This window comes from Pseudomonas sp. ADAK7 (genome assembly GCF_012935675.1).
Classification (GTDB): Bacteria; Pseudomonadota; Gammaproteobacteria; order Pseudomonadales; family Pseudomonadaceae; genus Aquipseudomonas.
In genome coordinates this window covers 282,357-1,205,102 of sequence record NZ_CP052861.1, presented here as the reverse complement: position 1 = coordinate 1,205,102, position 922,746 = coordinate 282,357, and the positions used below count along the sequence as shown (strand labels likewise).

The 922,746-nt window shown below is 59.3% G+C and carries 760 protein-coding genes, 5 tRNA genes, 22 pseudogenes and 2 riboswitches (2 of these 789 running past the window's edge); of the genes and pseudogenes, 362 read left to right on the top strand and 425 right to left on the bottom strand.

Annotated features, from left to right (window positions below):
- The 4 genes in view from HKK53_RS05340 to HKK53_RS05325 are tightly spaced (at most 18 nt apart) and all read right to left on the bottom strand, a layout consistent with a single transcriptional unit that may run on beyond the window.
- A protein-coding gene (locus HKK53_RS05340) for an N-carbamoylsarcosine amidohydrolase (RefSeq protein WP_169369879.1) crosses the window boundary here: on the bottom strand, positions 1 to 45 show its 5' end (the start). 588 nt of this gene lie to the left of the window's left edge; 45 of the gene's 633 nt are visible here — the first part of the coding sequence; it begins with the start codon at positions 43 to 45; its stop codon lies beyond the left edge, outside the window.
- Between the two features lie 12 nt (positions 46 to 57).
- Positions 58 to 810 carry a maleate cis-trans isomerase family protein gene (locus HKK53_RS05335; RefSeq protein WP_169369878.1) on the bottom strand — a complete coding sequence of 251 codons (753 nt, stop codon included), beginning with the start codon at positions 808 to 810 and terminating at the stop codon, positions 58 to 60.
- 18 nt (positions 811 to 828) lie between these two features.
- Positions 829 to 1,635: an alpha/beta fold hydrolase gene (locus tag HKK53_RS05330; RefSeq protein WP_169369877.1), complete on the bottom strand. Its 807-nt coding sequence runs from the start codon at positions 1,633 to 1,635 to the stop codon at positions 829 to 831.
- Positions 1,632 to 2,780, bottom strand: coding sequence for an FAD-dependent monooxygenase (locus tag HKK53_RS05325; RefSeq protein WP_169369876.1), 1,149 nt, complete (start codon positions 2,778 to 2,780; stop codon positions 1,632 to 1,634). The genes HKK53_RS05330 and HKK53_RS05325 overlap by 4 nt, the downstream gene beginning before the upstream one ends.
- Before the next feature lie 312 nt (positions 2,781 to 3,092).
- Here HKK53_RS05325 and HKK53_RS05320 point away from each other — a divergent pair, with 312 nt between their 5' ends.
- The 4 genes from HKK53_RS05320 to HKK53_RS05305 all read left to right on the top strand — a co-directional run bounded on the left by HKK53_RS05320 (position 3,093) and on the right by HKK53_RS05305 (position 9,272).
- On the top strand, positions 3,093 to 4,145 hold the full coding sequence (locus tag HKK53_RS05320) for a 2,5-dihydroxypyridine 5,6-dioxygenase (RefSeq protein ID WP_169369875.1): 1,053 nt from the start codon (positions 3,093 to 3,095) through the stop codon (positions 4,143 to 4,145).
- 164 nt (positions 4,146 to 4,309) lie between these two features.
- Entirely contained in the window at positions 4,310 to 4,792 is a 483-nt protein-coding gene (locus HKK53_RS05315) for a MarR family winged helix-turn-helix transcriptional regulator (RefSeq protein ID WP_123410416.1), read from the top strand.
- Positions 4,793 to 5,218: 426 nt separating this feature from the next.
- Complete coding sequence (locus tag HKK53_RS05310) at positions 5,219 to 5,695, top strand: (2Fe-2S)-binding protein (protein ID WP_169369874.1); 477 nt, start codon at positions 5,219 to 5,221, stop codon at positions 5,693 to 5,695.
- 16 nt (positions 5,696 to 5,711) lie between these two features.
- Positions 5,712 to 9,272 carry a molybdopterin cofactor-binding domain-containing protein gene (locus HKK53_RS05305; protein ID WP_178117442.1) on the top strand — a complete coding sequence of 1,187 codons (3,561 nt, stop codon included), beginning with the start codon at positions 5,712 to 5,714 and terminating at the stop codon, positions 9,270 to 9,272.
- A gap of 63 nt (positions 9,273 to 9,335) precedes the next feature.
- Here HKK53_RS05305 and HKK53_RS05300 read toward each other — a convergent pair whose 3' ends face one another.
- The 3 genes from HKK53_RS05300 to HKK53_RS05290 all read right to left on the bottom strand — a co-directional run bounded on the left by HKK53_RS05300 (position 9,336) and on the right by HKK53_RS05290 (position 12,582).
- Complete coding sequence (locus tag HKK53_RS05300) at positions 9,336 to 9,992, bottom strand: TetR/AcrR family transcriptional regulator (RefSeq protein WP_169369872.1); 657 nt, start codon at positions 9,990 to 9,992, stop codon at positions 9,336 to 9,338.
- A 53-nt stretch (positions 9,993 to 10,045) separates the two neighbouring features.
- Positions 10,046 to 11,494 (bottom strand): nucleobase:cation symporter-2 family protein, encoded by a 1,449-nt coding sequence (locus HKK53_RS05295; protein ID WP_169369871.1) that lies wholly within the window; start codon positions 11,492 to 11,494, stop codon positions 10,046 to 10,048.
- Positions 11,495 to 11,688: 194 nt separating this feature from the next.
- Positions 11,689 to 12,582, bottom strand: a complete 894-nt coding sequence (locus tag HKK53_RS05290; RefSeq protein WP_169369870.1) for a LysR family transcriptional regulator — start codon at positions 12,580 to 12,582, stop codon at positions 11,689 to 11,691.
- Positions 12,583 to 12,683: 101 nt separating this feature from the next.
- On the opposite strand from HKK53_RS05290, the gene HKK53_RS05285 reads away from it, so the two are divergent.
- Both HKK53_RS05285 and speB read left to right on the top strand, forming a co-directional pair.
- A complete protein-coding gene (locus tag HKK53_RS05285) occupies positions 12,684 to 13,775 on the top strand; it encodes a polyamine ABC transporter substrate-binding protein (protein WP_169369869.1) in 1,092 nt (363 codons plus the stop codon).
- 13 nt (positions 13,776 to 13,788) lie between these two features.
- Entirely contained in the window at positions 13,789 to 14,748 is a 960-nt protein-coding gene (gene speB / locus HKK53_RS05280) for an agmatinase (RefSeq protein ID WP_169369868.1), read from the top strand.
- A gap of 133 nt (positions 14,749 to 14,881) precedes the next feature.
- Here the strand turns inward: speB and HKK53_RS05275 are convergent, their stop codons facing one another.
- Positions 14,882 to 15,934, bottom strand: a complete 1,053-nt coding sequence (locus HKK53_RS05275) for an aldo/keto reductase (protein WP_169369867.1) — start codon at positions 15,932 to 15,934, stop codon at positions 14,882 to 14,884.
- Positions 15,935 to 16,124: 190 nt separating this feature from the next.
- Here HKK53_RS05275 and HKK53_RS05270 point away from each other — a divergent pair, with 190 nt between their 5' ends.
- The 5 genes from HKK53_RS05270 (at position 16,125) to HKK53_RS05250 (ending at position 19,589) form a co-directional block, all read left to right on the top strand.
- The gene (locus HKK53_RS05270; RefSeq protein ID WP_169369866.1) at positions 16,125 to 16,841 is read left to right on the top strand and encodes a helix-turn-helix transcriptional regulator; all 717 of its coding nucleotides are present in this window, start codon (positions 16,125 to 16,127) and stop codon (positions 16,839 to 16,841) included.
- Between the two features lie 52 nt (positions 16,842 to 16,893).
- Complete coding sequence (locus tag HKK53_RS05265) at positions 16,894 to 17,235, top strand: nuclear transport factor 2 family protein (RefSeq protein WP_149661587.1); 342 nt, start codon at positions 16,894 to 16,896, stop codon at positions 17,233 to 17,235.
- Positions 17,236 to 17,307: 72 nt separating this feature from the next.
- The gene (gene zapE / locus HKK53_RS05260; protein WP_169369865.1) at positions 17,308 to 18,426 is read left to right on the top strand and encodes a cell division protein ZapE; all 1,119 of its coding nucleotides are present in this window, start codon (positions 17,308 to 17,310) and stop codon (positions 18,424 to 18,426) included.
- 17 nt (positions 18,427 to 18,443) lie between these two features.
- Positions 18,444 to 19,025, top strand: coding sequence for a DinB family protein (locus HKK53_RS05255; protein ID WP_169369864.1), 582 nt, complete (start codon positions 18,444 to 18,446; stop codon positions 19,023 to 19,025).
- A gap of 72 nt (positions 19,026 to 19,097) precedes the next feature.
- The gene (locus HKK53_RS05250; protein WP_169369863.1) at positions 19,098 to 19,589 is read left to right on the top strand and encodes a GNAT family N-acetyltransferase; all 492 of its coding nucleotides are present in this window, start codon (positions 19,098 to 19,100) and stop codon (positions 19,587 to 19,589) included.
- An 85-nt stretch (positions 19,590 to 19,674) separates the two neighbouring features.
- Here the strand turns inward: HKK53_RS05250 and HKK53_RS05245 are convergent, their stop codons facing one another.
- The 4 genes from HKK53_RS05245 to HKK53_RS05230 all read right to left on the bottom strand — a co-directional run bounded on the left by HKK53_RS05245 (position 19,675) and on the right by HKK53_RS05230 (position 24,671).
- Entirely contained in the window at positions 19,675 to 19,881 is a 207-nt protein-coding gene (locus HKK53_RS05245; RefSeq protein ID WP_169369862.1) for a hypothetical protein, read from the bottom strand.
- A gap of 147 nt (positions 19,882 to 20,028) precedes the next feature.
- Positions 20,029 to 22,269 carry a TonB-dependent siderophore receptor gene (locus HKK53_RS05240; protein ID WP_169369861.1) on the bottom strand — a complete coding sequence of 747 codons (2,241 nt, stop codon included), beginning with the start codon at positions 22,267 to 22,269 and terminating at the stop codon, positions 20,029 to 20,031.
- Positions 22,270 to 22,481: 212 nt separating this feature from the next.
- Positions 22,482 to 24,230 (bottom strand): phosphoethanolamine transferase CptA, encoded by a 1,749-nt coding sequence (locus HKK53_RS05235; protein ID WP_169369860.1) that lies wholly within the window; start codon positions 24,228 to 24,230, stop codon positions 22,482 to 22,484.
- A 261-nt stretch (positions 24,231 to 24,491) separates the two neighbouring features.
- The gene (locus HKK53_RS05230) at positions 24,492 to 24,671 is read right to left on the bottom strand and encodes a DUF6026 family protein (RefSeq protein WP_169369859.1); all 180 of its coding nucleotides are present in this window, start codon (positions 24,669 to 24,671) and stop codon (positions 24,492 to 24,494) included.
- Positions 24,672 to 24,944: 273 nt separating this feature from the next.
- On the opposite strand from HKK53_RS05230, the gene gnd reads away from it, so the two are divergent.
- From gnd to HKK53_RS05215, 3 genes are read left to right on the top strand one after another with little or no spacing between them, the layout of a single operon-like run.
- On the top strand, positions 24,945 to 25,925 hold the full coding sequence (gnd, locus tag HKK53_RS05225; protein WP_169369858.1) for a phosphogluconate dehydrogenase (NAD(+)-dependent, decarboxylating): 981 nt from the start codon (positions 24,945 to 24,947) through the stop codon (positions 25,923 to 25,925).
- The gene (zwf, locus tag HKK53_RS05220; RefSeq protein WP_169369857.1) at positions 25,922 to 27,445 is read left to right on the top strand and encodes a glucose-6-phosphate dehydrogenase; all 1,524 of its coding nucleotides are present in this window, start codon (positions 25,922 to 25,924) and stop codon (positions 27,443 to 27,445) included. Before gnd ends, zwf begins: the two co-directional genes overlap by 4 nt.
- Entirely contained in the window at positions 27,442 to 28,266 is an 825-nt protein-coding gene (locus HKK53_RS05215) for an HAD family hydrolase (RefSeq protein ID WP_169369856.1), read from the top strand. Before zwf ends, HKK53_RS05215 begins: the two co-directional genes overlap by 4 nt.
- Positions 28,267 to 28,381: 115 nt before the next feature.
- On the opposite strand, the gene nhaB is transcribed toward HKK53_RS05215, so the two are convergent.
- From nhaB to HKK53_RS05200, 3 genes are all read right to left on the bottom strand, one after another.
- Positions 28,382 to 29,884 (bottom strand): sodium/proton antiporter NhaB, encoded by a 1,503-nt coding sequence (nhaB, locus tag HKK53_RS05210; protein ID WP_169369855.1) that lies wholly within the window; start codon positions 29,882 to 29,884, stop codon positions 28,382 to 28,384.
- 66 nt (positions 29,885 to 29,950) lie between these two features.
- Positions 29,951 to 31,240 carry a hypothetical protein gene (locus HKK53_RS05205; RefSeq protein ID WP_169369854.1) on the bottom strand — a complete coding sequence of 430 codons (1,290 nt, stop codon included), beginning with the start codon at positions 31,238 to 31,240 and terminating at the stop codon, positions 29,951 to 29,953.
- Between the two features lie 263 nt (positions 31,241 to 31,503).
- The gene (locus HKK53_RS05200) at positions 31,504 to 31,770 is read right to left on the bottom strand and encodes a hypothetical protein (RefSeq protein WP_169369853.1); all 267 of its coding nucleotides are present in this window, start codon (positions 31,768 to 31,770) and stop codon (positions 31,504 to 31,506) included.
- A gap of 343 nt (positions 31,771 to 32,113) precedes the next feature.
- Between HKK53_RS05200 and HKK53_RS05195 the strand changes: the two genes are divergently transcribed.
- Positions 32,114 to 33,439: a sigma-54 dependent transcriptional regulator gene (locus tag HKK53_RS05195; RefSeq protein WP_169369852.1), complete on the top strand. Its 1,326-nt coding sequence runs from the start codon at positions 32,114 to 32,116 to the stop codon at positions 33,437 to 33,439.
- A gap of 156 nt (positions 33,440 to 33,595) precedes the next feature.
- Here the strand turns inward: HKK53_RS05195 and HKK53_RS05190 are convergent, their stop codons facing one another.
- The 9 genes from HKK53_RS05190 to HKK53_RS05150 all read right to left on the bottom strand — a co-directional run bounded on the left by HKK53_RS05190 (position 33,596) and on the right by HKK53_RS05150 (position 42,086).
- Complete coding sequence (locus HKK53_RS05190) at positions 33,596 to 34,876, bottom strand: hypothetical protein (protein ID WP_169369851.1); 1,281 nt, start codon at positions 34,874 to 34,876, stop codon at positions 33,596 to 33,598.
- Positions 34,877 to 34,923: 47 nt separating this feature from the next.
- The gene (locus HKK53_RS05185) at positions 34,924 to 35,700 is read right to left on the bottom strand and encodes a hypothetical protein (RefSeq protein ID WP_169369850.1); all 777 of its coding nucleotides are present in this window, start codon (positions 35,698 to 35,700) and stop codon (positions 34,924 to 34,926) included.
- Positions 35,701 to 35,733: 33 nt separating this feature from the next.
- Positions 35,734 to 36,414: a C39 family peptidase gene (locus tag HKK53_RS05180; protein WP_169369849.1), complete on the bottom strand. Its 681-nt coding sequence runs from the start codon at positions 36,412 to 36,414 to the stop codon at positions 35,734 to 35,736.
- A gap of 62 nt (positions 36,415 to 36,476) precedes the next feature.
- Positions 36,477 to 37,907 carry a heme utilization protein gene (locus tag HKK53_RS05175; protein ID WP_169369848.1) on the bottom strand — a complete coding sequence of 477 codons (1,431 nt, stop codon included), beginning with the start codon at positions 37,905 to 37,907 and terminating at the stop codon, positions 36,477 to 36,479.
- 52 nt (positions 37,908 to 37,959) lie between these two features.
- On the bottom strand, positions 37,960 to 38,532 hold the full coding sequence (locus tag HKK53_RS05170) for an adhesin (RefSeq protein ID WP_169369847.1): 573 nt from the start codon (positions 38,530 to 38,532) through the stop codon (positions 37,960 to 37,962).
- A gap of 1 nt (position 38,533) precedes the next feature.
- Positions 38,534 to 38,971, bottom strand: coding sequence for a hypothetical protein (locus tag HKK53_RS05165; RefSeq protein WP_169374184.1), 438 nt, complete (start codon positions 38,969 to 38,971; stop codon positions 38,534 to 38,536).
- Between the two features lie 318 nt (positions 38,972 to 39,289).
- Positions 39,290 to 39,814 (bottom strand): AAA family ATPase, encoded by a 525-nt coding sequence (locus HKK53_RS05160; RefSeq protein ID WP_169374183.1) that lies wholly within the window; start codon positions 39,812 to 39,814, stop codon positions 39,290 to 39,292.
- Positions 39,811 to 40,374: a nicotinamide riboside transporter PnuC gene (gene pnuC, locus HKK53_RS05155; protein WP_169369846.1), complete on the bottom strand. Its 564-nt coding sequence runs from the start codon at positions 40,372 to 40,374 to the stop codon at positions 39,811 to 39,813. Before pnuC ends, HKK53_RS05160 begins: the two co-directional genes overlap by 4 nt.
- 77 nt (positions 40,375 to 40,451) lie before the next feature.
- Positions 40,452 to 42,086, bottom strand: coding sequence for a methyl-accepting chemotaxis protein (locus HKK53_RS05150; protein ID WP_169369845.1), 1,635 nt, complete (start codon positions 42,084 to 42,086; stop codon positions 40,452 to 40,454).
- 291 nt (positions 42,087 to 42,377) lie between these two features.
- Here HKK53_RS05150 and HKK53_RS05145 point away from each other — a divergent pair, with 291 nt between their 5' ends.
- The gene (locus tag HKK53_RS05145; RefSeq protein WP_169369844.1) at positions 42,378 to 43,208 is read left to right on the top strand and encodes an undecaprenyl-diphosphate phosphatase; all 831 of its coding nucleotides are present in this window, start codon (positions 42,378 to 42,380) and stop codon (positions 43,206 to 43,208) included.
- Positions 43,205 to 43,633 carry a DUF1294 domain-containing protein gene (locus HKK53_RS05140; RefSeq protein WP_169369843.1) on the top strand — a complete coding sequence of 143 codons (429 nt, stop codon included), beginning with the start codon at positions 43,205 to 43,207 and terminating at the stop codon, positions 43,631 to 43,633. Before HKK53_RS05145 ends, HKK53_RS05140 begins: the two co-directional genes overlap by 4 nt.
- Positions 43,634 to 43,826: 193 nt before the next feature.
- Here the strand turns inward: HKK53_RS05140 and HKK53_RS05135 are convergent, their stop codons facing one another.
- Positions 43,827 to 44,186 (bottom strand): MmcQ/YjbR family DNA-binding protein, encoded by a 360-nt coding sequence (locus tag HKK53_RS05135; protein WP_169369842.1) that lies wholly within the window; start codon positions 44,184 to 44,186, stop codon positions 43,827 to 43,829.
- Positions 44,183 to 45,091, bottom strand: a complete 909-nt coding sequence (locus HKK53_RS05130) for a LysR substrate-binding domain-containing protein (RefSeq protein WP_169369841.1) — start codon at positions 45,089 to 45,091, stop codon at positions 44,183 to 44,185. The genes HKK53_RS05135 and HKK53_RS05130 overlap by 4 nt, the downstream gene beginning before the upstream one ends.
- Before the next feature lie 130 nt (positions 45,092 to 45,221).
- On the opposite strand from HKK53_RS05130, the gene HKK53_RS05125 reads away from it, so the two are divergent.
- Together HKK53_RS05125 and HKK53_RS05120 are read left to right on the top strand one after the other, a co-directional pair.
- Entirely contained in the window at positions 45,222 to 45,833 is a 612-nt protein-coding gene (locus tag HKK53_RS05125) for an FMN-dependent NADH-azoreductase (RefSeq protein ID WP_169369840.1), read from the top strand.
- A gap of 262 nt (positions 45,834 to 46,095) precedes the next feature.
- The gene (locus tag HKK53_RS05120; protein WP_169369839.1) at positions 46,096 to 47,133 is read left to right on the top strand and encodes an alpha/beta hydrolase family protein; all 1,038 of its coding nucleotides are present in this window, start codon (positions 46,096 to 46,098) and stop codon (positions 47,131 to 47,133) included.
- A gap of 79 nt (positions 47,134 to 47,212) precedes the next feature.
- Here HKK53_RS05120 and HKK53_RS05115 read toward each other — a convergent pair whose 3' ends face one another.
- Together HKK53_RS05115 and HKK53_RS05110 are read right to left on the bottom strand one after the other, a co-directional pair.
- Positions 47,213 to 48,400: an MFS transporter gene (locus tag HKK53_RS05115; protein ID WP_169369838.1), complete on the bottom strand. Its 1,188-nt coding sequence runs from the start codon at positions 48,398 to 48,400 to the stop codon at positions 47,213 to 47,215.
- Positions 48,401 to 48,654: 254 nt separating this feature from the next.
- A complete protein-coding gene (locus HKK53_RS05110; RefSeq protein WP_123410456.1) occupies positions 48,655 to 50,244 on the bottom strand; it encodes an ABC-F family ATPase in 1,590 nt (529 codons plus the stop codon).
- A gap of 483 nt (positions 50,245 to 50,727) precedes the next feature.
- Between HKK53_RS05110 and lpxO the strand changes: the two genes are divergently transcribed.
- Entirely contained in the window at positions 50,728 to 51,627 is a 900-nt protein-coding gene (lpxO, locus tag HKK53_RS05105; protein ID WP_169369837.1) for a lipid A hydroxylase LpxO, read from the top strand.
- Between the two features lie 142 nt (positions 51,628 to 51,769).
- Here lpxO and ligD read toward each other — a convergent pair whose 3' ends face one another.
- The gene (ligD, locus tag HKK53_RS05100; protein WP_169369836.1) at positions 51,770 to 54,277 is read right to left on the bottom strand and encodes a DNA ligase D; all 2,508 of its coding nucleotides are present in this window, start codon (positions 54,275 to 54,277) and stop codon (positions 51,770 to 51,772) included.
- Positions 54,278 to 54,310: 33 nt separating this feature from the next.
- Positions 54,311 to 55,186 carry a non-homologous end joining protein Ku gene (ku, locus tag HKK53_RS05095; protein WP_133839703.1) on the bottom strand — a complete coding sequence of 292 codons (876 nt, stop codon included), beginning with the start codon at positions 55,184 to 55,186 and terminating at the stop codon, positions 54,311 to 54,313.
- A 202-nt stretch (positions 55,187 to 55,388) separates the two neighbouring features.
- Here ku and HKK53_RS05090 point away from each other — a divergent pair, with 202 nt between their 5' ends.
- Positions 55,389 to 55,703 (top strand): hypothetical protein, encoded by a 315-nt coding sequence (locus HKK53_RS05090; protein ID WP_169369835.1) that lies wholly within the window; start codon positions 55,389 to 55,391, stop codon positions 55,701 to 55,703.
- Positions 55,704 to 55,754: 51 nt separating this feature from the next.
- Positions 55,755 to 56,906 (top strand): PQQ-dependent sugar dehydrogenase, encoded by a 1,152-nt coding sequence (locus tag HKK53_RS05085; RefSeq protein ID WP_169369834.1) that lies wholly within the window; start codon positions 55,755 to 55,757, stop codon positions 56,904 to 56,906.
- A gap of 152 nt (positions 56,907 to 57,058) precedes the next feature.
- On the opposite strand, the gene HKK53_RS05080 is transcribed toward HKK53_RS05085, so the two are convergent.
- Positions 57,059 to 58,159 carry a GNAT family N-acetyltransferase/peptidase C39 family protein gene (locus HKK53_RS05080; protein WP_169369833.1) on the bottom strand — a complete coding sequence of 367 codons (1,101 nt, stop codon included), beginning with the start codon at positions 58,157 to 58,159 and terminating at the stop codon, positions 57,059 to 57,061.
- A gap of 92 nt (positions 58,160 to 58,251) precedes the next feature.
- Here HKK53_RS05080 and HKK53_RS05075 point away from each other — a divergent pair, with 92 nt between their 5' ends.
- A complete protein-coding gene (locus HKK53_RS05075; RefSeq protein ID WP_169369832.1) occupies positions 58,252 to 59,826 on the top strand; it encodes a RimK family protein in 1,575 nt (524 codons plus the stop codon).
- A 7-nt stretch (positions 59,827 to 59,833) separates the two neighbouring features.
- Complete coding sequence (locus HKK53_RS05070) at positions 59,834 to 60,757, top strand: magnesium transporter CorA family protein (protein WP_169369831.1); 924 nt, start codon at positions 59,834 to 59,836, stop codon at positions 60,755 to 60,757.
- Here the strand turns inward: HKK53_RS05070 and HKK53_RS05065 are convergent.
- Positions 60,738 to 61,070 carry a DUF2834 domain-containing protein gene (locus HKK53_RS05065; protein WP_169369830.1) on the bottom strand — a complete coding sequence of 111 codons (333 nt, stop codon included), beginning with the start codon at positions 61,068 to 61,070 and terminating at the stop codon, positions 60,738 to 60,740. The two genes, HKK53_RS05070 and HKK53_RS05065, sit on opposite strands and share 20 nt — an antisense overlap.
- A gap of 257 nt (positions 61,071 to 61,327) precedes the next feature.
- Between HKK53_RS05065 and ilvA the strand changes: the two are divergent.
- Positions 61,328 to 62,323: pseudogene (gene ilvA / locus HKK53_RS05060) on the top strand (threonine ammonia-lyase, biosynthetic); the annotation flags it as partial.
- 31 nt (positions 62,324 to 62,354) lie between these two features.
- Here the strand turns inward: ilvA and HKK53_RS05055 are convergent.
- Positions 62,355 to 62,660 carry an NIPSNAP family protein gene (locus HKK53_RS05055; protein WP_169369828.1) on the bottom strand — a complete coding sequence of 102 codons (306 nt, stop codon included), beginning with the start codon at positions 62,658 to 62,660 and terminating at the stop codon, positions 62,355 to 62,357.
- A gap of 211 nt (positions 62,661 to 62,871) precedes the next feature.
- Complete coding sequence (gene eco / locus HKK53_RS05050) at positions 62,872 to 63,354, bottom strand: serine protease inhibitor ecotin (protein ID WP_169369827.1); 483 nt, start codon at positions 63,352 to 63,354, stop codon at positions 62,872 to 62,874.
- A gap of 385 nt (positions 63,355 to 63,739) precedes the next feature.
- Here eco and HKK53_RS05045 point away from each other — a divergent pair, with 385 nt between their 5' ends.
- Positions 63,740 to 64,009 carry a DUF1652 domain-containing protein gene (locus HKK53_RS05045; RefSeq protein WP_169369826.1) on the top strand — a complete coding sequence of 90 codons (270 nt, stop codon included), beginning with the start codon at positions 63,740 to 63,742 and terminating at the stop codon, positions 64,007 to 64,009.
- Here HKK53_RS05045 and HKK53_RS05040 read toward each other — a convergent pair.
- The 3 genes from HKK53_RS05040 to HKK53_RS05030 form a co-directional block, all read right to left on the bottom strand.
- Positions 64,006 to 64,401, bottom strand: a complete 396-nt coding sequence (locus tag HKK53_RS05040) for a hypothetical protein (RefSeq protein ID WP_169369825.1) — start codon at positions 64,399 to 64,401, stop codon at positions 64,006 to 64,008. The genes HKK53_RS05045 and HKK53_RS05040 overlap by 4 nt on opposite strands.
- 91 nt (positions 64,402 to 64,492) lie before the next feature.
- On the bottom strand, positions 64,493 to 64,762 hold the full coding sequence (locus tag HKK53_RS05035) for a DUF2790 domain-containing protein (protein ID WP_169369824.1): 270 nt from the start codon (positions 64,760 to 64,762) through the stop codon (positions 64,493 to 64,495).
- A gap of 194 nt (positions 64,763 to 64,956) precedes the next feature.
- The gene (locus HKK53_RS05030; RefSeq protein ID WP_169369823.1) at positions 64,957 to 65,505 is read right to left on the bottom strand and encodes a hypothetical protein; all 549 of its coding nucleotides are present in this window, start codon (positions 65,503 to 65,505) and stop codon (positions 64,957 to 64,959) included.
- Positions 65,506 to 65,879: 374 nt separating this feature from the next.
- Between HKK53_RS05030 and HKK53_RS05025 the strand changes: the two genes are divergently transcribed.
- The gene (locus tag HKK53_RS05025; protein WP_169369822.1) at positions 65,880 to 66,176 is read left to right on the top strand and encodes a hypothetical protein; all 297 of its coding nucleotides are present in this window, start codon (positions 65,880 to 65,882) and stop codon (positions 66,174 to 66,176) included.
- 24 nt (positions 66,177 to 66,200) lie between these two features.
- On the opposite strand, the gene HKK53_RS05020 is transcribed toward HKK53_RS05025, so the two are convergent.
- From HKK53_RS05020 to HKK53_RS04975, 11 genes and pseudogenes are all read right to left on the bottom strand, one after another.
- A complete protein-coding gene (locus HKK53_RS05020; protein WP_169369821.1) occupies positions 66,201 to 66,869 on the bottom strand; it encodes a YcxB family protein in 669 nt (222 codons plus the stop codon).
- 41 nt (positions 66,870 to 66,910) lie between these two features.
- Positions 66,911 to 67,690 (bottom strand): PoNe immunity protein domain-containing protein, encoded by a 780-nt coding sequence (locus HKK53_RS05015; protein WP_169369820.1) that lies wholly within the window; start codon positions 67,688 to 67,690, stop codon positions 66,911 to 66,913.
- Between the two features lie 7 nt (positions 67,691 to 67,697).
- Positions 67,698 to 68,474 carry a PoNe immunity protein domain-containing protein gene (locus HKK53_RS05010; protein ID WP_169369819.1) on the bottom strand — a complete coding sequence of 259 codons (777 nt, stop codon included), beginning with the start codon at positions 68,472 to 68,474 and terminating at the stop codon, positions 67,698 to 67,700.
- Positions 68,471 to 69,262 (bottom strand): PoNe immunity protein domain-containing protein, encoded by a 792-nt coding sequence (locus tag HKK53_RS05005; RefSeq protein ID WP_169369818.1) that lies wholly within the window; start codon positions 69,260 to 69,262, stop codon positions 68,471 to 68,473. The genes HKK53_RS05010 and HKK53_RS05005 overlap by 4 nt, the downstream gene beginning before the upstream one ends.
- Positions 69,255 to 70,052 (bottom strand): PoNe immunity protein domain-containing protein, encoded by a 798-nt coding sequence (locus HKK53_RS05000; protein WP_169369817.1) that lies wholly within the window; start codon positions 70,050 to 70,052, stop codon positions 69,255 to 69,257. The genes HKK53_RS05005 and HKK53_RS05000 overlap by 8 nt, the downstream gene beginning before the upstream one ends.
- Positions 70,053 to 70,106: 54 nt before the next feature.
- A complete protein-coding gene (locus HKK53_RS04995) occupies positions 70,107 to 70,973 on the bottom strand; it encodes a hypothetical protein (RefSeq protein ID WP_169369816.1) in 867 nt (288 codons plus the stop codon).
- A gap of 71 nt (positions 70,974 to 71,044) precedes the next feature.
- Positions 71,045 to 73,174, bottom strand: a complete 2,130-nt coding sequence (locus tag HKK53_RS04990) for a lipase family protein (protein WP_169369815.1) — start codon at positions 73,172 to 73,174, stop codon at positions 71,045 to 71,047.
- Between the two features lie 11 nt (positions 73,175 to 73,185).
- Positions 73,186 to 73,980, bottom strand: a complete 795-nt coding sequence (locus HKK53_RS04985) for a hypothetical protein (RefSeq protein ID WP_169369814.1) — start codon at positions 73,978 to 73,980, stop codon at positions 73,186 to 73,188.
- 1 nt (position 73,981) lies between these two features.
- Positions 73,982 to 74,173 (bottom strand): annotated as a pseudogene (locus tag HKK53_RS32530) (hypothetical protein); the annotation flags it as partial.
- A gap of 36 nt (positions 74,174 to 74,209) precedes the next feature.
- On the bottom strand, positions 74,210 to 75,061 hold the full coding sequence (locus HKK53_RS04980) for a DUF4123 domain-containing protein (RefSeq protein ID WP_169369813.1): 852 nt from the start codon (positions 75,059 to 75,061) through the stop codon (positions 74,210 to 74,212).
- Entirely contained in the window at positions 75,058 to 77,130 is a 2,073-nt protein-coding gene (locus HKK53_RS04975) for a type VI secretion system Vgr family protein (protein ID WP_169369812.1), read from the bottom strand. Before HKK53_RS04975 ends, HKK53_RS04980 begins: the two co-directional genes overlap by 4 nt.
- 350 nt (positions 77,131 to 77,480) lie before the next feature.
- Between HKK53_RS04975 and HKK53_RS04970 the strand changes: the two genes are divergently transcribed.
- The gene (locus HKK53_RS04970; RefSeq protein ID WP_169369811.1) at positions 77,481 to 78,782 is read left to right on the top strand and encodes an OprD family porin; all 1,302 of its coding nucleotides are present in this window, start codon (positions 77,481 to 77,483) and stop codon (positions 78,780 to 78,782) included.
- Between the two features lie 87 nt (positions 78,783 to 78,869).
- Here the strand turns inward: HKK53_RS04970 and HKK53_RS04965 are convergent, their stop codons facing one another.
- From HKK53_RS04965 to HKK53_RS04900, 14 genes are all read right to left on the bottom strand, one after another.
- The gene (locus HKK53_RS04965; protein ID WP_169369810.1) at positions 78,870 to 79,490 is read right to left on the bottom strand and encodes a transglycosylase SLT domain-containing protein; all 621 of its coding nucleotides are present in this window, start codon (positions 79,488 to 79,490) and stop codon (positions 78,870 to 78,872) included.
- A 198-nt stretch (positions 79,491 to 79,688) separates the two neighbouring features.
- Entirely contained in the window at positions 79,689 to 80,627 is a 939-nt protein-coding gene (locus HKK53_RS04960) for a carbohydrate kinase family protein (RefSeq protein WP_169369809.1), read from the bottom strand.
- A gap of 15 nt (positions 80,628 to 80,642) precedes the next feature.
- A complete protein-coding gene (gene xylB / locus HKK53_RS04955) occupies positions 80,643 to 82,139 on the bottom strand; it encodes a xylulokinase (RefSeq protein ID WP_169369808.1) in 1,497 nt (498 codons plus the stop codon).
- Between the two features lie 126 nt (positions 82,140 to 82,265).
- Positions 82,266 to 83,741 carry a mannitol dehydrogenase family protein gene (locus HKK53_RS04950; RefSeq protein ID WP_169369807.1) on the bottom strand — a complete coding sequence of 492 codons (1,476 nt, stop codon included), beginning with the start codon at positions 83,739 to 83,741 and terminating at the stop codon, positions 82,266 to 82,268.
- 12 nt (positions 83,742 to 83,753) lie between these two features.
- Positions 83,754 to 84,857, bottom strand: coding sequence for an ABC transporter ATP-binding protein (locus HKK53_RS04945; protein ID WP_169369806.1), 1,104 nt, complete (start codon positions 84,855 to 84,857; stop codon positions 83,754 to 83,756).
- Between the two features lie 31 nt (positions 84,858 to 84,888).
- The gene (locus tag HKK53_RS04940) at positions 84,889 to 85,719 is read right to left on the bottom strand and encodes a carbohydrate ABC transporter permease (protein ID WP_169369805.1); all 831 of its coding nucleotides are present in this window, start codon (positions 85,717 to 85,719) and stop codon (positions 84,889 to 84,891) included.
- 10 nt (positions 85,720 to 85,729) lie between these two features.
- On the bottom strand, positions 85,730 to 86,629 hold the full coding sequence (locus HKK53_RS04935; protein ID WP_237150793.1) for a carbohydrate ABC transporter permease: 900 nt from the start codon (positions 86,627 to 86,629) through the stop codon (positions 85,730 to 85,732).
- 205 nt (positions 86,630 to 86,834) lie between these two features.
- Entirely contained in the window at positions 86,835 to 88,145 is a 1,311-nt protein-coding gene (locus tag HKK53_RS04930; protein WP_169369803.1) for an ABC transporter substrate-binding protein, read from the bottom strand.
- Between the two features lie 313 nt (positions 88,146 to 88,458).
- The gene (locus HKK53_RS04925; RefSeq protein WP_169369802.1) at positions 88,459 to 89,364 is read right to left on the bottom strand and encodes an AraC family transcriptional regulator; all 906 of its coding nucleotides are present in this window, start codon (positions 89,362 to 89,364) and stop codon (positions 88,459 to 88,461) included.
- A 52-nt stretch (positions 89,365 to 89,416) separates the two neighbouring features.
- Complete coding sequence (locus tag HKK53_RS04920; RefSeq protein ID WP_169369801.1) at positions 89,417 to 90,292, bottom strand: phosphatidylinositol-specific phospholipase C domain-containing protein; 876 nt, start codon at positions 90,290 to 90,292, stop codon at positions 89,417 to 89,419.
- 150 nt (positions 90,293 to 90,442) lie between these two features.
- The gene (locus HKK53_RS04915; protein WP_169369800.1) at positions 90,443 to 91,759 is read right to left on the bottom strand and encodes a glycosyltransferase; all 1,317 of its coding nucleotides are present in this window, start codon (positions 91,757 to 91,759) and stop codon (positions 90,443 to 90,445) included.
- Between the two features lie 107 nt (positions 91,760 to 91,866).
- Positions 91,867 to 92,079 (bottom strand): hypothetical protein, encoded by a 213-nt coding sequence (locus HKK53_RS04910; RefSeq protein WP_169369799.1) that lies wholly within the window; start codon positions 92,077 to 92,079, stop codon positions 91,867 to 91,869.
- Between the two features lie 71 nt (positions 92,080 to 92,150).
- The gene (locus HKK53_RS04905) at positions 92,151 to 93,647 is read right to left on the bottom strand and encodes a PhoPQ-activated protein PqaA family protein (protein ID WP_169369798.1); all 1,497 of its coding nucleotides are present in this window, start codon (positions 93,645 to 93,647) and stop codon (positions 92,151 to 92,153) included.
- Positions 93,648 to 93,766: 119 nt separating this feature from the next.
- Entirely contained in the window at positions 93,767 to 94,126 is a 360-nt protein-coding gene (locus HKK53_RS04900) for a response regulator (RefSeq protein ID WP_169369797.1), read from the bottom strand.
- 266 nt (positions 94,127 to 94,392) lie between these two features.
- On the opposite strand from HKK53_RS04900, the gene HKK53_RS04895 reads away from it, so the two are divergent.
- From HKK53_RS04895 to HKK53_RS04875, 5 genes are all read left to right on the top strand, one after another.
- Complete coding sequence (locus tag HKK53_RS04895; RefSeq protein WP_169369796.1) at positions 94,393 to 97,884, top strand: response regulator; 3,492 nt, start codon at positions 94,393 to 94,395, stop codon at positions 97,882 to 97,884.
- Positions 97,885 to 97,897: 13 nt separating this feature from the next.
- Positions 97,898 to 98,713: a CheR family methyltransferase gene (locus HKK53_RS04890; protein ID WP_169369795.1), complete on the top strand. Its 816-nt coding sequence runs from the start codon at positions 97,898 to 97,900 to the stop codon at positions 98,711 to 98,713.
- Positions 98,710 to 99,303: a chemotaxis protein CheB gene (locus tag HKK53_RS04885; RefSeq protein ID WP_169369794.1), complete on the top strand. Its 594-nt coding sequence runs from the start codon at positions 98,710 to 98,712 to the stop codon at positions 99,301 to 99,303. Before HKK53_RS04890 ends, HKK53_RS04885 begins: the two co-directional genes overlap by 4 nt.
- On the top strand, positions 99,297 to 100,478 hold the full coding sequence (locus HKK53_RS04880) for a hybrid sensor histidine kinase/response regulator (RefSeq protein ID WP_169369793.1): 1,182 nt from the start codon (positions 99,297 to 99,299) through the stop codon (positions 100,476 to 100,478). The genes HKK53_RS04885 and HKK53_RS04880 overlap by 7 nt, the downstream gene beginning before the upstream one ends.
- Positions 100,479 to 100,555: 77 nt before the next feature.
- Entirely contained in the window at positions 100,556 to 100,933 is a 378-nt protein-coding gene (locus tag HKK53_RS04875) for a response regulator (RefSeq protein ID WP_054046198.1), read from the top strand.
- Positions 100,934 to 101,096: 163 nt separating this feature from the next.
- Here the strand turns inward: HKK53_RS04875 and HKK53_RS04870 are convergent, their stop codons facing one another.
- The 4 genes from HKK53_RS04870 to HKK53_RS04855 all read right to left on the bottom strand — a co-directional run bounded on the left by HKK53_RS04870 (position 101,097) and on the right by HKK53_RS04855 (position 106,414).
- A complete protein-coding gene (locus HKK53_RS04870; protein ID WP_169369792.1) occupies positions 101,097 to 102,767 on the bottom strand; it encodes an ATP-binding protein in 1,671 nt (556 codons plus the stop codon).
- A complete protein-coding gene (locus HKK53_RS04865) occupies positions 102,764 to 104,266 on the bottom strand; it encodes an ATPase domain-containing protein (RefSeq protein ID WP_169369791.1) in 1,503 nt (500 codons plus the stop codon). The genes HKK53_RS04870 and HKK53_RS04865 overlap by 4 nt, the downstream gene beginning before the upstream one ends.
- Before the next feature lie 115 nt (positions 104,267 to 104,381).
- Positions 104,382 to 105,437 (bottom strand): tetratricopeptide repeat protein, encoded by a 1,056-nt coding sequence (locus HKK53_RS04860; protein ID WP_169369790.1) that lies wholly within the window; start codon positions 105,435 to 105,437, stop codon positions 104,382 to 104,384.
- 77 nt (positions 105,438 to 105,514) lie between these two features.
- Positions 105,515 to 106,414, bottom strand: a complete 900-nt coding sequence (locus tag HKK53_RS04855; protein ID WP_169369789.1) for a bestrophin family protein — start codon at positions 106,412 to 106,414, stop codon at positions 105,515 to 105,517.
- Between the two features lie 208 nt (positions 106,415 to 106,622).
- Here HKK53_RS04855 and HKK53_RS04850 point away from each other — a divergent pair, with 208 nt between their 5' ends.
- The 3 genes from HKK53_RS04850 to HKK53_RS04840 are packed head-to-tail and all read left to right on the top strand — an operon-like array spanning position 106,623 to position 109,930.
- The gene (locus tag HKK53_RS04850; RefSeq protein ID WP_169369788.1) at positions 106,623 to 108,770 is read left to right on the top strand and encodes an FUSC family protein; all 2,148 of its coding nucleotides are present in this window, start codon (positions 106,623 to 106,625) and stop codon (positions 108,768 to 108,770) included.
- On the top strand, positions 108,760 to 108,960 hold the full coding sequence (locus HKK53_RS04845) for a DUF1656 domain-containing protein (RefSeq protein ID WP_133839750.1): 201 nt from the start codon (positions 108,760 to 108,762) through the stop codon (positions 108,958 to 108,960). Before HKK53_RS04850 ends, HKK53_RS04845 begins: the two co-directional genes overlap by 11 nt.
- A 4-nt stretch (positions 108,961 to 108,964) precedes the next feature.
- Positions 108,965 to 109,930 (top strand): HlyD family efflux transporter periplasmic adaptor subunit, encoded by a 966-nt coding sequence (locus HKK53_RS04840; RefSeq protein ID WP_169369787.1) that lies wholly within the window; start codon positions 108,965 to 108,967, stop codon positions 109,928 to 109,930.
- A 205-nt stretch (positions 109,931 to 110,135) separates the two neighbouring features.
- Here the strand turns inward: HKK53_RS04840 and HKK53_RS04835 are convergent, their stop codons facing one another.
- The 6 genes from HKK53_RS04835 to HKK53_RS04810 form a co-directional block, all read right to left on the bottom strand.
- Positions 110,136 to 111,557, bottom strand: coding sequence for an efflux transporter outer membrane subunit (locus tag HKK53_RS04835; RefSeq protein ID WP_169369786.1), 1,422 nt, complete (start codon positions 111,555 to 111,557; stop codon positions 110,136 to 110,138).
- A complete protein-coding gene (locus HKK53_RS04830; protein WP_169369785.1) occupies positions 111,554 to 114,748 on the bottom strand; it encodes an efflux RND transporter permease subunit in 3,195 nt (1,064 codons plus the stop codon). The genes HKK53_RS04835 and HKK53_RS04830 overlap by 4 nt, the downstream gene beginning before the upstream one ends.
- A gap of 12 nt (positions 114,749 to 114,760) precedes the next feature.
- The gene (gene mexE, locus HKK53_RS04825) at positions 114,761 to 116,014 is read right to left on the bottom strand and encodes a multidrug efflux RND transporter periplasmic adaptor subunit MexE (protein WP_169369784.1); all 1,254 of its coding nucleotides are present in this window, start codon (positions 116,012 to 116,014) and stop codon (positions 114,761 to 114,763) included.
- Between the two features lie 274 nt (positions 116,015 to 116,288).
- The gene (locus tag HKK53_RS04820) at positions 116,289 to 116,744 is read right to left on the bottom strand and encodes a DUF805 domain-containing protein (protein WP_169369783.1); all 456 of its coding nucleotides are present in this window, start codon (positions 116,742 to 116,744) and stop codon (positions 116,289 to 116,291) included.
- 15 nt (positions 116,745 to 116,759) lie between these two features.
- Complete coding sequence (locus HKK53_RS04815) at positions 116,760 to 117,110, bottom strand: DUF4190 domain-containing protein (RefSeq protein ID WP_169369782.1); 351 nt, start codon at positions 117,108 to 117,110, stop codon at positions 116,760 to 116,762.
- Between the two features lie 103 nt (positions 117,111 to 117,213).
- Positions 117,214 to 118,131 (bottom strand): LysR family transcriptional regulator, encoded by a 918-nt coding sequence (locus HKK53_RS04810; RefSeq protein ID WP_169369781.1) that lies wholly within the window; start codon positions 118,129 to 118,131, stop codon positions 117,214 to 117,216.
- Between the two features lie 269 nt (positions 118,132 to 118,400).
- Between HKK53_RS04810 and HKK53_RS04805 the strand changes: the two genes are divergently transcribed.
- The 4 genes from HKK53_RS04805 (at position 118,401) to pgm (ending at position 124,642) form a co-directional block, all read left to right on the top strand.
- Entirely contained in the window at positions 118,401 to 119,423 is a 1,023-nt protein-coding gene (locus HKK53_RS04805) for a zinc-dependent alcohol dehydrogenase family protein (protein WP_169369780.1), read from the top strand.
- Between the two features lie 540 nt (positions 119,424 to 119,963).
- Positions 119,964 to 121,418, top strand: a complete 1,455-nt coding sequence (locus HKK53_RS04800) for a hypothetical protein (RefSeq protein WP_169369779.1) — start codon at positions 119,964 to 119,966, stop codon at positions 121,416 to 121,418.
- A 67-nt stretch (positions 121,419 to 121,485) separates the two neighbouring features.
- Positions 121,486 to 122,886 carry an aminotransferase-like domain-containing protein gene (locus tag HKK53_RS04795; RefSeq protein ID WP_169369778.1) on the top strand — a complete coding sequence of 467 codons (1,401 nt, stop codon included), beginning with the start codon at positions 121,486 to 121,488 and terminating at the stop codon, positions 122,884 to 122,886.
- A gap of 109 nt (positions 122,887 to 122,995) precedes the next feature.
- Entirely contained in the window at positions 122,996 to 124,642 is a 1,647-nt protein-coding gene (gene pgm, locus HKK53_RS04790; protein WP_169369777.1) for a phosphoglucomutase (alpha-D-glucose-1,6-bisphosphate-dependent), read from the top strand.
- Between the two features lie 179 nt (positions 124,643 to 124,821).
- On the opposite strand, the gene HKK53_RS04785 is transcribed toward pgm, so the two are convergent.
- Positions 124,822 to 125,517 carry a pirin family protein gene (locus HKK53_RS04785; RefSeq protein ID WP_169369776.1) on the bottom strand — a complete coding sequence of 232 codons (696 nt, stop codon included), beginning with the start codon at positions 125,515 to 125,517 and terminating at the stop codon, positions 124,822 to 124,824.
- Between the two features lie 280 nt (positions 125,518 to 125,797).
- Here HKK53_RS04785 and HKK53_RS04780 point away from each other — a divergent pair, with 280 nt between their 5' ends.
- On the top strand, positions 125,798 to 128,272 hold the full coding sequence (locus tag HKK53_RS04780) for a UvrD-helicase domain-containing protein (protein WP_169369775.1): 2,475 nt from the start codon (positions 125,798 to 125,800) through the stop codon (positions 128,270 to 128,272).
- 63 nt (positions 128,273 to 128,335) lie between these two features.
- On the opposite strand, the gene HKK53_RS04775 is transcribed toward HKK53_RS04780, so the two are convergent.
- Positions 128,336 to 128,611 (bottom strand): DUF1652 domain-containing protein, encoded by a 276-nt coding sequence (locus HKK53_RS04775; RefSeq protein ID WP_133839770.1) that lies wholly within the window; start codon positions 128,609 to 128,611, stop codon positions 128,336 to 128,338.
- A gap of 264 nt (positions 128,612 to 128,875) precedes the next feature.
- Between HKK53_RS04775 and HKK53_RS04770 the strand changes: the two genes are divergently transcribed.
- From HKK53_RS04770 to HKK53_RS04705, 14 genes are all read left to right on the top strand, one after another.
- A complete protein-coding gene (locus HKK53_RS04770; protein ID WP_169369774.1) occupies positions 128,876 to 129,691 on the top strand; it encodes a helix-turn-helix domain-containing protein in 816 nt (271 codons plus the stop codon).
- Between the two features lie 51 nt (positions 129,692 to 129,742).
- A complete protein-coding gene (locus tag HKK53_RS04765; protein ID WP_169369773.1) occupies positions 129,743 to 131,149 on the top strand; it encodes an NAD(P)/FAD-dependent oxidoreductase in 1,407 nt (468 codons plus the stop codon).
- 18 nt (positions 131,150 to 131,167) lie between these two features.
- The gene (locus HKK53_RS04760; RefSeq protein WP_169369772.1) at positions 131,168 to 131,509 is read left to right on the top strand and encodes a cupin domain-containing protein; all 342 of its coding nucleotides are present in this window, start codon (positions 131,168 to 131,170) and stop codon (positions 131,507 to 131,509) included.
- A gap of 52 nt (positions 131,510 to 131,561) precedes the next feature.
- Complete coding sequence (locus HKK53_RS04755; RefSeq protein ID WP_169369771.1) at positions 131,562 to 132,647, top strand: polyamine ABC transporter substrate-binding protein; 1,086 nt, start codon at positions 131,562 to 131,564, stop codon at positions 132,645 to 132,647.
- A 93-nt stretch (positions 132,648 to 132,740) separates the two neighbouring features.
- Positions 132,741 to 133,199, top strand: coding sequence for an REP-associated tyrosine transposase (locus tag HKK53_RS04750; RefSeq protein WP_169369770.1), 459 nt, complete (start codon positions 132,741 to 132,743; stop codon positions 133,197 to 133,199).
- 1,330 nt (positions 133,200 to 134,529) lie between these two features.
- A complete protein-coding gene (locus HKK53_RS04745; protein WP_169369769.1) occupies positions 134,530 to 135,966 on the top strand; it encodes a serralysin family metalloprotease in 1,437 nt (478 codons plus the stop codon).
- A 97-nt stretch (positions 135,967 to 136,063) separates the two neighbouring features.
- On the top strand, positions 136,064 to 136,486 hold the full coding sequence (locus HKK53_RS04740; protein ID WP_169369768.1) for an AprI/Inh family metalloprotease inhibitor: 423 nt from the start codon (positions 136,064 to 136,066) through the stop codon (positions 136,484 to 136,486).
- A gap of 209 nt (positions 136,487 to 136,695) precedes the next feature.
- The gene (locus HKK53_RS04735; RefSeq protein ID WP_169369767.1) at positions 136,696 to 138,486 is read left to right on the top strand and encodes a type I secretion system permease/ATPase; all 1,791 of its coding nucleotides are present in this window, start codon (positions 136,696 to 136,698) and stop codon (positions 138,484 to 138,486) included.
- The gene (locus HKK53_RS04730) at positions 138,483 to 139,832 is read left to right on the top strand and encodes an HlyD family type I secretion periplasmic adaptor subunit (protein ID WP_169369766.1); all 1,350 of its coding nucleotides are present in this window, start codon (positions 138,483 to 138,485) and stop codon (positions 139,830 to 139,832) included. The genes HKK53_RS04735 and HKK53_RS04730 overlap by 4 nt, the downstream gene beginning before the upstream one ends.
- Positions 139,833 to 139,834: 2 nt before the next feature.
- The gene (locus tag HKK53_RS04725) at positions 139,835 to 141,199 is read left to right on the top strand and encodes a TolC family outer membrane protein (RefSeq protein ID WP_169369765.1); all 1,365 of its coding nucleotides are present in this window, start codon (positions 139,835 to 139,837) and stop codon (positions 141,197 to 141,199) included.
- A gap of 135 nt (positions 141,200 to 141,334) precedes the next feature.
- On the top strand, positions 141,335 to 144,295 hold the full coding sequence (gene eprS, locus HKK53_RS04720) for an autotransporter serine peptidase EprS (RefSeq protein ID WP_169369764.1): 2,961 nt from the start codon (positions 141,335 to 141,337) through the stop codon (positions 144,293 to 144,295).
- A gap of 286 nt (positions 144,296 to 144,581) precedes the next feature.
- A complete protein-coding gene (locus HKK53_RS04715; protein ID WP_169369763.1) occupies positions 144,582 to 147,653 on the top strand; it encodes an autotransporter serine protease in 3,072 nt (1,023 codons plus the stop codon).
- Positions 147,654 to 147,677: 24 nt separating this feature from the next.
- Positions 147,678 to 149,381: a polyurethane esterase gene (locus tag HKK53_RS04710; RefSeq protein WP_169369762.1), complete on the top strand. Its 1,704-nt coding sequence runs from the start codon at positions 147,678 to 147,680 to the stop codon at positions 149,379 to 149,381.
- 99 nt (positions 149,382 to 149,480) lie between these two features.
- The gene (locus HKK53_RS04705) at positions 149,481 to 151,334 is read left to right on the top strand and encodes a polyurethane esterase (protein ID WP_169369761.1); all 1,854 of its coding nucleotides are present in this window, start codon (positions 149,481 to 149,483) and stop codon (positions 151,332 to 151,334) included.
- A 174-nt stretch (positions 151,335 to 151,508) separates the two neighbouring features.
- Here HKK53_RS04705 and HKK53_RS04700 read toward each other — a convergent pair whose 3' ends face one another.
- Positions 151,509 to 153,905 carry an Ig-like domain-containing protein gene (locus HKK53_RS04700; protein ID WP_169369760.1) on the bottom strand — a complete coding sequence of 799 codons (2,397 nt, stop codon included), beginning with the start codon at positions 153,903 to 153,905 and terminating at the stop codon, positions 151,509 to 151,511.
- A 438-nt stretch (positions 153,906 to 154,343) separates the two neighbouring features.
- On the opposite strand from HKK53_RS04700, the gene HKK53_RS04695 reads away from it, so the two are divergent.
- On the top strand, positions 154,344 to 154,709 hold the full coding sequence (locus HKK53_RS04695) for a hypothetical protein (protein ID WP_169369759.1): 366 nt from the start codon (positions 154,344 to 154,346) through the stop codon (positions 154,707 to 154,709).
- A 104-nt stretch (positions 154,710 to 154,813) separates the two neighbouring features.
- On the opposite strand, the gene HKK53_RS04690 is transcribed toward HKK53_RS04695, so the two are convergent.
- The gene (locus HKK53_RS04690; RefSeq protein ID WP_169369758.1) at positions 154,814 to 156,052 is read right to left on the bottom strand and encodes an acyl-CoA dehydrogenase family protein; all 1,239 of its coding nucleotides are present in this window, start codon (positions 156,050 to 156,052) and stop codon (positions 154,814 to 154,816) included.
- 356 nt (positions 156,053 to 156,408) lie between these two features.
- On the opposite strand from HKK53_RS04690, the gene sfnG reads away from it, so the two are divergent.
- Positions 156,409 to 157,503, top strand: coding sequence for a dimethylsulfone monooxygenase SfnG (sfnG, locus tag HKK53_RS04685; RefSeq protein ID WP_169369757.1), 1,095 nt, complete (start codon positions 156,409 to 156,411; stop codon positions 157,501 to 157,503).
- A gap of 134 nt (positions 157,504 to 157,637) precedes the next feature.
- Here sfnG and HKK53_RS04680 read toward each other — a convergent pair whose 3' ends face one another.
- Both HKK53_RS04680 and HKK53_RS04675 read right to left on the bottom strand, forming a co-directional pair.
- Positions 157,638 to 158,117, bottom strand: a complete 480-nt coding sequence (locus HKK53_RS04680) for a nuclear transport factor 2 family protein (protein WP_169369756.1) — start codon at positions 158,115 to 158,117, stop codon at positions 157,638 to 157,640.
- Positions 158,118 to 158,167: 50 nt separating this feature from the next.
- A complete protein-coding gene (locus HKK53_RS04675) occupies positions 158,168 to 158,731 on the bottom strand; it encodes a TetR/AcrR family transcriptional regulator (RefSeq protein WP_169369755.1) in 564 nt (187 codons plus the stop codon).
- Positions 158,732 to 158,971: 240 nt separating this feature from the next.
- Between HKK53_RS04675 and pssA the strand changes: the two genes are divergently transcribed.
- Positions 158,972 to 160,315: a CDP-diacylglycerol--serine O-phosphatidyltransferase gene (pssA, locus tag HKK53_RS04670; protein WP_169369754.1), complete on the top strand. Its 1,344-nt coding sequence runs from the start codon at positions 158,972 to 158,974 to the stop codon at positions 160,313 to 160,315.
- A gap of 107 nt (positions 160,316 to 160,422) precedes the next feature.
- Here pssA and efeO (HKK53_RS04665) read toward each other — a convergent pair whose 3' ends face one another.
- From efeO (HKK53_RS04665) to efeU, 4 genes are read right to left on the bottom strand one after another with little or no spacing between them, the layout of a single operon-like run.
- Positions 160,423 to 161,247, bottom strand: coding sequence for an iron uptake system protein EfeO (gene efeO, locus HKK53_RS04665; RefSeq protein ID WP_169369753.1), 825 nt, complete (start codon positions 161,245 to 161,247; stop codon positions 160,423 to 160,425).
- A 21-nt stretch (positions 161,248 to 161,268) separates the two neighbouring features.
- The gene (gene efeB, locus HKK53_RS04660; protein ID WP_169369752.1) at positions 161,269 to 162,564 is read right to left on the bottom strand and encodes an iron uptake transporter deferrochelatase/peroxidase subunit; all 1,296 of its coding nucleotides are present in this window, start codon (positions 162,562 to 162,564) and stop codon (positions 161,269 to 161,271) included.
- 18 nt (positions 162,565 to 162,582) lie between these two features.
- A complete protein-coding gene (gene efeO, locus HKK53_RS04655) occupies positions 162,583 to 163,782 on the bottom strand; it encodes an iron uptake system protein EfeO (protein ID WP_169369751.1) in 1,200 nt (399 codons plus the stop codon).
- Positions 163,783 to 163,790: 8 nt separating this feature from the next.
- Complete coding sequence (efeU, locus tag HKK53_RS04650; protein WP_169369750.1) at positions 163,791 to 164,630, bottom strand: iron uptake transporter permease EfeU; 840 nt, start codon at positions 164,628 to 164,630, stop codon at positions 163,791 to 163,793.
- A 204-nt stretch (positions 164,631 to 164,834) separates the two neighbouring features.
- On the opposite strand from efeU, the gene HKK53_RS04645 reads away from it, so the two are divergent.
- From HKK53_RS04645 to HKK53_RS04620, 6 genes are all read left to right on the top strand, one after another.
- A complete protein-coding gene (locus tag HKK53_RS04645; RefSeq protein WP_169369749.1) occupies positions 164,835 to 165,851 on the top strand; it encodes an AraC family transcriptional regulator in 1,017 nt (338 codons plus the stop codon).
- Between the two features lie 238 nt (positions 165,852 to 166,089).
- Complete coding sequence (locus tag HKK53_RS04640) at positions 166,090 to 167,754, top strand: AMP-binding protein (RefSeq protein WP_169369748.1); 1,665 nt, start codon at positions 166,090 to 166,092, stop codon at positions 167,752 to 167,754.
- A 16-nt stretch (positions 167,755 to 167,770) separates the two neighbouring features.
- Positions 167,771 to 168,532, top strand: a complete 762-nt coding sequence (locus HKK53_RS04635; RefSeq protein WP_169369747.1) for an SDR family NAD(P)-dependent oxidoreductase — start codon at positions 167,771 to 167,773, stop codon at positions 168,530 to 168,532.
- A 12-nt stretch (positions 168,533 to 168,544) separates the two neighbouring features.
- Positions 168,545 to 169,738 (top strand): acetyl-CoA C-acyltransferase, encoded by a 1,194-nt coding sequence (locus HKK53_RS04630; RefSeq protein WP_169369746.1) that lies wholly within the window; start codon positions 168,545 to 168,547, stop codon positions 169,736 to 169,738.
- Positions 169,739 to 169,793: 55 nt separating this feature from the next.
- Positions 169,794 to 170,921 carry an acyl-CoA dehydrogenase gene (locus HKK53_RS04625; protein WP_123508269.1) on the top strand — a complete coding sequence of 376 codons (1,128 nt, stop codon included), beginning with the start codon at positions 169,794 to 169,796 and terminating at the stop codon, positions 170,919 to 170,921.
- 14 nt (positions 170,922 to 170,935) lie between these two features.
- A complete protein-coding gene (locus HKK53_RS04620) occupies positions 170,936 to 171,709 on the top strand; it encodes an enoyl-CoA hydratase (RefSeq protein ID WP_169369745.1) in 774 nt (257 codons plus the stop codon).
- Between the two features lie 121 nt (positions 171,710 to 171,830).
- Here the strand turns inward: HKK53_RS04620 and HKK53_RS04615 are convergent, their stop codons facing one another.
- The 11 genes from HKK53_RS04615 to argH all read right to left on the bottom strand — a co-directional run bounded on the left by HKK53_RS04615 (position 171,831) and on the right by argH (position 183,872).
- The gene (locus HKK53_RS04615; RefSeq protein ID WP_169369744.1) at positions 171,831 to 172,982 is read right to left on the bottom strand and encodes an acyl-CoA dehydrogenase family protein; all 1,152 of its coding nucleotides are present in this window, start codon (positions 172,980 to 172,982) and stop codon (positions 171,831 to 171,833) included.
- Between the two features lie 3 nt (positions 172,983 to 172,985).
- Entirely contained in the window at positions 172,986 to 174,092 is a 1,107-nt protein-coding gene (locus HKK53_RS04610; RefSeq protein ID WP_169369743.1) for an enoyl-CoA hydratase/isomerase family protein, read from the bottom strand.
- A 301-nt stretch (positions 174,093 to 174,393) separates the two neighbouring features.
- The gene (locus HKK53_RS04605) at positions 174,394 to 175,089 is read right to left on the bottom strand and encodes an HPP family protein (RefSeq protein WP_169369742.1); all 696 of its coding nucleotides are present in this window, start codon (positions 175,087 to 175,089) and stop codon (positions 174,394 to 174,396) included.
- Positions 175,090 to 175,248: 159 nt separating this feature from the next.
- Positions 175,249 to 176,427 carry an MFS transporter gene (locus HKK53_RS04600; protein ID WP_169369741.1) on the bottom strand — a complete coding sequence of 393 codons (1,179 nt, stop codon included), beginning with the start codon at positions 176,425 to 176,427 and terminating at the stop codon, positions 175,249 to 175,251.
- Positions 176,428 to 176,508: 81 nt separating this feature from the next.
- Complete coding sequence (locus HKK53_RS04595; RefSeq protein ID WP_169374182.1) at positions 176,509 to 177,888, bottom strand: MmgE/PrpD family protein; 1,380 nt, start codon at positions 177,886 to 177,888, stop codon at positions 176,509 to 176,511.
- A 38-nt stretch (positions 177,889 to 177,926) separates the two neighbouring features.
- Positions 177,927 to 178,814 (bottom strand): polysaccharide deacetylase family protein, encoded by an 888-nt coding sequence (locus tag HKK53_RS04590; protein ID WP_169369740.1) that lies wholly within the window; start codon positions 178,812 to 178,814, stop codon positions 177,927 to 177,929.
- Complete coding sequence (locus HKK53_RS04585) at positions 178,807 to 179,655, bottom strand: polysaccharide deacetylase family protein (protein WP_169369739.1); 849 nt, start codon at positions 179,653 to 179,655, stop codon at positions 178,807 to 178,809. Before HKK53_RS04585 ends, HKK53_RS04590 begins: the two co-directional genes overlap by 8 nt.
- A 140-nt stretch (positions 179,656 to 179,795) precedes the next feature.
- Positions 179,796 to 180,620: an ABC transporter substrate-binding protein gene (locus HKK53_RS04580; RefSeq protein ID WP_169369738.1), complete on the bottom strand. Its 825-nt coding sequence runs from the start codon at positions 180,618 to 180,620 to the stop codon at positions 179,796 to 179,798.
- Between the two features lie 53 nt (positions 180,621 to 180,673).
- On the bottom strand, positions 180,674 to 181,438 hold the full coding sequence (locus HKK53_RS04575) for an amino acid ABC transporter ATP-binding protein (protein ID WP_149662007.1): 765 nt from the start codon (positions 181,436 to 181,438) through the stop codon (positions 180,674 to 180,676).
- Positions 181,439 to 181,448: 10 nt separating this feature from the next.
- On the bottom strand, positions 181,449 to 182,327 hold the full coding sequence (locus HKK53_RS04570; protein WP_133839463.1) for an amino acid ABC transporter permease: 879 nt from the start codon (positions 182,325 to 182,327) through the stop codon (positions 181,449 to 181,451).
- 117 nt (positions 182,328 to 182,444) lie between these two features.
- Positions 182,445 to 183,872, bottom strand: a complete 1,428-nt coding sequence (gene argH / locus HKK53_RS04565) for an argininosuccinate lyase (protein ID WP_169369737.1) — start codon at positions 183,870 to 183,872, stop codon at positions 182,445 to 182,447.
- A gap of 295 nt (positions 183,873 to 184,167) precedes the next feature.
- Between argH and HKK53_RS04560 the strand changes: the two genes are divergently transcribed.
- Positions 184,168 to 185,133, top strand: coding sequence for a LysR family transcriptional regulator (locus tag HKK53_RS04560; RefSeq protein WP_169369736.1), 966 nt, complete (start codon positions 184,168 to 184,170; stop codon positions 185,131 to 185,133).
- Here HKK53_RS04560 and HKK53_RS04555 read toward each other — a convergent pair.
- Genes HKK53_RS04555 through arnB form a run of 10 tightly spaced genes read right to left on the bottom strand, consistent with a single transcriptional unit; the run spans position 185,084 to position 196,052 of the window.
- Positions 185,084 to 185,644: a GNAT family N-acetyltransferase gene (locus tag HKK53_RS04555; RefSeq protein ID WP_169369735.1), complete on the bottom strand. Its 561-nt coding sequence runs from the start codon at positions 185,642 to 185,644 to the stop codon at positions 185,084 to 185,086. The two genes, HKK53_RS04560 and HKK53_RS04555, sit on opposite strands and share 50 nt — an antisense overlap.
- Positions 185,645 to 185,653: 9 nt before the next feature.
- The gene (locus tag HKK53_RS04550) at positions 185,654 to 187,270 is read right to left on the bottom strand and encodes an ArnT family glycosyltransferase (protein ID WP_169369734.1); all 1,617 of its coding nucleotides are present in this window, start codon (positions 187,268 to 187,270) and stop codon (positions 185,654 to 185,656) included.
- Positions 187,243 to 188,622 (bottom strand): UDP-glucose dehydrogenase family protein, encoded by a 1,380-nt coding sequence (locus HKK53_RS04545; RefSeq protein WP_169369733.1) that lies wholly within the window; start codon positions 188,620 to 188,622, stop codon positions 187,243 to 187,245. The genes HKK53_RS04550 and HKK53_RS04545 overlap by 28 nt, the downstream gene beginning before the upstream one ends.
- The gene (gene arnF, locus HKK53_RS04540) at positions 188,619 to 189,032 is read right to left on the bottom strand and encodes a 4-amino-4-deoxy-L-arabinose-phosphoundecaprenol flippase subunit ArnF (protein ID WP_169369732.1); all 414 of its coding nucleotides are present in this window, start codon (positions 189,030 to 189,032) and stop codon (positions 188,619 to 188,621) included. Before arnF ends, HKK53_RS04545 begins: the two co-directional genes overlap by 4 nt.
- On the bottom strand, positions 189,029 to 189,373 hold the full coding sequence (arnE, locus tag HKK53_RS04535) for a 4-amino-4-deoxy-L-arabinose-phosphoundecaprenol flippase subunit ArnE (protein ID WP_169369731.1): 345 nt from the start codon (positions 189,371 to 189,373) through the stop codon (positions 189,029 to 189,031). Before arnE ends, arnF begins: the two co-directional genes overlap by 4 nt.
- The gene (gene arnT / locus HKK53_RS04530) at positions 189,370 to 191,019 is read right to left on the bottom strand and encodes a lipid IV(A) 4-amino-4-deoxy-L-arabinosyltransferase (RefSeq protein ID WP_169369730.1); all 1,650 of its coding nucleotides are present in this window, start codon (positions 191,017 to 191,019) and stop codon (positions 189,370 to 189,372) included. The genes arnE and arnT overlap by 4 nt, the downstream gene beginning before the upstream one ends.
- Entirely contained in the window at positions 191,016 to 191,900 is an 885-nt protein-coding gene (gene arnD, locus HKK53_RS04525) for a 4-deoxy-4-formamido-L-arabinose-phosphoundecaprenol deformylase (protein WP_169369729.1), read from the bottom strand. Before arnD ends, arnT begins: the two co-directional genes overlap by 4 nt.
- Positions 191,900 to 193,891, bottom strand: a complete 1,992-nt coding sequence (arnA, locus tag HKK53_RS04520; RefSeq protein ID WP_169369728.1) for a bifunctional UDP-4-amino-4-deoxy-L-arabinose formyltransferase/UDP-glucuronic acid oxidase ArnA — start codon at positions 193,889 to 193,891, stop codon at positions 191,900 to 191,902. Before arnA ends, arnD begins: the two co-directional genes overlap by 1 nt.
- Entirely contained in the window at positions 193,888 to 194,907 is a 1,020-nt protein-coding gene (gene arnC, locus HKK53_RS04515; protein WP_169369727.1) for an undecaprenyl-phosphate 4-deoxy-4-formamido-L-arabinose transferase, read from the bottom strand. The genes arnA and arnC overlap by 4 nt, the downstream gene beginning before the upstream one ends.
- The gene (gene arnB, locus HKK53_RS04510) at positions 194,904 to 196,052 is read right to left on the bottom strand and encodes a UDP-4-amino-4-deoxy-L-arabinose aminotransferase (RefSeq protein ID WP_169369726.1); all 1,149 of its coding nucleotides are present in this window, start codon (positions 196,050 to 196,052) and stop codon (positions 194,904 to 194,906) included. Before arnB ends, arnC begins: the two co-directional genes overlap by 4 nt.
- 373 nt (positions 196,053 to 196,425) lie before the next feature.
- Between arnB and HKK53_RS04505 the strand changes: the two genes are divergently transcribed.
- A complete protein-coding gene (locus HKK53_RS04505; protein ID WP_237150702.1) occupies positions 196,426 to 197,364 on the top strand; it encodes a site-specific integrase in 939 nt (312 codons plus the stop codon).
- Positions 197,365 to 197,470: 106 nt separating this feature from the next.
- Here HKK53_RS04505 and HKK53_RS04500 read toward each other — a convergent pair whose 3' ends face one another.
- The 7 genes from HKK53_RS04500 to HKK53_RS04470 form a co-directional block, all read right to left on the bottom strand.
- Positions 197,471 to 198,022 carry a PqiC family protein gene (locus tag HKK53_RS04500; RefSeq protein ID WP_169369725.1) on the bottom strand — a complete coding sequence of 184 codons (552 nt, stop codon included), beginning with the start codon at positions 198,020 to 198,022 and terminating at the stop codon, positions 197,471 to 197,473.
- Between the two features lie 17 nt (positions 198,023 to 198,039).
- Positions 198,040 to 199,695, bottom strand: coding sequence for a PqiB family protein (locus HKK53_RS04495; protein ID WP_169369724.1), 1,656 nt, complete (start codon positions 199,693 to 199,695; stop codon positions 198,040 to 198,042).
- On the bottom strand, positions 199,676 to 200,323 hold the full coding sequence (locus HKK53_RS04490; protein ID WP_169369723.1) for a paraquat-inducible protein A: 648 nt from the start codon (positions 200,321 to 200,323) through the stop codon (positions 199,676 to 199,678). Before HKK53_RS04490 ends, HKK53_RS04495 begins: the two co-directional genes overlap by 20 nt.
- Positions 200,320 to 200,916, bottom strand: a complete 597-nt coding sequence (locus tag HKK53_RS04485; protein ID WP_169369722.1) for a paraquat-inducible protein A — start codon at positions 200,914 to 200,916, stop codon at positions 200,320 to 200,322. Before HKK53_RS04485 ends, HKK53_RS04490 begins: the two co-directional genes overlap by 4 nt.
- 248 nt (positions 200,917 to 201,164) lie before the next feature.
- The gene (locus tag HKK53_RS04480; protein WP_169369721.1) at positions 201,165 to 202,466 is read right to left on the bottom strand and encodes an NAD(P)/FAD-dependent oxidoreductase; all 1,302 of its coding nucleotides are present in this window, start codon (positions 202,464 to 202,466) and stop codon (positions 201,165 to 201,167) included.
- Positions 202,463 to 203,551: a polyamine ABC transporter substrate-binding protein gene (locus HKK53_RS04475; RefSeq protein ID WP_169369720.1), complete on the bottom strand. Its 1,089-nt coding sequence runs from the start codon at positions 203,549 to 203,551 to the stop codon at positions 202,463 to 202,465. The genes HKK53_RS04480 and HKK53_RS04475 overlap by 4 nt, the downstream gene beginning before the upstream one ends.
- Before the next feature lie 147 nt (positions 203,552 to 203,698).
- Entirely contained in the window at positions 203,699 to 205,057 is a 1,359-nt protein-coding gene (locus HKK53_RS04470; RefSeq protein ID WP_169369719.1) for a glutamine synthetase family protein, read from the bottom strand.
- A 161-nt stretch (positions 205,058 to 205,218) separates the two neighbouring features.
- Here HKK53_RS04470 and HKK53_RS04465 point away from each other — a divergent pair, with 161 nt between their 5' ends.
- The 3 genes from HKK53_RS04465 to HKK53_RS04455 all read left to right on the top strand — a co-directional run bounded on the left by HKK53_RS04465 (position 205,219) and on the right by HKK53_RS04455 (position 208,611).
- The gene (locus tag HKK53_RS04465; RefSeq protein WP_169369718.1) at positions 205,219 to 206,127 is read left to right on the top strand and encodes a helix-turn-helix domain-containing protein; all 909 of its coding nucleotides are present in this window, start codon (positions 205,219 to 205,221) and stop codon (positions 206,125 to 206,127) included.
- A 213-nt stretch (positions 206,128 to 206,340) separates the two neighbouring features.
- A complete protein-coding gene (locus HKK53_RS04460; protein ID WP_169369717.1) occupies positions 206,341 to 207,540 on the top strand; it encodes an alpha-xenorhabdolysin family binary toxin subunit A in 1,200 nt (399 codons plus the stop codon).
- Between the two features lie 18 nt (positions 207,541 to 207,558).
- Positions 207,559 to 208,611, top strand: a complete 1,053-nt coding sequence (locus tag HKK53_RS04455) for an alpha-xenorhabdolysin family binary toxin subunit B (protein WP_169405734.1) — start codon at positions 207,559 to 207,561, stop codon at positions 208,609 to 208,611.
- Between the two features lie 87 nt (positions 208,612 to 208,698).
- On the opposite strand, the gene HKK53_RS04450 is transcribed toward HKK53_RS04455, so the two are convergent.
- The 15 genes from HKK53_RS04450 to rfaH all read right to left on the bottom strand — a co-directional run bounded on the left by HKK53_RS04450 (position 208,699) and on the right by rfaH (position 226,591).
- Complete coding sequence (locus HKK53_RS04450) at positions 208,699 to 209,745, bottom strand: acyltransferase family protein (protein ID WP_169369715.1); 1,047 nt, start codon at positions 209,743 to 209,745, stop codon at positions 208,699 to 208,701.
- A gap of 115 nt (positions 209,746 to 209,860) precedes the next feature.
- Positions 209,861 to 211,207, bottom strand: coding sequence for a family 16 glycosylhydrolase (locus HKK53_RS04445; RefSeq protein ID WP_237150700.1), 1,347 nt, complete (start codon positions 211,205 to 211,207; stop codon positions 209,861 to 209,863).
- 131 nt (positions 211,208 to 211,338) lie between these two features.
- Positions 211,339 to 212,394 (bottom strand): UDP-glucose 4-epimerase GalE, encoded by a 1,056-nt coding sequence (gene galE, locus HKK53_RS04440; protein WP_169369713.1) that lies wholly within the window; start codon positions 212,392 to 212,394, stop codon positions 211,339 to 211,341.
- 30 nt (positions 212,395 to 212,424) lie between these two features.
- On the bottom strand, positions 212,425 to 213,843 hold the full coding sequence (locus HKK53_RS04435; RefSeq protein WP_169369712.1) for an oligosaccharide flippase family protein: 1,419 nt from the start codon (positions 213,841 to 213,843) through the stop codon (positions 212,425 to 212,427).
- Between the two features lie 13 nt (positions 213,844 to 213,856).
- Positions 213,857 to 214,810 carry a glycosyltransferase family 2 protein gene (locus tag HKK53_RS04430; RefSeq protein WP_169369711.1) on the bottom strand — a complete coding sequence of 318 codons (954 nt, stop codon included), beginning with the start codon at positions 214,808 to 214,810 and terminating at the stop codon, positions 213,857 to 213,859.
- A gap of 17 nt (positions 214,811 to 214,827) precedes the next feature.
- Positions 214,828 to 216,141 (bottom strand): O-antigen ligase family protein, encoded by a 1,314-nt coding sequence (locus tag HKK53_RS04425; RefSeq protein WP_169369710.1) that lies wholly within the window; start codon positions 216,139 to 216,141, stop codon positions 214,828 to 214,830.
- Complete coding sequence (locus HKK53_RS04420) at positions 216,138 to 217,250, bottom strand: glycosyltransferase (protein ID WP_169369709.1); 1,113 nt, start codon at positions 217,248 to 217,250, stop codon at positions 216,138 to 216,140. The genes HKK53_RS04425 and HKK53_RS04420 overlap by 4 nt, the downstream gene beginning before the upstream one ends.
- Positions 217,247 to 218,326, bottom strand: coding sequence for a glycosyltransferase (locus HKK53_RS04415; RefSeq protein WP_169369708.1), 1,080 nt, complete (start codon positions 218,324 to 218,326; stop codon positions 217,247 to 217,249). The genes HKK53_RS04420 and HKK53_RS04415 overlap by 4 nt, the downstream gene beginning before the upstream one ends.
- Before the next feature lie 2 nt (positions 218,327 to 218,328).
- Positions 218,329 to 219,033: a WecB/TagA/CpsF family glycosyltransferase gene (locus HKK53_RS04410; RefSeq protein WP_169369707.1), complete on the bottom strand. Its 705-nt coding sequence runs from the start codon at positions 219,031 to 219,033 to the stop codon at positions 218,329 to 218,331.
- A gap of 13 nt (positions 219,034 to 219,046) precedes the next feature.
- Entirely contained in the window at positions 219,047 to 220,387 is a 1,341-nt protein-coding gene (locus HKK53_RS04405) for a UDP-glucose dehydrogenase family protein (protein WP_169369706.1), read from the bottom strand.
- Between the two features lie 70 nt (positions 220,388 to 220,457).
- Positions 220,458 to 221,849: an undecaprenyl-phosphate glucose phosphotransferase gene (locus tag HKK53_RS04400; protein WP_169369705.1), complete on the bottom strand. Its 1,392-nt coding sequence runs from the start codon at positions 221,847 to 221,849 to the stop codon at positions 220,458 to 220,460.
- Positions 221,850 to 221,995: 146 nt separating this feature from the next.
- The gene (locus HKK53_RS04395; protein ID WP_169369704.1) at positions 221,996 to 224,308 is read right to left on the bottom strand and encodes a GumC family protein; all 2,313 of its coding nucleotides are present in this window, start codon (positions 224,306 to 224,308) and stop codon (positions 221,996 to 221,998) included.
- 2 nt (positions 224,309 to 224,310) lie between these two features.
- Complete coding sequence (locus tag HKK53_RS04390; RefSeq protein ID WP_169369703.1) at positions 224,311 to 224,844, bottom strand: polysaccharide biosynthesis/export family protein; 534 nt, start codon at positions 224,842 to 224,844, stop codon at positions 224,311 to 224,313.
- A 12-nt stretch (positions 224,845 to 224,856) separates the two neighbouring features.
- On the bottom strand, positions 224,857 to 225,960 hold the full coding sequence (locus HKK53_RS04385; RefSeq protein ID WP_237150792.1) for an outer membrane beta-barrel protein: 1,104 nt from the start codon (positions 225,958 to 225,960) through the stop codon (positions 224,857 to 224,859).
- 94 nt (positions 225,961 to 226,054) lie between these two features.
- Positions 226,055 to 226,591, bottom strand: a complete 537-nt coding sequence (gene rfaH, locus HKK53_RS04380) for a transcription/translation regulatory transformer protein RfaH (protein WP_169369701.1) — start codon at positions 226,589 to 226,591, stop codon at positions 226,055 to 226,057.
- A 972-nt stretch (positions 226,592 to 227,563) separates the two neighbouring features.
- Between rfaH and HKK53_RS04375 the strand changes: the two genes are divergently transcribed.
- Together HKK53_RS04375 and HKK53_RS04370 are read left to right on the top strand one after the other, a co-directional pair.
- A complete protein-coding gene (locus HKK53_RS04375) occupies positions 227,564 to 228,070 on the top strand; it encodes a cupin domain-containing protein (protein ID WP_169369700.1) in 507 nt (168 codons plus the stop codon).
- 13 nt (positions 228,071 to 228,083) lie between these two features.
- Positions 228,084 to 228,971: pseudogene (locus HKK53_RS04370) on the top strand (DNA-binding protein).
- Between the two features lie 444 nt (positions 228,972 to 229,415).
- Here HKK53_RS04370 and HKK53_RS04365 read toward each other — a convergent pair.
- Entirely contained in the window at positions 229,416 to 230,207 is a 792-nt protein-coding gene (locus HKK53_RS04365; RefSeq protein ID WP_169369699.1) for a helix-turn-helix transcriptional regulator, read from the bottom strand.
- A gap of 189 nt (positions 230,208 to 230,396) precedes the next feature.
- Here HKK53_RS04365 and HKK53_RS32525 point away from each other — a divergent pair.
- The 8 genes and pseudogenes from HKK53_RS32525 to HKK53_RS04325 all read left to right on the top strand — a co-directional run.
- Positions 230,397 to 230,649, top strand: a pseudogene (locus HKK53_RS32525) (P1 family peptidase); the annotation flags it as partial.
- Between the two features lie 467 nt (positions 230,650 to 231,116).
- On the top strand, positions 231,117 to 232,409 hold the full coding sequence (locus HKK53_RS04355) for an EAL domain-containing response regulator (RefSeq protein ID WP_169369698.1): 1,293 nt from the start codon (positions 231,117 to 231,119) through the stop codon (positions 232,407 to 232,409).
- A 40-nt stretch (positions 232,410 to 232,449) separates the two neighbouring features.
- Positions 232,450 to 233,076 (top strand): response regulator transcription factor, encoded by a 627-nt coding sequence (locus HKK53_RS04350; protein ID WP_169369697.1) that lies wholly within the window; start codon positions 232,450 to 232,452, stop codon positions 233,074 to 233,076.
- Positions 233,077 to 233,239: 163 nt separating this feature from the next.
- Positions 233,240 to 235,306 (top strand): ATP-binding protein, encoded by a 2,067-nt coding sequence (locus HKK53_RS04345; RefSeq protein WP_169369696.1) that lies wholly within the window; start codon positions 233,240 to 233,242, stop codon positions 235,304 to 235,306.
- A 254-nt stretch (positions 235,307 to 235,560) separates the two neighbouring features.
- On the top strand, positions 235,561 to 236,082 hold the full coding sequence (locus HKK53_RS04340; protein ID WP_169369695.1) for a fimbrial protein: 522 nt from the start codon (positions 235,561 to 235,563) through the stop codon (positions 236,080 to 236,082).
- A 114-nt stretch (positions 236,083 to 236,196) separates the two neighbouring features.
- Positions 236,197 to 236,877: a fimbrial biogenesis chaperone gene (locus tag HKK53_RS04335; protein WP_169369694.1), complete on the top strand. Its 681-nt coding sequence runs from the start codon at positions 236,197 to 236,199 to the stop codon at positions 236,875 to 236,877.
- Positions 236,878 to 237,102: 225 nt separating this feature from the next.
- Complete coding sequence (locus HKK53_RS04330; protein ID WP_169369693.1) at positions 237,103 to 239,562, top strand: fimbria/pilus outer membrane usher protein; 2,460 nt, start codon at positions 237,103 to 237,105, stop codon at positions 239,560 to 239,562.
- 23 nt (positions 239,563 to 239,585) lie between these two features.
- Complete coding sequence (locus tag HKK53_RS04325; RefSeq protein WP_169369692.1) at positions 239,586 to 240,530, top strand: fimbrial protein; 945 nt, start codon at positions 239,586 to 239,588, stop codon at positions 240,528 to 240,530.
- A 217-nt stretch (positions 240,531 to 240,747) separates the two neighbouring features.
- Here the strand turns inward: HKK53_RS04325 and HKK53_RS32520 are convergent, their stop codons facing one another.
- A complete protein-coding gene (locus HKK53_RS32520) occupies positions 240,748 to 240,966 on the bottom strand; it encodes a LuxR C-terminal-related transcriptional regulator (RefSeq protein WP_237150698.1) in 219 nt (72 codons plus the stop codon).
- Here HKK53_RS32520 and HKK53_RS04315 point away from each other — a divergent pair.
- From HKK53_RS04315 to HKK53_RS04295, 5 genes are all read left to right on the top strand, one after another.
- Positions 240,938 to 241,777: an EAL domain-containing protein gene (locus tag HKK53_RS04315; protein WP_237150696.1), complete on the top strand. Its 840-nt coding sequence runs from the start codon at positions 240,938 to 240,940 to the stop codon at positions 241,775 to 241,777. The genes HKK53_RS32520 and HKK53_RS04315 overlap by 29 nt on opposite strands.
- A 781-nt stretch (positions 241,778 to 242,558) precedes the next feature.
- Positions 242,559 to 248,633: a YadA-like family protein gene (locus tag HKK53_RS04310; RefSeq protein ID WP_169369689.1), complete on the top strand. Its 6,075-nt coding sequence runs from the start codon at positions 242,559 to 242,561 to the stop codon at positions 248,631 to 248,633.
- Between the two features lie 141 nt (positions 248,634 to 248,774).
- Positions 248,775 to 249,644 carry a hypothetical protein gene (locus tag HKK53_RS04305; protein WP_169369688.1) on the top strand — a complete coding sequence of 290 codons (870 nt, stop codon included), beginning with the start codon at positions 248,775 to 248,777 and terminating at the stop codon, positions 249,642 to 249,644.
- 300 nt (positions 249,645 to 249,944) lie between these two features.
- Positions 249,945 to 251,159 (top strand): EAL domain-containing response regulator, encoded by a 1,215-nt coding sequence (locus HKK53_RS04300; protein ID WP_169369687.1) that lies wholly within the window; start codon positions 249,945 to 249,947, stop codon positions 251,157 to 251,159.
- Positions 251,160 to 251,168: 9 nt separating this feature from the next.
- Positions 251,169 to 251,588, top strand: coding sequence for a response regulator (locus tag HKK53_RS04295; RefSeq protein ID WP_169369686.1), 420 nt, complete (start codon positions 251,169 to 251,171; stop codon positions 251,586 to 251,588).
- Between the two features lie 323 nt (positions 251,589 to 251,911).
- Here HKK53_RS04295 and HKK53_RS04290 read toward each other — a convergent pair whose 3' ends face one another.
- Both HKK53_RS04290 and HKK53_RS04280 read right to left on the bottom strand, forming a co-directional pair.
- Entirely contained in the window at positions 251,912 to 252,277 is a 366-nt protein-coding gene (locus HKK53_RS04290; RefSeq protein WP_169369685.1) for a hypothetical protein, read from the bottom strand.
- Between the two features lie 758 nt (positions 252,278 to 253,035).
- A pseudogene (locus tag HKK53_RS04280) lies at positions 253,036 to 253,779 on the bottom strand (type 1 glutamine amidotransferase domain-containing protein); the annotation flags it as partial.
- Positions 253,780 to 254,389: 610 nt separating this feature from the next.
- Here HKK53_RS04280 and HKK53_RS04275 point away from each other — a divergent pair.
- The gene (locus HKK53_RS04275) at positions 254,390 to 255,715 is read left to right on the top strand and encodes an aspartate aminotransferase family protein (RefSeq protein WP_169369684.1); all 1,326 of its coding nucleotides are present in this window, start codon (positions 254,390 to 254,392) and stop codon (positions 255,713 to 255,715) included.
- A 221-nt stretch (positions 255,716 to 255,936) separates the two neighbouring features.
- On the opposite strand, the gene HKK53_RS04270 is transcribed toward HKK53_RS04275, so the two are convergent.
- The 3 genes from HKK53_RS04270 to HKK53_RS04260 all read right to left on the bottom strand — a co-directional run bounded on the left by HKK53_RS04270 (position 255,937) and on the right by HKK53_RS04260 (position 259,690).
- Positions 255,937 to 256,929, bottom strand: a complete 993-nt coding sequence (locus HKK53_RS04270) for an alpha/beta hydrolase (protein ID WP_169369683.1) — start codon at positions 256,927 to 256,929, stop codon at positions 255,937 to 255,939.
- Entirely contained in the window at positions 256,926 to 258,413 is a 1,488-nt protein-coding gene (locus tag HKK53_RS04265; protein ID WP_169369682.1) for a flavin-containing monooxygenase, read from the bottom strand. Before HKK53_RS04265 ends, HKK53_RS04270 begins: the two co-directional genes overlap by 4 nt.
- Before the next feature lie 113 nt (positions 258,414 to 258,526).
- Complete coding sequence (locus tag HKK53_RS04260) at positions 258,527 to 259,690, bottom strand: iron-containing alcohol dehydrogenase (RefSeq protein WP_169369681.1); 1,164 nt, start codon at positions 259,688 to 259,690, stop codon at positions 258,527 to 258,529.
- Between the two features lie 288 nt (positions 259,691 to 259,978).
- On the opposite strand from HKK53_RS04260, the gene HKK53_RS04255 reads away from it, so the two are divergent.
- From HKK53_RS04255 to HKK53_RS04230, 6 genes are all read left to right on the top strand, one after another.
- Positions 259,979 to 261,643 (top strand): fatty acid--CoA ligase, encoded by a 1,665-nt coding sequence (locus HKK53_RS04255; RefSeq protein WP_169369680.1) that lies wholly within the window; start codon positions 259,979 to 259,981, stop codon positions 261,641 to 261,643.
- A 39-nt stretch (positions 261,644 to 261,682) separates the two neighbouring features.
- A complete protein-coding gene (locus HKK53_RS04250) occupies positions 261,683 to 264,331 on the top strand; it encodes a LuxR C-terminal-related transcriptional regulator (RefSeq protein WP_169369679.1) in 2,649 nt (882 codons plus the stop codon).
- A gap of 155 nt (positions 264,332 to 264,486) precedes the next feature.
- Positions 264,487 to 266,280 carry an acyl-CoA dehydrogenase gene (locus HKK53_RS04245; RefSeq protein WP_169369678.1) on the top strand — a complete coding sequence of 598 codons (1,794 nt, stop codon included), beginning with the start codon at positions 264,487 to 264,489 and terminating at the stop codon, positions 266,278 to 266,280.
- Between the two features lie 39 nt (positions 266,281 to 266,319).
- Positions 266,320 to 268,431, top strand: coding sequence for a 3-hydroxyacyl-CoA dehydrogenase NAD-binding domain-containing protein (locus tag HKK53_RS04240; protein ID WP_169369677.1), 2,112 nt, complete (start codon positions 266,320 to 266,322; stop codon positions 268,429 to 268,431).
- A 54-nt stretch (positions 268,432 to 268,485) separates the two neighbouring features.
- Positions 268,486 to 269,670: an acetyl-CoA C-acyltransferase gene (locus HKK53_RS04235; protein ID WP_169369676.1), complete on the top strand. Its 1,185-nt coding sequence runs from the start codon at positions 268,486 to 268,488 to the stop codon at positions 269,668 to 269,670.
- Positions 269,670 to 270,440 (top strand): SDR family NAD(P)-dependent oxidoreductase, encoded by a 771-nt coding sequence (locus tag HKK53_RS04230; protein WP_169369675.1) that lies wholly within the window; start codon positions 269,670 to 269,672, stop codon positions 270,438 to 270,440. Before HKK53_RS04235 ends, HKK53_RS04230 begins: the two co-directional genes overlap by 1 nt.
- Before the next feature lie 432 nt (positions 270,441 to 270,872).
- Here the strand turns inward: HKK53_RS04230 and HKK53_RS04225 are convergent, their stop codons facing one another.
- The 9 genes and pseudogenes from HKK53_RS04225 to HKK53_RS04190 form a co-directional block, all read right to left on the bottom strand.
- Positions 270,873 to 272,369, bottom strand: coding sequence for a cytosine permease (locus HKK53_RS04225; RefSeq protein WP_169369674.1), 1,497 nt, complete (start codon positions 272,367 to 272,369; stop codon positions 270,873 to 270,875).
- A 460-nt stretch (positions 272,370 to 272,829) separates the two neighbouring features.
- Complete coding sequence (locus tag HKK53_RS04220) at positions 272,830 to 273,627, bottom strand: SDR family NAD(P)-dependent oxidoreductase (RefSeq protein ID WP_169369673.1); 798 nt, start codon at positions 273,625 to 273,627, stop codon at positions 272,830 to 272,832.
- Between the two features lie 326 nt (positions 273,628 to 273,953).
- The gene (locus HKK53_RS04215) at positions 273,954 to 275,006 is read right to left on the bottom strand and encodes an AraC family transcriptional regulator (protein ID WP_169369672.1); all 1,053 of its coding nucleotides are present in this window, start codon (positions 275,004 to 275,006) and stop codon (positions 273,954 to 273,956) included.
- Between the two features lie 638 nt (positions 275,007 to 275,644).
- Positions 275,645 to 276,160 (bottom strand): annotated as a pseudogene (locus tag HKK53_RS32945) (methyl-accepting chemotaxis protein); the annotation flags it as partial.
- A 342-nt stretch (positions 276,161 to 276,502) separates the two neighbouring features.
- Positions 276,503 to 277,264 (bottom strand): annotated as a pseudogene (locus tag HKK53_RS32940) (PDC sensor domain-containing protein); the annotation flags it as partial.
- Between the two features lie 571 nt (positions 277,265 to 277,835).
- Positions 277,836 to 278,363 (bottom strand): NAD(P)-binding domain-containing protein, encoded by a 528-nt coding sequence (locus HKK53_RS04205; RefSeq protein ID WP_169369670.1) that lies wholly within the window; start codon positions 278,361 to 278,363, stop codon positions 277,836 to 277,838.
- Between the two features lie 31 nt (positions 278,364 to 278,394).
- Positions 278,395 to 279,282: an NAD(P)-dependent oxidoreductase gene (locus HKK53_RS04200; RefSeq protein WP_169369669.1), complete on the bottom strand. Its 888-nt coding sequence runs from the start codon at positions 279,280 to 279,282 to the stop codon at positions 278,395 to 278,397.
- 147 nt (positions 279,283 to 279,429) lie between these two features.
- Positions 279,430 to 280,311, bottom strand: a complete 882-nt coding sequence (locus HKK53_RS04195; RefSeq protein WP_169369668.1) for a phytanoyl-CoA dioxygenase family protein — start codon at positions 280,309 to 280,311, stop codon at positions 279,430 to 279,432.
- Between the two features lie 94 nt (positions 280,312 to 280,405).
- On the bottom strand, positions 280,406 to 281,386 hold the full coding sequence (locus HKK53_RS04190) for an aminotransferase class IV (RefSeq protein ID WP_169369667.1): 981 nt from the start codon (positions 281,384 to 281,386) through the stop codon (positions 280,406 to 280,408).
- A 339-nt stretch (positions 281,387 to 281,725) separates the two neighbouring features.
- On the opposite strand from HKK53_RS04190, the gene HKK53_RS04185 reads away from it, so the two are divergent.
- Positions 281,726 to 282,598, top strand: coding sequence for an NAD(P)-dependent oxidoreductase (locus tag HKK53_RS04185; RefSeq protein WP_169369666.1), 873 nt, complete (start codon positions 281,726 to 281,728; stop codon positions 282,596 to 282,598).
- 81 nt (positions 282,599 to 282,679) lie between these two features.
- On the opposite strand, the gene HKK53_RS04180 is transcribed toward HKK53_RS04185, so the two are convergent.
- Complete coding sequence (locus tag HKK53_RS04180; RefSeq protein ID WP_169369665.1) at positions 282,680 to 283,855, bottom strand: AraC family transcriptional regulator; 1,176 nt, start codon at positions 283,853 to 283,855, stop codon at positions 282,680 to 282,682.
- Positions 283,856 to 284,177: 322 nt separating this feature from the next.
- Between HKK53_RS04180 and HKK53_RS04175 the strand changes: the two genes are divergently transcribed.
- The 7 genes from HKK53_RS04175 to HKK53_RS04145 all read left to right on the top strand — a co-directional run bounded on the left by HKK53_RS04175 (position 284,178) and on the right by HKK53_RS04145 (position 292,765).
- A complete protein-coding gene (locus HKK53_RS04175; protein ID WP_169369664.1) occupies positions 284,178 to 284,819 on the top strand; it encodes a TetR/AcrR family transcriptional regulator in 642 nt (213 codons plus the stop codon).
- 119 nt (positions 284,820 to 284,938) lie between these two features.
- Positions 284,939 to 285,970, top strand: a complete 1,032-nt coding sequence (locus HKK53_RS04170; protein WP_169369663.1) for an AraC family transcriptional regulator — start codon at positions 284,939 to 284,941, stop codon at positions 285,968 to 285,970.
- Positions 285,971 to 286,130: 160 nt separating this feature from the next.
- Positions 286,131 to 287,435: an alginate export family protein gene (locus HKK53_RS04165; protein WP_169369662.1), complete on the top strand. Its 1,305-nt coding sequence runs from the start codon at positions 286,131 to 286,133 to the stop codon at positions 287,433 to 287,435.
- Positions 287,436 to 287,568: 133 nt separating this feature from the next.
- Entirely contained in the window at positions 287,569 to 288,447 is an 879-nt protein-coding gene (locus HKK53_RS04160; protein ID WP_169369661.1) for a 5'-nucleotidase, lipoprotein e(P4) family, read from the top strand.
- Positions 288,448 to 288,566: 119 nt separating this feature from the next.
- Positions 288,567 to 289,907 carry an OprD family porin gene (locus HKK53_RS04155; protein ID WP_169369660.1) on the top strand — a complete coding sequence of 447 codons (1,341 nt, stop codon included), beginning with the start codon at positions 288,567 to 288,569 and terminating at the stop codon, positions 289,905 to 289,907.
- Between the two features lie 519 nt (positions 289,908 to 290,426).
- Complete coding sequence (locus tag HKK53_RS04150) at positions 290,427 to 291,323, top strand: alpha/beta hydrolase (protein WP_169369659.1); 897 nt, start codon at positions 290,427 to 290,429, stop codon at positions 291,321 to 291,323.
- 146 nt (positions 291,324 to 291,469) lie between these two features.
- Entirely contained in the window at positions 291,470 to 292,765 is a 1,296-nt protein-coding gene (locus tag HKK53_RS04145) for an NAD(P)/FAD-dependent oxidoreductase (RefSeq protein WP_169369658.1), read from the top strand.
- 32 nt (positions 292,766 to 292,797) lie between these two features.
- Here HKK53_RS04145 and HKK53_RS04140 read toward each other — a convergent pair whose 3' ends face one another.
- The gene (locus HKK53_RS04140; protein WP_169369657.1) at positions 292,798 to 293,598 is read right to left on the bottom strand and encodes an SDR family NAD(P)-dependent oxidoreductase; all 801 of its coding nucleotides are present in this window, start codon (positions 293,596 to 293,598) and stop codon (positions 292,798 to 292,800) included.
- A gap of 376 nt (positions 293,599 to 293,974) precedes the next feature.
- Here HKK53_RS04140 and HKK53_RS04135 point away from each other — a divergent pair, with 376 nt between their 5' ends.
- Positions 293,975 to 294,874 carry a phytanoyl-CoA dioxygenase family protein gene (locus HKK53_RS04135; protein WP_178117440.1) on the top strand — a complete coding sequence of 300 codons (900 nt, stop codon included), beginning with the start codon at positions 293,975 to 293,977 and terminating at the stop codon, positions 294,872 to 294,874.
- A gap of 273 nt (positions 294,875 to 295,147) precedes the next feature.
- On the opposite strand, the gene surE is transcribed toward HKK53_RS04135, so the two are convergent.
- Positions 295,148 to 296,119, bottom strand: a complete 972-nt coding sequence (surE, locus tag HKK53_RS04130) for a 5'/3'-nucleotidase SurE (RefSeq protein ID WP_169369656.1) — start codon at positions 296,117 to 296,119, stop codon at positions 295,148 to 295,150.
- A gap of 1,091 nt (positions 296,120 to 297,210) precedes the next feature.
- The gene (locus HKK53_RS04120; protein WP_237150694.1) at positions 297,211 to 297,600 is read right to left on the bottom strand and encodes a tyrosine-type recombinase/integrase; all 390 of its coding nucleotides are present in this window, start codon (positions 297,598 to 297,600) and stop codon (positions 297,211 to 297,213) included.
- Positions 297,601 to 300,356: 2,756 nt separating this feature from the next.
- Between HKK53_RS04120 and HKK53_RS04110 the strand changes: the two genes are divergently transcribed.
- Positions 300,357 to 300,830 (top strand): antitoxin Xre/MbcA/ParS toxin-binding domain-containing protein, encoded by a 474-nt coding sequence (locus HKK53_RS04110; RefSeq protein ID WP_169374179.1) that lies wholly within the window; start codon positions 300,357 to 300,359, stop codon positions 300,828 to 300,830.
- Positions 300,831 to 300,850: 20 nt separating this feature from the next.
- Positions 300,851 to 301,038: pseudogene (locus HKK53_RS04105) on the top strand (restriction endonuclease); the annotation flags it as partial.
- Between the two features lie 87 nt (positions 301,039 to 301,125).
- On the opposite strand, the gene HKK53_RS04100 reads toward HKK53_RS04105, so the two are convergent.
- Entirely contained in the window at positions 301,126 to 301,455 is a 330-nt protein-coding gene (locus tag HKK53_RS04100; RefSeq protein WP_169369654.1) for a helix-turn-helix domain-containing protein, read from the bottom strand.
- Between the two features lie 82 nt (positions 301,456 to 301,537).
- Here HKK53_RS04100 and HKK53_RS32510 point away from each other — a divergent pair, with 82 nt between their 5' ends.
- The gene (locus HKK53_RS32510; RefSeq protein ID WP_237150691.1) at positions 301,538 to 301,996 is read left to right on the top strand and encodes a hypothetical protein; all 459 of its coding nucleotides are present in this window, start codon (positions 301,538 to 301,540) and stop codon (positions 301,994 to 301,996) included.
- A 28-nt stretch (positions 301,997 to 302,024) separates the two neighbouring features.
- On the opposite strand, the gene HKK53_RS04090 is transcribed toward HKK53_RS32510, so the two are convergent.
- The 3 genes and pseudogenes from HKK53_RS04090 to HKK53_RS04085 all read right to left on the bottom strand — a co-directional run.
- Positions 302,025 to 302,252 carry a BPSL0761 family protein gene (locus HKK53_RS04090; protein WP_169369653.1) on the bottom strand — a complete coding sequence of 76 codons (228 nt, stop codon included), beginning with the start codon at positions 302,250 to 302,252 and terminating at the stop codon, positions 302,025 to 302,027.
- A gap of 284 nt (positions 302,253 to 302,536) precedes the next feature.
- Positions 302,537 to 303,133, bottom strand: coding sequence for a DUF6088 family protein (locus tag HKK53_RS32505; protein WP_237150689.1), 597 nt, complete (start codon positions 303,131 to 303,133; stop codon positions 302,537 to 302,539).
- Positions 303,134 to 303,546: 413 nt separating this feature from the next.
- Positions 303,547 to 304,344 (bottom strand): annotated as a pseudogene (locus HKK53_RS04085) (TolC family protein); the annotation flags it as partial.
- A gap of 258 nt (positions 304,345 to 304,602) precedes the next feature.
- Here HKK53_RS04085 and HKK53_RS04080 point away from each other — a divergent pair.
- Entirely contained in the window at positions 304,603 to 305,040 is a 438-nt protein-coding gene (locus HKK53_RS04080) for a GNAT family N-acetyltransferase (protein ID WP_202027635.1), read from the top strand.
- Between the two features lie 488 nt (positions 305,041 to 305,528).
- Here the strand turns inward: HKK53_RS04080 and HKK53_RS04075 are convergent, their stop codons facing one another.
- The 4 genes from HKK53_RS04075 to HKK53_RS04060 form a co-directional block, all read right to left on the bottom strand.
- Entirely contained in the window at positions 305,529 to 306,551 is a 1,023-nt protein-coding gene (locus tag HKK53_RS04075; protein WP_169369652.1) for a sensor histidine kinase, read from the bottom strand.
- Positions 306,552 to 306,560: 9 nt separating this feature from the next.
- A complete protein-coding gene (locus HKK53_RS04070; protein ID WP_169369651.1) occupies positions 306,561 to 308,036 on the bottom strand; it encodes an ATPase domain-containing protein in 1,476 nt (491 codons plus the stop codon).
- Complete coding sequence (locus tag HKK53_RS04065; RefSeq protein WP_237150687.1) at positions 308,033 to 308,467, bottom strand: hypothetical protein; 435 nt, start codon at positions 308,465 to 308,467, stop codon at positions 308,033 to 308,035. Before HKK53_RS04065 ends, HKK53_RS04070 begins: the two co-directional genes overlap by 4 nt.
- A 708-nt stretch (positions 308,468 to 309,175) precedes the next feature.
- Complete coding sequence (locus HKK53_RS04060; RefSeq protein ID WP_169369650.1) at positions 309,176 to 309,451, bottom strand: hypothetical protein; 276 nt, start codon at positions 309,449 to 309,451, stop codon at positions 309,176 to 309,178.
- A 122-nt stretch (positions 309,452 to 309,573) separates the two neighbouring features.
- On the opposite strand from HKK53_RS04060, the gene HKK53_RS04055 reads away from it, so the two are divergent.
- A complete protein-coding gene (locus HKK53_RS04055; RefSeq protein WP_169369649.1) occupies positions 309,574 to 309,984 on the top strand; it encodes a response regulator in 411 nt (136 codons plus the stop codon).
- Positions 309,985 to 310,108: 124 nt separating this feature from the next.
- Positions 310,109 to 310,543 (top strand): barstar family protein, encoded by a 435-nt coding sequence (locus HKK53_RS04050; RefSeq protein WP_237150685.1) that lies wholly within the window; start codon positions 310,109 to 310,111, stop codon positions 310,541 to 310,543.
- A gap of 219 nt (positions 310,544 to 310,762) precedes the next feature.
- On the opposite strand, the gene HKK53_RS04045 is transcribed toward HKK53_RS04050, so the two are convergent.
- From HKK53_RS04045 to HKK53_RS04035, 3 genes are all read right to left on the bottom strand, one after another.
- Positions 310,763 to 311,323, bottom strand: a complete 561-nt coding sequence (locus HKK53_RS04045; RefSeq protein ID WP_169369648.1) for a hypothetical protein — start codon at positions 311,321 to 311,323, stop codon at positions 310,763 to 310,765.
- 264 nt (positions 311,324 to 311,587) lie between these two features.
- Complete coding sequence (locus HKK53_RS04040) at positions 311,588 to 311,773, bottom strand: hypothetical protein (RefSeq protein WP_169369647.1); 186 nt, start codon at positions 311,771 to 311,773, stop codon at positions 311,588 to 311,590.
- A 192-nt stretch (positions 311,774 to 311,965) separates the two neighbouring features.
- Entirely contained in the window at positions 311,966 to 313,393 is a 1,428-nt protein-coding gene (locus tag HKK53_RS04035; RefSeq protein ID WP_169369646.1) for a GGDEF domain-containing protein, read from the bottom strand.
- 727 nt (positions 313,394 to 314,120) lie between these two features.
- On the opposite strand from HKK53_RS04035, the gene HKK53_RS04030 reads away from it, so the two are divergent.
- Together HKK53_RS04030 and HKK53_RS04025 are read left to right on the top strand one after the other, a co-directional pair.
- On the top strand, positions 314,121 to 315,170 hold the full coding sequence (locus HKK53_RS04030) for a hypothetical protein (RefSeq protein WP_169369645.1): 1,050 nt from the start codon (positions 314,121 to 314,123) through the stop codon (positions 315,168 to 315,170).
- 367 nt (positions 315,171 to 315,537) lie between these two features.
- Entirely contained in the window at positions 315,538 to 316,128 is a 591-nt protein-coding gene (locus tag HKK53_RS04025) for an acyl-homoserine-lactone synthase (protein WP_169369644.1), read from the top strand.
- Positions 316,129 to 316,176: 48 nt separating this feature from the next.
- On the opposite strand, the gene HKK53_RS04020 is transcribed toward HKK53_RS04025, so the two are convergent.
- Positions 316,177 to 316,902, bottom strand: coding sequence for an autoinducer binding domain-containing protein (locus HKK53_RS04020; RefSeq protein WP_169369643.1), 726 nt, complete (start codon positions 316,900 to 316,902; stop codon positions 316,177 to 316,179).
- Between the two features lie 435 nt (positions 316,903 to 317,337).
- On the opposite strand from HKK53_RS04020, the gene HKK53_RS04015 reads away from it, so the two are divergent.
- The 12 genes and pseudogenes from HKK53_RS04015 to HKK53_RS03965 all read left to right on the top strand — a co-directional run bounded on the left by HKK53_RS04015 (position 317,338) and on the right by HKK53_RS03965 (position 328,083).
- On the top strand, positions 317,338 to 317,829 hold the full coding sequence (locus HKK53_RS04015; protein WP_169369642.1) for a PhzA/PhzB family protein: 492 nt from the start codon (positions 317,338 to 317,340) through the stop codon (positions 317,827 to 317,829).
- A 23-nt stretch (positions 317,830 to 317,852) separates the two neighbouring features.
- Positions 317,853 to 318,344, top strand: coding sequence for a PhzA/PhzB family protein (locus tag HKK53_RS04010; RefSeq protein ID WP_169369641.1), 492 nt, complete (start codon positions 317,853 to 317,855; stop codon positions 318,342 to 318,344).
- Positions 318,345 to 318,368: 24 nt separating this feature from the next.
- On the top strand, positions 318,369 to 319,571 hold the full coding sequence (locus HKK53_RS04005) for a 3-deoxy-7-phosphoheptulonate synthase (protein WP_169369640.1): 1,203 nt from the start codon (positions 318,369 to 318,371) through the stop codon (positions 319,569 to 319,571).
- 15 nt (positions 319,572 to 319,586) lie between these two features.
- Positions 319,587 to 320,210: an isochorismatase family protein gene (locus HKK53_RS04000; RefSeq protein WP_169369639.1), complete on the top strand. Its 624-nt coding sequence runs from the start codon at positions 319,587 to 319,589 to the stop codon at positions 320,208 to 320,210.
- Positions 320,211 to 320,230: 20 nt separating this feature from the next.
- Entirely contained in the window at positions 320,231 to 322,120 is a 1,890-nt protein-coding gene (locus tag HKK53_RS03995; protein WP_442962287.1) for an anthranilate synthase family protein, read from the top strand.
- 2 nt (positions 322,121 to 322,122) lie between these two features.
- Positions 322,123 to 322,959: a PhzF family phenazine biosynthesis protein gene (locus tag HKK53_RS03990; protein WP_169369637.1), complete on the top strand. Its 837-nt coding sequence runs from the start codon at positions 322,123 to 322,125 to the stop codon at positions 322,957 to 322,959.
- Positions 322,956 to 323,624, top strand: a complete 669-nt coding sequence (gene phzG, locus HKK53_RS03985) for a phenazine biosynthesis FMN-dependent oxidase PhzG (RefSeq protein ID WP_169369636.1) — start codon at positions 322,956 to 322,958, stop codon at positions 323,622 to 323,624. The genes HKK53_RS03990 and phzG overlap by 4 nt, the downstream gene beginning before the upstream one ends.
- A 126-nt stretch (positions 323,625 to 323,750) precedes the next feature.
- Positions 323,751 to 324,131 (top strand): annotated as a pseudogene (locus HKK53_RS32500) (IS3 family transposase); the annotation flags it as partial.
- Between the two features lie 20 nt (positions 324,132 to 324,151).
- Positions 324,152 to 325,984 (top strand): asparagine synthase (glutamine-hydrolyzing), encoded by a 1,833-nt coding sequence (gene asnB, locus HKK53_RS03975; RefSeq protein ID WP_169369635.1) that lies wholly within the window; start codon positions 324,152 to 324,154, stop codon positions 325,982 to 325,984.
- 425 nt (positions 325,985 to 326,409) lie between these two features.
- Positions 326,410 to 326,565 (top strand): hypothetical protein, encoded by a 156-nt coding sequence (locus HKK53_RS03970; protein ID WP_336604957.1) that lies wholly within the window; start codon positions 326,410 to 326,412, stop codon positions 326,563 to 326,565.
- Positions 326,566 to 326,596: 31 nt separating this feature from the next.
- Positions 326,597 to 326,823: pseudogene (locus HKK53_RS32840) on the top strand (hypothetical protein).
- Between the two features lie 597 nt (positions 326,824 to 327,420).
- Complete coding sequence (locus HKK53_RS03965) at positions 327,421 to 328,083, top strand: carbonic anhydrase (protein ID WP_123407373.1); 663 nt, start codon at positions 327,421 to 327,423, stop codon at positions 328,081 to 328,083.
- Positions 328,084 to 328,516: 433 nt separating this feature from the next.
- Here the strand turns inward: HKK53_RS03965 and HKK53_RS03960 are convergent, their stop codons facing one another.
- Both HKK53_RS03960 and HKK53_RS03955 read right to left on the bottom strand, forming a co-directional pair.
- Positions 328,517 to 329,953, bottom strand: a complete 1,437-nt coding sequence (locus HKK53_RS03960) for an IS1182 family transposase (protein ID WP_169369634.1) — start codon at positions 329,951 to 329,953, stop codon at positions 328,517 to 328,519.
- Between the two features lie 198 nt (positions 329,954 to 330,151).
- Positions 330,152 to 331,069, bottom strand: a complete 918-nt coding sequence (locus tag HKK53_RS03955) for a LysR substrate-binding domain-containing protein (RefSeq protein WP_169369633.1) — start codon at positions 331,067 to 331,069, stop codon at positions 330,152 to 330,154.
- Positions 331,070 to 331,215: 146 nt separating this feature from the next.
- On the opposite strand from HKK53_RS03955, the gene HKK53_RS03950 reads away from it, so the two are divergent.
- The 4 genes from HKK53_RS03950 (at position 331,216) to HKK53_RS03935 (ending at position 334,432) form a co-directional block, all read left to right on the top strand.
- Positions 331,216 to 331,467, top strand: a complete 252-nt coding sequence (locus HKK53_RS03950; protein ID WP_169369632.1) for a hypothetical protein — start codon at positions 331,216 to 331,218, stop codon at positions 331,465 to 331,467.
- A 75-nt stretch (positions 331,468 to 331,542) separates the two neighbouring features.
- Positions 331,543 to 332,160 carry an NAD(P)H-dependent oxidoreductase gene (locus tag HKK53_RS03945; RefSeq protein WP_169369631.1) on the top strand — a complete coding sequence of 206 codons (618 nt, stop codon included), beginning with the start codon at positions 331,543 to 331,545 and terminating at the stop codon, positions 332,158 to 332,160.
- A gap of 46 nt (positions 332,161 to 332,206) precedes the next feature.
- A complete protein-coding gene (locus tag HKK53_RS03940; protein WP_169369630.1) occupies positions 332,207 to 333,103 on the top strand; it encodes an NmrA family NAD(P)-binding protein in 897 nt (298 codons plus the stop codon).
- A gap of 996 nt (positions 333,104 to 334,099) precedes the next feature.
- Positions 334,100 to 334,432: a hypothetical protein gene (locus tag HKK53_RS03935; protein WP_169369629.1), complete on the top strand. Its 333-nt coding sequence runs from the start codon at positions 334,100 to 334,102 to the stop codon at positions 334,430 to 334,432.
- Positions 334,433 to 334,683: 251 nt separating this feature from the next.
- Here the strand turns inward: HKK53_RS03935 and HKK53_RS03930 are convergent, their stop codons facing one another.
- Together HKK53_RS03930 and HKK53_RS03925 are read right to left on the bottom strand one after the other, a co-directional pair.
- Entirely contained in the window at positions 334,684 to 334,896 is a 213-nt protein-coding gene (locus HKK53_RS03930; RefSeq protein ID WP_169369628.1) for a hypothetical protein, read from the bottom strand.
- 18 nt (positions 334,897 to 334,914) lie between these two features.
- Positions 334,915 to 335,922 carry a DNA-binding protein gene (locus HKK53_RS03925; protein WP_169369627.1) on the bottom strand — a complete coding sequence of 336 codons (1,008 nt, stop codon included), beginning with the start codon at positions 335,920 to 335,922 and terminating at the stop codon, positions 334,915 to 334,917.
- A 181-nt stretch (positions 335,923 to 336,103) separates the two neighbouring features.
- On the opposite strand from HKK53_RS03925, the pseudogene HKK53_RS03920 reads away from it, so the two are divergent.
- Positions 336,104 to 336,982: pseudogene (locus tag HKK53_RS03920) on the top strand (site-specific integrase); the annotation flags it as partial.
- A gap of 23 nt (positions 336,983 to 337,005) precedes the next feature.
- Positions 337,006 to 337,371, top strand: a pseudogene (locus tag HKK53_RS03915) (site-specific integrase); the annotation flags it as partial.
- Positions 337,372 to 337,643: 272 nt separating this feature from the next.
- Here HKK53_RS03915 and HKK53_RS03910 read toward each other — a convergent pair.
- From HKK53_RS03910 to HKK53_RS03890, 5 genes are all read right to left on the bottom strand, one after another.
- Complete coding sequence (locus HKK53_RS03910; RefSeq protein ID WP_169369625.1) at positions 337,644 to 338,054, bottom strand: SRPBCC family protein; 411 nt, start codon at positions 338,052 to 338,054, stop codon at positions 337,644 to 337,646.
- A gap of 204 nt (positions 338,055 to 338,258) precedes the next feature.
- Complete coding sequence (locus tag HKK53_RS03905; RefSeq protein WP_169369624.1) at positions 338,259 to 339,644, bottom strand: efflux transporter outer membrane subunit; 1,386 nt, start codon at positions 339,642 to 339,644, stop codon at positions 338,259 to 338,261.
- Positions 339,641 to 342,799 carry an efflux RND transporter permease subunit gene (locus HKK53_RS03900; RefSeq protein WP_169369623.1) on the bottom strand — a complete coding sequence of 1,053 codons (3,159 nt, stop codon included), beginning with the start codon at positions 342,797 to 342,799 and terminating at the stop codon, positions 339,641 to 339,643. The genes HKK53_RS03905 and HKK53_RS03900 overlap by 4 nt, the downstream gene beginning before the upstream one ends.
- Before the next feature lie 2 nt (positions 342,800 to 342,801).
- Positions 342,802 to 343,935 (bottom strand): efflux RND transporter periplasmic adaptor subunit, encoded by a 1,134-nt coding sequence (locus HKK53_RS03895; protein ID WP_169369622.1) that lies wholly within the window; start codon positions 343,933 to 343,935, stop codon positions 342,802 to 342,804.
- A 319-nt stretch (positions 343,936 to 344,254) separates the two neighbouring features.
- Positions 344,255 to 345,154, bottom strand: a complete 900-nt coding sequence (locus tag HKK53_RS03890) for a LysR family transcriptional regulator (protein ID WP_169369621.1) — start codon at positions 345,152 to 345,154, stop codon at positions 344,255 to 344,257.
- Between the two features lie 275 nt (positions 345,155 to 345,429).
- Here HKK53_RS03890 and HKK53_RS03885 point away from each other — a divergent pair, with 275 nt between their 5' ends.
- Entirely contained in the window at positions 345,430 to 346,551 is a 1,122-nt protein-coding gene (locus HKK53_RS03885; protein WP_169369620.1) for an amidohydrolase family protein, read from the top strand.
- A 303-nt stretch (positions 346,552 to 346,854) separates the two neighbouring features.
- Complete coding sequence (locus HKK53_RS03880) at positions 346,855 to 347,130, top strand: DUF2790 domain-containing protein (RefSeq protein ID WP_169369619.1); 276 nt, start codon at positions 346,855 to 346,857, stop codon at positions 347,128 to 347,130.
- A gap of 154 nt (positions 347,131 to 347,284) precedes the next feature.
- Here the strand turns inward: HKK53_RS03880 and HKK53_RS03875 are convergent, their stop codons facing one another.
- The 4 genes from HKK53_RS03875 to HKK53_RS03860 all read right to left on the bottom strand — a co-directional run bounded on the left by HKK53_RS03875 (position 347,285) and on the right by HKK53_RS03860 (position 351,296).
- On the bottom strand, positions 347,285 to 348,421 hold the full coding sequence (locus HKK53_RS03875) for an FAD binding domain-containing protein (protein ID WP_169369618.1): 1,137 nt from the start codon (positions 348,419 to 348,421) through the stop codon (positions 347,285 to 347,287).
- Positions 348,422 to 348,472: 51 nt separating this feature from the next.
- Positions 348,473 to 349,585: an alkene reductase gene (locus HKK53_RS03870; protein WP_169369617.1), complete on the bottom strand. Its 1,113-nt coding sequence runs from the start codon at positions 349,583 to 349,585 to the stop codon at positions 348,473 to 348,475.
- A gap of 37 nt (positions 349,586 to 349,622) precedes the next feature.
- Positions 349,623 to 350,267 (bottom strand): DsbA family oxidoreductase, encoded by a 645-nt coding sequence (locus HKK53_RS03865; RefSeq protein ID WP_169369616.1) that lies wholly within the window; start codon positions 350,265 to 350,267, stop codon positions 349,623 to 349,625.
- Positions 350,268 to 350,378: 111 nt separating this feature from the next.
- Entirely contained in the window at positions 350,379 to 351,296 is a 918-nt protein-coding gene (locus HKK53_RS03860; protein WP_169369615.1) for a LysR family transcriptional regulator, read from the bottom strand.
- 239 nt (positions 351,297 to 351,535) lie between these two features.
- Here HKK53_RS03860 and HKK53_RS03855 point away from each other — a divergent pair, with 239 nt between their 5' ends.
- The 3 genes from HKK53_RS03855 to HKK53_RS03845 are packed head-to-tail and all read left to right on the top strand — an operon-like array spanning position 351,536 to position 355,523.
- Positions 351,536 to 352,810, top strand: coding sequence for a c-type cytochrome (locus HKK53_RS03855; protein WP_169369614.1), 1,275 nt, complete (start codon positions 351,536 to 351,538; stop codon positions 352,808 to 352,810).
- A complete protein-coding gene (locus HKK53_RS03850; protein ID WP_169369613.1) occupies positions 352,807 to 353,271 on the top strand; it encodes a (2Fe-2S)-binding protein in 465 nt (154 codons plus the stop codon). The genes HKK53_RS03855 and HKK53_RS03850 overlap by 4 nt, the downstream gene beginning before the upstream one ends.
- Positions 353,268 to 355,523: a xanthine dehydrogenase family protein molybdopterin-binding subunit gene (locus tag HKK53_RS03845; RefSeq protein ID WP_169369612.1), complete on the top strand. Its 2,256-nt coding sequence runs from the start codon at positions 353,268 to 353,270 to the stop codon at positions 355,521 to 355,523. Before HKK53_RS03850 ends, HKK53_RS03845 begins: the two co-directional genes overlap by 4 nt.
- Before the next feature lie 21 nt (positions 355,524 to 355,544).
- Here HKK53_RS03845 and HKK53_RS03840 read toward each other — a convergent pair whose 3' ends face one another.
- Complete coding sequence (locus HKK53_RS03840; protein ID WP_169369611.1) at positions 355,545 to 356,417, bottom strand: SDR family NAD(P)-dependent oxidoreductase; 873 nt, start codon at positions 356,415 to 356,417, stop codon at positions 355,545 to 355,547.
- A 72-nt stretch (positions 356,418 to 356,489) separates the two neighbouring features.
- Between HKK53_RS03840 and HKK53_RS03835 the strand changes: the two genes are divergently transcribed.
- Complete coding sequence (locus tag HKK53_RS03835) at positions 356,490 to 357,014, top strand: MarR family winged helix-turn-helix transcriptional regulator (RefSeq protein WP_202027633.1); 525 nt, start codon at positions 356,490 to 356,492, stop codon at positions 357,012 to 357,014.
- 220 nt (positions 357,015 to 357,234) lie between these two features.
- Here the strand turns inward: HKK53_RS03835 and HKK53_RS03830 are convergent, their stop codons facing one another.
- The 9 genes from HKK53_RS03830 to HKK53_RS03790 all read right to left on the bottom strand — a co-directional run bounded on the left by HKK53_RS03830 (position 357,235) and on the right by HKK53_RS03790 (position 366,394).
- On the bottom strand, positions 357,235 to 358,572 hold the full coding sequence (locus HKK53_RS03830; protein ID WP_169369610.1) for an OprD family porin: 1,338 nt from the start codon (positions 358,570 to 358,572) through the stop codon (positions 357,235 to 357,237).
- A gap of 125 nt (positions 358,573 to 358,697) precedes the next feature.
- Complete coding sequence (locus HKK53_RS03825) at positions 358,698 to 360,353, bottom strand: cation acetate symporter (RefSeq protein ID WP_169369609.1); 1,656 nt, start codon at positions 360,351 to 360,353, stop codon at positions 358,698 to 358,700.
- Entirely contained in the window at positions 360,350 to 360,712 is a 363-nt protein-coding gene (locus tag HKK53_RS03820; RefSeq protein ID WP_169369608.1) for a DUF485 domain-containing protein, read from the bottom strand. Before HKK53_RS03820 ends, HKK53_RS03825 begins: the two co-directional genes overlap by 4 nt.
- A 31-nt stretch (positions 360,713 to 360,743) precedes the next feature.
- Entirely contained in the window at positions 360,744 to 361,964 is a 1,221-nt protein-coding gene (locus HKK53_RS03815; RefSeq protein WP_169369607.1) for an FAD binding domain-containing protein, read from the bottom strand.
- Entirely contained in the window at positions 361,961 to 362,443 is a 483-nt protein-coding gene (locus HKK53_RS03810) for a VOC family protein (RefSeq protein ID WP_169369606.1), read from the bottom strand. Before HKK53_RS03810 ends, HKK53_RS03815 begins: the two co-directional genes overlap by 4 nt.
- Positions 362,444 to 362,736: 293 nt before the next feature.
- Entirely contained in the window at positions 362,737 to 363,438 is a 702-nt protein-coding gene (locus HKK53_RS03805; RefSeq protein ID WP_169369605.1) for a TetR/AcrR family transcriptional regulator, read from the bottom strand.
- A 67-nt stretch (positions 363,439 to 363,505) separates the two neighbouring features.
- A complete protein-coding gene (locus tag HKK53_RS03800; protein WP_169369604.1) occupies positions 363,506 to 364,150 on the bottom strand; it encodes a DsbA family protein in 645 nt (214 codons plus the stop codon).
- 80 nt (positions 364,151 to 364,230) lie between these two features.
- Positions 364,231 to 365,148, bottom strand: a complete 918-nt coding sequence (locus tag HKK53_RS03795; RefSeq protein WP_169369603.1) for a LysR family transcriptional regulator — start codon at positions 365,146 to 365,148, stop codon at positions 364,231 to 364,233.
- A 28-nt stretch (positions 365,149 to 365,176) separates the two neighbouring features.
- Entirely contained in the window at positions 365,177 to 366,394 is a 1,218-nt protein-coding gene (locus HKK53_RS03790; RefSeq protein ID WP_169369602.1) for an MFS transporter, read from the bottom strand.
- 530 nt (positions 366,395 to 366,924) lie between these two features.
- On the opposite strand from HKK53_RS03790, the pseudogene HKK53_RS32935 reads away from it, so the two are divergent.
- From HKK53_RS32935 to HKK53_RS03780, 3 genes and pseudogenes are all read left to right on the top strand, one after another.
- Positions 366,925 to 367,632: pseudogene (locus HKK53_RS32935) on the top strand (cache domain-containing protein); the annotation flags it as partial.
- Positions 367,633 to 367,716: 84 nt separating this feature from the next.
- Positions 367,717 to 368,538 carry a methyl-accepting chemotaxis protein gene (locus HKK53_RS32930; RefSeq protein WP_442962286.1) on the top strand — a complete coding sequence of 274 codons (822 nt, stop codon included), beginning with the start codon at positions 367,717 to 367,719 and terminating at the stop codon, positions 368,536 to 368,538.
- An 84-nt stretch (positions 368,539 to 368,622) separates the two neighbouring features.
- Positions 368,623 to 369,072: pseudogene (locus HKK53_RS03780) on the top strand (site-specific integrase); the annotation flags it as partial.
- Positions 369,073 to 369,526: 454 nt separating this feature from the next.
- Here HKK53_RS03780 and HKK53_RS03775 read toward each other — a convergent pair.
- Positions 369,527 to 370,417 carry a LysR family transcriptional regulator gene (locus tag HKK53_RS03775; RefSeq protein WP_169369596.1) on the bottom strand — a complete coding sequence of 297 codons (891 nt, stop codon included), beginning with the start codon at positions 370,415 to 370,417 and terminating at the stop codon, positions 369,527 to 369,529.
- A 126-nt stretch (positions 370,418 to 370,543) separates the two neighbouring features.
- On the opposite strand from HKK53_RS03775, the gene HKK53_RS03770 reads away from it, so the two are divergent.
- Genes HKK53_RS03770 through HKK53_RS03760 form a run of 3 tightly spaced genes read left to right on the top strand, consistent with a single transcriptional unit; the run spans position 370,544 to position 372,755 of the window.
- The gene (locus HKK53_RS03770; RefSeq protein WP_169369594.1) at positions 370,544 to 371,284 is read left to right on the top strand and encodes an SDR family oxidoreductase; all 741 of its coding nucleotides are present in this window, start codon (positions 370,544 to 370,546) and stop codon (positions 371,282 to 371,284) included.
- Positions 371,285 to 371,317: 33 nt separating this feature from the next.
- Positions 371,318 to 371,827 (top strand): DUF1097 domain-containing protein, encoded by a 510-nt coding sequence (locus HKK53_RS03765; RefSeq protein WP_169369592.1) that lies wholly within the window; start codon positions 371,318 to 371,320, stop codon positions 371,825 to 371,827.
- Between the two features lie 31 nt (positions 371,828 to 371,858).
- Positions 371,859 to 372,755, top strand: a complete 897-nt coding sequence (locus HKK53_RS03760) for an SDR family oxidoreductase (protein WP_169369590.1) — start codon at positions 371,859 to 371,861, stop codon at positions 372,753 to 372,755.
- Between the two features lie 95 nt (positions 372,756 to 372,850).
- On the opposite strand, the pseudogene HKK53_RS03755 reads toward HKK53_RS03760, so the two are convergent.
- The 6 genes and pseudogenes from HKK53_RS03755 to lhpH all read right to left on the bottom strand — a co-directional run.
- Positions 372,851 to 374,939, bottom strand: a pseudogene (locus tag HKK53_RS03755) (proline dehydrogenase family protein); the annotation flags it as partial.
- Between the two features lie 209 nt (positions 374,940 to 375,148).
- Entirely contained in the window at positions 375,149 to 375,871 is a 723-nt protein-coding gene (locus HKK53_RS03750; RefSeq protein ID WP_169369588.1) for an amino acid ABC transporter ATP-binding protein, read from the bottom strand.
- On the bottom strand, positions 375,868 to 376,521 hold the full coding sequence (locus HKK53_RS03745; protein WP_169369586.1) for an amino acid ABC transporter permease: 654 nt from the start codon (positions 376,519 to 376,521) through the stop codon (positions 375,868 to 375,870). The genes HKK53_RS03750 and HKK53_RS03745 overlap by 4 nt, the downstream gene beginning before the upstream one ends.
- A 10-nt stretch (positions 376,522 to 376,531) precedes the next feature.
- Positions 376,532 to 377,194 (bottom strand): amino acid ABC transporter permease, encoded by a 663-nt coding sequence (locus HKK53_RS03740; protein WP_169369584.1) that lies wholly within the window; start codon positions 377,192 to 377,194, stop codon positions 376,532 to 376,534.
- Positions 377,195 to 377,250: 56 nt separating this feature from the next.
- Positions 377,251 to 378,072 (bottom strand): transporter substrate-binding domain-containing protein, encoded by an 822-nt coding sequence (locus HKK53_RS03735; RefSeq protein WP_169369582.1) that lies wholly within the window; start codon positions 378,070 to 378,072, stop codon positions 377,251 to 377,253.
- A gap of 124 nt (positions 378,073 to 378,196) precedes the next feature.
- On the bottom strand, positions 378,197 to 379,204 hold the full coding sequence (gene lhpH / locus HKK53_RS03730) for a trans-3-hydroxy-L-proline dehydratase (protein WP_169369580.1): 1,008 nt from the start codon (positions 379,202 to 379,204) through the stop codon (positions 378,197 to 378,199).
- 254 nt (positions 379,205 to 379,458) lie between these two features.
- Between lhpH and HKK53_RS03725 the strand changes: the two genes are divergently transcribed.
- Genes HKK53_RS03725 through HKK53_RS03715 form a run of 3 tightly spaced genes read left to right on the top strand, consistent with a single transcriptional unit; the run spans position 379,459 to position 383,230 of the window.
- Positions 379,459 to 381,687, top strand: a complete 2,229-nt coding sequence (locus HKK53_RS03725) for a N,N-dimethylformamidase beta subunit family domain-containing protein (protein WP_169369578.1) — start codon at positions 379,459 to 379,461, stop codon at positions 381,685 to 381,687.
- 35 nt (positions 381,688 to 381,722) lie between these two features.
- Positions 381,723 to 382,736 (top strand): Ldh family oxidoreductase, encoded by a 1,014-nt coding sequence (locus HKK53_RS03720; protein WP_237150681.1) that lies wholly within the window; start codon positions 381,723 to 381,725, stop codon positions 382,734 to 382,736.
- 53 nt (positions 382,737 to 382,789) lie between these two features.
- Complete coding sequence (locus tag HKK53_RS03715) at positions 382,790 to 383,230, top strand: GNAT family N-acetyltransferase (RefSeq protein ID WP_169369574.1); 441 nt, start codon at positions 382,790 to 382,792, stop codon at positions 383,228 to 383,230.
- A gap of 200 nt (positions 383,231 to 383,430) precedes the next feature.
- Here HKK53_RS03715 and HKK53_RS03710 read toward each other — a convergent pair whose 3' ends face one another.
- Positions 383,431 to 384,108, bottom strand: a complete 678-nt coding sequence (locus tag HKK53_RS03710; protein WP_237150679.1) for a GntR family transcriptional regulator — start codon at positions 384,106 to 384,108, stop codon at positions 383,431 to 383,433.
- Between the two features lie 249 nt (positions 384,109 to 384,357).
- Here HKK53_RS03710 and HKK53_RS03705 point away from each other — a divergent pair, with 249 nt between their 5' ends.
- The 4 genes and pseudogenes from HKK53_RS03705 to HKK53_RS03690 all read left to right on the top strand — a co-directional run bounded on the left by HKK53_RS03705 (position 384,358) and on the right by HKK53_RS03690 (position 387,090).
- The gene (locus tag HKK53_RS03705) at positions 384,358 to 384,531 is read left to right on the top strand and encodes a hypothetical protein (RefSeq protein WP_169369572.1); all 174 of its coding nucleotides are present in this window, start codon (positions 384,358 to 384,360) and stop codon (positions 384,529 to 384,531) included.
- A gap of 35 nt (positions 384,532 to 384,566) precedes the next feature.
- A pseudogene (locus HKK53_RS03700) lies at positions 384,567 to 384,809 on the top strand (tautomerase family protein); the annotation flags it as partial.
- 87 nt (positions 384,810 to 384,896) lie between these two features.
- Positions 384,897 to 385,859 carry an ornithine cyclodeaminase family protein gene (locus HKK53_RS03695; protein WP_169369568.1) on the top strand — a complete coding sequence of 321 codons (963 nt, stop codon included), beginning with the start codon at positions 384,897 to 384,899 and terminating at the stop codon, positions 385,857 to 385,859.
- A 214-nt stretch (positions 385,860 to 386,073) separates the two neighbouring features.
- Positions 386,074 to 387,090: a zinc-binding dehydrogenase gene (locus tag HKK53_RS03690; protein WP_169369566.1), complete on the top strand. Its 1,017-nt coding sequence runs from the start codon at positions 386,074 to 386,076 to the stop codon at positions 387,088 to 387,090.
- 73 nt (positions 387,091 to 387,163) lie between these two features.
- On the opposite strand, the gene HKK53_RS03685 is transcribed toward HKK53_RS03690, so the two are convergent.
- From HKK53_RS03685 to HKK53_RS03650, 8 genes are all read right to left on the bottom strand, one after another.
- Positions 387,164 to 387,838 carry a GntR family transcriptional regulator gene (locus HKK53_RS03685; protein ID WP_237150677.1) on the bottom strand — a complete coding sequence of 225 codons (675 nt, stop codon included), beginning with the start codon at positions 387,836 to 387,838 and terminating at the stop codon, positions 387,164 to 387,166.
- Between the two features lie 132 nt (positions 387,839 to 387,970).
- Entirely contained in the window at positions 387,971 to 389,026 is a 1,056-nt protein-coding gene (locus tag HKK53_RS03680) for an ABC transporter permease (protein WP_169369562.1), read from the bottom strand.
- Positions 389,019 to 390,530, bottom strand: coding sequence for a sugar ABC transporter ATP-binding protein (locus HKK53_RS03675; protein WP_169369560.1), 1,512 nt, complete (start codon positions 390,528 to 390,530; stop codon positions 389,019 to 389,021). Before HKK53_RS03675 ends, HKK53_RS03680 begins: the two co-directional genes overlap by 8 nt.
- Before the next feature lie 88 nt (positions 390,531 to 390,618).
- Complete coding sequence (locus HKK53_RS03670; RefSeq protein ID WP_169369558.1) at positions 390,619 to 391,860, bottom strand: sugar ABC transporter substrate-binding protein; 1,242 nt, start codon at positions 391,858 to 391,860, stop codon at positions 390,619 to 390,621.
- A gap of 79 nt (positions 391,861 to 391,939) precedes the next feature.
- On the bottom strand, positions 391,940 to 393,445 hold the full coding sequence (locus HKK53_RS03665; protein WP_169369556.1) for an aldehyde dehydrogenase: 1,506 nt from the start codon (positions 393,443 to 393,445) through the stop codon (positions 391,940 to 391,942).
- A 140-nt stretch (positions 393,446 to 393,585) separates the two neighbouring features.
- Positions 393,586 to 394,863, bottom strand: a complete 1,278-nt coding sequence (locus tag HKK53_RS03660) for a carbohydrate porin (protein ID WP_169369554.1) — start codon at positions 394,861 to 394,863, stop codon at positions 393,586 to 393,588.
- A gap of 125 nt (positions 394,864 to 394,988) precedes the next feature.
- Complete coding sequence (locus HKK53_RS03655) at positions 394,989 to 396,161, bottom strand: iron-containing alcohol dehydrogenase (protein WP_169369552.1); 1,173 nt, start codon at positions 396,159 to 396,161, stop codon at positions 394,989 to 394,991.
- Between the two features lie 39 nt (positions 396,162 to 396,200).
- Positions 396,201 to 397,352 (bottom strand): glycerol dehydrogenase, encoded by a 1,152-nt coding sequence (locus HKK53_RS03650; protein WP_169369550.1) that lies wholly within the window; start codon positions 397,350 to 397,352, stop codon positions 396,201 to 396,203.
- A gap of 222 nt (positions 397,353 to 397,574) precedes the next feature.
- Between HKK53_RS03650 and HKK53_RS03645 the strand changes: the two genes are divergently transcribed.
- The 7 genes from HKK53_RS03645 to HKK53_RS03615 all read left to right on the top strand — a co-directional run bounded on the left by HKK53_RS03645 (position 397,575) and on the right by HKK53_RS03615 (position 405,371).
- Positions 397,575 to 399,233 (top strand): GMC family oxidoreductase, encoded by a 1,659-nt coding sequence (locus tag HKK53_RS03645; protein WP_169369548.1) that lies wholly within the window; start codon positions 397,575 to 397,577, stop codon positions 399,231 to 399,233.
- Positions 399,194 to 399,994, top strand: coding sequence for a shikimate dehydrogenase family protein (locus HKK53_RS03640; protein ID WP_169369546.1), 801 nt, complete (start codon positions 399,194 to 399,196; stop codon positions 399,992 to 399,994). Before HKK53_RS03645 ends, HKK53_RS03640 begins: the two co-directional genes overlap by 40 nt.
- A gap of 28 nt (positions 399,995 to 400,022) precedes the next feature.
- Complete coding sequence (locus HKK53_RS03635; RefSeq protein WP_084377483.1) at positions 400,023 to 400,715, top strand: SDR family NAD(P)-dependent oxidoreductase; 693 nt, start codon at positions 400,023 to 400,025, stop codon at positions 400,713 to 400,715.
- Between the two features lie 129 nt (positions 400,716 to 400,844).
- A complete protein-coding gene (locus HKK53_RS03630; RefSeq protein ID WP_169369544.1) occupies positions 400,845 to 401,936 on the top strand; it encodes a glycerol dehydrogenase in 1,092 nt (363 codons plus the stop codon).
- A 106-nt stretch (positions 401,937 to 402,042) separates the two neighbouring features.
- On the top strand, positions 402,043 to 402,930 hold the full coding sequence (locus HKK53_RS03625; RefSeq protein WP_169369542.1) for a transketolase: 888 nt from the start codon (positions 402,043 to 402,045) through the stop codon (positions 402,928 to 402,930).
- A 2-nt stretch (positions 402,931 to 402,932) separates the two neighbouring features.
- The gene (locus tag HKK53_RS03620) at positions 402,933 to 403,913 is read left to right on the top strand and encodes a transketolase family protein (protein ID WP_169369541.1); all 981 of its coding nucleotides are present in this window, start codon (positions 402,933 to 402,935) and stop codon (positions 403,911 to 403,913) included.
- A 150-nt stretch (positions 403,914 to 404,063) separates the two neighbouring features.
- Positions 404,064 to 405,371, top strand: coding sequence for an MFS transporter (locus tag HKK53_RS03615; protein ID WP_178117439.1), 1,308 nt, complete (start codon positions 404,064 to 404,066; stop codon positions 405,369 to 405,371).
- 130 nt (positions 405,372 to 405,501) lie between these two features.
- Here the strand turns inward: HKK53_RS03615 and HKK53_RS03610 are convergent, their stop codons facing one another.
- From HKK53_RS03610 to HKK53_RS03585, 6 genes are all read right to left on the bottom strand, one after another.
- Positions 405,502 to 406,884, bottom strand: coding sequence for an efflux transporter outer membrane subunit (locus HKK53_RS03610; protein ID WP_169369539.1), 1,383 nt, complete (start codon positions 406,882 to 406,884; stop codon positions 405,502 to 405,504).
- The gene (locus tag HKK53_RS03605; RefSeq protein ID WP_169369537.1) at positions 406,877 to 410,059 is read right to left on the bottom strand and encodes an efflux RND transporter permease subunit; all 3,183 of its coding nucleotides are present in this window, start codon (positions 410,057 to 410,059) and stop codon (positions 406,877 to 406,879) included. The genes HKK53_RS03610 and HKK53_RS03605 overlap by 8 nt, the downstream gene beginning before the upstream one ends.
- Positions 410,056 to 411,171 (bottom strand): efflux RND transporter periplasmic adaptor subunit, encoded by a 1,116-nt coding sequence (locus HKK53_RS03600; protein WP_336604956.1) that lies wholly within the window; start codon positions 411,169 to 411,171, stop codon positions 410,056 to 410,058. The genes HKK53_RS03605 and HKK53_RS03600 overlap by 4 nt, the downstream gene beginning before the upstream one ends.
- A gap of 156 nt (positions 411,172 to 411,327) precedes the next feature.
- Complete coding sequence (locus HKK53_RS03595) at positions 411,328 to 411,465, bottom strand: hypothetical protein (protein WP_168187333.1); 138 nt, start codon at positions 411,463 to 411,465, stop codon at positions 411,328 to 411,330.
- A gap of 289 nt (positions 411,466 to 411,754) precedes the next feature.
- The gene (gene gabD / locus HKK53_RS03590) at positions 411,755 to 413,233 is read right to left on the bottom strand and encodes an NADP-dependent succinate-semialdehyde dehydrogenase (protein ID WP_169369533.1); all 1,479 of its coding nucleotides are present in this window, start codon (positions 413,231 to 413,233) and stop codon (positions 411,755 to 411,757) included.
- An 11-nt stretch (positions 413,234 to 413,244) separates the two neighbouring features.
- A complete protein-coding gene (locus HKK53_RS03585) occupies positions 413,245 to 414,339 on the bottom strand; it encodes a zinc-dependent alcohol dehydrogenase family protein (protein ID WP_237150673.1) in 1,095 nt (364 codons plus the stop codon).
- 292 nt (positions 414,340 to 414,631) lie between these two features.
- Here HKK53_RS03585 and HKK53_RS03580 point away from each other — a divergent pair, with 292 nt between their 5' ends.
- From HKK53_RS03580 to HKK53_RS03560, 5 genes are read left to right on the top strand one after another with little or no spacing between them, the layout of a single operon-like run.
- Positions 414,632 to 415,072, top strand: coding sequence for a cupin domain-containing protein (locus tag HKK53_RS03580; protein WP_169369529.1), 441 nt, complete (start codon positions 414,632 to 414,634; stop codon positions 415,070 to 415,072).
- Positions 415,069 to 416,127 carry an L-dopachrome tautomerase-related protein gene (locus tag HKK53_RS03575; RefSeq protein WP_169369528.1) on the top strand — a complete coding sequence of 353 codons (1,059 nt, stop codon included), beginning with the start codon at positions 415,069 to 415,071 and terminating at the stop codon, positions 416,125 to 416,127. The genes HKK53_RS03580 and HKK53_RS03575 overlap by 4 nt, the downstream gene beginning before the upstream one ends.
- The gene (locus tag HKK53_RS03570) at positions 416,124 to 416,498 is read left to right on the top strand and encodes a hypothetical protein (protein WP_084377459.1); all 375 of its coding nucleotides are present in this window, start codon (positions 416,124 to 416,126) and stop codon (positions 416,496 to 416,498) included. The genes HKK53_RS03575 and HKK53_RS03570 overlap by 4 nt, the downstream gene beginning before the upstream one ends.
- A gap of 3 nt (positions 416,499 to 416,501) precedes the next feature.
- On the top strand, positions 416,502 to 417,794 hold the full coding sequence (locus HKK53_RS03565; protein ID WP_169369526.1) for an Nramp family divalent metal transporter: 1,293 nt from the start codon (positions 416,502 to 416,504) through the stop codon (positions 417,792 to 417,794).
- 28 nt (positions 417,795 to 417,822) lie between these two features.
- Positions 417,823 to 418,242, top strand: a complete 420-nt coding sequence (locus HKK53_RS03560; protein WP_169369525.1) for an SRPBCC family protein — start codon at positions 417,823 to 417,825, stop codon at positions 418,240 to 418,242.
- A gap of 14 nt (positions 418,243 to 418,256) precedes the next feature.
- On the opposite strand, the gene HKK53_RS03555 is transcribed toward HKK53_RS03560, so the two are convergent.
- Entirely contained in the window at positions 418,257 to 419,159 is a 903-nt protein-coding gene (locus HKK53_RS03555; RefSeq protein ID WP_169369523.1) for a LysR family transcriptional regulator, read from the bottom strand.
- A gap of 258 nt (positions 419,160 to 419,417) precedes the next feature.
- On the opposite strand from HKK53_RS03555, the gene HKK53_RS03550 reads away from it, so the two are divergent.
- On the top strand, positions 419,418 to 420,518 hold the full coding sequence (locus HKK53_RS03550; RefSeq protein ID WP_169369522.1) for an alkene reductase: 1,101 nt from the start codon (positions 419,418 to 419,420) through the stop codon (positions 420,516 to 420,518).
- Here the strand turns inward: HKK53_RS03550 and HKK53_RS03545 are convergent.
- A complete protein-coding gene (locus tag HKK53_RS03545; protein WP_169369520.1) occupies positions 420,503 to 421,447 on the bottom strand; it encodes a LysR family transcriptional regulator in 945 nt (314 codons plus the stop codon). The genes HKK53_RS03550 and HKK53_RS03545 overlap by 16 nt on opposite strands.
- A 124-nt stretch (positions 421,448 to 421,571) precedes the next feature.
- On the opposite strand from HKK53_RS03545, the gene HKK53_RS03540 reads away from it, so the two are divergent.
- A complete protein-coding gene (locus HKK53_RS03540) occupies positions 421,572 to 422,432 on the top strand; it encodes a type 1 glutamine amidotransferase domain-containing protein (RefSeq protein WP_169369518.1) in 861 nt (286 codons plus the stop codon).
- A gap of 593 nt (positions 422,433 to 423,025) precedes the next feature.
- Here HKK53_RS03540 and HKK53_RS03530 read toward each other — a convergent pair.
- The 6 genes from HKK53_RS03530 to HKK53_RS03505 all read right to left on the bottom strand — a co-directional run bounded on the left by HKK53_RS03530 (position 423,026) and on the right by HKK53_RS03505 (position 431,053).
- On the bottom strand, positions 423,026 to 423,295 hold the full coding sequence (locus tag HKK53_RS03530; protein WP_202027631.1) for a LysR family transcriptional regulator: 270 nt from the start codon (positions 423,293 to 423,295) through the stop codon (positions 423,026 to 423,028).
- Between the two features lie 62 nt (positions 423,296 to 423,357).
- The gene (locus HKK53_RS03525) at positions 423,358 to 423,981 is read right to left on the bottom strand and encodes an NIPSNAP family protein (RefSeq protein ID WP_169369516.1); all 624 of its coding nucleotides are present in this window, start codon (positions 423,979 to 423,981) and stop codon (positions 423,358 to 423,360) included.
- Between the two features lie 4 nt (positions 423,982 to 423,985).
- The gene (locus tag HKK53_RS03520; RefSeq protein ID WP_169369514.1) at positions 423,986 to 425,182 is read right to left on the bottom strand and encodes an alpha-hydroxy acid oxidase; all 1,197 of its coding nucleotides are present in this window, start codon (positions 425,180 to 425,182) and stop codon (positions 423,986 to 423,988) included.
- Between the two features lie 2,167 nt (positions 425,183 to 427,349).
- Complete coding sequence (locus HKK53_RS03515) at positions 427,350 to 428,306, bottom strand: AAA family ATPase (protein ID WP_169369512.1); 957 nt, start codon at positions 428,304 to 428,306, stop codon at positions 427,350 to 427,352.
- 9 nt (positions 428,307 to 428,315) lie between these two features.
- Positions 428,316 to 430,379, bottom strand: a complete 2,064-nt coding sequence (locus tag HKK53_RS03510) for a hypothetical protein (RefSeq protein WP_169369510.1) — start codon at positions 430,377 to 430,379, stop codon at positions 428,316 to 428,318.
- A complete protein-coding gene (locus HKK53_RS03505) occupies positions 430,376 to 431,053 on the bottom strand; it encodes a hypothetical protein (RefSeq protein ID WP_169369508.1) in 678 nt (225 codons plus the stop codon). Before HKK53_RS03505 ends, HKK53_RS03510 begins: the two co-directional genes overlap by 4 nt.
- A gap of 864 nt (positions 431,054 to 431,917) precedes the next feature.
- Between HKK53_RS03505 and HKK53_RS03500 the strand changes: the two genes are divergently transcribed.
- Positions 431,918 to 432,877, top strand: coding sequence for a hypothetical protein (locus HKK53_RS03500; protein ID WP_169369506.1), 960 nt, complete (start codon positions 431,918 to 431,920; stop codon positions 432,875 to 432,877).
- 324 nt (positions 432,878 to 433,201) lie between these two features.
- Here HKK53_RS03500 and HKK53_RS03495 read toward each other — a convergent pair whose 3' ends face one another.
- From HKK53_RS03495 to HKK53_RS03485, 3 genes are all read right to left on the bottom strand, one after another.
- Positions 433,202 to 433,846: a dTMP kinase gene (locus HKK53_RS03495; protein WP_169374169.1), complete on the bottom strand. Its 645-nt coding sequence runs from the start codon at positions 433,844 to 433,846 to the stop codon at positions 433,202 to 433,204.
- Positions 433,847 to 434,039: 193 nt separating this feature from the next.
- Positions 434,040 to 436,340 carry a hypothetical protein gene (locus HKK53_RS03490; protein ID WP_169369504.1) on the bottom strand — a complete coding sequence of 767 codons (2,301 nt, stop codon included), beginning with the start codon at positions 436,338 to 436,340 and terminating at the stop codon, positions 434,040 to 434,042.
- A 55-nt stretch (positions 436,341 to 436,395) separates the two neighbouring features.
- Positions 436,396 to 436,470, bottom strand: a tRNA-Lys gene (locus HKK53_RS03485).
- A gap of 285 nt (positions 436,471 to 436,755) precedes the next feature.
- On the opposite strand from HKK53_RS03485, the gene HKK53_RS03480 reads away from it, so the two are divergent.
- The gene (locus tag HKK53_RS03480; RefSeq protein ID WP_169369502.1) at positions 436,756 to 437,415 is read left to right on the top strand and encodes an MliC family protein; all 660 of its coding nucleotides are present in this window, start codon (positions 436,756 to 436,758) and stop codon (positions 437,413 to 437,415) included.
- Between the two features lies 1 nt (position 437,416).
- On the opposite strand, the gene HKK53_RS03475 is transcribed toward HKK53_RS03480, so the two are convergent.
- Positions 437,417 to 438,322, bottom strand: a complete 906-nt coding sequence (locus HKK53_RS03475) for a LysR family transcriptional regulator (protein WP_169369500.1) — start codon at positions 438,320 to 438,322, stop codon at positions 437,417 to 437,419.
- A 117-nt stretch (positions 438,323 to 438,439) separates the two neighbouring features.
- Between HKK53_RS03475 and HKK53_RS03470 the strand changes: the two genes are divergently transcribed.
- On the top strand, positions 438,440 to 439,453 hold the full coding sequence (locus HKK53_RS03470) for a zinc-dependent alcohol dehydrogenase family protein (protein ID WP_169369498.1): 1,014 nt from the start codon (positions 438,440 to 438,442) through the stop codon (positions 439,451 to 439,453).
- A complete protein-coding gene (locus tag HKK53_RS03465) occupies positions 439,450 to 440,016 on the top strand; it encodes a chorismate mutase (protein WP_169369496.1) in 567 nt (188 codons plus the stop codon). The genes HKK53_RS03470 and HKK53_RS03465 overlap by 4 nt, the downstream gene beginning before the upstream one ends.
- Before the next feature lie 3 nt (positions 440,017 to 440,019).
- On the opposite strand, the gene HKK53_RS03460 is transcribed toward HKK53_RS03465, so the two are convergent.
- A complete protein-coding gene (locus tag HKK53_RS03460) occupies positions 440,020 to 440,892 on the bottom strand; it encodes a LysR substrate-binding domain-containing protein (protein WP_169369494.1) in 873 nt (290 codons plus the stop codon).
- 103 nt (positions 440,893 to 440,995) lie between these two features.
- Here HKK53_RS03460 and HKK53_RS03455 point away from each other — a divergent pair, with 103 nt between their 5' ends.
- Positions 440,996 to 441,412 (top strand): ester cyclase, encoded by a 417-nt coding sequence (locus HKK53_RS03455; protein ID WP_169369492.1) that lies wholly within the window; start codon positions 440,996 to 440,998, stop codon positions 441,410 to 441,412.
- Here HKK53_RS03455 and HKK53_RS03450 read toward each other — a convergent pair.
- Positions 441,385 to 442,308, bottom strand: a complete 924-nt coding sequence (locus HKK53_RS03450; protein ID WP_169369490.1) for a DMT family transporter — start codon at positions 442,306 to 442,308, stop codon at positions 441,385 to 441,387. The genes HKK53_RS03455 and HKK53_RS03450 overlap by 28 nt on opposite strands.
- A gap of 110 nt (positions 442,309 to 442,418) precedes the next feature.
- On the opposite strand from HKK53_RS03450, the gene HKK53_RS03445 reads away from it, so the two are divergent.
- Positions 442,419 to 443,264 carry a LysR family transcriptional regulator gene (locus tag HKK53_RS03445; protein ID WP_169369488.1) on the top strand — a complete coding sequence of 282 codons (846 nt, stop codon included), beginning with the start codon at positions 442,419 to 442,421 and terminating at the stop codon, positions 443,262 to 443,264.
- Positions 443,265 to 443,278: 14 nt separating this feature from the next.
- On the opposite strand, the gene HKK53_RS03440 is transcribed toward HKK53_RS03445, so the two are convergent.
- From HKK53_RS03440 to HKK53_RS03425, 4 genes are all read right to left on the bottom strand, one after another.
- Positions 443,279 to 444,463 carry a patatin-like phospholipase family protein gene (locus tag HKK53_RS03440; protein ID WP_237150671.1) on the bottom strand — a complete coding sequence of 395 codons (1,185 nt, stop codon included), beginning with the start codon at positions 444,461 to 444,463 and terminating at the stop codon, positions 443,279 to 443,281.
- Between the two features lie 101 nt (positions 444,464 to 444,564).
- Positions 444,565 to 445,029, bottom strand: a complete 465-nt coding sequence (locus HKK53_RS03435; protein ID WP_169369486.1) for a MaoC family dehydratase — start codon at positions 445,027 to 445,029, stop codon at positions 444,565 to 444,567.
- A gap of 102 nt (positions 445,030 to 445,131) precedes the next feature.
- Positions 445,132 to 445,767, bottom strand: a complete 636-nt coding sequence (locus HKK53_RS03430) for a response regulator transcription factor (protein ID WP_169369484.1) — start codon at positions 445,765 to 445,767, stop codon at positions 445,132 to 445,134.
- A 4-nt stretch (positions 445,768 to 445,771) separates the two neighbouring features.
- Positions 445,772 to 447,220, bottom strand: coding sequence for a sensor histidine kinase (locus tag HKK53_RS03425; RefSeq protein WP_169369482.1), 1,449 nt, complete (start codon positions 447,218 to 447,220; stop codon positions 445,772 to 445,774).
- Between the two features lie 230 nt (positions 447,221 to 447,450).
- Between HKK53_RS03425 and HKK53_RS03420 the strand changes: the two genes are divergently transcribed.
- The 6 genes from HKK53_RS03420 (at position 447,451) to phaR (ending at position 455,145) form a co-directional block, all read left to right on the top strand.
- The gene (locus tag HKK53_RS03420; RefSeq protein WP_169369480.1) at positions 447,451 to 449,073 is read left to right on the top strand and encodes an acyl-CoA synthetase; all 1,623 of its coding nucleotides are present in this window, start codon (positions 447,451 to 447,453) and stop codon (positions 449,071 to 449,073) included.
- A gap of 130 nt (positions 449,074 to 449,203) precedes the next feature.
- Entirely contained in the window at positions 449,204 to 449,530 is a 327-nt protein-coding gene (locus HKK53_RS03415; RefSeq protein ID WP_169369478.1) for a DUF485 domain-containing protein, read from the top strand.
- The gene (locus HKK53_RS03410) at positions 449,530 to 451,200 is read left to right on the top strand and encodes a cation acetate symporter (protein WP_169369476.1); all 1,671 of its coding nucleotides are present in this window, start codon (positions 449,530 to 449,532) and stop codon (positions 451,198 to 451,200) included. The genes HKK53_RS03415 and HKK53_RS03410 overlap by 1 nt, the downstream gene beginning before the upstream one ends.
- Positions 451,201 to 451,260: 60 nt before the next feature.
- Positions 451,261 to 453,033, top strand: coding sequence for an acyl-CoA dehydrogenase C-terminal domain-containing protein (locus HKK53_RS03405; protein ID WP_169369474.1), 1,773 nt, complete (start codon positions 451,261 to 451,263; stop codon positions 453,031 to 453,033).
- Between the two features lie 136 nt (positions 453,034 to 453,169).
- Positions 453,170 to 454,438 carry an OprD family porin gene (locus tag HKK53_RS03400; RefSeq protein ID WP_169369472.1) on the top strand — a complete coding sequence of 423 codons (1,269 nt, stop codon included), beginning with the start codon at positions 453,170 to 453,172 and terminating at the stop codon, positions 454,436 to 454,438.
- 185 nt (positions 454,439 to 454,623) lie between these two features.
- A complete protein-coding gene (phaR, locus tag HKK53_RS03395; protein WP_169369470.1) occupies positions 454,624 to 455,145 on the top strand; it encodes a polyhydroxyalkanoate synthesis repressor PhaR in 522 nt (173 codons plus the stop codon).
- 35 nt (positions 455,146 to 455,180) lie between these two features.
- Here the strand turns inward: phaR and phaP are convergent, their stop codons facing one another.
- A complete protein-coding gene (gene phaP, locus HKK53_RS03390) occupies positions 455,181 to 455,750 on the bottom strand; it encodes a TIGR01841 family phasin (protein WP_169369468.1) in 570 nt (189 codons plus the stop codon).
- A 244-nt stretch (positions 455,751 to 455,994) separates the two neighbouring features.
- On the opposite strand from phaP, the gene HKK53_RS03385 reads away from it, so the two are divergent.
- Positions 455,995 to 458,364 (top strand): DUF3141 domain-containing protein, encoded by a 2,370-nt coding sequence (locus HKK53_RS03385; protein WP_169369466.1) that lies wholly within the window; start codon positions 455,995 to 455,997, stop codon positions 458,362 to 458,364.
- A 21-nt stretch (positions 458,365 to 458,385) separates the two neighbouring features.
- Here HKK53_RS03385 and HKK53_RS03380 read toward each other — a convergent pair whose 3' ends face one another.
- Positions 458,386 to 459,423, bottom strand: a complete 1,038-nt coding sequence (locus HKK53_RS03380; RefSeq protein ID WP_169369464.1) for an AraC family transcriptional regulator — start codon at positions 459,421 to 459,423, stop codon at positions 458,386 to 458,388.
- A gap of 240 nt (positions 459,424 to 459,663) precedes the next feature.
- Here HKK53_RS03380 and phbB point away from each other — a divergent pair, with 240 nt between their 5' ends.
- The 4 genes from phbB (at position 459,664) to HKK53_RS03360 (ending at position 464,910) form a co-directional block, all read left to right on the top strand.
- Positions 459,664 to 460,410 carry an acetoacetyl-CoA reductase gene (phbB, locus tag HKK53_RS03375; RefSeq protein ID WP_169369462.1) on the top strand — a complete coding sequence of 249 codons (747 nt, stop codon included), beginning with the start codon at positions 459,664 to 459,666 and terminating at the stop codon, positions 460,408 to 460,410.
- Between the two features lie 57 nt (positions 460,411 to 460,467).
- Positions 460,468 to 461,646 (top strand): acetyl-CoA C-acetyltransferase, encoded by a 1,179-nt coding sequence (locus HKK53_RS03370; protein WP_169369460.1) that lies wholly within the window; start codon positions 460,468 to 460,470, stop codon positions 461,644 to 461,646.
- A gap of 94 nt (positions 461,647 to 461,740) precedes the next feature.
- A complete protein-coding gene (gene phaC / locus HKK53_RS03365; protein WP_169369458.1) occupies positions 461,741 to 463,444 on the top strand; it encodes a class I poly(R)-hydroxyalkanoic acid synthase in 1,704 nt (567 codons plus the stop codon).
- A gap of 152 nt (positions 463,445 to 463,596) precedes the next feature.
- Positions 463,597 to 464,910 carry an OprD family porin gene (locus HKK53_RS03360; protein WP_169369456.1) on the top strand — a complete coding sequence of 438 codons (1,314 nt, stop codon included), beginning with the start codon at positions 463,597 to 463,599 and terminating at the stop codon, positions 464,908 to 464,910.
- 679 nt (positions 464,911 to 465,589) lie between these two features.
- Here HKK53_RS03360 and HKK53_RS03355 read toward each other — a convergent pair.
- Positions 465,590 to 466,234: a hydrolase gene (locus HKK53_RS03355; RefSeq protein WP_169369454.1), complete on the bottom strand. Its 645-nt coding sequence runs from the start codon at positions 466,232 to 466,234 to the stop codon at positions 465,590 to 465,592.
- A 141-nt stretch (positions 466,235 to 466,375) separates the two neighbouring features.
- Here HKK53_RS03355 and HKK53_RS03350 point away from each other — a divergent pair, with 141 nt between their 5' ends.
- The gene (locus tag HKK53_RS03350; protein WP_169369452.1) at positions 466,376 to 467,263 is read left to right on the top strand and encodes a LysR family transcriptional regulator; all 888 of its coding nucleotides are present in this window, start codon (positions 466,376 to 466,378) and stop codon (positions 467,261 to 467,263) included.
- A gap of 3 nt (positions 467,264 to 467,266) precedes the next feature.
- Here the strand turns inward: HKK53_RS03350 and HKK53_RS03345 are convergent.
- The 7 genes from HKK53_RS03345 to fdnG all read right to left on the bottom strand — a co-directional run bounded on the left by HKK53_RS03345 (position 467,267) and on the right by fdnG (position 476,301).
- Positions 467,267 to 467,362: transfer RNA gene (locus HKK53_RS03345), tRNA-Sec, on the bottom strand.
- Positions 467,363 to 469,267 carry a selenocysteine-specific translation elongation factor gene (gene selB / locus HKK53_RS03340; protein ID WP_169369450.1) on the bottom strand — a complete coding sequence of 635 codons (1,905 nt, stop codon included), beginning with the start codon at positions 469,265 to 469,267 and terminating at the stop codon, positions 467,363 to 467,365.
- Positions 469,264 to 470,670: an L-seryl-tRNA(Sec) selenium transferase gene (gene selA, locus HKK53_RS03335; RefSeq protein ID WP_169369448.1), complete on the bottom strand. Its 1,407-nt coding sequence runs from the start codon at positions 470,668 to 470,670 to the stop codon at positions 469,264 to 469,266. The genes selB and selA overlap by 4 nt, the downstream gene beginning before the upstream one ends.
- Positions 470,671 to 470,721: 51 nt before the next feature.
- Positions 470,722 to 471,648, bottom strand: a complete 927-nt coding sequence (gene fdhE, locus HKK53_RS03330; protein ID WP_169369446.1) for a formate dehydrogenase accessory protein FdhE — start codon at positions 471,646 to 471,648, stop codon at positions 470,722 to 470,724.
- A gap of 4 nt (positions 471,649 to 471,652) precedes the next feature.
- A complete protein-coding gene (locus HKK53_RS03325; RefSeq protein ID WP_169369444.1) occupies positions 471,653 to 472,303 on the bottom strand; it encodes a formate dehydrogenase subunit gamma in 651 nt (216 codons plus the stop codon).
- The gene (fdxH, locus tag HKK53_RS03320; protein WP_169369442.1) at positions 472,300 to 473,235 is read right to left on the bottom strand and encodes a formate dehydrogenase subunit beta; all 936 of its coding nucleotides are present in this window, start codon (positions 473,233 to 473,235) and stop codon (positions 472,300 to 472,302) included. The genes HKK53_RS03325 and fdxH overlap by 4 nt, the downstream gene beginning before the upstream one ends.
- Entirely contained in the window at positions 473,236 to 476,301 is a 3,066-nt protein-coding gene (fdnG, locus tag HKK53_RS03315; protein ID WP_169369440.1) for a formate dehydrogenase-N subunit alpha, read from the bottom strand. It abuts the gene before it with no gap.
- 281 nt (positions 476,302 to 476,582) lie between these two features.
- Between fdnG and HKK53_RS03310 the strand changes: the two genes are divergently transcribed.
- The 6 genes from HKK53_RS03310 to HKK53_RS03285 all read left to right on the top strand — a co-directional run bounded on the left by HKK53_RS03310 (position 476,583) and on the right by HKK53_RS03285 (position 482,091).
- Entirely contained in the window at positions 476,583 to 477,728 is a 1,146-nt protein-coding gene (locus HKK53_RS03310; RefSeq protein ID WP_169369438.1) for a MalY/PatB family protein, read from the top strand.
- Between the two features lie 225 nt (positions 477,729 to 477,953).
- Positions 477,954 to 478,811, top strand: coding sequence for an SDR family oxidoreductase (locus HKK53_RS03305; protein WP_169369436.1), 858 nt, complete (start codon positions 477,954 to 477,956; stop codon positions 478,809 to 478,811).
- Positions 478,812 to 478,890: 79 nt separating this feature from the next.
- Positions 478,891 to 479,502, top strand: a complete 612-nt coding sequence (locus HKK53_RS03300) for a Yip1 family protein (protein WP_169369434.1) — start codon at positions 478,891 to 478,893, stop codon at positions 479,500 to 479,502.
- Positions 479,503 to 479,536: 34 nt separating this feature from the next.
- A complete protein-coding gene (locus HKK53_RS03295) occupies positions 479,537 to 480,883 on the top strand; it encodes a cation:proton antiporter (protein WP_169369432.1) in 1,347 nt (448 codons plus the stop codon).
- A 128-nt stretch (positions 480,884 to 481,011) separates the two neighbouring features.
- Entirely contained in the window at positions 481,012 to 481,314 is a 303-nt protein-coding gene (locus HKK53_RS03290; protein ID WP_237150669.1) for a hypothetical protein, read from the top strand.
- A 300-nt stretch (positions 481,315 to 481,614) separates the two neighbouring features.
- Positions 481,615 to 482,091, top strand: coding sequence for a hemerythrin domain-containing protein (locus tag HKK53_RS03285; protein WP_169369430.1), 477 nt, complete (start codon positions 481,615 to 481,617; stop codon positions 482,089 to 482,091).
- Positions 482,092 to 482,137: 46 nt separating this feature from the next.
- On the opposite strand, the gene HKK53_RS03280 is transcribed toward HKK53_RS03285, so the two are convergent.
- Together HKK53_RS03280 and HKK53_RS03275 are read right to left on the bottom strand one after the other, a co-directional pair.
- Positions 482,138 to 482,674, bottom strand: coding sequence for a hypothetical protein (locus HKK53_RS03280; protein ID WP_169369428.1), 537 nt, complete (start codon positions 482,672 to 482,674; stop codon positions 482,138 to 482,140).
- 85 nt (positions 482,675 to 482,759) lie between these two features.
- A complete protein-coding gene (locus HKK53_RS03275) occupies positions 482,760 to 484,682 on the bottom strand; it encodes a hybrid sensor histidine kinase/response regulator (RefSeq protein WP_169369426.1) in 1,923 nt (640 codons plus the stop codon).
- 156 nt (positions 484,683 to 484,838) lie between these two features.
- Between HKK53_RS03275 and HKK53_RS03270 the strand changes: the two genes are divergently transcribed.
- Complete coding sequence (locus HKK53_RS03270; protein ID WP_169369424.1) at positions 484,839 to 485,612, top strand: DJ-1/PfpI family protein; 774 nt, start codon at positions 484,839 to 484,841, stop codon at positions 485,610 to 485,612.
- Here the strand turns inward: HKK53_RS03270 and HKK53_RS03265 are convergent.
- Positions 485,518 to 487,830: an ATP-dependent DNA helicase gene (locus tag HKK53_RS03265; RefSeq protein WP_169369422.1), complete on the bottom strand. Its 2,313-nt coding sequence runs from the start codon at positions 487,828 to 487,830 to the stop codon at positions 485,518 to 485,520. The two genes, HKK53_RS03270 and HKK53_RS03265, sit on opposite strands and share 95 nt — an antisense overlap.
- The gene (locus tag HKK53_RS03260; protein WP_442962278.1) at positions 487,827 to 489,479 is read right to left on the bottom strand and encodes a VRR-NUC domain-containing protein; all 1,653 of its coding nucleotides are present in this window, start codon (positions 489,477 to 489,479) and stop codon (positions 487,827 to 487,829) included. Before HKK53_RS03260 ends, HKK53_RS03265 begins: the two co-directional genes overlap by 4 nt.
- Before the next feature lie 216 nt (positions 489,480 to 489,695).
- Between HKK53_RS03260 and HKK53_RS03255 the strand changes: the two genes are divergently transcribed.
- Together HKK53_RS03255 and HKK53_RS03250 are read left to right on the top strand one after the other, a co-directional pair.
- Positions 489,696 to 489,920 (top strand): YgdI/YgdR family lipoprotein, encoded by a 225-nt coding sequence (locus HKK53_RS03255; protein WP_163910119.1) that lies wholly within the window; start codon positions 489,696 to 489,698, stop codon positions 489,918 to 489,920.
- Between the two features lie 214 nt (positions 489,921 to 490,134).
- A complete protein-coding gene (locus HKK53_RS03250) occupies positions 490,135 to 490,914 on the top strand; it encodes a TSUP family transporter (protein WP_169369418.1) in 780 nt (259 codons plus the stop codon).
- Here the strand turns inward: HKK53_RS03250 and nudC are convergent.
- The 3 genes from nudC to HKK53_RS03235 form a co-directional block, all read right to left on the bottom strand.
- Complete coding sequence (gene nudC / locus HKK53_RS03245; protein ID WP_169369416.1) at positions 490,882 to 491,712, bottom strand: NAD(+) diphosphatase; 831 nt, start codon at positions 491,710 to 491,712, stop codon at positions 490,882 to 490,884. The two genes, HKK53_RS03250 and nudC, sit on opposite strands and share 33 nt — an antisense overlap.
- A gap of 6 nt (positions 491,713 to 491,718) precedes the next feature.
- Entirely contained in the window at positions 491,719 to 492,531 is an 813-nt protein-coding gene (locus tag HKK53_RS03240; protein ID WP_169369413.1) for a crotonase/enoyl-CoA hydratase family protein, read from the bottom strand.
- A gap of 134 nt (positions 492,532 to 492,665) precedes the next feature.
- On the bottom strand, positions 492,666 to 493,439 hold the full coding sequence (locus HKK53_RS03235; protein WP_169369411.1) for a class I SAM-dependent methyltransferase: 774 nt from the start codon (positions 493,437 to 493,439) through the stop codon (positions 492,666 to 492,668).
- Positions 493,440 to 493,575: 136 nt separating this feature from the next.
- Between HKK53_RS03235 and HKK53_RS03230 the strand changes: the two genes are divergently transcribed.
- From HKK53_RS03230 to pncA, 5 genes are read left to right on the top strand one after another with little or no spacing between them, the layout of a single operon-like run.
- Positions 493,576 to 494,136, top strand: coding sequence for a cytochrome b (locus tag HKK53_RS03230; RefSeq protein ID WP_169369409.1), 561 nt, complete (start codon positions 493,576 to 493,578; stop codon positions 494,134 to 494,136).
- A 29-nt stretch (positions 494,137 to 494,165) separates the two neighbouring features.
- Entirely contained in the window at positions 494,166 to 494,696 is a 531-nt protein-coding gene (locus HKK53_RS03225; RefSeq protein WP_169369407.1) for a tetratricopeptide repeat protein, read from the top strand.
- Between the two features lie 52 nt (positions 494,697 to 494,748).
- Positions 494,749 to 495,246 (top strand): RNA polymerase sigma factor, encoded by a 498-nt coding sequence (locus tag HKK53_RS03220; RefSeq protein WP_202027625.1) that lies wholly within the window; start codon positions 494,749 to 494,751, stop codon positions 495,244 to 495,246.
- Complete coding sequence (locus HKK53_RS03215; RefSeq protein WP_169369405.1) at positions 495,243 to 496,019, top strand: anti-sigma factor family protein; 777 nt, start codon at positions 495,243 to 495,245, stop codon at positions 496,017 to 496,019. The genes HKK53_RS03220 and HKK53_RS03215 overlap by 4 nt, the downstream gene beginning before the upstream one ends.
- Before the next feature lie 50 nt (positions 496,020 to 496,069).
- Entirely contained in the window at positions 496,070 to 496,711 is a 642-nt protein-coding gene (gene pncA, locus HKK53_RS03210; RefSeq protein WP_169369403.1) for a bifunctional nicotinamidase/pyrazinamidase, read from the top strand.
- A gap of 243 nt (positions 496,712 to 496,954) precedes the next feature.
- Here pncA and HKK53_RS03205 read toward each other — a convergent pair whose 3' ends face one another.
- Together HKK53_RS03205 and HKK53_RS03200 are read right to left on the bottom strand one after the other, a co-directional pair.
- Positions 496,955 to 498,256 (bottom strand): ATP-binding protein, encoded by a 1,302-nt coding sequence (locus HKK53_RS03205; RefSeq protein WP_169369401.1) that lies wholly within the window; start codon positions 498,254 to 498,256, stop codon positions 496,955 to 496,957.
- A 4-nt stretch (positions 498,257 to 498,260) separates the two neighbouring features.
- Positions 498,261 to 498,962: a response regulator transcription factor gene (locus HKK53_RS03200; protein ID WP_027923024.1), complete on the bottom strand. Its 702-nt coding sequence runs from the start codon at positions 498,960 to 498,962 to the stop codon at positions 498,261 to 498,263.
- A 271-nt stretch (positions 498,963 to 499,233) separates the two neighbouring features.
- Between HKK53_RS03200 and HKK53_RS03195 the strand changes: the two genes are divergently transcribed.
- The 6 genes from HKK53_RS03195 (at position 499,234) to HKK53_RS03170 (ending at position 506,637) form a co-directional block, all read left to right on the top strand.
- Complete coding sequence (locus HKK53_RS03195) at positions 499,234 to 500,391, top strand: efflux RND transporter periplasmic adaptor subunit (RefSeq protein ID WP_169369399.1); 1,158 nt, start codon at positions 499,234 to 499,236, stop codon at positions 500,389 to 500,391.
- 15 nt (positions 500,392 to 500,406) lie between these two features.
- A complete protein-coding gene (locus tag HKK53_RS03190) occupies positions 500,407 to 503,505 on the top strand; it encodes an efflux RND transporter permease subunit (protein ID WP_169369387.1) in 3,099 nt (1,032 codons plus the stop codon).
- A gap of 190 nt (positions 503,506 to 503,695) precedes the next feature.
- Positions 503,696 to 504,337: a DUF1345 domain-containing protein gene (locus HKK53_RS03185; RefSeq protein WP_169369385.1), complete on the top strand. Its 642-nt coding sequence runs from the start codon at positions 503,696 to 503,698 to the stop codon at positions 504,335 to 504,337.
- A gap of 88 nt (positions 504,338 to 504,425) precedes the next feature.
- Positions 504,426 to 505,268 (top strand): AraC family transcriptional regulator, encoded by an 843-nt coding sequence (locus HKK53_RS03180; protein ID WP_169369383.1) that lies wholly within the window; start codon positions 504,426 to 504,428, stop codon positions 505,266 to 505,268.
- A 53-nt stretch (positions 505,269 to 505,321) separates the two neighbouring features.
- Positions 505,322 to 505,927: a LysE family translocator gene (locus HKK53_RS03175; protein ID WP_169369381.1), complete on the top strand. Its 606-nt coding sequence runs from the start codon at positions 505,322 to 505,324 to the stop codon at positions 505,925 to 505,927.
- Positions 505,928 to 506,145: 218 nt separating this feature from the next.
- On the top strand, positions 506,146 to 506,637 hold the full coding sequence (locus HKK53_RS03170; protein ID WP_169369379.1) for a hypothetical protein: 492 nt from the start codon (positions 506,146 to 506,148) through the stop codon (positions 506,635 to 506,637).
- Between the two features lie 96 nt (positions 506,638 to 506,733).
- Here the strand turns inward: HKK53_RS03170 and HKK53_RS03165 are convergent, their stop codons facing one another.
- From HKK53_RS03165 to HKK53_RS03155, 3 genes are all read right to left on the bottom strand, one after another.
- On the bottom strand, positions 506,734 to 509,175 hold the full coding sequence (locus HKK53_RS03165) for an autotransporter outer membrane beta-barrel domain-containing protein (RefSeq protein WP_169369377.1): 2,442 nt from the start codon (positions 509,173 to 509,175) through the stop codon (positions 506,734 to 506,736).
- Between the two features lie 255 nt (positions 509,176 to 509,430).
- Positions 509,431 to 510,792: a hypothetical protein gene (locus HKK53_RS03160; protein WP_237150667.1), complete on the bottom strand. Its 1,362-nt coding sequence runs from the start codon at positions 510,790 to 510,792 to the stop codon at positions 509,431 to 509,433.
- A 952-nt stretch (positions 510,793 to 511,744) separates the two neighbouring features.
- Positions 511,745 to 512,599, bottom strand: a complete 855-nt coding sequence (locus tag HKK53_RS03155; protein WP_237150665.1) for a hypothetical protein — start codon at positions 512,597 to 512,599, stop codon at positions 511,745 to 511,747.
- Between the two features lie 242 nt (positions 512,600 to 512,841).
- Here HKK53_RS03155 and HKK53_RS03150 point away from each other — a divergent pair, with 242 nt between their 5' ends.
- The 5 genes from HKK53_RS03150 (at position 512,842) to HKK53_RS03130 (ending at position 518,124) form a co-directional block, all read left to right on the top strand.
- On the top strand, positions 512,842 to 513,867 hold the full coding sequence (locus tag HKK53_RS03150) for a LacI family DNA-binding transcriptional regulator (RefSeq protein ID WP_169369375.1): 1,026 nt from the start codon (positions 512,842 to 512,844) through the stop codon (positions 513,865 to 513,867).
- 84 nt (positions 513,868 to 513,951) lie between these two features.
- Positions 513,952 to 514,734 carry a sugar phosphate isomerase/epimerase family protein gene (locus HKK53_RS03145; protein WP_169369373.1) on the top strand — a complete coding sequence of 261 codons (783 nt, stop codon included), beginning with the start codon at positions 513,952 to 513,954 and terminating at the stop codon, positions 514,732 to 514,734.
- The gene (locus HKK53_RS03140) at positions 514,727 to 515,701 is read left to right on the top strand and encodes a sugar kinase (RefSeq protein WP_169369371.1); all 975 of its coding nucleotides are present in this window, start codon (positions 514,727 to 514,729) and stop codon (positions 515,699 to 515,701) included. Before HKK53_RS03145 ends, HKK53_RS03140 begins: the two co-directional genes overlap by 8 nt.
- Before the next feature lie 125 nt (positions 515,702 to 515,826).
- Positions 515,827 to 517,125: an MFS transporter gene (locus tag HKK53_RS03135; RefSeq protein ID WP_169369369.1), complete on the top strand. Its 1,299-nt coding sequence runs from the start codon at positions 515,827 to 515,829 to the stop codon at positions 517,123 to 517,125.
- A 21-nt stretch (positions 517,126 to 517,146) separates the two neighbouring features.
- The gene (locus HKK53_RS03130; RefSeq protein ID WP_169369367.1) at positions 517,147 to 518,124 is read left to right on the top strand and encodes an NAD(P)-dependent oxidoreductase; all 978 of its coding nucleotides are present in this window, start codon (positions 517,147 to 517,149) and stop codon (positions 518,122 to 518,124) included.
- A 115-nt stretch (positions 518,125 to 518,239) separates the two neighbouring features.
- On the opposite strand, the gene HKK53_RS03125 is transcribed toward HKK53_RS03130, so the two are convergent.
- The 5 genes and pseudogenes from HKK53_RS03125 to HKK53_RS03110 form a co-directional block, all read right to left on the bottom strand.
- Positions 518,240 to 519,427, bottom strand: a complete 1,188-nt coding sequence (locus tag HKK53_RS03125; protein WP_169369365.1) for a pyridoxal phosphate-dependent aminotransferase — start codon at positions 519,425 to 519,427, stop codon at positions 518,240 to 518,242.
- 40 nt (positions 519,428 to 519,467) lie between these two features.
- On the bottom strand, positions 519,468 to 520,331 hold the full coding sequence (locus HKK53_RS32925; RefSeq protein ID WP_429515914.1) for a methyl-accepting chemotaxis protein: 864 nt from the start codon (positions 520,329 to 520,331) through the stop codon (positions 519,468 to 519,470).
- A pseudogene (locus HKK53_RS32920) lies at positions 520,326 to 521,093 on the bottom strand (MCP four helix bundle domain-containing protein); the annotation flags it as partial. The pseudogene HKK53_RS32920 and the gene HKK53_RS32925, both read right to left, overlap by 6 nt.
- A 371-nt stretch (positions 521,094 to 521,464) precedes the next feature.
- Positions 521,465 to 522,607, bottom strand: coding sequence for a glycerate kinase (locus tag HKK53_RS03115; RefSeq protein WP_169369361.1), 1,143 nt, complete (start codon positions 522,605 to 522,607; stop codon positions 521,465 to 521,467).
- Between the two features lie 228 nt (positions 522,608 to 522,835).
- Positions 522,836 to 523,948 (bottom strand): sugar diacid recognition domain-containing protein, encoded by a 1,113-nt coding sequence (locus HKK53_RS03110; RefSeq protein WP_133836458.1) that lies wholly within the window; start codon positions 523,946 to 523,948, stop codon positions 522,836 to 522,838.
- 170 nt (positions 523,949 to 524,118) lie between these two features.
- On the opposite strand from HKK53_RS03110, the gene HKK53_RS03105 reads away from it, so the two are divergent.
- From HKK53_RS03105 to rarD, 3 genes are all read left to right on the top strand, one after another.
- The gene (locus HKK53_RS03105; RefSeq protein WP_169369359.1) at positions 524,119 to 525,429 is read left to right on the top strand and encodes an MFS transporter; all 1,311 of its coding nucleotides are present in this window, start codon (positions 524,119 to 524,121) and stop codon (positions 525,427 to 525,429) included.
- Between the two features lie 194 nt (positions 525,430 to 525,623).
- Positions 525,624 to 526,637, top strand: a complete 1,014-nt coding sequence (locus HKK53_RS03100; protein ID WP_169369357.1) for an aldo/keto reductase — start codon at positions 525,624 to 525,626, stop codon at positions 526,635 to 526,637.
- Positions 526,638 to 526,854: 217 nt separating this feature from the next.
- Positions 526,855 to 527,742 carry an EamA family transporter RarD gene (gene rarD / locus HKK53_RS03095; protein WP_169369355.1) on the top strand — a complete coding sequence of 296 codons (888 nt, stop codon included), beginning with the start codon at positions 526,855 to 526,857 and terminating at the stop codon, positions 527,740 to 527,742.
- Between the two features lie 147 nt (positions 527,743 to 527,889).
- On the opposite strand, the gene hppD is transcribed toward rarD, so the two are convergent.
- Entirely contained in the window at positions 527,890 to 528,966 is a 1,077-nt protein-coding gene (gene hppD, locus HKK53_RS03090; protein ID WP_169369353.1) for a 4-hydroxyphenylpyruvate dioxygenase, read from the bottom strand.
- Between the two features lie 252 nt (positions 528,967 to 529,218).
- Positions 529,219 to 530,163: a DMT family transporter gene (locus tag HKK53_RS03085; protein WP_169369351.1), complete on the bottom strand. Its 945-nt coding sequence runs from the start codon at positions 530,161 to 530,163 to the stop codon at positions 529,219 to 529,221.
- Positions 530,164 to 530,232: 69 nt separating this feature from the next.
- Between HKK53_RS03085 and HKK53_RS03080 the strand changes: the two genes are divergently transcribed.
- From HKK53_RS03080 to HKK53_RS03070, 3 genes are all read left to right on the top strand, one after another.
- Positions 530,233 to 531,102 (top strand): LysR family transcriptional regulator, encoded by an 870-nt coding sequence (locus HKK53_RS03080; protein ID WP_169369349.1) that lies wholly within the window; start codon positions 530,233 to 530,235, stop codon positions 531,100 to 531,102.
- A gap of 60 nt (positions 531,103 to 531,162) precedes the next feature.
- Positions 531,163 to 532,698, top strand: coding sequence for an EAL domain-containing protein (locus tag HKK53_RS03075; protein ID WP_169369347.1), 1,536 nt, complete (start codon positions 531,163 to 531,165; stop codon positions 532,696 to 532,698).
- Positions 532,699 to 532,922: 224 nt separating this feature from the next.
- Positions 532,923 to 533,288, top strand: a complete 366-nt coding sequence (locus HKK53_RS03070) for a histone-like nucleoid-structuring protein, MvaT/MvaU family (RefSeq protein ID WP_123408041.1) — start codon at positions 532,923 to 532,925, stop codon at positions 533,286 to 533,288.
- Positions 533,289 to 533,506: 218 nt separating this feature from the next.
- On the opposite strand, the gene HKK53_RS03065 is transcribed toward HKK53_RS03070, so the two are convergent.
- The gene (locus tag HKK53_RS03065) at positions 533,507 to 534,031 is read right to left on the bottom strand and encodes a DUF4946 domain-containing protein (protein WP_169369345.1); all 525 of its coding nucleotides are present in this window, start codon (positions 534,029 to 534,031) and stop codon (positions 533,507 to 533,509) included.
- A 144-nt stretch (positions 534,032 to 534,175) separates the two neighbouring features.
- Between HKK53_RS03065 and gloA the strand changes: the two genes are divergently transcribed.
- The gene (gene gloA, locus HKK53_RS03060; protein ID WP_169369343.1) at positions 534,176 to 534,697 is read left to right on the top strand and encodes a lactoylglutathione lyase; all 522 of its coding nucleotides are present in this window, start codon (positions 534,176 to 534,178) and stop codon (positions 534,695 to 534,697) included.
- A gap of 126 nt (positions 534,698 to 534,823) precedes the next feature.
- Here the strand turns inward: gloA and ahpF are convergent, their stop codons facing one another.
- From ahpF to HKK53_RS03045, 3 genes are all read right to left on the bottom strand, one after another.
- Positions 534,824 to 536,389, bottom strand: a complete 1,566-nt coding sequence (gene ahpF, locus HKK53_RS03055; RefSeq protein ID WP_169369341.1) for an alkyl hydroperoxide reductase subunit F — start codon at positions 536,387 to 536,389, stop codon at positions 534,824 to 534,826.
- A 126-nt stretch (positions 536,390 to 536,515) separates the two neighbouring features.
- Positions 536,516 to 537,079, bottom strand: a complete 564-nt coding sequence (ahpC, locus tag HKK53_RS03050; protein ID WP_133836445.1) for an alkyl hydroperoxide reductase subunit C — start codon at positions 537,077 to 537,079, stop codon at positions 536,516 to 536,518.
- A 146-nt stretch (positions 537,080 to 537,225) separates the two neighbouring features.
- Positions 537,226 to 538,170, bottom strand: a complete 945-nt coding sequence (locus HKK53_RS03045) for a site-specific integrase (protein WP_169369339.1) — start codon at positions 538,168 to 538,170, stop codon at positions 537,226 to 537,228.
- Positions 538,171 to 538,347: 177 nt separating this feature from the next.
- On the opposite strand from HKK53_RS03045, the gene HKK53_RS03040 reads away from it, so the two are divergent.
- Positions 538,348 to 539,358, top strand: a complete 1,011-nt coding sequence (locus HKK53_RS03040) for a DNA-binding protein (protein ID WP_169369337.1) — start codon at positions 538,348 to 538,350, stop codon at positions 539,356 to 539,358.
- On the opposite strand, the gene gorA is transcribed toward HKK53_RS03040, so the two are convergent.
- Both gorA and galU read right to left on the bottom strand, forming a co-directional pair.
- Positions 539,355 to 540,713, bottom strand: a complete 1,359-nt coding sequence (gene gorA, locus HKK53_RS03035) for a glutathione-disulfide reductase (RefSeq protein WP_169369335.1) — start codon at positions 540,711 to 540,713, stop codon at positions 539,355 to 539,357. The two genes, HKK53_RS03040 and gorA, sit on opposite strands and share 4 nt — an antisense overlap.
- Positions 540,714 to 540,843: 130 nt before the next feature.
- Positions 540,844 to 541,683, bottom strand: a complete 840-nt coding sequence (gene galU / locus HKK53_RS03030) for a UTP--glucose-1-phosphate uridylyltransferase GalU (RefSeq protein WP_054050566.1) — start codon at positions 541,681 to 541,683, stop codon at positions 540,844 to 540,846.
- Between the two features lie 259 nt (positions 541,684 to 541,942).
- On the opposite strand from galU, the gene HKK53_RS03025 reads away from it, so the two are divergent.
- Complete coding sequence (locus HKK53_RS03025; protein WP_054050563.1) at positions 541,943 to 542,131, top strand: hypothetical protein; 189 nt, start codon at positions 541,943 to 541,945, stop codon at positions 542,129 to 542,131.
- Between the two features lie 137 nt (positions 542,132 to 542,268).
- Complete coding sequence (locus tag HKK53_RS03020) at positions 542,269 to 542,550, top strand: hypothetical protein (RefSeq protein ID WP_169369333.1); 282 nt, start codon at positions 542,269 to 542,271, stop codon at positions 542,548 to 542,550.
- Positions 542,551 to 542,561: 11 nt separating this feature from the next.
- Here the strand turns inward: HKK53_RS03020 and HKK53_RS03015 are convergent, their stop codons facing one another.
- Both HKK53_RS03015 and HKK53_RS03010 read right to left on the bottom strand, forming a co-directional pair.
- Complete coding sequence (locus HKK53_RS03015; protein ID WP_027922990.1) at positions 542,562 to 542,792, bottom strand: hypothetical protein; 231 nt, start codon at positions 542,790 to 542,792, stop codon at positions 542,562 to 542,564.
- Positions 542,793 to 542,862: 70 nt separating this feature from the next.
- Positions 542,863 to 543,219 (bottom strand): hypothetical protein, encoded by a 357-nt coding sequence (locus tag HKK53_RS03010; RefSeq protein ID WP_169369331.1) that lies wholly within the window; start codon positions 543,217 to 543,219, stop codon positions 542,863 to 542,865.
- Positions 543,220 to 543,430: 211 nt separating this feature from the next.
- Between HKK53_RS03010 and HKK53_RS03005 the strand changes: the two genes are divergently transcribed.
- The 6 genes and pseudogenes from HKK53_RS03005 to ada all read left to right on the top strand — a co-directional run bounded on the left by HKK53_RS03005 (position 543,431) and on the right by ada (position 547,073).
- On the top strand, positions 543,431 to 543,736 hold the full coding sequence (locus tag HKK53_RS03005) for a DUF1883 domain-containing protein (protein ID WP_054050556.1): 306 nt from the start codon (positions 543,431 to 543,433) through the stop codon (positions 543,734 to 543,736).
- Positions 543,737 to 543,764: 28 nt separating this feature from the next.
- Positions 543,765 to 543,941 carry a hypothetical protein gene (locus HKK53_RS03000; protein ID WP_169368737.1) on the top strand — a complete coding sequence of 59 codons (177 nt, stop codon included), beginning with the start codon at positions 543,765 to 543,767 and terminating at the stop codon, positions 543,939 to 543,941.
- Between the two features lie 345 nt (positions 543,942 to 544,286).
- A pseudogene (locus HKK53_RS32915) lies at positions 544,287 to 544,571 on the top strand (methylated-DNA--[protein]-cysteine S-methyltransferase); the annotation flags it as partial.
- The gene (locus tag HKK53_RS02990) at positions 544,568 to 545,257 is read left to right on the top strand and encodes a 2OG-Fe(II) oxygenase (RefSeq protein WP_169369327.1); all 690 of its coding nucleotides are present in this window, start codon (positions 544,568 to 544,570) and stop codon (positions 545,255 to 545,257) included. The pseudogene HKK53_RS32915 and the gene HKK53_RS02990, both read left to right, overlap by 4 nt.
- The gene (alkB, locus tag HKK53_RS02985; protein ID WP_169369325.1) at positions 545,247 to 545,933 is read left to right on the top strand and encodes a DNA oxidative demethylase AlkB; all 687 of its coding nucleotides are present in this window, start codon (positions 545,247 to 545,249) and stop codon (positions 545,931 to 545,933) included. Before HKK53_RS02990 ends, alkB begins: the two co-directional genes overlap by 11 nt.
- Before the next feature lie 72 nt (positions 545,934 to 546,005).
- The gene (gene ada / locus HKK53_RS02980) at positions 546,006 to 547,073 is read left to right on the top strand and encodes a bifunctional DNA-binding transcriptional regulator/O6-methylguanine-DNA methyltransferase Ada (RefSeq protein WP_169369323.1); all 1,068 of its coding nucleotides are present in this window, start codon (positions 546,006 to 546,008) and stop codon (positions 547,071 to 547,073) included.
- A 219-nt stretch (positions 547,074 to 547,292) separates the two neighbouring features.
- Here ada and acuI read toward each other — a convergent pair whose 3' ends face one another.
- Positions 547,293 to 548,276, bottom strand: a complete 984-nt coding sequence (acuI, locus tag HKK53_RS02975) for an acrylyl-CoA reductase (NADPH) (protein ID WP_169369321.1) — start codon at positions 548,274 to 548,276, stop codon at positions 547,293 to 547,295.
- A 180-nt stretch (positions 548,277 to 548,456) separates the two neighbouring features.
- On the opposite strand from acuI, the gene HKK53_RS02970 reads away from it, so the two are divergent.
- The 12 genes from HKK53_RS02970 to HKK53_RS02915 all read left to right on the top strand — a co-directional run bounded on the left by HKK53_RS02970 (position 548,457) and on the right by HKK53_RS02915 (position 559,563).
- Positions 548,457 to 550,901 carry an autotransporter gene (locus HKK53_RS02970; protein ID WP_169369319.1) on the top strand — a complete coding sequence of 815 codons (2,445 nt, stop codon included), beginning with the start codon at positions 548,457 to 548,459 and terminating at the stop codon, positions 550,899 to 550,901.
- A complete protein-coding gene (locus HKK53_RS02965) occupies positions 550,867 to 551,055 on the top strand; it encodes a hypothetical protein (RefSeq protein WP_169368736.1) in 189 nt (62 codons plus the stop codon). The genes HKK53_RS02970 and HKK53_RS02965 overlap by 35 nt, the downstream gene beginning before the upstream one ends.
- 109 nt (positions 551,056 to 551,164) lie before the next feature.
- Positions 551,165 to 552,229 (top strand): NAD(P)H-dependent flavin oxidoreductase, encoded by a 1,065-nt coding sequence (locus tag HKK53_RS02960; RefSeq protein ID WP_169369317.1) that lies wholly within the window; start codon positions 551,165 to 551,167, stop codon positions 552,227 to 552,229.
- A gap of 193 nt (positions 552,230 to 552,422) precedes the next feature.
- Positions 552,423 to 553,190: a molybdate ABC transporter substrate-binding protein gene (gene modA, locus HKK53_RS02955; protein ID WP_169369315.1), complete on the top strand. Its 768-nt coding sequence runs from the start codon at positions 552,423 to 552,425 to the stop codon at positions 553,188 to 553,190.
- Positions 553,191 to 553,871: a molybdate ABC transporter permease subunit gene (gene modB, locus HKK53_RS02950; protein ID WP_169369313.1), complete on the top strand. Its 681-nt coding sequence runs from the start codon at positions 553,191 to 553,193 to the stop codon at positions 553,869 to 553,871. It begins immediately after the preceding gene.
- Positions 553,872 to 553,874: 3 nt separating this feature from the next.
- On the top strand, positions 553,875 to 554,954 hold the full coding sequence (gene modC, locus HKK53_RS02945; RefSeq protein WP_169369311.1) for a molybdenum ABC transporter ATP-binding protein: 1,080 nt from the start codon (positions 553,875 to 553,877) through the stop codon (positions 554,952 to 554,954).
- A gap of 75 nt (positions 554,955 to 555,029) precedes the next feature.
- Complete coding sequence (locus HKK53_RS02940) at positions 555,030 to 556,073, top strand: DNA topoisomerase IB (RefSeq protein WP_169369309.1); 1,044 nt, start codon at positions 555,030 to 555,032, stop codon at positions 556,071 to 556,073.
- A 143-nt stretch (positions 556,074 to 556,216) separates the two neighbouring features.
- The gene (locus HKK53_RS02935; protein ID WP_169369307.1) at positions 556,217 to 557,854 is read left to right on the top strand and encodes an ABC-F family ATP-binding cassette domain-containing protein; all 1,638 of its coding nucleotides are present in this window, start codon (positions 556,217 to 556,219) and stop codon (positions 557,852 to 557,854) included.
- Between the two features lie 84 nt (positions 557,855 to 557,938).
- On the top strand, positions 557,939 to 558,160 hold the full coding sequence (locus HKK53_RS02930; RefSeq protein WP_169369305.1) for a hypothetical protein: 222 nt from the start codon (positions 557,939 to 557,941) through the stop codon (positions 558,158 to 558,160).
- 129 nt (positions 558,161 to 558,289) lie between these two features.
- Positions 558,290 to 558,520, top strand: coding sequence for a hypothetical protein (locus tag HKK53_RS02925; protein WP_133836423.1), 231 nt, complete (start codon positions 558,290 to 558,292; stop codon positions 558,518 to 558,520).
- Between the two features lie 297 nt (positions 558,521 to 558,817).
- Positions 558,818 to 559,102 (top strand): hypothetical protein, encoded by a 285-nt coding sequence (locus tag HKK53_RS02920; protein ID WP_169369303.1) that lies wholly within the window; start codon positions 558,818 to 558,820, stop codon positions 559,100 to 559,102.
- A 125-nt stretch (positions 559,103 to 559,227) separates the two neighbouring features.
- A complete protein-coding gene (locus HKK53_RS02915) occupies positions 559,228 to 559,563 on the top strand; it encodes a hypothetical protein (RefSeq protein WP_169369301.1) in 336 nt (111 codons plus the stop codon).
- 12 nt (positions 559,564 to 559,575) lie between these two features.
- Here HKK53_RS02915 and HKK53_RS02910 read toward each other — a convergent pair whose 3' ends face one another.
- The 10 genes from HKK53_RS02910 to gabT form a co-directional block, all read right to left on the bottom strand.
- Positions 559,576 to 559,944 (bottom strand): hypothetical protein, encoded by a 369-nt coding sequence (locus tag HKK53_RS02910; protein WP_169369299.1) that lies wholly within the window; start codon positions 559,942 to 559,944, stop codon positions 559,576 to 559,578.
- A gap of 98 nt (positions 559,945 to 560,042) precedes the next feature.
- Positions 560,043 to 560,393: a hypothetical protein gene (locus tag HKK53_RS02905; protein ID WP_169369297.1), complete on the bottom strand. Its 351-nt coding sequence runs from the start codon at positions 560,391 to 560,393 to the stop codon at positions 560,043 to 560,045.
- 166 nt (positions 560,394 to 560,559) lie between these two features.
- Positions 560,560 to 560,646: transfer RNA gene (locus tag HKK53_RS02900), tRNA-Leu, on the bottom strand.
- Between the two features lie 195 nt (positions 560,647 to 560,841).
- Positions 560,842 to 560,915 (bottom strand) — tRNA-Cys (locus HKK53_RS02895).
- 228 nt (positions 560,916 to 561,143) lie between these two features.
- On the bottom strand, positions 561,144 to 562,487 hold the full coding sequence (locus HKK53_RS02890) for an OprD family porin (RefSeq protein WP_169369295.1): 1,344 nt from the start codon (positions 562,485 to 562,487) through the stop codon (positions 561,144 to 561,146).
- A gap of 66 nt (positions 562,488 to 562,553) precedes the next feature.
- Entirely contained in the window at positions 562,554 to 563,759 is a 1,206-nt protein-coding gene (locus tag HKK53_RS02885; RefSeq protein WP_149661183.1) for a DUF1624 domain-containing protein, read from the bottom strand.
- 27 nt (positions 563,760 to 563,786) lie between these two features.
- Positions 563,787 to 564,557 carry a DUF4198 domain-containing protein gene (locus HKK53_RS02880; RefSeq protein ID WP_237150661.1) on the bottom strand — a complete coding sequence of 257 codons (771 nt, stop codon included), beginning with the start codon at positions 564,555 to 564,557 and terminating at the stop codon, positions 563,787 to 563,789.
- 427 nt (positions 564,558 to 564,984) lie between these two features.
- The gene (locus HKK53_RS02875) at positions 564,985 to 565,473 is read right to left on the bottom strand and encodes an Lrp/AsnC family transcriptional regulator (protein ID WP_008055821.1); all 489 of its coding nucleotides are present in this window, start codon (positions 565,471 to 565,473) and stop codon (positions 564,985 to 564,987) included.
- 45 nt (positions 565,474 to 565,518) lie between these two features.
- Entirely contained in the window at positions 565,519 to 566,175 is a 657-nt protein-coding gene (locus tag HKK53_RS02870; RefSeq protein WP_169369291.1) for a 2-haloalkanoic acid dehalogenase, read from the bottom strand.
- 95 nt (positions 566,176 to 566,270) lie between these two features.
- Positions 566,271 to 567,563, bottom strand: coding sequence for a 4-aminobutyrate--2-oxoglutarate transaminase (gene gabT, locus HKK53_RS02865; RefSeq protein WP_169369289.1), 1,293 nt, complete (start codon positions 567,561 to 567,563; stop codon positions 566,271 to 566,273).
- 271 nt (positions 567,564 to 567,834) lie between these two features.
- Between gabT and HKK53_RS02860 the strand changes: the two genes are divergently transcribed.
- Positions 567,835 to 568,761, top strand: a complete 927-nt coding sequence (locus HKK53_RS02860) for a 2-hydroxyacid dehydrogenase (RefSeq protein ID WP_169369287.1) — start codon at positions 567,835 to 567,837, stop codon at positions 568,759 to 568,761.
- A gap of 140 nt (positions 568,762 to 568,901) precedes the next feature.
- Here the strand turns inward: HKK53_RS02860 and HKK53_RS02855 are convergent, their stop codons facing one another.
- From HKK53_RS02855 to HKK53_RS02795, 13 genes are all read right to left on the bottom strand, one after another.
- Positions 568,902 to 569,981: a tartrate dehydrogenase gene (locus HKK53_RS02855; RefSeq protein ID WP_123508190.1), complete on the bottom strand. Its 1,080-nt coding sequence runs from the start codon at positions 569,979 to 569,981 to the stop codon at positions 568,902 to 568,904.
- A gap of 27 nt (positions 569,982 to 570,008) precedes the next feature.
- Positions 570,009 to 571,466 carry an NAD-dependent succinate-semialdehyde dehydrogenase gene (locus HKK53_RS02850; protein WP_169369285.1) on the bottom strand — a complete coding sequence of 486 codons (1,458 nt, stop codon included), beginning with the start codon at positions 571,464 to 571,466 and terminating at the stop codon, positions 570,009 to 570,011.
- A 228-nt stretch (positions 571,467 to 571,694) separates the two neighbouring features.
- The gene (gene argE / locus HKK53_RS02845) at positions 571,695 to 572,852 is read right to left on the bottom strand and encodes an acetylornithine deacetylase (protein WP_169369282.1); all 1,158 of its coding nucleotides are present in this window, start codon (positions 572,850 to 572,852) and stop codon (positions 571,695 to 571,697) included.
- Positions 572,849 to 574,003: an NAD(P)/FAD-dependent oxidoreductase gene (locus HKK53_RS02840; protein WP_169369280.1), complete on the bottom strand. Its 1,155-nt coding sequence runs from the start codon at positions 574,001 to 574,003 to the stop codon at positions 572,849 to 572,851. The genes argE and HKK53_RS02840 overlap by 4 nt, the downstream gene beginning before the upstream one ends.
- Positions 574,000 to 575,376, bottom strand: coding sequence for an FAD/NAD(P)-dependent oxidoreductase (locus HKK53_RS02835; protein ID WP_169369278.1), 1,377 nt, complete (start codon positions 575,374 to 575,376; stop codon positions 574,000 to 574,002). Before HKK53_RS02835 ends, HKK53_RS02840 begins: the two co-directional genes overlap by 4 nt.
- The gene (locus HKK53_RS02830; protein WP_169369277.1) at positions 575,358 to 575,666 is read right to left on the bottom strand and encodes a (2Fe-2S)-binding protein; all 309 of its coding nucleotides are present in this window, start codon (positions 575,664 to 575,666) and stop codon (positions 575,358 to 575,360) included. The genes HKK53_RS02835 and HKK53_RS02830 overlap by 19 nt, the downstream gene beginning before the upstream one ends.
- The gene (locus tag HKK53_RS02825; protein WP_169369275.1) at positions 575,663 to 577,504 is read right to left on the bottom strand and encodes an ABC transporter ATP-binding protein; all 1,842 of its coding nucleotides are present in this window, start codon (positions 577,502 to 577,504) and stop codon (positions 575,663 to 575,665) included. Before HKK53_RS02825 ends, HKK53_RS02830 begins: the two co-directional genes overlap by 4 nt.
- Position 577,505: 1 nt before the next feature.
- The gene (locus HKK53_RS02820; RefSeq protein ID WP_169369273.1) at positions 577,506 to 578,381 is read right to left on the bottom strand and encodes an ABC transporter permease; all 876 of its coding nucleotides are present in this window, start codon (positions 578,379 to 578,381) and stop codon (positions 577,506 to 577,508) included.
- Positions 578,378 to 579,334 carry an ABC transporter permease gene (locus HKK53_RS02815; RefSeq protein WP_169369271.1) on the bottom strand — a complete coding sequence of 319 codons (957 nt, stop codon included), beginning with the start codon at positions 579,332 to 579,334 and terminating at the stop codon, positions 578,378 to 578,380. Before HKK53_RS02815 ends, HKK53_RS02820 begins: the two co-directional genes overlap by 4 nt.
- Positions 579,335 to 579,379: 45 nt before the next feature.
- The gene (locus HKK53_RS02810) at positions 579,380 to 581,017 is read right to left on the bottom strand and encodes an ABC transporter substrate-binding protein (protein WP_169369269.1); all 1,638 of its coding nucleotides are present in this window, start codon (positions 581,015 to 581,017) and stop codon (positions 579,380 to 579,382) included.
- Between the two features lie 83 nt (positions 581,018 to 581,100).
- A complete protein-coding gene (locus HKK53_RS02805) occupies positions 581,101 to 582,375 on the bottom strand; it encodes an NAD(P)/FAD-dependent oxidoreductase (protein ID WP_169369267.1) in 1,275 nt (424 codons plus the stop codon).
- Between the two features lie 25 nt (positions 582,376 to 582,400).
- Positions 582,401 to 583,069, bottom strand: a complete 669-nt coding sequence (locus HKK53_RS02800; RefSeq protein WP_169369265.1) for a haloacid dehalogenase type II — start codon at positions 583,067 to 583,069, stop codon at positions 582,401 to 582,403.
- 591 nt (positions 583,070 to 583,660) lie between these two features.
- A complete protein-coding gene (locus HKK53_RS02795; RefSeq protein WP_169369263.1) occupies positions 583,661 to 585,133 on the bottom strand; it encodes an aldehyde dehydrogenase family protein in 1,473 nt (490 codons plus the stop codon).
- A 242-nt stretch (positions 585,134 to 585,375) separates the two neighbouring features.
- Here HKK53_RS02795 and HKK53_RS02790 point away from each other — a divergent pair, with 242 nt between their 5' ends.
- Both HKK53_RS02790 and HKK53_RS02785 read left to right on the top strand, forming a co-directional pair.
- Positions 585,376 to 586,221 (top strand): GNAT family N-acetyltransferase, encoded by an 846-nt coding sequence (locus tag HKK53_RS02790; protein ID WP_169369261.1) that lies wholly within the window; start codon positions 585,376 to 585,378, stop codon positions 586,219 to 586,221.
- A 61-nt stretch (positions 586,222 to 586,282) separates the two neighbouring features.
- Positions 586,283 to 586,990: a cupin domain-containing protein gene (locus HKK53_RS02785; protein ID WP_169369259.1), complete on the top strand. Its 708-nt coding sequence runs from the start codon at positions 586,283 to 586,285 to the stop codon at positions 586,988 to 586,990.
- On the opposite strand, the gene HKK53_RS02780 is transcribed toward HKK53_RS02785, so the two are convergent.
- Entirely contained in the window at positions 586,983 to 587,873 is an 891-nt protein-coding gene (locus HKK53_RS02780; protein WP_169369257.1) for a LysR family transcriptional regulator, read from the bottom strand. The two genes, HKK53_RS02785 and HKK53_RS02780, sit on opposite strands and share 8 nt — an antisense overlap.
- Before the next feature lie 90 nt (positions 587,874 to 587,963).
- Here HKK53_RS02780 and HKK53_RS02775 point away from each other — a divergent pair, with 90 nt between their 5' ends.
- Together HKK53_RS02775 and HKK53_RS02770 are read left to right on the top strand one after the other, a co-directional pair.
- Entirely contained in the window at positions 587,964 to 588,935 is a 972-nt protein-coding gene (locus HKK53_RS02775) for an NAD-dependent epimerase/dehydratase family protein (protein WP_169369255.1), read from the top strand.
- Between the two features lie 57 nt (positions 588,936 to 588,992).
- Entirely contained in the window at positions 588,993 to 589,775 is a 783-nt protein-coding gene (locus HKK53_RS02770; protein ID WP_169374165.1) for a transporter substrate-binding domain-containing protein, read from the top strand.
- Positions 589,776 to 589,954: 179 nt separating this feature from the next.
- Here the strand turns inward: HKK53_RS02770 and HKK53_RS02765 are convergent, their stop codons facing one another.
- Positions 589,955 to 591,181 carry an OprD family porin gene (locus tag HKK53_RS02765; RefSeq protein ID WP_169369253.1) on the bottom strand — a complete coding sequence of 409 codons (1,227 nt, stop codon included), beginning with the start codon at positions 591,179 to 591,181 and terminating at the stop codon, positions 589,955 to 589,957.
- Between the two features lie 263 nt (positions 591,182 to 591,444).
- Here HKK53_RS02765 and HKK53_RS02760 point away from each other — a divergent pair, with 263 nt between their 5' ends.
- Positions 591,445 to 592,392: a LysR family transcriptional regulator gene (locus HKK53_RS02760; protein ID WP_169369251.1), complete on the top strand. Its 948-nt coding sequence runs from the start codon at positions 591,445 to 591,447 to the stop codon at positions 592,390 to 592,392.
- A 91-nt stretch (positions 592,393 to 592,483) separates the two neighbouring features.
- A complete protein-coding gene (locus HKK53_RS02755) occupies positions 592,484 to 593,287 on the top strand; it encodes a putative hydro-lyase (RefSeq protein WP_169369249.1) in 804 nt (267 codons plus the stop codon).
- 4 nt (positions 593,288 to 593,291) lie between these two features.
- On the opposite strand, the gene HKK53_RS02750 is transcribed toward HKK53_RS02755, so the two are convergent.
- Positions 593,292 to 594,182 (bottom strand): helix-turn-helix domain-containing protein, encoded by an 891-nt coding sequence (locus tag HKK53_RS02750; protein ID WP_169369247.1) that lies wholly within the window; start codon positions 594,180 to 594,182, stop codon positions 593,292 to 593,294.
- A 244-nt stretch (positions 594,183 to 594,426) separates the two neighbouring features.
- On the opposite strand from HKK53_RS02750, the gene HKK53_RS02745 reads away from it, so the two are divergent.
- The 4 genes from HKK53_RS02745 (at position 594,427) to HKK53_RS02730 (ending at position 599,070) form a co-directional block, all read left to right on the top strand.
- Positions 594,427 to 595,737, top strand: a complete 1,311-nt coding sequence (locus tag HKK53_RS02745) for an ABC transporter substrate-binding protein (RefSeq protein ID WP_169369245.1) — start codon at positions 594,427 to 594,429, stop codon at positions 595,735 to 595,737.
- 37 nt (positions 595,738 to 595,774) lie between these two features.
- Positions 595,775 to 596,548 (top strand): L-iditol 2-dehydrogenase, encoded by a 774-nt coding sequence (locus HKK53_RS02740; protein ID WP_169369243.1) that lies wholly within the window; start codon positions 595,775 to 595,777, stop codon positions 596,546 to 596,548.
- Positions 596,549 to 596,645: 97 nt separating this feature from the next.
- On the top strand, positions 596,646 to 597,077 hold the full coding sequence (locus tag HKK53_RS02735) for a hypothetical protein (RefSeq protein ID WP_178117438.1): 432 nt from the start codon (positions 596,646 to 596,648) through the stop codon (positions 597,075 to 597,077).
- 151 nt (positions 597,078 to 597,228) lie between these two features.
- A complete protein-coding gene (locus HKK53_RS02730; protein WP_169369240.1) occupies positions 597,229 to 599,070 on the top strand; it encodes a DAHL domain-containing protein in 1,842 nt (613 codons plus the stop codon).
- 67 nt (positions 599,071 to 599,137) lie between these two features.
- Here the strand turns inward: HKK53_RS02730 and HKK53_RS02725 are convergent, their stop codons facing one another.
- Positions 599,138 to 600,388: an MFS transporter gene (locus HKK53_RS02725; RefSeq protein ID WP_429528846.1), complete on the bottom strand. Its 1,251-nt coding sequence runs from the start codon at positions 600,386 to 600,388 to the stop codon at positions 599,138 to 599,140.
- Positions 600,389 to 600,487: 99 nt separating this feature from the next.
- On the opposite strand from HKK53_RS02725, the gene HKK53_RS02720 reads away from it, so the two are divergent.
- The gene (locus HKK53_RS02720) at positions 600,488 to 601,474 is read left to right on the top strand and encodes an AraC family transcriptional regulator (RefSeq protein ID WP_169374162.1); all 987 of its coding nucleotides are present in this window, start codon (positions 600,488 to 600,490) and stop codon (positions 601,472 to 601,474) included.
- 96 nt (positions 601,475 to 601,570) lie between these two features.
- On the opposite strand, the gene HKK53_RS02715 is transcribed toward HKK53_RS02720, so the two are convergent.
- The 5 genes from HKK53_RS02715 to HKK53_RS02695 all read right to left on the bottom strand — a co-directional run bounded on the left by HKK53_RS02715 (position 601,571) and on the right by HKK53_RS02695 (position 605,340).
- Positions 601,571 to 601,646, bottom strand: a tRNA-Gly gene (locus HKK53_RS02715).
- Between the two features lie 63 nt (positions 601,647 to 601,709).
- Complete coding sequence (gene pgsA, locus HKK53_RS02710) at positions 601,710 to 602,270, bottom strand: CDP-diacylglycerol--glycerol-3-phosphate 3-phosphatidyltransferase (protein WP_169369238.1); 561 nt, start codon at positions 602,268 to 602,270, stop codon at positions 601,710 to 601,712.
- A 32-nt stretch (positions 602,271 to 602,302) separates the two neighbouring features.
- Positions 602,303 to 604,126, bottom strand: a complete 1,824-nt coding sequence (uvrC, locus tag HKK53_RS02705; RefSeq protein ID WP_123596508.1) for an excinuclease ABC subunit UvrC — start codon at positions 604,124 to 604,126, stop codon at positions 602,303 to 602,305.
- A 2-nt stretch (positions 604,127 to 604,128) separates the two neighbouring features.
- Positions 604,129 to 604,770: a response regulator transcription factor GacA gene (gacA, locus tag HKK53_RS02700; protein WP_082356623.1), complete on the bottom strand. Its 642-nt coding sequence runs from the start codon at positions 604,768 to 604,770 to the stop codon at positions 604,129 to 604,131.
- A gap of 126 nt (positions 604,771 to 604,896) precedes the next feature.
- Positions 604,897 to 605,340, bottom strand: a complete 444-nt coding sequence (locus tag HKK53_RS02695) for a GNAT family N-acetyltransferase (RefSeq protein WP_169369236.1) — start codon at positions 605,338 to 605,340, stop codon at positions 604,897 to 604,899.
- A 161-nt stretch (positions 605,341 to 605,501) separates the two neighbouring features.
- Between HKK53_RS02695 and HKK53_RS32765 the strand changes: the two genes are divergently transcribed.
- Both HKK53_RS32765 and HKK53_RS02690 read left to right on the top strand, forming a co-directional pair.
- Entirely contained in the window at positions 605,502 to 605,630 is a 129-nt protein-coding gene (locus HKK53_RS32765) for a hypothetical protein (protein ID WP_272900294.1), read from the top strand.
- A 351-nt stretch (positions 605,631 to 605,981) separates the two neighbouring features.
- Entirely contained in the window at positions 605,982 to 607,070 is a 1,089-nt protein-coding gene (locus HKK53_RS02690; RefSeq protein WP_169369235.1) for a 3-deoxy-7-phosphoheptulonate synthase, read from the top strand.
- A 51-nt stretch (positions 607,071 to 607,121) separates the two neighbouring features.
- Here HKK53_RS02690 and HKK53_RS02685 read toward each other — a convergent pair whose 3' ends face one another.
- Positions 607,122 to 608,171 (bottom strand): hypothetical protein, encoded by a 1,050-nt coding sequence (locus HKK53_RS02685; protein ID WP_169369233.1) that lies wholly within the window; start codon positions 608,169 to 608,171, stop codon positions 607,122 to 607,124.
- Positions 608,172 to 608,511: 340 nt separating this feature from the next.
- Here HKK53_RS02685 and HKK53_RS02680 point away from each other — a divergent pair, with 340 nt between their 5' ends.
- The 10 genes from HKK53_RS02680 to HKK53_RS02635 all read left to right on the top strand — a co-directional run bounded on the left by HKK53_RS02680 (position 608,512) and on the right by HKK53_RS02635 (position 621,511).
- Complete coding sequence (locus HKK53_RS02680; protein WP_169369231.1) at positions 608,512 to 609,393, top strand: esterase/lipase family protein; 882 nt, start codon at positions 608,512 to 608,514, stop codon at positions 609,391 to 609,393.
- Between the two features lie 121 nt (positions 609,394 to 609,514).
- Positions 609,515 to 609,796 (top strand): peptidylprolyl isomerase, encoded by a 282-nt coding sequence (locus HKK53_RS02675; RefSeq protein WP_008150918.1) that lies wholly within the window; start codon positions 609,515 to 609,517, stop codon positions 609,794 to 609,796.
- Between the two features lie 136 nt (positions 609,797 to 609,932).
- Positions 609,933 to 611,801 (top strand): extracellular solute-binding protein, encoded by a 1,869-nt coding sequence (locus tag HKK53_RS02670; protein WP_169369229.1) that lies wholly within the window; start codon positions 609,933 to 609,935, stop codon positions 611,799 to 611,801.
- Complete coding sequence (locus tag HKK53_RS02665) at positions 611,801 to 612,862, top strand: microcin C ABC transporter permease YejB (protein WP_169369227.1); 1,062 nt, start codon at positions 611,801 to 611,803, stop codon at positions 612,860 to 612,862. The genes HKK53_RS02670 and HKK53_RS02665 overlap by 1 nt, the downstream gene beginning before the upstream one ends.
- Complete coding sequence (locus HKK53_RS02660; RefSeq protein ID WP_169369225.1) at positions 612,862 to 613,884, top strand: ABC transporter permease; 1,023 nt, start codon at positions 612,862 to 612,864, stop codon at positions 613,882 to 613,884. Before HKK53_RS02665 ends, HKK53_RS02660 begins: the two co-directional genes overlap by 1 nt.
- A 14-nt stretch (positions 613,885 to 613,898) precedes the next feature.
- Positions 613,899 to 615,473, top strand: a complete 1,575-nt coding sequence (locus tag HKK53_RS02655; RefSeq protein ID WP_169369223.1) for an ABC transporter ATP-binding protein — start codon at positions 613,899 to 613,901, stop codon at positions 615,471 to 615,473.
- A 53-nt stretch (positions 615,474 to 615,526) separates the two neighbouring features.
- Positions 615,527 to 616,942, top strand: coding sequence for a sigma-54 interaction domain-containing protein (locus HKK53_RS02650; protein ID WP_169369221.1), 1,416 nt, complete (start codon positions 615,527 to 615,529; stop codon positions 616,940 to 616,942).
- A 302-nt stretch (positions 616,943 to 617,244) separates the two neighbouring features.
- On the top strand, positions 617,245 to 618,636 hold the full coding sequence (locus tag HKK53_RS02645) for a GntP family permease (protein WP_169369219.1): 1,392 nt from the start codon (positions 617,245 to 617,247) through the stop codon (positions 618,634 to 618,636).
- A gap of 7 nt (positions 618,637 to 618,643) precedes the next feature.
- Positions 618,644 to 619,417 carry a 3-hydroxybutyrate dehydrogenase gene (gene hbdH, locus HKK53_RS02640; RefSeq protein ID WP_169369217.1) on the top strand — a complete coding sequence of 258 codons (774 nt, stop codon included), beginning with the start codon at positions 618,644 to 618,646 and terminating at the stop codon, positions 619,415 to 619,417.
- A 138-nt stretch (positions 619,418 to 619,555) separates the two neighbouring features.
- Positions 619,556 to 621,511: an acetoacetate--CoA ligase gene (locus HKK53_RS02635; protein ID WP_169369215.1), complete on the top strand. Its 1,956-nt coding sequence runs from the start codon at positions 619,556 to 619,558 to the stop codon at positions 621,509 to 621,511.
- 62 nt (positions 621,512 to 621,573) lie between these two features.
- Here HKK53_RS02635 and HKK53_RS02630 read toward each other — a convergent pair whose 3' ends face one another.
- Together HKK53_RS02630 and HKK53_RS02625 are read right to left on the bottom strand one after the other, a co-directional pair.
- Entirely contained in the window at positions 621,574 to 625,308 is a 3,735-nt protein-coding gene (locus HKK53_RS02630; protein WP_169369213.1) for a hypothetical protein, read from the bottom strand.
- A 150-nt stretch (positions 625,309 to 625,458) separates the two neighbouring features.
- On the bottom strand, positions 625,459 to 626,568 hold the full coding sequence (locus HKK53_RS02625) for a PilT/PilU family type 4a pilus ATPase (protein ID WP_169369211.1): 1,110 nt from the start codon (positions 626,566 to 626,568) through the stop codon (positions 625,459 to 625,461).
- A gap of 131 nt (positions 626,569 to 626,699) precedes the next feature.
- On the opposite strand from HKK53_RS02625, the gene HKK53_RS02620 reads away from it, so the two are divergent.
- Together HKK53_RS02620 and HKK53_RS02615 are read left to right on the top strand one after the other, a co-directional pair.
- On the top strand, positions 626,700 to 629,237 hold the full coding sequence (locus HKK53_RS02620; protein WP_169369209.1) for a PAS domain-containing hybrid sensor histidine kinase/response regulator: 2,538 nt from the start codon (positions 626,700 to 626,702) through the stop codon (positions 629,235 to 629,237).
- A gap of 52 nt (positions 629,238 to 629,289) precedes the next feature.
- Positions 629,290 to 629,565, top strand: coding sequence for a peptidylprolyl isomerase (locus HKK53_RS02615; protein ID WP_007898282.1), 276 nt, complete (start codon positions 629,290 to 629,292; stop codon positions 629,563 to 629,565).
- 39 nt (positions 629,566 to 629,604) lie between these two features.
- Here HKK53_RS02615 and HKK53_RS02610 read toward each other — a convergent pair whose 3' ends face one another.
- The 8 genes from HKK53_RS02610 to HKK53_RS02575 form a co-directional block, all read right to left on the bottom strand.
- Entirely contained in the window at positions 629,605 to 630,540 is a 936-nt protein-coding gene (locus HKK53_RS02610; protein WP_169369207.1) for a sugar kinase, read from the bottom strand.
- Positions 630,541 to 630,682: 142 nt separating this feature from the next.
- Positions 630,683 to 631,888, bottom strand: coding sequence for an amino acid deaminase (locus HKK53_RS02605; RefSeq protein WP_169369205.1), 1,206 nt, complete (start codon positions 631,886 to 631,888; stop codon positions 630,683 to 630,685).
- Between the two features lie 39 nt (positions 631,889 to 631,927).
- Positions 631,928 to 632,692 carry an IclR family transcriptional regulator gene (locus HKK53_RS02600; protein WP_169369203.1) on the bottom strand — a complete coding sequence of 255 codons (765 nt, stop codon included), beginning with the start codon at positions 632,690 to 632,692 and terminating at the stop codon, positions 631,928 to 631,930.
- Between the two features lie 165 nt (positions 632,693 to 632,857).
- Complete coding sequence (locus tag HKK53_RS02595; protein ID WP_169369201.1) at positions 632,858 to 633,247, bottom strand: RidA family protein; 390 nt, start codon at positions 633,245 to 633,247, stop codon at positions 632,858 to 632,860.
- 23 nt (positions 633,248 to 633,270) lie between these two features.
- Entirely contained in the window at positions 633,271 to 634,062 is a 792-nt protein-coding gene (locus HKK53_RS02590; RefSeq protein ID WP_123407719.1) for an amino acid ABC transporter ATP-binding protein, read from the bottom strand.
- The gene (locus tag HKK53_RS02585) at positions 634,059 to 634,721 is read right to left on the bottom strand and encodes an amino acid ABC transporter permease (RefSeq protein ID WP_123596495.1); all 663 of its coding nucleotides are present in this window, start codon (positions 634,719 to 634,721) and stop codon (positions 634,059 to 634,061) included. The genes HKK53_RS02590 and HKK53_RS02585 overlap by 4 nt, the downstream gene beginning before the upstream one ends.
- Positions 634,722 to 634,730: 9 nt before the next feature.
- Positions 634,731 to 635,393 (bottom strand): amino acid ABC transporter permease, encoded by a 663-nt coding sequence (locus HKK53_RS02580; RefSeq protein ID WP_169369199.1) that lies wholly within the window; start codon positions 635,391 to 635,393, stop codon positions 634,731 to 634,733.
- A gap of 53 nt (positions 635,394 to 635,446) precedes the next feature.
- Positions 635,447 to 636,295 carry a transporter substrate-binding domain-containing protein gene (locus HKK53_RS02575; RefSeq protein WP_169369197.1) on the bottom strand — a complete coding sequence of 283 codons (849 nt, stop codon included), beginning with the start codon at positions 636,293 to 636,295 and terminating at the stop codon, positions 635,447 to 635,449.
- A gap of 356 nt (positions 636,296 to 636,651) precedes the next feature.
- Between HKK53_RS02575 and HKK53_RS02570 the strand changes: the two genes are divergently transcribed.
- Complete coding sequence (locus HKK53_RS02570) at positions 636,652 to 637,083, top strand: thioredoxin family protein (RefSeq protein WP_169369195.1); 432 nt, start codon at positions 636,652 to 636,654, stop codon at positions 637,081 to 637,083.
- A gap of 122 nt (positions 637,084 to 637,205) precedes the next feature.
- Here the strand turns inward: HKK53_RS02570 and HKK53_RS02565 are convergent, their stop codons facing one another.
- Positions 637,206 to 638,762: a TerC family protein gene (locus tag HKK53_RS02565; RefSeq protein ID WP_169369193.1), complete on the bottom strand. Its 1,557-nt coding sequence runs from the start codon at positions 638,760 to 638,762 to the stop codon at positions 637,206 to 637,208.
- A gap of 344 nt (positions 638,763 to 639,106) precedes the next feature.
- Positions 639,107 to 639,976 carry a LysR family transcriptional regulator gene (locus HKK53_RS02560; RefSeq protein WP_169369191.1) on the bottom strand — a complete coding sequence of 290 codons (870 nt, stop codon included), beginning with the start codon at positions 639,974 to 639,976 and terminating at the stop codon, positions 639,107 to 639,109.
- Between the two features lie 140 nt (positions 639,977 to 640,116).
- Between HKK53_RS02560 and HKK53_RS02555 the strand changes: the two genes are divergently transcribed.
- On the top strand, positions 640,117 to 641,655 hold the full coding sequence (locus HKK53_RS02555; protein ID WP_169369190.1) for an MFS transporter: 1,539 nt from the start codon (positions 640,117 to 640,119) through the stop codon (positions 641,653 to 641,655).
- 57 nt (positions 641,656 to 641,712) lie between these two features.
- Here the strand turns inward: HKK53_RS02555 and HKK53_RS02550 are convergent, their stop codons facing one another.
- Entirely contained in the window at positions 641,713 to 642,123 is a 411-nt protein-coding gene (locus tag HKK53_RS02550) for a MerR family transcriptional regulator (RefSeq protein WP_149661241.1), read from the bottom strand.
- 77 nt (positions 642,124 to 642,200) lie between these two features.
- On the opposite strand from HKK53_RS02550, the gene HKK53_RS02545 reads away from it, so the two are divergent.
- Both HKK53_RS02545 and poxB read left to right on the top strand, forming a co-directional pair.
- Positions 642,201 to 643,424: an NADH:flavin oxidoreductase/NADH oxidase family protein gene (locus HKK53_RS02545; protein ID WP_169369189.1), complete on the top strand. Its 1,224-nt coding sequence runs from the start codon at positions 642,201 to 642,203 to the stop codon at positions 643,422 to 643,424.
- A gap of 241 nt (positions 643,425 to 643,665) precedes the next feature.
- On the top strand, positions 643,666 to 645,390 hold the full coding sequence (gene poxB, locus HKK53_RS02540) for a ubiquinone-dependent pyruvate dehydrogenase (protein WP_169369188.1): 1,725 nt from the start codon (positions 643,666 to 643,668) through the stop codon (positions 645,388 to 645,390).
- A 94-nt stretch (positions 645,391 to 645,484) separates the two neighbouring features.
- Here the strand turns inward: poxB and HKK53_RS02535 are convergent, their stop codons facing one another.
- The 5 genes and pseudogenes from HKK53_RS02535 to cobW all read right to left on the bottom strand — a co-directional run bounded on the left by HKK53_RS02535 (position 645,485) and on the right by cobW (position 653,808).
- Positions 645,485 to 647,128 carry a phospholipase D-like domain-containing protein gene (locus tag HKK53_RS02535; protein WP_169369187.1) on the bottom strand — a complete coding sequence of 548 codons (1,644 nt, stop codon included), beginning with the start codon at positions 647,126 to 647,128 and terminating at the stop codon, positions 645,485 to 645,487.
- A 43-nt stretch (positions 647,129 to 647,171) separates the two neighbouring features.
- Positions 647,172 to 647,621 (bottom strand): annotated as a pseudogene (locus HKK53_RS32835) (vWA domain-containing protein); the annotation flags it as partial.
- A 213-nt stretch (positions 647,622 to 647,834) separates the two neighbouring features.
- Positions 647,835 to 648,824: pseudogene (locus tag HKK53_RS32490) on the bottom strand (ATP-binding protein); the annotation flags it as partial.
- Positions 648,825 to 648,966: 142 nt separating this feature from the next.
- Positions 648,967 to 652,740, bottom strand: a complete 3,774-nt coding sequence (gene cobN, locus HKK53_RS02525) for a cobaltochelatase subunit CobN (protein ID WP_169369185.1) — start codon at positions 652,738 to 652,740, stop codon at positions 648,967 to 648,969.
- A gap of 3 nt (positions 652,741 to 652,743) precedes the next feature.
- Positions 652,744 to 653,808 carry a cobalamin biosynthesis protein CobW gene (gene cobW / locus HKK53_RS02520; RefSeq protein WP_169369184.1) on the bottom strand — a complete coding sequence of 355 codons (1,065 nt, stop codon included), beginning with the start codon at positions 653,806 to 653,808 and terminating at the stop codon, positions 652,744 to 652,746.
- 96 nt (positions 653,809 to 653,904) lie between these two features.
- Positions 653,905 to 654,118: riboswitch (cobalamin riboswitch) on the bottom strand.
- 199 nt (positions 654,119 to 654,317) lie between these two features.
- A riboswitch (cobalamin riboswitch) is annotated at positions 654,318 to 654,545 on the top strand.
- A 117-nt stretch (positions 654,546 to 654,662) separates the two neighbouring features.
- On the opposite strand from cobW, the gene HKK53_RS02515 reads away from it, so the two are divergent.
- The 4 genes from HKK53_RS02515 to cobM all read left to right on the top strand — a co-directional run bounded on the left by HKK53_RS02515 (position 654,663) and on the right by cobM (position 656,815).
- Positions 654,663 to 654,857, top strand: coding sequence for a CbtB domain-containing protein (locus HKK53_RS02515; RefSeq protein WP_123509533.1), 195 nt, complete (start codon positions 654,663 to 654,665; stop codon positions 654,855 to 654,857).
- A gap of 11 nt (positions 654,858 to 654,868) precedes the next feature.
- The gene (locus tag HKK53_RS02510) at positions 654,869 to 655,576 is read left to right on the top strand and encodes a CbtA family protein (protein WP_169369183.1); all 708 of its coding nucleotides are present in this window, start codon (positions 654,869 to 654,871) and stop codon (positions 655,574 to 655,576) included.
- Positions 655,573 to 655,986 (top strand): cobalamin biosynthesis protein, encoded by a 414-nt coding sequence (locus tag HKK53_RS02505; protein ID WP_169369182.1) that lies wholly within the window; start codon positions 655,573 to 655,575, stop codon positions 655,984 to 655,986. The genes HKK53_RS02510 and HKK53_RS02505 overlap by 4 nt, the downstream gene beginning before the upstream one ends.
- A gap of 82 nt (positions 655,987 to 656,068) precedes the next feature.
- A complete protein-coding gene (gene cobM, locus HKK53_RS02500) occupies positions 656,069 to 656,815 on the top strand; it encodes a precorrin-4 C(11)-methyltransferase (RefSeq protein ID WP_169369181.1) in 747 nt (248 codons plus the stop codon).
- A 167-nt stretch (positions 656,816 to 656,982) separates the two neighbouring features.
- On the opposite strand, the gene nfuA is transcribed toward cobM, so the two are convergent.
- The 3 genes from nfuA to HKK53_RS02485 all read right to left on the bottom strand — a co-directional run bounded on the left by nfuA (position 656,983) and on the right by HKK53_RS02485 (position 661,098).
- Positions 656,983 to 657,567, bottom strand: a complete 585-nt coding sequence (nfuA, locus tag HKK53_RS02495) for a Fe-S biogenesis protein NfuA (protein ID WP_007898222.1) — start codon at positions 657,565 to 657,567, stop codon at positions 656,983 to 656,985.
- A 57-nt stretch (positions 657,568 to 657,624) separates the two neighbouring features.
- A complete protein-coding gene (locus HKK53_RS02490; RefSeq protein ID WP_169369180.1) occupies positions 657,625 to 658,659 on the bottom strand; it encodes an acyltransferase family protein in 1,035 nt (344 codons plus the stop codon).
- A 141-nt stretch (positions 658,660 to 658,800) separates the two neighbouring features.
- Entirely contained in the window at positions 658,801 to 661,098 is a 2,298-nt protein-coding gene (locus tag HKK53_RS02485; RefSeq protein WP_169369179.1) for a fatty acid cis/trans isomerase, read from the bottom strand.
- Positions 661,099 to 661,253: 155 nt separating this feature from the next.
- On the opposite strand from HKK53_RS02485, the gene metH reads away from it, so the two are divergent.
- Together metH and HKK53_RS02475 are read left to right on the top strand one after the other, a co-directional pair.
- A complete protein-coding gene (gene metH, locus HKK53_RS02480) occupies positions 661,254 to 664,964 on the top strand; it encodes a methionine synthase (protein WP_169369178.1) in 3,711 nt (1,236 codons plus the stop codon).
- 202 nt (positions 664,965 to 665,166) lie between these two features.
- Positions 665,167 to 665,385 (top strand): DUF2970 domain-containing protein, encoded by a 219-nt coding sequence (locus HKK53_RS02475; protein ID WP_133836263.1) that lies wholly within the window; start codon positions 665,167 to 665,169, stop codon positions 665,383 to 665,385.
- Between the two features lie 7 nt (positions 665,386 to 665,392).
- Here the strand turns inward: HKK53_RS02475 and HKK53_RS02470 are convergent, their stop codons facing one another.
- Complete coding sequence (locus tag HKK53_RS02470; RefSeq protein ID WP_169369177.1) at positions 665,393 to 666,466, bottom strand: ABC transporter substrate-binding protein; 1,074 nt, start codon at positions 666,464 to 666,466, stop codon at positions 665,393 to 665,395.
- A gap of 522 nt (positions 666,467 to 666,988) precedes the next feature.
- Between HKK53_RS02470 and HKK53_RS02465 the strand changes: the two genes are divergently transcribed.
- A complete protein-coding gene (locus HKK53_RS02465; protein ID WP_169369176.1) occupies positions 666,989 to 668,647 on the top strand; it encodes a nitrite/sulfite reductase in 1,659 nt (552 codons plus the stop codon).
- Positions 668,631 to 669,125: a DUF934 domain-containing protein gene (locus tag HKK53_RS02460; RefSeq protein WP_169369175.1), complete on the top strand. Its 495-nt coding sequence runs from the start codon at positions 668,631 to 668,633 to the stop codon at positions 669,123 to 669,125. Before HKK53_RS02465 ends, HKK53_RS02460 begins: the two co-directional genes overlap by 17 nt.
- A 75-nt stretch (positions 669,126 to 669,200) precedes the next feature.
- Here HKK53_RS02460 and HKK53_RS02455 read toward each other — a convergent pair whose 3' ends face one another.
- The 3 genes from HKK53_RS02455 to sohB form a co-directional block, all read right to left on the bottom strand.
- Positions 669,201 to 672,965: a dermonecrotic toxin domain-containing protein gene (locus HKK53_RS02455; RefSeq protein WP_169369174.1), complete on the bottom strand. Its 3,765-nt coding sequence runs from the start codon at positions 672,963 to 672,965 to the stop codon at positions 669,201 to 669,203.
- A 44-nt stretch (positions 672,966 to 673,009) separates the two neighbouring features.
- Entirely contained in the window at positions 673,010 to 677,875 is a 4,866-nt protein-coding gene (locus tag HKK53_RS02450) for an NEL-type E3 ubiquitin ligase domain-containing protein (RefSeq protein ID WP_169369173.1), read from the bottom strand.
- A gap of 223 nt (positions 677,876 to 678,098) precedes the next feature.
- On the bottom strand, positions 678,099 to 679,121 hold the full coding sequence (sohB, locus tag HKK53_RS02445; RefSeq protein ID WP_169369172.1) for a protease SohB: 1,023 nt from the start codon (positions 679,119 to 679,121) through the stop codon (positions 678,099 to 678,101).
- 208 nt (positions 679,122 to 679,329) lie between these two features.
- Between sohB and HKK53_RS02440 the strand changes: the two genes are divergently transcribed.
- From HKK53_RS02440 to HKK53_RS02430, 3 genes are all read left to right on the top strand, one after another.
- Complete coding sequence (locus HKK53_RS02440; RefSeq protein WP_169369171.1) at positions 679,330 to 680,040, top strand: histidine phosphatase family protein; 711 nt, start codon at positions 679,330 to 679,332, stop codon at positions 680,038 to 680,040.
- Positions 680,041 to 680,104: 64 nt separating this feature from the next.
- A complete protein-coding gene (locus tag HKK53_RS02435) occupies positions 680,105 to 680,419 on the top strand; it encodes an SCP2 sterol-binding domain-containing protein (protein ID WP_149658176.1) in 315 nt (104 codons plus the stop codon).
- Positions 680,420 to 680,714: 295 nt separating this feature from the next.
- Complete coding sequence (locus HKK53_RS02430) at positions 680,715 to 682,553, top strand: amidohydrolase (protein ID WP_169374160.1); 1,839 nt, start codon at positions 680,715 to 680,717, stop codon at positions 682,551 to 682,553.
- 98 nt (positions 682,554 to 682,651) lie between these two features.
- On the opposite strand, the pseudogene HKK53_RS02425 reads toward HKK53_RS02430, so the two are convergent.
- From HKK53_RS02425 to HKK53_RS02390, 8 genes and pseudogenes are all read right to left on the bottom strand, one after another.
- Positions 682,652 to 684,235, bottom strand: a pseudogene (locus tag HKK53_RS02425) (ABC transporter ATP-binding protein).
- Positions 684,236 to 684,249: 14 nt separating this feature from the next.
- On the bottom strand, positions 684,250 to 685,272 hold the full coding sequence (locus HKK53_RS02420; protein ID WP_169369170.1) for an ABC transporter permease: 1,023 nt from the start codon (positions 685,270 to 685,272) through the stop codon (positions 684,250 to 684,252).
- Positions 685,272 to 686,336 (bottom strand): microcin C ABC transporter permease YejB, encoded by a 1,065-nt coding sequence (locus tag HKK53_RS02415; RefSeq protein WP_169369169.1) that lies wholly within the window; start codon positions 686,334 to 686,336, stop codon positions 685,272 to 685,274. Before HKK53_RS02415 ends, HKK53_RS02420 begins: the two co-directional genes overlap by 1 nt.
- Positions 686,323 to 688,173, bottom strand: coding sequence for an extracellular solute-binding protein (locus HKK53_RS02410; protein WP_169369168.1), 1,851 nt, complete (start codon positions 688,171 to 688,173; stop codon positions 686,323 to 686,325). The genes HKK53_RS02415 and HKK53_RS02410 overlap by 14 nt, the downstream gene beginning before the upstream one ends.
- 211 nt (positions 688,174 to 688,384) lie before the next feature.
- Positions 688,385 to 691,270, bottom strand: a complete 2,886-nt coding sequence (locus HKK53_RS02405; RefSeq protein ID WP_169369167.1) for a TonB-dependent receptor — start codon at positions 691,268 to 691,270, stop codon at positions 688,385 to 688,387.
- A gap of 235 nt (positions 691,271 to 691,505) precedes the next feature.
- The gene (locus HKK53_RS02400; RefSeq protein ID WP_169369166.1) at positions 691,506 to 694,415 is read right to left on the bottom strand and encodes a TonB-dependent receptor; all 2,910 of its coding nucleotides are present in this window, start codon (positions 694,413 to 694,415) and stop codon (positions 691,506 to 691,508) included.
- A 91-nt stretch (positions 694,416 to 694,506) separates the two neighbouring features.
- Positions 694,507 to 695,463: a FecR domain-containing protein gene (locus HKK53_RS02395; protein ID WP_169369165.1), complete on the bottom strand. Its 957-nt coding sequence runs from the start codon at positions 695,461 to 695,463 to the stop codon at positions 694,507 to 694,509.
- Positions 695,460 to 695,972, bottom strand: a complete 513-nt coding sequence (locus HKK53_RS02390; RefSeq protein WP_169369164.1) for a sigma-70 family RNA polymerase sigma factor — start codon at positions 695,970 to 695,972, stop codon at positions 695,460 to 695,462. The genes HKK53_RS02395 and HKK53_RS02390 overlap by 4 nt, the downstream gene beginning before the upstream one ends.
- Before the next feature lie 281 nt (positions 695,973 to 696,253).
- Here HKK53_RS02390 and HKK53_RS02385 point away from each other — a divergent pair, with 281 nt between their 5' ends.
- Positions 696,254 to 697,966, top strand: a complete 1,713-nt coding sequence (locus tag HKK53_RS02385) for a hydrogenase maturation protein (RefSeq protein WP_169369163.1) — start codon at positions 696,254 to 696,256, stop codon at positions 697,964 to 697,966.
- A gap of 110 nt (positions 697,967 to 698,076) precedes the next feature.
- Here HKK53_RS02385 and HKK53_RS02380 read toward each other — a convergent pair whose 3' ends face one another.
- Positions 698,077 to 700,707, bottom strand: coding sequence for an MGH1-like glycoside hydrolase domain-containing protein (locus HKK53_RS02380; RefSeq protein ID WP_169369162.1), 2,631 nt, complete (start codon positions 700,705 to 700,707; stop codon positions 698,077 to 698,079).
- A 315-nt stretch (positions 700,708 to 701,022) separates the two neighbouring features.
- Here HKK53_RS02380 and HKK53_RS02375 point away from each other — a divergent pair, with 315 nt between their 5' ends.
- From HKK53_RS02375 to HKK53_RS02365, 3 genes are all read left to right on the top strand, one after another.
- Positions 701,023 to 701,886 (top strand): LysR family transcriptional regulator, encoded by an 864-nt coding sequence (locus HKK53_RS02375; protein ID WP_169369161.1) that lies wholly within the window; start codon positions 701,023 to 701,025, stop codon positions 701,884 to 701,886.
- A gap of 95 nt (positions 701,887 to 701,981) precedes the next feature.
- Positions 701,982 to 703,127, top strand: a complete 1,146-nt coding sequence (locus HKK53_RS02370) for a sterol desaturase/SRPBCC family protein (RefSeq protein ID WP_169369160.1) — start codon at positions 701,982 to 701,984, stop codon at positions 703,125 to 703,127.
- Positions 703,124 to 704,203: an SMP-30/gluconolactonase/LRE family protein gene (locus HKK53_RS02365; RefSeq protein WP_237150657.1), complete on the top strand. Its 1,080-nt coding sequence runs from the start codon at positions 703,124 to 703,126 to the stop codon at positions 704,201 to 704,203. The genes HKK53_RS02370 and HKK53_RS02365 overlap by 4 nt, the downstream gene beginning before the upstream one ends.
- 61 nt (positions 704,204 to 704,264) lie before the next feature.
- On the opposite strand, the gene HKK53_RS02360 is transcribed toward HKK53_RS02365, so the two are convergent.
- Positions 704,265 to 704,507 carry a hypothetical protein gene (locus tag HKK53_RS02360; RefSeq protein ID WP_169369159.1) on the bottom strand — a complete coding sequence of 81 codons (243 nt, stop codon included), beginning with the start codon at positions 704,505 to 704,507 and terminating at the stop codon, positions 704,265 to 704,267.
- Between the two features lie 103 nt (positions 704,508 to 704,610).
- The gene (locus tag HKK53_RS02355; protein ID WP_169369158.1) at positions 704,611 to 704,853 is read right to left on the bottom strand and encodes a YdcH family protein; all 243 of its coding nucleotides are present in this window, start codon (positions 704,851 to 704,853) and stop codon (positions 704,611 to 704,613) included.
- 217 nt (positions 704,854 to 705,070) lie between these two features.
- On the opposite strand from HKK53_RS02355, the gene HKK53_RS02350 reads away from it, so the two are divergent.
- A complete protein-coding gene (locus HKK53_RS02350) occupies positions 705,071 to 705,592 on the top strand; it encodes a DUF4142 domain-containing protein (protein ID WP_169369157.1) in 522 nt (173 codons plus the stop codon).
- A 51-nt stretch (positions 705,593 to 705,643) separates the two neighbouring features.
- Here HKK53_RS02350 and HKK53_RS02345 read toward each other — a convergent pair whose 3' ends face one another.
- Complete coding sequence (locus HKK53_RS02345; protein ID WP_169369156.1) at positions 705,644 to 705,907, bottom strand: hypothetical protein; 264 nt, start codon at positions 705,905 to 705,907, stop codon at positions 705,644 to 705,646.
- A gap of 359 nt (positions 705,908 to 706,266) precedes the next feature.
- Between HKK53_RS02345 and HKK53_RS02340 the strand changes: the two genes are divergently transcribed.
- Genes HKK53_RS02340 through HKK53_RS02315 form a run of 6 tightly spaced genes read left to right on the top strand, consistent with a single transcriptional unit; the run spans position 706,267 to position 711,688 of the window.
- Positions 706,267 to 707,118 (top strand): STAS domain-containing protein, encoded by an 852-nt coding sequence (locus tag HKK53_RS02340; RefSeq protein ID WP_169369155.1) that lies wholly within the window; start codon positions 706,267 to 706,269, stop codon positions 707,116 to 707,118.
- 4 nt (positions 707,119 to 707,122) lie between these two features.
- Positions 707,123 to 707,485: an STAS domain-containing protein gene (locus HKK53_RS02335; protein WP_169369154.1), complete on the top strand. Its 363-nt coding sequence runs from the start codon at positions 707,123 to 707,125 to the stop codon at positions 707,483 to 707,485.
- Positions 707,482 to 707,886 carry an anti-sigma regulatory factor gene (locus HKK53_RS02330; protein WP_169369153.1) on the top strand — a complete coding sequence of 135 codons (405 nt, stop codon included), beginning with the start codon at positions 707,482 to 707,484 and terminating at the stop codon, positions 707,884 to 707,886. The genes HKK53_RS02335 and HKK53_RS02330 overlap by 4 nt, the downstream gene beginning before the upstream one ends.
- Positions 707,883 to 708,887 carry an ATP-binding protein gene (locus HKK53_RS02325; protein WP_169374158.1) on the top strand — a complete coding sequence of 335 codons (1,005 nt, stop codon included), beginning with the start codon at positions 707,883 to 707,885 and terminating at the stop codon, positions 708,885 to 708,887. Before HKK53_RS02330 ends, HKK53_RS02325 begins: the two co-directional genes overlap by 4 nt.
- Positions 708,880 to 709,755, top strand: coding sequence for a sensor histidine kinase (locus HKK53_RS02320; protein WP_169369152.1), 876 nt, complete (start codon positions 708,880 to 708,882; stop codon positions 709,753 to 709,755). Before HKK53_RS02325 ends, HKK53_RS02320 begins: the two co-directional genes overlap by 8 nt.
- Positions 709,745 to 711,688 carry a response regulator gene (locus HKK53_RS02315; protein WP_169369151.1) on the top strand — a complete coding sequence of 648 codons (1,944 nt, stop codon included), beginning with the start codon at positions 709,745 to 709,747 and terminating at the stop codon, positions 711,686 to 711,688. Before HKK53_RS02320 ends, HKK53_RS02315 begins: the two co-directional genes overlap by 11 nt.
- A 113-nt stretch (positions 711,689 to 711,801) precedes the next feature.
- Here the strand turns inward: HKK53_RS02315 and uvrA are convergent, their stop codons facing one another.
- The 7 genes from uvrA to HKK53_RS02280 form a co-directional block, all read right to left on the bottom strand.
- Positions 711,802 to 714,432: an excinuclease ABC subunit UvrA gene (gene uvrA / locus HKK53_RS02310; RefSeq protein WP_169369150.1), complete on the bottom strand. Its 2,631-nt coding sequence runs from the start codon at positions 714,430 to 714,432 to the stop codon at positions 711,802 to 711,804.
- 52 nt (positions 714,433 to 714,484) lie between these two features.
- On the bottom strand, positions 714,485 to 716,596 hold the full coding sequence (locus HKK53_RS02305) for a hybrid sensor histidine kinase/response regulator (RefSeq protein WP_169369149.1): 2,112 nt from the start codon (positions 716,594 to 716,596) through the stop codon (positions 714,485 to 714,487).
- A 334-nt stretch (positions 716,597 to 716,930) separates the two neighbouring features.
- On the bottom strand, positions 716,931 to 720,008 hold the full coding sequence (locus HKK53_RS02300) for an error-prone DNA polymerase (RefSeq protein ID WP_169369148.1): 3,078 nt from the start codon (positions 720,006 to 720,008) through the stop codon (positions 716,931 to 716,933).
- Positions 720,005 to 721,420 carry a Y-family DNA polymerase gene (locus HKK53_RS02295; protein WP_169369147.1) on the bottom strand — a complete coding sequence of 472 codons (1,416 nt, stop codon included), beginning with the start codon at positions 721,418 to 721,420 and terminating at the stop codon, positions 720,005 to 720,007. Before HKK53_RS02295 ends, HKK53_RS02300 begins: the two co-directional genes overlap by 4 nt.
- Positions 721,421 to 721,427: 7 nt before the next feature.
- Positions 721,428 to 722,045 carry a translesion DNA synthesis-associated protein ImuA gene (gene imuA / locus HKK53_RS02290; RefSeq protein ID WP_054055082.1) on the bottom strand — a complete coding sequence of 206 codons (618 nt, stop codon included), beginning with the start codon at positions 722,043 to 722,045 and terminating at the stop codon, positions 721,428 to 721,430.
- Positions 722,045 to 722,662: a transcriptional repressor LexA gene (gene lexA, locus HKK53_RS02285; protein ID WP_169369146.1), complete on the bottom strand. Its 618-nt coding sequence runs from the start codon at positions 722,660 to 722,662 to the stop codon at positions 722,045 to 722,047. The genes imuA and lexA overlap by 1 nt, the downstream gene beginning before the upstream one ends.
- A gap of 201 nt (positions 722,663 to 722,863) precedes the next feature.
- Positions 722,864 to 723,799, bottom strand: coding sequence for a LysR family transcriptional regulator (locus HKK53_RS02280; RefSeq protein ID WP_169369145.1), 936 nt, complete (start codon positions 723,797 to 723,799; stop codon positions 722,864 to 722,866).
- Between the two features lie 103 nt (positions 723,800 to 723,902).
- Between HKK53_RS02280 and HKK53_RS02275 the strand changes: the two genes are divergently transcribed.
- Both HKK53_RS02275 and HKK53_RS02270 read left to right on the top strand, forming a co-directional pair.
- Positions 723,903 to 725,645 carry an amidohydrolase gene (locus tag HKK53_RS02275; protein WP_169369144.1) on the top strand — a complete coding sequence of 581 codons (1,743 nt, stop codon included), beginning with the start codon at positions 723,903 to 723,905 and terminating at the stop codon, positions 725,643 to 725,645.
- A gap of 97 nt (positions 725,646 to 725,742) precedes the next feature.
- Positions 725,743 to 726,480 (top strand): TorF family putative porin, encoded by a 738-nt coding sequence (locus HKK53_RS02270; RefSeq protein ID WP_169369143.1) that lies wholly within the window; start codon positions 725,743 to 725,745, stop codon positions 726,478 to 726,480.
- Between the two features lie 78 nt (positions 726,481 to 726,558).
- Here HKK53_RS02270 and HKK53_RS02265 read toward each other — a convergent pair whose 3' ends face one another.
- The 11 genes from HKK53_RS02265 to HKK53_RS02215 all read right to left on the bottom strand — a co-directional run bounded on the left by HKK53_RS02265 (position 726,559) and on the right by HKK53_RS02215 (position 737,129).
- The gene (locus HKK53_RS02265; protein WP_169369142.1) at positions 726,559 to 726,843 is read right to left on the bottom strand and encodes a DUF971 domain-containing protein; all 285 of its coding nucleotides are present in this window, start codon (positions 726,841 to 726,843) and stop codon (positions 726,559 to 726,561) included.
- Entirely contained in the window at positions 726,840 to 727,802 is a 963-nt protein-coding gene (locus HKK53_RS02260) for a HEAT repeat domain-containing protein (RefSeq protein WP_169369141.1), read from the bottom strand. Before HKK53_RS02260 ends, HKK53_RS02265 begins: the two co-directional genes overlap by 4 nt.
- On the bottom strand, positions 727,799 to 728,647 hold the full coding sequence (locus tag HKK53_RS02255; protein ID WP_169369140.1) for an ABC transporter ATP-binding protein: 849 nt from the start codon (positions 728,645 to 728,647) through the stop codon (positions 727,799 to 727,801). Before HKK53_RS02255 ends, HKK53_RS02260 begins: the two co-directional genes overlap by 4 nt.
- Positions 728,647 to 729,420, bottom strand: a complete 774-nt coding sequence (locus HKK53_RS02250) for an ABC transporter permease (RefSeq protein ID WP_169369139.1) — start codon at positions 729,418 to 729,420, stop codon at positions 728,647 to 728,649. Before HKK53_RS02250 ends, HKK53_RS02255 begins: the two co-directional genes overlap by 1 nt.
- A 127-nt stretch (positions 729,421 to 729,547) precedes the next feature.
- Positions 729,548 to 730,954, bottom strand: a complete 1,407-nt coding sequence (locus tag HKK53_RS02245; RefSeq protein WP_169369138.1) for an ABC transporter substrate-binding protein — start codon at positions 730,952 to 730,954, stop codon at positions 729,548 to 729,550.
- 122 nt (positions 730,955 to 731,076) lie between these two features.
- Positions 731,077 to 731,322, bottom strand: a complete 246-nt coding sequence (locus HKK53_RS02240) for a 4Fe-4S dicluster domain-containing protein (RefSeq protein ID WP_007946457.1) — start codon at positions 731,320 to 731,322, stop codon at positions 731,077 to 731,079.
- 25 nt (positions 731,323 to 731,347) lie between these two features.
- Positions 731,348 to 733,078, bottom strand: a complete 1,731-nt coding sequence (locus tag HKK53_RS02235) for a fumarate reductase/succinate dehydrogenase flavoprotein subunit (RefSeq protein ID WP_169369137.1) — start codon at positions 733,076 to 733,078, stop codon at positions 731,348 to 731,350.
- On the bottom strand, positions 733,075 to 733,827 hold the full coding sequence (locus HKK53_RS02230) for a GntR family transcriptional regulator (protein ID WP_149658212.1): 753 nt from the start codon (positions 733,825 to 733,827) through the stop codon (positions 733,075 to 733,077). Before HKK53_RS02230 ends, HKK53_RS02235 begins: the two co-directional genes overlap by 4 nt.
- A gap of 289 nt (positions 733,828 to 734,116) precedes the next feature.
- On the bottom strand, positions 734,117 to 735,082 hold the full coding sequence (locus HKK53_RS02225) for a Gfo/Idh/MocA family protein (protein WP_169369136.1): 966 nt from the start codon (positions 735,080 to 735,082) through the stop codon (positions 734,117 to 734,119).
- Between the two features lie 18 nt (positions 735,083 to 735,100).
- Complete coding sequence (locus HKK53_RS02220; protein ID WP_169369135.1) at positions 735,101 to 735,988, bottom strand: Dyp-type peroxidase; 888 nt, start codon at positions 735,986 to 735,988, stop codon at positions 735,101 to 735,103.
- Between the two features lie 112 nt (positions 735,989 to 736,100).
- The gene (locus HKK53_RS02215; protein ID WP_169369134.1) at positions 736,101 to 737,129 is read right to left on the bottom strand and encodes an AraC family transcriptional regulator; all 1,029 of its coding nucleotides are present in this window, start codon (positions 737,127 to 737,129) and stop codon (positions 736,101 to 736,103) included.
- Between the two features lie 206 nt (positions 737,130 to 737,335).
- On the opposite strand from HKK53_RS02215, the gene HKK53_RS02210 reads away from it, so the two are divergent.
- The 4 genes from HKK53_RS02210 to HKK53_RS02195 all read left to right on the top strand — a co-directional run bounded on the left by HKK53_RS02210 (position 737,336) and on the right by HKK53_RS02195 (position 743,254).
- The gene (locus HKK53_RS02210; protein ID WP_169369133.1) at positions 737,336 to 738,286 is read left to right on the top strand and encodes a SphA family protein; all 951 of its coding nucleotides are present in this window, start codon (positions 737,336 to 737,338) and stop codon (positions 738,284 to 738,286) included.
- A 264-nt stretch (positions 738,287 to 738,550) separates the two neighbouring features.
- Positions 738,551 to 742,300, top strand: a complete 3,750-nt coding sequence (locus HKK53_RS02205; RefSeq protein WP_169369132.1) for an Ig-like domain-containing protein — start codon at positions 738,551 to 738,553, stop codon at positions 742,298 to 742,300.
- Positions 742,301 to 742,706: 406 nt separating this feature from the next.
- Positions 742,707 to 742,991, top strand: a complete 285-nt coding sequence (locus HKK53_RS02200) for a DUF3077 domain-containing protein (protein WP_169369131.1) — start codon at positions 742,707 to 742,709, stop codon at positions 742,989 to 742,991.
- The gene (locus tag HKK53_RS02195; RefSeq protein WP_169369130.1) at positions 742,988 to 743,254 is read left to right on the top strand and encodes a short-chain dehydrogenase; all 267 of its coding nucleotides are present in this window, start codon (positions 742,988 to 742,990) and stop codon (positions 743,252 to 743,254) included. Before HKK53_RS02200 ends, HKK53_RS02195 begins: the two co-directional genes overlap by 4 nt.
- A gap of 162 nt (positions 743,255 to 743,416) precedes the next feature.
- Here HKK53_RS02195 and HKK53_RS02190 read toward each other — a convergent pair whose 3' ends face one another.
- Together HKK53_RS02190 and HKK53_RS02185 are read right to left on the bottom strand one after the other, a co-directional pair.
- Positions 743,417 to 743,896, bottom strand: a complete 480-nt coding sequence (locus HKK53_RS02190) for a YbjN domain-containing protein (protein WP_169369129.1) — start codon at positions 743,894 to 743,896, stop codon at positions 743,417 to 743,419.
- Between the two features lie 140 nt (positions 743,897 to 744,036).
- Complete coding sequence (locus tag HKK53_RS02185; protein ID WP_169369128.1) at positions 744,037 to 744,477, bottom strand: carboxymuconolactone decarboxylase family protein; 441 nt, start codon at positions 744,475 to 744,477, stop codon at positions 744,037 to 744,039.
- 208 nt (positions 744,478 to 744,685) lie between these two features.
- Here HKK53_RS02185 and pdxR point away from each other — a divergent pair, with 208 nt between their 5' ends.
- The 4 genes from pdxR to HKK53_RS02165 all read left to right on the top strand — a co-directional run bounded on the left by pdxR (position 744,686) and on the right by HKK53_RS02165 (position 748,105).
- On the top strand, positions 744,686 to 746,119 hold the full coding sequence (gene pdxR / locus HKK53_RS02180; protein ID WP_169369127.1) for a MocR-like pyridoxine biosynthesis transcription factor PdxR: 1,434 nt from the start codon (positions 744,686 to 744,688) through the stop codon (positions 746,117 to 746,119).
- 122 nt (positions 746,120 to 746,241) lie between these two features.
- Positions 746,242 to 746,535: an antibiotic biosynthesis monooxygenase family protein gene (locus HKK53_RS02175; protein ID WP_149658250.1), complete on the top strand. Its 294-nt coding sequence runs from the start codon at positions 746,242 to 746,244 to the stop codon at positions 746,533 to 746,535.
- A 240-nt stretch (positions 746,536 to 746,775) separates the two neighbouring features.
- Positions 746,776 to 747,174, top strand: a complete 399-nt coding sequence (locus tag HKK53_RS02170) for a cupin domain-containing protein (protein ID WP_169369126.1) — start codon at positions 746,776 to 746,778, stop codon at positions 747,172 to 747,174.
- 220 nt (positions 747,175 to 747,394) lie between these two features.
- Complete coding sequence (locus HKK53_RS02165) at positions 747,395 to 748,105, top strand: ATPase (RefSeq protein WP_169369125.1); 711 nt, start codon at positions 747,395 to 747,397, stop codon at positions 748,103 to 748,105.
- Positions 748,106 to 748,296: 191 nt separating this feature from the next.
- Here HKK53_RS02165 and HKK53_RS02160 read toward each other — a convergent pair whose 3' ends face one another.
- Positions 748,297 to 753,195, bottom strand: coding sequence for an NAD-glutamate dehydrogenase (locus HKK53_RS02160; protein ID WP_169369124.1), 4,899 nt, complete (start codon positions 753,193 to 753,195; stop codon positions 748,297 to 748,299).
- 504 nt (positions 753,196 to 753,699) lie between these two features.
- On the opposite strand from HKK53_RS02160, the gene HKK53_RS02155 reads away from it, so the two are divergent.
- The 10 genes from HKK53_RS02155 to HKK53_RS02105 all read left to right on the top strand — a co-directional run bounded on the left by HKK53_RS02155 (position 753,700) and on the right by HKK53_RS02105 (position 766,936).
- Entirely contained in the window at positions 753,700 to 754,053 is a 354-nt protein-coding gene (locus HKK53_RS02155) for a hypothetical protein (RefSeq protein WP_169369123.1), read from the top strand.
- Positions 754,054 to 754,360: 307 nt separating this feature from the next.
- The gene (locus tag HKK53_RS02145) at positions 754,361 to 755,320 is read left to right on the top strand and encodes an AAA family ATPase (protein ID WP_003218556.1); all 960 of its coding nucleotides are present in this window, start codon (positions 754,361 to 754,363) and stop codon (positions 755,318 to 755,320) included.
- Between the two features lie 5 nt (positions 755,321 to 755,325).
- A complete protein-coding gene (locus HKK53_RS02140; protein ID WP_149658256.1) occupies positions 755,326 to 756,270 on the top strand; it encodes a DUF58 domain-containing protein in 945 nt (314 codons plus the stop codon).
- Positions 756,267 to 756,761, top strand: a complete 495-nt coding sequence (locus tag HKK53_RS02135; RefSeq protein WP_169369122.1) for a DUF4381 domain-containing protein — start codon at positions 756,267 to 756,269, stop codon at positions 756,759 to 756,761. Before HKK53_RS02140 ends, HKK53_RS02135 begins: the two co-directional genes overlap by 4 nt.
- Positions 756,754 to 757,830: a vWA domain-containing protein gene (locus HKK53_RS02130; RefSeq protein WP_169369121.1), complete on the top strand. Its 1,077-nt coding sequence runs from the start codon at positions 756,754 to 756,756 to the stop codon at positions 757,828 to 757,830. The genes HKK53_RS02135 and HKK53_RS02130 overlap by 8 nt, the downstream gene beginning before the upstream one ends.
- The gene (locus HKK53_RS02125) at positions 757,827 to 759,566 is read left to right on the top strand and encodes a vWA domain-containing protein (protein ID WP_169369120.1); all 1,740 of its coding nucleotides are present in this window, start codon (positions 757,827 to 757,829) and stop codon (positions 759,564 to 759,566) included. Before HKK53_RS02130 ends, HKK53_RS02125 begins: the two co-directional genes overlap by 4 nt.
- Positions 759,563 to 761,197, top strand: coding sequence for a BatD family protein (locus tag HKK53_RS02120; protein ID WP_169369119.1), 1,635 nt, complete (start codon positions 759,563 to 759,565; stop codon positions 761,195 to 761,197). Before HKK53_RS02125 ends, HKK53_RS02120 begins: the two co-directional genes overlap by 4 nt.
- Before the next feature lie 263 nt (positions 761,198 to 761,460).
- The gene (locus HKK53_RS02115) at positions 761,461 to 762,705 is read left to right on the top strand and encodes an exonuclease SbcCD subunit D C-terminal domain-containing protein (RefSeq protein WP_169369118.1); all 1,245 of its coding nucleotides are present in this window, start codon (positions 761,461 to 761,463) and stop codon (positions 762,703 to 762,705) included.
- Complete coding sequence (locus tag HKK53_RS02110) at positions 762,702 to 766,343, top strand: AAA family ATPase (RefSeq protein ID WP_169369117.1); 3,642 nt, start codon at positions 762,702 to 762,704, stop codon at positions 766,341 to 766,343. Before HKK53_RS02115 ends, HKK53_RS02110 begins: the two co-directional genes overlap by 4 nt.
- Positions 766,340 to 766,936: a glutathione S-transferase gene (locus HKK53_RS02105; RefSeq protein ID WP_169369116.1), complete on the top strand. Its 597-nt coding sequence runs from the start codon at positions 766,340 to 766,342 to the stop codon at positions 766,934 to 766,936. The genes HKK53_RS02110 and HKK53_RS02105 overlap by 4 nt, the downstream gene beginning before the upstream one ends.
- Positions 766,937 to 766,983: 47 nt before the next feature.
- On the opposite strand, the gene HKK53_RS02100 is transcribed toward HKK53_RS02105, so the two are convergent.
- The 8 genes from HKK53_RS02100 to HKK53_RS02065 form a co-directional block, all read right to left on the bottom strand.
- Entirely contained in the window at positions 766,984 to 767,241 is a 258-nt protein-coding gene (locus HKK53_RS02100) for a hypothetical protein (RefSeq protein WP_169369115.1), read from the bottom strand.
- Positions 767,238 to 767,450, bottom strand: coding sequence for a hypothetical protein (locus HKK53_RS02095; RefSeq protein ID WP_169369114.1), 213 nt, complete (start codon positions 767,448 to 767,450; stop codon positions 767,238 to 767,240). The genes HKK53_RS02100 and HKK53_RS02095 overlap by 4 nt, the downstream gene beginning before the upstream one ends.
- Before the next feature lie 254 nt (positions 767,451 to 767,704).
- Positions 767,705 to 767,884 (bottom strand): hypothetical protein, encoded by a 180-nt coding sequence (locus HKK53_RS02090; protein WP_054047590.1) that lies wholly within the window; start codon positions 767,882 to 767,884, stop codon positions 767,705 to 767,707.
- 168 nt (positions 767,885 to 768,052) lie between these two features.
- Positions 768,053 to 769,228 (bottom strand): lactonase family protein, encoded by a 1,176-nt coding sequence (locus HKK53_RS02085; protein WP_169369113.1) that lies wholly within the window; start codon positions 769,226 to 769,228, stop codon positions 768,053 to 768,055.
- Entirely contained in the window at positions 769,215 to 769,511 is a 297-nt protein-coding gene (locus HKK53_RS02080; protein ID WP_169369112.1) for a DUF5629 family protein, read from the bottom strand. The genes HKK53_RS02085 and HKK53_RS02080 overlap by 14 nt, the downstream gene beginning before the upstream one ends.
- A gap of 193 nt (positions 769,512 to 769,704) precedes the next feature.
- Entirely contained in the window at positions 769,705 to 771,285 is a 1,581-nt protein-coding gene (locus HKK53_RS02075) for an aldehyde dehydrogenase (NADP(+)) (RefSeq protein WP_169369111.1), read from the bottom strand.
- A 10-nt stretch (positions 771,286 to 771,295) separates the two neighbouring features.
- Positions 771,296 to 772,288, bottom strand: a complete 993-nt coding sequence (gene araD1, locus HKK53_RS02070; protein WP_169369110.1) for an AraD1 family protein — start codon at positions 772,286 to 772,288, stop codon at positions 771,296 to 771,298.
- Between the two features lie 37 nt (positions 772,289 to 772,325).
- The gene (locus HKK53_RS02065) at positions 772,326 to 773,648 is read right to left on the bottom strand and encodes an MFS transporter (RefSeq protein WP_169369109.1); all 1,323 of its coding nucleotides are present in this window, start codon (positions 773,646 to 773,648) and stop codon (positions 772,326 to 772,328) included.
- Between the two features lie 195 nt (positions 773,649 to 773,843).
- Here HKK53_RS02065 and HKK53_RS02060 point away from each other — a divergent pair, with 195 nt between their 5' ends.
- From HKK53_RS02060 to HKK53_RS02050, 3 genes are all read left to right on the top strand, one after another.
- On the top strand, positions 773,844 to 775,580 hold the full coding sequence (locus tag HKK53_RS02060; protein ID WP_169369108.1) for an IlvD/Edd family dehydratase: 1,737 nt from the start codon (positions 773,844 to 773,846) through the stop codon (positions 775,578 to 775,580).
- Positions 775,581 to 775,756: 176 nt separating this feature from the next.
- Complete coding sequence (locus tag HKK53_RS02055) at positions 775,757 to 776,476, top strand: FadR/GntR family transcriptional regulator (RefSeq protein ID WP_169369107.1); 720 nt, start codon at positions 775,757 to 775,759, stop codon at positions 776,474 to 776,476.
- A 177-nt stretch (positions 776,477 to 776,653) separates the two neighbouring features.
- Positions 776,654 to 781,351, top strand: a complete 4,698-nt coding sequence (locus HKK53_RS02050) for a dermonecrotic toxin domain-containing protein (protein WP_169369106.1) — start codon at positions 776,654 to 776,656, stop codon at positions 781,349 to 781,351.
- A 60-nt stretch (positions 781,352 to 781,411) separates the two neighbouring features.
- Here the strand turns inward: HKK53_RS02050 and HKK53_RS02045 are convergent, their stop codons facing one another.
- From HKK53_RS02045 to HKK53_RS02005, 9 genes are all read right to left on the bottom strand, one after another.
- Positions 781,412 to 783,787, bottom strand: a complete 2,376-nt coding sequence (locus HKK53_RS02045; protein WP_429515129.1) for an efflux RND transporter permease subunit — start codon at positions 783,785 to 783,787, stop codon at positions 781,412 to 781,414.
- A 39-nt stretch (positions 783,788 to 783,826) separates the two neighbouring features.
- On the bottom strand, positions 783,827 to 784,879 hold the full coding sequence (locus tag HKK53_RS02040) for a WD40/YVTN/BNR-like repeat-containing protein (protein WP_169369104.1): 1,053 nt from the start codon (positions 784,877 to 784,879) through the stop codon (positions 783,827 to 783,829).
- A 690-nt stretch (positions 784,880 to 785,569) separates the two neighbouring features.
- On the bottom strand, positions 785,570 to 785,827 hold the full coding sequence (locus HKK53_RS02035; protein ID WP_169368735.1) for a hypothetical protein: 258 nt from the start codon (positions 785,825 to 785,827) through the stop codon (positions 785,570 to 785,572).
- 244 nt (positions 785,828 to 786,071) lie between these two features.
- Complete coding sequence (gene pepN / locus HKK53_RS02030) at positions 786,072 to 788,729, bottom strand: aminopeptidase N (protein ID WP_169369103.1); 2,658 nt, start codon at positions 788,727 to 788,729, stop codon at positions 786,072 to 786,074.
- 10 nt (positions 788,730 to 788,739) lie between these two features.
- The gene (locus HKK53_RS02025) at positions 788,740 to 789,570 is read right to left on the bottom strand and encodes a DUF2797 domain-containing protein (RefSeq protein ID WP_178117437.1); all 831 of its coding nucleotides are present in this window, start codon (positions 789,568 to 789,570) and stop codon (positions 788,740 to 788,742) included.
- Positions 789,567 to 789,827: a YeaC family protein gene (locus HKK53_RS02020; RefSeq protein WP_054047564.1), complete on the bottom strand. Its 261-nt coding sequence runs from the start codon at positions 789,825 to 789,827 to the stop codon at positions 789,567 to 789,569. The genes HKK53_RS02025 and HKK53_RS02020 overlap by 4 nt, the downstream gene beginning before the upstream one ends.
- Positions 789,828 to 789,860: 33 nt before the next feature.
- The gene (locus HKK53_RS02015; RefSeq protein ID WP_169369101.1) at positions 789,861 to 790,730 is read right to left on the bottom strand and encodes a rhomboid family intramembrane serine protease; all 870 of its coding nucleotides are present in this window, start codon (positions 790,728 to 790,730) and stop codon (positions 789,861 to 789,863) included.
- Positions 790,727 to 791,701, bottom strand: coding sequence for a metallophosphoesterase (locus HKK53_RS02010; RefSeq protein ID WP_429515923.1), 975 nt, complete (start codon positions 791,699 to 791,701; stop codon positions 790,727 to 790,729). The genes HKK53_RS02015 and HKK53_RS02010 overlap by 4 nt, the downstream gene beginning before the upstream one ends.
- Positions 791,698 to 792,588, bottom strand: a complete 891-nt coding sequence (locus tag HKK53_RS02005; RefSeq protein WP_010459816.1) for an NAD(+) kinase — start codon at positions 792,586 to 792,588, stop codon at positions 791,698 to 791,700. The genes HKK53_RS02010 and HKK53_RS02005 overlap by 4 nt, the downstream gene beginning before the upstream one ends.
- Positions 792,589 to 792,693: 105 nt before the next feature.
- Here HKK53_RS02005 and HKK53_RS02000 point away from each other — a divergent pair, with 105 nt between their 5' ends.
- A complete protein-coding gene (locus tag HKK53_RS02000; RefSeq protein ID WP_169369099.1) occupies positions 792,694 to 793,644 on the top strand; it encodes a DUF1853 family protein in 951 nt (316 codons plus the stop codon).
- Between the two features lie 108 nt (positions 793,645 to 793,752).
- Here the strand turns inward: HKK53_RS02000 and HKK53_RS01995 are convergent, their stop codons facing one another.
- Both HKK53_RS01995 and HKK53_RS01990 read right to left on the bottom strand, forming a co-directional pair.
- Positions 793,753 to 795,036, bottom strand: a complete 1,284-nt coding sequence (locus tag HKK53_RS01995; RefSeq protein ID WP_169369098.1) for an arsenic transporter — start codon at positions 795,034 to 795,036, stop codon at positions 793,753 to 793,755.
- 222 nt (positions 795,037 to 795,258) lie between these two features.
- A complete protein-coding gene (locus HKK53_RS01990; protein WP_169369097.1) occupies positions 795,259 to 796,362 on the bottom strand; it encodes a DUF2855 family protein in 1,104 nt (367 codons plus the stop codon).
- Positions 796,363 to 796,416: 54 nt separating this feature from the next.
- On the opposite strand from HKK53_RS01990, the gene HKK53_RS01985 reads away from it, so the two are divergent.
- On the top strand, positions 796,417 to 796,953 hold the full coding sequence (locus tag HKK53_RS01985) for a TetR/AcrR family transcriptional regulator (protein ID WP_169369096.1): 537 nt from the start codon (positions 796,417 to 796,419) through the stop codon (positions 796,951 to 796,953).
- 47 nt (positions 796,954 to 797,000) lie between these two features.
- Here HKK53_RS01985 and HKK53_RS01980 read toward each other — a convergent pair whose 3' ends face one another.
- Entirely contained in the window at positions 797,001 to 797,561 is a 561-nt protein-coding gene (locus HKK53_RS01980) for an NADPH-dependent FMN reductase (RefSeq protein WP_133836173.1), read from the bottom strand.
- Positions 797,562 to 797,737: 176 nt separating this feature from the next.
- On the opposite strand from HKK53_RS01980, the gene HKK53_RS01975 reads away from it, so the two are divergent.
- Together HKK53_RS01975 and HKK53_RS01970 are read left to right on the top strand one after the other, a co-directional pair.
- Positions 797,738 to 797,998 (top strand): hypothetical protein, encoded by a 261-nt coding sequence (locus HKK53_RS01975; RefSeq protein WP_169369095.1) that lies wholly within the window; start codon positions 797,738 to 797,740, stop codon positions 797,996 to 797,998.
- 88 nt (positions 797,999 to 798,086) lie between these two features.
- Entirely contained in the window at positions 798,087 to 798,980 is an 894-nt protein-coding gene (locus tag HKK53_RS01970) for a LysR substrate-binding domain-containing protein (protein ID WP_169369094.1), read from the top strand.
- Here HKK53_RS01970 and HKK53_RS01965 read toward each other — a convergent pair.
- The 3 genes from HKK53_RS01965 to dnaQ all read right to left on the bottom strand — a co-directional run bounded on the left by HKK53_RS01965 (position 798,946) and on the right by dnaQ (position 802,718).
- On the bottom strand, positions 798,946 to 799,560 hold the full coding sequence (locus HKK53_RS01965; protein WP_169369093.1) for a GNAT family N-acetyltransferase: 615 nt from the start codon (positions 799,558 to 799,560) through the stop codon (positions 798,946 to 798,948). The genes HKK53_RS01970 and HKK53_RS01965 overlap by 35 nt on opposite strands.
- 14 nt (positions 799,561 to 799,574) lie before the next feature.
- Positions 799,575 to 801,830 carry an Orn/Lys/Arg decarboxylase N-terminal domain-containing protein gene (locus tag HKK53_RS01960; RefSeq protein WP_169369092.1) on the bottom strand — a complete coding sequence of 752 codons (2,256 nt, stop codon included), beginning with the start codon at positions 801,828 to 801,830 and terminating at the stop codon, positions 799,575 to 799,577.
- A gap of 129 nt (positions 801,831 to 801,959) precedes the next feature.
- Positions 801,960 to 802,718 (bottom strand): DNA polymerase III subunit epsilon, encoded by a 759-nt coding sequence (gene dnaQ, locus HKK53_RS01955; RefSeq protein WP_169369091.1) that lies wholly within the window; start codon positions 802,716 to 802,718, stop codon positions 801,960 to 801,962.
- A gap of 188 nt (positions 802,719 to 802,906) precedes the next feature.
- Here dnaQ and HKK53_RS01950 point away from each other — a divergent pair, with 188 nt between their 5' ends.
- Complete coding sequence (locus HKK53_RS01950; RefSeq protein WP_169369090.1) at positions 802,907 to 803,212, top strand: DUF2388 domain-containing protein; 306 nt, start codon at positions 802,907 to 802,909, stop codon at positions 803,210 to 803,212.
- A gap of 53 nt (positions 803,213 to 803,265) precedes the next feature.
- On the opposite strand, the gene HKK53_RS01945 is transcribed toward HKK53_RS01950, so the two are convergent.
- The 3 genes from HKK53_RS01945 to HKK53_RS01935 all read right to left on the bottom strand — a co-directional run bounded on the left by HKK53_RS01945 (position 803,266) and on the right by HKK53_RS01935 (position 806,002).
- Positions 803,266 to 804,632, bottom strand: a protein-coding gene (locus HKK53_RS01945) for an IS3 family transposase (protein ID WP_169369089.1) whose coding sequence is annotated in 2 segments (ribosomal slippage) — positions 803,266 to 804,164 and positions 804,164 to 804,632 — 1,368 coding nt in all. Because the reading frame shifts where the segments join, the coding sequence is not laid out codon by codon here.
- A gap of 67 nt (positions 804,633 to 804,699) precedes the next feature.
- Positions 804,700 to 805,152 (bottom strand): ribonuclease HI, encoded by a 453-nt coding sequence (gene rnhA / locus HKK53_RS01940; RefSeq protein WP_054047533.1) that lies wholly within the window; start codon positions 805,150 to 805,152, stop codon positions 804,700 to 804,702.
- Positions 805,153 to 805,243: 91 nt separating this feature from the next.
- A complete protein-coding gene (locus HKK53_RS01935; RefSeq protein ID WP_169369088.1) occupies positions 805,244 to 806,002 on the bottom strand; it encodes a class I SAM-dependent methyltransferase in 759 nt (252 codons plus the stop codon).
- Positions 806,003 to 806,067: 65 nt separating this feature from the next.
- On the opposite strand from HKK53_RS01935, the gene gloB reads away from it, so the two are divergent.
- The 8 genes from gloB to fabI all read left to right on the top strand — a co-directional run bounded on the left by gloB (position 806,068) and on the right by fabI (position 816,790).
- Positions 806,068 to 806,835 (top strand): hydroxyacylglutathione hydrolase, encoded by a 768-nt coding sequence (gene gloB, locus HKK53_RS01930; RefSeq protein ID WP_169369087.1) that lies wholly within the window; start codon positions 806,068 to 806,070, stop codon positions 806,833 to 806,835.
- 99 nt (positions 806,836 to 806,934) lie between these two features.
- The gene (locus HKK53_RS01925) at positions 806,935 to 808,395 is read left to right on the top strand and encodes a transglycosylase SLT domain-containing protein (protein WP_169369086.1); all 1,461 of its coding nucleotides are present in this window, start codon (positions 806,935 to 806,937) and stop codon (positions 808,393 to 808,395) included.
- 221 nt (positions 808,396 to 808,616) lie between these two features.
- Positions 808,617 to 810,425: an extracellular solute-binding protein gene (locus tag HKK53_RS01920; RefSeq protein WP_442962302.1), complete on the top strand. Its 1,809-nt coding sequence runs from the start codon at positions 808,617 to 808,619 to the stop codon at positions 810,423 to 810,425.
- The gene (locus tag HKK53_RS01915; RefSeq protein ID WP_169369084.1) at positions 810,422 to 812,263 is read left to right on the top strand and encodes an extracellular solute-binding protein; all 1,842 of its coding nucleotides are present in this window, start codon (positions 810,422 to 810,424) and stop codon (positions 812,261 to 812,263) included. Before HKK53_RS01920 ends, HKK53_RS01915 begins: the two co-directional genes overlap by 4 nt.
- 4 nt (positions 812,264 to 812,267) lie before the next feature.
- Positions 812,268 to 813,341 (top strand): microcin C ABC transporter permease YejB, encoded by a 1,074-nt coding sequence (locus HKK53_RS01910; protein ID WP_169369083.1) that lies wholly within the window; start codon positions 812,268 to 812,270, stop codon positions 813,339 to 813,341.
- A gap of 1 nt (position 813,342) precedes the next feature.
- Positions 813,343 to 814,362: an ABC transporter permease gene (locus HKK53_RS01905; RefSeq protein WP_169369082.1), complete on the top strand. Its 1,020-nt coding sequence runs from the start codon at positions 813,343 to 813,345 to the stop codon at positions 814,360 to 814,362.
- Between the two features lies 1 nt (position 814,363).
- On the top strand, positions 814,364 to 815,974 hold the full coding sequence (locus tag HKK53_RS01900; RefSeq protein WP_169369081.1) for an ABC transporter ATP-binding protein: 1,611 nt from the start codon (positions 814,364 to 814,366) through the stop codon (positions 815,972 to 815,974).
- A 21-nt stretch (positions 815,975 to 815,995) separates the two neighbouring features.
- Positions 815,996 to 816,790, top strand: coding sequence for an enoyl-ACP reductase FabI (gene fabI, locus HKK53_RS01895; RefSeq protein ID WP_169369080.1), 795 nt, complete (start codon positions 815,996 to 815,998; stop codon positions 816,788 to 816,790).
- Positions 816,791 to 816,837: 47 nt separating this feature from the next.
- Here fabI and HKK53_RS01890 read toward each other — a convergent pair whose 3' ends face one another.
- A complete protein-coding gene (locus tag HKK53_RS01890) occupies positions 816,838 to 817,701 on the bottom strand; it encodes a LysR family transcriptional regulator (RefSeq protein WP_169369079.1) in 864 nt (287 codons plus the stop codon).
- Between the two features lie 112 nt (positions 817,702 to 817,813).
- Between HKK53_RS01890 and HKK53_RS01885 the strand changes: the two genes are divergently transcribed.
- Positions 817,814 to 818,239 carry a VOC family protein gene (locus tag HKK53_RS01885; RefSeq protein ID WP_169369078.1) on the top strand — a complete coding sequence of 142 codons (426 nt, stop codon included), beginning with the start codon at positions 817,814 to 817,816 and terminating at the stop codon, positions 818,237 to 818,239.
- The gene (locus HKK53_RS01880; RefSeq protein WP_169369077.1) at positions 818,236 to 819,513 is read left to right on the top strand and encodes an amidase; all 1,278 of its coding nucleotides are present in this window, start codon (positions 818,236 to 818,238) and stop codon (positions 819,511 to 819,513) included. Before HKK53_RS01885 ends, HKK53_RS01880 begins: the two co-directional genes overlap by 4 nt.
- On the opposite strand, the gene HKK53_RS01875 is transcribed toward HKK53_RS01880, so the two are convergent.
- From HKK53_RS01875 to HKK53_RS01855, 5 genes are all read right to left on the bottom strand, one after another.
- The gene (locus HKK53_RS01875; protein ID WP_169369076.1) at positions 819,460 to 820,068 is read right to left on the bottom strand and encodes a GGDEF domain-containing protein; all 609 of its coding nucleotides are present in this window, start codon (positions 820,066 to 820,068) and stop codon (positions 819,460 to 819,462) included. The genes HKK53_RS01880 and HKK53_RS01875 overlap by 54 nt on opposite strands.
- Positions 820,069 to 820,141: 73 nt before the next feature.
- Positions 820,142 to 820,723, bottom strand: a complete 582-nt coding sequence (locus tag HKK53_RS01870; RefSeq protein WP_169369075.1) for a hypothetical protein — start codon at positions 820,721 to 820,723, stop codon at positions 820,142 to 820,144.
- A gap of 1 nt (position 820,724) precedes the next feature.
- Entirely contained in the window at positions 820,725 to 822,893 is a 2,169-nt protein-coding gene (locus HKK53_RS01865) for a xanthine dehydrogenase family protein molybdopterin-binding subunit (protein ID WP_169369074.1), read from the bottom strand.
- 25 nt (positions 822,894 to 822,918) lie between these two features.
- On the bottom strand, positions 822,919 to 823,374 hold the full coding sequence (locus HKK53_RS01860) for a (2Fe-2S)-binding protein (RefSeq protein WP_169369073.1): 456 nt from the start codon (positions 823,372 to 823,374) through the stop codon (positions 822,919 to 822,921).
- Positions 823,375 to 823,695: 321 nt separating this feature from the next.
- Positions 823,696 to 824,541 (bottom strand): oxidoreductase, encoded by an 846-nt coding sequence (locus HKK53_RS01855; RefSeq protein WP_169369072.1) that lies wholly within the window; start codon positions 824,539 to 824,541, stop codon positions 823,696 to 823,698.
- 115 nt (positions 824,542 to 824,656) lie between these two features.
- On the opposite strand from HKK53_RS01855, the gene HKK53_RS01850 reads away from it, so the two are divergent.
- The gene (locus tag HKK53_RS01850) at positions 824,657 to 825,586 is read left to right on the top strand and encodes a LysR family transcriptional regulator (RefSeq protein WP_169369071.1); all 930 of its coding nucleotides are present in this window, start codon (positions 824,657 to 824,659) and stop codon (positions 825,584 to 825,586) included.
- Here the strand turns inward: HKK53_RS01850 and HKK53_RS01845 are convergent.
- On the bottom strand, positions 825,570 to 826,724 hold the full coding sequence (locus HKK53_RS01845; protein WP_169369070.1) for an NnrS family protein: 1,155 nt from the start codon (positions 826,722 to 826,724) through the stop codon (positions 825,570 to 825,572). The genes HKK53_RS01850 and HKK53_RS01845 overlap by 17 nt on opposite strands.
- On the bottom strand, positions 826,724 to 826,972 hold the full coding sequence (locus tag HKK53_RS01840; protein WP_169369069.1) for a transmembrane sensor/regulator PpyR: 249 nt from the start codon (positions 826,970 to 826,972) through the stop codon (positions 826,724 to 826,726). Before HKK53_RS01840 ends, HKK53_RS01845 begins: the two co-directional genes overlap by 1 nt.
- A 293-nt stretch (positions 826,973 to 827,265) precedes the next feature.
- Between HKK53_RS01840 and HKK53_RS01835 the strand changes: the two genes are divergently transcribed.
- Genes HKK53_RS01835 through HKK53_RS01825 form a run of 3 tightly spaced genes read left to right on the top strand, consistent with a single transcriptional unit; the run spans position 827,266 to position 831,203 of the window.
- Positions 827,266 to 827,790 carry a sigma-70 family RNA polymerase sigma factor gene (locus HKK53_RS01835; protein ID WP_169369068.1) on the top strand — a complete coding sequence of 175 codons (525 nt, stop codon included), beginning with the start codon at positions 827,266 to 827,268 and terminating at the stop codon, positions 827,788 to 827,790.
- A 3-nt stretch (positions 827,791 to 827,793) separates the two neighbouring features.
- On the top strand, positions 827,794 to 828,777 hold the full coding sequence (locus HKK53_RS01830; RefSeq protein ID WP_169369067.1) for a FecR domain-containing protein: 984 nt from the start codon (positions 827,794 to 827,796) through the stop codon (positions 828,775 to 828,777).
- The gene (locus HKK53_RS01825; protein WP_169369066.1) at positions 828,774 to 831,203 is read left to right on the top strand and encodes a TonB-dependent siderophore receptor; all 2,430 of its coding nucleotides are present in this window, start codon (positions 828,774 to 828,776) and stop codon (positions 831,201 to 831,203) included. Before HKK53_RS01830 ends, HKK53_RS01825 begins: the two co-directional genes overlap by 4 nt.
- Before the next feature lie 9 nt (positions 831,204 to 831,212).
- Here HKK53_RS01825 and HKK53_RS01820 read toward each other — a convergent pair whose 3' ends face one another.
- Positions 831,213 to 832,571, bottom strand: a complete 1,359-nt coding sequence (locus HKK53_RS01820) for an XAC2610-related protein (RefSeq protein ID WP_169369065.1) — start codon at positions 832,569 to 832,571, stop codon at positions 831,213 to 831,215.
- Positions 832,572 to 832,749: 178 nt separating this feature from the next.
- Between HKK53_RS01820 and HKK53_RS01815 the strand changes: the two genes are divergently transcribed.
- Together HKK53_RS01815 and HKK53_RS01810 are read left to right on the top strand one after the other, a co-directional pair.
- A complete protein-coding gene (locus HKK53_RS01815) occupies positions 832,750 to 833,583 on the top strand; it encodes a helix-turn-helix transcriptional regulator (protein ID WP_169369064.1) in 834 nt (277 codons plus the stop codon).
- A 261-nt stretch (positions 833,584 to 833,844) separates the two neighbouring features.
- Entirely contained in the window at positions 833,845 to 837,501 is a 3,657-nt protein-coding gene (locus tag HKK53_RS01810) for a hypothetical protein (protein ID WP_169369063.1), read from the top strand.
- Positions 837,502 to 837,572: 71 nt separating this feature from the next.
- Here the strand turns inward: HKK53_RS01810 and HKK53_RS01805 are convergent, their stop codons facing one another.
- The 4 genes from HKK53_RS01805 to HKK53_RS01790 form a co-directional block, all read right to left on the bottom strand.
- On the bottom strand, positions 837,573 to 838,160 hold the full coding sequence (locus tag HKK53_RS01805) for a LysE family translocator (RefSeq protein ID WP_169369062.1): 588 nt from the start codon (positions 838,158 to 838,160) through the stop codon (positions 837,573 to 837,575).
- Between the two features lie 76 nt (positions 838,161 to 838,236).
- Positions 838,237 to 839,745 carry a tripartite tricarboxylate transporter permease gene (locus HKK53_RS01800; protein ID WP_169369061.1) on the bottom strand — a complete coding sequence of 503 codons (1,509 nt, stop codon included), beginning with the start codon at positions 839,743 to 839,745 and terminating at the stop codon, positions 838,237 to 838,239.
- A gap of 24 nt (positions 839,746 to 839,769) precedes the next feature.
- Positions 839,770 to 840,264 (bottom strand): tripartite tricarboxylate transporter TctB family protein, encoded by a 495-nt coding sequence (locus HKK53_RS01795; protein ID WP_169369060.1) that lies wholly within the window; start codon positions 840,262 to 840,264, stop codon positions 839,770 to 839,772.
- Positions 840,261 to 841,232 (bottom strand): Bug family tripartite tricarboxylate transporter substrate binding protein, encoded by a 972-nt coding sequence (locus HKK53_RS01790; RefSeq protein ID WP_169369059.1) that lies wholly within the window; start codon positions 841,230 to 841,232, stop codon positions 840,261 to 840,263. The genes HKK53_RS01795 and HKK53_RS01790 overlap by 4 nt, the downstream gene beginning before the upstream one ends.
- Positions 841,233 to 841,446: 214 nt before the next feature.
- On the opposite strand from HKK53_RS01790, the gene HKK53_RS01785 reads away from it, so the two are divergent.
- The 4 genes from HKK53_RS01785 (at position 841,447) to HKK53_RS01770 (ending at position 844,969) form a co-directional block, all read left to right on the top strand.
- Positions 841,447 to 842,067: a LysE family translocator gene (locus tag HKK53_RS01785; protein ID WP_169369058.1), complete on the top strand. Its 621-nt coding sequence runs from the start codon at positions 841,447 to 841,449 to the stop codon at positions 842,065 to 842,067.
- Positions 842,068 to 842,435: 368 nt separating this feature from the next.
- Entirely contained in the window at positions 842,436 to 843,518 is a 1,083-nt protein-coding gene (locus HKK53_RS01780; RefSeq protein ID WP_169369057.1) for a bifunctional transcriptional activator/DNA repair enzyme AdaA, read from the top strand.
- A gap of 24 nt (positions 843,519 to 843,542) precedes the next feature.
- On the top strand, positions 843,543 to 844,346 hold the full coding sequence (locus tag HKK53_RS01775) for an isocitrate lyase/PEP mutase family protein (protein WP_169369056.1): 804 nt from the start codon (positions 843,543 to 843,545) through the stop codon (positions 844,344 to 844,346).
- Between the two features lie 5 nt (positions 844,347 to 844,351).
- Positions 844,352 to 844,969 carry a DNA-3-methyladenine glycosylase family protein gene (locus HKK53_RS01770; RefSeq protein WP_169369055.1) on the top strand — a complete coding sequence of 206 codons (618 nt, stop codon included), beginning with the start codon at positions 844,352 to 844,354 and terminating at the stop codon, positions 844,967 to 844,969.
- A gap of 107 nt (positions 844,970 to 845,076) precedes the next feature.
- Here the strand turns inward: HKK53_RS01770 and HKK53_RS01765 are convergent, their stop codons facing one another.
- The 3 genes from HKK53_RS01765 to HKK53_RS01755 all read right to left on the bottom strand — a co-directional run bounded on the left by HKK53_RS01765 (position 845,077) and on the right by HKK53_RS01755 (position 848,271).
- Positions 845,077 to 846,174, bottom strand: coding sequence for an extracellular solute-binding protein (locus HKK53_RS01765; RefSeq protein ID WP_169369054.1), 1,098 nt, complete (start codon positions 846,172 to 846,174; stop codon positions 845,077 to 845,079).
- 2 nt (positions 846,175 to 846,176) lie between these two features.
- On the bottom strand, positions 846,177 to 847,286 hold the full coding sequence (gene aguA, locus HKK53_RS01760) for an agmatine deiminase (RefSeq protein ID WP_169369053.1): 1,110 nt from the start codon (positions 847,284 to 847,286) through the stop codon (positions 846,177 to 846,179).
- A gap of 100 nt (positions 847,287 to 847,386) precedes the next feature.
- Positions 847,387 to 848,271, bottom strand: coding sequence for a LysR substrate-binding domain-containing protein (locus HKK53_RS01755; protein WP_169369052.1), 885 nt, complete (start codon positions 848,269 to 848,271; stop codon positions 847,387 to 847,389).
- Positions 848,272 to 848,485: 214 nt separating this feature from the next.
- Between HKK53_RS01755 and HKK53_RS01750 the strand changes: the two genes are divergently transcribed.
- From HKK53_RS01750 to HKK53_RS01735, 4 genes are all read left to right on the top strand, one after another.
- On the top strand, positions 848,486 to 848,890 hold the full coding sequence (locus HKK53_RS01750; RefSeq protein ID WP_169369051.1) for a PaaI family thioesterase: 405 nt from the start codon (positions 848,486 to 848,488) through the stop codon (positions 848,888 to 848,890).
- A gap of 46 nt (positions 848,891 to 848,936) precedes the next feature.
- Complete coding sequence (locus tag HKK53_RS01745; RefSeq protein WP_169369050.1) at positions 848,937 to 849,425, top strand: GFA family protein; 489 nt, start codon at positions 848,937 to 848,939, stop codon at positions 849,423 to 849,425.
- A gap of 106 nt (positions 849,426 to 849,531) precedes the next feature.
- Positions 849,532 to 851,766: a TonB-dependent siderophore receptor gene (locus HKK53_RS01740; protein WP_169369049.1), complete on the top strand. Its 2,235-nt coding sequence runs from the start codon at positions 849,532 to 849,534 to the stop codon at positions 851,764 to 851,766.
- 296 nt (positions 851,767 to 852,062) lie between these two features.
- Complete coding sequence (locus tag HKK53_RS01735) at positions 852,063 to 852,851, top strand: MipA/OmpV family protein (RefSeq protein WP_169369048.1); 789 nt, start codon at positions 852,063 to 852,065, stop codon at positions 852,849 to 852,851.
- A 111-nt stretch (positions 852,852 to 852,962) separates the two neighbouring features.
- Here HKK53_RS01735 and HKK53_RS01730 read toward each other — a convergent pair whose 3' ends face one another.
- From HKK53_RS01730 to HKK53_RS01720, 3 genes are all read right to left on the bottom strand, one after another.
- Positions 852,963 to 854,249, bottom strand: a complete 1,287-nt coding sequence (locus tag HKK53_RS01730; protein WP_169369047.1) for an ATP-binding protein — start codon at positions 854,247 to 854,249, stop codon at positions 852,963 to 852,965.
- Positions 854,250 to 854,957, bottom strand: coding sequence for a winged helix-turn-helix domain-containing protein (locus HKK53_RS01725; RefSeq protein WP_169374156.1), 708 nt, complete (start codon positions 854,955 to 854,957; stop codon positions 854,250 to 854,252).
- Between the two features lie 157 nt (positions 854,958 to 855,114).
- A complete protein-coding gene (locus tag HKK53_RS01720; RefSeq protein WP_169369046.1) occupies positions 855,115 to 855,723 on the bottom strand; it encodes a tRNA-(ms[2]io[6]A)-hydroxylase in 609 nt (202 codons plus the stop codon).
- A gap of 159 nt (positions 855,724 to 855,882) precedes the next feature.
- Here HKK53_RS01720 and HKK53_RS01715 point away from each other — a divergent pair, with 159 nt between their 5' ends.
- On the top strand, positions 855,883 to 856,746 hold the full coding sequence (locus HKK53_RS01715) for a universal stress protein (RefSeq protein ID WP_169369045.1): 864 nt from the start codon (positions 855,883 to 855,885) through the stop codon (positions 856,744 to 856,746).
- A 30-nt stretch (positions 856,747 to 856,776) separates the two neighbouring features.
- Here HKK53_RS01715 and HKK53_RS01710 read toward each other — a convergent pair whose 3' ends face one another.
- The gene (locus HKK53_RS01710; RefSeq protein ID WP_027923350.1) at positions 856,777 to 857,247 is read right to left on the bottom strand and encodes a DUF1289 domain-containing protein; all 471 of its coding nucleotides are present in this window, start codon (positions 857,245 to 857,247) and stop codon (positions 856,777 to 856,779) included.
- A 566-nt stretch (positions 857,248 to 857,813) separates the two neighbouring features.
- On the opposite strand from HKK53_RS01710, the gene acnB reads away from it, so the two are divergent.
- Positions 857,814 to 860,423 (top strand): bifunctional aconitate hydratase 2/2-methylisocitrate dehydratase, encoded by a 2,610-nt coding sequence (gene acnB, locus HKK53_RS01705; protein WP_169374155.1) that lies wholly within the window; start codon positions 857,814 to 857,816, stop codon positions 860,421 to 860,423.
- A gap of 51 nt (positions 860,424 to 860,474) precedes the next feature.
- On the opposite strand, the gene HKK53_RS01700 is transcribed toward acnB, so the two are convergent.
- Entirely contained in the window at positions 860,475 to 862,139 is a 1,665-nt protein-coding gene (locus HKK53_RS01700; RefSeq protein WP_169369044.1) for a SulP family inorganic anion transporter, read from the bottom strand.
- Between the two features lie 158 nt (positions 862,140 to 862,297).
- Positions 862,298 to 863,578 carry a serine/threonine transporter gene (locus HKK53_RS01695; protein WP_169369043.1) on the bottom strand — a complete coding sequence of 427 codons (1,281 nt, stop codon included), beginning with the start codon at positions 863,576 to 863,578 and terminating at the stop codon, positions 862,298 to 862,300.
- 322 nt (positions 863,579 to 863,900) lie between these two features.
- Here HKK53_RS01695 and HKK53_RS01690 point away from each other — a divergent pair, with 322 nt between their 5' ends.
- From HKK53_RS01690 to HKK53_RS01655, 8 genes are all read left to right on the top strand, one after another.
- Complete coding sequence (locus HKK53_RS01690) at positions 863,901 to 864,284, top strand: tautomerase family protein (protein WP_169369042.1); 384 nt, start codon at positions 863,901 to 863,903, stop codon at positions 864,282 to 864,284.
- Between the two features lie 37 nt (positions 864,285 to 864,321).
- Positions 864,322 to 865,242 carry a DMT family transporter gene (locus HKK53_RS01685; RefSeq protein ID WP_169369041.1) on the top strand — a complete coding sequence of 307 codons (921 nt, stop codon included), beginning with the start codon at positions 864,322 to 864,324 and terminating at the stop codon, positions 865,240 to 865,242.
- An 80-nt stretch (positions 865,243 to 865,322) separates the two neighbouring features.
- A complete protein-coding gene (locus HKK53_RS01680) occupies positions 865,323 to 865,940 on the top strand; it encodes a TetR/AcrR family transcriptional regulator (RefSeq protein ID WP_169369040.1) in 618 nt (205 codons plus the stop codon).
- A gap of 178 nt (positions 865,941 to 866,118) precedes the next feature.
- Entirely contained in the window at positions 866,119 to 866,643 is a 525-nt protein-coding gene (locus HKK53_RS01675) for a cysteine hydrolase family protein (protein WP_169369039.1), read from the top strand.
- 206 nt (positions 866,644 to 866,849) lie between these two features.
- On the top strand, positions 866,850 to 867,818 hold the full coding sequence (locus HKK53_RS01670) for a 2-hydroxyacid dehydrogenase (RefSeq protein ID WP_169369038.1): 969 nt from the start codon (positions 866,850 to 866,852) through the stop codon (positions 867,816 to 867,818).
- Positions 867,819 to 868,051: 233 nt separating this feature from the next.
- Positions 868,052 to 869,119, top strand: coding sequence for a phosphotransferase family protein (locus tag HKK53_RS01665; RefSeq protein WP_169369037.1), 1,068 nt, complete (start codon positions 868,052 to 868,054; stop codon positions 869,117 to 869,119).
- Positions 869,120 to 869,157: 38 nt separating this feature from the next.
- The gene (locus HKK53_RS01660; protein ID WP_054047414.1) at positions 869,158 to 869,925 is read left to right on the top strand and encodes an SDR family oxidoreductase; all 768 of its coding nucleotides are present in this window, start codon (positions 869,158 to 869,160) and stop codon (positions 869,923 to 869,925) included.
- Between the two features lie 273 nt (positions 869,926 to 870,198).
- Positions 870,199 to 871,314 carry a Gfo/Idh/MocA family protein gene (locus HKK53_RS01655; protein WP_169369036.1) on the top strand — a complete coding sequence of 372 codons (1,116 nt, stop codon included), beginning with the start codon at positions 870,199 to 870,201 and terminating at the stop codon, positions 871,312 to 871,314.
- Between the two features lie 501 nt (positions 871,315 to 871,815).
- Here HKK53_RS01655 and HKK53_RS01650 read toward each other — a convergent pair.
- The 4 genes from HKK53_RS01650 to HKK53_RS01635 form a co-directional block, all read right to left on the bottom strand.
- A complete protein-coding gene (locus HKK53_RS01650; protein WP_169369035.1) occupies positions 871,816 to 872,064 on the bottom strand; it encodes a DUF1652 domain-containing protein in 249 nt (82 codons plus the stop codon).
- Positions 872,065 to 872,258: 194 nt separating this feature from the next.
- Positions 872,259 to 873,755 carry a helix-turn-helix transcriptional regulator gene (locus HKK53_RS01645; RefSeq protein ID WP_169369034.1) on the bottom strand — a complete coding sequence of 499 codons (1,497 nt, stop codon included), beginning with the start codon at positions 873,753 to 873,755 and terminating at the stop codon, positions 872,259 to 872,261.
- A 236-nt stretch (positions 873,756 to 873,991) separates the two neighbouring features.
- A complete protein-coding gene (locus HKK53_RS01640) occupies positions 873,992 to 875,275 on the bottom strand; it encodes a Zn-dependent hydrolase (protein WP_169369033.1) in 1,284 nt (427 codons plus the stop codon).
- A 155-nt stretch (positions 875,276 to 875,430) separates the two neighbouring features.
- Entirely contained in the window at positions 875,431 to 876,915 is a 1,485-nt protein-coding gene (locus tag HKK53_RS01635) for an NCS1 family nucleobase:cation symporter-1 (RefSeq protein ID WP_169369032.1), read from the bottom strand.
- A 621-nt stretch (positions 876,916 to 877,536) separates the two neighbouring features.
- Between HKK53_RS01635 and hydA the strand changes: the two genes are divergently transcribed.
- From hydA to preA, 3 genes are all read left to right on the top strand, one after another.
- A complete protein-coding gene (gene hydA / locus HKK53_RS01630; protein WP_169369031.1) occupies positions 877,537 to 878,976 on the top strand; it encodes a dihydropyrimidinase in 1,440 nt (479 codons plus the stop codon).
- A gap of 202 nt (positions 878,977 to 879,178) precedes the next feature.
- Complete coding sequence (locus HKK53_RS01625; RefSeq protein WP_169369030.1) at positions 879,179 to 880,546, top strand: NAD(P)-dependent oxidoreductase; 1,368 nt, start codon at positions 879,179 to 879,181, stop codon at positions 880,544 to 880,546.
- On the top strand, positions 880,547 to 881,821 hold the full coding sequence (preA, locus tag HKK53_RS01620) for an NAD-dependent dihydropyrimidine dehydrogenase subunit PreA (RefSeq protein WP_169369029.1): 1,275 nt from the start codon (positions 880,547 to 880,549) through the stop codon (positions 881,819 to 881,821).
- Between the two features lie 83 nt (positions 881,822 to 881,904).
- Here the strand turns inward: preA and HKK53_RS01615 are convergent, their stop codons facing one another.
- The gene (locus HKK53_RS01615; RefSeq protein ID WP_169369028.1) at positions 881,905 to 882,525 is read right to left on the bottom strand and encodes a TetR/AcrR family transcriptional regulator; all 621 of its coding nucleotides are present in this window, start codon (positions 882,523 to 882,525) and stop codon (positions 881,905 to 881,907) included.
- Positions 882,526 to 882,662: 137 nt separating this feature from the next.
- Here HKK53_RS01615 and HKK53_RS01610 point away from each other — a divergent pair, with 137 nt between their 5' ends.
- The 3 genes from HKK53_RS01610 to copD all read left to right on the top strand — a co-directional run bounded on the left by HKK53_RS01610 (position 882,663) and on the right by copD (position 884,394).
- Positions 882,663 to 883,103 (top strand): acetyltransferase, encoded by a 441-nt coding sequence (locus HKK53_RS01610; RefSeq protein ID WP_169369027.1) that lies wholly within the window; start codon positions 882,663 to 882,665, stop codon positions 883,101 to 883,103.
- Positions 883,104 to 883,170: 67 nt separating this feature from the next.
- A complete protein-coding gene (copC, locus tag HKK53_RS01605; RefSeq protein WP_169369025.1) occupies positions 883,171 to 883,536 on the top strand; it encodes a copper homeostasis periplasmic binding protein CopC in 366 nt (121 codons plus the stop codon).
- 3 nt (positions 883,537 to 883,539) lie between these two features.
- On the top strand, positions 883,540 to 884,394 hold the full coding sequence (gene copD, locus HKK53_RS01600; RefSeq protein ID WP_169369023.1) for a copper homeostasis membrane protein CopD: 855 nt from the start codon (positions 883,540 to 883,542) through the stop codon (positions 884,392 to 884,394).
- Between the two features lie 6 nt (positions 884,395 to 884,400).
- Here copD and HKK53_RS01595 read toward each other — a convergent pair whose 3' ends face one another.
- On the bottom strand, positions 884,401 to 885,546 hold the full coding sequence (locus HKK53_RS01595; RefSeq protein WP_169369022.1) for an HlyD family secretion protein: 1,146 nt from the start codon (positions 885,544 to 885,546) through the stop codon (positions 884,401 to 884,403).
- The gene (locus HKK53_RS01590) at positions 885,543 to 887,207 is read right to left on the bottom strand and encodes an MFS transporter (RefSeq protein WP_169369020.1); all 1,665 of its coding nucleotides are present in this window, start codon (positions 887,205 to 887,207) and stop codon (positions 885,543 to 885,545) included. The genes HKK53_RS01595 and HKK53_RS01590 overlap by 4 nt, the downstream gene beginning before the upstream one ends.
- Positions 887,208 to 887,578: 371 nt before the next feature.
- Here HKK53_RS01590 and HKK53_RS01585 point away from each other — a divergent pair, with 371 nt between their 5' ends.
- The 4 genes from HKK53_RS01585 (at position 887,579) to HKK53_RS01570 (ending at position 891,903) form a co-directional block, all read left to right on the top strand.
- Positions 887,579 to 888,874: an OprD family porin gene (locus HKK53_RS01585; RefSeq protein ID WP_169369019.1), complete on the top strand. Its 1,296-nt coding sequence runs from the start codon at positions 887,579 to 887,581 to the stop codon at positions 888,872 to 888,874.
- Between the two features lie 415 nt (positions 888,875 to 889,289).
- Positions 889,290 to 890,108, top strand: a complete 819-nt coding sequence (locus HKK53_RS01580) for an NAD-dependent epimerase/dehydratase family protein (RefSeq protein WP_169369017.1) — start codon at positions 889,290 to 889,292, stop codon at positions 890,106 to 890,108.
- A gap of 26 nt (positions 890,109 to 890,134) precedes the next feature.
- A complete protein-coding gene (locus HKK53_RS01575; protein WP_169369016.1) occupies positions 890,135 to 891,022 on the top strand; it encodes an SMP-30/gluconolactonase/LRE family protein in 888 nt (295 codons plus the stop codon).
- An 8-nt stretch (positions 891,023 to 891,030) separates the two neighbouring features.
- Entirely contained in the window at positions 891,031 to 891,903 is an 873-nt protein-coding gene (locus HKK53_RS01570) for an aldose 1-epimerase (RefSeq protein ID WP_169369014.1), read from the top strand.
- Here HKK53_RS01570 and HKK53_RS01565 read toward each other — a convergent pair.
- The 13 genes from HKK53_RS01565 to pedF form a co-directional block, all read right to left on the bottom strand.
- Positions 891,900 to 893,627: a PAS domain-containing hybrid sensor histidine kinase/response regulator gene (locus tag HKK53_RS01565; RefSeq protein WP_169369013.1), complete on the bottom strand. Its 1,728-nt coding sequence runs from the start codon at positions 893,625 to 893,627 to the stop codon at positions 891,900 to 891,902. The two genes, HKK53_RS01570 and HKK53_RS01565, sit on opposite strands and share 4 nt — an antisense overlap.
- The gene (gene ercA / locus HKK53_RS01560; RefSeq protein WP_169369012.1) at positions 893,611 to 894,774 is read right to left on the bottom strand and encodes an alcohol dehydrogenase-like regulatory protein ErcA; all 1,164 of its coding nucleotides are present in this window, start codon (positions 894,772 to 894,774) and stop codon (positions 893,611 to 893,613) included. The genes HKK53_RS01565 and ercA overlap by 17 nt, the downstream gene beginning before the upstream one ends.
- Positions 894,775 to 894,862: 88 nt before the next feature.
- Complete coding sequence (gene pqqE / locus HKK53_RS01555; protein ID WP_169369011.1) at positions 894,863 to 896,005, bottom strand: pyrroloquinoline quinone biosynthesis protein PqqE; 1,143 nt, start codon at positions 896,003 to 896,005, stop codon at positions 894,863 to 894,865.
- A complete protein-coding gene (gene pqqD / locus HKK53_RS01550) occupies positions 895,983 to 896,255 on the bottom strand; it encodes a pyrroloquinoline quinone biosynthesis peptide chaperone PqqD (RefSeq protein ID WP_169369009.1) in 273 nt (90 codons plus the stop codon). The genes pqqE and pqqD overlap by 23 nt, the downstream gene beginning before the upstream one ends.
- The gene (gene pqqC, locus HKK53_RS01545; protein WP_169369007.1) at positions 896,252 to 897,004 is read right to left on the bottom strand and encodes a pyrroloquinoline-quinone synthase PqqC; all 753 of its coding nucleotides are present in this window, start codon (positions 897,002 to 897,004) and stop codon (positions 896,252 to 896,254) included. The genes pqqD and pqqC overlap by 4 nt, the downstream gene beginning before the upstream one ends.
- Before the next feature lie 140 nt (positions 897,005 to 897,144).
- Positions 897,145 to 898,059 carry a pyrroloquinoline quinone biosynthesis protein PqqB gene (pqqB, locus tag HKK53_RS01540; RefSeq protein WP_169369005.1) on the bottom strand — a complete coding sequence of 305 codons (915 nt, stop codon included), beginning with the start codon at positions 898,057 to 898,059 and terminating at the stop codon, positions 897,145 to 897,147.
- Positions 898,060 to 898,114: 55 nt separating this feature from the next.
- The gene (pqqA, locus tag HKK53_RS01535) at positions 898,115 to 898,186 is read right to left on the bottom strand and encodes a pyrroloquinoline quinone precursor peptide PqqA (RefSeq protein ID WP_003253598.1); all 72 of its coding nucleotides are present in this window, start codon (positions 898,184 to 898,186) and stop codon (positions 898,115 to 898,117) included.
- 224 nt (positions 898,187 to 898,410) lie between these two features.
- Entirely contained in the window at positions 898,411 to 899,931 is a 1,521-nt protein-coding gene (gene exaC, locus HKK53_RS01530; RefSeq protein WP_169369004.1) for an acetaldehyde dehydrogenase ExaC, read from the bottom strand.
- Between the two features lie 268 nt (positions 899,932 to 900,199).
- A complete protein-coding gene (locus HKK53_RS01525) occupies positions 900,200 to 901,978 on the bottom strand; it encodes a PQQ-dependent methanol/ethanol family dehydrogenase (protein ID WP_169369003.1) in 1,779 nt (592 codons plus the stop codon).
- A 311-nt stretch (positions 901,979 to 902,289) separates the two neighbouring features.
- Positions 902,290 to 903,231, bottom strand: a complete 942-nt coding sequence (locus HKK53_RS01520; RefSeq protein ID WP_169369002.1) for a quinoprotein relay system zinc metallohydrolase 1 — start codon at positions 903,229 to 903,231, stop codon at positions 902,290 to 902,292.
- Positions 903,232 to 903,246: 15 nt separating this feature from the next.
- A complete protein-coding gene (locus tag HKK53_RS01515) occupies positions 903,247 to 904,008 on the bottom strand; it encodes a quinoprotein dehydrogenase-associated SoxYZ-like carrier (protein ID WP_169368999.1) in 762 nt (253 codons plus the stop codon).
- Positions 904,008 to 904,883 carry a substrate-binding periplasmic protein gene (locus HKK53_RS01510; RefSeq protein WP_169368998.1) on the bottom strand — a complete coding sequence of 292 codons (876 nt, stop codon included), beginning with the start codon at positions 904,881 to 904,883 and terminating at the stop codon, positions 904,008 to 904,010. Before HKK53_RS01510 ends, HKK53_RS01515 begins: the two co-directional genes overlap by 1 nt.
- A gap of 3 nt (positions 904,884 to 904,886) precedes the next feature.
- Complete coding sequence (pedF, locus tag HKK53_RS01505; RefSeq protein ID WP_169368997.1) at positions 904,887 to 905,348, bottom strand: cytochrome c-550 PedF; 462 nt, start codon at positions 905,346 to 905,348, stop codon at positions 904,887 to 904,889.
- A 254-nt stretch (positions 905,349 to 905,602) separates the two neighbouring features.
- Here pedF and exaA point away from each other — a divergent pair, with 254 nt between their 5' ends.
- Together exaA and HKK53_RS01495 are read left to right on the top strand one after the other, a co-directional pair.
- Positions 905,603 to 907,495: a quinoprotein ethanol dehydrogenase gene (gene exaA, locus HKK53_RS01500; RefSeq protein ID WP_169368996.1), complete on the top strand. Its 1,893-nt coding sequence runs from the start codon at positions 905,603 to 905,605 to the stop codon at positions 907,493 to 907,495.
- 151 nt (positions 907,496 to 907,646) lie between these two features.
- Positions 907,647 to 908,294 carry a pentapeptide repeat-containing protein gene (locus HKK53_RS01495; protein WP_169368995.1) on the top strand — a complete coding sequence of 216 codons (648 nt, stop codon included), beginning with the start codon at positions 907,647 to 907,649 and terminating at the stop codon, positions 908,292 to 908,294.
- 144 nt (positions 908,295 to 908,438) lie between these two features.
- On the opposite strand, the gene HKK53_RS01490 is transcribed toward HKK53_RS01495, so the two are convergent.
- Genes HKK53_RS01490 through HKK53_RS32760 form a run of 3 tightly spaced genes read right to left on the bottom strand, consistent with a single transcriptional unit; the run spans position 908,439 to position 910,461 of the window.
- On the bottom strand, positions 908,439 to 909,077 hold the full coding sequence (locus HKK53_RS01490) for a response regulator (protein ID WP_169368993.1): 639 nt from the start codon (positions 909,075 to 909,077) through the stop codon (positions 908,439 to 908,441).
- The gene (locus HKK53_RS01485) at positions 909,074 to 910,336 is read right to left on the bottom strand and encodes a sensor histidine kinase (RefSeq protein WP_169368991.1); all 1,263 of its coding nucleotides are present in this window, start codon (positions 910,334 to 910,336) and stop codon (positions 909,074 to 909,076) included. Before HKK53_RS01485 ends, HKK53_RS01490 begins: the two co-directional genes overlap by 4 nt.
- A 2-nt stretch (positions 910,337 to 910,338) precedes the next feature.
- Positions 910,339 to 910,461 (bottom strand): hypothetical protein, encoded by a 123-nt coding sequence (locus HKK53_RS32760; protein WP_272900293.1) that lies wholly within the window; start codon positions 910,459 to 910,461, stop codon positions 910,339 to 910,341.
- A gap of 156 nt (positions 910,462 to 910,617) precedes the next feature.
- Between HKK53_RS32760 and HKK53_RS01480 the strand changes: the two genes are divergently transcribed.
- The 6 genes from HKK53_RS01480 (at position 910,618) to HKK53_RS01455 (ending at position 915,804) form a co-directional block, all read left to right on the top strand.
- Positions 910,618 to 911,802: an ABC transporter substrate-binding protein gene (locus HKK53_RS01480; protein WP_169368989.1), complete on the top strand. Its 1,185-nt coding sequence runs from the start codon at positions 910,618 to 910,620 to the stop codon at positions 911,800 to 911,802.
- A 31-nt stretch (positions 911,803 to 911,833) separates the two neighbouring features.
- Positions 911,834 to 912,793, top strand: coding sequence for a YVTN family beta-propeller repeat protein (locus HKK53_RS01475; RefSeq protein WP_169368988.1), 960 nt, complete (start codon positions 911,834 to 911,836; stop codon positions 912,791 to 912,793).
- Entirely contained in the window at positions 912,790 to 913,521 is a 732-nt protein-coding gene (locus tag HKK53_RS01470) for an ABC transporter ATP-binding protein (RefSeq protein WP_169368986.1), read from the top strand. Before HKK53_RS01475 ends, HKK53_RS01470 begins: the two co-directional genes overlap by 4 nt.
- On the top strand, positions 913,518 to 914,309 hold the full coding sequence (locus HKK53_RS01465; protein WP_169368985.1) for an ABC transporter permease: 792 nt from the start codon (positions 913,518 to 913,520) through the stop codon (positions 914,307 to 914,309). Before HKK53_RS01470 ends, HKK53_RS01465 begins: the two co-directional genes overlap by 4 nt.
- 215 nt (positions 914,310 to 914,524) lie before the next feature.
- Positions 914,525 to 915,082, top strand: a complete 558-nt coding sequence (locus HKK53_RS01460) for a PQQ-dependent catabolism-associated CXXCW motif protein (protein ID WP_169368984.1) — start codon at positions 914,525 to 914,527, stop codon at positions 915,080 to 915,082.
- Positions 915,083 to 915,138: 56 nt separating this feature from the next.
- Positions 915,139 to 915,804: a response regulator transcription factor gene (locus tag HKK53_RS01455; RefSeq protein WP_123508683.1), complete on the top strand. Its 666-nt coding sequence runs from the start codon at positions 915,139 to 915,141 to the stop codon at positions 915,802 to 915,804.
- 184 nt (positions 915,805 to 915,988) lie between these two features.
- Here the strand turns inward: HKK53_RS01455 and nahK are convergent, their stop codons facing one another.
- From nahK to HKK53_RS01430, 5 genes are all read right to left on the bottom strand, one after another.
- Positions 915,989 to 918,625 carry a hybrid sensor histidine kinase/response regulator NahK/ErcS' gene (gene nahK / locus HKK53_RS01450; RefSeq protein ID WP_442962277.1) on the bottom strand — a complete coding sequence of 879 codons (2,637 nt, stop codon included), beginning with the start codon at positions 918,623 to 918,625 and terminating at the stop codon, positions 915,989 to 915,991.
- On the bottom strand, positions 918,555 to 919,718 hold the full coding sequence (nosP, locus tag HKK53_RS01445; RefSeq protein WP_169368983.1) for a nitric oxide-sensing protein NosP: 1,164 nt from the start codon (positions 919,716 to 919,718) through the stop codon (positions 918,555 to 918,557). Before nosP ends, nahK begins: the two co-directional genes overlap by 71 nt.
- A gap of 291 nt (positions 919,719 to 920,009) precedes the next feature.
- Complete coding sequence (locus HKK53_RS01440) at positions 920,010 to 921,194, bottom strand: porin (protein WP_169368982.1); 1,185 nt, start codon at positions 921,192 to 921,194, stop codon at positions 920,010 to 920,012.
- A gap of 210 nt (positions 921,195 to 921,404) precedes the next feature.
- On the bottom strand, positions 921,405 to 922,211 hold the full coding sequence (locus tag HKK53_RS01435; RefSeq protein ID WP_169368981.1) for a sulfite exporter TauE/SafE family protein: 807 nt from the start codon (positions 922,209 to 922,211) through the stop codon (positions 921,405 to 921,407).
- A 9-nt stretch (positions 922,212 to 922,220) separates the two neighbouring features.
- On the bottom strand, positions 922,221 to 922,746 hold the final stretch of the coding sequence (locus tag HKK53_RS01430) for an NAD(P)/FAD-dependent oxidoreductase (protein WP_169368980.1). 719 nt of this gene lie beyond the right edge of the window; 526 of the gene's 1,245 nt are visible here — the last part of the coding sequence; its start codon lies off the right edge, out of view — the gene reads right to left on this strand; it ends in the stop codon at positions 922,221 to 922,223.

Genomic DNA, 922,746 nt, shown 5'->3' with positions numbered 1-922,746 from the left:
GCCCCACACGCCCTGGTAGTTGTCATTGGCGGTTTGTTCGCTCATGTCGCGTACCTCTTAATAAGCGCCGGAGAGCAGGGCGCCGGCGCCGGGAACAATGGGTTCCAGGTCCAGGGCCTTGAGCATGGCGTAGGTGGTGGCAATGGCTGCGGTCAGCACCGGTTTGCCGGTTTGCGCTTCGACGTGCGCCACCACCGGCAGCGACTGCATCTGCACACAGGCCGACAGCACAATCACATCAACCCCTTCCAGATTCATGCCAGCCACGATGCCGGGCAGGTTCGCCGGGTCGTGACGGGCGACGGCGAGGTTGTCGGGGATCTCCAGCGCACGCCAGTCCACCACTTCAAAGCCTTCTTCGCGAATGTAATTCACCACCAGTTCGGTCAGCGGCTTCATGTACGGCGCGACGATGGCGATGCGTTTCGCACCCATGACTTTCAAGCCTTCGATCAAAGCGCCGGCACTGGTAATCACCGGGGCGTTGGCATCGTTATCGGCGGTGGCCTTGCGCAGCCGTTGCTCGGATTTCCGATGATAACCGAGCCCCATGGCCATGATCGCGACCAGGCAGGCATAGCCCAGCACATCGACCTTGGCGTCGGACAGTTCCACGGCGCAACGGTCGGATTCGCCGTCCATTGCCGCCAGTTCTTCCTTGCGCACCTGCTTCATGCGCATGCGGCTGGAGTGAAAGGTGAAACGCTCCGGGCGGATCAACTGGCGTGCGTTGAGCATCGCCGGGATCTCGGTTTCCATGGTGGTGTTGGAGCTCGGCACAATCTGGCCGATGCGGTAGGGCTTGAGCATAAAAATCTCCCGATTCGATTAGTTGAGACGCGGGCCGAGGAAATCACCGAACGCGGCGAAGAAGCCTTCGAGGTCATCCCACGGGATCATGTGCCCGGCGTTGGCGACGTGGACGCTGCGAATGTTCGGTTGCAGGTCGAGGATTTCCGCTTCGTCCTCGGGCGCAATCACACCGCCACGGCCGGCGATCATCAGCAATGCGGGTTGCTGGAGTTTCGGCAGGTCCTGATGGAAGTCCACGTCATGAAAATCGTTGAAGGCACGGACGATGGCCGGCTCGTAGCAGGTGTGCAGCCATTCGGCGCGCAGTTGCAGTTGTTCCTCGGTCCAGGTGGCGCAGAAGGCGCGCATCGCCTCGGCATCCATTCCGATCAACGACTGGCGGATCGAATCGACGTACCACGGCAGTTTGCTCGGGTACTCGCGGCGACCTGGGCCGGAGACGGGCGGGTCGATCAGCACCAGACGAGTGACCCCGGCCGGATGCTTCACGGCGCTGCGCACGGCAAACCGCGCGCCCATGGAGTGGCCGACCAAGTGATAGTTATCGAGCTGCATGGCTTGGGCGAAAGCTCCGATGTCGTCGGCGCAGGCATCAGCGCTGTAATCCAGATCGGGCCCGGTGGAGGAGAGGCCACGCCCGCGCACGTCCAACACGTAAGTATCGAAATGCTCGCCGAGACGTTCCGCGACAAAGCCCCAGGTGATCGCCGGACTGGTGATGCCGGGGATCAACACCAGCGCCGGGCCTTTACCGCCATAGCGCAAGTAATGCTGGCGAATGCCATTGGCCTGGACGTTGCCGCCATAGACGAAAGTGCTCACGCGGCCACCCCCGATTTCAGCTGTTGGGCGTACAAGTCATAACCGTAGACCCAGGCCGGATCTTCCTGAGTGCGCAGCCAGGTGTTGGCGTTGGACACCGATTGCACGCGAGAGGCGCGTTCCTTGCGGTTGGCTTCATAGAGTTCGAACGCGGTCCGGTAGTCGCCGAGGCCGGTTTCCTGCAAGCAGCGGGTCAGCATTGCGGCATCTTCGATGGCCATGCCGGCGCCCTGGGCCATGTGCGGTTTCATCGGGTGGCAGGCGTCGCCGAGCAACACCAGGCGCCCACGGCTCCACAGCGGCAACGGATTGCGGTTGCGCAGCGGCCATTTGGTCACGCTTTCGGTGGACTCGATCAGCGCCTGCACCGTTGGGTGATAACCCTGGAAGGCTTCAAACATTTCTTCGCGGCTGCTATCGACAAACGCGCCCTGGAAGTCCCATTCCGGGTGCGGCACGCCGGTGACGTAGTAGTACTCGTCGCGCTTGCCGGTGGTGTAGTAGACCATCATGTGCCGGTCCTCGGTCCACCACTTGATGCAGTCCTCGAACTGCAAATCGTACTTGGCCAATTGATCGCCACGGATCAACGCGCGGTGTGCGACCCAGCCGCTGTACAGCGGTTTTTCCGCGCCCAGCAACTCTTCACGAATCTTCGAATTGATCCCGTCGGCACCGATGACGATGTCGGCGTAGGTGACTTCGCCGTCGCTGAAGGTCAGGCGCACCTGGGTGTCGGTTTCTTCGAGGGTTTCCAGGCGTTTGTTGAAGTGCACCGTGCCCGGTTTGATCGTCGACATCTGCAACGCGTGGAGGTCGCCGCGGTGCACGGTGATGTAGGACGCGCCGTATTCCTTGCGGGCGAAGTCCCCCAGCGGGATGCGCGACAGGTAGTCGCCGCTCAAGCCATCGCGGCTGAACCAGTGATCCGGGTGTGAGCCCATCAGGTCGAGCTGCTGCTCAATGCCCATGCGCCGGAAGATTTTCATGATGTTCGGGCCCATGTGGATCCCGGCGCCGAGGCGGGAGAACTCCGGGGCCTGTTCGTAGATGTCCACCTGGAACCCGGCTTGTTGCAGCAACGTCGCGGCGGCTGCACCGCCAAGACCTGCACCGACGATGGCGATTTTTTGCGTATTGGCCATGGGGCTTGTTCCTCTTCTTCGAATGGTCGCTGGCGGTGTCGCCGCAAGGTTTTTAAAGTGTATACGCTGTATTTTTTAAAAAGAAAGAGCCGTTGGTAAAAATTAAATTTTGGCGGTTTTTCGCCTTGGTCACCAAATGTAACCTTTGTTTGTTGGGTTTGTGTGGGTTGGTAACGTTGTGGTCTGGCGCTTGCAGTCCGCTCTCAATTCAGGTCTTATCGTTAACAACTGGCGTATACGCTATAAAATTGCACTAGAGTGAGGCAGGGCGCCTCGACTTGGTGCGCAGCAGACGATTGAGGAGATTGGAAAATGCCGGTAAGCGATTGCGAACTGACCCAGATGTTCGAGCACGTGTTGAAGCTGTCGAAGGTCGACACGACCCAGAGCGTCGCCGTGCTCAAGAGCCACTATTCCGACCCGCGCACCGTGCGTGCGGCGATGGACGCCGCGCAGCGCCTGGGCGCCAAGGTCTACGCGGTGGAATTGCCGTCGTTCAACCACCCGACGGCCATGGGCAACGACATGACCGCCTACTGCGGCGACACTGCGCTCACTGGCAACATCGCGGCGCAACGGGCGCTGGAAGCGGCGGACCTGATTGTCGACACGATGATGCTGCTGCATTCGCCGGAACAGGAGCAGATCCTCAAGACCGGCACGCGCATTCTGTTGGCCGTCGAACCCCCGGAAGTGCTGGCGCGGATGCTGCCGACCGAGGCGGACAAGGTGCGGGTGATGGCGGCGGAGAAGCTGCTGAAACAGGCGCGCTCGATACGCGTCACCTCCCGCGCCGGCAGCGATTTCCACGCGGCGCTGGGGCAATATCCGGCCGTCACCGAGTACGGTTTCGCCGATGAACCGGGGCGTTGGGACCATTGGCCCAGTGGTTTCCTGTTCTCCTGGCCCAACGAAGAAACCGCCGAAGGCGTGCTGGTGCTGGACATCGGCGACATCGTGCTGCCGTTCAAGACCTACGCCCGGGAGAAGATCACCCTGGAGATCGAGAAGGGCTTCATCACCTCGATCCACGGCGGTTTCGAGGCTGAATACCTGCGCGACTACATGAAGTATTTCAACGATCCCGAGGTGTACGGCATCTCCCACATTGGTTGGGGTTTGCAGCCAAAGGCGCAGTGGACGGCCATGGGCTTGCACGACAAGAACGACGGCATGTGCATGGATGCCCGGGCGTTTTATGGCAACTTCCTGTTCTCCACCGGGCCGAACACCGAAGTCGGCGGCAAGCGTAAAACGCCGTGCCATTTGGACATTCCGCTGCGCAATTGCGATGTGTATCTGGATGATCAGGCAGTGGTGATTGGTGGGGATGTGGTGGCGCCGGAAGCCTCCCGGGTTCGCTGAAATTGACTTGTGTGGACTTGCTGAAACGCTGAACCCTGTAGGAGCAAGGCTTGCCCGCGATGGCAATCTCACGGGCGCCATCGCGGGCAAGCCTTGCTCCTACGGGAAGCGGTTCAGATGTTTGCCCCAAACCGCTCTTGAGTCCGCCCCTCAACCTGTCCATCATGCCTCCCCACCACTCATCGCCTTTCGAGTCTGCCGTGCCTGAAACTCCTGATGCTTCCTACGTTTTCTCCGAACAAGTCGGGCATTTGCTGCGCAAGGCCTATCAGCGGCACATGGCGATTTTTCAGCAGAATGTCGGCGATTCGCAGCTCACGGCCGTGCAATTCGTGACCCTGTGCGCCGTGCGCGATCACGGTCCCAGCTCCCTGACCGAACTGGTCAAGGCCACCGCCGTGGACCAGGCAACCATTCGCGGCATCGTCGAGCGGCTCAAGGCTCGGGAACTGATTACCCTCGAACCGGACCCGCAAGATCGGCGCAAAGTCATCGTCGGCCTGTCCGAAGCCGGCGACCGTCTGGTGCAGCAAACCGTGCCGTGCGCGGGGAAAATTACCGAGCTGACCCTGAGCAATCTCAACCCGGCAGAGCGGGTCGCGGTGCTGTTCCTGCTGCGCAAAATGATCGACGACCCGCAGGACTGACACAGCCACTGGCAAAACACGTGCTCTGTAGCAGCTGCCGAGGCACGAGGCTGCGTTCGGCTGCGAAGCAGTCGTGAAATCAGCCAACGCGGTGCATCAGGAAGAACGCGTACTCAGGTTTGACGACTGCTTCGCAGCCGAACGCAGCCTCGTGCCTCGGCAGCTGCTACACGCAGCCGAACGCAGCCTCGTGCCTCGGCAGCTGCTACACGCATCGAACGCGCCTCGTGCGTCGGCAGCTGCTACATGCCGGATGCAACCTTGCAGACTGTGTATTGGTCGCTGGCATCGTTTTTGCTCCTGTTTCATGTAGTAGCCACTTCACCAGTCGAGTGTGTCGCGTCGCCACAACCCAATCCGGCCCGCGACTTTTTTTTCGACCTTTTGGTGTAGCGGATACTTCATCAAACGAAGCAGGCGAAGCGAATGACGAGTCAGGAAATCACCGTAGCGCTTGAGGTCAACGGCCTCACGACCACTGTCACCGCCATGGCGGACACGCCGTTATTGCTGATTTTGCGCAATGACCTGCACCTCAACGGCCCCAAGTACGGCTGCGGCCTGGGCGAGTGCGGGGCGTGCACGGTGATCATCGACGGCGTAGCCGCGCGTTCCTGCGTGTTTCCGCTGGCCGGCGCCGTGGATCGGCAGATCGTCACCCTCGAAGGCCTCGGCACCCGCGCCGAGCCGCACCCGGTGCAACAAGCCTTTATCGATGAGCAAGCGGCGCAATGCGGCTACTGCCTCAACGGCATGATCATGACCACCAAGGCCTTGCTCGACCGCATCCCGCACCCCAGCGAAAGCCAGATCCGCAACGAACTCTCGGCCAACCTCTGCCGTTGCGGCACCCACATCGAAATCCTCCGCGCGGTGCTGCGTGCCGCCCGCCAAATGCCTTGAAGGTGGATCAATGACCATGACTGACGCCATCCCGCCCTCCATCCCGACCCGCGACCAACTGCTGGCCAAGACCGGCGTGCTGCTGATCGTCGACGACATCCTGCCGCCGTCCGGCCCGGTGGCGAAGGGCGGTACACCGCTGATCAAGCCCAAGGAGCTGGGGTTGTTCATTGCCATCAGCGATGACGGGCGCGTGTATGCGTTCAATGGCCATGTCGATCTCGGCACCGGCATTCGCACCTCGCTGGCGCAGATCGTCGCTGAAGAACTCGATTTACAAATGGAACAGGTGTGCATGGTGCTCGGCGACACCGAGCGTGCGCCGAATCAGGGCGCGACGATTGCCAGTGCGACGTTGCAGATTTCGGCGATTCCGTTACGCAATGCGGCGGCCGAGGCGCGGCGATATCTGCTGGAAACAGCGGCGGAACGTTGGTCACTCGACGCCGGGAGTCTGAACATTGAAGCCGGGGTCATTCGCGCCGAGGACGGCCGCACCGCGACTTACGCCGAACTGGTCCACGGCGAACACGTTGAATTGCGCATCTCCGGCACTGCGCCTTTGAAACCGGCCGAAGAGTATCGCCTAGTAGGCAAGGGCTCCGCCCGGGTCGATATCCCCGGCAAGGCCACTGGCGAGTTGACCTACGTCCACGACATGCGCGTGCCAGACATGCTCCACGGCCGGGTGATTCGCCCGCCCTATGCCGGGCTCGATTGTGGTGACTTCGTCGGCAACAGCCTGCTGAAAGTCGACGAATCCTCCATCGCCCATATCGCCGGGATCGTCGCGGTGGTGGTGATCCGCGATTTCGTCGGCATCGTGGCGTTGCGCGAAGAGCAGGCGATCAAGGCTGCCCAATCATTAAAAGTCACCTGGAAAACCTGGAATCAAGGCTTGCCGGACCTGAGCGATGTCGAGCAGGCGATCCGCGACAACCCCCGCGTGCAACGGGTAGTCCTCGATCAAGGCAACGTCGACGAAGCCTTGGCCAACGCCAGTCAGCGCATGCCGCGCACTTATCTGTGGCCGTATCAGATGCACGGTTCCATCGGCCCGTCCTGCGGGGTAGCGGATTATCAACCGTCCGGCAGTCGTGTGTGGTCCGGAAGCCAGAATCCGCATTTGCTGCGCGCCGATCTCGCGTGGCTGCTGGAGTGTGAAGAGGAATCCATCGAGATCATTCGCATGGAAGCCTCCGGTTGTTATGGGCGCAACTGTGCCGACGACGTGTGTGCCGATGCCTTGCTGTTATCCCGCGCCGTGGGCAAACCGGTGCGCGTGCAATTGACCCGCGAGCAGGAACATCTGTGGGAGCCCAAAGGCACCGCGCAACTGATGGACGTCGATGGCGGCCTGAACGCCGATGGCAGCGTCGCCGCCTATGACTTCCAGACCAGCTACCCGTCCAACGGCGCGCCGACGTTGGCCTTGCTGTTGACCGGCCGGGTCGAGCCGGTGGCGGCGATGTTCGAGATGGGCGACCGCACCTCGATCCCGCCCTACGACTTTGAAAACATGCGCGTGACCATCAACGACATGGCGCCGATTGTCCGCGCCTCGTGGATGCGCGGGGTCTCGGCGTTGCCCAACACCTTCGCCCACGAGTCGTACATTGATGAACTGGCATTCGCGGCGGGCGTCGATCCGGTGGAATATCGGCTGCGTTATCTGCACGACGAGCGTGCCATCGACCTGGTGAAATCCACCGCCGAACGTGCGGCCTGGACCCCACGCACCGCGCCGATGCAAACGCCCAATGAAGACCAGTTACTGCGCGGTCGCGGTTTTGCCTACGCGCGCTACATCCACAGCAAGTTCCCGGGTTTCGGCGCGGCGTGGGCGGCATGGGTGGCGGATGTGGCGATTGATCGCCAGACCGGCGATGTCTCGGTCACCCGGGTGGTGATCGGCCATGACTCGGGGATGATGATCAACCCGGCCGGCGTGCAGCATCAGATCCACGGCAACGTCATCCAGTCCACCAGCCGCGTGCTCAAGGAGCGGGTGACGTTCGAGGAATCGACGGTGGCGAGCAAGGAGTGGGGCGGCTATCCGATCCTGACCTTTCCCGAAGTGCCGCAAATCGACGTGCTGATGATGCCGCGTCAGGACCAGCCGCCGATGGGTGCAGGCGAATCGGCGTCGGTGCCGAGTGCGGCGGCGATTGCCAACGCGATTTATGACGCCACCGGCATCCGTTTTCGCGAACTGCCGATCACCCCGGAACGGGTCTTGGCCGCGCTGAATGCCGGCACTTGTGATGAGCCGCCGAAATCCCCGACCAAACGTTCGAAATGGCTGTTCGGTTCACTGTTTGCCGCGTTCGGCGCGGTGCTCGGCATGGCCGCGACCGCGTGGCCATTCCACGCTGAAATCGCACCGATTGCCCCGCCGAGCGCCGGCACCTGGTCAGCCGCTACCCTTGAGCGCGGACGCTTGCTGGCGGCAGTCGGCGATTGCGCGGTATGCCACACCGCTCCCGGCAGCGCGACCAATGCCGGAGGTCTGGCAATGGAAACGCCATTCGGCACGCTGTACAGCAGCAACATCACACCCGATGTGAAAACCGGGATCGGCAGTTGGTCGTATCCGGCGTTCGAACGGGCGATGCGCGATGGCATCGGCCGCGACGGACGCAATCTGTACCCGGCATTTCCCTACACCGCATTTCGCAACATCAACGACGCGGACATGCAGGCGCTGTACGCGTACCTGATGTCGCAAACACCGGTCAGCCAGCCGGCGAAGGCCAACGACATGCGTTTCCCGTTCAACCTGCGGCCGTTGATGGCGGGGTGGAATGCGTTGTTCCTGCGCAAGGGGGAAATCAGCGTGCAACCGCAACGCAGCGAGCAGTGGAATCGCGGCAATTATCTGGTCAACGGTTTAGGGCACTGCGCGGCGTGCCATTCGCCGCGCAATTTGATGGGGGCGGAGAAGGGCGGTGCTTCATTCCTCGCGGGCGGCATGGTTGATGGTTGGGAAGCGCCGGCGCTGAACGGTTTGTCCAAGGCGCCGACGCCGTGGACCGAGGATCAGTTGTTCGGTTACTTGAGCAGCGGTTATTCCGCTGAACATGGCGTAGCGACCGGGCCGATGGGGCCGGTGGTCACGGAATTGGCGAAGTTGCCCAAGGATGATATTCGGGCGATGGCGGTGTATCTGGCGTCACTTAATGGCGCGCAGGCTGAAGCCCAAGTCGTAGAGAAAGCCACGCGTCCGGTGGTCACCGTTTCCCTCAGCAATGGCCAGCGTGTATTCGAAGGTTCGTGCAAGGCCTGTCACGCCGATGGTTTGGGGCCGAAGCTGTTTGGCGTAAGTCCGTCGCTGGCCACCAATACCAATGTGCACAGCGATCTGCCGGACAATTTGATCAAGGTCATTTTGCAAGGCATCGATACCCCGGCGACCAAGGACTTGGGTTACATGCCGGCGTTCAAGGACAGCCTGTCGAACACGCAGGTGGCGGAATTGGCGGCGTATTTGCGCAATCGATTTGCGGGGAATGCGCCGGGGTGGGAAGGGTTGGAGTCGAAGGTGGCGCATTTGCGGGCGAATCCGGGCAGCCATTAAAAGCATCGTGAGCAAACCTCGTCCCTGTAGGAGCGAGGCTTGCCCGCGAAGAGGCCGGCCCATTCACCGCAAATCCTGCCCCGGCAACCTCATCACCCCCCGCACCACCAAATCCTGAATAAACCCCAACCAATCCTGCTGCTGCCCCTTGTCCGCCAAATCCTCTCCCAAAAACGAACTCAGGGTATGCCGGTTGGAGTTATAGAAGTAGCAAAGCGATGCAATCATCAAATACACATGCTTGATGTCCAGCACCTCACGAAACAACCCTTGTGCCTGACCCGCCTCAATGATCGGTTTCAACACGCCAACCGCTTCCCCGGAGAGCCGTCGCAACTCGCTGGACTGCTGCGCATGCTTGCCGCCATGGAGGTTTTCATTGCTCAGGATCGCGACGAATTCCGGGTGTTTGACGTAGTAATGCCAGACGAACGCCACCAGATCCTGCAACGCCACCAGCGGCTGGCTCAGGTCGAGTTTAAGGCGGCTTTCGGCCTTGTTGAATTGCTCGTAGGTGTGTTCCAGCACGCAGATGAACAGCTGCTCCTTGCTGCCGAAGTAGTAATAGAGCATGCGGTCGTTGGACTCGGCTTCCCGGGAAATGCTCTCGACCCGCCCCCCGGAATAGCCGTCGCGGGTGAACACTTTCACCGCCGCTTCGAGAATCCGTGTGCGGGTCTGCTGGGCCTGGGCGGCCCGGATACCGGTCTTCTTGTTCAACGTGCGATCAACCTTGTGCCAAGCGGAGTCGCCACGAATGTAGCACGCGCGCTTCAGCGGTTCAGGCTGCTGGCGGATTCCGTGGCTTGCGGGTTTTCCATGACTTGCAGGATCGACGCTTCCGGGTCGAAATCATCCTCTTCCAGCGCCATGAATTCCTCGGGCAGGAACACATTGAGGATGATCGCGCACAGTGCCCCCACGGTAATCGGCGATTCGAAAATGTTGTGCAGGGCCAGCGGCAACTCGCGCAACACTTCCGGCACCGCCGCGATGCCCAGGCCCATGCCGAGGGAAATCGACACGATCAGCATGTTGCGCCGATGCAGGCCGGCTTCGGCGAGGATCTTGATCCCGGCCACGGCCACGGTGCCGAACATCACCAACTCCGCGCCGCCGAGCACCGGTTTCGGCATCAGTTGCAGCACCGCGCCGATCATCGGGAACAGCCCCAGCAGCACCAGCAAACCGGCAATGAAGAACGCCACGTAACGGCTGGCCACGCCGGTGAGCTGGATCACGCCGTTGTTCTGCGCGAAAGTCACCATCGGCATGCTGTTGAACACCGCGGCCATGGCCGAGTTGAGGCCATCGGCAAGCAGGCCGGACTTGATCCGGCGAATGTAGATCGGGCCCTTGACCGGCTGCCGGGAGATCATCGAGTTGGCCGTCAGGTCGCCCGCAGCTTCCAGCGGCGACACCAGGAAAATCACCGCCACCGGCACAAACGCGACCCAATCGAAGTTGAAACCGTACTTGAACGGCACCGGCACGCTCACCAGCGGCACCGCCGGCAGGCTGGCGAAATCGACATCGCCCATCAGCCAGGCGACGACATAGCCGAGGGTCAGGCCAATCACAATCGCGCCGAGGCGCAGGAACGGCACATCGACCCGGTTCAACACCACGATGGTTCCGAGTACCAGTGCTGCCAGGGCCAGATGATGACTGGCACCGAGGTCCGCCACGCCGAAGCCGCCGGCGATGTCGGTCATGGCAACCTTGATCAGCGACAGCCCCATCAACGTGATGATGGTCCCGGTGACCACCGGAGTGATCAACATCCGCAGTTTGCCGATGAATTGGCTCAACACGACTTCGATAAACGCGGCGAAAAAGCACACGCCGAAGATCGTCGACAGAATCTCATCGGTGCCGCCGCCCCGGGCCTTGACCATGAACCCGGCGCTGAGAATCACGCTGATAAAGGAAAAACTGGTGCCTTGCAGGCACAGCAAACCGGAACCCACCGGGCCGAAACGCCGCGCCTGGACGAAGGTGCCGAGCCCGGAGACGAACAACGCCATGCTGATCAGGTAGGGGATTTCGCTTTGCAGGCCCAGCGCACCGCCCATGATCAGGGTTGGCGTGATAATGCCGACGAAACTCGCGAGTACGTGCTGCAGGGCGGCAAAGACCGTGGCGGTCAGGTGCGGGCGGTCGTTGAGGCCGTAGATGAGGTCGGAGCGGGGCTGGGATTTTGCGTGTTCAGATGAGGTCACGAGGAAAGCGCCAGGGGCCAGGTCAGAAAAAGGAGGCGCAGGATGCCAGAAAAATCAGATTTTGGTGTGCCTGATGATCGTTCCCACGCTCTGCGTGGGAATGCCTCAATGGACGCTCTGCGTCCGCTTTGGGACGCGGAGCGTCCAGGGCTGCATTCCCACGCAGAGCGTGGGAACGATCATCAACGATCAGGTCAGGTGAATGCCGCCAGCAAATCCTCCTCAAACGCCTTCTGCGCATCCCCCGGCACCTGCGCCCGATGCCGCGCCAGGTGGAATCCCACGTCGAAACTCATTTCCTCGACCCGCACCGCCCGCAGCAACCCTTTGTCCTCCCAGCTACGGGCAAAGTGACTCGGCAGATAACCCACATGTTTCCCGGACAGAATAAAGGCCAGGGTGCCCTCGACCTGCTCCGAACGCGCCGAACACAATTTCCCCTGAAACGGCTCATCACTGCGCAGAAACCGATAAGGGTGATCCACCCGGTCACACGCCTGTAACGCCAGATCATCCGGCGCGTCATTGGTGAACAGCGGATGCCCCGGCGCGCAGTACAAATGCTGGGTTTCGCTGAACAGCTCTCGGTAGTCAAACGCACTTTGCACCTGTGAGAAATAACCGATCGCGAGGTCCAGTCGTTGCTGCAGCATCAGCCGCTCCATTTCCCCCGGCATGGCGCTGATCAACTCGATGCGCACCGATTCGTCCCGTTCGCGAAAGCGCCGGATCGCCTCCGCCACCCGTTGCAGCACCGATTGATCGAGGGCTTCGGACAAACCCAGGCGCACCTCGCCAATCAACCGTCCGGCCACGCCGTTGGATTGATGACGGAACGCTTCGATCGACTCGAACAGTCCGCGAATGGCGATCAGCAGTTGCTCACCCTTGGGCGTCACCCGGAATCCACCCTTGCCACGACTGCATAGCCGATAACCGAGGCGGGTTTCCAGCCTGGCCATTTGCTGGCTGATGCTCGACTGGCTCAAACCCAGTTCACCCTGGGCGGCGCTGAAGCCACCGCACTCGACCACGCTGACAAACAGGCGCAGCAGTTGCAGGTCCAGATCATGCAGTTGGCCGAGCATCACACATTACTCCTGGATAAAGTCAGGTTAACAAACTTGATATTTTTCCAATGTATCCGACGGCGCACGCTGCAACCACTCCAACTGGTCAGGTGTGTGTCATGGCTCCTCTCTTCAAGCTGTGTTTCCCCGCGCTGTTACTCGCCATGGCCGTGTCTGCCCAGGCTGAGGACAAGGTCGTCAACCTCTACAGTTGGGCCGATTACGTGGCGCCCGAAACCCTGCAGCGCTTCGAACAGGAAACCGGTATTCACGTGCGCTACGACACGTTCGATGCCCCCGAAGTGCTGGAAACCAAATTGCTTACCGGCGGCAGTGGCTATGACGTGGTGGTGCCGTCCTCCAGCGTTCTGGCCCGTGGTTTGGCGGCGGGCGCGTTGAAGGCGATTCCTCACGAAGGCCTTAAGGGCTACGCCAACCTCGACCCGGACTTGCTGGAAAAACTCTCCGCCGTCGATCCCGGCAACCGCTACGGCGTGCCTTACACCTGGGGCACTTTGGGTCTGGGGATGAATGTCGAAGCAGTGAAACAGCGCCTGCCAGACGTGCCGCTGAACAGCCTCGACTTGCTGTTCAAGCCCGAATACGCCAGCAAATTGAAAGACTGCGGGATTTCGATCATTGATTCGCCGCAAGAAGTGATCGGCCTGGCGCTGCATTACCTCGGTAAAGATCCCTACAGCACCGACCAGAAAGATCTGTCAGCCGCCGAGGCGTTGTTGCATCAGCTCCAGCCGAATGTGTTGTACGTCGCCACCGGCCGGCAGATCAGTGATTTGGCCAACGGCAGCGTGTGCCTGGCGCTGACCTATAACGGTGACGCGAGCATGGCCGCCGATCAGGCGCGCAAGGCCAACAAACCTTACGAAGTGGCGTACCGCATTCCGAAGGAAGGCACGCTGGTGTGGCAGGACAACTTGGCGATTCCCAAAGACGCGCCACACCCCGAAGCCGCGCGTCAGTTCATCGAATTCATGCTGCGCCCCGAATCCGTCGCCGCACTGACCAACACCCTGTTTTTTGCCACCGCCAATACCGCCGCCACGCCGCTGGTAGATGAAGCAGTGCGTACAGACCCGGATATCTACCCATTGGCCGACGTTCGCGACCGCTTGTACGCCGACCGCAGCATGAGCCTCAAGGACATGCGTCAGCGCACCCGCCTGTGGACCACTTTCCGTAGCCGCCAATAATAAGGAACTCACCATGGATGTCCCTGTGCAAAACGACCAGGCCATGACCCGCGACAGCCTCTACGGGACTGCCGCCGAAAGCACCTACGCCGGTATCACCAGTTTCATGCGCCGACGTTACAGCCGTGACTTGCGCGGTGTGGATGTCGCAGTCAGCGGTGTGCCGTTCGACACCGCTACCAGCAACCGCCCAGGCGCACGTTTCGGACCGCGGGGCATTCGTGCCGCGTCCACCGGGATCGCCTGGGAACGTCATTGGCCGTGGACCTTCGATCCGTTCGATCATTTGGCGGTGATTGACTACGGCGATTGCGACTTTGATTACGGCACGCCGCACTCGATCCCGGAAAGCATCGAAGCCCACGCCGAACACATTCTGAACGCCGGCAGCGCGATGCTCACGTTCGGTGGCGACCACTTCATCACGTATCCGCTGCTCAAGGCCCATGCCCGCAAGCACGGCACCTTGTCGCTGATCCACTTCGACGCCCACAGCGACACCTGGCCGGACGAAGAGGGCAAGCGGGTCGATCACGGCACGATGTTTTGGCACGCGGCCAAGGAAGGGTTGGTGGACCCGTCGCGTTCGGTGCAGATCGGCTTGCGCACCACCAATGATGATCACATGGGTTTTCAGGTGCTGGACGCACGGCAGGTGCATCGCCAGGGTGGCGAGGCGATTGTCGAGGCGATTCGGGCGCGGGTCGGTGACAACCCGGTGTACCTGACGTTTGATATCGACTGCCTGGACCCGGCGTTCGCTCCGGGCACCGGAACGCCAGTGTGCGGCGGATTGAGCACGGTGCAGGCGCTGGAGATTCTTGGTGGCTTGCGCGGGATCAATCTGGTGGGCATGGACGTGGTGGAAGTGGCCCCGGCCTATGACAGCGCGGACATTACTTCACTGGCGGCGGCGACGTTGGCCATGGAAATGCTGTGTTTGTATGCGGCGAAGCATAAGGTTGATCGTTGAGATAGATGTGTGGCGGTCATGAGGACGCCTTCGCGGGCAAGTCGAATCGTCGCACCGCTCGCTCCTACAGGTTTTGCGCAGTGTTGAAATTGGCGCGTAACCCGTAGGAGCGAGGATTGCCCGCGAAGCTTTATCAGGCCACCGGAATCTTCGGCAAATCCAGGGTCTCAACCCCGGTATACCGCGCCACCGACCCGGCGATCATGGCGTGTGGCACGCCCGGTTCCACATCGCTGCTGCCATCCAGCCGCGCCAACTGCTCGTCACTCAACTGCACGTTCAATGCGCCCAACGTAGCGTCCAACTGTTCACGGGTGCGCGAACCCAGAATCGGAATCAGCGCGGTGGTCGAACGCTTGGCTTTCTCGCGCAACCAGGCAATCGCCACATGGGTCGGGCTCGACTCCATTTCGGCGGCTACCGCCAGCAAGGTGTCGAGCAGGGCGGTTTCCCGGGCGCTTTTCTCGCTGTGGATCAACATGCCGAGTTTGGCCGCGCGGTTGTTTTCATCGTTGGTGCGGTACTTGCCGGTGAGGAAGCCGCCGCCCAGCGGGGACCATAAGGTTGCCGCCAGACCCAGGGCTTCGGCCATCGGCAGTAATTCTCGTTCAGCGGTGCGTTCGGCCAGGCTGTATTCGGTCTGGATCGCGGCAATCGGCGAGAAACCACGTACTTCAGCCAGTACGTCAGCGCGAGCGATGCGCCAGGCCGGGAAGTTCGACAGGCCGGCGTAGTGAATCTTGCCGGCGCGCACCAGGTCGTCGAAGCCACGAAGGATTTCTTCCATCGGCGTCACGCCGTCGCTGATGTGCGCCCAGAACAGGTCGATGTGATCGGTTTTCAGGCGTTTGAGGCTTTCTTCGGCGGCGCGGACCATGTTCTTGCGGTTGTTACCGGTGAAAGAAATATTGGCCGTGCGCTCAGTGCCCATGGTGAATTTGGTGGCGATCACCAAACGATCGCGCTCGGCAGCAATGAACTCGCTGAGCATGCCTTCCGATTCGCCGCCCTGATAGCCATTGGCGGTGTCGATGAAGTTGCCGCCGGCTTCCAGGTAGCCGTCGAAAATCCGCTTGGCTTCATCGCGCTCGGCGCCGTGGCCCCAACCGGTGCCGAAGTTGCCGGCGCCCAGCGCCAGTTCCGAAACCCGCAAGCCGGTTTTACGGCCAAAGACTTTGTAATGCATGGGAGGACTCCTGAAGAAAACATCGGGGTTGAATATAAATGACTAGCAACATGTATTTAATATGATGCGAGTAATATCCAGCGTCAAGACGCTTTTTTCAGAGGCGATGAAAGGGGCAACCACTCCTGCCAGTTTCTGACAGCAGCCTTTGCTAAGCTTCCGCCACTTTCCTGGACAGAGCGTGCCGATCGTGTCGCGAACCACTCGTTTACTGACCTTGCTCCAAGTGTTGCGCGGGAAAAGCCGACCGGTGACCGCCGCGACCCTGGCCAGCGAACTGGAGATCTCCGAACGCACGCTGTACCGCGACATCGCCGAGCTCACGGCCCTCGGCGCGCCGATCTATGGCGAGGCGGGGATTGGTTACGTGTTACGCAGCGGCCTGTTTCTGCCGCCATTGATGCTCAACGCCGACGAAACCGAAGCCATCGTGCTGGGTTTGCGTTATGTCGATCAGCGTGGCGATGAGGTGTTGAGCAAGGCGGCGGCGGATGCGCTGGCGAAGATTGCTGCGGTATTGGCGCCTGAGGCATTGGAGGCGTTACACAACCCGACGGTATTGCCTGGCCCGTCAGGTTACGGCTTTGCGCAAAACGCGGTGCCGTTGAATGTGTTTCGCCAGGCCATTCGCAATCAAGCCAAGCTGCACATCGATTACGCCGATGCCAATCAGGTGCCGACCCAGCGCTTGATCTGGCCCTTGGCGCTGGGCTTTCTCAACGAAGTGCGGATCATCGTCGCCTGGTGCGAGTTACGCAGCGCCTATCGGACCTTTCGCACCGACCGGATTTCAACCGCGAGCGAGCAGGGCGAGCGTTATCCCGGCCGGCGCAGCGACCTGTTGCGCACCTGGCGCAAGCAGATGCAACTGGATGAAGCCGGGCGCTTCACTCCTGACAAGAACTGACACAGCAGTGTTTTAGCATGGCTCCAGAATCAAACAACAAGGAGCCTTCAACATGTCTAGTCCAGCCGCTTCACTGGCCCCGGCCATCGCCGCTTACATCGCCGCCGCCAATGCCCGTGACACCTCGCGGGTCGCCAGTTTCTTCGCCGAGGATGCCAATGTCTTCGATGAAGGCGAGCATCAGGTCGGCCCCCAGGCCATCGCCCAATGGATGCAAGACACCGCGCAACGCTACCAGCCACGGGTCGAGGTACTCGATGTTCAACTGCGCACCGGCAAGGTGCTGGTTCACAACCTGATTTCCGGGACATTTCCCGGCAGCCCGCTGGAATTGCGCTACACGTTTCGCTTGAACGAGCAGGGCAAGATTGCCCGGTTGGACATTTCGTTGTGACGCAAAGCCCCTGTCTATACAGGGGCTTTTTGCTGGCATACTGCGCAGCTTCAGCCCGGAACTGCGGCCTCTATGACTTTCGATTCCCCGTTAAGCGCCTGGCAGTACGCCATTGAACACAAAGGCTTCATCCAGGACGAAGCCCAGGAACATGCCGTCTGGGCCCTGCAAAAGTGTCACGAATCCCTGCACGAAGGACGCAAGCCAATCACCGGCGTTTACCTGTGGGGCCCGGTCGGTCGGGGCAAGACCTGGTTGATGGACCAGTTCTACGAAAGCCTGCGGGTGCCGGCCCGGCGTCAGCACTTCCACCATTTCATGGGCTGGGTACATCAGCGCTCGTTCCAGTTGACCGGCACCGCCGACCCACTCAAAGCCCTGGCTCGCGAGTTGGCCAAGGAGGTCCGGGTGCTGTGTTTCGATGAGTTGTTCGTCAACGACATCGGCGACGCGATCATTCTCGGCCGCTTGTTCCAAGTCATGTTCGAAGAAGGCGTGGTGGTGGTGAGTACCTCCAACCAGCCGCCGGACCAGTTGTATGCCGATGGCTTCAACCGCGACCGTTTTACCCCGGCCATCGAAGCGATCAAGCAGCACATGCAGGTGATTGCGGTGGATGGCGGCGAAGATCATCGCCTGCATCCCGGCGCAGCGTTGCAGCGCTATTGGGTGGGGGCGCTGGATGAGCCCAGCGGGTTGGCCGAAGCGTTCAAGGCCCTGACGGCCGGGCAGTCGGTGTCCAGCGATCCGATCCAGGTCGGCTATCGCAGCGTCCACGTCGTGCAGGCCAGCGCCTCGGTGCTGTGGTGTCGTTACGCCGACCTCTGTGAGCAACCGTTTGCCGCCATGGACTTCATGGCCCTGTGCGACACCTTCAGCGCTATTCTGATGAGTGAAGTGCCCAACCTCAGCGCGCAGAAGCGTGAAGGGCGGATCGCCAGGGGCACCGAAGATGGCGTGGAGCGGGTGGTGGCCGGCGACCGTGAGCTGCCGCAGTTGTCGGTGCACGACGATGGCGTACGGCGCTTCATCGCGTTGGTGGACGAATGCTACGACCGCAAGGTGCCGTTGTACCTCGAAGCCCAGGTGCCGATGGAGGCCTTGTACACCGAGGGTTACCTGGAATTCCCGTTCCGCCGCACCCTCAGTCGCTTGCAGGAAATGCAGTTGCAACGGTTTGCCGAAGCTTGAACACAGGAGGCGCGACGATGACTCAACCCCTGTCTCACCATTTGCTGACCATGGCCTACCAGAATGCCTGGGCCAACCACCGACTGGCCAAGGCCTGGGGTCAGTTGAGCGCGGCGGAATTGACGGCGGCGCGGGTCAGTTTCTTCCCCAGTATCTGCGCCACCCTCAACCATATCCTGACCTGCGACTGGTTTTATGTGGACGCCTTGGAGCGCGAGCTGCGCGGTGATGTGCCGCATCCCGATTGCTACGTGTTTTTCAACGACGAGCAACCGTTTACCGTGGGCGCCGACCTCAAGCGTGAGCAGGTTCAGGTGGATCGTCGGCTGATCGCCTATTGCGAGCAATTGCGCGACGCCGACCTCGGGCGACTCGTGACCATCGCCCGGGACACGCCGCAACACGACAGTCGTCTGCGCATGCTCTCGCATCTGTTCGAACACCAGATTCATCATCGGGGGCAGGTGCATGGGATGCTCAGTGGCACGTCGGTGAAGCCGCCGCAATTGGATGAGTTTTTCAGTGCCGGGGAGTCGGGACTACGGGCCGAGGATTTTGCCGAGTTGGGTTGGACCGAAGAATTGATTTGGGGTCACTAAGATCCGGTTGTCGGCACGCCACCGTCACGCTAATGTCCTTGGCCAATTTGATGTATGCGATCGAGGGTGGAAATGGAATCCGCAGAAATACTTGTCCTTCAGGCCAGCTACACCAACCCGGTGCATGCCGAAGCCATTTGCCTGGTGTTGAACCACTACGCCGAAGACCCGATGGGCGGTGGCGAGCCGCTTTCAGCCGATGTCCTGCAGCAACTGCCGGCGGAACTGGCCAAGCGTCCTTATGCGTTCAGCGTGCTCGCGTTCGTCGGCGGTGAACCGGCGGGGCTGGTCAATTGCTTTGAAGGGTTTTCAACCTTTGCCTGCCGACCGTTGGTCAACGTGCACGACGTGGCGGTGGTGGCAAAGTTTCGCGGTTTGGGGCTGAGCCAGAAGATGCTGCAAAAGGTCGAAGAAATCGCCCGCCAACGCGGTTGCTGCAAAATCACCCTCGAAGTCCTGGAAGGCAACGCCGTGGCCCAGGCGTCCTACGCCAAGTTCGGCTTTGCCGCCGGCATGTTCGACCCGGCCCATGGCCGCATGTTGTTCTGGATCAAGTCGCTGTAAATCCCGGGCATAAAAAAGGGCGTCCATCAGGACGCCCGAAGTGTCAGCTCTGGCGATGGAACAGGGGTCGCCAAAGGTCCATCGGTTAAGTTCTGTAGGATTCGGTCACTTGTGCGGTTTGATCATCCGGAACCCGCAGTTCGCCACTTGGACGATGATCGGTCTGGCTTTGTGCGGAGGGAACCGGGAAGTTGTCCCAGTGATGCTTCATCCGTTCCGCGCCGCCTTCGGCAAACGCGCTGGTGGAACCGACGATGAGCAGACCGGCGAGGATCAAGCTGACTCGTTTCATGATGTATCTCCCACTAAGAATGACGGGGTGCCTTTCATCCGTGATTCAAGGGCGTGGGCGCAGTATTGGCAGGCCTCATTAAATCGAGGTTAACCCCGACCGAAACGTGGGAGCCAAGGCGCTCCCACGGTAGATTGTGGCGGTGGCTCAGAGTTTCCAGTCCAGGCTGAGCGTCACGGTGCGCGGGTCGCCCCAGAACACACCGTTATAAAAGCCGACGTTGTCGTAATACTTTTTGTCGAACAGGTTATCGACGTTCAGCGAGGCCGACAGGTGCTTGTCGAACTCGTAACGCGACATCAACTTGACCACGCTGTAGGCCTCCTGGCGGATCTTCGTGGGTTCGGTGACCAGGCCACCCTCGGCATTGCGTCCGACCGGGCGATTGGAGTTGCCCCAGATATCGCTCTGCCAATTCACCGCGCCGCCCACGGTCAGCGCATGCCAGTCGCCGGGCAGGCGATAGGCCGTGGACAGGCGCAACATGTTCAGCGGTTGAGTGGTGTTGGCCCGCTGCTTTTCGCCGTTGGCCGCGTGGGTGTAGGTGTAGCCGGCGGTCATGTTCCAGTCGGTCATGACTTCGCCGGATACTTCGACTTCGAAGCCCTGGACCTTCTGCCCCTTGCCCCCGGACTTGTAGAATTCCTTGCCCGTCACCGGGTTTGGTGGCACCGAATCGTCCACTTCGGCGACGTTGTCCTGCTTGCTCCAGAACAGCGCCGTGGCGACGTTCAGGCGTTCATCCAGCAAGCTGCCCTTGAGGCCCAGTTCATAGTTGCTGCCGACCACCGGGTCCAGGTATTTGCGATTGGCATCGCGGTTGTCCTGGGGTTTGAAGATGTCGGTGTAGCTGACGTACACGGTGTACTCGGGTGTGAGGTCGTAGAGCAGCCCGGCGTATGGCGTCCAGATATCACTGTGTTGCTGCGACGTGGTCTCGACGCCGGTCAATTGCAGGCTGTTATCGTAGGTCTTGGTGTTTTCCGAGGCTTTCCAGCTACCGTACCGACTGCCGAGCACCGCGTGAAAGCGGTCGGTCAGGTTGAGGCGGGTGGCCAGGTAGCCGGCCTTCTGCCGGGTGTTGTCCGATGAGCCGTTGAGGCCGGTGACGGTGTCGGGGAACTTGGCGATACCGCCCATGTATTTCCAGTCGGCAATGTTGTCGTAGCCTGCGGGTGTGGCGCCTTCCACGGCGTACGGCGACTCGGCACTGCGTTCGGCTTCGCCGTAGCCGAACATCAGCTCGTGCTCGCGCCCGAACAACGCGTAAGGGCCAGCGACGTTGAAGTCATAGGTTTTCATTTTCTGCGTGCCGACCATGTGGCCACGGTAGGCGCTCATGCCGCTGCGGTCGTCATTCGGGAACCCGCCACCGCCGTAGTAGACCTTGCCGTCGGTATCGCTCTCACGGTGGGTGTAGGCCGCCTTGAGGTGCCAGCCGCCGCCCAGTTGCTGGTCGAGGTTGGCGAAAGCTGTTTTGTCCCTCAATGGCCATGAGCTCCAGGAAGTCGCCATGTTGGTCGAACGCCCGAGGTTGGCCTTGCCACCGGCAGCATTCCAGTACGGCACGGTGCCCCAGGACGTGCCCTGGACCTGTTTGTCCTGATAGTCGTAACCCACCGCCAGCACGGTGTCGTCGGTGAGATCGGCTTCGAGCACGCCGTAGCCGACTTCCCGCTGCATCTGGTAGTGGTCGCGGAACGACTGACTGTCGCGGTAGGCCAGCACGCTGCGCCCGCGCAAACGTCCGTCGAACGCCAACGGACCGCCGACGTCCACGTAACTGTAGTAATCGTCATAGCTGCCGCCACTGACGCCGGTCTGGGCTTGCCATTGTGCGGTCGGACGCTTGCGCACCATGTTGATGGTGGCCGACGGGTCGCCGGCGCCGGTGGTCAACCCGGTGGCGCCGCGAACCACTTCGATGCGGTCGTAGATGATGGTGTCGGAGTCAGACTTCATCCGCCCGAAGGTATTGAGCATCCCGTCAATCTGGAAGTTGTTGATCGTGTAGCCACGGGATGAATAGCTGACCCGGTCCGAGTCATTGTGCTGGACCACCACGCCGGTCGTCTGGCTCATCGCTTCGGACAGCGTGCCGAGTTTGAAGTCGTCCATTTGCTGGCGAGTGACCACGGACACTGATTGCGGGGTTTCCTTGATCGACAGGTTCAACCGCGTGGCGGTGCTCATGGCACCGGTGGTGTAGGACTGGGTGTTTTCGGTGGTGCTGCCCAGGCCTTCGGCGGTGACGTTGGTGGCGGTGAGCTCCAGGGCGCTGGTAGCCGGGTCCTTGTCGGGCTCGGTTTCGGCCAGCAGATCAGGGCTCAGGGCTGCACTGCACAGCCCGAGGGTCAAGGTCATGGAACGGGTAATAGGCGCGAACATCGCGGCCGACTCCTTGTCTTCGAGGGAAAAATTCCGTTTGCTCAAAGACGAAGGGGAGCGGGGATATTTAGCGATAGACGAGAATAATTGTCATCTGAAGGCAGGCTGTGGGAGCGAAGCTTGCTTGCGAAAGCGGTGTGTCAGCCGACATAAATGCTGATTGACACGACGCCTCGCGGGCAAGCTTCGCTCCTACAGGGAGAATTGCGGGGTTACTGCTTGACCACTGCCGGCTCTGGAACCGCCGCAGTTTTCGGCTTCATCAAACTGAAATCGATCAGCGGACGTTCCTGGCGTTCATATGGGTTGCCGATCATCAGCGGTCGTGGCTTGAAGCTGTCGCTGACCAGGCTTTTGCTGCGGTCCAGTTCATCGAAACTCAACCCGGCCATGTCAGCCCAGGTGTGGATCAAGTGCGAGCTGCTGTAAGGGCGGCTCAGGTCGGCGGCAAAGTTCCAGTCGTGGGTTTCACGCCATTTTGGCGAGGCCCAGGCCATGAACGGAATGGTGTACATCGGCGCGGTCGGCTTGTTCTCGTTACGCCCCAGGGTGCTGTGGCCCGGGGAGTCGAACACGTCTTCACCGTGGTCGGAGAGGTACAGCAGGAAGCCGTTCGGATCGACCTTGGCGTAGTCCTTGATCAGGCTCGACACCACGAAGTCGTTGTACAGCACCGCGTTGTCATAGCTGTTGTAGGTCGGCACTTCGGCGTCGCGTACACCGGCCGGAACCCCGGCGCGATCCTTGAACTTGTCGAAGGTCGGCGGGTAACGGTACTGGTAGCTCATGTGCGTACCGAGCAGATGCACGACGATCAACTTGTGCGCCGCCGGGTCACCCAGGGCCTTGTTGAACGGCTCGATCACGTCGCCATCGTACTGGGCGGCGTTCTGGTTGCGGTTGTTGTTCAGGTACACCTGCTCGTCGGCCTGTTCGGAGAACGTGGTGAGCATGGTGTTGCGCTTGGTCATGGTCTGCTGGTTGGTGATCCAGAAGGTCTTGTAGCCCGCCTGCTTCATCATGCTGACCAGCGACGGTGTCGACAGGTACAGGTCCGGATTCTCTTCGTCGGCGAAGGTCAGCACCTGTTGCAGCGCTTCGATGGTGTAGGGGCGCGGGGTGATGACGTTATTGAAAATCGCCAGTTGATCCTTGAGCTTGTCCAGTTCCGGGGTGGTTTCCCGGTTGTAACCGTACAGGCTCATGCGCTGGCGGTTGGTGGACTCACCGATCACCAGCACCAGGGTCGATGGCTGGTCGGCCATGGTGTTCTTGAGGTTTTTCAGCGGCTCGATCTTGCTGGCATTGTCGAGCATGTCTTGCATGCCGGCCAGGGTGTCGAGGTAACGGTGATAGGCCACGGCCATCTGCCACGGCACGGCCGGCTCGATGCGGGTTTCGAACTTCTCGAAACCGCCGGCAAAACTGCCGGTGCGCGCGGTTTGCTTGATCAGCGGATAACCGACCACGGCCACCAGAATCGCGGTCGCGGCGACCAGTGCGCGGCCACGGGGCATGTACACCGGGCGCAAGCGGGTCCAGAGGAAGTAGGCGAACGCGGTGTGGGCGAGGAACGCGAACACCATCCACCAGGCAAAGTACTGGGTCATGTACTCGCCGGCTTCAGAGATGTTCGACTCGAACATGATGAAGATGACGCTCTGGGAAAACTCCTGCTGATAGATGAAGAAGTAGCCCAGGCTGGCCATCGAGCAGGCCCACAGCACGACGCCGATCAGCGCGGCCAACAGGCGGGTACGTTTGGGAAACAGCAGCATCGGCGCCAGCCAGATTGCGCTCATCACAAAGGCCTGGCGAAACCCGGTGAACCCGGAAGTCCCGGTCAACTGGATCAGCAGTTGGGTGATGCCCGAAAAGTACCAGAAGAACACAAACAGCCAGAGGAACCCGGCCCAATCGAAACCTGTCGCAGACGTTTTGCTGCGTTTGAACACTGCCATTCAGAACTCCCACCGGCATCAGCAAGCCACCGGCGTCATCAAACGAAACCCACGAGACACCACTGTCCGGGAACCGAACAGCCACAAGGATCGGGAGTATCGCTAGGCGAATGTGAAAACTTTGTGAGTTTTGTTCAGGGTCGCGACAGGTAACGAGGCAACCATTGGGAGAAGACTGTGTGGAGAGGGCTTGCTGTGGCGAGGGGGCCACCCTCACCACAAGACAGGTTCAGGACATCTGAAGAATGTGCTGCGGGGGAATCAGGCGTTCAACGCAGGCATCGACTGCCCGGATAGCTGAGCCTGTTGCTGCAACAATTGCCTGAGCTGCGCCACCTGGTTCTTCAAGGTGTCACGCTCGTCTTTCAATTGGCGCAGTTCATCACGACGAATCGTGACGTAGAGAGTTTGTGGGGGACGTGCGGTAACGATTGTGTCCATTGCTCACCTCGCAAATGGCCTGCATCAACTGTGATTGTGTCGTCCTTGGGAGCGACACCTTCACTATCGGCAGCGATTTTGATTTCTTTTGCCTGTGAATGGAACTTTTTTATTTTTCACGGTCGGTGTGTCTTTGCCACGATTCCCGACGTTATCAGTCTGGATCGGGCACAATGCCCGGAAACTTCATCCCGCCGCTCTGGACTAACCCACATTAGTCGCGTTGGGCTATAACCTTTGACACACTTTATTTGTAGTAAGGAGCATCAGCACATGCAACTCGGGATTATTGGACTGGGCCGCATGGGCGGTAATATTGCGCGGCGCCTGATGCTCAACGGGCATACCACCGTTGTTTACGACCGCAATACCGCCTTCGTCGAGAACCTGGCCAAAGAAGGTTCCACCGGCGTCGCCGACCTGCCAGCCCTGGTGGCTGGCCTGGCCAAGCCGCGTGCGATCTGGGTCATGCTGCCGGCCGGCGCGCCGACCGAAGACACCATCGAGACCCTGAGCAACCTGCTCGAAGCCGGTGACACCATCATCGACGGCGGCAACACGTTCTATAAAGATGACATTCGCCGGGCGAAAACCCTGTCGGAGAAAGGCCTGCACTACATTGACGTCGGCACCTCCGGCGGCGTCTGGGGCCTGGAGCGCGGCTACTGCATGATGATCGGCGGCGACGCCGAGACCGTGAAGCGCCTCGACCCGCTGTTCGAAAGCCTGGCCCCGGGCCTGGGTGACATTCCGCGCACCAAGGACCGCAAGTCCGACGACGACCGTGCCGAGCGCGGCTACATCCACGCCGGCCCAGCCGGCTCTGGCCATTTCGTGAAGATGATCCATAACGGCATCGAGTACGGAATGATGCAGGCGTTCGCTGAAGGCTTCGACATTCTAAAGACCAAATCGAGCGAAATCCTGCCGGAAGACCAGCGCTTCGACCTCAATGTCGGCGACATCGCCGAAGTCTGGCGTCGTGGCAGCGTGGTGTCTTCGTGGTTGCTCGACCTGACCGCCGATGCACTGGCCAGCGATCCGAAGCTGGAAGGCTATTCGGGCGAAGTCGCCGACAGCGGTGAAGGTCGCTGGACCATCGAAGCCGCCATGGAGCAAGCGGTGCCGGTACCGGTGCTGTCGAACTCGCTGTTCTCGCGCTACCGCTCCCGCGGGCAGGGCACCTTTGGCGACAAAATCCTCTCTGCCCAGCGCTTCGGCTTCGGCGGCCACGTGGAGACTCCGAAAAAATGACCAACACGATCCGCAGGAAATCCAAGGCAGAACCCGCACCACCGACCACGCTGTTCCTGTTCGGTGCCCATGGTGACCTGGTCAAGCGTCTGTTGATGCCGGCCCTGTACAACCTCAGTCGCGACGGCCTGCTGGGCGATGGACTGCGGATCATCGGCGTTGACCACAACGCCATCAGCGATGAAGCCTTCGCGCAAAAGCTCGAAGACTTCATTCGCACCGAAGCGGCCACCAAAGTCGGCAAGGGCGATCAGGTTCTTGATCCTGCCTTGTGGGCCAAACTGGCCAAAGGCATCAGCTACGTCCAGGGCGATTTCCTGGACGACAGCACTTATCAAGCCCTGGCGGCGAAAATCGCCGACAGCGGCACCGGCAATGCGGTGTTCTACCTGGCCACCGCGCCGCGTTTCTTCAGTGAAGTGGTGCGCCGACTCGGCAGCGCCGGCTTGCTGGAAGAAACCCCGGAAGCCTTCAGAAGGGTGGTGATCGAAAAACCGTTCGGTTCTGATCTGCAAACCGCCGAAGCCTTGAACGCCTGCTTGCTCAAGGTCATGTCGGAAAAGCAGATCTACCGGATCGACCATTACCTGGGCAAGGAAACCGTGCAGAACATTCTGGTCAGCCGGTTCTCCAACAGCCTGTTTGAAGCGTTCTGGAACAACCATTACATCGACCACGTGCAAATCACCGCCGCCGAAACCGTCGGCGTGGAAACCCGTGGCAGTTTTTACGAACACACCGGCGCCTTGCGGGACATGGTGCCCAATCACCTGTTCCAGTTGCTGGCGATGGTGGCCATGGAGCCGCCGGCCGCGTTTGGCGCCGATGCGGTGCGTGGCGAGAAAGCCAAGGTGGTGGGCGCGATCCGGCCGTGGTCCGTCGAGGATGCGCGGGCCAACTCGGTGCGCGGGCAGTACGCTGCTGGCGAAGTCGATGGCAAGCCGCTGGCTGGTTACCGCCAGGAGGGCAACGTCGCGCCGGACAGCAACACTGAAACCTACGTCGCGCTGAAAGTGATGATCGACAACTGGCGCTGGGTCGGCGTGCCGTTCTACCTGCGCACCGGCAAGCGCATGAGCGTGCGCGACACCGAGATCGTCATCTGCTTCAAGCCGGCGCCGTACGCGCAGTTCCGCGACACCGAGGTCGATGAGTTGCAGCCGACCTACCTGCGGATCCAGATCCAGCCCAACGAAGGCATGTGGTTCGACCTGCTGGCCAAGCGGCCGGGGCCGGCGCTGAAGATGGCCAATATCGAGCTGGGGTTCGCCTACAAGGACTTCTTCGAGATGCAGCCGTCCACCGGCTACGAAACCCTGATCTACGATTGCCTGACCGGCGATCAGACGCTGTTCCAGCGCGCCGACAACATCGAGAACGGCTGGCGCGCCGTACAGCCGTTTATCGACGCCTGGCAGCAGGACGCGAGCGTGCAGAGCTACCCGGCCGGTGAAGACGGCCCACAAGCCGCCGAGGACCTGCTGGCCCGCGATGGCCGCGTCTGGCACAGCCTCGGATGAGTGAGGTTGCGCAACATCCCATCCGTTTTCTGCTCAGCGACATGGACGGCACCTTGCTGCTGCCCGATCACAGCCTGAGCCAGCGCACCATCGACGCCTTCCGCGCATTGCGCGAGGCCGGAGTGTTGTTCAGCCTGGCCACCGGGCGCCCGCCCAAAGCCATGTTGCAGCAGATCGAGGCCCTGGGCGTCGATCTGCCCACCGCGGCCTTCAATGGCGGCACCATCGTCAAACCGGACGGCAGTCTGCTGGTCGCCCATTACTTGCCGGCGACCGCTGCACTGACCGCGCTGGCACTGTTTGCCGACCGGCCAGACATCGAAATCTGGGTGTTCAGCGGTGGCGATTGGTTGTTGAAAGACCCGAACGGCCCGATGGTTCCGCGTGAGCAGCACGGTTTGGGCTACCCGCCGGTGGTGGTCGAGAGTTTTGAGCCGTACCTGGAGCGCATCGACAAGATCGTCGCCACCAGCAACAACACTGACTTGTTGATCGAACTGGAAGCGCTGTTGCTGCCCAAGGTTGAAGGCCAGGCGCAAGTATCCCGTTCTCAGCCGATATACCTCGACGTGACGGCGATGCAAGCCAACAAAGGTGATGCGCTGGCGACACTGGCCGAGTACCTCGGCGTGCCGCTGGAGCAAACCGCGGCACTGGGCGACGGCGGCAATGACCCGGCGATGTTCCATCGTGCCGGGTTGTCGATTGCCATGGGTCAGGCGGAGGAGGCCGTGAAACGCCAGGCTGACGTCGTGACGGGCGCCAACACCGAAGACGGCGCGGCCCAGGCGATCGAGCGGTATATCCTCCCTCACGCGTAATGATCGTTCCCACGCTCCGCGTGGGAATGCAGCCCGGGACGCTCCGCGTCCCATTGGAACGCGGAGCGTCCCTTGAGGCATTCCCACGCAGAGCATGGGAACGATCAATGCGGGGTTACAGCCAGAAACTCACCGCATACCACCCCAAAACCCCCATCACCACCGTATACGGCAACGCCATCCACACCATCCGCCCATAAGACAAACGAATCAGCGGCGCAATCGCCGACGTCAGCAGAAACAGAAACGCCGCCTGGCCATTGGGCGTCGCGACGCTCGGCAGGTTGGTCCCGGTGTTGATGGCAATCGCCAGGGTCTCGAAATGCTCGCGGCTCATGTGGCCGGAGATGAACGCCTGTTTCACTTCGGTGATGTAGATCGTCGCCACAAACACGTTGTCGCTGATCGCCGATAACAGCCCGTTGGCGATAAACAGCATGCCCGGCTGTTGCTCCGCCGGCAGGGCCAGCACCCACTGAATCAACGGCGTAAACAGTTGCTGATCGTGAATCACCGCCACCACGGCGAAAAACACCACCAGCAGCGCCGTGAACGGCATGGCGTCCTTAAAGGCGTTGCCGATGCGATGTTCGTCGGTGATGCCGGTAAACGCGGTGATCAACACGATCACCATCAAACCGATCAGCCCGACCTCGGCAATGTGGAACGCCAATCCGGCAATCAGGATCAACGCCGCCGCGCCTTGCACCAGCAACGCCGCGCGCTGGCGCGAGGTGCGTTCGGCGTTGTCTTCGGCGGCATAGTTGGCCAGCACTGTGCGCACGTTGTCTGGCAGTAGCGTGCCGTAACCGAACCAGCGCAGCTTCTCCAGCAGCACGCAGGTCACCAGGCCGGCGGCCAGCACTGGCAGCGACACCGGGGCGATCTTCAGGAAGAACTCGGCGAAATGCCAACCCATCTCGTGGCCGATCAACAGGTTCTGCGGTTCGCCCACCAGCGTACACACGCCGCCCAATGCCGTGCCCACGGCGCCATGCATCAGCAGGCTGCGCAGAAAGGCGCGAAATTGTTCAAGGTCTTCGTGATGCAGTGTGGGCAGATGCTGATCGTCGCTGAACGCGCTGTCCTGGCGCGGATCGTTGCCCGACGCGACGCGGTGATACACCGAGTAAAACCCCACGGCCGCACTGATGATCACCGCCGTGACGGTCAAGGCATCGAGAAACGCCGAGAGGAATGCCGACAGGAAACAGAACATTAACGCCAGCAATGCCTTGGAACGCACCCCAAGCAACAGGCGCGAAAACAGAAACAGCAGCAGGTCTTTCATGAAGTAGATGCCGGCCACCATGAACATCAGCAGCAGGATCACCGGGAAGTTGTGCACCAGTTCGTCATACAGCGCCTGGGGCGTGGTCATCTTCAACAACAACGCTTCGACCAACAGCAGCCCGCCGGGCATCAGCGGATAACACTTGAGCGCCATGGCCAGGGTGAAGATGAATTCCAGGACCAGCAACCAGCCGGCGGCCACCGGCCCGACCGTCCACAACACCAAAGCGTTGAGGATCAGAAAGCCAACAATGCTGGCTTTGTACCAGCGGGGTGAATGCCCGAGAAAATTATGCGCGAACGCCTGGGCCATCGAACCGGACATCGGCTACTCCTTGTATTAAGAAGCGCGCAACTTGCCGTATGCGAAAGGGAAGATCAAGCGCAGGTGTTAGCTCAGGTAGCGCGCCACCACCGCCCGATAGTTGCCGTCCAGTGAATAACCGCCGACGACGATCCGGCCGTTGTCCTGCACGGCCAGGGAAGTGGCCGTGTCGAGACTGCGGCCCAGACGCGTGCGAACCCAGCCAATGCCGTTGGCAAAGCTGCGATCCAGATGCCCTTGTGGCAGATAGCGAGCGAGGATGAAGTCGGCTTCGACGCCGCCGATGGTGGCGCCGACGGCCAGCACGCTGCCATCCGGCTGCACCTGGGCGGCGGTCCATTGGCTGCCGCTGTGGCCGATTTCCAGGCGTTGTGGCTGGCCCCCGTTGCAATGATTATCCGGACGACCGTTGCTGTGCAGTTTCAGTGACAGGCAATGCATCGGGTCGCGGCTGCTGCCGAAACAGTGCAAGTCGCCATTGGTTTGCTGGACGATCTGGCTGATCTGCGCGCTGCGTCCCTGGGCCTTGAAGGTCATGAAGCCATCTACGGCGAAGCTGTCGTCCAGCGTGCCATCGGCGTGGTAACGCGCCAGCAGGCCTTCCTCGGGGAAATTGATCGCGCCGCCGGCCAGGATTCGTCCGTCCCGCTGCACCATCAGGCTGCCGAGCCAGGTATTCATCAATAGATGCCTGACCACGACGAAACCGCGGCCGTTGAAGTCGCGGTCCAGTGAGCCGTCGGTATTGAGGCGGATCAGCAGGCCGACGTGATCGGCCAGTTCGAAATGATGATTGGCCAGCAGCAGGATCCGCCCGTCATCCTGCACGCAGATGTCGCAGGCTTCGGCGCCCGGCACGCCGGGCGGCAACCAGTCGTCACGCAAACCCATGGACAGATCGCCCGGCAGCCGCACCACCAGCCGGCCCTTGTCGCCAAAGCCTCGAACCGGCTGGCCATCGGGGTCGAACAGCGCCAGGGCGGGCAGGGTGCGACGGGCGTTTTCGTAATGCAGGCCGGCCAGCAGGATCGACCCGCAAGGCAGAACATGGACCTTGCTGCCCATGGCCTCGAAGCCCAGCGCGAACTGACCGATCAAACTGCCTTGATTGCCAAAAGCCAGATCCGCCGAGCCATCCTCCAGCAGGCGGGCCAGGCCAAAGCGGCTACCGCCATGGGTACCAACCTTGGCCGCGACCAGCAGGCGCCTTTGCGGATCGAGGGCAATACCGTTGGCCATGCTGGAGGAGCTGCCGGCGAAATACACCTGGGTTTTGCCGGCGGCGGCAAAATCCGGATCGAGATGCCCGGCTAGATTCAGGGTGGCAGGGCGGGCCAACGCGGTTTGGGTTTGCATGCACGCATCTCCTTGCCAGTTGACCTTATCCCTGTAGCCGGGAGGGTCACGGCGCGTGCGAAACATTCAATCCCTGAATGCCTGGACGCACAACTGTCATAACTAACAGGTGGAGGGTCGCTGTGTGCCAGAACAGTGTCTTTTGGAACCACTGATAAGCTGGCCAAGTTCCATAAAGCAAAAGATCGCAGCCTTCGACAGCGCCTACATTGGAATACGATCCCGTAGGAACTGCCGAAGGCTGCGATCTTTTGGCTCTTTAATTAATGAGGCATGGACCACGACTGCAGCGTGTAGCCATCTTCGCTCAGCGCTTTACGTGCCTGTTCCAGCCGATGTTCAAGTTGTACCGGATCGGAATAAGCGCTGCATGGAATCTGCGCGCGGCCGACGCGGTTATTGGTGAGGTCGATGACACTCAGGCTGAGTTCGCCGTTGCCTTCTTGTGGCGCCCAGGCCACGCATTGAAAGGGTTCGAATGCGTGTTTGGCAATCAAAAGAGCTTCGTTGATACGGAGCGGGGCGGTCATGGGGTCTTCTCTCTGTATGCCCAATCAAGTGATGTGCCGTCGGTTGGGCTTACCGTTCGGCTGGTTACTTGTACTGATGCCCTCAATAGGGGGTCGGGTCACACACAATCCAAAGAAAATTCAACTTTCTTTCATATACTCAATGTTCGGGCCGTGTTTGAAAGCTGAATGAAAGGTTCAAGTCGTTAGGTAACTAACAAAACACCTTCTTATAACTAATTAGTTAAGACTCCTATAGTCAAACGATACAAGGCCCTGTCAAATTATTGCTAATGTTACAGCCAGGTCCGCCAAATGACTGTTTTTAATAATATTTCCTTAAATTTGGCGCCAAGGAACAGTCATGATAGAAGCGCCTGCTTTACGACGTCTGTTAGTGGTTGATCCTTGCGATGATTGCCACCGTCTTTTGCCGGGCTTGCGCGCGGTAGGGTGGGATGTCGACAGCTGTACGCTGGAAAACGCCGCCGATCGCACCTGCGATGTCGGGCTCCTGCGATTGCAGCCCTTCCACCTGGAGCGACCCGAAGCCGTCAAGGAATTGATCAGCCGCAGCGGCACCGAATGGATTGCCGTGCTCAACCAGGAAGTCCTGCGCCTGCAGAACGTCGGGGATTTTGTGTGCGAATGGTTCTTTGACTTCCACACCCTGCCGTTCGATGTGTCCCGGGTTCAGGTAACCCTCGGGCGCGCGTTCGGCATGGCGCGGCTGCGCGGGCAGGGCACGATTCACATCGATCAGCCAGAACACGAGTTGCTCGGTGACAGCAAGCCGATCCGCGAACTGCGCAAGCTGCTGAGCAAACTGGCGCCCACCGAGTCGCCCGTGCTGATCCGTGGTGAAAGCGGCACCGGCAAAGAATTGGTCGCCCGCACCTTGCACCGACAATCCCAGCGCCACAGCAAGCCCTTTGTGGCGATCAACTGCGGCGCGATTCCCGAACACCTGATCCAGTCCGAATTGTTTGGCCACGAGAAAGGCGCCTTCACCGGCGCGCACCAACGCAAGGTGGGGCGGATCGAAGCGGCGAACGGCGGCACCCTGTTTCTCGATGAAATCGGCGACCTGCCGTTGGAGTTGCAAGCCAATCTGCTGCGCTTCCTCCAGGAAAAACACATCGAACGAGTCGGTGGCAGTCAGCCGATTCCGGTGGATGTGCGGGTGTTGGCGGCGACCCACGTCGACCTTGAAGCGTCCATCGAAAAGAAACGCTTTCGCGAAGATTTGTACTATCGCCTCAACGTCCTGCAAGTGGTCACCGCGCCGCTACGTGAACGCCACGGCGATCTGTCGATGCTGGCCAACCACTTTTCCCATTTCTATAGCCATGAAACCGGTCGCCGTCCGCGCAGCTTCAGCGAAGACGCGCTGATCGCCATGGGCAAGCATGACTGGCCGGGCAATGTTCGCGAGCTGGCCAATCGGGTACGTCGCGGGTTGGTGCTGGCCGAAGGACGCCAGATCGAAGCGCGAGACCTGGGGCTGATCAGCCAGCAGACCGTCGCCGCGCCGATGGGCACGCTGGAAGACTACAAGACCCGCGCTGAACGCCAGGCCTTGTGCGATGTGCTTAACCGCCACAGCGATAATTTGAGCATCGCCGCCAAGGTGCTGGGGGTGTCCAGGCCTACCTTCTACCGTTTGTTGCACAAGCATCAGATCCGTTAGCGAGATCAGAAGATCGCAGCCTCGTTTCACTCGACAGCTCCTACACCGGAACCCCTGTAGGAGCTGTCGAGTGAAACGAGGCTGCGATCCTTTAATGATCCAAACCAAAAAAGCCCCGCTGCGGTTGAAGCCGCCGCGGGGCTTTGCTGTTGTGGATCAGAAGTAGTACGGGAATTTCAGGCTGAAGGAGAAGTCTGGCGAGTCGTCGGTCAGGCCGATGGCCAGGTTGGGCACGATCGTCAGGTTGTCGGAGGCTGCCAGGGTCATGCCGATGTTGAAGTTGGCCGAGTTGTAGTCGCTGTTGGAAATCGACTGCCAATCACCACCGTCCGGTCTGATTTTGCTCTTGCGGGCGAACTGGTCGGTGAACGAAAACGACATACTCATCTTCTCGTTCAAGGCGAATGCAATGCCGGCGCCGACCTGCCAGGAATCGCCCAGTTTCACGTCGCCTTTGACTTTGGAACCGACCTGCGGGCTGATGTCGCTGAAAGAGTCCTGCATGTTGTAGGTGTAGGACAGCGTGCCGAACAGCACGGCCGGGTCGAAGGTCTTGACCAGCGAGAGCCCCGGGGTGATCGCCCAGACACCATTGCCGGTAGGCAAGTCCTCGGGTACCGCGAGGTTATCGTTGGTTGGATCCTCGACCAGCTTGATGCCGTAAGGGTCCTTGCCGGTCGGCGCCTTGACGCGCAGTGTCGCGACCGCGTCGGGCCAGTTGGCCGACTCATCCAGAAACTTGTACGCAACGCCCACGTTCACATCGCCGATGGTCGGGTCGCGGGTAACGGTTGCGTCCGACGTCACCGGGCCTGCGCCACCCGCGCCGCCGGAAGAATACGTGGATTCGCGATAAACCACGGGGACGTTAATGTCGAACTGCCAACGTTGTGCCACGTTGTAGCGGGCGGTCAGGTCCAGGGTCCAGTTGTCGGCCTTGATGCGGTCGAGGTTGATGTTGCCGAGAAAAATCGAGTCCAGTGCCAGGAAGCCGTTGAGCGTCAATGCCCGGGTATCGTAGTGCGTGTAGGTCACGCCGGTTTCGAGGCTGAACTTGCCGCCACCGAAGAAGCCGCTGGCTTCGTCATACAAGTTGGAAACGCTTTGCGCAGGCTCCGAATCGTCCTTGAGCGATTGGCCGTATGAACTGCCAGTGGTTCCGGGCGCACCGGCGGCCACCGCCTGTCCACCCTTGACCGTTTCGGCGGGGGATTTGGTCAGGCGTTTGGGAGCAGGTGTCGCGGGAGCTTCTTCGACTTGGCGAACGCGTTGCTCAAGTACCATCAGTGCATTCTGTTGTGCTTCGTAACGCTGCTTCAACTCCATGAGTTCTTGTTTTAATGCTTCGACCTGAGGGTCCGGGGCTGCGTAGAGCAGTGTCGCCGGGGTCAGGCTACTCAAACAGACGATAGCTCTGAACGTTAACGATCGGTGCATGGGTTAGCCGTCCCTTCTGATTAGATCTGAATGAGACTGAGCGTAGATCAGAATCCGATAGTGCGAAGGCCTTTGAGCTGGTCCAGATTGCCACTTACAGACCCGGCTGTCGGCACGTTGTCACGCAGCACAACATTAAAGGACGTGAGGTTGCGAACCTGGTTGCTACTGCCGAGCAAAGTCGTGTTCTGCATCAGTCCACCCTGAGCCAGGCGTTGTACGGTACTGCCCTGGTTGTTGTTAGCCACGATGTTGAGTTGCACGCCAGCACCGGTCGAGGAAACGCTCAGCGAACCCGCGCCATTGTTGCCGACCAACGTCGAGCCTGCGGCCAATGCCTGGCCCTGCGGTTGCGTTGCCTGGCTGGCTTGTTCGACCTGGCTAGCCTTCGCTACGTTGATATCCACGTTGTTGTAGGCGGTGTTGTGGTCGCCGGCAGCGCGCACGACTTGAGTGACGCCTTCAGTGCTGTTGAGGCCGCCGCCGCCGGTGACGCTGCCTGTGCCTGTTGCCGTGCCTGCGTCGGAGCCTTGCGAACGCGTCTGGCCAGTAGGTTTTTCGTCGATCATCGACACATAGAACTGTGGCTTGATGGTCGATTGCTGGATATTCATCGAGGACCTCGCCCCGATCACTTCACCTTTGGCATTTTGCCAAGTGCTGGTCATGACAATGCCGAAACTGACGATCCGTCCCGGCATGACAAATCGGCCGCGCAGGGTCGCCAATTCCTGATCCTTCAGTTCAATGGGTTTGAACGTCTCTGCCTGGATCGGCAGGCTGGCGGCCAGGCAAACCATGGCCAGCCAGGTTGAAGTTTTCATTGGATGCTCCCGGAGCTTCATGCTCCCTTGTTATTAGAAGAAGTCGCTCTGGATGAATCCGAAATCCATCAACTCTGCGTCTTGCACCGGGCTGAACATGTTGACGCGGTTCTTGGCAGTCAGTGGCATGGGAGGGTCGAGCAGTGCGTTGGTTTTGTCGTAGCCCTGGCCGATGACGGCGAAAATGATGCCGTTCCAGCCTTTGACAAAATCATCGACGCTGAAACGTTTATGACCGAGTACCGGATCTCCGATATAGACCCAGCCCTTTTGGACTTTTTGCAAGACCACAAAGTGTTTGTAGCCACGGATGTCCATGAGGACCACTACCGGAATTTTGATCTCGTTCAACGTTTCCGTCGCGACCCGATAGCCACGGGCGCGCATGCCGATACTTTCCACGTAACGCTTCATGTCGAGCATGGAGAAGCCCTGGACGCGGACAAGATCTTGATCGGAGTGTGCCAGCATGCCTTCAATGATCTGATTTTCACTCACGTCCAGCCAATAGGCCTGGCGCAAGATGGTTGCCAGCGCCGCGGCGCCGCAACTGAAGTCGGTTTTCTGTTGCACCAGGTCGGCAAACTTACGTTCGCGTACGCTCTGGATCGGCTTGTACACCACCGCACCACCCGGCAGGACGGCAAGCGGCATTTGGGCAGCCTCGATCACACTGGCCACGCAAAGCAAAATTGCCAAGGCGATAATGCGCATGGTGGGATGCCTTCTGGTGGTGGTTGAAAAAGGCCCCCGTGAGGGGGCCCCAAAGACAGCCATTAGAACGATTGGTTGGAAATGGCCAGCGAGTTGCTTTGTTGGTTGCCCACACCAGCAGCCACGTTGACGCCCAGGTTGCCGCTGCCGCCATTCACCGAACCGCTCAGGGTTGCAGTGTTGGTCACAGGGTTGGCCCAGCCAGTTGGAGTCAGCACTTGATAAGAGTAGGTGTTGCTCAAATCATAAGAGCTGCTTTCGCTGTAGCTTTTCGCTTTGTCATACGCAGACTCGGACGATTTGCTGCCCGATTTTTCGTACGAGGAGTCAGACGACTTCGAGTACGATTTGTCGTACGATTTTTCAAACGACGAATCGCGAGATCTGTCGTACGAAGAATCGCGCGATTTGTCGTACGAGGAGTCGTGCGATCTGTCGTAGGATTTGTCTATCGATGCATCAAGCGTCGCGTCGAGCGATGCGTTCAGCGATGCGTCGGAAGACCTGCTGCGGGTGCGATCGCCGAAGCCATTGTTGAAGGTAGTGGAGCTGGAAGCCGCCGCCGCAGCGTCCAACGTAGCGTTCAAGGAAGCGCTCAAAGAAGCACTCGAAGAACCGCTTGCACTACTGCTGTTGGAACCGCTGGCATTGCTGCTGTTGGAACCGCTGGCATTACTGGCGCTGGAACCGCTTATATCCACGCTTTTTGAACCGCTGGCGTCATAGCTTCTGGAGCCGGCTGCGTCCCAGCTCGAAGAAGCGCTTTGACTGCCGCTGGCTTCGGAGGACTTGTCGCGAGAGAAATTACCGCTGGCCGAATTGGTCACGGTGATCGTATCCACGCGATACGTCCGATCGGCGTTGTTATTCACCACCAGGCCAGGACCTTGTTGATCGGCAGAAGCGGTGGCAGTTGCGTTACCCAGCGGGGCACTGGTGTTGGCAATGGCCATGGTGTTTTTCTGCTGGTTGAGGTCGCCGCCAGCAATGTTGATGCCCATGTTGCCGCTGCCGCTATTACCCGATCCGCTCATGACGGCAGAAGATGTGCTGCCGAAGTTGTTGACCCGGTTGTCGTTGCTGTATTGCTTGACGCTAGCGGTGGCGGAGGCAGTGCCGAACACGAAGCTGTTATCCAGACTGGAGTCTGAGGCAGCGTTTGCAATGGCGGCCGCGTTGTCTTGTTGGTTGCCGTTGCCTGCAGCCACGTTGACGCCGACGTTGCCACTGGTGCCTGTGGCAGAGCTGGTCATCTCGGCTTCGTTGACAGTCCCTTCGTTACGGATGCGGTTGCCGGTACTGCTCTGGTTATCCCAGGCATTGGCAGTCGCGTAAACAGGGATCTTTGTTGGAGGAGGAGTGTGGTGACCATTGTTGTTATGGCCATTGTTATGGCCATTGTGGTCGTTGTCGCGCTGCCCAGCTTGTACAGCAACAGCCATGACCGCAGCAATTGCGAAAACCAGAGGCTTGATTGCCATCGAAGGTTTCATGGTGATTCTCCGTACTTATTTTAGGTTAAGTGTTGTTTCCTACCTTTTTGGGTCAATCCGCGACCCGTACGCTCAGGGTGTTGGCCATTCGGTTTCCCACTCCGGCGCTCTGATTCAACTGGATTACCCCACGGCTACCGGTGAAAGCCTGATCGCTTGTGGCGACCTGGCGATAGCCTGGTGCAGAGTCAGTTGGATCGGAGTTGTTGATCAGCGCCACGTTCTGCTGCATGAGGACACTGTCGTCGATACTTTGCGGCTGTGTACTGATGCTTATCCGCAGGGCATTGGCTTGCTGGTTACTGGCGCCCGAGCTCTGGTTGACACCCAGTACGCCGTTGCCGTGGCTGAAGGAGTCGCCTTGAATGCTGGATCGAGCATCGATCCTGGGGTCGACTTGCGTACGCAGCCGTTGGCGAATCTGTGTGGTAGCACTGGCATTGGTGCCAATGGCGATGGCCCGGGCGTTGGCTTGTTGCTGCAGATCGCCCGCTGCCTGGTTGACCGAGAGGTTGCCCTGATACTGCGAGCCCGAACCGTTGATGTCGGCGTTATCGATGACGGGAGATTGGGCAAAGGACGACGCACTGCAAAACATGGCGATAATCAGCAGTGAGCGATTCATCTTAACGGTCTCCCGTCAGGATTTTGAGAGCACCCAGGCCTTGCTGGATGTTCGAATTGACCATGTTGGCAATGCCGTTGCCCGAATTTCCCGAACGTCCAGCGGGGAGGTTGGACAGTTGGGACTGGTTGCTGATATTGCCGCCCAGGTTGTTGGTGTTTTGAGTGACCAGGCGGTTGATGCCCGCACCGCTGGCGACGTTGGCAAAGTCGCCGTCGCTCAACTCGTTCGTTTGCGTGAGGATTTGTTTGGACGGGTTGGCATTGACGGTCGTGGGGTTCGGGTCGGGGATCAGCGGAGGAATCGTTGCGTTGCGCGTCTGGACATCACGTTTGATCGTGATGATGCCGTTGTCAGCCTGGACGGGCAGGCAGAAACTTGAGCCGAGAGCGCATCCGATCAGCAGGAGGCGGTAGATGCTTCTATCAAATTTCCCCACGGCGGCAATTCCTTCTGTAAATGGAACGCTGGCCCTTATCAGCGTTGCGAGGTAGAGAGCAGAAGGTGTGCCGGTTTTTGTTTTTCTATTAAAAACAGTTAGTTGAATCTTATTGTCGGGATGGTCAAAAAATTTTTGTAACGCCACTGAGACACAGCCGCGCAAAAAACGCCGTCGATGCTGGCGGCACTGCGTGCCAAAGCACTTATTGGCGACGTGTATCAGCGGCTTAACAGTTGTGTTCTGAAGGGGGAGGACCGCTTTAGTTCGCAGGTTTGCTTGGGAGGGGCTGTATCAGAAATGGACATTGCGGCACCGTCAGGCTTCAAGCAGGCGCCGCACAACCTCGAATGCCGTGTCCTTGCGTTGTTGCCAATCACCGTGCAGTACCTGATAGGGCTGGCGGTGCAGGTCAAGCCATTCATGGTTGGCCTGGAAAAATGCCTGGCGCTCTGCCAATTGCGGCTGGCAACGTTGCCCATCGTCATGCCAGGCGACGGTTTCAGGGCTCAGCAGCAAATGCAGGTCGTAGTGCCGTGCCAGCAATGCGTGCTCGATCCACGTCGGGCAAGCGCCAAACAGCGTGCGACTCCAAAGGATATTGCTCAAGAGGTGGGTATCGAGGATCAACAATGACGGTCGTTTGGCGCGTGCTTCATCTTCCCAGGCCAACTGGCCACGTGCGATGGAAGTAATGTCATCGTAGAAGGTGTCGCGGGCTTCGCTGTCAATGAAATGCCGAACGTACTCACCGACCAACAGGCCGCCAAAATGGGCGTGGATCTCGCTCGACAGCCAGCTTTTTCCGCTGGATTCCGGGCCTGTCAGCACCAGCACTTTCATGCGTGCAGCGCCGGATCGGCGCGCCATTCGCGCCAGCCTTGCACGGCAATCACGGTGAACAAGGCGTACAGGGTCGCGGTCAGGTACAGGCCCTTGTAGATGAACAGGCTGACAAAGATCACATCGAGGACGATCCACAGCGGCCAGCATTGCACGCGTTTTTGCGCCATCCATAACTGCGCCACCAGGCTGAAACCGGTCAGCGCCGCATCGAGCCAGGGCTGCGCGGCGTCGGTCCAGTGGGCCATGGCCGCGCCCAGCAGCAGGCTGCCGATGGCGCCGACGACCAGCCCGAACACGATCGAACGGGCCCCCAGTTCACTCACTTGCCGGCCGTCATGAGTATCGCCGGCGCGGGTCCACTGCCACCAGCCATAGAGTTGCAACGCGGCGTAGATCACCTGCAGCAACATGTCCGAATACAGCTTCACCTCGAAGAAGATCCAGCTGTAAAGCAGCACCATCACCAGCCCGATCGGCCAGCACCAGGGATTCTGTTTGACCGTCAGCCAGACGGCGATCACGCCGAGGGCGGCAGCAAACAGTTCAAGCCCGGACATGGGGGTTCCTTGGGGGAGTCGAAAGAGGGGGCGGATTGTAGCCGCAGGACCGGCCAGCGCAAACCCACAGGGATCCGTTACACGCGGAACTGTTTGAGCAACCCGTTCAATTGCTCGCTCAATTCCTTGAGGTGAACACTGGCCAGGCTCGATTGCTCGGCCGCCAGCGCCGTGCTGTGGGATAGCCCGGCTGCCTGGGTGACGTTCTGGTTGATGTCTTCCACCACGTGCGCCTGTTGCAGAGTCGCGCTGGCGATGGAGGCGTTCAGCCCGTTGAGGTTGCGCAGGGCCTGGCCGATGGCGCTCAGGCTCGCGCCGGCCAGCCCGGCCTGTTCGATGGTCAGTTGCGAGGCGCGACTGCTGTCGCTGATCACCTTGACCGCCGCTTCGGAGTGGTTTTGCAGGCGTTCGATCATCGCCTGGATTTCCGCCGTGGACTTCTGCGTGCGCTGGGCCAGCAGGCGCACCTCATCGGCCACCACCGCAAAGCCGCGACCTTGCTCGCCCGCCCGGGCGGCTTCGATGGCCGCGTTGAGGGCCAGCAGGTTGGTCTGTTCGGCAATCGAGCGAATCACTTCCAGTACGCTACCGATCTGGGTGCTTTCGGCAGCCAGGGTGCGAATCACTTCCACCGCCTGGTCAATGGTGCCGGAGAGTTTGTCGATCTGCTGCAAGCTGCCATCAATGTTGACCTGGCCTTGCTGCGCCTGGGACTCGGCGTCGCGCATTTCACTGGCGGCGTGCTCGGCGTTCTTCGCCACGTCCTGCACGCCGTAGGTCACTTCATTGATCGCGGTCGCCACCAGTTCCATCTGCTGGGACTGCTGCTGACTGCGTTGCTGCGCCTGCGCCGCATCGTTGCCCAGGTCGCTGGACGATTGGCCCAACGCGCTGGCGGACACCTGCAACTGGCTGATCACCAGACGCAGCTTGGCGGTAAAGGCGTTGAAGTGGTGCGCCAGTTGCGTGACTTCGTCCTGGCCGTGGGTGTCGAGGCTGCGGGTCAGGTCGCTTTCGCCGCTGGCAATGTTGGCCATGGCGTTCACGGTTTCCTGCAACGGCCGCACGATGCTGCGGGCAATCATGATCACCAGCAACGCCATGATCAGCGCAATCGCCAGGCCGATAAACGAGGCTTTCCAGACCTGGCCGTAGAACTCGGCCTGCATGTCATCGATGTACACGCCGGAGCCGATGATCCAGCCCCAGGGCTCGAACAACTTGACGTAGGAGGTTTTTTCCACCGGCGCACTGGCGCCCGGTTTCGGCCAGCGGTAATCGACCATGCCGGCGCCCTTGGCCTTGGCGATGATGACCATCTCGTTGAACAGCGCGAAGCCGTCCGGGTCGCGGATCGCCGAGAGATTCTGGCCTTCGAGTTTCGGGTTGGCCGGGTGCATGATCATCACCGGCGTCAGGTCGTTGATCCAGAAGTAGTCGTTCTGGTCATAGCGCAGACCGCGAACCGTGGTCAGCGCCTGTTTCTGCGCCGCTTCGCGGGTGAGGGTGCCGGCAGTTTCCAGGTCATGGTAGTAGTTGAGGATGCCACTGGCGGTCTGTACCACGTGCTGGGTCTTCTGTGCCTTGGCGTGGTACAGGTCGTCGTGGATCTGTTTGAGCATCAAGACGCCCAAGGTCAATAACATCACGATCGCCACGATCAAGATGAGCCACAAGCGTCGGCTGATCGACACACTGCGCAAGCTGTTCATAACGCTGTCACTCCAGATTCTTTTTCTTGTAATAAACGATCGCCAGCATCCAACCACACTTTGCCGGTGGGGCCTATCCGACCCAAGTCCAATTACGCGGCGGCGTAAACGGGGCTTGTCTGATAGGATTTCGGCCTCGCGCGGAAAAACCTGAATCCAAGTTGATTTTTCACGGAATTTTTACGGTTTCGTAGGGATCCTGTGCGCGCGGGACTTCAGCTACGCTGAGCGCAGTGAACGTACTAAAAATATTAACGGGGCAGGCCTTTGAGCACTGTCTTTGGGGGATTGATGGATCTTTGGACGGCCTTCCAGGCACTGATTCTAGGCGTTGTAGAGGGGCTGACGGAGTTTTTGCCCATTTCGAGTACCGGACACCAGATCATCGTCGCGGATTTGCTCAACTTCGGTGGTGAACGGGCCATTGCATTCAACATCATCATCCAGTTAGGCGCGATCCTCGCGGTGGTCTGGGAGTTCCGCCGCAAAATCCTCGACGTGGTCGTCGGCTTGCCGACCCAGCCGAGCGCGCGACGCTTCACCGCGAACCTGCTGATTGCCTTCATGCCGGCCGTGGTGCTGGGGGTGATTTTTTCCGATTTGATTCACCACTACCTGTTCAACCCGATCACCGTGGCCGCGGCGCTGGTCGTGGGCGGGATTGTCATGTTGTGGGCCGAGAAGCGTCAGCATGAAGTGCATGCCGAAACAGTCGACGACATCACCTGGCAGGACGCGCTGAAAGTCGGCTTTGCCCAGTGCCTGGCGATGATCCCGGGGACTTCGCGTTCCGGCTCGACGATTATCGGTGGCCTGCTGTTCGGGCTGTCGCGCAAAACCGCGACCGAGTTCTCGTTCTTCCTGGCGATGCCGACGATGGTTGCAGCGGCCGTGTATTCGGGGTTCAAGTACCGCCATCTGTTCGTGCCGGCGGACTTTCCGGTGTTCGCCATTGGTTTTGTCACCGCGTTTATCTTTGCGATGATCGCGGTCAGAGGCCTGCTCAAATTCATTGCCACCCACAGCTATGCGGCATTTGCCTGGTATCGCATTGCGTTTGGCCTGGTGATCCTGGCGACCTGGCAGTTCGGTTGGGTTGATTGGACAGCTGCCAAGCCATGAATGATTCCAGCGCGCGACATAACCCCGGCCGTAAATCCGGGGGCGAGGTCCAGCATCTACGCTTGAAACTGCTGGTGTTTGCCGCCCTCTGCGCGTTGCCGTTGTACGGCTCGCTGATGCTGTGGCTGCGCGCGGTGTCAGTGATTCCGCTGGCGGCCTACGGCGTGGTCAGCGTGGTGGCGTTTTTCCTGTACTGGAGCGACAAGCGCAAGGCCCGCGCCGACACCTGGCGCACGCCGGAAAACGTCCTGCACGCGGTAGAACTGGCCGGTGGCTGGCCGGGCGCCTTGCTGGCCCAGCAAGTGTTCCGGCACAAGACCCGCAAAGTCTCGTTTCAACTGGTGTTCTGGCTCATCGTATTGATGCACCAGGTATTCTGGATCGACCAGTTGTTCCTCGGCGCGAACTTGCTCGCCTTCTTCTAAAGGACACGCACATCGGATGTAGCAGCTGTCGAGCGGAGCGAGGCAGCGTTCGGCGGCGAAGCCGTCGTAAAACCTGCGCACTCGGACTTCCTGAAACACCGCGTCGCCTGACTTCACGACTGCTTCGCAGCCGAACGCTGCCTCGCTCCGCTCGACAGCTGCTACACGGGCCGGACGCAACCTTCGGCTGTTGTTACAGCAGCAGCCCGACCTGAGTGCGCTTGGGCAACTTGCTCACCACCAGCTGGTGGGAACGTTGCAGCAGCGCCTTCAGTTCTTCGGCGCCCAGCGGGTAGGGCGTCTGCATGATGATCCATTGCGCCCGGGCCAGGTACGGCGCCGGGTGAATGCCCGGTCGGTCGCAATGACCGAGAAACAGATCCTTGTCGACCTTGAACGCCAGGGACTCGCCCCGCAGGTTCTGCAAGGCGAACATCTTGTTCCCGGCAATCGAAAACACCCGCACGCCGCCCCATTTGTAATCCTCCCGCGCACCCGGCAACCCCAGGCAAAACTCGGCGACGTCCGCTTCGCTCATGCGACCAGCCTTCATATCAAACGGTCCCCACAGGCATTGAATGATTCGATCAAGTGGTCGAGCCAGGCGCGCACGGCCGGCATCACCCCGCGCCGATGAGGGTAGACCGCTTGCAGCCAGCCGCCAGGCATCGACCAGTCGGGCAGCAGTTGGATCAATGAGCCGTCCGCCAGCTCCGACTCGCAATACATCATTGGCAGCACCGTAAAACCCTGGCCGGCGAGGGCGCAGGCGCGGCGCACGATAAAGTCGTCGATGCCCAGCCGTGCTTCCAGCGCCAGGTCATAGCTTTTACCCTGTTGATCGAGCATACGGATATGCACCATACGGTCGGGCTCCAGCGCCCCGAGTACCGGTAAACCCTTGAGGTCTTCCGGATGGTTGATTTCCCGGCCGTGGAGGAAGGCGGGGCTGGCGACCATCAGCGTCTGCGCCTGACGCAGGCGTCGGGTGACCAGCAACGGGTCCTCATCGCCCAGTTCGCGTACGCGCAGGGCAACATCGACTCCTTCGGTGACCAGATCGACACGGCGGTTGACCAGCATGACCTCCAGCTGCACCTGCGGGTATTTCCCGAGAAAGTCGCTGATGATCGTCGGCAACATTTGATTGGCCAACCCTACCGGGCAAGACACCCGCAATCGCCCTCGGGGTTCGCTGGACATGCTGGCCACCGCTTCGTCGGCCATCTCCGCTTCCAGCAACATCGCCTGACAGTGGCGCAAGTAACGTTCGCCCACGGCGGTCAGCTTGAGTTGACGGGTGGTGCGTTGCAGCAGGCGCGCACCCAGGCGTTCTTCCAGCTCGGCGATGCGCCGCGACAGCCGCGACTTGGGAATTCCCAGCAAGCGCCCGGCCGCCGCGAAACCACCGGCTTCGACGACTTTGGCGAAATAGTAGAGATCATTGAGGTCTTGCATGGTCTGGGCTCGATCGTTCTATCAGTGGGACGAACTATCGCATTGTTGCGGGCTAATCAGCTATTGGTTTCATCTGTAGCATCAACTCCATCAGATCGCCCGGTGGCGATCCTCACCTGGAGATCCTTATATGAAACTGTTGCATATCGATTCGAGCATTTTGGGTGACAACTCGGCTTCCCGTCAGTTGAGCGGCGAAGTGGTGAAAGCCTGGCAAGCTGCTGACGCTTCGGCTGTCGTGACTTATCGCGACCTGGCCGCTGACGCCATCAGCCATTTCTCCTCCACCACCCTGGTGGCAGCTGGCACCACCGCTGAACTGCGCAACGCCGCACAACAGCATGAAGCGGAACTCAGCGCTTCGACCCTGGCTGAATTCCTCGCTGCCGACGCCGTAGTCATTGCCGCGCCGATGTACAACTTCACCATTCCGACCCAGCTCAAGGCCTGGATCGACCGCATTGCCGTTGCCGGCCAGACCTTCCGTTACACCGAAGCCGGCCCTGAAGGCCTGTGCGGTGGCAAGAAAGTCGTGATCGTTTCGACTTCCGGCGGTTTGCACGTGGGTCAGGCGACGGGTGTTGCTCACGAAGATTACTTGAAAGTGCTGTTCGGTTTCCTGGGCATTACTGATATTGAATTCGTTCGCGCCCATGGCCTGGCTTACGGTGACGAAGTCCGTACCAAAGCCATGACCGATGCCCACACACACATCAGCGAGCAACTGTTCGCCGCGGCATAAGACCTGTGTAAGGCTGGCGTAAAAAATACTAAACAGCTCAGGCAATACCCGAAAAACTCTGTATTCTGATCATCGTAATGATCAGTTACAGAGTTTTTTTGTTTTTGACGGTTTTATATGTAGTGGCCCAGGTTATGCAGTCGAGGGTTAACGTCCCCGTTGCGCAATGACCTTGGTGGCCGCCAACACTGGCACAAGGCCGCGTCCTCCGCATATCGGAGCACTACGGGCTTTTCAGCAAGTATCAAAGGTGGGGCATCCCATGGTGCGTCTTTGTGCAACGTTACTGATATGCCTGCTCAGCAGCCTGCTTTCAGTGCACGCCGCGCCGGGGCTGCATGCGCACTGGGGCGTCGGCTATCACGAGATGACGTTCCTCGATCCGCTGGACCTGCAGCCGATGCGCGCCATCGCCTTTTATCCCTCCAGCGATAAAGAACACACCAGCAAGCTCGAAGGCTACACCGTCGAGGCGAGCGAAGACGCCCGCGTGGCAATCGGTCGTTTCCCGATGCTGATGCTGTCCCATGGCAACGTCGGCACGCCGCTGGCCCTGCACGACCTCGCCACCTCGCTGGCCCGCAAGGGCTTTGTGGTGGTGGCGGTGATTCACCCTGGCGACAATTCCAAGGATCACAGCCGTCTCGGCACCTTGAGCAACCTGTACGGTCGGCCGCTGCAAATTTCCGAAGCGATTACCGCGACGCTCGGCGATGCCATGCTCGCGCCGTTCGTCAACGCCGATCAGGTGGGGGTGATTGGTTACTCGGCGGGCGGCGAAACGGCGTTGATCCTGTCCGGCGCCACGCCGGACCTGGATCGCCTGCGCCGCTATTGCCAGGAACGCCCGGACGATCGCGATGCCTGCAATACCCAGGGCGAACTGATAGTCGACCGTGACGATTTGCAGCCGGTGGCTGATCCGCGGGTCCACGCCTTGTTGCTGATGGCGCCGCTGAGCCTGAAGTTCGGCCGCCATACCCTGGCCGATGTGCATGTGCCGGTGCTGCTGTACAGCGGCGACGGCGACAAACTGGTGGCCTTCGACAAAAACGCTGCCGCCCTGGCGCGCAAACTGCCGACCGCACCGGACTTCAAGTTGCTGGCCGGGGCAGGGCACTTCGTGTTCATGGCGCCGTGCAACGAAGAACAGATCATTGCCATGCCGGCGTTGTGTACCGATGCCGACGGCGTTGATCGGGAAGACATTCACCGCAATCTGATCTCGGAGGCGGGGCGGTTCTTCTCCCATGCGTTGGGTAAACCGAGCCGGGCCGGGATGCAGACCGCCGATCAATAAAGGCTGACACGACCTCTGTCGGAGCAAGGCTTGCCCGCGATGGCGATTTCACGGACGCCATTACAGGGATAGGGGGGGATCAGGCCATTGCGCGGCGTTTGAGCATCAGCGTCAAACCGAGCCCGGTCACCGACAACAATGCCGCGCAAAAGAAAATCCACGAATACCCCAGGTTCAACGCCACCGCGCCCATCAGCGGCCCGGCAATCGCCAGCGCCAAGTCAAAAAACACCGCATAAGCACTCAACCCCGCGCCACGACTGGAGTTGGGCACCTGCTTGATCGCTTCGACCCCCAGCGCCGGATACACCAGCGACAGGCCAAACCCGGTCAGCCCGGCGCCGATCAACGCGTAGCCGGTGGACGGCGCGAGCCACAGCAGCACCAGGCCCACGGTCTCGATGGTCATGCAGGCAATGGCCGAGGTGAAGCCGCCGAATCGGCTGATGCTGGAAATGAACAACAGCCGCGACAGAATGAAACACACCCCGAACACCGTCAGGCAATACGCCGCGCCGCTCCAGCCGCGATTGAGGTAATACAGGGTAATAAACGTGGTGAGGGTGCCGTAGCCGATCGACGCCAGGCTCAGGCTCGCGCCGAACGGGGCAATGCGCCCGAACACGTTCCAGAACGGCAGGCGTTCCCCCCGAATCACTGGCACCGACGGTTTGTTGCGGATCAGCACCAGTGCCCCCAGCGCCAGCACCGACAGGACAATTCCCAGGCTTTCAAAGCCGTAATTGTCGACCATCACCACGCCCAGCGGTGCGCCAATGGCGATGGCGCCGTAGGACGCGATACCGTTCCAGGAAATCGAGCGCGCGGTGTGTTCTGCACCGACCTGGCCCATGCACCAACTGATGGTACCGACGCCGATCAAGCCCTGAGCGATCCCCAGCAGCAACCGACCAGCAATCAGGATCATCAGACTCAGCAGCGGCAGGCTTTGCAGCAAGGTCGAGAGCAACGTCAGTAAACCGCTCAACACAATCCCCGACAACCCGTAAACAATCGCGCGCTTGGTGCCGACGCTGTCCGACATGCGCCCAGCCATCGGCCGGCTGAGCAAGGTGGCCAGGTATTGGCAGCCGATGGTCAGCCCCGCGATGATCGCGCTAAACCCCAGCTGTTCATGGACATACCCCGGCAACACCGCAATCGGCAGGCCGATGCAGAGGAAGGCGATAAAGGTATAGAAGACGATAGAGACGATCTGCAGGGTGATCGCCAGGGAGCTTTGCGGGGGCAGTGGCTGCGCAGACATGAGGGCTCGTTCGCGGGCGGCGGTGGGAGACCTGCATCATGGCGTGGGCCGGGAATAAAAGGAAGCAGGCTAACTATGTTCTCCGCACAGATCGTTCCCACGCTCTGCGTGGGAATGCAGCCCGGGACGCTCCGCGTCCCATTGGAACGCGGAGCGTCCCTTGAGGCATTCCCACGCGGAGCGTGGGAACGATCGATCTTCAGGCAAAAAAAAGCCCCGTCACCAGGACAGGGCTTTTCAATTACAGCGGACGCTTAGAAAACCACGCCTTGGCTACGCAGGTAATCATCGTACGTACCGCTGAAGTCGATCACGCCGCTAGGGCTCAACTCGATAATGCGCGTAGCCAACGACGATACGAACTCACGGTCGTGGCTGACGAAGATCAACGTGCCCGGGTAGTTCTCCAGCGCCAGGTTCAGCGCCTCGATGGATTCCATGTCCAAGTGGTTGGTCGGTTCGTCCATGATCAGCACGTTCGGCTTCTGCAGGATCAGCTTGCCGAACAGCATGCGACCTTGCTCACCACCGGAGATGACCTTGACCGACTTGAGGATCTCGTCGTTGGAGAACAGCATCCGGCCGAGGGTGCCGCGAACCATCTGCTCGCCGCCCTGGGTCCATTGGCCCATCCAGTCGAACAGGTTGCAGTCGTCTTCGAAGTCGTGCGCGTGGTCCTGGGCGTAGTAGCCCAGTTCCGCGGCGTCGGTCCACTTGACGGTGCCGGCGTCCGGGGTCAGTTCATTGACCAGGGTGCGCAGTAGGGTGGTTTTACCGATGCCGTTCGGACCGATGATCGCTACGCGCTCGCCGGCTTCCACCTGGAAGCTGAAGTCCTTGAACAGTGGCTTGCCGTCAAAGCCTTTGGCCATGCGCTCGACGATGACCGCCTGACGGTGCAGCTTTTTGTTCTGTTCGAAACGAATGAACGGGCTCACACGGCTCGAAGGCTTGACCTCGGCCAGTTGGATCTTGTCGATCGCCTTGGCGCGGGAAGTAGCCTGCTTGGCTTTCGAGGCGTTGGCCGAGAAGCGGCTGACGAACGATTGCAGCTCGGAAATCTGTGCTTTCTTCTTGGCGTTGTCCGACAGCAGTTGCTCGCGGGACTGGGTCGCCACGGTCATGTACTCGTCGTAGTTGCCCGGGAACAGGCGCAACTCGCCGTAATCCAGGTCAGCCATGTGGGTGCACACGCTGTTCAGGAAGTGACGGTCGTGAGAGATGATGATCATCAGGCTGGAGCGCTGGGTCAGAATGTTTTCCAGCCAGCGGATGGTGTTGATGTCCAAGTGGTTGGTCGGTTCGTCGAGCAACAGCACTTCAGGATCGGAGAACAACGCTTGAGCCAGCAATACGCGCAGTTTCCAGCCTGGAGACACTTCGCTCATCGGGCCGAAGTGTTGCTCGATGCCGATACCCAGGCCCAGCAGCAGTTCACCGGCACGGGATTCGGCGGTGTAGCCGTCCATCTCGGCGAACTCGGTTTCCAGCTCGGCCACGGCCATGCCGTCTTCTTCGGTCATTTCCGGCAGCGAGTAGATGCGATCGCGCTCGGCCTTGACCTTCCACAGCTCTTCGTGACCCATGATCACGGTGTCGATCACGGTGAATTCTTCGTAGGCGAACTGGTCCTGGCGCAATTTACCCAGACGCACGTTCGGCTCGAGCATGACCTGGCCGCCGGACGGCTCGAGATCGTTACCGAGGATCTTCATGAAGGTCGACTTGCCGCAACCGTTGGCGCCGATCAGGCCATAGCGGTTGCCCGCGGCGAACTTGACCGAAACGTTCTCGAATAACGGCTTGGCGCCGAACTGCATCGTGATGTTAGCTGTAGAAATCAAAGGTTTTTCCTGCGAAGCATTCAGAGTAGCTAGGGGTGCGGCAGTACCGATTCAGTACCCGGTTCCGTTATCCGATCCACGGGACATGCATCCCGGTCAGAAGCGGAAGGTCCATCTGGCAATAAGTGGACAGCAGCAATGGAGCGCTTGGCCCGAGTCGAAGTGCGCTGAGGCGGGGGTCATTCCCGTCATCAACCAAGGGGGGCGCGTAATGTTTGGCGGCGATTGTACTGGTCTGGCTCTTTAAACGATAGGGCGTTGAGCCTGCGCGGGCACTTTGGTGGCATCAGTGGACAGATTTTCACATCTGGATGCTAACTATTTGTTACAAATCGTGGCTAAAATGCCAGCTATCAATCCAATGCCATTTTGGCATCGGCTCAAGGACGTGCCACCTGGACCGCTGTTTCGTATTCAAACACTGCGCCAGACCGCTTGGCCGGCTAGGCGCAGTTTGCTCTCTTCTGACTTGTGACGATTGCCGTGAAACTCATCATTGCCGCTATTTATGTTGTCTCCATCGCGTATGTTCACCTGCGCGGTCGCGTGCGCCACAAGCTGGGCCGCCAACTGAGCGACCACTCGACGTTTCTGGCGCCGATCAATTGCTTCCTTTATATGTTCTCCAAACTCCCGAGCAAGCCGTACCTCAACCCAGCCGACTTCCCGGACCTGAGCCCGTTGCAGGCGCACTGGGAAGAGATTCGCGCCGAAGGCCAGAACCTGCTGCGGGCCGGGGAGATCAAGCGCTCGAACCAATACGATGACGTCGGTTTCAACTCGTTCTTCAAGAGCGGCTGGAAGCGTTTCTACCTGAAGTGGTACGGCGACAGCCACCCTTCGGCCGAGAAGCTCTGCCCGCGCACCACTGAACTGGTGCAAAGTATCGGCTCGATCAAGGCCGCGATGTTCGCCGAGCTGCCACCGGGTTCCAAACTGGTGCGCCACCGCGACCCGTATGCCGGCTCCTATCGCTATCACCTGGGCCTGGAAACGCCGAACGATGCCGGTTGCTACATCAACGTCGACGGTGAGAACTACCACTGGCGCGACGGTGAGGCGGTGATGTTCGACGAGACCTTTATCCATTACGCCGAAAACACCACCGACCAGAACCGCATCATCTTGTTCTGCGATGTCGAACGGCCGATGAAGTACCGCTGGGCGGCGGCGTTCAATGCCTGGTTCAGCCGTACCGTGATGTCGGCGGCGGGCGCGCCGAACGATGCGGGCGACAAGACGGGTGGCATCAACCGGTTGTTCACCAGAATCTACAAGGTTCGTTTGCGTGGCAAGGAGTTGAAGAAGCGTAACCGTGCCCGTTATTACCTTGAGAAATGGGCGATTTTTGGTGGGTTGTTGGCGGTTTTCGTTCTGATCTGAGTTTTGCATTCGGGCGTCTGACGCCTTCGCGGGCAAGCCTCGCTCCTACAGGGTTTTGCGGCGTTCGAATAACGGGTGAGCGACACAAGCCCTGTAGGAGCGAGGCTTGCCCGCGAAGAGGCCGGTAAACTCACCACAACACCTACGGCTTCTTGCCCCCCAACTGCTTCCACATCTTCGCCGTAATCTTCTGCCGATTGGCATACCCCGCCCACGGATCAGCTTTCAACCCTTCCAGCCGCTCGAGCAAATTGACCACGGTCCATTCCTGCGAGCCATGCAGCGCCGTCAATTCCTCCCGCGCAATCGGCACCGACACCGGTAGCCCCGGCCGTGCCCGCACAGAGTACGCCGCCACCGTACTGGCCCCGCGGGTATTGCGCAGGTAATCGACGAAGATCTTGCCCACCCGGTTTTTCGGGCCCATGGTCGCGGTGATCCGTTCCGGCAACTGTTGCGCCATGAACTGGGCGATGGCTTTGGCGAAACCCTTGACCGTGTCCCAATCATCCTTGCGCGCCAGTGGCACAATGATGTGCATGCCTTTGCCGCCGCTGGTTTTCAAAAACGCCTCCAGGCCGATTTCATCGAGCACCGACAGGGTCAGTTGTGTGGCTTCGACCATGCTTTTCCATGGCAGCGCGGGGTCAGGGTCGAGGTCGAGGACAAACAGGTCGGGGGTTTCGATCTTGTCGTGCGTCGCGCCCCAGGTATGCAACTCGATCGTGCCCATTTGTGCGGCACCGATCAGCGCTTGCACCGTATCGATTTCCATCAGGCGTGCATGCCCAAGGTCGATATTCGGGTCCAGGTGCTTGATGTTGGGGATCGCCAGCCGTTCGGCGTGTTTCTGGAAGAACTGTTCGCCTTCGACCCCTTCCGGCGCCCGCAACAGCGACACCGGCCGGTCGCGCAGGAACGGCAGGATCCACTGGCTGATGCTTTCGTAGAACTGCACCAGTTGCAGTTTCTGCGTGCCACTGTCCTTGTCGATAACGCGATCGGGGTGAGTAATCTTGACCCCGGCGACGGTACTGTCCTTGCTGCTGGTTTTCTTTTCGTTCACGGGTTTGTTCGCCTTGGGAGATTGTGGTTGTTCACGCACGATCTCGGTCGCCGGTTTATCAGTGCGCATGGCGATGAAGGCCGCTTGGCGGACCACGCCTTCGCGGGTCCATTCGGCGAACTCAGCCTCGCATACCAGCGTCGGTTCCACCCAGTGCACGCCTCGGGCCTGCGCCGCTGTCAGCGACTTGTCCAGCGGCGATGTTTTGCGTTCGATTTTCTGCAATTGCCCATGAAACAGCTTCAGGTTGGCCTGATTGAACCCGGTGCCGACCCGCCCGGCATACACCAGCCCTTTATCGTCGTAGACACCCAGCAACAGGGCGCCGAAACCACTGCGCGAACCTTGCGGCGCGGTATAACCGATGATCACGAACTCCTGGCGCAAACGGCATTTGAGCTTGATCCAGTCCGGGCTGCGGCGTGACACATAAGGGCTGCCGGCGCGCTTGCCGATCACGCCTTCCAGGGACAGCGCACAAGCACTTTCGACGATGTCCTGATGGTTCGCGGTGAACGCTTCCGAGAAGCGCAGTACCTGCCGTGACTTGCGACCCAAGGCTTTTTTCAGCGCGGCACGGCGGTCTTCCACCGGCAATTCGCGCTGATCAACGCCGTGCAGGAACGGCGCGTCGAACACGAAATAGACAATGTCGACCGAGCGCCCGATCTCGAACGCGTTCTGCAACGCCTGGAAGTCCGGAAAGCCTTTGTCGTTCAGCACCACCACTTCGCCATCAAGCCAACTGCCGTCGAGTTTCATCTCGGCCAGGGCCTTGGCCTGCAGCGGCAATTTGGCGGTCCAGTCGTGGCCATTGCGTGTCAGCAGCCGCACCTCACCGTTGTCGATGCGCGCGAGTATGCGATAGCCGTCGAACTTGATTTCATAGCGCCAGTCACCGGCCGGGGCCTTTTCCATCAGTGTGGCCAGTTGCGGGCTGAACGTTTCGGGCAGGGTGGTCGGTTTGGCTTTTTTAACGGTTTTTTTGACGGCTTTTTTGGTGGTCTTATCGCCCACGGTGGCATCACTCAATACGCTTTTGGGCAGCTCGGCGACCACGTCAAACTCGCTGATTGGCCGTGCCTGTTGATCCTTCTCCTTGATCAGCAGCCATTGTTCCTTGTCGCCACTGCCGCGCAAGTGAGTGCGCACTAACGCCCAATCGCCGGAGAGTTTTTCGCCGATCAGAGTGAATTTCAGCTTGCCGGCCTTGTAGGTTTCTTTCGGGTCGCCAATCGGTTGCCAGACGCCGTGGTCCCAGACAATCACATCCCCTGCGCCATATTGGCCTTCAGGAATGCTGCCCTCGAAGGTGCCATAACTGATCGGGTGGTCTTCGACGTGCACCGCCAGGCGCTTTTGCGTCGGGTCCAGGCTAGGGCCCTTGGGCACCGCCCAGCTTTTCAGGGTACCGTCGAGTTCCAGGCGAAAGTCGTAATGCAGGTTGCGCGCATCGTGTTTCTGAATCACGAAACGCAAGGCCGAGGCGGCTTTCTTTCCACGTTTGGCCGGCGCCGCTTCGGGCGGTTCCGAAGTGATCTCGAAGTTGCGTTTGCGCGTGTATTCACTCACCGGTTTAGCCATGGCGGACTACCTTGTGCTGCGAGTTTCGGGCCGTCAGCCGCGAGAACTCTTCGTGGCTTTTTTCGCCGGGGCCGGTTTGGCGGCGGCTTTGCGCGGTTTGGCCGCTGGTTTGGCGGCTGCCTTGCCGCCGAGGCTGCGTTTGAGCAACTCGGTCAAATCGATAACATCAGCGGTTTTGCGTTCTTCTTCGCCGCTGGTGCTCTCGACATCCTCGATCTTGCCTTCATGGGCCTTTTTCTCGACCAGGGCCATGATCTTGTCTTCAAAGCTGTCGCGGTAATCCTCGGGTTTCCAGTCGGCGCTCATGTCTTCCACCAGGCGCTTGGCCATCTCCAGTTCACCCTTGGCCAGCTCGGGTTTGGTCACTTCACTGCCCAATGCCAATTCATCGAGGCTGCGCACTTCCGCTGGCCAGCGCAACATCACTAGCACCATGGCCGACTCCAGCGGCATCAGCGCCGCCAGGTGCTGACGGGTGTGCAGCACGACATGGGCGAGGGCGACCTTGTTGGTTTTGCTCAGGGTTTCACGCAGCAGCGCATAAACCTTGCCGCCACGTTTGTCCGGCGCCAAGTAATAAGGTGTGTCGATGTTTTGCAGCGGGATCTGCTCACTGTCGACAAAGGCAAAGATGTCGATGGTCTGGGTCGACAGTGGGTGCGCCGAGCGGATTTCCTCTTCGCTAAGCACCACATAGCGGCCTTTTTCGTAGGCCACGCCTTTGACGATGTGTTCCTTGGTGACTTCCTTGCCGGTGACCTTGTTGACGCGCTTGTAGCCCACCGGGTCCATGCTGCGGCTGTCGAGCCAGTCGAAATCCACCCCTTGGGAGGAGGTGGCCGAGACTAGTGCTACAGGGATGTGCACCAAGCCGAAACTGATTGCGCCTTTCCAGATTGCCCGGGCCATCGTCGTCTACTCGCAAGTGATGATCAGGTGACCTGCGGCCCGGCGCAAAAGTTTCAGCGGCTTGCGCCCAAGCCCTGCGGGGGGATCAGCGGTGCGGCAAACGGGTGTTACATCTGTGAAGGAGGTTTCAGTTAACAAATGCGAACCTCGGGCGTAGCGTGGCATCGAAGACTCTATTCCCGCATCCGCAGTGAGGCTCCCCATGAACAGATTTGTGCTCGGTTGCACCGTGTTGGCCTTGAGCGCTTTGCTCGGCCAGGCGGCCCAGGCCCAGAGCCCGACGGGCAGCAGCAACAACAATCCCTACAACAGCCCGATTCACCGGGCCAATCCCAACAGCATGCAGGGCACGCAGCCGGCCACTCGGCAGCCGACGTTCGCGCCGACGCCGCGGCCGCCAACCCTGGAAAACGGTGGCATCGGCAACCGCTATCCCCAGGACAAGTCAGCGCCAAGCGCGCCACCGAAATTCATTCCCAACTCACCGCCCCGTGACTCGGACAGCAGCAACCGTTGAACGGCAGGACTGAGGTTCTGTCAGCCATTCGAACGACAAAAGGAAGCGTGCATGTTGCGTAAAACCCTCCTGGCCACCTTCTGCGCCAGCGCACTGATCACCGCCGCGGCGCCTGTTTTCGCCGCGCCCACCCAGGAACTGAAAAGCGAACAAGGCACCCTTGAAGTCACGCCGATTACCAAAGGCCTGGAACATCCGTGGGCCCTGGCGTTTCTCCCGGACAGCAAAGGCATGCTGGTGACCGAACGGCCCGGCAACCTGCGAGTGGTCACGGTCGATGGCAAACGCTCGGCGCCGATCAGCGGCGTACCCAAGGTTTGGGCCAAGGGGCAGGGCGGTTTGCTCGATGTGGTGCTGTCACCGGACTTCAAGCAGGACCGCATGGTCTATCTGTCCTATGCCGAGGGTGGCGGTGAGGGCGACAAGGCCGGGACGGCGGTCGGTCGCGGGCGTTTGTCCGACGACCTGACCACCCTCAAGGATTTCAAGGTGATCTTCCGCCAGGAGCCGAAGCTTTCCGTCGGTAACCACTTCGGCTCACGGCTGGTGTTCGACCGTGACGGTTATCTGTTTATCACCTTGGGCGAAAACAACGACCGCATGACCGCCCAGGACCTCGACAAGTTGCAGGGCAAAGTCGTGCGGATCTACCCGGACGGCAAGGTGCCGGATGACAACCCCTTTGTCGGTCAGGCTGGCGTCCGCCCGGAGATCTGGTCCTACGGCCAGCGTAATCCGCAAGGCGCGGCGCTCAATCCGTGGAACGGCACGCTGTGGGAAAACGAACATGGCCCCAAGGGTGGCGACGAAATCAACGTCATCGAGCGTGGCAAGAACTACGGTTGGCCACTGGCAACCAACGGCATCAACTACTCCGGCCAACCGATCCCGGAGGCCAAGGGCAAAACCGCCGAAGGCACCGTGCCGCCGCACCATGTCTGGGAGGTCTCCCCCGGCATCAGTGGCATGGCGTTCTACGATGCCGATCGCTTCAAGCCTTGGCAGCACAACGTGTTTATCGGCGCGCTGGTGAGTCAGGAACTGATTCGCTTGCAATTCGATGGCGACAAAGTGGTGCATGAAGAACGTTTGCTGGGGGAACTCAAGGAACGGATCCGCGATGTACGGCAGGGCCCGGACGGGTATTTGTATGTGCTGACGGATGAGGAGGACGGGGCGCTTTACAAGGTTGGGTTGAAGTAAAGTCTCTGCGCTGATCGTGCTGATCGTTCACACGCTCCGCGTCGCTGATCGTTCCCACGCTCCGCGTGGGAATGCAGCCAGGGACGCTCTGCGTCCCAAAGCGTGACGCGGAGCGTCACAAGAGGCGTTCCCACGCAGGAGCGGGGGAACGATCACTGGTGGCGGGCATACAGGACAACCGCCGCCCGAAGTTTCCCCCGCCCAAAACTGCACATCTTCTCAAACTCCCCATGACTGACCGGCAAATGCTGGCAATCCATGGGCTGTCGATGCTGGCTGTGATCCACATCCGGATCATGCAGATACACAAACTCTTCGTCGCAATCGGTCACCATCACCCAATGCGGCGCCTTGGAGCGGGTCAGGCGATAACTGCTGATCAGCACCAATGGCTGACCGCCAGCGTCCAACAACCGTGGCAAATCCAACGTCCCGCCAATCACCCGCTCCACATCTGTGTCCTGCAACTGCGCCGTGAACTCTTCGTGCACCAAACGCATTACGTCCTTTTTATGCTCATCGCGCACGCCATCGAGAAACAACGGCCCGGCCATGCTCAGTTGCAACCGCACCCGAAACCCGCGGCGCCACGCCGCCAACGCCAAACCTTGCGGGCTGCAACCACCGTGCCCCGAGGTCATGAACACCGTGGTCGCCTCGCGCCAGATTTGCAGTTCCTCGCGCCGCTCCAGCAATCGTCCCTGTTGCAGCGCACCCATGGCCATCAGCAAACACGCCGGGCCGCAGGTGAAGTCAGTGGTCTGCCGATACCAGGGCACCTGGATATTGCGCGAGTCGCGGTGCTGGAGGATGCGTTTCTCCAGGCGCAGCGCGTCGGCGTGGTCCTGGTAATAGTCATGAATCAGCGCAAACCGCCGGTAACCGTTGCGCTCATACAGGGCAATCGCTGCCGGGTTGTCGATGCGCACTTCCAGGCGCAGGTAAGCACAATCGTGCTCAAGGGCGCAGGCCTCGACCCGCTCCAGCAACTGTTTGCCCAAGCCGATGCCTCGAGCCTCGGCAGCGATGGCAATGGAATACAGCCGCGCCAGCGATGTGCCTCGGTGGAACAGCACCACCGCGTAGCCGAGCAGTGCATCAGCGTGTTCAGCCACCAGCAGTTGCCCATTGGCCTTGGTGATCATCCACTGAAAACTGCGACTGTTGAGCCGATCCGTGGTGAAGCATTGCTCTTCGAGTTTGAGCAACGCCGGTAAGTCTTCAACTAGCGCCAGGCGAAAGACAGGATTCATATGACCACCGTAAAAGTTACGTAACGAAACGGGACTTTCAAAAAACTTCGTGCTTAATAGGAAAGGTCTTGTTCTCCAACGGATCAATCACTATGTCAGCGGTACAAGGTCATTGGCGCGAAGTATCCGAGCAAAGTTTGCCGGCGGCAACTTATTTAAATGACGCGGTTAGCACTTCAAGTCAGTTGATTATCATCGTCGAACGCAAGGAAGACTGGGCGTCCTATTTCCCCAGTGAAGACATCGTCACGGCCCAGGAATACCTGGAGCAAACCCGCGACAACGAGCAGGGCAAGCGGGTACAGGTGATCAACCTGTGCCGCAGCTACAAGTACCTGGGGCACGGTTATTACTGCTCGCTGCTGGCCGAAGCCCGGGGGCACAAGGTCATTCCATCAGTGCGAACCATCAGCGAGCTGACGCGTAAATCGCTGTATGGCCTGGCCCTGGACGATCTGGATAAACCGCTGGAAAAAGCCCTCAGTAATCATCTTTACAGCGATACCGAAGGCTTTACGCTAACGCTTTATTTTGGCAAGACTAATATTGAGCCGTTGCAGGATCTGGCGCGGCAGTTATTTGAGGTTTTCCCCTGTCCGATATTGTTAGTTGAATTCAGAAGAACTAACGGCTGGCACATCGAAGGTATAAAGTCCGGCGCCTTGCACAAGTTGCGTGAAGATCAGGAAGATCAATTCGCCAACGCCCTGGACAGTTTCAGCCGCAAGATCTGGCGCATGCCGCGCTCCAAGCGTCTGGCTCGCTATGACCTGGCGATCCTGCATGACCCGCAGGAAGCCTTGCCGCCGTCCAACGCCAAGGCCCTGGACAATTTCGTCCGGGTCGGCAAAACCCTGGGCATCGACGTCGAGCTGATCGAGCGCAAGGACTACGCGCGCATCGCCGAATACGACGGGCTGTTGATCCGCGAGACGACAAGCGTCGACAACCATACCTACCGTTTCGCCAAGAAAGCCGAGAGTGAAGGGCTGGTGGTGATGGACGACCCGACGTCGATCCTGCGCTGCACCAACAAGGTCTACCTGACCGACCTGCTGAAAAGCCACCAGTTGGGCATGCCCGTCACCGAAATCCTCTACAAGGAACGACCGGAAGACTTCGAACGGGTCGGCGAGCGTCTGGGCTTTCCGCTGGTGTTGAAGATTCCCGACGGCTGCTTTTCCCGGGGCGTGATCAAGGTCGAAAGCCAGCAGGCGTTGCTCGAAGCCACCGCCGAATTGTTCGAACACTCGGTGCTGTTGCTCGCTCAAGAATTCTTCTACACCGAATACGACTGGCGCATCGGCGTGCTCAACCGCAAACCGATCTTCGCCTGCCAGTACTTCATGTCCAAGGGCCATTGGCAGATCTACAACCACAAGGCCAAGGGCCAGGACATCAACGGCGAATGCCGCACCCTGGCGGTCCACGAAGCGCCGCGCGCGGTGGTGGAACTGGCGGTGAAGACCGCCAACCTGATTGGCGATGGCCTCTACGGCGTCGACCTCAAGCAGTCCGGCGACAAAGTGGTGGTGATCGAGGTCAACGACAACCCGAACATGGACGCCGGCATCGAAGACGCCTATTTGCAGGACGATTTGTACTCGCTGGTGCTGGAAGAGTTCGTCCGTCGCCTGGAACTCAAGCGTCGCGGCCAGGCCTGGTGATTGGCCGATGATCAAGAGCTTTCAACTGACCCAAGGCGCCTTGCACGCAGTCGAACGGCTGGACGCCGAAGTGATGCTGTTCAGCAACCCCGACGCCGCCGAGCGCGACTTGCTGCACAGCCATTTCAAGCTCGATGAACACGCCCTGGCCTCGGCCCTGGACCCCGACGAGGTGTCGCGCATCGAGTTTCACCCCGACAACCTGTTCCTGATCTGGAAACGTCCGGAAAACTATTCCGGCGCTGGCAGCCTGGCGTTCGAGGTGTCGTCCTGCGGCCTGCTGTTCTCGCCGGGCCGCTTGCTGGTGATCGCCACCGACGATTCGCCGTTGCACGGGCTCGGCACCCGGCAACGGCTGAACACGCCGCTGGATGTTTTGCTGGATCTGCTGTTCAACAACATCCATCACTATTTGGGCCACCTCAAGGTGATCAAACTGGTCGCCCGGGAGCTGCAGCAGAAATTCAACGCCTCGATGGAAAACCAGCACCTGATCCAGATGTTCAACCTCAGCGAGAGCCTGATCTATTACATCAACGCGATCCACAGCAACGGCGCGGTGCTGACCCGGCTGCGTAACCACGCGGAAAAGGAACACTTCAGCGCCGAGGCCATCGGCCTGATCGATGACCTGATCATCGAAAACAACCAGTGCTACAAACAGGCGGAAATCTACTCCACGGTGTTCTCCGGGCTGATCGACGCCCGGGGCAACCTGATGAACAACAGCATGAATAACCTGCTGCGCAAACTGACGCTGATCAACGTGGTGTTTTTGCCGTTGAATTTGATTGCGAGCATTGGCGGCATGTCCGAGTTCAGCATGATGACGGCCGGGACGCCGTGGTGGGTTTCCTATCCGTTGTTCTTGACAGCGATGATGCTCGGGGCCGGGGTGATGGTGCTGGGGCTCAGGCGGCTGGCGAAGTGAGCGCCTTGCGCCGATCCTGCAAGCCACGCACAACCAGGTACAGCAACGGCCCGATCGACACGAAAATGGCGGTGAGCAAAAGATAGGGAATCACGGACAGTGCTGACTGGCCGCGTTTGCGCGCATCGCGGTACATCCAGATGCCCGCCAGCGTCGCCAGCAGATAAAGATCAATCACCACCTGCGCCGTATCCGGCCGCGACATCAGGCTGATCCCGAAGTCAATCAACGACTGTTCGGCCTGCAGCATCACCGACACGGTGTAGCCAGCAAACGCGAGCAAGGCAAGCAGGGGCAGGGCGACAGACTTCATGGTTTCCATCCTTGGGGACAATGAGCAGAGTCGCCAGCCTACAGAGCCCCGGCGAAATTGGCCATTGACTTGCCTGCGGCGCCCGGCTAATTTCCAGCCATGACTTCCACCGTATTGCGCTGCCAGCCAAGCATTATTACCGCCATTCCTTATTTGGCGGGCTAGCTCACGACTGCAGCACCCAACCCGCCCTAGAGGCGGGTTTTTACTTTCTGTCTCCTGGGTTTTGAATCGACGCAGGTCGTGTGAAACAGGAGATGAGCATGAACAGTACCGTCGCCCAGCAGGCCTTGCTTGAGCACTACGTAAAAAAGATCCTCGCCGCGCCGGTGTATGAGCTGGCGGTGCGTACGCCGCTGCAACCGGCGCCGGCACTGTCCGAGGCGCTGGGCAATCAGATCCTGCTCAAGCGCGAAGACCTGCAACCGACCTTTTCCTTCAAGATCCGTGGCGCCTACAACAAGCTGGTGCAGCTCAGCGATGAGCAAAAGGCCCGCGGCGTGATCACTGCTTCGGCTGGCAATCATGCCCAAGGCGTGGCGTTGGCGGCGCGGGAATTAGGGATCGCCGCGACGATTGTCATGCCTTGCACGACGCCGGAGTTGAAGGTGCTCGGTGTGCGCAGTCGTGGTGCCGACGCAGTGTTGCATGGCGAGAGTTTTCCCTTCGCCCTGGAATACGCCCTGAACCTGGCGCAGCAATCCGGTCGCACCTTTGTCTCGCCCTTCGACGACCCGGACGTGATCGCCGGGCAGGGCACCGTCGCCATGGAGATCCTGCGTCAGCACCAAGGGCCGCTGGACGCGATCTTCGTCCCGGTGGGCGGCGGTGGCTTGATCGCCGGCATTGCTGCGTACGTCAAATACCTGCGCCCCGAAGTGCGCATCATCGGCGTCGAGTCGGAGCATTCCGCGTGTTTGCAGGCGGCGTTACAGGCGGGTGAGCGAGTGGTTTTGCCCAATGTCGGTACATTCGCCGACGGCGTGGCGGTGGCGCAGATCGGCGCTTATGGTTTCGAGGTGTGCCGGTTCTGTGTCGATGACGTCATCACCGTCAGCAACGACGAACTGTGCGCGGCGATCAAGAACATTTATGACGACACCCGCTCGATCACCGAGCCTTCCGGTGCCTTGGCCGTGGCCGGGATCAAGCAGTACGTGGCGCAGACCGGCGTCCGGGGCCAGACGTTGGTGGCCATCGACTCGGGCGCCAACATCAATTTCGACAGATTGCGCCACGTCGCCGAACGCGCCGCGGTGTGTGGCGCCCCGGCGTGAGCGCAAGTCAGGCCAGCATTGGGCGCAGGAATGTGCGCTCGTAGCTGACGATAAACTTCTTCTCCACCAGCGAGGCCACCAGCGCGGTACTTTCCGGATCGGTCATCGCGATGTGGCGATAGCTTTCGTAGTCTGCCAACGACGGAAAACTGAACAGGCAGTAAGCGATATTGCTCGCGCCCTCGGACGGCAGGAAGTAGCCGTGATGAGTGCCGCCCAGGCGTTCAACGATACCGAGCCAGGCATGGGCGTAGGCTTCGAACTCGGGCAGTTGATACGGATCGATCACATATTTGACGTGGCAAGTAATCAAAAGAAGCTCCTGTAGAACATGGCGGCAGTGAAAGAAATTTCGCCGCACCGCACGCTATATGTAGCAGCTGGCGCAGCCTGCGTTCGGCTGCGAAGCAGTCGCGAAATAAGACGACGCGGTATATCAGTAAGACCGCGTAATCAGCTTTCACGACTGCTTCGCAGCCGAACGCAGGCTGCGCCAGCTGCTACAACAACAACAATGGATCGGGCTACTCCTGGACGGCTTTCTCGACTTTGCTCGACGCCGTCCAGATCCGATAACGAACCTCCACATCCTTGGGCACGTAAAGCACGATCGGCAGCTTGCTGTTATAGCGCAGCATGAACCCGTCACCGACCACCGGCACAAAGTCCTTTTTGGTCTTGCCATCGGGGCAGGCCATCATCGTGCTCATCGGCCCGATCACCGTTTCCAGCCGATAAAACGGATAACCCCAACCCTCCAGATTCTTCTCTACGAGCATCCCGCCCAAGCGCTGACGGTTGCAGTCCACGGTCAACGTCTTGCCGGCCAGAATCTCGACCTGATAGCCGTCTTCCTGGGTTTGTGGCGCGAGGTGGATGACTTGGCGAGTAAAACCGCTCTCAGCCTTGGGATACGGCGCGACTTCTTCGAGTTTCGCGGCGTGCGCGTTGCACGACAACCCCGCAACTATTAGCCCAACGGTCGTGTTTAAGGTCAAAGAACCCATGATGCCTCCTTGCGTGTGAGTGGGGTCAGCGGATACTGAAATATCGGGTAGCATTTTTACTGCCGAACACGATGAATGCAAACCCACTGCTGATACCTGCATATTGCAGGGCTTTTACCGGCCCTTCTTGCATCTTGCATGAGGGCAATCTGATGGCGCGCAGCCTAAACCTTTGATTTGCCGACGAGGTGCAGAGCGAATTCTTGGGCATGTTTTATGCTGTAGCTGGTCTTAAGCTGACCGACGACTTCATACGAGTCAGCGTTGCTACGAGAGAACGGCCAGGTAATGAAATGTTCAGGCTCGCAAGGAAGACAAACGGGTTTTTTCAGTACCGACCGATGATTATTTTGATTGGCAGTCTCACATTAAGGAGAGGGTCGCCATGTTTCTTTCTGCCCTGGAACTTCGCAACATCATTGAAAGCAGCTTCCTGCCGAAGCGCTGTCAATGCACGCTAACGCCTGACTTGTCGATGACCATAAAAGTGTATGCCGACACGCACACGGATCAGCTGGATCTGATGGTGACCGGTATCAACGCCAAACACTTGAATGGTTGTCGCGAAATCAACGACCTGATTGCCGAACTTCGATCAGACATGCAGCACAGGGCATCCGCCCAGACACTGCATCCGGATCGTAAAGCGCTTTAACCCGCCGTTTCGAGCTCGACCGATACGCGCCGGGTCTGGAAAAATCCCAGACCCAGCGCCAGTTCGACCCCGACCGCCAGCAAAATACCTGGCCCGGCATGGCCATTCAGCCATTCGCCGAAGCCCAGTGCTGCCAGCCCCCAGCAGCCGACAATAAAACCATTGCTCAGCGCACTGCGAGTCGCGGACGGCGCCTCGTTGCGAACCAGATAAAACATTACCCCCAGCGCCGCAAACAGTACTGCGCTACGTCGCGCGACCAATCCCGCCGCCGACGAATACTCGATACTCCAGACCGCCAACAACTGATCCGGCATCAAGCCCCACACCAGCGCCAGCACGAAACACAGCGCGGCGGTGAACGTCGACAACGTACGAAACGATAACTGCATGGCGAATCCTTGCGGCAGTGAGGGAGGCGCCCAAAGCATAGCGCCAGAACCCTCACAGGCAAACCGCAAAGCGCCGAATCAGAGCCTTCTGTCAGTTCTGATAACTGCAGGCGTCAGACAATTTCCGATAGGTGATTTCCGACGGCTTGCCGGTCGCGCTGTCGATGTATTTCATGTCTGCCGTAACCACTTTGCAGTCCAGCGTCGATGGTTCGTTCAAGGCAATCACCTTGCCCACGTGCAGCGGCATGCCGTACTGGTACGGAGTGGCCTGGGAAGTTGAAGCGTCATTGGCTTGGGCCAGACCGGCGAATGCGGTGCAGGTGAGGGCGGTGGAAATCAGCAAGGTGCGCATGTTCATGGAAAGTCTCCGGTGCAGGCTTAAAGTCAGCTCGACGTGTAACGCGTCGAACCTGCCGCACTGGGCATCAGGAGTGTCTGAAGGCGTGCGGTCCAGTAAAGTTTTGGACCGCGGCGTTAAGCGATGGTTAACCCGGTTGAACGCCACCTGTCGTAAGGCAGTTTCTGACAGAGGTTTCATGTGGGACCGGTAAGTTAGTTGTTGGAACGCCTCTCCAAGTGCACGACTTTAAAACCGCGCGTCTCGGGAAGCGTGTCAATGCCGATAGCCGTTTCAGCCTGGCCTTTGCCGGCCACGTAGTCATAGAGCAGCAACTTCGTCGGCACTTCATAGCCTTCGTTTGGCATGACCAGGCGCATTTGCTGCGGCCCCAGATAGAGCCAACGGGGCAGGGCCTTCTCGGCGAAATCGATTTGCTCGACGCTGTGCGTGATCGGGTTTTTGCGCAGCACGACGCCTTTCATATAGGGCGAGCCATATTCGAGGGCGAACATCAGGGTGGAGGACACGCACTTTGCCAGGACGATGCGGCCGATGAAGTCCTGTTGGGGCATGTCGGTGAAGGCGATGTGGGTGTTGCCGTCGAGTCTTATGAAAAGACGATGGCCGTCTTCGGCGGGTTCGGCCAGCAGCGATACCTTGGAGTTGCCGGCTAAAGGGCAGGTGAGGATGGTCTTGAGCGGTTGCGCGTAGGCGGGGGTGGTTAGCAAAGCTGCGATCAGGTACGGCCAAGGTGATTTCATTGGGGCGGGAATCCTTTCGGTTGTTGGGTCCTACATTGCTGCCCGTGAGTCGTAAAAAATCCTAAGAAAGCTTCGCCCCGTTCCTACAAGCTTGGGCGCTTTGTCGACTTTCGCCTAGTGGGTTCCAGCGGGTACTGTTTGGGCATCGCTGCAAAATCAGCGAACAGGTTTGGTCACCTGATAACACTGCACATATGTGCCATCATTCGCGCTGCGGACTTCTACGTTTCGCAGTGCGTTGCAATGGTGGCTGTGTGCAGGACGCTTTCGAGCGAGCCGTTTTGAGTGTTAGCGGTTGACCAAGCCTGTACACAGCCGCCTCCATCGTTTGGTCACGGTGCTGGCGATTACTAATTAATGCTCGAGTAATTACTATGCCAACGCTAAATCCTTTTCCCGATCGCTATCGTTCAATCAAAAGCAGCGTCACTGATTCAAGTCCCATGGTCATCGACACCGAGGCCAATCCCCAAGACATTCTCGAAGCCGCACTCCAACGCATCCGTGCCTCCAGCAACTTGCTGGAAACGTTGCATTGCCAGTGCTTCAAAAACGGTGACGTCCAGGACATTCCACACCTCACCCACGCGCTGTATCTGCTGACACAGGACGGCTGCGATCTATTGCAAGTCGCGCAGCAACAGATGCTGGGCTGGACAGCGCCAGCCTGACGCCTGCTGAAACACGCCTGCCTTCTACGAGGCAGGCGTTAACACGGCAGAGGCGGGTACCCGGCTCAAGAACAGCGCCAAACCTTGCTGATACTGCTCGGCGTCCATCACATCGCTGCGTTTGGGAATGTGATAGGCCTTGTCCTTGCGATCCGACTCAGCGCAGGCCACCGAGTAAAAGTCAGGCGTTTCCTTGAGACGCACAATCTTCCCCCAAGCCAACCCGCCTTTTTCGCCCTTGGCATTGATCAGACTGAAACCCTGATCGTCGAGCAGCAGGCGATACGCGCCCTCAGCAGCCTTGAGGTTAATACGCAGTTTGGCTTCGATAAGGCGCTGATTCGTGCCGCGCAAAGGCGTGCGCGGCTTGGCACCGCTGGCGGCCATACGTGCGCGCAGGTGGCCCAACCATCGACTGGAGAAGAACCACCAAAACACCGCGAAGATCGCCCCGAACAACACCATCGTGATGATCTTCTGGGGGGTGAACTGGCGCTCAGGAAAATAGATCGCCAGCATCCCGCCGACCAGGCACAGTACAAACAACAGCGGGGCGAGCAGACGTTCCTGCAAGCGTGCGACGTAACCCATCAGTTGGGCCTGCTGCTGATCATGCTTGAGCATTTCGCGCTCCAGCTGTTCGCCGACCCTGATCTGGGTGTGCTCGGGGGTAATGGTGAATTGCAGTTCCATGGCGTTGAATCCGAAGTCCGTTTCCTGAAGAGGGCGGGAGTTTACGTGTTTGCGGTGTTCCTGGCATAGGCAACCAGGTCTTTGGGATAAACCATGCTATCGATTTGGCTGTCGTCGATACCGTATAAAAAGGCAATGACGCCTGCTTCAAAAGCCCAGTAACCGACGTAGTTGCCATCGTCGTCTTCAATGTCCAAATGACTGTCATGCCAATTGGTTTGCAGCGTGGCGAAAGCGGGATACCACGCTTCGCAATAGTGCTTTAACAAGTGACTCGATTCTTCAGGTTCGGTGGCATACATGGCCCGAATCAGCGGCGTGTAGAGGTCGTGGAACCACTCGTCCAGATCAGCGCGGCCAGGTAAATACTTGCGCAGAAGATCTTCGTAGAGCGTGTCTTCGAAGGCGTATCCCCCGCGATCTATCAGGGCGACGAAACGAGTCAGCAAGTCGGTGCGATGCAACAAAATGCAAAGGCTGATGACTTGAACGCACTCTTCATAGTGTTCAGGCCAGTCATCAATGGCCAAGGGTGAAATATCAGGTTCGCGTTCCTCGGCAGCCAGCGCTTGTTGGTAAATCTCGTAGCTATTTATCAGCTTCTCCAGCCGGGGAATAAGACTGTCAATCGGCTCGCCTGCTGTGTAACTGATCAGCAAGGCATTAAATGCCGCCTCCTTGAAGTACCCCGTGCGCAATGCATTCTCCTGGTCTGGAGAGTCTGCCTGCATCGTCCCTGCCCAGCGCGATTCGGTCGTATCGTAGAGATGGATGGACTTTTGATAGTAGGAGTCGGCGATGAAATGCTGGCGTCTGTTCATGGCGATGCTACGCGATAGGGGGGATGTGGTTTCTGGCGAATTCAACCAACGCTTTTGGATACACCATAGGGTCAATGTTGCTGTCGTCGATGTCGTACAGAAACGCAATGGCTCCCGCTTCCAACGCCCAGTAGCCAACGTAACTGCCTTCGTCGCCATCCTTGTGCGAATCATACCAAGGGGCTTGATCAAAGGACGAATACCAATTTTCACAGTATTTTTTCAATAGTTCGGGTGCGTTGTTTTTATCTTCGACGTAAATCGCTTGAATTAGCGGGGTGTAAGCGTCGTGATACCACTGATCGATATCTTCACGGTCGGGAAGAATCTTGATTAGCAGATCTTCATAAAGCGTATCCGTGCCTGCATAACCGGCATTATCTATCAGCAAAACGAATCGCTTTAGTAAGTCTCGCCGATGCAGAAGGATACACAGACTGATCACCTGCAAACATTCCTGGTACTCGTCAATCCAGTCATCAATTGTCAGCGGCGTGATGTTTTCTATCTGTTCATACTGAGCTAGCTTTTGTTGCAGCACCTCATAGCTATCTACCAACTCCTCCAGCAGAGGTGGCAAGTTGAAGATCTCTTCTCCAGCGGTATAACGCATTAAAATATTGTTCAGATAAAGCGTTTGAAAATGCCTGGCTCGTAAAGATTTTTCTTGCTCGGGAGAGTCGGCTTGAAACAGCTTGTCCTGCCAAAATATAAACGACTCTTTATAATTGTCTAAAAAATTATCGTATCTCTGCTCGGTAAGGAATTGTTGTCTTTTTGTCATGTGTCTTTACTTTGGTTTAAAGTGGGGTTGTGGCTTCTGGCATAGTCGACTAAAGCTTTCGGATAAACCATGTGCTCGACTTTACTATCATCAATGTCGTATAAGTAAGCAACTGCAGCAGCTTCAATAGCCCAATATCCTACATAGCTGCCTTCGTCCCCATTCAAGTGCGAATCGTGCCAAGGAGCGTGGCTAAATGCCGCGTACCATTGTTCACAGTAATCCGTTAGTAACTGAGACGCCTCGGCTTTTTCATCTGCATAGATAGCTTCGATTAAAGGAGTGTAGACATCGTGGTACCACTCATCGACATCCTCTCGGTCGGGTAGCCGTTTGCGCAGCAAGTCTTCGTAGAGCGTGTCCTCACCCTTGTAATTTGCATCGTCTACAAGCTTGGCAAATCGTTTGAGCAAGTCCGTTCTGTTGAGCAGGATGCACAGGCTAAAGACTTGTACGCATTCTTCAAATTCATCTGGCCAGTCATCAATGGCAAGGGGCGAGATGTTGATTACCCCCTCGTAGATCGAAAGTTTTCTCTGACGCTCTTCGTAGGCTGATATCAATTCTTCAAGCAATGGCACCAGCGAATGGATTTCCTCTCCCGCTGTATAGGAAATAAATAGTTTTCTTCGCACCACACTTTTGAAGTGAGCAGCCCTGAGGGACGCTTCTTGTTCGGGAGAGTCCGACTCGAATGTGTGGGTCTTCCAGAAAATTTTGGTCTCTTCGCTGTAAGCCAGGAAGTTCGCGTATCGGGTCTCAGTGAGGAATTCTTGTCGTTTATTCATGACGACCATGTAAGGGATCAGCAGTTGTTTTATGGTTTCTGGCGTATTCGACCAAATCTTTCGGATATACCATGTGATCGATTTTGCTGTCGTCTATATCGTATAAAAAGGCGATGGCGCCTGCTTCCAACGCCCAGTAACCGACGTAGTTTCCATCCTCTCCTTGATGGTGGGTGTCATGCCACGGGGCATGTTCGAAGGCGCAATACCATTGCTCGCAGTACTGTTGAAGCAGCTCAGAAGCCTCTTCTTTACTGTCGACGTAGATTGATTGAATAAGAGGCGTATAGACGTCGTGATACCACTGGTCGACATCGTGCCGGCCAGGTAGAACCTTCTTCAGCAAGTCTTCGTAAAGCGTGTCGAAACCTGCATAGCCCGCATTGTCCATGAGCCTGACGAATCGAGGGAGCAGGTCGGTGCGGTGTAACAGAATGCACAGGCTGATGACCTGAGCGCCTTCTTCAAATTGATAAGCCCAGTCATCCATCGCTAAAGGCGAGATATCCGGGGATTCCTCATATATTGCCAATGTTTTCTGGCGTACTTCGTACTTTGCAATCACATCCTCAAGCAGAGGAATAAGAGAGGCTATGTCCTCTCCGCCGGTATAGGCGGCGAATAACCTGTCACGTGCCAGGGTTTTAAAGTAACTTGCACGAAGAGAGGCTTCCTCCTCGATCGAGTCAGATTTAAATGTATTGCTTTTGAAGAACTCTATGACTTCGTCGTGTTCGCGGAGGAAATTTTCATAGTGTTTTTTACTGAATAGATGTTGTCGTACGTTCATAGATGTTATGTCTCAATCCTGCAATAGATTGCTTCTTGCGGTTGTATGAGTGCCTTAATCGGTACAGCCAGGATAAATAGTACATGTACGCCCATTCATCCTGAAGGTCCTGAAGTCCTTCGTATTCCCTCGACAGAAGCCGTAGGGGTCTTCAATACCTTTGCCCAAGCAGGGTTTCCAGCCGTTCGGGAACTTTTGCCATTTGGCGTCGGATGCCGGAGTTTCATCGGGTGACTGACGCAATTCAAGATGAACGACTTTCCCGGCTAGATCGCTACGATTTAAGGCGCCGCCGGGTTTGCCTCGTTCGTAACGATCTTCTGATACGTTCCACCTTTCGTCTACTGCATCGCAGGACAGGATTTTGGATATGCCATCTTTTTGGATTCTTGCGACACTTAGTTGAAACATCCACGTGCAAATGCCGCGAAATCTCGGTTCTTCAGTTGGTTCTGGTCTGCGTTGATCGTCAATATTTCGGATAGATATTCCGCCACCGTCGCCACCTATATCGAGAGAACTGGGACCATATCGTCCTTCAAGTTCGGTGTTGACCCGCATCAAGTCCATGGTGCATCCAGCAATATGGAACTCAAGAGGTATCTCGAAGCGAACTGTTTGCTCAATGGTCTTTGCGTCGGTCCTATCTGTTTTTTGCTGATGCCTTGTGACCTCGCCACCCAAAGCAGATACGTAGACACTGCATGTTTGTCCGGCCCGAGGAAAATACTGTGCTTTGGAGCTGAAACCGAAGTTCGGTGGAATACTCGTGACAAGCGTGAAGTGTTCACTGCTGTAATAACTGGTTGCATCCGCGGCAGAATCCTTGGCAATCTGCCCCGCCAAACTGCAGGCGCCCATCAGCGGAAGCGCAAGAAAAAATGCAGATTTGATGCAGTATGGAAAAAAATCGTTACTCATTAGATGCTCACTGCAACGGTTAAACGAGCCAGCCCTCTGAGGACACTGACTCGTTTATGGGGCGTTGAAAACTACGCTGTCCTCATTTGGCTGCTGCCCGCTTGAGGAATCATGGCGAGTTGGACTTCGACTTTGTTTTCTTTTTTCGCCATCCAGCGTTCCACATTGAGTTCATGTTCCGGCGCCTGTGTGGCCGAGCCGTATATTTGCTCTGGCCCCACTTTGAGGAAGCTCAGGGCATGGATTCGTCCGCGGGCTGTATCCAGACGTCCTATTTCCGCTCTCAATACATTCGCTTCTTGCTGATATTGCCGACGATCAGATGAGAAGGTGGAATTAAGCTCGACCTCTTTCGACTTCAAGCGATCCTGCATTTCTTGTAGTTGGAGGTAAACCTGATCGTATTCAGTTTTGGTAACCACCGTGGTTCCTCTTTCCTGAGTTTGCTGCCAGCGACGCAATGTTGCCCAGGCATAGGGAATATAGGAGGGCACCATAAAGTGATCGCCCATCTGGAACATTTGAAGCACAAATGCATCGCGGTCGGGCATGTCCCCGAATTTTTTTATTGCCTTGGTGCAAGCCGCTTCTTCGATGGACTCACAACCCGGATCCCAGAGCACAGCGGATTGCTCACTTCCTTTAAAGTGGACAGGCATGAAGTGATGCAACTTTCCGTGGTGTTCATAGGCCGCGCCACCGGTTCTTGAGAGACCAATGGCGAAAATCAGTGCGCCTAACGGAGCGGTAACAAAACTGAGGACTAAGCCGGGGACCCAGATACTTTTACGAGTGTTCATCCATGGCGCAGGAACACTTGGGATCGGGTCGTTGTTGTTGACCATGCGGTGGTGGGCAAGTGTTTCGGCGCCCGCTACGAAATCGGCGTCTCCTGCTCGCGGGGAACCGTAGGTGTAAAGCAGTATGTCGTACCCATTTGGACTGCGCCGTAATGCCTCTGCGAGCAACGTTGCGATTGCCCCGCCCAGACTATGCCCACAAATAATGATCTTTTGCCCCATGTGGAACTGATCGAGATAAACCTGAACAAACTTACTAATTGCCTTATAGGCTTTGTAGAAGCCCTGGTGCGCTTTACCTATTCCTTCTTCAAATGGAACTTGTTCCGCATCGGTGTCTCGTACAAAGTCCATGGGTTCTTGGGTTCCGCGGACAGAAATCAGAACGACTTCGTCCTGATGAGTGATAAATGCCTGAGTTTCAGTGCCGTCTTTTGCTTTACCATCATCAAAAAAATGCCATTTGGCGGGGTGTTCCTGTTCTTCGCCTAGTTCCGGTTTGTTTTTTTCATAGAGTGTCGGATCGAACGGCAGGATTTCGAAGCGTTTCGAGTACGGCACGTCCTCATAAAGAGGGTAGTAAGGAGTTGTTTGAGTCGGGTTGATTTTCCAAACTTCATTGAAGCTGGCGAGTGCATTTCCAAAATAGTAGCCGACGCTCGGTTCGAGAGGAAATCTAACAGTGTCGGTTGGCTGATTGGTTGGTGCTTGACCAAAACCGCAATAGCTATGACTGGCAAACAAAGAAAGCTGATACAAATTCAAGGCGCTGAATTCATTATCTTTTGAAAGCATAGGGCGAAAAGCACGTAGGGGCCGAACTTCAAGAACAGTATGTTTGTTGGGCAGCAAACTGATTCCGTAGAGTTCTGACTCTTCTGGTCCGAATCCTAAGTCACCCATAACTTTAAGCAAACTGAAGTTCGGCGGCGATTTTCGCGGAGAGCCTGGAGGTAAGTGCGCGAAATTTTTTACTAGATCTCTCACTTCTACGTGAAAGAACTGATCTGCTTTTTCCCTTGCCGGGTTTTTTTCTACTCGTAAACCATCTTTGCGAACAAAACGGCTTTTTTCCGCTCTTACCTGAAGCTCGGTTATAGGAAGCGGATAACTTTTTCGTTGTGAAAGGGCACTGTATAAATCCTCAGGTCCGGTGTAAGGGGCGTCGATTTGTAGTACTACAGACCCTTGATAACTATTGAGGATTTTTGCCGTCCCATTAGCGTCCAACGTCCCAGAGTACGTTTGATTCGCATCACCCTGAAGGATATAGGAGAGCCCCGCATAAGGTTGGCCATCGCCGGACTCATCTACTACTTGAAAACTGATCCAGTCACCCCGCAATGGACAAGCTTGTGATTTGTCACTTAAGAGTGGTTCGCAAGGCGCCTTTGGCTCCATAAAAAATATCCTTATTCAGTACAGTTGGGGTAGATGGTGCACTCACGTCCATCGGGCATTTTAAAGGGCTTGAAGTCTGTAGTGTTGCCCCGACAAAACGCGTAAGGGTCATCGAGGCTCTTGCCCATGCACCGCTTCCAGCCTTCGGGAAATTTAACCCACGTATCTCCCATATAGGGTTGTTCTTCCTTAGCAACTGAGAACACAACTTTTATTGTCTTTCCTGCGAGTTGAGCGCGTTGCAACGGACCTTCCGCAACGGTGCCATTTGCTTGTTCCGGAGTTGCTGCAGACTTACATTTCAGGATTTTAGCGATGTAACGATTGGTTCCTACTGTACGGAACAACCATTCGCATTGTTTATAACGTATTGTGGGTGAAGGAGGCGTTAGCGTTTCTGCGTTTCCATCTTCAAACGAAATTCCTGTGAAATCCCGACCTAGATTGAGTCGGGCTGCTCCGTACTTTGCGTCGACTTCATATCCAAAGCTTTTCAGTACTAAAGGGCAACCTCCTTCATTACTTGTCAGGGGGACTTCGAAGTGTGCTGTCTGCGCCTCATCATTAAGCTCCTGCTCAAAAAACTGTTTGCCAGGATAGTTTTTTCCACTGCGAGGAGGGACCGTACAGTTCTCTCCCATGCGAGGCACGTAAGAGGCTTCGCCTTTAATACCGAACCCAGGTGGCAGCTCTGTGATCAGCGTGAAGCTATCCTGTTGTGCGACGGCGCATCCTGTAGCTCCAATCGTTCCTAAACCGATGGCCACTACTCGAACAAGTCCAGTGAAAAAGTCTCGAGAAAACATTTTATTGTCCTTGTTCGGTGCAGTTGGGATAGACGTCGCAATCACGTCCATCCGGCATTTTGAAGGGCTTGAAGTCGGTCGTATTTCCATTACAAAACGCAAAAGCGTCTTCGAGGCTTTCCCCCATACATCGCTTCCAACCTGCGGGAAACTTCACCCAGTTATCGCCAACGGCCGGTCTTTCATCGCTGGAATCAGCAGATGTTTAGCTGCGCCTGGCGTCTTAACTTCACTCACGCTCCGACTTACCCAAACTCGCATCAAAAACCCGCTGGGTCCGCTCAAAATGCTGCTCTGGCGTTTCACTTGGCAATGGCTGCCAGGCCACGTCGTCCGCGCATTTGGGGTCAAGTCTCAAGCTGAGCATGAATTCGCGTTGTTCCGGGGTGTTCCATTTCCAGGTGTCGAGCAGGTCCAGCTGTTCTTCCAGCCATTCGCGAACGTTGCGGGTTTCGGAGAGTTTGGCGGCGGCTTCGACGTGGTGCACGAGCAGCCAGCGCTTTACGTTTTCGCGCAGGATGGCGCGGCCGCGTTCCGGTGAGTTGGGGATGCGCAGCCATGGCGCCGGGTTGGGTACCGGGTACAGGCCGGGGCGGGAGTTATCGGCGGTTTTCCATTGCTCCTCGTCCCAATACAGCACGCTGCTGATCGGACCTAACAACAACGGCCGCTCGGTTTCGCTCAGGTTGGCGAGGCAGCGCGCAATCACGCGGTTGTCCTGGAAGCGGAACAGAGAGCGCTCACCATCTTCGTTGATGATCATCCGCGCGCGCCAGTGTTGGGTCAGGCCATCGAGGTCGGATTGTTCCATGCTCCCGATCCAGCCCCAGTTGCGCTGTGGGTCGTCCAGCAGTTGGCGGAAGGCATCGGCGCTGGAGTTGGGCAGTTCGGCCAGCCATGGGCTGATGGGGGCGAATTCAACGTACTGGGTGCCGCGATAGAGCTGCACCGAGCGCTGCATCAGGCCGGCGCTGTACAGTGGGGTGACCGGGTTGGGTTCGGCGAGGCTGTCGAGGGCCAGGATCAACACACGATTGAGCCGGGCTTGTTCGTCCAGCCAATGATTGAGTACGTCGCTCATGCTGTCGCCCCCAGGTCGCACTTGCCTTCGCGGCAGGCTTCGCAAATCGGGCAGCGGATATCGCCAGCCGCGCGGGCGGCTTTGGCCATGGCCATTTGCACGGCGGCCGGGACGAGCGGGGCGCCGGGCTTGTCCCTGGCGGCGGCCCAAGGGATGACAGGGTCGAGAATCTGGATCCCCGTGCCGGAACCCGGCCCACCACCGGAGTTAACCTTCACATTGGCGCCACTAATCGTCACACCCCCCGCATCCACCTTCACAAAGCTCCCGCCAGCCTTCGCCGTCAGCTCCATGCCACCCTCAACCACTACCTTTTCCCCAGCGTTGTAGTGAATCTCCTGCCCAGCCTCGACAAACAACGCCGTCCCCACCTTCACATGCTGGGTCACGCCAACCGTGAGGTGATCATTCGCCCGGGATTCGGTCTTGCGATCCAGGTGGGTGATGCGGTGTTCTTCGACCTTGAATTCGCTGAGAACATTGGCTTCGACCGTGTCGTGGCGCTCGTTGCCGACGCGAATTTTCTGGTCGTGCTCGATGTTTTCATCCCAATCCCGCTGGGCGTGCAGGTAGATCTGTTCTGCACCTTTCTTGTCTTCGATGCGGAATTCGTTGTAGCCCTTGCCGCCCGGTGAGCTGAGGGTCTTGAAGGTGCTGCGGGTTTTGTTGGCCGGCAGGTCGTAGGGGACGACGTTTTCCTTGTGGTACAGGCAGCCGGTGACCAGTGGTTGGTCCGGGTCGCCTTCCATGAACGAGACCAGCACTTCCATGCCGATGCGCGGGATGGCGATGCCGCCGTAGGCGTTGCCGGCCCAGCCGGTGGCGACGCGTAGCCAGCAGGTGGTGTTGTCGTCGGCCTGGCCGTCGCGGTCCCAGTGGAACTGGACTTTGACCCGGCCGTATTGGTCGGTGTGGATTTCTTCGCCCTTGGGGCCGGTGACGATGGCGGTCTGGCTGCCGAGGATTTTGGCTTTCGGGTGTTCGAGGGCCGGGCGGAAGTGCGCGTCCCACGGGGTGGCGAGGAAGCGGTTGCGGTAGCCTTGGTGGAAGTCGTCCTTGTTGTCGGTGACGTCGCTGGTGGTGTTTTCGCCGAGCACTTGCGGTTGTTTGCCTTCGTGGACGACTTCCAGCAGCAGCCAGAGGTCGTTCCATTCGGCGCGCGGGTGTTCGCTCAGGGCCAGGAAGTGGCCGCTGACCAGGGTCGGCTCGTCGCTTTTGCCTTCGGCGAGTTTGTAGTCGCTGCGATGACGCTCAAGGGCGCGGGTCGCCAGTTGCTTGCCGCGTTCGCGGTCGGTGAAGCGGCCGGGGTAGTCGTAGTCTTCGAGGTCCGGGGCGAAGGTGCTTTTGGCGCTGCCTTCAGGGAGGATGCGTGGTTTTTCGAAGTCGTAGTCCCGGCGGCTGACGCGGGTGGTGCGGGTTTCCAGGCGCAGGTTGAAGCGCTTGATCACCGGTTTTTCGGCGGCCATGCCGGAGTCTTGCTGGTAGCTCACGGGCGCGAGTTTGCGGAACACCGTCTGGTCATCGCCGAACACCAGTTTGTGGCCGCTGGCGGAGTGCTGGAAGTGGAAGTGAATGCCTTCTTCTTCGCACAGGCGCTGGATGAAATGCAGGTCGGATTCGTCGTACTGCACGCAGTAGTCGCGTTCGGGGTAGATCGCGCCGAGCTGGAAGCTGTAGGCATCGGCCAGAATGCCGCGCGCTTCGAGGACCTGGGCGATGATCTTCGGCACCGTCAGGTGCTGGAAGATTTGCTGGTCATGGTTGTGCCGCAGGTAGGCAAGTTGCGGCACCAGGCTGACGCTGTAGCGCGTGAGTTTTTTGCCGGAGTCGCCTTGCTCGATGCGGTAGACCTGGCCGTGGATGATGCCTTTGCCGGTGGCGCCGAAGGTCAGGCAGCCGGGCTTGTGCAGCAGCTCTTCGAGTTTGAGGTCGGGGCGGGCGCTGACCAGTTCGATGTCGAAACAGAACGGTTGGTTGAGGGCTTCGCGACCGACGAAACTGAGCACTTGAAGGTCGGTGGAAACACCTTCCAGCGTGAGGGAAATATGGGTTGCGTTCGCGTCCAGCATGCCTTGAATTCCGTCCTTTGAATAAGCTGGGGCGGATGGTGCAGGATTAGCCGGCCCCGTTCAAGGCGCAAATGCCGTGCTCGGGGGTAGGGACATCCCCTATGTGCAGGGTTTAGGTCAATGAATCCGGGGATTTGGACCTACCCGGTTCCAACAGGAGGGGGCTCCAACTGAAGAACTGCCAGTCAGTTTCAGACTAAAGTCGCCTTCAGTACGTAAAAGCCTTGTGCCATCATTGCCGCTCACCCCCGTGTGTTCACTTCACTCTGGCCCGTCACCGGTTCAGGGCGGAAGCTATTTTCTGGCTTATTGCGCCTTGCGCAAACGCTGCACTGTTGGAGCTTTTTTTCATGCGTCCCCCATTTCCTCTCATCACGGCCCGCCAGTCATTCGGCTTCGGCGCTTTAGTCCTGTGCGCCGGTTTTACCGCGCCGGTTCAAGCCAGCGGTTTTATCGACGACACCACGGCGAAAATCGAATCGCGCACGGTGTATTTCAACCGCGACTTCCGTGATGGGCACACCAGCAACGACCAGGGCGCGTCCAAGCGTGAAGAGTCGGCGCAAGGTTTCATTCTCAATCTGCAATCGGGTTACACCGAGGGCACCGTCGGTTTCGGCATTGATGCACTGGGCATGCTCGGGCTCAAACTCGATTCCAGCGCCGACAGCAGCAACAGCGGTTTGCTGCCGTCGTCCGGCGAGAACCCGCGCGGTTCGAAGGACCAGTACGCCAAGCTCGGCTTGACCGCCAAAATGCGGGTATCGCACAGCGTGTTGAAGTACGGCGCGTTGCTGCCGGATCTGCCGCTGCTCAAGTACAACGATGGCCGTCTGCTGCCGACCCTGTTCAACGGCGCGATGCTCACGTCCAAAGAGGTGAAGGACCTGACCTTTATGGCTGCGCGGCTGGACAAGTACACCGCCCGGGATTCGACCGATTCGCAAGACATCCGCGTGCACTGCAAGAACAAGCGTTACGCCTGCAATGTCACCGCTGACCATTTCGACATGTACGGCTTCGACTACAAGATCAACGAACGCCTGACCGCCCAATACCATTACGCGGAACTGGAGGACATCTACCGCCAGCACTTCGTGGGTGTGTTGGCCAACCAGCCACTGGGCGACGGCGTACTGAAAGCAGATCTACGGCTACTGAAAAGTGCCGACAGCGGCGCCGCCCGTGCCGGCTCCATCGACAACCGCGCCCTGAGCGGCATGCTGTCCTATGCGTTGAGTGGCCATACCTTCAGTGCCGGTTGGCAGCGCATGAACGGCGATAACTCGATGCCGTATCTGGATGGCACTAACCCGTACCTGGTCAACTACGTGCAGGTCAACGACTTCGCCGCCGCGCAAGAGCGTTCGTGGCAGTTGCGGTATGACTATGATTTCAAGGCGATTGGTATTAACGGGCTGAGTTTCCTGACCCGCTATGTGAATGGCGATCACATTAAAGTGCTGGGCAGCGATCAGGACGGGAAGGAGTGGGAGCGCGACAGCGAGTTGAAGTACGTGGTGCAGAGCGGGACATTCAAGGACGTGAGTTTGCGGCTGCGCAATGCGACGTACCGGACCAATTACGAGCAGTTTGCCCGGGATGTGGATGAGACGCGGCTGATTGTGAGCTACAACTTTTCGGCTTTGTGACGGTAGGCCTTTGTAGGAGCCGCCGAAGGCTGCGATCTTTTGATCTTAAAAAAGCAAGATCGCAGCCTGCGGCAGATGCCACGGGGTTTAAAGCCAATGCCAGAATCGGCTCCAGAACCCTCGATTCAGATCGTTTTTACACCCGGCGTACTGCTGCGCATACATGTCGGATCGGCCCTGAACCTTGCCGGCCGTGGCCACCAACCACGCTTTACTGGCGTAGGTTTTCTGACGATAGCCACCCCAGCCTTCGTGATAGTTGAGGTACTGCCCGTAGGCGTCGTATTTGTAGACGCCGTTGATGCTGGCGGTCTTGTCCATGTACCAACCGACAAAGTCGATGGCGTCATCGAAATCCTCGCGGTCGGCCCCACCTCTGCCTGTGCTTTTCTGATAGTCGGACCAGACTTCATCTTTGGCCTGGGCGTAGCCTGATGCCGTCGACACACGGCCCCACGGGATGATCCACAGCAGGTATTTGCGCGGCGTCTTGGCGTCGTAACGATAGCCAGACTCTTGATACATGATCGCGAAGGGCACCTGGATCGGCACGCCCCAGCGTTTTTGCGTGACTTGCGCAGCGTCGTACCAGTCGCTCTTTTCCCGGAAGATCTCGCAGATATCGTTGGGGGAGCGGGGTGGCGAGGTGCCGCAACCGGCCAGCACAGTCGTGAGTAACAAAAGTCCAGCGGTCTGCCTTGAGTTCAAAAGCCCGTCTTCCCGTCATGCGTATAAAAAGGGCGATAGTTTACACAGGACGTGGGGTGGCGGTGTTTTGATCGTTCCCACGCTCTGCGTGGGAATGCCTCAACGGACGCTCCGCGTTCGGCGGTTGATGGGACGCGGAGCGTCCCGGGCTGCATTCCCACGCGGAGCGTGGGAGCGATCGAGCGTGGGAGCTATCGGTCAGGTTAACTGCTGGCGATACGGCAAATCCGGCCCGGTCTTGCTGCACGTTAGCGCTGCTGCCTGCACCGCAAACTTCAACATCCCGTCAATCTGCTCCCGACTCAGCCGCTGCACACCGTCCACTGAGTCCAGCTGATGCTCGGTCAACCAGGTAATCAACGCGGCCTGGAAGGTATCGCCAGCCCCGACCGTATCGGCAATCTTCACCGTACTGGCCGGCACCGACCACGAACCATGGGCCCGACTGAACACCGTCGCGCCTTCGCCACCCCGGGTCAGGAACACCAACTGGCAACGATGCTGCAACCAGCCCTCGATCACCCGCTGCGGATCCTGCTCGGGGTACAGCAGGCTCAAGTCTTCATCGCTGACCTTGATCAGGTCGGCCAACTCCACCAGTTCGGCGATCCGCGAACGCCACAGGTCGATGTTCGGCTCCGGATTCAAGCGCACATTCGGATCAAGGCTGATCAGGCGTCTGCCGCTTTCGCGACCGACCAATGCCAGCAGCGTATCGGCAATCGGCTGCACCACCAGCGAGTACGAACCGATGTGCAAACCGCGCACTTCAGGTCCGAGTTCCGGCAGATGCTCCAGGCGCAATTGCCGATCCGCGCACCCTTCACCGCGGAAGCTGTAGTGGGGCGAGCCGTTGGCGCCGACCGCGACCATCGCCAGGGTGGTCGGTGCGGCGAAATCCACCAGGTAATCCGGGCGTATGCCTTCGTCCTGCAGCACTTGCTGCAAGCGGCGACCGAGGTAGTCGGTGGACAACCCGGCAAACAACGCCGAATCCACGCCCAAACGGCGCAGACCCACCGCCACGTTGAACGGCGAACCGCCGGCAATCGCCTTGAAATTCACTTTGGAAGCCAGACCGTTGGCATCGTCTTCGCTGAAGAAATCGAACAGCGCTTCGCCACACACCAGATACATAAAATTGTTCGCTCTTTAAAGGGTTGCGACGTGTTGTTGATAGCGTTCGTAAGCGTACTGGGCCGCCGCTACGTTGTCGGCGACCGGCAGGGTTTCGCTGGCCAGGTCGAGTTTCACGCAGCGCTCGCACAAATCCGCCAGGGTGCTTTCGTGGCCGTTAGACCAGGACTTGCACCACGCCGCTTGAATGGCCGCGCCGAGGGCCGCCGCTTCGCTTTGTTCGGTGCAGATCACCGGAGTGTTCATGATGTCGGCGACGATCTGTCGCCACACCGCGCTTTTCGAACCGCCGCCGATCAAGCAAATGCTGCGGCTTTGTAAGCCATTTTGCCGCAGCAGGTCCAGTCCGTAACGCAAACCGAAGGTTGTGCCTTCGACGGCGGCGCGGCACAGGTTGGCCTGGGTCAGGTTGGTCATGGTCAGGCCGTGCAGGCTGCCGGTGGCGTGGGGCAGGGCGGGGACGCGTTCGCCGTTGAGGAACGGCAACATGCACACGCCGTCCGCACCAATCGGCGCCTGTTCGACCAGATCATTGAAGCGTTCGATATCCAGCTCGAACAACTCGCGAATCACTCCGGTGGCGTTGGTCAGGTTCATGGTGCAGATCAGCGGGAGCCAGCCGCCGCTGGAGGAGCAGAACGTGGCGACCGAGGCGTCCGGGCTGACTTTGGGCTGTTCGGCATAGGCGTAGACCGTGCCGGAGGAGCCGAGGCTCATGGTGATCGCCCCGGGCTTGATGTTGCCGGTGCCGATGGCGCCCATCATGTTGTCGCCGCCGCCGCTGGACACCAGCGCCTGCGGGTTGATGCCCAGGTGTTCGGCGATGCTCGGCAGGATGGTGCCGACCGGCTGATGCGCGTCGATCAGCTCCGGCAGCGCTGCTTGCAGGCGCCCGGTGGGGTCGATGTCGCGCAGCAGTTGCAAATCCCACTGGCGGGTGCGCACGTTGAAATAACCGGTGCCCGAGGCATCGCCGTATTCGCTGCAACTGCGGCCGGTGAGCCAATAGTTGAGGAAGTCGTGGGGCAGCAGGATGCGCGCGATGCGGGCAAAAATCGTCGGGTGTTGTTCTTTGGTCCAGAGCAGTTTGGACACGGTGTAGCCCGGCGCAATGACAATGCCGAGGCGTTCCAGTGAGCCTTTTTCGCCGCCCAGATGCGTCAGCAGACGGTCGTTTTCCGCGGTGGATTCGGTGTCGCACCAGAGCTTGGCCGGGCGCAGGACCTGGCCTTGATCGTCGAGCAGCACCAGTCCGTGTTGCTGGCCGGAGACGCCGATGCCGAGGATGTCCTGACCGTCAACATTCGCGGCGAGCAAGGCGCGGCGGGTGGCGAGGGCGAAGGCGTCCAGCCATTGATTGGTGTCTTGCTCGCGGCGGCCATTGGCGCCGCTGATCATCGTGTGAGCGGCGGCGCCCTGGCCCAGCACCTGACCGCTGACGGCATCGAGGATGATGGCTTTGGTGCCTTGGGTGCCGCAGTCGATGCCGAGGAATAGTTGTTGGTTTGCCATGTCATGACCCTACCGAAGATCGTTCCCACGCTTTGCGTGGGAATGCCTCAATGGACGCTCTGCGTCCGCTTCTGGATGGGACGCGGAGCGTCCCGGGCTGCATTCCCACGCAGAGCGTGGGAACGATCAGGCGGCGAGTATTTTTTCAAGGGTTCGCGTAACCCCTACTTCCCGCAAGCTGTTACAGCACCACTCAAACGCCGCGACAAACTCCGCCGAACGCGGGATCGCTGTACCAAAGATCTCCTCGACCTCCAACAACCGCTGGGTGATCAACACATCATCAGCCACCAGCGCCTGACAGAACGTCGCCCTTGGATCGGGAATCGAGTAGGTATCACCGTTCTCATCCACGCCCTTCAAATACAAGGCCCAGGCCGCCACGACGAGCGCCGCACGCTTGGTCTCCTGGCCGTCAGCGATCAACCGATTTATCGTCGGTACAGTGAATTTCGGAAACTTCGACGAACCGTCCGAACACACCCGCTCCAGTTGATCGGCAATCGCCTGATTGGAAAACCGCGCCACCAGGGTGTTTTTGTATTCCGTCAGGTCAATCCCCGGCACCGAAGCCAGTTGCGGCGTGACATCCAGATCCATATACGCCCGCATGTAACGCACAAACAGCGGATCGTTCATGGTTTCGTGGACGAAGCGATAACCCTTCAAGAACCCCAGGTAAGTCAGGGCCAGGTGACTGCCGTTGAGCAGCTTGATTTTCATTTCTTCGTAAGGCGTGACGTCGTTGGTGAACTGCACGCCGACCTTTTCCCAGGCCGGACGACCGTTGACGAACTTGTCTTCCAGCACCCATTGCACAAACGGTTCGCAGACCACCGGCCAGGCGTCGTCGATCGCGGTTTTGTCGTGCAATTGCAGCTTGTGCTCGGTGCTGGTCATCGGCGTGATGCGATCAACCATGGCGTTCGGGAAGCTGACGTTCTGGTCGATCCAGTCCCGCAGATCGGCATCGCGCAGCGCAGCAAAGGCCAGCAGTGCCTTGCGGGCCACCGCGCCGTTGTGCGGCAGGTTATCGCAGGACATCAAGGTGAACGCGGGCGTACCGGCGGCGCGACGTTTGGCCAACGCGGCGCAGAGAAAACCGAACACGGTTTTCGGTGCGTTCGGGTGCGCCAGGTCGTGCTGGATCAGCGGCAGGTGCGCCATGAACTCGCCGTTGCTGTCGTCGATGCAGTAGCCGCCCTCGGTGATGGTCAGCGAGACGATGCGGATCTCGGGGTTGGCGAGTTTGTCGATCAACGCCTCGGCGCTGTCTTCGGCCAGCAACATCTCGCGAATCGCGCCGATGACCCGGACTTCGGCGTCAGCGTTGTCGCCCAGTTCAAACAAAGTGAACAGAAAATCCTGTTCCTTTAGATCGTCACGGGCGCGACGGTCCTCGGCCCGCAGGCCGACCCCGCAAATCGCCCAGTCCAGGCCTTCACCGGTGTTCATCAGCGCATCGGTGTAATACGCCTGATGCGCCCGGTGGAAACCGCCGACGCCGATGTGGGCGATGCCTTGACGTGTATCGCTCAGGGCGTAGGCGGGCAGTGCCACCTCAGGCGCGAGGCGATTGAGGTTCTGTTTATTCAGTTTCATCGCATAGTCTCGTCAGGCAGCGGCGCGCAGTGGGCGGGTTAACGCCACGCCGTCGGCATCGAATAAATGGCAGTGTTCGGCGTCCAGGTGCAGGCTCAGCGACTCGCCATAACGGCTGGCCAGGTCGCCGCGCACGCGCATGGTCAGCGCTTCGCCGGAGGAGGTCACGACGTGGCAGAAGGTGTCGCTGCCCAGGCGTTCGCTGACGTCGGCGGTCACTTGCAGTGTGCAGTCGCCGGTTTGCGCCAGGTTCAGGTGTTCCGGGCGAATCCCCAAAGTCACCGCGCCACCGACGCTCAGGTTGGCGCCGCTCAATGGCAGGGTGATGCGGGTGCCGGCGTCCAGCAGGACTTCGACGTTCTGGCTTTCGACGCGGGTAACCTTGCCCTTGAGGAAGCCCATCTTCGGCGTGCCGAGGAAACCGGCGACAAACAGGTTGGCCGGCTGGTGATACAGGTCCAGCGGCGAGCCGACTTGTTCAACTTTGCCACCGTTGAGCACCACGACTTTGTCGGCCATGGTCATGGCTTCGACCTGGTCGTGGGTCACGTAAATCATCGTGGCTTTGAGTTCTTTGTGCAGGCGCAACAACTCCAGGCGCATCTGTACGCGCAGGGCGGCATCGAGGTTGGACAGCGGTTCGTCAAAGAGGAAGATTTTCGGGTTACGCACGATGGCGCGACCGATTGCTACCCGCTGGCGCTGGCCACCGGACAGTTGCTTCGGCTTGCGTTCGAGCATCGGCCCGAGTTCGAGGATGCGCGCCGCTTCGCCGACTTTCTTCTCGACTTCGGCCTTTGGTACGCCGGCCAGGTCGAGGGCGAACGACATGTTCTTTTTCACGGTCATGTGGGGGTACAGGGCGTAGGTCTGGAACACCATCGCCAGGTCGCGCTTGGCCGGGCTGACTTCGGTGATGTCGCGGCCATCGAGCTCGATGGTGCCGCCGCTGACTTCTTCCAGGCCGGCGATCAGGCGCAGCAGGGTGGACTTGCCGCAGCCCGACGGACCGACGAACACCACGAATTCTTTGTCGTTCACTTCCAGGTCGATGCCCTTGATGATGGAAAAGCCTTCGAAGCCTTTTTGCAGATTCTTGATTTTCAGGTTGGCCATGATGGCGCTCCTTTATGCGAATTCTTGGGGGCTATTTCACAGCGCCGAACGACAGGCCGCGGACCAGTTGTTTCTGGCTGATCCAGCCGAAGATCAGGATCGGCGCACAGGCCAGGGTCGACACGGCCGACAACTTGGCCCAGAACAGACCTTCGGGGCTTGAGTACGAGGCGATCAACGCGGTCAGCGGTGCGGCTTTGGACGAGGTCAGGTTCAGCGACCAGAACGCTTCGTTCCAGCACAGGATCAGCGACAGCAGCACTGTGGACGCCAAACCGCCCTTGGCAATCGGCAGCAGCACCCGGACCATTTCCTGCCACAGCGTTGCACCATCCAGGCGTGCGGCTTCGAGGATGTCTTTTGGAATGTCCTTGAAGTAGGTGTAAATCATCCAGACCACGATCGGCAGGTTGATCAGCGTGTAGATGATGATCAGGGCGATACGCGTGTCGAGCAGGCCAAAGCTCTTGGCCAGCAGGTAGATCGGCATCAGCACGCCCACCGGCGGCAGCATCTTGGTGGAGAGCATCCACAGCAGCGTGCCTTTGGTGCGTTTGGTTTCGTAGAACGCCATCGAGTAAGCCGCTGGGACCGCAATCAATAGGCAAAGAGCCGTGGCGCTGAAGGAAATCACCACCGAGTTCCAGGCGAAGCTGAAGTAGTCGCTGCGCTCATTAATGTGCAGATAGTTTTCCAGCGTCGGGGTGAAGATGAATTGCGGCGGCGTGGCGAACGCGTCGATTTCGGTTTTGAAACTGGTCAGCACCATCCAGAAGATCGGGAAGAAGATCAGGATCGCGATGGCCCAGGCCAGGGTGCCGAGCAGCAGGCTTTGCAGACGGCGGGATTGTTGAAGAGTCATGGCGCAGGCCTCAGGCTTTGTCTGTCAGGTTTTTGCCGATCATGCGCACCAGCACGATGGCCGCGACGTTGGCAATCACCACCGCGATCAAACCGCCGGCGGACGCCATGCCGACGTCGAACTGCACCAGCGCCTGGTTGTAGATCAGGTAGGCGAGGTTGGTCGACGCATAGCCGGGGCCACCGTTGGTGGTGGTGAAGATTTCGGCAAACACCGAGAGCAGGAAGATCGTTTCAATCATCACCACCACGGCAATCGGCCGCGCCAGGTGCGGCAGGGTCAGGTGCCAGAAGATCGCGACCGGGCCGGCACCGTCGAGGCGCGCGGCTTCTTTCTGTTCCTGGTCCAGCGACTGCATGGCGGTCATCAGGATCAGGATCGCGAAGGGCAGCCATTGCCACGAGACAATGATGATGATCGACAGCAGCGGGTAGTGGGCCAGCCAGTCCACCGGTTGCGCACCGAACAGCTTCCAGACGTAGGCGAGAATCCCCGACACCGGATGGAAAATCAGGTTCTTCCAGATCAGCGCGCCGACGGTGGGCATGATGAAGAACGGCGAGATCAGCATGACCCGGACGATGCCGCGACCGAGAAACTCACTGGCCTCCAGCAGCGCACTGATCAACACGCCGAACACCACGCTGATCAGCAACACGCTGCCCACCAGCAACAACGTGTTGGTGGCGCCGGGCAGGAAGCCCGAGTCGGTGAGGAAGTAGGTGAAGTTCTCCAGCCCCACGAACTCGTTCTCACCGGGGTTGAGCAGGTTGTAGCGGATCACCGAGAAGTAGAGGGTCATGCCCAGCGGTACGATCATCCACAGCAGCAACATGGCGACCGAAGGGCTGACCAGAAACCAGCCGGGGTTGGCCAACCGGCTTTTACGCACCGGTTGGGGAATGTCCATTTGAGCTTTGGCAGTTGAAATATTCATGGCGATAGAACCGATTGGGAACAGGCAGATGAAGATCAACTGTAGGAGCGAGGCTTGTGTGGCGAGGGAGCTTGCTCCCGCTGGGTCGCGAAGCGACCCCAAAAGCTTTGCGACTGCTTCGCAGCCGAGCGGGAGCAAGCTCCCTCGCCACAAAAAGCGCTCCTACAGAGGGCGCGGGTTATTTCGGATAACCGGCGCGCTTCATCTCACGTTCGGTGGTTTGCTGGGCGGCGGCCAGGGCCTGGTCGACCGTGGTCTGGCCGATCAGCGCTGCCGAGAACGACTTGCCGACCTGGGTACCGATGCCCTGGAATTCAGGAATGGTCACCAGCTGAATGCCGATGTAAGGCACAGGCTTGATGCTCGGCTTGCTCGGGTCGGCGACTTTCAGCGACTCGAGGGTCACTTTGGCGAACGGCGCGGCTTTCATGTACGCATCGCTGTAGGTCGAGGCCCGGGTGCCAGGCGGTACGTTGGCAATGCCGTCTTTCTCGGCAACCAGTGCGCCGTACTCCTTGGAAGTGGCCCAGGCGCTGAAGGTTTTCGCTGCGTCCTTGGCCTTGGAACTGGTCGGAATCGCCAGTGCCCAGGAATACAACCACGCCGAGCCCTTGTCAGTGGTTTCGTGCGGCGCATAGGTAAAGCCGACGTGCTCGCTGACCTTGCTTTGGGTCTTGTCGGTCACGAACGAACCGGCGACGCTGGCATCGACCCAGATCGCGCATTTGCCGCTGTTGAACAGCGCCAGGTTTTCGTTGAAACCGTTGCTGGAGGCGCCGGGTGGGCCTGAATCCTTCATGGTCTTGACGTAGAAGTTCAGCGCGTTTTTCCACTCGGGACCATTGAATTCCGGCTGCCACTTCTCATCGAACCAACGCGCGCCAAACGAGTTGGCGACGGTGGTGATCAGCGCCATGTTCTCGCCCCAACCGGCCTTGCCGCGCAGGCAGATGCCGTACTGTTCCTTGTCCTTGTTGGTGAGTTTGCTGGCGAATTCGCTGATCTGGGTCCAGGTCGGATGCTCAGGCATGGTCAGCCCGGCGTCTTTGAACAGGTCGGTGCGGTAATAGGTGATCGAGCTTTCGGCGTAGAACGGCAGGGCATACAGCGAGCCTTTGACCGACAAACCTTCACGCACCGACGGGAACACGTCGTCGAGGGCGTAGCTGGCTGGCAAGTCCTTCATCGGTTCCAGCCAACCTTTGGCCCCCCAAAGTGCGGCTTCGTACATGCCAATGGTCAGCACATCGAACTGTCCGCCCTGGGTTGCAATGTCGGTGGTCAGGCGTTGGCGCAGGACGTTTTCTTCGAGCACCACCCAATTGAGCTTGATGTCCGGATGCTCGGTCTCGAAAGTTTTCGAGAGCTTTTGCATGCGAATCATGTCGCTGTTGTTGACGGTGGCAATGGTCAGGGTCTGGGCGCCAAGGCTGACGCTGCTGAGGGTCATGCAGGTGAGGGCAAGCAGAGCTTTTACAGAAGGTTGCATCGTGCACTCCTTTTCCGCACCCAGGGGTGACAGAAGGACAGTTATTGTTTTTGTGTCTTCCGGATGAGGGAAGAATGTGCACTGATTACAGCCTTCAAATGCGGATGTGACAAATCATCCATCGCACTTGAATCGATACTTTTTTGCACTGGGGTTTGGGGCTGAAAGTACGGGGTAGGGCTTTTCGGGGATTGTCGGCGATGAAATGCGTATCGGTTTTGGATGGAACCCTGTAGGAGCGAGGCTTGCCCGCGAAGGCGTGTTGTCTGACACACCGCCTTCGCGGGCAAGCCTCGCTCCTACGAAAAGCAACTTAACCGCGGTTTTGTTCGGTCAACCGCTGCACCGCCAACCGGCGGTAATGGGAAGGGGTCATGCCCTTGAGTTGCTGGAATCGCCGGTTGAAGTTGGAGATATTGTTGAAGCCCGACTCGAAACACACATCGGTCACCGGTTTGTCGCCATCGGCCAGCAGTTCACAAGACTTGCTGATTCGCAGGCGATTGACGAATTCGATGAAACAGCGCCCGGTGGCCTGCTTGAACACCCGGCTGAAATACGTCGGCTTCATGCCCAGGTGCTCGGCGACTTCTTCCAGCGGCAGTTCCCGGGCGTAATGGGCAAAGATGTAATCCACCGCGCGGTTGGTGCGATCGACGTTGTGTTCATCCGCCAGTTGCGGCGTCGTCGCTCCCGACAGCAGCTGATAGTCATCAGAAGCCGCGAGCAATTCCAGCAGAATCAGAAAATGCCCGAGCCGGGTCACGCCTTTGGTGTCGGCGATGCGCTGCATCAGTGTCATGGCCTGGCGGATGGTGCGCTTGCAACGGAACTCGATGCCGTACTGCGCGCGCTCCAGCAGCGGCACCAGGGTCTTGAGTTCGGCAAACACGAGATGGCCACTGTCGAACAACTCATCGGTGAAGTTGACCAGCATGTCGCGCTTGGGCACCACTTCGTCTTCGGCGACCTGGCTGATCCAGTTGTGCGGCAGGTTGGGGCCGGTCAGGAACAGCGTTTCCGGGTAGAAGTTACCGATGTAGTCACCGATGAACACCTTGCCGGAACTGGCAACGATCAAGTGCAGTTCGTATTCCTTGTGGAAATGCCAGCGCACCAACGGGCACGGGAAACCATGCTGGCGATAGATGATGGACAACCCGTTATGGTCGTCCATCAACTCGTAGGAAGGATCGGTAACTCTGGCAGTCCGGGTCATGGCAGCGCGCTTTATTGTTATCGCACCGTGATCATGCCTCTTTCCGGGCCGTTTACGCCAGCGACCGACTGTGCTCCACCGCCTTCATGCTGTTGGCGATCCAGCAATAACCGACGATCTGCGATTCGTCGAAAAAGTCGGTACTGATGATCGAGCAGCGCGTCACCCAATCCCGGGATGAATGAAACCAGTCGTTTATGTGCTGCTTGATGTCCACTGGCCCGCCGAGGAACGTGTAACTGGTGGCGGTCAATGACCATAGGTAAGAGCCGGATCTCGGAGTATCCAGAGTGCGGACGATATGCTGACGCAACTCAGTAACATTGGTAAGCCGACTGCCGCTCCATCGATGGGGGATAGTGCCCCAGAAGTAGTTCAGATCCAGTTCTACCGAGACGCGGCTTGCAAGAATCACGCGTTTTTTGCTGCTCGCCGCCTTGAGTTCGCCAATGGTCTTCTCCTCGTCATCGGGCGAAATGGCGCGGTCGCCGAGGCGTTGTTTCATCAAATCGTTGAATTGGCGGTGATCGAAGCGCGGGTCGCCATCGAGCAGTTGATGGAAGTCGAGAATGATGAATTCATCGGGGTTGCGATCAAGAAAACTGTTCACCGCATCGATCAATTCATCCAGTACCCGATGGGATTTGTAGCCATTGTGATGAAAGTAGAACGTGCCCTTGGGCGAACCAGGCTGATAACCCAGGCGCAGGTCGAAAGCACGGGCGCCCTTGGCGAGTTGCCAGGCGAACGAATCGTTCTGGCAGGTCGTCCAGTTGCCGACGACGATTTCGTAGTTGGGGGCTTTCTTGTCCATGCCCGAGTTGTGGGTGCCGGGCCAGATTAGATCGGTGAGTTTCAGTTGGTCGATACCAGGGACTTTGTTCATCCAGCATTGAGTGTCGACATTGGAGGTAGGGTTGTTTGGCATGTTGCAAGGCTCCTGCCTGTGGTTCGGCTCCCCATCCGTGAGGAGCGCGGTTGAACTCATGAGCAAAGCCTAGAAGCCGTAAATGAATTTTTCAATGCACGGAAACATCCACATAAACATAGCTTTGCGCCACTTATCTGATGCGAACAATCACCCGCGAGAATCGGAAACGGACGACTCACCGTGACGATTTTTCGCCTCGATCCACTGCGCCATGTACTGCGTACTTTTGTGCGCATGATGCCGAAGCATGGCGCCGGTGAAGTTGTCGCGGCGGCGTTCGACCAGGTTTTGACGGCAGGCTTGCAGGCGCTCAATCAGGGCCGGACCGTGGTCTGACTGACGGTATTGCGCGGTGAGCAATCGGTCGCCATGGTGTTGCGCCTCGGTCCAGAGAGCCTTGTCCTGATAAAGCGCAACGGCTGCGGTGGCCAACGCTTCGGCGGATTCACCGATAACGCCGGGCCAAGGCAGGCCGTCGCTCATGCCCTCGGCGCCGATTGGCGTGGTAATCGTCGGCGTGCCACAGAGCATGGCATCGACAATCTTGCCCTTGATCCCCGCGCCAAACCGCAGCGGCGCCAGGCAGATCCGCGCGGCGGACATCACCTGCAACGCATCCTCGGCCCAGTTCATTACATGAAAACCTTGCGCCGGGTTGTGCAATGCCGTGGCTTTGGGAGGCGTGTAAGCGCCGTAAAGATGCAACTGCGCGCCGGGCAATTGTTGACGGATCAACGGCCAGACCGAAGTTTTCATCCAAAGCACCGCATCCCAGTTCGGCGCGTGGCGGAAGTTACCGATGCTGAGAAAGTGCGCCCGTTCTTCAAACGCCGTATGAGGCGTCGTTGGCAGCGACGGCATCAAGGGACACCAGTGCAGCAAGTCCCGCGGCAGCTTGAATTGTTCGACCAGCAAGTCGATTTCCACCGGAGAAATCATCAGGCTCAGATCGCAGCGATACAGCGCGGCAATTTCGCGCTTGGCCAGGTCAGTGCCGGCCATCAACTCGAACTCCTCACGCAGCGCCGGGGCAAACAGAGCGCTGAAATCGTTTTCGTCGGCACTGGCCTTCAAACGGTCCTTGAGCCGTTGGTGCCGCGCGTGACGAAGGCTTTGCAGGTCGGAAGTCTCGAGCACGCGCAAGGCGTCCGGGCAGTGCTTCTCCACGCGCCAGCCGAACTGTTCCTCCATCATGAACTGATCGAACAGCACGATATCCGGGGCGAGTGCGCTGATAAAAGTGTCGAAACTGCTGTTATTCAACTCGATCGGGCATTCACGAATGCCCAGCGCGTTGAGGTCGGCTTTATGTTCGCCGACGCCCGCCGGACTGCTGAAGGTGATGTCCCAGCCTTCCTGCAAAAACGTCTCGAGAATTTGCATCACATGCCCACTGGCCGCCGAAGAGCGGGGTTCGGGCCAGACGTAACCAATGACCAGGACTTTGGTTGTGGGCTGACTCATGGACAGGGTTCCTTTGCGGCAGGTAAGGGGGCGAAGCAAAAGGGCGCAATTAAAACACAGGAGCCACCGATGGCGAGGAGGCAACCTTTTGTTTGTGCCCTGTCAACCTAGTGCAGGCCAGGCGAAGACAAATTCACGACGACAGCGTCATTGATGTGTTCACCGTGGGCGGCGGAGTATTTGGTTTCCATCTCGAGCAGATTTTTGAGGAACTGCCCTTGATGGGTTGACCTTTGATTCAGCAGTGCCACCGCCAATGCATAAGAGTCGGCATTCAACAGCCAAGGCAAGCGCCCCTTAAGGGCGAGGAATTGCGCCACACTTTCAAACCGGTTCAACTAAAACGCGACAATCCCGACGCGTAAAATAGTCGGGATTGTCGTGCCTTGATTTACTGACCCGGGGTGCCCGGCAGTGTTCCGCAAAACGCCTCATCAGCCGGTGGCGCCTGAGTCGGGTTGGTGTCTGGAAGGATTTTGACCATGGTCGTTTCAACATAGCCATTGGCGAACTCGGCTTCAAAAAATTCGGCGCTCCAGCCCGTTTTTGGCGCCTGCTGGGTTGCCTGGACGTTGGTTGAGACGGGCAGCTGCACCGCGCTGTAGCGCACGCCGCAGTTGTACCGGAAGTCCCGCGCCAGCGGGTTGTGGGCCGTCCACCGAGTCAACCTGATCGGTAGCTCGGCCAGGGTCAGTCGCAGCTCGGACGACGTCGCACTGAGGCGCTGTTCCTGTGCTTTTAACAGCGGTGTGGTCTTGCCGGCCTGCCGCCGCTTGATATAAGCAATCAGGTTCTCTTCAACAAACGGCCGCACATCATGGGCGGAATTGGGAATCACCCGAAGAACACTGGCATTGTCCTGCTCCAGCTCCGGGAAATACTGGCGCGAAGCATCCGGAATGAAAAAGTCATCGCCACTGGCATTAACGATGTACTTGGGAATACTCAACCGGCTGGCGTAGGCGGGCGGATAAGTCATCGGGTCTTCGACTTGCATCAGCTTCTTGAACGCAGGTGTCTTGCGTTGGGCGATCACCCCTTGCTGGTAGTAGTCGATGTACGCCAATGGCCAGTTGCCGCCGTACGCCAGAAACGTCTGGTCGAAGACTTTTTCGGTGTTCAAGACGTCGATGACAAACGGCACGATGCTATCGACGCGCGGGTCCGTCAGAGCCGCCAGCCATACCGCCCAACCGCGTTTTGACGCGCCAGTGGCCAGGAAGCTCTTCAGCTGGCCGGGCGGCGTTTCCTTTTGCGCCAGGTCCATGGCCTTGACCAGCGCTTCCATCATCGGCACATGCACCGACATGAAGGGACGTTGTTCCGGAGCCTGCATGAACAGTTTCCAGCTGTGGGCCACGCTGCCGTCTTCTGTGCGCTCCACGCCGTCATCGCTGTAGGTCAAATACTGGTTCGGTACATTGCTGACCGCCACGACGATGGAACCGGTTTGCCGGGCGATGTTGAGCAGCGTCTGGCGGGTAAAATTGGGCGGTACGTCAGGAGCCGGTTTGGACGGAGGATGGTTGACCCCATCGTTGGCGACCAGCACGGCTCGCGTGCCGCGGGGACTGTCAGGAATGTACAGGTCGACGCCATGAGTCCAGTCGGCCGGGGCGACTTTACCGCCCTGATCCCAGGACTGCGACGTCAGTTCGAATTTCCGGATGGTGACGCCGGATACCTGTTCCTGACCCTTGCTTTCGTAGCGCAACGGCTGCGCCGCCTGGGCCTTGTAATAACAGCTCAACACTTCGCTGAACGCCTGCCCGCTCTGTTCGAAGCAGTGTTGTGGGTTGTCGGAAGTGGATGACTGGCAGCCCGTAAGCATCAGCAATAATGCACTGGCCTTCAAATAACGCGCATAGAGATCGGTTCGACTCGGCATGGACTCAGTTCCTTATGAGTGGGAATGGCCGGTCTATTCAAACGCCAGTGGGGCAACTTTATCTACTGTCAGACTTGACAGGTCAATGCCACGAAGAGGGTGTTTCGCGTGGGCAAACGTCAGGCCAGCATGCCCTTGACCTTGTCCCGCAATTGATCAATCGAGAACGGCTTGCCAATCACCTGCATGCCCGCCGGCACGTCGATGCTTTCGGCGTAACCGCTGGCGAACAGGATTGGCAGTTCGGGGCGCAGCATCCGCGCCTGGGTGGCCAGTTCACGGCCATCCATCACCGGCAGGCCGACGTCGGTCATCATCAGGTCGATGTACTGGTCTTCGTCATTGAGAAACTCCAGGGCCTTTTCGCTGCCATCCGCTTCCAGCACCTTGAAGTCAAGCTCCTCCAGCACATCGACGATCAGCATGCGGACGATGGCATCGTCTTCGACGACGAGAATGATGGACGGCTCGGAGGACATAGTAGAAAGCTCTCAATGGTGGATTTACGGGTCGGCGGTCGATCGAAATCGCCGGTCTCTTGCTTGAGTAATTGCCGGACCCCGACAAGTTCCCGACCCGATACAAAAAACAATGGTGGTGGCTGGAACCAACAAGGATAACGCGCGGCATTGATTACGCGCAGTTAATTGCAGGAATTTGCCGTCTGACCTGTCAGAAAATTAGATCAACGCGGTCGTTTTGGGGCAAACTCCCTGGTTTTCAACAGTTCGACAAGGCCTTCCCCATGACCTCTGCGTCTTCGGTTGATGAGCAACGATTTCGTAAACTCCTGAGCCGCAACGTCAGCTTGCCGTTGGGCGTGGGCGTCATCAGCGCGGTTTTCTTTGTAGCGTTGATCACGTACCTGTTGTCGGTGATCCAGTGGGTCGAGCATACCGACCGGGTGATCAATAACGCCAATGAAGCGGTGAAGCTGACCGTCGACCTGGAAACCGGCATGCGTGGCTTCCTGCTCAGTGGCGACGAACACTTCCTGGACCCTTACGAAACGGCCAAGCCGAGAATCGCGGTCGCGCTCAGTACCTTGCTCGAACTGACCGCTGACAACCCGGTCCAGACCGATCGCTTGCACCGGCTCCAGGCCTTGCAAACCGAGTGGGCCAACTACGCGCAATCGATGATCGAATTGCAGCGCGCCAGCGGCGATTATCGCGGCGCGGTCAAGGCCGGGCGCGGCAAGCGCCTGACCGATGAAATCCGCAAGCAATTCGAAGACGTGATCGACATGGAGCAGCAGTTGCGCACCACGCGCAACGAAGAAGTGCGCCGCACCACGATCTGGAGCATCACCCTGTACCTGCTGTTTGTCGCCGGTATCAGCGCGATGCTGGCCTACATCGGCCGCCGCGACTTGCTCAACCTTTCCGAGAACTACAGCGCCAACATGGCGGCCCAACAGGCCGCCGCCGCGCGCCTGGAGAAGCAAGGCTGGCTGCGCAGCGGCCAGACCGAACTGGCGGAGCAGGTGCTGGGGCAACTGACCCTGAACCTGTTGGGGCGCAATATCCTGCAATTCTGCGCGCAGTACCTGGGTACTGCCGTGGCTGCCATTTACGTGCGGGAAGAACATGGCGGCCTCAAGCGCGTGGCCTCTTATGGTTTGTCCCGCGAACAGGAAGCACAGGAGCAGTCGATCTATGACGGCGAAGGCATCATCGGCCAGGCAGTGAAACAAGCCCGGCTGATCCGTCTGGATAACGTGCCTGCCGATTATTTCAAAGTCAGCTCCGGCCTCGGTGAAGGCTTGCCGCACAGCGTGCTGGTGGTGCCGACCTGTGACGACGACCGGGTCAACGGCGTGATCGAACTCGGCTTCCTGCGTCCGCTGGACGAGCGTGACATCGAATTGCTCGAGCTGATCGCCGGCAACATCGGCACCTCGATCGAGGCCGCGCGCTACCGCCAACGCTTGCAGGAAGTGCTGGCCGAAACCCAGCAGCTCAACGAAGAGCTGCAGGTCCAGCAGGAAGAACTCAAGACCGCCAACGAAGAGCTGGAAGAACAGTCGCGGATTCTCAAGGAGTCCCAGGCGCACCTGGAAACCCAGCAGGTGGAGCTGGAGCAGACCAACGAACAGCTCGCCGAACAGGCGCAGATCCTCGCCGACCAGCGCGACGCCATGGACCTGAAGAACACCGAACTCAATCAAGCGCAGATTCAGTTGGAAGACCGCGCCGAAGAGTTGCAGCGCTCCAGCAAGTACAAATCCGAATTCCTCGCCAACATGTCCCACGAACTGCGCACGCCGCTGAACAGTTCGTTGATCCTCGCCAAGTTGCTGGCGGAGAACCCGCAGGACAACCTCAGCGCCGAACAGGTCAAGTTCGCCGAGTCGATCTACTCGGCGGGCAATGACTTGCTCAACCTGATCAACGACATCCTCGACATTTCCAAAGTCGAAGCCGGCAAGCTGGAAATGCGTCCGGAAAATACCAGCGTTGCCCGCCTGGTGGACGGCCTGCGCGGCATGTTCCAGCCGATGGCCGCGGACAAGAATCTGGAGTTCGAGATCGAGTTGCAGCCCGGTGCGCCGCTGATGATCTACACCGACCGCCAGCGCCTGGAACAAGTAATCAAGAACCTGCTGTCGAACGCGGTGAAGTTCACCGAAAGAGGCACCGTCAGCCTGACCGTGGCCAGTCAGCCGGGGGATGGCATCGCCTTCATCATTCGCGATTCCGGGATCGGCATTGCCGAGGATCAGCAGGAAAGCATCTTCGAAGCCTTCCGCCAGGCCGATGGCACCACCAACCGCCGTTATGGCGGCACCGGGCTGGGCCTGTCGATCTCCCGCGACCTGGCGAACCTGCTGGGTGGTTCGATCAGCGTCACCAGCGAACCGGGGCAGGGCAGTACGTTCACCCTGGTGTTGCCGCTGCAGTATGTCGAACCGGGCGACGAGCCGGTTGAACCGATGCGCGCGACCCCGGTGGTCCATGTGCCCAAACCGCCGGTAGCTGCGCTGGTGCCGCTGATTGCCGAAGTCGACATCCCGCGTTTCAACGATGACCGCGCCAAGGCGCCGTTCGCCACGCGTTGCATCCTGGTGGTGGAAGACGAAGTCAATTTTGCCCACATCCTCTACGACCTGGCCCATGAACTGGGTTACCAGTGCCTGGTCGCCCACGGCGCCGATGAAGGGTATGACCTGGCCAGGGAGTTCATTCCCGACGCCATCCTGCTGGACATGCGCCTGCCGGATCATTCCGGGCTGACGGTGTTGCAGCGCCTGAAGGAACACGCCGAAACCCGGCACATCCCGGTGCACATCATCTCGGTCGAAGACCGCGTTGAAGCCGCGATGCACATGGGCGCCATCGGCTACGCGGTCAAGCCGACCACCCGCGAAGAGCTCAAGGACGTGTTTGCCCGCCTGGAAGCCAAGCTGACCCAGAAGGTCAAACGGGTGCTGCTGGTGGAAGACGATGACTTGCAGCGCGACAGCATTGCCCGCCTGATTGGCGACGAAGACATCGAGATCACCGCCGTCGGTTTCGCCCAGGAAGCGCTGGACCGCCTGCGTGAGACGGTTTTCGATTGCATGATCATCGACCTCAAACTGCCGGACATGCTCGGCAACGATCTGCTCAAGCGCATGTCCACCGAAGACATCTGTTCATTCCCGCCAGTGATCGTCTACACCGGGCGCAACTTGACCCGGGACGAAGAGGCCGAGCTGCGCAAGTATTCGCGCTCGATCATCATCAAGGGCGCCCGTTCGCCAGAGCGCTTGCTGGACGAGGTGACACTCTTTCTGCACAAAGTCGAATCCCAGTTGTCCCATGAGCGGCAGAAGATGCTCAAGACCGCGCGCAGTCGCGACAAGGTCTTCGAGGGTCGCAAGGTGCTGCTGGTGGACGACGATGTGCGCAACATCTTCGCCCTGACCAGTGCGCTGGAGCAAAAGGGTGCAGTCGTGGTCATCGGCCGGAACGGTCGAGAAGCGATTGAAAAGTTGAATGAAGTCGAGGACATCGACCTGGTGCTGATGGACGTGATGATGCCGGAGATGGACGGTTTCGAGGCCACCACCTTGATCCGCCAGGACCCGCGCTGGCGCAAGCTGCCGATCATCGCCGTGACGGCCAAGGCCATGAAAGACGATCAGGAGCGCTGCCTGGCGGCGGGTTCCAACGATTACCTGGCCAAGCCGATCGACCTGGATCGCCTGTTCTCGCTGATTCGTGTGTGGTTGCCGAAGATGGAACGCATCTAGTGGATAGCATTTAGTGGAAAAGAACACCGAAATCGAACTGCGGCTGCTGATCGAGGCGATCTACCTCAAGTACAGCTATGACTTTCGTGATTATTCCGGCGCTTCGATCAAGCGCCGGGTCGCGCATGCCTTGAGTCAGTTCGAGTGCGCGACCATCTCGGCGTTGCAGGAGAAAGTCCTGCACGATCCGACCGCGTTCATGCAGTTGCTGCAGTTGCTGACGATCCCGGTCAGCGAGATGTTCCGTGACCCGTCGCACTTTCTGGCGATCCGTCAGGAAGTGGTGCCGTTGCTCAAGACCTATCCGTCGATCAAGATCTGGATTGCCGGGTGCAGCACCGGTGAAGAGGTCTACTCGATGGCGATCCTGCTGCGAGAAGAAGGCTTGCTCGAACGCACGATCATCTACGCCACCGACATCAATCCGCGCTCGCTGGAAAAAGCCAAGCAAGGGATTTTCTCCATGGAGAACGTCCGCGCCTACACTTCCAACTACCAGCAGGCCGGTGGCCAGCGTTCGTTTGCCGACTATTACACGGCGGCCTATGGTTACGCGATTTTCGACAAGAGCCTGTGCGAGAACGTGACCTTTGCCGACCATAGCCTGGCGACTGACAGTGTATTTTCAGAAACTCAATTAATTTCGTGTCGCAACGTATTGATTTACTTTAATAAAAAACTGCAGGATCGGGCGTTTGGCTTGTTTCATGAGTCGCTGTGCCATCGTGGATTCCTGGTGCTGGGCAGCAAGGAAACCCCGGATTTCTCGGCGTTCGGCAAGCAGTTCGAGCCATTGGTCAAACAAGAACGGATCTACCGTAAATCATGAACAACGAAGCCGGTTTGCCCACCGTAGAGGCTATCGTGATCGGCGCTTCGGCTGGCGGAGTCGAGGCGCTGTTGAATATCCTCAGCCCGCTGCGTAAAGGTTTTGCACTGCCGATCATCGTGGTGCTGCACCTGCCTGACGATCGTCGCAGCCAGTTGACCGAAGTGTTTGCCCGGCGGGTTTCCCTGCCGGTGCTGGAGGCCAGCGACAAAACCCTGGTCGTACCGGGAACCCTGTATTTTGCCGTGCCCGGCTATCACCTCTCGGTGGAGCAGGACCGCAGTTTCTCCCTGAGCCTTGAAGACCGCGTGCACCATTCGCGGCCGGCCATCGATTACCTGTTCGAGTCCGCCGCCGACGCCTACGGGCCGACCCTGGCCGCCGTGTTGTTGACCGGCGCCAATCGCGATGGCGCCAGCGGCCTGGCCCAGGTCAAGCACCGTGGTGGCTTTACCGTGGTGCAAGACCCGGACGAAGCCCAAGTCGCGACCATGCCCCAGGCGGCGCTGGACTTGCATCAACCCGACCACATTCTCCCTATACGCGGCATCGGCCGTTTGCTTGTCGAGCTGGAACGAATAGCATGCTAAGTAACATCCAAGCCAAACTGCTGATCGTCGACGATCTGCCGGAAAACCTGTTGGCCCTCGAAGCGCTGATCAAGCGCGAAGACCGCACGGTCTACAAGGCGCTGTCGGCGGACGAAGCGCTGTCGCTGTTGCTGCAACACGAATTCGCCATGGCCATTCTCGATGTGCAGATGCCGGGCATGAACGGCTTCGAGCTGGCCGAGCTGATGCGTGGCACGGAAAAGACCAAGAACATCCCGATTGTCTTCGTCAGCGCCGCTGGCCGTGAGCTGAACTACGCGTTCAAGGGCTACGAAAGCGGCGCGGTGGACTTCTTGCACAAACCGCTGGATATCCACGCGGTCAAGAGCAAGGTCAACGTGTTCGTCGATTTGTATCGCCAGAGCAAGGCCATGAAGCAACAGGTCGAAGCCCTGGAGCAGAGCCGCCGCGAACAGGAAGCGCTGCTGAAAAAATTGCAGGCGACCCAGAACGAACTGGAGCAGGCCGTACGCATGCGCGATGACTTCATGTCCATCGTCGCCCACGAAGTGCGCACGCCGCTCAACGGCCTGATCCTCGAAACCCAGTTGCGCAAGATGCACCTGGCCCGGGACAACGCGGCAGCGTTCACCCTGGACAAGATGCACGCGATGGTTGATCGCGACGAGCGACAGATCAAAAGCCTGATCCGTCTGATCGAAGACATGCTCGATGTCTCGCGCATTCGCACCGGCAAGCTGTCGATTCGACCGAGCCGGGTCGATCTGGTGAAGCTGGTAGAGAACCTGCTGCAAAACTTCGCGCCGCAAGTCGATGCCGCCGAATCCTCGGTGACGTTCAGTGCCGAGGCGCCGGTGGAAGGGCAGTGGGACGAGTTCCGGATCGAGCAGGTGATCTCCAACTTGCTGACCAACGCCCTGCGTTATGGCGGCAAAGGCCAGATTGACGTGCGGGTGTACTGCCACGAAGGTCAGGCCCGGGTCGAGGTCCAGGACCGTGGCATTGGCATCAGCGAAGAAAACCAGAAACGTATTTTTCAACAGTTCGAACGGGTTTCGGCCAAGACCGTGGTTGCGGGACTTGGGCTCGGGCTATTTATTTCCGAGCAAATCGTTGCCGCCCATGGCGGTTCCATCGTCGTCGAGAGCAGAATCAACGAAGGCGCCTTATTTCGCGTTTGTCTGCCGCTGTAGGAAAGCAGCCAGATAAACGCAACCTCTGAACGACCTCACGGTCGTATCAGCAGCTATTGACCGAACAAAGGCTTCCCATGAGTGAAGATGCGCAAGATGTAGTACTCATTGTCGAGGACGATCCCTCGATTTTGATGGTGTTGTCTGCCTATCTGTCGGGCGAGGGTTATCGGGTGTTGCAGGCCGAAAACGGCGAGCAAGCCTTCGAAATCCTGGCCAGTAAACCGCACCTGGACATGATGATTACCGACTTCCGCCTGCCTGGCGGGATTTCCGGCGTGCAGATCGCCGAACCCGCCGTCAAGCTGCGACCGGAGCTCAAGGTGATTTTCATCAGCGGTTATCCGCAGGAAATCCGCGAGACCGACAGCCCGATCACCCGCAAGGCTCCAATTCTGGGCAAGCCGTTTGATCTGGATGTGTTGCAGGAATTGATGCAGCAAATGCTTTCCTGAGTTGAAAAAACGCCTGTCGGTGCACGGTTTGACGGTGAGGGTGATCTTGAAATCGCTTTCGCGGGCAAGCCTCGCTCCTACGGGGGGTGTGTTCTGTAGGAGCGAGGCTTGCCCGCGAAGGCATCCTTGAAATCGCCATCGTCGGCGAGTCATGTCGGGCGTTTTAGATTCGAATCATCTCCCGCACCTTCGCCGTCAACAGATCAAAGGTAAACGGCTTGGTGATCATCTGCATCCCCGGGTCGAGGAAACCACCGCGCACCGCCGCGTGCTCGGCGTACCCGGTAATGAACAACACCTTGAGATCCGGCCGATACTGGCGACCGATTTCCGCCAGTTGCCGGCCGTTCATCCCCGGCAACCCGACGTCGCTGATCAACAGATCAATGCGCTGCCCGGAATCCAGGATCGGCACCGCGCTGTCGGCATCGCCGGCCTCGACGAAGGCGTAGCCCAACTCGCTCAACACCGCACTGACCAACACCCGGACCGCCGGGTCGTCTTCGACGATCAGCACCGTCTCACCGTCCTGGGCGAAAGGCGCTTGCTGGACATCTATGAGCGGATCCTGCGCCAGGTTGCCCATGTAGCGCGGCAGGTAGAGGTTAACCGTGGTGCCGTTGTCGACCTTGCTCTGAATGGTGACATGGCCACCGGACTGCTTGCTGAAACCGTAGATCATCGATAACCCGAGCCCGGTGCCCTGGCCGATGGGTTTGGTGGTGAAGAACGGGTCAAAGGCACGGTTCATCGTGCTTTGCGGCATGCCGCAACCGGTATCGGTAACGCTCAGCACCACGTAATCACCTGATTGCAGATTGCCGTGGGCCTCGGTGAAACCTTGGTCCAGGTGCTGATTGAAGGTATTTACCACCAATTGACCGCCATCGGGCATGGCGTCGCGGGCGTTGAGCACGAGGTTGAGCAGGGCGCTTTCCAGTTGGTTGGGATCGGCTTCGGCCACCCACAGTTGATCGCTCAACTGCATGTCCAGTTGAATGCTTTCGTTGATGCTGCGTTGCAGAAGTTCGCCCATTGAGGTGACCAGGGCGTTCATCTGCACAGGTTTGGAATCAAGCGACTGGCGACGGGAAAACGCCAGCAAACGATGCGTCAGGCCCGCCGCCCGGTTGGCCGAAGTGACACCCAGATCGATCAGGCTGTCGAGGTCTTCGGTGCGTCCGCGGGCCAGGCGCCGACGCAGTAGCTCCAGGCTGCCGATAATGCCGGTCAGCATGTTGTTGAAGTCGTGGGCGATGCCGCCGGTCAACTGCCCGACCGCTTCCATCTTTTGCGATTGGCGCAGCGCTTCTTCGTTGTGCCGCAGTTGCGCGGTGCGTTCCTCGACTTGTTGTTCGAGTGTTTCCAGGGTGGTTTGCAGGCGCAATTCACTTTGGCTCAGGTCAATCAGCCGATCCCTGGCTTCGTACTGTCGTCGTCGCCCACGCAATGCGGTGGTCACCAGGCTGATCAGTGTCACCGGATGGAATGGCCGTTCAAGAAAGGTCACATTGCCCAACTGCGGGCCCAGTCGCGAGGCCGGGTTCTGTTCCGGGCCGCCGTGGTAGGTCAGCAGCACAATCGGCAAGTCCGACCAGGCCGGTTGTTGCTCGATAAACCCGAGCAGGGGATCCAGATCACCGCCGAGCAACGCTTCGGAAGAAATCAGCAGCAGGCCGGCGCCGTGCTCCAGCTCGCTGCACAACCCTGGCAGATCACGGCTGATGACGCCGTCATAGCCGGCCTCGTTGAGCATCATCAGCGCAATCTGGCTGTCGCGGCCCAATGGCGCGAGAATGATCGCGCGCTCGGACGTCGCTGCCTGGGCCGTCACTGGTTGTCATCCTGGAGCAACGGCATGCTCGCGCCGAGGTAGGTTGGTACGCCACGCAAGACGCCCTGGAACGCATCCAGCGGTTCACCGATCTTCATGCCATTGCCACTGATGCGGTATTCGCGAATGGTCGACTCATGGCTGCCCGTGCGTTTCTTGATGATCGAGATCGCCCGGCGCACTTTGCCCAGGGCTTCGAAGTAGCGCAGCAGAATAACGGTGTCGGCCAGATAAGTGATATCGACCGGCGCCTGCATGTCCCCAACCAGTCCATGTTGGGCGACGGTCATGAAGGTCGCCGCACCCTGGCGGTTGAGGTACAGCAGCAACTCGTGCATGTGCAACACCAGGGCGTTTTCTTCGGGCATTGCCGCCTGATAGCCGTTGATGCTGTCGATCACCACAGTTTTGATATCGCGTTCATCGACGCAGCGCCGCACTCGGTGGGAGAACTCGCCGGGGGACAGTTCGGCGGCGTCCACTTGTTCGATCAGCAGGTTGCCGGTGTCTTGCAGGGCCTGGAGGTCGATGCCCATGTTCTTCATGCGTTCGAACAGCAGACCCAGTTCTTCATCGAAGATAAACAGCGCGGCTTTTTCGCCACGGGCCACAGCAGCGGCGGCGAAGATCATCGAGATCAGCGATTTACCGGTACCGGCCGGGCCGAGGATCAAGGTGCTGGAACCGGTCTCGATGCCGCCGCCGAGCAGGGCGTCCATTTCCTTGATGCTGCTGGTCAATTGTGTGCGGACGTACTTGCCGCGATGTTCAGCCGCCACCAGCCGCGGGAACACATGAACACCGTCGCCCATGATGGTGAAGTCGTGAAAACCGCCGCGGTATTTCTGGCCGCGGTATTTCACCACGCGAATCCGGCGGCGTTCGGCGCCGTAGTTGGGGGTCAGTTCTTCCAGGCGAATCACCCCGTGGGCCACGCTGTGCACAGTCTTGTCGAGGGCTTCGGTGGTCAGGTCATCGAGCAGCAACACGGTGGCGTCATAGCGCACGAAGTAATGCTTGATGGCGAGGATCTGCCGGCGATAGCGCAATGAGCTTTGCGCCAGCAGGCGAATTTCCGAGAGGCTATCGAGGACCACGCGGGTTGGCTTGACCCGTTCGACCACTTCGAAGATCTGCTTGGTGGCTTCGCCCAGTTCCAAGTCCGATGAATAGAGGAGGCTTTGCTGGTGCTCGGCGTTGAGCAGGCTTTCCGGCGGGGTTAGCTCAAAGATGTGAATGTTCTCATCCAGCTCCCAACCGTGGGACAACGCGCCTTGGCGCAGTTCGCGTTCGGTTTCCGACAGGGTGATGTACAACGAGCGCTCGCCGGCTCGGGCTCCGGCGAGGAGAAAATGCAAGGCGACGGTGGTTTTACCGGTTCCGGGTTCACCCTCCAGCAAAAACACATGGCCGCGAGACAATCCACCGGCCAGGATGTCATCCAGACCTTCGATGCCGGTGGCGGCTTTTGCACTGAACAACTCGTTAGATGTAGACAAAAAAAGCCCTCTCATGACTAGGGGAAGCGAGGCAGCAGGCCTGAAGTGCCTGAATTGACTGCCTGTTTCTCTTGACCCTAGGCCGAGACGACGGTTCAACGAAATTTTGCGGCGGTTAAAGACCTTGCTGCAACGCCGGATCATCCGGGTTCATCTGTTCCAGCTGCGCCAGCAGAATCTGCACGTTCTGCAACTGGCCGCTTTCCTTCCAGTAATTGATCAACAGCACCCGCGCCTTGCGGTCGGCCGGGTGACGCTGAACGATTTCCTGTAGCTGTTTCTGCGCGGCTTCCAGCTCTTCCTCGCTGCGCAGCGTGGTGGCCAGGTCGTAGCGGTAATCCTTGTTGTCCGGCTCCAGTTCAACCGCTTTGGAGAGGCCGAGCACGGCGAACTCACTTTGCCCGTGGTGCAGCAACCAGAGGCCGAGGGCATGTTGCAGGTAGGCGGAATCCGGTTGGGCCTTCAACTGTTTGGCCAACAACTGCCGGGCGGCGTCGCTCTGGCCTTGCTTGTCCAGCACTTCGATTTGCATGACCAGCGCCGGCAAATTGCCGGGCTCCAGCTGCAAGGTGCGCTCCAGCGCCTGTTGCGCTTCTTTCAGTTCGGCGTTGTGCAGGTGCAGCCGCGCCAGTTGATAGTGCGTGTTGGCACTTTCCGGTTCGGACTTGAGGATTTGCTCCCAGGCATCGATCGCCTGCTGCAACGGACCGAAGTACAGGCCCAGATCATCCGGTGACAATCCCAGTAACGCGTTGACGGCAGCCAGGCGCACGGTTTGCTCGCTGTCATCGAGCAACGGCCCCAGCAACAGGCTGCGCTGCCCACTGGGAACCAGGCCGACGATACTTTTGATCGCCGCCACCCGAACCTCTGCCGAGCTGTTTTGCAAATCGGCATCCGCCAGTTTCAAGGCTTGCGGGCTGGGGTAGTTGGGCAATTCGGCCAGTAACCAGAGCCGGCGTTTGGTCGACAGGTCTGGCCGGCCCAGTTGCTGGTAAAGCACCCGTGCCGCCCCCGGTTGGCCGGCGCGCGCCTGGGCCAGCGCTTCGCTGTAGCCATGTTTGATCGCCTCCGGCACCACGGGCGTGGTACTGCGCAGGAAAAACCAGGCGAGGGCAAGGGCGAACAGGACGCAGAGGCTGATAAGCAAGTAGCGGCGGGACTGGGGCATGCACGGATCCGGGGGCTGGCGAGCTTTTGCAAAAGACGTCAGCTTCGGTCAGGCGCGGCCTTGAGTCAAACCCTGGCTCAGTTCAAGACGTACTCGATGGGTTCGAGGGCCGGCGGCAAATCGGTTTGCCCCAACGCCGCCAGCACTTCGCGCTCCAGGGTGCGCAAAATCGCATTGCACGGCAAATCGTTCTCATCGAAGCCGAACGGGTCTTCGAGGTCGTCGCCGATTTCGTCGAGACCGAAAAAGGTGTAACTGACGATGGCGGTGAACACCGGGGTCAGCCAACCCAGCGGTTCGGCCATGGCAAACGGCAGCAGGATGCAAAACAGGTAAATGGTGCGGTGCAGCAACAGGGTGTAAGGGAAGGGCAGCGGCGTGCTTTTTATCCGCTCGCAACTCGCCTGGACCTGGCTCAGGCTGACCAGCCGGGCTTCCAGTTGGGTGTAGCGCCATTCACTGATCCGGCCGAGCTCGGCCAGTTCCGAACAGCGGGCGCCGAGGCGTTGCAACAGCGCATCGGGGATGTTCGGGTGCTGATGGTCGATGGGCGTGGAAGTCCAGGGCGCGACGGCTTGCCGCTCACTTTCAAAGCGCAGGCGCGCGATCAGGCCATGGGCGAAGCCGCACAGTTCACGCAACAACAATTCGCGTTCGTCCGCGTCCATCAGACCTTGGGTCTGGCGGATCAGCGAGCGCACCTCAATGATCAATTGCCCCAGTTGCTTGCGACCTTCCCACCAACGGTCGTAACAGGCGTTGTTGCGAAAACTCATGAAGATCGACAGCGACAACCCCAGCAGGGTGAACGGCGTCGCATTGACCTTGGAGAAATACGCCGGGTGCCAGGTTTCCACCAGCACAATCACCGACGCGAGCAGGGTCACCAACAGGCTGCGCAAGGCAATGCGCTTGGCAATCGAGCCTTTGAGGGAAAACAGGATGCCGATCAGGTTCGGCTTGGGACGTACGATCATGGGGGCGGGGGCTTTATTGAATGACGCTTTCGCAGCGATTGAAGCCTAGGGGCTGGGCGGCTTTCTGTCCAATTGCTATGGCTGACGGGGCTATCGAGCGCATCTATCGTGGAGGTCTGACTCATCGTCGAATTTGCCTACAACTGCTGTCGACTTTGAAACCTGTCGAGGTCTTGAAGCAGTGACTACGCTTGCTTGAGATGAGTCGATGAGTGCGCCCATGCAACCGTTTCTCCACTACTTCAAGATGCTGCTCAACCCCGGCCAGGGAGGACTGCTGTTTGCCTTGCGAACCATCGCGGCTGGTTTGCTGACCTTGTACCTGGCGTTCCTGTTCGACCTCGACCAGCCGAAGTGGTCGATCATGGCGGTGGTCATCGTCAGCCAGCCCCAGGGTGGGATGGCCTTGGCCCGGAGTTTCGGCCAGGTCATCGGCACGACCCTCGGCGCCATGGTCGCGGTACTGATCATGGCGATTTTCCCCCAGGCGCCGTTGCCCTTCATTATTACCCTGGCCCTGTGGCTGGCACTGTGTACGGCTGGCGGCACCTTATTGCGCTACACCAGTTCTCAGGCCTTTGTGCTCAGCGGGTATACGGCGGTGGTCGTGGCGCTGCTGTCGGTGCCGGACCAGGACGGCACGTTTCTGCTGGCGGTCACTCGGGTCACGGAAACGTTGTTGGCGGTTGCTTGCGTGTGCGTGGTCAGCCTCCTGACCGCACGCCCGGAGACGGTGGCACGCAACTATTTCGCCAAGGTCGATCAGGTGATCAAGCTGCTCGCCACTCACGCGGCGGCGGTGATTCGCACCGAAGAAAGCGAAGCCGATTTCCACCACCGGCAGATGCAACTGCTGGGCGAGATCAGTGCGCTGGAGGGGTTGCGTCGGCATTTGTACTTCGACGCGCCTCGCTTGCGCAGTGCCAATGGCCTGGTGCAACTGCTGGGCAACCAATTGGTGCTGCTGACTTCACGCCTGACAGCGTTGCGGCACCAGCGAGTGCTGCTGGCCGAGCGCTGGCAGGGTGCATTGCCCGAGGAAATCGAGCTGTTGCGCGCCGAAGAGCTGGCGTTTCTCGATGAGCTGGCGATTCAGGGGCGCTCATTATCGACCGAGGCGCGCAAGCATTTCGTCGCGCTACAGCAACGCTTCGACAGCCAGGCCTACAAAGCCGAGCAGCTCACCGAAACCATGACCGCCACCTTGCGCTCGCTGGCCTGGGCGTTGCGTTGGGAGCAGGCGCGGTTGCTGCAACAATTGGAGCAGATTCTGGAACTGAGCGATGCGATTCAGGAAGGGCGCGAAGCGAGCTGTGTGTTTCGCGGGCAGGAAAATCCATTGCATCTGGATTTCACCCTGGCGGCGATGAACGCCATTCGCGCCTTTACGGCGTTGGTGGTGGCGGGGCTGATCTGGATTGAAACCGGCTGGGACGGTGCCCGTGGCGGGATGGTGCTGGTGGGTATTCTCTGTTCGCTGATGGCGACGTTTCCGCGACCGCTGCTGGCCGCCCAGAGTTATGCGAGGGGGCTGGTCATGGCGCTGATCGCTTCAGCGTTCTACCTGTTCATGCTGTTGCCGATGATCAGCAATTTCGAGCTGTTGGCATTGCTGTTGGTACCGCTGCTGTACGCCGTTGCGATCGGGCTGACTACACCGCCTACCACCGGGACGGCCATTGGCCTGGGGCTGACGACGTTCCTGTTGTTGGGGCCGCAAAACATCGGGATCGGCCAGAACACGGCGATCCAGTGGTTCGAGTTCGCCGCTGCTTATACCTGCGCCACCGTGCTGGCGTTGAGTGTCTACGCGTTGATCTTCCCGTTCAGACCCGTTTTGCGCATGCGCCGGTTGTTCAATGAGAACTGCGAGCAGGTCTATGCCTTACTCAAGACGCCCGCCACCGATGAGCAGCAATTTGCCTTTGAAAGCCGCATGGTCGATCGCCTGACGATGATGCTCGGATTGCTGCCGGCGATTACTGATCGGCGCTCCCGAGAGTTGTTCGAAGTCAGCCTGGGTTGCATGGCGCTGGGCGTGGCGTTGAACCAGCTCAGGCAACAAGGACGGAACCACGCTTTGCTGAGTACCGATCAACAAAATCGTTTGCTGGCGGCGGTCCGTGAGACCGGGCGGTTGATTGCCGGGCGTCCCGGAGTCGATCTTGAGCATCTGCTCGGCAACTTGCGCAGCCTGGGCGATGAAATGGATGACCTGCACCTGGATGTACATGAGCAGCTGTGGTCCGTATTCCGGATGCGCGTGTCGTTGCTGATCGTGGTGTCGTTTCTGCAACGCTACCGTGACTATTTTCAACTTGCAGACATGGAAGGAGTACCGGCCCTTGCCCATTGATCTGGAATTGGGCGGCGTCTATCTGCCGCCAATCGCCCAGGCCCTGTTGCTGGCCTTGCCGATTTTTCTGCTGCTGGACTGGCTCTTGAGGCGCCTGGGTGTATTGCGTTTCGTCTGGCATGAAGCGCTGTTCGAGGGGGCGTTGTATGCCTGCGTTTGCGCCACGCTGATCCTGGTCATGGGAGCCTGATGCCTTGAAGAAGATCCTTGCCCGACTCGCGACCGTCGCGGTGGTATTGCTGGCGTTCATCCTCGGCTGGTTTGCCTGGGAACATTACACCCGCGCGCCGTGGACCCGGGATGCCCGGGTGCGGGCGGATGTGGTGACTTTGTCAGCCGATGTCGCGGGACGCATCGTCAGCCTCGGCGTGCAGGACAACCAGCATGTGGAGAAAGGGCAGTTGCTGCTGGAGATCGATCCGGCGCGCTACAGCCTGGCGGTGGAGCGGGCCAAGCGCTCGGTGGAAGTTTCGAAAGCAACGCTTGGCCAATCTCAGGCCTCGATAGTCTCCAGCGAAGCGCTGCTCAAGCAGCGTCAAAGCGAGGAACAGCGGCGGCGCAAGTTGAAACAGGGGTTTGCGATTTCTGGAGAGGAATGGGAGAAGTCCAGCACCGAAGTCGCGGTGGCCCAGGCCGAGTTGTTGCGCAACCAGGCCAACCTCGGGCTGGCCCAGGCTAACGTACAACTGGCCATCGCCGCGTTGACCCAGGCCGAACTCGATTTGCAGCGCACCCGGGTCGAAGCGCCCGTCAGCGGCTATGTCACCAACCTGCTGACCCGTCAGGGCGACTACGCCACGGCCGGGGGCGCGTTGCTGGCGCTGGTGGACAGCGACTCGTTTTATGTCAGTGGTTACTTCGAAGAAACCAAGTTGCCACGAATCGAGGAGGGCGACCGGGTGCGGATCGAGTTGATGAGCGGCGAGACTTTTGGCGGCACGGTGCAAAGCATCGCCTTCGCCATCGCCGACCGGGAAAACGCCCCGGGCGGGCGGCTGTTGGCCAACATAAATCCCAGTTACACGTGGGTAAAACTGGCGCAGCGGGTGCCGGTCCGGATACAGATCGACGCCGATTATGCGGCTAAAAACCTCTTGCGCGCGGGTACGACGGCCACCGTGACCGTCATGGAAAACCACAAATCCGAAGAGCACCGTTAACGCCCTGTAGGAGCGAAGCTTGCTCGTGAATGCGGTGGACCAGGCAATATTGTTGTCGACTGACACACCGCTTTCGCGAGCAAGCTTTGCTCCTACAGGGGAATGCGGTGTCTTTCGAGCAGGCAAAAAAAGCCCCACGACCGAATGAGACGCGGGGCCAAAAAAATTGGTTGGTTGCGGCCAACCAAAGGAGCTCTTTAAAAACTTATTTGCTGGCGACCGTCTCCGGTTGCCAACCGCCACCGAGGGCTTTGTAGATCGCGACGATGCCGCGATACAGATCGACTTCGGCCTGGGCCTGGGAATCTTCGGCGGCCAGGCGTTCACGCTGGGCATCGAGCAGAACCAGGAAGTCCGCGGTGCCTTCGCGGTAGCGAATCTGCGCCAGGTCGGCAGCGGCGCGGCTGGATTCGCTCTGACGGATCAGCGAAATCAGGCGTTGCTGACGTTTGCCGTAATCGCTGAAGGCGTTTTCCGATTCTTCCAGGGCCAGCAGCACTTGTTGCTCATAGGTCGCCAGGGCGCCTTCGGCATCGGCGTCGGCACCGCGTAAACGGGCCCGCACGCTGCCCAGGTCGAACGCTGCCCAGGTAATGCTTGGGCCGAGTGCCCAGGCATTGGCTGCCGCAGAACCGATCTGCGAACCACGCCCGGCGGTAAAGCCGAGGAAGCCGCTGAGGCTGACCCGCGGGAACAAATCAGCCTTCGCCACGCCGATACGAGCAGTAGCGGAGGCCAGTTTGCGTTCGGCGCTGAGGATGTCCGGGCGACGTTGCAGCAGTTCACCCGGATCACCAATCGGCAGGGCCTTGGCGATCGCTGGTAGGTCTTTCGGGCTCAAGTCGACGGTCAGCTTGTCCGGACGTTCACCCAATAGGGTGGCGATGCGGTTTTTCTGCCGAACCTGTTCGGCCTGCAATTGCGGCACGCTGGCTTCGACGGACGCCAGGCGCGCATCGGCGCGGACCACATCAAGCTGATCGCCGACGCCGGCATCACGCAGGCTGACGGTGATCTTGCTCGATTCCTGCTGGTTGTTCAGGTTGGCCAGAGCGATCTTTTCCCGCAGTTGTGCACCGCGCAGTTGACCGTAGGCGTCCACCAGCTCGGCAATCATGCTGACTTGCAGTTGGTACAGATCAGCTTCAGCCGCTTGTTGCTCGGCGTCGCTGGATTCCAGGTTGCGCTGGATCCGGCCGAAAAGGTCCAGTTCCCACGCCATGTCCAGGCCCAGGTCGTAGCGTTCGCTATTGACCCGTTTGGTGGTCTGGCCAGGGATTTGTCCCTTGGCCAGGTCACTGCTGGCGCGGCTGGTGATGGTCGGCATGGCGTCATTGCTGGCGTCATCGCGAATCGCCCGTGCCGCTTTCCAGCGAGCGAAGGCGACGCGCAGGTCACGGTTACCTTGCAACGATTGCATCACCAACTGGTTGAGGGTCGGGTCTTCGAACTGTTGCCACCAGATGCCTTCGAAACGCGAGCGGTCATAGTTCTTTTGACCGCTAGCGCCATCGGTGACGGCCGTGATATTGGCCGGCTCCGTGGCAGGGGTTTTGTAGTCCGGGCCGACGGCACAGGCGCTCAGGGCCAGTACCAGCAGGCTCGGCAGGAAGGCTTTCAGGCTCATTGTTGCGACTCCAGTTGCTTTTGATTAGTCAGCGCCTTGGCTGCTTTACGAGCTTCACCGCGCTCCACAAAGTTACGAATCAACACGTAGAACACAGGGGTCAGCAACAGACCGAAGAAGGTCACCCCGAGCATCCCGGAGAACACCGCCACGCCCATGGCATGACGCATCTCGGCACCGGCACCGCTGGAGAACACCAGTGGCACAACACCCATGATGAACGCGAAGGAGGTCATCAGGATCGGGCGCAGACGCAGGCGGCACGCTTCCAGCACCGCAGCCAGAGGGCTGAGGCCTTCGTCCTGCTGTTTATCCTTGGCAAACTCGACAATCAGAATCGCGTTCTTACAGGCAAGCCCCACCAGTACGATCAAGCCGATCTGGGTGAAGATATTGTTGTCGCCTCCCGAAGCAATCACACCAATAATCGCCGACAGCAGCGTCATCGGTACGATCAGGATCACCGCCAATGGCAGGCTCCAGCTTTCGTATTGCGCCGCGAGTACCAGGAACGCCAGCAGTACGCAGAGCGGGAACACGAACAGCGCGGTGTTGCCGGACAGAATCTGCTGGTAGGTCAGATCGGTCCATTCGTAGGTCATGCCGTTCGGAAGTTCATCCTTGAGCAGTTTCTCGATGGCTTTTTCGGCTTGGCCGGAGCTGTAGCCCGGGGCTGCCGCACCGTTGATTTCAGCGGTGATGAAGCCGTTGTAGTGCATCACGCGGTCCGGGCCCGAGGTGTCGCTGACCTTGATGAAGGTCGCCAGCGGGATCATCTCGCCTTTGTTGTTGCGCACTTTCAGCTGACCGATCTGGTCCGGCTCGAGACGGAACTGTTGTTCAGCCTGAACGTTGACCTGATAGGTGCGACCGAAGCGGTTGAAGTCGTTGGCATACAGCGAACCCAGGTAAATCTGCAGTGTGTCGAAGATGTCGCTGACGGCCACGCCGTGGGTCTTGGCTTTTTCCCGGTCGATGGCAGCATCGACCTGCGGAACGTTCACGGTGTAGCTGGTGAACAGGGCGGCCAGTTCCGGCACGTTGTGGCTTTTGTTGATGATGTTCATTGTTTCTTTGTACAGCTCGTCGTAGCCCAGGTTGCCCTTGTCTTCGATCTGCAGTCGGAAACCACCGATGGTGCCCAAACCTTGTACTGGCGGCGGCGGGAAAATCGCCATGTAGGCTTCTTCGATGCCGGCGAACTTGCCGTTCAAGGCACCGGCAATCGCACCGGCGGACATGCTCGGGTCTTTACGTTCGTCGAACGGTTTCAGGGTTACGAACACGATGCCGGCGTTCGGACTGTTGGTGAAACCGTTGATCGACAGGCCTGGGAACGCCACCGCACTTTCCACGCCAGGCTGTTTCAGCGCCAGGTCGGACATGCGTTTGATCACGTCTTCGGTACGGTCCAGGCTCGAAGCGTCCGGCAATTGCGCGAAGGCCACCAGGTATTGCTTGTCCTGGCCGGGTACGAAACCGGTCGGGGTGTTGGCGAAACCGAAGAAGGTCAGGACCATCAGGCCAGCGTACAAGAGCAGGGCGATACCGCTGCTGCGGATAACCCGGCCAACGGTGCCGACGTAGCCATGACTGGCCTTGTCGAAGAAACGGTTGAAAGGCTTGAACAACCAGCCGCCCAACAGTTTATCAAGCACTTTGGTAAAGCGATCTTTCGGCGCATCGTGGCTCTTGAGCAGGACGGCGGCCAGGGCAGGGGACAGTGTCAGCGAGTTGAACGCCGAGATCACGGTCGAGATGGCAATGGTCAGGGCAAACTGTTTGTAGAACTGGCCAGTGAGTCCGGAAATGAACGCCGCCGGGATAAATACCGCACACAGCACCAGCGCCGTCGCGATGATCGGCCCGGTCACCTCACGCATGGCTTTCTTGGTGGCTTCGACGGGCGTTTCTCCCAGCTCGATGTGCCTTTCGACGTTCTCCACTACCACAATGGCGTCGTCCACCACGATACCGATGGCCAGTACCAAACCGAACAGTGACAAGGCGTTCAGCGAGAAGCCGAACAAATGCATCACCGCGAAAGTACCGATCAGCGACACCGGCACTGCCACCAATGGAATGATCGAGGCGCGCCAGGTTTGCAGGAACAGAATCACTACCAGAACTACGAGGATCAGCGCTTCGAACAGGGTGTGAACCACTGCCTCGATGGAGCCGCGCACGAAGATTGTCGGGTCATAGACAATGCTGAAGTCCATGCCTTCCGGGAAGCTCTTCTTCAGTTCGGCCATCTTGTCGCGAACTTCGTTGGAGATCTGGATCGCGTTGGAACCCGGACGCTGGAAGATCGGGATCGCCACCGCCGGTTGGTTGTTCAGCAACGAACGCAGGGCGTATTGGCTGGAACCCAGTTCGACCCGAGCGATGTCTTTGAGGCGAGTGATTTCACCATTGTCGCCGGAGCGAATGATGATGTTCTCGAACTCTTCCTCGGAGACCAGACGGCCTTGCGTGTTGACCGACAACTGGAAGCTGGTGGCATTCGGTGCAGGAGGCGCGCCCAGGGCACCGGCAGCGACCTGGCGGTTCTGCTCACGAATGGCATTGACCACATCGGTCGCGGTCAGGTTGCGTGAAGCGGTCTTGTTCGGATCGAGCCACACCCGCAATGAGTAGTCGCCCATACCAAACAGTTGCACATCCCCGACACCGCCCAGGCGCGCCAGCTCATCCTTGATGTTGAGCAAGGCGTAGTTGGACAGGTAGAGCATGTCGTAGCGTTTGTCCGGCGAGGTCAAGTGGACCACCATGGTCAGGTCCGGAGAGGCCTTGTCCACGGTGATACCAATGCGCGTCACTTCTTCTGGAAGCTTCGGCTCGGTCCGGGTCACACGGTTCTGCACCTGCACCTGCGCGTTATCCAGGTCAGTGCCCAGGGCGAAGGTGATGGTCAGGGTGATCTTGCCGTCGGCGGTGGACTGCGAGGACATGTACAGCATGTTCTCGACGCCGGTGATGGCTTGCTCCAAAGGAGCGGCCACGGTTTCACCGATGACTTTAGGGTTGGCACCCGGAAAGTTCGCGCGGACCACAACGGTCGGTGGAACCACTTCCGGGTATTCGCTGATCGGCAACTGGAACAGCGAGATGGCGCCGGCGATCAGGATCAGCAGCGACAGTACCGCCGCAAAGATCGGCCGTGAAATGAAGAATTGGGAAAAATTCATCGTAGAGATCCCTTAACCGCGTGGGGTCGCAGCAGCCAGTTTCACAACCGCACCCGGCGCGACCTTGGCAGGTGCGACTTGGGGCAGGTTGCTGGCTTCCAGCGCTTGTCGTTGTTGAGCCAGAGCGGCGAGGGTTTCCTTGGTGGCCATCGGGATCACTTCAGGGGTGACCGGCGAACCCGGACGAACCCGTTGCAGACCCTTGACGATGACGGTGTCGTCCTTGTTCAGGCCGCTGCGCACGATGCGCAGGCCTTCGATCTTCGGACCCAGCTCGACCGAGCGGTACACGGTCTTGTTGTCGGCATCCATCACCAGCACGAACTTTTTACCCAGGTCGGTACCGACTGCTTCGTCGTTGATCAACACAGCGGAGTAGGTGCCGCTGCCGACCAGTTTCAGGCGTGCATACAGACCGGGGGTGTACTGACCGTCAGCGTTATCGAACACCGCACGACCGCGAATGGTGCCGGTCTTCGGGTTGACCTGGTTGTCGACGAAGTTCATCACGCCCTGATGCGGGTTGCCGTCTTCGTTGGACAGGCCGAGGTACACCGGAGTGGTAGCGCCGCGTTTGCCCTGGCGCGCGAGCTGGGTGTATTTGAGGAACACACGCTCGTCGGCGTCGAAGTAGGCGTAGACCTTGTCGGTGGAGACGACGCTGGTGAGCGCGGTGGTATCGGCGGTCACCAGGTTACCGGCGGTGATTTCCGCACGGCTGACGCGGCCGCTGATTGGCGACGTCACGCGGGTGAAGCTCAGGTTCAGTTTGGCCAGGTCCAGTTGCGCCTGGAGGGCGCCGACGGCAGCGCGGGCTTCTTGCGAAGCGCTGGTGCGCGAATCGGCCAGTTCGGCGGAAATCGCGTTGCTGGTGCGCAGGCGTTCGCCGCGCTGGGCTTCGTTTTCGCTGCGGGTGGCGTTGGCGCGGGATTGGGCGACCAGCGATTCGAGGCGGCGAACCTCGGCCTGGAAGGGGCGGGGGTCGATCTGGAACAGCACGTCGCCTTTTTTGACCAATGCGCCTTCAGTGAAAGCGACTTCATCGATCTGGCCGGAGACCCGTGGACGAATTTCTACGGTTTCCGGTGCTTCGAGGCGTCCGGTGAATTCGTCCCACTCGTTGACAGGTTGCTCCAGCACCTTCGCCACGCTGACCTTGGCCGCGGGCATGGTGGCGGCGGTCTCAGGAGCCTTGCCGCAAGCGCTCATCACCAGCACGGCCAACAAGGCCAACGGGAAGCGCAAATGTTTGAGTGACTGTTCCATGGATGCATCCGCCAATGTATTAAGAATGGACGGATGATGCTCGGCGATGTTGTATCGCACGAATCGAATGAGGCAAAGGTAACTATCATTCGGAATGATATAAGCGCGAAGCAAGCCCTCTAGCATGCGCCTTTCGTTAGGGTGCTATCAATTGGGTTGATGACAAATCTGTGTTGCGGGGAATGCAAAGGTCGGACGGATTGAAAGTGTTGTCAACGGCTCAAACAAAGAGACGGCCATTGCGGCCGTCTCGATTAGCGTTTCGTCACTGACTTCAGTTGATCCCTTTAGGGTTCGGACCGAAGCGGTTGACGCCAGGGGTGCTGTCCTGGGCCAGGAAAACAATGTTCACGATCGGCAGCAAGATCCACCAGCCACTGCGATCAGTGTCGTGCATCCGGCGAATGGCCGCACCGAGACCCGGGAGGAACACTGCCAGGCTATAAATATTGTTGAGGATCCCTTTGGTGCCCAACAAGGCGTCGATAACCATGAAGCCGATACCGATCGCAACGTTGATCAGAATAAACATCCAGTATTCCCGGCGGCTTGCGCGGCCGCTGAACACAGCATATTTCTTCAATACTTCAATGTAAGGATTACCTTGCGCCGCACCAGCGTTTGGCGCTGTAAAGGCTTGCTCGCTCGCTTGCGGCGCGCCGCATTGCGGACAGGCTTTGGCCAGGGTACTGATTTCCTTGGCACAACCACGACAAAAAACCATGCTCATATTTTTTCCCTAAAATTAGTCTAATGACAGTCCGATGAAAACAAGCGTCGCAATAGCCGACAAGATAACGCCGGCGATTGCCAAGTTATTTCCTGGTTTTTTCTGGTTGATGCTGATGATCCCGCAAACGAGACCGGCGACGGAAAAAGTGCTCATGCCGACGACGGTATCTCTATCCCATTCGGAGTCATCAAGCAGGGTGAGTAAGCAGATGATGCCCAATATCAGCGAGAGGATGGCCAGCCACGGTGAACCGATGCCAGGGGTTGCCGCCAGGGCAACTGGTTGGCTCGCTCCGCATTGGGGGCACGCTGGGGCCGTCTCGTGAATTTCCTTGGCGCATGCGCGACAAAATACCATTGTCATTGTTGTCCTTAACTTCGAATGCTGAATACCCGCCCGTTTATCGACCGGGCCTGGAATAACTTTACAGCGCTTCCCTGTGTTTTTTCGCGGCAATCAGGCACTGCTATTGGAGACTGTCCGGGTCCCCGAAGAACATCTGGATCCTGGACCGCAACCAACGCTCGCCCGGATCGTTATCCTGCGACCCGCGCCAGGCCATGTGCAGTTCAAAACTGCGCGTCGGCAGCGGCGGGTCTTCAGCCCGGACACCGCCAGCCGCAGTCAAGGCTTCAGCGGTGTAGTCCGGCACGGTGGCGACAATATCAGTGCCGCTGATGAGCGTGCTCAGACCGTTGAACTGCGGCACGGCGAGCACCACATGGCGCTTGCGCCCAAGCTTCTCGAGTTCTTCATCTATAAAGCCACTCAGGTCGCCGGCGAATGACACCAGCGCATGAGGTCGTGCGCAGAAGTCGTCGAGGCTCAGCGGCCCGGGCACGGTATCGGCCCGTAACAGCTTCGGCATGCTGCGGCGCAGTACCTTGCGCTTGGCGTTGGCCGGCAGGTCGGCGGTGTAGCTGACGCCGATCGAGATTTCGCCGGAGGCCAGCAAGCTCGGCATCAGAATGTAGTTGGCCCGCCGCACCACCAGCACGATACCCGGTGATTCGGCGCGCAGGCGTTTGAGCAGCATGGGCAGCAAGGCGAATTCCACGTCGTCCGACAGGCCGATGCGGAACACCGCGGTGCTGGTGGCCGGATCGAATTCCGCCGCACGGCTGACCGCTGTGGAAATCGAGTCCAGGGCCGGGGAGAGCAGGGCGAAGATCTCCACCGCCCGGGCGGAAGGCTCCATGCTGCGGCCGGTGCGCACGAACAACGGGTCGTCGAACAACCCGCGCAGACGCGAGAGCGCCGCACTGATGGCGGGTTGGCCGAGGAACAGTTTTTCCGCCGCGCGGGTCACGCTGCGTTCGTGCATCAGTGTTTCGAATACGATCAACAGGTTCAGGTCGACACGACGCAGGTCATTACGATTCATCTGGAGTCCTGGCAGAGTCAGCAAACTTGACGTGAGCGGCCATATGAGAACAATGGCCGGCATGAATCTTACGGGCAAAGGCTGCTACTCTGCACCGTGTAATTCACTTTTTACTTAAATGGTTGCTTCGGTTTTTACGGCATTTGATGATGTCGCCGGCGCTGCGGAATCAATGACAGGCATGTCGACTATTAATAGCCACTGATGGTCTTGGGTAGAAAGCCCAGATAGAGTTCAGGGCATTAGAGGTTACTTTGACGAGGTTTGCGATGTCCCGCACGATCCGTTTTCACAAGTTTGGTCCAGCCGAGGTGCTCAAATGCGAAGAGCATGCGGCCGCTCTGCCTGCACCAGGTGAAGTGCAGGTGCGCGTCGAAGCAATCGGCATCAGCTGGTACGACATTCTCTGGCGCCAGAACCTGGCGTCGTCCCACGCTCGTCTGCCTTCAGGCCTTGGCCATGAAATGGCCGGTGTCGTGACGGCGGTCGGCGACGGTGTCGACGACCTGGCGGTGGGTGACAAGGTCGCCAGCTTCCCGGCAGAAAGCCCTAACGATTATCCGGTCTACGGCGAACAGATTGTTCTGCCGCGCTCGGCACTGACCCGGTACCCGGACGTGCTCAGCCCGATCGAGGCCAGCGTGCATTACACGCCGCTGCTGATCGCCTACTTTGCCTACGTCGATCTGGCGCGGGTCAAACCCGGTCAGTTCGCCCTGGTGACCGACGCAAGCCATTGCGCAGGGCCGTCCTTCGTACAACTGGGCAAAGCCTTGGGTGTACGGGTGATCGCCGCGACCAAGACTGCAGAAGAGCGTGAAAACCTGCTGTCCCTCGGCGCCGAGAAAGTCATCGTCACCGAAGAACAGGATCTGCTGATGCAGATCAACAAAATCACCGACAACCGTGGCGTCGACGTGGTGTTCGACGGTCTCGGCGGGCCACAGATGTCACTGCTCGGCGACGTGCTCGCACCCCGTGGCAGCCTGGTGCTCTACGGCCTGCAAGGTGGCAACCAGACGCCATTCCCGGCCTGTGCGGCGTTCCAGAAGAACATTCAGTTCTTCGTGCACTGCATCGGTAACTTCACCGGCAAGCCGGAGCTGGGTATCGTTCAGGACCAGGTGGCGTTGCAACGAGCGTTGCGCGACATCAATCAGCTGACCGCCGACCGCGTGCTGCTGCCGCTCAAGACTCGGGTCTTCCCGTTTGCCGAGTTTGTCGAAGCCCACCGCTACATGGACGAATGCCCATGCCGCGAACGGGTCGCCCTTCAGGTCGAGCCTGCGTAACACCCTTCAAGCAGTCCCCCGATGCCCTCGGTGCTCCCCGCACCGAGGGCATCGTCGTTTCTGGCTGGCGTATTTGAGCAACTGAACCGGTTTTTGCCTTCGATCTGTATCTTCTAATCATCATATAAGCCCTGATAATTGAATGATTACTTTCATCTCAAGGAACGAGTCATGAGTGGGCGTTCAATTGATATTAATCAATGCAGTTGCGTGGCTGGCGATGGGCCGGTGTTGTATCGGCTAATTATCAACAATATATCAGTGATCTCTTTCTCTATTTTTTGTACTCAATGTCTGTGGGACGCTGTCAGAAGTTTCCTAGGAAGTCAGGGCCAACCTAAAGAGCCTTGCCCTGCGGGGCTTTGCGAGGAGGTGGCTGTCGCCTGGGTATAGGCAGAGTGCAAACATTTCAAATAATTACTCAAATTCAAGTGCTAGCATTTTATGACAGGATCCAGCACTTCATCACCGAGAATCGGTCGCGCAGTGTTTAACACTGTTTGCGTGACAACGAACTTCCGAATACCAGGTAAAACACTGATGACGACAATCCACGATCAGGCAATGAACTATGTTTATCAACAAGTACTGCAAAGGCTGCTGAGTTTTTTCTCGCGTGCCGAGCGCACCGCATTGCAGCTTATGATTCAGCGTCTGGTGGTGGCCGCCGGGGGGATGGAGCGAATCGGCGATTTCAAGATAATGTCGATTCAGTCCGGGACACTGGACAGTTGCTACACCCTGGCATTGCTGCGTGCTGCACAACTGAGTATCGCCAGCCGTGCACCGGCGACCTTCCAGCTGCGCGTGGCGACCTTGCGCCTGAACGGGACCTGCTCGACAGCGCTGGACAATATCCACCGCAGCAGCGCGGCTTTGTTCCTCTACGACGATCCCCGGGTCGAACTGTTGATGGTGGATAACCGCGAAGTCCTGCCATTCGACCACTTGGTCCCTATCTCCAAGGCCGGGCACGAGTCGAATCGGCTCAATCTATTGATGGTCGGCCACCGCCGGACCTGGGACGGTCCGCTCGATCTATGGGATGACGGCTACCTGAGCACCGGCGAGTTCTACGGGCAAATTGCTCGCTGGGATAACGGCGTCGATGCCTTGATCAGCAGCGAAACGCCGCGCCAACAGAAGCAGTTTCTCGACGGATTGAGGCGAGCAGCGCAAAAGGCCGGCCTTGGGACCTTGAACTGCAATCCCTCTGGCTTCGAGGCGTTGTTTGCCATGCTCGATGAGCTGGGCGGCGACTACTACCGCGAGTTCTATTTCGGCCACGGGTACGCAGCCTGGCGCCCGATGGACCGATTCGAAGCCTGCCGTCGCACCACCAATCTCGACATTCACGACATGATCGTCGGCAAACTGGAAGAGCGCTGGCCTCTGCTCACCGACTTCCTGGGTGTACGGTCCGACGAAATGGCCGCGCACCTGAGCGATAACGAATACGTCAGCCCTGCGATTGCCGCGCACCTGCGGGGGCTGCAGGCGTGCTTTGTCTCGGGGCAAAGCTACGAAAGCGGGGTCGCCGAGTACTTGCAGCGAGCCTTGGTGATGATGCGTCGCAAGCAGGTGCCGGAACGTATTTGCGAACTGGCTCTGGAAGCGTTCGGTAACCCGGCCACCCTGGGCGAACAGCGCTTGCTGGCGGCGACCGAGGCGCAAAAAACCCTTGGGTTGACCGAGGCCCAACTGATCTGCCTGCTGTTTTCACCCTTTATCGATGGTGGTGCAGGGCTGGAGCGCTTCCTGCGCAGTTGCCACCCCGGCATGCTGGTGGCGATGCCGGACTTGCACAAGGCGATGCAGGGCTATCAGGTGCCCGAACAGGTGGTGCAATGGATGGTCGATGTCAGCGGCTTGCCGGTCAGCCTGATCGGCACGCTTTATCGCATGAAACCGGTGACGGTAGAGGCGGGCAGTTGCGCCGAAGACCTGCACAAGGATGACACTGCCGTGGTTGGTGAATTGTCCGCGGGGCATTGACGGTGCAAGGGCTGCCGCGATCCGCAACCGCTGAAAGACATGTTCGCACCGTGCCGGGTCATTACCGATGAAAGGACCCAGAGAAACCGATTTTGCTTACCAGGCGGTTTACCGATACCTGACGCACCTCATCCACAAGCCGGGCTGCGGTACCCCCATTCGCTTGCCTTCATTAAGGCAGTTGGCGGTGCGCCTGAATGTGTCGATCTCAACCATCCAGTACGCTTATTCGTTGCTGGAGAAGGAGGGCAGGGTCTACTCGGTAGCCAAGTCCGGCTATTACTCCCTGCCGGTTACTGCCATTGGTCCACTGACCAGCGGCAATGATTTGCTTGAGTGTGTCTATGCCAATGCACGGCGTCCGGAAATGCTGGTGTTGAGCGCCGATGAGCCGGCCTTGTTGCAGCCGCTGGACAGCCCTTTACTGATGTTGGAGCGGGAGTTGCTGCGCCAATACCCGCGTCAGCCGACATTGGCGGCGCAACCCTGCGGCGAGCTGGAACTGCGCACGGCCCTCGCGGCGCGCTACACCACGTCACCGGCGCGTTGCTGGCATGCCGATGAGGTGTACATCGGCGCCGACCTGCGAGGGGTGCTGGAAATACTGATCGCCGTCCTCGGTCTCAAGGGCACCACCGTGGTGGTCGAGTCGCCCTGCGACTGGGTCATTCTGCGCTTGTTCGAGGCGGCGGGTGTGCGGGTGGTCGAGTTGCCGTTGCAAGCCTGCGGCGCGCTGGACCCGGACCAGTTCAAGGATGTGCTGGAGACCCGGCCGGTGCGGCTGGTCGTGCTGTCGTCAGGGCTGAGCATGCCACGCGGTAGCCGGATCCCGGATGACAACCGACAGTCAATCGCCCGGCTGTTGGCGCGGCATGGCAGTTGGGTGTTGGAAAACGATAGTCATGGCGAACTGGGTTTCGAGCCCGACGGCCCGAAGTTTCGTGAACTTCTGGACCCTGACCGGCTGATCGTGTTCTCCACCTTCGAGAAATTCCTCGGGCCGGAGGCACCCTACGGCTATCTGCTCTCGCGCCCCCTGGGTGATGAGTTGCAGCGGCATTTTTTGCTGCGCGCTTTTCGCCTGTCGCCGATTCGCCAGAAAGCCATCGCACGTCTGTACAGCAATGGACGTATCGACCAGCACCTGCAAGTACTCAGGCGCTTGCTCAAGGAACGCCAGATGCAGATGACCCAGCTCTTGCACGAGCGCCTGGGCGATGCCTTGCAACTGGTGGAGCCGCAGGGCGGGGCGACGATCTGGGCGCGCTCGTTGCGTCAGGTCGATGTGCGCCGGGTGTTCCGGCGTTTGCTCAAGCAACAGGTGGTGATTGCACCGGGCGAGCTGTTCAGCCTGCAAGGCCTGTACGGTCAGCACTTGCGCCTGAGTCATACATTCAGTGGTGATCATGATCCGGGAGTTGCCCTGGGTTTGCTGGGGGATGCGCTGCGTCTGGAGTCGGTTGATTGAGCCAGGTTAAAAAACGTCGTTGATGGCCCGGATCGTTACCATCGCGCTGCGGTCAAACTGCCAGTAAACTGCGTTCCTATTCCTGAACCACTCTATCTAGAGGTTTTGCATGACAATCAGTCCTTTTGCGGGCAAACCGGCACCGGCAGAATTGTTGGTCGACATCCCGCGACTGGTTACGGCCTATTACACCGGCCAGCCTGATGCCGCCATCTCTACCCAGCGCGTTGCCTTCGGCACGTCCGGTCACCGAGGCAGCTCGTTCGACTTGAGTTTCAACGAGTGGCACGTTCTGGCGATCAGCCAGGCCATCTGCCTGTACCGTGAGGCCCAGGGCATTGACGGCCCACTGTTTGTCGGCATCGACACCCATGCGCTGTCGACCCCGGCCGGTGCGAGCGCCCTCGAAGTGCTGGCGGCCAACGGCGTCACCGTGATGATCGCCGAAGGCGACGAGTACACGCCGACCCCGGCCATTTCCCATGCGATTCTTTGCTACAACCGTGGCCGCACCTCGGGCCTGGCGGACGGTATCGTCATTACGCCGTCCCACAACCCGCCACAAAGCGGCGGCTACAAATACAACCCAACCAACGGTGGCCCGGCCGATACCCACATCACCAAGTGGATCGAAGCCAAGGCCAACGAGCTGCTGGGCAACAAGCTGGCTGGCGTCAAGCGCATCAGTTACGAGCAGGCACTGAAGGCCAGCACCACCCATCGTCACGACTACCTCAACACCTATGTCGCCGACCTGATCAACGTGATCGACTTCGACGCCATTCGCGACGCCAAGCTGCACCTGGGTGTCGATCCGCTGGGCGGAGCAGGGGTGCGCTACTGGTCGGCGATTGCCGAGCATTACCGCCTCGATCTGGAAGTGGTCAACACCCAGGTCGATCCAACGTTCCGCTTCATGACCGTCGATTGGGATGGCCAGATCCGCATGGACCCATCGTCCACCCACGCCATGCAAGGGTTGATCGGTCTGAAAGATCGCTTCGACGTGGCCTTCGGCTGCGACCCGGATCATGACCGTCATGGCATCGTTACCCCGTCCGGTGGCCTGTTGGCGCCGAACAACTACCTCGCGGTGTCCATCGACTACCTGTTCCAGAATCGCCCGCACTGGCGTGCCGATGCCGCCGTGGGTAAAACCGTGGTCAGCAGTGGCTTGATCGATCGCGTGGCCAAGCGCCTGGGTCGTCGCCTGTACGAAGTGCCGGTCGGCTTCAAATGGTTCGCCGACGGCTTGTTCGACGGTTCCCTGGGTTTTGGCGGCGAAGAGAGCGCTGGCGCCTCGTTCCTGCGCAAGGACGGCGGCGTCTGGAGCACCGACAAGGACGGTCTGATCCCGGCCTTGTTGGCGGCAGAAATGACCGCACGCACCGGTCGCGACCCAAGCCAGGCCTATCGCGCCCTGACGGATGAGCTGGGCGAGCCGTTCTCGGTACGGGTCGATGCCAAGGCCAACCCTGAGCAGAAAGCGCTGCTGAGCAAGTTGTCCCCGGAACAAGTGACCTCGACCCAACTGGCTGGCGAAGCGATCCAGAGCATCCTCAGCCATGCGCCGGGCAACGACCAGGCCATCGGCGGCTTGAAAGTCATGACCGAGAACGGCTGGTTTGCGGCGCGTCCGTCGGGCACCGAAGACATCTACAAGATCTATGCGGAAAGCTTCGTCAGCGACGAGCATCTCAAGCAGTTGGTGGCTGAGGCCCAGACGTTGGTGGATGGCGCTATTTCCGCGAAGTGATCGAGGGCCCCATCGCGGGCAAGCCTTGCTCCTACAGGGGGCGTAATCGACCACAGATCATGTGATCGACACTGACCCTGTAGGAGCGAGGCTTGCCCGCGAAGGCGTCAGCATGGACGCAGAAGATCTCGAACCAAAAAAAGGGCGACCAAAAGGTCGCCCATTTTTTTGCCTGGCACTTACGCCAAATCCACCAACACAATCTCACTGTCCTCAATCGCCGTCACCCGCAACACCTGCTCATCGGCGACCGCGACACCGTCTCGAGCTTGTGCCCGCAAGCCATTGACTTCAATCACTCCAGTGGCCGGAACCAGATACGCACGGCGCCCGTTGTCCAGACGATATTCCGCCGATTCCCCGGCTTTCAGATTTGCCGCCACCAACCGCGCATCGGCGCGAATCCGCAGGCTTTGATCATCGCCTTCCTTGCCGCTGGCCAGGGTCACAAAACCTTCGCGCTGGCCTTTCGGGAACGGCTTGGCGCCCCAGGATGGTGCCGAACCGGCCTCGTTGGGGATGATCCAGATCTGGAAGATCCGGGTTTCGCTGGATTCAAGGTTGTATTCGCTGTGAGCGATCCCGGTGCCGGCGCTCATGACTTGCACATCGCCCGCTTCGGTGCGGCCCTTGTTGCCGAGATTGTCCTGGTGGGTGATCGCACCTTCACGCACATAGGTGATGATTTCCATGTCGCGGTGCGGGTGCTGTGGAAAGCCCGTGCCAGCGGCAATCACGTCATCGTTCCACACTCGCAGGTTGCCCCAGTTCATGCGTTTGGGGTCGTGGTACTCGGCGAACGAAAAGTGGTGATGGGCATCCAACCAGCCATGGTGGGCGCCGCCCAAGGTATTGAAAGGTCTGAGTTCAAGCATGATCGTCTCCTGAAAAGGTTCGTCATGGGGCGGTGCGCCTGAGCCACGAAACAAGAACCGGTGGTTGATGGCGTGCATCATCTATCAGGCGATAATCGATAAAAAGCGTAAAAAATGCCTTAAAACAATCGAATAGATTGATATTAAAAGACCTCGAAATAGTCTCACCCAGCCTTCACTTCATCGCATAAGCCAATGACCTGTAAGCATTTCACTAGAACAAAATGGCAAATGCAGACACCATAGCCCTCAACAGCCTCACACCCTGGAGTCCGTCCGCGTGCCGCAACACACCCCCGATCTTCCTCCTGAACTTCGTCCCCTGTCCGAGATGCCTTTGCTCAAGCGCCTCGCCGCGCGGTTTTTCGGCTACGGCTTGACTCAAATGCGCGCGCAACACCGTGCGTCGTGGCTGCACGGGCAAGCCGACGGCTTCCGCAGCGGGCACAGCGCCGGGGTGGATTACGGGTTCAAGGAAGGCAGGGCTGAGGGGCTGGAAGAAGGCCGGCAGGTGTTGTTGATCCGAGATTCGCGCTCCACCGAGCACCGTGCGCCGAATGTCGACGACAATCTGTTCGATGACTGGCGCCTGCCGCTAACGGCCGAGATCAGGAAGGGCATGAAGGCCGACGTCGCGCGATTGCTGCCAGCGCACGCCCAGCCCAGCGTCGCGCAATGGAAGATGATCTTCAGCGATACCCCGTCGACTTCGGTGATCGCCGGGGCGGGCGCGGGTAAGTCGACGACCTTGGTGCTGCGCATTCTGCTGCTGACGCACTACTTGGGTTTCGAACTGAGCTCGATGACCGTAGTCACCTTCACCCGCGAGTCGCGCAAGGACTTCATTAATAAGCTGATCGAATTGTTTGCCCTGTGGGGCCGGGCACTCAGCCTGAAAGAAGCGCGGGACCTGGTGCGCACCTTCCACTCGCGGATTCTGCCGATGGTCCGCAGCTTGCCGGGGTTCGAACGCCTGCAAGCCTTTGAAAACCTCAGTCATCGTACGCAAAACGGCGACGATGAGGTCGACAGCAACCCATTCGACCTGCGCATCAATGACGCCCAGCGCCAGCAACTCAACGCCTGCTATCACTCACTGTTCACCCGCAACGAACGATTCCGTGAGCTGATCCAGCCCTTGTCCCGCCACGCCTTACAGCTCAAGGAGCTGGAGCGCGATCACCCGGACGTGCAGAAACGCATGGCGGTGACCGAACTGGCGGCCAAGCGCGACGAAGAGCTCTGCGACACGATAGAAGACCTGTGGTTTCGCGCTGGTGCCTGGCCGATCAAGGGCATCGAACCCAACCGCCAGACGTTCGATATCAACGGCTCGACGTTCCATTGTCATGGCTATATTCCGTCCCTGGACGCTTGGGTGGTTTTGGGTTTCGATCCTCGGGAGAACCCGCAGGTCAGCCGCCCGAATGCCAAGCTGACGGTTCGCGCCGAGTGGGCTGTGAAGCGCACCCTGTTTCAAGCTTTCTGTCGTAAGCCATTGATATGGTTGGATAGTTACGAGTCTTCGAAGCGCGTTTTGGCTTCCCTTGCCGGGGATGCCAGCGCTGGGCCGGGCTTCGATTACAAGGTCAAGGGCGAGTTGGCTTCAGCGCCCTTACTGGACAGTTTTGTCGCCGCCGCCGGGTTTATCGAGAACCTGGGCCTGGACGTTCCGGATGCCGTGGGCCGGATGAATTTTGCCAAGGACGATCCGGACCGGTTTTTCTTCGAGGCCCTGAGTCTCTTCTGGCGTGCGCTGGAAGACCACTTGCTCGATCAAAAGCCCCCGGTAATGACCTACAACCGCATGTTCGCCCTGTTCAGCGAACATTCACCGGAAAATCTCAAGCTGTTGAGTGATGAGCTGCTCAGACCGCTGTCGCACCTGATGATCGACGAATTTCAGGACGTATCGCCGCAGATCGTTTCCTGGATTCGCGCCAGCCTGGCCGAAATCCGTAGCCGTGGCCCGGCGATGCATGTCGGGCGCGGCGCGCAGCGTTCGTCGCTGCTCTGCGTCGGCGATGATTGGCAGTCGATCTACGGCTGGCGCGGCAGTTCGCCGACGTACTTCATGGAGTTCAACAAGGAATTCCCATCGCCAGCCACGACCCGGGTGATGCTCAGCGACAACTACCGCAGCCATCAGCACATCATCGATGCCGCCGAACACATCGTGCGGGCCGCGCCGGCCATCCCCGGCAAGAAGGCCAAGGCCAGTGGCGAGCCCAAGGCGTTGCAGCCGGTCAATGTGCTGGATCGCGACGATCAGGGCATGGCGCAGCGGCTGATGGAGCACTACAGAAAAGGCGATTCGATCCTGATGCTTTATCGAAAAAGTAGCGATAAATCATTGATAGAGCAGCATATTCAGTCTGTAGTTAATGTGGATTCTAGCTTGCCGTACGAAGCTCGACGCCTCAAGCAACTGACCTATCACAGCGCCAAGGGGCTTCAGGCGGACGCGGTGTTCTTGCTCGGTGATTGCCAGCACCTGACCAGTTCGCCCTACAAAAACCAGGTGTATCGCATGGCGGGGCTTGGCAAGGCTGGCGACAGCGAAGCGTATGACAGTGCGCAGAAAGACGAAATTCTGCGGCTGGCCTATGTCGGCATTACCCGGGCGGTAAGTCATTGCTATTGGTATGTCGATGCCCAGGACACCCAAGCCGTCAATATGCCGAAGGCGTCGGACAAGGTCGTTCAGGGCAAGGCGTTCTTCACGGATCATCGGCAAGGTAAAAAATCGGCGTGATGGCGGATCGATCGCGCATAAAAAAGCCCACATCCTGTGGGCTTTTTGCCAGGCGAAGCGACTTCAGGCATAACTTCGAAGCGCAACCGGCGGTATAAACGCTTCCAGCTCATCTTCGACGGCTTCGATTATTCGTTCTACATCCGCCGCATTCATCACGGTCGCGCAGGGGATGCCGGCGATGGCGATCATGGTTTCGCCACTGGCACGGTCAAACAGACGGGCAATCATGCTGCCCGGCGCGTCCATGCTCGCCTCGAAACCCATGGGATGAAAATGCCAGCGCATCAGCTGGCAGGCGTTGGGAAAAGTGACCTTGCTGAATGTCCCTTTGTTCATGTGTTGCCCGCCTTAGTCATCGAGCGCTTCCTTTAGCTCATGTGAGGAGGGGTAGAACCTTCATTGGTTCAACCGTTGGATGCCTTTAAAAGTAGCATCCAGATGTGAAAACCATGTGGATTTTTTCAGTCCGTTTGGCGATTGGTTCAATTTTTTTTGATATGGGTCACGTCGCCGGTTTTTATCGCCAAAACGCCAGTATCGATTGGGCATTGAAGCCAACGCGGAACTTGGGCAAGCTCGGCTTTTTTCGCCGAGCCCTTTATGCACGCCGATGATGATGGCCCGCTGCAAACCCAGGCCACGGGCGAAACGGTCATGCGCTACCACTTGTGCTGGAAACACCGGGACCTGGACGGCGTCATGGCCCTTTATCACCCGGACATCCAGTACAGCGACTTTTTCCAGAACCGCGTGATGGGGCTCGACGAACTGCGCGAGTACGTACGTGACAGCATGCCGCGCAAGCCTGACGAAGCGCTGGAGCACTCGGACCGTATCCGGCTGGACGGCAACACGGCGTTCATTCAATACCAGATGACCCTGCGCGGCACCGACGGGTTGGTGTCGTTCCGCTCCAGCGAAGCAATCACCGTACGTGACGGCTTGATCTGGCGCGTCAACGAATACGCCTCCCTGGTACGCGAGCAACCCGCCAGCAAAACCACCAATAACTTGCGTCCGGCGGCCAGTCGGCTCGGTTTGTCGCCGCGACAACTGAGTTTCATGGCTGAAGACCTGCAGCAGTACTTCCAGCGCCAGCAACCGTACCTGGACCCCGAGCTCGACTTGCAGCGGGTGGCGAAGGAGTGCGGGTATAGCCGCAATCAGATTTCCTACCTGCTGAACCAGGTGCTGGGGCAAAGCTTCTACCGCTACGTCAACCAGGCGCGGTTGCAGCATTTGCTCGCGGCGCTGGACAAGGCCACGCCACCACTGCGGGTCGACGAGTTGGCTTTTGCCGCAGGCTTCAACTCGCTGTCGGCGTTCTACAGCTGTTTCCGCCAGCACACCGGCCAGTCGCCCAAGGCCTACGTCAAACAAATTTCTTTGCGTGCACGCGCGCAAGACAGTCTCTGAGGTCACGCACTAGGATCGACGCCATCGATGTTTTGAGTGGCGGAGTGGTGTATGTCGGCGTGGCGCGGGATCAGTTTATGGATGGATCAACTCGACGAGCCGTTGCAGGCGCGGCCGGCCCTGGAGCACGACCTGGACGTCGACGTGGCCATCATCGGCGCGGGTTACACCGGCCTCTGGACCGCTTATTACCTCAAACGACAGGCCCCGGGGCTGGAGATCGCCATCGTCGAAGCGCAAACCGCCGGGTTTGGCGCGTCCGGGCGCAATGGCGGCTGGCTGATGGGCAACCTGCTGGGCGAAGACCGTTTGCTTGCCGATCTGCCGGCCGAACAACGCCGTACCTCGTTTGATCTGCTGCACAGCATTCCTGATGAGGTGGAGATCGTCCTCGAACGCGAAGGCATCGACTGCGATTACCGCAAGGGCGGGGTGTTGTATTGCGCGGCGCGTTATCCCGAGCAGGAGACCAGCCTGCGCAGTTACCTCGACAAACTCTATAGCCAAGGCCTGACCGAAAACGATTACCGCTGGCTGAGCCCCGAGCAATTGGCGCAACAGATCAGAGTTGCCCAGCCTTATGGCGGTATCTATGCACCGCACGTCGCGACCATCAATCCGGCAAAGTTGGTCCGAGGCCTGGCCCGGACGGTGGAACGCATGGGTGTCAAGATCTACGAGAACAGCCCGGTCACCCAGTGGCAGTCCGGCAGCCTGCGCACGGCCAAAGCCCAGGTTTGCAGTCGCTGGGTGGTGCCGGCGGTAGAAGGTTATTCGGTCACGCTGCCGCCGTTAGGCCGTTATCAGTTGCCGGTGCAAAGCCTGCTGGTGGCCACCGAACCGCTGTCCGCCGCGACGTGGGACGACATCGGCCTGAGTCAGGGCCAGGCCTTCAGCGAAGCCAGTCGCCAGGTCACTTACGGTCAGCGCACTGCCGACAATCGCCTGGTGTTTGGCGCGCGGGGTGGCTACCAGTTCGCCGGCAAATTGCGCCATGACTTCAACCTGACCACCAGTGAAGTGGAGTTGCGGCGCTATCTGTTCAGCGAACTGTTCCCGCAGTTGAAGAACGTGCGCATCACCCACGCCTGGGGCGGCAACCTGGGCATGTCCCGCCATTTCAAGCCGCACATGCTCTGCGATCGGGCCAGTGGCATCGCCTTGTCCGGCGGTTATGGCGGGGAGGGTGTTGGTGCCAGCAACCTGGGCGGACGGACCCTGGCCGATCTGATTCTGGAGCGCGATACCGACCTTGTCCGCCAGCCGTGGGTGATTCCGCAGGGTGGCCTCGATGCGCTGAGAGCCTGGGAGCCAGAACCCTGCCGTTGGCTCGGCTACAACGCGATCATTCGCAGCTTTGTCCACGAAGACCAGACCCTCGCCAACCCGGCCACCTCACCCTGGCGCCGCAAGTTGGCCAGCGGCGTGGCGGGGTTCATGGAAGGTTTCATGCACTAAACATTGATGGGTATTCCAATGAGCATTACGCAGTTCAAAAACACCGCAACCCTGAAACTGGACGAATCCAGCCCCGTCGCCGTGCCGCTGGGTACGCCCGTGGCCGTAGCCTCGACCACCAGCGTCGAGCGCGATGACGGCGTGGAAACCGGCGTCTGGGAATGCACCCCCGGCCGCTGGCGCCGGCAGATCGTCGCCCAGGAATTCTGTCACTTCATTCAGGGCCGCTGCACCTTCACCCCGGACGACGGTGAAACCTTGCACATAGAAGGCGGCGATGCACTGATGTTACCGGCCAACAGTCTCGGGATCTGGGATATCCAGGAAACCGTGCGCAAGACCTACGTTTTGATTTTTTGATTTTGATCTTTTGATTGCCTGCCAATAACAACATCCATACAGGAATCGACTCATGATCCGAAAGACACTGGCCCTGGCGCCCCTTGCACTCGTCGCCACCCTCAGCCACGCGGCGGAAACGGTGAAGATTTACAACTGGTCTGACTACATCGCCCCGGACACCACCAAGAACTTCCAGAAAGAAACCGGCATCGGTTTCAGCTACGACGTCTACGACAGCAACGAAACCCTCGACGGCAAGTTGATGACCGGCAAATCGGGCTACGACGTGGTGTTCCCGTCCAACCACTTCATGGCCCGGCAGATTCAGGGCGGGGCTTTGAAGAAGCTCGACAAGAGCCAGTTGTCGAACTGGAAAAACCTCAATCCGGTTCTGCTCAAGGCTTTGCAAACCAACGATCCGGGCAATGAACACGGCTTTCCGTACCTGTGGGGCAGCACCGGCATCGGCTACAACATCGCCAAGGTCAAAGCGGTGCTGGGGGACAACGCGCCGGTGGACTCCTGGGACTTGATCTTCAAGCCCGAGAACATGGCGAAACTGCAGAAGTGCGGCGTGGCCATCCTCGACAACGGCCCGGAACTGCTGCCGGCCGCCCTGAACTACCTGGGCCTGCCGCACCACAGCAAAAACCCGGAAGACTATAAAAAGGCCGAAGCGTTGCTGCTCAAAGTCCGGCCTTACGTGAGTTATTTCCACTCCTCCAAATACACCAGCGACCTGGCCAACGGCGACATCTGCGTGGCTGTCGGTTTCTCCGGTGACATCCTGCAAGCGGAAACCCGTGCGAAAGAAGCCAAGAACGGCGTCGACATCGGCTACGCCATTCCCAAGGAAGGCGCCGCCATCTGGTTCGACATGGTCGCCATGCCCGCCGATGCCCCGGATGACAAGGCCGGATACGCCTTCATGAACTACCTGCTGCGCCCGGATGTGATGGCCGGCATCAGCAACTATGTGCATTACGCCAATGGCAACGAACAGGCCGATAGCCTGATCGATCCGGCGATCAAGAACGACACCAAGGTCTATCCGAGCCCGGAGATGATGGGGAAATTGTTTGCGCTGGAGGCGATGCCGCTGAACATTGACCGGATTAGGACGCGGGTGTGGAACAAGATTCGGACGGGGAGTTGAGGGTTCATATTTAGTAGCTATTGGTGTTTATCGGGTTTGGCGGCGACGTTGTAGATTCCAGGCTTCCTTTTTAGTAGGTAAGGAGGCAATGGAATGCCTTTCTGTACGAATGCTGGTCTTCTGCGCATTGGCCGCTTTTCCGAGCCCGGACGTATTTACCTGATAACGGCTGTCGTTGACCAACGACAGCCGTTTTTTGCTGATTGGCGTCTGGGTCGATTGGTTGTCAAGCAGCTGCGCGAGGCGCAGGAAGAAGGTTGGGTCGATTTTTTGACTTGGGTTGTAATGCCGGATCATATGCACTGCCTGCTACAGCTAAGGGATAAAACATTGGCCGAGGTTATGTGTCGGATCAAGTCTCGTAGCAGTTTGGCCGTCAATCAGGCGTTGGGGCGGCAAGGGCGGTTGTGGCAGAAGGGTTATCACGACCGAGCGGTTCGAAGGGAAGACGATGTGAAGGAGCTCGCGCGATACGTCGTTTGCAATCCCGTGCGTGCGGGACTCGTTGCACGAGTTCATGACTACCCGCTTTGGGATGCGTGTTGGCTCTGATATACCGCATCGCTCGTTTTACGACTGCTTCGCAGCCGGACGCCGCCTTCGGCAGCTGCTACAAGGTCTGTGCACACCGCGGTTTTGTAGCAGCTGGCGAAGCCTGCGTTCGGGCGCGCAGCGGCCGCTGAACCGTTCATCTCGGTGCCAACTGACAGGCGACTGCTTCGCAGCCGGACGCCGCCTTCGGCAGCTGCTACAAGGTCTGCGCACACCGCGCTTTTTGTAGCAGCTGGCGAAGCCTGCGTTCGGGCGCGTAGCGGCCGCTGAACCGTTCATCTCGGTGCCAACTGACAGGCGACTGCTTCGCAGCCGGACGCCGCCTTCGGCAGCTGCTACAAGGTCTGCGCACACCGCGGTTGTTGTAGCAGCTGGCGAAGCCTGCGTTCGGGCGCGCAGCGGCCGCTGAACCGTTCATCTCGGTGCCAACTGACAGGCGACTGCTTCGCAGCCGAACGCCGCCTTCGGCAGCGGCTACAAGGTCTGCGCACACCGCGGTTTTTGTAGCAGCTGGCGAAGCCTGCGTTCGGGCGCGTAGCGGCCGCTGAACCGTTCATCTCGGTGCCAACAGACGGGCGACTGCTTCGCAGCCGAACGCCGCCTTCGGCAGCTGCTACAAGGTCTGCGCACACCGCGGTTTTTGTAGCAGCTGGCGAAGCCTGCGTTCGGGCGCGTAGCGGCCGCTGAACCGTTCATCTCGGTGCCAACTGACAGGCACTGCTTCGCAGCCGGACGCCGCCTTCGGCAGCTGCTACAAGGTCTGCGCACACCGCGCTTTTTGTAGCAGCTGGCGAAGCCTGCGTTCGGGCGCGCAGCGGCCGCTGAACCGTTCATCTCGGTGCCAACTGACAGGCGACTGCTTCGCAGCCGAACGCCGCCTTCGGCAGCGGCTACAAGGTCTGCGCACACGCGGTTTTGTAGCAGCTGGCGAAGCCTGCGTTCGGGCGCGCAACGGCCGCTGAACCATTCACCTCGATTGTTCTCTGCATGTTTAATTAGTTGATGGCAATGCACTGGCACTCATATTAATAAGTCCAGAAAAGTGAGACGCCTTCGACAAAAAACAAACTACCCATATTTAATATTTAAATATGAAGTTGTCAGACAATCTGTCAAAAACAACCCCCTCAAAACTATATTCTGGCCCCGCAGCCCTTGTTTCCGGGCACTTGCCGGAACACAACAATTTGACCTCGAAAAAGTACTAGACGGTTGATTTCAAATTGTGTCAGTTTTCTTTCGCCTTCATTGGGCGAGTGATAGGACGATCTCGCCAGAGATTGTCCTATCGGACAAAAACTGTTCCATTGTTTAACAAGGAAGTGTGTTTATGTCGAAAGTAAAAGACAACGCTGTTGATTCATTGAACGCATTGGCGGCTACCAGCTCTGCGTGGAACCAGATCAATAGCTTCAGCCATCAGTATGACCGTGGCGGCAATCTCACGGTCAATGGCAAACCCTCCTTCTCCGTCGACCAGGCAGCTACCCAGCTGCTGCGGGACGGCGCTGCCTACCAGGACAAGGACGGCAGCGGCAAAATCGAACTGACCTACACGTTCCTGACCTCCGCGTCCTCGAGCACGATGAACAAGCACGGGATCTCCGGGTTCAGCCAGTTCAGCACCCTGCAAAAAGCCCAGGCTGTGCTCGCCATGCAATCCTGGGCGGATGTGGCCAATGTCACCTTCGCCGACAAGGCCACGGGCGGTGATGGTCACATGACCTTTGGCAACTACAGCAGTGGCCAGGACGGCGCCGCAGCATTTGCCTACCTGCCAGGCACGGGCGCAGGTTATGACGGCACTTCGTGGTACTTGACGGGCAGTGGCTATGACGTCAACAAGACGCCGGGCCTGGGCAACTACGGTCGTCAAACCCTGACCCACGAAATCGGCCACACCCTGGGCCTGGCCCACCCTGGCGACTACAACGCCGGTGAAGGCAACCCGACCTACAATGACGCGTCCTACGGCCAGGACACCCGCGGTTACAGCGTCATGAGCTACTGGAGTGAAAGCAACACCAGCCAGAACTTCAGCAAGGGTGGCGTCGAAGCGTATTCGTCCGGCCCGCTGATGGACGATATCGCGGCTATCCAGAAACTCTACGGCGCCAACATGGAAACCCGTACCGGTGACACCACCTACGGCTTCAATTCCAACGCCGGTCGTGACTTCCTGAGCGCATCGTCGTCGGCCGATAAACTCGTGTTCTCGGTCTGGGATGCGGGCGGCAAGGACACCCTGGATTTCTCCGGTTTTACCCAGAACCAGAAAATCAACCTCAATGATGCCTCGTTCTCCGACGTTGGCGGCCTGGTAGGTAACGTGTCCATTGCCAAGGGCGCGATCATCGAGAATGCCATCGGCGGTTCGGGCAATGATCTGCTGATCGGTAACAGCGTGGCCAACGAGCTGAAAGGCGGTGCCGGCAACGACCTGATCTACGGCGCGGGCGGTGCGGACAAGCTGTGGGGCGGTTCGGGTTCGGACACCTTCGTGTTTGCCGCCAGTACTGACTCCAAGCCAGGTGTAGCCGATCAGATCCTCGATTTTGTCAGTGGTCTGGACAAGATCGACCTGACTGGCATCACCAAAGGCGCAGGCCTGCACTTCGTGAGTTCGTTCACCGGTGCGGCAGGCGATGCGGTGTTGACCTCTTCGGGCGGTAACAGCCTGTTGTCGGTGGACTTCTCCGGGCACGGTGTAGCTGATTTCCTCGTCAGTACCGTTGGCCAGGCAGTCACCACGGACATCGTGGCCTGATTCAAGGCAAAAAGGAGCGCGGCGCCTGGTGCGCCGTGCTCTGTCCTTGCATCGATGCCCGTAGTGGGTAAGGCTACACGCCGGAGTAAAACGTCCTATGACCCATAACGCCTTTACCTACAAAGCAAGCGCGTGGCTATTGGCGACGCTGATGATGTTTTTTGGAGATGTAGCCATGGCAAGCAGCCTGAAACTGGCGGACCCCTCAGAACTTGCCGGCAAATGGCAAGCGACGTTGAACACAGCGCAAGACACCCCGCAATCGCAAAAAATGCAGGACAAACCATCGAACGTTTGTGTCATCGACCTGCTACAAAAACAGACCCTGGGCGAGGGTGCCGATTGCCTTGGCGCGTGGCTGGAAGAACAGCCGATTGGCTGGTTCCCGGAACCCGACGGCATCTCGATTACCGGCAAGGAAGGCTCAAGAATTGTGTTTTTCAGCAGACAGCGTGACGGGCTTTATAAAAGCACGTTGAAGTCAGGCCTGATCATTACGCTTGAACGCGCCGCGCGTTAAGCAAGAAACGGGTTGGACGATGAACGCTGGATATATAGCCCGATCGTGCAGTTATAAGTAGCCCATTAATAACGGCAACTGTTTCAACAGTAAAAAGAGTTGTTATTAATGTGTAAGCGATAACTGGCAAAGAATGTCTCGACCCGTGTGCGGACAGTTAATTGAATCTCGCCAAAGAATGGCGAGGCCTATCATCCCAGGAAAACTCAATGAAGATGGCGAACGCCCCAGCCACCGCACCGTTATTCAAGGCACTGGGCGACTATAAGAGCATCCTGATCAGCGTCGGTTGTTTTACCGCACTCATCAACGTACTGATGCTGGTCCCGTCGATTTATATGCTCCAGGTGTATGACCGGGTGCTGTCTTCGCAAAACGAAACCACCCTGGCGATGCTGTCATTGATGGTGGTCGGTTTCTTCGCCTTTATCGGCTTGCTGGAAATCGTGCGCAGTTTCATCGTCATCCGCATCGGCAGCCAACTGGAGCGCCGTTTCAACCTGCGGGTCTACCAGGCCGCGTTCGAGCGCAATCTGTTTAAAGGCGAGGGCAACGCCGGGCAATCTCTCGGCGACCTGACCCACATTCGCCAATTCGTCACCGGCCCGGCCCTGTTCGCCTTCTTCGATGCGCCGTGGTTCCCGGTGTACCTGTTTGTGATTTTCCTGTTCAACGTCTGGCTGGGCGTGTTGGCCACGGCCGGCGCCGTGCTGCTGATCGGGCTGGCCTGCCTCAACGAGGCCATGACTAAAAAGCCGTTGGGCGAAGCCGCAGGGTTTTCCCAGAAGTCCAGCCAATTGGCGACCAGTCACCTGCATAACGCCGAAACCATCCAGGCCATGGGCATGCTTGGGGTCTTGCGCAAGCGTTGGTTCCAGGTGCATTCGCGGTTTCTCGGCTTGCAGAACCAGGCCAGCGACACCGGCGCTGTCATCAGTTCCGTGAGCAAAACCCTGCGCCTGTGCCTGCAATCGCTGGTGCTGGGGCTGGGCGCGTTGCTGGTGATCAAGGGCGACATGACCGCCGGGATGATGATCGCCGGATCGATCCTGATGGGCCGCGTGCTCAGCCCGATCGATCAATTGATTGCCGTGTGGAAGCAGTGGAGTGGCGCCAAACTCGCCTACCGTCGTCTCGACGCGTTGCTGCAAGCCTTTCCGCCCAGCGATGAAGCCATGGCACTGCCTGCGCCGAAAGGCCAGATCAGTTTCGAGCAAGTCAGCGCCGGCCCTCCGGGTAAGCGCGCGGCGACCTTGCACATGGTCAATTTCAGTCTCGGCGCCGGCGAAGTGTTGGGCGTGCTCGGCGCTTCCGGTTCCGGCAAATCGACCCTGGCCCGCGTGCTGGTCGGTGTCTGGCCGACCCTCGGCGGCACGGTGCGGCTCGACGGCGCGGACATCCATCGCTGGAACCGTGACGACCTCGGCCCGTACATCGGCTATCTGCCGCAAGACATCGAACTGTTCAGCGGCAGCATCGCGGAAAACATCGCACGGTTCCGTGAAGCCGATCCGCAGAAAGTCGTCGAGGCCGCCAAACACGCCGGTGTTCACGAGCTGATCCTGCGCATGCCCCAAGGCTACGACACCGTGCTCGGGGAAGACGGCAGCGGTCTGTCCGGCGGCCAGAAGCAGCGCGTGGCCCTGGCCCGCGCCCTGTACGGCAACCCGAGCCTGGTGGTGCTGGACGAACCCAATTCCAACCTCGACACCGTCGGCGAAGCAGCCCTGGCCGGTGCCATTGCGCACATGAAAGCCAACGGCACCAGTGTGATTCTGGTGACCCATCGTTCATCCGCACTGGCCCAGGCCGACAAGTTGCTGGTGCTCAACGAAGGTCGCTTGCAGGCGTTCGGCCCAAGTCAGGACGTGCTCAAGGCGCTCTCTGGCAATCAGTCCGGCACCCCGTCGGCGAATCAGGAACAGAAGGCACCACAGGCACCCGGCGGGCTCAGCATGAGTCGGCAGTACCAGCCTACGACAAGGAATTCGGGTGTATGAGCAGCACACGCATGAACACTGAAAACGAAGCCAGCATGGAACACGACTACATCGCCGAACGCCCGGAACGCGATGCCAGATTCTTCGCGCGCATGGGCTGGATTATGGCAATCGTCGGCGCTGGCAGTTTCTTCACGTGGGCCAGCCTCGCGCCACTGGATCAAGGGATTCCGGTGCAAGGCACGGTGGTCGTATCCGGCAAGCGCAAAGCCGTGCAGTCGATTGGCAACGGCGTGGTCAGCCAGATCCTGGTGCGCGAAGGTCAGGTGGTCAAACAAGGCCAGCCGCTGTTCCAGCTCGACCAGACCCAGGCCGCCGCCGACGTCGATTCGCTGCAGGCGCAATACCGCATGGCCTGGGCCAGCGTCGCCCGCTGGGAGAGCGAACGGGACAACCTCAAGCAGGTGAATTTCCCTGCGGAGCTGAGCAAGGATGCCGATCCACGCCTGGCCCTGGTCCTCGAAGGCCAGCGCCAATTGTTCAGCAGCCGCCGCGAAGCCTATGCCCGCGAGCAGGGCGGACTGCGCGCCAACATCGAAGGCGCTAGCGCGCAACTGGCCGGCATGCGCCGTGCGCGCACCGACCTGACTGCCCAGGCCAGCTCGTTGCAACAGCAATTGAGCAACCTCCAGCCCTTGGCCGACAACGGCTACATCCCGCGCAACCGGTTGATGGAATACCAGCGCCAGTTGTCGCAAGTGCAGCAGCAGTTGGCCGAGAACACCGGCGAAAGCGGCCGGGTAGAGCAGGGCATCCTCGAAGCGAAACTCAAGTTGCAACAGCACATCGAGGAGTACCAGAAGGAAGTCCGCACTCAATTGGCCGACGCGCAACTCAAGAGCGTGACCCTGAAGGAGCAACTGACCTCCGCCGGGTTCGATTTGCAACACCGCGAGATCATCGCCACTGCCGATGGCATCGCGGTCAACCTCGGGGTGCACACCGAAGGCGCGGTGGTGCGCCAGGGCGAAACCCTGCTGGAAATCGTCCCCCAAGGCACCACCCTGGAAGTGGAAGGTCACCTGCCGGTCAACCTGATCGACAAGGTCGGCACCCACTTGCCGGTGGACATTCTGTTCACTGCGTTCAACCAGAGCCGCACGCCGCGGGTGCCGGGGGAAGTCAGCCTGATTTCCGCCGACCAGATGATCGACGAAAAAACCGGCGCGCCGTACTACGTGCTGCGCAGCAGCGTCAGTGACCAGGCCATGGAAAAACTCCACGGACTGGTGATCAAGCCCGGCATGCCCGCGGAAATGTTCGTGCGCACCGGTGAACGTTCACTCCTCAACTATTTGTTCAAGCCGCTGCTCGACCGGGCAAACTCCGCGTTGACCGAGGAATAAGGATGTTCGGCTGTATGAATAAGCTTTCCATGCTCGGGGCCGCCCTGGCGTTGCTGACCTGCAACAGTGCGATGGCCCTGGGGCCGTTTGAAATCTACGAACAGGCGTTGCGCAATGACCCGGTGTTCCTCGGCGCCATCAAGGAACGGGATGCCGGCCTGGAAAACCGCATCATAGGCCGCGCCGGGCTGTTGCCCAAAGTGGGTTACAACTACAACAAGGGGCGCAACACCTCCAAGGTCACGCAGATTAACGAAGGGCGTCCAGACTTCACCGAGGACCGCAATTACAGCAGCTACGGCTCGACCTTGACGGTGCAACAACCGTTGCTCGACTACGAGGCCTACGCGTCGTATCGCAAAGGTGTGGCGCAGTCGTTGTTCGCCGACGAAGCGTTCCGTGGCAAGAGCCAGGAATTGCTGGTGCGGGTGCTGGAGAACTACACCAAAGCGTTGTTCGCCCAGGACCAGATCGACATTGCCCAGGCCAAGAAGAAGGCGTTCGAACAGCAGTTCCAGCAGAACGAACATATGTTCCGCCAGGGTGAGGGCACGCGTACCGACATCCTTGAGGCCGAGTCTCGCTATGAATTGGCCACGGCCGAGGAAATCGAGGCCCGTGACGAACAGGACGCGTCGTTGCGTGAGCTCGGCGCGCTGATTGGCGTGCCGGCGGTCAACATCGGCGATCTGGCGCCACTGGACCAGAACTTCCAGACCTTCGCCCTGCAACCGGCCAATTACGACACCTGGCACGAGATGGCCGTGGCCAACAACCCGAACCTGGCCTCCCAGCGCCAGGCCGTGGAAGTGGCGCGCTACGAGGTCGAACGCAACCGCGCCGGGCACCTGCCGAAAGTCAGCGCCTACGCCTCGGTACGCCAGAACGAATCGGAAAGCGGCAATACCTACAACCAGCGCTACGACACCAACACCATCGGCATCGAAGTCAGCGTGCCGTTGTACGCCGGGGGCGGGGTCTCGGCGATGACCCGCCAGGCCAGCCGCACCATGGAGCAGGCCGAGTACGAACTGGACGGCAAGACCCGGGAAACCCTGATCGAACTGCGCCGCCAGTTCAGCGCCTGTTTGTCGGGGGTGAACAAATTGCGGGCTTATCAAAAAGCCCTGGTCTCCGCCGAAGCGCTGGTGGTGTCGACCAAGCAAAGCATCCTCGGCGGTGAGCGGGTCAACCTTGATGCGCTCAATGCCGAACAACAGCTGTTCACCACTCGAAGGGACCTGGCCCAGGCGCGGTATGACTATTTGATGGCGTGGACCAAGTTGCATTACTACGCCGGGACATTGAACGACCAGGACCTGGCCAAGGTGGATGAGGCGTTCGGCCAGGGCCCGAAAACCCGATAAACATTTCAAGAAAAGATCGCCTATCCCCGCAGGAGCTGCCGAAGGCTGCGATCTTTTGATTTACCAGCGATCTTGCAGACGCCAAAAGATCGCAGCCTGCGGCAGCTCCTACAAAAACAAAAAAAGCGAGAAGACATGGAAGTACAGATCAAGCCGATATCGGTCGGCACGTTATTGCTCCTGGTTTCTGCCATCCCACAAGCAGCCCAGGCCCAATACCTCGAAACCGGCAAACCCGGCGACGCCGCCAGTTGGCGCACGGCGGAATTCCAGCGCGATTGGGGCCTGGCCCGCATGCAGGCCGATCAAGCCTACGCCGCCGGCATCACCGGCAAAGGCGTGAAGATCGGTGAACTGGATTCCGGCTTCGATGCCAGCCATCCCGAGTTCGCCACCGACCGTTATCACGCGGTCATGACCCGCGGCACCTACGTCGATGGCACGCCGTTCAACGTCGACGGCACGCTCAACCCCAACAACGATTCCCACGGCACCCACGTCACCGGCACCCTGGGCGCGTCCCGTGATGGCACCGGCATGCACGGCGTGGCGTACAACGCGCAGATCTACGTGGCCAACACCAACAAGAACGACAGTTTCCTGTTCGGCCCCAACCCCGATCCGCAGTATTTCAAAGCGGCGTATAACGCCCTGGCCGATGCCGGTGTGCGTGCGATCAACAACAGCTGGGGCAGCCAGCCGCCGGATGTCAGCTACCGCACCCTCGATGACTTGCACGCGGCCTACGCCCAGCACTTCAACAAAGGCACCTGGCTGGATGCCGCCGCCGATGTTTCTTCCCGTCGCGGTGTGATCAACGTGTTCAGCGCCGGCAACAGTGGCTACCCCAACGCCAGCGTGCGTTCGGCGCTGCCGTACTTCCAGCCGGGCCTCGAAGGCCACTGGCTGGCGGTCTCCGGGCTCGATCAAGCTAACCAGCAAAAGTACAACCAGTGCGGGATCGCCAAGTACTGGTGCATCACCACCCCTGGCGCGAAGATCGACAGCACCATTCCGGACGGCGGGTACGCGATCAAGTCCGGTACCTCGATGTCGGCGCCCCACGCCACGGCCGCCCTGGCGCTGGTGATGGAACGCTACCCGTACATGAACAACGAGCAAGCGCTGCAAGTGCTGCTGACCACGGCGACCCAGCTCGACGGTTCGATTACCGATGCGCCGAACACCCGGGTCGGCTGGGGCGTCGCCAACCTGGACCGGGCGATGCGCGGGCCGGGGCAATTGCTCGGCGCGTTCGACGCCAACCTGGGGGCAGGGCAGAGCGATGTGTGGAGCAACGGTATCAGCGACAAGGCGTTGCTCCAGCGCCAGACCGAAGACGCCGCCGAACACAGCGCCTGGCAACAGACCCTGAAAGATAAAGGTTGGGAAAACGGCGTGGCGGCGGGCGCCAGTCAGCAGGATCAGACCGACTACGCGGTGGGCATGGCGCGGGATAGCGCGGCGGCCACGCGCGTCTACGAAGGCAGCCTGATCAAGTCCGGCGCCGGGCGCTTGATGCTTACCGGCGACAACACCTATCGCGGGCCGACCACGGTCAACGGCGGTCTGCTGGCGGTCAACGGTTCGCTGACTTCTGCGGTCACGGTGAATGACAGCGGCACGTTGGGCGGCTCCGGACGAATCGGCGCATTGACCGCCAATGCCGGCGCCACGGTGGCCCCGGGCAATTCCATCGGCACCTTGCAAGTCAGCGGCGATGTGACCTTTGCTCCGGGTTCGACCTACGCCGTCGAACTGTCGCCGACAAACAGCGACCGGATTGTCGCCGGCGGCACGGCCAACGTCAGCGGCGCCACCGTCAGCCTGTCCCTGGAAAACAGCCCGACCTTGCTCAGCACCGCCCAGGTGCAAAGCCTGCTCGGTCATCAGTACGACATCCTGCAAGCGGCCGGCGGTATCCAGGGGCAGTTCGGCGCGGTATTGCCCAACTACCTGTTCATCGGCGGCACGCTGGATTACGCGGCGAACAGCATTCAGCTGAACGTTGAGCGCAACGCCACGAGTTTCGCCAGCGTCGGCCAGACCCCGAACCAGCGTGCCGTGGCCGGCGCGGTGGAAGGGCTCGGCGCAGGGAATGCGGTGTACGAAAGCCTGTTGCTGTCGCCGACCGCGAGTTCGGCACAACAGGCGTTCCAGCAGTTGTCGGGGGAAATCTACCCGGCGCTGGGTTCGGTGCTGATCAACGACAGCCGTTACCTGCGCGATGCCGTGGGTGAACGCCTCAACGATGCCAATAGCGCGCACAGCAACGGCTGGATCAAGGCCCTCGGTGCCTGGGGCAAGACCGATGACCGTCACGACACGGCGGGCTACACCACCTCGATTGGCGGTTTGCTGGCGGGTGTCGACGGTGCGGTGGATGAGCAAACCCGGATCGGCCTGGTCGCCGGTTACAGCGACAGTTCGGTGAACATGGGGTCGGGCACGCATTCCTCGGCGCAGGTCGACAGCTATCACCTCGGCGCCTATGCCGGCCATGAGTTGGGCGCCTGGCGCCTGAGCGCGGGCGGTGCCTACAGCTGGCATCGCGCGGATGTGAAACGTGACCTGCAATACGGCGACGTCAGCGCCAAGCAGAAAGCCAAGGTCGATGCGGCCACGACCCAGGTCTTCGGTGAGGCGGCGTATCGCCTGAACCTGCAACCCCTGGCGCTGGAGCCGTTCGCGAATCTGGCCTACGTGCACCTCGACACTGAGGGCTTCACCGAGAAAGGCGACGCCGCCGCGCTGAAAAGCCATGGCGACACCCGCGATGCGGTGCTCAGTACCTTGGGCCTGCGCGCCTTGAAAACCGTGCACCTGTCGAGCCAGCAGCAACTGGACCTGAGCGGCAGCCTCGGCTGGCAGCACAACCTGAGCAGTGTCGATTCCGAGCAGCGCCTGGCGTTTGCCAGCGGTGGCAGCGCCTTCGCGGTGGAAAGTTCGCCACTGGTGCGCGACGCCGCGCTGGTCGGTGCCCACGCCAGCCTGGCGCTGAGCCGTGATATTCGCCTGAACCTCGATTACACCGGCCAACTGGCCAGCCGCGAGAAGAGCCATGGTGTGGGGTTGAGCCTCAACTGGCAGTTCTGACCGGCCCTCGGTGACCGCGGGCTCGAGTCGACGCGGTCCATGTAGCAGCTGCCGAGGCACGAGGCGGCGTTCGGCGGCGAAGCCGTCGTGAAATCAGGCGGTGCGGTGTTTCAGGGAGACCGTGTGCGCGGGATTGACGACTGCTGCGCAGCCGAACGCAGCCTCGTGCCTCGGCAGCTGCTACATGGCCGAACGCAGGTTTGGCAGCGGCTACAAGTCGCGGGAATAAAAAAGTGCGCCTTGAAGGCGCAGGGATTTTGGCAACACAACTAAGGAAGGTAGCTGGATGACGATTGAAAACAACAACAAGTTCGCCCTCAAATCCCTCAACCTCGCCGTGCTCTGCGCACTGGCCACGCTGGGCACCGCCCACGCCGCGCCTTACGTGGAAAACGGCAAGATCGGTGATCCCAACAGTTGGCGCAGCGCCGAGTTCAACGCCGATTGGGGCGTCGGGGCGATCAACGCCCAGAACGCCTACGCCGCCGGCTATACCGGCAAAGGCGTGAAACTGGGGATCTTCGACCAGCCGGTCTACGCCCAACACCCGGAGTTTTCCGGGACCAACAAGGTGATCAACCTGGTCACCAGCGGCATCCGCGAGTACACCGACCCGTACATCCCGGTCAAAGCCGGGGACGCGTTCCTTTACAACGGCGCGCCCTCGGTCGGCTTCGACGGCAAGCTCGGTGCTCACGGCACCCACGTCGGCGGGATTGCCGCCGGCAGCCGCGACGGTGGCCCGATGCATGGCGTGGCCTTCGGCGCGCAGATCATCAGCGCTGACAATGGCGACCCAGGCCCTGAAGACGGGATCATTCGCGGCAACGACGGCGCAGTCTACAAGGCCGGTTGGGATGCCCTGATCGCCAGCGGCGCGCGGATCATCAACAACAGCTGGGGCATCGGCATCACCGATCGCTTCGACCTCGGCGGGCGCGACCCGGCGTATCCGCACTTCACCGTGCAAGACGCGCAGTTGCAGTTCAACGAGATCCAGCCCTTGCTCGGCACCAAGCCGGGCGGCGCCTATGACGGCGCCATCGCCGCGGCCCGCAGCGGCATCGTCACGATCTTCGCCGCCGGCAACGACTACAACCTCAACAACCCGGACGCCATCGCCGGCCTGGCCTATTTCGTGCCGGACATCGCGCCAAACTGGATCACCGTCGCCGCCCTGCAAAAGAACCCGGACCTGACCAGCAGCGAGCTCTACAACATCAGCGTGTTCTCCTCGCGTTGCGGCTACACCGCCAGTTACTGCGTGTCGGCACCGGGCAGCAAAATCTACAGCTCGATCATCAGCGGCACCGACCCGAACAATGTCGGCACCGGCTACACCAACTACAACGGCACCTCGATGGCCGCGCCGCATGTGGCCGGTTCCATGGCGGTGTTGATGGAACGCTTCCCGTACATGACCGGCGCCCAGGTCGCCAGCGTGTTGCGCACCACCGCCACCGACCTCGGCGCACCGGGTGTCGACGCGTTGTACGGCTGGGGCATGATCAACCTGGGCAAAGGCATCGATGGCCCGGCTATGTTGGTTACCGAGCAGGACATCCCTGAGGAATTCCGCATTCAGGGTGCCTACGGTGACAGCCAGTTTGTCGCGGACCTGCCGGGCATCGGCGCGATTGTCGACGCCGGCAAACCCACCGAGCGCGTGTGCAACGACGTGCACTGCGGGCTCGACACCTGGCGCAACGACATTTCCGGGCATGGCGGTTTGACCAAGCAAGGCATCGGCACCCTGGTGCTGACCGGTGCCAACACCTACACCGGCCCGACCCTGGTCAATCAGGGGCGCCTGGCAATCAACGGTTCGCTGGCCTCGGCAGTCACGGTCAATGACAGCGGCATCCTCGGCGGTAACGGCCGCATCGGCGCACTGACCGCGAAAAGCGGCGGCACCGTGGCACCGGGCAATTCCATCGGCACCTTGCAAGTGGCGGGCGACGTGGTCTTCGAACCGGGTTCGACCTACGCCGTGGAACTGTCGCCGACCAGTAGCGACCAGATCATCGCCGGCGGCAAGGCTGTGATCGACGGCGCGACCGTCAGCTTGTCCCTGGAAAATAGCCCGACCTTGCTGACCACGGCCGAGACGCAATCCCTGCTCGGCCATCAGTACAACATTCTGCAAGCGGCGGGCGGTATCCAGGGCCAATTCGGTGCGGTACTGCCGAACTACCTGTTTATCGGCGGCGCCCTGGATTACACGGCCAACGGCATTCAACTGGCGGTGGTGCGTAACGCGACGTCCTTCAGCGCTGTCGGCCAGACCCCGAACCAACGCGCCGTGGCCGCTGCCGCCGAGCAATTGGGCGCGGGCAATGCGCTGTACGAAACCCTGCTATTGGCGCCGAACGCCGCAGTGGCGCAGCAAGCGTTCCAGCAACTGTCCGGCGAGATTCACCCGGCGGTGGGCACCATGCTGATCAACGACAGCCGTTACCTGCGTGATGCGGTCAGTGATCGCTTGCGTGAACGTGATCTGTTCGACGCCGGCGCGCCGACCGATGACAAAAGCAACCTGTGGGTCAAGGTTCTTGGCGCCTGGGGCAAGAGCGATGGCGGCAACGAAAACGCCAGTTCCAACAGCTCCATCGGCGGCTTGCTGGTGGGTGGCGATGGCTTGATCGCTAAAGATACCCGTCTCGGTTTCGTCACCGGTTATAGCAACAGTTCGTTGAGCATGGGCGATGGCACGCATTCGTCGGCCGACGTCGACAGCTACCACTTGGGTGCGTACCTGGGGCATGAAATCGATGCCTTGCGCCTGAGCGTCGGCGGTGCCTACAGCTGGCATCGGATTGATGCGAAACGTGACCTGCAATTCGCGGACGTCAGCGGCAAGCAGAAAACCAAACACGATGCGACCACCGCGCAAGTGTTCACCGAAGCCGCTTATCGTCTGGACCTGCAACCCCTGGCCCTGGAACCGTTCGCCAAACTGGCCTACGTGCACCTGAACAGCGAAAGCTTCACCGAGAAGGGTGATGCCGCCGCGCTCAAGGGCGGTGAAGACAACCGCGACGCGGTGCTGTCGACCCTCGGCCTGCGGGCGAGCAAAGCCATTGCGCTGTCCGACCAGAAACAACTCGAACTGTCCGGCAGCCTCGGCTGGCAGCACAACTTGAGCAGTGTCGATACCGATCAACACCTGGCCTTCGCCAACGGCAACACCGGGTTCAACGTGCAAAGCGTGTCGATGGATCGCAACGCCGCCGTGGTCGGCCTGCGTGCCGGGCTGGCGTTGAACAAGGCAACCCGGGTGAACCTGGATTACAACGGACTGCTCGGCTCCAACGAAAAGGATCACGGCGTGGGCCTGACGTTGGACTGGCAGTTCTGATTTGACGCAAAGGAAGCAAAAAACATGGGACTGTTTGATTACAAAAATGCCGGCAGTGCGGCCGGCAAGGCGCTGTACAGCGACGCCATCGCGCTGACGTTGTACGCCTACACGCCGACGGGCAAGCCATTGCCCGCCACCGGTTGGGCGCCGATTGGCGCCTCGGCCCTGGGCTATAAAGGTACGGTCGATGCCAAGGGCAGCTTCTTTGGCGAGAAGGACGGCTTCACCAGCGCCGAAGCCGAAGTGCTCGGCAAGTACGACGCGGCCGGCAAGCTGATCGGCCTCGGCGTGGCGTTTCGCGGCACCGGTGGCCTGGGCTACAGCGATACGTTCGGCGACATCAAGAACAACCTGCTGGCCGCCATCGGCCCGGTGGATTACGCGAAGAACTACGCGAAAAGCGCCTTCGACACCTTGCTCAAGGACGTCGCCGCGTTCGCCATCGCCCATGGCCTGAGCACCAAGGACGTGCTGATCAGCGGCCACAGCCTCGGTGGCCTGGGGGTCAACAGCCTGGCGGAACTGAGCGGCGATAACTGGGGCGGTTTCTTCAAGGACGCCAACTACGTGGCCTTCGCTTCGCCGACCCAAAGCGTCGCGACCAACGTGCTGAACATCGGTTACGAAAACGATCCGGTGTTCCGTGCGCTGGACGGCACCACATTCAGCAGCGGTTCGGTGGGCAAGCACGATGGTTATCAGGCGTCGGCGACCAACAACATCGTCAACTTCAATGACCATTACGCCTCCACCGCGCAGAACCTGACGCCGTTCAGCATCCTCAACCCGCTGAGCTGGTCGGCCCATGGCTCGTTGGGTTATGCCGACGGCTTGAACCGGGTGATCGGTTCGAGTTTCTACGACCTCACCAGCAAGGACTCGACGCTGATCGTCTCCAACCTGGCGCTGGATTCCCGGGGCAAGACCTGGGTCGAGGATTTGGGCCGCAGCGGCGAGCCGCACACCGGCAGCACGTTCATTATCGGCACCGACAGCAATGACTTGCTCAAGGGCGGCGCCGGCAATGACTTCATCGAGGGCCGGGCCGGTGACGACCGTTTCCGCGATGACGGCGGCTACAACATCCTGCTGGGCGGCAAGGGCAGCAACACCTTCGAGCTGCAAAAGCCGTTGCAGAACTTCAGCTTTGCCAACGACGGCGACGGCACGCTGTATGTGCGCGACGCCTACGGCGGCATCAGCCTGACCCGCGACATCGGCGCGCTGGTGAGCAAGGAGTCGAGCGGCTGGTGGGGCATGACCAGCAAGGAGATCACCTACAGCGTCAGCGCCAATGGCTTGCTCAACGGCAGCGAATTGACCCACTACAACCATTCGCTCAACGGCGACGCCTACGGCAACACCCTGGCGGCCACCGTCGATGGCGACTGGTTGTTCGGCAATGCCGGGGACGACCTGCTGCGCAGCGACAAGAGCCACGTCACCTTCGTCGGTGGCGCGGGCAATGACGTGATGCACGCCTCGGGCGCCGGTAACAACACGTTCCTGTTCAGCGGTGCCTTTGGTTTCGACACGATCAATGGCTACCAGGGCAGCGACAAACTGGTGTTCATGGGCGTCCAGGGCGCGGGGCAGGGCTATGACTACAAGCAGCACGCTTCACAGTCGGGCCATGACACGGTGCTGAAGATTGGCGATTTTGCCGTGACCCTGGTCGGGGTCGGACTGGATAACCTGTCGGCTTCCGGCTTCACGTTCGCATAACAAAGCGGCATGCACTGAAATGCTCCGGGGCGCCTCGTCAGTGAGGCGTCCTGGTTGTGAGCTATCTCTGACAATTCCAACAAAGAGAGGCAATACCAAATGGGTGTGTACGACTACAAAAACTTCAGCACAGCCGATTCCAAGGCGTTGTTCAGCGATGCCATGGCCATCACGTTGTACTCCTATCACAACCTCGATAACGGCTTCGCCACCGGTTATCAGCACAACGGTTTCGGCCTCGGGCTGCCGGCGACGCTGGTCACGGCGCTGATTGGCGGCACCGATTCCCAAGGGGTTATTCCGGGGGTGCCGTGGAACCCCGATTCCGAAAAACTCGCACTGGAAGCGGTACAGAAGGCCGGCTGGACCCCGATCACCGCCGCGCAACTGGGCTATGACGGCAAGACCGATGCACGGGGAACCTTCTACGGCGAGAAGCCCGGGTTTACCAGCGCCCAGGTCGAGATCCTCGGCAAGTACGATGCCCAGGGTCATCTCACCGAAGTCGGCATCGCCTTTCGCGGCACCAGTGGCCCGCGGGAAATCCTCATCGGCGACTCCATCGGCGACGCGATCAACGATCTGCTGGCGGCGCTTGGCCCTAAGGATTACGCCAAGAATTACGTCGGTGAAGCCTTTGGCAAACTGCTCGGCAATGTCGCGGCATTTGCCAGTGCCAATGGCCTGTCGGGCAAGGACGTGCTGTTCAGCGGCCACAGCCTCGGCGGCTTGGCGGTCAACAGCGCGGCGGACCTGAGCACGGACAAGTGGGGCGGTTTCTACAAGGACTCGAACTACATCGCCTACGCGTCGCCGACCCAGAGCAGCAACGACAAAGTGCTCAACGTCGGTTATGAAAACGACCCGGTGTTCCGCGCCCTCGACGGCTCGACCTTCAACCTGGCGTCAGTCGGCGTACACGATGGGGCCAAGGCTTCGGCGACGGACAACATCGTCAGCTTCAACGATCACTACGCCTCGACGGCGTGGAACGTGCTGCCGTTCTCCATCCTCAACATCCCGACCTGGATTTCACATTTGCCGACCGCGTACGGCGACGGCATGAACCGGGTGATCGAGTCGAAGTTCTACGACCTCACCAGCAAAGACTCGACCATCATCGTCGCCAACCTCTCGGACCCGGCGCGGGCCAACACCTGGGTCCAGGACCTGAACCGCAACGCCGAAACCCACAAAGGCAGCACCTTCATCATCGGCAGCGACGGCAATGACCTGATCCAGGGCGGCAAGGGCAATGACTACCTCGAAGGCCGCGACGGCAACGACACCTTCCGCGACGGTGGCGGCTACAACATCGTGCTGGGCGGCAAGGGCAGCAACCTGCTGGACTTGCAGCAGTCGGTGAAGAACTTCGTGTTCGCCAACGACGGCGTCGGCAACCTCTACGTGAAGGACGCCAACGGCGGGATCAGCATCACCCGTGACATCGGCAGCATCCTGACCAAGGAACCGGGGTTTCTGTGGGGCGTGTTCAAGGACGACGTGACCCACAGCGTCACGGCGGATGGCTTGAAGGTCGGCAGCAACGTCACGCAATACGCCTCGACAATGAAGGGCGGCGCGGGTGCCGATACGTTGACGGCGCATGCCACTGGCGACTGGTTGTTTGGCCTGGACGGCAACGACCATTTGATCGGCGGCAAGGGCAATGATGTGTTCGTCGGCGGCGCGGGTAATGACCTGCTGGAATCGGGCGGCGGCATCAACACCTTCCTGTTCACCGGTGCCTTTGGCCAGGACAAGGTCGTGGGCTATCAAGCCACCGATAAGCTGGTGTTCATGGGTGTTCAAGGGGTGACGCCGGACGATAACTTCCGCGCGCATGCCTCGGCGGTCGGGCATGACACGGTGCTGACGTTTGGCGCGGATTCGGTGACGTTGGTGGGGGTTGGGCTGGAGAGTTTGTCTGGCTCCGGGATTGTGATCGCCTGATAGGGACCCTTCGCGGGCAAGCCTCGCGCCTACAGGGATCTGCGGTGTACACCAATATTGTGTAGGCCGCCAACCCCCGTAGGAGCAAGGCTTGCCCGCGAAAGCGTCGTATCAGTCAACATCCCTGTTGAATGTGAAATCGCCTTCGCGAGCCAGCTTTGCTCCTACAGAGTGCTAATAAGCCTTGATGCCATAGGCCAGCGCCGTTCCTGCGTCCCAGCGACCGATGGCCTGTCCGTCCCCGGGAATATGGACGACGTAGTGATCGGTCCTTGTTCCGACCCGCTCCGAGGACCAATAGAAGTCCGCGCCCATGGACCAGCGGTTTCCATACTGGGCGAGGACCTGGCGTATTTCATCAATGCTTGGTAAACGGCCTCCTGCGCCATTCGCTGCGTTGTTGGCTGCCCCCCACTGGACACGTCCCAGGCCAAAGCACTGCATAACGCCTGTCACCGTCACGGTATAAGACTTTATCTGTTCGGCGCTGTCTTTTGCGCTGATCGTTGCCTGTCCGTTTTTTCTTACGGTCACCAACCCATCGGCATTCACCACGGCAACGACCGTGTCACTGGAGGTGTATTGGTAGGGCGGGATACCACCACTGGCGCGGTGATGAACGGAGGTTCCCGTGCCAAATACCGGCAACGTCGCTGGACTTCCCGGGAGGATGTAGCACCTGCCGCTCAGCGTGACCGGGGTGGTGTTGAAGCTGAAGGGGGGAGCGGCCCTGACCTGGTAGCTCCTGACCGGAAACCCCACCGCCCCCGCCTCATTCGCCACCCCATCAAAGTTCACCTTGAACGTAATCCGCAGCTCTCTTCCATCCTTGAGCCCTTTAAGCCAACCCACCGGCGCAGGCGTGTCCAGCCCCGGCGACGTGGTGTGAACGTCACCCTGAAGGTCGGGATATGTGACCGGGTTTCCTGCGCTGTCGGTGCCGGCATAGTCCAGCCACAGGCGCTCACCCGCCACATGCGGCCACGGCGTTACCTTTAACAGGGCGGTGGCCTCTAGCTCCATCACGTTCAACTCGGTTCCGGTGTTGCCATTAATGGTCGGCGTCGGCAACCGCGTATCCCCATCCGCAATCCGGTTCACCTGCAACACCAACGGCAACGATTCCCCTATCGGCACCCCGCCACGAATCAACGCCCAGGTCAGCTCGATATCCTTACCCTGGCGTGCCGCGAGAAATTCCGGGCTGAGGGTGAAGTCGGATTGGCCGGCCGAGAAGTCCTGCTCTGGAAACGGCGTCGCGCCCGGTGGTGGGTTGATTTCCTTGAGCTGCGCCTTGTCCCCGGGGTTGTTGGCAAACGTTACCCGCACGGTCACGCCACTGGGGTAGGCCAGCACATCGAGCGGGCTGATGGCCGGGGCCACTAGCGTCGGTGGGTTCAGGATGGGGCTGTCGGCGCCAATCACCGGTACCGAAATTGTTCTGGAAACGCCAACGGTGCTGCCGCCTCTGAGCAGCGTATATGACGCTCGTACCACGTCGTGGAGTATCACGTTGACGTTGGGGATTTGCATGAAGCAGGTCTTTAACTGAAAGCCGTCGGTTTCGATGGTGCCGGTGAAGGGCACATCGACGCCCGAAGGTGCCCCGGTAAACCGGCCCTCGACTTGGTCGCCCGCTGCAAACACGGGCGCCCTGGGTATCACCACCACGATCAGGGGCGCGCCCTTGAGTTTGTCGAGGTCCACCGTCAGCGGATCGTCCATCGGGTCGGTGAGGTCTTCACGCAGGATCGGCGCATCCAGCACCTCCCGATCCACATCCACATCCGCCTTGAGGGTCTTCGACCAGCGCCGCCGCTGCGTCGGGTTGCGCAATTGATCGACCACGGTGTAGGAAATCGCAAAATCCGCGCTATTGCCGGCCTGTTCAAACATCGCCCGGGTCAGGATGATGACCACCGCTTGGCCGACCTGTGCGGGCTGCACGGTGAAGGTGAACCGCTCGCGCCGCAGCTCGACGGTGATGACGTCGTAAGCCTTCATGAACGGATAAAACACGGTCAACGCCACGCCTTTGTCCGCGTCGTCCTTGCCAATCACTGGCGGGTCGCCGAGTTCCGGCGGCAGGCTGATGTCGAGGTACGGATGGTCGTCATCGCCGGGCACGCTGTTGCCGCCGGGTAGCTGCGCGCTGTAGATCAACCAGAGGGGGATCGAGTCGGCCACGTTGCCGCTGGGACGGTGGATTTTGTAGGCCAGGCGGTTGTTGACGCCATCGAGCAACAGCGACTCGAACAGCGTGAATTCCGTGCGTTTGTCGCGGTCGGCAATCGGGATGGGGCGGTTTTCCAGGGCTACGCCGTTGAGCCACAGCTCGATGGAAATGCTGTCGTCGCTTGGGCCGTCGTGCGGGGGCGGGTCGATCAGCACGTTCACCGCATTGGCCAATACACCCTGTTGATTGAGCACCGGCGTGAACAAGGCCAAGGGCAGGCCCTCCACCGGTTCGTTGGGTGGCACGGACGTGTAGGGGATGACGTTGGGAGTGGCGCCCAGGATAATGGGCGGATAGATGACCAGGATGTCGGCGTCGGATTGTTCAGTGGCCATGGTGCACCTATGGGCTCGGTGGGCATGGCTCATGAAATAGCGACGGTGCGGGTTTGGCTACTGTCAGAAATTACAGGTTGGGGGTGGTTTCGGATGAGTGGACACACGCCTGTTTGCGTACACCGCGATCAGGGGTAGGAGCGAGGCTTGCCCGCGAAGAGGCCCTGATGGCTGGCCTCAAACCGGCATTTAACCCCGAGCCCGAATCCGCCGCCCCAACACATCCATCACATCACAGTCATCGCGCAACAACTTGTGGGCGCCTGCTCGCGTAGAACGCTAACGCAATCATCTGCCTGTCACCGTGACTCGAAGGTCACGCCTGGACTCCAATACCCTGCACCAACAGGAACCGGCACTAAAGCAGCCGCCCACTTCTGCGTTATTTCTACAACGCACGAGCGGCATGCCGCCATTGAGTACAGGAGATTCAGTCACGTGAGTAACAGCAAGAGGTTTGTCTTGGGATTGGCGTTGGCCGTGTTATCGGCAAACGCCGTCGCAGAACTGCCTCACAGCTCGATTTTGAGCCGTTATGGCATGACGCCAGATGAGTTGCCGAAACCGGCCGCCATCGAAACCCAGGCACCCGTCGAAGAGAAAAGCCGTTTTCAGATTGAGCCGGAGCAGCCCTGGGCGACGATCCGCATCGGTGACGGGAAGAAGCCGGAAGTGACCGGCAACATCAGCATCGATCATTCGGTGCAGCAAGAATATGACCGGTGCCAGAAGCTGCGGGCGGAGATGATCAAGCGCGGGGAGCGCTATATCGTTTGTGATACCAGCATTCCGGGAATGCCTTGATTTTGTAGCGTCAGTGATGCCCCCATCGCGGGCAAGCCTTGCTCCTACAGATCGCGCAACCCGGAGCAAAGCTTGATCGCGATGGCGTCATCCCAGCCAATACATCACTTACGCTCAGGCCCATTCCCGATCTGCCACACAAACGGCGGCTCTGTCCCGTTAATCACCCAATCCCCCACAATCCGCGCCTTGTAGATCACCGGATTGTGCGACGACACCGTCCGCGCATTGCGCCAATGCCGATCCAGGGATTTGCCTTGACGAATATCGGAAGCCCCCAGCGCATTGAACAGCTCAGTGGTCGCGCGCTGGATCAATTCGGTGACCACCACCTGCGCCTTGGCCGATTCGATTTCCGCCGCGACATTGGCTGCTCGTTCCAACGTTTCATCACCCGAGAAGCGTGCCTCGTAGGCTCTCTGCGCCGGTTGCGCCGCCTTCAAGGCGCTGGCCTCGGCGGCATACACCAACGCCGCAATATCCCCGACCACTTGCTGCACCTGCGCATCCTGGCTGACATGGTGGGCATTGCCATGGCTGTAGATGCGTTTGCGTTCCCGCACCTGATGCGCCACATCGCGTAGCGCGGCGCGGCCGATGCCGGCCAGGGTCGCCAGCAGCACCAATTGATAGAACGCGGTCTGGTATTTGAAGCGGGTGGCGAAGTCGATGATGTTCTCGGCGTCCACTTCGGCATCGACAAACCGCGAGGTGCCGCTGCCGGTGGTGCGCTGGCCGAAGCCGTCCCAGTCATCGCTCTGCACGATGCCGGGTTGGCGGGTGCGCACGGCGGCGATCACGTCGCCACCGGTATCGCTGCGCTGGGCGTAGACGTCGATCCAGTCGGAGAAAATGCTGCCGGTGCTGTAGAACTTCTCGCCGTTGAGCCGCCATTGATCGCCATGGGGCGAGACTTTGGTGATGACATCGCCGATGGCCACGCTGCCGATTTCCGTCCAGGCGCAACCGACGATATCGCCGGCCACGAAGCGTTTGAACCAGACATCCCGCGCCGGGCCGGGTGCGGCGTTGAGGCGATCCTCGGCAAAGGCGAAATGCCCGCGCAAGGCCTGGGGCACGTTGGAATCGGCTTCGGCCAGTTCGATCAACAGTTCGAACAGCTGCGGCACCGAAGCACCGCCACCGCCGTATTCCACCGGAACGCGCACGGCGCCGAAGCCGGCCTCCTTGAGCCATTGGATGGGCTCGTAGGGCAGGCTGCGGGTTTGTTCGCGCTCAACGGCACCGGCGGCGATGCGCTCGAAGATCGGCCGGAATCGTGCGGCCAGCGTTTCATAGTCAGTGCCGGTGGATAGGGGGTTGATGATCTGGTGGTCGGTCATGGAGGCTGTTCCTTGGATCGGCAGTAGAGACAGTGGGTGATTGCACGGTCCATGCCGGGGCTGTCGGGCCAGGGTTTATTGAGCGATGTGGGTTTCAACGAGACTTGAACTGTTGCTGTGCCAACAGCGCAGCAGCAAATTGCCCCTGACACACCCTCTATCTATGGCAAAAGAATCTCCTTGTGGCGAGGGGGCTCGCCCCCGTTGGGTCGCGAAGCGGCCCCAAAAAATGGGCCTGCTGCGCAGTCCAGCGGGGCAAGCCCCCTCGCCACAATTCTCATACCCTCCAGATTTCTGCCGGTGGCACGGTTGCTGCTCTAACCCAAAGACTTCCCAAAAGTCCCGAGGACACGCCAATGAGTCAGCAAGCCGTCAAATTTGCCTACTGGGTCCCGAACGTCAGCGGCGGGCTGGTGGTCAGCAAGATCGAACAACGCACCCACTGGGGCATCGACTACAACCGCAAGCTGGCGCAACTGGCCGAAGCGGCGGGGTTCGAATATGCCCTGACCCAGATCCGTTTCACCGCCGGTTACGGCGCCGAGTTCCAGCATGAATCGGTGGCCTTCAGCCATGCGCTGCTGGCCGCCACCACCACCCTCAAAGTCATCGCCGCGATTCTGCCCGGCCCCTGGCAACCGGCGCTGGCGGCCAAGCAACTGGCGACCATCGACCAACTCACCAACGGCCGGGTGGCGGTGAACATTGTCAGTGGCTGGTTCAAGGGCGAATTCCAGGCCATCGGCGAACACTGGCTGGAGCACGATGAGCGCTATCGCCGTTCCGAAGAGTTCATTCGCTCGCTCAAGGGCATCTGGAGCCAGGACAACTTCACCTTCCGCGGCGATTTCTACCGTTTCGATAATTACAGCCTCAAGCCCAAACCCCTGGGCCAACCGGAAATCTTCCAGGGCGGCAGCTCCCGCGCGGCCCGGGACATGGCGGCGCGAGTGTCGGATTGGTACTTCACCAACGGCAACACGCCGGAAGGCATCAAGGCTCAGGTCGATGACATTCGGGTGAAGGCGGCGTCGAACAATCATTCGGTGAAGGTCGGGGTCAATGCCTTCGTCATTGCTCGCGACACCGAAGAAGAAGCCCGCGCGGTGCTGGCGCAGATCATCGACCAGGCCGACCCCGAAGCGGTGAATGCCTTTGGCGATGCAGCTAAGCAGGCGGGCAGGGCGTCACCGGAAGGCGAGGGCAATTGGGCCAAGTCGACGTTCGAGGATCTGGTGCAATACAACGACGGCTTCAAGACCAACCTGATCGGCACGCCGCAGCAGATTGCCGAGCGCATCGTCGCGTTGAAAGCGGTGGGCGTGGATCTGGTGCTGGCGGGGTTCCTGCATTTCCAGGAAGAGGTGGAGTACTTCGGCAAGCGCGTGTTGCCGTTGGTGCGCGAGCTTGAGGCCAAGGCCGGTGTGAAGGAACACGCCGCAGTCGCCTAAACACCCTAACCCCTGCCTAATGATCGTTCCCACGCTCCGCGTGGGAATGCATCCCGTGACGCTCTGCGTCACATCGAACGCGGAGCGTCCGTGGCGGCATTCCCACGCAGAGCGTGGGAACGATCGGTCTCGGTTTACAGGCCGAGATCGGACAGGCCCGGATGATCGTCAGGACGACGCCCCAGCGGCCAATGGAATTTGCGCTCGCTTTCCTTGATCGGCATATCGTTGATGCAAGCAAAGCGGTTGGCCATCAAACCATTCTCATCGAACTCCCAGTTTTCGTTGCCGTAGGAGCGGAACCAATTGCCCGAGTCGTCGTGCCATTCATAGGCGTAGCGCACGGCGATACGGTTGCCGGTGAAGGCCCAGAGTTCCTTGATCAGCCGATAATCCAGTTCCTTGGCCCATTTGCGGGTCAGGAAGCCCTTGGCTTCTTCGCGGTTGTAGGCGAATTCGGCGCGGTTGCGCCATTTAGTGTCCAAGGTGTAGGCGAGGGACACGCGCTGCGGGTCGCGGGAGTTCCAGCCGTCTTCGGCCAGGCGAACTTTTTCGATGGCCGATTCACGGGTAAACGGCGGTAATGGCGGACGAACTTCGGCATTAGATGACATTTAAATGTCTCCTTATAAAACTAAAGTTAAAACACGGCTTGATTAAGCAGTTACAGGTCCAATAACTTTCGCGCCATGCATTGCGCATTATCGGCGGCACTGTGATCACCCATCACAAGCGCTACGGTAATGGCTCCATCGATCAGGATCAGCAGCTGTTTGGCCAGTGCCTGCGGGTCGGTGGCGCCATGTTCGGTGCAAAGCTCGCACACGTAGTCGAGCAGTTTCTGTTTGTGGTCCTTGGCGACCAGGCGCACCGGGTCTTGCGGGTCGCCGGTTTCGCCGCTGGTGTTGATGAAGGCGCAGCCGCGAAAGCCTTCGGAGTTGAACCAGCCGGTGAGCACGGTAAACAGGTTGAGCAGCCGCTCGGCCGGGGTCGCGGCCTTGTCGACTTCGGTCCTGAACCAGAGCATCCAGCGTTCGTCGCGGCGTTGAAGAGCGGCGACGGTCAGCTCCTCCTTGTTGGCGAAGTAGCGGTAGATACTTTTCCGGGAGACGCCGGCGGTTTTCACCAGAAGATCCATGCCCGTGGCGGCAATGCCACTTTTGTAGATCAACTTTTCGGTGACGTCCAGGATGATGTCGCGTGTGTCGTTGCTGGTGATTTCGTTCATGTGGCGAACAGTAGAACGATCGTTCTCCTTGGTCAAGCGGATATTTCTACATGCTCGTTCCCACGCTCCGCGTGGGGAATGCATCCCGTGACGCTCCGCGTCACATCACGAACGGAACGCAGAGCGTCCCAGGCGGCATTCCCACACGGAGCATGGGAACGATCGGTGTGGCAGGAAGACCCAAACGGATCCATGGTGTAAGCTCTCGGGTTCTTCGGATTCGACCTTTTTGCGAGCCCTATGCCGTCGCTTTTCAAACGCTCTCTGCTGCCCAAACTGCGCAGTTTTCCGCTGACCGCCGATGCCGTCACCATTCTTTCCGGCGCCGCCGAATATCGTCGTTGCCTGCTGGAGAAGATCGCCCAGGCGACCCAGCGCATCTATATCGTCGCGCTGTACTTGCAACAGGACGAAGCCGGCCAGGAAATCCTCGATGCCTTGCACGCGGCCAAACTGGCCCGTCCGGAACTGGACGTGGTAGTGGTCGTCGATTGGTTGCGCGCCCAGCGTGGCTTGATCGGCGCCGGCAAGCAGCCGGGCAACTCGGCGTGGTATCAGGAGATGACCCGCACCCACGAAAGTGTTGTGCCGGTGTATGGCGTGCCGGTGCAAACCCGCGAATTGTTCGGCGTGTTGCACTTGAAGGGTTTCGTGATCGACGATTGCGTGATCTACAGCGGCGCGAGCCTGAACAACGTTTACCTGCACAAATTCGACAAGTATCGCTACGACCGCTATCACCTGCTGCAGAACAGCGCGCTGGCCGATTCCATGCAGCACCTGATCCAGCACGGCTTGATCGCCTCCAAAGCGGTGCATCGCCTCGACCTGCCGAACCTGCCGACCACCCGCAGCCTGCGCAACGACATCGGCGACCTGCGCAGCCGCCTCAAGCACGCGACGTACGACACCACATTGGGCAGCACCGCCAAAGGTGGCCTGTCGGTCAGTCCGTTGCTCGGCGTGGGCAAGAACAACCCGCTGAGCCGGGTGATCTGCGAGTTGATCGCCAGCGCCCAGCATCAACTGACCATCTGCACGCCGTACTTCAACCTGCCGCTGCAAGTGACCCGGGAAATCAACCGCGCCCTGGCCCGTGGGGTGAAGATCGACATCATCGTCGGCGACAAGACCGCCAACGACTTCTACATCCCGCCCAGCGAGCCGTTCAAAGTCATCGCGGCGCTGCCATACCTCTACGAAATCAGCCTGCGCCGCTTCGCCAAGCGCCATCAGCGCAACATCGACAGCGGCCAGTTGAACCTGCACCTGTGGCGTGATGGCGATAACACCTATCACCTCAAGGGCATGTGGGTCGATCTGCGCTACACCTTGCTGACCGGCAACAACCTTAATCCGCGGGCGTTCCGGCTCGATCTGGAAAACGCGCTGCTGATCGACGACCCGAAAAGCGAATTGCAGGCACCGCGCAATAAAGAACTGGCGGAAATTTTCGAGAACACCCGGCGCGTCGAGCGTTACCTGGACCTGGAAACCCTGCCGGAATACCCGGCGGCAGTGGCCAAGTTTCTCAAGCGGGTGAGTCGAGTGCGGATTGAGCGGTTGCTCTATCGGATGTTGTAAGGCTTAAAAGCAAAAGAACGCAGCCTACGGCAGCGCCTACATCGGGATGAGGTACACCCTGTAGGAGCTGCCGAAGGCTGCGATCTTTTCGCAAACAACGCCGATATTTAATTCAGCCCCAACTTCCCACGCAACGTCGACAAATCTTCAGCCAACGTATTCACCGGCCCAACCAGCGCCTTACGGTCAGCGTCCTTCACCTTGTCGTAAGTCTCGAAACCGCCATCCTTGGTTTTGTACTTGGCCAGGATCTTGTCCACGGTCGCGAAGTTCTTGTCGACCTTGGCAATGAACGCCGCGTCTTGCTTCTCGATCTGCGGGTGGAACAGGTCGACGATTTTCTTCGCGCCGTCGATGTTGCCCTGGAAGTCATAGAGGTCGGTATGGCTGTAGCGGTCTTCCTCACCGGAGATCTTGGTCGCGGCGACTTCTTCGAGCAGGGCAGCGGCACCGCCGACCACTTTTTCAGGCGGGAAGGTCAGGCCGGCGACGCGAGTTTGCAGATCCTTCACGTCTTTGTTCAGGCCGTCAGCCAGTGCGTCGAGGCCCTTGGTACTTTTTTCCGAAAACAGCGTGTATTCGATGCGGTGGAAACCGGTGAAGTCTTCGGCTTTCACGCCTTTTTCGTGGTCGTCGACACGGGAGTCGATGGATGCATCGAGGTCACTGAACAGTTCGGCAATCGGCTCGATCGACTCGTAGAACACGCGGGTCGGTGCATAGAGCTTTTGCGCGGTAGCCAGGTCACCTTTCTTCACGGCGTCGGTGAACTGTTGGGTATGCTCGCCCAGTTGGTCCAGTTGTTCGGTGACGTAGATCTTGTAGTCCGAGACCGGTCCCACCAGATCCAGCGGCGCCGTCGCCGCGAAAGCCGAAAACGGGGTGGTGAGCAAGCCAAGGGTCAGCATTAAAGCGAGTGGCGACTTTTTCATGGGACGGTTCCGAGTTGGGGGTTATGCAGTTTTTGTGGGCTGTGTAGCGTTGAGCAGCGAGCGACCGATGAAGTCCTTGTCGCCGGTGACACCCGGCAAGGTGAAGAAGTACCCGCCGCCCACCGGCTTGAGGTATTCCTCCAGCGGTTCGCCGTTGAGTCGGGTCTGGACCGTGATGAAGCCTTTTTCCAGGTCCGCCTGGTAGCAGATGAACAGCAGGCCCATTTCGAGCTGGCCGTTCTTGTTCACGCCGTTGGAATAGTTGAACGGGCGGCGCAGGATCAGGTTGGCCTGGGTCGCGGCGGTGCGCGGATTGGCCAGGCGGATGTGCGCGTCGAGCTTGGTCAATTTGCCTTCTGGGTCCTTGGCGTAGTCCGGGACCTGGCCTTCATGCTCGCCGCCCATGGGCGCGCCGGTGCTCTTGACCCGGCCGAGGATGCTTTCCTGTTCCTGCAGAGGCGTGCGGTCCCAGCGCTCGACGAAATTGCGGATGATCCGCACCGCCTGGTAGCTGCCATGGGCGGCCCAGGCCGGTTCGTCGCTGCCGGGCTGGACCCAGACGATGCTGTCCATGGTCTTGGCATCGTTGGAGTCGGGGTTGGCCGAGCCATCGCGAAAACCCAGGAAGTTACGCGCACTCTGCGGCGGTACACCGGGTTTGGCCGGGGCTTGGGGCGGTACGCTGCCTTCCTGTTTCCAGCGCACCAGCAGCAAGTCCGGCAGGTTTTTCACGATATCGCGCAGGGCGTGGATATTGGTGTCGGTGGTGTTGGCGCAGAACTGCAAGCTCAAGTCGCCGTGGCAGCAATCGGCTTCCAGGGCATCGTTGGGAAAGCCGACCATGCGGATCAGGCGCTTGGGTTTGGCACTGGCCAGGCCGAAGCGCTCGTCGAACAGCGACTCGCCGACCGATACGGTGATGGTCAGGTTGTCCGGCGTCACCACCGGCCCCAGAATCCCCGAATCCACCGGCGGCAACTTCGGATCAACCTGGGTCACCGCGCCGCCCTTCATCAGGAACGCGATACGCTGGTTGAGGGTGCGGAACAGCCGCTCCAGGTCTTCCCTGTCGCTGGCCAGCACATCGAACGACACCAGCATGCCCGACGCCGGGCGCGGGGTAACGATGCCGCTTTGGTGCTGGCCATAAAAGGCGTGGCGATCTTCGGTCTTTTCACTGCTCGGTGCTTCGGTGACCTGGCTGGACGCGGCCATCGCCGGGCAGCTCAGGGCGCTGCCGGCCAACGCGACACCGGCGGCGCCCATGCCCATCAAGACACGGCGACGCTGGGCGGAAAACTGTTCTAAGTCTTTCATCTAAAAGTCGTCTTCTACTTACAGGCCGGAAAGGCCAAGGGCTGGATCGATTTCGTCGAGTACGGCGGCCAGGGCCTTGGCCTTGTCGGCGATCTGTTTGCGCTGCTCGGTACTGACCGTGTCGTAGCTGGCGTAGCCGTCCTTGACCTTGAAACCGTTGAGTTCGGCGTCGAATGCGGCGATGGCGCTGTCGATCTTCGGCAATAGCTCGGCGGCAGACTTGCTCAGCAAGGGCCGCAACAGGTCGACGACTTTGCGTGCGGCGTCGAGGTTGGCGGCGAAGCCGTTGAGGTCGGTGTGGCTGTAGCGTTCTTCTTCACCGCTGCTGGCGCGTACCTCGGCGATGCTGTTGAGGTTGCGCACCACGATGCTCACCAACTGCTCCGGCGGCAGGGACTGGGCGAGCAACTGCTGCTTGAGCGTGGTGATGTCGATGATCAACTGCATGGCCACCGGTGCCAGGGCGTCGAGTTTGCGTTGCTGGAACAGCGCGTATTCGAGGCGGTGGAAACCGGTGAAGCCAGGGTCCTGCTCGCGTTTTTCGAAGTAATCGGCGCGGGCGTTGACGGCGTTGTCCAGCTCGGCCAGACGCTGGGCAGCCGGGGCGATCCGTTGATAGGCCGCGCGAGCCGGCACGTAAAGGGCCTGGGCCTGGGCCAGATCGCCCGCTTCGATTGCTTGCTTAAGCGCCGTCACCGCTTTGATCAGCGCGCCGCTCTGGCTGCTCAGGTACACCCGGAATTCCGACAACGGACCGATGAACGCAACCATCGATGGCCGGGCCTTGGCGGCGGCATCGGACGCGGCGGTCGGGGTCACGTGCAAGGTGCCGCGCGGGTTGCTCAGCAAGCCGCAAGTGATGGCGTAGTCGCCGGGCGCCAGGTTGGCGTTGATCACCTGGCTCAGGCCCGGCGCGATGTTTTCCCGTTCTTCGACCACCAGCACGCCGTCGAGGATTTCCCATTCCACCGCCCGGTCCGAGCGGTTGACGATGCGGAAACTCGAATGCCCGGCCGGGACCGTCAGCGCATTTGGCTCGCAACTCTTGGGGTGAATGCTCACCAGCACTTCGTCATGGTTGGTCTGGCGCTTGGCTGCGGCCATTTTCGAGGCGTAGTAGAACAGGCCACCGGCCGCGATCATCACGATCACCGAACCGGCCACCGCCCAGCGCAGCGCGCGGGGAGGGGAAGCCACGGGAGGAGTTGGCGTTGACATGAAAGCCCTTACTGGCTGGAAACGGAAGAAGATTGCTTGGCGGCCGCCGGGGCGGGGAGGAAAAACATCACCAGCGCCACCACCAGGTAAATCAGATACACGCCGAGGGTGCTGACGGTCGGCGCGTCCTGGTAACCGAACATGCCAGCCAGCACCGAGCCCAGCGGGCCGTCCATCGGCAGCGTGGCGCTGAAGTCGAAGAGTACGGTTTGCAGGTGATTCCACACCCCGGCTTCATGCAGCGCTTGCACCGAGTTGGAGAGAATGCCGGCGGCCACCACCAGGATGAACAGGCCGGTCCAGCGGAAGAACGCGCCGAGGTTCAGGCGCATGCTGCCGGTATAGATGAGGAAGCCGACGATGATCGCCAGGATCAGGCCGAGCAGGGCGCCAATCGGTGCCGCCGGGCCTTCGCTTTGCTGGAACACCGCGAGCAGGAAAAATACGGTTTCCAGGCCTTCCCGGGCCACGGCGAAAAACACCATGGCGATCAGCGCGGTGACCTGATGCTTGGAGCCGGCCAGGGCGTGATCGAGGGAAACATGCAGGGAATGCTTGATCGAACGCGCCACCTTGCGCATCCAGAACACCATTGAACTGAGGATGCCGACCGCCACCAAACCGACGATGCCTTCGAACAGTTCCTGTTGCTTCTGCGGGAATTCTGCGCTCATCAATTCCAGGCCACCGCCGACCAACAGGGCCAAAGCAGCAGCGAGGAACACACCAATCCACACGGCGGGCATCCATTGACCGCGACCGGTTTGCTTGAGGTAACTGGCAATAATGCCGACGATCAACGCCGCTTCAATGCCTTCGCGCAGCATGATCAGAAAGGGGACAAGCATTCAGCACCGTTGAGTTAGTTAGGCAGCTAAGTTGTAACATAATGACACTCATTCTCACATGCAATTGATTGACTTTTGCTGAACCTAAGCTGAACGCCCCCAAAAGATTACGCCACCCGATCATTCCCACGCAGAGCATGGGAACGAGAGTGGATTCAGCTAATATGCCCAGCACTCAAACAGGCACAAGGCTCACCCCGCGCGATGTCGGAAAAAGACACCATCTCCATTCAACTGGTGCGTGAAGCGCTATTGCAAAGTTGTGCCCCCGGCGCGGCGACCGAAGAGGTGTTGCACAAGGTCGGCATCGACCCGCAGTTGTTGTTGAGCCCCGACGCCCGGGTTCCAGCCACTGCGTATGCCCGTTTGTGGCGCCTGCTGGCCCGGCGCGGCGACGATGAATTTTTTGGCATGGACCCGCGTCAGCTCAAATCCGGCAGCCTCGAATTTTTATGCCGCTGCGCCATGGTCCAGCCCAATCTGGCCGCCGGCCTCACTTCGGGCCTGAGCTTTCTGTCATTGATGCTCGAACACCTGCCCGCGCAACTGGTGCGCCAGCAGAGTCTGGCGGAAATCGTCTTGCTCGAAGACGACCAGGACCCGCGCCGGGCCTTCACCTATTTCACCTATTGGATGATCGTCCACGGCGTCGCCTGCTGGCTGGCGGGGCGGCGGATTCCAATCCTGGCCATCGAACTGCGCTGCCCGGCGCCGGATTTCTGCGATGACTATCAGGTGATGTTTTCCGAAAACCTGCGTTTCGACCGACCACGCACGCGGATGATTTTCGCCGCCGATTGCCTCGACCTGCCGATCAAGCGCAGCCCGGAAGAACTCAAGCGCTTCCTGGCCCACGCGCCGGCCAACATCCTGGTCAAATACCGCGACCCGGAAAGTCTGGCCAGTCGCATCAAGCACGATTTGCGGCAACTGCCCGCCGAGCAATGGCCGGAAACCGAGGCGTTGGCGCAGCAACTGTGTATGTCGGCTTCGACCCTGCGCCGTCGTCTGGCCGAAGAAGGGCAGACCTGGCAGGGTTTGAAAGACAGCGTGCGCAAGGAACTGGCGATTGTCTGGCTGGCAGAACCGAGCATCAGCTTTGTCGAGATTGCCGCGCGATTGGGGTTTGCTGATGCGAGTTCGTTCTATAAAGCGTTTCGCAAGTGGTCGGGGACCAATCCGGGGCATTACCGGAGTTTGATTCTTAACGAACCCAGCTAGACGCCGATCGTTCCCACGGGTCGCGTGGGAACGATCAGGGGGTGTGTACGCCCCGGTCCTTTAGGAGCGAGGCTTGCCCGCGAAGGCGGCCTTCCAGGCGCCACGACTCTCAATCCTTGGCCAAACCAGTCACGCAACTTGATAGCTTTGACCATTGCCCCACACCCCGCGCAGCGCGAGTATTCCTCTGTTAATTACGGTTCCCCCAACCTAATAAAAATACAGAGGGATTCTGGCAATGCGCGATTACTTGTCTGCCACTTCACAGTTCGATTACCTGCACACCGTGACCGCCGCGCTCGACGGCGATTTGACGGCGCTTAACGCCTGCGTCGAATGCTGCGACCGTCATGCATTGCCGGGACGTATCGCGCTGTTCTGGGAAGGCCGAGATGGCTCCAGCGCGACGTACACCTTCAGCGATTTGCAGGACAAAGCCGCGCGTTTCGCCAATTTCCTCCTCGCCCAGGGCGTGCAGAAGGGCGATAAAGTCGCCGGCCTGCTACCGCGCAACATCGAATTGCTGATCACCGTGTTCGCCACCTGGCGCATCGGCGCGGTCTATCAGCCGCTGTTCACCGCGTTCGGCCCGAAAGCCATCGAACACCGCTTGAGCAGCTCCGGCGCCAAAGTGGTGGTTACCGACGCGGTCAATCGACCGAAACTCGCGGAAGTCGCCGATTGCCCGACCATCGTCACCGTTGGCGGCGCCAAAGGGCAGGGCATCGTTCGTGGCGATTACAGTTTCTGGGCCGAACTGGCCAATTATTCCCCCGAGTGCGAACCGGTACTGCTGAGCGGTGAAGACCCGTTCCTGCTGATGTTCACCTCGGGCACCACCGGCCCGTCGAAAGCGCTGTCGGTACCGCTGAAGGCCATCGTCGCCTTCCAGAGCTACACCCGCGACGCCGTGGATTTGCGCCCGGAAGACGCGTTCTGGAACGTCGCCGATCCGGGTTGGGCCTACGGCATCTATTTCGGCGTGACCGGGCCGATGTCGATGGGGCATCCGATCACCTTCTACGATGGCCCGTTCACCCTCGAAAGCACCTGTCGGGTAATCAACAAGTACGGGATCACCAACCTCACCGGTTCGCCGACCGCTTACCGCTTGCTGATTGCCGGCGGCGACGAATTTGCCAAGTCGATCAAGGGCCGACTGCGCATCGTCAGCAGCGCCGGCGAGCCGCTGAACCCGGAGGTGATCCGCTGGTTCGCCGACAACCTCGGCGTGGTCATCCATGACCATTACGGCCAGACCGAACTGGGCATGGTCCTGTGCAATCACCATGGCCTGGAACACCCGATCCACATGGGCGCCGCCGGTTTTGCCTCGCCGGGTCACCGCATCGTGGTGCTCGACGATGAGTACAAGGAACTCGGCGTCGGCCAACCGGGGATTCTGGCCATCGACCGCACCCAATCGCCGATGTGCTGGTTCAACGGCTACGAAGGCGCGCCGACCAAAGCCTTCGTCGGCAACTATTACTTGAGCGGCGACACCGTGGAGTGGAACCCGGACGGCAGCATCAGCTTCGTCGGTCGTAGCGACGATGTGATCACCACTTCCGGCTACCGCGTCGGTCCGTTCGACGTGGAAAGCGCGTTGATCGAACACCCGGCCGTGATCGAAGCCGCCGTCGTCGGCAAACCCGACCCGGAGCGCACCGAACTGGTGAAAGCCTTCGTCGTGATCTGCGCGCAATACCGCGCCACGCCAGAGCTGGCCGAAGAACTGCGCCAACACGTGCGCAAACGCCTCGCCGCGCACTCGTACCCCCGTGAAATCGAATTTGTCAGCGAATTGCCGAAAACCCCAAGCGGCAAATTGCAGCGCTTTATCTTGCGCAACCAGGAAATCGCCAAGGCTCAAGAGGCCGCGGCTCACAAAGCTTCTGCTTGAATCGAAGGAAAATAAGATGCAGATCGAAAACAAGGTTTTTCTCGTCACCGGCGGTGCGTCCGGCCTCGGTGCCGCCACCGCTGAAATGCTGGTGGCGGCCGGTGCCAAAGTGATGCTGGTGGACATGAATGCCGAGGCCGTTGCGGCGCAGGCTCAACGCCTGGGCGCGCAAAGCGTCGTGGCTGATATCAGCAACGAAGCCGCTGCTGAAGCGGCGGTCGCGGCGACGGTGAAAGCCTTCGGTGGCCTGCACGGCTTGGTGAACTGCGCCGGAATCGTGCGTGGCGAGAAGATCCTCGGGAAAAACGGTCCGCACGCGTTGGCCAGTTTCAGCCAGGTGATCAACGTCAACCTGATCGGCAGCTTCAACATGCTGCGCCTGGCCGCGGCGGCCATCGCCGAAACTGAAGCGGACGCCGACGGCGAGCGCGGTGTGATCATCAACACCGCCTCGGCCGCGGCCTACGACGGCCAGATCGGCCAGGCTGCCTACGCCGCGTCGAAAGGCGCGATTGTCAGCCTGACCTTGCCCGCCGCCCGTGAACTGGCGCGCTTCGGTATTCGTGTGATGACCATCGCTCCCGGCATTTTCGAAACGCCGATGATGGCCGGCATGACCGAGGAAGTCCGCGCGTCCCTGGCCGCTGGCGTGCCGTTCCCGCCGCGCCTGGGCAAACCGGGCGAGTATGCCGCGCTGGTCAGGCATATCATTGAAAACAGCATGCTCAACGGCGAGGTGATCCGTCTCGACGGTGCCTTGCGTATGGCCGCCAAGTAAGGAGGATTTGTCATGACCCTTTCCAACGATCCGATTGTAATTGTCAGCGCCGTCCGCACCCCGATGGGCGGTTTCCAGGGCGAACTGAAAAGCCTGACCGCGCCGCAACTCGGTGCGGCTGCGATCAAAGCCGCCGTTGAACGGGCCGGTGTTGCTGCCGACGCGGTCGATGAAGTGCTGTTCGGTTGCGTGCTGCCCGCCGGCCTCGGCCAGGCGCCTGCACGTCAGGCGGCGTTGGGCGCCGGGCTGGATAAATCGACCCGTTGCACCACCGTGAACAAGATGTGTGGTTCCGGCATGGAAACCACCATCCTCGCCCACGACATGCTGGTCGCCGGCAGTGCCGAGGTGGTGATCGCCGGTGGCATGGAAAGCATGTCCAACTCGCCGTACCTGCTGGACCGCGCTCGCAGCGGTTACCGCATGGGCCATGGCCGGGTGCTGGATTCGATGTTCCTCGACGGCCTCGAAGACGCCTACGACAAGGGCCGCCTGATGGGCACCTTTGCCGAGGATTGCGCCGAAACCAACGGCTTCACCCGCGAAGCCCAGGACGCGTTTGCTATCGCCTCGACCACCCGCGCGCAACAGGCGATCCAGGACGGCAGCTTCAAGGCTGAAATCGTGCCGCTGACCGTGACCGTCGGCAAAGAACAGGTGCTGATCAGCCACGACGAGCAGCCGCCGAAAGCCAAACTGGACAAGATCGCCTCGCTGAAACCCGCTTTCCGCGAGGGCGGCACGGTGACGGCGGCCAACTCCAGCTCGATCTCTGACGGCGCGGCGGCGTTGGTGCTGATGCGTCAGTCCGAGGCGCAGAAGCGTGGGCTCAAGCCGTTGGCGGTGATTCACGGCCACGCCGCGTTCGCTGATACCCCGGGCCTGTTCCCGGTGGCGCCGGTCGGTGCGATCAAGAAGCTGATGAAGAAAACCGGCTGGTCGCTGGATGAAGTCGAGCTGTTCGAAATCAACGAGGCCTTCGCCGTGGTCAGTCTGGTGACCATGACCAAACTGGAAATCCCTCACGAGAAGGTCAACATCCACGGTGGCGCTTGCGCCTTGGGCCACCCGATCGGTGCGTCCGGCGCGCGGATCCTCGTGACCCTGCTCTCGGCCCTGCGCCAGAAAGGCCTGAAACGCGGTGTTGCGGCGATTTGCATCGGCGGCGGTGAAGCCACCGCGATGGCCGTGGAATGCCTCTATTGATGCGCCCCCGCTCCTACAATGAAAGGCGCACCAAGGCTCAAATTAAGGATTCAGCATGATTCCCAATGACGAACAACTGCAGATCAGCGAAGCCGCCCGGCAATTTGCCCAGGAACGGCTGAAACCGTTCGCCGCCGAATGGGACCGCGAGCATCGCTTCCCCAAAGAAGCCATCGGCGAGATGGCCGAGCTGGGTTTCTTCGGCATGTTGGTGCCCGAAGAGTGGGGCGGTTGCGACACCGGTTACCTGGCCTACGCCATGGCCCTGGAAGAAATCGCCGCCGGTGACGGCGCCTGCTCGACCATCATGAGCGTGCACAACTCGGTGGGTTGCGTGCCGATCCTCAAGTACGGCACTGACGAGCAGAAAGAACGCTTCCTCAAGCCGTTGGCCAGCGGTGCGATGCTCGGCGCTTTTGCCCTCACCGAACCCCAGGCCGGTTCCGACGCCAGCGGCCTGAAAACCCGCGCCAAGTTGAACGGCGATCATTACGTGCTCAACGGCTGCAAACAATTCATCACCTCCGGGCAGAATGCCGGGGTGGTGATCGTGTTTGCCGTGACCGATCCGAGCGCTGGCAAACGCGGGATTACGGCGTTGATCGTGCCCACCGATTCGCCGGGCTATAAAGTGGCGCGGGTTGAAGACAAACTCGGTCAGCACGCCTCCGACACTTGCCAGATTCTGTTCGAAGACGTGAAAGTCCCGGTGGCCAACCGTCTGGGCGAGGAGGGCGAAGGTTACCGCATCGCCCTGGCCAACCTGGAAGGCGGGCGGGTCGGCATCGCCTCGCAATCGGTGGGCATGGCCCGCGCGGCGTTTGAAGCGGCCCGCGACTACGCCCGTGAACGCGAAAGCTTCGGCAAGCCGATCATCGAACACCAGGCCGTGGCCTTCCGTTTGGCAGACATGGCCACCCAGATTGCTGTCGCCCGGCAGATGGTGCATTACGCTGCGGCTCTACGTGACAGCGGCAAACCGGCGTTGGTCGAAGCGTCGATGGCCAAGCTGTTTGCCTCGGAAATGGCCGAAAAAGTCTGCTCCGCCGCGTTGCAAACCCTCGGCGGTTACGGTTACCTGAACGACTTCCCGCTGGAGCGGATCTACCGCGACGTGCGGGTGTGCCAGATCTACGAAGGCACCAGCGATATTCAGCGCATGGTTATTTCGCGCAATCTTTAAGAAGGAATGTACTTGTGAACTACGAAACGATTTTGCTGGAAATTCAGGGTCGTGTTGGCCTGATCACCCTCAACCGTCCGCAAGCCTTGAACGCGTTGAACGCGCAGATCGTCAGCGAGCTGAACCACGCCCTCGATGGCCTGGAAGCCGATTCCAACATCGGTTGCATCGTGCTGACCGGCTCGAAAAAAGCCTTCGCCGCCGGGGCCGACATCAAGGAAATGGCCGCGCTGACCTACCCGCAGATCTACCTCGACGACCTGTTCAGCGACAGCGATCGCGTGGCCAACCGCCGCAAGCCGATCATTGCTGCCGTTAACGGTTTCGCCTTGGGCGGTGGCTGTGAACTGGCGCTGATGTGCGACTTCATCCTCGCCGGCGACAACGCCAAATTTGGTCAGCCGGAAATCAACCTCGGCGTATTGCCGGGCATGGGCGGCACCCAACGCCTGACCCGCGCCGTGGGCAAGGCCAAGGCCATGGAAATGTGCCTCAGCGGTCGCTTGATCGATGCGGTGGAAGCGGAGCGTTGCGGGATTGTCGCGCGGATCGTCCCGGCAGATGAATTGCTGGACGAAGCGCTGAAAGTCGCGGCGCTGATTGCCAAAAAGTCGTTGCCAATCGCGATGATGATCAAGGAAAGCGTGAACCGTGCGTTTGAAGTCAGCCTGTCGGAAGGCGTGCGCTTTGAGCGTCGGGTGTTCCACGCGGCGTTTGCGACGCAGGATCAGAAGGAAGGGATGGCGGCGTTTATTGCCAAGCGTGAGGCAGAGTTCCAGGGCAAGTAACCCCCACCGATCGTTCCCACGCTCCGCGTGGGAATGCATCCTGTGACGCTCTGCGTCACGCTTGCGAAGGGACGCGGAGCGTCCCGGGCGGCATTCCCACGCAGAGCGTGGGAACGATCATTTAGATCTGGTAATTCTTCAGCTCCCGCGCAATCACCATCCGCTGTATCTCGCTCGACCCTTCATAAATCTGCGTGATCCGCGCATCCCGGTAGTAACGCTCCACCGGGTAATCCTCCAGATAGCCATACCCGCCATGAATCTGCATCGCCGACGAACAGACCTTCTCGGCCATTTCCGACGCAAACAACTTGGCTTGTGAAGCCTCCGACAGACAAGGCTTGCCGGCGCTGCGCAACCGCGCGGCATGCAGGATCAGCAGGCGTGCGGCGTTCAGCCGTGTGTGCATGTCAGCGAGCATGTTCGCAATGCTCTGGTGCTCGTTGATCGTCTTGCCGAATTGCACCCGCTCCCGGGAATACGTCAGCGCCGCTTCAAACGCCGCTCGCGCAATGCCCAACGCCTGCGCGGCGATGCCAATGCGGCCGCCTTCGAGGTTGGAGAGGGCGATGGCCAGGCCTTTGCCGCGATCACCCAGCAGATTGGCTTCGGGAATCGTGCAATCGCTGAGGGTTACCGCGCAGGTGTCGGAGGCGCGAATGCCCATCTTGTGTTCGGTGCGATCGACGATAAAACCGGCGGTGTCGGTGGGCACCAGGAACGCCGAGATACCGCGCTTGCCCAGGTCCGGGTCGGTCACGGCAAACACGATCGCCAGTTTCGCCCGCTTGCCGTTGCTGACAAATTGCTTGGCGCCGTTGAGCACCCACTGGCCATCCCGCAGTTCGGCGCGGGTGCGCAGGTTGTGCGCTTCGGAACCGGCTTGCGGTTCGGTCAGGCAAAAGCAACCGATGGCCTGACCGCTGGCCAGGTCCGGCAGCCAGGTTTTTTTCTGTTCTTCAGTGCCGTAATTAAGCACCGGCCCGCAACCCACGGAGTTGTGGATGCTCATCAACGCGCCGGTAGCACCGTCGCCGGCAGAAATCTCTTCCACCGCCAGGGCATAGGCAACGTAGTCGACATAAGTGCCGCCCCATTCTTCCGGCACCACCATGCCCAGCAGGCCCAATTCCCCCATCTTCGCCACCAGACCGTCGTCGATCCAGCCAGCCTTTTCCCAGGCCTGCGCGTGGGGCGCGATCTCGCCACGGGCAAAATCCCGGGCCATGTCGCGGATCATCACTTGCTCTTCGCTCAATTCGATATCGTGCATGACTCAGTTCCCGCTCTGCTCAAAACCACTGAAGAAACTCTCGACGTGCTCGGCATGCAGCGCCTGCAAGGTCGGCGGGTTCCAGCGCGGTTTCTTGTCTTTGTCGATCAACAAGGCGCGCACGCCTTCGATCAGGTCGCCGCGCTCGAACCACTGGCGGTCCAGGTGCAGCTCCAGGGCAAAGCATTGTTCCAGGCTCAGCTTGCGCCCGCGCCGGAGCATTTCCAGGGTCACGCCCATGGCCAGCGGCGAACGGCTTTCCAGCAGGTCGGCGGTGGTCTTCGCCCATTCGTGGCTGTCGGCGACCGTCACTTCGCGCAGTTGCTCCACCATACTCGCCACGTCCGGCAGGGCGAAGAAGTGGTCGATGGCCGGGCGCAGCGCAATCAGCGGCGCGTCGGACAACTGTTGCACCGCGAGTTTGGCCAGCACACCTTGCAGGTCCTTGAGCGGCGTTTCGTGCCATTCAAGGTGATCGAGTTTCTCGTCCAGCGTGCCCAGTTTGTCGCTTTCCAGGTACCAGTCGGCCAGGCCGCAATACAGCGCATCGGCGGCGCGGATCTGCACGCCGCTCACGCCCAGGTAAATCCCCAGTTCGCCGGGCACCCGTGGCAGGAAGTGGCTGCCGCCGACGTCCGGGAAATAACCGATGGCCACTTCCGGCATCGCCAGTCGACTGCGTTCGGTGACAACCCGCATGTCGGCACCTTGCACCAGGCCCATGCCGCCGCCCAGGACAAAGCCGTCCATCAAGGCCAGGACCGGTTTGCAGTAGTGGTGGATGGCGAGGTCGAGGGCGTATTCCTCGACGAAGAAATCTTCGTGCAGGGTCTCGCCGTTTTTGTAGCTGTCGTACAGCGAACGAATATCGCCGCCGGCGCAGAAGGCTTTCTCGCCGGCTCCGCGCAACACCACGGCGTTGACCTGCGAATCCGCGGCCCAGGCATCGAGCTGGCGTTGCAGGCGGCGGACCATGTCCAGGGTGAGGGCGTTGAGACCGGCGGGGCGATTGAGGGTCAGGTGACCGATGTGATTGCGAACCTCGGCCAGCACTTCATTTTGCGTGGCATCCATGGCTTTGGCCTCCTGGGATGAAACCTGAGCAGTCATCGATAACTCCCTGCTTTTATTGTTCTTTATAGAGAAGCTCGCGCGCGAGCGATGCTGGATCGTAACAGTGCAAATTTGTGATGTACAACCGGCATACGTGCAGGTTCTGTCTGCGTTTTTACCTTAGTGCAAAATCAAAAGATCGCAGCCTGAATAGTTTATTGAAGGCGCACGAACCCTGTGGCGAGGGAGCTTGCTCCCGTTGGACTGCGCAGCAGTCCCTTTTCTTTGATGGGAAAAACGAGGGCCGCTTCGCAGCCCAGCGGGAGCAAGCTCCCTCGCCACAGGGGCTAGTGTTTGTTCAGGTTCTGCTGCTGAGCACTTCGCTGATACTACGCCGCTTGGCATGCAATTCACTGGCGTGAATCAACTGCTCAAGGTCTTCCGGGGTGACGTCGAAAAACGCCTCCATCTCCGCCAACGCCAGTTTCAGATCCTCGGCGGTAATCGCCTGATTGTCCGCCGACGGCATCACCGACACCGCTTCGGCGGGCCGTTTGGGATAGCGAATCCGCGTCAGGTTGTTATACGCCAGCGCGCTAAGCAGCATCGCCGAGGCGCTGAGCATTACCGGGCCGAGGGCTTTCCAGTCCAGGGCGATGGTCGCCGGGTCGGCCAACACCAACAACAGCGCCAAGGCCCCGGCCGGTGGGTGCAGGCAACGCAGCCAGCACATCAGCATCAGCGCCATGCCCGCCGCCAGGCAAGCGCTGCCCAACGTTCGGCCGAGCACGTGCGCCACCAGCAGCGCAACCACCCCGGCGCTCAAGTAGCCGCCGAGGATCGACCACGGCTGGGCGAGGGCGCCGGAGGACACGGCGAACAGCAGCACCGCCGAAGCACCCAGCGGACCGACCAGGTGCTGCGCCACTTCAATGCCGAACACTTGGCTGCACAGCCACACGCTGAACAACGTGCCCAAGGACATGCCAATGGCCGCGCGGCTCCATTCCGAGGGGCGGGTGTGGATGGTGGCGGGTAACCAGCGAGCGAGCATGACGTTGATCCGTTGACAAAAAACCGAAGCAAAAAAAAGGCTTAGCTGGGAAACCCAGAAAGCCCTTGAAGGTTGTTCCAACTATTGGGGGAGGAACGGGGCACAGTGTGCCGCGCATTCGATGTGCTGACAAATTCATATTAATGCAGTTTCAGTGCATTATTTTTGCAGTAAAGCCGCCCGCCGACCCGCCAGGAAACACAGCGATCCGCCCATGGCCGTCAGCGCGCAGAGGGCATAGAACATCGTCGGGGCCGGGGTGTGCATCAGCAGGAAACCACAAATCACCGGACTCAACGCGCCGCCCAACGCTGCCAGGTTTTGCGCGCCGTAGTAACTGCCGCGCAGTTCTTCCGGGGCCAGGGTGTCGACGAACAGGAATTCAGCCGGGTAAATGATCATTTCGCCGAGGGTGAAAATGAACATCGCCACGCACCAACTCACCAAGCCGTCTGCCAGGCTGAAACCAATCAAACCGACGATGAACAGACTGGTGCCACCGGCAATCCAGTAGCGCAACTGTTCACGCTTGAGGAAGCGGCCGATCTGGTATTGCAGCAGGATCACGCTGATGGCGTTGCAGGCGAGCAGGGCGGCCATGGTTTCCAGGGCGCGCTTGGAGTCGTGGGTCACCAGCAGGTATTGCGACAGGTACAAGGTGAAACGGCCGTGGACCACGGTGCTGAACAGGCAACCGCAGGTGAACATGATCAGCGTGCGGTCGTTTTTGAGCGTGGTCAGGGTCTTGAGAAAGCTCTGCGGCTGGCCGATGGCGGGTACCCGCGCGGGGTCTTTCGGAATGCCGCTCATCAAGAAGATGCTGAAGAAGGCGATACCACCGGCAATCAGAAACGGTGCAATCGGGTACACCCCGGCGATCACCACGCCGAGCATGGGCCCGGTGGCGTAGCCGATGTTGGTCAGGGTGTAGCGCAGGGAAAACGCTTTGGCCCGTTGGCCCATGGGCAGGTTTTCGCTGAGTATCGCTTTTGAGCCGATCAGGAACAGCGCCGAGGCGGTTTCGGTGATCACCAGGGTGGCGGTGGTCAGGTAGAGGTTCTCGGCGAAGGTCAGCAGCACAAAGCCGATGGCGCTGGAGAGCATGGCCAGGATCAATAGCCGGCGCTTTTCCAGACGATCAATGATGTATCCGCCGTAAAGCGCGAGCAGCGTGGCGATAAACACCGCGATGCCCAGCAGCAGGCCAACGTCCTGTTGATTGAGACCGAGTTTGTTGCTCAGGAACAGCGTGAGCAACGGGCTGGTGATGGCGCGGCTGACGACGATGGTCAGCGAGCAAATCATCAGCCGGCGGATAACGAGCGAGTAAGTGGCCACGGTGGTGCACAAGTCCTTGTTTTAGTGATGATCGTTCCCACGCTCTGCGTGGGAATGCCTCATCGGACGCTCTGCGTCCGCTTATGGGACGCGGAGCGTCCCGGGCTGCATTCCCACGCGGAGCGTGGGAACGATCGATGTATCAATTGATTCCAATTCTTCCAACCGCCACAACTGCCCAAGCAACTCTTCAGCCTGCCGCACCGGCATCACCCGCCCGGCCAGACTGAAAAACTTCTCCTCCAGCGCCGCATCACTCAGCGGATTGCCCGGCGCCCCCAGCGGCACCTCAACGCAAAGACTCGCCTGCCGACCGTCCACGGTCCGCACGCTCACCACGGGCTCGCCATCCTCGGACAGCCGCGGGTCCAGTTCAAGCCGGATACGTGACATCCACTGTGCCAGGCGCGGGTCGCAGCGCCGCTCATCGTCATAGGCTTCCAACCGACAATGCCCCAGGACCAACCGAGCGGCGAGGGCGTAGCGCAGGCTCATTTGCGCCGCCGCCAGGCTGGTGACTTCCTGCCCACCGCACATGTCCTGCAGGAATCCGCACAGCGACACTTGAATGTCCTCGACCTGATCGGCGCTCACCTGCAACTGCGTCAGTAACAGGCCAAGGGCATCAATCGCCGAATGCGTCCCGCGACACGCGGCGTAAGGCTTGATCGAACAGCGGGCCAGTTTCCACACTCGCCCCAGATCCGCATCCAGCGCCTCGGGCACGGCGGCCTCGCCAGCGAGGGTCTTGAGAAAACCGCCCCAGACATCCTCGAACAGTTTCGTCGGCCCGGTAATCCCACGCTGGGCAAACCGCGCAGCCAGCAAGCCGCCTTCAGCAGCACGGCCACTGTGGAGCTTTTTGCTTTGAGAACCATCATGAATAAAGGCCCAAAGCCCGCCACTGAAGCTCCCGGCAATGCCCAGGGCCGACAGGGTTTGCGCGGCGTCCAGCCCCAGAATCCGCGCACTGGCCGCCGCCGCGCCAAACACGCCGCAAGTTGCCGTGGAGTGCCAACCGGCGCCGTTATGCGCCGAATAGCTACCACAGGCTTCAAGCACCCGACGGCCGATTTCGTAGCCGATGACCACGGCGGTGATGAACTCCCGGCCATTCACCGGTTTGTCCGCCATCGAAATCGCCGCCATCACCGCCGGTAACACCACCGCGCCGGAGTGATCGCAGCCGCCGGTGTCGTCCAGCTCCAGGGCATGGGCGGCGATACCATTGAGCATCGCGGCTTGCGCCGCACCGACTTGCCAATCGGTGCCCCAGACCGGCGTGCTGCCGGTCTCGCCTTCGAACACCCGGCGCGCCTGTTTCGCCACATCACTGCCAGCCCCGGCCAGGGTCGCGCCGAAGGTGTCGAGGATGTGCCGCTTGGCTTGCTCAACCAGCGTCAGCGACAAGTCCTCAAACCTCGTATCAACGCAAAACTGCGCCAGGTGCTCCATGCGCATCACGCCTTTGTAGGCGCTGTTCTGATGATCCTGCTCGTTCATACCCCGTAATCCCGATAATGCCGCTCGTAAACTGCTGACGGATGATCCTCCGTCACGCGGACCGCAGAATCTGCCCACCATTGCGCGACCTCGCCAGCGGTGGCAATCCACACGTCCTGATGCTGCTGGATGCCTTGAAGCAACTCGCGCAACACGCCAATCCGCCCCGGTGTCGCGATGATCTCCGGGTGCAGGCGCAGCACATAGCACAGGCCAAATCGATAGAACCCGGCGAAGTCCATTTGCAGGTTGCCCAGGGTGTGGCTGTAGGAGGCGATCCGCGATTGTGCCGGCGGCACCGCCGGGCTGAGGTTGAAGGCGAAGTAGGGTTCGTCTTCCAGTTCGTAGTGCAACGGCAGTTCGATCACTTCGGGCGCCGTTGGGTGGGCGAACGGCAAATCATCGCCGCGCCAGGATGACGACCAGCGGATGCCTTGGTCCCTTAACGCTTCGATGAATCCCGGCGCACCGTTGCCGGCCGGGATACGAAACCCGGTTGGACGCACGCCGGTCAGCGCGGCCAATGCTTGGCAACCTTTGGCGATCTCGGCGCTCTGCTCGGCGAGCGTCAGGGTGTCGTAGTGCTGATGGCGATACCCGGCGCAGGCAATCTCATGCCCACCGGCCAGGATCGCCTTGATGTGTTCGGGGTTTTCATCGGCGACGATGCCGGGGATGCACCAACTACTTTTGACGCCGAGTTCGGCGAACAAACCCAGAAGTCGGTCCACACCACGCTGGCTGCCATAGCGCCAGACCGACAGCGTCTTGTCGCGCCCGGCGACTTCCGGGGCCTGGGTCAGGATGCCGTGGATGTCGTTGTAATCGACGGTCAGCACGACCGCGCAGCGATGGCCGTTGGGCCAGACAGAGGAATCAGCCATGGTGATGCTCCTTCAGCCACCACTGGGCGACATCGCGGCAGGTGGCAAACCACACGTCATCGCGCTGGCGCATGTGTTCGAAGAGTTTTTCCAGCAACAGGATGCGTCCCGGTTTGCCAGTGATCTTGGGGTGGAACAGGGTGGTCAGGCACAGCCCTTCATCCATGGCACCGTCGAATTCGCGGCACCAATTGTCGAGGGTCAGTTCGTAGCTGGCGGTGCGATCCAGCCCCGACGGGAAATCCGGGGCACGGGTGTAGGCGAGGGAGGCGTAGTCGTCCATTTCCCAGCGGCCGGGGATTTCCACCAGCGGCGTGTCGAAGCCCGGGACGTTGACCAGATAAGGCCGGTCATCGCCGCGCATGCTGCTGGAATAGGTCACGCCGGCTTCCACCAGCATCGCCGGGGTTTCGGCGCGCCAATCACCGGACGGCGTGCGAAAGCCTTCGGCGCGGATGTTCAAGTGCTTCCAGAACACCTCGCGGGATTTCTGCATGACGTCCTTCTGCTGGTCCAGCGTCAGGGCGTAAAAGGATTCGTGTTTGTAGCCGTGGTAAGCCACCTCATGCCCGCGCTCGACAATCGCCTGGCACTGTTTCGGCCAGTTCTCCACGACCCAGGCCGGGACGAAAAAGGTGGTCGGGATCTGGAAGGCGTCGAGCAAATCGAGGATCCGCGGCAAGGCGCGGTAGGGGCCGTAACCGCCGAAGCCGAAGTACTCGGGCTTGCGCCAGATCGAGCCGTTGAGCATGGCATCGCCGGTCGGGCCGTCGAGGTCGAAGGCCAGCGCGAGGCAGGCCTTGTGCGGCGTAGGCCAGGTGGGTTGGGGCGAGGAGGACATCAGTAGCACTCCAGTCATCTCTAGGTAAAACACAATCCCCGTAGGAGCGAAGCTTGCTCGCGAAGAGGCCGGCACATTCAACATCATCGTTGACTGATACTCCGCCTTCGCGGGCAAGCCTTGCTCCTACGGGGCAAGCATTACTTGCCGGCGTTAACCGTCACTGTCTTGATCGCGCCCAACTCCAGGTCCCACTTCTTGAGAATGGTCTGATAACTGCCGTCATCAACCATGCTCTGCAACGCCACTTTCACCGCTTCACTCAACTCAGGCTTTTTCTTGCTCACGCCCAGCCCGGTGAACTGCACGGAAATCGGCAGGCCGACGGTCTTGTACATGTCCTTTTCCTGCGTCTTCAGGTACGACAACGTCTCGCTACCCTGCATCGCCGCATCAATCCGGCTCTGGCGCAGTTGCGCACGGGCATCCGCCGAGCCTTCGGTGCCGATCACCACGATCGCCGGCTTGCCCGCCGCTTCGCAGTTGGCCTTGCTGTATTCAGCAATTTCCGCCGGGAAAGTGGTACGGCGGCTGGTGCCGACTTTCTTGCCGCACAGGTCGGTGATTTCGTTGAAGTCCTTGTTCTTCTGCAAGGTGTAGAACTGCGGACCGCTGGTGAAGTAGTCGACGAAGGTCACGCTGGCCTGGCGCTCGACGGTGTCGGTCATGCCCGACAACACCATGTCCACGCGGTCAGTGGTCAGCGCGTTGATCATTTGTTCGAAGCCGGTTTCCTGCCATTTGATCTTCACGCCCAGCCGCTCGGCCAGGGCGTTGCCCAGGTCATAGTCCAGACCGGTGAGGGTGTTGGTCGCCGGGTCCTTGAAATCCATCGGCGGGTAGTTGGGCATGATCGCCACAACGATCTCGCCCTTGGCCTTGATGCTGGCCGGCAATTCGGCGGCGAAGCTGACGCTGGAAGCCATCAGGCCTGCAAGTACTGCTGGAATTACGAAATTCTTCATGGTCGTTCTCTTATGAGTGTTGTGAGGCGGCTCTTGTTTTCCAAGCGCGGCACCTAGGTTCGAACGGCAGAAATGAAGCTTTGGGTGCGCGGGTTTTGCGGACTTATTAGTATTTCTTCGGGGCTTCCAGCCTCCACGATCTGCCCGCCGTCCATAAACACCATGCGATTGGAAACCTCGCGAGCGAAGCCCAGTTCATGGGTGACGACGATCATGGTCATGCCGGTTTGCGCCAGATCGCGCATCACCGACAGCACCTCACCGACCAATTCCGGGTCGAGTGCCGAAGTGGGTTCATCGAACAGCATCAGCTTCGGTCGCATGGCCAACGCGCGGGCAATCGCCACCCGTTGCTGTTGACCGCCCGACAGTTCAATCGGGTAGCTGTTGCGTTTGTCGGCCAGGCCAACGCGTGCGAGCAATTCCACGGCTTCTTCGTGCGCCTCTTTGGGCGAACGCTTGAGCACCTGGCACGGGCCTTCGATGATGTTTTGCAGCACGGTCATGTGCGGGAACAGGTTGAAACGCTGGAACACCATGCCGGTGGACAGGCGCTGGCGAGCAATCTGTGACTCGTTGAGTTCGTGCAGTTTGTTGCCGACCACGCGGTAACCCACCAGTTCGCCGTCGACCCAGAGGCCGCCCTTGTCGATCTTCTCCAACTGATTGACGCAGCGCAGCAAGGTGCTCTTGCCCGAGCCGGACGGGCCGATGATGCACAGCACTTCGCCTTGCTCGACTTCGATGTTGATGTCCTTGAGCGCGTGGTACTGGTCGTAATATTTGTTCAGGCTCACGGCCTTGACGATGTTTCTCATGGGAGGCTCCTCAAGAACGCTTGCCGGCGCCGCGAGCGAAACGACGCTCCAGACGGCTTTGACCAAAGGACAGCACGGTGACGGCGACCAGGTACCAGATGCCGGCGACGATCAGCAACTCCATGACGCGGGCGTTGGCGTAGTAGATGTTCTGGGCGTTGTAGAGCAGTTCCGAATACTGGATGACGCTCGCCAGGGAGGTCATTTTCACCATGCCGATGAATTCGTTGCCGACCGGCGGAATGATGATCCGCATGGCCTGCGGCAGGATGATCCGGCGCAGCGCTTGCAGGCGCGGCATGCCGATCGACTTGGCAGCTTCGTACTGCCCGGTGTCCACCGACAACAGGCCGGCGCGCACCACTTCGGCGGTATAGGCGCCCTGGTTGATGCTCAAGCCGAGCAGGGCGGCCACGAAGGGCGTCATCAGGCTCACGGTGTCCATTTCGAACAGGCCGGGGATGCCGATGGTGGGGAAAATCAGCGCCAGGTTGAACCACAACAGCAGTTGCAGGATCAGCGGCGTACCACGGAACAGCCAGGTGTAGGTGATCGCCACATAGCGCAGGATCGGGTTGGCCGACATGCGCATGATCGCCGTGATCACCCCGAACACAATGCCCAGCGCCATCGCCAGCACCGCCATGACGATGGTGTTGAACAGGCCCCAGAGAATCGCCTGGGACGTGACGAACTGGCCGATATACGACCATTCGATCTTGCCTTCGGCGAAAGCGCGGACCAGGCCGAGAATGGCGATGACGATCACGGTGGCGAAGAAGATCCGCCCGTAATAGCGCCGTGGCACATGGTGGTACTGGGTGATATCGAACTGGTTTTCCGCCAGTTTGCGCTCCGACTGGAGACGTTCTGCCTGAGTCTGGCTCATGTTGGTTCTCCGTACGCCGCCCAGTGACTGCGGCGCGTGTTGCTGTGGTTCAAAACGGCGTCGACGGCCCACCGCTAATCTTCGTGTTAAACGCTCCTACAAGGTTTTCGCTCTGATTCAGAGACGGAAGCCTTGATAGTTCTCGGTCCATTGCTGCTGGGCGGCGAGGGCGGTTTTCAAACGGCCGATCTGCTCGCGCACCTGTTGCGGCGCGGTGCCGCCCCAGCCGCTGCGGGCAGCGATGGCGGCTTCCAGGGTCAGGCTGTCGCGCACTTCCGGGGTCAGGCGTGGATCGATCTCGGCCAACAACGCCGGGGAGGCTTCCCACAATTCGATGTCGTGTTTCTCACAGGCTTGAACCAATGCACCGGTAATTTCATGGGCTTCCTTGAACGGTACGCCGCGCATCGCCAGCCAATCCGCCACTTCAGTCGCCAGGGTGAAGCCCAGAGGCGCCTGACGCCGCAGCTCTTCGACATTGACCTTCATCGTCGCGACCATCCCTGCCATGGCCGGCAGCACCAGCAGCAGCGTGTCGACACTGTCGAGCACGCCGTTCTTGTCTTCGCTCAAGTCGCGGTTGTAGGACAGCGGCAGGGATTTGAGGGTAGAGAGCAGGCCGGTCAGGTTACCGATCAAGCGACCCGCCTTGCCCCGCGCCAGTTCGGCGATGTCGGGGTTTTTCTTCTGCGGCATGATCGAGCTGCCAGTGGCGTAGGCATCGTCCAGCGCAACCCAGCGAAATTGCCGCGACGACCACAGGCAAAACTCTTCAGCGAGGCGTGAAATATTGATCCCGAGCATGCTGGCGATAAACAGGAATTCGGCGACATGGTCGCGGCTGGCGACGGCGTCGATGGAGTTTTCGCACACACCGCTGTAGCCCATTTCCTTGGCCGACTGCTGGGGCAGGCGCGCGATGGCGGAACCGGCCATGGCCGCCGCGCCGAGGGGTGACAGCGAAGTGCGCGCGTCCCAATCCACCAGGCGTTGCACGTCACGCAGCATCGCTTGGGCGTGGGCCAGCAAGTGATGGGCGAAGACGATCGGTTGCGCTTGTTGCAAGTGGGTGAAGCCGGGGCAGATGCTTTCGATGTGTTGCTCGGCCTGATCCACCAGCGCTTGTTGCAGGGCCAGGACTTCAACGGCCAGGGTGCGCACGTGGTCACGCAGGAACAGACGCAGGTCATTGGCGGTCTGGTCGTTACGCGAACGGCCGGCCCGCAGCTTGCCGCCCAGAGCGCCGAGGCGTTCGGTCAGCAGGCGTTCGATAAAGGTGTGGACGTCTTCGTCGTCCAGGGTCGGGGCGATGCTGCCGGCGCGGAAATCAACACCGATCTGGTCCAGCGCACCGAGCATGGTGCGGGTTTCTTCCTCGCTCAGCAGACCGGCGCGTTGCAGCTCCCCGGCATGGGCCTTGGAACCGGCGAGGTCGTACGGGGTGAGGCGAAAATAGCGCTCAGGGCAACGGGACAGGGCCGCCAGGGCTTCGGATGGGCCGCTTTTGAAGCGTGCACCCCAGAGACGGTCGGTGGTTTGAGACATTGTTGTTTTCCTCGTCGGTAAAGCGAACTGAATACGATCTGCCAAGCCCTGGCACCGGCCGAAAATCATTCGGGCGTGGTGGGGCTCAAGCAGTTTTCAAATGGGCAGTTACGAAGTGGCGAGAGCTGATCGAAGTGTCAGCTTTTAATAGTGCGAAATCAGTGAGTTGGCACTCAGGTACGGAATTTATTAGCGGTTGCCAAGCCTTGTTTTCTGTGTTCATTATTATTGGCCAGCTATGTTTTTGTTGTTGGGCACAGATTGTTTGCTAGGGCGTCAGAGGTAAATAAGCATTATGGAAACCCCACTTTCCAATTCCGGAAACCCAGCGCCGAAACCGACTCAGCGAGCGCCATTGGCACTCAGCGGCCTGGACTTCAAACTGCTCAAAGTGTTCAAGGCGGTGGTCGAGGCCGGCGGTTTCAGCGCGGCTCAAAACGAGCTGAACGTGGGCCTGGCGGCCATCAGCAAGCAGATTTCGGACCTTGAGATTCGCATCGGCATGCGCCTGTGTACCCGTGGGCGAGAGGGGTTTCACCTGACTGAAGAAGGACGCCTGGTGTATCAGGCGTCGATTGATTTGTTTGCCTCGGTCGATAACTTTCGTGATCGGCTTAGTTCGGCGCAGAATGAACTTATTGGTGATCTTGGGGTGGGGGTTATTGACAACACATTGACCGATGAAGGCTCACCGTTAGTTGCTGCACTTAAACGGATTAATCAAGAGTCGCCCAAGGTCAGATTTCAACTTCAAGCGTCACAGTTAGATGAAATAGAGCGCGGTGTGGTCGAGGGTCGATTAGTGGCGGGCATCGTCCCGGTTTATCAAAAGCGCGAAGAGTTCGATTACTACGCGCTGTACGAGGAACGCTCGCAGGTTTACTGCGCGGTAGGCCACCCGTTGTTCGAGGTGCCGGAGGCGGAAATCGGCAGCAATGTGCTCAAGGACTACGAGTGCATCAACCATCGCTACGCGATTCATCGGGACAAACTGAATTTTGCCCGCTACGACAGCTTTTCCGCCTCGGCAACCCAGGTCGAAGCCGTGGCTTTACTCATCAAGACCGGCCGTTTTGTGGGCTTCCTGCCGCAACACTACGCCGCCACCCTGGTGGCCCAAGGGCAATTTCGCGCGGTGCGCCCGGACCTGATTCACATCGTCACGCCATTCAATCTGATCCTGCGCCACAACACCGTGCGCAGCCCGCTGGTCAAGGCGTTTGCCCAGGCGTTGGGTGTCGATTTGAAGGCGCCGGTGTAAGGTGCAGGCACATCGCACACCGCCGCTCACCGGGCAAACCGTGGGCGACTTCCTCTCGCAAAATTGCTAATAAACGAGGGCTCGTTTCAGCAAGGCTCAATGTTTTAAAGCCTAACCGCCGATAAAACCCTTCATTCCATGGCACGTCGCGAAATGTAGTCAGCGTCAGACTGCGGAGTTCTCGTTGGCGGGTATGTTCGATCGCCACTAACAGTAACTTTCGACCAATGCCTCGGCCCTGGAAGTGTTGGCTGACGGACAGTTCCTGAACATGCAGCTGATCGTCGACTTGTTCAGCGCTGAGAAACCCCGCAAGTGCACCATCGGCGGATAACGCGACCCACACGTCAGCGGTTTCTATGGCGCGCAGATGTTGTTGTGCGTCGGTCACGGGTGAGTCAGCGAGCCAGGCGAGGGAAGGGTCGTTGCGAAACAACGCCGCCGCGGAACGCTCGATGGCGGGGAGGGCGGCAGCGTCAGAGAGTAGGGCGCGGCGTAAGGTGATGGTCATCGATGTGCGTCATGGCTTGAGGTGCAGCAGCACATAATCGTTTTTATCGAAACGCCCGGTCAAGGCTGGCTGCAAGTCGCCCAGCGGTGTGCCCTTCAGTGCTTTGAAATCACTCCGATCCAACATCACCCAGGCCGGCGCCGGAATGGTTTCCAGTTCCTGGACCGATTCGGTAAACACCGGTTGCAGGTCCTGCTCGATATTGACCATAAACTTGATCGCCTTCGCGTCCTTGCCCATGCCGAACAGCACCAGCGGCGCAGGCTCATGCTGCACCAGCGCAAAGGCCGAGCGGCTGAAGGTGCGCGTATCGTAGAGCTGCCGCTCCACCGGTTCGAGCACCAGGATGTAGACCGACCACAACCCCAGTACCGCGCAGAACGCCAGGACTTGCGCTCGCCACCTCGTTTTGAATAGCGCGACGATGGCGATCACTTGCAGCACGCCGAGCACACTGAAAACCGCCGCCAGCGAGGTCAGTTGGGACGGAAAGCGTCGTTGAGTGACGATCAACACCACGATCAACAACCCCGGAATCACCAGCCACAGCCCTTGCATCACGCCCCGCAACACAGCGAACAACCGCCCTTGCATCACTTGAAACGGATACGCCGCAATAATCGCCGCCATCGGCAACATCGGCAGCAGGTATCGGGCTTTTTTCGCCTGGGGAATCGACAACCCGACCATCACGATCAACCCCGCCGCCGCGCAGTACTGCACCAGACGTAACGACGGTCCGGCCTCGCGCGGATTGCTCAGGAAGATCGCCGCCAACGCCAACAACCCCAATGGATACGCCAACGCATAGTTGCCCATGGAGCTGGTGAAGTAATACAACGAACCGCTGACGCCTTCACTGCCGTCCATGCGCCCCATGAACTGCATGCGAATCACGTCCTGCATAAAGGCCGGGCCGCCGCTGAGCTTGGCCAGTAACAACAGCACGCCGACGCCGCCCAACAGCAGCATGGCGGCGAGCAGTCCGAAGGCCAGCAGCCGTTGCCACTGGCGGTTGAGCAGCAAATAACTGCATAACATGCCAGTCGGCACGACGAGGCCGATCGGTCCACGAATCCCGAAACCCAGCAACAACAGGGCAAAGATCAGCGGCCAGCGCCGGGGTGCATCGAAATGATCGGCGGCATAACCCAGGTAGAACACCGAAAACGCTACCGCCGCCAGCATCAAGTCCAGGGACACGGCGCGGGTTTCAGTGACGAAGGTGTTGGTCAGCAGAAGCAGGGCGATGCTCAACAACGCCCAGCGCGTGGAGTAGGGCGCCAGCAGCCGGTACATCAACGTGACGATGACCGCGCCGGCAATCGCACTCGGCAGCCAGGCACTGAAGGCATTCACCTCGCCGAATGGCAGCGACAGTAACCAGACGAACAGCGTGCTCAGCGCCGAATAGTCGGCATAGGGCTGGCCATAGGTGGTCGGGAACACCGTCGGCCCGTGGCGCAGCATTTCCTGGGCGAACAACACAAACCGCGAATCAAAACCGATGGCCGCCTGCTGATACACCCCGGCCATGAACAACAGCAGCGCCAACAGCCCCACACCGAGGGACTGTCGACGGATAGCGTCATTCACCGTCAGGCAACCGACGAAATGGCTGACCATTGCTGATACGGCATCGGCAGGTTACGCGAATCCCCACGGCCCATCGGGAAGTACAGGAAACCGGCGCGGGACAGCCGCTCGGCGTCATACAGGTTGCGTCCGTCGAAGATCACTGGCGCGGTCAGGCGCTGGCGGATCAGGTCGAAATCCGGGGCCTTGAACTGCTGCCACTCGGTGCAGATGATCAGCGCATCGGCGCCGGCCAACACCGATTCCGGGGTACCCATCAGCATCAGTTTCGACTCGTCCGGGTACAACTGCTGGGTTTCCTGCATCGCTTCCGGGTCGAACGCCCGCACATTGGCCCCGGCCGCCCACAACGATTCCAGCAGCACCCGGCTTGGCGCATCGCGCATGTCATCGGTATTGGGCTTGAACGCCAGGCCCCATACGGCAAAGGTCTTGCCGGCCAGGTTGCCCTTGTAGAACGCATTGACCCGCTCGAACAGCTTGTGTTTCTGCCGCTGGTTGATCGCTTCCACCGCTTGCAGCAAATCGCTGGAGCAGTGCGCCTGTTCGGCACTATGGATCAGCGCGCGCATGTCCTTGGGAAAGCACGAGCCGCCATAGCCGCAGCCCGGGTAGATGAAGTGGTAGCCGATGCGCGAGTCCGCGCCGATGCCCAAGCGCACGGACTCGATGTCGGCGCCCAGGTGTTCGGCGAGTTCGGCGATCTGGTTGATGAAGCTGATCTTCGTCGCCAGCATGCCGTTGGCGGCGTACTTGGTCAGCTCGGCGCTGCGCAGGTCCATGAACATGATGCGGTCGTGATTGCGGTTGAACGGCGCGTAGAGATCACGCATCACGTCGCGCACTTCGTCACGTTCGCAGCCGATGACGATGCGATCCGGGCGCCGGCAGTCGGCCACCGCCGAACCTTCCTTGAGAAACTCGGGGTTGGAGACGATATCGAATTGCAATAGCCGATTAGCCTCCTGAAGCCTGCGCTCGATGTGCGCGCGCAGGGTGTCGCCGGTGCCGACCGGCACCGTGGATTTTTCCACCAGGATCACCGGTTGCTCGCGATGACGGGCCACGGCATCACCGACCGACAGCACGTATTTCAGGTCCGCCGAGCCGTCCTCGTTCGACGGTGTACCCACCGCGATAAACAACACCTCGCCGTGCTGCACGGCGAGTTTTTCGTCGGTGGTGAACTGCAGGCGTTTGGCCTCCAGGCTGTCCCTGACCAGACTGGCCAGCCCCGGCTCGAAGATGCTGACGTGTCCTTGCTGGAGCAATTCGACCTTTTTGGCATCGATGTCCATGCAGATCACATCGTGGCCGACTTCAGCCAGAACGGCAGCCTGTACCAGGCCAACGTAACCACTACCAAATACACTGATTTTCATGGGTCATTCCTGAGATCGGCGACGCGAGCAGGTCGAGAGTTGATGGTGATGACACCCAGGATGACCAGGGCCACCCCAAGGCTTTTTGCAAGACTGAACTGTTCGTTGAATGCCGGCAGGCTGGCGGCCAGCAGGTACACCAGCGCATAGCTGATGCTCAGCAGTGAATAGGCTCGCCCCAGCGGCACATCGCGCAGGGCCAGCAGCCAGCTGAGCATCGACAGCCCATAGGCGAGGATTGCCGCCAGCACCACGCCGACAGCGACCAGACCGACGCTGCCGTTGCCGAGGGCGGTCAGCCACTGATCGGGTTGTGGCAGGCGGCTCATGCTCCAGCGCATGCCCAACTGCGCGGCGCTGGCGAGCATGACGCTGCCCAGGGCGAAGGTGATTCCACGGCGCAGGCTCATGTGTGTTGCCCCAGCAACACCACACCGCCGATCACCAGCGCGACACCGAGCCAGTGGCGCCGGTCGATGGATTCGTGAAAGACGAAACGGGCGACCAAGGTGATCAGCACGAAATTGAGGCTCAGCATCGGATAAGCGACGCCGACTTCCAGGCGCTGCAACACCAGCAGCCAGACCAGCAGCCCCAACCCGAGGGAGAACAGCGCCAGCCACAGCCACGGCGAACGCGCTTTCTCGCCCCAACCCGACGCCTTGCCGCGCCAGCTCTCGACGGCGTATTTCTGCGCGACCTGGCCCAGGCACGTCAGCAAGCACGCGGTCAGCAACAGCAGCAGGCTCATGCCGCGTCCTTGGGGATTATCAGAATCACCAGGTTGCCTTGCTCATAACGCTTGCCCTCTTTTGGCAGCAGTTCCACTTCCTGCAGTTCGTCGTCACCCTTGACTCGCATGACCACGCCCACAGAGCCTTGCTTGCGAGCATCGCGCATCCACTGTTGCACTTTGTCGAGAGTGATTCGCCGACTCGCCGCTTCGGGGTAATTAAGGCCGTATTTCAGCTCGCCGACGGTGTTGTACATCGCCACTTGCGGACGTTGCAGGCGCCAGGCCAGCGCCGATGCCGCGCCCAGGTCGTTGCTCATCAACTGAGTGGTCTGGCTCAGTTCCTGTGCGTGTTCGAGGATGAATTGGTCAGGCATCTTGTTCGACACCACCGAGTTGGGCAGCGCGGTCGGGATCAGCCCGATGAACAGCAAACTGCCGAACGCCGGTGCCGCCCAGCATTGCAACGGCCGGAAGGCTTGCAGCAGGTTGGCCATGATCCAGCCCATCAGCGCGATAAACACCAGCACCAGGTTGTGCAGCTCCAGCTCGTACAGCGGCTTTTTCAGTTGCAGGTAAACCAGGGCTAACAGGACCGCCAGGCCCAGCAGCAAATTCAGCAAACCGTTGAGCCCCAGCACCCGGCCTTGCTCAAGCCGCAAGCGGTCGGCCAGCGCATGGCCCAGCAACAGCGCCAAGGGCAGCAGGCACGGCAGGATGTAGGTCGGCAGTTTGCCGTTGCTCAGGCTGAAGAACACCAGTGGCATGACCAGCCACAGCAACAGGAAGCCGATGTGCGCCTGGCCTCGGGTCTGCCAGGCCTGTTTCAGTGCAGGCGGCAGCAACACCGCCCACGGCAGGCTGAACGCCAGCAGCAGCGGCAGGTAAAACCACCATGGCGCGTCATGCTGCGCATCGTCGCCGGCAAAGCGCCGAATGTGTTCGTGCCAGAAGAAGAATCGCCAGTAGTCGGGCTCCTGGGCGTGCACGGCCAAGGCCCACGGCAGGCTGACCGCGATGGCGATGATGATCGCCAGCGGGCCGTAGATCAGCAGTTCACGCCAGCGTTTCTGCCAGAGCATCCACGGCACGGCGATCAACACCGGCAGCAACCAGGCGAGAAAGCCCTTGGTCATGAAGCCCATGCCGCAGGCGAGGCCCAACACCGCCCAACTCAACAGCCGCTGACCGCGGCGTGTACTGTCCAACGCAAACCACAGGGCCACCAGGCTCAGATTGACCCAGAAGGTGAATTGCGGATCGAGATTGGCGTAACCCGCTTGCCCGGCGACGATCGTGAAACTCATGTACAGCAAGGCGCAGGCGAAACTTTTGCGCGGGTCGTTCCACAGGCGGCGGGCGATCAAGAAGCACAGCAACACACTCAGCCCGGTGCTCAGGGCCGAAGCGAAGCGCACGCCGAACAGGTTTTGGCCAAACAGCGCCTGGCCGAGGGCGATCATCCAGTAACCGGCCACCGGTTTCTCGAAATAGCGCACCCCCATGAAATGCGGCACCACCCAGTTACCGTCCAGCAGCATGTCCTGGCTGATCTGGGCATAGCGGGTTTCGTCGGGAATCCACAGGCCATGGGTGCCCAACGGCAACAGGTACGCCAGCAGCATGATCGCCAGCAACACTGGCAAGGCCCAGCGTTTAGTCATGCGCCTTGCACTCCCAGCCAGCCTTCACGACCTTCGAGGACACCACGCACTACACGCCCGGCCGGCAGGCTGGCGAATGACTCGGGCAACAGGTCGCCCAAGGGTTGAAAACGGATGTCACGCTGGCGCGCATCGGCCAGCAGTTGACGAAAATCGTTGGCCATGAGAATCCCTTCTACTTCGGCGTGGATTGTGTAGACGTTGAGTCTTTCAGGGGTGAAGCGCTGCAGGATGAACCCGTTGAAATCCCTGGCGGATACGCTTGGCCCGACCACCTCGTCGAAGGTCGGCAAGTCTACCGGGATTTGCGGCGCGCCCAGCAGGCCATTGGCCAAGATTGGCCGGAACAGGTTCCGGCCCCGGCAATCGCTGTTGTAGCGAAAGCCGAACGCCTGCTTGGCTTCGATCACGCGCTCGTCCGCGCGCCAACCGGCGGACGCCGAGCAATCGACTTTTGCCCCGAGGATATCGCTGAGGCTGTCGACGCCCCGGCGAATCTGCTCGATCAGTTGCACATCGCTCCAGCCCCCGGCATTCGCTTGCCAGCCATGGTGATCCCAGGCGTGCAGGCCGACTTCATGGCCGGCGTCCCGGGCCTGGCGCATCAGGTGCCCGAGGTCGCGCCCGATAGGCTTGCCCGGCCACGCCGTGCCGGCCAGCAAAATGTCCCAGCCATACAGGCCGGCGGCGTTGGAACGGAGCATTTTCCAGAGGAATTGCGGGCGGATCAGGCGCCACAAGTGGCGCCCCATGTTGTCTGGCCCGACGCTGAAGAAAAACGTTGCCTTAACCTGGGCCTCATCGAGGATTTCCAGTAACCGCGGCACCCCCTCACGGGTGCCTCGGTAGGTGTCGACATCGATTCGTAAGCCTGCCTGCATTAGTGCTTGTCCGCGATTTCGAGCATGGCTTCACGCAGGAAGAAGTCCAGGGTGTTGCCGATGGTCTCGCTCATCTCGACGGTCGGCGTCCAGTCCAGCAAACGCTTGGCGTTGTCGATGCTCGGTTTACGGTGCGACACGTCCTGATAACCGGTGCCGTAGAACGCCTTGCTTTCCACGTCGCGGAAACCGGCGAACGGTGGGAAGTTGGCACGCAGCGGATGCGCTTCGAACTGCCGCAGCAGCTCTTCGCCCAACTGGCGGATGCTGGCTTCGTTGTCCGGGTTGCCGATGTTGATGATCTGGCCGTTGCACACGTCATTGTCGTTATCGATGATCCGCGCCAGGGCTTCGACGCCGTCAGCGATGTCAGTAAAGCAGCGTTTTTGCTCGCCGCCGTCGAACAGCCGAATCGGCGTGCCTTCTACCAGGTTGAGGATCAGCTGGGTGATCGCCCGGGAGCTGCCGATCCGTGCCGAATCCAGGCGATCCAGGCGTGGGCCCATCCAGTTGAACGGCCGGAACAGCGTGAAGTTCAGGCCTTTCTGGCCGTAGGCCCAGATCACGCGGTCGAGCAGTTGCTTGGAGACCGAGTAGATCCAGCGTTGTTTATTGATCGGGCCGAGGACCAGATTGGAGGTGTCTTCGTCGAAACGCGCGTCCTGGCACATGCCATAGACTTCCGAGGTCGAGGGGAAGATCACGCGTTTGTTGTACTTGACGCAGTAGCGCACCAGTTTCAGGTTTTCTTCGAAATCGAGCTCGAACACACGCAGCGGATTGCGCGTGTATTCGATTGGCGTGGCAATGGCCACCAGCGGCAGGACCACGTCGCATTTCTTGATGTGGTACTCGATCCACTCGGAGTGAATGCTGATGTCGCCTTCGACGAAGTGAAAATTCGGGTGGCTACGCAGGCGGTCGATGGCGTCGGAACCGATGTCCAGGCCATAGACTTCATAACGGTCGTCTCGCAGCAGGCGCTCGGACAAGTGGTTGCCGATAAAGCCGTTGACGCCGAGGATCAGCACGCGGGTACGACGGGGTTTGCGCCCGGACTCAGCGCCACGCAGCACCGAACCGTCCACCAGGCCCAACTCATTGGCCAGTTGTGGGCCGCTCAGGTACAGGCCGTTGTCATTGCGCTGACCGGCCGTGACCACCAGCGAGTCTTCGCCGCAAGCGATGCGCAACGGGTCAACGCTGATGACACGGCCCGGCGCCAGACCTTCATTGCCCTTGGCGATGCGTGCGCCCCAGACAATCAGCTTGTGTTCGCCGACGTCGCAAAAAGCGCCCGGATACGGTTGGGTCACGGCGCGAACCAGGTTGAACAGTTCTTCGGCCGGTTTTTTCCAGATCAGCTTGCCATCGGCAGGCGTGCGGCGGCCGAACACCGTGGCGTTGGATTCGTCCTGCGGGGTTTCGCTGACCTTGCCTTGCAGCAGCATCGGCAGGGTGTCACGCAGCAATGAACTCGCCGCCTCGCGCAGCTTGCCATGCAGGGTCAGCGCGGTGTCGCTGCGCTCGATCCCGACTCGTTGCTGGGAGAGGATGGCGCCGGCATCGGCACGCTTGACCATGCGGTGCAGGGTCACGCCGGTTTCGGTTTCGCCGTTGACCAGCACCCAGTTCGCTGGGGCACGCCCGCGGTAGCGCGGCAGCAACGAACCGTGCAGGTTGAATGCGCCCTGGCGGGCGGTGGCCAGCAGTTCTTCGCTCAGCAGGTGGCGGTAGTAGAACGAGAAGATGTAATCGGGCTTGAGCTTGGCGATGCGCTCGATCCACAGCGGATGGTTGGCATCTTCCGGGGCGTGCACGGGGATGCCTTTATTGGCGCACAGTTGCGCGACGGAGCCGTAGAACGCATTTTCCTTCGGGTCATCGGCGTGGGTGAACACCGCCGCGATCTCAAAACCTGCGCCAAGCAGGGCGTCGATGCCGGCACAGCCGATATCGTGATAGGCGAAGACAACAGCTTGTTTGCTCATGAGAGAACCTGATCTGAAGAAGTGGAAGTGAGACCGTCGACCGTGACAACGGGAGCAGGAGGGGCGGGTTGGCTACGCAGGACTTTTTCGATAAAAAACCGCGGACGTGCCCGGACGTCGCTGTACATGCGGCCCAGGTACTCACCCAGCAGGCCCATGCCGATGAATTGCCCGCCGGTGAAAACGAACAGCACGGCGAACAGCACGAACATGCCGTCGCCCGCCCATTGGGCGCCGAAGGCCAGGCGCAGGACGATCAAGGCGAACGCGAACAACACGCCCAGACCAGCCATGGTGAAGCCGACGATACTGAGCAGGCGTAGCGGGGTCGTGGTCATGCAGGTGATCAGGTCGAACATCAGGTTGACCAGGCGCATCGGGCTGTACTTCGAATCGCCGTGTTCACGCTCGGCGTGGGTCACGAGGATTTCCGTGGTGTGGCGAGCGAAGCTGTTGGCCAGGATCGGGATGAAGGTGCTGCGTTCGCGGCAGGCGAGCATCGCGTCGACAATGGTGCGCCGGTAAGCGCGGAGCATGCAGCCGTAGTCGCTCATGACTACACCGGTAGATCGTTGCACCGCCAGGTTGATCAGCTTCGACGGCCAGCGCCGCAGGGCGGAGTCCTGGCGGTTATTGCGCACCGTGGCGACCACGTCATAGCCGAGTTCGGCCTGGGCCACCAGGCGCGGGATTTCTTCCGGCGGGTTTTGCAGGTCGGCGTCGAGGGTGATCACCACATCGCCCTTGCACTGTTCGAACCCGGCCATGATCGCCGCGTGCTGACCGTAGTTGCGGTTGAGTATGACCGCGACCACCGGGCTGCAGTCGCGGCTGGCGGCCTCTTCAAGGATTTGCGCCGAACTGTCGCGGCTGCCGTCGTCCACCAAGACGATTTCGTAATCGTGGTGCAATTGCTGACACGCGGCTTCGGTGCGCCTGAGCAACTCCGGAAGGCTGTCTTGCTCGTTGTAGACCGGGATGACGATCGACACGCAACGGATCGGATAAGGTTTCACAGGCGGGCATCCATACTGTTTTCAATGGCACCGACGACACGTTCAACGTCGTCAGTGGTCATGTCGGGGAACAACGGGATCGAACACAACCGCGCCGAATTCCATTCGGTATTGGGCAGGGAAACGCCCGGAAAGCGCTGGCGGTAGTAGGTGTGCAGGTGAGTGGCGATGAAGTGAATGCCGGTGCCGATGTTCTGTTCCTGCAAGGCCTTCATGAACGCTTCGCGGTCGAGGCCGCAGCGTTCGGCGTCGATGCGCAGGATGAACAGGTGCCACGCGTGCTGTTGCGGATACATCGGCAGCGCCAGCGGTTGCACCGGCAGGCCTTCGAGGCGTTGCAGGTAGGTCTGGGCCAGTTGCGTGCGCTTGGCGTTGATTTCGTCCAGTCGCTCCAATTGCACCAGGGCAATCGCTGCGTTGATGTCGGCCAGGTTGTATTTGAAACCGGGCTCGATGACCTGGGCCTGGGGTTTGCGGCCACCGGTCAAACGGTCATAGGCGTCAACGCCCAGGCCGTGAAACTTGAGCATGCGCACGCGACTGGCCAGGTGTTCATCGTCGCTGACAAACATCGCGCCTTCGGCGCAGGTCATGTTCTTGATCGCATGGAACGAGAAGATCGCCGTGCCCTGGGAACCGACGTGCCGACCTTTGTAGAAGGTGCCGGCGGCGTGGGCTGCGTCTTCGATGACAGGAATTCCGTGTTTGTCCGCCAAGGCATAGAGCGGGTCGAGGTCGAACGCCGCACCGGCGTAATGCACCGGAATGATCGCCCGGGTCCGGGGCGTGATCGCCGCTTCGATGCTTTGCAGGTCGCTCATCAGGGTGTCGCGATCGACGTCGACAAACACCGGCTTCGCCCCCAGCAGGCAGATCATGTTGGCGGTGGACACCCAGGTCTGGGATGGGGTGATGACTTCGTCCCCGGGACCGATGCCCAAGGCCAGTAAAGTGATGTGCATACCGCCGGTGGCTGAAGACAACGCCACGGCATGCTTGCAACCGACATAGTTGGCGAAGTGCTCTTCCAGTGCCTGGTTTTTTGGCCCGGTGGTGATCCAGCCCGAACGCAATACTTGCTCTACGGCGGCAATTTCTTCATCGCCGATACTGGGGCGGGAAAAGGGGAGAAAAGCCTGACTCATAAGGACCTCGGGGCTGTCACAGCAACGGAATTTCAGGTGCACGAAAGGGCCCCACATTTAAACGTGGACGCAAAAAAACAATCCGCATCAATGAGTTGCTACATAAATATTACAAAGGACTCAGGTTGACTTTTTGCCATCGGCTCGTCAGGTTGTGGGGCTGAGCACGGGCGACCTGTTGGAATTAGAGTAGGCGCGAAAATGTGAAAGGGACATGAAAAACCGGTCGGCGAATCGTTTATCTGAAGTTCAGACAGCTCAAGTTCAGACTTCTACCGTTTATCGCGTTTATTCCACCGCCAGCCGCTTCTTACAGTAAGTAAGCAAACTCTTTAGTTGTTGTGTTGAACCGTTTTCTTCAAGGTTTTTTCGTTTGATTGACTTATCCGCTATTGAACCCACGGCTGTAAAAGCCAACCCATTGACCGTGTATCTGGCGCGCCTGGCGCCGTCCAGCCAACTGACCATGCGCTATGTCCTGCAAGACGCGGCGGATCGTTTGGGCTTCGACGACATGAACATCGAGGAGATCCCCTGGCATGAGCTCCAGCCCGAGGATGTCATCGCCTTGGTCGCCGCTTTGCGTACTGACGGTTACGCGCCGAATACCTCTTCGCTGTACGTGAACGCTGTTCGCGGAGTGATGAACGAAGCCTGGCGCATGAGCCTGATCAGCCAGGAACACTTGCTGAAAATGCGCTCGGTCAAAGGCATTGCCGGCACGCGGCTGTCCCAGGGGCGCAACCTCAAGCGCACACTGATTAAAGAATTGATGGACGTCTGCGCCGCCGACCCTCGACCGCAAGGCCTGCGAGACGCGGCGATCATCGCGGTGTTGTACGGCTCGGGGATGCGCAAGTCGGAGTCGGTGAACCTGGACCTGAACCAGGTCGATTTCAGCGAGCGCAGCCTGCGGGTCACGGCCAAGGGCAACAAGCAACTGATCAAATACGCCCCGGCCTGGGCCTTCGCCAAACTGGAGGCGTGGCTGGAGTTGCGTCGTTCGCAACTGGGTGAAGGGCTGGAGGACGATCCGTTCCTGTTCAACCGTATCCGCCGCGGTAGCCACATTACCCGCGAGCGCATCACCAAACATGCGATCTATTACATCGCCCGCCAGCGCGGCGCCCAGGTCGGGGTGAAGATCATGCCCCACGATTTCCGCCGCTCGTTCATCACCCGGGTGATTGAGGAACACGACCTGTCGATTGCGCAGAAACTGGCGCACCACAGCAACATCCAGACCACTGCCAACTACGATGTGCGCGATGACAATGAACGGCGGCGGGCGGTGGATCGCTTCGATTTGTGAGGCGTTTACAAAACCTGCAGGAGCATGCCTTGCCCGCGATGGCGTCTTTGAGGGCGCTATCGCGAGCAAGCTTTGCTCCTACAGGGTTTGGGGGTTGCAAGGTGGATCAAGGGGCCGACGGGCATCCCGGTTGCCGTCCCGTTGCCGCCTGACTGATCACCGCAGCCAGGCGCTTGACGTTGTTTTGCTGCGCCGTCACTAAATCCTCGATGGAAGGCCCCGACGGCGTCTGCAAGGTACTGCGGCAAGTCATCAGCGCATTATCGCCGGCGCCCAACGGCCGCAGGCGCCATTTGACGTCGATCAAACCGTACTGGCCAGGAATCGAGTCGAAACGCTGCACATCGACGCGTAGCGAGACTTTGCGCTGGGCGTTGGCGTTGGACAGTTGATCCACCAACGCGCTGCGCAATTCGTCCGACAGGCTCGCGCCCCACCAATCGGTTTCAAGGATCGCCAAACCACTGCTGCCCTGGCGAATGACGATCTGCGGCCGATCGACCTGCGGCGGCACGCTGATGCCTTCGATCATGATCTCGTCGCCATTACCCCGAGCAAGCTGCGCCGGGGTCAGGGTGTGAAAGTGAATCGGGTCGCTGCGACACGCCGCGAGCAGCAGCAACGCGGCGACCAGGGTGATCTTCGGCGAAAAAGCCATGGGTGTTGCTCCTGTGGTCAGTTACGCGGTGGCCCTTGCAGATCGGCCGGCGCTGCATTGCCGGGGCGCCCGCGGATCAGCGATTCCGGGTGCCGTCCCAGGTAATCCGAGAGTTCACGCAGGGAACGCGACATGCGTTTGAGTTCGTCCAGGGTCTGGGTCAGTTGTTCCCGTTGCGGCGAGTCTTCGGCCAGGGTCGAACTGGCCGAGTTCAGGGTCTTGCTCACGTCCGCCAGGGTGGTCTGCACGCCGGGCAGGGTCTTGGCGTTGAACTGCGCCAGGCCTTTGCGCAACTCGACGAGGTTGCTGTCGAGGTTGCTGGCAATCCGTTCCACCGGCAGTTGGTTGATCTTGTTGACCATGGCCTCGAGTTTTTCCTGCAATTGCTCGAGGCTGCCCGGGATGGTCGGGATGCTGACCGGCCGCGCGTTTGGATCGAACGTGACTTTCTCCGCTTTCGGGTAGAAATCCAGCGAGATGTACAACTGACCGGTCAGCAGGTTGCCACTGCGAGCCTGGGCGCGCAGGCCGTTTTCGATAAACGTGCCCATCAGGCGTACGCCAGCCGCTTCGTCATTCGGATCATGCAACAACGCCTTGATCATTTTGGTATGGGCCTGACCCAGGCGTTGCGGGTAGATCACGATGCCGACATTGACCGGGAAGCTGCGTTTCTTCTCGTCGAAATCCAGATTGATCGCCACCACCTTGCCGATTTCCATGCCGAGGAATTCCACTGGCGCATCGACCTTGAGCCCGCGCAGGGCCTGGTCGAACCGCAGGCTCAGGTACTGCGCCTTGCCATTGGGCGGGGCGAGGGCGGTGGTCTGGTCGTCGAACAGCTCGAAGGTCTTTTCTTCGGCGGCGGGTTGATCGTTGGGGCTGTACGGCGGGGCGAGAAAGGCGATGCCACCCACCAACAGCGAGGACAGCGATTCGGTTTTCACCGCGAACCCGTTGGCGCCGATATTCAGATCGATGCCGCTGGCGTTCCAGAACCGGGTGTTTTCGGTGACGTAGGCGTCATTCGGCGCATGGATGAACAGTTCGAGGTTCACCCCTTTGCCATCGGCATCCAGCGCATACGCCACCACCTGGCCGACCGGGATCTTGCGGTAGTAGACCGGCGAGCCGATATCCAGCGAGCCGAGGTCCTGGGAGTGCAAGGTAAAGCGCTTGCCTGGCTCGCCGTAGGTGATGGGCGGTGGATTTTCCAGGCCGGTGAAGTTCTTCGCACGGTTGTCGGCGTGACCGATATCGGCGCCAATGTAGTCGCCGGACAACAGGGTATCGATGCCCGAGACCCCACCCGCGCCGATACGTGGGCGCACCACCCAGAACTGCGAGTCTTCGCGGGTGAAGGTTTGCGCCTGTTTGGCGAGTTTGATCGTGGCATCGACACTCTTCTGGTCGTGGCTCAACTCCACGTCCGAGACATGCCCGATCACCACGTTGCGGTACTTGACCTCGGTCTTGTTGGCGGTCAGGCCGTTGCCGGTCTTGAAGGTCACGACAATGGTCGGGCCTTCCTGCATGACGCTGTGCACCACCAGGGAAATCCCCACCAGCACGGCCACGATCGGCACGATCCACACCAGCGAAACGCTGAAACGGCGGGTCTTGATACTGGCCTGTCCCGGGGCTTGCGGCCCGTCAGTGGCTTGCGACTTCATCCGTGACCTCCTCGTTATGGGGCGCTTTATCCCAGATCAATCGTGGATCGAAACTCATGGCCGAGAGCATGGTAAACACCACCACCAGGCCAAAAAACAGAATGCCCGGACGCGGCTCGATGTCGGCCAGGGCCTGGAATTTCACCAGTGAGGCAACCAGCGCGACGACGATCACGTCGAGCATCGACCAGTAACCGATGACCTCGACGAAGCGGAACAGCTTGGAGCGCTCCTTGCGCGCCCACAGGCTGTCACGCTGGACGGTCACCAGCAGCAGCGTCAAGGCGACGAATTTGATGCCGGGCACGGCGATACTGGCGATGAAGATGATCAGGGCGATGTCCCAGGCACCGGCCTCCCAAAACTCCAGCACGCCGCTCATGATGGTGCTGTCGGCGCCATTGCCGACCATTCGGGTGTTCATCACCGGCAGCAGATTGGCCGGGACATAGAACGCCAGCGCGGCGAACAAGTAGGCCCAGGTCCGGGCCAGTGAATTGACCTTGCGCCGATGCAGCGGGGCACCGCAGCGTTCGCACTCGTGAGGATCATTGCTCGTGTCACAGGCCATGCCGCAGCTGTGACACAGGCACAGGCCCAGTTCGCTGGCGACCGGTGGCGTTGTCATAGGTCGTCCCACAATTCACGGATGTCGCGCCCGGCAATGCGGATCATCATCAGGCTGAGAATGGCCAGGGCAAACAGGCCGATGCCAGGCAACACATCCAGCAACCCGGCGAGCTTGATCACCGCTACCATCGCCCCCAGCAGACAGACTTCCAGCATGCTCCAGGGCCTGAGGGTTTCCAGCCAGCGCATGCTGAAGCGGAACCCCGGCGCGCGCTGACGGGCGAGGGCGAAGCTCAGGACCCAGATCAACAGCACCAGTTGGATAATCGGCGCGATGATCATGGAGATGGCGGCGACCATGGCGATAAAGGTGATCGGCCCCAGGCTCAGGGCCAGTACCGAATCCCAGAGCGTGGCGCTGTTTTTCAGGCCTTTGAGGCTGATGCTCATGACCGGGAAAAAGTTGGCGAAAATCCACAGCACCAGCGCCGTGAAGGTCAAGGCCAGGCGCTGCTCCAGCGTCAGGCCGTTATACCGCTGGAGCACGCCGCCGCAGCGGGTGCACAGGGTTTTCTGATGTTTGGCGAGCGTGACTTTTTCATACACGCAGTCGCAGTGCTCGCAGATGATCAACTGGTCAGTCGTGGCCATGGGTCGCATTCGCAAGGAGGCAGGAAAGTCAGAGCACCTCCTCAATATAGAAGTGCCTTGCGATAGAGCAAATCGAAAGGGCGATTGGTTCTGAAGGCGAGCCGGGTAAGCCGGGTGATGAATAACCTGTGGCGAGGGAGCTTGCTCCCGTACGGTTGCGCAGCAACCGCCGTCGGGGGCCGCTTCGCAGCCCAGCGGGAGCAAGCTCCCTCGCCACAGGGATCAACGTCAGCCAGAAAGCCGTGATTTCAGCCAAGCATCTCGCGCAAGCGATACCAGAACATGCCCAGCGCCAGCAGCGGTGAACGCAAGGCGCGGCCGCCGGGGAAGGTCATGTGCGGCACGGCGCTGAAGACATCGAAACCTTTGCTGTGGCCGGCGTGGATCGCTTCACCCAGCAGCTTGGCGCACCAGTGGGTCACGTTCAGGCCATGGCCGGAATACCCTTGGGCGTAGAACACGTTCGGGTGCTGGCTCAAGCGGCCGACCTGGGGAAAGCGGTTGGCCGAGATGCCGATCTTGCCGCCCCATTGATAATCAATGCGCACGTTGGCCAGTTGCGGGAACACCTTGAGCATGGCCGGGCGCATATAAGCGCCTATGTCCGAAGGATCGCGCCCGGAGTAGTGGCAGGCGCCGCCGAACAGCAAGCGCCGGTCCGCCGAGAGCCGGTAGTAATCCAGGCCGACTTTCTGGTCGCACAGCGCCAGGTTCTGCGGGATCAACTGCGCGGCGACCTCTTCGGGCAAAGGCTCGGTGGCAATGATGTAACTGCCCGCCGGCAGCACCTTGCCGCTGAGTTTCGGTTCCAGTTCTTCAAGATGCGCGTTGCAACCCAGCACCACGCTGCCGGCGCGGATCGTGCCGCCAGCGCAACGGACCTGCACGGTACTGCCATGGATCAATTCCAGCACCGGGCTTTGCTCAAAGATTCGCACGCCGAGGGATTCCGCCAGCCGCGCTTCGCCAAGGACCAGGTTGAGCGGGTGCAAATGCCCGGAGCCCATGTCGATCAGGCCACCGGCATACACCCCGGAATTCACCACTTGCTGACGAATCTGTTCCGGCCCCACCAACCGGGTCTCATGGGCATAACCCAGCTCGATGAGACCTGCCTGTTCCACCTTGAACGCCGCAAACTGCGCCGCCGTGTTGGCCAGTTCACAGAAGCCCCAGCGCAGGTCGCAGTCGATCCCGTGTTCGCGGATGCGATTGCCCACCAGCGCCACGGATTCGACCCCGGCCTGCTCCATGTAACGCACGCCTTCTTCACCGACATAGCGGGCAAAACCGCTGACATCATGGCCGATGCCGCGAATCAACTGCCCGCCGTTGCGCCCGCTGGCGCCCCAGCCAATGCGCCGGGCCTCCAGCAGGATCACCGACAGCCCACGCTGCGCCAGTTCGATGGCGGTATTAACACCGGTGAACCCGCCGCCGATCACGCAGACATCGGCGTCGAGGTCCGCGGCCAGCGTGGGGTAGGGTGCCAGGCTCTTCGCCGTGGCAGCGTAATAGGAATGGGCGTGTTCGTTGCTGAACTGATTCATTTGTTGGACTTCACTTTGCTCCAGGAACGGGTCATCAAACGCATGATCGCCTGGGGCGGGGTGGTAGAAATGTAGAGTTTGTCGAGGACTGCCTGGGAAGGGTAGACCTCAGGGTTGTTCACCAACGCTTCGTCCATGTATGGCTTGGCGGCCGGGTTCGGGTTGGCGTAACCCACCGAGGCGCTGACCTTGGCGATCACTTGCGGGTCCAGCAGGTAATTGATGAAGGCGTGGGCTTCTTTCGGGTTGCTGGCGTCGGCGGGAATCGCCAGCAGGTCAAACCACAGGTTGCTGCCTTCCTTTGGAATGGCATAGGCGATGTTCACGCCGTTCTTCGCTTCCTTGGCCCGGTTGGCAGCCTGGAACACGTCGCCGGAGTAACCGAACGCCACGCAGATGTCGCCGTTGGCCAGGTCAGACACGTACTTCGACGAGTGGAAATAGGTGATGTACGGCCGAATGCTCATCAGCTTGGCTTCAGCCTTTTTGAAATCCTCGGGGTTCTCGCTGCGTGGGTCCATGCCCATGTAGTTGAGCACCGCCGGGAACACTTCATCCGCCGAGTCCATCATCGACACGCCGCACTGGCTGAGTTTCTTGATGTTCTCCGGTTCAAACAGCACGGCCCAGGAATCGATATGGTCGATGCCCAGCACTTGCTTGACCTTGTCGACGTTGTAGCCAATGCCGTTGGTGCCCCACAAGTACGGCACTGAGTGCGCGTTCTCGGGGTCGTTTTTCTCCAGCAGCGTGAGCAGTTTCGGGTCGAGGTTCTTGAAGTTCGGCAGCTGCGAGCGGTCCAGTTTAAGGAACGCCCCGGCCTTCACCTGGCGCGCGAGGAAGTGGTTGGACGGCACCACCACGTCATACCCGGTGCGGCCGGCAAGCAATTTGCCTTCCAGGGTTTCGTTGGAATCGAATACGTCGTAGATCACCTTGATCCCGGTTTTGCCCTGGAAGTCGGCGAGGGTGGTTTCGCCGATGTAATCGGTCCAGTTGTAGACGCTGACCTGTGGCTGAGCCTGGGCAACGGCGCTGAACAGGATCGCCAGCGCGACCGGAACCACGGATTTCAATAGACGCATTCGACACCTCATTGAGTTGTTGGATTTTGGAAGATCGTTCCCACGCTCTGCGTGGGAATGCAGCCCGGGACGCTCTGCGTCCCCCCTGGAACGCGGAGCGTCCCTTGAGGCGTTCCCACGCGGAGCATGGGAACGATCTTTACGGGGTTAAACGCTCAGCAGCAAAAACTCCCGCTCCCAGGAGCTGATCACGCGCTTGAAATTTTCATGCTCGGCGCGCTTCACCGCGACATACCCGCGCACGAATTTGCTGCCCAGGTAACGGCCGACGGTTTCGCACTCTTCCATCTGGCTCAGGGCGTCTTCGATGGTGATCGGCAGGCGCAGGTTGCGCCGTTCATAGGCGCGGCCCTGCACCGCAGCGCTCGGCTCGATCTTCTCGACCATGCCCAGGTAGCCGCACAACAGGCTCGCGGCAATCGCCAGGTACGGGTTGGCGTCGGCGCCCGGCAGACGGTTTTCCACGCGCATGGCGTCGGGAGTCGAGGTCGGCACACGCAGGCCGACAGTGCGGTTTTCTTCGCCCCATTCGACGTTCACCGGTGCCGAGGTGTCCGGCAGGAAGCGGCGGAACGAGTTCACGTTGGGCGCGAACATCGGCAGCACTTTCGGGATGTACTTTTGCAGGCCGCCGATGTGGTGCAGGAACAGCTCGCTCATCTTGCCCTCGGCATCGGCGAAGATCGGCTGGCCAGTGACGATGTCGACCACGCTCTGGTGCAAATGCATGGCGCTGCCTGGCTCGTCACCAATCGGCTTGGCCATGAAGGTCGCGGTGACGTTGTGCTTGAGCGCCGCTTCGCGCAGGGTGCGCTTGAACACGGTGATCTGGTCGGCCAGGTCGAGGGCATCACCGTGACGGAAGTTGATTTCCATCTGCGCCGGGCCGTCTTCGTGGATCAGCGTGTCGAGGTCCAGGCCCTGGAGTTCACACCAGTCGTAGACGTCTTCGAACAGCGGGTCGAATTCGTTGGCGGCGTCGATGGAGAACGACTGCCGGCCACTTTCCGCCCGACCGGAACGGCCCAGTGGCGCCTTGAGTGGCAAGTCCGGGTCTTCGCAACGCTGGGTCAGGTAGAACTCCATTTCCGGCGCGACAATCGGCTTCCAGCCCTTGTCGGTGTACAGCTGCAAGACTTTCTTCAGCACGTTGCGCGGCGACAGTTCGATCGGGTTGCCGAACTTGTCGAAGGTGTCGTGAATCACGATGGCGGTCGGCTCGATGGCCCATGGAATCACGTAAACCGCGTCGGCCACGGGCTTGCAGACCATGTCGATATCGGCCGGGTCGAGCAGGTCGTAGTAGATGTCGTCGTCGACAAAATCCCCGGTTACTGTTTGCAAAAGCACACTTTCCGGCAGGCGCATGCCTCGCTCATGCAGGAACTTGTTGGTGGGTGCAATCTTGCCGCGAGCGATGCCGGTCAAGTCGCTGACCACACACTCGACCTCAGTAATCTTGTGATCTTTCAGCCACGTGAACAGCTGATCGAAAGGGACATTCATAAAGACCTCGTTATTGGTTTTGGTAACGCCGGGGAGGGCGGTCGCATCCGACAGACACTTCCCCTGAAGCGCGTTGACGACTATCTTGGGCGAGCCTTGCAGTTCCATCTATCCACTTTAAGCAGCACCAAAACGCACCAAACGAGTGCGTAAGGTCACCCATGACAGCGTGCAATCCGTTACAAGTCCAAGCGTTCAATACCGCCGATGTCGCCGAGCAAATCCGCGCCACACCGGGCTGGGTGCAGCATTACCAGCAGATGTCGCCGGGGCATTTCGCCGGGCTGGTGCGCTATCTGGACCTGCAAGGCGTGGAGATTTACGAAGAACACATGAACACCCGGGTCGAGCAGAATTTCAGTGCGCCGCAGGGTTCGCTGGCGTTCTGTTTTGATCGCAGCGACAACTCGCTGTACGTGTTGAATGGCGAAAGTCGCAACATCTGGATCACCCCGGAGAACTACCAGGAGATCGCTGTGGTGTTCGGTCCGGAGTTCGTGCAGCGCCATGGTTTGAATGTGGCGCGCCTGGAAGGGCTGTTCATGTCGCCGCTCAATTGCCAGCAGAACGCGCTGTTCAGCCGCTGGTTAAGCGGGACGTTGACCCGGTTGGCACAAACGCTGGACCCGCCCAGTCGCGAAGCCTTGACCCTGCAATTGCTGGAAGACTGCCTGTACATCCTCGATAACGCCTGTGTGCGCCTGGATCAGGGCGGGTTGCAGCGACGGACCGAGGAGCGAACGATCATGAAGCGCGTCGGCGAATGGGCCGCGGATGCGCCGGAAGAAACCCTCAACTTGCTGGAGCTTTCCCAGGTTGCCGGGGTTTCGCTGCGTCAGTTGCAACATGCGTTCAAGGCTTTTACCGGCATGACGCCGACCCATTGGTTGCGCTTGCGCCGGCTCAATAGCGCGCACCGCGAATTGCTCAGCCGCACGGCGATGCAGACCACGGTCGCCGAAGTGGCGATGCATTGGTCGTTCTGGCATTTGGGGAGGTTTTCCAGCAGTTACTTCGCGTTGTTCAAAGAGTTGCCGAGTGAGACGCTCAAGCGTGGAACTCGAGTGTAACTAATACAACAATTAATACTTATCTGTAGGACCTGTCCTGCATATGTAGCTCGATGTTTCTAAATTGGTTGAGCTCTAGAATTATTCCCTTATAAGTCAAGTAGTTGAGGATTCTTACAGTCCTTCAGGTCATTTGACGCGCCTCAAGGGTCATCTAGCTTCTGTTCGTCGATACAACCGGTGTATCGAGTTAAATGAACAGAGGAAAACAACATGGCTGTTGTGCTGAAAGATTCAGACAGTAGTAATGACCTGCCCAAAGCAGTACTGCATCTGATTTCAGGGGAATATCCGGGTGTTGCGCGTAGCGCAGGGGTATTGACCAAAGAAGACGTGATCAAGATCAAACAGTATGTGAAGAAAGGCTTGTCGCTGCCGAGCGAGTTGCCGGAAGTCGAGTCTTATCTGAAATACACCAAAGTGAATATCGCCGGCCTGGAGCCAAGCGATATTCAAGTTTTATTCAAAAAAATCCGCATTCACGCCGCCAGTTGGGATGCGGTGGAAAACAAGATCGTCCAGCAAAGCATCGACTTGAGCTCTGCGGCTAAAAACATCGTCAGCAGTGGCGGGGAAATCATTTCCGTGATCAAGGAAATGCCGATCATGGAGCGGGTCCGAACCACCCTGGGCGGGCTGAGCAACCGTGATCTGGAAGGCATCACCTACACCTCTGACGACGGTGAAGTGGCGTCGGCCGTGACAGAAATCATCGAGTTGATGAAGGTCGATATCAAACGTCAGCAGGGCGCAACGAAAGAGCTGAAAGACCGAATTTCAAACTTCAAGATCGAGCTGGCGGGCGGCGAACTGTCGACGGGCAAGCGGGTATTCGGGTTGCAGTCCGAGGTCAAGGCCAAGTACGACTTGATGGAGCGCAGTAACTTGCTCGAATCCATCGCCAGTTCCAAGGAAACCATTCGCACCAAAAAAGACCGGATTACCCAGTTGGACAAGGACTACGACTATTACGTCGGCATGTCGTTCTCCGGCGGGCTGCCGATCTTCTGGCCGATTTCAGGCTCGATCTTTGGCCCGAAAGCCGAAACCGCGCGCAAAGAGCGCAATGCGCTGAAGGCCGAAGTTGACGCGTTGGAGTTGGCTGTCAGCGGTAAGGAAAACCTGCAGAGCGCGATGGAAAGTTCATTGTCGAGCTTCGGCGACCTCGGCATTCGCATGGCCGGCGCTGAAGCGGCGCTGAATATCCTGAACACAATGTGGCAAACCATCCTGAGCAAGATCGATGCGTCGGCCGAGCAATTTGGCCGCATCAACAATGCTTTGCGCCTGACGTCCTTTGTCGCTGAGTTCGCGCTGGTGATTGACCCGTGGCGCGACGTGAAAAACACCGCTGGTGAGCTGGTGGCCACGTTTAATGAAGCCCTGGAAGAATACAAAAAGAACTTCGACTGATTGCTCGGCGACCAAAGGATGACTGCCATGAACAATGTGACACCGATCGACACCCAACTTATTCCCGATATCGATGTAAAAAAAATCATTCAAACCATCCGCGACGTTTCGAGGTTGGCCAGCTTCAGAAAGGACCGGTCTGACGTCTTGCAGGAAAGGGCGCAACGGATCGCCGCGTACTTGAACAACATCGACAAAACCATGCGCGAATCTTTCCCCGTATTACTGACCGCGCTGAATGGCGCCTCTGGCCAGAGCTACTTTGATGCCCTTGCCGAGTTGAACGACGCCTTGGCCAGGAACGATCTGACGGCGCAGGATCGGCAAGTCGTCAGCGAGGAAGTGCTGAACATCAAACGCAACATCGAGGCCATGCTGGAAGGTGTCGAGACCAAGTTTACCGATCGCTCGCGGTTTCTCGAGAACGAAGTACGCAGCCTCTACAGGGTCGAAATAGATGAGCGGGCGGATGAACCGCTGAAAGTGGCCAGGGCGCGTAAAGCCAGAATCCTGCTGGAGCTCAATGATCACAGCCTGAGCAAAGCCAAATACGAGCAACAGCGGGACACGCTGATCAAGGCGCAAGACGTGATTCGCGAATTCAACCTGGCCGACATGTATAAAAACTACATCCCTGACGCCAAAGCGCTGGATGGGCTGGACATGGAGAATCCGAAAAAAGAAGCGGTGAAGCAGGGGATTGAACTGGTCAGAAAGGTGCTGGGCGTTGTGTCTGACGGCATCAAATACAGCGAGCTGGCGACCTCGCGAAATAATCTGGACAAGGAAATTCAGGCACTCACTCAATCGATGGAAGGACTGAACAAGGAGCTTCAGGCCGCTGAAGATGCTTTATCCGATATCAGCGCCATTGTAGAAATAAGCGGCCAACGCCGAGTCGTCGGTGAGGAACTCATCGCCGTGGCGGGCGTGTGGCTGGGCTTTTCGATGAACCTCGATCATCTGAAAAGCACGGATTACACCCAGGCCGAGTTATCCAGGTTTCTGAATCGCTACACAGCGCATCTGGAGAAGCTGAGCGGCGATTACAACAGCATCATGATCCACTAGAAAACCAGCGACCCAAACGAAGTTCGCCCCCAGGTCGAATGACATCGGCCTGGGGGCGAAGTTTGAGAGCGTCTGCGCCAGGGCTAATCAGCCCCTGACACGGCTCAAGGAAAATGACAGGGATTTTTTGATCAGTCTGGCAATCGGGGTTTCTATTTTTTTGTGGATGATATGAGACACAGCAATCATCAAGGCGATGGTGCCCCACAACAGCAAGTGCGGATTCACCGCCGGATAAGCCACGTTAAAGATCATAAAGCCGATCATTTGATGCAGCAGGTAAAGCGGGTAGGTCAGCGCGCCTAATGCCGTCCAGTTCAATGCCCCTATGGCTGCCGTTTTGTTCATCGCGATCAAGAAAAACGTCATGAAGAACAGGGTAATGACGCTGCATACGATCAGAGGATGGAATTCGGTTGGATATTTGGTTTCAAGCAATGCGGCCCAGACGATTGCGGTATAGCAAGCCAATGCCAGTGCGCCTGCCAACAGCAGAACTCGTGTTTTTGTGAATCCCTTGGCCCAGATAAGGTAGAACGTTGCCCCCGCTATGAAATAGGCGGCGTAATCAGTAATCAATATCGAGCGTAATTTTTCAAAAGCGAGGACTTCGGCGGTGGCAGAGATCAGTAGCCAGAGCACGAGGCAGGTCTCTATTTTTTCGATTTTCTTGAAACCCAGGAGAATGGAGATCATCAGGTAAAATTTTATTTCTACAAACAATGACCAATAAACGCCGTCTATCAACGGCACATCCATCAGGTCTGCAAGGAATGCCATGTTAATCATGTATTGATAAAGATCAGCCGTAAATCTGGGTGGTCCGATGGCGAGCGTGATTATAAAAGTGAGGGTGCAGCACACCCAGAAAGCCGGGCAGAGGCGAACGACGCGGGAGATGAAAAACACCTGGAGATTATTGCTCGAAGCGGTCATCAGAATGACGAATCCGCTGATCATAAAAAACAGCTCGACACCTAAATAACCGTATTTGGCTGTCTCCGCCAATAACGGGTAGGGCATTGCAGACATGTCACCCTTTGCATAGCCGCGAAACGCATAGTGAAAAAACACGACGGCGATTGCCGCAAGAAAGCGCAGCAAATCCAATTCTTTGAGCCGACGGTTGATCACGTAGAGGCGCTCCAGACATGTTAGCGCTGATTGAAAACTGACCACCTTGGCGATTGAAACCCGGCCCAGAGCGGACGCTATGGCAGCAGTAGCGCTGACACCGTTTGTGCAACGGCTATCGACGGCGTTGCCACACCTTGACGTAGTCGACTTCGAAGGTGGAGGGCAGGTCCGCATCGTCGACCACGCCGAACCATTTCCACATGGCCTCGCTGTCAAAGACGATCTGCATGGGGAAGAAGAAGTGGGTGTTCTTCGACTCCCGGACCAGCACGCCATCGACGTACCAGCGCAGGGTGTCGGGCTGCCAGTCGAAGCCGTAGACATGAAAGTCGCTTGCCAGGCGCCAGGGGCTGATCCAGGTGCTGCCATTGGCGATATGTTCGGTGCTTTGCGGCGTGGCCCATAGGTGGGCGTTCATGTTGTAAGACTGGTCTGAGGCTGCGTTTTTGGTCTTGCCGCCGATTTCGAAAATGTCGATTTCGGTGGCGTTGTCAGCCATGCCCGTCCACGCCAGCCAGAAGGCGCTGGACGCTGCGGAGTTCATGGGTTTGGCCCGTGCTTCGTAATAACCGTAGAAGCCGCGTTCAAGGGTGCGGACCATGGCTGAGGTGTAGTCCTTGAAACCGAGCTGGACGTATTTCTGCGGCAAGGTTTCCTTGCGAAAGACAATGTTCAGGTGGCCATTGTTGACGGTGGCGTTGGCCGGCGTGAACAGCGCCGGTTTGCGTCCGAGCGATTCGTTGCCGATGGCGTTGTTGACGTGCCAGCGCCCGGTGTCGAGGGTGGTGCCATTGAAGTCGTCGGACAGTTTGGTGTCGAGCACCCACTGACCGGCATTGGCCTGATCGGACAGCGGCAGCTGGGCGCTGGTCCGGTTCGGCGATGGGCCCAGCGGTCCGACACGGGTCCAGGTATTGGCGTGTGCCGGGATGGCCACTGACCACTTGTCCGCCAAGTACTGAAAGGCACGCTGGCGCTCGGCGAGGGAGGCAAATGGACGGTCGTACACCAGCACTTCAGCGATGTCGCCGCGAAAGTTTTCGGAGTGGCCGACGGCATTGCGCCCGACGGCGTACGGACCAATCGGCACGTCGTACAGCTCAAGGACAGAAACCGTTGGTTCATACGCGGCGGGCTGTTGCAGGCTGATGGCGAAATTCGGCAACACGTTATCGTTATTGGCGGTTAGCGGGCGTGAACTGAACAACCGTTGCCAGGGATCGACCGGGGTTTGTTCGGGCAATCGACGGGACACGATCAATACCGTCACAGGGCCTTTGGCGGTGCGGATTGTTTTGCCGATAAACCCTGAGGCGCCACTGAAACGCACGACCGAATGGCCATTCAGGGCGTTGTCGATCCGCTGTGGCTGCGAGGTGGCATCGTCGACCGTGGCGTCATTGGCCTCGCCGGACTTGTCGCGCCAGCGCTGGAGACGGTTCTGCGCATCCAGGGTCATGGTTGACCCATCGGCGGCGTCCAGCCACAACACGAGCCCGGCAGTGGGTACGCGGGGAGGCGCTTGTGCTGCGTTGCAAACAAGCGACGCCGACAGCAGGAGTGCCAGTAGACATGCTTTGAACATCGACATCACTTCACCGCAATGGGCGCCGGAATTTCGAATGAAGACTGATACCCCTGCGGGTTGCATGACTGCCAGCGCCAGGTATCGATGATCATTTGTTCCAGGCCGCGTTGCGCGTTCCAGCCCAGTTCGCGTCCAGCCTTGCTCGGGTCCGCCCAGCATTTGGCGATGTCACCGGCGCGGCGCGGGGCGAAGTGGTAGGGAATGGTGATGCCGGTAATGTCCTCGAAACTATGGATGATCTGCAGCACGCTGTAGCCGATGCCGGTGCCGAGGTTCCAGGCATTGAGGCCGCTGTGGTGCTGCAACACCTGCAACGCTTTGAGATGACCGTTGGCCAGGTCGACCACATGGATGTAGTCGCGCACGCAGGTGCCATCCACGGTGGGATAGTCGCAACCATAAACCGTGAGTTCGGGAATCCGGCCAATCGCGACCTGCGTCAGGCACGGCAACAGGTTGTTGGGGCGGCCCTTGGGGTCTTCGCCGATCATCCCGCTTTCGTGGGCACCGATCGGGTTGAAGTAGCGCAATAAGCCGATGCTCCAGCGTGGGTCGGAGTTGCACAGATCGGTCAGCAACTCTTCGATCATGAGCTTGGTGCGGCCGTAGGGGTTGACCGGTTTGCCGGTGCCGAAATCTTCGGCAATCGGCGTTCGTGTGGGTTCGCCGTACACCGTGGCCGATGAGCTGAACACCAGTTGGAACACGTTGTTGCGCGCCATCGCTCGGCACAGGTCAAGCGTGCCGGCGACATTGTTGGCGTAGTAGTCCAGCGGCTTGCGCACGCTTTCTTCAACGGATTTGAGGCTGGCGAAATGAACCACGGCCTCAATGTCGTAGCGGCTGAAGATCTCGTCGAGCAGGATCGAGTCGCGAATATCGCCATTGATGAATTCGACCCGGGTCCGGGTCAGTTGCTCAAGGCGCGCGATGCACTCTCGACAACTGTTGCACAGGTTGTCGAGCACCAGCACATGCTGTCCGGCATTGATGAACGCGAGGGCGGTATGGGAGCCGATGTAGCCGGCCCCGCCAGTGATCAGCGTGGTTTTGCGCATGGTGAGGTCTTCCTGTCTCAGGGACTGAATTCAGCGAGCGGTGAATACCGATTTGAATTCTTGCGGCCAGCGCGGATGCATGACGCTGTAGGCCACGGCGTAACTCAGCACGCCCACTACGATGCTGCAGAGCAGGTGCAAGTAGCCTTGAAAACCCAGCCGCGGCGACACCACCAGGACGGTGGCGGCCATGACCAGCGAAGCGATCACGCTGCGGTAATTAGCGTCGAGGAAGCGTTGCCAGCTGTAACCAATGGCGGCGTTAAGGCCGCGGATTTGCAACGGTGTGATGACCAGCATCCGCGCCAGCAAAGCGAGGGCCGCGGCCATGCCGCCATACAGGTTGCCCAAGCCGTAGACCAGCGCCAGCGCCAGCACCGTGGTTGCCACTTCCGCCTTGATCGTGAGGTGGCTGCGATTCACCGCCACCAGCGCGGTGGTGGCGTACATCGCGCTATTGCCGATGGCCGCCGTGCAGGCCAGCACTTGCAGCAGCGGAATGGCTTCGGCCCACGTGGCGCCGAATATCAACAGGATCAGGTCGTTGGCCGTGAGCGCGATGCCGATGAACAAGGGCGTCAACAGAAAGCCGCTCACGGCCGTCGAATCGCCAATGATCCCGAGCAGGCGCAACGGCTCTGCGCTGCGCCGGGCAAACACCGGCAGCGCATAGCTCAGCAGACCGTTATAAATCGCGGTGCGTGGCAGCTCGATGATGCGCATCGCCATGTTGAACATGCCAACCGCGTTCGCGCCGGCCGTCATGCCCAAGACCACGTTGACCCCACGTTGCAGCGTTTGCGAACTCAGCGAGTTGATGGCCACCGGTGCGCCAGCCTTCAACAGTTCGCGCAGGAACGGGCCGTCGATGTAAAAGGCAATGCGTCGCGGGTCTGCGCGCATCAATACAACAATGGACACGAACTCCATGATCAGCGCCTGGGCAATGACCGCCCAGGCTCCCAACCCCCAAAGCGCAACAGCGACGCCGCCGACGCCACCTGCCACTTTGCCCAGTAATGTGCGCGACGCCAGCATCCTGAAGTTGCCGCTACGGCGCATCTGCGCCACATAGACCCGCGCCATCATGGTGAAGAGGATTTTCACCGACGCCACTGCCGTCATCCATTGCAGCACCGGGTCGGGCGTGTACAGCATCGCCGCACCCGAGATGACGGCGATGGACACCAGGCTCACGAGTACCGCCGCCCAGAACGCCGTGGAGATGTGTTTGTCTTCCAGCCGTTCGAGTCGTACCAGCGGGTCTTCCAGCACCGATGAATACACCAGGCCGATCAACTCGACGATGGCGATGATGACCGTGCCCACCCCCAACTCGGCGGGCGACAGCAGCCTGGCATACGCGACAAAGGTAATCATCGAGAGGAAGATCAGGCCGAATTTCTCGGTGAAGATCCAGATCAATGTCACCAGACGATGGTTGGCCATGGCGAATACCGGTTCAATGAGCGGTGGTTGACGCCGTTGCCTTGCGCCAGGATCGGGCGCAAGCATTGAGGTAGCGCAAGGTCGGTTTGCCGCTATCGAAGATCAGCGCTTGCCAGGAATAGTCGAGCATTCGCCGGTAGACGCCGAGCACGTCGGCGTACTCACCTTTGCGGGAAAAGGCATTGAGAAAGTCGGTGTGGTTGCCCAGCACGAAATCGATCCGCTGTTGCTTGCTGAGCTGTGCGCCATAGCGCGCGAGGTAAACCTCGATGAACCTGATCTTGTTCGGGTAGTACTTCTTCGGTTGCGCGGTCATGTTGCCGCCGTTGACCGTGCGCTCCAGCAGCACCTGCGGCACCGTGTGAATTTCCCAGTGTTCGGCGATCCGGGTCCACATGTAGCGGTCTTCGGAGTAACGCAGGCTGGCATCGAAGCCACCGAGTTGCATGATCACGTCGCGCTTGACCAGCGCGGTGGACACGCCATTGACCACGTTGGCGTGGATGAAATCGTAGAAATGCCGGCCGTTCTTGCGCCGGTTGTCCAGTTGCCGCCTGCCGTCGCTGTAATTGACCTGCGCGTAGCAGTCGATCAGCCCGACCGGATGTCCCTGACGACTGAGTTCGTCATACAGGGCCAGTTGCAGCTCCAGCTTTTGCGGGCGCCATTGGTCATCGGCATCGAGCATCGCCACAAACGTTTCCTCGGAGTGGCGCATTCCGTGGTTGCGCGCGCTGGCCTGGCCTTCGTTGGCTTGCTGCAACAGCGTCAGGCGAAACGGCGCCGCAAAGTCCTTGACCCGTTGTGGTCCGTCATCGGTGGAACCATCGTCGATGACGATGACGTGATCCGGCAGGCGGGTTTGCCCGGCCAGGGACGCCAGTGTTTGCTCAATGCTGTCGGCGCCGTTGTACATCGGAATCACGACGCACACGGAATGCGGTAACGCGGGGGCTTGGTTGGGCACGGGTGTTTCTCCTTTGATTACGCCTTGGCTGAATCGCGCGGTAATGCCCTGCCGGACGGACGCTGGCGCAGGGCTGCCGCTGATAACTCGGGGTAGGTCGCGTGGTGGTGCCGAAAGGACAGGGCCAGGGTGCAGAACACCAGAAACTCGGCGGAGCGGTAGTTGGGAATCACGTACGCCACGTAATTGGTGACGGCGAACAGGCCGATGATCACCAGGGCGCTGGCGCGAAACTGCGCCGTCTGGTTGGCCGTCACGGCGCGGTATTGTTTGAGCAGCGCTTCGCCAAGCAGAAGCGCCAGTGCCGTCAGTTGGATAACGCCGCCGTTGAGCAGGGTTTCCATGTAGCCGCTGTGAGCGTTTCCGATATAGCCCCAGCGGGTAATGAACGCATCGGCATCCGGGCTGGACCAAAAGGCGCCGAAGCCATACCCCTTGAGAAACTGTCCGTCGATAAACGGCGCGAGCAGCTCCCAGATCAAGGTGCGGTCGGTCAGTGACGGGTCACGGCCGGCCATTTCCAGCAATACCGCAAAGTTGCTGTACAGAAACAGGCAAACCAGCAGGTAGAGGAGGGTGCAGCCCAGGAACATCAACTGCGAGCGATTGATGCGCAAGCGGATCAATGTGAGGAAGTACCAATAGCTGATGGTGCCGGAAATAATCAGCACCACCCCGGTTGCCGACTGGGCGAGGAAGATGGCAACCAGCGAACAAAACGCACAGAAGAGTGCCCAGGGATTGCGCTGGCGAATCATCGGTAGCAACAGCAGGATGGCAATCGCGTTGAGCCGTGCGCCGGCGTTCTTCTCGGCAAAAATCCCCTTGAAGGCGCCGTCGCGAATGCCGCCGGACAGGAACGCGACCCCAGGCATGACCACGGCGAGTATCAACCCGATCAACGCCGCCGCGCCGATGGCACAGCCGAGCATGAAGGTGATCTTTTCAAGGGGGTAGTTGTAGGCAATGAAACCGGCAAAAAACACCACGCTGAGCATCGCGATAAAGCGCTTGAGACTCAGCATCGGGTCATGGGACCAGCCTATCGAGGCGATGACACAGAACATGAACAACAGCAGGAAGAAGTTGCTGCGGTAAAAGGTTTTGCTGAGGAACACCTTGTTGCGGATGAAAAAGAAGAGTGGCACCAACAAGGTGATGAGGCCGCAGACCTGGTTGGCGACGCTGCCTTCGAGGTCTTTATCGATGTCGCCGAAGCTTGCGGCGCCACCCAGGCCGAGGACAAACGTAATCACCTGGATGTAGAACAGCACGCCGAACAAGGTGAAGCCATCGCGCAGCGTCGAGTATCTGATCTGCAATGTGCTCATGAGGATGGGCTCCCGAGCAACGCGGTGAGGTAGGTCTGCACTGCGCTGGCGTTCATGAATCGGGTGGCGGCATCCAGGCGCGAATGACGCTGCAGATCTCGCGGCGTGGACAGTTGCAAGGCAATCGCCTGCGCCAGTGCGGGCGGGTCGTCGACGGCGACAAGCGGTGCGACGAGGCCGCCGATCAGGATGTCCTGAGGCCCATGTGGGCAGCGGGTCGCCACCACCGGCGTGCCGGTGGACAAGGCTTCTACCAGCGCGTTGGGACTGCCCTCGAAGCGTGACGACAGCACAAAACAATCGGCCGCGGCCACTTCGGCCAGGGGATCACCGGTGTAACCCGGCAGGTCGAAGCGATCTGCCACGCCCAGCGCGCGGGCCTGATCAAGCAATTGCGCCCGAAGCGCGCCTTCGCCAAAAATGATCAAGCGGGCGTCGGAATCCGGCATTGAGGCGAACGCCGTGATCAAGGTGTCGAAGCCTTTTTGCGGCGCCAGGCGACCCACCGCCACGATCACCGAGCTGGACTTTTCCAGCAGCCAACGGTGGCTGGGCAACCCCGGGGGCTTGTCGCGGAAGTCGTTGTCGAGCACCGGGTTGTCGGCAATGGTCACGTCCTGGCGGCGGGCAATGGTGGTATCGATCAGGTCCTGGGCGACACCGCGCGAGACGCAAATCACCGGGTTGGGAATCAGCCGATACAGCAGCGGCGCCACCAGGTACGCGGCCCGCACCATGAAGTCGGGGTTAACATGCTTATCATGGGAAAAGGCATTGCGCTCACTGACGTGCAGCCGTGCCAGCGTGCCGGACAGCGCGGCAGCAGCGATCGCCACCACGTTGACGTGAGTCAGGGCTGCCAGTTGCGCGTCAAAGCGATTGGCGCGAAGAAATCGCGCGAGTGCCGGCACCGCACGGGCGCTGCGTGGGCTGCGCAATTCAACCTTTTTCACCCGCGGGTCGAGGTGCGCGGCGTGAAGGCCGCCGCCGGTGAGCATCAGCAACGTCACGTCGTTGCCCGCGTCGACCAGCGCTCCGGCCAGGCGCGCCATCATTTTTTCCGCCCCGCCTGCGCTGAGGTCATGCAGGATAATCAGCAATTTTTTCATTGATTCCATACCTGGTAATACGCCTGCGCCGCGTACTGGCTGGTGTATTGGCGGATGGCGTCGGTGACCATTTTTTCGCTGGGTGCAACCTGATCCCGTGAAGTCAGGCTTTGCAGCATTCCATTGGCCAACGCCGGTACGTCGTTGACCTCGACCAGTTGACCCAGTCGGCCGTTGTCCAGCAGTTCCCTGGGCCCGGTCTCGCAGTCGCTCGCCAGCACGGGCGTGCCCAACGCCAGCGCTTCGATCAGCACAGTCGGCATGCCTTCCTGCACGGAACTCAGAATGAACAGTTGCGCGTGCTTGAGCAGTGGATAGGGGTTGCTGAGGAAACCGGTGAAGTGCACCCTGTGAGCGATGCCCAGTTGATTGGCTTGAGTGGTCAATGCGTCGCGCAACGGGCCGTCGCCAGCGATCACCAGATCCGGCAGCGCTTCGCTGTGCAACGCCAGGGCGTAGGCCTCGAGCAACAGGTGCAAACCTTTGGGTTCTACCAGACGGCCCAGGCTCAACCAGTAATCGCGGGGTAATCCGGCGAGCAGCGGTGCCTGTGAGGCTTGCAGCAGTTGTTCGGTGACGACTGCGTTGGGGCAATAACGGATTCGCTGCTGCCCCCATGGCATTAAATCGACGAGGGTCTGGCGCAGGGCCGTGGAGACTGTCACGACCTTGCCGCTGCCACAGAGGTACAAGGTGTAGAGCAGGCGCAGGCTTGAGGGACCGGTTTTCTGTTCAGTGCAATCCAGTGTCGCGTGTCGGCTATATATGACTTTGCAGGAGCTGCCCAACGTGGCGAACCAGGTGCAGAGGTTCGCCTGCTCCTTGGCGGCGATGAGGTGGGTGACGCCGTCGCGGCGAATGAGCCGGCGCAACAGGACGATGGACTTGAGCAGACCGACGATGCCGCTGCCGCCGCCGTTGAAGCTTTGCACACCTTGCGTGTCGGGCAGGTCTGCGTTCATGACGAAAAAACTCACCCGTCGGCCGTCCTTCAGAAACTGCTCGGACAACCGTTGCTGGACGCGCTCGACACCGCCACCCGACTTGAAATCCTTGAGAATAAACAGGATGTGCATGGTCATTCCTCAACGCTGATGGCGACTTTGCGTGAAGCGACGAGCGCCAACAGGTGCACAAAGTTATTGGGGTAGTCGATGAGGTAGCGCTTGATCGTATGGGGCTCGCGATACATGCGATAAAACGCGCGCAGATGCAGGCGATCGATCACGGCCGGGTAATAGTCGCGGGTGGCCATGGCTTCCTGGCGAATGAACCCGCCACAGGTGAAGGCGACACCGCTGAAACCGGCACGCAACGCATCCTGCTCGAATTGCTCTTGCAACCCGGCGCCCAGGCCGACGATCAGGATGTTCGCTTCGCTGCGGCAGATGTCCGCCTGGATGGTCCTGGCCTGCGACGCATCAAAGTAGCCGTTGTGCTGACCGGCGATGGTCAACCGCGGATAGCGGGCCTTAATCTTGCTGATGAACAGGTCCAGTTCAGCTTGCCGGGCGCCAACGAAATACACGCGTTTGCCCAGTTGCTCGGCGCTGCCCAGTACAAGGTCGGCAATCGAGGTGAAGTCAAAGCTGACCCTGCCGATCGACTTGCCGGTCACGCGAGACATGAACGTCGACATCAGCATGCCGTCGCAAAAATAGGCGACGGTGCTTGGGGTCTGCTCGAAGAAGCTGCTGATGGACGCAAAGTTGATGAAGGAATAGGCCTGGTTGGCCTCCAGTAATTTCGGCGAGTAATGCCCGACTAATTCCAGCTTGACCATGGCGCGGCTCCTTTCAGATGACTGAAGGGGTCTGCCGCCCCACGGATACGTAGGTGAAGCCGCGTTTGCTCAAACGCTGCGGATCGAACAGGTTGCGTCCATCAAAAATCAGCGGTTGCTTGAGCCGCTGGCTGAGCAGGTCGAAATCCGGCGCCCGAAACGCTTGCCACTCGGTGACGATGATCAACGCGTCGGCATTTTTCAGTGCCGCTTCCTTGGTGCCCGCCAAGGTCAGGTCATCGCGCGAGCCATAAATGCGCTGGGCCTCTTCCATGGCTTTGGGGTCAAACGCCTGGACGCTGGCGCCGGCCTGCCACAAGGCCTCCATCAATACGCGGCTGGGGGCTTCGCGCATGTCGTCGGTGTTGGGTTTGAAACTCAGCCCCCACAGGGCAAAGGTCTTGCCGCGCAGGTGGCCGTCGTAGTGATCTAAAATTTTTCGGTACAGGCTGGTTTTCTGTTCCTGGTTGCGCGCTTCGACGGCCTTGAGCACCCGGGCGTCAATGTCGACATGGGTGGCGGCATGGATCAGCGCCTTCACGTCTTTGGGAAAGCACGAACCGCCGTAACCGAGCCCCGGGTAGATAAATTGATAACCGATGCGTGGATCGGAGCCGATGCCGTGGCGCACCTTCTCGATATCCGCGCCCAGTTTTTCCGCGAGGCAGGCCATTTCGTTCATGAAGCTGATCTTGGTCGCCAGCATGCAGTTGGCGGCGTACTTGGTCAGTTCGGCGCTGCGAACATCCATGATGATGATTTTTTCGTGGTTGCGATTGAACGGTTCATACAGTTCTCGCATCACCTCTTCGGCGTGCGGGCTGTCGGTGCCGATGATGATGCGGTCCGGGCGCATGCAGTCTTCGACCGCGCAGCCTTCCTTGAGAAATTCCGGGTTGGAGACCACATCGAACGTCAGATCGCTGCGATGGTTGTCGGCCAGCACTTGCTCGATTCGTGCGCGCACCAGGTCACCGGTGCCCACCGGCACCGTGGATTTGCCGACAATGATGTGATGACGGTCCATGTTCAGCGCAATGGTTTGCGCTACGTCCAGCACGTATCGGAGATCGGCCGAACCGTCTTCGTCGGGCGGCGTACCCACAGCGATCAACAGCACGTCGCCATGATGAACGGCGTCGGCCAGGTCGGTGCCGAACCGCAGTCGCCCACTTTGGTAATTGTCGCGCACCAGGCTTTTCAGGCCCGGCTCGTAGATGGGCAGGGTGCCTTCCTTCAGCGCCTCAACCCTGGCGGCGTCGACATCGACGCAGAGCACGTGGTGCCCGACCTCTGCCAGTGCGGCGCCTTGGACCAGGCCCACGTAACCAATACCGAATACGCTCACATTCATGGTCAAACCTCAGGTGGTCGTGACAGAAATCAACGGTGGGGCAGGGGGACAGCAGAGGCGGGGCAGGGGGTCAGTAGATGTTTTTCGAGAACAGCGTGAAGGGGGTCTTGATGAGGATCTTGATGTCGAGCCACAGCGACCATTGGTTGATGTAGTTGAGGTCCTGGGCCACGCGCAGCTGCATCTTTTCCACCGTCTCGGTTTCCCCGCGATGCCCGGTGATCTGGGCCAGCCCGGTGATGCCTGGCTTGAGGCGATGCCGGGCCATGTAGGCGCGGACCTTGCCGGTGTAATAAATGTTGTGGGTGACGGCATGCGGGCGCGGGCCCACCAGGGCCATCTGGCCGAACAAGACATTGAACAGCTGGGGCAATTCGTCGATGGAGCTGCGGCGCAGGAAGCGTCCAACCGGCGTGATGCGCTCATCGTCGCGGGTGGCCTGGCGCACTTCGCGGTCGTCGTGGACGCGCATCGAACGAAACTTCCAGACCTTGATCACTTCACCGTTGCACCCGTGGCGGTTTTGCTTGAACAGCACCGGACCTGCAGAGGTCAGCTTGACGGCGGCCGCCACCACCAACAGCAATGGGCTGAGCAGAATAATCGCCAGCGTGGCCAGGCTGCGTTCGAACAAATCCTTGCAAAACAGGCTGGCGGGATGCGAGCTGATCAGGCTTTCATTGAGGTAAATGGCGGGCATTCGCTCGATTTCCGAAATCGAATGATTGAGCAACACCATGCTGCCGAAATCCGGGATCCACACCACGTCGACATTCATGTCCAGCAGGTCGATGTAGAGCGCTTCGATGGTCGCGGCATGGGCCATCGTCAGGACGATGTAGACGCGGCGCACTTCCAGGCGGGTGATGATCTCGCGGATCGCATCAACACGACCGAGCAGCGGCAGAATACTGGGGGCCGGGCCGCTGTCATCGGCGGCGGCGATGAAGCCCAGAACCAGCGCGCGGTTCGGCCTGGAGAGTTTTTTCGCCAGCTCATGAGCGGTCGGGCAGGTGCCGATGATCACCGAGCGACGCTCGTTACAGACCATCCGCGAGTGCAGGCGGGCGAAGTAATGCAGGGGTAGAAAACTCGCGGCCTGGACTACGAAGCCCAGTACCGCCCAGACCATAATCACTTGGCGCGAATAAATCGCACTGGTCTGCGTGATGAAGGCAATCGCCGCCAGCACAGCCAGCAGGATCAACCAACCCGCGAGCAATCTACCGAGCCCGACCAACAGGCCATGGCGTTTGTGGTAGACCTGCATCACGCTGTAAATCGGCACTGAACCGAGCACCGTCAGAATGATCAGGATGCGGTATTCGCTGGTCAGACTGCCAACGCGCCAATACACAAGCGCCATCAGCAGCGAGGTGGCCAGTGTCAGTGCACACAGCCACTGCCCCCAGAATGTCAGGCCTCGGCGATGTGTCATGTGAGCGGTATAGAGCGGTGTCATGGGCTTGACCTCAAGGCAGAAAAATCCATCAGCGCTGATCGGCAGGCACGGCGTGTCTTCCGCAGGCTTTTCCGTAGCTCGGCAGAGGTGAAGCAGGGTGTGTGAGGGCAGAAAAGGGGTGTAGCGGCGGGCTGGGTCGCCCGGTGTTACCTGGGCGCGAAGTCGTAGTTATAGAACGCCCGGGAATGGTGATAGCCGTACTTGCGCGCCTTGCGCAGGTCCACCTGGTTGAGCACGGTGCCAAATACCGGCACCTGGCTCTGCTGCAACATGGCGATGCCTCTTTGCACCTGGCTGATCGGCGTGCTGTCGGCCTTGACCACATACACCACGACATCCGAATGCTTGGCCAGCAACAGCGCGTCGCTGATCAACTCCGCAGGCGGGGAGTCGATAATGATGTGGCGGTAACGCGACCTCAGCGCCTCCAGCATGCGCGCCATGCGCGGCGAGCTGAGCAGATCCTGCGGCGGCGGCTGGCGTGAGGGGTTCAGCGCATCGGCAGGGGACGGCAAGCGTGGCGCGGCGAACAGATCCAGCGAAGGGGGCATGACTTTTCCGGCCGGCAACATGTCCAGGTTACCCACCGAGACGATGCAGTCTTCGAGCCTGGCAGTGCCGGCAATGACATTCGCCAGTCCCGGGCTGTCAGGTGGGAAATCAAAGTTCAGCGACAAGGTTGGCTTACGCATGTCGGCATCGATCAGCAGCACACGCTCCAGGGACGTCAGTGAACTGGCCAGATTGTTGGCAATGGTGCTTTTACCCTCACCGGCAACGGTCGACGTTACCAGCACCACCTGCGACGGCATTTCGCTGCTTTGCAGCATCAACCAGGTGCGCAGATTGCGAATAGTCTCGGAAAAGCGCGGGTTATCGTTGTCTTCGAACAGGCGCGCCAGTTGCCGGCGACTTTTCTTCATGACCAACGGCACGACGCTGAGCAGCGGAATGTTAAGCGCGCTTTCGATCGTCTCGTCGGATTTGAAAGTATTGCTCAGACTGTCGAACAACAGCGCCAACGCGACGCCGATCACCGCCGCGATTAACCCGACAATCCCCACAATGAGTGTCTTACGGGGTTTGCTCGCGTCGACGGGAACAATGGCCGGATCGACGATGCGCACTTTTGTCGAGTCCATGTCGGCGGTGGCCGTGGTTTCCTTCAAGCGGGTGACGAAGGTTTCATACAGCGCGCGGGAGCTGTCGACCTCGCGCTGGAACTCGCGCAACTGGAACTCTTTGCGAGCGATGTCCTGGATTTGCGCCTTGTTGCTATTGAAGGATTGGCGGAGCGAGGCTTCGCTGGCCGAGGCAAGCTGGTATTGCCGTTCAATACCGGCCACCACCTGTTGCACCTGCAGTTGCAGGCTAGTCGTGGCGGTGCGTAATTCGGACTGCGCGGAAATCAGGCTCGGGTGTTTTGGGCCATAGCGTCCCGCCAGTTCCTCCACCTTGGCCTGGGCCGCGGCCCGGTCCGCCTGGAATTTCTGGACCAAGGGGTTGCTCAAGACCGCAGGCACGCTGGAGAGTCGGCTCAGATCGCCGTTGCTCAAGGCCTTCGCCTGGCGGTACTCGCTCTCGGCTTCAGCGCGGTTGCGACGGGCATCGACCATGCGATTACCGGTCATTTCCAGTTCGTTGGCGCTGATGGTAGCCACCCCGCCAACGTCGACCAGACCTTGCTCTTCCCGGTAGCCCTGCAGCCTTTTCTCGGCGACACGCAAGTTGTCGCGCAGCTTGACCAGGCGTGTGTTCATCCAGGCCGTGGTGGTTTGCGAGGATTTTTCGCTGGTGTCGAGCTGGCTGTCGGTAAAGCCTTGGGCCAGCGCGTTGGCTGCCGCTGCGGCCAGAACAGGGTCCGGCAGCTCGACCTCGATTTCGAGCAATTGGCTCTTGCCGACGAACTTGACGCTGGTGTGCAGCATGAGGTTCTGCGTGACCTGATTGAAGACGTCTTCTTCAGTGGGCGCATCTTTGAGCGGCATCAATAGCCCCAGGCCCGGGACCCATTGATCAAGGTCAAGATCGGCCAGCCATTTGCGCGGCGTGAACCAAGGTGTCGGTTGTTGGCGCGGGTCGGTGACCGGGTGGGTCGTCAGGCCGAGTTTTTTCACTGCGCGCTCAGCAAGGTCCCGCGATTGCAGGAGTGCTTGTTGTGTCTGCAAGTAATCAGTGGCGTTGCCGCCTGAATCCTTGACCTGCTGGAAGGACATCAGCGGCGGGGTTTTATCGTTGAACAGCAAGGTGGTGCTGCCGACGTATTGCGGGGTAATGGTCGAGACCACAACGGCCGCCAGCGCACCGCTCAGCAGGACCAGCCAGCCGATGCTCCATTTGGCGCGCCAGATCACTCGCCAAAGCTTTAGAAGATCAATGGTGTCCTTGTCTTCGCTGTACTGCTGGTGCAGATGCGTTTGCAGAGGACGTTCGACGTAGGTGCTAGGGCTGTTGTCCATGATTAGAAAAAGCCTTGTGCAATGGAAATGGTGTCGCCGGGAGCAATCGTGGTGTTTCGCGTGACGTTGTCAGTGAGGGTCGCGCCGCCATCGCCGCGCATGATGGTCACGCGTTTGATTGAGGCGCGCTCGGTCAAGCCACCGCCCAAGGCAATGGCTTTCTCCAGCGTCAGTCCGGGCACGAACGGATAGCTGCCGGGCTTTTGCACTTCGCCATTGATGTAGAACGAACGGTATTCGATCTGGCTCAGGCTGACTTTCGGGTCGATCAGGTAACCCTGTTTGAGCCCGTCGACGATGATCTTTTCAACTTGCCCCGGGGTGAGTCCCTTGGCGGAAATTTCTCCCAGAAAAGGGTATGAAAAGGTACCGGCATCGCTGAGGCGGATCTTTTTCAGGCTCAACTCCGGCTCCCCGAACACGATGATGCGCAAGACATCGCCAGCGGCCAGTTTGTACTGAGTGCCAGGGTCTGCTGCGTAGATAGGGGGTATGAAAACCAGGGCGAATAAAAAACCCAGCGTTTGTGTGTGCATGTCGAGACCCTCTTAAAGGCTGACGTTGAAGCTGATCTGAAACGTGTTGCGGGTGAAACTTTCGTTGTTGGCATCAGAATCGTTGTCGCGGTATCGATAGCCGAGCTCGATATCCAGCCATCGGCGCATCGCATACACCACCGCCAGGTTGTAGTCCTGATAATTGTCGGTGCGGCTTTGGCCTTCATAGACATAACGCCCGATCCCGGCTTGTGCGACCGTGGTGATCCGTTCGGTCCAGCCATGGCGCCAACCGACCTGGGTGAACGTCGACTTCACGGCGTCAGCGCCATCGTCACCTTCGGCGAGCGCCTGGCGCGCGACAAAAGTAAACGTCGAGTAAGTTCGCGGCTTCCATTGCAGGTCTACTTGCCAGGTGGGGTTGTTGAGGTCGTTGGATTCGCTGTTGTCGAAGTTCTTTCGCTCATAACCGAGGCGGACTTTACCCGTCGTGCGGGCCGTGAAATCCCAGACGGCACCGGCAAGCAGCGCATCGGATTTGCTGCTGCGCGGGCTGTTGGCTTGCTGGTAATCGAAGTTGGTGTGGTCATATTCCAGCAGGCCTCGGGTGTTACTGCCGATCCGGTGGTACCAGGTGCTGGTGAGTGCGGTGGTATTGCGTTCTTTGTCGTCGTTGATGCCGTCGGCATTGTCGTAGCGCAGTTCAGCGTAATTGGCGCCGAAATCGATTTGATTGTCCGCGCTTTTGGCGCCGAAGGTATAGAGACCGCCCACTCGCTTGTTGTTGAGCTTGTCATTGATGCCTTCGACCGCAGTCGATTCCGTGCGCTCGTATTTGCGATATTCGGCTTCGAGTTTCAGCCGATGTCGGTCGGTGAACTCCATGATGCTGTCGGCACGGACCCGTTGCGCCGTGTTCGAGGCGTCCGACTCGTCGTGATAGATGTAGCGAGTGGGTTGCCAGATCAGCCGGGTGGCGCTATTACGATCTTCGGCCTTGAGTTCGAAGGAGGGCGCCAACTTGGTGATCATGGAAGACTGTTTATTGTTTTCCAGCTCGCGAAAGTTATCGTCATAACTTTCTGAAAACAGGAACGTCGGCGTGAAATCGAATCCGTAAACATCAATAGGTTGCGGATCAATACTCCAGGCCATTCCAGGATAGAGAGAGGCCATAATCAGTGCGACAGGGCATCGTGACTTCAAGGCCATGCTATAGCTCCTGAGCAAAGGCATACAAAGCGAGTGATTAGTTGTTGGTTTGAAAGGCGGGTTGTTGGCGTTCAATCACGTTTAATGGCAGGCAAACAGGTTGTTCCCGATTAAGAAACTGCAGCAGGATCATCACCCGGTCGGTGCCGTGCGGAGCAAGGAACACCCCCTCCAGTGGCGACAGTGGTCCGCTGATGATCTGCAAATGCTCTCCGGGTTTCAGGGCTTCGTCCGCGCTCGACGCCGATGAATCGAAACAACGTCCACGCAGATGCTCAATGACGTGCTCTGCCACCGTCGCAGGACCATGATTGAATTCGACAATACGACTGACACCTCGCGTCGAGCGTAAGGGCGCCCAATTGTCGTTGCGGCTCAGATGAATAAACAAATACCCGGGGAAGAGAGATTCCAGCACTCGCTGTCGTTTCCCGCGAATGATGCGCTCACTCACTAGCTGAGGGTGGAAGACCACATAGTTTTGTTGAAGCAGGTTGAGGTGGGCACGCTCATCCTGACGTGGCTTGCATTGCAGAAGGTACCAATTAGACCGTTCGGTGCTGATTGCTGACATGCTGGTAAACTCTGTAGTTAGCGAAAGTTTATTCAGGCAGGGCTCTAATGAGGGCTAAAAAGTGTCAAGCAGCGGGCGTCTGGGCATTATGTTGTAACGCGAGGGTGTATCAATAATGAGTCATAACGTGCTTCATGAGCGTGCACACTACTGTGACGTGACGTTATACAGTGCAGCGCATCGGGAATTAAGACAGGGCCAACTTTGCGAGAGACAAAGCTACCGCACGATCCGCACACCGGACCTTTAATGATAGGCAACCAAGTAGTTGTCTCTAAAACGACAGGCGACGAATAAATGAGCGCTCGTGCCTTGTTCAATTGGACCTTGGTAGTTATCGACCAGTCTTCGCAACCTGTCAAACGTTCCCAGTCAAAAAACACGCCATTTATCCAATAGTGAGTTGGCCAACTCTCAAACAGTTGTTTTTTCGGGTTATTTTCATTTCGTCGGGTGAGTGGAAACTTTTTCCGTTCTTTATAGTCGTGAACGATTTGTTAAGTCAGCAGCCCCCATAGTTGGGCATTGTTATAAAGTCTGGACCCTGGTGTGTCATCCAGCGCTTTAACTAATCACCTTTCGGGTTGATGGAAGCAGGGACCATGACCGTTCTTGTCACTGGCACTTCGAGCTTCATCGGGGTGCCGCACGGTCAAGCGAATGTGCCTTGAAGGCCTTGAAGATCGTTCCTTTACCGTCAACGGGCCTTGGGGCTGTCCGGGCATGCACTGGAAAAGGTGTGGCGCGGGGAGGGCGACAGTTTGGTATATTTCAATCGACTGTTTCTCCGTATTGAACATATTGGCAAGCAACCATTAAACAACCAGCAAAAATACATCTTCATTATTATTTTGCGAAAACCTTAATATATGTAGTTGGCGATGGCAATTAATAACTACACTAAATGACCGTTTAGTTTAGTTATAAAAAACAACTTATATCAGCCTCATTATGAAAGAAGGAAACAAGCCGATGCAAAGCCCACCGAATGCTCGAGAACTGATCGCAACCCTCGAGCTGGAAGAACACGTTGAAGGCGGTTACTACCGCAGAACCTTTCAATCGGATCGCCACGCCATGGTCGACACCGAGGGCGGCGAGCGCTATTTGATGACCTCCATTTATTATCTGCTGACCCAGGATTTGCCCATTGGTTACTTTCACTTCAATAAGTCCGACATCGTGCATTACTACCATTTGGGCGATGCGATTCAGTACCGCCTTATTTATCCCGACGGCACCTTGCAATCCGTGGTGATGGGCAGCGACGTCAAGGCCGGCCAGCTTTTACAACTGCATGTGCCTGGTGGAATCTGGAAGGCATCGCAACTCATGCATGGATCTGCAGGTTATGGCCTGATCAGTGAAGCCGTTTCACCAGGGTTCGATTTCACGGATATGGAAATGGGCAGCAGGCAAATACTTACTGAGCGGTTTGCCGAGCACTCAGCGTTGATTGAAAAGCTGACACAGGAGTAACGGTTGCAGTGAGCTGAAAGCGGATGCGGTGTTGGCGCGGGGTGAACGGCCGACGGTGGAACGCGTACGCCTGGAATTGGGGCGTGGCAGTCCGGTGCGGGTTGGCAGCCTGCTGGATCAATGGTGGGCACGCTTGGCCGAACGCCTGAGCGGCGAGACCCGCTTGCCGACGTTACCCGGCGAAGTGTCACAGGCTTTTGTCTTCGTGTGGCAGCAGGCGATTCATCTGGCGCAGGGCATCGCCGAACAGGCGCTAGCGGAGCAACGTCAGGTGCTGATCGCTGATCGCAGAACGCGAACGGGTGGCGGCAGTCGAGAACCAAGCGCGTCAGGACGCGGCGCAATTTCGCCAGCAGGCGGCAGAAGCCGTGGCCGGGCGCCAAGCGGCCGAGGCGCGCCTGGCGGATCTGGAATTGTTACTGTCCCAGCGCCAGCTGCAGATCGAGGACCTGCAACAGCAGCGTGAAAGTTGGCTGCACGAGCTTCGTGAAGCTCAGCAGCACAACCAGATGTTACAACAGGAGCTGCAGGCGCTGCGGCTCAAGCCGAGCAGGAGCGTGTTGCTCAGGAGAACTACGTGCGCGGGGATGAAGACCGCGCGTACCGCGAGGTCGATCGCGCCCGGGAGGAAGGCAAGGATTCAGCAATCCAACTAAAGGAAGTCGGGCGCCACGTCGAGCAGTTGCAACGGCGGCTGGAGTCTAAGCAGGATGAGTTGACTCGTGCTCAGCAAGACGCAGTAGCGCAGCGCGCTCGAGCTGATACGCTCGAAACGCAGTTGCAACTGGCGTTCCAGCCGGCTAAAGCAAAGTCGCGGCCGAGCAAAAAAGCATCCAGTGGGCGTGCGAAAGCACATAACGTCGCTGGTTCGTCCCCTCCATCACGCCAGGGAGGCAAGTAAGCACATTGCCGACATCGTACCGGCTGGTACCCAGCTCACGTCGGCATCCTTTTTGTCCGTGATTGCGGCGTCCAATTCGGGGGGCTGACGGCGATCTATGGAGAGCTGCCGTCAACACTTTGATCCAGTTTCCATGCATTCGCGATTGGGGGGCAGTTGAAGCACGAAATCCTCGCAGATGAGCGCCTCCAATTCATGAGAGGACGTTCTGTTCATTTCAGGGGCTCGCGCCAAGCGGCACTATTCGATCAGGTGCGGAGCTGGCTCAGAACCACCAAGCTGCGAACAATTGCATCGGGGGGCATTACACTACATGTAATGAATTAGTCCTTTACCTACAGTCCTTAATAAAGGCTCAAATCAAAAAAAAGCGCTCAATTAACGCCATTCATACCTTACCCCTCGGCATCGACTGCCCGCTACAGACCGGATGTGGATAGTTCACTAACAGTGGTTCTCCACGTCATGTCCCAGCGATTGCAAATACAATGCGAACAATTCGGGTTGCGACGAAATGCCAAGCTTTCTATAGAGATGTCGTCGATGTACCTTGACGGTTTCCGGAGAGATCATCAGAAGCCTTGCAACGGCTTTTGTGGAATGGCCGCGAAGGATGAGCAAGGCGATTTCCATCTCTCGATCAGAGAGTACGGACGATCCGAATTGACCGAGAGCGTCCCTCATCTGAGAAGTTGACGCACTGCTGGTCAGTTGTAAACTCTGGCTGTATTCCTGCCAATGATGCTTCATAAACGCTAAGACCCATGGGCAGATCGTGGTCAGTATTCCGTGCTGTTCGATCAGAAAAGGCCGACTTGTGCCCAATGACAGCGACAACGTTCCCTGGCTAGGTATCTGCAAAATGAACTGCTCCTCGTCTTCCAACACATTGGCGTGGAAGTAACTGAGGAAGTACTCGGATTGGCGAAACTGGTCAGGAGCTACTTCCTCCAGGCGATGCAGTCCGCTGGAAATTCCGTCGCGACAGGCTTGGTAGAAAGGGTCGAGCTGGTATAGCCCATTGAGATAGGCAGGCAAGCCCAAACCATCATGTGGTACGGCATCGTATAGCTCCAGTACTATTGGCGCGCCACTGTTTGGATAAAAGATTGCCAACGCATTGTCGAACGGCACCCACTGCTGCAACAACAATGTCAGCTGCGTCCAAAAACGGGGCTTCCCAATATGCTCGATCACTCGGCCTAGGTTGGAGTGCATGCTGATTTCGCGAAACATCTGATGCGTCCCTGTGCCCCTCAAAAGTACAGTCGGTTTTCCTCTACTTCACATATCCGCGTCAAGAGGCGTAACTCTTAACGATGATTGGTTGTGCGCTGTTGCCCAACTAGATTGCGTCCGGGCAGCGCCCGTCATGAAAGATGCGGTGTCGTTCTTTCTTGCAGCCTCATTCTCAAAGGAGTTCCCATGCGTGCTCGTCAACTTGGTATCACGGTAGGTTCCGGTACCACCGGCGAATTCAATGCCATTACCGACGTCCCCGGTGTTCGCATCGGCCACAGCACCCTTATCTCCGCAACCGATGGTAAGCCGCCCCATATGGGCGTGACTGTGGTGCAGCCGCGGGCCGGCGCGGCTCGATCCTTGTTGCGCGGGCTTGCATGTACTCAACGGTGACGGCGACGCAACGGGGCTGGAATGGATTCGCCAGGTTGGCCTTCGCTACGTGTTGCACCAGTCGATAACAGCATGGCAATGTTCTGCCCAACTTGATCATAGTTGGAGTCCTGCAGGTACTGGATTGGAGCGAGCAGGGCAACTCACCTCTAGACTCAGTGGTAAGGATGGCAGCGCTCAATCCACTTGTGTGGTGCTGAGGCATCAACCAATTTTTTGCCCCTTCGGATCCTGATGCCATACCTAGCGTAAACAACCTATCCCCCATCAGGTGTTGGGTAACGCCTGATTCCGTGTTTTTTACTTCCTCCTGTAACTCACCTCACTCCACCGACTAACCCTGGCAGAGTAACTCGTTGCAGTGATTACCATGCCGTCCCGCCCCCCTCATACTCATCACCAGCCCCGGCGGGGGATGTACGCAGTTTTCTAGTACCTGACTTGGCTGGAAACACCGATTGCTCAATGAGCGGGCTCTCCCTTTGCTTGTCGCACGAGAAATTTCTTTGAGTGCCCGAGAAAGGTCGTCTTGAAGGAGGCGACAGAGCTCTGAACAATCCACCATCAAAACTTTATCGAGTAGTCAAAATGATTTGCCCTCGTGTTCTCGTCCTGGAGAGCTACCTGTCTCAACGCACCGTATTGGTACGGATGCTATATCGACTGGGCGTACGTGATGTCCTGCAAGCCAGCGAACCTGAGCAGGTAATGGACCAGATAAGCCGGGCAGGTGATGTCGACATCATTATTTGCAGCCTGAATCACAAAGGGCTCGAGGGACTGGACTTTCTTGGCCGAACTCGAGAAAAGCAGCGGGTGCAGGCGGTGGTGTTATGCGGAGAATGCAGTGCGGACTTGCACAGGGCGTTGGAGAGCTTGGGAAGTCTTTCGGGACTACCGATACTCGGAGTTTTATCTGCGCCTTTTAAGCTCCGATCGCTCTATGAACTGTTGCTGCGTTATGGGCTACGAGGGGCGATCGGTCAGCCCTGTGCTGCGCCTCAAACTGTGCTTTCAATGCTGCCCAATGAAGTGGAAATACGCCGCAGCCTGGCCTTGGGGCATTTTCGTGGCTGGTATCAACCTAAATTCCAGCTGGCTGACGCAAGCCTGGCCGGTGTCGAAGTTCTCTCGCGCTGGGAGCATCCGCGTAAAGGTGTGCTGATGCCCAAAGATTTTCTGGCCGCCATGGTTGCCTATGACCTGATCGATGAGATGTTCAAGCAGTTACTGGATCAGGGGCTGACGTTGCTACAGACGCTCGACCAACATGCGCACCTGGGGTTAGCCTTTAATCTGCATATTTCTCAACTGATCAAGCGTGAACTTGTAGAGCATATAAAAACTTCTCTTAAACGCCATGGGTTCGCTGGAAATATCTTAACATTCGAGTTGGCGGAAAATGGTCTTTCTGACCTGTGTCCAACAACAAGAAAACATATTTTTGAGTTGCACAATATGGGCTGCAATCTGTCGATCGACAACTTCGGGAGCGGGTTTTTTTCTCTTTCCTTGTTAAGCCAACTGCCGCTCAGCCAGATAAAGCTCGACGCAAGTGTTATCGAGGGAATAAAGGGTAGCCATGATCATGCGCTGATATCCAGCGCTCAGGCGCTTGCCCATGCCTTGGGGAAAGGTCTTGTGATTGAGGGCATCAGCAATCGGAATATGTTGGGGCGCTTGATCAATATGGGTTGTACGCTCGGGCAAGGCTACTATTTGGCCCGTCCCATGAGCGGGCAGGATTTTCAGAGTTGGCTGAGTCAGGAAGACATTGAAAACCACCTAAAACGAAATCGCTAACTTCTACTTCTTCAATATCACGCAATCCATTGGACATTTTATGTATAAGGCAATTATAGCGGACGATCACCCGCTGATCAGACTGACACTCAGAAATATCTTATGCGAACGGGGTTTCGACATAGTTGCGGAAGCGGAAAACGGTGCCGAAGCTTTGCAACTGGCCCGACTGCATGTGCCGAACATTATGGTGCTCGATATTTCCATGCCCAAGATGGATGGGCTTGAAGTCATCACGCGCATCGGAATGATGGACCTTCCCATCAAGATCATGGTCTTTACTTCGCAGGCCGCAGAGATTTATTCATTGCGCTGCATGAAGGCCGGAGCAGCTGGTTTCGTATCAAAAACCAGCCATCAGGATGAGTTGATCAGAGCCATCAGAGCAGTCATGGACGGCTATAACTTCTTCCCCAACCTGTCTGCCAGTTCAGTGCGGAGCAGCGATATTCATGTGTCAGATGCTGATTTGATTAAAAGCCTGTCGGACCGCGAGTTGAGCATAATACAGATGCTTGCAAGTGGTCTGGGGAACAAGGAAATAGGAACAGCTCTGCTGATCAGTAATAAGACAGTCAGCGCCTACAAGGTCAAACTTATAGAAAAACTCAAGGTGAAATCAGTTATTTATCTGGCCGACTTTGCCAAGCGCAATAATCTGATATAGGCGGATTTTTAACGGTATATCTGTTGGTCACTGGCTAAAAACTTACTCTGCATCAAGAGTGCGCGAGCAAAACGCTAGTATTGTTTCTTTTCGCCATCTACTGCATCTGGTTGACTGAGTCACAATAGTCGGCTGAATTTAGTGAACTTTACGGTTTCGTTCGATGAGTTACTTCATGTGCTTGCTTATTGTTTTTATCTTGCTTTCGGTAGTCCTGCATATTGCTCAGTACCGTCTTTCGCGCCATGCACAGAAGGTCCTCGCAAATGAATACCGCCTGCTTGAAAGTCGTTACGAACTGACTCGCAAGATGCTGGATGGAACACCTCACCCTCTCTACATCCGTGATCGAATGGGGCGAATGCTCCTCTGCAATAGCAGTTACCAGAACATGATCGGTCTTAGCGAAAGCGACCTCATTGGTACCTCAGCACTTGATGCACCGCTTGCCGATAGGACCGAGGCGGAAAACTACCACAGCTATTGCCTGGAGCTGATGTGCAAAGGAGAACCCCATCTACATGATCGAGACCTGACCATGACAGATGGGCGAGCCTTGAAAATCTACCATTGGGCATTACCGTATCGAGGGTCCGACGGTGAGGTCGCCGGGATGGTCGCCGGTTGGATTGATGTCAGCGGACGCCAGCAACTGCTGCATGAGTTGAGCGAAGCCAAGAATGCCGCCGATGCGGCCAACCGGGCAAAAACTACCTTTCTGGCTACCATGAGTCATGAGATTCGCACGCCGCTAAATGCCGTTATCGGCATGCTCGAACTGGCCTTGAAGAAAGCCGAACAGGGTGTAACCGACCGCTTCGCTATCGAGGTGGCGTCTGGTACCGCAAAGGACTTGCTCGGCCTGATAGGAGATATCCTTGATATCTCCCGCATCGAGTCTGGAAAGCTTTCGCTGGCGCCGGAGCGCGCCAATCTGCTGAATATCGTTGAGTCGGTGACCCGGGTATTTGAGGGCGTCGCCAAGCAGAAACATTTGTACTTGGTCGTGGAGTTGGACACTTACTCAGATCGCGACGTATGGATAGACCCTTTGCGGTTCAAGCAGATCCTTTCCAATCTGTTGAGCAACGCGGTCAAGTTCACTGAAGAGGGGAGTGTCTGGGTGAAGATGCGTGCCGAGGCAGCTTCGGATGGCAAGTCTATCCAGATAACCCTCAGGGTCGAGGACAGCGGAATCGGCATCTCCCGGCAGGACCAGCAAATCCTGTTCAACCCTTTTGCCCAGGCCAGCAACAATCCGCAGTCATCTTATAGTGGATCGGGTTTGGGCCTGATGATCAGCCGCTCGCTGTGCGAAATGATGGGGGGAACCCTGACCCTTTCCAGTTCCTTTGGCGAAGGTACGCAAGTTGTGGTTGCTCTGCACCTGCCTGTTCTCCAGCCACTGGTTGAACGGCCAATAGTCGAGGAGTTGCCAGTGGGTACCAGGGAACGGAGCCTGCGTGTCCTGGTAGTGGATGACTATCCCGCCAATCGTCTTCTGCTGTGCCAGCAGATGAGCTATCTGGGGTATCAGGTCGAAGATGCCGTGGACGGCGCCCACGGCCTGCGGGCATGGCGCAATCGTCACTTTGATGTGGTCATCACCGACTGCCATATGCCGATCATGAATGGCTATAACCTGGCACAGGCAATCCGGGAAGAGGAATCTGTCCGTGGGCTGGAGCCCTGCTTGATCCTGGGGCTCACCGCCAATGCGCAACCTGAAGAAAAGCTGCGTTGCCTGGAGGCTGGCATGGATGACTGCCTGTTCAAACCGATCGGCCTGAAGGCGCTGGAGGTATGGCTTAGTGCCGCGCCCGAAGTGATGAATCCTGCCAGGGCCGAGATTGAAGCTCGGGATGATGGCATCGAGGAAATTGACCTCACCAATCTTGAGCAACTGACCCGTGGTGACAAAGACGCTATAAGAAAGATTCTGCAGGAGTTGGACGCCAACAATGAAGAGGACATGACACACCTACAGAAGTTGTTCGCCCAACATGATGTGCAAGGGCTCTCCAATCTCGCCCATCGAATCAAAGGGGGGGCCAGAATCATCAGTTATGCAGCCTTGACTCAGTGCTGCGAAGAGGTCGAGGCCGCCTGTCGCGAAGAGGAGCGTGCGGCTCTCACAGAAACGATCAACAGTCTCTATCAGTGCATGGAGCGGTTGTCTTTCTACCTCAGGACTAAATATCGCCTCAATGATGGACGTGATTATGGCTGAGTCGCGGACTGCTAAATCCTAGGCAAGATAATTCAGAGCTATCGCGAGAATTTTCCTATCGCGCGATAGTCTTTTCCCGGCGCAAATGACGCCAACTCCCCACACAATTGCGTTGTTGTTATTCACTCTCCAAGCCACCGTAATCGCCTGCATATAAAACTGCTGCCTAAAAAGCAATAGCCCGGCGTTAGTATTGTTGAGCGAAACAATTAAATATTGTGCAAGAACTTACTTGACCTGAAGGAAATACCGCTATGAAGAAAAGTTTGATCGCTGTAGCGCTGCTGACTGGTTGCGCATTTGCAGGCATGGCCAACGCCTATGACGGCACCATCAACTTCATCGGCAATATTACTGATGCAGCGTGCACCGTTACTGCAAACACCGCCAACCAGACCGTCACATTGGGTAAGGTCCAATCCACTGCCCTGCCGAGTGTAGGCGCGACCGCTGCGCCAACGCTCTTCAGCATTGTGCTAGCCAATTGCCCGGCAGCCGTCACGGGCGCCTACATCAAGTTCGACGGCCCGGCCGACACTCTGAACAGCAAGCTGCTGGCTCTGACCAGCGGTACTGGCGTGGCAACCGGTGTCGCTATCGGCTTGTATGAGCAGGACTCCTCTACTCAGATCCCGGTAGGTGGCTCGGCGAACCCTCATGGTATTACGCCCCCTGATGCTACCTACAACTTCATTGCCAAGTATGTTGCCACTAAGGCTGCTGTTACAGCAGGTCCCGCGAACGCGGTCACCAACTTTACCATTATTTACAATTAAGTCGTAAAGCTCGGGCATTAGCATACTTAATGCCCGGCACGACTGAGTGATTAAGTCGTACCAACTTTCCTGGAAAAGAACAGGGAATGAGGACAATTCAAGGAGCATTTATCAATGCATTGGCTCAAGTCCGTTTGTATCACCGGCTGTCTCTTGGGTATTACCCATACTTCCTGGGCCGGCGTGGTGGTGGGCGGAACTCGTGTGGTGTATGACGGCTCGAAAAAAGAAGCCTCCATCTCGGTCATGAATCCGGAAAAAACCACACCCTATCTGATCCAGTCCTGGGTCGAGAGCACGTCGGCTACTGCCACTCAGAAGGCCCCCTTCATCGTCACACCGCCATTGTTTCGCCTCGATGCAGGGCAAGAAAACGTGCTGCGAATCATCCGTACCGGTGGCACCTTTCCAGAAAACAAGGAGTCAGTGTTCTGGGTCAATATCAAGTCGATTCCCTCCTCGGAAAAATCTGACACCAATCAATTACAGATTTCGGTAAAAACCCGAATCAAATTGTTCTACCGTCCGCTCGGTTTGTCCGGCTCCGCCAGTGAGGCCTATAAATCCCTGAAGTTCAGCCGCTCCGGCAATCAATTGCAGGTCAACAATCCAACGCCTTACCACGTTTCTTTTTATCGCGTGAGCGTGGGTAACGCCGAGATTGAAAATGCCGGCATGGTGGCGCCACAAAGTTCACTGACATTGACAATTCCGGCCGGTGCGACTGGTGTTGCAAGTTGGCAGTCGATCAATGATTTCGGTGGTATCTCTCCGGATGTCAGTGCGCCACTCTGATTAAGTTCAAAGGCCTGCCCCCCCTCGCTTAATTAAATATCAATCCGCTGGATCAATTGCCCGCAGCCAGTGGGAGCGGCTTACGTGCCATACAGTTGAGTGGAGTTTATTGACATGAAAAAACATTATCAAAGTCCTGTGCCATGGCTAAAAGCAGGTGGTCGTTCATATGCGTTCACTCCCACGCGTCTGACGACATTAGTAGCAACCCAATTCGTTCTGGGGATGAGTTTGCAACCCGCCTCGGTATTGGCGCAGGACTATTTCAACCCTCAGGCATTGGAAATAGATACCCTCAGCCAGCAGTCCATCGACCTTGAGCGCTTTTCGAGCCAGGGTGGGCAGCTTCCCGGTACCTACCGGGTTGATATTTTTCTGAACGACACTCGCATCAGCAATCGAGACGTCAACTTTGTCGATGTAGAAGGCAAGTTGCAGCCCGAGTTGACGACTAAGCAATTAAAAGACATGGGCGTCAAACTCGAAGCCTTCCCAACACTGCAGCAATTACCGGAAGCGCAAACGATCACTAAGCTGCGGGACTACATTCCGGACTCCAGCAGTCGGTTCAACTTCGGCGAGCAACGCCTGGATCTCAGCATTCCGCAAGCGGCGCTGAGCAGCGAAGCCCGTGGTTATGTGGACCCCTGCACCTGGGACCAGGGGCTAACGGCTGGCTTGCTGAATTACAACTTCAGCGGCGCCAATACTTCGCGCGACAACCGTTCGGGAACCGACGACAGTTATTACCTGAACCTGCGCAGCGGGTTGAATTTGGGTGCGTGGCGGCTGCGCAACTATTCCACCTACAACCAGAGCAGCGGCAAAAGCGGTTGGGATAACGTTAACAGCTATGCCCAGCGGGATATTCACTCGTTAAAGGGGCAACTGACCCTGGGTGATAGCTCGACGCCCAGCGATGTGTTCACCAGTGTCCAATATCGAGGGGCGCGGTTGGCATCGGACGACAACATGTTTCCCGACAGCCTGAAAGGCTTTGCACCCGTGGTGCGTGGCATCGCGCAGAGCAATGCCCAGGTCACCGTGCGGCAAAACGGCTACATCATTTATCAGACCTATGTGCCGGCCGGTGCCTTCACCATTACTGACCTCTATCCCACATCGTCCAGCGGTGATATGGAGGTCACCATTACCGAGGCCGACGGTACCGAACGACGCTCCCTCCAGCCGTTTTCCGCCGTGCCCGTCATGTTGCGTGAAGGGCGCCTGAAGTACTCGGTGGCCGCGGGTGAATACCGCTCGACGGCCAGCGAGAGTAGCAAGCCGGCCTTCGCCCAGGGCACGCTGATCTACGGTATGCCTTATGACTCCACGCTGTACGGTGGCTTGCTGGCGTCTGGAAAATATTCCGCGACCAGCCTGGGGGGCGGCCATGGGTTTGGTGACTGGGGTTCGCTGTCCACCGATGTGACACAGGCCAAGACCGAATTGCGCGATGGCTCTCGTCATGATGGCCAGTCGTATCGCATTCAATACGCCAAGGACATCGCCGTCACCGGCACCACCTTTACCTTGGCCGGTTACCGTTACTCCACCAGCGGTTACTACGACTTCCAGGAAGCCAATGAAATCGATCCTGGCAACTTCAATGATTGGCGCCGGACCTATAACAAGCGCAGCAAGGCGCAGATCAACATCAGCCAATCGCTGGGCGAGTACGGCAACTTCTATGTTAACGGTTATCAGCAGGACTTCTGGCGGCAAAAGGGCTACGAACGCAGCCTGAGCACCGGTTACAACCTGAGCTACAACGGCATCAGCTACAGTGTGGACTACACCTATACTCGGGCGCCGATCTATGAAGGTCGCAACAGCAAAGATCAACAACTGTCCTTTAGCGTGCAGGTTCCCTTGGAGAAAGTGCTGCCTAGCAGCTGGGCTCGCTACAACTTCAACACGAGCAAGAAGGGCAATACCACCCAGGATGTGAGCCTGAGCGGCACCGCCCTGGCGGACAACAACCTGAACTACAACGTACAGCAGGGCTATGCCAACCAGGGCATAGGCTCGAGCGGTAGTGCCAGCGCCAACTACAAGGGCGCCTATGGTGAAGCCCGGGCGGGCTACAACTATGACAAGAACTCGCAACAGGTGAACTACGGGTTCCAGGGCGGGGTCGTGGCCCACCCTTACGGCGTGACCTTCTCCCAGGAACAAGGCGAGACCATCGCCTTGGTCCGCGCGCCGGGCGCGGCGGATGCGAAGGTGCAAAATAATACCGGTGTGCGCACGGACAGGTGGGGTTACGCGGTGGTGCCGTACGTCAGTACCTATCGCAAGAACCGTGTCGCGCTGGATAGCGAGACGCTGGCGGAAGATGTGGACATCGACACCAACACCCAGACGGTTATTCCAACCAATGGTGCGGTGGTACTGGCCAACTTTAAAACTCGCGTGGGCAGCCGCGTGCTGATGACACTGAACTACCGGGGCAAACCCGTACCGTTTGGCGCCACCGCCTCCCTGCGGCAAGAGGGCGGTGCCATGGAGAACAGCAGCATTGTCGGCACGGATGGCCAGGTGTATCTGAATGGTGTTCCGGAAAAAGGTCACTTGCTGGTTAAGTGGGGCAATACGGCGAGCCAACAGTGTCAGGTTGACTTCACCTTGCCAAAAGTAAATCCCCCATCATCAGTGGCGACATCCGATTTTATTTGTCGATAATCGGACACTTAGAGAGTAAGTAAATGAGAAACATCGAAGCAGTTATTGCCTCGCTACTTGGTATGCTGATAATTCTTCCCGGGGCAGCTTGGGCTGCATGCGCTTACGAATCTGGCGAGAGTAAGGACACAAAAACTATTAACTTCGGAACTGTGACGGTTCAGCGAGATACTCCCCTTGGAGCGGTCCTGTCAACCAAATCAGTAAGTTTTCAAAGTGGGAGCTACATCTGCTCATCGACTTATAATATTACCGGAAATATAGGTAAATTCAAAATCTTCAGCTCTTATGGGAAAAACGTTTATAGTACTAACATCGCCGGCGTGGGGCTATTGTTAGAATACATTTTTCATGAGACTACCTATCCATATCCATTTACGTTTCAATATGGCCAAGGCAATTGGTATCATTACGGCGTCGTTAATGCCTCTTTAATCAAGACATCAGTTGGCTCTACTGGTAGCGGCACCTTGACCCCTGGCACATTGGCATTTGATAACGCCGACACCCTTAGGCTTTTTGATCTAAATTTGACAGGAATCAACAATATTGTTCCTGTCGCTTGCTCAGTTACTAATACCGCCATCAATGTACCGATGGGGAATGTACAGCGCAGCACATTTACAGGCGTAGGGTACATAGCGAGTCCGGTTCAGTTCCTTATCCCGCTTAACTGCGACGCTGGTACTCGGGTTAATTTAAGACTAGACGCGACCACTGATAGTTCTGGTGTGCCGGGGGTGATGGCAATTAATTCATCCGCCACGGGCAATGCCGCCAGTGGAGTGGGGATAAAAATCACACGCGATGGTGCACCAGTGACCTTTGGTGAAACAGTCCCGGTAGGAGTAATGGCTAATAGTGGCACGTACAACATTCCGTTTGTTGCGCAGTATTATCAGACCAGCCCCAATGTCAAGGCCGGCTTGGCCAACGGAACAGCAACTTTTACCATGACGTATAACTGATTTCCCTACCTGTACTTATGTCGCATGCCGTTGCGGAGCTATCAAACATCAACGACCACCAGAACAAGGCGTTGGTGCAGCACACCGAAAGACACGATTTTTCCGTCACCGATTAACGTTGCGATTTGAAAACAACCGATTCAAGCCACCTAGCAACCTGAACCCTGTGGCGCCAGAGCAAGGAGCTGGACCAAGCACATGCGCAGTGAGTACTTCATCAGATCAGATTGTTGCGTTTGGCCACGTCTGACAGATACACCAGGGAGTTCACATTGAGCTTCTCGAACAGTCGGGCTTTATACATGCGTTTGATCTTATTGCTGAGCAGCATGTCTTCGCCGATCTGCTTGTTGCTCAAGCCTTTGGCAAGCTGCTGCAGGATCAACAGTTCCTTGGAGGAGAGGCTCTTGAACAAGGCCAGTTCGGTGGCTTCCATGCCCCCTCGGCGCACCGAGTTCAGGGTCAGGTCAGGAAAAAAAGTATTGCCAGACACAGCGATTCTCGTGGATTGGGTCCAATGGCTCTTCCAGCCAAAATTCAATCTGAAAACAGATGCAGTCATTGGTGTTGAAGTGCTGGCCCGCTGGCGACATGCGTCCGGCAAAACTCTGATACCTGCTTGTTTCGTGACCACGCTGGATCGCTGCGACTTGCTCGATGAACTGCTGCGCCAGCAACTGTATCAGGGGCTGGTCCTGCAACAGCAATTGAGGGCGCAGGGGCATGAGCTCAATTTCGTCTTCAATCTGCACGCAGTGCAATGGTCCAACGGTATGCTCGCTTCACAGATCCGAACCTTGCTCAGCGAGTACGGCGCGCGCGGTTCGAGCCTGACCTTCGAGTTGACTGAGAGTGACCTGCTGCAAGCGCCAGAAACCAGCCTGGAGTGCCTGTTTAGCTTGCAGATGATGGATTGCCGGTTGTCGATCAAGAATTTCGGCACCGACTATTCTTCGCTGCAGCGCTTGTTCCGGTTGTCGTTCAACGAAATCAAGCTGGGTGCCGGGTTCGTCCAAGCACTGCCCCGTGAGCTACGTTGCCAGGCGGTGGTCGGCAGCACCTTGGCGCTGGGTGAAGCCCTGGGGGTGGCGGTTGTAGCGGAGGGCATCGAGACCGGCGAGCAACGGCGACACCTACTAAACATGGGCTGTACGCAAGGGCAGGGGGATTGGTATGTCAGGCCCATGAGTGGCGCGGACCTGCTCCAATGGCTCGGGCGGGCCCAACAAAGTAGCCCGCGCGCATGACCAGCAAGGCTCTGCGCGTCCTCCTCGCCGATGAGCATCACAGAGCAATTGTTGCGTATCGAAAAACTGCTAAAACCGACCGGGACATGCCAAGTAATCTTCTCACTCAAGTCCGGTGAGGAACGCATGGATGTTCGCCTTCTTTACGCTGAGTTTCAAATAAACGAGTGCAGCTCTGCTGGGGTTCATTTACACAGTCGGTCTGCTGGTAGCTACGAGTTTTGTATAAGCCACGGTCACCGCAATGTGTAGTTATCTGCCATAGGTGGACCTGGTTAACACTACATTTAATATAGGCATTGCCATCGTCGACAAAAGTACGCCGCTGGGGGATTAAAAGAGCTTCGATCACGTCGTTCTGGAAAACGCTGCTTGCTGGTTGGCTTACTTAGGGTAGACATACCGCTCTTTGCGGGATAACTGGCGTTGGTCTTTTAAGGTCTATGGCATTTTCTCTCGGTCTCCGAGAAATTTCCTGTAGGGATAGAGCTGTTTCTACTGTTGGCCCCAAGGGTACTCCCGGAAAATTGGCGGATTCCCCTCGCAACCGGGTGCCCTCTAATGTCCAGCATGCTGCTCCGTGTTCCGGGGCTTGAAGATCCTTTAGTTCAACGTTCTGTTATTTTCAGTTCATTGGTGCAGTTGGGTCGTGCTGGGGGGTGGAGTACTGGCAACGTTTGTCTTGAGGTACTGAATATAACTACCTGACCGCATGGGTCAAGACTTATGCGGACGGCACCCTGCGTCTAAGTTTTGGAGATTGGTTTACGCCAAATTGAAAATGAATAAATTTTTTTCTGTGGTCTGGAGTTTTTCACTGGGGTGCTGGGTGGTGGCCTCGGAGTTTGCGTCGAGCAATAAAAAGAAATCTACTACCAACTTCTCTGCAAACTCGGCAGGCAAAAAGACTGAAAATTGCCTAATAGCAATTGGTCTGTTAGGTAGTTGTTTTTTTCTTTTCCCGGTAGGTGCAATGGGTGCGGCTCCCGACTTTAATTGTTACGTAGTAAGCACTTCGTATGGATGCACTCCAACTGCCAATCCCGGGCTTACATTTTATGCTAACGCTAACACTCAAGCTGCCCAAGGCGCGGATTTACTCTTAGCGGCTGTAAACGGCGCGACAAATACCGTTTATGAGCTTTTTAAAGGTAATGCGGATACTCCCAATATGGCCAACGTCTGGTTGGGTGACTCTGGAGCAACCGCTTCTACAACCACCATTTACGCAAATAAGTTTGCCTTTGGTGATGCGTCTACTGTGGCCAACGGGGTCAATGCCATAGCCTTTGGGGTAGGGGCATCCTCCGTTTCCGATGCGGTAGCCATTGGTACTGCTTCCAGTGCTCTGGCTGTCAATGCACTCGCTTTTGGTAAGTCGGCAACAGCGCAAAGTGCCTCTGCCATGGCTCTGGGTGCGGGTTCGACCGCCAGTAATACCAATGATGTGGCGTTGGGGGCGGGCAGTGTGACCGCCGCACCCCATATAGGTACTACCGCCTTTTATGGTGCTACCGCCCAAGGCATTGCCAGCGCGGCCAACGGCGTGGTATCGGTGGGGGCCGCAGGCACGGAGCGGCAGATCCAGAATGTCGCCGCCGGGGTGCTGTCCGCTACGAGCACTGATGCGGTGAATGGTTCTCAACTGAATTCGGTGGTGACTGGTGTCAATAAACTCGGCGTCAGCACCGCCAGCACTCTGGGGGGGGGCGCCACCTATTCGGCCACTACGGGGCAGATTAGTGGCTTCAGCCGACCGATCAACAGTATCAGCGCCACCGGAGTGGTTGGCGCAACCACTGCCCAAACCAGTGTGGCGGGGGCGCTGACCGCGCTGAACAGCGATGTGGTCAACACGGCCAATATCGCGGTGAAATACGATGCCCTGGGCGGCAATTCCATTACCCTGGGGGCCACCGGTGGCGCAGGAGCTCCGGCCGGTGGTGTGAAAATCACCAACCTGACGGCTGGCACCTTGAGTGCGGCATCGACCGATGCAGTCAACGGCTCGCAGTTGTATGCCACCAACCAGGCCGTCAACAACATCATCACCAATGGCACTAGCACCAAGTACTTCCATGCCAACTCGACCCTGGCCGACAGCACTGCCACGGGGACCGATAGTGTGGCAGTCGGCCCGGCTGCCAGCGCTTCGGCAACTAACTCGATTGCTATGGGTAATGGTGCAGCCTCTACGGTAGCTAACTCGGTGGCCCTGGGCAGTGGTGCAACCACTGCAGCAGCCGTGGCTAACACCAGCGGTTTGATTAACGGCACCACTTACACTTACGCCGGCGGTGCGCCGGTGGGTGTCCTGAGTGCGGGCGCCGTGGGTTCGGAGCGCCAGGTCAGCAACGTGGCGGCGGGACGAGTCAGTGCGACCAGCACCGACGCGGTCAACGGCAGCCAGCTGTTTGCCACCAACACATCGATGAATACTCTCGGTACTCAAACCACGACCCTGGGCAACACCTCGGCCAGCACCCTGGGCGGCGGCGCGACCTATTCGCCTGCTACTGGTCTTACTGGTTTCAGCCAGCCAATCACCGCTGTCAGCACCACCGGCGCGGTAGGCTCCACCACGGCACAAACCAGCGTAGCGGGGGCGCTGACCGCGTTGAACAGTGATGTGGTCAACACGGCCAATATCGCGGTGAAATACGATGCCCTGGGCGGCAACACCATTACCCTGGGGGCCACCGGTGGCACGGGGGCTCCGGCCGGTGGTGTGAAAATCACTAACCTGACGGCTGGCACCTTGGGTGCGACATCGTCCGATGCGGTCAATGGTGCGCAGTTGTATGCGACCAACACTGCTGTCAATGGCGTTGGCACTTCGCTGAACAACATCGTCAACAACGGTGCAGGCATCAAGTACTTCCATGCCAACTCGACCCTGGCCGACAGCACTGCCACGGGGGTCGATAGTGTGGCGGTCGGCCCGGCTGCCAGCTCGACGGCTACCAATGCGGTGGCTATTGGTAATGGTGCCATCGCCAGCGTGGCCAACTCGGTTGCTCTGGGTAATAGCGCTACAACCGTTGCCGCTACAGCGACCCCGAGTGGCGTGGTCAACGGCACCACCTATACCTATGCGGGATCTGCACCGGTGGGTGTGATGAGTGTTGGTGCTCTGGGTAAAGAGCGTCAGATCAGCAACGTGGCCGCTGGCCAAGTCAGTGCGAGCAGCACTGATGCGGTCAACGGCAGCCAACTGTTTGCCACCAACACATCGATGAATACTCTCGGTACTCAAACCACGACCCTGGGCAACACCTCGGCCAGCACCCTGGGCGGCGGCGCGACCTATTCGCCTGCTACTGGTCTTACTGGTTTCAGCCAGTCGATCAACACTGTCAGCAGCACTGGTGCAGTAGGTTCCACCACGGCCCAAACCAGCGTAGCGGGGGCCCTGACCGCGTTGAACAGTGATGTGGTCAACACGGCCAATATTGCAGTGAAATACGATGCCCTGGGTGGCAACACCATTACCCTGGGGGCTACCGGTGGCGCGGGGGCTCCGGCCGGTGGTGTGAAAATCACTAACCTGACGGCTGGCACCTTGGGTGCGACATCGTCCGATGCGGTCAATGGTGCGCAGTTGTATGCGACCAACCAAACCATTGGCGACATCGTCAACAATGGTGCTGGCATCAAGTACTTCCATGCCAACTCGACCTTGGCCGATAGCACTGCCACGGGGACTGATAGTGTGGCGGTCGGCCCGGCTGCCAGCTCGACGGCTACCAATGCGGTGGCTATTGGTAATGGTGCCATCGCCAGCGTGGCCAACTCGGTTGCTCTGGGTAATAGCGCTACAACCGTTGCCGCTACAGCGACCCCGAGTGGCGTGGTCAACGGCACCACCTATACCTATGCGGGATCTACACCGGTGGGTGTGATGAGTGTTGGTGCTCTGGGTAAAGAGCGTCAGATCAGCAACGTGGCCGCTGGCCAAGTCAGTGCGAGCAGCACTGATGCGGTCAACGGTAGCCAACTGTTTGCCACCAACACTGCGGTCGATGGACTCGGTACTTCGGTGAACAACATCGTCAACAACGGTGCAGGCATTAAGTACTTCCACGCCAACTCGACCCTGGCCGATAGCACTGCCACGGGTACCGATAGTGTGGCGGTCGGCCCGGCTGCCAGCTCGACGGCTGCCAATGCGGTGGCTATCGGTAATGGTGCGGTCGCCAGCGTGGCCAACTCGGTTGCTCTGGGTAATGGCGCTACAACGGCAGCCGCTACGGCGACCCCGAGTGGCGTGGTCAACGGCACCACCTATACCTATGCGGGGGCTGCCCCGGTGGGTGTGATGAGTGTTGGTGCTCTGGGTAAAGAACGTCAAATCAGCAACGTGGCCGCTGGCCAGGTCAGTGCGACCAGCACCGACGCGGTCAACGGCAGCCAGCTGTTCGCCACCAACACATCGATGAGTACTCTCGGCACTCAAACCACGACCCTGGGCAACACCTCGGCCAACACCCTCGGCGGCGGCGCGACCTATTCGCCCTCCGCTGGCCTTACCGGTTTCAGCCAGCCAATCAACACTGTCAGCACCACCGGCGCGGTAGGTTCCACCACGGCCCAAACCAGCGTAGCGGGCGCCCTGACTGCGTTGAACAGTGATGTGGTCAACACGGCCAATATCGCGGTGAAATACGATGCCCTGAGTGGTAACACCATTACCCTTGGGGCTACCGGTGGCGTGGGGGCTCCGGCTGGCGGTGTGAAAATCACCAACCTGACGGCTGGTACCTTGGGTGCGGCATCGACCGATGCGGTCAATGGTGCGCAGCTGTATGCGACCAACCAGACCATTGGCGACATCGTCAACAACGGTGCAGGCATCAAGTACTTCCACGCCAATTCGACCCTGGCCGATAGCACCGCCACGGGGACCGATAGTGTGGCGGTCGGCCCGGCGGCCAGCGCTTCGGCAACTAACTCGATTGCCGTGGGTAATGGTGCCGTCGCCAGTGTGGCCGACTCCGTTGCTATTGGTAATGGTGCAACCACCGCAGCAGCCGTGGCCAGCACCAGCGGTTTGATCAACGGCACGACCTATACTTATGCTGGCGGTGCGCCGATGGGTGTCCTGAGTGTTGGGGCCGTGGGTTCGGAACGTCAGATCAGCAATGTGGCAGCGGGTCGGATCAGTGCGACTAGCACTGATGCAGTCAACGGTAGCCAATTGTTTACCACCAACACTGCGGTCGATGGACTCGGTACTTCGGTGAACAACATCGTCAACAACGGTGCAGGCATCAAGTATTTCCACGCCAATTCGACCCGGGCCGATAGCACCGCCACGGGCACCGATAGTGTCGCAGTCGGCCCGGCTGCCAGCTCGACGGCTACCAATGCGGTGGCTATTGGCAATGGCGCTGTAGCCAGCTTCGCCAACTCCGTTGCTCTGGGCTCCAATTCGGTTACAGCTGTGGGAGCTGAAAGTTCTTATACCGCCTATCGGCTAGCGGCTCCTCAGTCTTCAGTTGGGGAGGTTGGTGTCGGCACTGCCTTGGGACAGCGGAAAATAACCGGAGTGGCGGCGGGTTCTGAGGCGACAGATGCCGTAAACGTGGCTCAGTTGACTGCACTGGGAAATCAGGTAGACCAGAACACAACTGACATTACGGCGCTTGATGGGCGCGTTACCACGGTGGAAAGCACGGTCAACAACATAAACAACGGAGGCGGGGTCAAGTATTTCCATACCAACTCTGTAAAGGCCGATTCCATTGCAGGTGGTAACGACTCGATTGCGGTCGGGGGAAATGCCAAGTCGTCCGGTACTGGAGCAATTGCCATAGGCGCGGACAGCAGCTCGTCGGCGGCTAACTCGATTGCCATTGGACAAGGGGCGAAGTCGACGGCAAGTGGAAGCATCGCGTTAGGTCAAGGAGCCAGTGACGACGGAAGAGGTGCCCTTACCTACACCGGTGCATATTCAGGGGTTGTGAACTCTTCCAGCGGTACTGTTTCGATCGGCAATGCCGCCACTGGACAAACGAGAACACTCACTAATGTAGCCGACGGAAAAGAAGCTACCGATGCCGTCAACTTGAGGCAATTGGATGGTGCAGTCGCGGTGACTAAAAAATACACAGATGACTCAATCAGAAATGTGAACACTTCAGTGGCCAATATGGATGGCCGAGTCACCGAGGTGGCGGGAGATGTCGCCAACATCAAGAATGGCGCCGATGGCATGTTTCAGGTGAATAACGGCAGTACAGCCATCAAACCCATAGCTTCAGGTACAGGTTCCACGGCGGGCGGGGCGGGGGCCAAGGCTTCTGGATCAAACAGCACGGCAATTGGTAACAACGCTCACTCCATTGCGCAAAATACTGTAGCCGTAGGCAGCGGTTCGCAAGCTACGGCGAAGAACTCGGCAGCCATCGGTAGCAATTCGATCGCTGACAGGGAGAACAGCGTGTCGGTGGGTAGCTCAGGTAATGAACGTCAGATTACCAATGTGGCTGCGGGTACCAAGGGGACGGATGCGGTCAATGTTGACCAGCTGTCAAAGAGCGTTGCCAACATCACCAACAATGCAAATGCTTACACTGACCAGCGTTACTCCGAACTTCGGCACGACCTGAAAAAACAAGATGACACTCTAAGCGCAGGTATTGCCGGGGCTATGGCTATGGCCAGTTTGCCCCAGCCTTATGCTCCTGGCGCCAGCATGACTACTGCGGGTGTCGGTAGCTACAGAGGCCAGTCTGCGGTGGCATTTGGCGTGTCTCATATATCCGACAACGGTCGTTGGGTGAGCAAGCTGCAGGGCAGCAGCGATACACAGGGCCAGGTGGGATTGGCACTCGGTTTAGGTTATCAATGGTGATTTGATCTCTGGGCTGAGATGCTAGTTTGGCATCTCAGCTTGGTTCAGTGCGCTATCGAGCAGCTAATCAGAAAAACATGAAATAAAGATGTCCTGCGCAAGGCAGAGATCGGTTGTATCTATAAATTATCAAGGTGAGTTATGAAATCCAAGATCGCTATTAGCTTTCTAGTCTGTTGTTCTGTGCTTGTCTCAGGTTGTGGTTCCGAAAAAAATGAACCAGCTAAAGTTTCAAACATGCCGCGAGGATCGATAAAGATCCCCGCGCTGGCCATTATTCAAGATGCGGTATTGGAGCTTGCCCCGAGTTTCAATGGACAACGCAATAATATATTTTCGAGCCAGGCCTGTGCTCTGGCCAGAGGGGAAATCAATACCGATAAGCTAAAGGAAATATTGGCGAAGGAGGAGGCTGGAAAAAAATCCATGACGGATGATCAACTCGCAGTGCTGTTAGGCGCAGACGTACAGGTGCAGTCTTCAGCATGCGCTGCGTTTCTAGCGACCTCGGTTCTGGTGCCTATCGATGTCACCGAGTTTACGACGGTCGTCAACGGAGTGGGAGCGGAGCATTCGAGCACATTAAAGAACCAATCCCTTCAAATAAACAGGGATAAACTCGCGCAGGTCCTGCCCGCAAAATTTGCAGTGGCTGGCGTGAATGCTGAAGTGTTTGCACTGATTGCAACCGAATTGCAACGCCGACCTGGGCTTTCACTGCGCCAGTACCGCGATATTTCAAAGGATCTCTTTGTAAAATTGTCCAAAACCTATTTGATCCGTCTTGAACAATATCGGCCGGCAGCCAGCACTAAGTTCGAAATGGTCAAGATGAATGATCAACACTTTACCTTCTCGGCCTCGACAGGTGGGGTGTTCGACTTTAGTCGGGATGGCTTGGTTCTACGACAGCGAGGCGTTATTTTCTACGGCAAGGGGTTGCTTATTGGTGAAGCTTATCCGGTTGATGTTGCCTTTCTGCCAGATACGGAAAATTTGTTGGCGCCATAGGTCAAATCGATATCACTCGACGCGAGTTGCAGACGTTCCCGGGTTGGTTCGCTCTTGATCATCACCTGAAAGAGCTCACTTCATTATCAGGCGACTGGCCACGATCCTTCTACGATGCTCCAGAAGGATCACTCACAGTAGATATTCCGCTTCTACATGGCAATTACCGCAATTAAGACCAAAGGCATTTTCTTTTGGTTTTCGAGAAATTTCCTATAAAAGTGTGGACTGTTTCTACTGTCTTCGTTCAGTCGACTCCCGGAAAATTGACGCATTCCCTTTACAGCCGAGTGCCCCCCAATGCCTAGTCTGCCGCTCCGTGTCCTGGTGCTAGAAGAGCATCTATTTCAACGCTCGGTAGCCGTCAGCCTATTGATGCAGTTGGGGTGTCGAGAAGTGCTTGAGGCCAGCAGTGGTGGTGAGGCCCTTGCCATCCTGCAAGAGGCCGGGCCTGTGGATGTGGTTCTGTGTGACTTGCAGATGGAAGGTATAGATGGTCTGGAGTTCATTCAACGAGCTGGGGCAACCGGACAGGTGGGGGCCATCATTATCAGCAGTTACCTGCCTTTCGATGTGCGCCGTACGGTTCGGCAGATGGGCGCATTGCTGGGGCTGCACATGCTCGGTGATATCGGTAAACCCTTGCAGGCTGAAACTATGCGGCAACTGCTTGAAGATTATTTGAGCCGACAGCCGGCCACGTTGTCGACACTGACGGATATGGAGTTGGCCAACGAGGAGCAGGTGCGGCTGGCCTTTCTCGACGAACAATTGGAGCCCTATTACCAACCCAAGTTCGATTTGCAAACCGGCGAGGTATTGGGTGTAGAGGTCCTTGCGCGCTGGAACCATCCGTTCAAGGGCCTGCTTTCGCCTGCGGCGTTTCTGCCGACGGTGGAGCACTGTGGGTTGATGGATGAGTTGCTGTTCAGCTTGATGCTCCAGGCGTTGAGCTTGCAGCGGCAGGTCAGGAGTCGGGGAGGGGAGCTGAACTTGGCGTTCAATCTGCAAGCGGCGCAGTTGGCCAATGTGGAATTGACGTCGCAGATCAAACGGATCCTCGCCATGTTCCAGGCACCCGGTTGCAGTTTGACCTTTGAGTTGACTGAGAGTGGTTTGCTGGAAGCTCCAGCGGTGTCCCTGGAAAATCTAGTGCGTCTGCGCATCATGGGGTGTCGCTTGTCGATCGATGATTTCGGCGCAGGCTTCTCCTCATTGCAGCGCCTGTGCCAACTGCCTTTCAACGAAATCAAACTTGACGCGGAGTTCGTCCGCGGTCTCAAGCACGAGCCCCGTTGTCGGGCTGTAGTCGCCAGTACCCTGGCGCTGGGACAGACCCTGGGCATGTCTGTAGTGATCGAGGGTATCGAGACCGCCGAGCAGCACCAGGAACTACTGGAACTGGGCTGTGCCCAGGGCCAGGGCTACTGGCATTCCCGAGCCATGAATGGTGCCGATCTGTTGCGCTGCCTGCAGCGCACAGCTGAACCCCGTCAACAACCGGTCGGTCGCTAGGAGCAGCCTATGATCAATAAAGCATTGCGTATTATGATTGCCGACCCACAGCACTTTCAGCGTTTGCGCCTGGAGCGGGACTTTAACCGCGAGGGCTACTACTGCATCGCGCCGGTTTCTAGCCTGGAGGAGATGCTGACGTTGCTGGAGTACGGCGACACCGCCTTCGATCTAGTGCTGATCAATGCCAGCTTGACACTCGACGTCCGTTTCAACTTGTTGGCTTTTTGCCTGGACCATCCGCTGATTCGCCAAGCCTTCATCTACGATGTACCGGAGCACCGATTGGCGAGGCTTGGTGCCAAGGTCAAAGCCCGGATTGTCTTCAGTTCCATCCAATTGCCCGAAGGCGTTCCGATCAAGCAACTGATCCACAAAGTCGACCCGCCACCCAACGACCCAGCACACAAAACGGTAAGTCACCTGTGATGGGGCAGTCGCCGGTTATAGTTCATTTAAAAAGTTAATCAGCTCGCGAAGTTCCATGGGTGTGAACTATAGGGGCATATGTAAAGGTAAGTCCACGGTGGTGTCATCAGGTATGGGCGGCAACCATTTACGTATGGGCTTTGAAGGGTTTCGGATAGGTGTTTCGCCGGGTATTGTTTGTTCTGAAAAAGGGCGATAGTGCCCACTTAAAGATAAGTGAAGACTATCGCCCTCTGAGATATTTCCCGCTACCTGTTGAACCCTTGCCGCCATCAACAACAAAATATTAGTTTCTGGTCGGCCTGGATAAGACATTGGTGCTGTTAGTTATTATCCTGGTAATAGCGCTGTTGCTGATGACGGCGATGCTTTGGTGGTGGCGGGTCATAGTCGTCATCGGAACTGTATCTGGGAGCACCGAGCGCAGTGCCAGTCACATTGGCGGCCCCACCCAGCGCTGTCCCTGTAACGTTTGCTGCGCCGCCGAGTGCTGTTCCAGTGATATTCGCCGCGCCTCCAAGCGCAGCGCCGGTGACATTGGCGGCCCCACCCAGCGCCGCCCCGGTGATATTGGCTGCACCGTTGAGTGCCGAGCCAACGATGCCTTCAGCCTGAACGGATGATTGAAAAAAACCACCCATCAGGATGCCCGCCATTGCCAAGCTCGGTGCCTTCTTGACGATATACATACGCCACCTCTACCTGAGAATTGAATCGAACTGTAATGACCGAACCAGATCGGCCAAGTATTTTTTGACAACAATTGATCGCCGTCAATCTTAGAAAGTATTACCAAGAGTAACCGGGGTGGACAGTTCCGTTTCTTACGTTCTCGGGTTAACGCTCGAGTTACTATAAGTGGCAGGACGATACCCAATCCAAATACCTACGACAGGTAATGCAGGCACGGCGTCATTAAACTATCACGTTGCGTTTAATTGACCAAAACTCTCCCTGTTAGTTCAAAAGGTCGTCTCACCGTTCATGAGTCAGGACTTAAGACCGAAGGTGTCATACACAGGCTCAATTCCCGTATATGGTCGGGAGGTGACAGGTTAGTGATGGGGGCCATCTCTTTTCATTTTTCAGGTGAGAAATTCGGCCCCGAATGTTCCGGCGTTGTCGACGATGTGACCTGCGTGTGGTGCCTCGAAATGCCCGGTAGCAGTAGCGCGCCGTTGTCGACGCAGAACCTGAGTAGCTCGAACCGACTCTTGCCTGCTAGCACGCGATCCTCACACATCTTGCTGCTCCATTCCCAAAAGGCGAGTGCAGCATGTCGCCGCTGAATACCCCGCGCAAGCCCTGGGATGACAACTCGAAACGGACATGAGGCGAAGGCGCAACTGACAGCATCGACCACTGCTACGAACGCCTGATCGGTCTGCCTTGACGCGGTTCGTAAGAACCGAACGCCGCATCGGCTTTTGGCAGCCCCTGATCTGGTCCACGGTGAAGTGTTGCTACTGTATACGCCGCCGGCTTGTTCCAGTGCCGTTTGCGGATAGAACTTCATCGCACCGCCATTCAACAAGCCCTTGGCCAGTTCCTCTTCCTGATTGCTGATGACCGTGAATTTGTATCCTGCATAAGTCCAGCCATGCGTTGGGGCTTTGCCGTCGACTTCGAGTTTCCGAGTGAAGGCTGTTGGGTCGGACAGAGTCGACAGTAGCGCAATCGGGCCATGGCAAACGAGGGCGGTTGTCTTGCCGTTGTTATGGAAGTTGTTCAGCAACTTCCCCAATGCGGCGCTATGCAGCAGATCCTCCATAGGTGCATGGCCACCAGGTACATAGACAGCATCGAAGTGCTCGTAGCCGATCTGTTCGACCCGCGACAGGCTAATGATCGGTGACTCACCCGGCGAGGTGATCTTGAGGTACTCCAGCAGCGCCTTGTACTCCTGCAGTGCCGCAACGTCATCGTTGAAATACACCTTGTCGGCGGACGATTTGTCCAAAGTCGGCGCCTTGCCTGTAGGCGTCGCAAAGGTCACCGAGTGCCCGGCATCGAGCATCAGTTTTACCGGTTGCATCAATTCGTTCAGGTAAAAGCCGGTTGCAAAGACTTTCTTGTCCTTGAGCTCAAGGTGGTCTGAATCAGACATCACGACTAGGACGTTACTGGCCTGTGCGTTGAAGGCTGAGGTGCAAATGGTCATTGCAAGGGCGAGACGAGTGATAGGGCGCATGGGATTTCCGAGCAATAGAGAGTGAATTCGATCAGCAGGTGTCTGATCCCGATACGACTATATTCATGCCTCCATGCCTGCTCGCCGTTGTTCCTCTGAAGTGGACATGGGCCCCTGCATATTAAGTATTCACTCCGCTCCTAACCCCACAGCCTCTCTCCTCTCGGTATATGGCCTTCGATCCTTCGATATTTGGCCCTTGCTCACCTGTTGAGCGCAGTACCTCGACCGTACTATTCAAAAACTTGTCTGCCATTGCGGACACTAGGCCGCGCCGATTTTTTCGTTACGTGAAGGGTGCGATTTCTTCCCTGCTCGCCTCGTGACTCCGTATTTGTCGGAATTTCTGGCCTGCATTGAAAGACTTTTTCCTCGCTTGAATAAGCACGTGCTGAAAGCCATCACATGGACGGTCGCTTACGACTGAGCAGGTTCTCTTACGGTAACAGGGCGCGCTTAATCTCTGATTCTCGCCCCCAATCAGGTGTCGGCAGAACACCACGATGGCAGGCCATCCCAAGACCGTTTTGTTGTTAGAGGTTGCTCTCTCTGACCCGATTTTTTAATGCGTCGATGAACGAAGTTCGTATCTGTATGGAAGGGTAATCATATGTCAGCAGTAAATTGGCCGGATCCGCTCAGCAAATCTAAAGAACTCTATGACCGTGCCGCCGAAGTGATGCCGGGGGGTATTACGCGGATTCTTCCTTGGCAAGACCCATTTCCGGTCTATGCCAAGAGTGGTTCTGGGGCCTACGTTACGGATGTCGACGGCACTCGTCGGCTCGATCTCCTCAACAACTTCGCGTCCCTCATTCATGGGCACGCGCATCCTGCCATTGTCTCTGCAGTCCAGGAGCAAGTGGCGAACGGGACGGCGTTTACGTTGCCTACTCAACCCGAAGTTGCCCTGGCCGAGACTATTTGCGGTCGTGTCGAGGGGTTTGAGTGGGTTCGTTTCTCCAACTCGGGCTCCGAAGCCGTCATGTGCGCCATCAAAGCGGCCCGGGCTATCACCGGGCGCTCGAAGATCGTTAAGGCTGAGGGTGTTTATCACGGTTCGTATGATTACGCGGAAGTCAGCCTGGACTCCTCACCTGAGAACTGGGGTGAGGACCCTAACTCCATTGGCTACTCCAAAGGGACACCGGAAGGGGTCAAGAATGATGTTGTTGTCATTCCTTTCAACGACACCGAATCGGCGGAAAGGATCATCCGTGCCAACAAGGATCAGATCGCTGCGATCATCATTGATCCCGCACCTAGCTACTTCGGGTTTGTGCCTGTATCCCAATCCTTCATTGAAATGATCCGGCGGGTGTCCACCGAAATCGGCGCGGTATTCATCCTGGATGAGGTCATCACCTTTCGTGTAAATCGTGGTGGTGCGCAGACACGTTTCAACATCAGGCCTGACCTTACTGTGCTGGCGAAGATCATCGGTGGTGGTTTTCCGGTGGGGGCCGTTGTCGGTTCGCGCAAGTTCATGGAGGTTTTCGATCATCGCAATGGCAAACCGTTGTTGCCCTGGAGCGGTACGTTCACCGCAAACCCGGTCACAATGACGGCGGGCAAGATTGCGTTGGACCTGTACACACAAGCCGACTCTGATCGCCTGGATGTTCTCGGTGATCGGCTGCGTGCGGGTGTTACCGAGGCTTTTGCAAAGGCCGATTTCCCCGGTCAGGTGACTGGTTTCTCTTCGATGTTCATGGTGTTCGGGCATCAGCGCACAGTGCTGGATTACCGTTCCGGGTATTCCAGCAAGGAAGAATCCAAGCTCATTGCGAAGTTGCAGAAGAACTTGGTGCTTGAGGGCTACCACATCGCCAAAACCGGCAAGGCGTTCCTGTCCACGGCGATGACTGAAAGCGATGTTGATGGCTTCATTGCTGCGACAGAACGTGCAGCCAGGCAGGCTGTGTCGCAAGGTTAATCCTTCGCCCCTGATGCTCAGCGTAACGCCAGTAACGTAAAGCACGGCTCATGCATGGCCTTCGAATTGCCGATGGTCATGCAGGATGTCTGCTGATACGCAGGCGTTACGCTGAGCTTTTTTGTGGGTGTTTTTTGAGATCACAGAAACGACAAAGCGAGACTCATCCCCTGAAGGAAAGAAGTCCCGCTCGTTATTTTTGTTTTGGATATCCGCTGAAGCTACCGAACGTCGATGGGTTGCTGTACAGCGTTTATAAACGAGGCTGCCTTTTCGAGAAGCTCACGCCCGGTATCGATTTTGCCGGCAGCGGTGAAGATTCCGTGCATATGCTTCGGCAAATGGTGATGGATGACGCGTGTACCGCTCCGGGCTGCCCGTGCTGCATATTCGATACCTTCGTCTGCGAGCGGATCGAGCCCGACCGTGACGATGAACATCGACGGTTGAATGCTCCGATCTTTACGTAGCAGCGGCGAGAGCAGCTCATCGGTGAGGTCTGTCCCAGGGGAGGTATACATCTCTCGAAACCAGTACATCGACTCTGCGGTCAGCGCGAACCCACTTGTGATGTTTTGGTAGGACGTCGTGCCTGCCGTGAGGTCGGTTACCGGATAGAACAGCACCTGGGCAGCGAACTTCATTCCCTCAGGACGATAGTCACGTTGATTGGCAAGGACGGTGGCCATGTTGCCTCCGGCACTGTCTCCCACGATGACTGCTGTTGAAAGATCCAACTGCCATTCATCTGCGTGGACCATGACATAGGTCAGCGCATCCCGGCAGTCATTGAGAGGTATCGGGAACTTGTATTCCGGCGCTCGTCTGTAGTCCACCGCCACAACAGTCGATTGGGTATGGTTGGCCAGATATCGGCACAGGCTGTCATGGCTGTCGAGATCGCCAATGACCCAGCCACCGCCGTGAATAAAGAACGTCAAGGGCGTCTTTTGATCTGAGGGTAAGCCGCTTGCTCGATAGATTCTCAGTGCAGCGAATCCGTTTTCGACCGGGAACTCCAGCGTCTTGATCGAGCCGACGTCCTGCTTTTCCAGTCCGTTGATCGCGCATGACTTCAGGTAGTTGGCCCGCACCTCCGTCAGAGGGGAATCCTGAAAGGACACCCCGCCATTGGTCCGGAATGCTTCTACCAGGGCCACCGCATCAGGAGCGACATCGTCTAGAGAAATGGCATCCGAAAGGTCTTTGCTCATCCTCTTTTGAGCTCCTCGACCGAGAGGTAATGGTAGTCGTCGCGGTTCCAATGCGCCGCCAGTTCTCGGTATTCGTCGACAGTGCCTGACCAGTTGTTGATGACCTTGCCCGCAGCGTTTTTGTACCAGCTGGAGCATTCGGAGGAAAAGGCCGAGGACTGCATGTTGGTCTGCAGGTTGTCGTTGTAGCTGTTGAACGTAGCTTGCTTGATATCGATAGCCTGCCGGCCATGACCCAGCCCTTCGATAGCCTGGATGATGTACGTCTGCTGGATCTCGAGCATGGTGATGATCGAGTTGTGGTTAAGGTTGGTGTTGGGGCCGTAGATCATGAACATATTGGGGAAGCCAGGAACGCTCATGCCCAGATAGGCCTCGGCGCCTTCGGCCCAGCGGTTGTGAAGCGTTTGTTCCTGCAGGCCAACGACCTGAAGGTCGCCCTGAAAGGCCTGGCTTTCAAAACCAGTGCCGAAAATCACCACATCGAACTCGTGCAGTTTTCCTTCCTTGTCGATGATGCCTTCCGGGACGAACTCGGCAACGGCAGCTGTTTCCAGCGCTACGTTGTCACGCATCAGCGCCGGGTAGTAGTCATCCGAGCGCAGGATACGTTTGCACGCGAACTCGTAATCCGGGGTGAGTTTGGCCCGCAGTTCGACGTCTGGTACTTGGGCTGCCAGATGCCCGGTGGCCATTTTGATCCCTTCCTTTTGAGCGTCGGTGCCGTGACGGGTGCGAGCGAAACCGTCCTCCCGGAATGCGTGTAGCTTCTCTCGGCTTTGCGCGAACAGTTCTGGCGTGCGTTCGAAAGCGTCCAATTCTTCCCGGACAAAGACGATCTGATTGCGCGGCATGATCCAGTTGGCGCTGCGCTGAAACACGGTCAACTGACTGGCGATTTTGGCGACTTCCGGCACGTACTGTACGGCGCTGGCCGCGGCGCCAATGCTGGCGACTTTCTTGCCCGACAGATCTGCATCGGCAGGCCATTGTGCGGAGTGGAAGTACTCCCCGGCGAAGCTGTCCAGGCCCTTGAAGCCCGGGATAGCCGGTTTGTTGAGTTGCCCCCAGGCCGGCACAAAGAAGCGTCCCTTCAAGCTGCGGCCATCGGCGAGCTCGAAGCCCCATTGATGGGTGTCTTCGTCCCACTGTGCACGGGTGAGCTCGGAGTTCAGGCTGATGTGGCTCATCAGCTCATAACGTGTGGCCATGGAGTCCATGTAGCGCAGCAGCTCGTCTCGGTCTGCGTACATTTTGCTGACTCGCAGGTGCGGATGAAAACTGTAGCAATACAGATGTGATTCGGTGTCGCAGGCAGCGCCAGGGTAGGCGTTGTCGCGCCACACGCCACCAATACGATCACCGCGTTCCAGGATGATGAAGTTATCGATCCCGTGCATTTTCAGTTGCGCGCCCATGCCCAGGCCACCAAAGCCGGCGCCGAGGATGACGATGTCGTAGGTTTGCGGATGGGTGTTCAACATTTATCAATACCTGTTGGATGCAGAGAGAAGAGGCAGGGACGAATGGGTTGATGGCGTTCGTCATGGAAGTGCCCGAATGTGTTCTGTTGTTGAGAAAATCACGATGCGCAGTGTTAGAAGGCCTGGCGGTACAGCGCCAGCGCATCGGCTTCACGGACATCGACCGGGTTGTTCATCAGCAGGCGCTCCTGCTTCATCGCATCGCTGGCCAGCAGCGGCAGACTTTCCTGTGTGACTTTGACGTCGCGCAACCGGCGCGGTGCCCCTGATCGGTTCATCAAGTCTTCCATGTGTTCGACGAAGCGCGCGGAACGCATGGACGTCGAGGTATTGCTACGCCCCAGCAGGGTGTCGGCCAGTTCGGCATAGAGGGGGGCTGCAGCCGCCATGTTGAAGCGCAACACCGGGCCAAGCATCAACGCGTTCGAGAGACCATGAGGGATGTGATAGTGACCACCCAATGGGTAGGCGAGGGCATGTACGGCGGCGACGGGCGCGTTGGCAAATGCCTGCCCTGCCATCGTCGCACCCAAGAGCATGGCTTCGCGGGCGATACGGTTTTTGCCGTCCTCACACGCAGCGATCAGGCTGCCGGAAAGCAGGCGCAGGGCTTCGCGTGCGAGGGTGTCGGAAATCGGATTTTTCCGATGACGGCTGGTGTAAGCCTCGATTGCATGAACCATCGCATCGATGCCGGTAGCGGCGGTGTGCAGCGCCGGCAGACCGATAGTCAGTTCGGCATCGAGAATGACTTTGTCGGCATACAGTTGGGATGACACCACGCCCATTTTGGTCGTGGCGCCAGTGGTCAGGATGGTGATGTTGGTCACTTCGGAACCGGTGCCGGCGGTGGTCGGTACCTGGATCAGCGGCAAGCGTGTGCCCTTGACCTTACCGATACCGTAGAGCTCGGACAGAGGCTGGTCGGAGGTGATCAACACGGCGGCCAGTTTAGCAATATCCAGCGAAGAACCACCCCCCAGGCCGAGGACGATGTCCACGCCAGCAGCTTTGGCTTGTCCGACGCAATCGAGCAGCACGGCCTCTGGTGGATCGGCGACGACGTCGTCGAACACGTTGATGTTGAAGCCCGCGGCGGCAAGCGAAGCCTTGGCTTGATCCAATAGGCCGCCCTGATGCAAGAACTTGTCGGTAACGATTAACAGATTGCGTCGATCGGTCCAGTCGCTCAGTAGCTCACCCATGCGCCGTGCCGCACCCCATTCGGTGACGATCGATGCGACGGTGTCGAAGGTGAAGGCTTTGAAAATACTCATCTTTACGGCTTCCTGGGCTGGTAGCGGGCAAGCGGGCATCGAATGCAAGGATTCGAGCCGCTTGGGTCGATGGCGTATTTATAAACAGGCTGCCTGGCTACGGCTTCAACCTTGGGGTGGAATTTGCCGGCAGTGGGGGTGGAAAACACGGGTGGGAGCGTTAAAGGCAGAGGCTTCATTTCCACCCTCTAGGTGGGAAAATTCCACCCAGGGGTTGAGGCTGATTGCGCTCGATGCCTCTATAACCTAGGTCTAACAATTACAAGATATTGAGCAACAGGAGCAGCGATGAGCCTTCCCCATCAGCCGAAATTCCTTGAGGCGACCCCCAGCTATCACGACTCTCCCTTGTTGATAGGCGGCTTGCTGGAAACCGGCTTGCTAGCGGCAGGTCGTAATGAAATCGTCTACCGCGACGAGCGGCGGTTCGACTACCCGACCCTCAACCGGCGAATTCATCAACTGGCGCATGCGCTCTCTGAACTGGGTGTCAAAGCGGGTGATACGGTGGCGGTGCTGGATTGGGACAGCCATCGCTATCTGGAGTGTTTCTTCGCCATACCGATGCTCGGCGCCGTACTACACACGGTCAACGTTCGGCTCGCGCCGGAGCAGGTGCTGTTTACCATGGCGCATGCAGAAGATAGCCTGGTGTTGGCGCATGGGGATTTCTTGTCGATGCTGGCGTCCATTGCCGGGCAGCTACCGAGCGTGCGCGGATATGTGCTTTGTCAGGATCGCGATCAAGCGGTGCAAAGTGATTTGCCATTGCTGGGTGAGTACGAGTCACTGCTGGCAAGGCAGCCGGTTGAGTTCGACTTCCCGACGTTCGATGAAAACGCAGTCGCCACGTTGTTCTACACCACGGGCACCACTGGCAACCCGAAAGGCGTCTATTTCACCCATCGTCAATTGGTGCTGCACACGTTGGTCAGTGCGAACGTGCATGCCGCGGCCGGCGTGGAGTTGCTCAGTCGCGACAAGACCTACATGCCCATCACCCCGATGTTTCATGTGCATGCCTGGGGCGTTCCCTATATCGCTACCATGATGGGCAGCAAGCAGGTCTACCCGGGGCGTTATGAGCCCAAGGTGCTGGTCGATCTTATTGTGAGAGAGAAGGTCGACTACTCGCATTGTGTGCCGACGTTATTAAGCATGGTGCTCGGCGCGGCAGAGCAGACGGATGCGGACCTTTCGGGGTGGCATGTACTGGTCGGCGGCTCTGCTTTGTCAGTTGGGTTGGCACGCAAGGCCAAGGCAATGAATGTTGATGTTCGAGGCGCTTATGGTATGTCGGAGACCTGCCCGATCATTTCGCTGACAGCACTGCCCCTCGGCATCGAAGATGAGCCGGAAGAGCAGCAATTACATTGGCGTTGCAGTGCCGGGGTTACCACGCCGCTGGTGCAGATGCGTCTGGTGGATGAGGCGCACGCCGACCTGCCGCAGGATGGTCAGCATATTGGCCAGTTACTGATCCGCAGCCCGTGGCTGACGCCGGCTTATTACAAGGATCCGGATAGCAGCGAACAGCTCTGGCGTGATGGCTGGTTGCATACCGGTGATGTCGCTAGCATCGATGCCCATGGGTTGGTGCATATCCATGACCGCCTCAAGGATCTGATCAAGACGGGTGGTGAATGGATTTCTTCTCTGGATATCGAAAGTCTTGTCAGTCGCCACCCGGCCGTTGCGGAGTGCGCGGTCATTGGTATTTCCGATGCGCGCTGGGGTGAGCGGCCGGTGGCCTTGATCGTTACGGTGGCCGGGATGGAACCGGTCAACGAGGAGCAGATTCGGACGCATCTGATGAGTTTCGTCGAGCAGGGCTGTCTATCAAAATGGGCGATTCCGACTAATGTTTACCCAGTGACGGAAATCCCTCGGACCAGCGTTGGGAAGCTCGATAAAAAGCGTATCCGGGCACAGTTTGAAAACCGCCGAGAGTAAGATGCTGAAAAGATCCGTTGCGTTAGTAAGGTTGCTGCATTGAAGACTCCCATCGATCTGAGCAAATTTCGCCCTGCGCAGCTGCCACGGACGTTGATCCAGCGTTCGCGGTTGGTTAAGCGGATGGAGGATGCCTCGGCGCAAGGTTTCTGCCTTACGTTACTGCGTGCACCCCTGGGGTACGGGAAGACCACGTTGCTCAGTCAGTTTGCCGCAGCCTTGGGCACTTCGTTTGGCTGGTACCGGATTGACCGCACGGACAACGAGCCTGTCAATTTTATTGGTCATCTGTATCGCTTGCTGCTCAAAGTCCCGGCGCCTGACGAAGCCAATACCAGTGAGATGTGGGCGACCATTCGCAGCCACCTGGATGGCTTGGTTGCACCTTTCACGCTGCTTATCGATGAGACAGAAAAGTTACGTTCGCCACGTTCGCTTGGTTATCTGGAAACCCTGTTGCATAGCGCACCGAACATGCTGCGCATTGTTGCCGCCAGTGAGGGGCGGCCGATGCTTGCTCTGGGGCATTTGCGTCGTGACTCACGTTTATTGGTGCTGGACCAGAATGACCTCGCATTGACCGGAGAAGAAACGCAGCAACTGCTCTCGGCCCAGGGCATCGGTCTTGATCCCGCTTTCGTTTACCGTTTGCAGGCGGGCAGTGAGGGCTGGGTTAGCGGTGTGTTGTTCTGGTGCGCGGCCTACCGAGAGATGACTTTCTCGGGTAGCCAGGCTGAACGTTTGCAGCGTGCGACTCAGCAGTCTTATACCGAGATCGCTCAATTTGTTCAGGAGGAACTGCTGAACATGTGGTCGCCGGGGCTGTTGGCTTTCGTTGAGCGGACGTCCGTTGTGGGTGCCTTTGACCTGGATTTGGCCGCAACGCTGAGTGGCGACACGAATCCGGGGACGATGATCCGTAAACTGCAGCAGGCTGATTTGTTCATTACGCAACACACTGGTGAACGGCTGGAATTTCAGTTCCATCCAGCCTTGCGGATTACGGCTCAGCAGCGACTGCGAAAACGTGACCCGCAGGCTCTTTTGCAATTGCATCAGCGTGCCGCTGATTGGTTGTTGGTCAACCGGTTTTATGCCCAGGCCGTGTACCAATATGGACGGGCGAAGAACTCGGCGGCGCTGTTCAAAACCGTGGAAGAACACACCTTCGATCTACTGCGCGAAGGTGAAATAAATGCCATCGTCGACTTCTTGACCCATGCTCTGCGTCATAGCCCGAGCGATCATCTGAATCTGGCCATGACCGAGGCCTCGACCTTGATTGTCACCAATGACATCGACAGGACGCGGGCCTGTATTGCCAGTTTGCGGCGTCTGGCGAGTCAAAGCACCGCTCAGCGTTCGGACAGGGTCATGCAGACAATTGCGTTTCTACGCAGTCATCTGGCTTTGCTCGGCGGAAACCTGCGCCACGGCGTGGAACTGGTCAGTACCGCGCTGGAACGATACCCTGAGCCGAATGCCGGAATGGCGATCCTGCACGCCAACAGCGCCGGATGCCTGGCTGCGTTGGGTCGCTTGAATGACGCCAGGCGCCAGGTCGGCGTGGCACTCGACCAGCTTCAACGTCTCGGCTTCAAAGGCTATACCCGCAGCTTGCAACTGCTTCTGGGTCAAATCGAATTGGCCCAAGGGGAGAGCGAGAGGGCTCATCAGCGGTTTTTTGATGACGACATGCAACACGCTTTGGGTGAGGGCTCAGGTAATTTCTACGACTCGTTCGTGCATCTGGGACAGGGGCTGGTATTGATTCAGCAAAACCTGCTGCCAGCGGCGACCCTGAGCCTGACCAAGGCCGAAAAAATCGCCCTCGACTTCCCCCACAGTGCCGGGCTCACGCTGATCTTTCACCAGCAAGCCTGCCTGCTCGATGCACAGGGCGATACCCCACGCGCGCTGGCGCGTTGGGATGAGGCTCGACGGCTGGCGGCGCAGTTCAAGCAATGGCGGGTTTATCGTCTTGCCGGCGCCTGGAAAGCGCGTAGCTCGGTGCGTAATCGTGACCAGAATTACCTGCTGGCGTGGCTCAAGGAGTGGCATTGGTGCCAGCGACATTACCGTGAGGATATCCAGCCTGAGGAGACTCTGGCTTACGCCTGGGTGCAACGGCATCTTGGGCAGCGAGCGGTCTGCATGCAGCTGTTGTCGGAATTGCGAGAACTGGCCGAGGAACACCACAACCAGCGATTGAACCTTGATTTATTGGTGCTCGAAGCAAGCCTTGCGCACGACAACGGTGATCAAAAGCAAGTGATGCAGCTGTTGGATCAGGCCTTGGCCCTGGCTTGCCAATACCGTTTGGGTCAGTTGTTGCACCATGAGGGCAGTGAGCTCAGAGACATGTTTCGGCAACTGGTCACCCCTGAAGCACGTCGTCAGTATGAACTGCATTCACCATTGCCGACTGCTGAGCAACTCAGCATGGTCATGCCGCAACTTATCCGGTCTTCGACCGAGGCAAATCGTCTGGTAGAGCCAGTCACACGGCGCGAGCGTGAAGTGTTGCAACGTATGGCGCGAGGCCAGAGCAATGCGCAGATCGCCGAGTCGCTGTTCGTCAGCCTTAGCACGGTGAAAACGCACATCAACAACCTGTTCCGTAAGCTGGAGGTCAATGACCGAGAGGAGGCTTTGCGCAAGGCTCGTAGTGTCGGCTTGCTGAGCTGATAGATCTCTCAGCCTGGACTGGAGGGGCTCCACCCCACACCGAATCAATTCCATCTCAAACTCCACCCGCGGTTTGACGAATCAACCGCTCGCGCTTGTTACAACATCAATGTCGGCTCATCGCTCTCGAAATGTCCAGGCGGGATTCCATCATTATGTTGCTCAACGAACGTGATCTGAATTTTCTACTCTACGAACTGCTCGATACTCAGGCACTGCTCAAGCGCGAGCGTTATGCCGAGCATGATCGCGCCGTGTTCGACGCGACGCTCAACACGGCGCGCCAGGTGGCCACTGAGTTCTTCGCCCCACACAACCATAAGGGCGACAGTCAGGAGCCCAGCTTCGACGGCGAACGCATTACCTTGATCGAGGAAACCCAGCACGCCTGGAATGCTTTCGCACAGGCTGGTTTTCTCGCCGCGCATCACGACTTCGAGGATGGTGGCCTGCAGCTGCCTGAAGTGTTGCTGCGCGCCTGCATGGCTTATTTCAATGCCGCGAACATCGCAACCACCGGTTACCCGTTCTTGAGTATCGGTGCGGCCAATCTGATCAAGAGCTTTGCGTCTGTTGAGCTGCAAGAACGATTTTTGCCTGCCATGTTTGAAGGGCGCTTCAGTGGCACGATGGCGTTAACAGAGCCGGGGCAGGGGTCTGCGCTAGGGGACTTGCGCACACGTGCGCAGCCGGCGCCCGATGGCACCTATCGGGTCTTCGGCCAGAAGATGTTTATCTCTGGTGGCGATCATGAGCTGACGGAAAACATCGTCCATCTGGTGCTTGCCCGGATGGACGGTGCACCGGCGGGAGTCAAGGGCATTTCCTTGTTTGTGGTGCCAAAATTTCTGGTCGAAACCGACGGAAGTCTGAGGTCGCGCAACGATGTCGCTTTGGCAGGGCTGTTGCACAAGATGGGCTATCGCAACACCACCTCTACTGTCCTGAGTTTTGGCGAGCAGGGTGGTGCTGTCGGTTATCTGGTGGGTGAGGCGCATAAGGGACTGGCGTACATGTTCCAGATGATGAACGAGGCGCGAATCGGCGTCGGCCTAGGGGCCGCGAGCCTGGCCTACCAAAGCTACCTGCACGCCCTCGACTATGCGCGTGAACGTCCGCAGGGACGACACGCCAGTTGCAAGGATCCCCTGACGCGTCAGGTGTCGATCATTGAACACGCCGATGTCCGTCGCATGCTCCTGATGCAGAAGGCCTATGCCGAAGGCAGTCTGGCGTTGTGTTTGTACGCTAGTAGCCTGGTGGAGGATGCCCACACTGCCACTGATCCAGACAGCCGAGAGGACGCCGCCCAATTGCTCGATCTGTTGACGCCAATGGTCAAGACCTGGCCTTCGCGTTATGGCTTGAGCGCTTGCGACTTGGGTATCCAGATCCTCGGTGGCGCGGGCTATACCCGCGAGTACCCATTGGAGCAGCTGTACCGCGACAACCGGCTCAACCCCATTCATGAAGGCACCGAGGGTATTCAGGCGCTCGACTTGCTGGGGCGCAAGTTGGGGCCGAAGGGCGGACGAGGTTACGCGTTATTTCTGTCGCAGGTTCGCCGCAGTCTCGATGACGCCGCAGGGCTGGCGCATTCATCGGTGCTGGCGGCGCAGTTGGCCGAGGCACTGGCGATTCTGGAGGACGTGACGGCGTCATTGCAGCGTCAGGTCGGTATCGAACCTGACCTTGGGCTTTGCAATGCCACCGCGTACCTGGACCTGTTTGGTCGAGTGCTGGTCGGCTGGATCTGGCTACGCCAGGCATTAGTCGCAGAGCGGGCACTCGCTGCGGCTACAGCCGACAGCGAAAGCGATTTCTATCAGGGCAAGTTGCATACCGCTGCCTATTACATGGAGTGGGAGTTGGCGTCGTTGCAGGGCCAGGCGGATTTGCTGTGTGCCGGTAACCGCACCACGTACGACATGCAAAACGCCTGGTTCTGACATGGTTGGCCAAGCCCTTAATCCAATGGGAGACAGTTGATGAACACCTTGATCCACTACCGCGTCGAAGAAAATCTGGCCCTGATCGGCCTGGCCCGTCCGCCCGTCAATGCGCTGGGGCAAGCCCTGCGTGCTGCTTTGGCTGAAGCCTATGATCGAGCGATCGCTGATCCGGATGTGCGGGCTATTGTGCTGTACGGCGAGGGTCGAGCCTTCAGCGCGGGCGCCGACATTGCCGAGTTTGGCAGCGCATCGGCCTTTGCCACACCAGACCTTGCCAGCCTGTTGAATCGACTGTCGCAGTCTGAGAAACCCTTGATTGCCGCCATCGGTGGTCTGGCGTTGGGCGGTGGGCTGGAGGTGGCATTGGCCTGTGGTTATCGAATCAGTGAAGTCAGCGCTCGGTTGGGCCTGCCAGAAGCAAAAATAGGTCTGCTGCCGGGTGCTGGAGGAACGCAGCGATTGCCACGGCTAGTGGGTGCCGAAGTGGCATTGGATATGATCCTTTCCGGAGAACCCGTCTGGGCGGTTCGTGCTCGTGAAATCGGCTTGGTGGATCGTCTGGTAAAAGGCCAGCAAACGCTGCTGGACGCTGCCTGTGATTTTGCTCGGGAGCTCTTGACCCAGGCTGCACCAGCCCAGCCTGCCTGGCGCCGACCACAACCGGAAGATCAACTGCCTGCCGGTTTTTTTGACGATTTCGAGCGGGCTCGTGCCGCGCGCTGGCGTGGGCAAATCGCACCTGGGCTGGCGCTCGCCGCGGTGAAGGCTGCCTGTGAGCTGCCACTGGAGCAAGGCCTGGCCCATGAGCAGGTGCTGTTCAAGCAAGTGGAGGCATCGCCGCAATCAGCGGCTTTGCGTCACCAGTTTTTTGCCCAGCGTGAAGCCGCCAAAATCTCTGGGGTCAGTTCAGATACGCCACTTCGTACCATCGACGCCGTCGCGATTATCGGCGCTGGCACCATGGGCGGCGGGATCGCCATGAACTTCGCCAATGCCGGCATCCCCGTCAAGTTGCTTGAACTCAAGGCCGAAGCCCTGGATCGAGGCTTGATTCAGATTCGCAAAGTCTATGAAACCAGCGTCAAGCGCGGCAAATTGAGTGCCCAGGCGCTGGAGTCGCGCATGGCGCTGATCTCCGGGACTCTGGACTATGCGGATATCGCTGAAGCCGACCTGGTCATCGAAGCGGTGTTCGAAAGCCTTACCGTCAAACAGGCGGTGTTCCGCACGTTGGATGAAGTTTGCAAGCACGGCGCCATCCTTGCCAGTAACACCTCGACTCTGGACGTCGATCTCATCGCTCAAGTGACGCGCCGTCCGGAAGACGTCATAGGCCTGCATTTTTTCAGTCCGGCCAATGTCATGCGCCTGCTGGAAGTGGTGCGCGGTAAGCAGACCGCTCCCTCGGTGTTGGCCACGACTCTGGCCTTAGCCAAACGTATCGAGAAAGTAGCGGTCGTTTCCGGGGTCTGCTTCGGCTTTATCGGTAACCGCATGTTGGAACCCTATGCGAGGGAAGCCCATCGTCTGATTCTGGAAGGTGCGACGCCGGCTCAGGTCGATGGCGTACTCACGGAACTGGGGTTGGCCATGGGCGTGTTGTCCATGTACGACCTGGCCGGGATCGACGTGGGTTATCTGGTGCGTGAGTCACGTCGCGAGGCCATCGCCCATGACCCGAGTTATTGCAAGCTGGCCGATGAGTTGTATGCCCGGGGTCACTACGGGCAGAAGACCGGGCGCGGGTTCTATCGCTATGAAGGGCGTGAGCGACAGGAAGATTATGAGGTAATCGCCTGTGCCGAAGTCCTTGCCGCAGAGCTGGAGATTTCTCGGCGAGCTATTTCCAATCAGGAGATTCACGACCGCTGTCTGTTCATGCTGATCAATGAAGGCTTTCAGTTGCTTGATGAGGGCATTGCCGAGCGCAGTGGTGACATTGATCTGGTCTGGGTCAATGGCTACGGCTTCCCGGCGTGGCAGGGCGGGCCGATGTACTACGCCGAGCAACTGGGATTGGAGAAAGTACTGGCGGGTATCGAACACTATCGGGAGCAATTGGGCAGCTACGGCGACATGTGGTTTACCCCAGCCGATTTGCTCAAGCGACTGGTTGCGGCCAAGAAAACTCACATCCACACATTGTGACTCTTCCGGGCCACCTGCTCATGGGTGGCCAAGACTTATCCTGGAACCCAGACCATGCAAGAAGCCGTGATTCTATCAACCGCCCGTACCCCCATTGCCAAGGCTTTTCGAGGGGCTTTCAATCACCTGAAATCACCGAGCATGGCCGCCTTCGCGATAACCGCTGCCGTTGAAAGGGCCGGGGTCGATCCCGCAGAAATCGAGGACCTGGTCATGGGCACCGCAATGCCGGGAGGCACTGCGGGCTGGAACGTGGGGCGCATGAGCGCACTGGCGGCAGGTTTGCCCCATAGCGTCTGCGGCCAGACCATTGACCGTCAATGCGCTTCGGGTCTGATGGCGATTGCTACTGCGGCCAAGCACATTATCTACGACGGCATGCGCGTGACCATCGGCGCCGGTCAGGAAAATATCAGCGCCGTGCAGACACGCAATATGGAGTGGGCATTCGCCGAGCGTGACTTGCAAGTCGAGCGTTATGCCGCGCATGCATACATGCCGATGTTGCAGACCGCGGAGCATGTCGCCAAACGTTATGGCATCACCCGCGAGATGCAGGATGCCTATTCGTTGCAATCACAACAGCGGGTTGCGGCGGCGCAACAAAGCGGCGTATTCGAAGAGGAAATTATCTCAGTCAGTACAACCCGGGCGGTGACTGATAAAGCCAGCGGCGCGGTGAGTTATGAGTCGGTTACGCTCAATCTCGATGAGGGCAATCGCCCGGGTACCCGTCTTGAGGACCTGGCCAATCTGAAGCCGGTGATCGAGGGCGGCTGCATCACGGCGGGTAACGCCAGCCAACTGTCCGACGGAGCCAGTGCTTGCGTGCTGATGGACGCGCGTCTTGCGCAACAGCGAAATATCGAGCCCCTAGGGCTTTATCGCGGGATCGCCGTGGCGGGTTTGGCTCCTGAGGAAATGGGCATTGGTCCTGTTTTGGCGATTCCCAAACTGTTGAAGAAGCATGGTTTGAAAGTGGATGATATTGGCCTGTGGGAACTCAACGAAGCGTTCGCCTGCCAAGTCATTTACTGTCGCGACAAACTCGGCATTCCCAACGAGCGACTCAACGTCAATGGTGGTGCCATTGCGATTGGTCATCCCTACGGCATGAGCGGTGCCCGGATGGTCGGGCATGCCTTGCTGGAAGGTAAACGGCGCGGCGTGAAGTACGTCGTAGTGACGATGTGTGTGGGCGGTGGCATGGGTGCCGCTGGCCTGTTCGAGGTGCTTTGATGAATACGATTTTTTCTTTAGCGGGCAAAACCGTGCTGGTCACCGGTGCCTCCAGTGGCCTGGGCGAACACTTCGCCCGACTGGTGGCGAAGGCGGGCGGTCGGCTGGTGATTGCGGCGCGTCGCGTCGAGCGTCTTGAGACGCTGGCCACTGAACTGCAATGGCATGGGGCCGAGGTGCTACCCGTGGCGCTGGACGTCACCCAGCGTGACAGTGTTGAAAGTGCCTTCGATGCGGCTCAGGCCGCTTTTGGTTGTGTCGACGTGGTCATCAATAACGCCGGCGTCGGCGGAGCTGTTCGGGCGCTGGAGGTCAGCGAAGAAGAGTGGCGTGCAATGCTCGCGACCAACCTGGACGGTGTCTGGCGCGTGGCTCAATGCGCTGCGCAAAGACTGGCCAAAGCGGAGCGGGGTGGCAGCATCATCAATATCGCGTCAATTCTTGGCGAGCGTGTCGGCAACGGCCTGAGTCATTACTGCGCTGCCAAGGCCGGGGTCGTGCAGTTGACCAAGTCACTTGCCCTGGAACTTGCTCGTTACGACATTCGCGTCAATGCGATAGCCCCCGGTTACTTTAAAACCGAGATGAATGGTGACTACTTTGACACGGATAAAGGCCAGGCATATATCCGCGATACCGTGCCGATGCGTCGTTTGGGACGAGTTGAGGAGCTGGACGGGCCGGTGCTGTTGCTGGCCAGTGACGCTGGCAACTTCATGACCGGTTCAGTGTTGGCGGTCGATGGCGGACATCTGGTTAGTTCGCTGTAAGCGTCAATGTGATAACGCGCAGGGGCTCAGGCATCTGGTTTGATCTCTTGCGCGCTGTCTGTCACCCGCAGGTTTGAACCTTGCGTCAGCAGTACGGATACACCCGCCAGGAATCGCCCCGCAATTACCCCTTCGAGTGATCACCGGAAGTCTCTTCTTGGGAACTTCTTTGATCCGTTTTTTGAATTGTCCGCCCTTCAGCCTGTTACCACTGATTGAGAAAATTACCTGCAAGGCGCCGAAGGGAAGGTCTGTCTTTTCTCATCACTGGTTTCGCATCTTATAAGCTGCCGAAAGCAGATCAGGTGTTTAGCAACCAGTGCTCAGGAATGTTGAACGCGGTTTTTTTGGATTCTGCAAGCTGGATCTTTGCGGGGGGAGAGGGTAGTTGCTAGGACACCGCCCCATAAGGGGCGGTTGAAAGGAGGGGATTTAAAGGCTGACTTTCAGGCTGCCTGGCGTTGCTTCTAATGCTGGGCGGCTAAACTCTTTATCCACAAGATTGTAGCCACCTTTTTTCAGCGGCAGTGCAATAAGGCGCATCGCCAAGTAGTAAGCAATACCCGAAAGCACCAGGACTGGAATAGAAGCTCCGAAGTAACGGAAGCCTGGGCTCATTGCAGCAGTGACGGGATCATAAAGTTTTAGATAACCGTAGATTGCAATAAATGTGACCGCAACAGCGACCCAGTTGATGCCGTTCCAGAAAGTGTATTGGCTGTTCTTTGTGGCAAAGAGGCTGGCAGGGTCGAGTTTCTCGTTGCGCAGGAAGAAATAATCAACAAGTGTTATACCGGTGATGCCGACAAACATGACGCCATTGTAGGACAACCAACTCATTACCGATGCCAGCAGCCATTCTGTTTTAAATGCAAAGTAAAGCCCTGGCGCTAATATAAGGGCCAGTAACAGCCCCCAGTTGATTCGGGCAAATAGTTTGATCTGCTGAATCGACACGGCTGACAAGTAAATCATGACGACCATGGTGGCGATGTTCGCTGATAGAACAATCGTCATGATGATTGAACCAAGTACTTTGCCACCCACTGCAATCATCCACACCGTAGGGTCATAGGTCCCGGCACTGATGGCGGCCAACGCTGCAACGGTGGAGATGATCGCGGCACCAAGAATGCCGACCCCAATGACCGAAGGTCCGATCATGTGTTTTTTATGCTTGACCAGACGGGTCAAGCCGCCCATTACCGGCCACCAGGTCAGGGCATTGGCAACACCAAACTCGACTGCCAGGGAAAACCCCTGGATAGGGTCCTTGGTCAACATTTGATCCGCAGCTACCTGGCTATGCCAAAGCGTCGGCACGCCAAACTTATTGATGAGGATACCTAGCATTACTACGGTAATCACCATATGCAGCGGCCCAATGTAGCCATTGAGTCGCTCGAAAAGTTTCGGTCCCTTGAGGGCGATAGCCCACACCAGAACCAGCGCCGCCAACGCCACGCCGATGACGAGGTGTTCATGGGCGTTGCCGGTGATTTCTGAACCTGTCACCGTCGCCGCAATGTTGGCCGCGCCTCGGGCCGTCAAGGCTTGAACGACAAAGGTCCAGCCGACTAATGTCGCGAGCAGGCCAAACAATGGGATGATCGCGCCTCTATAGCCAAACGATGACTTGGCCGTGTCGATGACATCGGTTCCATATTTGTAACTGGGAACGCCAGAAGCCAATGTGACGACAGCCATCCCGATAATCAGCCCTACTACGTAGCCCATGACACCTAATCGCCAGTCTCCCACGTAGGGTAGATAGCCACCGATCAAGAAGGCCCAGGTAGCCGCGCTAAATGTGCAACAGGTCCAGAGGAATGAACCGTACGACTTATAAATCCGTTCTCCACTCAACACTGGCAATCTGCCTGCCAGCGCTTCCTGTTCTATCGAATGAGATGATTCAATTGATTTCATTTATTTGTACTCAAGAAATGATCAACAGTGTTGAAATCCAGAGAATCACACCCAGTGCAATCCAATAAACGGCTTCATTTATTGTTGATTTAGCAGACGACCAGCATTCGGAAGTGGAGTGTTCTCCATTGCACATCTCCTCCAGCTGCATCAGTAAGTCCTTATTCAAGCTTTCGCTTGTACTGATCATCCCTGAGCTCGGTTCTATATTAGCTTTGCTCATATCTATGCCCTCTGGATGCAGTCCGAAAACATGATCCGTTTTAGTCTTTTACTGTGAGTTGGGCAGGAATGGTTAGACATTACAGTAGCCTTCTTATTGTTAGATTAGCTCAACGGGCTGCCTGCAGGACTCGCGACGCACGCAAACAAAGTGCTTCGCTGAATTGAGGCTGCGCTGTGTTGAGACCGCTGCTTTTTCGAATTCGGCAATCATCGACTGCTCCCTTCGTTTACCTCATTACTGTGCTGTGTAAGCACCATCGACCGTCAGGAGCGATCCGGTCATCCACTGGGCGTCGTCGGAGGCCAGGAAGGTGACCGCTTTGGCCACGTCCTGGACGTTTCCGATTCGCGGCCAAGGCGTCAGGCTTTCCAAAATGGCTTTGATCTTCGGATCGTCCAGCTCCTGACGAACCATGGCGGTTGCCAGAAAACCCGGGCAGATGGCGTTGACGTTGATCTTCTCGGCAGCGAAATCCACCGCCAGCTGACGGGTCAGATTATTCACCGCGCCTTTGGAGGCACAGTAAGAAGGCTCCTGGGCCAGCCCTACCAGCCCGCCGATCGACGAGACATTGACGATACGTCCGCGAGTACCGTCGGCACGCGGTGGTTGCTTGAGCATCTGAGTGATCGCGAATTTACAGCCCAGCCAGACGCCTTTTGTGTTGACGTTCATAGTCAGGTCGTAATCTGCTTCGGTCTCCTCGACGATGGTCTTCAGCTCGATGCAGACTCCGGCGTTGTTGATCATCACATCGAGCCGACCAAAGTGTTCGACTGCCTGCTTCACGAGGTTCTCGACATCGGCGGATTTCGAGACGTCGGCTTTCACGTATACAGCCTGGCCTCCTTGCTTGCGGATCAAGGCGTCGGTGTCGATGTCCAGGTCGGCTTCAAAACCTTCCGGGCGTGCCTTTTGAACCAGATCCGAACACACGATCCGGGCCCCCTCTGCCGCCAAGGCCAGTGCAATGGCCCGGCCGTTGCCGGAGCTCGAACCGGTGACGATGGCTACTTGATCGATAAAACGCATGGAGTTGTCCTCATTACAGGGTTTCTGGGTGAGCAGGGTTGTTCGGTTCCGGGTGCTTTCGCCGGTTTGAAAAATGAAGCGCGTTGCAAGCAGCTTAAGGTGCGAGCGATGCGTCCAACAGGTGAATGGCGGCCATTCGAAATAGTGAAACTGGACACTTTTTCAGTACGCAGACCAGACATCTACGTCCACCTGTCAAGGCACTTGCTACTTGGAAATACCGGCACCCTGACGCTTGTTCGTGGAAGCGCTGGTTGCCGGGCTGACTCGCCCGGGTGTCGGATCGAGTCATGCAAGTTGAGTCGAGCCGAAGCTCAACCCGTTTATCAGAGACTGAAGGCGCTCACGCTGTGGGGGCTGCCGTAGTTTTTGCCATAGCTGAAACTCACTGGCTGTTCGTGTCCTCGATTGAGCACGCGGTACTCTCGAGGCGAGCGTCCGGTCCAGCGTTTGAAGGCGTGCCTGAAGTTGGCTGCATCGCTGTAGTTCAAATGCTCGGAAATCGCCTCGGTGGTCATGGGCGTGTTCAGCAGGTAGCGGATAGCGAGTTTTTTACGTACTTCGACCAACAATGCGTTGTAGGAAGTGCCGAGGGCGTCCAGACGGCGGCGCAATGTGCGCGGCGACAAATGCAGTCGGTCGGCGACGTCGGAAAGGGAGGGGATGCTGCTGCTCGAATTGAGCAGCAGGTTTTGTACCTGATAGCTCAAGTCGTACTTCTGGATTATTTCCTTGTGCTGCGCCTGGCAGACCAGTTTGCAGCTGCTATGGGTGATGCTGTTGGATTGGGGCAGTTTGCGCTCCAGCCATTCCTCGGCAAACACCAGGCGAGTCTCACTGCTGTTCAGCCGTACCGGAAGACCAAGAATCCGGCCAATTTCTTCTGCTTCGCTGGCGTTTCCGGTAAGGCTCAAGTCGATGTATTCGGGATTGAAGTCTTTGCCCAGAATGTCTTGCAGCAGCGTGAGCAGCTTGGACACTTCCAGGCACAGCCAGTACTTCCACTCCAGAGAGACGAGCCCATATTGATCAAAGAGTTTTAGCTCGGCGTGCCCTGCTTGGCGATGCAGGCTCAAGCCGAATTTAAGATTGATCAACACACCAAAGGTGCTGGCCGTTTCCAGAGCTTCCAGCAGTGTCGCACTGCTCAACATCGCAAAACCGACGATGCCATAGGAGGTCAGGTGCAAGCGCTGACCCACCGTCAGACTGAGCAGAGGGTTCTGTGCAGTTTGTACGAATGCGCTATGGATCAGTTCCTGTTGGTTCAGCGAGATTTTTGTCTGTGGGTTGTACAGGTCCTGGATCGAAAGCGACCCAGTCTTGACGCAGCTGCTGAGCGTGGTCTCGTCAAAACCGAGCAATCCCGCTGCGGCCAAAATTTCGGTCGTTGAAAATACCTTATCGTCCAAGGTGACAGGGGTTGCTTCATTGATGCTCATCGTACGGCCCTCGCAGGTGTTGCCAAGCAGGAAAGACTGGGGTGATGTCCGAGGTGTTGTGCCTGGAGATCACTTCAGTTCATTCATGTGTAAAACGCGGTCAGGGCAGGCCGGGGGCGTGAGCAGGAGATTGGCGTCGACAGGTGGCGCGCAATGTTTGCTCGGTAAACGAAGAGTCCATCATGGCCGGTGGTCATTTGTGAACGATGACCATTGTCCGTGTTGTGAGCTGTCATTCTCATCTTTTTATCTCCTGACCTAAGGCGCTGCGTACAGGCCCTGTTTTTGTTGATCTATGTAGGTAGGAATCGCTTTTATCTGACCTGGACTTCATTAGTAGGTCGTGTGACCTATTTAATTCGGTCGGACGACCTAAGTCAAGCGTGTTTCAAAAAATGCTGCGCCCTGATGACGAGCGGAAGGGGGATTATCGAAAAACTTGGCGCAGGCGTGTGCCAGAGCCATCAGGGCTCTGGTATGGCGCATCATGATTGCAGCCGGAGGGGGCGCAGGCATCAGAGGAGGGGACCGCGCTGCCGATAGTCGAGCAGCGACTGCTAGGTGGATTGCCTATGTCAAGCGCGGAACTGCTGAACCTTTCCGCTGAGTGTCTGGGCCAACTGATCAAGTTCCGAATTGATCTGAGCGGATTCGTTGCCGCTCACGCTCAAGGCTTGGGTCAGGTCTCGAATATTGTTCACGTTCAGATTAACTTCCTCGGCTACCGCGCTTTGCTCTTCAGTCGCGGTAGCGATTTGCAGGTTCATCTCGTTTATCTGGCCGATGGCATTGGTAATGTTTTGCAGCGACTCGACCACCTTACCCACTTCGACGACGCTGACCTGTGTCAACTCATGGCTGTCTTGCATCGCACCGACCACGGTATCGGTGTCCTCCAGCAACGATTCGATGACTTTCTGGCTTTCAATGACTGAGTCCTGAGTGCGCTTGGCCAGCGTCCTGACTTCGTCGGCGACGACGGCGAAACCTCGACCTGCTTCACCTGCCCGGGCAGCCTCGATGGCAGCGTTCAGAGCCAGAAGGTTGGTCTGCTCGGCAATGCTTCTGATGACCTCGAGCACACTGCTGATCTGGCTGCTGCTGGTGGCTAGGTTTTTGACCTGAGCCATGGTTCCGGTCATCCCCAGAGCCAGCTTGTCGATGGCCTGGGTTGCATGCTCAATAATGCGCCTGGCTTGTAACGCTGCCTTGTCGGTGTCTTGCGCCGCCTGCGCAGCGCAAGAGGTACTGCGTGCGACCTCTTGGGCCGTGGCGGCCATTTCGGTAGAGGCGGTGGCCACCTGATCGACTTCGCCAGCCTGTTGCTGAAGACGTTCATGTGACTGACTGGCGACGAGGGAGGCCTGAGCGGCCGCTTCTCGGGTTTTCTGGGCGGCGTCCTGGATGTCACGAACGATGGGCTGTAGTTTGTCCAGAAAACGGTTGAGCCAGCCAGTGAGTTCGCCCAGCTCATTTTTCTGTGCGTAGATAATGCGTTTGGTCAGATCACCCTCACCGATTGCGATCTCTCGAATCATGTCCGTAATGGATTTGAGCGGCCGGAACACTTTATGCGTGCTCAACGCGATGAGGGCCAAGCCTATGATCGCCAGCAGGGCACCGAGCCCCACAAGCCTGAACGTTGAATCATAGCGTTGGGTATCGAGTTGCGTGCCCAGAGTGTTGGCCGGTGCCATCAACACCTCCCATGGCACGTCTATCTTCACTGACCAAGGGGCCGCTCCAGGTAAGGGCTCGAAGGACGACAGCAGTTGAAAGGTGTCGCCATTCTGTTGGCTGCGGGTCGTTCCAGCCGTTTCTGCGGAATTGAATTGTTGCTGGCTGCCAAGTCCGACTGCGTCGGCCATTTTTCCGCTGGCTTGCTCATTCGAGCTATTGGCGGCGACCACGCCAGTGTTGCTGATAACGCTAACAGTTGCTTTACCAGCATAGAGCGATGCGGCCAATTCCTGGCTCTGTTTCTGGAGGTCGGTGATGTTGATGTCGATGGCAACAACGCCTATAAAACGGGCATTTTCAATCACGGGTACCGCCAAAGAAATCAACCGGACAGGGTTGCCGTCGAGTACGTCGGCGTAGGGTGAGGTGAGGCAGGGGGCCAATGTCTGTTTTACGCAGACATACCAATAGTTGTACGGAACTCCGCTGGCATCCGGGGTTGTTCTGTTGAACATTTCCTCTTCGAATATGCTCAACTCTGGGTGTCCAGGGCGGGTTTGTGACCAGTAGCTGGAATAGCGGCCTGTGGCATTGCCACCCAGTTCGGAATTGCCTTGGAAAGAGGCATCACCCGCTGCGAGGGCATTTGGCTCGAACGCAACGAAAATACCGAGTAGCTCGGGATGGGCTGCCAAACTAAGCCTGGTTTGCTGCAGGAGATTGCGGCGAGTATCGCTTTCGTTCGAAAGTCCTTCGGTAATCTGCCCACGCATATACAGAAACAGCCTGGACAGGTCGTTAGCCAGCAACAACGCATCATCGAACTTTTTCTTCACCAGCAGACGCTGAACTTCACCACTGCTCGTCAGCTGTCGACGCGCGGCCTCTTCGAGAGTTGCACTGCTGCGTTCGCGTATGAGGCGGTCTGCTTTGTTCGCTTCGTAGAGGTTGGTGCCGATCACCGCGCCCAGTGTCAGTGTCGAACACAGCCCGGTCAGGGCCACGATTTTGAATTTGATCGAGAGAGTACGTGGCATGTCGACGCAGCCTGATAGCGAGAGGAGAGAGGGGCGAGTCAAACGCCGGTCATGGTTCCAGAATGGCGCCGCAATCGGTGCCCAGATAGGTCAACGAACTGCTGAGTTTCTGGCACAGCGGTTTCAGGCGTTCGAAAGCCCGGCGTGGTCCGGAGCAACGGAGTTGCCAGGCGCTGTGGCTTGAGTCTGGCGCGGGGCTGTCGAGGCGGATTTCCAGGTAGTCGATATGCTCGCTACGAGCCCATTCGCCCATGGAACGTGCCGATGCGGCGGGGCGCGTGTGCGAAGTGTTGAAACTGATCAACGCTTTGCCGTGCAGGCCAAAGGTGGTTTCAGGACTGCACAGCCGTGCATTCATCAGGAGCTGATCCGGAAAACAGGCAATGACCACATCGCTGGCTTCGATGGCCTGCTCCAGGTTGCGCAGCAGTTTGACGCCATCGCAGGGCGCCACCAGATTGCACCGCAACGGATCGAGCCCTGCCACCTGGAAACCCTGGCCCGCCAGGATGCGTGCGATGTTGCTGCCAACAGTGTCCAGGCCGATGATTGCGATTCTGTGAGGCGTTGTAGTCATGTCAATTCTCCGTCAGTCGAAGAGGGCTATGTCAGGGATGCATGGCGCGGAACAGCGAAGCGATGTCTTGCTCGCCCATGCCTTTGTTCTGGGCCATGTTGCAGTAGGTAAGGAACGCATCGGTGGCCGCGAATGGGGCGTTGGCACTGCGCAAGGCATCGCGGACGATTTCCTGGCCGGCGACATGGACATCGACAGACGCCTGATCACCGCCGTAGTTATCGTCCTTGATGCGATCGCTGGCTGTTTTGATCCCGTCTGCCAGCATCTCGATCATGATCGGCGAAAGCTGCTCGAACGCCTGTGGCGTCACGCCGGCGCTGCTTGCCAGAACGGCACCTTCGAGCCAGGCGGCGAGAGCGCCGAAATAGAACGCATACAACGCAAGATAGGTCGGGGTGCAGGTGGTTGGGTCAGTCCCGAGGTATTTCGGGTTGCCAGCCAGCACGCGCAGCGTGGTTTCATGCTGGGTGTAGGCGGCGTGATTTCCGGAGTACAGGATGGCTGTGTTGAGCCCTCCAATGTCCTTCGGATAACACATGATTCCGCCGTCCAGATAAACGCCGTTGTGCCGTTCAACGAAACTGCAGATACGTTTCACATCGGCCACGGCGCCGGTACTGAGATTGACGATGGTGCGTCCCTGTAGATCCAGGGAATCGTGTAAGTCATGCAAAACAGCTTCAGCGGCCAACTTGTCTATCATGCAAATAATGATCAACCGACTGCTGGTGACTGCGTTTGCAACATCGATGGCAACCGTAGCGCCGACGCTTGCTAGTGCAACACAGCGCTTCGGGCTGCGGTTCCAAACCGTCACCGGATAACCGTTCTGTAGCAACGTCTTCGCAAGCGTGCTGCCCATTGCACCCATGCCTAGAATGCTGACGCTGTTGTCGACCGAGTTAGTCAAAGACATGGCAAGCCTCACAAAAAAAGCCTAAAACAGGCGATCCAACAGCAAACATATGCCGGGAAAAGGCCGTTACTTGAAAGCAATGAAGTCAGGCTCGAAAAAACCGTGGACAGTCTTGCCGAGCACTATCCACGGTTTGCGCGACAAGGCTTATTTCGGAGGATTCAGGCCGATGTAATCGGCGATCTCTTCGTAATTGACCTGCCACAGACCAGGCAGGCCATACAGGTCGGCGGTGAAGGAGCGGAATCCCAGGATTTGCTGCACGCGCGGTGTCAGTGTCCGGACCAGGTCCATGTTGACGACAAATGGATAGGCCTCTTCTGGCACGAGCCAACCCAGGTTGAAGGTGAAGGCCACGCCGCGGCGGTACTGATCGGCGGTAACGTTGGCGCCGCCGCCGTGGGCGATCTTTCCGGTAAAGAACAATGCATCGCCGGGTTCCAGGATCGCCGGTACGGTCTGATCATGGGTGCCCCGGTCGTTGTAGTCGGGCCAGTTCTGACTCCCCGGGATGATCCGGGTGGCACCGTTCTCTTCGGTAAACGGTGTGAGTGCAATCAGGAAGTTACAGATCACATCCGGGGCCTTAACGCCCATTTCCTTGAATGCCATGTAGTTCTCGAAATCGCGGTGTAGCGGTTGAGGCTTGTTACCTGGTCCAATCTCGATGACTTGAGCGGTGCCCATCCAGTATGTGTCACACCATGGACTGAGGATCGCATGGGCCAGTTGATGGACTTTGTCGTGATCGATGATTTCTTCACGGAAGGTCTTGCTGTGAGTTACCAGGTTGGTCAAACGTTTGGTTTGAGCACCGTGAAAATCCTGGGCCCCTTCATTGATCTTGGAGGAGCCGGCAGGAATCTTGTCCATTTCCGGTTGGATCTCGGTGTTGAATCGAGCGACTTGCTCTGCGTTCAACAAGCCCTTGATGATGACACCCGCGTCCTCGGCGAGGATCTTCAGAACCTCTTCTTTGGGAGTATCAATCGTGATTTCCTTGAAGACGTTTTTGCTTGTGCTGGCCATGGTCAAAACCTTTCGTCAGGCTGAATAGGGTGGGTGGATTGAAGGGGGCAGAAGCGGCTTTGCGCAGAGGAAAGCCCCAGGCTCATCGCGACCCTCAAGCGGGGTGGCTGTAATCGACTGGGGTGCCCAGCCAGCCATCCCAGCGTTTGGTCCAATAAAGGTTGTGCAGTGTTGTTGTCAGTTCGCCAGGGCCTGCTTTACCCCCGAGCACTTTGCCGTCGACGGAGTTGACCGGCATGATTCCTCCAGCGGTGGAGGTCAAGAAGGCTTCGTCGGCATTGCGCAGTTGCTCGACGTGAACTTTTTCGACATGAATCGGCATACCGATTTGTGCTGCCAGTTCAAGGGCGGTTTTTCGGGTAATACCTTCCAGGCAGCCGGAGTCGGGAGTGAACAGTTCCCCGTCCTTGATCAGGAAGATGTTTGAGCCGGGAGCTTCAGTCAGGTTGTCCTTGGCGTCACACAGCACCGACCAGTCGGACTTGTTCCGCCCGGCCTCGAACAGCGAAAGCTTGAGGTCCATCCAGTGGAAGTTCTTGGCGGTCGGGTCCACGGACTCGGGGGGGATACGAAGGTATTTTTGGCTGACCATCAGATCGATACCGCGAGTACGCTGTTCGTCCGGGCAGATAAATACATACGGCACTACGAAGGCGTAGAAGCGGCTTTCGTAGTTGTCCGGATTTTTGCGCCGTGCGCTGTCCTGCGGTTTGCCACGGGTGACCGCCCACCAGACGTAAGCTTCTTTGGTGCCCGCCTGTTTCACCAGTGTGGTGAGGATGTCGATGGTCTGAGTCTTGGTGTACGGGTTGCGCAAGTAGAACTTGGCACAGCCCTTTTCGAAGCGTTCCAGGTGATCTTCCAGACGAAACAGCCAGCCCTTGCTGACGCTGACTACGTCATAGACGGCGTCGGCCTGTGTGAAACCCAGATCGGACAAGGGAACGGTGGCGTGATCAAGATCGACGTAGATGCCGTTGGTGAAGGCCGACCCATAAGAGTACTTCGGATCGAAGGCGGCACGGGCGTGAGCCGGGTCATTCAGCATGATGTGTTGTGCTTGGATGATGCTCATTTTTGATATCTATCCACCGTTGAAGATGGGCTTTGCCGCCGCGTCCGCCGCTCGGTCATCTAGCCCGTGAGCTCATAGTAGAGGCGTCCCGACATCCTCCAACAGGTGAGCGGGGGCCAAAATTCAAATGCTCGACGGCCACAACTTTTGGCACTCGCCTTTGGTCGTTTCAACCTCTTTGAACAGTGGAAAGGTGTTGGTCCGCTCACGGATGTCACGATCAACCAAGGACTCTTTGTTGGCCACAAATCACCTTTTTCAATCATGCGGGCCTGCCTAGAGTTAGCCCGGCATCACGCTATGTGTCGCCGAGTTGTTCATTAGTCAGAAGGGATTGATATGGAAAAGTCCGACGTTACGTTCATTGGTTTGGGGCAAATGGGCGCTGCCCTGGTTCTGCCATTTCTTGAGGAGGGGTTGACTGCCACGGTGTGGAACAGATCGCCCGAAAAAAGCGTGGCCCTGGTGAAATCGGGCGCTCGTTTGGCGACCAGCTTCGAGCACGCCATTGCCGCCTCAGAGCTGATCATTGTCTGTTTGGCCGATTACGAAACCAGTGACGCGTTGTTCCATGTCGAGGCGATAAAGCCGCTACTCAAAGACAGAACGGTGGTGCAGTTCACCACGGGTAACGAAAGCGAAGCGCGTCTCGGCGCTCAGTGGGCCGAGCAATTCGGCGTTCGCTATCTGGACGGGGCAATCATGGATTACCCGACCCAGGTGGGTAAGCCTGAGTGCATGTTGCTGGTATCGGGTGAGTGCGACGTCTGGGACAACTGGGCGTCGAAACTCAAGCTGCTGGGAGGGCGTATGACCTATGTCGGCGAGAAGCCCGAGGCCGCCAATCTGCTCGACGGTGGGCTGTTGACCATTATGTACGGCAGCGCCTTCGGCCTGATGCAGAGTGCGGCGATGCTGGCTGCCGAGGGCGTCGATATCAAGACGCTGAAAGGCGCGCTGGATGTCTTCAAACCTGTCATTGAAGCCACCTGGCAACGTACGGTCGATCTGGTCGATAAACAAGACTACTCCGGTAATGAAGCGTCCGTTCATGTGCATGCGCTAGGTGTACGCTCTTTGCTCAAGCGCGCGAAACATGTAGGGGTGGAACATGGTCTGCTCGAGTTGTTTGCCGGCTATGTGGATGAGGCTGCAGCCAAAGGCTATGAGAAGGATGAATTGCCGGCGGTGTACGAAGTATTTCGACGCTGAAAGCCGTTTAGCGGCTGGCGATTTTTTATCAAGCTCCGATCGTTGATCGGAGCTTTTCTCGTTCAACCGGGTCAGGTTGCGTCAAGTGTGCCTCACGCTCGGAATACTCGATGATCGACTATTGCCTGCAATAGCGTGCAGACCAATGGGCATGCAGTCGATCTCTCGATTCTGCAAACGAAACGCCTTTGGGCCAGTGCCGGTCCAGCGCTTGAAGGCATGACGAAAATTTGCAGCGTCGCTATAGCTGAGTTTTTCGGAGATGGCTTCAGTCGTCATGGGGGTGTCAAGCAGATAACTGATGGCCAGCTTTCTGCGAACACCTTCAAGGATCTGGTTGTAAGAGGTCTTCCCCGCTTCCAGGCGCCGTCGTAATGTACGGGGAGACAGGTGCAGTTGGTCAGCGATTTCCGGGAGGGTTGGAATGCGGTGGGTCGATGACAGCAGGATCCTTTGCACTTGATAACACAGGTCATAACGTAGGCTGATTTCCCGAAGCTGGTGTTTGCACAGGGTTTTGCAGGTGTTATGGGTGATGCTGTGAGACTGTGGCAACGAGGTACCCAAATAGCGGGTGTCGAAACAGATGCTATTTTCCGGGCTGTTCAGAGTCACAGATGTTTGCAGCAAACCGCTGATGGATTCGGCATCCTGTTCGCTTCCACTGAAATTCAAAGTGACGCGGGCCGGTGAGAAATCCTGTCCCAGAATATCTCTGAGCAGCGTGAGCACTTTCGCGGTTTCCAGCAGCCCGCAGCAGTATTTGTCCGCGCCAAGTAAGGAGAGATGGTCGATCAAAGTAATTTTTGTCAGGCCATCCTGGTGCCCCAGGTGCAGCTGTTGTTTCAAGTTCATCAGCAAGGCGAAGTCATTGGCAATATTGATTGCCTCTTCCAGCGTTGCGCTGCTCAGCAGTGTAAATCCGACCATGCCGTAGGCGGTCAGGTGCAACTGCTGGCCGACCCGCAGCGCCAGCAATGGGTCCTTGATGGCGGAGCAGCAAGAGGAGAGGACCATGAAAAGCTGATTCAAGGAGACCCTGGTCGAAGGCTCATCCAGGGCCTGTTGTGTGAGCGCGGCGCTAGCAAGGCAATCTTCCACCGTATCTGGCCGATGTTTGGCGAGCGCGACCACGGCGAGGAGTTCGGCAGTCGAGAAAACCTTGTCGTCCAAGGTGATGGGTGACGTGTGTATTGAGACCATTTCACAACCCTCGTCGATTGATCGCGTGCAAACCCTGATCTGATTGGGTTCCATCAGTCAGGAGCCGATACGGATTACTCGGTTATGGCGGGCCGGGGAGGGTGATGATCACAGTTAAGAAAAATCGCTACAGACTGAACGCGGCGATTAATCGCTCTGATTGCTCGGTCGTGTTTGACGCAAAAATACGCATAGGTCGATTGACCTATAAAATACGGTCGATTGACCTATGTCAAGCGAAGGAACTAAAATTCGTTGCAATCTTTTCGGGTGGGCGACGTCAACCGGACGTTGCAGGGACTACCCTTGCGTCTGGACCGGGACCGAGCAAACTGGCATGTTCATGAAATTAATTTGAGTCTGGAGGGAGCGTCTAATGCCAACGGAAACTGCACGAGCCGAGTCGTTGTTTGAGAGAACGGCAAGTCCTCGCGAAAAAAAACGTGTTCAGCGTATCGAAGACATCATAGAAGTCGCCGCGAGCATTTTCGTCAGCGACGGCTATGCGCAGTTTTCCGCCCGCAAAGTGGCGAGCGAACTGGGCATCAGCTTGAGCAACCTCCAGCACTACTGCGGGACGACTGAAAACCTGCTGGCGTCGATGATCAGGGCCAAAATAGAGAGTTTTGTCACGCTTTTTCACGATATCGCCAGCAACACCGCTATGCCGCCTCAAGAGCGCTTTATGGCAATACTCGATGGAGACATGGCCGCCACGCTAGACCCGTGGATTGCTTCGTTTTCATTCCAGGTCTGGGCGTTGGCAGAACATGATGAGGTTGTAAATGCCTTGCTGAAGAGGATTTACGGTGATTTTTGCCAGACACTCAGCGAGTTGATTGTGGAAGTTAACCCTTCGATATCGCTCGAGAAAGCAAGGGTTCACGCGATCCTGATTGCCTCTCAAATCGAAGGCGTAATGTTTTACAACAAACAGATCGGAGCCGAGTCGGTGAGTTGGGACGCCCTGCTCAAGACCATGAAAACCTTGTGGTTGAAGACGATCCTCGAGGGGTGATTTTCAAGGTGTGGAGATCGGCCAGTTCCACGTGCATTATTGGTCATTTACCACCTGTTTGATGGCAAAGGCCAAGCCTACCCTTCCTCTCATGATTGTTATCGAGGGGGATCCACGTCATGGCAATGTCCACGGATCAAGAGATTGATCGGATGGCTACGATGCATTTCATCGCACTGGTCGACTCACTGATTTGTGAGACCGGACATGCAACTGAAGCGCTATTACAGGGAGTCGATCTCAAGGCTGAAGAGCTTCATCAGGGCTTGAAACTCATTACATCAGCCCAGGAATTCACGATTCTACGCAATGCCTTGCGTCTGACAGGCGACAGGCACCTTGGGCTTGTGCTGGGAAGTCGATGCAAGTTGGCGTCCTATGGGATTTTCGGATTCACGCTGCTTTCCAGTAGTAATCTCAGAGCCGCACTGGCCTTGTTGTTTGAATACCCATTACCTCTCGGCACGGGTTACGTCCTGAAATTGACCGAAGACAACGGCGTTGCGACGCTCCATATCAGTGACACCTTCGAGATAGAAGCTGAACTGCGTTTATTGGCCGTCGAGTTCTGTTCGATGGCATTGCAGAGGCTGATAAGCAACCTGCTCTGGAAAGACCTGCCATTGCTGGCCGTCAATATTCGCGGTGCTACGAGCGCCGACTGCACTACCTATCAAGCCCATTTCAAGTGCCCAGTGTCGATGGGGCCGGGATCGTCCTGTGCGCTAATGTTTGATGCTTGCTGGCTCGATCTGCCGTTGCCGTGGGCTCATCCGGCAGCGCACGGTGAAATGCAGAAGCAGTGCTCTGAATTGAAGTTCAGCCTTGAGGTTCCGCGTAATTTTCTGAGCAATGTCCGTTCAGCCATTTGCGCCCAATTCGACAAGTCTCCAACCCTGACGAACGTTGCCGACTCCGTGGACTGTTCGAGCAAAACATTACAACGTCATCTACGTGCCGCCGGTACTAGTTTCAATGAGGTGCTGGGCGAGCTGCGTTATGAACGTGCGCAGAAATTGCTGTTGCAGCAGGTGCCGGTGGCGCGGGTTGCCGAGCAACTCGGTTTCAGTGAATCGGCGGCCTTTCGCAGAGCCTTTCAACGCTGGAGTGGCTGCACGCCCTCCCAGTATCGATCTCGCGTTCGGCACTGATGTGTCGCTGCCAGGCTGGATCGATCTGTGTCTTGTTCGATCCCCTTTTTGACCCGTTTGCGCCTTTAGCCCTTTGCCACTAACTCAGACAATCCTTATCAAGTCGCCAGTGGTTGGTGCGTCAATTTTCACATCATGGCTATTGAGAAAGGGGCAGGTTATGAAAGTTTCGGTTCGCTATTTGGCTGCGGGCGTGGGGGCTTTGTACGCGGGTTCAAGTTTTGCTCTTGAGAGCTTCAATGTAGGTGATGTGCTTGTAGAACCCTCGGTGACGTTGGGCGCTGCCTATCTGAATCATCGCGATCAAGCGTTTGGTGGGCGCACGAGCAGCATCGGACTGGAAACCGATCGCAACTCCAGTCGATTTGAAGGCTTTGCACTGCCCGGGGTGAAACTCACTGGTCCGCAGACCGCCTACGGTACCGTATTCGGTGGGGTTTCAGCCGTCGGTGCAATGACCCGCGGTGGCAGCGATGCAGGCGGTTTCACTCACGATGATCCGGAGTCCATCGGTTTGGAAGCAGCCTACGTCGGCTGGAAAAGCGGTGACCTGTTGCCCGACCTTGGCAAAGATGCAATCAAGCTGAGTGCTGGTCGACAGAACTTCATGATAGGCGACGGCTTCCTGATCGGTGATGGTAATACGGACCAGGGTAAAGACGCCGCAGCCTGGATTGGGCCGCGCACCGCTTTCAAACAGACGTTCATCGCTCAACTCGATACCGGCAAGATTCATGCTGACCTGTTTGATCTGATCGCAACTTCTGATCTGGACTATGCCAATTACAAAGAAAACCTGCGTATGCGCGGCGGCAATCTCGAATGGCGAGATACTCTGGGGACACTTGGTGCGACTTACTACCATACCCTGGACGCCGATAACCCCTTGCGGGATGGGGTCGATGTCTATGACGTGAGGGCGAAGGGCACGCCAATCGCGGCGCTTCCTCAGGTGGGCATGGCGGGTGAATACGTGTGGCAGAAGGGCGGTGATGGAGACAAATCGGCTCACGGTTGGTACGCGCAACTGAGCTATGCCTTCACCGACGTGCAATGGAAGCCGACCTTGACCTATCGCCGCACTCAATACTCCGATGATTACGATCCGATGACTTATGGTTACGGCGGCGAATACGGTACCTGGTACCAAGGCGAGATTGTCGGTGAGTACATGCTCTTCAACAGCAATGTGAATATCGATTTGCTCAAACTGGCTATCCAGCCAAGGGAAAATGTCACGGTTGGTTTGATGGGCTATCGCTTTCGCCTGGATAAAGCACCGACCGGGATCGACAGCCGTGACTTCGGGAAGGAAGTGGATTTGTACGTGAATTGGACAGCTACGCCATCACTTACAGTTAGCGCACTGTATGGCGTTGCCTTGCCGGGAGATGCCGCGAAGCAGTCATTCGGTGCCAACGATACTTCGCACCTCTTTCAAACCTTGGTGACCTGGAGTTTTTAAACTCATTTGTTTATCGCGCTGCAGTCCGAGTTTCAAAAAAACACGAACCATATAAGTAGATTTTGCGAAGGGGTTGAGTGATCGCTTTGCCGAAAGATCGTGCGTCATTACTAATAGTGGATGGATTGAAATTATGAAAAAAACGACTCGTTTTTTTGCTTCCCTTGCGGTTGTTTCTTCGCTTGCAGTGGGCGTGGCCTTCGCCGAAGGAACAACAGTTGACGTAAAAACACCCTTGCCAGGAACGACGGCAGTTACCAAGTCGGGTGGCTTCGAAAATAACAATGTCAATGCACTTCTGTGGCTTCAGCAGTCGGCGGAGGCACGAGCACTGTTCTATCAGGCCTTCAATTTAGGTGGAATGATCCTGGATAAGGCGCTGGTGGATAAAAGCTATAAGAAAAAGCCGGCAATCGTGATAGACATTGATGAAACCATTCTGGAAAACGGCCCTTATCTGGCGTTGCTAGCGCTTGATGGAACGGATGATTACCCATTCTGGGACGAATGGGCCGATGTTGCGGATGCAGCCGCAACGCCGGGTTCTGTTGAGTTTCTCAATGGCGTAGCCAAAAAAGGTGTGGATATATTCTACGTGTCCAACCGTTATCTGGAGAACGTTCCGGGAACCCTGAAAAACCTTAAAAAACTCGGGTTTCCTCAGGTCGAGGAAAGTCATTTGCTGTTCATGGATAGAAACGGCAGTTCGACCAAAGAGCCGCGCAGACAGAAAGTTTTACAGACGCACGATATCGTTCTGTTGATGGGCGATAACCTGATCGATCTTTCTAAAGCCTTCGAAATGCCGACCAGCGAAGAAAGAAACAAAAAAGTTGACGAGTTGAAAGATCAATTCGGAAAACGCTTCGTAGTACTGCCAAACCCGACCTACGGCTTCTGGCTTGACCATCTGCAAGAAGGGTATGGGAAGATGAATGCCGAACAAAAGCGCGAGGCAAGACTTCATGCGCTTGAGTACTGGAAAACCGATCTCCTAAAAGTTTCTCGCTAACCCTAAATCATCAAGTGCGCGCCGGAATAGGCGCGCGGCTTGGCGGTGCTCTTTGTTGACAACTACAGCGTATGAATGAGCAGAGCCATCTATAAGGTCAACGAGTTGAGGTGGATAAAATGACACACAAGGTACAGTCTTTTAAGCAGGGGCTTATTGCGCTGGCAGTTACCATCGCCGTGCCAGAATTGGTAGAAGCCGATGAACGTGCGAACACTTCATCTGCCACAAAAGGTTTTATCGGTGATAGTAGTTTTGAGCTGCTTTTGCGTAACTACTATTTCGGCCAGAACAATACACGAGGGGCAAAAGACAAAAAGGATTGGACGCAGGGATTTTTGGCCAACTACAAATCAGGATTCACCGAAGGGCCGATTGGATTCGGCTTCGATGCCTTTGGCTATTTGGGGGTGAAGCTCGATGGCGGAGGTGGGACCACACGTACCGGTAACCTGCCGATAGGGCGTGATGGAAAACCGGAAGATGACTACGGCCATGCCGGCGGGGTATTGAAAGCCCAGGCTTCAAAAACCTTATTGAAGTGGGGGCAGATGCAGACAACTGCTCCGGTCTTTGCGGCAGGCGGAAGCCGCCTCATGCCACAGATGGCGACAGGTTTTAATCTGCTCAGCAAGGAGATTGAAGGGCTGGATCTTGAGGCGGGACATTTCACCGCGGGATACGGGCCGACGACGACCAGTTCCAAAGGCGAGTTGTTTGCTTACTACGCCAACAAGACGACGCCCAGCGTCGATTTCGCCGGTACCAAGTACAAGATAAATGACGTGCTGTCCGCCTCGCTGTACGGTTCCCAGTTCAAAGATATCTGGAATCAGTATTACGCAGACCTGAACTACCGTCAGCCGCTGTCTGATGGACAGACGTTGGCGGCGAGCTTCAACATCTACAGGACGTTGGACGAAGGAAAAGCCGAAGCAGGGGACATCAACAATACATCTTGGTCCCTGTATACCGGTTATACATTTCTTACCGCCCATACGCTCTCTCTGGCCTATCAGAGCGTGCGAGGGGATACGCCGTTCGACTATGTTGCTTTCGGGGATAACGGGGCGGGCGCGTATGGCGACTCGATTCTCCTGGCCAACTCTGTCCAGTACTCTGACTTCAATGGCCCCGGAGAAAAGTCCTGGCAGGCACGTTATGATTTGAAATTCGATACCTACGGCGTTCCGGGTCTGAGCCTGATGGCGCGCTATATCAATGGCAGAGGCATTGATGGGACGAAGATGGATGAGGACAGCCCTTATCAAGTCTACGGTTACGGTAAGGATGATCGAGAGCGTGAAACCAACGTCGAGCTCAGGTATACAAAGCAATTCGGTCCAGCCAAGGTGCTGTTGCGTGCCCGCCAGGCCTGGCACCGCGGGGATGCCGAGGGAGCAAAAGTCGATCGCAGTGAAGTCCGCTTGATTGTCGACTACCCCATCAAGTTTTTGTAGGTTCCGGTTTTTTCGATTCGTTGGTTTCAGGGCCGGGGTGTCTTACGACTCCCCGGTTTTTTTGCGCTTGTAATGCCCTTTGGGGCGCAATGAATGGCACAAAAAAAAGGCGTCCAGAGGACGCCATAAAATCACCTGAACCAAGGGCATTGCCAGGTGAACCCGAACGAAATGGTGGAGCGTTGGTAAGGCGCAAATTTCGTCGGGTCTCGCAGGAGAGCGAGTGGAGCTACTTTAAAACTAACCGTGATTTTCTAAAGGTGCACCGTGGCCAATGGTCGGTGATGGATGGCCAGTTTGTTGTGTATCGACATCTCATCCTTATTTGATGCAGTGGCGTAATGAGAGAAACACGTTGATTCCAGTTCCCCCCGAAGGCGTTTGAGCTGGCCGGATGATCCATGCATTTTGGCCGCCACGCACCTGTGAGGCAGTAGCCACCATCCCGATACTTTGAACAGCTATCCGGTTCGCCAGTCGAGACCGGTCAGTTCATTTATCGACACAGGGGCCTGACAGATGCGCACCGATATAAGCTTTAAAACAACCGACGGTTTGACCTTGAAAGGGTGGCTGTTTACACCGGGGGACAATTTCAAGGCGCCTTATCCAACGATTGTCATGGCCCATGGTTTTACGGCGGTAAAAGAACAATATCTGGATAAATACGGCGAGGCCTTTTCCCGTGAAGGCTTTGCTGTGTTGATCTATGACAACCGCAATTTCGGTGCAAGCGAAGGCCAGCCACGTCAGGAGGCCGATCCGCTGCTTCAGGTTCGTGATTACCGCGATGCAATCAGTCACGCCAGCACGCTCGACGTCGTCGATGCGCAGCGTATTGGCATTTGGGGCTCAAGCTACAGCGGTGGCCACGTACTGCAAGTTGCAGCGTTTGATCGTCGGGTTAAATGCGTCGCCTCACAGGTGCCAGCCATCAGCGGTTCCATGGACGTACGTTTCGCTATTCGTCCCGACCTGCTCCCAGGTGTGATCGACTACTTTGAGCAAGATCGCGCCGCTCGTTATGCCGGTGAGCCGCCGATTGTCATGGAAGTGGTGAATGAAGATCCGAAAAGTGATTGCGCCTTGCCAGGCCAGGACTCGTACGACTACTTCATGGATAGCCACCGCGCCGTTGCCCCAAGCTGGCGCAACGAGGTCACCCTCAAAAGCATCGAACTGTTGAACGAGTACGAACCGGCTTACGCAATCGACCGCATCAGCCCAACCCCACTGCTGATGATTGTGGCGAAAAAGGACACCGTTACCGTTCCGGATCTGGCACTGAAAGCCTACGAGCGAGCGTTGCAGCCCAAGCAGTTGATGCTGCTCGACTGCGGGCATTTCGATCCCTACTTGAGTGAATTCCCTGCCTCAAGCTCGACCGCGATTGAGTGGTTCAAACAGCACCTCTGACTTCACGCGATGAGTGTTCACCTGTTGCACTTTCGAAGGCAATGGGTGAGGAACTCTAACGGGTCATACCACCGGGCATGTTGCTGGATTGTGAATAGACCTGAGGTTACGACTTCAGGGTGAACAGTGCATTTGGGGTAATCGTATTGACTCACCGTATCGTTATCGTCGGCGGCGGCGCTGGCGGGTTGGAATTGGCAACTCGCCTGGGTAAAACCTTGGGTAAATCGAACAAGGCCCACATTACGTTAGTGGATGCCAACCTTACCCATATCTGGAAACCGCTGTTGCACGAAGTCGCCGCGGGTTCTCTGAATCCTTCGGTTGATGAACTCAACTATGTGGCCCAGGCCAAGTGGAATTACTTTCACTTCCAATACGGGAGGATGAGCGGACTCTGCCGTGAAGACAAAAAGATTCGATTGGCGACCAGCATCGATGGAACCGGCGAGCCCATCAGTGACGAGCGCGAAATAGCATACGACACGCTGGTATTGGCGGTTGGCAGTCAAAGCAACGACTTCGGTACAAAAGGGGTCCAGGAACATTGTCTTTTCCTGGACAGTCGCGCTCAGGCTGAGAGGCTGCACAGAGCGCTGCTGAGTCGTTATTTGAGTGGGCATGCCTCCAACGCGGCACAGCCTTTGCGCATCGCCGTTGTAGGCGCCGGCGCGACAGGTATTGAGCTGTGTGCCGAGCTGCACCACGCCGTACGCTTGATGCAAGGTTATGGCGTGAGAAAGGCCTGCCCGGAAGACCTGTGCATTACCTTAATCGAAGCGGGGCCGCGAGTTTTACCGGTGCTGCCGGAACGCATCAGCCAGGCTGTTCATCGCGAGCTGCACAAGCTCGGCGTGGAAGTGTTGAGAAACTCTGCGGTCAATGAAGTGACTGACGACGGATTAACGATCTGTGGTGACGAGTTTATTCAGGCCGATATCCGGATCTGGGCAGCGGGGATTCGTGCGCCGGCCTTTTTGCAAGATATTGATGGTCTCGAAACCAACCGGATCCATCAATTGATGGTGCAAGGCACGTTGCAGACTACCCGCGATGAGTCGATTTTCGCGCTGGGCGATTGTGCCGCGTGCCCGATCCCGGAGACTGAAGGCCGTACTGTACCGCCGCGCGCGCAGGCCGCTCACCAGCAAGCACAGTTGATGGCACGAAACATAGCCTTGCGCATCGCGGGCAAGTCCCTGCGGGAGTTTCATTATAAAGACTACGGGACACTGATTTCTCTGGCTTCGTTTAGCGCAGTAGGCACCTTGATGGGCAACTTGACCGGCAGCCGATTTGTTGAGGGTTTGCTGGCCAGGGCGTTTTACCTTTCCCTGTATCGCATGCACCAGGCTTCGTTGTATGGCGTGCGAAAGGTGATCTTCATGATGATCGCGGACCTGCTGCAACGGAAGGTTCGGCCGCGCTTGCGTCTGCATTGATAAAAATCCCCTCGTCAGAGGGGATGTGAACTTCAGACCGAGTAGCGGGAAAGGGTTTCACCGCCGTCGATGCGCACCAGTGCGCCATGGATGTAACTTGAGCGCTCGGAGGCGAGGAACACCGCTAGATCGGCAACATCGTCGATTTCCCCCCAACGCTTGAGTGGAATCGTTTCACTGAAGTCATCGACATAGCCGGGCTGCTCCATCAAGGCGCGAGTCAGGGCGGTTTTGGCATACGTCGGACAGATACCATTCACGCGAATGCCTTCGTGACCATATTCGATGGCCAGGCAACGCGTCAGGTTGGCCTGGGCGCCCTTGGAAACGTTGTACACAGATTGCCATGGGTGACCCTGCAGGCCTGCGGTGGACACCAGGTTGATGATGTTGCCGCCCCCGCCTTGGTGCAGGAATGCCCTGACTGCGGCTTGGGAACCGAAGAAAGTGCCTTTCACGTTGACGTTCAGGCACAGATCCAGTTCTGCCTCAGAGAACTCATGAATCAGTTTGCCGTCGCGATAAACGCCGGCATTGTTGATCATGATGTCGATTCGCCCGAACGTCCGGGTGGCTGCCTCGACGAGTGCCGTCAAGTCGCTGCTTCGGGTCACGTCGCAATGTTGGAACAGCGCTTGGCCACCACGTTGAGTAATCAGCTCGGCGGTTGTCAGCTCAGGTCGCTCGTCGAAGCCGCCAGGATTGCTCGCCTCGCTGATGTCGCCGATCACCAGGTGAGCGCCTTCCTCGGCCAGTTTCAATGCGATGCCTCGACCGAGCCCCGTGCTCGCGCCGGTGATCACTGCGACTTTTCCAGCCAGTTTCATATCCATTCAAGGGTCCCTTGTAGTTGTGAGTTCATGGGCTACGCCTGCGCGTTACCGGTGAACTCAGCGTAGGGCGACCTTGACGATGACGAACAGGTGAACGAGGGCCAATTTTCCGCTGCTCAATGGCCATGTCCTGAGCGGACGTAGCGCAAGGCGTCAGTGGTCGAGCGTTCGCCTTGAACACCGTGATGACGTGTCGCCTACGATCCCCTTTTTGACCCCTTTGCGCCTTTAAACCCGGCGACCTTTGCCCGGAGAATCAATGGCAAGCCATCCTGATTGGCTGGATACATCAAGAGTGAGTCTCAGCGCTTTGCGCGTATTTTTCCGTTGTCGATCGCCTGAGAAAAACCACCCCCCCATCCTGAGGAATACATTCATGTCCAAGCTGTCCCTTGTGACCCTGCCGGGCAACGCTTCGGTAGAACAGGTCGTTGAGATCATCGAGCGTGATGGCGGTGTCATCATTGCTGACTTCATGCCAGATGATGTCCTCCTTGAACTCAACGGGCAGATCGAGGCGGCGCTCGACACCTCCAGTTTCGGTCATGAAAACGTTTTCGTTGGCACATCGACCCGCCGGGCAAGCCGGTTGTTCGCGCGCTGCAAGCGCATGGTCGATGTCGTCATGCACCCCTTGTATCTGGGGGCTGCACGCAGGATCCTGCAGAAACCGGTGGATGTATGGTTCGGCCAGGAGCGGACAACCATCACCCCGCAAATTCAGATCGGTATGACCCAAGCAATCCAACTTCACCCAGGGCAGGGTAAGCAACCGCTGCATCGCGACGATACGAGCTTCCTTTGGCGTCACCCGCACTATGGCCGTGAAGCGCGGTTGCAGATCATGGTCGCGCTAACTGATTTCACCGCGGCCAACGGTGCCACTAAAGTGATTCCTGGTAGCCACAAATGGGACGACGAGCGTTGCCCCATGCCTGAAGATACTGTCGATGCTGAGATGGCTGCTGGTTCCGCGTTGTTGTTTATTGGCTCGACTTATCACGGAGGTGGCACCAACTCCACTGATAAACCCCGTACTGGATTAACCATGGCCCTCGACCTGGGCAGTGTCCGTCAGGAAGAAAATCAGTATTTGTCTGTACCGTTCGACACGCTCAAGCAGTTACCCAGCGAAGTGCAACGTCTGCTGGGGTGGGATGCGGGTGACAACTACATGGGTTGGATCGAGACGGGGGGAAAGATGGTGAGCCCACATACTTTCCTACAGGCTGATAATGTTCCTGAGGCATTGGGGTTGATCAGTACAAATCGCTGACAGACCGCTTACATACTGAAAGCCAAGACTGAATGATTGCAGTTTTGGCTTTTTTATTTTCAGAAAGTACCATTGTGCTCTGGGATGGCCTGCCACTATGTAAAAAGCATTCGAAGATGCCTGGATGATCACAAGTCCAAAGTGCGGGGAATAACTTGAACAGCATGCTCGATAGGGAACAGGGGAATGCAAGTGTAAGTTTTTTCTCAATGCAGCACACAGAGACATCTAAAAATGTCAAATGGCCAAAAAATGACCATTTGAATACAGAAGCTACTTCGATAATTTCAAGCTTGAAGCATTCCAGCCTGTGGCCGGGGGCACGCCATAACTTGAGTCAATCAGGGTGACAGCGGCGTAGCCTTGCAGCAATGCACCAACGTCTGTGTCTGTGTTTTCTTTATCTCCAGTAAATGAATATCCGATTTCATAAATTCCAGGTGCTTTTTGAGCATAGGACGTAGTGAATGAATCCTTCGTTGCGAGAGACGTATACTTGGTACCTTTCGCTTCGTGCCTTGGGTAGTTGACATTAAGTACGGTGTGTTGCGGAAGTAGGGCGTTTTGATCGGCGTTATTAATCAGTGCTCTAACAAGGTTAACCAAGTAGGAAGATGCATGGCCAAAGTCAGGCGTCTCAGTGCTGTTAACATCATAATCACCTCCGATCTCCTGGCTGATCGCAATGGCGGGAATACCTTCTTTTGCGGCTTCAAGAGCGGCACCAAATGTGCCCGAGTTGCTGACCGTTGACCCGGTATTTTGACCGGAGTTTGTCCCTGCGATCACCAGGTCTGGCTTTTTATTCTCAAACACTGAGGAAAGCCCAAACAGAACAGAATCTGCGGGAGAACCAGGAACCGCACTGCTACCTTCACCGGCGGTTGTTCCATTTTTTACAGGGCCTACTGACCATACATCCGCATTTTTATATTCTGGTGATTTGGAGAGGTCGGGATGAACAGCGGAAATTTTACCCCAATATGTCTTTCGAGCTCCTGAGCCAGACTGTCCGTTAGAAGGAGCCACCACCGTCACTATGTGGCCATCTTTAGTCAGCGCAGCGTAAGCGGCTCTAATTCCAGGTGCATTCCAGCCATCATCATTGGTTAGGAGTATGCGGAGATGCGTTGACTGAACAGCCATTTTAAGTGGCTCGGTGGCCGTCTCCGATGCCATGCTGAGGCTGGTGAACAATGTGGAGCTCAACATTGCCGACAATAGAGTTAGTTTTGTATTGTTCATTCTGATTCCTTGGGTTGGTTAGTGTTTGGTGAGGCATGATTGATAACTATGCGGGCACTGTGTTTAGTCGATGAGGTCGATAAGGGCTCACTCTCTGGCGTGCTCCCCGTTATTGTCAAACTGTTGAAATTATGTAGGGTCTGAAATTCTAAAAAAAGGCGAGAACAGGCCAAAATAAGAGATCGAAAAAGACACAGGTCGGCGCCACGAAATAGTTAACGCAGACAATTTCCAGAAACATTAAGTAACTTCTTATTTTGCTCACTACGGATAGGATTCAATTCCGGCGATGAGGGCCGTAAGGTATTGCACTTTCCCATAGCCTGGCGTTGATCCAGCCTGATTGCTCCGGAAATACTTTGCGTAGCTCACCCCAAAGTGAAAAAGAAAATCTTACAGTCGAAGGGCAACTACCAATGCCACTGACAAGCCCTGCACCGGATTAACAATGGCCCTCGACTTGGGCAATGTGCGTCAGGAAGAAAACCAGTACTTGTCTGTGCGTTTGATACGCTCAAGCAGCTGCCCAGCGAAGTGCAACGTCTGCTGGGATGGGATGCAGGTGACAACTCCACGTTTGCCATTCACCGTCTCCAGACTAGGTGTGCCACCTCGCTGGGAGGCGGCGGTAATCTCGGTGGATTGTCTTCCTTGGACGATTCCTGACACCTCCATAGCCGCGGAGCACGCCTGATTGGGCCGCTCCTCTCAGAGGAGGATATTTGGAGATGCATACTAGAACGCCATTTTTCATTCGTCCTTCATCGTGGCCAACATTGAAATTACACTCTCCAGCGCAGCAGACGGCCGTAAGCTTTGTGCTCGGTCGGATCCGTAGATCGGGAAATAATCGACACTTTTATGGCGCAAAGTAAAAAACTTTCCGGCCTGCTTCTATTTGCTTGGCTGCGATCTGGGGTTGCTGGAGCGGAACTGTGCGATTTTCAAGATATCGTTCGCCGTCACGCAGGTATTGCTTCGAAGGATCTCAGTTTTCGCCTGTGTAACACTCGGGCCTCGCGCAGTGACGTCGACGGCACCGGCTTTTTAAGAACCATCAGGGAGTTGTAAAGCTGCATTGGGGGGGGGGCTTAATGCGCATCGAGCTTTGGAGTTGCCGCGCGCAGCGCCATGCCTCCAAAGGACGTGCTCGCGTCCACATACCGAAGCGCCGACTTCACATCCTTCCACCCCACATAACTCATCAATCCTTTGATATCCCAGCCGTTAGCTGAAGCCCAAGTCGCAAATCCACGGCGCATGGAGTGACTGCTATAAAGCTCAGCCGAGACACCTGACTGCTTGAGAATACGTCGAAGTAGAGGAATCAAGCTGTTCGAGTTGATGCCGCTCTCGGCGATGTTACCCCAACGATCCACCTTCCTGAACACCGGCCCGCGCGCAATGCCGGCCACTGTGATCCAGTTGATGTAAGCCTGAACGGGACACAGCTTTTTTAGGGCAGGGGTGTGGAATGTCACTCCTAGGTGTTGTCGATCGCCTTTCGTATGAGGCAGATAGAAAGTGATACCTGGCGTGGACAGAACCAGGGGACACGGTCGATGCCGAGTCCGAGGTACCACGTAAAACCATTAACACCTATCGATCCGAGGAGAGTGGAGACGGCCCCGTCGATGTTCAACTGGCGTCCATGCACTCCGTAAAGGGCATGACTCATTCGGCGACCCTAATTGTGGAAACGTTCAGTGGGCAGCGCTTCCTGGAAATGATGCTGCCTTGGCTGGAGAGTAAGCCTCTGGTGAAGAAAGAGCAAAAAGTGACTTACCGGAAGAACAGGATGCTCATGTACGTTGGTATGACTAGGCCAACGCACCTGCTGTGCCTGGCTATTCGAAGCAGCGCGCTGGGCGAGGGGGAGGCGAGAGCTGTGCGAAAGGCAGCGCTGGAGGCGCAAGGGTGGCTGATCAATGAACTCGGAATGTTAGAGCAAACCGTATAGCTCGGCTTCCTAGATGAGTGCCCCGTCAGTATGGGCTTCGCCTGGTAAAGCAGCGTCCGAGCGTTGCGGTTTTTGTCCTGAATACGTAAAACGAGCAATGGGCTGAACGCCTTTATTCACAAGGCCTCCAGAGCGACAATCACTAGTTTGTCCTCGTTTCGCAACGGTCACAGCTGATCCAGAGCCTGGGTGAGGCTGGCAAGCCATCGGGCACTGAACGGCTAGGGTGCACCATGCAATATCCGAGTCTGAGCGCTATCAGATATTACTAACAGCTTCCGGCAGGGGTGCCCGAACCAAACCAAGGTAAGTTAGTAACTCAACTAAATAGATGTTTAGTTGAGTTGGTTGATGTTCTCCAAATAAAGACTGTTAAGGTACCTCTGGCGGTCGGTGGTGCAAAGACTATCTTCAATAGCGCAAATCACTCGTCAGACATGACGTTTCATGACGTTTCATGACGTTCTGATGAGCTCCAACCTAATCTAACAGGGAGCCAAATAATGGAAAAGCCTGTTGAAATTTGCACGTTTGAGCTCGACGTTATATTGGTAGATAAGGCGGGAAAACGCCTACCGAATCCGATGATTACGGTCGCTGTTGACAGTGAAACGCAAGTGATAATAGGGGTATACATTTCGACTGGCAAACCCCGGAGTACGGACAGCATTACGGAGCTTTGAATTCCCAGGCGCGCCAGGAGAATCAAGGGCTAACACGCAGGTTCAGTATTACTCTTTAAACTTGTTTTTTGACTTGTTAACCACCGTAGTTAACAAGTCAAAATTGTAGTTAACAACGGTATCGGACTAGTATTTTCTGAGCTTTTCGTCCAGCCAAATTCTGGCGAGCTTTCAGGGTATTTGGTGGGAGGAAAGCACCACAGGCTTCAATCGCAAGGTGGCACCGCCTAACCTGCAGCATCTGCATTTAAATCAGCCGGCGTTTGTCTTTACCACGCATAGCAGCCCTTCAAATCTGCGCACCAACCCACGCTGAACGCTTCAGATTTCACGCAGCGACGTGTTTTCGGCTGGACTCGCCGCGTAAGTAATACCGTAAACGAGCGAACTGGTCGCAAAAAAGCTCCTTCAATCAAACGAATAGGCGAATCCGCATACGATGCGCGATCACTCTCATCAAGGGCGACATTTCTGGATCCGCTGCTCATGACGTAGAATCATGAACGATGACGGTCACAAAGGCCGCGCCAGAGCCTGTAGTGCGCTGATGATTGCTGGACAAGTGATCTGCAAGCAAATCCGTGAACGTGAGGCGAAAGGCTCGATTTACACGATTACTTCCCATTTTTTTACACGTTACTTCTGAGAACTGCTGGCTTGATCTCCAGCACAAGTATTTCTGCGCAATATTCGCATTCTGTGTAGAAGGTTCAGGAACAAGAAAGGTCGCATGGGCCGCACGGAACGGGCTCTGAAGCCTGCAGAAGTAAAGTCTTTTCCTGGCAGCGAAGCACCCAAGCAAGGGATTTAGTTCTCAAAATGAAAAGAGATTACTTCCGAGAGCTGCTGCAATCTGCGGGCAACCAGGCTAATCCTGAAATACTTTGTTACGTGTAATGTATATTATGTTAAATGATATGTCTGGCTGGAACTTCCCGTGCTTGAGATTAAGACTCTGCCGTCTACCGACGCTGTTCCACCACTCAGACCGCCGAAGCAATTTTGCAGATAAAACGTGAACTAATCGCAAGATAACCTCCCTCTCAAGCGCTATCCATACATTACTTCGGGGTTTTCACGGTCGCTGCGAAAATCTGCGGTCATATCCAATTAATACTTCAGTCCCTGTGGCTCTAGCAATTTTTTACTGCTGCGACCTGTCAGACTGATTCACTATATTTTCTTTACTCGGGTCGGTGCTGCGGTTGCTGGGCTTTAGAGCTGATGGCCAATGTGGTTCGAACTGCGAACGGTGAGCAAGATCATGCAGAGTAGTTTTCAGATTTCCGGAATTCGCGTGCTTGCCGCTTGCGAAATTACTAGTCACCCTCCCCCGGGCTTCAATTGCCTGATTCGGCCGGGTGACAGCGGAAAATTTACCATCCTGGATGCCATCGAGCTTTGTCTTGGCGCCAGGCGTAGTGCTCCCTTTGGGGATACCGACCTTTACAACCTCAACGTCAATGTGCCCATCAGCATTTCAATTACGTTGGGCGACTTGCCGGACGACCTGATCAATTCGGTGCAGGCCACCATGCGCGACGCATCAAATCGGGCTAGGCTAGCTTCAAATGTCGCAAACGAAGTCAGCCAGATGGTTTCTCCTCCTACCCAAACAGCTAAATCGACACCGCCAGCCCGTAAGCCTACGGAATACTTGACCCAAGTCAAAATCGAACAGCTCAGCCAGCTCAGTATTTTCTTGCTGGCCAGGGAGGGTTTCGCCCTCAAAGATGTTCAGGCCATGCTCTCGGTCTCTGAGCTTTACTCGTCATCGAGGGTCATCGGGCGGATCGTCGGCAAGCCCATCCGAACGAGCCAACGTCAGGGTGATGACTCGAAGACAGCTCGCCTTAACGTCCAGCAGAGCGCGGTGGCCTTTCAATACGCGAAGGTTCTAGAACACGCGACGACTGTTTTTGGCACACAGCGGCTTGCCGAAGAATGGCTCGATCGACCTTGTAAGCACCTTGCAGGCAACGTCCCTCTTGATCTTATCGATAACTCTCTTGGGTTTCAGGCTGTCGAAGACTACCTGGAGCGGGTTGAGTTAGGGGTTTATCAATGACCAACGGCCTCGGATGGGTAGGCAAGAACATGGTCATACAGGCCAAAAACTCCACAGGTTCTGTGGGCAACACTGCGGTGTTGCAGGCGATCTCTGCTAAAGCGTTCTACGGCTGTGATGAGGCCATGGTTGTCACGAATTCCTACTGCTGGACGATTTCAACCAGAAGCTGATTGAAGTGTTCCAGACGCAGACAGAACGAGCGTAGGTCCGGCTGCCATTGCAGTGACCATGGCAACCGCTACGGCTATGTGCAACACGCTGCAAGGCCGCCATTCTCGGCGCCCGGATAGGCTTATGGTTGGCTCGGACTCTTTTGATCATGTGCAAGTGAAGCGGTGTCATTGGGTGAAAGCGAAGCTAATTCTATTTCAATATTTTTGAGAAGATCGGATACATTTTGCCGATTTTCTTTGTGCATATATGCAACAACCATCATGGTCAGTGGATGGACGTTGAGCACTGAGGACAACTGTTCCAGCTTTTCCAGTGTGGGGCTTTTCAGGCCTCGCTCCAAGGTGCTCAGATACGTCCGGCTGCTGATATTTGAAAAGTCTTCTTGGGTGAGCTGCTGTCGCTTACGGACCTGTTTGAGCGCAAGGCCAAACGCTGTATTGAGTTCCAATTTGCCGATTCCGCAAAAGGAACGATGAAGCGCTCTCGAAACCTATAGAGCTACAATCTATAGTGTTCATTTTGAGGTGGCTATGTTCACTACTTACCGTCATACAGAAATCGGATTGGAGCTGCCCGATGAGCTGTGCTCCGCTCCCAACCAGCAATTATGGAGCTGCGTCGAGCAGGAGTTGATCTTGCCTTGGTTCTACCTACAGGTGGTACGCCGCTATGGGCGGGAATTAAATGCCACCATGCTGATGCTATATCACGCCCATGAGCTTAAGCAGTACGTCGATTACCAGTCGAAACGAACGTGGATCGAGCAGGTGCAGTTGGTAACCCCGCCATATATGAATGGTCAAGCCAGATGGTTAATGGAGCCGCTGCAACAGGTCTCGCTCGTAGAAGCTCCCACGGATGGCGCCCATTTCCTAGTATTCAAGGTGACCAGCGGCTCTACCTATTCGTTGAGGGACGACATCGATCTCACACTCCCTGCTATGCGTGTCTTGTTCTGTGCAGAGACCGATCTTCGTCACACCAGATAGAACAGAGCGGAGGCGAGACAGCTTTGCTTCAATCATCGCCTGGTAAGCTGAAAACGGGCCCGATGAGCCCTGTTAACAAAGCGGGTTGCTCCTCGAGTCGGGCTGCTAGCACCATGTCAGCTTTGCTTGGGTAATGTCGCAAAAGAAACTTGGCATCGCGCCTTATTTTTTCGGGAAGAGATTTATCGCGGTATAGCTCAACTAAGAATTCGCGAGTCTGAATCACCGCGCGAGTGCGCTCTTCCGGCATGGTCATTTTGATCTCCCAGCAGCTTCAGCAAAAGTTTAGGGTGAAGGTTGATATAATATGCAAGCTCCACCGTACACCCGCGCCTGTCACTTACGAAAGGTGCACACCGATCAGCTTAATTCAAGCCTGATCCTCATCCTTGCTAAAGCTCTAGGTCGCAACGGGGAAACGGTATGTGTACGTTCATGTCGGTTTTTGAGGGCATAGCCACGATTGGGTGGCTCGTCCATGGCGTTTGTACGCCCGCTGCCGCCGCTGACCAAGGCAGCCATAATTCCCTCGCCATCGCGCTAGCTCCAACTGATAGGTAATGAGGTAAGGCAGGACCGCATCCATTTCGGCATTTTGCAATCTAGAAGTTTGCGAAACTCTTCATTGCTCAGCGTATCAGTGATTTTTGACAGAATCTCCTTGGACATCCCCGGCTTTCCAACGTAGTGGAGAGCCGTGAGTACTAATCCTAGATTCGTACCGGCATGCTGAAGGCGGTCTTTAGATACATGCTTGAGACGCACCAAGGCAATCCCGATTTTGATTTCGCGTGAAGAGCCGCTTGTATAATAAGTTGGTAGCACCTGCATTTGTGTGCTGAGGCCTAACCTGCGGACTGCCTCCGCTCCATGTACCTGTATCGTCTCACCGTTAGCTGTGGTGATTACCTTCATAACCGTGAGGGGGCTCGGACGTACTGGACCGATGTAGCTGTTCAACTTGGGGCGCATGTATACGCCTCGGGCCACGCGTTCTAGTAAGCCTGCGAGTACCAATTTGGAAAGTGCTTTATTGACCGCAGAGCGAGAGCCGACTGAGGCGAACTTCGTGCCGATGAAGGGCTGCCCTTTCTTCAGGCGTTTGACTCTCTGGTAGATGACATACGCAACGGACACAAATGCCTCCCCCCACTGGGAAACGTAGAGCTGACCCTTCAGTACCGGCGCACTACACGCCTATGCATTCAACTAGCCAAGCCCGCAGCGTGTGTCACTCGCTCAAGTCGTCTGATAGTCCAAATATTCTGACAGCGCAGATTGCACCAGGCCAGCATAAACGAGTCACGTGTATCAGCCTATGCCATTTTCATTTCTGCGTTTCATGAAATAAAACATGTCTGTTAGCTTAGCTGTACTATTGCAGAGCTGCCCTAGACCGTCCTCTCCCAGAAGCCTTGGCATGCTGGTGATGACGTTAGGTCGATCAACAAGCACTTACTGCCATTGTGCTGCACAACAAAACCAAAAAGGCTGGAATGCAATATCCGATAACGCGCAGACCCGGATATTGCATGGTGCACCCTAGCCGTTCAGTGCCCGATGGCTTGCCTGCCTCCCCCCAGGCTCTGGATCAGCGCGACACTTCCCTGACTGGGTTCTGCTCGGCTTGCGGCAACACCAGTTGCTGGGTAAGCACCGCCTCTTGGCTGACGGTGCCAGCGCGCAACTGCGCCTCCTGACTACCGAACATTGGCCGCCGCCGAGCGTTCGGCAGCCACCACATCGGGGCGGCGCAGGAGCAGGGTCGAAGGCAAGGTCAGCGGTGGCCGAGGCAGGACGAAGGTGAAGTCATTTCGAGATGCTACAGCAGACTCGCTCGGTGCTACGCCCACCAGCACCGCCAAGGCATGTTCGTATTGCTCGCGATCGCGCAGCGAGGTCTGCAGATCGGCAATTGAGGTAGTCAGTTGATCCTGGGCTACCAGCAGTTGGGCGTTTGTGGCAACACCCTGAGTGTACTGGGAATGGATCATGTCCAGCAGCTGCTGATTGATCTTCTGTTGCTGTTGCTACAACCGCACATCGATATTCATCTGCCGCAGCGCGAAGTAGTTACTGGCTACGCTGGAGCTGATGGACAGCCGCACCCCAGCCAGCAAGGCATCGGATTGCTGGGCCGTCGCTTGGCTCGACTCGATGCTACGGCGTACCTTGCCCCACAGGTCCGACTCCCAACTGGCGGGCAAGGTAGCGCTGACGCTGTTCTTGACCCCGCTTGAGGTGGTGTTGGTGGTGCTATCTCCGCCCTCCCCCCGCGAACCCGACAAGCCCACGCCAACCGTCTGCGACAGCCCGGCCCGACTCGACGCCACCTGCGACTTGGCCAGACTGGTCTCGGGTATTGATTCCAACGTCCAGCAGGCTCATTTTTAGTTGGTTGCGACAGGCTGAAAACGGCCAAAAGCAGACCATGGACACGCAGTTAATACGTCAGTAATGTGCAAAGTAATATGTCGCTTTCCCCCTTCTTGATGTCGCGTTTACAACGTCGATTTTTTTGGATTGCTCAAGGGGTTACGCTTAAACATGGAATGTTATGCCAAAAGCCGTTTGGCACCTAAAAGTTGAATTCAAGGAACAATAAAGTGGAAATCAAGATTGATGTATTGGGTTCTCCAACAGAAAAGGATAAAGGAGTTCTGAGTAATAGGTTTTCAGAATATCTTCGAATTCAATATCCAAATCTACCACCAGAATCGGAAGATAAAATATTTATGGTGGTTGCACACGATGAAGTAGGCGACTACATCGGTGCAATAAGCTGTAGTTGTTACTGGGATGGCTTAGAAATTGACACCTTTTGGGTTAAGGAATCTCATCGCGGTAAAAAAGTAGGATCTATGCTTTTGGAAAAAGCAGAAGCGATTGGTGCCAACAATGGGGCAGTAGTTGCATTCTTAAAAACCGTTGATGCTAAAAATTTCTATGAGCGGCATGGGTATGAGATTTATGGTGTTCTTGAGGATCGCCCAATCGGCACTAACCTGTATCATTTAAAGAAACGGCTAGTAAAACATGCATAACAACTGGTTCAAATCGTTCACTTCGCTCAATGGGACGGGCTAAAGCCCCCCCCCTTTAACCAAATGCTGGTCAGAGTCCGCTATGGGTCGGTTGCCGTCCTTCGCGACAGGCAAAGAACGGCCATTAGCAGTCATTCGTAGCAGGGGGAAATTCAACTGAGGGAGCTAGGTGGTTTCAATCAACGTGTTACGGGACTGAACCAATAGATCACCGAGATGACTGTCGCGATCCATATAATACAAAGACATAAGTGCAGAGCGACAAAGTGGTTGTCTTTCATGGGTAGATTGTAATGCTCGAGTGGACGATCAATTAGGGTCTCAAACAAAGGGCCCTCACCTTCGCGATGAGCTTTGCCCATTAAGCTTTCCGAGGTAGCCCTTGCTCCGCAACCACAGGCTGACACTGGCAAACGCTTCTGGAAATTTAGTCTCCGAAGCTAAGGCTCCAGTTTTTCGGTTTTCCGCCAGTTGGCGCTAATGAGAAGTTAATGGTTGACCAACGGTAACGTCACCACGAACTCACTCCCCTTCCCATTACCCTCGCTCGTACCGATGACCTTGCCGCCGTGTGCTTCCACCAGCTCCCGAACTACGGTCAACCCAATGCCCAAGCCGGCCCCGTTGAAACCTATGGCGTGTTCGTCCTGAACGTAAGGGTCAAAAATAAAAGGCAGTGCTTTAGCCGAGACACCGATTCCATTGTCGGAAATACTTATCTTCAAAACGTCGGCCTCTACCGTTACAGACAGCTTGATACTACCGTCGGCCGGAGTGTACTTGGCCGCATTCGCCAGTAGATTATGGAGAATTTGAGCCAGGCGTCCTGGGTCACCACTCACCATCAAGATGCCATCAGGAAGATGGGCGTCGAAATGCTGTTTTTGCTCGGTCATCACAGGGCCACACGCATCAACAGCGTCACTCAGAATTTGCAGCATGTCGACATCGCGGCGATCAATTCGCAACTTGCCCGTGCTCGCGCGGGAGACGTCAAGCAGATCGTCGACCAGTTGTGAAATATGCTGTACTTGGCTCTCGATCAACTCACGCATTCGAGGTAGCTGATCGCTAGGTAGTCGAACCATACGTTCTGCAATCATGCTGATGGGTGTTAATGGATTTCGCAGCTCATGGGCCACCATCGCAAGTACGCTTTTCTGCTGACTCAATGCACGCTCGGCTGCAGCCTGAAGGTCTTGAGCGCTGAGCGCAGCTATGACCAGCTGCGCGTTAGCCTCGCGCAGCTCCTGGTACAAACGCTGCTCCTCCAAGTGAGGGGGGGCTGCAGCATCTGATTGTGCTAGCAGAATCGCCAGCACCAACTGCTGATTGGCCTCGATCACTTGCTCGACCTGCTGGGTATCCACCAGCCGGCTACTGGCGTCGTTCAATTGTTTTTGCAGTGCTGCTAATACGGCGCGTGCTTCAACAGTTTTTTGGCCAAGCAGGAAGAGTTCGTGAGCCGCATTGGCCATCTCACGCTCATTCTTGCCTCCGGCGTTACTCATGAGTCGAGCTCAAACATTTTTATCTCCTGTGCGTACCGCTCCAAAATTCTGTTTTGTCGGTCGACCACCGAGCAGCCCCTCCTGATCTGGCAGCATTTCGCCGATCTGCAAACCGTTATTGTCGATGTGGTACTGGCGCAATTCATCGGAATGGGCGCTGGCCCGCACCTTGACCACCGCCATGATGCGCAGCAAACGGCTCTGCACTTCAATGTAGCGCTGAACGATGATGGCGTCGGTAAGAAATGCTGTGCCGTAAGGGCTGAAGCGCAAGTCGGTGTAGCGGTCTTCCAGCTCTGAGGTCATCAATACGCTGACCCCGGCGCTCGTCAAGGCAGTGACCATGCGCGACAGCGACTCGCGAAAATCTTCGCGGAAGGTCGGTGCCAGCGCCAGCTCGAAGCCAGACAACGAATCGATCACCACGCGGGTGGCTTTCAGCCGGCTGATCTCGCTGAGCAGAAAATGCACGATTTCATCGATGGACAGGTCCGGGGCGCGGCTGTCCACCAGGCCGACCTGTCCGCTCTGGATCAGGCCCGAAAGGGTGGCGTTCTGCGAGTGGTTGGGCCGTTGTTCGAACACCGCGATCACGCCGTTTTCGCCATTGCGCGCGCCTTCGGCCAGGAAGGTCGCTGCCAGAATACTTTTACCCGAGCCCGACGGCCCGGCCACCAGCAAGGAATAGCCACGGGGCAGGCCGCCACCCAGCATCTCGTCGAGCTGTGGCACGCCCATTTTCAGGCGCTTGATCGGGAATTCCAGCGGTGCTTCAACCGGGTTGAGGGTGGCGGGTGCAAAGACCTTGATCCCGGATGTGGCGATGCGGAAGGTGTGCAGCCCGGGCAGCGTCGGCTGGCCGCGCATCTTCATGATTTCCATCTTGCGCACCATCGAATTGCGCTCAACGCTTTGGCGCAGCCAGATCAGGCCGTCGGCCACGGTGAAAATCGGATTGGTGTCGGTTTCGGTGAAGTACTCACCGATCAGGAAGGTCGTGGCCTGCCAGGTGGTCATCAACATGCCCAGTTGCTGAACGAACTGCGGCAGGTTGTTGTTCGGGTTGTCCTGGGTCTGGCTGGCCAGCACCACGGAGCGGAATGAATCGACAAACACCAGCGACGGAGAGTGAGCCTCCACCTCGCTGACGATGCGCCGCAGCACCTCGTCCAGATTCCCGGCCAGGGTGTCGTCAGCCAAGTTGATATAGCGAATCGACTGGTTGATCGCTTCGCTGTCGAAAAAGTCGAATTGCTGCTGGTAACGCAGCATCTTCAGCGGCGGCTCGCCGAGCACCGTGAAAAACAGCGCCGGGCGTTCGGGTGTCGCCAGGGCGAACATCATCTGATGCGCCAGGGTGGTTTTGCCGCAGCCAGGCGGGCCTGCAATCAGGTTGAACGAAAACTCCGGCAATCCTCCTCCCAGCACCTCGTCCAGTCCTGGCACGCCGGTGGCCAGACGGTTGATAGTCACTTTGGTGCTCATGGCGAATTTTCCTGCGAAGGGGTGTCGCTCAAAGAAGGTTCCCACATGCCACGAAGCAAACGTTCGGTGAGCGAAGGCCCGATGAGCGTGGTCAGCAGCTCGTAGAAAGTGGTCAGCAACACTTCACCGAAAAACAGCGCATCGGCATTGCTTTGCTCAACGATTATGGACTTGAGGGCAGTCAGATCCATGCCGGACTGCACTTTGTCGTAGGTACGGGCCAGAAGCGGATGAGTGGAGGCGCACAGATGGAGGCTGCGGCGAAAAAGCGCGACAACCCCTTGTTTGCCGATGATGGGCGTGAGAGCCACATCCATATCACGCAAGGTTGAAATGATTGCCTGGGCGATCCTTGCGATGTCAGCGTTGGGGCCAACACGGTGCGCCAGAGAAGCTACGATCTGGCGGCTCTCTTCGCTTAGCGTGGACATGGCTGACTGATATCTGATGGACAGAGTTTGATGGTACACCCTATAGCTAGCTATCGAGCCCCAATCGGACGGAGCATTACAATTGCTGTCATTTACGTTGGCGGAATAAGTTTCTTTGCAAAACAGTTTGATCGACCGCTTTGGGTCGGTTTCAGCCGGTCGCGACAGGCAGAAGTCGGCCAAAAGCTGACGGCCGATACATGACTGCGTCAGACCAAAAGCAAGATCGAACTATCTGGGAATACACCGACTCACCGTCGCACAGGGATGAGCTGATTGGATCTCCCAACCTTATCCCGGGACTATCACCTTCACTTTTGCCCGAATCAGTCCTTCGGAGGGATAAAGAGGTTCACCCAATAAATCGAATCGCGAGTAGGATCAATCCCATACGCTGGTCAACGTTTGCACCCTTCATACTGAAGCAGCTGATAAATCTCTTCCGAATCTAAGAGCTAATAGCAATGACGCCTACGGAAAGACTTCTGCAGTGGCACGCGAAATGGAAGATTTCAGAGGATACTTTCATTTGTAGGACCTGCCACGCTGAACAGCGAGAGGCCGGGGTTGATTTCGTCCATGTGTCGGGATGCAGGGAAGCGACACTAGGAGTTCAGCCATGGCAGGCACTAGCCGAGGTCCGAGATGCATTTGCAAGCTAGTGCCCTATACTCCTCGTCAGATGAATCGCTCACTTCACGCCTCCTATCACGCCTCTAAATCACTATGGGGCCAACCCGGTAATGTTTTTGGCAGCAAGCGCTCCTGTATGTCTATGGCCTCGAGCATTTCTTTCAGCTCTAAAATTCGATTATTGAATATCTCTCGCTGTTGAGAAAATCGCTTACGTTCCTCCGATACCTCCGCAGCCAAGGAGCGTATGGCCACCCTGTGCTGAGCAGACGTATTCACCAAGGCGTAAATTCCCGACTGGGGACGTTGATCTGATTTATCTGTTAAATTTGAAATAAGAGAGGAAGACATAGCAGCCCCTATGGTTTCGTGTGTTTTCCAATAACGACCAGGTCGTTGGACCCATGTAGTCACCTAGAAAGACGGGCGATTTCATACAAGGTAGCTTTTTCCGAAGAAAAAAGGACACGCTTGTGAACGTAGGATGGAATCATTTACTTCCCGTATCAGGGGAAATTATAGTCATTGAAGACGACCCCACCCTGTGTGCGCTCATGACAGATATTTTGTCTGAAATCGGCATCGAGTCTTGCGCCTTCGGAAGCGCTGACGATGCGTTAACTTATCTTTTAGAGGCTCATGGCCACTGCCCGCTTGTGATCGTGGATCAGGGGCAACCAGGTCAGATACAAGGCGCCGAATTCATCGCAATGGTGAAGGGCAAATGGCCTAGCGTAGCTTCGATTTTAACATCGGGATATGCAATCGAAGAGGCGATGGTTCCGCCATCAACGATTTATCTGCATAAACCATGGGCGTTGGACGATCTCGTACTTGCGGTAGCGACGCTCCTCCAGCCTGGATACCCCCTCCAGAAGATCTGACCTTTCCTACAACGCTCAACATCGGCGCTGGTTTCAGTTGGGTGAATTTGAACGGCTGCTTTGGGTCGATTGCAGCTCCTAACGACAGGCAGAAATCGGCCAGCAACGGCCGCTGGAACGTCGTTTGTCGCGGATCGAGCCCAAGGTTGCGCGAATATGCTGTCAGCAATTGACTTCATCTCGCGAGACCGCCATACCTGTTTTTTCTAATTCGACGGAGGTTGATCTGACAATGGTGCGAGTGGATGCAAACCTGATAACTGACTGGCAAACATTCCACAGCGTATTCGCAGAAAAATTCGGTTTCCCTGGTTTCTACGGCCGCAATATGGACGCTTGGGTTGACTGCCTTGCATACCTCGATGACCCCAGCGCAGAAATGTCGTCTGTCCACGTTCAAAGCGGACAAACACTCTCATTGGTCATCGACAATGCCCAGAGTTTCAAGCATCGCTGTCCTGAACAATTTGAAGCTCTGGTGGAATGCGCCGCTTTTGTGAACTGGCGAGCCGTCGTTTCGGGTGGCAGCCCGATCCTGGCACTTGCTTTCAATGTCTAAGTGCTCGCGCACGTCAATCAACGGGGGTTATCAATGACTGCAATGGGAGGAAAGTCGATCGTCCTGACAGGCTGTTATCGGCCAGAAGCAGTCGGTCGTGAAGGACAGAGAACGGCCAGAAGCGGTCACTCACCTGAAATAAATTTCGATCCCAAACGGCGCCAACGCTTTAAATGAAAGGGCCGCCGTGGTGGCGGAGCGAAGCACCTGAGCTGCCTATCAGAGCGTTGTACATTGAGTACTTTGAAGGAAATATTTGAGAGCAGCCTGATAAATAGTTAATGGTTGGTTATCGGCTTCTAGTATGGCAAATGGAATCAATAATAGATGTGAAAATGATGTGGAGCTTATTGAGTAGGTTTTTTGCCTGCAAAAGCCGTGATCGTTATTTAGGGTGAAATTAAACTTAAACAGGTTTGGCCTTGTACACCAACTAGGAATCAAACCAAGACTCAAGCCAGTTAAATATTCTTGTCCGCAAGCACCGCCAAATGGAAATTCTGAGATCTTTATCTCTAACGTAGGGAGTGTCGAATCTGTAAGCTTGGAGCTAAGATCCTTTGCATTTGGAATGGTTTTTTGTGTCACTGCGTATGCGTCTTTGCCAAAGCGACTGCCTTTCAATGGGGAGTCCATTTCGTAGCTGTAGCTGGAGATAATTTCTATTATTCCGGTTTCAACGTGTTCGTTGATTGTCGGTTTGGACGCATATGATGTACAGCCAGAACAGAGTATTGCAATGCTGATAAAAATAAATCTATTAGCCATTAATTGGTGCATGCTCAGGGTTATCCGAATTATTCATTGGCCAGTTTTCTGTCGCTCGACACCTTGGCTAACATCAAGCGTCTCGCCTGTATATACAACTCTCGCTTGAAATAGCAGGGCAAACATCGCGCATGATATCTGAAGACCAAAATGCCTATGTGAGGAATCGATAGCCAATAGGATCGGTCGCCGCATTGTCAATATAAGTGAAAGTCCATTTCTAGCCGATTGGTGCCTGTCGCGATGGGCAGTTATCGACCTACAACAGACATCAATTCACGGGACACTGGTATAGATGAGCAAGGCTATGAATGCTGCGAATGGAGAGAGCAGAATCAGCCCACCGACGACAACTGCCCAGCCCCAGGCAAAACCACTCTCTCCTTTGAAACAGCCGCCACTCAGCAAGCCCAGCACAAAAACGCCAATGCGATGAGCTATCAAATCGATAATGAAGTCCATTGACCCTTTCTCCTTGTCGATTTTCCCAAGAACGTCAGGGCGTCCGCTATTGGCCGAAAGCAGCTGTTCGCGACAACCCTATGGGGGCATTGAGACTGAGCGACGGCGCTTGCCTATGCCCACGAACCTGGAAACCATAGCGCCCAATGCTGTGGCGCATGCCGAACGCTTTCAGAGACTTCGAGATGATGGTCAGGGCAGAGGTTGGAGACTGGTTTTGATAGTAGTGACCACACGGTTACGGCCTTCGTGTTTAGCGTGATATAGACGTTGATCGGCTGCACGTAAAATTGCCTCGATGGTGTCGCCGTCGCGGCCAAATTGCGATACGCCGATGCTCACTGTGACCACGGTTAACCGCTGTAGGCCATGAAAAGAATTATTTGCAACGGTGCTTCGCAGACGCTCAGCGATTACGTGCGCGCCTTCAAGTGAGGTCTGAGGTAGCAGTATCATGAATTCTTCTCCGCCTACTCGGGCTACGCCGTCATACGGCCGGATGGAATGGAGGCACTTCTTCACGAAAATCTTCAGGATGTCATCGCCAACCTGATGCCCGAAGCGATCGTTGATGGACTTGAAATTATCCAGATCGAGTGCCAACACGGAGAACGGCTCACCGCCGCGCTTAGCCCGGCCAATTTCGATTTCGACCCGTTCCATAAACCTACGCCGATTATCAGCGCCAGTCAGTGGATCGGTCGCCGCAAGGTGCCCGAGTTCTTGATTGGTGCGCTGGAGCTCCTGCAGGGCGCTCTCGGTATACGCCATCGCTTCGGCAAGACGTGCCATTAATTCCTCTTGGCTGTAAATCTTCGAGAACGACTGCGTGGTGAGGAACGCTTGCACTACCCCATAGCTCAACATGAAGAATCCACCGGCGAAGATCGCATGAGCGAGCCACCACATGTGGTTCCACGGACGGGCAAGGATGAAGGCAAGAGATGACAGCGAGAACGCAGCGACCGAGATGACAAAAATCATCATCAACGGCGAACGGATACGACGCAGCAGGAGTATCGCCACGGTCAAAGTGGAAAGAACGAGGGCACCACCTTCCATCGAGAGGCGCACCGCAAGGTTACCGGCGATCGGCGAATTTGCGACGTACGCGACTGCCACGTCAACCAACAGGAACAGTCCTATCCAGGTCAGCCACGGGCGGGACTTCATTCGTTGGTCCGCGGCATCAGGTGGGTGGTGGTACGACAGCATTCCGACTAACAGCAGAGTCGCCATGACCAGTCGAGAGGCCGGACCATAAAGCAGGAAGAGCCAGATATTGTGGTGTGCGAGCCCAGTGAACACACCATGCAACGCGTAGATCAGCACAAAACCGAGAAAGCCAAGCGTCATCCAGCGCAGCAGCGGGTCTCCCGATGACTGATAGCACCGCCACGTTACGTACGTCACAAACAACCCCTCCAAGGTGGCTGCCGTGATCGCAATGATATGGAACAGGTGGTTCTCGAATATAAGGGCGGGGTCTTGAAAGAAGTATAAGTAGACAATCAAAAAGGCCGGAACGAACGCAAATCCGACGAGCAGCAAGTGAGCGTAAACCTTGACCATGACGCGAACGGCTTCAGGTGGCTCGCCGCTGGCGATGAGATTGCTCATGGTTCCCTCCAAGATTAAATCCATTTAGCCAACACCGGTCCGGTGTTGGCTCCAAAGCCACCTACATGCCAACGGTCCCTCGCATCATCACGCAGATATGGGAGGGAACTGATCTATGGCATTTCAATTTTAGACTCCCTACCAATTTCTGCTGAAGAAGCAGGTAAAAATGTTCACGCGATCGCAATTAAATAATAACGAATGTCTCGTTATTCTCATCGTCCAAGGGTTAGCTGTCCTTTCTAAAAATCAGGTGGACACCATGGCTGGACTAACGGAGTTAGCTAGGTGACTTTGCCGGACGCATACGGGTAATTACCCCAGTCTCGCTAGACATAGGAAGATGTCTGACGGGGTAGCTTTGGGTTTTGGATTTCGGTCAGTCGTGAGAGGCAGGAATTGGCCGATCTCTGCCGGTAGTGTCCGGCAGCAACCAACCCAAATCCAACAAGGAGATGGTTCGCAAGGTATCAGACGGGGTCAGTGACATCTAGGCAACTGGGCCGATTTGGTATCGTCGCCAACAGTCAGAGGGCATCTTCGCTGCCAGATATTACCGATGGGGGGTAAGTGATCAAAGATTGGCTCTCGAAAGTGTGCACCATCATTTCCTCCGAGATAATTTGCATTGGAAAGGCGACCACAAGCCAGCTATTTTCCTCAAGCGCTGTTTAGTCTCATCAAGACCGGACCACCCGGACTCGCCCATATGTGGAAAAGCTCATTCATGCTTACAAAACCCACACCTTTTGCCGCAGTGCTGTTTGTTGGTGCCTGGTTGCTGCCGGAGCTTGGTCACAGTGCAGATATGACCTTTTCCCGTGGCGGGGTAACTCAGCCCTGCCGGGATCCGGGCACTTGCCTCGCCTGGATCAATGCGAAGGGCGAAATCACCGATAAGACAACTGCAGACTTCATGGCTTATCTAAAAACCCATCCTCACGAGCCACCGGTCATCCGGCTCGACTCTCCAGGAGGGAGCCTTCGCGGGGGGATTCAGTTCGGAGAAACCATACGCAAACTGGGATACTCAACTCAGGCAACCTTCTGTGCCTCGTCCTGTACCTATGCATTCATGGGTGGGGTAGAACGCTCCCTCGTTGGCGATGGTGCGAAGATAGGCGTCCACCGCTTCTACCGAAATTCGGCAGTATCCGAGCCTTCAACTAAGCAGTTTACGGGAGAGGATCTGGACACCACTCAGAAAACCATGGCTGGCCTAATGCTTTATGGCGTCGAGATGGGGATAGACCTGCGCTTGATTGCTATGACGGCAGAAGCGGGACCAGGAGAGATGCGCTGGGTGTCAAAGCAAGAGGCCATAGACCTGAAGCTCACTTACCAACCAAATAAATGGCTGCCCTGGCGCGTGGAAGGTGATGCGGATAAGGGTTTGTTCGTCGCTTATTCCGCAACCCAGGATAGTGCCAAAAGTATGCAGTTCAGCTGCGACAGCGATAACGCGTATTTTTCGCTGCAGGACGATCGGCAGGATGTTGCCTGGTTTCGCCAGTGTGCGGCAGTGTCCGGCATGGGGCACCCGGTTCTCGGACAGTGGGTGCCTGACAGCAATGTCAAAGTTCAACCCTGGCACGGTCAGGGCGCTGTTATCGATTTCATTCTGCCGAAGGGCAAGTTCGATTTTAGCAATCCGTCCCTATTTTCGACGTGGGACACTTACTCTATGGCGTGTCTTGACTTAGATGGTGACTATGTCGGTACGAGCGAAAAGTTCAAGACGATGGCGACGTTAGTGCTTTCGGCATGTAACCGTTGATAGCACCGTGATCAGGCGCTTGCGGCTCAGGCGTAGGTCGTTACGCCAGCAGCGATAGTCGGGCGCTCGCATTAACGCCTAACGGTCGAAAGGAATTGTATGCCCTGATTCAACGCCAAGGCGCAGTCGAATTTCAAGTAAATGGTAGTTGAACGTATAAGATTTTCAGCTGAAAAAACTGTCAGGCAATCGGCGGGCGAAAAGTCAGATCCTTGGGCTTATGTTTCACCGAAGTACCGGCTACGAACTACCTGCAAAGGCGAGTGAGGGTTATGCCAACTTATCCTACCAGATCTTGTAGGTGCCAAGGCTGAACAAGTCCTCTATAAAAAACCGCACTTCCCCCAGCCCCAAGGAACTCCCAGCCATGCACATGGAAGAGCACACGCTGAGCGCAATGAGCGACGAACTTAAACTCATGCTAGGCCGCTTTCGGCACGAACAGTTCGTCGAGAAACTCGGCTGGCGGTTGCCCGCCCATCCGCACCAGGCAGGTTGTGAATGGGATCAATACGACACCGAGCATGCCCGCTACCTCCTGGCGTTCAACGAGCACTGCGCCATCGTCGGCTGCGCCCGCCTTATACCCACCACCTTCCCCAACCTGCTGGAGGGTGTCTTCAGCCATACCTGCACAGGGGCGCCGCCCAAGGATCCTGCCATCTGGGAAATGACGCGCTTCACCACCCGCGAACCGCAATTGGCCATGCCGTTGTTCTGGAAAAGTCTCAAAACCGCTAGCCTGGCGGGCGCTGATGCCATCGTCGGAATCGTCAACAGCACGATGGAGCGTTATTACAAAATCAACGGGGTCAACTACGCGCGGCTGGGGCCGGTCACCGTGCATCATGACGAAAAAATCCTCGCCATCAAACTCTCGGCTCACCGTGAACACCACCGTGGCGCCCGCCCACCTTCAGCCTTTATGCCCGGCACATTGTTGAAAGACACGGCTTGATACCGGCCGAGTCGTCCTTTTGGTCGGCTCGGCGGTAGTCGATGAACTTCAGATATACCCTAGCGCTACGGCGTAAGACACTGCCTGCACGCGGTTGCTGGCGCCGATTTTGCGTTGGATGTTGCGGTGATGGTAATTCACGGTGTCGGTGCACACGCTCATGATCACGCCAATTTCCTCGGAGGTTTTGCCGTCGGCGGTCCAGCGCAGCACATCACACTCCCGACCGCTGAACGCCACATCCGTATTGAACACACGAACGTCGCTCTCCAGCTCAGAAATTTTCTGGTGGGCCGCTGCGGCAAACGCTTTAGTCACCGGCTTCAATACTTCGAACTCCTGAAGGCTGATGACGTTGTCCTTGCGTGCCAGGCTCAACACCCCTACCCGACCCTGGGTGTTGAACGAAGGCTGTGCCAGGCCGTGGCATAGATACGAGTCGTTAGCTTCAGACCACAAGTCCTGGCAACCGCGGAATAGCTCATTGCTCCACAAAATGGGTGCCGACGAGACTTTGCTGTGTTTCACCGTGGGGTCGATCACCGCATAGTTCGCGGCCTGATATCGCTCTATCCAGTCCTTGGGATAATTACTGTACATATAGGTCTTGGGCCGCATGAACGGCGTTGCGCTGCACATGCCATAGGCAAAAAAATCAAACCGTAGTTCACGCAAAGCCTTCAACGCGGCTGTCGTAAATTCCTGCATGTTCGTGGTTTGCGCAAAGGTGCTGTAAAAATAAGCATCCCATCCTAACAGCTGTCCTAATTCCATTTTGAACACCTCTGAAGTTGGAAAAGAGTCGTGAGACTAGACGAACCTGAACTCATGTCAATACGCAAAATCTCACTGTTATAGATTGCTTCACACTAGCACTAGATTTCTTTGTGTCTACCCAACTAACTAGCCATAGGCCATTGATAGCCTGATGATGTTAGTTGGCTATTGCCGCCTCTCAGCCGACGACTGGACCTACCCGTTCACGATAATGCAACAGTCCATCCGACGGATCACGCCCCGCCCAATCATGCCTCGATTCACTACAAGATCTGGTAGTTCCAACTTCAGGAAGTGCGGGTGTATAAAAAACACCGCTCAGCACAGCCACCCAGGTGCAAAAGTTAAGAACTGTAAATATGGCCCTGCGCAATTAACTGATTATTTACTTGATTTTCCAAAGCTTCAACTCATCTAAGGAGAACACTGCCCATGTCTACTTTGCTTCCTGCTAGCGGCTTTAAGGATCAGCTTGAACTTCGCCGAAAAAATCGCGCCACCGTCGAACAGTACATGCGCACTAACGGCAAAGATCGCCTGCGTCGCCATGAACTGTTCACCCCGAATGGCAGTGGCGGCTCCTGGAACACCGAAACCGGTGAACCCCTTGTATTCAAGGGGCACGCGAAGCTCGCCGCTCTTGGGGGGTGGTTGGAAAAGTGCTTTCCAGACTGGCAGTTTCACAACGTGCGGGTGTTTGAAACCGACAACCCCAACCACTTCTGGGTGGAAAGCGACGGCCGTGGCGAAACCCTTGTCCCGGGCTATCCGCAAGGTTATTGCGAAAACCATTACATCCATTCCTTCGAACTGGACAACGGCAAGATCACGCAAAACCGTGAGTTCATGAACCCCTTCGAACAACTTCGCGCACTGGGCATTCCCGTGCCGAAAATCAAGCGTGAAGGCATCCCCGCCTCATAAGCCCTCATCATTGGAGAGTGAACATGTCTACTAACGCAGCGCGACAAACAACCGCACACGACACCCTTGAACTGCGCCGTAAGAACCGCGCCACGGTCGAGCAATACATGCGTACCAAAGGCCAGGACCGCCTGCGCCGCCATGAACTGTTTACCGAAGACGGCTCGGGTGGTTTATGGACCACGGACACCGGCGCGCCGATTGTAATCAGTGGCAAAGCCAAGTTGGCCGAGCATGCGGTTTGGTCACTCAAGTGCTTCCCGGATTGGGAATGGTACAACGTCAAGGTATTTGAAACCGATGACCCCAACCATATCTGGGTCGAGTGCGATGGTCACGGCAAGATTCTCTTTGCGGGTTACCCCGAAGGTTATTACGAAAACCACTTCCTGCACTCCTTCGAGCTGGAGGACGGCAAAGTAAAACGTAATCGCGAGTTCATGAACGTCTTTCAACAACTGCGCGCCCTAGGCATTCCCGTCCCGCAGATCAAGCGTGAAGGCATTCCTACTTAATCCTTTTGGGAGAGTGATCGCATCATGGAAGACTTACTGAAACGGGTTCTAAGTTGTGAAGCGTTCCAGCAGCCTCAATGGAGCGAGCCCTTACAATTGCATGACGCGCAGGCCTACCTAAGGGACAGCGCGTCACTGATTCGCGTCGAAGACATTCTGGTCCTGCGTGCCACCTTGGCCAGGGTCGCGGCGGGCGAAGCGATGATCATCCAGTCCGGTGACTGCGCCGAGGACATGGATGAAAGCGCAGCCAGCCATGTGGCGCGCAAAGCTGCGGTGCTGGACATCCTGGCCGGTGCGTTCCGGCTGGTGACCCAGCAACCGGTGGTGCGCGTCGGGCGGATTGCCGGGCAATTTGCCAAGCCGCGCTCTAACAACAGCGAACGCATCGGCGATGTCGAACTGCCGGTGTATCGCGGTGACATGGTCAACGGTCGCGAAGCCATCTGCGACCATCGCCAGCATGATGCGCAACGCCTGGTTCGAGGCTATCGCGCCGCGCAGGACATCATGCACCACCTGGGCTGGAAAGAACCGGCCGGCAAGGAGCAGCTCAGCGGCTCTCCTGCCTGGACCAGCCACGAGATGCTGGTGCTCGACTACGAACTGCCGCAAGTGCGCCAGGACGAACAGGGTCGGGTATTTCTCGGTTCAACCCACTGGCCGTGGATCGGCGAGCGTACCCGTCAGTTGACGGGCGCTCATGTGGCACTGCTCAGCGAAGTACTCAACCCGGTGGCCTGCAAGGTCGGCCCGGACATCACCCAAGACCAATTACTGAGCCTGTGCGAGCGCCTGGACCCGAGGCGTGAACCCGGCCGCCTAACCCTGATTGCCCGCATGGGCGCCCACAAAGTCGCCGATCGCCTGCCCCCCCTGGTTGAAGCGGTGCGCCATGCCGGCCATAAGATCATCTGGCTCAGCGACCCGATGCACGGCAACACCATCGTCGCGCCCTGCGGCAACAAGACCCGCATGGTGCAAACCATCACCGAGGAAATCACCGCTTTCAAACATGCCGTGACCTCGGCCGGTGGCGTGGCCGCCGGCCTGCACCTGGAAACCACGCCCGATGACGTCAGCGAGTGCGCCTCCGATGCCGCCGGCCTGAGCCAGGTTGCCAGCCACTACAAAAGCCTGTGCGACCCGCGCCTGACGCCCTGGCAAGCCATTACTGCGGTGATGGCCTGGAAAAACCTGCCTTCCTCCACCCTTGCTTACCTTTGACTGGAGTTTGCCGCCATGACTGGTATTCCATTGATCGCGCCTTACGCCCTGCCGACTTCCCGCGACCTTCCCACCAACCTCGCGCACTGGCACATCGACCCCGAGCGCGCCGTGCTGTTGCTGCATGACATGCAACGCTACTTCCTGCGGCCCTTGCCGGACGCCCTGCGTGAAGCCGTGGTGAGCAACGCCACGCGCATTCGCCAGTGGGCAGCCTACCACGGCGTGCCAGTGGCTTACACCGCGCAGCCCGGCAGCATGAGCGAGGAGCAGCGCGGCCTGCTCAAAGACTTCTGGGGCCCTGGCATGAAAGCTAGCCCGACCGACCGTGAGGTGGTCGACGCCCTGACGCCCAAGCCTGGTGACTGGCTGCTGACTAAGTGGCGCTACAGCGCGTTTTTCAACTCCGACCTGCTGGAACGCATGCACGCCAACGAGCGCGATCAGTTGATCCTGTGTGGGGTGTATGCGCATGTTGGGGTGCTGATTTCTACCGTGGATGCCTATTCCAACGACATCCAGCCGTTCCTGGTGGCCGACGCGATCGCCGACTTCAGCAAGGAACACCATTGGATGGCCATGGAATACGCCGCTAGCCGTTGCGCCATGGTCATCACCACCGACGAGGTGGTGCTATGAGCCAAGCCGCCGCCCGCCTCATGGAACGCATCCTGCAACCTTTACCCGAGCCGTTTGCCCTGTTGTATCGTCCAGAATCCAGCGGGCCCGGGCTGCTGGATGTGCTGATTGGCGTGATGTCGCAGCCGCAGGTCCTGGCCGATATCGAATTGCCTGCCCCCTCAATCGGTGCCCCGCGCCTGGATGTGCTGACGCTGATTCCCTACCGCCAGATTGCCGAACGCGGCTTCGAGGCGGTGGATGATCAGTCACCACTGCTGGCGATGAACATTACCGAGCAGCAATCCATCGGCATCGAACAGTTGCTGGGGTTGCTGCCCAACGTGCCGATTCAATTGAACAGCGAACGCTTCGACCTCAGCGACGCGCGCTATGCCGAGATCGTCAGCCAAGTGATCGCCAACGAAATCGGCTCCGGGGAAGGCGCCAACTTCGTGATCAAGCGTACCTTCCTGGCGGAGATCAGCGAGTACGGCCCGGCCAGTGCGCTGTCGTTCTTCCGGCATCTGCTGGAGCGCGAGAAAGGGGTCTATTGGACATTTATCATCCACACCGGCAGCCGCACCTTCGTGGGAGCGTCTCCCGAGCGCCACATCAGCGTCAAGGATGGGCTCGCGGTGATGAACCCCATCAGCGGCACTTACCGCTACCCACCCGCCGGCCCAAGCCTGACGGAAGTCATGGAGTTTCTGGCCGACCGCAAGGAGGCCGATGAGCTGTACATGGTGGTCGATGAAGAGCTGAAAATGATGGCGCGCATTTGTGAAGACGGCGGCCACGTCCTCGGTCCTTACCTCAAGGAAATGACGCACCTGGCCCACACCGAGTACTTCATCGAAGGCAAGACCCGTCGCGATGTGCGCGATATCCTGCGCGAAACCCTGTTCGCCCCGACCGTCACCGGCAGCCCGCTGGAAAGCGCCTGCCGCGTGATCCAGCGCTACGAGCCGCAAGGCCGCGCGTACTACAGCGGCATGGCCGCGCTGATCGGCAGCGATGGCAAAGGCGGACGCTCCCTGGACTCGGCGATCCTTATTCGCACCGCCGACATCGATAACAGCGGCCAGGTACGCATTAGCGTGGGCTCGACCATCGTGCGTCACTCCGAACCGATGACCGAAGCCGCCGAAAGCCGGGCCAAGGCTGCGGGCCTGATCGCCGCGCTGAAAAACCAGACTGCCTCGCGCTTCGGCGACCACCTGCAGGTGCGCGCGGCATTGGCCAGCCGCAATGCCTACGTCTCGGATTTCTGGCTGATGAACAGCCAGCAACGGCAACAGACCCAGGCCGACTTCAGTGGCCGCCAGGTGCTGATCGTCGACGCCGAAGACACGTTCACCTCGATGATCGCCAAACAGCTGCGGGCTCTCGGGCTGGTGGTGACGGTGCGCAGTTTCAGTGACGAGTACAGTTTCGACGGTTACGACCTGGTGATCATGGGCCCAGGTCCTGGCAACCCAAGCGATGTGCAACTGCCGAAAATCGACCATCTGCACGTGGCCATCCGTTCCCTGCTCAGCCAGCAGCGACCGTTCCTCGCGGTGTGCCTGAGCCATCAGGTATTGAGCCTGTGCCTGGGCCTGGAGTTGCAACGCAAGGCCATTCCCAACCAAGGCGTGCAAAAACAGATCGACCTGTTCGGCAACGCCGAACGAGTGGGTTTCTACAACACGTTCGCGGCGCGCAGCTCCAGTGACCGCCTGGACATCGACGGCATCGGCACCGTCGAGATCAGTCGCGACAGCGAGACCGGCGAGGTACATGCCCTGCGTGGGCCGGCGTTTGCCTCCATGCAGTTTCATGCCGAGTCGCTCCTGACCCAGGAAGGCCCGCGCATCATCGCCGACCTGCTGCGGCACGCCCTCATCCACACGCCTGTCGACAGCAGCGTTTCGGCGGCCGGGAGATAACCATGCACAACTACGTCATTATCGACGCCTTTGCCAGCGTCCCGCTGGAAGGCAATCCGGTCGCGGTGTTCTTTGACGCCGATGATTTACCGCCCGCGCAAATGCAACGCATCGCCCGAGAAATGAACCTCTCGGAGACCACCTTTGTGCTCAAACCGCGCAACGGCGGAGATGCGCTGATCCGGATTTTTACACCGGTCAACGAACTCCCGTTTGCCGGGCACCCGTTGCTGGGTACGGCCATTGCCCTGGGAGCACATACCGACAACCACCGGCTGTATCTGGAAACCCAGATGGGCACCATCGCCTTTGAACTGGAGCGCCAGAACGGCAGCGTCATCGCCGCCAGCATGGACCAGCCGATCCCGACCTGGACGGCCATGGGCCGCGACGCCGAACTGCTCAAGGCCTTGGGCATCAGTGACTCGACCTTTCCCATCGAGATCTATCACAACGGCCCGCGCCATGTGTTTGTCGGCCTGCCGAGCATCGAAGCATTGTCGGCCCTGCACCCCGACCACCGTGCCCTGTCCAGCTTCCACGACATGGCGATCAACTGCTTTGCCGGCGCCGGGCGGCGTTGGCGCAGCCGCATGTTCTCACCGGCCTACGGTGTGGTCGAGGATGCGGCCACAGGCTCGGCTGCGGGGCCATTGGCGATTCACTTGGCGCGCCATGGCCAGATCGAGTTCGGCCAGCAGGTGGAGATTCTTCAGGGCGTAGAAATCGGCCGCCCTTCGCTGATGTTCGCCAGGGCTGAGGGCCGCGCCGATCAACTGACGCGCGTCGAAGTATCAGGCAATGGTGTCACGTTCGGGCGGGGGACCATCGTGCTATGAACAGCTCAGTACAAGGCAAACCGCTGTTGGGTAAAGGCATGTCCGAATCCCTCACCGGTACACTGGATGCACCGTTCCCCGAGTACCAGACACTGCCCGCCGACCCTATGTGCGTGCTGCGCAACTGGCTGGAGCGCGCACGACGCGTGGGCATCCGCGAACCCAAGGCGCTGGCGCTGGCCACCGCCGACAGCCAGGGCCGGTCCTCTACGCGGATCGTGGTCATCAGTGAGATCAGTGACACCGGGGTGTTGTTCAGCACCCATGCCGGCAGCCAAAAAGGCCGTGAACTGACCCAAAACCCGTGGGCGTCGGGCGTGCTGTATTGGCGCGAAACCAGTCAGCAGATCATCCTCAATGGCCTGGCTGTGCGTTTGCCGGATACCAAGGCTGATGAGGCGTGGCTCAAGCGCCCTTATGCCACGCATCCCATGTCATCGGTGTCGCGCCAGAGTGAAGACCTGCGGGATGTTCAGGCCATGCGCAACGCCGCCAGGCAACTGGCCGAGGTTCAAGGCCCGCTGCCGCGTCCTGAGGGGTATTGCGTGTTCGAGTTGCGACTTGAATCGCTGGAGTTCTGGGGGAATGGGCGCGAACGGTTGCATGAACGGCTGCGCTATGACCGTAGCGAGACAGGCTGGAGGGTGCGGCGTTTACAACCCTAAATAACGTATGTATTTGTACGAGATCTGCCGCGTTGAGGGATGGCGTCAGGGGAGATATATCCGTTGCTGCCGCGGTAACGGCGACTATGGCTTCGCTTTTACAGCGACTCGCTTTGGTAGCGCCCTCTGGAATCGTCTCGGTATTCCCGACAGCCAGGACATGAAGGCAACCTCGTCCACCACAGTAATCGCGGAGTGCAGTATGTATCCATCAGGTACTCCGAGCGACTGGCAGACGCAGATGTTGAGCCTTCGGCGCGCAATGTCGGGGATTCTTATGACAACGCTTTGGCCGAAACCATAAACGGCTTATACCAGGCCAAAAGGGTGAGGTTGTGGAACCAACATTGGAGTTGGTGGACTGGTTAAACCATCGATGCTTACTGGAACCGGTTTGTCCTTCCTACCGCCCAAGATGAAGACAACTATTATCAGCAACTTAACGAGTCTGCCAAGGTGGCATTACTCGAACTAAAGAGTTCCGACAAACCTGGCACGGATCAATGATTAATTACAGGAGTTACTAAATGTGCGGTCTCACAGGGTGGGTAGACTATACGCGTATGCTCGAAGGGGAAACCCCGGCGATTTACGCTATGACCAATACGCTCGCACTTCGCGGGCCTGATGCTGAAGGCATATGGAAACACAGACACGCCCTTCTGGGGCATAGGCGGCTGGCGGTCATCGACCTGACCGGCGGCGCCCAGCCAATGGTCTATGGTTTTTCGGGCGGCCAGGAGGTATCGCTAGTCTACACTGGGGAGGTCTATAATCATGATGAATTGCGCAACGAGCTACGACATGCGGGGCATGAGTTTCAGACTCACAGCGATACCGAGGTTGTGCTGCATGCCTACTTGGAATGGGGCGAGCGTTGCTGTGACCACCTGACAGGCATGTTCGCCTTCGCCCTGTTCGACGGGCGCGATGGCCACCTGCTCTTGGTACGTGATCGCCTTGGGATCAAGCCGCTGTTCTATGCCCGGCATCGTGAAGGGCTGCTCTTCGGCTCAGAGATTAAGGCCATTCTGGCTCACCCAGAGTTCACTACGGCGCTGGATGTGACGGGGTTGGTCGACGTGCTCACGCTGTCGAAGGGGACCGTTCAGACACCTTTCAGAAATCTGATGGAGTTGCTTCCCGGCCACCTCTTGTCCTGGCGACCCAATGGGCAGGTGAAGATCCAGTGCTACTGGAAGGTACGCCGTCAGGAGCACCAGGACGACCTGCAGACGACAGTGCAACGGACCCGCGAGTTAGTCACCCACGCGTTGGGTTCGCAGTTGCATGCCGACGTTCCCGTGTGCTCGCTGCTCTCCGGCGGACTAGACTCCACCGCCCTCACGGCTATTGCGCAGCGTATTGTAAAGGCGAAGACCGGCGGGAATATCAATTCCTTTTCGGTGGACTTCACTGGCCAGTCCGAGCAGTTCAAGAGCGACGACCTGCGTCCCGATCAGGACCAGCCCTTTGCCGTGTTGGCCGCGAAATTCATCGGTAGCCGGCACCAGACCGTCCTCATCGACAACGAGGAACTGATCTCCGAGCTGGCACGCGAGGAGGTGTTCCGCGCCAAGGACGTGCCTTTCACCTTCGGCGACATGGATACCTCGTTGAATCTATTGTTCAGGGAAATTCGCAAGCACTGGACGGTGGCAATCTCGGGGGAGGGTGCCGATGAGGTCTTCGGTGGCTATGGCTGGTTCCGCGATCCCCAAGTCGTGGCGTCCGCGTGCTTTCCATGGTCGTCACGGGTGCAGTTGCCGGCCGGTTTTATCAATGCCGACTTCAACCGCCTATGCGATCTCGCAAAGTACCAAAAGGCAAGCTATGACGATGCGCTGCGACAGGTAGAACACCTAGTACAAGATAGTCCATACGAGCGCCGGATGCGCGAGCTTTGCCACATGCACCTGAAGCGGTGGATGGTGATGCTGCTGGATCGCAAGGACCGCCTGAGCATGTGCAACAGCCTCGAGGTACGTGTGCCGTTCACCGATCACGAATTGGTCGAGTACGTCTATAATGTGCCTTGGTCGATCAAGAGCAAGGATGGCGAGGAGAAATGGCTGCTCAAGCAGGCCTGTGCCGACTTCGTACCGGAGGCGGTGCTCAAACGCAGGAAGAGTCCCTATCCGACCTCAGCCGACCTGGGCTACGAACGCTTCCTTCGCCAGAGTGCACGGCGGCTTCTGCAGGACCCGGGGAACGCGGTGTTCGGTATCGTATCCCACGCCCATATGGCCGAGGAACTGCGCCAGCCCGAGGGCAACTTCAATACGCAAATGAGCCGACACAGCCTGGAAACAGCGCTGGCGCTGGATGCCTGGCTGCGCTTGCACGGGATGTCGGTCTGATACGAGCCTGAGGTAGCCACGGCAGTTCCGGTCGGGTACCGGGTATGCCTGTGGCTTACACTGGCGGTATGGTGTTTCTACCTTGATTCGCCACGATTGGTTTACACGCCGCCTTTCAGGTTTTTACTGTTCAAGATCATTCAGCTGCCCTTTTCTCGGTTCGGCTGGATCGCGCCAGGTTTGTCGGACACCCTTTTGTTTGAGTCATGCCACCTTGACAGGCTCGTTCAGCTGTGGCTGGCAGCCTGTCGCCGGTTGGCTTCCCATCTGTAGCGAACGCCAGTATGGCGCATAGGCGCTTGGGCTGAGTGGCATCCGGGAAATCAGTGAGCGGACGTTGCGGCTATCTGGCTTAGACGCTTATCGCCGCCCAGCAAGAGCTGTTTTATGGCCTTGAGGACTCTGCCGCAATCCTCGGGTGGTCGGTGATTGAGCTGAAAGATATGGCTAGTAAGTCCAATGAAAGCCAATCTGCCTTTTTTATGAAGATTTGCAAGATGTTGAATGCCGAGCAGGACAAGCTCCGCGTCTATGCGGCAGAAGTGAAGACTGGAACCATTGTGCGCGCCAAACCCGAATAAGTGCCGTGGTAGGAATTTTTACGAGGTAGTCATGGGGCCAAGAAAGCCTGTGGTGGGATTGAAGCGTGACCTTAAGGACATAGCTGATAATTTGGAGCTTGTCTCTGGTGAGCTGAGCAAGCTGGCTGAACGCATTGATGGAGTTGTATCACCGCAGTCCTCAATCTGATGTCGATGCTGTACAGCGACGCAGACAAGCTCAGGGCTTATGCGGCAGAAGTGAAAGCGGGGAGGATTGTGCGGGCCAAGACGGGGTGAAAATCCATTCGCGGAGCCCTGACCGGCGTCTTTTTTCTAACACCCTGGCAAGATGCAAGTGATGGTATAAACTTTCATTTGATCCTCATGACTTTTTACAGCCCGTCTCCCCTTGACGGGCTTTTTTTATCTCTACCCTTTGCGCCCTTGCCTCAAGTCACTCACTCACTCGCTTGAGCACAGACCGAGCCCGAGTGACTGCTCAGCACGAGCTATTCTGTTCCAGTGATCAGTTTTTCTTCAATCGCAGCTACCATTTCCCAGCAGTTCGGCATGCGTTTTAGGGCCTGGCAGACAGAGCATCAGATTATTCCAACCATGCCCTGCTAGATTCAGTTAGATAAAGTTCTCTAATGTCCGTTTTCCGTCTGTCGCGGTGTGCGGCTCTCGACCCGCACTCGCCTTTCAGGCCACCAAAAGATAAATGGCGGCTGCCAGTGGGGGCTTCCGTCATCCGCCGCGCTGGTCGCGGCTCGAAGTCCATCGCTGATCGGGTACAGTCAACGCGCGCGACGTCTGCGATAATGACGACGGAAGTGGCTCGATGGCATATCGAGTGCTCGTGCCAGCACCCGGCATTCTGGTTTGGAGGACTCCATGCGTGACATTATTGACGGCTTTCTGCGCTTTCAGCGCGAGGTTTATCCGCAACGCGTCGAGCTTTTCAGGCAGCTCGCGACTACACAAAATCCGAAGGCGTTATTCGTCACCTGCTCGGACAGTCGTGTTGTGCCCGAACTCCTTACACAGCGCGAACCGGGCGAGCTGTTCGTGATTCGCAACGCCGGCAACATTGTGCCGTCGTATGGTCCTGAACCCGGCGGCGTCTCGGCCACCGTCGAATATGCGGTCGCAGTTCTCGGCGTACAGGACATCGTGATCTGCGGCCACTCGGACTGCGGAGCGATGGGCGCGATTTCACGCTGCACGTGTCTGGATCATCTTCCGGCGGTCGCTAACTGGCTACGTCACTCGGACGCCGCGAAAGCGATTAACGCGGCGCATGAGTTCGACACACCCCGCGCGAAGCTCGATGGCCTCGTGCGCGAAAACGTGATCGCGCAGCTGGCGAATCTGCGTACGCATCCATCGGTGGCCCTCGCGCTCGAGCAGGGGCAAATGAATCTGCACGGTTGGGTCTACGACATCGAGGCGGGGTGCATCGATGCGCTTGATGGCGCGACACGACAGTTCGTTTCACTTGCTGATTCGCCGACCACCGTTGCGATCGCTGCGCGCAACGGCAGACAGGTGCGATAGCGACAGACACTTGAGGGTGGCCGCCGCATTATTTCCGAAATACTTTCGCCCCGGCTAAGGCTAGCGATGTGGCATTACCTCTATCGGGCAAGTTTCGGAGCGGACCAGCCGTTCGAATGATTGCTCGGCGGGAATGGCGAACGACCAGAACTGGCCGAATTATGCCGATGCTGACCGGCAGCTATGGGTCGGTTGCAGCCCTTCGCGACAGGCAACAATCGGCCAAAAGTAGACAATCATAGACGACCGCTTTCGGCCCAGGCCGTGTGAAAACGCACTGAATACGTCGAAAGTTGAGAGCTACGGGCGTTGCCTGCGAAACCAGCAGACTGAAGCGCGAATTGCCCTCGTCAGCTACATAGGCGTTCGTAAATGCTGTTTGGGCCGCGTCAGCGGCCCAAACAGCCACTCACGGACGATCAAACGGCTGGATTCACGCCCTGATCGCCTCAAGTAGTCCTGCGATGCCGAAAATGCTCATCATTCGTTTGAGGTTGTAGGCGAGCACATGAAGGCTCATTTCGGTGCTTACCCTTGGTAGGGTTTTGGTCAGGAAGTGGGTGGCTCCCATCCAATATTTGAGCGTTCCAAAAGGATGTTCAACGGTCTGTCGGCGACGCCTCATCATCGTTGGATCATTTTCCAGCCGTACCTGCATCGCATCGATTACGGCTTCATGTTCCCAGCGCTTTACCCGGCGCTCCTTACCCGTCGTACATTGCTTGTGCATTGCGCAGGACTGGCAGCCCGAGAACCAATAACAGTGCAGTAGCATGCCGTCTTCCACCGAAGAATGCCGCCGGGTCAGTAACTGTCCCGCAGGGCATCGATACTCGTCCGACGCAACAAGATAGATGAAATCCTGCTTGCCGAATCTGCCTTCGGCTTTGCTGCCAGATGTCAGGGGTTTCGGTACGAAGGTAGTGATGCCGGCTTGCTCGCAAGCAAGGATTTCCAGACCTTTGTAATAGCCTCGGTCGGCCACCACCGTTAGCGATTCAGCCTCGATTTCTTCACGCGCCTGGTTCGCCATATTGCTCAGTTGCCCACGGTCATTGCCAACGTTGGTCACCTCATGGGCAATGATCAGATGGTGCTTGTCGTCGACGGCTGTTTGTACGTTGTAGCCAACCGTTCCGGTGCCTCGGCCGCTCGTGGCCATTGAGCGTGCATCTGGGTCTGTGAGGGGGATCTGCTGGTCTGGACTTTCGTGGAGCTGCGCCTCGATGTCCTTGAGTTTCTGCATCTGCTTTTTCAGTGTTTCTATCTTTTCTTTAAGCCGCTCTGCTTTGGCCTCGGCCACTTCGGGCGTTGCCCGATCCGCCGAATCCATCGCCGCCAGATATCGATCAATGCTCTGCTCGATCTGCTGCATGCGTGCCTTCACCTTGCCCTGAGTGAAGTTGCGGTCGCGATTATTGACGGCTTTGAATTTGCTGCCGTCGATGGCGATGATCGATTGGGAGAAGAGATTGAGGTTGCGGCAAAGCACTACGAACTGGCGGCATACGCTGCGAATGGCTTTGCCGTTGTCTTTGCGAAAGTCGGCAATGGTTTTGAAGTCCGGAGCCAAACGCCCCGTTAGCCACATCAACTCGACGTTGCGCTCGGCCTCACGCTCAAGCCTGCGGCTGGACTGAATCCGATTGAGGTAGCCGTAGATATAGATCTTCAGTAAGACCGCTGGGTGGTAGGCCGGACGACCAGTTGCTGCAGGATCGACGCCCTCAAAACCCAGTGCGCCCAGGTCGAGTTCATCGACGAAAACATCGACCACGCGCACTGGATTTTCTTCGGCTACGTAATCGTCCAGACACTCTGGCAGCAGCGTCACTTGCGTCCGAGCCTCACCTTCAATAAATCGCTTCATGATCGCCCCCGATACGATCTAGACGATCAGAAGGTTAGACAATCACTGGCGTTTTCACACAGCCTGGACCCATAGCTGCCGGTCATCACGGCAAAATTTGGCCATTGTTACCCGTCGTGAGGAGCTGCAATCGATTCCAAACCGATCGGTCGCATCATTGATGCGTTTCGGGAGGCGGTCACCGTTCCCAGTGAGCACTCATTCAGGCTTCCAGAATTCATTCCTTTGCATCAAATCACTCACCCAGTCAGTGACTGCCCTGACGCGAGCGGACAAGTGCCGGGTATACGGATAGACCAGTGAAAGGGTAATCGACTCTAGCCTCCAATCCGGGAGAACCTCGGTCAATAGCCCCTGCTCAATAAGTGGCTGCGCTTCCGCCCTCGGTACAAAAGCGATTCCCAGTCCGGCAACCGTAGCGGCGGTATGGGCGCTACCGTTGTTGAAGTACATCGATACCGGCACATCCAGGCTGAATGATTTGTCACCACGAAACATAGTGGGCAGGTACCGTCGGTTGTTAGCCGAAAATCTGTATCCCAAATTACGATGTTGGAATAAATCTTCCGGCGCTGAAAGGCTCGGGGCTTCTCGCAAATAGTCAGGAGAAGCACAGAGTGCCAGTTGAACTTGCCCGATGATCTTGCAGACCAGGTTTGGGTCCGTTACGACGCCGCCCCTGATCGCGCAATCAATGCCTTCTTGTACTAGATCCACTACCCGATCGCTACAGCCTATATCCAGATGGATATTGGGGTACTGCACGGTAAATTCGCGCAGTGCCGGGACGACTAACAGCAAGCCAACCCCCGCTGGCATTTCAATGTGTACCCGGCCACGCGCAGCGCTGCGGCTCAAAGAAACGGAGGCTTCCAGATCGTCGACATCTTCTAGAACGGCTCTGGCACGCAGGTAGTACGCAGCCCCTTCAGTAGTGGGGGAGACCTTTCTGGTGGTGCGGTGCAACAGCTTGATCCCCAGTAGTAACTCCAAGGTCTGGATTTGTCCCGAAACGGTCGTTTTCGCAAGCCCCAATGACTCGGCGGCACCGCCGAAGCTTCCTATCTCGACGATCCTGCAAAAGGCCCGCATTGCTTCCAGTCGATCCAGTGCCATTGTCCGAGTTCTCGTATTATAAAACCGATTGTGGCTAGATTATATCGTGTTTACGTTCAAGTAAACTGCGCAGGCTTAATAGGTGGTCCTTACATGGCAGGCCTATACATCAACTAGCTATGTTCAATGTTGTCTGGAAAAAGTTTATGAACAGTGTTCTGAAAGTGTTTTCTATTACGTCTTTGATAGTGGTCCCTATCGCGAGTTTTGCTGCTGATGGTGCGGAGGCGCTTCAACGGCATCATGAACGTAACAAACAACGGTTTAATGAAGCTGAAATGCGGGTACAGAGTAAACAGGCTATTGAAACAGATAAGCCTGATGTTTCTCAGGAGGAGAATAAATCTTCAGGCGAGGTGGAAGAAGCTAATGCACGCGCTGCTAAAGAGGCAGTCTGATATCGGCTTGGTTAGTCGGTAGCTTCTGGCGAAATTACCAATGTTGAATTGAATGTATTAATTTATAGGACACTTATGAGTAATCAGGTTCGAAAAGCACTTATCGTTGTCACTCACCCTGTTCCAGGTTCCCTCAGCCATGTTATTGCCGATCGTATCAGCGAAGACCTTGTCGGGCGGGACATCGAAGTAGAGATCGCAGACCTTCATGCGGAAGGCTTTTCGCCCGCAATGACTGCGGGGGATGTAATGCTCTACCGCGGGGTCGGTGAAGTTGCCCCTGAGATCGCGCGTGAACAGGCGAGGGTAGATCAGGCTGACATGCTCGTGTTCGTTTTTCCTGTTTATTGGTGGTCTGTCCCCTCGATGCTCAAGGGATGGTTCGAGCGCGTATTTAACGGAGGATGGGCTTATAGCGTCGATGAGAAGGGGCGTGTTATTGGCACCATGCGCGACATTCCCGTGCTGCTTGTCGCAACGGCAGCCGGCAATGAGAGTGGCTATGAACGCCATGGCTATGCACAGGCGATTCAGAATCAGATCGTGGAAGGTATCTTCGGATATATCGGCATGAAAAATACGCAGGTCGCATATTTCTATGACGCGGACAACGCCACGAACGAGCGGATTGAACAGTTCGTTGAAGCCGCAACCCCGCAATTGGAAAAAGAGCAGCTTCTGTCCACGATGTGACGGTCAAAACCGTCACAAGGCATCGGCTCATCGTAAAGGAGATAGCGTGGAAAAAGTATTGATCCTGGGCGCGACCGGCAATATCGGCGCCCTTGCAGCAGACCGGCTCGTTCGTGAAAACGTAAGTCTGCGCCTCGTGTCAAGCCGCGAAAGCGGCGTCAAGTCGCTCCGTGAACGTTTTCCCAGTGCTGAGGTTCTGCAGGCGGATTGGTATGACCCCGCGAGCCTGAAAGCGGCGATGCGAGGCGTGGATCGGCTGTTCATCGTCACGCCAGACTTCGTGACGGACGAAACGGTGGTGACACCTAACATCATTGATGCTGTCCGGGAGGCGGGCAGCGTTTCGCAGATCGTGCGCCTGACCGCGATGCCACCCGGTTTGAAGGCGACAGATATTTCCAGGGAAGTGCTGGCAACCCGCTGCGGTGCAGCCCAGCATATGGTTGCCAAGCCGCTCCTGGACGCAAGCGGATTGCCGATCACCTATCTTAATGTCGCTTGCTGGATCATGTTCAACATGTCCTGGTACCTGGCGGAACCGGTCAAGACCCAACAGCAGCTTCTTATGCCGGCTGTGACCGATGCACGCCGCCGTTGGGTGTCCGAGGAGGATATCGCTGATGTTATCGCCAGAATACTCATGGACACACCGGAGGACCATATTGGGCAAGACTACCTGATGACCGGTGCGGAACAATTCGATTACAAGGATGTTGCGCAATTACTCAGCGATGTGACCGGCAAGACAATCACTTATGTCGACGATGATTCAATGTTAAAGACTTCGATGGGCGGCTGTTTCGACACATTGATGACCTACTACACCCACGAGTCGCGCGATTATCTGTCGGTACCGGCCAGCGATGCGAAGTTGAAGATTTTGGGAGTACGTCAGACTACGCTGGCGGAATACCTGACTCAGAATATTACTATGTTTATCTGATGCGTCTGCGGGCGTATTTGATTGAAGCGTCATAACTTGATTCTGGATTAGTAGCTTTTTGCCGAAAATGGTCCCGCGATGAATGTCAGCTAATGGCCGTTTTCAGTCGGTCACCGCAGGCAGAAACGGCCAAGAGCAGACGCTTTCCCTAAGTGCTTGTTGTTCGGGAGTGGTACGCGGACGGATAAACAATGGACGGCCTAACGATACCCCTCGTCTCCGAACAAATCGTCCCTTGCGGCCAAGCCAAAATCATCAGGGGCGTCAGCAGCTGTGTCGCTGAACAAATTCTCGGTCCTCCGTTCCTGCTTGAGGTAAGCAATAGTCTTGAAGAACCAGTCCTTACAGAGATGCAGCTCATACCGCTCGCCGTCATGTCTGGTGCCATAACCCCACTCAGCGTGGAGGCTGGCGTATTGAAGTCCGCCATTCTCAGAACGCGTGGAACTGCTGCATGCATCACACAAGACGTCAATGACTGTCTCGATCTCGACTCTTCCCGTGATCTTCATTGCTGCCCTCTACCTATGTCTTGAATCAACACGTCAGCATACAGCTTGCGAGCCGACCTATTGAACCGTTCGATGCAGTAACATTGACGCCACAGTGTTTGCTTGGGGCGGTTGCAGCCCTTCCTGACAGGCACCTTTTCGACCCAGCGATAGCAGTGGCGACAGGCAAAAATTAGCCAATTTCTGCCTTTCTCGAATGTCTGTTTGGGTTGTGGTCCTTCGATTATGGAGGCTCCCCCTGAAGGAAAGTCTCGGGAGCGGCAAGTCGCGGCTGATATGAACACGTCAAAAGTTACGTGTGCTATCCGTCGCCCCAGTCAGCAGTGGTTCGGCCTCACGTAGCCGTATCGATAAATGGAGAACCTAAATCCTCCAGCCGTGGTTGCAAGGGATTAGACCTGAGCAGACGGGACTCTCGACTGGATAAATTCGCCATGCTGATAGAATCGCACTAGCAACTCATAACACCCCTCTGAGAATTGGCATGAATCCAGATTTAACTGAAGAAGAAATGCGCCGGGCGCTGTTCGGTGGTAGCGAGCAAGCTCCGCAATGCAGTGAGCCTCCAGTGCAAAAGCCTGTCTCGGATATCGTGATCACGCAGCCGGCGAAAGTGGCAGAGAAAAAGAAAGTCGCGAAAACATTTACACCCAGGCTGAGAGTCACGCTTCGAGTGGGCAATGAATTTGAAGGCGAGACGCACGAGATGGTCCATGAGGCCGATACGCTAAGTACCCTCCTAGCCGAGCAAGAAGCTACTAGGGCGGCCAAGAAAAAATTCCGATTTGTGAAAGTGGTTTCGATCAAGTCGATGTAAGAGAATTTTCGCGAGGCTTGCGGGCTGGGCGTGGAACGCCTTTCATTTGGTGGCCGACCCGAACGATCTCTCTAGTATGGGGGATCCAGGCCTGACGTCACTGGCGGAAATCGCCCCAGTACGGCCTGTCGCCGTCGCAATTTATGCCCAATTGCCATCGCTGATATGTGATGGTCGCTTACAGTTATAGCGCTGTGCAAGCGAACGCGGAATGTGTACTTAGTATGCAACTCAAAACAATACCTAGAAATTCACAGCGGCGTTTCTTTACCCTTAAACGCATCAAGACTCCCCCTGCTCATTTTGGGCGCCACCTTCTTCGCTTGAGACTTGAGTCGCCCGGCGCGCTTCAGTGGCCCCGAACAATCGTCCGAAAAAACCATCTGACTTAGGCGCTCATGCGCATATTTGAGGTCAAGAGTGCTTGCAACCGAACCGCGGCACACCGCGTCAAATGTGATCAATTTAACTCTCCTTTGGCCTTATCTCGTGGAGCTTTCATTGTCAGTGTGCGGATGACCCGCGGCTTGTCGTAGCTGAGTGAGCTCCGCTGAATAGTGCAACGACAACCTCGTGGCTTCGACCAATTGCGCACTTGCCCGTGAAAGGCCCTCCTCTAACCGCTTGGATTCCGCGCGCGACATACCGAGCTGTTCCTGAAGCGCTTCTTTCGCACCGTCAGCCTTGGCGACTGCTGTCTTCATGGTGGCAATCTCACCGGCCAATCGAACCGCCGCATCTTCATGCGTCGCCGCCGCTTTGGCCAGCTGCCGAGCCTCGCTCAGCAAGCGCTCGTTATCTCTGTTGAGTCGAGTCAGTTCGTCCTGCTTGAGCATCAACGTTTGCTGCAGCTGTCGCAGCTCAACCTGAACTTGTTGCACCTGCCCTTCGTGACGACGTTGCTCTTGGTCGCGCTGATCCTTTACGGCCGATCGGTAGTGCTCAAGTGCGTCACGAGCATGCGAGTGCTTTTCTTCCAGCGAGCGAATCTGCCCGTCTTTCTCATGCACCCGGACCTCTAGGTCAGCACAGCTTTGGCTCAAGCGAGCATTGCGGGTGAGCTCGGCTTGCAGGCTTGTCTGACAAATCTGCAACTCATCCGCTTGAAGCGCTAACGCTCCTTTCTGAGTATCCACCTCACGCTGAAATGAGGTGAGTTCGGCACTCAAGCCGTCGACCTTTTGCTCCAGCTCAATGCGCTGCTCGTCAAAACGCGCCTGGGCGTACGCAAGAGCTTCGCCGCCCTCCTCCGTCATTCGCTCTAACAGGCCGGCAACAAGCTCGGTCAATTCATCACTCAGCCGCTCTCTAGAGGCCCGCGGTCGAGGGTCAAAATCTTCTATTTCCTTCAAGTAGCGGTGAATAGTGGTCTTTGAGCCGGTATTTCCCAGCTCGATGCGCACGGCGTCGATGCTCGGGTTCTCGCCGCGAGCAAGCAGCGATTCCCGCGCTTTTTGGACAATCGCCTTGTTAATTCCGCCGCGTGCCATTTTTTTCTCCTACGATTTCGTACCGTTTTACATACCACGTATATACATAGCACTTTACCAACTAAAAAAGAACGATATGAAGTCGGTTCTTTGATAAAATAATGGAGCGTTATCGCATCATAGAGCTGGTTTTGGCCATTTCCGTCGCCGGAAAAGGTACGTTTCGCGTGGAGGGGTCGAGATGAACAAGGCAGATCGGTACCTGCAGGCCGGCACCCGGGAAAACACCCGGCGCAGCTACCGCACGGCAGTGGAGCACTTCGAAGTGACCTGGGGCGGGTTTCTGCCGGCGACGGGCGATGGCATCGTTCGCTACCTGGCCGAGTACGCGGATAAGCTCGCCATCAGCACGCTGAAGCAGCGCCTGGCCGCGTTGGCTCAGTGGCATATCACTCAGGGATTCCCTGATCCCACGAAGACGCCAACCGTTAAGCAGATGATCAAGGGCATACGGACGTTGCATCCAGCTCAGGAGAAACAGGCCGCCCCTCTCCTGCTACTTCACCTGGAACAAGCGGTAGGCTGGCTCGATCACGAGGCAGCCCTAGCAGCGGAGCGCTGCGCATTTGGAAGTGTGATCAGGCATCGACGAGACATCGCTCTAGTGCTGATTGGGTTCTGGCGGGGTTTCCGGGGTGACGAACTGGCTCGTCTGCAGGTTGAACACACTCAGGCAGAGTCCGGCGCCGGTATCACTTTCTATCTGCCTCATACGAAAGGCGATCGACAACACCTAGGAGCGACATTCCACACCCCTGCCCTAAAAAAGCTGTGTCCCGTTCAGGCTTACATCAACTGGATCACAGTGGCCGGCATTGCGCGCGGGCCGGTGTTCAGGAAGGTGGATCGTTGGGGTAACATCGCCGAGAGCGGCATCAACTCGAACAGCTTGATTCCCCTACTTCGACGTATTCTCAAGCAGTCAGGTGTCTCGGCTGAGCTTTATAGCAGTCACTCCATGCGCCGTGGATTTGCGACTTGGGCTTCAGCTAACGGCTGGGATATCAAAGGATTGATGAGTTATGTGGGGTGGAAGGATGTGAAGTCGGCGCTTCGGTATGTGGACGCGAGCACGTCCTTTGGAGGCATGGCGCTGACAAAAACCGCAAGGCCCTCTCCAGACGGCGTCACGACGACACGCTGGTCCTTGCCGACGGCCAGATGGGCGACTGGACGCCACATGACCTGCGCCGCACGAGCGCGACCATGATGCAAGCTTTGTGGGTCAGCCTGGACGTCGTCGATCGTTGCCAAAACCATGTGCTGGCCGGTTCCCGGGTAAGGCGCCACTACCTGCATCACGACTATGCCGAAGAGAAGAAACGTGCCTGGAACCTGTTGGGCGATCGGCTCAGTGCCGTGCTGTCTTCAACCTATGAGCATGCGCCAAACGAGTCGATGTTGTCTTTTCCAGCTTATGCGACGACAGAGACGCGGACACCCTCATAGGGCTGTTCCACCCAGAGCTCTCCGGAATTCAACATCCGCGACAACCCGTGTCGTGACCTTATAAAATTCACGATGAGCAAAGTGACAGGCTTACATTGGCGGAAAACAACTTCCCAAGCAATCTGGACAACCGATTCAAAAACCTGTCTGCGGAGCATGGCAACCTGTTCCATTTTCGATGACGAGACTGAGATTTAGCTGAGACAAATGTAGGTGGCTGATCGTAAATGCCAGCTTGGATGCAGGAAACGTGAGTGTGCTCTTGCTACTGCTCATACGAATTTGGCTTTGAGCGATTCGAGGGAGTCTTCATAGAAACCCAGGAAAATCGCCTCGGCTTCTTGGGTACTAACACCATTGGCGGTGAAATCTCCGGACCACTCAACAATCGACGCATTTTCACCATCAGGTAGTACGGTAAATATCGAAAAATAATCGGTAACCGGGAACGCCCCTTCGGTAATGGAATAGCTATAAGTGCGCCCTTGGTTATCGAAGTACTCGAGTCGCTCGACGATGATTTCACCACTTTCTAGACAGATGCTGCGTAAGCGCCCGCCTTCGCTAAGTTCGCTGGTTGTCACACCCGGCATCCAGTCAGGCAACGAATTGAATCCACCTGCCAAATCCCAGACCTTTTCCGTTGAAGCTGGTACATGTATTGATGCCGCTGCATTGGCCATGACTGTTCCTCATCAAAGTTGGATCGACAACAATTCATTCAAGCCGCTGCCTATGCCGCGTCGGTGTTGTTGCGCCTTGGTGCATCCATCTAGGGCATCCAATAAACCTGCACTTCGAGGACGCAGGCTTTACCGCTTTAACTCAGCGCTGACTCAGCGTCAGCGCTTTGTCCGTAACCGTGAGAGTGAGTTATCCGAAGGAGATCAGCCTTTCCACCCGCCTCCCAGCGCCTTGAACAAATCGATGGAAGCTACTCGCTCGGCTAACTGATCAGTGATCAATGCTTGCTGTGCAGCGAACAGCGTCCGTTGCGCATCCAGAAGAGTCAAAGAGCTGTCAATGCCTGTCAGGTAGCGACTTTCCGCGAGCCGATAGTATTTGGCACTCGCGGTGACCAACCCTTGTTGCGCCTCAATCTGCTGCCCAAAGGTCTCGGTTTCGGCCAGCCCATCGCTGACTTCTCTGAAGGCTGACTGGATAGCCTTTTCATAACGCGCCACTTGAATGTCCTTCTCGACTTGAGAGACATCCAGGCTCGCCTGCAAGCTGCCCGCATTGAAGATCGGCAGGCTGATCTGTGGAAAAAAGCTCCAGGCTCCCGACCCTCCGTTGAACAGCCCGGACAATGCCTCGCTGGAAGAACCGGCGCCTGCCGTCAGGCTGATTCGGGGAAAGAACGCAGCCCGCGCTGCGCCGATATTCGCATTAGCAGCCTTCAACAGTAATTCGGCTTCCAGTATGTCGGGTCGGCGACTGAGCAAATCCGAAGGCAACCCGACGGGAACCTCAGGCAAATATTGTCGCTCCCAATCACCGGCAATCAGGTCTGCCGGAAGTTCGCCTCCGATCAACAACACCAACAGGTTGTGGTCTTCGGCCACTTGCCTACGATACCGCGCCATCGAACCGCGAGCGCCTTGTACCAGAGTTTGTGACTGGCTCAACGCCAGGTCCGACGCCGTGCCCACTTCAGCGCTTCGCCGGGTCATCTGGTAGCTGTTTTCATAAGTGTCGAGTGTATCGCTTGTCAGTCGCTCCAGCGCCTGATCGGCCTGCAGGGTGAGCCAGGCGCTAGCAACGCTCGCAACCAACCCGATGTGGGCTGAGCGCTGAGCCTGTTCGCTGGCCAGATAACGCTGCAGCGCCTCTTGATCGAGGCTGCGCACACGGCCGAACAGGTCCAGCTCGTAGCTCACGTTCAGTCCGACCGAGTACTGACTCTCGATCGTGGCTTTATCATCAGGTGCCAGGTCTGCCGGAACGCGCTGACGACTGTCGCTTCCTGCTGCCGAGACGTCCGGCAACAGATCCGCGCGGCGAATGCGATATCGCGCCTGGTAGGCCTCGACGTTCAATGTGGCGACTCGGATATCCCTATTGTTGGCCAGTGCGGTCTCGATCAGGCGATGCAACGCCCGATCGGGAAAGAATTCGCGCCAATCGAGCGCAGCCGCACTCTCATCACGAGTCATGGGCGCCAATGGATAAACGGCCGGCACCGGAGCCTGTGGCTGCTGATACGCCGGAATCAGGGAGCAACCACTGAACAGCAGCGAAGCGAGTACTAGAAAGCTGAAAGGCTTGATCATGACATGACCTTCTCTTGAGCGGCCACGGCCGGAACGACGGACGATCGACGTGCGAAGAGTGACGACACCGAAACATAAAAAAGCGGTACCCAGAAGATGGCCAGGACGGTGGCGGTCAACATGCCGCCGATCACACCTGTGCCGATGGCGTGCTGACTGCCAGAGCCTGCGCCGGTAGAGATAGCCAACGGCACCACCCCAAGGATGAACGCCAGGGATGTCATGACAATCGGGCGCAAACGCAGGCGTGCCGCTTCAATCGCCGCTTGCGTGTAGCTCATACCCTGCTCATGCAATTCCTTGGCGAATTCCACAATGAGGATGGCGTTTTTCGCCGCCAGCCCTACCGTTGTCAGCAGGCCCACCTGGAAGAACACGTCGTTGGACAGACCGCGCAAAGTCGTCGCAAGCAAGGCACCGACAACACCCAGCGGCACCACCAGCATCACGGCCAACGGGATAGACCAGCTTTCGTACAAGGCCGCGAGACAGAGGAACACCACCAGCAGCGAGAGCGCGTACATGACCGGCGCTTGAGAACTGGACAGCTTTTCTTCATACGACAAACCTGTCCACGCCAGCGCGACCCCGGGCGGTAACTGAGCCGCGATGGCTTGTGCTTCAGCCATGGCATCACCCGTGCTGTAACCCGGTGCCGGGCTACCCAGTATTTCCTCCGCCGGCACGCCGTTGTAGCGCGCCAGTTTGGGAGAACCGAAGACCCACTCGCCAGATGCGAAAGCGGAGAACGGCACCATTTTCCCGGCGGCGTTGCGTACGTACCATTTGTCCAGATCTTCTGGGGACATGCGGGCGCTGGCCTGGCCCTGCACAAACACTTTTTTGACTCGGCCACGGTCGATGAAATCATTGACGTAGTTGCCGCCGAAGGCCACGGACAGGGTGGTGTTGATGTCTGTTTGTGAGACCCCTTGCGCCCTCGCCCGCCGGTCATCGATCTTCAACCGATACTGCGGCTCATCGTTAAGGCCGTTAAGCCGCACCGCCGTCAGCACTTTGCTTTCGGACGCCAGACGCAAGAACTGATTGCGCGCCTGCACCAGCACCTCGTGGCCGACGCCGGCCTGGTCTTGCAGGAATAAATCGAAGCCCGAAGCATTGCCCAGCTCGCGCACGGCAGGTGGCACTACGGCAAATACCATCGCATCGCGCATGCCTCTGTATTTCGCTTGTGCGCGCGCGGCCAACGCGAGCGCCGCATCCACAGGACCGCGCTGTCCCCAGGATTTGAGCAGCACAAAAGCCATGCCCGAGCTTTGCCCGCGTCCCGCGAAGTTGAATCCATTCACGGTAAACACGGCGTCTACCGCGTTGGCCTCACCGCCCTCCTCATGCGTGGCGAGCAAGTACTGACGCACACTGTCGAGTACTTTCTGCGTGCGCTCGGCACTGGACCCCGCCGGGGTCTGCACCTGAGTGAAAATCACGCCCTGGTCTTCATCAGGCAGAAACGCGGTGGGGATGCGGTTGAACAGCAGGACCATGCCCGTGACGATCAGCAGGTAAGCCAGAAATGCCGGCGCCTTGTGCCGCAGCATCCCGGCGACGCCACGCTCGTAGCATTGCACGCCGCGATCAAATCCACGATTGAATGCACGGAAGAAGCCGAGCCGTGCGAGCCCGTGTGAAGGGTCATGTGGCTTGAGCATCGTGGCGCACAAGGCAGGCGTGAACACCAACGCGGTCAGCACCGACAGGGCCATTGCCGAGACGATGGTGAGGGAAAACTGGCGATAGATGACGCCGGTTGAACCGTCGAAGAACGCCATCGGCAACAGCACCGCCGACAACACCATGGCGATGCCGACGAGCGCGCCCTGGATTTGTTTCATGGAGCGAATCGTGGCTTCTTTCGCCGACAAATGCTCCTCTCGCATAACGCGCTCCACGTTCTCGACCACAACGATGGCGTCATCCACCAGCAGACCGATGGCCAACACCATGCCGAACATCGACAGCGTGTTGATGGTGAAACCGGCGACCGCGAGGATGCCGAACGTACCCAGCAGTACGACGGGCACAGTCAGCGTGGTAATGATGGTGGCGCGGATGTTCTGCAGGAACAGCAGCATCACGAGGAACACCAGCACGATCGCCTCGCCCAAGGTATGGAACACGCCATGGATCGAGTCGCGCACAACGGGCGTGGTGTCGTAGGGGTAGACCACTTTCATGCCGCGAGGGAAAAACGGTTGCAGTTGATTGAGGGTGTCGTGGATCGCCTTGGTGGTGTCTAGCGCGTTAGCCCCGGGGGCGAGTTTGATGGCGATGCCGGATGCCGGCATCCCGTTGAACTGGGCGTTCACGCTGTAGGTTTCGCCACCCAGCGCGACCTCGGCCACATCGGCCAGGCGTACTTCGGAACCGTCGGGGTTGACCTTGAGCTGGATGTCCTTGAACTCATCCGCCGACTGCAAGCGGGTTTTGCCAATGATGGTGGCATTGAGTTGTTGGCCCGGCAGTGCTGGCAGGCCGCCGATCTGACCGGACGACACTTGCACGTTTTGGGCTTGTATCGCACTTTTCACATCGACGGGCGTCAGACCGAAACTGACCAGCTTCGAAGGATCAAGCCAGATCCGCATGGAGTACTGCGCGCCAAACACCTGGAAGTCGCCGACGCCAGAAGTGCGCGACAGCGGATCCTGCATGTTGGAAACCACGTAGTTGGCCAAGTCTTCGCGGGACATGCTGCCGTCTTCGGAGACAACGCCAATGACGATCAGGAAATTCTTGACCGCTTTGGTCACCCTGATGCCCTGCTGCTGCACTTCCTGCGGCAACAGTGGCGTGGCCAGGTTCAGCTTGTTCTGAACCTGAACCTGGGCGATGTCGGGGTTCGTCCCCTGGTTGAACGTAACCGTGATCGCCATGGTGCCGTCGGAGTTGCTTTCCGAGCTGACGTAGCGAAGGTTGTCGATGCCGTTGAGCTGTTGCTCGATGACCTGGACCACGGTGTCTTGCACAGTCTGGGCCGATGCCCCTGGGTAGGTCACCTGAATCGAGATCGCTGGTGGAGCGATATCAGGGTATTGGTTGACAGGCAGCTTGAGGATTGCCAGCCCGCCGGCCAGCATGACAATCAATGCGAGTACCCAGGCAAAAATGGGCCGATCGATAAAGAACTTGGACATACTCAGTTCCCCCCAGCCACGGCACCGGCCAACGCCGGCGCCACGATTTGAGCGGCGGTCACGGTGACCTTCATGCCCGGCTTGACGAACTGCAACCCCTCAGTGATCAAGCGATCTCCCGCCTCGAGGCCATGCTCTACCAGCCATTGGTTGCCCACAGTGCGATTGGCCGTCAGGGGACGCTGTTCCACGATCCCGTCAGCGCTGACCACCAGTGCGCTGGGATTGCCCTTCAGGTCGCGAGTCACCCCTTGTTGCGGAGCGAGGATGGCGGCCTGCCGCACACCGTTCTGGAGTTTCGCCCGAACAAACATGCCCGGTAGAAGCAGATGTTCGGGGTTGGGAAACACCGCGCGCAGGGTCACCGAACCCGTAGAGGGATCGACTGACACCTCAGAAAACTTCAGGCGCCCAGGCAGTCCGTACGCGCTGCCGTTTTCCAGCGCGAGGGTCACCACAGCGGCGTCCGCACCCGCGTTCTCCAGGCGACCTTGCTTGAGGTCGTCACGCAACTTGAGCAGGTTCGCAGAGGACTCGGTGATATCGACGTAGATCGGGTCGAGCTGCTGAATGGACGCCATGGCTCCCGTTTGACCGTTGTTCACCAGCGCCCCTTCGGTCACGCTGGAGCGTCCGATGCGGCCGGCAATCGGCGCGAGCACACGGGTATAACGCAGGTTGATCTCGGCACGCTTCAGATCAGCCTCCGCCGTCAGTTGTCGCGCCTGCGCATCCTCGAACTCTTGGCGGCTCACGGCTCTTTCTCCGATCAGCTGTCGATAGCGATCTGCGAGGGAACGGGCTTGTTGAAACGAGGCGCGGGCACGAGCCACGTCTGCTTCGTATGGCGATGGATCAATGCGGTACAACGCTTGTCCGGGTTTGACCTCGCTTCCTTCGTCGAACAAGCGCTGCTGAATGATTCCGTCCACTTGTGGCCGAACTTCCGCGACGCGAAAAGGTGCGGTACGCCCCGGCAGTTCGCTTTGCACGGTGTAAGTCTGCGATTGAAGCGTAACGACTCCAACCTGGGGCGGTTTGACGTCTTGCACGGGCGCCTCTTGCTTGCAGCCCGCCAGCACGATCGACAGCGCCAGAGCGGAGACGATCAAGGGAACCGTCTGTGTAGGTTTCATGGGGCATTCCTCATACTTTCGCCAGGCGATAGCGAGCCGTAGCCGGCCGAATCGGGGCGAGTTCTAAACGAAAGTTTTTGTCAGTGGCCGCGGGATGCTGCTTTGACGACCGGGGTCAGTTGATGGGTGCCACTGTACGAACACGAGCACGCGGGGAGAATCGCTGCCCTGTGCAAGGCTTCATTGCGCATTCGGCAATGCTGCTTTTGTCCGAACGGGCAATCAGAGCGACCGACCGCGCGCCGCGCTTGTATTGGCCGGCAGTCAATTCGATCAAAAGCGACGCGCAACGCGGTCTTGCCTGATGCACAGGACGTGCTTAAGGCGCGAGAATTTCCTGAAGAAACTCGATGAATACATTGATACGACTGGAACCACGATGGTTGGGCAGATACAGCGCATTGATGCAGGTGCTTGCACTGCCTGGGTTGACTTCATATTGCTCCAGCACTCGCGTCAGCCGACCTGCACTGACATCCTCACTTACCAGCCAATCGGCCAATAGCGTCACACCGCCACCGGCCAAGGCGGCCTCGCGCAGAATATCGGCATTGTTGCTTTGCAGCCGTCCCTGCACATTCAAGCGGATGACGTCCTCATCTCCCTGGAATGTCCAATTGTGGTGGCCCGTGCGGTAATCGAAACGCAAGCACTGATGTTCCAGCAGGTCGCGAGGGTGTCGGGGCAGTCCGGTTCGAGTCAGATATTCGGGACTCGCCACCACCCAACGCTGGAAATCGCCCAGCCGCTTGCTGACGATGTCATCACTGACAACCGATGAACCGAGACGTACTGACACATCGATTTGTTCGCTGAGCAGGTCACTGACCTCGTCACTCAGCGAGAGACTGATTTCCAGACCGGAATGGCGTTCAAGCAACCGCCCCAAGTGCGGGGCGATGATTCGCCGGCCGAATTCCACCGGGACGCTGACCCGTAAACGCCCCTGAGCTTCGCTGCCACGGTCGGCAACGACCGCATCCGCTTCATCGATGGCCTCGAGGATCGCCACGGCTTTATCGAAATAGTGCTGCCCCGCCACCGTGACGCTCGTATTGCGCGTGGTGCGATTGAGCAGGCTGGCGCCCAACTCACTTTCCAGCCCCGCAACTTGCCGCGTCACTGACGACGTGGAGATCCCGAGCTTACGCGCCGCAGACGAGTAGCCCCCACAGCGTACCGTTTCGACAAACATTTTCAGCGCCAGCAACTTATCCATGAACGGATTCCAAGATCGAAAGGTAAAGGTAGCGACTGTGCATGACCAGGCATTGGGAGTCTTGCATGGCTGTGCTCAGTGGCCGGATTGATAAAAGAGGCTTGCGACCTTACAATTGATCAGATGATAATCAAAAATCATCAAATGATCGATTGATCAATAGAGCATTTCGGAGCAGGTACATGCCCACGGCGGAAACCAGTCGCTTAGTGGCCGCGCAAGCAACCAGGCACGCACCTGAACTCGCTACGACAACAATAAAAAGGAGATCAACGATGCAATGCCCCTGCTGTCTTTCAAAGACCCGCCGCCAACTGCTGGGCATCATGGCAGCTACCGCGGGTGGCCTGCTGGTTACTCGTCTATCACCCTCCTCAGCGGCACCGATCAAGAAAGACGCCTACGTCCCGGTGCGATCGGTGGACATCCACGCGCATTACTACCCTGAAGAGTTCTTACACCTCTTGGGAAGTGAAGGCAAAGCGTTCGGTGGAAGCTATACCCGCCAGGAAACGACGTTCAGCTTCGCCACCCCGGCCGGTGGATTAGGCCCCCTGCCCTTGAAATTTATTGATGTGCAGGCGCGCTTGCTCGACATGGACCACTCCGGCGTCGATGTTCAGGCGTTGTCCCTTAGCGTGCCGATGGTGTACTGGGCAGATCGACAACTCAATGCCCGCCTGGCACGTGCCTGGAACGATGCCGCATCGACAGTGCATCGCCAACACCCGCAACGTTTTGTGGTGCTGGCCACGTTGCCGATGCTAGAGGCTGACGATGCAATTGCCGAGTTGGAACGCGCAGCCGAATTGCCTGGGGTTCGGGGGGTGTACATGGGTACCAACATCAACGGCCTGGACCTGGACAATCCGCGTTTCGCGCCAATCTTTGCCCGCATAGAACAGCTGGGACTCCCGGTATTCCTGCACCCGCAACAAACGGTCGGCGGCACCCGCCTGAGCAATTACTACTTGAGCAATTTGCTGGGCAACCCGTTCGATACCGCTATCGCCGCGTCACACCTGATCCTCGGCGGAGTATTGGATCAATACCCACAACTGCATGTGTCATTGCCTCACGCCGGTGGTGCTTTGCCAATTCTCGTGGGACGTCTCGATGCCGGGTGGACCTCACGTCCTGAGACACGGCGCCTGGCCCAAAAGCCGAGCAGCTACTTGACGCGATTCAGCTACGACACCGTGTCGCATTCCGGTCCGGTGCTGGACTATTTGATCGCGAACGTCGGTATCGACCATCTGGTACTGGGCAGCGACTACTGCTTCGACATGGGCTATGAACAGCCGGTGCGTTTTGTCGAAAGCGTAGGCTTGGGTCCGCGCGAGAAAGCGGCAGTACTCGGCGCCAACGCGGCCAGGATCCTGAAACTCCCCGTATAGCGTTTACGAAACTCTCGATTTCCCTTTGGCCGGTCTGACCGGCCTTTTTTTGCGTGCCGTTCAAGGAATCATCGAATCGCCTCAGTCGTTACGCCCGACAACATAGCCCGATTGATCGACCCAAGTTAGTTAAATACTAATTAAAAGATTTCTCATTGAGCGAACATGGAGAAACATCACTTTCGTCAATGTCCAGTATCCAGTCTGAGTATTTTTATAAATAAGCTGGCGCCACCATAATTCGTTCCAGAAGCAAACAAAGAGATATTGCTTCCTCTCTTACTCTTACTGGAAGATACCCTGATGAAATATGCAATGCTCGCCTCACTCATGATGTTTAGCGTTTACGCTTCAGCCCATGATGGCGCCCACAGCACTGCCTCTGCCCCTGAACCTGAGCAGTACAACTATTCCGAATCCGAACGTCTGGATATCGCCAAGGTCATCGACATCACTACGGTCGAAGACACTCAGAACGCTTGTGGCCCAGTGGACGCACACATGGTGTACGTCGATCACAAGGGTACAACGCACGACCTGCAATACAAGATACTGGGTGGTGCCTGCCAGAATGGTTAATGCTTCAATGTTTACAGATGTCAAAAAGAGGAGATAGCTTCGATCTGAAGCTAATCTCCTCTTTTTATATTCAGCCTAGAAAAACCGCACTAACTCCACGGTTATATCCCGCTTGATCCCGCCAATAAATCCGGTGTGAGCCGCACTATCAGGTTTACGCGATGCCCATTATCCGATTGCCCATACTGACTCCCCAATCCCCCATGCGTTTGCCTTCTGCAAGCTGCTGTTGCTGCCAGGCCAACAGGGCGTTATCGAGGTCGCCGATGTCGTCGATTGCTTGCGCCAGGGACAGTGCATTGCGGGCTGCTTTGGCCGTGCTTCCGGCGGTATGAGGACGCGGCACAAAAGCGGCGTCGCCAGTCAACAGCACACGGCCAAACACCATTTGCGGGACTTTGAGATCGAGGATCGCCTGCACAAAAATATCCCTGGTCTGGCGAATCAGTTCCCGAAAGGCCGGATTCGCCTGCCGCTCACCCATTTCCCGGATATAAGCATCCTGACCAGTGGCCAAGGCCCCGGGTGGAATGGAATGACTACGCCGATGGCCATCACTGTCAGTGAGCACAGCGTCCAGTTCCGCCCCTTGTGCAGCTTTCAAATACCACAGCCAATTGAACCGACGCTCGCCAGGATTCACAGAGCCACTCATGCTCGGCACCATGTATTCCAGCATCAGCGATTCAGGGTCTTGTTGAAAAACAAAGTCCTCGTAAAGCTGCACTTTGGCGAAGTCTGGAAGTTGCTCTTCATCGACCAGCCCGCGCCACACCACATACCCCGAATAGCTGGGCACTGTTCCAGGCAACACCACGCTTCGCACGGTTGAACTCGCGCCATCAGCGCCAATCAGCAGGTCTGCCTCGGCACTGCTGCCATCGGCGAAAATCGCAGTCACTCGGTGCTCATTCTGAGTCAGATCCACCAGCGTCACGCCACGGTGATAATGCTCGGCGGGAAATGCAGAAAACAATGAGCTGTACAGTGTGTTCCAGGACGTCTGGGTTTGCGGCATCGGCTCTTTATGCACGACGCTACCAGCTCGATCCAGATAGAGACGATCATGGGACCGGACGCCGAGCGCACCTGCCGGATGGATGCCCGCATAACGAAAATGGTGCAGGACCTCCGCTTGCAGAACGATGCCCCCGCCACGACTGTCCATCGCCGCAGGGGATCGCTCGTAAATATCGACCTGCCAACCAATCGCGCGTAACGCCGTGGCGGCGAACAGCCCTCCCAGGGAACCACCAATGACCAAGGCCTTCGGAACGCCTGAACTCTTCATTACCTTCCTCCTGGTTGCACGGTGATTTCCCAGCTGCGGTTTACCGTTGCGTTATGCCAACACCGGATAGTCGATGTACCCCTTGGCGTCGCCGCCAAAAAAGCTGTTGCCGTCAGCCACGTTGAGTTCGTTGCGACCGCGCAAGCGAGCCGGCAAGTCGGGGTTGGCAATGAACGGGCGACCAAAAGCGATCAGGTCTGCACGGCCCTGCGCAATGGCCTGTTCGGCCGTTTCGCCGGAGTAGCCACCCGCCAACATCAGAACGCCGTGGAAGTCAGTACGCAGTTGCTTGATGATCGCGTCCCAGCGTGGATCGTTACTTTCATCGAGCACTGTGCCGACCATCATCGGTTCTACCAGGTGCAGGTAAGCGAGATTCCAGCCATTGAGCCGGGATGCGATGTAGCCAAAGGTTTGTTCCGGGGTGTCATCGCCCATTCCCATGAAACGTCCCATCGGTGTCAGGCGGACAGCTACGTATTCGGCACCTACTTCCGCGGTCACGGCTTCCACGACTTCAAGTAGCAACCGCGCACGGTTTTCGATACTTCCCCCGTAGCGATCACTTCGCTGATTGCTGGCGCTGTTGATGAATTGGTCGAGCAGGTAGCCATTGCCCGCGTGAATTTCCACACCATCCATACCGGCCAGAATCGCGTTGCGAGCGGCCTTGCGGAAGTCGGCAACGATCGCTTCGATCCCTGGAATGTCCAGCTCTTGAGGGACAGGTACATCACCCCATACGCCCTCGCCCTCTTCATTCAGGATGAAGGTCTTGCCGGGCACTGGCTGCGCGGTCGGTGCCACCGGCAAGCCGCCACTAGGCTGGAACACCGGGTGCGACACTCGCCCCACATGCCAGAGCTGCAGGAAAATGCGCCCGCCTTCTGCGTGCACGGCCTCGCTGACAGCCTTCCAGCCCTGAATCTGCTCGTCGCTATGGATGCCGGGCGTCCAGGCGTAACCCTGGCCCTGCTGTGAAATCTGCGTAGCCTCGGTAATGATCAACGCCGCACTGGCACGCTGACGGTAGTACTCGACGTTCATCGATGTCGGTACGTTGCCAGGTTGCCCCGCCCGCGAACGAGTCAGAGGCGCCATGGCGACACGGTGATCGAGGTTGAATTGACCGAGTTTGATAGGGCTGAACAAGTGATGAGTCATGATGATTTCCTGAATGGATAGGGATTGAAAAAACGCCTTAGGCGGCTTGGCTTCGTTTCAGTATCTGGATCATTATTTCGATGGGCTGGGCGCCACTGATCACGTCATCTTCGATCTGAATACTCGGCACCGAGCGCACACCGGACGCCTTGGTTTTGGCTTCGAGCTTCAAGACTTCCGCCGTGCCTTCATCGGCCTTGAGAAAGTCGACAATGACCTCTCGGCCCAGCCCGGTTTCGGCAGCGATGTCGGCCAGCACAGTGAGGTCGCCGATATCCCGCCCTTCGCAGAAGTACGCCTTGAAAATGGCCTTGACCAGCAAGGAAGCGTCTCGACCCGCCTGTTGCTCGCGCCATACCAACCGATGCGCGGCCAGGGTGTTGGGCGTTTTTTCGACTCGCCCATAATCAAACTCAAGGCCGACGGCCTTACCGGCGTGGGTGACCTGTGCGTCCATGGCCTGGCTACGCGCCCAACTGCCGAACTTGCCAGAGCGATAGGCTTTGCGATCCATGCCTCGAACAGGCATGTCGGGGTTTAACTGATAAGGCAGGAAACTGATTGGGCGGTCCGTTGAAAAACCCGAAGCGGCCAGCGCGCGCTCAAGATTTTCTTCACCGATCCAGCACCATGGGCAGATGAAGTCGTAAGTCACCTGAATTTTGGATGCGTGCAAACTCATGACGGTCTCCGTGGTTGAATTTTTCACCCCCCCAAGGTAGGTGCCGGAGCGCCGTCAGAGAATCCACCCGTTGCACAACGTTGCTTTTCGCAAAACGCAACGATGAGCCCATCACGCCTTTGATTGGCTTTGCGACTTGAGTAATTGGGTGAGGAAATCAATGAACGCATTGACACGTTTCGAGCCGCGATGATTGGGCAGGTACAAGGCCGAGATCGCTGAACTGGCACTGTTCGGATTGACGACAAAAGAGTCGAACAAGGACGTGAGTCGACCACTGTCGATGTCATCATTGACCAACCAATCGGGTAACAGCGCCACCCCGCACCCGGCCAGCACCACTTCGCGCAGGACCTCGGCATTGTTGCTCTTGAATGGCCCTTCGACGGGCACGCGCAGCTCTTGGCCCTGCTCTGTAAATGTCCAGAACTGCTGTGGCGCGCCATAGTTGAAGCACATGCACTCGTGTTGCATGAGGTCCATGGGCCGGTCGGGAAACCCACGAGCTTTCAGGTACCCGGCGCTGGCGACTACGCGACGGCGAAAGCTGCCGATGCAGCGGCTGACCACCGTTTCCATCGCCGCTGGCGACCCCATCCGGATCGATAGATCGATGCGTTCGCCGAGCAAATCGACGATGTCGTCCGATAGCGTCATATCCAGTACGAGCAGGGGATAGCGCGCTAAAAGCGCGCCGATATGAGGGGCAATAAGACGCTGTCCAAATGCCACGGGCACTGAGATACGCAACTGTCCCGCAGGCACTTCACCGCGGTCCGAGACTGACTCGTCGGCGTCAGCCATGGCGCTCAGAATATCCCGACTTTTCAGGTAGTACACACCACCGGCATCGGTCAACGTGACTTGCCGGGTAGAGCGATTCAGCAGTACGGCACCCAGGTCATCCTCAAGCCTGTCGATCATTCTGGTCACTGAAGAGGTCGCCAGATTAAGTTGCCTGGCGGCAGACGAAAAGCCCTTGGAATCTACTGACTGGATGAACATTTTCAGTGCGAGCAGCTTGTCCATGAAACCCCTTCCGTCATTACGTTCCTTGAGCGCGTATCTTTGGACATGGGCGCACCCTGCGCGAGTTAACGGTTGTTAATTCTGCCTCCGTTGCGCCTGGCGCAATGTAGCGTTGCGCATTGATGGGGTACTCCATCACAAGCGCCCTCTCTAAGCTCACGACATGGAAAATCGCCGTACGCCAATCGCACGCGGTGGATTGAAAAATCTGTCGTTAATTCAGCTCGAGAGGTAAGGCGATGAAGCGCAAGACGATCATCGGTGCCGTTCTGGCAATCGGCGTCGTGGGATTAGGGTTTGCGTTCTGGATGATGTGGAGGCCGGAAATTGCCACTGTCAGCCAACACCTGAATGCTGATCGCGAAACGCTGGACAGAGGCCGTCGCGTCGTCGAAGCGGGCGACTGCGCGGTCTGTCACACACGGCCAGGGGGCGCCTACATGGCCGGCGGTTTGCCGCTGGTAACCCCCTTCGGCACCCTCTTCACCACCAACATCACCCCGGACCCGGAAACCGGTATCGGTCAGTGGTCGCTGGACGCCTTCGAGCGGGCCATGCGTGAAGGCATCGCGCGTGACGGCCACTTTCTGTATCCGGCTTTCCCCTACGTGCATTATCGGAAGATGAGCGATGCCGATATTGCCGACGCCTATGCCTTCCTGATGAGCGTGGACCCGATCAAATACACCGCACCGCCAAACCATATGGTCTTCCCCATGAACTTCCGCCCGCTGGTGTCTTTCTGGAACTTACTGTTCCTGCATGGGGATCCGCTGGAACCACTTCCCAACCAATCAGTGCAATGGAATCGCGGACGCTATCTGGTCGAGGGCGCGGGACACTGTTCATCCTGCCATTCGCCCCTGAATCCGATTGGCGGGGAGAAAGGCAGCGAACTGTTCAACGGTGGCGTCGTCGACGGCTGGACAGCTCCTGGCCTGCGCGGAATGACCGAGGCACAGCATCCCTGGAATGAAGCCCAGTTGGTCGCCTATCTGACGGGCGAGGTCGCCGAAGGACATGGCGCAGCGGCGGGCCCGATGTTGCCGGTCAGCCTGAGCATCGCGCAATTGCCGACGGAAGACGCGCATGCCATCGCACAGTACATTCTTGACCTCAAGAAAACTTCATCGGATGCCCCATCGCCGCCCTGCACCTCTGGAGTCAAGCCCAGCGCCAGGGCGCTTCTGGGTGCCGCGTTGTTCGACGGGGCCTGCGCGAGTTGCCACGGCAGCGCGGCCCCCATGCGCGTCATTGAATCGCGGCCGGCACTGGCGAACACCTCAGCGGTGATGGCGGACTCGCCACGCAATTTGATCCAGACCATCCTGCAGGGCATCCCGATGTCCAGCGCCGCTTCCAGCCACTACATGCCTGCCTTCGCCCACAACCTGGACGACACCCATGTAGCTGCACTTGCCGAGTACCTGCGCAACGAAAGTTGTGCGAACCGCCCCTGGACGGATCTCGACAAGACAATCAAAAGTATTCGGGCTCAGGAGCAGCAACCGTGATCACACTTGACATCAACGGCAAGACTCACGAACTGGACATCGCGGACGACATGCCCCTGCTATATGCCTTGCGCAATCAGATGGGGCTCAATGGCGCCAAATACGGCTGCGGACTGGGTCAATGCGGCGCTTGCACTGTGTTAGTGAACGACAAACCGGTGTTTTCCTGCCTGACGCCATGCGGCGCGCTGGCGGGCAAATCGGTGCGCACCGTCGAAAGCCTGGGCAGCGTCGACCAACCGGGGCCGTTGCAGAAAGCCTTTATCGATGAACAGGCCGCCCAGTGTGGTTATTGCATCGCGGGGATGATCGTACGGGCGCAGGCACTGCTGGAGGCCAACCCTCATCCAGACGATGAAACGATCCGCCGCCACATGGCACCGAATTTATGCCGCTGCGGCACCCATGTGCGGATCTTCGCCGCGATCAAATCGGTTGTCGCGAAGGGAGGCAAGGTATGAAAACCCCCAGGCAAGCCGTCAATCTGAGCCGCCGTGCCTTCGTGATAAACGGGGCTTTGGTGATGGGGTTCGCGATGCTTCCGGACATTCCCAGCGCTTTCGCCGACACCGAAGTGGACACCCTGGGGACGTCAATCCTGGCACCCGATCTGCCCGGCAGCCTGCGGGCCACGCCCTATCTGGACGCCTGGATACGCATCGATGCGAAAGATGGCATCACCGTCTACACCGGCAAAGTGGAGCTGGGCACCGGTGTCAAAACTGCGCTCCTGCAGATCGCCGCTGAACGCCTTGAAGTGCCACCTGAGCTCATCCGCTTTCTCACTGCCGACACCGCGCTGACACCCAATGAGGGTTACACCGCCGGCAGCCATACCATCGTCGACAGCGGCACTGCGCTGTTCAACGCCGCGGCCCAAGTGCGTCAGTTGTTACTCGAGTCCGCAGCACGGCAATGGCAGCGCAGCATCGACAGCCTGACCACGCGGGATGCGGTGATCTACGATGCACAAGGCCGCAGCATGACCTACGCACAGGCAGTGGTAGGGGTTCAACTGCATCGCTTTGCATCGGCCAACTCGCCCTTCAAGCCAGCCAGCAGCTTCACCCTGATCGGCAAATCGTTGCCTCGGCTGGACATACCGGCCAAAGTCAGTGGCGGCGCGGCCTATGTGCAGGACATGCGCCTGCCCGATATGCTGCACGCCCGTGTGATACGTCCGCCCCGGCGTGGCAGTCAGCTTCTTGAAATTGATGAGGCCGCCATCAGGAAACTACCCGGAGTGGTGAAACTGGTCCGCAATGGCAGCTACCTCGCCGTGGTCGCCACCGATGAATGGCTGGCGGTCAAAGCGATGCGCGAGGGCTACGCCAAGGCCCGCTGGACAGAAGGGAACCCGCTACCTGACTCGACACACATCCATCAACTCCTCACCGAATTACCGGCGCGGCGCTACCCGGTGAGTGCCAAGGGTGACCTCCCGCAACCGCTACCGCGAGCTTACAAAGCCCGAGTGACCAAGCAATACTTGATGCACGGCTCCATCGGGCCTTCCTGCGCAGTGGCCTGGTTCAAGGATGGAACATTGACCGTCTGGACCCATACCCAAGGTGTATACCCCCTGCGCTCGGGTATCGCCGAGATGGTCGGGCTGCCGGTGGCCCAAGTGCGTTGCATCCACGCTGAAGGTTCCGGTTGCTATGGCCACAACGGCGCCGATGACGCCGCCGCCGATGCCGCATTGATTGCCATGGCCATTCCCGGCAAGCCGATACGGGTGCAATGGATGCGCGAACAGGAAAACCTCTGGGAACCTTACAGCTCGGCCATGCTTGCCGAGGTGGAAGCGGGACTGGACGACAGTGGGCGTCTTCGCGACTGGAAATACGAACTCTGGAGTACCCCGCACAACGAACGTATCGTCAATGCCGGGCGCTTGTTGCCGGCGTGGCTGTTGGCCAACCCCTTCACCCCCGCACCCTCAGTCCCGATTGCTCAGCCCGAAGGTGACGGCGACCGCAATGCCGTTCCGTTGTATGAGATACCCAACCTGAAGGTCGATCTGAACTTTGTGCTGACCATGCCATTCAGGACCTCGGCCATGCGTTCGCTCGGTGCCCATATCAACGTGTTCGCCATCGAGAGCACCCTCGATGAACTGGCGGCCACGGCCACCATCGACCCGGTGCAATTTCGCCTGAATCACTTGAGCGATCCGCGAGCACGGGCGGTGGTGGAGCGCGTGGCCGCTGAGTTCCGCTGGCCGCAAAAAGCCACGGGCCCCGGCAGCGGGATCGGCTTCGCCTTTGCCCGCTACAAAAACATCATGGGTTACTGCGCGATCGCCGTGCAGTTGCATGTGCAGCGCCAGACTGGGCAAGTGACGATTGATCGCGTTGTCGCCGCGGTGGATGTGGGGCAAATTGTCAGCCCCGACGGGCTGCTCAATCAGATCCAGGGTGGCATCGTGCAGTCCGCGAGTTGGACGCTCTATGAACGAATCCTCTATGACGCAGGCGGCATGCATAGCTTCGACTGGAGCGGCTATCCGATCATGCGTTTTACGGATATGCCGCACCAGGTCGAGGTCCACATGATTGATCAGCCGGATCAACCATTCCTTGGTGCCGCAGAAATCGTCCAGGGGCCCATGGCCGCAGCATTGGGCAATGCCATCAACGATGCCACCGGCAAGCGCTTGCTCGACCTGCCCCTGGCACGACGTGGCTGGCAGGATGCATTGGGGTCATGATCGATCCGGGCGGTATTGACGTTAAGCCCTGTAATGTCTGGCGAGCAGGGCTGACGTCGCCGCCCACAGTTCCTGGCAGGCGGTGACGTTATCCGCTGGAGGCGTAGGCTGTATAGGTTTCGCGTCCTTCACCGAAAAGTAGCCACCCGATGCCGGAGAGAGATCTGAATCGGTAGCCAAGCGGACGATGATGTCCGCACCGCGCTGCGGATCACCGATGCGCAACCCATTTAGAGCCCTGGCCAGCAACGTAGAGAATCCCAGCTCGCGGCCAAACCCCGTGACGTTGAAGCCTGGGTCCAGACAGTTCACCGCAACGCCGGTGTCTTGAAGCTGACGCGCCAGTTCCTGCGAAAACATGATGTCCATCAGCTTGGTTTTCGAATAGCTCTTCGAAGAGCCAAGGCGCGTGAATGGAGCGGTGTCGAAGAGATCTCGTTCCAGATCCAGCCCGCCGCTGCGTCTCGACGCCTCTGAAGCGACAGTGATAATTCGCGAAGGAGCCGACCGAACCAGCGTATCTCGCAAGCCGTTTGTCAGCAGCCAGGGGGCGAGGTAGTTCACCGCGAGCATCTCGGCGTGACCATCAACGGTGACACGCTGCTCAAATGCGTGAATGCCAGCGTTGTTGATCAACACATCAATACGCTCGTATTGCGAAGCGAGTTCAAAGCCGAGCGCCGCAACGGAATCGAGGCTGCTGAAATCCGCGTAATGAACGTCGATACGCGCATCAGGTGCAGCCGCATGAATGCGCTCGCAGGTTGCAGCAGCCTTTGTCTTGTCACGCGCAGTCAGAACGAGATGGGCACCTCGCTTGGCCAACTCGATGGCAGCAAGCTGACCAATTCCGCTGGTGGCGCCTGTAAGGACAATGGTGACGTTGGTATTCATTGTGTTTTTTCACTGTCCGCGAAGGCATTTAATGGATTAAAGTCCACTATAATCTCGAATGCATATTTGTCCATGAACAAACCGCCGACAGGCTTTCGCAGGCAGAAACGGGAAAAGACGGGAATGGAACCACCAAAAAACAAATCGCTCACTCAGCCCGCTCACGATCGAGAGCTTCTGGTTCTCGCTCTGGGTGAACAGTTCAGTGCGCTGCTGAGTGCCTCGCGTGCCCTGACGGTCGCGACATCAGCCGAATTTCACCCAGAGTTGCCACCCGCAGCGTTCCATATCGCGCACTGGCTGCACGCGTTCGGGCCGGCGAAGGTAAGTGGTGTCGCCGAGGCTGTAGCGATGGATCGCAGCGCGACGAGCAGGTTGACGGCGAGACTCATCCACTTGGGACTGGTAGAGGCGCAACCGGATCCTTCGGATGGTCGAGGCACCCTTTTGAATGTGAGCCATCAAGGCCGTGCCAGAATCCGCCAGGCCATTGCTCACAAAGGCGACGATTTTCGGCAGCGTATCGACGGCTGGAACGATGAGGACCTGGAACAACTGACGCAATTGCTGCGTCGATTCAACAGAATGTCAGCGTGACGGAATAAAAAAGGCGGTGAAGGATCACTTGCACCGCCCTACCCCATCGAAGGGAAATGTTGCTCTTCTATAAAACATGCCGTTGGAAGAGAACGACATGTACACGCAACACTTGTAAAAGCGCTGCCTGTCAGTTACAGCGGCCCGTCACACTCGACCGGTCCACCGAATACATTTTTGATACCTGAATATCTGCCCTGAAGCGCCCTCGATCAAGAAACTAAAACAACGCCAGTTGGTAATTGATAATCACGCGATTTTCGTCTTGCTGACGAGCGTTGGGGATGTTGTTACGCACCATTGCATTTTTCCACATCACGCCAAAGCCTTTTAACGGGCCCGATTGCACGACATAGGCCAACGTAATATCACGTTCCCATTCGCTGGAATTGCTGGAAGCAACAGTATTAATATCATCCCCCTTGACATACACAACACCCGCTGTGGCTCCTGGCAAACCCACTTTTGCGAAGTCAAAAGAATAACGGGCTTGCCATGACTTTTCGCCGGCACGAACAAATTTCTGAACCTGCATTTCAGTAATGGTATAGGTGGTTGGGCCATCGCCCTGGTTTAAATACGGGAAGTCGCTTTTACCATTGCTGACTTCATAACCTGCTCCAAAGGTATGGCCCGCGACGGCGTAGGTAAATAGTCCACTGAACAGATTATTATCGACCTCCCCTTTTAATGTATTTCCACCGTAGTAGCCTGTCGTGAAATACGCAGGATCATGGCCGTTTGCGTCATCATTTTTGCTATTAAAATATCGAACATCACTGGTCAGCACCCCGGGACCGATTGCCCAGTTGTGAATGAGCCCCAAGAAGTTTTGCTTATAAAAATCTTTCAGATTGCCGTAATAGTATTGCAAGGTTAGATCTTTGGTCAGCTTATAATCGCCACCGGCGTAGATGAATTTATTACTGAAGCGACCTGTGACCGCATTGTTCGCACCCGCGATGGACATATTTTCATTGTTGCTGGAGTTACGCCCCTTCACCTCGTCGATTTGGCCGCCCACCAAGGTCAGGTCTTTGATATCTGCCGAAGTAACCTGGGTTCCTTGCCAGGTTTGTGGCAATAACCGTCCGTCATTGCTGAAGATCACTGGCAGTTTTGGAACCAGGGTTCCGAGTTTCAGTTCGGTCTTGGATATTTTTACCTTGCCGGTCAACCCGAGGTTGGAGACATCGTCAACCGCATGATCGTCGTCGCTTGGAAACACGATGCCGCCGTAGTTTGTCCCCGTTGGGTTGCCATGCTTGCCAGCACTTGAATCCAGTCTGACACCCAACATGCCTAACGCATCAACCCCGAAGCCTACGGGCCCGGGGGTGTAACCCGATATGAACTCTAGTTGAAAGGCTTGTCCCCATTCAGCTTGATAGCTCTGGTTGGCGGCTTTCTGAGCGGGTGTCGCTGAATCTCGGTAATCGCTATTGATATAGAAGTTACGCAGTTTAAGCGCCGCTTTACTGTCATCGATGAAACCCGCCGCATGGGCTTGCTGCGCCAATACACACATGGCGACTGCAACAGTCAAAGTACATTTCATTTATTCACACCAAAGTTGAGATTATTATTGTTGTATAAACTACATAGTAACTTTTCAGGCGCAAGTATTCACATGAGCTGCACTTTCATGCAGCAAAGAGTTAATGTGGAGAGTAAAAACCCGAATTAATCAGCTTTCAGCTGCGCATTCCATGTAGCCGGCGTACCCAGTTCAGAATCGACCAGCTGATTTTCGAATCGATTGCGTTCATCGATGGCACTGACCGAGCGATCGGTAATAGAGAACCAAAAGATACCGACAAATGCTACGGCCATGGAAAACAAGGCTGGATATTCGTATGGGAACCAGGCTTGCGAATTATGGAGGATCTTGACCCACACGGTCGGGCTAAGAATGCATAGGGTAATGGCTGATACGAGCCCCAGCGATCCGCCAATCACGGCGCCACGTGTCGTCAGGCCCTTCCAGTAAATCGACAATAACAGCACGGGGAAATTGGAACTTGCGGCGATGGAGAACGTTAAGCTCACAATAAATGCGATGTTCTGTTTTTCAAAAGCAATGGCCAATAGAATCGACAGCACACCCAACACTATGGTTGTAACGCGAGAGACGCGCATCTCTTCACGGTCGCTGGCGGTGCCTCGGCGCAAGGCATGTGCATAGAGGTCATGTGAAACAGCAGACGAGCCTGCAAGGGTGAGCCCTGCCACTACCGCCAATATCGTCGAGAACGACACAGCACACATGAATCCCAGGAAAACATTACCGCCAACGTTGTGTGCGAGGTGAATCGCAACCATGTTAACTCCGCCTAATATGCCACCTGATGCATCGTGATAATCGGGATTGCTGGCAACCAGGGCGATAGTGCCGAAGCCAATGATAACGATCAGGGCATAACCGATGCCGACCAGACCTGTGGCATAAAGAATACTTTGGCGCGCGGCCTTGACGTTACCGACAGTGAAAAACCGCATGAGAATATGTGGAAGGCCTGCCGTGCCGAAAACTAATGCCAATCCTAGGGAAATCGCAGACACCGGGTCGGTAATCAGGCCACCTGGACTCATGATTGCGATATGGGAAGGATGCACTTGGGTCGCTTGAGTAAACAGGTGGTTCAGGCTGAATCCGAATTGCGACAGCACCATGAAAGCCATGAACACGCAGCCGGTCAGCAGTAATACGGCCTTGATAATCTGAATCCAGGTGGTTGCTAACATCCCACCAAAGAAAACATAAATCACCATAAGCGTGCCCACTAGAAGCACCGCTGCGGTGTAATCGAAACCAAACAGCAACTCAACCAGTTTTCCGGCACCTACCAGTTGAGAAACCAGGTAAAGCAATACGATCACAATGGAACTGGAGGCCGAGAATGCTCGTATGGGGCGCTGCTTTAGCCGATAGGACAGTACGTCTGCCAGGGTGTACCTCCCCAGATTTCGCAATGGCTCCGCAATCAGAAACAGAATGATTGGCCAACTGGCAAGGAAGCCGATCGAGTAAATCAGCCCATCAAATCCACTGGTGAAAACCAAGGCAGAGATACCTAGCAAAGACGCCGCAGACATATAGTCGCCCGCGATAGCCCACCCATTCTGGAAGCCGGTAATTTTTCCTCCTGCGGCATAGTGATCCGCGACGCTATTGTTTTTGCGTGCCGCCCACCGTGTGACGAACAGAGTGAAAATAACGAATGCCAAAAACATGCCGATGGCAATGGGATTATGTTTTTGTACGGCGCCAGGGACGTCGGCCGCGTATACCGTTACCGAAGCAAGCATGGCGTAGATTGCAATAAGTAGACGCTTCATTTGTTGAAGCTCCTGATAATTGTTTTTAGTTTAGGGTCGTAGCAGGTGTTAGTGCGCCAGACATAGACAGCAACGAGGAGAATCGTGAAAGCGAGCATTCCAAAACCGATTGGCACGCCCCACGTCATCGGCTGCCCTTCTGTGATAGGCGTACCCAAACGGGCAGGTATAAAGGCCAGGGAAAGAATAAAACCAAAATAGACGGCGAGCATAAGTGCCGTCATGCTCCACGAAAATAGTCGGCGCTGTTTTACCAAAGCACGAAACTCCGGATTTTCGAGAATCGGGTTTTGAATAGTATCGTCAACCTGCTCAGCGGGCATGGTCGGGCCACCGTCTTGCGGATATGCATGTTCCATGGTGATCTCCTGCAAATGGCTTTTGGCTGAATTAAAACTTCACGGGCACTGCAGTCTCACGCATCACGGCTTCCGGGGTCCGGTACAACTCCGCCATTTCACGCTCTTCCTCGCTGCTCAGTTGCGCCTGCATATACGCGCCAAGATGCCTGGCGTGCTGAACAATCGACGCCCCGAAACGACTGCGTTGCTCGCTATAGTCCGCTAATGCCACTTCAACGGATGCATGTCGCTCCAGTGCCTCTACGATTGCCAAAGCATCACCGGCGGCCTTGGTAACCCCCATCCCGCAATGGGGACGCGCCACAAATGCCGCGTCGCCGAGCAATGCGATACGTCCGAAATTCATCTTCGGTACTTCTAGATCGTAAATTGGCTGGAATAACGGCTGAGCAGCTTTCTTGACGACTTCGGCAAACTGCGGAGCCAGTAATGTCTCTGCGGACTTGTACATATTGTCGAGCACGTCACGGCGTATCAGCGCCGGAGGAATACCACCTTCAAATTGTTTACCGCTTTCATCCCTCAGCAAATCCTTCAAGTCATCGTCACCGCTGGTGCGGTACCACACAAAGTTGTAACGGCGCTCGCCGACCAGAGTGCTGTTGGAATGCCCGGCGACTGGATACCCCAGTATCTGTTCATGCGGGGGCAAACAAAATGCGAATTTATCGAAAAGTGCGGCGTGGGCAGCATCAGACAGAGCACTTTCATCGACTAACCCGCGCCATGCGATATAGCCGGCATATTGCAGGTGCACATCGGGTAAAAAATGTTGGCGAATCGTCGACCGAAACCCATCAGCCGCAATAATGACGTCTGCTTGATGAGTCGTCCCATCGGCCAATGTAACGCTGGCATGGGTTTCAGTACTTTCGACCGACACCACACTGCCACCGCAGCGATACAGCGAGTCTGGGAATGCAGAGCGAAGCACTTGGTACATCTTCCCCCATGCAGTTAGCGTTTGTGGGAGTGCGTTCTCAAGTACGACATCGCCGTCCTGGGCCAAAGTGACGCGCGAAAGCACATCAATACCCACAGATGCGTCGAGGGGAATTCCCGCTGCGGCCATCGCTTCGAACAATTCAGGATGTGTAACGATCCCCGCGCCTCGTCCAGCGAGTTCATCCGGAACGCGTTCAAAGACCTCAACGTCCCAGCCTTTGCGCAACAGCATATTTGCTGCAAACAGGCCGCCCAGCGAGCCGCCCACGACAATGGCGCGGGACTTGGTCAAGGAACTCATCATGGCTGCTCTCCCACAGTCGCAGCGGCATGGGAGGCGTAAGAACCCACCGCATCGATCTCGGAGGCCGGGAAATTAAGCTCGATGGTGACACCTGACGGATCTTCGATGAACACCTGATGCAGGCCAAGACTCGGAACGGTGCGATCACGCCACGCAATCCCTTCGGCTTTGAAGACGTTCCAGAACTCGACCAGGCCGGTGACCAGAAAAGCAATGTGATCAACGGTTCCAGTGCCTGTGAGCGGGATTTCTTTGTCGCCCAGGTATTTCTTCAGGCCTTCAGGGTTGGAAGGATCAACCCCGATAATGTGGACCGTGCCGAAGTCCTTCTCATCTCCTCCCATGTACAACCAAACGCCAGGAAAATCGAATGGCGGCCGGTAGCCAGGAGTAAAACCGAGCACCCTTTCATAAAATCGGCTGGACTTCTCCAGGTCGAACGACCGTATCGAGTAATGAGCGAGCTTCACGACTTGCATGGTGCCTCCAACAGTTTTTTGTATTTATTTATCAGTTGATAAACAATACGACCTGACGAAATCGAAGTAAATAGATGGAGGATCAAATTTTTGAGGACAAGCTTGAACCACGATGTGGCGTCGCCCACAGAGATCGGGCTTCAGGCGTTGGGAAAGGGCTTTTCAGCACAGGATGGTGCGCGTGCGCCCTTCAGCACCCGTTCAGTTGAAGGCTGAAACAGGTGATGAGTGGTCGACAAAAAAGAGGGGCAAAACAGGAGATCAGGAGGCAGGAAACGGCGAATCGAAGCCGATCAATTCAAGCGAGGCTTCCCACCGAGATCGTTATCGACTTGCTGCAGTACGTGAGGACTGCCGTTAAGGAACGCATCGACCATTTGCTCGATCAGTGCATCAATGTCTTCAGTCACTGGAAGATCGTAAATCCATTTGCGCACACCGATATAGAAAATGCTGGCATGCAGACTCCAGATCAGTTCGAGCTCTTTTTCATTGATCGTTTCACCTGAGGACGGCGCCAATCCATGAGCGTGGCGGATTTCTGCAATGACAGGAATGAATACCCGCTCACGCAACTTAGCCAGATACCGATCATTGATACCTTCACGTGTCAGCCCGGCAAATACGAAGATACGAATCCACTCTCGGCGCAGAATCACACGAGCATATGAGGTGTAGAAATGCACCAGGCGAGACTGGAGGGGCTCGGATCGATCCTTGATCATCGACTCCCACGAAGAATCCCACTGATACACCTCGTCGTACACGCGGTCTATGAGTGCCTCTTTGCTGGGGAAATATCGATAGAGTAAAGGTTGGGTAATGTCCAATTGTCGCGCCAGCTCACGGGTACTGCCCGAGAATCCGCACGTCGCAAAATGCTCAATAGCTTTCTGCACGATTTGCTTTTCTCTGACCTCGGGCGAAAGGCGCCGAGTCGTCGGTTTCGCTGATTTTCTCGATTCGTTCCCGTCGCTATCTTTTGAGTCTTGCATAACGCCTCGCTGGAGCTTCATTGAGGCATCATACAAAACAAAAGAATGTACTGGCTATGAACCCCACCTATTTGTCCAGACGGCTTTCAATATCCTTCTTGAACAAGGCGGGTCGGCTTAAGTAATGCCCCATGGCCAACACTTCCATTTGGCCATCGATCTCCAGCGCAAATGCCGGAAAGCCGCGCGCATTCAGAGCTTCAAGCATCCCGTTGCTGCGGTCGATGTGGTCCTGCAATGAGTCTGCAGTGATCGCATCAAAAGTTGCCATAAACACTTCGGGCTCATACCCAAGCTCATCGGCAATTCCAGCGATTACCCTTCGGTCAGCAATGGCCTGGCCTTCTTGGTAGTAGGCAAATTGCAGGCGTTTGAGCATTTCGATGCCGCGTCCGGAAAGCTGTTGAGCGGTCAACATCGCTGCAATCGGTGGTGAAGAGTCCAGTTGGACATTTTCATGTTCCAGTACGCCTTGAACATAGGCGTCCGCGAAGGTTTGTTTGCTGAATGCAGTAATCCGGGCTTCGTGAGGACGAACAAAATCGCGCCACTCACCCGACATCAACTTGCTTTTGTCCCCCGAGAGCATGCCCACGCCATGAGCCTGTATTTCCAGACCAGGAATCGCGGTGGCCGCCGTGATCATCGGCGCCGCGCCATAGCACCAGCCACAGAACGGGTCGTAGATGTAATGCAATGTCGCAGTGCTCATTCAATTCTCCGGGGATCTGCCGTGCCCACACGGCGAAAGGGGTTTGTTTCGTCAAGTGCTCGAAAACAACAATGAAGCGATCAGCTCTCGACTAAGCCTTCAGGCCCTAGCAATTCGCTAATGAAATCGATAAACGCATTGACGCGCTTGGAGCCACGATGATTGGGAAGATACAGCGCAGAAATGGCCGAACTGGCCTCGTTCGGATTGATAACAAAAGGCTCAAACAATGAAGTCAAATCACCGCTGCCGATATCGTCGTTGACGAGCCAGTCAGGTAACAAAGCCACCCCGCCACCCGCCAGCGCAACTTCACGCAAAACTTCCGCATTGTTACTTTTGAAGCGGCCCTCAATCGGAACTCGAGTCTCCTCACCTTCCTTTAAGAAAGTCCACACCTGTTGCTTTGGGCCATAACTGAAAAGCAAGCACTCGTGCTGCATGAGGTCCATGGGATGTTCAGGAAAACCATGTGTATCCAGGTACTCGGCGCTGGCCACCACCCGGCGTCTGAAATGACCGACGGGACGACTGACGACACCATCCATGACTGCTGCCGACCCCAATCGGATCGCAAGATCGACGCGCTCCCCCAGTAATTCAACGATGTCGTCGGAGAGCGTCATGTCCAACACAAGTTGAGGGTAACGCTTCAACAGCGAGGCAATATGAGGCGCAATCAGACGGCGCCCAAGCGCTACAGGCACGGAAATACGAAGATGCCCTGCAGGGAGCTCCCCGCGGTCAGTGACCGAGGCATCCGCCTCGGCAACAGCATTCAGTACCTCCCGCGCTTTCAAGTAGTAGGCGGCCCCGGCATCTGATAATGAGATTTGACGCGTGGATCGATTAAGCAGGACAGCGCCCAGTTCCGCCTCAAGCCCATCGATCATCCGAGTAACAGAAGACGTCGCCAGGCCTAACTGTCGAGCGGCAGAAGAAAAGCCCTTCGAATCCACAGCCTGGACGAACATCTTCAATGCGAGCAACTTGTCCATGACACTCCTTGCCTCAGCCGTTGTTCATCTAGCGCATTGCGCCAATTCGGGTCCGACGAGAAACCACCGAGAAGACGACTAGAGCGATCAATGACAATGCGCTTCCCGCCGCAGCAATCGCCAGCCACCCGGCGTGTTCATAAAGCGAACTGGCCACCGAAGAACCCATTGCGCCGCCAATAAAGATACTGATCATGTACAACGCATTCAGGCGGCCTCTGTTGGCAGTGCCCAGGGCATAGACAGCTCGCTGGCCCAGCACCATGTTCATTTGCACAGCAAAATCCAGCGCTACACCGGTGACCGCTAACCCAATCACACCGTAAAAGGGATTGATGAAGGCAGGAAGGAAACTCAATACTCCCAGCACCATGGCCAGCTGGGACGCTCGTCGGGTATGCCCTGCATCAGCAAGTCGGCCACTGATAGGCGCGGCAATGGCACCGATGGCGCCAACCAGAGAGAAAATCGCAATCTGACTTTGCGTGAGGCCGAACTCACGACTCAATATCAGCGGCACGGCGGTCCAGAACAAACTGAACGCCGCAAACATCAGCCCTTGATAGAGCGCGCGATGACGCAATACAGGCTCACGGCAAAACAGTTCGCCGAGGGACTTCAGCAATTGACCGTAAGACGCGCGATGGGTCGGCTGCCATTTGGGCATGGTCATGCCAATCACGATAGAGATAACGAGCATCAAGGCAGCGGCGCCAATAAATACGGCCCGCCAGCCCAAATGATCGGCAACCAGACTCGACAGCGGACGCGCAAGCAGAATCCCCAGCAGCAATCCCCCCATAATCCCGCCAACCACCCGGCCGCGAGACTCCTCCGGTGCCAGATGTGCGGCCAATGGGATAAGCATTTGCACGGAGACTGAGCTGAAACCGATGAGCGCCGATACCACCAGAAATACACTCGGCTGCTTGGATAAACCGGCGGCGATCAGGCTGAAGATCGTAATCACGATCGTCGTGATCATCAGCCGGCGGTTTTCTACCAAGTCCGCCAAGGGCACCAGGAAAAACAATCCGAGCGCATAACCAATCTGGGTCAGCGAAACAATGAAGCTCGCGCTTCCATTCGACATGCCAATATCCGGGGCGATCAAGCTAATAATCGGTTGTGCGTAATAGATGTTGGCCACGATGGCACCACAACAAAAAGCAAACAGAAGCACCAGCCCCTTCGTCATCGATGCTTTTTGTACCGTCGCTGCTGTATCACTTGTAGAAACGCCCATGTCATAGACTCCTGAGGTTCGACAGCGGTGACTCTCCGTTGAAGGTCACTTGCATTCATGTTTGCCAGGCCAACAACATAGGCGGCACTGCACCTCGAGAGAATATGGACAGGACGCAACGTCGCGTTGCGTCGTGCGCAAGATACCCGCGCTCAGTGAACGACCCCGCTTGATTCAATGAAGAGGAGTTGATCGAGTCACTCATTGTTGGCCACTCCTACTTTTTGAAATCGATACCTGCCCGCGTGGGGTGAAACCTCCATCTATGGCCGAGCATCGACAAGCGGTTTCCGCTGGGCGTAGACTACTATTGATCAGTCGATCATTAAAGACTCTTTTCATAAAAATGGAGAGCCGAGCTTCAACCAAAAACACCCCCTACTTTTATGCCGCGCTGAGCCAATTGGCTCAAGGTAAAAATGGGTGGGTCACAATAAAATCTCTTGAGTGAGGCGAAACTCATCGTGACGCTTAATCTTCGTAGCAAAGTCATCCTTCTGGCGATTATCCCCGGCCTTTTACTGGCGTCGATGATCAGCGGCACCACCTTTTGGGTTTTGCAAAAGCTGGCGTCCGAGGAGGTTGCGCAGACGCGCGAGCTCCTGATCAACGAGCGAAAAACGTCACTGAAGCACTATATGGAAATTGCCCAAGCTTCGATTCAGTCGATATATGACGCTTCCCGCTATGGAGATCTGGAGGCTCGCGATCAGGCCGTGAAAATTTTGCGAACGCTGAGTTTCGATAAACAAAACTATTTTTACGGCTATGACTCCACGTCTGTTCGAGTGTTCTCTGCAAACCTGAACACCGATATCGGCAAGAGTTTTGTCGATAGCAAAGATGCCAACGGCGTGTATGTCATTCGCGGGCTGGTTGAAGCAGCCAAGACCGGCACTCATTTTTTTCGCTACGATTGGCAGACGCCCATCAGCCCTAAACCTACGCCCAAGCTCGGTTACACCGTTTACCTGGACAAGTGGGATCTGATCTTGGGCACCCAAGTAAATCTGGACGATCTTGAAGTTCAGGTGCAGGCCATCGCCAGTGAGCGCTATACGCGGATCGGCCAGTACACGTCATACATACTCACCCTTGCTTTTTGCGTGTTGCTACTCGTAGCGCTGATCGCCATTTGGCTTGGCAACAGCATTGTGAAACCAGTGCTGGTCATCAAAAAGAACCTGGACGACATTGCCGCTGGAAATGGAGACCTGACACACCGTTTGCCGATTTCAAGCAACGATGAGCTGGGCGATTTGGCTCACTCGTTCAACTTCTTTGTGGAAAAAATCCATAGCCTTGTGCGACAGATTGCCGAGATGACCGGGCAATTATCCGAACTGGTCGAAGATATGGCGGCCCAAGCACAAAGGTCGGAGCAGGCCATGGATCGTCAGCGCCACGAGACAGATCAGGTAGCGACCGCCATTCATGAAATGTCCACGGCTGCGCAGCAGGTTTCCGTCAGCGCCCAAGGTGCTTCACACGCAGCGCGAGAAACCAGCGATGTAGGTGGGCAGGCAAGAGATGTCGTCAACAAGAGCATCGATAGCATTCATTCATTGATTGAAGAAATCGGGCAAAGCAGTTCGTCTCTCGACAGCCTGAACAAGGATGTGCAGTTGATTGTTGGCGTAGTAGACGTCATCCGCTCTATCGCAGAACAAACCAATCTATTGGCATTGAACGCTGCCATTGAAGCCGCAAGGGCCGGCGATGCAGGACGTGGATTTGCAGTGGTCGCGGACGAAGTTCGAGCCCTGGCCAGCCGTACGCAAAAGAGCACTCAGGAAATCCATGGGATGATCAGTCTGCTTCAAAAAGGCACTCAAGACGCCATGGTCACAATGAGCCGCTCCAGCGAATCAGGGAAACTAACGGGTGAGCTGGCAAATCAGGCAGGATTGTCTCTGGATGCCATCAGCCGACTCATTTATACAATTAATGACATGAATGCTCAGATCGCCAGCGCTTCCGAAGAACAGACCGCCGTCGCCGAGGAAGTAAACCGCAGCATGACTCACATCTCCCAGGCGGCTGACGTAGTCGCCGGGGACGCAAAAAATGGCGCGCAAGCCTCTAGAAATCTCACTGACCTAGGCAACCGGCTGGGCCGTTTGGTTGGACAGTTTCGGATTTAGATGTGAGCCTTTGAATTAGTTTGCGGATTTAAGGCGGGTTTCTCCATCCTAACGGAATAAGCGAAAAAGACTCCGTGACGTTTCACCGGCGACTCTCAGTGGTGCTTTCCCAACAAGCAAGATGATCAGCATGTGGACGTGAAAGTGGTGAGCAAACAGGTCGGCGATCGCCAGGCCCGATTCAAAAACCGCAAGGCCCTGTCACGACGGCGTCACGACGACACGCTGGTGCTGGCCGACGGCCAGAACGGTGACTGGACGCCGCATGATCAACGCCGCACGGGCGCGACCATGATGCAGGCTTTGGGGGTCAGCCTGGACGTCATCGATCGTTGCCAAAACCATGTGCTAGCGGGTTCTCGCGTCAGGCGCCACTACCTGCATCACGATTATGCCGAAGAAAAGAAACGCGCCTGGAACCTGTTGGGCGATCGGCTCAGTGCCGTGCTGTCCTCAGCCTACGAGCACCCACCGACCGAGTCGGTGATGTTTTTTCCAGCATCCGCCGTCACTGGATCCCTGCCGCCTTCATAGGTCAGATTCATCAATACTGAATTGACCTAGCTTACTGAGACAGACACGAAGGGCCTGTGGTGTCCGGTTATTGTCGGTGCTCAGCGGTAGCTTTCGGCCGATTCTGGTGAAAAAGCCGGGGTAGTCACAGCAGTCGAGTTTGAGGCTAGAAATGCATCATTTACGCGCTCGTATGAAAAAGCTGACACGGTTCGTCACTCAAAACCCGGCAGATTTCAATCTCCATTGCGTCATTTTTCACGGCGACGATTTCGGCGTAATTTTCAACAGGGTCGGCCAAAAGCGCAGTCAGAAAAATCAAAAACCATATTCGCCACGCTACAGCCTGTGAAGCGATCTGGCTGCACCTTTGCCATATTCATTACCGTGTTATAAAACTAGAACACGTTAGGTGCCCGTTCGAGTTCACGCTTCCAAAGATCGTTACTGGCCTGATACTCATTCCCCCCTCACATCATCGCACCTCAGCAAACACCTCCCCTAACCAGTCCACAAACACCCGCACCCGTGGCGACATGTGGCGGTTGTGCGGGTAAAGCACCGAAACTGGCATAGGCGGCGGTGGCAGGTCAGTCAGAATCTCTTTCACCAGCCCTTGGACAATCTGCGTTTCTATTCGGTAATGCGGGCACTGAATGATGCCGAGCCCGGCAATCGCCGATGCCGCGTAGATCTCTGCGCCGAATACTGACAGTGCGCCCTCGATGAGCACTTCCTTCAGCTCGCCGTGGACCATGAATTCAAACGGAAACAGCTTGGCCGTGGTGCGCGAAACGTAGTTCACCGCGCGGTGATGACTCAGGTCGGCGAGGCTTTGGGGTTCGCCGTACTTGCGTAAATATGCCGGGCTGGCGCAGGTAATCTGCCGCAGGTTGGCCACGCGTTTGCCGATCAATGCCGAGTCCCCCAAAGTGCCGGCGCGCAACACGCAATCGACGCCTTCGGCGATCAGGTCGACAAAACGGTCGGCTTCGCTGATTGACAATTCAATGTCTGGATAACGGGCCATGAATTGTGGCAATGCTGGGATCACAAAATGCTTGGCCAGCGTGCCATGCAAGTCCACGCGCAACCGCCCCTTCGGCGCCACACTGCGAAACGCCAACTCGGCTTCTTCCAGTTCCGCCAGCAACTGCACGCAACGCTGGTAATACGCCTCGCCGTCCAGCGTCGGCTGCACCTTGCGCGTGCTGCGTTCCAGCAAACGCGTGCCGAGCCAAGCTTCGAACTGGTTCAGCGTGTGGGTCAGAGTCGCCCGCGGCAGATGCAGGTCCTCAGCCGCGAGAGTGAAGCTGCTGCGCTCATAAATCCGCACAAACACCTTCATTGCTTTGACTTGATCCACGGCCAACTCCAGGCGTTCGATTGTTGGTGTTTTTTGAACAGTAAAGCCAACTTTCGTGCATTTATCGCCCTGAGTAAACATGTGAATCTGGCTTCACCCCATAAAAACCACTTCCCAGGAATCATCATGACGGCTCAAACATCGAAAGTTGCAATCGTCACCGGCGCCTCCCGCGGCATCGGTGCGGTAATCGCAAAACACCTGGCCAGCGAAGGCTTCGCTGTCGTCGTCAACTATGCCAACAGCGCCACCGAGGCCTCGAAGCTGGTGGTCGAATTGCGTCAGGCTGGGCATCAAGCCATAGCGGTCAAGGCCGACGTGGCAAGTGCCGATGACGTACGCCGACTGTTCGACGAAACCGAGGCACAGCTTGGAACAGTGAGTGTGCTGGTAAACAACGCCGGCATCCTCAAGGTCATGCCGCTGGCGCAACACACGGACGAACTGTTCGACCAGAACTTCAACATCCACGCTCGCGGCACTTTCAATACCCTGCGCGAAGCAGCGACCCGCTTGAATGCCGGTGGGCGAATCATCAACTTTTCCAGCAGCACCGTCGGCATGAACCTGCCGGGCTACGCGGCGTACATAGCGAGCAAGGCGGCGGTGGAATCACTGACCCAAGTCTTCGCCAAGGAAATGCGCGGTCGTAACATCACCGTCAACGCCGTGGCACCAGGCCCGGTCGCTACTGACCTGTTCCTGCATGGCAAGAGCGAAGAACAGATCCAGACTTTCGCCAAGATGTCTCCGCTTGAGCGTCTGGCTCAGCCAGAAGACATTTCCCGGGTGGTTTCCTTCTTGGCTGGCCCTGATTCGGCCTGGGTCAATGGGCAAATCCTGCGCGTCAACGGCGGCCTCGTTTGAGCCGTTCCATCGACCTTGAAAGGAGTGATGATCATGAGCCATCCAGGCAACACCACCGCTCGCACCGGGCAATCGAAACTGATGTTCACGCTATTTACCGCTGTCGCTGCCGCCACCGCCGCACTGGCGGCAGGTTCCAGCTTGCTGCTGAGCCTGCCGGTCTGGGCGATGTTCGTCGGTTGGGTCGCATTCTTCAGCCGCGGGTTGACCTTGCGCGATGGCTTGGTGAACCTCGGTTGTGTGCTGATGGGCATCGTCTTCGGCATGGGCGCGGCGCTGAGCATCGGTGCCCTGTCCCCCACCTTCGGCCTGTTTGCTCTGCCCATCGTGGTGTTTGTCGTGGCGATGGTCGTGGTGTCACTGCGGGCCACCCGGACGATGAACAATATCGTCGCCTACTTCCTCGGCCTGATCGCTTACTTCGCCGCGCACCTGGCACCGTCCCTGGAAAGCTTCTTTGAACTGGGCGGCGCCGCCAGCCTCGGCTCCTTTGCCGGCTGGTTGTCCCATGCCATACAACGACGACTTTCCCGTAACGCCTGAAACCACCCTCACTGTGCAGGAGATCAATACCATGAAATCCGTCATTCTAATTACCGGTGCCTCAAGCGGTTTTGGTGCACTGACTGCCCGCGCACTCGCCGACGCTGGCCATACAGTCTATGCCAGCATGCGTGAAACCCTGAGCCGCAACGCGTCACAAGTGGCTCAAGTACAGCAGTACGCCGACCAGCATCAGGTCGACCTGCGTAGCGTCGAACTGGACGTCGCTTCAAGTCAATCGGTCGAGGCCGGCGTTGCGAAAATCATTGCGGATTGCGGTCGGCTGGACGTGATCGTTCATAACGCCGGGCACATGTCCTTCGGCCCCGCCGAGGCTTTTACGCCTGAGCAGTTCGCCCAGCTCTACGACATCAACGTATTGAGCACTCAGCGGGTCAACCGCGCCGCACTGCCGCAATTGCGCAAGCAGGGTCGAGGGCTCGTGGTTTGGGTTTCGTCCAGCAGTGCACGCGGCGGTACTCCGCCTTATCTGGCACCGTATTTCGCGGCCAAGGCAGCGATGGATTCGCTCGCGGTGTCCTACGCCAGTGAGTTGGCGCGCTGGGGTGTGGAAACCTCGATCATCGTGCCGGGCGCCTTCACCAAGGGCACCAATCACTTCGTACATTCCGGCTCGCCCGCCGACCAGGCCCGCGCCGCCGAATACAATGAGGGTCCTTACGCCGGTGTACCGGATCAGGCACTCAAAGGTCTGGCGGCCCTGGAGCCGGAGGACGCGGATGTCGGTGAGGTAGCTAACGCCATCGTCGAAATCGTCGACATGCCCTTCGGCAGCCGCCCGTTCCGCCGCCATATCGACCCGTCCGAGGACGGTGCCGAAATCGTCAACGCTATGGGCGACCGGGTGCGGGCTGAAATGTTCCGCCGCATCGGCCTGGAAGACCTGCTCAAGGCCGCTATTCGCTAAAGCAATCCTACCCATTAAGCGGCCCAAGAACTCCTTGGGCCGTCATCATCGCCATCGATCGTATTGGTGCGCCACGCACTACCTTACGCCTGTCTTCAATCGGCGAGCGGCACTGATGGCATATTCAAGTGCCTGTTCGACATCCTCGAGATCAGCAGATTGAACGTGTCCGACGATATCGCGCAAATCCGAAGGATTGCAGACCGACTTTGGATCACCGGGACGACCCACTCCGCCTAATATAGGGGCCGCCGTCCATTCAGTGTTTACGGTTGCGAGTAACGCACAGGATAGTGAGGCAAGGCGATGCTCATTCGCCAAGTCGATCCCAGAAGAGTTCGAGCGATCTACACCATACAAATTCCTTGGCAACGAAATTTTCGGATGAGGAAGACCATAAGCCCCATCCTCAAATGCCATCGCATCCACCGTCAGTACCGGATCGGCAACCAATTCCTGGACAGTGATCGAATGGTCAGCGATGCGGTTGACAAATGACGTATTGGCGCCGTTTTCGAGTAGACGCCGAACCAGATACGCCAAGAGAGTTTCATGAGTTCCTACGGGGGCATAAACGCGGCAGGGCCTGTTCAGTTTCCCTTCGGACGCCTTACCGACGACCTGTTCATAGAGCGGCTCGCCCATGCCATGAAGGCATTGGAACTCATATTGCCCCGGGTAGTAGTTCTGGCCAGCGATGTGGTAAATCGCTGATAGCGTATGGGCATCGTGCGTTGCGAACTGCGGATAGATTGCCTCGGGAACAGCCAGCAGTTTGCGTGCGCAGGCAATATAGGAAACATCGGTGTACACCTTGCGGGTATAGACCGGATATCCCTCCAACCCCTCCACTTGGGCACGCTTGATTTCACTGTCCCAGTAAGCGCCCTTGACCAGCCGGATCATCAGGCGATGACGGCTTCTGCGTGCCAGATCGATCACACAGTCGATCACATAAGGGCAGCGTTTCTGATATGCCTGAATGACAAAACCTATGCCATTCCAGCCTGACAGCTCGGGTTCGAAGCAAAGCCGCTCGAGCAGATCGAGCGACAGCTCCAGACGATCAGCCTCCTCGGCGTCGATGTTCAAGCCGATGTCGTAGCGCTTGGCCAACAACGTCAATGAAAGCAGGCGCGGATAAAGCTCAGCCATCACTCGATCGTATTGCGCGCGACTGTAGCGCGGGTGCAGCGCCGAAAGCTTGATGGAGATTCCTGGCCCTTCATAGATTCCCCGCCCGTGAGAAGCCTTACCGATGGCCTGGATGGCCTGAGTGTAGGACGCCAGGTACTTTTGTGCGTCGTGCTCGGTCAAGGCGGCTTCGCCCAGCATGTCGTAAGAATAGCGAAAGCCTTTGGACTCGAATCGGGTCGCATTGGCCAGCGCTTGGGCAATGGTTTCGCCAGTGACAAACTGCTCGCCCATGACCCGCATAGCCATGTCCACGCCTTTGCGAATCAGCGGTTCTCCGCCTTTGCCGATAATGCGCGTGAGCGTTGAAGTCATGCCGGTTTCGCTGTGGGTGGAAACCAGTTTCCCAGTCAACAATAGTCCCCATGTCGCCGCGTTCACGAACAATGAGCCGCTTTTACCAATATGCGTCTGCCAGTTGCCATTGCTGACTTTGTCGCGGATCAAAGCATCTCGCGTGCCCTTATCTGGAATGCGCAGAAGCGCTTCGGCAAGGCACATCAGGGCGACGCCTTCCTGCGATGAAAGCGAGAACTCCTGAAGCAAGCCTTGAACAAGTCCCGCTCTACCGCTGGCGTTTTTCTGATTGCGCAGCTTCTCGGCGATGCCGGAGGCTAGTTTAATAGTCGATGAAGCCATCTCTTCAGATAATCGTGCCTGTTCCAACAGCATCGGCACCATCTCTTCTTCCGGCCGTCGATAGGCTGAAGTGATCGCCGCTCTGAGCACCGACTGCGGATGGATATTTTCCGCCAGATCCAGAAAAGGCTGACAAGCCGACTCCACCGGCAGCTCACCTTGTTCTTCCGGACCGCCGAGGTTGGTGCCGACCAACTCATCCAGCGTGGCTCCACCTTCGAGCTTCTCCAAACAATTGAAGAGTGCCTGCTTGATCAACCAATGCGGAGTTCGATCAATCGATGCGGCCGCAGTTTTGAGACGTTCACGGGTCAGGTCGTCGAGTTTCACGCCGAGGGTAGTCGCCATTATAAAAGCTCAGCCAAGGAAACCGTTAAAAGGAAAATGGAGCAGTCATGGACCGAATTGAAGACGTGCACAAGCGACCCTCATGGCTGCTTCAGCGCGCTACAAGGCAATGGTTGCCACCAGGTGAAATGACGCTACGAGCGCCACAACCGCGGTTACGGCATCAGCCGATAAACGCGGTATTCGCCGCTCTCATTGCAAGAGCGAAATCTTCAGAGCACCGAGCGTAAAAAGTCAGCTGTTTCAGCTTTTTCCGGACGGTCGAAGATCTGCTCGGGAGTCCCTAACTCGTGGATCTGCCCTTTATGGAAGAACGCAACACGATCTGAAACCTCGCGGGCGAATCGCATTTCATGGGTGACCACGATCATGGTCATCCCTTCATGAGATAGCATGCGTAATGTATCCAGCACCTCACCGACAAGTTGCGGATCGAGCGCGGACGTCACCTCATCGAACAACATGTAGTCCGGCGACATCGCAAGCGCACGCGCAATCGCCATCCGCTGCTGCTGTCCACCTGACAGACGCGTTGGAAACGTCGTCAGCTTTTCACCCAGGCCCACATGCCTGAGCTTTTCGACAGCGATCGCCTCGGCTTCCTGCTTCGACTTGCCCAGGACTTTTCGCGGGGCGAGCATCACGTTTTCGAGCACTGTCATATGGGGAAAGGCATTCCATTGCTGAAATACAATACCGATCTTTTGCCGAAGTTTATTGAGGTCGGTTTTTTTCGAATGGACGTGAATGCCATCGACACTGATACGACCTTGCTGGATATCTTCCAGACCATTGATACACATCAGCATGGTCGACTTGCCGGAACCCGAACCACCGATCATCGATAACACTTCGCCCTTGTTCACACTCAGGCTGACACCCTTGAGAACATGCAAGGCGCCAAAGTGTTTATGTACGTCGTCAATTTTAATCATTGTATTTGCCACCTTTTCTCAAGACGAGCGCCGAGTCTCGCAATGGGGAAGCTCATTAAGAAGTAGATCACGCCTGTAATTGTCAGAATTATCAGCGGTTCCTGAAGTCGAGTTGTGACAATTTGCGAACTGCGCAGCAGTTCGATAATGCCAATCCACATCACCAGCGAAGTGTCTTTCATGATACCGAGGGCCAAACCGATCCAGCTCGGGAACACGATCCTGGTGGCGATCGGCAACGTGATCGAGACCACTTCCTGACGCCAGGTCAAACCCAGTGATCGCGCGGCGCGACGGGTTGTCGTCGGTACTGCCGCCACTCCGCTCCTGACGATCTCGGTGCACAGTGCGGCGGCATAAACCCCGAGACAAATACACGCAACAACATAAGTTGGCCAGTGCAGGCGAAACATGCTGTTGAACGAATTGAATATCACCAATTGAATCAACAGTGGCACCGAACGGAAGATATCCAGAATCCAGCCGACGGGGGAACTTATCCACCACGCTGCACCGGCCCTTATCAGACCGAACAAAGTACCGAACAAGGTACCTATACCGACGGCAGCCAAAGTAATAGCGATTGTGACAACAGCACCCTTCAATAAAAACAGGATGTCGCTCCACGCTAATGTCCCTTCAAAAAACATGGCGCACCTCTCAATAACGAAACAGGCGCCAAGCTAATAGCCGCGCACAAATCGTGAATATTTTCGATATCAGGTAGTACAGGCAAGCAGCGACGAAGAAGAACTCAAATGTCCGATAAGTCGTGACATTAAGTTGTTGAGTAACACCCGTCAGGTCGCTCGTCAGACCAACAATAGTACCGAGAGAAGTCATCAGGATTGACCAGACCATCTGGTTAGTCATGGCATGGAACACCGCCCGCAACATCTGCGGAAGTACGATGTGCCATAGCGTCTGAGCCGCCCCCATACCCAACGAACGAGCAGCGCGGACTTGCGTTTCCGGGACGGCGGAGAAGCCGCCCCGGAACGTTTCTGCCAGATAGCCTGCGTTGTTGAACGTAATACCGAGTAAGAGTGCATAGTACGAGTCGATACCCACTCCAATGGAGCCCAGCCCGAAATACACCATGTAAATCTGAAACAGTGCCGGGGTGTTGCGCGCCGTTTCAATCCACACACTCGCCAGACCTGAAAGGGTTTTGTTACCCGATCGTTTTGCAAGCGCCAACAGCACTGCCAACACCGTACCAATTGCCATCGCAAGCGTGGCAATCTCCAGAGTGACAACCGCCCCCGATAACATATCCGGAAGCGACTCCAGAACTGGGCGCCACTGGAAGGTATAAGACATACGATTACCTTTTTACGCGAAAGGTTTTTGTTTTCCGGAACGAGTGCTCCGCTTCCTTAACGATAAGTACCTGGAATGGTCAGTTCCGGAGCTGGCCCGCCCTCTGTTCCTACCCACTTGGCATACAGCTCGGCATAACGCCCAGAGCGTACTTGGCGGTTAAGGAAAAGATTCACGTAGTTAAGCAGCCCCTGCTCCTGGCGTTGCACAAGGAACGCGCAGTAATCGGGATCGACTGGCGCATCTCCGACGATCTTCAGGCCCGGGTATTTCCCCGAGCTGATCACGTGGGTGGCGATTGTCGCGGTGGTGTACGTCGCATCGATCTTCTTCTGGCTGAGCGCCAGAAAGCTGTCCGATTGGGACTGATAGGTCAGCAGCTTGGTTGCCGGGTCATTGAATTTCTGCACCGTCTCTTTCAGAGCAGCCGTTTCGTACGCCCCTGCCGGGCCTCCCACCGTATGTCCCTTGATGTCAGCGGCGCTTTTAATGCCGGAGTCTTCGCGGGCCAGAATGATGGTCTTGAAGACGAAATAGGGAATCGAGAAGCCGATCGTCCTTGCACGCTCCAGCGTGTCGGAGGCCACGGCGATACCAACATCGGCTCGTCCCGACAGCACTGCTGGGATGCGGTCTGGGTCCGGGGTGTCGACGATTTCAGCCTTCACGCCAAGGGCGGCAGCTAGATCATTGCAATAGTCGACGTCGAAGCCGATCGGTTTGTTGTCCTTGTCCCGGGCGCCGTTGGGCGGAAAGTCGAGCTCCACGGCACAGCGCAGCTTGCCCGACGAAATGATGTCGTCCAACTGGTCTGCATGAACCGCGGTGGTACCCAAAGCAGCAAAGGCCGTGGCCAGGATGAGTTGGTTGATGCGCATTTTTGTTCCCCTCGTTTGTTGGCTGAACTCAGAAACAAGACATGCTGATTTTAGCGTATCTTGGATATCGTATACGTATTATCGGGGCAGTAAAATTACAACTCTTAGATCATTATTGTTGGTATCACTGGACTAGAAAACCGTAGGTAAGTGGATCTGTCTCGTCGATGATCCAGTTGGCGAAGCCGCAGATATGAGCCTTACCGCTCACTTCAGGGATGACCGCGTCCAAAGGGCCTACCTTGGTTTCGCTGAGCACGCGGCCTTTGAACACAGTTCCGATGATGGACTCGTTAACCAATGCATCGGCGGCCGACAGCTCGCCGCGCAGATAGAGTTGCGCGACTCGGCCCGCGGTGCCGGACCCCGTCGGCGATCGGTCAATCGCCCGATCCGCATAAACACAGCAGTTGGCCTGGGTTGAACCCTCGTGACGAGGATCGCCATACACCATGACGCCGTACACGTCATTGAATTCAGGGATTTCAGGATGGATGAAGGAGCCTCGGGCATTGACAGCGGTTTTGATTTCATAGCCGAACTGGGTGATCGTCGACAGGTCTTTCTCACGAATGGCAATATTGTGTGGCCGGCCATCAACGTAAAAGTAGGTCGCACCACCGTAAGCGATATCACCCGTTACCTTGCCGAAGGTCGGCGTGGTCACCGTCACGTCCCGCTCGAAGATGAATGACGCCACATTTACAAAACGTACTGCCCCTACCCGATTGCCATCCCACTCGACAAACGCCTCGATGAACCCGCAAGGAGCGTCGATACCCACGCGGGTCTCAGGGGATTTGCGCTCGATCCAACCCAATTCAACGGCAGCCGTTGCCAGCGCGATGACACCGTGCCCGCAGTGAGGGCTGTAGCCCATATTGTTGAGAAAAATAATGCCGAAATCGGCCTCTTCACTCACCGGTTCGGTGAGAAACCCACCGTACAGATCCTTGTGACCACGAGGTTCAAGCATCAAGGCACGTCTGTAATGGTCGGCGTTCTTTTGCAGCCAGGCGCTGCGCTCGACAATGGTTGCGCCGACCACTTTGGGGAGTCCCTGGGTAACGAGGCGGAATGTTTCCCCGCTCGTGTGCAGTTCAACCGTGGCAAATGATCGTTCGTACTGCATTCTTATTCTCCATATCTCAGCGTTCGAAAGCGGTTCATAGCATGGACTAATCGCAATTTCAGATATGGTATACGATAAACGAATAGCGTCAACTATCAAATTGATCGGCGCCGTCCATCGCGGCAACACCAAGAGGCGAATAAAGCGGATGTCTATAAAAAACAAAAAAAAACGGCGAGACACGTAGTGCCACAATGTCGTTGACAGCAGATAGATGGTATACGATATTCGATAAAACATTAGGTAATAGTTGTATGACCCATTCAGAAATCGATCTCCCGGCAGTGATCGGCTACGTAACGCCACTGAGCGCACAGCCCGGGGAGTTGCTCGAATTCAAAATTTCCTCGACGGGTGATCGGGACATGCGCGCCAAAGTCGTCAGGCTGGACTGCTGCGATCCCAATCCACATGGCCCTGGCCTCAAAAGCACGGAAGTGGATTTCGGCCTGGAGCAAAGCTATCGCGCGACCGAGCAAAAGACCCACCTCGGATCATGTGCAATCGGCCCCCTGCCCTTCCTCTGCGACGCACGCAACCTGACGCTGTCGCTGCTCATCAAACCCACACTGTTCAGCACCACCGACCAGGTTATTTGTTCGCTGCAGAATGAGGCTGGGACGACGGGCTTCGCATTAGCGCTCAATCAAGGAGCGCTGCTTTTGAAAAGGCTGGGAATGCCCACCGGCCAAAAGCTCGACGTGCTTCTGGAAAGCAACCGATGGAGCCACTTGGAAATCTGCTTCGGCCTGCAAGACGTCATCATCCGTTCGACGCCCATGGGCAGTCGAAAAACCGCCGAATCCAGTACCCGGCTGGAGGGGCTTCATGCCACTCTCAAGAACTGCGGTCACCTCTGTCTCGCTGCAATCTGGAGCGGCCATCCTGTCGATTGCTTCAACGGTTCCATCGAAGCGCCCTGCCTGCGCAGCTCCTCGTTTGCCGCGACAACTGACACTGAAGTCCTCGCGCGCTGGTCTTTCGCAAAGGATGTGCACAAGCAAACGGTTGGAGATGACATTGATCCTTCGCGCCATCTGAACTTGGTCAACATGCCGATGCGCGGCGTGCGGTCTTCGGGATGGACCGGTCGAAACATGGACTGGAAATCCGCGCCTGATGAATACGCAGCCATCACTTTTCACGCCGATGACCTGAGTGACTGCCAATGGAGCACGACCCTGGCAGTACGAGTGCCCGCAGGTGTGCCATCTGGAGTCTACGGCCTAATCGTCGACAACCCGTCAGGCAGCGACACCATTCCCTTCTACGTTCTGCCTGGCGCAGACACGCCCCGCCGAAAAATCCTCTTCCTGGCACCCACATTCACCTACATGGCCTACGCGAATCATGCTCGCGGAACATTCTTAGGCGCGTTGCAAAACCGGGTCAGAGAATGGAATGCCTATCCGCATAACCCGGATGTGGTCGGAGCCTTCGGCTACTCAAACTACAACCGCCACCCGGATGGCTCAGGGATAACCCTTTCGTCCCGGCTGCGGCCGATCATGACAATGCGCCCGGCCTACCTGGTCTACCCCGACGAGAATGGCTCGGGCATGCGCGGCTTTGCATCGGACTCACACCTGACCGACTGGTTGAGAGCCAAAGGCTTTGAGTTCGATGTCATCACTGATGAAGACCTCGACCGTGAAGGCGTCGATGCCCTGGCGCACTACGATGTCGTGCTGACCGGCACGCAGCCTGAATATCACACACGCCGCACGCTGGAAGCCTTGATCGCTTATCGCGAAGGCGGGGGAAAATTGATGTACCTCGGCGGCAACGGCTTCTACTGGAAAATCGGCCGCGACCCAAACCACCCGCACATGATCGAGGTGCGTCGGGCGGAAGGCGGCATGCGAGTTTGGGCCAGCCAGCCCGGCGAGTATTACCACCAACTCGATGGCGAGTACGGGGGGTTGTGGCGCCGTAACGGCATCGCACCTCAAAAAGTCGCCGGAGTGGGCTTCACCGCTGAAGGCGCATTCGAGGGGACGTATTACGTGCGCACCCCGGAATCGTTACGCACTGAATTGGCTTTCCTGTTCAAAGGCATCCCTCCCGAACAAAGAATCGGCGACTTCGGTCTTTCGGGAGGCGGCGCTGCCGGCTTCGAGATCGATCAGGTCTGCTCGGACCTGGGAACCCCGGACTTCGTAACGGTGATTGCCGCCTCCGAAGGTCATGGCCCGACCTTTGAAACCACCTTCGAAGAGCTGCTGCTTCCGGGCGTCTTTGACGGTGGCCCGCGACCTTACGGTGGCATCCGTTCCAACATTATCTACGGCATTGACGAGAACGGCGGCGGCTTGTTCTCGGTCGGGTCCATCACGTTTTGCGGCAGCCTGTCGCACAACCACTACGACAACAACGTATCGCGCCTGCTGGAAAACTGCCTGCGCAAATTCCTCGCGGCTTCAAGCAACACTGATGACCCTCCGCCCTACTCATCCTGCTCCGACCTTTCCTTCAAAAAGTGATTGACGCCATGACAGACGAACACCGTGTAGTGCACATGGACTTCGACGAACTCACAGCGCTACTGAAGGAAATCTTCATAAGCCATGGAACGTCCGCGTTCGTCGCCGACACTCTGGCCGCCAATTGTGCAGGCTGCGAGCGAGATGGCACCCTCAGTCACGGCGTCTTCCGCATGCCCGGTTATGTGGCCTCGCTAAAGACTGGATGGGTGGATGGACAGGCTGAACCCGAGGTGAAGGCTGTCAGTCCCTCATTCATCCGTATCGATGCCCGCAACGGATTCGCCCAACCAGCCCTGGCCGCCGCCGCGGGTGCAATTGATGAAGCGATCGAGCGCACTGGCGTGGTCGTTGTTGCCATCCGCAACTCCCATCACTTCAGCGCACTTTGGCCAGACATGGAACCGTTTGCCCGCAAAGGAATGGTCGCGATCAGCTTCGTCAACGGTCTGGCCAATGTCGTCCCGCATGGCGGACACACTGCGGTTTTCGGTACCAACCCGATTGCCTTTGCGATGCCGGTCGCCGACGCCGATCCGCTTGTGGTGGATCAGGCAACCAGCGTCATGGCCAACGGTGAAGTCCTGCTTCATGCGCTAGACAACCTGCCACTTCCGCCCGGAACCGGTGTCGACAGCGCAGGTGCCGCCACCACCGACCCGCATGCGGTACTGGCCGGCGGCGCGCTGAATACGTTTGGCGGCTACAAGGGTTCCTCGATTGCACTCATGGTCGAATTGTTGGCAGGCGCATTGACCGGAGGGCAATTGTCGTTTGAGAACGACTTCGGCCATTGCGTTGGCGCGCAGACACCAAAGGCCGGGCAGCTGTTGATCGTTATCGATCCGGATCGCGGCGGCTCAACCGATTTCAGTCGACGTGCGGCATTTCTGTGCAAGCGATTAGTCGAGGCGGGACAGGATCGGCTGCCAGGCGAACGACGCTACAAGAACCGGCACACCGCACAGACCCTCGGCATTCCCCTTGCGAAAGACACCTTGGCGGACCTGCTTCACCTAGTCACCAATAGCACCACGCTGGTCCCCTGACCTTCACCACAGACACATTTAACCCACATCACAAGCACTATTCTGGAACAGACATGAGCAACCCATCGCGTGACACCGACAAACTGAAATTCCATCGATCGCTGGCCCCTTTACACATCGATCAACTGGTGGCGCTTTTTCAAACCGAATGGTGGACCAAGGGACGCAACAAAGCAGACGTGGAAAAAATGCTGCAATCGGGCGGCCCCCTTTTCGCTTTCATCGACCCGCACAACGACGAACTCGTCGCGTTCGCGCGAGCGATGACTGATGGTGTCTACAAGGCGATGATCTTCGACATTATCGTCAAGGAGACGTGGCGCGGAACGGGCCTTGGCAGTGTATTGATGAACACCGTGCTGAACGATCCAGCGCTGGTAGGCATCAAACATCGCGAACTCTATTGCCTGGATGACATGGCCCCTTTCTATGAGAAATGGGGCTTTGCCACCGCCGCGGCCGGCCTGAACTTCATGCGAAAATCCGAAGGATAATTCCGACGCCCACCGCGCTCCCATCAAAGGGAAAAACACTTGGCGCTGAAGGCTTCCAGATTCTGCGCAGGCGCACGCCCGGCGACCATCTGTGCGATGACTGCGTTAAATCGAGGTAATTTTGGATGAATACGCAACTCTTAAAACCAATTCGCCGTAACAAGAGCTACGGCGATGCCCGGCATGTAACGTTAGGGGGCTTACTTGCGGATGCTATTCAAAAGCGACTCGCAAGCTTTGGTGATGTGTTGATGCAGCAACTTGGCGGCTTTATCTGCATCGCCCTTGCGGCAAGCCGCGAGGATTTGCCGATGCTCGCGATCATCCACCCCGGTGCCACCGGAAAGCGTCAGCTGAATTCTCAGATAGCGCTCGATTCGGTCGTTGACCGAGCGGATCAGGTTCATCAGGAACGGCCGGTTGGCATCTTCATAGAGGCAGGAATGAAACTGCCAGTTGAGTTCCGCCCAGCGCGCCACGTTCGTCTCTTGCGCGAACTCGTCGCAATACTGCTCGGCTCGCTTAAAGGTGGCTTCGGTCATCAGCGGCACGGACAGCTTCAGCGCACTGGACTCCAGCATCGCCCGAACTTCGAAAATTTGCGCGATTTCCGGCTCTGAAATGCTTTTGACGACAGCGCCTCGGTTGCGTTGGAACTCGACCAGCCCCTCGGCTTCGAGCCGTTTAAGTGCCTCGCGCACCGGAATTTTACTGACATCGAAAAGCTTGGCGACGTCGTCCTGGCGAATCGGTTCGCCTTCGTCGAAGTCGCCAGTGATTATCGCCTCTCGAATGTGATTGGCGATGATGTCGGACGCCGTTGGCGCGGAGCCAAGTGACGGCAGATCTGCAGGACTTAGGGGCAATTTGAACTCCATGTGTGCAATCGGGAAGCCACGATCGAATAACGTATTCTATATCACATCGCAGCTCACCACCGGCCAGTCTGTCAGGTGACTCAGCCTCGCCGGGGTCGCTGACGCGCACCATCAACTCCTAAAAACGCGTTGACAACGCCATAAACGTATACGATATTCAATCTAGAGTTTGACTCATCCGGTGTCAAGCGGCGAACCACAGGGTTCGCGCTTCACCTCTACCAATAAAAACAACAGGAGATGCCCTGCATGCAAAACCCGAAAAAAAACGCAGGCGACAAATCGCAAACATACAGAGGCACTGACGAAGTCCGCGGCCACCAGCAGCGCGCACAGAAAACCGCTGAGCGTGACAACGTCAGATCCGTCCTCCACGACCTGATGTGGGCACCCACCGCCAATGAACACATGCTGATACTTTGATACGGGTCTGACGCCCCCGCGCCTTTGAACCTCGCGGTTCAAACACTCAAGAGAACCCTGGAATGCCGATAGTAAGAATCGAAATGCTCGCTGGGCGACAAGACGAGAAAAAACACGAACTGGCGCGCGAGATTACCGCTGCCTTCGCCAGAGTCCTGGGGTCCGCCCCGAAGGACGTCACCATCACCTTCACCGATGTGATGGCGTCCGACTGGGTGATTGCCGGGGAGCCGCTCAGTGCTTCCGTCACTGCATGCCCGCCGTCGCCTCAGCGGTAAAACGGCTCATTGAATTCCGGTTTCGGATTGAAAACGGTCAATCCCGAAAGCGCTGTGCTTACCCTCATCCAATATCGAGTGTCTCTTATGTATTTGAATGCCCAACAACTGGCCGACGCACTGCCCTGGGACGCGCTGATGGGTGCGTTGTCCGATATCTTCACCCGCCCCGTGAACTCCCCTGTGCGTCACCACCACAAAATCGAAGTACCAGGCGACCCCGCCGCCATGCTGCTACTGATGCCGGCCTGGATCGAGGGTGAGTACCTGGGGGTCAAGCAAGTCACCGTGTTCCCTGGCAACAATGCCAAAGGTCAGCCGGGCCTCAGCAGCCACTATCTTCTGAGCTGCGCAAAAACCGGTGTACCGCTGGGCCAGTTTGACGGCAACGAACTGACGGCCCGTCGCACCGCCGCCGCCTCCGCCCTGGCCTCACGTTATCTGTCACGTGCCAACTCGAAACGCTTGCTGATGGTCGGGGCTGGCCGCATGGGCCGTTATCTGGTCAGTGCGCACCGCTCGGTTCGCGACCTTCAGGAGGTGCTTGTCTACGATCTAAACATCGAGGCAGCAAAAGCATTCGCCAGCGACCTCCGCGCCCAGGGACTCCAGGCGCAAGCGGTGACACTCCAAGAGCTGCCCACTGCTGTGGCGGCCGCCGACATCATCAGCTGCGCGACGTTGGCCACCGAACCGGTGATCAAGGGCCAGTGGTTACAGCCGGGGGTGCATCTGGATCTGGTCGGCAGCTTTACCCCTGTCATGCGCGAAGTCGACGACGATGTCGTGGCACGCTGCAGCATTTTCGTCGATACCCGCGAAGGTGCTCTCGCAGAGACCGGTGACCTGATCCAGCCAATTCGCAACGGCGTCATCACCGAAGCCGATGTCATCGCCGAGTTCAGCGAACTGTGCGCTGACAAACATGCCGGCCGCTCCGCCCTCAAGGACCCGGCCCAGGCCATGACAATGTTCAAGTCGGTTGGCGCGTCAGTAGAAGATCTCGCGGCGGCGATCTTGGCTTACCAGCGGAGTTCGACTACCAACTGACCCATGACGCGTTCAAGCATGAATAATCTGTGGCACCTGGAAGTACGTCGAATCAATTGATGATTCATGTTCACAACACCTTTGCGTAAATCAACGTTCTCTCGGTGGATGCCTGAAGGGATACTGACGACCGTAAGTGTGGCGCACCCATGACCACTCGAAGCCTGTTGCCGGATTGAAATAGCTTCAATCCGGCCATTCATGAGGACTCTCGATGCAAGCTGATTTCGCTGCCTGGTCCTGGACCGCTGGTCAAGGTATTGACGGATTACAACTGATCCGCAAACCCCTTGTGCAGCCTGGCCCAGGTGAGGTTCTGCTTGCCAACCGAGCGCTGGCGCTTAACCCGGTGGACTGGAAAATCATCGAATGGGGTCACCCTGCCTGGAACACCGGCCATGTGCCCGGCGTGGATGGCATGGGCGTAGTGGTTGCCTGCGGTACTGGAGTGCCAATCAAACCGGGGACTCGCGTGGCGTATCACCAGTCACTGGAGCGCGATGGCAGTTTTGCCGAGTTCTGTTTGCTCGATTGGGCGACCGTAATGACGGTGCCGGCAGCGCTAGATGACGCCATCGCCGCGTCATTCCCCTGCCCCGGCCTGACAGCCTGGCAAGCATTGGACAAAGTTCCGGTTAGCGTGCCGAGTGACATGTTGGTAGTCGGTGCAGGTGGCGCGGTGGGCCTGCTATTGGTACAACTGGCAGTGCAACGTGGTTGCCGGGTGTGGGCCACGGCGGGCACAAAGCATCATGCGAACTTGAAAGCGCTGGGTGCCGTTGGAGTATTCGACTACCAGGACCGCAACTGGCAGCAAAACCTTCAAGCTAGCCTGGGTGAGCGTCGCCTCAAGGTTGTTTTCGATACTGTCAGTGGCGCGCATGCAGCGGCCCTGGCACCTCTGCTGGGTTATAACGGTCATCTGGTGTGTATTCAGGATCGACAGGAAACTGCACCGCTGCCGGCCTTCAGCACCGCGATTTCCCTGCATGAAGTTGCACTCAACAGCTTCCATTCCTACGCAAGCCTGGGCGATCGACAACTGCTTCGAGACGCTGGCGAACACCTCCTCGAAAGCATGCTGGGCGGTCGCCTGACAATACCTGAACGTCGAATCTTTGATTTTCGTAACCTTCCTGAAGCCCTGCTGGCTCTCAAGCAAGGTGGCGAAGGTGGAAAATGGATTGCCCTGTTGAACGAGTCAGGCGTCACGCCTTCCGGACAGCCGTAAAAAGAAATCGCCCGAGGCTCTTTTAGGGAGCACTCGGGCGACAGATCAGCATGACCGAACGGAGGCGCTCTGGTTATACCTCCGCGAGATTTTCCTTTTTCTCCAACCAATCGATCATCAGCTCCCCCCAAGCGATGTCCGCTTGCAGCGCGTCTTTGGCCTTGGTCGAGTCTCGGGTGCGCAAACCTTCCAGTACTTCGAAATGCTTGTGTTTGGCACTGGCCAGCTCCCGCTTGGGGACCTCGGCGTGAAACCGGCTCAGCAGCGGCCCCATGATAACCCACATATTTTCGAGTGTTTTCGACACCACGGGCATGCGTGCCGCAGAGATCAACCCGAAGTGAAACTCCCGGTTGAGCAACGCCGCTTGTTTGTAATCGACCGTTACCGCTTTCTGGAACGCATCCTGAATGGCTTCGAGTTTCTCCAGTTCAGGTCGGGTGATCCGCTGGGCCGCTACACCCGCCGCCTCGCCTTCCAGCAAATGGCGGATCAGCTGGATTTCACGCAACTGGCTGACCGTCAGCTCCGGCACATAAATCGAGGTCGCGGCTTTCATGTCTAGCGCATGGTCGCTGACCAGACGGAAAATAGCTTCCCGCACGGGGGTGATCGAAACACCGAACTCTTCGGCCAGTGTGCTGATGCGCAACCGGTCTCCGGGTTGGTATTGCCCGTCCATCAACGCGGTGCGGATGATGGAATACACCCGTTCGCTCAAGTTGCCTTTATCAATGGGCTTATGCACGGTCACTGTTACTCGATCTCCATGGTCGATTACTGTGCGTCGGGCGACAGACTTGTGAATCTGCCGTCCTGAAACGTCGATAACGCATCATACATCATCAACTTGCGCCTGCCACTCCGGCTGACGACTCGCTTATATGCGTGCATCGCGCCGACCGACGCCTTGCAACAACACCGCGATGACGATAATCGCGCCTTTGATGATCTGTTGTGGATAGGCCGGCACACTCAGCAAGTTCATGATGTTGCCGATCAACCCCAACACCAGCACACCCACGACGGTGTAGAAAATCGTGCCTTTGCCACCGGACAGCAGTGCCCCTCCGATCACGCAAGCGGCGATGGCGTCCAGTTCCAGGGCCATGCCGGCGCTGGGTGTGGCTACACCTGAGCGCGAAGCAATCACCACCCCGGCCAATGCTGCCAGGCCGCCGCAAATACCATAGGCGGCCAGTTTGTAGCGCTCCACCGGAATACCCGCCAGGCGCACAGCGGTTTCATTGCTGCCACTGGCAATGGTCAGGCGGCCATAGGCGTTGTAGCGCAGGATCAAGGCAAATACCACCGTCACCAGCCCCGCCAGCCACACCGGCCACGGGATCCCCAGCACGCCGTCGGCCAACCGGCCGAAATCACGTAACAGCTGGGCACTGACCAGTCTGTCATCCAGCCGTTGTGGCTGACCGTTGGACAGGATGAACGCAAGGCCACGAGCAACCGTCATCATGGCCAGCGTCGCGATAAAAGGGGCCATGCGGAAGTACGCGATAAAGGTGCCTGTCACCAGTCCCATCAGGACACCGGCCGCCACCGCAATCGCCACAGCCAGCAGCAACCCGAAACCACCTTCAACCGGAAGCACATTGAGGGTCATCGCAACCACGATTCCACCCACGGCAGCGACCGAGGCAACGGACAAATCGATGCCCGCTGTCAGGATCACAATCAACATGCCGATGCTGACCAGCAGCAACGGTGTCAATTGGCGCAACAGGTTGCCGAGGTTCTGATACGTGAAGAAGTCCGCCGAGAGCACGCTGGCGACGACGGCCAGTACCACCAGCATCACCAGCGCGTTGTGTTCTAGAAACAGACGCTGTAACGAACGACGGCCTGCCCGGCTTTCTCGAGCGTGATTGTTTTCCTGCAAAAGCTCGGCCGTGGCCAGCTTGGAATTAGGGTTACTCATGGTGCTCGACTCCCATTGCCAGGCAAATCATTTCTTGTTCTTTAATGCGCTCGCCCACCAGTTCGCCAGCGATCGCGCCTTCTCGCATCACCAGCACGCGATCACACATGCCGATGATTTCAATCATTTCCGAAGAGACCATGATGATCGCCACGCCCTGTTCAGCGAGGTCATTGATGACCCGGTAGATTTCCGTTTTCGCGCCCACATCCACGCCACGGGTAGGCTCGTCGAGAATCAGCACGCGGCAGCCCGCATCGACCCACTTCATCAGGGCGACTTTTTGTTGATTACCCCCTGACAGGTCACCGACCAACTGCTCGATCGAATGCGTCTTGACGGCCAGTTGCTGGCGCAAAGCTTCGATACCCTGGGTCTCCCGGCCATTGGCAATCCAGCCCATACGCCCGGTATAAGGACTGTCGGGACGCAGCGCGCCGTTGACCCGTATAGACATCTCCAGCAACACACCTTGTTGCTTGCGGTCCTCGGGCAACAGGCCGATGCCATTGGTAATGGCTTCCCGTGGTGTTCGGTTGTGGATCTCCCGGCCATCGAGGTACAGCGCGCCGGAGGTTTTCCGATCAGCCCCGAAGATCGCGCGCATGGTTTCGGTACGTCCGGCACCGACCAGCCCACAAAAGCCGAGGACTTCTCCCGCCCTTACCTCAAAGCTCACATCGCGCACCAGACGTCCCGCGCACAGGTGCTCGACTTTCAGCAACACCTCGCTGATGCATGGAGTGCGCGGAGGGAACAGGTCACTCAGTTCGCGACCAATCATCATCTCGATCAATCCACGCTCGGTAATGTCAGCCAGTTCCAGTGTTCCGACCGTCTTGCCGTCCTTGAGCACCGTGGCGCGATCGCAGATCCGGAAAATTTCATCCATGCGGTGCGAGACGTAAACAATGCACGCGCCCTTGCGGCGCAACTCATCGAGGATTTTGAACAGTTTTTCCGCCTCGTGAGAGGTGAGCACCGCCGTCGGCTCATCGAACACCAGCACCGACGAATTGCGCGACAGTGCCTTGCAGATCTCCACGGCCTGTTGATAGGCCACCGGTAAACTGCCGACCGGCTGACGCACATCGATATCGCTGAAACCCAGCTCATCGAGAATCGTCCGGGCTTTTTCGCGCATCGCCGTCCACTGCACGAAACCCTTGCTCTTGCCCAGATCGTCGATGCAAATGTTCTCGGCCACCGACAAATGCGGGGCCAGGGCAAACTCCTGGTAGATGATCGAAATACCCAGCTTGAGTGCATCGCCGGGGTTGCGGATATCGACTGTTTCACCGTTCAGGCTGACCCCGCCCGCATCGCGTACATAGGCGCCGGAGAGGATTTTCATCAAAGTTGATTTGCCTGCGCCGTTCTCACCCATCAGCGCGTGGATTTCACCTGCGCGGGCCGAAAAACTGGCACTGTTCAGCGCGCTGATACCGCCGAACTTCTTCGAGATGTCGAGCATCTCCACGGCTGGTTTGTGCATCGCATTCATTCTGTTCACCGTCTATAAACTGTCGCCATTCCAGCTGTGACCGCCGCCCGAAATCGCAGCGGTCACAGGCCGTTTCACACTCGCGAAATCACTTCATCGCGGTTTTGATCTGCTCGATCGAACGGAAAGGTGGAACGGTCGCGGTAGACGGCGGCAGGCTGTCTGCCTTGATGTAGGTGTCGACGTTGTCCGGTGTGATCAGCGTGACCGGGAAGTACGAGGCCAGCGGCAGGTTGTTGGCATTCAGGCCCTTGTCGAGCATCTGATGGATCAATTCGATGGCGGCCACTCCGGTTTCCGAACCACTGTTGGTGGCGGTGACCAGCAATTTGCCTTGCTTGATCAAGTCCAGCGCCACACGAAAACTGCCGGCACCGGACGCGACCATCACACCGTTTTTCCTGCCGGCATTCTCCAGGGCATTGATCGCACCAATGGCAATGAAGTCGTTCTCTGCCAGGACCAGGTTGAGCTTGTCCCCCTGGGACGAAAGAATGTCTTCCGTGGCCGCCAGACCCCCTTCTTCGGTCCAGTCACCACGGCCCCACGCCAGCACATTGAAGCCGCCTTCCGGCCAGTTGAAGCTGCCCTTGGCCTTGACTTGCTGGAACAACTTGAAGCCCTTGAGCATCGCATCTTCCCTGGACAGCCCGAGCTTGCGCTCTTCGGAACGGGCATAGACGATCCCGGAAATCATGCCGTTGAGCCGGCTTTCGGAAGTGGAGTTGCCCATCACCCCAATGACCATCGCCGCATTGATTACCTTCGCCGGGTCGGTCTTGGCGGCAACGTAACGCCCGGCTTCGAAACCACTGCCGTAGGGATTGCCGGTGCTAGTGGTGATCACCGGCGCGCGTGCGTCCGGGGCAGTACCGACGGTGATCACCGGAATCCCGGCCGCCACCGCCCGCTCGACATCCGATACCGAACCGAGAACATCGGTTGGGTCAATTACGATCAGATCGACGCCCAGGGTGATGAAGTTATCGACCTGTGCACTCTGCTTGGCGACATCGCTGTCCGCCACTTGCAGCTCGATGTCGTAGTTGTACTGTTTGGCGATGGTTTTGGCGTCGTCAATCATTGAAACAAACCAAGGGTTACCCAAGGTGATTTCAGTCCAGCCAATGCGCAGGCGCTCGCCCTTCTTTTTCAGCGGCAAGGCTTTGTTGATCGAGGTGCGATCCGGCATGTCAGGGTCAACCACCCCCGACAACGCGGTGTTGGGCATCAAGCTATAGATTTCATGCTTGGGCGCAGCCCACGCGTGATTGGCGATAAGGCTCGCCAGAGCCAGTGTGGCGATCGAACGGACAGCTGACAGCTTCATAATTATTATTCTCCAGTGCGCTGATTTTGATCGGTGATGCAGGTGCTGTGTCGAACAGCACCGGTGTCGGGTTGGCGGCTCAGTCCTGCAAATCGATCCACGCCGATTTGAGTTCCGAGTACTTGTCCAGGGCGTGCAGTGACCGGTCACGGCCATTGCCCGATTGCTTGTAACCACCAAACGGCATGGTGATATCGCCGCCGTCGAAACAGTTGACCCAGACGCTGCCGGCGCGCAGCGAGCGGATGATCGAATGGGCACGCGACAGGTCGCTGGTCCAGAGACTGGCCGCCAGGCCGAAGGGCGAATCGTTGGCGATGCGCACCGCGTGCAGATGATCCGTGGCGCTGATCACCGACAGCACCGGCCCGAAGATTTCCTCACGGGCAATGGTCATGTCGTTGGTGACGTTGTCGAAGATCGTCGGCGGGATGAAGAAGCCGTCGGCCAACGCACCGCTGGCACGCTCGCCACCCAGGATGATGCGAGCGCCCTCCTCCGAACCTTTCTTGATGTAGCCCAGTACGCGGTCCATCTGTGACTTGTCGACCATCGCGCCCAGTTGCGTGGCCGGGTCGAGCGGGTCACCAACGGCGATGGTCCGCGCGACCTTCAATACTTCGGCGACAAACTCGTGGCGAATGCCCTCCTCCACGATCAACCGCGACGGCGCCACACACACTTCGCCCTGGTTGAAAAACATCGATTTGGCCGCAGTGGCGGCGGCTTTCTCCAGATCGCGGCAGTCATTGAGAATGATGTTCGGGGTCTTGCCGCCGCACTCCAGCCACACCCGCTTCATGTTCGACTGACCGGCGTATTGCAGGAACAGTTTGCCGACTTCACCCGACCCGGTGAACACCAGCGTATCGACATCCATGTGCAGGCCAAGCGCACGGCCAGCAGTTGGACCGAACCCCGGCAGCACGTTGAACACACCCGGTGGAATGCCGGCCTGCGCGGCCAGTTCGGCGATGCGCAGCGCGGTCAGCGGCGACTGTTCGGCGGGTTTGAGAATCACCGAGTTGCCCATCGCCAGCGCCGGGGCAACTTTCCACATCGCCATCAGCATCGGGAAATTCCACGGGGTCACGGCGGCGACCACGCCGATGGCTTCACGGGTAATCATGCCCAGCGCGCCCGGTCCCGACGGAGCGACTTCGTCGTAGACCTTGTCACAGCATTCGGCGTACCACTGCAGGCACTCGAGCACCGCATGCACGTCGAAACCGGCGCTTTCGGACACCGGTTTGCCCATGTCCAGCGTCTCCAGCAACGCCAGTTCGGTCATGTGCTGCTCGAACAAAGCGGCGAAACGCAGCAGGACTTTTTTGCGTTCCTTGGGCGCCAGTTGCGACCACACGCCGCTGTCGAATGCCTGCCGGGCCACCTTGACCGCGAGGTCGACATCTTCAGCCTGGCAGGACGCCACGTGGTTCAGCACTTGGCCGTTGCGCGGGGAAATGTTGGCGAAGGTCGCGCCGCTCAACGCGTCGACGAACCGGCCGTCAATGAAGGCTTGCCCTGGCAGTTTCAGGGCGGCGACACGCTGCTGAACCGCAGCGATATCAACGAGAGTGTTCATGCTGTTGCGTCTCCTGTTTCTTGTTTTAGGCGTAGGCGCCCGACGACGATATATCATGCATTATTAGAATCGCAAGCGAAGAAATGCCCTGATTCAGGGGTTTTTCTTCACAACTGCTGTTCGTTTAAACCGCGTAATCCTTAGAAACTGACCTCGGTTTTCAGGCCAAACACCACCACGCTTTTATCCCCGCTCAACCCACCGGGATTGGCCACGTATTGCACATTCGGTCGCAGCGTCAGGGCTGGCGTCACGCTGATGCCGTAGTACAACTCCACCGGGTATTCGGTGTCCGGCGCCGGTTGGGTGTAAGCGTTTTGCTGACGGATACGCTTGGCGGATTGTTCATTCACCTCAAGACGACCGATCGCTAGGCCGATCTCATCCTGAGGGCGCGCGGCAAACGGACCGCTGATAAACGCGCCGACGTGAAAGACTTTTTCCACGTAGGACACGTCGCGATCCGACTGGATGAAGTTGGCGAACAGGGTCAGGCCGCGAACGCTGTTGTCCGGGTCCTGATAAACCCGTTGCTCGGCCATCGCGTAATACCCGCTGGCCTGATCGTGCTGATCCGGCGCATTGCCGGTCAGGCCGATGGGCTGGCCATTGATGTCGTGATAGACATCGTTGAAATCACCGGTATTGCGCCAGATCCCCGCCCGATAGCTGCCGGGCAGACCGTTCAGGGTCGGCGTCCACGCCAACTCGCCAACCGCCAGATAACCGGTGGTGCCCGAAGGACTGCCGAAGTTCAGGCCCTGGGCGTTTTCGGTGAAGCGAGGGTTGACCTGGTACAGCGAGGCATTGAGCGACAGCTCGTCAGTCAGTTTCGCCGCCACCGCAGCCCCCCACTGGCTGACGGGCCAGGTGAACCAATTGGGAGTGATGTAACCCGGCACCGTGCCGCAGAACGTCAGGTTTTGAAACTTGCAGGAAAACGGGAACACATCGCCACTCATTGGCAAGCGCCCGAGTTTCACCACCAGTCGATCATCCAGCAGCGCCTGCTGGTAATAGAACTGCACCAGGCGGGTAACGCTGCCGTAGCCGTAGATTTCCTGGGCAGCCAGCAACGTGTTGGTCCCGGCCTCGGCGGTCAGACTTTCGCCATTGCGGTTGCTCAAGGTCATGCGAAAACTCGCCCCTTGCCAGCCCACCAACTTCTGCAGATCAAAGTTGGTATCAATCATCAACTGATCGCTGTAAGTCCCTTTGTGCTCGTCGCCGCCCTGGGTGTTGTAGGCCAGTTCGTTAACGTAGGTCAGCTGAAAATCCACGCCCTGCTCATGCAAGCGAGTGCGTTCGCCGTTCCAGTCCCCCAGCAGAAAATTATTCGGCGAGTAACTGGCCGCATGGGCACCCGGCAATGCGCAGGCGCTCAAAAGTCCAACGGCAACTATCGTTTTGTTGGTCATTATTGTTGTTCCCGAAACTGTTTTTATTGTTGGTCTTAGTGTTTTTCGAGCATGCAAAACCCCGCCAACCCAACTGACGGGTCGGTCAAACTGTTTTCTTTAGAACCTGGTGACAGAGACTTCGGTTAGAAACACATTCTGACGATGTCGGCGACCTCCTCTTTGCTGTTGATTTTCTTCGGATGACAGGCCAGGTCCTGGTTGAAACTGGTCCAGACGGTTTGGGCAAACGCTTCAATCTGCTCCGGGCGCAGACCATAGCTGCGGAACGTGTCGGTGACGCCCAGGGTGGTAAACAGTTTTTGCAGGATGTCCGGAAGGCGCGCGGCGCGTTCGGTTTCAGCAAGGCTCAGCGTCGACGGATCAAGAATCCCGGCCACCCGCGCGAATTTGTCGGCACCGACCGGCAGCGTCCAGCGGATGACATGAGGCGTGCTCGCCGCGACGGTGCCGCCATGCGGCGCATCGGTCATCGCCCCCAATGGCTGGCCCAGCGCATGGGATACGGTGACGCCGGCACTGGCAATCGCCATACCGCCGAGGGTCGAGGCAAACGCCATACGGGCGCGCGCCTCCAGGTCATCGCCGTGCTCCACGCACTGCCGGGCATTGGCCGCGAACAGGCGAATCGACTCCAGCGCGACCATTTCCACCCACGGCGTGCAGTGAATGCTGATGTAGGCTTCGAGCGCGTGGCAGAAGGTGTCGACTGCGGTCAACGCGGTCAGCTTCGGCGGTTTCGACACCAGGATCTGCGGGTCGATCAAGGCGACATCAGGGTAGATGAACGGGTTGACGATGGCGCATTTCAGGCCCAGTTCAGGATTGTTGATCACCGCAAACGGAGTCGCTTCGGTGCCGGTGCCCGAGGTGGTCGGCACCACCAGCAAGGGCAGCCCACGGCTTTGCGGGCGGGTGACGGCTTCACCGAGACGCTCGGTATAGTCCCAGCAGCTGCCGCCGTGAACGGCAACGAACGCCACGGCTTTGGCCGAGTCGATCGCACTGCCGCCACCCACCGCCACCACCACATCACACGCGCTATGGCGAACGTGCTCGACCGCTCGATCAATCGTGGTATGCCGAGGGTTGGGCACGATGTCGTAGAACTCGACAAACGCAATGCCCCGCTCGGCGAAACTGCCGGTAATTTGCGCGACCAGATCGCTGCCCTGGAGAAACGGGTCGACCATCAAGAAGACCTTTTTGCCGAACGGCTCGACCTTCCCGCCCATGCGCTTGATCGCCCCGACCTCAAAATCCAGAGTCAGCGGCAGACTTGCCTGAAATGCTTTCATCAGTTCACCTGTTGTCAGGGAGGGTGCGTGCAGGCGGCTTCATCCAGCCAGCAACGACCCGCCTTTTTTATAGAGTTGGCCAAGGTCGCTGGCCGCGATCAGGGCTGCTTTCATTTCGTCGAAGGTCACTTCGAACGGTTCGACCTTGCTGGTCTGGTTGGGGTCGGCGGCGGTGCGCGCCACGCAGTCGAGTTCGTGTGCCGAGATGTCGGCCAACCCGAGGTCTTCGAAGGTGACCGGCAAACCGATACTCAGGCAAAACCTCAGTACCGTATCCAGTTCGCGGCTGGACTTGCCTTCGAGCACCAGCATCACCAGAACGCCGAAGGCCACGTATTCGCCGTGGTACATCGTCGCCCGCGCGCCCAGCTCACTGAACCCGCAATACACCGCATGCGCGGTCGCCACGCCGTTGCTTTCGAAACCGATGCCGCTCATGAGCGCATTGGCTTCCACCACGCGATTGAAGGCTTTGGTCACGCATCGCTGTTCAGCGGCGCGCATGGCTTGCAGGCCATCTTCCAGCAGCACCCGATAACACAGCTCGGCGATGGCCATCGAGGTCAGCGTCGATTTGCCACCGCCGCCGCTCTCCTTCAATCCCGCTCCAGCGTTGCCGAGAAAATTATCCCGGTGCGATTCGACACAGGTACGCGCTTCAAAATAGGTCGACAGCGCGTCGCCCATTCCGGCCACCAAAAGGCGCACCGGCGCCTGGGCGATGATCCACGTATCGACCACCACCACATCCGGACTGCGTTCATAGAAAAGCACGTCATCAAACGCGCCCGCTTCGGTGTACAGCACCGACAGAGAACTGGTTGGGGCGTCATTGGAAACGATGGTGGGCACGATGCACAGCGGCACTCTGGCCTGGTTGGCCACGGCTTTGGCGGCGTCGAGCACCTTGCCACCGCCGACACCAATCACGCCGTCGCACTCGAAGACGTTGAAGCTCGCCGTCAGTCGCTGGATTTCCTGGCGGGTCACTTCACCGGAAAAAATGGCGTAGTGAAGTTGCGTGAGGCCGGTATCGAAACTGGCACTCAGGGTCTGTTTCAGGCTATCGAGACGACCTTGAGTGGTAATCACCAACAGCCGTCGACCGAACCAGGCCACATGCCGATGCAGTCGTTCGAGTTCCTTGTAGCCCTGGATATAGCGTCCGGGTGCAGCAAACATTTGAGTCATGTGATCGTCATCCTGGCCCCGTCGTGGAGGCTTTTTGTTATTGCTTTGAGGACGTTTGCGAGAGGCTCATCTCTCGGCGGATCGATGATATATCATATTTAATTTTCAACCACCAACAGCTTTTTTGCAGAAACGACACCTCGCAAAACCCGGGATTGACGCTTGGGGGGCACGAAGATATATGATGCATGAAAACAAGAACAACACTGTTCGGAGGAAGACATGCACGATTACGTTGTCATTGGAGGCGGCTCGGCGGGTTGCGCGTTGACCGGTCGCCTGATCGAGGCCGGCGCCTCGGTTTTGCTGATCGAGGCCGGGCCTCGCGATACGCATCCGCTGATTCATATCCCCGCCGGCTTTACCCGGTTGTTGTCCAGCCCGCTTTTGTCGCGTCACCAGACCGAACCGCAAACGGCGATGGACGGCCGCCAGCGCATTCTTCCCCAGGGCCGGGTGCTGGGCGGTGGCAGTTCGGTGAATGCGCTGATCTATATCCGCGGCCAGCACGAGGATTACGACGACTGGGCCAGCGCAGGTTGCGAGGGCTGGTCGTACCGCGAGGTGCTGCCGTACTTCAAGCGTGCCGAAGACAATGAGCGCTTCGACAATGGCTATCACGCCACCGGCGGCCCGCTGGGGGTCTCGGACCTCAAGCAGGTGTGTGAATTGTCCCGTGGGTTTGTGCGTGCTGCGCAACAGGCCGGCATTCCGTTCACCCCGGATTTCAATGGCGAACGCCAGAACGGCGTCGGCTTCAACCAGATCACCGCGCGCAACAACCGCCGCTGCAGCGCTGCCGTGGCGTATCTGCGCAAGGCGGAAAAAAGCGATCGGCTGACGGTCGTGACTGACGCGACGGTGCAACGAATCCTGATCGAAGGTGATCAGGCCGTGGGGGTCGAGTACCTCCATAAAGGCCAGCGAGTGCAGGCTCGCGGCAGCAAAGAAGTGATCCTCAGCGCCGGCGCCATTCAGTCACCCAAGCTGTTGATGCTGTCCGGTATCGGTCGCGCCGAAGAACTTCAACGCCATGGCATTCCGTTGCTGCACGAGTTGCCCGGTGTCGGTCAGAACCTGCAAGACCATGCCGAAGTGGGCACGATTGCCTACTGCCACGGCAAGTACGGTTACTACGGCCAGGACAACGCTTTCAACACCATGAAAAACGGCTTGCAGTATTTGCTGTTCGGCAGCGGCCCGGTCAGCTCGAACGTCACTGAGGCCTGCGCCTTCGTCAACACCGACCATGCGCAGGAACGCCCCAACGCCCAGATGCATTTCGTGCCCATCGTGTTCTTCGACCTCGATCAAGACACCATCAAGAAACCCGGCGCGACCATCAACACCTGCGTACTGCGCCCCATGAGTCGCGGCGAAATCCGCTTGAGCGACAACAAGGCAGACACGCCTCCGCGCATTGACCCACGTTACTTCGCTCACCCGGAAGACCGGCGTGTGGCGATCAAGGGATTGAACCTGTCGCGGGAAATTCTCGCGCAACCGGCCATGCGCGCGTACACCGGCGAAGAGGTTTTCCCGGGACTGAGCGTGCGCAGCGATGAAGCCTTGTTGAGCTACATCAACCAGCGCGCCAAGACTGTTTACCACCCGGTCGGCACCTGCAAGATGGGTGACGATGAAATGGCCGTGGTCGACCCGCAACTGCGCGTTCGCGGCTTGCGCAATCTGCGGGTGGTCGATGCTTCGATCATGCCCAACCTGATCTCCGGCAATACCAATGCCCCGTCCATCATGATCGGCGAGAAAGCCGCGGACATGATCCTCGGACGCGCCGCCTTGCCCGCGTCTGCAACCCTTTATGAAAGAGGAATATCCCCATGCCCATCACCGGTAAAACCCGAGTCGTCGTACACCTGACCTACCCGGCCGAACACTTGCGCACCCCGGAATTTTTCAACCCGTTGCTGGAACGGCTTGGCTACGACGGCGTGCTGGTGCCTTGGGAAGTCTCACCGGGCAACCTGGCCACCGCGTGGGAAGGGTTGCGCGGGATCGAGAACCTGGCGGGGGTGATTGTCACCGTTCCGCACAAGCTGGAGGTCGCGAAATTGTGCGATGAACTGCAAGGCACGGCCCGTCTGCTCAAGGTGTGCAACGTCGCCAAACGCCTGCCCGACGGGCGCTTCAGCGGGCGCATGTTCGATGGCGACGGCTTCGTCGGCGGCCTGAAAAAACAGGGCCATGACCTGACCGACAAACGTGTCCTGTTGCTGGGCGCGGGTGGCGCGGCGACCGGCATTGCCCACGCGTTGCTCGCCGAAGCCATTCAAGAGCTGGTGATCAGCAACCGCACACCGGCCAAGGCCGAAGCGCTGGCCCGTGAGCTGCGGCAGATGTTCCCCGGGCGGCAGATCAATGCCGGGCCCGCCGATGCCACGGGTTTCAATGTGGTCATCAACGGCACCGCTTTGGGCCTCAAGCCTGAAGACCCGCTGCCGCTGCCCGTCGAGACGCTCGCCCCCCGCACGGTGGTCGGCGAAGTGGTGATGAACCCGGACATCACGCCGCTGTTGAGCGCCGCCGCCGAGCGTGGCTGCGTCATCCATAAAGGTGCGCACATGATTACCGGCCAGATCGATCTGCTGGCCGAATTTCTGTTTTCCAAAACCGGCGTTTGATACGCCCTTCTCCGTATAAGGAAAGACCATGAAAAAAACTGCAATCGTCACCGGCGGTGGCTCCGGCATTGGCCTGGCCACGGCACAACGTCTGCACGCCGACGGCTATGAAGTGTTCACCGTCGGGCTCGGCGAACCCGAACAGCGCGTAGAGGGCATTCATTATCAGGAGCTGGATGTCACCAACGACGAGGCCGTGGCGGGTTTCTTCGAGCAGTTCGAGCGAGTCGACGCCATCGTCAATGCCGCCGGCATCATTGACCACAACCGCGAGTGGCAGCTGGACGGTTTCAGCCGGGTCATCGACGTCAATCTCACGGCCGTGTTGCGCATCACCAATGCCGCCCTGCCCGGCCTGAAAGTCGCACGCGGTGCGGTGGTGAACTTTGCCTCGATGCATGGGATTTTCGGCTCCGCGAAAACTCCGGCCTACGCGTCGAGCAAAGCCGCCATCTCCGAACTGACGCGCTGCATGGCGGTGGCCTGGGCGACCGATGGCGTTCGCGCGAATGCGGTTGCGCCGGGCTGGATTCTGACCAACCTGTCGCGGCGAGCATTCGAAGATCCGGCGCGCTCGGAAGGGATCATGGCGCGTATCCCGATGAAAACCTGGGGCGCGCCGGAAGACGTGGCCAATGTGATTGCCTTCCTCGTTTCCGACAACGCGCGCTACGTGACGGGTACGACGTTGCCGGTCGATGGCGGGTATTCGATCGCCTGACGTCATCTCGTCGCTTGAGTGCTTGACCGTTAAAAAACATGATATATCATGCATCACAACAAGACCGAGCACTTGGCAGTCTGCCGCGGAGCCTCGAATAACAATAAGCAGTGAAGTGAGAGGTGCTGAATGAATCTGGTTTTCGGCTCGCCCGGACGGTACGTCCAGGGCACTGAAGTGCTCGCTCAGGCGGGCACTTATCTGGCGCACTGCGGACGCAAGGCCGTGGTGGTCATCGACAGCTACGTGCTGGGTCTGATAGGCCAACGACTCGATGACACTTGCGCGCAGTCGGACGTCGAGTTGCACTACATCACCTTCGACGGCGAGATCACTGCCGGCGGGATTGCCGGCCTGCGAGCGGCCGTCGCTGAGGTCGGGTTCGACATGATCCTGGCCGTCGGTGGCGGCAAATGCATCGACGCCGGCAAAGCCCTTGCCCACACCTCGGGCCGTGCACTGATCACCATGCCGACCGTGGCCTCCAACGACGCACCCACATCAAAAAACTACGTGGTCTACGACGCGCATCATCAACTCGCCGAAGTCGGCCACCTGCTCGTCAGCCCTCGCTACGTGTTGGTGGACACCGCGTTGATTGCCCAGGCTCCACGTCAGTTTTTGCTCGCCGGGATTGCCGACGCGCTGACCAAAAAGTTCGAAGCCGAGCAGTGCTACAAGTCCGGTGGCGTGAACATGTTTGGCGCACGCCCGGCGCTCTCGGGGCTGGTACTGGCGCGCGAGTGCTACCACATCATTCGTCAATACGCCGAACCGGCGCTGGCCCAGGCCGGTACCGGCGAGGTAACGGTGGCCTTCGATCACTTGATTGAAGCGGTGCTGTTGATGAGCGGCCTGGGGTTCGAAAGCGGTGGCTTGTCCATTGCCCACGCGATGACGCGCGGCCTGTCGAAAATCCCCGGTGCGCAACAGCAGGTTCACGGCTGGCAAGTGGCTTACGGCCTGCTCGTGCAATTGGTGCTGGAAGACCGCGACGCCGAACTCATGGGCGATATGTTGAGTTTCTATCAGCGTATCGGCTTGCCCCGCAACCTGACCGAACTGGGCGTGCCAAACGTCGACAATTCGGTGTTGATGCAGGTGGCAGAACCCACCCTGAAAGCCCCTCACGCACGCAATTTTTCCTCGGTATCAGGCGGCGCACTGACATGCGACGAGCTGATCGGGGCGATGCGCGCGCTGGAAGGCCTGACCCACTGAGTACCGACTCAAAAGCGCCGTTGAACCTACGACCATCCGGTTGAAGTTCAAACCCCGCCACTGAGATTCAACTTCAACAAATTCATGCCTGTGATTGGAGGTAGAGATGTCTGCACCCCGCAAAACACTCGAACAGTGGAAAGCCAGTAACTACGTGCCTTCCGCCGAGACGGTCATCAAGTTGAAAGACCGGGCGAAATTCGTCCGACTGGAAACCATTCGCCTGATTGAAATCGCCAAGACCGGCCATTACACCTCGGTGTTTTCCGCCGCCGAATTGTTCTCCGCGCTGTACTACGACGTGATGACCATTCGCCCCGACGAACCAAAGTGGCCGGGCCGCGACCGTTTCCTGATGGGCAAGGGCCACGCTGCCGTGGGCCAGTTCCCGATTCTTGCGGACCTTGGCGTGTTCCCCAAGGAGTGGCTCGATGAATACACCCGCCTGGGCAGCCCTCTGGGCGATCACCCTGACATGCGCAAAGTGCCCGGCATCGACTTCTCTTCCGGCTCCATCGGCCACGCCCTCTCCGGCGGTCTGGGCATGTGCCTGGCCCAGCAATTCACCGGCGAAGTCTACGACGTGTTCGTCATGCTCGGAGACGGCGAAATGCAGGAAGGCCAGGTCTGGGAAGCCGCTATGAGCGCTGCCCACCACAAAGCCAGGCACTTGATCGCGATTGTCGACCGCAACGGCTTCCAGCTCGACGGCTCGGTCGACGACGTGATCGGCATCGAACCGCTGGACGAAAAATGGCGCGCCTTCGGGTGGGAAGTGCACGTCATCGACGGCCACAACATTGCCGAAGTGACCGAAACCCTGCGTCGTGTCAAAGCCGATGAAACCCGCGACAAACCGGTGTGCATCATCGCCAAAACCGTCAAGGGCAAAGGCGTTTCCTACATGGAAACCGAACCCGGCTGGCACCTCGGTTACCTCGACCCGGAAGACGCCAAACGCGCTATCGCTGAAATTGAAGCCATGGAGATCTGAACATGAACGCCCCTCTTTCCCCCAATTCCTGGCAGTACCGTGGCCTTAACGCGCTCAACCCGGGTTTGTCCTACCTGTCCGACGCGCTGATTGAACTGACCGAAGCCGGCTACCCGGTGATGGCCGGCTCCGCTGACTTGCAGTACTCCAACGGCCTGAACAAGTTCGCCAGCCGCTACCCCGAGCGCTACCTGCAATTCGGTATTTCGGAACAGAACATGGTCACGGCCGCCGCCGGCCTGGCTACCTGTGGCGTGATGCCGTTCGTGGCGACCTTTGCCTCGTTCCTCGGCCTGCTGTGCTGCGAGCAGATCCGCATGGACGTGGCCTATTCCGCACAACCGGTGCGCCTGATCGGTCACCACACCGGCATTTCCCTGGGCTTCTACGGTACCTCGCACCACGCCACCGAAGACATCGCCACCATGCGTTCGATTGCGGATCTGGCGGTGGTTTCACCGGCGGACGGCGCACAACTGGTCGCCGCGATCAAAGCCTCGGCCACCTATGACAAGCCGGTTTATTTCCGCATCGGTCGCGGTCGTGATCCGGTCGTTTACGAGGACGGTGTGGTCTTCGAATTCGGCAAGGCCCATGAGCACTTCGAAGGCGAAGAGCTGACCATCATTGCCTGCGGCATCACCGTGCACCCGGCACTCGCCGCCGCTCGCAAAATGAACGCTGAAGGGCGTTCCGTGGGCGTGATCGACATGGCCTCGATCAAACCGATCGACCGTGACGCCATCCTGCGCGCCGCTGCCCGCAGCAAACGCATGATGACTGTCGAAGAGCACAACGTGCTGGGTGGCCTGGGTGCGGCGGTAGCTGAAGTCCTGTCGGACGAAGGCGTCGGCGTGAAGCTCAAGCGCCACGGCATCTACGACGAATACAGCCTGATCGCTCCGCCGACTCATTTGTACGAACACTACAAGCTAGATGCGGCCGGTATCGAGGAAGTGGCACTGGCGCATATGAAGGCCTAATCACCTTTCTGGAGTGAGGTTTGCCCGATGGTGGGCAAGCTTCGCTCCAGTATTTTCGTCGTATTGGACACCTCTTTTCCTCAGGGAGCCTCACGCAATTCACCTCCACCGACCACACCCCGTGGTTTTTGAAGTATCTCGGAGCTAACAATGAATAACATCACCGAGACCATGCCCGACTACTCGATCGGGCAGGCCAAAACACATACATCCCTGCGCAGAAAGTCATTGATGGCCACCGGCGTCGGCAACTTGCTGGAGTGGTTTGATTGGACTATCTATACCGTCGCGTCGGTGTATATCGCCGCCGCACTCTTCGATAAAAGCAACGCAACTTCTGCACTACTGAACACCCTCGCGGTATTTGCTGCGGGGTTTCTGTTAAGGCCGATTGGTGGCATCTTCTTCGGCATCCTCGCCGACAAACTGGGCAGACGCGTGGTGTTACTCAGTACCATGTTGTTGATGGCTGGCGCGAGTCTGCTGATCGCCTTTATTCCCTCTTATGAATCGGTTGGCAGTTGGGCTTCAGGAATGTTGCTGCTGGCCAGGCTGGTACAAGGTTTTGCCCATGGCGGTGAAACCACCACCTCCTACGCCTACATCGCTGAAATTGCACCGCCGAAACGCCGGGGACTGTGGTCAAGCACAGTGTTTATCGCGGTGGGTTGCGGCTCCTTGCTGGCAACGTTCTACATGGCATTGCTGACGTCACTGTTGTCCGTAAGTGACATGCAGGAATGGGGCTGGCGTATTCCCTTCGCGACGGGTGGTCTGTTGGCCGTCTTCGCCTTGTGGCTGCGTCGCAACATGATGGAAAGCGAACACTCGCCGAGCGCTGGCGGTGAATCAACAACGCCGGCCTGGAGCCGTGGCAAGATCGTCCAGCACGGCGTTCGTCTGTTTCTTTATGAAGCCGGAGCAACGTTGACCTACTACACCTGGGTCACCTCGGCCTCAATCTACGCCATCAGTGTCAAAGGCATGGACCCACGCAGTGCATTTACCATGAGCTGCATTGCACAAGTCATTTACCTGGTATTCCTGCCGATCTCCGGCTGGATATCGGACCTTTGGGGGCGGAAGATTTCAGCGTTGATTTCCTTGCTGGGGATTGCCGCCACGCTGTTTCCGCTGTGGGGTCTGATTTCCAGCGAACCGTGGACTTTGATGGTGGCGCAGACGGCGGGCTTGTTGTTGGTGGCCTTCATCACCGGGTGTAAACCGGCATCGATCTCCGAGCAGATCCCGACCCGCTATCGCACGCGAATGTTTGGGGTATGTATCTCTCTGGGCGTTGCGGTGTTTGGTGGTACAGCCTCCTATCTGACGACCTGGCTGTACTCGGAAAACATCGGCTGGATGTTTAACATCTATCTCATCGTGGTCGCGGTCATTGCCAGTGCCGTGGTCTTGATGTGGAAAAACAACCACGGTGTGCCGATCGATAAAATCTGAAATCAATAAACTGTGAGAACGAGTTTGCCCGCGAAAGTGGCAAGTCAGTCAACATTGATGTTGAATGTCCGGCCGCTTTCGCGAGCAAACTCGCTCCCACACAGGTTTTCTACAAGGTTCTACAACCTGGTTAACCGCCCAACGCATTCACCAACGCCGCTTGATTCTGCCACTGTGCGGTCTTGACCTGCGACAGCGCATTCTGCGCCGTCAGTTGCACCCGCTGAGCCTGTAATACATCAAGGAACGGCGTCTCCCCCGCCCGCCAGGCCCGCTGAATCTGCTCGGCAGCTGAGCTGGCTTGACTGGCCGCACTGGCCAGAAAAGTCTGGCGTTCGGCATTGCGTTGCGCAGCAGCCAAGGCTGACTCCACCTCGGAAACGGCCGTCAGCACGGTGCGTCGATAACTCAGCAACGCCTGACGCGCTTCGGCATCCCGAAGATCGACCACGTTACGCCGACGTCCGCCGTCGAACACCGGAACGGTGGCATTCAAACCTGCCAACCAGAACGTCGAACTGGCCAGATTGGCGGCGCTCACACCGTCAATCAAAGACCCCAGGGCCGCTGACAGGCTCAAGCGCGGCAACAGATCCGCCTTGGCCACACCGACTCGCGCATAGGCCGCAATCAAACGTGCTTCGGCGGCGCGTATATCAGGACGCCGACGTAACAGATCCGCAGGCGTACCAGCGTCCAGCAACGACACCGTCGAGATCTTCGCCGGACTCTCCTTGAACTGCTGATAAAGCGTCTCGGTCGGCTGGGCGAGCAGCACCGACAAGCGATGCAGCGACCGTTGCCAGTTCAGTTGCAGTGCTGGCACTTGGGCGGCGGTGGAGTCCGACTGCGAACGTGCGCGAAGCAAATCCGCTTCAGGACTGTCCCCCGCCGCATACAGCTGCTCAGTCAGCTGCAAGGTCTCAGCCTGGCTGGCCGCACTTTGCTTGACGATCGCCAGGCGTTCCTCCAGCCCTCGCGCCTCGGCATAGGCTTGAACCACTTCAGTGATCAGCGCCACACGCACACCCCGCGCCTCTTCCTCGGTCGCATTGAGGTCGGCGTCGGCAGCACGCACACCTTCACGGATGCGGCCGAACAGATCGATTTCCCAGGCCGCACTCAATCCCAGTGATGTCGGCTCGGTGATCAGCGCGTCGGTGAAACCTGCTTGATCAGACGAGATACGCTGACGAGCGACACTCGCCCCCAGATCGATCTGGGGACTGCCGGAAGCTCCGGCGATGTTGCGCAATGCGCGACCGGCATCGATCCGCGCTAACGCAATCTGCAGGTCAAGGTTTTCCCCTTGGGCGCGCTCCACCAAACGGTCGAGTAACGGGTCTTGATAAAGCTTCCACCAATTGTCGGTCGCGCTAGCAGGTATGACCGTTTGAGCGTTGACGTAACTGTCGACCGGCAAGTCGCTTTTGGGCGGCATGACCGGGGAGGTACAGGCGCTCAGTAGCGCGGCCCCAAGTAACAGACCTGGAACGCTGAGATAGTTATTCATGGGCCACGCCCTGTTCAGAATGTTGGGTTTTAGGCTGTGCCTGACGCTCGCCACCAGCCATTCGGCGGATCAACACATAGAAGACCGGAGTGAACAACAGACCGAACAGCGTGACGCCGATCATTCCGAAGAACACTGCCGAACCGACGGCCTGACGCATCTCGGAACCCGCGCCCTCGGACATCACCAACGGCAACACACCCAGGACGAAGGCCAGCGAGGTCATCAGAATCGGTCGCAAGCGAAGACGACACGCCTCGACGACTGCATCAACGATGCCTTGCCCTTCTTTCTCCTGCTGCCTTGCCACTTCGACGATCAGAATCGCGTTCTTCGCCGCCAGTCCCACCAGTACGATAAAACCGATCTGAGTCAGGATATTGATGTCCTGCCCCATCAGACGTACGCCACCGGCAGCCGCCAGCAGACACATCGGCACGATCAACAGAATCGCCAGCGGCAGACTCCAGCTGCCGTACTGCGCCGCCAACACCAGGTAGACAAAGATCACACACAGTGGGAAGACCAGCAGGCCCATGTTGCCGGCAGTGGTTTGCTGGTAACTGAGGTCGGTCCACTGGTAAGTGATACCGGCCGGCAGCGTCTCTTGAGCCAGGCGCTCCATCGTCTTGATCCCGAACTCGGAACCCAGTCCCGGCAGTGTATCGCCGTTGATTTCCGCAGTAGGAAACAAGTTGTAGCGCGGGAATCGCTCCACACCCAGAGCCTCATGCAGACGCGTCACGCTGGCAATCGGCACCATCTGACCGGCATCGTTGCGCACCTTGACCCGTGACAGATCCTCTGGCGTGACGCGGTACGGCAAGTCCGCTTGTGCCGTTACTCGATAGGTACGTCCCACGAGGTTGAAGTCGTTGATGTAAGACGAGCCAAAGTAGGTTTCGATAGCCTGGTTGATCTGGCTGCTTGGCACACCCAGCATTTCGGCGCGTTCGCGATCCAATTCAACGAACACCTGTGGCGTCCGGGCCGAGAACGGTGAATAGACGCCGGTCATGCCTTGAGTGCCGTTGGCGGCAGCAATCAGGTCGTCGGTTGCTTTGGCCAATGCTGCGGTACCCAGCCCGGCAGTATCCTGCAAACGCATGGAGAAGCCGCCCGTGCTACCCAAGCCTTGAACCGGTGGTGGCGTGGCGACAATGACCGTTGCACCGCTGACCGCTTTCAAGCGTTCACGCAAGTCTTCGGCGATTTTGTCCGACGTCAACCCGTCCAACTTCCGCACGGACCACGGCTGGAACACGGGCGCCAGACCGGCCGAATTCGATGAGCTGGTACCGGTCACCATCGAGAAACCGGAGAACGTCGGTACTCGATCCACCCCCGGCACATCTAGGGCAATCGCCTCGATCTGCTGAGAAATTTCGTTGGTCCGCTCCAGAGAGGCACCGTCAGGGAGCTGCACGATGACCACCAGGTAGCCACGATCCTGAACCGGGATGAAGCCCTTGGGAGTCGACACCATCAGATAAGCGGTCGCGGCAATCAGCACCGCGTAGATCGCCAGCATCAATGGAGTTTTTGCCACGAGGCCACGCACACTGCCGGCGTAGCCTGAAGAGAGTTTCAGGAAGCCGCTGTTGAAGCCATCAGCGGCACGCTTGGGCAAACCAAAGACGCCTTTTTTCGGCTTCTGATGGGCTTCAGGATCATGTCGGCGCAGAATCATCGCCGCCAACGCTGGAGACAGCGTGACCGAATTGAACAGCGAAATCGCAGTGGCCACCGCAATCGTGATCCCGAACTGGCGGAAGAACTCACCAGAGATACCCGGAATGAACGCAGTCGGAATAAACACCGCACACAACACCAGGGTAATGGCGATCAACGCACCGCCGATTTCCTGCATGGTCACGATGGTCGCTTCCAGCGGATTCTTGCCATCGGCCAGATGCCGCTCGACGTTCTCCACCACCACAATGGCGTTGTCGACCACGATCCCCACGGCCAGCACCAGCCCGAACAGGGTCAGGTTGTTGATCGAGTAACCGAGCATCGCCATGACAGCGAAGGTACCGACGAGAGACACCGGGATGGCCAGGATCGGAATGATCGACGGCCGCCAGCCTTGCAAAAAGATCATGATCACCAGCACCACGAGGATGACCGCCTCGTAGATGGTCTTGCCCAGCTCGCCGATACTGTCGGCAATAAACGCCGTCGGGTTGTAACCGATGCTGTATTCGATGCCTTCGGGGAAGTCCTTGCCGATTTTCTCCATGGTCTCTTCGACCACTTTCATCGTCGCCAGCGCGTTGGCGCCCGGACGTTGCAGCACTTGCAGACCGATCGCCGGGTTACGCAAGTAATAGGTGTTGTTGACGTACGCCAGCCCGGCGATTTCCGTGCGTGCGACGTCCTTGAGACGCACAAGGCGTCCGGCAGTACCCGACTTGAGGACAATGTTGTCGAAGTCGGCAGGCTCTTTCAGTCGACCCTCGAAGATCAGATTTGGCTGAAACGCCTGAGACGCCACCGGAGGCTGGGCGATCACCCCGCCGGCAACCTGGGTGTTTTGCGAACGCACGGCGGCGATGATCTCTGCTGGCGTCAGGTTGAAGGCCGCAACGCGCTCTGGATCGAGCCAGATGCGCATTGAATATTCGCGAGCCCCCAACGGGTTGATGTCGCCGATACCGTCGATACGCTTGAGGACATCAGCGACATTACGGATGGCGAAATTCGACACATACAACTGATCGTAGGTGCCCTTCGGCGACGAGATGAAAATCGTCGACAGCTGCGTCGGCGATGACTTGCGCACCGTCACACCACTGCGCTGTACCGGTTCGGGCAGGCGCGGGGTGGCCAGCGCCACACGGTTCTGCACCAACACCTGGGCCTTGTCGACATCAGTGCCGCTCTTGAAGGTCACGGTCAGGTTCAGGCTGCCATCGGAAGTTGCCTGACTGTACATGTAGAGCATGTCTTCAACGCCGTTGACTTCCTGCTCGATCGGGATCGCCAGCGTCTCGGCCACAGTCTGCGCTGAAGCGCCGGGGTAAGTTGCGGTCACCACCACGGTGGGCGGTGCGATGTCCGGGTACTCGGACGTCGGCAACACCAGATAAGCCAGGCCACCGATGATCATCAAGACGATTGAAAGCACAATCGCCAGCACCGGTTGTTCGATGGATGTGCGTCCCAGGCTCATAGCGGCGCTCCCTGGGCTTCAGGGGTTTTCGCGGCCTGAGCCAACACACGATCCTGGGCCGTCGCGGTATCGCCAGCCCGAACGCGTTGCAGACCATCGACGATCACCCGATCCTGCGCCTGCAAACCGCTGGAGATCTCGCGCAAACCGTCATGCAGTTTACCGAGGGTGACGGGCCGGATTTCGACCTTGTTCTGCGGGTTGAGTACATAGACAACTTTGCGAGTCGCATCGACGCTGATCGCGGTGTCCGGCAGCAACAGTGCCGGGTAAGCCGCCTGGCTGGAGAACTGCACCCGGCCAAATTGCCCGGGGCTGAGCTGCAGATCTTTATTACTGACCCGGGCCCGCTGGCGCAATGTGCCCGTGGACGAGTCGAGCCGGTTGTCGATGAAATCCATGCGCCCGGTCATGCTCGGCTCGACTTCACCCGGCAAGGCAATCCGCACCTGACTCTGGTTGGCCGCGCTATTGCCCTGCCGACGGTATTTGAGGTAGCTCTGCTCATCGATATCGAAGTAGATATCAATCGGGTCAATCGAGACGATGGTGGTCAGCAACGTGGCGCTGCTGTTGCCGCCGTTGACCAGGTTGCCTTCACTGATCAGCTTGCGGCTGATCCGGCCGCTCATGGGCGCGGTGATGCGGGTGAATTCCAGATCCAGCTTGGCTGCGCTCAACGCCCCCTCGGCACTGAGGACTTCGGCTTGCGCGGCCTGAAGCGCCTGCAAGCGTTGGTCGTAGAGACTGCGGGCGATGGTTTTTGATTCGATCAAAACATTGGCCCGGGCGAATTCCTGCTCGGCGAGTGCCAGTTGCGAGCGCACTTGAGACAGCTTGCCCTGCGCCTGGACCACGGCAGCCTGGAACGAACGCGAATCGATCACGAACAGCAAGTCGCCCTTCTTGACGATGGCGCCATCCTGAAACGCGACTTTCTCCAGATAGCCGCTGACCCGCGAGCGAACCTCCACCGAATCGGTCGCCTCGAAGCGCCCGGTAAAACTGTCCCAGTCAGTGATCACCGACTTGACCGGCTGACTGACCGTCACGCTCGGGGCAGCGGTCACGTTGCTGTCTTTATCCGGACCACAACCGCTCAAGGCCGCCATCAGCGCAAGGCTGAGTGCTGAAAACGCCGCGCCTTTTATCACCTTCGATTTGATTGGGGATACTGTCGGTTCCCCCGTTGTATGCAAGTTCACTTTTGTGCTCTCCGAAGTTAGCAAAAACTAAAACAACAGTTCATTTATTTAGAACAGGCTTAATTAACTTCCGACAGCGCGTTCATTCAGTGCTTTATTGCGATCAACAAAGGCGCCAGACTCTTCCGCCTGAACTGAAAAAGATGCAGAAAGAGCAGTCAGGGTAGCCAGCAGGGCAACGGCTTTTTTGAAGTACGTCATGAGGGACAATCTCGGTAGTGATTAAGATGGAATAGATTTTCCAGCACCACCCGCCGAAGATAAACCGCAGGAATACGAAAACAATATTGACTAAAAGACAAGAGCGAGCGCTCTAGCACAGGACTTTTGTGAATACCACCGCACTGATCCGGCACCGGACGACAATGACTTGTGAAACGCATTCACCGCTGAGTGCCACTTATTAAGGATGGATCAATACATAAAAAAACCGGGATTATTTAACTTTCAAAAAACCAGGAGATGGCCTGTCGACCATCTCCCCGAGCTATCAGCGGTCAATACCTCCCAGGCAGAGATACTTTATCTCAAGATAATCTTCGATCCCGTACTTGGAACCTTCACGACCCAGTCCCGACGATTTTACCCCGCCGAACGGCGCCACTTCCGTAGATATCAACCCCTCATTGATCCCGACGATGCCACACTCAAGCGCTTCGGCCACGCGCATGATCCTTCCAATATCCCGACTGTAGAAATACGAGGCCAGACCGAACTCGGTGTCGTTGGCCATCTCGATGGCCTGCGCCTCGGTACTGAAACGGAACAGCGGTGCCACGGGACCAAACGTCTCCTCACGGAACACCTTCGACTCCCTTGGCACGTTCACCAAGATGGTCGGCTGGTAGAAACTGCCCCCCAACGGATGGCGTTCACCCCCCACCAGGACAGAGGCTCCGCGCTCAACGGCATCGGCGACATGCTCCTCGGCCTTGCGCACGGCGGCGTCGTCAATCAGCGGGCCGATCGTCACATCGTCCTCAAATCCGCTGCCCACTTTCAGGGCCTCGACGGCGGTTTTCAGTTTGGCGGCGAAAGCATCATAGATACCGTCCTGGACCAGCAGACGGTTAGCGCACACACAGGTCTGCCCGGCGTTTCGGTACTTGGACGCGAGCGCACCCTGCACCGCAGCATCCAGATCAGCATCGTCAAACACGATAAAGGGGGCGTTGCCGCCAAGTTCCATGCTGGTCTTTTTGATCGTCGGCGCGCATTGGGCCAACAGTGTGGCACCGACCTCGGTGCTACCGGTAAAGGACAACTTGCGCACATCCGGGTTGGAGGTCAGTTCGGCCCCGATTTCACTGCCCGGCCCCGTAATCACGTTGCACACGCCGGCAGGCAGACCGGCACGCTCGGCCAGCACTGCAATTGCAATCGCCGAAAAGGGTGTCTGACTGGCGGGACGCAATACACCGGTGCAACCGGCCGCCCAGCCTGGCCCGGCCTTGCGGGTGATCATCGCTGCCGGGAAGTTCCACGGGGTAATCGCGGCAAACACACCGATCGGTTCTTTCTGGACGATGATGCGGCTGGTCGTTGAATGGGAGGCGATGGTATCGCCATAAACGCGCTTGCCCTCCTCCGCGAACCATTCTATGAAAGACGCGGCATAGGTAATCTCGCCACGACTTTCGGCCAGCGGCTTGCCTTGTTCGGCCGTCATGATCCGCGCAAGGTCTTCGCGGTGGGTGATCATCAACTCGAACAAGTGGCGCAGTTTTACCGCGCGCTCTTTGGCAGTGAGCGCTCGCCACGCCGGTTGCGCGCGCTTGGCGGCGGCGATGGCCAGGGCGGTCTCACTGGCCCCAAATGAAGGCACGCGCCCCAGTACCTTGCCGGTGGCCGGGTTCGTAACGGTAATGCTGCGTCCCTCACCCACCTCCAGCCACAGGCCGTTGATGTAGTTCGCCTCACGGAACAACGTGGGGTCGTCGAGCGTTGCCAGGAAGTTTGTATCGGCCATGCTGTCGCTCCTCAAAATTCAATGACCTGACGGACCGCACTACCATCGTGTAGGCGGTCAAAACCTTCGTTGATGTCGTCCAGTTTGAGCCGGCCGCTGAGCAGCCGATCCACCGGCAGGCGGCCGTCACGATAGAGTTCGATGAAGCGCGGAATATCGCGCAGCGGCACACAGGTGCCGATGTAGCTGCCCTTGAGCGTGCGCTCTTCGCCCACCAGTTGAACGACGTTGACCGGCAGCGCCGAACCGGGCGGTGGCAAGCCTGCGGTCACGGTCATGCCACCGCGTTTGGTCATTTTCATGGCGTTATCGAGTGCCCGGATCGAACCGGCCATTTCGAAAACGTAGTCGGCGCCACCACCGGTCAGTTGCCGTACTTGCTCGACAGCGTCCGGGTCGCCACCGTTGACCACAGCGGTTGCACCGACTTCTTTGGCCAGGGCGAGCTTTTCCGGTGACAGGTCAACAGCAATGATTTTGCTCGCCCCGGCAGCTCTTGCACCCAGCACTGAAGCCAGGCCGACACCACCCAGACCAATCACCACGGCAGTCGAGCCCACGCGCAATTGCGCGGTATTGACCACGGCGCCAACCCCGGTCAACACCGCGCACCCAAAGAGCGCAGCTTCTACAAAGGGTAAATCACGGTCGATTTTGACCACGGAGTTACGCGACACCACGGCGTACTCGGCAAACGCCGAAACGCCCAGATGATGGTGGACATGACCTGCCGGGCTGCTCAACCGCACCGAGCCGTTGATCAACGTCCCAGCCGCGTTGGCTTTTGCTCCCGGTTCGCAGAGGGCTGGACGACCTTCTGCACAAGGCAGGCAGTGGCCGCAACTGGGCATGAACACCATGACCACATGATCACCCGGCTCGAGGTCACTGACCCCTTCACCCAAAGCTTCGACAACGCCTGCCGCTTCATGGCCGAGCGCCATGGGCATCGGCCGAGGACGGTCGCCATTGATCACCGACAGGTCGGAATGACAAAGGCCGGCGGCGCGGATACGCACCAGCACTTCGCCCGGCCCCGGTGGTGCCAGTTCGATTGTCTCGATCACAATCGGTTTGCTCTGGGCATAAGGTGGGGCAACATTCATGTGTCTTAGAACAGCAGCTCTGACTTGCATCTTGTGTCTCCGACGCAGCTGGACTCGATAGTGAGTACTCATCACTATGCCGCACGTCCTGCGCCTCAGAAATGCATCAACGGGCGTAGCTGTTTGGAATTGAATTCGCAAAACCAACGCCACCAGACCCACACAGTTGTTATTTGAATTCTCAAATCTTGTGCGCGGTCACTGCGTTCTCCGCTACCCGCCCAATGCTTATCCTGAACCCACAAACAACATCACAGCGTTCCTCAAAGAGCGCCTGAATGAGGGTTTCAAGATGTCCGAAGTAATCACCCGAAAAAAACTGGTAGAGGCAGCACCTCACGCCTCGTTCGATCTCAATGCGATCGTCAAAACGTTCCCCGAGACCGCTGACACACTCTTGGTTGATACCCGTTTGACCGACGAAGACGAAGCCAGCGGACGTGTTTTCCGGGTCTACCACCCGACGCCTGCCCACTATCATGCGACCTGTGATGAGTACCTCATCATCATGTCCGGGCGCGCGCGCTTTTTCATGGGTGACCGCGAACCGTTCGAAGTGGGTCCAGGCGAGATGCTGTTCTTCAAGAAGTTCACCATCCACGGCATGCCAGAGATCCTCGAACACCCGCTGTTCATGGTCTCGGTCGACACGCCACGGCGCGACCCCAGCGACATCATCTTCGTCGACCCAACTACCGGCACCGCGGCCTCTTTCGTCAAGGCGCTGTCATGAGCACTCATCAACTGGAGATCTTTGCGACATTCCCGGTCGAGCGGCCGGGGAATCCGACCGTCATGCCCGACGGGCGAGTGCTGGTGTCGGTATCCGCCATCATCGCACCGGACATTTCAGTGCGCGCGGTGGCCCAGGACGGTCAGCACCCGGCTTACCCCAACGAAACCTGGGCAGGTAAGCCCACAGCGGATGGCCGCGGGATGTCCGCCGTGATAGGCATCCGCACCGACCCCGAGGGCACCGTCTGGATACTCGATATGGGCGGCCCGCAGCAACAGCCGCGGCTGATTGCCTGGAATGACCACGAGAACCGGCTGCAACGCCTGATCGTGCTGCCTCAGAATGTGCTCCGACCAAGCTCATTCACCCAAGATTTTGTGATCGACTGGCGACGTCAGCGCATTTACATCGCAGACATGACGATGAACCCTTCTGGCGAAAGCGACTATCCGGCCATAGTCGTGGTCGACTTGCAAACCGGCCTGTCGTGGCGATCACTGGAGTGTTACCCAGGGTTGATGCCCGGCGATGTGCCACTGATGGTCGACGGAAAACCGCTTTCGCTGCGCACGCCAGAAGGCGAAGTCATTCCTTACCGCTATGGCCTCAATCCTATCGCCATCGATCCGTTGGGCCGCTGGGTTTATTTCGGCTCGATGTCGGCACGCAAGGTCTATCGGATAGCCACCGAAATCCTCGCACAACCGGCAGGCGTCACACCTCAGGACGAAGCTGTAGAGTACTGGTGCGAGAAACCGCATTGCGATGGTTTTGATGTCGACGCAGAGGGCAACGTCTACGTGACCGACATTACCAGCAACGCGATCGGGTTGGCCTCTCCGGCAGGCTACCGCATTCTGGCCAAAGACGATCAGTTGCTCGGCTGGCCGGATGGCGTTGAGCTCGATGCCCAGGGGGAATGGCTCTACATCACAGCCAACCAGCTGCACCGCCACCCACTGCTCAATGCGGGTGAGGACGACAGCCAGCCGCCGTTCCATGTATTGCGGTTGCGGGTGGATGCACCGATGGGTTCGAGCGAAACACCATGAGCTATAGCCGTGTTGCGTTCGTTGTCATTGCACTGCTGCTCACGGCCAGCGCCATAGGCTTGGCGCTGGCCGAAGGTGACGCCGGTCTCGGCGTCTGGATATACGCCGTGGTGGCCATCGCCGCAATAACGTTTTCGCGAGCCAGGCCAGACTTTTGGCCCGGCCGCCTGTTCGAGGCGTCGAGCCCTTCACGGATTTCGCTGGCCCATCGTCTGCTGACCCAGATAGCGGCTCTGGTGTGTCTGCTGGCCGCCCATGCTTTGAGCGGGAAAGTATCGGCAATTCTCTCGGTTGCTGGCCTGCTGCTGTTCATTCATACCCTAGTGCTGGCGCGTCTGCCCCGACTTGCCCGATCACAAAGGACCCACTGACCGATGACAACGAAGACTTCGTTGTCGGAACACCCCGGAATGCGTGCCGTCCCACCATCGCCTATGCCTGGACGCCTTTCGCTGCTGATGGGACCCGGACTGTTGATTGCAGTGGGTTACATGGATCCTGGCAACTGGGCCACCGGTATCGCTGCTGGCGCTCAGTTCGGTTACAGCCTGCTATTCATGGTGGTGCTGTCGAGTCTAGCGGCCATGCTTTTGCAAACACTCGCCTTGCGTCTGGGCGTCGTCACAGGTCAGGATCTTGCCCAGACCTGTCGTCTTCGCTACGGCCGACCAGCCACACTCGCGCACTGGGCAATGGCGGAGATTGCCATCATTGCCACCGATATTGCCGAGGTCCTGGGCGCGGCGTTGGCGTTCAAATTACTATTCAACTTGCCAATGGCCCTCGGCATCGTGCTGACGGCTGTCAGCACACTGGTCATCCTGGGCTTGAAGGGTGCCGCCAATGGCCGAGTGCAGAAGATCGTCCTGGCCCTGGTGGCGACCATTGTCCTGTGCTTCGCCATTGAGCTGGCATTGATCACGCTCGATGTAAACGCCCTGTTCCAGGGGTTCATTCCGTCATTGGACACGCTGGCTCAGCCAGGGGCACTGTTCATCGCGGTGGGTATCATCGGCGCCACCGTCATGCCCCACAATCTGTACCTGCATTCATCACTGGCCCGGTCCAATAGCGTCACGCATGACGGAGAGCAGGTAAAACGGTCCCTGCGCCGGGGTTCCAACGATACGATCCGCGCGCTTTCAATTGCGGCCGCCGTGCAAGTTGCCATTTTGTTGGTGGCCGCCGCCGTCTTTCACGACAGCGGGCACACTGATATTGGCGGTATCGAGCAGGCCCATCAATTGCTGGCCCCCCTGACAGGTGTGGCCATCTCTGCCGTGCTGTTCGCCCTGGCACTGCTCGCCTCGGGCCAAAGCTCGACGTTGACCGGCACCCTCGCCGGTCAGGTCGTGCTCGAAGGGTTCTTAAAGCTCAAAGTTTCATTGTGGAAACAGCGCGTCGTCACCCGCCTGCTGGCCATGGTGCCAGCGCTGTGCGGGATTCTCTGGCTGGGCGACGCCGCGGTGGGTGATCTGTTGGTGTTTTCTCAGGTGGTGTTGTCAGTGCAACTGCCGTTTGCGGTGTATCCGTTGATTCGTTTCACCAGCGATAAAACGCTGATGGGTGATTTTGCTATCTCACGCCCGGTCGCCGTCATGGCCTGGTGTATTTTCCTGCTGATCAGCGCCGCCAATCTCTGGTTGGTTACATCAGTCATTCTTTGAATGCCTTCCTCCCATACAGGTTAAAAACATGAGTGAAGTCCGTATCTTGATTAGCATTGCACGTCCAGCCGAACAGGTCTGGTCGCTACTCGGCGGGTTTGATTGGCTACCTCGCTGGCTCGATGTCATCGCCAGCAGCACCCTCAGTGATGGCGGACGTTTGCGTCACCTCAAAACTGCCGACGGTGCGATCATTGTCGAGCGTTTGCTCACGTTCGATGAAGACGAAAAGCACTACAGCTATGCCCTGCTTGAGGGGCCTTCGCCAGTCACTGACTATGTAGGCACGATGTCAGCGAAGGACGATGGCAACGGGGGGACACTGGCGTCCTGGTCCAGCACCTTTCTCGTCCAGGGCGCAGATGAGGCCGGGGTCATCGGGCATTTCGAGGCACTCTACCGCGCAGGGCTGGAGCGCCTGAAGGCCGTCGTCGAATCCACGGACTGACGACGGCACGCGGTTCACCCCCTATTCATGAACGCTTGCAGACGCGGCACCATAAAGTCGAGGAACGTTCGGATACGCTGGGGCACATGCTGTCCACCCTGATACAGCACATTGACTTCCTCGCTGTCATGGCCTGTTTGCGCGAGTACCTCGACCAACCGGCCAGCGGCGAGATCCTCATCGATGTGAAAGTCCGCCAATCGGGCAATCCCCACCCCGGCGATGGCCATACGTCGAACGGTCTCGCCATTGTTGGCTTGCAGGTTGCCCTGGACGATTCGATCAACGATGCGGCCACTCTGATGCATGGGCCACACTGGACTAGAGCGCCGAAAGTTGAAGCTCAAACAATTATGCTCGGCGAGGTCTTCGAGGGTGTCGGGGACTCCGTACTTTTCCAGATACTCAGGTGAAGCCACCATCTTGCGCCGAGCAATACCGATACTCCTCGCACGTAGGGTCGAGTCAGTTAACACGCCAACACGGAATGCAACGTCTGTTCGATCCAGGTACATGTCAACGATATCATCACTCAAGGACAGGTTGATCTGGATGTTCGGGTGGGCTTCCCAGAAGGCCGGCAAATTGGGTTCGATCGCCATTGTGCCAAACGCAACCGAGGCATTGATGCGCACGGTTCCGCGTGCTTTCTGTGCGCCTTGGGCCAACACTCTTTCAACGTCGTCGAGTTCTGCCAGCAAAGCGTTACTGCGTTCATAGTAGATGCGTCCTTCATCGGTCAGCGACAGCTTACGTGTCGAACGCTCGAGCAGACGTACACCCAGACGCAGCTCTAGTCGAACAATCAATTTACTGACCGTCGAAGGTGTCATCAGCATCTGTCGCGCTGCTTGTGAAAAGCTGCCGGCGTCGACGACCCGTACAAATACCTGCATCTCGCCTGCTCTGTTATCCACGTCCGCCTCCCCACTCATTGATTAGTGAAAAAATATCACAAGCGCTACTTGGCGATACGTAGCAATAAGTGGAAAACGTTCATTTATCTTGTGAAACCAATTCCATATACAGTGGAAGCGAATGCACAACGCAGCCAAGCTCTGCAGGGTTGAGTAAACTGTGAAACGGCTTCACAAATCATGTTCGGCCGGATCGGGTTATCAGTTTGCTATGTCAGGCCTACCTTCTTGAGCAACATAAAGAAAGGACAGGTCCCCATGAGCTCATTATTTGATCCCATCCAAGTCGGCACTCTTACGTTGCGCAACCGTATCGCCATGGCGCCGATGACACGGGCGCGGTACCCGGATGGCGTCGCCAACGACCTCACTGCGCTTTATTACAGCCAGCGCGCCAGCGCCGGACTGATCATCACCGAAGGCACCCCCATTTCGCGCTCGGCCGAAGGCTTTTTGGCCATCCCCGGCATCTACACCACGCCACAGATCGACGGCTGGCGCAAAGTAACCCAGGCAGTGCACGCTACCGGCGGCGTTATCTACACGCAGCTATGGCATGTCGGGCGCGTTTCCCATGTCAGTATTCAGCCAGGCTGTATTGACCCGGTCAGCTCGACCTCGCGGATTGCCCGTAACTCCCAGGCCTGGGGTTTGACCGAGCGTGGCGAGCCCGGTCCGGTCGACGTCTCCCAACCCCGCGCCCTCACCACGCCGGAAGTCAAAGCGGTGATTCGTGACTTTGCCCAGGCAGCCGCGAATGCTATTGACGCCGGTTTCGATGGCATTGAACTGCACGGCGCCAACGGCTACCTGATCGAACAATTCCTCAACCCGTTGGTCAATGACCGCACAGACGAATACCACAGCGATACCCTCGAAAACCGTTCACGCTTCTTGCTGGAAGTGGTCGACAGCGTCATTGAACGTATCGGTGCGCAACGCACCGCCATTCGCCTGTCACCCTTTGGCGGCCTGTTTGACATGGGGCTTTACGAGGATGTCGAAGAAACCTATCTGTATGTCGCCGACCAACTCTCCCGACGCGGTCTGGCCTATGTTCATTTCATGGATCAGCTGTCGCGGGGCAGTTCGCCCATTCCTCGGGATTTCCTGCAAAAATTTCGCACCCACTACCATGGCACGCTAGTGCTCGCAGGAGGCATGACTAAGGAACGAGCGGAACAATTTCTTCGCGATGGGATGATCGACATCGCAGCATTTGGTGAACCTTTCATCGCGAACCCCGACCTGGTTGAACGACTACGCAACGACTGGCCATTGTTGAAACCGGACCGGGCATTGAGCTATGGAGGAGGCGCCCAGGGCTATACCGACTACCCGACCTATCCGATCGCTTGACGCTCGTTGAGTGGCGTGTGGGCTTGATCTGCCACCCCGCGAATCAGGAAGTCGATCAGCGCCCGGGACGCAGCCGATAGCTGGCGATGAGGCGGGAAAATCACCGAGAACGGTCGGGACCGTCCACCCGACTGTTCGAGCAGCGGCACCAGGCGTCCGCTTTGAATCCGCTCCCGAACAATAAAATCGTAGGTCTGACAAATCCCCATACCGTGCTCGGCCAAAGACACAGTGCCAAGTACGTCGTCGGACACTTGAACACTCGCCTCAGGTATCCACTCCCGATCAATACCCTGCTCACAGAACAGCCAGGGGCCGACCCGACCGCTGCTGGGCATCACAAATGGCAGGCAGGCATGCGCTGGCAGTTCGTCGACGCTGTGCGGCGTACCTGCACGCCGGAGATAATCCGGCGCGGCGACCACGCACAAACGCGCATCCTCAAGTTTGCGTCCAATCAGGCCACTGTCAGGTAATGGCCCAAGGCGAATGGCCAGGTCATACCCTTCGGCCACCAGATCCACATTTCGATTGCTGATGCTCAACTCGATGCGCACCTGCGAGTACTGCCGAGTAAAGCGGCAGAGCAATACCGGCAGCCGGTAGTGGCCGTAAGTCGTCGGCACACTAAGCCGTACACGGCCAGTCAACGCGCCTTCCTGCCCCTGGATCGTCCGCTCTGCATCATCGATCAGCGAGAACGCCGCGCGGGACTGTTCGAGGTAAAGCAGTCCCGCCTCGGTCAGGCTCAGGCGTCGAGTCGTGCGCCGTAACAACTGAACACCCAGGCGTGTTTCCAGACGTGAGATCGCACGGCTGACCACTGACGGGGTAGTTGCCAGAAGAACGGCCCCTGCGCTTAGGGAGCCCTTCTCCACCACAGTGATGAAGACTTCTACGTCTGCGAGATAATCGAATCGCCGGCTCACCTTTACCTCCAAAGAACAAGTGCTTTTCCCTTGCGCAAGTTTATCGCCCATGGAGGCATGAATATAGTCGTATCGGGATCAGACACCTGCTGATCGAATTCACTCTCTATTGCTCGGAAATCCCATGCGCCCTATCACTCGTCTCGCCCTTGCAATGACCATTTGCACCTCAGCCTTCAACGCACAGGCCAGTAACGTCCTAGTCGTGATGTCTGATTCAGACCACCTTGAGCTCAAGGACAAGAAAGTCTTTGCAACCGGCTTTTACCTGAACGAATTGATGCAACCGGTAAAACTGATGCTCGATGCCGGACACTCGGTGACCTTTGCGACGCCTACAGGCAAGGCGCCGACTTTGGACAAATCGTCCGCCGACAAGATGTATTTCAACGATGACGTTGCGGCACTGCAGGAGTACAAGGCGCTGCTGGAGCACCTCAAGATCACCTCGCCGGGTGAGTCACCGGTCATTAGCCTGTCGCGGGTCGAACAGATCGGCTACGGGCACTTCGATGCTGTCTATGTACCTGGTGGCCATGCACCTATGGAGGATCTGCTGCATAGCGCCGCATTGGGGAAGTTGCTGAACAACTTCCATAACAACGGCAAGACAACCGCCCTCGTTTGCCATGGCCCGATTGCGCTACTGTCGACTCTGTCCGACCCAACAGCCTTCACTCGGAAACTCGAAGTCGACGGCAAAGCCCCAACGCATGGCTGGACTTATGCAGGATACAAATTCACGGTCATCAGCAATCAGGAAGAGGAACTGGCCAAGGGCTTGTTGAATGGCGGTGCGATGAAGTTCTATCCGCAAACGGCACTGGAACAAGCCGGCGGCGTATACAGTAGCAACACTTCACCGTGGACCAGCCATATCGTCATCGATCGCGAACTGGTGACCGGTCAAAACCCTGGTTCAGCGCTGGATGTGGGTAAGGTGATACTCGATCGACTCAAGTCCCAGAGCCAAGCGAAAGGCTAATCGATTCAAACTAGTACATTGCCGCAGGGACTGTCTTCAGGCCGCCGCTTACGCAACGTATAGGCGTAGGCCTGAAGCTCCTCCACTTGGGAAATAGGGGAACAAATGAAGTGAACGAACCACGACTAGTCGGCCGGGCAGTCATTACCACAAATCACGCACAAACATAACGCCGCTCAATTAGCGGCATTTTTTTGAGTTTTGAACGGGAAGCGAGACTCGCAGCGATTGCCCCTTCCTCCTCCTGACAGGAAAACTTTCTAATCGTGCATTTTAATCAAGACTATTGTGCTGTCTGATGCATTTTTCTCCGGGATGGAGCCGCAGATACTGTCGGTATTCACCCATGGAGTCGCCCTGCATCATGCAAGGCGCAGGAGACCTGATGAACTCACATTTTCAACGTTTGCTCGGCCCCAACAACTTCTCTATCGGATTGGAATTACCGCTGGACAATGATTGGTCCACTGCCGGCCAACGCTTGCGCATGTCGGAAAGGTATGCAGCACTTCGACGCTCATCTCGCTACGCCAGAAAAAATACACTGGGTAATGTCCGTGAGGCATTGCCCCTTAACCGCAGTCCCGCTACAGCTAATCCCGCCTCGAGGCGAACGAAGCGACCACGCTCTCTATCTCGGCCAGTGCGCGTGAGCAATGTTCGTATAGCAACTGGCCATCCTCGGTCAAGGCAAAGCTGCGAGTAGTACGCTGAAACAGCCTGACGCCCAGGCGTTTCTCAAGCCTTGCCACGGCATTACTTACGGCGGCGCGGATCAAGTGAAGCTGTTCACCGGCTGCGGAAAAACTACCCGCTTCGGCGGCGATCATGAAGGTTGAAATACCAGCCAATTTGTCGCTCACCACCGCCCCTCTTTTTGTAAATCCAAGGAAACCTAATGCAGAAAATCATCCTTGGCGGATGCTCAGTGCAAAGGTGAAAACGTCGCGGGCAAGTAAACCGAAGACTGCATCTCTAGCAATTGCGGCGCGGAGTTTTCAGGCGGCCACACACCATCGCTCACGGCCCGGGTGCGCACCTGCAAGCGTTGTTCGAGACTCGAATACGGCCAGATATGCAGATAGCGCGGCAGCTTCCCACTCGTGGCGTAGAACGCCGCATACACAGATGAATAGCCGTCACCGGTGCGCGGCCCCACCGCCTTGCGCCAGCCAGCAAGCGTCGGAGCCAACCCCGAAGGCACCAGGTCGTATTCACGTAGCTCGTAGAACGGCCCATGAGCTCCTGGTGGTAAAGGTTCAAGGAACGGGAAAAGCCGATAGTCGTCAATCTGTTGACTCAACACGAACTCGCCGATGCCGAACGCGTCGCTGGCCAGCAGACAGCGCTCACGTTCCTGCTGGCGGATTTGGGTATCGGTAAATCCACGAAGGACTGCAATACGGTTCTGCTGGCCGATTTCGGACAGCCAACAGCCCATCAGGCTAACCCCCTCCGGCGCCTCCTCAAGGGCTTGTTGCAGACGAGGCAACGCTTGCGCCGACGTGCGCACACGCAGCGTGAAGGTGATCAGTTCGTACAGTTCCATGACGTCATCCCCGGCAGATCGATTGAGCGTGGATGTCTGCCAGCCAGTCGGGGCTTAGGTCCGCGATATCGGCGCAGCCCATCAGGCTGAGCGTACGGATGAACTCTTCGTGGAGCAGGTCCAACGCGCGACCGACACCCTGCTCTGCGGCCACGGTGACGCCATAGAGGGTGGCGCGACCCAGCAATACCGCATCAGCCCCAAGGGCCAAGGCTTTGGCGATGTCACTGCCACGCCGGATACCACTGTCGAGTAACAGTGCCATCTTGCCTTTAACCACAGACGCGATGAGCCGTAGCGCATCCAAACTCCCGAGCGCCCCCTCAAGCTGGCGACCGCCGTGGTTGCTCACCACCAATCCATCGAGCCCCAGCGTCATGGCTTTTTCGGCATCTGCCGGGTGCAGCACGCCCTTGAGTAGTAAGCGCCCGGACCACTGATCGCGCAGGCGAGCGAGCATGGACCAGTCCAGCAGCGTTTCCATCTGCTCTCCAATGAACTTCATCGAACCCAGGGCATTGCGCTCAGCGGGCGGCAGGTATGGTTCCAGGTTTCCCATAGACGGCAAGCCGTTCGGCCACATGACCTGACGTAGCCAGCGGGGATGGCGCAGCACATCGAGTTTGTTGCCCAGACTCAATTCGCGCGGACGAACGAAATTACGGCGGTCCCACTCACGATTTCCCAGCACCATCGCATCACTGGTCAACAGCAACGTGTCGACGCCAGCCTCATGTGCTCGAGACAGCAGACTGGCCTGTATTTCAGGGTCGCGCATGGCGTATAGCTGGAACCAGAGATTAACGTCCGGCACTTGCGCCTTGATCGCTTCCATCGAGACGTTGGATACGGTACTGAGGCAAAACGGCAACCCGCGTGCGGTCGCGGCCCGGGCCAGGTGAAGATCGGCATCGCGGTGCAGCATGCCGTTGTAGCCGGTCGGTCCGATCAGCATCGGTACGGCCAGTTCACGCCCCAGCAAGCGACGCTGGGTCACCGGTGGATGACACGGAACCAGCGTGCGCGAATGCAAATGTACTTCGCTAAATAACGCGCGGTTACGGGCCAGGGTCAACTCGTCCTCGGAGCCGCCAGACAAGTATTCCCAGGCAAAATGCGGCAACCGATGGCGAGCCAGCTCCGCAAGTTCGGCGATGCTGTGAACGCGATTCAGGTCCCGACCACGGTAGAAGCTACGCATACACACTCCTCGAAGAAAAAAACCCGGCGAGCAACCGGGAAAAGGGAACAGTGAAAATAAACGGGTCAGCGACTCAGTCCTGCCACGATGGCAGGGCTTTGAGCGGGTAAAGGCGCTCGAATAGTCAACAATGTCAGCGTGGTCAGCACCCCAAAGAGCACCAACATCATGGAGACCGGCCAAACGCCGTGGTAGCTTGAGTCGTACCAGCCATAGAACACTCCTGCACCGCAGTGTCGGCACGGTGATGGGTTATTTTCAGGCCGGTTCATTGTTGGGCAGTAAAGCAACAGAGCTCCTTAAGGGGAGCGAGTGAATATCACCCCCGGTCGGTCACCTCGACCAATAGGCTCCCGACCAAATGCGAGGTAGGCAAGAGAGCTTGTGATGACCGCTAGTTGCTAAATCATAACGCTCATGCACTCCATCAGGCGCAAAACTCCGTCGAGAGGGCAACGACCTCGAGAATGTCTACTGGCCAGTTGAATGGCGCTCCCGGTGTAGTCGGGCGCAGAGAGCGCTACCTTTGCGCTTCGATCTGCAGCAGTTTTCCAGTGCGAACACTGCCACCCACACTTATACATCTTCGCGTTGAATTACTGGAACAAACAGGTAATTTTCGAGGTTATCAAGTTCACCTAAACCGGAACAGCAACACGAAGGGATGGACATCAATTCAGGGTGATTGCTATGAGTTAGCTTAGACCGTAGACGTGCGCGGCTGTCTAAACGTAAATATAACGCCTTTGTCTAACATGATGCCACGCGTGACACCGGAGCACGAAAAGAGTTTCTCGCGGCACATTAGGAATGCCGACATCGTCTGCAACGACATAGTCCATTATCATGCTTCCGTTCCCCCTACACTTACATCTAGCAAGGCTTTGGTTGAGCAAGAAATCCGCTTTTACAAAGTAATGATTTTTTAATTGTCCTGAATCGACGTGACGGGTCTGTAACGAAAAATTTGGGTGGATCAAATCAAATTGACGATTGGCTCGGATGAGTATCGCAGCCTCAAAAGAGTCGCTTGACTCCGCGTCGTATATTTCAATTCCGGCCCAGATATCAAAAAAAGCAAGCCAAATTTCGAGGAGGTAGCCTGGTAAGTCACGTACCCTTGGCTCAGGGCAAGACCGTCTATGCTCGGCATAGGGGTCTAACCTCGGATTTCTCAGATCTCGCATGGTGTAAATGTTAAAAACCCTCACCAGCCAGCAATAGTATGCGAGTGAGCAGCTACACCGTCGGTCACTGAGGAGTGCGTTGCATTGATTAAGCGTTAGACTTCTAACGATGGAAATGCAGGACCGATGCCGTCTGAGGAAGTGTCTACATATATGACGGCGGACGGATTTTATGCCAGAAATCAGAGATGATCTGTACTCTAGCTCTCCATCATCAGGGATTTTATGAGGGAGGTCTAACGCCGCTCGCGCGGCCTCGTAGTTGACTTCTGGAATTGATATAGGGGCGAGTCCAACCCGGGATTCGAGATATCGCCAGAACACAAATCGGAGCTTTACGTCCCAATGCTTCAAAGGAACTGAGACCACTCGCGCAAACTCGCCTGGCATTACCATAGCTGCCCGGGATAACCACTCCACAACGGACCGAGCCCATACTGTGTATTGATCAATTTCGATATCTGACAATAATGATATTGGGTACTTCTGCTTCCTGAATGGAGCCAAGTGATTGCATCGACCGCCTCTTTCTGCATTCCTAATTTTGATCAGACTATTATCTCTCAAGAACGAGGTGCAATTTTTGCACTCCACTAGCGGAGCGTCATGTATAGGGCAATGCGTGACCCATGAAAGTTGAAACAAAGCACTATGAAAAAGATGCTGGATACACACCCGGCAATGACGTACGGTGGCTGGCCCAATAGGACGGTTAGATCCCATTAGAATGTCTATAAACGAATTCTCAACCGCTGGCAATGGAATAGATAGCGTATGTGAAATTTTTGACACATTGAACTGATGGCTTTCCAGCCAGTAAATTTTGGAGCCGTTCCTGGGCGCATCAGTCTTTAACACTAAGTTCATCAGATCATTTAGCGAAATATCGTTGACCAACAACGCTTTAAGCATAACTAACCATGATGACTCATAGGGTGCCATTTTTTTATGAAATGTAAGGACCGCTGGCATGTTGCTCCTCACTTAAATATACTTGAAAACTCGGCCATGTTTGACTGAGCAATTGCACTAGCGATGACTTCACTGGAGAGTTCAAAGCCAAGAGTATCATTCACCCGAGAGCTGATCAGAAGATACTCGATTGTAATAAACAAATGCTCGATGGGGATAGGAACCGATACGCCCCCTACTGCCTGCTTAGCTATTTTAAATATCAGCGGTGCGTAGGCACTTAGCCTGAAACCATCTGCGAAAGCGTTTGGTAAAAAAAAACGGGTATAAGAGCAATCTGAGTTTGGTGGGTAAATGAGGTTGCTGTCAAAATTTTCCAGTAGGGCTGTTAACCATTTTTCGTCGGTACAGCCTTCAAAAGCAATGCGTTGGCTCAGAAACCGGGCTAAAATGGCGTCTTCCTTTGCCAGACGAAAGCTACTGTGTCGGCTGTTTATGTCCGACTGTGCAAACCCAATCGTTGTAGTTGCAATGCCACTGATTTTGAGATCGTTTTGGATGACCTGTAAATGCTTGTAATCATCAAGGTCCAAGGCCTGCATCTCGTCGAGAATTAGCAGGAAATGACTGCCCAGCAAGGATGAAAGCTCGCATGCGATATGCGTGGTCAATCGCCCCCTGAGTTTAGCGAGGTTTTCTCGACTTTTCTGCATGAGACTCAGGGATTTGGCCATACTTTCTACTATCGACTCAGTTTCCGAGACGTCACACGAAACTAGGACGACGAATTTATCCGGAAACTCTTGGTTAGCAAGGTGCTTAATTGCAAGTGCGCACTGCGATTTTCCCATTCTCGGGGTTGAATAGAAGTAAAGGCTCGGGCGTCCTAGCCATATCTGCTCGCGTATCATGCCGTACGCGCGTTCAATCGTTTGTGTTAACGTCGTAAATGACTTTTTTCTAATGGGGTGCGAATTCAACAAATTGTCGCGTTGAGGTAGGTCAGACGGATCGAAAACGTTCATGAGATCATCCTATTGAAAACCTTTCATCAGACCCTTTAGGTCTGGAATAGTCGTAGGCATAACGGACTTAACAACCGAACTTGTTGACAAATCTGGAACTACCAGACCGCTGGAGTCCATACCTTCGCACTTGTTATCAGTGTCCTCCGCGCCCATGGATGGCAACTCACCCAAATATTCCGATAATAAATCTGGTCGTTCAACGGAAACCTCTTGATTTACCCTACCTATTTCAGTGGCAACAGATCTCGAACTCACCGAGCTAAGATGTTTAGAAGCCACCCCTTTCGCACGTAAAACTTGGGTATGTAAATATTTTAAATAGTACTCAACCGGGTCGTCGGACTCTGTAATCGTAAGAACTCGTAGTGAGCGGAGTTGATTAATGGCTACTCTTGTTTTTCGGCTATGCTTTGTCCGTGACCATTTGCCTGAGGCCGTAAGCACACCAATGGGTGCCCCGTCTGGAAAATACGCCTTGACCGTTCTGTAGTCTTGCTCGTCAATTTCTACAGAAATAGCCGCATCTTTCAACCATGGCGATTTTTTGAGAATCGCGTTGCTGTAGCGCACTCTGTCAAGCTGGACGTATGGCCGAATGCCACGCTTCGGATAACACTTTACTTTCACTTTCCGAACGGTGCGATAGTTTAATGTTCCGTTTACCTGACTTCTTAAAAGTCGTCTCGGAATAAAGTGTTGATCTGAAAGATTTAACTTCTGCCGGATAAACTCTAGCGGAGTCAAATATCCTATACCCTCACTTTGCAAAGCGTTATGCTGCGCAAAGTGATGATAAGCCAGCTCCTCTACCACCTCGGCTTCAATCTGGTACTTCCTAGCAATTTCTGCGCTTCTTCCTGCACGGCCCACCATCGGGTTTGAACCGGTAGTGTTTGGCATGCGCTGAAAAATTCCTTCAGCAATATTTTTAAAGGTGTGCTCGACATTGGGCCTACACTCAAAGTGCCCCGGCGGTCCGTAGTTCAGGTAAAATCCCAATCGGCGTCTTAAATCCATTGAAACAGGCGCAGCCAGATTTGAAAGCGCATTGTCAGGCATCAAGATTCCAGGTAGCGCATGCTGCAGCTCGGGAATCTTTTCACTAGGAAAACCCGCGTCGCCCTTTATTTGCATTCCTAGTAAATCTTTAACAGGGACTGGCAGCGTGTCTCTAAGACTCTCGGTGATCAGTCGAACGACATCTGTCGCGCTTACCTCACTGCTGTAGACAACCAAAAACCACACAACCGCTGTCGAAGCCCTATCTACCAAAGCTAGAATATTGATCCTCTTCAAGTTGATATCGCTCATGAGACCATCGGCGTTCCTAACCCCAATCGAAAACTCAGCATCAACTTTGTGACTGTCCACCTCCCACGCTTCGTATACCTGGTTAACCCGAATGGTTGGTTCCGTTCCATTGCCAACTGACAGATGCGCTTTCGCTCCCTGCTCATGATAAATTTCAACTTGCTTGTCAAAATTTAGATCTAAAATTTGCTTCATGAATTCCGAAATCGTTCGCCCACCTTGATACTTCGTATTGAACGGCCACTCCGTGCTCGGGTGACCGACAATTTTAAGCTCATCAAGGAATATTCGATGTAATGTTTGAGGCTTCAGCCTGAACTCCAGCAGGTCCGGATTCTTTCCAAGCTTCAAGATCTTCCTTGCCAGATCGGTCTGCAGGTCAGGGTATCTTCTTAGAATGCCCCCCATCACTCCTGCATACCCTCCCTTTTGCTCAGGAAGTTTCGGTCTGACCGGAGCTTCTCGCTGATACTCTTTAATACGGTAGTGGGGTATTAATGCCCTCGCCCCCCAGACCAAGCCATCTTCCGCGATTGATACACAACGATTCATCAAGCGATGCAGATCGCTGGTCTTGATTTTTGTTTTCAACAAAATTTCCGCTTGCGGAGCGCCGTTAATATACAAGTCAATTGCTGATATCCGCCGCTGGAAGACGTCTCTGTCTGCGGAGCTCATATCTCCCACGAAAACCTCATCCCAAGGCATCGTTACCCTGACTGAATGTTCAATTTGACTCCGATGGCGTCTGATTTTCATTGGCCAGACCTCAACGACCATCGAGTGCACTTCCCAAAGCACGCGTCGTTGAACTCTATGTTTAGAGTTCCTGTAACCGCCTCCCTGGCAAACACGCCCAACACAATCATCGGGTCCTGATGATCAAGATCATCCAATAATGCACCTACCGTCCCCGCAACGCGACTTCGAATGTGCAGATTGACCATATCTGTTTGGGCAGCAAAGACTTCATTTCTAATCTGATTCAAAAAAGTGAGGAGCTGAAACCAACACATAGCCATAGGGACAAGCATACGCACATCTTTCGCGCTTATTACCTGGACTGTTTCGAGCTCAATATTCTTTTGTTCGTATAAGATTAATGCTTCGACTGGCCCGGAAGGGCAAGAGTTGGTCGCGAGTTGGTGCAGCTCGAGCGAATTGTCGGTTTTCTCTACCAAGATAAAATCACGGCGACGAAACTGTTCCTCCCAAGGGTATTTTGCCTTAAGCTCACACCCGAACTTGAACGACCTCACGAAAGGATTTGCCTCCAGAGCAGCCACCCAGTACAAGCATTCATTGTTACTGGCAAGAGTGATGTCTTTGGTAACTTTATGACTATAGTTTATCCAGATGTTATTTCTCGTATTTTTACGGGCCCCATGGGAAGCCATCAAGTGACCGCGTAGTTTAGACTTCAACGAACTCATATGTGCACCCTAATATGATGGACTAGTCCACTTTTGACCGGCACCTCAACAAAGCTGCTTGGCAGTTCAGCCTTGGCGGTGGAGTTAGCCATCTTGTTCTTTAGTCAATTGCTCGCCGTTAAGCGCACAACCTGGCCGCTGCTTCTAGGCAAACACTGCCATCGGGGCAGTGGCCCCTTAGGTGCAATGCCATGGAGAGCTTAAATGACCAATTTTTTTTTAGGGAACACGTGAAACCAGCTGGCTTGACAGCTACGCGTTAGAAATGCAATATGAGGGCGTCAGGCGTACTAATTCTTGACGACTCAATAGAAACCCAGGGCACCACCCCTGGGCTTTTTGCGTTTCTGTCCCAGATCACTTTTCTGGCTCTTAACCAGTATCCATAACAGCAACTCCTGCTTACGGCGGTTTACTAGTCGAAGTTAAGCTTTTGCTACACCCAGTCGCTGGCTCGCGATCCATTGAGCGACATCATGGGCGAGCGCAAACCTACCACGCCTATTGCTGACTTCGAAGACAGGAATGTCTACTGTGCCGCGAATCAGCGCCTGTCTAAATGCGTTGGGACTTGGGTACCCCAGTTCCCTCCAAAGGTCCTTGCTCCCGAGCATCAAGCCATAACGCTCACACAGACGATGCTCAAGTTCGGAAGCCAGGCGCTCGTAGTCTTGTTGTAGGGTCATGGCATGCACTGTGTTGTTTAGTCACACAAATCTTAAACATTAGACGAAGACTTTCACAGAGGGCAACTTCCGACTATTATTACTCTATGTTCTGCTTAAAAATCTTAGCAACTTATTGATTTTGTTGGGATTATTATTTTGCGTTTGCTTGCGCAAGCCTTATGCGCGGTATATGCCAATGACTGAAATTGTTACTCTGGAACCCCTCCGAAGCCTGTGCATCCGGTATTGGTATTCCAAGCTGCGTGCCCGTGCAGGCCTAACGTCCGACTACAGTATGGAAAAGGCATTTGAGCCGGATGCTTTTTCCTACTCCACTGGGGGAGCAGTCGAGTATCGCAAGAATAAATGGTCAAACTATCGCAAGGGTATACATCGTCCACAGCTTAAGCTGCTTAAAATGGTCGAAAAAATAGCTCACGGTTCAACACGGGAACTTAACCACCCTCTTTGGTTGGTTCTTGATCTGACTAATGTCAAGATATTCGACGATGACAGCTTCCTGCGATTGCTGGTACCCGAGGTCCAGCGGCTAGTGCTTCCAAGAAATAACGACTCGGCGGCCCCATTTGAACGTCTGAAGATTTCCTCTAGAAGTCTTGAAAAATTAAGTAGAAATGCCGACTCAGATGTATTGGCTTGTCTTACCTGGCTGCTTAGAGAGTCTTGTGGCGAATCAGTTTCTGAGCCAACCCCGCTCTTCTTAGCACTACATAAAGCCCTTATCCTGTTGGCCGCGCATTTCGAGGAGTTGAACCTCGCAGAAGCCTTATTACAAAGATACATTGAAGAGATATTACCGTTAGGGTTACCCTCGCATCTCAAGTTAGATATGACCCCAGACGACTATTTGATACCATCACTAATACTTAACACGAGCGCGGAGAAGACACTTATTTCGCGAAATGATACTGCTTCAGCTTCATGTCAAATGGCGCTGATGAATGAGATGCTAAGCGGTAAATATGGTCTCGACTTGGCTTTTGCGGCGCAGCCAAAATACTCATTTATTGCCACTAATGACAATGAAGCGCTCGATCGTTGTATCCATCAAAATAACCTGCGAAATAGCGCTATAAGCTATTTAATTGAGGGCCCGCGCGATGCCCCATGGAAGCCGAGCTTTTTGAAAAGCTAGAGATACTCGAACGTAAGCAATGGTTTTTCCACATTTGGAGCCCCCTAATCAAGAAGCCATGTCTGAGCATCTGGATGCAGTGGAGTTAATTTTGAATGCCGCTCCGTTCTCGTGCGTTACGCATTATCTATTTTTTACTTATTCATATCCCGCTATCCTTTTTTTGCTGGCAAAAATCGGAGACTAAAAAAGTTACAAATCCTAGGGTAAATGTCATCAACCTAGCATAACCAACTGAAATATCTGGGGTTACTAGAAGATGCCGCTATGCTGATCGTTACTTCGGCGTACTCACTCGATACTGCTAACGATCTATATCTACGGCTATCTCACCGAATCAAGGCCGGCGCAGCAAGCTTCGCCTACGGGGCATCGAAGGACCTTATAGATCTCAGAAATGACCTGCATCGTTGCGTCTTCGATCGTTCCTTCATTACGGCATAGAACCCAGCCATTATCTGCAACCGCTCGCTCGAACGCTTCAGTACAAGCCACATGTTCTTCCAGCTTATGCATCACGGTACTGCTCAGCCCACGGCCTCGTGCCGCGGCCCTCGCCCATGAAATTTCAGGGGCGGTGACAACCCCGACATGCAGGTCTGGCACTTGCACGTTTCGATCGATATTCAACTGCAGAATCTCTGAAAACGGGACTATCCGGCGAAACGCGGCATCAGACGGGTACCAGCGATCGATCAAGATGATGCTGTCCGGTGGCTGTTTAGTGAGCACGTGCTGGGAAATCCAATGACGGCTATCAGCAAAGCGCTCACAAACCTCCAACTCCAAATCCCGGGAAGGATTTCTGACGAGTTTGTTAACGAGGGCCATTGTTTCACCCCTGTAGGGATCGCTTTTACTCTCGCAAAGCCGGATCACCTTTTTGTTGTCTGCCCTCAGTACTTTCGTAACGGCTTCCAGAAGTGTGGTTTTGCCGGTTCCTTTGGGCCCATCTAGAGAAACAAACAGCGGACGATTCCTTCTTCACATAACGATTGATATACGGCTTTTTTTGCCCGGTTCGTTCGCTGGAACCGCTTGGCGCGACCAGGCGAATCGAGTGGAGAGCCCTTTTTGAACAGACATTGATCAACACTCTAACCGAGTTTCTGGCTGACGGGTCTCAAAACCTAAATGCCCAGAAACCCGGGCTTTGCAGTATTCAGACCGTCTCTGGCTTGTCATTCGTTGGCGGCGGCAATAACCAATGTCGTTCGCTGGTCCATCCGAGAAAAACCTGAGCCCCTTCGCTTTTCTGCCGGCTCAGGGTTAACGGCAGCCCGGAAGCTGCTACACGCAACCCGATCATGGCCGGTAGAAATCGCGCCCGGAATGCAGCAGGTTGAGCGGCAAAATGAGCTTCGATGCGGTTGATAGCGCTGCCTCTCTCGGCGTCATCCAGCATCGACAAATAAAACACCATCTGCCGCCAGGCATAGGCCGTATTTTTGAGCATCACCAAGCGCGAGTGGTAGAACTTGATTTTGAGTTGCTGTCGCCTGCAGATCCATTGGAAACACTCCAGAGCAAGTGTCCCCAGGCGATGATGCAGTAGCGTCTTCAGACCGAGTTCACCAAACAGAAGCGCGAGGTTTTGCGTCGTCAGAATCTGTTGTTGCTCGATGATCCTTCCGTTAGTTGCTGAATGCCATTCACCCAAGGGCACATTAGCCCGCTGCGCACACAGGGTGGCCAATGCATCACTGGTACCCGAATGACGCCAGGAAACCTTCCGTCTCTTCGGTTTCGGTTTATCGGGAAGAGTCGCCAGTTGATTGGCGTCGATGTCGTAATAACGGGCGTAAAGGCTGCCGCCTATCAACGAGGCCGCTCGCCTGGCTGCTTCCACGAATTTGTTCGAGAAGGCCCCCATGAAAATGTCCGCCGCGACCTCTTCCACAAAAGGAAGATCCAGCTTCGCTGTGACAGCAAGCGAGCCAAACTCCTGAAGTAGCTTGTTCGCAAGGATTGCCTGAGGGAAAGCGGACAGGGTCGTTGCCGATGATTCGATCAAGGCTTGTCTGGCGCCCTCCGCAGCCGCAGCGTCTGCCACGCGGTCAACTTCTACGGCGGCCACCCAAGGCAACTCGCTGAGTTTGACTTGGCTTTGCAGATTGAGCAGCAGCAATGAACGGCGCCGCCGAAAAGCACGGTATGTTGCGATCGACAACGCACGTAGCGTTGTATCGCGAAATCCAGCGCTGCAGATTTCGGCCGTCAACGTTGGTAGCACTCGCGCCACGGTATCCCCGGAGGTAATCACTCCCTGCTCAATCAAGTCAGCGATGGTTCCCTTTCGACAGCGCTCGAGGCGTCGACGAACCGCTAGCGGAATGGCAACGCCTGTAATCAGCGCATATGCCTTCGCCTCGCCATGGGTAATGGGCTCCAGCAGGGGCGAAAAATCAGAGATACCTTCTGAGCTTGGATAATCGGTCAGACGCTCAGCAACCGCTTTGGCTATCAGATGATGTTCGGGTGCGGCCACATGATGGCGCTGCGTTGCCCGGCTCTGTAGATGACCTTCAGATTCAGGATGACCATGTTTGCTGACAAAATCGTTGACGATCCGCCGGATTCGTCCGACCTGACGGCCTGTGAGCGAAGCTGGGTCGCGGGAACAGAGCTTCAGCAGCGCGTGCAACTCCCCTACCCGATCCCTGAAAGGTTCACCGGTGAGATTGTCAGTGCCACAGGTGGTATCGAACCGGCTGCTTAGGGTATTCGCCTGCTCGAGCCAGCCTTCCGGATATTGCCGACAAGGCCAGTCATCCTGGTACGTTAAGAGGAAGAGCGAGATAGCTGCGTCGTAGAAAGGCAACCGGGTTGTAACCACGTGTTTGTGCAGCGCCAGACGCGGCTGCGCCGGAAGTTGTGAAAGCAGCTGTTTGATATCGCCGACATCGTAGATCTGCACGTGCGCCGCCGTGAGCGGCAGCCCGTCAGATTCCATTGGAAAGAAACGCAGTTGCTCAAAAAAAGGCGCAATCGACTCGATCAGTTCGCGCGCTGCCTCCGAGCGCTGCTGGCCCAACAGCCAGGCTACGGTCAGTAACGCGGCCTCCTCCGGGACATCGACCCGATAGTCGCTGTTCACCAGACGCGCTTGCAGCGATGCGATCCCCTCATCCGTAAGGTGCCAGGCATTGAGATCCAGTCGTTCAAAGCCAGGGCGGATGCCTGGGATCGAGGCGGCCAACTGCCGCTCGTGCTCGGTCAGTGCACCACCGGCCAGATGCTGTCCGGTAGCAAAACCGCCGGTGACAACTTCCAGCGTGACCCATTCAGGCACATCCACGAGCGGTGTGCGTGAGCCAAACTGGGCGGTGCCCCGCACCATGTGTTCGACCACCTGCTGCCAGCGCTCAATCCGCTTGAGCGTTTTTGCCTCAGTGTCGAGACCGGACGCGGTCAATGCACGAGACAACTGAAAGACTGCATAACCGGTGTTAATGCCGGCCATTTCATCCGATTCCCTATCGTGCCTGGACATGTGTCCTTCTGATCCTGCGATGTAGTGGGTCCGGGGGCTGGATTCGAACCAGCGCCCACCCGGTTAAGAGCCGAGTGTTCTACCGCTGAACTACCCCGGAGCAGAGGGCGCATTGTCGACTAGCAACAAAGGGATGTGAAGACCGACGGGAGAAAATTTGATTTTTGCACCCCGTCGCCCTCCTCTACGAGGATAACCTCAGTTCTGACGTTCTCTCCATCGGGCGCAAACGTCTGGGCCGCAACGTTTCTCGACGCTACGGCCGCCAGCCGGTGTGGCAAGTTTCGAGCGCTGACGTACACTGCGATACACCCAACAAGAACGAATGAATGTTCAACGGGATCAACCGGTCCACGGGCAATCCGGGCATCTGGGTGAAGCCAGCATGAAAACGTTCACATCCCGTTTCACCGCTCTACTCGCTGCCAGCCTGTGCGCAGCGGCAAGTACTTGCGTCGACGCCGCCGACCCGCCGCCACCCCTCAAGACCACCTTCGACTGCGCCACGGCCAGGACCACCCTCGAAAAACTGATCTGCCGCGATCCGCAATTGCTGCAGATGGACATGGAACTGACGCGCCTGTATCGCCTGGCGCTCACGGATGAACGTTCCGTCCCGCCGCCCGACAAAATCGTGATCGATCAGAAGTTCTGGGTTGTGACCCGTGATCAGTGCGCCTCCGATCCTGAGCCCAAGCCGTGCACGATCCGCAGTTATGCCGAGCGCGCGCATCAGCTGCGCCAAGGCTCGGCGATTGTGCGAACCAAGGATCCCGACCGACTCACCGAAGGCCCCCGGACGATTCGTTGCAGCGGGTTCAACACGCCCATCGCTGCGACCTTCTTTAACTCGCAGACGGCGGTCGTGTACCTGAAATGGGCCAGCACTTCGATCACGTTGAGCCAGGTGCCGAGTGATTCCGGCACCCGATACGCCGGCAAGGATCGCCAGGGCAATTACAGCTTCTGGCAAGACGGCAACACGGTCCTTTTCCAGAAGCCGGGCTCAGGGCAAATGAGTTGTACGGCCGAGCCTGAGGGTTGATTCAACCCAGGCAAACGTCGTCATCAAGCGCGAAAGCATCTCGCAGATAATCGATGAACGCCCTCACCCGTGCCGATTGCCGACGATCCGCAGGAAACACGGCATGGATCGGCAGCGACGACGGTGTGTACTCGTCCAGCAACGCCAACACGCGCCCGGCCTGCACGTCCTCGCGAAACAACCACGAGGGTGAAAGCGACAGTCCCAAGCCACTCAGGACCATCTGCCGAATCGCTTCGCTGTTGTTGCTGCGCACATTGCCCTGGACCTGGATGGTGCGCGATTGACCGCTGTGCTCGAAGCGCCAGTGGTCGGACTGTTCCAGTTGATTGAAGACCAGGCAGTTGTGGTCGCTCAGATCATCCGGTGTCGCCGGCACACCGTGCTGTTCAAGATAGCTGGGAGCGGCGAACACCCGGCGCCGCGTCAGGCCTATGGGCCGGGCGATCAGGCCGCTGTCCTTCAACTCGCCAATGCGCACGGCGACATCGATGCCCTCGCTGACCAGGTCGACGTTCTCGTCACTCAGTAGCAAATCAATCGTCACGTCAGGGTGTTGCTGGAGAAAACCGTGCAGCCGCGGCGCAATCTGAATGCGTCCGAAACTGCCGGAAGAGGCAATGCGCAATGGCCCGGCCACCCGCTCCTGGCCGGTCTGGAAACTGTGCTCGGCATGGTCTACCGCCGCCAGAATCTGCCGACAATGCTCGTAATAGCGCTGACCTTCATCCGTCAGGCTGAGGTTGCGTGTACTGCGGGCGAACAGCCGGCCACCCAGTCGGTTTTCCAGGGCGCCGATCTGTTTGCTGATGGTTGGCTGGCTGAGCCCGAGTTCCCGGGCTACGGCCGAGAAACTGCCCCGCTCCACCACCCGCAGGAAAATCGTCATCGCTTCTAACGTGTCCATCAGCACCTACTTGGCGATTATTTGGAATGAATACTATAGGTATTTACGCGCTTATCGGAATCGTCCGACTGCCTGAAACTGGACCCATCGCCCCTAAACAGTTCCACAGGAGTTCCCATGAGCCAGACCACCATGCGCGCCGCCGTCGCTTTGAAGGCCGGAGCCGCACTGCAACTGCAAGACCTGCCACGACCTGAAATCAAGGCAGGCCAGGTGTTGATCAAGATCATCGCCAGTGGCGTGAACCCGTTGGACACGAAGATCAGCAACGGCCAGGGCGGCCATGCGCGGCAACCGTTGCCTGCTGTCTTGGGCATGGACCTGGCCGGGATTGTTGAAGTGGTCGCTGCTGATGTCACAGCCTTCACCGTCGGCGACGAGGTCTTCGGCATGGCCGGTGGAATTGGCGGCCAGCAGGGTTCGCTGGCGGACTACATCGCCGTCGATGCCGATTTGCTGGCGCGTAAACCGCGGAACCTGAGCATGCGCGAAGCTGCCGCCCTCCCCTTGATTTTCATCACTGCGTGGGAAGGCTTGGTGGACCGGGCCAACGTCCGGGGCGGACAACGGGTGTTGGTGCAAGGTGGCGCCGGTGGTGTCGGGCATATCGCGGTGCAGATCGCCAAAGCCCACGGGGCTGAAGTGTTCGCCACCGGCAGTGGCAAAAGCCTGGCAATCATCGAGGGCTTCGGCGCCACGGCCATTGTTTACCGCAGTCAGGCGCCTGCCGATTACCTTGAGCAACACACCGGCGGCGAAGGTTTTGACATCGTGTATGACACCGTCGGCGGCGCGACACTGGACGCCTCGTTCAACCTGCTGAAGGTCTACACCGGCCACGTCGTCAGTTGCCTAGGCTGGGGTGAGCATACACTCGCGCCGCTGTCGTTGCGGGGTGCCACCTATTCCGGTGTCTTCACGTTGCTGCCGCTGATCACCGGCAAAGGCCGCCAGCACCACGGTGAAATCCTCGCGCAAGCCACGCGGATGGCTGAAGCCGGACAACTGCGGGTGCTGCTGGACGACCGAAGCTTTACCCTGGAAAACGTCAATGACGCTCACGCCATCGTTGCCGCGGGACAAGCAATCGGTAAAGTAGTGATCGACATCTGCCTGGATACCCATGAATGAGCGATAAACCGAAACTTCAATTGCTGTGCTGCGCCGTACTCGGCCTGTCCGCCCTCAACGCCCAGGCCAGCGCGCCACCCGAAACCTTGCAACCGCTGTTGGTGACGTTGAACGAACGCCTCAACATCGCTGATCTGGTCGCCCTGACCAAATGGGACAGCGGCAAGCCGATCCAGGACAGCCCCCGGGAAGCGCAGGTGATCGCCAACGCCAGGAAGCTGGCCGAAGAGCGAAAACTGGACCCGGAAGATGTTGGCCAGTTACTGGCGGCGCAAATGGAAGCCAACAAACTGGTGCAGTACGGTCTGCTGGCCCAATGGCAAGCGGCCGGCCAGGCGCCAGACACGCCGCGCCCGGACCTCGCCAAGCAAATCCGCCCACGCCTGGATGAACTGCAAAATCGACTGTTGCAGCAATATGCCGACTTCACGCCTTATCGAAAGGACCCACAGTGCACGGACTGGATTGCCAAGGCTCGCGCCAGTCTGGCGACGGATCAGCTGCATGAACTGGCGCTGATCCGCGCTACGGGGGAGTTGTGTACGGCTGATTTGCCTCGGTAAATCCTAGTTCAAAGAGCCCATCAAACCTTCGGTCAGCAACGACACCAGCGGCTGGACCAGATGCCGGGTGCGAACGTCGTCGCCAATCACGGCGACTTCGGTGCTGGGTAATGTCGGCAACTTCTCGGACGGTTCTACGATCCGCATGCCTTCCTGCAGGAACGAGGTCCCCAGCGCGGTAATCCCCAGTCCACCGGCGACGGCGGCCTGGACGCCCATCAAATTGCTCGCCAGGCAAGCTGAAACCCATTCCCGTCGCACCGACGCCAGGGCCTCGATCATGATGGCGCGGTACGCGCACGGCGGGCGCATCATCACCAGGCGTATGGGTTTGGAGGCTTCGATTTCGAAGTCCTTCGCGGCGATCCAGACCAAAGGCTCGCGCCAGATAATTCGACCGCGCTGTGCGGTGGCACTGGCTTTTTGCTTGGCAATGACCACGTCCAGCAACCCGGCTTCATGGTCGGCCAGCAGGTCGTGGCTTAGACCGGTGGTGAGTTCCAGTTTAATGTCCGGATAGACCTTGCAAAAACGCGATAACAACGTGGGCAGTTGCGTAGGCACGAGGTTTTCGGAGATCCCCAGGCGCAGGAGATTCACCGTGGCGGGCGCCTTGATCTCACGGATGAACGTCTCGAAATGCACCATCAATTTACGCGCCCCCACCAACAGTCGTTCGCCATCAGGTGTGAGTGTCAGCGCGCGGCTGGTGCGTTCGAACACACGAAAACCGAGCAGGTCTTCCAGGCGAATAATCTTCTGGCTGACCGCCGATTGCGACCGCGCAATCACGTCCGCGGCGGCGGTGAAACTGCCGGTCTCCGCCACTGCGATAAACGCCCGCAGCAGGTCGATTTCCAGGTCGCTGGCTTGCATGGTGAATTCGCTTTTCAACTGGATGCCATTAAATTTATGCGCTGGAGTTCTGGATAGCAAATGTCGAACATCGTGCTTCATCTGAATAAACGAGGCGTTCGACATGACCGACAACACCGCAGTACACATCGTAGAAAGCTTCTGGCGCGAGGTGTGGCAAGCCAAGGACCCGCAAGCCGCCGCGCGCTTCGTTGCCGAAGACTTCGTTATCACGTCCGGTGGCGTGGATATTGTTGGCCGCGAAGCCTTCATTCGCTGGATCGGCGCCTTCCTGTCGACCATCGAAGATTCCGAGTTTGGCGCCATCGAGACATTCCAGAATGCCCAAGGGACCCGCGTCGCTTCCCGCTGGAAGTTGGCCGGGAAAAACCAGGGATTTATCGGCGGCCGCTCCTGCAACAGCCCTTTTGAAATGCTCGGCACCGCCGTCTGGGAAGTGCGTCCGGATGGGCTGCTGGCGCACAACTGGGTCGAGCGTAACGCGCTGGAAGTTCACCGGGACGTGATCGGTCTCGGTTGAGTCGGGCTCAATACCAGCCCCGAAGCAAACACCACTCCCAGAATGACGCCGCTGGCACCGAGCAATTGCCAGACGTTCGGCAACACGCCGAGGATCGAGGACACCAGCATGGTGAACACCGGCGCCAGGTTGAAGAAAATCGAGGTCCGCGCGGCGCCGATGGCATGGATGCCTTTGAACCACAGCAAGTAGGCAATCAACGACCCGAAGACCGCCAGGTAAATGACCGCGCCATGAATCGGCAGTGAAGCGCCACGCATGTCCGCCAGCGGGTCTTCGTAAATGAAACCCAGCACGATCAACCCGATGACCCCGAACAACATGGAATAAGTCGTGGTTTCCAGCGGTGTCGAGTCTTTGACGAAGCGTCGGGTGCCGACCATGTTCGCCGCCCAGGCCATGCTGCCGGCCAGAATCATCGCGTCACCACTGGCCACTTTCAGCCGGAGCAGCACCTGGATATCGCCGCGGGTGATCACCAGCCCTACTCCGAGCAAGCCCAATATCAAGCCAACGGCGCGACCACGATCAATCCGTTCCCCTTCCAGCAACACGGCAAAGATCATGGTCCACAGTGGCGTGGTCGCCAGGATCAGCGCACCGTTGATCGGCGTGGTGGTTTGCAGGCCAAAGAAGGTCGCGAGGCTGAACGCGGTAAACCCAAGCAACCCCAGGCCGATAAAGGCCGGCAGGTTGTGTTTCAGCGTGCCGAAACGCAGCTTTCCGGCCAGACTGAAAATCAGGACCAGCAACACTGTCGAAATGGCAAAGCGCTCAATGGACGCGCTGATCGGTGCCATGCTCTTGATGATGTAGGCGCCCGCATTGAAATTGGTGCCCCAGAAAAACGTGGCACCGACAATTCCGGCATAGGCCAGAGGCGTTGATTTTGACATGGCTGTTTCCTCGCAAATCAAACCTGCCCATCAGGCTTTGGAGGATTCTTGCAGGCTTGCCGATGGGGCAGAATTCCCCATTTATTCACCCTTTATGTGAGAAAACGCCCATGTTCGATTGGGAGGATCTGCGTTACTTCATTGTCTTCGCCCACGAGCAGTCGTTGTCGGGGGCGGCACGCACGCTCAAGGTCGACCATGCCACGGTGGCGCGGCGCATCAGCGCGCTGGAGCGTTCGCTGAACCTGAAGTTGGTGGACCGACGCCCCCGTGCGTACGTCATTACCGAGGACGGGAAACGCATTGCCGAGCTGGGGTGGCGGATGGAAAGCGAGTCGTTCGCGGTCCAGCGTACCGCCCTGGCGGGGCAGGAAAGCTACGTCGGCGAAGTCATGGTCAGTGCCCCACCCGCACTGGCCTGCGCGCTGATAGCGCCGCGAATCAATGCATTGCGCACGCAGTATCCGCAGCTGTCGTTGCAGTTGATTGGCAGCCTGGGCAGCGCTTCGTTGTCCCGACGCGAAGCCGATATCGCCGTGCGCCTGAGCCGCCCCAAGGAACCGGACCTGGTGGCCCGCAAGGTCGCGACGCTGCCGTTTTACCTGTATGGCGCGGCCGGTTATTTAGCCAACACTGCCCCGCAAGACCTGGCCTTCATCGCTTACGACGAAACCATGGAGCAATCCCCACAACAGGCCTGGTTGAAGAAACAGGCGGGTGATCGACCGATCCTGCTGCGCAGCAATGATTTGAACATCCAGGCGACCATTGCTCAGGCGGGTGCTGGTGTCGCCGCATTGCCCTACTTCCTGGGCGAGCGCTACGGCCTGCAAGCGCTGCCATCGGTGGGCGCCGACCTTACGCGGGACGTGTGGCTGCTGGTCCACAACGACATCCGGCACACACCGGCCGTGCAGGCGGTGATGGGGTTCCTGGTGTCGTGCTTTGAACAATAAGCGCCGGGCGGCGCTCAGGTACTCGGCGATTTATGCCACGGATAGCCTTTCGCACTGAGTTCAAAGGCGTAATCGAATAACCGCTTCATATACGCGCCCTCGAATCGGTGATTGCGCGCGTCATCAAAATCGGCGCCGATGTACGCCAGGTTGAAGTCCGCGCCGTCCTGCTGGGCAATCCGGTAGATTCGATCGAGGTCGCTGATGCCCTGGGTCTGGATCAACGTGCTGATGGCTCGGCCGCCAATGCTCAAGGTGCGGCGCTTGGTGCCGGACCACTGCGGTTCCAGTTTGCCGTTGCGAATCACAAAGAAATGCCGCTCCCGGCGCAAGCGCGCGCCAGTCACTTGGTTCAGCGCCATCACCGTGCCCGGCGGGTAAAGGAACACCTGGGTGAGGACGCCGCCGTCCACGTGCATTTCCTGGAACTGTTTGCCGTCAACTTCTACATCGATCATCACCGGTGACACGGCGCCGGGAATACTCATCGACGCCACCATGATGTTGCGAAACAGTTCGAGCGCTCCCGGTGCATCGCTGGACGCAATCGCACCCATGTTCCAGGTGACGGCCCGCCCTGAATCAAGGTCGGTGGTGCCGATCATCAGCAGTCGCCCCTTGGCGTATTGCCCGGCGATGGCTGCCAGCACTTCGGCAGTGACGTACTTGGCAATCAAGCGAGACAGTGGCTTGCTGTCCGCCATACCGTCGCTCGCCAGGCGGGTCAGCATGCTGCGCGGATGGAACACGTCTTTGGGGCCGATGCCCTTGCAGATCCCCAGAATGATCCCGTCATACTCAGGCCCCAGGTAAGCGAACGGGGCGACCAGCGCACCGGCGCTGATGCCGGTGACGACCTTGAACACCGGTCGGGTGCCATGCAGGGACCATCCGGCAATGATGCCTGCCGCGAAAGTGCCGGCGTCGCCGCCCCCCGAAACCGCCAGCATATCGGCCAGCGGCAACATGTCATTCGGCTCCTCGATGCGGCCGAACGCCTCGTACTCTCGATGGTTGGCCTCACTCGCGTCCCGGATAAACGGCGTCAGATCCTGGTCCAGCCAGTAACGCGCATTGGGGATGCCGGGGATGGCCGCTTGTTCCGTCAACGCTTGCGGCACTGCATCACGGCGTTGCAGGCAGCCTTGACGCAACATGTTCAGCGTTGCGGCGCTGGGCCTGGGTAGAAAGGGTTTCAACACGCCTCCTCCGGTCCCTGCCATCGACAGAGAACGTGCTCGACTATTCGGTGAAATGGCCTCGCCCATCATGCGCGCGCCACACAACCATGACTACCGGCTCAATCAGGCGGCGGTCTCCTGAACACCAGCAGTCTTCCGGTGGCGCGCTGCACCACTTTGTCGTGTTGATTGCGAGTCTCCATGAGCATGGTCACCACGCCCCGGTCGGGCTTGGTGGCGGACGGTTCGATGACCTGGACGGTGGTGGTGAGACGCAACAGGTCATCCGGATACGTCGGCGTCGGCCAGCTGAGTTCGATCCCCAGGCCAATGATCCCGTCGGCCAACGGTACGCTGGCCACCAGCAGTTTCATGGTCAGTGCCGCGGTGTTCCAGCCACTGGCCGCCAGACCGCGAAACAAGCTCAGGTCGGCGGCTTCGGGGTCAAGGTGGAAAGGTTGCGGGTCGTATTCTTGCGCAAAAGCCAGCATCGCCCGTCGCTCGACGCGAACGGCGTCGCTTTCGAACACCTGCCCCAAGGTCAAATCATCGAGATAGAGTTTTTCCCAGGCATGGATGGTCATGATTCAACCCTCTTCAGGAGAGTGGCACGTACACCTTCCATGCTAGCCCAAGCCCTGGCAGTCATGCCGGCGGCAGGACACCCGGTCTGTGCCGCAACGGACTCAACGCAACTTCAACGGATCAACCAATTGCGCCGCAATCGCCATCCCCACCAGATCCGGCAAAGTATTGGCCTGCATGCGTTTCATCACCCGCGAGCGATACAGGTCGACGGTTTTGGCGCTGACCCCCAGTTGTTTGGCGATTTCCCGGGTGGTGTAGCCCTGCACCAACGGCAGCAATACATCGCGTTCCCGAGGGGTCAGGGTCAGCATGCGCGCCTGCAATTCTTCGTGGCCCAGATTGCCCGTGCGATTGGCCGCGCAGTTGCTGAGCGCCTGTTGCACGCTGTCGAGCAGCAGCTGTTCGTTGTAGGGTTTTTCGATGAAGTCATGGGCGCCGGCCTTGAAGGCGCGGACCACGATCGGCACGTCGGCGTGGCCGCTGACGAAGATGATCGGCAAGTTCAGTTCGCGTTCGCGCATGGCTTCCTGCACGTTCAAGCCGCCCATGCCCGGCATGCGCACGTCCAGCAACACGCAGGCATTGAGCCGTGCATCGCAGGCCTCCAGAAACTCGACGCCACTGGTGAACGGCAAGGCCTTGAGGCCCACCGATTCCAGCAGCCAAACCGTTGAATCGAGCATGCCTTGATCATCGTCGACCACGTAAACCACGTGTTCCGTCACTGCTGCCATTGCGTCATTCCTGTTGTTGTTTTAGTGGGCCGGCCAGTGGCAAACGGCAGTAAACGAGCAGCCCGACCGGTTGCCGGCGCGCCCGCAATTCGCCGCCAAAGCCTTCGATGATGCTGCGGCTCATGGACAATCCCAGGCCCAGGCCATCCGGCTTGCTGGTGTAGAACGGGGTGAATATTTGCTCCAGTTCCGGCTCACTGACGCCCGGCCCCTGGTCGTGGACGCTGATTTCCACGGAGGTAGCACCACCCTGCCCCGCAGCCATCACGATCAGCGACGGCCGGCCCGGATGTTGCTCGCGGTTGGCATCAATGGCGTTGCGCAACAGGTTGAGCAGCACCTGCTCCAGCAGCACCCGGTCGGCATACACCGGCGGCAGATTATCCGGCAGTCGATCGTCGATTGTCACTTGGCATTGGGTCGCTTCCCAGGCACACAACCGTACCGCTTCACGGGCGACATCCACCATGTTCAGCGCCTGCATGCGCCGCTGGCCCTTGCGCAGGAAACCGCGCAAACGCCGGATGACTTCCGAAGCGTGGGTGGCGTGCAACGTAATGCGTTCCAGGCCCTGGGCCACCCGTTCCGCCGCCTGGGGATTGGTGCCCAGTGCCTGCATATACCGTTGGCTGGCGTTGGCGTAATTGACCACCGCCGCCAATGGCTGGTTGATTTCGTGGGCGATGCCCGAAGCCAATTCCCCCAAGGTCACCAGGCGCGCGGTGTGGGCCAGTTCGTCTTCCAGGCGTCGGCGTTTTTCTTCGCCCTGTACCCGGGCGGTAATGTCCCGGGACACGCACACCACTTCGACCACCGCCCCGGTGTAGGTCTCGCGAATCGCCCGGCAGGCGGTTTCAAACCACAGGTAATGCCCGTCGCGATGGCGGATTCGGTACGCCATGGTGTGATAACCGTTCTGCTCCAGGGCATCGCGCGCGGTTTGCACCAGATTCGCCAGGTCCTGGCCGTGGAACAGGCCCTGGGCCATCTGCCCGCGCAGTTCTTCGGGCCAATAGCCGAGCAAGGTCCAGGACGCTGGCGAGGCATCGAGAAAACGCCCGTCCGGGGTATGCCGGGAAATCAGGTCGGTGGTGTTCTCGATGATCAGCCGGTACAGGCGCCGCGCCGTAGCGGCCTCGCGTTCGGCCAGCACTTGCGCGGTGGCGACGTAGCAACGGCCGAACACGCGGTTGTGCGGCGGATCGGGGATAAAGGTCCAGATCAGGATCTGCGTCTGGAATTCGGCCTCGACCCCTTCGATGGCGCGCTGCTGCGCCAGGCACGCACGCACCAGATCGCGATGATTGTTCGGCAGGAACCCCAGCACGTAGCTGTGCGGATGCTGCGCGAGCAAGGCCAGCAATGCCGCATTCAACTCCAGCGGTTGGCCCTGGCTATCGAGCAGCACGCTTGGCTGAGGGTCATGGCTCAATAAGGGAGAGTCAGGCGTCATCACAGGTCCGCTGCGTGGGGGGAAGCCAAGAATATACCGGCCGTGGAGCAATCGCCGCATTCATTTAGCGCATGAAGAATGGCATATGGTATATATACTATACAACCTAGGTTGTACTTCCATATCTAGGGTTGATTGTTATATAAAGCAGACCGGACATAAAAGTTGACCTCAGCGGCTACGCTGAAAGGTCAGCCATAGAGCTAACAATCAGCCACCGAGTACCCGTCATGTCGATCTTCGAACAAGGGCTTAGCCCTACGGCTGTCAATCACATCGCCTTGTCGCCGCTCAGCTTCCTCGAGCGCACCGCCCACGTTTACCCCGACTACCCCGCCGTCATTCATGGCTCGATCCGCCGCACCTGGGCGCAGACCTACACCCGCTGCCGACGCCTGGCTTCGGCCCTGGCCGGGCGCGGCATTGGTAAGGACGACACCGTCGCGGTCATGTTGCCGAACATCCCCGAGATGCTCGAAGTGCATTTCGGCGTGCCGATGATCGGCGCGGTGCTCAACCCGCTCAACGTGCGCCTGGACGCCGAAGCCATCGCGTTCATGCTGCAACACGGCGAAGCCAAGGTGTTGATCACTGACCGCGAATTCCACAGCGTGATTCACGCGGCCATCGGCATGCTCGACCACCCGCCACTGGTGATCGACGTCAACGACCCGGAATACGGCGAAGGCCAGGCCGTCAGCGACCTGGACTATGAAGCGTTGCTGGCCGAAGGCGATCCGGCGTTCGCCTGGCAATGGCCGGATGACGAGTGGCAAGCCATCTCGCTCAATTACACCTCCGGCACCACCGGCAATCCGAAAGGCGTGGTCTATCACCATCGCGGCGCTTATTTGAATGCCTTGGGCAACCAGATGACCTGGGCCATGGGCAACCACCCGGTGTACCTCTGGACCTTGCCGATGTTCCATTGCAACGGCTGGTGCTACCCGTGGACCATCACCGCACTGGCCGGTGTGCATGTGTTCCTGCGCCGGGTCGACCCACAGAAAATCCTCACGCTGATCCGCGAACACCAGGTCACCCATCTGTGCGGCGCGCCGATCGTGCTCAATGCACTGGTCAACATGCCGGACTCGGCCAAAGCCGCCATCGATCACCCGGTCAACGCCATGGTCGCCGGTGCCGCGCCGCCGGCCAAAGTGATCGGCGCCGTGGAAGCGATGGGCATCAAGGTCACCCACGTTTATGGCCTGACCGAAACCTACGGTCCGGTGACGCTGTGTGCCTGGCATGCCGAGTGGGATGAATTGCCGCTGGATGAACGGGCGCAGATCAAATCCCGTCAGGGCGTGCGCTATCCGACGCTCGAAGGCGTGATGGTCGGCGACTCGACCACCCTGAAGCCGACCCCGCGGGACGGCAAGACCATCGGCGAAGTCTTCATGCGCGGCAACACCGTGATGAAGGGCTACCTGAAAAACCCAACCGCCACCGCCGAAGCCTTTGAGGGCGGCTGGTTCCACACCGGCGACCTGGCGGTGTGTCATCCCGACGGTTATGTCGAGATCAAGGACCGGCTCAAGGACATCATCATTTCCGGCGGCGAGAACATTTCCACCATCGAACTCGAAGGCGTGCTCTACCGCCATCCGGCGGTGATGGAAGCCGCAGTCGTTGCGCGTCCCGATGAGAAGTGGGGCGAAACTCCCTGCGCCTTCATCACCTTGAAGGCTGATCACCAGGACGTGCGCGAGGCGGACATCATCAGTTTCTGCCGCGAACACCTGGCCGGGTTCAAAGTGCCGCGCACGGTGATCTTCACCCTGCTACCGAAGACGTCCACCGGCAAGATCCAGAAGTACGTGCTGCGCGACCGGGCCCAGGCCCTCTAACCCTCACTCACGCTGAACACTTCAAGCGGCAGGTCGCGAACCTGCCGTTCCGGGCTCGTGCGCGCTCAATTCGACGCGCCCTCGCCCTGCCCCTCACACACTGACAACAAAAACAAATGTGGAGCTACCGATGATCGACATCCATTCAACCGACACCCAGCGCTGCGAACGGATTCGCGCGAATCCGAAATTCCTCCAACTGGTCAGCAGCCGTTCGCGCCTGGCCTGGACGTTGAGTGCCACGGTCTTGAGCACTTACTACCTGTTTATGCTGGTGGTGGCGTTTGCCCCGCAATGGCTGCATGCGCCGCTGGGCGAGAACCGGATGTTGACCCTGGGAATGCCGGTAGGCGCGGCGATCATCATTTTTTCCTGGCTGCTGACCGGTTGGTACGTCTACAGCGCCAATACCCGGTTCGATGCGCTGGGTGCGGCGATTCTTGAGGAGAGCAAGTGATGAGCCTGCTCAAAAAGCTGTTCCTTACGGGTGCAGGTTTGCTGTCGTCCTGCGTCGTGCTCGCCGCGCCACTGACCGGAGCCGTCGAAAAACAACCGCTCAACCTGAACGCGATCAGCATGTTTTTTGTGTTCGTGCTCGGCACCTTGTGCATCACCTGGTGGGCCGCGCGGCAAACCAAATCCACGTCGGATTTCTACACCGCTGGCGGCGGCATCACCGGGTTTCAGAATGGTCTGGCGATTGCCGGTGACTACATGTCCGCCGCTACATTGCTGGGGCTGTCGAGCCTGGTGTTCGCCAAGGGCTACGACGGTTTCATTTACACCATCGGCTTCTTCGTCGGCTGGCCGATCATCACGTTCCTGATGGCTGAGCGCTTGCGCAATCTGGGGCGCTACACCTTCGCCGACATCGTGTCCTATCGGCTGGACCAGAACAAAGTGCGGATCTTCGCCGCGTTCGGTTCGCTGACGGTGGTCTGCTGCTACTTGATCGTGCAGATGGTCGGTGCCGGGCAGTTGATCAAGTTGCTGTTCGGCCTTGATTACCCGGTGGCGGTGGTGATCGTCGGTGCGCTGATGCTGGTCTACGTGATCTTCGGCGGCATGATCGCCACTACCTGGGTGCAGATCATCAAGGCTGTGTTGCTGCTCGCCGGTGGTACGACCCTGGCGGTCATGGCCATGTCGCAATTCGGTTTCAGCTACGAAACCCTGGCCGCCAAAGCGGTTGAGGCCCACGCCAGCGGCTGGAACATCATGGGCCCGGGCTCGATGCTTGCCGACCCGATCAACACTGCGTCGATGTCCCTGGGCCTGGTGTTCGGGATTGCCGGTTTGCCGCACATCCTGATGCGTTTCTTCACCGTACCGAACGCCAAGGAAGCGCGTAAATCGGTGTTCTACGCCACCGGGTTTATCGGCTTCTTCTTCCTCGTGGTCTGCACGTTGGGCTTCGCGGCGATGGTGATCATCGGCACCGACCCGCAGTACTACGTCAACGGTGAAGTCGGCGGTGCCTTGATCGGCGGCGGCAACATGGTCGCCATGCACTTGGCCAAAGCCGTAGGCGGCAACCTGTTCTTCGGTTTCCTTGCGGCGGTCGCGTTCGCCACCATCCTGGCGGTGGTCTCCGGGCTGGCCCTGGCCGGTGCCTCGGCGATTTCCCATGACCTGTACGCCACCGTGTTCAAGAAAGGCAAGGCCAGCGAGAAACAGGAAATGCGCGTCACGCGCATGGCCACCGTAGGCCTGGGCATCGTCGCGATTCTGTTGGGCATTCTGTTCGAGAAGATGAACGTCGCGTTCCTGGTCGGCCTGACCTTCGGCATCGCTGCGTCAACCAACTTCCCGGTGCTGATCATGGCCATGTACTGGAAAGGCCTGACCACCAAAGGCGCGATCCTCGGCGGTTTCGCCGGCCTGATCTGCGCGTTGGTGCTGGTGATCCTGTCGCCAGCGGTGTGGGTCACCGTGCTCGGCCATGCCCACGCGATTTTCCCTTACGACCACCCGGCGCTGTTCTCCATGCCGTTGGCGTTCCTGGTGATTGTGGTCGTGTCGAAACTCGACCGCAGCGTGCGGGCCGACAAGGAACGCGACGCCTATGCCGACCAGTTCGTCCGCGCCCAGACCGGCCTCGGTGCCGCCAGCGCGTCCAGTCATTGATTGAAAAAGCACGGCCCGCCGTGGCGGCGCCGTGCCCACTGTCCCAACGAGGTTCACGTTATGCCCGAATTCAACGCTCCCTTGCGCGACATGCGCTTCGTGCTGCATGAAGTATTCGACGCCCCAGCCCTGTGGGCGCGCCTGCCGGCTCTGGCCGACAACGTCGATGCCGATACCGCCGACGCCATTCTTGAGGAAGCGGCCAAGGTCACTTCACACCTGATTGCGCCACTCAACCGCAGCGGCGACGAAGAAGGCGCGCATTGGGTCTATGGCCAGGTCACGACGCCGATCGGTTTCAAACAGGCTTACACCACTTACATTGAAGGCGGCTGGGTCGGGTTGTCCGGCAATGCCGATTTCGGCGGCATGGGCATGCCGAAGATGCTTTCCGTGCAATTCGAAGAAATGCTCTACGGCGCCAATTCAAGCTTTGCGCTGTATTCGGCGTTGAGCTCCGGCGCGTGCCTGGCCATCGATGCCCATGCCAGTGAAGAACTGAAAAATATCTACTTGCCGCCGATGTACGAAGGTCGTTGGGCCGGCTCCATGTGCCTGACCGAAGCCCACGCCGGCACCGACCTGGGGATCATCCGCACCCGCGCCGAACCCCAGGCCGACGGCAGCTTCAGCATCAGCGGCAGCAAGATCTTCATCACTGGTGGCGATCAGGACCTGACCGAAAACATCATCCACCTGGTGCTGGCCAAACTGCCGGACGCACCGGCCGGGCCTAAAGGGATCTCGCTGTTTGTGGTGCCCAAGGTGCTGGTCAATGCCGACGGTTCCCTTGGTCATACCAACGCCGTGAGTTGCGGCTCGATCGAACACAAGATGGGCATCAAGGCGTCCGCCACCTGCGTGATGAACTTCGACGGCGCCAGCGGTTGGCTGGTGGGTGAAGCCAACAAAGGCTTGGCGGCGATGTTCACCATGATGAATTACGAACGCTTGTCCATTGGCATTCAGGGCATCGGTTGCGCAGAAGCGTCCTATCAAAGCGCCGTGAAATATGCGCGCGAACGGGTGCAGAGCCGCTCCCCTACCGGCGCCATGGCACCGAACCAGATCGCCGATCCGATCATCGTCCACCCGGATGTGCGGCGCATGCTGCTGAGCATGAAAGCCATGACCGAAGGCGGCCGGGCGTTTGCCAGTTACGTCGGCCAGCAACTGGATTTGGCCAAGTTCTCCGACGACGCCCGGGAGCGTGACAACGCGCAAACCCTGGTGGCGCTGCTGACGCCGGTGGCCAAGGCGTTTTTCACCGACACCGGCCTGGAAAGCTGTATCCACGGCCAGCAAGTGTTCGGCGGCCATGGCTATATCCGCGAATGGGGTCAGGAGCAACTGGTGCGTGACGTGCGCATCGCGCAGATCTACGAAGGCACCAACGGCATCCAGGCCCTGGACCTGCTCGGGCGCAAAGTGCTGGCCGACAGTGGCGTGGCGCTGCGCCAGTTCACCGGCGAGATCCGCCACTTCGCCCATCAACCGGACGCGCCCTACTCCATCCAACTGTTCGATGCCGTGCTGCGCCTGGAAAACCTCAGCGACTGGCTGCAAGACCAGGCCGCGACCAACCGTAATGAAGTCGGTGCCGCGTCGGTGGAATACCTGCACCTGTTCGGCTACGTCGCCTACGCCTGGCTGTGGGCGCGGATGGCCCAGGTCGCGAAGAAAAAACGCAGTGAAGATCGGGCCTTTTATGGGGCGAAGATCGCCACCGCGGACTTCTATATCGAGCGTTTGCTACCGCGCATCTTGAGCCTGGAGCAATCCATTCGCGCCGGCAGTGGCTCGTTGTACGGCCTGAGCGCCGAACAGTTCTAACGATTGAACCGCACGCGGCGCCCGCCCCGCTCCTCTCTTTGGGCGTTCGCGTTTTTTACTGAACAAGCCCTCGCCCGTCTGGCGAGGGTGTGTGAATCGCTTTTCAAAAAAAAAATAAAAACACAGGGGCTTCACCATGGACCGTCACACCTGCACTCTCGCTACCCGACTGTTACTGGCCGGCGGCGTCATCAGCCTCTCGGCCCCCGCCGCCGCTGACTTTATCAAGGACAGCAAGGCCAGCCTCGAGCTGCGCAATTTCTATTTCAACCGCGACTTTCGCCAGGACAACGCCGCGCAATCCAAGCAAGAGGAATGGGCCCAGGGCTTTCTGCTGCGCTATGAATCCGGCTTCACGGACGGGTTGATTGGTTTTGGTGTGGATGCCATTGGGATGCTCGGGGTCAAACTCGATTCCAGCCCGGATCGCGCCGGTTCCGGTTTGCTGCAACGCCATCGCACCACCAGCAAGGGTGCTCAGGACGAGTACGGCGACTTGGGCGTGACGGCGAAGGTTCGCGCCTCGAAAACGGTGTTGAAACTCGGCACTTTGCTGCCGAAGTTGCCAACGGTGCTGGCTAACGATTCACGGCTGTTGCCGCAGACGTTCGAGGGCGGTCAGCTGACGTCGCTGGAGGTCGAAGGCCTGACCGTGGACGGCGGACGGCTGAAGCAGGTCAACCAGCGCGATTCCTCCGACTACGAAGACATGGGCATCACCAAGACCGGCGCCAAAGGCATCATCACGCCGCACGCCACCAGCGACAGCTTCGACTTCGCCAGCCTCAACTACAAATGGACCGGCAACCTCGCCACCGGCTACAGCTATGGCCATCTCGATAACCTCTACAGCCAGCATATGGTCAATCTGACCTACGTGTTGCCGGTGACGGCGGGCCAGTCGTTCAAGAGCGATTTGCGTTTCGCCCGTTCTACCGACGATGGCGGCAGCAACGTCGATAACAAAGCGTTAGGGGCAATGTTCACCTACAGCCTCGGCGGGCATGCGTTCGGTCTGGGTTATCAGGGCATGAGCGGCGACACCGGGTTTGCCTACATCAATGGCACCGATGCGTTCCTGGTCAACTTTGTGCAGATCGGCGACTTTGCCAGCAAGGACGAAAAGTCCTGGCAGGCGCGCTACGACTACAACTTCGCGGCCATTGGCGTGCCGGGGTTGACCTTCATGACCCGCTACCTGACGGGCGACAATATCGATCTGGGCGGCAATCGCCCGGAGGGGAAGGAATGGGAGCGCGATACCGATATCGGTTATGTCGTGCAGAGTGGCCCGTTGAAGAACGTTGGAGTGAAATGGCGCAATGCGACCGTGCGCTCGACGAATTTTGGCAGTGACCTGGATGAGAATCGGTTGATTGTCAGCTACTCCCTGCCGATCTGGTAAGCCGTAGTGATCGTTCCCACGCTCCGCGTGGGAATGCCGCCTGGGACGCTCCGCGTTCCAAGAGCGGACGCAGAGCGTCCATGGATGCATTCCCACGCGGAGCGTGGGAACGATCACCCTCTCCGCAGCACCGGCGATAGTAGGTTAAGATGCCTGTAAATCAGGCTCGCCGCGAGACGCCCCGCATGACCGATAACAATCGCAACACCCCCCGCCTGATCAAGAAGTACCCCAATCGCCGCCTGTACGACACCCATACCAGCAGCCACTTGACCCTGGCCGACATTCGGCAACTGGTGGTCGATAAGGTCCCGTTCCAGGTGGTCGATGCCAAAAGTGGCGAGGACTTGACCCGCAGTATTCTGCTGCAAGTCATCCTCGAAGCCGAAAGCGGCGGTGAGCCGATCTTCAGCAGCGACATGCTGATGGGCATCATCCAGTTCTACGGCCCGTACCAGGGCGTGCTCGGCAGCTACCTGGATAAAAGCATCCAGACCGTGATCGACATCCAGTCCCAGACCGGCGCCCAGTCGTCCGAGGCCTGGAGCACCTTCATGCATCAGCAGGCGCCGGTGATGCAGGACTTGATGCGTCAATACGTCGATCAATCCAAGGCGCTGTACCTCAACACCCAAAACATGTTCGGCCTGTTCGGCGCCAAGCCGGGCACCGATAACGGGACGAAAAAAAATGGCGATGGGGAATAATCCCATCGCCATCGGTGCTGCTGGCCTGATCTGACTTATTTGTTGCCGTTGGTAGCCTTGGCGCTCGCTTCTGGAGCGGCTTTGCCGGCGGCAGCCGTGGCAGCGTCGAAGCCGCTCTGGGCCACATCAGATGCCTGCTTTACCGCTTTCTGTGCGCTTTCGAACACGGTGCCGGCATTCGCCAGGCCCGACTTGAAGGCCGCGACCACTGGCTCGGAGCCAGCCGGTGCATTCTTGCTGATCGACTCTACGAACTCATTCACCTGCTGGGTGCCCGCCTGGACTTGACCTTCGGTCAGTTTGGCGATGTCCGACTGGGTGCCAACAATCAGCGCCTGGACCTGACGGTTGAATTCAGCCAGGCGTTCGGTTTGCGCGCTCGGTTGGGTGAACGATGCCTGCAAATCGGCGAAACCTTGTGGATCACGCACTGCCAGCAGCTTGCGCACGCCTTCAAAGTGCTCTTCGGTGGAGTCGCGCAGTGCCTTGAACTGCAACTGGCTCAGCTGTTCAACGCTGGCGAAGACTTTACCGCTGATCTGCTGCAACAGGTCGAGGTTGGCTTTCTGAGTGGCTTGCAGTTTTTCCGAGTTGAAAAAAGACATGCTGAAATCTCCTGGTACTGGAAGGCCCATTCAGGCCTGAGGACGCGACAGCGATCGGGGCAGTCGTCGCGTTAGCCTTGATATTGCAGTGCACAAAACCGTTTGGCAACGGATATTTTGTGCGCTGCAAAATAATCGGTACGCCTTAAGTGGTTTTTCCCTATAGACTCGAGAAAATCCGATGATCGGCCTAGCAATCGCTAGTCTGGCTGACGACTCCCCCGCACCGTGTCAGGAGTTCACCATGGGCCAGGAAGAAAATATTGCGCTGCAAGATGAAGGGCTTTCCCCGGCGGCCGGTTTGTTCGAGCACCTGAATCACCTGCAACAGCTCAATACCCGCAACGTGCTCGACGCGGTGCAGCAGCGCCAGGCAAAAACCTTCGCGCCGCTCAGCCAGGGCCAGCTCAAACCACCGACGGCGGCTGACTGGCAGGAATACTTCACCGACCTCAGCCAACGCAGCCTGTTGTTCTGGGACACCTTGCGCCAGCGCGGCGACAACACCCTGGCCCACGAGCGTGCAGGCTTTCCGCTGCTGCTCAAGTTCGAGCATGAAACCCTGGTCAACGGCGCCGACCTGCCGCGCCCGGTCAACTATTCGTTGTTGCGCATCCTCGGCAACCCCGAGCAATCGATCGACAGCCAGCCACCGGTGATCATCATCGACCCGCGCGGCGGCCACGGCTCCGGCATCGGCGGTTTCAAGCAGGATTCGCTGATCGGTGAAAGCCTGCGCGCCGGCCATCCCACCTACTTCATCGCCTTCAGTCACTCGCCGGCTCCCGGGCAAACCCTCGCCGACATTGTCGAGGCCCAGGCGCGATTCATCGAAGCGGTCAGCACCCGGCATCCGGCCAGCGCCAAACCGGTGGTGATCGGCAACTGTCAGGCGGGTTGGGCATTGATGGGTTTGGCTGCCACCCGGCCAGAGCTGCCAGGGTTGATCATCGTCAACGGCGCACCGTTGTCGTACTGGGCCGGGGTCAACGGACGCAATCCGATGCGCTACACCGGCGGCTTGCTCGGTGGTGGCTGGATGGCGCGTTTGGGCAGTGACCTGGGCAACGAACGGTTCGACGGCACCTGGCTGGTGAGCAATTTCGAAAACCTCGACCCGGCGAACACCTATTGGGGCAAGTACTACCACCTGTTCAGTGAAGTCGACACCGAAGCCGCGCGCTTCCTCGACTTCGAGCGCTGGTGGGGCAGCCCGACCCTGCTCAACAGCGAAGAAATCGAGATGATTGTCGACGACCTGTTTATCGGCAATCAGCTGTCCGGCGGCCTTGGGCGCAAGAGCGGCGGGCTCGACCTCAAGCGCATTGAAGTGCCGGTGGTGGTGTTCTGCTCCTATGGCGACAACATCACCTCGCCGCAACAGGCGCTGGACTGGATCGCCGACGTTTATCCCAGTGATCTGGCCCTGCAAAACGCCGGGCGGACCATTGTCTACCTGCGTCACGCCAGCATCGGTCACCTGGGGATTTTCGTCTCGGGTGAGGTGGCCCGACGTGAACACCGAGAGCTGCTGGGTGCAGTCGAGACCATCAACGCCCTGCCCGCCGGGCTTTATGAAATGCTGATCGACGATCTGCCCGACACGCAATACGCCGTGCGTTTCGAACCCCGGCGCATCGCCGACATCCATGGCGAGGTGCCGCCGCCCCGGGATGATGATCGCGAGTTCGCCCTCGTTGAACGCGCCTCGGACGTCAACAACAGCCTGTACGACGCGTTCATTCGGCCGTGGCTACGCCCGTTGATCAACGAACCGACCGCCGAACTGCTGCGCAAGGCGCATCCGTTCCATCAGCAGCAGGTGCTCTGGAGCAGTTTGAACCCGGCGTTATGGTGGTTGGCCGGCAGCGCCGCGCAGGTGCGCCATGAGCGTCGCCCCGCCGCCGCGAGCAATCCGTTGCTGGCCTGGCAGGCGTTGTTCTCCAACCAGGTTCAAGACGCGTTGAACGGCTACCGCGATCTGCGCGATGCCACCCAGGAACTGTGTTTCTACGGTGTCTACGGCGCACTCAACAGCCTCGGTGCCAAGGTGCCGCAGCGCGATCTGCAAGCGCACGCCGAGCACCACGACAAAGTGCTGCTCGAACGCCTGCAAAACGCCCTGCCCCTGGGTGGCCTGATGGAAGCGCTGGTGCGCATCCTGTTCCTGCTGGAACGCGACAGCGACGCGCCGGGCAAGGCCAACGTCGACAAACTGCTCGAGCAATTGCAGCTATTGCTGCAAGACCACAGCGCCGAACCGCTGGACCTGCGTGAGACCCTGCAAACGCAGAAAATGCTGGTGCTGACTCATCCGCAGGAAAGCCTGCAAAGCCTGCCGCTGCTGCTGACTGAAACGGAGGAGCGCCAGCAGGTGTTGGCGGCTGTGGCCAATCTATTGCCGGAATTGTTGAACGAGAATGCCGCCGGGCACGGGTTCTGGTGCGAGTTGCACACCTTGCTTGAAGTGCCGCTACCGGGTTTTGACCTGACTCAACCGCCCAGCGAAGCTGATGCAGTTCTTGAACAACCCGCGCCTGTCGCCAAGGTTGAAGTCCCGACGCCACAAACCACCAAACCCCGCAAAACCTCGAAGAAACCACCCAAGAAATAAAACCGGACCGCATCGGCCAGATCAGGCCGATGCGGCTTTCGCGACTTCGAATGATTCATCCGCCCGATACTGCCCCGGCGTCATCCCGAACCACCGGCTGCACGCCTTGTTAAAACTGCTGTGGTCATGAAAACCAAGGAGATACGCCACATGCTTCATGTTGAAATGAGAATGGCGCAGGTAGTGGTCAGCCAATTGCCGGCGCACGGCATTCTGCACATCCTTGAATTGCGTCCCTTCCTTTTCCAGCGAGCGCTGCAGCGTACGTTTGCTGATGTTCAGCGCCGCAGCAATCGATTCCATGTCGTATTGCCCCTGGCCCTGACTCAGCCGCTCGCTGATCAGCGCGCGAATCCTGCTGACAATCGAGAAGCCAAACAGCAAGTCCAGTTGCGCTTCGGCAAAACTGTCGTGCAGCACCGCCAGCGCTTCATTGGCCATGCTCAATGGGCGCAGCACTTCCTGGCCGTCGAACAGAATGCTGTCGTAGGGCGCATCGAACTCCAGGTTGCAGCCAAACAAGCGCCGATGTTCCGAGGTGTCAGCAGGTTCCGGATAGCTGAACTGCACCTGCAACGGTTGCGGCGAGTTGCCGCCCGCCAGCCATCGGCAAAACCCCATCAGCGACGCCAGCGCGGCGTCGACGTATTGCCGGGGTTTGACCGAGCCGGCCTGCTGATGATCCAGCGCGACCAATCGGTAGTTCTGCTGCTCGGCGGTGAAGAACAGGCTGAAACCGGTGCCGATCAACGGGCTGAAACGCACCAGCCGTTCTATCGCCCGTTTCAGGTTCAGGCTGGACATCATGGTGTAGCCGACAATCTGGAAGCTGCCGGGATGAAAGTTGCCATAGGCTTTCAGGCCGATGTCCGGGTCGGCGCTGGCTTGTGCGGCCAGGGCCCACAGTCGATAGATCGCCCGGCGCTCGCAAAAGGCGCCCGGCAGTTTCGCCAGATGGACGTCCAGTCCAGCCTCCCGACACAGACTGGCAACATCCAGCCCTTGAGCCGAGAGCGTATTCACCAGCACGCTGGCATAGCCTGAACTCATTCTGTACATGGCGTCCTCAATGACCTGTGGTGCCGAACATCCTGTTCGGGCCATACGGATCTGCGTTGAATCAAAGAATAACGGGCCGCTCAGTGTCGAGTGTTGATTCCAGTATAGGTACTCCTCGCTTTTAGCCATGTCTGTCACCGATGGACACCACACAGTCACCTCACAACACTTCCCGCAACCCCCGCCCATACCGAACAATCCTTGCATCTTGCAGCGCAAAATAAAAAAGGGAAGAAGTCTATGAAGTCGCTTGGTCGTATTGCATTGGTAACCGGCGGTATGGGTGGGATTGGTACGGCGATCAGCCAGCGTCTTTCCAAGGAAGGTTTCAAGGTTGTAGTGGGTTGCAGCGCCAACTCCAGCCGCAAGGAAGAATGGGCCGCCACCCAGTCGGCCGCTGGGTTCGAGTTCGATTTTGTTTACGGGGACATCACCGATTGGGAATCGACCCGCGCCGCCTTTGAGTGGGTCAAGGAGACCTACGGACCGGTGGATGTGCTGGTCAACAACGCCGGCATCACCCGGGATGCTTCGTTCCGCAAACTCACCCCCGAAGACTGGAACGCGGTCATCGGCACCAACCTCAGCGGCATGTTCAACACCACCAAACAGGTGATTGAAGGCATGTTGGCCAAAGGCTGGGGCCGGATCATCAATATTTCCTCGATCAACGGTCAGCGCGGCCAGTTCGGCCAGACCAACTACAGCGCGGCCAAGGCCGGCATCCACGGCTTCACCATGGCCCTGGCGCGGGAAGTCTCGGGCAAGGGCGTGACCGTCAACACCGTGTCGCCGGGCTACATCCAGACCAGCATGACTGCGGCCATTCGCCCGGACATCCTCGACGGCATGATCGCCGCCACACCGGTCGGTCGCCTCGGCCAACCGGAAGAAATCGCCTCCATCGTCGCCTGGCTGGCGTCCGATGAGTCGGCCTACAGCACCGGTGCCGACTTCTCGGTCAACGGCGGCATGAACATGCAGTAACCCGCGCAGGGCAAGGAGGCCCTGCTGCCGTTCGACATATTCTTAATGAGGTCACGCATGAACGAAGTCGTAATCGTTGCCGCTACTCGTACCGCCATTGGCAGCTTCCAGGGTGCCTTGTCCGCGATTCCGGCCACCGAACTGGGCGCGGCGCTGATTCGCCGCTTGCTGGAACAGACCGGTATCAACGGCGAACAGATCGATGAAGTGATCCTCGGCCAGGTGCTCAGCGCCGGTGCCGGGCAAAACCCGGCACGCCAGACCGCCATCAAGGCCGGCCTGCCCTTCACCACCCCTGCCATGACCCTGAACAAGGTCTGTGGCTCCGGGCTCAAGGCGGTGCAACTGGCCATTCAAGCCATCCGCTGTGGCGACGCCGAACTGGTGATTGCCGGCGGCCAGGAAAACATGAGTCTGGCGCCTTACGTCCTGCCCAAGGCCCGCACCGGTTTGCGCCTGGGTCATGCGCAACTGCAAGACAGCGTGATTCAGGACGGTTTGTGGGATGCCTTCAACGATTACCACATGGGCATCACCGCGGAGAATCTGGCCGAGAAGTACAGCATCACCCGTGAGCAACAGGACACTTTCGCCGCCGCCTCGCAGCAAAAAGCCGCGGCCGCCATCGAAGCCGGTTACTTCAAGCGTGAAATCACCCCGATCCTGATTCCCCAGCGCAAGGGTGAACCGCTGGCCTTCGACACCGATGAACAGCCACGCGCGGACAGCACCCTCCAATCCTTGGGCAAGCTGAAGCCGGCGTTCCAGAAAGACGGCAGCGTGACCGCGGGTAATTCTTCGACCCTCAACGATTGCGCCGCCGTGCTGATACTGGCCAGCGCCGCCAAGGCCCAGGCCCTCGGGTTGCCGGTACTGGCGCGGATCAAGGCGTACGCCAGCGCCGGTGTCGACCCGTCGATCATGGGCATCGGCCCGGTGCCGGCCACTCGCCTGGCGCTGGAAAAGGCTGGCTGGAATCTCACCGACCTGGACCTGATCGAGGCGAATGAAGCCTTCGCCGCGCAGTCCCTGGCGGTCGGCAAGGAACTGGGCTGGGACACCAGCAAAGTCAACGTCAACGGCGGTGCGATTGCCCTCGGTCATCCGATCGGCGCCTCGGGTGCGCGGATTCTGGTGTCGCTGTTGTTCGAATTAATTCGTCGCGATGGCCACAAAGGCCTCGCCACGTTGTGCATCGGCGGCGGGCAAGGCGTCAGCCTGGTCATCGAGCGCTAGTCACACTGAACTGCTTGCCTTAGCTACTGACGCGGCACCGTACGCGGTGTCGCGCTTTTTTCTGCCCGGTTGACCTTTGTGGGCAAGGAGTTCCATGGATAACAACGCACACACCTTCAACACTTACTGGTCTGGCCAGGTTCCGTTCATTGCTTCATTTGCAGTGCAACAATTACGCCTGTGGGTCAGCACCAATCCGTGGTTTACAGGGCAAGAATATAACGAATGGTTCGACCTGCCCCGGGGCACCCTCGACAGTTTGCAGTCCGACTACCAACTGCAATGGGGCGATCTCGGCCAGCGCCTGATGACCGGCCAGCCGTTCACCTTCGACGATCGACGCTTCGCCAGCGGCGCCTGGAGCCAGCCGCTGTTTGGTTCCCTCGCTGCGTTTTACCTGCTCAACGCCGGATTCCTGCTGAAGCTGCTGGACAAACTGCCGATCAAGGACAAGAAACCACGCCAGCGCCTGCTGTACCTGGTGGAACAAGCCATCGCCGCCGGCGCGCCGAGCAATTTCCTGGCGAGTAATCCGGATGCCCTGCAACGGGTGATCGATACCCAGGGCGCCAGCCTGCTCACGGGGTTGCTGCACCTGGCCAGCGACCTGCAAGAAGGCAAGATGCGCCAGTGCGACAGCAATGCGTTCAAGGTCGGCGTGGACCTGGCGACCACACCCGGAGAAGTGGTGTTCGAGAACGAACTGTTCCAGTTGATCCAGTACTACCCGCAGACCGAAACCCAGTACCGTCGCCCGGTATTCGTGGTGCCGCCGTCGATCAACAAGTACTACATCCTCGATTTGCGCCCCGACAACTCGATGATCCGCCACCTGCTGCAACAAGGGCATCCGGTGTTTCTGATGTCCTGGCGCAACTTCGACCAGGCACATGCCAACACCACCTGGGATGACCTGATCGAAACCGGCATTATCAAAGGCCTGCAAGTGACCCGTGAGATCAGCGGCGAGCAACGGCCCAATTGCGTCGGTTTCTGCATCGGCGGCACGTTGTTGAGCAGCGCACTGGCGGTACTGGCCGCGCGCGGCGACAAAGACATCGCCAGCGTCAGCCTGTTGACCACCTTCCTCGATTACCTCGACACCGGCCCCATCGACATTTTTGTCGACGAACAACTGGTGGCCTACCGCGAGCGCACCATCGGCGGCCTGGACGGCCCCATCGGCCTGTTCAAAGGCGAGGACATGGGCAACACCTTCTCGCTGCTGCGGCCCAATGACTTGTGGTGGAACTACAACGTCGACAAATACCTCAAGGGCCAAAAGCCGATAGCCCTCGACCTGCTGTTCTGGAACAACGACAGCACCAACCTGCCTGGCCCGATGTATTGCTGGTATTTGCGTCACACCTACCTGCAAAACGACCTGAAATCCGGTGAGCTGGATTGCTGCGGGGTCAAGCTGGATCTGCGGGCCATCGAGGCCCCGGCGTACATCCTCGCCACCCATGACGACCACATCGTGCCGTGGCGCAGCGCCTACGCCAGCACCGAATTGCTCGGCGGGGACAAGCGCTTTGTGCTTGGCGCGTCCGGGCATATCGCCGGGGTGATCAACCCGCCGGCCAATCAGAAACGTCATTACTGGACCAACAACCGCGTCAGCGAAAACCCGGACACCTGGTTCTCGGAAGCCGAACAGCATCCGGGCAGTTGGTGGAACGACTGGTTTGTCTGGCTGGCCGAGCATGCCGGGGAGCGTCAGCCTTCGGCGCTGCACGCCGGGAATACCGAGTACCCGGCGATCGAGTCGGCACCGGGGCGGTACGTGAAGCAATGAGCCAAAGCCCTGCGCGATGAATCAACATCGCGCGGGGCTGACAACAACGCCAAACACAGCACATCGACTCAATATCCCCGCTTGAAACTGCGCCACCATCACAGCCCCTGCCCGCGGGTCTTGCGCAGGCGCTGTCCGGTGGTGATTGATCCATGAAGCTTTCCTCGCACTCCCTTTGGTTATTGATATCAGTTGCCGGCACCGCCCTGGCGGACGAATCGGCGCCCGCAGCCCAGGGTTTTCTCGACGGCGCAACGCTGGGTGTGCTGAGTCGCAACTTTTACCTCAACAGCGATTACCGCACGCCCTCGCCCTCAGGCAAAAGCTACAAAGCCGAATGGGCTCAAGGGTTTATCAGCTCTTTTGAATCCGGTTTCACCGAAGGCACGCTTGGCTTTGGCCTCGATGCTCATGCCTTTCTCGGGCTCAAGCTCGATGGCGGCAAAGGGCATTCCGGCACCGGGTTGCTGCCGGTCGATGATGACGGCCGTAGCGAAAGCAACTACTCCAGTGGCGGCGGCGCGCTCAAGTTCAAGGCCTCCCGCACCACCCTGGCCTTCGGTGAAATGACCGTGGAAACGCCAGTGTTCGATACTTCGGACAAACGCCTGCAACCGGAGTACGCCACGGGTTTTCTGTTAAACAGCAAGGAAATCGACGGCATGAACCTGGTGGCCGGACACTTCACCGCGTTCAAGAACCAGGACAGCTCTTCGAGCAAGGGCGACTTTTACGGTTACGGCGCCAACACCGAGGCTGGCGGAATGTCCTTTCTCGGTGCCGATCTGTTCACCAACAGCCCGGTGGGCGGCGCGTTGTATGCCTCGCAGCTGAGCGACACCTGGCACCAGTACTACGGCAATCTGCACTTCAAGCAATCGGATGTGTTCCTCGACGCCAATCTGTACCACACGCAGGACACCGGCCGGGCGTTGGCGGGCGCCATCGATAACACCGCCTATAGCCTGTCGGGCAAATACAGCCGCGGCGCCCATGGCTTCACCCTCGCCTATCAGCAAATCAACGGCGATACCCCGTTCGATTTCGTCGGTGGCGACTCCATCTACCTGGCCAACTCCATCAAATACGCCGACTTCAACGGCGCCCATGAACGTTCCTGGCAGGCTCGCTATGACCTTGATCTGGGGGCATTCGGCATTCCGGGGCTGAACTTCATGACCCGCTACGTGAGGGGCAGCAACATCGACGGCAGCCATGCGCCCAAGGGCGGTGCTTACAACCCGTTCGACGAAGCGAGCGGCGAGTACGTGCCGCAACAAGGGGATGGCGGACGGCATTGGGAGCGTGACATCGATTTGCGCTACGTCGTGCAATCCGGTTCGGCCAAGGGCTTGTCGCTGCAGTTGTCCCATGTCTCGCACCGGGGCAACACCGCCCAGGCGGGCGATGACATTGACCGGGTGTATGTCGTGGTCCAGTACCCGTTGGCCTTCGGCCACCTTTAACCCATTGACGGCCCGTAGCAGCGGTCGAGCCCCGCGAGGCCGCGTTCGGCGGCGCAGCCGTCGTAAAACCAGACGACGCGGTGTGTCAGTTAGACCGTGCGCACAGGGATTGCGACGGCTTCGCCGCCGAACGCAGCCTCGCAGGCTCGGCAGCTGCTACAAGCGGTTGCGGTGAATGGCCCAGTCATAATGAAAAAAAACACTCATGCTGAGCATAAGTGATGCCCCCCGTAGCAGCGGTCGAGCCCCGCGAGGCCGCGTTCGGCGGCGCAGCCGTCGTAAAACCAGACGACGCGGTGTGTCAGGTGGACCGTGCGCACAGGGTTTGCGACGGCTTCGCCGCCGAACGCAGCCTCGCAGGCTCGGCAGCTGCTACAAGCGTTGCGGTGAATGGCCCAGTCATAAAGCAAAAAAGCCCACTCATGCTGAGCATAAGTGATGCCCCCCGTAGCAGCGGTCGAGCCCCGCGAGGCCGCGTTCGGCGGCGAAGCCGTCGTAAAACCAAACGACGCGGTGTGTCAGTTAGACCGTGTGCACAGGGATTGCGACGGCTTCGCCGCCGAACGCAGCCTCGCAGGCTCGGCAGCTGCTACAAGCGTTGCGGTGAATGGCCCAGTCATAAAGCAAAAAAGCCCACTCATGCTGAGCATGAGTGGGCTTCTTTGTCGTCGCTGTTGGTTTACTTCACCTGACGCTGCGGTGCCTTGTGCACCATGGTGTAGGCGTAATCCACGCCCATGCCGTAGGCGCCGCTGTGTTCGCGCACCAGTTCCATCACCGCATCGTAGGTTTCTTTATGCGCCCAGTCGCGTTGGTATTCGAGCAACACTTGCTGCCAGGTCACCGGCACCGCGCCGGCCTGAATCATCCGCTGTACCGACATGTCATGGGCTTCCTTGGTCGTGCCGCCGGAAGCGTCGGTGACGATGTACACCTCGTAGCCTTCGGCCAGGGCTTCCAGCGCGGGGAAGTTCAGGCAGACCTCAGTCCACAGCGCGGCCATGATCAGCTTCTTGCGCCCGGTGGCTTTCACTGCGGCGACCAGCGCCTTGTCTTCCCAGGAGTTCATCGAGGTGCGCTCGATCGGCTGCTGGTCCGGGAACACGCCGAGCAATTCCGGCCAGATAAAACCGCTGAAGCTTTCGGTTTCCACCGAGGTCAGGATGGTCGGCACGTTGAAGATCTTCGCCGTCTTGGCCAGGGCCACGGTGTTGTTCTTCAGGGTCTGGCGATCGATCGATTGCACGCCGAAGGACATCTGCGGCTGGTGGTCGATCAGGATCAGGGTGGAGTTGGTTGGGTTGAGCAATTCACGGATGGACATGGCGAGTTCCTTTTGATGTCGATGAGGTGTGTTTAATGGGTTAGCCGTTGTTTGCTTGGCTTGGCGCTAATGTAGGTCCTGGCCATTAAAGGAACAATTCCCTAGAATCGGGAATCATTGATTCCAAATTGGGGACAATCCTTGGATCGTATCGAATGCATGCGCGCGTTTATCGTCACCGTGGGTGAAAACGGCTTCGCCGCCGCAGCCAGGGCGATGGATGTGCCGCGCTCCAAAGTCAGCAAACAGATTCAGGCGCTGGAAGAAGCCATCGGCGTGCAGTTGCTGCAACGCACCACCCGCAGCCTGCACCTGACCGAGGCTGGTGCCGAGTATTACGACGCCGCGCGGGAACTGATCGCCTCACTGGACGAGGCCGAGCAACGGGCGCGGGACGGTATCGGGGAATTGCGCGGCGTGCTGCGGATCAACGCGCCAATGTCCTTCGGCTTGCGGCGATTGGGGCCGCTGATTCCGCTGTTCCATGAACAGCACCCGAACATCGAGTTGCAGCTGGTGTTGAGCGATCAGCAAGTGGACCCGGTGCGCGGTGGTTTTGATGTGACGCTGCGGATTGCCAGCATGCCGGACTCATCGATGATCGCCCGCCTGATAGCCCCGGCCCCACGAATCATGGTCGCCTCGCCGGCCTACCTGAAACGTGCCGGCACGCCCCAAGTGCCAAAGGACCTGACCACTCACCAATGCCTGAACTATGGCTATCTGCAAAGCGGCGTCAGCCTGCAACTGAGCAATGGCAAGGACTCGCAACGGGTCAACGTCACCGGCCCGCTGCACGCCAACAATGGCGACTTGCTCGCCCAGGCTGCCGAGGCCGGGATGGGCATCGCCCTGCTCCCGGATTTCATCGTTGAAGACTCGTTGGCCGCCGGTCGTTTGGTGCCGGTGCTGTGCGAATGGCAAGCGCCACCGATCACCATCAACGCGGTGTACCCATCGGCGCGGCGAGTGCCGCAGAAGACCCGCACGTTTATTGATTTCCTGATCAAGGAACTGGCGCCACGGTGAAACTGGCGGAAGGCAGCCGGAGTCGAACCTGCCCGGGAACGGATGCCGTCCCCAACCGGGTTTGAAGCCCGGCCGCGCCACCGGGCGCGATTGCCTTCCTTATTCGTTGGCCTGAGCCAATGCACTGTCGAGACGGATCTGGCGGCGATCACCCATGCGGCGAGTCAGGCCGATCCGGTCGAAGTACTCAAGAATCTGCACGCTGCGTTTGCGCCCCAGCCCCACCGCATCACGAAACGCCGCCACCTCGATCACCGGATTTTCCCCGGCCAGTTGCATCAGCATAGCCGCCAATCGTCGCAGCACCGCGTCGGTGTAGAACAGGTCGCGCACCACTTGATGCAACAACCCCAGCCGCGCCATTTTGCGCAGCAGCGCGCGCACCGCCGCTTCGTCATGCCCGAGGTCGCGCACCCACGGCGGGTTGAAACCGGCCTGTTCGAAGGTTGGCTGCAATTGCTCCCACAAGGCTTCGTCTTCGGCGCTCAGGCGCACTTGATGATCCGGCAGATGCAGCCACGGCCCGCTGCTGACGAGGGCGCCACTGACGAGCAATTCGTCGAGCAGGCTGATGAAGGTCGGGCGATCCAGCGCAGTGCCGGTGAAGCGACGCAGGCGATCGCGGTCCGGGCCCATTTGGTCCGGTTCCAGTTGATGGAAGCGTGCGAGGTGCTCCAGTAACGGCGGCTTCAAGGCGTCCCAGCGAATCGCACTGAACAACAGCGGGCCTTGTCGGGTGTTGATCAGGCGCACGTCATCGGGCAAAACCCAGCTATCGCGTGGGCGATTGAACTGACGTTCGAGACGTTGCGGATCGAGGCCAGTGTCGCTGTGGGCCAGCAGCGCGGGCATGACGGCTTCGAGGCTGTCGGTGCTGGCGAGGACGTGTAGCTGCGCCAGTCGCTCGGGGCTGCGGCGATGCCGGCTCGGTGCGAAGGGGTCGAGCACGCGGCCGCCGCCTATCGTGCGTTGGGCGCTCTGGTCGCGCAGGATCAACGGATCGCCCTTCACCGCGTGTACCGGCGCATTCAGCAGCAGTTGCGCGAACATGCGCGCGCCGGGGGCCAGGCTCGGGCCTTCGAGCAACGCTACGCGTCCGGTCACGTCCTGAGTGCCGAGGTGCACGTGCACCGGGTGGAAATGCGGGAATGCGGTTATTTCGCTGGGCAACAGCTGCATGTCGATGTCCAGGCGCTGGGTCGGCGCGTGCAGCCACTCGGGGAGTAACCAGTGGCCACGGTGGATCTGCTCCAGGTTCAAGCGATCAGCGCTCAAATTCAGCGCGACTCGTTGCCCGGCGAAAGCATGATCGGCCGCCTGATTCTGCGCATGCAAACCCCGCACTCGCACCGGTTTGCCCAACGGCCCGAGCAGCAACGTATCGCCCACCGCCACGGCCCCTGACAACGCCGTGCCGGTGACCACGATGCCGGCGCCCGCGACACTGAAGGCACGGTCAATCGCCAGGCGAAACCCGCCAAGGGTACTGCGTTGAACAACGTCCTTTTGCACCTTGAGCAAGGCTTCACGCAAGGTCTCGACACCCGCGCCCGTCACACTCGATAACGCAATCAACGGTGCAGCGGCAAAAGGCCCGGGCGCCAACAATGCTTCTATCTGCGCTCGAACCTCCTCGACTCTGGCAGGCTCAACCCGATCACACTTGGTCATCGCCACCAACGCCCGAGGAATCCCCAGCAACTCGACAATCGCCAGATGCTCACGGGTCTGCGGCATCACCCCGTCATCCGCGGCCACCACCAACAGCACCAGATCAATTCCTTGCGCACCGGCGAGCATGTTGTGGGTGAAGCGCTCATGCCCCGGCACGTCGATAAACCCGGTCAACGCCGCACCTGGCTCCAGCGCCGCATACAGATAACCGAGGTCGATGGTCATGCCCCGCTCACGCTCTTCGCGGCGACGATCCCCTTGCTGGCCGGTCAACGCCTCCAGCAACAACGTCTTGCCGTGGTCGATGTGCCCGGCGGTACCGACGATCACCCCTGCCCTCCGACCCACTGATCGAGTTGCGCCAGCCATGCGGCTTCATCGTCCAGCTGCCGCAGATCCAGCCATACCGCGTCATCGTCAATGCGCCCGAGCACTGGAATCGGCAAGGCGCGAAACGTGGCTTCCAATCCATGTAAATACCGGCCACGCAGACGCTTTGACACCAGCGGCCGCAAGCACAACGCCGCACTGGGTAAACGCGCCACCGGTTGGCTGCCACTGCCGATCATGCCCAGCGCCTGAATTGCGCTGACATTCCAGTTTTCCCCCAACACCTGCGCCAATGAAGGTTGCAGGCGTGCAGCCTGCGCGAGGATGTCAGCCTGAGTCCGAGTCAACAGCCGCAAACTCGGCAAGCGCTCAGCCAGCCGATCCGGATCACGGTATAAGCCCAACACCGCTTCAAGCGCCGCCAAGGTCAGTTTGTCGACCCGCAACGCCCGTTTCAGCGGGTTCTTCTTGATCTTCGCGATCAAATCCTTGCGCCCGACGATCAACCCGGCCTGCGGACCACCCAACAACTTATCGCCGCTAAACGTCACGATATCCGCACCATCGAGCAGCGCCTGACGCACCGTCGGCTCGGCCGGCAAGCCCCAGCGCGTCAGGTCCAGCAAACTGCCGCTGCCCAGGTCCTCCAGCAGCGGCAAGGCATGCTTGTGCGCCAACTCGGCCAGTTCCGCCGTCGGCACGCTGGTGGTGAAACCCGAGATCGCGTAGTTGCTCGCATGCACGCGCATGATCAGTCCGCTGCGCAGTCCGATAGCCGCTTCATAGTCCTTCGCGTGGGTACGATTGGTGGTGCCGACTTCAACCAGCTTCACCCCGGCGCGGGCCATGATGTCGGGGATGCGAAACGCGCCGCCGATCTCAATCAGTTCACCCCGAGAGATGATGCCTTCCTTGCGCGCGCCCAGGCTGTTGAGGGTCAGCAGCACGGCGGCGGCGTTGTTATTGACCACGGTGACTGCTTCAGCGCCGGTCAACTCGCGGATCAGGCCTTCGATCAAATCATCACGATCACCGCGCCTGCCGCTGTGCAAATCGAATTCAAGATTGATCGGATAACGTGCCGCCATCTGCACCGCTTCAATGGCTTCTTCCGGCAACAACGCCCGCCCGAGATTGGTATGCAGCACGGTCCCGGTGAGGTTGAACACCCGACGCACCTGGCTGCGATGTTGCGCAATCAGCCGCTCTCCCGCCCTGCCCGCCAGCACTTCAGGCGCAATCTCGACCGCCGTCAGTTGCCCTGACAACACTGGCTCGCGCAGGTCATCCAGCAACTGCCGCAAACTGGCGAGCAAGGCATCGCGTCCGTAGCGCTCGGCCAGCGGCTGGCACGCCGGATGGCGCAATAGACTGTCGATGGAAGGCAGACGCAGGTTGGACATCAGCAGCACCCGAAAGCAATGGACCGTCGCGCCTGAGTGTAGACGCTGGGCTTAATCGCTTCCGGGGGCCAACAGCAGATTCGGCGCCAGGCGCTGATAACCTTCCTGCTCCAGACGCATGTCCAGCAGCAGGCTGGTCAGGTCGGTCGACAGCGCTTCGGCTTCAGCGTCGTTTTCCAGATAAAGCAATTTCAGGTAGCTGTTGCAGCCCGGACAGACTTCTGCGCGCAACGGCGCCTGATTCGCCGCGTGCCGATCATCGTCGAGGCTGACGTATTCCAGGCCTTTGCTCTGTTCGCAATACACGCACTTGACCCGCACCACATGCCATTCACAGGCACACAGCGAACACACCAGATAACGCAGACCGTTGAACTTGCCGCGATGGCGAATCACCCCGGCCATGGCCGGTGAACCACAGGCCGGGCATTGGCTGAGGCTGTCGCCGGGCTTGAGCTCCAGGTTCGGCGTGTCCAGCAGCCAGTGGCTCCAGGCAACTTGCAGCGCTGCGCCGAGGAATGGCACCACTTCGGCGGGCAATAAAGAGTATTGACCGCTGACCAACGCAACACCCCAGGCCTTGAGCTCTCCGGGATTGGCGCCTAGCAGTATGTTGATCGCGCTTTTGACCGCCGCCTGTGGCGGTGGCTTATAGCGCAGCAACAGCGCGTACAGAAACGGCAGCCAATCCGCCTCGCGCACCAGAGTGTCAGCGGCGAACGGTGGCAAACCGTGTTGCTGGCAGACCTTCAGCCGTTCGGAATCGGGCATCTCATCCACCGGCAGGTCATCCAGCATTTCCTGTTGCAGATGACACAACCCGGCCACCAGCCGCAGGTAATCGGCCAGCGGGTGCCCCTCGGCCAACCGCTCCAGCCCCAGCGCGCGCAGGGTGAACAGGTTACGCGGTGGCAAATGCAGAAACGGCGGAGAACTCGCCGCCGCTTCGATTTCGCCAGGCTCAAGAATCGTCGCCAAGTGCTTATCCTTTTCTGATCGGTGGATCGGGGTCTTCGTCGCGGGTCACTTCCCGGTACCACAGTTCATGGTGCTTTTTCGCCCAGGCGCGGCTGACCCAACCGTGGACCATGGCGCTGACCGAGCCCTTGATCCAGATCCCGGCGTAGATGTGCACGATGATGCTCAACACCAGTACAAACCCCGCCAGCGCGTGCAGCAGCATGGCCCAGCGAATGGTGGTGATGCCGAAGTACTCGCTGAAGTACGCGCGCCAGATCACCAACCCCGTGAACAACAACCCTAACATGCACAACAGCAACGTCCAGAACAGCAGCTTCTGGCCGGGGTTGTACTTGCCAATCGGCGGCACGCCCTCTTCCTCGTTTTTAATCACCCTGTCTATTCGCTTGAGCCACAGTCCATCGTTGCGAATAAAGAAATTGGCCGTCCAGAAGCGGATCACCAAGCCGAGGAACAGCACAAACATCACCACCCCCATGAACGGATGCAAAATCCGCGTCCACGGCCCGCCGCCAAACAGATTGCTCAGCCAGAACAACGCCGGGTGAAACAGCGCCAATCCCGACAGCGCGGCCATGAAGAACAGGATCGCCACCAGCCAGTGATTGGTCCGCTGATTGGCGGTGTAGCGCAGGATCTGCTTGCGGATCATGGTCTGTCCTCCCCGCGCGGATCAAAGGTGTGCACCGATGGATCGACTTCGTGCACCGCCGGATCTTTCAGCGGTGGCAGCTCATCCTCTTCGACAATCTGCGGCCCGACGCGCACGTAATGGAAGAATCCGACCACCACTGCCAGGCCCATGGCCAGTAAACCCAGGGGTTTGCTCACGCCTTTCCACAGGCCCACCAACGGACTGATTTCCGGGTCCTTCGCCAGCCCGGCGTAGATCTGCGGCGTGTCGGCGTGGTGCAACACATACATGACGTGGGTGCCGCCAACCCCGGCCGGGTCGTACAAACCGGCATTTTCGAAACCGCGACTCTTGAGATCGACGATACGTTCGGCGGCGTGTTCCTTCATGTCTTCCTTGGTTCCAAAGACGATGGCGCCGGTCGGGCAGGTTTTCACGCAGGCCGGTTCCAGCCCTACCGCCACCCGGTCCGAGCACAGCGTGCACTTGTAGGCCTTGTGGTCCTTTTGCGAGATGCGCGGAATGTTGAACGGGCAACCGGTGATGCAATAGCCGCAACCGATGCAGTGGTCCTGGTCGAAATCGACGATGCCATTGGCGTGCTTGATGATCGCCCCCGGGCTGGGGCACGCCGCCAGGCAACCGGGCTCGGCGCAGTGCATGCAGCCGTCCTTGCGGATCAGCCATTCGAGGTTGCCGGCGTCGGTTTCGTGTTCGGTGAAGCGCATCAGCGTCCAGGTTTCCGCCGTCAGGTCCTGGGGGTTGTCGTAGGTGCCGAGGTTATGGCCGACGTCGTCACGCAACTCGTTCCATTCCGAACAGGCCACCTGGCACGCCTTGCAGCCGATGCACTTGGTGGTGTCGATCAGCTTCGCCACTTCTTCCTGGTTGCGCGCCGACGGCGGCACGGTGGTGGTGGCCGAGCGGGCAATAATGTCTTGGCTGGCCATTTAGACTTTCTCCACGTTGACCAGGAATGACTTGGATTCCGGGGTCTGGGAATTGCCATCGCCGAGGAACGGCACCAGGGTGTTGGTGAGATAACCGTGACGCGTCAACCCGGTAAAACCCCAGTGCAGCGGGATACCGATGTGGTGCACCACCTGGCCGTTGACCTGCAGCGGCCGAATGCGCTTGGTCACCACCGCCACCGCTTCGATAAAGCCGCGCTTGCTGCTGACCCGCACCTTGTCGCCGGCAACGATGCCTTTCTCCTTGGCCAACACTTCGCCGATCTCGACAAACTGCTCGGGCTGCGCAATCGCGTTGAGCTTGCAGTGCTTGCTCCAGAAGTGGAAATGCTCGGTCAGCCGGTAACTCGTCGCCGCGTATGGATAATCCTTGGCCACGCCGAGGGTGTCCCACACTGAATCGAAGATCCGCGCCGCCGGGTTGCTGGTGGCTTTCTTGTTGTTCGGGTGCAGCGGGTTAATGCCGATCGGGGTTTCGAACGGCTCGTAGTGCTCAGGGAATGGTCCTTCGTTCATCTTGTCCACGGCGAAGAAACGCGCCACGCCTTCGGGGTTCATGATGAACGGGTTCATCCCGGCTTCTGGCGGCGAATCGGCCTTAAAGTCCGGCACATCAGTGCCGGCCCAGGCCTTGCCGTTCCACCACACCAGGCGTTTTTTCTCATCCCACGGCTTGCCTTGCGGGTCCGCCGAGGCGCGGTTGTAGAGAATTCGCCGGTTGGCCGGCCAGGCCCAGGCCCAGCCCAGGTGTTGCTTCATGCCGTATGGATCGCTGTTGTCGCGGCGGGCCATCTGGTTGCCGGTTTCGGTCCAGCTGCCGCAGAAAATCCAGCAGCCGGACGCGGTGCTGCCGTCGTCCTTGAGCTGGCCGAACCCGGCCAGTTGCGCGTTGCCCTTGATCGCCGCGCCGGTGGCATCGGTGAAATCGAGCGTGGCGTTGCCGTTGATTTCCTTGGCCAATTCTTCAGGTGACGGTTCGTCAGGGATTTTGTATGGCCACGACAGTTTGAGGATCGGATCGGGATACGCCCCGCCCTCGGCTTGATAACGCTTGCGCAGGCGCAGGAACAGTTCGCCCATGATCTTGATGTCGGTCTGCGCTTCGCCCGGCCCATCCGCGCCCTTCCAGTGCCATTGCAGCCAGCGGCTGCTGTTGACCAGCGAACCGTCCTCTTCGGCGAAACAGGTGGTGGGCAGGCGGATGACTTCGGTGTGAATGTCCGCCGTGGTCACGTCGTTATACGGCCCGACGTTTTTCCAGAACTCCGAGGTTTCCGTGGACAGCGGGTCCATCACCACCAGCCATTTCAACTTGGCCAGCGCCGCCATCACCCGGTTTTTGTCCGGCAACGCGGCAATCGGGTTGAAGCCCTGGCACATGTAACCGTTGACCTTGCCCTGGCCCATCAGGTCGAACATTTTCAGGATGTCGTAGTTGGGGATGTCGAGTTTGGGCAGGTAGTCGAAGGCCCAATGGTTCTCGGCGGTGGCGTTGTTGCCGTACCAGGACTTCATCAGGCTGACGTGGAACTTGCTGTAGTTCTGCCAGTAGGACAACTGCCCTGGCCGCAACGGCATTTGCGTACGTTTGTTGATGTAGTTGGCATAATCCTGCTCGCCGTCAGTGGCCAACGTCAGGTAACCGGGCAATGCATTAGAGAGCAAGCCGAGGTCGGTCAGCCCCTGAATATTGGAGTGTCCGCGCAAGGCGTTGACCCCGCCGCCGGGCATGCCGACGTTGCCCAGCAACAGTTGCACCATTGCCGCGCTGCGGATGATTTGCGAGCCGATGGAATGCTGGGTCCAACCGAGCGCGTAGAGAATCGTCATGGTCTTGCCCGGTGTCGAGCACGTGGCGATTTCTTCCCAGATTTTCTTGATGGCGTCCACGGGCATGCCGCAGATCTGGCTGGCCAGGTCGATGTTGTAGCGGCTGTAGTGGGTTTTCATCAGCTGATAGACGCAGCGCGGGTCTTGCAGGGTCGGATCGACCTTGGCAAAACCGTCCTCGCCCAGTTCATAACCCCAGCCGGACTTGTCGGTGTACAGGCGTTTTTCCGCGTCGTAGCCACTGAAAATCCCGTCCTCGAAGCCAAACCCGGCTTTGACGATGAACGAGACGTCGGTGTAGTTGCGCACGTACTCGTGCTGGATCTTGTCTTCGGTCAGCAGGTAACTGATCAGCCCGCCCATGAAGGCGATGTCGGTGCCGGTGCGGATCGGCGCGTAATAGTCCGCCACGGACGCGGTGCGGGTGTAGCGCGGATCGACCACGATCAGCCGGGCCTTGTTATGCGCCTTGGCTTCGGTCACCCATTTGAATCCGCAAGGGTGCGCTTCTGCTGCGTTGCCGCCCATCACCAGGATCAGGTTCGCGTTGGCGATATCGGTCCAGGTATTGGTCATGGCACCACGGCCGTACGTCGGGGCAAGACTTGCCACCGTCGGACCGTGTCAGACACGCGCCTGGTTATCGAACCCCAGCATGCCGAGGCTGCGAATCACCTTGTGGGTGATGTAGCCCGCTTCGTTGGACGCCGCCGAGGCCGCGAGGAACCCGGTGGTCAGCCAGCGGTTCACCGTTTCGCCCTTGGCGTTCTTCTCGATGAAATTGGCGTCGCGGTCGGTCTTCATCAGGTCGACGATGCGGTCCAGGGCTTCATCCCAGGAGATGCGCGTCCATTCGCTGCTGCCCGGCTTGCGCACCTGCGGGTACTGCAAGCGGCCGGGGCTGTGAATGAAATCCAGCAAGCCCGCGCCTTTGGGGCACAAGGTGCCGCGGTTGACCGGGTGATCGGAGTCGCCTTCGATGTGGATGATACTTTGGGCGACGTTCTTGGCCTGGTCGCCCTGGCTGTACATGATCAAGCCGCAACCCACCGAGCAGTACGGGCAGGTGTTGCGGGTTTCATGGGTGTGGGCGAGTTTGAAATGACGCACTTGCTCGGCGAAGGCTGTCGCGGGGAGCATGCCCAGCGCGCCGAGGCTCGAGCCCGCAAGGCCGATACCGGCGACCTTGAAGAACTGACGACGGTTGAGGTCCATCGTGCACTCCTGATCAGGTGAAGACCCGGTGCTTTGCCGGGTTTTTCTGGACAGACACGGTCGCGGCAGCATGGCTGCCGGTACTTCAAACTTTAGGCCAAGGTGATGAGTTCAAATATGAAAACCGACCGTCGGCACCCCGCAGATCCCTTGTAGGAGCGAGCGGTGCGGCGATCCGACTTGCCCGCACCGCTCGCTCCTACAGGAGAATGGTGTGCTCAGTGAGGGTTGGGGCTTATCATGGCCGCCGTGATTAATCCCCGCCCTTTATGAGACTGAGCATGACCTTCGATTTCGATCAGGTGTTCGACCGCCACGCAACCGGCAGTACCAAATGGAGCCGTTACCCGGCCGACGTGTTGCCGATGTGGGTCGCAGACATGGATTTCGCCGCGCCGCCGGTGATTATCCAGGCCCTGCAAAAACGCCTGGAACACCCGTTGCTCGGCTATAGCGTGGCCCCGGACGACCTGCGCGACGCCATCGTCGCCGACCTCTGGAACAAATACGCCTGGCGGGTACACCCTTCGGAGCTGGTGTTTTTGCCGGGGGTGGAATCGGGGTTCAACATGGCGCTGAACGCGCTGGTCGAGCCGCAGCAAAACGTGGTGGTGCAAACCCCCAACTACCCGCCGCTGCGCCATGCGCCAGGGCACTGGGGTTTGAACAAGGTTGAGCTGGAATTCGTCGCCCAGGCCGACGGCTCCTACGCCACACCCCTCGACGCCTTGCGCCAATCCCTGAACGGTGGCGGCGCGCTGCTGCTGAGCAACCCGCACAACCCGCTGGGCAAGGTGTTCCCCCGGGAAGAACTGCAAGCCGTGGCCGATATCTGCCTGGAACAGAATGCCTGGATCATCTCCGACGAGATCCATGCGGAGCTGTGTTACGACGGGCGCGTGCACATTCCTACGGCGTCGCTGAGCCCGGAAGTCGCCAAACGCACCATCACCCTGATGTCGGCGAGCAAGGCTTACAACATCGCGGGTTTGAAGACCTCATTCATGATCATCCAGGATCCGGCGCTGCTGTCGCGGGTCAATCACGCCCGTTGCGGGTTGGTCGATAGCGTCAACCCGCTGGGCCTGGAAGCCACCCGCGTGGCTTACACCGAGGGCGGGCCGTGGCTGGCCGGGTTGATGGCATACCTGCACGGCAACCGTGATTATCTGGTGGACGCGGTGCGTACGCGGCTGCCGGGCGTGACCATCAACGTGCCCCAAGGCACCTACCTGGCGTGGCTCGATTGCTCGGCGCTGGGGCTGGAGGATCCGCAGCGGTTCTTCCTGGAACAGGCCAAGGTCGGGTTAAGCGCTGGCCTGGATTTTGGCGATCACAGCAAACAGTTCGTGCGCCTGAACTTCGGCTGCCCGCGGGCGTTGCTCGAAGAAGGGATTGCGCGGATGGAGCGCAGCCTGAAAGCCTGACCGCCACCCTGTAGGAGCGAGGCTTGCCCGCGAAAGCGGTGTGTCAGTCAACTTAAATAGCGACTGGACCGCCGCCTTCGCGGGCAAGCCTCGCTCCTACAAAAGCAAAATCACGTGTGATATTTGCCATCTGAAATCCAACCGAACTCATCGCAAAAGGCCGGGGTCAACCCACCATGAGCGGCATCCGCCCTCGCCTTTTTCCCTTGAGAACGGAGATCGATGATGACTGACTATCCCAAACCGCCCTTCGCCAAGCAGCCGCAACCCGTCCCTGGCTCGCAGAAGAAAATGGACCCGTACCCCGACTGTGGCGAGCAAAGCTACAAGGGCTCCGGCCGGCTGGAAGGCAAGATCGCCTTGATCACCGGCGGCGACAGCGGCATCGGCCGCGCCGTGGCCATTGCCTTCGCCCGGGAAGGCGCCGACGTCGCCATCTCATATCTGAATGAACACGAAGACGCCAAAGAAACCGCGCGCTGGGTCGAACAGGCCGGGCGCCAGTGCCTGCTGCTGCCGGGGGATCTGGCGCAGAAAGCCCAGTGCCAGGCCATTGTCAGCCAGACCGTCGAGCGCTTCGGCCACATCGACGTGCTGGTCAATAACGCCGCGTTCCAGATGACCCACCAAAACTTCGAAGACATCCCGGACGACGAATGGGTGATGACCTTCGACGTCAACATCACCGCCATCTTCCGGATCTGCCAGGCCGCGCTGAAACACATGAAGCCTGGCAGTTCGATCATCAACACCAGCTCGGTCAATTCCGACATGCCAAAACCGACGCTCCTGCCCTACGCCACGACCAAAGGCGCCATCGCCAATTTCACTGGCGGCCTGGCGCAGATGCTCGGGCCGAAGAACATTCGGGTGAACAGCGTCGCGCCCGGGCCGATCTGGACGCCGCTGATCGTCTCGACCATGACCGATGAAGAGGTGCAGAACTTTGGTGGCGAGACGCCGCTTGGTCGCCCCGGCCAACCGGTGGAAGTGGCGCCGATCTATGTGCTACTGGCTTCGGATGAAGCCAGTTACATCACCGGCCAGCGCTACGGCGTCACGGGCGGCAAACCGATTCTTTAAAATTGAACCTGTCACCGATTCCAGAACTCAACCCTTCATAGGCCTGCCCATGGCGGGCCTTTGATATCTGGAGGTCGTCATGTCCGCACCTATTATCAAGCTGTTTACCCAACCCAACTTCGCCTGGACGGATATTCGTCACGAGGAAGAAGAACATCCACGGCACTACCTCGCGCATCTGCTGCTACTCGCGTTGATTCCGGCGGTGTGTCTGTTCATCGGCACCACCTATGTCGGCTGGAGCCTGGCCGAAAATGAAGTGGTGAAACTCAGCCCCGCTAGCGCGCTGCAACTCTGCGGGTTGTTGTACCTGACTATCCTGGCCGGGATCACCCTGATGGGGCTGTTCATCCGCTGGATGTCGCGCACTTTCGACGCCCGGCCGACGGTCAATCAGTGCATTGGTTTTATTGCCTACACCGCGACGCCGTTTTTTATCGCCGGGTTCGCCGGGCTGTACCCGAACCTGTGGTTGGCGGTCATCGTGCTGGGGGCTGCTTGCGCCTATGCGACATTCCTGTTGTTCGTCGGCTTGCCGACCTTCATGCATGAGCGCAAGGAGCAAGGCCTGTTGTACGCCGCCAGTGTCTGGGGCGTCGGCCTGCTGGTCCTGGTGACGATTCTGGTCGAGATGATATTGCTCTGGACCAACGTGCTGGCCCCTGAATACCTGCGCGCAACCGTCGGTTGAGCTTGAGCATGCACCCACCCAGCGAGCGTCCGGCATGAGCTTCATTTTATGGGTGGCGGTGTTGGGTGCGGTGCTGCTGACACTGGCGCTGACCTCGTCGTTTTTGCGCTGGATGCCGGTGACCACTTCGGCGGTGTGTCTGGCGTTGGGTGTCGCCATTGGCCCGGCGGGCATGGGCCTGCTCAAGCTGGACATCAAGGACGCGGCGAACTGGATGGAGCACCTGACGGAAGTCGCGGTGCTGTTTTCGCTGTTCGTCTGCGGGCTGAAATTGCGTCTGCCGTTCAAGGATCGCAAGTGGCGCATCGCGTTTGGCCTCGCCGGGCCGGTGATGGTGCTGACCATCCTCGGCGTCAGCCTGTTGCTGCATTACGGCTTTGACCTGGGCTGGGGACCGTCGATGCTGATCGGCGCGATCCTGGCGCCGACCGACCCGGTCCTGGCGTCGCTGGTGCAAGTCAACGACGCCAAGGATTACGACTCGGTGCGTTTCGGGCTGTCCGGTGAAGCCGGTTTGAACGACGGGGTGGCGTTTCCTTTCGTGATCCTCGGTTTACTGTTTCTGCAACAGACCGGCAGTTCCAGCGCCTGGCTCACTGACTGGGCCTTGAAAAGCCTGTTGTGGGCAGTGCCTGCCGGTTTGCTGACCGGTTACTGGATGGGCCACGGCATCGGTCGAGTGACTTTGTCGATGCGCATCCGCAATGCCGACAGCACCCTCTCCCCCAATGATTACCTGACCCTGGCGCTGATCGCACTGGCGTATGTGGCGGCGGAAGCGATTCATGGTTATGGCTTCCTGTCTGTGTTCGCCGCCGGCCTCGGCTTGCGCCAGGCCGAGGTCAAATCCACCGGCGATACCCAGACCCCGGCCGAGCACCTGGTGCAGCCGGTAGTCGGTCATCAGAACGTCGAGCCCGAAGCGGCGGTGCATGGCGACGTCAATAACCTGGAAGACACCCAGGTCGCGGCCGGCATCATGATGGGCGACATGCTGTCCTTCGGCAGCCTGGTGGAGCGCGCGATGGAAGTGTTTCTTGTGACGATGCTCGGGGTGGTGCTGGTGACACACTGGGACTGGCGGGCCCTGGTGATTGCGGCACTGTTGTTCTGCGTGATCCGCCCATTGAGTGTGTGGCTCATCCCCTGGGGCAAATTGCTCGATGGGCGCCAACGCTCGTTGATCGGCTGGTTCGGGATTCGCGGCATCGGCAGTTTCTACTACCTGTTTTATGCCCTGAACCACGACCTCCCGCCTTCCGTGGCGACCCTGTGCACTGACCTGACGTTGTCGATCGTGGCGTTGAGCATCCTGGTTCATGGCATCAGCACCCAACCCATGCTGGCCCGGTATGAACGGCTAAATCATCAGGATTCCTGATTTATTTTTACGATAGCCTCCTATGCATCCATCCATTTTCTCGCCTAAAAATTATGAAATTCCCGTAGGGGCAGGCAGTCACAACCTTATCCGGCCTGCATGGCTCCTCCCCAGAAAAGGTGATCGCAATGACGTACTACTCGGCCCCTCCAGTACACCCTCAGGCTTGCCGCGACTTCGCGCTCGAATGTAATCGTCAATTGTTCGAAGACGCGCAACAGTTGAGCCAAGAGGCGTTTGAATTACTGGAAAAGTCCGAGCTGGATGCCGAGTTATTCACCCGTTATCAGGCATTGCGCCACAAGGCAGATTTGAAGTTTCAGGAAGCGATTGATCATCTGCGGTTGATTGAAGAGGAGTTTCCGTCGGCGGAGACCCTGGCGTCGCTGCGCTCGAAATCGGCGGGTGGGGCTTTCGATTCGCGGGTTTGAGTTGTATTGGTTGTATTGAAAGATCAAAAGATCGCAGTCTTCGGCAACTCCTACGGGGGTGATGTCGAAGGCTGCGATCATTTTTTTTGGCGGTAAAAACCAATGCCGCGATCTGCAATAAACACCGTCGTCAATTCATGCACCTTGCACGGTATATATTGCCATTAGCCACGCCAACTCATTGTTTTATCGAGACTTCATCGCAACCGAAATCCGGCACAAGAAATGCTCTTGCACAGTAAGCGACTGACGGCAACGCGATCGTCTGCGCTGTCCCGTGACTAAACAAGAGGTTCGACCATGAACGCCATTGACCTGTTGAAAGCCGACCATGAACGCGTAAAAGGCATCCTCAGCCAGTTGAGCGAGTCCACCGAGCGCGCGCTGAAAAAACGCGTGGAGTTGATCGGCAAGCTGGAAATGGAGATCACCATTCACACGCGTCTGGAAGAGGAAGTGTTGTACCCCGCGTATAAAAAGGCCGGTGGCAAGGAGCAGGACATCATGTATTACGAAGCCAAGGAAGAGCACCGCACCGTGGACTCCCTGGTGCTACCGGACTTGAAAGTCACCGACCCTTCGACGCCCGAATTCGCCGGCCGGGTGAAAGTGGTCAAGGAGCTGCTGGAGCACCACATCGAGGAAGAAGAAACCGAGATGTTCCCCCAGGCCAAAAAGCTGCTGGGCAAAGCGACGCTTGAGGAATTGGGGCAGCAGATGGAGATACTCAAAGCGCAATACAAGAAGGAAATGACGGCGGCCACTATCGCGGCATGAGTCTGAAGTGTGAGGCAAGAGGCCCGGTCAATACCGGGCCTCGCGTTTATGCCCCGGGATTCGTCACCTGTATGTAAACCGCATAACTTCCCAGCAACATCCAGAACGTCGCAAAGATCCACGGCGTGCGCACCGAGAACAGCAGCGACTTGCGATAGCCCTTATGACTCGACTCCATTTCAGCGAACAGCGGCGACTCATCGTAAGCCAGCCCCATCAGCGGTTCGCTGCTCAGCAACTGGCTTTGCTTGAAGTGCCAGTGATCGATGATGTCGTACGCCGCGCGAATCCCCGGCCAGGCATTCAATGAACTGAGCACGCCCAACAGCGCCAGAAACGGTGGCACTACCAGTGTGAACAGCTTGCCCCATTCGGGGTTGAGATTGGCCATGCAGGACGCGAAGGCAATCACCAGGAACGATTGCGCCGCCAGGTAAGCATCGGTGCGGTTGGCCAAAATGCTGGTTTCGTATTGGATTTCCCGGCGATAGAAATCCAGGCGTTCCTTGGGCGAACCGAACATCTTGGCGTTGTGTTCGGTCAAGGCTTCTTCGGCCAGGGTATCGGTCAATATTCTGGGCACGGCGTTCTCACACAGAGTGGAAAACATTTAGAAGAAGCGTCGATTGGCAAAGTTCAGCCTGTTTGCCTCAGCCTGGTCGCCAGGGTTACTTCAGCGCCTGGGCAATGATTTCTACCAGATGCAGTTGCGTGAATGGTTTGGACAAGCGCGGCAGTTCGGTGACGAAGCCGTCCAGGCGCTCGGCGTAGCCGGTGGCCAGGATGATCGGCAGGTCTGGCTTCAAGCCCCGAATTGCCTGTGCCAATTGCGCGCCATTCATATGCGGCATGGCCATGTCGGTGATGACCAGATCAATCGCATGTCCGCTATTGAACGCTTCCAGCGCTTGCTTCCCCGAGGTTGCACTGATCACCCGATGCCCCAGGTCTTCGAGCAACAGGCTGGTGCTGGTCAACACCAGGCTGTCGTCATCCACCACCAGTACACACAGGCCGGGCATGGGCGACAGGGCCGGCGCCTCGATAACCGGCGCGGCCATCGTGCCCGGCGTGGCGACCGGCAACCAGAGTTCGGCGGTGGTGCCGATGTTCTTCTGGCTCTTGAGAATAAACCGCCCACCCAGTTGCGCGATAAAGCCATGCACCATCGACAACCCCAGGCCGGTGCCTTTGCCGACGCCTTTGGTGGTGAAAAAGGGATCGGTCGCCGATGACAGCGTGGCCGGGTCCATACCCTCCCCGGTATCGGCGACACTCAGGCACACGTACCGGCCGACCGGCAAGGCTGAGCGGGCCGGATCGCTGACCTCCTCGATTTTAGCGTTGATGACAATCTTGCCGCCGTCGGGCATCGCATCACGGGCGTTGGTTGCCAGGTTCAGCACTGCCAGTTCGAGCTGATTAAGGTCTGCCGCTGCGGGCTCGAGATCTGCCGCGAAACGGGTTTCAAGGGTCACCGAAGGCCCCAGCGAGCTACGCAACAGCCCGGTGATGCCCTGGATCAGCGCCGGGATTTCGACCGGTTCGGTCTTGAGTTCCTGGCGCCGGGCGAACGCGAGCATGCGCTGGGTCAGGGACACACCGCGCATGGCGCCTTGGGTCGCGTTGTCGAGCAGGCGACCGATCTTCGGGTCATCCGGTATGCGTTTACGAACGATTTCCAGATTGCCGAGGATCACCGTCAGCAGGTTGTTGAAGTCGTGGGCGATCCCGCCGCTGAGTTGGCCGATGGCCTGCATTTTCTGCGCCTGGAACAGCGCTTCACGGGTTTGCTCAAGGGCCTGCTGGGCTTGCGTCACCTCGGTAATGTCCCGGGTGATTTTGGCGAAACCGAGCAGTGTGCCTGTTTCGCCCCAGATCGGGTCCACCACCACATGCGCAAAGAACCGCGTACCGTCCTTGCGCACGCGCCAGGCCTTTTTTTCGAAGCGGCCTTCCCGTGCCGCTGTCTCCAACGCCTGCTGCGGCTCGCCAGCTTCGCGGTCTTCCGGGGTGTAGAACATGGAAAAATGCCGGCCGATGACTTCTTCCGGGCGGTAACCCTTGATGCGCTGGGCGCCCGGGTTCCAGTTGGTCAGATGCCCGTCCGGCGAAAGCATGTAGATGGCATAGTCGGTGACGCTTTGCACCAGCAAGCGGAACTGCTGCTCGCTTTGCTTGAGGGTTTCCTCGGCCATTTTGCGGTCGGTCAAGTCCCGGGTGATCTTGGCAAAACCCAGTAACGTGCCCGATGGATCGATAATCGGATCGATCACCACATGGGACCAGAACAGCGTGCCGTCCTTGCGCACCCGCCAGCCTTCACCCTCGAAACGACCTTCCGTTCGCGCCGTATCCAACGCGCGCTGGGGCAACCCGGCCAGCCGATCCGCTTCGGTATAGAAGCGCGAGAAATGCTCGCCGAGAATCTCCGCTTCCTCATAGCCCTTGAAGCGCTTGGCGCCGGCGTTCCAGCTGGTGATGATGCCATCGGGGTCAATCATGTAGATCGCATAATCCACCACGGCATCGATCAACTGCCGAAAGCGGCTGTCCTCGAAAGCACTGGTTTTGGTCCGATCGACGCTCATTGATACTTTCCCGGCTTTTAGATGTGTGGAGTATGCGACAAACCACAGGATAGGACAGCCGCAATCACCGAGCCATGGCTGGTTGTGGTGGAGCGACGGTCACAGAACACCTATTCTCGATGCCACCTGCCGCTGCTGGCCAAGGAAGCTGCCTTGATGATTCTGATGCTGTTGCCGACCCATGATTACGATCCGACTGAAAGCAGCGTGCCCTGGCAGGCCATGCGCCAGGCCGGAATCGACGTGCGCTTCGCCACGCCCGAGGGCCTGCCCGCCTACGCCGACCCGCGCTTGGTAGACGGCGGTTTCGGCCTGTTGAATCCCGTACTGATGACGCGCAAACCTGACCTGGCCAGCTACGCCCGGATGATCGAGGACGAAGCATTCCACCAGCCATTGACCTACGCCGATGTCGACCCGACGCAATTTGCCGGGCTGCTGATTCCCGGCGGCCACGCCAAAGGCATGCGCAGCCTGCTCGAATCCGGCCAGGCCCGGCGCATCGCCCGGCACTTTTTCCAGACCGGCAAACCGGTGGCCGCGGTTTGCCATGGCGTGCTGTTGCTGGCGCGCACCCTTGACCCTGACACCGGGCGTCCGGTGCTGGATGGGCACAAGGTCACGGCGCTGGTGGCCGGCACCATGGAACAACCGGCCTGGCTGCTCACCGGGTTGTGGCTGGGACGCTATTACCGGACGTATCGGCAGACCGTCGAAGCCGAAGTACGCGCCGCCCTGCGCCAACCGGCGGATTTCCAGCGTGGCCCGTTGTTCTCCAAACGGGATTCAGCAGACAAGCCGGAACGCGGCTTTGTGGTACGCGACGGTCAATTGCTTACCGCTCGCTGGCCAGGCGATTGTCATCGCTTCGCGGCGCAATGGGTGCGGATGCTGAGTGAACCGACCACCAGCGCGGCAACAACTGCTTGACCTTGCTGTCACCAAAGCGGTCATCGATCAACATCACCACGCCCTGATCCTGTTGGGTGCGAATCACCCGCCCGGCGGCTTGCACCACTTTCTGCACGCCGGGGTACAGGTAGGTGTAGTCGTAACCCGCACCGAATATCGCCGCCATCCTGTGTTTCATTTGCTCGTTGACCGGGTTCAGTTGCGCCAATCCCAAGGTGGCAATAAAGGCGCCGATCAACCGCGCGCCCGGCAAATCGATGCCTTCCCCAAACGCCCCGCCCAGCACTGCGAAACCAATGCCCTGGCTGTGGCTGGTGAACTGGTCGAGGAAATCCTGGCGCTGACGTTCGGCCATGCCTCGGGACTGTGACCACAGCGTGATGCGCGGATGCCGCTCGGCCAGCAACTGCGCCACTTGCTGCAAATAATCGAAGCTGCTGAAAAACGCCAGGTAGTTGCCGGGGCGCTCGGTGAACTGGCGGGCAATCAGCTCGACAATCGGTTCAAGCGACGCCTGACGATGGACGAAACGCGTTGAAATCTGGCTGACGATGCTGACTTGCAACTGGTCCGCATGAAACGGCGACTCAACGTCGATGCACACGGTATTCGGCGGCGTGCCGAGCAGGTCGGCGTAGTAATGCCGCGGGCTCAGGGTCGCGGAAAACAGCACGGTGCTGCGCGCTGCGGTCAGGCGCGGGCGGATGAACCCGGCTGGCACCACGTTGCGCAGGCACAGCTGCGACAGGTTGCGCTTGCGCTCAAGGTCACGCTTGCTGATGTCGAACAGGAACTGTTCATCGAACAACTCCGCCACCCGGCCAAACTGCAGCATGTCGAAGTAGAAATTCTGCAAGGCGCTGTCAAGGCCCTGGGGATGGTCATTCAGGTAGTCGCCGATGCTCGCGCTGCACGAGGACAAGGCTTGCAGAAGCTTTTCCGGGGCCTTGTCATAAGCCTGATACGGGCTGAGTTGCGGGTCATGCAGGGCGTTCCATTCGCGATTGACCCGCTGCAAGGATTTCTTCAGCGGCTCCGGCGCGGTTTTGCGCACGCTGTTGAGCGTCGCTTGATCAAGGCTGGCGCTGTACATCTGCCGGCCCCGCTCTACCAGGTTGTGCGCCTCGTCCACCAGCACCGCGACCCGCCAGTTATTGGCCTGGGCCAGGCAGAACAGCAAGGCGCTGAAGTCGAAGTAATAGTTGTAGTCAGCAACCACCACGTCCGCCCAACGGGCCATTTCCTGGCTCAGGTAATACGGGCACACGTTGTGTTCCAGCGCCACTTCACGCAAGGCGCTCTGGTTCAACAAACTCAATTGGCTGGCAGCCTGACGTGCGGCGGGCAAACGATCGTAGAAGCCTTGGGCCAACGGGCAGGACTCACCGTGGCAGGCTTTGTCCGGGTGTTCGCAGGCCTTGTCCCGGGCGATCATCTCCAGCACGCGCAACGGTGGCGCGCCGGCGCTGTCGAGGATCACCTGTGCCGCGTCCAGCGCCAGTTTGCGTCCCGGAGTTTTTGCCGTGAGGAAGAACACCTTGTCCAGTTCCTGCGGCGCAAGGGCCTTGAGCATCGGGAACAGCGTGCCGACGGTCTTGCCGATCCCGGTGGGTGCCTGCGCCATCAGGCAGCGGCCGGTGCTGACGGCTTTGAACACCGACTCGGCCAGATGGCGTTGCCCCGGACGAAACCCGGCATGGGGAAACGCCAACTGCTGCGCCGCTTGATTGCGTGCGTCGCGATGGGCCATTTCCTGCTCGGCCCAATACAGGAACAACTGGCAATGGTGTTCGAAGAACTCGCCCAGTACATCGGCGCTGAACCCCTCGACCAGGCAGGTTTCCTTTTCGCTGACGATGTCGAAGTACACCAGCGCCAGGTTGATCTGTTGCAGTTGCAGCTTCTGGCACATCAGCCAGCCGTAGACCTTGGCCTGAGCCCAATGCAACTGGCGGTGGTTGGCCGGTTGTTTGCTGAGGTCACCGCGATAGGTTTTGACTTCTTCCAGGCAGTTTTGCGCCGGGTCGTAGCCGTCCGCCCTGCCCTTGACCTTCAAGGTTTGGTACAGGCCTTCCAGCGCGACTTCGCTTTGGTAGCTGTCGTTACGGCGTGATGCCACGGTGCGATGGCCGACGATGCCTTCCAGCGCCGTCGGTGATGGGGTGAAGCGCAGGTCGAGGTCTCCGACCTTGGCGGTGAACTCACACAGCGCCCGCACCGCAATGCTGTAGCTCAAGCGCTCTGCTCCGCCCATTGCACGTAGCACACGGCAATCGGCATCTGGTGTTCGTGGCAGAACTCCAGCCAGCGCAGTTGATTGTCTTGCAGGCGATCGCCGGGGCCTTTGACTTCGATCATGCGGTAGGTCTTGTCCTGCGGCCAGAACTGGATCAGGTCCGGCATGCCGGCGCGATTGGCCTTGATGTCCAGCAGCAGGCGGTTGAACCAGTGCTTGAGGTGCTCGGCCGGCAGGCAGTCCAGCGCCTGATCGAGCAAGTCCTCGGTCAGCGCGCCCCAGAACACGAACGGCGACTGCACGCCCCACTTGGCCAGGTAACGCTCGCGGATGGTCTGGCGGTAGCGCCCGTCATCCAGTTCGGCGAGACAGGCCTGGAACAAATTGGCCCGGCGCGGATGAAAGTCTTCATTGAGCAAATCCACCGGCCCGCGCTGGAACGGGTGGAAAAACGCCCCCGGCAACGGCGCGAAGATCGCCGGCCAGCAGAGCAAGCCGAACAGCGAGTTGATCAGGCTGTTCTCGACGTAATGCACCGGCGCCGCCTCTTCGGCCAAGTGCGCCTGCACGTAATATTCCACTGACAGCGCCAGATCGGTGCGCGGCAATTGCAAATCCAGGCGCTCCATGGCCCGCGGGCCTGCGCGTTTGATCGGCGGCCCACCCAGTTTGCGCCGCAGCCTTGGCAGCACGCGGAGCAATTGCTGCTGTTCGGCGGCGCTTTCCGGCGATGACTCGGCGATGATCGCCAATTCCAGGGCCAACGCGTATTCAGCGCAACGTTCCAGCACCCGGATCAAGCGCAGGCGCGCGCCGGGGTAAGCACATTCACGGTAGATGCCCAACGCCGTGGAGAAATCGGCGACGCGTTCGCAGTACTGGCCGATCTGGAACAATAACTTGCCCCGCCGCCGTTGCAGCCAGGGATTGCTCAGCACCAAAGCATTGATCTGCTCGACAACGGCACCGACCTCTTCACCGGCCTCGAAACGCTGCTGACACTCATGCAGAAACACACAGGCGTCCACGTCTTCACGGCTGCGCAGGCCTCGAGAGTCGGCGCAGAATTCGACTTTTTCATAGGTAAAGATACCGAGATCCGCCAACACGAACTCCGACCAATCCTGGTAAAGATTGCCGAAGAACATCAGCCGCAAGCGGTCACACAGACCCATGATGGTCAGGCTGAACAAGCGGTCATCCAGGGTCGGGCACCACTGCGCAAAATGGCGGGATTCGGGGAATTGCTCGCTCAAAAGCGGCAACCAATCGGTCTTTTTGCCTTTGGGCTGGTCGATAGCGTGCCCCAGGCATTGCAGGATTTCGGCCTTGAGCAATACGTCGAACAGTTCTTCTATTAATAACGGTGCCTGCTCATCGATCCAGCCCAATTCCAGCAATGGGCCAGCCGCAATGGCGATATCGCCGATCTCGATGTAATGCAGCTTACCGGCCCGGAAATGCAGGCCCTTGCGCATCACCATCCGCACCAGCAGTGCCCGAGACTCACGGGGCAGCCGATTGAATTCGGCAATGAAGCGTTGCTCCTCTACACTCAACACGTCGGCATAGCGATGCTCAAGCCAATCAAGCACTTGCATGAAGTTGTTCAAGTAATAGAACGGATTGTCGAGCGGGTTTGCAGTCACAGGAAATAAGGGCCATGGCGAGCGAGTACTGGTTATGCGTACAGATACCAGCTCTGCCCGGTCCGGTGCAAACGGAAAAGGATGGGCGGCGCAGCCAATCGGGCATTTTTGCGGTGACCATCGAACTTTCCGAGCACCCATGGCACCAACCACCATAGAGTCACAGTGATGACAGTAGCCGTCACACTGTTTTTTTCAGCATCATGAGAGGTATGTATGAATATCAAGACCCTGGGCCTGCCCCTGGCAGTAGCAGCCTTTCTGGCCCTGGCCGGTTGCTCGACGCCAACGGTGGTGACCCTGCAGAACGGCACCCAGTATTTGACCAAGGACATGCCGAAAACCAAAACCAAAGATGGCTTCTACGAGTTCGAGGATATTTCCGGAGCGAAAGTGAAGGTCAATGCCAATGATGTAGCGACGGTGCGCGAGGAAGATTAAAAGACCGCGTTATCGTTCTTCGGGGCTCGCTCCTACAGGTTGCGCGATCTGTAGGAGCAAGGCTTGCCCGCGATGAGGCCAGACGGGTCGCCGCAAGAATTTGATCGTTCCCACGCTCTGCGTGGGAACGTTCAGCTGTAAGAAGCCGGCTTTCTAGGTAAGATACCGGCCTTCCCCGCAGCCCTTTCTGCGCCCCGCCGAATAAGCCGATTCCATGCCTTTCGAACTCAGCGTTGACCTCACCACCCTGGCCATTCTGGCCGTTGTCGCTTTCATTGCCGGTTTCATCGACGCCATCGCCGGCGGTGGCGGGCTGTTGACCACGCCTGCGCTGCTGACCGCTGGCCTGCCGCCGCACCTGGTGCTGGGCACCAACAAACTCAGTTCGACCTTCGGCTCGGCCACCGCCAGTTTCACCTTCTACCGGCGCAAGCTGTTTCACCCAAGGCAATGGGTGCATGCCATCGTCGGTACATTGGTCGGCGCGCTGACCGGCGCCGTGGTCGCCCATTACCTGCCCGCCGAATGGCTGAACAAGATGCTGCCGGTGATTGTCTTCGCCTGTGGCGTCTACCTGTTGTTTGGTGGCACGCCGAAAGCGCCGCTGGACAGCGACGCACCGATCAAGAAAAAGTGGCAATCGACCCAAGGCTTCAGCCTGGGTTTCTACGACGGCGTGGCCGGCCCCGGCACCGGTGCGTTCTGGACCGTCAGCAGCATGCTCATGTACCCCATCGACCTGGTGAAGGCCAGCGGCGTGGCGCGCAGCATGAACTTCGTCAGCAACATTGCGGCGCTGTCGGTGTTCGTGTTTTCCGGGCAAGTGGATTGGGTGATCGGCCTGAGCATGGGCCTGTCGGTGATGGTTGGCGCGTTCTTCGGCGCCCGCTCCGCCATCAGCGGCGGAGCCAAGTTCATTCGCCCGGTGTTCATCACCGTGGTGCTGGGCTTGACCGTGCGGTTAGCCTGGCAACACTGGTTCAGCGTGGCCTAAACGCCGCGCCAGATAGACGTCGATCAGGTAACGGGCAATCGAGCGCGAGGCCGGCAATGGCGGCATCGCGTGGATGTTGAACCACTGGGCGTCTTCGATCTCGTCTTCCTGGCAGACAATCTCGCCGCCCGCGTATTCGGCGTGAAACCCCAGCATCATCGAATGCGGGAACGGCCAGCACTGGCTGCCCATGTACTGGATGTTCTTGACCTCGATCTGCACTTCTTCGCGGACCTCACGAATCAGGCAATCCTCGGCCGACTCACCCGGCTCGGCAAACCCCGCCAGCGTGCTGTAGACCCCGGTCACGAAGCGTGGCGACCTTGCCAGCAGGACTTCGTCGCCACGGGTGACCAGCACGATCATGCTCGGCGAAATCCGCGGGTAATAGCGGATATCGCACGGCTCGCAGTACATCGCCCGCTCGCGGGGAACCTGATGGGTCGCCTGCCCGCAGTTACCGCAAAAACGGTGTTCACGGTACCAAGTGCCAATCTGCGCGGCGTAACCGAGCACCTTGTAGACGGTGTGATCGCCCTCCAGCATAAATGCCCGCAGGCCTTTCCAGTTGCATCCCGGCACTTCGCTGGCACTGCGCAATTCCAGCAGGTAAACCGGTTCGCCATCCAAGTGACCGATGCCATGCTCGGCAAGAATCGACAAGTCCTGGCGCTTGAGCCATTCCCGGGGGAACAGCGCGCCGTTGTCATCGAACAGAAAGCCTTCAGGGCTGCGTGCCACGGCCCAGCCGCCGGGTTGATCGGTGTCCAGTACTGCGGTGGTCCAGCGTGAAGTCATGTTTAATCAGTCCAGAAATTCGGGTTTCTGTTTGCTCATATGGGCGGCCATGGCCACGCGCAAGTCGGTGGATTGCAGCATGGCGGCGTTCCAGGTGGCGACGTATTCGAGGCCGTCGTCGATGCGATGGTCGCGCATGTAGCTGATCATTTCCTTGGTGCCGGTGATGGCGATCGGCGACTTGCCGGCGATCTCCCGGGCAATGCCCATCACGCCATCGAGCAGGCTGTCGCGGTCGTTGTAGACCCGATTGACCAGGCCCATGCCGCGCGCTTCTTCGGCACCAAACTGGCGACCAGTGTAAGCCAGTTCACGCAGCATGCCGTCACCGATGATCCGCGGCAAGCGTTGCAGGGTGCCAACGTCGGCGGCCATGCCGATGTCGATTTCCTTGATCGAGAATTGCGCGTCGTCGGCGGCGTAGCGCATGTCGCAGGCGGCGATCAGGTCGATGGCGCCGCCCAGGCAGTAACCCTGGATGGCTGCGAGCACCGGTTTACGGCAGTTATCGACCGCATTGAACGAGGCTTGCAGGGCGAGGATCTTGCGTCGCAGCAGGCGCGCATTGCGGCCGACGTCCTTGCCCAGTTCGTTGGCCACGCCGGCCAGCATCATCAGGTCGATGCCCGAGGAAAAGTGTTTGCCGGTGCCGCTGAGGACCACCACGCGCACTTCGTCGGTGTCGTCGATCCATTGGAAAATATCGATGATCTCGCTCCAGAACGCGGCGTTCATCGAGTTGATCTTGTCCGGGCGGTTGATCTGCACATGGGCGATTTTGTCGGCGAGTTCGACGGTGAACGCAGTGTACTGAGACATGGCAGTGATCCTTGACCGGACGGAAAATGAGGCCCGAACTATAACAAGGCATCGCGGGTGGGAGTAAGGCAGCGGTTCGGCCAAATGCGGGACTGGTCCGGGAGGTGTGGTGTCTGGGCGGGCACACCACCCATTTAACTGCCTTTAACAGCCACAAACGCCGCCGTCACATAAGGCACAGTAATCATCTCCTTGCCGCACAACTCCGGCTCGCCCTCAACCAACGCCCTGAGCTGCGCATCCACCCTGTCCCGCTGCACCTTGGGCAACGCCGCAATAAAACTGGTAGACCGTACCCGATTGAAAATCACATCTTCCGGCGAACCCGTGTGCCCATGCCCGAAATGCTCGGCCTGCAACGGCCCGAAAGCCGTATGCGGAAAGGCCAGGCGCCAGGCGCCGGTGTAATAACGCGGGGTGTCACCTTCCAGCGCATTGACGATCGCATCGAGCTTCGGCACCCAACTGACTCGGGTATCGCGCAGGTTCCACACCAGGCCAAGCTTGCCGCCCGGCTTGAGCACCCGGGCAATTTCGCTCAGCGCTTCAGGGCTGGCGAACCAGTGAAACGCCTGGGCGCAGACCACCACATCCACCGAGGCATTCGGCAGCGGCAGATCAGTCGCGGTGCCGCTCACCGCCAGCACGTCGGGCAATGCGGCGGACAATTTTTCCAGCATTTCCGGCACCGGCTCCACGGCAATCACCTGCGCGCCGGTGGCCACCAGCCGTCCGGTGAACTTGCCAGTGCCGGCGCCGAGGTCGATAACGGTTTTGTCGGCATTCAAGCCCAGGGTGCCGGTCAGCCAGTCGGCCACTTGCGGCGGGTAGTCCGGGCGGCCACGCACGTAGGTGTCGGCGCCGGTTCTATAGCCATCGGCGGCGGCAGGGTGAATGTGCTCTCTCATGACAGTTCTCCCGCTCATCAGCGATGCTGTCGAGCATAGCGTCTGGGCTTGGGCTTTCCTTGCAAAGACCCGCACAAAAAAATGAATAATTGTTCACACAGCGGTGTTCACCTTACATCGCCCAAGAGGATTGCCCATGACCCGCACGAACGCCGATTCGCCGACACGTTATGACCGCCTGACCATGACTTTGCACTGGCTGACCGCCGCGCTGGTGATCTTCATGTTCGCCAGCGCGCAAATCTGGGAGCAACTGGCCAAAGGCACGCCGCTGCGCAAGGGTTTGCAGTCGGTACATATCTCCTGCGGCATTCTGTTGGCGGTGATTGTGATCGGGCGGCTGCTCTGGCGCTTGTCCCGTGGCCGGCGTTTGCCACCCGCCAATCAAGGCATGATGAACATTGCGGCGAAAACCGCGCACCTGGCGTTGTACCTGTTGTTGCTGAGCCAGATCGTGCTGGGTTTTCTGTTTCGCTGGGCCCAGGCCGAACCGTTCAACTTCTTCGGGCTGTTCGATGTCCCAACACTGATGACGTTCGATAAAAGCATAAAATCGGTGTTTGGTGGCCTGCATGAAAACGTGGCCTGGGCCATCGTGATTCTGGCCGGGCTGCATGCGGTGATGGCGCTGGTCCATCATTACGGCCTGCGTGACGGCACCCTGCGCCGGATGCTGCCAGGACGCGATTCGAACTGAAACGTATCAACTTGTGGAGGACTGCCCCAATGACTCTCCGTTTTGCTGTTTTGACCGCCCCGCTGCTACTGGTCGCCGCGCTGTCCAGCGCTCACGCATGGGCCAATGGCGACGACGACGCCCCGGCCAAGCCCAATTGCCCCAAAGGCCAGGTGTTCGACAGCAAGTCGGGCAAATGCGCGCTGCAAACCAGCCGCCTGGTGCCGGACGCCGACCGTACCGATTACGCCTATCGCCTGGCCAAGGACGGGCGCTACGAAGAAGCCCTGGCGGTGCTCGATACCCTCAAAGAGCCCAACACCGCCAAAGCCCTCAACTATCGCGGCTACGCCACGCGTAAACTGGGCCGAACCGATGAAGGCATCGGCTATTACCTGCAATCGGTCAAACTCGACCCGCAGTATGCGCAAGTGCGCGAATACCTCGGCGAGGCTTATGTGATCAAGGGCCGACTGGACCTTGCCCAGGAGCAGTTGCAGCAGATCAAATCGATCTGTGGCAGCACTTGCGAGGAATACCAGGACCTGGCCGAAGCCATCCACGATTCATCGAAAACCTGACACCGAACGGACGGAGGTCGCCATCGCCAGCGATCAAGCAATACGAGCAGAGTTGGGCCAGCATCTGGCGCGGTTATGGCGCTACGGCTTGCTGCTGTCCCGGCAACGGCATGTGGCCGAAGACCTGGTGCAAGCCACGTGCGTGCGGGCGCTGGAACGGGCCGGGCAATTTGTGCCGGGCACGCGCATGGACCGCTGGCTGCTAAGCATCTTGCACTCGATCTGGCTCAATGAAGTGCGCGCCCGGCGTGTGCGCCTGGGCCAGGGGTTGGTGAACGCCGACGAGGCGCTGTCGTTCGACGGCGAACACGCGGCGCAAACCCATGTGCTGGCCGCCCAGGTGATCCGGCGCGTCGATGCCCTGCCCGAAGCCCAGCGCGAAACGGTGTACCTGGCCTATGTCGAAGGCTTGTCCTACCGCGAAGTGGCCGAGGTGCTGCAAGTGCCGATTGGCACGGTCATGAGCCGCCTGGCCACCGCCCGCCTGAAACTGGCGGAGTACCCGCCCTTGCACGCCGTACCGAGCCCCACCACTGGAGAACGTCGATGACCGACCCCCTACGCCCGACGATCCCGACCGATGAACAGTTGGTGGCCTACCTCGACGACCAGCTCGACACCGAACAACGCAGCCACATCGACGCCGCCCTCCACGATGACCCGGCGCTCAGCCTGCGCCTGCAGTGGCTGGCCCGCAGCAACCTGCCGTTCAAGGACGCTTATGAAGAGCTGGGCAAGCAAGCGCCGACGGATCGCCTGCAAGCCATGCTCGACACCCTGCCCAGCCCTGCCCGTCCGGCGCTGAACCGTCGCTGGTTTCTGGCGGCAGCCGCCGGTTTGGTGGTGAGCAGCGTGGTGGCCGATCGATTGTTCCTCGGCTGGCAGTTGAGTCAAAAGAAAAGCAACTGGCGCGGGCTGGTCGCCGATTACATGTCGCTTTACGTGCCGCAAACCCTCGAACACTTGCCTGGCGATGAGGCGACTCAGCGCGCGCAACTGCGCACCATCGACAGCCGTTTGGGCCTGAGCCTCGCGCCGGCAAAACTGGCTTTGCCGCGCCTGGAGCTCAAACGCGCGCAAATCCTCGAGTACGAAGGCGTCCCCATCGCCCAGATCACCTATCTCGACCCCACCCACGGCCCGATGGCGCTGTGTGTCACCCGTTCCAACAAAGGCAGCCGGCCGTTTGCCCATGAACGTCGGCACGACATGAACGTCGTGTTCTGGACCGACACGGAGCACGCCTGGATGCTGATCGGGCACAACCCCGTGGCGGATCTTGAGGACATGGCCAAAGTCTTGAGAAGTCGGCTGAGCGTATAACGCCAATCATCACTATGCTTGGCGCCTGACTTCCAAGGAGGAAACACCCCATGCCGCATCCCTCGCTCTACCCTTCACGTACCGCGTTGCTGGTGATCGATGTTCAGAACGACTTCATCCCCGGCGGCCAACTGGCGGTGCCTGAAGGTGACCTGATCGTGCCGTTGATCAATCAATTGGGCGGCCAATTCAAGCAGGTGATCATTGCCCAGGACTGGCACCCCGCCGGGCATGCCTCGTTTGCGTCCAGCCACCCGGGGCGCCAGCCTTACGAGATGATTCAATTGCCGTACGGCGAGCAGACGTTGTGGCCGGTGCACTGTGTGCGGGATACCCCTGGGTCGGCACTCCACGCAGATTTGGACTTGCCCCACGCACAACTGATCATCCGCAAGGGCTGCAATCCGGATATCGACAGTTATTCGGCGTTTCTGGAGGCCGATCGCACGACCACCACGGGCTTGGCCGGGTACTTGAAGGAACGCGGCATCGACACGGTTTATATGGTCGGGTTGGCGCTGGATTTCTGCGTGATGTATTCCGCGCTGGATGCGCGGGCGGCGGGGTTCAATGCGATTGTGGTGTTGGATGCGTGTCGGGCGATTGATCTGGACGGTTCGCTGGCGGCGGCGATTGAGCGGATGCAGGTGGCTGGGGTCGGGTTGATTCAATCCACCGCGATACTCGACTGACACCGCACGACCGTAGCAGCTGCCAAGGCAAGCGTTCGCTAGTAGCAGCTGCCGAGGCACGAGGCTGCGTTCGGCTGCGAAGCAGTCGTAAAACCTGAGCGCACGGTCTTTCTGAAACACCGCGTCGCCTGATTTCACGACTGCTGCGCAGCCGAACGCAGCCTCGTGCCTCGGCAGCTGCTACGAGCGAACGCGTGCCTCGGCAGCTGCTACGAGCGAACACCGTGTCTGACCATCCGAGCGTCAGGTCGGGGTTGGCAACCACAACCTGAACCGCGCCCCACCCAGCGGCGAAGCCTCGACCGTCAACGTCCCGCCCTGCGCTTCGAGGGCGCGGCGGCTGATGGCCAACCCGAGTCCGAAGCCACCGGTGGCACGATCCCGACTGCGATCCAGCCGATAAAACGGTTCAAAAATCCGCTCCCGCTCATCCTCCGGAATGCCGATCCCATCGTCATCGACCCAGATCTCGCAGCCCTTGGCACACACCTGCACGCCAATCTGAATGCGCTTTTCACAGTAGCGCATCGCATTGCGCAGCAGGTTTTGCAGCGCCCGCGCGGTCAGGCGCGGGTCGAGGGTGAAGCGCTCAAGCTGACCATGCAGCAATACATCAATCACGATATCCGGCGATTCCAACTCTTCGTCGACACTGCCCAGAATGCTGTCGATGAATTCATCGAGCGACACTTCAACCCGCTCCGGCAAGCGCGCCGGATTTTGCAGGCGGCTGTAGGACAGCAACTCCAGCACCAATTCATCCAGTTCACGGATGTGCGCAACCAACCCTTGCAGGCGCTCGCGGCTCGCTGTCGGCATGTCGTCGGACAGGGCCAGGGCCAGGCCGAAATCCAGGCGTGTCAGCGGCGTGCGCAGTTCGTGGGACACCGCGTTGAGCAAATCGCGCTGTTGATTGAGCAGGTTTTCGATATCGCCGGCCATGGTGTCGAACACGTTGGCCAGGCTGCCGATATTGGACGTGTGGGAGATCTTCGTGCGTTCGCTCAAGTGCCCTTTGCCGAAACGCTCCGCCGTGCCTTTCAGGCGTTCCAGGTCGCGCCAGTGCGGGCGCAGCCACAGCAGCAGACATGCGAGCATCATCGCGCCGATCAGCACGTTGATGCTCCAGTACAACAGATTGACGTCCAGCGGGTCCGGCGGCACCACCATTTGCACGACGGTCTGCTCGTTCAGCGGCGCCACCGCCAAGGTGCGCCAGCCCCAGTCGCCGATGCGCACCACGTTCTCGCCACGGTGCAAACGTTCGCGCTCATCCAGGGTGAAATCCTCGTCATCCTTGCCACTCAAGACGATGTCCAGCGGCTGGAACTCCTTGTCCATTTCCGCCGCCAGCGCTGGCCATTGTTCAGTCGGCACAGCGTGGAATTGCTTGACGATCAGGGTCTGCAAGCCACGGGAATAATCGAGGTTGTAGGTGACGAAGCGTTCATGGAACAGCTTGATCACCACGTCCGGTACCAGATAAATCGCGGCGCTGTAGGAAACGATCGTCACCAGGTACAGGCGAAAGAGGATTCTGAACATCGCCTCAGCATTCCCACTCGGAGCGACTGAACAGGTAACCCTTGCCCCACACGGTCTTGATCTTGCGCGCTTCGCCGGCATGGTCGTCGAACTTGCGGCGCAGCTTGGAAATGGCCACGTCCACCGAGCGGTCGGTGCCATTGAATTCGATGCCACGCAGGCGTTGCAGGATCTGATCGCGACTCAGCACTTCGCCGGCATGCCGGGCCAGCACCACCAGCAGGTTGTATTCGCCGCTGGACAACTCCACCAATTGTTCGCGCCAGGTCACGGTGCGCTCGGACAGGTCGATGCACAGGTTGCCCATCAGGATGCGGTCGTTGGCGGTCTGCGGTTCGCCGAGGCTGCTGCGCCGTAGTAAGGTGCGCACCCGGGCCAGCAATACGCGCGGCTCGCAGGGTTTGGTGACATAGTCGTCGGCGCCCATTTCCAGGCCCAGCACCTGATCGTGGCTGTCGTCCCGGGCGGTGAGCATCAGGATCGGCAACGTTGCCGAGTCCGCGCGCAGCAAGCGGCAGACTTGCAGCCCATCGAGGCCCGGCAGCATCAGGTCGAGGATGACCAGGTCCGGCGGATTGACCCGCGCACGTTCGCGCACATGGTCGCCGCGGCTGATCACGCTCACGCTATAGCCGTTGCGTTCCAGGTAGCTGGCGATCAGTTCGGAGAGCGCGGTGTCGTCTTCGACCAGGAGGATGTTGGGCATGGGGTGTTTCCAGAAAAAGTGCTGTGGCGATCTTTCGGGCCTCTTCGCGGGCAAGCCTCGCTCCTACACAGGTATCGCATTCCCCTGTAGGAGCGAGGCTTGCCCGCGAAGGCGCCCGAACGGTCGCTGAGAAATTCAAGGGCCCAAGGATATACGCCCTCACGCACCCGCGAGTAAAACCCTTACACAATTTCACACAGCGCCTACAAAGCTTCACCGCTACTCTCGCCGACTCCCCGTAGGATGCCGGGGTCATTATTGGGGTATTCACATGTCAAAGAACCTGCTTGCCACGCTCAGCCTGATTGCACTGGCGTTGACACTGAGCGCATGTGACAAGTCTTCGACCGCTGAAGAAGCGGCGCCACTGGCCACCGTGCGCATCGAAACCATCGAAGCGCGGCCACTGTCGATCAGCAGCGAACTGAGCGGGCGGATTGCCGCGCCGCGCATTGCCGAAGTCCGCGCCCGGGTCGCCGGCGTGGTGCTGCAACGCACCTTCCGCGAAGGCAGCGACGTGAAACAGGGCGACGTGCTGTTCCGCATCGACCCGGCACCGTTCAAGGCCGATCTGGACAGCGCCGAAGCGGCGTTGCGCAAGGCCGAGGCCAATGCGTTCCAGGCCAAATTGCAGGAGCAGCGCTATTCGCAGTTGATCGAAGGCAATGCCATCAGCGGCCAGGACTACGACAACGCCCGGGCCAATGCCCGGCAGACCGCCGCTGATGTGGCGGCCAACAAGGCAGCCGTCACCCGGGCCAAGCTGAACCTCGGTTACGCCACCGTCACCGCGCCGATTTCCGGGCGTATCGGGCGCGCCCTGGTCACCGAAGGCGCACTGGTCGGACAGAACGAAACCACCCCGCTGGCGTTGATCCAGCAATTGAACCCGATTCACGCCGACCTCACGCAGTCGACCCGGGAACTCAACGACCTGCGTCGGGCATTCCGTTCCGGAAACCTGCAGCAGGTCGGCCAGGATCAGGCCAAGGCCACGCTGATCCAGGATGACGGCAGCCTTTATCCGCTGCCGGGCAAACTGCTGTTCGCCGAAATCAGCGTTGATCCGGGCACTGGCCAGATCATCCTGCGCAGCGAGTTCCCTAACCCGGACCTCGACTTGCTGCCTGGCAGTTTCGTCCGTGTACGGATTGAACAAGCGGTCAATCAGCAAGGCATCAGCGTGCCGCAACGGGCTATCCAGCGTGACAGCGCTGGGGTTGCCCAAGTGATGTTGCTTGATGCCGAGCAGCGGGTCGGCCTGCAACCGGTGCAACTGAGCGCGGTGCAGAACGATCGCTGGATCGTCAGCGGTGGCCTCAAGCCCGGCGACCGCATCGTCACCGAAGGCCTGCAACACGCCAAGCCCGGCGAGAAAGTGCAGATCGACGACACCCCTCTTCCACTTGCCCAGGTTTCTGGTCAGTAAGCAGGACGCTTTTTTATGCCGCAGTTCTTTATCGACCGCCCGGTTTTCGCCTGGGTGGTCGCGTTGTTCATCCTGCTGGCCGGTGCCCTGGCCATTCCGCAGCTGCCGGTGGCGCAGTACCCCGATGTCGCGCCGCCGCAGATCGAAATCTACGCCGTGTACCCGGGCGCCTCGGCGCAGACCATCGATGAGAGCGTGGTCAGCCTGATCGAGGAAGAGCTCAATGGCGCCGATCACCTGCTGTATTTCGAATCCCAAAGCAGCCTCGGCAGCGCCACCATCAAGGCGACGTTCCAACCGGGCACCAACCCCGAGATGGCGCAGGTCGATGTGCAAAACCGCCTCAAAGTCATTGAGTCGCGGCTGCCCCAGGCCGTGAACCAGCAAGGCTTGCAGGTGGAGAAAGTCTCCTCCGGCTTCCTGTTGCTGATCACCCTGACCTCCAGCGACGGCAAGCTCGACGACGTGGCGCTCAGCGATTACCTGGCGCGCAACGTGATGAACGAGATCAAGCGCCTCGACGGTGTCGGCAAGGCCCAGTTGTACGGCGCCGAACGGGCGATGCGGATCTGGATCGACCCGCAGAAGCTGATCGGTTTCAACCTGACCCCGGCTGACGTCAACGCCGCGATCGTCGCGCAGAACGCCCAGGTGTCGGCCGGCAGCATCGGTGACTTGCCGACCCGCAGCACCCAGGAAATCACCGCGACCATCATGGTCAAGGGCCAGTTGTCGACGCCGGAAGAATTTGCCGACATCGTGCTCAAGGCCAGTCCCGACGGCTCCACGGTGCGTATCGGCGATGTGGCGCGGGTCGAGATCGGCAGCCAGGAATACCAGTTCGGCACCCGCCTGAACGGCAAGCCGTCCACCGCCGTCGGCGTGCAGCTGTCACCGGGGGCCAACGCCCTGAACACCGCCACCGCCGTGCGGGCGAAGATGGACGACCTGGCGCGCTACTTCCCGGCCAACGTCGAATACAAGATCCCGTACGACACCTCGCCCTTCGTCAAAGTCTCGATCACCAAAGTGGTCTACACCTTGGGCGAGGCGATGTTGCTGGTGTTCGCGGTGATGTTCCTGTTCCTGCAAAACATTCGCTACACGCTGATCCCGACGCTGGTGGTGCCGGTGGCGTTAATGGGCACCTTTGCCACCATGCTCGCGCTGGGTTTCTCGATTAACGTGCTGACCATGTTCGGCATGGTCCTGGCCATCGGCATTCTGGTGGACGACGCCATCGTGGTGGTGGAGAACGTCGAGCGGATCATGGTCACCGAGGGTCTGTCGCCCAAGGAAGCGACGCGCAAGGCGATGAAGCAGATCACCGGTGCGATCATCGGCATCACCCTGGTGCTGGTGGCGGTGTTTATTCCGATGGCGTTCATGCAGGGTTCGGTGGGGGTGATTTACCAGCAGTTCTCGCTATCGATGGCCACCTCGATTCTGTTCTCGGCCTTCCTCGCCCTGACCTTGACCCCGGCGCTGTGCGCAACGCTGCTCAAGCCGATTGCCAAGGGTGAGCATCACGAAAAGGGTGGTTTCTTCGGCTGGTTCAACCGTCGCTTCGAACAGCTGACCGTGCGTTATCAGGGCTGGGTCGCCTATGCGCTGAAACGCACCGGGCGTTACCTGCTGATCTACGGCGTGCTGCTGATCGGTTTGGGCCTGTGCTTCAGTCGCCTGCCCTCCTCGTTCCTGCCGGTGGAAGACCAGGGTTACACCATCACCGACATCCAACTGCCACCGGGCGCAAGCAAGAACCGCACGGTGCAGGTGGTAGAGCAAATCGAAAAACATAACGCCTCGGAACCCGGCGTAGGCGACAGCACGGTGATTCTCGGCTTCAGCTTCTCTGGCAGTGGGCAGAACGCGGCGTTGGCCTTTACCACGTTGAAGGATTGGTCCGAGCGCAGCAGCGATGACTCGGCCAGCTCGATTGCTGACCGCGCCAACATCGCCCTCAGCCAGATCAAGAACGCCGTGGTGTTTGCCGTATTGCCGCCACCGGTGGACGGTCTCGGCACTTCCAGTGGTTTCGAGTTCCGCCTGCAGGATCGCGGCGGCCTCGGCCATGCCACGCTGATGGAGGCACGCACGCAGTTACTGGCGGCGGCGGAGAAAAGTCCGATCCTGATGAATGTGCGCGAAAGCGCCCTGGCCGAAGCCCCGCAAGTGCAACTGGAAGTGGACCGTAAACAAGCCAACGCGCTGGGGGTTTCGTTTGCCGATGTCGGCAGCGTGCTGTCCACCGCCGTGGGTTCGGCCTACATCAATGACTTCCCGAACCAAGGGCGGATGCAGCGCGTCGTCGTCCAAGCCGAAGGTGATCGGCGCAGTCAGGTCGAAGACCTGCTGAAAATTCACGTGCGCAACAACGCCGGAAAAATGGTGCCATTGTCCGCTTTCGTCCAGGCCAAATGGACCCAGGGCCCGACGCAATTGACCCGCTACAACGGCTATCCGGCGATCAGTATTTCCGGCGAACCGTCGCCCGGTCACAGCACCGGCGAAGCCATGGCGGAAATCGAACGGCTGGTGGCGCAAGGCCCGGCGGGATTGGGCCAGGAATGGACCGGTCTGTCGTTGCAGGAACGTTTGTCCGGCAGTCAGGCACCGATTCTGCTCGGGTTGTCGCTGCTGATCGTGTTCCTGTGCCTGGCGGCGTTGTATGAGAGCTGGTCAATCCCGACCTCAGTGCTGCTGGTGGTGCCGCTCGGCGTACTCGGCGCGGTACTGGCGGTGACCTTGCGCGGGATGCCCAACGACGTGTTCTTCAAGGTCGGGCTGATCACCATCATCGGCCTGTCGGCGAAAAACGCGATCCTGATCATCGAATTCGCCAAGAGCCTGTACGACGAAGGCCACGACCTGATCGACGCCACCCTGCAAGCCGCGCGGTTGCGCTTGCGACCGATTGTCATGACCTCGCTGGCATTCATCCTCGGCGTGGTGCCGCTGGCGATTGCCACCGGGGCCAGCTCGGCGAGCCAGCAAGCCATTGGCACCGGGGTGATCGGCGGGATGATCACGGCAACCCTGGCAGTGCTGTTTGTGCCGGTGTTTTTTGTGGTGGTGATGAAGTTGGTGGGTAAGCGCCACAAGGATATCTGACCCAACTCGAATCAACTGTGGGAGCAGGCTTGCTCGCGAAGGGGCCGTGTCAGTCAGCATTAATGTTGTCTGACACACCGCTTTCGCGAGCAAGCCCGCTCCCACAGGGGAATGGCGTCGTTATCAGGTATGTGGTCACAACACACCCCGCTGGGCTAAGGTAATCAAAACCCTGACCCAACGAGCCTCCATGCCCCTCCTCGCCCGCACCCACCCTCGCCTGTCCGCCGCTGCCACGCTCGGCATCGCGGTGGGTATTCTGGCCCCCGCCGACTCAGTCATCAGTAAAATCCTCATCGGCTGGAACGCTGGCGTCTGGACTTATCTGGTGTTGATGGTCTGGCTCGCGACACGCGCCAAGGCACCGGACGTCAAACGCCTTGCCGAGATCGAAGACGAAAACGCCGGGCTGGTGCTGTTCGTCGTTTGCATCGCCGCGATTGCCAGCCTGGCGACCATCACCTTCGAACTGGCCGGCAGCAAAGACCTGGAAACCTCCCGCAAGTTGCTGCACTACGCCTTCACCGCGGCGACGGTGATTGGTTCATGGCTGCTGATCGGGGTGATTTTCAGCGTTCACTATGCTCGCCTGTTCTACACCTGGGACGGCAAGGAGCCGGCGCTGCGTTTTGCCGAAGGCCTGACCACTCCCAACTACTGGGACTTCCTCTACTTCTCCTTCACCATCGGCGTCGCGGTGCAGACGGCGGACGTTGGCGTGGCGACAAGGGGTATTCGCAAGATTGTGTTGGCTCAATCGCTGATCGGGTTTGTGTTCAACACGGCGATTCTCGGGTTCTCGATCAACATCGCGGCGGGACTCTTCAGCTAATGTGGGATCAATGAGCTGCACAAACGTTCTAGTCATCGCCCGTACTGCAGACGTTAAATAAGTCGGCAAACCGACTGACAGGTGCCGTATGCCCCCTCATAACTGGATCGACCTGACCCAGGACGCCGACACCGGAATCGAAACCCTGCGGGCGCATTTTAACGAGGGCCACGCCTACGACCCGCACTGGCATGACAGCTATCTGGTAGGCGTTACCGAGCAAGGCGTGCAGCAATTCAACTGCCGCCGCGCCATGCATCAAAGCACACCCGGCAAGGTGTTTCTGCTGGAGCCGGGCGACATCCACGATGGCGATGCGCCGACCGAGAGCGGCTTCACCTACCGCATGCTGTACCTCGACCCGCACTGGCTGGAACGCGAACTGAACGCCGTGTTCGAAGACGCACCGCTCAACAGCCAATTGAGTTTCGCCAACACCCTGACCACCGACCCGCAACTGGCCCAGGCCACCAGCCTGGCGTTCCAGACCTTGCACGGTGGCGAGTTGAAGATCGTGCGCCAGACCGCCCTCGACGGTTTGCTCGAACGTCTCACCAGCCACTTGCACTGGCGCACCCGCTACCGCGAAGACCCGCGCCTGCCGCTGGTGGCGCAAAAAGCCCGGGAATACCTGCACGCCAACGCTCATCTGGACATCGGCCTCGATCAATTGGCCGCTGCTACCGGTGTTGACCGCTTTCGCCTGACCCGCGCATTCAAGGCTGCCTACGGACTGGCGCCCCATGCGTATCTGGTGCAACTGCGCCTGTCCAAGGCCCGACGAATGCTTGCTGGCGGTGTGCAACCGGCGGCGGTGGCCGTGGAGTTGGGTTTTGCTGATCAAAGCCATTTAGGTCGCTGGTTTGTTAGGGCCTATGGGCTGACCCCTGCGATGTACCGCAAGCGCTGCTCAAATCTTCCAGACGCGTGACCTGTGGCTTGTGAATATCGACCCCATCGATCATTCACAGGAGCTCAAAGATCATGTTGTCCACTTTCCCTACCCTGCTGCCGTTTTTGTTGTTTGCGTTCGTGGCGTCGATCACGCCGGGGCCGACCAATATTCTGGTGCTGAGTAACAGTGCCCGTTATGGATTCAAGGCTGCGTTGCCGATTGTTTTCGGGGCGTGTGCCAGCGCAGCATTAATTGTGTTGCTGGTGGGCAGTGGTTTTGGTCACGCTCTGAGCCACCACCCAAGCCTGCAACGTGCGATGCAATGGGCGGGTGTGCTTTGGCTGAGTTATCTGGCATGGGCATTGTTCAAAGCGCCGATGGACATTATTGATCCACGGCAGCCTCGTCGACGGCTGGGAATTTGGGGGGCCGCAGCTTTGCAGTGGGTCAATCCAAAGACCTGGGTGATGGCGGTGACGGTGGTCAGCGTGTTTGCGGGAGATGAATGTGATCGCCAAAAACAGATATTGCTTTTGGCCGGGATTTTTTTCTGTATTTCATTGCCTTGCCTGACAACTTGGGCACTCATGGGAGTCAGTGCCCAAGGGTTTTTCGGGTCGTTAAAAAACCAGCGCAGATTTAACCGGTTCATGGCGCTGCTTTTATTATTTTCCTCTTGGTTAATTTTTTATTAACAACCCAGGCACACAACTTCAGTTAAAGATATTCAGTTTAGGAATATGCGTGACGCATGCAATAAACAAAAAATCACAGAGGGCACATAAAGCACAACTTGTAAACTGTCAACTATGCCAGTTTACAAGCCATTGCCGTTTCGGCTTTGATAGTACTTCCAGAATTAGGACTTAACAGTCTTTGGATATTTTTTATCACTAAGCCCGGAGATAAGCTCATGAGCCAAGCAGCGCGAAATGCTTACGTGGCAACCTACCAAGCCCCTGCGCAAACGTATTTTTATGCAGCCGTTAATAAAGGTAGCGGTCCACTTCCCTCATTACCTGTACCTTTTGACTTCAATGCCACGGCGAAAGTGGCATTGGAATACGTGGATTATCCATCCCGAAAAGTGTTGCGTTTGAGAGCCACTCACACCGAGCAAGGGCAGAGCAAGTTTTTCGAAATGATTTTTTCCACAAGACCAACTCCCGGCATACATGACCTTGAAGCGGAGAATGATGATCTCGCAATCACGTATTACTCGGATCCTGTTAATGGTGTTTCGCATCGTGCAACCAGTGGCTACCTCGTTATTAAACAATTTGATGATGAAAGCATCGAAGGAAGTTTTGATGGGGTATTTGGTTCTGGCGGTGCAGATGGAAATGCATTTTTTCCGATCGACGGCAGGTTCTTTGGCGAAAGCGATAGTTCTACGCGAGGTTAATGTCGATATTCGATAAGCAGTAGATATAAAAAAGGAAGCTGAACGCTTCCTTTTTTATGACGACCATCTGAATGAAAACAGCCTTCAAATCATGATTTAGAAACTGTAACTGACCCCCATACTTCCTCCCAGGTTCTGCGTGACTGTACTGCTACGACTAGTACCCAACTCACCATAAACCTGCCATTTTTTGTTGACGGGCGCCCAGTTCAGTCCACCGGTCAACTCCAGGCTGGTATTGGACAGGTCATTGTTGAAATCAGTGTCGTTTACGCTGACACGATTATTGTTAACAAACTCGTGACTGATCGCAGCGCGGAGCCTCGGCTGAAGCTTGCTGCCATTGTCCAGAACAATCTCACGCCCCACAGTCATGCCGACCTTACCGAGCAGGGAACGTGTCTCGTCGTTATCCACGCGAAGACCGTTATCCAGCGTGTAATCTTTTCCTGCGACAACCGCTGCATTGAGTTGCGCCGATGGCTCAATGAAGAACCCCTTGTCCAGCATAATGTGTTTACCCACTTCAACAGAGCCGCTGACTCCCATGTTGCTGAAGTCGCCCTTGGTTTGAGTACCATCGCTTAGCGAGACTTTGGCGGTGTTATTGAAGCGGTTGATTTTGGCAACGGTATCCACGTAGTAACCCGTAGCTTCGTCATACCAAGTCAGGTAGCTGCCGAGATACACGCTATCGATCGAACCCGAACTACCGCGTTTCAAATTCAGGTTGGTCGTGCTGTAGCCAGCGAAGGCGCCGATCAACCATTGACCATCCCCGATTGCCAGGGGACCATCAACGCCCGCCGAGACCCCAGTCTGATTTTGCGTGTAACCACCACCATACGCGTCCTTAACGTTGTACTGATTACCGTAGGTACGCATCCACACGCCATACTTTGAGGTATTGGCATCCGTATCCAATGCGTTGACAGACTGCTTCGTGGGTTGAGTGCCGGTCATGCGGCGATCCCCGAGACGAGTATTGAGCATCGACATATCACCATAGATCGCAGTAATAGCCGTGGCCGAAATGGCCTGTGCCGTTTGGGTACCACTGCTGGGGGTATCCTTGTCGGGTTGCAAGTAAAGACCTTCGCCATCTTTCACCAGCTTGTAGGTAAATGCTCCAGCATCAACACGGTCATTTTGCAGAGCGAAGGCGGCATCCCCTGAGGCGATGTTGCCGATCTGAACCGGAGTGCCGCTGACCGGCTCGCTACCGGTGGCAGCCACCAGTAACTGATGGTTGCCAGTAGCCGACCCGGTCACATTCAAAAAGTCGGTCTGACCGGTGGCCAGGTTGGTGCCCATCTGAAACTGCCCATTGCCGGACAAGTTGACGACATCCAGTCGAGTGAACGCTTCGTTCGTCCCCAAACGAACACTGCCGCCGTTCATGTTCAGTGTGGTCAGCGCATTGTTGCCAACCATGTTCCACTCGGCACCACGGCTGACAGACATGTCACTGACGCCGCTAACAGCGCCCTGAAATACCGAATTGTTGTCCAGCGTAACCACCCCGGCACCTGTGCCTTGCACATTGCCGATCAACGTACTTTGTGTATCGACCGTCACCGAATCAACGCGAGTGAGATTGCCCGTCAAACTGGCGGAATTTTGCAGTTGCACACCGGCTGAACCACCGGAAGCGACATCGACATTACCCACCAGTTTGCTGTTGTTAACGCGTAATTGGGCCGCACTTCCCTCAGTAACCTCAAGCAGGTTGCCATTGCCTCCGGTCAGGGATGAGCCGTTGAGCACATCGATCAGTACCGGCTGACCTGCCGGTGTCACGACGTTGACACTGATTGCCGCGCCAGTTCCGCTCTGGACGCTAGAGTTGTCCAGCGTCAGATGGCTTGCGGGGGTAATCGTCGAAGGATCTGCGAAAGTATCTGCTTCGAAGCTCACACCATTGAACCCGCCGAAGATTTGACTGCCGGCACTGGCATTGGCGTGACCGCCATGCAAGCTCAAACCAACTGCATTTGCGCTGGTGCCTTCAACCCGAGTATTGATCAGGTTCAGCGTACTGAGAGAAGTGACTGCGGCGCCACCAAGATTCCCGAGCAAAGTACTATTAGTGAGGGTTGCCGAGGACCCCACCGGCGCGAGTAGATCGCGTACGAGTTTCAGCGCAATCTCCTGACTGATCAACGTACTGCCCATCACTGTGCCAGTACTGTCTGTCAAGACTAAAGCAGCATCAAACACCGTACTGGTAACCGTAGAGTTGACTAAATTTATATTAGCTGCCGTCGATCCGTTGATGCCTGATGTAGTTGCATTATTGGTATTCAGTGTGCCCGCAGCGACATCGATATCCAGTGCGCCGGTGCCGTTTATATTGAGTGTCGCGCCTGTTGGAACAGCCCATGACTCCGGGGTAGAACCTACCGCAACAGTGGCACTCTCTCCTGGAAGCAGTGCTCTTGAATAGGCTGGTGCAGCCGCCATCATCAATATAAACAAACATGAAACCACACCGACAGGCCGGTTTAATTTCAGATAATGCAGCTTTTCATATTTCATGGTCAGCGACTCACATATATCCCCGGTCAAGGAGAGAGATAATAATCGACCGTTTCCCCATTGATACAGGGTCAACTACGGCAACGGAGATTACCGATATCTCAGTGACAACTATGTAGGAATAATCCTGTTTTTCTCGGGATTTATTACCGACAACCATAAACAGCCACCCGTTTATTGCACACCCAAAAAAACTGCAGGGAGAGGTAGCCCCTCTCCCCGCAATCGCGCTCACGCGCCGTACTCCTCACTATGCTATGGGATCCATCCAGGTTCTGATTCGCAATACAGGAAGTCAGCATTAAGTAGATAAATGGTAAAGTCCTCCGGCAATGACCCCCCAAGAGGGATCGTGTACTGGACTTCTACATAGCCAAAATAATCGACTGCTGGATCAGGCGTGGCGGGAGGCGGTAAAGGAACATTCCGAATGACTGGATCATAAGGTCCAACATCAAAAAGCATCCCGGAAACTGTCTCAGCGGCCGTTATCCTCCTCGTAGCAGTGAACTCTGTATTGGCGGGAGCCGGGATCGTTTTGGCAGCATCGCGCCATCCGCGCCAGGTAAAGGTCACTTCTGTATCGGTCGGGAGATCCACACTTGGCGGGATACGGAATCGGGCCACTCGATTAGGAGCAATCAACGTATTACAAATGATGAAACCATCAGGCGTCCCAACATCCAGTGGGTCCCGGACAAGTTCCGGAACAGGAAGGTCAAGAGCCACCGTATTGACCGTTACCGTGGTTTCTGCAGCTTTCTGGCTATTAGTGCGATTGGGGTTCTCCACTACCCACCACATCTGTTTCAATCCCTGCCCCCCAGCGTCGACGATGTTCCAGGACAACAAGATTTCGATCGTTGTATTGATGTTCCCCACCGTCAAAGCTGCTGAGCCAACCACAACGTCACCACCATCACCAAAATAGTGCACGGTTACCTGGTCACCTGGCTCAGGGTCTGGCCATGTTCCAGGCGTTACAGGTGTGAGATCAATAACGACTCTGGCGGTTTGATTGATATCTTGCGGACCGAGTTGGTTATCTATCACTGGCGCCTGTCCGCGTACAATCAGCGGTTTCAGTTCAGGATTGACATCGGGCGGCGGATTGACCGGATCAATCGGATAAGGATTACCGGGCACTGAGTAGTCCGTATCAACAGTAACATCAGAGGTGCTGATGGACGAACCACCCCGCATCAAATCAGCCGTCACCGTGACCGGAACAACCCAATTCGTACCGCTTTGCTTATCAAGATATTCACTCGACAGTTTCGACCAGGGAATGGTAAATAGCAGAAAATTGGCAGTACCAAACAGCAAATCCTCAGCAGCTTCGTCGCCCCAGGCAAGACTGATTCCGTCAGTATTTAGCGAATTGGTCGGGCGGTTAACGCGTACTTGAATCCCTTGCGGGCTACGCACATCGTCCAGATCAATAACGTTGTCCGCAGGAGTGCTGGCCAAAAGGACGATAGGCGGGGCCAATATCGGCAGTGGCAGAAACAATACATCTCTGAAGTTCACCGAGTAGTTGCTGAAGTTACCCGCAACATCCGTTATACGGAACCACACCTGAAGCCTGCCAGTGGTAACACTGCGTATGGTGCTCATAGGGATCACTACTTCACCACCGACGGGCATGGCGGCGGCACTGCCGGAGGGTCGGTGCGAGTTCCGTCTGCATACAGCGTGAGTCGATCGTCTGGCTGCGGATTAGCGTAGGCAACGCCAGGCACCACCCTCAGCCCCGCGGCGTTGGCTGGTATCGATGCCCAGGCATCGTCCAGTCTTGTGCCGACGGGAGCGTTGGGAAATGTTACGGCTGGAGTGCCTTTGACGCCGGGTTGCGTCCCCGGAAGTGTCCCGGTCTGTGACGGCTTCGCCTGATAAGGTGCAGTGCGGTCGACAAAAAACTGCACTGTGGGAGATGTCAAGGCGTTTAAACCTCTTTCCCTGAGTTTGAGCCGTACCCAAATGGGAGTCGGGGTTGCTGGTGTAGCATTTTCTCCCAGATACCCGGCCGGTACTGTGATGTCAATTTCTGCTGGTCGCGCAGCCACTGGGCCAAACCGGACAATCGGCAGACGTGGCAAAAAATCCGAATCAACAGGAGGTGTTGAAGGCTGCGTGCGCGTTACCTGTACCTCGTATGTGTCGTTATCATTTGGAGTGACCCACGTCGTTGTCGCTATCCTGAGCACCAAATCCCGCCCAGGCGGAATGGCTGTCACTGGAATGATATTGCCCGCTGCCCCGCGACCGTCCGGCAATGTGGGTGTCGGTGCAACAAGAACCCCACCCCCCGACGCACCTACTTCACTATCTTGAACAATGGTCATTTTTGATTCTCCATAACGATGTGAACTTCAATAAAAAAAACAAGTCAGCGTAATGAACGAAGGGAATAGAACTAGCAATACCGCCACGTTCCAGACAACTAAACTTGCAGGACAGCAACAATAGATTCTTGAAAAACAACAAGCGACCACCCAAACAACCGATTGCTGGCTTGACAACTGCAATCAAGCATCTACCACAACAGACAGATAGATAATTACCTCATTCAGGGTGCGCTCTTGCAAAACCCTGACTCGCCGGGTATTTTCCGGTCAACTTTTACTATGCCTTTGAAGGAAGTTAGTTGCGGAACACCGTTGCGTACCAACGTATAAGTCGCATCCGCGGAATTGTTAGTCGTCATCGGTTCGATCCAGGTGTTGAACGGCAGTATGACTATACGAATGTTATTCCTGCCGCTGATATCTGCCGCAGTGATCTGCTGTAAAAAGGTTCCTGGAGGCGTCAAAGCCGGGCCGGAACCGTTTAAATTCGTCCAGCACTGCCAAACCAGTTGAATGACATCGTTTGCAAGAAAACGATCATCAAATGGAATCGATATCCGAATACCCTCCCAAACAAATAATGCATCCGGATCGGGAGGTTCTCTTACTACCTTGTTGCAGTTTATGTATCCATAGATGGTGGCATCGGGAAAAATGGGGGCTGCAAGTTCTTGCGGCGGGGGGGCGACCCGGAATGTCAAACGTCTTATAGGAGATGTTGTTGGATTCGGGGTGCGAACATTATAAAAAATCTCAAACGATGGTGTAACGGGTAACAAGGCTGCCGGAATCGGGATAAAGAACTCCGGCGCAACGTCGGCAGCGCGATAACTGCGCTGAGCGACGGCGTTTATAATGCCCACAATGTAAATATCCACGGTATGCACTTGGACGCCCGTCGGAAAGTTCGGCCACTGCGGAATGATTACAGTGATCCCGTTCAGTCTGGCATCGGCTGGCAAGGTTCCTGAAGGGTCCAGGGGATCGACACCCAGTACACGTGGTTGATCAAGCAAAATACCTGCATCGGAGGTACTCGCAGCAACGGGTTGCTCTGGGTCGCTATGCATAGACATTTAAGTAGCTCTTCATGTGAAATTTTGAACATTCCGCTTGAAGAAAATTTAGCGCTCGTACGCCAAATCTGGCTACTGTCAGATCTGACAGGTTTGTCGACCGTCTGTCTGGAAAGGCCTATATCCAGGCTCGACCTCCGCCGAAATATAGTTGACGCCAATGGAGTTATAGGTTTCCCTGAAACCGGTTTCAGTCACCATTGACGAAACATCGGACAACACGAATAACAAGGTCTATCGATGTGAACGATTTCTCCGCCGCCCAGCGCAGCCGCGTCACCATGCTCGACGTCGCCGAACACGCCGGCGTGTCCAAGGCCAGCGTCTCGCGCTTCATTGGCGATGACCGCGCCCTGCTCTCCGACGCCACTGCCCTGCGCATCGAACAAGCCATCAGTGAATTGGGCTACCGCCCGAACCAGATGGCCCGCGGCCTCAAACGCGGACGCACCCGCCTGATCGGCATGCTGGTGGCCGATATCCGTAACCCTTATTCGATTGCCGTGATGCATGGCGTGGAAACCGCTTGCCGCCAACACGGTTACAGCCTTGTGGTGTGCAATACCGATCGCGATGACGAGCAGGAACGTCAGCATTTGGCGCTGTTGCGTTCGTACAACATCGAAGGCTTGATCGTGAACACCCTGGGCCATCACCGCGATGAACTGCGCGAGTTGCATCGGGAAATGCCGCTGGTGCTGGTGGACCGCAAGGTCGAGCAGCTCGAAAGCGATTTGGTGGGCCTGGATAATCCGGCTGCTGTCGCCATGGCCCTCGCCCACCTGGAAGAGCGCGGCTATCGCGATGTGCTGTTGGTGACTGAACCGTTTGACGGCACCAGTTCGCGGATTGAACGGGTGAGCAGTTTCAAGGCGCAAATTGAGCAACGTTCGGCGCTGCAAGGTGCAGTGGTCGAAACCGGCGGCGAGCTGACTTCTCGTTTGAAAACCTTCCTCGATACACCTGGCCCTGGGCCGAAAGCGCTGTTCTGTGCCAACGGGATTGCCGCGCTGGCCAGCACCCATTCGTTGCGCGAACTGGGGTGCAATCTGTTTGAAGACATCGGCCTGATCGCCCTTGATGATCTGGATTGGTATCCGTTGGTGGGCAGCGGGATCACCGCCCTGGCCCAGCCGACGGCGGAGATTGGCGCGAGTGCGTTTGAGTGTTTGCTCAAGCGGTTGCGCGGGGATGTCGGGGCGGTGCGTACGGTGGATTTTGCGGCGCGGTTGATTGTACGTGGGTCGACCCGTGGGGTTTTGGGTTGACTGTGCTGGCGCCTTCGCGGGCACACCATACAAGCGGCCCTTTTTTTTGAACAAAAATGAAACCGGTTTCAGAGGTAAATAACAATGAATAAACCACCCGTTTCCATCAGCCTGTCGAGTTACGGCGCCGACCTGGTGCGCCAGCGCGGTCAAGGCAGTTTTGTCGACGTATTGGCCGCCGCCGGCGCTACACGCATCGAATGGCGTGAAGAGTTGTTGACGGTTGAGGACCCGGCACAACTGGCCGATGCCACTCAGGCTCAAGGTCTGGAAAGCGTCTACTCCTCACCCATGGAACTGTGGCTGGCCGGTCAATCCCGGCCCAACGCTGAACTGGCCAGGACCCTGCAACGGGCTCAGACCTTCGGCGCCAAGTGGCTGAAAGTCTCGCTCGGCTACTTCACCGACAACAACGATCTCCAGGCATTGGCCAGGCAACTGAGCCAGTGCCCGGTGCAACTGTTGGTCGAAAACGACCAGACCTTGCACGGCGGCCGCATTGAGCCGTTCCAGCGTTTCTTCAATGAAGTCGAGCAGCACAACTTGCCGATCAAAATGACCTTCGACATCGGCAACTGGCAATGGCAGGACCAGTCCGCCGCCAGCGCCGCGCGGTTGCTGGGTCGGCACGTTGGCTACGTACATTGCAAGGCGGTAGCGCGCCGCGCCGACGGCAAACTGGTGGCGATACCACCCGGCGCCGCCGACCTGCATCTGTGGGAACAACTGCTGCGGCACATGACCCAAGGCATCATGCGGGCGGCGGAATATCCGTTGCAGGGCGATGACCTGGTGCAACTGACCAGCGAACACGTGGCCACCCTCGCCCGCCTCGGTCAATCACGGTTGGAGAGCGCGCATGTCTGAGATCGATATTCTGTCGTTCGGCGAAACCATGGCGATGTTCGTCGCCGAGCAGAACGGTGACCTGGCCGAGGTCGGGCATTTTCATAAACGCATTGCCGGGGCCGACAACAACGTGGCCATTGGTTTATCGCGGTTGGGGTTCAACGTCGCCTGGCTGAGCCGGGTGGGTGCTGATTCCCTGGGTCGGTTTGTTATCGATACGCTGGAAAAAGAAGGCCTCGATTGCCGCCATGTCGAGCTCGATTCGGCCCACCCAACCGGTTTTCAACTCAAGTCGCGCACCGACGATGGCAGCGATCCGGTGGTCGAGTATTTCCGTCGAGGTTCAGCGGCCAGTCACTTGTCGGTGCAGTCGATCAAACCTGAGCTGTTGAGCGCCAGGCACTTGCACGCCACCGGCATTCCTCCGGCGCTCTCGGCAAGCGCCCGTGAGATGTCTTTCGAGTTGATGAGCCGCATGCGCAATGCCGGACGCAGCGTGTCCTTCGACCCGAACCTGCGCCCGAGCCTGTGGGCCAGCGAGCAACAGATGATCAGCGAGATCAACCGCCTCGCCGCCCTCGCCCACTGGGTGCTGCCGGGTTTGAGCGAGGGTCGCTTGCTCACCGGTTTTGAAGACCCGGCCGACATTGCGGCGTTTTACCTCGATCAAGGGGCGGAAGCGGTAGCGATCAAGCTTGGGCCCCACGGTGCGTATTACCGCACGCATCTGGATCAGGGTTTTGTGGCCGGCGTGCCGGTGGCAACCGTTGTCGACACCGTCGGCGCCGGCGACGGGTTTGCCGTCGGCATGATCAGCGCCCTGCTGGAAAACCACAGCTTTGCCGACGCCGTGCAGCGCGCCAACTGGATTGGCAGCCGGGCGGTGCAGAGTCGGGGGGATATGGAAGGATTGCCGACCCGAATGGAACTGCCGAGCCACATACCCGATCGTCCCCACGCTCCTGCGTGGGAATGCAGCCCGTGACGCTCTGCGTCACATGGGACGCGGAGCGTCCCTAGAGGCATTCCCACGCAGAGTGTGGGAACGATCAATGAAGATTTAGACCGTTACCTGCTGCGACAAAAACAACAAGCTCAGGAGCACCAAACATGAAAACCGCAACACTCGCCACCCGCCGCTGGTGGTACATCATGCCCATCGTCTTCATCACCTATAGCCTGGCGTACCTGGATCGCGCCAACTATGGGTTCGCCGCCGCCTCCGGGATGGCCGAAGACCTGATGATCACTCCGGGCCTGTCGTCGATGCTCGGGGCGCTGTTCTTCCTCGGCTACTTTTTCTTCCAGGTGCCAGGCGCGATCTATGCGCAGAAGCACAGCGTGAAGAAACTGATTTTCGTCAGCCTGATCCTTTGGGGCGGCCTCGCCACCCTGACCGGGATCGTCTCCAGCGCCTATTGGCTGATTGTCATCCGCTTCATGCTCGGCGTGGTTGAAGCCGCGGTGATGCCGGCGATGCTGGTCTACCTGTGCCACTGGTTCACCCGCGCCGAACGCTCGCGGGCCAATACCTTTCTGATCCTCGGCAACCCGGTGACCATGCTGTGGATGTCGGTGGTCTCGGGCTACCTGGTGCAGCATTTCAGCTGGCGCTGGATGTTCATCATCGAAGGCTTGCCGGCGGTGCTCTGGGCCTTTATCTGGTGGCGTTTGGCCGATGAACGTCCAGCCCAGGCCGAGTGGCTCAGCGACCAGGAAAAACAAGACCTGGAAAGCGCCCTGGCGGCCGAACAAGTCGGGATCAAAGCGGTGAAAAACTACGCCGAAGCCTTCCGCTCACCCAAAGTGATCGTGCTGGCCTTGCAGTTTTTCTGCTGGAGCATTGGCGTCTACGGTTTCGTGCTGTGGCTGCCATCGATCCTCAAGGCCGGTTTGCAGATGGACATGGTCGAAGCCGGCTGGCTCTCGGCGCTGCCGTACCTGGCGGCGGTGATCGGCATGCTCGCGGTGTCCTGGGGTTCGGACAAATTGCAGAAGCGCAAACGCTTCGTCTGGCCTCCACTGCTGATCGCCTCAATTGCGTTCTACGGTTCCTACGCCTTGGGCGCTGAACATTTCTGGTGGTCCTACACCTTGCTGGTGATCGCCGGGGCTTGCATGTATGCGCCTTACGGGCCGTTCTTTGCGATTGTCCCGGAAATCCTTCCGGCCAACGTTGCCGGTGGCGCCATGGCCCTGATCAACAGCATGGGCGCCCTCGGTTCGTTTGGCGGTTCTTATCTGGTCGGTTACCTGAATAGCACCACCGGTTCGCCCGGCGCTTCTTATCTGTTGATGAGCGGCGCATTGATGCTCTCGGTCGTGCTGACGATTTTCCTCAAGCCCGGTGCGAGTGACCGGGTCGTGGCCAAAGCCGTTGCGAAACGGCCGGTGCCTGCTCACCCTTGAATTGAAGTTGAGATGATGACGATGAAAAAGCAGGTCGTGCTGTACAAGAAACTCTCGCCGTTGCTGATGGCTCGCCTGCATGAGCAGACCGACGTGACCCTGATCGACAGCCTCGATGCCGAGGGTTTGGCCAAGTTGCGCGATGCCTTGCCCCGCGCTCAGGGTTTACTCGGCGCCAGTCTGAAACTGGACGCTGGCTTGCTCGACCTGGCGCCAAACCTGGAAGCGATTGCCAGCGTTTCGGTGGGCGTCGACAACTACGACATCGACTACCTGACCGAGCGCCGGATCCTGCTCAGCAACACCCCGGATGTGCTTACCGAAACCACCGCCGACACCGGTTTCGCGCTGATCCTGGCCTCCGCGCGGCGTGTGGTGGAACTGGCGAATATGGTTCGCGCCGGCCAGTGGAATCGTAACGTCGGCCCGGCGCAGTTCGGCACCGATGTGCATGGCAAGACCCTGGGCATCATCGGCATGGGGCGCATTGGTGAAGCGTTGGCCCAGCGTGGCCATTTCGGCTTTGGCATGCCGGTGATCTATCACAGCCACTCGCCGAAACCGGCGGTGGAACAGCGTTTCAATGCGCAATACCGCAGCCTGCCGCAGCTGTTGCAAGAGGCGGATTTCGTGTGCCTGACCTTGCCGCTGACCGCTGAAACCGAACGGTTGATCGGTGCCGAGCAATTTGCCTTGATGGGCCCGGAAACAATCTTCATCAACATTTCCCGGGGCAAAGTGGTGGACGAAGCGGCGCTGATCCAGGCCCTGCGTGAGGGACAGATTCGTGCGGCGGGGCTGGATGTGTTTGAGCGTGAGCCGCTGAATCACGATTCGCCGCTGATGCAGTTGAACAACGTGGTGGCGACGCCGCACATTGGCTCGGCGACCCATGAGACGCGGGAGGCGATGGCCAGGTGTGCGGTGGACAATCTGCTGATGGCGTTGGCGGGTGAGCGGCCGGTGAATCTGGTGAATGCCGGGGCCTGGAAGGCCTGAACGGTGATCGTTCCCACGCGACCCGTGGGAGTGCATCCCGTAATGCTCCGCGTCACATTCAAAAGCGGAACGCGGAGCGTCCCTGGCGGCATTCCCACGCAGAGCGTGGGAACGATCAGGCTCTACGCGCCTCCAGCAAATCCGCCGCACAAAGGGCTATCCGCCGACACGCATCCGCCAGTTTCACCTGATCCACCACCAAGCCAATCCGGATATGCCCCGCCGCACTCGGCCCGAAGGCTTCACCCGCCAACACCGAAACGCCATACCCTTCCAGCAACCGCTCGGCAAACCCCTGGGCACATAGCCCGGTCGGGCGTATGTCGACCATCACGAACATCCCGCCATCGGGCACGATCGGCCGGATACCCGGGCATGCGCTTAACCGTGCGCACACCAGGTCGCGTCGCTGGCGATACTCTTCGCGCATTTGCGCCACTTCCGGCAAATCTCCATCCAGCGCCACTTGTGCGGCTTTCTGCACGAAGTCCGGAATGCCAAACAGCATGCACAACGACAGGTGCATCAAGTGCTCGGCCAAGGGTTTGGGGCCGATGACCCAACCAACCCGCCAGCCGCTCATGGCGTGGGATTTGGACAGGCTATTAATGGTCGCGGTACGCTCGGCCATGCCGGGCAAACTGGCGGGGCTGACATGCTCGCCTTCGTACAGCAAGTCGCTGTAGACCTCATCGCTGATCAGCCATAAGTCGTGACGAACGCACAGCTGCGCCAGCTCTTGCCAGATCTTCAATGAAAGACTGGCGCCGGAAGGATTGTTCGGACTGTTGAGTAAAATGACCCGGGTTTTGGGCGTGATCAGCGCCGCGACATCGGCCGGGTCCACGCGAAAGCCGTTCTCCGGCCGCACCGCAACGGGCACCACTTTGGCCCCGCAGGCCCCGAAAACGCCTTCATAGGTGACGTACATCGGTTCGGCGACGATCACTTCATCGCCCGGATCGAGCAAGCATTGCGCCACCGAGTACACCGCACATTGCGCCCCCGGCAAGACAATCACATGCCCGGCATCCACCGCCTGACCACTGCGGCGCCGGTGACGGCTGGCGATGCTGTCGCGCAGCGCCCGAGTGCCGCGCACATCCGAGTAATGGGTGTCGCCGGCCAACAAACTGTCGATGGCGGCCTGGACGATCGGTCTGGGCGTGTCGAAATCCGGATCGCCCACGGTCAGCAGCAACACATCAACGCCCTGCTCTCGTAACTCCAGCGCTCGATCATGAATCTGCCAGGCTGCCGCTCCGTCACCGGCGATGCGTTGGGTCAGGGCTGAATAGCGCATGTACTTCTCCTATCGCGCGTGTTCCAGACTCAACCCTATCTCAAATTACAAAACGCGCCACCATCGCATTCAAATCCACCGCCAATCGCGACAGTTCATGAGTGGCGGCGCTGGTCTGGTTGGCACCGGCGGCGGACTGGGTGGCGAGATCGCGGATGTTGACCAGGTTGCGGTCGACTTCGCGGGACACCTGAGCCTGTTCTTCCGAGGCGCTGGCGATCACCAGGTTGCGTTCGTTGATCAGGTGGATCGATTGGGTGATCTGCTCCAGGGCAACGCCGGCGGCGCGGGCCATTTCCAGGGTGCTTTGGGTGCGCTGGTTGCTTTGCTGCATCGAGGACACCGCTTCACCGGTGCCGTTTTGAATGCCGGCGACCATTTTTTCGATTTCCTGGGTCGATTGCGCGGTGCGATGGGCCAATGCCCGAACTTCGTCCGCCACCACCGCAAAACCACGCCCGGCTTCACCGGCACGGGCGGCTTCGATGGCCGCGTTAAGCGCCAGCAGGTTGGTCTGTTCGGCGATGGCGCGGATCACGTCCAGCACCTTGCCGATGTCGCGACCTTGCGCGGCCAGGCCTTCGATCATCACCGAAGTGTTTTGTACGTCGTGGGTCATGGTCTGGATCGCGTCGACAGTTTCCACCACACGGTTGCGGCCCTCGCGAGCGGCCAGGGTCGATTGGTTCGAGGCTTCGGAGGTCGACACGGCGTTGCGCGCCACTTCTTCCACGGCTGCGGTCATTTCATTGACTGCGGTGGCCGCTTGTTCGATTTCGTTGTTCTGCTGTTGCAGACCGCGCGAGGCTTCTTCGGTGACGGTGCTCAGTTCTTCGGCGGCAGCGCCCAACTGGGTGGCGGAACCGGCGATCTGCTCAATGGTTTTGCGCAGGTTGTCCTGCATGGTGGACAAGGCGCCGAGCAAGCGGGCCGGTTCGTCCTTGCCATCGACTTCGATGGCTTTGGTCAGGTTGCCGCCGGCGATGGTTTCCGCTGCCTGCACCGCGCGGTTCAACGGTGTGACGATGCTGCGAGTCAACAACCAGGCCAGCAGCACAGTCATCAGCGCCGCCACCACTGACACGACGATGATGCCGTTCACGGCGGTGTTGTAGTTGTCTTCAGCAATAACCCCCGCGTTTTTGGCGCCGTCGATGTTGTACGCCACCAGTTTGTTGAGCTGTTCGCCCATCAGGTCGGTGCCTTCCTTGATCCGCGTGTTGATCAGGCTGCGCATCTCATCGACTTTGTTCTGGCGCGACAGGTCGAGCATTTCCCGCTGGGCCTGCATGTAATTGTCGAGGGTGGTGCTGAACACTTTGAACAGCGCCGCTTCCTCCGGGCCTGCCGGCAAGTTGGCATAAGCGGCCTGCGCCTTGCGGGCCTTATCGGTGAGCACGCCAATGCGGGTTTCGGCTTCCTGCAGGCTGGCCGGCTCGCGGTTGACCAGGATGCGGAACGAGAGAATGCGCATGCGCAGGATGTTTTCGGTGACATTGCCCAAGAAACTGACGCTGGGCAGTTGGGTACTGCCCATGTCAATCGAGGACTGGCGGATGATCGACATGCGATTGACCGCAAACACACCCAGCACGATCACCAGCAAGGCGATGAAGGCAAAACCGAGGAACGCTCGAGGCGCGATATTCAGATTACGCAGGGACATAGGATGATTCTCGGGTGGGTGAGCGTCGAAGCATCCGTGCCGTAATCACTTTCCGAGGGGCATGAAGGCCGGCCGGATAGCGTGGCGACACTGTTGTAATAGGTTTGTGCGCGCCTATTGGGGTTATCGGCCGGGCTTGAGGTTTTTTGCGGGGGGAGTGGAAATATATTTCAAGGGGTTAGGGGTGTTTCAACGGTGAAACACCACCTTAATGGTGCGAACTCAAGTTTCGTAGCAGCTGTCGAGCACCGCGAGGCAGCGTTCGGCGGCGAAGCCGTCGCAAAATCAGCCACCGCGGTGTTTCAGGCAGACCGTGATTGCAGGGTTTACGACGGCTTCGCCGCCGAACGCTGCTCGGCAGCTGCTACAGGTCAGGCGTTGCGAGCTGCAATGCGCCACACCCGCGCGATATCGCTCGCCCGCTCGCGCAACAATCTCGGTGCTTCGGCGCAAGCCTGCTCCAGCGTCATCGGCCCGCTCGCCAGGGCAAACGCGGCGTCGATGCCGTGCTCGTACAGTTCCTGATAACCCTCACCCAGGGTTCCGGCGATCACAATCACCGGCACACCCTGCTGCCGCGCAATCCGCGCCACGCCAAACGGCGTCTTGCCGCGCAGGGTCTGGGCATCGAAGCGGCCTTCACCGGTAATCACCAGGTCCGCGCCCTCCACCGCTTCGGCCAGGCCGACCAGTTCCGCGACCACTTCCACACCGGCCTGAAATTGCGCACCCAAAAACGCCTTGGCCGCGAACCCCAGGCCACCCGCCGCGCCGCTGCCCGGTTCATCGCGCACGTCTTTGTCCAATGCCTGCGCACACAGATCGGCAAAGTGCCCGAGCGCCTGATCCAACTGCTGGACTTGCGCCGCAGAGGCGCCTTTCTGCGGGCCGAAAATCGCTGAGGCGCCATGAGGGCCGCACAATGGATTGTTGACGTCGGCAGCGATGTCGAAGCGCACCGCGTTCAAGCGCGGATCGATGTCGCTCAGGTCAATGCGGGCCAGTTGCGCCAGCGCCAGGCCACCGGGCGCGAGGATTTGGCCTTGGGCGTCAAACAGTTTGACGCCCAAGGCCTGCATCGCCCCGGCGCCAGCGTCATTGGTGGCACTGCCGCCAATCGCCAGGATCACCCGTTGTGCCCCGGCATCCAGCGCGGCGCGGATCAGTTCGCCGGTGCCGAAGGTGCTGCTGATGCAGGCATCGCGCTGCCCCGTCGGCACCAGTTGCAAGCCGCTGGCCTCGGCCATTTCGATGATTGCGGTGTGATTGTGCGGCAGCCAGCCCCAGGCTGCGTCAACCGTTGTGCCCAACGGGCCGCGCACGGTGGTGCGGCGCAATTCGCCCGCGCACGCTGCCAGAATCGACTCGACCGTCCCTTCTCCGCCGTCAGCCATCGGGCACTTGACCAACTGCGCCTGCGGCCAGACCTCGGCCAATCCCAGCGCGATGGCATCGGCTACGCCTTGGGCACTCAGGCTGTCCTTGAACGAATCGGGGGCGATGACGATTTTCATGAGAATTCTCCGTTTTCAATGCATCCATGCTGCCAGTTGCCCGGAGTGATGACGCCTGTCCGCTGCACAAGCCCGGGTGGCGTTTATTGTTCATTTCTACAAAGTGGGCGTTGCAGATGCGGGACCGCTTTTGTAGGAGCTGGCGAAGCCTGCGATCTTTTGATCTTGTTCTTAAAAGTCAAAGTCAAAAGATCGCAGCCTTCGGCAGCTCCTACGGGACGGTGATCATTAATCAGTTTGCGGCAGAAGCTGCACACCCAGATAAAGCGCCAACATCCCATCCAGCCGCAACGGATCAACCCCGCTCAACTCGGCAATCCGCTCCATGCGATAGCGCAGACTATTACGATGAATGCCCAACGCATCCGCACACGCCTGGCTCTGCCCATCGTGGTCACACCAGCAACGCAGGGTCGCCAGCAATTGACCGTTGTTGTCCTTGGCGATGACTTTGCGCAGCGGCTTGAGCAACTCGTCCAGCGCATCGTCGTTGCGGTGCCGCCAGAGCATCACCGGCAGCCGATACCGGTTCAGCGTCAACAACCGCGAGCGCGGCAATACATCGCGTCCGTAGGCCAGCAAATCCCCGACCCGCCGATAACAGCGGCGCAAACCCGGCAATCCATCGGCCTGGCCGCCGACCGCGATGCGCAGAATGTTCCAGCCCAGGCCGTCGAGTTTTTCCAGCAACCGCTCATGCTCGATCGCCTGACTCGCCGGCCGGCACCACAGCAGCGACGACTTGGCGGAACTCACGCACCAACTGTCGGGGTAACGACTGATCAGCCAGGCGCTGAGGGCTTCGACGGTCTGCCCCGGCCCGTGCTCCAGGCCCAACTCGAACAGGTACGGCACCCGCGATAGCTGAGGTTTGAGTCCCAATTGCTGCGCCTCATCCACCAGCCGTGGCGAATCCCCGGCGTCGGTCAGCAGCAAGGCGAGCAAATCATCGCAACGTTGGCGCCGCCATTGCTGCTCAGCCTGCTGATTACGCTGGCCCACCAGCATTTCCGCAGTCATGCGCACCAGCTCGGCGTAGGTGCGCAATTGCTCGGGTTCGCCGGTGATGCCGAGCACGCCAATCAGCCGTTGATCGAGCAATAGCGGCAGGTTGATTCCCGGCTGCACGCCTTTGAGGTGAATCGCCGTTTGCGCATCGATCTCCACCACGCGCCCGTTGGCCAGTACCAGTTGCGCGCCTTCGTGGCGGGTGTTGATCCGCTCCGGCTCGCCGCTGCCGAGAATCAGCCCCTGGCTGTCCATGACGTTGACGTTGTACGGCAGGATGGCCATGGCCCGGTCGACGATGTCCTGGGCCAGGTCGTGATCGAGTTCAAACATTGGGCAGATCCTTGAAAGCGTGGTGGGACGGGTTGTTCACCCGCACAGGCCTTGTCGGCAAACCCTGTGCTCAGGCACAAAGACAACCACCCAAGCGGTGGCCGAGACTCACAGGGCGATCAACGTTACCCTTTGCATCGCAAAAAATCATAATAAAGAGAGAGCCCGCCATGTCACAGAGCGCAGCCGTTACCCAGACCATTGCAGACGACAAAAACGCTGTCTACAAACGCATTACCCTGCGTTTGATCCCCTTCATCTTCATCTGCTACCTGTTCAACTACCTCGACCGGGTGAACGTTGGATTCGCCAAGCTGCAGATGCTCGACGCCCTGAAATTCAGCGAAACCGTGTACGGCCTCGGCGCCGGGATCTTCTTTATCGGCTACGTATTGTGTGGCGTGCCGAGCAACCTGGCCCTGACCAAATTCGGCCCACGGCGCTGGATTGCGCTGATGATGATTGTCTGGGGTTCGCTTTCGACGTGCCTGCTGTTCGTCACCACGCCGACCGAGTTCTACACCTTGCGTCTGTTCACCGGCGCGGCCGAAGCCGGGTTTTTTCCGGGCGTAGTGCTCTATCTTTCGCAGTGGTTCCCGACCTTCCGCCGTGGTCGCATCATGGCGCTGTTCATGTCAGCGATCCCGGTGTCCGGCCTGCTCGGCAGCCCGTTCTCTGGCTGGATCCTTAACCACTTCGGCGCCGGCCAAGCGGGTTTGGCGGGCTGGCAGTGGATGTTTTTGTTGCAAGGGATTCCGACCGTGATCCTCGGCGCCCTCGCCTACTTTCTGCTCAGCGACAGTTATGCCAATGCCAAGTGGCTGACGCCGTTCGAGCGTGAAGTACTGGAAGCGGACCACGCTGAAGACTTGGCCAACAAGCCGAAAACTACCACTGATTCGCTGCTGGCAGTGTTCAAGAACCCGGCGATCTGGGCCTTTGGTTTGATCTATTTCTGCATCCAGAGCGGCGTTTATGCGATCAACTTCTGGTTGCCGTCGATTATCAAGAACCTGGGCTTCAGCGATAACCTGGTGATTGGCTGGTTGAGTGCGATTCCGTATCTGCTGGCGGCGGTGTTCATGTTGCTGGTCGGTCGTTCGGCGGACCTGCGCAAAGAGCGGCGCTGGCACTTGGTGGTGCCGATGTTGATGGGCGCTGTTGGCCTGTTGATCGCGGTGAACTTCGCCACCACGCCGGCGATTGCGATTCTGGGCCTGACCATTGCGACCATGGGCGCCCTCACCGGCCTGCCGATGTTCTGGCCGGTGCCGACTGCGCTGCTCAGTGCTGGTGCGGCGGCGGGCGGTTTGGCGTTGATCAACTCCATGGGTCAGATGGCCGGTTTCCTCAGTCCGTACCTGGTGGGTTGGGTCAAGGACAGCACCGGGTCGACCGATGCGGCGTTGTATCTGCTGGCGGGCGTGATTGTCGGTGGCAGCGTGCTGGCGCTGCGGATGACGCGAACGTTGAAGGTTTGATGATCGTTCCCACGCTCTGCGTGGGAATGCAGCCAGGGACGCTCCGCGTCCCAAAGCGGACACGGAGCGTCCATTGAGGCGTTCCCACGCAGAGCGTGGGAACGATCAGGCCCAAGTCGATATTCCGGTTGCTCCCGGCAACCGTTCTGGTATTTGATTGAAGCCTTTTCCTCACTGACAAAAGGATTTCGTTCATGAGCTATCGCACCCTCGGCCATTCCGGATTACAGGTGTCCACTCTGACCCTGGGCACCATGATGTTCGGCGAACAGACCAGCACCGAAGATTCCCTGCGGATCATCGACAAGGCCTGGGACCAGGGCATCAACTTCATCGACACCGCGGACGTCTACACCGGTGGCCGCTCCGAAGAGATCGTCGGTGAGGCGATCGCCGGCAACCGTCACGAATGGGTGTTGGCCACCAAAGTCGGTTTCGGCCCGGTGGACGGCGTGCCGAACCGCAGCGGCCTGAGCCGCAAGCACATTTTCAACGGCATCGACGCCAGCCTGACGCGCCTGGGCACCGATTATGTCGACATCTATTACCTGCACCGCGAAGACCACAACACGCCGCTGGAAGTGACGATTTCGGCCATCGGCGACCTGATCCGCCAAGGCAAGATCCGCAATTGGGGCCTGTCCAACTACCGTGGCTGGCGCATCGCCGAGGTCATTCGGGTGGCCGACAAGCTTGGCGTCGACCGGCCGGTGATCAGCCAGCCGCTGTACAACATCGTCAATCGCCAGGCTGAAACCGAACAGATCACCGCCGCCCACGCCTATGGCCTGGGCGTAGTGCCTTACAGCCCATTGGCCCGTGGCGTGCTCAGCGGCAAATACGCACCAGACGTCACGCCGGACGCCAACAGCCGCGCCGGGCGCCAGGACAAACGCATCCTCGAAACCGAATGGCGCGTCGAGTCGCTGCGCATTGCCCAGCAGATCCAGCAATACACACAGGGCCGTGGCGTCGGCATCGTCGAATTCGCCATCGCCTGGGTGCTGAACAACAGCGCCGTAACGTCGGCCATCGTCGGGCCGCGCACTGAGGAACAGTGGGATGCCTACACCAAGGCGCAAGCGGTGAAGATCACGGCGGAAGATGAGGCGTTTATCGACTCGCTGGTGACGCCGGGCCACTCCTCGACACCGGGCTTCAATGACGTGAGCCATTTCGTCCCGGGTCGTAACCCCCGCAACAACTGACTCGGACTGATCGTTCCCACGCGACCCGTGATCGTTCCCACGCTCAGCGTGGGAATGCCTCAATGGACGCTCTGCGTCCGATTTGGGACGCGGAGCGTCCCTGGCTGCATTCCCACGCTGAGCGTGGGAACGATCATCTGTGAACGATCTTCAATGTTCTACGCTAAAACCACGTATCCTCCGCCCCCCGTTTCACGTTCAACCCCGCGAGGACAGTTTGTCTAAAGGTATCGCTCTATCGGTCACAGCTTCGGTGCTGTTTGCCGTCATGTATTACTACACCTCGCTGCTCACGCCCCTGAGCGGCGTAGAAATCTTCGGCTGGCGGATGCTGCTGACAGTGCCTTGCATGTCGGTGTTCATGCTGGTGTCCGGTGAATGGCGGCGCTCGCTCGACATCCTCAAGCGCCTGGGCGGTAAACCCAAATTGTTCGCCGGCCTGGTCGTCTCGGCGACGCTGCTGGGTTTGCAGCTCTGGCTGTTCATGTGGGCGCCACTTAACGGCTACAGCCTCGATGTATCCCTGGGCTATTTTCTGTTGCCGCTGTCGATGGTGCTGACCGGGCGCATTGCCTATGGCGAGCGTTTGTCCTACCTGCAAAAGATCGCGGTGTTCTTCGCCTCCCTCGGCGTGCTCAACGAGTTGTATCAGGTGGGCGGTTTCTCCTGGGCGACGTTACTGGTGGTGGTCGGTTATCCCCTGTACTTCGTTTTGCGCAAATGGCTGGCGACCGACAACCTCGGCGGTTTGTGGCTGGACATGACCTTGATGCTGCCGGTGGCGTTCTGGTTCGTCTGGGGCGGAGAGCAAGGTTTCGCCGTGTTCGATCAATACCCGTGGCTGTCGCTGTTGATCCCGTTACTCGGGTTGATCAGTGCATCGGCGCTGGTGGTGTACATCATCGCCAGCCGCCTGTTGCCGTTCAGCCTGTTCGGCTTGCTGAGCTATGTCGAACCGGTGCTGTTGCTGGGTGTGGCGTTGCTGCTGGGGGAAAGCATCAAGCCGGGGGAATGGTTGACGTATATTCCGATCTGGTTGGCGGTGGTGGTGCTGGTGTTTGAAGGGTTCAAGCACCTGGTCCGGCAGCGCCGCAAGCCTATGTAAATGTATGAGCGAGGCTTGCCCGCGAAGCTTTTGGCACCCTCAAGGACGCCTTCGCGGGCAAGCCTCGCTCCTACAAGGGAATGTGTCAGCCAAAGAAAAGCCCGGCCAGCATTGCTGCTGACCGGGCTTTTTTACATCTGCGGTGGTTTAGTCCGTGGACAACACACCACGACGAACCTGATCACGCTCGATCGATTCGAACAACGCCTTGAAGTTACCCTCGCCGAAACCATCATCGCCTTTACGCTGGATGAATTCGAAGAACACCGGGCCCATCAGGGTTTCCGAGAAGATCTGCAGCAGCAGGCGGCGGTCGCCCGACTCGGACGAACCGTCCAGCAGGATCCCCCGCGATTGCAGTTGATCGACCGGTTCGCCGTGGTTCGGCAAACGGCCTTCGAGCATTTCGTAATAGGTTTCCGGCGGCGCGGTCATGAAGCGCATGCCGATTTTCTTCAGGCGATCCCAGGTGTCGATCAGGTTGTCGCTGAGGAACGCGACGTGCTGGATGCCTTCGCCGTTGAACTGCATCAGGAACTCTTCGATCTGCCCGGCGCCCTTGGACGATTCTTCGTTCAACGGGATACGGATCATGCCATCCGGCGCGGTCATGGCCTTGGAGGTCAGGCCGGTGTATTCGCCCTTGATGTCGAAGTAGCGGATTTCACGGAAGTTGAACAGCTTCTCGTAGAAGTTGGCCCAGTAGGCCATGCGTCCGCGATAGACGTTGTGGGTCAGGTGATCGATGATCTTCAGGCCCGCCCCTTCCGGATTGCGGTCAACGCCTTCGATGAACACGAAGTCGATGTCGTAGATCGAGCTGCCTTCGCCAAAACGGTCGATCAGGTACAGCGGCGCGCCGCCGATGCCTTTGATCGCGGGCAGGTTCAGCTCCATCGGGCCGGTTTCGATATGAATCGGCTGCGCGCCGAGTTCCAGGGCACGGGCAAACGCCTGTTGCGCGTTCTTGACGCGAAACGCCATGCCGCACACCGACGGACCGTGCTCGGCCGCGAAGTACGAAGCGACGCTATGGGGTTCGTTGTTGAGGATCAGGTTGATCTGGCCCTGGCGATACAGGTGCACATCTTTGGAACGGTGGGTCGCGACCTTGGTGAAGCCCATGATCTCGAAGATCGGCTCCAGGGTGTTCGGGGTCGGCGATGCGAACTCAATGAATTCAAAGCCCATCAGGCCCATTGGGTTTTCGTATAAATCTGCCATGGTTGGCGCCTCATCATCATTCTTAGAATTAACGGATCGTTAGTTGCTAGCAATGCTGACGCTGACGGGTGGCGCGCAGGAGATGCCCCGAACGCTGCGGGCGAGGAAGTCACCGTAGATCAGTTGAAACCCAAAACTCTTCATTATCGACCCAAGGCTCTTGCGGGCGAGGCTTCTGGTGTCAGAAGGCGTTTATTATTGTATGCGTAACCCGATTCTACACAGCGTAAAACGGTTTGTCCGCCTTCTGTATCAAATCCCCTTTTTCCCAGGCGGCGCAAGCGGTTTGTTGCACAGGTAAATCCCCGCCAGGATCAGCCCGCCACCCAGGCACATGGCCAGCGTCAACTGCTCGCCCAGCAGGAGCGCACCGAGGATCACGGCGGTCAATGGATTCAAGGCAATGAACACGCCGGAACGGGTCGCGCCGATTTTACGAATGCCGTCGTAATAGCCTATGTAGGCCAGCGCCGAGCCGAGTACACCCAAGTACATCAGGCTCAGCCATTGTTGCGGACCCAGGTTGAGGAGCGCCTCGACACTCAACTCGCCGCGCACAGCGCTGGTGAGCCAAAGCATCGCCGTGCCCAGCAGAATCGAATACGTCACCGTCTGCACCGGCCCCAGCGTTTGATTCAGGCCCTTGGAGAACAGCGAATAAACACCCCAGCTCAGCACGCAGCCGAAGATCAGCAGATCGCCGATCCACGCATCGGCATTGGCCGCGAGCAATTGTGGGTTGCGATTGACAATCACCAGCCCTGCCCCGGCGATACAGATCGCGATCCCCGCCACTTTCGCCCGGCTCAAGCGCTCCTTGAACAGCAGCCAGGATGCCAGGCCAATCACCGCCGGATTCAACGCCACAATCAGCGACGCCCGGGACGCGTTGATGTAATGCAGCCCGTAAAAGAAGCACAGGTTATAGAAGAAGATCCCGAAGAACCCCAATAACGCCAACTGCAGCCATTGCCTGAGGCTGGGGCGCACCAGCGGCACGCGGGCCAGCAGCACAAACAGCAGCAACGCCACGCTGGCCAGTAAAAACCGCAGGCTCGCGGCAAACAACGGGCTGAGGCTGTCGGTCAAAAACCGGCCCGCCACGAAAGTCCCGCCCCAGACCATCGTTACCGCCGCCAGCTTCAGATATACCGGCATATCCGACGGTTTCGTCAGGTTTGGTTCATAGCTAGTCATAGGTCACCCGAAGAACAGATGCCGTATGATCCGGCTAATATCTGATCATCGTAAAATGAGTAAACACTCATGACCCTGACCCAACTGGAAATCTTCTCCCTCGTCGCCGAACTGCACGGTTTCACCGCCGCCGCCAATCGCCTGGGAATCTCGCAATCGGCGGTGTCCCATGCGCTCAAGGCGCTGGAGCAAGAACTGGGTGTCGAGTTGCTGCGTCGGCATCAGTCCCAGGTCGAACTCAGCGATATCGGCCAGCAACTGTTGCTGCGCGCCCGGGCAATGCTCGGGTTAGCCAACACCCTGCGCCAGGAAGCCGCCGATGCCCGTGGAATGAAACGCGGCACGCTGCGCATCGGCTCATTCGGCCCGACGTCATCGATCAAGTTGCTGCCAAAGATTCTGGAAAACTACCGCGCGGCTCATCCCGGCATTGAAGTGCATATTGACGAAGGCCCTGACCGTCAGGTGATTCAGTGGTTGGAAGAGCGGCGCATCGATGTGGGTTTTGTGGTGCTGCCCGAGGAGCGTTTCGACACGTTTGCGCTGATCGAGGACCAGATGGTGGCGTTGCTGCCCGCCAATCATCCGCTGACGGCGCACGCGAGCTTGAGTTTGAACGACTTGTGCCAGGACCCTTTCGTGCTGACCGAGGCCGGTTCTTCGGAGCTGGTGTCCCGGCTGTTCAACGCCGCGAGGCTGACGCCAAACATTCGCTTTCGCTGCTCGCAACTGCTCAGCACCCTCGACACCGTGGGCCGTGGCGATGCGCTGACGGTCGTTGCCGAAAGCTCATTGCCGGAAGACGACGACCGCCGCTACGTGAAACGGCCGCTGTCACCCGCGGTCAAGCGCCAGGTCGGGTTGGCGGTGCTGGATCAGCGTCAATCTTCGCCGGCGACACTGGCCTTTATCCAACTGGCCTCGGGCCTGAGCTATTGATGACGGCATAAGCGCGAACGGCCATCTATTCTCCTAATTTCATCGCCACAGGTTTCGCCAATGCCACTGACCGTCAAATCCCGCCGCAAGCGCAGCACCCGGATTGCTGTGACCATTTTGAGCGGGGTGCTCCCGGTTCTGCTGGGCTTCGCCATCCTATATATGCAAGCCGGACGCGCGCTGAAACAAAGTACCGAACAAACCGCCGACGAAGCTTTGCGCCAATTCAACCTGATGCTCGACAACACCGCTGAGGCGGCGCGGGTGTTGCTGCCACTGGCGGGCGATAGTTGCATCGACGCCAAACTGGCGTTGCGCGAACAGGTGACGCGCCGGCCGTTCGTGCGTTCGACCAATCTGGTGTGGGACAACAACCTCTATTGCAGTTCGTTGTTCGGCGACTATCAGGAAAAGGTCAACCCCGGCGACTACACCCAAGGCCAGTTGTGGTTGATGAGTGGCAACCCTGTGACGCCCAACACCGCGTTGTTGGTCTATCGCCTCAGTGATGAAAAAAAGGGTGCGCTGACCACCCTCGACGGCTACCACTTGAGCAATGTGCTGCGGCTGATCGGCCGCCAGACTTCGTTGTTGCTGCAGGTAGGCAATCACTGGTTGTCCGCCGACGGCAAGGTCCAGGACGGTGCCCTGCCCGTCTTGCCGGTGGCGCAAAGTGTGCGGGTTTCCGAGCACTATGCGTTTACCGTGGCCGCCGGTTTTCCCGAGGGTGAAACCTGGCGCTACATGAGCAGCGAGTACCCGCCGCTGTTCAGCCTGCTGATCTTCTTTGGCGTGGTGTCGGGCTCGATCGGGCATGTCCTGCAAAAGCGTGCTTCGTCGCCCAGCGTTGAACTGCAGCGCGCGCTGGAGGCCGGTGAGTTCATTCCGTATTTTCAACCGGTGGTGCATGGCGACACTAAAAAATGGAGCGGCGCCGAGGTGCTGATGCGCTGGAATCATCCCAAGGAAGGTTTGGTGCGGCCGGATCTGTTTATCCCGTTTGCCGAACACTCGGGGCTGATCGTGCCGATGACCCGTTCCTTGATGCAGCAGACTGCCGCGCTGCTGGCACCGCTATCGACCTCGTTCGACCGCCCGTTTCATATCGGTGTCAACATCACCGCCAGCCATTGCCAGGACCTGGAACTGGTGGAGGATTGCCGAACGTTTCTCAGCGCTTTTGCGCCGGGCAGCGTCAGCCTGGTGCTGGAGTTGACGGAGCGCGAACTGATCGAACCGACGGCCCTGACTCATCAGCTATTCGAGCAACTGCACGGCTTGGGCGTGATGATTGCGATCGATGATTTCGGCACCGGCCATTCAAGCCTGGGGTACTTGCGCCAGTTCAACGTGGACTTCCTGAAAATCGATCAAAGCTTCATCGCCATGATCGGTGCCGATGCGCTTTCCCGGCATATTCTGGACAGCATCATCGAACTCTCGGCCAAGCTGGACCTGGGAATTGTTGCCGAAGGTGTGGAAACCCAAGAGCAAAGCGATTACCTGACGGCGCACAACGTAAACTTCCTGCAAGGCTACCTGTTCGGTCGACCCATGCCCGGTGCGGACTTCATTAATGCATTAAGTCACCATTAACTGGCTGGGTAAATAACGAAACGTTGCACCAAATTGCATCAAAAGACTGCTGTTGTTACATGAAGAAAAAGACATGATTTACTCTTGGGCCATTAACTACTACAATTTTTCATGCCTGCGCAAGATTGGCAGGCGAGCCATTATCACCGAGTCGCTTCAAGGCTCTTGGCTTATAGCTTTGTTTGCGGTTGGTATCAGCCAAACACACTATTGGAGTAAAGATATTGTCCAGACTCGCTGAATTTCGTGCAGCTGAAAAGGCTCTTCAAGAACAGCTCAAGCAGCTCGAATCCTTGAAGAACGATGCCGGGCTCAAGAAAGAAATCGAATTCGAAGAAAAGCTCCAGGGGCTGATGAAAACCTACGGCAAAAGCCTGCGCGACATCATCGCCATTCTCGATCCGAACCCGGCTAAATCGGGCCTGCAACAGGCAGCAGCGCCTAAAACCCGACGTGCCCGCGTCGTCAAGGTCTATCACAACCCGCACACCGGTGAACTGATTGAAACCAAGGGCGGCAACCACCGCGGCCTGAAAGCCTGGAAAGAACAGTACGGTGCCGCCACCGTCGATTCCTGGTTGCGTGGCTAACCCTTCGCGGCAACAAAGAAAAGCCCTGCTAATGCAGGGCTTTTTTATGGACAATATCTAACAAATGCAACGATAGTCGCCCATCAAGTTGGAAACGCCTAGTAACGGGGACAGCCACCTCCGCCGGTGCTCGATACTTGCCGGCAAACTTTGTGTTTAATCCCTTTGGGCATGTAAAAGCCGGACCTGCCAAAACCCGTTGCCGCTCAATTCTTCATCTAAAGTTTCAAGCTGTTGCGGGCAGCCGCTATTTCGTCCTGACTTGCCTTATAAACCTCAGCCTGCCCCGCGTAGGAAAGAACATAGGCCCTGTCCGCTTCCACAGCCGCGACCAATGTTTGAGACAGCACATGTCGACCGTTCTGAGTGACCGTACAAGTGGTTTCAAGCGCTGACAGTCGGCTCAACATCGTGGGGTGAATCCGGTTACAGACACTTTGATACCCGCCCTGGAAAAAGTCCTTTTGCAACGACTTGCGCATTTCCAGCAACACACCCTGCAAGTTCACCTGGTGGTCGCTTTCCACCGGGGTCATCGTCAGTTCCATCACCAGCACCTGATTGCCATCGGCGTCGTTTTTTACTGCGCGCTGGCGGGACACCTGCGGCGTGGCGTCATTTGGCGTAATGACTTCCACCTCCCAGCCACTGGGCCAGGTAATGCTCGGGGTGTCGGCCTGCGACGCCGTGGCCAGCGCCAACAAACCCATGAAAACGAATAGCGATGCAAACGGTCGGATCATTACGAGAGGTACTCACAGATTGAGCCACAAAGTCTGAGCCTCACCCGCCCGACAGGCAATAGCCGGGCGTTTTGGTTTGGCGATGCCGGGCCGCTTGCGTATCATTGCGACCATCGCCAGCCCCACTTATTTTCCGGAGGGCCCATGAGCCTGCACGAATTGAACACCTTCCCCGGCGTCACCGCCCAACCTGATACCGCTACCCAGAAGTTCGTCTTCAACCACACCATGTTGCGGGTCAAGGACATCACCAAATCCCTGGATTTCTACACACGCATCCTCGGTTTCTCGCTGGTTGAAAAGCGCGACTTCCCGGAAGCCGAGTTCAGCCTGTACTTCCTCGCACTGGTCGATAAAAACCAGATCCCGGCCGATGCGGCGGCACGTACCGAGTGGATGAAGTCGATCCCCGGCATTCTGGAACTGACCCACAACCACGGCACCGAGAACGATCCGGAATTTGCTTACCACAACGGTAACACCGACCCGCGTGGCTTCGGTCATATCTGCATTTCGGTGCCGGACATCCGCGCCGCGTGTGAGCGTTTCGAAGCGCTGGGCTGTGATTTCCAGAAGCGCTTGAACGATGGCTGCATGAAGAGCCTGGCGTTTATCAAGGACCCGGATGCTTACTGGGTCGAGATCATTCAGCCGGCGCCGATGTAAAAATACACCACCGCCGATCGTTCCCACGCTCTGCGTGGTAACGATCAGCGGCGTAGGAACGATCAGCATCAGGCACAAAAAAACCCCATGATCACTCATGGGGTTTTGTGTTTTCAGCGTTGGCGTTTAAGCCGGGGCCGAGGTCCGGATCAGGTGATCGAATGCACTCAGGGAAGCCTTGGCGCCCTCGCCCACCGCAATCACGATCTGCTTGTACGGCACGGTGGTCACGTCACCAGCGGCGAACACACCTGGCAGCGAGGTTTCGCCACGCGCATCGACAATGATCTCGCCACGAGGCGTCAGCTCGACGGTGCCTTTGAGCCAATCGGTGTTAGGTAACAGGCCGATTTGCACGAAGATCCCTTCCAGCTCGACCGTGTTGAACTCACCCGAATCGCGATCCTTGTAGACCAGACCGGTCACCTTCTGGCCATCGCCTTTCACTTCGCTGGTCAGCGCGCTGGTGATGACGTTGACGTTCGGCAGGCTGTACAACTTGCGTTGCAGTACGGCATCGGCGCGCAGCTTGCTGTCGAATTCCAGCAGCGTAACGTGGCTGACAATACCCGCCAGGTCGATGGCTGCTTCGACGCCGGAGTTACCGCCACCGATCACCGCCACTCGCTTGCCCTTGAACAACGGACCATCGCAGTGCGGGCAGAAGCACACGCCCTTGGCCTTATATTCCTGCTCGCCCGGCACACCCATTTCGCGCCAGCGGGCGCCGGTGGCGAGGATCAGCGCCTTGGTTTTCAGGCTGGCACCGCTTTCAAAGCGCACTTCGTGCAACTCGCCGACATTCTTCGCCGGGATCAACGCGGTAGCCCGTTGCAGGTTCATGATGTCAACGTCGTACTGCTTGACGTGTTCTTCCAGGGCGCTGGCCAGTTTCGGCCCTTCGGTTTCCTGCACGGAGATGAAGTTCTCGATGGCCATGGTGTCCAGCACCTGACCACCAAAACGCTCAGCCGCCACACCGGTACGAATGCCTTTACGAGCCGCGTAGATCGCCGCCGAAGCACCGGCCGGACCACCGCCGACGATCAATACATCAAAGGCTTCTTTGGCGCTGATTTTTTCGGCCTGGCGCTCGGCACCGCTGGTGTCGATCTTGGCGAGGATTTCTTCGAGGCCCATGCGGCCCTGGCCGAAGAGTTCGCCGTTGAGGTAGATGCTCGGCACGGCCATGATCTTGCGGTCATCGACTTCAGCCTGGAACAGCGCACCGTCGATGGCGACGTGGCGAATGTTCGGGTTCAGCACAGCCATCAGGTTCAGCGCCTGGACCACGTCCGGGCAGTTCTGGCAGGACAGCGAGAAGTACGTCTCGAAGCTGAACTGGCCTTTGAGTGAGCGGATCTGTTCGATCACTTCAACGCTGGCTTTCGAAGGGTGGCCGCCGACTTGCAGCAAGGCCAGCACCAACGACGTGAATTCGTGGCCCATCGGGATGCCAGCGAAACGCAGGCTGATGTCAGCTCCCGGGCGGTTGATCGAGAACGATGGTTTGCGAGCATCATCACCGTTGTCGAGCAAAGTAATTTGAGTGGAAAGACTGGCAACGTCTTTCAGCAGTTCAAGCATTTCCTGGGATTTCGCACCGTCGTCGAGGGAGGCAACGATCTCGATCGGCTGGGTGACCCGTTCCAGGTACGATTTCAACTGGGCTTTAAGATTGGCGTCCAACATACGGGCGATTTCCTTTATTTGTGGCGAAAAAAAACGCCCGAGCGAATCTCGCCCGGGCGTTTTTATTGGGCGGTTGCAGCTTACTGAGGTGCGGAAACCCGCCCTGATATTGCTGGTGTCACAGACTTAGATCTTGCCGACCAGGTCCAGGGACGGAGCCAGGGTGGCTTCGCCTTCTTTCCACTTGGCTGGGCAGACTTCGCCCGGGTGAGCAGCAACGTACTGAGCGGCCTTGATTTTGCGCAGCAGCTCGGAAGCGTCACGACCAACACCGCCGTCGTTCAGTTCGACGATTTTGATCTGGCCTTCAGGGTTGATCACGAAGGTGCCACGATCAGCCAGGCCAACTTCTTCGATCAGCACGTCGAAGTTGCGGGAGATGGCGTGGGTCGGGTCGCCGATCATGGTGTATTCGATTTTGCCGATGGCTGGCGAAGTGTTGTGCCAGGCAGCGTGAGCAAAGTGGGTATCAGTGGAAACGCTGTAGATTTCGACGCCCAGTTTCTGGAACGCGCCGTAGTTGTCGGCCAGGTCTTCCAGTTCGGTTGGGCAAACGAAGGTGAAGTCGGCTGGGTAGAAGAACACGACCGACCACTTGCCTTTCAGGTCAGCGTCCGACACTTGTACGAAGTCGCCATTTTTGTAAGCGGTAGCTTTGAACGGTTTTACTTGGCTGTTGATGATAGGCATCGGTGACTCTCCGTCAGGGTTGAAAAGTTTGGGTTGAGAAGTTGATGTGGTGAATCCTACCCACTCGATGGCCGGATGGCTCATTGGCAAAGCTCATGCTGCTCATTGGTTTTCGCTATTAGCCGACAGTATTAATAGAAGAAAACTTACTGAGCAGCGCCAATGGTTTTTTCCGCGAGGGGTGTCATCCCGAGAAACGGGCTGGCTTCAACATAGCGCATGGCGGATTTCATATCCTTCCAGCCCACGTAGCTCATCAACGACTTCAAATCCCAACCACTTTGATGGGCCCATGTTGCAAAACCGCGTCGCAAGGAGTGACTGGTGTAGTGCTCGGCGGGAATTCCGGCGCGCTCCAGCGCCTGGCGCAGCAGCGGAATCACGCTGTTGGCGTGCAAACCCTCCTCGCTCAGATGGCCCCAACGGTCGATACCGCGGAACACCGGCCCGCGAACCAATGCCGCTTCGGTGATCCAGTTGATGTAGGCCTGCACTGGACACAAACGCTGCAACGCCGGGGTCTGGTAGGTCTTGCCGAGGTTTTCGCGGTCGCTCTTGCTGCGTGGCAGGTAGAGCGTGATGCCGGACTGGGCGATGGCCTTTACGTGCTCGATTCGCAAACGGCACAACTCATCACTGCGAAAGCCACGCCAGAAGCCCAGCAGGATCAACGCCGTATCGCGCCTTGCTCTCAGCAAGCCGGGTTGATCACCTTCAGTGCGGGCGGTTTGAGCTTCCTGCTCCAGCCACGCCACCACTTGTTCCAAGTGCTGAAGCTGCAATGGCTCGGCCTGTTTCTCCTGGGCCGGGTGCAACGCGCGAATCCCCTTGAACACCTGACGCACCACCGGCGCCTTGGTCGGATCGGCAAAGCCTTGGCTGTTGTGCCATTGCGCCAACGCTGAGAGGCGCAGTTTCAGCGTATTGATCGACAGCACGCCCGCATGTGCGACCAGGTAGCGCGCGACGCTGTCGCTCGTCGCCGGCAGGAACCCACCCCAACTGACTTCGAAGTGCTCGATGGCCGCCCGGTAGCTGCGGCGGGTGTTGTCGCGGGTGGCGGCTTGCAGGTAGCGATCCAGATCGGTCATGGGCTCAACTCTTGAAAACGTACCGCTTTGGCGGGTGAAAACCCGGCGATCAGCTCATCACACGGGGTAATACCAGTATATCCCGCGTCAAAAACTTAAAGTATTTAACTTTTATTGTGGAATGGTACACTGCGTACTTGATGATATGTACCACAGTACGAAATCGTAGGAGAACTCATGGCTCGTGGCGGCGTAAATAAAGCGGTAGTACAAGCGGCCCGCTCGGCGATCCTCGCCCGCGGCGAAAACCCAAGCATCGATGCTGTACGGATCGAGATGGGCAATACCGGCTCGAAAACCACGATTCATCGCTATTTGAAAGAGTTGGATGGCGGCGCGGAACGCGCTGAAGAAACGGCCGAACCGATTGACGATGAGCTGGCAGGCTTGGTGGCGCGCCTGGCGCAACGCCTCAAGGAACAGGCGCAAGAGCCCATCGATCAGGCGCGCGAGCAGTTCGATCGCCAGCGCAAGGCGCTCGAGTCTCAGCTCGAAGAAGCCCGCGAGGCCAACACCGAACTGCATCAGCAATACGAGATTCAAAGCCTGGCACTGACCCAGGAATCCGATGCGTTGCTGGAAACCCGCTCGATGCTGCAGACCGAGCAGACCCGCAACGCCGGGCTGAATCAGGCGCTGGCAGATTTCGAATTACGTTTGAAAGACAAGGACGAGCAGATCCGCTCCCTTGAAGAAAAGCACCTGCACGCCCGGGAGGCGCTGGAGCACTATCGCAATGCGGTCAAGGAACAGCGCGAGCAGGATCAGCGCCGTCACGAAGGCCAGGTGCAACAGATTCAGATGGAATTGCGCCAGGCCCAGCAAAGCGCCCTCGTTCGCCAGGATGAGATCACCCAGCTGCACCGCGACAACGAGCGTGTGCTGACCGAGAACCGGGGAACGCTGCGCGAGCTGAGTCTGTTGCAGGAGCATCTCAAACAGGCCAATACTCGCCAGGATCAACTGCTGGAGCAAGCCAACCGCGTCGACAGCGAACGCACCCTCCTCCAGGAACGTCTGCGCATTGCGCTGCTGGAAAGCCAGGCGCTCAAGCAGAACGTCGACGAGCAGTCGCAGATCAATCAGTCATTGGAAATCGAATTGGCGAAGACCCAGGCCAGCCTGGATGAAAGCGTGCGCCTGGCGGCGATCGTTGCGACCGCGCCAGACACAGCGAAGGACGATTAACCGGCGACTGGCGTACGCATGGTCACGAACTCTTCGGCGGCCGTCGGGTGCACGCCGATGGTTTCATCGAAATCGCGCTTGGTGGCGCCGGCCTTCAGGGCAATCGCCAGACCCTGGACGATTTCCCCGGCATCCGGGCCGACCATGTGGCAACCCAGGACCTTGTCGGTCTTGGCATCCACCACCAGTTTCATCAGCGTGCGCTCCTGACACTCGGTCAGGGTCAGCTTCATCGGCCGGAAACGGCTTTCGTAGATCACCACTTCGTGCCCGGCTTCCCGGGCCTCCTCTTCGGTCAAACCGACGGTGCCGATGTTCGGCAAGCTGAACACCGCCGTCGGGATCATCTTGTAATCCACCGGGCGATACTGCTCAGGCTTGAACAAGCGACGCGCCACGGCCATGCCTTCAGCCAGGGCAACCGGGGTCAGCTGCACGCGACCGATCACATCCCCCAGGGCAAGGATCGACGGCTCGGCGGTCTGGTATTGCTCGTTCACTTCGACGAAACCCTTCTTGTCGAGTTTGACGCCAGTGTTTTCCAGCCCAAGGTTGTCGAGCATCGGACGCCGGCCGGTGGCGTAGAACACGCAATCGGCTTCCAGCTCGCGACCATCCTTGAGGGTGGCTTTGAGGCTGCCGTCAGCCAGTTTCTCGATACGCTCGATGTCGGCGTTGAATTGCAGATCCATACCGCGCTTGGTCAGCTCTTCCTGCAAGTGCTTGCGCACCGCGCCATCAAAGCCGCGCAGGAACAGATCGCCGCGATACAGCAGCGTAGTTTCGGCGCCCAGGCCATGGAAAATCCCGGCGAACTCGACGGCAATATAACCGCCGCCAACCACCAGTACACGCTTGGGCAATTCTTTGAGGAAGAATGCCTGATTGGAACTGATCGCGTGTTCGTGCCCCGGAATTTCCGGGATCTGCGGCCAGCCGCCAGTGGCAATCAGAATGTTTTTGGCGGTGTGGCGCTCGCCATTGATCTCGACCGTGTGCGGGTCGATGATCTTGGCGTGGCCTTCATGCAGGGTCACGCCACTGTTGACCAGCAGGTTGCGGTAAATGCCGTTCAGGCGATTGATCTCGCGATCCTTGTTGGCGATCAGCGTCGCCCAATCGAATTTCGCTTCACCCAATGTCCAGCCAAAACCGGAAGACTGCTCGAAGTCTTCGGCGAAGTGCGCCCCGTAGACCAGCAGTTTTTTCGGCACGCAGCCGACATTCACGCAGGTGCCGCCCAAGTAGCGACTTTCGGCCACGGCCACTGTCGCACCAAAACCGGCCGCGAATCGCGCAGCCCGCACCCCGCCGGAACCGGCGCCAATCACATAAAGGTCAAAATCGTAGGCCATTTCTATCTCCTCGGCAGGCCATCAGCATACCCGCAGACGCCCGCTGGGCAAACGCTGCGGACAATATGGGGCCGGAAAACGAAAAAACCACCCGAAGGTGGTTTTCTCAGTACAAGTGGGTCAGGCGCTATCAGTAAGCCTTGCCAGTCTTGTAGAAGTTCTCGAAGCAGAAGTTGGTCGCTTCGATGTAGCCTTCAGCGCCACCGCAGTCGAAACGCTTGCCTTTGAACTTGTAGGCAATCACGCAACCGTTTTGCGCCTGTTTCATCAGGGCGTCGGTGATCTGGATTTCGCCGCCCTTGCCTGGCTCGGTTTGCTTGATCAGGTCGAAGATGTCCGGGGTCAGGATGTAACGGCCGATGATCGCCAGGTTCGACGGTGCATCTTCCGGCGCTGGTTTTTCAACCATGTTGCGCACGCGGTAGAGGTCGTCGCCGATCAAGTCGCCAGCGATCACGCCGTACTTGTTGGTTTCCAGCGGATCGACTTCCTGGATCGCGATGATCGAGCAGCGGTACTGCTTGTACAGCTTGACCATCTGGGTCAGGACGCCGTCACCGTCGAGGTTGACGCACAAGTCGTCCGCCAGTACCACAGCGAAAGGTTCGTCGCCGATCAGCGGACGGCCGGTCAGGATCGCGTGGCCCAGGCCTTTCATTTCGGTCTGGCGAGTGTAGGAGAACGAGCACTCGTCGAGCAGTTTACGGATGCCGACCAGGTATTTTTCCTTGTCGGTGCCCTTGATCTGGTTTTCCAGCTCGTAGCTGATGTCGAAGTGGTCTTCCAGAGCGCGTTTGCCGCGACCGGTCACGATGGAGATTTCGGTCAACCCAGCGTCCAGTGCTTCTTCGACGCCGTACTGGATCAGTGGCTTGTTTACCACCGGCAGCATTTCTTTGGGCATGGCTTTAGTCGCTGGCAGGAAGCGAGTACCGTAACCGGCTGCTGGGAACAAGCATTTCTTGATCATATAAGTCCTTGAAAGGGCTGTGTGTACGAGTTTCGGCGCAGTCTAATCAGGCGGCGTGCACCTTACAATGCCCCGCACTGGCTAACCGATGCCATCATAGAGAAATATTCTGGCGGATAGTTCCCATAAGCTTTTATTGATAGCACAGACCACCGGCTTTGCGCCGACCGGCAATCGCACCACCATACGCCCATCAGCCCCCGTTGAGTGCATTTGGCGGTATCATGGCGCGATTGAACCCAGCCAACGAGGCAGATAGATGTCGGTAGCAAAAAGCGTCAACGGGTACCTGATCAATCAGGCGAAAGACGGCCAATGGTGGGTAGACAGCGTCGCTGGCGAGAATATCGCCGGACCTTTCCCGACCGAAGCGTTGGCGATCGAGGTGGCATCGGTGTTGCAAGATCAACCCGCAGGCCCGAAGCGGCGCGGCAAGGACAAGTCCTGACACGCAGCTGATTCGAGCAGCCCTGCCATTGCGCAGGGCTTTTTTATGTTTGCCCGCAACAAAGTGGCCAATCGCTATAACCTTTTGACAGCGCTGCGGTCACAGGCTTAGCCCCATCATCTGACGACGACAACGACATGAACAAACTTCTGGCACTGATTGCGGTACTGGCGCTCACTGGCTGCGCCACCTCCGAAAAGATTTACCTGAACAACGGCGAGCAAGGCCTGACCATCGATTGCTCCGGGGAAGCCAATTCCTGGGCCACCTGCTACGAAAAGGCCGATGACTCGTGTGCCGGCACCGGCTACCGGATCGTTGGCACCGACGGCACCCCGGCCACCAGGGAAAGCGACAAGACGCTGGGCGTCGACGTGGGCAACTTCAAGAACCGCAGCGTGGTGGTGGTCTGCAAGTAAGGCGCCCTGCCCTACATGTGGATTTCGGCAAACTTGATCCCGAGGCCGCGCACGGTCTCGATCAAATCATCCAGGCGACTGAAGGATTCGACTTCATCGTTGTCATCCACCAGGAAATAACTGCGCCCGGCGCTCTTCTTGAAAAACACGATCCATTCCCCCGGATTCGCCGGGTTCTGAATCACGTGGGTGGCAGAGATATGGCCCTCTGCATGGCGCTCCCGAACTTGCTCTCGCTTCATGCGCGGCTCCAGAAATGACAATGCCGCCAAAGCAGTGTTTGGCGGCATCGAGGCTAACAACGACAGTCTATCAGCCGGAAATGCACGCGGTGGCGGCGCGCTGTATATCCTTGGGACGTACCGGCACATTGGACATGCGCTCATGGAGCTTGATGCTGCTGCCGCCGGAGCGATCTTCGATCTCGAAGACCGCTGCCGGACCCGAGGAGAGTTTGCCTGGAACGATCACCCGCACGCCTTCCTTGTGCGGCTCAAGCTGCAAGGCTCCGCGGCTGGAGGCCAGTTTTTCCACCAGGCACTGCGCATACTCATGGGGCTTTTTACCTGAGATCACGCTCATGGTCGGCAGTGTCTCGTTGATTTCTGCGACATTGGCACAACCACTCACCGCCAGCGCTAGCGGCAGGACCAGGACACCCCATTTCATACAAAACCTCCGATAAAGACCCTCCGACAGCGTAATGACTGTTTTTCTCCGAGGCTCGTTGCATTTATCGCTCATAGAATTCCGAATAACCGTTTTTAATTGTCAAACACGACGCCGACAGCCAGATAATAACCCGTTCGGGCTGATAAACTGTGCCAATTGCCCTGCTATCGTTTTGATTTTGTAGAAAAAGCCCTTCTGGAGGCGCCTCATGAAATTTATCCACCAGCGCGAGCACCTCAATGAGGACGACATTGTCGTCATCCAGTGCTCCCAAATGTGCAACATCCGCTTGATGAACGACGCCAATTTCCGCAGCTTCAAGAATGGCGGTCGTCACACTTACCACGGCGGCGCCTTCGACACCTTCCCGGCGCGCATCACTGCACCGAGCACCGGTTTCTGGAACATCACCATCGACATGGTCAACAGCCGCAAGGCCATCAGCGTTACGCGCAAGCCGACCCTGACCCATTCGATCAAGATCGTGCGCCGCTCCAGCACAAAACTGAGCTGAGCAACGCCCTACACGTAAAGAGGCAGTCATGACCGTGGCCCAAACGACCAAGTACGTCATCAAATACAAACTCAACGGCGAGCGCCGCTTCGAGTTCGCCCAGCTTGAAAACGGCACCGAAGCCGAAGCCAAGGCCGCACTGGACGCCATTCATGGCCAGAGCGACGACGTGATCAGCGACATCGCCGTCAGCAAAGCGCTGTAACGCGACCGGGAGCGACAACAGGGATGTCGGCTCCCCCGCCTGAAAAAGTTTGACCGCAAGCGCCGGAGTGTTCGCTCGACCAACGCGCCCTAGTCTGGCTACCTCAACCTTGGGTTCAGGAGTCAGAACATGTCTACTTCCTCGATTCGCTATATCCATGGCACGTGCGCGCTGGGCGATGTGCTGCTGGCCTTCAGTGACAAAGGACTTTGTGCGCTGTTGCTGGGCGATGACCTGGCCAGCCTGGAACAGGATCTGGCGCGGCGATTTGCCGGCAAGTTGCAGCGCGATGAGGGTTTGGCGCCTGCACTTGAGCAAACCCTGCGCCATCTCGACAATCCGCACCTGGCGTTGGATCTGCCGCTGGATCTGGCGGGCAGCGCCTTTCAACGGCAAGTCTGGGAAGCCCTGCGGCAAATCCCGGTCGGACAGACCGCCAGCTATCGCGAAATCGCACAACGTCTCGACCAGCCCCAGGCTTTTCGTGCGGTGGCCAATGCCTGCGGGGCGAACCCGGTGGCGGTGATCGTGCCGTGTCATCGGGTGTTGCGCCAGGATGGAAGCCTTGGCGGTTATCGCTGGGGACTGGAACGCAAACAGCAGTTGCTGGATCGTGAGGCGCAGCCATGAGCAAGCTGGATTGGGCGCTCTTGGAGCAACAGCTGGACCAGGATGGTTGCGCCATTATCCGGTCGTTGGTGAGCCACCAGACTTGTGATGAAATCAGCGCGCTGTACGCCCAACCCGAGCCCTTTCGCTCACAAGTCATAATGGCCCGCCACGGCTTCGGACGCGGGGAGTACAAGTACTTCAAGTACCCGTTGCCGGAACCCGTGGCCAGATTGCGCAAGGTGCTCTACCCGCGATTGGTGCCCATCGCTAATCGCTGGTACGAGCACATGGACCTGCCGACCCGCTTCCCCGACAGCCACGATGCCTTTCTTGAGCGTTGCCATGCCGCTGGTCAGGAGCGACCGACACCGTTGTTGCTGCAATATGGCCCACAAGACTACAACTGCCTGCATCAGGATTTGTACGGTGAACACGTTTTCCCACTGCAAGTGGCGATTTTGCTGTCTGAGCCGGACGAAGACTTCACCGGTGGCGAGTTCGTGTTGACCGAGCAGCGGCCGCGAATGCAGTCGCGGCCTCAGGTGGTCGGATTGAAGAAAGGCGACGGGCTGATTTTTGCCGTCAGCCAGCGTCCGGTCAAAGGCGTTCGCGGCTATTACCGCGTGACGCTGCGCCACGGAGTCAGTCGCCTGCACAGCGGAAAACGGCATACCCTTGGAATCATCTTTCACGATGCGTTATGACACCATGACCCCGACCACCCTCGATCTGTTCGATGACGTCGAACCCGAGCAACCGCCCCGGCGCGAGCAGATCGGCGAACAGTCCTACGTCCTCCGGGGCTTTGCCCTGCCCCTGCTCGACCGGTTGTTGCCGGCATTGGAGGCTGTTCTCCTGGCCGCGCCATTTCGGCAAATGGTCACGCCCGGCGGTTTCACCATGTCGGTGGCCCTGAGCAGTTGCGGCACGCTGGGCTGGACAACTGACCGCAGCGGCTATCGCTACACCCGCCACGACCCGCAAACCGGACAACCCTGGCCAGCGATGCCCGAGGTGTTTTTCGAGCTGGCGCAAGCGGCGGCGCGGGAAGCCGGATTTGCCGATTTCGTGCCGGATTCCTGCCTGATCAACCGCTATGTCCCAGGGGCCAAGATGTCGTTGCACCAGGACAAAGACGAAGGTTCCTACGCGGCGCCCATCGTTTCCGTGTCTCTGGGCTTGCCGGCAATGTTTCTGTTTGGTGGTTTCGAGCGCAGCGACAAGAGCCAGCGAGTGCCGTTGTTTCATGGTGATATCGTGGTGTGGGGCGGCGTCGACCGTTTGCGTTACCACGGCGTATTGCCTATCAAGGAGGGGCAGCATCCGCGACTGGGCGAACAGCGGATCAATTTTACGTTTCGTACCGCTGGCCGAGTTTGACCGCAAGACCCGGAGTGTTGCAGCCTGGCTCGCGGCTTAACCTGTCTGAAACCCGTCAACGGACCTGAAGCCATGACCCTCTCTTCGACCAACATCGCGACCGAGAACGACCCACGCTGGGCCGCCGTCGTCGCGCGCGACCCCAAGGCTGACGGGCAGTTTGTCTACGGAGTGAAAACCACCGGCATTTATTGCCGCCCCAGCAGCCTGGCGCGTCTGCCGAAACCGCAGAACGTCGAATTCTTCGATACCGCCGAGCAAGCCCAGGCCGCCGGTTATCGCCCGAGCAAACGGGCGGCGAAGGATCAAAGCGAGGTCGCCGCACAACATGCCGCGACCGTGGCGGCTGCCTGCCGTCAGATTGAATCGGCAGAAGAACTCCCAACATTGAGTGAATTGGCCGAGGCCGCCGGCTTAAGCAGTTTCCATTTCCATCGCGTGTTCAAAGCCGTGACCGGCCTGACGCCCAAGGGGTATGCCAGCGCCCACCGCTCACGCAAGGTTCGCCAGCGTTTAAGCGACGGCGGCTCGGTGACGGAGGCGTTGTATGACGCGGGCTTCAATTCCAACAGCCGTTTTTATGAGGCCGCGGATCAGTTGCTGGGCATGAAACCCGGCGATTACCGCGCCGAAGGCCAGAACAACGACATTCGCTTTGCCGTTGGTCAGTGCTCCCTCGGGGCAATTCTGGTGGCGCAAAGTGAACGGGGGATTTGCGCGATCCTGTTGGGGGACGATCCGCACCAACTGGTGTGCGATCTGCAGGACAAGTTTCGGCGTGCGAACCTGATTGGCGCCGATCACGGCTTCGAGCAATTGATCGCCCAGGTGGTCGGCTTTATCGAAACGCCGGCCATTGGCCTGGACTTGCCCCTGGACGTGCGCGGCACCGCGTTTCAAGAGCGCGTCTGGCAAGCCCTGCGGGAGATTCCGGCGGGTAGCACGGCCAGCTACGCCGATATCGCCTTGCGTATCGGTTCGCCGAAAGCGGTGCGCGCCGTGGCCCAGGCCTGTGGCGCGAACAGCCTTGCCGTGGCGATTCCCTGTCACCGGGTGGTGCGCAGCGACGGCAACCTGTCGGGTTATCGCTGGGGCGTGGAGCGCAAGCGGCAGTTGCTGGAGCGTGAAACCCAGCCTTAGACGATGCCGATGTGCACCGCTACTGACTCGGGGCCGGTATAGGCTTCAAAGTCGGTAGCAAACTTCGCCGTTTCAGCGGTTAGTTCCGCGCTGTTGCGGGTACGCACCCGCAGCCCGGACACAGTGAACGGGCTACGTAGACTTGTTTGACTTCCATTGCGACGCCATTCCCTTGATTGAGATCTGCGGCCCTGACGAGCCGCAATGGCGCCCACCTTGTCAGCGATTGACGTCGACGACAACCCTTCCCCGCAGTTGACCGGCGAGCAAGCGCGGCGCGGCATCGATCGCTTCGCTCAAGCCGATTTCGTGGCTGATCAGCGGCAACAGGGCAAAGTCCAGATCCTCGGCCAGGCGACTCCAGGCCAGTACACGCTTGGCTTTTGGCTGGGTCACGCTGTTGATCCCGGCGAGGGTCACACCGCGCAAAATGAACGGTGCGACGGAGGCCGGGAAATCCATGCCCTGGGCCAGACCACAAGCGGCGACCGTGCCGTTGGCCTTGGTGCTGGCACAGGCGTTGGCCAAGGTGTGGCTGCCCACCGAATCAATTACCGCAGCCCAACGCTCCTTGGCCAATGGCTTACCCGGCTCGGACAGGGTCGCGCGGTCGATGATTTCGCTGGCGCCTAGCTGTTTAAGGTAATCGTGTTCCGAGGTGCGTCCGGTCGACGCCACCACTCGATAACCGAGTTTGCTTAATAGTGCGATGGCGAAACTGCCGACCCCGCCATTGGCGCCGGTCACCAGCACTTCGCCCTGTGCCGGGGTCACGCCGTTGTGTTCCAACGCCAGGATGCACAGCATCGCCGTGTAACCGGCCGTGCCGATGGCCATGGCCTGCGCCGTGGTGAACGCCTTCGGCAGTGGGATCAGCCAATCGCCATTGAGCCGCGCTTTCTGCGCCAATCCGCCCCAATGCCCTTCACCCACGCCCCAGCCATTGAGTACGACAAGGTCACCAACCTTGTAGTCCGGATGCCCACTGACTTCGACGCTGCCTGCCAGATCAATCCCCGGCACCATGGGGAATTTTCGCACCACCGGACTGCTGCCGGTAATCGCCAGGCCGTCCTTGAAATTCAGCGTGCTGTACGCCACGCGCACCGTCACGTCGCCCTCGGGCAGTTGATCGTCATTGATCTCTTGCAGTGTGGCCCGGTAACCGCTGTCGTCTTTGTCGATCAAAATGCCTTTGAACATCGCTGCCTCCCAATGGGTTCGCTGAGGTTGTGAAGTCATTGAAATAACACAAAGCAACACATTGCCCTACCCGACTTTCATCCAATCCCGATTTCCGGCGAGCGTTTCCCTGACCGGCGGCTATGCTTTTTTTCGCGGCCCTGAAATGCCTGAAAAGCCGCCCTGTCGATGGAGCTGACAATGCCTTACCTTCGCTCGTTAAGCGTTTTGCTGATGCTGTGCCTGTTGGCACTCAGCAACGTCCAGGCAGCGCAGCCGCCCGCCCCTGCCGCTCAAACCGCAGCGGTCCCGACGTGGCCGCAAGTGCTGACCGCCGGCGAGACCAAACTGACGATCTATCAGCCACAACTTGATAGTTGGGACGGCTATACCCTGCAAGCGCGGGCGGCGGTTGAGGCCACCGGGACCGACGGAAAATCCACGTACGGCATCGTGCAATTCAGTGCTCATACCCTCGTGGACAAGGCAACGCGTTGGGTATCCCTCGATCAATACACCCTGACCAAAGCGGATTTCCCGTCCAGCGCAGCGCAGGCCGAGACCTGGGTCGCCGCGCTGAAAAAAGACGCGGCGAGCCGCAAGAAAACCATTTCCCTGGACCAACTCGAGGCCGCGGTCGGCGTGCTCGCGGCCGAGCAGAAATCCAGCGGCGATCCGATCGAAAACACTCCGCCGATCATCATCACCTCCGACGTACCGGCGCTGTTGGTGTACATCGACGGCGAGCCAGCTTATCGGCCGGTGGACGGCACGGCGTTGCAGCGGGTCATCAACACCCGTCCGTTATTGCTCAAGGATGCCCAGGGTAAACATTACCTGCATGTGTTCGACGGCTGGATGGTCGCCGATCAACTGGACGGGCTGTACGCACCGCTGACCTCGCCTTCAGCCGATCTGGAAAAAGCCAAGAAGGCCGCGATCCAGAGTCGTCAGGTCGACTTGCTGACCGGCCAGAGCGACCCGAAGGATAAAATTCCTACGCTGACCAAACCACCAATCCCACAGATCCATATCGCCACGACGCCCACCGAGCTGATCGTCACCGATGGCGCGCCGCAATGGCAGCCGATCCAGGGCACGCAGCTGCTGTATGTGACCAACACCACCGGGCATATCTTCAAGGAAATCGGCGACCAGGACAGCTACGTGCTGATCTCCGGGCGCTGGTTCAAAGCGACCGATATGAAAGGCCCATGGACCTTCGCTCCGGCGGATAAATTGCCCGCCGACTTCGCCAACATTCCCGATGACAGTGCCAAAGAAAACGTCAAAGCTTCGGTGGCCGGTACGCCCCAGGCCCGCGAAGCGGCGATCGCGGCAACCATCCCGCAGACCTCGGCAATCAAGAAAAGCCAAGTGAAAATGACCGCGCCGCAGTTCGACGGGCAACCGCAGCTCAAGGCCATCAGCGGGACGCCGCTGCAATACGTGGTGAACACGCCGACGCCGATCATCATGGTTGATGCCAAGAGTTGGTATGCGGTGGAGAACGGAATCTGGTTCAACGCCACTTCGGCTCAAGGGCCCTGGTCCGTCGCAACGTCGGTGCCAGCGGTGATTTATTCGATTCCGCCCAGCTCGCCGATGCACTACATCACCTACGTGAAAGTCTATGAAGCCAACGGCGATACCGTGGTCGTCGGTTACACGCCGGGATATCAAGGCTCGACAGTGGATCCGGCCAGCGGCGTGGTGGTGTATGGCACCGGTTATCCGTATACGCCGTGGGTCGGCAGTGTCTGGTACGGGCCTCCGGTCACCTACGGGTTTGGCGTCGCGATTCGTTATACGCCCTGGACCGGTTGGACCTTCGGTTTCGGTTTTGGCTGGAGTTGGGGCGGCAGCACCGTGGCCATGGGCTGGGGTTGGGGTGCTTACCCTTGGTGGGGCAATTACGGCTGGGGTTATGCCTGGGGCCCTCGCCTGTACCCGGCGCCGATGCCGTGGGGTGGCGCGGCTTATGGTTATCACGGTGGCGCAGTCGCCTGGGGTCCAGGTGGTTGGGCTGGCAGCACCGGCAACATCTATCGCCAATGGGGTGATCGTGCTTCGGTCAGCCGTTACGGCGCCGGCTACAACGCCTGGACCGGCAATCGCTGGGCCGGTCAGGTCGGTAATTCCTACAACTCGCGCACCGGTATCGCCACGGCCGGCCAGCGTGGCGCGGTGCACAACGTGTACACCGGCAACTACGCCGCCGGACGCAGCGGCGAGATTGTCGGCCCCAATGGCGGCGCGATTGCAGGCGGAAAAGTGACGGCAGGCAACGTGCGCAACGGCACTCAGGTGACCGCCAATCGTGGCGCCGTCTACAACCCCAACACCGGTAACACCACTCAGTACGGCGGCGTACGCGGACGCAACAGCGGCGCCGCTCGTGTGGGTGACAACGTTTACGCCGGGCATGACGGCAACGTCTACAAGAAGACCGATGATGGCTGGCAGTCGATGGTCAAGGGCGGCGGGACACGGGTCAATCCGGCCAACACTGCGCAGTTGCAGAACCTCAATCGTGAATCGGCGGCACGCTCGTTCGGCAACGAACGCTTCAACAATTTCCACGATTCGTCCCGGGTCATGAATCGTTCGTTTGGCGGAGGTGGCGGCGGGCTGCATCGCCGTTGAGTTGATCGTTGATTCATCGCTGAAGGGGCTGCCATGTTTCGTTTTATCAAAACCACTTCATAAACTGCTGCCGATGTTTGCCGAGTACAGCGTCGCCGGGGTGACGCTGCTCACCGTGGTGGCACTCGCGGCACCCTGGCTGCCGCAGGCGTAAACACCTTTCAGCAAAACCGACGCTGGCCATTCAGAAAAACAAACTGGTCCGCCCCCCTTCATTGCTGCTACAAAACGGACATTACCGTCGACGTCGGAGAAGCATTCAAATGAGCCAATGGCCAGATACCCGCATTCTTGACCTGCTCGGCATCGAGTTGCCGATCATCCAGGCGCCCATGGCCGGTGCTCACGATTCAGCCATGGTGATTGCGGCCAGTAACTCTGGCGGCCTGGGCTCGTTGCCCGCTGCGCTACTGAGTCTTGAGCAATTGCGCGACGAGCTGAAAACCATCCGCCAACACAGCCAGCGTCCATTCAACGTCAACTTTTTCTGCCATCAGCCACCGCCGCCGGATGAGCAAAAGGCTCGTGACTGGAAGAACCTGCTGGAGCCTTACTACCGCGAACTGGGTGTTGATTTCGATGCACCGACGCCAGTGTCCAATCGTGCGCCGTTCGATGACGCGACGTGCGCCGTGGTCGAGGAGTTTCGCCCCGAGGTCGTGAGTTTTCACTTCGGGCTGCCCGAGAAATCCCTGCTGGATCGGGTGAAAGCCACCGGGGCAAAAATCCTGTCTTCGGCTACCACCGTAGAAGAGGCGGTCTGGCTGGAGCAACACGGCTGCGATGCGATCATCGCCATGGGTTACGAGGCCGGAGGGCATCGCGGGATGTTTCTCAGCGATGACTTGAGCAGTCAGGTGGGGACTTTCGCGCTGGTGCCGCAGATTGTTGATGCGGTGCAAGTGCCGGTGATTGCTGCGGGCGGCATTGGTGATGCCCGGGGGATTGCCGCCGCGTTTCACCTGGGCGCCTCGGCGGTGCAAGTGGGCACGGCGTATTTGTTTACGCCGGAAGCCAAGATCAGCGCGGCGCATCACAAGGCGTTGCGTACAGCCAAGGAAAGCGAGACAGCGCTCACTAATCTTTTCACCGGGCGTCCGGCGCGGGGAATTCTGAATCGGGTGATGCGTGAAATCGGCCCCATGAGCGACAAAGCCCCGGCCTTTCCGTTGGCCGGCGGTGCGCTGATGCCGTTGCGGGCCAAGGATCCGGCGGATTTTGCCAACCTGTGGGCCGGACAGGCGTTCAGGCTGGGCATCGAGTTGCCCACCGCTGAATTGACCCGGCGCTTGGCCGAGGAAGCGTTGGCGAAACTGACTCACCACTGACCCGAGAACACTGCAAACGCCTGTGGCGAGGGGCCTCGCCACAAAAAGCTCCGTCACCACAGAGCAATGCCCAACAAGTTCCGTTTACAGGCATTTCGCTATATATTCCGATATATAGCGTTTCACCCCTCGCATCGGCGCAGTTCACCCCTATAAAAACTGCCCCTGCACTTGCCTACCACGGAGCCGTTCCATGACCATTCGTGCCTCACGTTTTGCCCCTACTTGCCTGGCGAGCCTGTTCGCGGTCTTCGCTTTCGGCTCGGCCCAAGCCGATGAAGTGCAGGTAGCTGTCGCCGCCAACTTCACCGCGCCGATCCAGGCGATCGCCGCCGACTTCGAAAAAGACACCGGGCACAAACTGGTGGCAGCCTATGGCGCGACCGGGCAGTTCTACACCCAGATCAAGAATGGCGCGCCGTTCGAAGTGTTCCTCTCGGCGGACGACACTACCCCGCAAAAACTTGAAACCGAAGGCGACACCGTCAAAGGCTCGCGCTTCACCTACGCCACCGGCACCCTCGCGCTGTGGTCGGCCAAGGAAGGTTACGTCGACGCCAAGGGCGAAGTGCTGAAAAAGAACGAGTACCAGCACCTGTCCATCGCCAACCCGAAAGCCGCTCCTTATGGCCTGGCCGCAACCCAGGTACTGGCCAAAGAAGGCCTGACCGACAAGGTCAAGGACAAGATTGTCGAAGGCCAGAACATCACCCAGGCCTACCAGTTTGTCTCCACCGGCAACGCGGAACTGGGCTTCGTGGCCTTGTCGCAGATCTACAAAGACGGCAAAGTCACCAGCGGTTCGGCCTGGATCGTTCCCGCCAGCCTGCACGACCCGATCAAACAAGACGCGGTGATCCTCAACAAAGGCAAAGACAACCCGGCCGCCAAGGCACTGGTTGAATACCTCAAAGGGCCGAAAGCCGCCGCTGTCATCAAGTCCTACGGTTACCAACTCTAAATGACGCTGACGAGTGCCGATTTTTCCGCCATCTGGCTGACCCTGAAACTGGCGTCCCTGACGACCGTCATCCTGTTGATTATCGGCACTCCGATTGCGTTGTGGCTGTCGCGTACCCGTTCCTGGTTGCGCGGCCCGGTCGGGGCGATCGTCGCCCTGCCCCTGGTGCTGCCACCGACGGTGATTGGCTTCTATTTGCTGCTGGCGCTCGGGCCTCACGGCTTCGTCGGCCAGTTCACCCAATCACTGGGGCTGGGCACCCTCACGTTCAGTTTTGCAGGGTTGGTGATCGGCTCGGTGCTGTATTCGATGCCGTTCGTGGTGCAGCCACTGCAAAACGCTTTCTCCGCCATCGGCACTCGCCCATTGGAAGTGGCCGCCACGTTGCGCGCCAATCCTTGGGACACCTTTTTCAGCGTGATCCTGCCCCTGGCCCGCCCCGGTTTCATCACCGCCGCGATTCTCGGTTTCGCCCATACGGTGGGCGAATTTGGCGTGGTGCTAATGATCGGCGGCAATATTCCGGACAAGACCCGCGTGGTCTCGGTGCAGATCTACGATCACGTCGAAGCCATGGAATATGCCCAGGCCCATTGGCTGGCCGGGGCCATGCTGGTGTTCTCTTTCCTGGTGTTGCTGGCGCTCTACTCCAGCCGTAAAACCAAAGCGGGCTGGAGCTGATTGATGATTTATACCCGCCTGAAACTGAACTATTCGGGGTTCGCCCTTGATGTGGATTTGCAATTGCCCGGCCGTGGCGTCACTGCGCTTTACGGCCATTCCGGCTCGGGCAAAACCACCTGCCTGCGCTGCATTGCCGGCCTGGAACACGCCGAAGAGGGCTTTATCCAGGTCAACGATGAAGTCTGGCAGGACAGCGCCAAAAAGATTTTCATCCCGCCGCACAAGCGCGCCATCGGTTATGTCTTTCAAGAAGCGAGCCTGTTTCCACACCTGTCGGTACTGGCCAACCTGGAGTTCGGCCTCAAGCGCATCCCGAAACATCAGCGCCGGGTCGACATGGCCCACGCCACCGAGCTGCTAGGCATCAGCCATCTGCTGGACCGTCATCCGCAGCACCTGTCCGGTGGCGAACGCCAGCGCATCGGCATTGCCCGCGCCCTGCTTACCAGCCCGAAACTGTTGCTGATGGACGAACCGTTGGCGGCACTCGACAGCCAGCGCAAGAACGAAATCCTGCCGTACCTGCAACGACTGCACGATGAACTGGATATTCCGGTGTTGTACGTCAGTCATTCCCAGGATGAAGTGGCGCGACTGGCCGACCACATTGTCCTGCTCAGTGATGGCCAGGCCCTGGCCAGCGGCCCGATCGGCGAAACCCTGGCTCGCCTCGACCTGCCGTTGGCATTGGGTGACGACGCGGGCGTGGTGATTGAAGGACATGTCAGCGCCTACGACGCCGACTATCAACTGCTGACCCTGCAACTGCCGAACACCGCCCTGAGCATCCGCGTAACCCATTCGCCGATGACCGAAGGCCAGGCCTTGCGCTGCAAGGTGCAGGCGCGGGATGTCAGCCTGAGTCTGCAAAGCATCGAGCAAAGCAGCATCCTCAATCGCCTGCCTGTCATGGTCATCAGTGAATTGGGTGCCGACAATGCCGCCCACGTTCTGATTCGGCTGGACGCTGGCGGCACGCCGCTACTGGCGAGGATCACCCGCTACTCCCGCGATCAACTGGGCATCCATCCCGGCCAGCAACTCTGGGCGCAAATCAAGGCCGTGGCGGTGCTGGCCTGAATCTGTTGGCACCACGGCGACGGCACGCGGTCAATGGCAGTACAAGCCCCTGATTCGCTGCCAAGGACTACTGCCATGCCCGATACCGCGCTGACCGATGTGTTGCCGCCCGACCTGCATTACGTCGATGACACCCAGCCTGGCATCACCCGCAGGAAACTGCGCGGCAAGTTCTGTTATTTCGATCCGGCGGGCCAGCGCATCACCGATGCCGACGAAATCAAGCGCATCAACGCCCTGGCGGTGCCGCCGGCCTACACCGACGTGTGGATCAGCGCCGACCCGCGCGGCCATCTGCAAGCCACCGGCCGTGATGCCCGGGGCCGCAAGCAATACCGTTATCACGCGCGCTGGCGCGAAGTGCGCGATGCCGACAAATACTCACGGCTAAGGGATTTCGGCCAGGCCCTGCCAAAACTGCGCAAACAACTGGAAGCCCTGCTGGAGGCCCCGGGATTCAGCCGGGACAAGGTCATGGCCACGGTCATTACCTTGCTCGATGCGACGTTGATCCGCGTCGGCAACACTCAATATGCCCGGGACAATCGCTCCTATGGCCTGACCACCCTGCGCAGCCGGCACGTCGAGGTCAACGGCAGCGCGATCATGTTCCAGTTTCGCGGCAAGAGCGGCGTCGAGCACCAGATCACCGTGAAAGACCGGCGCCTGGCGCGGATCATCAAGCGTTGCCTGGAAATCCCCGGGCAAAACCTGTTTCAGTACCTCGACGAAAATGGCGAGCGCCACACCGTCAGCTCCTCCGACGTCAACGCTTACCTGCAAACTCTCACCGGCGCCGACTTCACCGCCAAGGATTACCGCACCTGGGCCGGCAGCGCGCTGGCGTTGGCGGTGTTGCGCGAGCTGCAATGGGAACCGGAATCCGACGCCAAGCGGCACGTGGTGGAGATGGTGAAGAACGTCGCCAAACAGTTGGGCAACACCCCGGCAGTGTGCCGAAAGTGCTACATCCACCCGGCGGTCCTGGATGGTTTTATGCTGGGTGCGCTGGCTCAATTACCGCGGCCAAGGGTGCGCAAAGGCCTCAGGGCCGAAGAGGTTGGGCTGGCGATTTTTCTCGAACAAATGGTCGAGGCTGCCGAAAAAACCTTACCTTGATCGAACCGCGTGACTCGACTAGGCTTGCGACCTACTCATCTCGCAGGACGACTGCCAACGTGAACAACTAAGCCTTCCAAAATGTTTCCGCGACAAGCCGCCTACGGCGCTTGTTGGTTTTTCGACATTTTTCGGAGGTGCCGATGACTCACGTCACGCGTCTGCCTGCACTCGTTTCCCTGAACCAACTGGGTTTTCAGTTCGCCAATGGCGAGACGATTTTCGATTCACTGAACCTCAGTTTCGACCGCGTCCCCACCGCTATCGTCGGCCGTAATGGCGTCGGCAAGAGCGTGCTTGGGCGATTGATTGCCGGGCAACTCAATCCCACCGCTGGCAGCCTGACCTGCCAGGGCCACGTTGCGTATGTCCCGCAAACGTTTTCAGCCCTTGAAGGACAAACCGTTGCCGACGCCACCGGTTGCGCACCGGCGTTGCAAGCCCTCGCCAGGCTGAATCTCGGCCATGCCTCAAGCGAAGACTTCGACACCCTGGCGGATCGCTGGGACCTGCCTGAACGCTTGCGCCTGTTACTGGATGAGGCGGGGCTGGCGGATATCGATCCCGAAGACCTGACGCAACACTTGAGCGGAGGACAACAAGCGCGAATCGCCCTGATCGGCGCCCTCCTGGGCCAAGCGCAACTGTTGGTGCTGGATGAACCCACCAACCACCTGGACACCGATGGACGTCGCTGGCTGATGCACAGGCTTGAGCAATGGCGCGGCGGCTTGATCGTGATCAGTCATGACCGGCAGCTACTGAACCACATGACACGAATCGTCGAACTGACACCCCACGGTGCTAAAGTCTTTGGCGGCAGTTACCAGGCGTTCCAGGCCCAACGGGACATCGACCAGGCCACTGCGCAAATGGTCGTCAATCAGGCCCGAACCGAGCGCCATCGCGAACGAAACCGCTTGCAGCGCGAGCACGACACAATTCAGCGCCACGCCGCCAGCACCTTGAAAAAGGCCGACAGCGCCAATGTGTCAGGCTTTGAAAAGGCCAAGATGAAAGGCGCAGCCCGGGACGCCATGGGGCCGGTGCGCCAGGCGCATCAAACCCGCAAAAACGGGCTCGATGCCCAAGTCCGGGAAGCCAATGCCAAGGTCCTTCCTGAAGCCTGTGTGGTGGTGAGCCTGCCAGGCACCGCTGTACCGGCAACCCGGCAGGTGTTGACGCTGGTTGACGCGCAACTGCCCTGGTCTGCGACCCGACTGACGTTGGCATTAGCAGGTCCGGTGCGCATCGCCGTCAGCGGGCCGAACGGTTGTGGCAAAACTACCCTGTTGCGCATGCTGGCCGGGGATTTTCCACCGCGCTCGGGTCAATGCACTTCCCACGTGTCCAGCGCTTTTCTCGATCAGCAACTGGCCTTGCTTGATGATCAACGCTCCATCGTCGAGCAACTGGGCTTGCTCGACACGCCGTTGAACGAAGGCACGTTGCGCAGTCACTTGGCTCAGCTGCAACTGGACGCAAGCCGGGTCACCCGGCCGAGCGGCTTGCTCAGTGGCGGCGAACGCCTTAAAGCAGCCATCGCCATCGCACTCTGGCGCAAAACACCGGCGCAGTTGCTGCTGCTCGACGAGCCCACCAATCACCTGGACCTTGAGTCCATCGAGGCATTTGAACAGGCGTTGGGCGACTTTCCCGGAGCGATCATCGCGGTATCCCATGACCAGGCGTTTCTCACGGCGCTGGCACCGACCCACACCTTGGAATGGCACGGGTCAGGCTGGCAATTACGACCGTTCAGCGCTGGATCAGCGTGCTAACCGACGAACTGACCTGTCTATTTTTTGCACGATCGCAAAGGGCTTCTATAGTTGATCTCAACACGAATCAGCTACGGTGGTGCCATGGAAGACATTTTCGTTGTGAAACGTTGCAACAAGATCATCATTCATGGCCGCCGCGCCGGAGAAATCGACCACGCACCGCCCGACGCCGAAGTCTGGTACCGCATCGCCGATACCCGCACCCGCGGCTTTATCGGCGACGGCTTCGACCTTGAAAAAGATGCCCAACGTGAGTGCCAACAGCTCAATGCACGCTCACAAGTGACAGCCCGGCAAAGCTGAAAAGGCTCATGATTGCCAACCGGGTCTATACTGAAAAAAGCTGAAGGACCAGCGACCCCATCGGCAGAAAGCTCGCACCAGCGGGCTTTTTGCTGCCACTTGTCAGATTCCTTCAAGGAGGTGTTTGTCATGTCCGAAAAAGAGTCCATCACCACCCTGCTCACCCTGCTCGACTCCCGTCAGGCCCGCCTCGCGGCCGCCTGCAAGGAAATCGCCGACTGGGTCGACCACCAAGGCGGGCACCCTACGGCCCTGAAAATCCGTGACCGGCTGAACGACATCGAGAAAGACGCACCGCTGATTCGCAGCACGCTGTCGTCGCTCCACCCCGTCGAACCGCCACTGCCACGGTTTAGATAACATCCGACTCAAGGACAGGCCTGATTCAGGAAGCATGAACGGCGACAACCGTGTCACCGAGACCCTGCCTGCCTGATAGCCTCCTGCCATACCCGCAACCCGGCCACGCGCTGGGGTTTTTTTTGCCCGAGTCCTTTCACATCCTGTTCACAATCGACGGCCTACTGTGGAACCACTCCTTTGAAGAATCCCTTGGCCCGCCCGCATGCGGGCTTTTTTTTTGCCTGATGTTCCCATTACGAACGCTGACGACGGCTGGAGGTCAAACAAACACACGTCACGAAGGAGACGTTCCACATGGTTACTCACTTCAAAGTCGGCGGGCATCTGGCCTGCGGTCATACCGGTACCCAGTTGGTTTCGAGCAAAATACTGAACCAGGTGAAATGCAGAAGCTGCCGCAACACCGATGCGTTCAAGGACGCACGTAAAGAAGAACGCAACGCAACACGTCGTGCGGCGCGCAAGGCCAAGGTGACTCATACCGCCAATGATTGGCGGGCAGAGTGGGTTCAGCGGCTGACGGCCATGCCAGGGCGACAGAGATTGCCGCGAGGATTCCGCGGACAGGCATTCGTTTGATATTCCCGTCGGGCCGATCTGATCGGCCCGACTCCTTTCTGAAGCACCCCCCAAGAACACGCCAAAGCTGAAAATTACCGCCCGTCCCCGCATAATGGCGCGGCATTTTCAGAATGGACTCTTACTTGAAAACACTAAAAAATCGCTGGGTCGCCTTCGTGGCGGCCCTTCTGTGCTCCGCCAGCTTCTGGGGTAGCCTTATCTACATGGCCTGGTTCTGGTTCGATCACTCAGCCAAGCGTCATTTTGAAATCTTCGCGGTCCTGCAAATCAGCGGCGTTTGCGTGTTCTTTCTGCTGTCCTGCTTTGTGCGCTGCCCCGAGTGCAGAAAGTTCATGGAATTCCTTTACCGGCCTGGAGACGAATCACTCAACAGCCGCCGCCTCCTGGCCTATCAGGTTTACACCGAGTGCGAAGCTCAATGCATCCGGTGCAAGACCGTCATGAAACTGGGCGATTAGCACCGCATTGCCCTACCAGGGCCAGAAACCCTTGGGCGGTTCAAAATTCCTGCATACCAAGGCAACTGCCGCCCTGCCTGTTATGTCGCCCTCGGTCTTATCCCGGGCCAACTGAATTTCCTGTTCGTAGTCAGGGGACTTGTCGGCGATGAGAATTTCTTTTTTCATCTCCTCCGTCAGCCCCGACTGCGGGTCATCCATGACGTTGCGAAGGGAATATTTCCCGGCAGGGTTCAAGTGTGAGCACGTCCTCTTCATCGCAACAGTCATCACCGCGACCTCGCGATTGGTAGGCTCCTGGGCCATTGCCGCCGGAATACCACTCAAGCCCACCAGCGCAATGCTGAGTACGAGGGCTGTCTTTTTCATCAATGAAATCAAAATCCAAGCTCCATGCCTGTCAAAAATAATGCAGCAGAAACAACAAGGCCTGCATGAGAAACCTCACGCAGGCCTTTGATATATAACTTAAAGCACCACTACTCCGTAGCGATCATTTCTTTACAGATGCTTTTCAGAAGGCCTAGGCCGTCGGGCGTAGTGAAGAAATCGTACGATTCCTTCACTTCACTGGCGTACACAGGGTTTGTCCCCGACTCTTTGATGGTTTTCTCCATCTCGGGAGTCAGGCTCGCCTTCTCTTTAAGCACGTTTTTTTCCAGGGATATTCCCGCGTCGGGATGTTGCTCAGCACACGCTTGGGTCATAGCGACCAGCGCAATGGCCGTGTTGTGATCCTTGGCAGCGTCACCAGTAGCCTGGGCTGAAACAACGTACCCACCCGCGATCATCACAATGCCTAGACGTGCGAACATTTTACGCAGAACCATTTGAAACTCCCTTACTCAAGTTGATTGGCATCAATGCCTGGCCCGAAAACGTATCGGCCAAACAGGTCGGTTTCTTGAGTGCTTTAGGCAGGAATGATCAAAATGAATGGACCAGAAACAAACAAGGGTTTGCATCAGCTTTCGCCCGCAAACCCTTGATTTTAGATGGTGCCCGAAGCCGGAATCGAACCGGCACGCCCTTACGAGCGGGGGATTTTAAGTCCCATGCGTCTACCAGTTTCGCCATTCGGGCGGTAGCGCGGTGAAGCGGTCTGAACACTGCGGAGATACAACCTGGCAGTTCTGACGCTTGTGCAGCAGAGGTGGAAATATATACATCCCTCCCCCGTGAAGCAAGTTCGCAGATGGCCTTTTCAAGACTAAATCTTGCAGGACAGCGAAAATAAAAAAGCTCCGTAGATCAAGGATCTACGGAGCTCGTTTAAAGTGGAGGCCGAGGTCGGAATCGAACCGGCGTAGGTGGATTTGCAATCCACTGCATAACCATTTTGCTACTCGGCCTCAAACATCTGATGTCAGTAGCACGACACCAAATGCATACAAACGCTGAGCTTCGAGAGTTGATTAAATCATTCTCTAACTCGTTGAAAACATTGAGCTTTTTCAGCCGTCAGTGCTTTCGATGGCGTGAATTATGTACTGATTTCCCGAGGCTGGCAACCCCTTGATTTCAAAAAAATTTCTGCCCGGCTGATCGCCCCCGGTTTCACGCTACGTCACGTTCGCAATTCAGAATTTCCCACCCAGCGGATACTCCACTGCCAGCCGAATCTGGTTGGCATCCAGCTCCGCCTGCGCCGCATTCCCCCGGTGCACCGCATGGCGCAAAGTGAACGCGAGGTTTTTCGCTGCGCCGGATTGCACCACGTATTTGGCCTGGAGATCACGTTCCCAGTGTTTGCCGCCCTGCCCGTAACCCAACCATTTGTAACCGCCGTTCGGGTCCATGTGGCTGCCATCGATCCCGCTGCCACGAACATACAGTGCGCCGAAGGTCAGGCCGGGGATGCCGTAGCCGGCCATGTTCAGGTCGTAGCGCGCCTGCCAGGACGCCTCCTGCGGGGCGTTGAAGTCGGACAGGGCCACGGCGTTGCTCAAGTAGATCGCGCCGCGGGTGACGTAGTCGTAGGGCGTGTCGCCGTCGACTTTCTGATAACCCAGGCCGAAGCTGTGGGCTCCGGCCTTATATGTCGTGAGAAAACTCCATGTCGTGTTGTCGATCCGGCCGGACAAGGCTTTGCCAGTGTCCTGGGTGCGATACAGATTGAGATCGAAGGTCAGGTCCTGACCTTCGGCCAAAGGTTGGGTGTAGACCGCGCCCAAATAGTGCTGGCGCCAGGTATCGGCGTAGACCGCACTGAACAGGCTGGCATTGAGCCCTTTGACAGTGGTGTTGCGCACGCCCACCAGGTCGAAGCTGTCGCCCTGCTTGCCGTTGGAGTAATTGACCACAAAGCCTTGGTCGTGGCTGGTGGCGTTGCGATCGGTGCTTTCGTTGAAGTGACCGCCATACAGCGTGGTCGCGGGCAGTTCGCGACTGGTCAGCAGCCAGCCGGTGGCGGTTTCCGGCAGCAGGCGGCTGTCGGAGGAGCCGAACACCGGGGTTTTCACCCGTTGCTCGCCGTAACGCAGTTCGGTGGAAGAAAAGCGCAGCTTGGCCACCGCGCCACCACGACTGAATTCATCCTTGGGATGGCCGTCGTTATCCACGCCGAGCAACCGCGCCTTGCCGGCCCGCCCGCCTCCGCTGTCCAGTTTCCAGCCGGAATAGACATGGGCGTCGACACCAAATCCTACGGTGCCACGGGTGTAGCCGGAGGTGAAATCGGCCATCAGGCCGTAGGCCCATTCCTCGGCGAGGTCGCTACGTTGGGCGCGGGGTTTGTAGGCATTGCGCGCGCCGTTGCTCAGCGCACCGTGTTCATAGTCGCGGCGGTCGTAGACGCTGCGGTTGAGCAGGCTCCACTGGCTGTCTTCGACAAAGCCTTTGGCGTTGTCTTGTTCCGAAGCCAGGGCGAGCAAGGACTGCCCGCCCAAGGCCAGTAGCAGGGTGTGTGTCGATAGGGTTTTCACAGGGCAACTCCACAGCATTCGGGGTCTGCAAGGTGTCCCGCCAACCGGGGGACACCATTGGGCAACTCAGAGGTATTTGAGGATCGCGATGTCGCGACGGCGCTGCTTGAGGCTGGCGAACCAGCGCGTCGGGAAGAACAGCAACACGCCGAGGATCACGCTCCACAGCCACACTGTGGGCAGGTTGTCGAAGCCGTAATACGCACCCTGATTGGCGCCCCAGATCGCGACGGCCACCAGGTACATGGCTTTGAGCACGTACAGGTGCAGCAAATAGAAAAACATCGGCGCCCCGCCGTAGATCGCCAGTGTCGCGGTGGACCAGCGATCCTGCAGCTTCTCGAACAACGCCAGCAGGAGCAGACCGAGACCAAGGGTTGGCATCAGGAACATCAGCGACGGCGGGTACTTCTTCGCGCTCATGAAGCTCATGAAGGTGCGCAACGAATCGCCGGTCTGCACCCACGGCTTCTCGCCGTAAACGTTCAGGTAACGGATGAACACAAAGGCCACCAGCAAGCCCGCGCCGAGCTTGACCAGGCGGGAAATCCGCTCCGCCGGTTCCATGTCCTTGCCGAACCACGGCCCGATGCCCCACCCCAGAAGAATCACGCCGATCCACGGCAGCACCGGATAGGTCGTGCGCGCCCGGGTGAACTCGGTGATGTCGATAAACACCTTCTGATGCAGGATCGACCACGGCACATAGAACGGCGATTCCGGCCCGACGACGACGTTATCGAACAGGTTATGCCCGGCGACGATGACCAGCCCCAGCACAATCAGCCAGCTGCGTTTGAAGTGCAGCAACCCGGCGAGCACGATCATGCAGATACCGATGCACCAGATCACCTGCAGCCACAGGGTCTTGGGCGGGAACTCGGCGTTCCAGGCGAAGCAGACAAAGGTGATCTCCAGAAACACCAGAAAGAACCCGCGCTTGAGCAGGAACACCGAGGTTTCGCTGGCGGTGTGTTTCTGGCTGTAGAGCCAGGCTGACAGGCCAGTGAGGAAGATGAACACCGGCGCGCAGATTTCGCTGAGCATGCGGGTGAAGTACAGGTCCGGCGTGACGCTCAAGGCGTCGATCGGGTCGGTGACCTGACGGTGCAGCAGAAAGGTTTCGCGCACGTGGTCGATCAGCATCAACAGCATGACAAAACCGCGCAGGGCATCGATCGCCAGCATCCGGGTGTTGGCTTTTACCGCGGGGGTGGCCAGCGCAGCGGAAACACTTCCCGCCTGCCCGGCCAATCCTGAAGATTGGGACATAGTGGTGACTCCTGTGGGGACGATGGATCAGGCCTGTTTCTTCAACCGGGCGACTTCGGAGGCCGGCAGCTGCGACGGTGCCCGCGGCAATGGCGGCTTGCCCTGGGCCCGATAGAACGACAGCGTCGAGCTGAAGCTCTTGAGGTCGTACGGCTTGGTCTTGCCTTGCGGACCGACCCGTTCACCCGGCGTTCGGTCCTTGTATTCGACCGCCACCACATACGTGCCCTGCCAGGGCAACTCGAAGCTGACTTTGCCCGTCGCATCGGTGCGCTGGGTGAAGACTTCACCGGAACCGGTTTCCAGCATAACGTCCTGATCCGCCAGCGGTTTTTGCGAATAGTACACTTGGAACTGCGCTTTGTTGCCGTCGACGAGGCCGGTGGGCACGATGTCCAGGGTCAGTTCCGGGGTTCGGGCGCGCAAATCGCCGACCCAACGGGTCGCCGGCGTCCAGTGGGCCTTCAGGGTTTTATCCGCTTCGTGCAGGTCGAAGATCGGATAATGCGGGTCCTGAGCCAACAGGGAGTCATCACTCTTGGCCTGATGCGCCACCGCAAACGCCTGGCGTTGCAAGGTCAGATTCAATGGTTTCGAATTGTTGCCAATCGACCAACCCTTGAGTTGCTGGAACCGGTCCATCCCGCCCGGTGTGACTTCCAGGATGTTCTTGTCATATTCGCCGTAGTACAACGCCAAGGGTTGCCCCGGTGGCTGTTCGTACCAGATCTGATGCGCTTCGCTGCTGCCCGCCAGCAGGAACGCGCCGTAACCCAACAGTGCTTTTGCGTTGCTCATTCGCATTTTTTTGGCTCCGATTGGTGTTATTCAGCGATTCGCTAACGCCGCCTCGAAATCAGCGACTCAACAAACCGCACCCCTCTCTCTGTACGCATTACAGCGCAGAGACTTTTGCGCTTTGTTGCGAATTCATGACTCAAGGGGTACCTGGACACTGTTTTGAGGGCTCGAAACAGCTATTTATGCGGCTTGCGCCAGGATGAGGCGGGTAGACGGGATCTAGCGGGGGAATGTCCAAACGCGGTGCATTGAAGAATTCGCAGCACGCACGCTCTGTAGCAGCTGGCGAAGCCTGCGTTCGGCTGCGAAGCAGTCGTAAAATCAGAAAATGCGGTCTTTCAGGCACACCGGCAAACCGTATTTGCGACTGCTTCGCAGCCGAACGCAACCGAACGCAGGCTGCTACAGGAGTGATGGGGGGGCTTCAGTGCCGCAACAACTTGCGCAACGGCACGCCGTCCTTGAGCACGGGGGATTTGATGACGATGTAACTGAAGTACTTCGAGATGCCAATATTCTTGTCCAGCAGGCTTTCGATCACTTCCTGGTAATGCTGAATGCTGCGGGTCATGAAGCGCACCAGGTAATCGTAGCCACCGCTGATCAAATGGCACTCGAGCACTTCATCCACCAGGCGGATGTTGGACTCGAACTTGGCGAAGTCTTCGCGCTTGTGGTCGCTGAGGGTGATCTCGGTGAAGACCGTCACCGAATCAGTGATTTTCGCCAGGTTCAGGTGCGCCTTGTAGCTGGAAATATACCCGGCCGATTCCAGCCGCTTGACCCGTTGCAGGCAGGGGCTGGCTGATAATCCCACGGCATCGGCGAGGCTGACGTTGGTCATGCGCCCGTCCTTTTGCAGCTCAACCAAAATGCTGATGTCGATCCGGTCCAGTTTGACTAAACCTTCCATTACGTACCTCTTGACTGCCGTTTGTAAGACAATCTTCTAGCAAAATCAGCGCCGTAAAGACAGCTGATGCTGAGCCACCAGATCCGCCATGCTGTTGATGCAGTAATCCGCCGCGCACGGTGTCGGGGGTTTGACCCGGCCGCGGCAGATCAGGCACACATCGCGACTCGCCTGACCACTGGCGGAAGGCCGGGTCACTTGCAGGATGTCGCCGGGCTTGAACCCGTTGTCCTGCAGCCATTGCGTGTCTTGCAAAGGGTCACTGGCCAGGGAGATAAAGTCATCGGGCATGATCCCCAGGCGCTCGCAGAGCAACCCGCGATCCTCGGCATCCCGATCACCCTGCACCAGCAGGCGATAGAACTTGCGCAGGTACAACATCGCTCCCGGCGCGTCCTCGAACAGCGACCATCCAGCCACCGAACGGGCGAAGCTCATGCCCTCCTCCCAACTGGCTTTCAGACCCCAGCGCTCGGCCAACTGGCGATGGGCGAAACACAGCAGTCCACTGAAGCCTAGCTCACCGAAGCGCGGGTACAGCGCACGCACCACTTCGCCGTACTCGGCCAGCACCTGTTCCTTGTCCGGGTGCCCGCCCCGGTTGTCGAGCAACGGTTGCAACGCCGCCCAGACGCCCGAGTCGCGGTCGACCAGGACTGCATCGCAATCGATGAGCAGCGCTCGGTAATCAGTCAGCCCCATGGTGTGCAAAGCCTCCAATGATGCATTCCATCCATCCATGCTCCATAAAGGCTCACGGGCACTGCCTTGCAGCAGCGCCCCGAGCCGGCTGGAGCTCAGTTCAAGACCCGTGCCAAAGCCGCTTCGAGAATCTGCAGCGCTTCATCGACCTGTGCTTCGGTGGTCACCAACGGCGCGAGGAAGCGCAGCACGTTGCGGTACACGCCGCACTTGATCACCAGCAAACCACCCTTGCGCGCTTCATCGATCAGCCGCTGGTTCAGGTCCGCGTCCGGGGTGCGGGCCTCGTCGTTCTTGATCAGCTCGATGGCGAGCATGAACCCGGTACCGCGCACGTCGCCGATTTGCGGGTGACGGGTTTGCAAGCGCAGCAGTCCTTGACGCAGGCGCTCGCCCAACGCTTCGCCGCGCGCCAGCAGTTGTTCTTCTTCAAAGGCATCGATTACCGCCAGTGCCGCCGCGCAAGACAAGGCGTTGCCGCCATAGGTGCCACCGAGGCCGCCGGGCAACGGCGCGTCCATGATCGCGGCTTTGCCGACCACACCCGACAGCGGCAAGCCACCGGCCAGGCTCTTGGCGACGGTTACCAGGTCAGGCTGGATGCCGGCGTGCTGGAAACCGAACCACGTGCCGGTACGGCCGAAACCGGTCTGGATTTCATCGAGGATCAGCACGATGCCGTGTTTTTCGGTCAGCGCCCGCAGCCCCTTGAGGAACTCCACAGGCGCCGAAAGGAAACCGCCGTCCCCCTGCACCGGCTCGATGATGATCGCGGCGACCCGCTCTGGCGCAACCTGAGTGGCGAGCAGTTCGTCCAGTGCCTTGAGCGCCATGTCGCTGGTGACCCCGCGATAAGCATTCGGATACGGCGTGTGAAACACCTCCGGTGCGAACGGCCCGAAGTTCTGTTTGTACGGCTGGCTCATGCCGGTCAGTGTGGTGCCGAGCAAGGTCCGTCCGTGGAAGCCGCCGCGGAAAGCGATCACCGCCGAACGATTGGTGTGCGCCCGGGCGATCTTCACCGCGTTTTCCACAGCCTCGGCGCCGGAAGTGAAGAACGCCGCTTTATAGGGGTCTTTACCACCGATCATTTCGCACAGGCGCTGGGCCAGATCCAGATAAGGTTGATAGGCGACTACCTGGAAGCAGGCATGGGAGACCTTTTGCAGTTGCGCCTGCACCGCCGCGACCACTTTGGGGTGGTTGTGGCCGATGTTCAGCACACCGATGCCGCCGACGAAATCCAGGTAACGCTTGCCGTCCACGTCCCACAATTCGGCGCCTTGGGCGCGATCGATCACCAACGGGTGAGCGGTAACCAGGCCACGCGGCACGAATTGATCGCGCTGACGGAGCAAAAGAGGGGTGTCGTCGACTTTGCTATTCATGGCATTTCCCATCGTGAGTCCGGCAACCGGAAGGTGGTTGCGATGGTGTTCAGGTTAAGGCTTGGGCGAAACGAACTACGCCGAACTTGGCCCCTGAGAAATTCGGATCGACTGTTTTCACCCTGCCAAACGGCAGATTCCTTTTGCCCGCCGAATCTGCCGCCACTTCGCCGATACAACATGGCGCAAGCCGTTTAACCCGGCCCTTTCGACAGATCCTGCGCTGGCGTTGGGCGATGATGAGAGCACCTTCATTTATCAGGAATTGCCCATGGCCCTGCTTTATAAAGCTGACCCTGTGCGCGGCGAACAGTGGCAAGCGCTGTTCGCCGAACACGCCCCCGATATCGAATGGCGCGCCTGGCCGGACATTGGCGATCCGTCGCAGATTGAATATCTGGCGGCGTGGCAGGCGCCCGACGATCTGGAGGCTTTGCTGCCGAATCTGAAAGTGCTGTTTGCGCTGTCCGCCGGGGTTGATCAACTGGATCTCAGCCGTTTGCCTGAAAGTTTGCCGGTGGTGCGTTTGCTCGATCCGGGCATCACCCGCGGCATGTGCGAATACGCCAGTTTTGCCGTGCTGAGCCTGCATCGCGACATGCTGCGTTATCGGCAGCAGCAGATGGCGCGGTGTTGGCAGGCACATCTGCTGCAACCGGCGAGCAAGCGTCGAGTGGGTGTGATGGGACTGGGTGCGCAGGCGCAGCAGATTCTGGCGACATTGCAACCGTTGGGGTTTGCGTTGAAGGGTTGGGCGCGCAGTGCGCATCAGGTGCCTGGCGTGGATTGCTTTGCCGGTCGGGAGCAACTGCCGGCGTTTCTCAGCCAGTGCGATATTTTGTTGTGCGTGTTGCCGCTGACTGAACAGACCCAGGGGATTCTTGATCGGGAGCTGTTTCGCCAACTGCCACAGGGTGCGGCGCTGATTAACATGGGTCGTGGCGGGCATCTGGTGGAGAGTGATCTGCTGGAGGCGCTGGAGAGCGGGCAACTCAGTGGCGCGGTGCTGGATGTGCTGCAGGAAGAACCGGCACCGGCGGATCATCCGTTTTGGGGACATCCGCAGATTCTGCTGACACCGCATATTGCCGCGATGACTCAGCCGGAGAGTGCGTTTGGGGTGTTGTTGGAGAATATTCGGCGGTTTGGGCGGGGGGAGCCGATGGTGGGCCAGATCGACCGCACTCAGGGCTACTGAACATACCTCGCGCCTACAGGTAGATCGTTCCCACGCTCCGCGTGGGAATGCCTCTTCGGACGCTCCGCGTTCGGCTCTTGATGGGAAGCTGAGCGTCCCAGGCTGCATTCCCACGCGGAGCGTGGGAACGATCATTCGCTCTAGAGAATGTCCGCGATGGCTTTACCAACATCCTGCGTCGAGCCCTTCCCGCCCAGATCCGGCGTGATCGGCCCGTCCGCAATCACCCGCTCAATCGCCTGCAAAATCCCGTCATGCGCTGCGCGATAGCGCTCGTCGCCATTGCCCAGGAAGTCGAGCATCAACGCCCCGGACCAGATCATCGCAATCGGATTGGCGATGTTCTGCCCGTAAATATCCGGCGCCGAGCCATGTACGGGCTCAAACAACGAAGGAAAGCGCCGCTCCGGATCAAGGTTGGCCGAAGGCGCAATGCCAATGGTCCCGGCACACGCCGGCCCGAGGTCGGAGAGGATGTCGCCAAACAGGTTCGACGCCACCACCACATCAAACCGATCGGGTTGCAGCACAAAGCGCGCGCACAGAATGTCGATGTGCTGCTTGTCCCAGGTGATCTCCGGGTACTTCGCCGCCATCAATGCCGTGCGTTCGTCCCAGTACGGCATGCTGATGGAGATCCCGTTGGACTTGGTCGCCGCCGTCAGGCGTTTGCGCGGGCGGGTCTGGGCCAGTTCGAAGGCGAACTTGAGAATCCGGTCGACGCCACGGCGGGTGAACACCGATTCTTGCAGCACAAACTCATGCTCGGTGCCTTCGAACATCTTGCCGCCGACCGAGGAGTACTCGCCCTCGGTGTTCTCGCGAATCACCACGAAATCGATGTCCCCCGGTTTGCGTCCGGCCAACGGGCACGGCACACCCGGAAACAGCCGCACCGGGCGGATGTTCACGTACTGGTCGAAGTCGCGGCGAAACTTCAGCAGCGAACCCCACAGGGAAATGTGGTCCGGCACCTTGTCCGGCCAGCCCACGGCGCCGAAGTAGATCGCATCAAAACCCTTGAGCTGTTCGAACCAGTCGTCGGGCATCATCTGCCCGTGTTCCAGGTAGTAATCGCAGTGCGCCCAGTCGAGCACTTCGATGCTCAAATCGAGCTGCCATTTCTTCGCCGCCTGCTCCAGCACGCGCAAGCCTTCCGGCAGCACCTCCTTGCCGATGCCATCGCCGGCAATCGCGGCGATTCTGAATGTCTTGCTCATCAATCGTGCCTCCCCAGTGTCTGTGAATTACAGCCCGCCAATGTGGAAGGCTTTGACTTCAAGGTATTCGTCGAGGCCGTACTTGCTGCCTTCGCGGCCCAGGCCCGATTGCTTGATGCCACCGAACGGCGCGACTTCCATGGAAATGATCCCGGTGTTGAGGCCGACCATGCCGAACTCCAATGCCTCGCCAAAACGCCATGAACGGCGCAGATCCTGAGTGAAATAGTAGGCGCCCAAGCCATAAGGCGTGGCATTGGCCAGCGCGAGGGCTTCGGCTTCATCGGTAAAACGCATCAGTGGCGCGACCGGGCCGAAAGTTTCTTCGTTGGCCAACAGCATGCCGGCGTGGGTATCGCCGAGGACCGTGGGCTGCACGAACTGGTTGTCGCCTTCGGGAATGCCGCCGCAAAGCAGTGTCGCGCCCTGGCTCAGGGCATCGTCGATGTGCCGGGCGACTTTGCTCACCGCAGCGGGGTTGATCAGCGGGCCAATGGTAATGTCGGCGTCGAGGCCGTTGCCGACCTTGAGTTTGCCGACCTCCTCCACCAGCCGTTGGGCGAAGCGTTCATAGATGCCGTCCTGCACCAGAATGCGGTTGGCGCAGACGCAGGTCTGGCCGGCGTTGCGAAACTTGCTGAGCATGATCCCGGCCACGGCCTGCTCCAGGTCCGCGTCGTCGAACACAATAAACGGCGCATTACCGCCCAGTTCCAGGCTCAAGCGCTTGATGTGCTCGGCGCTTTGGCGCATCAACAAGCGGCCCACGGCGGTGGAACCGGTGAAGGAAATCTTGCGCACCGTCGGGTTGCCGGTCAGCTCTTCACCGATGCCGGCGGGCATGCCGGTTACCACGTTGAAGACTCCGGCCGGAATGCCGACCCGTTCAGCCAGTACCGCCAACGCGAGGGCCGACAGCGGCGTCAGGTCAGAGGGTTTGACGATGATCGGGCAACCCGCCGCCAATGCCGGCGCGCATTTGCGGGTGATCATTGCGTTGGGGAAATTCCACGGGGTGATCGCGGCGCAGACACCCACTGGTTGTTTGAGCGTCAGCAATCGGCGGTCGCCGCTGGGGGCCGGCATGGTTTCGCCGTAGACCCGCCGGGCTTCCTCGGCGAACCATTTGACGAAACCGGCGCCGTAGCGGATTTCGCCCTTGGCTTCGTTCAGCGGTTTGCCCTGTTCGCAGGTCATGATCAGTGCCAGGTCGTCAAGGTTGTCGATCATGGCCTGATACCAACGCTCCAGCAGCGCCGCTCGTTCCGCCGCCGGACGTGCGCGCCAGGCTGGCCAGGCTTTATCGGCAGCCTCAATGGCACGCCGGGTTTCCGTGCCTTGCATGGCGGGGACGCGGGCGAGTAACTGGCCGCTGGCCGGGTCGATGACGTCCAGGGTCGCGGCGCTGTCAGCGCCGATCCACTGCCCGTCCACATACGCGAGTTCTGCCAGAAGGCTGGGGTCTTTCAAACGATTCTTGAGCATGGTCGAGTCCTGATCCGAGACATGCTCAAGTCTAGGGAGGTGTGGCGGATGAGGATGCTGAAAGCGATTTGAGGACAGTGTCGGATGCTGAAATTGGCGGTGGAACGGCAGATGATCGTTCCCACACTCTGCGTGGGAATGCAGCCAGGGACGCTCCGCGTCCCATTCAGAGCCGAACGCGGAGCGTCCGTTGAGGCATTCCCACGCGGAGCGTGGGAACGATCATCTCTACAACTTCAGGGAACCGAGCAAACCTTCAAGAAACCGCTCCCCGGCCTCCATCTGGCTGATCTCGATAAACTCGTCCGGCTTGTGCGCCTGTTCAATCGAGCCCGGGCCGCAAACGACCACCGGCACATCCAGACGCTGCTTGAACAACCCGCCCTCGGTGCCGAACGAGACCTTGGCCGTGCCGGTATCCGGCGCGGCGAAGTTCTTCAGAAAGCGCACCGCTTCAACACTCGGATGCGTATCGAGGCCGGGGTAAACGTTGATGGTTTCAATCTCGATCGCCGCCACGCTCGACAACAACCGCGCCTCGCGCACGATCAGTTCGGCGCGTTCCTGCATCTGCTCCAGGAACTGATCCAGATTGTCCGCCGGCAGGTTGCGCACTTCGAAATCCAGGGTGCAGAGGTTCGGCACAATATTCAGTGCGCGGCCGCCGCCAATCTGCCCGACGTGCACGGTGCTGTAAGGCACGTCGTAGTCGGCATCCTGGGCGCCCTGCTCTTGCAGTTGCTGCTGGCTCTGCCGCAGCGCGGCGATGAAGTCACACGCGACGTGAATCGCATTGACCGAACGCGGTGCCAACGAAGAATGCGCCTCCAGCCCCCGGCAGTAGGTGCGATAGGAGCCCTTGCCTTTGTGCCCCAACACAAACTGCATGTTGGTCGGCTCACCGATCAGGCACAAAAACGGCCGCACTGGCGTCAGGTGCAATACGTCGAGCAAGCGGCGCACGCCGACACAACCGGTTTCTTCGTCATGGGACAACGCCAATTGCAACGGTCGACTCAGGGAGTGGTCAGCGGCGTCGAGCATGGCGTCAATGGCCAGGGCGATGAAGCCCTTCATGTCGCAACTGCCGCGCCCGTAGATCTTGCCATCCTGCACCGTCGCCTGGAACGGCGGCACGGTCCAGGCCTGCCCCGCCGCCGGCACCACGTCGGTGTGGCCGGACAGCAGAATTCCCGGCAGCTCTTTCGGGCCGGTGCTGGCGAACAGGTTGGCTTTCTTGCCGGTTTCATCCTTGACGATCAGCGACTCGATGCCCTTGCTCAGCAGCAGGTCGCGCACGTAGTCGATCAGGGCCATGTTCGACTCCGAAGAGACGGTGTCGAAGGCCATCAGGCGTTTGAGAATGTCCAGTACACGGGGTTTCATGAGGCCTTGCTCCGTTGCTCGGCTAAATGGGCGAACCGGCGAATGGAGAACGGCTCAATCGAAGTGCTGGTGCTGCCGGTGCTGATCAGTTCGGCCATCACATCGCCGACACCAGGGCCGAGCTGGAAGCCATGACCGCAGAAGCCGAACGCATAGAACAAGCCATCGACCGTACCGCTTGGCCCCATGATCGGCAAGGAATCCGGCAGATAACCTTCGATGCCACTCCACACGCGGATGATGTTGAGGTTGCCGACACCCGGCAGCAGACGGCGCATTTGATCCATCTGATTAAGGATGCTGCGCGGCTCGACATAGGCCCGGCGATTGAGCATGTCCGGTTTACTGCGATAGCCACCGCCGATGACGATGTTGCCTCGGGGGATCTGGCGGAAGTAGATCACTTCTTCGGGAATCTTGGTGTAGACGCCGATTACCGTGGGCAAGGCGTAGGGCACGGGTTCGGTCACGGCCATTTGCGGGCCGTGGGTGTCCAGGGGCACCGGTTCGCCGAATTGTTGGGACAGCTTCTGCCCCCAGGCTCCAGCGGTAATCAATAGTTGTGCGGCGCTGAACTGGCGACCGTCGGTGGTGGTGACGCTGAACTCGCCACCGACCTTCTGCACTTCGGCGACTTCGGTCTGTTCTTCGATCTGCGCGCCGATACGCCGGGCCGCGCGGGCAAATGCCGGGGCGGCCAGACGCGGGTTGGCGTGGCCATCGTGAGGCGCGTAAGAGCCGCCCTTCACATCCGGCCCAAGGAATGGGAAACGCTCATGCAGCTCGGCACCGCGATAAATCTTCAGGTCCAGTTGCGCGGCTTCGGGTGCCGCGGCATAGGCCTCAAGCTCAGCAATTTCGTCCTCGCGATAACACACACGCATATGCCCGCTGGCGATGAATTCCAGATCATCGTCGATCAACTCCGGCAAGCGTTTCCACAACGCCCAGGAGCGATTCGCCAGTTCCAGTTGCCCGAGATAACGCCCCTGACGCCGGACGTTGCCGAAGTTCACGCCGCTGGCGTACTGACCGATCTGGTCACGCTCCAGCAGGATCACCGACTGCCCGCGCTTGCGCAGGAAAAACGCCGCCGCCGAGCCCATCAGGCCGCCGCCGACAATCAGCACATCGGCTTTCTGTACGGTCATGGCGACACCTCCTCGGTGAGCATCGAAAGCGGTTTGACCGGCGCCTGTCCGCGTTGGCGGCCAACCTGTTGCACGCTGACGCCCGCCGCTGCGGCGATCACCTCAGCGCCAGCCTGGGAGCAATAACGCCCCTGACAGCGACCCATGCCAACCCGGCTGAAGGCCTTGGCCCGGTTGACTTCGCAGGCGCCCTTTTCGCTGACGACCGCACGTAATTCACCGGCGCTGATCATCTCGCAGCGGCACACGATGGCGGTATCGGGCAAGGCTTTGGCTTGTTCGGCAGGCCAAGGGAACGCCTGGGCCAGGCCGAGGCGAAACTGGTCCATGACCGCCAATGCTTGACGTGTTTCGTCGCGCAATCCGGCGTTCACTGGTTTCTGCAGGTCTTCCAGCAGCGCCATGGCCACCAGGCGACCGGCGTGTTCGGCGGCGTCCGCGCCGCGAATCTTCGAGCCATCACCGGCGGCATACACGCCGCTGACTGAAGTCCGGCCTTCCTCATCCACCGCCAGCCACCATTGGCCGGACGCCTCGTCGAAGCGCATGCGGCAACCGGCCAGATCCGCCAATTGGGTTTCCGGGCGCAGGTGATAACCCAGGGCCACGGCATCGCAATCCACATTTATAGTCTCGCCACGCGCCGTCAATGCCCGCACACCACTGACACCGTTGGCCGCGTCTCCCTTCACTTGCAGCGGTTTAATGCCGAGGTGCACCGGGATCTTCGCCCGATACAACTGCGCCAACAGTTTCATTCCGGTGAACAGCAATCCGGGTCGCGCCAGCAATTTAGGCAAGGCACCGATGCGCTTGCTGAACGGCGAGGTGTCGAGCACCGCCGCCACCTTCGCGCCCGCCTTCACGTATTGACTGGCGACCAGATACAACAACGGCCCGCTGCCCATAAACACGACGCTGTGACCAATGGAAACCGCCTGGGACTTGAGCGCAATCTGCGCCCCGCCGAGGCTGTAGGTCCCCGCCAGTTGCCAGCCTTCAATCGGCATCAAGCGGTCGGTGGCGCCGGTGCAGAGGATCAGCGCGTCGTAATCCACCGTCGTGTGCTTGCCTTGTGTGACACAGCACAACTGTCCCGGCGTCAGGTTCCACACCAGGGTGTCGGGGCGGTAATCAATCGAGCCGCGCAAGCGATCGAAACTCAGGTGCAGGTCTTTAGCCTTGGCGGCTTCGGTTCCATAAAGCGTGGCGTAATTACGGGTAAACCCTTCCGGCTGCCGCCGATAGATCTGCCCGCCATCCCGGCGATTTTCATCGATCAGAATCGGTTTGAAACCCGCCGCCAGCAACGTCTCGGCACAGCGAATACCCGCCGGCCCGGCGCCGACAATAACTATCCGTGCAGTGGCCATGTCGCCTCCGGTTGTGTGGTGACGATGTCCAGCCCTTCACGGACTTCATTGGAACAGGCACGCAGACGCTCGCCGCTGCGGGTCCAGACCCAGCAATCCTGGCAGGCACCCATCAGGCAGAAACCAGCGCGACGGCCCGAATCGAATTCCGACTGGCGCAACGCGTTGCCCTGAGTCAGCAACGCCACCATCAAGGTGTCGCCCTGCAACGCCTCGATGGCCGTGCCGTCCACCTGCAAACTGACGGTCGGCCGGCCCTGCTCGGCCAGCCTCACAAAACGCCCCTTCATGCATAGGCTCCCTGGGTCATGGTGATCAGATCCTGCTGGGTTTTCAGCAACTCGGCGCTGTCGTGGTGGCAGAGGATTTCACTGCCGCCGTCGATGATCCGGCGGCTCGGCGCGGTGCGATTGCACAAGCCATCGACCCGCACCGGACAGCGACTGAGAAAAGTACAGAGTTCCGGCACGTTCGCTTTGGGACCAATCGGCGGTAGCTCACCGCAGGTGGTGCCGCAGTTTTCCAACCAGCCTTGGCGCAACTCCGGCACCGAATGGATCAACAGGTCGGTGTACGGATGGAACGGTGCCTGGGCAAACGACTGCCGAGTGCCGGCCTGGATCTTGTGGCCGCTGTACATCACCACAATGTCATCGCACAGCGCCCGAACGGTGGAGATGTCGTGGCTGATAAACAGGTAGGAAACCCCCAGTTCCTGGCGCAGGTCGCGCAGCAATTCGAGAATCGCCGCACCGACCACCGTGTCCAGCGCCGAGGTCACTTCATCGCAGAGGATAAGATCCGGTTTGGCCGCCAAGGCACGGGCCAGGTTGACCCGTTGTTTTTGCCCGCCGGACAGTTCATTCGGGCGTCGTTCGGCCATGGTCCGCGGCAGGCGCACCAGGTCCAGCAACTCGCCGATACGCTCTCGCAACGCCGCGCCCTTGAGGCCGAAATACATCTTTAGTGGCCGGCTGAGAATGGTGCTGACGCTGTGCATCGGGTTCAGTGCCGTGTCGGCATTCTGGAACACCATCTGGATGCGGCGGAACTGTTCGTCGGTGCGCTCCGAGAGGCTGCCGCCCAAGGGTTGACCGTCGAAGGTCAGCCCGCCCAACGCCGGGGTCAGCAACCCCGCCACCACCCGCGCCAAGGTCGATTTTCCGGAACCCGACTCACCGATCACGCCGATGGCCTGGCCCCGGCGCACGGTCAGGTCGATGTCCTCCAGCACGCGGATCGCCGGCATGCCTTGCATGTTCTTGTTGCCGTAACCGGCCGTCAGGCCCTGGATCGTCAGCAACGGCGTCTCTTCCGCCACGCCGCACGGAGGGCGAATGGTCGTGTCGGGCCGCGCCGCTGCCAACAGGCTTCGGGTGTATTCGTGGGCCGGACCTTTGAGCAGCGGCGCGGTGGCGCTCTGTTCAAAGATCTGGCCACCATTGAGCACGACGATTTGATCGGCCATTTGTGCGACGACCGCCAAGTCGTGGGACACGTAGACCGCCGTCGCCCCACGTTCACGGACCACGCGTTTGAAGGCTCTCAACACATCAATCTGAGTAGTCACGTCGAGGGCAGTAGTCGGTTCGTCGAGCACCACCAGCAACGGATCGCTGATCAGCGCCATGGCCGCCATCACCCGTTGCAGTTGCCCGCCCGAGACCTGATGCGGGTAGCGCTGGCCAATGCGATCGGGATCCGGCAATGCCAGGTCGCGGAACAGTTCGATGGCTTTGGCTTCAAGCACCGCACGGCTGCCGAGGCCATGAATCAATGCGCCCTCCACCACTTGGTCGATCAACTTCTTCGCCGGGTTGAACGCCGCCGCCGCGCTTTGCGCGATGTACGACACCCGGTTGCCGCGCAGGCCCTGCAATTCCTTTTCGCTAAGTGCGAGCATGTCGTGCTCGCCGACCTGCACCACCCCGCCGGACAACCGGCAACCGCGCCGCGCATAACCCAGCAGCGCCAGGGCGATGGTGGTCTTGCCAGAGCCCGACTCACCGATCAACGCCAGCACTTCACCTTTTTCCAGGGCGAAGCTCACGCCCTTGACGATTTCCACCTCGCCGCGCTCGCCACAGGCGACCACGCGCAGGTCTTCGACTCGAATCAATTCACTCATCTCAATGACCTCCCGTACGGCGACTACGTCGGGACGACAGTCTGTCGATAAACAGATTCACGCCAATCGTCAGCGTGCCGATAGCCAGCGCCGGAATCACGATGGCCGGCGCGCCCTGATTGAGGCCGCCGATGTTTTCCCGGACCAAGGAGCCGAGGTCGGCGTCCGGCGGTTGCACGCCGAGGCCGAGGAAACTCATGCCGCTGAGCAGCAAGACGATGAAGCCAAAGCGCAGGCCCAGGTCGGTCAGCACCGGGTTAAGCATGTTCGGCAGGATTTCCACGCAGGCGATGTACAAGCGGCGTTCGCCACGGGTACGGGCGACTTGCACGTATTCCAGGGCTTCGATGTTCACCGCCATGCTGCGGGCAATGCGGAACGCGCCGGGGGTGAAGCTCAGCACCGCCGTGCAAATCAGCAAGGTCACCGAAGAGCCGAAAGCCGAGACCATGATCAGCGCCAGCATCTTGCTCGGGATCGAGATAAACGCATCCATCAAGCGACTGATCACTTCGTCGAGCCACTTCGGCGACACCACTGAAAGCAGCGCACAACTGGTGCCCAAACCACTGGCCAATACCGCCGCGATCAACGCCAGGCCGACAGTAAATTTCGCGCCGACCAGAACGCGGCTGAGCATGTCGCGGCCCAGGTAATCGGTGCCAAACGGGTACACGGCACTGATGCTGTCGAAGACATTGTCGGAGACCACTTCCCCCACCGGGTGCGGCGCCAGCCATGGGCCGAAGATCGCCACCAGCAACCAGATCACGCACATCGCAGCCCCGATCAGACCCAGCCACGCCGGGCCATGGGACACCTTGCCAACCGACAGGTCGGGGGTCGCAGGCGTCGATTTCACAATGAGATTGTTCATTGGTTTCTCAGCCTCGGATTGGACAGAATCGCGCACAGGTCGGCAATCAGCACCAACCCCAGGTACGCCGTACAAAACAACATGGTGCAGGCCTGGACCAGCGCCATGTCGCGGTTAGTCACGGCATCGACCATCAGGCTGGCGATGCCGGGATAGTTGAAGATCGTCTCGACAATCACCACCCCGCCCAGCAGGTACGACAGGCTCAGGGCGATGGCATTGGCAATCGGCCCGATCGCATTGGGCAAGGCATGGCGCAGCACGATGCGCATCGGGCTGACGCCTTTGAGCCGGGCCATTTCCACGTAGGGGCTGTCGAGTTGATCGATGACGGCGGCGCGGGTCATCCGGGCCATTTGCGCGACGATCACGCAGCACAGGGTCATCACCGGCAAGGCGTAAGTGCGCATGAATTGCCACGGTGAAGTGATGTCGCTGGCGTAGGACAGCGCCGATAACCAGCCCAGGTTCACCGCGAAAATCAGCACCGCCAGGGTCGCCACCAGAAACTCCGGGACGGCGACCATGGCCAGGGTGAAGAAGCTCAGGAAGCTGTCGATACGCCCGCCACGGCCCATCGCCGAACCAATGCCGAGGATCAACGCCACCGGCACCGACACCAGCGCCGTGGCGGCCGCCAGCATCAGGGTGTTCGGCACCCGGCCCGCCATCAACTCGGTGACCGGCATCGCGTTGGACACCGACAGGCCCATGTCGCCGCTGAGCAGGTTCATCAACCAGTGCAGGTAACGCAGCACACCGGGCTGGTCGAGCCCCAGTTTCAGGCGCAGTGCCGCCACCTGTTCCGGTGTGGCGAACTGCCCGAGGGATTGTTGCGCCGCGTCCCCCGGCAATACCGCCGTGATCGCAAACACGACCATGGACACGATCAACAAAGTCACGATCGCGGCGCCCAGGCGCCTACCGATCAACCACAGTGTGTTGCTATTCATCGCCTACCCTCCTGCACTGTCCCTGACGTACTGCGAAACCACCCATCAAGCATCCAGCCAGACCTGTTCGGCGAACATGTAGCCCATGAACCCGCCCAGCGGGTTGCTGCCGTAGCCTTTGATGCGCTGGTCGACGCCGTCGATGTTGCTGATGAACACCGGCACGCCGATGCCGCAGTGGTCATGCACCAGGGTTTGCATGTCCGCGTACATCTTGCTGCGCTTGGCGTCGTCGGTTTCACCGCGAGCGAGCATCAGCAACTGGTCGAACTGGTCGTTCTGCCAACCGGATTCATTCCACGGCGCCTTCGACTGGAAGAACTGCGAGAACATCACGTCGGCATTCGGTCGCGGGTTGATGTTGCCGAAGCTCAGCGGGTGCTTCATCCAGTGGTTGGACCAGTAGCCGTCGCTCGGCAAACGGTTGACGTCGAGCTTGAGCCCGGCCTGTTTCGCCGATTGCTGCAACAGCACGGCGATGTCCACCGATCCGGTTGCCGCAGGGGATGCGACCAGCGGCATGCTGATGCTTTCCATGCCAGCCTTCTTCAGCAGGAACTTGGCTTTTTCCGGGTCGTAGACGGTTTGCGGCAGGTCGGCGTTGTAGTAGCGCGAACCCGGGGCAATCGGATGGTCGTTACCGACCACGGCAAAGCCACGGAATACGGCGGATTTGATCTGTTCGCGGTCCAACAGGTGCTTCATGGCCTGGGTGAATTCCGCGCTTTTGCCCGGCATCTGATCCTGACGGATGATCAAGTCAGTGTAGTTGCCCGACGGCGCATCGACGACCCGGTGCTTGGCGCTGGCCTTGATCCGGGAGGTGGAACGCGGGTTGACCTCGTTGATCATGTGCACGTCGCCGGACAGCAGCGCGTTGACCCGCGATGCCTCGTCGCCAATCGCAATGAACTCGATCTCGTCGAGGTACGGCAGGCCCGGTTTCCAGTAGCCGGTGTTGCGCGCGGCAATCGAGCGCACGCCGGGTTTGAATTCCTTGACCTTGAACGGCCCGGTGCCGATGCCCTGGTTGAAGTCAGTGGTGCCTTCGGGAACGATCAACAGGTGCGACACGGCGAGGATCGATGGCAACTCGGCATTCGGCGCGCTGAGGCGGATCTGCACTTCGTTGGTGCCGGTGGCCTTGATCTCGGCGAACTGTTCCATCAACGGCATGACTTTGGAACCGGTCAGCGGGTCCTTGTGCCGTGACAGCGAGAACACCACGTCGGCAGCGCTCAGGGTCTTGCCGTTGTGAAAGGTCACGTCCTTGCGCAGGGTGATGGTCCACAGCGTGGCATCGGTGTTGTCGATGCGCTCGGCCAGTTCCAGTTGCGGCACCAGGTGCGTGTCGAAACGGGTCAGGCCGTTGTAGAACATGAAGTGGCGTACGTAATCGGTAGAGAGCGCGCCTTTGGCCGGGTCGAGCGTATCAGCGGTGGAACTGGACATGCCGGCGACACGAATGCGCCCGCCGGGTTTGCCTTTGCCCGGTGTTGCGGCTTCCTCGGCAAACAGCTTGCCAGCGGCGCCAAACAGGCTGCCGGCGCCCGCTGCTGCAACACCCGCCACACCGAGCATTTGCAGGGCGTTGCGGCGCGACATGCCACGATTGAGGCCTTCGAATACGCGCAGGCTGTCCTGGCCGGAAATCAGGGGTGAGTCGATCTTGTTGTCAGTCATATCAGTTGTACCTGTCGAGAAGGAGAAGGCTCCGGTTGTCCGGGGCGTTGAAACGCAAACGACGGTGACGCCACAACATCAACTCAATGCAAATAGTCCTGGAAGCGGTAATAAGCGCCCACGAACGGCAGGAACCACGGCTTGCCGAAATGCCCGGGAATCGCCGGCCAGTCGAGTTCGCGCCAAGGGTTGGCTTCGACGTTGCCGGCCATCACCTCGGCCATGACCTGGCCCATGTGCACCGACATCTGCACGCCGTGGCCGCTGTAGCCCATGGAGTGATAAACGCCGCCGTGCTGGCCGGCCCTTGGGAGTCGGTCGGAGGTCATGTCCACCAGGCCGCCCCAGCAGTAATCGATTTTCACGTTGGCCAATTGCGGGAACATCTGCACCATCGCCGCTTGCAGGACCTTGCCGCTTTTGGCGTCATTCACGCTGTCAGACATGGCAAACCGGGCACGGCCGCCGAACAGCAAACGGTTGTCCGGGGTCAGGCGGAAGTAGTTACCGATCATGCGGCTGGTGACGTACGCGCGGCGACCCGGCAGCAGTTGCTCAATCAACTCTTTCGAGAGCACTTCGGTGGCAATCACAAAACTGCCCACCGGCACGATCCGCCGCCGATACCAGCCCAAGCCGCCGTGCTGACACGCGCCGGTCGCCAGCAAGACTTGCCCGGCGTGCAACGAACCCTTGCTGGTGTTGACCTGATAACCGCCGGCCTGGGCTCTCCAGTCCAGCACCGACGTGCCTTGGTGGATCAGCGCACCGTGGCGTGCCGCAGCCTCGGCCAGTCCGACGCCGAAGCGCCCGACGTGCATTTGCACGCCGTTGCGCTGCAACAAACCGCCGTGAAACTGCGCCGAATTCACTTCGGCGCGGGTCTGTTCGGCGGACAGCAACTCGACCTCGGCATCGACTTCCTTGCGAATCAATTCGCAGGTGCGCGCCAGCCCTTCGTAGTGCATCGGCTTGGCGGCCAATTTGAGCTTGCCGTTGCGGATCAGGTCGCAGGCGATCTGTTCCTGTTCCACCAGCGACACCACGCTCTGCACCGCGCTTTCGTAGGCCTGATAATAGGCCCGCGCCTTGTCGGCACCGAGGCTGGCGCTGAGCCCGGCGTAATCCTGGGCCACCCCGGTGTTGCACTGGCCGCCGTTGCGCCCCGAGGCTTCGCCGATCACCCGCCCGGCTTCGAGCACCACCACACTGGCGCCCTTCAAGGCCAAGGCCCGGGCCGCCGCCAAACCGGTAAAACCGCCACCGACGATGGCCACGTCGACCTGCCCGGGCAACGCGCCGAGCTGGGCACCGGTGAAGGCCGGTGCGGTGTCGAGCCAGTAGGATTCACTGCCCATGTCCAACCCCTTATGCGGTGATGACTCAGAGACCGACCAGTGCCGCGAGCCCACCGATATCGGTGATCTGCTGGTAGCCGTAGAACGCGTTGCCCGGCACTTCATGGCCTCGGGCGACGAAGGCCTTGTTCTTGATCTTCATGTCGTGGGCCGGCATCAGGTCGTAACGGAAGCTGGAGGACACATGCAAGATGTCTTCCGGGCCGCAGTTGAGGTTGTCGAGCATGTACTCGAACGCGGCCAGGCGCGGCTTGTAGGCCTGGGCCTGCTCGGCGGTGAAGACCTTGTGGAACGGCGCGCCGAGCTTGTCGACGTTGGACATGATCTGGCTGTTGCTGGCGTTGGAGAAAATCACCAGGGGGATCTTGTCGGCGATTTTCGACAGGCCGGCCGGGACGTCCGGGTGCGGGCCCCAGGTCGGCACGGCGTCGTAATACAGCTGACCTTCGTCGCGGTATTCGATGCCCCAACGCTTGCAGGTCCGGGCCAGAGCGGTCTTGAGGATTTCGTCGTAAGGCATCCAGTCACCCATGACCTGGTCCAGGCGATAGGCCGAGAAATCCTTGACGAATTGGTCCATCTGCTCGGCAGGGACGCGATCAGCGAAAAGCTCGCGGGTCATCGTGCCCATGTGGAAATTGGTCAGCGTACCGTAGCAGTCGAACGTAATGAATTTGGGGCGAAGAAAGCTCATTGAGTGCGGTCCTGAAGTTCGTTGAGGTCATGGCGTGACTGGCATTCGCGTCGTGGGTAAGGCTCAGATGCAACGCTGCAGCACACCGTCATTACAACACCGTGAAATCAGCAGATGGCGTTAAAAGCGACCTCTGCTCGATACAAACCACCGTTTTGACCGCCCCCCTCAGCAGACTTTGCGGCCCGCTCCAGCCTTGGGCAAACCCCGTATTTGTGCGCTCTTATGGACCTTTATAGACCTGTGCGGCCCGCGTGTGCCGCGATTGGCCGCAGAAACTGCGCCGGGCGGAATGAAAACGGGCGCGTCCCTGAGGAAGCGCCCGTTTGGCTGAGATTGTCGAGCTTGCGTTCGCTTGTAGCAGCTGCCGAGGTACGAGGCTGCGTTCGGCTGCGAAGCAGTCGTAAAACCTGAGCACTCGGTGTAACTGAAACACCGCATCGCTTGAATTCACGACTGCTTCGCAGCCGAACGCAGCCTCGTGCCTCGGCAGCTGCTACAAGCGAACGCAGGCTCGGCAGCTGCTACAAGCGAACACAGGCTCGGCAGCTGCTACAAGCGAACACAGGCTCGGCAGCTGCTATGGGGTATCTATTGGAGGATATCGATCAAAACGCTCTTGAAGCGCAGGTTGGCTTCAAACGCTTCTCGCCCCAAATCCTTGCCGATCCCCGAGCGTTTGTAGCCACCGGTCGGCAGGATGTAGTCGTTACTGCGACCGTAACGGTTCACCCACACCGTCCCCGCTTCCAGCTTGCGCACCAGTCGCAAGGCGCGATTGATATCGGCGGTGTGCACGCCCGCGGCTAACCCGTAAGTGGCATGGGCGGCCAGGCTCAGGGCCTGTTCTTCGTCATCGAACGCCTGCACCGTCAGTACCGGGCCGAAGATTTCTTCGCAGACCGCCGGGTTCTGGTTGTCGAGGCCGGCCAGCAGCGTCGGTTGGTAATACGCACCGCCCAGTCCTTCGAACAATCCGCCACCGGTCAGCACTTCGGCCCCGGCCTGGCGCGAGCGCTGGACGATGCCGTCGATGCGATTGGCCTGGAGCCGGGAAATGATCGGCGACAGCGTGCTTTCAGGCGACCAGGTCGGCCCGGGGCGCAACTCCTCGAAGTACGCCTGCAAGTGCGCGATAAACGGCTCCATGATCGAGCGTTGGATCAACAATCGCGAACCGGACACGCAAACCTGCCCGGCATTCCCGGTAATGGCCAGCGCCACGGTGCGTGCGGTTTTCGCGATGTCCGGCACATCAGCGAACACCAGTTGCGGACTCTTGCCGCCGAGTTCCAGGGTCACCGGTTTCGGCCCCACCAACGCGCAGGTGGACATGATGCTCGACCCGGTCGCGGTGGAACCGGTAAAGGTCACCTTGCCCACGCGCGGGTGCCGGCACAAGGCGTCACCCGTGACGCGGCCATCGCCCTGCACCACGTTGAAAATCCCCGCTGGAATGCCGGCCTGAAACGCCAATTCGGCAAAACGCAGGCTGGAGAACGGCGTCAACTCCGAAGGCTTGAGCACCACGGCATTGCCGGCGGCCAAGGCCGGGGCGACTTTCCACGACGCCATGCTCAACGGGAAATTCCACGGTGCGATGGCCGCGATCACGCCGTAGGGTTCGGCGATCTGCATGCCCAGCCGATCAGTCTGGGTCGCCGCGACCTGGCCGCCGTGCTTGTCCGCCAGTTCGGCGAAAAAGCGAATGCCTTCGGCGACATAAGGAATATCCCAAGCGATCACATCTTTATGTGGGCGGGTCGAGCCGACGGCTTCCAACGGCGCAAGAATCTCCGCATCCGCTTCGATCAAATCAGCCCAACGGCGCATGACCCGCGCCCGCTCCCGGGGCGGACGGCTGGCCCAATCGCTGCGATTGAACGCCTGCCAGGCATTGTTGACCGCTTCATCCACCAGGTCGGCATCGGCGATCGGTAACTCGGCGTAGACCTGGCCATCCGACGGCCGCACGACCTCAAGTCCGGGTTGGGCATCGCGGTACTGGCCGCCGATAAAGTGAGCGCTGCGCACAGCGATAAGACGAGGATCGAAGCTATCCATGGAGCACTCCAAAATAGGGCTGGCGAGTCATTGATTCAGGCTTCCATCGTAGAAAAAAAGCCCAAGCATTTGCTGCCGACCTTGCCGTGCAATTAAGTAGTAAGTGTGGTCTTGTGGCCTTTGCCTCGCGGAATCTGCCGAATGTTCCGGGCCCTCTTGTCAGGCCTTCATGCAGATGGGATACAGGCTCCATCACGCCGGAAAACCGGCCGTTCGTGCACATTGTTCAACGGAGACTCGCCATGTCCGCCCCTTACCTTTATCGCCCGATGACCGCTGCCGATCTGCCGGCGGCCCATGCCTTGTCCGTGCAGTTGAAATGGCCGCATCGGCTGGACGACTGGGCGATGGTGCTGCGGCTCAGCGATGGCTTTGTCGCGCTGGATGGCGAGCGTCTGATCGGCACGGCGTTCACCTGCCCGCAAGGGGATTTCGCCACCATTGGCCTGGTGATTGTCAGCGACGATTATCAAGGCAAGGGCATCGGTCGCCAGTTGATGGAACAGGCACTGGATGCTTGCCAGAAACGCACGCCATTGTTGAACGCAACCCTCGCCGGTGCGCCGTTGTATGTCAGTCAGGGCTTTGTCGAGTTCGGACGGATTCAGCAGCGCCAAGGCCTGGTGCAAGCGCCCGATCCGGCGCCGCTGGCCGAGGGCGAAACCTGTCGCCCGCTGCGGGACGCCGATAAGGCGCGGGTGCTGGAACTGGCCAACACCAGCACCGGCATGGATCGACAAACCGTGCTCAACGACCTGTTCGATGTCATCGAGCACGCCGTGGTCATCGAGCGCGACGGCCAAGTGCACGGCTTCGCCATGCTGCGCCCCTACGGCCGAGGTCGCGGTGTCGGCCCGGTGGTCGCCGAAAACCTCGAACAGGCCCAACACCTGATCGCCGTGTTACTGGCCCTGGTGCCGGATACCTTCGTGCGTATCGACATTCCGGCGGACAGCGGCCTTAGCGACTGGCTGGAAACGGCCGGCCTCAAGCAGGTCGACACCGTCGCGCAGATGGCCCGTGGCACCCCGCCACAAGCGGCCGACGGCGTGCGCCAATTTGCCGTGGTCACCCAAGCCATCGGCTGATCGCTTGGCCCGATCAAACCTGCGTCACCCCACACCTTTATTTGCATGGAGCGTCACCCGTATGTCCCAACCCACTGTTCTGCTGTTGGCGCGCGCCGACGGCAGCCGCGTTGTCACGCCTTTCAAAACGCTGCCGTTGAGTGCTGCCGATCCGTTTATGGACCAGCGTCGGGTTGCCTGGACGGGTATTGACGGCGTGTCTGCCGGCATTGTCGAAACTGACGAAGTGTTTGCGATCGAGGATTTCCCGCACACCGAAGTGCTCGTGGTTCACGCCGGCCATGTGCGGCTGAACACCCCGGAGCAGACCCTGGAGCTGGGTGTGGGTGACAGCGCGGTGATCGGTCGCGGCACCACCCTGCGGATCGAAGCGCACGCCGGTACACAATGGGCCTTTTGTGCCATGACCACCGCCGTGCCGACGCCCGGCCTGACCCTGCTTGATCCTCTGGCGATGCTCTCGCCTTCGGCGGCACCGGAGCCGCAAATCCTGATCGGCCCGACGCCGCAATGCCGGTCACGCAATGCCTTTGAAGACGAGGCCACCGATCTGCGCGTCGGCGTCTGGGACTCCACGCCTTACGAACGCCATGGCCGTGCGCACAAGCTCAATGAGCTGATGCACTTGCTCGAAGGCAGCGTGACCTTGCTCGCGCCCGATGGCTCAAGCGTAACGGTCAACCCCGGTGACAGCGTGTTCGTGCCGCAAGGTGCGCCGTGCGCGTGGAAAAGCACGCGCTATGTGCGCAAGGTGTATGCGGTCAGATAGCGGTATGCGCCAGCAGGCACTGGACCAGGGCGTCGAAGACCACTTTGCAGCGCGGGCTGTTGCGCAGGTCTTCGTGCATGGTGACCCAGGCGTCCAGTTGGAAGGTCAGGTGCTCGGGTAATACCGGCACCAGACTCGCGTCACGCCTGGCCACGGCCGACTGGCAAAAACCGATGCCCGCGCCCGCGCGGATCAAGGCCAGTTGCGCCAGGTCGCTGTCGCAGCGCAGGGAAAAGCCTTCACGGCCCCAGCCTGGCACCCGTTTGCTGGCGGCGCGCAGGAACGGCGTCTCGGTGTCGAAGCCAATCACGGTGTGCCGAGCCAGATCCGCCGGCAGTGCCGGCGTGCCGAACTGCTGCAGGTAATCGGTCCGGGCATGAAGTCCGACCTTGACGTGGCCGACACTGCGCGCAATGAGTTGCTCCTGTTTCGGCGCGGTCATGCGCACGGCGATGTCGGCCTCACGTTGCAACAAATCCTGCACGCGGTTGGTGGCCACCAGCTCAATGGTGAGTTGTGGATGCGCCTGACGCAGTTGCGCCAGTGCGGGCGGCAGCACTTCCACAGCAATCACTTCACTGGCGGTAATGCGCACCGTGCCGCCGGTCGTTTGCCCCTGCCCGGCCATTGCCCGCTCCAGCGCCGCCGCGTTGCTGTGCATGGCCTCGGCGTAACTGCGCAAGGTCAACGCGGCTTCGGTCGGCATCAAGCCGGTTCTTGAGCGCGTGAATAACGTCTGTTTGAACGAAGCTTCCAGTTCGGCAATGTGCCGGCCCACCGTGGGTTGGGTAATGCCCAGCGCTCGCGCAGCCGCAGACAGTGAGCCGTGGGTCAGCACCGCCAGAAAGCTTCGATAGAGTTCCCAACCGATATTTTTAGTCATACATAAATGTATAGCTAGTGGTGGATATTCAGCAATTTCTTTGATCCCGCCTGCGGTACCAGAATAGATCTCGATTCGGGAGAACGTGATATGGCGCAGAAAGTTCTGGTACTGGGTGCAACGGGCGGCATCGGCGGTGAAGTGGCGCGGCAGTTGCGCGACGCGGGGTGGCAGGTCCAAGCGCTGCAACGCGGGCTCGCGCAAAGCAGCGAAACCCGTGACGGCATTCTCTATTTGCGTGGCGATGCACTGAATCGCGATGACGTGATGCGCGCCGCGCAGGGTTGCAGCGTGCTGATCCACGGGGTCAATCCCCCCGGCTATCTTCGCTGGAACGAGCTGGTGCTGCCGATGATCGACAACACCATCGCCGCCGCCCTGAAGGAAGGCGCCACGGTGGTGTTGCCCGGCACGGTCTACAACTTCGGCCCGGACGCCTTCCCCGTGTTGACCGAAGATTCCCCCCAGCATCCACTGACCCGCAAAGGCCAGATCCGCGTCCAGCTCGAACAACGCTTGCTCGCCGCAACGCAGCAAGGAGCGCGGGCGATTGTGCTGCGGGCAGGGGATTTCTTTGGTCCGCAGGCCGGCAACAGCTGGTTTTCCCAAGGGATGGTCAAGCCTGGGCAAGCGGTGAAACGCATCCATTTGCCGAGCGATCCTGGTGTTGGCCATCAGTGGTCGTATTTACCGGATGTGGCGCAAACCGTCGTGCAATTGCTCAATCATCGCGAGCAGTTGGCGCCCTTCTCTACCTTCCATATGGACGGGCATTGGGACGCTGATGGTACGCAGCTCGCTACCGCTGTAGCGCGTTGTGTCGATCGCCATGGCGGACAGGCAAAACTGCGCCCATTTCCGTGGTGGCTGGCGCGCTTGGTCTCGCCGTTCGTGACCACCCTGCGTGAACTGCTGGAGATGCGCTACCTGTGGCAACAATCGCTGCGCATGGACAACAGCCGTTTGCTCGCGGTGCTCGGGACCGAGCCGCACACGCCGCTGGAGCAAGCGGTCGAAACCACCCTGAAGGGTTTGGGCTGTCTTTCGCTGCCCAATCGTTGAAACTTTCAGCGATACTCGGCGCACCTCTCATAGGATTTGAAAGTGAGCGCCGAACCGATGAACAACAAAAAACACACACTGCTCTTCTGTGGACTGCTAGCCCTGCCCTGGGGCGTGCAGGCACAGGAAACACCGTCGCATCTCGATAGCGTCATCCAGCAAGGTGTGCTGACGGTGTGCACCACCGGGGACTACAAGCCCTACACCTACAAAACTGAAAACGGCGAATACGAAGGCATCGACATCGCGATGGCCCGCTCGCTGGCTGACAGCCTGGGCGCCAAGGTGAAATGGGAACAAACCACCTGGAAAACCCTGATGCCTGACCTGCTGGCGGGTAAATGCGATATCGCGATGGGCGGGATTTCGGTGACGCTGGAACGGCAGAAAAAAGCCTTTTTCAGCAGCACCCTCGACGTCGATGGCAAGGTGCCGTTGGTGCGCTGCGAAGATCAGGCGCGTTACCAGACAGTCGAGCAGATCAACCAGCCATCAGTGCGTTTGATTGAACCGGCGGGCGGCACCAACGAGGCGTTTGTGCATGCCTTCCTGCCCAAGGCGCAGTTGCTGCTGCACGACAATGTGACGCTGTTCCAGGCGCTGCTGGATAAGAAGGCCGACGTGATGATTACCGACGCGTCCGAGGCGTTGTATCAACAGAAACTCAAGCCCGGGTTGTGTGCGGTCAATCCGAGCCAGTATTTCCAGTATGGCGAGAAGGCTTATCTGCTGCCCCGAGATGACATGGCGTGGAAGCAGTATGTGGATCAGTGGTTGCATCTGAGCAAGGTGACTGGGAATTATCAGAAAGTTGTGGGCCAGTGGTTGGCGATCCCGTAGCAGCTGGCGAAGCCTGCGTCCGGCTGCGCAGCAGTCGTAAAACCAGACGCCGCGGTCTGTCAGGCACACCGCGTGTACGGGATTCACGACTGCTGCGCAGTCAGACGCAGGCTTCGCCAGCTGCTACATAGAGAGGGTTGGGCCACTGGGTTTTCGGTGGACTGGAAAATGAGCGGGCTTTACCAAAGCCCCACGGTATAGCTGACGATCAACCGATTCTCATCCAGATCATTGCCAAAGTTCGAACGCACCGACGCGTTGCGCCATTTAAACCCGAGCCCTTTTAGCGTGCCGTCCTGCACCACGTAGGCGATGTCGGTGTTGCGCTCCCATTCCTTGCCTTCGCCCGGCGCTGTGCGCTGCACGTTGTCGCCAGAGATGTAGCGAGTCATAAAGCTCAAACCCGGAATACCCAGTGCGGCAAAGTTGTAGTCGTAGCGGGCCTGCCAGGAATGTTCGTCGATGTTGGCGAAGTCACCGATCTGCACGAAGTTGACCAGATATGGATCGCTACGACCGATGTACGGAAACGGATCGTCGCCGCTCATGCGCTGGTAGCCGAAACCCACCGCATGCCCGCCGAGACTGTAGGTAAACAGCGCGCCGAAGGCTTGGTTGTCGATCTTGCGAAAGTTGCCGTCCTCGGTACTGCGCGCATACCGCACGTCACTCTTCAGCGATTGGCCAGCGCCCAGGTCCAGGGCATGGACGAAGCCGAGGTAATTCTGCTGATAGATGTTTTCCAGCTTGCCGTAGCGGTATTGCGCCGTGAGGTTGGGCAGAAACTGATAGTCCGCGCCGGCGAACTGAAACTTGTCGCTGCTGCCGCCGATGCGGTTGGCGCTCATGTCCTGATAATCGGTGGAGTCGACAAAATTGATCTGGGTGAATTGCCCGGCGGTCAGCTTCAACCGCTCGATTTCCTGCACGCTGAGCAAGCCGCCCTTGAAGGTGCCCGGCAACAGCCGCGTGTCGTTGGAACTCACCACCGGGTCCTTGATCTGCAACGTCCCCAATTTCAAGGTGCTGTTGGACAAGCGCACCTTGGCGGTCAGGCCCAACTCGCCATATTGGTCCTGCGAACCGCCAGACGAATCCGGCGGCAACAGATTGGTGCCCGCCGTGCCGCCGCCAGAGTCCAGTTTGAAACCGGCCATGCCCAAGGCGTCCAGGCCAAAACCCAAGGTGCCCGCGGTGTAGCCGGACTCCATGCGCAACAGAAACCCCTGCGCCCATTCTTCGGCCTTGTCCCGCGCCCCTTCCTGGCGAAAGTCGCGGTTGAAGTAGAAATTGCGAGCTTCCAGGCTGCCTTTGCTGTCGGCGATGAAATCCGCCTGGGCGTTGGGCACACCGATCAGGCCCAAGCCGAGCAAGGTGCCGAGCGGGGTGTAGATGAAATGGCGCATGACGTGCTCCTTTTGCAGACACGAGCGAACCCTCTCGGGGGCGTGGCGGTCGCGTCCGATCTTGTTTTTATAAAGGTGTCGTGGGGGGAGCGAACGCAGTGACCTGCGTCGGGAGCGGATTCTTCGGGTCGAGGCCCGGCGCCGTCAAACGGGAAAAAAGCGAGGTCGGGCATAAGAAAATTTGATGCGCTCATTGGCCGGATCTGGAGTAACAATTGCAACCAGTCCTCTTCATAAGAACCACAAACGCCAAGAGAGCCGCCATGAACCTCAAGTTCCTCGAAACCTTCGTCTGGGTCGCGCGCTTGCAAAGCTTCAGCCTGACCGCCGAGAAAATGTTCAGCACCCAGGCCGCCATCTCCAGCCGGATCGCTTCGCTGGAAGAAGAGTTGGGCCTGCGCCTGTTCGTGCGCGACTCTCGCGGGGTTTCGTTGACGCCCGAGGGCCTGAAGGTGCTCGACTATGCCGAGCAGATGCTTGAGGTCCAGCGCGCGTTGAAGCACTCGCTGGACACCACTAGCCCGCAGCAGGGCCTGGTGCGCATCGGCGTGATGGACACGGTGATCCACACTTGGCTCAGCCCGTTGATGTCGACCCTGATGCAGACCTTCCCCGCCGTGGAAATCGAGATCACCGCCGACGCCGCGCGCAATCTGTGCGAGCAACTGCAAAAGGGCTATCTGGACATCGTGTTCCAGACCGACCTGATCCGCCACGAAAGCGTGCGCAACCTCGAACTGGCGCATTACCCCATGCACTGGATCGCCGCCAGCAACTCGATCTATGCCCGGCCCTATGCATCGCTGATGGAGATGGCCGGCGAGCGCTTCATCACCTTCGTCAAACACTCGCGCCCGCACCAGGATGTGCTCAACCTGCTGCACGCCCACGGCATCAGCGCGCCACGGGTCAGCTGCGTCAACTCGGTGTCGGCCATGACCCGGCTGATCCGTGACGGCTTCGGCATTGGCGCGTTGCCGGCGGCGCTGGTGGCCAAGCCCCTGGCCAGCGGCGAACTGATTCAGCTAGAGCCCGGCACGCGCCTGCCGCAACTGGATGTCGTGGCCTCGTGGCGCGCCGGCGTCGGCCTGGAACTGATCGAAAGCATCGTCGACATGAGTCGCCAGGTGGTCGGCCAATACGCCATCGATGTCGGCCCGCAACGCATGGTCGCGGTACCGGGCCTGAACAGCCACCGGCCCGTCGAATAACTTTTTGTTGTCTGGGGGTAACAACATTCCTGGTTGGACGCCGTCGCCACGGTTTTCTAAAAAGAACCCACAAACCTGTGGAGATGCCGTGATGAACCAACCCGCCCTGTCCTTCGAACAATTACAACAGCGCGCGCCGCTGGCCCTGCGCCAGACCATCGCCGCCGGGCACTATCAAGGACACACCAGCGGCCTCGGCCAGGGCCGGGTGCAAGCCAATATCGTGATCCTGCCCAGCGATTGGGCTAACGAATTCCTGCGCTATTGCACCCTCAATCGCCAGGCCTGCCCGTTGCTTGACGTGACCGAGCCCGGGGATCCGTTTTTCCGCAACCTCGGCACTGCCATCGACATTCGCCATGACGTGCCGCGCTACCGGGTCTATCGCCACGGCGAGTTGAGCGATGAGCCGCTGGACATCGAGTCCCTGTGGCAAGACGACCTGGTTGCCTTCGCCATCGGCTGCTCGTTCTCCTTCGAACAACCACTGCTCGATGCCGGCATTGCGCTCAAGCACATTGATCTGGGGCGCAATGTCGCCATGTACCAGACCAACATCGACACTCGCCCCACTGCTCGCCTGGGCGGCAAACTGGTGGTGAGCATGCGCCCGATGAAAGCTGCCGCGGCGATCCAGGCGATCCAGATCACCGCGCGCATGCCCAACGTCCACGGCGCCCCGGTGCACATTGGTGATCCGGCGCTGATTGGCATTCACTCGCTGGACACGCCGGATTACGGCGATGCGGTACCGATCGCCGCCGATGAAATCCCGGTGTTCTGGGCTTGCGGCGTGACACCGCAATCGGTGGTGCAAGCTTCACGCCCACCGCTGTGCATTACCCATGCGCCGGGTTGCATGCTGGTGACGGATTTATGGAACAACGCAGTGTGATTCGTTAACCAGCCTGCAACCGCTGCCGATACTCGCTCGGCGTTTCCTGCATTTCATGGCGGAAGTGCCGATTGAAATTCGACAGGTTGGCGTAGCCGACTTCAAAGCAGATGTTGGCAACGCTGAGGCTGCTTTGCGCCAGCAAGCGACAGGCCCGCTGCACGCGCAGTTTGCGGGTCAGGTCGACGAAGGTGTGGCCGGTGGCGCGTTTGAAGAATTTGGAGAACGCCGGTTCGCTCATGTCCAGGCGCTGGGCGATGACGGACAGGCGCAGTTCGTCGGCGAGGTCGTTGAGGATGTAATCGAAGACAATGCTCATGCGCTGGGCCGTCAAGGCATCGAGCATTGGCGCGTATTGCAGGCTGGCGAGGGTTTTTCGTTGGCTGTCCGGCGCCGAGGCCAGCAGTTGCAGCAACGACAGGAACAGGCACAACCGTTCAAACCCCTGGCTCTGGCCGATCTGTTCCAGAAGCTCGGCGGCTTTTTTGCGGGTCGCACCGCTGAACTCGATCCCCTGCGCCGCTTGGCGAAACAGGCCTTGCAGCTCAGTGAGTTCAGGCACCAGGTTGCGCAGTTGCATCAGTGCCTGGCCATCGAACTGCAACACCACGTCACGCCCCGCGATCACCTCGCCTTTGCCCAGGTCGCTGATCCAGTCGTGGGGCAAGCCAGGCCCGATCAGCGCCACATGGCCAGCCTCGAACAGGCCGATGTAGTCACCCGCCAACAACCGACCGCTGCCTTCGCGGATCAAGTGAATCTCGAATTCGGGATGATGATTCCAGCGCGCCAGGTCGAACGGATAGTCATGCTGATACCAGCGAAAGCTGTGCTGCGGCTCGTTGAGGATGACTTCGAGCGCGGGCTGCTTGTCCGCGGTGGCGTACTGGCTCATCACTGTCGCGTCCTTCTTGTTTTTGTAGGTCAAGCAAGATTCACACTAAGGCGCAGGGGTTGCCTAGCGCAATGATCGGCCGCGACTGATACTTTTTTGCCGCCACTGCACCCGGTTAAAAAAGTATCAGTGGGGCGTGTGCCGTTGATTTGTGAGGCCTCTGGGGAGCTGGTGTAATCGCTTCGCCATCCCGGATTACAACAATAAAAGATTCTGCTGCCCATGCCGCAGAGCGGAGAACACCATGAAGCTATTGCCCCACGCGCTGTTGCTGTCCGCCAGTTTTTCCTGCGCCCTGCTCGCCCAGGCCGCCGATACCGTGACCATCGCTACCGTCAACAACAGCGACATGATCCGCATGCAAAAGCTGTCGAAAACCTTCGAGGCCGCCCATCCGCAGATCAAGCTCAATTGGGTGGTGCTGGAAGAAAATGTCCTGCGCCAGCGCCTGACCACTGACATCGCCACGCAAGGTGGGCAGTTCGACGTGCTGACCATCGGCACTTACGAAACACCGTTGTGGGCGGCAAAAAACTGGCTGGAACCGATGAAGGACCTGCCCGCCGGGTATGACGTCGAGGACATCTTCCCTTCGGTGCGCCAGGGGCTTTCACTCAACGATACGCTCTACGCCCTGCCGTTCTATGGCGAAAGCACCGTCACTTATTACCGCACCGACCTGTTCAAGGACGCCGGGCTGAGCATGCCCGAACACCCGACCTGGACCCAGCTCGGTGAGTTCGCCGGCAAGCTGCACCAGCCGGACAAAGAACAATACGGCATGTGCCTGCGGGGCAAGGCCGGTTGGGGGGAAAACATCGCGCTGCTGTCGACCATGGCCAATGCCTTTGGCGCGCGTTGGTTTGACGAAAAATGGCAACCGCAACTCAGCGGTCCCGAATGGACCGCCGCCGCGAATTTCTACGTCGATACGTTGAAGCGCTACGGCCCGCCCGGTGTGTCGAGCAACGGCTTCAACGAAACCCTGGCGCTGTTCAACAGCGGCAAGTGCGCGATGTGGGTCGATGCCAGCGTCGCCGGTTCCTTCATCACGGACAAGACCCAGAGCAATGTCGCGGACAAGGTCGGCTTCGTTGCCGCACCGACGCAGGTCACGGACAAAGGCTCGTCCTGGCTGTATGCCTGGTCGCTGGCGATCCCCACCAGTTCCAAACACAAGGACGCCGCCAAGGCCTTTGTGACCTGGGCCACTTCCAAGGAATACATCCAGCTGGTCGCGCAGAAGGACGGCATCAGCAACGTGCCGCCGGGCACGCGGATGTCCACCTACAGCGACGCCTATTTGCAGGCCGCGCCCTTTGCCAAAGTCACGCTGCAAATGATGCAGAACGCCGACCCGGCGCACCCTTCCATGCAGCCCGTGCCCTACGTCGGCATCCAGTACGTGACCATTCCGGAATTCCAGGCCATCGGCACCTCGGTCGGCAAGCAGTTATCCGCAGCGCTCACCGGGCAGATGTCGGTGGAGCAAGCGTTGGCCAATGCCCAGCAGAGCACCGAGCGCGAGATGAAGCGCGCCGGGTATCCGAAATAAAGCCATGACATTCAGCATTAACGAACGGATGAAAAAGATGAAACGTCTGGAAGGAAAAAGCACGCTCATTACCGGTTCGGCCAGAGGCATCGGCCGGGCCTTCGCCCAAGCCTATATCCACGAAGGCGCGACCGTCGCGATTGCCGACATCAACCTGGAACGGGCGCAAGCCACGGCCGCCGAGCTGGGCCCGCAAGCGTATGCGGTCGAGATGGACATTACCCATCAGGCGTCGATAGACGGCGCCATTTCTGCGGTGGTCGCGAGAGTCGGCAAGCTCGATATCCTGATCAACAACGCGGCGCTGTTCGATCTCGCGCCGATCACCGAGATCTCCCGCGACAGCTACGAACGCCTGTTCTCGATCAACGTGGCCGGCACGCTGTTTACCTTGCAAGCCGCCGCCCGACAGATGATCGCCCAGGGCCATGGCGGCAAGATCATCAACATGGCCAGCCAGGCGGGTCGCCGCGGTGAAGCGCTGGTGGCGATCTATTGTGCGACCAAGGCTGCCGTTATCAGCCTCACGCAATCGGCCGGTCTTGACCTGATCAAACACAAGATCAACGTGAATGCCATCGCCCCCGGCGTGGTCGACGGCGAGCATTGGGACGGCGTCGATGCCCTGTTCGCGAAGTATGAAAATCGTCCGCTCGGGGAAAAGAAAAGGCTGGTGGGCGCCGAAGTGCCGCTTGGACGCATGGCGACGGCGGAGGACCTGGTGGGAATGGCGATTTTCCTGGCTTCGACTGAAAGTGACTACATCGTGGCGCAGACCTATAACGTTGATGGCGGTAACTGGATGAGTTGAGGACACACTGCGAGCGGCGCTAATTGAGCCTGGCCTCACCTTTTCGCGTATTGTGCAGCGCTGTGAAATGCACCGTATGACTGTGAGGGAATGAACGTTGAGTACTGAAGAAAAAATGACCGGGGATCTGTTCGAAGTCGATAAACGCCTGGGGCTCAAGCCTGTCGTCGACTTCAACGCCTACCTGCTCGCGGCCTTCGGCGACGGTCAATGCACCTGCATCCGCTGTGTCGACAGCCAGGGCGACGAGACCGGTTATGAGTACCAACACACCTTCAACCTGGAAGGGCAAGTGCTCAACCGCCGCTTCGCCTCCACCGCCGGCAGCGATGTGCTGATGGCGCTGAAGAAAGCCTGGCTGTCGTATACCAAGGTGGAACTGGAGGTTTACGGCAGCCTGGCGCTGGCGACCGTCAAGGAATTTGTCGAGCCGCAGTTGCACAAGCGATTGCAGCCGCTGTTCCTGGCCAGTGGGCTGGTCAAGGACGTGGACGGGAATCTGCAATTGCAGCAACAAGTTGCTGGCTGAACATCACTGCACACACCTTCCACGCCAATAAAAACGCCACTCCATTGAGTGGCGTTTTTGTGAGCAGTTTCCCGGCGTACGACTAGAATCCGAGTACGTAGATATTTGCATGATGCCTGTATTTTCAACTTTCAGGGAACGGAAGAACATTATGCAAATTCGCAGCGGTTATAAATGGGTCACTTTCTCGGCAATCGCCCTCACCACATTGGCGGCGTTATTATTCCTTTTGTACAAGTCGTACGCCTATGAAACGTCGACCTACTTCGAATCCCGCGATTTCGTTCGTCAATTAAAACAATTGGATGCCAATTGGGGGGTCAAGATCCTCAGGGCAAAAATCGGCATCAACAGCAGCTTGCTGCTGGGAGCGCCCGCCGAATCCGGTAACCGCTGGGATCAACTGGACAAACTGAACAATTCCGGCCCGCTGCCGGCCTTATGGAATGATCGCCGACAAGGCTATCTGAACGCGGTGCAAAACAAGACGCTACTGGTTGATCAATTTAAACAGCACAACACAGTACTGCGCGCCGCCCTTGATGCGTTGCCCGAAGTAGAAAACATCATTCAAGGCTCGCTGAAAGATATCAATGCCCAACAACCGCTGGAATACCTGACCCATTCCTCAAATATATTGAATCTTTCATTGAGCACCCTCGAATATGCCCTTTATGCCTCCAGCGATAAAGCCAAGGAAATTGACGACCAACTGAGCGTACTCAGCCAATACATGAGTCAGCTCCCTTCTGAACGCCTTCCGCCTTTCAATACTTTCGTCGCTCATGTGAACTCAATCATGCGCGAACAACCCATCGTCAATGACCTGCTTGACCGGATTAATGTAATTCCCGTCGCCCAGCAACTGGACAGCATCAATGAGTTGCTGAATGAAACCCAGCGCCGAACGGAAGCCCAGGACCGCCAATACCATATCTACCTGGCCGTCTGCGCCAGCATCCTGGCGTTGTTGTTGGTGTACCTGGCCGCGCGCTTGATTCGCAGTTATACCGTGATCAACAAAATCAACGGCGAGTTGCAAACGGCCAACGAGCGGCTTGAGCAGCGGGTCGAGGAGCGCACGCGAGAACTGATCGAAGCCGAGCGCGAATTGGTGGATGCCGCCCGCATGGCCGGCATGGCGGAAATCGCCACCAACGTGCTGCACAACGTTGGCAATGTGTTGAACAGCGTAAACGTCTCCGCCGATGTGATCGCACGCCGATTGTCGACCAGCAAGACTTTAGGCCTGGGTAAAGCCGTGAAAATGATGAACGATCATCCCGAGGACTTAGGACAGTTCATCACCCACGATGAAAAAGGCAAACTGCTGCCGCTTTACTTCAATCAACTGGTCGATTCCATTGCGGTCGAACAATCGGGGATTGTCGAAGAGCTGGAGCAACTGACCAAGAGCATCGATCACATCAAGGACATCGTGTCCACGCAGCAGGCCTACGCCGGCGCGGCGCGGGTGGTCGAGCCGCTGAACGTGATCAATCTGTTCGAAGATGCGCTGCGCATGAACTCCGGCGCCTTGAGCCGTCACCATGTCACGGTGATCAAGGACTACCAGGACGTCCCGACCATCATTGGCGACAAACATCGGCTGCTGTTGATCCTGATCAACCTGATCAGCAACGCCAAATACGCGATGTCCACCGTCACCGAGCAACAGCGGGAAATGACCTTGAGCGTCAGCGTTACCGATCATTCAACCTTGCGTTTCAGCGTCAAGGATCAGGGCGAAGGCATCGTCGCCGAGAACCTGTCGCGCATCTTCAATCACGGTTTCACCACGCGCAAGGAAGGTCACGGTTTCGGCCTGCACAGCTGTGCGCTCGCGGCGGTGGAGATGAATGGACACTTGAACGTCCAGAGCGATGGGCCGGCCCTGGGCGCCGTGTTCACCCTGGAGATTCCTTTGGAATTGGCCGACAGTCCGGGCAATGCACAACCGGCGGCGGGAGAAAGAGTAAGCCTGACGGATTGAGTCACTGCCGTCCTTGATCGAGTCGTTACTTCAGAACCTCCCGGTGCAGAGTACAAGCGATCACGCCTTAAAGATGCAGCACCGGACCGGCATCAGCGCCGTACGCTGGTGCTTCAACCTTGACCCGCATCCCAATCAACAACGCTGCGAGCAGCATCAGGATGCCTGCGGCGACAAATACGCCGGCGATGCCACTGAAACTGAACATGGCGCCCCCTGCTGCGGCACCTGCTGCGATTGCGGATTGCACCGAGGCCACCACCATTCCTCCCGCGCTTTCCGCCTGATCGGGCACCGCACGGGCCACCCAGTTTGACCACGCCACTGGCACGCCGCCGAAAGCCATGCCCCAGAGTGCCAACAACAACGCCTGACACGGCACAGAAGCGGGCAGCAACACCAAGGCTAACGCCGCAACGCCAACCAGCGCAGGCATCAGGACCATTGTCCCGCGCGGGCTACGTTCAAGTAGCCAGCCGGCCAGCAGCGTGCCAACGAAGTTAGCCGCGCCGAAACCCAGCAGCATCAGCGCCAGTCCTTCGGCCCCCACGCCGGTTGTGCTTTCCAGAAACGGTCGGATGTAGGTGAACAGCGCGAAGTGCCCGGTGTGCACCAGCACGCAGCCCAACATGCCCACGGCAATGCCCGGACGCAGCAGCACTTCAAGCACCGTTCTCAACCGCGCCGTTTTGCGCGGCGCCAGAGGCGGCAGCGTGAACAGTTGGAAAATCAGCGTCACCACCCCGACGGCGGCGGCCGCCACAAATGCACTGCGCCAGCCGTACAGCCCGCCCAAATAGCTGCCAAGCGGCACCGCCACCACAGTGCCCACGGCAATCCCGCTGAAAATAATCGACAGGGCCCGCGGCAGCAGCGCCGCCGGCACCAGGCGCATCGCCACGGCCGCCGCCATGCTCCAGAAGCCGCCCAGTGCGATGCCCAGCAGGATCCGCATGATCAGCAACACCACCAGGCTGGAAGAGAAAGCCACCAGAAGGTTGGAGGCAATCATCAGTGTGGAAAAGCACAGCAGTACCACACGCCGGTCGATCCCTCGCGTCAAGCCTGGCACCAGTAGTCCGGAAAACAGCGCCACCACCGCCGTCACGGTTACCGCCTGCCCTGCCAAGGCTTCCGACACCCCCAGTTCAACGGCCATCGGCGTCAGCAAGCTGGCCGGAAGGTATTCCGCCGTCAACAATCCAAACACGCCCATCGCCAGCGAAAATACGGCCATCCAGGCCGGTGTCTGTGCTTCTGCACAAGCCTCGTTGCCAAATCGCACATCGCCTGCAACCTCACACACCCCATTGTTCATCACTCACCACCTCTGGAAATTATCTCAACCAGAAGTCTATGGACGCAGAACCGGATGTTCTATGATGCAAACTCTTTAGTTTTTGACCGAAACCCCGAAATGACCTCTCTAGATCAGTTCGCCTTATCGTCCGATCTCATCAACGAACTGTTGCGCGGCATGCGCCTGCGGGGCGTCGAGTACCGTCGCATCCAGGCCGGTCCCGCTTTCGGACTGGGCTTTGCTGCCAAACCAGGACACGCCTACTTCCACTTCCTCGCCGTCGGCACTGCCGTTCTGCGTGCGGAGGATGGCGCGTTATACGAGTTGTCGGCTGGCAATGCCGTGTTCATCGCCCAGGGTGATTCCCATCAGCTTCTCTCAAGCCCGGACGTTCCTGCTCAAGACATCGGTAGCTTTGACGCGTCCCCTCTCGGCGACGCAGTCTGCGCGGTGAATGCTTCGCCCGGTGCCGATGGCAGCCCCAGCAGCATCATCTTCAGCGGCTGCATGGAGTTTGAACTTGGAAGCATGCAGGGTCTCGGCGGGTTGATGCCGGACCTGATGCTGATTGATGCCAGAGGGCAGCGTTACCCTGGACTGATGCCGATTCTCACCGCCATGGAGCGCGAAGTTCGCTCCGCACGCGTCGGCTTCGCAGGCATCCTCGCTCGCCTCGCCGATGTAGTGGCTGCAATGATCGTACGCGGCTGGGTTGAATGCGCCTGCGGCAACGCCTCTGGCCTGGTGGCCGCGTTACGCGATCCCCGGCTGGCCCGCGCGCTACTGGCCTTGCACCGAGAGCCGGCGCGTGACTGGACCGTGGCGGAACTGGCAGCGCAATGTAATACCTCTCGCTCGGTCTTCGCGGAACGCTTCCAGGCCACAATCGGCATCCCCCCGTTGCGCTATGCGACAGAACTGCGGATGCGCCTCGCCAGTCAATGGCTGAGCCTCGATCGACTGCCTATTGAGGCCGTGGCGCTGCGCCTGGGCTACACCTCGCAGGCGGCCTTCAGTCGCGCCTTCAAACGCATCACCGGCCAGCCACCAGGTGCAAGCCGGCAAGTGGCCCGTTCAAATGCCTCCGAAGATAGTTATGGATGAGAAGGCAACGTGGAGCGATGCCTCTATCTTCAATGCCGACCACAAAAAACGCGCGCAAAAAAAGCGCCACTCAATGAGTGGCGCTTTTTCTATATTTGGAGCGGGAAACGAGACTCGAACTCGCGACCCCGACCTTGGCAAGGTCGTGCTCTACCAACTGAGCTATTCCCGCGTCTTGGTGTGGCGCATTCTATAGAATCCAGAAGCCCCGTCAACCCTTTGATTCAAAAAAGTTTTATTTCTTTTCTACATCAGTCTTCAGATGCGGCCAGGCAGCCCGCAGATACTGGACCATGGACCACAATGTCAGGCCTGCAGACACCAGCAACAACGCATAACCGAACAGCACCCAGAACGTGAAGTCCGACGGGTTGGCCAGCAGGATCACCAGCGCCAGCATTTGCGCGGCGGTTTTCCATTTGCCCAGGTTCGACACCGCGACATGAGCGCGGGCGCCAAGTTCGGCCATCCACTCTCGCAGCGCCGAGACCACAATCTCGCGACCGATAATGACCGCAGCCGGCAACGTCAGCCACAGGTTGCCATGTTCTTGCACCAGCAACACCAGCGCGACGGCAACCATCAATTTGTCAGCCACCGGATCGAGGAAAGCCCCGAACGGTGTGCTTTGTTCCAGGCGGCGGGCCAGGTATCCGTCGAGCCAGTCAGTGGCAGCGGCGAACGCGAAGACCGAGCTGGAGGCCAGGTAACTCCATTGGTAAGGCAGGTAAAACAGCAAAATGAAGATTGGGATGAGCAGGACGCGTAGAACGGTAATCAGATTAGGGATATTCATCGGCACAACTGGCTACGAGGTGAGTTGGCATTCTACTCGCTGTGCAGATTTGCATAAATCGACTCTGCGAGCTTTTTACTGATCCCGGGTGCTTTGGCGATCTCTTCGATGCTGGCACGAGACAGCTCCTGCAATCCACCAAAATGTTTCAACAAATCGCGCCGACGTGTCGGTCCGACGCCTGCAACGCCCTCCAGCGTGGACGTGCGACGGGTTTTGCCCCGCCGCGCCCGGTGCCCGGTAATGGCGAAACGGTGGGCTTCGTCGCGAATTTGCTGGATCAAATGCAGCGCGGGGGAATCACCGCGCAACGTGAATTCGTGTGCGGCGTCATTCAGGTACAAAGTTTCAAAACCGGCCTTGCGTGTCGCCCCCTTGGCCACGCCCAACAGAATCAGGTCGGGCACTGCCAGTTCGTTGAGGACGTCACGCGCCATGGATAACTGGCCCTTGCCGCCGTCCACCAGCAAGATGTCCGGCAGCTTGCCCTCGCCGTCCTTCAGCTTACTGAAGCGTCGGGTCAGGGCCTGGTGCATCGCCGCATAGTCATCGCCCGGCGTTACGCCTTCGATGTTGTAACGGCGGTAGTCTGATTTGATCGGGCCTTCCGGACCGAACACCACGCAGGACGCCACGGTAGCTTCACCGCTGGAGTGACTGATGTCGTAGCACTCCAGGCGCTGCGGTGGCTCATCCAGGTTCAGGACCTCGGCCAGCGCATCGAAACGCGCCGCAACGTGCTGACGATTGGCCAGCCTTGCGCTCAGCGCCTGTTCGGCATTGGTGACCGCCAGTTGCTGCCAGCGCGCGCGCGTACCGCGAACCCGGTGACTGATCGACAATTCGCGACCGCGCAGCTCGTCGATGGCCGAGATCAGCACCGGGAAATCGTCGTGGACCACGTTGACGATCAACTCGCTCGGCAAATCCCGTTCGGGACTGCTGATGTAGTACTGGCCCAGAAACGCCGCCATGACTTCAGAAACGTCCTCTTCAATCCCCACTTGCGGGAAGAAGTTCTTGCTGCCCAGCACGCGGCCACCACGAACGCTGATCAAGTGAACACAGGCACCGCCCGGGTTGATGAACGCGGCGATCACATCGATATCACCGGTCCCGCCTTCCATGCTCTGCTGGTCCTGGACCCGACGCAGCAATGAAATCTGATCGCGCAATTCGGCGGCGCGCTCAAACTCAAGGTTGATTGCCGCCTCTTCCATTCCGGCAGACAGCTCGTCCGTCAGTGCGTTGCTGCGCCCCTCGAGGAACATCACCGAATGCCGCACATCCTCGGCATAGACCTGCGGCTCTACCAGACCGACACACGGCGCCTTGCAACGCTTGATCTGGTATTGCAGGCAAGGTCGCGTGCGGTTCTTGTAATAGCTGTCTTCGCACTGACGAACAAAAAAGGTCTTTTGCAGCAGGCTCAGGCTTTCCCGGATGGCGCCGGCACTGGGATAGGGGCCGAAATACTTGCCCTTTGCCTTTTTCGCGCCACGGTGGATGCTTAGCCGAGGGAACTGGCCATCCGAGAGGAAGACATAAGGATAGGATTTGTCGTCGCGCAGCAGGATGTTGTAGGGCGGACGCCATTCCTTGATCAGCGTCTGCTCAAGTAACAGGGCTTCGGTTTCGTTGGCCGTGATCGTGGTTTCGACCTGGGCGATACGACCCACCAACGCAGCGGTCTTGGGTGCAAGACCGGTTTTGCGAAAGTAACTCGCCAGGCGCTTCTTGAGATTCTTGGCCTTGCCGACGTAGAGCAGGCGCGCGTCGCTGTCGAACATGCGATAGACGCCGGGGCGTCCACTCACCGTCGACAGAAATGCACTCGGATCGAAGACTTCAGTCATTTTCAGAGATTGGCATCAACCATGCCATGACGAACCGCCAACAGTGTCAGCTCGACATCGCTGCTGATCGAAAGCTTCTCGAAGATGCGATAACGGTAGGTGTTCACGGTTTTCGGCGACAGGCAGAGTTTGTCGGAAATGATCTGGACCTTCTGGCAGCCGACAATCATCAAGGCGATCTGGATCTCGCGCTCCGACAACGCGTCGAAAGGCGAATCGTTGGTCGGCTGGAAGGACTTGATCGCCAGTTGCTGGGCGATCTGCGGGCTGATGTAGCGCTGCCCGGCAAACACCAGCCGAATGGCCTGGACCATTTCCGGCAAACCTGCGCCCTTGGTCAGATAACCCGCCGCCCCGGCCTGCAACAGCCGCGTAGGAAACGGATCCTCCTCGCACACTGTGACCGCGACGACTTTGATGTCCGGATGACTGCGCAGCAGTTTTCGCGTGGCCTCAAGACCGCCGATCCCGGGCATCTTGACGTCCATCAGAACCACATCGGGTTTCAACTCACGCGCCTTGAGCAGGGATTCCTCCCCTGACTCGGCCTGGCCGACTACTTGCAGGCCATCGATGTCAGCCAGCATTCGTGTAATGCCTGTACGAACGAGATCATGGTCATCGACTACTAGCACCCTAATCAAGCAGACACCTCGCGATATGGTCGTATTGGGTTGCCGACACCTTAGCAAAAAGCGACTGGCAGACCTAGCGGCAAGCGTCATATAAAAAGTTTCAATTCATCTTTCAAGGCTTGCCCTCTGCATGTTTCAGCGACGGGGGGCATCGACTTCGCGCTGCATTCTCAGGAAACACTCGTCCTCACCAACCACCTCCAGGCCCATTCGCCGATACAGCGCCTGCGCCGGATTATTTTTGAAGACGGTCAGGCGCAAGGCTGGCCGTCTTTCCGTCCGGGCCATCGCCAATACCTGATCGATCGCCCAGGAACCGCCACCCTGCCCCCGAAAGGCTTCGCACAAGTGCAGCTCACGGATGTACAAGGCTCTGGCATCACGACTGAGGCTGACATACCCCACCGGAACATCGTCTTGCACGATCAGCCAGTTTTCGCGCCCCGCCCAGGCCACATCGAAGGCCTCATCCAGCCACGGCAGTTCGTACTTAATGTAGTAAGGCAACATGTTTTGACAGGTCAGTTCCCGAGCAAAACCCAGATCCCGGGAGGTCGCCGGACGTAATTGGTAAATCATTCAAGCCCCGTGATGATGACCGTATGTAACGAAGCATCGAGTGTGTCACAACCCACTAGGCACTCAACCGATAGAAACCGCCGCCGGTGCCCGATAGCATTTTCTGATTGAATCCGCCTGCCGCCCTCTAGTAAGCTCGGCGCATTCATCGGAGACAAGCCATGTTCAACACCCTCTCACAGCTTCGTACCGTCAGCGCACCGCGCTCGGTGGCGGCTGCCCGGGCGAACGGTGTTTGTGCTCCGGTCAGCTTTTATTTTGGGTATTGGTTTAGCCACTGGCGCGCCTGATACCCACACGGCGCCCACTTTAAACGGGTCGCCACCAGAGAATTCTCAACCCCCGGTCGGCCTCCCGACCGGGGGTTTTGTTTTTTCAGCGCCCGGTATTCAGTTGCATACATTTTTAGCGACACACCAGACAACTTGAGGATTCACGACATGAACTACGCCACTTATTACCGTCACGACAGTTTTACCGCCTGGCGATTTACCAGCCTCCGCTCGGGACAGCCTGCCGCCTCCGATCGGTCACCCACAGGTGGCAAGCACACACACGCAGCCAATCCGGCCAATTGTCGAACACCCCAGTAGGGCCGAGCACGCGGGAACGAACCCGCTGCCAGCCCAGGAAGCCTGAACATGAACTCGTCCGTCTCTGCTTTGCCAGTGTCCACCTTGAGCCCGGCCAATGAAGCGCTGACCTTGCGCCTGCCCAGCTCATTGCAACTCAAACAGCAATTGCCACTCAGTAACGCCCTGACTCAGCAAGTCGCTACCCAGCGCCGTGCGGTTCGCGCGATCCTCAACGGTGAAGACTCCCGGCTGTTGGTCATCGTCGGCCCCTGCTCTATCCATGATCCCCAGTCAGCACTCGAATACGCCGGCAATCTTGCCCGCCTGGCCGCCGAGGTCAGCGATGAAATGCTCCTGGTGATGCGCGCCTACGTCGAAAAACCCCGCACCACCGTCGGCTGGAAAGGCCTGGCCTACGACCCGCGACTGGATGGCAGCGATGATATGGTCGGTGGCCTGACCCTGTCGCGGGAGCTGATGCGTGAAATGCTCGGCCTCGGCTTGCCAATTGCCACCGAATTGCTGCAACCGATGGCCGCCGGTTACTTCGACGACTTGCTCAGTTGGGTCGCCATCGGCGCGCGCACCACCGAATCGCAGATCCACCGGGAAATGGCGAGCGGCCTGAGCATGCCAGTAGGCTTCAAGAACGGCACCGATGGCGGCGTCACGGTCGCCAGTGACGCCATGCGCTCGGCGGCCCATCCCCATCGGCATTTCAGGGTCGATAGCCAGGGGCATCCTGCAATCATTCAAACCCCCGGCAATCCGGATACCCATCTGGTATTGCGTGGCGGACATCACGGCCCCAACTACGACCGTGATAGCGTTTCACGGATCAACCATGACCTGACCAGGCTGAAGATCCCCGCGCGAATCATGGTCGATTGCAGTCACGCTAACAGCGGCAAAGACCCGTTGCGTCAGCCGGCCGTGTTCAACGATGTGCTCGAACAGCGCCTGCAAGGTGATCGCTCGTTGATCGGAATGATGATTGAAAGTCATCTCTTCGAAGGCTGCCAACCGTTGAGCTCGTCCTTGCAGTACGGGGTTTCGGTAACAGACGGCTGCCTCGGCTGGACAGGCACGGAACAATTGCTGCGCCAGGCTGCCGACCGTCTGCGGACACCGTACCGCGCACAGCAACCAGCGTGACAGACAGCCTCCTTCCAGTCTTCGCTCGAAGACTGGAAGACCCGGCACTGCTTACCCTTGCACCTGCACCAGCACCAGCACCACTTCTGACAACTGGCTGACATCATCGAGTCGTTCGACCGAATAACCGACCCGAACTGTCGAGCCTTGATGCTCTCTCCAGAACCGGTAAGGCACGATGAACACCAGAGGTTCACCGGCCATCTCCCGGGAGATCTCACGCTCATCCCGGTGACTGAATTCAGTGCCGTCGCACTTGAGATACACCAGCTCACCTTCCTCGGTTCGAGCACCATCGATCACGATCGTGACACCATCGATCGAGTCCTGCAGATCCAGCCAGCCTTCATCGGCCTCCAGGACGATGGGGGCGAACAGCGGCGCTCGCTCCAGCGGTCCGATGGACAACTGCATTGGCTCCGAATAAAGCGGCGCCTGCCCATGCTGTTCAATGCAGTAACGCAGGGTTACCGACGATCCGAGGCCTGAGACAATGAACTCCGGACTCACCCAGAACGATAGTTCGTGCCCCACCGCGAAGGATTCGATATTCAACCTGTCGTTGAAGCTTGTTTCGGGTGTAGTACCTTCCCAGAACAGCACCACCCGATCGCCGGATGCCATCCGGGCGTAAGGTCGAATCGTTATGCGTGTGCCTTCACCCACCCGGACCGGGTCGAGCGTACCGCCCACGGCATCATTCACGAACAACGGCAACACTCCGGAAGGGGTATCACCAACATTCAACTGCAAACGTCGAGACTGCACGGGTTCCGGCAAACAACGACTGGTAAGCGTGTAGTAGACCTCCAGGTAACCGCCATCCAGCGCACCGATGTGGGGACTGGCGACGATAAAGACAACGTCCTTGCCTACCTGCCTCTGGCTGACAAAATGCGCGACCTCATGCCGATAGGCCAACCCTTCGGCGTCGAGCCCGGACCAGTGCAGTACCAGCCTGTCTCCGCTCGCCATACCTGGATAAGGCAAGATATTGACCACGGCTTTCTTGCTGGCCGGATCCAGAACGGCATTTTCAGCCTGTACCAGCTGTGGAGCCGACAACACTCGCTTCGCTGTATCTATTTCAAATGTGCTCATTCATTTACTCCAGTCCTTGGACATACGTACCGGCCCGCAGGTCGGCGTCGAACGAAGCCTATTTAAGCCCATCGCTGTGCGCGGCGATGTCAGGTAATTGCTTCAGATGACCGGGACAAATGCCGATCACTGGGTAGGCCACTGTTGAGAATCTCTCTTGACCGCTTAAAAAGATGTCGAAATGTTCCGACGTAGACTTCGTCCTGTTCCGAATTTTCATACTTTTCCTATACCGCTTTCCTTCAAGCACAGCGGATTTTTCAGACATCGCCTGGCGGCGGGAGTGTTTTAGAGTGGCGTCCGGGTCACCTCTACGAACTTCCGCGAAAAAGGTACGAACATGCAACGGAATGCAACAACTCAGCATCCAATCCTTCTGGTACACGGCCTCTTCGGTTTCGACCGCATCGGCAGGTTCGAACTGTTCCATGACGTCAAGCAGGCATTGAGAAGCTATGGCGCCAGGGTCTTCGTACCGCACCTGTCGGCTACCCATAGCAACGAAGTGCGCGGCGACCAGCTATTGGCACAGATTGAACGGGTCCTGGAAGGAACCGGCGCAAGCCAGGTCAATCTGATCGGCCACAGCCAGGGCGCACTCGCCGCACGTTACGCGGCCGCTGTCGCGCCGCAATGGGTAGCGTCAGTGACGTCCGTCAGCGGCCCGAATCATGGATCGGAATTGGCGGATTTTTTGCGCAAGGCCCTTACGCCCGGACGCTTGCCGGAGCATGTAGCCAGAAAAGTCGCGACCTCGTTCGCTGACTTCCTGTCGTTGTTGAGCGGCAACCAGCAGTTGCCACAAAACGCAATCGCCGCGCTTAACGCGCTGACCACCGAGGGCGTTGGCGCCTTCAACGACAAGTACCCTCAGGGGCTGCCGAAAACCTGGGGCGGCAAGGGTCGAGAGCTGGTCAATGGTGTGCGCTATTACTCCTGGAGCGGCACCCTGCAAGGGACCATCCTTGATGAAGGGCTCAGCGGTTTCGACCCGGCACACGCTTTTTGCCGGGCGTTTTCCGAGTATTTCATCACCGAGGCCGGGCAAAACGACGGGCTGGTCGGGCGATACAGTTCTCACCTGGGTAAAGTGATCCGCTCCGACTATCCAATGGATCACATGGACAGTCTCGGTCAGACAGCCGGACGGGGTCGCAAAGGTGTCAACCCGATCGAGTTGTATGTACAGCACGCCGAGCGCTTGAGACATGCTGGCCTGTAAACCCTTCACTTATATAAATGTCCCCATGCCCGACCGGTTTCAGATGGAACTTTGAGAAGAAATAGGCCACTGAATCCGGTAGGCTCAGCACTTTACTGAACATTGAATGGAGAATTTTCCCATGGCTAAAGCCACTGCCCGTCACATCCTTGTTGCCAGCGAAGCCAAGTGCAACGAACTCAAGGCCCAGATTGAAGGCGGCGCTGATTTCGCCGAAGTTGCCAAGGCTAACTCCACTTGCCCGTCCAGCCGCCAGGGCGGTGATCTGGGTTCGTTCGGTCCAGGCCAGATGGTCAAGGAATTCGACACCGTGGTTTTCAGCGCACCGATCAACGTGGTGCAAGGCCCGGTCAAAACCCAGTTCGGGTACCACCTGCTGGAAGTGACCAGCCGCCAGGACTGATCTGACGCCTGAGTTTTCTGCACAACGGCCCGCCTTTTGGTGGGCCGTTGTGTTTTGGTTACGTGTTTCGACTGGCGAGGGACGCGCCGCTAGCGTACAAATTGTGCTTATCGATCACCCGGCTCTAAGGCTGACAATGCGACTGGCTTTCCCCACTTTGATATTCACTGCCGTGGCCCTGCTGCTAAGTGGCGCTGGTGTGAATGCAGCACCGCAACACGCGTTGACCGTGTATGGCGAACCGGCGAAATATCCCGCGAGCTTCAGTCATTTCGCCTACACCAACCCGCAAGCCCCCAAGGGCGGCACGATGCGTCGCTCAGCCATGGAAATCGGTCATTTCGACCACATCCTGCCCTACATCGACAAGGGCATCGGCGTGAACCAGATCGATGGCCTGCTCTACTCCCCCCTGGCCCAGCGTTCGCTGGACGAGCCTTATACGGTTTATGGCCTGGTGGCGCAGAAGATGGAGCGCTCCGAGGACGGTCTGTCCCTGCGCTTCTATCTGAACCCCAAGGCGCGCTTCGCCGATGGCACTCCGATTACCGCCGAAGACGTGCGCTACACCTTCGATCTGCTGATGACCCAGGGCAGCCTGCGCTATCGCACTCAGTTTGCCGACGTCAAAGGCACTGAAGTCGAGTCGCCGCTGACCATTCGGTTCGACTTCAAAAGCAACGAGAACCGCACCCTGCCCCTGGACATCGCGACCCTGCCGGTATTCCCCGAGCATTGGTGGAAAACCCGCGACTTCGCCAGCGGCGGCGGTTACGAACCACCACTGGGCAGCGGCCCGTATCGGGTCGGCAAGGTCGACTCCGGACGCAGCATTACCTTCGAGCGCAACGCCGACTGGTGGGGCAAGGACCTGCCAGTCAGCCGCGGCCTCTATAATTTCGACCATTTCAGCATCGAGTACTTCGGCGATACCGACGTCGCTCGCCAGGTGCTGCGCGGCGGCGCCTACGACTACAACCGCGAGTTCTCCGCCACCGGTTATTCAATCGGCTACGAAAGTCCGGCCCTGAGCGACGGCCGCCTGCGCAAGGCCCACTTGGCCACTGACGCACCGCAAACAGCCCAGGGGTTCGTCTTCAATCTGCAAAATCCGATATTCCAGGACCGCCGTGTGCGCCAGGCCCTGGCCATGCTCTGGGATTTCGAGTGGAGCAACCGGCAGATGATGCGCGACTTGTACATCCGCCAGCAGAGCTTCTTTTCCAACACCGACCTGGCTGCGCGCAAGCTTCCCGATGCGGCGGAGCTGGCGATTCTCGAACCGTTGCGCGGGCAGATTCCCGATGAAGTGTTTACCCAGGTCTTCCAAGCGCCGAAGACCGATGGCAGCGGCGTGATCCGCGACAAACAATTGCAAGCCCTGGAGCTGCTCGAACAGGCCGGCTGGAAACCCGATGGCGATCAACTGGTGAATGCCCAGGGCGAGCCGCTGAGCTTCACCTTCCTCACCAGCCAGAACGGCATCGATCGGTTGCTGCTGCCTTATAAGCGCACGTTGAAACAGATCGGTATCGACCTCAACATTCGCCGCATCGACTCGTCCCAATACGTTAACCGCCTGATGTCCAGGGATTACGACATGGTCATCACCGGCTATCCGGTCACCACCTCCCCCGGCGGCGAACTGGTCAACTACTTTGGTTCGGCCTCGGCCAACGATCCCGGCGCCAACAATTACATGGCGCTGAAGAACCCGGCGGTCGATACGCTGATCAGCGGCCTGATCCGCGCCAACACCCAGGCCGACATGCTGCGCTACGCCCATGCCCTGGACCGGGTGCTGCAATGGAACTACTACTGGATTCCCAACTATTACCCGCCCGGCAGCTCCACCGTTTGGTGGAATCGCTTCGGCATTCCGAGCGTGCAGGCGAGCAATGACGAAGCCATCGAGAGTTGGTGGGAAGTGAGCTCCACGCCCTTGACCAACGAACAGATGACCGCCGAATTGATCAAGCGCGGCAAATCCGGAGGGCCGCGCTGATGTGGGCCTACATACTGCGGCGTTTGCTGCTGATCATTCCGACCCTGGTGATCATTCTTCTGGTCAACTTCGTGATCGTCCAGGCCGCGCCCGGTGGTCCGGTGGAACAGGCCATCGCGCACTTGCAAGGCATCGGCGGCGCCACGATCGGCGGTGGCTCCAGCGAGACGATGCACGGCAGTTCCCGGGCCAGTCGTGGCCTCGACCCGCAGTTGATCAAAGAGATCGAAAAACAATACGGCTTCGACAAGCCGGCGCCGGAACGCCTGTGGCTGATGCTCAAAAGCTACGCGAAACTGGACTTTGGCAAGAGCTTCTTCCGTGGCGCCACGGTGACCGACCTGATCCTGGAAAAAATGCCGGTGACCATTTCCCTCGGGCTCTGGGCCACACTGATCACCTATCTGGTGTCGATCCCGCTGGGGATTCGCAAAGCGGTGCATCACGGCAGCCACTTCGATATCTGGAGCAGCACCGCGATCATCATCGGCTATGCGATGCCGGCGTTCCTGTTTGCGATGTTCCTGATTGTGGTGTTTGCCGGTGGCACGTCGCTGAACTGGTTCCCGGTGCGCGGTCTGGTCTCGGACAACTTCGAGTCGCTGTCGACCGTGGGCAAGATCGCCGATTACTTCTGGCACCTGGTACTGCCGGTTACTGCGCTGGTGATCGGCGGCTTCGCCACGTTGACGATCCTGACCAAGAACTCCTTCCTCAATGAAATCACCCGCCAGTACGTGGTCACCGCCCGCGCCAAGGGCTTGAGCGAGCGTCGCGTGCTGTACGGCCATGTGTTCCGCAACGCGATGTTGCTGGTGGTGTCGGGGATTCCCCAGGCCTTCATCAGCGTGTTCTTCGCCGGCTCGTTGCTGATCGAGGTGATTTTCTCCCTCGATGGCCTCGGCCGCATGAGCTACGAAGCGGCCGTGTCACGGGACTATCCGGTGGTCTTCGGTTCGCTGTTCATCTTCACCCTGTTCGGCCTCTTGATAAAACTGGTCGGGGACCTCTGCTACACCCTGGTCGACCCGCGTATCGACTTCGCCGCGAGGAACGCCTGATGTTCAAGCTCTCGCCCCTGGGCCTTCGTCGCTTCGAACGCTTCAAGAAAAACCGCCGGGGCTGGTGGTCGCTGTGGTTGTTTATCGGGTTGTTCCTGCTGACCCTCGGCGGTGAACTGATCGCCAACGATAAGCCGCTGATCGTCAGCTTCCAGGGTTCGCTGTACTTCCCGGTGTTCAAGCGTCATACCGAGCAGGAATTCGGCGGGCAACTGCCGTTCCAGGCCGACTATCGCAGCGATTACGTGCAGAAGCTGATCAAGCAGGACGGCGGCTGGCTGCTGTTTCCGCCGATTCCGTTCAGCGACGACACGCCCAACTACGATTTGAACAAACCGGCGCCGAGCCCACCGTCGAAGGTCAACTGGCTGGGCACCGACGATCAGGCGCGGGACGTGCTGGCCCGGGTGATTTTCGGCGCCCGCGTGTCGATTCTGTTTGCCTTGATGCTGACGTTTGTCAGTGCGCTGATCGGCATTGCCGCCGGTGCGCTGCAAGGCTATTACGGCGGTTGGGTCGACTTGCTCGGCCAGCGCTTGCTGGAAGTCTGGTCGGGGTTGCCGGTGCTGTACCTGCTGATCATTCTGTCGGGGTTCGTCGAGCCTAATTTCTGGTGGTTGCTGGGGATCATGGCGCTGTTTTCCTGGTTGGCCCTGGTGGACGTGGTGCGCGCCGAGTTCCTGCGCGGGCGCAACCTGGAATACGTCAAGGCGGCTCGGGCGCTGGGCCTGACCGACCGCAAAGTGATCGTGCGGCACATCCTGCCCAACGCGATGAACGCGACCTTGAGTTACCTGCCGTTCATTTTGACCGGCGCAATCTCGACGCTCACGGCCCTGGACTTTCTCGGCTTCGGCATGCCGGCCGGCAGCGCCTCATTGGGTGAGCTGATCGGTCAGGGCAAGCAGAACCTGCAAGCACCGTGGCTGGGCCTGACGGCGTTTTTCACCCTGGCGCTGATTCTTTCTTTATTGGTGTTCATCGGCGAGGCATTGCGTGATGCCTTCGACCCTCGATCATGAAGCGGACATTAGATATGAGTGACAACCTGATCGAAATCCGTGACCTGAGCGTGGCGTTCAGTGGCCAGACGGTGGTGCGCAACCTGTGCCTGGATATCCGCCCCGGCGAGTGCCTGGCGCTGGTCGGTGAGTCGGGCTCCGGTAAATCGGTGACAGCCCATTCGATCCTGCAATTGCTGCCGGAAACCGGTACTCAAACCTCCGGCAGCATTCGTTATCGCGGCCAGGAACTGGTCGGTGCCGACGCCTCGGTCCTGCGCAAGTTGCGCGGCGACCGGATCGCGATGATCTTCCAGGAGCCGATGACCTCGCTGAACCCGCTGCACAGCATCGAAAAGCAGATTGGCGAAACACTGCTGGTGCACAAAGGCCTGGCCGGCAAAGCGGCGCAAGGGCGGATTCTCGAATTGCTGGAGCTGGTAGGCATCAAGCACCCCAGGGAACGACTCAAGGCCTATCCGCATCAACTGTCCGGCGGCCAGCGGCAACGGGTGATGATTGCCATGGCCCTGGCCTGTGAGCCAGAACTGCTGATCGCCGACGAACCGACCACCGCGCTGGATGTGACGGTGCAGCGCAAGATCCTGTTGCTGCTCAAATCACTGCAACGGCGGCTCGGCATGTCACTGCTGCTGATCAGCCATGACCTTAATCTGGTGCGCAGCATCGCCCAGCGCGTGTGCGTGATGAAGGCCGGGGAAATCGTCGAGCAGGCTCCTTGCGAGCAGCTGTTCACCGAACCGAAGCACCCTTACAGCTGCGTGCTGCTGAATGCCGAGCCGGAAGGCGAAGCCCTGCCCCGGGACGAACGCGAGAAAGTGCTGGAAGTGGACGACTTGCGGGTCAAGTTCGCCCTTGGCGGCGGTCTGTTCCAGCGCAAGACCTGGTTACACGCGGTGGATGGCATCAGCCTGAACGTCCAGCGTGGCAAGACCTTGGGTATCGTTGGCGAGTCCGGTTCGGGCAAGTCCACTTTGGGTCAGGCGATCCTGCGGTTGCTCGATTCCGAAGGCAGCATTCGCTTCCAGGGCGAGGCGCTCGACGGCCTTACGCAAAAGCAGCTGCGGCCGTGGCGCAAGAAGATGCAGGTGGTGTTCCAGGACCCGTTTGGCAGTCTGAGCCCACGGATGTCGGTGGCGCAGATCATCAGCGAAGGCCTGGAAGTGCATAGCCAGTTGACCGCCGAGCAATGCAAGGCCGAGGTGATTCGGGCCCTGGAAGAAGTCGGCCTCGACCCGCAAAGCCGTCACCGTTATCCCCATGAGTTTTCCGGCGGCCAACGGCAACGTATCGCCATCGCCCGGGCGCTGGTGCTCAAGCCGGCGCTGATCCTGCTGGACGAACCGACCTCAGCCCTGGACCGCACCGTGCAGAAACAAGTGGTCGCGCTGCTGCGCGACCTGCAGAAAAAGCACGGCCTGACCTATCTGTTCATCAGCCATGATCTGTCGGTGGTGCGCGCGCTGGCCCATGACATGATCGTGATCAAGGACGGCAAAGTGGTGGAAAGCGGTGCCAGCCATGATGTGTTCGAGTCGCCGCAGCATCCGTATACCAAGGAACTGTTGGCGGCGGCGCATCCGGGGTAAGCCGTGCCCGCGAAGAGGCCCTCACAGACAACCACACTCTGGACATGACAGACATGAACACCACCGAAAGCCTCAAGGACTACCAGCGCGTGCGCCTGCTGGCGATCCGCTCTTTGTTCGAGATCATCGAGCAATCGAGCGAAGGCACGGTGATTGTCGACCGCGACGCCAATATCGTCTGGATGAATGAACGCTACGCCCGGCGTTTCGGCCTGGAATCGGCGGAGGTCGCGATCGGCAAGGCCTGTGAAAGCGTGATCCCCGGCAGTCTGCTGCGTGACGTGGTGCGCACCGGCCGGCCGATCCTGTTGGACATGCAGGACACGCCCAAGGAACCACTGGTGGTAATGCGCCTGCCGATTCACGACGATGCCGGCGCGGTGATCGGCGCCATCGGCTTCGCGCTGTTCGACGAATTGCGCAGCCTGTCGCCGATGCTCAAGCGCTACCTGAGCATGCAGGAAGAACTGGCCTCCACCCGCTCGCTGCTGCGGGCGCGGCAAACCAAGTACAACTTCGCCCATTTCATCGGCACCAGCGCCGCCAGCCTGGAAGTCAAACGCCGCGCCCGGCGCAGTGCCAGTGCTGAATCCCCGGTGTTGCTGCTCGGCGAAACCGGCACCGGCAAGGAGTTGCTGGCCCAGGCGATCCACGGTGCTTCGCCCCGAGCGCATAAGGCGTTTGTCAGCATTAACAGTGCGGCGATTCCCGAGGCATTGCTCGAAGCCGAGTTCTTCGGCACCGCCCCCGGCGCGTTTACCGGCGCTGATCGCAAGGGACGCGTGGGCAAGTTGCAGATCGCCCAGGGTGGCACCTTGTTTCTCGATGAGATCGGTGACATGCCCTTGCCCCTGCAAAGCAAGTTGCTGCGGGTGTTGCAGGAGAAAGAGTTCGAACCGGTAGGTTCCAACGAAGTGATCCAGAGCGATGTGCGAGTCATTGCCGCCACCTCGACGGATCTGGAAGCGGCGATCAAACGCGGCGAGTTTCGCGCCGACCTGTATTACCGCCTCAACGTGCTGCCGATCCAGGTGCCGCCGTTGCGTGACCGCCTCGACGACATACCGGCCCTCAGCGAAGCGATCCTGGAAGAACTGCGCAGTCAGCATGAGTTGAACCGTGAAGCACTGGAGCTGCTGGGCCAACACGCCTGGCCGGGGAATATCCGCGAACTGCGTAATGTGCTGGAACGCGCGGCGTTGCTCAGTGATGACTTGATGTTGAATGTGGCGGATATCCGCGCGGCGATTGGGACATTTACCCCGGTGACGCGGGTGGCGGCGCAGGCGATTGAAGCCGTCGGCCATGAGACGTTCAGTGAGGCTCGGGAGCGATTTGATCGGCAGTTGATTGAATCGGCACTCGCACAATGTGGCGGCAAGGTGATTGAAGCGGCGGCGCGGTTGGGGCTTGGGCGGTCGACGCTGTACAAGAAGATGGTGGCGTTAGGGATTGCCGAGTCTCAATAACGAGACATGGATCTCTATTGGTAGATGCGGCCTCTTCGCGGGCAAGCCTCGCTCCTACAGGTGCGAAGTGTACGCGTCACCCCCGAGCGCCACCTCCCCATGTAGGAGCGAGGCTTGCCCGCGAAGGCGCCCGCCAGATCCCCCCCTATCTCAAAACAGAGACATAAAGTCCGAAGCACCGCCAAAAAGAAACGATATCTCTTTATATTTCAACACCTTAGCTATCTGGCACGATTCCCGCTAAAGCCCTCTCCCACAAAAGATCCACCTTACAAAAATAACAATTCAGGAGAGACACACCCATGAGTGTGATCATTGCCTTGGCAGCCCTCGCGCTGCTGATGCTGGCTGCTTACCGTGGCTACAGCGTTATCCTCTTTGCCCCGATTGCCGCCCTCGGCGCTGTACTGCTCACCGACCCTTCCGCCGTCGCCCCTGCCTTCACCGGGGTGTTCATGGAGAAAATGGTCGGCTTCATCAAACTGTATTTCCCGGTGTTCCTGCTCGGTGCGGTGTTCGGCAAGCTGATTGAGCTGTCGGGCTTCTCGCGTTCTATCGTTGCGGCGGCCATTCGTTTGCTTGGCACTCGCCAGGCGATGCTGGTGATCGTGCTGGTCTGCGCCTTGCTGACCTACGGCGGCGTGTCGCTGTTTGTGGTGGTGTTCGCGGTGTATCCGTTTGCCGCCGAGATGTTCCGCCAGAGCAATATCCCCAAACGGCTGATCCCGGCGACCATCGCCCTCGGTGCGTTTTCCTTCACCATGGACGCCCTGCCCGGCACCCCGCAAATCCAGAACATCATCCCCAGCACCTTCTTCAACACCACCGCCTGGGCGGCGCCGTGGCTGGGCCTGATCGGCACGATCTTCGTGTTCTGCGCCGGCATGCTGTTCCTGCAGCGTCAACGCAACAAGGCTCAGCGCGCCGGCGAAGGTTATGGCACCGAGCTGCGCAACGAGCCGGAAACCGCTGCCGACATCAAGCTGCCGAATCCGTGGATTGCCCTGTCGCCGCTGCTGGCGGTGGGCATCATGAACCTGCTGTTCACCCAGTGGATCCCGCAGTGGTACGGCAAGACCCACAGCCTCTCGCTGCCGGGCATGACCACGCCGGTGACCACCGAAATCGCCAAGCTCACGGCGATCTGGGCGGTTCAAGCGGCGTTGCTGGTCGGGATCATCATGGTGCTGGTGTTCGGCTTCCAGGCGATCCGCAGCAAACTGGCCGAAGGCAGTAAAAGTGCGGTTAGCGGCGCATTGCTGGCAGCGATGAACACCGCGTCGGAATACGGTTTCGGCGCGGTGATCGCCTCCTTGCCAGGCTTCCTGGTGCTGGCCGACTGGCTGAAAAGCATTCCCAACCCGCTGGTCAACGAAGCGATTACCGTGACCCTGCTGGCCGGCATCACCGGTTCCGCATCGGGCGGTATGAGCATTGCCCTGGCGGCGATGGCCAACGACTTCATCGCCGCAGCCCATGCCGCGAACATACCGCTGGAAGTGCTGCACCGAGTGGCGGCGATGGCCAGTGGCGGCATGGACACCCTGCCGCACAACGGCGCGGTGATTACCCTGCTCGCGGTCACCGGCCTGACGCACCGCGAAGCCTACAAAGACATTTTCTGTATTACGATCATCAAGACCCTGGCGGTCTTCGTGGTAATCGGCACTTTCTACGCCACTGGCATTGTGTGAGGTATTCATGACGACTCTTACAGGCAAGACCGCACTGGTCACCGGTTCCACCAGCGGCATCGGCCTGGGCATCGCCCTCAGCCTGGCCAAGGCCGGTGCCAACGTGGTGCTCAACGGGTTCGGCGACGCCTCGAAGGTGATTGCCGAGGTTGAGCAATTTGGCGGCAAGGTCGGGCATCATCCGGCAGACGTCAGTAAACCCGAGCAAATCGCCGAGATGATTGCCTACGCCGAGCGCGAATTCGGTGGCGTGGATATTCTGGTGAACAACGCCGGGATCCAGCATGTGGCGGCGGTGGAAGACTTTCCGCTGGAGCGTTGGGATTCGATCATTGCGATCAACCTGTCTTCGGTGTTCCACGGCACGCGCCTGTGCCTGCCGCGTATGCGGGCGAAGAATTGGGGGCGGATCATCAACATCGCCTCGGTTCATGGCCAGGTGGGTTCGGTAGGCAAAGCCGCTTATGTGGCGGCCAAGCATGGAGTGATCGGCTTGACCAAGGTGGTCGGCCTGGAAACCGCGACCACCCAGGTCACGTGCAACGCCATTTGCCCGGGCTGGGTACTGACGCCTTTGGTGCAAAAGCAGATCGATGACCGCGCCGCCACCGGCATCGACCCGCAGCAGGCGCAGCATGATTTGCTGGCCGAGAAGCAGCCGTCCCTGGAATTCGTGACCCCACCGCAACTGGGTGAACTGGTGCTGTTCTTGTGCAGCGAGGCCGGCAGCCAGGTGCGGGGCGCGGCGTGGAATATTGATGGTGGGTGGTTGGCGCAGTAACCCGCCACCCGGATCGTTCCCACGCTCTGCGTGGGAATGCCTCAATGGACGTTCTGCGTCCGCTTTGGGGACGCGGAGCGTCCCGGGCTGCATGCCCACGCGGAGCGTGGGAACGATCTGACTGAAGAGAGGCAAACCATGTCCGACATCCTCTGGCAACCCAGCGCCCAGCGCATCGGCAAGACCCGCATGGAAGCCTTTCGGCGCTTCATCAATCAGCGCCATCACCTCAAGATCGATGACTACCCTGCCCTGCACCAATGGTCCATCGATCAGCGGGAGGCGTTCTGGCAGGCGATTGTCGACTGCTTCGATATCCGCTTCCACGATCAACCCGACGAGGTGCTGCGCGAAGGCCCGCACATGCCCAGCGCCGAGTGGTTCCCCGGCGCAACCCTGAACTTTGCCGAGCACTTGCTGCGTCGGCGCGACGATGCGGTGGCGGTGGTCGCGGTCGCTGAAAACGGTCAGCGCGAACAGCTGACCTGGGCCGAACTGGCCAGCCATGTCGCTGGTTTCCAGAACAGCCTGCAAGCCGCCGGTGTTGGCCTCGGCGATCGGGTGGCGGCGTGCATGCCCAACACTTGGCAAACCCTGGTGGCGATGCTTGCCACCACCAGTCTCGGGGCGATCTGGTCCTGTTCGTCGCCGGATTTCGGCACCCAAGGGGTGATCGACCGTTTCGGCCAGATCGAGCCGAAAGTGCTGATCACCTGCGCCGGTTATCGCTATGCCGGCAAGGACATCGACCAACGCGCCAAGGTCAACGAAATCCTCGAACGATTGCCCACCTTGGAGCAGTTGATCGTCGTGCCTTACGCCCGGCCACAGACGCACATCGACGAATTCCACACCCAGGCCAACGTCACGCTCTGGGACGATTTTTACGACATCGGCGGCGAACCGGATTTTGTCCCGGTGCCATTCGCCCATCCGCTGTACATCCTCTATTCCAGCGGCACCACCGGCGTGCCCAAATGCATCATCCACAGCACCGGCGGTGTGTTGTTGCAGCACGCCAAGGAACACGGTCTGCATGGCGATCTCGGTGCCGGCAGCCGTTTGTTCTACTACACCACCTGCGGCTGGATGATGTGGAACTGGTTGGTGTCAGCCCTGGCCGTCGGCAGCGCCGTGGTGTTGTACGACGGCTCGCCGTTTCACCCTGGCCCGGAACGCTTGATCGACCTGATCGACGACGAGCGCATCAACGTGTTCGGCACCAGCCCCAAGTTCCTCGCGACCCTGGAAAGCAGCGGCCTGAAACCTCGACAGAGCCATGACCTTGGCAGCCTGCAAACCTTGCTCTGCACCGGCTCGGCGCTGTCACCGCAAAGCTACGACTTCGTCTATCGCGATGTGAAAGCAGACGTGTGCCTGGCTTCGATGTCCGGTGGCACCGATATCGTCTCGTGCTTCGTCAATGGCAATCCGCTGTCACCGGTCCGCCGGGGCGAGATCATGGGCAAGAGCCTGGGCATGGCGGTCGAGGTGTGGAATGACGAAGGCCGACCGGTGATCGGCGAAAAAGGCGAGCTGGTGTGTACCCGACACTTCCCGGCGATGCCCGTCGGGCTGTGGCATGACCCGGACGGAGAAAAGCTGCGCAAATCCTATTTCAGCCTGTTCCCCGGCGTCTGGGCCCAGGGCGACTACGCCGAACAACTGCACCACGGCGCGATGATGATACACGGCCGCTCCGACGCCGTGCTCAACCCCGGCGGCGTGCGCATCGGCACCGCAGAGATTTACCGTCAGGTGGAAAAAGTGCCACAGGTGCTGGACAGCGTGGCGATTGGTCAACAATGGCAGGATGACGTGCGGGTGGTGCTGTTTGTGCGCCTCAAGGATGGCGTCACTCTGGATGAAACCCTGCAACAGCAGATACGCCAGGTCATCCGCGCCAACACTACGCCGCGGCATGTGCCAGCGAAGATCCTGAGCGTGACGGAAATTCCGCGCACGATCAGCGGCAAGGTGGTGGAGTTGGCGGTGAGGAATGTGGTGCATGGGCAGGCGGTGAAAAACACCGATGCCCTGGCCAACCCCGAAGCGCTTGAGCAGTTCCGAGATCGACCAGAGTTGAAAGATTGAGCTCGTCAGAATGGGCAATGACCGCCGATGCCGCAGGACGATCTGCGGCATCGAGAGCAACTTTAATCGGTATTCAGATTCACCAGCACTTCAGTGTCAATGGGGCGGCCTGCACTGCCGTTAATGGCTGCGCTCATGATGCCGATGTTTTTCAGATACCCGGCTTTGTCAGTTTTACTTTGACTGAGTAACGCTGTTATCAACGCAAAAGAGTCCGCGTTTGCAAGTGCTTTTTGGCTATTGTGATAACGAACTGGCCTTTCATTGGCAGCCAGTGGCAGGCGACCGGCAGCAAGGTTTAACAGCGGAGCCACGTCCATGCCTTGGCCCTGCGTTGCTGCCTTGGCGCACACCACGTCGATTTTTTTAGGCCCGGCACGGAAGACTTCATGAATCAGATCATCAGCAACCGCACCGTAGCTGGAACCTGTCGAGCTGAAACGATCAACCAGGTTTTGGGTGTTAATGGTCAAAAACTGATGATCGGCCGCCCCCGTACTGACAGACTTTTTCCATAAGTCGTACTGGAGAGGATTTACCTCGACGAGGTTCGTATTATCCTTCGCGCCGTCCAAAATAAAATTACTGATGGAAAAGCCGTTAAAGTCTGTTTTGATCAGTCTCAAAAAGAAGAACAAGTCGTCACGTGACTGAGGCGTGCTGCCCAGAAGCAGGCCGATTGCAAGATTGGTTTCATTATTGAGCGCCGGCGTAGACAACACCGAGATTGCGTCGTCAATTTTACGACTCGCTATTGGCAAGCTTTGCTGAATAATCTGGCGACTGTAGCTCGCAGGTAGTGGCCCACGGAAACCGGGGAAAGAAAACTCCTGGTACTGGACGAAGTCGGTGAGCCGTTTACCCCAAGCATTGCCGTTTCGATTAACAGCGAACCAGTCGTTGTTTTTACGCAAAGCACAAATGTCCACTATGTCTACCGAACTACCTCGAGGACGCCATGTACCTTGTCCAAGGTGCGGAAAATTTTCAACACGTAGCAGCGCCACAGAATCGGCTTTGCCAGTCAGTCTGCGCAACTGAAATGACGCAGTTTCAACCAAATGAGCCCCTTGCCCCCCCAATCGCAATCCGCTTTTATAAAGTGCTTTCGAGCCTCGATAAACACCGGTGCCCACGCCGTCGAGCGGATTAAATATCGAGAACGTAAGTTTCAATCCGAACTTCGCAAAACTTTTAAACTTCGCCGACAGAGAGGCGGCCCTGCCGGCAATACTCAGTACCTTGCCCGGCACACCGACGAAGGCAAAGAGAATACCGATAGCATCCATCGTGCAGCCGAATACCCCGTCTACAACTCTGTTGCGTTCTCCTGAGGCAATGTCCTCAATGCATTTCTTGAACGGTACCACCAGATCAACAACATAGGTCGTGATCCTGTCCAGCGTCGCTTTACCCTGCTCCCGCTCTGTGTACTCGGTCGCTGCTTCCGTGAGTTCCTTGACCGAGGCTAAAGGGCGATTAACGACAATGAACTGGGCAACATCGTTGATCCGCGGATTGGAGAAGTGTTGATAAGCGTTGCGTCTTTTCTTGGGTCTGGATGTGGGCGCCGGCAGAGTGCCAAGTTTCTCGATAACCGCCTCACTACTGTAGTCGTTCCGAGGCTCAGTCCCATTGGTATAGCTCCGCAGATCGATCGGCAGATAAAACGGCGTGACGGGTGGCTTAGGATCTGTCATTCCCCCGTTGAAATCGATTCTGGCGGGCATATTCATTTTCCCTGAACCATGAATCATTTCACCCAACCGAATATTTTTCCGACACTTGGCGCGCAAGCTAAACATTTCATAGCAGACAAATTTGCCGTTACTGTGTGATGCGCACATCACGACACTATAACGGCCGGTAGCCTCGTCTTTTTTGGCCTGGCTTTCCGTCGGCGGGGGGTTCTTAATATTTGCCCCGGTGTAACCAACACTGCCTTCAGGCATTGGAATCCGCTCGGCAACGGATGGACGAAGCGTGAAAAAGGTGATTGCGTTGTTCTCGAAGATCTCGCGATCATCGTTTTCCATTTGCGCCATCGCCACTTTTATATTGGTGGCCAAAGCTTTATGAAGTTCACGGTGATGGTCGGACACCTGCGCTTCGAACACTGGTTCATTAGGCGCCAGCGCATACAGGTATGGATAGCGCTCATAAAGGCTCCCCTCCTCCCGCCAATCCCAGTCTCCGCTTGCCAGCTCACCTTCTATATGGAGATCAAGCATGGACATTTTGTAGGAATGTGACAGGTTATCACTGTAGTGTCTGAGCACCCGATCCTTCAGGAAATCACAGCCGGGTGCCGCCTCTTCCAGCGCCGCCAATGCGATCTTTTGTCGGCTCGGCAACGGCGTAGTAAATGCCTCTGCCCCCTGAACAAAGTGCTTTACGTATTCCTGATACGCCAACATTGCCTTTTCAGCAGCGTCCTTGACAGATACCGCAAGGGCCTCATGCGTAATGACTTCGTTGATTAAAGCCCAGTCGATAATTGATTTAATAGCCACCACACTTTGCAACTGGGAGACCGACGAACTGACTGCATCCACATTGCCGAATTTCATGACCTGCTCATAGGTCATGAAACGAGAAACCCCTCTGAATGTTTGCTCGACCAACGCTACTGCCTGAGTAAAACTCACCCAACCTATCGAACCCGCTTTGAGTTCGGAGGGCAGGTCCTTGACCAGAAAACCGGGCGCCATGGAAGCCAGCAGCAAATGCGACGCCAATGGTGCCATCGCGAGGGAAACTCGCTGGCTACTCACCAGATGGCGCTCCAGGCCCTGACGAATATCAGCCAATGGCTTATCAACAGATTCTCGCGGCTCATAAATATCATATGTGCCGACGCTATTTCGTTTCTCTTCCGTGCCAATAAAGGGATTGATATCGAGAATAACGGCGGTTATCAGGATTTGTGCGCGATCGTGCGCGGTGACGTCTTCATCGTCAGCCGAACCATACCAACCCAAACCATCCAGGTATTTTCTTGCCATTTGCCTAAAAGACTTATGACGTACCAGCAGCCCTATTGTCTCATTCGCATTCCCCCAATCAACTTTCCCAGATAGCGCTGGCTGCGCATTTTCCCACAGCGTATCCAGTAAGCTCTTATCTTTGGCGACAAATTTTGCAGTCAATGCGCGAATCTCCGCATACTGAGCGGGCGTCAACACAATGGCCTCATCGAAATCACCGGTCAGGTGCGCCCAGTAATTACCAAACTCATCAGTTTTAGGCCACTCCCATTCTAAAAAGGCCAACAGATTCTTGGTTTGCTCCACATCTTCTGGAACTTCCAGACCGTGAAACCGCATCCATTGTGAGCAACTCGCCTTATCACCCTGCCACACTTCTCCACCTGTCTCTTTTGCAGCCTCGATCAAGTTGCGTAGTCGCGGGCCGACCACTGGATCGGAGACGAAGTGATGAGTGACATTCAGCCTGACAGAATCCAACAATAGCGCCATATAGCCATTGCCGGTCACATAGATCTCGTCAGAGCCATCTAGTTCCTCCCTGTCCAATACAGCTTTAACCTCCTTCAAACCACGCATTTCACTCAGCAATCTACTGACGGGCTGGTGCACATAGTGAAGCGATGACCTCATCTGCAGCGTGATAAAAAAGAGCCCCCAATTAACAACTTCATTATCGCGCCGACCTTTAATATAATTTTTAAGCTGACTCACTAACGCGCGGCGCTCCGTCGTATCAGCGTTCACACAAGACAAATATTCCTCTGCTACGAACACAGCAGACTTATCAAAATTATTTCTGACTTTCATATTATTAATCCTTCCAGCATCCAATGCATTAATCACGAGGAAGGAACTCTAATGCAAAATCAAAAACCATCAATCGCCAAAGTTTTATTTAAAGTTTCTGACACTGTAAAGACCCAACACACTCACAAAGCCTTATTAAATAAAAAATCATTACTCAACCAACCCCCATTCGCCTGGCGGCAGTTGTTGAGTCGTCGTTGAGTCGACATAAAGCTTTAACCGCAGTCGTAAATTGTTAACGGAATCGGCATGCTTTAATGCTTCATCCTCACTGATAACACCTTCCACGACTAACTTATAAAGCGCCCCGTCAAATGTCTGCATCCCCAGTTCCACCGACTTTTCCATAATCCCCTTCAGTTCATCAAACTCATTGCGCCGGATCAGGTCGGCAATGGTCGGTGTGCCCAGCATTACCTCTACCGCTGCCCGGCGCTGGCCGTCGCGGGTGCGCACCAGCCGCTGGGAAACGAAGGCCTTGAGGTTGTTGCCAAGGTCGTGCAGCAACTGCTCGCGGCGCTCTTGGGGAAAGAAATTGATGATGCGGTCCAGCGCCTGGTTGGCGTTGTGGGCATGCAACGTGGAGATGACCAGATGGCCGGTATCGGCAAACGTCAGGGCATGTTCCATGGTCTCGCGGTCGCGAATCTCGCCGATCAGCACCACATCCGGCGCCTGGCGCAGGGTATTTTTCAGCGCGGCATGAAAACTGCGGGTATCGACGCCGACCTCGCGCTGATTAATGATCGATTTTTTGTGACGGTGGATATACTCCACCGGATCTTCGATGGTGATGATATGGCCGCTGCTGTGGCGGTTGCGGTAATCGATCAGGGCCGCCAGGGACGTGGATTTACCCGAGTCGGTCGCGCCAACGAACAGCATCAGCCCCTGCTTGAGCATCAAGGTTTCCAGCAGCACCGGTGGCAGGTTGAGGTCTTCGAAGCGCGGGATGTCGAGCTTGATGTTGCGCGCCACGATCGATACGTCGTTGCGTTGTTTAAAGATATTGACCCGGAAACGACCGACCCCGGCGAGAGAGATGGCCAGGTTCATTTCCAGTTCCCGATCGAACTCCAGCCGCTGTTCGGCGTCCATGATGGACTCGGCGATGGCTGCGATTTCCCCCGGTTTGAACCGTTGATCAGACAGGACTTTGAGCACACCGTCGAACCGCGCGCTGGGTGGCGCACCGGTAGAAAGGTAAAGATCAGAGCCTTCCTGGCTGGCCAGTTGCCGCAACAATAAATCGATTTCCATGGCAAAAAGCACCCGCGAAGCATTCAATGAGCAAATATGACCCGACCGCGTGACGCTTCGGGTCATCCAGCGACTACCGCCCTGCAAGGATAGTAGACGTAGCCACACCGACTGACGTGCAGGACATTTTGATGAACGCATCACCGACCGGCAGCGATGCCCAGGCCCTGATCGCCCGACTGGACTGGAGCCGCAGCCCCTTGGGCGCCGCCAGTTCCTGGCCGCAGAGCCTACGCACCGCGGTGGACATCGTGATTCATTCGCCGATGCCCATGCTCTTGCTGTGGGGCCCGCAGCTCACGCAAATCTACAACGACGGCTTCGCCCTGCTGTCCGGCAGCAAGCATCCGCACGCTTTCGGACAGCCCACGCACCAGATATGGCCTGAATTAAAAGACTTTACCGACCCGATCTACAGCGCCGTCCTACAAGGCCAGGTGCGGACCTACAGCGAGCAGCGCTTTTCCTTGCAGCGGGACGGGCAGGATTCCGACTTCTGGCTGGATTTGACCTACAGCCCGATTCGCGATGAAAGCGCCCAAGTCGCCGGGATCCTGGTCACCGCCATCGAAACCAATGAACGGCGACGCATCGCCCTCGAACTCGAACAGCGCTCCGCCGCCAGCCTCAAGGCCCAGCACGAAACCGAACAGCGCCTGCAACTGGCCCTGGCCGCCACCGATGCGGTCGGCACCTGGGATTGGGACATTGGCGAAGACCGCTTCATTGCCGACGCGCACTTTGCGCAACTGCACGGGGTTGATCCGGAGATGGCCAGCCAGTTACCGATCAGCGAATACCTGCACGGCGTACACCCGGAAGACCGCGCCATGGTGGCGCGCAGCATCAAGCATTGCATCACCCACGGCACCGAGTACGCCGAGGAATACCGTCTGTTGCAACCCGACGGCCAACTGCGCTGGGTATTTGCCCGGGGTCGTTGCTACAAGGACCACCATGGCCGGCCGATGCGCTTTCTTGGCGCCGCGCTGGACCTGACCGAGCGCAAGCACACCGAACAGGCCCTGCGCCAGAGCCAGACCGAGCTGCAGCTGATCATCAATGCGATGCCGATCCTGATCAGCTACGTCGACCGTGAAGAACGCTTTCGCCTGAACAACGCCGCGTACCTCGACTGGTACGGCCTCACGCCTCAGGAACTGTTCGGTCGAACCATCCATGAAGTGCTCGGCGACGACGCCTATGCCTTGCGCGCCGAATACATCGCCGAGGCGCTGGCCGGGCGGCCCTGTTCGTTCAGCATCGACGCCGCGCACCGCGATGGCAGCATCCGCAGTGCCCTGATGAATTACCTGCCACGCCACGGTGCGGACGGCGCGGTCAACGGTTTCTATATCTTCGTGATCGATGAAACCGAGCGCAAACAGACTGAAGAAGCCCTGCGCAACCTCAATGAAACCCTCGAAGAACGCGTGATCGCCCGCACCCAGCAATTGGCCGAAGCCAATCAGCGCCTGCAAAACGAGATGTTCGAGCGCGAGCGCGCCGAAGACGCGTTGCGTCATGCGCAGAAAATGGAAGCGGTCGGCCAGCTCACCGGCGGCATCGCCCATGACTTCAACAACATGCTCACCGGGATTATTGGCAGCCTCGATTTGATGCAACGCTATATCGCCGATGGCCGCAGCGCCGAGATCGGCCGCTTCACTGAAGCCGCTGTGTCGTCGGCCAACCGCGCCGCCGCCCTGACCCATCGCCTGCTGGCGTTCTCCCGGCGCCAGTCACTGGACCGCAAACCGTTGAACGCCAATGAGTTGATCCATTCCCTGGAAGACCTGCTCAGCCGCACCAAGGGCGATCATATCGAGCTCGCGCTGCAACTGGCCGACGAAGTGTGGCCGGTCAGCACCGACGTCAGCCAATTGGAAAACGCCTTGCTCAACCTGGTGATCAATGCCCGGGACGCAATGCCCGATGGTGGCCGGCTGCTGATCGAAACCGCCAACGTCTACCTCGACGGCAACGACCTCGCCCCCCTGGAAGCGGTCAAGGCCGGGGACTATCTGATGATCGCGGTCAGCGACAACGGCACCGGCATGAGCGCGTCGGTGCTGGCCAAGGCGTTCGATCCGTTCTTCACCACCAAACCCATCGGCCAGGGCACGGGCCTGGGGTTGTCGATGATCTACGGTTTTGCCCAGCAGTCGGGCGGCCATGTCAGCCTCGACAGCGTGCCGGACCAAGGCACTTGCGTGCGCCTGTACCTGCCGCGCCTGCACCTTGGCGCGCCGCAGGACACCTTGCTGCCAGTCACCGGCGAAGCGCCCTCGGCGATTGCCGGGGAAACCGTGGTGCTGGTGGAGGACGACCCGGCGGTGCGGATGCTGGTGCTCGATTTGCTCAATGAGCTGGGTTATCACGCCCACGAAGCCGAAGACGCCCGGGCCGCCCTGCCCTTGCTCGAATCCGATTTGCGGGTTGATTTGCTGGTGACTGATGTCGGGTTACCGGGGATGAACGGCCGGCAACTGGCGGAAATCGCCCGTCAGCATCGCCCGGACCTGAAAGTGCTGTTCATGACCGGTTACGCGGAGAAAGCCGCCGAACGCCAGGGCTTCCTGGAGGAAGGCATGGACATGGTGGCCAAGCCGTTTTCCATCGACCTGCTGGCCAACAAGATTCGCACGATGATCGGCCAACCGGAGTGAGTTGAGGCATAATCCCGCGCCCAGTTGTCACCACCGTTACAAGGTCTGCCTCATGAAAGCTCAAGCCCGCCATATTCTGGTGAAAACCTCGGAAGAAGCCGAGCAGCTCAAACAACGCATCGCCAAGGGCGAAGCCTTCGATGTGCTGGCCAAAAAGTACTCCACCTGCCCGTCCGGCAAACGCGGCGGCGATCTGGGTGAAGTGCGGCCGGGGCAGATGGTCGGGGTGATCGATGCAGTGATTTTCAAGAAACCGCTGCGGGTGGTCCATGGGCCGATCAAGAGCAAGTTCGGGTATCACCTGGTGCAGGTGTTTTATCGGGATTGATGGGGTGGCTTGAGGGCCCCCTCGCCACAGGGTCGCATTTCAATCTTTGGGGATTAGCGCTCCGGGGACCTGGATCACTCTGCTCGCCAACCGATGCCCCGCCTGCGCCGCCTCAACCGGGCTGCCGCCCTTGAGCCGACTGGCCAGATACGCCGCGCTAAACGAATCCCCCGCCGCCGTGGTATCGACCACGCGCTCGACCTTCCGTGCCGGTACTTCGAACGACTCACCAGCGCAACGAATCAAGCACGCCTCGGCGCCGCGCTTGAGCACCACTTCCGGCGTGCCGATCTGCTCATACGCTTCAAACACCGCGTCGCAATCGGAAAAATGAAACAGCGCCTGCTCGTCATCAACGGTCAACAACGCCAGGTCCACGTATGGCAAGACACTGCGATACGCCGCCCGAGCCTCCTCCAGCGACGCCCACAAACGTGGTCGGTAGTTGTTGTCGAAGACGATCCGCGCATCGCGCTGTCGGGCTTCGATCAGGGTTTCCAGTAATTTCTCGCGACCTTGCTCACCGAGCACCGCCAGGGTGATGCCGCTGAAGTACAGCACGTCGTAATCCGGCAACGCCGCCAGAATCGGCGCGGCCGCCGGGGTGGTGAAGCAACTGCGCACGGCCGCTTCGTTGCGCCAGTACAGGAAGCGGCGCTCGCCCGCGGCGTCAGTCTGGATGCAGTACAAACCCGGCAGACGGCCGGGCAAGCGCTGGACCAGGTCCAGGCCGATGTTCTCGGCGGCCCAGCTCTGGCACATGGCGTCGCTGAAGCTGTCATCGCCGAGCGCCGTGACGTAATCCACCGTGCCACCTTCGCCCAGTTCCCGGGACAGATAGACCGCGGTGTTCAAGGTGTCACCGCCGAAGCTTTGTTGCAGACTGCCGTCGGGCCGTTGCTGCAACTCGATCATGCACTCGCCGATCAGAGCGATGCGTGGGGTGTTGGGGCCGAGGGTGTTAATGGTGTTCATGGATTTAGGGTTCTCTGGTGTTGATCGTTCCCACGCTCTGCGTGGGAATGCAGCCCGTGACGCTCCGCGTCACATGCCGAAGCGGACGCAGAGCGTCCAGTGAGGCATTCCCACGCAGAGCGTGGGAACGATCAATTAGGGGTTAGAAACAGGTTTCCATGGTTTCAATCACCTGCAACTGCTCATCCACCAGACACCCCGTGCGCCATTTATCAAAGGTCAGGCACGGGTGCGAAGTGCCGAACGAAATAATGTCCCCCACCCGCAGTTCAACCCCAGGCGCCACGGTCATGAACGCATGCTGGTCCATCACCGCCGTCACCTTGCAGGCACTCACGTCATCGCCAATCGCCGGCACGACACCCGCCTTGTAACGCAACAACGGCACCGGCAAACCGGCGTCATAGGCCACGTCGCGCTTACCCAGGGCGATCACCGCAAATCCCGGCTCCGGCATCGACTGCACGTGCGCCCAGACTTCCAGCGCCGGGCGCAGGCCTTCGTGCAAATCGCTGCGACGGTCGAGCACGCAGCATTGCGCTTCCTTGTAGATGCCGTGGTCGTGAGCGACGTAACTGCCGGGGCGCAGCACGCTAAGGAAGCGTCCGCCGGCGTTCTGCGCTTCGAAGGATTCGGCGATCAGGTCGTACCAGGCCGAGCCCGAAGCAGTGATGATCGGCTTGGCGATGGCGAACGCGCTGCTGTCCTGCAACTGCACCGCCAGGCGCACCAGGGAGGCGGCGAACTCACGGATGCCGGTCTCGGCGTGGTCACCGTGGATCACCCCTTCGTAGCCTTCGATACCGGTCAGCGCCAATGCCGGTTGCGCGGCGATGGCCTTGGCCAGTGCGATCACTTCCTGCTCCGTGCGGCAACCGCAACGACCGCCGACCACGCCGTATTCGATCATCACGTTCAAGCGTACGCCGCGCGAGGCGAAGTACGCGCCCAGGTCAGCGACGTTGTCCGGGTGATCGACCATGCAATGGAAATCGAAGCTTGGATCAGCCAGCAAATCGGCGATCAGCGCCATGTTCGGCGTGCCGACCAGTTGGTTGGCCATCAACACCCGGCGTACGCCATGGGCATAGGCCGCACGGGTCTGGGTGGCGCTGGCCAGGGTGATGCCCCAGGCGCCGGCGTCCAGTTGCCGGCGAAACAGCGCCGGGGTCATGCTGGTTTTGCCGTGGGGCGCCAGTTCCGCGCCGCTGTTGCTGACGAACGCCTGCATCCAGCGGATGTTGTGTTCCAGCGCTTCACGGTGCAGCACCAGCGCCGGCAGGCTGACATCGCGCACCAAGTGCGCGCCGGTGTGGGCAAAGCCTTTTTCTACGGCAGCAGAAGACATGATCGAACTCCTTACATTCACGGCCGCCAGCAGCCGCGGTTATTCGTTGATACGCCGGGCGAGGTTGTTGGCGCTGTCGATCAGCACCCGGCGATAGTCGTTGTAGTTGTTCTTGGCATCGGCCCGTGGGGCGACGATGCACAGGGTGGCAATGGCCACGCCGTTGGGGTCTTTGACCGGGGCGGCGAAGCAATGGGTGAAGGTGTCGGCGACGCTATCGAAGGAGAAGAAGCCGTCGATACCGGCCTGGCGGATTTCCTGGAGAAACTGATCCAGCGGCAAACGTTCGCCATTGGGCAGGATGAAGTCGTCGTGGTCGATCAGGTCGATGATGGACTGGTCGCTCAAGTGCGCCAGCAACAGGCGCCCGGACGCGGTCCAGGGAATCGGCGCGTTTTCGCCGATGTCCGAGGAGATGCGGAAATGCCGTTCGCCCTCTTTCATCAGCGCCACGGTGTACTTGCGCCCGTTGAGCAGGCACATCTGCGCGGTTTCGTGGGTCTGGCTGACGATTTCCTGCAAGGCGTGATCGGCCTCGCGGGTCAGGTCGAAATGGCGCAAGTGCGCCTGGCCGAGGAAGTACAGTTGACGGCCCAGGTAGACGTGACCGTCCTTGCCCACGGGTTCGAGGATGCGCCGTTCCAGCAACGAGGCCACCAGTTCGTAGACCGTGGATTTCGGGCTGCCGATGCCGCTGGCGATTTCGTTCGGGCGCAGTGGCTGGCCGATTTCCTTGAGGAAATCGAGAATATCGAACGCCCGGTCCAGACCACGTGCCCGGCGCTTGATGGTGTCTTCGGTCATGTTTCAGGTTCCCATTCAAAGTGCCGGGAGTTTACCGCTAATGATCGTTCCCACGCTCTGCCTGGGAATGCATTGCGTGACGCTCTGCGTCACATCCGAAGCGAAACGCGGAGCGTCCCAGGCGGCATTCCCACGCGGAGCGTGGGAACGATCATGTGTACGGGGTCAGGCCTTTTTCTTGTACGCGATGCAGTCGATCTCAACCTTGCAATCAACCATCATGTTCGCCTGCACACAGGCCCGGGCCGGGGCGTGTTCGCTTTTGAAGTACTCGGAAAAGACCTTGTTGAAACTCCAGAAATCCCGCGGGTCTTCCAGCCACACGCCGGCGCGGACCACGTCTTCGAGGCCATAACCGGCTTCTTCGAGGATCGCGATCAGGTTCTTCATGGTCTGGTGGGTCTGTTCGACGATGCCGCCGACGATGATTTCGCCATCCAGCGCCGGCACCTGCCCGGACACATGCAGCCAGCCATCGGCTTCAACGGCACGGGCGAAAGGACGAGGCTGGCCGCCACCGGCGGTGCTGCCGGCGCCGTAACGAGTAATGCTCATGAGTGTTTCTCCTGCTAATAAAATTAAAAACGGGTGTTCTTGAGAAATTCCGCCAGACGCGGCGATTTCGGGTGTTCGAACAATTCCTTGGGTGGCCCCTGCTCTTCGATCCGGCCCTGGTTCATAAACACGATCTTGTCCGAGACTTCGAAGGCAAAGCGCATTTCGTGGGTCACCAGCAACATGGTCATGCCTTCATCGGCCAGGCCCTTGATCACGTTCAGCACTTCGCCGACCAGCTCCGGGTCGAGGGCCGAGGTGACCTCATCGAACAGCATCAGGCTCGGGTTCATCGCAATCGCCCGGGCAATCGCCACGCGCTGTTGCTGACCGCCGGACAACTGACCGGGATAGTGATCGCGGCGTTCATACAGGCCGACGCGCTCCAGCCATTTTTCGGCCAGCGCCACGGCTTCATCCTTGTGCAGCTTCTTGACCTTGAGCAAACCCAGGGTGACGTTCTGCAACGCGGTCAGGTGCGGGAACAGGTTGAATTGCTGGAACGCCATGCCGGTCATCGCGCGATGGCGGGCGATGACTTTTTCCGCGTGGCGCACGCGTTTGCCGTTGACCTCGTCATAGCCGATGGATTCGCCGTCGAGCAGGATCTGCCCGCCCTGGAATTCTTCGAGCATGTTCACGCAGCGCAGCAGCGTGGTCTTGCCCGAACCGCTGGAACCGATCAGCGTGACGACGTTGCCGCGCTGCATGGTCAGGTCGACGCCCTTGAGCACTTCAAGCTTGCCGTATTGTTTGTGCAGGCCGCGAATGTCCAGCAGGGCCTGGCCGTTTGGTGCAACAGAAGTCTGAGTCATGGCAAAGCCACCCGCTTTTCAATGTGCCGGCCGAGTAATTCGATGGCGTAGTTGATGACGAAAAAGAGGAAACCGGCGAACAGGTAGAACTCCAGGGTCATGAAGGTCCGGGCGATGATCTGTTGCGTGCTGAGCAGCAACTCGGCGACGCCAATCACCGAGAGCAAGGTCGAGGCCTTGACGATCTCGGTGGACGAGTTGACCCAGGTCGGCAGGATTTGCCGCAACGCCTGAGGCAACAACACATAGCCCAGGGATTGATAAAACGTCAGGCCAATCGCCTTGCTCGCTTCCATCTGCCCGCGTGGCAAAGCTTGCAGCGCACCGCGTACGATCTCGGCGACGTGGGAGCCGCAGAACAGCGTCAGCCCCAAGGCACCGGCCTGGAACGCACTGATCTGCCAGCCCAGCGCCGGCGCCATATAGAAACAGGCCAGCACCAGCACAAACACCGGCGTGCCGCGAATCAGATCGACGTAGAAGCGAAACGGCGCGCGCATCCAGACATTGCCGTAGGTCAGCACCAGTCCGGCGACGATGCCGATCAGCGTGCCGAGCAAAATCGCCAGGGCCGAGCACTGCACCGTGACCAGAAAGCCTTGCCAGAGCACTTCCCGCGCCACCCACAACTCATGCAACCAACTTGGGGATTCGTACATGGGAGGCTCCTATCGGCGGATCGCCAGACGCTGCTCGAGGTAACGCAGGATCATGGCAATGAGGTAACAGGCCGCAACATAGAGCGCTGTGGTCACCATCCAGGTTTCAATCACCCGGTAGCTCTCGACATTGATCTTGCGCGCGTAATAGGTCAGCTCCGGCACCGCGATCGCGGCCGCCAGCGAGGTGTCCTTGAACAGCGAAATGAAGTTATTCGACAACGCCGGCAGCACGTTACGCAGCATCACCGGCACGGTGACGTAGGCCTTGACCTGCCACTCGCCCAGACCGATCGCCAGCCCGGCTTCACGCTGCCCTTTTGGGATGCTCAACAGCCCGCCACGGAACACTTCGGTCAGGTACGCCCCGGCATACAGCGACAGGGTGATGATGAACGAAGGAATCTTGTCCAGGCGAATGCCCAGGCTCGGCAAGGCGAAGTAGATCAACAGAATCAACACCAGGATCGGCGTGTTACGGATCACCGTCACGTACACCGACGCCAGCACCCGCAACGCGCGATGCTTGGACAACAAAGCAAACGCCATCATCAGGCCGATCACGCAACCGATGGCGATCGACACCAGCGCCAGCTCCAGGCCCAGACCGAGCCCTGCCAGCAAGGTGTCGAAATCGCGCCACACGGCGGCAAAGTTCAACTGATAGTTCATGGTCAGCAATACCTTGAACGGGGCGCTTTTACAGCCGCCCCGCTCTCACGGGATCATTTGAATTCGACGGGAAAACCGATAGCCGGGGTCGGCAAGTCAACACCGAACCATTGTTTGAACGACGCCGCGTAAGCCGGGAACTCGACGCCAGTCATGGCTTCATGCAGCGCGGTGTTGACGAAGTTCAGCCAATCCTGGTCGCCACGTTTGACCGCGCAAGCGTAGGTTTGCGGGCTCCAGGCGTAGGTCGGGCTGCGATAGCGGCCAGGGTTCTGCACCATCAGGTACTTGACCGAGGACTGGTCGGTGGCGGCGGTGTCGGCTCGGCCGGAGTTCACGGCTTGATACATCAAGTCGACGCTGTCGTACTGGTCGACCTTGGCTTTAGGCAGCGCCTGGTGCACCAGTTCTTCGGCGTACACGTTCTGCAGCACGGCCACAGTCACGCTGTCGCCGGCGGCTTTCAGGTCTTCGATTTCCTTGTATTTGCTGTTCGCTGGCAGCAGCAGGCCGACACCTTCGCGGTAGTACGGCAGCGTAAAGGCGACTTGCTGCGCACGGCTGGCGGTGACGGTGATGAACTGGCAGCTGATGTCGACCTTGTCCGTCAGCAGGTTCGGAATCCGCGCATCGGATGACTGCACCACGTACTCGACCTTGCTCGGGTCGTTGAACAAACCCTTGGCGATCATGTGGCCGATATCAATATCAAAACCCTGCAACTTGCCGTCCGCTCCCTGGAAATGCCACGGCGCGTTGGTACTGCCTGTACCGACAATCAATTTGCCACGGGCCAGCACGCTATCAAGCTTGCTGTCCGCCGCCTGGGCAACACCCACGGCAGCAGCCGTAGCCGCAAAGAGAAAAACACACGCTTTGAACATGGAAGGTCGGCGATGCATGGCAAGCACTCCAGATTGTTGTGTATTCCGTTATACCGGATATAAGTGTGTAACAACGGAATAGACAGCAGAAAGTGTGCCATAGGATAGGGTGACTGTGGTGGAGAGATTGAAAGGTGTTTTGAATCAAAGGGATGCGGTTTTGCACGGGAAAAGCGTTACCGAACGCATGGGCGGGAGAGCGCTACCGGGGGACACACGTGGGCGGGTACTTGCACCACATTCGGCGGGTGGCGATTCAAAATGTGGCACCGTGACGTTTGCGGACCCACCTGTAATTTCTGACAGTAGACCCACCCGCCACCCTCCTTTACCGTCAACAAGCCTTCACTGATCGTTGTGAAAAGGAGACTTCAATGACTTCGAACACCCCTCAAACGGCATTGGCCCCGACCTACCGCAAAGCCCTGAAAACCTGGCGTCCGGTGATCCTGTACTTTGGCAATCAGCACTGTCCGGCATGCGAAGAAGCCGGACCGGTGTTTCGGGCGATTGCCGAGGCGTTTCGGCATCGGGCGGATGTTTATATGTTGAGTACCCGCGAATCGCCGCGGCATCCGGAGGTTACGGGGACGCCGACGGTGTTGTTTTACAAGGATGGGAAACTGGTTAAAAAGCTTAAGGGGATTGGTAGTCCACAATCGCTGGCGGAGGATTTTGTGGCGCATGTCGGGAAGGTGAAGCCCCGGCAGGTGGCTCGGAAACCGGGGCATGATCGGGCTTGGCTGCGGCGGACGTTGCGTTCGCTGTGCATGGTGCCTCGGGCGCGGTCCTTGGTTGGGGCTTGAGGTTTTTGTTGTCAGGTAGATTGCTATCGCGAGCAGGCTCGCTCCCACAATGGACTTGCGTACACCGTTCCATGTGGGAGCGAGCTTGCTCGCGATGAGGCCCTGATATCCAACCCAAATCACTAGCCCATACGCTGGAGCAACACCCGCACCACCCGCCGCTCTTCAACCGCCATTACCGTCATGGTCCAGCCTTCCCGTTCATGGCTGTCACCGATTATCGGCAACCGATCCAGCACACTCATCACCAACCCGGCCAGTGTCTGGTAATCCTCGGTCGGTTCAGCGCTAAAACCGGTCAACTGTCGCACCCGCGCCAGGTTCAACGCGCCGCTGACCATGAACCCGCCCTGCTCCTCAAGCACATCCGGGCCTTCGATTTCGCTGGCATCCGGCAGCTCGCCAGCAATCGATTCGAGAATATCGGTCATGGTCAGAACGCCGACAAAATCACCGAATTCATTGACCACAAAAGCAATGTGGGTCGAGGCTTGGCGCATCTGTTCCAGGGCATTGAGGATCGAGTAGCTGTCGAGCAGATTGATGGTCGTGCGCGCCAGGTCTTCAAGGTCCGGGTCATTGCCGGCCAGGTACTCTTTCAACAACTCCTTTTTGTGCACGAAGCCCAGGGGTTCATCCACCACGCCGTCCCGGACCAGCGGCAGGCGTGAGTAGGACGAATGCATCAGGCGTGTACGAATGGTCTCGGCATCGTCGGCCAAATCGAGGTGATCGACGTAAGCCCGCACCGTCATCAGCGTTCGAATCGGCCGCTCGGCCAGTTGCAGCACACCACTGATCATCACCCGTTCACGGCGGTCGAACAGCACTTCACTTGGGGCTTCACCGTTATCCAGCAGGTCGGCAATCTCCTCGCCGACTTCTTCCGCCGCCAACCGGCGACCACCCAACAAACGCAACACCGCATGGGCCGTACGCTCACGCATCGGTCGCAGCCCCTGCATGGAGCGCTTGCGCCGGGACCGGGCGATCTGGTTGAACACTTCGATCAGGATCGAGAAACCGATGGCCGCGTACAGGTAACCCTTGGGAATGTGGAAGCCCAGGCCTTCAGCGGTCAGCGCGAAACCGATCATCATCAGGAAGCCCAGGCACAGCATGATCACCGTCGGGTGTTCGTTGACGAAACGGGTCAGCGGCTTGCTGGCGACGATCATCAGGCCGATGGAAATGATCACCGCGATCATCATCACCGCCAGTTCATCGACCATGCCCACAGCGGTAATCACCGCGTCGAGGGAGAACACCGCGTCGAGCACCACGATCTGCGCCACGATCGGCCAGAACATCGCATAAGCCGCATTGCCCGCGCGCTGGCCGACATGGCCTTCGAGCCGTTCGTGCAACTCCATGGTGGCCTTGAACAACAGGAACACACCGCCGAACAACATGATCAGGTCACGGCCCGAGAAGCTCTTGTCGAACACCTCGAACAGCGGCTGGGTCAGGGTCACCAGCCAGGAAATACTCGCCAGCAAGCCCAGGCGCATCAGCAGCGCCAGGGACAAACCGATGATCCGTGCACGATCGCGCTGATGCGGCGGCAACTTGTCCGCCAGGATTGCGATAAACACCAGGTTGTCGATGCCCAGCACCAGTTCCAGCACGATCAACGTCAACAAGCCCAGCCAGGCGGTGGGGTCAGCTATCCATTCCATAAAAATATCTCGATCTGTTCAGCGAATTCAGAATGCCGGGCACGGCAAGGCGCGGCGCGAGGGCCGTGGGGGCGTAGAAGCAAAAAGAGACAGAGGTCGGAAAACCGGGTGTTTGACGTGCGTCAGGGTTGCGCGAAGGCGCGAGAGGGAGGGCTGACTGGGGGGCTCCGAGAGGGTGTTCATGCGGGTCCTGAAGGGGAAAAAGGACTTGGAGCGTACAGGTGAAAGTCACAATCCCCACAGCGGGAAATCATTACAAGATCTGTAGAAACATCAAAAGATCGCAGCCTTCGGCGGCGCCCACAGGCGCGTAGGAGCTGCCGAAGGCTGCGATCTTTTCGCTTTTAACGCCCTCTCTTCACGTGCTCGATATACCTGGCCACCGCCGGCGACTTCTCAAACCGCCGATAAATCATCGACAACCACGAACTCGCCTCGCACCCTTCAATTTCCCGGTACACCACTCCCGGCAACCCTACATGCCCGACCACCGATTCCGGGACCACCGCCACGCCCTGCCCCAGCGACACCAGCGCAATCACCGCCACCAACCCACCGGGTTGGTGCCCTAAAACAGGCGCGAATCCGCCCTCAGCGGCGACCTGCAACGTACCGTTGATCTGCTCCGGCAGGATGAAGGTTTCGTTCTGCAAATGCGCCGGGCTGATCTGCGGCAAGCGACACAGCCAGGATTCACTCGACAGCGCCAGCACAAAACCTTCCGCATCGAGCCTTATCGCCTCCAGCCCATCGGGCAAGGTCATCGGCGAGCGCACGTAACCGATATCAAATCGGCCCTCGATCACCATGCCCGGCAACGCTGCCATTGGGCTTTCCCGCACATTCAGGCTGACGTCCGGGCACTCGCGACTAAAGGCTTGCACCTGTTTTTGCAGCAACCCCGAATACACCGCAGAGGCCACGTAACCCAGTTCGATATGGCCAATATCACCGCGACCGGCGCGCTGGGCATTGCGCTGGGCGTACTCGAATTGGCGCACCGTGGCTTCGGCCTCGATCACCAGCGCCGCGCCGGCCTCGGTCAGGCTGACTTCCCGTTGCTGGCGCAGGAACAGCCGCGTACCGAGTTCGGTTTCCATGTCCTGGATCTGCCGGCTCAAGGTCGGCGGCGCGATGCCCAATTGCTCGGCGGCGCGGGTGAAGTTGCGTTGCCGGGCAACGGCCAGGAAGTAGCGGAAATGGCGTATATCCATGGCGTGTTAGCTCAAAGGTAATGAAGTCCCGACTGACAGCTAATAAAACCTGCCAAGGACCGGGATACGCTGTCGAGGCACCCACAGTAGAGAGGCAAAACCATGCCCGTCAAACACCTTACTCAAAAGGCAATCCCATCATGAGCAAGGTCAGCCCCCGCCTGACGCTGCTGACCGCCTCCGGGGTGTGTTCGCTGATCGTCCTCGACACCAACATCGTCGCCGTCACTTTGCCGACCATCGCCCGGGACCTGGGCGCCAATTTTGCCGACATCGAGTGGGTGGTCAGCGCCTACATGCTGGCCTTCGCTGCGTTGTTGCTGCCGGCGGGCAGCATCGCCGATCGCTTCGGCCGGCAGAAAACCCTGCTCTGGGGCCTGGGGATTTTCATCCTCGCCTCCCTCGGTTGCGGGGCGGCGCCGACAGCGTTGGTCCTTGATATCGCACGGGCAATCAAAGGTGTGGGTGCGGCGTTGCTGCTGACTTCGGCGCTGGCCTCCATCGGCCATGCCTTTCACGATGAAGTCGAACGGGCCAAGGCCTGGGCGTTCTGGGGCGCGTGCATGGGTGTGGCGATGACCGCCGCGCCGACCTTGGGCGGTTTGATCACCGAATACATCGGCTGGCGCTGGATTTTCTACCTCAACCTGCCGGTGGGTGCGCTGCTGATGGCGATGGTCTGGCGCAATGTGCCGGAATCCCGGGACGCCCAAGCCGCGCGCCTGGATCCGTGGGGCAGTCTGGCGTTCAGTGCGAGTTTGTTGTGCCTGATCTGGGGCCTGATCGAAGCCAACCGCATCGGCTGGAGCAATCCGCTGACCTACGCCCGGCTGATCGGCGGGGCCTTATTGCTGGGATTGTTCGTGGTGATCGAACGGATGCAGCAGCGGCCCATGGTTGATCTGCAATTATTCAAGCATCCGCGTTTTATCGGCGCCCTGCTGGGGATGTTCGCCTACGCCGGTTGCGCTCAGGTAATGATGACGATGCTGCCGTTCTACCTGCAAAACGGTTTGGGTTTCTCGGCCATTGCCTCCGGGCTGGGGATGTTGCCATTTGCCGTGACGATGCTGATCTGCCCACGTATCGGAGCGCGGCTGGCGAGCCGTTTTACTCCCGCGACCTTGATGGCTGCGGGCCTGACGCTGGTCGGCGGCGGCAACCTGCTCAGCGCCTGGGCGGTCAACAGCGGCGGCTACATACCCTTCGCCTTGGCGATTGCGGTGACCGGCGCCGGTGCCGGGTTGCTCAACGGCGACACCCAGAAAAACATCATGGCCTGCGTGCCCCGAGACCGCGCAGGCATGGCCTCGGGCATGAGCACCACCATGCGTTTCAGCGCAATCATGCTGGCCATCGGCGTGTACGGCGCGTTGCTGGCCAGTCATACCGAGCTGTTGTTGCGTAATGGCTTGTCGGGGCAATGGGTTGAGCAGACTCGCGGTATCGCCTCGCGGGTGGTGGCTGGGGACATGACCGCGGCGTTGGGCCTGCTGCCGGACACCGCGCGTGGCGTTGTCGAACCGTTGGCCCGGCAAGCGTTCGTTGGTGGTTTCAGTTTGTTGCTGTTGGTCGCGGGGTTATTGGCGCTGCTGGGTGCGTTGGTGGTGGGTACGTTGATGCGTAATCCGATACCGAGTCCTTCAAACCACTTATCGGGAACCGTCGCCAACCCGTAATTTCTGACAAAGGAAGCTTCTTGTGGCGAGGGTGTCAGTCTCAACTGCATGCGGCAATCAGCGCGGCTGTTTGAAGGACGCCAGCACCCGCTCGGCATTGGCATCGCAGCCCATGCCTTCGGGCTTCGCCTGGATATCGTCGATCACTGCCAGCAGCTTCGCCTTGCTCTGCGCCAGGTGTTGCTGCATTTCTTCGATCTGTTCGACTTTGCGCGTCAGCCCCGCCAGCAGTTCGTCGTGCTTGAATTCACCGGTGGCGGTGTCCGGCATCAACTGCTTCAACTCTTCCAGGCTGAACCCGGCCTGCTGGGCGCACTGGATCAGGTACAGGGTTTGCAGCACTTGCTCCGGATAGTGCCGGTAGCCGTTGGCCCGGCGCTCGACTTTCTGGATCAGCCCTTGCGCCTCGTAAAATCGAATGCGCGACGGGTTGAAGCCACTTAATTCCGCCAATTCACCAATCTTCATCTGTGCCTCAATTGCCTGCTTGACATTAAAGTTAACTTTAAGCTTAGCCTCCACTCATTACTGATGAGGAGTCAAGCATGTCGCCCTTTCAAACCCTGAATTTGCCCAACGGCCAGACCATCGGCAATCGCATCGCCAAAGCCGCGATGGAAGAAAACCTTGCAGACACCCGCCAGGCACCATCGGATGCCTTATTGCGCTTGTATCAAGCCTGGGCCGAGGGCGAAGCCGGGTTGTTGCTGACCGGCAACGTGATGATCGATCGCCGCGCCATGACCGGCCCCGGCGGCGTGGTGTTGGAAGATGAGCAGCACCTTGAACGTTTTCGGCAATGGGCGACCGTTGGCCGGGCCGGTGGTGCGCAGTTCTGGGTGCAGCTCAACCATCCGGGGCGCCAGACCATGGCCAATCTCGGCCAGCAGGCCTTGGCGCCATCAGCGGTGGCGCTGGACCTTGGGGGCTTCTCGAAAATGTTCGCTGAACCGAAACCCATGTCCGAAAACGATATCAATGAAGTGATCCAGCGCTTCGCCACCAGCGCGGCCCTGGCGGAGAAAGCCGGGTTTACCGGCGTACAGATTCACGCCGCCCACGGTTATTTGCTCAGCCAGTTTCTGTCGCCGCTGACCAACCGCCGCACCGATCAATGGGGCGGCTCCCTGGAGAATCGCGCACGCTTGCTACTCAACGTAGTCAGTGCCGTGCGCAACGCGGTGTCGCCGCAGTTCTGCGTCTCGGTGAAGCTCAACTCGGCGGACTTCCAGCGCGGCGGCTTTGACGCCGACGATGCCAAGCAAGTGATCCAATGGCTCAACGAGCAGCAGATCGACTTGCTCGAATTGTCCGGCGGCAGCTACGAAGCCCCGGCCATGCAAGGCGAAGCCCGGGACGGCCGCACCCTCGCCCGCGAGGCCTACTTTCTGGAAATGGCCGGCGAACTGGCCAGTGTGGCGCAGATGCCGGTGATGGTGACCGGCGGGATCCGTCGCTTGGCCATCGTCGAACAGGTGCTCGACAGCGGCATCGCCATGGCCGGGATCGGCACGGCGATGGCGATTGAACCGCAGCTGGTCAAGCACTGGCGCGAAGGTCGCAACAGCCACCCGCAACTGCCGCCGATCCTCTGGAAGCGCAAACCCCTGGCGGCGCTGGCGAACATGGCAGTGGTGAAATTCCAGCTGCATCGCTTGAGCCGTGGACTCAAGACCCGCCCGCAGGTCTCGGCGCTCTGGGCGTTGATCCGCGATCAGCTGTACATCGCCCGGCGCACCCGCCAATACAAAAAAGCGATGACTGTCTGATGCCCGTAGCAGCTGCCGAGGTACGAGGCTGCGTTCGGCTGCGAAGCAGTCGTGACATCAGACGATGCGGTGTATCAGGAAGACCACGTGCTCAGGTTTTACGACTGCTTCGCAGCCGAACGCAGCCTCGTACCTCGGCAGCTGCTACGGGCCGAAATCGCAGATCGGGTTGAGTCATGCCAGCCGTTGAGTTGTCCCTTTTTCTATCCCAAGGACAACTCATCGATCACTGGAGCACCCCATGGCGAAAATCACCATTGCCCAGCAACTGGCAACCACCCTGGAACAGGCCGGCGTCAAGCGCATCTGGGGCCTGACCGGCGACAGCCTCAACGGTTTGACCGAAGCCCTGCGTACCATGGACAGCATTGAATGGATGCACGTGCGCCACGAAGAAGTCGCGGCGTTTGCCGCCGGCGCGGAGGCAGCCGTCACCGGCGAGCTGGCGGTGTGCGCCGGCAGTTGCGGGCCGGGCAATCTGCACTTGATCAACGGGCTGTTCGACTGCCACCGCAACCATGTGCCGGTGCTGGCGATTGCGGCACAGATTCCTTCGTCGGAGGTCGGCCTCAACTACTTTCAGGAAACCCATCCGCAGGAGCTGTTCAAGGAGTGCAGCCACTTCGTCGAACTGGTCAGCAACCCGGCGCAGATGCCGCAGGTGCTGCACCGGGCGATGCGCAGCGCAATCCTCAATCGTGGCGTCGCGGTGGTGGTGATTCCTGGTGACGTGGCGTTGCAGGAAGTCGAAGACAACCTCAAGCCTTGGCCGGCCCTGTCCAAGCCGCGCACTCTGCCGGCACCTCAGGACCTGGATCGACTTGTAGAACTGCTGAGCCAAAGCAAAGCCGTAACCCTGATGTGCGGCGCCGGTTGCGCTGGCGCTCATGATCAAGTGGTGGCGCTGGCCGATGCCCTCGGCGCGCCGGTGGTGCACGCCTTGCGTGGCAAGGAGCACGTGGAGTGGGACAACCCTTTCGACGTCGGCATGACCGGGCTGATCGGCTTCAGCTCCGGTTATCACGCGATGCTCAACTGCGACACGTTGGTGATGCTCGGCACCGACTTCCCTTATCGCCAGTTCTACCCCACCGACGCCACTATTATTCAGATCGACCACAACCCTGAAGCCCTCGGCCGCCGGACCACGCTGGACCTGGGCATCGCCGCCGACGTCGGCGAAACCCTCGCCGCGTTGCTGCCGCGCCTGCCCTATCGCGGCGACCGCAACTTCCTGGAGTCGTCCCTCGAACACTACAAGAAAGCGCGTCAGGGCCTCGATGACCTGGCCCAGCCCTCCGCGCCGGGCCGGCCGATTCACCCGCAATACCTCACCCGCCTGCTTAGCGAACTGGCGGATGACGATGCGATCTTCACCGCTGACGTGGGCACGCCAACGGTGTGGGCGGCGCGATACCTGAAGATGAACGGCAAGCGCCGGTTGCTCGGTTCGTTCAACCACGGCTCGATGGCCAACGCCATGCCCCAGGCCATCGGCGCCCAGGCGACGTTCCCGGATCGGCAGGTGATTTCGTTGTCCGGCGATGGCGGTTTCAGCATGTTGATGGGGGACTTCATTTCCCTGGCCCAGTTGAAGTTGCCGGTGAAGATCATCGTCTACGACAACGCTTCCCTGGGCTTCGTCGCGATGGAAATGAAGTCCGCCGGGATGCTCGACACCGGCACCGACCTGCACAACCCGGACTTTGCGGCGATGGCCAATGCCATGGGCATTCTCGGGATTCGAGTAGAAGAGTCGGAAGACCTGGAACCGGCGTTGCGCCGGGCGCTGGCGCATGCCGGGCCGGTGTTGGTGGATGTGATCACGGCGACCCAGGAACTGGCGATGCCGCCGACGATCAAGCTGGAGCAGGCCAAGGGGTTCAGCCTGTACATGCTTAAAGCGGTGATGAGCGGGCGTGGGGATGAGGTGATTGAGTTGGCGCGGACGAACTGGTTTCGCTGAAATAGCAGACCCCATTCTGTAGGAGCAAGGCTTGCCCGCGATGGCGATTTCGAAGGCGCCATTGCGGGCAAGCCATGTTCCTGCAGGAGGTTCTCTATCGGCCGGAGAAGCGCAATCTGGAGAGCTGCCGCAAATCCCCCTCCACATAATAATCATGGGTCCAGCGGTCATCCGCCGCCAGCGGCTGAACCTCTTTCAACGCCAGTTTCTTCGCAAAATACCTGAACCGGTAATGCTCATAAAACCGCAACAACTCCAACCCATAGCGGTCCGCCAGATCGGTATCGCCGCGAATGATCAGGTAGTTCTCATCATTGCCATTACTGGCCGCCGCACTGAGGTTGTGGCTGCCACTGATGATGGTCGGCGTGTCGGTGGTGAAGTCGGTGACGATGGCTTTGGTGTGCACCAGCAGGTTGCCCTTCTGGCCTTTCATATTCTCCCGCAGCCAGCCTTCCAGCCCGGTATTGAGCAGCGCGGTGGCGGCAAACTCGGCGGTGCGGTCGGCGTGAAAACCGGTGATGCGGCTCACGGTGTTTTGCAGGCCGTAGCGCAGGATGTCGTCGTGGGGTTCGCCGAGCAAGGCGTTGAGGATGTCGTTGGGCAAGGCGAACGCGGTGACGAACAGGATGTCCTTTTCGGCGCCGTTGATGATCTGCACAAACTCGTGCAAGTCGCCCTGGCCGGTGCGCGGTGAGAACCCGGCGAACAGCGCTTGCGTCGGGTCCATGGGGTTGTTTTTCGTCAGCCAGGTGCGCGTCGCACCAACGTCTGCCGGGTTCGCCCAGACCGCTTCGAAGGTTTGCAGGTAACTGGCGCCGATCCGCGCGTCGTCGAGCACATGCACCACGTTGGCCTGGCGATAGACGCCGTTGGGAGTGAAATTGGTGCTGCCGCAGAGCACCGCTTGCGGCCGATGTTCGCCGCCCTCCAGTTTGCTCAGGACGATGAACTTGTTGTGGAAGATGTTGTGCGTGATTCGCCCGCGCTTGTTGGCCGCCGGAAGCTTTTCCAGGCTGGCTTCGTTCATCGTCGTGTCGTCATCGTTCGGCTGCGCGTGATACAGCACCCGCACCTTGACCCCGCGGGCGAACGCGGCGTTGACCTCATCGACAATCGACTGCAACTGGTATTCGTAGATGGCGATGTCCAGCGCCCATTGGTCGTCCACGGCGCGCTGGATAAACCCCAGCAAACGCCCGAGCAAACCGTTCTCCAGCCACTGCTGCGCCGCCAACGGCCAGGCTTCGATGGGCATGTTCTTGTTGGCGCTGATCTGCGCGTCGAGGTCGGGAAATTTGCGCTGGAACGCCTGACTCGCCGCCACGGCGCGGTTGAAGATCACGCTCTGATGGGTGGGATGACCGTCGTCGGAGATGATCGTCAGTTCGAGGAACTCGCCCAGTTGCGGCGCATCGGGCGTGCCATAGGCCAGGTGCACGCGGTAGTGCATCGTCATGCCCGGGTTGACCGCGTAATCGGCCCAGCGAAATTTCTGCAGCGGCGCGATATCGCTCGGGGTGGCGTGGTATTGGGGGAAGGTGTGGAGTTTGCCGGGGAAGGTCAGGCTGTTGAACAGGAACAGCCAGGGTTTGCTTCCCACCTGCTTTTCGATGGCAAAACCGAGCAAGCCTTTGCGCCGGGGTTCGGCCAGGTCCATGGCCAACAACACGCCGTTGGTGCCGGCATAGGCTTTGACGCGGAAATCATCCTGATGGTTGGCGGCTAGAACGCGCATGGTTCACTCCTGTGAAGATCAAAAGATCGCAGCCTTCGGCCCGCTACACGTCATCGATATGCCGATACTCCGCCTGCAACTGCGTAGCCAACACCTTAGCCCGTCCGAGCCGAATCGGCCCGCGCTCGATATCAATCAGCAGCCCCGGACAGTCCAGCACCGGCAGGCCGGACCATTCCTTCAGTCGCCCATCGGTCACCAGCAACAAGCGCTGCTGTTCCGCCGGGTAGCGTTTGCGCCGCGTGCCCAGCCAACGTCCCGCCTCGCCGAGTGCCGCCAGCAACGGCGTGCCACCGCCCGCCCCCAGGTCGTCGAGCCAGTTGCGCAAACCGCTGGAAGCCTTCAAGCCTTGCACTTGCCATTTCGGCGTGTGGCCACTGGCAGTCAACAACGCCAGCCGCGCGCGCTGGCGGTAGGCATCGTCGAACAGTTGCGCCAGCAGGCCCTTGGCGTCGCTCAACGCCTGATGACGTCGGGTCGAGGCCGAGGCGTCGACGATCACCAGCCACAGTTCATGGGGCGAACGGGTGCGCAGGTGAAACAGCAGGTCTTCATGCTGGCGCGGACGGCCGTTGAGCAAAGTACCGGGCCAGTTGATCGAGCCTTGCGGTGCCGCACGGCGCTTGCCTTGTCGGCCATGGTCCAGCCGTCCGGCCCGGGGTCTGGCATTCGCCCCCGCGTCAGATCGAGGGCGAATGCCTAGGGCTTTTGGCCAGCTCGGCACTTCACGTCGGGCGCCGACCGGCAGCGCCTCGGCGGGCATTTCGCCCCACTGGCCCTGGCCTTCGCTCGGGTTGGCGTTTTGGCTCGCGGGGGGTTGCGACTGTTGCGGCGCCGGGTGGGAATGCTCGCGGCGGCGATGGCGCAAGGCAAACTCGGCGACCGCGTCGATGTCTTCTGCAGTGATCGCCCTGGCCCCGCGCCAGGCGGCGTGGGCCCGGGCGGCACGCAGCCAGACCAGATCGGCGCGCAGGCCATCGACGCCGGCGGCAAAACAGCGCTCGGTGATCTGCGCCAGTGCGGCGTCATCCAGGGGAATATTTGCCAATGTACCGCGCGCCTGCTGGCAGCGTTCGCGCAATGCGTGTTGCTGGCTTTCCCAATCGGCGCAGAAACCTTGGGGATCGCTGTCGAAATCCAGGCGTCGGCGAATGATCTGGCCGCGCTCCGTCGGCGCAGTGTGCCCGCTGAGGGCGACGTTCAGGCCAAAGCGGTCGAGCAGTTGCGGGCGCAACTCGCCCTCTTCCGGGTTCATGGTGCCGATCAGCACGAACCGGGCCGAATGCCGATGGGAAATGCCGTCGCGCTCGATCAGGTTGGTGCCGCTGGCGGCGACGTCGAGCAGCAGGTCGACGAGGTGATCGGGCAGCAGATTGACTTCATCGACGTACAGCACGCCGCCGTCAGCCTTGGCTAGCACGCCGGGGGAAAACTGCGCACGGCCGTCGCTGAGGGCGGCGTCGAGGTCGAGGGTGCCGACCAGGCGCTCTTCGGTGGCGCCCAGGGGCAAGGTGACGAACTGGCCGCTGGCAAGCAGGTCCGCCAAGCCACGGGCCAAGGTCGACTTGGCCATGCCACGCGGGCCTTCGATCAGCACGCCACCGATTTTCGGGTCGATGGCGGTCAGGTACAGGGCGAGCTTCAAGTCATCGGCGCCGACCACGGCGGAGAGCGGGAAATGGGGGGTGTCGGTCATGTCGGGTTGTCTCATCATGGTCGGTGGTGATCGTTCCCACGCTCCGCGTGGGAATGCCTCAGCGGACGCTCCGCGTTCGGCTTTTGGGACGCGGAGCGTCCCGGGCTGCATTCCCACGCGGAGCGTGGGAACGATCAGGTCCTCAAGTATCTTCTTCTATATCCAGCAACAAATTCTCCAGCGCCTCGCGATACTCGCCTGGCTCCTGCCACATCCCGCGCTGCTGCGCCTCCAGCATCCGCTCGGTCATATCACGCAAGGCGTGTGGATTATGCTCGCGCACAAAATCGCGCGTCGCCGGGTCTAGTAGATACGCATCCGCCAGCAACGCGTACTGGTGATCATCGATCAACTGCGTGGTCGCGTCGAAGGCAAACAGGTTATCAACGGTGGCCGCCAGTTCAAACGCACCTTTATAGCCATGGCGCTTGACCCCATCAATCCACTTCGGATTCGCCGCCCGGGAGCGAATCACCCGGTTCAGCTCTTCCTTCAGCGTGCGGATCTTCGGCAAGTCCGGTTGGCTGTGATCACCGTGATAACTGGCCGCCGCCTCACCGCTTAGGGTTTCCACGGCGGCGAGCATGCCGCCCTGGAATTGGTAGTAATCGTTGGAATCGAGCACGTCATGCTCGCGATTGTCCTGATTCTGCAGCACCGCTTGCACCTGGCTCAGGCGCTGGGCGAATTGTTCGCGGGCGGCGGTGCCTTCGTCGGAACCGCCGTAAGCGTAGCCGCCCCAGTTCAGGTACACCTCGGCCAGGTCCTCGCGACTTTGCCACAGGCGACCGTCGATGGCGCCCTGCACGCCGGCGCCATAAGCACCGGGCTTGGCCCCGAAAATCCGCCAGCCTGCCTGGCGTCGCGCCGCATCTTCATCCAGACCGCTTGCCAGCAACGCCTCACGCTCGGCGCGAACCTTCGCCGCCAGCGGGTTGAGATCATCCGGTTCGTCCAGCGCGGCGACCGCTTGCACGGCGGCGTCAAACAGACGAATCAGGTTGGCAAAGGCATCGCGGAAGAACCCGGACACACGCAAGGTCACGTCCACGCGCGGACGGTCGAGCAAACTGATCGGCAGGATTTCGAAATCGTCGACCCGCTGACTGCCCGTGGCCCAAACCGGACGCACGCCCATCAGCGCCATGGCCTGGGCGATGTCGTCGCCGCCGGTGCGCATGGTCGCCGTGCCCCACACCGACAGGCCGAGCTGACGCAAGTGGTCGCCGTGATCCTGCAAGTGCCGTTCGAGAATCAGGTTGGCTGATTGGAAGCCGATACGCCATGCGGTCGTGGTCGGCAGGTTGCGCACGTCCACCGAATAGAAATTGCGCCCGGTGGGCAGCACGTCGAGGCGACCGCGACTGGGCGCACCGCTGGGGCCGGCGGGGACGAAACGGCCGTTGAGGGCGTCGAGCAAGCCGCGCATTTCTGCCGGGCCGCAGGCGTCCAGGCGCGGGGCGACGACTTCACGCAGACTGTCGATGATCGCTTTCACCTCCGACCAGCCTGGCTCGCTCAATTGGTCGACTTCGGCGATCAACGCCTGCTCGATCAATTGCGCAGCGAATAACTCCAGACGCTCCCGGGTATCCCCCGCCGTACGCCAGACTTCATCACTGACCGCTTCCAACTCGTCAGGACGCGCACCGATCCACGGCTCAGCCAACTCACAATCGAGCGGATCAAACCCGAGCGCAAAGGCCTTGGCCAACGCCCGCAACAAACTCGACTGCGCGCCGCGCCCATCGCCCCGAGGAATCCGCAGCAACGCCAGCAACGTATCAATGCGCAAGCGCCCGGTCGGCGATTCGCCAAAAATATGCAGGCCATCGCGAATCTGCGATTCCTTCAAATCACACAGGTACGTGTCCAGACGCGGCAGCCAGATCGCCGCATCCGCATCGCTGTCGAGTTTTTCGTCCAGTTGCAGTTCGCGGTCGATGTGGGTGTCGCGCACCAGTTGCAAGATGTCGCGCTGCAACTCCCGGGCGCGCCGTGGATCGAGCAGTTGCGCTTCGTAATACTCGTCCGCCAGCAACTCCAGGTTACGCAGCGGACCGTAGGTTTCAGCGCGGGTCAGCGGCGGCATCAGGTGGTCGATGATCACGGCCTGGGTGCGGCGCTTGGCCTGGGCGCCCTCGCCCGGGTCGTTGACGATAAACGGGTAGATGTTCGGCAGCGGCCCGAGCAATGCGTCCGGCCAGCAGTTTTCTGACAGCCCCACGCCTTTGCCCGGCAGCCACTCAAGGTTGCCGTGCTTGCCGACGTGGATCACGCCGTGGGCGCCGTAGGTGTTGCGCAGCCAGAAGTAAAACGCCAGATAGCCGTGGGGCGGCACCAAGTACGGGTCGTGATAAACCGCGCTCGGATCGACCTGATAACCCCGGGCCGGTTGAATGCCGACAAACGTCAGGCCGAAGCGCAGACCGGCAATCATCATCCGCCCGCCACGGAACATCGGATCGTTTTGCGGCGGGCCCCAGCGTTCCAGCACCGCTTGGCGGTTGGCTTCGGGCAACGCGTCGAACATCAGCAAGTAAGCATCCAGCGCCAGGCTTTGCATGCACGGACGCTGGTCGAGGGTGTCGAGGTCATTGCTGACGCCGCCGAGCAACTGCTGGATCAACGCGGTGCCGCTGTCCGGCAACTCGGCGGGCAGCGGATAACCTTCCTGATGCAAGGCACGCAGGATGTTCAGCGCCGCCGCCGGGGTGTCGAGGCCGACACCATTTCCGATACGACCATCACGCGTCGGGTAGTTGGCCAGGATCAGCGCGATGCGTTTTTCGCCGTTGGGCACCCGCGCCAGATCGATCCAGCGCCGCGCCAGTTCGGCAACAAAGTCCATGCGTTCCGGTTGCGGCCGGTAGCAGACCACGTCGGACTGGCTGCGCTCGCTGCGCCAGGCCAGATCCTTGAAGCTGATCGGTCGGCTGATGATGCGCCCGTCGAGCTCCGGCAACGCGATGTGCATTGCCAGATCCCGTGGGCCGAGGCCCTGTTCGCTGGCGCGCCATCCGGGTTCGTTGTCCTGGGCGCAAATCGCCTGAATGACGGGAATGTTGCGACGAAACGGCCGCAAGTGCGGCGCTTCGGGGCTGGATTGGGCGAAACCGGTGGTGTTTAGAATCACCGCCGCTTCCACTTCATCGAGCCAATCCTCGACCACCGTCAGGCAGCCCGGCTCTTTCAAACTGGCCACCGCGATCGGCAACGGGTTCAATCCCGCCGCTTGCAAGCGCTGGCAGAAAACATCGATAAAACCAGTGTTCGCCGCCTGCAAATGCGAGCGGTAAAACAGCACCGCCGCCACCGGTTGATCGGCCAGCCAGTCGGCTTGCCAATCGCTCAGTTCAGCGGGGCTGTTGTGGGGGTGGTAAATCGCCGTGCGCGGCAGGGTTTGCGGCTCGGCCCAGACGTAGTCGCGGTCCAGCCAACGCGTGGCCAGACAGCGGAAAAAGTCCAGGGCATTGCCCATGCCGCCCTGGCGCAGAAACTGCCAAAGCCGGTCGCGATCTTCGGCGCTGACGGTGCTGAGGTCGCTGAGCTCCGGGTCCGGACGGTCATCGCCGGGTACCAGAATCAGTTGCACGCCGCGCTCGGACAACTCGACCAAGCGCTCGACGCCGTAACGCCAATAGGCGATACCGCCGTGCAGCGAGATCAGAATCACCTTGGCGTGACGCAACACTTCATCGACGTACAAATCCACTGACGCGTGATTCTGCACCTGCATCGGGTTGGCGAGGCGCACGCTCGGATAGTTATCGGGCAACTGCTGCGCGGCTTCGGCGAGCAACGCGAGGCTGGAGTCGCCACTGCACAGGATCACCAGCTCGGCGGGGGTTTGTCCAAGGTCGGCGATGTTGTCGTCCGACACGAAACCGCCGGGCTGGGTCCTGAGCAGGTGCATGGCTTAAACGCTGAGCGCGGCGCGCAATTGCGCTTCGAGTTGCGCGGCGTCCAGTTCCTGGCCGATCAGCACCAAACGGGTGGTACGTGCTTCTTCGGCGCCCCACTGACGGTCGAAGTGCTTGTCGAAACGGGTGCCCACGCCCTGGATCAGCAGGCGCATCGGTTTGTTCGGAATCGCGGCGAAGCCTTTGACCCGCAGGATGCCGTGCTTGACCACCAGTTGCGTCAGGGCGTCCATCAACAGGCTTTCGTCGGCTTGCGGCAGCTCGATGGAGATGGAGTCGAAGGCGTCATGATCGTGGTCGTCATCACCGTCACCGTGGTGGTGATCGTGATGGCTGTGACGGCTGTCGATGTGTTCTTCGGAACCGGCGCCCAGACCAATCAGCACGTCCAGCGGCACGCGACCGCTGCTGGCTTCGATGACTTTCACCGCCGGCGGCAGTTCTTCAGCGACTTCCAGGCGTACGCGGGCCAGGTCTTCCGGGCTGATCAGGTCGGCCTTGTTGAGGATGACCAGGTCGGCGCTGGCCAGTTGGTCGGCGAACAGTTCGTGCAGCGGCGATTCGTGATCGAGGTTCGGGTCGAGTTTGCGCTGGGCATCGACTTGATCCGGGAACGCGGCGAAAGTGCCGGCGGCGACGGCCGGGCTGTCGACCACGGTGATCACCGCGTCAACCGTGCAGGCACTGCGGATTTCCGGCCACTGGAAGGCTTGCACCAGGGGTTTTGGCAGGGCCAGGCCCGAGGTTTCGATGAGGATGTGGTCGAGGTCGCCGCGACGGGCGACCAGTTCGCGCATTACGGGGAAGAATTCTTCCTGGACAGTGCAGCACAGACAGCCGTTGGCCAGTTCATAAACGCGGCCGTTGGCTTCTTCTTCGGTGCAGCCGATGGAGCACTGCTTGAGGATTTCGCCGTCGATGCCCAGCTCGCCAAACTCGTTGACGATCACCGCGATGCGGCGGCCCTGGGCGTTGTCCAGCATGTGCCGCAGCAAGGTGGTTTTGCCCGAGCCGAGGAAGCCGGTAACGATGGTGACGGGGAGTTTGGCCAGTGTTTTCATCGGATGCCCTTTGGCAAGGTGGCGGGCATACGGGACGACGACCGCAGCGATGAAAGCGCGGAAGATTTCGCCACCGGATCACCCCGCCCGGTTGTAGTGAGAATTCGTTTCGAGGCAGGTCTCCTGGCTTTCGGTGCGCCGGCCTCGGGGGCCTGGCATTCGCTGCGCCTTCCCGCGAACCCTTTGCCAGGGTTTGCAGTGGCGTGGCAGCGAACATCACCGTTCACAGTTGCGGGGGCAGCCGCGGCATCGACCGCGTTCCCTTCTTAGCCTCGACAGACGCCGAAGAACCTCGAAAGCGCAAGGCTACGCATCGGTTGGGGGCGGGTCAATGTCCGCGGGGCGATGATCGTTCCCACGCTCTGCGTGGGAATGCCTCAACGGACGCTCCGCGTTCGACTCTGGATGGGACGCGGAGCGTCCCGGGCTGCATTCCCACGCAGAGCATGGGAATGATCAGGTCAAACGAGAACCCCTGCCAATTGACGCCCCGCCCCCGCCCATGCTCTCCTACACGCCTTGTTACGGGTGCCCTTCACAGGGTGAAACGGGAAACCGGTGAATCATGTGCTTTACTCAAAGCCATGTCAGTCCGGTGCTGCCCCCGCAACGGTAAGCGAGCGAAGAATCAGATCCACTGTGCCGGCAGTTCGGCATGGGAAGGCGATTCTTGCAGGTTTCGGCGCAAGCCTTGACCCCTCGTGAGCCCGGAGACCGGCCCGCAACACAAAGTGACCACTACGATCACTGAATGACAAACCCGCGGTGGGCGGGCGCTGTTTGAACCTCTGCGTGCACGCTCGCAGGGTTTTCATGCGCTCTATTCACCCGCTGACAGACCAGAGGGAAGCGCCATGTCGATCATCAGCAGCACCGACCACAGCAGCACCGCCAGCACCACCACGACCCTGAGCCAACGCCTGACCGCCGCCGTGTGCGCGTCGATCCTTGGCGCGTGCCTGGTGTATTTCGCCGGTTTCTCGCACATCGAAGCGGTGCACAACGCCGCCCACGATACCCGTCACAGCTCCGCGTTCCCGTGCCACTGAGACCTGCCTACATGATCAAGCGTATCGCGCAAACCGCAGGTTTCACCGGCCTGCTGGCCGCCCTGCTGCTGACCCTGCTGCAAAGTTTCTGGGTCGCCCCGCTGATTCTGCAGGCGGAAACCTATGAAAAATCCGAGCCTACCGCAGTGGTTGCTCACGAGCACACCGAAGGCGCCATGGCCGCCCACACCCACGACGCCGAAGCCTGGGAGCCGGAAAACGGTTGGCAGCGCGTGCTGTCCACCACCGGCGGTAACCTGGTGGTCGCGGTTGGTTTCGCGTTGATGCTCGCCGGTCTCTACACCCTGCGCGCGCCGACCAAAACCGCTCAGGGCCTGCTCTGGGGCCTGGCCGGTTACGCAACCTTCGTACTGGCGCCGACCCTCGGCCTACCGCCGGAACTGCCGGGCACTGCCGCCGCCGACCTGGCGCAACGGCAGATCTGGTGGATCGGCACTGCGGCTTCTACCGCTGTCGGCATCGCGCTGATCGTGTTCAGCCGTCACTGGCTGATGAAGATCCTCGGCGTGGCGATCCTCGCGGTTCCGCATGTCATTGGCGCACCGCAACCGGAAGTCCACTCGATGCTGGCGCCGGAAGCCCTGGAATCGCAGTTCAAAATCGCTTCGCAGCTGACCAACGTGGTGTTCTGGCTGGCCCTGGGCCTGATCAGCGCCTGGTTGTTCCGCCGCAAAAGCGACGGCCAATACCACGCATGACCGATACCAGCGCAGCGCCGACGCTAGTGGTCGGCCTGGGCTGCCAGCGCGGCTGCCCCGCCAGCACGCTGCGGGCGCTGCTCGATCAGGCGCTGCAGGCGCATCAAATCGAACTTCATGAGATCAAGGCCCTGGCCAGTATCGACCTGAAGCGTGATGAGCCTGGCCTGATCGAGTTGGCCGCGCAACTTGGGCTGCAAGTGATGTATTTCAGCAGCGAGCAATTGGCCGGATATCAACCACAACTCAGCCACCAATCGCAGATCGCCTTCGAGCGCACCGGTTGCTACGGCGTTGCGGAAAGTGCCGCTCTGGCCCTGGCCGAACACCTGGCCCAGGCGCCGGCGAAGCTGCTGATTTCCCGACAGAAATACGCTCAGGCCACCCTCGCATTGGCCAGTGCTGCGTAAAATCCCCGATAATCCCCGCCTCGATCATGAGCAATCTTCATCTGAAGTCTTGCCCAAGCCCTTTTTTTGACAGGAACCGACGATGACCGTCTACTTTATTGGCGCAGGTCCCGGCGACCCGGAACTGATCACCGTCAAAGGCCAGCGACTGATTCGCAGCTGTCCGGTGATCATCTACGCCGGCTCGCTGGTGCCCGCTGCTGTGCTGGAAGGCCATCAGGCAGAAACGGTGGTCAACAGCGCCGAGTTGCATCTGGAACAGATCATCGACCTGATCAAGACCGCCCACGCCAAGGGACAGGATGTGGCGCGGGTGCATTCGGGCGATCCCAGTTTGTATGGGGCGATTGGTGAGCAGATTCGTTATCTGCGCGAGCTCGGTATTGCGTTTGAAATCATCCCCGGTGTCACCGCTACGGCCGCGTGCGCGGCGCTACTGGGTGCCGAACTGACCCTGCCGGACATCTCGCAAAGCGTGATCCTGACCCGCTATGCCGACAAGACCGCGATGCCGGCCGGCGAGGAGCTGGGCAGCCTGGCCCAGCATGGGGCGACCATGGCGATTCATTTGGGGGTCAATCATCTGCAGAAGATCCTGGTGGAGTTGCTGCCGCATTACGGCGCGGATTGCCCGATCGCGGTGATTCACCGGGCGACGTGGCCGGATCAGGATTGGGTGGTGGGGACATTGGCGGATATCGCCGAGAAGGTTGAGGCCAAGGGGTTTCGGCGCACGGCGTTGATTCTGGTGGGTCGGGTGTTGGGGAGCGATCACTTTAGTGAGTCGTCCCTATACCGTGCCGGGCATGCGCATTTGTATCGTCCGTAAGATGATCGTTCCCACGCTCTGCGTGGGAATGCCTCAACGGACGCTCCGCGTTCGGCTTTGGAGGGGACGCGGAGCGTCCCGGGCTGCATTCCTTTGCTGCGCGTGGGAACGATCATAAAAAAACGGCACTCACGGGTGCCGTTTTTTACTTTCAGCAGACGAACACCTTAGTAGTAGGCGTTTTCTTTCTGCGTGTGGTCGGTCACGTCGCGAACACCCTTGAGCTCGGGAATGCGCTCGAGCAAGGTGCGCTCGATGCCTTCACGCAAGGTGACGTCGGCCTGGCCGCAGCCCTGGCAACCGCCGCCGAACTTGAGCACGGCGATACCGTCTTCGACCACATCGATCAGGCTGACCTGACCGCCGTGGCTCGCGAGCCCCGGGTTGATCTCGGTTTGCAGGTAGTAGTTGATGCGCTCGTTGACCGGGCTGTCGGCGTTGACCATCGGTACTTTGGCGTTTGGCGCCTTGATGGTCAGCTGACCGCCCATGCGGTCGGTGGCGTAGTCGACTACCGCGTCGTCCAGGAACGCTTCGCTGAACGAATCGATGTACGCGGTGAAGCTTTTGAGCCCCAGCGCGGTGTCTTCAGGTTTTTCTTCGCCCGGCTTGCAGTAGGCAATGCAGGTTTCGGCGTACTGGGTGCCAGGCTGGGTGATGAAGACGCGGATGCCGATGCCTGGGGTGTTCTGCTTGGAGAGCAGATCAGCCAGATAATCGTGGGCGGCGTCAGTGATGGTAATAGCGGTCATGGAAACTCCTCGCAGGCTTGGGCGCAGTTTACGCCAATCATCGCGCGGCACAAAGTCCTAGTATTTTTGTCGGGAAAGCGCCAGCACCGGTTGCGCAACCGTTTCGCCGTCAATCCGCGCTTTAAGCCACCGATAGCTGCGTTTTTCCACCCATTCGTAACTTGCCCAGGACGCCAGGCCGATGGTCGCCGCGCAAACGGCGAACATCGCGTAGGGATTTACGCCATAACGCTGTGCGATAAACCCACCGGCAGACAGCACCAGCACGTGCATCAGGTACACCGAGTAGGAACAATTACCGAGCAGTTCGAACACCCGGTTATTCTCGACATAGCGTTCCAGCGAGATGCACGCCATCACCAGCACGGCGCTTGGCAGGCCCCAGGCCAGGAATCGAGGCTCCGGGGCCAGGTGATAAATCGCCAGCAACGCGCCGACAATCCCCAGCAACGGCAGCCATAACCCCGGCTTGATCCAGCCCCGGCGATAAACCATGCCGATGGCGATCCCGAGCAAGAACTCATAGACGATGTCCGAACGGTAGAACTCGCTGACCCAGCCATAACCGGTCCAGGCCTGGCACACCGCGAACAACAGCGCCGCAACGATCAATAACCTGAAGTGCAACCGGAACAGCAACGCCCAGCCGAACAGCAGGTAAAACAGCATTTCGTAGTTCAGCGTCCAGCCGACATTCAAGGTCGGATAAATCCCATAACCGCCGGGGTTTTCCGTAGGAATAAACAACAGCGACAACAGGAAATGCGACCAATCCACGCTCTGATCGGGCAATACCGGCCGGGCAAACACCACCACCAGCGCCATGAGCACGGTGTACAGCCAGTAAGCCGGGACGATCCGGAACAGCCGATACAACAGAAACCGCGCGGGTGGCAGCGATTTCCCCTCGGTCGACAGGAAGATCACCAGGCCGCTGATAACAAAGAACACATCAACGCCCACCGCACCCTTGTCGATAAACGCCTGCCCCACCGGCCCACGGGCCTGGAAGTCGAAGAAAATCTGCATGAAATGGTGGCCGACCACCGCCCAGGCAGCGATGAAGCGCAGGGCTTGTACCGAAATCAACATCAACCGCCCTCCCGTCAAATCACCTCGTATCCCTGTAGGAGCGAAGCTTGCTCGCGAAGAGGCCGGCACATTCAACATTGATGTCGACTGTCAGACCGCTTTCGCGAGCAAGCTTCGCTCCTACACGGGATTGGCGGTGCATTACAGGTGGGACACCTGGCGATCTTCAAAGGTCATATCCAGCACGCCCTCTTCCACCGGGTCGGTTTCGTGGACGTAGGTGCTCAAGTCGTGGAAGTAAAACCAGAACTGCGGATGACTGCGCCGAATCCCCCAGCGCTCGACAATTTTCTCGAAACGATGGGCGTCCTTGGCGTTTTCCATCGCGTCGACAAACGCCGGCACTTGCTCGGCCGGGATATTGAACATGAAGTTCGGGTAGCTGCTGAGCACGCCCGGGTAAATGGTCAAGGTGTCGAGCCCTGGCTGATAACGCAGGGACTCGCCGAGCAGGAACGCCACGTTGCTGTGGGCACGGTTGCGCAACAGGCTGTAGATCTCGCGTTTGCCGCTCGCGGTTTCGATGCGCAGCATGGTCGCTTCCGGCAACTGATCGATCACCTTCAACCCCGCCGCCGGACGCGACGTCAGACGACTCAGGGCCTGTTCGGCGTTCTGCAATGCCGGGTCGATGTTCGGCCGCGAGCAATACGCGCCATCGCAGCGGTTGATCGGATCGGGCTTGGCATTGAGCTCGCCGTAACGGCCCAGCAACTGCATGGCAAAATCGCGTTTCGGGTCTTTTTCATCGAGTTTCAGCGCGGTCGGCTTGTCGTTGTCGATGGCCTCGTAATCCAGCCACATCTTGAACTTGCCACCGCTCTGGTACCAATCATCGAGGTAGTCGTCCCGGGAATCGGCCGGCATCAGGCGCAGGAAATTCTGCTCGGCGCCGTTACGGATCAGGTCGAAGTACAGGCGTGTCTGGGCCTGGTGGGAGACGTTGCCGAACACATCAAAGTTGACCGCCAACTGGTAATACGTACGTTCCAGCAGCGGGTAATCGAACAGCCAAATGGTTTGTGGCACGTCACCGATCAGCCCTTTATTCACCGAGGCGCTGTCGAAGTGCCGAAAAATGCTCAACAAAGCGTTGTCATTCCCGGCCCACAACGTCGACCAACTCGGGGCCGGCGCGTCGGCGTAGCTGTCCCGGCGCAAGGCTTCGTACTCGTTACGCTTGTCGCGGTAGTCGTGCCACAGGCTCAGGACGCTGCCGACATCGTCGTTCTGCCCTGGCATCGCCAACAGTGGCGTGGCCTGGCCACGGTAGTTCGGGTCGGTGATGTAGAGGTCGTGCTCCGGCGCCTGGAACAACGCCCAAAAGTGATCGCGGATCACGTCGGTGGCAATCTGGCCCCGGCACACCGGGCCGCGAATAAAGGTGCGGACGAAGTATTCGGCGTTATCGAGCATGAACTGATAGCGCGCCTGGGCCGGGATCGCCTCGAACGTGGTGAACGGATTGGCCCGACGCTCGGGGCCGTAACCCGGCAAGGCGTTGACCTGCCAGTTGCCGCTGAAGAACAGGCTCTTGACCCGGGACAGCTTCGCCGCGCTCAGCGGATAGGTGATGTGCGTTTTTTGCACGATCACCCCTTGCACCGGCCACAACCGGTAATAAACCTGGGTGCCTGGATCGTCGTTCGGACGGCGAGTATTGATCAGGTCGATCGGCTGACCAGTCGGCGTGCGCGAACGCACCCACTGAAAGAAATGCCCCGGCTCGCCATCCTTGAAGTAAATGTGCGCCAGGAACCAATGCTCGAACAGCCAGCGCCCTACCAGGCTGCCACGAGAACCCGGCGCGTTGAGCAGGTTTTCCCACTGCACCACCTGCAACGCTTCCTGCGCAGAAGGCATCAAACCTTGTTCGTCAATCGGTGCGCCGGACGCGAGCCAGCGTTGCAAGGTCTGGTATTGCTGATCGGTCAAGCCGGTCACCGCCAGCGGCATGCCTTCTTTCGGATGGGCGCCGGCATAACCGTCGAATTCCGCCGGCATTGCGCACATGTTTTCCCGGTTCAGGCCCAGCACGATGTCTTCCGGCAGCTTGGCGTTAGGCGTCAGCGGGGTTTTGTGGCCGAGTTCCAGCATCCGCGCCATCAGCGCCGCCTGGCTGCCCTGGGCGTCGAGCACCGAATAGAAGTCCTTGTGCTGCCAGGCGAGTTTGCCGAAGGCGTCATAAAACAGCCGGGTCGGTGCGGCGGCGACGCTGCGTTCGCCATCGTAGACCGGGACTTTGGTCGCGCCACGAGCCGCCCCTTCGCCACTGCCCAGGTTGAGCTGACAGGCGGAGTCGTAGCAGGCATGGCAGGCCACACACTTTTCGGTGAAGATCGGCTGAATGTCACGGGTATAGGAGATTTCGGGACTTTGCCCGGCGGCGCCCCAGCTTGAAAGCAGCACTAAAAGGCTGACGACGACGCGATACGACATATCCCTGGTCCCGATCATGAAAAAACGCCGCGATTCTACCGGTCCGGACCTGCCACCAACATGAGCGATATTCATGCAAAACCTTCACATGCTCTAAAAGCGCACAGGTTTGCTATTATCCCGGCCCTTCGTCATGGTCTTTCCGAGTAGTCCAAATGTCCGATCGCAGTGTTCGCCTTCAAGCTCTCAAGCACGCCCTCAAAGAGCGCATCCTGATTCTCGACGGCGGCATGGGCACGATGATCCAGAGCTACAAGCTCGAAGAGCAGGATTACCGTGGCAAACGCTTCGCCGACTGGCCGAGCGATGTAAAGGGCAACAACGACCTGTTGGTGCTGACGCGCCCGGACGTGATCGGTTCGATTGAAAAAGCCTACCTGGATGCCGGCGCCGACATTCTCGAAACCAACACCTTCAACGCCACCCAGGTGTCCCTGGCTGACTACGGCATGCAAGGCCTGGCGTACGAGTTAAACGTAGAAGGCGCGCGCCTGGCCCGCAAGGTCGCTGACGCCAAGACCCTGGAAACCCCGGAAAAGCCGCGTTTTGTCGCCGGCGTGATCGGGCCGACCAGCCGCACCTGCTCGCTGTCGCCAGACGTGAACAACCCCGGCTACCGCAACGTGACCTTCGATGAACTGGTGGAAAACTACACCGAGGCCACCAAAGGCCTGATCGAAGGCGGCGCCGACCTGATCCTGATCGAAACCATCTTCGACACCTTGAACGCCAAAGCCGCGATCTTCGCCGTGCAAGGCGTGTTCGAAGAGTTGGGCATCGAGTTGCCGATCATGATCTCCGGCACCATCACCGACGCCTCCGGCCGTACCCTGTCGGGCCAGACCACTGAAGCGTTCTGGAACTCCGTGGCCCACGCCAAGCCGATCTCGGTCGGCTTGAACTGCGCCCTCGGCGCCAGCGAGTTGCGGCCGTACCTGGAAGAGTTGTCGAACAAGGCCGACACCCACGTCTCGGCGCACCCGAACGCCGGCCTGCCGAACGAATTCGGCGAGTACGACGAATTGCCGGCGCAAACCGCCAAGGTCATCGAAGAATTCGCCCAAAGCGGCTTCCTCAACATCGTCGGCGGTTGCTGCGGCACCACGCCGGGCCACATCGAAGCCATCGCCAAAGCCGTGGCCGGTTACGCACCGCGAGTGATTCCGGAGATCCCGAAGGCCTGCCGCCTGTCGGGCCTGGAACCGTTCACCATCGACCGTAACTCGTTGTTCATCAACGTCGGCGAGCGGACCAACATCACGGGTTCTGCCAAGTTCGCCCGTCTGATCCGTGAAGACAACTACACCGAAGCCCTGGAAGTCGCCCTGCAACAGGTCGAAGCCGGCGCCCAGGTGATCGATATCAACATGGACGAAGGGATGCTCGATTCGAAGAAGGCCATGGTGACCTTCCTCAATCTGATTGCCGGTGAGCCGGACATCTCCCGCGTCCCGATCATGATCGACTCCTCCAAGTGGGAAGTGATCGAAGCCGGCCTCAAGTGCATTCAGGGCAAGGGCATCGTCAACTCGATCAGCATGAAGGAAGGCGTCGAGCAGTTCATTCATCACGCCAAACTGTGCAAGCGCTACGGCGCTGCGGTTGTGGTCATGGCGTTTGACGAAGCCGGGCAGGCCGACACCGAAAAGCGCAAGAAAGAAATCTGCAAACGCTCCTACGACATTCTGGTCAACGAAGTCGGCTTCCCGCCGGAAGACATCATCTTCGACCCGAACATCTTCGCCATCGCCACCGGCATCGAAGAGCACAACAACTACGCCGTCGATTTCATCAATGCCTGTGCCTACATCCGCGATGAGCTGCCGTATGCGCTGACTTCCGGCGGCGTGTCCAACGTATCGTTCTCGTTCCGTGGCAACAACCCGGTGCGTGAGGCGATTCACTCGGTGTTCCTGCTGTATGCGATCCGTAATGGCCTGACCATGGGCATCGTCAACGCCGGTCAGCTGGAGATCTACGACCAGATCCCGGCCGAGCTGCGTGACGCCGTGGAAGACGTGGTGCTCAACCGCACCCCGGAAGGCACCGACGCCCTGCTCGCCCTCGCCGACAAGTACAAGGGCGACGGCAGCGTCAAGGAAGCCGAGACCGAAGAGTGGCGCGGCTGGCCGGTGAACAAGCGCCTGGAGCATGCGCTGGTCAAGGGCATCACCACCCACATTGTTGAAGACACTGAAGAATCACGGCTGTCGTTCACCCGGCCGATCGAAGTGATCGAAGGCCCGCTGATGTCCGGCATGAACATCGTCGGTGACCTGTTCGGCGCCGGCAAAATGTTCCTGCCGCAAGTGGTGAAATCCGCCCGGGTGATGAAGCAGGCCGTGGCCCACTTGATCCCGTTCATCGAACTGGAAAAAGGCGACAAGCCGGAAGCCAAGGGCAAGATTCTGATGGCCACGGTCAAGGGCGACGTGCACGACATCGGCAAGAACATCGTCGGCGTGGTGCTGGGCTGTAACGGCTACGACATCGTCGACCTCGGTGTGATGGTCCCGGCGGAGAAGATCCTGCAAGTGGCGAAGGAGCAGAAGTGCGACATCATCGGCCTGTCTGGCCTGATCACGCCGTCGCTGGATGAAATGGTCCACGTCGCCCGCGAGATGCAGCGCCAGGATTTCCACTTGCCGCTGATGATCGGTGGCGCGACCACCTCGAAAGCACACACGGCGGTGAAGATCGAGCCGAAGTACAGCAACGATGCGGTGATCTACGTCACCGACGCCTCCCGCGCCGTGGGCGTGGCCACGCAGTTGCTGTCCAAGGAATTGAAGCCGGCCTTCATCGAGAAGACCCGCCTGGAATACATCGAAGTCCGCGAGCGCACCGCCAACCGCAGTGCGCGCACCGAGCGCCTGAGCTACCCGGCGTCCATCGCCAAGAAGCCGCAGTTTGACTGGAGCACTTACGAGCCGGTCAAACCGACGTTCACCGGTTCCCGCGTGCTGGACAACATCGATTTGAAGGTGCTGGCCGAATACATCGACTGGACGCCGTTCTTTATCTCCTGGGACCTGGCCGGCAAATTCCCGCGCATCCTCGAAGACGAAGTGGTCGGTGAAGCCGCTACCTCGCTGTACGCCGATGCCAAGGAAATGCTCGCCAAACTGATCGACGAGAAACTGATCAGCGCCCGTGCGGTGTTCGGCTTCTGGCCGGCCAACCAGGTGCGCGAGGATGACATCGAAGTCTACGGCGATGACGGCAAGCCGATTGCCAAGCTGCATCACTTGCGCCAGCAAATCATCAAGACCGACGGCAAGCCGAACTTTTCCCTGGCCGACTTCGTTGCGCCGAAGGACAGCGAAATCACTGACTACGTGGGTGGCTTCATCACCACCGCCGGGATCGGCGCTGAGGAAGTGGCCAAGGCGTATCAGGACGCGGGCGACGATTACAACTCGATCATGGTCAAGGCCCTGGCCGACCGTCTGGCCGAGGCTTGCGCCGAGTGGCTGCACCAACAAGTGCGTAAAGAGCACTGGGGTTACGCCAAGGACGAGACGCTGGATAACGAGGCGCTGATCAAAGAGCAATACACCGGCATCCGCCCTGCCCCCGGCTACCCGGCCTGCCCGGATCACACCGAGAAAGGCACGCTGTTTGCGCTGCTCGACCCTGAAGCCAGCGAAATGCATGCGGGCCGCAGCGGCGTGTTCCTCACTGAACACTACGCGATGTTCCCGGCGGCGGCAGTCAGCGGCTGGTACTTCGCGCATCCGCAGGCGCAGTACTTCGCCGTGGGCAAGATCGACAAGGATCAGGTGCAGAGCTATACGTCGCGCAAAGGCCAGGAATTGAGCGTGACCGAGCGCTGGTTGGCGCCGAACCTGGGTTACGACAACTAAGCCTCACATGATCGTTCCCATGCTCTGCGTGGGAATGCCTCAATGGACGCTCCGCGTCCGCTTTTGGGACGCGGAGCGTCCCGGGCTGCATTCCCACGCAGAGCGTGGGAACGATCAACCGCCTTCGCGGACAAGCCTCGCTCCTACAGGATTCGCGTTGATTGTCTATGCTTGCCTGACACACAAACATGACGAGGGATTTATGGACGATCCAGTCGACAACAAGCCACCGACCCTGTGGCAGATGCTACACAGCGTGGTAGCCGCAGCGTTCGGGGTGCAGAGCGGGAAGAACCGCGCCCGGGACTTTACTCATGGCAAGCCGAGTCACTTCGTGATTCTCGGGGTTTTGTTCACGGCGATTTTTGCGCTGTCGCTGTTCGGCATCGTGAAACTGATCTTGCTGCTGGCAGGGGTTTGAAGCGGATTCAGTGCATTAACGTTTGCAGGCTGAACGGATAGCGATAGGAGGTCGGCCGCCCCTTGGCCGACAGCTGGCGGAAGTTCACCCCGAAATCCGGCGCATCACCCATGGCCAGCAACCGCTTGGCCTGGGCCTTGTCGATCACCTGCAACAACGGAATCAGCCGGTCACGGCCACCGTACTGATTCAGGTCCACGCCCTGATCGATATCGTGCAGTTCCACCATTGCCCAACCGCCCAGGGTGAAATGTCCGCCGAGCAACACGCTCAGGCGCCCGTCAACGACAGCCTTCAGCGCGGCGGGAGAGGTATTGAAGGCGCTGAACCACCCATCCTTGCCCGGCGTGCCCCCGTTCTCCGCAAACGCCTGCATGGCACCGAACGCCATTTCATCATTGGCCGACCACACCAGCGTCACCTTCGGGTAACGCCGCAACAGCAGTTTTGCTTGCTCGTAGGCCCGTTCACGGGTCCAGCCGCTGTAGACCAGTTGCCGCAAGCGCACTTCCGGGTGCTCGGCCAGGGCCCGCAGCATGCCTTTTTCCCGCAGTTGCGCCGACGGGGTGATTTTCAGCCCGGAAAACGCCAGCAGCTCGATGGATTGGCCCGGTTGCACGGGCGGATGCTGGCGAATCAGTTCCTGAAGCATCAGGTAGCCGCCCTCCTCGTCGTTGGGCACCAGGCTGCCCAGGCGATCCGGGCGGTCACCCAGCAGGCTCAGTTGATTGTCGGTCAGGGACGCATTGACCATGAACAGCTTCACCCCGCTGCCCTGGGCGAGCCGCAGGATTTGCGGGGCGACGTATTGTTCGTTGGCGAATACCAGATAGTCCGGCCGATCAGGCCCTTGCAGCGCGGTGCGGGCCTGGGCAATCGTCAGCTCGGGCATGCGTTGGGAATAGAGAATCTGCAAGTCCATGCCCAAATCATTGGCCGCCGCCTGCATGAATTGCGAGTAGCTGATCCAGAACGCTTCCGTGGTGCTGCCGGGATTGAGAAACAGCACCGACGCCGCCTGGGCACCGGGTCCGAGGACCGAGCCAAGCGTCAGCAAGACAGCAAACAGAAACTTCAACATTAATGGTCCGAGCCCCGGAAATTCGCCGCGCATTATAGCCAGCGAACGCCCGCAAAACGGGGATTATTCCGGTTTTGTCCGACAATCCGTCGGAACCGGGCCCGGACGGTGTCGCTATTGGTGACTGACCCAGAATACTGCTGTTCCTACAACCAGGATGATCAGGAACAAAATGGCCCAAGCGTCCACCGTGCTATCGCTTTTCCGTGCTTTGGTCGGGTTGCTCATTGCATCGCCTCTTGTCGGTTTTATCGGTGATTGCATAAAGACTCGACCACAGTAAAGACGACGATTGCCCGCACCACAAATGTGGGTTTAGCAATAACGGTTCTCGTTAGGCGTTTTGGTTCTTTACATATACTCAAACATCACTTTTGCGCATAACTGCAAACTGGTATCTTGCCCCGGCTCCGTAGGGAGTGCGCGGCCGTGCGCGCAGAATTGCCGAGGCAGTATCGGAGACTTCAGCAAGCGAAAAACGCAACTGGAACCGACCGGCCCAAGCCTGAGAACAGGACTTATATGTACGTATACGACGAGTACGATCAGCGGATCATCGAGGACCGCGTCAAGCAGTTCCGTGATCAGACCCGACGCTATCTGGCAGGCGAGCTGAGCGAAGAAGAATTCCGCCCCCTGCGCCTGCAAAATGGCCTTTATATCCAGCGTTTCGCCCCGATGTTGCGGGTGGCGGTGCCTTACGGCCAACTGACTTCGCGCCAGACGCGAATGATGGCCAAGATTGCCCGCGACTTCGACAAGGGCTATGCCCACATCAGTACCCGGCAGAACGTGCAGTTCAACTGGCCGGCGCTGGAAGACATTCCGGATATCCTGGCAGAACTTGCCACCGTGCAGATGCACGCGATCCAGACCAGCGGCAACTGCCTGCGCAACGTCACCACCGACCAGTTCGCCGGTGTCGCTGCCGATGAGTTGATCGACCCGCGTCCATGGTGCGAAATCGTCCGTCAGTGGACGACGTTCCACCCGGAATTCGCCTACTTGCCGCGCAAGTTCAAGATCGCCATCAACGGGTCGACCTCCGACCGTGCGGCCATCGAAGTCCATGACATCGGCCTGGAGCCGGTGCACAACGCCGCAGGCGAGTTGGGTTTCCGTGTGCTGGTCGGTGGCGGCCTCGGCCGTACCCCGGTGGTTGGCGCGTTCATCAATGAGTTCCTGCCGTGGCAGGACCTGTTGAGCTACCTCGACGCTATCTTGCGGGTCTACAACCGCTACGGCCGTCGCGACAACAAGTACAAGGCGCGGATCAAGATCCTCGTTAAAGCGCTGACGCCTGAAGTCTTCGCGCAAAAAGTCGATGCGGAAATGGAACACCTTCGCGGTGGCCAGACCACGTTGACCGAAGCCGAAGTGCATCGCGTCGCCAAGCACTTCGTTGATCCGGACTACAAGGTTCTGGACAACCAGGCCCAGGCGCTGGCCGACCTCGACAAAGAACACCCGGGTTTCGCCCGCTGGCGTACCCGTAACACCCTGGCGCACAAGAAGCCGGGCTATGTGGCCGTGACCCTGTCCCTGAAGCCGACCGGCGTTGCGCCGGGTGACATCACCGACAAGCAGCTCGACGCCGTGGCCGACCTGGCCGAGCGTTACAGCTTCGGCCAACTGCGCACCTCCCACGAGCAGAACATCATTCTGGCCGACGTCGAACAGTCGCAACTGTTTGCGATGTGGGGCGAATTGCGCGAGCAAGGTTTCGCCACGCCGAACATCGGCTTGCTGACCGACATCATCTGCTGCCCGGGCGGTGATTTCTGCTCCCTGGCCAACGCCAAGTCGATCCCGATTGCCGAATCGATCCAGCGTCGTTTCGACAACCTGGACTACCTGTTCGACATCGGCGAACTGGACCTGAACATCTCCGGTTGCATGAACGCTTGCGGTCATCACCACGTCGGCCACATCGGCATCCTCGGGGTGGACAAGAAAGGCGAAGAGTTCTACCAGGTCTCCCTGGGTGGCAGCGCCAGCCGTGACGCCAGCCTGGGCAAGATCCTCGGCCCGTCCTTCGCCCAGGAAGCCATGCCTGATGTGATCGAGAAGCTGATCAACGTGTACATCGAACAACGTCACGAAGATGAGCGCTTCATCGACACCTATCAGCGTATTGGCATCGACCTCTTCAAGGAGCGCGTCTATGCAGCGAATCATTAAGAACAACGAAGTCGTCGACGAAACCTGGCACTTGCTGCCCAAGGATTTCAACATCGACGAGATCAGCAACTGCGACGACCTGATCGTGCCGCTGGCGCTGTGGCGCGAACACGGGCGTATGCTCAAGGCCCGCGATGGCGGCCTGGGTGTGTGGCTGGACGCCGATGAAGAAGCCGAGGAAATCGGTGAAGACGTGGACAACTTCCAGGTCATCGCCCTGAACTTCCCGGCCTTCACCGATGGCCGCAACTACTCCAACGCCCGTCTGCTACGCGACCGTTATGGTTTCAAGGGCGAACTGCGGGCGATTGGCGATGTGCTGCGCGACCAGTTGTTCTACCTGCACCGCTGCGGTTTCGACGCGTTTGCCATTCGCGCCGATAAAGACCCGTACGAAGCCCTTGAAGGTCTCAAGGACTTCTCGGTGACGTACCAGGCCGCCACCGATGAGCCGCTGCCACTGTTCCGCCGCCGCTGATCGTTGAAAAGACCTTGAGCCCCGGCCTGTGTGCCGGGGCTCAAGGTTTTTTTTCGCCTGGCGTAAAACCTGGTGCTAAAGGGTCGTATTTGAAGCCTGAAAGTCAGCGATGCGTTCCTCCAGCTTTGCCAGTGACGTAAGCGGGTCATTCCCATCAATCGCCGACCACAGCGACTCCAGGAAGATGTGGTCGCACAGGGCCGGTGACGCGTCCATTGCCTCCACCATTCGCCAGACCCGTTGTTGCAGCGCTGCGTAGCCCACCTGGAAATCGGCGGTGCGCCGGATCACCTCCAGCGTCCCGAAAAACCGCCCACTGCCCTCCTTCACTACCAGGCTTTGCCAATGCGACGCCTGTAGCGCCGTTTGCTGGGGTGAAAACCCCACAAGCCACGCGTCCGGCCGGAGCACATCGCGACTCGGTGGCCCCATCCACACGTTAAATCCATGTAGTTGCCGATGGGCCACCACCCAATGCAACGTGTCGACATCACTCAACGGGTTACCCGCCAACAACAGAATATCCGGGCTCACGGACTGTTTTCTGACCGCCTCGGGAATCCGCGTGATCAGGTTGTCACGCAGATCCAACCGTTGCAGATAAGGCTGATCGTGAACACCCACCGGACAGACAGTGATCTCGGTGGAACGCAGGTTCAACCGCCGCAAGGCCGGCATCTGCAGGACCATGGGCGGCACATCGAGCGGGTTCTCACTCAGGTCGAGTTCTTCAAGGCGGGTCAGCTCGCCGAGCTTGCCGGCGGTTTGCTCGGTCAGCGTCAATCCCGTCCCCCTGAGGTTAAGGTGGGTGAGTTGCGTCAACCGGTAGATGACCTCGGGCGGCTGCGTGTTCCAGCCACCCTGCGGCTGCGCAATACGCAGGTCGGTGCCTTGCAGATCCAGCGTGCGCAGATGGGGGAAACTCTCCAGAAACCCGGTCAGGCTCTCACGTTGCGTCAACTCGAAATCCGCGAACGACAACTCCACGACATCCTGCAGCTTGACGCTCAGTTGCGGCAGGCTGTGCAACTGATCGAAATCCAGGTTCAGGCGAAAGCCGACCAGTTCGCCTTCGACATACACGTGAGTGTCCGGCTCGCTGCGCCGCTGCCACAGCGCTTCCAGCTCAGTGGCCAGTTCCACTCTGGACTGACGTTCATAGGCCATGGCGTCACTGATGCGCGTGTCATTTTCGTATTCAAGCTCGTGGAGGCTCATGCCCTGGGCCTCCTCATCCTCCGGCTCCAGCAACTCGATGTCCAAATCCTCGGCATCGTCTTCGACTTGCTCAATCCATTCCGACAGGTCGTTACGCAACTGGTACAACTGAAAGTTGAGGCTGGCCAGCCGGGTCTGGACGCTGGTTCCCCAGCGCTTGATGCAGGCCTCCACTTCTTCTGCGGTCATGCCCGGATAAAGCTCCTTGAACTGCAATTTCACGATATCCAACGACAGCGTTTCGCCTTGAGCCGTGTTCGGAAAACCACCGCCGCGCAAGCCGAGGCTGTCGAACGGCATGCCTGCCTCCATTCGCTGTAGCCCCAACTCGAATTCGGCGCGGGGCAAGGCCGACTCACGGAGCTTGAGCTGCAAGTCCTGGAGTGCGCTGTCCGGGTGCAGGCCCAATGCAGAGCGTTCTGGTGGCGTAAGCGCATTGAGCAGTGAGTTCTGGAAATCCAGTGAGCTGCCTTGCCTGAACAGTTGACGGGCAGGTCCCATGCCCTGCGGACCGATGCTGTCCACGACCTTCGCCGAAGCACTGTCGAGCAGTTCGATCCGGGCCTGGAGCGACCATCCCGGCAATCGTTGCAGCGAATGCAGCGCCAGCACGTCGCTGTCGGCACTTGCGACCGACCGCAGGTAAAGACCTTCGTAGGCACGGGTCAGGCGCACATGCAACGCGTACTGCCTGGCCTTGCTGCTCATCTGGCTTAATACCCGCGTGGCATCGGCCGGGGTATGGGGTGTTCCGATGTTCACGCCGGCACGGTCGAGTATCTGTTCAATCGCGTTTTTCGGCAGCCCGGGATAGTGCTGCTGGAACAGCTTGACCCAGGCATGATCCGAACGTTGGAGCGCCGCATAACGCTGCTGGAATTGCTCGACACTCTGCACCTCCCGGTCGATGCGAAACCGGGCGATGGTGTCCGCCAGGATCGGCGTCGGCGGTCGGCGCCCTTCCTGCATCAGTTGCAGCAGTTCATTGTCGATGTCGCAGACGTGGCCAATCTGGCGCAACGCTTCGTCGCTCAACGACTCGACCTCGGGGCCGAGGCCACGCAGGAGGTGCAGCCGCAGGTCGGCCGCGACCGACGGTGCAGATTCTTCGATCGTCGCGGTAAGCGGTTCTTCGATCACCTCCGGCACGTGGACACTGGCCGAAGCGCCAGATTCTTCAGTCCTGATAGCCGCGCCAGCAACCGGCAACGCATTGAGCAAACCGAACACCGTACGGGTGACCCCGGCAGAGCGCTCATCCGGCGTCTTGCCCGCCACGGCCTGCTCCAGGCCATAACCGGCATCGATCAACCCGGCGAGGGCCAGCAAGCTCTCGCCGCCGGGAACGAACAAGGCCAGGGGCGCAAAGCGATTGATCCATTGCACCACCGGTTCGACCACGGCACTGAGGTTGTCACGATTGACCTGGGCATCGTCGCGGATATCGTCGACGCTCGCCTCGGCAGCTTGCTTCATCACTTGCACCCAGTGCGTGAACGGGTCAGTGACCTCGGTCGGCGCCTCCAGGTGAATGTAGTCATGCGCCGGCCAATAACCATCGTTGTTGAAGAAACCGTGGCCCTTTTTCAGCCGGTATCGCCGGGGGTAGGTGGCCATGCCCTCCAGCGCGGTCAGCACCCCGGCGTGGAAGGTGCCGTCCTCGCGGTCATCCTCGGCAAAATGCGCGGCCAACGCTTGGCGCCGGGCCGGGGCGCGAGCGATTTCGACCACCCATTGATGCAGGGCCGACGGATCCGAGAATTCCTGGAACGGCGATGAATTACCCGGAACATAGAGCACGATTCGTCCGGATGCCTTGTCTTTGAAGCTCCAGATATCGGTGCTGAGGTAACGATAGATCGACAAGCGTGCCGCTTCGATGGATGAATCAATCGCGGCCCGAACCTGCATCTGTCCAACCGTCAAGCTGTCCCATGTCTGTTGCCGGCTCAGTCCCGCAGCGCCTAATGCCAGAGCGAGCCCTTCCGCACTCAAGCTGTTTTCCCGGTGTTGTAACCAGGCCGCCATCACAAACGCAGCCTTGACGGCCGTGCGCAACGGATAGGCATCGGCGGCGAGCAGTGCCGTGTCCTCGGGCCAGGCATCGCGCACATAAGCGCGGTACAAGTCCTTGAACTCCAGCCTCCAGACCCACTGCTTGAACTCGGCCGGTTGCAGGGCCAGTTGCGTGTCCGGGCCGTAGCGCTGCGGGGCGGTCTGACGGTATATGCCTTCATAGTCACGAAAGCCGCCACCGGGGTTGATCGACTCGTCAATGTCGACGATCCGCACCATGGGCCCCGTCGCGGGCGGGGTGTACAGCCCGAACGCGGTTTCGCCGAAGCGTCCGGCGCCCACGGTCTGGTAGTTCCTCAGCAATGCGTGAACCAGGCTTTGCGAAGTTCGGACCTTGCCCAGGTGCACATCCCCAATGGCCGGGTAACCATAAAAATCGTAATTGAGATCTACCAGCAATGCTTTCGCCGGCTCAATGCCCCAGCGTTGCTCGATCAACTTCGCCGCGTATTGCGCCGGGGTCATGGGCAATATGTGGTCGAGGGCCAGGCTGGCGATGCCCTGCCGGTCGGTTGCGATCGGCGCGGGTTGTTCAAATGTCTTCATATGCAATCCTTGCACTGTTCAGTTTTCCAATCACCGGTGCGCGCTCAGCCGCCCGGCGTAACCGGTAGCGCAAGCCCGGGATGCCTTTGCAGGGCGTGTGATGTTAAACGCCGGTAGAATACCGCCCGCTCATTGGCAAAGTTGGTGACGATACCGTTCATGCTTTGGGTGAACTGCTCACGGGTGTAGTTCTGCTGGCTATCCAGATGCGCAAAGGCCGCCGCCGCACGTATGACCATTTCGTCAAATTGTTCGCGATGGGCGCTTTCCAGGTATTCGGTCCAGAAATCCTGGTCCGTGACCCAGTCAATCAACTGCGTGGTGTGCTCGGCCTTCACCACTTCGCTGTACACCCAATCGAGGGTCTGCGGGATGACCTCGACACCCAGGCGGAAATTCATCTCCAGAGGCTGCGCAGGCAATTGCAAGCGTTCGGCCAGGCCAATCCGATACGCCAGGCTGATCTCCATCGCCTGTTCATCCGTGACCGGCCCGGTGCGTCGGCGCGAAATAATGTTTTTCAGGGCCAGCTTCTCGACGGCCTGTAGCCGGAACAACCCGCGCAACAGTCGAGTCAACTCACCTTCCACGGTGTCGACCCCGCCCCGGGCGGCGGCCAGCGCCCGGTAGCACAGCACCCGAACGTGCAGGTCACTGAACAATAAGGTATAGCCGTCGACACTGATGCGGCCGGTGTCGGCCATGCGAAACAGCGCTCGCCTCAGGACATCGTCTTCGGCCGCCGCCGAGACCACATCCCACACCCGTTGGCTCAACGAGCGGTAGACCATGCGGAAATCGGCGGTATAGCGCAGCCGCGCCAACAGTGAAAAAAAGGGGCGGCCTTCCGGGTAGGCCAGCAGCGCACTCCACAGCAAGCGTTTCTGCACCGCGTCCTCAGCGCTCACGCCGGTCAGCCACGTGGAACTCATGGTCATGTCCGCCACGACCTCGACCAGTGCCTGCGCCTGCCCGGTGGCCGCCAGCCCGAGGCTGATTTCCGTGGTCAGTTGATAATTGACCACCCGCTGGACGGTCTCGGGGCTCAGGGGATTACCGGCAATGTCCGTCCCGTTGTTCAATCGATTGGAAGCGGCGTAGACATCTTCAGGGATCTGGCTGATGCGGTTGTAACGCAGGTCCAGGACTTGCAATCGGGGCAATCCGGTGGCGCCGGGCGGCCATTGATTGATGCCCGTGCTGCGTAAATCCAGGCGTTTGAGTTGGGTCATTTGCGCGACATTGGGCGCCAGGTTCAAGGTTGGGTTATTGCTCAAATTGAGGGTCTTGAGGTGGGTCAACCCGGCCAGCTCATCGACCGAAGCACTGGTCAGCCGAATCTGGTTTTCACTCAAGTTGAGGGTTTCAAGCAGGGGCATGTTGCCGATGGCCTGGGCCAACCGCGTCAGTTGATTGCCGACCAGCGACAACTTTCGCAGCTGTTTGAAGTTATGCAGAAAGCTGTTGAGCCCGGCGCTGGCGCCCACGCGATCCATGACCAGCGTCCCGACATGGCTGAAATCCCCGGTAATGAGCGGCAGCTCTCCCACTTGCAAGGGCGGCAACACCAGCTCATACAGCTGACCATCGAGGCTCAGCCTGCTGGGCGTTTCCCTGCGCCAGCAACGGATGATTTCCCGGGACGCCCTGGTTTTGGCGAGTGCCGACACTTTGAGCCGCGCGCCATCCGGTGCGTGATACCAGGTGTCGCGCATGATCCAGTTTTGCAGCACTTGCCGAATCGTCAGAAACTCGAGCCTGAGGCTCTCCAGCTTCCTGGCGGCCAGTACCTCGACCGAGCCCAGACCGGTCAGGAACAGATCAATCTGTTCCGGTGAATGGGTGGGATACAGCTCCTTGGCACGATGGATCAAGGCCGACGATTTGGCCGGTGGCGTCAGGGGCACGGAAGGCAACCCATCAGGTGCCGCGCCGAACAAGGGATCAGCCAGGCGCATGGGCGAGACATAACCGGCGTGCCGGAAGGCGATGCCCAGGACCTGACCGGCCATCCCGCGGCGTTCCAGCGCCAGCGCCGTGATCTTTTCCCGCAATGCCACGCCACGCTCATCCGCCGCCACGCCCAGCGCCGCGCGACGCGTGGGCGTCAGGCCTTCCCAGAGCGCCTGGAAGTAATGTTCACGGGTCCGTCCGGGAAGGTAGCTGCGGGTATCGTAATTTTCGTCGAGGACGTCGTAGCGATCCGGGTGGGCGTTCATCAACAATTTCTGCGTGGCATTTTCCGAACCCAGGCTGGCGACGTCCTCGGTGTAGAACGACCACTCCAGCAAGCGCAGATAAATATCGCCCGTCCAGCCGGGCAGATGCTTGAGGGTATTGAATACCAACCGGTCGGTATCAATTCCGCCGGCAGCGCTCAGATACAGCCCCTCGTAGGCCCGGCCGATGCGCACCACCTGCTGGAAGCGCCGGGCTTCCTCGGCCAGACGCAACGGTACTTTCCCGGCATCCAACTCATCCCACTCGACGGTGTCGGCATAATGGACCAACTCATCAAGCACGCTGAGCGGCAGGTCGGGGAATTGATGGCGCAACGGCGTTGAGCGACTGCCCTGCGCGGAGACGCCGCGCTGATACAGCCAGGTGAACAGCGTCATCCGTTGGCGATCGGCCTGTTCCGCCAGCACCTTGACCAGAGCCTCGATCTGTTCAGCCGGCACCAGGGTGGTCGTGTCCAGCAGGCTGGCCCGTTCTGTGGCGCTCAGGCCGGCCAGCAGGCCGGGGTAGAATTGCCCACTCTGAACCTGCGCCTGAGTCAGCGTGAGGGTGGTTGCCGTGGTCGTGGCGTCTTCGTGGGCGAACGCCTCAACGGCCCTCCCTTTGGCATCGACCACTTTGATGCGCAGCTGTTTCGGCCATTTCTTCAGGGTCATCAGTAAACGAAACTGCAGATCCGTATCGGCGAATGCGGAGGTTGTCGCGCTGTTCAATTGCTCGATAAAACGGATGACCTGATCATCCACCGCAAAGCGTCGAACAGTGTCGGTCAATACGGCCGGTGGTTTCATGCCGTCGATCAGTACCCGACGTAAAATGCGCTCGTCGATGGCGCTGACCGAGAGGATTTGCAGGGCCCGGGCATCCGGAATGTCCTGCTCCGGGTACCCCATTCGGCGAAATAGCCGCAGTCGATCCCATTCCTGAGGCAATTCGGAATCGTGGCGCCAGGCACCGGCGTCGTTGGTTTCCAGTCGCGGTGCGTAAGCTTCTCGGATGGTCGGCCCCATGACTTCCCACAAGCCAGTATCCGGCTGTGGGCGAACGGCATACACCTCCTTGCCGACAGCCAGATACGCTTGATCGTTGAACCAGCGCAGCCCCCGTTCATCGGCCTTCAACCAGGCGGGCAGCGTCATGTTCTGGCGATAAGGCAGCAGGTCCGGCTTCCACAGCCGCTCGTTGTCACTGGCCAGTCGGACCTGTCTCAAGCGTTCGACAAAACGCGAACCCCTGACGGTCAGGTAGGTCATTTTCGCCGCCCCCACACCGGCGGCCAGTGCCGTCATGACGATGAGGTTCTCCAGCGTATCGAAAAAGTAGTCGGTGGCCTGTTCCTGCTCCCCGGCGGCCCAGCTCTCGACGCCGTGATAGACACTGAGCAACAATTGGCCCGCGGCCAGCGCCATCAATATTTCACCCACCACCGGGATGAACGAAGCACCGAACACCGCCAGATCGAGGCCCAGTTCCTTGTAGGCTTCGTGCCGGGCCAAACGGGTTTTCTCGTCTTCGTCATCGGTGGGCACCACCAATTGCCGCGCGTCCGCCATCACCTGCACCACCCGCTGACGGTAGAGTTCGGCAAACGGATCGGCCGCGATCGTGAAGGCCATGACGGGAATGTAGGCCGTGGCGGCAGGGAGTAGCCAATTCGCGCCACCTCTCAACAGACGTGTCTTGAGCATGGTTTTAAAACCGACCCGATCGGACAGCGTAATAGACCCGCTGATAAACGATCCGAAAGTGTCGGTGCCAAGTCGCTCGCTGACAGCGAATTCCATTCGCCTGTAGCTCGGGTATTGCTTGAGCGGCTGCTCCGGATCCCCCGGCAGATACAATACGCAGGGGTTGTCGACATACGCCCCGTCGCTGACCGCCACGAACAATACCGCGCCGTGCAGTGCATGCTCCATCAACTCCAGTCGCTTGCAAGCCACGGTATGACTGCCGAGTTTGATCGACGGAATGTTTTCCAGAACCTGCCCGAGCATCTGAAAAACCTGTTCATCGATATGCCCCTTCATCAACGCCATTTGCCGATCGACATCAAGACGACGCCGCCAATGCACCACGCATTTTCTACGAACTTCACCGTTATCGGCATACGGTTCGAACACGCTGTCGAGATGCGTCTGATATTGCTTGCCCAAGTCCAGCGTACGACATAATTCTGCGAATTCATGGGGCTCGATCGCCAGGGCTTTATTGCCTCTTCCACTGACCCGTTCCGGTTGATAAATCAAGGATTGTTCATGGTAGTTGGCAGCCAGTGTTTCACTGGCTTCAAAGTTTTCGCAGGCGGCGGCCAACAAGTCTCTATCGATGGGCAATACGAGTTTTTTTCGAAGCCCGAGCAAACTTGAAGTTGAGCGGACATGTTGAAAAACAATGCCTCTTATATCCAGAGGCTCTCCCAACTTATCGGACATGGCTTTAGCCAGCAGCGGCGTACAGAACTGTTCCGGGCTTTTCAAGCCCGCCGTGGCCTTGACCGCATCGGCGCGGGAGTGATGACTGGCCACCAGGCTGGCGTGCAGCGCCTTGCGCCTTTCGGCCGTGGCGGTGAACAGCCATTGAGGAAACTGTTTACGTTTGAAGAATTCGAAAAAGACGCCTTGTTCTTCCGGCGTCATGGCCTGAGGTGTTTGATCATTTGCGGTTGAAGACATATTCAGCGAGCCTTGCGACTGATAAGAACAGCCAGTCTATCGACCGACTTTCCAAATAAAAGCGCTAATAGCCGATAGGAACTTCCATCTTCAAATCAACAATTCAAACTTAAACAATACATAGATACCACCTGCACTTTTGTTACTTGTGCCGTCCTATCAAAAACTTATCTAACGCGCATAAAAAAGCCCGGCCACTTGAGTGGCCGGGCTGCTGTTGGCGTTACCAGAAACGCTGTTGGGTCAGGCGACTCCACCAGTTCAGCAACACGCGGTCGATGGAACCGCTGGCCGCCAGGCCGACGCGTTCCTGAAGGCTTTTGCGTTCGGCGTAGTGCAGGTGGTACAACTCCGCACCCTTGGCGCGTTCGGAGAGGTATTCGTCACTGGTCTTGAGTTCGTCCACCAGTTGTTTGTCCAGGGCCGCCACACCGAGCCAGACTTCACCGGTGGCCACTTCATTGATGGCCAGTTGCGGGCGATAGCGCGACACGAAGTTCTTGAACAGCGCGTGGGTGATGTCCAGATCTTCCTGGAACTTCTCCCGGCCCTTCTCGGTGTTTTCGCCAAACACGGTCAGGGTGCGTTTGTACTCGCCGGCGGTCAGCACTTCGAAGTCGATGTCGTGCTTTTTCAGCAGGCGGTTGACGTTAGGCAGTTGCGCCACCACGCCGATGGAACCGAGGATGGCGAACGGGGCGCTGATAATTTTCTCGCCGATGCACGCCATCATGTAGCCGCCGCTGGCCGCGACCTTGTCGATGCACACGGTCAACGGCACACCGGCATCACGGATACGCGCCAGTTGCGACGACGCCAAACCGTAGCTGTGCACCATGCCACCGCCGCTTTCCAGGCGCAGGACCACTTCGTCCTTGGGCGTGGCGAGGGTCAGCAGTGCGGTGATCTCGTGGCGCAGGCTTTCGGTAGCCGAAGCCTTGATGTCACCGTCGAAATCCAGCACGAACACCCGGGATTTGGCCTCGGGTTTCTTCTTCTGTTTTTTCTCGGTCTTGGTCTGGGACTTGCGCAGGGCTTTGAGCTGATCCTTGTCGAGCAAGGATTGCTCCAGGCGTTCACGCAGGCCTTTGTAGAAATCATTGAGTTTGCTGACCTGCAACTGGCCGGCCGACTTGCGCCGACCTTTACTGCGCAATGCCGCGAAACTGGCCAGGACCACCAGAATGGCGATCACCAGGGTCACGGTCTTGGCCAGGAAACTGGCGTACTCGGCAAAAAACTCCACACAGGACTCCTTCAATACAATGCGCCGCTTGAAAACGCGCGCGCGGGATGGCTCCAGCATACCCATGCCCCGCCTTTGGGGCCAGCCGTGAAACCTCTGGCAACAGGCCTGTAACGGGCATTTCAAACAAGCGTATGTTTTTTCATTGACAGCTCACGGTCATCCTCATAACCTCGCCAAACCTTCAACGTACCGGGATGACGCGGACGTGGGCAGCATCTACTTGATTCGACATGGCCAGGCCTCCTTTGGTGCAGACGACTACGACGTCCTGTCGCCGACCGGTATCCGCCAGGCAGAAATCCTCGGCCAGCACCTCGCCGGGCTGGGTATCAGCTTCGATCGCTGCCTTGCCGGGGACTTGCGTCGCCAGCAGCACACCGCCACCACCGCGCTGGAGCAATTCGCCGCCGTGGGCCTGTCGACGCCGACCCTGGAAACCGATTCCGCCTTCAACGAATTCGACGCCGACGCGGTGATCCGCGCCCTGCTTCCGGCCATGCTCAAAGACGAACCGGAAGCGCTGGACGTCCTGCGCAACGCCGCACAAAACCGTGCCGAGTTCCAGCGTATCTTCGCCCTGATCATCGAGCGCTGGCTGGCCGGCACCTACGACACGCCGGGGCTGGAAAGCTGGCTGGGTTTTGTCGAACGGGTCCAGGCCGGGCTGAACCGCATCCTAGAACTGGCGGACAACACGCAGAAAATCGCCGTGTTCACCTCCGGCGGCACCATCACTGCCCTGCTCCACCTCATTACACAAATGCCTGCTCGCCAGGCGTTTGAACTCAACTGGCAAATCGTCAACACCTCGCTCAACCAACTGAAGTTCCGTGGTCGCGAGGTGGCTCTGGCTTCCTTCAACAGTCATGCGCATTTGCAACTGCTGAAGGCCCCGGAACTCATCACGTTTCGCTGAGTCCGGACTATTGTGACCCTGGCTGTAATCACCCAGCTCTAATTACCCAAGAAAGGATCGAACCATGACCTCCGTAGCTGATGCCGTACAAGCAATGAAAGCCAAGTTCAACCCAGCCGCCGCTGCCGGTCTGGACCTGGTCTTCGGTTTCCGCATCGACGAATCCAAGCACTTCTCTCTGATCGTCAAGGACAGCACCTGCGAACTGAAAGAAGGCGAAAACCCGGACGCCCAGGTCACGCTGGTGATGGACGCCGAGACCCTGGAAGGCATCGTCGACGGTTCGACTGACGGCATGCAAGCGTTCATGGGCGGCAAACTGCGCGCTGAAGGCGACATGATGCTGGCAATGAAGCTGTCCGAGCTGTTCCCGTCGTAAGATGACGGCTCCCCGCTTCGGGGAGCCTCTCTGGCTGCACACGAATCCCGCCCCTTGTGGCGGGATTCGTGCGTTTGGGCATCGGGAAATTGATTTGCGGTCTATATTCCTTCTGGCCGCATGCGTCAGACATCGGCTGTTCAATCCCGGTTTTTTCATGAAGAACTGAGCGGAGAACACTGCCATGAGCCCACCTGACGACCACGACGGATTCAATCGCCGCCGTGTACTGCAAGGCCTTTCGGCAGGCGCCGTCGGTGCCTGGGTCAGCCCACTATTCGCAGGGAGTAAAACCATGCCCGATGCCCCGGCCGATCTGATTCTGTACAACGGTCGCTTGCACACCGTCGACCGCAAGAAACCCCAGGCCAGTGCCGTGGCGATCAAGGACGGACGCTTCGTGGTGGTCGGCAGCGATGCCCAGGCCATGGCCCTGCAAGGTCCGGGCACGCAGATCATCGACCTGCACGGGCGCACGGTGATTCCCGGCCTCAACGACTCGCACCTGCACCTGATTCGCGGCGGCCTCAATTACAACCTGGAACTGCGCTGGGAAGGCGTGCCCTCGCTGGTCGACGCCTTGCGCCTGCTCAAGGACCAGGCCGACCGCACGCCGACGCCGCAATGGGTGCGCGTGGTCGGTGGCTGGAACGAATTCCAGTTCGCCGAGAAACGCCTGCCGACGATCGAAGAACTGAACAAAGCCGCGCCGGATACGCCGGTGTTCGTCCTGCACCTCTACGACCGCGCCCTGCTCAACCGCGCCGCGTTGAAAGTGGTCGGCTACACCCGCGACACGCCAAACCCGCCGGGCGGCGAGATCGTCCGCGACTCGAATGGCGATCCGACCGGCATGCTGATCGCGCGACCCAACGCGATGATTCTCTACTCGACCCTGGCCAAGGGACCGAAACTGCCGCTGGAACAGCAAGTCAACTCCACCCGGCAGTTCATGCGCGAACTCAATCGCCTGGGCGTTACCAGTGCCATCGATGCCGGCGGCGGTTACCAGAATTACCCGGACGATTACCAAGTCATCCAGCAACTGGCGGACGACAAGCAACTGACGGTGCGCATCGCCTACAACCTCTTCACGCAGAAACCCAAGGAAGAATTGACCGACTTCAAGAACTGGACCAGCACCTCCCGTTACGGCCAGGGCGACGACTTCCTGCGGCACAACGGTGCCGGCGAGATGCTGGTGTTCTCGGCGGCGGATTTCGAGGACTTCCTGGAGCCACGCCCGGACCTGCCGCAAACCATGGAGCAAGAGCTGGAACCGGTGGTGCGTCACCTCGTCGAGCAGCGCTGGCCGTTCCGTTTACACGCGACCTACAACGAATCCATCAGCCGCATGCTCAACGTGTTCGAGAAGGTCAATCGCGACATTCCGTTCGATGGCTTGCCATGGTTTTTCGACCACGCCGAAACCATCACCCCGCAGAACATCGAGCGGGTCAAAGCCCTGGGCGGTGGCATTGCGATCCAGGACCGCATGGCGTTCCAGGGCGAATACTTCGTTGACCGCTATGGCGCCAAGGCCGCCGAACACACCCCGCCCATCGCCCGCATGCTGGCCGAAGGCATTCCGGTCGGCGCCGGCACCGATGCGACACGGGTGTCGAGCTACAACCCCTGGACTTCGATGTATTGGCTGGTCAGCGGCCGCACCGTCGGCGGCCTGGAGTTGTACCCGCAAGGCTTGAGCCGCGACACGGCGCTGGAACTGTTCACCCATGGCAGCGCCTGGTTCTCGTCCGAACAAGGGCAGAAAGGCCAGATCAAGGTCGGGCAATTGGCGGACTTGATTGCGCTGTCGGCGGACTATTTCCACATCGAAGACGAAGGGATCAAGTGGATCGAGTCGGTGCTGACGATTGTCGACGGCAAGATTGTCTATGGCAGTGTCGAGTTTGAAAAACTCTCGCCACCGCCGATCCCGGTAGTGCCCGAGTGGTCGCCGGTCACCAAAGTACCGGGGCACTGGAAACCGTTGGCCGCGCAGGTTCACCACTGTGTCGGCGCGTGCGCGGTGCATGCCCATAGTCACCAGCGGGCGCGGTTGTCGTCGGCGCCGGTCAGTGACTTCCAGGGGTTCTGGGGGGCGTTTGGCTGTTCCTGTTTCGCCTTCTAAACACGAAACCTTGCAGGAGCGAAGCTTGCTCGCGAACGCGTCGTCACATTCAACATCAATGCTGACTGACATGACGCCTTCGCGAGCAAGCTTCGCTCCTACAAGGGGCTTTGTGCGAACGACGCGGCCAACAACTCCCGCGTATACGGATGCTGCGCTGCACCAAACAGCTCGGCAGTAGCGCCGCGTTCCAGCACCTCGCCATCCTTCATCACGATCAGATCATGGGCCAGCGCCCGCACCACGGCCAAATCGTGGCTGATAAACAGATACGTCAAACCATGCTCCTCCTGCAACCGGCGCAACAAACCGACAATCTGCTTCTGCACCGTGCGATCCAGCGCCGAGGTCGGTTCATCCAGCAGGATCAATTCCGGTTTAAGCACCAGCGCCCGAGCGATAGCAATACGTTGCCGCTGACCGCCGGAAAACTCGTGGGGATAGCGATGTCGGGTGGCCGGGTCGAGGCCGACTTCCCTCAGCACATCGATCACCGCTTGCTCGCGCTGAGCGGCATTCATGTCGCTGTGCACCTGCAAGCCTTCGGCGATGATCTGTTCCACACTCAGGCGCGGGCTGAGGCTGCCGAACGGGTCCTGGAACACCACCTGCAAGCGCTTACGCAGGGGCCGCAACTGCTTGCCGCTGAGCGACTCCAGCGCTTCGCCCCGGAAACGAATGCTGCCCTCGGATTCAATCAGCCGCAAAATCGCTTGGCCCAACGTCGACTTACCCGAACCCGACTCGCCGACAATGCCCAGGGTCTTACCTCGTTGCAGGCTCAAGTCGATGCCGTTGACAGCTTTGAGATACGACCTGGGTCGCAGCCAGCCGCCGCCCAACGGAAACCAGACTTTCACATCACTGACCGCCAGCAATGTCTCGGCATCGTCCCGCCACAGCGCCGTGCCACCCGGCTCGGCATTCAACAACTCAACGCTGTAGGGATGCTGCGGCGCGCTGAACAACTGCTCGCAAGACGCCTGCTCGACGATCACCCCGCCACGCATCACCGCCACGCGCTGGGCGATGCTGCGCACCAGATTCAAGTCGTGGCTGATGATCAGCAGCGCCATGCCCAAGCGCTGTTGCAGCGCCTTGAGCAGCAGCAGAATCTTGCGTTGCACCGTGACATCCAGCGCGGTGGTCGGCTCGTCGGCGATCAGCAACTCGGGTTCGCACGCCAGGGCCATGGCGATCATCACCCGTTGCCGCTGGCCGCCGGAGAGCTGATGCGGATAGGCCTTCACGCGACTTGCTGCATGCTGGATGCCGACCAGTTACAACAATTCCAGAATCCGCCTGCGCGCTGAAACACCGGCCAGGCCCTTGTGCAACGCCAGGGTTTCACCCAGTTGCCGCTCGATTGTGTGCAGCGGGTTCAGCGAACTCATCGGCTCCTGGAAAATCATCGCGATGCGATTGCCGCGCAGTTGCCGCAGGCGTTTGGACGACGTGCCCAGCAACTCTTCACCGGCATAACGAATGCTGCCGTCGATCCGGGTGGTCGAAGGTTCGAGCAATTGCAGGATGCTGTGGGCGGTCACCGATTTGCCGGAACCGGACTCGCCTACCAACGCCAGGCATTCACCGGGGCGGATATCCAGGTCAACGCCGTGCACCACTTCGCAGCCATTGAATGCGACCCGCAGGTTGCGCAATTCGATCAGGTTATCGGTCATCTCATTCTCCTGACTCAAGAGCGGGGATCAAAAGCATCACGGCAGGCTTCGCCGATAAACACCAGCAACGACAGAATCAGCGCCAGGGCGAAAAACGCCGTCAGGCCCAGCCACGGTGCTTGCAGATTGTTTTTGCCCTGGCCGATCAGCTCGCCCAGCGATGCGCTGCCGGCCGGCATGCCGAAGCCGAGGAAATCGAGTGCCGACAAAGTCGCGATGGCCCCGGTCAGAATGAACGGCAGGTAGGTCAGGGTCGCGCTCATGGCGTTGGGCAGGATGTGCCGCCACATCACCTGCACATCGCCGACGCCCAGCGCTCGCGCGGCTTTCACATATTCCAGGCCCCGGCTGCGCAGGAACTCGGCGCGCACCACGTCCACCAGGCTCAGCCAGGAAAACAGCGCCATGATCCCCAACAGCCACCAGAAATTCGGTTCGACGAAGCCCGACAAAATGATCAGCAGGTACAACACCGGCAGCCCCGACCAGACTTCCAGCAACCGTTGACCGAGCAAGTCGATCCAGCCGCCGTAATAACCTTGCAACGCGCCGGCAACGATGCCAATTAAGGCGCTGGCGGCGGTCAGTGCCAAGGCGAACAACAGCGAGATCCGTGTGCCGAAAATCACCCGCGCCAGGACATCCCGCGCCTGATCGTCAGTGCCCAGCCAGTTCTCCCGCGACGGCGGGCTCGGCGCCGGTTCGGTCAGGTCGTAATTGACCGTGTCGAAGCCAAACGGGATCGGCGCAAACAGCAACCAGCCGCCCTGCCCCTCGATCAATTCGCGCGACTGCAAACTGCGATAGTCCGGTTGGAACGGCAGCTCGCCGCCAAAGTCCTGCTCGGTGTAGCGCTTGAACGCCGGGAAATACCACTGGCCCTGATACGACACCAGCAGCGGCTTGTCATTGGCCACCAGTTCACCACCGAGGCTCAGGCCGAACAACGCCAGAAACAGCCACAACGACCACCAGCCACGCCGATGCGCCTTGAACCGCGCCCAACGCCGCAGGCCGATTGGAGACAATGTCAGCATCAGGCAGCCCTCGCGGTGAAATCGATGCGCGGGTCGACCAGCGTGTAGCAGAGGTCGCCCAACAGTTTTATCAGCAGGCCAAACAGGGTGAAGATGAACAGCGATCCGAACACCACCGGGTAATCCCGCGCCACGGCGGCTTCGTAGCTCATACGGCCGAGGCCATCGAGAGAGAAAATCACCTCGATCAGCAACGAGCCGCCGAAGAACACCGTCACCAGCGCTTGGGGCAATCCGGCGACCACCAGCAGCATGGCGTTGCGGAACACATGACCATACAAGACCTGGTTTTCGCTCAGCCCCTTGGCCCGCGCGGTCACCACGTACAGCCGTGAGATCTCGTTGAGAAAGCTGTTCTTGGTCAGGATCGTCAGCGTCGCAAACCCGCCGATCACCAGCGCGCTGACCGGCAGCACCAGGTGCCAGAAGTAGTCCGCGACCTTGCCCCAGGCCGACAGCTCGGCGAAGTTTTCCGAGACCAGGCCGCGCACCGGAAACCAGTCCAGAACGGTGCCGCCGCCGAACACCACGATCAGCAACAGCGCGAACAGAAATCCCGGCATCGCGTAGCCAATGATGATCGCTGCGCTGCTCCAGACATCGAATGCCGAGCCGTGATGCACGGCCTTGCGAATCCCCAGCGGGATCGACACCAGATAAGTGATCAACGTCGCCCACAATCCCAGCGACAAGGTCACCGGGAGCTTTTGCAGGATCAGATCAATCACCGATGCACCCCGGAAAAAGCTCGAACCGAAATCCAGCCGCGTATAACGCTTGAGCATTAGCCACAAGCGTTCGCCGGCGGGTTTATCGAAGCCGTACTGGCGCTCTATTTCCGCCACCAGTTTCGGGTCCAGGCCACGGGTGGCGCGGGATTCGCCGCCGACCGTCTCGACATGTCCACCACCCACCGCGCCACCAACGCCGATGCCCTGCAAGCGCGCGATGGCCTGCTCCACCGGACCACCCGGCGCGGCCTGCACGATGACGAAATTGACCAGCAGAATGCACAGCAACGTCGGCACGATCAGCAGCAAACGCCGCAGGCTATAACCCCACATGGGAATACTCCTGAGTGCGTTGTTCCATTTGGGTCTGGGTCAGTGCCGACGGGCTGATTTCCCACCAGGTTTCCAGGCCGGCGTCGTACAACGGCGCAATCGCCGGACGACCGAAACGGTTCCACCACACCGTGGAAATCCCCGGCGGGTAATAGTTGGGAATCCAGTAGTAACCCCACTGCAACACCCGATCCAGCGCCCGCGCGTGACGCAACATGCTCGCGCGGTCGGTGGCATGCACCAGCCCGGTGAGCAAGCCGTCCACCGCCGGATCGCGCAGTACCATGTAGTTGTTGGAGCCGGGATCATCCGCGCCGTCGGCACCGAAATAGTTGAACAGCTCGCGCCCCGGTGCCTGGCTCACCGGGTAGCCGGCGACGATCATGTCGTAGTCGCGGCTGCGCACGCGGTTGGTGTATTGCGCGGTGTCGACCTGGCGGATATCGAAGCCGATACCGATCTGCGCCAAGTTGCGCTTGAACGGCAACAACAACCGCTCGAAGCCTTTCTGGCCGTTGAGAAAAGTGAAGTGCAACGGCTCGCCCTTGGCGTTCACCAACTGATCGCCCTCGGGCTTCCAACCCGCCGTCGTCAGCAGTTTCAGCGCCTGCAACTGCTGGCCGCGAATGATGCCGCTGCCGTCGGTGTGCGGCGCCTGGAACACGTCGCTGAACACTTCATCCGGAATCTGGCCGCGCCACGGTTCGAGGATGTTCAGTTCTTCGGCGTCCGGCAGCTGCGTGGCCGAGAGCTCGCTGTGGGAGAAATAGCTGCGCTGGCGCAGGTACATGCTGCGCATCATCTGCCGGTTGCTCCATTCGAAGTCCCAAAGCAAGGCAATCGCTTGCCGTACACGGCGGTCCTGGAACAACGGTTTTTGCAGGTTGAACACAAAACCCTGAGCGCCCTGGGCTGCGCCGGGGGCCAGGTGTTCGCGGATCAGGCGTCCTTGATCCAGTGCGGTGCCGGCGTAGCCGATGGTGAAATTGGTTGCGGAGAATTCGCGGTTGTAGTCGAAGCCGCCGGCCTTCAGCACCTGGCGCGAAACGTCGCTGTCGGCGAAGAACTCGACCCGCAGCGCATCGAAGTTGTAGAGGCCGCGGGTGATCGGCAGGTCGTTGCCCCACCAATTCTTGACTCGCTCGAAATTGACGCTGCGCCCGGCATCCACGGCGCTGACCCGATATGGCCCGCTGCCCAGGGGGGCCTCGAAACCGCCGCCGTCGGCGAAGTTGCGGGTTTTCCACCAGTGTTCCGGCAGTACCGGCAAAGTCGCCAGATCCAGCGGCAGCGTGCGGCTTTCATTGTTCTTGAACACGAAACGCACTTGGGTCGGCGACTCGACGATGACTTCAGCGACATCGGCGAATTGCTGGCGATATTTGAGGCTGCCCTGGGTGGTGAACAGTTCGAAGGTGTAGCGCACGTCCTCGGCGGTGATCGCACGACCATCGTCGAAACGCGCCGCCGGGTTCAGGTAGAAACGCAGCCAGGTGCGGTTCGGGGCCAGTTCCATTTGCTGCGCGACCAAGCCGTAGACGCTGTAGGGCTCGTCCTTGGATCGATAGGCCAACGGGGCGTAGAGCCAGGTGTCGATTTCGGCGACGCCGGTGCCTTTGTCGACATACGGGATCAAATGATCGAACGGCCCGCCCTCCAGCGAGGAACGACGCAGGCTGCCGCCCTTGGGCGCGTTCGGGTTGACGTAGTCGAGGTGCTGGAAGCCCGGGGTATATTTGGGGGCTTCGCCGTAGACCGTGAGGGCGGGTTGTGGTGCGGCGAAAAGGGTTGGGCTAAGCAGCAAGCAGAGGCCCAACAGACAGAATCGGGATGGCATCGGGAAGCAGCCTTTTTATCTTTGGCCGGGTGGGTGTTGCTGCTGGCCCGCGATAGGGCCCTGGCAATCACCACCCCCCCAAACCGTGACAGTCAAATCAGGACACCCACCCTTCCCGCCTGCCTGTTATGTGCAACAGACCTGCGGTTTTTATAGGGCGACAGTTAGAACACTTGGTTCCTAAAACCGGTCCTGACTACGTGGTTTCCAATCAAAAGTTGTAACTGACCCGCGTGTACAACGTCCGCCCAAACGGGTCGCCGTACTTCGGGTCGTAGCCGCTCTGGAAGGTGTAGGTCTGGTTGCTGAACGGCGGTTCGCGGTCGAACAGGTTCTTTACCCCGAGGGTCACGCCCAGGGTCTTGCGCCAGGTGTAAGTGCCCGCCACGTCCCACACGTTGTAGGAGCCGACGTAGTCGTGGGTCTCGCGGTCGGAGTCGTGGTAGCCGCTGGTGTAGCGGTTGGACAGGCTCGCGCCGAACGGTCCGCGGTTCCAGGTGCCGGTCAGGCTGTGACGCCAGCGCGCCACGGCACCGGCCGAGGAAAAGTCACCGCCACGGAAGTCGCCGAGCTTGTCGATGTAGTCGCCCTTGAGTTGCTGCTGATACTCGTAGCGGGTGACGTAGGTGCCTTGCAGGCCGATGCCGAAATCGCCAATCGAAGTGCTCGGCAAGCGATAGTCGAAGCTGACATCGACGCCGTTGGTTTTGATTTTGCCGAGGTTGGCCAGGCCGGTCACGATGTGGTCGATGGAGCCGTCCGGCTTGCGAATCAATCGTTCTGGATACAGTTCAGGATTCTCGAACACCGCCGATTCCGGGAATTCGGCGATCTGGTTGGCAATGTTGATCCACCAGAAATCCAGCCCGGTGGTCAGGCGATCAAAGGGTTGATAGACGAAGCCGAGTGTCACGTTACGCGCGGTTTCCGGGCTCAGTTCGGTGTTGCCGCCCGAGGTGCGGTTGAACTGCTGCGCGCAGTCGCGGTTGGCGATCCCGCCGTTGCTCGGGTTGCCGCCGGCGCACAGGCGCGGGTCGTTGTAGTTGGCGTTGGTGAACGAGGTGAAATTCGGGTTGTACAGTTCATACAACGACGGCGCGCGAAAGCCTTCGCTGTAGGCGCCACGCACCACCAGTTCCTTGAATGGCTGGAAGCGGAACGAGTATTTCGGGTTAGTGGTGCTGCCGAAATCACTGTACTTGTCATGGCGCACCGCGGCGGACAGTTCCAGGCTGTCGAGTACCGGCACGTTGACTTCGGCGTACTCGGCCGAGACGCTGCGATCCCCGGCCACACTGCCGTTGGGATCGACGCCGAGGCTTTGGATGTCGCCGGCAAACTGTGCGAAGTCCTGATGGAAGTCTTCCTTGCGATACTCGCCGCCCAAGGCCAGACCGGTTGGACCCGAACCAAACCAGTCGCCGATCTCGCGGCTGATCCGTCCGTCAATCGCCTTGACCCGACCGACCGCCGTGCCGTAATCACCGTCCACGGCGTTGGCTGCGAGCAAGGCATCCCCCGCCGCCGTCTGCGGGCCGAACGGGTTGATCACGCCGGTGGCAATACCCTGGCTCACAGCGCGGTCGTTGACGTAGCCGTCGAGGATCGAATTGACCACTTTGTTCTGGTTGTACGAAGCGCCGACGTTGTAATCCCAGCCCACCAGGTTCCCGTCGAAACTCAGCAACAAGCGTTGGCTGGTGTTGTCGTCTTCGTGCTGGCGCGCGCCGACATCGGTTTCACGCCAGTTCACGTCCACCGGTTGCGTCGGGTCGAGGGCAAAGCCGCTGGGGCCTGGGGTGACGCCGTTGCCCGGATAGTACGTGATGCCGGGGTTGACCTGATTGCCCATCAAGGTGCCGGGGCCGATCTGCGTGCGGTTTTCGTTGCGCGCCCAGAAGTATTCGAGGCTGACGTTGTGGTCGTCCGAGAGTTTGCCGGTGGCTTTGGCGAAGGCTGAGGTCTTCTCGGTTTCCGGCACCAGGTCGAGGTAATTCCACAGGCTCTGGCGGCAGATGCCGTTGCGCGACAACAGCCCCGGCGCGTTGCACCCGGAACCTGCCAACGGGTTGGTCGCGTTGCTGCCCTGGCTCCAGTTGGCCGGCGATGCGGTGCCGGAGGTGTAATCCAGACCGCGACCAGGCTGGTAGTTGTAGGTGTAACTGCGGTCCTCGGCGGCCAGGCGTTTTTGTTTGTCGTAGCTGACCACGCCGAACACGTTGAAGCGGTCGTCCTCCAGATCCCCGAAGCCCCAACTGCCGCTGAAGTTGTGGCTGTCTCCGCCGCCCGCATGAGTCGGCGTGTCGTAACCGGTGGTGAGTTGGCCGGTGGTCAGGCTTTTCTTGGTAATGAAATTGATCACCCCGCCGATGGCGTCGGTGCCGTACAGCGCCGAGGCACCGTCGCGCAGCACTTCGACCCGGTCGATGGCGGCGAAGGGAATGGTGTTCAAGTCCACGCCGGAGCCGTTGATCGCGCTGGTGGCGTTGTTGCTCAAGCGTCGGCCGTTGAGCAGCACCAGGGTTTTGTTCGGGCCGATGCCGCGCAAGTCCGCGTACGACGCGCCGCCGCTGCTGGAACCCACCGAACGCCCCGAGCCGACCGAGGACTGGTTGGCGGAGATGCGGCTGACCAGTTCTTCGGTGCTGGTCACGCCCTGCTCGCGCAACTGCTCGACCCGCAGGATGGTGATCGGCACGGCGGTTTCGGCGTCCACGCGGCGGATTGCGCTGCCGGTGACTTCCACGCGCTGGAGCTGGGTGGTGGGTTCGGCGAATGCTTTGGCTGAGGACGTTGTCGTCGTTGCGGCGCTGATCACGCCGTCGTCATCTTTCAAACCGCTGCCCTGCAAGGCCAGGGTCAACGCCTGGGCCTGGGTCAATTGGCCGTGGATCGCCGGGGCGTTGATGCCGTTCACCAGGGACTGATCAAAGGAAATCGGCGTGCCGGTCTGGCGCGAAATCCCCAACAAGGTCTGGTCCAGCGGCCCGGCCGGCAGGTTGAAATCGACACTGCTCGCGGCGAGGGCCGGCAGTGTATTCATGGCGAGCAGCAAGGCCAGGGTCAAAGGGGATTTGAGCGGTGGAAATTGAATCATGGACAGCCATCCCTGCGTTTGGTTTATGCAGGGTTGTGGGCTGGCGGGAGGGATTTTATAGAGCGGTGGTTAGACCGTTGGGTGATGAGGTTATGCCGTTTCTGTAGTCGCATAGCGATCGTTCCCACGCTCCGCGTGGGAATGCAGCCCGGGACGCTCCGCGTCCCAATGGAACGCGGAGCGTCCCTTGAGGCATCCCCACGCGGGAGCGTGGGAACGATCGGCGTGCAGCGGGTCAGCTACCAAAGTGATAACTCACATCCAGCCACCACTGCCGCCCATACGGGTCGTAATTGCCGGTCGGGTAATACGGCCAGCCGGCCGAGTCATCGTGCTTGATCTGGTTCAGCACGTTATTCACGGTCAGACCGACACTCGCCCGGTCATTCAACTTGTAGCGCGCGCTGGCATTGAATACGGTCCACGGCGATAAACGGCCATCTCCCGCGCCATTGGTGACGCTGCCATAACGGATGCCCATCAACGTCGCCGTCGCCTTCTGATATTCCCAGGTCAGGCTGGCGTTGACCTTGCTGCGCCAGTCGAAATTGGTCCGCGACGTGCGCCAGTCCTGGGTCGGTGCATCGTCGGATTCCTTGTAGAAGTGCGACAGCACCAAGGTGTAGCCCAGCGCCGAACTGAAGGCGCCGTACTGCCCAGCGCCCCAGCGAATGTTGCTCTTGAAGTCGAGTCCGCTGACCCGTTCGCTGGCGGCGTTGATCGCGTTGACGTTCACTTTGTTCAACTGGTTCGGGTCAACCGCTGCAGTCGCCAAGTTGCGATCAATCCGCGCCAAGGTCGATTGGCAACTGGCGGAGTTGATGTCCTGGGTGCCATTGCGGCAGGCGTTTTCGTCTTGCAGCAGACGGTTTTCATCGACGGTGGTCAGCAGGTCATCGATCTCCACCCGCCAAAAATCGGTGGAGAAATCGAAGTTGCGCGACGGCGACCAGACGAAGCCGTAGGTCCAGGATTTACCACGTTCAGACTTGAGGTCCGGGGTTCCGCTTTGGGTGTAATCGACGCGACCGCGATCGCAGGCGCCCTCCACGCCCTGGCTGCAACCGTAGTAGTCGATCTGCGCCGGGTAGTAACCGTTGCTGTCGGACTGATAGATGTAGTTGAGGTCCGGCGCGCGGAAACTGGTGCCGTAGCTGCCGCGCACCAACAGACTGTTGAGCGGACGCCATTCCAGGCCCAGGTTGTAGGTTTTCTGCTGCTCGGTGCGGCCGCTGAATTTGTATTGGTCCCAGCGTCCGGCGGCGGTGGCCAGCAGGCTGTCGGTGACCGGAATGCTGAACTCGCCACCCGCCGCGTAACGCTTGCGCGAGCCGCCCGAACTCTGGGATGGCGAGACGCCGTAGAAGGTGCCGTCGTTGAGCGCATCGTCGGTTTCGACGCGGTATTCCTGCTTGCCGGCCTCCAGAATCCCGGCGAAGCCCACCGGCCCGGCGTGCAAGTCGAACAATTCGCCATTGATCGAAGCGTTGTAGCTTTGGGAAACGGACTTGCTGCTCTGGGTCAGGTTGCCGCGAAACTGCTCCCACTCCTGGGGTGTCAGCGGCCGGTCGAGGCGCGAGGCGTCCGGGGCGAACACCGGATAACCGCCCTGCTCGCCCAGTTGCGGCCCGAGGTAGAAATCGCGGATGGTCGACAGCGGCGTGTAGCGCGTGGTGCGCACGCTGCGGTATTCCGAGCGGTTGGCCGCCAGTTCGTAGCTCCAGTTGCTGTCGGCAATCTTGTCCGACAGGCCGAGGGTGCCAGTCCACGAGGTGTCGCGCCATTTGCTGTTGTTGCTGGTGCGGCCGCCGATTTCCTCTTCGCCAAAACGCCGGTACCAGCGCTCAAGATTGCCGCTGTTCTGGTTGATGAAATCCGGCGAGGTGAAGGTCGGTCCACGGGTGTTGTTCTGGATGTGATCGAGGCCGTACATCAGGTCGGCGAACACTTGGCCGCTGTCGTTGAAATGCCAGGTGCCGCGGGTGTAGCCGTCGTAGTTTTCCTTTTGCGTCTGGATCGTCCAGTAATCGTTGTACGTCTGATCGGTTCGGCAGCGGCCGCCATTGTGGGTGAGTTTGTTGTCGAACACGCCTTGATAGGCGCCGCAACCCGGCCCCAGGTATTTGCCGCTGCTCAGGTCGCGGCGATAGCCGACATCGGCCAACGGGCTGCTCTGCATAAAGCCGCGATCCTCGGACCAGATCGGGTCGCGGTTGGTCAGTTCCAGGCCGAACAAGCCATCGAAGTCGCCCCAACTGCCGCCGCCGCTGAGTTGCAGGCGCTGATTGTCACCACCGCCGCGCTCGGTCGTGCCGCCCTTGAGGTTGACGTCGATGCCGTTCATTTGCTTCTTGAGGATGATGTTGACCACCCCGGCAATCGCATCGGACCCGTAGATCGCCGACGCGCCGCTGCTGAGGATTTCGATGCGTTCGATGATCGCCGAAGGAATGTTCGCCAGGTTGGTGAAGTTGACCTTGCCGTCGTACGGCGTCGGGTAATCGGCGACGCGCCGGCCATTGATCAGCACCAGCGTGTGGTTGGGACCGAGCCCGCGCAGGTTGAGCGCACTGGCGGCCGGTTGCCAGGTGTTGCCGTAGTCTTCGCCCTGGGTCATGCCGGTGTTTTGGGTCTGGGTAGCCAAGGCGTCGTAGACGTTTTTGTAGCCCCGGGCTTCCATTTCTTCGTGGGTGATGACGTTGACCGGTGTGGCGCCGTCGGATTGCGCACGGGCGATACGCGAGCCGGTGACCGTGACTTTTTCCATGCGGTAATCGGCGTTGCTGGTCGGGGCGACTGTACTGACTTTCGCCGTGGTGCTGGCCTCCTTCACCGTCAAACCTTGTTCACTGTGATCGACTTCCAGCCCGCTGCCCTGCAAGGCCCTCTCCACCGCTTGCCGGCTGCCCAACGCACCGCGAATGGCGGCGCTGCGTTTGCCTTGCACCAGGTTCTGGCTGAAGGAAATCGGCACGCCGGTCTGTCGCGAGATGTCCAGCAGCACCTCGTCCAACGGGCCGTTGGCGATGTCGAAGGTGAACACGGTAGCGATCGCTTCCTGAGCCCAGGCCGGCGCCGGACAGATGCCGATGGCCAGCGCGGCGGCCAGGGTCAGGTGCGGTAATTGTTGTTTGAGTGAAAACATCGAGAGGCTTCCCTGTTGACGGCGTATGCAGGGAATGAGCAGTCGCGTGGCGATTTTTATAGGGACGCGGATAGGCCAAGAAGTTATGGCGTTATAACCGCGCTTCGATGCTGACCCAATAGGCGCTGTGATACGTCACCCGAATCGGCAACGAATGCTCCAGCAACTGCAAGGTGCGGTCGCTGTCGTCCAGCGGATAGATCCCGCTCAAGCGCAACCCGGCGACCTCCGGGCTCAGGCGCAAAACCCCGCGCCGGTAACCGCGCAGGCTGTCGATCACTTCGCTCAACGGCCGGTCGCGGACTTCCAGGCGCCCCGACGTCCAGGCCATTTCATGGCCGTTAGTGTGTTCCAACGCAAGGATGTTCTGCCCGTCAAAACGCAAACTCTCCCCCGCCTCGACCACTTGCCGCGCACCGCCGCGGGTCACCACTTCAACCTGCGAGTGCAGCATCACCAACCGCGTCGAATCCTCACCCCGCTGCACCAGAAACTTCGTGCCCAAGGCGCGCATGCGACCGTGTTCGGTCTCCACCACAAACGGCCGTGTCGGGTCCTTGGCCACGTCCACCAGCAGCTCGCCTTCACGTAATTCCAGCAAGCGTTGACTGGCATCAAAGCGACTGATCACCCGGCTGCGGGCATTCAGGGTCAACGCGCTGCCATCGCCGAGGGTAAAATCGCGACGTTCGCCAGTGCCGGTATACAGCTCGCCCGCCTGAGGCAGCAGCCCATACCGACGCCCGAGCAAACCGGCAACCACCGCCAGCCCCAACACACTCAAACTGCCGGTGACAAACCGCCGTCGACTCGAAGGCGCATTCAAACTGTGCAACAGACTTTGGCTGGGCAAGCCGCGCAAAGCATTGCTGCGCAGCACATTCAACCCGCCGCTCATCTGCGCGATCACCTGCCCATGGCGCGGATCGGCCGCCCGCCAGGCCTCGAACGCCTCACGCTCCGGCGCACTGACGTCCCCTGATTGCAGCAACGCCATCCACTGCGCGGCTTCATCGACCACCGCCTCGTCCGGTCTCGGCAAGCTCATGCCTGGGCCATCGCCTGATAGCAGCGCTTGAACGCGTCCGCCATGTATTGCTGCACGCGACTGGTGGACACGCCGAGGCGTTCGCCGATCTGGCTATAGGTCAGGCCATCGAGTTGGTGATAGAGAAACGCCGCTTTGGCCTTGGCCGACAAGCCATTGAGCAGACGATCCACCGCCAGCAGCGCCTCGATCACCAACGCCCGCTCCTCCGGCGACGGATGCACCAGCGCTGGCGCCAGGGCCAGGCTTTCGAGGTAGGCGCGTTCCAGGTCCTGACGACGCCAGCCTTCATACACCAGGCGTCGGGCGATGGTGGTGAGCAAGGCCCGGGGTTCGCGAATGGCCAATGGGTCGGGCAATGCCAACACCCGCAAAAAGGTTTCCGAGGCAATGTCCTGGGCGCTGTGATGGCAGCCAAGCGTGCGACTGACCGAGCTGCACAACCACTGATAGTCCTTTTGGAACATCTGCCCGATCAACTGGTAATGAGGGTTCTGATTTCCACCCATGCCTTGCTCCCTCATGAAACGGGTCCGACCCGCTTCGAAAATCACTGGTTCTGCCGGGATCGTCCGGCTCTGGATTAGGGGAGCGACTGTGCAACAGGGCTTGATACATTTGAAGTAATAAAAAATCAGGATCTGCTAACCATCAGGAATAAGCAGCACACACAAGATTGATCCCGGTCAGGTGGATGTGCGCTTGCACTCTCTACTATCGCGCTTCCATCGAAAGCCAGGGACGGCTCATTGGGAGCCAGCGGCTAACCCGTTTCAAGGAAGAGGCAATCATGCGTTCACTGAAGATCATTATGCTGTCATCGGCCTTCAACGGCCTGACCCAACGGGCCTGGCTGGAATTGCGCCAGGCCGGGCATAGCCCCAGCGTCGTACTGTTTACCGACGAAAACGCGGTGTGCGAACTGATCGAACATTCCGGCGCCGACCTGGTGATCTGCCCGTTCCTCAAGGACCGTGTGCCACAACAGTTGTGGAGCAACCCCAAGCGCCCGCTGGTGATCATCCATCCGGGCATCATCGGCGACCGTGGCGCCAGCGCCCTGGACTGGGCCATCACCCATGAGCTCGATCGCTGGGGTGTCACCGCATTGCAAGCCGTGGAAGAAATGGACGCCGGGCCGGTCTGGGCCACCAGCGAATTCAACCTGCCCCAGGGCCTGCGCAAATCCGAGCTGTATAACGGGCGGGTCAGCGATGCGGCGATCCGCTGCATTCGCGAAGTCGTGGACAAATTCATCGCCGGTTATGTCCCGGTGTCGGTGGATTACAGCCAACACCAGGTACTGGGCCGCTTGCAGCCGAACATGAAACAGGCCGACCGTACGTTCAGTTGGCACGACTGCTCACGGTTCATCAAACGCAGCATCGACGCGGCCGATGGTCAACCAGGGGTGCTGGCCAGTCTGGCCGGCGGTCAGTACTACTTGTATGACGCACATCTCGATTCTCGTACCGGCACGCCGGGGCAGATTCTGGCGGTGCATGACGACGCGGTACTGGTGGCAACCGGTGATCACAGCCTGTGGATCGGCTCGTTGCGGCGTAAACCGCTGCCCGGTGAAGAAACCTTCAAGCGCCCGGCCCGGCATGTGCTCGGTCGGCAGTTGAGCGAAGTGCCGACCCTGGACTGGTCGATTGCCTCCCACCCGTTCAACCTTGAGGCCTATCAACCGATCAGCTATCGCGAGTCCGGCCAGGTCGGCGAGCTGACGTTCGAGTTCTACAACGGCGCCATGAGCACCGAGCAGTGCCAGCGGCTGGTCGAGGCGCTGCGCTGGGCCAAGGCCCGGGACACTAAGGTTCTGTTGATCAAGGGCGGGCGCGGCAGTTTTTCCAATGGCGTGCACTTGAACGTGATCCAGGCCGCCGAGGTGCCGGGGCTGGAGGCCTGGGCAAATATTCAGGCGATTGACGACGTCTGCGAGGAACTGCTCACGGCCCGGCAACTGGTGATCAGCGGCGTGACCGGCAGTGCCGGGGCTGGCGGTGTGATGCTGGCGCTGGCCGCCGACATCGTGTTCGCCCGCGCCGAGATCGTGCTCAATCCGCACTACAAAACCATGGGCCTGTACGGCTCCGAATACTGGACCTACAGCCTGCCCCGCGCCGTCGGCCAGGCCATGGCGGAACAACTGACCGAACAATGCCTGCCGGTCAGCGCGACCCAGGCCCTGCAACTGGGCATGGTCCAGGAAATCGGCCCGCGTTGCCCCGATGAGTTTGGTCTGTGGCTGTTGCAACGGGCCAATGGCGCGTTGAACGATCCGGCGTATGCGGCCATCCGTGAGCGCAAGGGGCGCAACGATACGCAACTGATGCAGCATTGCCGGAATGCGGAGTTGGAAGAAATGCACCTCGACATGGTGCAAAACCGCAAACAGTTCGCCGAGAAGTGCGGCAATTTCGTGTTCAAGCGCAAGGCGTGTGGCACACCGCAGCGGTTGGTCGCGGGGTGGTCGCGGCAGGTCGAGTTAACCGAGTAATGATCGTTCCCACGCTCTGCGTGGGAATGCAGCCCGGGACGCTCTGCGTCCCACTGGAACGCGGAGCGTCCCTTGAGGCATTCCCACGCAGAGCGTGGGAACGATCATCTTCAAGGCTGTAAAAGAAGCGCCACCAACGCCGTCCACCCCGTCTGATGGCTGGCCCCCAACCCGCGACCGGTCTCGCCATGAAAATATTCATGGAACAACACCAGGTCGCGACTGGCCGGGTCGGCCTGCAACTGCGCATAACCGGCCATCGACGGCCGATTACCCGCTTCATCCCGCAGAAACAGCTTGGTCAATCGCTGGCTCAAGCTGTCCGCCACTTCCTCCAACGAGGCCAGAAACCCCGACCCCGTCGGATATTCCACGGAGAAATTCTGATCGTAGTACCGGTGAAACTCACGCAAGGATTCGATCAGCATGTAATTGATCGGCATCCACACCGGCCCGCGCCAATTCGAGTTGCCGCCGTACAGCCGCGATTCGGATTCCGCCGGTTCATAGTGCGCGCACAGGCTGTCGCCATTGATCCGAATACCAAAGGGTTGCTCCGCGAAAGCCTTGGACAGGGAACGAATACCGAACGCCGACAAAAACTCACTCTCGTCGAGCATGCGCTTGAGCAAGTCCTTGGTCCGTTCGCCCCGCAACAGCGCCAGCAACATGCGATTGCCTTCGCCGGGTTCGGTCCAGCGCGACACCAGACTGGCCAGGTCCGGGCGATGGCGCATAAACCCCAGTAACCGTTCGCGCAAACCGGGCAAGCCTTCGTGTTCGTGCTGCTCCAGCACCTGCACGGCGAAGAGTGGCATCAGCCCGACAATCGAGCGCAAACGCAGCGGCTCATTCACCCCATCGGGACGGTGCAGCACGTCGTAGAAAAATTGATCCTGCTCATCCCACAAGCCTTCGGCCTCGGAGTCGATCTTGTTGATCGCCCCGGCGATGTAGAGGAAGTGCTCGAAGAACTTCACCGCGATGTCGACATACACGCTGTTGCGCTTGGCCAGTTCCAGGGCGATGCGCATCAGGTCCAGCGCATAGGCTGCGACCCACGCCGTGCCGTCGGCCTGATCAAGCTGATAACCGGGCGGCAGAATCGCCGAACGGTCGAACAGGGCGATGTTGTCCAGCCCCAGAAAACCGCCCTGGAACAGATTGCGGCCCTCGGCGTCCTTGCGGTTGACCCACCAGGAAAAATTCAGCAGCAGTTTGTGGAAGATCCGTTCGAGAAAGTCCATGTCCCCTGTCCCGGTCAGCGCCTTGTCCTGCTGATAGACGCGCCAGCAGGCCCAGGCGTGGACCGGTGGGTTGGCATCGTCGAAGCGCCATTCGTAGGCCGGCAACTGGCCGTTGGGGTGCATGAAGCGGTCTTTGACCAGCAGCAACAATTGATGCTTGGCGAACCCCGGATCGATCAGCGCGAACGCCACCGCTTGAAAGCCCAAGTCCCACGAGGCGTACCACGGGTACTCCCAGGTGTCGGGCATCGAGACGATGTCGAAATTCGACAGGTGTCGCCAATGGGTGTTGCGGATGTGCGTGCGCTCGGGGGGTGGCGCCGGTTGTGTCGAGTCGCCGTCCAGCCACTGGTTGACGTCGAAATAGTAGAGCTGTTTCGACCAGAGCAACCCGGCCAGGGCCTGGCGTTGCACATTGCGCGCGTCGGCGTCTGTGATCTCGGCTTGCAGCGCGGCGTAAAAGCCATCGGCTTCGGCGCGGCGCCGTTCGAACAAGGTCCGGGCATTGATTTGCGGGGAACCGGCCGGGGCAAAGCGCAGGAAGACGCTGCGGGTTTGGCCGGCGTCAAAGCTCAGGATGAAATGCGCCGCGACCTTGGTGCCACTGTCACGGCGCACGGCATCAGTGGCGCCCTCGACAATGAAATCATTGATCCCGTCCTTGAACGGACCTTGCGCCGACACGCCATCGAGCTTGGGGAAGTTGCTCTGGTTTTCGCAGAACAGCCATTCGCAATCGGCCTCACCCCACGCGGTGGCTTGGCGGTCGGCCAATTGCGGGTGCCGGGCGAGGACCTGATCGCCATCGAGGGTCAGGCTGGGTTTCTGGCCGTCGGCGACCCAGCTCCAGGTGTTGCGCGCCCACAGGTGCGGCAACACGCGCAGGCGCGCCGGTTGCTCGGCGCGGTTATGCACGGTGACGCGCATGAAGACATCGTCGGCGGTGTGCTTGGCGTACTCCACGGTCACGTCGAAATAGCGGTTGTCGTCGAACACGCCGGTGTCGAGGATTTCATACTCGGTGTCGGCCAGGCCCCGGCGAGCGTTTTCGGCCACCAGATCGGCATAAGGGAATTCGCCCTGCGGGTATTTGTAGAGCATGCGCATGTAGGCATGACTCGGCACGCCGTCGACGAAGAAATACAGCTCCTTGACGTCCTCGCCGTGGTTGCCTTCGCTGTTGTTCAGGCCGAACAGGCGTTCCTTGATGATCGGATCGCGCTCGTTCCACAAACCCAGGCCCAGGCACCAGTGCTGGGCCTTGTCGCTGAACCCGGCCAGGCCATCCTCGCCCCAGCGATAGGCGCGGCTGCGCGCATGCTCGTGGGGAAAATAGCGCCAGGCATCGCCGTCACGGCTGTAATCCTCGCGCACCGTGCCCCATTGCCGTTCGCTCAAGTAAGGCCCCCACTCGCGCCAGTCCGGGGCCTCGCTGCCGGCCAGGCGCTGGCCTTCAGGGGTGTCGAGGACAGTGGCGGTGGGTTTTGCCGGCATGAGGTCGTCCGTTGGGGCGGGAGATGGGTGCAGTGTAGTGCGCGGGGGTTGGGGGGAATGTGAAAACTCTGACACCTTGGAATCACCGCAAATTGCCCGTAGCAGCTGTCGAGCAGCGCGAGGCAGCGTCCGGCGGCGAAGCCGTCGTCGATCCAGCCACCTGGGTTACCTGATACACCGTAGTGTCTGGTTTTACGACGGCTTCGCCGCCGGACGCTGCCTCGCGGTGCTCGACAGCTGCTACAGGGGCATTGTGAGGTAGGCGTAGACAGGCGCGGCTCTTACAATGCGGACACCTTCAGCACCGGCCACCCCATGGACATCGACCTCGCCCGCACCTTCCTGGAAATCGTCCGCCACGGCAGCCTCGCCGCCGCCGCGGAAAAGCTCCACGTGACCCAGACCGCCATCACCGCCCGGGTGCAGAAACTCGAAAGCCAATTGGGCAGCACCCTGTTCGTGCGCAACCGCGCCGGCGCCCGTCTGACGCCGAACGGCGAGGCCTTTGTGGTCTACGCCAATCAACTGGTGCAAACCTGGGAAGCCGCGCGCCGCGACCTGCCATTGCCTGAAGGCTATCGCGACGTGTTGCACATCGGCGGCGAAGTCAGCCTGTGCAATCCGCTGATGCTCAGTTGGGCCGCCGAGCTGCGGGAGAAAATCCCCAGCCACGCCCTGCGCATGGAAATCCGCGACGGCGAAAACCTGCTGCGCCAACTGGAGCTGGGGGTGCTCGACGCGGCGTTGGTCTATCAGCCCGAATACTGGCCGCGCCTGCAAGTGGAGCAGATACTGGAAGAAAAACTGATCCTCGTGCGTTTGGCCGGCCAACCCGATCCCTACGTCTACATCGACTGGGGCCCGGATTTCCGCCGCCAACACGACGCCGCCCTGCCGGAAAAGGCCAAGGCTGCCTTGAGTTTCAACCTCGGCCCGCTGGCCTTGCAGTACCTGCTGGAGCACGGCGGCAGCGGTTATTTCCGCACTCGGGTGGTGCAAAGTTACCTGGAAAGCGGCGTGCTGGAAGCGGTGGCCAAGGCCCCGGAATTCAGCTACCCGACCTACCTGGTTTACTCCCGCGACCGCGATTCGGCGACCCTGCAACAGGCCTTCGATCTGCTGCGCAACGTGATCAAGACCGACGATGACTGGTCCCAGCGCTGGAACCCGTTGGGCTGAGTCCATCAAGTGGCGCTTGTGCCCTCAAGGTTCGCCAAGCCTGCGCGGCCGGATCGGCTAATCTGCTGTGATAACAACAATCGCAGGTGAGCGCAGTGAGGCAGACCACCCAGGCTTTTCGCAGCCGTTACCGTGCCGACATCCATCGGCTTTACAACCCGTGGCTGCACGGCGTCTTTGTGCTGCTGTTCGGCATCCTGGCCATCGGCGGTTTCTGGCGCACCGTGCAGCAGGTCCAGCCGCTGGAATGGCTGGCGGTGCCGTTGACGCTGCTGTTCTTCAACTTCGGCGTGTACATGGTGCATCGCCACTTGGGGCACCACAAAAAGAGCTTCGCGCGGATGTTCTATGCGCGGCATGCCGGCGATCATCACAGCTTTTTTACCCCCGGCCACATGACCTACGACAGCGCCCGGGACTGGCGGGTGATTCTGTTCCCGGCCTGGTTGATCGTGATTCATACCGTGGTCATCACCCTGCCCCTCTGGTGGCTGTTTTCCCAAGTCAACGCCAATGTTGCCGGGCTGTTCGGCGGCTGCATGGTCCTGGGCTACCTGACCTATGAAGTGTTCCATGCCTGCGAGCATTTGCCGCCGCGCAACCCGATCACGCGGCTGCCGTGGATCCGCCAGATGCGTCATCTGCATGAACTGCATCACCGCCGCGAAGTGATGCAGGAGCGCAACTTCAATATCGTGTTTCCGCTGATGGACTACCTGTTCGGCACCCTGTACTGGGAGCCGGAGCACGCCAACCCGCACCCGACGAGAACGCCCATGACCCGCATGCAGCACCAGATCGACATTGCCGGCAACCCGATTGCCGTGCTCGCCTACGCCAGCACCGTGACCCGTTGGCCGGAGTGGCATCCGTCGTCGCTCAAGGTCGATGGTCAGGGCGGGCCGTTGCATGCCGGGTCGCGCTTCGAAGAGGACATCCGCGCCGGCGGGCGTGACGGCCACTTGAGCTGGGAGGTCGAGGAGTATTTGCCGGGACGGCGCTGGAGTGCCCAGGCCCGGGGCGATCATGGTTTGTCGCTGGTGGTGACCTACGAGTGCGAGGCGCTCGGCGACGGCACGCGGTTTGTCCGCACCCTTGATTACCAGTTCAGCGGCCTGGGTATGCGCATCGCCAATCAATTGCTGCTCAAGCGGCGGATCGAGCAGGAATCGGCGGCGTCGATGCAGGCATTGCGCGACATGGCGCAAAAACATCTGGCCCCGGCAGGAGTCAGCGCGTGAGAACAGCCTTCAGGTTTCTGTTGTTGCTGATTGTCGCCACTGCCGCGTTTTTACTGCTGATGCCGAGCAAAGTCGAACCGGTGGCCTGGACACCGACACCGGCGCCGTCACTGGCCAGCGGCGTGTATGCCGACAATCAAAAGCTCAAGGACGTAGAACGGGTCGGCGCCTCCGACATCGACGGGCCAGAGGCGTTTTTGCTGGAAAACGATCTGTTGATCACCGGTTTGCACGACGGCCGGGTGATTCGCAGCAGCCTCGATGGCAAGGTCACTAAAGTGCTGACCGATACCGGCGGCCGGCCGTTGGGGCTGGCCCGGCATCCCAATGGCTTGCTGGTGATCGCGGACGGGGTCAAGGGTTTGCTGTCCCTTGATGCCCAGGGCCGGGTGATTCCCTTGACCACTGCGGCCAATGGCGTGCCCTTCGGTTTTACCGATGACGTGGCCATCGACAAGCCCGGGCATTATGCGTACTTCAGCGATGCGTCGAGCCGCTGGGGCTACGGCAAGGACGGTGAGGCGATCATCGAGCATGGCGGCGACGGGCGTTTGCTGCGCTATGACTTCCAGACCGGCAAGACCACCACATTGCTGGACAAACTGGAGTTCGCCAACGGCGTCACCCTCGGGCCCGACGATGCCTATGTACTGGTCAACGAAACCGGCGCCTATCGCATCAGCCGTTATTGGCTGAGCGGGCCGAAAGCCGGGACCCATGATGTGTTTATCGACAACTTGCCGGGGTTGCCGGATAACCTGGCGTTCAATGGCCGGGATCGCTTCTGGGTAGCGCTGTATGCCCCGCGCAATAAGCTGCTGGACGCCACGGCCCCGCACCCATTCGTGCGCAAGATGATTGTGCGGGCGATGATGGTGCTGCACACTCCGGTGGAGAAGCGGGCGTTTGCGTTGGGGCTGGACCTGGACGGCAAGGTGATTGCCAATTTGCAGGATGCGGGCAGCGGCAATTATTCGCCGATCACCTCGGTGCGTGAGTATGGGGAGTGGTTGTATTTTGGCTCGTTGAAAGAGCAGCACATGGTGCGATTGCCGCTAAGCAAGGCCTTGAACTGACCCAGCATCTTCGCTACATACCGCTCCTACAGGGGGTCGGCCTATGTGAGGGTCAGGCAAATCAACGCGGATCAATCTCGCCATCATGCTCGGCGTTGTCGGTTTCTTCGCGCACCCGCTCCGGGTCGAGGTCGGTGCCGTCGCGCTGCTCCATCGGCTTGGCGCCTTCGTTGTTCGGCAGTTCGTCGATGCCCGGTTCGTCCTCGGGGTGGACGGTCGTGCGGCCAGGGCTCAGCGGTTCGGGATGGGTCGGGATCGGGTCGTACCCGCCCTGCTCTTCACTGGGGAATTTTGGCTCTGTCATAAGGGCACCTCTGAGAAGCGAGTCATGGATGGAGAGACTCTGTACTTTCGAGGTGCCGGGCTTTATCGCCGTTCCAATTATTCAGTCACCGGTCGTCGGTGGCTCAGGAAGACGTCTGGAGTTGCTGGACGATCTTGTCCTTGACCAGCAATCGCTGCTCCTTGAGCTTTTTCAGGGTGTCGTCGCTGGGTGCATCGGATTGGGCGGTTTCAGCCTTGACCACCTCATTGTCCGCCTGCACATACTTATTGATCAGTGAATCCAGTAACGGATCCGTGGTGCGTTTTTCCTGGATAACTTCCTTTGGAATGTTCAGGTCCAGATAAAGGTTGTGTGGCACCGGCATGGAACACCTCCGTTTGTTGATCGGTAGCAAACGCGATCAATTGCGTTCACCAACCATCAGAATGGCCTCGGTTACCCGGTTCTGTCGACCTCCTGTCAGACCAGCGGTGGCCGTTCGTCGTCGTTTTGCATTTGCGATCAAACCTTTCGTCGAGTCCCGGCCTCCATTGAATAACGATCACCTCGATCGCTTATCAAACCCGTGTGGAGAATAACCAATGGACGGATTCACCCTGCGCCACCTCGCCCTGGCCGTTGCCTTGAGCACCAGCATGGGCACCGCGTTTGCGGCCACTTCCAATGATTTTGTCGACAACGCCGCAGCCGGCGGCATCGCTGAAGTCGAAACCAGCAAACTGGCCCTGGAAAAAAGCTCATCGGCGGATATCAAGTCGTTCGCCAACATGATGATCACCGATCACACCAAGGCCAATGATGAGCTGGCGGCCCTGGCGAAAAAGCATGACATCGAGGTGCCGGACAGCACGACGCTGGTCAAGCAGGCCAAGGCGAAAATCCTCGACCTGCGCGATGAATCCTTCGACGCGGCCTACGCCAACAATCAGGTGAAGGCCCACGAAGACACCATCGCGCTGTTCAAGAAAGAAGCCGAAACGGTAACTGACGACAAAAAACCGGGAGCCACCGAACTCAAAGGCTTCGCGCAGAAAATGCTGCCGGCGCTGGAAAAGCATCTGGACGCGGCCAAAGCCCTGCAAGCGAAGCATCCAAGCAAATAACCCGGGCAAAAAAAACCGCATCCGGTCGATGCGGTTTTTTTTCGTCTGCGGCTAGCCGCCATCGGTGTCGATATCGGCATCGGTGTCCTCACCGGGTTTTGGCCGGTCGGGATGCGGTTTGAAGCCGGGGCTGAACTCGTTGTCGTTGTCGGTGTGGCGGTTCTTCTGGTCGACCGCGGCGTCGGCGCTGTCCGGCTGGGCGGTTTTTTCGCCCTGGCTGCGATCACCTTCACCCGGGACCTGCGGGTCAATCGCCGGGTCATTGCGATCTACCGGCGCCCCGGATTGATCCTGTTGCTGGGATTGCTCTTTCATAGCTACCTCGTTCGTCACTGCACATGCGCGGCTGGAAACAGTCGGGCCATGAAGATTCGAAGCCATAGGCGGCGCAGGGTTCAATTGGATGCAACGCGCCTCCCGTTGGATGAAACGCGTTCCCCTGTAGGAGCGAGGCTTGCCCGCGAAGGCGTCTTTGAAATCGCCATCGCAGTTCAGCCATGCGCCTAAAAAAGCACGGAGCAAAAGATCGCAGCCTTGTGCAGCGCCTACTAGAGTTCTGCTCAGGATGAAAATATGCTGCCGTGGGCGAACAACTATTGCGCACGGCAAATGTCACTGATTTGCGCCGATCATTTTTGGGAAATCGGTCACTACTATTCAAGGAGTCAAGACACATGGCGGCACTGCACAGCAACACACTCGATGCGATGAAGAAAACCCAGGCGCAATTGCTCGCCGAATGGACGAACAGCCTCGAGGCCAGTGGTGCCACGCGCAACATCAAGGAGCAAGACCTCAAGCAACAGACCTCGGATTTCCTGCAACTGGTCATTAGCGGGCTGGAGCGTGGCAACGGGCAGAACATCGCCGCCCCGGGCTGGGACGAGATTCGCCAGTTCCTCGAAAAGCTCTCCCACAGCCGCGCCCTGCTCGGCCAGGACTCGCAACAAACCGCCAGTTTCATCTTTTCCCTCAAGGGACCGATGTTCAGCCTCCTGCAAACCCAGTACAGCGACAACCCGGCGTTGCTGGCCGAACAACTCTGGGAAGTCTCCGAACTGCTCGACGCCCTGGGCATGCACACCATTCGCACCTTCCAGAAATCCCGTGAAGCGGTGATCAAGCGCCAGCAGGAAGAATTGCTGGAGCTGTCGACCCCGGTGGTCAAGCTCTGGGATGGCGTGCTGGCACTGCCGATGATCGGCACCCTCGACTCGCAGCGCACCCAGGTGGTGATGGAATCGCTGCTGCAACGGATCGTCGACACCGGCTCGGAAATCGCCATCATCGACATCACCGGCGTGCCCACCGTCGACACCCTGGTGGCGCAGCACCTGCTCAAGACCGTCACCGCGATTCGACTGATGGGCGCCGATTGCATCATCAGCGGCGTGCGTCCACAGATTGCGCAAACCATCGTCCACCTCGGACTGGATCTGCAAGGCGTGGTCACCAAGGCCAACCTGGCCGACGCCTTGAAACTGGCCTTGACCCGCCTGGGAATCACCGTCAGCAAGGCGGTATGAGCCGATGGAGCGCATTCCGATTCTGCAAATGGGCGACTTCCTGCTGGTGACCATCCAGGTCGACATGCATGACCAGCTCGCCCTGACCCTGCAAGACGACCTGTCCGAGCGCATCAGCAATACCTCCGCCCGGGGCGTGCTGATCGATATCTCGGCGCTGGACATGGTCGATTCGTTTATCGGCCGGATGATCGGCACCATCTCCGGCCTGTCGAAAATCATGGATGCCCAGACCGTATTGGTCGGCATGCAACCGGCCGTGGCCATTACCCTGGTCGAACTGGGCCTGACCCTGCCCGGCGTCAGCACGGCGTTGAACGTCGAGCGCGGGATGAAACTGCTCCAGGCCCGAGTAGGCGAACAATGACCGTGCGCAGCAGCGGCAGCCAGCCGATTCAAATCGAGCAGGACGTGGTCCTGGCCCGGCAGACCGCGCGCAAACTCGCCCAGGAATGTGGCATGCGCCTGATCGACCTGACCAAACTGGTGACCGCCGTCAGCGAGCTGGCGCGCAACACCATGGTCTATGGCGGTGGCGGCGACATGGATTGGCAAATCCTCGACGAAAACGCGCGCACCGGTCTGCGCCTGACCTTTCGTGACGAAGGGCCGGGCATCCCCGACATCAAGTTGGCCATGACCGATGGCTGGACCTCCGGCAGCGGACTTGGACTGGGGCTGACCGGCGCCAAACGGCTGGTGGAAGAGTTCGAACTGGACACCGAGCCTGGCAAAGGCACTCGCATAACGATTACCCGATGGACATGAACATTGGCGGCACCCTGACGCTCGTCTTGCCGATCGAAGACAGCAGCCAGATCGGCCATGCCCGGCGCACCACGCAAAAACTCGCGGAGAAACACGGTTTCGATGCCACCGACGCCGGGCGTGTGGCGCTGGTCGCCACCGAGCTGGCCAGCAACATCCTCAAGCATGCCGCCCGGGGCGAATTGCATATCAGGACCTTGCCCCGCCCGACCGGCGCCGGGATCGAAATCCTCGCCGTGGACCGTGCCGGTGGCTTTGACTTGCAAGCGTGCCTGACCGACGGCTTTTCCACGGGCGGCACCCAGGGCATCGGTTTGGGCGCGGTGTCGCGCCAGACGGAAGTGTTCGATGTGTATGCCGACTCACGGGGTGCGGTGCTGCTGACACGCCTGTACCCACGCAGCGACAAGGCGCCGGACCGGCGCATCGGCGTCAGTCAGCATTCGTTGCACCACGACCCGGCGTGCGGCGATGTCTGGCACCTGGCGTTTGACGGAGCGCGCATCAGTGCGCTGGTGATCGATGGCCTGGGCCATGGCGAAGATGCCGAATTCGCCGCCCGCGCAGGAGAAAAGGCCTTCGCCCTGGCGCCGTTCGCCTCGCCGATGCTGTTGCTCGAAGACATGCATCACGCCATGATCGGCACCCGTGGCGGTGCGGCGGCCTTCGCGCAGTTCGACGGCGATGCCCTGAAATACGTCGGCATCGGCAATATCGGCGGCTGCCTGATCGCCCCGGACAAATCCCGTGGCCTGGCCTCCCACCCCGGCATCGTCGGCGGCCAATACCGGAAGGCCCAACCCTTTGACTATGCTCAAGTGAACGGACACCTATTGATCATGTACAGCGACGGCCTGCAGTCCCGTTGGAACCTGCAAGATTACCCCGGCCTGGTGCACCGCCACCCCGCCGTGATTGCCGCTGTCCTGCACCGCGATTTCTGTCGCGGGCGGGACGATGTAACGGTATTGGTCGTTGCCCTGGAGACCGCCCATGGCTGAGTCACCCAACCTGACGCCGGACGAACAAGCGTCGCTGATCGCGCAACTGCAGAGCGAAGCCACAGCGCTGCGCGACGAACTCGATGAAACCAACCAGGGGGTTCTGGCGCTCTACGCCGAACTCGATGAGCAAGCCGAACAACTGCGCCAGGCCTCCGACCTGAAAAGCCGCTTCCTGTCGTACATGAGCCATGAATTCCGCACGCCACTGGGCTCGATCCTGAGCATCACCGGCCTGCTCACCGATGAACTCGACGGCCCGTTGAGCCCCGAGCAGCACAAACAAGTGGCGTTCGTCAGCGGTGCCGCGCGGGAGTTGAGCGACATGGTCGACGACCTGCTCGACCTGGCGAAGATCGAAGCCGGGCGCATCAGCATTTCCCCGGCCTGGTTCGACATGCTCGACCTGTTCGCCGCCCTGCGCGGCATGTTCCGGCCGATTGTCGATGGCAGCGCGGTGGACCTGATCTTCGAAGAACCACAGGGCATCCCGCGACTGTTCACCGACGACAAGAAACTCGCGCAGATCCTGCGCAACTTCATTTCCAACTCGCTGAAGTTCACCACCCGCGGTGAAGTCCGGGTCTCGGCGCGCCTGGAAAACAGCGATCACGTGCGCTTTGCCGTCAGCGATACCGGAATAGGTATCGCCCCGGAGCTACATGGCGCATTGTTCGAGGACTTTTCCCAAGTTGACTCGCCGTTGCAGAAACGCCTGCGCGGCACCGGTCTGGGCCTGTCGCTGTGCAAACGCTTCGCCGCGCTGCTGGGGGGTGAAGTCGGGGTGCAGAGTACGCCGGGGGCCGGCTCGACCTTTTTCGTGATCATCCCGCTGGCCATTGCCGTGGAGCCCGCCGATGAAACGTGACATCTGTTTGTTGATCGTCGACGACAACGTCGCCACTCGCTACGCCTTGCGTCGGCGCCTGGAACGGCATGGCTACGCCATTCTCGAAGCCGGCACCGGCAGCGACGGCCTGGCGCTGATCGACAGCGAACGGATCGACGCGCTGATCCTCGACGTCAACCTGCCAGACATGAGCGGCTTTGACATCGTGCGCAAACTGCGTGCCGAAGCGGCCACCGCGTTGCTGCCGGTGATTCACGTCTCAGCGGCGTCGATCCAGACCGGCGACATCATCACTGGCCTGGACGCAGGCGCCGACGCTTATCTGATTCACCCGGTGGATCCGGATGTGTTGCTGGCGACCCTGCGCACGCTGCTGCGGGTGCGCGACACCGAGAACGCCTTGCGTGAAAGCGAGGCGCGGTTCCGCGAGATTTTCACCAATGTCTCGGCGCCCATCGCGGTGATGGACGCGGCGCTGAAAGTCCACGAATGCAACCACGCCTTCGCCCAACTGATCCAGGACAACCTCGACCCGGACACCCTGCGCGAATGCTTTGCCGACGCTCAGGGCGCGGTGATTGATGAACTGCGCCTGCGCCTGGCCTATGGCGAGCGCTGGAAAGGCACGCTGAACATGCGGGTCGAAGGTCAGGTACGGGAAACCGAATGGCAGATTTCACCGTATCGCACCCCGGAATTGAGCCTGGTGTTCGTCGAGGACGTCACCGAGCACCGCCACCGCGAACGCTCGCACCTGGCTCGGCTCGACGACGCCACCACCCAGTTGGCCAAGGAAGTCGCCGAACGGGTGCGCACCGAAGCGCAACTGCTGCAAGTGCAGAAAATGGATGCGCTGGGCAAGCTCACCGGCGGCATCGCCCATGACTTCAACAATCTGCTGACCGGCATCATCACCAGCCTGGAACTGATCCAGAAACGGATGGCCGATGGGCGTACCGACAAGGTGCAGTTCTACGCCGAGGCGGCGCTGAACTCAGCCATGAGCGCCGCGTCCCTGACCCATCGTCTGCTGGCCTTCGCCCGTCAGCAGCCGCTGGATACCCGGCCGGTGGACATCAACGAGAACATCCGCTCCCTGGAAGAACTGCTGATTCGCACCATTGGCGAGCGCATCACCTTGAGGCTGGAACTGACCTCCAAGGCGGCCATCGCGCTGGTCGATCCGATCCAGCTGGAAAGTGCCGTGCTTAACTTGGTGATCAACGCCCGGGATGCGCTGCCCCAGGGCGGCAATATCTGGGTCAGCACCTATGCCGCCTATTCCCACGGTGACCCCAATCTGGCGGACGGCGCGTATGTGGCGTTGGCAGTGCGCGATGACGGCACCGGTATCGAGCACAGTGTGATCGACAAGGTGTTTGATCCGTTTTTCACCACCAAGCCGCTGGGCCAGGGCACCGGGTTGGGGTTGTCGACCATCTACGGTTTCGCCCGGCAGTCGGGGGGCGATGCGCATATTCGCAGCGTGGCCCGGCGCGGTACCGAAGTGACCATCATGCTGCCGGCCAGCGCCGATCCGATGGCGACCGAATCGCCATCGGTGGTCGTCGATTCCCAAGGCTCGGGCGAACACGTGCTGATTGTCGAGGACATGCCTTCAGTGCGCATGTTCGTCGCCGAGGTGCTGGTGGATGCCGGTTACCGCTGCACTCAGGTGGGTGATATCGAAGGCGCGCTGGAGCGCTTGCAGAATGATCCGTCGATTGACCTGATGCTGACCGATGTCGGGTTGCCGCGCATGAGTGGGCGGGAACTGGCCGATGTTGCCCGGGGTTGGCGTGAAGGGTTGCCGATTCTGTTCATGACCGGCTATGCGGAGAATGCGCTGAATCGCCAGGTATTCCTGGGTGAAGGCATGGACATGCTGGTCAAGCCGTTTCAGATCAGCGAATTGCTGGACAAGGTTCGCCGCTCCCTCGACGGCGCCTGACACTACTGATCGTTCCCACGCTCTGCGTGGGAATGCAGCCCGGGACGCTCTGCGTCCCAGTGGAACGCGGAGCGTCCCTTGAGGCATTCCCACGCAGAGCGTGGGAACGATCATCATCGTGAGTGCAGCACTCTGGCCAAGAACGGCGCCGTGCGACTCTTTTTGTTTTTGGCCACGGTCTGCGGCGTGCCCGCCACGACAATTTTGCCGCCCTGATCCCCCGCCCCCGGCCCGATGTCGATCACCCAGTCACTCTGGGCGACCACGCGCATTTCATGTTCAACCACGATCACCGTGTGCCCCGCCGTCACCAGCGTATCCAGTTGCTCCAGCAGCCGATCGACGTCCCGCGGGTGCAACCCGGTGGTGGGCTCATCCAGCACGTACAGGGTCGCGCCGCGCTGATTGCGTTGCAGCTCGGTGGCCAATTTGATTCGCTGGGCTTCGCCGCCGGACAGTTCGGTCGCGGGCTGACCAAGCCTCAAGTAACCGAGGCCAATATCGCGCAGCACCTCCAGCGAGCGGCGAATCCCCGGTTGCTCGGTAAACACCGTGACCGCTTCGTCTACCGTCAGTTGCAACACTTGGGCGATGCTCAAGCCCTGCCAGGTGATGGCCAGGGTCTGCGGGTTGTAGCGCGCGCCGTGGCAGGTCGGGCATGGGGCGTAGACGCTGGGCATGAACAGCAATTCAACGCTGACAAAGCCTTCGCCTTCGCAAGTCGGGCAACGGCCCTTGGCAACGTTGAAGGAGAACTGCCCGGCGTCGTAGCCCTCGGCCTGTGCTTCTGGGGTGGCGGCAAACAGTTTGCGCACGTTATCGAACAGCCCGGTGTAGGTCGCCAGGTTCGAACGCGGCGTGCGGCCGATGGGTTTCTGATCGACTTGCACCAGGCGTTTGATCGATTCCAGCCCGGCCGTGACCTGACCGCCGCTGACTTGTGGCGCGTCGTCTTCCAGGCTCAGTTCTTCCGGTTCACTGGCGGTGCGGCCCAGATGCGCGCCGACCAGTTCCAGCAGCGCCTGGCTGACCAGGCTCGACTTGCCGGAACCCGAGACGCCGGTCACCGCCGTAAAGCAGCCCAAGGGAAACTCGACGCTGAGGTTGTTCAGGTTATTACGGGTGATGCCTTCCAGGCGCAGCCAATCCTTGGCCTTGCGGATAACGCGAGGTGCCGTGACCTGCTCGGCGAACAGGTAGGCACGGGTCTGGGAAGCGCTGACGTGTTCCAGGCCTGAAGGATGCCCGCTGTAGAGAATATGGCCGCCATGCTCGCCCGCCGCCGGCCCGACATCGATCAACCAATCCGCGCGGCGCATGGTTTCCAGGTCATGCTCGACCACAAACAACGTGTTACCGGCCGCTTTCAGGCGTTGCAGGGCTTCGAACAACGCCTCGCCATCCGCCGGATGCAGACCGGCCGAAGGCTCATCCAGCACGTAGATCACGCCAAACAACTGCGATCCCAATTGCGTCGCCAGACGCAGGCGCTGCAACTCGCCGGACGACAGCGTCGGCGTGCTGCGCTCCAGCGCCAGGTAACCGAGGCCCAGATCGGTCAAGGTGCTGACCCGCTCCAGCAAGTCCTGGGCAATACGTTGCGCAGCCAGGCGTTTTTCCACCGACAGGTTCGGCGTGTGGCGTACATCCGGCGCATTGGCGTGGCCACTGGCGCCGTGGGCGACCCGCTGTTCGCGAGCCTCGCGGGTCTGGTCGTGGGTCAGGACTTCGCCGGGCTCATCGGCCTGTTCGAGGTAACTGTGGGCCGCCACCGGTTTCAACACCTCGGCCACTTGCAGCAACGGCATCTGTGACAGCTCGCCGATGTCGTACCCGGCAAAAGTTACCGACAACGCTTCGCGCTTGAGGCGTTTACCGTCGCACAACGGGCACGGGCTGCCGAGCATGAATTGCGAGACGCGCTTCTTCATCAACGCGCTCTGGGAATGGCTGAAGGTGTGGAGAATGTAGCGGCGGGCGCCGGTAAAGGTGCCCTGGTAACTCGGTTCCATCTTGCGCTGGAGCGCGACTTTGGTTTCTTCCGGGGTCAGCCCGGCGTACACCGGCACAGTGGGGGCTTCTTCGGTGAAGAGAATCCAGTCGCGCTGTTTTTTCGGCAGCTTGCGCCAGGGGATGTCGACGTCGATGCCCATGGTCACGAGGATGTCCCGCAGGTTCTGCCCCTGCCAGGCCAGCGGCCACGAGGCAATCGCTCGTTGACGGATGGTCAGGCTCGGATCAGGGACCATCAGCGCTTCGGTCACCTCATAGACGCGCCCCAAACCATGGCATTCGGGGCACGCACCTTGCGGCGTGTTCGGCGAAAAGTCCTCGGCGTAGAGCATCGTCTGCCCCGGCGGGTAACTGCCGGCGCGGGAATAGAGCATGCGGATCAGGCTCGACAACGTGGTCACGCTGCCCACCGAAGAGCGCGTACTCGGCGTGCCCCGCTGCTGTTGCAGGGCCACGGCCGGCGGCAGGCCTTCGATGGAGTCGACATCCGGCACCCCGACCTGATCGATCAGGCGCCGGGCATACGGCGCCACGGATTCGAAATAGCGCCGTTGCGCTTCGGCGTAGAGGGTCGAGAACGCCAGGGACGATTTGCCCGAACCGGATACGCCGGTGAACACCACCAAGGCGTCACGAGGGATGTCCACGTCAACGTTCTTGAGGTTGTGTTCCCGGGCGCCGCGCACCCTGACCATGCCGGAAGGAGGGGTTGAGGTGCGCTTTGAAGTCATGAAATTACCTTGATTAGATCACTGAAAAAACGCAAATCCCTGTAGGAGCGTGTTAGCCATTGAGGACGGTGCGCACCATTTGCGTCAGCGCCTCCGGTCCATACGGCTTGCTGAGCAAATGCGTATCCGGGCTCAGTTGGTGATTGCGCGAGATGATGTCGCGGGTGTGGCCCGAGGTGAACAGCACCGCCACCGGCGGCTCCTGGACTTTGGCCCACGCCGCCAGATCTGAACTTTTGATCAGGCCCGGCATGACCACGTCGGTGAAAATGATGTCCACCGCCACGCCCTCCAGCAACATCTGCATGGCCATGTCGCCATTATTCGCGGTCAGCACCTGATAGCCCTCTTCGCGCAGCAATTCCACTGCCGCCACGCGTACCGCATCGTTATCCTCGACCACCAGAATGGTTTCATGCCCGCCGCGCTGCGCTGCTGCCGGGATCGCTGTTTCGTTGGGCAACGGCCGCAGGCTGCGCGGAAAATACAGCTGCACCCGCGTGCCTTCGCCGATCACGCTGGCGATCTCGATATGCCCGCCGCTCTGCTTGACGAAGCCGAACACCATGCTCAAGCCCAGGCCCGTGCCCTGGCCGTCGGCCTTGGTGGTGAAAAACGGTTCGAATGCCTGGGCCAGTATGTCGGGCGCCATGCCGGCACCGGCGTCGGTCACGGTCACGCGCAGGTAGTCCCCGGCGACGATGCCCTTGCCCGCACAAAAGCGTTGGTCCAGCACGATGTTCTCGGCGCTCAGGCCAATGGTGCCCTCACCCTTCATGGCGTCGCGGGCATTGATCGCCAGGTTGAGGATGGCGTTTTCCAGTTGATTGCGGTCGACATGGACACGCCAGGGATCGTCTACAAGCGCCACATCGATTTGAATGGTTTCCCCCAGCGCCCGTTGCAGCAACTCGCCCAGGCCTTCGAAGATCTGCCGGGGGTCGCAAACCGCCGGCGACAGTGGCTGGCGACGGGCAAACGCGAGCAGTTGCGAAGACAGTTTGGCCCCGCGCTCGACCGCGGCAATCGAGGCACTGACCCGGCGCTGTACGTTGGCGTTGTCCGGTTCGTGGCGGGCCAGCAAATGCAGGTTGCCGGCAATCACTTGCAGCAGGTTGTTGAAGTCATGGGCCACGCCGCCGGTGAGGCCGCCGATGGCTTCCAGCTTCTGCGCCTGGCGCAACTGCTCTTCCGCCGCCAGCCGTGCGCCGACTTCATCGGCCACCCGTTGTTCCAGGTTGCGGGTGAACTTGAGCAAGGATTCTTCAGCAGTCTTGCGTTCGTGGATGTCGATCAACACCCCGGGAAAGCGAAACGCCTTACCCTGTTCATTGAACTCGCAGCAGCCGCTGGCCAGCACCCACAGGTAGTTGCCGTCGGGACGCAGTACTCGGTATTCGGCGTTGTAAGGCGCACCGGTTTGCACGGCTTGATCGAGCTGTTCCTGAACCCAGGCGCGGTCGTCGGGATGAATGCGTGATTCGGCGATGCTCGACGGCAGGTCGGCCAGGTCGTAGTCCGGGGGATAGGAAAAGGTACGGGCGAAACGCTCGTCACCGGACAACACGTCGGCTTCGATGTCCCAGACGAACGAACCGATCAAGGCACCGGCATTGAGCGCCAGACGCACCCGTTCGTTATCGGCGCGATAGGCGTTTTCGGCTTCCTGGCGCCGGCGCTCGGAAATCACATGAGCGGTGGTTTCGACCACCATCGCCATGACCCCGGCGGGACGCCCTGCATCATCGGCGACCGGGCTGTAATAGAGGTCCATCCACACGTCTTCGGGCACGCCGTCACGCAGCAAAACCAGTTCTTTATTGTGATAGGACAAGGTGCCGCCCGCCAGGCAGGTGTCCACCACGTGGCGGTTGAAGTCGGCGACCTCCGGCCACCCGAGTTCCACCGGCGAACCCAGCAAATAGGGATGGCGGCCACCGGCGAACACCGAGTAGGCGTCGTTGTAAATCATGTAGCCCGCGCGCCCCCAGAGCATCACCATCGGCAGTGGCGAAGCGAGCATCAGTTGCACCGCACTGCTCAGGCTGCGCGGCCAGCTATCGATAGTGCCAAGCTCGGTCAGGCTCCAGTCGAACGCGCGAATGCGTCCGGCCATTTCGCCATTCCAGCCGGCACATCCGTGACTATCCGATAGAAACTGCATTGACTGATTCTGTGTCCTGTAATGGCGCCCGTTTGTTTCGAGCACGGTGGGCGCCAATGGTTTCATAGAGGTATAGCTGATTCACACATGCCAGGCTTTTTGTGGCGAGGCTGGTTCTGCTACTCCTCTATCACATGCTTGAGCGGATGGTAGCCAGTTTTCAGGGTGGCGGCGACGTCGCTGGTGCAAGCGTGGGCGCAGGCACCGGGGGGGGGCAAATGATCGTTCCCACGCTCCGCGTGGGAATGCCTCACGGGACGCTCTGCGTTCCAATGGGACGCGGAGCGTCCCGGGCTGCATTCCCACGCAGAGCGTGGGAACGATCATGGGTATTTCAACGGAAATCCCGGCTACGTACGCTGATGCCGTCGAGCAAGGGGCTCAGGTCGCTCAGCCGCCCGGCAATCAGGTGCCGCACTTCGCCTTCCCGTTCCCAGCGTCCGTCGACTTTGAGCAGTTGCGAGCCCACCAACACCTGGCGCTGTCGTTCGGCCAAATCACGCCAGACCACCACGTTGACGTTGCCGAACTCGTCTTCGAGGGTGACGAAGGTCACACCACTGGCAGTGCCCGGTCGTTGGCGGCCGGTTACCAGCCCCGCCACGCTGACCGGTCGGCCATGTTCGACGTCGAGCAATTCCTTCGAACTGCGACAACGCCGGGCCTTCAATTCCGCGCGCAACAGCGCCAATGGATGCGGACCAAGGGTGGTGCCAACCGATGCGTAATCGGCCTGCAAGTCTTCGCCCACCGTGGGTTTGGGCAAAGACACCTCAGGCTCTTCCTGACGCGGCAACCCGGCGAACAACCCGAGTTGCTTCTGCACCCCCGCCACTTCCCAGCGCGCCCGATGGCGGTCGCCGGCCAGCCCGCGCAAGGCCCCGGCATCGGCCAGTTGCTCCTGGGCGCGGGCATCGAGTTGCGCCCGTTCGCCGAGGTCGGCGATGTCGGCAAACGCGCCTCTTGATCGCGCGGCTTCGATGCGCCGGGCGTCGTCCTCGCGAAAACCCTTGATCATCCGCAGGCCCATGCGAATCGCCGGTTGCGCACCGCTGATCGGTTCCAGGCTGCAATCCCAATCGCTGGCACGCACGTCCACCGGACGGATCTGCAAATGATGCCGGCGCGCATCCTGCAGAATCTGGTCCGGGCTGTAGAAACCCATGGGCCAGCTGTTGATCAGCGCACAGGCGAACGCGGCCGGTTCGTGGCATTTGAGCCAGCAACTGGCGTAGGTCAGCAGGGCGAAACTGGCGGCGTGGGACTCGGGAAAACCGTAGCTGCCGAAGCCCTTGATCTGCTCGAAGATCTGCGCGGCGAATTCAGCCGTGTAGCCGTTTTTCTTCATCCCGGCGGCGAGGCGATCCTTGTGCGGTTCCAGCCCGCCGTGGCGTTTCCAGGCGGCCATGGAACGGCGCAGTTGATCGGCCTCGCCGGGGCTGTAATCCGCAGCGACGATGGCGATCTGCATCACCTGTTCCTGGAACAACGGCACGCCCAGGGTGCGCTGGAGCACGGCTTTCAGTTCCGGGGACGGATAAACCTCGGGCTCTTCCTTGTTTCGCCGACGCAGGTACGGATGCACCATGCCGCCCTGGATCGGCCCCGGCCGGACAATCGCCACCTCAATCACCAGGTCATAGAAATTCACCGGTTTGAGCCGGGGCAGCATCGACATTTGTGCCCGGGACTCGATCTGGAACACGCCAATCGTGTCGGCACGACCGATCATTTCGTAGGTGGGTTTGTCTTCGGACGGAATGGTCGCCAGACTCAGGTCCAGATTTCGGTGACGGCGCAACAGATCGAAACAGCGGCGAATCGCGCTGAGCATGCCCAGCGCGAGGATATCGACCTTGAGCAAGCCGACGGCGTCGAGGTCGTCCTTGTCCCACTGAATGATCGTGCGCTCGGCCATCGCCGCGTTTTCCACCGGCACCAGGCTGTCCAGCGGCTGCTCGGAAATCACAAAACCGCCAGGATGCTGGGACAAGTGCCGGGGAAAGCCGATCAGTTGCCCGGTCAGGCTCAAGACCCGGTGCAACACCGGGCTCTCGGGGTCGAAGCCGCCTTCCAGCAGGCGCTCGACCGGCGGGGTCTTGTCGCTCCAGTGGCCACAGCAATCGGCCAATGCGTTGACCTGATCCGGCGGCAGGCCCAGGGCCTTGGCCACATCACGCACCGCGCCGGCCGCATGGTAAGTGCTGACTACCGCCGTCAGTGCGGCGCGGGTGCGGCCATAACGCTGGAACACGTACTGCAAGACTTCTTCACGGCGTTCGTGCTCGAAATCCACGTCGATGTCCGGTGGCTCGTTGCGTTCTTTCGAGAGAAACCGTTCGAACAGCAGCGTGGTGCGATCCGGATCGATTTCGGTGATGCCCAAGGCAAAACACACCGCCGAGTTGGCCGCCGAACCCCGGCCCTGACAGAGGATTTTTTGTTCGCGGGCGAAGCGCACGATGTCGTGGACCGTAAGGAAATAGCTTTCGTAGCCCAGCTCGGCGATCAGCTCCAGTTCTTTGTCGATCTGCGTCAGTACCTTGGCTTGCGGTGCTTGTGGCCAGCGCCACTGGATGCCCTCTTCGGTCAAATGCCGCAGCCAGGAAGTGGCCGTATGACCTTCCGGCACCAGTTCCCGAGGATATTGATAACGCAACTGGCCAAGGTCGAAGGTGCAGCGCCGGGCGATGACCAGCGTTTCATCGAGCAAGGCGCGCGGATAGATTTCACCCACGACGTCGAGACAGCGCAAATGCCGCTCGCCATTGGGATACAGGCGCAACCCGGCCGCCGCCACCGGCAGGTGATGACGGATCGCAGTCATGGTGTCCTGCAAGGCGCGTCGGCCACGGGCGTGCATGTGCACATCGCCGCTGGCCACCGCCGGGATGCGCAGCTCCCTGGCCAACATCAACAGGTCGTTCAGTCGGCGGCTATCGTCCTGCCCACAATGCAACTGAACCGCCAGCCACAGGCGCTCGGCAAACATCTGCTTGAGCCAATGACCGCTTGGAAAATCATCCACCGCCTCCGGCACCCACAACGCCAACAGGCCCGGCAATGGTTCGCTAAAGTCCTCGCGCAACACTTGGTACTGGCCTTTTTGCGTACGCCGCCGGGCGCGGGTGATCAGTCGGCACAACGCCTGATAGCCTTCAAGGTTTTCCACCAGCAGCACCAGTTTCGGTCCGTCCTCGATGCGGATTTCGCTGCCGATGATCAGTGGCAATTCAACCGACTTGGCCGCTTGCCAGGCGCGAACGATGCCGGCCAACGTGCATTCATCGGTGATCGCCAGGGCCTGATAACCCTGCTGTTTGGCCCGTTGAAACAACTCCAGCGCGCTGGAAGCCCCGCGCTGGAAACTGAAGTTCGACAGGCAGTGCAGTTCGGCATATTCAATGCTCATGCAAACCAGCCTTGCAGCCACAACGGACCGCCCTCACCCACCACGCGATAGGCCCAGCCTTGCTGACCGGCGCGGGTCTGGATCAAGTAATAATCCCGGCGCACATCGGCACCGTCCCACCAACCGGACTCGATGCGTTCCGGCCCCATGAGGATGCGCGCCGAACCTTCGTGCACCGCCAGCGGTTCGGTCAGCAGCCAACCCGGCCGATGTACCCCCGGCAATCCGCCGCAGAACTGGCTGTCGACACTGGTTTGCCATGCACACTCGGGGCGGTGATCGGCCTGGAAACGCAGCCCTTGCACCGCCTCGTCCCCCAGCCGCGCCCGCAGGCGTTCGCGCAATTGCTCCCAGGGCAAGGACTGCTGCGGGCGGTCGTCGAACAGCTCCTGGCGCTGGGGCACGAAGCTCGGCAAGTCTTCGGCACGCAGGCGAAAACCGCGCACCGGGGCCGCGACCTGCACTTGCTCCAAACGCCCCCGGGCCAGTTCGAAGAGCATCGCCGGATCACGCTCGGCGCTGAGCAGGCCGACCTTGATCACGCTGTCCGGCAACCCGGCGTGTTCCAGGTGCAGGTCGAAACGCTGTACGCCACTGTCCCGCCCGCAGAGAAACGCCGACAGATCGCCGGTCAACCGGCGCAATGGAAACAGCAGCGCCTGATGGGATTGCACGTCGAAGTTGAGCTCGATGCGCACATCGAAGCGATCCGGCGGCAAATAGAACGCCAGGGCCAGGTGCCGCAGACCGAGCAAGGCATCCAGATGCTTGAGCACCGGGGCCTCGAAACGCCGGGCCAGGGTATGTCGCGGCAGCGCCTGCACCTGGCTCAGGGTGCGCAGGCCCATGCGCGACAATGCCGTGGCCACCGTGGGTTCCAGGGCGATGCGGTCGACGGGCAGTTGCCCCAAGTGATAGCGCAAGGCTTGATCGTCCGGCACCACCAAGCCGTCATACACATTGGCCAGCACCCGCGCCGCCACCGGGTTCGGCGCGGCGACAATCCGGTGGCGAAAGCCCAGTTCGTTGAGTTCAGTGCGCAGCCGTGCCTCAAATGTAGACCAAGGCCCGAACAGGCCCAGGCTCGACTCGATTTCAAACACCACCGCGCGCGGGTAATGCACGCTGACCTGGGAACTGAAGCGATAAGCCCAGGCCGCGAGAAACTGTTGCCAGTGTTCGATCTCGGCGGCGTCGTACTCGGCAGTGACAAAGCCTTTGCTCAGGGCCTGGGCCGCGGTCATTGACTGGCCCGGACGCAAGCCCAGCGCCCGCGCCGAACCGTTGACCGCTTGCAACACTCGGCGCTGGGCCGGGCCGGTCAGCAGCGCCAACGGCTCATCGGGGTCGGGGCGCTGACGCAGTACCGCGTCCAGCGCCAATTGTGGGAACAGAATGCACACCCAGCGCATGGCAACCTCAATGTCCCATGGCAAAGGCAATCGGCGCCGTACGCGCCAATCCGCCCCGGCACTTCAAGACCCGCAACTGCGCAGGCTTGGCGTCGATGGCAATGCGCAAGGCCGCCGGCGAAGGGTTGACCGCTTCGGCCAGCGAGCGATAGGCAAACGCCAGGGTCGAGCCGGTTTCCGCCGCCACCTGCAAGCGCCGCAGCGCCCGGTCATCGGCCTTGTGCGGCCAACACAGCACCGCGCCGCAACTGCCCGAGCGCAGACACTGTTCCGCCGCCCACAAGGCATCGCGTTCGCTGGCCTGGATGATCGACAACTGGCGCAGATCGACCCCGGCGTTCTGCCAGGCCTGGGGGTACGGCACGTACGGCGGCGCGATCAGCACGATGCGCTCGCCCGCCGCCGACAGCCGTGCCAGCGCCGGCCACACCAGTTGCAACTCGCCGACGCCCTGCCCGGCCAGGAGGATTTCGGTCAGTGCCGCTTCCGGCCAGCCCCCGCTCGGCAACGCTGCATCCAGCGCGGCATGCCCTGTGGGTTGCGGGCTGACCGCCGGTGGCGCAGGCCGGCCCTTCCAGACCTGGCCGCCATTGAACAGCGTATCCAGCGCAACGACGGCGCCCATCACCCTTGCCTCACCAGACCGCAGAACACCCCTTCGATGGCCAGGTCTTGATCGGCTTCAACGATGATCGGCTTATAGGCCGGGTTGCGCGGCAACAGCCGCACGGTGTCGCCAACCCGCTCGAAACGCTTGATGGTGACTTCGCCGTCGAGCCGCGCCACCACGATCTGGCCGTTCAGTGCCTCGGGGTTGCGGTGCACGCCCACCAGGTCGCCGTCGAGAATGCCGTCCTCGATCATCGAATCGCCCTGGACCCGCAGCAGGTAGTCCGGCACCCGGGAGAAAATTGCAGGATCAAACAGTAAGCGGCTGTGCACCTCGGCATCCGCACCAATCGGCACCCCCGCCGCCACCCGGCCGAGTACCGGGATGTCCAGCAACTCCGGGCGCGCCGGTTGCCCGAGCAAGCGAATGCCCCGGGCCTGATTCGGGTTGACCTCGATAAAACCGGCGTCGGTCAGCGCCAGCACATGCTTGCGCGCCACGCTGCGGGAGGCGAAACCAAAGGCCTCGCTGATTTCAGCGAGGCTCGGGGACTGGCCGTGCTCCGCGATTCGATCACGGATAAAGGTCAGGATGGCGGTACGGCGGGGAGTGAGAGTCGTCATGGAGTACATTTGTACTCTTTTGGCATTTTCCTGGCAAGCCTGTAGCAGCTGTCGAGCAGCGCGAGGCAGCGTTCGGCAGCGTTCGGCGGCGTAGCCGTCGTGAAATCAGACGCGCGGTCTTTCAGCTAAACCTCGCGTGTAGGGTTTGCGACGGCTTCGCCGCCGAACGCTGCCTCGCGCTGCTCGACAGCTGCTACGGGGGAAACCAAGTCAGTAACGACCGCAGTCATCACCCAAACCGCGATCCGCTAAAAATCCTGCGATGTAATCGATAAACGCCACCACCTTCGCCGTCGCCCGTCGATGGCTCGGGTACACCGCCAGAATGTGTGCGCCAAAGCTGTCCGGGTCGATGTCGTAATCCGCCATCAGCCGCACCAGCCGCCCGTCAGCGATGTACGGCGCGGCGCTCCATAACGGCGTGTGCAGCAAACCGCGTCCGGCCAGGGCATTGGCCAGCAGCAAGTCATAGTTGTCGCTGCGCAGGCGTGGCGACTGCGGTTGCGGCAGGCTCAAACGCTGGCCGTCGCGCTCGGCCCACCAGAATTCGCGGCTGAGCAACGGATGGCGATACAACAGCCATTCATGTTCATCGAGGGTTTGCGGCGTCACCGGCACGCCCTTGCGCGCCAGATAGGCCGGGCTGCCGCACAACGCCAGGCGATTGCTGCCGACGACCCGGGCGATCAGCCCCGGCAAGTCGTCATGCCCCTCACGCAGGGCCAGGTCGTAACCGCTTTCCAGCAGATTGACGAACTCGTCGCACAGGTCCACTTGCAGGTTGATCTGCGGGTATTGCTCCAGAAAACCACCGCACACCTGATCCAGAAACGCCTGCCCATACGCCAGCGGCGCGGTGATTTTCAGGCTGCCGCGCAGGCCATGCTGCATTTGCTCGACCTCTTCGCCGGCCTCCTCCAACCGCTGCAACACCTGGCGCGCGGTTTCCAGGTAAAGCCGCCCCACTTCCGTCAGCAGAATCCGCCGGGTGCTGCGTTCGAACAACCGCGCACCGAGCTCGGCTTCCAGGTGATTAACCGCTTTGGTCAGGGCCGACGGGGTCTTGCCCAGTTGCTCGGCGGCGCGGCTGAAACTGCCGAGCTGCGCGGTGACCACGAACATTTTTAATGCACCCAACTTGTCCATGCTTTTTCCATTTCGGCAAAAACGTTTTTCGTGAGGCAGGCGTTCTGCTGAGCGCGGGCAGCCACTAATCTGGCCATCAGACGCAATAACAAGGAAACATTCAATGAAAAGATTCATCCCGAATCTGTTGATGGCCGCTGTTAGTTTTGCCTCGATGGAAGCCATGGCCGCCACCGATCTGGTGCTGTTCAATGGCAAGATTTTCACCGCCGACCGCGCCCAACCGAAGGTGCAGGCCCTGGCGGTCGAAAACGGCAAGGTGCTGAAAGTCGGCACTGACGCTCAGATCAAAGCCCTGATCGAATCCGGCACCAAAGTCGTTGACCTCGGCGGCAGAACCCTGATGCCCGGCCTGATCGACAGCCATTCCCACGCGGTGTTCGGCGGCCTGGAAATGGTTTCGGCGAATATGGAAGACGAGGTGGTCAGCCTCGACGAACTGGAAAAACGCCTGCGCGGCTGGCGTGACGATGGCAAGGCCAAACACGGCGATGTGTTGAGCGTGGCCGGCATGAGTTCGGCGTATTGGGCGCAGGCCGAAGCCTTCGGCAAAAAATTCAACAGCGGCGAATGGGCCAACGTGCCCGTGGTCTTCACCGGCAGCGACCACCACACCGCGTGGGCCAATAACGTAATGCTCGAACGCGCCGGCATCGATGCCGCGCTGCTGAAAACCCTGCCGGACGCCGAGAAAGACACGATCGGCAAACGCGCCGATGGCAGCCCTAACGGATTCCTGGTGGACGCCGGTTGGGACCGGGTCGCCTCGAAAATGCCGGTGCCGAGCGCCGCCGACATGCTCAAGGCCGCGCAATCGGCGATGCGCTACAACAACAGCCTTGGCATCACCGCGTGGATGGACCCCGCCGCCAATGCCGCGCCCGGCGAACCCGTGTTCGCGCTCAAGCCCACCGAGAAAACCGTCGGCGTACTACCGGCTTATAAAGCGCTGTCCGAGACCGGCGACATGAGCGTCCACGTCGCCGCGCTGCTGGTGGCCAACCCGAAAAGCGTGCCGGCCGATCTCGACGTGCTGGACAAGGTGCGCCAGCAATTCCGGGGCATTCCCAACCTGACGCTGCCGGGGATCAAGATCTTCGCCGACGGCGTGATCGAATACCCGGCGCAGAGCGCGGCGATGATCGATCCCTACAGCAATTCGCACAAACAGGGTGAGCTGCTGATCGATCCCAAGCATTTCGGCGAACTGGTCAGTGCCATCGACCAGCGCGGCTGGCTGGTGCACATCCACGCCATCGGCGACCGCGCGGTGCGCGAATCCCTGAACGGCATCGCCCAGGCGCGCAAGGATCGCCAGAGCGGCATCACCCACTCGATCACCCACCTGCAAATGGTCAACCCGAAAGAGTTTGCGCGGTTCAAGCCGCTGAACGTGATCGCCTCGATGCAACTGCTGTGGGCCACCGCCGACGATTACACCCTGGACATGATCAAGCCCTACGTCAGCGCCCTGGCCTTCCGTTATCAATACCCGGCGCACTCACTGCTCAAACAGGGCGCGACCATTGCCGGGGCCAGTGACTGGCCGGTGTCCACGCCCAATCCGTTTAATGCCATGGCCCAAGCGATTACTCGCAAAGGTCCGCTGGGTGTGCTGAATGCCGATGAGCGCCTGGACCGCGAAACCCTGTTCTACGCCTACACCCTCAACGCGGCGCGGACCATCGGGCTGGAGAAGCAGATCGGCTCGCTGAGCGCAGGCAAACAGGCCGATTTCATCGTGCTGGATCGCGATGTGTTCACGGTCGATAACAAAGCGCTGAATGACACCAAAGTCTTGCAAACCTGGTTTGCCGGGCGCGAAGTCTACGCACCGACCTTATAAGAAAAACCCTTGCTGCCCCGCCCTGCGCTTGTCGCAAGGGTGTGGCGCAGCCTTGCCCGAAAACTGCCCAAAACAATCACAACAAAGGCACTGTCCCATGAAAGCGTTCACCCTGTTCGCCCTTGGATCCTTAAGCCTGCTGCCCTTGACGAGCCAGGCCATCCCCTTGAACGACGACTTCAACTTGCTGGTGGACCTGACCCTGGCCAGCGATTACCGCACCCGCGGCATCTCGCAAACCCAGAACGATCCCGCCGTGCAGGCCGGTGTCACCCTGGCCCACAGCAGTGGTTTGTACGCCGGTGCATGGAGTTCGAATGTCGACTTCGGCGGCGGCCTGAAAACCCGCCAGGAAATCGATTACTACGCCGGTTGGCTGTGGCAGGCGACCGATGCCGTGAGCCTGGACCTCGGCTATTTGAAGTACGCCTACCCCAAGGAAGGCCAGTTCAATCAGAGCGAGACCTACGGCATTCTCAGCGTTTATGGGGTGAAGCTCGCCGCCTATTACTCGGCGGACGCGCCGGGCATCGACAGCAAGCAGAGTTCGCTCTACAGCTACATCGGCTACGAAACCGAATTGCCCTACGGCTTGGGTTTGAAACTGCGCTACGGCGAAATGGACTTCAAGGACCCGCACCTGTACGCCTCGAACGGCCACGCCGAGGACGCGTACCACGAATGGGAAGTGAAGCTGACCCATGAACTGGCCGGGGTGTTGCTGGGGGTCAGCTACATTGGTACCGATCTTTCGCAAAGCCAATGCGCCAGCAATTGGGGGTTTGGTGATGTGTGCACGGCGACAGTAGTGGCGAGCATCAGCAAATCCTTCTGACCCGGTGATCTGTAGGAGCGAGGTTTGCCCGCGAAAGCGGTGTGTCAGACAGGCCGCCTTCGCGGGCAAGCCTCGCTCCTACAGGGTTTCGGTCAAGTCTGAGAGATAGGGCCACGGGTAGATGCCGCGTTCGTGGCCGTCGCTGAAGATCAGTTGCAGGCCGTAGCCCTGGCTATTCAACTTGACCACACGGATGCGCGAATCCACCTTCACCGCCAGCCCTTGCAGCCGAAACGCGCGGCATTGCGAGCACGGGCACTGGCGGCGCAGTTCGGCGTGATCGAGCAACTGCTCGCGCCCATCCGGCCAGTTCAGCCGCAATTGCTGTTTGCTCTGGGAATTACCCACCGCCAGCGGGTTCATTGCAGTTGACTCAAGGCGATGCGCACGGCTTTGCGCACTTCCGGGTCGCCGTCGTCTTGCGCGGCCTGCAGGGCGGCAACCGCGCCGCGATCATTCAACTCGCCCAACGCCAGCGCTGCTTCCTTGCGCAAATTGCTGATGCGATGGCCCAACGTTTCGATCAACGCTTCAAGGGCCGGGGCGTACCGCAAGCGGCCGAGGCTGCGGGTGGCGCGCAGGCGTACTTGCCAGTAATCGTCGCTCAAGGCTTCGACCAATGCCGGGCCTGCATCCACGTGGCCCACTTTGCCCAGGGTGGTGGCAGCTTCTTCGCGCACTTGCCAGGCGTGGTCCTGCAAGGCCTGGCGCAGGGCCGGCAGGACTTGAATGTCCGACGCCAGACCGAGGGCGCCAGTGGCGGCGCGGCGCACTTCGGTGTCCGGATCGTCGCTGGCCAATCGGGCCAACGCTGACAGGGCATCCAGTTGCTTGAGCCAGCCGAGTACGCCAACGGCCTCGCGGCGTACGCTGGCGTCTTGATCGTTCAATGCGTTTAACGCAGCGCCGGCAGCATCGGGGAAGCGCAACTCGCGCAAGGCCCTGAACGCCGCGACACGAACGCTGACATCAGCATGCCCGGCCCACGGCAAAATCACCCGACCCGCCGCTTCGCTCTTGAGCAGACTCAAGCTCTGCGCGGCAGCAGATTGCACGGCCGACGACGGATCGGTCAGCGCCTGGCATAACGCTTCAACGACCGGCTCATCCTCCCAGGCTTCCAGCAATCGCGCCGCCTCAGCGCGAACCTCTTCAGTCGGGTCTTCAGCCAGACGATTGACCAGCCACAGCAAGCCTTCCGGCTCCTCCAGATCAGCCAGTTCAATCAGGGCAATGCGGCGTACGCCGGGGTCTGCATCAGTCAAGCGCGGTTGCAGGGCGAGGATGTCGTCGTTTTCGGTTGCATCAAATAATGAGGTCATAGGGCAAATCGCGGCAGTTTGTTTTCTGGGGGAAGTCCGAGGGGGTTCAGGCGTGGCAGCTGCCGACCGTCCTCGTGACGCAAGAGCTCAAGGCAGTGACGCTTCAAGCGGGAAAACTCGTGGCTGGTCACCAATTCGGTGGTACGTGGCCGGGGGAAATCCAGGCGCAGGTCTTCGATGATTCGACCAGGACGCGAACTCATCACCAGCAAGCGATCGGCGAGGAACAGCGCCTCGTCGATGTCATGGGTGACGAACACCACGGTGGTGCGAATCCGTGTCCAGATGTCCAGCAGCAGTTCCTGCATGTTCAGTCGGGTCAAGGCATCGAGGGCGCCGAACGGTTCGTCCATCAGTAACAGGCGTGGGCGGTTGATCAGCACCCGGGCGATTTCGACCCGTTGCTGCATGCCGCCGGAGAGCTGATCCGGCCAGCGTTCGGCAAAGCCTTCCAGCCCCACCAACGCGAGGATTTCATCGGCGGCTTGGTGGCGTTCGGTCTTGCCGATGCCGCGCATTTTCAGGCCGAAGGCGACGTTGTCGCGCACCGTGCGCCAAGGGAACAGCGTGTGATGCTGGAACACCATGCCGCGCTGCGGCGACGGGCCGGAGATCGGCGCACCATCGACATTCAAGGTGCCGATGCGCGGTTGCAGATGCCCGGCCAACGCGCCGAGCAAGGTGGATTTGCCGCAACCGGACGGTCCGAGAATGCACACGAATTGCCCTGGCTCGATCTGGCAATCCAGGCCTTGCACGGCTTCGAACGCCGCACTGCCCTCGCCCAGGCTGATCAACAAATCGCGAATGTCGATGCGGCCTTCGGGGTGTTGAAAAACGCTCATCAGGCTTTTCCTCGTGGTCGATGCCAAGGCGTGAACAGCCCACCCAGGCGTTTGATCAGCAGGCTGCTGCCCATCCCGAGCACGCCGATCAGCAACATGCCGACGACGATGTCGGCGTAGTTCTGGATGGTGTAGGACTCCCAGGTGTAATAGCCGATGCCGAATTGGCCGGAGATCATTTCCGCAGTGACCAGGCAGAACCACGAGGTGCCCATGCCGATGGCCAGACCGGTGATGATGCTCGGCGCGGCGCCAGGCAAGATCACTTCCAGCAAAATCGCGCGGCGCCCTGCCCCGAGGCTGCGGGCCGAGGCGATCAGGCGTGGGTCGACGCCTTCGACGCCGTGGATGGTGTTGAGCAGGATCGGGAACAGTGCGCCGGTGAAGGTGATGAAGACCATCGACAGTTCCGAGGACGGGAACATCAGGATGGCCAGCGGGATCCACGCGACGGCGGGGATCGGTCTTAATACTTCAAGAGGCGGCAGCAACAAGTCCTCGGCCCATTTCGAGCGACCGATGGCCAGGCCCAGGGCGATGCCGATGACCAGCGCCGCGAGGTAACCGGCGAAGACCCGGCTGAGGCTGCTGCTCAGGTGCTGGGCGAGCTTGCCGGAGTCACTGAGGCCCAGCGCAGCGTGGATGACGGCCAGTGGCGTCGGTACGTTGGCGAAGGTCACCAGGCCGAGGTTCCAGTGACCACTCGCAGCGAATTGCCAGAACAGCAGGCAGAGCAGCAGTGAGGCGGCTCGGGGGATCCAGCGTGAATACATGTGTCACCTCTGATCGTTCCCACGCTCGGCGTGGGAATGCATCCCGTGACGCTCTGCGTCACATTCAAGAGCGGAACGCGGAGCGTCCCTGGCGCCATTCCCACGCAGAGCGTGGGAACGATCTGACTCAGCGGGTGGCGACGGCCTGGGTGGTGGCGTCGGTGAAGTCGAGGACTTTGCCGCCCTGGGCCGTGGCGAATTGCTGGGCCTGGCCTTTGAGCAGGAAGGCGCTGAGCCGCCCTTTGGCATCACTGGCAAACCACGCCTGATCCGCCAGCAACTTGATGCCGCTGTCACTCGCCTGGGCATACACCGCGCGGATGTTTTTGCCTTCAGCCTTCAAACCAGCCAACGCGCTGAACGCCGCTTCCGCCGAGGCGTATTGCCGGACTTTCGGCTCACCGCGCACCCAAATCTGCGCCACATGGCTGACATCGGTGATGGCTTTGCCGCTGAGCGCATCCACCGCGCTGAGCGGGGTTTGCGCGTAGTTGGCCAGTTGCGCGGTGTAGTCCAGGTTCGACGCCTTGAACGCGGCGCGAATGTATTGGTCGTCGATGAAGGTATTGAGGTCCAGCCCGCGATCAGCCTTCTTCAACAACTTGAGGGTATCGATGGCCGTGCCGACAGCCTGGCGGTATTCCGGTTTCCAGCTCAGGTCGCGGGTCTGTACGCCCAGCGGACCATGGAACAGGTAATTGACCTCCGCATCCACCCCCGTGACTTTGGCGATCAGCTCACTGTATTTCTCGGGTTCTGCGGCCAGCAGCTGATTGGCTTCAATGCTCGCCCGCAGGTAGGCGACGACGATTTCCGGGTACTTCTTCGCGTAAGCCTGATCCACCAACGCCCCGTGGAACGTCGGTGCATTGGCCTGGGCGCCGTCGTAAATCTTGCGAGCAAAACCCCGGCTCGGGAACAGTTCGGCAAACGGCACGAAATCAGCGTGAGCGTCGATCTTCCCGGCCTGCAACGCCGAGCCGGCAACCTCCGGCGGCTGGGCGATGATGTTCACATCCTTCAGCGGGTCCCACCCCTGAGCCGCCACCGCACGCAGCAACATGCCATGGGCGGTGGAGGCGAACGGCACGGAAATGGTCTTGCCCTTGAGCTCCGCCAGCGACTGCACGCCGGACGCGCTCGGCACCACGATGCCATTGCCGCTGCCCTTGATACTGCCCGACAGCACGCTGATAAACAGGCTGTGCTTGCCGGCGGTTTCAAACGCCACACCGTTGAACGCGCCGGGGAAATCGGCCATGGCGCCGAAGTCGAGTTTGCCGGCGACCATCTCGTTGGTCAGCGGCGCGCCGCTGGTGAAGTTCTTCCACTCCACGTCGTATTTGGCGTCTTTGTACTGGCCGTCATGGGGCAGGTATTTGTCGAGCAAACCAAGCTCACGGATCAACAAACCGCCAGCGGCGCAGTTGATGGTGGTGTCCTGGGTGCCGATGGCAATGCGGATGGTTTCAGCCGACGCGGACACGGTGAATGAGGCCAGTACCAGACCGGCTAATGCTGCACGCAATAACATGTGAATCCCCTCGAATCATTTATTGGATGTTCGTCTCCGCCACGATCAGGGCGCGGTGGGAAACGAGGGGGTGTGTGAATCAGGCGTCCGGTGTTGCCGGATGGCTTTAATGCAAGACGAGCTCAACGCAACAGATAAGGAATCTCGACCTTAACCGCCCCGGTCGGGCAGTCTTTTTCACAGGGCATGCAGTACCAGCATTCGTCGAACGCCATGTAGGCCTTTTGCGTGGCCGGGTTGATAGCCAGCAGGTCCATCGGGCAGACGTCGACGCACACGGTGCAGCCTTTGTGGGCGATGCAAAGGTCCTCGTCGACCGTCACCGGCGCGTTGGAGCGGAAGAAGATTTCCTGGGGTTGATAGGCCATGGTTCGGACTCTCTTTGATTGATCGTCAGGCCGCAAACGCGCCGACCCGCAGCCGGTCGTAGGCCTGCATTTCTTCGGCATCGAGCGGGATGATGTAAGGCTCGACGGCTTTCTTGAAACTGCTCATCTGGCCGTCGTCGCCCTTCTTCAGGTGGCAATGGCAGAACCAGTCGCTGTCGTTGCGTTGCGGGTGGTCAACCCGGTAGTGGTAAAGCCCCCAGCGGCTTTCAGCGCGGAACAACGAGGCGCGGGCGGCCATTTCGGCGCAGTCACGGATCATGCTGACTTCCATCGCGCGCATCAGTTCGTGGGGGTTGTGGGCCTTGATCTGATCGAGGTCGCGCTGGATATCGCTGAAGCGTTGCAGGCCGATTTGCATCTTCTTGGTCACTTTCGGCGGTTGCAGGTAGTCGTTCACGAAGCGTCGCAGCTTGTATTCGACTTGCGCGGGCGGCAGGCCGTGTTCGCGATCCAGCGGCGCGTAGACCCGTGCTTTTTCGATTTCGATCTGCTGGGCATCGACGGCGGAAAACTCGCGCCCGGCGACAAACTCCGCCGCGTTGGTGCCGGCAAACCAGCCATAGGTGAACGCGCCAAGCATGTAGTTATGCGGCACCGCCGCCATGTCCCCCGCCGAGTACAAACCCTTGACCGAGGTTTCAGCCTTTTCGTTGACCCACACGCCGGACGCCGAATGCCCGCTGCAAAAACCGATCTCGGAGATGTGCATTTCAACCATCTGCGTGCGGTAGTCCGTGCCACGATTGGCGTGAAACTGGCCGCGACTCGGGCGTTCGTTGCTGTGCAGGATTTCTTCGATGTTCTGGATGGTTTCCTCGGCCAGGTGATCGAGTTTGAGGAACACCGGACCGTTGCCGCTTTCGAGTTCCTGATGGAACTCCCACATCATCTGGCCGCTCCAGTAATCGCACTCGATAAAGCGTTCGCCCTTGTTGTTGGCGGTGTAGCCGCCCAAGGGACCGGTGACGTAGGCGCAGGCCGGGCCGTTGTAATCCTTGATCAGCGGGTTGATCTGGAAGCATTCGAGGTTCGCCAGTTCCGCCCCGGCGTGATAGGCCATGGCGTAACCGTCGCCCGCATTGGTGGGGTTTTCGTAGGTGCCCATCAGGTAGCCCGAAGACGGCAAACCCAGGCGCCCGGCCGCGCCGCAGCACAGGATCACCGCTTTCGCCTTGATCACATGGAAGTCGGCGGTGCGGCAATCGAAGCCCATCACGCCGTTGACCGCGCCCTCTTCGTCCGTGAGCAAACGGGTGCAGACCAGTCGATTGGTGATGCTCACTCGCGCCCGTTTCAACTGGCGATACAGCACTTTCTTGATGTCATGCCCCTCCGGCATCGGCAGCACATAAGCGCCCATGTGGTGGACCTTTTTCACCGCGTAGTCGCCGGTTTCGTCCTTCTCGAACTTCACGCCCCAACGGTCCAGTTGCTCGATGGTTTCGAAACTGTGCGTGGCATAGGCGTACACCGCCGCCTGATTGACGATGCCGTCGTTGGCGATGGTGATTTCCTTGGTGTACTGCTCCGGCGTCGAGTGGCCGGGGATGATCGCGTTGTTCAGGCCGTCCATGCCCATGCTGATCGCGCCACTGCGCTTGACGTTGGCCTTGTCGATCAACAACACGCGCAAATCGCGGTTGCGTTCCTTGGCCTTGATCGCCGCCATCGGGCCCGCGGTGCCGCCGCCGATGACGACGATGTCGTATTCCTGCTCCAAAGTGCTTCGGCTCATGCCTGATCCCCTTTTTGCCGGTCGATCCGCAAGCGGTACTGGAAAGCATCGCCGCGGTAGTAAAGGTGTTCGAAGTCCACGGGAACGCCAGCGGCATCGTGGGTCAGGCGTTCGATGCGCATGATCGGCGAGCCGGGTTCGACGTTCAGGGCCTGGGTCAGGTCGCTGTCGGCCAGCACCGCATCGATGGCCAGGTCGGCGTGGCCGAGGGCGAGGCCGCAGTCGTTTTCGAGGATGAGGAAAATGTCGCGGGTCACCAGGTCAGCCTTCTCCAGCCGCTCGCCGATGGCTTTGGGCAGGTAGGTGATTTCCAGGGAGATTGGCTCGCGGTTGATCAGTCGAACCCGTTTGATCTGCGCCACGGTTTCGCCTTCGGCCACCTGCAAACGCTCGGCGACCAGTTTGTCGGCGGCGATGAATTTGAAGCTGCGCAGGCGGTTGATCACCTCATAGCCGCGACCGGTCATCGACTCGGCCAGGCCTTGCAGGGTGCTGACGTTTTGGAAGGTCTTGGGCTTAGCGACGAAGGTGCCCTTGCCGTGGATCTTGAAGATCAGCCCTTCTTTCTGCAGATCGCCGAGGGCCTGGCGCACGGTGATGCGGCTGACTTTGAACAACGCACCGAGTTCGCTTTCGGACGGCATCTGGCTGTCTTGCGGGTATTCACCGTCGAGGATGCGGCTACGCAGTACGTCGCGCAGTTGGGTGTGCAGGGGAACGCTGCTGAGGGATAGAACGTTATCGGTCATCGGAGATCACTTGTTATAACGAGTTATGACGTGATCTTAGAGAACCGATGCGAGGGTTGAGAAATACTGTTTGAGCATAAGGATAGATTCGCGGCACGAACGCGAACCGACGTAGCAGCTGTCGAGCACCGCGAGGCAGCGTTCGGCCACCGCGGTGTTTCAGACAGACCGCGGCGCTGGGTTTGCGACGGCTTCGCCGCCGAACGCTGCCGAAAGCCGCCGAAAGCCGCCGAACGCTGCCTCGCGGTGCTCGACAGCTGCTACAGCGCTACAGCGCTACAAGACCGTGTTAGCGCTTGAGGATCTGGTCCATCACCCAATCGGTCTTCAGCGCCTCTTCGGCCACCGCCGGGTACCGTGCCTCACCACGGATATGCGCATTCATGCCCAATACGTGATGCCACTGGATGTGTTCGGGATGGTCGATGTGCAGGCTGAGGGTTTCGTCGGCTTCAAGCACCACAGGATGCTCATCAAACACCGCAAAACTGATCCGGCCCTGGCTGCCGATCACCTCCACCCGATCCTCACGCCGGTCCGCGACAAAATTCCAGCAACCCATGCCCAAGGCTCCGGAGGCAAAGCGCCAACTGGCGCTGACCGCGTCTTCCGCCGCATACAACCCGGCCTGTTGCGCGGTAAACCCGGCGACGTCGACGATGTCACCCAGCAGGTACTGGAACAGGTCGAAACCATGGCTGGCCAGGTCGGCAAAGTAGCCGCCGCCGGCAATCACCGGGTCGGTGCGCCAGTTGTCCGTGCCGCCCAGATCCGCCGGTGTCGGTGCCTTGGTCAGGGTCCAGGTCAGGTGCCGGACCTCGCCGATCCGCCCCTCCTCCAGCCATTGCCGCACTTGCTGGAAGCGCGGCAACGAACGTCGGTAGTAAGAAACGAACAGGTGCAAACCGGCATCGGCAAAGACCTTTTGCATCTCACGGCTTTGCCCGGCATTCAGCGACATCGGTTTTTCGACGCAGCAATGTTTGCCGGCGGCTGCCACCATCAAGGCATAAGCGCGGTGACTGTCGGGTGGCGTGGCGATGTACACCGCGTCCACTTCCGGATCGTTGATCAGCGATTGGGCGTCGGTGTAGACCCGAGCGATGCCGTGGCGCGCGGCGTAGTCGGTCACCGCCTCCTGCCGTCGCCCCATCACCGCCACCAGCGCCGAACCGGGTGCCTTGTAGAAGGCCGGCCCGCTCTTGCGTTCGGTGACATCCCCACAACCAATCATGCCCCAGCGCACCACGTTCATACTCACTCCTTGATGGGTTTAGCCCATGCGCAAAGCGCGCAAGTCCAGGTGACCGTCCTTCAGTGGCGGACACCAGTAATAGCCGCCGGTGATCGGGCGGCTGATGCGATACAGACCGTCGGTGATGCCGTCTTCCAGACCGCTCATGCGCCGCAGTTGGGCTTCGAACGCGTCGAGGGAGAAGCCGAACGCGAGGAACATCAGACCGGCGCGATCGCCTTCGATCCACGGCATCGAGCGGCGCACCACGAAGGCTTCGGGGGCGAAGCTTTCCTGGGCGGTGCGTTTGACGTGGGCGGAGATCGGCGCGTCGTCGAGTTCTTCGTTGTCGCTCAGGCGACGGCCCATGATGTTGTCCGTCTCGTGGGACGGCATGGCGCGGAAGCCTTTCAGGTCGTGCTGCCACTGTTGGATCGCGGCGAAGCTGCCGCCGACTGTGCCATCGGCGCCGTTGCTCACCAGCGCGGCGGCCACGGCGGCTTCGTCGTGGGGGTTTTCAGTGCCGTCTTCGTAGCCGGTCAGGTCGTGGCCGGTGAGGTGGCGGAAGGTTTCGTTCATCTGCACCAGGCGAAACGCCGGGGCCAGCGCAGCTTCGATGGCGGTGCTGCGATTGAGCAATTCACCGCGGTCGACGCCGTGCAGCCAGCACCACAGCGCATGTTGGGTCGATGGGTTATCGACGCCGACGCCGGTCATGGCCGGGAATGCGCGCAGGCCTTCGATCTGACCGTGCAGGGCTTTGACCAGGGATTCACCGAAACCGACCACCGCCGACTGGCCGTCCACCAGTTGCATCAATTTGTCGAGCGCGGCCGGCAGCGCGGCGGCGGACTCGAGGGCGAAGAACATATGACGGGCTTGAGGCGGAACAGGGGTGGCGAGAATGCCCGGCTGGTAGTAACTCATATGAACTCCTTGGGAAAGAAGCACGGAGTTTAACCGTTGCGGGGGTATGAAGGGCAAGGAAACTGCCACGGCTGGACACTGCCCGCTCCCACAGGGATTGGCGGCGCTCGCTCTATGAACTGATCCGAAACGCCGTCGGGCTCATCCCGGTCCAGCGCTTGAACGCCCGGCGAAAACTGCGCACGTCGCTGTAGCCGACTTCTTCGGTGATTCGCTCAATGGACATTTCAGGATTGGCCAACAGACTCAAGGTCCTGGCCTGGCGCACCTGCTCCAGCAACGTCTCAAACGTCAGCGCATGTTCAGTCAAGCGCCGACGCAACGTGCGGCTGCTCATGTTCAAGTCAGCGGCGATCTTTTCGATATGGCTGCCCCGAGTCAGATCCCGGGCAATCGCCCGCTCCACCGCTTGAATCAGATCAATCTTCTGATGCACCTGCGCCGCTTCCAGCTCCAGCAACTTGAGCGCCTGACGCAACGCCAGCGAATGATGATTGGGCAGCCGCACATCCAGCCAATGCGCAGCAATCACCATACGGTTTTGCAGGCAACCGAATCGCACATCCGGCCCCAGTAAGCGCTGATACTCCGCAAGGTAATCCGGCGCCGCGTGGACAAACTCCACCGCCATCGGCTTGAAATCGGCCCCCACCAACGCCCGTCCATACACCAGCAAACTGGCGAAAAACTCCTCCACCGCAAACAACTGCACGTCGGCAAACGGCAGGCGACATTCGATGTCGACAAACACCCGGTCTCCCGCCTCTTCCACGCTCGACACCACGATGCCGCCAGAGGTGTGCTGGTGCCGAATACCGAGTTCAAACGCATCGCGCAAGGTCTTGCACAGCGACAGCACATGCCCGAGCAAACCCAGGGTGCCGAGCACGTTCTGCGCGCCAACCCACAAACCCAGCCCGCGATCGGGCAGCACTTTGAGCGCGCGCTGGATCATCGCCACGGCTTGTCGATAGGAAATGCGCTGCGCCGGGTCCTGGAGGTCTTCCAGGGTAAAGCCCAAACCTCGACAAAGACTTTCGGGATTAACCCCATTGAGCTCGGCGACTTCGGCCAGGGTTTGCAGCAGGAATGGCGAGACGAGCGCCAGTTCGTAAGTAGGATCGACGACTTTCATTTGCATGGGGCAAGACATCCCGGATCAGGCTTCAATTCTTATTTTTGTTACCGGTTATGTCGAAAGAACTTAGCACAGGGTTTTGCGGCTGTCCGCAGAAGTCCCCCTATGTGGCCGCCAATACCCTGCCCGGCCAGGCCTGAAGCGCTTATTTCTATGCAACGGCCCGCGCGGCCGGCGGTGCGTCCCTAACAATAATAATGAGTACACCCATGAACCCGACCCGCACGACATTCTGCTTGCGCCTGACCGTCAGCCTGGCCGGCGTGTTTGCCCTTCATTTGCCGGCCCTGGCCACCGAGGCTGGCGTCGACAATATCGGCACCGGCACCGATGGCTTCTTCATGCTGCCGCTGGAGGTCGACAGCCTTCCGGACAACATGGTGGCCTTCAACGTCTACTACAACCATTACAAGTCCCGGAAGCTGAACATCAGCTCCCTCGGCGGCAAAGTATCGAATGTCGAAATCGAATCCACCGCCGTGATCCCGCGCCTGGATTATCTGAGCCCGTTGCACATTTTTGGCGGACGGTTGGCCGGTTACATCGCCCAGCCCTGGCTCAAGCAGGAAGTCTCGGTGTTCGGCTTGCAGGACACCCGTGAAGGCATGGGCGACACCACCATCGCACCGATCATTCTTTGGGACATGGGCAAAAACCTGACCCTCGGCGCCGCCGTGGAAATCACCGTGCCGACCGGCGAATACAGCACCGATCGCCTGGCCAACACCAGCAACAACTTCTACACCTACAAACCGCTGTTCTCCTTCACCTGGCTGCCAACGGAGCGAACCGAGGTGTCGATGAAGACCACCTACAGCTTCAACGAGAAGAACAAGGACACCGACTACAAGTCAGGGCAGATTTTCCACTTCGATTATTCCGCCAGCTACAAAATCACCGACAACCTGATGCTCGGCCTCAACGGCTACTACCTGAAGCAAACCACCGACGACAAACAGTTCGGCCGCACCGTGCAGTTCAACGGCGAGGACGTGAACGACGGTGTGCGCGGCCAGGTGTTCGCCATCGGCCCGGCACTGCACCTGACCTTCCTCAAATACGCCAGCGCCGAGATCCGTTGGGCCAAGGAGTTTGACGTGGAAAACCGGCCGGAAGGCGAGATGTTGTGGGCGAAGATCAGCATTCCGTATGCGTTTTGACGGATAACACCCCAATCAAACGGTGGGAGCGGGCTTGCTCGCGAAAGCGGTAAATCAGCCAACATCAATATTGAATGTGCAGGCCCCTTCGTGAGCAAGCCCGCTCCCACAAGGGATCTGCAGTGTGTGCAAAAAAAGTGATGGCTTTGGGGGTGGCGGACCATTCGTCCAAAACCACCCCACACCTGTAACTTCTGACAGTAGCCGAACCATCACCGCCCGGTATCTCATTAGCCATGCCCACACCGAACACACAGGTGCACCATGGCGATTGAACAACCGAACGCCGAGATCCTGGTCAACTATCCCCCCATGATCCCGGGCGCCACCCGTAACGTGATCCCCTACACGCCCGTGCCACCGGAGGAGGTGGTGGAGGGTGCGCCCCTGGCCCTTTTCAAACCGGTGCTCAATCAGCAAGGGGTGCTGGCCAACGCGGTGAAAGTCCTGGTCGACCCGCCCCCGCGCGACACCCCCAGCGACGACTCCATTTCCATCGAACTGCGGCTCAATGGTGTGTCCTTGGAAAACCGCCCCATTCCGGTCGCCGATCGGGACCAACGCACGGAATTCACCCTGTTCGAGTCCTCATTACTGGATGACCGCAACAATCGGCTGGAATACAAGATCCATCGCCCCAGCGGCAACGTGGCCGACTCGCGACCTCTCTGGGTGCTTTACAGCGAACAATTACCCGGCGGCAACACCGTGCCCGGCGATGACGAGCATCCTTACCTCGACATCAGCCTGCCGCCTGAACTGGGCGACCCGCCGGTGATTGGCAAGGACGACGTGGATAAAGGCGTGGCGCTGACCGTGTTCTACCCGTTCATGAAGGCCTACGACGACATCAGCGTGGAACTGCGGCGCGAGCGTTTCACTTTTACCGTTCAACCCGCACAGGTTGGCCAACCGGTGGTCATCCCCCTCACCCGCGCGATGTTCGAGCAGGCCGGGAACAGCGCGGACTTTGCGATTTCCTACACCGTGGTCGATCAGTTGAACAACCCGACGCAGAGACGTCGCTGGTCGATAACCCTCAAGGCTGATGTCGATGTCAATCGGGTGGTCCTGGACGCGCCGATCCTGCGCGAAGACCTGACCGACACAGGTGACGATGCCTCGATTGTTGATCGCGACAAACTCAACGGCGCCCCCTTGAACGTGGTGGTGGTGCCCAAAAAGCCACAATTCGAGGTTGGCGATCTTGTTGCGGGGCGCTACACCGGGACACCGTCCGGCATGGATGTCGAGTTTACCGGGCCCATCGAAACAGACGGTTTTGGCGGCTTCAAACTCTGCATCATGAGAATCCCGAATGACCAAGTGGTGCTGGACGATCAGGCGCGAGCGGCGTTTACGTTGCGCAGAAACGGCATCGACGTGGGCACTTCAAAAACAGCCACCGCCAGGGTGATTGGCAAAGGCGCCATCACCTTGAACCCGCCAACACTGGTGGCGCCGGCGACCAGCCCGATTGATGCACTGGCCTACACGAATGGCGTAACGGCGCGCGTGACGTTTGCAGCTAACCCCGGTGACAGGGCCTTACTCAAAGAAATCAATCCCGCACCAGGCGCCATGCCCTTTGCGGAACAGGACTTCATCGCAGGACGGTCCGACTTCATCCTCAGCCCGGCATTTTTGGTGGCGCGACAGGGCAAGGATATTGAGCTGACCTGGACGTTGATTCGTGGAGGAATGCCGGTCGGGGAGTCGTTGCCGTTGGGGTTGCGGGTGAACCCGATGGCCGATGGCGATACTCGGCTGCCAACGCCGACGATTACCGCCGTGACCGATGGCGTTACGCTGGATTTGACCCGTTTCAGCGGCAACACCAACGTTCTGGTTGACGCTTGGCGGGGGATCGCTATTAACCAACCGATCTGGATGCAGGGCGATGGCACAACTGTCAGTGGCGACCCGGTGACGTTGCCGATCCATCGGGGGGTCCCCATCACCTCCACTGGCAGCCAGGGTGGCGTCGTGACCCGGGCCTTTCTGGACCAACTAGCCGATGGTTCGACAATCAAAGTGATTGTGGCGGTCAATGTTGATGGCTTCCCGAATGAAGCAACGTCGGTGAAGTTTCCGGCCCGGACTTATACGGTCAAGGCCGTTGCGCTGGCCACCCCCGCCATCACCTCGGTCAAAGGCTCGCCCAGCGGGGTCGAGATCCCCCACGGCAAGGAGACCACCGAAACCAGCCTGACGCTGACCGGCACGGCCAGCGCGGGTCAGACGGTGCAGCTCTACAATGGCGGCAGTCCCATTGGCGGCGTCATCACGGTTGGCGCCGATAGAAACTGGACGATCACGCTCACAGGTTTGAGCGTGGCGACCTACAGCATTGTGGCGCGAGGACTGTACGGTACGCAGCCCCAGTCTCCAGCAAGGTCAGTGATCGTCACCGCCATCGTCACCCCGGCCATCACCTCGATCAAAGGCTCGCCCAGCGGGGTCGAGATTCCCCACGGCAAGGAGACCACCGAAACCAGCCTCACGCTGACCGGCACGGCCAGCGCGGGTCAGACGGTGCAGCTCTACAATGGCGGCAGTCCCATCGGCGGCATCATCACGGTCGGCGCCGATAGAAGCTGGACGATCACGCTCACCGGTTTGAGCGTGGCTACCTACAGCATTGTGGCGCGAGGACTGTACGGTACGCAGCCCCAGTCTCCAGCAAGGTCAGTGATCGTCACCGCCATCGTCACCCCGACCATCACCTCGGTCAAAGGCTCGCCCAGCGGGGTCGAGATTCCCCACGGCAAGGAGACCACCGAAACCAGCCTCACGCTGACCGGCACGGCCAGCGCGGGTCAGACGGTGCAGCTCTACAATGGCGGCAGTCCCATTGGCGGCGTCATCACGGTTGGCGCGGATAGAAACTGGACGATCACGCTCACAGGTTTGAGCGTGGCTACCTACAGCATTGTGGCGCGAGGACTGTACGGCACGCAGCCCCAGTCGCCGGCACGGTCAGTGATCGTCACCGCCATCGTCACCCCGACCATCACCTCGGTCAAAGGCTCGCCCAGCGGGGTCGAGATTCCCCACGGCAAGGAGACCACCGAAACCAGCCTGACGCTGACCGGCACGGCCAGCGCGGGTCAGAAGGTGCAGCTCTACAATGGCGGCAGTCCCATTGGCGGCGTCATCACGGTTGGCGCGGATAGAAACTGGACGATCACGCTCACAGGTTTGAGCGTGGCTACCTACAGCATTGTGGCGCGAGGACTGTACGGCACGCAGCCCCAGTCGCCAGCAAGGTCAGTGATCGTCACCGCCATCGTCACCCCGGCCATCACCTCGATCAAAGGCTCGCCCAGCGGGGTCGAAATTCCCCACGGCAAGGAGACCACCGAAACCAGCCTCACGCTGACCGGCACGGCCAGCGCGGGTCAGACGGTGCAGCTCTACAATGGCAGCAGTCCCATTGGCGGCATTATCACGGTCGGCGCCGATAGGAGCTGGATCATCATACTCACCAACTTGGTCGTGGCCACTTACAGTTTTGTGGCCAGAGGGTTGTACGGTACGCAGCCCCAGTCGCCGGCGCGGACGCTGACCGTCATACGCCCAGTTTTAAGTGAAAACTTTGATAGCGTGCCTTCACAGTCAATTTCAACGGTAAAAATTGAGTTGCCCTCCATGACACTCTTTGCTGTCAGTGCTGACAGATGGGGGTATTTAGGGGAACCTATTTTTGGTCCTACACCTGGAAAACTTGAGAACAACTGCGTGATTCTTAGATATCACTCGATCGTGATTCGACTGGAGTTAAAATCAACTTATGTGGAAGTTGGATTTTGGTATCGCGCCCTTGAGTCCGCAAACCGCCCTTCAATATCGTTTTACGATGATAAGGGTATTTTTATAACGTCAGAGTCGTTTCCTGTTAGCAATCCAGCAGGCTACTACAAATACTCTTCCGCCAAAGGCTTTAAATACATAGAACTAAAAACCGGAAACAGTGATTTTATAATGGTCGATAACTTCTCTTTCAAAATCTAATCAGTTGAAAAAAAGGGACGCGTTTATCTAACATGCCGTACGTAGCCCCCGGTAGGAGCTGCCGAAGGCTGCGCCTACGAGGTCGGGGTCAGGTCCGGAAGATGCCTACAGGCAAAGCAGCTGTTTCGGGCGTTGCGTTGGTTGACTGCCCTGCCCTCACTCCCTATCCTCACGCCCGTCACGACTCATTCGTGATCGGGTTTGACGGCCTGGTAATTCCAAGCGCGCATAGTTCTCCAACTTGCTCGTGCACTCGTGCCCGACGCAAATTTCAATGGTGACTGTGTGCGGGGCACTTTCGAGTGCGCCGGGTACTTGGACCGGTCCGTCAACCTGCACACAGTTGCCACCCTATTCGTTTGACGGCGATGAAGTGGCAGCTCTCTGACTACCAAGGAGCTACACCATGACCAACGCAACCACAAAAACCACCCCCTTCTCCCCCTGCGACCACGTCGACCACCACCTCTTCGCCGTACAACCCGACATTCCCCTGCTCGACGCCCTGGAACACGCCTCGGTCTTTCTCAGCTGCGCGGAAGCCCTCGCCCAGCAAGCCCCCAACGCCACCGTTGCGGAACACACGGTGACCTTACGCTGGGCCAGCAAGCACATGCTCGGCACTGCCCGTTCACTCGTTCAAGCCTCGATTGACGGCATGCACGCCGCGCAAGCAGGAGGTGAGGCATGAATGCGCATATGCCGATGACCAGCAATGAAGGCGACATTCCGGTGTTGATGGTCGCCACCCAGTCGCCATTGGAGGTGTTGCACGGCTGCGCGGCCAGTCGTTTCCTGACGGTGACGCAGATGATGGAAAGCCTGGCCAGCCTGGATATCACCCAGGCCAAGGGCGCCGATGTGCAGCAACTGGCGCAGGCGGCGGCGATGTTGTTGCGTGATGGCTGTGATGTGATGGATGTGTTGGGGCGGCAGATTCGCGCGCGGGTTTAAGCGCCGAATTTGATGTTGGCTGAAAGGATGCCTTCGCGGGCAAGCCTTGCTCCTACAGGGGATCGGTGGTGCACATGGATTTTATGTACGACAACAAACCCTTGTAGGAGCGAGGCTCGCCCGCGAAGACGGCCTCACATGCAGCGATGACGTTGACCGTTACTACAGCGCCGGCACCTCGTCCGCCACCGCCTCGGCGGTTTGCGCCTGGGCTTGCAGGTTCGCGGCGTTCTGGCTGTATTCACGCAGGTAAACGATGAATTCCTGAAGCAGGCGATCCCACAATTCGAGGTTGCCCTTGAGGTGATCGGCGCTGACACCGGCGGTCACCACCACGTCCATTTCCATCACCAGGAACTCGCCCTGCACCGACAACCGGGCAAAGCGGCGCGAGGCGTTCCACAGTTCCGCGAGGCCGGCTGGCAACTCGCCCTGCACGCGCAAGGCGCAACTGAAAGTGAAGTCCACGTAGCTGCCCTGCTCCGTCGCCGGGTTGCCGAAGCGCACGGCGTAGCCGATGCCCTGGCTGGCACTGAGCAGTTGCACGATGCCGTTCTGTTCGGTCTGGTTGACCCGGTAACCGGCGGCTTGCAGCACGTCTGTCAGGGATTGCGGCGATACGAGGCTAATCAATTGCGTCATGGGTTCATCCTTGGTTGAGCGAGCGAGCGTCGCCTGGGCGCTTTCTTGGCTGAACAGTGCCGCGCGGGTGGGGCACGTTCAGCCCATTGCGCTTGGAGCTTAGACCGTTCTGCTTCTTTAGCACGGGCCCATCGCCCGCATCAGTCGCTGGGGGTCTGGCGGAAACTCACTGCCAGCCGATTCCAGCTATTGATCGTGGTCACGGCGAGGGTCAAATCCACCAGTTCACCTTCACTGAACTGCTCTCGCGCCAACGCATAGACATCGTCCGGCACGTGACTTTCAGCGAGCAGCGTCACCGCTTCCGTCCAGGCGAAAGCCGCGCGCTCCCGAAGGTTGAAGAAGTTGCTGTCGCGCCAGACCACGATTGAATACAGGCGTCGATCCGTCTCACCCAAACGCCGGGCGTCCACCGAGTGCATGTCGGTGCAGAACGCGCAGCCATTGAGTTGCGAGGCGCGGATTTTGATCAGGTGCAGCAAGGTCGGCTCGATGCTCAGGTTGCCGGTCAGCGCCTCCATGGCAATCATCGCTTTCATCGCTTTGGGCGACGCGCTGTAGTAGTCCAGGCGGGGATTCATGGCGGGACCTCGAAGCGCAGAAAATGGGTGCTTCCACGTTAGGCGCTGCTGCAGCCGCGTGACAGATCCAATTCCACGAAAAACCCATGGACCACCGGGCAGCAGACCAATCCGGCGCTTTTCGCCTGCGCAACTTCTACCCGGCGGCGCAATAAGGGTAATCTGGCGCGACCCACAGTCGCCCAACCGCCCCAGGAGCCCCGCCGGTATGGAACTTCACGTTGTCATCAACGGCCGCAAGGACCTGGCAGGCCAGTTGTACCAACAACTGCGCAGCGCCATCGAAACCGGGCGCCTGGCCGCCGGCACACAGCTGCCGCCCAGTCGCTTGCTGGCCGAACAGCTGGGGATTTCGCGCAAGACCATTTCCGACACTTACTCGCAACTGACCTATGAAAACTTCCTCACCGGCGTGACCGGCAAAGGCACCTACGTCAACGCGCGGCCGGCGAAAATCCAGCGCAAGCAAAGCCACTCGGAGCTGGCCAGCAGCGAGGTCATCGAGGCCTGGCGCAACTTGCCGGTGTTCCTGCGCCACCCGACCCTGGAAGGTTCGCTGCGCTACGACTTTATCGGCGGCGCCACCAGCAAGGGCCAGTTTCCCCAGGACGACTGGCGACGCTGCACCTCCCACGCGTTGCGGCAGATGGCCGGATCGAAAGGCTTTTACAGCCTGCCCGAAGGTCTGCCGGCGCTGCGTAACGCGATTGCCCGGCACATCGCGTTTTCCCGCGGGGTCAATTGCCAGGACGAAGACGTGGTGGTGTGCAACGGCGCCCAACAAGCCCTGGACCTGATTGGCCGGGTGCTGATCCGGCCCGGCAGCCTGGTGGCGATGGAAGACCCGGGCTATCCGCCTGCGCGGTTGTTGTTCGGCAGTCACGGCGCCACGGTGGTCGGGGTGCCGGTGGATGCTGAAGGCATTCAAGTGGAGCTGATCCCGGATGGCACACGGCTGATCTACGTGACGCCGTCGCACCAGTTCCCGCTCGGTATGCCCATGAGCCAGGCACGGCGTGAAGCCTTGCTGGCAAGGGCCCACGAACTGGGTGCGATCATTATCGAGGACGATTACGACAGCGAATTCCGCTACGAAGGCCGGCCCACCGATTCGCTGCAAAGCATGGACGAGCGCGGCATCGTCGCCTATGTCGGCACCTTCTCCAAAACCCTGCTGCCGGAGTTGCGACTGGGCTACACGATCCTGCCGCCAGCGATCCTCGAAGCGGTGATCCGCGCCAAGCAACTGACCGACCTGCACACCTCGACCCTGCCGCAATGGGCGCTGGCCAAGTTCATCGCCGAGGGCTGCCTGCTCAAGCACATCCGCCGTTGCCACACCATTTACGCCGGGCGCCGCGAGCGGATCCTGGCGCGCATGGCGGGCGATCTTTCGCCGTGGTTCGAGGCCGTGCCGACCGTCGCCGGGTTCCACATGGCGGTGCTGTGCAAGGTGCCGATTGACCTGGCGCTGATCATCGAGTTGGCCCGCAAGGTCGAAATCGGTCTCTATTCCATCGAAGGTTTTTTCTATCAGCGAGCACCGCGCGCCGGGCTACTCATGGGGTTTGGCGCCATCGAAACCCTGGACATCGACACCGCGCTGGACCGTCTGCGGGACATTTTGCAGCAGGTGGCCTGAGGATTGGTCTGTGGGTTTATCCGGCGATTGGCTATTGGCGGTCCCACGGTGCAGGACTATTGTGCAGGGGCGTTATCCCTCAATGAGCAGGATTCGTCCGGCCTGATTCAGGAGTGTGAGCAATGTCCAACGAAGTGATCAATACCGTACAGGTGCAGGCGGCTGCGGGCCGCTCGGAAGAACTGGGCAAGCAACTGCAAAAGATTGTCGACACCCTGCGCGAACTTCCAGGTTGCGATTCCTATATGGTCGACCGCTGCCCCGAGGACGACAACCGCTGGACCGTCAGCGCCCGCTGGCAATCGGAAGCGGCCATGCAATCGCATTTCAACTGCCCCGAAGTGCAAGGCTTTATCGGCTTGATTGATAGCCGATTGGCGAATGCCGTGGATTTCAATAGTTTTCCTATCGTCTAAAAACAACACCTCCGCCCGATGATCGTTCCCACGCTCTGCGTGGGAATGCATCATCGGACGCTCTGCGTTCGGCTTTTGATGGGACGCGGAGCGTCCCGGGCTGCATTCCCACGCTCCGCGTGGGAACGATCATGAGACCTGGATTGGTCCCCTCACCTTCTCGAAAATTGGCCGTTTTGTTACCTCGCCTTGCGGCTTACTGTGATCCCTGACGACTAACCACCCCCCAGGTGATCAACCATGAAAGCTCTGCATGTACTGGCCGCCCTGGCCCTGACCGTTTCGGCCACGGCCTTCGCCCACGACCCTTCGGAAAAGGTCACGGTGCTGCAGGATGAACTGCTGCAAAACGTGCCCGGCAAAAAAGCCATGATGATCGAGGTCGACTACAAACCCGGACAATCGTCCATCGCCCATAAACATGAAGGCACGGCCATGGCGTACGTGCTGCAAGGCCAGGTCATCTCTCAGGTCAAGGGCCAGAAAGCGATCACCTACAAGACCGGCCAGTTCTGGTATGAGCCGGCCGGCTCCGAACATCTGGTCTCGAAAAACGCCAGTGCCACCAAACCGGCCAAGCTGCTGGTGTTCATGGTGTTGTCGCCGGACGAGAAAGTGTTGATCCCCCTGGAAAACTGATCGCTGTTGCATCAGCCATAAATAAACAGGCTCGAATGGATGATTCGGGCCTTTTTATTACCGGGCGCAATTAGATCAAGACGCTTACAGCAAACAAAACTATGGATCAGGTCGATAAGTGTATTTATGGACGGTTTCATTCAGTGAAGACGGGTTTAGTCTGAGTCCATCGCCGGCATTACCGGTCACTCAACTTCCGTTGTTTCACTGGAGAAACACCATGAAACTTACACTTATCGGCACATTGACTATCGCCGCACTACTAACCGGCTGCTCGGTGCCCACCGCGCCCAAAGCCGTTTCATCGCTGGACACTTTATTGAACGCCCCGGTCGGCCGATCCAGCGCCACCCGTGTGGCCAATGGCGGCAATGTGTCTTTGGGCATCGTCTACAGCCCAAGCACCCAGGCCAACCGCGATTATTTGCGTCACTATCAGGCCAACGCCGGCACCGGTTTCGGCCAGAGCTTGCTGGTGCAACCGATCCACGATGCCTACGTAGCCACGTCCAACCCGGACTTTGCCGTGGATGGGGTCAAGGCGTCGTTGCAGCGCCAGTTCGGCTCGGTGACGGTCTATCCGGACATGCAAAGCCTGCGCGCCGCCAGACCGGATGTGGTGGCCATCGTCGACACCCACAGCCAACTGATGACTTCACGCAGTTCGGATATCAAGGCTGACGTCACTGCCGATTTTTATGATGCGAAGTTCAATTACATCGGCACTGCGCAGGGGCATGACGCCAAGTCATTGAGTCCGGTCTGGGCGGACTTTAAACGCAGCGAAGAGATCGTCGCGGATATTAACCAGCAACAGGATGTGCAAGTTCGGGCGCTGCAGAAGTTTGACCAGTCGCTCAGTAATTTATTGACCAGACCGACAAGTAATGTATCGATGGTTGATAATCAAACAGGTCAGAAGTTGTATTGAGGCGGATGGCCTCTTCGCGGGCAAGCCTTGCTCCTACAGGGGTTAGTGTTGTTCGCAAATAACGTGATTACCCGTCAATTTTGTAGGAGCGAGGCTTGCCCGCGAAGAGGCCCGCCCAGACACAATAAACCCCTGAGGCATAAAAAAGCCCCCGCATCTCACGACACGGGGGCTTTTTCATTCAGCGCCTATCAGGCCGCCGGTTCCAGCTCCAGGGCAGCAGCAGCGACAGGCACGACCGCCTGACCGCTCAACGCCAGGTCCAGCAACTCACGGTTGGCCACTGCGTACATGGCGTAGTCGGTGCCGCTGGCGGCACGGATTTCCACCAGCATCGCGCGCCAGCGTCCGATCATGCCTTCGTGCTCTTCCATCCACAGCGCCAGGCGTGTTTCCACGTCCTGGGTGCCGTCGCCCTGTTGCAGGACGGAGATGGTGATCGCACGTTGCTGCCAGTCCACATCATCGCGGAACGCTTCACGGGCCAGGGCTTGCCAGTTGTTTTCAACCGGCAGTGCGCTGATCTGTTGCAGGTACCAGGTGATGTCCAGGGCGCTGCCGACGGCGAAGTAAGCCTTCGCGACGTCTGCTGCGTTCTGGCCGGTCACGTCGGCCGCTTCGATGATCGGCAGCAAGGTGTACAGGTGCGAAGTGCCAGCCACCATGCGCGCGAGCAACTCCGGCACACCGGCTTCAACGTACGCCTCATAGCGCGACTGCCAGTTTTCGTGGATCTCGCCACTCAGCAGTTCGTCGAGCTTGAGACCCAGCTCCTTCAGGTGCGGACCGAAGTGCGCAACGTCACGGGCAGCGTTCTGCTCGTTGCGGCGGGCACGCAGGAACCAGCGCGTCGCGCGGCGGCCCAGGCGCATCAGCTCGTCCATCAGCTCCAGTTGCACGTCGGCGGAGACCTGGTAATCCAGGGCTTCAATCTGACGGAACCAGTGCGGGAGATGGAAAATGTCGCGCACGATCACATAAGCGCCGGCCACGTTCGCCGGGCTCATGCCGGTCGACTCTTTGAGTCGTTGAACAAAGGTGATGCCCATGTGGTTCACCAGATCGTTGGCGATCTGGGTGCTGACGATCTCGCGCTTCAGACGGTGACGGCGCATGGCGTCGGAGAACTTGCTCACCAGGCTTGGCGGGAAAGCGGTTTCCATGTCGCGGGTCAGGTAATCGTCGTCCGGCACTTGCGAGTTGAGCAGCGCTTCTTTGAGGTCAATCTTGCTGTAGGAGATCAGCACCGACAGCTCGGCACGGGTCAGGCCGTGGCCTTCCGCGAGGCGCTCGTTGATGGCCTCTTCCGACGGCAGGAACTCGATGGCGCGATCCAGCTTGCCGCGCCCTTCCAGATCGTTCATCAGGCGCTTGTATTCGGCAATCCGCACGTAGGCACGGCGGGCCGCCAGGGACAGTGCCTGAGTCTGCTTGTAGTTGTTGCCCAGCACCAGGTTGCCGACTTCGTCGGTCATGCTCGCCAGCAACTGGTTACGTTGCTTGTCGGTCATGTCACCGGCCTGAACCACTTCGTTCAGCAGGATCTTGATGTTGACTTCGTGGTCGGAGCAATCCACGCCACCGGCATTGTCGATGAAGTCGGTGTTGGAACCGCCGCCATTGAGGCCGAATTCGACTCGACCCAGTTGGGTCATGCCGAGGTTACCGCCCTCGCCCACGACTTTGCAGCGCAGTTCGTTGCCGTTCACGCGCAGTGCATCGTTGGCCTTGTCGCCGACATCGGCGTGGCTTTCGCTGCTGGCCTTGACGTAAGTACCGATACCGCCGTTCCACAACAGGTCTACCGGTGCCTTGAGCAAGGCGTTCAGCAGTTCGGTCGGGGTCAGCTTGTCAGCCTGAATGTCGAAGCGCTCTTTCATCTGCGGGGAAATCGCGATGCTTTTCGCGCTGCGGGAGAAGATCCCGCCGCCTTCGGACATGATGCTGGTGTCGTAATCGGTCCAGGCCGAACGCGGCAGATCGAACAGGCGCTGACGCTCGACGAAGCTGTTGGCCGGTTGCGGATTAGGGTCGATGAAGATGTGCAGGTGGTTGAAGGCTGCGACCAGTTGCAGCTTGTCGGACATCAACAAACCGTTACCGAACACGTCACCGGCCATGTCGCCGACGCCGACCACGGTGATGCTGTCTTCCTGGACATTGATGCCGCGCTCGCGGAAGTGGCGTTGTACGCCGACCCACGCGCCTTTGGCGGTGATGCCCATTTTCTTGTGGTCGTAACCGGCAGAACCACCGGAAGCAAACGCGTCACCCAGCCAGAAACCGTAGTCGATGGCGATGCCGTTAGCGATGTCGGAGAAGGTCGCAGTGCCCTTGTCCGCTGCAACGACGAGGTACGGGTCATCGTCGTCATGACGCACGACGTTGGCCGGCGGAACCAGCGCGCCGTCCTTCAGGTTGTCGGTGATGTCCAACAGGCCCGAGATGAAGATGCGGTAGCAGGCGATGCCCTCGGCCGCGATTTCGTCGCGACCGCCGCCCAGTGGCAGGCGACGCGGCAGGAAACCGCCCTTGGCGCCGACCGGCACGATGACCGAGTTCTTCACTTGCTGGGCTTTTACCAGGCCCAGCACTTCGGTGCGGTAGTCTTCTTCGCGGTCGGACCAGCGCAGACCGCCACGCGCGACGTTGCCGAAGCGCAGGTGCACGCCTTCGACGCGCGGCGAGTAGACGAAGATTTCGAACTTCGGTACTGGCTTCGGCAGCTCTGGAATCTGGTGCGGGTTGAACTTGAAGCTGAAGTAGGACTTGTTATGGCCCTGCGCATCAGTCTGGTAGAAGTTGGTGCGCAGCGTGGCCTTGATCAGGTCCAGGTAGCGACGCAGGATGCGGTCTTCGTTCAACACCTGGACGTCGTCCAGTGCGGTGACGATGGCTTGTTCCAGACGTTGCTGCTTGTCTTCCAGGTCGTCGCTGGTCAGCTTGCGCGCCAGGTAGAAACGAGTCTTGAACAACCGGGTCAACTCGCGAGCGATGTCGGTGTGGTTGTTCAGGGTGCTGGCGATGTAGCCCAGGTCGAAGCCCAGACGAATCTGCTTCATGTAACGCGCATAGGCACGCAGCAGCGCGACGTCGCGCCATGGCAGGCCGGCGGTCAGCACCAGGCGGTTGAACGCATCGTTCTCGGCATCGCCACGCACGATGTGGACGAAGGCGTCCTGCAGCGTGTCGTTGAGTTGCTGGATGTCGAGTTCCAGGCCTTCGGCAGCGGTGAACGCGAAATCGTGAATCCAGAACTCGCGGCCATTGTTGTGACGCAGGCGATACGGGAACTCACCCAACACGCGCAGGCCGAGGTTTTCCAGGATCGGCAACACGTCGGACAGCGCCAGCGGCGTATCGGCGTGGTACAGCTTGCAATGCAGCTCGCGCTGACCGGACACCTGGCCCAGCGGCTGATAGAAGCTCATCACCAGCGGATTTTTTTCGGTCAGGCTCAGCAGGTGCTGCATGTCGACCACGGCCGAATGCGCGGCGAAACGCTCGCGGTAACCGGCCGGGAAGCCTTTCGGGAAGTCAGCCAGCACGTTGGTGCCGTGGGCTTCGCCGAAGCTTTCCACCACGAGGCTGGCGTAGTCGTCCTGCCAGCTGCGGCAGGCCTGGACCACTTCTTTTTCCAGCAGGACCGGGTCGATGTCCAAACGGTTCTTCGGATCAACCCGCAGAATCAGCTGTACGCGAGCCAGTACGGACTCGGAGAAGAAGGTCCAGAACTCGCAGTCCGAGGCTTTCAGGCGATCCATCAGCACTTGCTGGATCTTCTGGCGCACTTCGGTGGAGTAGATGTCGCGCGGCACGTAGGCCAGGCAGTAGCAGAAACGGCCGTACGGGTCTTTGCGCAGGAACACGCGGATCTTGTTGCGTTCCTGGATCTGCACAATCGACATCACGGTGCTGAACAGCTCGTCCACCGGGGTCTGGAACAGATCGTCGCGGGGCAGCACTTCGACCACCTGCGCCAGTTCCTTGCCCAGGTGAGCCTTGGCCTGGAAGCCGGAACGGCGTTCGATTTCTTCGACCTTGCGGCGGATGTACGGGATAACCCGCACGCTCTCGCCATACACCGAGGAGGTGTACAGGCCCATGAAACGGCATTCCTTGATGACTTTGCCGTCGGCGTCGATTTCACGGATCGACACATAGTCCGGATACGCCGGACGGTGCACACGGCTTGGGTGCGCAGCCTTGGCGAACGACAACAGGGTCGGTTCGCGCAGGTAGTTCACGGCGTAGTCTTCGATGCGCAGGTCTTCGTAGGTCAGGCCGGTGCGCAGCAGTTTGGTCAGGCCGAGGAAGGACTGCTCGTCGTACTCGATGTGGCCGCCGTCGGCCTGGTCGCTGACCACGAATTCTTCGTAGCCCAGGAAGGTGAAGTGGTTGCCCACCAGCCATTCCAGGAAGCTTTTGATTTCGGCTTTTTCTTCTGGATCAACCTTGAACTGGCTGTTGTCCAGGCCCGTGAGGATTTCCTGGACCTTGGCTTTCATCGGCTCGAAATCGGCGACCGCAACGCGGACTTCGCCGAGAACCTGTTCCAGTTCCTTGCTCAGGACATTCAGTTCGGCCGCGTTGGCGCAACGGTCGATTTCCAGGTACATCAGCGATTCTTGCAGGATGCCTTCGCCCTGGGTGCCTTTGGGCAGGATTTCCAGCAACTCGCCCTTGCTGCCGCGACGCACGCTCAGCACAGTGGTTTGCAAGGTGTGGATGCTGTAGCCGCGACGGTTCAGCTCGGTACGCACCGAGTCCACGAGGAATGGCAGGTCGTGGTGCAGCACTTCGACCGCGGTGTGGGTCGACTGCCAGCCGTGGCGTTCGTAATCGGGGTTGTAGACGCGCACTTGCGGTTGCGCGTGATCGAAGCGCTCAAGCAGGCGCCATGCAGAAAGGGTGCAGCCGGCGAGGTCGGACAACCGACGTTGAGTCAGCTCGTCGAGGGAAATGATGCCGAAAAATTGTTCAGCAAACAGCGCCACTTGTGGCAGTGCCTGTTCACTGATGTGCTGCGCCAGTGCCGCTTGCAGTTGGTGCTGGAAGTCGGCTTTGCTGGCTGCGGTGAAGAACGCCATCTGTGGTACTCCGCTTGGGCTTGTTATTGATGGAAGCGTCGCGTGCAAAACCCCTTTCGGGGCGATCCGTCACCCTGTTCCTGATTCTCGGGCAGAGGAAACAGGGTGACAGGTGGGTGAAGCTGGACGAGACACTCAGGTCACATTCACCTTCCAAGAATGGGTATCGGCAAAAGCGACTGTACGATGAGTTGCACAATGCCTTTAGCGGTATCCATTCGATGCGCAGCTTAACGAGTGCGACAACGTGCCTGCTTGCGGTGCTGCGACATATTCGGTCATCGGCACGCAGCTTGCGCCTTGTGCATCGAACAACACTAGCAGCCGCACAGTAAAACGGGGAGTTTAACCCCGGTTTTGCGGCACGTCCGTACCCGAAATGACCAGCAACACACCGGATGTTCACGACACATCCTCTGACACTCAGGCAAGCAGAAATTCCCGGCGGCTGGCAGAATCGCCCTTTGTTCGTCTTCACAATGCTCGTCGAGCCAGGAATTCCCCATGCAAATGACCACCGCCCTCTTGATCGTCAACCCGTGCGATGACGAAGAAGACAACATGGCCATGCTCTGCTGCCACAGCGATCAGGGCGACATGTTCCTGATGACCCGCTACCCGGACGAGGACGCGCTGGACATCAGCCTCGGCGATGAGCCTTCGACCCTGGACGGGGTGAAAGTCACCCTCAGCCCTACCCGCCTGCTGATCGAGATCGCGGCAGGGGATGCGGATGCGTTGAATGGCGATGACTCGCTGGAAATCACCCACAGCACCGATGCCAGCGACCTGGCGGAAGTGGAAGAAACCTTGCAGAACATTCTCAAGGGGACCGGGACTTATATCAGCGAGCTGTAATTTTTCGGCGCCTGTACCGGCCCCTTCGCGGGCAAGCCTTGCTCCTACAGGTCCAGCAATGATCGTTCCATGCTCCGCGTGGGAATGCATCATCGGACGCTCTGCGTCCCGCTTTAGAGTGGTGACGCAGAGCGTCACGGGCTGCATTCCCACGCAGAGCGTGGGAACGATCACAATTTCCCTAACCATTTCCCACACTTTGCGCAAAATGCCGTTAGTCGCCACCCCCCGCGATGCATTAAAGTAACGCCCCCAGCCCTGGCGTTATTCGAACGTCTTCGGTCACCCTTTCCAGGAACAGTCATCGATGGAACATCGTGAAGCGCTGCTAGCGCTGCGAACCTTTCTTTCAACGCAGATTCTCGGCCAGGAAAAACTCATCGAGCGCTTGCTCATCGCCTTGCTCGCCGACGGCCACATGCTGGTCGAGGGCGCCCCGGGGCTGGCCAAGACCAAGGCCATCAAAGAGCTCGCCGAAGGCATCGAAGCGCAGTTCCATCGCATCCAGTTCACCCCCGACCTGTTGCCGGCCGACATCACCGGCACCGAGATCTATCGCCCGGAAACCGGCAGTTTCGTGTTCCAGCAAGGCCCGATCTTCCACAATCTGGTGCTGGCGGACGAAATCAACCGCGCCCCGGCCAAGGTGCAATCGGCGCTGCTCGAAGCCATGGCCGAGCGCCAGGTCAGCGTCGGGCGCAGCACCTACGAGCTGTCGCCGCTGTTTCTGGTGATGGCCACGCAAAACCCGATCGAGCAGGAAGGCACCTACCCGCTGCCCGAAGCCCAGCTCGACCGCTTCCTGATGCACGTCAAAATCGGTTTCCCGGACGCCGCCGTCGAACGGCGCATCCTGCAACAGGCCCGCGGCGAAGCTCTTAATGGCGAAACCAAGCCCGAGCGTCGGGTCAGCCAGCAGGCGATTTTCGCCGCGCGCAAGGAAATCCTCGGTTTGTACATGGCCGACGCCGTGGAGGAATACCTGGTGCAACTGGTCATGGCCACCCGCACCCCGGCCAAGTTCGATCCGGAGATGGCCGAGTGGATCGCCTATGGCGCCAGCCCGCGCGGCTCCATCGCCCTCGACCGTTGCGCCCGCGCCCATGCGTGGCTGGCCGGTCGCGATTTCGTCAGCCCGGAAGACATTCAGGCCGTGCTGTTCGACGTGTTGCGTCACCGCATCATCCTGTCCTTTGAAGCCGAGGCGGCTGGCATCGACCAGGACCGGGTGGTCCAGCGGATTCTCGACGTCGTAGCCGTCGCTTGACCCTGATGAACGCCATCCTGCCGCCCGAGCCGGGCATCCGTGTCAGCCTCGCCGAGCTGATCGAGATGCGCCATCGGGTGCGCGAAGTGCAGTTGTTCTCGACGCCGAGCCAGCGCAGCCCGCTGATCGGCCTGCACCACTCCAAGCTGCGTGGCCGTGGCGTCGACTTCGATCAGGTGCGGGTCTATCAGGCCGGCGACGACGTGCGCACCATCGATTGGCGCGTCACCGCCCGCACCCAAGAGCCGCACACCAAACTGTTCCACGAAGAACGCGAGCGACCGATTTTCATCATGGTCGAGCAGAGTCGTCGGCTGTTTTTCGGCTCGGGATTGATGTTCAAGTCGGTGCTGGCCGCGCAAGCCGCGAGCCTGATCGGCTGGGCCGCCCTGGGGCATAACGATCGGGTCGGCGGGCTGGTGTTCGGCGACAACGAGCACTACGAAATCAAACCCCGACGCAGCAAGCAAAGCCTGCTGCAATTGCTCAACCGTTTGGTCCGGGTCAACCAGTCGCTGCACACCGAAAGCGAGCAGAACCGCGATTCGCTGAACCTGGCCCTGCGCCGCGCCCGGGAAGTGTTGCGTCCTGGCAGCCTGGTGATTGTGATCTGCGACGAACGTGCGCTGACCGAAGGCTCCGAACAGCAATTGAGCCTGTTGTCGCGTCATTGCGACCTGTTGCTGTTGCCGCTGTCCGATCCGCTGGACCACGCCCTGCCCGCCGCCGGCCTGCTTCGTTTCGCCGAACGTGGTGCGCAACTGGAACTCGACACGCTGAATTTCGACCTGCGCCAGACCTACCGCGCCCAAGCCGAAGCGCGCATCGCCCACTGGGAATTGCTCGCGCAGAAGCTGCGGGTGTTGTTGATGCCGTTGAGCACCCAGAGCGAGATGGTCGAGCAACTGCGCGAATACCTGAACCCACAGAAACCGGGGAAAGGTCGATGAACAGCATTGAGCAACTGCAACCGCTGATGACCCCGCCGCCGATCGGCTTCTGGCCACCGGCACCGGGCTGGTGGCTGTTGCTTCTATTACTGCCGCTGATCGGCTTTGGCCTGTGGCAGTTGCGCCGCTTCATTCCGAACAAACGCCCCATCGTCCGGGCGGACCAACCGCTGGACCCGGTGCGTGTCGCCGCCCTCGCCGAACTGGCGCGGATGCCCAAGCCCTACGACGGCGCGCCGGCCGGTGCCTGGTTGCAGCAACTCAACGGCTTGCTCAAACGCTTGTGCCGCAACCATTACCCCTACAGCCAGAGCCACACCCTCAACGGCCGCAAATGGCTGGCCTTCCTCGACAACCGCTGCCCGGCCGCGGGTTTGACGCGTTGGATGGTACTGGTCGAAGGCGCGTACAAGCCCGAATGCAAACTCGACGACAAGGCCATCGCCGGCCTGACACAAGCCGTCGACACCTGGATTCGCAAACATGTTTGAGTTCGCCTGGCCATGGATCTTTGCCTTGCTGCCGTTGCCGTGGCTGATGCGCGTGCTGCTGCCGGTGGCCGACAGCGGCGAACCGGCGCTCAAGGTTAGCTTCTTAAGCGATCTCGAAGGCCTGACTCGCCGTCGTGCCCGGGCCAACCTGCCGGCGTGGCGTCAACAGGCACCGTTCATCCTGTTGTGGCTGTTGCTGCTGATCGCCGCCGCGCGCCCGCAATGGCTCGGCGACCCGCTGCCGATTGCCGCCAGTGGTCGCGATTTGCTGGTGGCGGTGGACGTCTCCGGCTCGATGGATTTCCCTGATATGCAATGGCAGGACGAAGACGTCAGCCGCCTGTCGCTGGTGCAGCATTTGCTCGGTGACTTTCTGGAAAGCCGTGAAGGCGACAGGGTCGGCCTGATCCTGTTCGGCAGCCAGGCCTATGTGCAAGCGCCGCTGACCTTCGACCGCCGCACCGTGCGCGTATGGCTGGATGAAGCGCGGATCGGCATCGCCGGCAAGAACACCGCCATTGGCGACGCCATTGGCCTAGCGCTGAAACGCTTGCGCCTGCGTCCTGCGCAAAGCCGCGTGCTGATTCTGGTAACTGACGGCGCCAACAACGGTGGCGAAATCGATCCGCTGACCGCCGCGCGGCTCGCCGCCAGTGAAGGGGTGAAAATCTACCCGATCGGCATCGGCGCCGACCCGGAGCAAAGCGGCACATTGGGCTTCCTCGGCGTCAACCCGAGCCTGGACCTCGACGAGCCGGCGCTGAAAGCCATTGCCGAGGCCACCGGCGGCCAATACTTCCGCGCCCGCGACGGTAAAGAGCTGGAGGCGATCAAGGCTACCCTCGACAAACTCGAACCGGTGACCCAGCAACCGACCCAGGCCCGCCCCGCCCAGGCCTTGTATCACTGGCCTCTGGCGCTGGCGCTGCTGCTGAGCATGTTGCTGGTGATGCGCGAGCGCTGGCCGGATAACCCGTTGCAACGCTTGCTGACCAGGGATCTGTTGCAAAGCCAACTGCCGGACTGGCGTCAACGGCTCAAACGCCTGCGCCTGCGGAGGCGTCGATGAGCGCGTTCTGGCCTTACTGGTTCCGGCCCTGGTGGCTGCTGCTATTGCCGTTGCTCGGCTGGCTGCTCTGGCAACTGTGGCACCGGCAGAAACGTGCCGGGCGCTGGCAGATGATTCTGCCGCCAGCCTTCCACGCCGCGCTGCTCAGCGGTGGCAACGGTCGCGACAGCAAATTGCCGTGGGTGGTCTTGGGCCTGGCCTGGGTGCTGACCATCGGCGCGCTGCTCGGGCCCAGTTGGGAACGGGTGGAACAGACCAGTCAGAAACCCGCCGATCCATTGGTGGTGGTGCTGGAACTGACCCCGGAAATGCTCGCCACCGACAGCCCGCCGACCCGCCTGGAACAAGCCCGGCGCAAGCTGTTCGACTTGCTGCAAAGCCGCAGCGATGCGCAGACCGCGATCGTCGTCTACGCCGGCAGCGCTCACACGCTGGTGCCGCTGTCGGATGACCTGTCCACCAGCCGCAATCTGCTGGATGCGCTCAAGCCTTCGTTGATGCCCGAGACGGGTCATCGCGCCGATCTCGCGGTGGCCAAGGCCTTGGCGCTGCTGGATCAGGGCGCACTTGGCCAGGGGCGGATCCTGCTGATCGGCTCGTCCCTGAGCGAACAGGAACGCTTCGGCATTGAACGGGCGCTGAACGGCAAGTCCACGGAATTCCTGATGCTCGGCGTCGGCACGCCCGAAGGCGCACCCGTCGCGCAAGAGGACGGCAGTTTCCTCAAGGATGACCAGGGCGCGATTCTCGTTCCGCACCTGGACAATCCGGGTTTGAAAGCCTTCACCAGTGATTTGGGTGGCCGTTACCACGCGGCGCGGCTGGACGATGCCGACCTCGGCGCCCTCGGCTTGCTCGATGGTCCGCGCAACCTGCGCACCGATGGCCAGACCCTGCGCCTCGATACCTGGGCCGATCAGGGTTACTGGCTGTTGCTGCCCCTCCTGCTGCTCGCCTCTTTCGCCGGGCGCCGGGGTTGGTTGTTCTGTCTGCCGCTGCTGTTTATGTTGCCGCAGCCGAGCTACGCCTTCGACTTTGAAGACTTGTGGTTGCGCCCCGATCAACGCGGCCTGCATTTGCTCAGTCAGGAACGTCCGGCCGAGGCCGCGCAACATTTCGCAGACCCGCAATGGCAAGGCGTGGCGTTGTATGAGGCTGGCGACTACAGCGGCGCCGCCCAGCGCTTCGCCCAAGGCAACGACGCCCGAGCGCACTACAATCGGGGGAATGCCCTGGCCAAGGGCGGTGAACTGGAAGCGGCACTGGATGCCTACGAGCAGGCCCTGGAACGCCAACCGGATTTGCGTCCGGCGCTGACCAACAAGGCGCTGGTGGAAAGCCTGATCAAACAGAAAGCCACACCACCGGCGGCGGAACCGGACAAATCCGAAGGCGACGAACCCGGGACCGCCAGTGATAGCCCGGCACCCGGCGCCGCCACCCAGCCGTCGAGCAGCGGCGAAGCGAAAACCGATGCCCAGCCTAACGCGCCGGGCAGCGAAGAGCCGCCCACTACGCCGCCGCAACCGGGGGCCAATGAGGTGCCGGGCAGCGAACTGGAAGACGAGCAAAGCACCACGCCCCCGCGACGCCCGGCCAATGACAGCCTTGAAGGCGAACAGGCCCAGGCGCTGGAGCAATGGCTGCGCAAGATCCCGGATGACCCGGGCGAATTGCTGCGGCGCAAATTCTGGTACGAACAGCAACAACATCAGGATCAGGGAAAAACTCGATGACCCGCTTCACCGCTTTCTTGCTCGCCTTGCTGTTCTGGACGTTTCAGGTCCAGGCTGCAGGGTTGGTCGCCAGTGTCGATCGCAGTCGCCTGAATTCCGGCGAGACGGTCGAACTGACCCTGGAATCCACTGACGTGACGCTGTTCGGCAAACCCGACCTGACGCCGCTGGAGTCCGCGTTCGAAGTGCGCGGCACGCGCCAGGTCAACCAATTGACCACGATCAACGGCGACAACCGCGCCACCACACGCTGGATCATCACCTTGCTGCCCAAGCAGAACGGCAGCGTGGAGATTCCATCGCTGCAACTGGGCGAAGTGCGCAGCCAGCCGATCACTGTCCAAGTGGTCGAGAGCGAAAACCAGGACACCGAGCACACCCTGGCGCCGGTCTTCATCGAAGCCAGCCTCGACCAGAGCAGCGTGTACGTGCAGGCCCAGGCGATCCTGACCTTGCGCATCTACCACTCGGTGTCGCTGTACGACGACAGTAGCCTGACCCCGTTGCAAATCCCCGATGCACGGATCGAACAACTGGGCGATTCGCGCACCTATGAGAAGGTCATCAATGGCCTGCGCCATGGCGTGATCGAAATGCGCTACGCGATCTTTCCCCAGCACAGCGGCGTGCTCAGCATTCCGACCCAGGTGTTCAGCGCAACCCTGGTGCAACCGGCGCAGGACGCTACGTCCCAAGGGCCGAAACCGGGCAAGCTGATGCGCGTCAGCTCCGCCGAGATTCCGCTGACGGTCAAGGCCAAACCCGAGACTTACCCCGCCGATGCGCCGTGGCTGCCCGCGCGCAGCCTTAGTTTGAGCGAAAGCTGGAGCCCGGAACCGGATCACGCCCAGGTCGGCGATTCCCTGACCCGCAGCCTGACCTTGAAGGCCGAAGGCCTGGCCAGTTCGCAGCTACCGCCGCTGCCCGCCACCGACATCAACGGCTTGCGCCGCTACCCGGACCAACCGGTCCTGGGCAATCAGAACAGCGAACGCGGGCTGATCGGCAGTCGCGAAGACCGTGAAGCCTTGGTGCCTTCCCACAGTGGCGCCATCGAGTTGCCGACAGTGGACGTAGTCTGGTGGAACACTTTCGAAGACCACCTGGAACACAGCAGCCTGCCGGCGCGGACGCTGCAAGTGACCAATAATCCAAGCCTGATGGTCGACACCCCGGCGAGCACCGCCCCCGTGAATTACGCCGCCGACAGCGAAGCGCTGTGGTGGTGGAAACTCAGCACGATGATCCTGGCCTGCACCACGCTGCTGGGTTTCGGCCTGTGGTGGCGCGCGCGCTGGCAACCGGCGATCCTGCGGGCCGCGCAAACCGGCCCGAGCCCGCGCACCGTGCTCGACGAACTCAAACGCGCCTGCCAGGCCAACGACCCCCACGCCACCCGCCAGGCCCTCGACGCCTGGGCCCGGCAACAACCGGAAACCCTGGCCGACATGGCGGCGCGGTTCGTGCCGCTATCGGATGCCCTGGATGGCTTGAACGGCGCGCTGTACAGCGAAACCGGCCAGCACTGGCAAGGCGAAGACCTGTGGCGTGCGACCCGGGCGATCCCGATCGCCGAACGGGTTCAGGATCCGGTGGGCGATAGCGGGTTGCCGCCGCTTTATCCGAAGTAACGCCTACCCTGTAGCAGCGGTCGAGCCCCGCGAGGCCGCGTTCGGCGGCGAAGCCGTCGTAAACCCAATGCACACGGTCTACCTGACACACCGCACACTCCGATTTTACGACGGCTTCGCCGCCGAACGCGGCCTCGCGGGGCTCGACCGCTGCTACAGAGGGCGTTACCAACCACATCCTCGGCGTTTGCCAGTAAACTCCCTCCCCTTTAGCCGCCATCCTTTCCCACGCGGCCATCACCTTATTTCCTACGGAGTACGCCTTGCGTCTGTTCCACACCTCCGACTGGCACCTTGGGCAGAACCTGCACGGCCAGGACCGCGATTTCGAGCACGGTTGTTTTCTTGAGTGGCTGTTGCGCCAGCTGAAGCTGGACCAGCCCGACGTGCTGCTGATCGCTGGCGATATCTTTGACACGGTCAACCCGCCGGTCAAAGCCCAGGAACGCCTCTACGATTTCATCGTCAGCGCCCACGAGCAGCAGCCGTTGCTGACCATCGTGATGATCGCCGGCAACCATGACTCCGGCTCACGGATTGAATTGCCCGCGCCTTTGATGCGGCGCCTGCGCACTCACGCGTTGGGCCGGGTGCTGTGGCTGGATGACGGGCAACTCGACGCCGAACGCCTGCTGTTGCCGCTGCCCGACGCCAAAGGCGAGATTGCCGGTTGGTGCCTGGCGCTGCCGTTCCTGCGTCCTGCCGAAGTCACGGGTGCACATCTGGGCGACAACTACTTGCGCGGCATCGGTCAGGTCCACGAATGGCTGATCGAAGCGGCGAATGCCAAGCGCACGCCGGGCCAGGCGTTGATCGCCATCAGTCACGCGCACATGGCCGGCGGGTCGGTGTCGGAAGACTCCGAGCGCAGCCTGATCATCGGCAACGCCGAAGCCCTGCCCGCCAGCCTGTTCGGGCCGAGCATCAGCTATGTGGCCCTTGGGCACTTGCACAAGCCGCAGAAGGTCAACGGGGAGGAACGCATTCGCTACAGCGGCTCGCCGATTCCGCTGTCGTTTTCGGAGATCAACTATAAGCATCAGATTCTCGACGTGATACTCGACGGCGAAACCCTGGTCAGCGTCGAACCGAAACTGATTCCCCGCGCCGTCGATCTGCAACGCATCGGCCCTGCACCGCTGGCGGAGATTCTGCTGCAACTGGCGGACTTGCCGAACATCGATCTGCTGGCCGATCTCCAGCGCCAACCATGGCTGGAAGTCCGGGTGCGCCTCGATGAGCCGCAACCGGATCTGCGTTACCAAGTGGAAACCGCCCTGCAAGGCAAAGCGGTGCGACTGGTGCGGATCGCCGCCGAATACGCCGGCAATGGCAGTCACGACGGTGCAGACGACGGCGCCACTTTGATCGAGCTGGATCAACTCTCACCCCAGGAACTGTTCAGCCGTGCCTGGCAGGACAACTACGGCAGCGAGGTCGATGAGCAAACCCTCAAGGACTTTGCCGAGCTGTTGCAAGACGTGCAGATGGAGAGCGAACAGCCATGAAGATCCTCGCGATCCGCCTGAAAAACCTCGCCTCCCTGGCCGGGCCATTTGAAATCGACTTCACCGCCGAGCCCCTGGCCAGCGCGGGGCTGTTCGCCATCACCGGACCGACCGGCGCCGGTAAAAGCACCCTGCTCGATGCGTTGTGCCTGGCCCTGTTCGGCGCCGTACCGCGCCTGAACAACACCGGACGCGACGCCAAGGTCCCGGACGCCGACGGCGAAATCGGCACCGGGGACCCGCGCACTCTGCTGCGTCGCGGCACTGGCGAAGGTTATGCCGAAGTGGATTTCGTCGGCATCGACGGCCGGCGCTACCGCGCGCGCTGGGAAGCCAATCGCGCCCGGGAAAAGGCTGGTGGCAAGCTGCAAGCCAGTCGCCAGAGCCTGCGCGATATCGATCAGGATCAATTGCTGGCCAGTCAGAAAGGCGAGTACAAGACCCAGCTCGAAGCCGCGCTGGGCCTGAACTTCGAACAGTTCACCCGCGCCGTGCTGCTAGCCCAGAGCGAGTTCAGCGCGTTCCTCAAGGCCGACGACAACGACCGCAGCGAACTGCTGGAAAAACTCACCGACACCGCGCTCTATACGCGTCTGGGTCGTCGGGCGTACGACAAGACCCGAGAGGCCCGCGAGGCCCACAAGTTGCTGCAGGATCAGGCCACCGGTGTCACGCCGTTGTCCCCCGAAGCGCGCGCCGAACTGGATGAGCGCTTCAACGAGGCCCAGCAGCTACTCAAGACTCAGCAAGCGCAACTCAAGCAGCTCGAAGAGCAACACACCAGGCTCAAACAACTGCGCCAATTGCAGGACGAGCAGCAGAGCGCCACCGAGCAACTGCAATCCGCCCAGCAACATTGGGAAAGCCTGGCCGGTGAACGGCTGAAGCTGACGCGCCTGGAACAACTGGCGCCGCAGCGGCATCAGTTTGCGCGCAAGACTGAACTCACTGCACAGCTCACACCGCTGGCGGCGCAGATTCAGCAACACACGCAACAGCAACTGGAATTGACCGAGCGCCAGACGCAACTGGAACAAAGCCTGACCAGCGCCCACACCGCGTTGACCGAGGCGCAAAACCAGCACAGCGCTGGTGCGCCGCTGTTGCGCCAGGCGTTTGAAGAGCAAAGCACCCTCGCCCGTTTGGTGCGTGAGGCGAGCCTGAGCGCTGATCTCAAGCAACAGGCGGAACTGGCCTGTACTCAGGGTCAAAGCACGATTCAGGATTTGACCGAACAACAAACACAGGTCGCCCAACGTTTACAGCGCATCGCCGGGGAGCTTGAGCAAAGCATCCATCTGGCGCCGCTCAGCGAGGCCTGGAACGCCTACCGTGATCGCCTGCAACAGCTGATGCTGATCGGCAATCGCCTGAACAAGGGCCATGACGAACTGGCCGCTTTGGAACAGAGCGCCACCCGCGCCGCCGAAGAACTGGCCGCGCAAAAGCAGAATCTGGAAGTGCTCTATAAAGAGGCCGGCGCCGAGCCCGAAGCCGTGGCCGAGCAGATCCAACTGCTGAGCACGCTGCTGCAGGACAACCGCAAGCAACTGCGCGCGTTCGAAGAATTGACCCGCCTGTGGGCCAGTCAGCAGGATCTGGACAAGCGCGGTGCCGAGCTGCAACAGCGCCAACTCGCAGCCCAGCAGGAACGCGAACGCCTGACTCAGGACGGAGTGAAAACCAAGGCCGAACTGACCGTCGCCGAACAGACCCTGACCGTCACCCGTGAGCTGCTGGAACGCCAACGCCTGGCCCGCAGCGAAAGTGTCGAGGAACTGCGCGCGCAGTTGCAGGACGATCAACCCTGCCCGGTTTGTGGCAGCCCGGATCATCCTTACCATCAGCCTGAAGCGCTGCTGCAAAGCCTCGGCCGGCATGATGAAAGCGAACTGACCAACGCGCAGAAAGCCGTTGACCTGCTAAAGGAAAAACTCACCGACCTGCGGGCCGAAGTGGGTGGTTTGATCGCGCAGCAAAAAGAACTGTTGCAACAACAGGAACAGCTCGCCAATCAACAACAAAGCCTGGCACCAAGCCTCGAAGCCCATCCACTGTCCGCACAGTTGCTGAACCAGGACGCCGCCAAACGCGACGCCTGGCTGACCCAGCAAAACAGCCAGTTGAACCAGAGCATCACCCAGGACGAACAACGCCAGAGCGCCCTGCTCACCCTGCAACAGGATGCCGCGCGACTGGCGCAACAGCTGCGCAGCGCCGAAACCGCGAGCCATCAAGCGACCCAGCACCTGAGCAATCAGCAACAGGCGTTGAGCAATGATCGCCAGCGTCTGGACGAAGAGTTGTCGGCGTTCAGCAGCCTGCTCCCGGCGGATACGTTGAAAGCCTTGCGCAACGAGCCGGCCGCGACCTTCATGCAGCTCGACCAACAGATCGCCCAGCGTCTGGAGCAACTCGAGCAGCAGCGCGACGAACTCGGCGAACAGCAACAACGTCAGCAGAAGCTTGAGAAAGAACAGGATCGACAACTGACGCGCGCCCAGCAATTGGAAGCCGCGCAACAGCAGTTCACGGTGTTGGCCGAGCAGCAACAAGCCTGTCAGCAAAAACTCGCGCAATTGCTTGGCCAACACAGCAGCGCCGAGCAATGGCAGCAGCAACTCGATCAAGCTGTCGAACAGGCGCGCCACGCCGAAGCCGCCGCCAATCAGGAACTGCAAACCGTGCGCACGCGGCTGGTGCAGTTGGCCGCCGAACTCAAGGCGCAGCAGGAGCGTTCCCAAGCGCTGGACACTGAAGATCGCGAGTTGAGCGGCAGGATCGCCGATTGGCGCGCGCAACATCCGGAACTGGATGACGGTGGCCTGGAAGCACTGCTGAGCGTCGACGACCACCAGGTCAGCGAACTGCGCCAGCAATTGCAGCACAGCGAAAAAGCCATTGAACAGGCCAAGGTGTTGGTCCAGGAGCGGGACAAGCGCCTGCTCGCTCATCAAGCCCAACACAACGGCAACCTCGACGCCGAACAACTGGCTAGCGCGCTGACAGAACTGCAAAACCTGTTTGCCGCCAGCGAACACCGCTGCGCCGAACTGCGCGCCGAGCAGGCTGAAGATCAGCGTCGGCAGAACGCCAATCAAGCCCTGGCCCAGCAGATTGCCGATGCCTATACCGAATACCAACGCTGGGCGCGCTTGAATGCCTTGATCGGTTCTGCCACTGGCGATACGTTCCGCAAGATCGCCCAGGCCTACAACCTCGACCTGCTGGTGCATCACGCGAACGTGCAATTGCGCCAATTGGTGCGGCGCTATCGTCTGAAGCGCGGCGGCAGCATGCTCGGTTTGCTGGTGATGGACACCGAGATGGGCGACGAACTGCGTTCGGTGCATTCGTTGTCCGGCGGCGAGACGTTCCTGGTGTCGTTGGCTTTGGCCCTCGGTTTGGCGTCGATGGCGTCGAGCACATTGAAGATCGAATCGTTGTTTATCGATGAAGGCTTCGGCAGCCTCGATCCGGAATCCCTGCAACTGGCCATGGACGCCCTCGACGGCTTGCAGGCGCAGGGGCGCAAGGTCGCGGTGATTTCCCACGTGCAGGAAATGCATGAACGGATCCCGGTGCAGATCCAGGTCCGTCGCCAGGGCAATGGCCTGAGCACGCTGGAGGTGAAATGACCACGCTGTATTCCTTCCGCCGCTGCCCCTACGCCATGCGTGCCCGCATGGCCCTGCGTTATTCAGGGGTTGAGGTGCAGATTGTCGAAGTCAGCCTCAAGGCCAAACCTGCCGAAATGCTCGCGCTATCGAGCAAGGGCACGGTGCCGGTGCTGGAGGTTGAGGGTCGGGTGATTGATGAAAGCCTGGACATCATGCGCTGGGCGTTGGCGCAGAACGATCCGCAGGATTGGTTGCTCAAGGAAGATCCTGCCGGGCAGCCGCTTATTGCTGAACTGATCGAAGAAAACGATCAGGTGTTCAAGGTGCATTTGAATCGCTACAAATATGCCGAGCGCTATCCCGAACAGCCGATGGAACATTATCGGGCTGAAGGTGAGGTGTTTTTGCGCAGGCTGGATGAGTTGTTGAAGGGGCGTGATTACTTGCTCGCCGGGCACATTAGTTGGGCGGACGTGGCACTGATGCCGTTTGTACGGCAATTCGCGCATGTTGATCGGGAATGGTTTGCGCAGACGCCGTATGTTCGGTTGCAGGCATGGCTGCAGCGCTTCCTCGATTCGGACCTGTTCACATCCATCATGAAGAAATAACCCGGAACCTGTAGGAGCGAGCAAGCTTCGCTCCTACAGGGTTAGCGTCAGGCCAGGACGGAACACATCCCCAACGCCGAGCAATCCACCTGAAACGGCCCGAGGAATCCGGCCCGGGCCTTCAGCGGCGGATTACCCACCAACAGCCCCAGCGCCTTGGCTGTCTGAATATTGTGCGCAATGTTGTGATTGCATTCGATGGCCCGTGCCACCGACCCCGCCGAGCCTTGCCCGACTCCCAACAATGAAGCGCCATTGGTCATGAACGCCAGGAAGGCAATGACCCAGAGTCTGCGTCCTTTCATGACCCGACAACTCCCGCCACTTCCACATGATTAATCACCGCGTTTTGCGAGCGATGCTCGAACTGGATACCGGGATAGGCGACTTCGATCGGCGCCTGCCGGTCGTGCTGCGATTGGGACGAAAGACTGACCACCAGGACCATGACCACGTAGAGACCGATGGCCAGGTAGGCGCCGTGTTTGGCATAAGTGAGGATTGCGCTGGCCATGGTGTTCTCCGTGGGCATGTTTCAGTGCCCACAGGATCGATCAAAAAAACCGAGGCAACCACTCAGGGTTTTCCATAGTGACCATCAGCCTGGTTGATCATTAAACCCGTCTATATCGGTGCTGAATAAAACCTATGACGCGGGGAAATACACGCGCACAAAAAAGCTGCCGAAGGCTGTGATCTTTTGCTTTTTAAAGTCAAAAGGTCGCAGTCTTCGGCAGCTCTTACAGGAAGCGACGGACTTTGCGGATTTCAGGCTTGGGTCTTGTGATCCAGGGCTGCGTAGAAGTTGGCGCTTTGCTGCAGGTATTTCTGGGTGTAGCTCTGGGTGTGGGATTTTTTGCTGTTGATTTCAACGTTGGCGCTGGCTGGCAGGGCAACGGTGGCAGAGATAGCGGATGCGGCGATGATGGAGAAGATATTGAAGTTCATGGCGGTGTTCCTCGGAGTCAGTTGGCTTGCTTGCCTGGTTAGGCCGTGAAGCAAACTTACTCTGCGAGGGTCCGCGCCTTGAAATGCTTTGTAGCATTAGCCGATATCAGTCTCATTAATACTAGGTTGCAGGCCCCATCAACCGGGGCCTGCGGCCTATTGCCGCACCTATTGACGCAGCAAGAACTTTAGATCGCTCGGGGCATCCATCGGCAATTTCTGCACGGTTTTGCCCAAAAGACCGGTCTTGGCGTCGCGCTCGACGACGACAATCTCGTTGCTTTTCTGGTTGGCGATCAACAGGAACTTGCCACTCGGATCGAGGCTGAACTCGCGCGGGTGATCACCCTCGACGGAACGGCGTTGCATTTCCTTGAGCTGGGCGGTGGCCGGGTCGATAGAGAACACCAGCAACTGATTGGCGGTGCCACGGTTGCTGACGTAGAGGAACTTGCCATCCTTTGAGGCGTGCAACGCCGCGCCGGCCTTGTCGGACGTCGGTTGCCCCGCCGCCAGATCCACCATCTGGGTTTGCTTGAGCGTGCCATCCTGGTAATCGAACACCGCGACCTGAGCAGTCATTTCCATGCTCAGCCACGCATGTTTGCCATCGGCACTGAACAGCAAATGACGCGGCCCGCTGCCCGGCGGCAACGACACCGACGCCGGGGTCGCAGGCGTCAATGGCAGTTCGGGATTGGCCTTGGGATTGAAGCGGTAGACAAAAATCTTGTCCGCCCCCAGGTCATTGGAGAACACGTACTTACCGTCCGGCGAGGAGATCGTCGAATGCACATGCGCCGACGCCTGCCGCTCCGGATTGACCCGGCTCGACGGGTGGCTGCTCAGTTGCACCACTGGCTTGAGCTTGCCGTCAGCGCCCACCGGCAACACCGCGAGGGTGCCGCCCGGATCTTCGACCACCGAGTAGTTGCTGACGAACAAGTGACTGGCATCGCCGCTGAGGCTCGAATGCGTCGGCTCGTTGCCCAGGCTCTGCACCTGATTGATCAGCTTCAGCTCAAAGGTCTTGGGGTTGATCGCGTAACTGCTGACCTTGCCGACCGGGTCGGCCTGGCCTGGGCCGTTTTCGTTGACCACGAACAGGTGCTGCTGATCCTTGGAAATCGTCAGCCAGGATGGGTTTTCACTCTTCACCACTTGCAGCGGCTTGGCGGCAATCTGCCCGGTGGCGCTGTCGAAGTTCAGGCGATAAATGCCCTGGCTCTGGCCCGCCGTGTAGGAGCCGACCAGCAACTGATAATCATCGACGGTAGCGGCCTGCACGCCCATGGCGCCGACGCTGCCCGCCATCAACAGTGGCCAGAAATTACGCATCTTCATGCTCTTCTTCCTCGTCGTCATGCCCGCCAATGGCGGCCATGCACACCAGCCGGTGCTCGCCGGAATCCCCGGTGATCAGCCAGCTTTGCAGGGTTGGATCGAAAGTCGCCGCCTCAATCTGGGCCATGCTGAACGCCCAGCGCTTGGCCGCACGGCCATCCATGCATTCGATGTGCAGGTTATCGTCTTCATCGAGGGAGAAATCGAAGGCGTGCAAACCGTCGATTTCCAGCATGTCGCAGTTTTCGAGGGCGTTGAGCAAGGTGTCGGTTACGGCAGTCATGGCAATCAATCATTCAAATGGAAAGACGCAATGATAGCTCATCACACCGCCCTCTCCCTCTGATCGTGTGATCGTTCCCACGCTCTGCGTGGGAATGCCTCATCGGACGCTCCGCGTTCGGCTCTGGAGGGGACGCGGAGCGTCCCGGGCTGCATTCCCACGCGGAGCGTGGGAACGATCGGGTGCAGGGGAGTTAGAGGGCGTCGCGGGATGGCTTGCCGTCTACCAGGCGCTGGATGCGCAGCGGGTTGCCGTTCTTCAACGCTTCCGGCAGCAAGCTGTCGGGATAGTTCTGGAAGCACACCGGGCGCAGGAAGCGGTCGATGGCCAGCGTACCCACCGAGGTGCCGCGCGCATCGGACGTTGCTGGATACGGCCCGCCGTGAACCATCGAATCGCAGACTTCCACGCCAGTCGGATAGCCATTGAGCAGGATTCGCCCAACCTTCTGCTCCAACAACGCCGTCAGCTCGCCGAACTGCTCGAAGTCCGCCGCTTCGCCAATGATCGTCGCCGTCAGTTGCCCGTGCAGGCCATGCAAAGCGGCGCTGAGCTGTGCCTGATCCGCCACTTCGACGAACACCGTGGTCGGGCCGAAGACTTCTTCCTGCAACACTTCATCGCCATCGATCAACAGGCTGACATCGGCCTTGAACAGTTGCGGCTGCGCCTGGTTCCCTTGCTGCGCACTGCCCGCCAAGTGCTCGATCCCAGGATGGGCGAGCAGCTTTTGCAGACCTTTGCCATAGCTGCCCAACGTCCCGGCATTGAGCATGGTTTGCGCCGGCTGATCAGCGATCAACGCGGCAACCTGCTGCACAAACGCACCGAATTGCGGCGAACGAATACCGATCACCAACCCCGGATTAGTACAGAACTGACCACAGCCCTGCACCACCGACGCCGTCAGGTCACGGGCAACCGTTTCAGAACGAACCGCCAATGCCTGAGGCAGGACGATCACCGGGTTGATGCTCGACATCTCGGCGAACACCGGAATCGGCTGCGGCCGTGCAGCGGCCATGTCGCACAGCGCGCGACCGCCCTTAAGCGAGCCGGTAAAGCCCACGGCCTGGATCGCCGGGTGCTTGACCAGCGCTTCGCCGACCCCGCCGCCAAAGATCATGTTGAACACACCGGCGGGCATGTCGGTTTTTTCTGCGGCGCGCAGGATTGCATCAGCGACGAACTCAGCCGTCGCCATGTGGCCGCTGTGAGCCTTGAACACCACCGGGCATCCGGCGGCCAATGCCGATGCGGTATCGCCGCCCGCCGTGGAGAATGCCAACGGAAAGTTGCTGGCGCCGAATACGGCCACCGGCCCCAGGCCGATGCGGTATTGACGCAGATCGGGACGTGGCAACGGTTGGCGGTCGGGTAAGGCCAGATCAATGCGTGCGCCATAGAAATCGCCGCGACGCAGGACCTTGGCGAACAAACGCATCTGGCCGCTGGTGCGTCCGCGCTCGCCCTGAATGCGCCCGGCCGGCAACGCGGTTTCGCGGCAGACCACGGCAACGAAGTCATCACCTAGCGCGTCCAGTTCATCGGCAATCGTGTCCAGAAATTGCGCGCGCCGTTCGGCGCTGAGGCTGCGATAAGCCGGGTAAGCGGACGCAGCAGCCTTGGCCGCAGCGTCGACTTCTTCCGGTGTCGCCTGGTAGAAATCGCCGGGCAAGTTCTCGCCCGTGCTGGCGTCAACGCTTTGCAGTTTGACCGCGCCGGCCGCGCTGCGCTGGCCGCCGATGTAGTTGTGACCAAGAATCTGGGTCATGAAAATCTCCTTAAAGGGTGCCGACAGTGCCGGGTTCGAACGCCGATTCGGCGGGTGCAATGCCATTGATCAATGGCGCGCCGAATTCGGCCTGGCTGATTTCAAACACGTCACCCGGTTGGGTGCGGATGCCATCGGCGAAGGACAGGGTCGCGGTGCCGAAGAAGTGAATGTGCACGTCCCCCGGGCGCAGGAACTGGCTGTACTTGAAATGGTGGTATTCGAGGTTCGCCAGGCTGTGGCACATATTGGCCTCGCCGCTGAGGAACTCGTTCTGCCACAACACTTCGCCGTCACGCAGGATGCGACTGGTGCCTGCCAAGTGTTGGGGTAGCTCACCGACGCGAAGTTCCGGGCCATAACTGCAACTGCGCAATTTCGAGTGCGCGAGGTACAGGTAATTCTTGCGTTCCATCACGTGGTCGGAGAACTCGTTGCCCACCGCATAACCGAGGCGATAGGGCTTGCCGTCGTGGCCAATAACGTAGAGGCCGCTGAGCTCTGGCTCTTCCCCGGCGTCTTCGGCAAACGGTGGCAGCGGGAACGGCTGGCCCGGTCGCACGACAATGCTGCCGTCGCCCTTATAGAACCATTCCGGCTGCACGCCGGCCTGACCGACGGCGGGTTTACCACCCTCCACGCCCCACTTGAAGATGCGCATGGTGTCGGTCATCGCCGCTTCGTCGCCAACCTGCTGGTGCATTTTGTCCCGGGCCGAGGCGCTGCCCAGGTGAGTCAGGCCGGTGCCGCTGACCAGCATGTGCGCCGGGTCCGGGTGATCCAGGGGTGGCAGGATGCGCAGGTGAGTCAGCAGTTCCGCGTAGTCGTGGCTAATGCCCAGGCCGAGGGCCTCGACTTGCTGTTGCAAGCCGATCCCCGCCTCGATTGCCGCCAGCGCCAGGTCACGCACCGTACGCGCTTCCTGGATTTCACGAACCAGACCGTTCTCGACCACGCCGACGCGGCGCTCGCCATTGAGCAATTCGAACTGAACTAAACGCATGATTTTCTCCTGTGAATCGACATTTCACCGTTGGGGGTCAGGTGCGCGTTGCGCCACGGGCGCTGGCGGCAAACTGATCGGCAGGCAACACGTGTTTGCGCTCCAGCAAGCGATAAACCACCCCCGTCAGCAGCAACCCGAACACCATCACCCCGGACAAGAAGTACAGCCCCGAGGCCAAATTGCCGGTGTATTCCTTCAGCGCACCAATCACGAACGGCCCGATGTAGCCGCCGAGGTTGCCCACCGAGTTGATCAGGGCAATCCCCGCCGCCGCACTGGCACCCGCGAAGAACCGCCCCGGCAAGGTCCAGAACACCGCCGTGCAGGAAAACAGCGCGAATGCCACCAGGCACAACGCCGCCAGTTGCGCCACCGGCAAGGTCAGCCAGGCACTGAGAAACAGGCCAATGGCGCCCAGCACATAGAGCACCGCCAAATGGCCGTAACGATCATTCAAGCGGTCGGAACTGCGCGGCACGATCAGCAAGCCGATGATGCCGAAGATGTAGGGCACCGAGGACACGAAACCGGTCACCAGGTCCGTGCCGCCGAACTGTTTGATCAGCGTCGGCAACCACAGGCCCAGGCCGTAAATGCTCAACGTCACCGGCAGATAAAACAGCGCCAGCAGCAGCACCCGTTTGTCTTTCAGCGCATGCAACGGGTTGCCATGGCGGGTCTGGCCATATTCGGCGAGGTCTTTTTTCAGCTCGCCGGTCAGCCAGTCCTTCTCGGCCTGGTCCATCCATTTCACTTGTTGCGGACCATCCGGCAACCAACGCAGGACCGGCCAGGTCAGCAGGATCGCCGGGGTGCCAATCACGATGAACAGCCATTGCCAACCGTGCAGGCCGAGGGTGCCGTCCATGCCGAGCAAACCGCCGGACACCGGACCGGTGATCATCATCGCGATGGGTTGGGAGAGGATGAACAGCCCGAGAATCTTGCCGCGATGGCGCACCGGAAACCATTGGGTGATGTAGTACAGAACGCCCGGGAAGAACCCGGCTTCGGCGGCACCGAGCAGAAAGCGCATTACATAGAAGCTGTGCGGGCCTTGCACGAACGCCATGCCAATGGTGATCGCGCCCCAGGTGATCATGATCCGTGCGAACCAGCGCCGCGCGCCGAAGCGTTCGAGCATCAGGTTGCTGGGGATTTCCAGCAGGAAGTAGCCAATGAAGAACAGCCCGGCGCCGAGGCCGTAGGCCGCATCGCCGATGCCGATGTCGGCGCCCATGTGCAGCTTGGCGAAGCCGACGGCGGAGCGATCCACATAGGCGATCAGGTACAGCAGGATCAGGAAGGGAATCAGTTTCAGCGTGATGCGACGAATAAGCCGCAGTTCCTGGCTCATGGGGATCGGTCTCCGATTGTTGTTGTTATAGAACCTCGGGGGACGCCTCTCGCGGAAAACCGCCAGGGCCAATCCCTCCGTCGAAAACGACTATATAGTATTACTAATTAAGCGACAACGCTTCCAAAGCGCCGAATTTGCGCTTATGTTATTCCTCAGATGCAACAATATAGTCATACAATAAGAGAATCGATCATGTCTGATAAGAAACCCACCCTGCGCTCCGCCCAATGGTTTGGCACCGCCGATAAAAACGGCTTCATGTACCGCAGCTGGATGAAGAATCAGGGCATCGCCGACCATCAATTCCACGGCAAGCCGATCATCGGTATCTGCAACACCTGGTCGGAACTGACCCCGTGCAACGCGCACTTCCGGCAGATTGCCGAGCACGTCAAACGCGGGGTGATCGAGGCAGGTGGCTGGCCGGTCGAGTTCCCGGTGTTCTCCAACGGCGAATCGAACCTGCGCCCCACCGCCATGTTCACCCGCAATCTGACGAGCATGGACGTTGAAGAAGCGATTCGTGGCAACCCGATTGATGGCGTCGTCCTGTTGACCGGTTGCGACAAAACCACCCCGGCACTGTTGATGGGCGCGGCCAGTTGCGACGTGCCAGCCATCGTCGTCACCGGCGGGCCAATGCTCAACGGCAAGCACAAGGGCCAGGACATTGGCTCGGGCACGGTGGTTTGGCAGCTCAGCGAACAGGTGAAAGCCGGCACCATCACCCTCGACGATTTCCTCGCGGCCGAGGGCGGCATGTCCCGCTCGGCCGGCACTTGCAACACCATGGGCACCGCCTCGACCATGGCTTGCATGGCAGAAGCACTGGGCACTTCCCTGCCCCACAACGCGGCCATTCCGGCAGTGGATGCGCGGCGTTATGTGTTGGCGCACATGTCCGGCATGCGTGCGGTGGAAATGGTGCGCGAAGATCTGCGGCTGTCGAAAATCCTCACGAAAGAAGCCTTTGAAAACGCGATTCGGGTGAACGCGGCCATCGGTGGCTCGACCAACGCGGTGATCCACTTGAAAGCCATCGCCGGGCGCATCGGCGTTGACCTGGAGCTCGACGATTGGACCCGCATCGGTCGCGGCATGCCGACCATCGTCGATCTGCAGCCGTCCGGGCGTTTCCTGATGGAAGAGTTCTACTACGCCGGGGGGTTGCCCGCCGTGTTGCGTCGCCTTGGCGAAGCCAACCTGATTCCGCACCCGAACGCCTTGACCGTCAACGGCAAGACCCTCGGCGAGAACACCAAGGACGCGCCAATCTACGGCCAGGACGAAGTGATCCGCACGCTCGACAACCCGATCCGCGCCGACGGCGGCATCTGCGTACTGCGCGGCAACCTGGCGCCACTGGGCGCGGTGCTCAAGCCTTCCGCCGCCACTGCCGAGTTGATGCAGCATCGCGGGCGGGCCGTGGTGTTCGAGAACTTCGACATGTACAAGGCACGGATCAACGACCCGGAACTTGACGTGGATGCCAACTCGATTCTGGTGATGAAAAACTGCGGGCCGAAGGGTTATCCGGGCATGGCCGAAGTCGGCAACATGGGCTTGCCGGCCAAGCTGCTGGCGCAAGGCGTGACCGACATGGTGCGGATTTCCGATGCGCGCATGAGCGGCACGGCTTACGGCACGGTGGTTTTGCACGTGGCGCCGGAAGCGGCGGCTGGCGGACCGTTGGCGGTGGTGCAGGAAGGTGACTTTATTGAGCTGGATTGCGCCAGCGGGCGGTTGCACCTGGACATCCCGGATGCCGAACTGGCGGCGCGGATGGCGGATCTGCGGCCGCCGGAGAATTTGATCGTCGGCGGCTATCGTCAGCTCTACATTGATCATGTGCTGCAAGCAGACCAGGGCTGTGATTTCGACTTCCTGGTCGGTTGCCGTGGCTCCGAAGTTCCGCGCCATTCCCACTAATTCCCCTCCCCCTGATCGTTCCCACGCTCCGCGTGGGAATGCAGCCCGGGACGCTCCGCGTCCCCTTGGAACGCAGAGCGTCCCTTGAGGCATTCCCACGCAGAGCGTGGGAACGATCACTGCGCGCCTGCTATCATGCGCACCACCCCCACCCGCCCAGGATCGCGCCGTTCCCCATGGATTACCGCAAACCTTCCGACCGCAAAAGCATGCATTCGCGCATCGTCCAGGAACTGGGCATGCAGATCGTCTCCGGACGCTTCAAGCCCGACGACAAACTGCCCGCCGAAGCGCTGTTGTGCGAGGAGTACGCGGTCAGCCGCCCGGTATTGCGCGAAGCCACGCGGGTACTGGTCGCCAAGGGCCTGGTGTATTCGCGGCCGCGGGTCGGCACGGTGGTCAAGGCGCGCAAGGAATGGCACATGCTCGACCCGGACGTGCTGCACTGGTTAATGCAAAGCAGCCCGCAGAATGAATTTTTCGGCCTGTTGACCAGCGTGCGCAGCATCATCGAACCGGCCGCTGCCGCCCTCGCCGCGCAGTACGCCACCGACGCCGACATCGCCTCCATCGGCGAAGCCTACCAACGGATGGAAGCCGCGCCGACCCCGGAAGCGCTGCTGCAACCGGACCTGGACTTCCACAGCCGCATCGCCGACGCCACCCACAACGACCTGCTGGCCAACCTGTGCAACATGCTGTCGGTGGCGATTGCCGAGGCGTTGAAGCATTCCAACCAGCGGCCGAACCTGCATGAACTGGCACTGCCACGCCATAAGGCGATTCTGACCGCCATCGAGAATCGCGATGCGCTGGGCGCGCGGCATGCGACGCTGGTGCAACTCGATGACGCGCGCAGTGCGCTGAATGTGGTACTGGGTACAGATCATTCGTAATCAGTAACAGGTAAGTCTGCAAACATGTAAGCCGCTACCGACAGGTCGCGGCTTTTTTGTGTCCGTTGGCGGCGCGCCTTACCCCATTAAACCGATCAAGGTGCGGTAACCGGATACCGCACCCATCACGTGCCAAGGCTTTATGTTCAAGGCATCAACCATGCAAAGGATTGCAACATGCCTGTACCTTCGTCGCCCGCTGCGGGGGCGTATACCGAGATCATTGCCCGCACCATCAGTGCCCGATTCAATACCCGCCACACCCTGCGCTCGGCAACAGCCAGCCTGCTCAAGGACGAGCTGCTGGAAAAATACCCGCTGCTGGATTTCGACCCGACCCGCACCCTTCTCGCCCAACCGCAGCCGGAGGGCGGCTGGCGTCTGACGTTGCTGCTGGATGTGGTCCTGGCCTATCTGGCCAACGGCGTTTCGCCGGTGCTCAACGAACAGTTTGGCCGTGCGTGCTTCCTGACCAATACCGCGCCTGTGCACCTGAGCACTGGCAGACACGAACCGGACATGCAGGTCATCGCCGAGATCATTCTTGAGATGCCATCGCTGGTGTTCGTCGGTTTTCAGGAAGCGCTGCGTGATTACTGGGATGAGCCTGTCGACGCCGGGGTCAGTCGCTGGCAATGGCTGGGGGATTTGCTCAATGGCGTGCTGAAAGCGTCGGCGGTACGTCGGTCATCCACCCATACGCTGCACGCCGATATCCTCACAGAACTGACCCGCTATCCCGATCAACAACAGCGCCTTGAGGCACCTGGGGCAAACGGCGTGATCCACGCCTTCGTTGTTGAAACCACCCTGCGCAAAGATCAGCGCTCGGTCACGTTGCAAAGCCCCGATCTGCTGGTGTCCTGCGGGGAAACCCTGCTGCTGTGCAGCGTGGCCGGCGACATTGAATCATTCCCTTCTCTGGAAGCGTTTGGCCGGGTCTGGGGCGCACGGTTTGAACAGGCATTCGTCGCCGATGCCATCACCTGGAAACGCTACGAGCCCGACGGCAATCTCTTCGATACTCAGGCTGCCCTGCTACTGAACCAGCAACTGGAAGACCTGGCCGCGCTCAAGCTGCCAGCCGGCCAACCTTTGAAGGTTCTTGAAAAACGCTACGCGGCGATCACCGATGTGGCGGCGCGGTTCATGGGGGCCCAAGCGGCACCCAACCCGATGCTTTTCCAGCACATCGAGGCCAGCCTTCCCGAGTGGTTGCAAACGGCCGGCGCTGTTGATCGCATGGCCTACCGCAAGCAGGTTCTGGCGCTCGCCAGCCTCAAGCAACAAACCGCTGGCCGCACCTTCCAGACTGGCATCGACGACCTGCACACCTTCGCCAGAAAAGCGCTGCACACGCAGATGCTGGCAGACCAGCCCCAGGCCCCCGGCTACAACGCCGACGAACTGGAGCTGACCTTTCATGTGCCCGTCGGCGATCTGGGCAGCGGTTACATCGAACCGGTCAAAATGACCCTGACCGAGTTGGCGATCAAAAACCTGGCAAGCAAGCCCAAAGGCCGGATGACTATCCGCCACACGGGAGGACAACTGATCCAGGCCTGGACCACCGAGGCTTATCTGCTGGACCTGGTCAGCCGGGTCAACGTCGGCCAACGTTATCCCGAACTGATTCGCACGCAGTTGCTGGCCGACACTCCCGAGGCCCGCGAACGGGCGCGGCTGTTTGGCCTGGAACTGGCCGTCCACTTGCCGATGCAGGCACTCGAACAGTCGATCAAGGCTGAGCATGGCTTCACCCGCCAGGGCTACCGCTATGTCGAAGCCTTGATGCAGCGCACCGAGGCCGAGCGCTATGTCGATGAGCAGCAGATTGTCCTGCGCCCGCTGGCCTTCCAACGCAAAACCGGGGCTGATTGCGATGTGGCCAGCAACCTGTTCATCATCGAACCCCGCGACCTGACAGTCGATGGTCCGCGCATTCTCTACCGGCCCCTGTATTCGCCGGCCCTGCTGCAATACCCCAGCCGACAAGCCCTGATGAGTGCTATCGCCCAAGAGGGGCCAGTGCAGACCAGTGTGCTGACCTGGCTGTCGGATCGTGCCCGGCCGCTTTACCAACACAACGGTTTCAACGAGCCGCACATCGTTCACTTTCATCCGGGCGATGAATTCGCGCGCCCTGAAACACCAGAACCCGCGATTCTGCTGGGTAACGAAGCCGCTGAAGACTGGTTGGCCGCCCTGGAAAAAGGCCAATTGATGAACCGGTTGTTCGACAGCAATGCCCGCGCGCTGGTCGAACTGGCGGATCGGCAATCGGTGTCCAACACCGAAAGTCGCTGGGCGATCATCCTCGAAGGTGGCTGGCTGCTGTTCAACAACCTGGTCCTGCCGCTGCTGCGCGGTCCGGCCATGCTGGTGGGCTGGATGCTGCAACTCACCCACAGCCTGATCCAGGATCTTCCGGCCCTGGACAGTGAGGACGCCACCGCTCGGGAGCAGGCCTGGGTTGATGTGCTGCTCAATCTTGGATTAGTCCTGTTGCATGTGGCGCAGGGCCGGGAGACGCCGCTTTCCAGCGACTCTCAAGCCCCCCACATTGCCGCCGCCCCGCTGCGCCGGTCCGTATCCAACATGATTACCGACCCCGTCGTGACTCAGGCTGCGCCCGGTTTACCCTCCGAACCACCGGGCAGCGGCCACACTTTGCTCGACTTCAACCTGTCGACAGCCCGCGATTCATCCTCGGCCCGATTGTTCGAGAAGCTGCAGGCGGTACGCGTTCCATGGCCATCGCCGCTGCCGAAGCCAATCGCGAGCGGTCCGTTCAAAGGCCTGTTCAACCTCGGCGGCCCATGGCACGCCACTGTTGGCGGCTTGTTGTTTCGCGTGCGTATCGTGCCCGGCTTTGGCGAGGTCTTCGTGGTGCACCCCGACCATCCTGACCACCCCGGGATCAAGCTCAAGACCGATGGCAACGGTCACTGGTCGCTGGACCAAGGGCTGAAGCTGGTCGGTGGCGGTCGCAAAGGCAGAATCGCCGCCGAACGCGAAAAAAGACAACAGCGCATCGAAGAGTTGAACCTGCAATATGAAGAACACGTACAGCAACAAGTTCGGGTGCAACAGCGCGTCAACATCGCGGATGACTTGATGCTGCTCAAACTGCAAGACACCGCCAGTACCGAACAGGAGCGAACGACATTCCGCAAACGCTTCGTTCTGGAACTGGACAAGCAAACCAACGGTTATGTCACGCTGGTTGCCGGACTCCAGGAGAAGAGCCAGTTGACCGGTCAACCTGTCGACTATCAGTTGCTGAGCAATGTGCTGGAAAACATCATCAACAATGTTCGCAAACGGATCGTAATCGCTGACTTTGATCGTGAAGCCGCCAACGTGGGTTACAGCGAATACAGCAGCGGCACCGAGCAAGTCTATGAAGCCCTGAAGAGCGAGGGCGATGTGGTGGTGGGTCGTTACTTCGATTTCATGCGCCGAATCAGCGACATCAATGAAACCATGATCGAGTCCTTCGAAGAGGTAGACAGGCGGCTGGAAGAGCTGAAACAGATTCCGTTACTGGGGGCCAAAGCCTGGCAACGCTTGACCATCGGCCGAGCGGAAAATGAAATGACCGCCCTGAGGGTCAAGGTGTATCACTTGATCATCTTGCGAATCCTCAGCGTCAAGGGCTTGAACAACGACACCACGCTTGCCCTGGAAGAGGCGGTCGACCCTTTACTGATCTTGTCGCGATCCCATGCCGAGCTGCAAACCGCCCACGTCTATGAGCCCGGCGATCGTATCGATGTGCTCGATAGCCTGGTCGATCATTACAACAAGGCACAGGATGCATTGGGCAGCATCGGGATTTTCCGCGCCGATGAGCTGGAGATGCACGCCTTCAACCGCCTGCGAATAATCATCGACCAACTGCGCATCGATGCTGAGCAGCGCCTGGCTCAAGAGCTTCAGCGAAGCACAGAGGAACAGGCGCAAACCTCTTCGTCGGCCGGCCCTTCGACAGGTATCAGCAAAAAACCGCCGAAATCCCCTTCGGCCACGACACGCCGGAAAAAGGTCATCAAAACAACCAAAGGTACGTTGATTGGCGAAATTCGTCCGCGGATTGCCGATCAGGGCGGTGACATCGTCGATATCAATGGGCCTCTGGATGACAAGCCATTGGCCTCTTTCCATGAACATGAGCCCAATGTGTGGGTCGAGATTGTTGAAGCCCGGGAGCCGGCACCTTCGGTGATATCGCGTCCTTATCCGCAACTCAAGGGTGACGCCCGCAAGGCGGCGGCGAAGGTTGAAGAACAGGTGCAGAAGATCGAGGGCTACGCCAAGCGCGCCAGTTCACCCAGGGAAATTGAAGAACAACTGCAACGGGAAGCGAAAAAGCTCAAGCGCTATGCCGATGACCTCGAAAACCACGAGGAGGCGCCGCCCGCCAACGAGCGCGATACCGCGTTTATCGGCGAACTGCGGGACAAGGCTCGTGTCCTGGACAACAAGGCCATCGAACTGCGCACCCGCATGACGCTGGACCAGGCGCCAACCGGCGACGGCGTCGAGTACTTGCTGCGTCACAACGAATTGTATGTGCGTGCCGTCGGCACCCGGGTGCAACTGAAAACCGGACGTCGGGACTTCATGCAGGAGTACGCCTTGCTGAAAACCGATAATCAACCCTGGTGGTACGCCCACTTCCATTACGCAGCGCTGGACAATGCCAAGGCCGATTACACAGTGGCGCATCTGAAAACCAAAGCGCAGCGCTATGAAACCTACGAATCGGCGCTGGCCAAGACCCAGGATCCGAAGATGGCGATCGCGATTCATCACGGCGTTATCGGCAAATCCCTTGCCGAGCGTGACTTCTTGCCGCTGCAACCGCGCTGAATCATCGCCCATAAAAAAGCCGCAACCCTCGGGTTGCGGCTTTTGCTCCATCGCTGAAGGTCAGTGGGCAAACAACGAATTGCCCTTCTGCCCCGCCAGTTTCTCCGGTTTGATCAGGAACCGTGCCAGCGCCGGCAACAGCCACAGTGCGCCGAACATGTTCCACAACAGCATGAAGGTCAGCATCAGACCCATGTCGGCCTGGAACTTGATGGCCGAGAAGATCCAGGTGCACACGCCGATGGCCAGGCACAGGCCGGTGAACAGCACGGCTTTACCGGTGGACTTCAGCGTCTGGTAATACGCCTCTTGCAGCGGCAAACCGGCACGCAGGAAGCTTTCCAGGCGGCTATAAATGTAGATGCCGTAGTCCACGCCGATCCCCACCCCCAGCGCCACCACCGGCAGGGTCGCAACTTTCACGCCGATGCCCATGAACGCCATCAGGGCGTTGCCGAGCACCGAGGTCAGCACCAGCGGCAACACGATGCACAGGGTCGCCGCCCAGGAACGGAAGGTAATCATGCACATGGTCGCGACGCAGATGTACACCAGGATCAGGATCGTCAGCTCCGATTCCTTGATCACTTCGTTGGTCGCCGCTTCGATCCCGGCGTTACCAGCGGCGAGGATGAATTCCAGGCCGTCCTTGTTGTTGTCCTTGGCGAAGTCCTGCACCGCATGCACCGCGCGGTCAAGCGTGGCGGCCTTGTGATCGTTGAGGAACACCAGCACCGGCGCCAGGGAACAGCTGTTGTTGTACAAGCCGTCAGCCCGGGCGATGGAATTGTTCAGCACGTCCGGGTTGCGCGACAGGGTTTCCCATTTCAGGTTGCCTTCGTTCATACCCTTGATCATCTGCTTGGACACGGTCACCAATGAGATCGCCGACTGCACGCCCTCGGTGTTCTGCATCTTCCACATCAGCTCGTCGATCGGCGCCATGGCTTCGTAGCGCGAGCAGCCTTCGGCCTTGGTCTTGACCATCACCACCAACACATCGGAACTGGTGGAGTAGTTGCTGATGATGAAGTTGTTGTCCTTGTTGTAGCGCGAGTCCGGACGCAGCTCCGGCGCGCCCTGATCGAGGTCGCCGATTTTCAGGTTCTGGCTGTACCAGAGGCCGCCGCCAAAGGCGATCAGGGCCAGGGCAATGGAGATCGGTGCAACTTTCGGGCTGGCGAAGTTCGACAGCAGGCGCCAGAACGGGTGTTCGCGGTGCGCGTCCTTCTTGCTGCGCTCGACCGCACGTTTGCTGATGCCGACGTAGGAAATCGCCACCGGCAGCAGGATCAGGTTGGTGAACACGATCACCGCCACGCCGATGGACGCGCCGATGGCCAGCTCGCGGATCACGCCGATGTCGATAATCAGCAGCGTGATAAAGCCCACCGCATCCGCAAGGATCGCGATCATCCCCGGCAGAAACAGTTGGCGGAAGGTACGTCGCGCCGCGGTCAGGGCGTTGTCCGCCTCGCTGGACTGCAAGGCGATGCCGTTGATTTTCTGCACGCCGTGGGAAATACCGATGGCGAAGATCAGGAACGGCACCAGCATCGAATACGGATCGAGCCCGAAACCGAAGAAGTGCATCAAGCCGAGTTGCCAGACCACCGCCACCAGCGTCGTACTCAACACCGCCACGGTGCTGCGCATGCAGTTGGTGAACCAGTACAACAAGATCAGGGTGATGACGAAGGCGATGCCGAAGAACATCACCACCATGACAAGGCCATCGATCAGGTCGCCGACTTTCTTGGCGAAACCGACGATGTGGATTTGCACGTTGGGGTTCTGTTTTTCAAACTTGTCGCGGATCTTGTCTTCCAGCTCGTGGGAGAACTTGCGGTAGTCCAGGGCCAGCAACTTGCCCTGGTCCTGGGGGTCCGGGTAGGACTCCAGCAGCGGGATGTCGACGATGCTCGACTTGAAGTCGTTGGACACCAGGCGCCCGACCTGGCCGGACTTGAGCACGTTGTTGCGCAGCAGGTCGAGGCTTTGCTGGGAGCCGTTATAGCTCTGCGGGATCACTTCGCCACCGGCAAAGCCCTCCTCCGTCACCTCGGTCCAGCGCACGCTCGGGCTCCACAGCGACTTGAGGCCGGAACGGTCGACGCCAGAGATGTAGAACACTTCGTCGTTGATCTGGCGCAGGGTCTCCATGTACTCCTTGGAGAAGATATCGCCGTCAGTGGCTTCCACCGAGATGCGCACGGTGTTGCCCAGGTTCGCCAGATCGTTGCGGTGCTCCATCATCTTCTGAATGAACGGATGCTCGAGCGGGATCATTTTTTCGAAACTGGTGGACGGCCGGATCAGCGTCGCTTGCCAGAACAGAAAGATGCTCACCAGCAGGCAGATGACGATCACTGCCGGGCGGTTGTTGAAAATCAGGCGTTCGAGAAACGTCGCCTTGTCTTGATGATGACTTGTCATGGATGTCATAGCTCCGCCCTTCTTATTATGTGGCCCGGCTTATTTGCCCAGCTCGGCGCCGGTTGGCGAAGTGGCGCGAACGCCGCCCTGTCCTGCCAGAATCAGATTGCCGTTACCTGCAGCCGTCACCGACGACACGGAAATCCGGTCCGGTCGGTTGAACACGGAGAAGGTTTCGCCGTTGTCGCTGCTGCTGATCACCGAGCCGCCGTTGCCGACGATGACGATGGAGCCGTCCTCCAGCAGCGTAGCGCCGGACAGGCCGAACTCCAGGGTGCCGCGTGCGGCTTTCAGCTCGACCGGCTCCCAGGTGGTGCCGAAATCGGTGGAGCGAAACAGGTTTCCGCGCAAGCCGTAAGCCAGCAGCGTGTTGGGTTGAGCGGTGCCGATTACGCCGAACAGCGAGCCTTCATACGGGCCTTCGAGCTTTTCCCAGGTCTGCCCCCAATCGGCGGAGCGGAACATGCTGCCCTGCTCGCCGACGATGAACAGCCCGGCATCCTTGACGGCGGCGATGGCGTTGAGGTGGAACTGGTCTTCGTTGTCGAGGCGGTCACTGGCGTCTTCCCAGTTTTTGCCGCCGTCGGTGGTTTCCATCAACGCGCCATACGCGCCCACGGCAAAGCCGCTGTTGACGTCCTTGAACCAGACGTCGAGCAGCGGCGATTCGCGTTTGAGGTCTTCGAATTGTTTGGTCCAGGTGACGCCGCCGTCTTCGCTGGCGAGGATTTGCGCGTCATGGCCGACGGCCCAGCCGTGTTTGTCGTCGACAAAGAACACCGCCGTGAGCAGTTGCCGGGTCGGCACCTTGGCCTGGGTCCAGGTCGAACCCTGGTCATCGGAATACAGAATGTGCCCGCGATCCCCGACCGCCACCAGGCGTTTGCCGGCGTGGACGACATCGAGCATCAGGCTTTTGGCGGCCTTGGCGGACTCAACGGAATAAACGGCATCGGCTGCCGGCGCGTCGGCGGCCAGCACCGGTGCCGACAACGCGGCACAGCCCAACAGCGAGAGCGCTGTAGCCAGCAACGCGTACTTGCGTAATGCCGGCGGGCGGCAAATACCCACACCCATGACAGGCTCACTCATAGACCTTCCCCCATTATTATTGTTAGGTCGTTCAACCTTTCAGGGCGCCGTAAGGGTGCTCGTGGCGATTGACTGGTTAGGAGCATAGTCCTGAAACCCGCAACCCAGAGCCCCTTCGGAAGCTGGCTTATCCTATCGGGCTTTGGAAAGGTCTGACAATCGACGCCACGTTATGTTTTGTTAACCTGAGGGGTATGGGGTGTCGGTGAATGGTTGGGTATCAGGTGGGGTGATTTTTGTGTGTATATCCGTTTCTTCGGTAACGGCGGCTGGCGGTTTCGCTCTTACAGCGAGTCACTTTCGAAAAGCGCGAAAGTAACCAAAGCGCTTTTGCCCCTTTCGTTCGGTGCCTCGCTTAGGCTCGGCATGCCCTCGCTCCGGTCCTGCTCCGTGGGCCCGCCGCCATCGGCCATCCATGGCCGGGGGCGGCTAACCCGGCATCCATGCCGGGTTGCCCACTACGCAGAACCTCCACTCCGCCTCTCGAGGGGGCGTGCATCGCACGGCGAGGCGGCCTACCGGCCGGCCTGTTTCGCCTGCGCGTACACCCGAGCGACCGCTCGTGCCGACGCTCCGCGTGGGCATGCATCCCGTGACGCTCTGCGTCACCAGCGCGCAGGATTCAGACTTGCGTCGTTAGCGGAACGCAGAGCGTCCCCGGCGGCATTCCCACGCAGAGCGTGGGAACGATCACAAACACACCCCCCGTAGGAGCTGCCGAGTGAAACGAGGCTGCGATCTTTTGACCTTGACCTTGACCTTGACCTTGACCTTGACCTTGACCTTGACCTTGACCTTGACCTTGACCTTGACCTTGACCTTGATCTTGATCTTGCTTTTGATCTGCCCCGTCGGACGGCCGAGCGGAGGTTCTGCGCAGTGGGCACCGCGGCAGGGATGCCGCGGTAGCCGCCCCCGGCCATGGATGGCCGATGGCGGCGGGCCCACGGAGCAGGACCGGAGTGAGGGCATGCCGAGCCACAGCGAGGCACCGTACGTCAGGGGCGAAAGCGTTTTGGTTACTTTGGCGCTCTTCCAAAGTGACCCGCTGTAAGAGCGGAACCATAAGAAGCCGTTACCGCAGCAATGGATATGTACCCGATCAAAAATCCCGGTCGGCAGTGAGGCCGCCTTCGCGAGCAAGCCCGCTCCCACAAGGGTTCCGGGTGAACCCTGGGGGAGCGAGCCAGACTCAGGCCAGGCTTTTGCTGACCACTTCAAACACATCGCTGGACAGCTGCCCCGAAGCGCGAATCCGCTCCAGCTCCCCTTTCATCAACGCCTGACGAGCATCGTCATATTTGCGCCAGCGAGTCAGCGGCGCCAGTTGGCGTGAGGCGATCTGCGGGTTAAACCCGTTCAACTCAATCACCAGATCCGCCAGGAAGCGATACCCGCTGCCATCCGCCGCATGGAAGTTGATCAGGTTCTGCCCGGCAAACGCACCCACCAGCGCCCGCACCTTGTTCGGGTTCTTCATATTGAACGCCGGATGCTCCATCAACTGACGAACCCGCGCCAAACCACCCGGCAACGTGCTCCCCGCCTGAACACTGAACCACTGGTCCATAACCAGCGGATTGTCCTTGAAGTGCTCGGCAAAACTGGCCAATGCCTTGGCCTTCTCGTCTTCGAACGACGAATTGACCAACACCGCCAACGCCGTCAAACGCTCGGTCATGTTGTCGCTGGTTTCGAACTGTTCAAGCGTCGCCGCCAACACCTCAGGCTTGCCGCTGAGCATCAGGTACGACAGCGCAATGTTCTGCAACGCACGACGGGCGAAGTGCTCGGCCTCGGCCACGTACGGGGTTTTCTTCGACAGGTCGCGGTTGGCCTGATAACGCAGCCACAGCGCTTCGAACAAACCTTCCGCCAATTGCTTGCGGGCAAATTCGCGAGCGATGTGAATAGCGTCAACATCAGCCACTTCGCTGATTTCTGTCAGATACGCCTCACCCGGCAGCGACAGCATTTCCGCGACCATGGCCTGGTCCAGCGTTTCGTCGCTCAGCACAGTTTGCAATGCCGAAATCAGGCGCTGATCCAGCACCAGTTTCTCGCCCTTCTGCTGCTGGGCAATCAGTTCTTGCAGCACCTGCACCGACAGTTGCTGACCGGCATCCCAGCGATTAAAGCCATCGCTGTCGTGCTGCATCAGGAACATCAGTTGATCGCGGTTGTACGGGAAACTCAGCTTCACCGGCGCCGAGAAACCGCGCAGCAGCGAAGGCAATGGCTGTTCAGCGATGTCAACGAAAGTGAAAGTCTGTTCGGCTTCAGTCACCGAGATGACCCGCGAAGTGCCCTGTGCCGAAGCTTCGCCCGACAGACGCAGCGCAATCGCCGCACCTTTGGTGTCCAGCAGCCCCAATTCCACCGGAATCACGAACGGCAGCTTTTCAACTTTGTCCGGGGTGGCCGGGCAGCTCTGGCGGAAGGTCAGGCTGTAGGTTTTCGCCGCCGCGTCGTAGGACTCGCTCACCGCCAAACGCGGTGTACCGGCCTGGCTGTACCAGCGTTTGAACTGGGTCAGGTCAACGCCATTGGCGTCTTCCATGGCCTTGATGAAATCGTCACAGGTCACGGCCTGGCCGTCATGGCGATCGAAGTACAGGTCGCTGCCTTTGCGGAAGCCTTCGGCGCCGAGCAAGGTGTGGATCATGCCGACCACTTCCGAGCCCTTTTCGTACACGGTCAGTGTGTAGAAGTTGGAAATCTCGATAAAGCTGTCCGGGCGCACGGCGTGGGCCATGGGGCCGGCGTCTTCGGCGAACTGGTGGGTGCGCAGGTAAGCCACGTCCTGGATGCGCTTGACCGTGGCCGAGTTCATGTCGGCGGAGAAGCCGGAATCGCGGAACACGGTGAAGCCTTCCTTGAGCGACAACTGGAACCAGTCGCGGCAGGTCACGCGGTTGCCCGACCAGTTGTGGAAGTATTCGTGGGCGACGATCGCTTCGACCCGCTGGTGCGCGGCGTCGGTGGCGGTTTCGGCCCGGGCCAGCACGGCGCTGGAGTTGAAGATGTTGAGGCCCTTGTTCTCCATGGCGCCCATGTTGAAGTCGTTGACCGCGACGATCATGAAGATGTCCAGATCGTATTCGCGACCGTAGACCTCTTCGTCCCAGCGCATCGACTTCTTCAGGCTGTTCATGGCGTGCTGGCACTTGTCGATGTTTTCCGGCTCGACATAGATGCGCAGCGCGACGGTGCGCTCGGTCATGGTGGTGAAGGTGTCTTCGACGCACCACAAGTCACCGGCCACCAGCGCAAACAGGTACGCCGGTTTCATGAACGGGTCTTCCCAGCTCGCCCAGTGCCGGCCGTCTTCGCCAGGGCCCGAGGCGATCGGGTTGCCGTTGGACAGCAGCACCGGATAGCTGTGCTGCTCGGCGACCACGGTGGTGGTGAACTTGCTCATCACGTCCGGGCGGTCGAGGTAATAGGTGATCTTGCGGAAGCCTTCGGCCTCGCACTGGGTGCAAAACATCCCACTGGATTTGTACAAACCTTCCAGCGCGGTGTTGGTTTCCGGGTGGATGCGCACGCTGGTGTCGACCGTGAAGCGTTCGCTCTTGGGGTGCAGGGTCAGGTGGTTCTCGGTCAACACATAGTCGGCGGCGGTCAGTTCGCGGTCGGCCAGGTTCACCGACAACAACTCCAGCTGCTGGCCATCGAGCACCAGCGGTGGCAGGCCCGGGCCGCGCTCGGGATTGCGGCGCATCACCAGTTGCGCATGGACCAGGCTGTGGTCCTCGAACAACTCGAAGGTCAGGTGCGTCTCGTCGATCAGGTACTCGGGCGCCTGATAGTCCTTCAGGTAGATCATCTTCGGTTGTTCGGTGCGCATGCTGGAGTCCTTAACTATGCACGGCGAGTTGATAGGCCGTGTATTTACGAATATTGATCACGCCGGTGTCGAAGATCAGGTATTGGCCCTTGATTCCCAACAGCGTGCCTTCGGCAATCGGATTCTTGTCCAGGTTGAAGCTGACGATTTTGGCCGGGTATTGCTCGATCGGATAGCGGATCTCGAGGACATCGACATCGGCAATAGTCTGGATTGCCTGTAGGCCGAATCGTTCCTGCAAACCTTGCAAACCTTCAGCGCAGCTATCGAATAGTTGATCGCGAACCGCAGCCAGGTCCACCGATGCCGCGTCGCCCTTGAGTAAAGCACGCCAATTGGTCTTGTCAGCCACTTGGCTGCGGAACAGATCTTCGACGAAGCCCGACTGCTGACGGGTGGAGACGCGCATGATCGGCAATGCCTGACGAGCGCCCTGGTCGATCCAGCGGGTGGGCATCTGGTTGGCGCGGGTAATCCCGACTTTCACCCCCGACGAGTTGGACAGGTAGACGATGTGATCGGTCATGCAGAACGTCTGGCCCCACTCCGGCTCACGGCAGGTACCGGCATCGAAGTGACAACGCTCCGGGCTCATGATGCAGATGTCGCACTGGGCCAGTTTGGTCATGCACGGGTAGCAGTAACCCTGGCTGAAACTGGTTTTGGTCTTGCGTCCGCAATGGGAGCAGAAAATCGCCCCCAAGTATTCCAGGCGTACCGTCGAGCCGATCAAGGGATTGACCGGCACCTCAGTGTCGCCCAGACGAAAAGCGTACTGCACGTTCGGCCCGTCCAGGCGTGCCGACATTTTGCTGATTGCACCGCGGCCAATCTCGATCAATGGATGGCATCCGACTTGAACAGAATGTTCGGCACGCTGATCGACTTGGAACTGCATTCCTGCGGGCCCATGTAGCCGGTGCGTTGTTCCTCGGGCAGGTTCTGGATTTCCCAGGCGATCATCGCTTGCAGGGACAGTTCGCGCTGCTCGGCGGTGAGTTTGCCACCGTCGGACCATTTGCCGATTTCCACCGCCAGTTTCAGGCTCTGGTAGATGTCCGGGGTGATGTTCTTGATCATTTCGTTAAAAGAGGACATCAGGGTCTCCGCGCTCTTTATTGACATAACTATTTAGACGGCGAGTTTACGGCGGTTGTACAAACCACCCAACAAACCGGTGAAGCATCCGATGAGTAACCCGCCGACGTGGGCGGCGTTGGCAATTTCACCGAAGCCGATCATCGAGATCAGCCCGGACATGCACACCACCAGCCAGACCAGCATCATCACCAGCACGCCGCGGGGTAAACGATAGGCTGGGTTCGGCGACAGCAGCTGGAAGATCCAGCAGTGCCCGAGCAAGCCGTACAGCACGCCGGACAGACCACCAAACAAGGTCGCACCGCTGAACCAGTACTGGGCGTAGTTGGACACCAGGCTGAACAGCAACGTCAGGCCGATCAGGTTGACGCTGCCCTGCCGCGCCTCGATGCGCCGCCCCAGTTCCCAGTACCACATGCCGTTCATGGCCAGGTGCAGGAAGCCGAAGTGGATCAGCATCGGCGTCACCAGGCGCCACCACTGCCCCGCCGCCAGACCTTCGTCCAGCGGCGTGAACTCGATGTAGTCACCGATTACGCGGAAATCGAGGAAGGTGAACCAGTGCAGGGTGTTGAGGTTTTCACCGAGCACCGTCACCGCGCCGACGATCAGGCACAACAGCAGAATGCCTGCGGTCGCCTTGCTGTGGCGCAATTGCTCGACCAGGCCGGGACGGCGTGGGGTCTGCGCTACCGGGATGTCCAGTTGTTGATCCGGATCACCCGCCGGGAAGCGTTCGTACAGCGAACGCACGTCCTCGCTGATGTTGGCCGGCACCCACAGCACTTGCTCGCCCGCCTCTTCGCTGACGCGATGGGGCACTTGCATGCGTTGCAGCAGCTTGACGAAGCCGCTCAAGTCCACCGCCAACGGCAGACGCAAAACCGCCACCTTACTCATCGCAAGGCCTCCGGCCGCTCAACGTCGACCCAGACAAACTTATGCGGGTCGAGCCGGGTTTCCTGGTCCAGGCGGTAAGCCACCAGTTTGCCGTACAGCACCGCGCTGTAATCCAGGCAGGCCAGGTTCGGCCGGATCGGCGCCGGTTTGCCGCTGCGCCAATAGTGCCCGACGAACAGCAACGGCTCGTCGATGCCATAGCGCAGCAAGGTGTTTTTCTCAGTGGAAGACAATGGCGTACGGGCCACCGGCTCGGGCAAGGCGTCAGGCTGGAACACAATGTCTCCGTAGGTTTGCGGGTCGTCTTCCCAGAATTTGGTGCGGAAGAACGAACGCGTCAGGCCATCGCCACTGGTCATGGTCTGGCCATCGGGCAGGCGCATGTCGGTGCCGCGCAGCAGGCGGTCGAACACGGTGCAGGCAAAACTGCCGGGCACGGCCGAGGCCTGGAGGAAGTGTTCATCAACGCAACCGTCGGGAAATAGCGCGCGCAACGGTTCGATCAGGCCCGAATCCCAGCAGGCATGCACCACGCGGAAACGCCCGGCGTCGACGAACAATGGCAGGTCGTAGAACCATTGCTGGAAGTCATGCCAGTCGCCCGGATGATCTTCAAACTGAGTCAGGGTTTCCCCCAGCAATCGGGCGTGGCGCGGGGTGTGTTCGCGCACGAACTGCTTGCCGCTGCCGGGCGGCGCCGGGGTGCTCCAGCCGAGGGCATTGAATTCATGGTTGCCCATGATGCACAGCGCCTGGCCGGCCTCGACCATGTCGTGGACGATGTGCAGCGCTTCACGAATGCGTGGGCCGCGGTCGATGATGTCACCGACGAACACCGCCATACGCGACGGATGCCGCCAGACGCCACCGTGTTTGTGATAACCGAGCCGGTCGAGCAAGTGCTCAAGGGTCAGAGCGCAACCGTGCACGTCACCGATCAGGTCGTAGCTACGCGCGGGATCGAGCATCAGTCGCCTCCACCACCCAACCGACTGCCCCAGCCAAGCTTGGTCCGGCACACTTCATAATAGTTGTGGTCGAGAGGATGGATCAGCCGCAACTTCTGGGCTTTTTTGCTGATGGTGATGGTGTCACCCGGCGCGCAGGTGAAATGGTTCTGCCCATCACAGGAGACTTGCGGGTAGATCTGCATATCCTTGGACACGACGATTTTCAGCTCACTGTTGCCGTCGACCACAATTGGCCGGCCTGACAAGGTATGGGGGTACATCGGCACAATCACAATAGCGTCGAGCTTGGGATGCATGATCGGGCCACCCGCAGAGAGTGCATAAGCGGTCGAACCGGTCGGCGTGGCGACGATCAGGCCGTCGGCCTTCTGGCTGCAGACGAACTGGCCGTCGATGTACAGCTCGAACTCGATCATTCGCGTCGATTTGCCGGGGTGCAGCACCACGTCGTTCAGCGCATCGCCCTGACCGATGGCCTCGGCGTGGCGGCGGACTTCGGCCTGCAGCAGGAAGCGGTTTTCCACCAGGTAGTGGCCGTCGAGCACTTCGGCGACTTTGACTTCCAGCTCATCCGGGCGAATGTCGGTCAGGAAGCCCAGGCTGCCACGGTTGATCCCAAGCACCGGAATGTTGTGGCGGGCCAGCGCGCGGGCAGCGCCCAACAGACTGCCGTCACCACCGACCACAATCACCATGTCACAGACTTCGCCGAGCATCTTGCGCGACGAGGTTTGCAGGCCGTGTCCCGGCAGGACTTCGGCGATGGTGTCTTCGAGGATCACGTGCAGGTGACGATCGAGCAGAAACCGTTTCAGTCGGCGGACGGTATCCAGCACCTGCGAACTGCCCAGGCGACCGATGATGCCGATATTACGAAATTGCTCCATGGGGCTCCTGCGAGGTTCTGCGTCGGGCTAAAGCGACGATTATGGGCGAAAGCGCGGGATAGACAAAATCCTTTAAGCCATGACTTAAGAGGCTATGCTCGCAGAATGATCTTATTCCCGGATTTGCTCCAGCTACCCCACCAGTTACGCCACCCGGAAGTGCGCGACCTGGCGTGGGTCATCCTCGCACCGCCGATGCTCGGCGAACCGCCGTGGCCGCAGCGTCATCCGCTGGCCGGCAGCGATTGGGTGCAGGCGCCGGAAGGCCTGGAACGCTGGTTGCGGCAACTGGATCGCGACAGTTATGACTTGCTGCACTGGCTCGCGCAGTCGCGCACCCGGCGCCTGGGCCTGTATTACGAGCGCTTGTGGCAATACGCGGTGCGGCATGCGCCGGGTATCGAGTTGATCGCCGCCAACCTGCCGATCCGCCGCGAGGGTCACACCCTCGGTGAGCTGGACATGCTGCTGCGTGATCGCGATGGCGTGCATCACCTGGAGCTGGCAATCAAGCTCTACCTCGGCCCGCAGAATGGCGATGGCCACGACACCGCCCAGTGGCTCGGCCCCGGCTGTCACGATCGGCTGGACCGCAAACTGGCGCACTTGAGCCAGCATCAACTGCCGATTTCCGCCCGGCCGGAAAGTCGTGAAGTGCTGGCAGCGCTGGATATCCAGCAGTTCAGCGCGCATTTGTGGCTGGGCGGCTACCTGCTGTATCCGTGGCCGGGGCAGTCTAACTCGCCGAGCGGCGCGCATCCGCAGCATTTGCGCGGCAGCTGGCTGCATCAGAAGGATTGGGCGGACTTTGTCGTGCAGCGCCCGTCCGGACGCTGGCAACCCCTGCCCCGCCATGCCTGGCTGGCGCCGGCGCATTATCCGGCGGAGCAGACCTGGACCACCGAACAGTTGCGGACCTGGCTCGGCGAACTTGAGCCGTTGGCGCCGGCGCAGTTGATGGTGCGGCTGGTCGAGAATGCCAACGGGGATTGGGAAGAAGCCGAACGGCTGTTTCTGGTGGCGGATCTTTGGCCGAATGTGCCGGGCAGTGGTTGAGGATTTGTGGTGTCTGGGCGGGCCTCTTCGCGGGCAAGCCTCGCTTCCTACAAGGACGCGCGGACAATCTGTAGGAGCGAGGCTTGCCCGCGAATGGGCCGCCACGGTTTAAATGGACAACCGCACCGCCAACGCCGCCAACGTCACCAGCAACACCGGCACCGTCAGCACAATCCCGACCTTGAAGTAATACCCCCAGCCAATCTTGATGTTCTTGCGCTCCAGCACATGCAGCCACAACAACGTCGCCAGACTGCCGATCGGGGTAATTTTCGGCCCCAGGTCGCTGCCGATGACGTTGGCGTAGATCATCGCTTCCTTGACCACGCCCGTGGCCTGGCTCGCATCAATGGAGAGCAGGCCGATCAGCACCGTCGGCAAATTGTTCATGATCGATGACAGCAGCGCCGTCAGCACCCCGGTGCCCATCGCCGCGCCCCAGACGCCGTAACCGGCAAAGCCGTTCAACCAACCGGCCAGGTAATCGGTGAGCCCGGCGTTGCGCAGGCCGTAGACCACCAGGTACATACCGAGGGAGAAAATCACGATCTGCCACGGCGCCTCTTTCATCACCTTGCGCGTGGAAATCTTGTGGCCGCGGGCGGCGATGGCCAGCAGCAAGGCCGCGCACACCGCTGAAATCGCGCTGATCGGAATGCCCAACGGCTCCAGGGCGAAGCAACCGACCAGCAGGATCACCAACACCGCCCAACCGGCATAAAACGTGGCTTTGTCGTGGATCGCCGTGGCCGGGTCTTCCAGTTGTTCGGGGTCGTAGGCCTTGGGAATGTCCTTGCGGAAAAACCACATCAACATGCCCAGTGTGGCGGCGACGCTGACGAAGTTGACCGGAATCATCACCGCCGCATAGCGATTGAAGCCGATATGGAAGAAGTCGGCGGAAACGATGTTCACCAGGTTCGACACCACCAGCGGCAGGCTCGCGGTGTCGGCGATAAACCCGGCGCCCATCACGAACGCCAGGGTTGCGGCGGGCGAAAAGCGCAGCGCCAGCAACATGGAAATCACGATCGGCGTGAGAATCAGCGCCGCGCCGTCATTGGCAAACAACGCCGACACCAATGCCCCGAGCAACACCATAAAGGCAAACAGCTTGCGCCCGCTGCCCTTGCCCCAGCGCGCCACGTGCAACGCCGCCCAGGCAAAGAACCCGGCTTCGTCCAGCAACAGGCTGATGATAATCAGTGCGACAAAGGTGCCGGTGGCGTTCCAGATAATCTGCCACACCAGCGGGATGTCACTGAGGTGCACCACCCCGAAGAGCAGCGCCAACACCGCGCCAAACACCGCACTCCAGCCAACGCCGAGGCCTTTGGGTTGCCAGATCACCAAGGTGATGGTCAGCAGGAAAATCAACGACGCAATGAGCATGCACAGCAGCCTTGAACAGACAATCGGGATGGGGGACATGCAACAGAGTGAAAGGCCGGGGCGATAATTCCGTGGACGGACGCAAAATCCCGCCACACCTGAATCCCCTGTAGGAGCGAAGCTTGCCCGCGAAGGCGTCGTGTCAGTCAACATTGATGTTGAATGTGACGACGCCTTCGCGGGCAAGCTTCGCTCCTACAGGGATTGTTGTTGGGTCAGTAATTACAACTTGATGACATGCCCTTCGCCCGGCGCAACCTGCCCATGAAACAGCCGGGATATTACACGTTGCGCGGCTTCATAGCCTTCACTCTCAACCACCTCGAGCAACGGCGTGGACGTGGCCGTCAACAACCCATAAAACCGCTGCAACCCTTCGCCAATATGCTGGCTGACCTGTTCCGGGCCCCATTCGGCATTGCGTTTGCGAATCTGGATCGGCGCAAAAAAGAACACCGGCTGCGGCCCGGAGATCGCGGTCAGTTGCGCCTTATCGGTGCTCTGGGCGGAGCCGGCGAAACAGCTGTAGACCAATCGAGCGGCGAAATGCTGATGCACACGGTCGCGCAGCTTGAGGTCGCCGGAAAAATCCACATATAGCGTCGGACGATCATTGGGCAGGCTCTCCAGTTCGGCATAAGACACCGTGCGTTCGTAACAACCCAGGGTTTCGACAAAGGCTTTGTTATCGGCCGAGGTCAGGGCTATCCGTTCCAGGCCGGGACTGTTTTCCAGGCACATTGCGGTGCCAAAAGCGGTTTTGCTCGATGCACTGGAGAACACCACCCGGGTTGCACCGAAAAACGCCTTGTCTTGTAGGAAGTCCGCCAACATCCACGACGTCAGGAACAGCGGCTTGAGCAAAATCTGCAGGTTTTCGGTGCCTGGCGTGTAGTACGAATCCCAACTGCAACGGGTGTATTGGTTGTAGGCCGAGGCCAACGCCTGGCGGTGTTCGGCCGAATCGTAAAAGCCGCGCTCGGTAACCCGGCCCGGACGCATCCACAAATGGCTGGCAATCGGGAAGTAACCGTAGAAGCGCTCACCCACCTTGATGCCCACGACATCCGATGCCACGACATCGGCAAACCCCCACGCCGGGATGTGGCCCCATTCCGTCAACCCCGTAGGAAAGAACCCCCAGTAGTTCATCGAATCACCATACGCCGCGTAGGTAATGTTGTTGGTGGTCAACGCGCAGCGATCGATCTTCAGGATGATCTCACCGGGTGCCGGGATCAGGCTGCGTTGTTCCTGTTCGATCCGGCTCTGGTCAAGGGCATTTTTACGGGTGATGAGCCGTGTTACCGTGCTCGGGCTTTGCATCTTTCAAACTCCTGCTGCGAGTGAGTAGCGGAAGCACCAGAGTAGTCGCAGCCCATGAAAAGCGGGTTCGGAAACACCAAGGATGGCGCGGCAACCGTCAATCCCCGCGCCAAACCGCTGAAACGGCCAAGTCAGGCGCGCGCGATCTTCACCGTCGAGGCAATTTACCAGGCGTTTGTTCGGATTTGGCAGCGCGACGGCTGGTCGGGGCTGACCACCCGCGAAGTCGCACTGGAAGCAGGCGTGGCCATTGGCACGCTGTACGATTATTTCCCGAGCAAAGAAGCCTTGTTGTCCGGTTATATCCGGCATTCCCTCGATGAATTGTTACGGCACCTGGACGAACAGGTGGTACAGGCCAACGACCTGGACTGGCTAACCCGGATCAAACGTTTGATCTGCCTGACCTGCGAGCCGGACGCCGTGCGACAACCGCTGTTCAACCATGAAGTGTTTGTGATCGAACATCAAACCGCCGCCTGGCTGTCGGAAATGGAGACGATGATTTGTAGCCGATTGCTTGAGCGCCCTACCCCCTGTAGGAGCGAAGCTTGCTCGCGAAGGCGTCGTCCCATTCAACATCGATGCTGACTGACACACCGCTTTCGCGAGCAAGCTTCGCTCCTACAGGTCAGTTGTCAGACTTTTTTGTGTTGTTCCACCCATTGCCCGTAGGCATTGATGAAGCTCTGCAAAAACGGCTTTACGGATTCCGACAGTTTGCCCGCCTCGTCAAATGCCGTCCCCGCCCCGCCGAGATAGGCTTCCGGCTGCTGCATGCACGGCACATTGAGAAACACCATGGACTGGCGCAAGTGATGATTGGCGCCGAAACCGCCCACCGCGCCCGGCGAAACACTGATCACGCCTCCCGGTTTACCGCTCCAGGCACTCTTGCCATAAGGACGCGATCCCACATCAATCGCATTCTTCAACGGCGCCGGCACGGAACGGTTGTATTCCGGGGTCACGAACAGCACTGCGTCGGATGAGCTCACTTGTTGTCGGAAAGTGCTGTAGGCTGCCGGCGGTGAAGCGCCATCGATGTCTTCGTTGTAGAGCGGCAAGTCGCCAATTTCGACGATGTTCAATTTCAGATTGGCAGGCGCCAGATCAGCCAGGGCCAATGCGACCTTGCGGTTGATCGATTCTTTTCTCAAGCTGCCGACCACAACGGCGATCGTATAGACGTTGCTCATGGAAGATTCTCGACTGTCCGATGGAAAGAGCCTGTAGTTATAGATGACGATTCGATCAGCGGGCGAGCGAAAATCGCCGCCCCTGACTATTTTTTTCCTGTAGGAAAACTTACCTCGCCCAACCACGGTCTACAGAACCGCAAATTGAGTGATTTATCTCCAGAGGTTCTAAGCAGATGGCAGCAGTACTCGTCGGTCAGTTCCATGCAAGAGACGCGGAAGGCCGCGTTTATTCCGTGCATGAGTTCCAGGAATCCACCCCGTCGGCAGACGGGCTCGGCGGCACGGAGCCTGTCACCACCTATAAGCTGGCCATTGGCGATCGTGTTAAAAAGCTCGACGACAACCAGTTTCTGTTGATCCAGTCGGATGTCACTATCGTTCGCGAACCCGACACCTACGTCGGTAGCCTGCCGGAAACCACCGTCGCTTCATAACCCTGTGTTATGAGCAGAAGTCATATGCACGCACTTGAGTTAGGATTCAGCCACTGACTCCCTCACCTGCTGAACATGGACTTCACGCATGCGTTTACGTCATATCGAAGTGATCCAGGCGCTCTTGCAGACCGGTCACCTGGGCACCGCCGCCGAATGGCTGCAGTTGCCGGTGACCGAGGTCGAAGGGATTTTGCGCGACGCCGAGGGTCAGTTGGGCTTCATGCTGTTTTCCAGCGTGCGCGGCCGCTTGCAGGCCACGCGCGAGGCGCGGGAGTTGCAGGTCGAAATCGCTCACGTCTATGAAGCTCTCGAGCCGGTGCAGCGCCTGGCCAACAGTCTCAAGCAATACCTGGCGCCACCGCTGCGCGTCATCGGCACGCCGCCGCTGGCCCAACAGTTATTGCCCCACAGCATTGCGGCCCTGCGCCGACGTTTCCCCGATGCGCCGTGCACCCTCCTGAGCCAACCCACCCGCGAAATCGTCCGCAGCCTGCTGTTGCGCGAAAGCGATCTGGGCCTGAGCCTGCACGACCCCGACCACGCCGATATCGATTGCCAGGTGATTGCCCAGGGCAAACTCCAGTTACTGGCACCTCACGGCTGGCTGCAACCCAAGCAGAAGTATGTGTCGGTACAGGATCTGGCCGGTCAGTCGATGGTTGGCCTCGACGGTCACGACCCGTTGAGCCCGGCGCTGGAGACCAAGTTACAGGCGCTGCGTCCGGCCCTGGTGATCCAGACCCGCGTCCAGACTCATCAGATGATGCGCAGCATGGTCGAGGCCGGTGAAGGCCTGGCCATCGTCGACCCGTTCACCGCCCTCGGCGCCAAATCGTCCGGACTCGACGCCTGCCCGCTGGCGCCGGCCGTGCCGATCAGCCTCTACGCCCTGACCTTGAAGAACGGCGAGCCCTCGCCCGCCGTTGAGGCGTTGCTGGCGATCATCACGGAACAAGCCGCGGCGATGTTGGCGAGCTGAGCGGGTTTTCCAACGGGTTATCGAACAACCGATACCAGAACAACGCCACTTCGGCGGTGTTCGGGTCGATACCGCGATAGCGCAGATGATCGATCCCGCCAATCTGATAACCGCAGCGCTCATAGAGTCGACAAGCGCCCAGGTTGTTGTTCTGGGTTTCGAGCATGATGCCCGGCAGCTTTTTCTTGCGGCTCCAGAACTGTGCGACATCCAGCAACGACTTGGCCACGCCATGCCGCCGCGCCGGCGCATGCACCGCCAGTTCGTCGATATGGGCGAAGCCGTTCCAGTTGGTGCTGATCACCAGATGGCCCACCGGCTCGTCATCCAGGTACGCCATGAAAATCGCACTGTCGGCGGCATCGCGGAAACTGCTGAACTCTTCCGGATCGATGCCGTAGCACTTTCGATAAGGGGTGATTGGCGTCACCGGCCACTGCGCCACCGGCTTGCCGATTTCGGCAGCACCATAGGCGGCGACTTCAAAACTGAAATCGCTGCCCCAGATGTAGGCCGCAAAACCATCGTCGGCAACGCGCACCGACAGCCCTGGGTATTTCGGATTCATGACCGGTTGCATGCTGGGAAAGGTCCTCATTCCTTGATGCAATCGACGGTGTAGTGCCGTCCATTGCCCTCGTCTTCGTGTTGCAATCCGTGCACATCGGCGACAAATCCCGGGAAGCTGCTGTCGAAGGTACGGGCAAATGCCAAGTAATCGATGATCGATCGGGTCGACTCGGTGAAGCGCTCACCGGGCATGATCAACGGAATTCCTGGCGGGTACGGCACCAGCATCACGGCGGCGATTCGCCCATCCAGGGCGTCGATCGACACCGCCTCCACCTCACCGCGCACCAATTGATCATAGGCGTCGGCGGGCTTCATGGCGATTTCCGGCAGCACGGTGTACATGCGTTTGAGGTGCTTGGCCGTGGCATTGCTGCGGTAGCAAGCGTGCAGTTGATCGCACAGATCCCGCAGGCCCATGCCTTGATAACGCGCCGGATTTTCCTGGGCGACGCACGGCAGGCAGGTGTTCAGGCTGACATTGGCGTCGTAACTGCGCTTGAACTCCAGCAACTCGGTGAGCAACGTGCTCCATTTGCCCTTGGTGATGCCCATGGAGAACAGCACCAGGAACGAATACAGCCCGGTCTTCTCCACCACCAGCCCGCGCTCCCAAAGGAATTTGCTGACCACCGCTGCCGGAATCCCGCGCTCGCTCAAGGCGCCGCCCGCGGTCAGGCCCGGCATCACCAGGGTGACCTTGATCGGATCGAGCAGCACGTAGTCATCGGTCACGCCGCCAAAGCCGTGCCAGTCGGCGTCGGGTTGCAGCAGCCAGTCTTCAGTGATGACCTGGGTGATGCCTTCCACCGATGGCGGTTGCCAGATGGAAAACCACCAGTCATCCGCGGCAATGTGCTGGCGCAGATTGGCCAGGGCCCGGCGGAAACTCAGGGCTTCGTCGAACATTTCCTGCAACAGCGAACGCCCGGCCGGCCCTTCCATCATCGCCGAGGCTACGTCCAGCGAAGCGATGATGCTGTATTGCGGCGAAGTAGAGATGTGCATCATGAACGCTTCATTGAAACGGTCGCGATCCAGTTGCCGCGCACCACCGTCCTGCACGTGGATCATCGACGCCTGGCTGAACGCCGCCAACAGTTTGTGCGTGGAATGGGTGGTGAACACCAACGGGCTGTCTTCGCTGCGCGAGGTGCCCATGCCGAAGCGCCCGGCGAAGAACTCGTGAAACGCCGCGTAGGCGTACCAGGCTTCGTCGAAGTGCAAGACCTCGACGCTGTTGCCGAGGTTCTGCTTGATCAGCTCGGCGTTGTAGCAGAGGCCGTCGTAGGTGGAATTGGTCACCACCGCCAGTTTGACCTTGGGCTCGCGGCCCTTGGTCAGTGGGCTGGCGTCGATCTTGGCCTGGATCGACTCGCGGCTGAACTCGCTCAACGGAATCGGGCCGATGATCCCCAGCTCATTGCGCTCCGGGCACAGGTACAGCGGGATGGCGCCGGTCATGATGATCGAGTGCAGCACCGACTTGTGGCAGTTGCGATCCACCAGCACCAGGTCATCCCGGGCGACCATGGAATGCCAGACGATCTTGTTCGCCGTGGAGGTACCGTTGATCACGAAAAAGGTGTGATCGGCGCCGAAATTGCGCGCGGCTCGCGCTTCGGCCTCGGCCAACGGGCCGGTGTGGTCGAGCAGCGAACCGAGTTCCGGCACCGACACCGACAAATCCGAACGCAGGGTGTTTTCCCCGAAAAACTGGTGAAACGCCTGCCCCACCGGGCTCTTGTGATACGCCACGCCACCACCGTGGCCGGGGGTGTGCCAGGAATAGTTGGAATCGGCGGTGTGCTGCACCAGGGCCTTGAAGAATGGTGGCAACAGACCGTCCAGGTACTTGCGCGCCGCCCGCGCGACTTGGCGGGCAAGGAACGGCACGGTGTCTTCGAACAGGTACAGAATGCCGCGCAGTTGATTGAGCTCGGCCATGGCGTCGGCCGGGGCGTTTTCCAGGGTGACTTGCTCGCCCAGGGCGAAAATCGGCAAGTCCGGCGCGCGCACCCGGGCCAGGCCGATCAATTCGGCCATATTGTGTAACAAATGAGAATTCGTACTGGCGTCTTCGGCGGCGATCAACATGCACGACAGGCCGTGATGGGTCGATGCGACGAGCCGCCCTTCGGTGTAATCCACCGCGCTGAGAATGCTGAAACCTTCCTGCTCCAGCTCCCGGGCGATGCCACGCACGCGGTCACCGGCAACCGTGTCGGCCTTGATGTCGCGATGGACGATCAGGACCGGGAATTTCAAATCTTTATACATGGGGCTCAGTGTCCTGAGGCGGCAGACCGTGGCCTGCCAATTACCTCAGGGTAGAGGGTTGCGGCGGATGTGGCGAGGATGGCACCTTGCCCCAGGGCATGACTGTGTTGCCAGAAATGAAAAGATCGCCTACGCCTGAGCCTTGGCTTCCACCAACTGCTGCCACAACGACGGAGCACCAGCGGATTTAGCCACTGCCTCCAGGCGCGCAATGTGCTGCGCCAAATCATCTTCGCTCGCGCGGATGATCCGGGTCGGCTGGCGATCGGCCGGCAGGCGGCGAATTTCGGTGCCAGAGTTGTCCGCTCCCTCGCCCGAACCGTTGCCGTCAGACGCATTACCCGCCAGAGACAGGCTGGTCTGCCCGCCGGTCATGGTCAGGTAAACGTCGGCGAGGATCTCGGAGTCGAGCAAGGCGCCGTGCAATTCACGGCCGGAGTTGTCGACGCCATAGCGTTTGCACAAGGCGTCGAGGCTGTTGCGCTGCCCCGGGTGACGTTCCCGGGCCATCATCAGGGTATCGAGGATCGAGCAGTGCTGGGTGATGTCAGCGCGATCGTGCTGGCCCATCAGCGCGAATTCGTTGTTGATGAAGCCAACGTCGAACGCCGCGTTATGGATGATCAGCTGTGCGCCCTTGATGAATTCGAAAAACTCATCGGCCACTTCGGTGAAACGCGGCTTGCCCACCAGGAATTCGTTGGTAATGCCGTGGACGCCGATGGCGCCCTCATCACTCTCGCGATCCGGTTGCAGGTAAACGTGAAAATGCCGGCCCGTGAGGCGCCGACCAATCAACTCGACACAACCGATTTCGATAATCCGGTGGCCGTCGGTCACCGGCATGCCGGTGGTTTCGGTATCGAGTACAACGGATCTGGTGGCCATCAGTGCTCAGCTCTCAACGGGTCAATCGTGCAAAAGCGGCGATCTTAACACGCTCGCGGGATCCGGCGCGCGCTGCCGGGCGACCGGCGCTCACGCACTTTTTAACAATCATTAGCAAAGCTCATAAAGTCTGCAGGACAGTGGTTCGTTAGCGTGGAGGGCTTGAATTCCAAGGGTTTGACCTCGTCATGAAGACTGCACGATTGTTTCTATTGAGTACCTGTTTGCTGGGCCCAGGCGCCCAAGCCACCAGTTTTGTGATCAGCACCGATGTCACCGTGAGCCTGAGCATGAGTTCAACCAAAGGCACCAGCGGCTCGTTCAGCGACGACAAGATTGTGCTGGCGGCCAAGGATGACGCAGCGGCGTTTGTGGCCAGTGAGGGGAATATCCGAGGAGTGCGGATCGAGGCGGCGTTTGCGCGGATTCGTGAAATGATTCCGGAGACGTCCTACACAGATCAACAACTGGCAAGTGCGATCTTGATGCTGTGATGATCGTTCCCACGCTTTGTGGTCTGCACCCCAAAAGTTGGACGATTGTGGCTCTAGGCCTGAACGGATTGGGTCCTGTATTCCACAGGGCTCATTCCATTTAGTCTCAGCTTGATGCGCCGGTGATTGTAATAGTCGATGTAGTCCACTAATCCGGTCTGAAGCTCGTCAAGATTACTGAATTTGTTCAGGTAAAAGAATTCGGATTTGAGCGTGCCAAAGAAGCTTTCCATGGCCGCGTTGTCGTAACAGTTCCCTTTGCGCGACATGCTCGCTGTGACCGAGTGCTCTTTTAGGCGCTGGTCATAAATAGGCATCCTGTACTGCCAGCCTTGGTCTGAGTGCAAGATGGGTTTTTCGCCCGGTTTTAGTCGCGCAAAAGCTTTACTAAGCATTGCCCCGACCATGCTGAACAACGGCCGTCTGGCGATATCGTAGGAAATGATCTCGGCGTTATAGAGGTCCAGAATTGGCGATAGATACAGCTTCTGTCCTCCCACCTTAAACTCCGTGACGTCGGTTACCCATTTCTGATTGGGTTGTGATGCTTGGAAATCGCGGTTCAGAAGATTGGGGGCGGCTCGCCCCACTTCACCTTTGTAGGCGCGGTACTTCTTCACACGTACTCGGCATTTGAGGTCAAGTTCAGCCATAAGGCGTTGCACGGTCTTGTAGTTGATCAAGAAACCGGCCTTGCGCACTGCCAGCGTTACGCGGCGATAGCCAAACTTACCTTCTTCTTTGTTGAAGACCTCACATATCTTGGCTTTCAGCTCCGCATACTTATCAGCCGCCTGGAGCACTTTCTGCTGATAGTAGAACGTGCTGCGCGCCAATCCGGTGATTTTCAACAAGGCGTCGAGAGAGTGCCGCTGCCTCAGTTCAATTACGATTTGCGCTTTTTCTGTTGCGCTGCTCGTTTCTTCTGAACCAAGGCATCGAGCTTTTTTAGATAATCATTTTCCAGCCGAAGTTGATTCAGTTCTGCGATCAACTCATCCCGGGAACGGGACTCATCAGGTAACAGAGGCTGGGCAGGTTCGGGCGGTTTGGGCATTTTCTTTGTAGATCCAGTTCGTCTGGGTTGGCTGAGCAGGGCATTTTCACCGCCCTCATCATAGCGGCGCTGCCAATCGCCGACGATGTTGAATTTCCGGATATCAAATAGCGCGGCCACTTGACGGTAGGAAAGCTGCTCTTCACGCATCCGCTTCAAGACGGACATCCTGAATTCAGCACTGTAGTGCTGCACTTTTTTTACTTCCAGAGCGGCCGGGCCGTGCACCTTGTAGGCCGCGACCCACTGGCGCAACGACGAAAAATCCACGTCGTGACGATGCGCTACATCTCTAAGCCCCGCTTCGCCGGTGCAGTAATCCTGTACCGCTGACAGCTTCGCTTGAACCGTGTACTTCCCCATGAAACACCCCATCGGTTGTGTCCAACTTTTGGGGTGCAGACCATTGCGTGGGAGCGATCAGCACAGATCAATCCTGTTTGTAGCCGCGCACTTCATCAACGCCACGATTGGCCAACTGGTCAGCCCGTTCGTTGCCATGATGGCCAATGTGCCCACGCACCCATTTCCAGGTCACGGTGTGGCGGTTGACCTGCTCGTCCAGCAACTTCCAAAGGTCGGCATTCTTGACCGGTTCTTTCGCCGCGGTTTTCCAGCCGCGCTTCTTCCAGTTGGCCATCCACTCGTTGATGCCTTTCATCACGTACTGGGAGTCGGTCACCAGCAACACGTCGCAGGAGCGCTTGAGTTCTTCCAGGCCCTTGATCGCGCCCATCAGTTCCATGCGGTTGTTGGTGGTGTTGGCTTCGCCGCCCCAGAGTTCCTTTTCGACGCCCTTGCACACCAGCAATGCGCCCCAGCCGCCGGGGCCAGGGTTGCCCTTGCAGGCGCCATCAGTGAACAGTTCTACGCTATCGCTCATGCCAATCTATCCAGAAAAATGCGGTGGCTCGCCGATCCAGGATCGACGATGCCCGAGGCCGGGTTAGCCCGGCCGGGAAAATAAAGAGTGTTTACGGCTCGATATGACGACGATTGACCTTGGCCATCGGCAACGGAATCAGCTTGCCCATCGGTTCGCGTCGCTCCTGACGCACAGGGCGCAGGCCCACCACGATCTTGCGCGCGACCAATAGATAGAAGCCGCCGCCCGACAGTTGCCAGTCACCGGCCTTGCGTTCCCAACCGGCCAGACGGGTCTGCCATTTGGGCGACGCAAGCGGCGGACGATAGCACCCGAAGCGGCGTTTCTCCAGCGCGAAACCCAGCAGGTTCAGCCAGTCACCGACCCGCGACGGCGAAATGCAACGGGCCTTGCGCAAGGCGTCGTGGGCGAACACATGGCGCAGGCCCCACGTGCTCCAGGGATTGATGCCGACGATCAGCAGATGCCCACCGGGCCGCACGCTGCTCGCCGCTTCGCGCAGCAAACCGTGGGGCGACAGGCAGAAATCCAGCCCATGCTGCAACACCACCACGTCGGCGGCGTGTTCGCTCAAGGGCCAGGCCTGCTCCTCGCAAACGATCTCGACGCCGGGCAACGGCGCACCCAGTCGCACGTTGCGCTGTACCTGTGGCGCCGAGGGTGGCGTTTCGGCCGATGGACCGTAATGCACCAGGTAACCGCCAAAAAAACGGCCCAACTCGTCTTCGAGCATGCGCCGTTCTTCGTCCAGCAGAAATTGCCCGATCGGGCTGGACAACCATTCACGGGCGGCGCTGATCAATGTCAGCCACTCAGGATCGGCCTGAGCGAACGCTTTATCGGTCATTGCATTCTCCAAAGCGCCAGGAAGTTCTAAGATGCGCCATTGTTTTCCGCTTGGCGAATCCGACGATGATACAGATCAGTGCCCTGCCCGCCTTCACCGACAACTACATCTGGTTGTTACAGGACCACCGTACCCAGCGCTGTGCCGTGGTCGATCCGGGGGACGCCGCGCCGGTCCAGGCCTGGCTCGCGGCGCATCCGGGCTGGGTGCTCAGCGATATTCTGATCACTCACCATCATCATGACCATGTCGGCGGCGTCGAGCAGCTGAAAAATGCGACAGACGCGAAAGTCTACGGCCCGGCCAGCGAAACCATCCCGGCACGGGACGTGGCGCTCAAGGACAACGACCGCATCAGTGTGCTCGGCTGGGACTTCGAGGTGTACGCCGTTCCCGGTCACACCCTGGGGCATATTGCCTTCTATCACCACGGCCTGCTGTTTTGCGGCGATACCCTGTTTGCCGCCGGTTGCGGCCGGTTGTTCGAAGGCACGCCGGAGCAGATGCACACCTCGCTGACGCGCCTGGCCGCGTTACCTGAGGACACGCTGGTGTATTGCACCCACGAGTACACCCTGAGCAACCTGAAGTTTGCCGCGGCGGTCGAACCGGGCAATCCGCACACTGCCGCACGTCTGGAAAAAGTCACCGCGCAACGCGCAGCCGGAATCATGACGCTGCCCTCTACGCTGGCGCTTGAAAAGCTGACCAACCCTTTTTTGCGGGTCGACGAAACATCCGTTAAAGAAAAAGTGGACGAACGGAACGGAACCCAAAACCGGGGTCCGAGTGCGGTTTTTGCTGCCTTGCGGGCTTGGAAAGATAAGTTCTAAGCTAGCTGCCTGTTGGTACAAAAATTCTGAATGGTTGACCGCAAGGGGTACGCTTTCTAGAATCGCCCGACATTTTTGCCCGGAACTTACTTCCAGCCAATGTCGTCATCTATTCGTAAAGCCATCAATTCAGACGCATTGACCCGCTTGGCTCAAGCCATTGCGGTGGCTGTGTCCGCCACATTGGCGGGCTGTTCAAGCCATGTCCCGCAAACCGAAGCCACGCATACCCCGAATATCGCCGCGCGAGCCAAGCAGAAACCGATCTGGCTCAGCGAGAAACCAACACCGCAAATACCACAGGACGTCTGGGAGCGCATGCGCCAGGGCTTCCAGTTGCAGGACGGACTGGGTGTCAACCCGCGCATCGAGCAACAACGACTGTGGTTCGCCAGTAACCCGTCCTTCCTCGAAAACGCCGGCGAACGCGGCAGCCTGTACATTCACTACATCGTCGAACGCCTTGAAGAACGCAACATGCCGCTGGAACTGGCGCTGCTGCCAGTGATTGAAAGCGCCTACAACCCGATGGCCTATTCCCGGGCCGACGCGGTGGGTCTCTGGCAATTCATCCCTTCCACCGGGCGTTACTTCAACCTGCGCCAGACCCGTTTCTATGACGGCCGTCGCGACATTACCGCCTCGACCACCGCCGCCATGGATTACCTGACGCGTCTGCACGACATGTTCAACGGTGACTGGTTGCTGGCCCTCGCGGCCTACAACGCCGGTGAAGGCACGGTCAGCCGCGCCATCGAACGTAACGAAAAGCTCGGTTTGCCAACCGATTACTGGAACCTGCCGCTGCCGGCCGAAACCCAGGCCTACGTGCCGAAGTTGCTGGCCCTGTCACAAGTGGTGCTGGCGCCGGAAGCCTACGGCGTGAACCTCAACCCGATCGCCAACGAACCGTACTTCCAGGTCGTCGAAATCAACCAGCGCATGGACCTGTCCAAGGTTGCCGCGGTGGCCAACATCGACGAAGACGAACTGTTCCAGCTCAACCCAGCCTTCAAGCAGCGCACCACCATCGACGGTCCCCAGCATTTGCTGGTCCCGACATCCAAGGCGCAACTGCTGACTGCCAGCCTGTCGACCATGCGTCCCGAAGAGCTGATCAGCACCCGCCAGCTCAAGCCTGTATTCGAAGGCGCCGACGACAACGAAATTGCCAGACTCAAGCGTGCCTACCGGGTGAAACGTGGCGACAACCTCGCCAGCATCGCCAAGGCTAACAAGGTCGATGTCAAGGATCTGCAGCGCTGGAACAAGACGAACGGCAAGAACCTCAAGGTCGGCCAGACTCTGGTCATGCGGGACAACACGCCTGCCAAGCGTAGTGGCGGTCGCGTCAACACCGTCGTCGCCGCGAACAGCAAGGGCAACGGCAAGGCCACCAGCAAGACGCAACAGACCCAGTACAAGGTCAAGCAAGGCGACTCGCTGTATATGGTTGCCAAACGTTTCAACGTTGAAATGCAACACCTCAAGCGCTGGAACCCACGGGTTGGCCAGGCGCTGAAGCCGGGTCAGATGCTGACGGTGTCTTCGCCACGCTAATTGGCGTGTGAAGCCGAAAAGATCGCAGCCTTCGGCAGCTCCTACAGGATGGACACCTAATCCATGTAGGAGCTGCCGCAGGCTGCGATCTTTTTTTGTGCCCAAAACACCGCTTTAGAGCCCCGTCTTTTTCCTGTCGATACAAGCTGTTACTGTACGGCCCACAAAGCCCAAGCCGCCTGGATCGGATCCCTGACTTGAAGCGTCCCCTCCTCCTTCTCCTGATCAGCCTGGCCTTGAGCTCCACCGCAAGCGCGACGATCAGCGAAAGCCATGGTTATGCGCAGTTCGGCACGCTCAAGTACCCGGCCAGATTTACCCACTTCGACTGGGTCAACCCGCAAGCGCCCAAGGGCGGTACGTTGCGGGTGATGGCGTTTGGCACCTTCGATACGCTCAACCCCTACACGTTCAAGGGCTCAAGCCCGGTTTCCACGCCGAATTTCCTGCAATACGGCATCAACGAGCTCAACGAGCCGCTGATGGTCGGCACCGGCCAGTACGCGCCGTCCGGCGACGAGCCGACCTCCAGCTATGGCCTGATTGCCCAATCGGTGGAATACAGCGAAGACCGCAGCTGGGTGGTGTTCAACCTGCGCCCCGAAGCGCGTTTCCACGACGGCACGCCGATCACCGCCTACGACGTGGCGTTTTCCTACCGCTTACTGCTCAAGGAAGGCCATCCGCAGTACCGCACCAACCTTCAGGAAGTGCTGCGGGTCGACATTCTCAACCCGCAACGCGTTCGCTTTGTGTTCAAGCGCGCCGGCAATCCGTTGCTGATCCTGCGCCTGGGCGAGTTGCCGGTGCTGCCGCAACATTACTGGAAAGGTCGCGACTTCAAGGCCACCACCTTCGAGCCGCCGCTGGGCAGCGGGCCGTATCGCATCACCTCGGTGCAGCCGGGGCGGCAGATTGTCTTCGAACGGGTCAAGGATTACTGGGGCAAGGACCTGGCGGTCAATCGCGGCAAGTACAACGTCGATCGCATGGAAGTCGAGTTCTACCGCGACAGCGACGTGGCCTTCGAAGCCTTCAAGGCCGGCGAGTTCGACATCTACATCGAGCACCAGGCCAAGAACTGGGAAAACGGCTACAACTTTCCGGCCGTACGCCGTGGCGACGTGATCAAGGCACAGATCCCGCACCAGATCCCGACCCAGAGCCAGGGCCTGTTCATGAACAGCCGGCGCCCGACCTTCGCCGAGGTCAAGGTCCGCGAAGCGCTGGGGCTGATGTTCGACTTCGAGTGGACCAACCGCACGCTGTTCAGCGGTGCCTACAAACGCGCCATGAGTTACTACCCCAACAGCGAGTTCTCCGCCACCGGGCTACCGGTCGGTCACGAATGGCTGATGCTCAAGCCCTACCGCGAGCAGTTGCCTGCCAAGCTCCTCACCGAGCCCTTCAGCCTGCCGCAGACCGAAGGGCGCGGCATCCCTCGGGAAACCATGCGCAAGGCCCTGGGCCTGCTTGGCGAGGCCGGCTGGAAGCTCAATGGCCAGCGCGTGCAGAACGCCAACGGCCAGCCGCTCAGGTTTGAGATCCTGCTGGTCAATCCGAACCTGGAACGCATCCTCCAACCCTACGTCGAAAATCTCAACAGCATTGGGATCGACGCGCGGCTGCGCACGGTGGATCGCGCCCAGTACAAACAACGCCTGGATCAGTTCGATTTCGACATGATCCTGATGACGCTCAACCAGACCCTCAGCCCGGGCCTGGAGCAATGGCAGTATTTCCATTCCAGCCAGGTCGGGGTCAAGGGCAGTAAAAACTATGCCGGCATTGCCAACCCGGTGGTCGATCATCTGCTTGAACAACTGCTCGGCGCCCAGACGCGCGACGAACAGGTCGCCGCCGGCAAGGCCCTCGACCGGGTGCTGCTGTGGCAGCACTACAGCATTCCCAACTGGTACCTCAATTATCATCGCCTGGCCTACCGCAACCGGTTGGCCTTCGTCACCACGCCGCCCTACACCCTGGGCTTGAGCGCATGGTGGCTGAAGTCTTCGGAGAAAGATCAATGAAACCCGTACGCGCCCTGCTCTTGCAGGCCAGCGGTCTGTTGTTCGCCGGGCTGGCCTGCGCCGCCCCGCAACATGCCCTGACCCTGTACAACGAGCCGCCGAAATACCCGGCCGACTTCAAGCACTTCGATTACGTCAACCCGGACGCGCCCAAGGGCGGGATCTTCCGCCAGGCCGGTTTCGGCGGCTTCGACAGCCTCAACCCGTTCATCAGCAAAGGGGTGGCGGCGGACAACATCGACATGATCTACGACACCCTGGCCAAACAGGGCCTGGATGAACCGTTCAGCGAATACGGCCTGATCGCCGGCAAGATCGAGAAAGCCCCGGACAACAGCTGGGTACGTTTCTACCTGCGCCCCGAAGCGCGGTTCCACGACGGCCATCCGGTGCGCGCCGAAGACGTGGTGTTCAGCTTCCAGACCCTGACCAAGGACGGCGCACCGATGTACCGCGGTTACTACAGCGATGTCGCCGACGTGGTTGCCGAAGACCCGCTGACGGTGCTGTTCAAGTTCAAGCACAGCAACAACCGCGAACTGCCGCTGATCCTCGGCCAGTTGCCGGTGCTGCCGAAACACTGGTGGACCACCCGCGACTTCAACAAGGGCAACCTGGAAATGCCGCTGGGCAGCGGACCTTACAAAGTCAGCGAAGTGAAAGCCGGGCGCTCGGTGCGTTATGAGCGGGTCAAGGATTACTGGGGCAAGGACCTGCCGGTCAACCGCGGCTTTTACAACTTCGACGTGATGACCACCGATTATTACCGCGACAACACCGTGGCCCTCGAAGCACTGAAGGCCGGGCAGTTTGATTACTGGCTGGAAATGACCGCGAAGAACTGGGCCAACGCCTACAACATCCCGGCAGTGACCGAGGGCCGGTTGATCAAGGAACAGATTCCCAACGGCAACCCGACCGGCATGCAAGGCTTCGTCTTCAACTTGCGCCGCGCGGCGTTCCAGGACATCCGCGTGCGTCAGGCCCTGACGTTGCTGCTGGACTTCGAATGGACCAACAAACAATTGTTCAACGGCGCCTACGCCCGCACTCGCAGTTATTTCGAAAATTCGGAAATGGCCGCCACCGGCCTGCCGGACGCCGATCAACTGGCGATCCTCGACCCCTTCCGCAGCCAACTCCCGGCGCAGGTGTTCAGCGAGGCGTTCCAGAACCCGACGACCGACGCCAGCGGCATGATCCGCACTCAGCAACGCCAGGCCTATCAACTGCTGCAAGAGGCTGGCTGGCGGATCGTCGATGACAAAATGGTCGACGCCAACGGCAAACCGGTGACCATCGAGTTCCTGCTGGCCCAGACCGAATTCGAACGGGTGCTGCTGCCGTTCAAGCGTAACCTCAGCGACCTCGGGATCGACCTGGTGATTCGCCGGGTCGACGTCTCGCAGTACATCAACCGCGTGCGTTCCCGGGACTTCGACATGATTGTCGGCAGCTTCCCGCAGTCCAATTCGCCAGGCAACGAACAGCGCGAGTTCTGGATGTCCGCCGCCGCGGACAAGCCCGGCAGCCGCAATTCCATGGGTTTGAAAGACCCGGTGGTGGACCAATTGGTCGAGGGCCTGATCAACGCCGATTCGCGCAAAAGCCTGGTGGCTCACGCCCGCGCGCTGGACCGCGTGCTGCAATGGGGTTATTACGTGATCCCCAATTGGCACATCAAGACCTGGCGCGTGGCGTACTGGAACCACATCGGTCACCCGAAAACCTCACCCAAGTACGACATCGGCATCAATACCTGGTGGGTCAAGCCCGATGCAAAACCGGCGATAGAAGTCGAAACCAAACTGCAAGCCGACCCTGCGGGCACGGAGTAATCAGATGCTGGCGTATATTTTTCGGCGACTGCTGCTGATCATCCCGACCTTGTTCGGCATTTTGCTGATCAACTTCGTGATCATCCAGGCCGCCCCCGGTGGCCCGGTGGAACAGATGATCGCCAAGCTCGAAGGCTTCGAAGGCGCCACCAGCCGCATCGCTGGTGGCGGGGCCGAAGTCTCGGTGGCGGGTTCGGCCTATCGCGGTGCCCAGGGCCTGGACCCGGCGCTGGTCAAGGAAATCGAGCACATGTACGGCTTCGACAAATCGGCGCCGGAACGCTTGTGGATCATGGTCAAGAACTACGCGACCCTGGATTTCGGCGACAGCTTCTTCCGCGACGCCAAGGTCATCGACCTGATCAAGGAAAAGATGCCGGTGTCGATCTCCCTCGGGCTGTGGAGCACGCTGATCATGTACCTGGTGTCGATCCCGCTGGGGATTGCCAAGGCCACGCGCCACGGCAGTCACTTCGACGTCTGGACCAGTTCGCTGATCATCGTCGGCTACGCGATCCCGGCGTTCCTGTTTGCCATTTTGCTGATCGTGGTGTTTGCCGGCGGCAGTTATTTCGACTGGTTCCCGCTACGGGGCCTGACCTCGAACAACTTCGCCGAGCTGAGCATGGGCGGCAAGGTCCTCGATTACTTCTGGCACCTGGCCTTGCCGGTGACGGCGCTGGTGATCGGCAACTTCGCGACCATGACCCTGCTGACCAAAAACAGCTTCCTCGATGAAATCAACAAGCAGTACGTGGTCACCGCCAAAGCCAAGGGGCTGACCAATCACAAAGTGCTCTACGGCCATGTGTTCCGTAACGCGATGCTGCTGGTGATTGCCGGGTTCCCGTCGGCGTTTATCGGGATCTTCTTCACCGGTTCGCTGCTGGTCGAGGTGATTTTCTCCCTCGATGGCCTGGGCCTGATGAGTTTTGAAGCGGCGATCAACCGCGATTACCCGGTGGTGTTCGGCACGCTGTTTATCTTCACGTTATTGGGGTTGGTGGTGAAACTGATCGGCGACCTCACCTACACCCTGGTCGATCCGCGCATCGACTTCGAACACCGGGAGCATTGAGATGAGCCTGTCCCCCCTCAATCGCCGGCGTTTCGAACTGTTCAAGGCCAACAAGCGTGGCTGGTGGTCGCTGTGGCTGTTTTTGATCCTGTTCGGCCTGAGCCTCGGCGCCGAGCTGATCGCCAACGACAAACCGCTGGCCGTGCATTACGACAACGGTTGGTACTTCCCGGCGCTCAAGCGCTACCCGGAAACCACCTTCGGCGGCGAATTCCCGCTGGAAGCCAACTACAAGAGCCCGTACATCCGTGAGCTGCTCAAGGCCAAGGACGCGTGGATTCTGTGGGCGCCCATCCCCTACAGCTACCAGAGCATCAATTACGACCTGAAAGTCCCGGCACCGGCGCCACCGTCTACCGACAACCTGCTGGGCACCGACGATCAGGGCCGCGACGTGCTGGCCCGGGTGATCTACGGCTTCCGGGTTTCGGTATTGTTCGCCCTGACGCTGACCATTCTCAGCTCGATCATCGGCGTGATCGCCGGGGCCTTGCAGGGGTTCTATGGTGGCTGGGTCGATCTGGCCGGGCAGCGTTTCCTCGAGATCTGGTCCGGGTTGCCGGTGTTGTATCTGCTGATCATCCTCGCCAGTTTCGTCCAGCCGAACTTCTGGTGGCTGCTGGGCATCATGCTGCTGTTTTCGTGGATGAGCCTGGTGGACGTGGTGCGCGCCGAGTTCCTGCGTGGGCGTAACCTCGAATATGTGCGCGCGGCGCGGGCGCTGGGGATGCAGAATGGCGCGATCATGTTCCGCCACATCTTGCCCAACGCCATGGTCTCGACCATGACCTTTATGCCGTTCATCCTGACTGGCGCTATCGGCACGCTGACGGCTTTGGATTTCCTCGGTTTCGGCCTGCCGGCGGGCAGTCCGTCGCTGGGCGAGCTGGTGGCCCAGGGCAAATCCAACCTGCAGGCGCCGTGGCTGGGCATGAGCGCGTTTGCCGTGTTGGCGTTGATGTTGAGTTTGCTGGTGTTTATCGGCGAGTCCGCTCGCGATGCCTTCGACCCGAGGAAGTGAAATGAATCAGGACAATCTGATCGAAGTGCGCGACCTCGCCGTCGAATTTGTCGTCGGCGAGCGCGTGCAGCGGGTGGTCGAAGGCGTGAGCTTCGATATCAAGCGCGGCGAAACCCTGGCGTTGGTCGGTGAAAGCGGCTCCGGCAAATCGGTGACCGCGCACTCGATCCTGCGCCTGCTGCCCTACCCGCTGGCCCGGCATCCGTCCGGCACCATCGAGTATTCCGGGCAAGACCTGCTGAGCCTGAAAGAGAAAACCATCCGCCACATTCGGGGCAACCGGATCGCGATGATTTTCCAGGAGCCGATGACCTCGCTCAATCCGCTGCATTCGATCGAGAAGCAGATCAACGAGGTGCTGGGCATCCACAAGGGCCTGACCGGCAAAGTGGCGACCAAGCGCACTCTGGAGCTGCTGGAAATGGTCGGCATTCCCGAGCCGCACAAGCGCCTGAAAGCCCTGCCCCACGAACTGTCCGGCGGCCAGCGGCAACGGGTGATGATTGCCATGGCCCTGGCCAACGAGCCGGAATTGCTGATTGCCGACGAACCGACCACCGCGCTGGACGTGACCGTTCAGCTGAAAATCCTCGAATTGCTCAAGGAATTACAGGCCCGTTTGGGCATGGCGTTGTTACTGATCAGTCATGATTTGAACCTTGTGCGAAGAATTGCGCATCGCGTATGTGTCATGCAGCGCGGTTGCATCGTCGAACAGGCATCGTGCGAGGAGTTGTTCCGCGCGCCGCAGCATCCGTACACTCGGGAACTGCTGGCAGCGGAGCCCAGCGGCAAGCCGGCAACCAACGTAATTGGCCCGCCGCTGCTGCAAGTCGAGGACTTGAAAGTCTGGTTCCCGATCAAGAAAGGCTTCTTGAAAACCACGGTGGATTACATCAAGGCGGTCGACGGGATCAATTTCAGCCTGCCTCAAGGCCAGACCTTGGGGATCGTGGGAGAAAGCGGTTCCGGCAAATCGACGCTCGGCCTGGCGATTTTGCGGCTGATCGGCAGCAAAGGCGGCATCCGTTTTGAGGGCAAGCAGCTAGACTGCCTGACGCAGAATGAAGTTCGACCGTTGCGCCGGGAGATGCAGGTGGTGTTCCAGGACCCGTTCGGCAGCCTGAGCCCGCGGATGTGTGTGAGCCAGATCGTCGGCGAAGGCCTTAGAATCCACAAGATGGGTACTGAGGCGGAACAGGAACAAGCGATTATTGCGGCATTGAAGGAGGTAGGCCTGGACCCGGAAACCCGGAACCGCTACCCCCACGAATTTTCCGGTGGGCAACGGCAGAGAATCGCCATTGCCCGGGCATTAGTGCTAAAACCGGCGTTGATCCTGCTGGACGAGCCGACTTCGGCCCTCGACCGGACAGTGCAGCGCCAAGTGGTGGAGCTTTTGCGGTCACTGCAAACCAAGTACAACCTGACGTATCTGTTTATCAGCCATGACCTGGCTGTCGTCAAAGCGCTGAGCCACCAGTTGATGGTGGTCAAGCATGGCCAAGTGGTCGAACAGGGAGACGCGCAAAGTATCTTTGCCGCCCCCCAACATCCGTATACACAGCAGTTGCTGGAAGCCGCTTTCCTGGCACCAGCCACTGCGCAATAACCTGAAAGAGAGGAGCAACACATGGGTTTTCTCGCCGGTAAGCGCGTACTGATCGTCGGTGTCGCCAGCAAGCTGTCCATCGCATCCGGCATCGCTGCCGCCATGCATCGCGAGGGCGCTGAGCTTGCCTTCACTTATCAGAACGACAAACTGAAAGGTCGTGTTGAAGAATTCGCACAAGGCTGGGGCTCGAGCCCTGAGCTGTGCTTCCCGTGCGACGTGGCCAGCGATGAAGAAATCGCCAAGGTCTTCGAAGCATTGAGCAAGAAGTGGGATGGCCTGGACGTGATCGTTCACTCCGTCGGCTTCGCCCCGGGCGACCAACTGGACGGCGACTTCACCGAAGCCACCACCCGTGAAGGTTTCCGCATCGCTCACGACATCAGCGCCTACAGCTTCGTGGCCCTGGCCAAGGCTGGCCGCGAAATGATGAAAGGCCGCAACGGCAGCCTGCTGACCCTGTCGTACCTGGGCGCCGAGCGCACCATGCCGAACTACAACGTAATGGGCATGGCCAAGGCTTCCCTGGAAGCTGGCGTACGTTACCTGGCCGGCTCCCTGGGCCCGGACGGCACCCGCGTCAACGCGGTATCGGCTGGCCCGATCCGCACTCTCGCCGCTTCCGGCATCAAGAACTTCCGCAAGATGCTGGCCGCCAACGAAGCGCAAACCCCGCTGCGTCGTAACGTCACCATCGACGAAGTCGGCAACGCCGGCGCCTTCCTGTGCTCGGACCTGGCGTCCGGCATCAGCGGCGAAATCATGTACGTAGACGGTGGTTTCAACACCACTGCGATGGGCAATATCGAAGAGTGATCTTTGGTTAGCGCCTGAAAAAAACCCGCCTCTTCTGGCGGGTTTTTTTATGGGTTCAAGATCAAACACCGCGCAAACAACTGTTGAATCGGCTGCGTTCGCTGGCTGTAACGCTGCAACAACACAATCTCCCGGTAAAACGTCAACTCGCCCAACCGAATCACTCGCACCTTCGCCCCATACTCCACCCACAACCCCGACTCCGGCAGCAAAGAAACCCCCAACCCGCATTCGACCATTTTCACGATGGCTTCCAGCTCATCCAGCTCCAACCCAACCTGTACATCAATCTGCTGTTCCCGTAGAAACCGCGTCACCAGGCGTCCACCGAACGAGTTGCGGTCGTAGCGCACATGAGGATGCTCGGCGAGTATCTGTAACGGATCTTCACCTTCTAGATCTACCGGCACGATCAGCACAAACGGCTCCTTGCGAATGACCTGCGCCGACAATTCCTTGGGCAGCTCGAATGGCGGCTTGATCAGGATCGCCAAGTCCACTTCGCCGGTGTCCACCTGACTCAGCAGGTTCAGCGATACCCCCGGCACCAGTTTCGGTTCCAGCAAGGGCGCCTGTTGCCGCAACCGCAATAACGCCTGAGGCAGCAAACCGGTCTGCACCGTGGCCACCGCGCCGATCTTCAGTTCGCCGCGATACTCGCTGACGTCATCACTGACCGCCATGCGGGCGAAGGTTTCCAGCATCTCCCGCGCCATCGGCAATGCCCGCTGCCCTGCCGCGTTGAGCAGCGCCTGGCGCCCAGTGCGATCGAACAGGCGAATGCCCAGCGCCTGTTCCAGGTTACGGATCTGCGCGCTGACCGCCGATTGCGTGAGGCCGATGTGCATGCCTGCCGCGGCGAACGTGCCGTAACGGGTCACCGCGATAAAGGTTTTCAGTTCACGCAACATAACCGCCACCACTGATCGAAATAATTTGAGCTCGACGCAAAAATTATCGTCTTTTAATCAAAAAGCACAGGACTAAACTCAGCTTCAACTTCCGACCGTTGAGGATCTACCGATGCAGCTCTCCCCTTTCCACCTGGCGATTCCGGTGTATGACCTGGCGGCCGCGCGCAGCTTTTACGGCGACGTGTTCGGTCTGGAAGAAGGCCGCTCCAGCGATCATTGGGTGGATTTCAACTTTTTCGGCCATCAACTGGTGATTCACCTGGCGCCGAAGAACGCCTCGCAAGAAGCCGCTCACACCAATGCCGTGGATGGCCACAACGTGCCGGTGCCGCACTTTGGCGTGGTCTTGGGCATGCCGGAGTGGGAAGCCCTGGCCGAGCGTTTGCAATCGCTCGGTACGCAGTTTGTGATCGAACCGGGCATTCGTTTTCAGGGGCTGGTGGGCGAACAAGCGACGATGTTTCTCTTCGACCCCTGCGGCAATGCCCTGGAGTTCAAGGCGTTCAAGGACATCAGCCAGTTGTTCGCCAAATGATCCGCCCTGCGCTGGACGCCACCGCCCTCAGTGAGGCGGTGCTTGATGGCCAGGCAAAAGTCACGGCCGTTGCCCAGTCCTTTCTGGAACGCATTGAAACCCTGGAACCTGATATCCAGGCGTTCGTTTCGTTCAAGCCGCTGCAAGTGCGCCTGCAAGCCACGCTGCACAATGGCCGGGGTTTGCTGGCCGGCGTGCCGGTGGGCGTGAAAGACATCTTCGACACGGCCGATCATCCGACGCAGTTCTTTTCACCGATCTACGCCGACCACCAGCCGTCCCGGGACGCCCACGTGGTGACCCTGCTGCGCGAGGCCGGCGCGCTGATCATGGGCAAGACCCACACCACCGAATTTGCCTACATGCACACCGGCCCGACGCGCAATCCGCATGACCTGTCGCGCACACCGGGCAGTTCCAGCGCCGGTTCGGCGGCCGGGATGGCGGCGGATTTTTTTGCCATTGCACTGGGTACCCAAACGGCCGGATCGCTGCTGAAACCGGCGGCTTACTGCGGCTTGTTCGCCCTCAAGCCGTCGTTCGGGCTGGTGTCGCTCGAAGGCGTGAAACCGCTGGCGCCGAGCTTCGACACCGTGGGCTGGTACGGTCGCTCGGTGCGGGACTTGAATCTCGTGGCGCGGGTGTTGATTCCCGGTTTCGCAGCCCCTGAAATTGAACAACGCCCTTTGCGTTTGGGGTTCTATCGCACCGCGCGTTGGGACCAAGTCGATCCAGAGGTGGCCCACGCTCTGGAAAAGGCCCTTGAGCATTTGCGCAGCGCCGGCCATCAAGTCAGCGAAGTGCAACTGCCGGACGAGTTTGCCGGAGTGTTCGATGACCACCAGTTGATCAACGATTGCGAGGGCGCGCGCTCATTGGCGAAGGAGTTCCAGCAACACCGAACACTGTTGAGCCCATCGACGCTGGCGATGTTCGACCGCGCGACAGCCACCACATGGGAGCAGGAGTCCGCGGCCAAGGCGCGGTTGGCGGCACTTGCACCGCTTTTGCACGAGCGCTGCCAACCCTTCGACGCCATGCTCGGCCCTTGCTGCGGGATCGTCGCGCCGCAGGGCCTGGAAAGCACCGGGCCATCGGATTTCATCAAGTTCTGGGGGGCGTTCGGTTGGCCGCAGGTGAATATCCCGCTGCCTCGCGCCGAAGGGTTGTTGCCGATTGGATTACAGATGATCGGCCGCTTCAGGGATGACGGCTCGCTGTTAGGAGTGGCCGAACGGGTGGCCGCCGACCTGCTCGCCGACCGCCGCCAATAGGCCTTCCACGGTTTGGTGCAGCGCCGGATGAAACTCGATCTGGCGCACACTGAAGCGAATGTCATAACCGCGATGCACCGTGGCGTTGCGCTCGTCGAGCATCTCTTCGAGCCGCGCGCGGATGGCGCCGATCTCCACGGCGTTGGCACCGGTCAGCAATGCGGCAAATTCGTCGCTGCCCATGCGGCCAATCACATCGCTTTCGCGAAAGGCGATGCGCAACACATCGGCGAAGGTCTTCAGGGCATCATCGCCTTCGGCGCGACCGTACAGGTAGTTGATGTGTTTGAAGTGATCAAGGTCGAAAAACAGCAAGGTCGCCGGTTTGCCCATCCGCAAGCAGGCGTCCAGGCCTCGTTGAGCCAAGGCATCGAAGCCGTGGCGATTGGGCAGCAGCGTCAGTTCGTCCATGCTTGCCACCTGCACCGCCGTCAGTTCCTGCTCGGCCTGACGCGCCAGCTCACGCAGCAGTTCGCGCTCCTGCAGTGCAGTGTCCGGGCCGTGCAAGGTGTCAGTGCAAGTACCCGGTTTGATCGGTTTGCCTGGAACCAGCATGTGTCACTCCTGTGGGGATATATACGTTAGAGCCGCACATACCCGGTTTGACTCCTAATTAACCCGCCGTTGGTCAGATGCCTGCTACCGGGCACGGTCCTCCGGCGTCCGCCCAGAGCTTGAATTGCGTGACAAAGATGTCGTGCGGCACCGGCACTGGCGCCCGATTGCCACCCGGATTCCAGCCCCAGAGCACCAGTTTGTCGTCGCTGACGTGCTTGATCAGCGCCGCGAAATCCCGGTCACCGTTGCTGGAGCGATCCTTGATCATTGCGCAGAGTTTGTCGGGTGGCAGTCCGATCCAGGCCATTTTGTGCGCCGCCGGCGGCAGGCTCCAGTGCGGCGCCCCCGGTGGTGCGTGGGGGCCGTAACTGGCCGGCGGGTTGTTTTCCGCGTGGCAGGTGGCGCAGGGCAAACCGGCGGCGCCCTTACCGTCCATGCCGCGCACCACGTTCATCGCATGCGGGATGCCGGCGTCGAACTGCAACGGCGAATCGCCGGGGATATGACAGTTCTGGCAGCGCGGGCTCTGGAAGACCTTCTGCACGGTGCCGAAGGCTTCCAGTGCCGCCTGATTGTCCGCCGCGAACAGGTCTGAGGCGTAGCCGGACAGACCCACCAGCACCACCGCCCCAAGAATCAAATGTCGTCTCATGTCACACCCCCGACAGTAGCAACGGCAGCTCGCGCAGGCGCTGCCCGGTCAGGGCGAACACCGCGTTGGCCACCGCTGGCGCCACGGGCGGCACACCGGCCTCGCCGATGCCGCCGGGTTTGTCGGTGCTGGGCACGATGTGCACTTCCACCACCGGCATTTCGTTGAGTCGCAGCACCTGATAGTCGTGATAGTTGGACTGCACCACCTGGCCGTCCTTGAAGGTCAGCTTGCTGTGCAGCGCAAAGCCCAGACCGAAGGTGACGCAGGATTCCATCTGCGCCGCGATGCTCTGCGGGTTGACCGCGATGCCGCAATCCACCGCACACACCACCCGGTGCACGCGAATCTTCAGGTTGTCCTCGGACACTTCGGCGACATGGGCGACGTAGCTGCCGAACGATTCATGCACCGCCACACCCAACGCATGGCCGTCCGGCAGCGGCGCGTTCCTGTTGGCTTTCTCGACCGCCAGGTTCAGTACGCCGAGGTGCCGCGGATGGTCCTTGAGCAGCGTTCGTCGGTACTCCACCGGGTCCTTGCCGGCCGCCTCGGCCAGTTCGTCGATCAACGATTCCATGACGAAGGCGTTGTGACTGTGCCCCACCGAACGCAGCCATAGCACGCTGATGCCGGTCTTCGGTGAATGCAGCTCGACCTGATGATTGGCCAGTTTTTCCAGGTAAGGACTGTCGGCCACGCCTTCGACCGAGGTCTTGTCGACGCCGTCCTTGACCATGGTCGCGGCGAACGCCGTGCCGTCCATGATCGACTGGCCGACCATCACATGTTTCCAGGCCAGCGGCATGCCGTCGGCGTCCAGGCCGATGTTCGCCTGATGCAGGAACATCGAGCGGTAATAGCCGCCGCGTATGTCGTCCTCACGGGACCACACGGTTTTCACCGGCATGCCGGCAGCCTTGGCCACTTGCACCGCTTCGGCGACAAAGTCCGAGGTCGGGTTGGCCCGTCGGCCGAAGCCGCCACCGAGGAATTCGGTGTGGATTTCCACTTGTTCGGGTTTGAGCCCGGTGATCTTGCCCGCGATCATTTGATCAAGGGTCTGGAACTGGGTGCCGGTCCAGATTTCGCACTTGTCCGCGGTGATTTTCACCGTGCAGTTGAGCGGTTCCATCGGCGCATGAGCCAGGTACGGCACGCTGTATTCGACGTCGATGGTTTTCGCCGCTTTCTTCAGCGTCGCTGCTGTATCCCCGGCCTGACTGGCCGGCATGCCGGGGGTAGCGGCGAGTTGGCGGAAGCTTTCCAGCAGTTTCACGCTGTCGAGCCCGGTGTTCGGCCCCAGGTTCCAGTCGATTTTCAGCGCATCGCGCCCCAATTTCGCCGCCCAGTAATGATCGGCAATCACCGCCACGCCCGTGGGCACTTGCACCACTTTGTGTACGCCGGGCACCGCCAGCGCCTCGGCGCCTTCGAAGGATTTGACGCTGCCGCCGAACACTGGCGAACGGGCGACCATGGCGGTCATCAGGCCGTCGAACTGCACGTCCATGCCGAACTTGGCACGGCCGGTGATTTTCTCCGGGGTGTCGAGGCGCGGGGTCGGTTTGCCGATGATCTTCCAGTCCTTGGCTTCCTTGAACTTGATCGAGGCTGGATCCGGCACCGGCAGCTTGCCGGCATCGTCCGCCAGTTCGCCGTAAGTCGCGCGCTTGTCGCCAGCGATGACCACGCCCGATTCGGTGCGAATCCCGGACGGGGCGACATTGAAGCGTTTGGCCGCGGCGTCGATCAACATCAGGCGCGCAGCGGCACCTGCCTGGCGATAGCGGTCGAACTCCATCCAGGTCGAGGTCGAGCCGCCGGTAATCTGCATGCCACCAAACCCGGCCAAACCGTAGTCCTTGGCCGAGGCCGGGGAGTGTTCGACGCGGATTTTCGACCAGTCGGCGTCCAGTTCTTCGGCGATCAGCATGGTCAGGCCGGTCCAGATGCCCTGGCCCATCTCCGAATGGCCCAGCAGCATGGTCACGCTGTTGTCGTTGCTGATGCGCAGGAAGGCATTGGGCGCGAAAGCGTTGCCCTGGTTCTCGGCACCCGAGGCAAAGCGATGGCCGCCGGGGATGACAAACGCCACCACCAGCCCACCGCCGAGCACGGCGCTGCCCTTGAGAAAACCGCGACGTGAAACAGGATTGAGGCTGTTCATTGCGATGACTCCCCTCGACGTGGCATCAACCGATCTCCGCGGCGCGTTTGACCGCCGCGCGAATCCTTGGGTAAGTGCCGCAGCGGCAGATATTGCCGGACAGTGCCTGGTCGATATCGTCGTCGGTGGGTTTGGGGATTTTCGCCAACAGCGCGGCGGCGGACATGATCTGCCCCGACTGGCAATAACCGCACTGCACCACGTCGAGTTCGGCCCAGGCTTGCTGCACCGGATGGGTACCGTCGGTGGACAGGCCTTCGATGGTGAGGATTTTTTGCCCATGGGCCACGGCGGTGGCCGGGGTGATGCAGGCACGCATTGGCGCGCCATCGACATGCACGGTGCAGGCACCGCACTGGGCCATGCCGCAGCCGAACTTGGTGCCGGTCAGGTGCGCGACATCGCGCAGGACCCACAGCAGCGGCATGTCCGCGGGGACATCCAGCGCCTGGTCCTTGCCATTGATATTGAGGGTCAACATGTGTGGATTTCCTCAGACTCACGGTGTTCTGAAGGGGCGCCGCTGTGGTGATACAAGACCTACGCGCGCCTCGGGTTATCCATACAGCTAAGCGCAGATTGACCTGGCGGCCAGCTTCTGCGACCACCGGTCACCCGGAGGTTGAAGACGGATGCGACTTTGTAGCAGCTGTCGAGCACCGCGAGGCAGCGTTCGGCGGCGAAGCCGTCGTGAAATCAAGCGACGCGGTGTATCAGGTAGACCGTGTGCATTGGGTTTACGACGGCTTCGCCGCCGAACGCTGCCTCGCGGTGCTCGACAGCTGCTACACGTGCGGCGTTGTTAGAAATCGGTGGACTCAGAGAGTTTGCGCCAGGTGTTCAATTCACCGGTGACGAACTCGATCTTCGCCTGGATGTAACGCACCGAATCCGTACCCAACGGCAGGCGCAGTGGCGGGTTTTCAGCCTCGACCAAGGTGATCATCGCCTGAGCCAGTTTCTCCGGGTCCCCGGGCTGTTGCTGATTCACAGCCTTCGCCAGTTTGCGCACCTCCCCGGCAGTCGAGGCGTAGTCGGCAATCGTTTCCGGAGATTCGACCAGGGAATTGGTATCAAGGAAATCGGTGCGGAAGTAGCCCGGCTCAACCACCGTCACCTTGACGCCCAGCGGCGCCAGTTCGCCGTGCAAGGCTTCGCTCAGGGCTTCGACGGCAAACTTGGTCGAGCAGTAAACGCCGTAGCCCGGCGCCGACTGAAAACCGCCCACCGAAGAGATGTTGATCACATGACCGCTGCGGGCGGCGCGCATGTGCGGCAACACGCCACGGGTGACATTCAGCAGGCCGAAGACGTTGGTTTCGTAGAGCCGCTTGATCTCATCGCCGCTCGCCTCTTCCACCGCGCCGAGCAAGCCGAAACCGGCGTTGTTGACCAGCACGTCGATGCGCCCGAAATGTTCGATGGCGGCCTGGGCAACGGCGACGCCCTGGGCTTCATGGGTGACGTCGAGGGTGGCGGCCAGCAAGCCCGGTTGATCGCCAAAGCGCTGAATGATGGTGCTGGCGTCACGCGCCGTGGCGACTACCGCATCACCGTTGGCCAGCGCGGCGGCGACGATTTTGGCGCCGATGCCACGGGAGGCGCCGGTGACCAGCCAGACACGTTTGAAAGTTTGCGGAGCGCTCATGATCGATACCTTGTGTGGGTTGGGGATGTGCTCAAGGTACGCAGGAAGATTGGTCGGAAAAATGCCCTCGTGTTACAAGCACTATGAAACGCTCTTTCATAATGGCGCTCTTTCGATGAACCATGACCCGTTCGACGGCTTGACCGAATTCCTCGCGGTGGCCGAGCACAAAAGCTTCACCCTCGCCGCCACTCGCCTGGCGGTCACGCCGACCGCCGTCAGCCATGCGATCAAGCTGCTGGAGCGGCGCACCGGTGTGCTGTTGTTCCAGCGCACCACTCGACGCGTGGCGTTGACCGAGGCCGGCGCCAGTCTGTTTGCGCGACTGCGCCCGGCAGCCAGTGAAATCGATGAAGCGCTGGCAGTGCTCAGCGGCTTTCGCGATCAACCCATGGGCACCCTGCGCCTCACCGCGCCACGGCTGTCCGGCGCATTGTTGATCGAGCCGCTGATCCCGCTGTTTCGCCAGGCCTACCCGCAGGTCACCCTGGATATTTCCCTGGACGACGCCACGGTGGACTTGATGGCGGGCGGCTTCGATGCCGGGATCCGGCTCGGCGAGTCAATCGAGAAAGACATGGTCGCCGTGCGCCTGACGCCGGACTTGCAATGGTCGGTGGTGGGCTCCCCGGCGTATTTCGCCAAGGCCGGCCAACCCGCCAGCCCTGAAGAACTGACCCGCCATGAGTGCATCGGTTTTCGCTTCTCGACCTCGGGCAATGCTCATCGCTGGGAGTTTCGCCGCGACCGTCGCGACTTCACCGTAGGGGTTGCCGGTGGCGTGATCGTCAATGACCGCAAACTGCTGGTGGCTGCGGCCCGGGATGGTTTAGGCCTGGCCTATGCCTGCGACCTGGAGATTGCCGACGAACTGGCCGATGGACGCCTGCAACGGGTGCTGCAGCCGTTTGTGCCGCTCAGTTCCGGGTTGTACCTGTACTTCCCGAGTCGCACCCAGACGCAGCCGAAGTTACGGGCGTTTATCGACATGGCCACTCGCTGGATTGCCGAACAAGATGGCCTCGGCGCTAAACCCTTGGCTTGAGCAGGATGCCGGTATAACGCGTCAAAAACAGCCCGAACGCCGTACACCAGAGTAGCGCCGACAGCCCGAGCCCGACTCCCGAGAACGGAACGAGCAACACTCGACACAGGCCGGCGAACACCAGCAAGACAAACCCCAGCACCACAGTTTTCGAGGGCTGGAGCAAGCGGCCGGTATGACCCAGGCTGACCCGGGCAATCATCGCCAGGATCAGTCCGCCAATCCCGCCGACCGCCAGCGCATGGGTGGCCAGGCTCTGTTGCGGCATCCACCCGGCATGCCACAGCGCCATGGCCAGTGTCCCTGCGACCAGCCAGGCGTAGGCCAGGTACAGCGACCACAGCAGCGGCACTCGCCAGATACCCCGGTCGTGCCAGCGCCATAAGCGCAATAGGTGCACACCGCCAAGCAGCAGGTACAACGCGGCCAGCCATCCCCTTGGCGTATCGTTCAAACCAGCGGCAAACGACAGCGCGGCCAGCATCCCGCCCAGCAACAATACGCGGGTGGCCAGTGGATGAGTCGCTGCGGGCGCGGGGCGATTCAAACCGCGTTGAATGAAGAATGGAATCACCCGCCCGCCAATCATGCTCATCAGCGCCGCCACCAGCCACAAGGCTGCCAACACGCCATGGCGCTGGAATCCGACGTCATCGGTCAGGATTCCCCACAGCGTCATCATCTGGCAACCGGCCAGCAACGTGATCATTAGCAGGATCGGATAGTTTTCGCGCTTGCGCGCCGCCAGCAGATCCCGTCCCAGACACCACGCCAGCAAGGGCAGAAACGGTAGCTGCATCGTCAGCAAAACCATTGGCGAGATCGGCAGCCACCAGGCCAGGCGCGCGATCAGCCACACCGACACCAGGCCGATCAATGGCCAACCGCTGAGTCCCGCCCTTCCCGTCCAGTTCGGCACCGCCGTCAGCAGGAACCCGGCGATGATCGCCGTGGCGAAACCGAAAGGCATTTCATGCCGATGCCAGGCCAGCATCCCACCGATCGGTTGCGCACCGGGCAAGCGGCCGTATAACCACAGTGCCCAGACCGCCACGGCCAGCGCGGCAAACCCGGCGCCCGCGAGAAAGAACGGTCGAAATCCAAGACTGAACGCCGGTGACGCCGCCAGTGTGCGCATCAAGCCACTGCCCCGATCATGTGGGTTGCCAACCGATGTTGGGCGAGCAGTCGCATCACGTAGCCGATTTTCAGCAGGGTCGGACCGAGGATGGTCATGGCGTGCATCGAGACCTGTACCGCAATTGGCAAGGGCCCGACGTGCAGGTAAGCGCCGTAGATGCCCACCAAAAGCAGCATCAGGCCGAGGCCGAGCACTTTGCTCGACAGGTGCAGGACGTGTTGTGGATGGCTGAAGAAATCGAACATTTTTCCGTACTCCCGAAGTCGATCAGTTGTACGTTTTCTCTTCCAAAAGCCGTGCCATGTTTTATACGGCGTTAAATCAACGGCTTGGCTGTCACGCAGTCAATATGACCCAGCCCCATTATTGTCTTAATGACTCCACTTAAAGTCATAACGACTACAACTCTCCAAATCATCACGCCCAACCGCCTAAAAGCAAACCAATATCATTTGCGCAGCCACTGACCATTTGGTTTAATCGCGACCAATTCTTATTTGCACCGAGGGCGTACGTCGCCCATGGACATGTGCTCACAATGACGGTCGCCGATTCCTCCAGCGTTCAGAACCTCTACCTCGCTCATCACCGCTGGTTGCATGAGTTGTTGCGTCGACGCTTGAATAACGCCTTCGATGCCGCAGACCTGGCGCATGACACGTTTATCCGGGTGCTCAAACGTCCGCCGGCGTTCGACTGCGAAAGCCGTGAGCGCTCCTACCTGGCGACCATCGCCCGGGGCTTGTGCATCGATCACTGGCGCCGCCGTCAGTTGGAACAGGCCTGGCTCGAGACCCTGGCCGCGCGTCCGCAAGCCGTGCAACCCTCGCCGGAGCAACGGGCGATCATCGTCGAAACCCTCTACGAAGTGGACGCCATGCTGCAACGGCTGCCCGCGCGGGTGCGCGATGCGTTCATTCTGGCCCAAGTGCATGGCCTGCCTTACCGCGCCATCGCCGAGGAAATCGGTGTGTGCGAACGCATGGTGAAGAAGTACCTGGCCCAGGCATTGATGCATTGCGCGATGCTGGAGGCCGAGCTCGACGGCCTGCTGATCGAGTAACCCATGCCCCGCCCTTCCCCGAACAGCATCAGCCACGCCAGCCTCGAACAGGCGGCGCAATGGTATGTGCAACTGCACGATCAACAGACCGGCGAACAGGACCGCGAACGCTGGCAAGCCTGGCTGGCGCAAAGCGGCGAACACCAGCAAGCCTGGGGCTACGTGGAGCGCGTCGGCCAACGCTTCGCGACCCTGCAAGATGACCAGCAACACGCCGCCGGGCAGGTGTTGCGCAACACCGCTCGCTCACCGATCAGCCGCCGCCAAACGGTCAAGAGCTTGCTTATCCTGGCGTCGGGCAGCCTGTTGGGCTGGGGCGCCTGGCGCCAGACTTCGCTCCCGGACACGCTGGGCCGCTGGACCGCCGACCTCGCCACCGGCACCGGCGAAACCCGGGAAAGCCTGCTCAGCGATGGCAGCCGGATCTGGCTCAATGCCCTGAGCGCGCTCAACGTACGCTTCGACGGCGCGCAACGCCTGTTGCTACTGCGTTGCGGAGAAGTGTTGATCGACACCGCCAAGGACAGTCGTCGACCGTTCCTGGTGCAGACCGAGCAAGGCCAGATGCGTGCGCTGGGTACGCGCTTCAGCGTGCGTCAGGAAGAACAGCGCACGTTGCTCAACGTCTACGAAGGCGCGGTCGAAGTCCGCACCGTGCACGGTCAGGTGCAGATCGTCGACGCCGGGCAACAACTGGCCTTCACCGAACACCACACGCCTGCGGCCACACCTGCTGCGGCCGGGCGCGAAGCCTGGCGTCGCGGGGTGTTGCTGGCGGACAACCTGCCGCTGGGGCAGTTGATCGAGGAATTGGGGCGCTATCGACCGGGGCATCTGGCGTGCGATCCGGCCATTGCCGGGCTGCCGGTGATGGGCTCGTTCCCGCTCAAGGACACCGATCAGGCCTTGCGCCTGCTGGAAGCGGCGTTGCCGATCCGGGTGCAAAAGACCATGAGCTGGTGGGTCAGCGTCGGCCCGAGGGCATGATTCGCAACGCCCGTTCGTTGGCGCTCGCGCTGGCGGTGAGTCTTGCGCCAGGCATCGCTCCGGCTGCCAATGAACAGCCCGCCAGTCAGAAGCGTCATTACGCGATTGCCGCCGGCTCGCTGGTCAGCGTGCTCAACCGCTTCGCCGAACAGGCCGGGATTTTCCTCGCCGGCCACAACGACCTGGCGGGCGGCAAACGCAGTCCAGGCTTGGAGGGCGACTTCACCGAACAGCAAGCCTTGCAGCGCCTGTTGCAAGGCAGCGGCCTGCAAGCTCAAGCCCAGGCCGGTGGCGGTTATATCCTGCAAGCCGTGCCCGAAGGTTTGCTGGAACTCGATACCACCACTATCGCGGCGCTTGGCTTGGGAGCCATCACCGAAGACACCCACAGCTACACCACCGGCTCGACCTCCTCGGCCACCGGCCTGGCGCTGTCCTTGCGCGACACCCCGCAATCAGTAACGGTCATCACCCGCCAGCAAATGGACGATCAGGGCGGCACCAGCATCGCTGACGTGCTGCGCCGCGCCCCCGGCATCAGCGTGCAGAACTACGACAGCGAGCGCTGGGAGTTTTCCAGCCGGGGCCTGCCGATCACCAATTTCCAGTACGACGGGGTCAATACCGACTACGACGGCGTCTACGATTACGGCACCACCAGCACCGACATGGCGACCTTCGACCGCGTTGAAATCATCAAGGGCGCGACTGGGCTGATGACCGGCTCGGGGGACCCATCGGCCAGCGTCAACCTGATCCGCAAGCGCCCGACCAAGGCCTTCAAGGCCTCGGTCAGTGGTAGCGTCGGTTCGTGGGACAGTTACCGCAGCGAGGGCGACATCGCCGGTCCGCTGACGGACAGCGGCAACGTGCGCGGACGTTTCGTCGGGGTCCATCAGGAGCGCAGTGCCCACGCCGATCACTATCAAAACACCCGGGACATCGCCTACGGCATCCTCGAAGCCGACCTGACCCCGGACACCTTGCTCACCGTCGGTATCGACCAGCAAAACACCCGCTCCCGTGGCGCCAGCTGGACCGGTTTCCCGATGTTCAACAGCGACGGCTCACGGACGAATTTCTCGCGTTCGTTCAACCCGGCCACTGACTGGAGCCGCCGGGATTTCAGCAACCAGACGCTATTCGCTTCGCTGGAACAGCAACTGGCCAACGACTGGACACTCAAGGTCAGCTACGACCGCAAACACCGCCGACACGACACCTTTCTCGGCTCGGCCAGCGGTGGCAACCCGGACCCGGTCAGTGGCGACGGCATGTTCATGTACATGGGCAAATTCAAGGGTGACGAGGTGCAGGACAACCTCGACGTCAATTTCAGCGGCCCGTTCAGCCTGCTTGGGCGCGAACACGAGTTGATCGCCGGGTTCATGGCGATGAACACCCGCCAGGACATTCCGGTTTATGGCTCGGTCTACCCGGCCCTGGAGGGCAGCATTTTCGACTGGCGTGGTGAATTTCCGAAGCCGGACATTCCCCAGGTCGGCCGTGACGATATCGTCCAGCGCCAGACCGGCGCCTACCTCGCCACACGCCTGAGGCCGACCGACGATCTGTCCGTGATCCTCGGCGGGCGGGTCAGTGATTTCAAGGGCAGCGACCACCTCGACTACACCGATACCGACACTCCGGACACCCGCGATCGTTACCGCCAGAGCGGCGTGATCACACCTTATGCCGGGTTGGTCTACGACCTCGATGACACCTACTCGCTGTACACCAGCTACACCAACATCTATCAGCCGCAGATGAGCAAGGACGCCAATCGCCAACTGCTCGATCCCGTGGAAGGCGACGCCTACGAAGCCGGCCTCAAGGCTGAATATTTCGGCGGACGGTTGAACGCTCGTTTTGCGCTGTTCCGCATCGAACAGGACAACCTCGCCGAGTACGTCAGTGGCGTCGATACCGAGTCGGTGTACCGCGCGGTGCAAGGCGCGACCACCAAGGGCTTCGAAGTCGAAGTGGCCGGTGAAGTGCTGGACGGCTGGAAACTCTCGGCCGGCTACACCTACAACCACACCCGCGACGCCCAGGGCGATGACGTCTATGGCTCAGTGCTGAAAACCACTGCGCCAGCGCAAGTGGTGCGGGTGTTCAGTACGTATCGGTTGCCCGGCGCTTGGGACGACCTCACCGTCGGCGGCGGGGTGAACTGGCAGAGCGAATTCTTCGGTAATGTGTTCCAGCCCGACCCCAGCGGCAGCGGCCAAAATGCGCGCATCACCCAGGACAGTTATTACCTGGTGGATGTGATGGCGCGCTACCGCTTCAACGAGCATTTGAGCACCCTGCTCAATGTGAAGAACCTGTTCGACAAGACCTACTACACCGGCCTCGGCAACTTCGGCACCGGGTTTTATGGGGAGCCGCGCAGTGTGCAGCTGACGACCAAGTGGGATTTCTAGCGCCACGCTTCAGGGGATTTTTACGTAGCTGCCGCCGTATTTGCGGTACTCGCCGTAACCCGTCACGACTGCCGCGCCGTTGAGCAACTGCAAGCGCAAGACCGGTCCACCCTGGGCGTCCAGCACGATGGCCAGATTGCCCGCCAGCAACGCCGACTGGTAATGGATTTCGCTCGGTGGATCCTTGAGCTGGGCGTAGTCGATAGTGATATCGACAGTCTCCGGCCCATCATCGATGCCCGGCAGTATCTTCACCGACAGCTGGCTGATTATTCGCTCTACGAAATGGGTCATCCGGTAGTCACCTTCACGCTGATTGCTGGCCACCCCTTCAAGTTTCTGCGGCGCAATCTTGAATTCGGCAAGACGCATGTTGGTGTTGAACGTGCGCTTGGGGCTGCGCCAGGTGCCGGTGTAGTTGCCCTGTTCGTCCGGTTCGCCTTTCAGGGTCCAGTCGCCGGTGATCTGCCCGTCATCGTCCAGTTCATGCAGCAACACACCGCGACCATAAACGTAATCGCCGACCAGCCGGATCGGTTTGCCGCTGCCGGTTTTGCCGTAACGCACTTCACCGATGTATACCTCGCCCTGGATTTGCCACCAGAGTTCGAACGCGATCTTGTCGTTAAGGGTGCCGCGAAACGTCAACGGTGGCTCGGCGTAGGGGCCCGCCAGTGACTGGTGTTCGATCCACTGGCCATCCTTGAGCTCGCGTTCGGTGACGTCCAGGTAGCCCATAGGCATGTAGGGCTTTGCTTGCGTCGGCATCTGCATCGCTTCGATCTTTTCGCTGACCATCACCGGCTCATTGTTCTCGATCTTCCACGTCGCGCTTTGATGCCAGCAGCAGCCTTGTTTCGAACGGGTGTCCAAGCGCTTGGCCACCGGATCAACGCCGAACATGCCCAATTGCTCATCGCGGGTCAGGGAGGAGAACGCCGGGCTGAAGACCAGCGTCAGGCTCGCTGGATCAGACAGGTAGATGTCATAGGAAGGACCGCCATAACCGCCCTCGCTACCGTTGCGTACGGCCAGATCCTGCTGCCCATCGAAATTGAAATCATCGAAGAACAACGCGCTTTGATCGCCATAGGCCGGGGCCTGGTTGATTTCCAGTTCCTGGCTGCCGGGTTTGTAGACGGCAAACGCCGCCGGTGAGTCGATGCGCTGCAACACCTGGCCACTGCTCTTGTCGCGCAAGGTGATCTGCGCCGGCGCGCCTTCGAAGCTCTGGGCGGGAGGCTGCGGGAACAGCACCTCGATGGCATATTTCTGCGCGGGATCGGTGAGGTGATAAGTCAGCGGCGCGGCACTCGCGCCGGCGCTGGCGAGCAGGCAGGCGACAGCCAATAAACGAGGGGCAACCATGATGCTGAGCGTCCTTGCGGCAAATCGGGGCGGCCAGTCTAGCGACAAACGGTGCGGGCTGATATTGCTTAACGACTCTTCGGTCTACGGCACTGCCAACAAAAAATCCGGCATCGCAACGCGCCTTTAATGACGAGAGCTAATACACTCGTACGCTGACCTGCCCAGGACGCCGACGATGAAACACACGGTTGCCAAAGATGCCGACAAAGCCCCGCGCTTCTGGCGCGACGACGCCCTGCCCTTCATCGAAGCCCGGGCCATCGCCGATGGCCGTGAGGTCTGCTACGCCCGGCACTCCCATGAGCATTTTTCCATCGGCGCGATCACCGCCGGGCGCAGTACGTATGTGCATGAGCAGTCGGCATTCGAGGTCAGTGCCGGCACCGTGGTGCTGATGAACCCCGGCGATGTCCACGCCTGCAACCCCATCGACGATCAGCCCTGGTCGTACCTGATGCTCTATGTCGAGACGCCGTGGCTGACCGACTTGCAACATCAATTGGGATTTAGCCAGGACCAGGCATTGCGGCGGTTTTCCATCACCCACTTGCACGACGCGAGTCTGTTTGCGGGCTTGAAGGATCTGTACACCGTATTGGTCGATGAGCAGCAAGACCTGCTATGCAAACACAGCGCCGCGGTAGAGTTTTTCACCGAGGTGCAACAACGCCTCAACCCCACCGACCCGCCATTGCGCGAACCCAATTTCAAACTGGAACGGGCCGCCGACTACATCCGCGACAACTGCACGCAACTGCTCAAGCTGGAAGATATTTGCGCAGCGGCGCAACTGTCGCCGTCCTACCTGATCCGCGCGTTCAAGCAACATTACGGGATGACGCCACACGCGTTTTTGCTCAACCGGCGCATCCAGTTCGCCCGGGACCGGTTACGCAGCGGCAAGTTGATTGCCGATGTAGCGCTGGAGGCCGGGTTTGCCGATCAGGCGCACTTTCAGCGGGTATTCAAACAACATCTGGCGGCGACGCCGGGGCAGTATCGTGGTTAACGGGTTATTGACTGCCCGCTTGAACCCATTGCAACTTCGCCCCACAAGCACATATATAAATACAACTCTCTGCACCCCCACTCCAATCCGATAATTACTGCACGCCAGCCGCTCTTTCATTCGCCCCTCTAACAAGCGAAACATAAAGCCATATAAATAGAATAACTGACTGCCTGATCACTCATTACTATCCGCCTCGTCCCGCGACAACCTTGTTAAGTTCCTGCATCTCTAAAACTCTCAGACAGTTAAAAGCCAACCATGCAAACTCAAGACAATGTATCTGAAAGCTCCGCAAACGGCCGTCAAAAACAGGCAATCATTACAGCGATCAATAACTTCCTCGCTGACGAGACAATCACGGACCTCGGATGGTCATGGGCAAGAATCGCAGTTACCAGCGTGCCCGGCACTGACTTTGATCAGGTTCATCGATCCGCCAGCGTTTACTTATCCATTCTGACCCGGCACCCCGACTTTCTGAAGATCCGGACTTCGCAATCCATACCGGCGCATGCCGTATACCTCGTCGATGAAAGCGGCCGACTGTATTACTCCTGGCCGAATGTCAGTACGTACAACGATCTCACCACCGCTTTTTTTTCGCCCAAGGACATCACGTCGCTTGTCACAGGCATTGCAACTTTCAACGGTGAGCTGAAACTACTGGCGAACATGGCCAAGTTGAGCGGTGGGTGGATCACCACCGGAAACAAAATAGTCGTCAGCCAATGGTTGCGCTTCCATGACTTGTCATTACCCGCCACTGAACAAGACGCCAAAGGGCTGATTGATCTGCTCAACTTCATGACCCTGCCCGAGCCACCACGGTTTGGTAACTATTGGCAACTTCTGGACACGCCAGAGGATTCGCCATTTAGACTCACCGAGAACAACCGCGCCATCATTCGCAAGGTCAACCACTCTTCAAGCGGCGGGAAAACTACCCTGGTGGCACACCTGGGTAAACATTTGCCGGTCGAAATCAAATCGGCAGGATTGCCCACCAGCCCTGAATACCGCTTACAACGATTGATCGAAATAACAGTCGGAGCCTCGGAACAAGGGCAAGCGTACTTCGATGCCCTGGGTTGGTTCACCGACACGACCCAGCCCAAACCGTCGCCAGTATTGATCGAGCAATTGCTGATTGCGGCCATGCTGCTCGATCTCGATCCCGCTCTGGACAGCGCCAACACCACATTTGCCGGCTTCAACCTCTATTCGGCCGAATACTTACTGCTTCAACCATCCGCGGTGCGCAAACGCCTGGAAGACCATCTGTACGATCGTTTTGCTCTTGATCGCACCTTCGCACCGCTGGTCGCGGAACTGGTGCTTGGCGGCATGGCACCTGAATACCTGGTGCGCGGTGTCCCGGCTGAACTGCAACTCGGCACCCCGGGCTGGGTGGTCCTCAGCCAGGCGGTACATTTAGTCGAGTCGCTCGTTCCCGGCGCCTCCCGGGCCATGTCTTATGAGCACCTGCTGGGCTTCGGCCAGGTCTCGGTGCTGACCCCGCAATTACAAGCGCTGCACACCACGCAAGCGGTCGATCCGATCATTACCTGGGCGTTGATGAACGGTCTGATCACACGAGAGGCTGACGGCAGCCTTGGCCAGGCCGCGGTAAAGCGTGGTGTCGAGCAATATAACCAGTATGTCGGCGCCTTATCGGGCGCGATCAGCCAAATTTCTCAGCCGATCCCCAGCCGCAAGGCACTTGCGTTGAAAGAACTGCGATCCATCGTGCCCGACAGCGTCTCTTCCGAACGGCTGGTCAAACACCGTGGCAGCGGAGGCGGTGCCGGCAGGCAAGTCTCCGTATTGGACCTGTATATAGGCGAGGAACTTCATACTCAGGATTGGGGCCGTACAAGGGGCGCCAATATTTACCAGCAATACCCTGGGCTGACAGCGTTGTATCCCGTGGCCAATCTGTATGAAGAGGCCATCCACAATCATTACAACCAGATGACTGCAGGATTAGCGGTCAATATCAAATATGCATTTTCGCAAATGGAGGAAGGACACAGAAAGTTTATTGAACAGGGTCGCCTGGCGATCTATCAGATCAACAAAATCAAGTACTACACTAACTATCGACCCAGTGCCGGCAATGTAATTACTACGCCGCCCCAACAGACCAAACCTGAAGAAGATGCCGCGCGCCATGGCCTCATCATTTTTGCGGTGATCGGCCCCTTGATTCGTTGTTATGAATTATTTCCGATGCGCTTGGAATGTCGATTCCGGCAAGACTTTAGTACAACGGTTGCTTCAAAACTTATCAGCCATTGGATTGATGAAAACTACAGTGAGCGTGAGCTGCTATTGAAAGCGCCGATCGACCTGGATGCCTACGTCAAAAACATAGCCCCGCGTGACGGCATCCATTCCGATGTTTACCTCACGCGAATCGCCGATCTGGAAGAGTCTGGCCACCCTACCCAGTCAACCAATCCGATCCGCTACTTCAACTCCGAGCGACTGGACACCATCAGCCATCTGGTTGCCCGGAACACCCCGATCTTCACTGAAAAGGAGCTGACCCAAATCGGACTTGACCAAACGGAGCGAGAACGGGCGATTGAAAAGACCGACGCGGTGTTCAACGTCATTCTCAACCTGATTATTCCGTTCAAGGAATGCGTGGAGGAGCTTTCCTCGGGTGTGGCTGAACGGCAACGCAATGCCCTCTTTGGTTGCGTCACTGACGTTTTGGTCGTCGCAGTCGCCTTCGCCGCCATCCCGTTGAAAGTGGCCGGCACCGCCGCCAAAGGCGCCTCCCTGACCAGCAAACTGCTGACGGCATCGCGAGTCGGCGCACAAACGGTGGTCAGCCTGTTCAATCCGCTGGACGGCATCCCGCAACTGCTCAAGGGCGGCGCCAAGCTGATAGGCAGGGGCGCACTGAAAGTGGGTCACTTCGCCGCTTCCAGTGCCCATGTCGCCCGCCAGCAGTTGCGATATCTGACTGGCGCCAACTCCTATGACCTGATCAGGGCCATTAACCACACCGGTGCGGCGTCGCAGATTCGCATGAGCCTGGACACCGTGGCCCATGCGCGGGCACTGTTCAGGAGCGACAGCATCACCACCATCGAACAGGTGGTGACCCGTTTGAGCGACAAGAAGCTCCCCTGGCCAAAGAATGCCGACCCCGCGGAACTGCAGCAGCTATTCAATCGTGCCGCTAAAGAAGCGGCGCTCCAAAACCCGCAGGTACGACATCTGGGGTCATTGATCGGTCAAGCGGCATTGGATGATGTGCTGACCACCTACATGGCCAGCAAGCCCATCAGCTACACCAATACGCTTCACTCAGCACAAAGCTATTCCGACACGTTGTCGATTGTTGCAGAACTCGAAACGAAAAAAGTCACCTACATGAAGAACTACCAGGAAAACGTACTGAAGCTGGATCTGGGTAAGGCTCCTTACAACGATGTGATGCCGGAATCCTTATTCAATCCGCAGGGCTATACCGACCCGGCACTACGAGCTGGCGCCTGGATGTTGAATGGTTCCACATCCAATAATGACTTCGACGCTATCGTTTCGGTATTGCGCGAATATGCGAGCAGCAACAAATCCCTGACCGATCCGGGCGTCATCAAAGAGCTGCACAGCCGACTGGTGCCCGACCTCGCGGGCTCCATACGCGAAGCCGGGGCACCAACGAAATATGGCAGTAGCATCACCGGTTTTTCATTGATGGAACAGCATCTGAAAACGTTGAACTCCGCTCATCCGCATTTTGACAAACACTTGCTCGCGACCGTTGTAGGTTTCCAAGGCTTCGGTGATGGCAATGGCCGAACCGCCAGTGCGCTGTTCGCCATCAGTCAATTGAGGACCGGCCAATTCAAGCCAATGCCAAAAGAAGTATTCAATTTGCTGAGCGGCATGGCCTGATATTTGTCGCCTGATTCCCTGCCAACCAATCCGTGCCCCGCTTGACGGGGTACGGATCTTTTCTGCGCGATTCAGGGATACAACAAATACACCGCACTCCCCGCCAGCAGCAACGCCATGCTCCGATTGAACAGACGCATCCCTGCCGGGTGACTCAAGTAACCGCGCAAAAAAGTCCCGGCATACACCCAACAGCCGACCGACAGATAACAAATCACCAGATACACCGCTGCAAATTGCCAGACCAGCCGCGCCTCGCCATCGGCGACAAACGCGCCCATGCCCGCGACACAGGCCAGCCAGGCTTTCGGGTTGAGCCACTGCATCACCGCGCCGTAGAGCATCGACGGTGCCCTTGCCGATTCCCTGGCATCCAGCCGCCCGTCATCGGTCGCCAGTTTGAATGCCATGAACAACAGAAACGCCACCCCCGCCCATTGCACCACGCGCGTCAGCATCGGCCATACGCGCAACAGCTCATGCAGTCCGAGCCCCATCAACACCAGCAGCAAGACAAAACCCAGCGTTGCCCCAGCCACATGCCGTTGACTGGCACGAAATCCAAACTGTGCGCCGGCGCTCAACGCCACAATATTCACCGGCCCCGGGGTTATCGAAGCGACCAATGCAAACGCCGCCATGGACATCATCAGACTCATCACAGACCTTCTTCAATTGAGTGGGAACAGCGCTCAAGGTAAAGAGCGCCCGCCCCCACGTATTGAAGAAAACTGCCTAATCGTCCTCATGCAATTTGATGCCACGGGCATGCAGCAGGTGCGGCACTACCAGCACCAGCAGGGTCAACGCGAGGAACGCGGCGGAGATCGGTTGGGTCAGAAAAATCGTCCAGTCGCCTTCGCTGATGGATAACGCATTACGCAGCTGCTTCTCGGCCATCGGCCCCAGCAACATGCCGACGATCACCGGGGCGACGGGAAAGTCGAAACGCCGCATCAACACCCCGCCCCAGCCGATGGCCAGCATCAGCAGCAGGTCGAAGGAAGAATGGCGCATGCCGTACACGCCAATGGTGGCAAACACCAGGATGCCGGCGTTCAGGTAAGGCCGAGGGATTTGCAGCAACTTGACCCACAGCCCCACCAGCGGCAGGTTCAACACCAGCAGGATGACGTTGCCGATGTACAACGAGGCCACCAGGGTCCAGACCAGTTCCCCCGAGGTCTGAAATAGCATCGGCCCCGGTTGCAGGTTGTAGTTCTGGAAGGCCGCTAACAGGATCGCAGCGGTGGCGGAAGTGGGGATGCCGAGTGTCAGCAGTGGCACCAATGAACCGGTCGCGCTCGCGTTGTTCGCGGCCTCGGGCCCGGCGACGCCCTCGATAGCGCCCTCGCCCTTGCTGCCGGCAAATTCTTTCGGGTACTTGCTCAGTTTGCGTTCGGCGGAATACGACAGGAACGTCGGAATTTCCGCGCCACCGGCCGGAATCGAACCGAAGGGAAAACCGATCAGGGTGCCGCGCAACCAGGCCGGGATCGAGCGTTTCCAGTCGGCGCGGGTCATCCACAGCGAGGTCAAGCGGTGCCGACTTGCCGTCTCCTCTTTCTGATAGAGCAGGCTGTACAACGCCTCGCCCACGGCAAACAAACCGACGGCCACCAGCACCACTTCGATGCCATCGACCAATTCCGGCACGCCCAAGGTGTAGCGGGCAATGCCCGAGGTCGCGTCGAGGCCGATCAAACCCACCATCAGGCCGATCCCCAGCGAGGCGAACCCGCGCAGCATCGAGGCGCCGAGCACTGCCGACACCGTGGTGAAGGACAACACCAGAATCGCGAAATACTCCGCGGGGCCAAACTTCAGTGCCAGGGTGGCCACGAGAGGCGCAAACAGAGTCAGCAAAATCGTGGCGATGGTACCCGCCACAAATGAGCCAATCGCAGCGGTGGCCAGCGCGGGCCCGGCCCGGCCGTTGCGGGCCATGAGGTTGCCTTCAAGCGCCGTGACCATCGACGACGATTCGCCAGGCGTGTTGAGCAGGATCGATGTGGTTGAGCCGCCAAACTGCGCGCCGTAATAGATCCCGGCAAACATGATCAGCGCTCCGGTCGGATCGACCTTGGCGGTGATCGGCAGCAGCAACGCCACGGTCAGCGCCGGGCCGATCCCCGGCAGGACACCGATCGCGGTGCCGAGCAAACAACCGATAAAGCCCCACATCAGGTTGATCGGTGTCAGCGCGGCGGAAAATCCGATGGCTAGGCTTGCGAGAATGTCCACCTTGTCGACCTCCTTCGGCCCGGATCAGATCCAGGCGTTGATCAAGGGCGGCAGGGAGACCCCAAGCCCGGCGTTGAACAGCCAGTAAATCGGCAGCGTCAGGGCAATCCCGATGGCCAGGTCGCGTAGCGGCCGGCGACTGCCGAAGCCCCGGGCCGAACAGGCAAACAGCAACCCGGCCGCCAGGACGAAGCCGATGAGGTTAATCAGCACGGCCACCGCCACCAGCCCGCCGGTGACCCAGGCCGCACCGAATTTGCCGCCGGGAATGACCTTGGCACTGTCGTCATCGTGGTCGGCCAGTTCGCGAAAGCCACCGCTCAGCGCTTGATAACTCAGCAACAGGCCGACGACCCCGAGAAACGCCGCCAACGCGTAGGGATACACGTGGGCACCGAGGATGACGAACCCCATCTCCTCTGGAAACCGGAAGGCGCCGACCGCCAACACGACGCTGATGACCATCACACCGACGCCAATCGCCAGTTGCGCCGGGACAATAGTGCGCGACGCGGTCATTTCGAAATCAGCCCGACCTCGACCAGCATCGCCCGCAGTCGCACGTGTTCTTCGTCGACGAACTTGCCGAAGTCATCCCCGGTCAGGATGCTCGGCGACCAGGCATTGATGGCGACATTGTCTTGCCAGCCTTTGGTCTTGGCGGCGGCCAGCACGGCGCCGGTCACTTCCTGGCGCTGCTCGGGCGTGAGGTTGGCCGCGCCGTACACGCCGCGCCAATTGCCGATAATCACGTCGTAGCCCTTCTCTTTCAGCGTTGGGGCATCGATGCCTTCAACGCGTGCGGGCGCGCCGATGGCGAGTACCCGGAACTGGCCGTTCTTGATGTATTGCCCCAGTTCGGCATAACCCCCGGTGATCACCTTGATCTGGCCGCCCAAGACCTGGGCCACCACTTCCCCGCCACCGGCGAAGGCGACGTAATTGACCTTGTTCACCGGGATGTCCATTTTGCCGGCCAGGTCGGCGATGCCGATGTGATCGATCGACCCTTTGGAACCACCGCCCCAAGTGATGCTGGAGGGCTTTTCCTTAAAGGCTTTGAGCAAGTCTTCCAGGGTCTTGAACTCGGACTCCTTGCGCACGGCAATCACGTTGTATTCGGTAAACAGCCGGGCAATCGGCGTGACATCCTTCAAGGTGATTTGCGGCTTGTTCTGCTCAATGCCAGCGACCATGATCGCACCGACCACCAGCAACGCATTCGGATCGCCCTTGGTGCTGTTGGCAAACTGCGCCAACCCCAACGTCCCGCCGGCCCCGCCCTTGTTCTCGAAGGTGACGGATTTGGCTGCTTTGGCTTCGATCAAGGCTTTGCCCAGATCCCGAGCCGTTTGGTCGTAGCCGCCACCCACGGATCCGGGGGCCATGAACTTGACGGTGTCCAGCGCAAAGACCGATGTCGTGAGCGCAGCCGATGTAATGGCGACAGCGATGGCGCGGGTGATTCGACGGAACATGGCCTGCATGGTGATCTCCCTCTATTGTTTTTGTGGGGATGGCGGTGGAATCTCGCTCAGGAGCAAGCCCTGCTCACTGAACATGCGTCTGTGGACAGCGTAGGTCATGGATTGGGTTTTTGGCGTGAAGGCCAAGTGTACGGTGACTTGCGTCCATCACTGTATGGCCAAAACCCCCTTCCATCCGTGATAAAAAAGGACTCCCGGATCAGGAGCCCGCACCATGGACCTCGCCACCCTCACCCTGTTTGTCCCGGCCTGTTTTGCCCTGAACATGGCCCCCGGCCCGAACAATCTGCTGTCCGTCAGCAACTCCACCCGCTACGGCTATCGCCGCGCCTGTTTGGCTGGGGTCGGGCGTTTGCTGGCGTTTGCCGGGATGATCGCCCTCGCCTCGGCCGGGCTGGCGGTGGTACTGCAAACGTCGGAACTGTTGTTCTACGGGATCAAGATTCTGGGGGCGGCGTATTTGTTCTATCTCGCCTGGCAATTGTGGCGGGCCGATCCCGGCGCACAAAACGCAGTGGCGGGTGCGCCGGTGGGGATGCTGGCGTTGGCGCGCCAGGAGTTTCTGGTGGCGGCGGGTAATCCGAAAGCGATCCTGATCTTTACCGCGTTTCTCCCGCAATTCGTCGACCCGACGCGAGCGATCACACCGCAATTCGCCGTGCTCGGCGCACTGTTCCTGATGCTGGAATGGGTCGCCATCAGCGCCTATGCCTACATGGGCTTGCACATGCGTCGCTGGTTCGCCGAACCGCGAGGCAAGCGGATCTTCAACCGTTGCTGCGCGGGGTTGTTGTCGGCGGCGGCTTCGGTGTTGTTGATGGCGCGCAGGGCCTGAACTCCCGCGATCCATGTAGGGTCGTCGAATGGAATTGCCAGTCAAGGTGCACTACCTTGTATTTGTAGCGCCTTCGTTTCGCCATCCTGTTCTGGTTGAGAGGTGGAATTCATGAACAACATCATCTACATCGTCGGGGTCGTTGTGATTGTCGTGGTGGTCCTGTCGTTCCTCGGGTTTGCATAGATTTTTCGGCACCCAGGAACTCGCCCCGGCTCCTGCTGCACAGCCACGAACACGAGCACACGCCGCTGCACCATAGTCATGCGCACTTTCCGGAGATCCATCATCGGCACCGGCATTAGCGTGATGAATTCTCTGTCGATTTTCCGGTGGAGGCGTCGGCAGACCGGCCTTATGCTCACCCCATGAACCTACAAAACGCTGTGCTGCCCCCCCACGCCGAGATGGTTCGCGCCATGCTCGAACGAGACACCGCCTACGAGGGGGTGTTCTTTACCGCGGTCAAGACCACCGGGATTTTCTGCCGTCCCAGTTGCACGGCGCGCAAACCCAAGCCGGAGAATGTCGAGTTCTTTGCCCATGCCGATGAGTGCATGTCCGCCGGCTACCGCGCCTGCCTGCGCTGCAAACCGCTGGACGCGGCAGCCATTGCCCCGGAGTGGGTGCAGCGTTTGCTCAAATTGGTCGACGCCGAACCGGACCAGCGCTGGACCGACACCCAGCTGCAAGCCGAGGGCATCGAGCCGCTGAAGTTGCGGCGCTGGTTCAAGCAGCATTTCGGCATGACTTTCCACGCCTGGCTGCGTACCCGGCGCCTTGGGATGGCGTTGGGCGGCATCAAGCAAGGCGAATCCATCGACAATGTCGCCTTTGATTCCGGCTACGAATCCCTGAGCGGTTTTCGCGACGCCTTTCAGAAGTCCTTCCACATCACCCCGGGTCGCGCCGCCAACAGTGAGCCGCTGCTGTTCACCCGGCTGACCACGCCGCTGGGGCCGATGATCGCCATGGCCGAGCGGCGCGGCTTGGTGCTGTTGGAGTTTCTTGATCGCCCGGCGCTGACCAGGGAAGTCGAAGAACTGCAAAACCGTTACGGCTACGTCGTGGCGCCGGGACACAACGGTCACTTGAAGCAAATCGAGACCGAGCTGGCGCAGTATTTCGCTGGGCAACTGACCGAATTCACGGTGCCGTTGCACCTGCCGGGCAGCGAATTCGCCCGGCAAGTCTGGGCCGAACTGGCGCTGATCCCCTACGGCCACACCAGCACCTATGGCGCCATCGCCGCGCTACTGGGCAAACCCGGTGCCAGTCGTGCCGTCGGACTGGCCAACGGGCATAACCGCTTGGCGATTGTGCTGCCCTGTCATCGGGTGATTGGCGCGGATGGCTCGCTGACTGGCTATGGTGGCGGACAACCGCGCAAGGCGTTTCTGCTGCGGCTGGAAAAGGCAGCGATGCAGATCACACAACAATTGGCGTTCTGATCATTTCATAGGGAAGGCAATTCGATGGAAGCGTTCGACCAACAGTTCCACAGGCTGCATCAGGACGGCCTGCTGATCCTCACCAACGTCGCCGACGCCACCGGGGCGCGGCTGGTGGAACAACTGGGCAGCAAAGCCGTGGCCACCAGCAGCGCGGCGGTGGCCTGGGCCCATGGTTATCAGGACGGCAACAGCCTGCCCCTCGAACGGCTGGTGGCGACGGTCGAGTCCATCGCCCGAATCATTAGCGTGCCATTGACCGTGGACATCGAGGCCGGCTATTCCGACGACCTGGCGCGGGTCGCCGAAGTCATCGACGCGGTGATCGCCGCCGGTACCGTCGGCATCAATATCGAGGACGGCGCATCGCCGCCGGAGCTGTTGGCGCGCAAGATCGAAGTCGCCCGCGAGGTCGCCGAGCGCCGGGGCGTGAAATTGTTTATCAATGCCCGCACCGACGTGTACCTCAAGGGCCTGGTCCCCGCCGAAGATCGCGTCGCCGAAACGCTCAAGCGCGCGGCGCTGTATCAGGCGGCCGGCGCCGATGGGTTGTTCGCCGCGGGCGTAACCGCGGAGTACGAGATCGGCGCAATCTGCCGTGGCACGCCCCTGCCGGTGAACGTACTGGGCAATGCCAGCCTGCCATCGCCCGACGAGCTGAAAACCCTCGGGGTACGGCGGTTGAGCGCCGGCTCCGGCATTGCCGAATTCCTCTATGGCGCAATGAGCGTCTTGGCGAAAAGCTTTCTGGAGACCGGCAAGCTCGATAGCCATGACCTGAAGGCGCTCACCTATGGCGAAGTGAACGCCCTGCTCAAAAAACCCTGACCGCCATGCCTGACATCTATCAGTCTGCCAGTACCTTTCTAGCGTCTATCGATGACGACTGGCAACGCCATATCGCCGCCATCGGCCCGTGCCTGCATCAGCCCCATCCGGCGCGTGATCCTTATGAGTCGCTGGTGCGGGCGATTGCCTATCAGCAACTGCATGCCAGGGCCGGGGACGCGATTGTCGGGCGGCTATTGGGGTTATTTGGTTCCAGCGCGTTCCCCAGGCCGGAGCAGATTCTGGCAACAGACTTTGATCAGATGCGCAGTTGCGGGTTTTCCGCGAGCAAGATCGCAACCATCCAGGGCATCGCCCAGGCGACGCTGGACGGTGTGGTGCCGGATTACGCCACGGCACTGGCCATGGATGATGAAGCGCTGATCGAGCGCTTGATTACCTTGCGCGGGGTGGGCCGCTGGACCGTGGAAATGTTGCTGATCTACAGCCTGGAGCGGCCCGATATTTTGCCGGCGGATGACTTTGGTGTACGTGAAGGGTATCGGCGGATGAAGGGGTTGGAGGTGCAGCCTACGCGCAGGCAGATGATTGAGATTGGACTTGAGTGGAGCCCGTTTCGGACGGTGGCGGCGTGGTATTTGTGGCGGGTGCCTAACCGTTAGACCGCGTTATCGTTCTTCGCGAGCAAGCTTTGCTCCTACAGTTCCACACCCCGAGCAAAGCTTGCTCGCGATGACGTCAGCCCATTCGATACACCTTCAAAAGCCCATCACAACCCCGACTTCAACCGACTGAACGCCCGAATCAGCGCCCGGTTAAACGCCTTGCCATTATCATTCTTGCTGTACAACGAAGCCCGCACCTGTTCCGACGGATAGGTCCCCGGATCATTGCGAATTGCCGGATCAATCAAGCTATCCGCCGCCGTAATCGCGTTGGCGTAGTGAATGGTGTCGGTGATCGGCGCAATCACCTGCGGTGTCATCAGGTAATCCATCAACGCCAGCCCCGCCTGGGGATGCGGCGCGTCCTTGGGAATGACCATCGCATCGAACCAGATCAACGTGCCCTCCTTGGGTATCCGGTAACTCAGCTTGAACGGTTTGTTCGCAGCCGTAGCCTGGCCGGCGGCGATGGCGACGTTGCCGTTCCAGGACATCGCCACGCAGGTGTTACCGTTGGCCAGGTCGCTGATGTTCAGGTCGTTGTCGAAGTAGCGGATGTAGGGCCGGATCTTCGCCAATTGCTGCTCGGCGAGTTTCAGGTCATCCAGGCTCTGGCGGTTGATGTCCAGGCCCATGTACTTCATCACCGCTGCAAACACTTCGTTGGGATCGTTGAGCAGGCTGACCCCGCAGTCGGCGAATTTCGCCACCACTGCCGGATCGAACAACATTGCCCAACTGTCCCGTGGCGCGTCGGGCAGGCGCTGCTTGACCGCCTCCTCCTGATAGCCAACGCCGGTGGTGCCCCAGGCGTAGATCCCGGCGTAGCGGTTGCCCGGATCGAACACTGCCATGTGCTGGCGAAACTCCTCGCCGACGCCGGCAAAATGCGGCAGTTGCTGTTTGTCCACGGTTTGGATCGCGCCGCTCTGGATCGCCCGGGACAGATGCTGCCCCGCCGTCAGCACCAGGTCATAGCCGCTGCGACCGGTGAGCAGTTTGGTCTCGACGGTTTCCAGGGAATCGAAGTGATCGGCGACCACATGAATACCGGTCTGTTTCTCGAAATTGCTCAGGGTGTCCGGGGCCAGGTACTCGCCCCAGATGTACAGATTTACCACCGGTTTATCGGAGTCGGCGGCCTGCACACACAGGGGTGCAAGCACCAGCAATAACGCTTGAGTCAGTTTGTGCAGGCTCACGATCACACTCCTTTGCCGGCGTATTGCGGCATGGTGATACAGGCGACGTTGCCGCCGCCGAGGAGGATTTCCCGGGAGTTTTCGATGCCGACGATTTTGTGTTGCGGGAACAGTTCGGCGAGGGTGGCTAACGCGGCCTGATCCTGACGATCACCGAACAACGGCACCACAATCGAGCGGTTGCCTGCGTAGTAGTTGATGTACGACGCGCAGATCTTCGTGCCGGCCTGACGGGTGTGGGTGCTGTCCTGCTGATCCAGGCCCTCGGCTTCTTCAGCGGTCCATTCCAGCACGTTCGGTTGCGGCAACTTGTGCACGATCAACTCGCGGCCACGGCTGTCGCGGGTGCTGCGCAGGATGTCGTAGGCCTCCTGGTAGATTTCCCATTGCGGGTCATCGCGGTTGTCGGTCCATTGCAGCACCACTTCGCCGGGCCGGACGAAGCACGCAAGGTCATCGACGTGGCCGTCGGTTTCGTCGAACTTGCAGCCCCGGGGCAGCCAGATGATTTGCTCGGCGCCGAGGTAATCGCTCAGGCGGCGGGTGACTTCCTCTTTGCCCAGATGCTGGTTGCGATTGCGGTTGAGCAGGCATTGTTCGGTGGTGAGGATGCTGCCCTGGCCGTCGCTCTGGATGCCGCCGAGTTCGGCAATCAATGGCGCGCGGTAACGGTCGAAGCGTTCGATTTCGAGGATCTTGCTGGCGATCTGATCGTCCTTGTCCCACGGGTAGTACAAGCCGCCGTCGAGGCCGCCATACGCGTTGAATTCGAAATCCACGCCGCGCACTTCACCGCTGGCGTCGTTGACCACAAAGCACGGACCACTGTCGCGAAACCAGGTGTCGTTGCAGGTCATCTCGACCACTCGCACCTGTGGCGGCAACTGCCGGCGGGCGGTGGCGAACTGTGCAGCGGAGGCACACACGGTCACCGGTTCGCTCTGGGAAATCGCGGTAACGATCTGCACCCAGACTTTCTGCGCCGGCTTGGCGCCGTTGCGCCACACGTCGGTGCGCTCCGGCCAGCCGAGCCAGCAGCCGGACTTGGCTTCGAACTCGCCGGGCAGACGGAAGCCGTCTTGTTTTGGGGTGGAATCGAGCAAACGTGCCATGGGCAAACCTCATCAGCGGGGATTGGAATGACCACAGGCTAAGGTCGCCAGCGCCCTCCTCGCCAACGATGATTATTTCGGAACAGTTGAATTCAACTCATCAATCGACCAGTTGATCGTTGAACCATTCGAGCATCTGCGCCACCGCCGGACGCTCCAGGCGAACACGTTCACAGACCAGCGCGTATTGGCCCAGCGCGGTGATGTTGGCCGCGAACGGCCGCACCAGCCGACCGCTGAGCAAGTCTTCCTGCGCCGTGAGGTTGTCGCCCATGGCCACGCCCTGCCCTTGCGCCGCCGCTTCCAGCGCCAACCCGGCGTGGGCGAAATACAGCTGCCGTTCCGGACGCGGGTCGCCGGCATGGCTGGTGAGCCAGGCGGTCCAGGTCTTGCCGTCCTGATCGTCGTGCAGCAGGCAATGGCGCGCCAGGTCTTTCGGGGTTTTCAGCGTGCCCTGGTTGAACAGGCCGGGGCTGCACACCGGGAAAAACTGTAACGCCGGCAAGGGCCGAACGAAGAACGCGCTGCTGTCCACCGGACCGGTGCCGTAGGTGATCGCCAGGTCGATATCTTCCCCTGGCGCGGTGGCGTCGATCGGTTGCTCGTAAAGGTGCAAGGTGATGTGCGGGTAGCGCACGTAAAAATCCGTGAGGCGACTCATCAGCCACTTCTGCGCCAGCTCGGCGGTGACCGCCAGACGCAGCACCGCCAGCGATGACGGATCGCGCAGCTCGTCACAGGCCTCGCCGATCAGTTCGAAGGCTTGTTGCAAGCTTTGCATCAGGCGCCCGGCGGCCATGGTCGGGCGAATCTGCCGGCCTTCGCGGATAAACAGCGACACGCCCAGTTGCTCTTCGAGCTGGCGGATTTGATGGCTGACGGCGCTGTCGGTCACGCACAACTCGGCGGCGGCCCGACCGAAATGGGCGTGGCGGGCGGCGCATTCGAAGGTTTTGAGTGCGGCCAGGGAAGGTAGACGTCGCATGAGTGGAGCCTCGATTTCGAGGGGCCCATGCTGCCCCGACCAGTCGCGGGCGTCCAGTGGGACCGCGCTATCGTTCTTCGCGAGCAAGCTTTGCTCCTACAGCGATGGGGCCAGCTTATTCACCACCAATCCCCCGGCCCATCACCCACCTTTATCCACCATGACTTCCCCGCACACCCGGTGCATGTTGATCCCTCAATCGGAGGGATTCGCCATGCTCAACGCACTCAAACAGATCAACTCAACCTCGGCGTTCAACCGCTGGGCCGGCATTGAAGTCACCCACGCCATCAGCGGCGAAGCGGACCTGTCCATGGCCTTTCGCGAGGCTGACATGGCGCAATATGCCGGGTTCCTGCACGCGGGGCTGATCGGCGCACTGCTGGACACGGCCTGCGGTTTTGCCGCCGGGACAGTGGCCGGCAACGTGTTGGCTTCGCACTTTTCAGTCAATTGCCTGGCGCCCGCCGTCGGTGAAGTGTTCATCGCCAAGGGCCGGGTGGTGAAGGCCGGGAAGAAGCAGGTGTTCGCCCGCGCCGAGCTGTTTGCGCAGACGGGCGATCAGTCGAAGCTGGTGGCGACCGGTGACGCGATTCTGGTGCCGGTCGAAAGCCGCTGAGGGTCTAGGCTGTCTTGAACCCATTCAAGAACAGTCGGAGGTTGTCATGCAGCTCGAAGGTTCCTGCCATTGCGGCGCGGTGTCGTTCAGTCTGGCCAGCGCCCACCCCTACCCTTATCAGCGTTGCTACTGCTCGATCTGCCGCAAAACCCAGGGTGGCGGCGGTTTTGCGATCAACATCAGTGGCGATGCGGGCAGTCTGAAAGTCAGTGGGCGCAAGCACATCGCGATCTACCACGCGCGGCTCAAGGATGAAGGCGACAAACGTGCGCACCGCAGCACGGCTGAACGACATTTCTGTTCGGTGTGCGGCTCGGGGTTATGGCTGTTCAGCCCTGAATGGCCGGAGCTGATCCATCCGTTTGCCTCGGCCATCGACACTGCGTTGCCGGTGCCACCGGAGCACACGCATTTGATGCTGAGTTCGAAAGCGCCGTGGGTGGAAGTCCAGGTTCAGTCCAAAGACAAGCAATTTGACGTCTACCCCGAAGAATCCATCGCCCAATGGCATGAGCGGCTGGGTTTGGGCCGCTGAAAGAAAATCGATTTTTTTGCGCACGACAGTTCCCCTTTGCATTTTTCGTTCGGTTAACCCTGCAGACGCATTCAATTACCGATCGATTCGATACAAAGGGACCGCCATGCCGCACCACCTCGCCGCGCGTTTTCGTTTTGCCTTGTGCCCCTTGGCCCTGGCCCTTCCGGCCGCTTTGCTGAGCCTTGCTCCCGCCGCCCATGCCGAAGAAAAAGGCGCAGCCAAGGGCGAAGCACTGCAACTGGACGCCACCAACATCGCCGGCCAGGCCTTGGGCGCGACCACCGAGGACACGCATTCGTACACCACCGGCTCGACGTCGTCGGCCACCGGCCTGCCGTTGTCGATTCGCGAAACCCCGCAATCGGTCACGGTGATCACTCGTCAGCAAATGGACGACCGCGGCGTGCAGAGCGTTGGCGATGCCTTACGCAACACCCCCGGCATCTCGACGCAGAAGTACGACAGCGACCGCACCGAGTTTTCCGCTCGCGGCTTTGCCATCACCAACTTCCAGTACGACGGGGTCAACCAGCCCTACGACGGCGTATACGGTGAAAACCCCAACAACAGCGACGACTCGGCCAGCCTCGACCGCATCGAAGTGATCAAAGGCGCGACCGGCCTGATGACCGGTTCGGGCGATCCGTCCGCCACCGTCAACCTGATCCGCAAGAAGCCGACCAAGGAGTTCAAGGCCTCGGTCAGCGGCACCGTTGGCTCGTGGGATGCCTACCGCAGCACCGGCGATATTTCCGGTTCGCTGAATGATTCGGGCAGCGTGCGCGGGCGTTTTGTCGGCTCGTATTCGGACAAGAATTCCTACCAGGACCATTACAGCCATAAGAAAGACCTGTATTACGGCATTCTCGAAGCCGACCTGACCCCTGATACCTTGCTGACCTTCGGCATCGACAAATCCAGCGCCACCCCGCGCGGCAGTTCCTGGACCGGTAACCCGACGTATTTCTCTGATGGCGGGCGTACCGACTTCCCGCGTCACTTCAACCCGGCTGCCGACTGGAGCCGTCGCGATTTCGACGAAACCACTTACTTCGCCTCGCTCGAGCAAGCCCTGGCCAATGACTGGAAACTCAAGGTCAGCCTCGACCAGAGAACCACCGACCACGACACCCAACTGGCCTCGGCCAGCGGTGGCAACCCGGACCGCGCCACTGGCGAAGGCATGTTTATGTACTGGGGTCGCTGGGAAGGTCATCGGGTGCAGAACACCGCTGACGTGAACGTCTCCGGGCCGTTCAGCCTGGGTGGTCGCGAGCACGAACTGGTGGCCGGCGTCATGACGTCCCACTCGCGCCAGACCGGTTCGACCTACGACACCAGCGCTTTCTCCGAAGTACCGGGGAGCATCTACGACTGGAACGGTCACCTGCCGAAACAGGAGTTCCCGAAGAACGGCAAATACGAACGCACCCAGAGCCAGAACGGTATTTACCTGGCCACGCGCCTGCGTCCGACCGACGACCTGTCGGTGATCCTCGGCAGCCGCCTGAGCACCTTCAAGTACAACGAAGATTACGGCTACAACCCCGGCGCCGGCCTGGACGACACCCACACCAGCTACAAGGAACACGGCGTGGTCACGCCTTACGCGGGTGTGATCTATGACCTGAACGATGTGTACTCGATTTACGCCAGCTACACCTCGATCTACCAGCCGCAAACCTACAAGGACAGCAACGGTACGACCCTGGCCCCGGTCGAGGGCGACAGCTATGAAACCGGGCTGAAAGCGGCGTACCTGGATGGCAAACTGAACGCCAGCCTGGCCTTGTTCCGCATCGAGCAGGACGGCGTCGCGGAATCGATCGGCACCAACGCCATCACCAACGAAGGCATTTACAAAGCCGTCGACGGCACCAAGACCCAAGGTATCGAGCTGGAACTGGCCGGCGAACTGGCAGAGGGCTGGAACTTGATGGCCGGCTACACCTACGCCCGCACCCGCGACGCCGATGAACAGAGGATCTTCGGTTACCCGCTGTCCACCAGCAAACCGGAACATGTGGTGCGCACCTTCACCACCTACCGCCTGCCCGGCGCGCTGGACAAAGTCACCGTCGGTGGCGGCATCAGCTGGCAGAGCGCGTTCTACGGCAAGATCTACAGCCCGACCGTGGGCGACTACACCCAGATCAAACAGGGCGGCTACACCCTTGTGGACCTGATGACGCGCTATCAGTACAACGAGCATTTGAGCTTCACGGCCAATGCCAACAACGTCTTCGACAAGCGCTACCTGACCGGTTTGGGCAACTTCGATACGACGTTCTATGGCGAGCCGCGGAATTTGACGTTGACCACCAAGTGGGATTTCTAACACCGCAAGGCTGAGCCTGACCCGATCCCTGTAGCAGCTGCCGAGGCACGAGGCTGCGTTCGGCGACGCGGTGTTTCAGGAAGACCGCGTGCTCAGGTTTTACGACTGCTTCGCAGCCGAACGCAGCCTCGTGCCTCGGCAGCTGCTACAAGTCGGACGTAGGCTTCGGCAGCTGCTACAGGGTTTCGGCTGCCGCCGCCCTTCACAGTCTTTGACAGTTTCCCGACAAAGCTCTCAAAGATTGCTCGTCACCCGCCGCCTAGCATGGGCGCATCCAAATTCCCTCGGGTGCTCTCATGTTTCGCTCCATGTGTCTGTCGCTGACTTCGCTGTGCCTGCTCGTTCCCTCCACCTCGGCCTGCGCCGAAGACTGGCGCTACACCCTGCGTGCCGGCGCCGCCAGCGTGCCGCGTTACAGCGGCAGCGACGAACGCACCGTGGCGCCGCTATTGGGCGCCAAGGTTGAGAGTCCTTATGGGATCTTCCTCGACACCGATAAGGGCCTGGGTTGGGCCTTTGACGAAGACGATTTCGGCCTCAGCGTCTACATCGGCGCCAGTGATGTGCGCAAGGACCGCAAGACCGGTTTCAAAGGCTCGGACGAACTCAACGGCATGGGCTCGATCAAGGCGCGGCCGGTCATCGGTCTGGATGGGAAGTACCACATGGGCCCGATCATTCTCGGCGCCAGCTTCGAACATGCGCTGGAAAAGGACGATGACGACCACGACACCGGCTCGGCCTGGAACCGCTTGAAACTGAGCATCAGCGCACCGTTTTACGAGGGTGAATACGGCAGCGTGGTCGGCAGCCTCAACAGTCAGTTCGGCGACAGCAACTACCTGCGCACCTGGTATGGCGTGAGCAACGCGCAGGCGTCGCGCAGTCAGTTCCGGGCGCATGACACCCATGGCGGGCTGGTCAGTCGCGGGGCGGACCTGACCTGGTCGTTGCCGATTGATGAGCGCTGGAGTTTTACCACGGTGCTGGCGGTGCAGTATCTGGCGAGCGAGGCGGCGGACAGCCCGATTGTCGAGCGGCGGCTGCAGACATCGGTGGCGGGACAGGTGGTTTATGCCTTCTAAGATCGTTCCCACGCTCTGCGTGGGAATGCCTCAAGGGACGCTCCGCGTTCCAAGGGGACGCAGAGCGTCCCGGGCTGCATTCCCACGCAGAGCGTGGGAACGATCATGCGACTAATCCAAATGCGCCCAAGTCATGCGAAACGATGCTCCACCCCACGGCGAATCCGCCACTTCCACCTGCCCGCCATGGGACTGCGAAACCCGCCGCACCAACGCCAGGCCCAAGCCAAAACCGCCGGTGCGCCGGTCCCGACTGGCATCCAGCCGCGAGAACGGTTCGAAGATTTTCTCCCGCCCGTCCAACGGCACGCCCGGACCGTCATCGTTGACCTGCACTTCGTAGCGATCATCGTTGCGCACCAACGACACCTCGACACGCCCGTCAGCGTAGCGAATGGCATTGCGCAGCAGGTTGATCACCGCCCGGGCCATGAAGCGCGGCTCGATGCGCACCTCATCGATCTGGCACTCGACAATCAGCAGTTGCACCCCCGCCGCCTCCGCCTCCAGCGCGACACTGCCGACCACGCTGTCGAGCCAGCTGCTGGCCTGGATGTTCTCGCGATTGATCACCGTGGCGCCACGCTCAAGGCTGGCGTAGGTCAGCAGTTCGGAAACCATTTCTTCCAGTTCACCAAGATCGGCGTACATGTCGGCGATCAATTCGCGGTTCTGGGTTGGATCGGGTTGCTGCTTGAGCTGATCGAGTTCGAACGACAACCGCGCTATCGGCGTGCGTAATTCATGGGACACGGCGTTGGTCAGCTCACGCTGATTGGCGATAAGCCCTTCGATGCGCGCGGCCATCAGGTTGAAGTGCTCAGCCAGGTCGCGGATGTTCGAGCGCTTGGACAGCTGAATCCGCGACGACAGATCGTTATCGCCGAACCGCTCGGCGGCCAGGCGCAGTTTCTCCAGATCCCGCCAGTGCGGTCGCACCCAAAAGAACAGCACGATGCCGATCAGCACGGCCAGCATCAGGTAGGCCGCCGAGATGTAGAACGGCATCAGGCTCGGCTCGGCCGGCAGCTTGATGCTCAGCAGTTGCGAGCCGCCATCAATGGTGGAAATGAACTGCGTGTACTTCTCGCGAATCACCAGCAAACCATTGGCCAACAGGGCTTTTTCCTGATCATCGAGCGCCAGTTGATCAGCCTCGACCAGCGTCAGCCCCAAGCCGTAATGCGGACGCAACGCCTCCAGTTGCTGCTCGCGCCCCGCCCCTTCCAGCCCACGCAACTGCTCCACCAGCGAATACGCCTGACCGCGCACCGCCTCGCGGTTATAGGCCTGCATCTGATTGTCGAGCAGTGCGTTAAAGGTGTGTTCGACGGTCTGCAACGCCAACACCAGCCCCACGGCCAGCACCAGGTACAACCCCAGAAATAACCGCAGCATTTAAAGCTCCCACGCGAACGGATTGAACAGGTAACCCTTGCCCCACACGGTCTTGATGCACACCGGTTCCCGCGGGTTGTCCTTGAGCTTGGCCCGCAGTTTGCTGATGTAGACGTCGACGCTGCGGTTGAGGCCGTCGAAGGCGATGCCGCGCATGCGGTTGAGGATGTCGTCGCGGGACAGGATCTTGCCGGCAGCGCTCGCCAGCAGCCACAGCAGCTCGAATTCCATGGTGGTCAGCTCGATGCCCTCACCCGCCAGGCGCACTTCGCGGCAGCTGCGGTCGATGCTCAGATGGCCGAACTCCAGGGCGCTACAAACGGCGGTATCCGGCACCTGGCGCCGTTGCAAGGCGCGCAAGCGCGCGAGCAGCACCGGTGGCTTGATCGGTTTGATCACGTAGTCGTCGGCGCCGGATTCCAGGCCGAGGATATGGTCGAGGTCGTCTTCCTTGGCCGTGAGGATGACAATCGGCGTGTCGGACACGCTGCGAATCTCGCGGCACACGTGCAGGCCGCTCTGGCCCGGAAGCATCAGGTCGAGCACGACGACTTTCGGTTTGAATTCAAGAAACGCGCCCAACGCCAGGTCGCCGCGATGCACCGCCCGAACCTCGAAGCCATGTTGGGACAGGAAATGCGCGATCAGCCCGGCGAGCTTCTCGTCATCTTCCACCAGCAATACTTTGCCAAAACCCAGGTTATCCATAACGACCGTGTGCCAACCCTTGTTTGAAGTGGGTGGCATTATGGCGGCAATCGGTGGCAAGACGGAGATGGCAGGCAGCAAAAACCGGCCATGGGGGCCGGTTTTGGGTGATGTTTCATACTCTTAAGAGTTTTTAACAGTTTGTAAGATCATTTAACTACGCGGCGGTCGGGATACCGCTGTGGAAGCGGAATTCCACGTCCGGCGACTCGATCAACTCCTGCTCGGCGGCGCGAACCCGGTCAATCACCTGAGCGATGTCCTTGGCGTCCCCATACTGGTAAGCCAGTTTCAGATAACCCTGAAAATGCCGCGCCTCGCTTTTCAGCAAGCCAAAGTAGAACGTGCCCAGTTCTTCATCCAGATGCGGCACCAGCGCCTCGAAACGTTCGCAACTGCGGGCTTCGATGAACGCGCCGACCACCAGGGTATCCACCAGTTTCACCGGTTCGTGGCTGCGTACCACCTTGCGCAGGCCCGAGGCGTAACGCCCGGCGGAGAGCTGGCGCAGTTCGATCTTGCGCTTTTTCATCAGGCGCATGACTTGTTCGTGGTGCACCAGCTCTTCCCGGGCCAGGCGTGACATCAGGTTGATCAGGTCAACGTGGGAGTGATACTTGGCGATCAGGCTCAACGCCGTGCTGGCGGCCTTGAATTCGCAGTTCTTGTGGTCGATCAGCAAGGTTTCCTGATCGGCCAGCGCGGCCTGGACCCAGCCGTCAGGGGTGCGGCAGCCGAGGAACTCGTGAATTTCGGGAAGGATCATGGGGCTCACGGATAAAAGGTTCAAAACGAAGGGCGCCGATTATACGGGCTTGTCGGCAGACCACCAGTCGCCGCCATTGATATGCATCAAGTCCCGTATTGTCGGGCAGCAACTATAGTTGTCCAACGCAGTGTTTTTTACTTCCTGGAGATCCCGACCATGCAAGCCATCCGCAGCATCCTGGTGGTCATCGAACCCGAACACTCGGAAAGCCTTGCGCTCAAGCGGGCCAAACTGATCGCGGGCGTGACCCAGGCCCACCTGCACTTGCTGGTCTGCGATAAAAAGCATGACCACAGCGCCATGCTGGGCGTGCTCAAGGCTGCGCTGGTGGAGGACGGCTACAGCGTCACCACCGAGCAGGCCTGGAACGAAAGCCTGCATGAAACCATCGTCGACGTGCAGCAAGCCGAAGGCTGTGGGCTGGTAATCAAGCAGCATTTCCCCGACAGCCCACTGAAAAAAGCCCTGCTGACCCCGGCTGACTGGAAGCTGCTGCGCTACTGCCCGACCCCGGTGCTGCTGGTCAAAACCTCCAAGCCGTGGACCGGCGGGGTCATCCTGGCGGCCATCGACGTCGGCAACACCGACGGCGAACACCGCACGCTGCATGCCTGCATTGTCGATCACGGGTATGACATCGCCAGCCTGGCCAAGGCGCAGTTGCACGTGGTCAGCGCCCATCCGTCGCCCATGCTGTCAGCGGCCGACCCGACGTTGCAACTCAGCGAAACCATCGAAGCGCGCTATCGCGAACAGTGCAAAGCGTTTCAGGCCGAGTTCGATATCGACGATGAACACCTGCATATCGAGGAAGGTCCGGCGGATGTTTTGATTCCGTTTATGGTCCATAAGCTTCAGGCGGCAGTGGTCGTGATCGGTACGGTGGCGCGGTCCGGATTGTCCGGGGCGTTGATCGGCAATACGGCGGAGGTGGTGCTGGATGCGGTGGAGAGCGATGTGCTGGTGCTCAAGCCGGATGAGATAATGGATCATCTTGAGGAAGTTGTGACGCGGCATTGAAGAGTGTTGTGCCCGCGAAGCTTTTAGACTTTAGGCGCCAAAGGCGTCCTTGAGGAACCCCGGCGCGATGTAGCGCTGGTAATGCGCTTCTGACAGCAGGAAAAACTCCCGATCAATGGCATCGCGCAGTTCCGGCAGGTTCCAGTCGCGAAACTCCGGCATCAGCACCATCCCGTAGGCCTCCAGATTGTTGATCACCCGTGCCCCGCGAGCGATCAACTGGTAGGCCCAGCAATATTCCGACTGATGCGGCACAAAGCGGATTTTGCGTTGCTCAAGCTGCAAACGCAGGCGCTGCGGGTCGAAAACCTCAAGCTTGCTGGCCATCACCTGGGACAGCAGTTGCTCAAGACGCAGCCACACCGCGCGTTTTTCTTCCTCGTTGTAACCGTTCCAGTTGATCACTTCGTGGTGGAAACGCTTGCAGCCACGGCACACCAGATCACCGTAAACGGTGGAGCAGAGGCCGACGCAGGGGGTCTTGATGGTCTGATTGGGCATAGGTAGGCAAAACACGGGAAAGCAAAACAGGTGGGCATGTTAGCCCTTTGTCTAACATTGATCACCCCTCAAAGTTAAAGGCGAAGGGCCTATTGGACTTTGGTGCCGGCCGCGTTGCGCGCCTACGAGCGCGTGGCTGCGTTGCGGGATTTACCAAGGGAACAACCATTAGCGGCATCCCGCGCCTTGCCTCGCACACGTAGGCACACAACGCGACTCGCCACCAAAGTCCAATAGCCCCTCACTTACCTTTAATTTTTTTTTGCCGTAGAATCAGCCAGCCTTTTAAGGCGCCAATGTCCGTTTGAAGCTGTTTTCAAAGCGTCACGAGCACAGTCGTTCCTTCAGAGCGGAGTTGGCGATGGGTTTTTCCAGCGGGGAAAAGCCCAACGCCAACCCTCATCAGCTCCCCGTTCTGCAGGCGTAAAACTTTGAAAGCAGCTTCTGTAAGGAATTGTCGGTAATTCTGGCTAAGTGGCCCACAACGCCACGCAGCGCATGAGTACGGCAATTTCGGGATGAGCGTCCCGGACACCCATTTGGGACCACTGATGAGGGTAATAACTGTGCTTGAAGCCTACCGCAAACATATCGAAGAGCGTGCAGCACTGGGTATCGTTCCCCAGCCGCTTAACGCCGAACAAACTGCAGGCCTGGTCGAGCTGCTGAAGAATCCCCCGGCTGGCGAAGAAGCTTTCCTCGTTGACCTGATCACCAATCGCATTCCACCTGGCGTGGACGAAGCGGCCTATGTAAAGGCTGGTTTCCTGTCTGCCCTGGCCAAAGGCGAAGCAACTTCCCCTCTGATCGACAAGAAGCGCGCGGTTGAACTGCTCGGCACCATGCAGGGCGGCTACAACATCGTGACCCTGGTTGACCTGCTCGACAGCGCCGAACTGGCCCCAGTCGCTGCCGCTCAACTCAAGCACACCCTGCTGATGTTCGATGCGTTCCACGACGTCGCGGAAAAAGCCAAGAACGGCAACGAACACGCCAAAGGCGTGCTCCAGTCCTGGGCTGACGGCGAGTGGTTCAAGAACCGCCCTGTCCTGGCCGACAAGATCAGCCTGCGCGTGTTCAAGGTCACCGGTGAAACCAACACCGACGACCTGTCCCCTGCCCCGGACGCCTGGTCCCGCCCGGACATCCCGCTGCACGCCCTGGCCATGCTGAAAATGGCCCGTGAAGGCATCGTGCCTGACGCCCAAGGCGTGACTGGCCCGATGAAGCAGATCGAAGAAATGCGCGGTCAAGGCTTCCCGATCGCCTACGTCGGTGACGTGGTCGGTACCGGTTCGTCGCGTAAATCGGCAACCAACTCGGTGCTGTGGTTCTTCGGCGACGACGTTCCTAACGTGCCGAACAAGCGTGCTGGCGGTTTCTGCTTCGGCAGCAAGATCGCTCCAATCTTCTACAACACCATGGAAGATGCCGGCGCACTGCCAATCGAGTTCGACGTGACCAACATGAACATGGGCGACGTGATCGACCTGTACCCGCATGCTGGCAAAGTCTGCAAACACGGCACCGACGAAGTCCTGACCACCTTCGAAATGAAGACTCCGGTGCTGTTGGACGAAGTTCGCGCTGGCGGCCGTATTCCACTGATCATCGGCCGTGGCCTGACCGACAAGGCCCGTGCCGAACTGGGCCTGGGTCCTACCGATCTGTTCAAGCTGCCTGAAGCACCTGTCGACACTGGCAAGGGTTTCACCCTGGCACAGAAAATGGTCGGCAAGGCGTGCGGTCTGCCAGAAGGCAAAGGCGTTCGTCCTGGCACCTACTGCGAACCGAAGATGACCACCGTCGGTTCCCAGGACACCACCGGTCCTATGACCCGTGATGAACTGAAAGACCTGGCGTGCCTGGGCTTCTCGACCGATCTGGTCATGCAGTCCTTCTGCCACACCGCGGCCTATCCAAAGCCGATCGACGTGACCACCCACCACACGCTGCCAGACTTCATCATGACCCGCGGCGGCGTTTCCCTGCGTCCGGGCGACGGCATCATCCACTCGTGGTTGAACCGCATGCTGCTGCCGGACACCGTCGGTACCGGTGGTGACTCCCACACCCGTTTCCCGATGGGCATTTCGTTCCCGGCCGGTTCCGGTCTGGTAGCGTTTGCTGCTGCCACTGGCGTCATGCCGCTGGACATGCCGGAATCGATTCTGGTGCGCTTCAAAGGCAAGATGCAACCGGGCGTTACCCTGCGCGACCTGGTTCACGCCATTCCTTACTTCGCGATCCAGGCTGGCCTGCTGACCGTTGAAAAGAAAGGCAAGAAGAACGCGTTCTCCGGCCGCATTCTGGAAATCGAAGGCCTGGACAACCTGAGCATCGAACAGGCTTTCGAGCTGTCCGACGCCTCGGCTGAACGTTCGGCTGCCGGTTGCACCATCAAGCTGTCGAAAGATTCCATCACCGAGTACCTGAACTCCAACATCACCCTGCTGCGCTGGATGATCGGCGAAGGCTACGGCGATGCACGTACTCTGGAACGTCGCGCTCAAGCGATGGAAGCCTGGGTTGCCAATCCTGAGCTGATGGTTGCCGATGCTGACGCCGAATACGCGGAAATCATCGAAATCGACCTGGCCGACATCAAAGAGCCTGTGCTCTGCGCGCCAAACGATCCGGACGACGCCCGTCTGCTGTCCAGCGTTGCTGGCGAGAAGATCGACGAAGTGTTCATCGGTTCGTGCATGACCAACATCGGTCACTTCCGCGCTGCCGGTAAGCTGCTGGATCAGGTCAAGGGTCAGCTGCCAACCCGTCTGTGGCTGTCGCCGCCGACCAAAATGGACGCTCACCAGTTGACCGAAGAAGGCTACTACGGCATCTACGGCAAGGCTGGCGCTCGCATGGAAATGCCGGGTTGCTCGCTGTGCATGGGTAACCAGGCACGTGTAGAGCCGAACTCGACTGTGGTGTCGACGTCGACCCGTAACTTCCCGAACCGTCTGGGTGACGGCGCGAACGTCTACCTGGCTTCGGCTGAGCTGGCGTCCGTTGCTTCGATCCTGGGTCGCCTGCCGACCGTCGAGGAGTACATGGAATACGCTGGCAAGATCGACAGCATGGCGGCTGATGTCTACCGCTACCTGTCCTTCGACCAGATTGCCGAGTTCCGTGAAGCTGCTGCGAACGCCAACATTCCGGTCGTTCAAGCCTAACGCTGCAACGCAATAGAAAACGCCGCCCATCGCGAGATGAGCGGCGTTTTTTTATGCCGGCGCCAACGCGCACGCCTGTTGCACCGCACCATCAACACTCAGGCCGCTGAGAATGACCTGCTCCAGTTCCTGCACCGGCAACGTCGAGAGCACCGCTTTGGCTTCGTGCTTGAGCCGCGCCAAAATCAGCAATTTATCCTCGGCCCGCACCTGCAAAAAGAAGCCTTCCAGCACTTCGATACTGGTGCCGTCCAGGTCGGGGGATTCTTCCAGGCTGAGAATAATCGTATGCACCGGCGGCTGTGCATGGCGGGCCAGACGCAGCGCACCACCGAGAATGCGTTCCACGTTGGCGAAGAACAGTGCCTCGCTGGGCCGTACGATCAAGACCCCGGGGATTTGCCGGGCGTCCGGGTGACGTTGCACATCGACATAATCGTGACCGCCGCCCATTTGCCCCAACACTTGAATATCCGCCGACGACATCTGCTTGAGCATCAGCACCACGCTGATCACCACCGCCACCAGCAAGCCGTCCAGCACACCCAACACCAACACCGCCGCCACCGCGCAGATCACCAGCACCCGATCGCGGCGCCAGATGAAATAGCGGCCCAGCGGCTGCAGGCTCAAGCCGCGCGCCAAGGCATGAATGACGATGGCCGCCAGCACCGGCTCGGGGGTCAGGGCGATGTAGGGCAACATTGTCATAACGATCAGCAACACCACCAGCGCTGCAACTACGCCGGACAACCGCGAACCGGCACCCGCCGCCTCGTTGGCTGAGGTCGCGGAGTAACCAGCGCCCGCCGGCATGCCATGGAACAGGCCGGACAGCAGGTTCGCCGCGCCGAGGGCCAGCAAGTCGCGGTTCGACGACACGCGGTCGCCATGCTTCAAGGCGAAGGCACTGATCGAGCCGTAGGATTCGGCATACAGGATCATCACCATGGCAAACGCCAACTCCCCCAGGCGCAACCAGTCGGTAAACGGCAACACCGGCAACCGCGGCACTTCGAGGCTCAGGTCGATGACGCCGATCAGGTCCACGCCATAGGCTGGCAGATTCAGCCACTGGCTGGCCGCGATACCGAGCGCCACCACCAGTAAGCCACCCGGCACACGACGAAATCGCGCGCACAGCGCCAACACCAACAACGCCACGGCCGCAACCAACAGGCCGACGCGATTCCACTGCGGCCACTGTTCCAGCAGTTGCGGGACGAAACGGATCAGGTTGCCGTTGCTCAGGTGCACGTCAACGATGCTCGCTACCTGCTTGAGAATGATCGTCAGCGCCAGCCCGAGCGCAAAGCCACGCAGCACCGGTTTGGCGATGAACGAGGTAACGCTGCCGAGTTTCAGCAATCCGGCCAACAGGAAGAATCCACCGGTCACCAGTACCAAACCGATCGCCAACGACAGGCGCAGGGCCGAATCCCCGTTGGCCAGCGTGGCGGTGGCGGCGGCGAGAACGGCGGCAGAGGATGAAGTCGCGGACACGATGGCAAAACGGCTGGTACCCAGCAGCGCGTAGCACAGCAAACCGGCAAATAAGGCGATGACCCCAGCCTGGGGCGGCACCGCGGCGATGCTGGAATAGGCCACGGCCTCCGGCAACAGCAAACCGGCAATCGACAACCCGGCCAACAGGTCCTGCCAACGGTTGGGGGTAGCGGCACGGGGTTGCACCAAAGCGCCTTGAGCACGAGCCATGCAGCGTCTCCAGAGAAAGATCAACAGGCCGTCTACGACGCGTCAATGAAGGCTCTAGGGTAGCTGTTTATCCGGTGGGGTGTATGCGCTGGGTCAGCTGCTTTGCGAGAATCGGGCGTGATCGTTCCCACGCGGAGCGTGGGAACGATCAGTGGCTATCAGGCCGTCAGCGAATAGATCAACGCCGAAATCGCCACCAGGCCCACCGCCGTCACGAAGACGTTGGAGGCCTGACCGCGATAACGTGCCATGGCTGGCACTTTGCGGATCGCGTACATCGGCATCAGGAACAGGATGGCCGCGATGACCGGGCCGCCGAGGGTTTCGATCATGCGGAGGATGCTCGGGTTCCAGGTCGCGACGATCCAGCACACCACCAGCATGAACGCAGCGGTGATGCGGTCCAGGTTTTTAGGTGACGGGCGCGCGCCCGATTTGACGATCAGGCCCTTGAAGCCTTCGCTGGCGCCGATGTAGTGGCCCAGGAACGACTTGGAAATGGCCACGAAGGCAATCAACGGCGCCGCGAAGGCGATGGTCGGGTTGCTGAAGTGGTTGGCCAGGTACGACAGGATCGACAGGTTCTGACTCTTGGCTTCCGCGAGTTGCGCCGGGGATAGGGTCAGCACACAGCTAAAGACAAAGAACAGCACCATGACCACCATCAATAGGTGGGCACGGGACAGGATCTGCGAGCTGCGCTCTTCGGCGTGATCGCCGTAGCGACGCTTCTGGTCCACCGCGAACGCCGAGATGATCGGTGAATGGTTGAACGAGAACACCATCACCGGAATCGCCAGCCATAAGGTGCGCAGCAGTGCCGACGGCTCCGGCAGCGTGGACGCGGTGCTGAGAATGCCGCCGTTCCAGTGCGGAATCAGGAATACCGCGAGAAACAGCAGCGCCACGATAAACGGATAAACCATCAGGCTCATGGCCTTGACGATCATCTGCTCGCCACAGCGCACCACACCCAACAGGCCGAGGATCAGCACGAGCGACAGCACCCATCGGCGTGGCGGCTCAATGTGCATTTGATGCTCAAGGAAACTGCCCACGGTGTTGGTCAGCGCCACACTGTAAATCAACAGGATCGGGAAGATCGCCAGGAAGTACAGCAAGGTGATCATCGCGCCGGCGCTGATGCCGAAGTGTTCTTCCACCACTTCGGTAATGTCCGCGCCTTTGCGGCCGGACAACACGAAACGGGTCAGGCCACGGTGGGCGTAGAACGTCATGGGGAACGCCAGCACTGCCAGGATCATCAACGGCCAGAAGCCGCCCAGGCCCGCGTTGATCGGCAAAAACAACGTACCCGCCCCGATCGCCGTGCCAAACAGGCCGAGCATCCAGGTGGTGTCATGGCGATTCCAGCTTTCGAGGGTCGCTGGTGCCGCCGCTACATAGCGTTCGTCGACGCTATTGGCCTGATCATTCATCCGGTGGGATCTCCGCATTCCGGTCAGTTGCTACCCGGCCAGGACGAGTCGGAAAAATCCGACAGGCAGCGCCCTGGCCGAAACAGGGGCGCGATTGTCCGGGATTAATGAGCAGAAGCAAAGACTTAGCTGAGGAGCGGTTATGCGGATCAGACGGCAAAAGCGCCAGAGCCCGCAGTGGTAGCTACTCACAGGCTCGCTCTTACATCCACCTTGCGTCGGGAATCAATAGATGTTTTAAAAAATCTATTCAATAAAAGACATACGTCATGTATTTTCAATCTCACCTGCTGACCGGCAGCCCCACTCGCGGAGTCTTCCCATGCCACTCGTTCGCATCGACATCAAAAAACACCAGGACCCGACGTTCGCCAAGCGTGTGGGCAAGTTGATCTACGCGGCGATGCACAGCGCCATCGATGTTCCCGAGAACGATAATTTCCAGATCCTCGCCGAACACGATGAAAACCACTTCATCTACGACCCGACCTTCATGGGCATCAACCGCACGGACGGATTGGTGATCATCCAGATCACCCTGATGGAGGGCCGTACGACAGAGAAGAAAAAACTGCTCTACAAGACCATCGCCGAGAGCCTCAATACCGAGTTGGACGTGCGTCTGGAAGATGTGTTTATCAACCTGGTGGAGGTCAAGCGCGAAAACTGGTCGTTCGGCAATGGCATCGGTCAGTTTGCCGTTTAAACGGTCTAACCTTTCACATCGCCTCGGGAGTACCGTCATGAAACAGGCCGCGTATATCGCGTTCGCATTGCTCGGCCTGATCTGGGGCACCAACTTCATTTTCATGAAGTGGGCTGCCGCCTGGATTACCCCAACCCAAATCGTTTTTCTGCGAGTGTTATTCGGGTTCCTGCCAATCCTGATATTCGCCTTGGTGCGCCGAGGCCTCAGCTGGTCGCACTTGCGCCATAGTCATCACTTTCTGGTCATGGCTTTACTGGCGACGGTGATTTACTACTACGCGTTCGCCAAAGGCACGTCGCTGCTGTTGTCGAGCGTGGCCGGGATGCTCAGCGGCGCGATCCCGCTGTTTTCCTTCGTGACGGCGTGGCTGTTCCTGCGGGCCGAACCGCTGAATCGCCGCACAGCCTTCGGCATTTTCCTCGGGTTTATCGGGGTGATCCTCATCGCCCGACCGTGGAACAGCCTGGCGGCGGGGGTCGATGTCAGCGGCGTGTTGTATATGATTGCCGGCTCGCTGAGCGTCGGCTGCTCGTTCGTGTATGCGCGGCGTTTCATCACGCCCCTGGGCCTGTCGCCGCTGGCGCTGTCGACCTATCAAATTGGCTTGGCCCTGGTGTTGATCACGCTGATCACCGATATGCACGGCATGAGCGCAATCAGCGCCGACCCGGTGGCACTGACCGGTGTGATCTTGGGTTTAGGCCTGGCCGGCACCGGTATCGCCTACATCCTTTATTACTTTATCGTGCAACGCCTGGGCGCCCTCGCCGCTTCTGGCGTCACCTACATTCCGCCGGTGGTGGCCTTATTGATTGGCACCCTATTGGTGGGCGAACCGATCAAGAGCCTCGACCTGTTGGCGATGCTGCTGATTCTTGGCGGCGTCTATGTGCTGCAATCAGGCAAGAAAAACCCCACGATCCCGCCGACGGTCGCGCTGCAACCGAACACCTGAGTCCCCCCGTCAGGGAGACACGGCGCCGGTAGTTCCCTAAGATGCCGGCCATCGATACATCTAAAGAATGTGAGCCCGCCATGCCTCGAGTCTCCCGCAAACAAGCCGATCTCAACCGCGAAATCATCGTCGAGGCCGCCACGCGGCTGTTTCGCGAGCGCGGCCTGCATGGCATCAGCGTCGTCGATGTGATGGGCGCCGCCGGCCTGACCCATGGCGGTTTCTATGGGCATTTCGAGTCCAAGGAAGCCCTGGCCCGTGAGGCCGGAGGTCGGGCGTTCGAGCAATCGGCAGAACGCTGGAAAACCAGGATCGCCGAGCACGCTGACCAGAACGCCGCCCGGCACGCGCTGATCAAACCGTATTTGTCGGCCAGCAGCCGCGACAATCCCGGCGACAGCTGCCCGGTGGTCGCCTTTGCCGGGGACATGTGCCACGAAGCAGCCGATAGCGGTTTGCGCCAGACGTTCATGGACGGCCTCAACCGCCTGCTGGAATCCTACGGATCGCTGCTGAATTCAGGCGATGCCGACAGTGATCGACGCCAGGCGCTGGTGGAGTATTCACTGATGGTCGGCGCCCTGACCCTGGCCCGCGCCACCCGTGGGGACGTCTTGTCCGATGAGATTCTTGATGCAGCGCGGACCTTTCTGACAGCGGACAACGCCGTTGACAAGCCTGCAACGCCGACAGCATGATCGCCCCCATGAACTTTGCTGCGCTGAACCTCACCCGCACCAGCACCACGACCGCTTCCGGCGGGTCGTGGGGTGGCTGGCCGAGATAAATCCAGCGCAGTAGACCCAAGGCCCCGCCAGCAATGGACGGGGCCTTGTTGTTTCTCCCGTCCGTTCGGCACTTCACGGAGAAACACCTATGTCATCGGCACTTTTGATCATTGATATGCAGGTGGGCCTGTTCAGCGGCCCGGACCAGCCCCACGACGGCGAGCGAATACTGGCCAACATCCAGCAACTCATACGCCGTGCGCGAGCACTTGAAGTATCGATCTTTGCGGTCCGCCACACCGGGCCGCAAGGTTCTCCCATCGAGGCCGGCAGCCCCCTTTGGCAGTTGCTGCCCGCCCTGGAGCTGGATGCCAGCAGCGACAGCCTGTTCGACAAGTGCAAACCCAATGCTTTCTACGGAACAGCACTGGCAGAGCAACTGCGGGCCGGCGGGATCAACGAGCTGTTCATCGTCGGCATGAAAACCCAGTACTGCATCGACAGCACTTGCCGGGCCGCGGCCGACCTCGGGTTCAAACCGGTGCTGGTGGCCGATGCCCATACCTGCATGGACACGCCCGCGCTGCCGGCCCGGGCGATCATCGAGCACCATAATGCGACCTTGAACGGTGCGTTCGCCCAGGTCGTTTGCACGGCGGACATTGAATTTTGATCGATTGAAAAGATCGCCGGCTTCGCCAGCTCCTACACTGATTGCATTCGTCGACATTTTGCCGACAACCGCAATCCCGCAGGAGCTGCCGCAGGCTGCGATCTTTGATCTTTGCGGCGATCTTTGGTGATTGCCAAACCGCTCTGGAATCAGCAATCTGAAACGACTTTCGAGCCCCGACATTTCGATGCCCACAGGAGCCCAGCATGACTGCAACCGTTCTGGTATTGGTTGAAACCATCAATGACTACCTGCCTATTCTTGAACATCAGGGCTTTCACCTGATTCTGGCACCGACCCCTGCCGAGCGCGCCCAGGCCATCGCCACCCACGGTGCGCGCATCGATGCCGTGCTGACTCGCGGCCCGCTGGGGTTGTACAGAGAAGAAATCGCCGCCCTGCCCACCCTGAAAATCATCTGCGTGATCGGTGCCGGCTACGAACACGTCGACCTGCAAGCCGCCAGCGACCGCGGCATCACGGTCACCAATGGCGCCGGGGTCAATGCCTCTTCGGTGGCCGACCACGCCATGGCCTTGTTGCTGTCGCTGGTGCGCGATATTCCCCGGGCCGATGCCGCCGTGCGCCGTGGCGAATGGCCGAAAATCATGCGCCCATCCCTGGCCGGCAAGCGCCTGGGCATTCTCGGATTGGGGGCGGTCGGCCTGGCCATCGCCCAGCGTGCGGCCAATGGTTTCGACATGAGCGTGAGTTACCACAACCGTCAGCATCGCAGTAACGTGCCGTACAGCTACTGCTCGACGCCGACGGAACTGGCCCGGGCCTCGGATTTCCTGATCGTCGCCACGCCCGGCGGGCTGGGCACCCAGCACCTGATCAATCGTCAGGTGCTGGACGCGCTGGGGCCTAACGGTTTCCTGGTGAACATTGCCCGGGCCAGCGTCGTGGTCACGGCAGACCTGATCAGCGCGCTGGAGCAACGCAGGATCGGTGGCGCCGCACTCGACGTGTTCGACCATGAACCCAAGGTGCCCGATGCCCTCAAGGCCTTGACCAACGTGATTCTGACGCCCCATGTCGCCGGGCTGTCCCCGGAGGCCACCCAAGGCACCGTGGAGCTGGTGGGCAAAAACCTGCTGGCGTTCTTTGCCGGTCATCCGGTGCTGACGCCGATTGAGTTGCCGATTCCGATCCTCGCCCGGAGTGCGCCCTAAAGCACGCCCGACAGCGCCCACAGCCGTCGGGATAGCTCACCCAATCAAAGCTCCTTACTGGCAGCGCAGCATTCCCTGAGCCATAGCCTGCGCCGCCGCTTTTCGCACATCAGGAACGTTGATTATCCAGCAACACGCTAGCCTATAAGACCGGGCCGCGCTTGTGGCACGCCCGTCTCACCATTAGATTAGCCAATGATGTCTGGCCTCCAAAATAAGCAGAAGGGATAAGCATGGCGCTTACTGATCAGTCCACCCGTATCCGCTCCGGCGAAGAACTTGATGCCAGCCTGATCGATCCGTACCTCAAGGCCCATATTCCGGGCCTGAGCGGCTTGCCGGCGATCAGTCAGTTTCCCGGTGGCGCGTCGAACTTGACGTACCTGCTGGAATACCCCGAACAGGAATTCGTCCTGCGGCGCCCGCCGTTCGGCCACAAGGCCAAGTCCGCCCATGACATGGGCCGCGAGTTCCGCATTCTCAACCAGCTCAAGGACGGCTTCCCCTATTGTCCCAAGGCCTACGTGCACTGCACCGACGAATCGGTGATCGGTGCCGAGTTCTATGTGATGGAGCGGGTCAACGGCATCATCCTGCGCTCGGAACTGCCGCCGGAACTGGGCCTGGATTCGGCCAATACCGAAGCGCTGTGCAAAAGCTTCATCGACAAGTTCGTCGAACTGCACCGGGTCGACTACAAGGCTTGTGGCCTGGCCGATCTCGGCAAACCCGAAGGCTACGTGGCACGGCAGATCAAAGGCTGGAGCGAGCGCTACGAGAAGGCGCTGACCCCCGACGCGCCGCAGTGGGACGTGGTCAAGGCCTGGCTCAACGACAAAATGCCCGCCGACCACCCGACGTCGAGCATCGTCCACAACGACTACCGCTTCGACAACGTGATCCTCGACCCGAACAACCCGATGGACATCATCGGCGTGCTCGACTGGGAACTGACCACCCTCGGCGATCCGCTGATGGACCTGGGCAACACCCTCGCCTACTGGATCGAAGCCAGCGACCCGGCGCCGGTGCAACTGATGCGCCGCCAGCCGAGCCACGCGCCGGGCATGCTGACCCGCCGCGAGTTCGTCGATTACTACGCCGAACGCTCGGGCATCCAGATCGACAATTTCGACTTCTACTACACCTACGGCCTGTTCCGCCTGGCCGGCATCGTGCAGCAGATCTACTACCGCTTCTTCCATGGCCAGACCCAGGACAAACGCTTCGCGCAGTTCATTCACATGAACAAACTGCTGGAGCAGATGAGCTTGCAGGTCATCCAGAAATCCAGCCTCTGATCCAGGCCTCAAAACAAGACTTTTTATAAGAGAATCCCATGTCCAAGACTCAGTTGTTCGACCTCGACGGCAAGATCGCTTTCGTCTCCGGCGCCAGCCGTGGCATCGGTGAAGCCATCGCCAAACTGCTGGCCCAGCAAGGCGCTCATGTGATTGTTTCGAGCCGCAAACTGGACGGCTGCCAACACGTGGCCGACGCGATCATCGCCGCCGGCGGCAAAGCCACCGCCATCGCCTGCCACATCGGCGAAATGGAACAGATCACCCAAGTCTTCGCCGCCATCCGCGAGCAGTTCGGGCGCCTGGACATCCTGGTCAACAACGCTGCGACCAACCCGCAATTCTGCAACGTGCTGGACACCGACCTCAGCGCCTTCCAGAAAACCGTCGACGTCAACATCCGTGGCTACTTCTTCATGTCGGTAGAAGCCGGCAAGCTGATGCGCGACAACGGTGGCGGCAGCATCATCAACGTGGCGTCGATCAACGGCATCTCGCCGGGGATCTTCCAGGGCATCTACTCGGTGACCAAGGCGGCGGTGATCAACATGACCAAAGTCTTCGCCAAGGAATGCGCGCAATTCGGTATTCGCTGCAACGCGTTGCTACCGGGCCTGACCGACACCAAGTTCGCCTCGGCGCTGGTGAAGAACGATGCGATTCTGAAGACTGCTTTGCAGCAGATCCCGCTCAAACGCGTCGCGGATCCGAGTGAGATGGCGGGTGCGGTGCTTTATCTCGCCAGCGATGCATCGAGCTACACCACGGGGGTCTCCCTGAACGTAGATGGCGGTTTTCTGTCCTGATTCGATTCACCCGAACACAAAAAGGCAGCCTCGGGGCTGCCTTTTTTATTTCACGCCGTCACTCACTGATCGTTCCCACGCTCTGCGTGAGAATGCCTCTTCGGACGCTCCGCGTTCGGCTCTGGATGGGACGCGGAGCGTCCCGGGCTGCATTCCCACGCGGAGCGTGGGAACGATCAGCCGGAAGAAATATAAATTCTACCATTTGCTAATAACGAATATTTATTCCATAAATAGCCCTCCTGAAAACAAAAATCCAAAAGGACCCCGGCTATGCGCGAACTCGGTATCGGACTCATCGGCACAGGTTTCATGGGCCGTGCCCACGCCTTGGCGTTTCGCAATGTCAGCGCGGTTTTCGAACTGCCCCTGAAGCTTAAACTCGCCGCCCTGGCTGACGCTGATCCGCTGCGCGCCCGGCAATGCGCCGATGCCTGGGGTTTCGACAGCGCCCACAGCGACTGGCAACAGCTGATCGATGACCCGAAGGTCAATCTGATCGCCATCACCACCCCCAATCACCTGCACTACCCCATGGCCATGGCCGCCCTCGCCGCCGGCAAACCGGTGTATTGCGAAAAGCCCCTGGCCGTAAGCCTCCAACAGGCCGACGCCATGCGCCTGGCGGCCAAAGCCGCGGGCGTGGTGACGCGGGTCGGTTACAACTATCAGCACAACCCGATGATCGGCCTGGCGCAGGAGCTGATCGAGAACGGCGAACTGGGCAACATCATCAGTTTCCAGGGTGAGTTCAGCGAAGACTTCATGGCCGATGCCGCATCGCCCTGGTCCTGGCGTTGCGATGCCGAGCATGCCGGGGGTGCGCTGGCGGACCTGGGCAGTCACCTGCTGTCGATGGCCCGCTATCTGCTGGGCGATGTCGAGGCGGTGTGCGCCGATACCCAGACCGTGCACCGGCAACGCCCCGCCACTGCCGGCAGCCAGGAGCAACGCACCATCGCGGTGGACGATCAGGTCCATGCGCTGCTGCGGTTTGCCAATGGCGCCCGGGGCACGTTCAGCAGCAGTTGGCTCAAGCACGGTTACAAGAATCACCTGAGCTTCGAGATCAGCGGCACAAAAGGCACCCTCGCCTTCGATCAGGAACGCTTGAATGAATTGCGCCTGTTCCGCGCCGGGCAGGACGGCTTCCAGCGCTTGCTGGCGGGGCCGAACCTGCCGGGCTATGCAGCGTTCAGCCCGGCGGCCGGGCATCAACTGGGTTACAACGAACTGAAGACGCTGGAGGTGCATGACCTGGTGATGGCGTTGGCCGGGCTCAGCCAAGGGGGGACGGATTTCGAACAGGCGTGGGAAGTGGAACGGTTGGCGGCGGCGATTCGCTTGGCGGCGAACGAATCGCGTTGGGTCAGGATCGAGGAAGTGTAGGAATACCCGCCGCTCAAGACTGGCACTGAACCTGTGGCGAGGGAGGTTGCTCCCTCGCCACAGGGTTGTTCATCGCCTGCTGGATCTATTGAGTGACACACCGGGTGGTCGTGGTGGTTCGAGTCACCTGCTCGTCCATGCGCGCATCGCCCATCACATCGGTGTTATCCAGGGTCTGGCAGGTGCGTTCAGGCGGCGGTGGAGGTATGACGGGGGCCGGCGGCGGCGGACTGGCACAACCACTTGTAATCACCGCGCAAAAGGCGAGCGACAGCGGCATCAAAACGCGTTTCCCAAGACTCTTCATAGACAGACCTGCAGTGGCTGATCGACGTGTTTCCGCGACACGCAAACATCACCGCGCAGCCGCGGACCGGTCACAGAAAATAAGTACCACGCATTTCTTATAGCCTAGCTACCCGCCAATGCCAGTAAACGCCCTGGAACAGGCGGATAGGTCGATCACAAATGATGGGCTCGCCGGCACTGAGAATTGAGGTTCTACGAGGTTTCGGGCCGATGCAGGCCATTGCTCTCAAGCTCATAACGCAGCTCCTCGATCAACGCCACCACCGCCTCCGGTGTCCTGAGGTTGGCCACACTCAAACCACTGACCACCAGATCCACCTGCCCCGACACCGGGTGATAGAGCTTCACGGTCAAGGAGTTGTCCCCCGTGAGCGTGCACTCACAGGCCAGCGGCGAAAAACTCCGTTCCAGTTGAGTACGCAATTGCGCCAGATAAATCATCTTGATTCACCCAACCGACACGGCAAAATCGAAGACATTGTTGAACTGCTCGTGACTCATGTGCCTGTTCCTTTAGCTGTTTCGAAGGGGACGCGATAACGGTCCGGAGACGCTTATCGCACCCTCACAGATTAAGAACTGCGCCACGGTGCCAGAACATCCATTTGCACCGCTGTGACTAGTGCATTTGCACCTTATCGTTGCGCCTTTGGCCGCCACTCGGTGGAGAACAATCCACGCTCGCGCGCCCAGACAATCGCCTCACTGCGACTGTGCACATCCAGCTTGGAATACACCGTGGACACGTGATTGCGCACAGTGTTCGGCGCCAGTTTCAGGCGGGCGGCGATTTCCTTGTCGGCCAGGCCTTCGCAGATCAGCCCGAGCACATCGCGCTCCCGCGCCGTCAGGTCGGTGAACGACACGCTGGGCAACTTCGGCGAATTGACGTTCTTCACATTGGCGAGTTTTTCGATCAGGGTGCGGCTGAACCAGGAGGCGTCTTTCATCACCTCTTCAATTGCCGATACCAGCTCCAGTTCCGTGCGTTTGCGCTCGGTAATGTCCATGAACACCAGCAGGTAGCAGGGGCTGTCCTGAATGTTCACGGTGTCGGCCGAAACGGCGCACTCGATCAGCTCGGCGCCCTTCTTGCGCACCCGGACGTCGATGCGATCCAGGCTGCCGGCCTTCTCCAGCGCCGCAAACAAGCGCGTGCGCGCGCCCTTGTCGTCGATGAAGTCGATCTCGGTCACGGTCTTGCCGAGCACTTCTTCGCTGGGGTAAGCGAAGGTATCGAGGAAGGCTTCGTTGACGTCGATCACCAACTGGCTCTCGGCGCTGCACACCAGGGTGGGCACCGGCGTCAGGCGAAAGGCCTTGGCGAAGCGCTCCTCGCTCTGGCGCAAGGCAAGTTCGACCTTGTGCCGCGGCTCCATGTCGACAAAGGAAAACAACATGCAGTCTTCTTCATTGAGCTCCAGGGGTTGCCCGGCAACGACCACCTGTTTACTGCCGCCGTCGGGCAGCTTCAGCTCGGCCTGCATCTGCGGAATCGTCGCGTGCTGGCGCAGGCGTTCGATCGCCAGGTCTTTCTTTTCCGCGCCTTGCAGAATGTCCAGTTCATAGGTGGACACGCCGATCACTTGATCACGGGCGTAACCGGTCATTTCCAGGAAGCCCTGGTTGACCTTGATGTAACGCAAATCGCTGAGACGGCAGATCACCGCCGGGGCCGGGTTGGCGTTGAAGGTTTTCTCGAAACGCTGCTCGGCGCTGGCCCATTCGGTGACGTCATTCATGATCAGCACCAGGGACTCCGGCTCACCGGCACTGTCGGCCAACCCCATGCTGCGCACGCTGTGGACCCACATGCGCTCTTCATCGCCGGCCGGCATCACCTCCACCAATACATCGCTGAAAATCTCGCCCCGGGCGATGCGGTTGATCGGGTAATTGTCCGCGGGCACCGGGTGATTGTTGCGATAGCGCAAGGCGAAGCGCTTGGCGTACTCCCTGGCATTCGCCCCCAACTCACCGATCTCACTGACCCCGTGCATCGCCAGCGCGGCGTCATTGGCCCAGAGAATGGTCTGGTCAAGCTCCAACAGAATCACCCCGTCGGACAAACCGGCGATGATCTGCTGCAACTGACGACGATTGGTTTCGGTGGTCAGGACGTCCTGGCTCATTGGCTCTCCACAAAGTGCGGCGTCGCTTTCAAGCGCCGCCCTGTGAAGATTACGACCGCGGGGGGTGGCAATCGTGCAGCCGGATCAACGTGATCCTGATTGAACGCCGACTCTGTGGGGGCGGGCTTGCTCGGGACAGCGGTATGCCAGTCAACAGCGCTGTTGAATATGCAAGTCTGTTCGCGAGCAAGGCGAATCGTCGCATCCCCCCTCCCACAGTTTTGATGGATTGGACATCAAGCCGCCAGCTCACCATCGGCAATCGCCGCCGAAGCCACCAGCATCGCCCGCAACAACACCGCACACCCGGCCGCCAGATCATCCGGCGCGGCGTTTTCGATTTCGTTGTGGCTGATGCCGCCTTCGCACGGCACGAAGATCATCCCGGCCGGGCCGAGTTCGGCGAGGAAGATTGCGTCGTGCCCTGCTCCGCTGACGATGTCCATGTGCGACAAACCCAAACCTTGGGCGGCGCCGCGGACCGCTTCGACGCAGCCCTTGTCGAAATACAGCGGTGGGAAATCAGCGGTGGGTGTCAGCTCGAACGTGAGGCCGTGTTCCTCGCAGGTGGCTTCGATGACTTCGCGCACTTCAGCGATCATCGAGTCCAGGCGCGCCGGTTCCAGATGCCGGAAGTCGAGGGTCATGCGCACTTCGCCGGGAATGACGTTGCGTGAACCGGGGTAGGCTTGCAGGCAGCCGACGGTGCCGCAGGCGTGGGGTTGATGGCCGAGGGCGGCGCGGTTGACGGCGCCGACGATGACGGCGGCACCGACCAGGGCGTCCTTGCGCAGGTGCATCGGGGTCGGGCCGGCGTGGGCTTCGACGCCGCGCAGTTTCAGGTCGAACCATTTCTGGCCGAGGGCGCCCATGACGATGCCAATGGTTTTGTGTTCGTCTTCGAGGATCGGGCCTTGCTCGATGTGCGCTTCGAAGTAAGCACCGACCGCATGGCCGCTGACCTTGCGTGGGCCGGCGTAGCCGATGGCATTGAGTGCTTCGCCAACGGTGACGCCGTCGGCATCGACCTTGGCCAAGGTTTCTTCGAGGGTGAATTTTTCCGCAAACACCCCGGAGCCCATCATGCACGGGGCGAAGCGTGAACCTTCTTCGTTGGTCCAGACCACCACTTCCAGCGGCGCTTCGGTTTCCACGCCGAGGTCATTGAGGGTGCGCAGTACTTCGACGCCAGCGAGCACGCCGAAGCAGCCGTCGAACTTGCCGCCGGTGGGTTGGGTGTCGATGTGGCTGCCGGTCATCACCGGTGGCAGGTTCGGGTTGCGGCCGGGGCGGCGGGCGAAGATATTGCCGACGGCGTCGACAGTGACGGTGCAGCCGGCCTCCTCGCACCAGTTGACGAAAATGTCCCGGGCCTGGCGGTCGAGGTCGGTCAGGGCCAGGCGACACACGCCGCCCTTGACCGTGGCGCCGAGCTTGGCCAGTTCCATGAGCGACTGCCACAGGCGGTCGCGGTTGATGTGCTGATGGGTGGATTGCAGAACGTCTACGGCAGCGTTCATTGGGATCTCCTCAGGCAGTTCTTATGAGTTTCTTCAGGCAAATTTTTGATAGTTCCCACGCTCTGCGTGGGAATTCATCCATGGACGCTCTGCGTCCGCTTCTGGGACGCGGAGCGTCCCGGGCTGCGTTCCCACGCAGAGCGTGGGAACGATCATTACACCGGAGATTTCGCAACAGACGGGCTCGGGCGCATCGAACACAACCCGTAATAAATCAACCCGCCCAGCGCCGAGCCGGTAAACCAGCCATAGCTGTAGAACCAACTGAACGCATCGCTACCCAGCGACAGCAAGGTCAGCACCACCGGCACCCCAAAGGCGATAAAGCCAAACCAGTTCCACGCCGGGTACACGTCATCGCGATAGAGCCCGGCCAGGTCCAGTTGCTGTTTCTTGATCAGGAAATAGTCCACGACCATGATCCCGGCGATGGGCCCGAGCAGGCTGGAATAGCCGAGCAGCCAGTTGGAGTAAACGGTTTCCAGGCTCACGTCAGAGACGATCAGCCCGAGTTTTTTCAGCAGTTCATGGCCCATCAACAGCAACCCGACCACACCGGTCAACATCACGGCTTTGGTCCGATTAATGACCTTCGGTGCGATGTTCTGGAAGTCATTGGTCGGCGAGACGATGTTCGCTGCGGTGTTGGTCGACAACGTGGCGATGATGATCAGCGCCATCGCCACGGCAACCCAGACCGGGCTCTGGATATGCCCGATCAGGCTGACCGGATCGGAAACGGTCACGCCCACCAGTTTCACCGACGCCGCGGTCATCACCACACCGAGGGCGGCGAACAGGAACATGGTCAGGGGCAAGCCGAAAATCTGCCCGAGGATCTGGTCCTTCTGGCTTTTGGCATAGCGGCTGAAGTCGGGGATGTTCAGGGACAACGTGGCCCAGAACCCGACCATCGCCGTCAGCCCGGCAGCAAAATAACTGACCACGCTCGCGCCTTCAGGACGTTTCGGCGGGATCGCCAGCAACTCGGTCATCGACACATTGGGCATCGCCCACACCAGCAACCCGATGCCGACCGCCACCAACAGCGGCGCGGACAGGGTTTCCAACCATTTGATCGACTCGGCGCCGCGCAGCACCACCCACAGGTTCAGCGCCCAGAACACCATGAAACCGATCACTTCACCGGTGCCACCGAGGGATTTCCAGCCTTCGAAAACCGAGCCCAGGAACAAGTGAATGGCCAGGCCGCCAAACATCGTCTGGATGCCGAACCAGCCACAGGCCACCAGCGCCCGAATCAGACAGGGCACGTTCGAGCCGAGGATGCCAAACGACGAGCGCAGCAACACCGGGAACGGAATGCCGTACTTGGTGCCGGCGAAGGCGTTGAGGGTCAGCGGGATCAGGACGATGAGGTTGGCAAACAGTATCGCCAGCAACGCTTCGCCGACACTCAGGCCGAAATACGCGGTCAGCACGCCGCCGAGGGTGTAGGTCGGCACGCAGATCGACATACCGATCCACAGCGCGGTGATGTGCCATTTGTTCCAGGTTCGTTCGTGCACCTTGGTCGGTGCCATGTCGTGGTTGTAACGGGGACTGTCGAGGACGTCGGTGCCGGCTTCGAGCTCAAACAAGCCGTCGCGCTCGGTCACTTGCGATCTGATCTGTTGCATGGCCGCTCCACTGTTCTTTGAATTATTTTTGCTCATCAGGGGCTGGCGCCTGGGGGCACGAGCCGACGATGGCCGGAGGAACTGACAACTTTCATGGACCGGCCAAGGTGTCAGCGGCGGCATCAATAAACGTGCCGGGGTCCCCGCTGGCGCCTCGCGCCGTGCCATAAAACTTTGCTAAACAACTGATGTTCATCAGTTTTATTAATTCAACTATCGAGTCTTCGATTACTTGCCACATCACTCAGGCCGAATGCGCAGCAAGTTGTCGGAACCGTCAGGACTCAATCTGGTGCATCCCTCTTTTTTTCAAACTTGCGCATCAACCATAGACCATCCTCAAGCGGCTGATTTCACATAGGAAATCTGGTCTTTTTTTCGATCCTGTCAAGTGCGTCAAAATGGTGATTGGCCTCACCATTTTGGTGATTGTTGTTTTTAATCGTTATTTATCAACAACTTAATTACGATATAAGCTTATAAAAAATAATCTTGCTCATTCCATCAACACCAGCTAGCGTCTATTCCTGACAGCGCTGACAGGAATACACCTGTTTGCGTCGGCTTCATATAAAACATTTAGAACCGGCATAAGTCGGTCATGCCTGCGAGGAACTCGGAATGTCTCTGTTGATCCGTGGCGCCACCGTTGTTACCCATGATGAAAGTTACCGTGCTGATGTGTATTGCGCCGACGGCGTGATCAAAGCCATTGGTGAAAACCTCGATGTTCCGGCCGGTGCCGAAGTGCTCGACGGCAGCGGCCAATACCTGATGCCCGGCGGCATCGACCCCCACACTCACATGCAACTGCCCTTCATGGGCACGGTGGCCAGTGAAGACTTTTTCAGTGGCACGGCGGCGGGTCTGGCCGGGGGTACGACGTCGATCATCGACTTCGTGATTCCCAATCCGCAGCAGTCGTTGATGGAAGCCTTTCATCAGTGGCGCGGCTGGGCCGAGAAGTCGGCGTCGGATTACGGCTTCCATGTCGCGATCACCTGGTGGAGCGAGCAGGTGCGCGAGGAAATGGCCGAACTGGTCAGCCATCACGGCATCAACAGCTTCAAGCATTTCATGGCCTACAAGAACGCGATCATGGCCGCCGACGACACCCTGGTGGCGAGTTTCGAGCGCTGCCTGGAACTCGGCGCGGTGCCGACCGTGCATGCGGAAAACGGTGAGTTGGTCTATCACCTGCAACGCAAGTTGATGGCCCAAGGGATTACCGGCCCGGAAGCGCATCCGCTGTCGCGACCGTCGCAAGTGGAGGGTGAAGCCGCGAGCCGGGCGATTCGCATTGCCGAAACCATCGGCACGCCGTTGTACATGGTTCATGTCTCGACCAAGGAAGCCCTCGACGAAATCACTTACGCCCGCAGCAAGGGGCAGCAGGTCTACGGTGAAGTGCTCGCCGGGCATTTGCTGCTGGACGACAGCGTCTATCAACACCCGAACTGGCAGACCGCCGCCGGTTACGTGATGAGCCCGCCCTTCCGCCCTCGCGGTCATCAAGAGGCGCTGTGGCACGGCCTGCAATCGGGCAACCTGCACACCACCGCTACCGACCACTGCTGCTTCTGTGCCGAGCAAAAAGCCGCCGGGCGTGACGACTTCAGCAAGATCCCGAATGGCACCGCCGGTATCGAAGACCGTATGGCGGTGCTCTGGGATGAAGGGGTGAACACCGGGCGCTTTACGATGCAGGACTTCGTCGCCCTCACCTCCACCAACACCGCGAAGATCTTCAACCTCTACCCACGCAAAGGCGCAATCCGTATCGGTGCCGATGCCGACCTGGTGCTGTGGGATCCGGAAGGTACGCGGACCATCTCCGCCAAGACCCACCATCAGCAGGTGGACTTCAACATCTTCGAAGGCAAGACCGTGCGCGGCGTGCCCAGCCATACCATCAGCCAGGGCCGCGTGGTCTGGGCCGATGGCGACCTGCGCGCCGAGCGTGGGGCCGGGCGGTATGTCGAACGGCCGGCGTATCCGGCGGTGTTTGATTTGCTGAGTAAACGGGCCGAGTTGAACAAACCGGTTGCCGTCAAGCGCTGACCCCTGTGGCGAGGGAGCTTGCTCCCGCTGGCCTGCGTAGCAGGCCCAACACCTGTCGACCCTGAGTGTCAGGAGTATTCAATCGACTGGATTTGGGGCGGCTTCGCCACCCAGCGGGAGCAAGCTCCCTCGCCACAGGTCATGCATGAATACCCAATGCCCACCAGAGGCAGACACCTCAAAAACCATGAGGCCTTAAACCGTGATCAAGACCCTGAACCACCTCCCGCATCCCTTCGAGAATGCGGCCGCCCTCGCCGGCCATTTCACCGACCTGGCGCCGCCGCTCAACGACCGTCAGGCGCATCTGGAAGCCTCGCGCTGTCTGTATTGCTACGACGCGCCGTGCGTGAATGCCTGTCCGAGCGAGATCGATATTCCATCGTTCATCCGCAATATCCATCAGGAAAACGTCCAGGGCGCCGCGCAGAAAATCCTCTCCGCGAACATCCTCGGCGGCAGTTGTGCCCGGGTTTGCCCGACGGAAATCCTGTGTCAGCAGGCCTGTGTGCGCAACAACGACCACGAGTGCGCACCGGTGTTGATCGGCCTGCTGCAACGCTACGCCGTGGACAACGCACACTTCAGCGAACACCCGTTCCAGCGCGCTGCCGCCACCGGCAAGCGCATCGCGGTGGTGGGTGCCGGCCCCGCCGGTTTGTCCTGCGCTCACCGCAGCGCGATGCACGGCCATGACGTGGTGATTTTCGAAGCCAGGGAAAAGGCCGGTGGCCTCAATGAATACGGGATCGCCAAGTACAAGCTGGTGGACGACTACGCGCAGAAGGAACTGGATTTCCTCCTGCAAATCGGCGGCATCGAAATCCGTCACGGGCAGAAGCTCGGCGAGAACCTGACCCTGAGCGAACTGCACCAGCAATTCGACGCAGTGTTTCTCGGCCTTGGCCTGGCCGCCAGCAAACAACTGGGGCTGGACCACGAAGATGCGCCGGGCCTGGTCGCCGCCACCGATTACATCCGCGAACTGCGCCAGGCCGATGACCTGACGCAACTGCCGCTGGCCGACCGTTGCATCGTCCTCGGCGCCGGCAACACGGCGATCGACATGGCCGTGCAAATGGCCCGTCTCGGGGCCCGTGATGTGAATCTGGTCTATCGCCGTGGCGTCGAGGACATGGGCGCCACCGGTCACGAACAGGACATCGCCAAGGCCAATCAGGTGCGTCTGCTGACCTGGGCGCAACCGGAAGAAGTGTTGCTCGACGATCAAGGCAACGTGCGCGGCATGCGTTTCGCTCGCACGCACATGGTCGACGGTCGCCTGCAAACCACCGGGCAAACCTTTGAGCTGGCCGCCGACGGGATCTTCAAAGCCATCGGCCAGGCTTTCGACGGCAGCGCCCTCGCCGACCCGCTGGCCCGGGAACTCAAGCGTCAGGGCGAGCGCATCCAGGTCGATGAAAACCTGCGCACCAGCATCCCCGGCGTGTATGCCGGTGGCGACTGCACCAGCCTCGATCAGGACCTGACCGTGCAAGCGGTGCAGCACGGCAAACTCGCCGCAGAAGCGATCAACGCCCAACTCATGCTCAACGTGGAGGCTGCGTAAATGGCCGATCTCTCGATTGTCTTCGCCGGCATCAAAGCCCCCAATCCGTTCTGGCTGGCCTCCGCGCCGCCGACCGACAAAGCCTACAACGTGGTCCGCGCCTTCGAAGCTGGCTGGGGCGGCGTGGTCTGGAAAACCCTGGGTGAAGACCCGGCGGCGGTCAATGTGTCTTCGCGGTACTCGGCGCACTTTGGTGCCAACCGCGAAGTGATGGGCATCAACAACATCGAGCTGATCACCGACCGTTCGCTGGAGATCAACCTGCGGGAAATCACCCAGGTCAAAAAGGATTGGCCGGACCGCGCGTTGATCGTGTCGCTGATGGTGCCGTGTGTCGAAGAGTCGTGGAAATTCATCCTGCCGCTGGTGGAAGCCACTGGCGCCGACGGCATCGAACTGAACTTCGGTTGCCCCCACGGCATGCCGGAACGTGGCATGGGTGCAGCGGTCGGTCAGGTGCCGGAATACGTCGAACAAGTCACTCGTTGGTGCAAGACCTATTGCTCGCTGCCGGTGATCGTCAAGCTCACGCCGAACATCACCGACATCCGCGTCGCCGCCCGAGCGGCCCACCGTGGTGGCGCCGATGCAGTGTCGCTGATCAATACGATCAATTCGATTACCAGCGTCAACCTGGAGCAAATGGTCGCCATCCCCACCGTCGGCCACCAAAGCACCCACGGCGGTTATTGCGGCTCGGCGGTGAAGCCGATTGCGCTGAACATGGTCGCCGAAATCGCCCGCGACCCGCAGACCCAAGGCTTGCCAATCTGCGGCATTGGCGGCATCGGCAGTTGGCGCGACGCGGCGGAATTCATCGCTTTGGGCAGTGGCGCGGTGCAGGTGTGCACGGCGGCAATGCTGCATGGCTTCCGGATTGTCGATGAAATGAAGGACGGTTTATCACGCTGGATGGACAGTCAGGGTTACGCCAGCATCGCGGACTTTTCCGGACGCGCGGTGGGCAATACCACGGATTGGAAATACCTGGATATCAACTATCAGGTGATTGCGAAGATTGATCAGGAGGCGTGTATTGGTTGCGGGCGTTGCCATATTGCCTGCGAGGACACGTCGCACCAGGCCGTGGCCAGCATCAAGCAAGCTGATGGCACGCATAAATATGAAGTGATTGATGATGAGTGTGTGGGGTGCAATTTGTGCCAGATCACCTGCCCGGTGGAGGATTGCATCGAGATGGTGCCGATGGATACCGGCAAGCCGTTTCTGGATTGGAATCATGATCCACGCAATCCCTACCACGTCGCGCCGTAACTGATCGTTCCCACGCTCTGCGTGGGAATGAGGCCCGGGACGCTCCGCGTCCCAATGGAACGCGGAGCGTGGGAACGATCGGGTTAGGGCTCCAACCCAATCCCGCGCAATATCACGCTGGTCACCGTCTGCACTGCCCGTTCGAACTGCATGTCCGACAGCGGCTGGTGCTCGTTCAGAATATTCACCTGATGATCAAAATCCGCGTAATGCTGGGTCGAGGCCCAGATCATGTACAGCAGCGCTGAAGGTTCCACCGGCAAAATGCGTTTGTCCTCGACCCACTGGCGAATTTTCGCCTCTTTCATCTTGGCCCAGTCATACAGACTGGCGTCCAGCGCCTCGCCCAACGTCGGCGCACCGTGAATAATCTCGTTGGCCCAGACTTTCGACCCGTACGGCCGGCTGCGGGAATGGTTCATCTTGGCGCGGATGTAGCTGCTGAGCACCACCCGCGGGTCGTCGAACATCTCGAAGCACAAGGCGTCCTGCTTCCACACTTCCAGCAGGTCAAACAATACCGCGCTGTACAGCTCGCCCTTGGTGCTGAAGTAGTAATGCAGGTTGGAGCGCGGCAGTTGCACCTCGGCGGCGATGTCGGCCATGGCGGTGCTGCCGAAGCCTTTTTCGGCGAAGACCTTTTCGGCCCCGAGCAGGATTTTTTCGACGTTACTGCGACGGATCTCGATCTTGTGATTGCCCATGAGGGCTCCCTGACAACAGCGTTGTCCAAGACTAGCATCCGCTCTGGATCGGGGCGACAGACCTTTTTTCACTTTCCCGGGGAAAACCGATTGGGTAGCATCCGCCGCTCTTTTTCCACCGCAATGGATCACCCACCGTGAACATTCGACCCCGCGTCGCCACCGACGATGCCGCCCTCGCCGCCCTGTGGGAACGCTCAGTGCGCGCGACCCACGATTTTCTCAGTGAAGACGATATTCAATTCTTCCTGCCGCTGGTGCGCGATGCCTACCTCCCGGCGCTGACGGTGTGGGTCGGCGAAGACCCGGAAGGCACGCCCGCCGGCTTCATCGCCACCGGCGGCGACACCGTGGAAATGCTGTTTATCGAACCGGCGCAACGGGGCCGGGGCATCGGCCGACAGTTGCTCGACCATGTCAAAGCGCTGCACAAAACCCTGAGCGTCGACGTCAACGAACAGAATCCCCAGGCCCACGGCTTCTATCTGCACTATGGTTTTGAACAGACCGGCCGTTCGCCCACCGATGGCGAAGGTCGGCCGTTCCCCATCATTCACCTGGCACTGCGACCGGCGTAAACATTCCCCGGCGCATCCCGTTCATGCTTAAGTGACGCCCATTAATCTGCCCAGAAGGTAACTGACCATGCTGCTGAAAAAAGCCCTGACCTCCGCCGCCCTGCTCGGCTCGCTGCTCGCCGCATCCTCGGTGTTCGCCCACGCCCATCTGAAAAGCCAGACCCCGGCCGCCGACAGCACCGTGGCCGCGCCGACTGAATTGCGCCTGGTGTTTTCCGAAGGCGTTGAAGCGACCTTCACCAAAGTGACGATCAAAAAGGACGGTGCCGATGTCCCGGTGAAAAACCTGACCACCGAAGGCAGCGACAAGAAAACCCTGATCGTCACACCGGCCGTACCGTTGACCGCCGGTGCCTATAAAGTCGAATGGCACGCGGTGTCGGTCGACACCCACAAAAGCGAAGGCGCCTACAGCTTCAAGGTTGGCCAGTAATTCATGACCGACGCGCTGGTGCTGTGCCGCTTCCTGCATTTTGTGGTGGTGTTGATGCTGTTCGGGGCCTGGGTGTTCCAGCCCTTGCTGTTGAACGCTGACACTCTGGGTCGGCGCCTGATGCGCATCACCCGTTGGCTGACCGCCGTGGCACTGGTCAGTGGTGTGACCTGGCTGCTGCTGATCACCGCGAGCATGGCCGGGGCCTGGAGCGCGGCTTTCGATCCGTCGACCCTGGGCCTGGTGCTGCGCAATACGTTTTTCGGCCAGGTGTGGAGTTGGCACTTGCTGCTCAATGCCGTGCTGATGGTTTTGCTGCTGACGCCATTGCATTCGAATGCGTCGCTGAGACTGGTCGTGAGCGGCTTGCTGCTCGCGACCCTGGCGCCGGTCGGCCATGGCGCGATGCTCGACGGACTCAGCGGCCAATTGCTGATCCTTAACCAGATCATCCACCTGACCTGCGTCGGTGCCTGGCTGGGCGGGTTGCTGCTGTTGGTGATGATCCTGCGGCAGCCGAACGGCCACGCGTTGAGCACGGTACTGCGACGTTTCAGTGGAGTCGGTTATGGCTTGGTCGCGGGGTTGGTGATCACCGGGTTGATCAACGTCCGCGTGCTCACCGGGGCGTTCTGGCCGACGCCGTTGCTGTCCGGGTTTGCCTTGATTCTGTTGATCAAGGTCGTGCTGGTGGCGGTGATGCTGGGGCTGGCGCTGTTCAATCGGTTGCGGATCAAGGATTGCGAGCAGCGGGTTGGCGCGCTTAAAACCAGTGTGATGCTGGAATGGTTGTTGGGGATGGGTGCAGTGGCGGCGGTTTCGCTACTGGGCACCCTGCCGCCGATGATTGCCGGTTAGGGGTGGTCAGGGGGTTTCGGTGTGGCCTTCTGCGGCAGTATCAATACTGACGACCACCGACATCCCCGGCCGCAACCGCTCACTCTGCTCCTGCCCCTCATCCACGGTGATCCGCACCGGCACCCGCTGGGCGATCTTGACGAAGTTGCCAGTCGCGTTGTCCGCCTGCAACAGGCTGAACTCCGATCCCGTGGCCGGTGAAATCCGCTGCACTTTGCCCTTGAATTTGCGATGGTCGAGCGCGTCGACGGTGAAGCTCACCGGTTGGCCGACGCGCACGTCGTCCATCTGGGTTTCCTTCATGTTGGCGATCACCCATAACTGGTTCGGCACCAGCGCCATCAACTGCGCGCCGGAGTTGACGTAGGCGCCGAGGCGCACGCCGATCTGCCCGAGCTGACCGTCACGCGGCGCCAGCACGCGGGTGTTGGACAGGTCAATGCGCGCCAGTTGCACCGCCGCTTCGGCGCTGGCCACTGCTGCCTCCAGCGAGCCGCGATTGACGATTACCGTTTGCAGATCCTGCCGGGCAATTTCCAGATTGGCCTGAGCCTGGGCTACCGCCGCAATGGTCTGGGCGTTGGCGGCCAGGGTCACGTCCAGCTCACGCTTGGACACCGAGCCGTCGTTGATCAATTCCTTGTTGCGGCGCAGATCGGCTTCGCTCTTGCGCTGCTGGGCCTGGCTGTCGGCGACGGCAGCCTGACGCAACTTGATCGTCGCTTCGGCACTGTTGCGTTGCTGCACCACGTTGGCCAGCGCGGCTTTCTGCACCGCCAGTTGCGCCAGGGACTGATCGAGGTGCTGCTTGTAGATGCGATCATCGAGGCGCACCAGCAAGTCACCGGCCTTCACAAACTGAAAATCCGTTACCGGCACTTCGTACACATAACCGCTGAGTTGCGGGCCGATGATCGTCACCTGACCGCGGACCAAGGCGTTTTCCGTGGTTTCCACCGAGCTGCTGAACGGCGGCAATTGCCACGCGTACAGCACGATCAGCACGCCGACGATGGCGATCGCCGCGAAGCCCATGGACGAGATGATCCGCACCCGCAGCGAGCGCGGTTCGGTGTCCGGCGAGGACGGTGGCGCCACGCCTTCGGGGGTGGCGGCGATGGCGTTGGTGGTCGTGGTGGTCGGTTCGGTCATGAAGAAGTGGCACCGTTGGGTTGAACGGAAGACGTGGCAGGTGCTGGGGCGACGGCTTGGGTGGTGCTCATCAGCCACAGGGCGCGAATGGAAATCCAGATCATGGTCAGCACCGCAATCACGGCGATCAGCATGAACACATCGTTATAGGCCAATACGTTGGCTTCGCGAGTGGCGGCGGTGGCCAGGCTGCGAATGCCTTGCAGGTTGCGCAGGCTCGGGTCGGCGATCATTGAGCCCACCGCATTGCCGCCGCTCTGCACCCGTGCCGCGACGCGCGGATCAAGCAGGGTCAGGTGTTCAACGATATGGCTGGAATGGAATTTCTCGCGAACGATCTGGAACGTGCCCAGCAGCGCCGCGCCGATTAAGCCGCCGAGGTTCTGGCAGATCCCGAACAGCACCGAGAAACTCACCAGATTGCGCGGATTGGTCAACACCCGGCGCGTGCCGAGGACCATGGTCGGGCCAAGGAAAAACGTACCGCCGAAGGCCAGCAAAAACTGGCTGAAGTACATGTTTTCCGGGCGGGTCAGGTTGTTCGAGTAACTGTCCATCACCGAGCCGACCGCCATCAAAGCGAGGGATACGATCAGCGGCATGAACAAGTGTTTGGGGTCGATGGTCAGGGCGCTGGTGGCCAGGCCGGCGATGCTGCCGAGCAACATCACCACGTACAGGCTGTGCAGCTGCTGACTGCTCATGTTCAGCATCTGCATGAAGCCGACTGCACCGGTGGATTGCTCGGACAACACCATGCGAATCAGGATCACCGCCAGGGCCAGGCGAATCATCACCCCGCTGCCGAGCCAACGGGTCATCAGCATCGGGTTGCTGCGGTTATGTTCGATGGCCAGGCCGGCGAGGATCAGCACGATGGACGCCGCCGAAGCGACGCCGATCCACGGTGCTTCCAGCCACCAGTCGATGCGGCCCAGGGACAGCACGGCGCAGAGCAAGGCCACGCCGCTGGCGAGGATGGCGAAGGTCAGGAAGTCGAGTTTTTCGAAGGTCTTGAAGCGGTCGCCCGGCGGTAGTTTGAGCAGGAACACGCAGCCCAGCGTCAGCAGCGCCATGCCCAATTCGAACAGATACAAGCCGCGCCATTCGGCGATTTGCATCAAGTCTTCGGAGAACAGCCGCGCCAGCGGCAGCGCCAATTGCGAAGCACCCAGGCCCAGCACCAATGCCTTCATCCGCCACTTCGCCGGGAACGCCTGGATCATGTAATACAGGCCCAGCGAACTCAGCGCCGCACCGACCATGCCGTGGGCCGCACGCACGGCGATCGCCGAACTCAGGTCATTGACGAACAGATGGCCGAAGGTCACCAGGGCGTAGAGCACCAGGAACACTTCGGTGAAGGCGCGCAAGCCGAACTGCTGGCGAAACTTCACCAGCAGCAGGTTCATCGAGACGTTGGTCATGACATAGGCCGCCGGCAACCAGGCCATTTCGGCGGTGGTCGCGCCGAGCGCGCCTTGCAGGTAAGGCAGGTTGGCGATCACCAGCGAATTGCCGAGGCCACCGGTCAACGCCACCAGCAAACCCACCAGCGCATAGGCCAAGCGCTTGGGATTGGAGTGCACGGGGGTCGAGGGGGAACCGGGCAGACTGGGCCGTTCGTGGGGCTGCCAGTCGCGCGGGGCGTAGTGATCCATTCAAGGGCCTTGTTCTGAGAGGCTGCCAGTTTGCCGGAAAATCGTCGGGCAAAACACACATCCCTGTGGGCATCGCACCTGTGGCGAGGGAGCTTGCTCCCGCTGGAGTGCGTAGCGCTCCCAGTATTTTTGGTCTGCTTCGCAGCCCAGCGGGAGCAAGCTCCCTCGCCACAGTCATCTTTCACTCGACATCGATATCGACTGGGACGACGTCTTCGCGGGCAAGCCTCGCTCCTACAAGTCGTGCGCGCCCCATGTCATCGTACAACTTCTGATTGACAACCCCGCAAAGCCTCGCAAATAATCGCCGCCATGTTGTACGACGACGTATAACAAACAATAAAAACAACAAGAAACAAAGGGAAGTCACAGTGAGCAAACTCGTCCGTCATTCCTCCGTCCGCACCCCTCGCCCGACCTTCGTCCGCCGCCACACCCTGAGCCTGATCGGTTGCAGCAGCCTGGCCCTTGCCTTGCCCATGACCAGCCACGCCGAAGGTTTTGTCGAGGATGCCAGCGCCACGCTGAACCTGCGCAACGCCTACTTCAATCGCAACTTCACCAACCCGGCCTACCCTCAGGGCAAGGCTGAAGAGTGGACGCAAAGTTTTATTCTCGACGCCAAGTCCGGTTTCACCCAAGGCACCGTCGGTTTCGGTGTGGATGTGCTGGGCCTGTACTCGAAAAAACTCGACGGCGGCCAAGGCACCGGCGGCACGGGACTGCTGCCGCTGGATCATGACGGGCGTCCGGCGGATAACTTCGGTCGCACCAACGTGGCGTTCAAGGCCAAGGTGTCGAAGACCGAGTTGAAGGTCGGCGAATGGATGCCGGTGCTGCCCGTCCTGCGCTCGGACGACGGTCGCTCCCTGCCGCAAACCTTCCGCGGCGGCCAGGTTACCTCCAGCGAAATCGATGGCCTGAAGCTCTACGGCGGCCAGTTCCGCGCCAACAGCCCGCGCAACGATTCGAGCATGGATGACATGTCGATGAACGGCAAAGCCGCATTCACCTCGGATCGCTTCAACTTCGGCGGCGGTGAATACACCTTCAACGAAAAACGCACCCTGGTCGGCGTCTGGTACTCGGAGCTCAGCGACATTTATCAGCAGCAGTATTTCAACCTGAGCCACAGCCAGCCCATCGGCGACTGGACCCTGGGCGCCAACCTCGGTTACTTCATCGGCAAGGAAGACGGCAGCGCCCTGGCCGGCGATCTCGACAACAAAACCGCGTTCGCCATGCTCTCGGCCAAATACGGCGGCAGCACCTTCTACGTCGGCCTGCAAAAACTCTCCGGCGACGATGTCTGGATGCGCGTCAACGGCACCAGCGGCGGCACCCTGGCCAACGACAGCTACAACTCCAGCTACGACAACGCCAAGGAAAAATCCTGGCAAGTACGCCACGACTACAACTTCGTCGCCCTCGGCATTCCCGGCCTGACCATGATGAACCGCTACATCAGCGGCGATAACGTGCACACCGGGGCGATCACCGACGGCAAGGAATGGGGCCGCGAGAGCGAACTGGCGTATACCGTGCAGAGCGGCGTATTGAAGAACCTCAACGTCAAATGGCGCAATGCGAGTATTCGCAAGGACTTCAGCACCAATGAGTTCGATGAGAACCGGATCTTCGTGAGCTATCCGATTTCGTTGTTGTGAGGTTGGGATCGCTTCAAGGCTGACTCCGACCTGTGCGACACCACGCTCTTTGTAGCAGCTGGCGAAGCCTGCGTTCGGCTCGTGTAGCAGCTGCCGAAGGCTGCGTCCGACTCGTGTAGCAGCTGCCGAAGGCTGCGTTCGGCTGCGAAGCAGTCGTGAACCCAGGCGACGCGGTGTATCAGAAGGACCGTGTGCTCAGGTTTTACGACTGCTTCGCAGCCGAACGCAGCCTTCGGCAGCTGCTACAGGTGTCGAGCGCAGGCGTCGCCAGCGGCTACATCAATCGCGGCGTGGCAAGACCCTCCGTCAATTTCCACCGCTGGCGCGTTGACAACCACGGGAAAGGCTAACGATACTCCGCTCAAGTCATACGACAACTTACAACAACTGCAATGACTCCGTATTAGGACCTTCCATGACCACGACATCCCCTGCCCCTTTCAACCGCCTGCTCCTGACCGGTGCCGCCGGCGGCCTTGGCAAAGTCTTGCGCGAAACCCTGCGCCCCTACGCCAACGTGATTCGCCTGTCGGACATCGTCGACCTCGCCCCGGCCATCGATGACCGCGAAGAAGTCGTGATCTGTGACCTCGCCGACAAGCAAGCCGTGCATCAACTGGTGGACGGCGCGGACGCGATCCTGCACTTCGGCGGCGTGTCCACCGAGCACTCGTTCGAAGAGATCCTCGGCGCCAACATCTGCGGCGTGTTCCACATCTACGAAGCCGCGCGTCGTCATGGTGTGAAGCGGGTGATTTTCGCCAGTTCCAACCACGTCATCGGTTTCTACAAACAGGACGAAGTGATCGACGCCCGCTCCCCGCGCCGCCCGGACAGCTACTACGGTTTGTCGAAGTCCTACGGCGAAGACATTGCCAGCTTCTATTTCGATCGCTACGGCATCGAGACCGTCAGCGTGCGCATCGGCTCCTCGTTCCCGGAACCGCAAAACCGCCGCATGATGAGCACCTGGCTGAGCTTCGGCGACCTGACCCAATTGCTCGAACGCGCGCTGTACGCGCCGAATGTCGGCCACACCATTGTCTACGGCGTGTCCGACAACAAGAACGTCTGGTGGGACAACCGCTTCGCCGCCGGCCTGGGTTATGTGCCGCAGGACAACTCCGAAGTGTTCCGCGACAAGATCGAAGCACAACCGATGCCGGCCGCGGATGACCCGGCGATGGTTTACCAGGGTGGCGCGTTTGTCGCCTCCGGCCCGTTCGGCGATTGAGCCGACCTTCGAGGGAATGAGCGTCCATGCAAGCCGAATTGATTGTCGATGCCCGCAACGCGGTCGGTGAATGCCCGGTCTGGGTGCCTGAGGAAAACGCCCTGTACTGGGTCGATATTCCCGCCGGTGGCTTGCAGCGCTGGAGCGCCGCAACCGGGCATGTCCACGCCTGGAAAACCCCGGAAATGCTCGCCTGCATCGCGCGTCACAGCGACGGTGGCTGGGTCGCCGGGATGGAAAGCGGGTTCTTCCATTTGCGCCCGCACAACGATGGCAGCCTCGACAGCGAACTGCTCGCCCACGTCGATCATGCCCGTCCGGACATGCGCCTGAACGATGGCCGCTGTGATCGTCAGGGGCGTTTCTGGGCCGGCAGCATGGTGCTGAACATGGGGGCCAACGTGGCGGAAGGCACGTTGTATCGCTACAGCAGCGGGCAGCGTGGGCCGATTGAGGCACGCCTCTCTGGCTTCCTCGTCCCTAACGGCCTGGGTTTCAGCCCGGATGGCCGGACGATGTACCTGTCTGATTCTCATCCGCTGGCCCAGCAAATCTGGGCTTTCGACTACGACCTCGAGAGCGGCACACCGAGCAATCGCCGGCTGTTTGTCGACATGAATCACTTCTGCGGCCGGCCCGATGGCGCGGCGGTGGATGCTGAGGGTTGCTACTGGATCTGCGCGAACGATGCCGGGTTGATTCATCGGTTTACCCCGGACGGTCGACTGGACCGTTCGCTGGCCGTGCCGGTGAAGAAACCGACCATGTGCGCGTTTGGTGGCAGTGGGCTGGATACGTTGTTCGTGACCTCGATTCGCCCGGGGGATGACCATGACGAGCAGTCGTTGGCCGGTGGGGTGTTTGCGCTTAATCCAGGCGTGAAAGGTCTGCCTGAACCGCTGTTTCTGGACTGATGATCAACATGACACCCACCCTGCTCGAACTCGAAGACCACCTCACCCACCTCACTCTCGCCCCCGAACTCGGCGCCAGCATCGTCAACTGGACGGTACGCAGCACCGGCCAGCCACTGTTGCGTCACAGCGACAGCCAAGCCTTGAACACCGGCCTGCCCGGCAAGCTCGGCTGCTATCCGCTGGCCCCTTGGTCCAACCGGATTTCCGAGGGCGGTTTCGACTGCCCCGAAGGCTGGTTGGCCCTGACGCCGAACAGCCTCACCGATCCCTTGCCGATCCACGGCAGCGCCTGGCAACAGCCGTGGCGGATCGTTTCGCAAAGCCGAAACGAAGCCGTCCTGGAACTCGATTGCACAACGCCCTTCGCCTACCGCGCCCGACAACGTTTCCACTTGAGCGAAGGTCAGTTAAGCATTGAATTGCAGGTCACCCATCTGGGCGAACACGCCGCGTGGCACGGCCTCGGCTTGCACCCCTACTTCCCGCGCACCGCCAATACTCGATTACAGACAAAGGCCCGACAGGTCTGGTTTTGTGACAGCGCCAAACTGCCGACCGAACTCAGCCCGTTACCGGCCGAATGGGATTTCCAGCAGCTCAAGGATTTACCGCACACCCTGGTGGACAACGGTTTCTGCGAATGGGACGGACACTGCCTGATCCAGCAACCCGAGCTGGGTTATGAACTGGAATGCCAGGCCACCGGCAGCGATTATTACCTGCTGTACTGCCCGGTAGACTTGGGGTTTTTCTGTATCGAGCCGGTGAGCCACCCAGTCAACGCGCACCACTTGCCCGGTCGGCCGGGGTTGCGATTGCTCGAGCAAGGCCAATCCACCGCGCTGGGGTTCAGCCTGCAATACCGCAAACTCGGCTAACCCAGCAACTGACTCAACACCGCGCGCAACTTGCCGGGTTTCACCGGTTTGTTCAGCAGCGGCGCGTCGAGGCGCTGCAAGGAGCGGCGGCACTGGTCGGTGCGGTCGGCGGTGATGATCACCGCCGGAATCGCCTGGCCGAAGTGCTCGCGCAGATGCCGCACCACATCACAACCGACCACCCCGTGGTCGAGGTGATAGTCCGCCAGAATCAGTTCCGGTGCCCGTCCCTGCAACGCCGCCAAGGCAGAGAATTCGTCCGTGGCGATCACCACTTCGCAGCCCCATTGCCCGAGCAACGCGCTCATGCTTTCCAGAATGCTGACTTCGTTATCCAGCACCAACAAACGCCGGCCCGGCAGCGGGTTGCCGGTACCCGGTTGCGGCGCGGCCAGTGTGATCGGCAGCGGTACTTCATGGGAAATCGGCACGTCGATACTGAACACCGACCCGCGCCCCGGCCATGAACGCACCTGAATCCGGTAACCGAGAATCTTGGCGATGCGCTCGACGATCGCCAATCCCAGGCCCACGCCTTTACGATCGGCGGCGCGGCCAACGTCCAGTTGATTGAATTCCAGAAAGATCGAATCCAGCCGATCCGCTGCAATCCCGCGCCCGGTGTCCCAGACTTCCAGCCGTAACATCTGGCCCCGACGCCGAGCCCCGAGCAAGATGCAGCCCTCATCGGTGTAGCGGAACGCATTGCTGAGGAAGTTGCGCAGAATCCGCGTCATCAGCCGCAAATCGGTGCTTATGGCGAAGTCGCCCATGTGCACCCGCAGGTTCAGCCCCGCCGCCTCGGCCACGGACTGGAATTCCGAAACCAGCGGCGCGAGCAATTCGTCGAGGCGGTACAGCGCGACGTCGGGTTTCACCGCCGCCTGGTCGAGCCGGGAAATGTCCAGCAAATCCGTCAGCAGGTCTTCCGCCCCTTCCAGTGCCTGGTGCGTACGCTCCACCAGCACCTGCTCGACGTCGGGCAATTTGCGCTCGCGCAAGGTCGAAATCAGTAGCCGCGCGGCGTTGAGCGGTTGCAGCAGGTCGTGACTGGCGGCGGCGAGGTATTTGTCCTTGCTGCGGTTGGCCGCTTCGGCGGCGTCCCGGGCATCGCGCAAGGCCTGGGCAATCTGCTTGCGCTGGGTGATCTGCTGTTGCAGGTTGCGGTTGGCTTCGAGCAATTCGTCAGTGCGCGCGGTGACCCGTTGCTCCAGTTCATCGTTGAGTTGTTGCAAGCGCTGCTGGGCGAGTTTGCGTTCGGTGATGTCGGCGACAAAACCTTCAACCAGGCCTTCCTGATCGGGCTTGAGCAACAGGTTCATCAGCACGTCGAGGCTGCTGCCGTCCTTGCGCCGCAGCTGCGTTTCATAGCCGTGCAGACTGCGTTCGGTCTTGAGGATCTCGCCGATGGTTTCCAGCTCCCTGGCACCGCCGACAAACAGGTTGCTCGCCAGGTCCGCCAAGGAAAACAGCACCTCCTGCGGATCGTCATAGCCAAGCATCCGCGCCAGCGCCGGGTTGGCGGCGCGCATCCCTTCGAGCAGGCTGGCCTGGAAGATCCCGTGGACGGCGTTTTCGAACAGCCATTTATAGCGATTGCGCTCGGCTTCCAGTTCGTCCAGGCGCGCGTTGAGTTCCGGGTAATGGCTCTTGCGCGCCGAGTGACTGCCTAACCCCAGTAACCCGGCCAGCGCCCGTTGCTGCTCGTCAGAGGGCTTCGCCATAGACGACCTCGACGTCACGCTGACTGGATTCGCGCGGGTTGGTCAGGATGCACGGGTCGTGCATGGCGTGCTGCGACAGGAATGGAATATCCGCCATGCTCACCCCGTGCAGACCCAGGGTTTCGTGGAAGCCGATCGCATGTTTCAACGCGATCAAATGCTCGACCAGGCGCTTGCAGATCTGCCGGTGATTCAGGCCCCGGCAATCGATGCCAAAGGTCTCGGCGATCACCTTGAAACGGTCCGGCGCCGAGTTGTAGTTGAACGCCACCACATGTTCCACCAGCACCGCGTTGCACAAGCCGTGGGGCAAATCGAGAAAGCCGCCGAGGCTGTGGGACATGGCGTGCACGGCGCCCAGGATCGCGTTGGAGAACGCCAGCCCGGCCTGCATGCTGCCGAGCATGATTTTCTCGCGCAGGACAATGTCCGTCGGATTGGCGATCATCTGCACCAGATTGCCATTGATCAGGCGCATCGCTTCCAGTGCATGGGGGTCGGTCAACGGGCCGTGACCGGTGGAGACGAAGGCTTCGATGGCATGCACCAACGCGTCGATACCGGTACAGGCCGCCAGGAACGGGTCCATGCTCAGGGTGGTTTCCGGGTCGATCAGCGACACGTCAGGCACCGCAGCCTTGCTGACAATGGAGAACTTCATGCGTTCTTGCTGGTTGGAAATGATCACGAATTGCGAGACGTCGGCCGACGTGCCAGCGGTGGTCGGGATCAGGATCAGCGGCGGGCTGGGCACGCGAATGGTGTCCACGCCTTCGAACTCGAGAATGCTGCGCCCATGGGCGACGACAATGCCAATGCCTTTGCCGCAATCCATCGGGCTGCCGCCACCAATGGCCACAATGACATCGCAGTGGTTTTCCTTGTACAACTCGGCGCCGAGCATGACTTCCTCGACCCGGGGATTGGGCGAGACGTCGCTATACAGAAAGTAATCGATGCCCTGGGCCTGCAGGCTGGCCTCGACATCCGCGACCCAACCGGCGGCAATCACCCCGGGGTCGCTGACCACCAGCACCTTGCGGGCGCCGAAGGTCTTGGCGTAGTTGCCGACGTTGTGCCGGCAACCGGCACCAAAAATGATTTCAGGCGAAACGAATTTACGCAGCTGGCTGATTTTGTGGCTCATTGGAAAGCCTGTTTTTATTGTTTTGGAAGGTAGAAGCCACACTAACCCATCCGGTGGTGAATGCAATCAGACCAATGGGTAGCCGGTATCACCCGCGGTAGATCAACCGCGAAGCCTTCTCATTGCGCAACGTCAGGTGTTCCATGCCCTGCCCCGGCGCGTCGGCCTCTTCGCGGGCCTTGAGGATCACCCCATGGTGCGGCGACTTGCTGCACACCGGGTCGGCGTTTTCGGCATCTCCGGTGAGCATGAACGCCTGGCAGCGGCAACCGCCCAGATCCTTGTGTTTTTCATCGCAGGAGCGGCACGGTTCCTTCATCCAGTCATCGCCGCGAAACCGGTTGAAGCCGAAGGAATCGGTCCAGATGTGCTCAATGCTGTGCTCGCGCACATTGGGAAATTGCACCGGTAACTGGCGGGCGCTGTGGCACGGCAACGCGGTGCCGTCCGGGGTAATGTCGAGAAACAGGTTGGCCCAGCCGTTCATGCAGGTTTTCGGGCGTTCTTCGTAGTAGTCCGGGGTGACGAAAATCAGCTTGCATGGGTGGCCCTGGGCCTCAAGCCGCTCGCGGTATTCATTGGTGATGCGCTCGGCACGCTGCAATTGCTCGCGAGTGGGCAACAGGCCAACGCGGTTGAGTTCGGCCCAACCGTAGAACTGACACGTCGCCAACTCGACGAAATCCGCCTCCAGTTCCAGGCACAAATCGATGATGCGGTCGATGCGGTCGATGTTGTGCCGGTGGGTGACGAAATTCAGCACCATCGGGTAACCCTGGGCTTTCACCGCGCGGGCCATGGCGAGTTTCTGGGCGAAGGCCTTGCGCGAGCCGGCGAGCATGTTGTTCACCCCTTCGTCGGCAGCCTGGAAGCTGATCTGGATATGGTCGAGCCCGGCGATTTTGAAGTCGCGGACCTTCTGCTTGGTCAGGCCGATGCCGGAGGTAATCAGATTGGTGTAGTAACCCATGTCCCGCGCGGCTTTGATCAGCTCGGCGAGGTCCTGGCGCACCAACGGTTCACCACCGGAAAAACCCAGTTGCGCGGCGCCCATTTCACGCGCCTCGCGAAAGACGCGAATCCATTCTTCGGTGCTCAGTTCCTCGCCGGATTGGGCAAAGTCCAACGGGTTGGAGCAATACGGGCATTGCAACGGGCAGCGATAAGTCAGTTCCGCCAACAGCCACAGCGGCGGCCCTGGCGGCGATTTATTCGATCCAGAATTGAGCATGGGCCACCTCCAGAAACGTCAGCACGTCTTCGTCGATGCCCGGCACGCCGGGGAAGTTCGTCGACAATTGCTCGATGATTGACGCGACGCTGCGCTGGCCGTCCAGCAGATTGAGGATCTGCCCGGCGCTGGTGTTGAGTTTGATCATGCCTTCGGGGTACAGCAGCACATGGCAATCCTGGCGGGGTTCCCATTGCAGGCGAAATCCCGGTCTTAGGGACGGTGTTTTTTCGCGGTTAATCAAACTCACAGGGCAATCCCCCGATGCCAGACATTCGAGGGGGTGACGGTGTGATACGGCGGTCGCTCCAGCTCGTAAGCCATGCTCATCGCATCGAGCATGCTCCACAGCACATCGAGTTTGAACTGGAGGATTTCCAGCATCCGTTGTTGGCCTTCGAGGGTGACGTAATGCGCCAGGGTGATGCGCAAACCGTGCTCGACATCGCGCCGCGCCTGGCTCAAACGGGTACGGAAATAGTCGTAGCCGCCCGCGTCGATCCACGGGTAATGGGTGGGCCAGGCGTCGAGGCGTGATTGGTGGATCTGCGGTGCGAACAATTCGGTCAAGGAACTGCTGGCGGCTTCCTGCCAACAGGCGCGGCGGGCGAAATTGACGTAGGCGTCCACGGCAAAACGGACGCCGGGCAACACGAGTTCCTGGGAGAGGATTTGCTCGCGTTCCAGCCCCACGGCTTCGCCCAGGCGCAGCCAGGCTTCGATCCCGCCTTCGCTGCCGGGTTCGCCGTCGTGATCGAGGATGCGTTGCAGCCATTCCCGGCGCACGTCGCGGTCGGGGCAGTTGGCGAGGATCGCGGCGTCCTTGAGCGGGATGTTGACCTGATAGTAGAAGCGATTGGCGACCCAACCCTGGATTTGCTCGCGGGTGGCCCGGCCGGCGTACATAGCTTGGTGGAACGGGTGATGGATGTGGTAGTAGGCGCCTTTGGCGCGCAGGGCGGCTTCGAATTCGCTGGGGGACATTGGGGTGTCGGGCATTGCGGCTCTCCGGATTTTTGCGGTGTCTGGGCGGGCCTCTTCGCGGGCAAGCCTCGCTCCTACAGGTTTTGTGTAAGCCATGAAATCCACGAACGACGATGTTCTGTAGGAGCGAGGCTTGCCCGCGAAAGGGCCGTCCGCTACAGCACAAGACTCATGCCGTCATACGCCACCTCAACCCCCCGCCGCTCCAGCAACGCACGCTCAGCCGAGTCTTCGTCGAGGATCGGGTTGGTGTTGTTGATGTGAATCAGCACCTTGCGCTGACGATCGAAGCCCTCAAGGATGTCCAGCATCCCGCCAGGACCGCTCTGGGGCAGATGCCCCATTTCACTGCCCAGGCTCTGGCCCACTTCGCACACGCGCATCTCATCGTCGCGCCACAACGTGCCGTCCAGCAGCAGGCAATCGGCGCGCTGCATCCAGCTCATCACTTCTTCATCGACTTGCCCCAGGCCCGGCGCATAAAACACCGAGGCACCGTTGCGCAGGTCTTCGATAAACAGGCCGAGGGTGTCACCCGGCTGCGGATTGCCGCGATTGGGCGAGTACGGCGGTGCATTGCTGATCAAGGGGATTGCACGAAATTGCAGGTGTGCGCAGGCAGCGATGCTGAACGGCTCGCGGTCGAGTTCGATCGGTTGCCATTGCAAGCCACCGTTCCAGTGCTTGAGCATGCTGAACAGTGGAAAGCCACTGCTCAAATCCTCATGCACCCGCGCGGTGCACCACACCGAATGCGGGCAACCTTCGCGCAAGCTCAACAGGCCGGTGCAATGGTCGATCTGGCTGTCCAGCAGGACGACACCGGCAATCGCCGTATCGCGTAATCGGCGTGCCGGTTGTAACGCCGGGAAGCTTTCCAGCTGCGCACGAATGTCCGGTGAAGCATTGCACAGCACCCAATCCACGCCGTTGTCGCTCACCGCAATCGAGGACTGCGTGCGCCGTTGGGCACGCAGGCTGCCATCGCGCACGCCGGAGCACTGGCGACAGTTGCAATTCCATTGCGGGAAACCACCGCCAGCGGCGGAACCGAGAACGCGGATGTGCATGAGCAATGCTCCGGAAGGCAGGCCCGGCCAACGCGTCGGCTGGCCGGGTGATCAATCAGCGGTTGGCGAAATACATCGTCACTTCGAAGCCAATGCGCAGATCGGTAAACGCGGGTTTAGTCCACATGGGTCAATCCTCTTCTTGTGCCGGGCAATTCCGGTAAAGCCATTAATGCACGGGCCGCCAAGGGCCCGAATGCTACTTTCGAAGGAGATGGCGGCGTGCGTTGGTAGGGGGTGTTGCGGGGTGTCAGACACAACCATTCGCGGGCAAGCCTCGCTCCTGCGGATCACCTGAACCTGTAGGAGCGAGGCTTGCCCGCGAAAGCCGTTACGCGGTCCAACGTCGAATCAAAAGAACCCCATCGGATTGATGTCGTAGCTCACCAGCAGGTTTTTGGTCTGCTGGTAATGGTCGAGCATCATCTTGTGGTTTTCACGGCCGACCCCGGACTTCTTGTAGCCACCGAACGCGGCGTGGGCCGGGTACAGGTGGTAGCAGTTGGTCCAGACACGCCCGGCCTTGATCGCCCGGCCCATGCGGTAGGCGCGGTTGATGTCGCGGGTCCACAGGCCGGCGCCGAGGCCGAACTCGCTGTCGTTGGCAATCGCCAGGGCTTCGGCTTCGTCCTTGAAGGTGGTGATGCCGACCACCGGGCCGAAGATTTCTTCCTGGAACACGCGCATTTTGTTGTGGCCCTTGAGCAGGGTCGGCTGGATGTAATAACCGGTCGACAAGTCGCCTTCGAGGCGCTCGGCCGCGCCACCGGTGAGTAGCTCGGCGCCCTCCTCCTGGGCAATTTTCAGGTACGAGAGGATCTTGTCGTATTGCTGCTCGGACGCCTGGGCGCCGACCATGGTTTCGGTGTCCAGCGGGTTGCCGCGCTTGATCTTGACGATCTTCTGCATCACCACTTTCATGAAGTCGTCGTAGATCGACTCCTGCACTAGCGCTCGCGACGGACAGGTGCAGACTTCGCCCTGGTTGAAAAACGCCAGCACCAGGCCTTCGGCGGCCTTCTCAATGAACTGTGGCTCGGCTTGCATGATGTCTTCGAAGAAGATGTTCGGCGACTTGCCGCCCAGTTCCACGGTGCTGGGAATGATGTTCTCGGCCGCGCATTTCATGATGTGCGCGCCAATCGGGGTGGACCCGGTGAAGGCAATCTTGGCGATGCGCTTGCTGGTGGCCAGCGCCTCACCGGCTTCGCGACCGAAACCCTGGACGATGTTCAGCACACCGGGCGGCAGCAAGTCGGCGATCAGCTCGGCGAAGACCATGATCGACAGCGGCGTCTGCTCGGCGGGTTTGAGTACCACGCAGTTACCGGCGGCCAGGGCCGGGGCAAGTTTCCACGCGGCCATCAGCAGCGGGAAGTTCCACGGAATGATCTGTCCGACCACGCCCAGCGGCTCGTGGAAGTGGTAGGCGGTGGTCAGCTCGTTGATTTCGGCAGCGCCACCTTCCTGGGCACGAATGCAGCCGGCAAAGTAGCGGAAATGGTCGGCGGCCAGTGGCACGTCGGCGTTGAGGGTTTCGCGCACGGCTTTGCCGTTGTCCCAGGTTTCGGCGACGGCGAGGATTTCCAGGTTTTGCTCGATGCGGTCGGCGATTTTAAGCAGCACCAGGGAGCGGTCCTGGGCCGAGGTCTTGCCCCAGGCATCGGCGGCCGCGTGGGCGGCGTCGAGGGCTTTGTCGATGTCGGCGGCGCTGGAACGCGGGAACTCGGCGATCACTTCACCGTTGACCGGCGAGGTGTTGGTGAAGTATTCGCCATTGACCGGCGGCACGAACTCGCCACCGATGAAATTGCCGTAACGCGGCTTGAAGGAAACGATGGCGCCAGGTGTACCAGGTTGTGCGTAGATCATGGTGGGCCTCTGTCTGGGTCGGTGCCTGTCGGGCAAACAGGCGATGCACCGATAGTAGAGAGCCCCGCACGCCGGACGAATGCGCCGTTGGAGGGGGGACTCTCGTTATTTGGTAGTAGGTGATCGTTCCCACGCTCTGCGTGGGAACGCAGCCCGGGACGCTCCGCGTCCCCCTCAAGAGCCGAACGCGGAGCGTCCGAAGAGGCATTTCCACGCGGAGCGTTGGAACGATCGCCACGGGGAGCGTGGGAACGATCAGTGGCGGCAATCAGTGTTTAGCGACGACCAGGTCCTTCGGCAACTTGAACGTCCAGAGCATCCCGCCCTGGTTGAAGTCCTTGATGCGTTTGGCCACTTCGCCGCCCCACAACGGTACGGCGCCACCCCAACCGGATAGCACCGAGACGTACTGTTCACCGTCCATTTCCCAGGTCACAGGCGAGCCGAGAACACCGGAGCCAGTCTGGAATTCCCAGACCTTTTCGCCAGTCTTGGCATTGAAGGCCTGGAGGAAACCTTCCGGCGTACCGGTGAAGACCAAATTACCTTTGGTGGTCAGCACCCCGCCCCACAGCGGCGCGTAGTTCTTGTGACGCCAGACTTCTTTACCGGTGACCGGATCGATGGCGCGCAGCACGCCGATGTAGTCTTCGTTCAACGGTTTGATGGTGAAACCGGCGCCGAGGAACGCCGCGCCTTTCTTGTAGGCGATGCCTTCGTTCCAGATGTCCATGCCCCACTCGTTGGACGGCACGTAGAACAGCTTGGTGTCCTTGTTGTAGGCCATCGGCATCCAGTTCTTCGCACCGAGGAATGCTGGCGCGACAAACACCGAGCTGCCCTTGGCTTCAGTGCCCGGCGCGCCCGGACGGCTGGCTTCGTTGTAGATTGGCCGGCCCTCTTTATCCAGGCCGGTGGCCCAGGTGATCTTGTCCACGAACGGGAAGCCACGAATGAACTTGCCGTTGGTGCGATCGAGCACGTAGAAGAAACCGTTACGGTCGGCGGTGGCGGCGGCTTTGATTTCCTTGCCGCCCTCGGTGTAATTGAACGACACCAGTTCGTTCACGCCGTCATAGTCCCAACCATCGTGAGGCGTGCTTTGGAAGTGCCATTTGATGGTGCCGTCGTCCGGGTTCAACGCCAGGCGCGACGAGGAGTAGAGGTTGTCACCAGGGCGCAGGTGCGAGTTCCAGGGCGCCGGGTTGCCGGTGCCGAACAGCAGCAGATTGGTTTCCGGGTCGTAGTAGCCACCAAGCCAAGGCGCAGCGCCGCCGGTTTTCCATAGGTCGCCGGGCCAGGTCTTGCCCGCTTCGCCGCCGGAGATGCCGTTTTCTATCGCTTTGCCGTCCTTGTAGACGTAACCCATGTGGCCTTCGACCGTGGGCCGGGTCCACAGCAGTTCACCGTTTTTCGGGTCATAGGCGGAGATCTTGCCGACCACGCCGAACTCGCCACCCGCCACGCCGGTAATCAGTTTGCCGTTGATCACCAGCGGCGCGGCGCTGATTGAATAGCCTTCCTTGTGGTCGGCGACTTTCTTGCTCCAGACGACTTTGCCGGTGTCCTTGTTCAGGGCCACGAGCTTGGCGTCGAGGGTGCCGAAGAACACCAGGTCGCCGTACAGCGCCACGCCACGGTTGATCACGTCGCAGCACGGACGGATGTCATCGGGCAGGCGCGCGTCGTACTGCCAGAGTTTCTTGCCGGTGCGCGCATCCACCGCGAACACCCGTGAATAAGAACCGGTCATGTACATCACGCCGTCCTTGATCATCGGCTGCGCTTGCTGGCCGCGCTGTTTTTCACCGCCGAAGGAGAAGGCCCAAACCGGCCGCAGATCCTTGACGTTGTCGGCGTTGAGGGTGTCCAGCGGACTGTAGCGCTGACCCTGGACGCCCAGACCGTTGGTGACGATCTGCTCCGGGTTCTTGGGGTCCTGGAGAATGTCCTGGTCAGTGACGGCGGCCAATGCCGAGCCGGACAGCAGCATGGCACTGAGCAGCACACTCAAGACGAAGGGTTGGCGACGTGCGGGGTGGGTCATGACGGCTACCTCTGCGGTTTTTGTTATACCCGGGAAATTTTCCCGGTCTGGTGCAGATTCTTGAGCGCCGCCGCCCTTCCAACAATTGCCCGCAGTGTGGAGATTGCTAGTTCCTTAGTACGGGGTCCGACGATCCCGACCCGAAAGGGCTGGAACTGGACCTGTAGCAGCTGGCGAAGCCTGCGTTCGGCTGCGCAGCAGTCGTAAACCCGACTTGCACGGTTTGCCTGATGCACTGCGAACTCTGATTTCACGACTGCTGCGCAGCCGAACGCAGGCTTCGCCAGCTGCTACAAGGGTGTGCCGTCGGGTCACTGGTTTGCGGCGGAATCGACGCGGGTCATCTGTGCCCGCTCGTAGCCCGGGTACAAGTGGCTGGCACTGCGGATCAGTTCATAACGACTCAGGCTGATGCCAGCAAAACGCTCGGGGATGGGGCTGCGGATCATCTCGGACATGTCGCTGCCATTGGCGGCGCCGTCGCGCAGCAGTTGATCGAGCCAGGTCAGGTAGTCGCGCATCTGCTCGAAGGGTTTGGCATCCGTGGCCAGCGGGCCGTGGCCGGGCACGATCAGGGTCCAGGGCAAGGCTTGCAGGGTGGCGATGTCCGCCAGCCACACCGCCAGCCCCGGACTGTTCGGGGTGGTCAGGGCCCGTTGATAAAACACCAGGTCCCCGGCAAACAGCACGCCGGTTTGCTGGTCGAGAATAGCCAGATCCGCGCCGGTATGCCCACCCAGGCTTAGCAGGCGCAAATCGTGGTTCCCAAAACTTTTGACGCCCGGTGTCAGCGTCTCGGTGGGCAATACCACTTCGGTGCCGCGCATCCAGTCGCCCACCAGCCGATACATGTTCTCGGCCATGGCATCACCCTGCTTTTTCAGCAGTTCAGCGGTGCAGGCCAACGCGCCTATCGGCACGTCAGTGAACGCCTGATTGCCCAGCGCATGATCGGGGTGATGGTGGGTCAGCAGCACTTCGATCACCGGTTTATCGGTGACCGCGGCAATCGCCTTGCGCATCGCCTCGCCGTAGCGTTTCGACGGCCCGCTGTCGATCACCACCACCCCGCGCTCGGTGACGATGAACCCGGTGTTGACGATGTTGCCGCCGTTGGCCTTGGCGAAGTTGTCGGTGCTGCCTTCCAGCAGCCAGGTGTCCGGGGCGATCAGCCGTGGCTTGAGGGAATATTCAAGCTCCGCCGCCAACGCCGGCAGGCTCAAACCGATCAACAACAGCAATATCCAACGCATGACGCGCTCCTTGGCTCAGGGGATGGCCGCATCGAATTGATTGCCGCTGTTGTCGCGCAACAACAGGCGCGTCTGCCCTGCTCCTTCGATGTCGAAGGCCAGGTTGGGGTTTTCGCTGACAGCGGGAAACAGCTCCAGCGTCGCCAGCAGTTGATCGTTTTGATCGCGCAATTCGGCGTGGTTGATGAAGAATTCCGGAATACCGCTGACCATGCCGTTGTCCATCGGGTGCGCCACCTGCAAGCGCACGCGACTGAATTCACCACGGGGATAACGCCCGCCGAGCACTTCGCCGATATGGTCTTCCCAACCCGGCTGGGTACGCACCACGCTCGGCGCCGTGCAACCGCCGCCCGCCGCATCGATCAGGGTCGAACCGACGTGCCACACGCCATCGCGGGTCAACACTGCCGCACGCAGCGGCGTGGCCTGTTCGATGCGGATGCGGATCGACAGCCATGGCAGTACCCGGTCCAGCGGTTGGAAATCGACGATTTTCGGCAACGGATTAAGCTCGGCCCAAGCGAGGATTTTCACCACTTCGCCCTTGAACGCCCGGGCGTCGATTTCCAGCGGCACCTGGCGCGCATCTTCAGCGAAGGGCGGCGCCAGCAGCTTGACCCGCTCATCGAACACGAATGGCCCGTCGCCGAGCATTTGCTTGTGATAGAAGGCCCACATCACCGACGGCACCGGGTCTTTGCCCGGATCGATGTCTGCCGCTTGCGCGACCATGGGCAACCAACAGGCCAACAGGCAACTCGCTCGCCAGCCCACTATTGGTACATCTCCGGCACTTCATATTGCAGGCCGTAACGGGCATAGATGGCTTGCACCGAGCCCTCGCGGATCATGGCTTCCAGCGCCTCTTCCAAGGCATAGGACAATTGCCGGTTGCTTTCATGCACCGCCATGCCGATTTCCCAGCGCTGCTTGCCCATGTTCGGGTAGGCGTTCTCCGCCAGCGCCACTTGCGGGTCGTGCGCTTCATGCACCTGCCAGTCGACCTCACCGCGCATCGCCATCACCGCATCGACTTCACCGGCCTTCATCGCCGCAAAGGCCTGGGGCACGCCCGGATAGTGATGGGTCTTGCCGGCGAGCATGCCGTTGAACACCGAGGTCAGGTAGAACGACGGCACGCTGTCGACTTCAACGCCAATCGGATGCTGTTCAAACACCGCGACGCTGCCCACCGAATCCAGCCGGCGGCGGTCAAAGGCGACTTGCCATTGTTCATTCTGGTACGGGCCGAACATCACCACATGGTCGTTTTCCAGCTCGCCGAGCTCGTTGCGTTTTTGTGAGTAATCGCGGTCGTAGGGCACGCGCATCATCAGGTCAGCCAGTTGCTGATCGTGCAACTGACTGGCGCGCCAGATGTAATCACGCAGGTCGTCGTCGAGCTTCTCGCCGGCCGGCGCCCAGATCAGTTTGAGCTTCACCCCCAGCGCGGTGGCCAAGGCCTGCGCGAGGTCGACATCCACGCCTCGAGGCTGGCCGGCGTCTTCAAAACTGTAGGGGGCGAAATCCTTGTACACCGCGACTTTCAGCTCTCCGGCGGCGATCATTTGGTCATAGGTCCGAACCTGCGCCTGCACCACCTGGCAGCACAGCAACACAGCACTGATCAACACCGCGAGCAGGCGCATGGATTACTCCTCGACGTGCACGCTGTCCAGGTAGGTACGCACCGCCCACAAGGCTTCCTGACTCAGGTAATCGGCCATTTTCGGCATGTAGACCCGGCCGTCACGCACCGCGCCATGGCGCACCCGCTCAACGAACCATTCATCACCAGCGTCGCCGACATCGAGCATGCGTAGATCCGGGGCGATGCCACCGGACTTGGCTTCCAGGCCATGGCAGGCCGCGCAGTTCTGGTTGTAGGCCGAAGAGCCTATTTCCACCGCTTTATCGTGCTGCGGAGAATTGCGGTACGGGTTCGCCGCCGCCCAGCCATCGGCATCGACTGGCACGCCGGCGTCCTTGATCGGGGTCAGGCCCGGGGTTTCCACCGCTTGCGGTACCACGTTGCCGTGGGCCCAGACCGAACCTGCGCTGATAAAACCGGCCAGCAGCCCGGCAACCAGCAAGGCGTTGCGTTTTGTTGTCATTGTTATGCCCTCAGGATTGCACGCAAAACCTCTTGGCAGAGGCTATGGCACCCATCTTAGGAACGGCTTGGCGCCAACCCCATGCTGCTTTGGTGGCCGCCTTCTAGTCCCTTGGTAGTAGGGCTTGTGGCGCACACCCAAATCAGGTGCCGTTCGGGAACTCTTCCCGGCCACAGCGGGACTTTTTCCGTATCCGCCCACCCGCCGGGCGCACCACCCTGTGCAGGTCAAAACCTCCACTGGGACCTGCAACCATGACAATAAGATCGCTACCCGCCCTTTCCCCTCTGTCTATCGCCATACAGGCTTTTCTGCTGGTAAGCAGCCTGTCGCTAAGCGCTGCCAGCCAGGCGGCGACTGCTCCCGCCACCCCGACCCACAACGTGACGTGGGAAGACATTGCCAACGATCACCTGACCACCAAGGACGTGCTGCAATACGGCATGGGCACCAACGCCCAGCGCTGGAGCCCGTTGGCCCAGGTCAACGACAAGAACGTGTTCAAGCTGACCCCGGCCTGGTCCTACTCGTTTGGCGATGAAAAGCAGCGCGGCCAGGAATCCCAGGCCATCGTCAGCGACGGCGTGGTCTACGTCACCGGTTCCTATTCGCGGGTATTTGCTTTGGATGCCAAGACCGGCAAGCGCCTGTGGACCTACAACCATCGCCTGCCGGACAACATTCGTCCGTGCTGCGACGTGGTCAATCGCGGGGCGGCGATCTATGGCGACAAGATCTACTTCGGCACCCTCGATGCGCGGCTGATCGCCCTCGACAAAAACACCGGCAAAGTGGTCTGGAACAAAAAGTTCGGCGACCACGCCGCCGGCTACACCATGACCGGCGCCCCGGTGCTGATCAAAGACAAAACCTCCGGCAAGGTGCTGCTGATCCACGGCAGTTCCGGCGATGAATTCGGCGTGGTCGGCCAGTTGTTTGCCCGCGACCCGGACACCGGTGAAGAAGTCTGGATGCGTCCTTTCGTCGAAGGCCACATGGGCCGCTTGAACGGCAAGGACAGCACCACCACCGGCGACGTCAAAGCGCCGTCCTGGCCGAACGATCCGACCACTGAAACCGGCAAGGTCGAGGCCTGGAGCCACGGCGGCGGTGCCCCTTGGCAAAGTGCGAGCTTCGATCCGGAAACCAACACCATCATTGTCGGCGCCGGCAACCCTGGCCCGTGGAACACCTGGGCCCGGACGTCCAAGGACGGCAACCCCCACGACTTCGACAGCCTCTACACCTCGGGCCAGGTCGGCGTCGACCCGAGCACCGGCGAAGTGAAATGGTTCTACCAGCACACCCCGAACGATGCCTGGGATTTCTCCGGCAACAACGAGCTGGTGCTGTTCGACTACAAGGACAAGGACGGCAAAACGGTCAAAGCCACCGGCCATGCCGACCGCAACGGTTTCTTCTACGTGGTGGACCGCAACAACGGCAAATTGCAGAACGCCTTTCCCTTCGTCGACAACATCACTTGGGCCAGCCACATCGATCTGAAGACCGGCAAACCCGTCGAGAATCCGGGCCAGCGTCCGGCCAAACCGTTGCCAGGGGAAACCAAGGGCAAATCCGTGGAAGTCTCGCCGCCGTTCCTCGGTGGCAAGAACTGGAACCCGATGGCGTACAGCCAGGACACCGGGCTGTTCTACATTCCGGGCAACCAGTGGAAAGAGGAATACTGGACCGAAGAGGTCAACTACAAGAAAGGTTCGGCCTACCTGGGCATGGGGTTTCGCATCAAGCGCATGTACGACGATCACGTCGGCACCCTGCGCGCGATGAACCCGACCACCGGCAAAGTGGTCTGGGAGCACAAGGAAGCGCTGCCGCTGTGGGCCGGGGTGTTGGCGACCAAGGGCAACCTGGTGTTCACCGGGACGGGCGATGGTTTCTTCAAGGCATTTGATGCGAAAACCGGCGAAGAATTATGGAAGTTCCAGACCGGCAGCGGCATCGTCTCGCCGCCGATCACCTGGGAACAGGATGGCGAGCAGTACGTTGGCGTGACCGTTGGTTATGGCGGCGCGGTGCCGTTGTGGGGCGGCGACATGGCCGAGCTGACCAAACCGGTGGCTCAGGGCGGGTCTTTCTGGGTGTTCAAGATTCCGAGTTGGGATACGAAAACCGCTCAGCAGTAACGCCGCCACCCTTGCCGATACGACTCACGTAGCAGCTGTCGAGCCCCGGCGAGGCTGCGTTAGCGGTGTGTCAGGCACACCGTCGACGCAGCCTCGTTTCACTCGACAGCTGCTACGTAAAGCCGTATCGATGCCATTTAGAGGTTTCGTGATGAAATATCTGCCTTTATTGCTGCTATTGACCCTTCCCCTCGCTTACGCCGACGAAGGCGACGACGCCCCGCTGATCATCAACGGCTGCACCATCACCGAACACAGCCAATGCCCCGGCGCGAATCTCAGGGGCGCCAACCTGAGCAATCAGGACCTGCGCAGCATGAACCTCAGCGGCGCCGACCTGCGCGAGGCCGATCTGCGCCACGCCCGGCTCGACCTCGCCAACCTGGAAAAAGCCCAATTCCAAGGCGCCAACCTGACCCGTGCCAGCTTGCAACAGAGCAACCTGCGCCTCGCCGATTTCACGGGGGCGACGCTGATGGCAATCCAGGGTTGGGGCCTGTTCGCCCAGGGCGCGCAATTCGAAAACGCCAACCTTAGCGCCGCCTATCTGCAATTCGCCCGTCTCTCCGGGGCCAGGCTGCACAACGCCAACCTGCGGGCCGCCGACCTGGAAATGACCTGGCTGAGCAAGGCCGACCTGAAAGGCGCCGACCTCAGCGATGCCAACTTGCAAGAAGCCAAGTTCGGCGAGAGCAACCTCGAACAGGCCAATCTCAGCGGCGCGCGGCAGCATTATGCGAATTTTCAGGATGCGAATATGGAGGGCTGCACCGGGTGTCCGACGACGTGGGACAAATGAGCCGTGAACCGATCGTTCCCACGCTCTGCGTGGGAATGCAGCCCGGGACGCTCCGCGTCCCATCCAACGCCGAACGCGGAGCGTCCGTGGAGGCATTCCCACGCAGAGCGTGGGAACGATCAACGCTCAGCGTGGGAACGATCGTCAGCCAGCCTTGCGCACCACCCCCATATCAATCCCCAAATGCACCAGTTCGGTATGGGACGTGACCTGCAACTTGCTCTTGAGCAACGTCAGGTGATTGGAAACGGTCTTGCTGCTGATGTTCAACTGCTCGGCAATCAACCGCGCCGGGGTGCCTTTGGCGAGCATCACGAAAATCTCCAGTTCGCGCTGGGTCATGCTTTGCAAGCGCGGGTCGCTGGTGTCCTGCTGCGGGTGGCACGCCAGTTGGGTCGCCAGCGGTTGTTCGATGTAGGCATGGCCAGCAAGAATCCGGCGTACTGCTTCGATCAGCACTTCTGGCGCCGAGCTTTTGGTCAGATAACCGGAAGCCCCGGCGTCCAGTGCCTGGCGCACCAGCGGCAGTTCATCGTGCATGCTGAAAAACAGCACCCGCAATTGCGGCAAGCGCTGGCGCAAGCGTCGGGTGGTTTCCAGTCCACTGATCCCCGGCAAACCGAAATCCATGATCACCAGGTTCGGCACCGCTTCCTGGACCCGGATCAGCGCCTCTTCACCCGTGGCCGCTTCGCGCACTTGCATCGCCGGCAGCAGCGCCCGCAACAAACTGGCGTAGCCCTGACGGACCACCGCATGGTCATCGACCAGCAGAATATTCATGACGCCTCCAAAGGCATGCTCAAGGCCAGCGCCCAACCGGCGCCGGGGTGGCTGATGATCCGCAGCTCGCCGCCGAGGCTGCGGGCGCGTTCGAACATCGAATACAAACCGACACCCGGCCGTTGCGGCTGCGCGGCACCGCGACCGTTATCGCGAATCAGCAAGCGCAAGCGCCCGCCGCGTTGCTGCAGGCGAACCCGCACCTGACTGGCCTCAGCGTGCCGGGCAATGTTGGTCAACGCTTCCTGCAACAGGCGATAGAGATGAGTCTTGCTCGGCCCCGACAGCGCCGGTAACTGCGCGCTAACCCGCAACTGGCAATCGATACCCTGCCGGCCCTGCCATTGCGCCACCAGCAACGCAAAGGCTTCGGACAGCGGCAGATGTTGCAGCACCACCGGGTACAAATCGTGAACCAATGCCCGGAAGCCTTGTTGCAGGTGTTCGCAGTTGTGCTCCAGCTCGCGCACCGTGCGTTCGACGGTGTCTGGTTGGTCCGCCACCAGGCGTAGCAAACAGGCTTGAGCGCGGATCCCGGCCAGGTACTGACCGAGATCATCGTGCAGCGTCTGCGCCAGATGAGTGCGTTCCTGCTCCTGCACCGCGAGCAAGGTTTGCGTCAGTCGGGTGTTGTCGGCCCGGGCCTGTTCCAGCGCGCCGGTCATGCGATTGAAGTGCGTCGCCAATTGACGCGCTTCCGGCACACCTTGCCCGCGCAGGCGCACATTGAGCTGGCCGGCGGACACCTGCTGCAAGGCACGGAGTAATTCGTCGAGCAAGCCCATGCCCCGGCGCACCGCCCAGCGAATGGTCAACAGACTGACCAACAGCGCCAGACCACAGAGGAACAGTACCTGTTGCAGGGAATCCCAGACTTCATCGATCTCGTCCCGCGGATCGACCGCGATCAGCACCCGCCGACCGTCCTTCAAATCCAGGACCTGAGCGTTATGTCGAGCTTCGGCGAACAACAGCCGTCCGAGCCAGGCATCGAGGCCATCCTGCACCGGCAGCCGCGCCGCTTCGCCCGGTTCCAGCCAGCGTACCCGCACATGGCGCAGGCTTTGGGTCAGCCGTGGCTGGAGGCTGGCGGGATCGCGTTCGGCGGTTTCGCTCAGGTACTCGACCACCGCTTCGGCGGATTGCAGCTCACGCTCTACGTCCGCCAGCGCCTGATGCACCAGCAACGCCATGCACGCCAGGGTGACCAGGGCGAAAAAGCCGCAGACCCACAGGTTGATCCGCCACAGCGCCGACACGCCTAGCGCCCCGGTGTCATGGGCAAGGCCTGCACCAATGCCGGTCGCGGGCCATGAAATTTGTCGAGGCCGATCAGGGTCAGGATCAGCAACAACGGCAGGAGCAGCGCTTTGAGAATACGCATGGTCGATCCCCTCCTCGGTAATGGCCGTCGAAACCCATGCTAAAACCGCGCCGCCGTAGATGAGTTACTACCTTGGTACTGCCTTAGCGCTACTTTCTGCATATTTCCTCTGTCCCGCAGGCTTCCTATGCTGGCGCTACCGTCATGGAGTGCCTTATGCGCCAGCTTGCCCCCTACGCCTTGATCTACCTGCTGGCGATTGCCTGCGCCGCCGGGCTGGCGACCCAGAGCCAGGCCGCCGACGCGCCGTTACAGGTGCAGATCGGCTACCTGGGTTATCGCCCCGATCCGGGCCCGCTGCTGTCCAATGTCATTCCCGAGCCCACCGATGCCGGGCTGCGCGGCGCCGAACTGGCGATCACCGACAGCAACAGCACCGGGCGTTTCCTCAACCACAGCTACAACCTGGTCAGCGCCAGCGCCGACAGCCCGGATGCGCTGATCGAAGCGGCCAAGGCCCAGCACGAACAAGGCCTGCGTCTGTTTGTGGTCAACGCTCCGGTGGAAACCCTGCGCCGGCTCAGCGCGGTGTTGACCGACAGTTTGCTGTTCAACGCCGGCAGCCCGGATGACAGCCTGCGCACCACCAATTGCCTGCCGAACGTGCTGCACAGCCTGCCGAGCCGGGCGATGCTCGCCGATGCGCTGGCGCAGTTTTTGGTGGTGCGCAAATGGCAGCGGGCGCTGTTGATCGTCGGCCCGACCCCGGACGATCAAGCCTACGCCGCCGCCCTGCGTCGGTCCGCCAAACGCTTCGGCGTGAAACTGGTGGCTGAGAAGGACTGGAGCTTCGACAACGATCAACGCCGCAGCGCCCAGGCCGACATGCCGCTGTTCACCCAGACCGCCGAGTACGACGTGGTGCTGGTGGCCGATGAACGCGGCGACTTCGGCGAATACGTGCCCTACCAGACCTGGTATCCCCGCCCGGTCGCCGGCACCCAGGGCCTGACCCCGGTGGGCTGGCACAAAACCGTAGAAACCTACGGCGCCGCCCAATTGCAGAAGCGCTTCGAGGCCGTGGCCGGACGCTGGATGAATGACCGGGATTTCGCCGCATGGATGGCCGTGCGCAGCATCGCCAGCGCGGTGAGCAAATTGCGCCAGGTCGATCCAATGGCGATCCGGGCGCTGGAGATCAGCGATCAATTGCCGCTGGACGGTTTCAAGGGCCGCAAGCTCAGCTATCGACCGTGGAACGGCCAGTTGCGCCAGCCAATCCCCATCGTGCAACCGCGAGCGCTGGTCAGCACTTCGCCCCAGGACGGTTTCCTGCACCCGTTCAACGAAATGGACAGCCTGGGCTACGACAAGCCCGAAGTGAGCTGCCGCTTTCCCTGATTTTCTTCACAACAATAAAAAGGAATCTGCCATGCGCCGTACCCTGCTCTCATGCGCCCTGCTGCTTGCCGCCGGGCACGCCGTGGCCAGCACCGCCTGGGTTTCCAACGAAAAGGACAACAGCCTGAGCCTGATCGACATGCAGACCCTGCAAGTCACCGACACCCTGCCCGTCGGCCAGCGCCCGCGCGGTCTGTTGCTGTCCCACGACAATAAGCTGCTGTACATCTGCGCCAGCGATTCGGACCGGGTTCAGGTGATGGACGTGGCCACGCGCAAGATCATCAAGGAGCTGCCGTCGGGCAAAGACCCTGAGCAATTCGCCCTGCACCCGAATAATCGCTGGCTGTACGTTTCCAACGAAGACGATGCCCTGGTCACGGTGATCGATACCGAAACCTCGAAGGTGCTGAGCCAGATCAACGTCGGCGTCGAGCCCGAAGGCATGGCGGTCAGCCCCGATGGCAAATGGGCGGTGAACACCAGCGAAACCACCAACATGCTGCACTGGATCGACACCAGCACCCAGACATTGGCCGACAGCACCTTGGTGGATCAGCGGCCGCGGTTCGTCGAGTTTTCCCCGGACGGCTCGCAGCTCTGGGCCTCGGCGGAAATCGGCGGCACGGTGACGATTCTCGATGTGGCGACGCGCAAGATCCTCAAGAACATGAACTTCCAGATCAAGGGCGTGCACCCGGACAAGGTGCAGCCAGTGGGGATCAAGCTCAGCGCCGACGGCAAGTACGGCTTCGTCGCCCTCGGCCCGGCCAACCATGTGGCGGTGGTCGATGCCAAGACTTTCGAGGTGCTGGATTACCTGCTGGTCGGACGCCGGGTCTGGCAGATGTCGTTTACCCCGGACCAGAAGCAATTACTCGCCACCAATGGGGTCAGCGGCGATGTGTCGGTGATCGATATCGACAGCCTCAAGGTCAGCAAATCGATCAAGGTCGGGCGCTATCCGTGGGGCGTGGTGGTCACGCCATGAACGCCCTGGAAGTCAGCGAACTGAGCTTCAGTTATGGGGCGAAAGAGGCCCTGCGCCAGGTGAGTTTCAACCTGGCGCCGGGCCGTTTTGCCGCGTTGCTGGGGCCGAACGGTGCGGGGAAGTCGACGCTGATTGCCCTGCTGACGCGGCTGTATGATGTGCAGCGCGGAGACATTCGGGTCGGCGGCTGCTCGTTGCGCGATGCCCCGCGCCCGGCGCTCAAGCAATTGGGCGTGGTGTTTCAGCAAAGCACGCTGGACCTGGACCTCAGCGTCGAGCAGAACTTGCGTTATCACGCCGCACTGCACGGCCTGTCCCGGCGCCAGACCGGGCTGCGGGTAGAAGCCGAACTGGCGCGCCAGGCGTTGACCGAACGCCGTCGCGAAAAAGTCCGCGAATTGAATGGCGGCCACCGTCGCCGGGTGGAAATCGCCCGCGCCTTGCTGCATGAGCCGCGCTTGTTGTTGCTGGACGAAGCCAGCGTCGGCCTCGACCCGGCCAGTCGCTTGGCGCTCAATCAACACATCCGCAGCCTGTGCCGTGAGCAAGGCATCAGCGTGCTGTGGACCACTCACTTGCTGGATGAAGTGCAGCCAAGCGATGACTTGTTGATTCTTCATCAAGGACGATTGGTCGCCAGTGGACAAGCCGACGCCCTGAGCCTGGAACACGGTGGCGACCTCGGTTCAGCGTTCTCTCGACTGACCACCTCAGGAGCCGCCCGATGAATGCTTACTGGCAGTGTTTCAACGGCATCGTGCTGCGCGAATGGCTGCGTTTTGTGTTGCAGCGCACGCGGTTTCTCAGCGCGCTGGTGCGGCCGTTGTTGTGGCTGTTGGTGTTCGCCGCCGGGTTTCGCGCGGCACTGGGCATCGCGATCATCGAGCCTTACGACACCTACATTCCATACGAGGTGTACATCATTCCGGGGCTGGCCTGCATGATCCTGCTGTTCAACGGCATGCAGGGTTCGCTGTCGATGGTCTATGACCGAGAAATGGGCAGCATGCGCGTGCTGCTGACCAGTCCCCTGCCCCGGACCTTTCTGCTGTGCAGCAAGTTGTTGGCGACATCGCTGATTTCGCTGTTGCAGGTCTATGCGTTTTTGGCGATTGCCTGGGTGTACGGCGTGCAACCACCGCCCATGGGCCTGCTGATCGCCTTGCCGGCGTTGCTGCTGGTGGCGTTGATGCTCAGCGCGCTGGGGCTGTTGCTGTCAAATGCGATCCGCCAGTTGGAAAACTTTGCCGGGGTGATGAATTTCGTGATCTTCCCGCTGTTTTTCCTGTCGTCGGCGCTGTATCCGCTGTGGAAAATGCGCGAGTCCAGTGAGTGGTTGTATTGGTTGTGCGCGTTGAACCCGTTTACCCACGCGGTGGAATTGGTGCGGTTTGCGCTGTATGAGCGCTTCAATCCATTGGCACTGGCGGTGTGCGTGGGATTGACGCTGGTGTTCGTGCTACTCGCCGTACTCACCTTCAACCCGCAGCACGCCGCCGTGCGCAAAGCCACCTAACTGATCGTTCCCACGCTCCGCGTGGGAATGCCTCAATGGACGCTCCGCGTCCGCTTTGGGACGCGGAGCGTCCCGGGCTGCATTCCCACGCGGAGCATGGGAACGATCAGCCTGGTGAAATTACTACTTTAGTACTGCTTTACCTGTCTATCGTCGCATTCCCATCGCACCGCGACTGGCATGTAATAGGTTCATAACTATAAGGATTGAACCCCATGCCGCGTGCCCGACGTCGTCTGCTGCGCCCTTGCCTCGCTGCCCTGTCGCTTAGCCTGCTGCTGAGCACCGCGCAGGCCGAAACCCCGCTGTTTTCCGCCGACGGCTACCGCATCGGCCTGTACCGCAGCCCGACGCCCGATCAGCTTCCGGGTGCGACCATTCTCGATACGTCCGCCTTGCAAGCCCTGCTCACCCGGACTCCGCGCCCGGTGTTGATCGACGTCTACCGCCGCCAGTGGCTGCAAGGGCAGTTCATCGAAGATCAGCCTCACGAGAACCTGCCCGGCAGCCACTGGCTGGCGAATACCGGTGATGGTGACCTGACACCTGACTGGCAAGCCTACTTTGCGCGTAATCTGGACCAACTGACTGACGGCGATCACCAGCAACCGCTGGTCTTCTACTGCCGTTCCGATTGCTGGTTGAGCTGGAACGCGGTCAAACGCGCCGCCGCGATGGGCTATAAGACTGTGTATTGGTATCGCGATGGCCTGGATGCCTGGCAAGCGGCGAACCTGCCCGTTGCGCCCGCCCAGCCCGAGCCCTTTCCCTGACTGAACACTTGCACGTTGTTGCCCCACCCAAAAACACAATAATGAGGTGAATGGCTATGTACAAAATTCTGATTGCCGACGATCACCCGCTGTTTCGCGAAGCCATTCATAACGTCATCAGCGACGGTTTCCCCGGCAGCGAAGTGATGGAAACCGCCGACCTGGACAGCGCCCTGCTGCTGACCCAGGAACACGACGATCTGGACCTGATCCTGCTCGACCTGAACATGCCCGGCATGCACGGCCTCAATGGCCTGATCAACCTGCGCAACGAGGCGCCGACCATTCCGGTGGTGATCGTCTCCGCCGAGCAGGACAAGCAGATCGTGCTGCAAGCCATTACCTACGGCGCGGTGGGTTTCATCACCAAATCCTCGCCACGGCTGCAAATGACCGAGGCCATCCAGCAGATCCTCAACGGCAATGTGTACCTGCCGCCCGACATCATCCGCACGCAAAAACCCGGCACCCACCGGCGGATGAATGACAACCCGAGCTTCCCGCCGGAACTGCTCCAGGCCCTGACCCGCAAGCAGTTGCTGGTGCTGGAACGCATGACCAAGGGCGAGTCGAACAAACAGATCGCCTACACCCTGGAAATCGCCGAAACCACGGTCAAGGCCCACGTCTCGGCGATCCTGCGCAAACTCAATGTGCACAACCGGGTGCAAGCAATTCTTAGCGCGGGGGACATAGATTTCGGGTCTTATCTGCGGCGCTGAAACACAACTCCTGAGCGCAGGACACACTCCCTGTAGCAGCTGGCGAAGCCTGCGTTCGGCTGCGCAGCAGTCGTGAATCAGGTAGTGGGGTTCATCAGGACGACCGCGCCGTCAGGGTTTACGACTGCTTCGCAGCCGAACGCAGGCTTCGCCAGCTGCTACACAGGTTCTGGGGCAACTTGGGTTAGTGGGCTGGGCCGAGCAAATGACTCATCGCCGTCTTGAGCTTCATCGGCCGTACCGGCTTATGCATCAAGGTGTGCCCCAACTCACGGATCTGCAATTTGAGCTCATTGCTGTAATTAGCCGTAATCATCATCGCCGGAATGGCTGAACCACGCCGCGCATTGATCCGGGCCACGGCATCGACGCCGTTCTGGTCATCGTCCAGGTGATAGTCGGCAATCAGCAAATCGGCCTCTTCGTGATAGTTGTCCACTTGCCGCGCCAGGTCCTGCTCCGACAGCGCCGTCACCACCAGACACCCCCACCCTTCGAGCAATGTGCGCATGCCCGCGCAAATCGCCGCGTCGTTGTCCAGTACCCACACCCGCGCACCGCGCAGGCGTTCCAGCATCGGCTCGCTCATCAGCAAATTCGGCAACGCCTTGGGCGCCGTGGCGCTGAGCGGCACTTCGACGGAAAACATCGAGCCCTTGCCCGGCCACGAACGCACATGAATCCGATGCCCGAGGATCCCGGCGATTTTCTCGACAATCGCCAAACCCAGGCCCAACCCGCGATCCTGATCCGGGCGCTGCACATCGCCACGTTTGAACTCCTGGAAAATTTCTTCCAGTCGGTTTTCGGCAATGCCCATGCCGCTGTCCCAGACTTCAATCGACAAGCGCTGATGATGCCGGCGACAACCGAGCACCACGCGACCGCTGTAGGTGTAGCGAATCGCATTGCTCAGCAGATTGCGCAGGATCCGCGCCAGCAACTGAATATCACTGCGCACCAGCGCCGAACACGGGATGAAATGCAGTTCCAGCCCTTCGCTGCGAGCCACTTGGGTGTATTCGGCGGCGAGGTTTTCCAGCAATTCGCTGAGGGCGAATGGCGCGATATCGGCCTTGATCACCCCGGCGTCGAGCTTGGAAATGTCCACCAGGGTGCCCAGCAGGTTTTCCACGTCTTCCAGGGAATTGCTGACGTTGCGCACCAGAATTGCGTTGGCCACCGGCTCCCGGCGTTCGAGCAAGGCGCTGGTAAACAGCCGCGCGGCGTTGAGCGGTTGCAACAGATCGTGGCTGACGGCGGCGAGAAACTTGGTCTTCGACAGGTTGGCCTGCTCGGCTTCAAGCTTGGCTTCGCGCAGACGTGATTCCACACGCCGACGCTCGTCGATTTCGCGCAGCAGTTGATCGTTGAGGGTAGTCAGTTCCGCCGTGCGTTCGCGCACCCGCAACTCAAGGTTTTGATAGGCCTGGTGCAAGGCTTCGGCGGTGCGGCGGCGTTCGGTGATGTCGCGGATCAGCACAAAAATCCCCACCACCTCTCCAGTGGCCAGGCGATTAGGCACGTAGGAGCGCAGCATGTAGCGCTCCTGATTGTTGATGTTGGTTTCGGCGAACTCGAACGTCACGCTCTCCCCGGCCAGGGCCCGGCTGACGTAGGCTTCCAGGCGCTGGTAATGCTGCTCGCTGTGCACCTCGCGCAGGCTCTGCCCAAGCATCACGCCCCGGGGCCAGCAGTACCATTCCTCATAGACCTTGTTGGTGAATTCGTAGACCAGATCGGCGTTCAGGTAGGCGATCAACGCCGGCACATGGTCGGTGATCAGGCGAATCCAGCGCTCGCTTTCGCTCAGGGCTTCGGCGTGCTGGTAGCGTTCGGTGATGTCGGTGAAGGTGTTGACGAAGCCGCCAGTGGGCAGTGGATGGGTGCGGATTTCCAACACTCGGCCATCGTAGAGGCGCTGTTCGCATTCCTGGACCGACCGGCCATTGCTGTCGCGACTGGCCGGGGTCAGCAGGTTCAATTCGCTGTCGGCGATCACTTCGGCGAACGGCCGATGGGCTGCCACTGGCGCCAAACCGCTGAGTTCCAGGAAACGCCGGTTCCACAATTCCAGAATGCCGTCGGCGTTGACCATCGCCACGCCTTGGGACAGGTTGTCCACGGCCCGTTGCAGCAGGTGGGATTTCTGCGCCACGGCTTGCTCACGACGTACGGTTTCGCTGAGTTTGACGTCGGTGATGTCAGTGAACAGGATCACCCGCCCGCCTTCCTGGGTCGGCCGTTCGCTGACTTGCAACCAGCGGCCATTTTGCAGGCGATACAACAGATTCTGGTCGGCATGGCCGCGAGGTTCTTCGGTGAACAACCCAGTCGCCGTCATCAACCGCTTGACCTCGGCCAGGTGCATGCCGGCGATGATCCGCACCCGGCTGTTACCCCAAAAGGCCTTGAAACGGCTGTTGAACAGCACGATGCGCTGGTCTTCGTCGAACAGCACGAAGGCGTCGGAAATGCTCTCGATCGCGTCGATCAAATGCTGGTGCGCCGTTTCGGCGCGCAGCCGTGCATCGCTGAGCAGGTGATTGCCGGCCTTGAGCTCGGCCATGGCCTGGTTCAGCGCGTCGGTGCGCTCGCGGACCTGCTCGGCCAATACCACCGAATGCTGGAACGCCGCATACGGGTCGTTGCCACGGGTGATGCCGGATTCGATGCGTTCGATCAGCGCGCCGTTGATGCGCTGCAATTTGTGGTTGTCGCGCTGCAGGCTGGCGATCTGCGCCTGGAGCTCAACGGTGTCCAGGGGAACGGCCTCGGGCAATGGCAACCCCGGTGAAGGTCTGGTTGATGTGCATGCCATTGAACTGTTCTCCGTAGGTGTTGAACCCCATCACCCGATGCTCGCGCAAAAACGCCCCGATCGGTTCCAGGCTGCCGCGCTCTTCCAATTCCAGGCGCCGCAGAAAACAGTCGCAGCCGATGGTCAGCAACAGCTCGCCGAGGCGTTCTTCCAGGCCTTCGAACAGCGCTTGCAGGTTCGGCAGCATGGGACCGGGGGTCATGGCGGTGAGGACGATGCCGTTTTCCACGGCGCAGTAAAAACTCAGGCTCAGGTCCGGGTGCACCTGCTGGATGGCGCGCACGTAGTACTGATCGTTGATCCGTACCGCCAACGGGTGCGCGGCGAAGATCCGGTGATCGAGCTCGGCCACCGGAACGCCGATGTGCCGGGCATACTCCTCGGCGGCGGGCTCGGCGTTGAGTTCGAAAACCCGTCGCGACGCGCTGTCAGCCCCGGTGACCACCAGTTTTTCCGCCCGGGGCAGGATGTGGTGGGTGGTGAAGACTTCGAAGTCGAGCCAGGTGTTGACCAGCACCACCACCGCCGCGCCGCTGTGGAACGCGCCATCGAAGTACACATGGGTGTGGGTCAGGTAGTTGTCATCGCCGGCAGAACCGCCGAAATGCGGGATGTCGCCCAACGCTGCGCTCAATGCGGCGAGGACCATTTCCTCACGGCTGGACAGGCCATCGAGCAGGGTCAGCGCGAAGCTGTTGCCCTTGATCGGCGCCAGGGTGTTGCTGCGGCAACCGCCTACCAGGCGTTCGACCATTTGCTGGGCGTCGATCAGGCTGAAGCGCTCCATTTCGTCGATCAATTCGATGGCGATGGAAAAGTGCCGATGATCGAAACCCACCGCCGTCACGCAGTTGCGGCCGTAACCTTGCGGGGTGATTTCTCCGGCGCTGGTGCAACCCACCAGGCGAATCCCGCCGAAGCTCTGCTGCAAGGCCTGGCCCAGCGCCTGCAAGTCGTACTCGGCGGAACAGAAAAACAGCACAAAGCCCAGGTGCGGATGCAACAGCTGTCGCGCCAACTCCTGGGCCGCCTGCTGTGCATCGGTGGCCTGGGACATCGCGCTGACCACGCCTTCACTCTGGACCTGCTGCATCGTCGCCTCCCGCAGGTGCGCATGTATGAGGTGCGAGTGTACGAAGCCTGCGGGCCGGGACGTATGCTACTTGGGTAGCGGTCTTGGGCTTCGATGGGATGAGAGTGGTGACAGATCTACAAAACCCCACACAGATCCGTGTAGGAGCGAGGCTTGCCCGCGAAAGCGGTGTGTCAGTCGACATTGATGTTGAATGTGACGACCTCTTCGCGGGCAAGCCTCGCTCCTACACGGATCTGTGTGGGGGCGAATCTCGCCGCGATGCGCGCAGCCAGACTCGCCACCCAAGCCTTACCAGGTCAGCACCGCCCCCACCGCAACCGTATCGGTGTCTTCGTTCTGCGCATTGGTGTCGTGGCCATCGATGCTGAACTGGTTGTACTCGGCCACCAACTTGAGGTTGTCATTGACGTCATGGAACAGCGCAATACCGCGGGTTTCATAGTCTGCGCCGCTGCCCACCACGCCGTTGCCATCGTCGTTGGTCTTGCCGTAGGACAGCGCCAAACGGTTCTTGCCCAGTTTGTACGAACCCTGCATCAGATAGCCTTTGCTGTCGACATTGCGCAACGTCGCTTCGCCGGCATTGTTGGTGAAGAACGGGTTGATGCCCTTGGCCTGGAACCCGGAGCCGGTCAGCGATAACCCGCCCATTTTCGCCTGCACGCCGTAGCCGAGGCCTTTGGAGGTGACGGACTGGACGCTGGAATCGGTGTTGTCCGAGGTCTGGTAGCTGCCGTTGACCCAGCTGTAGATCTTCGCCCCGGCGACATCGAACTGGTAGGTGATCTCGCTCTCGGTGCGCGGATTTTCCTGGTAGGCCTTGCCCAACGGACTGCTGTCGTTGGTGTCCACCGGGTCCATGATCCCCACCGCCACGCGCAGGCCGTCCATCACCGGGGTGCGGTAAGTAATTTGCGAGGTGGGAAACGGGTACGGATAACCACTGCCGATATTGCCGAACGACACCCCACCACCGTCCACCAGCCCCAGGCTATCGCTGACCTGGCCGTAACCGGCGAGCAGTTCATCGAGCAGGATGTTGGAACGGGCAAACAGCCCGAAGTCCTTGCCGATCAGCACCTCGCCCCACTCCGGATTGGCCACGGTGCCGTAGAACTGGCGCACGTCGATGGCGGTGTCGGTGCCGTTGGTTTCGCTGTCGTTGATGGTCACCCAGAACGAAGCGCGGGCGCCGAGCTTGAGGTCATCGACCTGCTTGCCCATGTTGAAGCCCAGATAGTTGGGCAAAAAACCCATCTTCACTCGTGCCTGCCGACGGTCGTACTGATCACCGGCGCGGTCGACCTTGCTGTTCACATAGAAGGCGTTGATGTAGCCGTCGGTGGAGAACGTGGTCTGGTCCTTGTCGTACAGCATGATCTCGGCCTCGGCCAGTGAGCTCAGGCTTAGGGACGACAGACCGGCGATAACGGCAGGCAAGAAACGATGCGTGAAGTTCTTATTGTTAGGCATGACGCGCTCCGCAACAGGGGGACAAGTTGTCGGAGGCGATTATCGAAAGCTGACCGGCGGCGTCATACGCTGCCTTGGAGGCGGTTGTGAAGTGCTTTGGACGGGCCGGTGGCGCGCGGCAAATCCGGCGTAAGACCGGGCCACGGCAAGGCCCGGAACTTTGGGCGTACGCCTGCGAGCGGTACTGGCGCCCGGAGGAACCACTACCGGTTAGACGCCCGCTCTAAACAGCATGTACGCGGCGACTACGACGCAGACACTGGCGAAGCCAACTTGCAGCGTTCGGGCGGGAACCCGGGCGCAGAGCTTGCGGCCAATGACCATGCCGACAATGCTGGCGACGATAAACGCCACGCCCAGACGATCGATTCGCACCCCGGCGTGAAACGCGCCGATCACGCCGATGGCCGAGATCAGGCTGATCACCATCAACGAGGTGGCGATGATCCCGCGCATCTGCACGTCGGTCAGTTGCTTGAACGCCGGGACGATCAGAAAGCCGCCACCCACACCCAATAACCCCGACACCACCCCGGTCACTGCGCCGAGGGCCGCCAGGGTCGCGGTGCATTTGGCGGTCCAGGAAAAGCGTCCGGTCTGTTGATCGAGCATGCAGTTTTTCTGGCCCCAGTTGGCGTGGCCATGGTCGCTTGGGCCTTCGTCCTGACGCTCCTTGCGCAACATCCGCCAGGCCACCATGACCATCAGCAGGCTGAACAGAATCATCAGGATCTTTTCCGGCAACTGATGGGCGAAGTAGATACCGAGCGGCGAAAAAATCGCTCCCAGCAAGGCAATCAACAACGCCGCGCGATATCGCACCAGGCCATGGCGCAAGCCGTCGATGGCGCCGACCGCTGCCGCACTGCCCACCGCAAACAACGCGACCGGCGCCGCTTGGGTCATGGTCCAGCCCAGGCCCAGCACCAACGCCGGCACCGCGAGAATCCCGCCTCCGGCGCCGGTCAAACCGAGGACCAGGCCCATCAGCACACCAAAAAAACTTGCCAGCAGCATAGGGTTCTCTCAATCGACCTTGGACACAGCGGTCAGCCATTCGCGACCCTTGAGCATGCCGTTCCAGTAGAACCACGGCAGCAACGTCGCCTTGAGCCACCACGCCGAGCGACGGGCCACGGTCGGGTCGAGGGGAAAGGTCGGCAGCAACTTCCCGCCATAGCCGAATTCGGCGAGGATCACCTTGCCCTTCTCCACCGTCAGCGGGCAGGAACCGTAGCCGTCGTACTTGAGCGGCAGCGGCAGTTGCTTACGCAGGGCCAACAGGTTTTCCGCGACTACTACGATTTGCTTGCGCACGGCAGCGGCGGTTTTGGCGTTGCTGGTGGAGCAGATATCGCCCAGGCCGAACACCTCGGGATAACGCACGTGCTGCAGCGTGTGCATGTTTACCTCACACCAACCAGCGGCGTCGGCCAAGGGACTTTGGTGGATGAAATCCGGGGCGACTTGCGGCGGCACTACGTGCAGCAGGTCGAAAGTTTTTTCTTCGACAGTGACCGCGCCCGCCCCATCCTTGACCTCGAACCACGCG

Bases quoted from the DNA above. Each gene is read 5' to 3' on its own strand.
- HKK53_RS04920 (WP_169369801.1), bottom strand. From the start codon at position 90,292: ATGCCAAACAACCCTACCTCCAATGTCGACACTCAATGCTGGATGAAC.
- alkB (WP_169369325.1), top strand. From the start codon at position 545,247: ATGCGTTATGACACCATGACCCCGACCACCCTCGATCTGTTCGATGAC.
- HKK53_RS03575 (WP_169369528.1), top strand. From the start codon at position 415,069: ATGAGCACTCATCAACTGGAGATCTTTGCGACATTCCCGGTCGAGCGG.
- HKK53_RS01455 (WP_123508683.1), top strand. From the start codon at position 915,139: ATGTACAAAATTCTGATTGCCGACGATCACCCGCTGTTTCGCGAAGCC.
- HKK53_RS05320 (WP_169369875.1), top strand. From the start codon at position 3,093: ATGCCGGTAAGCGATTGCGAACTGACCCAGATGTTCGAGCACGTGTTG.
- HKK53_RS03615 (WP_178117439.1), top strand. From the start codon at position 404,064: ATGAATAACATCACCGAGACCATGCCCGACTACTCGATCGGGCAGGCC.
- HKK53_RS02105 (WP_169369116.1), top strand. From the start codon at position 766,340: ATGACCACGCTGTATTCCTTCCGCCGCTGCCCCTACGCCATGCGTGCC.
- HKK53_RS02465 (WP_169369176.1), top strand. From the start codon at position 666,989: ATGTACGTATACGACGAGTACGATCAGCGGATCATCGAGGACCGCGTC.
- HKK53_RS01665 (WP_169369037.1), top strand. From the start codon at position 868,052: ATGGCGCTTACTGATCAGTCCACCCGTATCCGCTCCGGCGAAGAACTT.
- HKK53_RS03110 (WP_133836458.1), bottom strand. From the start codon at position 523,948: ATGTTTGAACTCGATCACGACCTGGCCCAGGACATCGTCGACCGGGCC.
- HKK53_RS04925 (WP_169369802.1), bottom strand. From the start codon at position 89,364: ATGACCCGGACTGCCAGAGTTACCGATCCTTCCTACGAGTTGATGGAC.
- HKK53_RS03820 (WP_169369608.1), bottom strand. From the start codon at position 360,712: ATGGAACATGCATATCCGCAAGACGGTGGCCCGACCATGCCCGCTGAG.
- HKK53_RS01580 (WP_169369017.1), top strand. From the start codon at position 889,290: ATGACCACGACATCCCCTGCCCCTTTCAACCGCCTGCTCCTGACCGGT.
- HKK53_RS32925 (WP_429515914.1), bottom strand. From the start codon at position 520,331: ATGCAGGACAACCTGCGCAAAACCATTGAGCAGATCGCCGGTTCCGCC.
- HKK53_RS03665 (WP_169369556.1), bottom strand. From the start codon at position 393,445: ATGAACACTCTCGTTGATATCGCTGCGGTTCAGCAGCGTGTCGCCGCC.
- HKK53_RS04830 (WP_169369785.1), bottom strand. From the start codon at position 114,748: ATGAATTTTTCCCAATTCTTCATTTCACGGCCGATCTTTGCGGCGGTA.
- HKK53_RS04730 (WP_169369766.1), top strand. From the start codon at position 138,483: ATGAGCAGCACACGCATGAACACTGAAAACGAAGCCAGCATGGAACAC.
- HKK53_RS03410 (WP_169369476.1), top strand. From the start codon at position 449,530: ATGAGCCTGCTCAAAAAGCTGTTCCTTACGGGTGCAGGTTTGCTGTCG.
- HKK53_RS05145 (WP_169369844.1), top strand. From the start codon at position 42,378: ATGGATCTTTGGACGGCCTTCCAGGCACTGATTCTAGGCGTTGTAGAG.
- HKK53_RS01650 (WP_169369035.1), bottom strand. From the start codon at position 872,064: ATGATTTATCTGGCGCAATTGCGTACTCAACTGGAACGGAGTTTTTCG.
- HKK53_RS01595 (WP_169369022.1), bottom strand. From the start codon at position 885,546: ATGACCGAACCGACCACCACGACCACCAACGCCATCGCCGCCACCCCC.
- mexE (WP_169369784.1), bottom strand. From the start codon at position 116,014: ATGGAACAGTCACTCAAACATTTGCGCTTCCCGTTGGCCTTGTTGGCC.
- HKK53_RS02920 (WP_169369303.1), top strand. From the start codon at position 558,818: ATGGTTACTCACTTCAAAGTCGGCGGGCATCTGGCCTGCGGTCATACC.
- HKK53_RS02185 (WP_169369128.1), bottom strand. From the start codon at position 744,477: ATGAATCCCCGCCTGGACTACTACAGCGCGTCGCCCAAAGCGATGAAA.
- HKK53_RS03325 (WP_169369444.1), bottom strand. From the start codon at position 472,303: ATGATCCGCAAGCAGATCCTGCGCTACACCGCCAATCAGCGGACCAAT.
- HKK53_RS04345 (WP_169369696.1), top strand. From the start codon at position 233,240: ATGAGTTACTTCATGTGCTTGCTTATTGTTTTTATCTTGCTTTCGGTA.
- hbdH (WP_169369217.1), top strand. From the start codon at position 618,644: ATGACGACTCTTACAGGCAAGACCGCACTGGTCACCGGTTCCACCAGC.
- HKK53_RS05125 (WP_169369840.1), top strand. From the start codon at position 45,222: ATGAAACTGTTGCATATCGATTCGAGCATTTTGGGTGACAACTCGGCT.
- HKK53_RS02000 (WP_169369099.1), top strand. From the start codon at position 792,694: ATGATCTTATTCCCGGATTTGCTCCAGCTACCCCACCAGTTACGCCAC.
- HKK53_RS04715 (WP_169369763.1), top strand. From the start codon at position 144,582: ATGACGATTGAAAACAACAACAAGTTCGCCCTCAAATCCCTCAACCTC.
- HKK53_RS04945 (WP_169369806.1), bottom strand. From the start codon at position 84,857: ATGGCCAACCTGAAAATCAAGAATCTGCAAAAAGGCTTCGAAGGCTTT.
- HKK53_RS03890 (WP_169369621.1), bottom strand. From the start codon at position 345,154: ATGGATAAGTTGCTGGCGCTGAAAATGTTTGTCGAAACGGTACGCTGT.
- HKK53_RS01645 (WP_169369034.1), bottom strand. From the start codon at position 873,755: ATGAGCCAGGACGTCCTGACCACCGAAACCAATCGTCGTCAGTTGCAG.
- HKK53_RS04190 (WP_169369667.1), bottom strand. From the start codon at position 281,386: ATGAGCATCATCCAAGCACAACACATCATGCTGAATGACCCGGCTCAC.
- HKK53_RS02015 (WP_169369101.1), bottom strand. From the start codon at position 790,730: ATGAGTAAGGTGGCGGTTTTGCGTCTGCCGTTGGCGGTGGACTTGAGC.
- copC (WP_169369025.1), top strand. From the start codon at position 883,171: ATGCTGCTGAAAAAAGCCCTGACCTCCGCCGCCCTGCTCGGCTCGCTG.
- HKK53_RS03800 (WP_169369604.1), bottom strand. From the start codon at position 364,150: ATGAGCACTGCGACATTGCATTACATCTACGACCCGTTCTGTGGCTGG.
- HKK53_RS02765 (WP_169369253.1), bottom strand. From the start codon at position 591,181: ATGCGCCATTTCATCTACACCCCGCTCGGCACCTTGCTCGGCTTGGGC.
- HKK53_RS05290 (WP_169369870.1), bottom strand. From the start codon at position 12,582: ATGCTCGGCCAACTGCATGATCTGGACCTGCAACTGCTGCGCCTGTTT.
- HKK53_RS32760 (WP_272900293.1), bottom strand. From the start codon at position 910,461: ATGCGTATTCTCAAAGCGCTGCTCCTGCCGTTGTTGCTGATCCTGACC.
- HKK53_RS03370 (WP_169369460.1), top strand. From the start codon at position 460,468: ATGAACGAAGTCGTAATCGTTGCCGCTACTCGTACCGCCATTGGCAGC.
- HKK53_RS01985 (WP_169369096.1), top strand. From the start codon at position 796,417: ATGAAAAGCGGGTTCGGAAACACCAAGGATGGCGCGGCAACCGTCAAT.
- HKK53_RS02100 (WP_169369115.1), bottom strand. From the start codon at position 767,241: ATGAAAGGACGCAGACTCTGGGTCATTGCCTTCCTGGCGTTCATGACC.
- HKK53_RS02385 (WP_169369163.1), top strand. From the start codon at position 696,254: ATGCGTTCACTGAAGATCATTATGCTGTCATCGGCCTTCAACGGCCTG.
- pdxR (WP_169369127.1), top strand. From the start codon at position 744,686: ATGGAACTTCACGTTGTCATCAACGGCCGCAAGGACCTGGCAGGCCAG.
- HKK53_RS02400 (WP_169369166.1), bottom strand. From the start codon at position 694,415: ATGTTTTCACTCAAACAACAATTACCGCACCTGACCCTGGCCGCCGCG.
- arnB (WP_169369726.1), bottom strand. From the start codon at position 196,052: ATGAGTCAGGCTTTTCTCCCCTTTTCCCGCCCCAGTATCGGCGATGAA.
- HKK53_RS02800 (WP_169369265.1), bottom strand. From the start codon at position 583,069: ATGAGCTTTCTTCGCCCCAAATTCATTACGTTCGACTGCTACGGTACG.
- HKK53_RS02175 (WP_149658250.1), top strand. From the start codon at position 746,242: ATGTCCAACGAAGTGATCAATACCGTACAGGTGCAGGCGGCTGCGGGC.
- efeB (WP_169369752.1), bottom strand. From the start codon at position 162,564: ATGAAAGACTTAGAACAGTTTTCCGCCCAGCGTCGCCGTGTCTTGATG.
- HKK53_RS05080 (WP_169369833.1), bottom strand. From the start codon at position 58,159: ATGAATCCTGTCTTTCGCCTGGCGCTAGTTGAAGACTTACCGGCGTTG.
- HKK53_RS04575 (WP_149662007.1), bottom strand. From the start codon at position 181,438: ATGAGAAACATCGTCAAGGCCGTGAGCCTGAACAAATATTACGACCAG.
- HKK53_RS02565 (WP_169369193.1), bottom strand. From the start codon at position 638,762: ATGGAATGGATAGCTGACCCCACCGCCTGGCTGGGCTTGTTGACGTTG.
- HKK53_RS02250 (WP_169369139.1), bottom strand. From the start codon at position 729,420: ATGTATTCACGCTGGATCCCCCGAGCCGCCTCACTGCTGCTCTGCCTG.
- HKK53_RS04415 (WP_169369708.1), bottom strand. From the start codon at position 218,326: ATGCACATCCTGTTTATTCTCAAGGATTTCAAGTCGGGTGGCGGTGTC.
- HKK53_RS01435 (WP_169368981.1), bottom strand. From the start codon at position 922,211: ATGCTGCTGGCAAGTTTTTTTGGTGTGCTGATGGGCCTGGTCCTCGGT.
- araD1 (WP_169369110.1), bottom strand. From the start codon at position 772,288: ATGCGTTTAGTTCAGTTCGAATTGCTCAATGGCGAGCGCCGCGTCGGC.
- cobN (WP_169369185.1), bottom strand. From the start codon at position 652,740: ATGCACCTGCTCAGGACCCAGCCCGGCGGTTTCGTGTCGGACGACAAC.
- HKK53_RS04400 (WP_169369705.1), bottom strand. From the start codon at position 221,849: ATGACACCGCTCTATACCGCTCACATGACACATCGCCGAGGCCTGACA.
- HKK53_RS01635 (WP_169369032.1), bottom strand. From the start codon at position 876,915: ATGCAACAGATCAGATCGCAAGTGACCGAGCGCGACGGCTTGTTTGAG.
- HKK53_RS02455 (WP_169369174.1), bottom strand. From the start codon at position 672,965: ATGAAGACATTTGAACAACCCGCGCCGATCGCAACCGACCGGCAGGGC.
- HKK53_RS02430 (WP_169374160.1), top strand. From the start codon at position 680,715: ATGCCCGATGCCCCGGCCGATCTGATTCTGTACAACGGTCGCTTGCAC.
- exaC (WP_169369004.1), bottom strand. From the start codon at position 899,931: ATGATCTACGCACAACCTGGTACACCTGGCGCCATCGTTTCCTTCAAG.
- HKK53_RS02555 (WP_169369190.1), top strand. From the start codon at position 640,117: ATGAGCAAGGTCAGCCCCCGCCTGACGCTGCTGACCGCCTCCGGGGTG.
- HKK53_RS04035 (WP_169369646.1), bottom strand. From the start codon at position 313,393: ATGAGCAATCTCATCGCCAGCGGCGAGCCACCTGAAGCCGTTCGCGTC.
- galU (WP_054050566.1), bottom strand. From the start codon at position 541,683: ATGATCAAGAAATGCTTGTTCCCAGCAGCCGGTTACGGTACTCGCTTC.
- HKK53_RS04160 (WP_169369661.1), top strand. From the start codon at position 287,569: ATGAAAAAAACGACTCGTTTTTTTGCTTCCCTTGCGGTTGTTTCTTCG.
- rnhA (WP_054047533.1), bottom strand. From the start codon at position 805,152: ATGAGCGATAGCGTAGAACTGTTCACTGATGGCGCCTGCAAGGGCAAC.
- HKK53_RS05090 (WP_169369835.1), top strand. From the start codon at position 55,389: ATGAACAGATTTGTGCTCGGTTGCACCGTGTTGGCCTTGAGCGCTTTG.
- uvrC (WP_123596508.1), bottom strand. From the start codon at position 604,126: ATGACTGAAGTCTTCGATCCGAGTGCATTTCTGTCGACGGTGAGTGGA.
- HKK53_RS04985 (WP_169369814.1), bottom strand. From the start codon at position 73,980: ATGTTTTCTCGAGACTTTTTCACTGGACTTGTTCGAGTAGTGGCCATC.
- HKK53_RS02490 (WP_169369180.1), bottom strand. From the start codon at position 658,659: ATGTTGATTTCGGTACAAGCCCTGCGCTTCATCGCTGCCTGGGCGGTG.
- HKK53_RS03870 (WP_169369617.1), bottom strand. From the start codon at position 349,585: ATGACTCATCACTTGTTCAGCCCTATCAAACTCGGTCAATTCAACCTC.
- HKK53_RS03190 (WP_169369387.1), top strand. From the start codon at position 500,407: ATGCCGCAGTTCTTTATCGACCGCCCGGTTTTCGCCTGGGTGGTCGCG.
- HKK53_RS02545 (WP_169369189.1), top strand. From the start codon at position 642,201: ATGTCGCCCTTTCAAACCCTGAATTTGCCCAACGGCCAGACCATCGGC.
- imuA (WP_054055082.1), bottom strand. From the start codon at position 722,045: ATGGGCGCCGTCGTTGCGCTGGATACGCTGTTCAATGGCGGCCAGGTC.
- aguA (WP_169369053.1), bottom strand. From the start codon at position 847,286: ATGGCACGTTTGCTCGATTCCACCCCAAAACAAGACGGCTTCCGTCTG.
- HKK53_RS04815 (WP_169369782.1), bottom strand. From the start codon at position 117,110: ATGACAATGGTATTTTGTCGCGCATGCGCCAAGGAAATTCACGAGACG.
- HKK53_RS04260 (WP_169369681.1), bottom strand. From the start codon at position 259,690: ATGAGTATTTTCAAAGCCTTCACCTTCGACACCGTCGCATCGATCGTC.
- HKK53_RS04465 (WP_169369718.1), top strand. From the start codon at position 205,219: ATGACAGCGTGCAATCCGTTACAAGTCCAAGCGTTCAATACCGCCGAT.
- HKK53_RS05170 (WP_169369847.1), bottom strand. From the start codon at position 38,532: ATGAATCGCTCACTGCTGATTATCGCCATGTTTTGCAGTGCGTCGTCC.
- HKK53_RS04750 (WP_169369770.1), top strand. From the start codon at position 132,741: ATGCCTTTCTGTACGAATGCTGGTCTTCTGCGCATTGGCCGCTTTTCC.
- HKK53_RS04135 (WP_178117440.1), top strand. From the start codon at position 293,975: ATGTCCAAGCTGTCCCTTGTGACCCTGCCGGGCAACGCTTCGGTAGAA.
- HKK53_RS02750 (WP_169369247.1), bottom strand. From the start codon at position 594,182: ATGAGCCAGTACGCCACCGCGGACAAGCAGCCCGCGCTCGAAGTCATC.
- HKK53_RS02320 (WP_169369152.1), top strand. From the start codon at position 708,880: ATGGCTGAGTCACCCAACCTGACGCCGGACGAACAAGCGTCGCTGATC.
- HKK53_RS03710 (WP_237150679.1), bottom strand. From the start codon at position 384,108: ATGGAGTTCAAATTGCCCCTAAGTCCTGCAGATCTGCCGTCACTTGGC.
- HKK53_RS01805 (WP_169369062.1), bottom strand. From the start codon at position 838,160: ATGAGTCTGATGATGTCCATGGCGGCGTTTGCATTGGTCGCTTCGATA.
- preA (WP_169369029.1), top strand. From the start codon at position 880,547: ATGGCCGATCTCTCGATTGTCTTCGCCGGCATCAAAGCCCCCAATCCG.
- HKK53_RS03435 (WP_169369486.1), bottom strand. From the start codon at position 445,029: ATGACCATCCATGCCTGGGAAAAACTCTATCTCGATGATTTGACCTTG.
- HKK53_RS04765 (WP_169369773.1), top strand. From the start codon at position 129,743: ATGTCGGCGTGGCGCGGGATCAGTTTATGGATGGATCAACTCGACGAG.
- HKK53_RS02380 (WP_169369162.1), bottom strand. From the start codon at position 700,707: ATGCCGGCAAAACCCACCGCCACTGTCCTCGACACCCCTGAAGGCCAG.
- HKK53_RS04045 (WP_169369648.1), bottom strand. From the start codon at position 311,323: ATGCACCAATTAATGGCTAATAGATTTATTTTTATCAGCATTGCAATA.
- HKK53_RS01730 (WP_169369047.1), bottom strand. From the start codon at position 854,249: ATGCTGCGGTTATTTCTGGGGTTGTACCTGGTGCTGGCCGTGGGGCTG.
- HKK53_RS04970 (WP_169369811.1), top strand. From the start codon at position 77,481: ATGCGTCCCCCATTTCCTCTCATCACGGCCCGCCAGTCATTCGGCTTC.
- HKK53_RS01575 (WP_169369016.1), top strand. From the start codon at position 890,135: ATGCAAGCCGAATTGATTGTCGATGCCCGCAACGCGGTCGGTGAATGC.
- HKK53_RS04435 (WP_169369712.1), bottom strand. From the start codon at position 213,843: ATGGCCAACCATCGTCTGGTGACATTGATCTGGATCTTCACCGAGAAA.
- HKK53_RS04075 (WP_169369652.1), bottom strand. From the start codon at position 306,551: ATGAGTAACGCCGGAGGCAAGAATGAGCGTGAGATGGCCAATGCGGCT.
- HKK53_RS04005 (WP_169369640.1), top strand. From the start codon at position 318,369: ATGGAAGACTTACTGAAACGGGTTCTAAGTTGTGAAGCGTTCCAGCAG.
- HKK53_RS02085 (WP_169369113.1), bottom strand. From the start codon at position 769,228: ATGAAGATGCGTAATTTCTGGCCACTGTTGATGGCGGGCAGCGTCGGC.
- HKK53_RS02510 (WP_169369183.1), top strand. From the start codon at position 654,869: ATGATCAAGCGTATCGCGCAAACCGCAGGTTTCACCGGCCTGCTGGCC.
- HKK53_RS05335 (WP_169369878.1), bottom strand. From the start codon at position 810: ATGCTCAAGCCCTACCGCATCGGCCAGATTGTGCCGAGCTCCAACACC.
- HKK53_RS03600 (WP_336604956.1), bottom strand. From the start codon at position 411,171: ATGGCGGCCTTGAGCGGTTGTGGTCCGGATAAAGACAGCAACGTGACC.
- HKK53_RS02005 (WP_010459816.1), bottom strand. From the start codon at position 792,588: ATGGAGCAATTTCGTAATATCGGCATCATCGGTCGCCTGGGCAGTTCG.
- HKK53_RS01815 (WP_169369064.1), top strand. From the start codon at position 832,750: ATGAAACACACGGTTGCCAAAGATGCCGACAAAGCCCCGCGCTTCTGG.
- HKK53_RS03715 (WP_169369574.1), top strand. From the start codon at position 382,790: ATGAGCAACCCATCGCGTGACACCGACAAACTGAAATTCCATCGATCG.
- HKK53_RS04610 (WP_169369743.1), bottom strand. From the start codon at position 174,092: ATGACTGCTCAGGTTTCATCCCAGGAGGCCAAAGCCATGGATGCCACG.
- HKK53_RS01870 (WP_169369075.1), bottom strand. From the start codon at position 820,723: ATGAGACGACATTTGATTCTTGGGGCGGTGGTGCTGGTGGGTCTGTCC.
- HKK53_RS04485 (WP_169369722.1), bottom strand. From the start codon at position 200,916: ATGGCCACGACTGACCAGTTGATCATCTGCGAGCACTGCGACTGCGTG.
- HKK53_RS02820 (WP_169369273.1), bottom strand. From the start codon at position 578,381: ATGAACAATCTCATTGTGAAATCGACGCCTGCGACCCCCGACCTGTCG.
- HKK53_RS03450 (WP_169369490.1), bottom strand. From the start codon at position 442,308: ATGTCAAAATCAACGCCTCTGGCCTATGCCGGAATTGTCGGTGCCACG.
- HKK53_RS32765 (WP_272900294.1), top strand. From the start codon at position 605,502: ATGTTCAACACCCTCTCACAGCTTCGTACCGTCAGCGCACCGCGCTCG.
- HKK53_RS02140 (WP_149658256.1), top strand. From the start codon at position 755,326: ATGAACGCCATCCTGCCGCCCGAGCCGGGCATCCGTGTCAGCCTCGCC.
- arnF (WP_169369732.1), bottom strand. From the start codon at position 189,032: ATGAGCCTGCGCCGTGGAATCACCTTCGCCCTGGGCAGCGTCATGCTC.
- HKK53_RS03185 (WP_169369385.1), top strand. From the start codon at position 503,696: ATGCCCCTCCTCGCCCGCACCCACCCTCGCCTGTCCGCCGCTGCCACG.
- HKK53_RS04155 (WP_169369660.1), top strand. From the start codon at position 288,567: ATGACACACAAGGTACAGTCTTTTAAGCAGGGGCTTATTGCGCTGGCA.
- HKK53_RS02660 (WP_169369225.1), top strand. From the start codon at position 612,862: ATGTTCAAGCTCTCGCCCCTGGGCCTTCGTCGCTTCGAACGCTTCAAG.
- HKK53_RS05085 (WP_169369834.1), top strand. From the start codon at position 55,755: ATGTTGCGTAAAACCCTCCTGGCCACCTTCTGCGCCAGCGCACTGATC.
- HKK53_RS04445 (WP_237150700.1), bottom strand. From the start codon at position 211,207: ATGACCCTGGATGCGCAGAACCGTCTCCAGCGCTGGCGCGACAAGTCC.
- HKK53_RS04220 (WP_169369673.1), bottom strand. From the start codon at position 273,627: ATGCGTTTTATCGATCAAGTAGCCATCGTCACCGGTTCGAGCTCCGGC.
- HKK53_RS03385 (WP_169369466.1), top strand. From the start codon at position 455,995: ATGGGCCAGGAAGAAAATATTGCGCTGCAAGATGAAGGGCTTTCCCCG.
- efeU (WP_169369750.1), bottom strand. From the start codon at position 164,630: ATGCTTGTCCCCTTTCTGATCATGCTGCGCGAAGGCATTGAAGCGGCG.
- HKK53_RS01890 (WP_169369079.1), bottom strand. From the start codon at position 817,701: ATGTTGCGTGAACTGAAAACCTTTATCGCGGTGACCCGTTACGGCACG.
- HKK53_RS01750 (WP_169369051.1), top strand. From the start codon at position 848,486: ATGCTCAACGCACTCAAACAGATCAACTCAACCTCGGCGTTCAACCGC.
- HKK53_RS02055 (WP_169369107.1), top strand. From the start codon at position 775,757: ATGGATTACCGCAAACCTTCCGACCGCAAAAGCATGCATTCGCGCATC.
- HKK53_RS02125 (WP_169369120.1), top strand. From the start codon at position 757,827: ATGAGCGCGTTCTGGCCTTACTGGTTCCGGCCCTGGTGGCTGCTGCTA.
- HKK53_RS04405 (WP_169369706.1), bottom strand. From the start codon at position 220,387: ATGAATGTGAGCGTATTCGGTATTGGTTACGTGGGCCTGGTCCAAGGC.
- HKK53_RS04290 (WP_169369685.1), bottom strand. From the start codon at position 252,277: ATGTATATCGTCAAGAAGGCACCGAGCTTGGCAATGGCGGGCATCCTG.
- HKK53_RS02195 (WP_169369130.1), top strand. From the start codon at position 742,988: ATGAATGCGCATATGCCGATGACCAGCAATGAAGGCGACATTCCGGTG.
- HKK53_RS03455 (WP_169369492.1), top strand. From the start codon at position 440,996: ATGACCGACAACACCGCAGTACACATCGTAGAAAGCTTCTGGCGCGAG.
- HKK53_RS02260 (WP_169369141.1), bottom strand. From the start codon at position 727,802: ATGACCTCATTATTTGATGCAACCGAAAACGACGACATCCTCGCCCTG.
- pedF (WP_169368997.1), bottom strand. From the start codon at position 905,348: ATGACAACAAAACGCAACGCCTTGCTGGTTGCCGGGCTGCTGGCCGGT.
- HKK53_RS02110 (WP_169369117.1), top strand. From the start codon at position 762,702: ATGAAGATCCTCGCGATCCGCCTGAAAAACCTCGCCTCCCTGGCCGGG.
- HKK53_RS01740 (WP_169369049.1), top strand. From the start codon at position 849,532: ATGCCGCACCACCTCGCCGCGCGTTTTCGTTTTGCCTTGTGCCCCTTG.
- modC (WP_169369311.1), top strand. From the start codon at position 553,875: ATGATTTATACCCGCCTGAAACTGAACTATTCGGGGTTCGCCCTTGAT.
- HKK53_RS03860 (WP_169369615.1), bottom strand. From the start codon at position 351,296: ATGGACAAGCTGCTCGCACTGAAAATGTTCATCCAGTCAGTAGATTCC.
- HKK53_RS04350 (WP_169369697.1), top strand. From the start codon at position 232,450: ATGTATAAGGCAATTATAGCGGACGATCACCCGCTGATCAGACTGACA.
- HKK53_RS03865 (WP_169369616.1), bottom strand. From the start codon at position 350,267: ATGAGTTTGCACGCATCCAAAATTCAGGTGACTTACGACTTCATCTGC.
- HKK53_RS02090 (WP_054047590.1), bottom strand. From the start codon at position 767,884: ATGAACTTCAATATCTTCTCCATCATCGCCGCATCCGCTATCTCTGCC.
- phaR (WP_169369470.1), top strand. From the start codon at position 454,624: ATGACCGATAACAATCGCAACACCCCCCGCCTGATCAAGAAGTACCCC.
- HKK53_RS03675 (WP_169369560.1), bottom strand. From the start codon at position 390,530: ATGAATGCGATGCACAAACCAGCCGTGGAGATGCTCGACATCTCGAAG.
- HKK53_RS02570 (WP_169369195.1), top strand. From the start codon at position 636,652: ATGACTTCGAACACCCCTCAAACGGCATTGGCCCCGACCTACCGCAAA.
- HKK53_RS05245 (WP_169369862.1), bottom strand. From the start codon at position 19,881: ATGAAACGAGTCAGCTTGATCCTCGCCGGTCTGCTCATCGTCGGTTCC.
- selA (WP_169369448.1), bottom strand. From the start codon at position 470,670: ATGTCCAACCTGCGTCTGCCTTCCATCGACAGTCTATTGCGCCATCCG.
- HKK53_RS04930 (WP_169369803.1), bottom strand. From the start codon at position 88,145: ATGCAACCTTCTGTAAAAGCTCTGCTTGCCCTCACCTGCATGACCCTC.
- HKK53_RS03935 (WP_169369629.1), top strand. From the start codon at position 334,100: ATGAATCCAGATTTAACTGAAGAAGAAATGCGCCGGGCGCTGTTCGGT.
- HKK53_RS03125 (WP_169369365.1), bottom strand. From the start codon at position 519,427: ATGCGCTATTCAGCCCTGACCCAACGCATCGCCGGTGACGGAGCGGCA.
- HKK53_RS02775 (WP_169369255.1), top strand. From the start codon at position 587,964: ATGGCGCAGAAAGTTCTGGTACTGGGTGCAACGGGCGGCATCGGCGGT.
- HKK53_RS02835 (WP_169369278.1), bottom strand. From the start codon at position 575,376: ATGGCCACTGCACGGATAGTTATTGTCGGCGCCGGGCCGGCGGGTATT.
- HKK53_RS04900 (WP_169369797.1), bottom strand. From the start codon at position 94,126: ATGTCCTCCGAGCCGTCCATCATTCTCGTCGTCGAAGACGATGCCATC.
- HKK53_RS04850 (WP_169369788.1), top strand. From the start codon at position 106,623: ATGAGTGCGCCCATGCAACCGTTTCTCCACTACTTCAAGATGCTGCTC.
- HKK53_RS04205 (WP_169369670.1), bottom strand. From the start codon at position 278,363: ATGACTACAACGCCTCACAGAATCGCAATCATCGGCCTGGACACTGTT.
- HKK53_RS04335 (WP_169369694.1), top strand. From the start codon at position 236,197: ATGCATTGGCTCAAGTCCGTTTGTATCACCGGCTGTCTCTTGGGTATT.
- HKK53_RS03950 (WP_169369632.1), top strand. From the start codon at position 331,216: ATGAACAGTGTTCTGAAAGTGTTTTCTATTACGTCTTTGATAGTGGTC.
- HKK53_RS05040 (WP_169369825.1), bottom strand. From the start codon at position 64,401: ATGCAGTTATCGTTTCGTACGTTGTCGACGTTCACCGCCGCGCTGTGT.
- HKK53_RS03655 (WP_169369552.1), bottom strand. From the start codon at position 396,161: ATGAAAGCATTTCAGGCAAGTCTGCCGCTGACTCTGGATTTTGAGGTC.
- HKK53_RS04960 (WP_169369809.1), bottom strand. From the start codon at position 80,627: ATGTATCTGGTGTGTGGCGAAGCGCTGTTCGATTTCTTCAGCGAAGAC.
- HKK53_RS02470 (WP_169369177.1), bottom strand. From the start codon at position 666,466: ATGTTGAAGTTTCTGTTTGCTGTCTTGCTGACGCTTGGCTCGGTCCTC.
- HKK53_RS02120 (WP_169369119.1), top strand. From the start codon at position 759,563: ATGACCCGCTTCACCGCTTTCTTGCTCGCCTTGCTGTTCTGGACGTTT.
- HKK53_RS01835 (WP_169369068.1), top strand. From the start codon at position 827,266: ATGACGGTCGCCGATTCCTCCAGCGTTCAGAACCTCTACCTCGCTCAT.
- HKK53_RS02170 (WP_169369126.1), top strand. From the start codon at position 746,776: ATGAAAGCTCTGCATGTACTGGCCGCCCTGGCCCTGACCGTTTCGGCC.
- HKK53_RS04180 (WP_169369665.1), bottom strand. From the start codon at position 283,855: ATGGAACCCAATCAGATCAGGGTTTGCACGCGATCAATCGACGAGGGT.
- HKK53_RS03200 (WP_027923024.1), bottom strand. From the start codon at position 498,962: ATGCCCAACATCCTCCTGGTCGAAGACGACACCGCGCTCTCCGAACTG.
- HKK53_RS05045 (WP_169369826.1), top strand. From the start codon at position 63,740: ATGTTTCTTTCTGCCCTGGAACTTCGCAACATCATTGAAAGCAGCTTC.
- HKK53_RS03275 (WP_169369426.1), bottom strand. From the start codon at position 484,682: ATGAGCGTCGATCGGACCAAAACCAGTGCTTTCGAGGACAGCCGCTTT.
- HKK53_RS01860 (WP_169369073.1), bottom strand. From the start codon at position 823,374: ATGTTGACCCTCAATATCAATGGCAAGGACCAGGCGCTGGATGTCCCC.
- HKK53_RS04855 (WP_169369789.1), bottom strand. From the start codon at position 106,414: ATGATCGTACGTCCCAAGCCGAACCTGATCGGCATCCTGTTTTCCCTC.
- HKK53_RS04690 (WP_169369758.1), bottom strand. From the start codon at position 156,052: ATGACCGACCACCAGATCATCAACCCCCTATCCACCGGCACTGACTAT.
- HKK53_RS04365 (WP_169369699.1), bottom strand. From the start codon at position 230,207: ATGTTTCGCGAAATCAGCATGCACTCCAACCTAGGCCGAGTGATCGAG.
- HKK53_RS05075 (WP_169369832.1), top strand. From the start codon at position 58,252: ATGTCAGCGGTACAAGGTCATTGGCGCGAAGTATCCGAGCAAAGTTTG.
- HKK53_RS03235 (WP_169369411.1), bottom strand. From the start codon at position 493,439: ATGAGAGAGCACATTCACCCTGCCGCCGCCGATGGCTATAGAACCGGC.
- HKK53_RS02730 (WP_169369240.1), top strand. From the start codon at position 597,229: ATGCAAATTCGCAGCGGTTATAAATGGGTCACTTTCTCGGCAATCGCC.
- phbB (WP_169369462.1), top strand. From the start codon at position 459,664: ATGAAGTCGCTTGGTCGTATTGCATTGGTAACCGGCGGTATGGGTGGG.
- HKK53_RS02535 (WP_169369187.1), bottom strand. From the start codon at position 647,128: ATGCGCGTTCTAGCCGCCAACCATCAGGATGATTTCCGCGTCAAAGCC.
- HKK53_RS03805 (WP_169369605.1), bottom strand. From the start codon at position 363,438: ATGCAAGACTCAAAAGATAGCGACGGGAACGAATCGAGAAAATCAGCG.
- speB (WP_169369868.1), top strand. From the start codon at position 13,789: ATGGATGTCCCTGTGCAAAACGACCAGGCCATGACCCGCGACAGCCTC.
- HKK53_RS03130 (WP_169369367.1), top strand. From the start codon at position 517,147: ATGAAAAAGCAGGTCGTGCTGTACAAGAAACTCTCGCCGTTGCTGATG.
- HKK53_RS05070 (WP_169369831.1), top strand. From the start codon at position 59,834: ATGATCAAGAGCTTTCAACTGACCCAAGGCGCCTTGCACGCAGTCGAA.
- gloA (WP_169369343.1), top strand. From the start codon at position 534,176: ATGAGCCTGCACGAATTGAACACCTTCCCCGGCGTCACCGCCCAACCT.
- HKK53_RS03465 (WP_169369496.1), top strand. From the start codon at position 439,450: ATGAGCGATAAACCGAAACTTCAATTGCTGTGCTGCGCCGTACTCGGC.
- nosP (WP_169368983.1), bottom strand. From the start codon at position 919,718: ATGCAGCAGGTCCAGAGTGAAGGCGTGGTCAGCGCGATGTCCCAGGCC.
- HKK53_RS02240 (WP_007946457.1), bottom strand. From the start codon at position 731,322: ATGGCCTATCAACCCCAGGAAATCTTCTTCCGCTCCAACGCGCCGGTG.
- asnB (WP_169369635.1), top strand. From the start codon at position 324,152: ATGTGCGGTCTCACAGGGTGGGTAGACTATACGCGTATGCTCGAAGGG.
- HKK53_RS04185 (WP_169369666.1), top strand. From the start codon at position 281,726: ATGGAAAAGTCCGACGTTACGTTCATTGGTTTGGGGCAAATGGGCGCT.
- HKK53_RS03995 (WP_442962287.1), top strand. From the start codon at position 320,231: ATGGAACGCATCCTGCAACCTTTACCCGAGCCGTTTGCCCTGTTGTAT.
- HKK53_RS03550 (WP_169369522.1), top strand. From the start codon at position 419,418: ATGAGCTCATTATTTGATCCCATCCAAGTCGGCACTCTTACGTTGCGC.
- argE (WP_169369282.1), bottom strand. From the start codon at position 572,852: ATGAAACCCCGTGTACTGGACATTCTCAAACGCCTGATGGCCTTCGAC.
- HKK53_RS03180 (WP_169369383.1), top strand. From the start codon at position 504,426: ATGCCCCCTCATAACTGGATCGACCTGACCCAGGACGCCGACACCGGA.
- HKK53_RS04990 (WP_169369815.1), bottom strand. From the start codon at position 73,174: ATGGAGCCAAAGGCGCCTTGCGAACCACTCTTAAGTGACAAATCACAA.
- HKK53_RS03735 (WP_169369582.1), bottom strand. From the start codon at position 378,072: ATGCGCATCAACCAACTCATCCTGGCCACGGCCTTTGCTGCTTTGGGT.
- ercA (WP_169369012.1), bottom strand. From the start codon at position 894,774: ATGAGCCACAAAATCAGCCAGCTGCGTAAATTCGTTTCGCCTGAAATC.
- HKK53_RS03225 (WP_169369407.1), top strand. From the start codon at position 494,166: ATGACTCTCCGTTTTGCTGTTTTGACCGCCCCGCTGCTACTGGTCGCC.
- HKK53_RS01950 (WP_169369090.1), top strand. From the start codon at position 802,907: ATGAAGACTGCACGATTGTTTCTATTGAGTACCTGTTTGCTGGGCCCA.
- HKK53_RS04745 (WP_169369769.1), top strand. From the start codon at position 134,530: ATGTCGAAAGTAAAAGACAACGCTGTTGATTCATTGAACGCATTGGCG.
- HKK53_RS02270 (WP_169369143.1), top strand. From the start codon at position 725,743: ATGAAAGCGTTCACCCTGTTCGCCCTTGGATCCTTAAGCCTGCTGCCC.
- pgm (WP_169369777.1), top strand. From the start codon at position 122,996: ATGACAATCAGTCCTTTTGCGGGCAAACCGGCACCGGCAGAATTGTTG.
- pqqC (WP_169369007.1), bottom strand. From the start codon at position 897,004: ATGCCCGACACCCCAATGTCCCCCAGCGAATTCGAAGCCGCCCTGCGC.
- HKK53_RS01830 (WP_169369067.1), top strand. From the start codon at position 827,794: ATGCCCCGCCCTTCCCCGAACAGCATCAGCCACGCCAGCCTCGAACAG.
- hydA (WP_169369031.1), top strand. From the start codon at position 877,537: ATGTCTCTGTTGATCCGTGGCGCCACCGTTGTTACCCATGATGAAAGT.
- HKK53_RS04245 (WP_169369678.1), top strand. From the start codon at position 264,487: ATGTTGCTCAACGAACGTGATCTGAATTTTCTACTCTACGAACTGCTC.
- HKK53_RS03705 (WP_169369572.1), top strand. From the start codon at position 384,358: ATGCAAAACCCGAAAAAAAACGCAGGCGACAAATCGCAAACATACAGA.
- HKK53_RS03165 (WP_169369377.1), bottom strand. From the start codon at position 509,175: ATGAAATATGAAAAGCTGCATTATCTGAAATTAAACCGGCCTGTCGGT.
- HKK53_RS03635 (WP_084377483.1), top strand. From the start codon at position 400,023: ATGAAAAAAACTGCAATCGTCACCGGCGGTGGCTCCGGCATTGGCCTG.
- HKK53_RS03945 (WP_169369631.1), top strand. From the start codon at position 331,543: ATGAGTAATCAGGTTCGAAAAGCACTTATCGTTGTCACTCACCCTGTT.
- HKK53_RS04805 (WP_169369780.1), top strand. From the start codon at position 118,401: ATGTCCCGCACGATCCGTTTTCACAAGTTTGGTCCAGCCGAGGTGCTC.
- HKK53_RS03065 (WP_169369345.1), bottom strand. From the start codon at position 534,031: ATGATCCGACCGTTTGCATCGCTATTCGTTTTCATGGGTTTGTTGGCG.
- HKK53_RS02810 (WP_169369269.1), bottom strand. From the start codon at position 581,017: ATGACTGACAACAAGATCGACTCACCCCTGATTTCCGGCCAGGACAGC.
- HKK53_RS05030 (WP_169369823.1), bottom strand. From the start codon at position 65,505: ATGAAATCACCTTGGCCGTACCTGATCGCAGCTTTGCTAACCACCCCC.
- HKK53_RS03490 (WP_169369504.1), bottom strand. From the start codon at position 436,340: ATGGCCGGCATTAACACCGGTTATGCAGTCTTTCAGTTGTCTCGTGCA.
- zapE (WP_169369865.1), top strand. From the start codon at position 17,308: ATGACTTTCGATTCCCCGTTAAGCGCCTGGCAGTACGCCATTGAACAC.
- HKK53_RS02930 (WP_169369305.1), top strand. From the start codon at position 557,939: ATGGAAGACATTTTCGTTGTGAAACGTTGCAACAAGATCATCATTCAT.
- HKK53_RS04885 (WP_169369794.1), top strand. From the start codon at position 98,710: ATGAACAACGAAGCCGGTTTGCCCACCGTAGAGGCTATCGTGATCGGC.
- HKK53_RS01905 (WP_169369082.1), top strand. From the start codon at position 813,343: ATGAGCCTGTCCCCCCTCAATCGCCGGCGTTTCGAACTGTTCAAGGCC.
- HKK53_RS02935 (WP_169369307.1), top strand. From the start codon at position 556,217: ATGACTCACGTCACGCGTCTGCCTGCACTCGTTTCCCTGAACCAACTG.
- HKK53_RS01525 (WP_169369003.1), bottom strand. From the start codon at position 901,978: ATGACCCACCCCGCACGTCGCCAACCCTTCGTCTTGAGTGTGCTGCTC.
- HKK53_RS02785 (WP_169369259.1), top strand. From the start codon at position 586,283: ATGTCCCAACCCACTGTTCTGCTGTTGGCGCGCGCCGACGGCAGCCGC.
- HKK53_RS02595 (WP_169369201.1), bottom strand. From the start codon at position 633,247: ATGAGCATTACTCGTTACGGCGCCGGCAGCACCGCCGGTGGCGGCCAG.
- HKK53_RS02815 (WP_169369271.1), bottom strand. From the start codon at position 579,334: ATGAATAGCAACACACTGTGGTTGATCGGTAGGCGCCTGGGCGCCGCG.
- HKK53_RS02635 (WP_169369215.1), top strand. From the start codon at position 619,556: ATGTCCGACATCCTCTGGCAACCCAGCGCCCAGCGCATCGGCAAGACC.
- HKK53_RS01670 (WP_169369038.1), top strand. From the start codon at position 866,850: ATGACTGCAACCGTTCTGGTATTGGTTGAAACCATCAATGACTACCTG.
- HKK53_RS03640 (WP_169369546.1), top strand. From the start codon at position 399,194: ATGCCCATCACCGGTAAAACCCGAGTCGTCGTACACCTGACCTACCCG.
- HKK53_RS02695 (WP_169369236.1), bottom strand. From the start codon at position 605,340: ATGATTTACCAATTACGTCCGGCGACCTCCCGGGATCTGGGTTTTGCT.
- HKK53_RS04040 (WP_169369647.1), bottom strand. From the start codon at position 311,773: ATGGACTTCATTATCGATTTGATAGCTCATCGCATTGGCGTTTTTGTG.
- HKK53_RS02450 (WP_169369173.1), bottom strand. From the start codon at position 677,875: ATGTCTTCAACCGCAAATGATCAAACACCTCAGGCCATGACGCCGGAA.
- pgsA (WP_169369238.1), bottom strand. From the start codon at position 602,270: ATGAATATCCCTAATCTGATTACCGTTCTACGCGTCCTGCTCATCCCA.
- HKK53_RS05205 (WP_169369854.1), bottom strand. From the start codon at position 31,240: ATGCAAACCCAAACCGCGTTGGCCCGCCCTGCCACCCTGAATCTAGCC.
- HKK53_RS02145 (WP_003218556.1), top strand. From the start codon at position 754,361: ATGGAACATCGTGAAGCGCTGCTAGCGCTGCGAACCTTTCTTTCAACG.
- HKK53_RS04070 (WP_169369651.1), bottom strand. From the start codon at position 308,036: ATGAGCACCAAAGTGACTATCAACCGTCTGGCCACCGGCGTGCCAGGA.
- HKK53_RS04710 (WP_169369762.1), top strand. From the start codon at position 147,678: ATGGGACTGTTTGATTACAAAAATGCCGGCAGTGCGGCCGGCAAGGCG.
- HKK53_RS02790 (WP_169369261.1), top strand. From the start codon at position 585,376: ATGTCCGCCCCTTACCTTTATCGCCCGATGACCGCTGCCGATCTGCCG.
- HKK53_RS03105 (WP_169369359.1), top strand. From the start codon at position 524,119: ATGTCACAGAGCGCAGCCGTTACCCAGACCATTGCAGACGACAAAAAC.
- eco (WP_169369827.1), bottom strand. From the start codon at position 63,354: ATGGGTTCTTTGACCTTAAACACGACCGTTGGGCTAATAGTTGCGGGG.
- lexA (WP_169369146.1), bottom strand. From the start codon at position 722,662: ATGTACTCCATGACGACTCTCACTCCCCGCCGTACCGCCATCCTGACC.
- HKK53_RS04310 (WP_169369689.1), top strand. From the start codon at position 242,559: ATGAATAAATTTTTTTCTGTGGTCTGGAGTTTTTCACTGGGGTGCTGG.
- HKK53_RS02870 (WP_169369291.1), bottom strand. From the start codon at position 566,175: ATGGGGCTGACTGATTACCGAGCGCTGCTCATCGATTGCGATGCAGTC.
- HKK53_RS04165 (WP_169369662.1), top strand. From the start codon at position 286,131: ATGAAAGTTTCGGTTCGCTATTTGGCTGCGGGCGTGGGGGCTTTGTAC.
- HKK53_RS02135 (WP_169369122.1), top strand. From the start codon at position 756,267: ATGAACAGCATTGAGCAACTGCAACCGCTGATGACCCCGCCGCCGATC.
- HKK53_RS04835 (WP_169369786.1), bottom strand. From the start codon at position 111,557: ATGAGCCTGAAAGCCTTCCTGCCGAGCCTGCTGGTACTGGCCCTGAGC.
- HKK53_RS02325 (WP_169374158.1), top strand. From the start codon at position 707,883: ATGAACATTGGCGGCACCCTGACGCTCGTCTTGCCGATCGAAGACAGC.
- HKK53_RS05190 (WP_169369851.1), bottom strand. From the start codon at position 34,876: ATGCACCGATCGTTAACGTTCAGAGCTATCGTCTGTTTGAGTAGCCTG.
- HKK53_RS04340 (WP_169369695.1), top strand. From the start codon at position 235,561: ATGAAGAAAAGTTTGATCGCTGTAGCGCTGCTGACTGGTTGCGCATTT.
- efeO (WP_169369753.1), bottom strand. From the start codon at position 161,247: ATGAAAAAGTCGCCACTCGCTTTAATGCTGACCCTTGGCTTGCTCACC.
- HKK53_RS02405 (WP_169369167.1), bottom strand. From the start codon at position 691,270: ATGATTCAATTTCCACCGCTCAAATCCCCTTTGACCCTGGCCTTGCTG.
- HKK53_RS02875 (WP_008055821.1), bottom strand. From the start codon at position 565,473: ATGGAAGGTTTAGTCAAACTGGACCGGATCGACATCAGCATTTTGGTT.
- HKK53_RS03160 (WP_237150667.1), bottom strand. From the start codon at position 510,792: ATGAGCACCATACGCAGTGTTACCACTGGCAGGCTTCAGGTGTGGTTC.
- poxB (WP_169369188.1), top strand. From the start codon at position 643,666: ATGGCGAAAATCACCATTGCCCAGCAACTGGCAACCACCCTGGAACAG.
- HKK53_RS02575 (WP_169369197.1), bottom strand. From the start codon at position 636,295: ATGCATCGCCGACCTTCCATGTTCAAAGCGTGTGTTTTTCTCTTTGCG.
- HKK53_RS01690 (WP_169369042.1), top strand. From the start codon at position 863,901: ATGCCACTCGTTCGCATCGACATCAAAAAACACCAGGACCCGACGTTC.
- HKK53_RS04820 (WP_169369783.1), bottom strand. From the start codon at position 116,744: ATGAGCATGGTTTTTTGTCGTGGTTGTGCCAAGGAAATCAGTACCCTG.
- HKK53_RS01990 (WP_169369097.1), bottom strand. From the start codon at position 796,362: ATGCAAAGCCCGAGCACGGTAACACGGCTCATCACCCGTAAAAATGCC.
- HKK53_RS02610 (WP_169369207.1), bottom strand. From the start codon at position 630,540: ATGAACACCATTAACACCCTCGGCCCCAACACCCCACGCATCGCTCTG.
- HKK53_RS02680 (WP_169369231.1), top strand. From the start codon at position 608,512: ATGCAACGGAATGCAACAACTCAGCATCCAATCCTTCTGGTACACGGC.
- HKK53_RS03570 (WP_084377459.1), top strand. From the start codon at position 416,124: ATGAGCTATAGCCGTGTTGCGTTCGTTGTCATTGCACTGCTGCTCACG.
- HKK53_RS01960 (WP_169369092.1), bottom strand. From the start codon at position 801,830: ATGTATAAAGATTTGAAATTCCCGGTCCTGATCGTCCATCGCGACATC.
- HKK53_RS03305 (WP_169369436.1), top strand. From the start codon at position 477,954: ATGACTGACTATCCCAAACCGCCCTTCGCCAAGCAGCCGCAACCCGTC.
- HKK53_RS04770 (WP_169369774.1), top strand. From the start codon at position 128,876: ATGCACGCCGATGATGATGGCCCGCTGCAAACCCAGGCCACGGGCGAA.
- efeO (WP_169369751.1), bottom strand. From the start codon at position 163,782: ATGTCAACGCCAACTCCTCCCGTGGCTTCCCCTCCCCGCGCGCTGCGC.
- HKK53_RS02550 (WP_149661241.1), bottom strand. From the start codon at position 642,123: ATGAAGATTGGTGAATTGGCGGAATTAAGTGGCTTCAACCCGTCGCGC.
- HKK53_RS05115 (WP_169369838.1), bottom strand. From the start codon at position 48,400: ATGTCTGCGCAGCCACTGCCCCCGCAAAGCTCCCTGGCGATCACCCTG.
- HKK53_RS04390 (WP_169369703.1), bottom strand. From the start codon at position 224,844: ATGCACACACAAACGCTGGGTTTTTTATTCGCCCTGGTTTTCATACCC.
- ada (WP_169369323.1), top strand. From the start codon at position 546,006: ATGACCCTCTCTTCGACCAACATCGCGACCGAGAACGACCCACGCTGG.
- HKK53_RS02605 (WP_169369205.1), bottom strand. From the start codon at position 631,888: ATGTCTTCTGCTGCCGTAGAAAAAGGCTTTGCCCACACCGGCGCGCAC.
- HKK53_RS04060 (WP_169369650.1), bottom strand. From the start codon at position 309,451: ATGTCTTCCTCTCTTATTTCAAATTTAACAGATAAATCAGATCAACGT.
- HKK53_RS03525 (WP_169369516.1), bottom strand. From the start codon at position 423,981: ATGGAACTGTACGAACTGATCACCTTCACGCTGCGTGTGCGCACGTCG.
- HKK53_RS01825 (WP_169369066.1), top strand. From the start codon at position 828,774: ATGATTCGCAACGCCCGTTCGTTGGCGCTCGCGCTGGCGGTGAGTCTT.
- HKK53_RS04275 (WP_169369684.1), top strand. From the start codon at position 254,390: ATGTCAGCAGTAAATTGGCCGGATCCGCTCAGCAAATCTAAAGAACTC.
- HKK53_RS03255 (WP_163910119.1), top strand. From the start codon at position 489,696: ATGAATATCAAGACCCTGGGCCTGCCCCTGGCAGTAGCAGCCTTTCTG.
- HKK53_RS02615 (WP_007898282.1), top strand. From the start codon at position 629,290: ATGAAAGCTCAAGCCCGCCATATTCTGGTGAAAACCTCGGAAGAAGCC.
- HKK53_RS03825 (WP_169369609.1), bottom strand. From the start codon at position 360,353: ATGAAGCGTCTACTTATTGCAATCTACGCCATGCTTGCTTCGGTAACG.
- HKK53_RS03815 (WP_169369607.1), bottom strand. From the start codon at position 361,964: ATGATGAGTTCCTTGACCAAGTCCCGCGCCATTGTCGTGGGCGGCTCG.
- HKK53_RS02460 (WP_169369175.1), top strand. From the start codon at position 668,631: ATGCAGCGAATCATTAAGAACAACGAAGTCGTCGACGAAACCTGGCAC.
- HKK53_RS02355 (WP_169369158.1), bottom strand. From the start codon at position 704,853: ATGCCGGTGCCACACAACCTTTATCTGGACCTGAACATTCCAAAGGAA.
- HKK53_RS32510 (WP_237150691.1), top strand. From the start codon at position 301,538: ATGTTCACTACTTACCGTCATACAGAAATCGGATTGGAGCTGCCCGAT.
- HKK53_RS03560 (WP_169369525.1), top strand. From the start codon at position 417,823: ATGAGTGAAGTCCGTATCTTGATTAGCATTGCACGTCCAGCCGAACAG.
- HKK53_RS02645 (WP_169369219.1), top strand. From the start codon at position 617,245: ATGAGTGTGATCATTGCCTTGGCAGCCCTCGCGCTGCTGATGCTGGCT.
- HKK53_RS02780 (WP_169369257.1), bottom strand. From the start codon at position 587,873: ATGACTAAAAATATCGGTTGGGAACTCTATCGAAGCTTTCTGGCGGTG.
- HKK53_RS03510 (WP_169369510.1), bottom strand. From the start codon at position 430,379: ATGAAAATCAGACGCCATCGGAGTCAAATTGAACATTCAGTCAGGGTA.
- HKK53_RS04625 (WP_123508269.1), top strand. From the start codon at position 169,794: ATGATTCCCAATGACGAACAACTGCAGATCAGCGAAGCCGCCCGGCAA.
- HKK53_RS02050 (WP_169369106.1), top strand. From the start codon at position 776,654: ATGCCTGTACCTTCGTCGCCCGCTGCGGGGGCGTATACCGAGATCATT.
- HKK53_RS01875 (WP_169369076.1), bottom strand. From the start codon at position 820,068: ATGCTGGTTCCAGGCAAACCGATCAAACCGGGTACTTGCACTGACACC.
- HKK53_RS03000 (WP_169368737.1), top strand. From the start codon at position 543,765: ATGACCGTGGCCCAAACGACCAAGTACGTCATCAAATACAAACTCAAC.
- HKK53_RS03085 (WP_169369351.1), bottom strand. From the start codon at position 530,163: ATGACTAGCTATGAACCAAACCTGACGAAACCGTCGGATATGCCGGTA.
- HKK53_RS04375 (WP_169369700.1), top strand. From the start codon at position 227,564: ATGCAAAGCCCACCGAATGCTCGAGAACTGATCGCAACCCTCGAGCTG.
- HKK53_RS04775 (WP_133839770.1), bottom strand. From the start codon at position 128,611: ATGAACAAAGGGACATTCAGCAAGGTCACTTTTCCCAACGCCTGCCAG.
- HKK53_RS03100 (WP_169369357.1), top strand. From the start codon at position 525,624: ATGAGCTATCGCACCCTCGGCCATTCCGGATTACAGGTGTCCACTCTG.
- HKK53_RS01480 (WP_169368989.1), top strand. From the start codon at position 910,618: ATGCGCCAGCTTGCCCCCTACGCCTTGATCTACCTGCTGGCGATTGCC.
- HKK53_RS32930 (WP_442962286.1), top strand. From the start codon at position 367,717: ATGACCGGGCAATTATCCGAACTGGTCGAAGATATGGCGGCCCAAGCA.
- HKK53_RS04015 (WP_169369642.1), top strand. From the start codon at position 317,338: ATGTCTACTTTGCTTCCTGCTAGCGGCTTTAAGGATCAGCTTGAACTT.
- HKK53_RS03195 (WP_169369399.1), top strand. From the start codon at position 499,234: ATGTCAAAGAACCTGCTTGCCACGCTCAGCCTGATTGCACTGGCGTTG.
- HKK53_RS02075 (WP_169369111.1), bottom strand. From the start codon at position 771,285: ATGACCCAGATTCTTGGTCACAACTACATCGGCGGCCAGCGCAGCGCG.
- HKK53_RS02350 (WP_169369157.1), top strand. From the start codon at position 705,071: ATGGACGGATTCACCCTGCGCCACCTCGCCCTGGCCGTTGCCTTGAGC.
- HKK53_RS05150 (WP_169369845.1), bottom strand. From the start codon at position 42,086: ATGAACAGCTTGCGCAGTGTGTCGATCAGCCGACGCTTGTGGCTCATC.
- HKK53_RS02515 (WP_123509533.1), top strand. From the start codon at position 654,663: ATGTCGATCATCAGCAGCACCGACCACAGCAGCACCGCCAGCACCACC.
- HKK53_RS01995 (WP_169369098.1), bottom strand. From the start codon at position 795,036: ATGCTCATTGCGTCGTTGATTTTCCTGCTGACCATCACCTTGGTGATC.
- HKK53_RS04555 (WP_169369735.1), bottom strand. From the start codon at position 185,644: ATGACCATCACCTTACGCCGCGCCCTACTCTCTGACGCTGCCGCCCTC.
- HKK53_RS03770 (WP_169369594.1), top strand. From the start codon at position 370,544: ATGACGGCTCAAACATCGAAAGTTGCAATCGTCACCGGCGCCTCCCGC.
- HKK53_RS01590 (WP_169369020.1), bottom strand. From the start codon at position 887,207: ATGGATCACTACGCCCCGCGCGACTGGCAGCCCCACGAACGGCCCAGT.
- copD (WP_169369023.1), top strand. From the start codon at position 883,540: ATGACCGACGCGCTGGTGCTGTGCCGCTTCCTGCATTTTGTGGTGGTG.
- HKK53_RS01680 (WP_169369040.1), top strand. From the start codon at position 865,323: ATGCCTCGAGTCTCCCGCAAACAAGCCGATCTCAACCGCGAAATCATC.
- HKK53_RS04880 (WP_169369793.1), top strand. From the start codon at position 99,297: ATGCTAAGTAACATCCAAGCCAAACTGCTGATCGTCGACGATCTGCCG.
- HKK53_RS03585 (WP_237150673.1), bottom strand. From the start codon at position 414,339: ATGAATGTTGCCCCACCTTATGCCCAGAGCAAACCGATTGTGATCGAG.
- HKK53_RS02855 (WP_123508190.1), bottom strand. From the start codon at position 569,981: ATGAGCAAGACATTCAGAATCGCCGCGATTGCCGGCGATGGCATCGGC.
- HKK53_RS03005 (WP_054050556.1), top strand. From the start codon at position 543,431: ATGAAATTTATCCACCAGCGCGAGCACCTCAATGAGGACGACATTGTC.
- HKK53_RS01490 (WP_169368993.1), bottom strand. From the start codon at position 909,077: ATGAATATTCTGCTGGTCGATGACCATGCGGTGGTCCGTCAGGGCTAC.
- fabI (WP_169369080.1), top strand. From the start codon at position 815,996: ATGGGTTTTCTCGCCGGTAAGCGCGTACTGATCGTCGGTGTCGCCAGC.
- HKK53_RS01840 (WP_169369069.1), bottom strand. From the start codon at position 826,972: ATGTTCGATTTCTTCAGCCATCCACAACACGTCCTGCACCTGTCGAGC.
- HKK53_RS02165 (WP_169369125.1), top strand. From the start codon at position 747,395: ATGAAACTTACACTTATCGGCACATTGACTATCGCCGCACTACTAACC.
- HKK53_RS03135 (WP_169369369.1), top strand. From the start codon at position 515,827: ATGAAAACCGCAACACTCGCCACCCGCCGCTGGTGGTACATCATGCCC.
- HKK53_RS03415 (WP_169369478.1), top strand. From the start codon at position 449,204: ATGATCGACATCCATTCAACCGACACCCAGCGCTGCGAACGGATTCGC.
- HKK53_RS01970 (WP_169369094.1), top strand. From the start codon at position 798,087: ATGCGTTTACGTCATATCGAAGTGATCCAGGCGCTCTTGCAGACCGGT.
- HKK53_RS04735 (WP_169369767.1), top strand. From the start codon at position 136,696: ATGAAGATGGCGAACGCCCCAGCCACCGCACCGTTATTCAAGGCACTG.
- HKK53_RS03300 (WP_169369434.1), top strand. From the start codon at position 478,891: ATGTCCGCACCTATTATCAAGCTGTTTACCCAACCCAACTTCGCCTGG.
- HKK53_RS03155 (WP_237150665.1), bottom strand. From the start codon at position 512,599: ATGTCTATGCATAGCGACCCAGAGCAACCCGTTGCTGCGAGTACCTCC.
- HKK53_RS02095 (WP_169369114.1), bottom strand. From the start codon at position 767,450: ATGGCCAGCGCAATCCTCACTTATGCCAAACACGGCGCCTACCTGGCC.
- HKK53_RS04700 (WP_169369760.1), bottom strand. From the start codon at position 153,905: ATGGCCACTGAACAATCCGACGCCGACATCCTGGTCATCTATCCGCCC.
- HKK53_RS04065 (WP_237150687.1), bottom strand. From the start codon at position 308,467: ATGTCCACGCTAAGCGAAGAGAGCCGCCAGATCGTAGCTTCTCTGGCG.
- HKK53_RS03500 (WP_169369506.1), top strand. From the start codon at position 431,918: ATGACTGAAATTGTTACTCTGGAACCCCTCCGAAGCCTGTGCATCCGG.
- HKK53_RS05315 (WP_123410416.1), top strand. From the start codon at position 4,310: ATGCCTCCCCACCACTCATCGCCTTTCGAGTCTGCCGTGCCTGAAACT.
- HKK53_RS05160 (WP_169374183.1), bottom strand. From the start codon at position 39,814: ATGAAAGTGCTGGTGCTGACAGGCCCGGAATCCAGCGGAAAAAGCTGG.
- nfuA (WP_007898222.1), bottom strand. From the start codon at position 657,567: ATGACCGCTATTACCATCACTGACGCCGCCCACGATTATCTGGCTGAT.
- HKK53_RS04170 (WP_169369663.1), top strand. From the start codon at position 284,939: ATGGCAATGTCCACGGATCAAGAGATTGATCGGATGGCTACGATGCAT.
- HKK53_RS03875 (WP_169369618.1), bottom strand. From the start codon at position 348,421: ATGAAGAGTTCAGGCGTTCCGAAGGCCTTGGTCATTGGTGGTTCCCTG.
- HKK53_RS04725 (WP_169369765.1), top strand. From the start codon at position 139,835: ATGTTCGGCTGTATGAATAAGCTTTCCATGCTCGGGGCCGCCCTGGCG.
- HKK53_RS03425 (WP_169369482.1), bottom strand. From the start codon at position 447,220: ATGACGCCTGACTCTCCCTTATTGAGCCATGACCCTCAGCCAAGCGTG.
- lhpH (WP_169369580.1), bottom strand. From the start codon at position 379,204: ATGCAGTACGAACGATCATTTGCCACGGTTGAACTGCACACGAGCGGG.
- HKK53_RS02665 (WP_169369227.1), top strand. From the start codon at position 611,801: ATGTGGGCCTACATACTGCGGCGTTTGCTGCTGATCATTCCGACCCTG.
- HKK53_RS04425 (WP_169369710.1), bottom strand. From the start codon at position 216,141: ATGAGCACATTGCAGATCAGATACTCGACGCTGCGCGATGGCTTCACC.
- xylB (WP_169369808.1), bottom strand. From the start codon at position 82,139: ATGGCAAACCAACAACTATTCCTCGGCATCGACTGCGGCACCCAAGGC.
- HKK53_RS03285 (WP_169369430.1), top strand. From the start codon at position 481,615: ATGAACGCCATTGACCTGTTGAAAGCCGACCATGAACGCGTAAAAGGC.
- HKK53_RS02590 (WP_123407719.1), bottom strand. From the start codon at position 634,062: ATGACTCAGACTTCTGTTGCACCAAACGGCCAGGCCCTGCTGGACATT.
- HKK53_RS04895 (WP_169369796.1), top strand. From the start codon at position 94,393: ATGACCTCTGCGTCTTCGGTTGATGAGCAACGATTTCGTAAACTCCTG.
- HKK53_RS02230 (WP_149658212.1), bottom strand. From the start codon at position 733,827: ATGACCGATAACGTTCTATCCCTCAGCAGCGTTCCCCTGCACACCCAA.
- HKK53_RS01725 (WP_169374156.1), bottom strand. From the start codon at position 854,957: ATGGATAACCTGGGTTTTGGCAAAGTATTGCTGGTGGAAGATGACGAG.
- HKK53_RS04755 (WP_169369771.1), top strand. From the start codon at position 131,562: ATGATCCGAAAGACACTGGCCCTGGCGCCCCTTGCACTCGTCGCCACC.
- HKK53_RS02670 (WP_169369229.1), top strand. From the start codon at position 609,933: ATGCGACTGGCTTTCCCCACTTTGATATTCACTGCCGTGGCCCTGCTG.
- HKK53_RS02740 (WP_169369243.1), top strand. From the start codon at position 595,775: ATGAAACGTCTGGAAGGAAAAAGCACGCTCATTACCGGTTCGGCCAGA.
- HKK53_RS05140 (WP_169369843.1), top strand. From the start codon at position 43,205: ATGAATGATTCCAGCGCGCGACATAACCCCGGCCGTAAATCCGGGGGC.
- HKK53_RS02905 (WP_169369297.1), bottom strand. From the start codon at position 560,393: ATGGTTCTGCGTAAAATGTTCGCACGTCTAGGCATTGTGATGATCGCG.
- HKK53_RS02200 (WP_169369131.1), top strand. From the start codon at position 742,707: ATGACCAACGCAACCACAAAAACCACCCCCTTCTCCCCCTGCGACCAC.
- HKK53_RS03965 (WP_123407373.1), top strand. From the start codon at position 327,421: ATGCGTGACATTATTGACGGCTTTCTGCGCTTTCAGCGCGAGGTTTAT.
- HKK53_RS03610 (WP_169369539.1), bottom strand. From the start codon at position 406,884: ATGAATAACTATCTCAGCGTTCCAGGTCTGTTACTTGGGGCCGCGCTA.
- HKK53_RS02620 (WP_169369209.1), top strand. From the start codon at position 626,700: ATGAACGCATCACCGACCGGCAGCGATGCCCAGGCCCTGATCGCCCGA.
- HKK53_RS04000 (WP_169369639.1), top strand. From the start codon at position 319,587: ATGACTGGTATTCCATTGATCGCGCCTTACGCCCTGCCGACTTCCCGC.
- HKK53_RS02305 (WP_169369149.1), bottom strand. From the start codon at position 716,596: ATGCAGTTTCTATCGGATAGTCACGGATGTGCCGGCTGGAATGGCGAA.
- HKK53_RS05135 (WP_169369842.1), bottom strand. From the start codon at position 44,186: ATGAAGGCTGGTCGCATGAGCGAAGCGGACGTCGCCGAGTTTTGCCTG.
- HKK53_RS03900 (WP_169369623.1), bottom strand. From the start codon at position 342,799: ATGTCCAAGTTCTTTATCGATCGGCCCATTTTTGCCTGGGTACTCGCA.
- HKK53_RS02225 (WP_169369136.1), bottom strand. From the start codon at position 735,082: ATGAACGTGGTGCGCTGGGGCATGATTGGTTGTGGGGATGTCACCGAA.
- HKK53_RS04570 (WP_133839463.1), bottom strand. From the start codon at position 182,327: ATGAGCCAGACTCAGGCAGAACGTCTCCAGTCGGAGCGCAAACTGGCG.
- HKK53_RS04740 (WP_169369768.1), top strand. From the start codon at position 136,064: ATGACCCATAACGCCTTTACCTACAAAGCAAGCGCGTGGCTATTGGCG.
- HKK53_RS05195 (WP_169369852.1), top strand. From the start codon at position 32,114: ATGATAGAAGCGCCTGCTTTACGACGTCTGTTAGTGGTTGATCCTTGC.
- HKK53_RS03540 (WP_169369518.1), top strand. From the start codon at position 421,572: ATGCGCCCTATCACTCGTCTCGCCCTTGCAATGACCATTTGCACCTCA.
- HKK53_RS03885 (WP_169369620.1), top strand. From the start codon at position 345,430: ATGCAATGCCCCTGCTGTCTTTCAAAGACCCGCCGCCAACTGCTGGGC.
- HKK53_RS04480 (WP_169369721.1), bottom strand. From the start codon at position 202,466: ATGAATCAGTTCAGCAACGAACACGCCCATTCCTATTACGCTGCCACG.
- HKK53_RS01745 (WP_169369050.1), top strand. From the start codon at position 848,937: ATGCAGCTCGAAGGTTCCTGCCATTGCGGCGCGGTGTCGTTCAGTCTG.
- HKK53_RS04860 (WP_169369790.1), bottom strand. From the start codon at position 105,437: ATGCCCCAGTCCCGCCGCTACTTGCTTATCAGCCTCTGCGTCCTGTTC.
- HKK53_RS01900 (WP_169369081.1), top strand. From the start codon at position 814,364: ATGAATCAGGACAATCTGATCGAAGTGCGCGACCTCGCCGTCGAATTT.
- HKK53_RS04580 (WP_169369738.1), bottom strand. From the start codon at position 180,620: ATGAAGAATTTCGTAATTCCAGCAGTACTTGCAGGCCTGATGGCTTCC.
- HKK53_RS02475 (WP_133836263.1), top strand. From the start codon at position 665,167: ATGGACGATCCAGTCGACAACAAGCCACCGACCCTGTGGCAGATGCTA.
- HKK53_RS03690 (WP_169369566.1), top strand. From the start codon at position 386,074: ATGCAAGCTGATTTCGCTGCCTGGTCCTGGACCGCTGGTCAAGGTATT.
- gabT (WP_169369289.1), bottom strand. From the start codon at position 567,563: ATGAATAGCAAAGTCGACGACACCCCTCTTTTGCTCCGTCAGCGCGAT.
- HKK53_RS02205 (WP_169369132.1), top strand. From the start codon at position 738,551: ATGGCGATTGAACAACCGAACGCCGAGATCCTGGTCAACTATCCCCCC.
- HKK53_RS03750 (WP_169369588.1), bottom strand. From the start codon at position 375,871: ATGATTAAAATTGACGACGTACATAAACACTTTGGCGCCTTGCATGTT.
- HKK53_RS02295 (WP_169369147.1), bottom strand. From the start codon at position 721,420: ATGCGCTGGGTGTGCATTCTGTTCCCACAATTGGCGCTGGACGCGGTA.
- HKK53_RS04230 (WP_169369675.1), top strand. From the start codon at position 269,670: ATGAATACGATTTTTTCTTTAGCGGGCAAAACCGTGCTGGTCACCGGT.
- HKK53_RS02245 (WP_169369138.1), bottom strand. From the start codon at position 730,954: ATGTTATTGCGTGCAGCATTAGCCGGTCTGGTACTGGCCTCATTCACC.
- HKK53_RS04560 (WP_169369736.1), top strand. From the start codon at position 184,168: ATGGAAACCCCACTTTCCAATTCCGGAAACCCAGCGCCGAAACCGACT.
- HKK53_RS03460 (WP_169369494.1), bottom strand. From the start codon at position 440,892: ATGCAAGCCAGCGACCTGGAAATCGACCTGCTGCGGGCGTTTATCGCA.
- HKK53_RS03475 (WP_169369500.1), bottom strand. From the start codon at position 438,322: ATGGACACGTTAGAAGCGATGACGATTTTCCTGCGGGTGGTGGAGCGG.
- HKK53_RS01850 (WP_169369071.1), top strand. From the start codon at position 824,657: ATGAACCATGACCCGTTCGACGGCTTGACCGAATTCCTCGCGGTGGCC.
- HKK53_RS02760 (WP_169369251.1), top strand. From the start codon at position 591,445: ATGAACCTCAAGTTCCTCGAAACCTTCGTCTGGGTCGCGCGCTTGCAA.
- HKK53_RS03680 (WP_169369562.1), bottom strand. From the start codon at position 389,026: ATGAGTAACCCTAATTCCAAGCTGGCCACGGCCGAGCTTTTGCAGGAA.
- HKK53_RS01910 (WP_169369083.1), top strand. From the start codon at position 812,268: ATGCTGGCGTATATTTTTCGGCGACTGCTGCTGATCATCCCGACCTTG.
- HKK53_RS03605 (WP_169369537.1), bottom strand. From the start codon at position 410,059: ATGAGCCTGGGACGCACATCCATCGAACAACCGGTGCTGGCGATTGTG.
- gorA (WP_169369335.1), bottom strand. From the start codon at position 540,713: ATGGCCTACGATTTTGACCTTTATGTGATTGGCGCCGGTTCCGGCGGG.
- HKK53_RS04585 (WP_169369739.1), bottom strand. From the start codon at position 179,655: ATGTCCTCCTCGCCCCAACCCACCTGGCCTACGCCGCACAAGGCCTGC.
- HKK53_RS02580 (WP_169369199.1), bottom strand. From the start codon at position 635,393: ATGAACTATCAGTTGAACTTTGCCGCCGTGTGGCGCGATTTCGACACC.
- HKK53_RS03580 (WP_169369529.1), top strand. From the start codon at position 414,632: ATGTCCGAAGTAATCACCCGAAAAAAACTGGTAGAGGCAGCACCTCAC.
- HKK53_RS02860 (WP_169369287.1), top strand. From the start codon at position 567,835: ATGGCCCTGCTTTATAAAGCTGACCCTGTGCGCGGCGAACAGTGGCAA.
- surE (WP_169369656.1), bottom strand. From the start codon at position 296,119: ATGAACAATACAAAACTAACTCTATTGTCGGCAATGTTGAGCTCCACA.
- acuI (WP_169369321.1), bottom strand. From the start codon at position 548,276: ATGTTCAAAGGCATTTTGATCGACAAAGACGACAGCGGTTACCGGGCC.
- HKK53_RS04175 (WP_169369664.1), top strand. From the start codon at position 284,178: ATGCCAACGGAAACTGCACGAGCCGAGTCGTTGTTTGAGAGAACGGCA.
- phaP (WP_169369468.1), bottom strand. From the start codon at position 455,750: ATGTCTTTTTTCAACTCGGAAAAACTGCAAGCCACTCAGAAAGCCAAC.
- nudC (WP_169369416.1), bottom strand. From the start codon at position 491,712: ATGACTTCACGCTGGACCACCGCAGTACTGGACACCGATCAACCCGGC.
- HKK53_RS02420 (WP_169369170.1), bottom strand. From the start codon at position 685,272: ATGCTGACATTGTCTCCAATCGGCCTGCGGCGTTGGGCGCGGTTCAAG.
- HKK53_RS02690 (WP_169369235.1), top strand. From the start codon at position 605,982: ATGAACTCGTCCGTCTCTGCTTTGCCAGTGTCCACCTTGAGCCCGGCC.
- HKK53_RS04235 (WP_169369676.1), top strand. From the start codon at position 268,486: ATGCAAGAAGCCGTGATTCTATCAACCGCCCGTACCCCCATTGCCAAG.
- HKK53_RS01965 (WP_169369093.1), bottom strand. From the start codon at position 799,560: ATGCAACCGGTCATGAATCCGAAATACCCAGGGCTGTCGGTGCGCGTT.
- HKK53_RS04110 (WP_169374179.1), top strand. From the start codon at position 300,357: ATGGTTTCTCCTCCTACCCAAACAGCTAAATCGACACCGCCAGCCCGT.
- HKK53_RS04240 (WP_169369677.1), top strand. From the start codon at position 266,320: ATGAACACCTTGATCCACTACCGCGTCGAAGAAAATCTGGCCCTGATC.
- zwf (WP_169369857.1), top strand. From the start codon at position 25,922: ATGACCAACACGATCCGCAGGAAATCCAAGGCAGAACCCGCACCACCG.
- HKK53_RS02065 (WP_169369109.1), bottom strand. From the start codon at position 773,648: ATGAGCCAGGAACTGCGGCTTATTCGTCGCATCACGCTGAAACTGATT.
- HKK53_RS05065 (WP_169369830.1), bottom strand. From the start codon at position 61,070: ATGAAGTCTGTCGCCCTGCCCCTGCTTGCCTTGCTCGCGTTTGCTGGC.
- HKK53_RS02685 (WP_169369233.1), bottom strand. From the start codon at position 608,171: ATGAGCACATTTGAAATAGATACAGCGAAGCGAGTGTTGTCGGCTCCA.
- HKK53_RS01790 (WP_169369059.1), bottom strand. From the start codon at position 841,232: ATGCAGGCCATGTTCCGTCGAATCACCCGCGCCATCGCTGTCGCCATT.
- HKK53_RS02335 (WP_169369154.1), top strand. From the start codon at position 707,123: ATGGAGCGCATTCCGATTCTGCAAATGGGCGACTTCCTGCTGGTGACC.
- HKK53_RS02020 (WP_054047564.1), bottom strand. From the start codon at position 789,827: ATGTCCTCTTTTAACGAAATGATCAAGAACATCACCCCGGACATCTAC.
- HKK53_RS01810 (WP_169369063.1), top strand. From the start codon at position 833,845: ATGCAAACTCAAGACAATGTATCTGAAAGCTCCGCAAACGGCCGTCAA.
- HKK53_RS03080 (WP_169369349.1), top strand. From the start codon at position 530,233: ATGACCCTGACCCAACTGGAAATCTTCTCCCTCGTCGCCGAACTGCAC.
- ahpC (WP_133836445.1), bottom strand. From the start codon at position 537,079: ATGCCTATCATCAACAGCCAAGTAAAACCGTTCAAAGCTACCGCTTAC.
- HKK53_RS02560 (WP_169369191.1), bottom strand. From the start codon at position 639,976: ATGGATATACGCCATTTCCGCTACTTCCTGGCCGTTGCCCGGCAACGC.
- HKK53_RS01695 (WP_169369043.1), bottom strand. From the start codon at position 863,578: ATGAATGATCAGGCCAATAGCGTCGACGAACGCTATGTAGCGGCGGCA.
- HKK53_RS03250 (WP_169369418.1), top strand. From the start codon at position 490,135: ATGCCTTTCGAACTCAGCGTTGACCTCACCACCCTGGCCATTCTGGCC.
- HKK53_RS05130 (WP_169369841.1), bottom strand. From the start codon at position 45,091: ATGCAAGACCTCAATGATCTCTACTATTTCGCCAAAGTCGTCGAAGCC.
- HKK53_RS03145 (WP_169369373.1), top strand. From the start codon at position 513,952: ATGAATAAACCACCCGTTTCCATCAGCCTGTCGAGTTACGGCGCCGAC.
- HKK53_RS02235 (WP_169369137.1), bottom strand. From the start codon at position 733,078: ATGAGCCGAAGCACTTTGGAGCAGGAATACGACATCGTCGTCATCGGC.
- HKK53_RS03765 (WP_169369592.1), top strand. From the start codon at position 371,318: ATGAGCCATCCAGGCAACACCACCGCTCGCACCGGGCAATCGAAACTG.
- HKK53_RS04975 (WP_169369812.1), bottom strand. From the start codon at position 77,130: ATGCTGGACGCGAACGCAACCCATATTTCCCTCACGCTGGAAGGTGTT.
- HKK53_RS03565 (WP_169369526.1), top strand. From the start codon at position 416,502: ATGACAACGAAGACTTCGTTGTCGGAACACCCCGGAATGCGTGCCGTC.
- modB (WP_169369313.1), top strand. From the start codon at position 553,191: ATGACGCTGACGAGTGCCGATTTTTCCGCCATCTGGCTGACCCTGAAA.
- HKK53_RS01785 (WP_169369058.1), top strand. From the start codon at position 841,447: ATGGACCTCGCCACCCTCACCCTGTTTGTCCCGGCCTGTTTTGCCCTG.
- HKK53_RS02805 (WP_169369267.1), bottom strand. From the start codon at position 582,375: ATGGGCAGTGAATCCTACTGGCTCGACACCGCACCGGCCTTCACCGGT.
- HKK53_RS02435 (WP_149658176.1), top strand. From the start codon at position 680,105: ATGACCTCCGTAGCTGATGCCGTACAAGCAATGAAAGCCAAGTTCAAC.
- HKK53_RS01720 (WP_169369046.1), bottom strand. From the start codon at position 855,723: ATGATCCTTCCCGAAATTCACGAGTTCCTCGGCTGCCGCACCCCTGAC.
- HKK53_RS01475 (WP_169368988.1), top strand. From the start codon at position 911,834: ATGCGCCGTACCCTGCTCTCATGCGCCCTGCTGCTTGCCGCCGGGCAC.
- HKK53_RS04935 (WP_237150793.1), bottom strand. From the start codon at position 86,629: ATGGACATTCCCCAACCGGTGCGTAAAAGCCGGTTGGCCAACCCCGGC.
- cobM (WP_169369181.1), top strand. From the start codon at position 656,069: ATGACCGTCTACTTTATTGGCGCAGGTCCCGGCGACCCGGAACTGATC.
- HKK53_RS01520 (WP_169369002.1), bottom strand. From the start codon at position 903,231: ATGCGTTGGATATTGCTGTTGTTGATCGGTTTGAGCCTGCCGGCGTTG.
- HKK53_RS01780 (WP_169369057.1), top strand. From the start codon at position 842,436: ATGAACCTACAAAACGCTGTGCTGCCCCCCCACGCCGAGATGGTTCGC.
- HKK53_RS01465 (WP_169368985.1), top strand. From the start codon at position 913,518: ATGAATGCTTACTGGCAGTGTTTCAACGGCATCGTGCTGCGCGAATGG.
- HKK53_RS03075 (WP_169369347.1), top strand. From the start codon at position 531,163: ATGCCACTGACCGTCAAATCCCGCCGCAAGCGCAGCACCCGGATTGCT.
- HKK53_RS04595 (WP_169374182.1), bottom strand. From the start codon at position 177,888: ATGCGCATGGAGCACCTGGCGCAGTTTTGCGTTGATACGAGGTTTGAG.
- HKK53_RS01820 (WP_169369065.1), bottom strand. From the start codon at position 832,571: ATGGTTGCCCCTCGTTTATTGGCTGTCGCCTGCCTGCTCGCCAGCGCC.
- HKK53_RS04810 (WP_169369781.1), bottom strand. From the start codon at position 118,131: ATGAATCGTAATGACCTGCGTCGTGTCGACCTGAACCTGTTGATCGTA.
- HKK53_RS03925 (WP_169369627.1), bottom strand. From the start codon at position 335,922: ATGGCACGCGGCGGAATTAACAAGGCGATTGTCCAAAAAGCGCGGGAA.
- pepN (WP_169369103.1), bottom strand. From the start codon at position 788,729: ATGCGCACCGAACAACCGAAGATGATCTACCTGAAGGACTATCAGGCG.
- HKK53_RS01685 (WP_169369041.1), top strand. From the start codon at position 864,322: ATGAAACAGGCCGCGTATATCGCGTTCGCATTGCTCGGCCTGATCTGG.
- HKK53_RS04470 (WP_169369719.1), bottom strand. From the start codon at position 205,057: ATGAATGTCCCTTTCGATCAGCTGTTCACGTGGCTGAAAGATCACAAG.
- HKK53_RS01495 (WP_169368995.1), top strand. From the start codon at position 907,647: ATGAAATATCTGCCTTTATTGCTGCTATTGACCCTTCCCCTCGCTTAC.
- HKK53_RS02395 (WP_169369165.1), bottom strand. From the start codon at position 695,463: ATGAGCTTGCCGAGACCGGACGAGGCGGTGGTCGATGAAGCCGCGCAG.
- fdxH (WP_169369442.1), bottom strand. From the start codon at position 473,235: ATGGCCAGCCAAGACATTATTGCCCGCTCGGCCACCACCACCGTGCCG.
- HKK53_RS05025 (WP_169369822.1), top strand. From the start codon at position 65,880: ATGCCAACGCTAAATCCTTTTCCCGATCGCTATCGTTCAATCAAAAGC.
- HKK53_RS02630 (WP_169369213.1), bottom strand. From the start codon at position 625,308: ATGAAAGTCAGAAATAATTTTGATAAGTCTGCTGTGTTCGTAGCAGAG.
- HKK53_RS05000 (WP_169369817.1), bottom strand. From the start codon at position 70,052: ATGAACGTACGACAACATCTATTCAGTAAAAAACACTATGAAAATTTC.
- HKK53_RS02650 (WP_169369221.1), top strand. From the start codon at position 615,527: ATGAACACCACCGAAAGCCTCAAGGACTACCAGCGCGTGCGCCTGCTG.
- HKK53_RS02390 (WP_169369164.1), bottom strand. From the start codon at position 695,972: ATGGGTGGAAATCAGAACCCTCATTACCAGTTGATCGGGCAGATGTTC.
- HKK53_RS05015 (WP_169369820.1), bottom strand. From the start codon at position 67,690: ATGAACAGACGCCAGCATTTCATCGCCGACTCCTACTATCAAAAGTCC.
- HKK53_RS02275 (WP_169369144.1), top strand. From the start codon at position 723,903: ATGAAAAGATTCATCCCGAATCTGTTGATGGCCGCTGTTAGTTTTGCC.
- HKK53_RS04760 (WP_169369772.1), top strand. From the start codon at position 131,168: ATGAGCATTACGCAGTTCAAAAACACCGCAACCCTGAAACTGGACGAA.
- HKK53_RS04795 (WP_169369778.1), top strand. From the start codon at position 121,486: ATGAAAGGACCCAGAGAAACCGATTTTGCTTACCAGGCGGTTTACCGA.
- HKK53_RS03840 (WP_169369611.1), bottom strand. From the start codon at position 356,417: ATGAATACCAACGTCACCATTGTCCTTACAGGCGCCACCAGCGGAATT.
- HKK53_RS04550 (WP_169369734.1), bottom strand. From the start codon at position 187,270: ATGGTCAGCCATTTCGTCGGTTGCCTGACGGTGAATGACGCTATCCGT.
- arnD (WP_169369729.1), bottom strand. From the start codon at position 191,900: ATGCAGGCAGGCTTACGAATCGATGTCGACACCTACCGAGGCACCCGT.
- HKK53_RS03445 (WP_169369488.1), top strand. From the start codon at position 442,419: ATGTTCGATTGGGAGGATCTGCGTTACTTCATTGTCTTCGCCCACGAG.
- HKK53_RS03140 (WP_169369371.1), top strand. From the start codon at position 514,727: ATGTCTGAGATCGATATTCTGTCGTTCGGCGAAACCATGGCGATGTTC.
- HKK53_RS04545 (WP_169369733.1), bottom strand. From the start codon at position 188,622: ATGAAAATCAGTGTATTTGGTAGTGGTTACGTTGGCCTGGTACAGGCT.
- HKK53_RS03025 (WP_054050563.1), top strand. From the start codon at position 541,943: ATGTCGGTAGCAAAAAGCGTCAACGGGTACCTGATCAATCAGGCGAAA.
- HKK53_RS04675 (WP_169369755.1), bottom strand. From the start codon at position 158,731: ATGAACGAAATCACCAGCAACGACACACGCGACATCATCCTGGACGTC.
- HKK53_RS03625 (WP_169369542.1), top strand. From the start codon at position 402,043: ATGTCTGCACCCCGCAAAACACTCGAACAGTGGAAAGCCAGTAACTAC.
- HKK53_RS04475 (WP_169369720.1), bottom strand. From the start codon at position 203,551: ATGCGTCTATTGAAATCCGTGGTTCCGGTCGCGCTGGCGATCCTGTTC.
- HKK53_RS05325 (WP_169369876.1), bottom strand. From the start codon at position 2,780: ATGGCCAATACGCAAAAAATCGCCATCGTCGGTGCAGGTCTTGGCGGT.
- HKK53_RS04200 (WP_169369669.1), bottom strand. From the start codon at position 279,282: ATGTCTTTGACTAACTCGGTCGACAACAGCGTCAGCATTCTAGGCATG.
- HKK53_RS01980 (WP_133836173.1), bottom strand. From the start codon at position 797,561: ATGAGCAACGTCTATACGATCGCCGTTGTGGTCGGCAGCTTGAGAAAA.
- HKK53_RS03835 (WP_202027633.1), top strand. From the start codon at position 356,490: ATGAACAAACCGCCGACAGGCTTTCGCAGGCAGAAACGGGAAAAGACG.
- HKK53_RS02745 (WP_169369245.1), top strand. From the start codon at position 594,427: ATGAAGCTATTGCCCCACGCGCTGTTGCTGTCCGCCAGTTTTTCCTGC.
- HKK53_RS01655 (WP_169369036.1), top strand. From the start codon at position 870,199: ATGCGCGAACTCGGTATCGGACTCATCGGCACAGGTTTCATGGGCCGT.
- uvrA (WP_169369150.1), bottom strand. From the start codon at position 714,432: ATGACTTCAAAGCGCACCTCAACCCCTCCTTCCGGCATGGTCAGGGTG.
- HKK53_RS05215 (WP_169369856.1), top strand. From the start codon at position 27,442: ATGAGTGAGGTTGCGCAACATCCCATCCGTTTTCTGCTCAGCGACATG.
- HKK53_RS01660 (WP_054047414.1), top strand. From the start codon at position 869,158: ATGTCCAAGACTCAGTTGTTCGACCTCGACGGCAAGATCGCTTTCGTC.
- HKK53_RS05005 (WP_169369818.1), bottom strand. From the start codon at position 69,262: ATGAATAAACGACAAGAATTCCTCACTGAGACCCGATACGCGAACTTC.
- HKK53_RS02600 (WP_169369203.1), bottom strand. From the start codon at position 632,692: ATGACCGAAGACACCATCAAGCGCCGGGCACGTGGTCTGGACCGGGCG.
- HKK53_RS02190 (WP_169369129.1), bottom strand. From the start codon at position 743,896: ATGACGCAATTGATTAGCCTCGTATCGCCGCAATCCCTGACAGACGTG.
- HKK53_RS03015 (WP_027922990.1), bottom strand. From the start codon at position 542,792: ATGAAGCGAGAGCAAGTTCGGGAGCGCCATGCAGAGGGCCATATCTCT.
- HKK53_RS03910 (WP_169369625.1), bottom strand. From the start codon at position 338,054: ATGGCCAATGCAGCGGCATCAATACATGTACCAGCTTCAACGGAAAAG.
- HKK53_RS05240 (WP_169369861.1), bottom strand. From the start codon at position 22,269: ATGTTCGCGCCTATTACCCGTTCCATGACCTTGACCCTCGGGCTGTGC.
- HKK53_RS02300 (WP_169369148.1), bottom strand. From the start codon at position 720,008: ATGAGCATTGAATATGCCGAACTGCACTGCCTGTCGAACTTCAGTTTC.
- HKK53_RS03355 (WP_169369454.1), bottom strand. From the start codon at position 466,234: ATGTCCATCCGTGAATTGCTCAACCCAACCAACTCCACCCTGATCCTG.
- HKK53_RS02795 (WP_169369263.1), bottom strand. From the start codon at position 585,133: ATGGATAGCTTCGATCCTCGTCTTATCGCTGTGCGCAGCGCTCACTTT.
- HKK53_RS02840 (WP_169369280.1), bottom strand. From the start codon at position 574,003: ATGACCGTACAGAAAGCCGATGTGCTGATTGTCGGCGGCGGCCTGATG.
- HKK53_RS02970 (WP_169369319.1), top strand. From the start codon at position 548,457: ATGCCTTACCTTCGCTCGTTAAGCGTTTTGCTGATGCTGTGCCTGTTG.
- HKK53_RS02885 (WP_149661183.1), bottom strand. From the start codon at position 563,759: ATGTCCCAATCTTCAGGATTGGCCGGGCAGGCGGGAAGTGTTTCCGCT.
- HKK53_RS02880 (WP_237150661.1), bottom strand. From the start codon at position 564,557: ATGAGCAACGCAAAAGCACTGTTGGGTTACGGCGCGTTCCTGCTGGCG.
- HKK53_RS04090 (WP_169369653.1), bottom strand. From the start codon at position 302,252: ATGACCATGCCGGAAGAGCGCACTCGCGCGGTGATTCAGACTCGCGAA.
- sfnG (WP_169369757.1), top strand. From the start codon at position 156,409: ATGAGTCAGCAAGCCGTCAAATTTGCCTACTGGGTCCCGAACGTCAGC.
- HKK53_RS02315 (WP_169369151.1), top strand. From the start codon at position 709,745: ATGAAACGTGACATCTGTTTGTTGATCGTCGACGACAACGTCGCCACT.
- HKK53_RS03215 (WP_169369405.1), top strand. From the start codon at position 495,243: ATGACCGACCCCCTACGCCCGACGATCCCGACCGATGAACAGTTGGTG.
- HKK53_RS01845 (WP_169369070.1), bottom strand. From the start codon at position 826,724: ATGCGCACACTGGCGGCGTCACCGGCGTTCAGTCTTGGATTTCGACCG.
- HKK53_RS03515 (WP_169369512.1), bottom strand. From the start codon at position 428,306: ATGAACGTTTTCGATCCGTCTGACCTACCTCAACGCGACAATTTGTTG.
- HKK53_RS01675 (WP_169369039.1), top strand. From the start codon at position 866,119: ATGTCATCGGCACTTTTGATCATTGATATGCAGGTGGGCCTGTTCAGC.
- HKK53_RS02770 (WP_169374165.1), top strand. From the start codon at position 588,993: ATGAACAACAAAAAACACACACTGCTCTTCTGTGGACTGCTAGCCCTG.
- HKK53_RS03955 (WP_169369633.1), bottom strand. From the start codon at position 331,069: ATGGCACTGGATCGACTGGAAGCAATGCGGGCCTTTTGCAGGATCGTC.
- HKK53_RS01640 (WP_169369033.1), bottom strand. From the start codon at position 875,275: ATGAACGCTGCCGTAGACGTTCTGCAATCCACCCATCAGCACATCAAC.
- HKK53_RS03745 (WP_169369586.1), bottom strand. From the start codon at position 376,521: ATGTTTTTTGAAGGGACATTAGCGTGGAGCGACATCCTGTTTTTATTG.
- HKK53_RS03470 (WP_169369498.1), top strand. From the start codon at position 438,440: ATGAGCCAGACCACCATGCGCGCCGCCGTCGCTTTGAAGGCCGGAGCC.
- HKK53_RS03740 (WP_169369584.1), bottom strand. From the start codon at position 377,194: ATGTCTTATACCTTCCAGTGGCGCCCAGTTCTGGAGTCGCTTCCGGAT.
- hppD (WP_169369353.1), bottom strand. From the start codon at position 528,966: ATGGCAGATTTATACGAAAACCCAATGGGCCTGATGGGCTTTGAATTC.
- HKK53_RS04500 (WP_169369725.1), bottom strand. From the start codon at position 198,022: ATGGCTTTTTCGCCGAAGATCACCCTGGTCGCCGCGTTGCTGCTGCTC.
- HKK53_RS03270 (WP_169369424.1), top strand. From the start codon at position 484,839: ATGATTCTGATGCTGTTGCCGACCCATGATTACGATCCGACTGAAAGC.
- HKK53_RS02830 (WP_169369277.1), bottom strand. From the start codon at position 575,666: ATGAAGGGGCGTTTTGTGAGGCTGGCCGAGCAGGGCCGGCCGACCGTC.
- HKK53_RS02155 (WP_169369123.1), top strand. From the start codon at position 753,700: ATGCAAATGACCACCGCCCTCTTGATCGTCAACCCGTGCGATGACGAA.
- HKK53_RS01570 (WP_169369014.1), top strand. From the start codon at position 891,031: ATGACACCCACCCTGCTCGAACTCGAAGACCACCTCACCCACCTCACT.
- HKK53_RS02755 (WP_169369249.1), top strand. From the start codon at position 592,484: ATGAACCAACCCGCCCTGTCCTTCGAACAATTACAACAGCGCGCGCCG.
- HKK53_RS04410 (WP_169369707.1), bottom strand. From the start codon at position 219,033: ATGGTCAAGCTGGAATTAGTCGGGCATTACTCGCCGAAATTACTGGAG.
- HKK53_RS03170 (WP_169369379.1), top strand. From the start codon at position 506,146: ATGAGCCAAGCAGCGCGAAATGCTTACGTGGCAACCTACCAAGCCCCT.
- HKK53_RS04305 (WP_169369688.1), top strand. From the start codon at position 248,775: ATGAAATCCAAGATCGCTATTAGCTTTCTAGTCTGTTGTTCTGTGCTT.
- HKK53_RS01565 (WP_169369013.1), bottom strand. From the start codon at position 893,627: ATGGCGAAGCCCTCTGACGAGCAGCAACGGGCGCTGGCCGGGTTACTG.
- HKK53_RS02265 (WP_169369142.1), bottom strand. From the start codon at position 726,843: ATGAACCCGCTGGCGGTGGGTAATTCCCAGAGCAAACAGCAATTGCGG.
- HKK53_RS05310 (WP_169369874.1), top strand. From the start codon at position 5,219: ATGACGAGTCAGGAAATCACCGTAGCGCTTGAGGTCAACGGCCTCACG.
- HKK53_RS04020 (WP_169369643.1), bottom strand. From the start codon at position 316,902: ATGGAATTAGGACAGCTGTTAGGATGGGATGCTTATTTTTACAGCACC.
- HKK53_RS04300 (WP_169369687.1), top strand. From the start codon at position 249,945: ATGCCTAGTCTGCCGCTCCGTGTCCTGGTGCTAGAAGAGCATCTATTT.
- HKK53_RS02415 (WP_169369169.1), bottom strand. From the start codon at position 686,336: ATGTGGGGTTATAGCCTGCGGCGTTTGCTGCTGATCGTGCCGACGTTG.
- HKK53_RS02825 (WP_169369275.1), bottom strand. From the start codon at position 577,504: ATGAGTGAATTGATTCGAGTCGAAGACCTGCGCGTGGTCGCCTGTGGC.
- HKK53_RS04455 (WP_169405734.1), top strand. From the start codon at position 207,559: ATGACTGCCATGAACAATGTGACACCGATCGACACCCAACTTATTCCC.
- HKK53_RS32520 (WP_237150698.1), bottom strand. From the start codon at position 240,966: ATGGAAGCCACCGAACTGGCCTTGTTCAAGAGCCTCTCCTCCAAGGAA.
- pqqB (WP_169369005.1), bottom strand. From the start codon at position 898,059: ATGCACATCCGCGTTCTCGGTTCCGCCGCTGGCGGTGGTTTCCCGCAA.
- HKK53_RS03290 (WP_237150669.1), top strand. From the start codon at position 481,012: ATGACGTACTACTCGGCCCCTCCAGTACACCCTCAGGCTTGCCGCGAC.
- HKK53_RS03795 (WP_169369603.1), bottom strand. From the start codon at position 365,148: ATGGACAAGTTGCTCGCATTGAAGATGTTCGTCCAGGCTGTGGATTCG.
- exaA (WP_169368996.1), top strand. From the start codon at position 905,603: ATGACAATAAGATCGCTACCCGCCCTTTCCCCTCTGTCTATCGCCATA.
- HKK53_RS03670 (WP_169369558.1), bottom strand. From the start codon at position 391,860: ATGAAGCTGTCAGCTGTCCGTTCGATCGCCACACTGGCTCTGGCGAGC.
- HKK53_RS04255 (WP_169369680.1), top strand. From the start codon at position 259,979: ATGAGCCTTCCCCATCAGCCGAAATTCCTTGAGGCGACCCCCAGCTAT.
- HKK53_RS04680 (WP_169369756.1), bottom strand. From the start codon at position 158,117: ATGTCATCTAATGCCGAAGTTCGTCCGCCATTACCGCCGTTTACCCGT.
- HKK53_RS05250 (WP_169369863.1), top strand. From the start codon at position 19,098: ATGGAATCCGCAGAAATACTTGTCCTTCAGGCCAGCTACACCAACCCG.
- HKK53_RS03230 (WP_169369409.1), top strand. From the start codon at position 493,576: ATGACCCGCACGAACGCCGATTCGCCGACACGTTATGACCGCCTGACC.
- HKK53_RS03630 (WP_169369544.1), top strand. From the start codon at position 400,845: ATGAATCTGGTTTTCGGCTCGCCCGGACGGTACGTCCAGGGCACTGAA.
- HKK53_RS03960 (WP_169369634.1), bottom strand. From the start codon at position 329,953: ATGAAGCGATTTATTGAAGGTGAGGCTCGGACGCAAGTGACGCTGCTG.
- HKK53_RS04030 (WP_169369645.1), top strand. From the start codon at position 314,121: ATGCTTACAAAACCCACACCTTTTGCCGCAGTGCTGTTTGTTGGTGCC.
- HKK53_RS04495 (WP_169369724.1), bottom strand. From the start codon at position 199,695: ATGAAGTCGCAAGCCACTGACGGGCCGCAAGCCCCGGGACAGGCCAGT.
- HKK53_RS01915 (WP_169369084.1), top strand. From the start codon at position 810,422: ATGAAACCCGTACGCGCCCTGCTCTTGCAGGCCAGCGGTCTGTTGTTC.
- HKK53_RS03520 (WP_169369514.1), bottom strand. From the start codon at position 425,182: ATGCGTAGCTTCTACCGTGGTCGGGACCTGAATCGCGTTCACAGCATC.
- HKK53_RS05180 (WP_169369849.1), bottom strand. From the start codon at position 36,414: ATGCGCATTATCGCCTTGGCAATTTTGCTTTGCGTGGCCAGTGTGATC.
- HKK53_RS04940 (WP_169369805.1), bottom strand. From the start codon at position 85,719: ATGACTCTTCAACAATCCCGCCGTCTGCAAAGCCTGCTGCTCGGCACC.
- HKK53_RS04785 (WP_169369776.1), bottom strand. From the start codon at position 125,517: ATGCTTGAACTCAGACCTTTCAATACCTTGGGCGGCGCCCACCATGGC.
- HKK53_RS01775 (WP_169369056.1), top strand. From the start codon at position 843,543: ATGGAAGCGTTCGACCAACAGTTCCACAGGCTGCATCAGGACGGCCTG.
- ligD (WP_169369836.1), bottom strand. From the start codon at position 54,277: ATGGCTAAACCGGTGAGTGAATACACGCGCAAACGCAACTTCGAGATC.
- HKK53_RS01615 (WP_169369028.1), bottom strand. From the start codon at position 882,525: ATGGGCAATCACAAGATCGAGATCCGTCGCAGTAACGTCGAAAAAATC.
- HKK53_RS03240 (WP_169369413.1), bottom strand. From the start codon at position 492,531: ATGTCTCAGTACACTGCGTTCACCGTCGAACTCGCCGACAAAATCGCC.
- HKK53_RS04025 (WP_169369644.1), top strand. From the start codon at position 315,538: ATGCACATGGAAGAGCACACGCTGAGCGCAATGAGCGACGAACTTAAA.
- modA (WP_169369315.1), top strand. From the start codon at position 552,423: ATGACCATTCGTGCCTCACGTTTTGCCCCTACTTGCCTGGCGAGCCTG.
- pssA (WP_169369754.1), top strand. From the start codon at position 158,972: ATGCCGTCGCTTTTCAAACGCTCTCTGCTGCCCAAACTGCGCAGTTTT.
- HKK53_RS04635 (WP_169369747.1), top strand. From the start codon at position 167,771: ATGCAGATCGAAAACAAGGTTTTTCTCGTCACCGGCGGTGCGTCCGGC.
- HKK53_RS02505 (WP_169369182.1), top strand. From the start codon at position 655,573: ATGACCGATACCAGCGCAGCGCCGACGCTAGTGGTCGGCCTGGGCTGC.
- HKK53_RS01755 (WP_169369052.1), bottom strand. From the start codon at position 848,271: ATGCGACGTCTACCTTCCCTGGCCGCACTCAAAACCTTCGAATGCGCC.
- HKK53_RS05285 (WP_169369869.1), top strand. From the start codon at position 12,684: ATGGCTCCTCTCTTCAAGCTGTGTTTCCCCGCGCTGTTACTCGCCATG.
- HKK53_RS03505 (WP_169369508.1), bottom strand. From the start codon at position 431,053: ATGAGTTCGTTGAAGTCTAAACTACGCGGTCACTTGATGGCTTCCCAT.
- HKK53_RS02160 (WP_169369124.1), bottom strand. From the start codon at position 753,195: ATGGCGTTCTTCACCGCAGCCAGCAAAGCCGACTTCCAGCACCAACTG.
- arnT (WP_169369730.1), bottom strand. From the start codon at position 191,019: ATGACTAAACGCTGGGCCTTGCCAGTGTTGCTGGCGATCATGCTGCTG.
- HKK53_RS02925 (WP_133836423.1), top strand. From the start codon at position 558,290: ATGTCCGAAAAAGAGTCCATCACCACCCTGCTCACCCTGCTCGACTCC.
- HKK53_RS01855 (WP_169369072.1), bottom strand. From the start codon at position 824,541: ATGAGCGCTCCGCAAACTTTCAAACGTGTCTGGCTGGTCACCGGCGCC.
- HKK53_RS05035 (WP_169369824.1), bottom strand. From the start codon at position 64,762: ATGAACATGCGCACCTTGCTGATTTCCACCGCCCTCACCTGCACCGCA.
- ahpF (WP_169369341.1), bottom strand. From the start codon at position 536,389: ATGTTGGACGCCAATCTTAAAGCCCAGTTGAAATCGTACCTGGAACGG.
- HKK53_RS04615 (WP_169369744.1), bottom strand. From the start codon at position 172,982: ATGCACGATATCGAATTGAGCGAAGAGCAAGTGATGATCCGCGACATG.
- HKK53_RS05275 (WP_169369867.1), bottom strand. From the start codon at position 15,934: ATGCATTACAAAGTCTTTGGCCGTAAAACCGGCTTGCGGGTTTCGGAA.
- HKK53_RS02410 (WP_169369168.1), bottom strand. From the start codon at position 688,173: ATGCCATCCCGATTCTGTCTGTTGGGCCTCTGCTTGCTGCTTAGCCCA.
- HKK53_RS04875 (WP_054046198.1), top strand. From the start codon at position 100,556: ATGAGTGAAGATGCGCAAGATGTAGTACTCATTGTCGAGGACGATCCC.
- HKK53_RS03810 (WP_169369606.1), bottom strand. From the start codon at position 362,443: ATGCAAGTCGTGAAGCTCGCTCATTACTCGATACGGTCGTTCGACCTG.
- HKK53_RS03645 (WP_169369548.1), top strand. From the start codon at position 397,575: ATGCACGATTACGTTGTCATTGGAGGCGGCTCGGCGGGTTGCGCGTTG.
- rfaH (WP_169369701.1), bottom strand. From the start codon at position 226,591: ATGTCAGCAATCAGCACCGAACGGTCTAATTGGTACCTTCTGCAATGC.
- HKK53_RS03990 (WP_169369637.1), top strand. From the start codon at position 322,123: ATGCACAACTACGTCATTATCGACGCCTTTGCCAGCGTCCCGCTGGAA.
- HKK53_RS04330 (WP_169369693.1), top strand. From the start codon at position 237,103: ATGAGTTTGCAACCCGCCTCGGTATTGGCGCAGGACTATTTCAACCCT.
- HKK53_RS01470 (WP_169368986.1), top strand. From the start codon at position 912,790: ATGAACGCCCTGGAAGTCAGCGAACTGAGCTTCAGTTATGGGGCGAAA.
- HKK53_RS03045 (WP_169369339.1), bottom strand. From the start codon at position 538,170: ATGACCGATCTGGATCGCTACCTGCAAGCCGCCACCCGCGACAACACC.
- HKK53_RS01710 (WP_027923350.1), bottom strand. From the start codon at position 857,247: ATGCCCAATCAGACCATCAAGACCCCCTGCGTCGGCCTCTGCTCCACC.
- HKK53_RS04995 (WP_169369816.1), bottom strand. From the start codon at position 70,973: ATGAGTAACGATTTTTTTCCATACTGCATCAAATCTGCATTTTTTCTT.
- HKK53_RS02340 (WP_169369155.1), top strand. From the start codon at position 706,267: ATGGCGGCACTGCACAGCAACACACTCGATGCGATGAAGAAAACCCAG.
- gnd (WP_169369858.1), top strand. From the start codon at position 24,945: ATGCAACTCGGGATTATTGGACTGGGCCGCATGGGCGGTAATATTGCG.
- HKK53_RS03760 (WP_169369590.1), top strand. From the start codon at position 371,859: ATGAAATCCGTCATTCTAATTACCGGTGCCTCAAGCGGTTTTGGTGCA.
- HKK53_RS02130 (WP_169369121.1), top strand. From the start codon at position 756,754: ATGTTTGAGTTCGCCTGGCCATGGATCTTTGCCTTGCTGCCGTTGCCG.
- HKK53_RS04800 (WP_169369779.1), top strand. From the start codon at position 119,964: ATGACGACAATCCACGATCAGGCAATGAACTATGTTTATCAACAAGTA.
- pncA (WP_169369403.1), top strand. From the start codon at position 496,070: ATGCCGCATCCCTCGCTCTACCCTTCACGTACCGCGTTGCTGGTGATC.
- HKK53_RS04460 (WP_169369717.1), top strand. From the start codon at position 206,341: ATGGCTGTTGTGCTGAAAGATTCAGACAGTAGTAATGACCTGCCCAAA.
- HKK53_RS02345 (WP_169369156.1), bottom strand. From the start codon at position 705,907: ATGAAAGAGCAATCCCAGCAACAGGATCAATCCGGGGCGCCGGTAGAT.
- HKK53_RS03040 (WP_169369337.1), top strand. From the start codon at position 538,348: ATGGCTCGTGGCGGCGTAAATAAAGCGGTAGTACAAGCGGCCCGCTCG.
- HKK53_RS05200 (WP_169369853.1), bottom strand. From the start codon at position 31,770: ATGACCGCCCCGCTCCGTATCAACGAAGCTCTTTTGATTGCCAAACAC.
- HKK53_RS04490 (WP_169369723.1), bottom strand. From the start codon at position 200,323: ATGACAACGCCACCGGTCGCCAGCGAACTGGGCCTGTGCCTGTGTCAC.
- HKK53_RS03830 (WP_169369610.1), bottom strand. From the start codon at position 358,572: ATGAAATGTACTTTGACTGTTGCAGTCGCCATGTGTGTATTGGCGCAG.
- ku (WP_133839703.1), bottom strand. From the start codon at position 55,186: ATGGCCCGGGCAATCTGGAAAGGCGCAATCAGTTTCGGCTTGGTGCAC.
- HKK53_RS05230 (WP_169369859.1), bottom strand. From the start codon at position 24,671: ATGGACACAATCGTTACCGCACGTCCCCCACAAACTCTCTACGTCACG.
- HKK53_RS02960 (WP_169369317.1), top strand. From the start codon at position 551,165: ATGAGCCAATGGCCAGATACCCGCATTCTTGACCTGCTCGGCATCGAG.
- HKK53_RS02990 (WP_169369327.1), top strand. From the start codon at position 544,568: ATGAGCAAGCTGGATTGGGCGCTCTTGGAGCAACAGCTGGACCAGGAT.
- HKK53_RS01885 (WP_169369078.1), top strand. From the start codon at position 817,814: ATGCAGCTCTCCCCTTTCCACCTGGCGATTCCGGTGTATGACCTGGCG.
- gabD (WP_169369533.1), bottom strand. From the start codon at position 413,233: ATGGCCGATACAAACTTCCTGGCAACGCTCGACGACCCCACGTTGTTC.
- nahK (WP_442962277.1), bottom strand. From the start codon at position 918,625: ATGGCATGCACATCAACCAGACCTTCACCGGGGTTGCCATTGCCCGAG.
- HKK53_RS04420 (WP_169369709.1), bottom strand. From the start codon at position 217,250: ATGAAAAAATTGCTGATTATCCTGCATGACCTCAGCGCAGGCGGGGCG.
- nhaB (WP_169369855.1), bottom strand. From the start codon at position 29,884: ATGTCCGGTTCGATGGCCCAGGCGTTCGCGCATAATTTTCTCGGGCAT.
- HKK53_RS05175 (WP_169369848.1), bottom strand. From the start codon at position 37,907: ATGAAACCTTCGATGGCAATCAAGCCTCTGGTTTTCGCAATTGCTGCG.
- HKK53_RS02220 (WP_169369135.1), bottom strand. From the start codon at position 735,988: ATGAGTTACTACCAGCCGGGCATTCTCGCCACCCCTGTTCCGCCTCAA.
- HKK53_RS03660 (WP_169369554.1), bottom strand. From the start codon at position 394,863: ATGACCAACAAAACGATAGTTGCCGTTGGACTTTTGAGCGCCTGCGCA.
- HKK53_RS03845 (WP_169369612.1), top strand. From the start codon at position 353,268: ATGAAAACCCCCAGGCAAGCCGTCAATCTGAGCCGCCGTGCCTTCGTG.
- HKK53_RS01715 (WP_169369045.1), top strand. From the start codon at position 855,883: ATGCAAGCCATCCGCAGCATCCTGGTGGTCATCGAACCCGAACACTCG.
- HKK53_RS02060 (WP_169369108.1), top strand. From the start codon at position 773,844: ATGTCTGATAAGAAACCCACCCTGCGCTCCGCCCAATGGTTTGGCACC.
- HKK53_RS03380 (WP_169369464.1), bottom strand. From the start codon at position 459,423: ATGTACAGAATGAGTTCAGGCTATGCCAGCGTGCTGGTGAATACGCTC.
- HKK53_RS03400 (WP_169369472.1), top strand. From the start codon at position 453,170: ATGGACCGTCACACCTGCACTCTCGCTACCCGACTGTTACTGGCCGGC.
- HKK53_RS03405 (WP_169369474.1), top strand. From the start codon at position 451,261: ATGCCCGAATTCAACGCTCCCTTGCGCGACATGCGCTTCGTGCTGCAT.
- HKK53_RS04265 (WP_169369682.1), bottom strand. From the start codon at position 258,413: ATGTTGAACACCCATCCGCAAACCTACGACATCGTCATCCTCGGCGCC.
- HKK53_RS04630 (WP_169369746.1), top strand. From the start codon at position 168,545: ATGACCCTTTCCAACGATCCGATTGTAATTGTCAGCGCCGTCCGCACC.
- eprS (WP_169369764.1), top strand. From the start codon at position 141,335: ATGGAAGTACAGATCAAGCCGATATCGGTCGGCACGTTATTGCTCCTG.
- metH (WP_169369178.1), top strand. From the start codon at position 661,254: ATGTCCGATCGCAGTGTTCGCCTTCAAGCTCTCAAGCACGCCCTCAAA.
- HKK53_RS04010 (WP_169369641.1), top strand. From the start codon at position 317,853: ATGTCTACTAACGCAGCGCGACAAACAACCGCACACGACACCCTTGAA.
- HKK53_RS03790 (WP_169369602.1), bottom strand. From the start codon at position 366,394: ATGGGCGTTTCTACAAGTGATACAGCAGCGACGGTACAAAAAGCATCG.
- HKK53_RS01735 (WP_169369048.1), top strand. From the start codon at position 852,063: ATGTTTCGCTCCATGTGTCTGTCGCTGACTTCGCTGTGCCTGCTCGTT.
- HKK53_RS02330 (WP_169369153.1), top strand. From the start codon at position 707,482: ATGACCGTGCGCAGCAGCGGCAGCCAGCCGATTCAAATCGAGCAGGAC.
- arnE (WP_169369731.1), bottom strand. From the start codon at position 189,373: ATGAGCCTGCTGCTGTTGCTGACCGCGTGCTTGCTGACGTGCCTGGGC.
- gloB (WP_169369087.1), top strand. From the start codon at position 806,068: ATGATACAGATCAGTGCCCTGCCCGCCTTCACCGACAACTACATCTGG.
- HKK53_RS02850 (WP_169369285.1), bottom strand. From the start codon at position 571,466: ATGCTCAAGAATCGTTTGAAAGACCCCAGCCTTCTGGCAGAACTCGCG.
- HKK53_RS03205 (WP_169369401.1), bottom strand. From the start codon at position 498,256: ATGTTCAGAATCCTCTTTCGCCTGTACCTGGTGACGATCGTTTCCTAC.
- HKK53_RS04295 (WP_169369686.1), top strand. From the start codon at position 251,169: ATGATCAATAAAGCATTGCGTATTATGATTGCCGACCCACAGCACTTT.
- HKK53_RS02280 (WP_169369145.1), bottom strand. From the start codon at position 723,799: ATGGACAAGTTGGGTGCATTAAAAATGTTCGTGGTCACCGCGCAGCTC.
- HKK53_RS02485 (WP_169369179.1), bottom strand. From the start codon at position 661,098: ATGTCGTATCGCGTCGTCGTCAGCCTTTTAGTGCTGCTTTCAAGCTGG.
- HKK53_RS01440 (WP_169368982.1), bottom strand. From the start codon at position 921,194: ATGCCTAACAATAAGAACTTCACGCATCGTTTCTTGCCTGCCGTTATC.
- HKK53_RS03360 (WP_169369456.1), top strand. From the start codon at position 463,597: ATGAAGCTTTCCTCGCACTCCCTTTGGTTATTGATATCAGTTGCCGGC.
- HKK53_RS02725 (WP_429528846.1), bottom strand. From the start codon at position 600,388: ATGAACAATGGGGTGTGTGAGGTTGCAGGCGATGTGCGATTTGGCAAC.
- HKK53_RS04905 (WP_169369798.1), bottom strand. From the start codon at position 93,647: ATGCCGAGTCGAACCGATCTCTATGCGCGTTATTTGAAGGCCAGTGCA.
- HKK53_RS01510 (WP_169368998.1), bottom strand. From the start codon at position 904,883: ATGCGCCTGCTCGCGGTGTTGATCAGTGCTGTGTTGCTGTGCTGCCAG.
- HKK53_RS04645 (WP_169369749.1), top strand. From the start codon at position 164,835: ATGTCGGAAAAAGACACCATCTCCATTCAACTGGTGCGTGAAGCGCTA.
- HKK53_RS02040 (WP_169369104.1), bottom strand. From the start codon at position 784,879: ATGAGTGAGCCTGTCATGGGTGTGGGTATTTGCCGCCCGCCGGCATTA.
- HKK53_RS04195 (WP_169369668.1), bottom strand. From the start codon at position 280,311: ATGGCCAGCACAAGCAAAAACGTCTTCAAGGAAATCACGATTGATACT.
- HKK53_RS01880 (WP_169369077.1), top strand. From the start codon at position 818,236: ATGATCCGCCCTGCGCTGGACGCCACCGCCCTCAGTGAGGCGGTGCTT.
- HKK53_RS03115 (WP_169369361.1), bottom strand. From the start codon at position 522,607: ATGAAAATCGTCATCGCCCCCGATTCGTTCAAGGACAGCCTGAGTGCC.
- HKK53_RS03905 (WP_169369624.1), bottom strand. From the start codon at position 339,644: ATGATCAAGCCTTTCAGCTTTCTAGTACTCGCTTCGCTGCTGTTCAGT.
- HKK53_RS02360 (WP_169369159.1), bottom strand. From the start codon at position 704,507: ATGACAGAGCCAAAATTCCCCAGTGAAGAGCAGGGCGGGTACGACCCG.
- dnaQ (WP_169369091.1), bottom strand. From the start codon at position 802,718: ATGGCCACCAGATCCGTTGTACTCGATACCGAAACCACCGGCATGCCG.
- HKK53_RS04605 (WP_169369742.1), bottom strand. From the start codon at position 175,089: ATGCTCGCTCGCTGGTTACCCGCCACCATCCACACCCGCCCCTCGGAA.
- pqqE (WP_169369011.1), bottom strand. From the start codon at position 896,005: ATGCTCAATTCTGGATCGAATAAATCGCCGCCAGGGCCGCCGCTGTGG.
- HKK53_RS04395 (WP_169369704.1), bottom strand. From the start codon at position 224,308: ATGGACAACAGCCCTAGCACCTACGTCGAACGTCCTCTGCAAACGCAT.
- HKK53_RS02940 (WP_169369309.1), top strand. From the start codon at position 555,030: ATGCCCGATACCGCGCTGACCGATGTGTTGCCGCCCGACCTGCATTAC.
- HKK53_RS05235 (WP_169369860.1), bottom strand. From the start codon at position 24,230: ATGGCAGTGTTCAAACGCAGCAAAACGTCTGCGACAGGTTTCGATTGG.
- HKK53_RS02045 (WP_429515129.1), bottom strand. From the start codon at position 783,787: ATGACAAGTCATCATCAAGACAAGGCGACGTTTCTCGAACGCCTGATT.
- HKK53_RS03720 (WP_237150681.1), top strand. From the start codon at position 381,723: ATGGACTTCGACGAACTCACAGCGCTACTGAAGGAAATCTTCATAAGC.
- HKK53_RS02255 (WP_169369140.1), bottom strand. From the start codon at position 728,647: ATGAGCGTTTTTCAACACCCCGAAGGCCGCATCGACATTCGCGATTTG.
- HKK53_RS04385 (WP_237150792.1), bottom strand. From the start codon at position 225,960: ATGGCCTGGAGTATTGATCCGCAACCTATTGATGTTTACGGATTCGAT.
- HKK53_RS04140 (WP_169369657.1), bottom strand. From the start codon at position 293,598: ATGGATATGAAACTGGCTGGAAAAGTCGCAGTGATCACCGGCGCGAGC.
- HKK53_RS02655 (WP_169369223.1), top strand. From the start codon at position 613,899: ATGAGTGACAACCTGATCGAAATCCGTGACCTGAGCGTGGCGTTCAGT.
- HKK53_RS01770 (WP_169369055.1), top strand. From the start codon at position 844,352: ATGCCTGACATCTATCAGTCTGCCAGTACCTTTCTAGCGTCTATCGAT.
- HKK53_RS04980 (WP_169369813.1), bottom strand. From the start codon at position 75,061: ATGAGCGACGTACTCAATCATTGGCTGGACGAACAAGCCCGGCTCAAT.
- HKK53_RS05010 (WP_169369819.1), bottom strand. From the start codon at position 68,474: ATGACAAAAAGACAACAATTCCTTACCGAGCAGAGATACGATAATTTT.
- HKK53_RS04270 (WP_169369683.1), bottom strand. From the start codon at position 256,929: ATGAGCAAAGACCTTTCGGATGCCATTTCTCTAGACGATGTCGCTCCT.
- HKK53_RS03420 (WP_169369480.1), top strand. From the start codon at position 447,451: ATGTCGATCTTCGAACAAGGGCTTAGCCCTACGGCTGTCAATCACATC.
- HKK53_RS02215 (WP_169369134.1), bottom strand. From the start codon at position 737,129: ATGCAAATGAAAGTCGTCGATCCTACTTACGAACTGGCGCTCGTCTCG.
- HKK53_RS03620 (WP_169369541.1), top strand. From the start codon at position 402,933: ATGAACGCCCCTCTTTCCCCCAATTCCTGGCAGTACCGTGGCCTTAAC.
- HKK53_RS03430 (WP_169369484.1), bottom strand. From the start codon at position 445,767: ATGGCAGCAGTGACGGAACACGTGGTTTACGTGGTCGACGATGATCAA.
- cobW (WP_169369184.1), bottom strand. From the start codon at position 653,808: ATGAAAACACTGGCCAAACTCCCCGTCACCATCGTTACCGGCTTCCTC.
- phaC (WP_169369458.1), top strand. From the start codon at position 461,741: ATGGATAACAACGCACACACCTTCAACACTTACTGGTCTGGCCAGGTT.
- HKK53_RS01925 (WP_169369086.1), top strand. From the start codon at position 806,935: ATGTCGTCATCTATTCGTAAAGCCATCAATTCAGACGCATTGACCCGC.
- HKK53_RS02585 (WP_123596495.1), bottom strand. From the start codon at position 634,721: ATGTACGAATCCCCAAGTTGGTTGCATGAGTTGTGGGTGGCGCGGGAA.
- HKK53_RS03310 (WP_169369438.1), top strand. From the start codon at position 476,583: ATGACCTTCGATTTCGATCAGGTGTTCGACCGCCACGCAACCGGCAGT.
- HKK53_RS02375 (WP_169369161.1), top strand. From the start codon at position 701,023: ATGGACATCGACCTCGCCCGCACCTTCCTGGAAATCGTCCGCCACGGC.
- HKK53_RS04325 (WP_169369692.1), top strand. From the start codon at position 239,586: ATGAGAAACATCGAAGCAGTTATTGCCTCGCTACTTGGTATGCTGATA.
- HKK53_RS02625 (WP_169369211.1), bottom strand. From the start codon at position 626,568: ATGGAAATCGATTTATTGTTGCGGCAACTGGCCAGCCAGGAAGGCTCT.
- HKK53_RS03595 (WP_168187333.1), bottom strand. From the start codon at position 411,465: ATGACGTACTTCAAAAAAGCCGTTGCCCTGCTGGCTACCCTGACTGCT.
- HKK53_RS05020 (WP_169369821.1), bottom strand. From the start codon at position 66,869: ATGGAACTGCAATTCACCATTACCCCCGAGCACACCCAGATCAGGGTC.
- HKK53_RS05265 (WP_149661587.1), top strand. From the start codon at position 16,894: ATGTCTAGTCCAGCCGCTTCACTGGCCCCGGCCATCGCCGCTTACATC.
- HKK53_RS01795 (WP_169369060.1), bottom strand. From the start codon at position 840,264: ATGACCGCGTCGCGCACTATTGTCCCGGCGCAACTGGCGATTGGCGTC.
- phzG (WP_169369636.1), top strand. From the start codon at position 322,956: ATGAACAGCTCAGTACAAGGCAAACCGCTGTTGGGTAAAGGCATGTCC.
- HKK53_RS01975 (WP_169369095.1), top strand. From the start codon at position 797,738: ATGGCAGCAGTACTCGTCGGTCAGTTCCATGCAAGAGACGCGGAAGGC.
- HKK53_RS04150 (WP_169369659.1), top strand. From the start codon at position 290,427: ATGCGCACCGATATAAGCTTTAAAACAACCGACGGTTTGACCTTGAAA.
- HKK53_RS04915 (WP_169369800.1), bottom strand. From the start codon at position 91,759: ATGAGTCAGCCCACAACCAAAGTCCTGGTCATTGGTTACGTCTGGCCC.
- HKK53_RS01460 (WP_169368984.1), top strand. From the start codon at position 914,525: ATGCCGCGTGCCCGACGTCGTCTGCTGCGCCCTTGCCTCGCTGCCCTG.
- HKK53_RS05255 (WP_169369864.1), top strand. From the start codon at position 18,444: ATGACTCAACCCCTGTCTCACCATTTGCTGACCATGGCCTACCAGAAT.
- pnuC (WP_169369846.1), bottom strand. From the start codon at position 40,374: ATGTCCGGGCTTGAACTGTTTGCTGCCGCCCTCGGCGTGATCGCCGTC.
- HKK53_RS05305 (WP_178117442.1), top strand. From the start codon at position 5,712: ATGACTGACGCCATCCCGCCCTCCATCCCGACCCGCGACCAACTGCTG.
- HKK53_RS03650 (WP_169369550.1), bottom strand. From the start codon at position 397,352: ATGACTCAAATGTTTGCTGCACCCGGACGCTATATCCAGGGCTACAAG.
- HKK53_RS03010 (WP_169369331.1), bottom strand. From the start codon at position 543,219: ATGAAATGGGGTGTCCTGGTCCTGCCGCTAGCGCTGGCGGTGAGTGGT.
- HKK53_RS03855 (WP_169369614.1), top strand. From the start codon at position 351,536: ATGAAGCGCAAGACGATCATCGGTGCCGTTCTGGCAATCGGCGTCGTG.
- argH (WP_169369737.1), bottom strand. From the start codon at position 183,872: ATGTCTCAAACCACCGACCGTCTCTGGGGTGCACGCTTCAAAAGCGGC.
- HKK53_RS05185 (WP_169369850.1), bottom strand. From the start codon at position 35,700: ATGAAAACTTCAACCTGGCTGGCCATGGTTTGCCTGGCCGCCAGCCTG.
- HKK53_RS01935 (WP_169369088.1), bottom strand. From the start codon at position 806,002: ATGACCGATAAAGCGTTCGCTCAGGCCGATCCTGAGTGGCTGACATTG.
- HKK53_RS02720 (WP_169374162.1), top strand. From the start codon at position 600,488: ATGACCTCTCTAGATCAGTTCGCCTTATCGTCCGATCTCATCAACGAA.
- HKK53_RS02675 (WP_008150918.1), top strand. From the start codon at position 609,515: ATGGCTAAAGCCACTGCCCGTCACATCCTTGTTGCCAGCGAAGCCAAG.
- HKK53_RS03480 (WP_169369502.1), top strand. From the start codon at position 436,756: ATGAAAACGTTCACATCCCGTTTCACCGCTCTACTCGCTGCCAGCCTG.
- galE (WP_169369713.1), bottom strand. From the start codon at position 212,394: ATGCGCAAAACCACGCTGATCACTGGCGGGGCCGGCTACATCGGCTCC.
- HKK53_RS04640 (WP_169369748.1), top strand. From the start codon at position 166,090: ATGCGCGATTACTTGTCTGCCACTTCACAGTTCGATTACCTGCACACC.
- HKK53_RS03175 (WP_169369381.1), top strand. From the start codon at position 505,322: ATGTTGTCCACTTTCCCTACCCTGCTGCCGTTTTTGTTGTTTGCGTTC.
- HKK53_RS03020 (WP_169369333.1), top strand. From the start codon at position 542,269: ATGAACAAACTTCTGGCACTGATTGCGGTACTGGCGCTCACTGGCTGC.
- HKK53_RS01700 (WP_169369044.1), bottom strand. From the start codon at position 862,139: ATGGCTCGTGCTCAAGGCGCTTTGGTGCAACCCCGTGCCGCTACCCCC.
- HKK53_RS02080 (WP_169369112.1), bottom strand. From the start codon at position 769,511: ATGACTGCCGTAACCGACACCTTGCTCAACGCCCTCGAAAACTGCGAC.
- HKK53_RS05120 (WP_169369839.1), top strand. From the start codon at position 46,096: ATGGTGCGTCTTTGTGCAACGTTACTGATATGCCTGCTCAGCAGCCTG.
- arnA (WP_169369728.1), bottom strand. From the start codon at position 193,891: ATGAGCAAACAAGCTGTTGTCTTCGCCTATCACGATATCGGCTGTGCC.
- HKK53_RS04950 (WP_169369807.1), bottom strand. From the start codon at position 83,741: ATGAAACTGAATAAACAGAACCTCAATCGCCTCGCGCCTGAGGTGGCA.
- HKK53_RS04225 (WP_169369674.1), bottom strand. From the start codon at position 272,369: ATGAAATCAATTGAATCATCTCATTCGATAGAACAGGAAGCGCTGGCA.
- HKK53_RS03895 (WP_169369622.1), bottom strand. From the start codon at position 343,935: ATGAAACCTACACAGACGGTTCCCTTGATCGTCTCCGCTCTGGCGCTG.
- HKK53_RS03695 (WP_169369568.1), top strand. From the start codon at position 384,897: ATGTATTTGAATGCCCAACAACTGGCCGACGCACTGCCCTGGGACGCG.
- HKK53_RS03880 (WP_169369619.1), top strand. From the start codon at position 346,855: ATGAAATATGCAATGCTCGCCTCACTCATGATGTTTAGCGTTTACGCT.
- HKK53_RS02210 (WP_169369133.1), top strand. From the start codon at position 737,336: ATGAACCCGACCCGCACGACATTCTGCTTGCGCCTGACCGTCAGCCTG.
- HKK53_RS01865 (WP_169369074.1), bottom strand. From the start codon at position 822,893: ATGAACAGCCTCAATCCTGTTTCACGTCGCGGTTTTCTCAAGGGCAGC.
- HKK53_RS04705 (WP_169369761.1), top strand. From the start codon at position 149,481: ATGGGTGTGTACGACTACAAAAACTTCAGCACAGCCGATTCCAAGGCG.
- HKK53_RS03725 (WP_169369578.1), top strand. From the start codon at position 379,459: ATGACCCATTCAGAAATCGATCTCCCGGCAGTGATCGGCTACGTAACG.
- HKK53_RS04590 (WP_169369740.1), bottom strand. From the start codon at position 178,814: ATGGCTGATTCCTCTGTCTGGCCCAACGGCCATCGCTGCGCGGTCGTG.
- HKK53_RS03295 (WP_169369432.1), top strand. From the start codon at position 479,537: ATGAGCTTCATTTTATGGGTGGCGGTGTTGGGTGCGGTGCTGCTGACA.